Annotated in this window: 924 protein-coding genes, 2 tRNA genes, 1 other RNA gene, 8 pseudogenes, 5 riboswitches and 2 other annotated features (1 of these 942 running past the window's edge); of the genes and pseudogenes, 235 read left to right on the top strand and 700 right to left on the bottom strand. The window is 40.5% G+C overall.

Features of this window, described 5'->3' with window-relative positions; genetic code table 11:
- Nucleotides 1–4 precede the first annotated feature (4 nt).
- The gene (locus PQ578_RS22505) at nt 5–85 is read left to right on the top strand and encodes an IS3 family transposase (protein ID WP_371018277.1); all 81 of its coding nucleotides are present in this window, start codon (nt 5–7) and stop codon (nt 83–85) included.
- Nucleotides 86–148: 63 nt separating this feature from the next.
- Here the strand turns inward: PQ578_RS22505 and PQ578_RS14425 are convergent, their stop codons facing one another.
- The 10 genes from PQ578_RS14425 to PQ578_RS14380 all read right to left on the bottom strand — a co-directional run bounded on the left by PQ578_RS14425 (nt 149) and on the right by PQ578_RS14380 (nt 8,859).
- Nucleotides 149–271, bottom strand: a complete 123-nt coding sequence (locus PQ578_RS14425) for a hypothetical protein (RefSeq protein WP_255461983.1) — start codon at nt 269–271, stop codon at nt 149–151.
- A 60-nt stretch (nt 272–331) separates the two neighbouring features.
- Complete coding sequence (locus PQ578_RS14420; protein WP_098443541.1) at nt 332–589, bottom strand: IDEAL domain-containing protein; 258 nt, start codon at nt 587–589, stop codon at nt 332–334.
- Nucleotides 590–713: 124 nt separating this feature from the next.
- Entirely contained in the window at nt 714–1,001 is a 288-nt protein-coding gene (locus tag PQ578_RS14415; RefSeq protein WP_098443540.1) for a YokU family protein, read from the bottom strand.
- Complete coding sequence (gene kamA, locus PQ578_RS14410; RefSeq protein ID WP_273834947.1) at nt 998–2,407, bottom strand: lysine 2,3-aminomutase; 1,410 nt, start codon at nt 2,405–2,407, stop codon at nt 998–1,000. The genes PQ578_RS14415 and kamA overlap by 4 nt, the downstream gene beginning before the upstream one ends.
- A gap of 132 nt (nt 2,408–2,539) precedes the next feature.
- Complete coding sequence (locus PQ578_RS14405; RefSeq protein ID WP_273834946.1) at nt 2,540–3,913, bottom strand: sigma-54 interaction domain-containing protein; 1,374 nt, start codon at nt 3,911–3,913, stop codon at nt 2,540–2,542.
- Nucleotides 3,914–3,955: 42 nt separating this feature from the next.
- Nucleotides 3,956–4,810, bottom strand: coding sequence for a putative beta-lysine N-acetyltransferase (gene ablB / locus PQ578_RS14400; RefSeq protein WP_273834945.1), 855 nt, complete (start codon nt 4,808–4,810; stop codon nt 3,956–3,958).
- A gap of 87 nt (nt 4,811–4,897) precedes the next feature.
- Nucleotides 4,898–6,148, bottom strand: coding sequence for a peptidase (locus PQ578_RS14395; protein WP_273834944.1), 1,251 nt, complete (start codon nt 6,146–6,148; stop codon nt 4,898–4,900).
- Nucleotides 6,145–6,807 (bottom strand): 3-oxoacid CoA-transferase subunit B, encoded by a 663-nt coding sequence (locus PQ578_RS14390; RefSeq protein WP_273834943.1) that lies wholly within the window; start codon nt 6,805–6,807, stop codon nt 6,145–6,147. Before PQ578_RS14390 ends, PQ578_RS14395 begins: the two co-directional genes overlap by 4 nt.
- A complete protein-coding gene (locus PQ578_RS14385; RefSeq protein WP_273834941.1) occupies nt 6,777–7,469 on the bottom strand; it encodes a CoA transferase subunit A in 693 nt (230 codons plus the stop codon). Before PQ578_RS14385 ends, PQ578_RS14390 begins: the two co-directional genes overlap by 31 nt.
- 19 nt (nt 7,470–7,488) lie before the next feature.
- Nucleotides 7,489–8,859: an aspartate aminotransferase family protein gene (locus PQ578_RS14380; RefSeq protein WP_273834939.1), complete on the bottom strand. Its 1,371-nt coding sequence runs from the start codon at nt 8,857–8,859 to the stop codon at nt 7,489–7,491.
- A 135-nt stretch (nt 8,860–8,994) separates the two neighbouring features.
- Between PQ578_RS14380 and PQ578_RS14375 the strand changes: the two genes are divergently transcribed.
- Nucleotides 8,995–10,449, top strand: a complete 1,455-nt coding sequence (locus tag PQ578_RS14375) for a PucR family transcriptional regulator (protein ID WP_273834938.1) — start codon at nt 8,995–8,997, stop codon at nt 10,447–10,449.
- A 348-nt stretch (nt 10,450–10,797) separates the two neighbouring features.
- A complete protein-coding gene (locus PQ578_RS14370; protein WP_273834937.1) occupies nt 10,798–11,952 on the top strand; it encodes an aminotransferase A in 1,155 nt (384 codons plus the stop codon).
- A gap of 58 nt (nt 11,953–12,010) precedes the next feature.
- Here PQ578_RS14370 and PQ578_RS14365 read toward each other — a convergent pair whose 3' ends face one another.
- From PQ578_RS14365 to dat, 4 genes are all read right to left on the bottom strand, one after another.
- Nucleotides 12,011–12,826 carry a sulfurtransferase gene (locus PQ578_RS14365; protein ID WP_273834936.1) on the bottom strand — a complete coding sequence of 272 codons (816 nt, stop codon included), beginning with the start codon at nt 12,824–12,826 and terminating at the stop codon, nt 12,011–12,013.
- Between the two features lie 3 nt (nt 12,827–12,829).
- The gene (locus tag PQ578_RS14360; protein ID WP_273834935.1) at nt 12,830–16,447 is read right to left on the bottom strand and encodes a dynamin family protein; all 3,618 of its coding nucleotides are present in this window, start codon (nt 16,445–16,447) and stop codon (nt 12,830–12,832) included.
- A 190-nt stretch (nt 16,448–16,637) separates the two neighbouring features.
- Nucleotides 16,638–18,122, bottom strand: coding sequence for a degradosome RNA helicase CshA (gene cshA / locus PQ578_RS14355; RefSeq protein WP_273834934.1), 1,485 nt, complete (start codon nt 18,120–18,122; stop codon nt 16,638–16,640).
- A 213-nt stretch (nt 18,123–18,335) separates the two neighbouring features.
- Nucleotides 18,336–19,178 carry a D-amino-acid transaminase gene (gene dat / locus PQ578_RS14350; RefSeq protein ID WP_273834933.1) on the bottom strand — a complete coding sequence of 281 codons (843 nt, stop codon included), beginning with the start codon at nt 19,176–19,178 and terminating at the stop codon, nt 18,336–18,338.
- Between the two features lie 174 nt (nt 19,179–19,352).
- On the opposite strand from dat, the gene PQ578_RS14345 reads away from it, so the two are divergent.
- Nucleotides 19,353–19,904 carry a hypothetical protein gene (locus PQ578_RS14345; RefSeq protein WP_273834932.1) on the top strand — a complete coding sequence of 184 codons (552 nt, stop codon included), beginning with the start codon at nt 19,353–19,355 and terminating at the stop codon, nt 19,902–19,904.
- Between the two features lie 36 nt (nt 19,905–19,940).
- On the opposite strand, the gene PQ578_RS14340 is transcribed toward PQ578_RS14345, so the two are convergent.
- Nucleotides 19,941–20,717, bottom strand: coding sequence for an SDR family NAD(P)-dependent oxidoreductase (locus PQ578_RS14340; protein WP_273834931.1), 777 nt, complete (start codon nt 20,715–20,717; stop codon nt 19,941–19,943).
- 179 nt (nt 20,718–20,896) lie between these two features.
- Between PQ578_RS14340 and PQ578_RS14335 the strand changes: the two genes are divergently transcribed.
- Nucleotides 20,897–21,784: a helix-turn-helix domain-containing protein gene (locus PQ578_RS14335; protein WP_224879945.1), complete on the top strand. Its 888-nt coding sequence runs from the start codon at nt 20,897–20,899 to the stop codon at nt 21,782–21,784.
- A gap of 1 nt (nt 21,785) precedes the next feature.
- Here PQ578_RS14335 and PQ578_RS22535 read toward each other — a convergent pair whose 3' ends face one another.
- The 5 genes from PQ578_RS22535 to PQ578_RS14315 form a co-directional block, all read right to left on the bottom strand.
- On the bottom strand, nt 21,786–21,881 hold the full coding sequence (locus tag PQ578_RS22535) for a putative holin-like toxin (protein ID WP_425589651.1): 96 nt from the start codon (nt 21,879–21,881) through the stop codon (nt 21,786–21,788).
- A 93-nt stretch (nt 21,882–21,974) separates the two neighbouring features.
- The gene (locus PQ578_RS14330) at nt 21,975–22,115 is read right to left on the bottom strand and encodes a hypothetical protein (RefSeq protein WP_273834930.1); all 141 of its coding nucleotides are present in this window, start codon (nt 22,113–22,115) and stop codon (nt 21,975–21,977) included.
- 135 nt (nt 22,116–22,250) lie between these two features.
- A complete protein-coding gene (locus PQ578_RS14325; protein WP_273834929.1) occupies nt 22,251–22,904 on the bottom strand; it encodes a uracil-DNA glycosylase family protein in 654 nt (217 codons plus the stop codon).
- Nucleotides 22,905–22,920: 16 nt separating this feature from the next.
- Complete coding sequence (locus tag PQ578_RS14320) at nt 22,921–23,745, bottom strand: SGNH/GDSL hydrolase family protein (RefSeq protein WP_273834928.1); 825 nt, start codon at nt 23,743–23,745, stop codon at nt 22,921–22,923.
- Nucleotides 23,746–23,813: 68 nt separating this feature from the next.
- Nucleotides 23,814–24,740 (bottom strand): DUF459 domain-containing protein, encoded by a 927-nt coding sequence (locus PQ578_RS14315; protein WP_273834927.1) that lies wholly within the window; start codon nt 24,738–24,740, stop codon nt 23,814–23,816.
- Between the two features lie 193 nt (nt 24,741–24,933).
- Between PQ578_RS14315 and PQ578_RS14310 the strand changes: the two genes are divergently transcribed.
- Entirely contained in the window at nt 24,934–25,224 is a 291-nt protein-coding gene (locus PQ578_RS14310; RefSeq protein WP_273834926.1) for a HesB/YadR/YfhF family protein, read from the top strand.
- Between the two features lie 38 nt (nt 25,225–25,262).
- On the opposite strand, the gene PQ578_RS14305 is transcribed toward PQ578_RS14310, so the two are convergent.
- The 8 genes from PQ578_RS14305 to acnA all read right to left on the bottom strand — a co-directional run bounded on the left by PQ578_RS14305 (nt 25,263) and on the right by acnA (nt 30,820).
- Nucleotides 25,263–25,574: a hypothetical protein gene (locus PQ578_RS14305; protein WP_098443520.1), complete on the bottom strand. Its 312-nt coding sequence runs from the start codon at nt 25,572–25,574 to the stop codon at nt 25,263–25,265.
- Entirely contained in the window at nt 25,574–26,014 is a 441-nt protein-coding gene (locus tag PQ578_RS14300) for an acyl-CoA thioesterase (RefSeq protein WP_273834925.1), read from the bottom strand. Before PQ578_RS14300 ends, PQ578_RS14305 begins: the two co-directional genes overlap by 1 nt.
- Nucleotides 26,015–26,127: 113 nt before the next feature.
- Entirely contained in the window at nt 26,128–26,337 is a 210-nt protein-coding gene (tlp, locus tag PQ578_RS14295; protein WP_273834924.1) for a small acid-soluble spore protein Tlp, read from the bottom strand.
- A gap of 79 nt (nt 26,338–26,416) precedes the next feature.
- The gene (locus PQ578_RS14290) at nt 26,417–26,905 is read right to left on the bottom strand and encodes a hypothetical protein (protein ID WP_273834923.1); all 489 of its coding nucleotides are present in this window, start codon (nt 26,903–26,905) and stop codon (nt 26,417–26,419) included.
- A 52-nt stretch (nt 26,906–26,957) separates the two neighbouring features.
- Nucleotides 26,958–27,482, bottom strand: a complete 525-nt coding sequence (locus PQ578_RS14285; RefSeq protein ID WP_273834922.1) for a hypothetical protein — start codon at nt 27,480–27,482, stop codon at nt 26,958–26,960.
- 137 nt (nt 27,483–27,619) lie between these two features.
- Nucleotides 27,620–27,763, bottom strand: a complete 144-nt coding sequence (gene sspN, locus PQ578_RS14280; RefSeq protein WP_098443515.1) for a small acid-soluble spore protein N — start codon at nt 27,761–27,763, stop codon at nt 27,620–27,622.
- Between the two features lie 57 nt (nt 27,764–27,820).
- Nucleotides 27,821–27,949 (bottom strand): FbpB family small basic protein, encoded by a 129-nt coding sequence (locus PQ578_RS14275; protein ID WP_098443514.1) that lies wholly within the window; start codon nt 27,947–27,949, stop codon nt 27,821–27,823.
- Between the two features lie 159 nt (nt 27,950–28,108).
- On the bottom strand, nt 28,109–30,820 hold the full coding sequence (acnA, locus tag PQ578_RS14270) for an aconitate hydratase AcnA (RefSeq protein ID WP_273834921.1): 2,712 nt from the start codon (nt 30,818–30,820) through the stop codon (nt 28,109–28,111).
- A gap of 190 nt (nt 30,821–31,010) precedes the next feature.
- Here acnA and sspO point away from each other — a divergent pair, with 190 nt between their 5' ends.
- Nucleotides 31,011–31,160 carry a small acid-soluble spore protein SspO gene (gene sspO / locus PQ578_RS14265; RefSeq protein ID WP_098443512.1) on the top strand — a complete coding sequence of 50 codons (150 nt, stop codon included), beginning with the start codon at nt 31,011–31,013 and terminating at the stop codon, nt 31,158–31,160.
- 41 nt (nt 31,161–31,201) lie between these two features.
- Here the strand turns inward: sspO and PQ578_RS14260 are convergent, their stop codons facing one another.
- Nucleotides 31,202–31,459, bottom strand: a complete 258-nt coding sequence (locus PQ578_RS14260; RefSeq protein ID WP_273834920.1) for a hypothetical protein — start codon at nt 31,457–31,459, stop codon at nt 31,202–31,204.
- Nucleotides 31,460–31,574: 115 nt separating this feature from the next.
- Here PQ578_RS14260 and PQ578_RS14255 point away from each other — a divergent pair, with 115 nt between their 5' ends.
- A complete protein-coding gene (locus PQ578_RS14255) occupies nt 31,575–31,712 on the top strand; it encodes a small acid-soluble spore protein P (RefSeq protein ID WP_098443510.1) in 138 nt (45 codons plus the stop codon).
- 34 nt (nt 31,713–31,746) lie between these two features.
- On the opposite strand, the gene selA is transcribed toward PQ578_RS14255, so the two are convergent.
- Nucleotides 31,747–33,138, bottom strand: a complete 1,392-nt coding sequence (selA, locus tag PQ578_RS14250) for an L-seryl-tRNA(Sec) selenium transferase (RefSeq protein WP_273834919.1) — start codon at nt 33,136–33,138, stop codon at nt 31,747–31,749.
- Between the two features lie 47 nt (nt 33,139–33,185).
- Nucleotides 33,186–33,380 (bottom strand): annotated as a pseudogene (locus PQ578_RS14245) (Rdx family protein); the annotation flags it as partial.
- A 146-nt stretch (nt 33,381–33,526) separates the two neighbouring features.
- Here PQ578_RS14245 and selD point away from each other — a divergent pair.
- Nucleotides 33,527–34,576, top strand: coding sequence for a selenide, water dikinase SelD (gene selD / locus PQ578_RS14240; protein ID WP_273834918.1), 1,050 nt, complete (start codon nt 33,527–33,529; stop codon nt 34,574–34,576).
- A 33-nt stretch (nt 34,577–34,609) separates the two neighbouring features.
- On the opposite strand, the gene phnC is transcribed toward selD, so the two are convergent.
- The 4 genes from phnC to selB are packed head-to-tail and all read right to left on the bottom strand — an operon-like array spanning nt 34,610 to nt 38,916.
- Nucleotides 34,610–35,365 (bottom strand): phosphonate ABC transporter ATP-binding protein, encoded by a 756-nt coding sequence (gene phnC / locus PQ578_RS14235; RefSeq protein WP_273834916.1) that lies wholly within the window; start codon nt 35,363–35,365, stop codon nt 34,610–34,612.
- Nucleotides 35,355–36,053, bottom strand: a complete 699-nt coding sequence (phnE, locus tag PQ578_RS14230) for a phosphonate ABC transporter, permease protein PhnE (RefSeq protein ID WP_273834914.1) — start codon at nt 36,051–36,053, stop codon at nt 35,355–35,357. Before phnE ends, phnC begins: the two co-directional genes overlap by 11 nt.
- Nucleotides 36,054–36,108: 55 nt before the next feature.
- Nucleotides 36,109–37,011, bottom strand: a complete 903-nt coding sequence (gene phnD, locus PQ578_RS14225) for a phosphate/phosphite/phosphonate ABC transporter substrate-binding protein (RefSeq protein ID WP_273834913.1) — start codon at nt 37,009–37,011, stop codon at nt 36,109–36,111.
- 24 nt (nt 37,012–37,035) lie between these two features.
- The gene (gene selB, locus PQ578_RS14220; protein ID WP_273834912.1) at nt 37,036–38,916 is read right to left on the bottom strand and encodes a selenocysteine-specific translation elongation factor; all 1,881 of its coding nucleotides are present in this window, start codon (nt 38,914–38,916) and stop codon (nt 37,036–37,038) included.
- 495 nt (nt 38,917–39,411) lie between these two features.
- On the opposite strand from selB, the gene PQ578_RS14215 reads away from it, so the two are divergent.
- Nucleotides 39,412–39,508, top strand: a tRNA-Sec gene (locus PQ578_RS14215).
- A gap of 681 nt (nt 39,509–40,189) precedes the next feature.
- A complete protein-coding gene (locus PQ578_RS14210) occupies nt 40,190–40,615 on the top strand; it encodes a DUF2621 domain-containing protein (protein WP_159782434.1) in 426 nt (141 codons plus the stop codon).
- A gap of 33 nt (nt 40,616–40,648) precedes the next feature.
- Here the strand turns inward: PQ578_RS14210 and PQ578_RS14205 are convergent, their stop codons facing one another.
- The 10 genes from PQ578_RS14205 to yneA form a co-directional block, all read right to left on the bottom strand.
- A complete protein-coding gene (locus tag PQ578_RS14205; protein WP_273834911.1) occupies nt 40,649–41,137 on the bottom strand; it encodes a CcdC family protein in 489 nt (162 codons plus the stop codon).
- A gap of 110 nt (nt 41,138–41,247) precedes the next feature.
- Nucleotides 41,248–41,703 carry a Na(+)/H(+) antiporter subunit B gene (locus PQ578_RS14200; protein ID WP_098443502.1) on the bottom strand — a complete coding sequence of 152 codons (456 nt, stop codon included), beginning with the start codon at nt 41,701–41,703 and terminating at the stop codon, nt 41,248–41,250.
- 20 nt (nt 41,704–41,723) lie between these two features.
- On the bottom strand, nt 41,724–42,434 hold the full coding sequence (locus PQ578_RS14195; RefSeq protein WP_273834910.1) for a cytochrome c biogenesis protein CcdA: 711 nt from the start codon (nt 42,432–42,434) through the stop codon (nt 41,724–41,726).
- Nucleotides 42,435–42,539: 105 nt separating this feature from the next.
- The gene (locus tag PQ578_RS14190) at nt 42,540–43,433 is read right to left on the bottom strand and encodes a M15 family metallopeptidase (RefSeq protein ID WP_273834909.1); all 894 of its coding nucleotides are present in this window, start codon (nt 43,431–43,433) and stop codon (nt 42,540–42,542) included.
- A 114-nt stretch (nt 43,434–43,547) separates the two neighbouring features.
- Nucleotides 43,548–43,775 carry a YneF family protein gene (locus PQ578_RS14185; protein WP_098443499.1) on the bottom strand — a complete coding sequence of 76 codons (228 nt, stop codon included), beginning with the start codon at nt 43,773–43,775 and terminating at the stop codon, nt 43,548–43,550.
- A 92-nt stretch (nt 43,776–43,867) separates the two neighbouring features.
- Entirely contained in the window at nt 43,868–44,311 is a 444-nt protein-coding gene (gene sirA, locus PQ578_RS14180) for a sporulation inhibitor of replication protein SirA (protein WP_098443498.1), read from the bottom strand.
- Nucleotides 44,312–44,470: 159 nt separating this feature from the next.
- On the bottom strand, nt 44,471–44,755 hold the full coding sequence (locus PQ578_RS14175; protein WP_098443497.1) for a HesB/YadR/YfhF family protein: 285 nt from the start codon (nt 44,753–44,755) through the stop codon (nt 44,471–44,473).
- Between the two features lie 121 nt (nt 44,756–44,876).
- Entirely contained in the window at nt 44,877–45,113 is a 237-nt protein-coding gene (locus PQ578_RS14170; RefSeq protein WP_224879896.1) for a DUF896 domain-containing protein, read from the bottom strand.
- A gap of 66 nt (nt 45,114–45,179) precedes the next feature.
- The gene (locus PQ578_RS14165; protein WP_160919363.1) at nt 45,180–45,830 is read right to left on the bottom strand and encodes a YneB family resolvase-like protein; all 651 of its coding nucleotides are present in this window, start codon (nt 45,828–45,830) and stop codon (nt 45,180–45,182) included.
- A 3-nt stretch (nt 45,831–45,833) separates the two neighbouring features.
- Nucleotides 45,834–46,154, bottom strand: coding sequence for a cell division suppressor protein YneA (yneA, locus tag PQ578_RS14160; RefSeq protein WP_273834906.1), 321 nt, complete (start codon nt 46,152–46,154; stop codon nt 45,834–45,836).
- Between the two features lie 154 nt (nt 46,155–46,308).
- Between yneA and lexA the strand changes: the two genes are divergently transcribed.
- Complete coding sequence (gene lexA, locus PQ578_RS14155) at nt 46,309–46,929, top strand: transcriptional repressor LexA (RefSeq protein ID WP_159782425.1); 621 nt, start codon at nt 46,309–46,311, stop codon at nt 46,927–46,929.
- Nucleotides 46,930–47,051: 122 nt separating this feature from the next.
- Nucleotides 47,052–47,543 (top strand): ferritin, encoded by a 492-nt coding sequence (locus tag PQ578_RS14150; RefSeq protein ID WP_273834904.1) that lies wholly within the window; start codon nt 47,052–47,054, stop codon nt 47,541–47,543.
- A 240-nt stretch (nt 47,544–47,783) separates the two neighbouring features.
- Here PQ578_RS14150 and PQ578_RS14145 read toward each other — a convergent pair whose 3' ends face one another.
- From PQ578_RS14145 to PQ578_RS14100, 10 genes are all read right to left on the bottom strand, one after another.
- Nucleotides 47,784–48,188, bottom strand: coding sequence for a VOC family protein (locus tag PQ578_RS14145; protein ID WP_273834901.1), 405 nt, complete (start codon nt 48,186–48,188; stop codon nt 47,784–47,786).
- 220 nt (nt 48,189–48,408) lie between these two features.
- Nucleotides 48,409–50,223, bottom strand: coding sequence for a dihydroorotate dehydrogenase (locus PQ578_RS14140; protein ID WP_273834900.1), 1,815 nt, complete (start codon nt 50,221–50,223; stop codon nt 48,409–48,411).
- A 547-nt stretch (nt 50,224–50,770) separates the two neighbouring features.
- Nucleotides 50,771–51,685 carry an ArsR/SmtB family transcription factor gene (locus PQ578_RS14135; RefSeq protein WP_273834899.1) on the bottom strand — a complete coding sequence of 305 codons (915 nt, stop codon included), beginning with the start codon at nt 51,683–51,685 and terminating at the stop codon, nt 50,771–50,773.
- Nucleotides 51,686–51,793: 108 nt separating this feature from the next.
- Nucleotides 51,794–53,173 (bottom strand): MFS transporter, encoded by a 1,380-nt coding sequence (locus PQ578_RS14130; protein WP_273834898.1) that lies wholly within the window; start codon nt 53,171–53,173, stop codon nt 51,794–51,796.
- Between the two features lie 19 nt (nt 53,174–53,192).
- Entirely contained in the window at nt 53,193–55,001 is a 1,809-nt protein-coding gene (locus tag PQ578_RS14125) for a glycoside hydrolase family 2 protein (protein ID WP_273834897.1), read from the bottom strand.
- A 312-nt stretch (nt 55,002–55,313) separates the two neighbouring features.
- A complete protein-coding gene (locus tag PQ578_RS14120) occupies nt 55,314–55,763 on the bottom strand; it encodes a YoqH family protein (RefSeq protein WP_273834896.1) in 450 nt (149 codons plus the stop codon).
- Between the two features lie 8 nt (nt 55,764–55,771).
- Nucleotides 55,772–55,981, bottom strand: coding sequence for a hypothetical protein (locus PQ578_RS14115; protein WP_273834895.1), 210 nt, complete (start codon nt 55,979–55,981; stop codon nt 55,772–55,774).
- A 150-nt stretch (nt 55,982–56,131) separates the two neighbouring features.
- Nucleotides 56,132–56,665 carry a dihydrofolate reductase family protein gene (locus tag PQ578_RS14110; RefSeq protein ID WP_273834894.1) on the bottom strand — a complete coding sequence of 178 codons (534 nt, stop codon included), beginning with the start codon at nt 56,663–56,665 and terminating at the stop codon, nt 56,132–56,134.
- A gap of 28 nt (nt 56,666–56,693) precedes the next feature.
- Nucleotides 56,694–57,158, bottom strand: coding sequence for an NUDIX hydrolase (locus PQ578_RS14105; RefSeq protein WP_273834893.1), 465 nt, complete (start codon nt 57,156–57,158; stop codon nt 56,694–56,696).
- 132 nt (nt 57,159–57,290) lie between these two features.
- The gene (locus PQ578_RS14100; RefSeq protein WP_273834892.1) at nt 57,291–58,049 is read right to left on the bottom strand and encodes a C40 family peptidase; all 759 of its coding nucleotides are present in this window, start codon (nt 58,047–58,049) and stop codon (nt 57,291–57,293) included.
- Between the two features lie 405 nt (nt 58,050–58,454).
- Here PQ578_RS14100 and cdr point away from each other — a divergent pair.
- From cdr to PQ578_RS22560, 6 genes and pseudogenes are all read left to right on the top strand, one after another.
- Nucleotides 58,455–60,108: pseudogene (gene cdr / locus PQ578_RS14095) on the top strand (CoA-disulfide reductase).
- A 555-nt stretch (nt 60,109–60,663) separates the two neighbouring features.
- Nucleotides 60,664–61,077, top strand: a complete 414-nt coding sequence (locus tag PQ578_RS14085; RefSeq protein WP_337958020.1) for a helix-turn-helix domain-containing protein — start codon at nt 60,664–60,666, stop codon at nt 61,075–61,077.
- Between the two features lie 58 nt (nt 61,078–61,135).
- Nucleotides 61,136–62,335 (top strand): hypothetical protein, encoded by a 1,200-nt coding sequence (locus tag PQ578_RS14080; protein WP_273834891.1) that lies wholly within the window; start codon nt 61,136–61,138, stop codon nt 62,333–62,335.
- Nucleotides 62,283–62,870 carry a hypothetical protein gene (locus PQ578_RS14075; RefSeq protein WP_273834890.1) on the top strand — a complete coding sequence of 196 codons (588 nt, stop codon included), beginning with the start codon at nt 62,283–62,285 and terminating at the stop codon, nt 62,868–62,870. The genes PQ578_RS14080 and PQ578_RS14075 overlap by 53 nt, the downstream gene beginning before the upstream one ends.
- A gap of 2 nt (nt 62,871–62,872) precedes the next feature.
- On the top strand, nt 62,873–63,493 hold the full coding sequence (locus PQ578_RS14070) for a hypothetical protein (RefSeq protein ID WP_273834889.1): 621 nt from the start codon (nt 62,873–62,875) through the stop codon (nt 63,491–63,493).
- 557 nt (nt 63,494–64,050) lie between these two features.
- A pseudogene (locus PQ578_RS22560) lies at nt 64,051–65,206 on the top strand (site-specific integrase).
- A gap of 144 nt (nt 65,207–65,350) precedes the next feature.
- Here the strand turns inward: PQ578_RS22560 and glnA are convergent.
- The 6 genes from glnA to PQ578_RS14035 form a co-directional block, all read right to left on the bottom strand.
- Complete coding sequence (gene glnA, locus PQ578_RS14060; protein ID WP_273834888.1) at nt 65,351–66,688, bottom strand: type I glutamate--ammonia ligase; 1,338 nt, start codon at nt 66,686–66,688, stop codon at nt 65,351–65,353.
- Nucleotides 66,689–66,964: 276 nt separating this feature from the next.
- The gene (locus tag PQ578_RS14055; RefSeq protein WP_273834887.1) at nt 66,965–68,233 is read right to left on the bottom strand and encodes a methionine gamma-lyase family protein; all 1,269 of its coding nucleotides are present in this window, start codon (nt 68,231–68,233) and stop codon (nt 66,965–66,967) included.
- A 12-nt stretch (nt 68,234–68,245) separates the two neighbouring features.
- Nucleotides 68,246–69,508 carry a GTPase HflX gene (gene hflX, locus PQ578_RS14050; RefSeq protein WP_273834886.1) on the bottom strand — a complete coding sequence of 421 codons (1,263 nt, stop codon included), beginning with the start codon at nt 69,506–69,508 and terminating at the stop codon, nt 68,246–68,248.
- Nucleotides 69,509–69,563: 55 nt separating this feature from the next.
- Complete coding sequence (spoVK, locus tag PQ578_RS14045; RefSeq protein WP_224880163.1) at nt 69,564–70,490, bottom strand: stage V sporulation protein K; 927 nt, start codon at nt 70,488–70,490, stop codon at nt 69,564–69,566.
- A 90-nt stretch (nt 70,491–70,580) separates the two neighbouring features.
- On the bottom strand, nt 70,581–70,937 hold the full coding sequence (locus tag PQ578_RS14040; protein ID WP_224879863.1) for a hypothetical protein: 357 nt from the start codon (nt 70,935–70,937) through the stop codon (nt 70,581–70,583).
- Between the two features lie 14 nt (nt 70,938–70,951).
- A complete protein-coding gene (locus PQ578_RS14035) occupies nt 70,952–71,137 on the bottom strand; it encodes a cold-shock protein (protein ID WP_098443435.1) in 186 nt (61 codons plus the stop codon).
- A 128-nt stretch (nt 71,138–71,265) separates the two neighbouring features.
- Between PQ578_RS14035 and PQ578_RS14030 the strand changes: the two genes are divergently transcribed.
- Nucleotides 71,266–72,246 carry a tyrosine-type recombinase/integrase gene (locus PQ578_RS14030; protein ID WP_273834883.1) on the top strand — a complete coding sequence of 327 codons (981 nt, stop codon included), beginning with the start codon at nt 71,266–71,268 and terminating at the stop codon, nt 72,244–72,246.
- Between the two features lie 53 nt (nt 72,247–72,299).
- Here the strand turns inward: PQ578_RS14030 and hfq are convergent, their stop codons facing one another.
- The 87 genes and pseudogenes from hfq to smc form a co-directional block, all read right to left on the bottom strand.
- Nucleotides 72,300–72,533 carry an RNA chaperone Hfq gene (gene hfq, locus PQ578_RS14025; protein WP_048309744.1) on the bottom strand — a complete coding sequence of 78 codons (234 nt, stop codon included), beginning with the start codon at nt 72,531–72,533 and terminating at the stop codon, nt 72,300–72,302.
- Nucleotides 72,534–72,585: 52 nt separating this feature from the next.
- Nucleotides 72,586–73,515 carry a tRNA (adenosine(37)-N6)-dimethylallyltransferase MiaA gene (gene miaA, locus PQ578_RS14020; protein ID WP_420541559.1) on the bottom strand — a complete coding sequence of 310 codons (930 nt, stop codon included), beginning with the start codon at nt 73,513–73,515 and terminating at the stop codon, nt 72,586–72,588.
- Between the two features lie 47 nt (nt 73,516–73,562).
- Complete coding sequence (gene mutL, locus PQ578_RS14015) at nt 73,563–75,446, bottom strand: DNA mismatch repair endonuclease MutL (protein WP_273834881.1); 1,884 nt, start codon at nt 75,444–75,446, stop codon at nt 73,563–73,565.
- Nucleotides 75,447–75,462: 16 nt separating this feature from the next.
- The gene (mutS, locus tag PQ578_RS14010) at nt 75,463–78,063 is read right to left on the bottom strand and encodes a DNA mismatch repair protein MutS (RefSeq protein ID WP_273834880.1); all 2,601 of its coding nucleotides are present in this window, start codon (nt 78,061–78,063) and stop codon (nt 75,463–75,465) included.
- Nucleotides 78,064–78,321: 258 nt separating this feature from the next.
- Nucleotides 78,322–78,873 (bottom strand): outer spore coat protein CotE, encoded by a 552-nt coding sequence (cotE, locus tag PQ578_RS14005; RefSeq protein WP_273834879.1) that lies wholly within the window; start codon nt 78,871–78,873, stop codon nt 78,322–78,324.
- Between the two features lie 250 nt (nt 78,874–79,123).
- Nucleotides 79,124–79,873, bottom strand: a complete 750-nt coding sequence (locus PQ578_RS14000; protein WP_273834878.1) for a phosphotransferase family protein — start codon at nt 79,871–79,873, stop codon at nt 79,124–79,126.
- Nucleotides 79,874–79,891: 18 nt separating this feature from the next.
- A complete protein-coding gene (locus PQ578_RS13995; protein ID WP_273834877.1) occupies nt 79,892–80,410 on the bottom strand; it encodes a DUF6886 family protein in 519 nt (172 codons plus the stop codon).
- A 207-nt stretch (nt 80,411–80,617) separates the two neighbouring features.
- Nucleotides 80,618–81,034 (bottom strand): YlbF/YmcA family competence regulator, encoded by a 417-nt coding sequence (locus PQ578_RS13990; RefSeq protein WP_159782403.1) that lies wholly within the window; start codon nt 81,032–81,034, stop codon nt 80,618–80,620.
- Entirely contained in the window at nt 81,034–82,566 is a 1,533-nt protein-coding gene (miaB, locus tag PQ578_RS13985; RefSeq protein ID WP_273834876.1) for a tRNA (N6-isopentenyl adenosine(37)-C2)-methylthiotransferase MiaB, read from the bottom strand. The genes PQ578_RS13990 and miaB overlap by 1 nt, the downstream gene beginning before the upstream one ends.
- A 298-nt stretch (nt 82,567–82,864) precedes the next feature.
- On the bottom strand, nt 82,865–84,040 hold the full coding sequence (locus PQ578_RS13980) for a glycine C-acetyltransferase (RefSeq protein ID WP_224879846.1): 1,176 nt from the start codon (nt 84,038–84,040) through the stop codon (nt 82,865–82,867).
- A 43-nt stretch (nt 84,041–84,083) separates the two neighbouring features.
- The gene (gene tdh, locus PQ578_RS13975) at nt 84,084–85,124 is read right to left on the bottom strand and encodes an L-threonine 3-dehydrogenase (RefSeq protein ID WP_273834875.1); all 1,041 of its coding nucleotides are present in this window, start codon (nt 85,122–85,124) and stop codon (nt 84,084–84,086) included.
- A gap of 186 nt (nt 85,125–85,310) precedes the next feature.
- On the bottom strand, nt 85,311–86,177 hold the full coding sequence (locus tag PQ578_RS13970; RefSeq protein WP_273834874.1) for a 2-oxoacid:ferredoxin oxidoreductase subunit beta: 867 nt from the start codon (nt 86,175–86,177) through the stop codon (nt 85,311–85,313).
- On the bottom strand, nt 86,164–87,915 hold the full coding sequence (locus PQ578_RS13965) for a 2-oxoacid:acceptor oxidoreductase subunit alpha (protein ID WP_273834872.1): 1,752 nt from the start codon (nt 87,913–87,915) through the stop codon (nt 86,164–86,166). Before PQ578_RS13965 ends, PQ578_RS13970 begins: the two co-directional genes overlap by 14 nt.
- A gap of 109 nt (nt 87,916–88,024) precedes the next feature.
- Complete coding sequence (locus tag PQ578_RS13960) at nt 88,025–88,948, bottom strand: dipeptidase (RefSeq protein WP_273834871.1); 924 nt, start codon at nt 88,946–88,948, stop codon at nt 88,025–88,027.
- An 88-nt stretch (nt 88,949–89,036) separates the two neighbouring features.
- A complete protein-coding gene (gene spoVS, locus PQ578_RS13955) occupies nt 89,037–89,297 on the bottom strand; it encodes a stage V sporulation protein SpoVS (protein ID WP_044391806.1) in 261 nt (86 codons plus the stop codon).
- 101 nt (nt 89,298–89,398) lie between these two features.
- The gene (locus tag PQ578_RS13950; protein WP_098443420.1) at nt 89,399–90,193 is read right to left on the bottom strand and encodes a TIGR00282 family metallophosphoesterase; all 795 of its coding nucleotides are present in this window, start codon (nt 90,191–90,193) and stop codon (nt 89,399–89,401) included.
- Nucleotides 90,194–90,298: 105 nt separating this feature from the next.
- Nucleotides 90,299–91,861 (bottom strand): ribonuclease Y, encoded by a 1,563-nt coding sequence (rny, locus tag PQ578_RS13945; protein WP_098443419.1) that lies wholly within the window; start codon nt 91,859–91,861, stop codon nt 90,299–90,301.
- Nucleotides 91,862–92,238: 377 nt separating this feature from the next.
- On the bottom strand, nt 92,239–93,285 hold the full coding sequence (gene recA / locus PQ578_RS13940) for a recombinase RecA (RefSeq protein ID WP_098443418.1): 1,047 nt from the start codon (nt 93,283–93,285) through the stop codon (nt 92,239–92,241).
- Between the two features lie 185 nt (nt 93,286–93,470).
- Nucleotides 93,471–95,039 (bottom strand): DEAD/DEAH box helicase, encoded by a 1,569-nt coding sequence (locus tag PQ578_RS13935; RefSeq protein WP_098443417.1) that lies wholly within the window; start codon nt 95,037–95,039, stop codon nt 93,471–93,473.
- A gap of 12 nt (nt 95,040–95,051) precedes the next feature.
- Nucleotides 95,052–96,281 (bottom strand): competence/damage-inducible protein A, encoded by a 1,230-nt coding sequence (locus tag PQ578_RS13930; RefSeq protein ID WP_273834868.1) that lies wholly within the window; start codon nt 96,279–96,281, stop codon nt 95,052–95,054.
- 184 nt (nt 96,282–96,465) lie between these two features.
- Entirely contained in the window at nt 96,466–97,044 is a 579-nt protein-coding gene (gene pgsA / locus PQ578_RS13925; protein WP_098443415.1) for a CDP-diacylglycerol--glycerol-3-phosphate 3-phosphatidyltransferase, read from the bottom strand.
- A gap of 165 nt (nt 97,045–97,209) precedes the next feature.
- Nucleotides 97,210–98,154: a helix-turn-helix domain-containing protein gene (locus tag PQ578_RS13920; RefSeq protein ID WP_273834867.1), complete on the bottom strand. Its 945-nt coding sequence runs from the start codon at nt 98,152–98,154 to the stop codon at nt 97,210–97,212.
- A 17-nt stretch (nt 98,155–98,171) separates the two neighbouring features.
- Nucleotides 98,172–98,954: a YmfK family protein gene (locus PQ578_RS13915; RefSeq protein ID WP_098443413.1), complete on the bottom strand. Its 783-nt coding sequence runs from the start codon at nt 98,952–98,954 to the stop codon at nt 98,172–98,174.
- Nucleotides 98,955–99,121: 167 nt separating this feature from the next.
- Nucleotides 99,122–99,373, bottom strand: a complete 252-nt coding sequence (locus PQ578_RS13910; protein WP_098443412.1) for a DUF3243 domain-containing protein — start codon at nt 99,371–99,373, stop codon at nt 99,122–99,124.
- Between the two features lie 69 nt (nt 99,374–99,442).
- Entirely contained in the window at nt 99,443–100,153 is a 711-nt protein-coding gene (gene ymfI, locus PQ578_RS13905) for an elongation factor P 5-aminopentanone reductase (protein WP_273834866.1), read from the bottom strand.
- A gap of 58 nt (nt 100,154–100,211) precedes the next feature.
- Nucleotides 100,212–101,498 (bottom strand): EF-P 5-aminopentanol modification-associated protein YfmH, encoded by a 1,287-nt coding sequence (yfmH, locus tag PQ578_RS13900; RefSeq protein WP_160919329.1) that lies wholly within the window; start codon nt 101,496–101,498, stop codon nt 100,212–100,214.
- 2 nt (nt 101,499–101,500) lie between these two features.
- Complete coding sequence (gene yfmF, locus PQ578_RS13895) at nt 101,501–102,778, bottom strand: EF-P 5-aminopentanol modification-associated protein YfmF (protein ID WP_159782391.1); 1,278 nt, start codon at nt 102,776–102,778, stop codon at nt 101,501–101,503.
- A gap of 745 nt (nt 102,779–103,523) precedes the next feature.
- A complete protein-coding gene (locus PQ578_RS13890) occupies nt 103,524–104,486 on the bottom strand; it encodes an ABC transporter permease (RefSeq protein WP_098443408.1) in 963 nt (320 codons plus the stop codon).
- On the bottom strand, nt 104,486–105,544 hold the full coding sequence (locus PQ578_RS13885; RefSeq protein ID WP_273834865.1) for an ABC transporter permease: 1,059 nt from the start codon (nt 105,542–105,544) through the stop codon (nt 104,486–104,488). The genes PQ578_RS13890 and PQ578_RS13885 overlap by 1 nt, the downstream gene beginning before the upstream one ends.
- Nucleotides 105,541–107,070, bottom strand: coding sequence for an ABC transporter ATP-binding protein (locus PQ578_RS13880; RefSeq protein ID WP_273834864.1), 1,530 nt, complete (start codon nt 107,068–107,070; stop codon nt 105,541–105,543). The genes PQ578_RS13885 and PQ578_RS13880 overlap by 4 nt, the downstream gene beginning before the upstream one ends.
- 142 nt (nt 107,071–107,212) lie before the next feature.
- Nucleotides 107,213–108,310, bottom strand: a complete 1,098-nt coding sequence (locus PQ578_RS13875; protein WP_273834863.1) for a BMP family lipoprotein — start codon at nt 108,308–108,310, stop codon at nt 107,213–107,215.
- A 314-nt stretch (nt 108,311–108,624) separates the two neighbouring features.
- Nucleotides 108,625–110,970 (bottom strand): DNA translocase FtsK, encoded by a 2,346-nt coding sequence (locus PQ578_RS13870; protein ID WP_273834862.1) that lies wholly within the window; start codon nt 110,968–110,970, stop codon nt 108,625–108,627.
- Nucleotides 110,971–111,081: 111 nt separating this feature from the next.
- Nucleotides 111,082–111,309, bottom strand: coding sequence for a YlzJ-like family protein (locus PQ578_RS13865; RefSeq protein ID WP_098443404.1), 228 nt, complete (start codon nt 111,307–111,309; stop codon nt 111,082–111,084).
- On the bottom strand, nt 111,306–112,055 hold the full coding sequence (locus PQ578_RS13860) for a ClpP family protease (RefSeq protein ID WP_098443403.1): 750 nt from the start codon (nt 112,053–112,055) through the stop codon (nt 111,306–111,308). Before PQ578_RS13860 ends, PQ578_RS13865 begins: the two co-directional genes overlap by 4 nt.
- A gap of 143 nt (nt 112,056–112,198) precedes the next feature.
- Complete coding sequence (dapA, locus tag PQ578_RS13855) at nt 112,199–113,065, bottom strand: 4-hydroxy-tetrahydrodipicolinate synthase (RefSeq protein WP_273834860.1); 867 nt, start codon at nt 113,063–113,065, stop codon at nt 112,199–112,201.
- A 23-nt stretch (nt 113,066–113,088) separates the two neighbouring features.
- Nucleotides 113,089–114,342, bottom strand: a complete 1,254-nt coding sequence (dapG, locus tag PQ578_RS13850) for an aspartate kinase (protein ID WP_273834859.1) — start codon at nt 114,340–114,342, stop codon at nt 113,089–113,091.
- A gap of 19 nt (nt 114,343–114,361) precedes the next feature.
- Nucleotides 114,362–115,408 (bottom strand): aspartate-semialdehyde dehydrogenase, encoded by a 1,047-nt coding sequence (asd, locus tag PQ578_RS13845; protein ID WP_273834857.1) that lies wholly within the window; start codon nt 115,406–115,408, stop codon nt 114,362–114,364.
- Nucleotides 115,409–115,540: 132 nt separating this feature from the next.
- A complete protein-coding gene (locus PQ578_RS13840; RefSeq protein WP_159782382.1) occupies nt 115,541–116,134 on the bottom strand; it encodes a dipicolinate synthase subunit B in 594 nt (197 codons plus the stop codon).
- Nucleotides 116,131–117,033 carry a dipicolinic acid synthetase subunit A gene (gene dpaA / locus PQ578_RS13835; protein ID WP_165995405.1) on the bottom strand — a complete coding sequence of 301 codons (903 nt, stop codon included), beginning with the start codon at nt 117,031–117,033 and terminating at the stop codon, nt 116,131–116,133. Before dpaA ends, PQ578_RS13840 begins: the two co-directional genes overlap by 4 nt.
- Before the next feature lie 105 nt (nt 117,034–117,138).
- Entirely contained in the window at nt 117,139–117,381 is a 243-nt protein-coding gene (locus PQ578_RS13830) for a YlmC/YmxH family sporulation protein (protein ID WP_098443397.1), read from the bottom strand.
- 99 nt (nt 117,382–117,480) lie between these two features.
- Nucleotides 117,481–118,722 (bottom strand): M16 family metallopeptidase, encoded by a 1,242-nt coding sequence (locus PQ578_RS13825; RefSeq protein ID WP_160919319.1) that lies wholly within the window; start codon nt 118,720–118,722, stop codon nt 117,481–117,483.
- An 83-nt stretch (nt 118,723–118,805) separates the two neighbouring features.
- Nucleotides 118,806–119,762 carry a polysaccharide deacetylase family protein gene (locus PQ578_RS13820; protein ID WP_273834855.1) on the bottom strand — a complete coding sequence of 319 codons (957 nt, stop codon included), beginning with the start codon at nt 119,760–119,762 and terminating at the stop codon, nt 118,806–118,808.
- Between the two features lie 136 nt (nt 119,763–119,898).
- Nucleotides 119,899–122,016: a polyribonucleotide nucleotidyltransferase gene (gene pnp / locus PQ578_RS13815; RefSeq protein WP_273834853.1), complete on the bottom strand. Its 2,118-nt coding sequence runs from the start codon at nt 122,014–122,016 to the stop codon at nt 119,899–119,901.
- Between the two features lie 138 nt (nt 122,017–122,154).
- Nucleotides 122,155–122,424 carry a 30S ribosomal protein S15 gene (rpsO, locus tag PQ578_RS13810; protein ID WP_048309782.1) on the bottom strand — a complete coding sequence of 90 codons (270 nt, stop codon included), beginning with the start codon at nt 122,422–122,424 and terminating at the stop codon, nt 122,155–122,157.
- Between the two features lie 131 nt (nt 122,425–122,555).
- A complete protein-coding gene (gene ribF, locus PQ578_RS13805; protein WP_273834851.1) occupies nt 122,556–123,488 on the bottom strand; it encodes a bifunctional riboflavin kinase/FAD synthetase in 933 nt (310 codons plus the stop codon).
- Nucleotides 123,489–123,506: 18 nt separating this feature from the next.
- On the bottom strand, nt 123,507–124,403 hold the full coding sequence (truB, locus tag PQ578_RS13800) for a tRNA pseudouridine(55) synthase TruB (RefSeq protein WP_273834850.1): 897 nt from the start codon (nt 124,401–124,403) through the stop codon (nt 123,507–123,509).
- Nucleotides 124,404–124,468: 65 nt separating this feature from the next.
- Nucleotides 124,469–124,819 carry a 30S ribosome-binding factor RbfA gene (rbfA, locus tag PQ578_RS13795; protein ID WP_098443391.1) on the bottom strand — a complete coding sequence of 117 codons (351 nt, stop codon included), beginning with the start codon at nt 124,817–124,819 and terminating at the stop codon, nt 124,469–124,471.
- A 20-nt stretch (nt 124,820–124,839) separates the two neighbouring features.
- On the bottom strand, nt 124,840–125,115 hold the full coding sequence (locus PQ578_RS13790; RefSeq protein ID WP_273834849.1) for a DUF503 domain-containing protein: 276 nt from the start codon (nt 125,113–125,115) through the stop codon (nt 124,840–124,842).
- Nucleotides 125,112–126,863 (bottom strand): annotated as a pseudogene (gene infB / locus PQ578_RS13785) (translation initiation factor IF-2); the annotation flags it as partial. The gene PQ578_RS13790 and the pseudogene infB, both read right to left, overlap by 4 nt.
- Before the next feature lie 212 nt (nt 126,864–127,075).
- Nucleotides 127,076–127,196, bottom strand: a pseudogene (locus PQ578_RS22490) (translation initiation factor IF-2 N-terminal domain-containing protein); the annotation flags it as partial.
- 15 nt (nt 127,197–127,211) lie between these two features.
- Complete coding sequence (locus PQ578_RS13780; protein WP_098443388.1) at nt 127,212–127,517, bottom strand: YlxQ family RNA-binding protein; 306 nt, start codon at nt 127,515–127,517, stop codon at nt 127,212–127,214.
- Nucleotides 127,518–127,781, bottom strand: coding sequence for an RNase P modulator RnpM (gene rnpM / locus PQ578_RS13775; protein WP_273834848.1), 264 nt, complete (start codon nt 127,779–127,781; stop codon nt 127,518–127,520).
- Nucleotides 127,782–127,805: 24 nt separating this feature from the next.
- Nucleotides 127,806–128,915, bottom strand: coding sequence for a transcription termination factor NusA (gene nusA, locus PQ578_RS13770; RefSeq protein WP_160919314.1), 1,110 nt, complete (start codon nt 128,913–128,915; stop codon nt 127,806–127,808).
- A gap of 18 nt (nt 128,916–128,933) precedes the next feature.
- Nucleotides 128,934–129,404, bottom strand: a complete 471-nt coding sequence (gene rimP, locus PQ578_RS13765; RefSeq protein WP_159782371.1) for a ribosome maturation factor RimP — start codon at nt 129,402–129,404, stop codon at nt 128,934–128,936.
- A 158-nt stretch (nt 129,405–129,562) separates the two neighbouring features.
- Nucleotides 129,563–133,852: a PolC-type DNA polymerase III gene (locus PQ578_RS13760; protein ID WP_159782370.1), complete on the bottom strand. Its 4,290-nt coding sequence runs from the start codon at nt 133,850–133,852 to the stop codon at nt 129,563–129,565.
- A gap of 79 nt (nt 133,853–133,931) precedes the next feature.
- Complete coding sequence (locus tag PQ578_RS13755) at nt 133,932–135,551, bottom strand: proline--tRNA ligase (protein ID WP_273834846.1); 1,620 nt, start codon at nt 135,549–135,551, stop codon at nt 133,932–133,934.
- Between the two features lie 42 nt (nt 135,552–135,593).
- The gene (rseP, locus tag PQ578_RS13750) at nt 135,594–136,847 is read right to left on the bottom strand and encodes an RIP metalloprotease RseP (RefSeq protein WP_160919310.1); all 1,254 of its coding nucleotides are present in this window, start codon (nt 136,845–136,847) and stop codon (nt 135,594–135,596) included.
- A 15-nt stretch (nt 136,848–136,862) separates the two neighbouring features.
- The gene (dxr, locus tag PQ578_RS13745; protein WP_273834845.1) at nt 136,863–138,011 is read right to left on the bottom strand and encodes a 1-deoxy-D-xylulose-5-phosphate reductoisomerase; all 1,149 of its coding nucleotides are present in this window, start codon (nt 138,009–138,011) and stop codon (nt 136,863–136,865) included.
- A 32-nt stretch (nt 138,012–138,043) separates the two neighbouring features.
- Nucleotides 138,044–138,850, bottom strand: a complete 807-nt coding sequence (locus PQ578_RS13740; RefSeq protein ID WP_160919308.1) for a phosphatidate cytidylyltransferase — start codon at nt 138,848–138,850, stop codon at nt 138,044–138,046.
- Nucleotides 138,851–138,871: 21 nt separating this feature from the next.
- A complete protein-coding gene (gene uppS, locus PQ578_RS13735) occupies nt 138,872–139,639 on the bottom strand; it encodes an undecaprenyl pyrophosphate synthase (protein WP_098443379.1) in 768 nt (255 codons plus the stop codon).
- 91 nt (nt 139,640–139,730) lie between these two features.
- Entirely contained in the window at nt 139,731–140,288 is a 558-nt protein-coding gene (gene frr, locus PQ578_RS13730) for a ribosome recycling factor (protein WP_224600123.1), read from the bottom strand.
- A 1-nt stretch (nt 140,289) separates the two neighbouring features.
- On the bottom strand, nt 140,290–141,015 hold the full coding sequence (gene pyrH, locus PQ578_RS13725) for a UMP kinase (RefSeq protein ID WP_098443377.1): 726 nt from the start codon (nt 141,013–141,015) through the stop codon (nt 140,290–140,292).
- Nucleotides 141,016–141,088: 73 nt separating this feature from the next.
- A complete protein-coding gene (gene tsf / locus PQ578_RS13720; protein WP_273834843.1) occupies nt 141,089–141,970 on the bottom strand; it encodes a translation elongation factor Ts in 882 nt (293 codons plus the stop codon).
- A 100-nt stretch (nt 141,971–142,070) separates the two neighbouring features.
- Nucleotides 142,071–142,802, bottom strand: coding sequence for a 30S ribosomal protein S2 (rpsB, locus tag PQ578_RS13715; protein ID WP_224879778.1), 732 nt, complete (start codon nt 142,800–142,802; stop codon nt 142,071–142,073).
- Between the two features lie 286 nt (nt 142,803–143,088).
- A complete protein-coding gene (gene codY / locus PQ578_RS13710) occupies nt 143,089–143,865 on the bottom strand; it encodes a GTP-sensing pleiotropic transcriptional regulator CodY (protein ID WP_273834841.1) in 777 nt (258 codons plus the stop codon).
- Nucleotides 143,866–143,886: 21 nt separating this feature from the next.
- The gene (gene hslU, locus PQ578_RS13705; protein ID WP_273834840.1) at nt 143,887–145,281 is read right to left on the bottom strand and encodes an ATP-dependent protease ATPase subunit HslU; all 1,395 of its coding nucleotides are present in this window, start codon (nt 145,279–145,281) and stop codon (nt 143,887–143,889) included.
- A 30-nt stretch (nt 145,282–145,311) separates the two neighbouring features.
- Nucleotides 145,312–145,851 (bottom strand): ATP-dependent protease subunit HslV, encoded by a 540-nt coding sequence (hslV, locus tag PQ578_RS13700; RefSeq protein ID WP_098443372.1) that lies wholly within the window; start codon nt 145,849–145,851, stop codon nt 145,312–145,314.
- A gap of 20 nt (nt 145,852–145,871) precedes the next feature.
- A complete protein-coding gene (gene xerC, locus PQ578_RS13695; protein ID WP_273834839.1) occupies nt 145,872–146,777 on the bottom strand; it encodes a tyrosine recombinase XerC in 906 nt (301 codons plus the stop codon).
- Nucleotides 146,778–146,838: 61 nt separating this feature from the next.
- Entirely contained in the window at nt 146,839–148,143 is a 1,305-nt protein-coding gene (trmFO, locus tag PQ578_RS13690) for an FADH(2)-oxidizing methylenetetrahydrofolate--tRNA-(uracil(54)-C(5))-methyltransferase TrmFO (RefSeq protein WP_273834838.1), read from the bottom strand.
- A 15-nt stretch (nt 148,144–148,158) separates the two neighbouring features.
- Nucleotides 148,159–150,231 carry a type I DNA topoisomerase gene (gene topA / locus PQ578_RS13685; RefSeq protein ID WP_273834836.1) on the bottom strand — a complete coding sequence of 691 codons (2,073 nt, stop codon included), beginning with the start codon at nt 150,229–150,231 and terminating at the stop codon, nt 148,159–148,161.
- A gap of 71 nt (nt 150,232–150,302) precedes the next feature.
- Nucleotides 150,303–151,199 carry a DNA-processing protein DprA gene (dprA, locus tag PQ578_RS13680; protein WP_273834834.1) on the bottom strand — a complete coding sequence of 299 codons (897 nt, stop codon included), beginning with the start codon at nt 151,197–151,199 and terminating at the stop codon, nt 150,303–150,305.
- A gap of 86 nt (nt 151,200–151,285) precedes the next feature.
- Nucleotides 151,286–152,194 (bottom strand): succinate--CoA ligase subunit alpha, encoded by a 909-nt coding sequence (gene sucD / locus PQ578_RS13675; protein WP_098443367.1) that lies wholly within the window; start codon nt 152,192–152,194, stop codon nt 151,286–151,288.
- 16 nt (nt 152,195–152,210) lie between these two features.
- A complete protein-coding gene (gene sucC, locus PQ578_RS13670; RefSeq protein ID WP_098443366.1) occupies nt 152,211–153,371 on the bottom strand; it encodes an ADP-forming succinate--CoA ligase subunit beta in 1,161 nt (386 codons plus the stop codon).
- Nucleotides 153,372–153,604: 233 nt separating this feature from the next.
- Nucleotides 153,605–153,781, bottom strand: coding sequence for a hypothetical protein (locus tag PQ578_RS13665; protein ID WP_159782356.1), 177 nt, complete (start codon nt 153,779–153,781; stop codon nt 153,605–153,607).
- A 54-nt stretch (nt 153,782–153,835) separates the two neighbouring features.
- Nucleotides 153,836–154,612 carry a ribonuclease HII gene (gene rnhB / locus PQ578_RS13660; RefSeq protein ID WP_273834833.1) on the bottom strand — a complete coding sequence of 259 codons (777 nt, stop codon included), beginning with the start codon at nt 154,610–154,612 and terminating at the stop codon, nt 153,836–153,838.
- A gap of 51 nt (nt 154,613–154,663) precedes the next feature.
- Complete coding sequence (ylqF, locus tag PQ578_RS13655; protein ID WP_098443364.1) at nt 154,664–155,512, bottom strand: ribosome biogenesis GTPase YlqF; 849 nt, start codon at nt 155,510–155,512, stop codon at nt 154,664–154,666.
- 44 nt (nt 155,513–155,556) lie between these two features.
- On the bottom strand, nt 155,557–156,120 hold the full coding sequence (gene lepB, locus PQ578_RS13650; RefSeq protein WP_098443363.1) for a signal peptidase I: 564 nt from the start codon (nt 156,118–156,120) through the stop codon (nt 155,557–155,559).
- Nucleotides 156,121–156,296: 176 nt separating this feature from the next.
- Nucleotides 156,297–156,641 (bottom strand): 50S ribosomal protein L19, encoded by a 345-nt coding sequence (rplS, locus tag PQ578_RS13645; protein WP_098443362.1) that lies wholly within the window; start codon nt 156,639–156,641, stop codon nt 156,297–156,299.
- A 126-nt stretch (nt 156,642–156,767) separates the two neighbouring features.
- Nucleotides 156,768–157,502: a tRNA (guanosine(37)-N1)-methyltransferase TrmD gene (gene trmD, locus PQ578_RS13640; protein WP_273834979.1), complete on the bottom strand. Its 735-nt coding sequence runs from the start codon at nt 157,500–157,502 to the stop codon at nt 156,768–156,770.
- A 1-nt stretch (nt 157,503) separates the two neighbouring features.
- The gene (gene rimM, locus PQ578_RS13635; RefSeq protein WP_160919300.1) at nt 157,504–158,019 is read right to left on the bottom strand and encodes a ribosome maturation factor RimM; all 516 of its coding nucleotides are present in this window, start codon (nt 158,017–158,019) and stop codon (nt 157,504–157,506) included.
- Complete coding sequence (locus PQ578_RS13630; RefSeq protein ID WP_273834832.1) at nt 158,016–158,432, bottom strand: YlqD family protein; 417 nt, start codon at nt 158,430–158,432, stop codon at nt 158,016–158,018. The genes rimM and PQ578_RS13630 overlap by 4 nt, the downstream gene beginning before the upstream one ends.
- 76 nt (nt 158,433–158,508) lie before the next feature.
- Nucleotides 158,509–158,736: a KH domain-containing protein gene (locus tag PQ578_RS13625; RefSeq protein WP_098443359.1), complete on the bottom strand. Its 228-nt coding sequence runs from the start codon at nt 158,734–158,736 to the stop codon at nt 158,509–158,511.
- Between the two features lie 82 nt (nt 158,737–158,818).
- Complete coding sequence (gene rpsP / locus PQ578_RS13620; RefSeq protein WP_098443358.1) at nt 158,819–159,091, bottom strand: 30S ribosomal protein S16; 273 nt, start codon at nt 159,089–159,091, stop codon at nt 158,819–158,821.
- 84 nt (nt 159,092–159,175) lie between these two features.
- Nucleotides 159,176–160,525: a signal recognition particle protein gene (gene ffh / locus PQ578_RS13615; RefSeq protein WP_098443357.1), complete on the bottom strand. Its 1,350-nt coding sequence runs from the start codon at nt 160,523–160,525 to the stop codon at nt 159,176–159,178.
- 12 nt (nt 160,526–160,537) lie between these two features.
- Nucleotides 160,538–160,867: a putative DNA-binding protein gene (locus PQ578_RS13610; protein WP_098443356.1), complete on the bottom strand. Its 330-nt coding sequence runs from the start codon at nt 160,865–160,867 to the stop codon at nt 160,538–160,540.
- Nucleotides 160,868–160,968: 101 nt separating this feature from the next.
- Entirely contained in the window at nt 160,969–161,964 is a 996-nt protein-coding gene (gene ftsY / locus PQ578_RS13605) for a signal recognition particle-docking protein FtsY (protein WP_098443355.1), read from the bottom strand.
- Between the two features lie 18 nt (nt 161,965–161,982).
- The gene (gene smc / locus PQ578_RS13600; RefSeq protein ID WP_273834831.1) at nt 161,983–165,546 is read right to left on the bottom strand and encodes a chromosome segregation protein SMC; all 3,564 of its coding nucleotides are present in this window, start codon (nt 165,544–165,546) and stop codon (nt 161,983–161,985) included.
- Nucleotides 165,547–165,772: 226 nt separating this feature from the next.
- Between smc and PQ578_RS13595 the strand changes: the two genes are divergently transcribed.
- Nucleotides 165,773–165,997, top strand: coding sequence for a DUF1128 domain-containing protein (locus tag PQ578_RS13595; protein WP_098443353.1), 225 nt, complete (start codon nt 165,773–165,775; stop codon nt 165,995–165,997).
- Between the two features lie 38 nt (nt 165,998–166,035).
- Here the strand turns inward: PQ578_RS13595 and rnc are convergent, their stop codons facing one another.
- From rnc to PQ578_RS13540, 11 genes are all read right to left on the bottom strand, one after another.
- Nucleotides 166,036–166,827 (bottom strand): ribonuclease III, encoded by a 792-nt coding sequence (gene rnc, locus PQ578_RS13590; protein ID WP_273834830.1) that lies wholly within the window; start codon nt 166,825–166,827, stop codon nt 166,036–166,038.
- Nucleotides 166,828–166,936: 109 nt separating this feature from the next.
- Nucleotides 166,937–167,170 (bottom strand): acyl carrier protein, encoded by a 234-nt coding sequence (gene acpP / locus PQ578_RS13585; protein WP_048309824.1) that lies wholly within the window; start codon nt 167,168–167,170, stop codon nt 166,937–166,939.
- Between the two features lie 67 nt (nt 167,171–167,237).
- Nucleotides 167,238–167,978: a 3-oxoacyl-[acyl-carrier-protein] reductase gene (gene fabG / locus PQ578_RS13580; RefSeq protein WP_273834827.1), complete on the bottom strand. Its 741-nt coding sequence runs from the start codon at nt 167,976–167,978 to the stop codon at nt 167,238–167,240.
- Between the two features lie 3 nt (nt 167,979–167,981).
- Nucleotides 167,982–168,923 carry an ACP S-malonyltransferase gene (gene fabD, locus PQ578_RS13575; protein WP_273834826.1) on the bottom strand — a complete coding sequence of 314 codons (942 nt, stop codon included), beginning with the start codon at nt 168,921–168,923 and terminating at the stop codon, nt 167,982–167,984.
- A gap of 2 nt (nt 168,924–168,925) precedes the next feature.
- Nucleotides 168,926–169,921, bottom strand: a complete 996-nt coding sequence (gene plsX, locus PQ578_RS13570; protein WP_273834825.1) for a phosphate acyltransferase PlsX — start codon at nt 169,919–169,921, stop codon at nt 168,926–168,928.
- A gap of 17 nt (nt 169,922–169,938) precedes the next feature.
- Nucleotides 169,939–170,496, bottom strand: a complete 558-nt coding sequence (fapR, locus tag PQ578_RS13565; RefSeq protein ID WP_165995360.1) for a transcription factor FapR — start codon at nt 170,494–170,496, stop codon at nt 169,939–169,941.
- 121 nt (nt 170,497–170,617) lie between these two features.
- Nucleotides 170,618–172,648, bottom strand: coding sequence for an ATP-dependent DNA helicase RecG (gene recG, locus PQ578_RS13560; protein WP_273834824.1), 2,031 nt, complete (start codon nt 172,646–172,648; stop codon nt 170,618–170,620).
- A 10-nt stretch (nt 172,649–172,658) separates the two neighbouring features.
- Nucleotides 172,659–173,546, bottom strand: coding sequence for an L-serine ammonia-lyase, iron-sulfur-dependent, subunit alpha (sdaAA, locus tag PQ578_RS13555; RefSeq protein ID WP_273834823.1), 888 nt, complete (start codon nt 173,544–173,546; stop codon nt 172,659–172,661).
- Between the two features lie 20 nt (nt 173,547–173,566).
- Nucleotides 173,567–174,229 carry an L-serine ammonia-lyase, iron-sulfur-dependent subunit beta gene (gene sdaAB, locus PQ578_RS13550; protein WP_273834822.1) on the bottom strand — a complete coding sequence of 221 codons (663 nt, stop codon included), beginning with the start codon at nt 174,227–174,229 and terminating at the stop codon, nt 173,567–173,569.
- Between the two features lie 105 nt (nt 174,230–174,334).
- Entirely contained in the window at nt 174,335–176,011 is a 1,677-nt protein-coding gene (locus PQ578_RS13545) for a DAK2 domain-containing protein (protein ID WP_273834821.1), read from the bottom strand.
- Nucleotides 176,012–176,033: 22 nt separating this feature from the next.
- Nucleotides 176,034–176,396: an Asp23/Gls24 family envelope stress response protein gene (locus PQ578_RS13540; RefSeq protein WP_048309833.1), complete on the bottom strand. Its 363-nt coding sequence runs from the start codon at nt 176,394–176,396 to the stop codon at nt 176,034–176,036.
- A 303-nt stretch (nt 176,397–176,699) separates the two neighbouring features.
- Here PQ578_RS13540 and rpmB point away from each other — a divergent pair, with 303 nt between their 5' ends.
- Nucleotides 176,700–176,885, top strand: coding sequence for a 50S ribosomal protein L28 (gene rpmB, locus PQ578_RS13535; protein WP_098443343.1), 186 nt, complete (start codon nt 176,700–176,702; stop codon nt 176,883–176,885).
- Nucleotides 176,886–176,931: 46 nt separating this feature from the next.
- On the opposite strand, the gene spoVM is transcribed toward rpmB, so the two are convergent.
- The 17 genes from spoVM to PQ578_RS13450 form a co-directional block, all read right to left on the bottom strand.
- On the bottom strand, nt 176,932–177,015 hold the full coding sequence (spoVM, locus tag PQ578_RS13530) for a stage V sporulation protein SpoVM (protein WP_048309835.1): 84 nt from the start codon (nt 177,013–177,015) through the stop codon (nt 176,932–176,934).
- A gap of 98 nt (nt 177,016–177,113) precedes the next feature.
- Nucleotides 177,114–177,773, bottom strand: coding sequence for a thiamine diphosphokinase (locus tag PQ578_RS13525; RefSeq protein WP_273834817.1), 660 nt, complete (start codon nt 177,771–177,773; stop codon nt 177,114–177,116).
- Nucleotides 177,770–178,321 (bottom strand): energy-coupled thiamine transporter ThiT, encoded by a 552-nt coding sequence (gene thiT, locus PQ578_RS13520; protein ID WP_273834815.1) that lies wholly within the window; start codon nt 178,319–178,321, stop codon nt 177,770–177,772. The genes PQ578_RS13525 and thiT overlap by 4 nt, the downstream gene beginning before the upstream one ends.
- A gap of 65 nt (nt 178,322–178,386) precedes the next feature.
- Nucleotides 178,387–179,034: a ribulose-phosphate 3-epimerase gene (gene rpe / locus PQ578_RS13515; RefSeq protein ID WP_273834814.1), complete on the bottom strand. Its 648-nt coding sequence runs from the start codon at nt 179,032–179,034 to the stop codon at nt 178,387–178,389.
- 1 nt (nt 179,035) lies between these two features.
- Complete coding sequence (rsgA, locus tag PQ578_RS13510; protein WP_273834813.1) at nt 179,036–179,923, bottom strand: ribosome small subunit-dependent GTPase A; 888 nt, start codon at nt 179,921–179,923, stop codon at nt 179,036–179,038.
- 10 nt (nt 179,924–179,933) lie between these two features.
- Nucleotides 179,934–182,000 carry a Stk1 family PASTA domain-containing Ser/Thr kinase gene (gene pknB, locus PQ578_RS13505; RefSeq protein WP_273834812.1) on the bottom strand — a complete coding sequence of 689 codons (2,067 nt, stop codon included), beginning with the start codon at nt 181,998–182,000 and terminating at the stop codon, nt 179,934–179,936.
- Complete coding sequence (locus PQ578_RS13500) at nt 181,994–182,752, bottom strand: Stp1/IreP family PP2C-type Ser/Thr phosphatase (RefSeq protein WP_273834811.1); 759 nt, start codon at nt 182,750–182,752, stop codon at nt 181,994–181,996. The genes pknB and PQ578_RS13500 overlap by 7 nt, the downstream gene beginning before the upstream one ends.
- 77 nt (nt 182,753–182,829) lie before the next feature.
- Complete coding sequence (rsmB, locus tag PQ578_RS13495; RefSeq protein WP_273834810.1) at nt 182,830–184,164, bottom strand: 16S rRNA (cytosine(967)-C(5))-methyltransferase RsmB; 1,335 nt, start codon at nt 184,162–184,164, stop codon at nt 182,830–182,832.
- Nucleotide 184,165: 1 nt separating this feature from the next.
- The gene (fmt, locus tag PQ578_RS13490; RefSeq protein WP_273834809.1) at nt 184,166–185,104 is read right to left on the bottom strand and encodes a methionyl-tRNA formyltransferase; all 939 of its coding nucleotides are present in this window, start codon (nt 185,102–185,104) and stop codon (nt 184,166–184,168) included.
- A 2-nt stretch (nt 185,105–185,106) separates the two neighbouring features.
- A complete protein-coding gene (gene def / locus PQ578_RS13485; protein WP_160919284.1) occupies nt 185,107–185,583 on the bottom strand; it encodes a peptide deformylase in 477 nt (158 codons plus the stop codon).
- A 21-nt stretch (nt 185,584–185,604) separates the two neighbouring features.
- The gene (gene priA / locus PQ578_RS13480; protein ID WP_273834808.1) at nt 185,605–188,004 is read right to left on the bottom strand and encodes a primosomal protein N'; all 2,400 of its coding nucleotides are present in this window, start codon (nt 188,002–188,004) and stop codon (nt 185,605–185,607) included.
- On the bottom strand, nt 188,001–189,209 hold the full coding sequence (gene coaBC / locus PQ578_RS13475) for a bifunctional phosphopantothenoylcysteine decarboxylase/phosphopantothenate--cysteine ligase CoaBC (RefSeq protein WP_273834807.1): 1,209 nt from the start codon (nt 189,207–189,209) through the stop codon (nt 188,001–188,003). Before coaBC ends, priA begins: the two co-directional genes overlap by 4 nt.
- Before the next feature lie 105 nt (nt 189,210–189,314).
- The gene (gene rpoZ, locus PQ578_RS13470) at nt 189,315–189,521 is read right to left on the bottom strand and encodes a DNA-directed RNA polymerase subunit omega (RefSeq protein ID WP_202407214.1); all 207 of its coding nucleotides are present in this window, start codon (nt 189,519–189,521) and stop codon (nt 189,315–189,317) included.
- Entirely contained in the window at nt 189,521–190,135 is a 615-nt protein-coding gene (gene gmk / locus PQ578_RS13465) for a guanylate kinase (protein WP_098443332.1), read from the bottom strand. Before gmk ends, rpoZ begins: the two co-directional genes overlap by 1 nt.
- A gap of 22 nt (nt 190,136–190,157) precedes the next feature.
- Nucleotides 190,158–190,418: an extracellular matrix/biofilm regulator RemA gene (gene remA / locus PQ578_RS13460; RefSeq protein ID WP_098443331.1), complete on the bottom strand. Its 261-nt coding sequence runs from the start codon at nt 190,416–190,418 to the stop codon at nt 190,158–190,160.
- Between the two features lie 69 nt (nt 190,419–190,487).
- A complete protein-coding gene (locus PQ578_RS13455; RefSeq protein ID WP_273834805.1) occupies nt 190,488–191,363 on the bottom strand; it encodes a YicC/YloC family endoribonuclease in 876 nt (291 codons plus the stop codon).
- A gap of 108 nt (nt 191,364–191,471) precedes the next feature.
- Nucleotides 191,472–194,156: a calcium-translocating P-type ATPase, SERCA-type gene (locus PQ578_RS13450; protein WP_273834804.1), complete on the bottom strand. Its 2,685-nt coding sequence runs from the start codon at nt 194,154–194,156 to the stop codon at nt 191,472–191,474.
- A 115-nt stretch (nt 194,157–194,271) separates the two neighbouring features.
- Here PQ578_RS13450 and PQ578_RS13445 point away from each other — a divergent pair, with 115 nt between their 5' ends.
- Nucleotides 194,272–195,969, top strand: a complete 1,698-nt coding sequence (locus PQ578_RS13445) for an Rqc2 family fibronectin-binding protein (protein WP_273834803.1) — start codon at nt 194,272–194,274, stop codon at nt 195,967–195,969.
- A gap of 37 nt (nt 195,970–196,006) precedes the next feature.
- On the opposite strand, the gene PQ578_RS13440 is transcribed toward PQ578_RS13445, so the two are convergent.
- The 46 genes from PQ578_RS13440 to PQ578_RS13215 form a co-directional block, all read right to left on the bottom strand.
- Entirely contained in the window at nt 196,007–196,663 is a 657-nt protein-coding gene (locus tag PQ578_RS13440; RefSeq protein ID WP_273834802.1) for a class I SAM-dependent methyltransferase, read from the bottom strand.
- 10 nt (nt 196,664–196,673) lie between these two features.
- Complete coding sequence (gene pyrE, locus PQ578_RS13435; RefSeq protein ID WP_273834800.1) at nt 196,674–197,321, bottom strand: orotate phosphoribosyltransferase; 648 nt, start codon at nt 197,319–197,321, stop codon at nt 196,674–196,676.
- On the bottom strand, nt 197,305–198,030 hold the full coding sequence (gene pyrF / locus PQ578_RS13430) for an orotidine-5'-phosphate decarboxylase (protein WP_273834798.1): 726 nt from the start codon (nt 198,028–198,030) through the stop codon (nt 197,305–197,307). Before pyrF ends, pyrE begins: the two co-directional genes overlap by 17 nt.
- Nucleotides 198,003–198,944, bottom strand: a complete 942-nt coding sequence (locus PQ578_RS13425; protein ID WP_273834796.1) for a dihydroorotate dehydrogenase — start codon at nt 198,942–198,944, stop codon at nt 198,003–198,005. Before PQ578_RS13425 ends, pyrF begins: the two co-directional genes overlap by 28 nt.
- Nucleotides 198,941–199,708, bottom strand: coding sequence for a dihydroorotate dehydrogenase electron transfer subunit (locus PQ578_RS13420; protein ID WP_273834795.1), 768 nt, complete (start codon nt 199,706–199,708; stop codon nt 198,941–198,943). Before PQ578_RS13420 ends, PQ578_RS13425 begins: the two co-directional genes overlap by 4 nt.
- Nucleotides 199,705–202,914 (bottom strand): carbamoyl-phosphate synthase large subunit, encoded by a 3,210-nt coding sequence (gene carB / locus PQ578_RS13415; RefSeq protein ID WP_273834794.1) that lies wholly within the window; start codon nt 202,912–202,914, stop codon nt 199,705–199,707. The genes PQ578_RS13420 and carB overlap by 4 nt, the downstream gene beginning before the upstream one ends.
- The gene (locus tag PQ578_RS13410) at nt 202,907–203,995 is read right to left on the bottom strand and encodes a carbamoyl phosphate synthase small subunit (RefSeq protein ID WP_273834792.1); all 1,089 of its coding nucleotides are present in this window, start codon (nt 203,993–203,995) and stop codon (nt 202,907–202,909) included. Before PQ578_RS13410 ends, carB begins: the two co-directional genes overlap by 8 nt.
- Complete coding sequence (gene pyrC / locus PQ578_RS13405) at nt 203,995–205,275, bottom strand: dihydroorotase (protein ID WP_273834791.1); 1,281 nt, start codon at nt 205,273–205,275, stop codon at nt 203,995–203,997. The genes PQ578_RS13410 and pyrC overlap by 1 nt, the downstream gene beginning before the upstream one ends.
- Nucleotides 205,275–206,171 carry an aspartate carbamoyltransferase catalytic subunit gene (locus tag PQ578_RS13400; protein ID WP_273834977.1) on the bottom strand — a complete coding sequence of 299 codons (897 nt, stop codon included), beginning with the start codon at nt 206,169–206,171 and terminating at the stop codon, nt 205,275–205,277. Before PQ578_RS13400 ends, pyrC begins: the two co-directional genes overlap by 1 nt.
- A 139-nt stretch (nt 206,172–206,310) precedes the next feature.
- A complete protein-coding gene (locus PQ578_RS13395) occupies nt 206,311–207,663 on the bottom strand; it encodes a solute carrier family 23 protein (RefSeq protein WP_420541550.1) in 1,353 nt (450 codons plus the stop codon).
- A gap of 110 nt (nt 207,664–207,773) precedes the next feature.
- Complete coding sequence (gene pyrR, locus PQ578_RS13390) at nt 207,774–208,316, bottom strand: bifunctional pyr operon transcriptional regulator/uracil phosphoribosyltransferase PyrR (protein ID WP_159782315.1); 543 nt, start codon at nt 208,314–208,316, stop codon at nt 207,774–207,776.
- Nucleotides 208,317–208,509: 193 nt separating this feature from the next.
- Nucleotides 208,510–209,424: an RluA family pseudouridine synthase gene (locus tag PQ578_RS13385; protein WP_273834789.1), complete on the bottom strand. Its 915-nt coding sequence runs from the start codon at nt 209,422–209,424 to the stop codon at nt 208,510–208,512.
- Entirely contained in the window at nt 209,424–209,885 is a 462-nt protein-coding gene (gene lspA, locus PQ578_RS13380) for a signal peptidase II (protein ID WP_098445727.1), read from the bottom strand. The genes PQ578_RS13385 and lspA overlap by 1 nt, the downstream gene beginning before the upstream one ends.
- A gap of 134 nt (nt 209,886–210,019) precedes the next feature.
- Complete coding sequence (gene ileS / locus PQ578_RS13375) at nt 210,020–212,776, bottom strand: isoleucine--tRNA ligase (protein ID WP_273834788.1); 2,757 nt, start codon at nt 212,774–212,776, stop codon at nt 210,020–210,022.
- Between the two features lie 95 nt (nt 212,777–212,871).
- Nucleotides 212,872–213,082: a binding site (T-box leader), on the bottom strand.
- Between the two features lie 75 nt (nt 213,083–213,157).
- The gene (locus tag PQ578_RS13370) at nt 213,158–213,670 is read right to left on the bottom strand and encodes a DivIVA domain-containing protein (protein ID WP_098443316.1); all 513 of its coding nucleotides are present in this window, start codon (nt 213,668–213,670) and stop codon (nt 213,158–213,160) included.
- Nucleotides 213,671–213,759: 89 nt separating this feature from the next.
- Nucleotides 213,760–214,533: a YlmH family RNA-binding protein gene (locus PQ578_RS13365; RefSeq protein WP_273834787.1), complete on the bottom strand. Its 774-nt coding sequence runs from the start codon at nt 214,531–214,533 to the stop codon at nt 213,760–213,762.
- The gene (locus PQ578_RS13360; RefSeq protein WP_224879672.1) at nt 214,533–214,796 is read right to left on the bottom strand and encodes a YggT family protein; all 264 of its coding nucleotides are present in this window, start codon (nt 214,794–214,796) and stop codon (nt 214,533–214,535) included. Before PQ578_RS13360 ends, PQ578_RS13365 begins: the two co-directional genes overlap by 1 nt.
- Before the next feature lie 19 nt (nt 214,797–214,815).
- Nucleotides 214,816–215,247 (bottom strand): cell division protein SepF, encoded by a 432-nt coding sequence (locus PQ578_RS13355; RefSeq protein WP_160919267.1) that lies wholly within the window; start codon nt 215,245–215,247, stop codon nt 214,816–214,818.
- 27 nt (nt 215,248–215,274) lie between these two features.
- Complete coding sequence (locus tag PQ578_RS13350) at nt 215,275–215,952, bottom strand: YggS family pyridoxal phosphate-dependent enzyme (protein WP_273834786.1); 678 nt, start codon at nt 215,950–215,952, stop codon at nt 215,275–215,277.
- Between the two features lie 7 nt (nt 215,953–215,959).
- Entirely contained in the window at nt 215,960–216,787 is an 828-nt protein-coding gene (gene pgeF / locus PQ578_RS13345; protein ID WP_273834785.1) for a peptidoglycan editing factor PgeF, read from the bottom strand.
- 93 nt (nt 216,788–216,880) lie between these two features.
- Nucleotides 216,881–217,150, bottom strand: a complete 270-nt coding sequence (locus tag PQ578_RS13340) for a YlmC/YmxH family sporulation protein (RefSeq protein WP_098443312.1) — start codon at nt 217,148–217,150, stop codon at nt 216,881–216,883.
- A gap of 70 nt (nt 217,151–217,220) precedes the next feature.
- On the bottom strand, nt 217,221–218,000 hold the full coding sequence (sigG, locus tag PQ578_RS13335) for an RNA polymerase sporulation sigma factor SigG (RefSeq protein ID WP_159782310.1): 780 nt from the start codon (nt 217,998–218,000) through the stop codon (nt 217,221–217,223).
- 83 nt (nt 218,001–218,083) lie between these two features.
- Nucleotides 218,084–218,803 carry an RNA polymerase sporulation sigma factor SigE gene (sigE, locus tag PQ578_RS13330; RefSeq protein ID WP_273834784.1) on the bottom strand — a complete coding sequence of 240 codons (720 nt, stop codon included), beginning with the start codon at nt 218,801–218,803 and terminating at the stop codon, nt 218,084–218,086.
- 34 nt (nt 218,804–218,837) lie between these two features.
- Nucleotides 218,838–219,755 carry a sigma-E processing peptidase SpoIIGA gene (gene spoIIGA / locus PQ578_RS13325; protein ID WP_273834783.1) on the bottom strand — a complete coding sequence of 306 codons (918 nt, stop codon included), beginning with the start codon at nt 219,753–219,755 and terminating at the stop codon, nt 218,838–218,840.
- Nucleotides 219,756–219,929: 174 nt separating this feature from the next.
- Nucleotides 219,930–220,853, bottom strand: coding sequence for a homoserine kinase (gene thrB, locus PQ578_RS13320; RefSeq protein ID WP_273834782.1), 924 nt, complete (start codon nt 220,851–220,853; stop codon nt 219,930–219,932).
- Complete coding sequence (gene thrC, locus PQ578_RS13315; protein ID WP_273834781.1) at nt 220,850–221,905, bottom strand: threonine synthase; 1,056 nt, start codon at nt 221,903–221,905, stop codon at nt 220,850–220,852. The genes thrB and thrC overlap by 4 nt, the downstream gene beginning before the upstream one ends.
- The gene (locus PQ578_RS13310; protein ID WP_165995284.1) at nt 221,905–223,197 is read right to left on the bottom strand and encodes a homoserine dehydrogenase; all 1,293 of its coding nucleotides are present in this window, start codon (nt 223,195–223,197) and stop codon (nt 221,905–221,907) included. The genes thrC and PQ578_RS13310 overlap by 1 nt, the downstream gene beginning before the upstream one ends.
- 261 nt (nt 223,198–223,458) lie before the next feature.
- Nucleotides 223,459–224,601 (bottom strand): cell division protein FtsZ, encoded by a 1,143-nt coding sequence (gene ftsZ / locus PQ578_RS13305; RefSeq protein ID WP_273834780.1) that lies wholly within the window; start codon nt 224,599–224,601, stop codon nt 223,459–223,461.
- A gap of 30 nt (nt 224,602–224,631) precedes the next feature.
- Nucleotides 224,632–225,912, bottom strand: a complete 1,281-nt coding sequence (ftsA, locus tag PQ578_RS13300; RefSeq protein ID WP_098443304.1) for a cell division protein FtsA — start codon at nt 225,910–225,912, stop codon at nt 224,632–224,634.
- Nucleotides 225,913–226,387: 475 nt separating this feature from the next.
- Complete coding sequence (locus PQ578_RS13295; protein ID WP_179886192.1) at nt 226,388–227,173, bottom strand: cell division protein FtsQ/DivIB; 786 nt, start codon at nt 227,171–227,173, stop codon at nt 226,388–226,390.
- Between the two features lie 285 nt (nt 227,174–227,458).
- Entirely contained in the window at nt 227,459–228,559 is a 1,101-nt protein-coding gene (gene spoVE, locus PQ578_RS13290; protein WP_159782302.1) for a stage V sporulation protein E, read from the bottom strand.
- 67 nt (nt 228,560–228,626) lie between these two features.
- On the bottom strand, nt 228,627–229,967 hold the full coding sequence (gene murD / locus PQ578_RS13285; protein WP_273834779.1) for a UDP-N-acetylmuramoyl-L-alanine--D-glutamate ligase: 1,341 nt from the start codon (nt 229,965–229,967) through the stop codon (nt 228,627–228,629).
- Nucleotides 229,967–230,941: a phospho-N-acetylmuramoyl-pentapeptide-transferase gene (gene mraY, locus PQ578_RS13280; protein WP_273834778.1), complete on the bottom strand. Its 975-nt coding sequence runs from the start codon at nt 230,939–230,941 to the stop codon at nt 229,967–229,969. The genes murD and mraY overlap by 1 nt, the downstream gene beginning before the upstream one ends.
- A 12-nt stretch (nt 230,942–230,953) precedes the next feature.
- Nucleotides 230,954–232,309 (bottom strand): UDP-N-acetylmuramoyl-tripeptide--D-alanyl-D-alanine ligase, encoded by a 1,356-nt coding sequence (locus PQ578_RS13275; RefSeq protein WP_273834777.1) that lies wholly within the window; start codon nt 232,307–232,309, stop codon nt 230,954–230,956.
- On the bottom strand, nt 232,306–233,769 hold the full coding sequence (locus PQ578_RS13270) for a UDP-N-acetylmuramoyl-L-alanyl-D-glutamate--2,6-diaminopimelate ligase (RefSeq protein ID WP_273834776.1): 1,464 nt from the start codon (nt 233,767–233,769) through the stop codon (nt 232,306–232,308). Before PQ578_RS13270 ends, PQ578_RS13275 begins: the two co-directional genes overlap by 4 nt.
- Nucleotides 233,770–233,866: 97 nt before the next feature.
- A complete protein-coding gene (locus tag PQ578_RS13265; RefSeq protein WP_273834775.1) occupies nt 233,867–235,786 on the bottom strand; it encodes a stage V sporulation protein D in 1,920 nt (639 codons plus the stop codon).
- Nucleotides 235,787–235,848: 62 nt separating this feature from the next.
- The gene (locus PQ578_RS13260; protein ID WP_273834774.1) at nt 235,849–238,053 is read right to left on the bottom strand and encodes a penicillin-binding transpeptidase domain-containing protein; all 2,205 of its coding nucleotides are present in this window, start codon (nt 238,051–238,053) and stop codon (nt 235,849–235,851) included.
- 20 nt (nt 238,054–238,073) lie between these two features.
- Nucleotides 238,074–238,442: a cell division protein FtsL gene (gene ftsL, locus PQ578_RS13255; RefSeq protein ID WP_273834773.1), complete on the bottom strand. Its 369-nt coding sequence runs from the start codon at nt 238,440–238,442 to the stop codon at nt 238,074–238,076.
- A 34-nt stretch (nt 238,443–238,476) separates the two neighbouring features.
- On the bottom strand, nt 238,477–239,406 hold the full coding sequence (gene rsmH / locus PQ578_RS13250; protein WP_098443294.1) for a 16S rRNA (cytosine(1402)-N(4))-methyltransferase RsmH: 930 nt from the start codon (nt 239,404–239,406) through the stop codon (nt 238,477–238,479).
- A gap of 34 nt (nt 239,407–239,440) precedes the next feature.
- Nucleotides 239,441–239,872 (bottom strand): division/cell wall cluster transcriptional repressor MraZ, encoded by a 432-nt coding sequence (mraZ, locus tag PQ578_RS13245; protein WP_273834975.1) that lies wholly within the window; start codon nt 239,870–239,872, stop codon nt 239,441–239,443.
- A 369-nt stretch (nt 239,873–240,241) separates the two neighbouring features.
- Nucleotides 240,242–241,864, bottom strand: a complete 1,623-nt coding sequence (bshC, locus tag PQ578_RS13240; RefSeq protein ID WP_273834772.1) for a bacillithiol biosynthesis cysteine-adding enzyme BshC — start codon at nt 241,862–241,864, stop codon at nt 240,242–240,244.
- Nucleotides 241,865–241,966: 102 nt separating this feature from the next.
- Complete coding sequence (locus tag PQ578_RS13235) at nt 241,967–242,350, bottom strand: DUF3397 domain-containing protein (RefSeq protein ID WP_098443291.1); 384 nt, start codon at nt 242,348–242,350, stop codon at nt 241,967–241,969.
- Between the two features lie 18 nt (nt 242,351–242,368).
- Nucleotides 242,369–243,250 (bottom strand): 2-dehydropantoate 2-reductase, encoded by an 882-nt coding sequence (locus tag PQ578_RS13230; RefSeq protein WP_273834771.1) that lies wholly within the window; start codon nt 243,248–243,250, stop codon nt 242,369–242,371.
- Between the two features lie 107 nt (nt 243,251–243,357).
- Nucleotides 243,358–244,890 (bottom strand): acyl-CoA carboxylase subunit beta, encoded by a 1,533-nt coding sequence (locus PQ578_RS13225; protein WP_273834770.1) that lies wholly within the window; start codon nt 244,888–244,890, stop codon nt 243,358–243,360.
- Between the two features lie 54 nt (nt 244,891–244,944).
- Nucleotides 244,945–245,157, bottom strand: coding sequence for a biotin/lipoyl-binding carrier protein (locus tag PQ578_RS13220; protein ID WP_098443288.1), 213 nt, complete (start codon nt 245,155–245,157; stop codon nt 244,945–244,947).
- A gap of 24 nt (nt 245,158–245,181) precedes the next feature.
- Entirely contained in the window at nt 245,182–246,519 is a 1,338-nt protein-coding gene (locus PQ578_RS13215; RefSeq protein ID WP_273834769.1) for an acetyl-CoA carboxylase biotin carboxylase subunit, read from the bottom strand.
- A gap of 227 nt (nt 246,520–246,746) precedes the next feature.
- Between PQ578_RS13215 and PQ578_RS13210 the strand changes: the two genes are divergently transcribed.
- Nucleotides 246,747–247,220 carry an N-acetyltransferase gene (locus PQ578_RS13210; protein WP_273834768.1) on the top strand — a complete coding sequence of 158 codons (474 nt, stop codon included), beginning with the start codon at nt 246,747–246,749 and terminating at the stop codon, nt 247,218–247,220.
- A 25-nt stretch (nt 247,221–247,245) separates the two neighbouring features.
- Here PQ578_RS13210 and PQ578_RS13205 read toward each other — a convergent pair whose 3' ends face one another.
- The 4 genes from PQ578_RS13205 to PQ578_RS13190 all read right to left on the bottom strand — a co-directional run bounded on the left by PQ578_RS13205 (nt 247,246) and on the right by PQ578_RS13190 (nt 249,575).
- Complete coding sequence (locus PQ578_RS13205; RefSeq protein WP_273834767.1) at nt 247,246–247,809, bottom strand: RsfA family transcriptional regulator; 564 nt, start codon at nt 247,807–247,809, stop codon at nt 247,246–247,248.
- A gap of 164 nt (nt 247,810–247,973) precedes the next feature.
- Entirely contained in the window at nt 247,974–248,738 is a 765-nt protein-coding gene (locus PQ578_RS13200) for an enoyl-CoA hydratase/isomerase family protein (RefSeq protein ID WP_273834766.1), read from the bottom strand.
- A gap of 80 nt (nt 248,739–248,818) precedes the next feature.
- Complete coding sequence (gene rpmF, locus PQ578_RS13195) at nt 248,819–248,992, bottom strand: 50S ribosomal protein L32 (RefSeq protein ID WP_098443283.1); 174 nt, start codon at nt 248,990–248,992, stop codon at nt 248,819–248,821.
- 46 nt (nt 248,993–249,038) lie between these two features.
- Entirely contained in the window at nt 249,039–249,575 is a 537-nt protein-coding gene (locus PQ578_RS13190) for a YceD family protein (protein ID WP_160919243.1), read from the bottom strand.
- A 186-nt stretch (nt 249,576–249,761) separates the two neighbouring features.
- Here PQ578_RS13190 and PQ578_RS13185 point away from each other — a divergent pair, with 186 nt between their 5' ends.
- Nucleotides 249,762–250,973, top strand: a complete 1,212-nt coding sequence (locus tag PQ578_RS13185) for a nucleotidyltransferase (protein ID WP_273834765.1) — start codon at nt 249,762–249,764, stop codon at nt 250,971–250,973.
- Between the two features lie 45 nt (nt 250,974–251,018).
- Here the strand turns inward: PQ578_RS13185 and PQ578_RS13180 are convergent, their stop codons facing one another.
- Both PQ578_RS13180 and PQ578_RS13175 read right to left on the bottom strand, forming a co-directional pair.
- On the bottom strand, nt 251,019–252,047 hold the full coding sequence (locus tag PQ578_RS13180; RefSeq protein WP_273834764.1) for a SepM family pheromone-processing serine protease: 1,029 nt from the start codon (nt 252,045–252,047) through the stop codon (nt 251,019–251,021).
- Nucleotides 252,044–252,832, bottom strand: coding sequence for a patatin-like phospholipase family protein (locus PQ578_RS13175; RefSeq protein WP_165995246.1), 789 nt, complete (start codon nt 252,830–252,832; stop codon nt 252,044–252,046). Before PQ578_RS13175 ends, PQ578_RS13180 begins: the two co-directional genes overlap by 4 nt.
- 140 nt (nt 252,833–252,972) lie before the next feature.
- Between PQ578_RS13175 and ylbJ the strand changes: the two genes are divergently transcribed.
- Nucleotides 252,973–254,196, top strand: coding sequence for a sporulation integral membrane protein YlbJ (gene ylbJ, locus PQ578_RS13170; RefSeq protein ID WP_273834763.1), 1,224 nt, complete (start codon nt 252,973–252,975; stop codon nt 254,194–254,196).
- Between the two features lie 14 nt (nt 254,197–254,210).
- On the opposite strand, the gene coaD is transcribed toward ylbJ, so the two are convergent.
- The 3 genes from coaD to PQ578_RS13155 form a co-directional block, all read right to left on the bottom strand.
- Nucleotides 254,211–254,705, bottom strand: coding sequence for a pantetheine-phosphate adenylyltransferase (coaD, locus tag PQ578_RS13165; protein ID WP_098443278.1), 495 nt, complete (start codon nt 254,703–254,705; stop codon nt 254,211–254,213).
- A 2-nt stretch (nt 254,706–254,707) separates the two neighbouring features.
- Nucleotides 254,708–255,295, bottom strand: coding sequence for a 16S rRNA (guanine(966)-N(2))-methyltransferase RsmD (rsmD, locus tag PQ578_RS13160; RefSeq protein ID WP_273834762.1), 588 nt, complete (start codon nt 255,293–255,295; stop codon nt 254,708–254,710).
- A 266-nt stretch (nt 255,296–255,561) separates the two neighbouring features.
- Nucleotides 255,562–255,876: a hypothetical protein gene (locus PQ578_RS13155; protein WP_273834761.1), complete on the bottom strand. Its 315-nt coding sequence runs from the start codon at nt 255,874–255,876 to the stop codon at nt 255,562–255,564.
- A 112-nt stretch (nt 255,877–255,988) separates the two neighbouring features.
- Here PQ578_RS13155 and PQ578_RS13150 point away from each other — a divergent pair, with 112 nt between their 5' ends.
- A complete protein-coding gene (locus tag PQ578_RS13150; protein WP_273834760.1) occupies nt 255,989–256,375 on the top strand; it encodes a DUF7147 family protein in 387 nt (128 codons plus the stop codon).
- A 42-nt stretch (nt 256,376–256,417) separates the two neighbouring features.
- Here the strand turns inward: PQ578_RS13150 and PQ578_RS13145 are convergent, their stop codons facing one another.
- The gene (locus PQ578_RS13145; protein ID WP_273834759.1) at nt 256,418–257,647 is read right to left on the bottom strand and encodes an MFS transporter; all 1,230 of its coding nucleotides are present in this window, start codon (nt 257,645–257,647) and stop codon (nt 256,418–256,420) included.
- Between the two features lie 116 nt (nt 257,648–257,763).
- Nucleotides 257,764–258,039: a YlbG family protein gene (locus PQ578_RS13140; protein ID WP_098443273.1), complete on the bottom strand. Its 276-nt coding sequence runs from the start codon at nt 258,037–258,039 to the stop codon at nt 257,764–257,766.
- Nucleotides 258,040–258,151: 112 nt separating this feature from the next.
- Here PQ578_RS13140 and PQ578_RS13135 point away from each other — a divergent pair, with 112 nt between their 5' ends.
- Nucleotides 258,152–258,472, top strand: coding sequence for a class I SAM-dependent methyltransferase (locus PQ578_RS13135; RefSeq protein WP_098443272.1), 321 nt, complete (start codon nt 258,152–258,154; stop codon nt 258,470–258,472).
- A 22-nt stretch (nt 258,473–258,494) separates the two neighbouring features.
- Here PQ578_RS13135 and PQ578_RS13130 read toward each other — a convergent pair whose 3' ends face one another.
- A complete protein-coding gene (locus PQ578_RS13130; RefSeq protein ID WP_098443271.1) occupies nt 258,495–258,935 on the bottom strand; it encodes a YlbF/YmcA family competence regulator in 441 nt (146 codons plus the stop codon).
- 168 nt (nt 258,936–259,103) lie between these two features.
- On the opposite strand from PQ578_RS13130, the gene PQ578_RS13125 reads away from it, so the two are divergent.
- Entirely contained in the window at nt 259,104–259,907 is an 804-nt protein-coding gene (locus PQ578_RS13125; protein WP_273834758.1) for an ATP-grasp domain-containing protein, read from the top strand.
- A 22-nt stretch (nt 259,908–259,929) separates the two neighbouring features.
- Here PQ578_RS13125 and PQ578_RS13120 read toward each other — a convergent pair whose 3' ends face one another.
- The 3 genes from PQ578_RS13120 to ylbD all read right to left on the bottom strand — a co-directional run bounded on the left by PQ578_RS13120 (nt 259,930) and on the right by ylbD (nt 261,020).
- A complete protein-coding gene (locus PQ578_RS13120) occupies nt 259,930–260,322 on the bottom strand; it encodes a hypothetical protein (RefSeq protein WP_273834757.1) in 393 nt (130 codons plus the stop codon).
- A gap of 63 nt (nt 260,323–260,385) precedes the next feature.
- Complete coding sequence (locus PQ578_RS13115) at nt 260,386–260,619, bottom strand: YlbE-like family protein (RefSeq protein WP_098443268.1); 234 nt, start codon at nt 260,617–260,619, stop codon at nt 260,386–260,388.
- A gap of 11 nt (nt 260,620–260,630) precedes the next feature.
- A complete protein-coding gene (gene ylbD / locus PQ578_RS13110) occupies nt 260,631–261,020 on the bottom strand; it encodes a spore coat protein YlbD (protein WP_273834756.1) in 390 nt (129 codons plus the stop codon).
- A gap of 147 nt (nt 261,021–261,167) precedes the next feature.
- On the opposite strand from ylbD, the gene PQ578_RS13105 reads away from it, so the two are divergent.
- Complete coding sequence (locus PQ578_RS13105; RefSeq protein WP_273834755.1) at nt 261,168–261,662, top strand: PaaI family thioesterase; 495 nt, start codon at nt 261,168–261,170, stop codon at nt 261,660–261,662.
- Here PQ578_RS13105 and PQ578_RS13100 read toward each other — a convergent pair.
- On the bottom strand, nt 261,649–262,728 hold the full coding sequence (locus tag PQ578_RS13100) for a CAP domain-containing protein (protein WP_273834754.1): 1,080 nt from the start codon (nt 262,726–262,728) through the stop codon (nt 261,649–261,651). The two genes, PQ578_RS13105 and PQ578_RS13100, sit on opposite strands and share 14 nt — an antisense overlap.
- Before the next feature lie 158 nt (nt 262,729–262,886).
- Nucleotides 262,887–263,618: a YugN family protein gene (locus PQ578_RS22430; protein ID WP_337958019.1), complete on the bottom strand. Its 732-nt coding sequence runs from the start codon at nt 263,616–263,618 to the stop codon at nt 262,887–262,889.
- Between the two features lie 206 nt (nt 263,619–263,824).
- Between PQ578_RS22430 and safA the strand changes: the two genes are divergently transcribed.
- Nucleotides 263,825–264,448 (top strand): SafA/ExsA family spore coat assembly protein, encoded by a 624-nt coding sequence (safA, locus tag PQ578_RS13085; RefSeq protein ID WP_273834753.1) that lies wholly within the window; start codon nt 263,825–263,827, stop codon nt 264,446–264,448.
- Nucleotides 264,449–264,491: 43 nt separating this feature from the next.
- Here the strand turns inward: safA and PQ578_RS13080 are convergent, their stop codons facing one another.
- A complete protein-coding gene (locus PQ578_RS13080) occupies nt 264,492–264,857 on the bottom strand; it encodes an Asp23/Gls24 family envelope stress response protein (RefSeq protein WP_273834752.1) in 366 nt (121 codons plus the stop codon).
- Between the two features lie 153 nt (nt 264,858–265,010).
- Here PQ578_RS13080 and ytvI point away from each other — a divergent pair, with 153 nt between their 5' ends.
- A complete protein-coding gene (ytvI, locus tag PQ578_RS13075) occupies nt 265,011–266,069 on the top strand; it encodes a sporulation integral membrane protein YtvI (RefSeq protein ID WP_098443261.1) in 1,059 nt (352 codons plus the stop codon).
- An 85-nt stretch (nt 266,070–266,154) separates the two neighbouring features.
- Here the strand turns inward: ytvI and PQ578_RS13070 are convergent, their stop codons facing one another.
- The 5 genes from PQ578_RS13070 to cyoE all read right to left on the bottom strand — a co-directional run bounded on the left by PQ578_RS13070 (nt 266,155) and on the right by cyoE (nt 271,059).
- A complete protein-coding gene (locus tag PQ578_RS13070) occupies nt 266,155–266,499 on the bottom strand; it encodes a cytochrome C oxidase subunit IV family protein (protein ID WP_159782267.1) in 345 nt (114 codons plus the stop codon).
- A 4-nt stretch (nt 266,500–266,503) separates the two neighbouring features.
- Nucleotides 266,504–267,121 (bottom strand): cytochrome c oxidase subunit 3, encoded by a 618-nt coding sequence (locus PQ578_RS13065; protein WP_273834749.1) that lies wholly within the window; start codon nt 267,119–267,121, stop codon nt 266,504–266,506.
- Complete coding sequence (gene ctaD / locus PQ578_RS13060) at nt 267,118–268,956, bottom strand: cytochrome c oxidase subunit I (RefSeq protein WP_273834746.1); 1,839 nt, start codon at nt 268,954–268,956, stop codon at nt 267,118–267,120. The genes PQ578_RS13065 and ctaD overlap by 4 nt, the downstream gene beginning before the upstream one ends.
- A 26-nt stretch (nt 268,957–268,982) precedes the next feature.
- Nucleotides 268,983–270,008: a cytochrome c oxidase subunit II gene (gene coxB / locus PQ578_RS13055; protein ID WP_165995183.1), complete on the bottom strand. Its 1,026-nt coding sequence runs from the start codon at nt 270,006–270,008 to the stop codon at nt 268,983–268,985.
- A 109-nt stretch (nt 270,009–270,117) separates the two neighbouring features.
- Complete coding sequence (gene cyoE, locus PQ578_RS13050; protein ID WP_098443257.1) at nt 270,118–271,059, bottom strand: heme o synthase; 942 nt, start codon at nt 271,057–271,059, stop codon at nt 270,118–270,120.
- A 383-nt stretch (nt 271,060–271,442) separates the two neighbouring features.
- Here cyoE and PQ578_RS13045 point away from each other — a divergent pair, with 383 nt between their 5' ends.
- Nucleotides 271,443–272,336, top strand: a complete 894-nt coding sequence (locus PQ578_RS13045) for a COX15/CtaA family protein (protein ID WP_273834745.1) — start codon at nt 271,443–271,445, stop codon at nt 272,334–272,336.
- A 30-nt stretch (nt 272,337–272,366) separates the two neighbouring features.
- On the opposite strand, the gene pyc is transcribed toward PQ578_RS13045, so the two are convergent.
- The 5 genes from pyc to glsA all read right to left on the bottom strand — a co-directional run bounded on the left by pyc (nt 272,367) and on the right by glsA (nt 279,329).
- Nucleotides 272,367–275,807, bottom strand: a complete 3,441-nt coding sequence (pyc, locus tag PQ578_RS13040; protein WP_273834744.1) for a pyruvate carboxylase — start codon at nt 275,805–275,807, stop codon at nt 272,367–272,369.
- 17 nt (nt 275,808–275,824) lie between these two features.
- On the bottom strand, nt 275,825–276,985 hold the full coding sequence (gene ftsW / locus PQ578_RS13035; protein WP_273834743.1) for a putative lipid II flippase FtsW: 1,161 nt from the start codon (nt 276,983–276,985) through the stop codon (nt 275,825–275,827).
- A gap of 415 nt (nt 276,986–277,400) precedes the next feature.
- Nucleotides 277,401–277,835 (bottom strand): site-2 protease family protein, encoded by a 435-nt coding sequence (locus PQ578_RS13030; RefSeq protein ID WP_273834741.1) that lies wholly within the window; start codon nt 277,833–277,835, stop codon nt 277,401–277,403.
- A gap of 189 nt (nt 277,836–278,024) precedes the next feature.
- Nucleotides 278,025–278,294 (bottom strand): Fpa/YlaN family protein, encoded by a 270-nt coding sequence (locus tag PQ578_RS13025; RefSeq protein ID WP_098445722.1) that lies wholly within the window; start codon nt 278,292–278,294, stop codon nt 278,025–278,027.
- A gap of 105 nt (nt 278,295–278,399) precedes the next feature.
- A complete protein-coding gene (gene glsA, locus PQ578_RS13020) occupies nt 278,400–279,329 on the bottom strand; it encodes a glutaminase A (protein WP_273834737.1) in 930 nt (309 codons plus the stop codon).
- A gap of 117 nt (nt 279,330–279,446) precedes the next feature.
- Here glsA and PQ578_RS13015 point away from each other — a divergent pair, with 117 nt between their 5' ends.
- Nucleotides 279,447–279,935: a peptidyl-prolyl cis-trans isomerase gene (locus PQ578_RS13015; protein WP_273834736.1), complete on the top strand. Its 489-nt coding sequence runs from the start codon at nt 279,447–279,449 to the stop codon at nt 279,933–279,935.
- On the opposite strand, the gene PQ578_RS13010 is transcribed toward PQ578_RS13015, so the two are convergent.
- The gene (locus tag PQ578_RS13010) at nt 279,932–281,260 is read right to left on the bottom strand and encodes a PhoH family protein (protein WP_273834735.1); all 1,329 of its coding nucleotides are present in this window, start codon (nt 281,258–281,260) and stop codon (nt 279,932–279,934) included. The two genes, PQ578_RS13015 and PQ578_RS13010, sit on opposite strands and share 4 nt — an antisense overlap.
- A gap of 172 nt (nt 281,261–281,432) precedes the next feature.
- Between PQ578_RS13010 and PQ578_RS13005 the strand changes: the two genes are divergently transcribed.
- Nucleotides 281,433–282,020, top strand: coding sequence for a YhcN/YlaJ family sporulation lipoprotein (locus tag PQ578_RS13005; RefSeq protein ID WP_273834734.1), 588 nt, complete (start codon nt 281,433–281,435; stop codon nt 282,018–282,020).
- Between the two features lie 31 nt (nt 282,021–282,051).
- Here the strand turns inward: PQ578_RS13005 and PQ578_RS13000 are convergent, their stop codons facing one another.
- Nucleotides 282,052–282,516, bottom strand: coding sequence for a pyridoxamine 5'-phosphate oxidase family protein (locus tag PQ578_RS13000; RefSeq protein WP_273834733.1), 465 nt, complete (start codon nt 282,514–282,516; stop codon nt 282,052–282,054).
- A gap of 99 nt (nt 282,517–282,615) precedes the next feature.
- Here PQ578_RS13000 and PQ578_RS12995 point away from each other — a divergent pair, with 99 nt between their 5' ends.
- On the top strand, nt 282,616–282,816 hold the full coding sequence (locus PQ578_RS12995; RefSeq protein WP_098443246.1) for a YlaI family protein: 201 nt from the start codon (nt 282,616–282,618) through the stop codon (nt 282,814–282,816).
- The gene (locus tag PQ578_RS12990; RefSeq protein ID WP_273834732.1) at nt 282,806–283,243 is read left to right on the top strand and encodes a hypothetical protein; all 438 of its coding nucleotides are present in this window, start codon (nt 282,806–282,808) and stop codon (nt 283,241–283,243) included. Before PQ578_RS12995 ends, PQ578_RS12990 begins: the two co-directional genes overlap by 11 nt.
- Before the next feature lie 41 nt (nt 283,244–283,284).
- Here the strand turns inward: PQ578_RS12990 and PQ578_RS12985 are convergent, their stop codons facing one another.
- From PQ578_RS12985 to typA, 3 genes are all read right to left on the bottom strand, one after another.
- Nucleotides 283,285–283,560, bottom strand: coding sequence for a hypothetical protein (locus tag PQ578_RS12985; protein ID WP_224879562.1), 276 nt, complete (start codon nt 283,558–283,560; stop codon nt 283,285–283,287).
- Between the two features lie 18 nt (nt 283,561–283,578).
- On the bottom strand, nt 283,579–283,899 hold the full coding sequence (locus tag PQ578_RS12980; protein WP_160919220.1) for a YlaH-like family protein: 321 nt from the start codon (nt 283,897–283,899) through the stop codon (nt 283,579–283,581).
- Between the two features lie 167 nt (nt 283,900–284,066).
- A complete protein-coding gene (gene typA, locus PQ578_RS12975; protein WP_098443244.1) occupies nt 284,067–285,899 on the bottom strand; it encodes a translational GTPase TypA in 1,833 nt (610 codons plus the stop codon).
- A 151-nt stretch (nt 285,900–286,050) separates the two neighbouring features.
- On the opposite strand from typA, the gene PQ578_RS12970 reads away from it, so the two are divergent.
- On the top strand, nt 286,051–286,224 hold the full coding sequence (locus tag PQ578_RS12970; protein WP_098443243.1) for a DUF5325 family protein: 174 nt from the start codon (nt 286,051–286,053) through the stop codon (nt 286,222–286,224).
- Between the two features lie 47 nt (nt 286,225–286,271).
- Here PQ578_RS12970 and PQ578_RS12965 read toward each other — a convergent pair whose 3' ends face one another.
- From PQ578_RS12965 to PQ578_RS12955, 3 genes are all read right to left on the bottom strand, one after another.
- Nucleotides 286,272–286,670: a GNAT family N-acetyltransferase gene (locus PQ578_RS12965; protein WP_273834730.1), complete on the bottom strand. Its 399-nt coding sequence runs from the start codon at nt 286,668–286,670 to the stop codon at nt 286,272–286,274.
- 56 nt (nt 286,671–286,726) lie between these two features.
- A complete protein-coding gene (locus PQ578_RS12960; protein WP_273834729.1) occupies nt 286,727–287,569 on the bottom strand; it encodes an inositol monophosphatase family protein in 843 nt (280 codons plus the stop codon).
- Between the two features lie 91 nt (nt 287,570–287,660).
- On the bottom strand, nt 287,661–287,849 hold the full coding sequence (locus tag PQ578_RS12955; RefSeq protein ID WP_273834726.1) for a hypothetical protein: 189 nt from the start codon (nt 287,847–287,849) through the stop codon (nt 287,661–287,663).
- A 262-nt stretch (nt 287,850–288,111) separates the two neighbouring features.
- Between PQ578_RS12955 and PQ578_RS12950 the strand changes: the two genes are divergently transcribed.
- Nucleotides 288,112–288,741 carry a YktB family protein gene (locus PQ578_RS12950; RefSeq protein WP_273834724.1) on the top strand — a complete coding sequence of 210 codons (630 nt, stop codon included), beginning with the start codon at nt 288,112–288,114 and terminating at the stop codon, nt 288,739–288,741.
- Between the two features lie 25 nt (nt 288,742–288,766).
- Here PQ578_RS12950 and PQ578_RS12945 read toward each other — a convergent pair whose 3' ends face one another.
- Together PQ578_RS12945 and PQ578_RS12940 are read right to left on the bottom strand one after the other, a co-directional pair.
- Nucleotides 288,767–289,039 carry a UPF0223 family protein gene (locus PQ578_RS12945; RefSeq protein ID WP_273834722.1) on the bottom strand — a complete coding sequence of 91 codons (273 nt, stop codon included), beginning with the start codon at nt 289,037–289,039 and terminating at the stop codon, nt 288,767–288,769.
- Nucleotides 289,040–289,053: 14 nt separating this feature from the next.
- Nucleotides 289,054–290,013 carry an NAD(P)H-dependent flavin oxidoreductase gene (locus PQ578_RS12940; RefSeq protein WP_273834721.1) on the bottom strand — a complete coding sequence of 320 codons (960 nt, stop codon included), beginning with the start codon at nt 290,011–290,013 and terminating at the stop codon, nt 289,054–289,056.
- Between the two features lie 267 nt (nt 290,014–290,280).
- On the opposite strand from PQ578_RS12940, the gene PQ578_RS12935 reads away from it, so the two are divergent.
- Nucleotides 290,281–291,756, top strand: a complete 1,476-nt coding sequence (locus tag PQ578_RS12935) for an aminotransferase class I/II-fold pyridoxal phosphate-dependent enzyme (RefSeq protein ID WP_160919214.1) — start codon at nt 290,281–290,283, stop codon at nt 291,754–291,756.
- 37 nt (nt 291,757–291,793) lie between these two features.
- On the opposite strand, the gene PQ578_RS12930 is transcribed toward PQ578_RS12935, so the two are convergent.
- Nucleotides 291,794–291,907, bottom strand: coding sequence for a GapA-binding peptide SR1P (locus PQ578_RS12930; protein WP_098443236.1), 114 nt, complete (start codon nt 291,905–291,907; stop codon nt 291,794–291,796).
- A 195-nt stretch (nt 291,908–292,102) separates the two neighbouring features.
- Here PQ578_RS12930 and PQ578_RS12925 point away from each other — a divergent pair, with 195 nt between their 5' ends.
- Entirely contained in the window at nt 292,103–292,483 is a 381-nt protein-coding gene (locus PQ578_RS12925) for a DUF1885 family protein (RefSeq protein ID WP_273834718.1), read from the top strand.
- Between the two features lie 16 nt (nt 292,484–292,499).
- Here PQ578_RS12925 and PQ578_RS12920 read toward each other — a convergent pair whose 3' ends face one another.
- Entirely contained in the window at nt 292,500–293,375 is an 876-nt protein-coding gene (locus tag PQ578_RS12920) for a polysaccharide deacetylase family protein (RefSeq protein ID WP_273834716.1), read from the bottom strand.
- Nucleotides 293,376–293,724: 349 nt separating this feature from the next.
- Here PQ578_RS12920 and PQ578_RS12915 point away from each other — a divergent pair, with 349 nt between their 5' ends.
- The gene (locus tag PQ578_RS12915; RefSeq protein WP_273834714.1) at nt 293,725–295,236 is read left to right on the top strand and encodes a glycine betaine uptake BCCT transporter; all 1,512 of its coding nucleotides are present in this window, start codon (nt 293,725–293,727) and stop codon (nt 295,234–295,236) included.
- A 439-nt stretch (nt 295,237–295,675) separates the two neighbouring features.
- On the opposite strand, the gene lpdA is transcribed toward PQ578_RS12915, so the two are convergent.
- The 5 genes from lpdA to PQ578_RS12890 form a co-directional block, all read right to left on the bottom strand.
- A complete protein-coding gene (lpdA, locus tag PQ578_RS12910; RefSeq protein WP_273834712.1) occupies nt 295,676–297,085 on the bottom strand; it encodes a dihydrolipoyl dehydrogenase in 1,410 nt (469 codons plus the stop codon).
- Nucleotides 297,086–297,089: 4 nt separating this feature from the next.
- Nucleotides 297,090–298,400 (bottom strand): dihydrolipoamide acetyltransferase family protein, encoded by a 1,311-nt coding sequence (locus PQ578_RS12905; protein ID WP_273834710.1) that lies wholly within the window; start codon nt 298,398–298,400, stop codon nt 297,090–297,092.
- A gap of 99 nt (nt 298,401–298,499) precedes the next feature.
- The gene (locus tag PQ578_RS12900; protein ID WP_159782242.1) at nt 298,500–299,477 is read right to left on the bottom strand and encodes an alpha-ketoacid dehydrogenase subunit beta; all 978 of its coding nucleotides are present in this window, start codon (nt 299,475–299,477) and stop codon (nt 298,500–298,502) included.
- A gap of 3 nt (nt 299,478–299,480) precedes the next feature.
- Nucleotides 299,481–300,563 carry a pyruvate dehydrogenase (acetyl-transferring) E1 component subunit alpha gene (gene pdhA / locus PQ578_RS12895; RefSeq protein ID WP_098443228.1) on the bottom strand — a complete coding sequence of 361 codons (1,083 nt, stop codon included), beginning with the start codon at nt 300,561–300,563 and terminating at the stop codon, nt 299,481–299,483.
- A 540-nt stretch (nt 300,564–301,103) separates the two neighbouring features.
- Nucleotides 301,104–301,775 (bottom strand): YkyA family protein, encoded by a 672-nt coding sequence (locus PQ578_RS12890; protein ID WP_273834709.1) that lies wholly within the window; start codon nt 301,773–301,775, stop codon nt 301,104–301,106.
- 281 nt (nt 301,776–302,056) lie between these two features.
- Here PQ578_RS12890 and def (PQ578_RS12885) point away from each other — a divergent pair, with 281 nt between their 5' ends.
- The gene (gene def, locus PQ578_RS12885) at nt 302,057–302,599 is read left to right on the top strand and encodes a peptide deformylase (protein WP_224879532.1); all 543 of its coding nucleotides are present in this window, start codon (nt 302,057–302,059) and stop codon (nt 302,597–302,599) included.
- 56 nt (nt 302,600–302,655) lie between these two features.
- Here the strand turns inward: def (PQ578_RS12885) and PQ578_RS12880 are convergent, their stop codons facing one another.
- The gene (locus PQ578_RS12880; RefSeq protein ID WP_273834705.1) at nt 302,656–303,432 is read right to left on the bottom strand and encodes a Cof-type HAD-IIB family hydrolase; all 777 of its coding nucleotides are present in this window, start codon (nt 303,430–303,432) and stop codon (nt 302,656–302,658) included.
- 51 nt (nt 303,433–303,483) lie between these two features.
- Nucleotides 303,484–304,389 carry a DMT family transporter gene (locus tag PQ578_RS12875; protein WP_273834704.1) on the bottom strand — a complete coding sequence of 302 codons (906 nt, stop codon included), beginning with the start codon at nt 304,387–304,389 and terminating at the stop codon, nt 303,484–303,486.
- 363 nt (nt 304,390–304,752) lie between these two features.
- Here PQ578_RS12875 and PQ578_RS12870 point away from each other — a divergent pair, with 363 nt between their 5' ends.
- Nucleotides 304,753–304,962 carry a DNA-dependent RNA polymerase subunit epsilon gene (locus PQ578_RS12870; RefSeq protein WP_098443223.1) on the top strand — a complete coding sequence of 70 codons (210 nt, stop codon included), beginning with the start codon at nt 304,753–304,755 and terminating at the stop codon, nt 304,960–304,962.
- Between the two features lie 3 nt (nt 304,963–304,965).
- On the top strand, nt 304,966–306,633 hold the full coding sequence (rnjA, locus tag PQ578_RS12865) for a ribonuclease J1 (RefSeq protein ID WP_159782237.1): 1,668 nt from the start codon (nt 304,966–304,968) through the stop codon (nt 306,631–306,633).
- Nucleotides 306,634–306,687: 54 nt separating this feature from the next.
- On the opposite strand, the gene PQ578_RS12860 is transcribed toward rnjA, so the two are convergent.
- The 6 genes from PQ578_RS12860 to PQ578_RS12835 all read right to left on the bottom strand — a co-directional run bounded on the left by PQ578_RS12860 (nt 306,688) and on the right by PQ578_RS12835 (nt 314,405).
- The gene (locus PQ578_RS12860) at nt 306,688–307,353 is read right to left on the bottom strand and encodes a potassium channel family protein (RefSeq protein ID WP_273834703.1); all 666 of its coding nucleotides are present in this window, start codon (nt 307,351–307,353) and stop codon (nt 306,688–306,690) included.
- 106 nt (nt 307,354–307,459) lie between these two features.
- On the bottom strand, nt 307,460–308,476 hold the full coding sequence (locus PQ578_RS12855) for a cytochrome d ubiquinol oxidase subunit II (RefSeq protein ID WP_273834702.1): 1,017 nt from the start codon (nt 308,474–308,476) through the stop codon (nt 307,460–307,462).
- Nucleotides 308,477–308,502: 26 nt separating this feature from the next.
- Nucleotides 308,503–309,837 (bottom strand): cytochrome ubiquinol oxidase subunit I, encoded by a 1,335-nt coding sequence (locus PQ578_RS12850; RefSeq protein ID WP_273834701.1) that lies wholly within the window; start codon nt 309,835–309,837, stop codon nt 308,503–308,505.
- Between the two features lie 243 nt (nt 309,838–310,080).
- On the bottom strand, nt 310,081–311,901 hold the full coding sequence (locus PQ578_RS12845) for an ABC transporter ATP-binding protein (RefSeq protein ID WP_420541547.1): 1,821 nt from the start codon (nt 311,899–311,901) through the stop codon (nt 310,081–310,083).
- Nucleotides 311,898–313,652 (bottom strand): ABC transporter ATP-binding protein, encoded by a 1,755-nt coding sequence (locus PQ578_RS12840; RefSeq protein ID WP_273834698.1) that lies wholly within the window; start codon nt 313,650–313,652, stop codon nt 311,898–311,900. Before PQ578_RS12840 ends, PQ578_RS12845 begins: the two co-directional genes overlap by 4 nt.
- A 207-nt stretch (nt 313,653–313,859) precedes the next feature.
- Complete coding sequence (locus PQ578_RS12835; protein ID WP_098443217.1) at nt 313,860–314,405, bottom strand: peroxiredoxin; 546 nt, start codon at nt 314,403–314,405, stop codon at nt 313,860–313,862.
- Between the two features lie 291 nt (nt 314,406–314,696).
- On the opposite strand from PQ578_RS12835, the gene PQ578_RS12830 reads away from it, so the two are divergent.
- Together PQ578_RS12830 and PQ578_RS12825 are read left to right on the top strand one after the other, a co-directional pair.
- The gene (locus tag PQ578_RS12830; protein ID WP_273834697.1) at nt 314,697–315,533 is read left to right on the top strand and encodes a mechanosensitive ion channel family protein; all 837 of its coding nucleotides are present in this window, start codon (nt 314,697–314,699) and stop codon (nt 315,531–315,533) included.
- 54 nt (nt 315,534–315,587) lie between these two features.
- Nucleotides 315,588–315,797, top strand: coding sequence for a ChaB family protein (locus tag PQ578_RS12825; RefSeq protein ID WP_273834696.1), 210 nt, complete (start codon nt 315,588–315,590; stop codon nt 315,795–315,797).
- Between the two features lie 41 nt (nt 315,798–315,838).
- On the opposite strand, the gene PQ578_RS12820 is transcribed toward PQ578_RS12825, so the two are convergent.
- From PQ578_RS12820 to ccpC, 4 genes are all read right to left on the bottom strand, one after another.
- Nucleotides 315,839–316,081 (bottom strand): YkuS family protein, encoded by a 243-nt coding sequence (locus PQ578_RS12820; protein ID WP_098443214.1) that lies wholly within the window; start codon nt 316,079–316,081, stop codon nt 315,839–315,841.
- A gap of 125 nt (nt 316,082–316,206) precedes the next feature.
- Nucleotides 316,207–317,322 carry an N-acetyldiaminopimelate deacetylase gene (locus tag PQ578_RS12815; RefSeq protein ID WP_273834695.1) on the bottom strand — a complete coding sequence of 372 codons (1,116 nt, stop codon included), beginning with the start codon at nt 317,320–317,322 and terminating at the stop codon, nt 316,207–316,209.
- A gap of 5 nt (nt 317,323–317,327) precedes the next feature.
- Nucleotides 317,328–318,047 carry a 2,3,4,5-tetrahydropyridine-2,6-dicarboxylate N-acetyltransferase gene (gene dapD / locus PQ578_RS12810; RefSeq protein ID WP_194221255.1) on the bottom strand — a complete coding sequence of 240 codons (720 nt, stop codon included), beginning with the start codon at nt 318,045–318,047 and terminating at the stop codon, nt 317,328–317,330.
- A 94-nt stretch (nt 318,048–318,141) separates the two neighbouring features.
- On the bottom strand, nt 318,142–318,999 hold the full coding sequence (ccpC, locus tag PQ578_RS12805; RefSeq protein WP_159782229.1) for a transcriptional regulator CcpC: 858 nt from the start codon (nt 318,997–318,999) through the stop codon (nt 318,142–318,144).
- A gap of 146 nt (nt 319,000–319,145) precedes the next feature.
- Here ccpC and PQ578_RS12800 point away from each other — a divergent pair, with 146 nt between their 5' ends.
- Together PQ578_RS12800 and PQ578_RS12795 are read left to right on the top strand one after the other, a co-directional pair.
- Nucleotides 319,146–319,874, top strand: a complete 729-nt coding sequence (locus PQ578_RS12800) for a sulfite exporter TauE/SafE family protein (RefSeq protein WP_273834693.1) — start codon at nt 319,146–319,148, stop codon at nt 319,872–319,874.
- 12 nt (nt 319,875–319,886) lie between these two features.
- The gene (locus tag PQ578_RS12795) at nt 319,887–320,267 is read left to right on the top strand and encodes a VOC family protein (protein ID WP_273834691.1); all 381 of its coding nucleotides are present in this window, start codon (nt 319,887–319,889) and stop codon (nt 320,265–320,267) included.
- 23 nt (nt 320,268–320,290) lie between these two features.
- On the opposite strand, the gene PQ578_RS12790 is transcribed toward PQ578_RS12795, so the two are convergent.
- The 5 genes from PQ578_RS12790 to PQ578_RS12770 all read right to left on the bottom strand — a co-directional run bounded on the left by PQ578_RS12790 (nt 320,291) and on the right by PQ578_RS12770 (nt 324,535).
- On the bottom strand, nt 320,291–321,829 hold the full coding sequence (locus tag PQ578_RS12790) for an MDR family MFS transporter (protein WP_273834689.1): 1,539 nt from the start codon (nt 321,827–321,829) through the stop codon (nt 320,291–320,293).
- A 53-nt stretch (nt 321,830–321,882) separates the two neighbouring features.
- A complete protein-coding gene (gene cbpB / locus PQ578_RS12785; protein ID WP_098443208.1) occupies nt 321,883–322,338 on the bottom strand; it encodes a cyclic-di-AMP-binding protein CbpB in 456 nt (151 codons plus the stop codon).
- 102 nt (nt 322,339–322,440) lie between these two features.
- Nucleotides 322,441–323,172 (bottom strand): SDR family NAD(P)-dependent oxidoreductase, encoded by a 732-nt coding sequence (locus PQ578_RS12780; protein WP_273834688.1) that lies wholly within the window; start codon nt 323,170–323,172, stop codon nt 322,441–322,443.
- A 12-nt stretch (nt 323,173–323,184) separates the two neighbouring features.
- Nucleotides 323,185–324,258, bottom strand: coding sequence for a magnesium/cobalt transporter CorA (gene corA / locus PQ578_RS12775; RefSeq protein WP_273834687.1), 1,074 nt, complete (start codon nt 324,256–324,258; stop codon nt 323,185–323,187).
- Between the two features lie 118 nt (nt 324,259–324,376).
- Nucleotides 324,377–324,535, bottom strand: a complete 159-nt coding sequence (locus PQ578_RS12770) for a hypothetical protein (RefSeq protein WP_273834685.1) — start codon at nt 324,533–324,535, stop codon at nt 324,377–324,379.
- A gap of 172 nt (nt 324,536–324,707) precedes the next feature.
- Here PQ578_RS12770 and PQ578_RS12765 point away from each other — a divergent pair, with 172 nt between their 5' ends.
- Nucleotides 324,708–324,857, top strand: coding sequence for a hypothetical protein (locus PQ578_RS12765; RefSeq protein ID WP_273834683.1), 150 nt, complete (start codon nt 324,708–324,710; stop codon nt 324,855–324,857).
- A 25-nt stretch (nt 324,858–324,882) separates the two neighbouring features.
- Here PQ578_RS12765 and PQ578_RS12760 read toward each other — a convergent pair whose 3' ends face one another.
- The 3 genes and pseudogenes from PQ578_RS12760 to PQ578_RS12750 all read right to left on the bottom strand — a co-directional run bounded on the left by PQ578_RS12760 (nt 324,883) and on the right by PQ578_RS12750 (nt 327,894).
- The gene (locus PQ578_RS12760) at nt 324,883–325,263 is read right to left on the bottom strand and encodes a VOC family protein (RefSeq protein WP_273834682.1); all 381 of its coding nucleotides are present in this window, start codon (nt 325,261–325,263) and stop codon (nt 324,883–324,885) included.
- A 2-nt stretch (nt 325,264–325,265) separates the two neighbouring features.
- Entirely contained in the window at nt 325,266–327,116 is a 1,851-nt protein-coding gene (locus tag PQ578_RS12755) for a PAS domain-containing sensor histidine kinase (RefSeq protein WP_273834681.1), read from the bottom strand.
- Between the two features lie 122 nt (nt 327,117–327,238).
- Nucleotides 327,239–327,894, bottom strand: a pseudogene (locus PQ578_RS12750) (VanW family protein).
- 298 nt (nt 327,895–328,192) lie between these two features.
- Between PQ578_RS12750 and PQ578_RS12745 the strand changes: the two are divergent.
- Together PQ578_RS12745 and PQ578_RS12740 are read left to right on the top strand one after the other, a co-directional pair.
- A complete protein-coding gene (locus tag PQ578_RS12745; protein ID WP_273834680.1) occupies nt 328,193–329,017 on the top strand; it encodes a hypothetical protein in 825 nt (274 codons plus the stop codon).
- 15 nt (nt 329,018–329,032) lie between these two features.
- Nucleotides 329,033–329,332, top strand: coding sequence for a DUF3892 domain-containing protein (locus PQ578_RS12740; protein ID WP_273834679.1), 300 nt, complete (start codon nt 329,033–329,035; stop codon nt 329,330–329,332).
- A 64-nt stretch (nt 329,333–329,396) separates the two neighbouring features.
- Here PQ578_RS12740 and PQ578_RS12735 read toward each other — a convergent pair.
- Nucleotides 329,397–329,472 (bottom strand) — tRNA-Val (locus PQ578_RS12735).
- Nucleotides 329,473–329,575: 103 nt separating this feature from the next.
- The gene (locus tag PQ578_RS12730) at nt 329,576–330,130 is read right to left on the bottom strand and encodes a phosphatidylglycerophosphatase A family protein (protein ID WP_098443200.1); all 555 of its coding nucleotides are present in this window, start codon (nt 330,128–330,130) and stop codon (nt 329,576–329,578) included.
- Nucleotides 330,131–330,246: 116 nt separating this feature from the next.
- Here PQ578_RS12730 and PQ578_RS12725 point away from each other — a divergent pair, with 116 nt between their 5' ends.
- The 4 genes from PQ578_RS12725 (at nt 330,247) to PQ578_RS12710 (ending at nt 332,802) form a co-directional block, all read left to right on the top strand.
- On the top strand, nt 330,247–330,969 hold the full coding sequence (locus tag PQ578_RS12725) for an alpha/beta hydrolase (protein WP_273834676.1): 723 nt from the start codon (nt 330,247–330,249) through the stop codon (nt 330,967–330,969).
- 109 nt (nt 330,970–331,078) lie between these two features.
- Complete coding sequence (locus PQ578_RS12720) at nt 331,079–331,594, top strand: YjcG family protein (RefSeq protein WP_098443198.1); 516 nt, start codon at nt 331,079–331,081, stop codon at nt 331,592–331,594.
- Nucleotides 331,594–332,016, top strand: coding sequence for a GNAT family N-acetyltransferase (locus PQ578_RS12715; protein WP_273834675.1), 423 nt, complete (start codon nt 331,594–331,596; stop codon nt 332,014–332,016). Before PQ578_RS12720 ends, PQ578_RS12715 begins: the two co-directional genes overlap by 1 nt.
- A gap of 105 nt (nt 332,017–332,121) precedes the next feature.
- Nucleotides 332,122–332,802 (top strand): DUF421 domain-containing protein, encoded by a 681-nt coding sequence (locus tag PQ578_RS12710; RefSeq protein ID WP_273834674.1) that lies wholly within the window; start codon nt 332,122–332,124, stop codon nt 332,800–332,802.
- A gap of 23 nt (nt 332,803–332,825) precedes the next feature.
- On the opposite strand, the gene PQ578_RS12705 is transcribed toward PQ578_RS12710, so the two are convergent.
- From PQ578_RS12705 to PQ578_RS12695, 3 genes are all read right to left on the bottom strand, one after another.
- Nucleotides 332,826–333,071 carry a hypothetical protein gene (locus tag PQ578_RS12705; protein WP_273834673.1) on the bottom strand — a complete coding sequence of 82 codons (246 nt, stop codon included), beginning with the start codon at nt 333,069–333,071 and terminating at the stop codon, nt 332,826–332,828.
- Between the two features lie 79 nt (nt 333,072–333,150).
- Nucleotides 333,151–334,059 (bottom strand): hypothetical protein, encoded by a 909-nt coding sequence (locus tag PQ578_RS12700; protein ID WP_273834671.1) that lies wholly within the window; start codon nt 334,057–334,059, stop codon nt 333,151–333,153.
- Nucleotides 334,060–334,165: 106 nt separating this feature from the next.
- Nucleotides 334,166–335,338 (bottom strand): BMQ_0737 family morphogenetic spore coat protein, encoded by a 1,173-nt coding sequence (locus tag PQ578_RS12695; protein ID WP_273834670.1) that lies wholly within the window; start codon nt 335,336–335,338, stop codon nt 334,166–334,168.
- Nucleotides 335,339–335,470: 132 nt separating this feature from the next.
- On the opposite strand from PQ578_RS12695, the gene PQ578_RS12690 reads away from it, so the two are divergent.
- From PQ578_RS12690 to PQ578_RS12680, 3 genes are all read left to right on the top strand, one after another.
- Nucleotides 335,471–336,265 (top strand): hypothetical protein, encoded by a 795-nt coding sequence (locus tag PQ578_RS12690; RefSeq protein ID WP_273834669.1) that lies wholly within the window; start codon nt 335,471–335,473, stop codon nt 336,263–336,265.
- A gap of 75 nt (nt 336,266–336,340) precedes the next feature.
- Complete coding sequence (locus PQ578_RS12685; RefSeq protein ID WP_273834668.1) at nt 336,341–336,478, top strand: hypothetical protein; 138 nt, start codon at nt 336,341–336,343, stop codon at nt 336,476–336,478.
- Between the two features lie 189 nt (nt 336,479–336,667).
- Nucleotides 336,668–337,444, top strand: coding sequence for a glycosyltransferase family 2 protein (locus tag PQ578_RS12680; RefSeq protein ID WP_273834667.1), 777 nt, complete (start codon nt 336,668–336,670; stop codon nt 337,442–337,444).
- Between the two features lie 249 nt (nt 337,445–337,693).
- Here the strand turns inward: PQ578_RS12680 and PQ578_RS12675 are convergent, their stop codons facing one another.
- The 4 genes from PQ578_RS12675 to PQ578_RS12660 all read right to left on the bottom strand — a co-directional run bounded on the left by PQ578_RS12675 (nt 337,694) and on the right by PQ578_RS12660 (nt 341,936).
- Complete coding sequence (locus PQ578_RS12675; protein WP_273834666.1) at nt 337,694–338,596, bottom strand: NAD-dependent epimerase/dehydratase family protein; 903 nt, start codon at nt 338,594–338,596, stop codon at nt 337,694–337,696.
- Between the two features lie 2 nt (nt 338,597–338,598).
- On the bottom strand, nt 338,599–339,579 hold the full coding sequence (locus PQ578_RS12670; protein ID WP_273834664.1) for an NAD-dependent epimerase/dehydratase family protein: 981 nt from the start codon (nt 339,577–339,579) through the stop codon (nt 338,599–338,601).
- A complete protein-coding gene (locus tag PQ578_RS12665) occupies nt 339,576–340,883 on the bottom strand; it encodes a nucleotide sugar dehydrogenase (RefSeq protein ID WP_273834662.1) in 1,308 nt (435 codons plus the stop codon). The genes PQ578_RS12670 and PQ578_RS12665 overlap by 4 nt, the downstream gene beginning before the upstream one ends.
- Nucleotides 340,884–341,003: 120 nt before the next feature.
- Nucleotides 341,004–341,936 carry a glycosyltransferase gene (locus PQ578_RS12660; protein ID WP_273834661.1) on the bottom strand — a complete coding sequence of 311 codons (933 nt, stop codon included), beginning with the start codon at nt 341,934–341,936 and terminating at the stop codon, nt 341,004–341,006.
- Between the two features lie 120 nt (nt 341,937–342,056).
- Between PQ578_RS12660 and PQ578_RS12655 the strand changes: the two genes are divergently transcribed.
- From PQ578_RS12655 to PQ578_RS12645, 3 genes are all read left to right on the top strand, one after another.
- The gene (locus PQ578_RS12655) at nt 342,057–342,353 is read left to right on the top strand and encodes a hypothetical protein (RefSeq protein ID WP_273834659.1); all 297 of its coding nucleotides are present in this window, start codon (nt 342,057–342,059) and stop codon (nt 342,351–342,353) included.
- Between the two features lie 419 nt (nt 342,354–342,772).
- Entirely contained in the window at nt 342,773–343,075 is a 303-nt protein-coding gene (locus PQ578_RS12650) for a hypothetical protein (RefSeq protein ID WP_273834658.1), read from the top strand.
- Nucleotides 343,076–343,146: 71 nt separating this feature from the next.
- Nucleotides 343,147–343,446: a hypothetical protein gene (locus PQ578_RS12645; RefSeq protein ID WP_273834656.1), complete on the top strand. Its 300-nt coding sequence runs from the start codon at nt 343,147–343,149 to the stop codon at nt 343,444–343,446.
- Between the two features lie 77 nt (nt 343,447–343,523).
- On the opposite strand, the gene fabI is transcribed toward PQ578_RS12645, so the two are convergent.
- The 4 genes from fabI to mgtE all read right to left on the bottom strand — a co-directional run bounded on the left by fabI (nt 343,524) and on the right by mgtE (nt 347,900).
- On the bottom strand, nt 343,524–344,300 hold the full coding sequence (gene fabI, locus PQ578_RS12640; protein WP_098443150.1) for an enoyl-ACP reductase FabI: 777 nt from the start codon (nt 344,298–344,300) through the stop codon (nt 343,524–343,526).
- An 89-nt stretch (nt 344,301–344,389) separates the two neighbouring features.
- Nucleotides 344,390–344,542 carry a hypothetical protein gene (locus tag PQ578_RS12635; protein WP_098443149.1) on the bottom strand — a complete coding sequence of 51 codons (153 nt, stop codon included), beginning with the start codon at nt 344,540–344,542 and terminating at the stop codon, nt 344,390–344,392.
- A 115-nt stretch (nt 344,543–344,657) separates the two neighbouring features.
- The gene (locus PQ578_RS12630; protein ID WP_224879422.1) at nt 344,658–346,505 is read right to left on the bottom strand and encodes a monovalent cation:proton antiporter family protein; all 1,848 of its coding nucleotides are present in this window, start codon (nt 346,503–346,505) and stop codon (nt 344,658–344,660) included.
- A 33-nt stretch (nt 346,506–346,538) separates the two neighbouring features.
- Entirely contained in the window at nt 346,539–347,900 is a 1,362-nt protein-coding gene (mgtE, locus tag PQ578_RS12625; RefSeq protein WP_273834652.1) for a magnesium transporter, read from the bottom strand.
- A 270-nt stretch (nt 347,901–348,170) separates the two neighbouring features.
- Here mgtE and PQ578_RS12620 point away from each other — a divergent pair, with 270 nt between their 5' ends.
- Together PQ578_RS12620 and prpE are read left to right on the top strand one after the other, a co-directional pair.
- Nucleotides 348,171–349,355, top strand: a complete 1,185-nt coding sequence (locus PQ578_RS12620; protein ID WP_160919174.1) for an FtsW/RodA/SpoVE family cell cycle protein — start codon at nt 348,171–348,173, stop codon at nt 349,353–349,355.
- A 101-nt stretch (nt 349,356–349,456) separates the two neighbouring features.
- Nucleotides 349,457–350,191 (top strand): bis(5'-nucleosyl)-tetraphosphatase PrpE, encoded by a 735-nt coding sequence (prpE, locus tag PQ578_RS12615; protein ID WP_273834651.1) that lies wholly within the window; start codon nt 349,457–349,459, stop codon nt 350,189–350,191.
- Here the strand turns inward: prpE and PQ578_RS12610 are convergent.
- The 4 genes from PQ578_RS12610 to PQ578_RS12595 all read right to left on the bottom strand — a co-directional run bounded on the left by PQ578_RS12610 (nt 350,175) and on the right by PQ578_RS12595 (nt 353,027).
- Nucleotides 350,175–351,050: an RluA family pseudouridine synthase gene (locus PQ578_RS12610; protein WP_273834973.1), complete on the bottom strand. Its 876-nt coding sequence runs from the start codon at nt 351,048–351,050 to the stop codon at nt 350,175–350,177. The two genes, prpE and PQ578_RS12610, sit on opposite strands and share 17 nt — an antisense overlap.
- 81 nt (nt 351,051–351,131) lie before the next feature.
- On the bottom strand, nt 351,132–351,932 hold the full coding sequence (locus tag PQ578_RS12605) for an NAD kinase (protein WP_224594831.1): 801 nt from the start codon (nt 351,930–351,932) through the stop codon (nt 351,132–351,134).
- 19 nt (nt 351,933–351,951) lie between these two features.
- Nucleotides 351,952–352,593 (bottom strand): GTP diphosphokinase, encoded by a 642-nt coding sequence (gene yjbM, locus PQ578_RS12600; protein ID WP_098443143.1) that lies wholly within the window; start codon nt 352,591–352,593, stop codon nt 351,952–351,954.
- 26 nt (nt 352,594–352,619) lie between these two features.
- A complete protein-coding gene (locus PQ578_RS12595; protein WP_273834650.1) occupies nt 352,620–353,027 on the bottom strand; it encodes a UPF0738 family protein in 408 nt (135 codons plus the stop codon).
- Nucleotides 353,028–353,140: 113 nt separating this feature from the next.
- Between PQ578_RS12595 and PQ578_RS12590 the strand changes: the two genes are divergently transcribed.
- The 4 genes from PQ578_RS12590 to PQ578_RS12575 all read left to right on the top strand — a co-directional run bounded on the left by PQ578_RS12590 (nt 353,141) and on the right by PQ578_RS12575 (nt 355,427).
- Nucleotides 353,141–353,716 carry a CYTH domain-containing protein gene (locus PQ578_RS12590; RefSeq protein ID WP_273834649.1) on the top strand — a complete coding sequence of 192 codons (576 nt, stop codon included), beginning with the start codon at nt 353,141–353,143 and terminating at the stop codon, nt 353,714–353,716.
- Between the two features lie 110 nt (nt 353,717–353,826).
- Nucleotides 353,827–354,228: a globin domain-containing protein gene (locus PQ578_RS12585; RefSeq protein ID WP_160919706.1), complete on the top strand. Its 402-nt coding sequence runs from the start codon at nt 353,827–353,829 to the stop codon at nt 354,226–354,228.
- Nucleotides 354,229–354,320: 92 nt separating this feature from the next.
- A complete protein-coding gene (locus PQ578_RS12580; RefSeq protein ID WP_273834971.1) occupies nt 354,321–355,148 on the top strand; it encodes a ClpXP adapter SpxH family protein in 828 nt (275 codons plus the stop codon).
- A 102-nt stretch (nt 355,149–355,250) separates the two neighbouring features.
- Entirely contained in the window at nt 355,251–355,427 is a 177-nt protein-coding gene (locus PQ578_RS12575; protein ID WP_240904099.1) for a hypothetical protein, read from the top strand.
- Nucleotides 355,428–355,462: 35 nt separating this feature from the next.
- Here the strand turns inward: PQ578_RS12575 and pepF are convergent, their stop codons facing one another.
- The 3 genes from pepF to mecA all read right to left on the bottom strand — a co-directional run bounded on the left by pepF (nt 355,463) and on the right by mecA (nt 359,368).
- Nucleotides 355,463–357,280, bottom strand: coding sequence for an oligoendopeptidase F (gene pepF, locus PQ578_RS12570; RefSeq protein ID WP_273834647.1), 1,818 nt, complete (start codon nt 357,278–357,280; stop codon nt 355,463–355,465).
- Nucleotides 357,281–357,374: 94 nt separating this feature from the next.
- Nucleotides 357,375–358,553: a competence protein CoiA gene (locus PQ578_RS12565; RefSeq protein ID WP_273834646.1), complete on the bottom strand. Its 1,179-nt coding sequence runs from the start codon at nt 358,551–358,553 to the stop codon at nt 357,375–357,377.
- 131 nt (nt 358,554–358,684) lie between these two features.
- A complete protein-coding gene (mecA, locus tag PQ578_RS12560) occupies nt 358,685–359,368 on the bottom strand; it encodes an adaptor protein MecA (RefSeq protein ID WP_159787342.1) in 684 nt (227 codons plus the stop codon).
- A gap of 270 nt (nt 359,369–359,638) precedes the next feature.
- Here mecA and PQ578_RS12555 point away from each other — a divergent pair, with 270 nt between their 5' ends.
- Nucleotides 359,639–360,316, top strand: a complete 678-nt coding sequence (locus PQ578_RS12555; protein WP_098443135.1) for a TerC family protein — start codon at nt 359,639–359,641, stop codon at nt 360,314–360,316.
- Nucleotides 360,317–360,368: 52 nt separating this feature from the next.
- On the opposite strand, the gene spxA is transcribed toward PQ578_RS12555, so the two are convergent.
- Entirely contained in the window at nt 360,369–360,764 is a 396-nt protein-coding gene (gene spxA / locus PQ578_RS12550) for a transcriptional regulator SpxA (RefSeq protein WP_098443134.1), read from the bottom strand.
- Between the two features lie 288 nt (nt 360,765–361,052).
- On the opposite strand from spxA, the gene PQ578_RS12545 reads away from it, so the two are divergent.
- Together PQ578_RS12545 and PQ578_RS12540 are read left to right on the top strand one after the other, a co-directional pair.
- On the top strand, nt 361,053–362,255 hold the full coding sequence (locus PQ578_RS12545) for an efflux RND transporter periplasmic adaptor subunit (protein ID WP_273834645.1): 1,203 nt from the start codon (nt 361,053–361,055) through the stop codon (nt 362,253–362,255).
- An 11-nt stretch (nt 362,256–362,266) separates the two neighbouring features.
- Nucleotides 362,267–365,332: an efflux RND transporter permease subunit gene (locus tag PQ578_RS12540; protein WP_273834644.1), complete on the top strand. Its 3,066-nt coding sequence runs from the start codon at nt 362,267–362,269 to the stop codon at nt 365,330–365,332.
- Nucleotides 365,333–365,380: 48 nt separating this feature from the next.
- Here the strand turns inward: PQ578_RS12540 and PQ578_RS12535 are convergent, their stop codons facing one another.
- Nucleotides 365,381–365,509, bottom strand: coding sequence for a hypothetical protein (locus tag PQ578_RS12535; RefSeq protein ID WP_255462008.1), 129 nt, complete (start codon nt 365,507–365,509; stop codon nt 365,381–365,383).
- A 33-nt stretch (nt 365,510–365,542) separates the two neighbouring features.
- Nucleotides 365,543–366,106 (bottom strand): GNAT family N-acetyltransferase, encoded by a 564-nt coding sequence (locus PQ578_RS12530; protein WP_098443131.1) that lies wholly within the window; start codon nt 366,104–366,106, stop codon nt 365,543–365,545.
- A 153-nt stretch (nt 366,107–366,259) separates the two neighbouring features.
- Between PQ578_RS12530 and PQ578_RS12525 the strand changes: the two genes are divergently transcribed.
- Entirely contained in the window at nt 366,260–366,439 is a 180-nt protein-coding gene (locus PQ578_RS12525) for a hypothetical protein (protein WP_273834643.1), read from the top strand.
- Nucleotides 366,440–366,478: 39 nt separating this feature from the next.
- Here PQ578_RS12525 and PQ578_RS12520 read toward each other — a convergent pair whose 3' ends face one another.
- On the bottom strand, nt 366,479–367,687 hold the full coding sequence (locus PQ578_RS12520; RefSeq protein WP_273834642.1) for a putative glycoside hydrolase: 1,209 nt from the start codon (nt 367,685–367,687) through the stop codon (nt 366,479–366,481).
- A gap of 178 nt (nt 367,688–367,865) precedes the next feature.
- Here PQ578_RS12520 and PQ578_RS12515 point away from each other — a divergent pair, with 178 nt between their 5' ends.
- Nucleotides 367,866–368,402 carry an HD domain-containing protein gene (locus tag PQ578_RS12515; RefSeq protein ID WP_273834641.1) on the top strand — a complete coding sequence of 179 codons (537 nt, stop codon included), beginning with the start codon at nt 367,866–367,868 and terminating at the stop codon, nt 368,400–368,402.
- A 2-nt stretch (nt 368,403–368,404) separates the two neighbouring features.
- Here the strand turns inward: PQ578_RS12515 and PQ578_RS12510 are convergent, their stop codons facing one another.
- On the bottom strand, nt 368,405–368,800 hold the full coding sequence (locus PQ578_RS12510; protein ID WP_273834640.1) for a hypothetical protein: 396 nt from the start codon (nt 368,798–368,800) through the stop codon (nt 368,405–368,407).
- A 77-nt stretch (nt 368,801–368,877) separates the two neighbouring features.
- On the opposite strand from PQ578_RS12510, the gene PQ578_RS12505 reads away from it, so the two are divergent.
- Nucleotides 368,878–369,054 (top strand): hypothetical protein, encoded by a 177-nt coding sequence (locus tag PQ578_RS12505; RefSeq protein ID WP_273834639.1) that lies wholly within the window; start codon nt 368,878–368,880, stop codon nt 369,052–369,054.
- Nucleotides 369,055–369,095: 41 nt separating this feature from the next.
- Here PQ578_RS12505 and PQ578_RS12500 read toward each other — a convergent pair whose 3' ends face one another.
- From PQ578_RS12500 to PQ578_RS12480, 5 genes are all read right to left on the bottom strand, one after another.
- Nucleotides 369,096–370,028 (bottom strand): ABC transporter ATP-binding protein, encoded by a 933-nt coding sequence (locus PQ578_RS12500; RefSeq protein WP_273834638.1) that lies wholly within the window; start codon nt 370,026–370,028, stop codon nt 369,096–369,098.
- Nucleotides 370,021–371,091: an ABC transporter ATP-binding protein gene (locus PQ578_RS12495; RefSeq protein WP_273834637.1), complete on the bottom strand. Its 1,071-nt coding sequence runs from the start codon at nt 371,089–371,091 to the stop codon at nt 370,021–370,023. Before PQ578_RS12495 ends, PQ578_RS12500 begins: the two co-directional genes overlap by 8 nt.
- Before the next feature lie 12 nt (nt 371,092–371,103).
- On the bottom strand, nt 371,104–372,126 hold the full coding sequence (gene opp3C / locus PQ578_RS12490; RefSeq protein ID WP_273834970.1) for an oligopeptide ABC transporter permease: 1,023 nt from the start codon (nt 372,124–372,126) through the stop codon (nt 371,104–371,106).
- 5 nt (nt 372,127–372,131) lie between these two features.
- Complete coding sequence (gene opp3b / locus PQ578_RS12485) at nt 372,132–373,061, bottom strand: oligopeptide ABC transporter permease (protein WP_273834636.1); 930 nt, start codon at nt 373,059–373,061, stop codon at nt 372,132–372,134.
- Nucleotides 373,062–373,237: 176 nt separating this feature from the next.
- Nucleotides 373,238–374,923, bottom strand: a complete 1,686-nt coding sequence (locus tag PQ578_RS12480) for a peptide ABC transporter substrate-binding protein (protein ID WP_273834635.1) — start codon at nt 374,921–374,923, stop codon at nt 373,238–373,240.
- Nucleotides 374,924–375,392: 469 nt separating this feature from the next.
- Between PQ578_RS12480 and PQ578_RS12475 the strand changes: the two genes are divergently transcribed.
- Together PQ578_RS12475 and trpS are read left to right on the top strand one after the other, a co-directional pair.
- Nucleotides 375,393–375,761 (top strand): DUF3899 domain-containing protein, encoded by a 369-nt coding sequence (locus tag PQ578_RS12475; protein WP_273834634.1) that lies wholly within the window; start codon nt 375,393–375,395, stop codon nt 375,759–375,761.
- Nucleotides 375,762–375,817: 56 nt separating this feature from the next.
- Nucleotides 375,818–376,044: a binding site (T-box leader), on the top strand.
- Between the two features lie 63 nt (nt 376,045–376,107).
- Complete coding sequence (gene trpS / locus PQ578_RS12470) at nt 376,108–377,097, top strand: tryptophan--tRNA ligase (protein ID WP_273834633.1); 990 nt, start codon at nt 376,108–376,110, stop codon at nt 377,095–377,097.
- Nucleotides 377,098–377,146: 49 nt separating this feature from the next.
- On the opposite strand, the gene PQ578_RS12465 is transcribed toward trpS, so the two are convergent.
- The 3 genes from PQ578_RS12465 to PQ578_RS12455 form a co-directional block, all read right to left on the bottom strand.
- Nucleotides 377,147–377,893 carry a YjbA family protein gene (locus PQ578_RS12465; protein WP_273834632.1) on the bottom strand — a complete coding sequence of 249 codons (747 nt, stop codon included), beginning with the start codon at nt 377,891–377,893 and terminating at the stop codon, nt 377,147–377,149.
- Between the two features lie 1,029 nt (nt 377,894–378,922).
- Nucleotides 378,923–380,161: a beta-ketoacyl-ACP synthase II gene (fabF, locus tag PQ578_RS12460; RefSeq protein ID WP_166001454.1), complete on the bottom strand. Its 1,239-nt coding sequence runs from the start codon at nt 380,159–380,161 to the stop codon at nt 378,923–378,925.
- 34 nt (nt 380,162–380,195) lie between these two features.
- Nucleotides 380,196–381,134: a beta-ketoacyl-ACP synthase III gene (locus PQ578_RS12455; protein WP_098443119.1), complete on the bottom strand. Its 939-nt coding sequence runs from the start codon at nt 381,132–381,134 to the stop codon at nt 380,196–380,198.
- Nucleotides 381,135–381,307: 173 nt separating this feature from the next.
- On the opposite strand from PQ578_RS12455, the gene PQ578_RS12450 reads away from it, so the two are divergent.
- Nucleotides 381,308–381,634 carry a YppG family protein gene (locus tag PQ578_RS12450; protein ID WP_273834631.1) on the top strand — a complete coding sequence of 109 codons (327 nt, stop codon included), beginning with the start codon at nt 381,308–381,310 and terminating at the stop codon, nt 381,632–381,634.
- Between the two features lie 31 nt (nt 381,635–381,665).
- Here PQ578_RS12450 and PQ578_RS12445 read toward each other — a convergent pair whose 3' ends face one another.
- The 4 genes from PQ578_RS12445 to PQ578_RS12430 are packed head-to-tail and all read right to left on the bottom strand — an operon-like array spanning nt 381,666 to nt 383,539.
- Nucleotides 381,666–381,809, bottom strand: coding sequence for a hypothetical protein (locus PQ578_RS12445; protein ID WP_273834630.1), 144 nt, complete (start codon nt 381,807–381,809; stop codon nt 381,666–381,668).
- A gap of 12 nt (nt 381,810–381,821) precedes the next feature.
- Nucleotides 381,822–381,998, bottom strand: coding sequence for a ComZ family protein (locus PQ578_RS12440; protein WP_098443117.1), 177 nt, complete (start codon nt 381,996–381,998; stop codon nt 381,822–381,824).
- 45 nt (nt 381,999–382,043) lie between these two features.
- A complete protein-coding gene (locus tag PQ578_RS12435; protein WP_224879372.1) occupies nt 382,044–382,598 on the bottom strand; it encodes a DinB family protein in 555 nt (184 codons plus the stop codon).
- Between the two features lie 29 nt (nt 382,599–382,627).
- Nucleotides 382,628–383,539 carry an NAD-dependent epimerase/dehydratase family protein gene (locus PQ578_RS12430; RefSeq protein ID WP_273834629.1) on the bottom strand — a complete coding sequence of 304 codons (912 nt, stop codon included), beginning with the start codon at nt 383,537–383,539 and terminating at the stop codon, nt 382,628–382,630.
- Nucleotides 383,540–383,635: 96 nt separating this feature from the next.
- On the opposite strand from PQ578_RS12430, the gene PQ578_RS12425 reads away from it, so the two are divergent.
- Nucleotides 383,636–384,823 (top strand): NAD(P)/FAD-dependent oxidoreductase, encoded by a 1,188-nt coding sequence (locus PQ578_RS12425; protein ID WP_273834628.1) that lies wholly within the window; start codon nt 383,636–383,638, stop codon nt 384,821–384,823.
- A 4-nt stretch (nt 384,824–384,827) separates the two neighbouring features.
- On the opposite strand, the gene PQ578_RS12420 is transcribed toward PQ578_RS12425, so the two are convergent.
- Entirely contained in the window at nt 384,828–385,550 is a 723-nt protein-coding gene (locus tag PQ578_RS12420; RefSeq protein WP_273834627.1) for an alpha/beta hydrolase, read from the bottom strand.
- 212 nt (nt 385,551–385,762) lie between these two features.
- Between PQ578_RS12420 and PQ578_RS12415 the strand changes: the two genes are divergently transcribed.
- Nucleotides 385,763–386,224, top strand: coding sequence for a TspO/MBR family protein (locus tag PQ578_RS12415; protein WP_098443112.1), 462 nt, complete (start codon nt 385,763–385,765; stop codon nt 386,222–386,224).
- A gap of 72 nt (nt 386,225–386,296) precedes the next feature.
- A complete protein-coding gene (locus PQ578_RS12410) occupies nt 386,297–386,476 on the top strand; it encodes a YjzD family protein (RefSeq protein ID WP_098443111.1) in 180 nt (59 codons plus the stop codon).
- 51 nt (nt 386,477–386,527) lie between these two features.
- Here the strand turns inward: PQ578_RS12410 and PQ578_RS12405 are convergent, their stop codons facing one another.
- Nucleotides 386,528–386,716 (bottom strand): YjzC family protein, encoded by a 189-nt coding sequence (locus PQ578_RS12405; RefSeq protein ID WP_098443110.1) that lies wholly within the window; start codon nt 386,714–386,716, stop codon nt 386,528–386,530.
- A 171-nt stretch (nt 386,717–386,887) separates the two neighbouring features.
- Between PQ578_RS12405 and PQ578_RS12400 the strand changes: the two genes are divergently transcribed.
- Both PQ578_RS12400 and PQ578_RS12395 read left to right on the top strand, forming a co-directional pair.
- On the top strand, nt 386,888–387,682 hold the full coding sequence (locus PQ578_RS12400) for an undecaprenyl-diphosphate phosphatase (protein WP_166001438.1): 795 nt from the start codon (nt 386,888–386,890) through the stop codon (nt 387,680–387,682).
- 125 nt (nt 387,683–387,807) lie between these two features.
- Nucleotides 387,808–388,497 carry a Crp/Fnr family transcriptional regulator gene (locus PQ578_RS12395; RefSeq protein ID WP_273834626.1) on the top strand — a complete coding sequence of 230 codons (690 nt, stop codon included), beginning with the start codon at nt 387,808–387,810 and terminating at the stop codon, nt 388,495–388,497.
- Nucleotides 388,498–388,798: 301 nt separating this feature from the next.
- Here the strand turns inward: PQ578_RS12395 and moaD are convergent, their stop codons facing one another.
- From moaD to PQ578_RS12375, 4 genes are read right to left on the bottom strand one after another with little or no spacing between them, the layout of a single operon-like run.
- Nucleotides 388,799–389,032, bottom strand: a complete 234-nt coding sequence (gene moaD / locus PQ578_RS12390) for a molybdopterin converting factor subunit 1 (RefSeq protein ID WP_273834625.1) — start codon at nt 389,030–389,032, stop codon at nt 388,799–388,801.
- Complete coding sequence (locus tag PQ578_RS12385; protein WP_273834624.1) at nt 389,029–389,490, bottom strand: molybdenum cofactor biosynthesis protein MoaE; 462 nt, start codon at nt 389,488–389,490, stop codon at nt 389,029–389,031. The genes moaD and PQ578_RS12385 overlap by 4 nt, the downstream gene beginning before the upstream one ends.
- 2 nt (nt 389,491–389,492) lie before the next feature.
- Nucleotides 389,493–389,996 (bottom strand): molybdopterin-guanine dinucleotide biosynthesis protein B, encoded by a 504-nt coding sequence (gene mobB, locus PQ578_RS12380; protein WP_273834623.1) that lies wholly within the window; start codon nt 389,994–389,996, stop codon nt 389,493–389,495.
- Nucleotides 389,990–391,249 carry a molybdopterin molybdotransferase MoeA gene (locus PQ578_RS12375; RefSeq protein WP_273834622.1) on the bottom strand — a complete coding sequence of 420 codons (1,260 nt, stop codon included), beginning with the start codon at nt 391,247–391,249 and terminating at the stop codon, nt 389,990–389,992. The genes mobB and PQ578_RS12375 overlap by 7 nt, the downstream gene beginning before the upstream one ends.
- Before the next feature lie 142 nt (nt 391,250–391,391).
- On the opposite strand from PQ578_RS12375, the gene PQ578_RS12370 reads away from it, so the two are divergent.
- Nucleotides 391,392–393,071: a LysM peptidoglycan-binding domain-containing protein gene (locus tag PQ578_RS12370; RefSeq protein WP_273834619.1), complete on the top strand. Its 1,680-nt coding sequence runs from the start codon at nt 391,392–391,394 to the stop codon at nt 393,069–393,071.
- 73 nt (nt 393,072–393,144) lie between these two features.
- Here PQ578_RS12370 and PQ578_RS12365 read toward each other — a convergent pair whose 3' ends face one another.
- The 3 genes from PQ578_RS12365 to PQ578_RS12355 form a co-directional block, all read right to left on the bottom strand.
- The gene (locus tag PQ578_RS12365; protein WP_273834618.1) at nt 393,145–393,465 is read right to left on the bottom strand and encodes a metal-sulfur cluster assembly factor; all 321 of its coding nucleotides are present in this window, start codon (nt 393,463–393,465) and stop codon (nt 393,145–393,147) included.
- An 81-nt stretch (nt 393,466–393,546) separates the two neighbouring features.
- Nucleotides 393,547–394,314 (bottom strand): prolyl oligopeptidase family serine peptidase, encoded by a 768-nt coding sequence (locus PQ578_RS12360; RefSeq protein ID WP_273834617.1) that lies wholly within the window; start codon nt 394,312–394,314, stop codon nt 393,547–393,549.
- Between the two features lie 121 nt (nt 394,315–394,435).
- Nucleotides 394,436–394,753 (bottom strand): hypothetical protein, encoded by a 318-nt coding sequence (locus PQ578_RS12355; RefSeq protein ID WP_273834616.1) that lies wholly within the window; start codon nt 394,751–394,753, stop codon nt 394,436–394,438.
- Between the two features lie 196 nt (nt 394,754–394,949).
- Between PQ578_RS12355 and PQ578_RS12350 the strand changes: the two genes are divergently transcribed.
- The 3 genes from PQ578_RS12350 to PQ578_RS12340 all read left to right on the top strand — a co-directional run bounded on the left by PQ578_RS12350 (nt 394,950) and on the right by PQ578_RS12340 (nt 396,247).
- Complete coding sequence (locus PQ578_RS12350; RefSeq protein ID WP_273834615.1) at nt 394,950–395,789, top strand: Cof-type HAD-IIB family hydrolase; 840 nt, start codon at nt 394,950–394,952, stop codon at nt 395,787–395,789.
- A 93-nt stretch (nt 395,790–395,882) separates the two neighbouring features.
- Nucleotides 395,883–396,026, top strand: coding sequence for a hypothetical protein (locus PQ578_RS12345; protein ID WP_159782149.1), 144 nt, complete (start codon nt 395,883–395,885; stop codon nt 396,024–396,026).
- A 2-nt stretch (nt 396,027–396,028) separates the two neighbouring features.
- The gene (locus tag PQ578_RS12340; RefSeq protein ID WP_224879344.1) at nt 396,029–396,247 is read left to right on the top strand and encodes a DUF3813 domain-containing protein; all 219 of its coding nucleotides are present in this window, start codon (nt 396,029–396,031) and stop codon (nt 396,245–396,247) included.
- Between the two features lie 89 nt (nt 396,248–396,336).
- On the opposite strand, the gene PQ578_RS12335 is transcribed toward PQ578_RS12340, so the two are convergent.
- Nucleotides 396,337–396,918 (bottom strand): SGNH/GDSL hydrolase family protein, encoded by a 582-nt coding sequence (locus PQ578_RS12335; protein WP_273834613.1) that lies wholly within the window; start codon nt 396,916–396,918, stop codon nt 396,337–396,339.
- Nucleotides 396,919–396,940: 22 nt separating this feature from the next.
- Nucleotides 396,941–397,609 carry a Dph6-related ATP pyrophosphatase gene (locus tag PQ578_RS12330; protein ID WP_273834612.1) on the bottom strand — a complete coding sequence of 223 codons (669 nt, stop codon included), beginning with the start codon at nt 397,607–397,609 and terminating at the stop codon, nt 396,941–396,943.
- A gap of 111 nt (nt 397,610–397,720) precedes the next feature.
- Between PQ578_RS12330 and PQ578_RS12325 the strand changes: the two genes are divergently transcribed.
- Both PQ578_RS12325 and PQ578_RS12320 read left to right on the top strand, forming a co-directional pair.
- Entirely contained in the window at nt 397,721–398,215 is a 495-nt protein-coding gene (locus tag PQ578_RS12325) for a GNAT family N-acetyltransferase (RefSeq protein WP_273834611.1), read from the top strand.
- A gap of 71 nt (nt 398,216–398,286) precedes the next feature.
- Nucleotides 398,287–398,547: a NifU N-terminal domain-containing protein gene (locus tag PQ578_RS12320; RefSeq protein ID WP_224879337.1), complete on the top strand. Its 261-nt coding sequence runs from the start codon at nt 398,287–398,289 to the stop codon at nt 398,545–398,547.
- Between the two features lie 496 nt (nt 398,548–399,043).
- Here PQ578_RS12320 and PQ578_RS12315 read toward each other — a convergent pair whose 3' ends face one another.
- A complete protein-coding gene (locus PQ578_RS12315; protein ID WP_420541546.1) occupies nt 399,044–399,883 on the bottom strand; it encodes a YitT family protein in 840 nt (279 codons plus the stop codon).
- Nucleotides 399,884–400,172: 289 nt separating this feature from the next.
- Between PQ578_RS12315 and PQ578_RS12310 the strand changes: the two genes are divergently transcribed.
- Nucleotides 400,173–401,027, top strand: coding sequence for a DegV family protein (locus tag PQ578_RS12310; protein ID WP_273834608.1), 855 nt, complete (start codon nt 400,173–400,175; stop codon nt 401,025–401,027).
- Nucleotides 401,028–401,107: 80 nt separating this feature from the next.
- A complete protein-coding gene (locus PQ578_RS12305; RefSeq protein WP_098443092.1) occupies nt 401,108–401,239 on the top strand; it encodes a DUF3941 domain-containing protein in 132 nt (43 codons plus the stop codon).
- 45 nt (nt 401,240–401,284) lie between these two features.
- Here the strand turns inward: PQ578_RS12305 and PQ578_RS12300 are convergent, their stop codons facing one another.
- The 5 genes from PQ578_RS12300 to PQ578_RS12280 all read right to left on the bottom strand — a co-directional run bounded on the left by PQ578_RS12300 (nt 401,285) and on the right by PQ578_RS12280 (nt 406,226).
- Nucleotides 401,285–402,079, bottom strand: coding sequence for an energy-coupling factor transporter transmembrane component T family protein (locus PQ578_RS12300; RefSeq protein WP_273834607.1), 795 nt, complete (start codon nt 402,077–402,079; stop codon nt 401,285–401,287).
- On the bottom strand, nt 402,057–403,505 hold the full coding sequence (locus PQ578_RS12295; protein ID WP_273834606.1) for an ABC transporter ATP-binding protein: 1,449 nt from the start codon (nt 403,503–403,505) through the stop codon (nt 402,057–402,059). The genes PQ578_RS12300 and PQ578_RS12295 overlap by 23 nt, the downstream gene beginning before the upstream one ends.
- Before the next feature lie 11 nt (nt 403,506–403,516).
- Nucleotides 403,517–404,095: an ECF transporter S component gene (locus PQ578_RS12290; RefSeq protein WP_273834605.1), complete on the bottom strand. Its 579-nt coding sequence runs from the start codon at nt 404,093–404,095 to the stop codon at nt 403,517–403,519.
- The gene (tenA, locus tag PQ578_RS12285) at nt 404,092–404,784 is read right to left on the bottom strand and encodes a thiaminase II (RefSeq protein ID WP_273834604.1); all 693 of its coding nucleotides are present in this window, start codon (nt 404,782–404,784) and stop codon (nt 404,092–404,094) included. The genes PQ578_RS12290 and tenA overlap by 4 nt, the downstream gene beginning before the upstream one ends.
- Before the next feature lie 139 nt (nt 404,785–404,923).
- Nucleotides 404,924–405,026, bottom strand: a riboswitch (TPP riboswitch).
- A gap of 36 nt (nt 405,027–405,062) precedes the next feature.
- Nucleotides 405,063–406,226 carry a histidine kinase N-terminal domain-containing protein gene (locus PQ578_RS12280; RefSeq protein WP_273834603.1) on the bottom strand — a complete coding sequence of 388 codons (1,164 nt, stop codon included), beginning with the start codon at nt 406,224–406,226 and terminating at the stop codon, nt 405,063–405,065.
- 143 nt (nt 406,227–406,369) lie between these two features.
- Between PQ578_RS12280 and PQ578_RS12275 the strand changes: the two genes are divergently transcribed.
- The 4 genes from PQ578_RS12275 (at nt 406,370) to ligD (PQ578_RS12260) (ending at nt 409,945) form a co-directional block, all read left to right on the top strand.
- The gene (locus PQ578_RS12275; RefSeq protein WP_273834602.1) at nt 406,370–407,239 is read left to right on the top strand and encodes an SDR family oxidoreductase; all 870 of its coding nucleotides are present in this window, start codon (nt 406,370–406,372) and stop codon (nt 407,237–407,239) included.
- 128 nt (nt 407,240–407,367) lie between these two features.
- Complete coding sequence (ku, locus tag PQ578_RS12270; protein ID WP_273834969.1) at nt 407,368–408,180, top strand: non-homologous end joining protein Ku; 813 nt, start codon at nt 407,368–407,370, stop codon at nt 408,178–408,180.
- Entirely contained in the window at nt 408,177–409,079 is a 903-nt protein-coding gene (gene ligD / locus PQ578_RS12265) for a non-homologous end-joining DNA ligase (RefSeq protein ID WP_273834601.1), read from the top strand. Before ku ends, ligD (PQ578_RS12265) begins: the two co-directional genes overlap by 4 nt.
- Nucleotides 409,046–409,945, top strand: coding sequence for a non-homologous end-joining DNA ligase (gene ligD / locus PQ578_RS12260; RefSeq protein WP_273834600.1), 900 nt, complete (start codon nt 409,046–409,048; stop codon nt 409,943–409,945). The genes ligD (PQ578_RS12265) and ligD (PQ578_RS12260) overlap by 34 nt, the downstream gene beginning before the upstream one ends.
- Nucleotides 409,946–409,950: 5 nt before the next feature.
- On the opposite strand, the gene PQ578_RS12255 is transcribed toward ligD (PQ578_RS12260), so the two are convergent.
- The 4 genes from PQ578_RS12255 to PQ578_RS12240 all read right to left on the bottom strand — a co-directional run bounded on the left by PQ578_RS12255 (nt 409,951) and on the right by PQ578_RS12240 (nt 414,750).
- A complete protein-coding gene (locus PQ578_RS12255) occupies nt 409,951–410,991 on the bottom strand; it encodes a LacI family DNA-binding transcriptional regulator (protein WP_098443082.1) in 1,041 nt (346 codons plus the stop codon).
- A gap of 252 nt (nt 410,992–411,243) precedes the next feature.
- Nucleotides 411,244–412,086, bottom strand: coding sequence for a sugar ABC transporter permease (locus tag PQ578_RS12250; protein WP_273834599.1), 843 nt, complete (start codon nt 412,084–412,086; stop codon nt 411,244–411,246).
- Between the two features lies 1 nt (nt 412,087).
- Nucleotides 412,088–413,371, bottom strand: a complete 1,284-nt coding sequence (locus PQ578_RS12245) for a carbohydrate ABC transporter permease (protein ID WP_098443080.1) — start codon at nt 413,369–413,371, stop codon at nt 412,088–412,090.
- 95 nt (nt 413,372–413,466) lie between these two features.
- Nucleotides 413,467–414,750, bottom strand: a complete 1,284-nt coding sequence (locus PQ578_RS12240; protein ID WP_273834598.1) for an extracellular solute-binding protein — start codon at nt 414,748–414,750, stop codon at nt 413,467–413,469.
- 306 nt (nt 414,751–415,056) lie between these two features.
- On the opposite strand from PQ578_RS12240, the gene PQ578_RS12235 reads away from it, so the two are divergent.
- The 3 genes from PQ578_RS12235 to PQ578_RS12225 all read left to right on the top strand — a co-directional run bounded on the left by PQ578_RS12235 (nt 415,057) and on the right by PQ578_RS12225 (nt 418,804).
- Nucleotides 415,057–416,793 (top strand): glycoside hydrolase family 13 protein, encoded by a 1,737-nt coding sequence (locus PQ578_RS12235; protein WP_273834597.1) that lies wholly within the window; start codon nt 415,057–415,059, stop codon nt 416,791–416,793.
- A gap of 243 nt (nt 416,794–417,036) precedes the next feature.
- Nucleotides 417,037–417,378, top strand: a complete 342-nt coding sequence (locus PQ578_RS12230; RefSeq protein WP_098443077.1) for a P-II family nitrogen regulator — start codon at nt 417,037–417,039, stop codon at nt 417,376–417,378.
- Nucleotides 417,379–417,400: 22 nt separating this feature from the next.
- The gene (locus PQ578_RS12225; protein WP_273834596.1) at nt 417,401–418,804 is read left to right on the top strand and encodes an ammonium transporter; all 1,404 of its coding nucleotides are present in this window, start codon (nt 417,401–417,403) and stop codon (nt 418,802–418,804) included.
- Nucleotides 418,805–419,508: 704 nt separating this feature from the next.
- Here PQ578_RS12225 and asnB (PQ578_RS12220) read toward each other — a convergent pair.
- From asnB (PQ578_RS12220) to PQ578_RS12200, 5 genes are all read right to left on the bottom strand, one after another.
- Complete coding sequence (asnB, locus tag PQ578_RS12220; protein WP_273834595.1) at nt 419,509–421,350, bottom strand: asparagine synthase (glutamine-hydrolyzing); 1,842 nt, start codon at nt 421,348–421,350, stop codon at nt 419,509–419,511.
- A gap of 105 nt (nt 421,351–421,455) precedes the next feature.
- Nucleotides 421,456–422,451: a class I SAM-dependent methyltransferase gene (locus PQ578_RS12215; RefSeq protein ID WP_273834594.1), complete on the bottom strand. Its 996-nt coding sequence runs from the start codon at nt 422,449–422,451 to the stop codon at nt 421,456–421,458.
- Nucleotides 422,452–422,467: 16 nt separating this feature from the next.
- Entirely contained in the window at nt 422,468–423,799 is a 1,332-nt protein-coding gene (locus PQ578_RS12210; RefSeq protein WP_273834592.1) for an FAD-dependent oxidoreductase, read from the bottom strand.
- A 186-nt stretch (nt 423,800–423,985) separates the two neighbouring features.
- On the bottom strand, nt 423,986–426,844 hold the full coding sequence (locus PQ578_RS12205; protein WP_273834590.1) for an EAL domain-containing protein: 2,859 nt from the start codon (nt 426,842–426,844) through the stop codon (nt 423,986–423,988).
- Nucleotides 426,845–427,031: 187 nt separating this feature from the next.
- Nucleotides 427,032–427,382 carry a DUF1516 family protein gene (locus tag PQ578_RS12200; protein WP_160920123.1) on the bottom strand — a complete coding sequence of 117 codons (351 nt, stop codon included), beginning with the start codon at nt 427,380–427,382 and terminating at the stop codon, nt 427,032–427,034.
- A gap of 169 nt (nt 427,383–427,551) precedes the next feature.
- Here PQ578_RS12200 and PQ578_RS12195 point away from each other — a divergent pair, with 169 nt between their 5' ends.
- On the top strand, nt 427,552–428,748 hold the full coding sequence (locus PQ578_RS12195) for an ornithine--oxo-acid transaminase (RefSeq protein WP_273834589.1): 1,197 nt from the start codon (nt 427,552–427,554) through the stop codon (nt 428,746–428,748).
- A 45-nt stretch (nt 428,749–428,793) separates the two neighbouring features.
- Here PQ578_RS12195 and PQ578_RS12190 read toward each other — a convergent pair whose 3' ends face one another.
- From PQ578_RS12190 to addB, 8 genes are all read right to left on the bottom strand, one after another.
- Entirely contained in the window at nt 428,794–430,218 is a 1,425-nt protein-coding gene (locus PQ578_RS12190) for an NAD-dependent succinate-semialdehyde dehydrogenase (RefSeq protein ID WP_273834588.1), read from the bottom strand.
- A gap of 69 nt (nt 430,219–430,287) precedes the next feature.
- On the bottom strand, nt 430,288–431,163 hold the full coding sequence (locus PQ578_RS12185; RefSeq protein ID WP_273834586.1) for a fumarylacetoacetate hydrolase family protein: 876 nt from the start codon (nt 431,161–431,163) through the stop codon (nt 430,288–430,290).
- A gap of 129 nt (nt 431,164–431,292) precedes the next feature.
- On the bottom strand, nt 431,293–432,486 hold the full coding sequence (locus PQ578_RS12180; protein ID WP_273834585.1) for an efflux RND transporter periplasmic adaptor subunit: 1,194 nt from the start codon (nt 432,484–432,486) through the stop codon (nt 431,293–431,295).
- 23 nt (nt 432,487–432,509) lie between these two features.
- Entirely contained in the window at nt 432,510–433,160 is a 651-nt protein-coding gene (locus PQ578_RS12175; RefSeq protein ID WP_273834583.1) for a hypothetical protein, read from the bottom strand.
- A 310-nt stretch (nt 433,161–433,470) separates the two neighbouring features.
- Nucleotides 433,471–436,821, bottom strand: a complete 3,351-nt coding sequence (locus tag PQ578_RS12170; protein ID WP_273834582.1) for an AAA family ATPase — start codon at nt 436,819–436,821, stop codon at nt 433,471–433,473.
- A 15-nt stretch (nt 436,822–436,836) separates the two neighbouring features.
- The gene (locus PQ578_RS12165) at nt 436,837–437,997 is read right to left on the bottom strand and encodes an exonuclease SbcCD subunit D (protein WP_273834581.1); all 1,161 of its coding nucleotides are present in this window, start codon (nt 437,995–437,997) and stop codon (nt 436,837–436,839) included.
- Nucleotides 437,998–438,059: 62 nt separating this feature from the next.
- Complete coding sequence (gene addA / locus PQ578_RS12160) at nt 438,060–441,770, bottom strand: helicase-exonuclease AddAB subunit AddA (protein ID WP_273834580.1); 3,711 nt, start codon at nt 441,768–441,770, stop codon at nt 438,060–438,062.
- A complete protein-coding gene (addB, locus tag PQ578_RS12155) occupies nt 441,760–445,251 on the bottom strand; it encodes a helicase-exonuclease AddAB subunit AddB (RefSeq protein WP_273834577.1) in 3,492 nt (1,163 codons plus the stop codon). Before addB ends, addA begins: the two co-directional genes overlap by 11 nt.
- 188 nt (nt 445,252–445,439) lie before the next feature.
- Here addB and PQ578_RS12150 point away from each other — a divergent pair, with 188 nt between their 5' ends.
- The 4 genes from PQ578_RS12150 (at nt 445,440) to PQ578_RS12135 (ending at nt 446,822) form a co-directional block, all read left to right on the top strand.
- Nucleotides 445,440–445,634: a hypothetical protein gene (locus tag PQ578_RS12150; RefSeq protein ID WP_273834575.1), complete on the top strand. Its 195-nt coding sequence runs from the start codon at nt 445,440–445,442 to the stop codon at nt 445,632–445,634.
- Nucleotides 445,635–445,745: 111 nt separating this feature from the next.
- Nucleotides 445,746–445,961, top strand: coding sequence for a spore coat associated protein CotJA (locus PQ578_RS12145; protein WP_098443061.1), 216 nt, complete (start codon nt 445,746–445,748; stop codon nt 445,959–445,961).
- A gap of 3 nt (nt 445,962–445,964) precedes the next feature.
- Nucleotides 445,965–446,231, top strand: a complete 267-nt coding sequence (locus tag PQ578_RS12140) for a spore coat protein CotJB (RefSeq protein ID WP_224879271.1) — start codon at nt 445,965–445,967, stop codon at nt 446,229–446,231.
- Between the two features lie 21 nt (nt 446,232–446,252).
- Entirely contained in the window at nt 446,253–446,822 is a 570-nt protein-coding gene (locus PQ578_RS12135; RefSeq protein ID WP_273834572.1) for a manganese catalase family protein, read from the top strand.
- A 234-nt stretch (nt 446,823–447,056) separates the two neighbouring features.
- On the opposite strand, the gene PQ578_RS12130 is transcribed toward PQ578_RS12135, so the two are convergent.
- The 5 genes from PQ578_RS12130 to PQ578_RS12110 form a co-directional block, all read right to left on the bottom strand.
- On the bottom strand, nt 447,057–447,683 hold the full coding sequence (locus tag PQ578_RS12130) for a TVP38/TMEM64 family protein (RefSeq protein WP_159782110.1): 627 nt from the start codon (nt 447,681–447,683) through the stop codon (nt 447,057–447,059).
- Between the two features lie 102 nt (nt 447,684–447,785).
- Nucleotides 447,786–448,241: a pyridoxamine 5'-phosphate oxidase family protein gene (locus tag PQ578_RS12125; protein WP_273834570.1), complete on the bottom strand. Its 456-nt coding sequence runs from the start codon at nt 448,239–448,241 to the stop codon at nt 447,786–447,788.
- A gap of 228 nt (nt 448,242–448,469) precedes the next feature.
- Nucleotides 448,470–449,879 (bottom strand): hypothetical protein, encoded by a 1,410-nt coding sequence (locus PQ578_RS12120; protein ID WP_273834569.1) that lies wholly within the window; start codon nt 449,877–449,879, stop codon nt 448,470–448,472.
- A gap of 125 nt (nt 449,880–450,004) precedes the next feature.
- On the bottom strand, nt 450,005–450,526 hold the full coding sequence (locus PQ578_RS12115) for a hypothetical protein (RefSeq protein WP_273834568.1): 522 nt from the start codon (nt 450,524–450,526) through the stop codon (nt 450,005–450,007).
- A 225-nt stretch (nt 450,527–450,751) separates the two neighbouring features.
- A complete protein-coding gene (locus PQ578_RS12110; RefSeq protein WP_224879263.1) occupies nt 450,752–450,970 on the bottom strand; it encodes a transcription initiation factor IIE subunit beta family protein in 219 nt (72 codons plus the stop codon).
- 185 nt (nt 450,971–451,155) lie between these two features.
- Here PQ578_RS12110 and PQ578_RS12105 point away from each other — a divergent pair, with 185 nt between their 5' ends.
- The gene (locus PQ578_RS12105; RefSeq protein ID WP_273834567.1) at nt 451,156–451,602 is read left to right on the top strand and encodes a protease complex subunit PrcB family protein; all 447 of its coding nucleotides are present in this window, start codon (nt 451,156–451,158) and stop codon (nt 451,600–451,602) included.
- Between the two features lie 157 nt (nt 451,603–451,759).
- Complete coding sequence (locus PQ578_RS12100) at nt 451,760–452,524, top strand: DUF3891 family protein (protein ID WP_273834565.1); 765 nt, start codon at nt 451,760–451,762, stop codon at nt 452,522–452,524.
- Between the two features lie 330 nt (nt 452,525–452,854).
- On the opposite strand, the gene PQ578_RS12095 is transcribed toward PQ578_RS12100, so the two are convergent.
- The 19 genes from PQ578_RS12095 to PQ578_RS12005 form a co-directional block, all read right to left on the bottom strand.
- On the bottom strand, nt 452,855–454,717 hold the full coding sequence (locus tag PQ578_RS12095; protein WP_273834564.1) for a PAS domain S-box protein: 1,863 nt from the start codon (nt 454,715–454,717) through the stop codon (nt 452,855–452,857).
- A gap of 121 nt (nt 454,718–454,838) precedes the next feature.
- The gene (locus PQ578_RS12090) at nt 454,839–455,078 is read right to left on the bottom strand and encodes a hypothetical protein (protein WP_273834563.1); all 240 of its coding nucleotides are present in this window, start codon (nt 455,076–455,078) and stop codon (nt 454,839–454,841) included.
- A gap of 52 nt (nt 455,079–455,130) precedes the next feature.
- Nucleotides 455,131–455,292 (bottom strand): Spo0E family sporulation regulatory protein-aspartic acid phosphatase, encoded by a 162-nt coding sequence (locus PQ578_RS12085; RefSeq protein WP_373560754.1) that lies wholly within the window; start codon nt 455,290–455,292, stop codon nt 455,131–455,133.
- A 255-nt stretch (nt 455,293–455,547) separates the two neighbouring features.
- The gene (locus tag PQ578_RS12080) at nt 455,548–456,027 is read right to left on the bottom strand and encodes a GNAT family N-acetyltransferase (protein ID WP_273834562.1); all 480 of its coding nucleotides are present in this window, start codon (nt 456,025–456,027) and stop codon (nt 455,548–455,550) included.
- The gene (locus tag PQ578_RS12075; protein WP_224879250.1) at nt 456,024–456,659 is read right to left on the bottom strand and encodes an HD domain-containing protein; all 636 of its coding nucleotides are present in this window, start codon (nt 456,657–456,659) and stop codon (nt 456,024–456,026) included. The genes PQ578_RS12080 and PQ578_RS12075 overlap by 4 nt, the downstream gene beginning before the upstream one ends.
- Before the next feature lie 66 nt (nt 456,660–456,725).
- Nucleotides 456,726–457,445, bottom strand: a complete 720-nt coding sequence (locus PQ578_RS12070; RefSeq protein ID WP_273834560.1) for a SurA N-terminal domain-containing protein — start codon at nt 457,443–457,445, stop codon at nt 456,726–456,728.
- A 184-nt stretch (nt 457,446–457,629) separates the two neighbouring features.
- Nucleotides 457,630–458,307, bottom strand: coding sequence for an amino acid ABC transporter permease (locus PQ578_RS12065; protein WP_273834558.1), 678 nt, complete (start codon nt 458,305–458,307; stop codon nt 457,630–457,632).
- Nucleotides 458,308–458,323: 16 nt separating this feature from the next.
- A complete protein-coding gene (locus PQ578_RS12060) occupies nt 458,324–459,187 on the bottom strand; it encodes a transporter substrate-binding domain-containing protein (protein WP_273834557.1) in 864 nt (287 codons plus the stop codon).
- Between the two features lie 153 nt (nt 459,188–459,340).
- The gene (locus PQ578_RS12055) at nt 459,341–459,595 is read right to left on the bottom strand and encodes a hypothetical protein (RefSeq protein WP_224879242.1); all 255 of its coding nucleotides are present in this window, start codon (nt 459,593–459,595) and stop codon (nt 459,341–459,343) included.
- A 70-nt stretch (nt 459,596–459,665) separates the two neighbouring features.
- Nucleotides 459,666–461,507 carry an LTA synthase family protein gene (locus PQ578_RS12050; protein ID WP_273834556.1) on the bottom strand — a complete coding sequence of 614 codons (1,842 nt, stop codon included), beginning with the start codon at nt 461,505–461,507 and terminating at the stop codon, nt 459,666–459,668.
- 132 nt (nt 461,508–461,639) lie between these two features.
- Nucleotides 461,640–461,912: a hypothetical protein gene (locus PQ578_RS12045; protein WP_142329551.1), complete on the bottom strand. Its 273-nt coding sequence runs from the start codon at nt 461,910–461,912 to the stop codon at nt 461,640–461,642.
- An 83-nt stretch (nt 461,913–461,995) separates the two neighbouring features.
- Complete coding sequence (gene fdhD, locus PQ578_RS12040; RefSeq protein ID WP_273834555.1) at nt 461,996–462,781, bottom strand: formate dehydrogenase accessory sulfurtransferase FdhD; 786 nt, start codon at nt 462,779–462,781, stop codon at nt 461,996–461,998.
- Nucleotides 462,782–462,783: 2 nt separating this feature from the next.
- A complete protein-coding gene (gene moaA / locus PQ578_RS12035; RefSeq protein ID WP_160920097.1) occupies nt 462,784–463,803 on the bottom strand; it encodes a GTP 3',8-cyclase MoaA in 1,020 nt (339 codons plus the stop codon).
- 129 nt (nt 463,804–463,932) lie between these two features.
- On the bottom strand, nt 463,933–464,754 hold the full coding sequence (locus PQ578_RS12030; RefSeq protein ID WP_273834553.1) for a DUF6612 family protein: 822 nt from the start codon (nt 464,752–464,754) through the stop codon (nt 463,933–463,935).
- 116 nt (nt 464,755–464,870) lie between these two features.
- Entirely contained in the window at nt 464,871–465,353 is a 483-nt protein-coding gene (locus PQ578_RS12025; protein ID WP_166001334.1) for a ribonuclease H-like YkuK family protein, read from the bottom strand.
- 85 nt (nt 465,354–465,438) lie between these two features.
- On the bottom strand, nt 465,439–465,645 hold the full coding sequence (locus PQ578_RS12020) for a DUF2188 domain-containing protein (RefSeq protein WP_273834551.1): 207 nt from the start codon (nt 465,643–465,645) through the stop codon (nt 465,439–465,441).
- Between the two features lie 55 nt (nt 465,646–465,700).
- Nucleotides 465,701–465,940 carry a hypothetical protein gene (locus PQ578_RS12015; RefSeq protein ID WP_098443036.1) on the bottom strand — a complete coding sequence of 80 codons (240 nt, stop codon included), beginning with the start codon at nt 465,938–465,940 and terminating at the stop codon, nt 465,701–465,703.
- A 66-nt stretch (nt 465,941–466,006) separates the two neighbouring features.
- Complete coding sequence (locus PQ578_RS12010; RefSeq protein WP_273834550.1) at nt 466,007–466,675, bottom strand: DUF4397 domain-containing protein; 669 nt, start codon at nt 466,673–466,675, stop codon at nt 466,007–466,009.
- Between the two features lie 104 nt (nt 466,676–466,779).
- Complete coding sequence (locus PQ578_RS12005) at nt 466,780–467,043, bottom strand: DUF1871 family protein (protein ID WP_273834549.1); 264 nt, start codon at nt 467,041–467,043, stop codon at nt 466,780–466,782.
- 109 nt (nt 467,044–467,152) lie between these two features.
- Between PQ578_RS12005 and PQ578_RS12000 the strand changes: the two genes are divergently transcribed.
- The 6 genes from PQ578_RS12000 to PQ578_RS11975 all read left to right on the top strand — a co-directional run bounded on the left by PQ578_RS12000 (nt 467,153) and on the right by PQ578_RS11975 (nt 469,143).
- Nucleotides 467,153–467,374 (top strand): spore germination protein, encoded by a 222-nt coding sequence (locus PQ578_RS12000; protein ID WP_160920091.1) that lies wholly within the window; start codon nt 467,153–467,155, stop codon nt 467,372–467,374.
- A gap of 80 nt (nt 467,375–467,454) precedes the next feature.
- The gene (gene gerPC / locus PQ578_RS11995; protein ID WP_224879221.1) at nt 467,455–468,063 is read left to right on the top strand and encodes a spore germination protein GerPC; all 609 of its coding nucleotides are present in this window, start codon (nt 467,455–467,457) and stop codon (nt 468,061–468,063) included.
- Nucleotides 468,060–468,239 (top strand): spore gernimation protein GerPD, encoded by a 180-nt coding sequence (locus PQ578_RS11990; RefSeq protein WP_273834548.1) that lies wholly within the window; start codon nt 468,060–468,062, stop codon nt 468,237–468,239. The genes gerPC and PQ578_RS11990 overlap by 4 nt, the downstream gene beginning before the upstream one ends.
- Nucleotides 468,240–468,251: 12 nt before the next feature.
- Nucleotides 468,252–468,641, top strand: coding sequence for a spore germination protein GerPE (locus tag PQ578_RS11985; RefSeq protein ID WP_273834547.1), 390 nt, complete (start codon nt 468,252–468,254; stop codon nt 468,639–468,641).
- Between the two features lie 59 nt (nt 468,642–468,700).
- The gene (locus PQ578_RS11980; protein WP_273834546.1) at nt 468,701–468,916 is read left to right on the top strand and encodes a spore germination protein; all 216 of its coding nucleotides are present in this window, start codon (nt 468,701–468,703) and stop codon (nt 468,914–468,916) included.
- Between the two features lie 14 nt (nt 468,917–468,930).
- The gene (locus PQ578_RS11975; protein ID WP_273834545.1) at nt 468,931–469,143 is read left to right on the top strand and encodes a spore germination protein GerPB; all 213 of its coding nucleotides are present in this window, start codon (nt 468,931–468,933) and stop codon (nt 469,141–469,143) included.
- Between the two features lie 23 nt (nt 469,144–469,166).
- Here PQ578_RS11975 and adhP read toward each other — a convergent pair whose 3' ends face one another.
- On the bottom strand, nt 469,167–470,180 hold the full coding sequence (gene adhP / locus PQ578_RS11970) for an alcohol dehydrogenase AdhP (protein ID WP_273834544.1): 1,014 nt from the start codon (nt 470,178–470,180) through the stop codon (nt 469,167–469,169).
- 91 nt (nt 470,181–470,271) lie between these two features.
- A complete protein-coding gene (locus PQ578_RS11965; protein ID WP_273834543.1) occupies nt 470,272–472,986 on the bottom strand; it encodes a PBP1A family penicillin-binding protein in 2,715 nt (904 codons plus the stop codon).
- Nucleotides 472,987–473,121: 135 nt separating this feature from the next.
- On the opposite strand from PQ578_RS11965, the gene PQ578_RS11960 reads away from it, so the two are divergent.
- On the top strand, nt 473,122–473,976 hold the full coding sequence (locus tag PQ578_RS11960) for a superoxide dismutase (RefSeq protein WP_420541545.1): 855 nt from the start codon (nt 473,122–473,124) through the stop codon (nt 473,974–473,976).
- A gap of 52 nt (nt 473,977–474,028) precedes the next feature.
- Here PQ578_RS11960 and PQ578_RS11955 read toward each other — a convergent pair whose 3' ends face one another.
- Complete coding sequence (locus PQ578_RS11955) at nt 474,029–474,340, bottom strand: hypothetical protein (protein WP_273834541.1); 312 nt, start codon at nt 474,338–474,340, stop codon at nt 474,029–474,031.
- A 110-nt stretch (nt 474,341–474,450) separates the two neighbouring features.
- Entirely contained in the window at nt 474,451–474,654 is a 204-nt protein-coding gene (locus PQ578_RS11950; RefSeq protein WP_273834539.1) for a YuzI family membrane protein, read from the bottom strand.
- Between the two features lie 177 nt (nt 474,655–474,831).
- Here PQ578_RS11950 and PQ578_RS11945 point away from each other — a divergent pair, with 177 nt between their 5' ends.
- Entirely contained in the window at nt 474,832–475,305 is a 474-nt protein-coding gene (locus PQ578_RS11945; RefSeq protein ID WP_166001311.1) for a glycine/sarcosine/betaine reductase selenoprotein B family protein, read from the top strand.
- Nucleotides 475,306–476,227: 922 nt separating this feature from the next.
- Here PQ578_RS11945 and aceA read toward each other — a convergent pair.
- The 11 genes from aceA to PQ578_RS11890 form a co-directional block, all read right to left on the bottom strand.
- Entirely contained in the window at nt 476,228–477,508 is a 1,281-nt protein-coding gene (gene aceA, locus PQ578_RS11940) for an isocitrate lyase (protein ID WP_098443023.1), read from the bottom strand.
- Nucleotides 477,509–477,534: 26 nt separating this feature from the next.
- Entirely contained in the window at nt 477,535–478,563 is a 1,029-nt protein-coding gene (locus PQ578_RS11935) for an aldolase/citrate lyase/malate synthase family protein (RefSeq protein WP_273834537.1), read from the bottom strand.
- Entirely contained in the window at nt 478,556–478,789 is a 234-nt protein-coding gene (locus PQ578_RS11930; RefSeq protein ID WP_273834536.1) for a hypothetical protein, read from the bottom strand. Before PQ578_RS11930 ends, PQ578_RS11935 begins: the two co-directional genes overlap by 8 nt.
- Nucleotides 478,790–478,924: 135 nt before the next feature.
- Nucleotides 478,925–479,422: a DinB family protein gene (locus PQ578_RS11925; RefSeq protein WP_273834535.1), complete on the bottom strand. Its 498-nt coding sequence runs from the start codon at nt 479,420–479,422 to the stop codon at nt 478,925–478,927.
- A gap of 64 nt (nt 479,423–479,486) precedes the next feature.
- The gene (locus PQ578_RS11920) at nt 479,487–480,878 is read right to left on the bottom strand and encodes a M48 family metallopeptidase (RefSeq protein WP_273834534.1); all 1,392 of its coding nucleotides are present in this window, start codon (nt 480,876–480,878) and stop codon (nt 479,487–479,489) included.
- A 145-nt stretch (nt 480,879–481,023) separates the two neighbouring features.
- The gene (locus tag PQ578_RS11915) at nt 481,024–481,350 is read right to left on the bottom strand and encodes a thioredoxin family protein (protein WP_273834533.1); all 327 of its coding nucleotides are present in this window, start codon (nt 481,348–481,350) and stop codon (nt 481,024–481,026) included.
- A 21-nt stretch (nt 481,351–481,371) separates the two neighbouring features.
- Nucleotides 481,372–482,211 carry a DUF1206 domain-containing protein gene (locus tag PQ578_RS11910; RefSeq protein ID WP_273834531.1) on the bottom strand — a complete coding sequence of 280 codons (840 nt, stop codon included), beginning with the start codon at nt 482,209–482,211 and terminating at the stop codon, nt 481,372–481,374.
- A 292-nt stretch (nt 482,212–482,503) separates the two neighbouring features.
- Nucleotides 482,504–483,382 (bottom strand): metal ABC transporter permease, encoded by an 879-nt coding sequence (locus PQ578_RS11905; protein WP_273834530.1) that lies wholly within the window; start codon nt 483,380–483,382, stop codon nt 482,504–482,506.
- Nucleotides 483,379–484,743 carry a metal ABC transporter permease gene (locus PQ578_RS11900; protein WP_273834529.1) on the bottom strand — a complete coding sequence of 455 codons (1,365 nt, stop codon included), beginning with the start codon at nt 484,741–484,743 and terminating at the stop codon, nt 483,379–483,381. Before PQ578_RS11900 ends, PQ578_RS11905 begins: the two co-directional genes overlap by 4 nt.
- Nucleotides 484,744–484,755: 12 nt before the next feature.
- Complete coding sequence (locus PQ578_RS11895; protein ID WP_273834528.1) at nt 484,756–485,511, bottom strand: metal ABC transporter ATP-binding protein; 756 nt, start codon at nt 485,509–485,511, stop codon at nt 484,756–484,758.
- Nucleotides 485,512–485,531: 20 nt separating this feature from the next.
- Nucleotides 485,532–486,458, bottom strand: coding sequence for a metal ABC transporter solute-binding protein, Zn/Mn family (locus PQ578_RS11890; RefSeq protein ID WP_273834527.1), 927 nt, complete (start codon nt 486,456–486,458; stop codon nt 485,532–485,534).
- 391 nt (nt 486,459–486,849) lie between these two features.
- Here PQ578_RS11890 and PQ578_RS11885 point away from each other — a divergent pair, with 391 nt between their 5' ends.
- Nucleotides 486,850–487,338, top strand: a complete 489-nt coding sequence (locus tag PQ578_RS11885) for a universal stress protein (protein ID WP_160920076.1) — start codon at nt 486,850–486,852, stop codon at nt 487,336–487,338.
- Nucleotides 487,313–487,546 (top strand): helix-turn-helix domain-containing protein, encoded by a 234-nt coding sequence (locus PQ578_RS11880; RefSeq protein WP_159782066.1) that lies wholly within the window; start codon nt 487,313–487,315, stop codon nt 487,544–487,546. Before PQ578_RS11885 ends, PQ578_RS11880 begins: the two co-directional genes overlap by 26 nt.
- A 43-nt stretch (nt 487,547–487,589) precedes the next feature.
- Here PQ578_RS11880 and PQ578_RS11875 read toward each other — a convergent pair whose 3' ends face one another.
- A complete protein-coding gene (locus tag PQ578_RS11875; RefSeq protein WP_273834526.1) occupies nt 487,590–489,440 on the bottom strand; it encodes an ATP-binding protein in 1,851 nt (616 codons plus the stop codon).
- Nucleotides 489,441–489,599: 159 nt separating this feature from the next.
- Between PQ578_RS11875 and PQ578_RS11870 the strand changes: the two genes are divergently transcribed.
- Complete coding sequence (locus PQ578_RS11870) at nt 489,600–489,884, top strand: hypothetical protein (RefSeq protein ID WP_160920073.1); 285 nt, start codon at nt 489,600–489,602, stop codon at nt 489,882–489,884.
- A 1-nt stretch (nt 489,885) separates the two neighbouring features.
- Here PQ578_RS11870 and PQ578_RS11865 read toward each other — a convergent pair whose 3' ends face one another.
- Together PQ578_RS11865 and PQ578_RS11860 are read right to left on the bottom strand one after the other, a co-directional pair.
- Nucleotides 489,886–491,724, bottom strand: coding sequence for a helix-turn-helix domain-containing protein (locus tag PQ578_RS11865; protein WP_273834523.1), 1,839 nt, complete (start codon nt 491,722–491,724; stop codon nt 489,886–489,888).
- Nucleotides 491,725–491,745: 21 nt separating this feature from the next.
- Nucleotides 491,746–492,951, bottom strand: coding sequence for a M20 family metallopeptidase (locus PQ578_RS11860; protein WP_273834522.1), 1,206 nt, complete (start codon nt 492,949–492,951; stop codon nt 491,746–491,748).
- 227 nt (nt 492,952–493,178) lie between these two features.
- On the opposite strand from PQ578_RS11860, the gene PQ578_RS11855 reads away from it, so the two are divergent.
- Entirely contained in the window at nt 493,179–493,796 is a 618-nt protein-coding gene (locus PQ578_RS11855; RefSeq protein WP_273834521.1) for an NAD(P)-dependent oxidoreductase, read from the top strand.
- Here PQ578_RS11855 and PQ578_RS11850 read toward each other — a convergent pair whose 3' ends face one another.
- The 7 genes from PQ578_RS11850 to PQ578_RS11820 form a co-directional block, all read right to left on the bottom strand.
- Nucleotides 493,797–494,894, bottom strand: coding sequence for a Ger(x)C family spore germination protein (locus PQ578_RS11850; protein ID WP_273834520.1), 1,098 nt, complete (start codon nt 494,892–494,894; stop codon nt 493,797–493,799). It lies immediately after the preceding gene.
- On the bottom strand, nt 494,887–495,372 hold the full coding sequence (locus PQ578_RS11845; RefSeq protein WP_273834519.1) for a GerAB/ArcD/ProY family transporter: 486 nt from the start codon (nt 495,370–495,372) through the stop codon (nt 494,887–494,889). Before PQ578_RS11845 ends, PQ578_RS11850 begins: the two co-directional genes overlap by 8 nt.
- A 34-nt stretch (nt 495,373–495,406) precedes the next feature.
- Nucleotides 495,407–495,964, bottom strand: a complete 558-nt coding sequence (locus PQ578_RS11840) for a GerAB/ArcD/ProY family transporter (protein ID WP_273834518.1) — start codon at nt 495,962–495,964, stop codon at nt 495,407–495,409.
- Between the two features lie 27 nt (nt 495,965–495,991).
- Entirely contained in the window at nt 495,992–497,458 is a 1,467-nt protein-coding gene (locus PQ578_RS11835) for a spore germination protein (protein WP_273834517.1), read from the bottom strand.
- 118 nt (nt 497,459–497,576) lie between these two features.
- Entirely contained in the window at nt 497,577–498,287 is a 711-nt protein-coding gene (gene deoD / locus PQ578_RS11830; protein ID WP_098443007.1) for a purine-nucleoside phosphorylase, read from the bottom strand.
- Nucleotides 498,288–498,447: 160 nt separating this feature from the next.
- Nucleotides 498,448–498,978, bottom strand: coding sequence for a DUF420 domain-containing protein (locus tag PQ578_RS11825; RefSeq protein WP_098443006.1), 531 nt, complete (start codon nt 498,976–498,978; stop codon nt 498,448–498,450).
- Nucleotides 498,979–499,099: 121 nt separating this feature from the next.
- On the bottom strand, nt 499,100–499,714 hold the full coding sequence (locus tag PQ578_RS11820) for a hypothetical protein (protein ID WP_273834512.1): 615 nt from the start codon (nt 499,712–499,714) through the stop codon (nt 499,100–499,102).
- Nucleotides 499,715–500,104: 390 nt separating this feature from the next.
- Between PQ578_RS11820 and zwf the strand changes: the two genes are divergently transcribed.
- The 3 genes from zwf to PQ578_RS11805 all read left to right on the top strand — a co-directional run bounded on the left by zwf (nt 500,105) and on the right by PQ578_RS11805 (nt 502,978).
- The gene (zwf, locus tag PQ578_RS11815; RefSeq protein WP_273834511.1) at nt 500,105–501,598 is read left to right on the top strand and encodes a glucose-6-phosphate dehydrogenase; all 1,494 of its coding nucleotides are present in this window, start codon (nt 500,105–500,107) and stop codon (nt 501,596–501,598) included.
- 107 nt (nt 501,599–501,705) lie between these two features.
- A complete protein-coding gene (locus PQ578_RS11810) occupies nt 501,706–502,329 on the top strand; it encodes a cyclase family protein (protein ID WP_273834510.1) in 624 nt (207 codons plus the stop codon).
- 76 nt (nt 502,330–502,405) lie between these two features.
- On the top strand, nt 502,406–502,978 hold the full coding sequence (locus PQ578_RS11805; RefSeq protein WP_273834509.1) for a hypothetical protein: 573 nt from the start codon (nt 502,406–502,408) through the stop codon (nt 502,976–502,978).
- 285 nt (nt 502,979–503,263) lie between these two features.
- Here PQ578_RS11805 and gndA read toward each other — a convergent pair whose 3' ends face one another.
- The gene (gene gndA / locus PQ578_RS11800) at nt 503,264–504,673 is read right to left on the bottom strand and encodes an NADP-dependent phosphogluconate dehydrogenase (protein WP_273834508.1); all 1,410 of its coding nucleotides are present in this window, start codon (nt 504,671–504,673) and stop codon (nt 503,264–503,266) included.
- Nucleotides 504,674–505,013: 340 nt separating this feature from the next.
- On the opposite strand from gndA, the gene rpiA reads away from it, so the two are divergent.
- Nucleotides 505,014–505,679, top strand: coding sequence for a ribose-5-phosphate isomerase RpiA (rpiA, locus tag PQ578_RS11795; protein WP_273834507.1), 666 nt, complete (start codon nt 505,014–505,016; stop codon nt 505,677–505,679).
- A 36-nt stretch (nt 505,680–505,715) separates the two neighbouring features.
- Here rpiA and PQ578_RS11790 read toward each other — a convergent pair whose 3' ends face one another.
- The gene (locus tag PQ578_RS11790) at nt 505,716–506,150 is read right to left on the bottom strand and encodes a universal stress protein (RefSeq protein ID WP_273834506.1); all 435 of its coding nucleotides are present in this window, start codon (nt 506,148–506,150) and stop codon (nt 505,716–505,718) included.
- Nucleotides 506,151–506,238: 88 nt separating this feature from the next.
- Entirely contained in the window at nt 506,239–507,513 is a 1,275-nt protein-coding gene (locus tag PQ578_RS11785) for a purine/pyrimidine permease (protein ID WP_273834505.1), read from the bottom strand.
- A gap of 185 nt (nt 507,514–507,698) precedes the next feature.
- Here PQ578_RS11785 and PQ578_RS11780 point away from each other — a divergent pair, with 185 nt between their 5' ends.
- From PQ578_RS11780 to PQ578_RS11760, 5 genes are all read left to right on the top strand, one after another.
- Nucleotides 507,699–508,973 carry an NCS2 family permease gene (locus PQ578_RS11780; RefSeq protein WP_160920058.1) on the top strand — a complete coding sequence of 425 codons (1,275 nt, stop codon included), beginning with the start codon at nt 507,699–507,701 and terminating at the stop codon, nt 508,971–508,973.
- Nucleotides 508,974–509,073: 100 nt separating this feature from the next.
- Nucleotides 509,074–509,916: a polysaccharide deacetylase family protein gene (locus PQ578_RS11775; RefSeq protein ID WP_273834504.1), complete on the top strand. Its 843-nt coding sequence runs from the start codon at nt 509,074–509,076 to the stop codon at nt 509,914–509,916.
- A 60-nt stretch (nt 509,917–509,976) separates the two neighbouring features.
- On the top strand, nt 509,977–510,096 hold the full coding sequence (locus PQ578_RS11770) for a DUF6254 family protein (RefSeq protein ID WP_224879153.1): 120 nt from the start codon (nt 509,977–509,979) through the stop codon (nt 510,094–510,096).
- 70 nt (nt 510,097–510,166) lie between these two features.
- Nucleotides 510,167–510,373, top strand: coding sequence for a heavy-metal-associated domain-containing protein (locus PQ578_RS11765; RefSeq protein WP_273834503.1), 207 nt, complete (start codon nt 510,167–510,169; stop codon nt 510,371–510,373).
- A gap of 163 nt (nt 510,374–510,536) precedes the next feature.
- The gene (locus PQ578_RS11760) at nt 510,537–511,328 is read left to right on the top strand and encodes a sensor histidine kinase (RefSeq protein ID WP_273834501.1); all 792 of its coding nucleotides are present in this window, start codon (nt 510,537–510,539) and stop codon (nt 511,326–511,328) included.
- On the opposite strand, the gene PQ578_RS11755 is transcribed toward PQ578_RS11760, so the two are convergent.
- Entirely contained in the window at nt 511,325–512,176 is an 852-nt protein-coding gene (locus PQ578_RS11755; RefSeq protein WP_273834500.1) for a YihY/virulence factor BrkB family protein, read from the bottom strand. The genes PQ578_RS11760 and PQ578_RS11755 overlap by 4 nt on opposite strands.
- 122 nt (nt 512,177–512,298) lie before the next feature.
- Nucleotides 512,299–513,333 (bottom strand): LCP family protein, encoded by a 1,035-nt coding sequence (locus PQ578_RS11750; RefSeq protein WP_273834499.1) that lies wholly within the window; start codon nt 513,331–513,333, stop codon nt 512,299–512,301.
- A 252-nt stretch (nt 513,334–513,585) separates the two neighbouring features.
- Between PQ578_RS11750 and PQ578_RS11745 the strand changes: the two genes are divergently transcribed.
- The 4 genes from PQ578_RS11745 (at nt 513,586) to PQ578_RS11730 (ending at nt 518,398) form a co-directional block, all read left to right on the top strand.
- Nucleotides 513,586–515,238, top strand: a complete 1,653-nt coding sequence (locus PQ578_RS11745) for a PAS domain S-box protein (protein ID WP_273834498.1) — start codon at nt 513,586–513,588, stop codon at nt 515,236–515,238.
- Nucleotides 515,239–515,369: 131 nt separating this feature from the next.
- Nucleotides 515,370–516,398 (top strand): SEC-C metal-binding domain-containing protein, encoded by a 1,029-nt coding sequence (locus PQ578_RS11740; protein WP_273834497.1) that lies wholly within the window; start codon nt 515,370–515,372, stop codon nt 516,396–516,398.
- Nucleotides 516,399–516,568: 170 nt separating this feature from the next.
- Nucleotides 516,569–517,414: an STAS domain-containing protein gene (locus PQ578_RS11735; protein ID WP_273834496.1), complete on the top strand. Its 846-nt coding sequence runs from the start codon at nt 516,569–516,571 to the stop codon at nt 517,412–517,414.
- A 297-nt stretch (nt 517,415–517,711) separates the two neighbouring features.
- Nucleotides 517,712–518,398: a DNA alkylation repair protein gene (locus PQ578_RS11730; RefSeq protein ID WP_273834495.1), complete on the top strand. Its 687-nt coding sequence runs from the start codon at nt 517,712–517,714 to the stop codon at nt 518,396–518,398.
- A gap of 181 nt (nt 518,399–518,579) precedes the next feature.
- On the opposite strand, the gene PQ578_RS11725 is transcribed toward PQ578_RS11730, so the two are convergent.
- A complete protein-coding gene (locus PQ578_RS11725; protein WP_273834494.1) occupies nt 518,580–519,407 on the bottom strand; it encodes a CAP domain-containing protein in 828 nt (275 codons plus the stop codon).
- Between the two features lie 307 nt (nt 519,408–519,714).
- Nucleotides 519,715–520,269 carry a signal peptidase I gene (gene lepB / locus PQ578_RS11720; protein ID WP_273834493.1) on the bottom strand — a complete coding sequence of 185 codons (555 nt, stop codon included), beginning with the start codon at nt 520,267–520,269 and terminating at the stop codon, nt 519,715–519,717.
- A 209-nt stretch (nt 520,270–520,478) separates the two neighbouring features.
- Between lepB (PQ578_RS11720) and PQ578_RS11715 the strand changes: the two genes are divergently transcribed.
- Both PQ578_RS11715 and PQ578_RS11710 read left to right on the top strand, forming a co-directional pair.
- Nucleotides 520,479–521,150 (top strand): haloacid dehalogenase type II, encoded by a 672-nt coding sequence (locus PQ578_RS11715; RefSeq protein ID WP_273834491.1) that lies wholly within the window; start codon nt 520,479–520,481, stop codon nt 521,148–521,150.
- A 245-nt stretch (nt 521,151–521,395) separates the two neighbouring features.
- Nucleotides 521,396–521,731, top strand: coding sequence for a hypothetical protein (locus tag PQ578_RS11710; RefSeq protein ID WP_273834490.1), 336 nt, complete (start codon nt 521,396–521,398; stop codon nt 521,729–521,731).
- A gap of 36 nt (nt 521,732–521,767) precedes the next feature.
- Here PQ578_RS11710 and PQ578_RS11705 read toward each other — a convergent pair whose 3' ends face one another.
- Nucleotides 521,768–522,610 carry an STAS domain-containing protein gene (locus tag PQ578_RS11705; RefSeq protein ID WP_273834489.1) on the bottom strand — a complete coding sequence of 281 codons (843 nt, stop codon included), beginning with the start codon at nt 522,608–522,610 and terminating at the stop codon, nt 521,768–521,770.
- A gap of 140 nt (nt 522,611–522,750) precedes the next feature.
- Complete coding sequence (locus PQ578_RS11700; protein ID WP_273834488.1) at nt 522,751–525,909, bottom strand: efflux RND transporter permease subunit; 3,159 nt, start codon at nt 525,907–525,909, stop codon at nt 522,751–522,753.
- A 220-nt stretch (nt 525,910–526,129) separates the two neighbouring features.
- Between PQ578_RS11700 and PQ578_RS11695 the strand changes: the two genes are divergently transcribed.
- Complete coding sequence (locus tag PQ578_RS11695; protein ID WP_273834487.1) at nt 526,130–527,014, top strand: TetR/AcrR family transcriptional regulator; 885 nt, start codon at nt 526,130–526,132, stop codon at nt 527,012–527,014.
- A gap of 392 nt (nt 527,015–527,406) precedes the next feature.
- On the top strand, nt 527,407–527,883 hold the full coding sequence (locus PQ578_RS11690) for a sigma-70 family RNA polymerase sigma factor (RefSeq protein WP_273834486.1): 477 nt from the start codon (nt 527,407–527,409) through the stop codon (nt 527,881–527,883).
- A 36-nt stretch (nt 527,884–527,919) separates the two neighbouring features.
- Here PQ578_RS11690 and PQ578_RS11685 read toward each other — a convergent pair whose 3' ends face one another.
- Nucleotides 527,920–528,162, bottom strand: a complete 243-nt coding sequence (locus PQ578_RS11685; RefSeq protein WP_048310190.1) for a type B 50S ribosomal protein L31 — start codon at nt 528,160–528,162, stop codon at nt 527,920–527,922.
- A 337-nt stretch (nt 528,163–528,499) separates the two neighbouring features.
- Between PQ578_RS11685 and PQ578_RS11680 the strand changes: the two genes are divergently transcribed.
- Complete coding sequence (locus tag PQ578_RS11680) at nt 528,500–528,667, top strand: hypothetical protein (protein ID WP_273834986.1); 168 nt, start codon at nt 528,500–528,502, stop codon at nt 528,665–528,667.
- Here the strand turns inward: PQ578_RS11680 and PQ578_RS11675 are convergent.
- The 3 genes from PQ578_RS11675 to PQ578_RS11665 all read right to left on the bottom strand — a co-directional run bounded on the left by PQ578_RS11675 (nt 528,620) and on the right by PQ578_RS11665 (nt 529,896).
- Complete coding sequence (locus PQ578_RS11675; protein ID WP_098445703.1) at nt 528,620–528,742, bottom strand: aspartyl-phosphate phosphatase Spo0E family protein; 123 nt, start codon at nt 528,740–528,742, stop codon at nt 528,620–528,622. The two genes, PQ578_RS11680 and PQ578_RS11675, sit on opposite strands and share 48 nt — an antisense overlap.
- A 258-nt stretch (nt 528,743–529,000) precedes the next feature.
- Nucleotides 529,001–529,180 carry a Fur-regulated basic protein FbpA gene (gene fbpA, locus PQ578_RS11670; protein WP_273834485.1) on the bottom strand — a complete coding sequence of 60 codons (180 nt, stop codon included), beginning with the start codon at nt 529,178–529,180 and terminating at the stop codon, nt 529,001–529,003.
- A 17-nt stretch (nt 529,181–529,197) separates the two neighbouring features.
- Nucleotides 529,198–529,896 carry a DUF421 domain-containing protein gene (locus tag PQ578_RS11665; protein ID WP_273834484.1) on the bottom strand — a complete coding sequence of 233 codons (699 nt, stop codon included), beginning with the start codon at nt 529,894–529,896 and terminating at the stop codon, nt 529,198–529,200.
- Between the two features lie 193 nt (nt 529,897–530,089).
- Between PQ578_RS11665 and recQ the strand changes: the two genes are divergently transcribed.
- Nucleotides 530,090–532,177: a DNA helicase RecQ gene (recQ, locus tag PQ578_RS11660; protein WP_273834483.1), complete on the top strand. Its 2,088-nt coding sequence runs from the start codon at nt 530,090–530,092 to the stop codon at nt 532,175–532,177.
- Between the two features lie 38 nt (nt 532,178–532,215).
- Here the strand turns inward: recQ and PQ578_RS11655 are convergent, their stop codons facing one another.
- The 13 genes from PQ578_RS11655 to PQ578_RS11595 form a co-directional block, all read right to left on the bottom strand.
- Nucleotides 532,216–533,403 carry an ABC transporter permease gene (locus PQ578_RS11655; protein ID WP_273834482.1) on the bottom strand — a complete coding sequence of 396 codons (1,188 nt, stop codon included), beginning with the start codon at nt 533,401–533,403 and terminating at the stop codon, nt 532,216–532,218.
- Nucleotides 533,400–534,092: an ABC transporter ATP-binding protein gene (locus tag PQ578_RS11650; protein ID WP_273834481.1), complete on the bottom strand. Its 693-nt coding sequence runs from the start codon at nt 534,090–534,092 to the stop codon at nt 533,400–533,402. The genes PQ578_RS11655 and PQ578_RS11650 overlap by 4 nt, the downstream gene beginning before the upstream one ends.
- A complete protein-coding gene (locus PQ578_RS11645) occupies nt 534,089–535,210 on the bottom strand; it encodes an efflux RND transporter periplasmic adaptor subunit (RefSeq protein WP_273834480.1) in 1,122 nt (373 codons plus the stop codon). Before PQ578_RS11645 ends, PQ578_RS11650 begins: the two co-directional genes overlap by 4 nt.
- A gap of 3 nt (nt 535,211–535,213) precedes the next feature.
- Entirely contained in the window at nt 535,214–535,894 is a 681-nt protein-coding gene (yknW, locus tag PQ578_RS11640) for a YknW family membrane protein (protein WP_273834479.1), read from the bottom strand.
- Nucleotides 535,895–536,584: 690 nt separating this feature from the next.
- Nucleotides 536,585–537,829 carry a DHH family phosphoesterase gene (locus PQ578_RS11635; RefSeq protein WP_273834477.1) on the bottom strand — a complete coding sequence of 415 codons (1,245 nt, stop codon included), beginning with the start codon at nt 537,827–537,829 and terminating at the stop codon, nt 536,585–536,587.
- 175 nt (nt 537,830–538,004) lie between these two features.
- Nucleotides 538,005–539,558 (bottom strand): fatty acid--CoA ligase, encoded by a 1,554-nt coding sequence (locus PQ578_RS11630; protein WP_273834476.1) that lies wholly within the window; start codon nt 539,556–539,558, stop codon nt 538,005–538,007.
- A 164-nt stretch (nt 539,559–539,722) separates the two neighbouring features.
- Nucleotides 539,723–540,319, bottom strand: coding sequence for an LOG family protein (locus PQ578_RS11625; RefSeq protein ID WP_273834475.1), 597 nt, complete (start codon nt 540,317–540,319; stop codon nt 539,723–539,725).
- Nucleotides 540,320–540,350: 31 nt separating this feature from the next.
- Nucleotides 540,351–540,821, bottom strand: a complete 471-nt coding sequence (locus tag PQ578_RS11620; protein WP_273834474.1) for a GNAT family N-acetyltransferase — start codon at nt 540,819–540,821, stop codon at nt 540,351–540,353.
- A 99-nt stretch (nt 540,822–540,920) separates the two neighbouring features.
- Complete coding sequence (locus PQ578_RS11615; protein WP_273834473.1) at nt 540,921–541,649, bottom strand: NAD-dependent deacylase; 729 nt, start codon at nt 541,647–541,649, stop codon at nt 540,921–540,923.
- Between the two features lie 144 nt (nt 541,650–541,793).
- Nucleotides 541,794–542,618 (bottom strand): STAS domain-containing protein, encoded by an 825-nt coding sequence (locus PQ578_RS11610; RefSeq protein WP_273834472.1) that lies wholly within the window; start codon nt 542,616–542,618, stop codon nt 541,794–541,796.
- Nucleotides 542,619–542,740: 122 nt separating this feature from the next.
- A complete protein-coding gene (locus tag PQ578_RS11605) occupies nt 542,741–544,315 on the bottom strand; it encodes a glycine betaine uptake BCCT transporter (RefSeq protein ID WP_273834471.1) in 1,575 nt (524 codons plus the stop codon).
- Nucleotides 544,316–544,506: 191 nt separating this feature from the next.
- Nucleotides 544,507–544,809 carry an HNH nuclease-like protein HlpB gene (gene hlpB, locus PQ578_RS11600; RefSeq protein WP_098442967.1) on the bottom strand — a complete coding sequence of 101 codons (303 nt, stop codon included), beginning with the start codon at nt 544,807–544,809 and terminating at the stop codon, nt 544,507–544,509.
- 55 nt (nt 544,810–544,864) lie between these two features.
- Complete coding sequence (locus PQ578_RS11595; protein WP_273834469.1) at nt 544,865–548,107, bottom strand: DEAD/DEAH box helicase; 3,243 nt, start codon at nt 548,105–548,107, stop codon at nt 544,865–544,867.
- A 232-nt stretch (nt 548,108–548,339) separates the two neighbouring features.
- On the opposite strand from PQ578_RS11595, the gene PQ578_RS11590 reads away from it, so the two are divergent.
- Nucleotides 548,340–548,978, top strand: a complete 639-nt coding sequence (locus tag PQ578_RS11590; RefSeq protein ID WP_273834468.1) for a LysE family translocator — start codon at nt 548,340–548,342, stop codon at nt 548,976–548,978.
- A 44-nt stretch (nt 548,979–549,022) separates the two neighbouring features.
- On the opposite strand, the gene PQ578_RS11585 is transcribed toward PQ578_RS11590, so the two are convergent.
- Complete coding sequence (locus PQ578_RS11585) at nt 549,023–549,217, bottom strand: hypothetical protein (protein WP_098442964.1); 195 nt, start codon at nt 549,215–549,217, stop codon at nt 549,023–549,025.
- A gap of 136 nt (nt 549,218–549,353) precedes the next feature.
- Between PQ578_RS11585 and PQ578_RS11580 the strand changes: the two genes are divergently transcribed.
- Nucleotides 549,354–550,208: a glycine betaine ABC transporter substrate-binding protein gene (locus PQ578_RS11580; RefSeq protein WP_273834467.1), complete on the top strand. Its 855-nt coding sequence runs from the start codon at nt 549,354–549,356 to the stop codon at nt 550,206–550,208.
- A gap of 90 nt (nt 550,209–550,298) precedes the next feature.
- On the opposite strand, the gene PQ578_RS11575 is transcribed toward PQ578_RS11580, so the two are convergent.
- From PQ578_RS11575 to PQ578_RS11545, 7 genes are all read right to left on the bottom strand, one after another.
- Nucleotides 550,299–551,300: a zinc-dependent alcohol dehydrogenase family protein gene (locus PQ578_RS11575; RefSeq protein WP_273834466.1), complete on the bottom strand. Its 1,002-nt coding sequence runs from the start codon at nt 551,298–551,300 to the stop codon at nt 550,299–550,301.
- Nucleotides 551,301–551,530: 230 nt separating this feature from the next.
- Nucleotides 551,531–552,613, bottom strand: a complete 1,083-nt coding sequence (locus PQ578_RS11570) for an NAD(P)H-dependent flavin oxidoreductase (RefSeq protein WP_273834465.1) — start codon at nt 552,611–552,613, stop codon at nt 551,531–551,533.
- 69 nt (nt 552,614–552,682) lie between these two features.
- Nucleotides 552,683–553,171, bottom strand: coding sequence for a GNAT family N-acetyltransferase (locus PQ578_RS11565; protein WP_273834464.1), 489 nt, complete (start codon nt 553,169–553,171; stop codon nt 552,683–552,685).
- A 118-nt stretch (nt 553,172–553,289) separates the two neighbouring features.
- Nucleotides 553,290–554,009, bottom strand: coding sequence for a trehalose operon repressor (treR, locus tag PQ578_RS11560; RefSeq protein ID WP_273834463.1), 720 nt, complete (start codon nt 554,007–554,009; stop codon nt 553,290–553,292).
- 4 nt (nt 554,010–554,013) lie between these two features.
- On the bottom strand, nt 554,014–555,702 hold the full coding sequence (gene treC / locus PQ578_RS11555) for an alpha,alpha-phosphotrehalase (RefSeq protein ID WP_273834462.1): 1,689 nt from the start codon (nt 555,700–555,702) through the stop codon (nt 554,014–554,016).
- Between the two features lie 91 nt (nt 555,703–555,793).
- Nucleotides 555,794–557,197: a PTS system trehalose-specific EIIBC component gene (gene treP / locus PQ578_RS11550; protein WP_273834461.1), complete on the bottom strand. Its 1,404-nt coding sequence runs from the start codon at nt 557,195–557,197 to the stop codon at nt 555,794–555,796.
- Nucleotides 557,198–557,270: 73 nt separating this feature from the next.
- Nucleotides 557,271–557,768, bottom strand: a complete 498-nt coding sequence (locus tag PQ578_RS11545) for a PTS sugar transporter subunit IIA (RefSeq protein WP_160920022.1) — start codon at nt 557,766–557,768, stop codon at nt 557,271–557,273.
- A 232-nt stretch (nt 557,769–558,000) separates the two neighbouring features.
- Between PQ578_RS11545 and PQ578_RS11540 the strand changes: the two genes are divergently transcribed.
- A complete protein-coding gene (locus PQ578_RS11540; protein ID WP_273834460.1) occupies nt 558,001–558,501 on the top strand; it encodes a cupin domain-containing protein in 501 nt (166 codons plus the stop codon).
- Nucleotides 558,502–558,533: 32 nt separating this feature from the next.
- Here PQ578_RS11540 and PQ578_RS11535 read toward each other — a convergent pair whose 3' ends face one another.
- The 4 genes from PQ578_RS11535 to PQ578_RS11520 form a co-directional block, all read right to left on the bottom strand.
- Nucleotides 558,534–559,403, bottom strand: a complete 870-nt coding sequence (locus PQ578_RS11535) for an aldo/keto reductase (RefSeq protein WP_420541544.1) — start codon at nt 559,401–559,403, stop codon at nt 558,534–558,536.
- A gap of 78 nt (nt 559,404–559,481) precedes the next feature.
- Nucleotides 559,482–559,760, bottom strand: a complete 279-nt coding sequence (locus PQ578_RS11530; RefSeq protein WP_273834458.1) for a hypothetical protein — start codon at nt 559,758–559,760, stop codon at nt 559,482–559,484.
- A gap of 156 nt (nt 559,761–559,916) precedes the next feature.
- Nucleotides 559,917–560,579, bottom strand: coding sequence for a type 1 glutamine amidotransferase domain-containing protein (locus PQ578_RS11525; protein ID WP_273834457.1), 663 nt, complete (start codon nt 560,577–560,579; stop codon nt 559,917–559,919).
- Between the two features lie 111 nt (nt 560,580–560,690).
- A complete protein-coding gene (locus PQ578_RS11520; protein WP_273834456.1) occupies nt 560,691–560,999 on the bottom strand; it encodes a hypothetical protein in 309 nt (102 codons plus the stop codon).
- Between the two features lie 191 nt (nt 561,000–561,190).
- Here PQ578_RS11520 and PQ578_RS11515 point away from each other — a divergent pair, with 191 nt between their 5' ends.
- The gene (locus tag PQ578_RS11515; RefSeq protein ID WP_273834455.1) at nt 561,191–561,988 is read left to right on the top strand and encodes a peptidoglycan-binding protein; all 798 of its coding nucleotides are present in this window, start codon (nt 561,191–561,193) and stop codon (nt 561,986–561,988) included.
- A gap of 36 nt (nt 561,989–562,024) precedes the next feature.
- On the opposite strand, the gene PQ578_RS11510 is transcribed toward PQ578_RS11515, so the two are convergent.
- From PQ578_RS11510 to PQ578_RS11495, 4 genes are all read right to left on the bottom strand, one after another.
- Entirely contained in the window at nt 562,025–563,125 is a 1,101-nt protein-coding gene (locus PQ578_RS11510) for an AI-2E family transporter (protein WP_273834454.1), read from the bottom strand.
- Nucleotides 563,126–563,132: 7 nt separating this feature from the next.
- Complete coding sequence (locus PQ578_RS11505) at nt 563,133–563,741, bottom strand: serine/threonine-protein kinase (protein ID WP_273834453.1); 609 nt, start codon at nt 563,739–563,741, stop codon at nt 563,133–563,135.
- A gap of 194 nt (nt 563,742–563,935) precedes the next feature.
- The gene (locus PQ578_RS11500) at nt 563,936–564,883 is read right to left on the bottom strand and encodes a nucleoside hydrolase (RefSeq protein ID WP_273834452.1); all 948 of its coding nucleotides are present in this window, start codon (nt 564,881–564,883) and stop codon (nt 563,936–563,938) included.
- Nucleotides 564,884–565,007: 124 nt separating this feature from the next.
- Nucleotides 565,008–565,895 carry a diacylglycerol/lipid kinase family protein gene (locus PQ578_RS11495; RefSeq protein WP_273834451.1) on the bottom strand — a complete coding sequence of 296 codons (888 nt, stop codon included), beginning with the start codon at nt 565,893–565,895 and terminating at the stop codon, nt 565,008–565,010.
- Nucleotides 565,896–566,616: 721 nt separating this feature from the next.
- Between PQ578_RS11495 and PQ578_RS11490 the strand changes: the two genes are divergently transcribed.
- The 6 genes from PQ578_RS11490 (at nt 566,617) to thiM (ending at nt 573,716) form a co-directional block, all read left to right on the top strand.
- Complete coding sequence (locus tag PQ578_RS11490; RefSeq protein WP_273834450.1) at nt 566,617–567,873, top strand: L-lactate MFS transporter; 1,257 nt, start codon at nt 566,617–566,619, stop codon at nt 567,871–567,873.
- A gap of 61 nt (nt 567,874–567,934) precedes the next feature.
- The gene (locus PQ578_RS11485) at nt 567,935–568,297 is read left to right on the top strand and encodes a Na-translocating system protein MpsC family protein (protein WP_273834449.1); all 363 of its coding nucleotides are present in this window, start codon (nt 567,935–567,937) and stop codon (nt 568,295–568,297) included.
- Between the two features lie 137 nt (nt 568,298–568,434).
- Nucleotides 568,435–570,795: an FdhF/YdeP family oxidoreductase gene (locus PQ578_RS11480; RefSeq protein WP_273834448.1), complete on the top strand. Its 2,361-nt coding sequence runs from the start codon at nt 568,435–568,437 to the stop codon at nt 570,793–570,795.
- Nucleotides 570,796–570,935: 140 nt separating this feature from the next.
- A complete protein-coding gene (locus PQ578_RS11475) occupies nt 570,936–572,564 on the top strand; it encodes an ABC1 kinase family protein (RefSeq protein WP_273834447.1) in 1,629 nt (542 codons plus the stop codon).
- 2 nt (nt 572,565–572,566) lie between these two features.
- Nucleotides 572,567–572,809, top strand: a complete 243-nt coding sequence (locus tag PQ578_RS11470) for a hypothetical protein (RefSeq protein ID WP_273834446.1) — start codon at nt 572,567–572,569, stop codon at nt 572,807–572,809.
- A gap of 106 nt (nt 572,810–572,915) precedes the next feature.
- Entirely contained in the window at nt 572,916–573,716 is an 801-nt protein-coding gene (gene thiM / locus PQ578_RS11465) for a hydroxyethylthiazole kinase (protein WP_420541543.1), read from the top strand.
- Between the two features lie 68 nt (nt 573,717–573,784).
- Here thiM and PQ578_RS11460 read toward each other — a convergent pair whose 3' ends face one another.
- The 3 genes from PQ578_RS11460 to PQ578_RS11450 form a co-directional block, all read right to left on the bottom strand.
- A complete protein-coding gene (locus PQ578_RS11460) occupies nt 573,785–573,994 on the bottom strand; it encodes a hypothetical protein (RefSeq protein ID WP_273834444.1) in 210 nt (69 codons plus the stop codon).
- Nucleotides 573,995–574,165: 171 nt separating this feature from the next.
- Nucleotides 574,166–574,420 (bottom strand): hypothetical protein, encoded by a 255-nt coding sequence (locus tag PQ578_RS11455; protein WP_098442941.1) that lies wholly within the window; start codon nt 574,418–574,420, stop codon nt 574,166–574,168.
- A 67-nt stretch (nt 574,421–574,487) separates the two neighbouring features.
- A complete protein-coding gene (locus tag PQ578_RS11450) occupies nt 574,488–575,336 on the bottom strand; it encodes an MBL fold metallo-hydrolase (RefSeq protein WP_273834443.1) in 849 nt (282 codons plus the stop codon).
- A gap of 170 nt (nt 575,337–575,506) precedes the next feature.
- Between PQ578_RS11450 and PQ578_RS11445 the strand changes: the two genes are divergently transcribed.
- Nucleotides 575,507–576,169 carry a peroxiredoxin gene (locus PQ578_RS11445; protein ID WP_273834442.1) on the top strand — a complete coding sequence of 221 codons (663 nt, stop codon included), beginning with the start codon at nt 575,507–575,509 and terminating at the stop codon, nt 576,167–576,169.
- Between the two features lie 186 nt (nt 576,170–576,355).
- Nucleotides 576,356–576,985, top strand: a complete 630-nt coding sequence (locus PQ578_RS11440) for a redox-sensing transcriptional repressor Rex (RefSeq protein WP_273834441.1) — start codon at nt 576,356–576,358, stop codon at nt 576,983–576,985.
- Between the two features lie 29 nt (nt 576,986–577,014).
- Here PQ578_RS11440 and PQ578_RS11435 read toward each other — a convergent pair whose 3' ends face one another.
- Nucleotides 577,015–577,641 carry a 3'-5' exonuclease gene (locus tag PQ578_RS11435; RefSeq protein ID WP_273834440.1) on the bottom strand — a complete coding sequence of 209 codons (627 nt, stop codon included), beginning with the start codon at nt 577,639–577,641 and terminating at the stop codon, nt 577,015–577,017.
- A gap of 160 nt (nt 577,642–577,801) precedes the next feature.
- Here PQ578_RS11435 and PQ578_RS11430 point away from each other — a divergent pair, with 160 nt between their 5' ends.
- Entirely contained in the window at nt 577,802–578,482 is a 681-nt protein-coding gene (locus PQ578_RS11430; protein ID WP_273834439.1) for a bacteriorhodopsin, read from the top strand.
- Between the two features lie 61 nt (nt 578,483–578,543).
- Here PQ578_RS11430 and PQ578_RS11425 read toward each other — a convergent pair whose 3' ends face one another.
- From PQ578_RS11425 to PQ578_RS11385, 9 genes are all read right to left on the bottom strand, one after another.
- Entirely contained in the window at nt 578,544–579,311 is a 768-nt protein-coding gene (locus PQ578_RS11425) for a TIM barrel protein (protein WP_273834438.1), read from the bottom strand.
- 45 nt (nt 579,312–579,356) lie between these two features.
- Complete coding sequence (locus PQ578_RS11420; RefSeq protein ID WP_273834437.1) at nt 579,357–579,803, bottom strand: hypothetical protein; 447 nt, start codon at nt 579,801–579,803, stop codon at nt 579,357–579,359.
- Between the two features lie 96 nt (nt 579,804–579,899).
- On the bottom strand, nt 579,900–580,655 hold the full coding sequence (locus PQ578_RS11415; protein WP_273834436.1) for a class I SAM-dependent methyltransferase: 756 nt from the start codon (nt 580,653–580,655) through the stop codon (nt 579,900–579,902).
- A 121-nt stretch (nt 580,656–580,776) separates the two neighbouring features.
- Nucleotides 580,777–581,967, bottom strand: coding sequence for a dicarboxylate/amino acid:cation symporter (locus PQ578_RS11410; RefSeq protein WP_273834435.1), 1,191 nt, complete (start codon nt 581,965–581,967; stop codon nt 580,777–580,779).
- Nucleotides 581,968–582,204: 237 nt separating this feature from the next.
- Nucleotides 582,205–582,450 carry a biotin/lipoyl attachment domain-containing protein gene (locus tag PQ578_RS11405; RefSeq protein WP_098442931.1) on the bottom strand — a complete coding sequence of 82 codons (246 nt, stop codon included), beginning with the start codon at nt 582,448–582,450 and terminating at the stop codon, nt 582,205–582,207.
- Nucleotides 582,451–582,983: 533 nt separating this feature from the next.
- Nucleotides 582,984–583,526, bottom strand: coding sequence for a histidine phosphatase family protein (locus tag PQ578_RS11400; protein WP_273834434.1), 543 nt, complete (start codon nt 583,524–583,526; stop codon nt 582,984–582,986).
- A gap of 28 nt (nt 583,527–583,554) precedes the next feature.
- On the bottom strand, nt 583,555–584,112 hold the full coding sequence (locus tag PQ578_RS11395; RefSeq protein ID WP_273834433.1) for an HD domain-containing protein: 558 nt from the start codon (nt 584,110–584,112) through the stop codon (nt 583,555–583,557).
- Between the two features lie 145 nt (nt 584,113–584,257).
- A complete protein-coding gene (locus PQ578_RS11390; RefSeq protein WP_273834432.1) occupies nt 584,258–585,334 on the bottom strand; it encodes an AbrB family transcriptional regulator in 1,077 nt (358 codons plus the stop codon).
- Between the two features lie 172 nt (nt 585,335–585,506).
- Nucleotides 585,507–585,998, bottom strand: a complete 492-nt coding sequence (locus PQ578_RS11385) for a CBO0543 family protein (RefSeq protein ID WP_273834431.1) — start codon at nt 585,996–585,998, stop codon at nt 585,507–585,509.
- Nucleotides 585,999–586,597: 599 nt separating this feature from the next.
- On the opposite strand from PQ578_RS11385, the gene PQ578_RS11380 reads away from it, so the two are divergent.
- A complete protein-coding gene (locus PQ578_RS11380) occupies nt 586,598–586,858 on the top strand; it encodes a transcriptional regulator SplA domain-containing protein (RefSeq protein ID WP_166001146.1) in 261 nt (86 codons plus the stop codon).
- An 11-nt stretch (nt 586,859–586,869) separates the two neighbouring features.
- Nucleotides 586,870–587,898, top strand: coding sequence for a spore photoproduct lyase (splB, locus tag PQ578_RS11375; protein WP_098442925.1), 1,029 nt, complete (start codon nt 586,870–586,872; stop codon nt 587,896–587,898).
- A 156-nt stretch (nt 587,899–588,054) separates the two neighbouring features.
- On the opposite strand, the gene ssrS is transcribed toward splB, so the two are convergent.
- From ssrS to PQ578_RS11350, 5 genes are all read right to left on the bottom strand, one after another.
- Nucleotides 588,055–588,238: non-coding RNA, 6S RNA (gene ssrS, locus PQ578_RS11370), on the bottom strand.
- A gap of 81 nt (nt 588,239–588,319) precedes the next feature.
- Nucleotides 588,320–589,234: an AEC family transporter gene (locus PQ578_RS11365; RefSeq protein WP_273834430.1), complete on the bottom strand. Its 915-nt coding sequence runs from the start codon at nt 589,232–589,234 to the stop codon at nt 588,320–588,322.
- 131 nt (nt 589,235–589,365) lie between these two features.
- Nucleotides 589,366–589,668, bottom strand: a complete 303-nt coding sequence (locus PQ578_RS11360) for a hypothetical protein (protein WP_273834429.1) — start codon at nt 589,666–589,668, stop codon at nt 589,366–589,368.
- A 130-nt stretch (nt 589,669–589,798) separates the two neighbouring features.
- Nucleotides 589,799–590,119, bottom strand: coding sequence for a DUF3889 domain-containing protein (locus tag PQ578_RS11355; RefSeq protein ID WP_273834428.1), 321 nt, complete (start codon nt 590,117–590,119; stop codon nt 589,799–589,801).
- A 63-nt stretch (nt 590,120–590,182) separates the two neighbouring features.
- A complete protein-coding gene (locus PQ578_RS11350; protein WP_273834427.1) occupies nt 590,183–590,650 on the bottom strand; it encodes a CBO0543 family protein in 468 nt (155 codons plus the stop codon).
- Between the two features lie 225 nt (nt 590,651–590,875).
- On the opposite strand from PQ578_RS11350, the gene PQ578_RS11345 reads away from it, so the two are divergent.
- The gene (locus PQ578_RS11345) at nt 590,876–592,258 is read left to right on the top strand and encodes a DUF2254 domain-containing protein (RefSeq protein WP_273834426.1); all 1,383 of its coding nucleotides are present in this window, start codon (nt 590,876–590,878) and stop codon (nt 592,256–592,258) included.
- Nucleotides 592,259–592,310: 52 nt separating this feature from the next.
- Here PQ578_RS11345 and asnB (PQ578_RS11340) read toward each other — a convergent pair whose 3' ends face one another.
- The 4 genes from asnB (PQ578_RS11340) to PQ578_RS11325 form a co-directional block, all read right to left on the bottom strand.
- A complete protein-coding gene (asnB, locus tag PQ578_RS11340; protein WP_273834425.1) occupies nt 592,311–594,218 on the bottom strand; it encodes an asparagine synthase (glutamine-hydrolyzing) in 1,908 nt (635 codons plus the stop codon).
- Nucleotides 594,219–594,519: 301 nt separating this feature from the next.
- Nucleotides 594,520–595,131 carry a class I SAM-dependent methyltransferase gene (locus PQ578_RS11335; protein ID WP_273834423.1) on the bottom strand — a complete coding sequence of 204 codons (612 nt, stop codon included), beginning with the start codon at nt 595,129–595,131 and terminating at the stop codon, nt 594,520–594,522.
- A gap of 208 nt (nt 595,132–595,339) precedes the next feature.
- Nucleotides 595,340–595,939, bottom strand: a complete 600-nt coding sequence (locus PQ578_RS11330; protein WP_273834422.1) for a peroxiredoxin — start codon at nt 595,937–595,939, stop codon at nt 595,340–595,342.
- Nucleotides 595,940–596,060: 121 nt separating this feature from the next.
- Complete coding sequence (locus PQ578_RS11325) at nt 596,061–596,543, bottom strand: DinB family protein (RefSeq protein WP_273834421.1); 483 nt, start codon at nt 596,541–596,543, stop codon at nt 596,061–596,063.
- Nucleotides 596,544–596,896: 353 nt separating this feature from the next.
- Between PQ578_RS11325 and PQ578_RS11320 the strand changes: the two genes are divergently transcribed.
- Nucleotides 596,897–597,073: a hypothetical protein gene (locus PQ578_RS11320; RefSeq protein ID WP_159781973.1), complete on the top strand. Its 177-nt coding sequence runs from the start codon at nt 596,897–596,899 to the stop codon at nt 597,071–597,073.
- A 407-nt stretch (nt 597,074–597,480) separates the two neighbouring features.
- On the opposite strand, the gene PQ578_RS11315 is transcribed toward PQ578_RS11320, so the two are convergent.
- The 4 genes from PQ578_RS11315 to PQ578_RS11300 all read right to left on the bottom strand — a co-directional run bounded on the left by PQ578_RS11315 (nt 597,481) and on the right by PQ578_RS11300 (nt 600,580).
- A complete protein-coding gene (locus tag PQ578_RS11315; RefSeq protein ID WP_273834420.1) occupies nt 597,481–597,687 on the bottom strand; it encodes a hypothetical protein in 207 nt (68 codons plus the stop codon).
- 125 nt (nt 597,688–597,812) lie between these two features.
- Nucleotides 597,813–598,931, bottom strand: coding sequence for a sensor histidine kinase (locus PQ578_RS11310; protein WP_273834419.1), 1,119 nt, complete (start codon nt 598,929–598,931; stop codon nt 597,813–597,815).
- A 165-nt stretch (nt 598,932–599,096) separates the two neighbouring features.
- Nucleotides 599,097–599,657 carry a maltose acetyltransferase domain-containing protein gene (locus PQ578_RS11305; protein ID WP_273834418.1) on the bottom strand — a complete coding sequence of 187 codons (561 nt, stop codon included), beginning with the start codon at nt 599,655–599,657 and terminating at the stop codon, nt 599,097–599,099.
- A gap of 17 nt (nt 599,658–599,674) precedes the next feature.
- Nucleotides 599,675–600,580 (bottom strand): alpha/beta fold hydrolase, encoded by a 906-nt coding sequence (locus PQ578_RS11300; RefSeq protein ID WP_273834417.1) that lies wholly within the window; start codon nt 600,578–600,580, stop codon nt 599,675–599,677.
- A 223-nt stretch (nt 600,581–600,803) separates the two neighbouring features.
- Between PQ578_RS11300 and PQ578_RS11295 the strand changes: the two genes are divergently transcribed.
- Complete coding sequence (locus PQ578_RS11295; protein WP_273834416.1) at nt 600,804–601,547, top strand: MerR family transcriptional regulator; 744 nt, start codon at nt 600,804–600,806, stop codon at nt 601,545–601,547.
- Nucleotides 601,548–601,587: 40 nt separating this feature from the next.
- On the opposite strand, the gene PQ578_RS11290 is transcribed toward PQ578_RS11295, so the two are convergent.
- The 3 genes from PQ578_RS11290 to PQ578_RS11280 all read right to left on the bottom strand — a co-directional run bounded on the left by PQ578_RS11290 (nt 601,588) and on the right by PQ578_RS11280 (nt 604,028).
- Nucleotides 601,588–601,752 carry a glycine zipper domain-containing protein gene (locus PQ578_RS11290; protein WP_273834415.1) on the bottom strand — a complete coding sequence of 55 codons (165 nt, stop codon included), beginning with the start codon at nt 601,750–601,752 and terminating at the stop codon, nt 601,588–601,590.
- Between the two features lie 175 nt (nt 601,753–601,927).
- Nucleotides 601,928–603,367 carry a DHA2 family efflux MFS transporter permease subunit gene (locus tag PQ578_RS11285; protein ID WP_273834413.1) on the bottom strand — a complete coding sequence of 480 codons (1,440 nt, stop codon included), beginning with the start codon at nt 603,365–603,367 and terminating at the stop codon, nt 601,928–601,930.
- A gap of 40 nt (nt 603,368–603,407) precedes the next feature.
- Complete coding sequence (locus PQ578_RS11280) at nt 603,408–604,028, bottom strand: TetR/AcrR family transcriptional regulator (protein ID WP_273834412.1); 621 nt, start codon at nt 604,026–604,028, stop codon at nt 603,408–603,410.
- Between the two features lie 192 nt (nt 604,029–604,220).
- Between PQ578_RS11280 and PQ578_RS11275 the strand changes: the two genes are divergently transcribed.
- Nucleotides 604,221–605,564 carry a sugar porter family MFS transporter gene (locus PQ578_RS11275; RefSeq protein ID WP_273834411.1) on the top strand — a complete coding sequence of 448 codons (1,344 nt, stop codon included), beginning with the start codon at nt 604,221–604,223 and terminating at the stop codon, nt 605,562–605,564.
- A 58-nt stretch (nt 605,565–605,622) separates the two neighbouring features.
- Here the strand turns inward: PQ578_RS11275 and PQ578_RS11270 are convergent, their stop codons facing one another.
- Nucleotides 605,623–605,820 (bottom strand): helix-turn-helix domain-containing protein, encoded by a 198-nt coding sequence (locus PQ578_RS11270; RefSeq protein ID WP_098442909.1) that lies wholly within the window; start codon nt 605,818–605,820, stop codon nt 605,623–605,625.
- 356 nt (nt 605,821–606,176) lie between these two features.
- Here PQ578_RS11270 and PQ578_RS11265 point away from each other — a divergent pair, with 356 nt between their 5' ends.
- Nucleotides 606,177–607,628, top strand: a complete 1,452-nt coding sequence (locus PQ578_RS11265) for a SulP family inorganic anion transporter (protein WP_273834408.1) — start codon at nt 606,177–606,179, stop codon at nt 607,626–607,628.
- A 35-nt stretch (nt 607,629–607,663) separates the two neighbouring features.
- Here the strand turns inward: PQ578_RS11265 and PQ578_RS11260 are convergent, their stop codons facing one another.
- Nucleotides 607,664–608,254 (bottom strand): helix-turn-helix domain-containing protein, encoded by a 591-nt coding sequence (locus PQ578_RS11260; protein ID WP_273834406.1) that lies wholly within the window; start codon nt 608,252–608,254, stop codon nt 607,664–607,666.
- Nucleotides 608,255–608,359: 105 nt separating this feature from the next.
- Here PQ578_RS11260 and PQ578_RS11255 point away from each other — a divergent pair, with 105 nt between their 5' ends.
- Complete coding sequence (locus tag PQ578_RS11255) at nt 608,360–609,325, top strand: DMT family transporter (RefSeq protein ID WP_273834405.1); 966 nt, start codon at nt 608,360–608,362, stop codon at nt 609,323–609,325.
- Nucleotides 609,326–609,354: 29 nt separating this feature from the next.
- Here PQ578_RS11255 and PQ578_RS11250 read toward each other — a convergent pair whose 3' ends face one another.
- The 11 genes from PQ578_RS11250 to PQ578_RS11200 form a co-directional block, all read right to left on the bottom strand.
- Nucleotides 609,355–610,101, bottom strand: a complete 747-nt coding sequence (locus tag PQ578_RS11250) for a DUF1129 family protein (protein ID WP_273834404.1) — start codon at nt 610,099–610,101, stop codon at nt 609,355–609,357.
- Nucleotides 610,102–610,105: 4 nt separating this feature from the next.
- Nucleotides 610,106–610,429, bottom strand: coding sequence for a PadR family transcriptional regulator (locus tag PQ578_RS11245; protein ID WP_273834403.1), 324 nt, complete (start codon nt 610,427–610,429; stop codon nt 610,106–610,108).
- Between the two features lie 181 nt (nt 610,430–610,610).
- On the bottom strand, nt 610,611–611,807 hold the full coding sequence (locus PQ578_RS11240) for an alanyl-tRNA editing protein (protein ID WP_273834401.1): 1,197 nt from the start codon (nt 611,805–611,807) through the stop codon (nt 610,611–610,613).
- A gap of 33 nt (nt 611,808–611,840) precedes the next feature.
- On the bottom strand, nt 611,841–612,077 hold the full coding sequence (locus PQ578_RS11235) for a hypothetical protein (RefSeq protein ID WP_273834400.1): 237 nt from the start codon (nt 612,075–612,077) through the stop codon (nt 611,841–611,843).
- 96 nt (nt 612,078–612,173) lie between these two features.
- Complete coding sequence (locus tag PQ578_RS11230; RefSeq protein WP_273834398.1) at nt 612,174–613,742, bottom strand: BCCT family transporter; 1,569 nt, start codon at nt 613,740–613,742, stop codon at nt 612,174–612,176.
- 65 nt (nt 613,743–613,807) lie between these two features.
- Nucleotides 613,808–614,962: a Zn-dependent alcohol dehydrogenase gene (locus PQ578_RS11225; RefSeq protein ID WP_273834397.1), complete on the bottom strand. Its 1,155-nt coding sequence runs from the start codon at nt 614,960–614,962 to the stop codon at nt 613,808–613,810.
- 18 nt (nt 614,963–614,980) lie between these two features.
- Nucleotides 614,981–616,501, bottom strand: coding sequence for an aldehyde dehydrogenase family protein (locus PQ578_RS11220; protein ID WP_273834396.1), 1,521 nt, complete (start codon nt 616,499–616,501; stop codon nt 614,981–614,983).
- Nucleotides 616,498–617,826 carry a lyase family protein gene (locus PQ578_RS11215; protein ID WP_273834395.1) on the bottom strand — a complete coding sequence of 443 codons (1,329 nt, stop codon included), beginning with the start codon at nt 617,824–617,826 and terminating at the stop codon, nt 616,498–616,500. The genes PQ578_RS11220 and PQ578_RS11215 overlap by 4 nt, the downstream gene beginning before the upstream one ends.
- Nucleotides 617,827–618,305: 479 nt before the next feature.
- Complete coding sequence (locus tag PQ578_RS11210) at nt 618,306–619,235, bottom strand: ABC transporter substrate-binding protein (protein WP_273834394.1); 930 nt, start codon at nt 619,233–619,235, stop codon at nt 618,306–618,308.
- A complete protein-coding gene (locus PQ578_RS11205; protein WP_273834393.1) occupies nt 619,232–620,560 on the bottom strand; it encodes a sigma-54-dependent transcriptional regulator in 1,329 nt (442 codons plus the stop codon). The genes PQ578_RS11210 and PQ578_RS11205 overlap by 4 nt, the downstream gene beginning before the upstream one ends.
- A gap of 16 nt (nt 620,561–620,576) precedes the next feature.
- Nucleotides 620,577–622,718 (bottom strand): sensor histidine kinase, encoded by a 2,142-nt coding sequence (locus tag PQ578_RS11200; RefSeq protein WP_273834392.1) that lies wholly within the window; start codon nt 622,716–622,718, stop codon nt 620,577–620,579.
- 313 nt (nt 622,719–623,031) lie between these two features.
- On the opposite strand from PQ578_RS11200, the gene PQ578_RS11195 reads away from it, so the two are divergent.
- Entirely contained in the window at nt 623,032–624,279 is a 1,248-nt protein-coding gene (locus PQ578_RS11195; protein ID WP_273834391.1) for a hypothetical protein, read from the top strand.
- Nucleotides 624,280–624,373: 94 nt separating this feature from the next.
- Here the strand turns inward: PQ578_RS11195 and PQ578_RS11190 are convergent, their stop codons facing one another.
- On the bottom strand, nt 624,374–624,799 hold the full coding sequence (locus tag PQ578_RS11190; RefSeq protein ID WP_273834390.1) for a DUF1801 domain-containing protein: 426 nt from the start codon (nt 624,797–624,799) through the stop codon (nt 624,374–624,376).
- A gap of 218 nt (nt 624,800–625,017) precedes the next feature.
- On the opposite strand from PQ578_RS11190, the gene PQ578_RS11185 reads away from it, so the two are divergent.
- Complete coding sequence (locus PQ578_RS11185) at nt 625,018–625,497, top strand: site-2 protease family protein (RefSeq protein WP_273834389.1); 480 nt, start codon at nt 625,018–625,020, stop codon at nt 625,495–625,497.
- 87 nt (nt 625,498–625,584) lie between these two features.
- Nucleotides 625,585–626,142, top strand: a complete 558-nt coding sequence (locus PQ578_RS11180; RefSeq protein ID WP_273834388.1) for an MEDS domain-containing protein — start codon at nt 625,585–625,587, stop codon at nt 626,140–626,142.
- Nucleotides 626,143–626,184: 42 nt separating this feature from the next.
- Here the strand turns inward: PQ578_RS11180 and PQ578_RS11175 are convergent, their stop codons facing one another.
- From PQ578_RS11175 to PQ578_RS11100, 16 genes are all read right to left on the bottom strand, one after another.
- Nucleotides 626,185–627,399: a threonine synthase gene (locus PQ578_RS11175; protein WP_273834387.1), complete on the bottom strand. Its 1,215-nt coding sequence runs from the start codon at nt 627,397–627,399 to the stop codon at nt 626,185–626,187.
- Between the two features lie 81 nt (nt 627,400–627,480).
- Nucleotides 627,481–629,190 (bottom strand): assimilatory sulfite reductase (NADPH) hemoprotein subunit, encoded by a 1,710-nt coding sequence (gene cysI / locus PQ578_RS11170; protein WP_273834386.1) that lies wholly within the window; start codon nt 629,188–629,190, stop codon nt 627,481–627,483.
- A gap of 21 nt (nt 629,191–629,211) precedes the next feature.
- Nucleotides 629,212–631,026, bottom strand: coding sequence for an assimilatory sulfite reductase (NADPH) flavoprotein subunit (locus PQ578_RS11165; protein ID WP_273834385.1), 1,815 nt, complete (start codon nt 631,024–631,026; stop codon nt 629,212–629,214).
- A 159-nt stretch (nt 631,027–631,185) separates the two neighbouring features.
- Nucleotides 631,186–631,297, bottom strand: a riboswitch (SAM riboswitch).
- Between the two features lie 161 nt (nt 631,298–631,458).
- On the bottom strand, nt 631,459–631,824 hold the full coding sequence (locus tag PQ578_RS11160) for a hypothetical protein (protein WP_273834384.1): 366 nt from the start codon (nt 631,822–631,824) through the stop codon (nt 631,459–631,461).
- Between the two features lies 1 nt (nt 631,825).
- A complete protein-coding gene (locus tag PQ578_RS11155) occupies nt 631,826–632,089 on the bottom strand; it encodes a hypothetical protein (protein WP_273834383.1) in 264 nt (87 codons plus the stop codon).
- 22 nt (nt 632,090–632,111) lie between these two features.
- Nucleotides 632,112–632,924 carry an ABC transporter ATP-binding protein gene (locus PQ578_RS11150; protein WP_273834382.1) on the bottom strand — a complete coding sequence of 271 codons (813 nt, stop codon included), beginning with the start codon at nt 632,922–632,924 and terminating at the stop codon, nt 632,112–632,114.
- Between the two features lie 39 nt (nt 632,925–632,963).
- Complete coding sequence (locus tag PQ578_RS11145; RefSeq protein WP_273834381.1) at nt 632,964–633,818, bottom strand: MBL fold metallo-hydrolase; 855 nt, start codon at nt 633,816–633,818, stop codon at nt 632,964–632,966.
- A gap of 138 nt (nt 633,819–633,956) precedes the next feature.
- A complete protein-coding gene (locus PQ578_RS11140) occupies nt 633,957–634,883 on the bottom strand; it encodes a type II secretion system F family protein (protein WP_273834380.1) in 927 nt (308 codons plus the stop codon).
- Nucleotides 634,884–634,886: 3 nt separating this feature from the next.
- Nucleotides 634,887–635,846 (bottom strand): type II secretion system F family protein, encoded by a 960-nt coding sequence (locus tag PQ578_RS11135; protein WP_273834379.1) that lies wholly within the window; start codon nt 635,844–635,846, stop codon nt 634,887–634,889.
- Between the two features lies 1 nt (nt 635,847).
- A complete protein-coding gene (locus PQ578_RS11130; protein ID WP_273834378.1) occupies nt 635,848–637,179 on the bottom strand; it encodes a TadA family conjugal transfer-associated ATPase in 1,332 nt (443 codons plus the stop codon).
- A 13-nt stretch (nt 637,180–637,192) separates the two neighbouring features.
- Nucleotides 637,193–638,368, bottom strand: a complete 1,176-nt coding sequence (locus PQ578_RS11125; protein WP_273834376.1) for a CpaE/TadZ family protein — start codon at nt 638,366–638,368, stop codon at nt 637,193–637,195.
- Entirely contained in the window at nt 638,368–638,931 is a 564-nt protein-coding gene (locus PQ578_RS11120) for an RcpC/CpaB family pilus assembly protein (protein ID WP_273834375.1), read from the bottom strand. Before PQ578_RS11120 ends, PQ578_RS11125 begins: the two co-directional genes overlap by 1 nt.
- Nucleotides 638,932–638,956: 25 nt before the next feature.
- Complete coding sequence (locus PQ578_RS11115; protein ID WP_273834374.1) at nt 638,957–639,853, bottom strand: pilus assembly protein TadG-related protein; 897 nt, start codon at nt 639,851–639,853, stop codon at nt 638,957–638,959.
- Entirely contained in the window at nt 639,853–640,227 is a 375-nt protein-coding gene (locus PQ578_RS11110) for a TadE/TadG family type IV pilus assembly protein (protein WP_273834373.1), read from the bottom strand. The genes PQ578_RS11115 and PQ578_RS11110 overlap by 1 nt, the downstream gene beginning before the upstream one ends.
- The gene (locus PQ578_RS11105; RefSeq protein WP_273834372.1) at nt 640,224–640,724 is read right to left on the bottom strand and encodes an A24 family peptidase; all 501 of its coding nucleotides are present in this window, start codon (nt 640,722–640,724) and stop codon (nt 640,224–640,226) included. Before PQ578_RS11105 ends, PQ578_RS11110 begins: the two co-directional genes overlap by 4 nt.
- Nucleotides 640,725–640,794: 70 nt before the next feature.
- A complete protein-coding gene (locus tag PQ578_RS11100; RefSeq protein ID WP_273834371.1) occupies nt 640,795–640,956 on the bottom strand; it encodes a Flp family type IVb pilin in 162 nt (53 codons plus the stop codon).
- A 326-nt stretch (nt 640,957–641,282) separates the two neighbouring features.
- Here PQ578_RS11100 and PQ578_RS11095 point away from each other — a divergent pair, with 326 nt between their 5' ends.
- The 3 genes from PQ578_RS11095 (at nt 641,283) to PQ578_RS11085 (ending at nt 642,334) form a co-directional block, all read left to right on the top strand.
- Nucleotides 641,283–641,624, top strand: a complete 342-nt coding sequence (locus PQ578_RS11095) for a DUF192 domain-containing protein (protein WP_273834370.1) — start codon at nt 641,283–641,285, stop codon at nt 641,622–641,624.
- A 175-nt stretch (nt 641,625–641,799) separates the two neighbouring features.
- The gene (locus tag PQ578_RS11090) at nt 641,800–641,982 is read left to right on the top strand and encodes a YjzC family protein (protein WP_224878887.1); all 183 of its coding nucleotides are present in this window, start codon (nt 641,800–641,802) and stop codon (nt 641,980–641,982) included.
- A gap of 37 nt (nt 641,983–642,019) precedes the next feature.
- Nucleotides 642,020–642,334, top strand: coding sequence for a DUF3243 domain-containing protein (locus PQ578_RS11085; RefSeq protein ID WP_273834368.1), 315 nt, complete (start codon nt 642,020–642,022; stop codon nt 642,332–642,334).
- Between the two features lie 56 nt (nt 642,335–642,390).
- On the opposite strand, the gene PQ578_RS11080 is transcribed toward PQ578_RS11085, so the two are convergent.
- The 3 genes from PQ578_RS11080 to PQ578_RS11070 all read right to left on the bottom strand — a co-directional run bounded on the left by PQ578_RS11080 (nt 642,391) and on the right by PQ578_RS11070 (nt 644,859).
- Nucleotides 642,391–643,182, bottom strand: a complete 792-nt coding sequence (locus tag PQ578_RS11080; protein ID WP_273834366.1) for a uroporphyrinogen-III synthase — start codon at nt 643,180–643,182, stop codon at nt 642,391–642,393.
- Between the two features lie 71 nt (nt 643,183–643,253).
- Nucleotides 643,254–643,571 (bottom strand): Rieske 2Fe-2S domain-containing protein, encoded by a 318-nt coding sequence (locus PQ578_RS11075; protein ID WP_273834365.1) that lies wholly within the window; start codon nt 643,569–643,571, stop codon nt 643,254–643,256.
- A 37-nt stretch (nt 643,572–643,608) separates the two neighbouring features.
- The gene (locus tag PQ578_RS11070) at nt 643,609–644,859 is read right to left on the bottom strand and encodes an NAD(P)/FAD-dependent oxidoreductase (protein ID WP_273834364.1); all 1,251 of its coding nucleotides are present in this window, start codon (nt 644,857–644,859) and stop codon (nt 643,609–643,611) included.
- A gap of 173 nt (nt 644,860–645,032) precedes the next feature.
- On the opposite strand from PQ578_RS11070, the gene PQ578_RS11065 reads away from it, so the two are divergent.
- The 3 genes from PQ578_RS11065 to PQ578_RS11055 are packed head-to-tail and all read left to right on the top strand — an operon-like array spanning nt 645,033 to nt 648,691.
- Nucleotides 645,033–646,463 (top strand): spore germination protein, encoded by a 1,431-nt coding sequence (locus tag PQ578_RS11065; protein WP_273834363.1) that lies wholly within the window; start codon nt 645,033–645,035, stop codon nt 646,461–646,463.
- On the top strand, nt 646,464–647,552 hold the full coding sequence (locus PQ578_RS11060) for a GerAB/ArcD/ProY family transporter (RefSeq protein ID WP_273834362.1): 1,089 nt from the start codon (nt 646,464–646,466) through the stop codon (nt 647,550–647,552).
- Nucleotides 647,549–648,691, top strand: coding sequence for a Ger(x)C family spore germination protein (locus PQ578_RS11055; RefSeq protein WP_273834361.1), 1,143 nt, complete (start codon nt 647,549–647,551; stop codon nt 648,689–648,691). Before PQ578_RS11060 ends, PQ578_RS11055 begins: the two co-directional genes overlap by 4 nt.
- 62 nt (nt 648,692–648,753) lie before the next feature.
- Here PQ578_RS11055 and PQ578_RS11050 read toward each other — a convergent pair whose 3' ends face one another.
- Nucleotides 648,754–650,265, bottom strand: coding sequence for a DHA2 family efflux MFS transporter permease subunit (locus PQ578_RS11050; protein WP_273834359.1), 1,512 nt, complete (start codon nt 650,263–650,265; stop codon nt 648,754–648,756).
- Nucleotides 650,266–650,479: 214 nt separating this feature from the next.
- On the opposite strand from PQ578_RS11050, the gene PQ578_RS11045 reads away from it, so the two are divergent.
- Nucleotides 650,480–651,343, top strand: coding sequence for a TetR/AcrR family transcriptional regulator (locus PQ578_RS11045; RefSeq protein ID WP_273834357.1), 864 nt, complete (start codon nt 650,480–650,482; stop codon nt 651,341–651,343).
- Nucleotides 651,344–651,363: 20 nt separating this feature from the next.
- Here PQ578_RS11045 and PQ578_RS11040 read toward each other — a convergent pair whose 3' ends face one another.
- From PQ578_RS11040 to PQ578_RS11015, 6 genes are all read right to left on the bottom strand, one after another.
- A complete protein-coding gene (locus PQ578_RS11040; RefSeq protein WP_273834356.1) occupies nt 651,364–651,819 on the bottom strand; it encodes an SRPBCC family protein in 456 nt (151 codons plus the stop codon).
- The gene (locus PQ578_RS11035; RefSeq protein ID WP_273834354.1) at nt 651,816–652,157 is read right to left on the bottom strand and encodes a MerR family transcriptional regulator; all 342 of its coding nucleotides are present in this window, start codon (nt 652,155–652,157) and stop codon (nt 651,816–651,818) included. The genes PQ578_RS11040 and PQ578_RS11035 overlap by 4 nt, the downstream gene beginning before the upstream one ends.
- A gap of 136 nt (nt 652,158–652,293) precedes the next feature.
- Nucleotides 652,294–654,663 carry an immune inhibitor A domain-containing protein gene (locus PQ578_RS11030; RefSeq protein WP_420541557.1) on the bottom strand — a complete coding sequence of 790 codons (2,370 nt, stop codon included), beginning with the start codon at nt 654,661–654,663 and terminating at the stop codon, nt 652,294–652,296.
- A gap of 316 nt (nt 654,664–654,979) precedes the next feature.
- Nucleotides 654,980–655,345, bottom strand: coding sequence for a hypothetical protein (locus PQ578_RS11025; protein WP_273834352.1), 366 nt, complete (start codon nt 655,343–655,345; stop codon nt 654,980–654,982).
- 210 nt (nt 655,346–655,555) lie between these two features.
- Nucleotides 655,556–655,846 carry a hypothetical protein gene (locus PQ578_RS11020; protein WP_273834351.1) on the bottom strand — a complete coding sequence of 97 codons (291 nt, stop codon included), beginning with the start codon at nt 655,844–655,846 and terminating at the stop codon, nt 655,556–655,558.
- A 72-nt stretch (nt 655,847–655,918) separates the two neighbouring features.
- Nucleotides 655,919–656,800: a TetR/AcrR family transcriptional regulator gene (locus PQ578_RS11015; protein WP_273834350.1), complete on the bottom strand. Its 882-nt coding sequence runs from the start codon at nt 656,798–656,800 to the stop codon at nt 655,919–655,921.
- A gap of 304 nt (nt 656,801–657,104) precedes the next feature.
- Between PQ578_RS11015 and PQ578_RS11010 the strand changes: the two genes are divergently transcribed.
- Both PQ578_RS11010 and mprF read left to right on the top strand, forming a co-directional pair.
- Complete coding sequence (locus tag PQ578_RS11010) at nt 657,105–660,167, top strand: efflux RND transporter permease subunit (RefSeq protein WP_273834349.1); 3,063 nt, start codon at nt 657,105–657,107, stop codon at nt 660,165–660,167.
- Nucleotides 660,168–660,297: 130 nt separating this feature from the next.
- Nucleotides 660,298–662,844, top strand: a complete 2,547-nt coding sequence (gene mprF / locus PQ578_RS11005; RefSeq protein ID WP_273834348.1) for a bifunctional lysylphosphatidylglycerol flippase/synthetase MprF — start codon at nt 660,298–660,300, stop codon at nt 662,842–662,844.
- A 133-nt stretch (nt 662,845–662,977) separates the two neighbouring features.
- Here the strand turns inward: mprF and PQ578_RS11000 are convergent, their stop codons facing one another.
- The 14 genes from PQ578_RS11000 to PQ578_RS10935 all read right to left on the bottom strand — a co-directional run bounded on the left by PQ578_RS11000 (nt 662,978) and on the right by PQ578_RS10935 (nt 672,259).
- The gene (locus PQ578_RS11000) at nt 662,978–663,826 is read right to left on the bottom strand and encodes an ABC transporter permease (RefSeq protein WP_273834347.1); all 849 of its coding nucleotides are present in this window, start codon (nt 663,824–663,826) and stop codon (nt 662,978–662,980) included.
- Nucleotides 663,816–664,736 carry an ABC transporter ATP-binding protein gene (locus PQ578_RS10995; protein WP_273834346.1) on the bottom strand — a complete coding sequence of 307 codons (921 nt, stop codon included), beginning with the start codon at nt 664,734–664,736 and terminating at the stop codon, nt 663,816–663,818. The genes PQ578_RS11000 and PQ578_RS10995 overlap by 11 nt, the downstream gene beginning before the upstream one ends.
- A gap of 20 nt (nt 664,737–664,756) precedes the next feature.
- Entirely contained in the window at nt 664,757–665,302 is a 546-nt protein-coding gene (locus tag PQ578_RS10990) for a DUF2812 domain-containing protein (RefSeq protein WP_273834344.1), read from the bottom strand.
- Nucleotides 665,303–665,307: 5 nt separating this feature from the next.
- Nucleotides 665,308–665,637, bottom strand: a complete 330-nt coding sequence (locus tag PQ578_RS10985; RefSeq protein WP_273834343.1) for a PadR family transcriptional regulator — start codon at nt 665,635–665,637, stop codon at nt 665,308–665,310.
- Between the two features lie 238 nt (nt 665,638–665,875).
- On the bottom strand, nt 665,876–666,493 hold the full coding sequence (locus tag PQ578_RS10980; RefSeq protein WP_273834342.1) for a hypothetical protein: 618 nt from the start codon (nt 666,491–666,493) through the stop codon (nt 665,876–665,878).
- The gene (locus PQ578_RS10975) at nt 666,493–666,984 is read right to left on the bottom strand and encodes an NUDIX hydrolase (protein ID WP_273834341.1); all 492 of its coding nucleotides are present in this window, start codon (nt 666,982–666,984) and stop codon (nt 666,493–666,495) included. Before PQ578_RS10975 ends, PQ578_RS10980 begins: the two co-directional genes overlap by 1 nt.
- 40 nt (nt 666,985–667,024) lie before the next feature.
- Nucleotides 667,025–667,582: a kinase gene (locus tag PQ578_RS10970; protein WP_273834968.1), complete on the bottom strand. Its 558-nt coding sequence runs from the start codon at nt 667,580–667,582 to the stop codon at nt 667,025–667,027.
- Between the two features lie 237 nt (nt 667,583–667,819).
- Nucleotides 667,820–668,029, bottom strand: a complete 210-nt coding sequence (locus PQ578_RS10965; protein WP_273834340.1) for a hypothetical protein — start codon at nt 668,027–668,029, stop codon at nt 667,820–667,822.
- A gap of 85 nt (nt 668,030–668,114) precedes the next feature.
- Entirely contained in the window at nt 668,115–668,414 is a 300-nt protein-coding gene (locus PQ578_RS10960; RefSeq protein WP_273834339.1) for a nucleotidyltransferase family protein, read from the bottom strand.
- Entirely contained in the window at nt 668,415–668,873 is a 459-nt protein-coding gene (locus tag PQ578_RS10955) for a DUF4871 domain-containing protein (protein ID WP_273834338.1), read from the bottom strand.
- A gap of 560 nt (nt 668,874–669,433) precedes the next feature.
- Complete coding sequence (locus tag PQ578_RS10950) at nt 669,434–670,198, bottom strand: sporulation protein (RefSeq protein ID WP_273834337.1); 765 nt, start codon at nt 670,196–670,198, stop codon at nt 669,434–669,436.
- 118 nt (nt 670,199–670,316) lie between these two features.
- Complete coding sequence (locus PQ578_RS10945; RefSeq protein WP_273834336.1) at nt 670,317–670,787, bottom strand: GNAT family N-acetyltransferase; 471 nt, start codon at nt 670,785–670,787, stop codon at nt 670,317–670,319.
- Between the two features lie 222 nt (nt 670,788–671,009).
- Nucleotides 671,010–671,660 (bottom strand): pentapeptide repeat-containing protein, encoded by a 651-nt coding sequence (locus PQ578_RS10940; RefSeq protein ID WP_273834334.1) that lies wholly within the window; start codon nt 671,658–671,660, stop codon nt 671,010–671,012.
- A 110-nt stretch (nt 671,661–671,770) separates the two neighbouring features.
- Nucleotides 671,771–672,259, bottom strand: coding sequence for a CBO0543 family protein (locus PQ578_RS10935; protein WP_420541542.1), 489 nt, complete (start codon nt 672,257–672,259; stop codon nt 671,771–671,773).
- 252 nt (nt 672,260–672,511) lie between these two features.
- Here PQ578_RS10935 and PQ578_RS10930 point away from each other — a divergent pair, with 252 nt between their 5' ends.
- Complete coding sequence (locus PQ578_RS10930) at nt 672,512–673,408, top strand: cation diffusion facilitator family transporter (protein ID WP_273834332.1); 897 nt, start codon at nt 672,512–672,514, stop codon at nt 673,406–673,408.
- Between the two features lie 62 nt (nt 673,409–673,470).
- Here PQ578_RS10930 and PQ578_RS10925 read toward each other — a convergent pair whose 3' ends face one another.
- From PQ578_RS10925 to PQ578_RS10905, 5 genes are all read right to left on the bottom strand, one after another.
- A complete protein-coding gene (locus PQ578_RS10925; RefSeq protein WP_098442853.1) occupies nt 673,471–674,802 on the bottom strand; it encodes a GntP family permease in 1,332 nt (443 codons plus the stop codon).
- A gap of 251 nt (nt 674,803–675,053) precedes the next feature.
- Nucleotides 675,054–675,677: a TetR/AcrR family transcriptional regulator gene (locus PQ578_RS10920; protein ID WP_273834331.1), complete on the bottom strand. Its 624-nt coding sequence runs from the start codon at nt 675,675–675,677 to the stop codon at nt 675,054–675,056.
- Entirely contained in the window at nt 675,622–676,893 is a 1,272-nt protein-coding gene (locus tag PQ578_RS10915) for an MFS transporter (RefSeq protein ID WP_273834330.1), read from the bottom strand. Before PQ578_RS10915 ends, PQ578_RS10920 begins: the two co-directional genes overlap by 56 nt.
- A gap of 131 nt (nt 676,894–677,024) precedes the next feature.
- Nucleotides 677,025–677,978: an HAAS signaling domain-containing protein gene (locus tag PQ578_RS10910; RefSeq protein WP_273834329.1), complete on the bottom strand. Its 954-nt coding sequence runs from the start codon at nt 677,976–677,978 to the stop codon at nt 677,025–677,027.
- Nucleotides 677,965–678,327 carry a PadR family transcriptional regulator gene (locus tag PQ578_RS10905; protein ID WP_273834328.1) on the bottom strand — a complete coding sequence of 121 codons (363 nt, stop codon included), beginning with the start codon at nt 678,325–678,327 and terminating at the stop codon, nt 677,965–677,967. Before PQ578_RS10905 ends, PQ578_RS10910 begins: the two co-directional genes overlap by 14 nt.
- Before the next feature lie 184 nt (nt 678,328–678,511).
- Between PQ578_RS10905 and PQ578_RS10900 the strand changes: the two genes are divergently transcribed.
- Complete coding sequence (locus PQ578_RS10900) at nt 678,512–680,677, top strand: PAS domain-containing protein (protein WP_273834327.1); 2,166 nt, start codon at nt 678,512–678,514, stop codon at nt 680,675–680,677.
- Here the strand turns inward: PQ578_RS10900 and PQ578_RS10895 are convergent.
- Nucleotides 680,666–681,505, bottom strand: coding sequence for a LysR family transcriptional regulator (locus PQ578_RS10895; RefSeq protein WP_273834326.1), 840 nt, complete (start codon nt 681,503–681,505; stop codon nt 680,666–680,668). The two genes, PQ578_RS10900 and PQ578_RS10895, sit on opposite strands and share 12 nt — an antisense overlap.
- A gap of 140 nt (nt 681,506–681,645) precedes the next feature.
- Here PQ578_RS10895 and PQ578_RS10890 point away from each other — a divergent pair, with 140 nt between their 5' ends.
- From PQ578_RS10890 to PQ578_RS10880, 3 genes are all read left to right on the top strand, one after another.
- Nucleotides 681,646–681,996, top strand: a complete 351-nt coding sequence (locus PQ578_RS10890; RefSeq protein ID WP_273834325.1) for a DMT family transporter — start codon at nt 681,646–681,648, stop codon at nt 681,994–681,996.
- The gene (locus PQ578_RS10885; protein WP_273834324.1) at nt 681,993–682,289 is read left to right on the top strand and encodes a DMT family transporter; all 297 of its coding nucleotides are present in this window, start codon (nt 681,993–681,995) and stop codon (nt 682,287–682,289) included. Before PQ578_RS10890 ends, PQ578_RS10885 begins: the two co-directional genes overlap by 4 nt.
- Before the next feature lie 63 nt (nt 682,290–682,352).
- Complete coding sequence (locus tag PQ578_RS10880; protein ID WP_273834323.1) at nt 682,353–682,757, top strand: hypothetical protein; 405 nt, start codon at nt 682,353–682,355, stop codon at nt 682,755–682,757.
- 53 nt (nt 682,758–682,810) lie between these two features.
- Here the strand turns inward: PQ578_RS10880 and PQ578_RS10875 are convergent, their stop codons facing one another.
- From PQ578_RS10875 to PQ578_RS10865, 3 genes are all read right to left on the bottom strand, one after another.
- Complete coding sequence (locus tag PQ578_RS10875; RefSeq protein WP_273834322.1) at nt 682,811–683,332, bottom strand: GNAT family N-acetyltransferase; 522 nt, start codon at nt 683,330–683,332, stop codon at nt 682,811–682,813.
- A 133-nt stretch (nt 683,333–683,465) separates the two neighbouring features.
- Nucleotides 683,466–683,681, bottom strand: coding sequence for a hypothetical protein (locus PQ578_RS10870; protein WP_273834321.1), 216 nt, complete (start codon nt 683,679–683,681; stop codon nt 683,466–683,468).
- Nucleotides 683,682–683,729: 48 nt separating this feature from the next.
- The gene (locus PQ578_RS10865) at nt 683,730–683,912 is read right to left on the bottom strand and encodes a hypothetical protein (RefSeq protein WP_098442841.1); all 183 of its coding nucleotides are present in this window, start codon (nt 683,910–683,912) and stop codon (nt 683,730–683,732) included.
- A 347-nt stretch (nt 683,913–684,259) separates the two neighbouring features.
- Between PQ578_RS10865 and PQ578_RS10860 the strand changes: the two genes are divergently transcribed.
- The 7 genes from PQ578_RS10860 (at nt 684,260) to PQ578_RS10830 (ending at nt 688,191) form a co-directional block, all read left to right on the top strand.
- Entirely contained in the window at nt 684,260–684,928 is a 669-nt protein-coding gene (locus PQ578_RS10860) for a type 1 glutamine amidotransferase domain-containing protein (RefSeq protein ID WP_273834320.1), read from the top strand.
- Between the two features lie 68 nt (nt 684,929–684,996).
- Nucleotides 684,997–685,278, top strand: coding sequence for a putative quinol monooxygenase (locus tag PQ578_RS10855; protein WP_337958018.1), 282 nt, complete (start codon nt 684,997–684,999; stop codon nt 685,276–685,278).
- Nucleotides 685,279–685,314: 36 nt separating this feature from the next.
- A complete protein-coding gene (locus PQ578_RS10850) occupies nt 685,315–686,178 on the top strand; it encodes a LysR family transcriptional regulator (RefSeq protein ID WP_273834319.1) in 864 nt (287 codons plus the stop codon).
- Between the two features lie 142 nt (nt 686,179–686,320).
- Entirely contained in the window at nt 686,321–686,671 is a 351-nt protein-coding gene (locus PQ578_RS10845; protein ID WP_273834318.1) for a hypothetical protein, read from the top strand.
- Nucleotides 686,672–686,868: 197 nt separating this feature from the next.
- On the top strand, nt 686,869–687,153 hold the full coding sequence (locus PQ578_RS10840) for a hypothetical protein (RefSeq protein ID WP_273834316.1): 285 nt from the start codon (nt 686,869–686,871) through the stop codon (nt 687,151–687,153).
- Nucleotides 687,154–687,159: 6 nt separating this feature from the next.
- Nucleotides 687,160–687,402, top strand: a complete 243-nt coding sequence (locus tag PQ578_RS10835) for a hypothetical protein (protein WP_273834314.1) — start codon at nt 687,160–687,162, stop codon at nt 687,400–687,402.
- A gap of 252 nt (nt 687,403–687,654) precedes the next feature.
- Nucleotides 687,655–688,191, top strand: coding sequence for a hypothetical protein (locus tag PQ578_RS10830; protein WP_273834313.1), 537 nt, complete (start codon nt 687,655–687,657; stop codon nt 688,189–688,191).
- Nucleotides 688,192–688,218: 27 nt separating this feature from the next.
- On the opposite strand, the gene PQ578_RS10825 is transcribed toward PQ578_RS10830, so the two are convergent.
- From PQ578_RS10825 to PQ578_RS10810, 4 genes are all read right to left on the bottom strand, one after another.
- The gene (locus tag PQ578_RS10825; RefSeq protein ID WP_273834311.1) at nt 688,219–689,046 is read right to left on the bottom strand and encodes a DUF2785 domain-containing protein; all 828 of its coding nucleotides are present in this window, start codon (nt 689,044–689,046) and stop codon (nt 688,219–688,221) included.
- A gap of 61 nt (nt 689,047–689,107) precedes the next feature.
- The gene (locus tag PQ578_RS10820; RefSeq protein ID WP_273834310.1) at nt 689,108–689,377 is read right to left on the bottom strand and encodes a hypothetical protein; all 270 of its coding nucleotides are present in this window, start codon (nt 689,375–689,377) and stop codon (nt 689,108–689,110) included.
- A 208-nt stretch (nt 689,378–689,585) separates the two neighbouring features.
- Nucleotides 689,586–690,671, bottom strand: a complete 1,086-nt coding sequence (locus tag PQ578_RS10815) for a hypothetical protein (protein ID WP_273834309.1) — start codon at nt 690,669–690,671, stop codon at nt 689,586–689,588.
- 86 nt (nt 690,672–690,757) lie between these two features.
- Nucleotides 690,758–691,240 (bottom strand): competence protein ComK, encoded by a 483-nt coding sequence (locus PQ578_RS10810; protein WP_273834308.1) that lies wholly within the window; start codon nt 691,238–691,240, stop codon nt 690,758–690,760.
- 446 nt (nt 691,241–691,686) lie between these two features.
- On the opposite strand from PQ578_RS10810, the gene PQ578_RS10805 reads away from it, so the two are divergent.
- Nucleotides 691,687–692,628: a hypothetical protein gene (locus PQ578_RS10805; RefSeq protein ID WP_273834306.1), complete on the top strand. Its 942-nt coding sequence runs from the start codon at nt 691,687–691,689 to the stop codon at nt 692,626–692,628.
- A 67-nt stretch (nt 692,629–692,695) separates the two neighbouring features.
- Here the strand turns inward: PQ578_RS10805 and PQ578_RS10800 are convergent, their stop codons facing one another.
- Nucleotides 692,696–692,962 carry a hypothetical protein gene (locus PQ578_RS10800; RefSeq protein ID WP_098442829.1) on the bottom strand — a complete coding sequence of 89 codons (267 nt, stop codon included), beginning with the start codon at nt 692,960–692,962 and terminating at the stop codon, nt 692,696–692,698.
- Nucleotides 692,963–693,385: 423 nt separating this feature from the next.
- On the opposite strand from PQ578_RS10800, the gene PQ578_RS10795 reads away from it, so the two are divergent.
- The 4 genes from PQ578_RS10795 to PQ578_RS10780 all read left to right on the top strand — a co-directional run bounded on the left by PQ578_RS10795 (nt 693,386) and on the right by PQ578_RS10780 (nt 695,530).
- Nucleotides 693,386–693,754: a YwqH-like family protein gene (locus tag PQ578_RS10795; protein ID WP_273834303.1), complete on the top strand. Its 369-nt coding sequence runs from the start codon at nt 693,386–693,388 to the stop codon at nt 693,752–693,754.
- A complete protein-coding gene (locus tag PQ578_RS10790; RefSeq protein WP_273834302.1) occupies nt 693,751–694,029 on the top strand; it encodes a DUF5344 family protein in 279 nt (92 codons plus the stop codon). The genes PQ578_RS10795 and PQ578_RS10790 overlap by 4 nt, the downstream gene beginning before the upstream one ends.
- A gap of 204 nt (nt 694,030–694,233) precedes the next feature.
- Complete coding sequence (locus tag PQ578_RS10785; RefSeq protein WP_273834301.1) at nt 694,234–694,920, top strand: GntR family transcriptional regulator; 687 nt, start codon at nt 694,234–694,236, stop codon at nt 694,918–694,920.
- 1 nt (nt 694,921) lies between these two features.
- Nucleotides 694,922–695,530, top strand: coding sequence for a sterol desaturase family protein (locus PQ578_RS10780; RefSeq protein ID WP_273834300.1), 609 nt, complete (start codon nt 694,922–694,924; stop codon nt 695,528–695,530).
- 112 nt (nt 695,531–695,642) lie between these two features.
- Here the strand turns inward: PQ578_RS10780 and PQ578_RS10775 are convergent, their stop codons facing one another.
- Together PQ578_RS10775 and PQ578_RS10770 are read right to left on the bottom strand one after the other, a co-directional pair.
- Complete coding sequence (locus PQ578_RS10775; RefSeq protein WP_273834299.1) at nt 695,643–695,915, bottom strand: hypothetical protein; 273 nt, start codon at nt 695,913–695,915, stop codon at nt 695,643–695,645.
- A gap of 125 nt (nt 695,916–696,040) precedes the next feature.
- Nucleotides 696,041–697,135, bottom strand: coding sequence for a hypothetical protein (locus PQ578_RS10770; protein WP_273834298.1), 1,095 nt, complete (start codon nt 697,133–697,135; stop codon nt 696,041–696,043).
- A 198-nt stretch (nt 697,136–697,333) separates the two neighbouring features.
- Between PQ578_RS10770 and PQ578_RS10765 the strand changes: the two genes are divergently transcribed.
- From PQ578_RS10765 to PQ578_RS10750, 4 genes are all read left to right on the top strand, one after another.
- Nucleotides 697,334–698,017, top strand: a complete 684-nt coding sequence (locus PQ578_RS10765) for a response regulator transcription factor (protein ID WP_273834296.1) — start codon at nt 697,334–697,336, stop codon at nt 698,015–698,017.
- On the top strand, nt 698,014–699,018 hold the full coding sequence (locus PQ578_RS10760; protein WP_273834966.1) for a sensor histidine kinase: 1,005 nt from the start codon (nt 698,014–698,016) through the stop codon (nt 699,016–699,018). The genes PQ578_RS10765 and PQ578_RS10760 overlap by 4 nt, the downstream gene beginning before the upstream one ends.
- A 102-nt stretch (nt 699,019–699,120) precedes the next feature.
- Nucleotides 699,121–699,885, top strand: a complete 765-nt coding sequence (locus PQ578_RS10755) for an ABC transporter ATP-binding protein (RefSeq protein WP_273834294.1) — start codon at nt 699,121–699,123, stop codon at nt 699,883–699,885.
- Nucleotides 699,875–701,821 carry an ABC transporter permease gene (locus PQ578_RS10750; protein WP_273834293.1) on the top strand — a complete coding sequence of 649 codons (1,947 nt, stop codon included), beginning with the start codon at nt 699,875–699,877 and terminating at the stop codon, nt 701,819–701,821. The genes PQ578_RS10755 and PQ578_RS10750 overlap by 11 nt, the downstream gene beginning before the upstream one ends.
- Nucleotides 701,822–701,899: 78 nt before the next feature.
- Here PQ578_RS10750 and PQ578_RS10745 read toward each other — a convergent pair whose 3' ends face one another.
- Both PQ578_RS10745 and PQ578_RS10740 read right to left on the bottom strand, forming a co-directional pair.
- Nucleotides 701,900–702,709 (bottom strand): hypothetical protein, encoded by an 810-nt coding sequence (locus tag PQ578_RS10745; protein WP_273834292.1) that lies wholly within the window; start codon nt 702,707–702,709, stop codon nt 701,900–701,902.
- Nucleotides 702,710–702,805: 96 nt separating this feature from the next.
- Nucleotides 702,806–702,991 carry a hypothetical protein gene (locus tag PQ578_RS10740; RefSeq protein ID WP_166000949.1) on the bottom strand — a complete coding sequence of 62 codons (186 nt, stop codon included), beginning with the start codon at nt 702,989–702,991 and terminating at the stop codon, nt 702,806–702,808.
- A 176-nt stretch (nt 702,992–703,167) separates the two neighbouring features.
- On the opposite strand from PQ578_RS10740, the gene PQ578_RS10735 reads away from it, so the two are divergent.
- Nucleotides 703,168–703,335, top strand: a complete 168-nt coding sequence (locus PQ578_RS10735) for a DUF4021 domain-containing protein (RefSeq protein ID WP_273834291.1) — start codon at nt 703,168–703,170, stop codon at nt 703,333–703,335.
- Nucleotides 703,336–703,468: 133 nt separating this feature from the next.
- On the opposite strand, the gene PQ578_RS10730 is transcribed toward PQ578_RS10735, so the two are convergent.
- The 6 genes from PQ578_RS10730 to PQ578_RS10705 all read right to left on the bottom strand — a co-directional run bounded on the left by PQ578_RS10730 (nt 703,469) and on the right by PQ578_RS10705 (nt 709,313).
- Entirely contained in the window at nt 703,469–704,191 is a 723-nt protein-coding gene (locus PQ578_RS10730; protein ID WP_273834290.1) for a DUF421 domain-containing protein, read from the bottom strand.
- A 161-nt stretch (nt 704,192–704,352) separates the two neighbouring features.
- A complete protein-coding gene (locus PQ578_RS10725; RefSeq protein ID WP_273834289.1) occupies nt 704,353–706,758 on the bottom strand; it encodes a M14 family zinc carboxypeptidase in 2,406 nt (801 codons plus the stop codon).
- 222 nt (nt 706,759–706,980) lie between these two features.
- Nucleotides 706,981–707,181: a helix-turn-helix transcriptional regulator gene (locus PQ578_RS10720; protein ID WP_098442817.1), complete on the bottom strand. Its 201-nt coding sequence runs from the start codon at nt 707,179–707,181 to the stop codon at nt 706,981–706,983.
- A 6-nt stretch (nt 707,182–707,187) separates the two neighbouring features.
- Nucleotides 707,188–707,712: a DUF6773 family protein gene (locus tag PQ578_RS10715; RefSeq protein WP_273834288.1), complete on the bottom strand. Its 525-nt coding sequence runs from the start codon at nt 707,710–707,712 to the stop codon at nt 707,188–707,190.
- 21 nt (nt 707,713–707,733) lie between these two features.
- Nucleotides 707,734–708,450 carry a hypothetical protein gene (locus PQ578_RS10710; protein ID WP_273834287.1) on the bottom strand — a complete coding sequence of 239 codons (717 nt, stop codon included), beginning with the start codon at nt 708,448–708,450 and terminating at the stop codon, nt 707,734–707,736.
- The gene (locus tag PQ578_RS10705; protein ID WP_273834286.1) at nt 708,447–709,313 is read right to left on the bottom strand and encodes an ABC transporter ATP-binding protein; all 867 of its coding nucleotides are present in this window, start codon (nt 709,311–709,313) and stop codon (nt 708,447–708,449) included. The genes PQ578_RS10710 and PQ578_RS10705 overlap by 4 nt, the downstream gene beginning before the upstream one ends.
- Before the next feature lie 293 nt (nt 709,314–709,606).
- Here PQ578_RS10705 and PQ578_RS10700 point away from each other — a divergent pair, with 293 nt between their 5' ends.
- The 4 genes from PQ578_RS10700 to PQ578_RS10685 all read left to right on the top strand — a co-directional run bounded on the left by PQ578_RS10700 (nt 709,607) and on the right by PQ578_RS10685 (nt 713,472).
- Entirely contained in the window at nt 709,607–710,281 is a 675-nt protein-coding gene (locus tag PQ578_RS10700) for a response regulator transcription factor (RefSeq protein WP_273834285.1), read from the top strand.
- Nucleotides 710,278–711,648 (top strand): sensor histidine kinase, encoded by a 1,371-nt coding sequence (locus PQ578_RS10695; RefSeq protein ID WP_273834284.1) that lies wholly within the window; start codon nt 710,278–710,280, stop codon nt 711,646–711,648. Before PQ578_RS10700 ends, PQ578_RS10695 begins: the two co-directional genes overlap by 4 nt.
- 89 nt (nt 711,649–711,737) lie before the next feature.
- Nucleotides 711,738–712,766: an ABC transporter permease gene (locus PQ578_RS10690; protein ID WP_273834283.1), complete on the top strand. Its 1,029-nt coding sequence runs from the start codon at nt 711,738–711,740 to the stop codon at nt 712,764–712,766.
- A 1-nt stretch (nt 712,767) separates the two neighbouring features.
- Complete coding sequence (locus PQ578_RS10685; RefSeq protein ID WP_273834282.1) at nt 712,768–713,472, top strand: ABC transporter ATP-binding protein; 705 nt, start codon at nt 712,768–712,770, stop codon at nt 713,470–713,472.
- Between the two features lie 206 nt (nt 713,473–713,678).
- Here PQ578_RS10685 and PQ578_RS10680 read toward each other — a convergent pair whose 3' ends face one another.
- The 7 genes from PQ578_RS10680 to PQ578_RS10650 form a co-directional block, all read right to left on the bottom strand.
- Entirely contained in the window at nt 713,679–714,731 is a 1,053-nt protein-coding gene (locus PQ578_RS10680; protein ID WP_273834281.1) for an alanine/ornithine racemase family PLP-dependent enzyme, read from the bottom strand.
- A gap of 32 nt (nt 714,732–714,763) precedes the next feature.
- Entirely contained in the window at nt 714,764–715,852 is a 1,089-nt protein-coding gene (locus PQ578_RS10675) for an N-acetyltransferase DgcN family protein (RefSeq protein WP_273834280.1), read from the bottom strand.
- Between the two features lie 701 nt (nt 715,853–716,553).
- Nucleotides 716,554–716,964, bottom strand: coding sequence for an HIT family protein (locus PQ578_RS10670; RefSeq protein WP_273834279.1), 411 nt, complete (start codon nt 716,962–716,964; stop codon nt 716,554–716,556).
- Nucleotides 716,965–717,106: 142 nt separating this feature from the next.
- Nucleotides 717,107–718,012 carry a DUF4367 domain-containing protein gene (locus tag PQ578_RS10665; protein ID WP_273834278.1) on the bottom strand — a complete coding sequence of 302 codons (906 nt, stop codon included), beginning with the start codon at nt 718,010–718,012 and terminating at the stop codon, nt 717,107–717,109.
- A gap of 194 nt (nt 718,013–718,206) precedes the next feature.
- Nucleotides 718,207–718,722 carry a nucleotidyltransferase family protein gene (locus PQ578_RS10660; RefSeq protein ID WP_273834965.1) on the bottom strand — a complete coding sequence of 172 codons (516 nt, stop codon included), beginning with the start codon at nt 718,720–718,722 and terminating at the stop codon, nt 718,207–718,209.
- 103 nt (nt 718,723–718,825) lie between these two features.
- Nucleotides 718,826–719,002 (bottom strand): hypothetical protein, encoded by a 177-nt coding sequence (locus tag PQ578_RS10655; protein WP_273834277.1) that lies wholly within the window; start codon nt 719,000–719,002, stop codon nt 718,826–718,828.
- A 123-nt stretch (nt 719,003–719,125) separates the two neighbouring features.
- Entirely contained in the window at nt 719,126–719,887 is a 762-nt protein-coding gene (locus tag PQ578_RS10650; protein ID WP_273834276.1) for a phosphotransferase family protein, read from the bottom strand.
- Between the two features lie 157 nt (nt 719,888–720,044).
- On the opposite strand from PQ578_RS10650, the gene PQ578_RS10645 reads away from it, so the two are divergent.
- Nucleotides 720,045–720,413, top strand: coding sequence for a VOC family protein (locus PQ578_RS10645; protein ID WP_273834275.1), 369 nt, complete (start codon nt 720,045–720,047; stop codon nt 720,411–720,413).
- Nucleotides 720,414–720,607: 194 nt separating this feature from the next.
- The gene (ric, locus tag PQ578_RS10640) at nt 720,608–721,333 is read left to right on the top strand and encodes an iron-sulfur cluster repair di-iron protein (protein WP_273834274.1); all 726 of its coding nucleotides are present in this window, start codon (nt 720,608–720,610) and stop codon (nt 721,331–721,333) included.
- Between the two features lie 44 nt (nt 721,334–721,377).
- Here the strand turns inward: ric and PQ578_RS10635 are convergent, their stop codons facing one another.
- The 13 genes from PQ578_RS10635 to PQ578_RS10575 all read right to left on the bottom strand — a co-directional run bounded on the left by PQ578_RS10635 (nt 721,378) and on the right by PQ578_RS10575 (nt 731,866).
- A complete protein-coding gene (locus PQ578_RS10635) occupies nt 721,378–722,049 on the bottom strand; it encodes a Crp/Fnr family transcriptional regulator (RefSeq protein ID WP_273834963.1) in 672 nt (223 codons plus the stop codon).
- A gap of 68 nt (nt 722,050–722,117) precedes the next feature.
- A complete protein-coding gene (locus PQ578_RS10630) occupies nt 722,118–723,449 on the bottom strand; it encodes a PAS domain-containing sensor histidine kinase (RefSeq protein ID WP_273834273.1) in 1,332 nt (443 codons plus the stop codon).
- A complete protein-coding gene (locus PQ578_RS10625) occupies nt 723,446–723,898 on the bottom strand; it encodes a GAF domain-containing protein (protein ID WP_273834272.1) in 453 nt (150 codons plus the stop codon). The genes PQ578_RS10630 and PQ578_RS10625 overlap by 4 nt, the downstream gene beginning before the upstream one ends.
- A gap of 12 nt (nt 723,899–723,910) precedes the next feature.
- A complete protein-coding gene (locus tag PQ578_RS10620; protein ID WP_273834270.1) occupies nt 723,911–724,567 on the bottom strand; it encodes a response regulator in 657 nt (218 codons plus the stop codon).
- Nucleotides 724,567–725,235, bottom strand: coding sequence for a sensor histidine kinase (locus tag PQ578_RS10615; protein ID WP_273834269.1), 669 nt, complete (start codon nt 725,233–725,235; stop codon nt 724,567–724,569). Before PQ578_RS10615 ends, PQ578_RS10620 begins: the two co-directional genes overlap by 1 nt.
- Nucleotides 725,236–725,247: 12 nt before the next feature.
- Entirely contained in the window at nt 725,248–726,759 is a 1,512-nt protein-coding gene (locus PQ578_RS10610) for a nitrate/nitrite transporter (RefSeq protein ID WP_273834268.1), read from the bottom strand.
- Complete coding sequence (locus PQ578_RS10605; RefSeq protein WP_273834267.1) at nt 726,752–727,039, bottom strand: hypothetical protein; 288 nt, start codon at nt 727,037–727,039, stop codon at nt 726,752–726,754. The genes PQ578_RS10610 and PQ578_RS10605 overlap by 8 nt, the downstream gene beginning before the upstream one ends.
- Nucleotides 727,026–727,343 carry a hypothetical protein gene (locus tag PQ578_RS10600; protein ID WP_337958017.1) on the bottom strand — a complete coding sequence of 106 codons (318 nt, stop codon included), beginning with the start codon at nt 727,341–727,343 and terminating at the stop codon, nt 727,026–727,028. The genes PQ578_RS10605 and PQ578_RS10600 overlap by 14 nt, the downstream gene beginning before the upstream one ends.
- Nucleotides 727,327–727,536: a hypothetical protein gene (locus PQ578_RS10595; protein ID WP_273834266.1), complete on the bottom strand. Its 210-nt coding sequence runs from the start codon at nt 727,534–727,536 to the stop codon at nt 727,327–727,329. The genes PQ578_RS10600 and PQ578_RS10595 overlap by 17 nt, the downstream gene beginning before the upstream one ends.
- Nucleotides 727,526–728,050, bottom strand: coding sequence for a QcrA and Rieske domain-containing protein (locus tag PQ578_RS10590; RefSeq protein WP_273834265.1), 525 nt, complete (start codon nt 728,048–728,050; stop codon nt 727,526–727,528). The genes PQ578_RS10595 and PQ578_RS10590 overlap by 11 nt, the downstream gene beginning before the upstream one ends.
- Nucleotides 728,051–728,064: 14 nt before the next feature.
- Nucleotides 728,065–728,625 carry a 4Fe-4S dicluster domain-containing protein gene (locus tag PQ578_RS10585; RefSeq protein WP_273834264.1) on the bottom strand — a complete coding sequence of 187 codons (561 nt, stop codon included), beginning with the start codon at nt 728,623–728,625 and terminating at the stop codon, nt 728,065–728,067.
- Complete coding sequence (locus tag PQ578_RS10580; protein WP_273834263.1) at nt 728,626–730,794, bottom strand: molybdopterin oxidoreductase family protein; 2,169 nt, start codon at nt 730,792–730,794, stop codon at nt 728,626–728,628.
- Nucleotides 730,781–731,866: a hypothetical protein gene (locus tag PQ578_RS10575; RefSeq protein WP_273834261.1), complete on the bottom strand. Its 1,086-nt coding sequence runs from the start codon at nt 731,864–731,866 to the stop codon at nt 730,781–730,783. Before PQ578_RS10575 ends, PQ578_RS10580 begins: the two co-directional genes overlap by 14 nt.
- 364 nt (nt 731,867–732,230) lie before the next feature.
- Here PQ578_RS10575 and PQ578_RS10570 point away from each other — a divergent pair, with 364 nt between their 5' ends.
- Nucleotides 732,231–732,536 carry a hypothetical protein gene (locus PQ578_RS10570; RefSeq protein ID WP_273834260.1) on the top strand — a complete coding sequence of 102 codons (306 nt, stop codon included), beginning with the start codon at nt 732,231–732,233 and terminating at the stop codon, nt 732,534–732,536.
- A gap of 193 nt (nt 732,537–732,729) precedes the next feature.
- Here the strand turns inward: PQ578_RS10570 and PQ578_RS10565 are convergent, their stop codons facing one another.
- The 7 genes from PQ578_RS10565 to PQ578_RS10535 form a co-directional block, all read right to left on the bottom strand.
- Nucleotides 732,730–733,338, bottom strand: a complete 609-nt coding sequence (locus PQ578_RS10565) for an ABC-2 transporter permease (protein WP_273834259.1) — start codon at nt 733,336–733,338, stop codon at nt 732,730–732,732.
- A complete protein-coding gene (locus PQ578_RS10560) occupies nt 733,331–734,206 on the bottom strand; it encodes an ABC transporter ATP-binding protein (protein WP_420541541.1) in 876 nt (291 codons plus the stop codon). Before PQ578_RS10560 ends, PQ578_RS10565 begins: the two co-directional genes overlap by 8 nt.
- Nucleotides 734,206–734,583: a GntR family transcriptional regulator gene (locus PQ578_RS10555; protein ID WP_273834257.1), complete on the bottom strand. Its 378-nt coding sequence runs from the start codon at nt 734,581–734,583 to the stop codon at nt 734,206–734,208. Before PQ578_RS10555 ends, PQ578_RS10560 begins: the two co-directional genes overlap by 1 nt.
- Before the next feature lie 128 nt (nt 734,584–734,711).
- Nucleotides 734,712–735,581, bottom strand: a complete 870-nt coding sequence (locus PQ578_RS10550) for a GNAT family N-acetyltransferase (protein ID WP_273834256.1) — start codon at nt 735,579–735,581, stop codon at nt 734,712–734,714.
- 171 nt (nt 735,582–735,752) lie between these two features.
- Nucleotides 735,753–736,217: a GNAT family N-acetyltransferase gene (locus tag PQ578_RS10545; RefSeq protein ID WP_273834255.1), complete on the bottom strand. Its 465-nt coding sequence runs from the start codon at nt 736,215–736,217 to the stop codon at nt 735,753–735,755.
- 28 nt (nt 736,218–736,245) lie between these two features.
- On the bottom strand, nt 736,246–737,073 hold the full coding sequence (locus tag PQ578_RS10540) for a GNAT family N-acetyltransferase (protein WP_273834254.1): 828 nt from the start codon (nt 737,071–737,073) through the stop codon (nt 736,246–736,248).
- Nucleotides 737,074–737,105: 32 nt separating this feature from the next.
- Nucleotides 737,106–737,453: a YciI family protein gene (locus PQ578_RS10535; protein ID WP_273834253.1), complete on the bottom strand. Its 348-nt coding sequence runs from the start codon at nt 737,451–737,453 to the stop codon at nt 737,106–737,108.
- Nucleotides 737,454–737,632: 179 nt separating this feature from the next.
- Between PQ578_RS10535 and PQ578_RS10530 the strand changes: the two genes are divergently transcribed.
- From PQ578_RS10530 to PQ578_RS10520, 3 genes are all read left to right on the top strand, one after another.
- Complete coding sequence (locus tag PQ578_RS10530) at nt 737,633–738,028, top strand: VOC family protein (protein ID WP_273834252.1); 396 nt, start codon at nt 737,633–737,635, stop codon at nt 738,026–738,028.
- 209 nt (nt 738,029–738,237) lie between these two features.
- On the top strand, nt 738,238–739,065 hold the full coding sequence (locus PQ578_RS10525; RefSeq protein ID WP_273834251.1) for an STAS domain-containing protein: 828 nt from the start codon (nt 738,238–738,240) through the stop codon (nt 739,063–739,065).
- Between the two features lie 275 nt (nt 739,066–739,340).
- On the top strand, nt 739,341–739,814 hold the full coding sequence (locus tag PQ578_RS10520) for a MarR family winged helix-turn-helix transcriptional regulator (RefSeq protein WP_273834249.1): 474 nt from the start codon (nt 739,341–739,343) through the stop codon (nt 739,812–739,814).
- A 338-nt stretch (nt 739,815–740,152) separates the two neighbouring features.
- Here PQ578_RS10520 and PQ578_RS10515 read toward each other — a convergent pair whose 3' ends face one another.
- Together PQ578_RS10515 and PQ578_RS10510 are read right to left on the bottom strand one after the other, a co-directional pair.
- Entirely contained in the window at nt 740,153–740,467 is a 315-nt protein-coding gene (locus PQ578_RS10515) for a DMT family transporter (protein WP_273834248.1), read from the bottom strand.
- The gene (locus PQ578_RS10510) at nt 740,467–740,808 is read right to left on the bottom strand and encodes a DMT family transporter (protein ID WP_273834247.1); all 342 of its coding nucleotides are present in this window, start codon (nt 740,806–740,808) and stop codon (nt 740,467–740,469) included. The genes PQ578_RS10515 and PQ578_RS10510 overlap by 1 nt, the downstream gene beginning before the upstream one ends.
- 76 nt (nt 740,809–740,884) lie before the next feature.
- Nucleotides 740,885–740,985, bottom strand: a riboswitch (guanidine-I (ykkC/yxkD leader).
- 69 nt (nt 740,986–741,054) lie between these two features.
- On the opposite strand from PQ578_RS10510, the gene PQ578_RS10505 reads away from it, so the two are divergent.
- A complete protein-coding gene (locus PQ578_RS10505; protein WP_273834246.1) occupies nt 741,055–741,396 on the top strand; it encodes a hypothetical protein in 342 nt (113 codons plus the stop codon).
- Between the two features lie 297 nt (nt 741,397–741,693).
- Here the strand turns inward: PQ578_RS10505 and PQ578_RS10500 are convergent, their stop codons facing one another.
- From PQ578_RS10500 to PQ578_RS10480, 5 genes are all read right to left on the bottom strand, one after another.
- Nucleotides 741,694–743,148 (bottom strand): PTS mannitol transporter subunit IIBC, encoded by a 1,455-nt coding sequence (locus PQ578_RS10500; protein ID WP_273834245.1) that lies wholly within the window; start codon nt 743,146–743,148, stop codon nt 741,694–741,696.
- A gap of 77 nt (nt 743,149–743,225) precedes the next feature.
- A complete protein-coding gene (locus PQ578_RS10495; protein WP_273834243.1) occupies nt 743,226–743,663 on the bottom strand; it encodes a PTS sugar transporter subunit IIA in 438 nt (145 codons plus the stop codon).
- Between the two features lie 20 nt (nt 743,664–743,683).
- Nucleotides 743,684–744,841 (bottom strand): mannitol-1-phosphate 5-dehydrogenase, encoded by a 1,158-nt coding sequence (locus PQ578_RS10490; protein WP_273834242.1) that lies wholly within the window; start codon nt 744,839–744,841, stop codon nt 743,684–743,686.
- 167 nt (nt 744,842–745,008) lie between these two features.
- Nucleotides 745,009–745,569, bottom strand: coding sequence for a 6-phospho-3-hexuloisomerase (gene hxlB / locus PQ578_RS10485; RefSeq protein ID WP_273834241.1), 561 nt, complete (start codon nt 745,567–745,569; stop codon nt 745,009–745,011).
- Nucleotides 745,562–746,272 (bottom strand): ribulose-phosphate 3-epimerase, encoded by a 711-nt coding sequence (locus PQ578_RS10480; protein ID WP_273834239.1) that lies wholly within the window; start codon nt 746,270–746,272, stop codon nt 745,562–745,564. Before PQ578_RS10480 ends, hxlB begins: the two co-directional genes overlap by 8 nt.
- A 170-nt stretch (nt 746,273–746,442) precedes the next feature.
- Here PQ578_RS10480 and PQ578_RS10475 point away from each other — a divergent pair, with 170 nt between their 5' ends.
- From PQ578_RS10475 to PQ578_RS10460, 4 genes are all read left to right on the top strand, one after another.
- A complete protein-coding gene (locus PQ578_RS10475; protein ID WP_273834237.1) occupies nt 746,443–747,192 on the top strand; it encodes a DeoR/GlpR family DNA-binding transcription regulator in 750 nt (249 codons plus the stop codon).
- 263 nt (nt 747,193–747,455) lie between these two features.
- Nucleotides 747,456–749,348: a putative thiazole-containing bacteriocin maturation protein gene (locus PQ578_RS10470; protein WP_273834236.1), complete on the top strand. Its 1,893-nt coding sequence runs from the start codon at nt 747,456–747,458 to the stop codon at nt 749,346–749,348.
- Entirely contained in the window at nt 749,345–751,276 is a 1,932-nt protein-coding gene (locus tag PQ578_RS10465; RefSeq protein WP_273834235.1) for a TOMM precursor leader peptide-binding protein, read from the top strand. The genes PQ578_RS10470 and PQ578_RS10465 overlap by 4 nt, the downstream gene beginning before the upstream one ends.
- A gap of 19 nt (nt 751,277–751,295) precedes the next feature.
- A complete protein-coding gene (locus tag PQ578_RS10460) occupies nt 751,296–752,861 on the top strand; it encodes a SagB family peptide dehydrogenase (protein WP_273834234.1) in 1,566 nt (521 codons plus the stop codon).
- Nucleotides 752,862–752,985: 124 nt separating this feature from the next.
- On the opposite strand, the gene helD is transcribed toward PQ578_RS10460, so the two are convergent.
- The 23 genes from helD to PQ578_RS10345 form a co-directional block, all read right to left on the bottom strand.
- Entirely contained in the window at nt 752,986–755,319 is a 2,334-nt protein-coding gene (gene helD / locus PQ578_RS10455; protein ID WP_273834233.1) for an RNA polymerase recycling motor HelD, read from the bottom strand.
- Between the two features lie 543 nt (nt 755,320–755,862).
- A complete protein-coding gene (locus tag PQ578_RS10450; protein WP_273834232.1) occupies nt 755,863–756,189 on the bottom strand; it encodes a hypothetical protein in 327 nt (108 codons plus the stop codon).
- 32 nt (nt 756,190–756,221) lie between these two features.
- Entirely contained in the window at nt 756,222–756,506 is a 285-nt protein-coding gene (locus PQ578_RS10445) for a hypothetical protein (RefSeq protein ID WP_273834231.1), read from the bottom strand.
- Nucleotides 756,464–757,210, bottom strand: coding sequence for a hypothetical protein (locus tag PQ578_RS10440; RefSeq protein WP_273834230.1), 747 nt, complete (start codon nt 757,208–757,210; stop codon nt 756,464–756,466). Before PQ578_RS10440 ends, PQ578_RS10445 begins: the two co-directional genes overlap by 43 nt.
- A 6-nt stretch (nt 757,211–757,216) precedes the next feature.
- Nucleotides 757,217–757,834 (bottom strand): hypothetical protein, encoded by a 618-nt coding sequence (locus PQ578_RS10435; RefSeq protein WP_273834229.1) that lies wholly within the window; start codon nt 757,832–757,834, stop codon nt 757,217–757,219.
- A 287-nt stretch (nt 757,835–758,121) separates the two neighbouring features.
- A complete protein-coding gene (locus PQ578_RS10430; protein WP_273834228.1) occupies nt 758,122–758,589 on the bottom strand; it encodes a DUF600 domain-containing protein in 468 nt (155 codons plus the stop codon).
- 5 nt (nt 758,590–758,594) lie between these two features.
- Nucleotides 758,595–760,187 (bottom strand): DNA/RNA non-specific endonuclease, encoded by a 1,593-nt coding sequence (locus PQ578_RS10425; RefSeq protein WP_273834227.1) that lies wholly within the window; start codon nt 760,185–760,187, stop codon nt 758,595–758,597.
- A 503-nt stretch (nt 760,188–760,690) separates the two neighbouring features.
- Nucleotides 760,691–761,386 (bottom strand): SMI1/KNR4 family protein, encoded by a 696-nt coding sequence (locus tag PQ578_RS10420; protein ID WP_273834226.1) that lies wholly within the window; start codon nt 761,384–761,386, stop codon nt 760,691–760,693.
- A 5-nt stretch (nt 761,387–761,391) separates the two neighbouring features.
- Nucleotides 761,392–763,227: a hypothetical protein gene (locus PQ578_RS10415; RefSeq protein ID WP_273834224.1), complete on the bottom strand. Its 1,836-nt coding sequence runs from the start codon at nt 763,225–763,227 to the stop codon at nt 761,392–761,394.
- The gene (locus PQ578_RS10410; protein ID WP_273834222.1) at nt 763,224–763,532 is read right to left on the bottom strand and encodes a hypothetical protein; all 309 of its coding nucleotides are present in this window, start codon (nt 763,530–763,532) and stop codon (nt 763,224–763,226) included. The genes PQ578_RS10415 and PQ578_RS10410 overlap by 4 nt, the downstream gene beginning before the upstream one ends.
- A 15-nt stretch (nt 763,533–763,547) precedes the next feature.
- The gene (locus tag PQ578_RS10405; RefSeq protein WP_273834220.1) at nt 763,548–763,772 is read right to left on the bottom strand and encodes a hypothetical protein; all 225 of its coding nucleotides are present in this window, start codon (nt 763,770–763,772) and stop codon (nt 763,548–763,550) included.
- Nucleotides 763,759–764,454, bottom strand: coding sequence for a DUF4176 domain-containing protein (locus PQ578_RS10400; RefSeq protein WP_273834217.1), 696 nt, complete (start codon nt 764,452–764,454; stop codon nt 763,759–763,761). The genes PQ578_RS10405 and PQ578_RS10400 overlap by 14 nt, the downstream gene beginning before the upstream one ends.
- 452 nt (nt 764,455–764,906) lie before the next feature.
- Entirely contained in the window at nt 764,907–765,449 is a 543-nt protein-coding gene (locus PQ578_RS10395; RefSeq protein ID WP_273834215.1) for a T6SS immunity protein Tdi1 domain-containing protein, read from the bottom strand.
- Between the two features lie 12 nt (nt 765,450–765,461).
- Nucleotides 765,462–767,174: a polymorphic toxin type 15 domain-containing protein gene (locus tag PQ578_RS10390; protein WP_273834213.1), complete on the bottom strand. Its 1,713-nt coding sequence runs from the start codon at nt 767,172–767,174 to the stop codon at nt 765,462–765,464.
- Nucleotides 767,175–767,381: 207 nt separating this feature from the next.
- Nucleotides 767,382–767,882 (bottom strand): ankyrin repeat domain-containing protein, encoded by a 501-nt coding sequence (locus tag PQ578_RS10385; RefSeq protein ID WP_273834212.1) that lies wholly within the window; start codon nt 767,880–767,882, stop codon nt 767,382–767,384.
- Between the two features lie 158 nt (nt 767,883–768,040).
- Nucleotides 768,041–768,532 (bottom strand): SMI1/KNR4 family protein, encoded by a 492-nt coding sequence (locus PQ578_RS10380; protein WP_273834209.1) that lies wholly within the window; start codon nt 768,530–768,532, stop codon nt 768,041–768,043.
- Nucleotides 768,529–770,361 (bottom strand): HNH endonuclease, encoded by a 1,833-nt coding sequence (locus PQ578_RS10375; RefSeq protein ID WP_273834207.1) that lies wholly within the window; start codon nt 770,359–770,361, stop codon nt 768,529–768,531. The genes PQ578_RS10380 and PQ578_RS10375 overlap by 4 nt, the downstream gene beginning before the upstream one ends.
- Nucleotides 770,358–770,672: a hypothetical protein gene (locus PQ578_RS10370; RefSeq protein ID WP_273834205.1), complete on the bottom strand. Its 315-nt coding sequence runs from the start codon at nt 770,670–770,672 to the stop codon at nt 770,358–770,360. The genes PQ578_RS10375 and PQ578_RS10370 overlap by 4 nt, the downstream gene beginning before the upstream one ends.
- Nucleotides 770,673–771,065: 393 nt before the next feature.
- Nucleotides 771,066–772,004 (bottom strand): DNA/RNA non-specific endonuclease, encoded by a 939-nt coding sequence (locus PQ578_RS10365; RefSeq protein ID WP_273834203.1) that lies wholly within the window; start codon nt 772,002–772,004, stop codon nt 771,066–771,068.
- Between the two features lie 281 nt (nt 772,005–772,285).
- Complete coding sequence (locus PQ578_RS10360; RefSeq protein ID WP_273834201.1) at nt 772,286–772,609, bottom strand: hypothetical protein; 324 nt, start codon at nt 772,607–772,609, stop codon at nt 772,286–772,288.
- A gap of 99 nt (nt 772,610–772,708) precedes the next feature.
- Nucleotides 772,709–772,811: riboswitch (SAM riboswitch) on the bottom strand.
- Between the two features lie 139 nt (nt 772,812–772,950).
- Entirely contained in the window at nt 772,951–774,066 is a 1,116-nt protein-coding gene (locus PQ578_RS10355; protein WP_273834199.1) for a DUF456 domain-containing protein, read from the bottom strand.
- Between the two features lie 9 nt (nt 774,067–774,075).
- The gene (locus PQ578_RS10350; RefSeq protein WP_273834196.1) at nt 774,076–774,567 is read right to left on the bottom strand and encodes a hypothetical protein; all 492 of its coding nucleotides are present in this window, start codon (nt 774,565–774,567) and stop codon (nt 774,076–774,078) included.
- A 61-nt stretch (nt 774,568–774,628) separates the two neighbouring features.
- Nucleotides 774,629–775,507 (bottom strand): phosphorothioated DNA-binding restriction endonuclease, encoded by an 879-nt coding sequence (locus PQ578_RS10345; protein WP_273834192.1) that lies wholly within the window; start codon nt 775,505–775,507, stop codon nt 774,629–774,631.
- A 155-nt stretch (nt 775,508–775,662) separates the two neighbouring features.
- Here PQ578_RS10345 and PQ578_RS22425 point away from each other — a divergent pair, with 155 nt between their 5' ends.
- Together PQ578_RS22425 and PQ578_RS22420 are read left to right on the top strand one after the other, a co-directional pair.
- Nucleotides 775,663–775,911 carry a hypothetical protein gene (locus PQ578_RS22425; protein ID WP_337958016.1) on the top strand — a complete coding sequence of 83 codons (249 nt, stop codon included), beginning with the start codon at nt 775,663–775,665 and terminating at the stop codon, nt 775,909–775,911.
- 491 nt (nt 775,912–776,402) lie between these two features.
- On the top strand, nt 776,403–776,573 hold the full coding sequence (locus PQ578_RS22420; protein ID WP_337958015.1) for a hypothetical protein: 171 nt from the start codon (nt 776,403–776,405) through the stop codon (nt 776,571–776,573).
- Between the two features lie 44 nt (nt 776,574–776,617).
- On the opposite strand, the gene PQ578_RS10335 is transcribed toward PQ578_RS22420, so the two are convergent.
- The 4 genes from PQ578_RS10335 to dcm all read right to left on the bottom strand — a co-directional run bounded on the left by PQ578_RS10335 (nt 776,618) and on the right by dcm (nt 779,834).
- On the bottom strand, nt 776,618–776,941 hold the full coding sequence (locus tag PQ578_RS10335) for a nucleoside triphosphate pyrophosphohydrolase (protein WP_273834190.1): 324 nt from the start codon (nt 776,939–776,941) through the stop codon (nt 776,618–776,620).
- Between the two features lie 13 nt (nt 776,942–776,954).
- The gene (locus PQ578_RS10330) at nt 776,955–777,605 is read right to left on the bottom strand and encodes an HhH-GPD family protein (protein WP_273834188.1); all 651 of its coding nucleotides are present in this window, start codon (nt 777,603–777,605) and stop codon (nt 776,955–776,957) included.
- Between the two features lie 74 nt (nt 777,606–777,679).
- Entirely contained in the window at nt 777,680–778,855 is a 1,176-nt protein-coding gene (locus tag PQ578_RS10325) for a type II restriction endonuclease (RefSeq protein ID WP_273834186.1), read from the bottom strand.
- Nucleotides 778,842–779,834 carry a DNA (cytosine-5-)-methyltransferase gene (dcm, locus tag PQ578_RS10320; RefSeq protein WP_273834185.1) on the bottom strand — a complete coding sequence of 331 codons (993 nt, stop codon included), beginning with the start codon at nt 779,832–779,834 and terminating at the stop codon, nt 778,842–778,844. The genes PQ578_RS10325 and dcm overlap by 14 nt, the downstream gene beginning before the upstream one ends.
- Nucleotides 779,835–779,961: 127 nt before the next feature.
- Here dcm and PQ578_RS10315 point away from each other — a divergent pair, with 127 nt between their 5' ends.
- On the top strand, nt 779,962–780,246 hold the full coding sequence (locus PQ578_RS10315; RefSeq protein ID WP_273834183.1) for a hypothetical protein: 285 nt from the start codon (nt 779,962–779,964) through the stop codon (nt 780,244–780,246).
- Between the two features lie 680 nt (nt 780,247–780,926).
- Here PQ578_RS10315 and PQ578_RS10310 read toward each other — a convergent pair.
- The 8 genes from PQ578_RS10310 to PQ578_RS10275 form a co-directional block, all read right to left on the bottom strand.
- Entirely contained in the window at nt 780,927–781,853 is a 927-nt protein-coding gene (locus PQ578_RS10310; RefSeq protein WP_273834181.1) for a PD-(D/E)XK motif protein, read from the bottom strand.
- A 9-nt stretch (nt 781,854–781,862) separates the two neighbouring features.
- Complete coding sequence (locus tag PQ578_RS10305) at nt 781,863–783,239, bottom strand: DNA cytosine methyltransferase (protein WP_273834179.1); 1,377 nt, start codon at nt 783,237–783,239, stop codon at nt 781,863–781,865.
- Nucleotides 783,202–783,894 (bottom strand): DUF6339 family protein, encoded by a 693-nt coding sequence (locus PQ578_RS10300; protein WP_273834177.1) that lies wholly within the window; start codon nt 783,892–783,894, stop codon nt 783,202–783,204. Before PQ578_RS10300 ends, PQ578_RS10305 begins: the two co-directional genes overlap by 38 nt.
- Before the next feature lie 22 nt (nt 783,895–783,916).
- Nucleotides 783,917–784,846 (bottom strand): hypothetical protein, encoded by a 930-nt coding sequence (locus tag PQ578_RS10295; RefSeq protein ID WP_273834176.1) that lies wholly within the window; start codon nt 784,844–784,846, stop codon nt 783,917–783,919.
- Entirely contained in the window at nt 784,843–786,861 is a 2,019-nt protein-coding gene (locus PQ578_RS10290; protein ID WP_273834174.1) for a hypothetical protein, read from the bottom strand. Before PQ578_RS10290 ends, PQ578_RS10295 begins: the two co-directional genes overlap by 4 nt.
- 17 nt (nt 786,862–786,878) lie before the next feature.
- On the bottom strand, nt 786,879–789,680 hold the full coding sequence (locus PQ578_RS10285; RefSeq protein ID WP_273834172.1) for a Z1 domain-containing protein: 2,802 nt from the start codon (nt 789,678–789,680) through the stop codon (nt 786,879–786,881).
- A 206-nt stretch (nt 789,681–789,886) separates the two neighbouring features.
- Nucleotides 789,887–790,279, bottom strand: a complete 393-nt coding sequence (locus PQ578_RS10280) for a hypothetical protein (protein WP_273834170.1) — start codon at nt 790,277–790,279, stop codon at nt 789,887–789,889.
- Nucleotides 790,280–790,511: 232 nt separating this feature from the next.
- Nucleotides 790,512–792,251, bottom strand: coding sequence for a DNA cytosine methyltransferase (locus tag PQ578_RS10275; RefSeq protein ID WP_273834168.1), 1,740 nt, complete (start codon nt 792,249–792,251; stop codon nt 790,512–790,514).
- Nucleotides 792,252–792,511: 260 nt separating this feature from the next.
- Between PQ578_RS10275 and PQ578_RS10270 the strand changes: the two genes are divergently transcribed.
- Complete coding sequence (locus PQ578_RS10270; RefSeq protein ID WP_273834166.1) at nt 792,512–793,255, top strand: protein NO VEIN domain-containing protein; 744 nt, start codon at nt 792,512–792,514, stop codon at nt 793,253–793,255.
- 385 nt (nt 793,256–793,640) lie between these two features.
- Here PQ578_RS10270 and PQ578_RS10265 read toward each other — a convergent pair whose 3' ends face one another.
- The 4 genes from PQ578_RS10265 to PQ578_RS10250 form a co-directional block, all read right to left on the bottom strand.
- Nucleotides 793,641–795,098, bottom strand: coding sequence for a CoA-acylating methylmalonate-semialdehyde dehydrogenase (locus PQ578_RS10265; protein ID WP_273834164.1), 1,458 nt, complete (start codon nt 795,096–795,098; stop codon nt 793,641–793,643).
- Nucleotides 795,099–795,128: 30 nt separating this feature from the next.
- Nucleotides 795,129–796,484: a GntP family permease gene (locus PQ578_RS10260; RefSeq protein WP_273834162.1), complete on the bottom strand. Its 1,356-nt coding sequence runs from the start codon at nt 796,482–796,484 to the stop codon at nt 795,129–795,131.
- A 30-nt stretch (nt 796,485–796,514) separates the two neighbouring features.
- Nucleotides 796,515–797,711, bottom strand: a complete 1,197-nt coding sequence (locus PQ578_RS10255; RefSeq protein WP_273834160.1) for an iron-containing alcohol dehydrogenase — start codon at nt 797,709–797,711, stop codon at nt 796,515–796,517.
- A 152-nt stretch (nt 797,712–797,863) separates the two neighbouring features.
- The gene (locus PQ578_RS10250; RefSeq protein WP_273834158.1) at nt 797,864–799,681 is read right to left on the bottom strand and encodes a sigma 54-interacting transcriptional regulator; all 1,818 of its coding nucleotides are present in this window, start codon (nt 799,679–799,681) and stop codon (nt 797,864–797,866) included.
- 786 nt (nt 799,682–800,467) lie between these two features.
- Between PQ578_RS10250 and PQ578_RS10245 the strand changes: the two genes are divergently transcribed.
- The 3 genes from PQ578_RS10245 (at nt 800,468) to PQ578_RS10235 (ending at nt 802,353) form a co-directional block, all read left to right on the top strand.
- A complete protein-coding gene (locus PQ578_RS10245; RefSeq protein ID WP_273834156.1) occupies nt 800,468–801,346 on the top strand; it encodes an Rpn family recombination-promoting nuclease/putative transposase in 879 nt (292 codons plus the stop codon).
- A 244-nt stretch (nt 801,347–801,590) separates the two neighbouring features.
- Nucleotides 801,591–801,881: a hypothetical protein gene (locus PQ578_RS10240; protein WP_273834154.1), complete on the top strand. Its 291-nt coding sequence runs from the start codon at nt 801,591–801,593 to the stop codon at nt 801,879–801,881.
- A 136-nt stretch (nt 801,882–802,017) separates the two neighbouring features.
- On the top strand, nt 802,018–802,353 hold the full coding sequence (locus PQ578_RS10235) for a hypothetical protein (RefSeq protein ID WP_273834152.1): 336 nt from the start codon (nt 802,018–802,020) through the stop codon (nt 802,351–802,353).
- A gap of 487 nt (nt 802,354–802,840) precedes the next feature.
- On the opposite strand, the gene PQ578_RS10230 is transcribed toward PQ578_RS10235, so the two are convergent.
- Complete coding sequence (locus PQ578_RS10230; RefSeq protein WP_273834150.1) at nt 802,841–803,017, bottom strand: hypothetical protein; 177 nt, start codon at nt 803,015–803,017, stop codon at nt 802,841–802,843.
- 354 nt (nt 803,018–803,371) lie between these two features.
- Between PQ578_RS10230 and PQ578_RS10225 the strand changes: the two genes are divergently transcribed.
- The 6 genes from PQ578_RS10225 (at nt 803,372) to PQ578_RS10200 (ending at nt 805,756) form a co-directional block, all read left to right on the top strand.
- Entirely contained in the window at nt 803,372–803,719 is a 348-nt protein-coding gene (locus PQ578_RS10225) for a DUF1433 domain-containing protein (protein ID WP_273834148.1), read from the top strand.
- Between the two features lie 42 nt (nt 803,720–803,761).
- Nucleotides 803,762–804,085, top strand: a complete 324-nt coding sequence (locus PQ578_RS10220; RefSeq protein WP_273834146.1) for a DUF1433 domain-containing protein — start codon at nt 803,762–803,764, stop codon at nt 804,083–804,085.
- 190 nt (nt 804,086–804,275) lie between these two features.
- A complete protein-coding gene (locus PQ578_RS10215) occupies nt 804,276–804,629 on the top strand; it encodes a hypothetical protein (protein WP_273834144.1) in 354 nt (117 codons plus the stop codon).
- Nucleotides 804,630–804,742: 113 nt separating this feature from the next.
- The gene (locus PQ578_RS10210) at nt 804,743–805,015 is read left to right on the top strand and encodes a hypothetical protein (RefSeq protein ID WP_273834142.1); all 273 of its coding nucleotides are present in this window, start codon (nt 804,743–804,745) and stop codon (nt 805,013–805,015) included.
- Nucleotides 805,016–805,063: 48 nt separating this feature from the next.
- Nucleotides 805,064–805,411: a DUF1433 domain-containing protein gene (locus PQ578_RS10205; RefSeq protein ID WP_273834140.1), complete on the top strand. Its 348-nt coding sequence runs from the start codon at nt 805,064–805,066 to the stop codon at nt 805,409–805,411.
- A gap of 21 nt (nt 805,412–805,432) precedes the next feature.
- On the top strand, nt 805,433–805,756 hold the full coding sequence (locus PQ578_RS10200) for a right-handed parallel beta-helix repeat-containing protein (RefSeq protein WP_273834138.1): 324 nt from the start codon (nt 805,433–805,435) through the stop codon (nt 805,754–805,756).
- 345 nt (nt 805,757–806,101) lie between these two features.
- Here PQ578_RS10200 and PQ578_RS10195 read toward each other — a convergent pair whose 3' ends face one another.
- The 14 genes and pseudogenes from PQ578_RS10195 to PQ578_RS10130 all read right to left on the bottom strand — a co-directional run bounded on the left by PQ578_RS10195 (nt 806,102) and on the right by PQ578_RS10130 (nt 815,962).
- Entirely contained in the window at nt 806,102–806,878 is a 777-nt protein-coding gene (locus tag PQ578_RS10195) for an ABC transporter permease (protein ID WP_273834137.1), read from the bottom strand.
- Nucleotides 806,875–807,765, bottom strand: coding sequence for an ABC transporter ATP-binding protein (locus PQ578_RS10190; RefSeq protein WP_273834961.1), 891 nt, complete (start codon nt 807,763–807,765; stop codon nt 806,875–806,877). The genes PQ578_RS10195 and PQ578_RS10190 overlap by 4 nt, the downstream gene beginning before the upstream one ends.
- A 16-nt stretch (nt 807,766–807,781) precedes the next feature.
- Entirely contained in the window at nt 807,782–807,982 is a 201-nt protein-coding gene (locus tag PQ578_RS10185; protein WP_273834134.1) for a PLD nuclease N-terminal domain-containing protein, read from the bottom strand.
- A 4-nt stretch (nt 807,983–807,986) separates the two neighbouring features.
- Nucleotides 807,987–808,199 carry a transcriptional regulator gene (locus PQ578_RS10180; RefSeq protein WP_273834132.1) on the bottom strand — a complete coding sequence of 71 codons (213 nt, stop codon included), beginning with the start codon at nt 808,197–808,199 and terminating at the stop codon, nt 807,987–807,989.
- Nucleotides 808,186–808,518 carry a YxlC family protein gene (locus PQ578_RS10175; RefSeq protein WP_273834129.1) on the bottom strand — a complete coding sequence of 111 codons (333 nt, stop codon included), beginning with the start codon at nt 808,516–808,518 and terminating at the stop codon, nt 808,186–808,188. The genes PQ578_RS10180 and PQ578_RS10175 overlap by 14 nt, the downstream gene beginning before the upstream one ends.
- Nucleotides 808,515–809,051 (bottom strand): RNA polymerase sigma factor SigY, encoded by a 537-nt coding sequence (gene sigY, locus PQ578_RS10170; RefSeq protein ID WP_273834127.1) that lies wholly within the window; start codon nt 809,049–809,051, stop codon nt 808,515–808,517. Before sigY ends, PQ578_RS10175 begins: the two co-directional genes overlap by 4 nt.
- 148 nt (nt 809,052–809,199) lie before the next feature.
- Nucleotides 809,200–809,522: pseudogene (locus PQ578_RS10165) on the bottom strand (hypothetical protein).
- Between the two features lie 26 nt (nt 809,523–809,548).
- Nucleotides 809,549–810,883: a TrkH family potassium uptake protein gene (locus PQ578_RS10160; RefSeq protein ID WP_273834125.1), complete on the bottom strand. Its 1,335-nt coding sequence runs from the start codon at nt 810,881–810,883 to the stop codon at nt 809,549–809,551.
- Nucleotides 810,884–810,886: 3 nt separating this feature from the next.
- Nucleotides 810,887–811,546: a potassium channel family protein gene (locus PQ578_RS10155; protein ID WP_273834123.1), complete on the bottom strand. Its 660-nt coding sequence runs from the start codon at nt 811,544–811,546 to the stop codon at nt 810,887–810,889.
- 134 nt (nt 811,547–811,680) lie between these two features.
- Nucleotides 811,681–811,830: riboswitch (cyclic di-AMP (ydaO/yuaA leader) on the bottom strand.
- Nucleotides 811,831–812,041: 211 nt separating this feature from the next.
- Entirely contained in the window at nt 812,042–812,785 is a 744-nt protein-coding gene (map, locus tag PQ578_RS10150; RefSeq protein ID WP_273834121.1) for a type I methionyl aminopeptidase, read from the bottom strand.
- Nucleotides 812,786–812,963: 178 nt separating this feature from the next.
- Nucleotides 812,964–813,476, bottom strand: coding sequence for an RDD family protein (locus PQ578_RS10145; protein ID WP_273834119.1), 513 nt, complete (start codon nt 813,474–813,476; stop codon nt 812,964–812,966).
- Between the two features lie 132 nt (nt 813,477–813,608).
- Nucleotides 813,609–814,109, bottom strand: a complete 501-nt coding sequence (locus tag PQ578_RS10140) for a DinB family protein (RefSeq protein WP_273834116.1) — start codon at nt 814,107–814,109, stop codon at nt 813,609–813,611.
- A 514-nt stretch (nt 814,110–814,623) separates the two neighbouring features.
- Nucleotides 814,624–815,370, bottom strand: coding sequence for an SDR family oxidoreductase (locus tag PQ578_RS10135; protein ID WP_273834114.1), 747 nt, complete (start codon nt 815,368–815,370; stop codon nt 814,624–814,626).
- A 175-nt stretch (nt 815,371–815,545) separates the two neighbouring features.
- Nucleotides 815,546–815,962 carry a MerR family transcriptional regulator gene (locus tag PQ578_RS10130; protein ID WP_273834112.1) on the bottom strand — a complete coding sequence of 139 codons (417 nt, stop codon included), beginning with the start codon at nt 815,960–815,962 and terminating at the stop codon, nt 815,546–815,548.
- A gap of 381 nt (nt 815,963–816,343) precedes the next feature.
- On the opposite strand from PQ578_RS10130, the gene PQ578_RS10125 reads away from it, so the two are divergent.
- Nucleotides 816,344–816,922 (top strand): sugar O-acetyltransferase, encoded by a 579-nt coding sequence (locus PQ578_RS10125; protein ID WP_273834110.1) that lies wholly within the window; start codon nt 816,344–816,346, stop codon nt 816,920–816,922.
- A 472-nt stretch (nt 816,923–817,394) separates the two neighbouring features.
- On the opposite strand, the gene PQ578_RS10120 is transcribed toward PQ578_RS10125, so the two are convergent.
- The 10 genes from PQ578_RS10120 to aspA form a co-directional block, all read right to left on the bottom strand.
- A complete protein-coding gene (locus PQ578_RS10120; protein ID WP_273834108.1) occupies nt 817,395–818,306 on the bottom strand; it encodes an ABC transporter substrate-binding protein in 912 nt (303 codons plus the stop codon).
- A gap of 19 nt (nt 818,307–818,325) precedes the next feature.
- Nucleotides 818,326–819,063, bottom strand: coding sequence for an ABC transporter permease (locus PQ578_RS10115; RefSeq protein WP_273834106.1), 738 nt, complete (start codon nt 819,061–819,063; stop codon nt 818,326–818,328).
- Between the two features lies 1 nt (nt 819,064).
- Nucleotides 819,065–820,060, bottom strand: coding sequence for an ABC transporter ATP-binding protein (locus PQ578_RS10110; RefSeq protein WP_273834104.1), 996 nt, complete (start codon nt 820,058–820,060; stop codon nt 819,065–819,067).
- A 16-nt stretch (nt 820,061–820,076) separates the two neighbouring features.
- Entirely contained in the window at nt 820,077–820,730 is a 654-nt protein-coding gene (locus tag PQ578_RS10105; protein WP_273834102.1) for an ABC transporter permease, read from the bottom strand.
- 419 nt (nt 820,731–821,149) lie between these two features.
- Nucleotides 821,150–822,493 carry a GH1 family beta-glucosidase gene (locus PQ578_RS10100; RefSeq protein WP_273834100.1) on the bottom strand — a complete coding sequence of 448 codons (1,344 nt, stop codon included), beginning with the start codon at nt 822,491–822,493 and terminating at the stop codon, nt 821,150–821,152.
- Between the two features lie 29 nt (nt 822,494–822,522).
- On the bottom strand, nt 822,523–823,536 hold the full coding sequence (locus PQ578_RS10095) for a LacI family DNA-binding transcriptional regulator (RefSeq protein WP_273834098.1): 1,014 nt from the start codon (nt 823,534–823,536) through the stop codon (nt 822,523–822,525).
- Between the two features lie 74 nt (nt 823,537–823,610).
- Nucleotides 823,611–824,447 (bottom strand): carbohydrate ABC transporter permease, encoded by an 837-nt coding sequence (locus tag PQ578_RS10090; protein WP_098442744.1) that lies wholly within the window; start codon nt 824,445–824,447, stop codon nt 823,611–823,613.
- A 3-nt stretch (nt 824,448–824,450) separates the two neighbouring features.
- The gene (locus PQ578_RS10085) at nt 824,451–825,404 is read right to left on the bottom strand and encodes a carbohydrate ABC transporter permease (RefSeq protein ID WP_224884818.1); all 954 of its coding nucleotides are present in this window, start codon (nt 825,402–825,404) and stop codon (nt 824,451–824,453) included.
- A 69-nt stretch (nt 825,405–825,473) separates the two neighbouring features.
- The gene (locus PQ578_RS10080) at nt 825,474–826,748 is read right to left on the bottom strand and encodes an ABC transporter substrate-binding protein (protein ID WP_273834093.1); all 1,275 of its coding nucleotides are present in this window, start codon (nt 826,746–826,748) and stop codon (nt 825,474–825,476) included.
- A gap of 435 nt (nt 826,749–827,183) precedes the next feature.
- Entirely contained in the window at nt 827,184–828,614 is a 1,431-nt protein-coding gene (gene aspA, locus PQ578_RS10075; RefSeq protein ID WP_273834091.1) for an aspartate ammonia-lyase, read from the bottom strand.
- A gap of 425 nt (nt 828,615–829,039) precedes the next feature.
- Between aspA and PQ578_RS10070 the strand changes: the two genes are divergently transcribed.
- Nucleotides 829,040–829,279 (top strand): hypothetical protein, encoded by a 240-nt coding sequence (locus PQ578_RS10070; protein WP_273834088.1) that lies wholly within the window; start codon nt 829,040–829,042, stop codon nt 829,277–829,279.
- A 124-nt stretch (nt 829,280–829,403) separates the two neighbouring features.
- Here PQ578_RS10070 and PQ578_RS10065 read toward each other — a convergent pair whose 3' ends face one another.
- Nucleotides 829,404–830,741 carry a YheC/YheD family endospore coat-associated protein gene (locus tag PQ578_RS10065; protein WP_273834086.1) on the bottom strand — a complete coding sequence of 446 codons (1,338 nt, stop codon included), beginning with the start codon at nt 830,739–830,741 and terminating at the stop codon, nt 829,404–829,406.
- Between the two features lie 164 nt (nt 830,742–830,905).
- Between PQ578_RS10065 and PQ578_RS10060 the strand changes: the two genes are divergently transcribed.
- Nucleotides 830,906–832,297, top strand: a complete 1,392-nt coding sequence (locus PQ578_RS10060) for a UDP-N-acetylmuramoyl-tripeptide--D-alanyl-D-alanine ligase (RefSeq protein WP_273834085.1) — start codon at nt 830,906–830,908, stop codon at nt 832,295–832,297.
- 159 nt (nt 832,298–832,456) lie between these two features.
- On the opposite strand, the gene PQ578_RS10055 is transcribed toward PQ578_RS10060, so the two are convergent.
- A complete protein-coding gene (locus PQ578_RS10055) occupies nt 832,457–833,470 on the bottom strand; it encodes a cyanophycinase (protein ID WP_273834084.1) in 1,014 nt (337 codons plus the stop codon).
- Nucleotides 833,471–834,575: 1,105 nt separating this feature from the next.
- On the opposite strand from PQ578_RS10055, the gene PQ578_RS10050 reads away from it, so the two are divergent.
- On the top strand, nt 834,576–835,025 hold the full coding sequence (locus tag PQ578_RS10050) for a DUF1569 domain-containing protein (protein ID WP_273834082.1): 450 nt from the start codon (nt 834,576–834,578) through the stop codon (nt 835,023–835,025).
- Between the two features lie 60 nt (nt 835,026–835,085).
- Here the strand turns inward: PQ578_RS10050 and PQ578_RS10045 are convergent, their stop codons facing one another.
- The gene (locus tag PQ578_RS10045) at nt 835,086–835,295 is read right to left on the bottom strand and encodes a hypothetical protein (RefSeq protein ID WP_273834080.1); all 210 of its coding nucleotides are present in this window, start codon (nt 835,293–835,295) and stop codon (nt 835,086–835,088) included.
- A gap of 420 nt (nt 835,296–835,715) precedes the next feature.
- Nucleotides 835,716–836,807 carry a YheC/YheD family protein gene (locus PQ578_RS10040; protein ID WP_273834079.1) on the bottom strand — a complete coding sequence of 364 codons (1,092 nt, stop codon included), beginning with the start codon at nt 836,805–836,807 and terminating at the stop codon, nt 835,716–835,718.
- A gap of 135 nt (nt 836,808–836,942) precedes the next feature.
- Between PQ578_RS10040 and PQ578_RS10035 the strand changes: the two genes are divergently transcribed.
- Complete coding sequence (locus tag PQ578_RS10035) at nt 836,943–837,167, top strand: hypothetical protein (RefSeq protein WP_273834076.1); 225 nt, start codon at nt 836,943–836,945, stop codon at nt 837,165–837,167.
- Between the two features lie 49 nt (nt 837,168–837,216).
- Here PQ578_RS10035 and PQ578_RS10030 read toward each other — a convergent pair whose 3' ends face one another.
- From PQ578_RS10030 to PQ578_RS09985, 10 genes are all read right to left on the bottom strand, one after another.
- Nucleotides 837,217–837,753, bottom strand: coding sequence for a small multi-drug export protein (locus PQ578_RS10030; protein WP_273834074.1), 537 nt, complete (start codon nt 837,751–837,753; stop codon nt 837,217–837,219).
- Between the two features lie 99 nt (nt 837,754–837,852).
- Nucleotides 837,853–838,059 carry a hypothetical protein gene (locus PQ578_RS10025; protein WP_273834072.1) on the bottom strand — a complete coding sequence of 69 codons (207 nt, stop codon included), beginning with the start codon at nt 838,057–838,059 and terminating at the stop codon, nt 837,853–837,855.
- A gap of 329 nt (nt 838,060–838,388) precedes the next feature.
- Entirely contained in the window at nt 838,389–838,553 is a 165-nt protein-coding gene (locus PQ578_RS10020; protein WP_273834070.1) for a hypothetical protein, read from the bottom strand.
- Between the two features lie 253 nt (nt 838,554–838,806).
- On the bottom strand, nt 838,807–840,264 hold the full coding sequence (locus tag PQ578_RS10015; RefSeq protein ID WP_273834068.1) for a CoA-acylating methylmalonate-semialdehyde dehydrogenase: 1,458 nt from the start codon (nt 840,262–840,264) through the stop codon (nt 838,807–838,809).
- A 27-nt stretch (nt 840,265–840,291) separates the two neighbouring features.
- Nucleotides 840,292–841,482 carry an iron-containing alcohol dehydrogenase gene (locus PQ578_RS10010; protein ID WP_273834065.1) on the bottom strand — a complete coding sequence of 397 codons (1,191 nt, stop codon included), beginning with the start codon at nt 841,480–841,482 and terminating at the stop codon, nt 840,292–840,294.
- Between the two features lie 269 nt (nt 841,483–841,751).
- Nucleotides 841,752–843,263, bottom strand: a complete 1,512-nt coding sequence (locus PQ578_RS10005) for a UDP-N-acetylmuramoyl-L-alanyl-D-glutamate--2,6-diaminopimelate ligase (RefSeq protein ID WP_273834063.1) — start codon at nt 843,261–843,263, stop codon at nt 841,752–841,754.
- A gap of 364 nt (nt 843,264–843,627) precedes the next feature.
- Nucleotides 843,628–845,592 carry a phospholipase D-like domain-containing protein gene (locus PQ578_RS10000; protein WP_273834061.1) on the bottom strand — a complete coding sequence of 655 codons (1,965 nt, stop codon included), beginning with the start codon at nt 845,590–845,592 and terminating at the stop codon, nt 843,628–843,630.
- Between the two features lie 379 nt (nt 845,593–845,971).
- Nucleotides 845,972–847,795, bottom strand: coding sequence for a solute:sodium symporter family transporter (locus PQ578_RS09995; RefSeq protein ID WP_273834059.1), 1,824 nt, complete (start codon nt 847,793–847,795; stop codon nt 845,972–845,974).
- A 210-nt stretch (nt 847,796–848,005) separates the two neighbouring features.
- Nucleotides 848,006–849,220 carry a hypothetical protein gene (locus PQ578_RS09990; protein WP_273834057.1) on the bottom strand — a complete coding sequence of 405 codons (1,215 nt, stop codon included), beginning with the start codon at nt 849,218–849,220 and terminating at the stop codon, nt 848,006–848,008.
- Between the two features lie 162 nt (nt 849,221–849,382).
- Nucleotides 849,383–849,610 carry a hypothetical protein gene (locus PQ578_RS09985; protein ID WP_273834055.1) on the bottom strand — a complete coding sequence of 76 codons (228 nt, stop codon included), beginning with the start codon at nt 849,608–849,610 and terminating at the stop codon, nt 849,383–849,385.
- A gap of 222 nt (nt 849,611–849,832) precedes the next feature.
- Between PQ578_RS09985 and PQ578_RS09980 the strand changes: the two genes are divergently transcribed.
- A complete protein-coding gene (locus tag PQ578_RS09980) occupies nt 849,833–850,135 on the top strand; it encodes a hypothetical protein (RefSeq protein ID WP_160919777.1) in 303 nt (100 codons plus the stop codon).
- A gap of 116 nt (nt 850,136–850,251) precedes the next feature.
- On the opposite strand, the gene PQ578_RS09975 is transcribed toward PQ578_RS09980, so the two are convergent.
- Nucleotides 850,252–851,916 (bottom strand): alpha/beta hydrolase, encoded by a 1,665-nt coding sequence (locus PQ578_RS09975; RefSeq protein ID WP_273834051.1) that lies wholly within the window; start codon nt 851,914–851,916, stop codon nt 850,252–850,254.
- Nucleotides 851,917–852,171: 255 nt separating this feature from the next.
- Between PQ578_RS09975 and PQ578_RS09970 the strand changes: the two genes are divergently transcribed.
- The 4 genes from PQ578_RS09970 (at nt 852,172) to PQ578_RS09955 (ending at nt 856,031) form a co-directional block, all read left to right on the top strand.
- Nucleotides 852,172–852,708 carry a 2'-5' RNA ligase family protein gene (locus PQ578_RS09970; protein ID WP_273834049.1) on the top strand — a complete coding sequence of 179 codons (537 nt, stop codon included), beginning with the start codon at nt 852,172–852,174 and terminating at the stop codon, nt 852,706–852,708.
- A 163-nt stretch (nt 852,709–852,871) separates the two neighbouring features.
- Nucleotides 852,872–854,407 carry a multicopper oxidase family protein gene (locus PQ578_RS09965; protein WP_273834047.1) on the top strand — a complete coding sequence of 512 codons (1,536 nt, stop codon included), beginning with the start codon at nt 852,872–852,874 and terminating at the stop codon, nt 854,405–854,407.
- Between the two features lie 144 nt (nt 854,408–854,551).
- Nucleotides 854,552–855,130 (top strand): DNA-3-methyladenine glycosylase, encoded by a 579-nt coding sequence (locus PQ578_RS09960; RefSeq protein ID WP_224884767.1) that lies wholly within the window; start codon nt 854,552–854,554, stop codon nt 855,128–855,130.
- 151 nt (nt 855,131–855,281) lie between these two features.
- The gene (locus tag PQ578_RS09955; protein WP_273834041.1) at nt 855,282–856,031 is read left to right on the top strand and encodes an SDR family NAD(P)-dependent oxidoreductase; all 750 of its coding nucleotides are present in this window, start codon (nt 855,282–855,284) and stop codon (nt 856,029–856,031) included.
- 374 nt (nt 856,032–856,405) lie between these two features.
- Here PQ578_RS09955 and PQ578_RS09950 read toward each other — a convergent pair whose 3' ends face one another.
- The 4 genes from PQ578_RS09950 to PQ578_RS09935 all read right to left on the bottom strand — a co-directional run bounded on the left by PQ578_RS09950 (nt 856,406) and on the right by PQ578_RS09935 (nt 861,321).
- Entirely contained in the window at nt 856,406–856,861 is a 456-nt protein-coding gene (locus PQ578_RS09950; RefSeq protein ID WP_273834039.1) for an HIT family protein, read from the bottom strand.
- A gap of 106 nt (nt 856,862–856,967) precedes the next feature.
- Nucleotides 856,968–857,843 carry an EamA family transporter gene (locus PQ578_RS09945; protein ID WP_273834037.1) on the bottom strand — a complete coding sequence of 292 codons (876 nt, stop codon included), beginning with the start codon at nt 857,841–857,843 and terminating at the stop codon, nt 856,968–856,970.
- A 468-nt stretch (nt 857,844–858,311) separates the two neighbouring features.
- On the bottom strand, nt 858,312–860,030 hold the full coding sequence (gene abc-f / locus PQ578_RS09940; protein ID WP_273834035.1) for a ribosomal protection-like ABC-F family protein: 1,719 nt from the start codon (nt 860,028–860,030) through the stop codon (nt 858,312–858,314).
- A gap of 388 nt (nt 860,031–860,418) precedes the next feature.
- Nucleotides 860,419–861,321: a LysR family transcriptional regulator gene (locus PQ578_RS09935; protein ID WP_273834033.1), complete on the bottom strand. Its 903-nt coding sequence runs from the start codon at nt 861,319–861,321 to the stop codon at nt 860,419–860,421.
- A 110-nt stretch (nt 861,322–861,431) separates the two neighbouring features.
- Here PQ578_RS09935 and PQ578_RS09930 point away from each other — a divergent pair, with 110 nt between their 5' ends.
- Entirely contained in the window at nt 861,432–862,079 is a 648-nt protein-coding gene (locus tag PQ578_RS09930) for a class I SAM-dependent methyltransferase (RefSeq protein ID WP_273834031.1), read from the top strand.
- A gap of 29 nt (nt 862,080–862,108) precedes the next feature.
- Complete coding sequence (locus PQ578_RS09925; protein WP_273834029.1) at nt 862,109–862,531, top strand: VOC family protein; 423 nt, start codon at nt 862,109–862,111, stop codon at nt 862,529–862,531.
- A 396-nt stretch (nt 862,532–862,927) separates the two neighbouring features.
- Here PQ578_RS09925 and PQ578_RS09920 read toward each other — a convergent pair whose 3' ends face one another.
- The 6 genes from PQ578_RS09920 to PQ578_RS09895 form a co-directional block, all read right to left on the bottom strand.
- Nucleotides 862,928–863,392: a GNAT family N-acetyltransferase gene (locus tag PQ578_RS09920; RefSeq protein ID WP_273834027.1), complete on the bottom strand. Its 465-nt coding sequence runs from the start codon at nt 863,390–863,392 to the stop codon at nt 862,928–862,930.
- Between the two features lie 98 nt (nt 863,393–863,490).
- The gene (locus tag PQ578_RS09915) at nt 863,491–864,405 is read right to left on the bottom strand and encodes a S66 peptidase family protein (RefSeq protein ID WP_273834025.1); all 915 of its coding nucleotides are present in this window, start codon (nt 864,403–864,405) and stop codon (nt 863,491–863,493) included.
- 79 nt (nt 864,406–864,484) lie between these two features.
- Entirely contained in the window at nt 864,485–865,375 is an 891-nt protein-coding gene (locus tag PQ578_RS09910; protein ID WP_273834023.1) for a GNAT family N-acetyltransferase, read from the bottom strand.
- 47 nt (nt 865,376–865,422) lie between these two features.
- Complete coding sequence (locus PQ578_RS09905) at nt 865,423–866,361, bottom strand: phosphotransferase enzyme family protein (RefSeq protein ID WP_273834020.1); 939 nt, start codon at nt 866,359–866,361, stop codon at nt 865,423–865,425.
- A gap of 90 nt (nt 866,362–866,451) precedes the next feature.
- Nucleotides 866,452–867,069 (bottom strand): HAD family hydrolase, encoded by a 618-nt coding sequence (locus tag PQ578_RS09900; protein WP_273834018.1) that lies wholly within the window; start codon nt 867,067–867,069, stop codon nt 866,452–866,454.
- A 400-nt stretch (nt 867,070–867,469) separates the two neighbouring features.
- Nucleotides 867,470–867,658: a YjzC family protein gene (locus tag PQ578_RS09895; protein WP_273834016.1), complete on the bottom strand. Its 189-nt coding sequence runs from the start codon at nt 867,656–867,658 to the stop codon at nt 867,470–867,472.
- Nucleotides 867,659–867,874: 216 nt separating this feature from the next.
- Between PQ578_RS09895 and PQ578_RS09890 the strand changes: the two genes are divergently transcribed.
- Nucleotides 867,875–868,900 (top strand): hypothetical protein, encoded by a 1,026-nt coding sequence (locus tag PQ578_RS09890; RefSeq protein WP_273834013.1) that lies wholly within the window; start codon nt 867,875–867,877, stop codon nt 868,898–868,900.
- 638 nt (nt 868,901–869,538) lie between these two features.
- Here PQ578_RS09890 and PQ578_RS09885 read toward each other — a convergent pair.
- From PQ578_RS09885 to PQ578_RS09795, 19 genes and pseudogenes are all read right to left on the bottom strand, one after another.
- Complete coding sequence (locus tag PQ578_RS09885; protein WP_273834010.1) at nt 869,539–870,402, bottom strand: alpha/beta fold hydrolase; 864 nt, start codon at nt 870,400–870,402, stop codon at nt 869,539–869,541.
- A 147-nt stretch (nt 870,403–870,549) separates the two neighbouring features.
- A complete protein-coding gene (locus tag PQ578_RS09880; RefSeq protein ID WP_273834007.1) occupies nt 870,550–871,008 on the bottom strand; it encodes a hypothetical protein in 459 nt (152 codons plus the stop codon).
- Nucleotides 871,009–871,140: 132 nt separating this feature from the next.
- Nucleotides 871,141–871,689, bottom strand: a complete 549-nt coding sequence (locus tag PQ578_RS09875) for a GNAT family N-acetyltransferase (protein ID WP_273834005.1) — start codon at nt 871,687–871,689, stop codon at nt 871,141–871,143.
- Nucleotides 871,690–871,846: 157 nt separating this feature from the next.
- Nucleotides 871,847–871,972 carry a hypothetical protein gene (locus PQ578_RS09870; protein ID WP_273834003.1) on the bottom strand — a complete coding sequence of 42 codons (126 nt, stop codon included), beginning with the start codon at nt 871,970–871,972 and terminating at the stop codon, nt 871,847–871,849.
- A gap of 52 nt (nt 871,973–872,024) precedes the next feature.
- Nucleotides 872,025–872,495 carry a GNAT family N-acetyltransferase gene (locus PQ578_RS09865; protein WP_273834001.1) on the bottom strand — a complete coding sequence of 157 codons (471 nt, stop codon included), beginning with the start codon at nt 872,493–872,495 and terminating at the stop codon, nt 872,025–872,027.
- 213 nt (nt 872,496–872,708) lie between these two features.
- On the bottom strand, nt 872,709–873,029 hold the full coding sequence (locus PQ578_RS09860; RefSeq protein WP_273833999.1) for a hypothetical protein: 321 nt from the start codon (nt 873,027–873,029) through the stop codon (nt 872,709–872,711).
- 140 nt (nt 873,030–873,169) lie between these two features.
- Nucleotides 873,170–874,621 carry a serine hydrolase domain-containing protein gene (locus tag PQ578_RS09855; protein WP_273833997.1) on the bottom strand — a complete coding sequence of 484 codons (1,452 nt, stop codon included), beginning with the start codon at nt 874,619–874,621 and terminating at the stop codon, nt 873,170–873,172.
- A 253-nt stretch (nt 874,622–874,874) separates the two neighbouring features.
- Nucleotides 874,875–875,411: a GNAT family N-acetyltransferase gene (locus PQ578_RS09850; RefSeq protein WP_273834960.1), complete on the bottom strand. Its 537-nt coding sequence runs from the start codon at nt 875,409–875,411 to the stop codon at nt 874,875–874,877.
- Between the two features lie 69 nt (nt 875,412–875,480).
- Nucleotides 875,481–875,905: pseudogene (locus PQ578_RS09845) on the bottom strand (GNAT family N-acetyltransferase).
- A 166-nt stretch (nt 875,906–876,071) separates the two neighbouring features.
- Nucleotides 876,072–876,593, bottom strand: a complete 522-nt coding sequence (locus tag PQ578_RS09840; RefSeq protein ID WP_273833994.1) for a GNAT family N-acetyltransferase — start codon at nt 876,591–876,593, stop codon at nt 876,072–876,074.
- A 147-nt stretch (nt 876,594–876,740) separates the two neighbouring features.
- Nucleotides 876,741–877,295 carry a DJ-1/PfpI family protein gene (locus PQ578_RS09835; protein WP_273833993.1) on the bottom strand — a complete coding sequence of 185 codons (555 nt, stop codon included), beginning with the start codon at nt 877,293–877,295 and terminating at the stop codon, nt 876,741–876,743.
- Between the two features lie 71 nt (nt 877,296–877,366).
- Nucleotides 877,367–877,819: a GNAT family N-acetyltransferase gene (locus PQ578_RS09830; protein WP_273833989.1), complete on the bottom strand. Its 453-nt coding sequence runs from the start codon at nt 877,817–877,819 to the stop codon at nt 877,367–877,369.
- Between the two features lie 91 nt (nt 877,820–877,910).
- Nucleotides 877,911–878,282 (bottom strand): nuclear transport factor 2 family protein, encoded by a 372-nt coding sequence (locus tag PQ578_RS09825; protein ID WP_273833985.1) that lies wholly within the window; start codon nt 878,280–878,282, stop codon nt 877,911–877,913.
- Nucleotides 878,283–878,472: 190 nt separating this feature from the next.
- Nucleotides 878,473–878,874, bottom strand: coding sequence for a VOC family protein (locus PQ578_RS09820; RefSeq protein ID WP_273833982.1), 402 nt, complete (start codon nt 878,872–878,874; stop codon nt 878,473–878,475).
- A 64-nt stretch (nt 878,875–878,938) separates the two neighbouring features.
- Nucleotides 878,939–879,622, bottom strand: coding sequence for a VOC family protein (locus PQ578_RS09815; protein WP_273833981.1), 684 nt, complete (start codon nt 879,620–879,622; stop codon nt 878,939–878,941).
- Between the two features lie 285 nt (nt 879,623–879,907).
- Nucleotides 879,908–880,819, bottom strand: a complete 912-nt coding sequence (locus PQ578_RS09810) for an ABC transporter substrate-binding protein (RefSeq protein ID WP_273833979.1) — start codon at nt 880,817–880,819, stop codon at nt 879,908–879,910.
- A gap of 17 nt (nt 880,820–880,836) precedes the next feature.
- Nucleotides 880,837–881,574, bottom strand: a complete 738-nt coding sequence (locus PQ578_RS09805) for an ABC transporter permease (RefSeq protein ID WP_273833977.1) — start codon at nt 881,572–881,574, stop codon at nt 880,837–880,839.
- A gap of 4 nt (nt 881,575–881,578) precedes the next feature.
- On the bottom strand, nt 881,579–882,571 hold the full coding sequence (locus PQ578_RS09800; RefSeq protein ID WP_273833975.1) for an ABC transporter ATP-binding protein: 993 nt from the start codon (nt 882,569–882,571) through the stop codon (nt 881,579–881,581).
- A 16-nt stretch (nt 882,572–882,587) separates the two neighbouring features.
- The gene (locus tag PQ578_RS09795; RefSeq protein ID WP_273833973.1) at nt 882,588–883,241 is read right to left on the bottom strand and encodes an ABC transporter permease; all 654 of its coding nucleotides are present in this window, start codon (nt 883,239–883,241) and stop codon (nt 882,588–882,590) included.
- A gap of 534 nt (nt 883,242–883,775) precedes the next feature.
- Here PQ578_RS09795 and PQ578_RS09790 point away from each other — a divergent pair.
- On the top strand, nt 883,776–886,808 hold the full coding sequence (locus PQ578_RS09790) for an efflux RND transporter permease subunit (RefSeq protein ID WP_273833971.1): 3,033 nt from the start codon (nt 883,776–883,778) through the stop codon (nt 886,806–886,808).
- A 406-nt stretch (nt 886,809–887,214) separates the two neighbouring features.
- Nucleotides 887,215–887,745, top strand: coding sequence for a YceI family protein (locus tag PQ578_RS09785; protein WP_273833970.1), 531 nt, complete (start codon nt 887,215–887,217; stop codon nt 887,743–887,745).
- Nucleotides 887,746–887,819: 74 nt separating this feature from the next.
- Here PQ578_RS09785 and PQ578_RS09780 read toward each other — a convergent pair whose 3' ends face one another.
- A complete protein-coding gene (locus tag PQ578_RS09780) occupies nt 887,820–888,227 on the bottom strand; it encodes a VOC family protein (RefSeq protein WP_273833967.1) in 408 nt (135 codons plus the stop codon).
- A 163-nt stretch (nt 888,228–888,390) separates the two neighbouring features.
- Here PQ578_RS09780 and PQ578_RS09775 point away from each other — a divergent pair, with 163 nt between their 5' ends.
- Nucleotides 888,391–888,945 (top strand): CBO0543 family protein, encoded by a 555-nt coding sequence (locus PQ578_RS09775; RefSeq protein ID WP_273833965.1) that lies wholly within the window; start codon nt 888,391–888,393, stop codon nt 888,943–888,945.
- A gap of 32 nt (nt 888,946–888,977) precedes the next feature.
- Here the strand turns inward: PQ578_RS09775 and PQ578_RS09770 are convergent, their stop codons facing one another.
- On the bottom strand, nt 888,978–889,523 hold the full coding sequence (locus tag PQ578_RS09770) for an STM3941 family protein (protein ID WP_273833963.1): 546 nt from the start codon (nt 889,521–889,523) through the stop codon (nt 888,978–888,980).
- A 178-nt stretch (nt 889,524–889,701) separates the two neighbouring features.
- Between PQ578_RS09770 and PQ578_RS09765 the strand changes: the two genes are divergently transcribed.
- Nucleotides 889,702–889,857, top strand: the start of a protein-coding gene (locus tag PQ578_RS09765; protein WP_273833962.1) for a GerAB/ArcD/ProY family transporter. 951 nt of this gene lie beyond the right edge of the window; only the first 156 of its 1,107 coding nucleotides appear in the window; it begins with the start codon at nt 889,702–889,704; its stop codon lies beyond the right edge, outside the window.

Raw genomic sequence — 889,857 nt, 5'->3', positions numbered from 1 at the left:
ATACATACGATTTTACAATCACCAGAGATTTCAAAAGAAACTAAACAACCTGAGCCCCTATAAATATAGAGCTCAGGCTGCATAAGAATGCTTTTTAATTTCCGTCTACTTGACGGGGGTCACTTCAATGAATTGGAGGCTTCTTTCTTTACTGCGGATTTTTGAGCTTTTCTGCTTCCATCTCTGCATAGGATGGCATTTGTTTCGCTTTTTGCTGTTTTGCATTATTATTACGCTGTGCATTGGGATTGCCTTTTTTCTGTCTGCCCATCGTGACACTCCTTTAGAAAGTAATTCTTCTCTAGTTTGTGTCAGTTAGGTCTCATTCTATTCAGTCAAAATGAAGCTCCTGTTTGTAAGAACGGAGAAACGCAACATACTGTCTTGACGCTTCTTCAAATGCCTTCTCGTCTCGTCGGTCTAGAGCTTGATCAATGGTTTGCTGATAACGTTCTTCCTGGAAAGTAAAGACGGCTTCATCAAGGATTAATTGGGCATACAATTCCAACTCAAACGTTTCCTGTTCTTGTTTCTTTTTCATAGCACGTTGTTTCATATTGTCTTTATACGACTTATGATGATTGTTCATGCTAGCTCTCCCCCCTCTGAAGCTCTTTTTTCTATTATACGAGGGAATCGTCAAAATATCAATATTTTTCAGAATATTCCGATATAACTTTTTTTAATTCATATTTTTGCCTTTGAAAGTCCTTTTAAAGTGGATAACGATTAATGTCAAAATAGTTTTTCTTTAAAAGTCTCTCCTGACTCATCAATTCTTTGTAGGAAAAAGAAGGAGGTAATTTCGACGTATCAATTAGCATAAGCTGTTCCTCCACATCACCAACTAATTCGTCCGTTTGGTAACACATCCCACAGTCACTACATTGAATCGACGGCAAATCACTTATTTCTACAGCTCTAGATCCGTCTGGGAGCTCCCAATACCCTTTATCAAGCGTTTCAAATGCGCCCTGTTGCTCGCACCATTTGCAGATCATACGCTTTCTTCTCCTTTCTCACTGCCTTTGTATTTCTGCTGCTCTGCATTAAATTTCTTTTCCTTCATTAAATCTCGCTTATCACGTTTATCTTTTAATGAGCTGTGCGCCGCATCTTGTTCATACTTCGACCTTCGATCAAACCGCTGGATCCCCTCTGGAACAAGATTAAATCGTTCATCCGTCATCAAGGAATGGATCCCTATTGCAGGTTTTTTCTTCATTTCATAAACCTGATTAAAATACGTATCGGCTGTGCCTGGGGTATAATTTTCAGGCTCTGGATAAGAGGTAATAACTCCCTCAAAGTTTCGTAAAATAACTTTATCTGCACTTTGGGAAATCATGTAATTCGGCTGTAGAGCGATCTTCCCACCACCACCAGGTGCATCTACGACAAAGGTAGGCACGGCATAACCTGACGTATGTCCACGCAATCCTTCAATAATTTCCAATCCCTTGGAAACTGGAGCGCGAAAATGGCCGATTCCTTCTGATAAGTCACATTGATAAATGTAGTAAGGCCTTACTCTTATTTTCACGAGATCATGCATCAGCTTCTTCATGATAGGGACGCTATCATTAATACCTGCAAGAATAACTGCTTGATTTCCGACTGGAACACCCGCATCTGCCAGCATTTCACATGCTTTTTTGGATTCCTCGGTAATTTCAATACTTGTATTAAAGTGGGTATTTAACCAAACAGGATGATACTTTTTAAGAATATTACATAAATCTTCTGTTATCCGCTGTGGAAAGACGACAGGCGCTCTCGTTCCGATTCGAATAATTTCAACGTGTGGAATAGCTCGTAAATTTTTTAAAACGTACTCAAGAATCTTATCATTGATCAATAACCCATCTCCACCAGAAATGAGAACATCCCTCACTTCAGGCGTATTCGAAATGTACTGAATCGCTTCATCCAGCTGTTTTTTTGGAACGCCCATTCCAATTTGCCCAGAAAAGCGCCTTCTCGTACAATAACGGCAATACATAGAACACTGATTTGTTACTAGAAAAAGAACGCGATCCGGATAACGATGCGTTAACCCAGGAACAGGTGAATCTTCATCTTCATGAAGAGGGTCTTCAAGGTCATACCTTGTTTTATACATCTCTTGGGAAATTGGCACTGACTGCATGCGTACTGGGCAACGAGGATCATCAGGATTCATTAATGAAGCATAGTAAGGTGTTATGTTTAATGGAATGGTTTTTGTCGCAATCTTGACACCTTCTTCTTCGTCCGGTGTCAAATTAACGACTTTCTTTAAATCATCTAGCGTTCGAATCGTATTCGTAAGCTGCCAGATCCAATCATTCCATTGATCTTCGGTTACATCCTTCCACAGTTCAATGTCTTTCCAATGACGACCTGGCTTATAAAGTTGCATTAGCATCTTACATTCCCCCTTCATGTAATCTACTTTTATACTATGCAAGTAACGTGCCAGCTCCATTATTTTCTTCAGGAAAGCAAAGAACCACGCATTAGGGGTGTAACGTGCAATAAAAAAAGTCAGAGGTGCTCATTATTCGGCACTCTGACTTTGATGTTTGGAAAGTTTATATTGGAGCGTTTGTCTAGGAATGCCGAGCTGCTCTGCTGCTTTTTTCACATTACCAAGACAATTTTTCATCGCTTGCTGGATAAGATCTCCTTCTGTCTTAAGTAAGATCTCCGGGAGAGACTGCACTATTTCTTGCATCGGTTCTGAAAGTAACATCGGAAAGTCCTTTTCAACTAATATGTCGCCTTCAGCGAAATTCATCGCTGATTGAATCACATGCTCTAGCTCTCGAACGTTTCCCTGCCAATTTCGATGAAGCAATCGGAATTCTGCTTTCTCATCAATGGAAACAATGTGCTTCTGGAACTTCCTATTATACTTTTCGATAAAATGGGCAATTAAATCAGGGATGTCTCCACGTCGTTCACGAAGTGGAGGTATTCGAAGGTAAATCACATTTAGACGATAAAACAAATCAACACGTAAACGCTTGTCTTCAAGGGCCAATTCCGGTTCTTCATTGATCGCTGCAATGATTCGCACATCCACTTTTCTTGTTTTGCCTGCGCCTACTCGTCGGATCACCCCATCTTCTAATACGCGAAGTAGCTTTGCTTGAACATCAATTGGCATCGAATTGATTTCATCAAGAAAAAGCGTTCCGCCATTCGCAAGTTCAAATAAACCTTCTCTCTCCTCCGCACCAGTAAAGCTTCCTTTTGCCGTTCCAAAAAGAATTGACTCTAGAATCGATGCTGGTAAGGCTGCACAGTTTTGCGCGATAAATGGTCCTGGTCGTTTTGAAGCATTGTGAATCGACTGCACAATTAGCTCCTTCCCAGTACCTGTTTCACCATAAACAAGAATAGGAGAATTTAGAGCTGAAGCTTTCATTGCCCGCTCCTTCACTTGCATAAACACTGGATCATTTGTTCGAATATGATCAAACGTATAACTGGTTCCATCATCAAATTCTTTCGCTGTTTTCTTGTTCATTTTTGATTGTAACTCCATTACTTTATCCGATAACGTTTTAATACGAGAAATGTCACGAGCAATTTCTACAGCACCTTCTAGATGACCTTTAACGACAATAGGCAATGTCGTATTTATAGTTGAGATAAGTTTCCCTTTCATGTTTCGATACGTTTGATCTTTATTAAAAATCGCTTTTCTCGTCATCAGAACGTGTGAGAGCGTACTCGTTTCTTTTGAAAGAGAAGGAAACGCTTCTAAATAATGTTTTCCTAACACATCTTCTACAAGTAATCCATCGTGTTTTGCTGCAATTTCATTGTAGTATATCGTAACACCTTGATTATCTACAACGTGAATACCCTCATCAATACTTTCTAAAATGGCTTCGAACATGCCTTCAGTTAACGTATTCCTCATAGACGTCCTCCTTAATGCCAGAAATTCATCTATTAGTGCCCATTATTCAGCACTTTTTATAAGTAGCTTACTCCAAAGATTCATATTCTCCCAATCTTGAAAAATTTTCACATTATTGACAAGCCTTCCTCCGTATTGATAATCTAGCTGATGTAAAACAGCGTTCATGCCAAACGATCGGCTTCTCGCAATCGAGTATGCGTAGTAAATATTTTCTCGAAGGAGTTCTTGTTCTAACGCCATAATTAAATGCCGCATCGTACCTCCTTTTCTGTATTCTGGGAGCGTGGCGCAATCTGTCATTTCCGCGTTTTTATACGTGCGGTTCACTTCCGCTGAAGCAGCACTCACAATCCGGTCACTCTCTTCAATCAGAAAGAAAATCGTATCACTTCTCATCACTTTCTTAATATAGTCTGGTTTATCCATCGGGGTTGGATAAACGGCAAATACAGTTTGATAGAGAGCTGCAAGTTTCTCTGCGTCTGCTTCCGTCCCTTTTCGCATAAGAGGCTTTTCCTTAAGTGGAGAGACTTGCTTCTGACGAACAGCAACTAGTAGCTGATCCTCTTCCAACCACGTTTGGCTATTTCGACGCCAAGCTCCGTTATATAACGTCATCAAATGAGCATCACTCCCTGAATAATAGGATTGAATGACACCTTCATACGTATAGCATTCGGAAAGAAAGAACGGAACGTGTTCACCTTTTGCTTTCACAATGCATTTTGTATACTCATTTGAAAAGATACTCTGAATGTGAGCGACAATGGAACGAAGATTACCATCATAATGATCCACACGAATTCGCTCATTAAAGCGATCAAGCGTACAAGTAAACGTATAGTCCCCATCACGATACACTTGTTCCACTGCTTCTAATTGTTTTTGATTCACCCGCAATCCCCTCCCACACTTCCTAAACAGTATTTCTTCTTTCTTAGAAGGAACTCCTTTAAAAAAGAAAAAAGAGCGCAGCCGCTCTTAATCGTTAAATCCGCACCATTCCATTATGATATGAACATAAAGTTCTGCCGCTAGCATCATCTTTTCAACTTCGATGTATTCATTAGGAAAATGAGCAACAGCCGTCTCACCAGGACCAAACACAATGGAAGGCGTCTTTCCTACTTCTTGCAACAAGCCTCCATCTGTCCCCCACGGAGACGCTTCAACAACCACTTCTTCTCCCGTTATTTCCTTGTATCTATGACGAATAATTGTAACGAGTGGATGATCTTCAGCTACTTCACCAGGAAGCCATCTCGCTCCAAACCATTCGATTCCAACTGGGTTTTCCGATAACCATGTGTCGTCCACTTCCTTTAACGCACGCGTCATTTCTTCTTTTGCATGATCTAACTCTTCCCCAGGAACAACCCCCATTCTCCCTTCGACAACTACTTGATCAGGCACTGAAGATGGCCATTCCCCACCAGAAATTTTTCCGATATTAATTGGGACGGGGATTGGTATATTTTGATAAAGGGGGTCCGTAATCGCGTCATTTCGCCTTTGCTCGAGCTCCTGAATTGCTGTAAGGACTAACATCGTTTTCTCAATCGCTGAAACCCCTTCATACCGTGTTCCCCCGTGCGCGCCTCGACCGGTTACGTTTAAGCGAAACCACATTGACCCTTGTTGTTTCGGAAAAATTTTCATTTTAGTAGGCTCGGGAATAAGCGCGGCATCCGCTTGATACCCGCGCTCAATTGCCGCAAGCGTACCTGTGCCACCACTTTCTTCTTCGACAACGCTTTCAAAAATAACATCGCCTTTTAATACAATTCCTAATTCCTTTATGCATTTTAAGGCAAGGAGCATAGATGTATTTCCGCCTTTCATATCCGTGGAGCCTCTACCAAAAAGTCGACCATCCTTCACTAATCCACTATAGGGATCCTCTTCCCAATCGCTCCTATTCCCCGGTGGTACTATGTCAACGTGGCCATTTAATATGAGAGATCGCCCCCCACCACTGCCCCTCCATACGCCGACGATATTAGGACTTTGCGAAAAATCAGTACGGTTTGCACAAAAGGCAGGATGATTGATCGTCTCAGGCCCTGGAAAGAAACGATCGACTTTCATTTCTAATTGTTCGAGTTCAGCTTCCACAAGGCGCTGCACTTCAGCTTCATTCCCCTGTACACTATCACACTGCACAAATCGTTGAAGCAGTTTTATGCCGCTGTTTTGATGATCGTCCATCCATCTTTTGATTTTACTCTTCAATACGTCTGCCCCCTTACATGATCAACATTTACGCGCGCTTCTGTAGCGTTTAACACATCAGCCACGGAGTAGCCTGGCATCACTTCTAACAAAAAAAGTTTACCCTCTTCCACCTTCATCACTGCTCGCTCAGTCATAATCATATCAGCACCCTCTTTAACCGTTAAAGGTAAGGAACATTCTTGTACAATTTTAGGATAACCTTCCTTTGTTGTATGGCTCATTAAAACAATCACTTTCTTAGCTTTTTGGGCAAGATCAATCGCTCCACCCATACCCGGGACCCTTTTTCCCGGAACAATCCAATTAGCAATGTCTCCTTTGCCACTTACCTCTAGAGCACCGAGAATCGTTAAATCGAGATAACCCCTTCTCACCATTCCAAATGCTTCTGCACTATCAAAAAAAGAAGCACCGGGTTGAATCGTGACTGGGTAACCTCCGGCGTTTGAAAGGTTCCCATCCTCATGACCAGCCTCCGGGCTACCTCCCATGCCTAGAATACCGTTCTCCGTATGAAGCATAACGTCTAGGGAAGCTGGAATATAGTCGGCTACTAGCGTAGGAATACCGATCCCAAGGTTAACCATCATGCCATACGTTACTTCTCGTGCAGCTCTTTCTGCGATCAACCTTCTCGTTTCAGCTCCCATACCCATTTCCAATCAACCCCTTTGCTTTTGATCACGTGATCAATGAAAACACCTTGCGTTACAATTTGTTCAGGATCAAGCTCACCTATTTGGACGATTTCAGCCGCTTCCGCTATCGTTAGATCGCCAGCCTGTGCCACAAGCGGATTTGTGTTCCGCGCGCTTTGATCATAAAGCAGGTTCCCGTATAAATCAGCTTGCTTACAGGCCACAATCGATAGATCTGCCGTTAAAGCAGGTTCAATCATATATTCCTTTCCCAGGACAACTGCCTTTTCTTTACCCTCTTCAACAGATGTTCCAAGCCCTACATCGACTAATATCCCACCAAGTCCCATTCCACCTGCACGAATCTTCTCTGCTAGCGTACCCTGGGGATAAAATTGAACATTGAGCTCTCCTCGATGCATTTGTTTCCCCGCTTCAGGATTAGATCCAATATGTGAGGCAATGAGTGTTGAAACTCTTTTTTCCGTTACAAGCTTGCCAGGTCCTATCCAAGGGAACCCAGCATCGTTACAAATCAGGGTGATGTTTTTAATGCCGGAATCTAGTATCCATTCAATAAGCGATGGCGGTGAACCGACTCCCCCAAAACCACCGCACATGATGGTCATGTTATCTTTTAAAATATCTAGTTCTGACAAGTCGCATTTTTTACTTCGCATATTGAGTTTCCTCCGATCATCAGCTTATCGAGCGTTTTTGGTAGAGTCCTTCTGCTTCAAGCTCCTTCTCCAGTTCAATCAACCCTACGTTCAGCTTGGATAAGAGTAGCTGAACTTCATGTTCTTTAATCACAAGTGGAGGCGCCACAATGACAGCGTCACCAGCCATCCCGTTTAGGCCACCTGCAGCTGTATATACAAGAAGACCAGCTTCATAACATTTCCGAATAAAACGATTTGTCACTTCATGCTGAAGCGAAAACGGCTCTTTTGTCACTTGATCTTGAACAAATTCAATGGCCGTTAGTAAACCGAGCCCTCTAACATCTCCGATAATGGGATATTGTGCTTGTAACTCTTTTAATCCTTTTATAAGAACGGCCCCACTTTTGGAAGCATTTTGAACAACATCGTTTTTATCAATATAGTCGAGAACAGCAAGACAAATAGCGGATGATAATGGGTTTGCACTAAACGTATGCCCGCTTAAGACCACCTTTGAACCTCGTTCAATTACTTGAATGATTCGATCCGATACTAGCGTTGCTGCCATCGGTGTGTATCCGGCACTCATTCCTTTACCAAGTGCTAAAATATCCGGGGCAACTCCCCAGTGTTCCATCGCATACATCTTCCCTGTTCGACCTATACCTGTCATAACTTCATCCGCGATAAAGAGTATGTCATAGCGTTCACAAACGGCTTTCATTTCTTGAAAATAACGATCAGGTGGTACCACAGCTCCTCCAGCTGCACCAATGACAGGCTCACAAACAAAGGCTGCGATTGTTTCGGCACCGAGCCGTTGAATGGTTTGTTCAAATTCAAACGCATATTGCTTCGAACAATTTGGGCAATGATCATGAAAAGAGCATCGGTAACAATAAGGAGGCGATAGCGCTGGATAGTGTTCAAGCATCGCATTAAAACGACTTCTACGAATCACATGACCTGACATCGATAGGGCTCCCATTGTAATTCCATGGTAGCTCATCCACCGTGATATGACTTTGTTCTTCGTTGGTCGACCAAGTTCCTGCCAGTACTGCACAGCTATTTTTAAAGCCGTTTCCATCGCTTCAGATCCACTGTTCACAAAAAACACCCAGTCAAGGTCACCCGGTGCAGACTGACAAAGACGTTCTGCGAGTTGCTCAGCTGAAGTGCTTGTAAACTGGGAACGATACACAAATGATACCTGATCAGCTTGCGCGACCATCGCTTCTTTAATTTCTGGAACGGCATGGCCAATGTTCGCAGTGACAGCCCCTGAGCATCCATCAATAAAAGCATGACCTTGTTCATCGTATAAATAAATTCCTTTTCCGTGAGAAATAACAGCATAATCCATCCCAAGCAAAGGTTTGATTAAGTGGGTTCTTTTCGTCATTTCGGATTGGTCACCTCACTTTTTTTGTCTATACTTCTAGCCTATGTGGGATAGCGAGAAAATTCTATTCCACACCATCTACAAAAAATTCAGACTTTGTTGTACGATTTGGATAAGAGGATTGGGGGACACACGATGGGACTATCCGTTAGAGAGGCGTTACAACTATCCGAAATGAGGGAAATCAAATTAATTGCTGGAAAACAAGGAATCGATCGCGATATTAAGTGGTTAACGATTGTGGAAGTTATGGAGGACGTCACACGTCTTCATGAAGGTGAATTCTTGATTACTACGGCATATGGTTGGCATGAAAAATCCGACTCTTACTCCATGCTTATACATGCACTTTCAAACCGGCAGCTTTCCGCGGTCGCAATCCATACGGGATTTTATTTGGATGTTGTGCCATTAGCGATGATAGAAGCCGCAAATCGAACGGGGCTACCGCTCCTTGAAATTCCAAGAACGATGAATTTTTCTACCGTTACTAGAAGTATACTCGAACAACTTGTTAATAAGCAGCTTAGTATGCTCACGCAAGCACAGCGCATTCAAGATGAATTAACAGCTCTCGTCATTAAAAATACCGGCTTTTCATCGTTAACAGATGCGCTTTCAAAATTACTTCATTGCAATGTATCTCTCTATGAATCAAATCAAGCTCTTTTAGCAGGGTCATATATAACTAACCGACAATATCCAATCGAACACGCTTATCCTATTGTGACAGAAGGGCAAACGATCGGAACAATCTTCATTCAAAAACAGACTCGTCTCACGTCACTTGATCAGCTTGCGCTTAAACAAGCAGCGAATATCTTTGCGATTGAATTTCTTAAGTTACGAATAATTGAAGATACACGCTCACAAATGGAAGCGGATTTTCTTGATATCCTCTTTTCGCATTCATATGAAGATGAGAAAACGATTCTCAAGAAAAGCAAAGAAATGGGCTATGATTTAACCGGCCTTAACTGCGTAGCTGTTCTTTCTTCCTCCAACTTATCTGAACTCGAACTGCAGTGTCAGCAAACGTTGATTTCAACAAGAACAAAAGGCTTAATCAAAAGGAAAATGGATCACGTAGTCGTTCTTTTATGCGGTGATTTTGAACCTTTTATAGACGAGCAAAAGTCGTCTTTATCTACGGTAGGTGTGAGCACAGCTGCAGGAATTCGGGAGCTTGAATCTGCTCTTAAAGAAGCGTTAGTTGCTCATCATTTTGCCCGGTATCGAAAAGAATCTCTCATTCAATTTAAATCCTTAGGAGCTTACCAGGTATTCATTCGATTAAAAGAAAATGGAGAGGATCTTACGGCTTATTATGAACCTCTGTTATCACCGATTGTCTCGTATGATCAGAAACACCAATCTCAACTAATGAGAACGCTTGAAGCTTTTTTGGAAAATAACCTCGTCATTAATCGCACAGCGGATAAACTATTCATACACAGGCATACGCTAAATTATCGAATTAAACAATTAGAAAAACTAATGGGAATTGATATTTACTCTTATGAACAGCGCATCCACGTTCAATTTGCTTTACTGGCTTATTTGACAGACAGTATTTTGTCATCAAACTAAAAAGACCAGATTCCACTACCCTGGAATCTGGTCTTTTGTGTACCATGAAAGAATTTGGTGATCCACCCTAAATTATCTGAATATTGGTTATCCACAGAATTTTGTGGGTAACCTATATCCCCCTGCCATACCCCCGAGCGAAATGAAAATACCGGGTGTGGGTATATAGTTTCTCCTGTTGATAAGTCTCAGAAAACCAATACTACCAGTACTTAGCCGAGTTATCAACACCTACATTCTTAATCCATTTTGGAACTTATCCGCAAAAGAACTTCATTTCGACGATAGTTTAAAAATTATGCTACAATGATGTTTATGAGAAGTTGAGACGGAAAGGAAGACAGCCCTATGGAACATTTATTAAACCCTCGAGTAAACAACATTGAAATTTCAGGTATCCGTACTTTTTTTAATATGGTGGCAGATTATGAAAACATGATTTCGTTAACAATCGGTCAGCCAGATTTTGAAACGCCCGGTCACATTAAGGAAGCCGCTCAAACGGCCATTGATCAAAATAAGACGACGTATACACACAATGCTGGCATACTTGAACTCCGTAAAGCGGCATCCCATTTTCTCAAAACGAAGTACAACCTAACATACAAGCCAGAAACTGAGGTCATTACTACATCAGGCGCTAGCCAGGCGATTGATGTAACGCTTCGTACTCTTCTTACTGAAGGCGATGAGGTTATATTACCTGGACCAGTATATCCCGGATACGAACCAATCATTACGCTATGTGGCGCTGTTCCTGTTCACGTTGATACGACGGAAAATGGCTTTAAGTTGTCACGATCACTAGTTGAATCAGCGCTAACAGAGCGAACAAAATGCATCATTCTTCCATCACCATCCAACCCAACAGGCGTCGCCATGTCTGCAGCTGAACTTGAAGATCTTGCGGCTCTATTGCAAGATAAAAACATTTTTGTTCTCTCTGACGAAATTTATTCAGAACTAACCTTTTCAGGCGATCACGCTTCCATCGCTCAATTTGCTAGTATGCGAGAAAAGACAATCGTTATCAATGGACTTTCCAAGTCACACGCAATGACAGGATGGCGAATTGGCTTTTTATTCGCACCAGAAGCGCTCGCAAAACACATTTTGAAAGTGCACCAATACAATGTTTCCTGCGCTTCTTCTGTCTCTCAGTATGCTGCTCTCGAAGCCTTGGATAACGGACTTGATGATCCTATCGAAATGAGAACGGAATACTCGAAAAGAATGAACTATGTATTTGACCGATTAATTGGAATGGGGCTATCACCAATCAAGCCTGACGGTGCATTCTATATTCTTCCTTCTATTAAACAATTTGGCTTAACCTCTTTTGATTTCGCCATGAAACTCGCAAAAGAAGGCAATGTTGCGGTTGTGCCAGGCAGCGCTTTTTCCACGTTCGGAGAAGGATATGTTCGAATTTCCTTCGCATATAATCTCGATGTGTTAAAAGAAGGAATGGATCGACTAGAACGTTTCCTTTCTACTCTTTAAGACCATATAAGTGCACAGAAAAAAGCCAGCCCTACATGTGTTTCGGGCTGGCTTTCATTTAGTTTGAATCAATTGGATTGTTTTGATAAGATACCCAATCACTATAGCTACCTGGGTAAAGCTTCGCATGAACCCCCGCTTCCTGTAGAGCAAGCAAATTCACACAAGCTGTTACCCCGGACCCACAGTAAACAATTGGCTCCTGACCGTGCTCGTTTATCCCTACTCTCTCTTCAGGGACTTTCCATTTTTGATCTTCGTTCAAGTTATCTTTCCAAAAAAAGTTGATTGCCCCAGGGATATGTCCCGCTTTTTGATCAATCGGCTCTTTTTCTCCATTAAAACGCTCTGGAGCACGAGAATCAATAATCGTTCGCCCTTCTTGTTGCGCCTGCTTCACATCGTTCATCGAAACAATCATTGATTTATCAAGGCTAATTGGATATTCAGATCGGCTAACTTCCGGAACCTTCGTCTCAAGCTTATGCCCCTCCCCTCTCCAGGCTTTCAGTCCTCCATCAAGTACAGCTCGCTCCTTATGACCAGCAAAACCAAGTAAAAACCATAATCTTGCAGCCATCGCCCCATATTCATGGTCATATACAATCACTTTTGAATCCTGCTGGATGCCTAACCTTTCAACGAGCTCCTGAAGCTGTTCTTGATCTGGTAAAGGGTGTCTCCCACCGTGCTCTCCCACTTCACCCGATAAATCCTTTTCAAGATCTGCATATAGAGCCCCAGGGATATGACCTTCTACATAAGCAGCATAGCCACTTTCAGGCTTGCCTAATTCAAACTGACAATCAACAACCACAAGATGTTCATCGTATAAATGATGTGCGAGCCATTCAACAGAAACAAGATTTTTCATCGCCTATTCCCCCAATAAGTTCGTTTGAATTCTTGCTACATTTGACTGTTTCGTTTGTAAGAAAGCTTTTGATAAATGACTATTTAACATGGATGTTCTCGTTTCAATATACTCCCTTATTTCGTTTTGGATCTCGTGCTTCATTTCATCAAGGTTTTCTTCATAAAAATTCGTCGCCGTTGACGTAATCACCTGTTGCTCCTTAGCTAAATAGTCACTAACAGGCTGTTGAAATTCCTTTTTCAGCACATCGTGTAAGTTATCTCTACCATTTTGTTCAAAAAATTGCTTTGAAGATTTAAAAGAACTACGCGCTAACTTTACAAGTGCTTCACTGCTGATCCAGGTTGAGAGTGAAGCTGAAAATGAAGGTGTCGCCATGTCCCTTGATTCGTTAGACACATAGCGGAAATTTGTTAAGTGGTTACGAATTGTCAACTGCATGTCTTTCTCATTCTTTTGAAGCTCTCGCTTAATAAACCGATCGATCCGGAGTGACGCCGCTCTCAACTCTTGAAGAAGATCTTGTTCAATATCTTCTAGAAGTGAACGCGAAGCAGCATTTAGTCCATCACGGCTTTGAATGATAGAAGGGTTAAATGCTTCCTTAAAGAAGTCATTAAAACGGTAGAAAAGGCGTTGCGGCACGTAGTGCACAAGTTCTGTTAACTCCTGTTCAATTTGTTGTAGGGAGTTTGAAGCAGCATATTGCTCCACTTCTTCAACTGCCTCATCACTTCGAAGGTACAAACCCTTCAGCTGCTCTTCTTTTTCATTGGCATTCATTTCAAAATGCTCGATCCAATGGACGAGTTCTTCTCTGATACGGGTTATTTCACTTAGGCTAGCTTCAACGGCCATTTTCGATAGATCTGTTCGGATAAATCGATAAAAACGTTCTTCAAAAGAAGCAAGTCCACCTTTGTTTCTGAGTTGTTTTGGTAACTTTGCAAGAAACGCTTCATCTTCCTCGTTTAGCGTTTCTGATGAAAGCATTCCCGCAAGGCTTGAAACCGGATAAAGGGATGGAAAGCGTATCCCATACTGCTGCAGCTGTTTTTTCACGTGATCGAGTACAGTGCGAAGTTCGCCGTCGTTTTCTGCAAGATCAGAAGCATTTAGAAGAAAGAACATCTTATCCATCTCAAACACATCTTTCACCCGCCCAAGCTGAATTAAGAATTCGCGATCTGCTTTTGAGAAGGCGTGATTGTAATAAGTCACATACAGGATTGCGTCAGCGGCTTTCATATATTGAAAAGCGACACCCGTATGTCGAGCGTTGATCGAATCCGCTCCAGGCGTGTCCACAAGCGTTATACCTTCTCTCGTTAGAGAACAATCATAATATAAAGAAATGGAGGCAATAAAAGCTGCTTTTGATTCGTTTACAACCATATCTTCGTATTCTGTTAACGTTACTTCTCGGTTCTTTCCAAGGTACGAAAGCTCCCCTTTTCCCTTAACGACCGCACGTAAAAATAACGCGTGAGGTTTTGTTTCGGCCGACTCCCGCTTGAACAGCTTACCTGCTGATATAATTTGCAAACTGTCTTGAAGCGAAAAAGCCTGTTCTCCAAAATAAGAAAGAGAATGATTTAAGTCTTCAAGAAGCTCCTCTTCCGTCTTGTAATGAATCATTGCCGTTTTATGTGCGTGCTCCGTTGTAACAGGACAAATGCGGTTAAGCGTTGCCGTCGTTGGATTCGGAGAAGAAGGTAAGATCTTCTCACCTATCAAAGCATTGGCGAAAGATGATTTGCCAGCACTAAATGCACCAAACAACGCAACTGTGTAAGATTGATCCGCAAGTTTACTCGCTTTTTTCAATAAATTTTGCTTCGTATGATCGAAGCCTGGAAGATCGGTTAGTTCAGTCGCAATATTTTGAAGCGCCTGTACAGTCGTTTCAGAAGTAGGAAGGTCATCATCATGCTTATTAACAACTTCTTCTACTAAAGAGCCCTCATTTTCGCTGTGAATTTTTTCATTTTCAGTTTTTTCGACGGACTCCACAATAATGACCTGCTGACGCTCCTCTTGTCGATCTTCACTGTTTGCTATGCGTCTAGCTTCTTCATCACGGCTTCCTTCAAGGATCGCCCATAGGCCGTTAGCTTTCTCACTCACCAATTCCATCTTTGCTAAGAAGACTTCGGAATCTTTTTCTCCAACTTGAGTTTCAAAAGCTTTTTGGACATCCATCGCGATTTGGTTATGCTCTACATTCACCTGATCAATGAGCAAATTCTTTCGTTTTTCTGCTTGCTGCTTGATTTGAGTCTTCATGCTATGTGCGACATTTTCGGTATAATGAAGCACCGCTTCACCCGTTGCACCGTTCCCCTTTTTTGCTTCTTCTTGAATAACCGTGAAATCGACGTGGAATGAATCATCTAAAACTGGAGGGTCGACTTTCGTTAAGGCTGCAGTCGATTTTAGCTCCTGAAGTAGCTCCTTAAAATGCCATTCAAGCTGTGACTTCACTTGTTCTTCTAAACCTGATACAAAAGCCTCGTATCGGTTCGAACGTTCCTGCTCTGTTTTTTTGTCACGAAAAATGAGCCCTACCTTAAATCCAGATTGCAAAGATTCTAGATAGGCACGCCCTGCCTCCCTTACTTCATAAGGCATTAGAATCGCGCTTTTTTGGATCGTTGAAGCTTCAGATTGAAACTCCTCTTCAATTAGCTTGATGCGCTCCTTTGAAAAAGTGAGTTTGGTTTCCATCTCCTCATAAGCTTGGATCACCTCATTATCCTCATCAACCGTGTCAATGTTTTCAATAAGCTCGATCGCCGCATCGTAAACTCGCTTAACTTTATCCTCGGACGTTTTCTTGGAAAGACCTTCAATGTAGGTTTTCAACTGATGAAATTGGTTTTGAGGATGGTTATGATCACGCAGGGAGATAAAGAAAAACGATTCGAGTGACATTCCCCACGTCTCAAAAGACTCCACAACTGATTTCTTGAAGGATTTGAATGAAATCTCAGCTTCGTTATGTTTGTCAATTTGGTTCACAATTAGTATGATTTTCTTATTTTGACGATATAATTCCCGAATAAACTGATAGTTTACTTCCGATTGAACATGGTTATAGTCCATCACATAGAAAACGACATCAGCTAAATACATGGATGACTCGGTCGAAAGCCTATGAGCCTCATCAGTTGAATCGATTCCAGGTGTATCAATGAAAATAACGTCTTTTTCGATCTTAGATGGCGCAGATAATTCCACGCGCTCTACTTCTTCTCCATTCAGGCAGTAACCTTTTACTTGATCGATATCATATGGCGCTTTAAAAATCATTTTTTTGCCATTGATAAAATGAACAGAAGCACCTGATTGTCCAGACCGGATACGAACCGTATTCGCACTTGCAGGAATAGGACTTGATGGCAGTAAATTGGTGTCAAATAACGCATTAATTAATGATGACTTTCCTGCAGAAAAATGCCCCGAGAAAAGAAAGTGCTGTTCACCATTCATCAATTTATCGCTTAATTGTTTCATTTTCGATGCTTCTGCAGGCGCTAACTCTGTTTGAATGAGAGCAAGACGTTCTAGCAGGACGTCTTCTTTTACTTTCGTCTGTGACTGGTAATCATGCTTCATAATATCCCGCTGCCTTTCCGTAAATAGTGTCTCTCTAAGAATAACGCTTTCAGTGACATTTTCCCAGTATTGTCTAAAAATATTCTCTCTTATCATCAATGAAACCAGAAATGAATTTGATTGGGTTTTTCACACTTATTGATCATGACAAATAAAAAAAGCCGGGATTTCTCCCGACTTTTAGCGTGTCTTATTTATTTCCTTTGTCGTTAAACTTACGACGCTTGCTTGCGCCTCCGCTGTTGCGGTCTCCGCGATATCCGCCACCGCTTCCACCTTTACGGCCTCCGCGATCATTGCTGCGGTTACGGTTGCGGTTGCCGCCGCTGCCGCCACGGCCATGAGCTTTTTTCGCACGAAGTGGTGCAATTTCAGTAATTTTAACTGGAGTCGTATCCGGCTCTTTTGTAAGCAACTTAAGTGCTGCAGAAAGAAGCGTTACTGAATCGTGATCATCAAGAAGTTGTTCAGCTGATGAACGGTATACTGAGTGATCCTGCTCTTCAATTGTGCTTTGAAGCTGTTGAATCGCCATTTGCTGCTGGCCTTCCATTGCTTCAGCAAAGCTAGGGATCGTACGTTTTTGCATAGACTTCTTCGTAATTTTCTCAATCACTTTAAGGTGATCGTACTCACGTGGAGTAATAAACGTCGAAGCAAGACCTGACTTACCTGCACGACCAGTACGACCGATTCTGTGAACGTAGCTTTCAGGATCTTGAGGAATGTCAAAGTTATAAACGTGCGTCACACCACTGATGTCAAGACCACGTGCAGCAACGTCTGTTGCTACCATGATGTCAATTGTGCTGTCTTTAAATTGTTTAATAACTTGATCACGCTTCCCTTGTGGAAGGTCACCGTGAATTCCTTCGGCCATATATCCGCGCTTCTTAAGTCCTTCAGATACTTCGTCTACGCGCTTTTTAGTTCTTGCGAATACAATCGCAAGCTCAGGAGACTGAGTATCAAGAAGGCGACAAAGAATATCGAATTTCTTAGAATCACGAACTTCATAGTAATGCTGTTCGATTGCTGGAACAGTCATTTCTTTTGATTTCGTTCTAACTGTTTCAGGGTTGCTCATGAATTTCTCTGCAAGAATTGCGATACGTTTTGGCATAGTTGCTGAGAATAGAAGCGTTTGACGCTTTTCAGGAACACCTTTAAGAATCTTTTCGATATCTTCAATGAAGCCCATGTTAAGCATTTCGTCTGCTTCGTCAAGAACAACAAATGAAACTTCTGAAAGACGAATCGTTTTACGTTCCATATGATCAATAAGACGGCCTGGCGTCGCTACAACGAGCTGAGGTCTCTTTTTAAGTGCTTTGATTTGGTGAACGATGCTTTGTCCACCATATATAGGAAGGGCACGCACGCCTTTTGCTTGACCAATACGGTTCAATTCTTCTGCAACCTGTACAGCAAGCTCACGTGTTGGCGCAAGAATGATTCCTTGTACATGAGTTAGAGAAGTGTCGATCTTTTCAATCATTGGGATACCAAAAGCAGCTGTTTTACCAGTACCAGTTTGAGCCTGACCGATAACATCGTTGCCTTCAAGCGCTAGAGGAATTGTTCCTGCTTGAATTGGTGTTGTTTCTTCGAATCCCATTTGATTAACTGCTTCTAGCAGTGTATTACTTAAACCTAGATCTTGAAATTTTTTCAACTTTTAAAAACTCCTTTTTACTTTTAAAATGCATTAAATGCTATAGACGGGAGAAAAATCTCCTGATAATGTTCAAAAAAAGCATTTTCCTAATGTTGGAAAACGCTCGGAACAAGCAACTCTTCATTCACATATAGCCAAAGTTAACAGTACCACTGTTTCGTGCAAAATTCAACTAAACAAAATAAAAAGATTTTTGTTTAAAGCAATTGATCACCTTAAACGGCTAGTGAATTTCGCATGAAGAGATAATGTTATCTCACCTTCTTTTCCAGTTCCAATCGGTTGACCGTTCACCTCTACTATCGGCCTCACTTCTTGCGTCGTACTTGAGATAAACACCTCATCACTATCAAGAAGGTCTTGCTTTGTAAACGCTTCTTCCTCTACTTGTATTCCCAGTTCATTGGCATCAGAAAGAATAACTCTTCTCGTAATTCCATCTAGAATAAAATGGTTGGCAGGGTGCGTATAAAGTACGTTGTTTTTTACGATAAATACATTCGTAGAACTTCCTTCTGTTACCCATTCCCCTCGATGAAAAATTGCTTCATCGACATTCTGTTCGTTTGCAAACTGTTTTCCAAGTACATTCCCGAGTAAATTCAAGCTTTTAATGTCACACCTTAACCAGCGGATATCTTCTGTGAAAACAGCTCGTCCTGGTGAGCGTGATGGCTCTTTCTCGTATTCTTTTGTATAGGCTACAAAGACAGGTTCTGTCTTTGCCGGAAACGGATGATTTCTCGGAGCAACACCTCTTGTCACCTGCATGTAAACATGCCCACTTTGCACAGGAACTTGCTGAATGAGCTTGTTTAAATTGGCTTTTAATTTTTCTTGAGTAAATGGTAAAACAATTTTAATCTCAGCTGCGCTTCTTTCTAATCGATCAAGGTGTGCATCCAATTCGAAAAAAACACCATTGTAAATTCGTACGACTTCATAAACGCCGTCACCAAATTGGTAACCTCGATCTTCAATATCTATTGTTGCCTGATCTCTTGTCATTAAATCGTTGTTTACTAAAATCATCATGCCCACTCCTCTAGCCATTTTTTTCCCTCTCCACAATAACATATTCGACGTCTTACCTTCACCTGTATTTTTCTGAATAGTTTTACTTATTACATTTTATGCCAAGTTTATCTTTTTTTAGTTTACAAAAAGTGTGGAATACACTAAAATTTGTATTCGAAGGGAATTTTCTAAAAATTAGGAGGGTTTTGAATGAAACGATTTTTACCCCTAGCGATGTTGCTTGTTTTCGTTTTTGTAGCTGCTTGTAGCAACAATGAAGCAAACGAAAGCAGTTCAAACGCTACGAATAATTCAGGAAGCACAGAAGAAACAAGTGATGCTAGTGAAACGAATGTAAAAAGTGATCTTCTCGACTTTCAAATGAATTTAATTCAAACAGTTAATAAGAATGATAGCCCTATCTACGCTTTTGAAGCTGCTAAAGTGGCGGAAGAAAAACCGTCTGATGAAGAGCTTGCTACAATGAAAGCTGATGCTGAAGCAGCTGCTAAAACCGTTGCTGAAGATGTTCGTGCTGTCGAAGTTCCAGCTGAGCTGGACACTTACAAAAGTGACATCGAAGCAGCATTAGAGGATCTTGCTAAATCTTATGAAACACGTGCCGCTAATCTTTCTGACGAGCCTGAAGCAACATATGAAGAAAGCGATGCACAATTCGCTTCTTTTGAAGAAAAAATGGCTACAGTTTACGAAGATGCAGGCCTTACAGCGCCAAGCTTTTCAGCTGATTTAGTCGACTAATAGGAAAACCGTTACTCAGCTGAGTAACGGTTTTTTCTAAAATCCATAGCTCGTCATTCCACCGTCTACAAACAGCGTTTGACCCGTTATGTAATTTGATGCCTCAGAGGACAAAAATACTGCTGCTCCAACTAATTCCTTTAGTTCACCCACTCTTTTCATAGGAGTACGATTTAGTATATCTGCTAAGTACTGCTCATCTTGCAGTAACTTTTCTGTAAGTGGTGTCCTAAAATACCATGGCCCAATTGCATTAACTGTAATACCTTTCTCAGCCCATTCTAGTGCAAGGTTTTTTGTCATCTGAATCATACCTGCTTTAGATGCTGCGTATACGACTCCTGTTCTTAATGCTACGTGTCCCGCAACAGAAGAGATGTTAATAATCTTTCCTCCTCCACCTTCTTTCATCACTTCTGCACACTTTTGTGACATAAAAAAAGCGCCCTGCAAGTTTGTTTGGAAAATTTGCGTCCACTCCACTTCCGAAACATCGCTCGCTTTTGAGCGAATATTCATTCCTGCGTTATTAATTAACACATTAATCTTTCCCGCTTCTTTTTCAATTTGTTGAACAGCTTCTGTGAGTTCGCTCTCTTTTGTTATGTCAGCTCGAATGGGATAAGCCTTTCGACCAACATCCCGAACAAGTCCAGCTGTTTCTTGAATATCCGCTTCTGTTCTTGCCAGGACCACAACATCAGCCCCTGCTTCTGCCGCTCCTACCGCAAGTGCTCTCCCAATTCCTTTTCCTGCACCTGTCACCACAACGACTTGATTGGTTAATTCAAATGATGGTAAATAAGACAACATTTCTCCTCCTCTTGATCTTTATACAGCTAACTTCGCCTTTAATAAAGAGTTTCTCGACCAAGTTAAAAATTCCTTCACACATATCGGTTTACATAATAATATTATTGATTCTTAATTTAGAAAAATATGTATTTAAAAGAGAATCGTGATACAATGAGGTCAAAAAAGGGGGATTGCAGGTGCGTAAGGATACACTCGGATATGCGTTGCGCGAACTTCGATTGTACCTTGGACTATCACAGTCCGATTTATCAGAAGGCATCTGTACACAAGCGTTAATAAGCCAGATTGAAAACAATGATGTATCACCTTCCGCAGAGCTTCTTTACCAATTGGCATCAAGACTTGGCGTTGATATTAATTATTTTTTTCATATGAAAGAGACACCTCGCCTTGATTATGTGAATGAAGTAATTCGACAGGTTAGAAAACACATTAAACGGCGCGAATATCGTGAAGTTGCTGAAATCCTTGAAGCAGAAGAAGCGAACCCGCTATTTCGAACAGTAAAGAATAAACAATTCTATCTCTGGCACAAAGCGATTTGCACCTATTATTTAGAACGAGACCCCCACTCTGCACTTCAGCTTTTAGATGAAGCCCTACGCCTTACGACGACTACTTCCAAGAATTACTCAGAGCGTGAAATCGAACTACTCATTAGCATGGCGATCTTGTATAGTGAGGAAAAAGATTGGGAACGCGCGCTACCGTTATTTCATAAAGCGCTCTATCATGTTCGCTTTTTCCCCATTATTAATGATGAAACGATTGAAATCCGTCTCTATTATAATTATTCCAAAGCTCTATCCACTTGCCGAAACTACGAGAAAGCTCTGTCCATTGCACGAGAGGGATTTTTACTTTGTCGCGAGAAACAGCGCCTCTATCTTTTTGGCGAACTTAGCTATCAGTGTGGCAAACTTCACTATCTACTCGGAAAGCAAGAGTTAGCCTATGAATATCTCGCGACAGCCTCCACCATTTTTGAACTTGATCAAAACCAGGTTTTTAAAGAACATGTCGATCATTATGCAAAGAAAATCGGAATGATTCAAAATGCGTAGCTTATTTATGCTTTGTCTTTTCAATCAAGATAACGATGAAATTAAAGAGAGACACGAAGAAAAGTCCTGCCGTAATAAACAATGTGAGTTCTTCCATAGCATGTCCTCCTTTCATAGAGATCATGGACTATTCATTCGGTTTAATATAAATTGGAAAGGTGCAGACACACGACAGACCCCTTTTCATTAATTAATGACAATAAGGTAGATCTTCATCTTGAACAACATATGATGATGCTTGAATCATGTCAGACGAATGATGAGGGGTGAACGCATATCCACTCATGAATACCAATGAGACGAGAAGTAAAGCTGCCCATTTCTTCATCATGTCAACCCTCCTTTCATTACATTTATATTACAACGGAGCCAATATTTATGCATTCGCTCTATGCGCTCTCTTACTTCATAGAAGAAGCCCCATTGGAATTCCAATGGGGCTTTTCGTTCTAATCAATAAACATGCTTATATTTTATGACAATTAAACGCATCAACTACCCTATTGACAGGCTCCTGATAACGCTCACGACTCCAAGAATTATAGCTAGGATGAGGAACGTCCTGCACTATCGTCCATTTATCACTCGATACATTTGCGAGTTCAAAATACTTTTGAGCAAATCGTCCACAGGGGACGAGCGTCAGTTCTCGATCGATCAGTTCCATCAAACGGTTTTTGAATTTTGTTAAAAGAAGTTCATTAACCTTAATTAACGCTTCATCTTTAAAAGGCGTTTTCTTTGCAGATGTTCGAATTGTACCCAGACAATCTAGTAACTCACGGTTACTTTCTAGATCTTCAGATGCATAAGGTTTACCTTGCATTGGTATATTACACACATTTAGCAAACCGACTACATCAAGAGAAGGTCTTTCCAACTCTTCTTCTCGGTGCTTTTTCAATAATAGTCCAAGAGGCTTTGCATAGTCCGGCCCAAAAAGCTTCTTTGACATCGTAGCACCTGAAGGACCAGCAACGGGTACGCCGTTTTTCACTTCTGCTACGTGTGGAGATTCTAATATAAAAATAAGCTTTGTTTTCGATGAGATCACTTCTGGCACTTCGTAATTTTTCGCAAGTGCTTGGTATTGCCGTTCAAATTTTTCTGATGCATCCATAAACCATTCCCTGCCTTTATCGATTTGCTACGTTATTTTCTTTTAAATAAGACACTATTCGATCTCCCATCAAATGATAACCGTCATTATTAGGATGGAAAGCGTCTTCGTATAATAAGTTCTCCTCACTTTCAAGAAACAAATCAGCAACAGGTACAAATGTTGCATCAGTTGTATCTGAAACAGTTGAGCGACTTCCTTGATTCCAATCATCCACAATTTCATTTATTTCAGGAATATCCCCAAATGCTTTCGAAAAGGGATTGAATAGACCTATAAAATAAATTGGCGCATCGGGATTAAGGTTACGTATAGTAGCTAAAATAGTCGTTAGGTTTTCTAGGTAGATTTTCTTTTGAAGGGTGAAAAACTGCTGATCCAAATCCATAAAGTGATTTTTCACAACACCAAAAAGATCATTTCCACCGATCGTTAAAAAGATATAATCAGCCTTTTGAACCCCATTACGCACAGTTTCTTGTTCAAGCCGTTTTAATAGATCCTCTGTTTCACTTCCTGTAATAGCATAATTCTTAAGCGTGACAGTTGCATCTTGATCCTTTTCAAAATACTTATCACTTACATAGCCAATGTATCCTTCTTTTGCCTGGTCTCCAACTCCTTTTGTTAAAGAGTCTCCAAGTCCTACAATTCGAATTTCTTTTGGCTCGTCAAGATCCGGTTCCTCTTGAAACGCTTCCTGTATATTATCACTCAGTGGGAGTGAATTCGTTTGTTCAGAGTGTGAATCCGTGTTGAAATAAAAATAGGTGAACGTCCCTGCCCCACTAAAAATTAAAAGAATCAGGGTGATCAACAACCATTTCATCCATCGCTTCATTTTCATTTTCCTTTTCTCTATCCATTGTTACTACTATTCTATCAAAAGGAGCATATCTCGTACACGTGCTATTCAAAAGGGATCTCTTCGACAATAGCGTCTTGCTTCAATCGATATTGAATTTGTCTTGCAATGAGTTCATATCCTTGATCGTTCGGATGAAATCCATCTTCAAAAAATAAATTCTCATCAACTGAGCTAAACAATTCATATATCGGTACAAATGTCGTAAGATTATCCTTCTCTACTGTGTCTTGACTTGCGCCATTCCACCTTTGTACAATTTGATCAATTTCTGTCACCGATTGAAAATTCTCTAATAATGGATTATATAGGCCAATAAACAAAATCGGTGCATCAGAATTGATGCTTCGAATACGTTTCATAATCGCATCAAGTCGTTCAACATAGCTTGTTTGTTCACGCTGGAAAACATCGATCTGTAAGTCTAGAAAATGTTCTTTCACAACTTTCATTAAATCATTTCCACCAATGCTCATGACGATCAAATCAGCTTCTGCAAGCGAAGCTTTCGCATTATTTTCTACCAACATTTTATATAATTTAGGAGTTTGTCTACCATGAACCGCGTAATTTTCAACTAATATCGATGTATCTGTATCACGCTCAAGATTCGCAGCAAGCCTTCCGATGTATCCTTGATCTGTCGAATCCCCACTACCTTTAGTGAGAGAATCACCGAGGCCTACAATTCGAATATCTGGATCTGTTACTGCTTTTTCAACTTTCTCAGGTTTTTGTTCTTCTTTGATAGCAGTCACTTCTGGTTCTATATCCGTTTTAGCTTGATCATTTTTATTTGCTATTGATGAAATGACAGTTTCATTTGGCGCTTCACTCATCACCATCATGGATGCTGCTTGCTTTATTTCATTCAAACGCTGACTGCGGTATTCCATTATTGGTTTAATGCTTAATAAAATACCTCCAGCAAGAATGAGGAATAAAAACAGCCATACTCTCTGTTTTTTCATTTAAAAACCTCCTCATTACAATTCTTTTTATACCCTTATTGTATGAAGAATTAACGCAAAATACGAAATGCTTCCATTCAAGGTATGGATTTATTGCCATTTTTTCGTTCCATAGCCTTTTTCTTTTTGCAAGTTCCCGCTACTTCTTTATAATAGTATGAGTAGACCCGTTCGGCAAAGGAGGAAATGACACTTGAAAATGACAATTACAAAACCGGCTATGAACTGGTTTAAAAGAGAAATGGATCTTGAAAAAGGGGATCATCTCCGCTTTTTTGTACGCTTAGGTGGATGCAGTACTGTACAAGATGGATTTTCACTTGGCATGACTGTGGAAGAGCCAACTGAGCCTGCTCTTATGCTTGAAGAAGAAGGCATTACCTTTTTTGTAGAACAAAAGGACATCTGGTTCTTTGAGAATCAAGATTTCACTGTTAAATTCAGTCGAAATAAAGAAGAAATTCAGTTTGTGCACGGAAATTGATGTGAAAAACGCGAAAGCCTCTCGCTTTCGCGTTTTTTTTAATAGATCTTTTTTAGCCGAAATCGCTGAATGTGAGAGCGTAAACCTTCTTGTTCAAGAATTCGAATTTGGTCGTCTCCAAGTAAGTCAAAATGCGGGAACATTTCCCGTTCGTGCATCCATTCTCGCTTTAAACCATACTGTTGGCCCCATTTTGCAAGCTTTTCTTTATCACTGCATCCCGCTTTAGTAACTGAATGAAATTGCGGAAAACGAGGATCATACCAAAAATGAGTTAATAAAGCGATTTCTCCCCTTTTCACCTTTGCTTTCCATTCTGAAAGCTCACCCTTTGACAAGCCAAATGCCATTATTCAGCTCCAGAAGAAGCAGGTTGCTTTTTGGCATTTTCATAAGCCTGATGCCATTCCGGAAACTTTCTTCTAATAGATACAGGACGGAACGTATCTCGCTTCACGCACGTATGCATAGATTCACCCGTCACGCAAATATCACCGTCTCCATTGATTACTTCATACCCATAATTGACGCGAAGACCATCATAAGAATCCACCCAGGTCTTCACTCTTACTTCATCGCCATATCGAACGGGATGTTTGTAGCTTGCTTTTATATCCATGACCGGAGATAGAATCCCCTCTTTTTCCATATCAGCGTACCGGAATCCTAAATCATTTATTAAAGCTGTTCTGCCAAGTTCAAACCAAATAAGATAGTTGGCATGATAAACAACCCCCATTTGATCGGTTTCTGCATATCGAACATCTATTGACGTAGTTGCTATGTACATCCTGTTTCCTCTCCTAACTTCAACGTGGTGTCACTTCTATTTTATCATAAACCAACCATGAAGCATGAATAAGAAGGACTGAATGACGCTTTGTCATTCAGTCCTTAAACTACTTATTGTTTTGATTCATCTTTAATTTCATTTCGCATTGACTCAATACTTTGTTTTCTGCGCTGATTTTTTTCTTTAATCGCCTTTTTTTGTATATCGCTATCCGTAAATTCTAAAGATGCTTCAGCATCATGAATGTTCTCAATCGTGTCTTGTACCATGCTCTTTAACTTTTCTGCGTTATCTCGACGATCATCTGGATTTGCTTTCAAAGTAAGCCCTCCCTGTTTATAAGTGAAATGACAAGGTGTTACGAGCTTATTATGGCTTACAAATTCATGAGATATACGCTTAGGACTGGAGGCTTTTAGGTAAGGTCCCTTCTAGCTTCCCTTCATAAAATAACATCTCTTTCCGTACTTCGGCTGAACACCCATTATTAAGAAGAATGTTTTCTGCTGCTGTAAATACCTGTTTCAACATACGAATGCCCATCCGATAATCTACTACCACGTTGTCCTGAATTTGATCTTCATACGAAGATAATTCAACGAGAAGTCGATACGTGCATTCCAATAATCGAATCGGTACATCGTTAGGGGAGTGATTTCCTCCTTCCTCAAGAAAAGATTGAAATTCACGGTCATCTTCATCACACATAAGGAAAAAAGATCCTGGGACATCATGTAGGTCGTGCTCGATATCAGAAATTGTAAGACTCATGACCGCAAGCCTCGCTGCAAAACCACCTATGATTGATGCAGTTCCACAACCATAAGGTGGCCCAGATGCTTCAAGCATACGGTAAATGTCACTACCTAACTCTTCTTTATGATCCACTTCTATCACCTCTCCTATAGTCCCATACCCTTTCTCCTTCTACTAAAATCTTCTAAATGGCTTCTTCAAAAATAATCGGGCTCATGTACGTTACGCTTTTTTTTGAAATCTCAATTAGATTCTGCCAGTATTCTTTCACATTTTCCGGATGATTTCCTTGATCAAAGCTAATTTGAAGCCAAGATAATTCCTCAAGAAGCCTTACAGAAGAGCCAATCCATATTTTTCTATCTTCTACTTGGAGCACAAATGGTTCTTCAAATCGAAAGGGAAGATAGATACCTGACTGGTTAGGATGAAGAATAAGGTGTTGAAAAATGGTCCCTTTAAATAAACGTGCATAGATGAGAAGGACACGATCATTTTTGGCTGCTGCTTTTTTCAATTGATGAAGAGTTTGCACTTCTCCTAACTCAAGACTTGCAATGGTACGATCCCAATTTAACTCTTCTCGATATGGAACGAGATAACCCATTTGCTGCATTTTTATTTCAAGTTCTTTCACAAGAAGATCTTCATTTCGCTCTGCTTCACTACCCTTAGTTGTAATTGGTTCAATTCTTGCTGTAATTGTCATATTGTTCCCCCCGAAAACGTTTGTCTCCTAAGCTTTCGCGACCTTTCGATCCTTTAGGACGACTTTACATGAAATGAAAAGAAGTTGTTAAAATTGAAATAAACCAGAAAGAGAGCTCCTTTCTGGTTGTCATCAGCCTATTTCCCTTTTGGAGGGGCGTAGTCCGGTTCAGCGTTTCCTTTTGTTTGCATCTGTTTTCCTTTGTTCCCCTCTGCTTCAGGATTCACAGAAGCGAGGTGATTAGGCTTAAATGATTTAGGGAACTTTTTTGGATTACTCATATTAATCTCCTCCTTTACGCTATAGGCTGTGCAACTAGAGGAGAAATATCTACCCGTTTACAAATTTTTTGCATGTTTTTGTTCGAATTTATCTTCAATCCGGTCAATCGCTTTCTTGTCACTCATTATTTCCAGTTTATTTTGCATAACCAATTCTTTAAATGAAACCTTCTTAGACTTTCTCATATTAGTCTCCTTTCCTCTTCAACAGGTTTTAAAACCATTATTCCCGATTTATTGAAACTTATTACAAAAATCCGATTTTTTTGTTTATTATAATGAATTTTTCGTATTTACAATGTCGTAATAAATAAAAAAAGGATGGCATTTGCCATCCTTCCTAAGTTAATTTGCGATTTTATCGCGAAGAACCATTTGAAGAATACCGCCGTGGCGATAGTAGTCAATTTCAACTTCACTATCGAAACGAGCAAGTACTTTAAATGTTTGCGTTTCGCCTTCTGGAGATGTTGCCGTTACGTTAATTTCATCACGTGGTTTCACATTTTCTGTGATCTCAACAGCAAACGTTTCCTTACCAGTAAGGTTATACGTATCTGCAGTTTCGCCATCTCTAAATTGAAGTGGAAGCACACCCATTAATACAAGGTTACTACGGTGAATTCTTTCGTAGCTTTCTGCAATAACTGTTTTAATTCCAAGAAGGTTTGTTCCTTTCGCAGCCCAGTCACGTGAGCTTCCCATGCCGTAGTCTTTACCAGCAAGAACAACTAAACCTGTTCCTTCTTCTTTGTATTTCATTGCCGCATCATAAATCGGCATAACTTCATCCGTGTTCCAGAATGTTGTCCAGCCGCCTTCAGTGCCTGGAGCTACTTCGTTACGAATACGAATGTTACCAAACGTACCGCGCATCATAACTTCGTGGTTACCACGACGTGATCCGTAAGAGTTAAAGTCAATTGGACGAACGCCGTTGTTTTGTAGATATTGACCTGCAGGCATATCTTTCGCAATCGCACCAGCTGGTGAAATGTGGTCCGTTGTAACAGAATCACCAAACTTCGCGATCGCTCTAAGGTCTTTAAGTTCGTGAATGTCTTCAGGATCTTTAGAAAGATTTTCGAAGAATGGAGGGTTCTGAATATAAGTAGACTCATCGTCCCAGTTATAGAGATCTCCTTCACTTGTGCTTAGTTCGTTCCAGCGTTTGTTTTCGTCAAACACGGTTTTGTACTGACGCTTAAACATTTCTGGTGTTACTGTTTCAGCAACGGCTTGCTTGATTTCTTCTGCTGATGGCCATAGATCTTTCAAGAATATATCGTTACCGTCTTTGTCTTTACCGAATGAATCTGAATGAAGATCAAAGTCTACTGTTCCAGCAAGAGCATAAGCAACGACAAGCGGTGGTGAAGCAAGATAGTTTGCTTTTACTAGTGGGTGGATACGTCCTTCAAAGTTACGGTTACCTGAAAGTACAGAAGTCACTGTAAGATCGCTCTTCGCAATCGCATCTTCAATCTCTTCTTTCAGTGGACCAGAGTTACCGATACACGTTGTACATCCGTAGCCAACGAGGTGGAAACCAAGGTCTCTTAGGTAAGGCATTAGTCCAGACTTATCAAGGTAGTCTGTTACAACTTTCGAGCCTGGTGCAAGGCTTGTTTTAACATACTCAGGAACTTGTAGTCCTTTTTCAACTGCTTTCTTCGCAAGAAGAGCCGCACCAAGCATAACGGAAGGGTTTGAAGTATTTGTACAGCTTGTAATCGCTGCGATTGCAACTGCACCTGTTTTCATCGTTACTTCTTTTCCATCGTTAAATTTAACAACAGCTTCCTTGTCGAATTCTTTCTTATCCATACCTAGACCCTGGTTACCTTGAGGGGCTACGACTGCTTTATTGAATTCTTTCTTCATATCGGAAAGAAGAATTAGATCTTGTGGACGCTTAGGACCAGCAAGACTTGGCTCTACAGTTCCAAGATCAAGTTCAACTACGCTTGAGAATTCAGGATCTTCTGATTCTGGTGTATAGAACAATCCGTTAGCGATTGAGTATTCACGCACAAGGTTAATGTGCTCTTCAGAGCGACCAGTTAGGCGCATGTATTCAAGTGCTTCTTCATCAACTGGGAAAAAGCTACATGTAGAACCTTGCTCTGGTGCCATATTGGAAATTGTTGCACGGTCAGCAAGCGGCATGCCAGATAGCCCTGGTCCGAAGAACTCAACAAATTTCCCAACAACTTTTTTCTCGCGAAGAAGCTGAGTCACTTTTAGCGCAAGATCCGTTGCTGTTGTTCCGCTTGGAAGTTCTCCAGTAAGCTTCACACCGATTACTTCAGGAACTGGGAAGTAAGAAGGCTGACCTAGCATACCAGCTTCAGCTTCAATACCACCAACACCCCATCCAAGAACACCAAGACCGTTGATCATGGTTGTATGGGAGTCAGTTCCGAATAATGTATCTGGATAGGCAACATTCTCGCCATCAACTGTATTTTCTTGAACAACGTTCGCAACGTACTCAAGGTTTACCTGGTGAACGATACCCGTTGCCGGTGGAACGGCACGATAGTTATCAAAAGCATCTTGAGCCCATTTAAGGAACTTATAACGCTCAAGATTACGTTCAAATTCTTTATTCATATTAAATTCAAGTGCATCGTCTGATGCGTATTTATCGACCTGTACAGAGTGGTCAATTACAAGATCCACTGGGATTTCAGGGTTGATTTTATCAGGGTCACCGCCGATATCAGCCATTGCTTTACGAAGTGACGCAAGGTCAACAACAGCAGGTACGCCTGTGAAATCTTGAAGAATAACGCGTGAAGGTTTAAATGGTACGTCAATATCTTTGTTTTGCTCGCTAGTTCCCCATTTAGCGAGATTTTCAATGTGCTCTTCTTTAATTACTTTACCGTCATACTGACGTAATACGGATTCGAGCAAAATTTTGATCGTATAAGGGAGCTTGCTTACCTTAGCGATGCCTGCTTCTTCTAGCGCCTGAAGACGATAGAAGGAATATGATTTACCATTGGCATCGAATGTTGCTTTGGAATTATAAAGTTCGTGATTTGCCATATGTAGTTCCCTCCTCCAAATTGCATAACAAAGCGGATGTCGAAAAAACGTTTTCAACTTCCCTTTATCCAGTTTAGTAAATTTCTAAACATAAGTAAATAACAAGATTGTTATTGCTATTGATAAGCCTAGCTTATCACCACATAATTTCCCCTGTTCAGGACATGTTAAAACGAGGGAGGTGATAACATTGGGAAAACGTAAAGCAAATGGTGTTCGCCCAGGTATGAATGATGCTGGCGCACAGGGAAACGGTGCTGGCTATGATAATGAGTATGCGCACGAGCATATGACAGCAGAACAGAAACAATATAATAAAAAGACAAAAAAACGCCAATAGAAGCAAAACCCGTCACAATTGGATGACGGGTTTTTTTAGTGTCACTCGTTGTTCATTTCTGCTTCAATGGACTGCAGATCCTCTTGGAACTGTAGCAACTGCGTGCGCTGATGTTCAGATGCGTTTACTAACGCGCTTTCGATCTGCTGTTTCGCCTCACCAACCTCTTGCTGAAGGTGTTTTAAATCTTTTCCATACCCACTGCTACTTACAACGATTTCTTTTTTAGCATCAACTGCCTGTTCATATCCCTGTTGAGCGGCCTGAAAGGATTGTTGCTTATCTTTATTAAATGGCATTCATTTAACCTCCTTTTCTATTGCTTTCACCATAGTGTAACCATGTAACGACGTCCTATTCGATCAGAATAAGAGTCATCAACCTGTCCATACTAAGGAGTAAGGAGGGATTATTATGACTGAAAGTAATACGTTTAAAGATATTCGTAAAAACGCTCCTAAAGGCCACACTGGTCAGCCTGAACCCATGAAAGGTTCTCATAAAGTTAAAAACAGAAACCATACGCGACAAAAAAATGGTGAAGGGTTCTAAAACTCAAAGACAAAGGCGGCCAAACGGCCGCCTTTTATTCGTTACATATGTTTATCAATTCGCTTAAAAGCACTTCTTCTTCTTCGGTCGTTACAGTTCTAAGGTCAATGAGAATTCTTTCATCCTTAATACGGGTAATAATTGGCCGATGACGCATTCGAAGCTTTTCTTCGAGCTCATTCACACTGAAACGGCCTGATCTAATGGCAACAACAGATGTTGGCAATTCAACCGCAGGCATGGTCCCACCACCAACTTGGGAAACCCCCACTTCCACATCAATTTGATAATGCGAACACTTCGTTTCAAGTCCTTCTTTGAACTGAAGTGCACGCTTTCGCACTTCTTCTGGCGATACCGTAATATCTCTGATCGCAGGGATATTGTTTGCTTCTTCATACAAATGCTCGAGTAAGGTTGCCTCAAGAGCAGCAAGGGTAAACTTATCTACGCGTAATACACGTGCCAGCTGATGTTTCTTCAACCGATCGACAAGTTTTTTCTTACCAGCGATAATACCTGCCTGCGGGCCACCAAGGAGCTTATCACCACTAAAGGATACTAAGTCTGCACCAGCAGCAATTGTTTCCTGAACAGTAGGCTCTTCTCCAATACCATCTTTACGATAATCATATAATGCGCCACTTCCTAAATCCTCATAAAAAATAATCTGTTGTTCATTTGCAATGGACGCTAATTGCTCGCGCTCTACTTCTGCCGTAAAACCAACAATGGCAAAATTACTACGATGCACTTTCATTATCATCGCCGTTTCATCATTCACAGCTTGTTCATAGTCAGCAGGATGCGTTTTATTCGTGGTGCCTACTTCCTTCAAGCGTGCCCCACTCTCTTCCATTATTGAAGAAACCCGAAATGATCCGCCAATTTCAACGAGTTCGCCTCGCGATACAACAACTTCCTTTTCTTTTGCAAGGGCACTCAAAATCATGAAAACAGCTGCAGCATTGTTATTAACAATCATAGCTGCTTCTGCCCCTGTGGCTTTGCAAACTGCTTCTTCAACAATGGTGTGTCGAGAGCCTCGCCGTCCTTCTGTGAGGTTATATTCGAGGGTGGAGTAACTTTTGGCTACTTCAATCATATGATCTATTGCTGCATTGCTCAATCTCGCTCTTCCAAGATTCGTATGTAGGACGACACCGGTTGCATTAATAACCGGCACTAAATTAAAAGCATTTCGCGTTAATTTTTCTTGCACGCTTGCTATAATTTCAACTTGAAAACCATGGCGATCTTGAGCAAGTCCGGTATACGTTTCATTTAGTAAAGCGCCACGCAGCTCGTCCACTTCCTGTTGGACCATTTGTTTGAGAAGCTTCTGAGGTAGGTCGCTCCCTATGTTCTCTTTCAGCATCGCTTCTTGAATTTGATGAATCGGGGGTAATTCTCTAAGTAAATTCAAACTCTCAACTCCTATATCGAAACGAAAGGCACCCTGAACGGGGTGCCTTACTCGAACGTTCTGCTTTCCATTTTCTTAATAAATGATTCTACTTCCGGGTATTGACCTGATTCTTTTTTTGAATGCATCTGCTGATCATTTACCGTCACTTCAAACACACCACCAGAACCCGGTATCATTTCTAGCGAACTAATTTCCTGTCTGAAATGGTTAAATAATGCTTCCGCGAAACTCGCGGCTTTTGGAGCGTAGTTTCACTGCATGCAGAATTCGATCGTTACATGATACTTCATTTAGGTTACCTCCTCTAATGAATTTCAAGTTGTACATACTATATCATTTCAAAAATACGAAGAAAAGATTTATACTCATGTTAGGAGGTGGTCATATGTCAAATCCAGAAAACATCCGTTTAACATCCCTATCGACAAAAGGTGGTTGAGGATGCAAAATCGGTCCTGAGGACCTGACGCAAGTTTTGCGTCAATTACCTAATAAGAAAAAAGATCCTAATTTACTTGTCGGTGTGGAAACCTCCGATGACGCAGGCGTGTACCGCCTAACTGATGAACTCGCCATGATTCAAACGGTAGACTTCTTTACACCTATCGTTGATGACCCATATATGTTTGGTCAAATTGCAGCGGCCAATTCATTAAGCGATGTCTATGCAATGGGTGGAGTTCCGAAAACCGTTCTTAATATTGTCGGTTTTCCGATCAAATCTTTAGACCCTTCCATCCTTGCAGAAATTTTGAAAGGCGCTGCTGATAAAGTTGATGAAGCAGGGGCTGTTACTGCCGGTGGACACTCTATTGATGATCAGGAGCCAAAGTTTGGTTTATCTGTGACAGGTCTCGTTCACCCAGATGAAATCCTTATGAACGTTGGCGCTAAGCCGGGAGACGCGATCGTGTTAACAAAACCTATTGGCGTTGGCATACAAACAACTGCCATTAAACCTGAAAAGTTAACCGCTGAACAGCTTCAGCGCGTATCAGAAACGATGGCTGAGTTAAATAAAACCGCAGCTGAAGAACTATCAGGTCTATCACCTAATGCTGTAACAGATGTCACCGGCTTCGGTTTACTCGGACATGCTTTTGAAATGGCAACCGGAAGCAACGTTAGCATTCAGATCGACTATAACAATGTGCCTATCTTACCTGGCACTGTTGAGCTAGCGGAGCAAGGCTATATCCCTGGTGGATCAAAAGCAAATCACCGCTGGATTGCTGAATCTGTCAGATACGAAAACCTAACAGAACTTGAGCAATTCATTTTATGTGATGCGGTAACTTCTGGTGGCCTATTAATTAGCTTGCCTGAGCATGAAGCGAATGAATATGTGTCACGAATGAATGCTAAAGGGAAATCAGCTTACATTGTCGGTCACGTTAATGACAAAGATGCATTTGCAATCACCGCAAGCAAATAAAAAAAGGAAGTTGGGTATTCCCCAACTTCCTTTTTATAGTTCATATAACATATCTTCTAACTCATCAGTAAGCGCTGCCGGTCTGTCATCAAATACAACGCGACCTTCTTTTAAAGCCACAATTCTAGACGCATATCTTTTCGCTAGTTTGACATCATGAACGTTAATAATCGTTAATAAGTTCCGCTCCTCATGCAAACGGTGAATGAGTTGAAAAATGCGATTTGCTGTACCTGGATCAAGACTTGCGACAGGCTCATCTCCAAGAAAAATATCAGGCGATTGAGCAAGTGCGCGGGCAATACCAACACGTTGCCTTTGCCCTCCACTCAATAAATCGACCCGCTTATTTAAATGAGGCAATAGTTCAACTTGTTCGATAACGTCTCTCGCAAGTTTTTTTTCACTTTCATTAAATAAGCCAGCAAGGTTGCGAATGGTTGATCGAGAACCGAATAAACCCGTGTAGACGTTTTGCAAAACCGTTAAACGAGGAATCAACTGATGATGCTGAAAAATCATCCCCATACTTCGCCTTTGTATTCTTAACCCTTCTCGATCAAGCGTTTGGAAAGAACGACCATTATAAACAATGTCGCCTTCCGTTAAAGATTGCAGGCCATTTAACGTCCGAATGAACGTTGACTTACCTGCGCCCGTTTTTCCTAATATACAAACAAATTCGCCTCTTTGAAAGGTGAGAGAAACATGATCTAACGCATAAGATTGAGCATTTTGATAGCGCACGGATGCATTCTCAACCGTTAACAACGCTTCGTTACATGACATATTGCCTCACCCTACTTCCGAGAAAATCAACGACAATGACAATGATCATAATCAGCATCACATCAACCGCAACGGTCGAGTATTGGAATGTTTTGAAATGAACAAACAGCTGCTGTCCAATTCCTCCCCCGCCAACTAAACCGAGTATTAACGAAGTTCGAATCGCCACTTCAAATCGATAAAAATAATGCGACAGGACGTTCGGCCAAATTTGAGGAAAGACTGAAAATAACGCGCCTGTTAGCGGTCTTGCCCCAACTGCCTTCATGGCCTCCTGAGGGCCTTTATCAGCCGCTTCAATTAATTCTGCAATTAATTTAGAGAGAACACTCGCATTATGAACAATGATCGCGATGGTTGCCGCAAATGGTCCAGGTCCAACAATCGTAAGAAACATTAACCCTAATACGATTTCTGGAATCGACCGAACGAAACTTAACCCAACACGCGCAGACCCATAAAATGGGCCTGCCGTATTTTTAGCAGCAAGTAAACTAATGGGTAACGCAAGGAGTAAACCTACAAAACTCCCAAGAAACGCCATTCCTAGTGTAACGAGACTTGCTTTTAACATGGTTGGAAGCACCGATATATTCAACGGAAACCAATTCGACAGGAAATCGATCATATTGTTAAATTGACTAAACTTCCTTACATCAAACTCCGTAACACCTATGCTCCATACCATTAATCCAACTACCATAAAAAACAGAATAAGGTGCCTCCATTTAAACCAAGCCATTCTACTTCGTTAACAACCCTTGCTTATCAGCAGCGCTTCTTATGCTCTCATAATCTTCATTACTTGCTTTCGTAAATCCTGATGCCCCAAATGCATTTAAAATCGTTTCATCTTCAATAGCTAGAAACGCATTCTGAAGCTGATCAATCGTCTCTTCATCCGTTCCTTTAGAAACAGCCCATGGATATTGGAAAAGCTTTTCAGATTCCCAGATCACTTTAAGTTTGTCTCCATCAATTTTCCCTGATTCGAGCAACTGATTATAAATCGCACTATCAATTGCGCCTGCGTCAACCTGTTTATTTTGAACAGATAAAGCTGTTGCATCGTGCGAGCCAGTATAGGCTACAGAAGCAAAATCATTTGTATCCTGATCTTCAAAGACATCGCGATCTTGGAGCTCTATTGAAGGAATTAATGAACCTGATGTTGAATTAGGATCGCCAAATGCAAAGCTTCTTTCCTCACTACTTTCAAGGTATTCTTCAAGCGTCTCCCACTCATTTTCTGTATTCGTAATGATGTAAGAATGGTAGAAAGGCTCACCGTCAATCAACTGAGTCACAATAGCTTTTGCACCACTTTTCTCGTGCGCAATGACATACGTAAGCGGACCAAAATAAGCCATATCAATTTGATCATAGTTCATCGCTTCCACAACCCCGTTATAGTCAGGAAACGTTGTAATTTCAACATCACGATCAAGTTTTTCTGAAAGCTCACCTTGAAGCTTCGTCATCGCTTCTTCAATTTCACCTTCCGTTTGAACTGGGATTACACCAATCGTAAAGGCCCCTTCTTCTTTTTCACTAGTATCTTTTGAAGTATTTTCGTTCTCATTCGAGCTACATGCCGCAAGAATACCGAGCATAAGCACCACTATAAAAAGAATTGCTTTTTTCATATTTCTCCACTCCTAAGCTTTAATCTATTTCTCTACTCTCCAAACTCTCTCCTGATCTTTTCTTACGGTATATCCTTCGTTATCAAGCTTCTCTAGGATCGGCACTAGATACTTTCGACTTACATTAAGAACATCTTTCGCCTCCTGTAACGTAAAGGATTGCCCGGTTTCCACTTTTAAAGATGCAATGGTTTGCTTCCAATTTTCAACATGCACATAAAGCTCGTCTGTTAATTTAAGCGCAATCTCTTCTTCCAACATATAGTTCTTAAATTCCGTCTTATATGGATCTGGAATTTGCTCCTCATCAATTAAACGATCGACTGGTGAGACGTTAACTCCTTGCTCCTCTAATTGCTTTAACACATTTGTCATACGTGTTTTCCATGCGGCAGGCAGCGATGGTTGAAAGGTGCGCATGGAAAGATATGGCCCTTTTTGCTGCAGTTCTTCCTGAAGCTGATTGCTCAAGACGGCATCTATTACTTTTTTAGGATAAGTTTTCTTTAACTCCTGCACCACTTCCGCTTTCTGTGAACCTTTTCGCATAGGATATCGTTCATGTGCCGCTTGCAAATTTTTATGAATCGCTTCTACAACTCGTGTAAAAACATTTTGTGAAGTCACACCACCGTCGATAAAGACAAGGTGATCGTCATCCTCAAGCTGGCGGAACGCTTCCTCATTTAATCCAATTTGCTGCATAACTTGTTCTTTTGATAACAGTTGCTCCGATTCAAGAATTTGCTCTAGCTGTTCAGCTGGTGTCCCTTTCATCATTTGTTCAAATTTCGCGATTGTTTCCGCGCCAAATTTATATTTCTCTCCTGCCACATTAAGAATACTGCCGCCACCAATTGTTTCAACCGGTGAAGGACGTCTCACGATAACGCGATCCCCTTTTTTAGCGGTAATAGGTTCATGGAGTCGAATCTGGCAGAAGAGTTCTTCTCGATTCCCTGCCTCAAGCGTATTGCGATCGAAAAAGACGATCGTTCCTCTTACCTCCGCAGTTCCAATGTGTACCGTTACTTCAGCTCGTTGTTTCAAGTCATGAGACATCGTAAGAGCTTTCGTAAATGAAAGATCAATGGTCGACGTAACAGGATAGTGATTTGAATTAACAATGACTTGTCCCCGAACCATCTGTTGTCGATCTGGTCCTGTCAGGTTTACCGCAACTCGTTCGCCCGCAAAAGCTTGCTCCACTTTTGTGCTGTGCGTTTGTATTTGTCTTACTCGCGCTTCTAAGCGATCAGGAAGTAGTGTAACAAGTTCTCCTTCTTTTAGCTCTCCATCAAAAATCGTTCCTCGTGCAATCGTGCCGTGGCCTTGTAAAGTAAACACTTGATCAATTGGTAATCTCAGTGCTCCAGCTTTATTTCTTGAAGGTGTGTTGATAAGAAAAGAGTGAAGGCTATCCTTAAGCTCAGCAACGCCTCTTCCACTTTTGCCATCAACGATATGAATCTTTGATCCCTCAAACCCGGTTCCTTTTATGTATTCAAGAATATCTTCCTGCACGAGTGAAAGCAGGTCTTCCTCCACCATATCCGCTTTTGTGATTGCAATAATTGACCGCTGTATACCTAGAAGCGATAGAATCTCAAGATGTTCTCGCGTTTGTGGCATCACTCCTTCATCAGCCGCGACAACTGGAACAACTAGATCAATCCCAGCAACCCCAGCAATCATTTGGCGGATAAATCGTTCATGACCCGGAACATCAATGATGGACACTTTCATATCATCAGATAGTTGAAACGGAGCGAATCCTGGTTCAATGGAAATGTTGCGTTCCTTCTCTTCTTTCAACCGATCTGTGTCAACGCCTGTTAATGCGCCTGTTAATGTCGTTTTTCCATGGTCAATGTGCCCCGCTAGACCAATCGTATAATAGTTCATGCTTACACCTGCCTATCACCTGTCATCTTCTATTAACAGTAATAAATGTAGGTACAGGATGCAAATTTAAACCATTGTGTTTAAGAAAAAAGTGACATTCCCCTTTATGCACTCCTGTATATTTATTCAATCCTGTATGAAGGAAAAGTTATTCACAGCTATCCACAGCCACAACTGTTATAGCTTCATTTATGACCTGTATCACTCCGTAAACTGTATCAGTACGGTACAGAAAACTGTTCTATTGGTTAATTTGTCGAAAACTCGAATTTCATAAAACAAAACGATTTTTGTCGATTTTCACAAAAGAACGAACTACTAATATTGCAATCAGACTTTATTCGACAACTTTCTGCTATTAGGAACTATGCAATTTCTTCAAAGTAAAACTTTACTTAAAAGTTTACTATTTATTTTTCTGAAATAATCAATTTGAGCACTTGGTTTGAATATTTCTATTCATTCAGTTATTATATTAAAAGTACATTATATTATGGGGCTGGTTGTACGTCTGGTGAGTGCCACGGTCTTCAAAACCGCCTGGGAGGCGCGTGCCGTCTTCGGTGGGTTCGATTCCCACACAGTCCCGCCAATTATTCAATCATTCGCAAGATGATCGCCGCTCCATAAATCTGTCTGCAAAAATAACTAACCCCCCTAAATTTATTCTAGCCATTTCTGGCTGAAACATATTATTTATGACAAGATTACTTACGATCTATCCTACTTATAACGTTTACAGCTTCTCCTCACTATTCTCTCTCTTACATTATTATTTTTAATCAGTTTACATATCGTAAAAATTGTATATTTGTCTTGATATACCGGATGTATTTTTACATGACAGGAATCTTATCAAGCATTTCTTCCACCATCAAAACTACATCGACTGCACAACATTTTTTATAACACAATAAGGCTATCGATTGATCCCGCTACTCTTCCAATAGAACCTGCTAATATTGTTGATGCTACCTGTGTTGCTGTCACTCCCCTCCCCTCTTCTTAGCAAAGACAATATTTTTATGTATGCTTGAAAGTCGCAATTGAAATGCAAAATATCTTAATTACACATTTAAGAGCGTTGATCTACTTGAATTTACCAATCCACCCTCATCCAGATTGGCTAGTGAATTTCCCATCTAGTTTCAGGATGATGAAACTCCAATTTCTTGACTCAAACTAACCCGCTACCTCTTGATTAAAAAGCGCTTTCGGCGTATAATGTGACCGTATTCAACCAATTATATTATGATGCCATGAGGTGAGTGCGTTGGCAGGATGGTTCCAGTGGTTTATCGTCGGATGGACAGTAATCTTAATTTCATTGATAGCAATCGGTGGATTCTTTATGTTCCGGAAGTTTTTAAAACGCCTTCCTAAAGAAGATGGCAAGTCTATTCTCGACTGGCAAGAACACTATATTGAACAGACGAAGCATATGTGGAGCAGCGATCAAAAGAAACTTTTAGATGAATTGGTCTCGCCCGTACCTGAATTGTTTCGAGATATTGCGAAGTATAAAATTGCAGGAACAATAGGTGAGCTTGCGCTAAGAGAAAAAGCAAAAAACATGTCTCAAGATCTAATCATTCGGGGGTATATTATCGCGACTCCGAAACGAGATCACAAGTGGCTCGTAAAAAAACTGAATGAAAAGCGAATCGATATGACCCCTTATCATCATTTGCTTCAATAAAAAAACTCGTTTAGCTTAAGCTAAACGAGTTTTTTATAGTAATGTTTGATGAAGTGTTGTTCTATGCGTTCTACTTCGCTCTGTTTTCTTAAACTGATAATACATCGAGATTCGCCACGGTACAATCATTCCAAATGCCAACACAAAGAAAAGCGAGCTCGTCTGAAGAACAGGTATAGACTCTCCAATGATTAGTTTGAAAATAATCCGAACTAATAGTAATCCAATCAGGATAAACGCAAATGCCTTTGAACGAGTTAAATAGATCTGATTATCTTTAATTTCAAACTTCGACGTACGAATTAACAATAGCGAAAACGCTGCGCCAACTGATAGCGCTTCAATTGCTTCGTACCACGGAACCCTTGCATCTGGAACGACAAACATAAAAAAGCCGGTCGCCATAAAAAACGGCGGAAGTATAATTTTCCTTATCGTTGCAGGTTTTTTTGAAGCTTTCAACCTGATCACTACCATCGCAAGAGCCATCATCGCTCCTACAACTGTACTTAAAATCAGCATATACTCATCCCTCACCTATACCGTACTACCCATCATTTCCATTGTATGTGGAAGAGACTAAAAATACAAGCTCACGAAAAAAAGAACGGCATTCCACCGTTCTTTCTTCCCTACCCATTTAATTTGGAAAGCTCCTCTTCTCCTTCATCAGCTGCAATACTTAAAATAATCGTCATTGTTACTCCAACAACAGTGAAATAAACGCCAAGATCAAATAGCATTGCGGTCGCAAGGTGAGAATGTCCGAGAATCGGTAACTCAAAATAAGCATCCGTTTGACTTAGGAAGGGTTGACCAAAAATGAACGAACCTACTCCCGTAAGAACAGCGATCAATAAACCGATCGGAATAAAGTTTTTAAAGTCAATCCGTATTACTCTCTTCATGGTTTTAAAACCATATGAGATATACAGAAGAACCAATGCTCCTGCAGTCATAAGACCTCCAATAAAGCCCCCGCCCGGTGCATTATGACCTGCGAAAAATAAGTAAATCGAAAATCCTAGAATAATAAAGACGATAATGGTTGTCGTCGTTTTAAGTATAAGGTCATTTGTTCCTTTCAAACCAACGCATCCTTTCTTAATTAGAATCCTTGAAAGCCACCAAACAGGTTATTTACAAGGAATGATGTAAACATCGTCATAAAGTTAAAGTAAAGCAAAACGCCCATGACAATCATTAAATACCCGCCAGTCTTCATAATGAATCGGCTATTTCTCTTAATCCATTGCATTTTGCCGATAAAAAAGGACAAAATGAAAAATGGCACGGAAAAGCCAAGCGTATACGCTACCATGTACATGAGTCCAGCTCCAGGATTAGAAACACCGAGAGCAATAACAGCTGCCAAAATCGGGCCTGTACAAGGCGTCCAGCCTGCCGCAAACCCCATTCCGATTAAAATAGAACCAATAAAACCAGATGGACGGTTACGGATTTTTAAACGACGGTCTTTCATTAAAAAGTTCGGAGTCCAAAAACCAACAACAACAAGTCCAAACACCACAATTAAAATGGCACCCACTTGACGCAGAAGCTCTTTGTACTGAATAAACAAATTTCCAACAAGGGACGTTGACATTCCTAACACTAGGAAAATAATCGAAAACCCAATTAGGAAGAAAATCGTATGGAATATAGCTCTCTTTTGCATCATACCACGTTCTTCTTTCAGATCATCTACGGAAACCCCTGTGATGTAAGAAATGAACGCCGGGTAAAGCGGTAGTACACACGGTGAGATAAATGATAAAAAGCCGGCACCGAACGCTAAAAACAAGTTCAAATCTGCCATTGAATTACTCCCTGTCTAATGCATGATCTTATCATGTGCATGTGGTTACCTTTTCAACCTTTATTGTAAACGATTTATCTTATTCAAACTATGAACATTCCATAACTATTTTTCTTCAGAGAAAAATTCTTCAAGCGTAACGCCAGCCTCGTGAACATCAGCAGCCGCTTCTTTTCCGACATAGCGAACATGCCATGGCTCATATTGATATCCGGTAATATCCTCTTTCCCTTTTAAGTAACGAACAACGAAGCCATATTCATGCGCATGCTCCGCTACCCACTTACCTTCTGGTGTGTTACCAAACTCTTCAGTAAGAGAGCTTCCAAGGGAAGGTGTGCTAATATCCATCGTTAAGCCCGTCTGATGTTCACTCTGTCCCGCCTGCGCACTTACCTGGTTCGCTACTTCTTCTCCACGTTGCTCAGCATTATAAGCAAAAATAGCTTCCTGGCGCTCATAGGAGCGATAACCTGAAACAGCTTTTAACTCATAGCCATCTTCTTTTGCAGCTTTAAACATTTTTTCAAGGGCTCTGGCAGCTTCTTCTACCATCAAGCGCTTCGGATCACCTTCAGGGGCATATGTAGAGACGTCTGGTTCCACAAGATTTTTCGGAACAAAGTCAGAAGGTAGATTACGTTCTTTATTAGCCACGACATAAATGCTGTCTGGATTCGTGACCGTTAGATTTTCACCATTTTTCTCGACTGTTTCAGCCATCGTTGGATAGGCTGCTGCACCCTCTTTACCGTCATCTTTTTGATCCTGCTCTTTATTGCTCTCTTCATTGTCTTTCTGGCTATCGTTTTCTTGATGATCTTTCGTTTGATTTTCGTCGGATTTCCCAGAATTATTTGTGGAATCGTTATTCGTTTGTCCATCGTTCTCCACTTGATTCTGCGGCTCGTTAGACGTTTGCTCTTCATCTCCAGCCTGACATCCGGCTAAAAGCGCAAACGAAAGTCCAGTTGCTACTACTAACTTTTTCATTGTCATGTAAACACTTCCTGATTTTTTTATAGTCTAATCTATCATACCATCACACCAATTAGACCCGTCAACCAAAATTACTCCATACAAAAAGCACTCTGCTAACAGAGTGCCATTACGCTATTTATCGTTGTTCGTCATTTGACTATTCATAGCCTTCATCATCTGATTAATCTTCTTCTGAGAAGGTTTCTGCCCCATTTGCATCATCATTACACGAAGCATGTTTTCATTAATAGGGGGATTCTTCTTTAAATAGTCCATCATATATTTGCGGGCAATAAAAAAGCCAAGTGCTACTCCAGCAATCAACGCTAGCACGCCCACAAGCGTGTACATCCACCACATTCTAGATTTCCTCCTTATTCTTTCTCTTCCAATAGTGTACTACAACCCGTAATGATTATACAATAACGTCTACTAAAATAGTAGGAGTTTGTTCAAACTAGTTTCTGCTGTTTAATCGGGTTAAGCCATCCATATCGACCTGATTGGAAGTCAATCGCGAAGAAAGAAGGAGTTAATTTTCGAATCACCTCAAAAAAGACTGTTTCAACTTCAGTACCACCAGTCGCATAGACATTAACTTTCTCTTTTCTCACAAACAAAGAAGCATCGCTTTTTGATTGATTTATACTTAACCGGTGCCCTTCGTTTTTGTATTCGTACGTCCGGAACGCCCCTAGTTCGCTGACAAGATAAGTGTTTAGCTCCTCTTCTGCAATGGGCTCAGTAATAAAGGAAACCTGCTTATCGAGAAGGTCTTTCTCATCCACCTGGATCGCTCGCTTTCTTTCAAGGAAAAGGTGATACAAAAGATGTTCTTTGCCAGCATATTGAGCGGCGATGTGTTGTTTAACAAAATACATTTCATAATGCCTCATACCACTTCCCCCTTATCAGAGAACAAATCATATAAAAAATAGTATACTGCACCTTCTCTAAAAGGATTGTCTATACTTGGAGCATCACATCACTAGTTTTGTCGAATTTAAAAAGGACCTGTACTATAACATATATGTTATAGTACAGGTCCTTGACTGCTATGCCATACTCGGCAGGTCACAAAGAACGCCACCGTTGCTTTCATCATAATCTAGTTTCATTCGATCAACAAACCACTGATCATCCGGTCGAACAAAGTAAGTAACTCCTCCAATTTCTTGCTTATAATCATCATATGAAGGCCGGTCAGACATGACTCCAAGGGAAAAACCACCGCTGTCCCCACTTCCTGCATAACGTACAAACAATCTTAGACAATCACCATGACCAAGTTCCATTTCATTTTTGTAAAACTCAGCTGCAGAATCAGTTACAACAAACATCTTATCCGCCCTCTCCGTTTTTGTATTAGTACATCTTGTTATAGTACAGTATAACGAATATTTGAAAAATTGCAACCATAAAAATAGCCTAATTTTGCATTTAGCAAAATTAGGCTATTTTTTACTGAAGAAAGCCGCGATTTTTCTTGCTTTCTTTTAATTTTTGAGGCGTTACGTCTGTGCCTTCTTCATCCACAACTTTGATGGAGTGAAGCTGGTTACTAAAAGAAGAACGAAGGCTTGCCAGGTATTCCTGACGAAGATCTTTTTGTTCTTTTTTCTCAGCATCTGTTAAAGATGACTCTTTTGATTTACGAGATAGCTCGTTAATTCGTTGAATTTTATCTTGAGAAAGCATGTAAAAAAGCTCCTTTACTGCAACTTGTACGTTCTATGCTAACGCATCTTTTTACCATAGACAAGTTTAGTGCTTCTCACTCTGTTCGTCAACATATTCCTTATAGCGTCTATGTACCGTGGCTTTTGATGCATGGTGACCAAAACCTTTAAGCGTTGCTGCAATCTCATGGAACGTTAAGCCGCGATTACGAAGATTAACAATTTCCTCGATCGGAACTTCAACACGGTCTCTTCCACCGTGATTTTGATGACTTAAATTTCGCTGCGGTCGATAGCCTTCTTTAACCGCCTTATCCATACCGCGTTTGATTTTCAAGTTGTGAAGCTTTCGCTGAAATTCTTCGACAATACTTACAATTTCAAGCACCATTGAATCAGCTTCCGATAATTGAAGTTCTCCATTTTGATTTACCGTATAAATGGTTCCGCCGTATTTGTGAACGGCATGAAGAAGAGCAATTTTAGCGTTCCCTCGTCCAAGTCTTGTTTCGTCTTGAATGAGCAATGCTTCGACTTGCCCTTCTTTTAACAAATCCAGTACTTCGAGTATGCCATCTCGATCAATGTCATACCCGCTGTGTTTTTCTTCAATCATTCGGTGAACGGTAAAACCTGACTGTGATGCAAATCGTTGCAATTCTTCTTTTTGCCTTGCAAGAGACGACTCCTGCGCTTCTTTTTTTGTGCTTACTCGGCAATAAATAACGGCGTTCATTCTTTAATCTGTACCCCCAAGTGCGGTAGCGTTCGCTTCAACAGGGATGATGAGAGTATCTCCTGCTGTAATTCGATTAGCATCTATGCGATTAGCGTCTTCAACCCAGCTAACAAATTTCTGATCAGACAATTCATGTGCGGAACGATATTCATCAGCAATTTTTAATACCGTATCACCGTGCTCCAGTTGAATCGTTGTATACCGATCATACTCCTCAGCTGCAGCTGTTCGCAAAGATACGAACACAATAATTAACACAGCTACAAAAGATATAATGACAAGAAAATCAATTCCAGACAAGCCCCCAGCTTGCTTTCTCATCCCAATCACCCCATATACGAATATTTGTTCTGTTTTTAGTATAATCAGAACCCCTGTTCGTGTCAACTAGTAACTTCGAACTTATGTTTGTATGCGAACAAAAATTCTGGTATACTAGTAACAAATAGATAGATTGGAACGAGGTGCCAGAAATATGAAACTATCAAAGCGTCAGCAGGACATTCTGGACTTTATTAAAGTCGAAGTAAAACAAAAAGGTTATCCACCGTCTGTTAGAGAAATCGGCGAAGCCGTTGGACTTGCTTCAAGCTCAACTGTCCATGGCCACCTGGCAAGACTCGAGAAAAAAGGTTATATCAGAAGAGACCCAACCAAACCAAGAGCCATTGAAGTGTTGGGCCTTGATGAAGCGATCGACATCCCACGTCAGCACACGGTTAATGTTCCTGTCATTGGTAAAGTAACAGCTGGTCAACCGATCACAGCGATTGAAAATGTTGAAGAGTACTTCCCTCTTCCAGAGCAGTTCGCTCAGGATGAAGAGCATACATTCATTCTTGTCATCGAAGGGGATAGTATGATTGAAGCTGGTATTTATAACGGTGATATGGTTATCGTGAAGCAGCAACCAACTGCAAATAACGGAGACATCGTTGTTGCGATGACGGACGATGGCGAAGCAACGGTAAAACGTTTCTTTAAAGAAAGCAACTACTTCCGACTTCAGCCAGAAAACTCATCGATGGAACCAATCATTCTTGATTCTGTTTCGATTCTTGGTAAAGTGGTTGGTGTTTTCCGCTCGATCCACTAGAAGCGCAAATTGCGCTTCTTTTTTTTATTATCGATTACTACTTGAAGGTCACTCTTTTATCGTAACGAGACAATCCACATCTTCATAAGTTGTGATGATAAGAAGATGATGAGGTGATTGTAATGGTACAAAAAGAAGTTCAAGAACTTTTAAACACGCTGATTCAAATTGAACACATTTCAACCACGCTATATTTAGCGATGTCTGCTTACTTGGATCGAAAGAATTATACTGGAATGGCCAGTTGGTTAAGAATTCAATCTGATGAAGAACGAACGCATCTTCTTACTCTGATTAATTACTTAGCTGGTAAAGATGGCGTTGTTGAATTAGGTGCTCTCCCAGAACAATCGACGGACTTTGGAACGCCGCTCGAAACCTTCCAGCAAGTTTTAGAACACGAACAGTATGTTACGAATTCTTACCGTCAGGCTTATAACTACATCAAAAAAATTGATCCGCAAACGGCCGTCATCGTTCAGGATTTCCTACGTGAACAGATTGACGAAGAAGCACAGGCACTTACGATTGTCGAAAGGCTGAAATTAGCAGGAGATAACACGTCCGCACTCTTACTGATCGATCAAGAACTTGGTCAGAGGCAGCCAGGATAAGATTTCTACCTAAAACCTACAACAGACCTCAACCTTCATGGGTTAGAAGGTGAGGTCTGTTTATTTTTGTTATGTTATTTGTAATTCTGAATAAATTGGTGGTTTTCGATAATAAGCTCATAATAATTGAGGGTAAGCTCACTATGCGAATAAGATCCTTTTTATCCTCACCGTTGATTTTAACATATTATTCCACACCCAATTCCAACTACAAGTATAAAAGTTACGTATCTATTAAGTTTAAATCCCTTCTGTATTCATTAGTACAACTCTCCAGCCATCAGGATCTTCAATCGTTATCCCTTTCTCTTGCCAATACACATTTTCTGGTTCTACTTCCATGTGCCCCATTTGGTGAAGCCTTTCTGCTACGCTTTTCAGCTCTTCTCCATTTGGAATATAGAAAATGATCAAGTTATCAGCAGTAGGAGCAGGGCAAGGGCTACCTTCTTCATGTGACGTGAACTCTATTTGATAGCATAGGTGAGGTAAACCATATACCACGCCCGTATATCCTGCATGTCCAGTGAATTCAGCCACTCGCTGCAAGCCTAATCCATGTTCGTAAAACTGAATAATCTTATCAAATTGATCGGTCGGCCTAGCTATTCGAACTTGCACTGCGTTAAAATCTTGAAACTTCATCGTCGTTCCCTCCAATTACTATATATAAGCACGATACTTCCGAAAATCTAATTGTGACATACTTATATTTTAAGCTTTCATCAGCGTCATAGCGCTAGTAAAATGAATGAATTTCTCTACGACTTTAGGATGAAAGAAGAAAATAATTCATTAAAAAAAGCCGAAGCACCTTAAAGTGAACTTCAGCTTCTAATTAAAATAGGCACCCGTTAAACAATCTTCAATATGAATACTTCCCCATCAAATAACTTTTTGAAAAGTACAACCCTCCAAAAAATAGCGCAAGAGCGATGTAGGCCGGTAGCAAGTGAATAAAAGTCGTGTAGCCAATCATGATGTGTACATAAATTCCTGCTCCAAACGCAGGCAAACCTCCTATAAGCAACATCCACCATAGCCAGGCATTCCCCGATTGGAAGCCCCAGAGAGCAGACATTAGCACTAACAATCCAACGCTGATCATCGCTCCTCCAAACCCAGCACGGTCGTGGGCGATGACAGAGGTCAACCGATCATTGAATGACTGAATCAGATCCGCTGGCATGCAGATGTATTGTAAATCCGTTGGCACAAAAACCCCCGTCACACCGATTCCAGCAATAATCACTCCACCAAGAACAAATGAAAAACCAAGCATAACAAAACAAAATTGCCCCATAATGCCTTTACGCCATGCCAGGTCATTCCGTCGGTTGCATGATTTCGGGGTCCTCTTTATGCCTTTGGTTTTCACGTATCCTCTCAAGTAAAATGGTAATAGCACAATCCAAAATAGTAAGTGTAACCAATCGAAGTAGCCATAGCCAATGAAAAGCAAGATACCTAGAAAACCGATAATTGCCGCAATATCAATCGCCTGCTTCGTCCACAACAAACCGTTTTTAACTCCGTAATAAGACAACGTCATATAAACAACGCCACCAGAAATCATCGTTCCAGCTAATGTCATTCGGTCATGTGCCATAAACCATAAGAGTCGTTCATTAAAGAGCAAAAGCTCCTCACGAGTTAGCTGCATGAAGCTTTCATCATAAGGTAAAACAATTGAAGTCAGACTTAACACTAAAGCAATCAAGCCACCAATCATGATGAATAATCCAAACAAGAAGTAGTCTTTCCACCCACTACGTTCTTCTTGAAATGCGCTCTCATCGTTGATCGCTTCATAAATTCTCTTAGGCAAGCCTGGCCCAACTTCGACATATTCACCCGATAGGAACAACAAATCAGCACCATGATTTAATAGCTGTACAGCATCCTCTGGCTCTTTCACTCCACCCACGGTCACAAGTTTTAATGAAGGATATTCATTTTGACAATAGCCAATCGCTTCCTTATGTATCGCAAGGTTTGCCAACGTATCCAAACCTTGCACTTCATCAATCACGACACCCGTTATGTATGGAAAAATAGAATGCAAGTCAGCCTTTTCAATTTGATTATTTGGCACGCGAACATATATGCTTTTCCATTCTCGAATAGACCTCAGCACATCCATATTCGTAAAATCGATTTCATTAAAGTCAATTTCATAAACACCATTATAAGGTTTTAAAGCTCTAGCGATCTCAATTAGCTCATCGTTTGTACCACTTAACTGGAACATAGCGGGCTGAACCAACTTGGAATGATCTAACCGTTGAAGCGTCTTTGCAAGACCTGCTCTTTCTTCCTGTTCAGAAAGAGCAATACTTCCATTCTGAAGCCTTGTTGGTTTCGTGTGTTCATCAGATGGCTCTTTCGTAATCGGTCCAATTTCAATACAGCCAAACCCTAAATGACTAAATCCCTTTAAACCAGAAAGTCTAGGATCAATTTTGCTAGATAGCCCCACACAGCCTGGAAAAGTAGTGTTCTCGATCTTAACCATAAGCTGATCGGAAACCTCTTCTCTTCCTAAAAAGTGAATGAGATGCTGTCCACCTGGAAGTGAAGCAATACGATTCATTGACTGATGAATAAACTCTCGTGAAAATTCGGGACTACATTTTGATAGAAAAGGTTTAAATATCACATGATAGGACCAGTCGGGCATATAATCCCCCTTTCCGGTTTACATAATTTAATTATAGTTTACTAAGTTGCGAAATAAGGTGTATTCTGAGGCGCTGTCTTTTTCATTAGTTTATCTTTATTTATAATAAATCAGTCATTAACACTATGAAAAGAATGACCGCTGTAACAATGTATGTATTGGCTATATTTTTATTTAGTTTTTCTTCTCTTATTTTTTCTATTCCAAATAACAGAAACATAACAAACAAAGATGATATAAAGACTTGACTAGAAATCGCGTTAGGAAAAATAAAAAAATGAGAGAAAGCCATTCCTATTGCTACGACTGCCAATAACCAATTACCTTTTCTTAAAAGAGTCTAAGAAATCACGCCTTTCTAATGCATCGTTCTTTAACTAGTTAGCGGCACTGGTTTTAATGTTTATTTTAAGGAACTAGGAATTTCACTTTCTAAGAAAAAATGTCTGAATCGAGTAGTCCACTTTGTAAGAGGGATCATTGTTTGATGCGTTAGATTAAAAAATTCCAACTATCTTGCACCTTCAACCGTAGCATTATCATTTATTCACGATTCATATTTGATATGAACCACAATTCCCTGTTCATGATTCCCAAACTTAGGACCAAACAAATTCATTCCACCGCTATTGACAGCATCTTCTTTTATCCCTAAACGAAAGGCAATGTAAGGGTAGTTAGACAACTGAAAATCTTCAATCGTACGATCAGATATTTTCTCTCCATCTACATAACAACCACTCTTATTCAGTTTCCAATGCTTTAACAACCCATACTGTGTTAGGTTGGTTCGCCACCATTCAGGTGTTAACTGACCTCTCTCCCCGCCAAAATCACCTGGTGAGGTCCACGTTCCAACTTCTTCATGATTCACCCATGCCGTTATATCAGATGGCCAATCTAGTTTGTGATTGGGTGCTTCTGAACAAATTTCAGCACTTATTTCTAACTCACTTGCTCTAAAGCCATAAGGAATACGGTTTGGAAAACGATACTCGACAAACCCATCTTTAAAATACAGGAGCTGTGCCTGCTTTCGGTCAGGTTCATAAAAGGAACGAGGATCATCCTGCATTCCAATAAAACCCTTCTCATCTACAATTCCACAATTCGGTACCACATGGCAGTCGAGATAATCTCCTATTGGCATTTCGTAGGTGACTTGTTGCTCTTCCTTTTTTTCATCAGAAGTATATAAATTAACGACAATGCGATCATAATTCATCGCACTCACTTTTTGAGTTCCTCTTCCCGGTACTAGCTCGGTGGTAATGAGATCAACTTCTTCTAATTTACTAACATGTGAAGCTGTTGTCGAAAAAGGCAATCCAAGCTTTTCTGCTAAATCGTTCACATTATATGGTTTGTCACTTAGCAACTTAAGAATTTGGACTCTTGTTTGATTCGCAAGAGCTTTATTAATTGGCACCATGTTATCAAAAGATAGCTGTAACTTTTTCAAATGACTTAGACCTCCATCTCTTTTATTCCTAGGACCAATTATAACAAACTATCGAAATAACAGTAGTAGCCCCCTATTAAGGAAGCTACTAATGTTATGGAACTTATTCTATTGCTCTCTCAATTTTCTTTCGTGCAGTTTTTCAACAATTACATTGTACTCGTCTTCTGTATAAGAGTAGAAATACATCACAATTAATCTTATAAGTGAACCTAGTGCAGGTAATAGAGCGATAACGAAAAACATCATATCAAGTGTAAAATCAGTTTGAGCCTCATTGGGACGATAGTTAATCCATGTTAAGATCAGCCCAGTCGCACCACCAGCAATCGCTACAGATAGTTTCCCTGTAAATGTTTGTCCAGAGAAGATGATTGCTTCATTTCGTTTCCCAGTTTTCAATTCGGTATATTCGATTGTTTCCGCTAGCATCGAGGAAATTAATGGCCCCGTTGCCGTGTAAAGTAGCATGGTGATCGCGATAAATACAAAGGAAACAAATACACTGGAGTAACCAACAGTAAACCAAATGACACGGATGACAATATCCAGGGCAACAATCGTCATGAGCATATGCTTTTTCTTGAATCGCTTTGCTAGCGTTGGGATAATGAAAAACCCGACACAGCTCGCTAAGCTAATAATACCGAAAATGGACATCAGTGAAGCGCTTCCAAGATTATACGTGAAAAAGAAGACGTTTAAGGCTTGAGTAATATTCATAAAAACGTTGCAAAAGAAAACGACTAATACGGCGAACATTGGTTTATTTGCTTTAATGGCACGTGCTGCATCAGAGAGCTTTACTTTTGTCTTAGGAGCTTTGACACGTTCCTTCGTATTTTTAAACCCATTCAGCATGATCGGTAGCGCAAAAACCATGAGCACCACCGTTGCGAGGAAATATCCCTGTCCAATATCGTCTCCACCCAGCCACTCAGCAAGGGGAACGAATAAAACTGGAGATAAAGCGATACCTGCGAAAACGCCCATATTCGCAAACGTAATTAATTTCGTTCGCTGCTGTGCATCCTGACTCATCACAGAGGAAAGCGACCAGTACGGCACATCAGATACTGTATAGATCATCCCCCAAAGAATATATGTTCCACCGGCATAAATTAATTTGGCTGTAGGACTTAGTCCATCTAATGGGAGAAAACAGACAATCGTGATGATCGCAACGAAAAACGGCATGTACTTTAAATAAGGTCGAAACTTTCCGTGTTTTGAATGGAGCGTGTCCATGACCGAAGCCATCATCGGATCATTTATCGCATCCCACGTTCTAGCAATCAGGAAAATAATACTTGCGGCAGCCGCGGATATTCCAAGAATATCCGTATAGAAAAAGAGAATGTAAGAACCGACTAACCCAAAACTTATACACTGCCCAAACCCATACCCGAAATAAGAAGCAAATTCTTTCGGGCGAATATCCTCTTTTGTTTCGATATTAGGTGAAGCATACTTTCTCGCTGTTTCCATCGTTTAATTCCCCCCTGTATTATTCAAAGATAAAGCCGTTGGACTGCCTGGATAATAAGATCTTCTTAATTAGTTTTGGATCAAATTTATATTCATGGTGATGATCGAGAAGGCCATTCACTTCCTGCTCTACATCTGTCAGTTGTGTGTAGCAAAAACCTTGAATGGCGTCATTCTCCATAATCACTTTTGTTAGTGCCTCTAAGCGTTCGAGTACCTCTTCCTCTGTTTGAGGTCGATTACCATAGCCCCACTCAACATCGCTTTGTTCATTACCGTAAGCAATACCCCCATATTCACTGATCATGATCGGTTCCCCACGGTACGCATACCCCTTCGCATAATTTTGCTTGCGGCTTGTTTTTGATGGACTACCATTTACAAAATCCATCTTGTAGCTATTTTTTAGTGATTCCGCATCAGAATTGTAATCATGTATCGTCAAGATATCGGTTAGCGTATGTTCCCATCCATCATTTCCTATGACGAGTCGACTCGGATCCTGAGCCTTTGTCTGATAATAGAGAGCGTTTACAAACGACTGTTGATCTTCTCGGTGGTAGATTTCATTCACTCCCCACGATTCATTCATAAGGGTATAAATAATAACGGATGGATGGTTGTAATGTTTTTGTACCATCTCTCTCGTTTCATCCATCATTCGGAACATGGACTTGCTAGTAAACTTAAAAATACTTGGCATCTCCGCCCACACAACTAACCCTAATTCATCACATAGAGCTAAGTACCGTCTATCCGCAATTGTTTGATGACGTCGAACACCGTTAAACCCCATCTCCTTCACTTTAAGAAGGTCAGACTCCATCTGCTCGTAATCCCCTGTCATCAACGAATCGTTATAATAGCCCTGATCGAGAATTAGTTTTTGATAAAAGGTATCTCTGTTAAGTAGAATTCTATCTTCCTGAATTTCAATACTCCTCATCCCAAAATAACTTTCGACCGTATCTACAATCTCTTGATCGACATATAGTTGAAACGTCACATCATACAGATTCGGTGTATCTGGCGTCCAATAAAAGACGCGAAAATCAGCTAGGTCCGATTCAACGTTGGCGGTGAGTTCTACACTCGTTTGATTTTCTTTCACCCATACGCCTACGGTATCGATCCACTCCCCTTTAAAAGAAATAGTTGCCTCGAAGTATGCTTTTTTCTTTTGACGGGGTAGACTCGCTTCAATCGAGAGTTTCCCTTCTTCCACTTGTGGCGTCATCTTAACATCCTCAATATACTGAAGTGGCACTTCCTCAAGCCAAACCGATTGCCAAATACCTGTCGTTCTTGAATACCAACATAAAAAGTTGTCATCTTTCCAAGACTGTTTCCCAACCGGCTGCTCCACACTATTGCGATCTTCCACCCGAACGACGATCGTGTTCTCACCGTTACAGATGGCATTCGTAATGGAAAAGCTAAATGGTGTATGGCCACCCTCATGCTCACCAATAAATTCTCCATTCACCCAAACTTTGGTGTAATAATCAACAGCTTCAAAATGCAGTAAAAGGTTTTTATCGGTCTCTTTCTCCCAATGAAATTCACGCTTGTACCAAACCACTTCATGGTTTTCATCTACCTCAATGCCAGATTTTTTGCTTTGGTAAGCGTAAGGGACTTGAATCGTTTGCATTAAATCTTTCTTTTGATTAAACAATTTTTCGGGTTCTCCACGATCTTCATCATCAAATTCAAACTGCCATTCTCCATTTAAGTCGTACCATTCCGTTCGCTTAAACTGAGGTCGAGGATGCTCTTCTTCCGTACTCGCACGCTTTTGTAAAACATATGTGGTCTTGATCGCCATGTTGACTTCCTCCTCTAATGCACTCCTGCACCCCTTAAGTAAGGGCTTTCATTAATTAATTTCTATTATTACATAATTATAAGTTTCATTACAACTAAAATAGTAATAAAAAGCAAACTATTTTTAAAATAGAGATATGATCACTGCGTCTTAAGGGGCTCACTTCAAAATTTGATACAAAACAGGATCATGATAATAGAATTTACGCGATTTGCTTAAATACACAAATAAGCGCTCACAGTAAAAAGTGAGCGCTTGCTTATGGAATATCTGTATACGTGTAAAAGTTAATTTTTCACTGCATAAATGAAATTACCTACAGGCTTTTATTTCATTTGTTAATACTACCGGGCCTAATTTTTCGGTATTGGAATTCGTGGCCCTTACTTGAACAAGGGCATTCTTTAATTTTGCAGTGATGAGATCGAACCTCCCAGCCCAAGTTGGATTCTCTTCAGGAGTGGGATAAAGCTTAAATCTCCAGCTTATTTCATCAGGTATGTAAGTGAATCCTTCATAACGATCATACGCACCAAAAGTCGATGGTTTTGGTAGGTGCACCGCCAATACGCTTACATTTGTACGAGGAAAACTTGGTGGATTCAGTTGCACTTTGTATACTAACGCACTCCCTTTTGCATTCGAAAGAGTATCCTCTACTGGGTTTAAGACCATGGTACAGGGAAGTGTGACCGCTTTTGATTGTGTTGGAAATAGAAGGAGACACGCCACAAAGCACAAGCTCCAAAGAAACGACTTCATTTTACACCTCACTCTTTTTTGATTAGTTTGTCTTCATGACAAAAAACTAACCAAGCGGGGCGCCTTGTGAATAGCCTCTCAAATAAGTGCACAAAACCTTTACTTTTTTTCGATTTAGCAACCGTTGTCCATAAAACTGTATCAGTGCCAGGAAAATTACAAAAACCCCCAGAAGCCCAGACAAAATCGCATAGAAACTCGGCTTCCATTTCATTCAACGTCACCTCCAGTTTGTATAGCCTACAGTCAATTAGCACTTTTTCAATAATTCTTAAGAAGAGGCATCTACTAATTAATTAGAAACGTTTTTTCACAACAAAAAAGCCATCCATAGTGCAAGAATGGCTTTTTTCTACTATAAGATTGGATTAAGCTTTATTTACGCGATAATGTAGCTGAGCAAACTGTCCGTACTGGCGCACATCGGTTAATTCAAGCTCATGTGTAATCTCGCTTTTTTGAAACAGCGGGATCCCTTTTCCGATTAGGGCTGGAGCAAGCGAAATAATAAATTCATCAATCAAATTTTTCTCAAGAAATTCATGAACGAGTACACCACCACCGATAAGCCAGATCGTTCCACCACCCTGCTCGTTTAATCGTTCAATGAGTGACGTCGGATCTTCCGATGTATAGGTCACATCTTCTGTGTTTTCTCTTGATTGAGTTGTATACACGTAGGACATTTTCCCTTGATATGGATTTACTCCGTTCTCCTGTTCCATCACCCAGTCATACGTACGACGACCCATAATCATGGTGTCCACATCTTTCATGAACTCCTCATAACCCGCGTCACCTTCTGGTTCAACTTTAAAAAGCCAGTCGAGTGAGTCATCTTCTGTTGCCACATAGCCGTCAACGCTTGTCGCAATGTAAACAGATACTTTTCGGTTTGTCATTGAATTATTCCTTTCAAACTTATTTCCATTACCCTATTATAGGCTGTTCCTTACCACTTATTAAATCATTTATCATCCGTTTGTGCTCGCTAAAAAGTTGATCAGGAAAGGCATCTAGAGAAAAGAAGGCTATCTCGAATGATTCTTCACTTCCGCGCAGTTCTCCTTCAAAATCGTGACAGCGAAAGAGGATTTGAACAGGTGAAACTTGATCGCCATTATCAAACGTTTTCTCTTTGTCGGGTCCCGAGTAGATACCAAAGAGTGACATCTCTTTTAGCACAAGCCCAGTCTCTTCCAACACTTCTCTTCTTGCCGTTTCCTGTACTGATTCGTTAAAGTCCATAAACCCACCAGGCAATCCCCATGACTCATTATCAGAACGAAGCTGCAGCAAAAGGCGATTCTCATTATCAAAAACCATTGTGCCCGCGACGACCATAATCACTTTCTCGTGACCTACCATGGACCGTAGGTGCTGTATGTAATCCATGAAAAACCTCCATTCCATACCTATGTACTTACAACTATATTCATATTTGAAGCGGCTGTAAATGAGCATAAAAGAATTGTGGTACTTCTATTCCATAGAAAAAAGCCAGTGCGCCGGGCACTGGCTTTGGATTTATTTGAATGATTTCACGCCTAAATAATGGTCTTTCCAAAAGTCGTAGCTAAGATCAGTGACTTCTACACCGCCGCTACCAGCATGGATGATTTTGTTGTCGCCGATATAGATTCCGCTATGTGAAGCTCCTTCTACATCATACGTGCCTTCAAAAAAGACAACATCCCCGATTGCCGGAGACTCTACTTCTGTTCCATCATATTTCCACATATCACGTTCCGTTCGTGATATGTCGACTCCAGCTTCGTTAAACACATATTGGATGAAGCCACTGCTGTCAAACCCGTCTGGTGTCGTGCCGCCCCATACATATGGCGTTCCGATTAAGCTTTTCGCCGTGGATACGACTTCAGATTGTGAGACGGACTCGGTAGGTTCTTCATCTGAAGTTGGTTCAGTAGCTCCGGAATCCACAGCAGATAGCGCACCCATAACTTCAGGTCCAGCTATACCGTCTACAGTAAGTCCCTTGTCTTCTTGAAAGTCTTCAACAGCATCTTCTGTGATCTGACCAAAAATACCATCGACGTGGTAGGTATAATAACCTAGTGATTCAAGTTCTGTTTGGAGCGCCGTAACAGCCTCGCCACGATCCCCACTACCCAGAACATTGATTGATGAACTAACAGAATCGCTTTGCTTCACGTCATTTGAATCGACCTTAGCAAAAGCCCCTTCACTAAAGACCGGAGAAAAGACCATCGCGGCCACCAAAGTTGATGAAGCAATTCGTGCGGTTAATATAGATTTGTTCATGTAAATTCCTCCTGTAACTGATTCTAGCTGAAGTTTGCAACTTGATAGACAGATGAAAATTTAGGATATGTAACGACTAGCAAACGAGATGTTGCCGTGTGATTTCCACACGCCTTCGAGCCGATTCACTTAGTCTAACAGAAAAGTTCTGTAATGAGGTTTCACTGTCATTAAGCCTGGATTATCGCTTTTTACAAAAAGGAATATCTTTGTAATATCTTATCACTCCCCCTCTATTCTTCTCTCTAATTAACATTTAGAAGCTCTATTAGTAGTGACAATACCTTCGTTTCATTTCTCCACCAATCTATTAAAATAGTGAGGTATGTCACATTTCTTTTTGATTCAATGATCTATAATAAAAATGTAAATACCCCATAGGGTAATTAAAAAGGAGACGATCATATGAGTAAGAAAATTGTCATTGTTGGTGGCGTAGCTGGTGGCTCAACAGCAGCTGCTCGTTTAAGAAGATTAGATGAAACGGCGGAGATTGTCATGTTTGATAAAGGGGAGTATATTTCTTATGCCAACTGTGGGCTCCCTTACTATATAGGTGGAACGATTGAAGACCGCAAGAAACTACTCGTACAAACACCAGAAAGCATGGCCGCAAGGTATAACTTTGATATTCGTACATTGAGCGAAGTTACACGAATTGATCGTGCAAAAAAATCCATCTTTGTGCACGATTTAAAATCCGGTCAAACTTACGAAGAAACGTATGATCAACTAATTCTTTCACCAGGAGCGCGTCCGATTGTGCCACCAATCCCTGGTCTTAATGAAGCAAAGGCACTCTTTACGCTTCGCAATATTCCTGATACCGATCGGATCAAAGCTTATGTTGATAAAGAGAAGCCATCCCAAGCTGTTGTTATAGGCGGTGGCTTCATCGGGGTTGAAATGGCTGAAAACTTGAGCGACCTCGGCATGAACGTCACACTGATTGAAATGGCAAATCAAATCATGCCACCACTCGATTATGAAATGGCCGCCATCGTTCACCAGCACCTTAGGAATAAAGGCATTCACTTGATTTTAAATGACGGTGTAAAGGCTTTTGAAGGCAATGGAACGAAAGTAGCCACCGTAAGCGGAAAAGAGATCGAGACAGATCTAATCATTTTGTCAATCGGCGTCCTCCCTGAAAATGAACTCGCTGTTCAAGCCGGGTTATCCGTAGGTACACGAGGCGGAATTCAAGTAAATCAATACCTCCAAACGAGTGATCCTTCCATTTATGCGATTGGCGATGTGATTGAAGTAACATTTTACATTAACAAACAACCAACCATGATTCCTTTAGCATGGCCCGCAAACAGACAGGGACGACTCGTTGCGGATAACATTTACGGCAAAAAAACGCCGTATAAAGGGACACTCGGGACATCCATTGCCAAAGTGTTTGACTACACCGTTGCTACGACAGGTAATAATGAAAAAACTTTAAAAAGCCTTGGCATTGATTATGAAGTTGTGCACGTTCATCCAGGTTCACACGCCGGGTATTATCCAAACGCCTCCCCCATTGCCTTGAAGCTCATTTTTGATAAAGAAACAGGAAAGATCTTCGGTGCGCAAGCAGTCGGTAAAGATGGCGTGGATAAGCGAATCGATGTCATCGCAACCGCGATTAAGGGCGGCTTAACCGTTCTCGACCTCCCTGACTTAGAGCTCGCCTACACTCCTCCTTACTCTTCAGCGAAAGATCCGGTGAACATGGCAGGATACGTAGCGAGTAACATCGTCGAAGGCATGATCGAAACGGTTCAATGGCATGAGATTGATGCGATCGTGGAAAATGGGGGGACACTTATTGATGTGCGAAATCCAGCCGAATATGAGAAAGGCTTTTATTAAGGGAGCTATTAATCTTCCAGTTGATGAATTACGGGGGAAGCTTCATGAGCTGCCGCAGGGTGAGACGATTTATGTGCACTGTCAGGTTGGGTTACAGGGGTATATTGCGACACGTATTCTTAGAGAGAATGGGTTTGAGGCGGTTAATCTTGATGGAGGGTATCGGACTTATGAAGAGGTTAAGGGGGAAGAATGATTCAGGAGTAGTAATTTAGATAATTTCTTGAGCTATAAAAGAAGATTACTATTGCTTGTACCTACTGTGTTGTGACTGTTCTACTGCTTCAGTATACTAAATCCTCCATCTTATAGATATTATTAATTAAAAACGACATCCCCTATTCTATTTTGCTAAGGTATGTCGCTTTTATTTCATATAACTCCAGTTTAGCCCTTAATTTCTACTCTGAATCGCTAGAACAGTCCCAGCATTCGTCATATTCTTCTACAAAAAAATTGTCCAATCAAAACCGATTACATTACCAATTGATTTCGCTACTTTAACACTCTGTGTTCTATTTCCAGTTTCGATCATTGTATAGTATGACCTTTCAACACCCCTCTTTGGAATCGTAACTCTTTTAACCATCCCCTCATGAAATCCACCTCCAATGTATTGTATCGTTTCGTTACATTTATACTTTAGTGTCGTTATGTTACATATTCAATCCCAAAAGCAAATAAATGTTTCTTTTTGTTACATGCATTTAATGGTAACTGTTCGTTACTGTAAAATAGAATAAAGAATGAGGTGAGAAAGCTGTTAGCAAAACGATTGATCAAATTAAGAAATGAGAAAAAGAAAACTCAACAACAAATAGCTGACATTTTAGGTATTACTCGACCAGCGTATACAGCGTATGAAAGAGGTTCTCGCCAACCAGATTATGATACTCTTCAAAAGATCGCAGAAATTCACACTGTAACGACCGACTACCTTTTAGGTAGGACAGATAATCCACAATCATCAGATACAAAAAATAATGATGATTACGACTCCCTCGAAGAGTTAAGCAAACTCATTAAGGAATTTGGCATCGATGATAGTGGCTTTTTTGATATCGATCAATGGAAGAATCTTTCTCCAGAGGATATTGAAGAGGTTAGAAGACATTTTGAGTGGATTTCACACAAGGCGAAAGAACGGAAGAATGCGCAAAAATAATACACCTGGGACTAATTAGCCTAGGCTTTTTCATATTCTATTATAAGGTGGTAATCAAATGGCAGACTTGCTCAGAACTTATAGTTCTCCAATTTTAAGGAATTTCGAAGTACAGGATTTAAGAGAATTGTTATCAAACGAAATTGAAGATTTCTCAAAAAAATTGAAAGCTATTCCTACAGCCGGAACCAGTTGGGAAAAGTTTGCTGAAGTTCTAAATGACAACATAAAAGAAAATCCCGATGTAGATAAGAAGATTGATGAAATGTTATTTGAAAAATTGTTTTTTAATTTACAAGATCACGTACATTTATTTCATCTTGAAAGCGAAATAGATGCAAATGAGTTTATGAGTAGATTCGAGGATGAACCACAAGTGGACAGAATGTTAAGTGCAACTGTAAAACCTGATGAAAAATTCATTTCTTTGCGACAAGAAGAAAACAAGGTTTTAATTCTGTATAGAATAGAAACAATTAAATTAGGAGATTCCGAACAAAAATCGATTTTTTATGTTCCATGCCTTCTTGATTTTGATAATTCTCTTCTCCAGATTAGATTGAGGAAGCATTATGTTTCAAAATCAATCCCAAACCACAACACTGTTTTACAAACCGTAAAAGCTTTCATAAATAATATAGACGGAGATTTATCTCTAAATGACTACACAGAAACTACGATTCACAGTTTGGTATATTCAATCTTTAAAGAAGAATCAGAAAAAGCTGAAATCGTAATTAAAGAACATATGGATGAGAATTTGACGGAAGAGGCCGTTGATAACAAAATATTATCTTTTTTGGAAAATGACCTCAAAATGGCCGATCCTGAATTATACTCCGATCGAGTAAAGTCAGCTTTTTACCAAGACCTTTCATTACATTTGGACTCTAAAATGTTTTATAATGGTTTTATATTCGCATTCACTTTTTTGGATAAAAATTTCATTCAGTCAAAAACTAGAAATCCAAAACGTGATCCAATATACAATTCCAAAGTTTACTGGAACCTTAAGGACTTAATTCATGAATATAAAGAAGTAAGTGAACTGTCTTGCTTTTGGAAATTTGACGAAAACGATTTTAGTAAACTGCCTGAAAAAGAGACCTTTGATTTTGTCGAAGTCTCCTTAAGAGAAAGAGTTGGCTCAATAGAGATACACTATTACAATAGTCCTTCTACAAAAAGGAGGTTAAAGGAAGACTATGTTCACTACAGAATTAGCAAATATTTATTCGAAGAAACCCTATCTGAATGAAATTATTCCTTATGATGAGATTGCTCCACAAATAGGTCAATTTCTACTCCAGGAAGTTAGGTTAGGAGCAAATAATTTAAACCCTTACAGGTTTTCATTTAACTTTGGTTATTCTCCAAAAGATGTTATTAATTTGTTTATTGCTTTTTCAGCTAACGATGGCCCACTTGTAAGACTTTACAGATATGAGTGTAGCGATTGTGGGGAACTAAACATTCTAACAGATAATGAATTAAAACACTTCAAGTGTTATGAATGTGGTTCCCCTGGTGATTTAGAGAAGAAAATGTTTTTAGAAAATGTAAAAGTACTGTTCGAAATAAAAGAACCCTATTTGAAAGAAGTGAAACGCCGTTTAAAAGATCAAGCCTCCTCTAAAGTTAAGCAAAATGCACATCCGGAGTATTTAGGGGAGGCTGATTTTAATTTAGGAGAAGTGATCGAATCTGTGAATTCATTTAATAAACCATTAGATGATGATTTCATTGATTTAACTAATGAAATAGCCAGTCGCCTCTCTCAAGGATTGTATTAAGAATGAAAAAATACCTTTCTAAGAGTTCAATGTTTTTTTTAACGTTACTTTTTTTTGCCTCATTAACATCCAGTTTCATAATTATTCTCATTTTAATCAACAAAAATATAATAATTGATTCTTCAAATTTCGATTTAGTGCAATTGTTAATTAGATCCTCATTTACTCTAATTGGTGCCTCTATTTCAGCTGGGATTGCTTTAATTTTATTTTCAATGCAAAAACATCGAGAAGAAGATGCTAAAGAAAGAGTGCAGCTGCTTCATGTTCAAAAAATAAAAGAGGAATACACTAAGAATATTGAGGTTGCCAACAAGTTATTTGATGCAATGAACCCTTTTGAAAGCAAAGCTTTTGCTGAGCGACTTATTGGGGAAGATGTTAAAATCAAAGAACTAATACTTATTTACTATACTCAGCTAGATTTTTCTTTATATGAATCTTTGGTAAAAGACCTAGAATACAATCCAGAACTAACAGAATTGGTTACTGTAATTAGTCGCTTAATACTAATTGACAAGTATCTAAACGTATTACTGAATAACATTTCAGATCCTAAACCAATGGAAACCTTATTAGATTTAATAAAAAGAGAATTATCTTTTATAAGAGAGCTATCTTAATCATCAAGAAAATGCCCAACAATTGGTCATTTTCTTTTTGTTATAAATACGAACAAACGTTTGCGTAATATTAATTGAGGTGACAGCATATGGAACATACTTACATCACAAGCCCGCTTGAAGATTGGGTAATGAAGTTATATAAACAAATGGGAATCATAAAACCCAAGGATTTAAAGATAGAAAAATCGCACGTTTTTTTGAAATGTTTGTTAATTACGAAGAAGGTAATGCTTATTAAGTAAATGGTCGTTTTATATCTATTACGATCGATACTCGTCTTACCAAACAAAATCAACTCCAAGTGTTTTTTTATGAAATTTGCCACATCCTTAGCCATGCAGGAAATCAGACATTAATGCCCGAAGCTTTAGAGAGCTTCAGGAGCGTGATGCGCGACACTTCACACGTTATGCTTCTTTCCCCTATAACATGCTTAAATACACAGATATGGATAAGCCCCTAGATGTCAGACACATTTAAGATTACGTCAGAGTTGTGTGTGGAACATTTGGTGCAAGTTCAAAACAAAATACCTGATTCGAGGAGGATGTATTATGTCCACATTTCGTAAGCGTGGTACCAATTGGGAATATCGAATTTCTTACAAAGACACCTTTACATAAACGAATAAATTAAAATCAAAAGGAGGATTTAAGTTCAAGAAAGAAGCACAACATGCTGCATCGGAAGAAGAAGCGAAAATTTAATCAGGTTTTGATTTTGATCATGCTCCTCTTCTCCTGGAACAATATCTGAATGATTGATTGTTGAATTATTATCAAGGGCATATACGTAAAAATCATATGAATTGCATGAACGTAATGTAAACAAGCACATTCTCCCCTACTTAAAAAAAGATAAGTCTCTCAGATGTAAAGCCAATCATGTATCAAAAATTCCTGAATCATCTGTCTGGGCAGGGATATAGCAAGCGTACTGAGGAGTTAGTCCACACAACCATGACAAATGCCATGAAAAAGGCTGTAACTTTCGGTAAGCTCGAAAGAAGCCCTTTTGAAGGACTTACATCATGGGAGAAGAAAAAAGCGCAGAATTGAAGTATATGAACTCTGGTGACATAATTTCTTTTTTTGTAATAAGCTTACAAGTACAGTTACATTTACTGAATGTTTTTCAAGGTACTTATTGAGACGGGTATGCGAAAAGGAGAAGCTGCTGCTCTCCAATGGACGGATATTGTCTTAAATGAAGGTACAATCAGCATCAGCAAAACACTGGATTTCAAATCAAAGTTAAATGAAGAATTGTTTGGGGATACATAGACCTATAAATCTAACAGAACAATCACAATTAGCCAGGGCTTAATGGACGATCTCCACTTCCATAAGAAGCAACAGAACCTGAATAAGCTTGCTATCAACGAAATTTATCATCTTGAGTTAAATCTGGTCCTTTGTCGTATCTATGGTAATTTCATGCCTAGATCCAGTTTGTTTAATGCGTTTATCCAATATTGAAGCATACAGCACTTCCAGCACTTCCAGCACTTCCATCTATGCCAATCCACTCTCTCCTTCATACTCAGGCTGACTTGCTTCTAGAATGAGGGGAAGACATGAAGTGTGTACAGAATCGATTAGGACACGGTACATTCAAATTACATCGGATGTCTATGCTCATGTCAGTAAAAAAATTGAAAAAGATACACTCTATAAATACGAACAGTACATAAAGAATGTAATGGAATGATTTTGGTCAGTTTTTTTGGTCAGAATTATTTTTTCGGAATTTTTTTGGCCAAAATTTGGTCATAGCATCCTTTCGATACACAAATGACATTTTGACCAAATAAGAAAAACCCCTTAATACTAGTCGTATCAAGGGGTTTGGCTCTTAGTAAGTCGTCATATACTGCTCACGTTCCCAAGGGTGTACTTGGGTACGGAACATATCCCATTCGATCTCTTTAGCTTCGATGAAGTGCTCGGCTGCGTGCTCGCCTAGTGCTTTCATCATGACTTCGTCTTTCTTAAGAAGTTCAAGCGCATCGTGAAGTGTTGCTGGAAGGTCTGTGATGCCTTCTTCTACACGTTCTTGCTTATCCATCACGTAGATGTTGCGCTCTGTTGGTTCTGGTGGCGTCATTTTGTTCTTGATGCCATCAAGTCCAGCTGCAAGTAGTGCTGCCATTGCAAGGTACGGGTTCGCAGATGGATCTACGCTACGTACTTCGATACGTGTGCTGATTCCGCGAGAAGCAGGAACACGGATAAGCGGACTACGGTTACGAAGAGACCATGCTACGTAGCAAGGCGCTTCGTATCCAGGTACTAGACGCTTGTATGAGTTAATTGTTGGGTTTGTGATCGCTGTGAATGCTTCAGCATGCTTCATTGTTCCAGCAATGAATTGACGTGCTGTTTCACTTAGACCAATCTCATCTTTCGGCTCGTAGAATGCATTTTCACCGTCTTTGAAGAGGGACATGTTCGCATGCATCCCAGATCCGTTAACACCGAATAGTGGCTTCGGCATGAACGTTGCGTGCAGGCCGTGCTGACGAGCAATTGTTTTAACTGCTAGCTTAAACGTCTGGATGTTGTCACACGTTGTAAGAGCATCAGCGTATTTAAAGTCAATTTCGTGCTGTCCTGGCGCTACTTCATGGTGAGATGCTTCGATTTCAAAGCCCATGTCTTCAAGCTCAAGAACGATATCACGACGGCAGTTTTCACCAAGGTCTGTTGGCGCAAGGTCGAAGTATCCGCCTTTGTCATTAAGTTCAAGCGTTGGTTCACCGTTTTCGTCCATTTTGAATAGGAAGAATTCTGGCTCTGGTCCAATGTTGAAGTCAGAGAAGCCAAGCTCTTCCATTTCTTTTAGAACGCGTTTTAGAACTGAACGAGGATCCCCTTCGAATGGCGTGCCATCCGGGCTGTAGATGTCACAAATTAGACGAGCGACTCTCCCTTTTTCAGATGACCATGGGAAGACTACCCATGAATCAAGATCCGGGTAAAGATACATATCGGATTCCTCGATGCGTACGAAACCTTCGATCGAAGAACCGTCAAACATCATTTTATTATCAAGAGCTTTCTCAAGCTGATCAACTGGAATTTCAACGTTCTTAATAATCCCTAGTAGGTCAGTAAACTGCAAGCGAATGAACTTAACGTTCTCGTCCTGCGCCATTTTCTTAATATCGTCTGCTGTGAATTTGTTAGCCATGTAAAATGAATCCTCCTTAAGAAATAAAAAGATTTAGTGAATGCTTTGGATAACCGAGTGCTTCACGTCTTAACGCTCTTTTGCTCTCTCCACTTGAGGACAGTTTCACGCAATTCTAAAATTCAGAATCGCATTAACATTCGAAATTGCCGCTCCCTTCTTCACTTACTCTCATCATACACGAATGTTTACGTTATCGTGTTAACGTACGTGAGATAATCTCACATGCTTTTTCGCGCAAAAAAAGGCAGGGACTGAAATCCCTACCTTTTACCCTTATGAAACAGTAATCAAACCTTTTTTCAACAAATCATCAACAGCACGAAGCACGCTAATTTTCACGTGTTCAAACGTTAGGCCGCCTTGGACGTACGCAACGTAAGGTGGTCTTAACGGTCCGTCAGCTGATAATTCAAGGCTCGCTCCTTGAATAAATGTTCCCGCTGCCATGATGACATCATCCTCATACCCTGGCATATAGGCAGGTTCAGGACGTACGTGTGCATTGACCGGAGATGCCGCCTGGATCGCCTGACAAAACGCAACCATTCGCTCTCTGTCATCGAACTGAACCGATTGAATGAGGTCGGTTCGCTTGCTGTTCCAGTGAGGTGTTGTATTGAACCCAGCTTCTTCTAGGAGCGCTGAGCTATAGACAGCGCCTTTAACCGCTTGACCAACCGTATGTGGTGCAAGGAAGATGCCTTGATACATTTCCTGTAGCGAATAAAGCGATGCCCCTACTTCTCTCCCGATTCCAGGGGACGTTAAGCGATAGCCGCAAAGCTCAATTAAATCTTCTCGCCCTACAAGGTAACCGCCAGTTTTGACGATACCTGCGCCAGGGTTTTTAATCAGTGATCCGGCAATAAGATCAGCCCCAACGTGACATGGCTCCTGCTCTTCCACAAACTCACCGTAGCAGTTATCAACGAAAACAATCACATCTTCTTTGATCGATTTAACAAATGCAATCATTTCTTCAATTTCTGCGACTGTAAATGACGGTCGATTCGCGTATCCTTTTGACCGTTGAATCCCTATCATTTTTGTTTGCGGTGTGATGGCACTCTTCACAGCGTCAAAATCAACCGCTCCGTCAGCTAACGGAATTGCTTGATAACCAATATGAAAATCCTTTAACGATCCGTTTCCTTCTCCACGAGTGCCAACGATTTCTTCTAACGTATCGTACGGTGCACCGGTTATATAGAGAAGCTCATCGTTTGGACGCAGTACGCCGAATAGCGCGGTTGAGATCGCATGCGTACCAGAGACGATTTGAGGTCTCACGAGTCCTGCTTCGCCGCCGAATACGTCCGCATAAAGCTGTTCAAGCGTATCTCTTCCTGTATCGTCATAGCCGTAACCTGTAGATGGTGTGAAATGAAAGTCGCTAATGCGATTTTTGTGAAATGCCTCAAGAACGCGGTATTGATTTGCTTCAACTCGCGCATCGATTTCTCTTAAAACTGGCTGGATCTTTTCTTCAGCCTGCTCTGATAATGTTTTTAGTTCTTCTTGATGTGTAAAATTCATAAACATAGATTTCTACTCCTAGTCGTTGTTCCACTCGTTAATAATGCGCTTGTATAAATGTTCAGGAGCGTATCCCTTACATCTGTAGTGATCTTTTTCTTCATCCCATTTACGCTCAATTAGAACAGTATTGCGCTGTAAGTAAGCGAGCTTGTCGCCCTGGTCTGCATTAATTGAAATCGAGAAATACTCCATCTGCTTTAACACTTCGCTTTGTAGACGGTCGTTTAATCGCTTTAAATCAGCTTGCTTTAGAGCAGAAATGAGAATCTGTTCATTCACGCTACTTTGCACAGACGGATCTGTTCGATCAATTTTATTAAAGACGGTAAGGACGGGAATGTGCGACGCTTTTAAATCCTTTAATAGCTTTAGCACGATTTCTTCATGACGTTCCCGATCAGGATGGGACGCATCAATGACATGCAGAATTAAATCCGCTTCTGTTGCTTCTTCAAGGGTTGATTTAAACGAAGCGACAAGCGTTGTTGGGAGGTCCTGAATGAATCCTACCGTGTCTGTTAACAACACATTGTAACCATTCGGAAGATTCAGCTGTCTCGTCATCGGATCAAGTGTCGCAAATAGCTTGTCCTCTTCATAGGAATCAGCTTTCGTTAGTCGATTAAAAATCGTTGATTTCCCCGCGTTCGTATACCCGACTAACGCCACTTGAAGCGTTTCGTTCCGCTTTCGTCGCGCCCGGTATTGATCACGGTGTTTCACCGTATTGTCGAGCTGACGCTTCAGATCTGTGATCCGATTACGGATGTAACGACGATCCGTTTCAAGCTTCGTTTCACCTGGTCCTCTTGTACCAATACCGCCTCCAAGCCTTGATAAGGACGTTCCTTGTCCTGCAAGGCGCGGCAGCATGTATTGAAGCTGAGCGAGCTCAACCTGAAGCATGCCTTCTCGTGATCTCGCTCGCTGTGCGAAAATATCTAAAATGAGCTGTGTACGGTCAATGACTCTTACGTCTAACGCTTCTGATAAGTTTCGAAGCTGACTTGGGGAGAGCTCACTATTGAAGATAACAATTGTTGCTTCTTTTTCTTCGATTAACGAGGCTAGCTCTTCGACTTTCCCTTTTCCTATAAAGGTTGCCGAATGAATACGCTCTCGCTTTTGTGAGAGCGTGCCTTCCACGACACCGCCTGCCGTTTCGGTTAATGCTGCAAGTTCATCCATCGTATATGCAAACTGTGCATCTGTTTGATTTTGAAGCTGAATGCCGATCAAAATCGCCGGTTCAGCTGCTTCAATTCTTTCTTTATTCAAATGTACGTTCCCTGCCTTTATCAATCAGTCTGTTCCCATCATACCAGATGCGCATTTAATCTTCTATAGGGATGTCTTCTGGTAAGAGCAGCTCGAGCGCCGAGCGATCAATGACGTCTGCCTGAAGCAAGCGGACAGCCTGCTTTCGGATTGCTTTTTCAATAATGTTCCGAACAAAGCGACCGTTGCTAAATGCACTTGTTTCCCGCTCACGCTTCTTCAAAAAGCTTTGCTTTAGCTTCCACTCCGTCTCTCTGGAAAACCGGTACTGTCTCTCTGCGGCCATCTTTTTTGCGATCTCAAGCAGCTGCTCATTTGAATAATCCGGAAAATCAATCACCAGTGGAAACCGCGACGGCAAGCCAGGATTTAGCGAGAGAAAGTGCTCCATTTCATCTGAATAGCCTGCTAGAATAAGGATAAAGTCTTTGTGGTGATCTTCCATCGCCTTCACAAGCGTATCAATCGCTTCTTTACCAAAATCTTTCTCGCCACCACGCGCTAGTGAATAGGCTTCATCAATAAATAGAATGCCGCCTTTTGCTTTCTTAACAAGCTCTCTCGTTTTTTGAGCGGTATGACCAATGTATTCCCCAACAAGATCGGCCCGCTCCACTTCAATCAAATGTCCCTTAGAAAGAACGTTCATCTCTAGAAAAAGCGTTCCTAATAGGCGGGCTACCGTTGTTTTCCCTGTGCCGGGATTTCCTTTGAACATCATGTGAAGTGCCTGTGTATTTTGTTTTAAGCCATTTTCCTCTCTGCACTTGTTCACATAAAGCCATGCATACACTTCTTTTAGTAAGTATTTCATTTCTTTTAACCCGATTAGCTGTTCCATTTCCTGCTGAATTCGCTCAAGCGGCATATGCTTTTTCGTTGCTTGACTTAGTGCGGCATCTGCCGTCTCTTGTAGTCCTTCCGTCTGACGAAGGACGATATTAATTTGACCTTTTCGTTGCGTTACGGTTTGCTGCACGATGCTCACCTCGCTTTAATCTGACACGATAGTATACGCACCTGCCCAGAATCCGTGACAAACGCCCAAAAGAAAAACACTCCTTAAGAGTGTTTAACTTGTTCCGATCCGATCAACAAAGGATTCAGGAATATGAATTTTCTGTTCGCCTCTCTTCGCTTCATACGATCTGTAACGAGTGAGCACATCACCTTTTTCAACGACGTCAATCTCAAGCACATGCCCATCTGAACGTTCGAGCATCTTCATGAATATATCGTTCTCGTGGAGCGTATATAAAACAAAACGACTTCTTAAATAAGAAACCTCTTTCTGTTGCACTTCGGGAAGTTCGGTAAAAACGTCATAAAAGTGCTGCATGGAGGCAACGTGCTTCCCTTTACCCGCTGCTTTCGTCACGCTAACAATTTGTTCAGCTTTATCCCTAATTTTCTCAACAATTTTATTCATGTGTTCCCCCATGATTATTTAATTTCTGGTAGGTTTCGAACTTCACTCATCATCTCAGCGCCACACAAAGGGCAAGCAGGTGTATCAGAAAACGAGTAATCGGCTCGCATCCAGCCAGCACAATCTCCACTCGCACAAGACCAGACGTCCGTATCTACTTCTGGAATAGGTTCCTGCTGCTGTTTTGAAAAAAAGGCCATGTCTAACCGCTCCTTTACGATTTGGTTATCAATAGTATTTCCAATTATCCCAAAAACATGTAACCCAAAGTAAAACAACACGTGCACTGATTTTGTTATAATGGAACAAAATGAGAGGTGGTCATCGAATGGAGCTTTTTAATCAGCCGCTTCCAGACTTTCTAGAAGCGTACCTGCAGTCGCTCGAACGAAAAGGACGCAAGGCATCTACACTCCGCCGCTATCGCTATGACCTCGTTGATTTTACCGTCTGGCATCGCACTCTCCATCGAAAGGTCGATTTCGAGAATTTTCGTAATCTCACAACGGAACAGCTACAGGAGTATATACGCTATTTGCACCTTGAGCGTCACTATTCAGAACGAACATTAAAGAGAATTATGACTGTACTAAATCAAGTATATCGTTATTATATGTCGTTAAATCGAACAAAGACCAATCCAATGAAAGAAGTCGTCCTACCAACCAATGAAGATGCCGGTTATATCGAGACCGACTTTCTCCAAGAAGAAGAAGCGCAAAAACTTCTTGAAACGATCGTGTCACTTGAAGATTTAACGGACAACCAGCTAAGAGCACGGGAATTTCTGATTGATCGGAATTTGATCATTGCCAGGCTTTTCCTCAATTATGGTTTAACGTTACAAGAGCTATCTGCTCTTTCTATGAAAGATGTTTCATTCGAACAAAATGAACTAGTCGTAACTTCGGCTTCCGGAAAACGTACCGTTCATTTAAATCCTGAGCACAAGAAGATTTTGTTCGATTATTATCATACGATTCCTGCGCCCGTTAGACCAAGGCTTCATAGCGATGATCCGCTGTTTGTTTCATTTGATTTTCAGCGCCAAACGTATCGCTGGAGTTATGAAGTGGATCGTCCGAAGCGTCTAACCGAAATCGCGATTCAAAAAATGATTCGCCTTGAAGTTCAGCGCGCCGGCTTGCGAAAAGGCGTTTCTGCTCAGCATATGAGACGAACATGCGTCATTAAGGCTATTGAAAATGATCTTTCCGTCGACCAGCTGCGCATGCAGTTTGGATTAAAAGCCGATCTCACACTGAAACGCTACTTCGATTATATGGAAAAACAACAAATCTCCTCGTAGTAAATATGAAAAAGTCCCTCATCCTGCTTTTACCAGAACGAGGGACTATGTGTTTACTTGTCAGATTCAAAATTTATTTCAACGGATCGCTGTGGAGCGAACGTAGAAATGGCGTGTTTGTAAATCAACTGCTGTTTTCCATCGGACTCAAGGATAATCGTGAAATTATCAAATCCTTTAATTGTCCCTTTTAGCTGAAATCCGTTAAGCAGGTACACCGTTACAAATACGTTGTCTTTTCTTAATTGGTTCAGGAATTGATCCTGGATGTTAATTTGCTGCTTCATTGTCAGTCCTCCTCTTTTTCTCTAAAGGCATTCCTTAACTACATTTCTATCTTTATGCTAACTTTCCTGCAACAACTTTCAAGATTTCTTGAATTTTTTCTTCACGATGCGCGGTCATGTTGTACCAGTCCATGGCCATCTGATGACGAAACCACGTTAATTGTCGCTTTGCATATCGCCTTGAGTTCTGCTTTAACTCGAGGACCGCATCTTCTAATGAAACAAGTTCTTCAAGATAATTGTAGATTTCCTTGTAGCCAATCGCCTGTACCGATTGACAGTGACGAACGCCATCATGATAAAGTCGCTGGGCTTCTTCAAGTAGTCCAGCCTCCATCATCAGATCGACACGCTTGTTTATGCGCTCATAAAGCACATCGCGATCCATCGTAAGACCTACATTGACAAGATTGTAAGGAGACTCTTCAGGTAAAGCATCTTTTGAAGCAGAGACCGGTTCACCTGTTACGTGATACACTTCTAATGCTCGAATCACTCTTCGCACATTGTTTGGATGGATTGTCTCGTAACTCACTGGATCAACGTCTTTTAGTCGCGCGTGAAACATGGCCGGCCCTTCTTCTTCCGCTTGTTGCTCAAGCTGCTGGCGATATGCCGGATCTTCCTTTGCTTCTGAAAAGGCGTACTGATGGGTAACGGATTTCACGTATAGACCCGTACCCCCAGCAATAATCGGCACTTTTCCACGGCGATTAATATCCGTAACAAGATCGGTGGCAAGCTTTTGAAATTCAGCAGCTGAAAAACTTTCCGTTGGCTCCTTAATATCAATTAAATAATGAGGAATGCCTTCCATCTCTTCTTCTGTTACTTTCGCTGTCCCTATGTCCATGCCACGGTAAATTTGCATCGAGTCGCCGCTAATAATTTCACCGTCAAGCGCCTTCGCAAGTTCAATGCTTGTTTTTGTTTTCCCAACCGCTGTAGGACCTAATACCGTTACTAGTTTCTGTTTAATCATCACTCTCACGTACTTTCCTGCATTCTTTTCTCATTTCATTGTGCTCGTTACATAACCCGCTTAAACATTTTTTCCATCTCATAGGTGGAGTAATGAATAATGATCGGCCGTCCGTGTGGACAGGTATACGGATCAATGGATTGTCTAAGCGTCTCTAATAACGTAAACACTTCGTCATCACGTAAATGACGATTGGCTTTAATCGACTTTTTACAGGACATCATGATCGCTGCTTCCTCACGTAGCTTCTTCACGTCAATTCGACGATTATCAACGACTTCCTGAATCAATTCCTCAATCGTATTTTGTTCAGCCCCTTTAGGGAACCAAACTGGATGAGCACTCACCATATAGCTATTCGGTCCAAAGGATTCTAAGAAAACGCCCACCTTCGCAAGATCATCCATCCGACTATCAATGATCGCAGACTCTGAAGTGTTGTATTCGAGCGTAATCGGAACGAGAAGCTCCTGTACCACTGGGTCGATCTCGCCAACTTTTTCCCGATAGAACTCGTACTTTATCCGCTCTTGCGCGGCGTGCTGATCAATAATGTAGAGCCCATTCTCATTCTGAGCTAGGATATACGTTCCGTGCATTTGACCGATCGGATAAAGCGGCGGAATGCGTGAATCACTATTGGTCTCCTTTACATAGTCCATGGCCATCTCAAGCTCGTCTCGAGTTTCGGGTGGCGGGGAATGTGTTGTAGGAGCGATCGACTCGTATTGATCTGTTTGAATTTCTTCCTTTATACTAAAAGGTTGAAGGAAATCTTTCTGTGGCTTCGACTGCTCTTCCGAATGTTCCACCTTCTCTGGCGTCCATTCCCGCCGAACCGGTATTTCTTCCGGCCCTTTCTCCTGAACATTGTGTTGAAACTCGAATGCCGGCTGCTCGCTTTCCTCCTCTTTTTTCTTTGGAGGAGCTTGCTCAGGAATGAGCTCAATTTTTTTGAAAATCGCTTTAATCGCATTTTCAATAGCGAGCGCCAAATCTTGTTCTTTACTAATTCGCGCTTCCAACTTTGACGGATGTACGTTCACATCAATGAGCGTTGGGTTCATTTTAATATGAAGTACAACGATCGGATAGCGTCCGATTGGAAGCAGGGTATGGTAGCCTTGCTGTATCCCTTTTGATATCGGAAAGTTCTTAATGTAACGTCCGTTAATAATGAGTGAAATGTATTGACGAGAAGCGCGCGTTAACTCTGGCTTTGCCGCATAGCCGCTAACAGAAAAATCAATTGTCTCTGCCTTCAACGGGAGCATTTTACGTGCCGTGTTATAGCCATAAATTGCTGCAATCACTTGCAGAAGATCGCCATTTCCTGTCGTTGATAAAAGTTTCTTCCCATTATGAAAGAAGCGAAAAGCGATATCAGGATGAGCCATTGCCTGACGGTTAATGACGTCCGCCACGTTCGCAAGCTCGGTATGAACGGTTTTCATGTGTTTCAAGCGAGCTGGGGTGTTGTAAAACAAACCCGTAATCGTCATTTCCGTTCCTTTTCGACTGTCGGTCGCTTTAAATTCAGCTACTTTCCCTGCTTCAATTTTGACGTACGTTCCGGCCGCCTCTCCCGTGGAAGTTTTCAATTCTAAGTGAGAAACCGCTGCGATACTAGGAAGAGCTTCTCCACGGAAACCGAGCGTTTCAATTTGAAATAAGTCACGCTCATTCTTGATTTTACTCGTCGCATGTCGAAAGAAAGCAAGTTTGCAGTCTTCCTCATCCATGCCACTTCCATTATCTACGATGCGAATTTTGGAAAGACCGCCCTCTTCAATTTCAATTGTGATTTCACTGCTTTCTGCATCAATTGCATTCTCCACGAGTTCCTTCACAACAGAGGCCGGTCTTTCCACCACTTCACCGGCAGCTATTTTGTTTGAAAGCTGATCATCAAGCTGTACGATCTTTCCCATCTTCCTCACCCTTTCTCTAAGACTTTAAGTGCTTCTTTAATTCATAAAGCGTATTGATCGCATCCATCGGCGTCATTTCCATAATATCGACTGACTTCAAGCGATCGAGAATCGCTTTTTCACCTGATGAGCGCGCAGGCTTTTTCTTATCTTCCGCTTGATCAAAAAACGCAAGCTGCGCTTCGTCTTCTTTGACCGTTTCCTTCTTCTCCACAGGAGATTTTGGCGCTTTCGCAACATCTGGCTCTGCTTCAAACTCAGCTAATATCGCTTCCGCACGCTGAATGAGCGCATCAGGTAAGTTCGCAAGCTGCGCCACGTGAATGCCGTAACTTTTATCGGCTGATCCGTCGTGCACACGGTGTAGGAAAACAACTCTTCCCTTTTCTTCTACCGCTTTAACGTGTACATTCTTTACGCGATCAAGATCTTCCTCAAGCGTTGTCAACTCGTGGTAGTGCGTGGAAAACAGCGTTTTCGCTCGTACTTCGCTATGCACATATTCAATGATTGACTGCGCAAGCGCCATGCCGTCATACGTTGAGGTTCCTCGACCAATTTCATCTAATAAGATTAAGCTATCTTGCGTAGCACGCGTTATCGCGTAGTTCGCTTCAAGCATTTCAACCATAAACGTACTTTGCCCTGCTGCGAGGTCATCCGCCGCACCAATTCGCGTAAAGATTTGGTCAAACACAGGAAGCACCGCCGATTCTGCCGGAACGAAGCAACCGATTTGCCCAAGAATGGAAATGAGTGCAAGCTGGCGCATGTACGTACTCTTACCACTCATGTTTGGCCCAGTAATTAAAAGAATTTCACGGTCGCGATCCATCATTACGTCGTTCGCGACATACTCTCTGCCTTTTAACATTTTCTCAACAACCGGGTGACGGCCACCTTCGACAGCCACTTTACGCTCTTTTGAAAAAATAGGTTTCGTGAAGCGGTTCTCTTCACTAACAACCGCAAATGACTGAAGAACATCAAGCTCACTAATTTTTCTGGCAAGCTGCTGAAGCTCAGGGATGTAGGCCTTTACTTCTTCACGCAGTTTAGTAAACAAGCTATACTCCAAGTCAACAATTTTTTCTTCAGCTTCCAAAATAAGCGTTTCTTTTTCTTTTAATTCAGGGGTAATAAAACGCTCCGCATTGGAAAGCGTCTGTTTCCGCTCATATCGACCTTCTGGGAGGTTTGCAAGGTTTGATCGCGTTATTTCGATATAGTAGCCGAACACTTTGTTGTAGCCAATTTTAAGTGATTTGATACCCGTTCGCTCACGTTCCTGCATTTGAAGTGCCGCGATCCAGTCTTTCCCGTTCCGGCTTGCATCTCGGTATTTATCAAGATCGGCATGATAGCCGTCTCGGATCATTTGCCCATCTTTCACAGAAAGCGGTGGGTTGTCTTCAATCGCTTCTTGGAGAAGTTGAACTAGGTCATCACATGGAAGGATTTCTTCTGCAAGCTCATTCGCATACGGATTATCAAGAGATCCTACTGCTTGCTTAATTTCTGGAATTTTCTCTAGCGATTTGCGTAGCTGCACAAGGTCACGCGCATTTAGGTTACCAAACGCCACTTTCCCTGCAAGTCGCTCCAAATCATAGACGCCTTGAAGCTGTTCGCGAATTGTCTCACGTTCAAAAAACTGTTTCATAAGCGTCTCAACAAGCTCCTGACGCTTCTCGATTTCTCGCTGCTGTAAGAGCGGCCGCTCAACCCACTGCTTTAACAAACGCCCACCCATTGCCGTTACGGAGCTATCTAAGAACCAGACGAGAGAGCCTGTCCGCTTTTTATCGCGAATCGTTTCAACGAGCTCTAGGTTTCGTTTTGAGTTCACATCTAGCTTCATGTATTGAGAAACGTGGTAGTGACGAAGCGGCTGGAGGTGATCCATCGATCGCTTCTGTGTACGAATTAAATATTGAAGCAATCTGCCAAACACTTGCAGGAGCTTCGGCTGGTCGATATGGTCACTTAACGTCTTTAAAGCGTCTGGAATCGTCACGTCATCTTCAATGGATACGGTCACAGTCATGCGTTCTTGAATGGCATTCGATAGCGCTTCGCTGTCGTTCGCAAGAATCACTTCACGTGGGGCAAGATTTGAAAGCTCACCGATCACTTCATGATGATCACCAGCTAAAATCGTGGCCATCGATTCTCCAGTCGTTAAATCATTTGCTGCAAGCGCAAATGTCTCATCATCAAACGATGAGATCGCAACGATGTAGTTGTTTTCTTTTTCTTTAATTAAATGGTCTGACATAACCGTTCCTGGTGTAATAAGCTGAACAACTTCTCTTCGAACAACGCCTTTCGCCTGTTTCGGATCTTCCGTTTGTTCACAAATCGCTATCTTGTATCCTTTTGTTACCAGCTGTGATATATAATTTTCAGCAGCATGATAAGGCACACCACACATCGGAATGCGGTCTTCTCCCCCACCATCTCTGCTCGTTAATGTAATTTCCAATTCCTTCGATGCACGCATCGCATCATCGAAGAACATTTCATAAAAATCGCCTAAACGAAAAAATAAAAAGGCATCCTGATACTCTGCCTTAATTCGCAAATATTGTTCCATCATCGGGGTATATCGAGCCATGTTTCTTCTCCACCAATCTTAAATCTAGTCACCTAACAGTATAGCATATCAGTAAAGCGGAAGCCTCCGTTTAGACAGGAATGGCACTGGAACCTTTTCATTTGAATACGCTCTTTGTATTCAGAGGAAAAGGTGAAGTGACCGAGTGTCTGGAGGCTGGAGCTGGATCAGTAAAGGGGAAGCCCCTGTTTAAACCGAACAGACGTACTTTATAACAAAATAAAAACCAGGAAGAAGGATTGCTTCTCCCTGGACGTACTATTCCTCTAGATCACCAATTAAGAAGTTCGGATCTAAATCTTCAAACTCTTCATCATCTACATCATAATCCCAATCGTCGTCATCGTCTTCACAGCCATCTGGATTCACGTAAACGCAAATCTTCGTTTCGCCGATAACTTCAACAAGAAATTCTCTTTCCACTTGTACAATCACCTTATGACCGCTCGGCGCAATGGTAGCTTCGAGACAGTTAGGCTCCTGAATTGCTTTTGCAACAACTTCATCAGCAACACAGTCTTTGTCTTTGTAGCGAAGAGGAATTTCATCATGGTATTTAACTGTTTCTGTTACGACTTCTGTTTTGGTATTATGGCTGTAAGAATACCAGATATTAGTGTCATAAGAGCCTTCCACCTGGACAACGTCACCACGCTTCTTGGCCGTGAATTGATTGTTAATAATCCAGCAACCGAGAATACTAGATGGCTTATGAGTTGGTGTTACTGTGTTTGTATCCTGTGTAAATTTACGCCCTTTTCCGCAAACAGCTTTGGCGAATATCTCTCTGTAATTATATTCCTCTGACATCGATCATACCTCCTCTTCCAATCTTCATTCTCATCCTATGCAAGACAAACGACCAGTGTTCCTCTTTTTTTCTTCGCAGCAAAAGAACATAACCAACACCATAGAATAAAAGTTTTTTTATATATAAAGGCTGTTCCACTATCAGTCTATGTCTCGAATGTCCAATGCTTTACAACCTTTTCGTATTTTTCTTAAAAAAGTATGGTATGTGAAAATTATATATAGAAATAAGTTAAGCCTGAGAGGCGTTTTATCCTCTCAGGCTTAACTTATTTACAATCTCTAATAGACGATCGCTGTCTTCAGATAGTACTCCTTCTGATAACCGTGCCCCCGCAATAATCGGAGCCCACTCCATGACTTTATCTTTTGATAAGCCACTTTTTGTGCAATAGAGCTGTAAATACAGTTCCGCTAATTCGCTTGAAAATTGCGTATACAATAGATACGTTCTGTATACGTCTGCTCGGCTATCCCCAGCGCTAGCATCAACCCAATCAATAATCGTCACTCCATCGCCAATTATCAGATTAAATAGATGAAAATCACCGTGACAAAGCTGCTTCTTAACTGGCATTTCGTTCAATTTAAGGAGTAACGCTGTTTTTTGAGATTGACTTAATCGCTCCGCTGTACCTATTTGGCGTGTTAGCTTTTTAGTCATCGGTTCAAACGCATCGGCGTTGATCCGATGAATGTTTTGTTGAATGTTAACTGACATTTCCATATAATAATGTGCTAGATTCTTATTCTCTAAAAGACGATCACCTAATGTGCGTCCGCTAATTTTTTCCATGATGATCGCCTGTCTACCGTCTATTTTCGTTACATCCATAATTTTTGGGACCGGAAGACCTTTTGATAAAGCGTAACGTTGTTTCTCAGCTTCATAGGAAGAGGTTCCTTCTGGAAGGTCTTCACGAAACACTTTCACAATTTTATCTTGAACAATGTAAACTTTCGCTGTATTTCCAGCAGCGATTGGATGACCAAGCTCCATGTCGCTACTCCTCTCTTTTTAGTTTCTCGAGCGAGCAAATCTCATCCGGCACATGGACCATTGAAGTGTGGTTTGTTGGATCTCATCATAGATATCCCACAGCTGATCAACAAACCTCACTTCTACCTGACGACGGAATAGCTCCTGAATGGGGTGATCAATCTTAATCTTATTTATTGGAACTTGAGCTCTATCACTCACATAGTAGCCGGCATTGTCGTCTTGTAGTTTAAAATGGATCGGATCGAACTCATATAAATATAGTTTTGTTTCCGTTATCGTTTCAAACCATCTATTTTCAATAACAACAGCATGTTGACAGCTCGAAGATAAATACGTTTGCTTATCGGCATCTGACGTATTTGGTCCAACATGAAAGCAAACGCGGGGACAATTTCGTGGTGTTAAAAAGTTCGGTAAACAGGTTTCGTTAACCGCCCATACAAGTCCTTTTGATTGGTCAAGATCTTTACGCGTAGGAATCCTTGGCTGAAATTCATGAATATCGTCTTCTTCACTAACATGAAAAATGCGCAAACGATCACCCCTTCACGTTTCAGTTGTCATACCAAGTTGGCTTGAACTTCTTTCGTTATGTAATGAATAATCACGTCAAACTCTTCTCGCTTATATTAGCATAATATCCCGTGTAATTAAGAGAATATTTCGAAAGAGGAGTTCGCTTTACATTAAAAAAGCCTTCCAATGCACTATTGGAAGGCTTTCATATTCATCTTGCCCCTATTACTTACAACCAGGTCCCTGCTGGGTTGAGCCTGTTGTTCCTTCAAGGACGTTCCCACCAGTTGATTCAATAATTTCATCTGTTACTGTATTCGAAATCGTGTTAGCTACTAGCTGAAGAAGGTCATTTACATCAGACTGTGAGCGTTTGAATTCCTGCACGACAGGAATTTCATCAAGCTGCTGCATGAGCTTATCAATCCGCTCATCTTTCTCTTTCAACGCTTCATGCTTGCTGTAGTGTTGAAGGTTCACCGCTTCTTTTTGTTCTAATTTAATGCGCGCAATTAAGCTTTGCACTTTTTTGTTTTCATTGATCTTTTCTTCAGCACGTTTGAAGAAATCGACTTCTTCTGTTTCTGAAACGAGTTTCGCAAGATCTTTTGCTTTTGCAATAACTTCCATTCTTGATACCATTATGCATTCACCTCAGCCGTTTTTTCAATATATTCGCCATCAAGTGACCACGTTTTTGCTTTCGTGATTTTCACCTGGACAATTTGACCAACTAATGATTTAGGACCTCTAAAATTAACCACTTTGTTCTTGCTCGTATAGCCAGAAAGAACATCCGCATTTTTCTTACTTTCACCTTCTACGAGAACTTCCACGATTTGCCCTTCAAAAACTGCGTTGTTTTTCGCAGCCATTTCATTCACAAGGGCATTCAAGCGCTGAAGGCGTTCTTTCTTCACTTCCATTGGTACGTTATCTGTCATTTTAGCCGCTGGGGTACCATCACGCTGAGAGTAAATGAACGTATACGCACTGTCATACTCTACTTCTTTTACGAGTTCCATCGTTTCTTCGAACTGTTCGTCCGTTTCATTCGGGAAACCAACGATAATATCCGTCGTAAAGGTTGCGTTTGGCATTACCTTTTTAATCTTACGAACTAGCTCTAAATACGTCTCGCGCGTATAGCGACGGTTCATCAACTTCAGAACCTCATTGCTTCCACTTTGAACGGGAAGATGGATGTGATCGACAAGATTGCCTCCCTGACCAAGTACTTCTACAAGACGATCATCAAAGTCACGTGGGTGACTCGTTGTGAAACGAACTCTAGGAATATCAATCTTATGAATCTCGTTCATAAGATCACCAAGGCCGTACTCAATATCTTCTAAATCTTTCCCGTAGGCGTTTACATTCTGTCCGAGGAGCGTCACTTCTTTATAGCCTTTTGCGGCTAAGTGGCGTACTTCCTGAATGATATCTTCAGGGCGACGGCTTCTTTCTTTCCCTCGTGTATAAGGCACAATGCAATATGTACAGAATTTATCACAGCCGTACATGATGTTAACCCATGCTTTGATTTCGCCTTTTCTTGTCCGCGGAAGGTTTTCAATAATGTCACCTTCTTTTGACCATACTTCCATCACCATTTCTTTCCCAAAGACTGCTTGCTCCATCAGTTCTGGAAGGCGGTGAATGTTATGTGTACCAAAGATTAAATCAACGAACTGATGCTTTTGCATGATGCGATTGACCACAGATTCTTCCTGGGACATACAGCCACATACACCAATGATCAGATCCGGATTTTCCATCTTTAATGGTTTTAAATGGCCAAGCTCACCAAAGACTTTGTTCTCAGCATTTTCACGAATGGCACACGTATTGAGGAGAACAACATCCGCCTCTGTGACCTCCGTTGTAGCTTCAAAACCCATTTCTTCAAAAATCCCTGCCATTACTTCTGTATCGTGTTCATTCATTTGACATCCGTACGTGCGAATCAAAAACTTCTTATCTTTCCCAAGGTTTTTAATATTCTCTGGAATTTCAAAATCGTAATGAACGTTTACATTTTCTTTTCCTCTGCGCTTGGCATCCTTTAAGTTAGGTGCCTGGTACGTTGTCTGGAAATACTTCGCGTAATCTTCGGTCGTTTTCTCTGTTTTCTTTACATTGATTTGCGAATCCAGGCGTTGCTGTTCGTTCATGTCGTTCGACTCCTTTCTAATTAAAAAGGATGACCCTGCTATGAAAAAGAGCGTAATGCTCCTAAACTTAGAAAAACCTCGCTAATAGAAATAAATTCTATAAAAGCTTCCGTTTTATTTGTTATCCTTTATTGTCAATTAAGAAATGTGTAACTAATGGACATTCCTTTATTATAAGGGGTTCAGAGTATTTAATCAATAAAACCTGGAAATGGATCGAGGTATAGATAATTCATCGAAGCAGAGTCTACGATATGAGCTCAAAAAAGAGGGGGATTGCTCCCCCTCCGACTTTCATTTATAAAATGCCAAGCTCTTTCGCAGACTTTTCAAATGCGTCTAGCGCTTCTTGAAGGTCTTCTTTTGAATGCTGAGCCGTTACGATCGTACGCACGCGGCCTTTCCCTTTTGCAACAGTTGGAAACGCAATACCCTGCGCAAACACACCGTTTTCAAATAGCTTATCGGAAAACTTATGCGTAAGTGCCTCATCACCAATAATGACAGGTGTTACTGGCGTTTCACTAATCCCTGTATCAAAACCAAGGTCTTTTAACCCAGCTTTAAAGAATTTTGTGTTGTCCCAAAGCTTCTCAATCAATTCAGGCTCTTCCACAAGAACATCAATTGCGGCTGAGCAAGCTGCTGTTACTGCAGGAGGATGAGAGGTACTAAATAAGAACGGACGACCTTTATGGATCAGGTAATCGCGAAGTGTTTTTGTACTTGCAATGTAACCACCTAGAACGCCAATCGCCTTACTAAGTGTCCCAACCTGAATGTGAACGCGTCCGTTTAAGCCGAAGTGGTCAACCGTTCCACGGCCGTTCTCACCAAGTACGCCACTTGCATGAGCGTCATCAACCATGACAAGCGCATCATACTTTTCACATAGCTCGACAATTTCAGTTAGCGGCGCAATGTTTCCATCCATTGAGAAGACACCGTCTGTGACAACAAGACGCGTGCGATAATCTTGCGTTTCTTTCAATGCGCTCTCGAGGTCTTCCATGTCCGTATGCTTGTAAATACGACGTCCCGCTTTTGTTAAGCGAATGCCATCGATAATCGAAGCGTGGTTTAATTCATCAGAAATGACGACATCTTCTTTTGTTAGAATCGCTGAAAGGACCGCCTGATTCGTAGCAAATCCTGATTGAAGAACGAGTGCCGCTTCCGTATGTTTAAACTCAGCAAGCTTTTCTTCAAACTGTTCGTGCATGGAGAGCGTTCCAGCAATGGTTCGAACAGAGCCTGTTCCCGCACCGTATTTTTCAACGGCTTCAATCGCTGCTTGCTTCATTTTCGGATGGTCCGTCAGTCCGAGATAGTTGTTTGATGATAGCTGAATAACGTTTTTTCCTTTAATCGTAACGCGTGACCCTTGAGCAGACTCTAGTGGAATCAAGTTACGAAAAACGCCTTCCTCCTGCATTTGATCAAGCTCTTCTTGGAGATATTCAAAACCTTTCATTGATCGGCCTCCTCATTAGTATGTAATGGCTCACGTGTGAGCCTTATGGATGTAATACTACCTTACCACATTTACCTTCAATCATTAATTCGAAGCCTTTTTCAAAGTCTTCAAGCGGGAAGTGATGCGTAATCATCGGCTCCACATCGACCTGTCCTGACTGCAAAAGCCCGGACACCTGGCGCCAAGTTTCGAACATTTTTCTTCCCGTAATGCCTTGAACGGTGATTCCTTTAAAAACAATGTCATTCGTAACATCAATTTCAACAGGACGGACTGGCAAACTTAGGATGGAAACACGTCCACCGTTTGTTACCATTTTAAAGCCCTGGTTCATCGCGATTGGATGTCCTGACATTTCACAGACAACGTCAACACCGTGACCGTTAGTCAGCTCTTTCACAACGTGAAGTGGATCTTCATTTCGAGAATTAATGACAGTCGTTGCGCCCATTTCTTTCGCAAGGTTCAGACGATAATCATTTAAATCAAGTGCGATAACTTGTGAAGCACCAGCTGCTTTCGCTACACCTACAGCCATAATACCGATTGGCCCACAGCCAATGATCGCTACGGTTTTTCCTGCAACATCTCCAGCGAGTACAGTATGTACTGCGTTCCCCATCGGCTCTTGTACAGAAGCCACATCAAATGATAGTGACTCAGGATTTTTCCAGATGTTTTGAGAAGGGAGCGCGACGTATTCTGCAAAGCAGCCATCCGTGTCGACACCAATAATCTTAGTATTTTCGCAAATATGAAACTTCCCTGTTAAACATTGTGGACATTGGTTGCAAACAATATGTGTTTCTGCTGAAACATGGTCTCCAACCTCCAGGTTCGTTACGTTCCTTCCTTTTTCTACGACAACTCCCGCAAACTCATGTCCAAAAACATATGGAGGATTGACGCGACTCTGGGACCATTCATCCCAAGTATAAATATGTACATCTGTACCGCAAATCGAAGTTGCTTTTACTTGAATTAATACTTCATTATCATTAATTTGTGGAATATCGACGGTTTGCAGCTGAGCACCTTTGCTACGTTCATGTTTCACAATCGCCTTCATTTTTCCTTCCACAGCGTACACCTCACTTTTTCAAAACGTTCTTCAAACACTGTTATCACAAACATCGTATCATTTATCACTTCTAACGTAAAGGTGATCTGTCCTCCATACAAAGACACTTATAGTTTTATTTATGGAAAAATTCGTTCATCCTTTTCAGCATAAAAAAACCCTTCACTACTTGAAGGGTTCGTCGCCTTACATAAACTCGGCCATTAACTCTGTAAATTTTTCTTCAGGAAGATTTAAGTCTTGTTTTGATAACGCACTAGAACTATAGCCTCGAACTGATTCTTGGTAAGATGGACGAGTTGGATTCTCGTAAATCAGTCCTTTCACAAGTCCATTGTGCTCCATTAATGTTTGCATCGCCATCATCCGATTGTGTGGATCATAGCCTTCAATATCATTTAAACTAATAAGGTTTTGTTTAAACCAGTCATACGTATTCACCTTATTGAACGTCACGCACGGGCTAAACACGTTAATCAATGAAAAGCCTTTATGTTGAATACCTTGTTCAATGATTGCTACGAGTTCCTTTAAATCGGTTGAAAAGCTTTGTGCTACAAAACCACAGCCGCTTGAGAGCGCGAGTTCCATGATGGAAAGAGAAGATTCAATGGATCCAGAAGGCGTACTTTTCGTTTTAAACCCTTCTGCACTCGTTGGAGATGTCTGCCCTTTCGTTAAACCATAGATTTGATTGTCCATCACGATATACGTGATGTCTATATTTCGCCTCATCGCATGGATCGTGTGCCCCATTCCGATCGCAAAGCCATCGCCATCTCCCCCGGACGCAATTACGGTTAAATCGCGATTTGCCATTTTCACGCCCTGTGCAATTGGTAGCGAGCGCCCATGAATCCCATGGAAACCATACGCATTGATGTAGCCACTAATACGCCCCGAGCAGCCAATTCCAGAAATGACGGCAAGATCGTCTGGTTCTAGCCCCACATTCGCAGCTGCTCGTTGAATGGCTGCTTGTACGGAGAAATCTCCACAGCCAGGGCACCAGTTTGGCTTTACCTGATTACGAAAATCTTTAAATGTGGCCATTCGCGAACATCTCCTTACATTGTTGATGGATATCACCTGGTAAGAATGGATTGCCGTCGTATTTTAATATACTTTCAATCTTTTCACCGTAGCCCGCGTTCATTTTCACGAGACTTGCCAGCTGGCCCGTTGCATTGTGTTCAACCACAATCACTTTCTTCGCCGCTTGTAACAATGGCTTAAGCTCATCTGCTGGAAATGGATGTACAAGACGAATTTGAGCATGATTGACTTTTAAGCCATCCGCTTCAAGTCTTGGGATAACTTCTTCGATACTTCCTCTCGTCGAGTTAAAACCAATTAGCAGCAAATCGGGCGATTCATGCGGCGCTACTGTATAAATCGGATTTTGAAAGGAGATGTTTTGAATTTTACGAAGTCTTTTCTCCATCTGATCTTTTCGGTTTTGCGGAACTTCTGACGGTTTACCTGTTTCATCGTGCTCAACACCGGTTACGTGAAAAATACCATTTTTCGTCCCTGGAATGACACGATTTGAAACGCCATCATCCGTAAGTTCAAAACGTTTATAGTACGACTTATCTTCTCTTTCAGCGATTTCTTGATCGTTCAGCTTACCCCTTCGAATGTTGATTTTATTGTAATCGAGCGGCTCAACGGATTGCTTGCCAAGAGATAATTGAAGATCTGAGAGTAAAATAACGGGACACTGATATTCCTCTGCGAGATTAAACGCTTCAATCGCATCATAGAACGCCTCCTCAACGGTACTCGGCGCAATGACAATCTTAGGAATCTCCCCATGCGTGCCGTAAATCATCGCCAGCAAATCTGACTGCTCCTGCTTTGTTGGAAGTCCAGTACTTGGCCCACCGCGCTGAGTGTCGACAATGACGAGCGGCGTTTCGGTAATACCAGATAACCCGATGGCTTCCATCATGAGCGATAACCCCGGTCCGGCCGAAGCTGTTAACGTTCTAACCCCCGCATAATTTGAACCTATGGCCATCGTTGCCGCAGCGATTTCATCCTCTGTTTGCACAACGGTGCCACCAAATTCCGGAAGCTTCTTAATTAAGTATTCCATGATTTCTGATGCTGGGGTGATTGGGTAAGCTGCCATTAACCTTGCTCCACCTGCAAGCGCCCCTAGTGCAATCGCATCATTGCCAATCATGAACAGGCGATTTTTCCCATCTGCTTTTTTAAGAGAAAGTGTTTGGACACTTTCCCCAGCAGAAGCTGTATAAGCATCGGCACCACGCTGAATAGCTTCCATGTTATTGTTGACGACCTTTTCGCCTTTTCGGCCAAAAATTTCTTCAACAACGGCTTGATACGTTGCAGTGTCTATACCAAGAGCAGCACTCGTAGCACCGATTGCTACCATGTTTTTCATTAAAGAAGTGCCAAGTTCAGTCGCGATTTCAGTAAAGGGAATGATAACAAGTGTCGCCTGGCAATGATCAGGCTTAACTGGTTTAAATTTGGCATCGGCTATAATGATTCCTCTACTATGAAGTTCATGCGCATTGACGTCGATCGTTTCTTGATCAAACGCAATCAGCATGTCGAGGTCATCTGAAACCGCTCGAACTTCTTTCGTGCTAACCCGAATTTTATTATTCGTATGCCCGCCTTTAATACGGGACGAGAAATGCCGGTAACCGTATAAATAGTAGCCAAGTCGATTTAATGCGATTGCAAATATTTCTCCTGTACTGTCTATTCCTTCACCCTGCTGTCCTCCAACTTTCCACGAAAGTTGTTCGATCATAACGTCCCACCCTTTCTAATCTAGTACCTGAAACCGCTTGCTTATATTACTAGTTCGAAATAGGATGATAATTCCCTGCTCTTAAAACTGACAATTCCTAAATTCTTACTTAGCTAGGGATTCTAGCAATCAAATTTTCACCTAAAAAGCCCTTTACCTGGTCGTCATTGTAATAGCGATGTAGCTCCTCAATAAGTCGAGGATAGTCGCTGTAACATGTTAGATCTTTCGGAACTTGATCAATACCATCAAAATCAGAGCCAAGTCCTATATTTTCCGCACCCCCGAGGCTACAAATATGTTCAATATGATGGATAATATCCGAAACACTAGCATTGCGGTCATTGCGCAAAAACTTTGGTACAAAAGTAACGCCGATTAAGGCATCCTTTTCGATTAAAGACGTTAACTGCTGGTTATCAAGGTTCCTTGGGTGCGTGCAAATGGCTTTTGCATTGGAATGACTTGCTATAACATAACGTCCATGTTCGACGACATCCCAGAAGGCCCGTACAGAAAGATGGGAAACATCTGTCCAAATCCGATGCTGGTTATGTAAATCAACAACGGTTCTACCAAAATCGGTTAATCCTGCGCCTCGCGATTCAAGGATCCCGTCAGCCGTTGCATTCCCATAGTTCCATGTTAAACCAACCGATCGCACACCTAGTCTAATCAGAGTTTTTAGTCTAGTTGCTTCTCTTCCAATTGCATCCACACCTTCTAGTGTTAGCATCACACCTATTTTCCCTTTAGGAAGCTGTTCTGCTTCTTTTTTTGAATAGACTGCGATGACGTCATCATAAGGTTTTACAATTTTCTCATGGAAAATATCCACCATCTCTAGCGCGCAATCAAATTTAGCGGAATCTGGTACGCTTTCTGGAACGTAAATTGCAAAGAGCTGTAGCTTTGCTCCCGCTTTCCTCATTTGTTCAAGATTCGTATGAAGGCTTTGACCATTCTCAAATGAGAGAGACGGGTTAAGCCACATTTTACATAGCACGTCACAATGTGCATCTACTATATTCATGATGATCCTCCTTCATGCTTCCTATGGTTCAAATAAAAGTATAAAAAACCTGTTTGTAAAAACAAACAGGTTTTTCTGACGGAACTATTTAGCGAGGCTCTACAATAAGCTTAATTGCGGTACGCTCTTCACCATCAATTAATATATCGGTGAAAGCAGGGATACAAATGAGGTCAACGCCACTAGGTGCTACAAACCCTCTTGCGATGGCTACTGCCTTCACAGCCTGATTTAGTGCACCTGCTCCAATCGCTTGAATCTCGGCATTTCCGCGTTCCCGAAGGACGCCCGCAAGTGCACCAGCTACAGAATTAGGATTGGATTTTGCTGAAACTTTTAATATATCCATTATAGCCCCTCCTTAATTTGATCATCCATTACCACTCTAGACTATATTCCTTGTAAGAAGCTTGTATTCCTGCTGTTTCCGCCATTTTTTCCAAACGTTCTTTAATCATAGAATGGATGGTCGTCGTTAATGGCAATCCGTTCAATCTTGGTGGCCTTACCAGTTTTTGGATCTAGTGTTAAAAAGACCCCACTAAGTTGTTCCCGCCCTTTCGTTACTTCAAACCTCACAGGCATCGTTGTCAGGAACTTATTGATAACAGCTTCTCTCTCCATACCTAGAATACCATCGTAAGGTCCCGTCATCCCTGCATCTGTTAAGTAAGCTGTTCCGCCAGGCAAAATACGCTCATCAGCCGTTTGCACATGAGTGTGCGTTCCAACAACCGCGGTTACTCTTCCATCAAGGTACCAGCCCATCGCTTGTTTTTCACTCGTTGTTTCTGCATGAAAATCAACAAAGATAACCGGTGTCCTTTCTCTCATTTCTTCAATCAGCTCATCCGCTTTACGGAAAGGATCATCCATTGCAGGAAGAAACGTTCGACCTTGCAGGTTAATGACGCCAACTTCAATGCCATTTATGTTTACAATCGTTGATCCATTTCCAGGTGTTCCTTCTGGATAATTTGCAGGTCTGACGAGTTTCGGAGCGCGATCAATAAATTCAAAAATCTCTCGGTTATCCCACGTATGGTTCCCCATTGTAATGACTTGAGCACCTGACTCAAGAAAGCCACGATATATTTTTTCTGTAATGCCGCGCCCACTTGCAGCATTCTCTCCATTTACAATCGTAAAGGTAGGTTTATATTTTTTCTTTAAACGAGGTAAATAGGTTGAAACCATATTGCGTCCAGGAGAACCGACAACGTCTCCAATAAATAAAATCTTCATATGAATGCTCCAATCTCTGTTTTCATTCTTTATCAGTTTATCAAAAGAAAGTATCGTTCGTAAGTTTTTGGTGAAATTAAATAAAGCGATGCGCGCGGCATCGCTTTATTTTGCATACTCAACTGCCCTTGTTTCACGGATGACCGTGACCTTAATGTGCCCAGGGTAGTCCAGTTCATTTTCGATTTTCTTTGTTATCTCTCGTGCAAGACGATACGATGAAACGTCATCGACTAGATCAGGTTTTACCATAATCCGAATTTCTCGACCTGCTTGAATAGCGAATGATTTCTCAACGCCTTCAAACGACTCAGAAATTTCTTCAAGCTTCTCAAGACGACGAATGTACGTCTCAAGCGTTTCACGACGCGCTCCTGGACGTGCAGCTGATAGAGCGTCGGCTGCTGCCACAAGCGTGGAGATTACTGATGTTGCTTCCGTATCACCATGGTGAGATGCGATTGCATTAATAACAACCGGATGCTCTTTATACTTCGTTGCAAGCTCGACGCCAATTTCAACGTGGCTACCTTCAACTTCGTGGTCAATCGCTTTACCGAGATCGTGAAGGAGACCAGCGCGACGTGCAAGCTGTACATCTTCTCCAAGCTCTGCGGCCATTAGACCGGTTAGATAAGCTACTTCCATAGAATGCTTCAAGACATTCTGTCCATAACTTGTACGGAATTTCAATCGGCCCAGAATCTTAATTAGATCTGGGTGGAGTCCATGAACCCCAATTTCAAATGTGGATTGTTCTCCCACTTCGCGAATGTATTCATCCACTTCCCTGCGTGATTTCTCAACCATTTCTTCAATTCGTGCAGGGTGAATTCTTCCATCCTGTACGAGTTTATCCAGGGCATTACGAGCAATTTCTCTTCGAATCGGATCAAAACCGGACAAAATAACTGCCTCAGGTGTATCATCGATAATTAGGTCAATCCCCGTTAGCGTTTCAAGAGTTCGAATGTTTCGGCCTTCACGACCAATAATTCGACCTTTCATCTCATCATTAGGCAGGTTAACAACGGAAACCGTTGTTTCTGCGACATGATCCGCAGCACAGCGCTGAATCGCAAGCGATAGGACTTCTCTCGCTTTCTTATCAGCTTCTTCTTTCGCAAAGTTCTCGCGCTCTTTCACCATCTGCGCTAATTCATGCTCAAGTTCCTGCTCGCTTTCACGGAAGATGATTTGCTTCGCTTCTTCCCTCGTTAAACCGGAAATTCGCTGAAGCTCGTGTTGTTGCTCTTGGAGCAACTCCTCCACTTTGCCTTCCATCTCTTCAATTTGTCGTTGTTTTTTGGTGAGAGAGTCCTCTCTTCTTTCGAGGGAATCCTCTTTTTTGTCAAGAGTCTCACTTTTACGATCAAGGACCTCTTCTTTTTGTACCAAACGATTCTCTTGTTTTTGTAACTCATTTCTGCGTTCACGAATTTCACGCTCAGCTTCAACACGAAGGTTATGATTCTCGTCCTTCGCTTCAAGCATAGCTTCCTTTTTCAAAGCTTCAGCGTCGTTTTTACCCTCTTTGATAATCCGTTGCGCTTCCATTTCTGCACTGGAGATTTTCGCTTCAGCAATCGTTTTGCGAACAAGAAATCCAACAACTGCTCCGACTACTGCAGAGACCAGCATAGTGGAGATGATGATCACTATATCCATCGAACTCACCTCCTCCTGCTATCAACTTGTTGGTTTGCTGTCATGTTAATTCTTAGTACCACTTGCAAGATTTCAATCCAGCACATGTCATCTTTTAAGAGTAAAGTATAATTTTACTAGAAAATTATAATTATACAATTAATATTGTATCTTTCAGCGTAAAGCTTGTCAAGAGAGCACATAGAGGCAAAATCCCTTTAAATATCTCTTTCTAGCTCATTTTTACGCCTTAAACTTCTCGTGATAACTTTGTAATTGAATGGTCATTCACTGCCTGATCATGGAAATCCAGTAAGTTTTATAGTGAGAAGACTAGTAGACAAACACTATGTAGTTAGAGAAAAAGCCGGTCTTAGTGACCGGCTTTTTCAAAGCTTTTATTCTTCGTCAGGAAGAAGCGTTTCTTTACCTGCAGCCGCTTCATCCACTTGCTTATCGGCATCAAGATTGTGATGAGCGCGAATACGCCCTTCAATCTCAGCTTCCATTGCCGGGTTTTCTTTCAAGAATTGTTTTGCATTTTCGCGACCCTGTCCAAGGCGTTCGCCTTCGAATGAGAACCATGCGCCGCTCTTCTGAACGATTTCAAGGTTAGAACCAATATCAAGGATCTCACCCTGCTTGGAAATACCTTCCCCGTACATGATGTCGACTTCTGCCTGTTTAAACGGCGGAGCCACCTTGTTCTTTACAACTTTAATACGCGTTTTGTTACCGACCATGTCATTACCCTGTTTCAGCGTCTCAGCACGACGAACTTCTAATCGAACAGATGAATAGAATTTCAGCGCACGTCCGCCTGGAGTTGTTTCTGGATTTCCGAACATAACCCCAACTTTTTCACGGATCTGGTTAATAAAGACCGCGGTTGTTTTGGATTTATTAATCGCACCAGAAAGCTTACGAAGCGCTTGAGACATTAAACGCGCCTGCAAACCAACGTGTGCATCTCCCATTTCACCTTCGATTTCAGCCTTTGGTACAAGGGCAGCAACGGAGTCAACAACGACCATATCAACTGCTCCACTTCGTACGAGCGCTTCAGCAATTTCTAGGGCTTGTTCTCCTGTGTCAGGTTGAGAAAGCAATAGCTCATCGATGTTAACACCAAGCTTTTCTGCATAAACCGGATCAAGTGCGTGCTCAGCATCGATAAATGCGGCCTGACCGCCATTACGCTGAACTTCTGCAATGGCATGAAGAGCAACGGTTGTTTTACCAGAAGATTCCGGGCCGTAAACTTCGATGACACGGCCTCTAGGATACCCTCCTACACCAAGAGCAATATCAAGAGCCAGTGAACCAGTGGATACCGTAGAGACTCTTTGCTCAGCTTGTTCGCCGAGTTTCATGATTGAACCTTTACCGAATTGTTTTTCTATTTGTCTAAGTGCCATATCTAAGGCAGCTTTACGATCACTCACGAATGAATTCCTCCTCGTTATTAAGCTATCACTATCATATCTCTTTTTAGGTCATTTGCCAATAGAAAACCGAACATTTATTCGTCTTTTTTATTTCAAGAGTCTATTGACTTTTTCTTTCGCTCTATGAATGAAAGATGAAAGAAGAACGACCAGCCCCCTATTGGAGCTGATCGTCACATTTTTTACACTCTGCTTTTTTGTGGTTTTGCAGGTTCTAAGTGGATTGATTTACCATCAACACCACCAGCTCGAAGCGCTTCATAGACGAACGGTGCCACGTCTTCATGCACTTCAAAGAATGAGAATTTCTCAAAGATGTCAATGCGACCTACTGACTCTGTCTCAACACCCGCCATAGCTGAAAGCTCACTTAGCAGTTTTTTAGGATGAAGATCAATGTTACGACCCACATTCAAGAAGAAACGAACCATTCCGTTCTGTCCTCCAGTTTCACCGAAGTTATATTCAGAAGGCGTGGTGTTTTGCTTCTCTTGTATGGCATTTTCAAGGAATGCTTGAACAAGATCTTCAGCGTTGTATTTTGCAAGTAGAAGATCAGCCGTTTCTCGAGCCGTTGAATCAGTTTTCTGTTTTTTCAGCTGCTTTTCAACAGATTTAACGATGTTATCAAGATCTACCGTCTCATCTTGGAGAGGCTCAGCTGAAAGGTTTAACTTGATCTTTGATTCAATTGACTGAAGGAAGCGCATATCCTTTGGCGTTACAAGCGTTAGCGCAATCCCTTTGTTTCCAGCGCGACCCGTGCGTCCAATACGATGGACATAGCGTTCCGGATCCTCAGGGATATCATAGTTAATGACGTGGCTTACGTGCGCCACATCAATGCCCCTTGCAGCGATATCTGTCGCGACAAGGAAGTTCACTTGTGATCGTCTAAAGAGATTCATGACTTTAGATCGCTGTTGCTGTGTCAGGTCACCATGAAGCTCTTCTGCTCGGTACCCACGCTTTTTCAATGATTCCGTAACTTGCGCAGCTCCTTTTTTCGTCTTAGTGAAAATAATACCAAGGCGGATATCTTCGCTTTCAATCACGCGACAGAGCGTATCAAATTTATCACTTTCGAACGTGCGGTAATACACTTGCTCCACTGTATCAGCGGTGACATCACCTTTAGAAACGGAAATGGTAATCGGATCTTTTAAATACTTACTTGAAAGCTTACGGATTGGTGCAGGAATAGTAGCGGAAAATAAAAGCGACTGACGCTTAACAGGAAGCTGCTTAAAAATCAGTTCAATATCGTCAATAAAGCCCATATCAAGCATTTCATCTGCTTCATCAAGAATCGCTGTATGAATATTATCCGTGCGAAGCGTCTTACGCTTCAGATGATCAAGCATGCGTCCCGGTGTTCCAACCACAATGTTAACGCCTCTTTTTAAAGCGCGAATTTGATGATAGATTGGTTCTCCACCATATACTGCGAGAACATTTAAGCCTTTGTATTTTGAAAGCTTCTGCAGTTCAATCGCTACCTGCATCGCAAGCTCACGTGTTGGTGTTAAGATGATCGCTTCAGGACCACCAATTTTCTTTACTTTCTCAATCACAGGTATACCAAAAGCGGCTGTTTTCCCTGTACCCGTCTGTGCCTGACCAATCATATCTCTTCCTTCTAAAATTGGTTCAAGAGCTTTTTCCTGGATGGGAGTGGCTTCTTTAAAGCCAAGCTCGAGCACAGCTTTTTTCACTTCGTTTGATAGTGCAAAGTCTTCAAAATTCTTCATAACTTAGGACATTCACCTTTCTAACTTCAATAATGTATTAAATCCATGTTTCACAGTACGTTTGCGAATCGCATTGCGGTTCCCAGCAAGATTCAGGGCAACCACTTTTTCACCAGATGGTGCGGCCACGCCGATATAAACGGTGCCAGCGTCTTTCCCTTCACTAGGATCAGGGCCTGCAACCCCTGTAAAACTGATGCCGACGTCTGTTTTATATTTCGCTTTTACACTTCTAGCGAGTTCAATCGCACATTCTTCACTTACGGCACCGTATGCTTCCAGTGTCTCTTTTGATACGCCGATCTCTCGCTTTACTTCGTTAGAGTAACACACAACCCCACCGTAGAAAAGTGATGATATTCCAGGGAGATCTGTTAACTCCTGACTAAACATCCCGCCTGTTAAACTCTCTGCTGTTGAAATCGACCAGTTCCGATCCTTTAGCATTGAAAAGACTTCTTTTGGAAGTGATGTCTCTCCATACCCATACAAAAAAGTTCCAACGCGTGCATGAATTTTCTTTTCTGTTTCATCAATCAACTTGTTTGCTTCTTCTTTTGAGTCAGCTTTTGCGGTTAAACGAAGCGTCACTTCCCACTCTCCTGCAAGCGGCGCAATTGTAGGGTTCGTTTGCTGATCAATTAAGTCTTCAAGTTCTGTTTCAAGCCTCGATTCTCCAATACCAAAAAACCGAAGAACACGTGAGACAATCGTATCTCCCTGCTTCAGCTGGCCAAGTAAATAGGGCTCTGCATAGTTTGTAAACATCGGGTAAAGTTCTTTTGGAGGACCTGGGAAAAGCATGTACGTGTGGTTGTTCTCCGTAAGCGCCATACCGGGAGCCATGCCATTATCATTTCGAAGAACGGCAGCACCTTCTAGAACTAGTGCCTGTTTACGGTTATTTTCCGACATAGGAGCACCTGTTTTGTCATAATAAGCTTGAATCGTTTTCATCGCCTCTTCGTTATAAACAAGCTGTTTGTTAAGAGTTTCTGCGATCGTTTCTTTCGTAAGATCATCTTTTGTCGGACCAAGTCCACCTGTGAAAACGAGTAGGTCTGAGCGCGTTTGAGCGACTTCAATTGCCTGTTTTAAACGCTCATTATTATCGCCAACAACCGTGTGATAGAAAACATTAATTCCAAGATCAGCTAGGCGTTGTGAGATGAACTGTGCGTTCGTGTTTGCGATTTGTCCGAGTAATAACTCTGAACCAATTCCAATGATTTCAGCATTCATTTGTAACCATCCCCTCTATTTGAATCAAGATTCTGATTCAATAGCTCATAATTCTTCCACTACCATTATACAATGGTTTTGCCTTTACGTATAAGAATGCGCACTGAAGAAGCAAAGATACGCTTAAATTTAATTGCCTAATGAGGGCTCAAAAGGGAACAGAATAATCTGTTCCCTAAAGGTGTTAACGTGATTTAAGTAGGACCTCTTTATTCTTAGAGAAGTAATCCCATCCCGAATAGACGGTAATAATGAGCGCTGCCCACAGGGAAATCGTTGCAAAAGGAAAGCCAATGGCTTCAAATGGAACATTCTCAATCAATAGCATAATGATCGCGATGATTTGAATCCAAGTTTTCAATTTCCCAAGGTTGCTTGCTGCAAGTACTTCTCCTTCAGAAGAAGCAACTAATCTTAGCCCTGTAACTGCAAATTCACGGCTAAGAATAACCACAACAATCCAAGCAGGCGCAGCCCCGAGCTCAACGAGTGAAACAAACGCTGAAGTAACGAGTAATTTATCGGCAAGCGGATCGAGGAATTTCCCAAGATTCGTAACCAGGTTATGTTTTCTAGCTATGTAACCGTCAATCCAATCGGTTACCGATGCGAAAATAAAAATCGCTGTTGCAATTAATTGGGAATTCAATAAGACGGTGCCTGCAATTTCAGTTTCACCAAGCGGCAGTGGCGCGAGGAGAAAAATTAGAAAAACAGGAATTAAAAAAATGCGTGAAACGGTAATTTTATTAGGCAAATTCACGTGTCTTCCTCCTAAATGTTATGTAACCTATTAATCGTGCGCTGATCGTCACAACCCCACTAAATCGTATTCTATTCTATCACTGTTTCCTTCATGCAGAAAGGAAAACTTCACCATTGAGAATTGAAAGAAAAGAGCCATCTGAAAAGATGACTCTTTGTGGATTTATTCTGCTTTTTCAAAAGTAAAGGTTACATTTTGAACAACTGGTTCTTTAGGGATGTCAATTTTTTCGCCATTCACAAACACTTCAATGCTAGGAGAACTTCCGAGTCGAAGCGTCGCAGAAGACTCTTTTGATAAATCTTGCGTCACGTTTTTCCCTTTAGCAAGACTTTCGTATACATACTTTTTGTCACTCGCTCCTGTTAAAGCTACCCAGCTAGATCCAGATGCTTCTAGCTTTACTTCAAATTTATCTGCGTTTGTGATTTCAAACGTAGAGTTGTCGGTATCACTCTTTACTTTCTTAATTTCCATCTTAGGAGCTTCCTCTTCTTCTGGCTCTTCTTCTTCAGCAGCTTTTTCTTCCTCTGCTTTTTCATCTTCTTTTGATTTTGCCTCTTCTTCAGAAGTTGTTGCTTCGCTAGAAGCATCACCTTCGTTACTTACTTCATCTGAGTCTGGAGCACTGCCGCTGTTTTCATCGCTTGTCACTTGCTCCTCCGCCTGATTCGTCGTTGCGTTCTGATTCGTCTTCTGGTCACCACTCTGAACAACATACCAGATTAACGCTGCGACACCTACAATGAGTAACACGACAAGAACAGATGGAAACACGGAAGACCATTTTGATGATACAGAAGATGACTTACTCGGTGTTGAAGGCCTTCTCATTTTCCTTGGTGGTAAACTTTCAGGAACATCTGCGTTTGCTTTTGGAATTTCAGAAGCGTACTCCTCAAGCAATTCATCTCCGTGAAGGCCAACTGCTTCCGCATAGTTTTTAATGAATGCACGCGTATAAAAATTACCTGGAAGCAGTTCGTAATTTCCTTCTTCAATGGCATGAAGATAGCGTTTTTGAATCTTAGTGATGGACTGAATTTCCTCGAGCGATAATCCCTTATCATTTCGAGCATCCTTCAGACGTTGACCTAGCTCTGTCAATGAAAAACACCTACCAATTAGTTAAAGTCTAAGTTTGAAAATCCAGAAGATCGATTCTCAATTACCTGATATGTAATTTCTTGTTCCGGATCGTCTCGCAATTCAATTATATAATCAAAATCGTTCATCGTATACTCTGTTTCTTGAACAAATATATCAGGATGTTCGACAACCTTTGTTGCCGGTAGTCTCATAATATCACGAAGCACCTGCCAGTGCCGCTCTGAAGCTCTTCTTGCAGATACAATTCCATCAATTAAAAAAATATGATCGCTATTAAATTCATCGTCGGCAATTTGCGTGCGAACCGTTTGTTTTAACATCGTAGAAGATAAAAATACCCATCGTTTGTTTGCACAAACGCTAGAAGCAACAATTGATTCTGTTTTTCCGACTCGCGGCATTCCACGAATTCCAACGAGCTTATGGCCATCCTGCTTAAAGATTTCAGCTAGAAAATCAACGAGCAAACCAAGCTCATCTCGAATAAATCGAAACGTTTTTTTATCGTCCGCATCACGCTGGATATATCTCCCATGTCGTACTGCTAGGCGATCGCGTAACTTTGGTTCTCTCATTTTTGTTACTGTAATGTTATCCATTGTATTTAAAATGGACTCAAGTCGCTCGATTTGCTCAATTTCATCAACGAGGAGAAGCAGGCCTCTTCGCATATCGTCAACACCATTGATCGTAATGATATTAATACCGAGCATCCCTAGTAGGGAAGCGACGTCGCCTAAAAGACCCGGCCTATTTTTATGTATTTCATATTCCAGATACCATTCCTTCTTCTCCATACGCCAACTCCTTTAGCCACAAATTTCCTATGTTCCTTTAATCATAAATGATTTTCATAAAGGTTAAAAGAGATGAATAGGGATTTTGTTTACTTTTCTTACAACTTTTGAACATTTTCATAGAAAAAGAAGGGTGTTGGTCCACCCTTCTTCTCTAGAAGCGACATTTATCTTTCGTTTTGAACAAGCTTAACCATCATATTTGCGATTGCGTGCTGTTCTTCTTGACTTGCTACATGCCATAGGTCGGCAAGAAGCTGTTCTTGCTCATTCTTCGCTTTCACTCCATCAGCAAGGTATCCGCCGATCTGATAAGCAACATCTGAGACAACTTCTTGAGAAAGCCCTTGCTGTTCGCCTTGACTTAAGCGGTCATGCAAGAACCCTTTCCATGATTCAAAATTATCTAGTACAGACATCTATGTCCCTCCTTTATCAAGTCATCACCTATATGTTGTCTCGAAGGAGTGGACATTATGCATCGTTTTTTATTGCCATGCCCCATCAATGGAAATAATTTGACCGCTTATGTAAGAAGCTTGATTCGAATCTAAAAATGAAATCAAAGAAGCTACCTCTTCAGGCGCTCCCGATCGTCCCATCGGAATTTCATTCATTAAATCGTGTTCATCGTCCTCTGTCAGCCGTGCGTTCATCTCCGTCGAAATATAACCTGGTGCTACTGCATTCACCCGAATACCGCTTGGCCCTAATTCCTTCGCTAATCCCTTCACAAAGGCATTTAAACCACCTTTTACAGAAGAATAAACGACTTCACAAGAAGCACCTGTTAAACCGAAGACAGAAGAGACGACAATAATGGACCCTTGTTTTTTTTGCACCATCGAGGAAATGTAGTGCTTCGCAAGTTTAATGGATGATGTGAGGTGGAGTTGAATCATTGCATCAATTTCATCTCCTGCCATATCGGTTAATAAACCAAAGTAGCTATTTCCAGCATTAAGAATAAGCGTGTCAACATCCACAACCTTCTCGGTTAAAACTTCTACGCCATCTTTTTCCGCTAAGTTTGCTTGAACCGGGAAAATATCTGCTTCTGGATTATTTTTTTGTAGATCTTGTATAGAGGCAGCATTCGTATTGTAATGAGCATAAACACGGTTACCGTTTTTTACATAATTCTTTGCTATCGCTCTTCCTATACCCCCACTCGCTCCAGTGATTAATATTTCTTTCATAACTTCTCTTCCTCTCCCGTTAAATCTTTCAATGAAAAAGCACCCGATTGGGTGCTTTTTAACCTTTTGGAACGACTTGACAAACAGTAAATGAATCTTCTGCAAAGTGCCCTTTCATTGCCTCTTCAATGTCTTTTGCCGTAATGGATTCAAGCATTGGGACAACTTCAAATAAATCCATGTCGTTAAAACGATAGCGAGTAAATTGGTTTGCAATAAACTCTGGTGAATTTAACGCTCTTAAGAAACTACCGATTTTTTTCTTACGAATGCGCTCAAGCTGATCGGTATCCACTGATTCATTTTTAAATGATTGAATCATCTCATATAATCGGTTCGCAAGCTCATCAGGTGAGCTTGTGTTGCTTCCGACGATCGAAAAACCGAACTTCTCTTCTTCAGTAAAATCATATGAAAAACTTTGATCGATGAGCCCTTCATTGTAAAGCTTCTCATAGTTCTCTGAACTCTGACCAAACATTAAATCAAGCGCAAGATTGATGGATAGCTCATGTTTAAGAAGATCCTCGCCCTGGCGTCCTGGATTTGGTTCTTTAAATCCAACAAGGCATTTTGCCACTTGAACAGACATCGGCAACACTTTCTTCTTCTCTGCTACTGTCTTTGGTTCTGAATCAAAGAAACGTTCAATTGGTGGCTGGTCTTTATACGATTTTGCTGCCTGGTTTTTCTCTACAAATGACATAATTTCATTTGGTTCCACAGCACCTACTACAAACAACACCATGTTCGAAGGATGGTAGAACGTTTCATAACACGTATAGAGTGATTCTTTCGTGATTTTGGCGATAGATTCAATTGTTCCAGCAATATCTATTTTAACCGGATGGTGGTGGAACATATTTTCAATGACACCAAAATACGCACGCCAATCAGAATTATCATTATACATTTCAATTTCTTGACCGATAATTCCCTTTTCCTTTTCAACACTCTGGTCGCTAAAGTACGGATCTTGAACAAAGTTCACAAGCGTTTCAAGGTTCTGCATCACGTTCTGAGTTGTTGAAAACAAGTAAGCGGTTCTTGTAAAAGATGTAAATGCATTCGAAGACGCACCCTGCTTACTAAAATCTTGAAATACATCCCGGTCTTCTTTTTCAAACATTTTATGCTCAAGAAAGTGAGCAATGCCATCTGGCACTTGCACATTCTCTGAACCGTTTAAAGGAACAAAGTGATTGTCTACTGAACCGTATTTGGTTGTAAACGTTGCGTACGTTTTATTAAAACCCTTCTTCGGGAGAACATACACGTCAAGTCCGTTATCCATAGTTTGGTGATATAGCGTTTCCTGCAACTGATTAAATGGAATAGTTTTCATGATTAAGCCTCCTCGCCTTTTAAGAAATAAACGGTATCAAGCTTAACCTTATCCGCAACCGCTAAAATATCTTCTTTAGTCACAGCTTCCACACCATCAAGCCACTCTTCAATTGTACGTAGCTTTTGAGAGACAACACCGTGATAGAGCAGCTCGACCATTCCTTTTGCGTCATCGACTGTCTCAAGGAGCTGATTGCGAATCATGGTTTTTGTTTGCTTCATTTCTTCCTCGTTGAAGTCGCCTTCTCTCATAGCCGTAAGCTGCTCTTTAATAATATCCACAGTCTTTTTAAAGTTTTTAAACTCAATGCCAGACATCACAATGATTAAGCCTTTATGACTTTCATAGCGGGATGCGGCGTAATAAGCAAGGCTCTCTTTTTCCCGTACGTTCCGAAAAAGCTTGGAGTGTGAGAAGCCTCCAAACATGCCATTAAATACTTGAAGGGCGAAGTATTCATCATCCGCATAGCCAACGCCAGAGCGAAAGCCCATATGAAGCTTCCCTTGCTTGATTTCCTGTGTTTCAAGAATCTCTTTTTCTTCTACATCAAGAGATGCTTTTTCAGTTGTTTCGGACTTTCGATCGCTACGTTCTTGAAACGGGAAAAGCTCCTTTACAACTTCTTCAGCATTAACGCCTTCTAAGTCACCAACTAAATAAAGGTCAATTTCATCTTCTGCACAAACTTTTTTATAGTAATCATAAAGAGACTGCGCTGTCACGCCATCCACTTCTTCTTTTTCTCCGTAAATATGCAATCCAAAAGCCTCATTCGGGAACATTTCTTGCGTTAGTCTCATGTTTGAATAGCGCATTTTATCATCATAAATCGATTGAATACGCTGTTTCATCGTCCGCTTTTCTTTATCAACAATGGAAGAATCGAAGCCAGATCCATCCGTCTTCGGATTCATGATCACCTCTGAAAGTAAAGAAAGGGCTTTCTTAAACAAAGGCTCATCTTCAGAAAGGAACTTTTCATTCGCGAAGTCCATACGGAACGTCATCACATGAAAATCACCTTTCTTGGCAAGATCCACACCAAGCGTCGCCCCATAGAGCTTCTCAAGCTCTGTACGAACCGCTTTCGAAGAAGAATAGTTTTCCGTACCGCTTTGCAACACATAAGGCAAAAGAGCCCTTTCCGTCACGGTCTCCTTCGTCAAACGCGCTTTAAATTGAACCACAACTGTCGTTGTTTTATATTTATCCGTCTGGATCCTATGTAGCGTCAAACCGCCGCACGAGGTTTTCTCATGAGGGATAATCGCCATTGACCTCACTCCTTTTTTAAATCCATTACCTACCATTAGAGGAAAGTAAAACTTACCCCCTTTATACCATAGTATGTGTAATAGTGTAAGCAATTAGTACTTTTTAAAAGAAAAGCGGAAGTGGGCGGTTAGACACGGTAGGCACTGGAGCCCTATAAATTGAACACGGTCTTTGTGTTCGAGTTATAGGGTGAAGTGACCGAGTGTCTGCCCACTGCAGCTGGATCAAGAGTAGCGGAAGTGGGCGGTTAGGGTCGACAAGCGCTGGAGCCTTATCAAAAGAACACGGTCTTTGTGTTCATTTGATAAGGTGAAGCGATCGAGACCCTGCCCACTGCAGCTGGATCTCATGAAAAGCGGAGACGAGCGTTTAGAAACGGAGATATTGGAGCTCTTGAACTAGAACACGCTTTTTGTGTTCTGGTGAAAGAGCGAAATATCGTAGTTTCTGCGAGTCGCAGCTGGATCTCATGAAAAGCGGAGCGGGCCTGTTTAAATCCGTAGGATGTTGGAACCCATGAGAGTGAGACGCTTTTTGTCTCATTCGATTGGGTGAAACAGCCGGAGGATTTGGCCCGCGCAGCTGGATCACGAAAAGCAGAAGCCTCCGTTTAGACCCGACAGGCACTGGAGCCCTATAAATTGAACACGGTCTTTATACTCTTGATCCCTCTCCTTCTTTCACCACAAAACACTACCCAAAAACAAAAGCCCTCCGTTTTCACGAAGAGCTTTTCTCTAAACGTTATCGCTTCCCTTTTTCATACGGCTGACCAATGGCTTTTGGCGCATCCGCTCGTCCAACAAGTCCTGCAAGAGCAAGAATCGTTAACACGTAAGGGGAAATAAGAAGATAAACTTCTGGAATTTCTTTTAATCCCGGAATTTGTTGGCCGGTTATACTTAGCGATTGAGCAAGACCAAAGAATAACGCTGCTCCCATCGCACCAAGCGGATGCCATTTACCAAAGATCATCGCAGCTAGTGCCATAAAGCCCTGTCCAGAAATCGTTGCATGGCTGAAGTTCCCTGCGATCGACGTCGCGTAAACCGCACCCCCGAGACCGGCAAATCCACCACTTAGCATAACCGCTACATAGCGCATTTTCGTCACATTAATCCCCATCGTATCTGCCGCCATAGGATGCTCTCCTACCGAACGGAGTCGTAATCCGAATGGGGTTTTATAGAGAACCCACCATACGAGGAAGGCGAGCGCCACCGCAATGTAGGATGTATAATACGCGCTTGAAAAAAACAAAGGTCCAATAAACGGGATATCGCTTAAAAATGGAACATCCGTTTTATAAATACGTTCTTGAATAATCGGCGTTTGCCCCGCATCAAAGATTTTCTTCACAAGGAAGATGGCAAGTCCAGCCGCAAGGAAGTTAAGGGCCACGCCACTAACAACCTGATCAGCTCGAAACGAAATACTCGCCACTGCATGAAGCAAAGAGAACAGCATGCCGATAATGATCGCAACAACTAGTGAAAACCAGGGAGAAGCGGCCCCCATTCCCCACTGCTCGCCAAGGATTGTGAACAGCGCGCCTGTGAAAGCACCCATTAACATTAACCCTTCAAGTCCGATGTTTACAACGCCTGACCTTTCACTGAATACTCCTCCAAGAGCCGTGAAAATCAGGGGAGCTGCTGAAAAGATAGCGGCAGGAATAATGAGCTGAAGAATCTGCATGAAATCCATTAAATTTTCCCCCTTTTGCTCACCCTGTTGCTGATCCAGTGAATCAAGTAACTGGATGCGACAAAGAAAATAATCATCGCAATGACGATTTCAACAAGCTGTGTTGGCACCTGTGCAACTGACTGCATATTAAGCGCACCAATTTTAAGCCCACCAAACAGTGCTGAAGCAAGGACAACACCAAGCGCCCCATTTGCACCTAAAAGCGCAACTGCGATTCCGTCAAATCCAACACCAGTAAAGTCAGCCATTACGGTCATATAACCGTATGTTCCAAGCCCTTCCATCGCTCCTGCTGCTCCAGCAAATGCACCCGAAATGACCATGGAAAGAACGATGTTTCGTTGCACATTAATACCAGCATATTCTGAGGCATATTTGTTAAATCCAACAGAGCGAAGTTCATACCCAGTCGTCGTTTTCCATAGAAGGAACCACATAATAATCGCTCCAATAATCGCCACAACAAAACCGTAGTGAAGACGTGAGAAATCAGTAATGGTTTCTAAGAACGGCGATTGAAGCGATGCTGAAGCATTAATTTGATCCGTACGCTCACCAGGAGCGAGTAAATACGTCCGAATAATCGCGTTAACGACATGAAGAGCAACGTAGTTCATCATAATCGTTGTAATAACCTCATGAACTTGATACTTTGCTTTCAAGAATCCAGGTACAAAGGCCCAAATCGCTCCAGCCAATGCTGCTGCAAGAATTGCAAGAGGAATATGAACTACAGGACTTAACCCTTCAAATTGAAGCCCGATATAAACAGATGCTAGCCAGCCGACAAGCAGCTGCCCTTCTACTCCAATATTAAAAAGCCCTGTCCGGAAAGCAAAAGCCACGGCTAACCCCGACAAAATGAGCGGAGTCATCTGCCGAACAGTTTCACCTAACACATACGTGTTTGAAAAAATCCCGTTAAACAGTGCTGCATACGCCACAACGGGATTGTAGCCACTCACAAGCATGATGATCCCACCGACGAGTAATCCAAGAGCTACCGAAAGCAACGGTACAGTAATGCTGGCCCATTTCCCTTTTAATAACTTCATGTTGTCTCACCTGCCTTTTTGCGCTTTGCGCCAGCCATTAAGAGACCAAGCTCTTGCTCTGTCGTTTCTTCCGGCTTTACAATGGCAACAATTTTCCCTTCATAAATCACGGCGATGCGATCACTTACATTCATAATCTCTTCCAGTTCAAAGGAAATCAGTAGAACCGCTTTTCCTTTGTCACGCTCTTCAACTAGTTTCGAGTGAATGAATTCAATTGCACCAACATCAAGCCCGCGCGTTGGTTGCGCTGCAATCAATAGATTCGGACTCCGATCGATTTCTCGCGCAATAATCGCCTTCTGCTGATTACCACCAGAAAGGGCCCTTGCAGGTGTCATCTCACTTGGGGTACGCACATCATACTCTTTAATTAACGATTTTGCTTTATCCATAATCGTAGAAAAGTTTAAAATGCCGTTTCTTGAGAAAGGTCTTTTATAATAGGTCTGAAGAACCATATTTTCGCCAATCGAAAAATCTAAAACAAGCCCGTGCTTATGCCTGTCCTGAGGAATATGTCCTATACCGCTTTCAGTGACACGTCGCGGTTTCCAGTTTGTTACGTCTTTTCCATTCAGTTTAATGCTCCCTGACTTCGCTTTACGTAACCCTGTAATAGCCTCAATTAACTCAGATTGTCCGTTTCCATCGACACCTGCTATACCAACAATCTCACCTGCACGCACCGATAAGTTCATACCGTTCACAGCAGAAACTTTTCGCGCATCTTCTACAACTAGACTACTAATTTCTAGCGTTTCATTAGAAGGCTCTGAAGTCTTTTTCTGAATTGAAAAGTTCACTTCACGACCGACCATCATGGATGCTAGTTCATCCTGATTCGTGTCCGCAACATCCACTGTTCCGATACCTACACCTCGACGAATAACGGTACATCGATCGCTTACTTCCATAATTTCTTTTAATTTATGAGTGATCAGAATAATTGATTTTCCTTCTGAAATCAGCTTTTTCATGATCGCAATAAGCTCTTTGATTTCCTGTGGAGTTAGTACAGCAGTTGGTTCATCAAAAATCAAAATATCTGCACCACGATATAGCGTTTTTAAAATTTCCACACGCTGCTGCATCCCTACGGAGATATCTTCAATTTTTGCATTCGGATCTACCGACAAGCCATATTGCTTCGATATTGCCTCAACATCTTTTGCGGCTTTCTTAACGTCAACCTGACCTTTAGCAGTCGGTTCATTCCCTAAGATAATGTTCTCAGTAACTGTGAATTTTTCAACAAGCATAAAGTGCTGGTGAACCATCCCAATCCCAAGCTCATTTGCCACATTGGGATCTGTGATATTTACCTTTTTACCTCGAACGTGGATTTCACCTTTTTCAGGTTGATAGAGACCAAATAGCACGTTCATTAAAGTTGATTTCCCAGCGCCGTTTTCTCCAAGAAGGGCATGGATTTCTCCTTTTCTTAGCTGAAGCGTAATATTGTCGTTTGCAACAATACCAGGAAATTCTTTACGGATATTCCTCATTTCAATGACGTATTCCATGTAGATGCCACTCCCTTATCCAAAACATGAAACAAAGGCTAGTCTATGAAAATACTAGCCTTCGTCCCATATTTGGCTATAATGTAGGTGAGATTTCCAGTAGATCGTCTTTCCTGCTAGAGGAAATGTGTTCGACGATCCCTTATAGAGAGCTCTCGAATTCTTCGTACTCTTCGTCAGTGCTTGGCACTTCCAATTCGCCGCTCTGGATTTGCTCTTTATACTCTTCTACTTTTTGTAATGCTTCTTCAGAAACGTTCTCCTGTGTTTCAGCAATACCTACACCGTCTTCTTCAAGACCGAATTCCGTTACTTGTCCTCCTGGGAAATTACCATCCATTGTCTGCTTGGAAACTTCAATAACCGCTGTATCAACGCGCTTTACCATAGAAGTAAGCGTTACGTTCTCAGGCATACCTTCTTCGTGCTGATCACGGTCTACACCGATTACCCAAACTTTCTCACCATTTTTCGCACGGTTCTTCGCTTCTGTGAACACGCCGTTCCCTGTTCCGCCAGCAGCGTGATAAATGATATCTGCGCCTTTGTCATAAAGCGTTGCCGCAATTTGCTGGCCTTTTTCAGCTGCGTTGAAATCATCTGCATACTGTGTGAAAATCTCGGCATCCGGATTAACCGATTTCACTCCTGCTTTAAATCCACTTTCAAACTTTTTAATTAATTCAGAGTCAACTCCGCCAACGAAGCCAACTTTATTTGATTCAGACTGCATCCCTGCAATAACACCCACTAGGAAAGATCCTTGATGTTCTTTAAATGTAATGCTCGCAACGTTTTCCATCGGCTCATCATTCTCATTAACCGCAACACTATCAACAAGTGCTAGCTGCGCTTCAGGCTTTTGCGTCGCAATCGTTTGAATATCTTGCTGCATAAGGAATCCAATACCAAAGATCAAGTTATAGTCTTCACGAATCAAACCTGATAGGTTTGGTTGGTAATCACTTGCTGCAGTGGATTGCACATATTTGTAGCCTTTATCTTCTTCAAGGCCGTTATCTTTACCAAACTGCTGAAGACCTTCCCAAGCAGATTGGTTAAATGATTTATCATCTACACCGCCAGTATCTGTTACCATAGCTACTTTAAAGTTGTTGCTTTCACCTTCACTGCTCCCGCCGCCTGAACTTTCATTGTTCGCATCGTTTGTCCCACAAGCAGATAAAAGCGTTCCAGCAGCTAAAACAGCTGACAACATAAAACCATACTTCTTCTTCATCTTAATCCCCCTCATGTTTTTTAAACGCCGCCCGCTCTCTCTTCTCTCTATCGAGCTATGCTTTGTTTGGTTGCGTTTTCAAGGCGCCAAAAAAATAATATAAATGAAAATTGGACTTGAAACACGCTTGAAATATTTTTGAAAAAATAGTCATATTTCGACAATAACTATACCATTTTCAAGGAGATAAGGAAATAGTTTTTTGAAAAAAAGCTCGATTACCAATATTTTAAATGATAGAATTTCTAACGTTGTAAGGCTTTTTACTTTACATTAGACCAGCTATTTGTCCTTACGTAAAAAAAGAAGCGCAATCAGCTAGATTGCGCTTCTTCTTCCTTACTTATGAGTACTTCACGAGGCTTACTGCCTTCATATGGTCCAACAATTCCACGAGCTTCCATCGCATCAATCAGTCTAGCTGCTCGGGTATAGCCAATTCGAAATCTTCTTTGTAGCATTGAAACCGATGCCGTTTGCATTTCTGTAATGAGCTGAACCGCATCATCATACAAATCATCGTCCACCTCAGGCTGTGCTTCTTCAGGTTTATCCGTCGGAATCATTTCTTCCTGATACTGCGCTTTTTGCTGGGCGATGACAAAGTCAACAAGCTCTTCTACTTCTTCATCTGATAAAAAGGCACCCTGCACACGCTTCGGTTTATTTGCTCCAACAGGAAGGAAGAGCATATCTCCTTTTCCTAGCAGCTTCTCAGCACCACCCATATCGAGAATTGTTCGAGAATCCGTCATTGAAGAAACACTAAACGCAATACGTGATGGGATATTTGCTTTAATGACTCCGGTGATGACGTCTACAGACGGTCGCTGTGTTGCAATAATTAAATGGATGCCCGCTGCACGCGCCATTTGAGCAAGTCTTGTAATGGCATCCTCTACGTCACTAGAAGCTACCATCATTAAATCTGCTAGCTCATCGACGATCACAACGATATAAGGTAAAGAAGGTTGCTTCGCATCTGAAGTTTCATTATGGCGCTTAATATGATTGTTGTAGCCTTCAATATTCCTAGTACCAGTATGGGAAAACAGCTCATAACGGCGCTCCATTTCACTTACAACTTTCTTCAACGCCTGTGAAGCTTTTTTCGGATCTGTTACAACCGGTGCTAAAAGATGGGGGATCCCATTATAGACATTTAGCTCTACCATTTTAGGGTCAATCATCATCATCTTCACTTCATGCGGTTTCGCTTTCATCATTATGCTTGCAATAATGCCATTAATACAAACACTTTTACCACTACCAGTTGCGCCTGCTACAAGTAAGTGAGGCATTTTTGATAAATCGGAGACGACGGCTTCACCAGAAATATCGCGACCAAATCCAATCGCAACTTTTGAAGCATGAGACTGGTATTCCTTTGATTCAAGTACTTCCCTTAACGTCACCATCGCCACTTCGGAATTCGGCACTTCAATTCCGATTGCCGATTTACCTGGGATCGGCGCTTCAATTCGAAGGTCTCTTGCTGCAAGAGCAAGGGCAAGGTCATCCGTTAAATTCACAATTTTACTTACCTTCACACCCGTATCAGGGTAAACTTCATATTTAGTAACGGCTGGTCCTAAATGAACTTTCATCACTTTCGCTTTTACACCAAAACTCTCAAACGTCTTTTCTAATTTACGTGCGTTCGCAGAAATTTGCTGACGTTCATTGTCCTGCGACACCTTCTTTGGCGGCTGAAGTAATGAAAGGGATGGAAGAAGATAATCCTTGTTTTCCAATTCTCCCACCGTTAATGATTGAATTGGCGTACCATCTGCTGTTTCCTTATTGGACTCGCTTCCTTCTGTCGCTTCTTTCTCAACAGGTGGTTCGGCCTGCGTTGGATAAGCACTTTCTGTAAAGGTTCGTATTTCAGGTTCAAATGGGGCTTCTTCTTCTTGAGTATTCTTTGGTGCTTCAGAAACATCATACGTTTCTTCTGGCTCAATCGACGATTCTTGCTCTCTTAAAGCAGCACGCTGTTCTTTCTTTTCTCTTCTTGCATTCTTGCTTTCAGATAGAAGAGATTTCGCTTCATCATATGTGTTCAGGACAAAGTTCTTTACCCAGTCGAGCGCTTTTCCTAGCACATCGCTGAAAGACTTTCCTGTAATGAGAACGAAAGAAAGTAAAATCATTAGAAACGCAATCAGCTGCGTTCCTGTTGCGTCAAATAGTCTGTAGCAGAAAGCAAAGAGAAGCGCACCGATCATGCCACCGCCGAGCGGGCTAGATTCTGATGGATCGCTAACATCCATTCGGAAGAGTTCATATGTATTGGCGATAACCGATGGACTATCCCACTGCCCTTCACGAGACAGCGTTTCAAATAAGCCAACGTGACTTAGCAATAAAAAGGACGTTCCAAGCAAATAAAATCCAGCCAATCTCCTTGACCAGAACGACGGGAGCTTCCTTTTCACAATTAAATAACCCGCGAACAGAACGAGACCTGCAATAATAAGGCCATACCACTCTCCTGCAAAAAAACGAAACATATGGTAAATGGCTCGTCCGACAACCCCCATTTTCAAAACACCTAAAACGGTAAACGCCAGAACGGTTAAACCGATAAATTCAATTTTGACCTGCGACTGCCAGGCGGCCTGTTTCTTCGTTGCTTTTTTTCTTTTACGTTTTGCCATTTTCTCACCTCTATACAAGCCATAGCTGGTGAAAAAAGCAGCCATTTCCGGCTGCTTTTTGTTCACCAATCTATTCCTAGTATACCACATCTTCCCGTGGTCCTATAGGCTCTATTTCAGGGGAGAGGTCGATAATGTTAACATTTGCCCTGGCTGTGTAGCGTCATTTAAATAGTCTTGTGGATCTGTGCTCAGCACCTGAACGACGCGACACTCGGTAAGCGATGTTCTCTCAACGAGTAACTGTACGCCATTCCATTCGATGATCTTTTGTTGCTCATACACGCTCTGGTCCGGTGGGAAAACCGCTTCGTTCGGAAGAATGGTGTAAAGAATCATTGGACAATGTCACCCTCTTGTTTGCCTTTGTATTCTTCAATTAATTCATTTAGCTTTTTCATCGCTGGTCCTACGGCACCAACCTCATCAATTAAACCGTAGCTTACCGCATCATCTCCGACGACGTTTGTTCCAATATCTCTCGTCAAATTTCCTCGTGAAAACATGAGTTCTTTAAACTTCTCTTCAGTAATATTCGAATGCCTCGTAACAAAACTTACCACACGCTCTTGCATCTTATCTAAATACTCAAATGTTTGCGGGACACCGATCACTAAGCCGGTCAAACGCACAGGATGAATCGTCATCGTTGCCGTTTCAGCAACAAAAGAATGGTTCGCCGCAACAGCGATTGGAACGCCTATCGAATGTCCACCGCCGAGAACGATCGATACTGACGGTTTTGAGAGTGATGCAATCATCTCAGATATAGCGAGTCCTGCTTCCACGTCGCCCCCTACTGTATTTAGAAGAATTAACACGCCTTCAATCTTCGGATTTTGCTCAATGGCTACAATTTGCGGGATGAGATGCTCATATTTCGTTGTTTTATTTTGAGGCGGTAACTGTACGTGTCCTTCTATTTGACCAATGATCGTTAAACAATGAATATTCGACTGATCCATACTAGGGACGTTCGTTTGTCCTAGCTGCTGGATTTTATCCACTAACGTTGATTTTGATTGATCATCTTTTTTCGGATCAGGCTCCTGACCCGGGTTTTCATTACGATACTCACTGTTCATACTGGTACCCCTTCCTTACTCTGGTACTAGTAGTATGAACGAGAGGTGATTTTACCATTCATCCGAAAAAGCGAAACAATGAGTAATTCACTTTACTGTTATATAACGAAAAAAGCGGACGCAGCTGCGTCCGTTTCATTTCCTTACTTATTTAGCGCTGCCGCAAGCGATGAGCGTTCTTCTGCTGTTAGAGGAACCATCGGCAAACGAACACTCCCAACATCCATTCCTTTTAATTGAAGGGCTGTTTTCACAGGAGATGGGCTTGGTGCCTTAAAGAGTTCATTCATAATTGGTAAAATTCGTTGATGGATTGATGCTGCTTCTTTCACCTCACCAGATTCATAAGCTGAAACCATTTGTTGCATTTCATTGCCAAGAACGTGTGAAGCTACTGAAATGACGCCATCCCCACCTACTGATAAGATCGGTAACGTTAAGCCATCGTCTCCGCTATAAACAGAGAAAGACGCTTCTGTACGGGTAATGATGTCAGTAATTTGATCAAGATCACCGCTCGCTTCTTTTACTGAGACAATGTTGCTGATTTTTGAAAGCTCAACAATCGTGTCTGCCGTCATGTTCACAACAGAGCGACCTGGAATGTTATAGATCATAACGGGAAGCTTCGTTGACTCAGCAATCGCTTTAAAATGCTCATAAAGACCTTTTTGGCCAGGTTTGCTGTAGTAAGGCGCTACGATCATAATCGCATCGACACCTACAGCTTCTGCTTTTTTCGTTAATTCGATCGACGCATGTGTATTGTTACTGCCAGTTCCTGCAATAATTGGTACTCTGCCCTCTGCCGCTTTCACCGAATGCTTAAAAAGGGCTACTTTCTCTTCGGAAGAAAGTGTTGGTGATTCACCCGTGGTACCTGCTACAACAAGTCCATCTGTTCCATTATTGATTAAATAGTTGATGAGTTGCTCTGTTTTAGCAAAATCAACGTATCCTTTACGATCAAATGGGGTCACCATTGCCGTAAGTACTTTTCCAAAATTCATCTCGTTCACTCCTTGCCTTTCACTTAAAGCTGATCCATCATCTGTTCCATTTCTTGCGCTGGATCCAGATGGAGGTTAAATGTTTCATGGAGCGCGTTCACAGCTGCTGAAAGATCACGCTGTCTCACAAGCACCCAGATTGTTGTATGAGAATCAGCTGATTGTAAAATATCAATGTTTTCTACCGCTAATGACTCGACAATTTTTGCCGTTACGCCCGGCACACCGCTCATGCCAGCACCAACTGCTGAAACCTTTGCACAATTTTCGATGACTTCTGGCTCATACCCCATGTTATTTAGCGTGACCACGGCGCGCTCCGTCATTTCTTCCATGACGGTGTACACAACACCCGTTAAGCTAATATTAATAAAGTCCACGCTAATCCCTTCTAGTGCCATCGCTTTAAATACGCGCGATTGTAAGTCGTATTGTCCTTCTTTCGCAAACACTTTAATTTGAGTAACGCCACTCACATGAGCAATACCCGTAATGAGCCGGTCTATAACTTGTTCACCCGTCGGTTTTCCAGTCGCAGATGTGACCAGGGTTCCAGTCGACGAGGAATACGTTGATCGGATTCTTAGTGGGATTTTTGCCTGCATCGCAATCTCAACTGCGCGCGGATGAATAACCTTCGCTCCTTGATACGCCATGTTGCATACTTCATTATAGGTTACGATCGAAAGCGGTCGGGCTTTTTCCACAATTCTTGGATCAGCCGTCATAATGCCTTCCACATCAGTAAAGATATCAACCCATTCAGCCGAAAGAGCAGCACCAAGTGCGGCTGCTGACGTGTCACTACCGCCACGGCCAAGCGTCGTTACATCCCCATCTTTTGTAACACCTTGAAAGCCTGTTACGACAACAACATCCATGAGCTTTAACTCTTCCATCAAACGTTCAGACTTCATTTCCAAAATTCTAGCTTTGCTATGCTCAGCTGTTGTCATGAATCCAGCCTGACCACCAGTATAGGCTGTTGCTTTCAAACCTTCATTTAAAAGGAGATTGGAAAAAACAACAGAGGAGATGCTTTCGCCACATGATACAAGCAAATCATACTCTCTAGAAGTTACTTTTCGATCTCGGTCGCCAATGAGGCTTAGAAGCGTGTCGGTTGCATAGGGATCGCCCTTACGTCCCATTGCGGAAACAACGACAACAACTTTATATCCATCGTTCACTGCGTCTTTAATATGGTTAACAGCTCTCAGTCTGCCGTCTTCACTTTTTAATGAAGTTCCGCCAAACTTCTGCACGATGACTTTCATTCAGAACACCTTCTTATGTCTATTTCAAAATATTTAGGTCGGATAGGCTTTCAGCAATTTGTACGGAATTCCATGCCGCCCCCTTCAGTAGATTATCAGAGACAATCCACATATGGAAGCCATTTTTTTGATTTAAATCTTTTCGAATGCGACCGACAAAAACGTCTGATTTGCCTACCGCATCAACTGGCATTGGGTAAACCTGATTTGCAGGATCATCTTTCAGCGTAACACCAGGCGCATTTTTCATGAGCTCTTTTACATCTTCTACGCTCACATCTTCCTTTCCAATTTCAACATAAACCGATTCAGCATGGCCCGTTTCAATTGGAAGACGAACGCAAGTCGCTGCAACATGAAGCTCAGCATCATGCATGATTTTCTTTGTTTCATTTATCATTTTCATTTCTTCATAAGTAAATCCGTTTTCTTCAAATACATCGATTTGTGGGATGGCATTGAAAGCGATCGGATAGTGCTTCTTGTCGCCTTTAACTGGCAATATTTGTGGTTCGTAGTTTTCTCCATTTAGCACCGCTTGAGACTGCTCTTTCATTTCAGTTACGGCATTTGCACCTGCTCCTGAAACGGCTTGATAAGTAGAAACAATAATTTTAGTAAGGCCATATGCTTGTTTCAGTGGTTCAAGTGCTGCAACCATCTGAATAGTAGAGCAGTTTGGATTTGCGATAATTCCCTTATGATCATTTAAGTCCCCTTCGTTTACCTCAGGTACAACAAGAGGCACTTCCGGGTCCATGCGGAATGCGCTGGTATTATCTACAACGATTGCTCCGTGTTTAACAGCTTCAGGCGCAAGTGCTTTTGATACACCGCCACCAGCACTAAATAAAGCGAGCTGAACCCCTTCAAACGCTTCAGGTGTCGCTTCCTTTACAGTTAGCTCCTCCCCTTTGAAGGTAACTTTCTTACCAGCTGAACGCGATGATGAAAGGAGCGTTAAGGTCGATATCGGAAAATCTCGTTCCTCTAGTGTTTTGATCATTTGTTGTCCGACTGCCCCTGTTGCTCCAACTACTGCTACATGATATTTTTTCCCGCTCATGACTTATTCTCCTCCCATATTCCATTCAAAATCCATCACAACAGAAGGAGAAACCGAGGTTTCTCCCCATTCTTAGTGATTTTATTCTCTATTCTATCATAAACCTATTCTAAAGAAAGATAAATCAATTGGTTAATCCAAATACCTTTCGATTAGAACTGGCTGAAGCTGTCTGCCGAGAAGGGCTTTTTCCACCGTTTCTCTTAACGAAGGCATACGAGCGACCAACGAGTTTGGTTTTTTCACCGGATCGTCCTGACCAAATGGGATAAAATAAATGTTCTTTGTGGACATCAACCTTAAAATATTCGTACCATTTAGTCCAAGTCCGTCGTTGGTAGAAATACCTAACACAACTGGTTTTTCATTACGTAAAGTTGCTTTTGCCCCCATTAATACTGGAGATTCAGTCATCGCATTCGCAAATTTACTAATGGAGTTTCCTGTTATTGGAGCAATCACCATGCAGTCTAGTGGTGTTTTGGGACCAAACGGCTCGGCCTTTACGATTGAATTAACTGCTTCATTACCTGTTATTTCTTCAATACGAGCGATCCAGTTTTCCCCTTCCCCAAAGCGTGTGTTTGTATTCATAACCGTATGGGAGACAAACGGAGTGACCTTCGCGCCTAATTGAACAAGTTCTTCGATTTGAGGAACAACCGCATCATACGTACAATGTGAACCTGTTAAACCAAACCCAATGTGTTTTCCTTTCAAACTCATGGCGTGTTCTCCTTTCCATTGTGAGACCGCTCAATTAATAACTGTGTCAGAACATTCGCAATAATTTTCCCTGCGGTTTTTGGGGCCACGATACCAGGAAGTCCTGGCGCAAGTAGTGCTTTAATTCCTCGCTTTTCAGCATAGCGAAAATCTGTACCACCTGGTTTTGAAGCAAGATCGATGACGAGCGTATGACCTGGCATTTTGGCGATTACTTGTGACGTGACGATTTGAACCGGAATGGTGTTGATGCACACATCTAGATTTGATACTTGGTTCGCTAGATCAGATAAATGAAACGGCTTTAACCCCATCTCTGTAATGCGTGCAATATGCTCCGGCTTTCTTGCCCCTACGCTAACATTCGCTCCAAGTGCATCGAAAGTTCTCGCAACAGACATTCCTACACGTCCAAGACCAAGTACAGCAATGTTGGATTGATGAATTGTAATATCTGTATGTTGAATTACCATCATGACCGTTCCTTCAACTGTTGGAATGGAATTATAAATGGCAACATCGTCTCGTTCAAATAAGCGAATTAAAGTTCTCGATGCTTCAGTGACCATTTTATCTAAACAACTGTTGCTAATTCCGCTATAAATCGTACAGTGTTCTGGCGTTTGTTTTAACTGATCAGCTGTTAATACGACTTTTTCATTTGAGAAGATCGTATCGACTTCTCCTTCGATCGTAGTTCCACTCACCGGAAGGACAATTGCATCAAGGGTATTTAGCTTTACTTCATCTAACGTACATTTGGTTGCACCAGTAAATCCGTGATCAAGCTGGTCGAAGCCGATTAAATACAAATCCGCATTTAATTCAGTCAGCTTCCGAATAATTTCAAGCTGGCGGGCATCACCGCCAATGACAGCGATATGTTGATTCGTTAGCATCGTTCCTCCCCTTTCCTTTTCCACGTCTTACTACGGGGATTATTGTAATTTCTCAACATTCTATGTGGGGTATGCCCGCTTGGTGAATCGATAAGAGTACCAGTTTTATTCCTTCTGATTGTTTTGCAAAATAATCATATCTCTCCCAATTGTTTCAATATGTTCCCACGGTATCGAGATCTCCTGGTCCTTTCGTTTGAGTCCCATCCATGAAGATTTTGGAATGATTAATTCTTTCAATAATCCTGTTTTTTCATCAAATAGGAGATCCGTCTGTCCCAGCACCCCGAGCTTACGTCCTTTTTCAATATCAATAAGCTCTTTCCCACTAAGTTGACTTAATCTCATAATACCGTCCCCCTTCTACACTGGTTGATAATCTTAGTCTATGAAAGAGTCTTTCTTGGAAGACATGAAAAAACCCGCCTTATTTAGGCGGGATCTCTCTTATGATTTCATGCTGCTTGGCAATTTGCCATTAGGGCTAATGAGGGAACTTGAAAATTCATCTGTAAACATGGACTGAATCATATTGTTTACTTTTTCATGATTAACGCTTTCAATATTTGTAATAATATCATCGAGAGAGCGATGCTGGTTTAACAACAATTCATTTTTACCGTTCCGACTCATTCGGCTATTTGTGCTTTCAAGACTAAGCATTAAGTTTCCTTTTAGCTGCTCTTTACAGTTCTTTAACTCTTTTGAAGTGATTCCATCACGTTTAAAGTCCTGAAGTGTTTTCTGAATCGTTTCATATAGACGATCAAGCTGGTTTTGAGCCGTTCCAGCATAAATTGTTAACAAGCCGCTATCTTGATAAGCAGAATGGTATGAGAACACCGAGTAAGCAAGACCTTGATCCTCCCGCACATCCTGGAAGAGACGACTACTCATGCTCCCACCAAGCACATTGTTCATGACGATTAAACTATAAATATCATCTGTGCCAAACGGCAACCCAGCATATCCCAAGCATAAGTGAGCTTGCTCTGTTTCTTTTTTGCGAGCGATTTGGCCAGAATGAAAGATTGGTGCCTGTACTTCAGGTTTTCCTGCAGGTGTTTCCCAGTGCTCAAAAGCCGCTTCAACTTTTTGCATAAAGGATTCGTCTATATTCCCTGCAATGGATACGACGATGTTGTCAGGGGTATAGTGCGTTTGCATGTACTCACGAAGCGTATCTCCAGAAAAATCTTTTAACGTTTCTTCTGTGCCTAGAATTGGCATCGCAAGCTCATGGTCACCATAGCTTGCTTGACTGAGCATATCATGAACAATATCATCTGGCGTATCTTCGTACATTTTGATTTCTTCATGCACAACGTTCTTCTCTTTCGCAAGCTCACCTGCTTCAAACGTTGACTGGAAAAACATATCCGTTAACACGTCAAGTGCATAATCTGCATGCTCATCAAGAACTTTTGCGTAGTAACACGTATACTCTTTGGATGTAAACGCATTAACTTGACCACCGATACTATCAAAGGATTCAGCGATTTCTTTTGCGCTACGCTTCTCTGTCCCCTTAAAAAACATATGTTCAAGAAAATGCGAGACCCCGTTTAACTCTTTAGGTTCAAAACGAGATCCAGTTCCAATCCATATCCCGATCGCAACCGATCGAACTGTTGGAATATTTTCTAACACTACTCTTACACCGTTTTTGCACGTTACTTTATTTATCAAGCTTGTTCCTCCTGTATCGAACCATTATGTTTCGTAACACTCCAAAATCACTATATCATTAATGTAGAATTGACACAATTCTATCACCTTTTCTCCACCCGCTTCGAATCTAACACTTGTGAGACTGTTCCTAACTGATAGCCTCTTTTTTCAACTCCCCGAATGAGTGCTTCTAAACTTTTCTCTGTTGGTTCAGTTGGATGCATCAAAATAAGCGCTCCTGCGTGTACATTTTCTAACACCTTTGCTGTTAAGGCTTGCGGGGCAGGTTTTTTCCAATCGACTGTATCAACTGACCATAACACAGTTTGCATCCCAAGTTCATCGGCAATTTTCACAGCATTATTTGCATAACTTCCACTTGGAGGGGCAAAAACAACAGGCTTTTTATCAAGAGTTGCTTCAATCACTTGATTTGTATCTTCAAGCTCTTTACGAATCGCCGCATCGCTTAACTGTTTTAAGTCAGGATGAGAATAAGCATGGTTCCCAATTTCATGACCTTCTTCATCAATCATCCGTACCATATCAGGGTTTTTCTTTGCCCAGGAGCCATCAAGAAAAAAAGTTGCGTGCGCGTTATATTTTTTAAATTGTTGTAGCATGTCAGGTAAATACTCTTCCCCCCATGCCACATTAATCATAAAGGCGACCATTGGCTTATTTGGATTTCCTTTGTAAACGGCAGTAGGTTCTAGATCATCTAACTGAATATCAGGCTCGACTTCTTTTCTTACAAGCATTTCTTCATCAAAAGTCTTACCTTTCATCTTCGCGTAAGACTCTTCTGCATCAACCATGATTCCATTATATCCAGGAATGCCTTTCCATACACGATCAACTACCGCATTCGCAGGTGGAATATCCATTCGTTCCTTCGCTTGTAAAATTTCATTATATAACGGACTTCCGTTGACACTGATTGTCGCTTGCTCTTTTAAATCAGTTAAATACATTGAAGTGTAGGGGTTCTGAAGTGAACCTGCTGCTACGCCTAAGATCATAATAAACACAATGAATTGAACCCAGGATTTCTTCATTCATCTGCCCCCTTTTGTAAAAAAGTATGTTGATGGGGCAAGCTCTAGAACTAGGGTTTATATAAGGAGGCAATTCGTCAGCGATTCGTCATCAATCACTGAAAATAAAAAAAGAATCCGGCCTCAGCCGAATTCCTTAACTCTTTTGACTTTGTTCTTCACGTTCACGCTGTTCTTTTAAGATCTCTTTGCGTGATAAGTTGACGCGTCCCTGCTTATCGATTTCTTTTACTTTAACCATAATTTCATCACCGATCGAGACAACATCTTCTACTTTGTTTGTACGTTCTTCAGCCAGTTCAGAAATATGAACAAGGCCTTCTTTCCCAGCAAATAGCTCAACGAATGCGCCAAATTTCTCTACTCGTTTCACTTTACCAAGGTAAGTTGTGCCAACTTCAACTTCTCTTACAAGATCTTCGATGATCTTCTTCGCTTTTGCGTTCATCTCTTGCTCAGTTGAAGAAATGAAGATTGAACCGTCCTGCTCAATATCAATTTTTACGCCAGTTTCTTCAATGATTTTATTGATGATTTTACCGCTTGGTCCAATGACGTCGCGGATCTTATCTGGTTTAATTGACATTGTCAAAATCTTCGGTGCATATGCAGAAAGCTCTGTACGAGGTTCGTTGATTGCACTCATCATGTTTTCAAGAATTGCAAGACGACCTTTTTTAGCCTGTTCAAGCGCTTGACGAAGGATGTCTTCATTGATTCCTGAAATTTTGATATCCATTTGAAGCGCCGTTACACCTTGCTCTGTTCCAGCAACTTTAAAGTCCATGTCACCAAGTGCATCTTCCATGCCCTGGATGTCTGTAAGTACTGTTACATCTTCTCCATCACTAACAAGTCCCATTGCAATACCAGCAACTGGTGCTTTAATTGGGACACCAGCATCCATCATCGCAAGCGTACTTGCACAGATGCTTGCCTGTGAAGTTGAACCGTTTGATTCAAGCACTTCAGATACAAGACGAATGGTGTAAGGGAAATCTTTTTCTGTTGGAATAACTTGCTCAAGAGCACGCTCACCGAGAGCACCGTGACCAATCTCACGACGACCTGGTCCACGCATTGGGCCTGTTTCACCAACGCTGAATTTAGGGAAGTTATAGTGGTGCATGAATCGCTTCGATTCTTCTGTACCAAGACCGTCAAGAATTTGAACGTCTCCAAGTGCGCCAAGTGTACAAATGCTAAGCGCTTGAGTTTGTCCACGAGTGAACAAGCCTGAGCCGTGTGTTCTTGAAAGGATACCGACTTCGGAATCAAGCGGGCGAATTTCATCAACGCCACGTCCGTCTGGTCTTACTTTATCTTTCAAAATTAAGCGACGAACTTCTTGCTTCACAAAGCTATTCAAAATTGATTTCACTTCTTCAGCGCTATATTCTTCACTTTCTTCATAGGCTTCCGTTGCACGCGTCATGACAGCATCGATTGCTTCTTGTCTTGCATGCTTTTCAATCACTTTTACAGCTTCTTGAATATCAGTAAGGTATTCCTCACTAAGCTTAGCTTCTAGCGTTTCGTCTGCTTTTTTCAGAACGACTTCACGTTTTTCTTTTCCTACAGCTTCAATGATTTGTTCTTGGAAAGAAATCAGACGCTTAATTTCCTGATGTCCGAATAAAATTCCTTCCAGCATCGTTTCTTCTGGTACTTCTTCAGCTCCAGCTTCAACCATATTGATTGCATCTTTCGTACCTGCAACTGTTAAATGAATGTCACTTTGTTCAAGCTGATCAACATTAGGATTTACGACGAACTTACCGTCGATGCGTCCAACGAGCACGCCCGCAATCGGACCATCAAATGGAAGATCACTAATTCCAAGTGCTAGAGATGAACCGAACATTGCTGCCATCTCGGAAGAACAGTTTTGATCCACGCTCATAACTGTGCTCACTACTTGAACTTCATTACGGAAACCATCTGGGAATAAAGGACGAATCGGGCGGTCAATTAAACGACTCGCAAGAATTGCCTTCTCACTTGGACGGCCTTCACGCTTGATGAAGCCTCCAGGAATTTTACCTACTGCATATAATCGTTCTTCATAATTAACCGTTAGTGGGAAAAACGGAAGGTCTTTCGGCTCCTTAGAACCTGTAACCGTTGCTAGTACAGCCGTATCGCCGTAGCGAATCAATGCTGCACCGCTCGCCTGCTTCGCCAGCTGACCAATCTCAACTGACAATTCGCGACCAGCCCAATCAATTGAAAACACTTGCTTCTCTTGTGCCATTAATGTGAGAACTCCTCTCATCCAATAAAATCATTTCTTTTATTATACCCTAACCTTTTTACTTCTAAAAAGAAAGGAAGAAATCTATGTATTTTTAACCTAATAAAAAAGCGGGAAATATCCCGCTTTTCTGAATCATTATCGACGTAGACCAAGTTCTTTGATAAGTTCGCGGTAACGAGTAACGTCTTTGTTACGAAGATACGTTAAAAGATTACGGCGTTTACCAACCATCTTAAGAAGACCGCGACGAGAGTGGTGGTCTTTCTTGTGGAAACGTAGATGATCGTTCAAATTGTTGATTTCCTCAGTAAGGACAGCGATTTGAACCTCTGGAGAACCAGTATCATTCTCGTGAGTTTTGAACTTAGTGATAAGCTCTTGCTTACGCTCTTGTGTGATTGCCATCCGTTTCACCTCCTTAATTTCTAATCCCCTGATACCGCGCAAACGTCGGTGACTCGATTGCCCAGTATAGGTTGTGTACTTGTCGTACAGATAATAGATTACAGGTTTTCTTCCTAAAATGCAAGGGAAATCTATTTCAAGATTTTCTTTGCGTCTTTCGCATCCTGACCAATTTGAGCAATCAAGTCATCTACAGACGAGAATTTCACTTCTCCGCGAATCTTCTCGTAAAACTCCACCTCTACCTGCTGGCCATATAAGTCACCGCTAAAATCAAATACGTGCACTTCTAAAGACGGCTGATCTGGCTTTTCTTCATAAAACGTTGGTTTATACCCGACGTTGCATACACCGTCCATCCACTCTTCTTTCGCCCGCATCCGAACAGCGTAAACGCCTGTATCAGGAACAAGATAATCATCCTTTAGGTCAACATTTGCTGTTGGAAAACCTATTGTACGACCACGCTGGTCTCCCTTTACAACCGTTCCTTTAACTACATAACGGCGACCAAGAACCGCTTTAACGTTCTCTACCGCTCCATCACGTATATATGACCGAATGAGGGTTGAGCTAACTTTTTCATCTTGCTGTGAAACTTTATCAATAACGGTTTGATCAAACTGATTTCGCGCATGGAAAGGAAGCGAATCCATCGTGCCTCTCCCTTTGCTTCCATATGTATAATCAAACCCTGCGACAACGTGTACAACAGATAAAGCAATAATATAGTCGTCTACAAATTGTTGTGGGGTTATGCCTGCAATCGTTTGGTCGAACTTCACGATATAGAGAACGTCAATCCCCATTCCATCAATTAAATCAATTTTATCATCAAGGGGGGTAATGGCTTTCGTTTGCGGGGTGGATTTCCCTAAAACGACTGATGGATGAGGATAGAAAGTCATAACTGCTGACTCTACACCTTTCTCATCAGCGATCTTTTTTGCCGTCGAAATCACTTTCTGATGACCACGGTGAATGCCATCAAAATATCCAAGCGCCATGACCGCAGGATGTTCCGCCTTCAATTGATGTGGATGCGATAAATAAATTGTCTTCAACGGTTTCACCTTCTAACTTCATCTCGAAAACACTTTCTCAGGCTTCATTAAGCCAGGTTTCTCAGGATGTTTTTGATAGATTGCAATTGCTTCTCCGTCCTTATTGTACATAACGAGTCGATCTTCTGTCATCTCATCCACCTGAGGAAGTACAGCTCCATTTTGAAGTTTAGCTTCAAGCTCAGGTTCGACTGTTAAAGATGGCATGGCAGAAAGAGCATATTCCATCGGGAAAAGAGAGAGCGTTTCATCTTCTATCATCTGTTTAATCTCATCAAATGTCAAACATTCTTCTAGTTTAAATGGGCCAGAAGCGGTACGAATTAAAAATGACATATGAGCTGGATACCCAAGATGCTCTCCTATATCGACCGCAAGTGTTCGAATGTAAGTCCCCTTACTACACGTGACACGAACAGGGATTGAAATAGTTCCATCGTCTGTTGTTACCTCACCAATTTGTTCAAGTTCATGAATCGTGACTTTTCGAGACGGACGCTCAACGACCTCTCCCTTAAATGCATACTCATATAATTTTTTTCCGTTTATTTTAACAGCTGAATACATCGGAGGAACTTGCTCAATTGTCCCTCTAAACGTTGCAAGGGCTTCTTCGATTTCATGAGTTGATGGGATTTTCTCAACGTTCTTTTCATCCACCTTATCTCCTGATGCATCTTCTGTCGTCGTTGAAAATCCAAGTGTAATAACCGCTTCATACGTTTTCGAAAAATCCGTCATATATTGGGCAACTTTTGTTGCTCTTCCAATGCATAAAGGCAATACGCCCGTCACATCAGGATCTAACGTTCCCGTATGTCCCACTTTTTTGGTGTGTAATAACTTTCTAGTTATGGCAACACAGTCATGAGAGGTCATACCAGCGGGTTTTTTTAAAGGTAATACGCCGTTCATGCTTTTTCTCCTTTCAATCTGATGACATAGAGAAAGGATAGACATTCCTGCCTATCCCTTCGTCACTACTCATCTGCTTGATTTAAATCTGCAAGAAGTCGTTCGATTTTGTTACCATAATCGATTGATTCATCAAATTCAAAGTAAATCTCCGGTGTTTTACGAAGACGGATGCGTTTCCCTATCTCAGAACGGATAAATCCTGTTGCTTTTGCAAGGCCGTTCAGGGTTGCTTCTTTCTTCTCTTCGTCACCAAGGACCGTAATAAATACCGTTGCTTGCTGTAGATCATTCGTAACTTCTACTGCTGTTACTGTAACGAAACCTACGCGCGGGTCTTTAATCTTCCTGCTGATTATATCACCAAGTTCTTTCTTCATCTGTTCACCAACACGATTTGCGCGAACATTACTCATCGTTACACCTCGTTTCTTTCCTAAAGCCACTCATAAGTTGCTCGAGTGATTTCGATATCCGGACGTGAGTCAATCAATGAAATGGCACGCTGCAGCTCACGCTCACACGCCGTTTTGCTTGAAGCCGTCGTGACAATACCGATCACAGTATGTTGCCAGAGATCCTGGCTATCAAGCTCAGAAATTGCAAGATTATTGTGCTTCAGTCGGCTAATCACCGACTGAAGCACAGCTCTTTTTTCCTTCAAGGATTGCGCATCGTAAATGATGCATTCACATTCGACGTATCCAATCACTTAGGCTTTACTTCCTCCATGATATAGGCTTCAATAATGTCGCCTTCTTTAACATCATTGAACTTTGCAAGTGTAATACCACATTCGTATCCTTTTGCAACTTCTTTCGCATCGTCTTTGAAGCGTTTCAATGTATCTACTTCACCTTCGAATACGACAATTCCGTCACGGATAACACGAACGCCAGAATTACGTGTGATTTTACCTTCTGTTACGTAAGATCCTGCAATTGTACCTACTTTAGAAACTTTAAACGTTTCACGTACTTCAGCTTGACCAATTACTTTTTCCTCATAAACTGGATCAAGCATTCCTTTCATTGCCGATTCGATTTCTTCAATTGCTGTATAAATAACACGATGCAAGCGAATTTCTACTTGCTCAGAATCAGCGACTTTCTTCGCATTTGAATCAGGACGTACGTTAAATCCGATAATGATCGCATTAGAAGCAGAAGCAAGAATTATATCTGATTCTGTAATCGCACCAACAGCTGTATGAATAATGTTGATCTTCACGCCTTCTACTTCAATCTTCTGAAGTGAGCCAGCAAGTGCCTCAACAGAACCCTGTACATCAGCTTTCACGATAACATTGATATCTTTCACATCGCCTTGCTGAATCTTTTCAAATAAATCATCCAAATTCATTTTTGAAGATTCTTTACGCTGAGCTTCAATTTGCTGCTGATTACGCGCTTCCCCAACTTGACGTGCTGTTTTCTCGTCTTCAAATGCCACAAAGCGATCTCCGGCATTTGGAACGTCACTCAAACCAGTCACTTCGACAGGCGTAGAAGGTGCAGCTGTTTCGACACGCTTACCAAGATCGTTGACCATCGCACGAACACGACCAAACGTGTTACCAACTACGACAGGATCACCAACTTTTAGCGTACCTTCTTGAACAAGAAGGGTAGCAACTGGCCCGCGCCCTTTATCTAGCTGCGCTTCAATCACTGTACCTGTAGCAAGCTTATTAGGGTTTGCTTTAAACTCTTCTACTTCTGAGATCAAGAGGATCGTCTCAAGAAGATTGTCAATTCCTTCACGCTTAATAGCAGAAAGGTTCACGAAAATCGTATCGCCACCCCATGCTTCAGAAACGAGTTCATACTCAGTTAGTTCCTGCATAACGCGATCAGGATTTGCTCCTTCTTTATCCATCTTATTAACTGCAACGATAATTGGAACTTCTGCTGCTTTTGCGTGGTTAATGGCTTCAACCGTTTGTGGCATAACGCCGTCATCCGCTGCAACTACAAGAACCGTAATATCCGTTACTTTTGCTCCACGTGCGCGCATTGTTGTAAATGCTGCGTGTCCAGGAGTATCAAGGAACGTGATTTTCTTATTGTTCTCTTCAATCTGGTAAGCACCAATGTGCTGCGTAATACCGCCTGCTTCACCCTGCGTTACTTTTGTATCGCGAATTCCGTCAAGTAGCGTTGTTTTACCGTGGTCTACGTGACCCATGATCGTCACAACAGCAGGACGCTCAACAAGCTTACCTTCTTCGTCTTCACTTGTGTAATTATCAAGATCTGTTACTTCGAACAGCTCTTCTTCTTCAACTTTTACGCCGTAATCATCACAAATGAGCTCCATAGTATCTTTGTCTAGTTCCTGGTTAATTGTAGCCATTACACCAAGACCCATTAGCTTTTTAATAAGTTCAGAAGCATCTTTACCTAGCTTTTCAGCAAGTTGGCCTACTGTAAGTGAACCAATAAACGTTACTTTAGAAGGCAATCTTCTTGGAGCAGCCGTGTTTTTAGGAGGTTGTCCTTTCCCACGGCGGTTAGGACGACGTCCACCGCGGCGGTTGTTTGGCGCGCTTTTGCTATTCTTTTGATTTGCATTTGCTTTTGGGTTGTTTCGATTGTTTTTATTTTCCATACTGTTTTTGTCGCTTCCCTTTTTGGATTGTTTCGAATCGTTATTAAGCTTAGCCATCGCCTGATCATCAATCACAGACATATGATTTTTTACCGTAATATTCATGCTTGTTAACTTTTCGATAACATCCTTACTAGTAGTATTATGTTCTTTTGCATACTCATGAATTCGCATCTTACTCATACGATCACCCCCGAGTTATTGATCGAGCATTGCGTGAAGTTTCTTCGCAAACCCTGCATCAGTAACGGCTATCGTGACTCGTTGAACTTTGCCAATTGCATGACCAAGTTCATAGCGCCCTGTAACAAAACATACTGGGACTTTATAAGTAGTTGCTTTATCCGTAATTTTCTTTCTCGTGTTGTCTGATGCGTCATTCGCTATTAAAACGAGTTTGGCGCTTTTGCGCTGAATTTCCTTCACCACAAGTTCTTCTCCAGACACAACTTTGCCAGCACGCTGAGCAAGTCCTAGAAGTGACTCCCAATTCTTGTTGTTCATTTAGTTTGACCGCGATTCTGCGAGGTCAGCATAAATATCTTCCGTCACTTCTGCTTTTAGATGAGCCGCTAAAGAATTTCGCTTTTTAGCAAGAGTAAAGCACTCTTCTTTGTTGCAAAGGTATGCGCCTCGTCCATTCTTTTTACCCGTTTGGTCGATCGATATAACCCCTTCAGGCGAACGAACAATTCGAACGAGCTCTTTTTTTGGCTTCATTTCTTGACAGGCGACACATTTTCTCATCGGAATTTTACGTTTTTGCACGATGGACACCTCTCCCGATCTTGCTTAATCTAGCTCTGAATCTTCAGCGTCATTTTCCTCGAAAAGAGGAGCTTCATCAGCACTATAGATGCCAAGTTCTTCCGCTTCAGATTGACTCTTAATATCAATTTTCCATCCTGTAAGCTTTGCTGCGAGACGGGCGTTTTGACCGCGCTTCCCGATCGCAAGAGAGAGCTGATAGTCTGGTACGATAACCTGAGTCATTTTGTTTTCTTCATCTACATTTACTTTAAGTACTTTTGAAGGACTAAGAGCATTTGCTACATATTCAACAATATCCTCAGACCAGCTGACAATATCGATCTTCTCGCCTTTAAGCTCATTTACGATTGCCTGAACACGTTGACCGCGTTGTCCTACACAAGAGCCAACTGGATCCACTTCAGGATCTTCGGCATGAACGGCAATTTTTGATCGATCGCCGGCTTCACGTGAAATTGACTTCACTTCTACAGTACCGTCAAAAATTTCTGGCACTTCAAGTTCAAATAAACGCTTAAGAAGGCCAGGATGAGTTCTTGAAACCATCACCTGTGGCCCTTTGGTTGTTTTTTCAACTTTCGTCACATATACCTTAATACGATCATGAGAATGATACGTTTCATTCGGCATTTGTTCACCTGCAGGGAGAAGTGCTTCGATTCGACCGAGGTCAACATAAATAAAACGATGATCTTGACGCTGAACAATTCCGGTCATGATATCGTCTTCGCGTTCAATAAATTCGCTAAATATGATCCCACGTTCTGCTTCACGGACACGTTGAGTAACAACTTGTTTCGCTGTTTGAGCTGCGATACGACCGAAATTACGAGGCGTTACTTCGATTTCCACGATATCTTCTAATTCATATTGACGATCAATGTCTTTCGCATCTTCGAGTGAGATCTCAAGACGAGAATCTTCCACTTCTTCCACGACATCTTTTCGAGCAAATACGCGGATCGAACCAGTGTCCTGATTAAAATCGACTCTTACATTTTGTGCCTGATGGAAGTTTCGCTTGTACGCGGAAATAAGCGCTGCTTCAATCGCCTCAACGATAATATCCTTGCTGATGCCTTTTTCTTTTTCAAGAATGGTTAGCGCATCTAATAACTCACTACTCTTCATTTTCATTCTCCCCTTTAATTAAAAAACAACCGCAAGCCTTGCGCTTGCTACTTTTTCATAAGGTAATTCTACCTTTTTAATTCTCGTTTTCACTCGCTGTTCAATCACAACCGTTTCACCATCAAAATCAGAAAGCTTACCTTCAAAGCTTTTCTCTCCATCTATTGGTTCGTAAGTTGTCATATAGACTTGTTTTCCAACCGCTTTCTCGAAATCAGTCTTTTTCTTCAGCGGGCGCTCTGCACCTGGGGAAGAAACTTCGAGGAAATAAGGTTGTGTAATTGGATCATGTTTATCTAGCTGTTCACTTAGCTTTTCGCTAATTGTCCCGCACTCCTCAATATCAACACCTCGAGGAGAATCGACATAGACACGGAGAAACCAATTCTTGCCTTCCTGCGTGAATTCTATGTCTACAAGTTCCAGGTTCATTTCATCTACTATTGGTTTTACTAGTTCTTCAGTAACCGTAATCACATTTTCATTCATTGGTTGTCCTCCTTTCTGATCCTGTACAGCAGGGTCCCAATCGAAAACGAAAGAGTGGGATAGCCCCACTCTTCCGTCGCGTGTGTATTCACTAGTATTTCCACAATTACTATACCATACTCATATAACCAATTCAACAGAGAAGCGAAGGCTCCTCTTTAGAACAAGCTGAGCTGGTTAGCATCTGGAAGTCCTTCAAGACATCCATGATCATCTAAATATTCTAGCACTGTCTTCGAAATCTTGCTTCTCTGCTGCAAATCTTCTTTAGAAAGAAACTCACCTGCTTCTTTGGCGTTTTCAATGTTGATTGCAGCATTCGTTCCAACTCCAGGTAGAGAATTGAACGGAGGGATGAGTGAATCCCCGTCAACGACGAATTCAGCAGCTTTTGATCGGTAAAGGTCAACCTTCTGCATACGAAGACCGCGTTCTGACATTTCGAGCGCAATCTCCATCACCGTTAAGAGGTTTTTTTCCTTTGGTGATGCATCAAGTCCCTTTTCGTTAATCTCTTCGATTTTTGCTCGAATCGCATTGGATCCTTTTGCCATTGTATCGATATCAAAATCATCTGCCCTTACTGTTAGATAAGCAGCATAGAAAAGTATCGGGTGATGCACTTTGAAATAAGCAATACGAACAGCCATTAATACATACGCAGCTGCGTGAGCCTTCGGGAACATGTACTTGATTTTCAAACAAGAATCAATGTACCAGTCAGGAACATCATGCTTCTTCATTTCCGCTACCCATTCTTCCTGAAGTCCTTTCCCTTTTCGCACGAACTCCATGATTTTAAATGCAAGAGACGGATCAAGACCTTTATAGATCAAGTAAACCATAATGTCATCCCGACAACCAATTACTTCACTTAAGTTACACGTCCCAGCCTGGATAAGCTCTTGGGCATTTCCTAACCATACATCAGTACCATGGGATAAACCTGAGATTTGTACAAGTTCTGAGAAAGTGCTTGGTTTCGTATCCTCAAGCATTTGACGAACAAAACGTGTTCCGAATTCCGGAATACCGTAGGTTCCTGTTTTACACATAATCTGATCTTGTGTAACGCCAAGAGACTCGGTTCCGCTGAAGAGCTTCATAACTTCTGCATCATCAGTTGGTATTGTTTTAGGATCAATGCCACTTAAATCTTGAAGCATACGAATAACCGTTGGATCATCGTGTCCAAGGATATCAAGCTTCAGAAGATTATCATGAATGGAATGGAAATCAAAATGGGTTGTTTTCCATGCGGATGTCTTATCATCTGCTGGGAATTGGATTGGTGAAAAATCATAAATATCCATATAGTCTGGGACAACGATAATTCCACCCGGGTGCTGTCCAGAAGTCCGTTTCACGCCTGTACACCCTGATACAAGGCGATCAATCTCAGCTCCTCGATAGTGAAGATCATGATCCCCCATATATCCCTTTACATAACCATACGCCGTTTTCTCAGCAACCGTACCAATTGTTCCTGCACGAAACACATTGTCTTCCCCAAACAGTTCCTTCGTATAGTTGTGGGCACGAGGCTGATATTCACCCGAGAAGTTCAAATCAATATCGGGTACCTTATCTCCTTTAAACCCTAGGAACGTTTCAAACGGAATGTCGTGCCCATCTTTTGTAAGAGGGATATTACAATCTTCACAGTTTTTATCAGGAAGATCGAACCCTGATCCTACTGACCCATCATCAAAGAACTGCGATTTCTTGCAAGAAGGACAGACGTAATGCGGCGGTAATGGGTTAACTTCCGTAATTTCTGTCATGGTCGCCACAAAAGAAGACCCTACTGAACCACGAGATCCTACTAGATAGCCGTCGTTTAGCGACTTTTTTACAAGCTTATGAGAGATAAGGTAGATAACAGCGAAACCGTGACCGATAATACTCTTTAGCTCTTTTTCAAGTCTTTCTTCAACAATAGTAGGAAGCTCATCGCCATAAATACTTCTAGCCATACCATAGCTCATTTGACGCATTTCTTCATCAGCACCTTCAATTCGAGGTGTGAAAAGGTCGTCTTTAATCGGTTTAATGTCGTCGATTAAATCGGCCACTACCTGTGGCTTCTGAACGACGATTTCCTTCGCTTTTTCTGCACCAAGGAAATGAAAGCAATCAAGCATTTCGTTCGTCGTTCTAAAGTGAACCTGCGGAAGCGTTTGACGATTTAACGGGTTACCTGCTTGGGCTTTAATTAAAATCTTTCGGTAGATATGATCTTCCGGCTCGAGATAGTGGACATTCCCAGTCGCTACGACGGGTTTGTTCAATTTCTCACCAAGCTTCACAATTTTACCGATAATCTCTCTTAAAGCCATTTCATCTTGAACAAGTTCTTTCTCAATTAAATGCATGTAATTTTGAGGTGGCTGAACTTCGAGGTAATCATAGAACTTCGCTATGTCCTCAACTTCTTCAGGAGACTTTTGCATCATCCCTTCGAATACTTCCCCTTTATCACATCCAGAACCAATGAGCAGGCCTTCTCGGTACTTCTCAAGCTTAGAACGTGGTATCCGAGCGCTTCGATAAAAATAATCGATATGCGATAGTGAAACAAGCTTAAATAAATTCTTTAACCCAACATCATTTTTCGCCAAAATAATGGTATGAGACGGACGAGTACGCTGAAAACCCGTTTGGCCCATATTGTCATTTAGCATATTGTGATTCGTTATCTCTCGCTCAAGAGCATCCTTCACTAGCTTCCATAATAAATACCCTGTAGCTTCCGCATCATAAATCGCTCGGTGATGCTGTGTAAGATCAATATCAAACTTTTTACATAGCGTATTTAATCGGTGATTTCGCATTTCAGGATAAAGAAAACGAGCCAATTCAAGCGTATCAATAACCGGGTTCGTCGCTTCGCCTAAACCGGCATTACGTAATCCAACATTCAAAAAACCCATATCAAAGCTAGCATTATGGGCAACGAGAATGTCATCTCCCATAAACTCATGAAAATCTTTAATTACATCTTCAATCTCAGGTGCATTCGTCACCATATCATCGGTAATACCCGTTAGTTCAATTGTTGTTGAAGAAAGCGGATGATGCGGATTTGCAAAACGCTCAAATTTGTCAACAATTTCACCATCTTTTAGTTTTACAGCTGCGAGTTCGATTATTTTGTTGTAAACAGCGGACAGTCCGGTCGTTTCAACGTCAAAAACGATGTAAGTACCTGTTTCAAGATCTCGATCTGCTTCATTGTACGCCATCGGTACACCATCATCGACAAGATCAGCTTCAAGACCATAAATCACTTTAACGCCATGCTTTTGACCAGCAGCGTAAGCATCAGGAAATGATTGAACAACATTATGATCCGTGATGGCAATCGCTGGATGCCCCCATTTAGCTGCCTGAGAGATCAACCCTCCAGCTGTACTAACTGCATCCATTTGACTCATTTGCGTATGCGCATGCAGTTCAATTCGTTTCTCATCTTCAGGTGCCTCGTCCTGTCGCAAGTCAGGTTTGATTTCCGTTAAATCATTCCCAATCATGACAAGGTCACGAACGAACGTATCATTTTGAATGCCACCGCGAACTTTCACCCAGATGCCTTTTCTAACAGCTTCTAAAATCGGCACATCTTCTTTATCACGAGAGAACATTTTAACTAGAATTGAATCCGTATAATCCGTTATTTTAAAGGTTAATAATGTTCGACCACTTCTAAGTTCCTTTGTTTCGGCGTGGAAAACATAACCTTGAACAGCGATACGACGTTCTTCATCTTGAATCGTTTCAATTGGCACGGGATCTTCTTTAATTTTGTATCCAATGACAAGTGAATCCGGCACGTTCTTGCTTGAAGATTTATCTGCTTTTTCTTTTTCAATCAAAGCTTCCATCATTTTAGATTGATCTTCTTGCTGCTTTTGTTCAACAAACTTCTGGTAATCCTGCTCAGAAGCTTTCACTTCTACTTCAAGCATGTATTTCGGAAAGCCTGCATTTGTGTAACAGTCAGCTAGCGGTGCTGCTAATTTTCTTCTAGCAATCGCTGCTTCTGTTTCATTACGTACCGTAACGATTAGCTTATTGCCACTAATTTTCGGAGTTTGCTTTTTTAAAACGTTGGTTAAAGACGCAGAATGATCTTGCATTAGTTCCGCAACATTTTCCCAATAAGCCATGGCAAGTTCTTCATTTCCTCCTGAGTCCGTAGCAATGCTATAGGTCACCTCGGCAATGTGCTTTAATCCATCTTGCAAGCGACTGCGAAATAGCTCGTATACATGAAAAGGAAGAACGTCTGGAAAGTGAAAGTCAAAATGCCACTTCCTCGTTTCTTTATAGACCGTTAACTTTGAAATGTACCCATCCTTGAAGTAGTCAACGAATTTTTCTGGAACCGATATTTGTTGAAGGAGCAGCTGGAGACGTTCTTTCCGTATGTTTAAATCCTGGTCCATTCAATTCTTCCTCCTTCTTAAAATGCGAAGAGGTAGCGAAAAAAAAGGTGGAAGGTACCAATGGCACCTATCCACAGTTTTAGTTCATTTGTGTTAAAAGCTGCTGGATTGTCTTGTTCAAGTCATTAACTGCAACTTCCATAGACTCACCTGTATCTCTTCGCTTTACTTCGACTATCTCTTCACTAGCTTTCTTACCTACAATCACTCTGACCGGAAGTCCGATGAGGTCCGCATCTTTAAACTTAACGCCCGCACGCTCTTTACGATCATCGTAAAGAACATCATAGCGCTCATTACGTAATGTATCATATAGGCGATCAGATAAAGCTGTCTGCTCATCATCTTTCACGTTAATCGTAATCAAATGAACATCGAACGGAGTCACAGCTAGTGGCCATCTAAGTCCATTGTCATCTGCATTTTGCTCAGCTATAGCTGCGAGCGTTCTTGAGACCCCGATGCCGTAACAGCCCATGATCATCGGTTTCGCTTTTCCACCCTCATCAAGGTAAGACGCGCCCATTGTTTCACTATATTTTGTACCAAGTTTAAATACCTGTCCAATTTCAATGCCTTCTGCAAATACAATCGTACCGTTCCCATCAGGAGATGGATCTCCTTCTTGAATAAAGCGAAGGTCTTCATAACGTTCGATGTTAAGGTCACGATCCGGATTCACATTTTGATAAGCATGCTTACCTGTTAAAGAACCATTTACAATCGAACTAACAGCATGATCGGCCATAATCTTTCCACCAAATGTTTTCACATCTACTTCTTCGTTTATGACTTCCACCAAATCAGTGCCAAAAAGGTTTTTCACCTTGATGTCATTTAATTCATGATCGCCTCTTACTAAGACAAGAATGGTTTCCTCTTGTACTTTAAGTAGCGTTGCATGAATTTGGCGATCTGCTGAAGCCTCACCTTTTCCTTCAGTTAAAGGAGCTTCTGCCTCATCTGGTTTCTGATAAGTAACGTGGACCTCTGCCATCTCAATATTAGCAGCATAATCCGAAGAGTCGCTGTATGCAATCGTATCTTCTCCAACGCTAGAAAGTGCCATAAATTCTTCTGTATCTTTTCCGCCCATTGCTCCAGAATCAGCCACAACTGGACGGAAGTTTAAACCAAGTGTTGTGAAGATACGGCTATACGCGCTATGCATCGTCTGATAGGCGTCATCAAGCTGCTCATCAGAAGAATGGAAAGAGTAAGCATCTTTCATAATAAATTCTCTGCCACGCAGCAAGCCAAAGCGAGGACGACGCTCATCGCGATATTTTGTTTGAATTTGATATAACGTAACAGGCAACTGCTTGTACGATTTTAGCTCATCTCGAACAAGACTCGTAATTAATTCTTCATGCGTAGCCCCAAGTGCGAAAGGTCGTCCGTGACGATCTTTTAATCGCATTAACTCAGGTCCATAAACATCCCAACGACCTGTTTCCTGCCACAATTCAGCTGGCTGTATCGCTGGCATTAAGAGCTCCTGTGCCCCAACTCCATCGAGCTCTTTCCGGATTACTTCTTCGATTTTCATTAATACTTTTTTGCCTAATGGAAGGTATGAATAAATACCTGACGCATTTTGACGCATAAAACCCGCTCGGACAAGGAGCTGATGACTTTTAATTTCTGCATCAGCTGGATTGTCACGAAGGGTTGGATTAAAGTATTTTGATTGTTTCATCTCCTGCACCTCATTTCATTCTTAAAACGGGTCCTGTCGCTCTTATAAGAAGAAGCGCTGGATATCATTCCATGTTACAACTAACATCAGCAACATGAGGAACGAAAAGCCAATAAAGTGAACAAGGCTTTCCTTTTGGGGATCGATTGGTTTTCCTCGTAATGCTTCAACACCAATAAAGAGAAGTCTTCCTCCATCAAGTGCTGGAAGCGGCAATAAATTAAAGATCCCTAGATTAATGCTCAAGAACCCAGCCCATCTCATCAGGACATAAAGGCCGCCTGAAGCTGCTTCTTCCGTATAACTATAAATACCTACTGGTCCAGAGAATGCATCGATCGACAGTTGGCCTGTAACAAGTTGCCCAAGCCCTACAAAGATCGCTTTTCCAAATTCATAGGTTGAAGTAAAGCCAAATACAATGGAATCCAAGAAATTCACCTGATATTCAGGTGCAACACCAATTCGACCAACCGATTGGTTTTCTGAAAGTTCCTGTTTTTCAGGAGTAATCGATAGGGAAACATTCTCTCCTTCACGATCCACATTAAAGCCAAGTTGGTTGTTGGCATTTTCCTGAATAATCGAGGTCATTTGATTCCATCCCGTTATTTCTGTTCCATTGATTTCAGTAATCACGTCACCGTTCATCATACCTGCTTGTTCAGCAGGACTTCCATCGACAACTTCTTTCACTTGATTCGTTGGTGTTCCCTGTAATAAACCGAGTGCAATAAAAATCACGATTGCTAACAAGAAATTCATTACCGGCCCAGCAAAAATAGCCAGGAAACGATCCCAAAGGGATTTTGATCCGAATTGACGATCGTATGGCGCAATTTGAAATTCTGAACCGTCCATCACATAATGGGACGTCTCATCAATTGGATAGACAACGGCGGGTTCATCTTCACCTTCGTAGCCTTTAATAAAAAGGCCACGCTCTAGATCAGCTTCTTCCACCGTTACTTCTTTTAAATTAGGATAAGCTGACTTTTGGTTAATCACAATCTTTGACACTTTGTTTTGATCATTGAAAAGAAGACCAACACGCTGACCTGGTTTTAACTCAATCATTTCAGGATCTTCTCCGGCCATTCGGACAAATCCACCAAGAGGTAGGAGCCTGATTGTGTAAACCGTCTCCCCTTTTTTAAATGTGAAGATTTTCGGTCCGAAGCCTATTGCGAATTCTCGACACAAGATTCCCGCACGCTTTGCGAGAAGCAAGTGACCCAATTCATGGAAAAAAACGAGTGCTCCGAATATGATAATGATCGAAATCACAGTGTTCATATCCACTTACCACCTTTATTTAATTAATGACTGAACTCGTAATCTTGTTTCAGAATCAACTTCAAGTATTTCTTCAAGCGACGCATTTTGAATAACCTCATGTTTCTCCATCGCTTTTTCTACGAGCTCTTCGATCGTTAAGAAATCGATTTTACCCTCAAGAAATGCGGCAACGGCCGTTTCATTTGCTGCATTTAATACGGCTGGAAGTGAACCACCAGCACGGCCAGCCTCATAAGCTAGCTTTAATGCACGGAAGCGGTTGTAATCCACTTGTTCAAAATGTAGTTGACCAACTTCCCATAAGTTTAACCGTTTTGCATTTCTGATTTCAAGTCGATCAGGATAGCTAAGTGCATATTGAATTGGAATTCGCATATCCGGAGTACCTAGATGCGCCATGACGCTTCCGTCTATGTACTCTACCATTGAGTGAATGATACTTTCTTTATGAAGCACGACATCTATTTGATCATAGGGCGTTCCAAATAACCAATGGGCTTCAATCACTTCTAGTCCTTTGTTCATCATCGTTGCTGAATCGATCGTAATTTTAGCTCCCATCGACCAATTTGGGTGATTTAGGGCATCGTGAACGCTAACTCCAGTGAGCTCTTCTCGTTTCTTATCTCGGAAACTACCTCCTGAAGCCGTTAAAATAAGCCGTTCCATTTGCTCCTGCTTTTCACCATTCAAACACTGAAACAGTGCTGAATGTTCACTATCTACTGGCAAAAGGGCAGACCCATGTTTTTTTGCAGCTTCTGTTACTAAATGGCCTGCTGTAACGAGCGTTTCTTTATTCGCAATTGCAATTGTCTTTCCTTGTTCAATCGCTGATAAGGTTGGAGAAAGGCCGATACTTCCAAGAATTGCGTTAACGAGAACGGTTGATTCATGATGGCAAGCAACTTCTAAAAGCCCTTCATCTCCATAAACAATTTTCGTTTTCCTTGAAATCATTCTTCTTAGTGAATCAGCATCTTCTTTCTTTTGGACAGACAACAACTTTGGCTTAAACTCTTCCGCTATTTCGACCGCTTTTTCAACATTTTTCCCAACGGAAAATGCGACAAGGGAAAACATATCAGGATGCATTCTTATGATATCGAGAGTCTGAACACCGATCGAGCCAGATGCTCCAAGTAAACTAATTTTCTTCAAAAAATTCGTTCCTCCAATCCACTCTGTTTCGACTATACCAGGTTAAGTAAATGCAGAAGGGGGAGAACGAATATAAGACTATCAAATCGATCAAGTATCCCTCCGTGCCCTGGTAAGATACTGCCGGAATCTTTCACTCCATAATGACGCTTAAACGCAGATTCAACAAGATCACCAATCTGTCCAAAAACAGACGTTAACACCGATACGATTAGAACAACAACCATGGAATCATATACCGGATAAATCAGTTGAAAAACAATTCCTACGATTAAGGCCATCACAACGCCTCCAACTGCACCTTCAACGGTTTTGTTTGGAGATATATGTGGCCAAAGTTTTTTCTTACCGAGTGATCGTCCCACAAAATAGGCTCCAGAATCAGATGCCCATATGAGAAAAATAATAAAGAACAAATGAATCATGCCGTCTAAATTACTTTCACCAAGATAACGAGTTGCTGTGAAGTAATAAAAACCTAAACCAACATAGAGCGACGCCATCATAATAAAAGAACTTTCATCAAAACTATACTTATTTTTCGTCAGAACCGTCATTGCAAGTAAAATGAGCAGTCCGAAAAACAAGAGATCAATTTTGGTAAAAACAGATGATGTTAGTGAAGCAATCCAGTCATCAGGCATGACAAGAATCCACGTTCCGACGATAGCAAGTAAGCCAGGAAGTGAAACCAATGTGATTTTCTTCATCAGTAACAATTCAACCATTCCAATTGTGGCAACTAACGCCATCAAAAGAATGAACGGCCAGTCTCCAATTACAATCATTCCTAACAAGAGGGCGCCAAAAATCACACCCGTTATAACTCGTTGTTTCATTACATTAATGTCCTCCTACACTTACACCCCGCCGTAACGTCTACCTCTTCGCTGATATTCCTGTACGGCTTCAACAAAATGGTGCTCTGTAAAATCAGGCCATAGAACTTCTGTAAACCATAGTTCTGTGTAAGCCAGCTGCCAGAGCATAAAGTTACTTAAGCGTATTTCTCCGCTTGTCCGTATAAGTAAATCCGGATCCGGATATTGACTACTGAGTAAATAGGAAGAAATTCTCTCTTCCGTAATCTCTTCTTCTGTCAGTATCCCCTTTTTCACATCACTTAATAACCGCTGCATGGCCATCTTCATTTCATGACGGCTGCCATAGTTTAGTGCGAAATTAAGAATAAGTCCGGTGTTATCTTTCGTTTCTTCTACTGCCTTGCTAATGGCTTTGAACGTATGGGGGGGCAGCTGCTCTCGTTCTCCCATTATTCGTACTTGAACATTCTGCTCAATCAACTCTGGCAGGTGGCTAAGTAGAAATTGTTCTGGGAGCTTCATCAAAAAGTCTACTTCCTCTTTCGGTCGTTTCCAATTTTCAGTTGAAAACGCATAGAGTGTTAAATAATGAACGCCTAGATCATTTGCCTTTCGAACAATCTTCTTCACTACCTTCACACCTTCACGGTGGCCAGCCACACGTGGGAGACCTCGCTTCTTGGCCCAGCGTCCATTGCCATCCATAATGATCGCAATATGTCCTGGGATATTAGCAGATGTGTTAATTTCTAATTGTTCCTCATCTTCATTCTTCCTCATCCAGTTCGAGAACTTCCCAAGCATTGCAAATCCTCCATTGTGTCACTTACTTAACAAAAAAACCCCCTGTGGGAAAAGAGGGTCCTTTTATTATCTTATTTTACATGTTATTGAATTAGACTGCCATGATTTCTTTTTCTTTATCTGCAGCAATGCTGTCAGCTTCAGCTACGTACTTGTCAGTAAGCTTCTGCACATCATCGTTTCCGCGGCGAAGTTCATCTTCTGTAATGTCGCCATCTTTTTCTTGTTTCTTTAACTCATCATTTGCATCGCGGCGAATGTTACGGATTACAACTTTGCCTTCTTCAGCATATTTCTTAACGAGTTTAACAAGATCTTTACGACGCTCTTCCGTAAGAGCTGGGATTGTAAGACGAATGACATTTCCATCATTAGAAGGAGTTAGGCCAAGGTCAGATTTAAGAATGGCTTTTTCAATATCGCCAATCGCAGTTTTATCGTAAGGCTGGATCAATAGCATACGCGCTTCTGGAACTGAAACACCAGCAAGTTGGTTAACAGGTGTTGGAGCACCATAGTAATCTACTTGAACTTTATCAAGTAGAGAAGCATTTGCTCTTCCTGCTCGCAGTGTCGCTAGCTCACGCTTTAAGCTTGAAATTCCATTTTGCATACGTTCTTCAGCGTTTTTCAAGATTTCTTTCGTCATCTTAATTTCTCCCCTTTACTACTGTTCCAATTTCTTCGCCACAAATGGCGCGCTTAATATTGCCTTCTTCCATGATCGAGAAGACAACAAGTGGAATATCGTTGTCCATACAAAGTGAAGAAGCTGTGGAGTCCATTACAGCTAAACCTTCCTTGAGTACATCAAGGTAAGAAAGAGTGTCATACTTCTTCGCAGTTGCGTCAACTGTCGGATCGGCTGTATAAACGCCGTCTACGTTGTTTTTCGCCATCAAAATAACATCTGCTTCAATTTCGGCCGCACGCAATGCTGCCGTTGTATCTGTCGAGAAGTATGGGTTACCAGTACCTGCTGCAAAAATGACAACGCGTTTTTTTTCAAGGTGACGAATGGCTTTACGACGGATGTACGGTTCAGCTACCTGTCTCATTTCGATCGAAGTTTGAACACGCGTTTCAACTCCAATGCTCTCTAGGCTATCCTGCATGGCAAGTGAATTCATTACAGTAGCAAGCATCCCCATATAATCAGCAGTCGTACGATCCATTCCCATTTCACTGCCTACTTTTCCACGCCAGATGTTTCCACCGCCGACAACAACAGCAACTTCTACACCCATTTCATGAATTTCCTTCACCTGTGATGCGATAGACTGAACGATTGAAGGTGATATTCCCTGACCTTCTCCACCGGACAATGCTTCTCCGCTTAATTTTAACACAACGCGTTCATACTTGGCTCCGCTCATTTTAACCCTCCAGCATGTTTATCAGTATTTGTTCTTGAAAAATAGGGAACACAGCGTGTTCCCTATCATTGTTTTACTTCTTCACTTGAGACATAACTTCTTCAGCGAAGTTATCTTCACGTTTCTCCATGCCTTCGCCAACTTCGTAGCGGATAAAGCCTTTTACAGTAGCGCCTTTAGATTCAACGTACTTTCCTACTTTTTGATCAGTGTCTTTAACAAACGGCTGATCAACTAGAGAAATTTCTTCGAAGAATTTGTTGATACGGCCTTCTACCATTTTCTCAACAATTTTCTCAGGCTTACCTTCGTTAAGAGCCTGTTGTTTAAGAACTTCGCGCTCACGCTCAACTTCTTCAGTTGGAACAGCATCGCGCGATACGAAACGAGGGTTAACTGCCGCTGTGTGCATTGCTACATCTTTCGCTACTTCTTCATCGGTTGTACCTTCAAGAAGAGTTAGAACACCAATGCGTCCACCCATGTGAAGGTAAGCGCCAAATGCATCTGCATCAGTTTTCTCAACGATTTGGAAGCGACGAAGAGAAATTTTCTCTCCAATTTTTGCGATTTTATCATTCAAATATTCAGTCACTGTTTGTCCGTTTTCCATTTTGCTTTCAAGAGCTGCATCTACAGACTCAGGATTTGCTTTAAGTAGGTGTTGAGAGATTTCGTTGATTAAAGAAGTAAAGCTCTCGTTCTTAGCAACGAAGTCAGTTTCAGAGTTAATTTCAGCGATTACTGCTTTGTTTCCTTCAACAGCGATCGTTGCAAGACCTTCTGCTGCTACGCGGTCAGCTTTTTTCGCTGCTTTCGAGATACCTTTCTCACGAAGCCAGTCAATTGCCTTGTCCATGTCACCATCGTTTTCAGTTAGTGCTTTTTTGCAATCCATCATTCCTGCGCCTGTTTGTGCACGCAATTCTTTTACCATTTGAGCTGTTACTGCCATTAGTAATTCCTCCTTGAATTATGATATGTAATCATACCCTTTTGGGTTAAAAAAAGGTGATAAAGGGGTTTGAGTTCCCCTTTATCACCCCTTTGTGTTCTTATACAGATGTTTCTTCAGTTTCTACCGCTTCAACTTCTGCTTCTTCTTCTACTTTGCTAACTTCGATAATAGCGTCAGCCATTTTAGCAGTAAGAAGTTTCACAGCGCGGATTGCATCGTCGTTACCAGGGATAATATAGTCGATCTCATCTGGATCACAGTTTGTATCCACGATCGCAACGATAGGGATATTAAGCTTACGAGCCTCAGCAATAGCGATACGCTCTTTACGAGGGTCGATTACAAACATTGCGTCTGGAACGCCGTTCATATCTTTAATACCACCAAGGAATCTTTCAAGGCGATCCATTTCTTTTTTAAGAAGCATAACTTCTTTCTTAGGTAGTACTTCGAATGTACCGTCTTCTTGCATCTTTTCAAGGCTCTTCAGGCGGTTAATACGCTTTTGAATAGTTTCAAAGTTCGTAAGCGTTCCACCTAACCAGCGTTGGTTGATGTAGTATTGACCAGCACGGATCGCTTCATCCTTAACGGAATCTTGCGCTTGCTTTTTAGTACCGACGAAAAGAACTTTACCACCGTCCTGAGCAATGTCACGAACGAAGTTATAAGCTTCTTCGACTTTCTTCACTGTTTTTTGAAGATCGATAATGTAGATACCGTTTCTTTCAGTGAAGATATAAGGTTTCATTTTCGGGTTCCAACGACGAGTCTGATGACCGAAGTGTACCCCAGCTTCAAGAAGCTGTTTCATAGAGATTACTGCCATGATTGTGTTCCTCCTAATGGTTTTTTTATCCTCCGCTTGCATCTATTTCGGAAAAAACTGCGTCTGCAGCACCACTTTCCAAATCAACAAGCGTGTGTGATTAACACCGTTGATTAATATATCATATCATGTGACAAGTCGCAAGTTTAAATCTTAAATTCCATGAATACCTATACTACCTTACTCTCATAACCCATATAAAAGTTTAGCATTTCAATGCACCACGCACAAAAAATGCCGAAAATACTAATAAAAACGCTCCGAGAGTCCCGGAGCGTTTGCTCAATTATTGCGTCTTCAGTTTTGATAGTTCTACAAGAAACTTATCGTTAAGAACTTTAATATAAGTTCCTTTCATTCCTAGAGAACGAGACTCAATAACACCAGCACTCTCAAGCTTACGAAGAGCGTTTACGATGACAGAACGTGTAATCCCTACGCGGTCAGCGATTTTACTTGCAACAAGAAGTCCTTCATTTCCTTCAAGTTCTTCGAAAATATGCTCAATTGCTTCAAGTTCACTATAGGAAAGAGAAGAAATCGCCATTTGAACGACTGCTTTGTTTCTTGCTTCTTCTTCAATTTCTTCTGCTTTCTCATGAAGAATCTCCATTCCTACTACGGTTGCACCGTACTCAGCTAACAAAAGATCATCATCTGAGAATGAATCGCTTAGACGAGAAAGAATAAGCGTACCTAGACGGCTTCCACCACCAACGATTGGTACAATCGTTGTTAGACCTTTTTCGAAAAGATCACGATTCTCTACAGGGAAAGCTGTGTATTCGCTTGTAATGTCAAGATTCGAAGACGTTTCACCAATGTTAAAGAGATTTTGCGTATATTGTTCTGGAAACTGACGCTCTGAGAACATATTCTTCATACGTTCGTTCTCAATTTCTTGATTAATCGCGATGCCAAGTAACTTACCTCTGCGGCTTACAACATATACGTTTGCCATAATAGCGTCACGTAGCGTTTCTGCCATATCGGTGAAGTTAACCGGCCCCTCTGACTTTTGTAGCATACCATTAATTTTTCTTGTTTTTTCAAGTAAATTCATTGTTTTGTCCTCCTGTATGTATTATAGGATGTATTGGCTGAGGTCACGGTTCTTCGCAATAGAAGCTAACTTTTCCTCAACATACTCTGGTGTGATTGTAATGCTGTCTAGATTAATGTCTGGCGCTTCAAATGAAAGATCTTCAAGAAGCTTTTCTAAAATTGTATGAAGTCTTCGCGCACCAATATTATCCGTGTCCTGGTTCACTTCTGTAGCAATTGTAGCAATTTTAAGAATAGCATCGTCAGAAAATTCAACTTTAATACCTTCAGTTTCTAATAAAGCTGTATATTGCTTCACAAGCGCATTATCAGGCTCTGTCAAAATCCGCTTAAAGTCGTCTACTGTTAAACTAGATAACTCTACGCGAATTGGGAAACGGCCCTGCAGCTCAGGGATTAGATCAGATGGTTTTGACATATGGAAAGCTCCTGCAGCCATAAATAAAATGTGATCTGTTTTAACAGGTCCATATTTTGTTGTTACTGTTGAGCCTTCTACAATCGGTAAGATGTCTCTTTGAACGCCTTCTCTTGAAACATCGGCTGATTGCTGGCTTTTCCCAGCTACCTTATCAATTTCATCAATGAAGATGATACCCGATTGTTCTGTCTTTGAAACAGCATCTTGCGCAACTTCGTCCATATCTACGAGTTTTGCTGCTTCGTCCTGTGTTAAAACTTTTCTTGCTTCTGACACAGGCAGCTTACGCTTTTTCTTCTTTTTGGGCATAATGTTGCCGAGCATATCCTGCATGTTCATACCCATTTGTTCCATACCAGCGCCCTGGAACATATCCATCATGGAGTTGTTTTGCTCTTCAACTTCCACTGTAATCATGCGATCTTCCAGTTCACCAAGTGCGAGCTGCTGAGCCATTTGCTTCCGCCTTGATGCAATGGACTGATCTTCACTTGTGGACTGGTTCCCTGTTTCCTCTTGTCCTTGATTACCAAATAACATTTCAAGCGGATTTTTGTATTGGGTTTGCTTTTTACTAGAAGGTACAAGCAATTCCACAATTCGTTTGTTCGCATTTTCTTCCGCCTTGCCCTTCACCTGTTCCATGCGATCTTCTTTGACAAGCCTGATTGATGTTTCCACGAGATCACGAACCATTGATTCCACATCTCGACCAACATAACCTACTTCAGTAAATTTCGTTGCTTCAACTTTAATGAATGGCGCATTGACAAGGCGAGCAAGTCGACGTGCTATCTCAGTCTTACCTACGCCTGTAGGTCCAATCATTAAGATGTTTTTTGGATTCACTTCATCCTTCAGTTTGTCGCTCAACTGGCTACGGCGGTATCGATTTCTTAATGCCACTGCGACAGCCTTCTTCGCGTCATTCTGACCAACAATATACTGATCAAGCTTTTCAACAATTTGTCTCGGTGTTAATGGATTAGACATACGATCTCCTCCAAAGATACATTTTATATACTAAATGGTTTCTACGATAATTTGATCATTCGTGTACACGCATATTTCAGATGCAATTTCCATAGATGCTCGCGCAATTTCTTCAGCGGTTTTGTTATCACTATAACGCTTAAGTGCTCTGCCTGCTGAAAGAGCGTAGTTTGAACCTGAACCAATTGAAAGAATGCCATCATCAGGTTCAATCACTTCACCAGTACCTGAGATTAGCAATAGTTCATCTTTGTTCATTACAATTAGCATCGCTTCAAGCTTCCTTAACACGCGATCGCTGCGCCACTCTTTCGCAAGTTCCACAGCGGCACGCTGAAGGTTGCCACCAAATTCCTCAAGCTTGCTCTCAAATTTCTCAAAAAGAGTAAACGCATCAGCAACGGATCCTGCAAATCCCGCAACTACTTTTCCATGAAAAAGCCTTCTTACTTTCTTAGCTGTATGCTTCATGACCACAGCATTTCCGAATGTAACCTGACCGTCACCAGCCATTGCACACTCACCATTATGCTGAACGGCAAATATCGTTGTAGAATGAAAGTCTCCCATAAGTTCCTCCTCCCGAGCACTTAGGCTCTTGGGTGATGGTTCATGTATATATTTCGCAATCGATCTCCCGTCACGTGGGTATAGATCTGAGTAGATGATAAATCAGAATGCCCTAATAGCTCCTGCACAGAACGTAAGTCTGCCCCTTCATTCAGCAAATGGGTTGCGAATGTGTGTCTCATCACATGCGGGCTTATATGTACATGCAAAGAAGCATCTTTTACAATCTTATCTAAAATTGTCCGAACACCTCTTGCCGTCACACGACTACCTCTAAAATTTAGGAACAGGGCTTTTGTCGGCTCTTTCCCTGACGATAGCAACTGTTCTCGTCCATCGTGAATATACTCTTTCATTGCATCTATAGCGAAACTCCCTATTGGTACATACCTTTCCTTACGTCCTTTACCAAGTACAAAAATCGTCCCTATCGCAAAATCAATATCTTCTAAATTAAGCCCAACACACTCACTCACTCGTATGCCACACCCGTATAGTACTTCGAGCAGCGCTCTGTCGCGTTGACCGAGCGGCTTGGTGACATCTGGCGTGTCAAACAGCACGTTAAGTTCTTTTTCGTACAAAAATTGCGGCAGACGTTTTTCTTGTTTTGGCAGGGAACTCATTGTAAAGGGATTAATCTCTACAATGTTCTCACGTAAAAGGAATCGATATAAGCTTCGTAACGTTGAAATTTTTCTTGCTGCTGTTTTTCTTGCGTAACCTCGCTCATGAAGCTCAGTTAAATAAATTCTGACATCTGCATAAGAAACAGCAGCAAAGACATCGATAGTCTGCTGCTTCATAAAAGACCGGAAATGTTCAATATCCTGTAAGTAACCTGAGATCGTATGTGGTGAACAATTCTTTTCAATCTGGAGATACTCAGAAAATGATTGAATATGAGCTTGTTGATTGTCATTCATCGTCATCACCTCAAAAGGCTTCTAAATCGTAACACAATTTAGAAGCCTTAGCAATAGAAATTTACAATCTTTTTACAAAATTCTGAATTGTTTCTAAGGCTCGATTCGCGATCGTTTCGTTGCGTTCTTTTTTGCTTTTGATCCGCGTTTCAAGTGGTGGAAACAAACCAAAGTTAGCGTTCATCGGTTGGAAATTATCTGGATTCGCTGTCGTAATATAATTCGCTAAACTACCAAGTGCTGTTTCTTCAGGGAATACTACTGGCTCTTCATCATTCATGAGCCGAGCAGCATTAAACCCAGCAATTAAGCCTGATGCCGCCGATTCAACATAGCCTTCAACACCCGTCATTTGACCAGCGAAAAAGAGATTCTCACGTTCTTTATACTGATAGGTTGGTTTTAATAGATTAGGCGAGTTAATGAACGTATTTCGGTGCATCACGCCATATCGAACAATATCAGCATTCTCAAGACCCGGAATTAAGCGAATCACTTCTTTTTGCGGTCCCCATTTAAGGTGCGTCTGGAATCCAACGATGTTGTAAAGGGTACCCGATGCATTATCCTGTCTCAGCTGCACGACAGCATAAGGGCGCTTTCCTGTACGAGGATCTTCTAATCCAACAGGCTTAAGAGGACCAAACGTCATCGTTTTTTGTCCACGTTGGGCCATGACTTCAATCGGCATACAGCCCTCAAAGAAAATTTCCTTCTCAAATTCTTTTAGCGGGACCGTTTCAGCGGATATAAGCGCTTCGTAGAACGTGTTAAACTCTTCTTCCGTCATTGGACAGTTTAAGTACGCTGCTTCTCCCTTATCGTAACGGGACTTCTTGTACACTTTTTCCATATCGATGCTTTCTGTTTCAATGATGGGAGCAGCAGCATCATAAAAGTATAAATACTCTTCACCACTTAGCTCCTTCAATTGATCAGATAGATCTTTCGATGTAAGAGGACCTGTTGCAATAATAGTTGGTCCATCAGGGATTTTTGTGCACTCTTCTGAAAAAACCGTTACGTTAGGATGGTTTTTAACATTCTCCGTTACTTTAGCGGCGAATTCATGGCGATCGACTGCAAGTGCACCACCCGCAGGGACCGCACATTCATCAGCCGAGTTAATAATAACAGAGTCCATCTTTCGCATTTCTTCTTTTAACACTCCAACTGCGTTTGTTAACGTATTCGCTCTTAGCGAATTACTGCACACTAGCTCCGCAAATTTATCAGTATGGTGAGCAGGCGTTTGCTTCTTTGGACGCATCTCATAAAGATGAACATCCACTCCTCGCTTTGCAAGCTGCCACGCGGCTTCACTGCCAGCAAGACCGGCGCCAATCACCGTCACATGTTTACTCATTGCTAAAACCCCTTACTAATTTTCTTCTTCAACGAAATCACAGTTCACACACTTAATTTCTTTCTTTTTCTTCGTTTTCTTCTCAACAAGTAAGTCACCGCATTTAGGACATGGACGTTTGATCGGTTTATCCCACGATAGGAAATCACATTCAGGGAAACGATCACAACCATAGAAAAGGCGATTTTTCTTACTTTTACGTTCAACGACATTACCTTCTTTACACTTCGGACAAGTAACGCCAACTTCTTTTAGAATCGGTTTTGTATTGCGACAATCAGGAAAGTTTGAGCAAGCCATGAACTTTCCATAACGTCCCATCTTAATCACCATTGGAGAACCACACTTCTCACAATCTTCTCCAGCAGGTTCGTCTTTAATTTCGACTTCCTTCATTTCTTCCTCAGCTACCTTCAGGCGCTGTTCGAAGTTTTGATAAAATTCGTTGATGACAGAAATCCATTCTGCCTCGCCATCCTCGATTTTGTCAAGATCATTTTCTAATCCAGCCGTAAATTCAATGTTGATAATATCCTGGAAGAACTCCAGAATCAGCTCTAACACTATTTCGCCAAGTTCAGTTGGAACAAATTTCTTATCTTCTAACGCCACGTATCCTCTACGCTGAATCGTATCGAGCGTTGGTGCATAAGTAGATGGTCTTCCTATACCGAGTTCCTCCATTGTTTTAACAAGGCGAGCTTCCGAATACCTCGGCGGTGGCTGTGTGAAGTGCTGTGTCGGATCAATTTCTGAAGTGGATACGTTCATTCCTTCTTCAAGATCAGGAAGCATTTTATCTTCTTCCTTTTTATTGTCGTCGTTTCCTTCAACATACACCTTCATAAACCCTTTAAATTTCACTTTAGAACCAGTCGCACGGAAAATCGTTCCGTTGTTTTCTAAGTCAACGCTCATCGTATCCATGATAGCCGGTGCCATCTGGCTCGCTACAAAACGCTCCCAGATAAGCTTGTATAAACGAAGCTGATCTCGCTTTAAGTAAGCCTTCATTTCAGATGGATCGCGCATAACCGATGTTGGGCGAACCGCTTCGTGAGCATCTTGTGATTTCCCTGACTGTTTCTTAGCAGGCTTTTTAGCTGATAAGTATGTGTCGCCATATTTACCTTGAATGTACTCTTTCGCTTCATCCTTCGCCGTTTCAGAAATACGTGTTGAGTCAGTTCGCATGTACGTAATTAAACCAACCGTTCCCTGCTTTCCGATTGCGATCCCCTCATAAAGTTGCTGAGCGAGCATCATCGTTTTCTTCGCGCGGAAATTAAGTTTTCTCGCCGCTTCCTGCTGAAGAGAAGATGTCGTAAACGGTAGGGCCGGGTTTCGTTTGCGTTCTTTCTTTTGAACTGACTGGATATTAAACTGATCGCCTTCAATGCGTTTTAGAACATTGTCGACATCATCACGTGATTGCAGATCCGTTTTCTTTCCATCTACTCCGTAGAATCCGGCCTCGAATTGTTCCCCATCTTTTTCAAACGACGCTTTAATTTTCCAATACTCTTCTGCTTCAAAATTTTGAATTTCTTTTTCTCTTTCAATGATCAGGCGAACTGCAACGGATTGAACTCGTCCAGCACTTAAACCTTTTTTTACTTTTTTCCATAATAATGGACTAATGTTATACCCAACTAAACGGTCTAAGACACGTCTTGCTTGCTGAGCATCGACAAGATCCATGTTAATCGGTCTCGGTTGCTTGAACGCATCCTTAACCGCATCTTTTGTAATTTCATTAAAGACAACCCTGCACTCTGTTTGCTCATCGATTTTTAAACTGTGAGCAAGATGCCATGCAATCGCTTCCCCTTCGCGATCGGGGTCAGCTGCGAGATAGACTTTCTTCGCTTTTTTTGCTGCATCTTTAATTTCTTTTAAGACAGGGCCTTTCCCGCGTATTGTTATATATTTAGGAGCATAGTTGTTTTCCACATCAACGCCCATCTGACTTCTAGGAAGGTCAATGACGTGACCTAATGAGGCCTTCACCTGATATTTCTTTCCTAAATATTTTTCAATTGTTTTTGCTTTAGCGGGAGATTCAACAATTACTAGATAATCTGCCACAATACGTTTCCTCCCCCCATTGAGGTAAATTTTAAAATCTTCCTTATTATTCAATAGTCAAAACTTGTTTGTCAAATAGTGCTAGTATTCTTTTCATGAAAATTCGGTAGTTCATTGAGGATATCATTCGCTTCTAAAACAAGTTTAGCGCCTTGCTGAATGAGGCGATTTGTCCCTTCAGCAGACGGATCTGTTATTTTTCCAGGTAAGCAAAATACTTCGCGTCCCTGTTCCATTGCCTGGTCAGCTGTAATGAGCGAACCACTGCGTTTTTGCGCTTCAACGATAAAGGTTCCAGCGGATAATCCACTAATAATGCGATTACGTTCCGGAAAATGATGTTTTTCAGGTCGACAATTGGGTGGATATTCCGATATAAGGAGACCTTCCCTCGCAACGGAAGAAGCTAGCAGCTGGTTTTCTTTCGGATAAATCCATTTAAATCCACCACCAAGTACAGCGATCGTCCCTGCACCATGATCGAGAGCAAGCTGATGAGCAAGTGTATCAATACCGAGGGCTAGCCCACTAACAATCGTCCATCCACTCGATACGATCGGTGTTAAGATAAGGTTCATCATTTCACGTGCATCTAGTGAATGCTTTCGTGAGCCAACTACGCTCAACAAGCGACGTTCATTTAGAAGCGTGGTATTCCCAATGCAATAAATCACCCACGGTGCATCATAAATATGCGTAAGTTGTTCAGGGTATGCCTTATCAAATCTTGTTATTACACGAATTTCGCCTGCTTTAAAATGAGCCAATCTCCATGGTTTAGTAAAATGAAGATCTTCATATAAATATCCGGCTTGTTCGTTTGATAAACCAAATTGCCTTAACTGAGTAGCAGACATATCATATATGCTTTGAAGCGTTGGGTCAAATATGAGAAAGGATTGCATCAGTTTCCAGGTACACCCCTGGCACTGATGCAACTGAATTAACCGGCTTCTAAATGTTCTCAATCACGGTTCTCTCCTATCAAGAATAATATTTATCGCATGCCCGCTATGTATAAGAGAAATAGCTCCCAAAACGGGAGCTATTTTGATTAAGCCTTATGTGTTGTGCACTTCTCTAGTAAGCCCTTATCTTCTAAAACAGAAATCAGTGTTTCACCCATTACTGCAGGCGTTGGAGCGACTTTAATTCCACAAGACTCCATTGTTTTGATCTTTTCATCAGCCGTACCTTTACCACCAGAAATAATCGCACCAGCATGGCCCATACGTTTTCCTGGAGGTGCTGTTTGACCTCCGATAAAGCCAACTACAGGTTTTGTCATGTTCGCTTTTACCCATTCAGCCGCTTCTTCTTCAGCTGTACCGCCGATTTCACCGATCATGATCACCGCATACGTATCGTCATCTTCGTTAAAAGCTTTCAAGACATCGATAAAGTTCGTGCCATTCACCGGGTCACCGCCAATACCAACGGCTGTTGATTGACCAATACCTGATTCTGAAAGTTGATGAACCGCTTCATACGTTAACGTACCAGAACGAGAAACAACGCCTACGTGACCTTTTTTGTGAATATACCCAGGCATAATTCCGATCTTACATTCTTCAGGAGTGATCACACCTGGACAGTTCGGTCCAACGAGACGTGTTTTCTTTCCTTCCATATAACGCTTTACTTTCACCATATCGATAACTGGAATTCCTTCCGTAATACAAATCGCAAGGTCCATTTCAGCGTCTACAGCTTCCATAATGGCATCGGCTGCAAAAGCAGGCGGAACATAAATGACAGAAGCATTAGCGCCTGTTTTTTGAACGGCTTGTTCCACGGTATCAAATACAGGAACGCCTTCCACTTCAGTACCGCCTTTACCAGGCGTTACGCCACCTACAATTTTCGTACCATACTCAAGCATTTGTTGTGTATGAAATAAACCAACAGATCCCGTAATCCCTTGAACGATGACTTTTGTATCTTGATTAATGTATACGCTCATTCCTAGTCCCGCCTTTCTACTTCACTAATGAAACGATTTTTTCCGCGCCGTCAGCCATAGACTCAGCAGCGGTAATATTTAATCCTGAATCTTTCAGGATTTGCTTTCCAAGATCAACATTTGTTCCTTCAAGACGTACAACAAGCGGAATTTCAAGACCTACTTGTTTCGTAGCTTCCACAACACCTTCAGCGATTACATCACACTTCATGATCCCGCCGAAAATGTTAACGTAGATGCCTTTAACGTTTTTGTCAGAAAGAATAATTTTAAAAGCTTCTGTTACCTTCTCAGCCGTTGCGCCGCCCCCAACGTCAAGGAAGTTAGCGGGGTCGCCGCCGTAATGCTTGATAATATCCATCGTTGCCATCGCAAGACCTGCACCGTTAACCATACAGCCGATATTGCCATCAAGAGCGATGTAGCTTAACTCATATTTTGATGCTTCGATTTCTTTTGTATCTTCTTCGTCAAGATCACGAAGTTCAAGAATATCTTTATGGCGATAAAGTGCGTTTGGATCAAAGTTTAGTTTTGCATCAAGCGCCATTACATTGCCATCACCCGTTGTCACAAGTGGGTTGATTTCAGCAATAGAAGCATCTTTTTCAACAAAAACTTTATACAATCCAAGCATGAACTTTACAGCTTTGTTAATTTGTTCTTTTGGAATATTAATATTAAATGCTAGTCTTCTAGCCTGATAACCTTGAAGACCAACGGCAGGATCAATCACTTCTTTGAAGATCTTCTCGGGGCTATGTTCAGCCACTTCTTCAATTTCAGTTCCACCTTCTTCGGATGCCATCATAACAACGCGTGATGTCACACGATCAAGCACAAGGCCAACGTAGTATTCTTGTTTAATATCGCAACCTTCTTCGATAAGTAAGCGCTTTACTTCTTTGCCTTCTGGTCCTGTTTGATGAGTAACAAGTGTTTTTCCGAGGATCTCCTCAGCATATGTACGAACTTCCTCAAGGTTCTTAGCGATTTTAACTCCGCCAGCTTTCCCTCGACCACCTGCATGGATTTGTGCTTTTACAACATAAACACTACTGTCTAATTGTTTTGCAACGTCCACAGCTTCTTTTGCGGAGTATGCGACTTGTCCATTAGGGACGGATACCCCGTAGCTTCTTAGGACTTCTTTTCCTTGATATTCATGGATATTCATTCTCTCATCCTCCTATCCTAGTCAATCAAATCTTTGACGACGTTTTCATTGTATAGAAAATTCACACCGATTGTCTACCCTTTTGCATAAAGTCTCTTTTCTTTCTTGCAAAAATTGTTCCAATTCATCGTCTGAAAACGAATCATTCCGCTTATCTCACACTTGTTCTGCGAAAATGAGTGCCACGTGGTAAATTTATAATAAACTAAATAAAATCAAAAAAAGAAGAGGGGTCACCTCCCCTCTTCTTGCTCATTTCTTCCCGCTTTCTTAGGCGAGCTTTCTTGCTCCCTCTTCTTATGGTCCGTAATCGTTAATTCTCTTGCTGCTGCTGGGGTATAGACACCAAACTCTTCTCCTGCTTCTTCATAAAAAGATTCATTCTTTTCTTGAGGTCCTGGATCTTTCACAAATAATGGCTCCTTCACATTAGAATAAGTATAGTATCAACCTTTTCTACCTATTCATACGCTTAAACGATCTCTTACAGGCGCAAATGATTTTCGGTGCACTTCTGTAATACCAAATTCATCAAGGGCAGAAAGATGCTCCTTAGTTCCATAACCTACATGTCGTTCAAATCCATACTCTGGATAGGTTTCTGCTAATTTCACCATCATGCGATCACGGGTTACTTTGGCAATGATGGATGCGGCTGCAATACTAACACTTCTGGCGTCCCCTTTGATAAGAGACTCTTGATCGATCTGAACCGGAATGTGCATGGCATCTACAAGTAAGAAATCAGCTTGTACACGTAATCCCTCAACAGCTTGTTGCATCGCTTTTTTTGTTGCTTGATAAATATTTAATTCATCAATTTCAGCTGCACTAACGACGCCAACTCCGATAGCGACGGCATCCATATGTATTTGATCAAAAAGGTCATTTAATTTCGCATGCGACAGTTTCTTTGAATCTTGAAGGCCAAGAATCGGCACTTCAGGATCTAATATGACTGCTGAAGCAACGACAGGGCCTGCTAGAGGGCCTCTTCCTACTTCATCGACACCCGCTATCGCGAGACGCCCATTTCCTCTGTAGTGAGCTTCTAGGACGCTCATTTCTTCATGCATCTTAAGAATCTTCATTTTTTCTTGTTCTTTCTTTCCTTCCCTAGCAAGTAAGCGCACAACCCCTTTTCGTTCATCGTGCTTCCATTGGTCCCAATCTTCGTTCGTATATTGTCCTTCCTTCAACATTTGATCGATTTCTTTAATCGACTTTACTTGATCGCTCATATGATCCCCTCTTTCTTAATGTTCACTTAAAAAAAGGTAAGGCTCATGGCCTTACCTTTCTGGCGTTTCTAACGATACGTCACCCAATTTACCACTTCGTAGCTCTCGAAGAACGGTTTCAGCTGTTTTATCATAATCAATCCAGCCACCACTCATTAAAAATCCACGTTTTTTTCCGATTTCATCAAACAACTCCACAACATCTTCCGGGATGTGATCAAGATGATACCGGTCCATTAGTCTATCGGGATAATGTTCGCTCATAAACTTGAGCACAAATACCGAAATATCTTGAAAATCAAGAATCTCATCTTTAATTGCTCCCGTTGCTGCAAGCTTATATCCGGTAATTTGATCTTCAAATTTAGGCCAGAGAATTCCCGGCGTATCAAGAAGGTCCATCTCATCTCCAACTTTGATCCACTGTTGCTTCTTTGTAATACCAGGGCGATCACCAGTTTTAGCAATCTTCTTCCCTGCCAAACGGTTAATTAACGTCGATTTTCCGACGTTTGGAATTCCTAAAATTAAAGCACGCACAGCGCGGGGCTTCATGCCTTTTTCAATCATGCGATCAATTTTATCACTCATCAGCTCTCTCGCAGCAGCAGGAATGCTTTTCACACCTTTACCTGTTTGTGAATCAATCGCTAATGCTTTATGACCCTGCGACTGAAAATAATGCTTCCACTCGGCTGTTTTCTGATTATCCGCCATATCTGCTTTATTGAGCAAAATAAGTCTTGGTTTTGACGAAACAATTTCATCAATCATCGGATTTCTTGAAGCAAGTGGGATTCGTGCATCCACTAGTTCAATTACAACATCAATCATTTTTAGCTTTTCGGTAATCTCCCGTCGTGCTTTTGCCATATGTCCGGGAAACCATTGAATCGTCATGCAATCTCCACCTATTCTTAAATCATGCGGGAATACACCCCACACTATTCCATTACTTGTATATCATTTAAAGGCCAAAAAATAACGTTCGCTTCTCCTATTACTTTCTCTACAGGAACGAAGCCAATGGATCGACTATCTTTACTATGCTGCCGATTGTCACCCATGACAAACAAATGCCCTTCTGGAACGGTTGCTTCACCAGTTACTCCGGTTAGATCAAAATCATAGGTAAGGTTACCTTCTAATAAATCTTCCTTATATGATTCTAGATAAGGTTCTTTCATTGCTTTACCATTTACGTATAGCATATCACCTTTGTACTCCACCTTATCTCCAGGAAGACCAATCACTCGCTTAATATAATCTTTGCCTTCAGGGGCCTCAAATACAATAATATCGAAACGTTCAGCATCACCAATATTATAACTGATCTTATTCACGATCATCCGATCACGGTCTTGAAGCGTCGGCATCATGCTTTCTCCATCAACTACAATAGGAGCAAAAATAAAATAGCGAACCGCTCCTGCTAGAATAAAAGCAATAATGAGCGCACGTATCCACTCCCAGGAATCTTTTTTCTCTGCTGATCTGGTGCTATTCATGCTTGTTCCTCCTAATGAAAGGCTCTTTTTTTACCTATTTCTTTCCCCTTATGCCTTTCCTACAAACCTTCGTAATTCGCTTTATTTTATCACAGAATGACGTTTATTTCATATGGCGATTTTTTTCAATAGAAAAAAGGAGCCTGGCAATGCAAGCTCCTTCTCCGTGTCTTACTTTATCGAATTTCTTTAATACGAGCGGCTTTACCACGAAGTGCACGCAAGTAGTATAGCTTAGCACGGCGAACTTTACCGCGACGAGCAACTTCAAGCTTAGCAACTTTCGGTGAATGTACTGGGAATGTACGCTCAACACCTACTCCGTAAGAAATCTTACGAACTGTAAATGTTTCGCTGATTCCGCCACCACGTCGTTTAATCACAACACCTTCGAATAACTGAATACGCTCACGAGTGCCTTCGACAACTTTAACGTGAACTTTCACAGTATCTCCTGGTCGGAAATTAGGAAGATCCGACTTAAGTTGGTCTTTTGTGATATCCTGGATTAACTTGTGCATCAAGTAACCCTCCTTCCACACAGATGCTCATATAAATCATCTTACATTACAGCGGAACATCGTAATACGTGACTAATGCCACAACTGTTATCATAGCATAGCACTTTTTAGATTACAAGAATGAATTCATTTTTTTTCTCTCTTTATTTCACTTAATAACTTCTGCTCTTCTTTTGTTAAGTCTTTCTCGTTTAATAGATCTGACCTTCTATTTAAAGTGCGTCGTAACGACTCTTTGAGACGCCATTTTCGTATCGCCTCATGATTACCAGACATAAGCACATCAGGCACACCCATCCCTTTGTATTCGGCAGGACGAGTATAATGAGGATGTTCAAGTAATCCACTGCTAAAGGAATCCATTGGAGCTGACGTATCATTCCCTAAAACACCAGGGAGGAGTCTCGTTACACTATCAATAACAACCATGCTACCGAGTTCGCCACCAGTTAATACAAAATCTCCAATCGAGATCTCATCCGTAACAAGATTTTCTCGAATTCGCTCATCGTATCCTTCATAATGACCGCATATAAAAATGAGATGCTCTTCTTTCGCTAATTCTTCTGCCTTCTTCTGTGTAAACCTCTCTCCTTGAGGACACATAAGGATCACGCGCGGGCGCTTCTTTCCTTCAGAAAGATCATTGACAGCATCAAAAACCGGCTGAGGGGTTAATACCATTCCAGCGCCACCACCATATGGGTAATCATCCACGCTTTTGTGTTTGTTCAAACTGTAATCTCTGAAATTGGTTACATTGTAAGAGACGGCTCCATTATCCTGAGCGCGTTTCAAGATCGAATGATTAAACACACCTGTAAACATTTCTGGAAACAGAGAAAGCACATCAATTTTCATGCTAATCACGAAGTCCTTCCATCAAATGAACGGTAACTTTCCCTTCCGCTAAATCAACTTGCTTTACAACCTGCTCGATGTAAGGCAATAAAAGGTCTTTACCACCGCTTATGCTTTGAACTACCCAAACATCGTTTGCTCCAGGCGATAAGATTTCTTTGATTTTCCCTAAATATTCGCCTTCTTCTGTATGAACTTCAAGTCCAATGATATCTCGGTAATAGAACTCTTCTTCGGCAAGCCGACCACCTTGATCTTCCTTAACTTTTAAAATGCCTTCTTTCATATGAACCACTTCGTTAATATTATGAAAGCCTTCAAATGTCAGTAAATCAAACTGCTTATGTTTACGGTGAGATGCAACGGTTAAAGACACTGGTTCTTCATCCTTAAATAAATAAAGCGTGCTGCCAACCGCATAACGTTCCTCCGGGAAGTCCGTTCTTGAAATCACGCGCACTTCTCCTCGCACGCCGTGAGTATTAACGATTTTGCCTACATTAAGCCATTCTGTCATATCGTGATATCCTTTCCTGTGGAATCAGGGACAATGCTTTGCACGATCCCGTCTTTAATGACTATTTTACCTTTTTGCTCTCGTGCATGCCACTTTTCACCAACTCGAACCTCTTGAATCGATTGAATCTCCCCATCGTGGATTTCAGACCCTGGTGATAACTGGTCAAGCTGATCGATCTTAAAATCCAAATAAGACATTCGTTCCGTTCTCGATCGGATTTCTTTTTCAAACTGTTCGGCAATCCACTTGTGGTCAGACGGACGCTTTTTTTGCAATCGTTTCATTTCAAATTGGAGATGTTCCTTTTCCTGTTGAAGGGCTGAGCGTTCTTTTTGCCATTGTTGTAAATAAGAAGCCCGGCTTTGCTCTGTTAAAACTTGTTTCACGTCATACGTTACAATGATTTTCATCGCACTGCCCTCCGTATGTAATGTCATTTTAATGGTCTTTAAAGTTACAAATAAAAAAGAGGAGTGTAAGCTCCCCCTAAAGTATCTCCAACTGTACGCGTTTGCTTGACTGAACAGCCGCGGCATTCATTACTGTTCGGATTGATCGAGCAACCTTCCCCTGCTTTCCAATCACTTTACCTGTATCATCGGCATGAACGTAAAGCTTGTAGATGTCCAGGCTGTTTGTTGCTTCTTTTTCAACTCGAACATCATCAGGATGATCGACAAGAGCTTTTACAATTGTTTCAACCAGGGCTTCCATGATCGTCTCCCACCTTTTTCGAAATGATGGACCAGGATACACCAAAGGAGGCTTTCAAGAAAGCCTCCTCTAAGGTGTTAAATTACTTTGTGTTTTTTGCGTTGTGAAGCTTCTCCATAAGTCCTGCAGTGGAGAATAGGTTACGTACTGTATCAGAAGGCTTAGCGCCTTTAAGCATCCAATCAAGAGCTTTCTCTTCGTTGATTTTCACTTCAACTGGATTAGCAACCGGATTGTAAGTTCCGATTTCCTCGATGAAGCGTCCGTCACGTGGTGCACGTGAATCAGCAACAACTACGCGATAGTAAGGAGCTCTTTTAGCACCCATACGCTTTAAACGAATTTTAACTGCCATGTCTTTCACCTCCAAAAAATGTTCACATAAATCAATATAATATCATAAATTTATACTCTTGTAAAGAGAAAATTTACTTCATTTTTATTGCATGAATGGGAAATTCATGCCCTTGCCTTTTTTCTTACCGCCTTTAGACATATTGGTCATCTGCTTCATCATCTTCTTCATCTCATCAAATTGCTTCAAGAGACGATTGACATCTTGAACAGACGTACCACTTCCGACGGCAATTCGCTTTTTGCGACTCGCATTGATAATATCTGGCTCTTCTTTTTCACGTGTTGTCATTGACTGAATAATGGCTTCAACCCGGCCAATCTGTTTTTCATCAACACTAACATTTTTCATGGCTTTTTTATTCATACCAGGAATCATGTCCATCAATTCATCAAGCGGTCCCATGCTTCGAACCTGACCAAGTTGATCAAGGAAATCATCAAACGTAAAACTCATCGTTCGCATCTTTTTCTCAAGCTCTTTCGCTTTGTCTTCATCAACAGAAGTCTGGGCTTTTTCAATGAGCGTTAGCACGTCACCCATGCCGAGAATTCGCGAAGCCATTCTCTCGGGATGAAACGGTTCTAGTGCATCAAGTTTTTCACCCATACCTGCGAACTTGATCGGTTTATCTGTTACAGACTTGATCGACAGTGCAGCACCACCGCGCGTGTCACCATCAAGCTTTGTTAGAACGACACCTGTAATATCAAGGGCATCATTAAAGCTTTCAGCTACATTCACAGCGTCTTGCCCTGTCATGGAATCAACCACAAGGAAGATTTCATCAGGCGTAACAGCTTCTTTCACATCTTTTAGCTCCTGCATTAGATTTTCATCAATATGCAAGCGGCCGGCCGTGTCAATAATGACATAGTCCAGATGTTCTTCTTTTGCTTTTTCAATTGCTTTGGTAGCAATTTCTACCGGACTCACTTGATCACCCATCGAGAAGACCGGCATACTAAGCTGCTTACCGAGTGTTTCAAGCTGGTTAATCGCTGCAGGGCGGTAAATATCCGCCGCTACTAAAAGTGGTTTACGGTTATGATTTTTACGTAAATGGTTTGCAAGCTTACCGACAGTTGTCGTTTTACCCGCACCCTGTAGACCGGCCATCATAATCACAGTCGGTGGGCGGTTTGAAACAGCAATCTTACTCTGTTCTCCACCCATAAGCGCTGTCAGCTCTTCATTAACGACTTTAATGACCTGCTGCCCTGGGGTCAGGCTTTTCATAACTTCCTGTCCAACGGCGCGCTCTTTGACCTTGTTGATAAACTGTTTTACGACTTTAAAGTTAACGTCCGCTTCAAGCAAGGCTAACCTTACTTCACGCATCATTTCTTTTACGTCAGCTTCCGTTACTTTCCCTTTACCGCGTATCTTCTGCAGGGTGTCTTGCAGTCGGTCGGCTAACCCTTCAAATGCCATGTTCGCCGCCTCCTAATCCAGTTTTTCAAGAGATGTTATCAACGACAGCGCCTTCGAGTTTTCATTCTCACTCATGATCGCTTCCTTGAGCTTTTCTAACAGCTCCTGTCTTTTGATGTATCGCTCGAATAGCAACAGTTTTGCTTCATATTCTTCTATCATTTGTTCTGTTCGCTTAATGTTATCATAGACAGCCTGACGGCTAACTTGAAATTCTTCTGCGATTTCACCTAATGAATAATCATCAAGGTAATACAATGCCATATAATTACGCTGTTTCGGTGTTAAAAGCGACTGATAAAAGTCGAATAACGAGTTAATTCTCATCGTTTTCTCTAGCATTGTTAACAGCCCCTTGTTAAGGTAATCACCTTTACGTTAATTATATTACTATGCGTCATTTTATTTGTCAAGATTTTTTCTTAACACAATTTACGAAGATTTTATTCTTCGTTTTCTTCCTCTTCTTCAATGATCGAAGAGAATAATCCATACACAAATGTGTCCGGATCAAATTCCTGTAAATCATCCATCTTCTCACCAAGCCCTACGAGTTTAACAGGGATATCAAGTTCATGTCGAATGGCCAGCACAATGCCACCTTTAGCTGTTCCATCGAGTTTAGTTAACGCAATGCCTGACACGTCCGTTGATTGCCCAAATTGCTTTGCCTGACTCATCGCATTTTGACCTGTTGTGGCATCAAGTACAAGAATCACCTCATGTGGACCAGATGGTACTTCACGTTGAATAACGCGCTTTACTTTTTCTAGCTCGTTCATAAGGTTTACTTTGTTCTGAAGACGCCCAGCTGTATCACAAAGCAATATATCTGCGTTACGTGATTTAGCAGATTGTACTGCATCAAAAACAACTGCCGCTGGATCTGAGCCAGCTTGATGCTTGATTACATCTACGCCAGCTCTTTCTCCCCATACATCCAGCTGTTCAATGGCACCTGCTCGGAATGTATCTCCTGCCGCGAGAACAACTTTCTTGCCTTCTTGCTTAAACTTATGCGCAAGCTTACCAATTGTCGTTGTCTTACCAACCCCATTAACCCCAACGAATAAGAAGACCGTGAGTCCCTCTTCTTGGATATTAAGCGAACCATCTTCGTCAGATTTATGGAGAAGCTCCGCTAATTTTTCTGAAATGACACTCTGAAGTTCTTTTGTATCTTTAATATTGCGCGTTCTTGCTTCATCCTTTAAAACGTCAATGAGGTCCATTACCGTCGCTACACCAACGTCAGCACTAATGAGAAGCTCCTCAAGCTCTTCGAAGAACTCTTCATCTACTTTGCGGTAGTTTTTAACGAGGTTATTCATTTTTGTTGAGAAAGACGTTCTTGTTTTCTCGAGTCCGTCTTTAAATTTCCCTGTTACATCATCTGATTGTGTCGTGAACTTATCTTTTAACTTTTTAAAAAAACTCACTTTGCATCCCCCTACTTGTTATTGCGATATTAATTGCTTCGATTCTTCAAGCCTTACGGAAACGAGTCGAGACACACCTGACTCCTGCATCGTTACGCCATAAAGCACATCCGACTCTTCCATTGTACCCTTTCTATGGGTAATAACAATAAACTGGGTTTTTTCACTAAATTGCTTCAGGTACTTAGCAAAACGCCCCACATTCGCATCATCTAATGCGGCTTCCACCTCATCAAGTACACAGAATGGGACTGGACGAACTTTTAAAATTGAAAACAGAAGCGCAATGGCAGTAAATGCCCTCTCTCCTCCCGAAAGAAGAGCAAGATGCTGCAATTTTTTCCCCGGTGGCTGGGCCAGAATATCCACGCCTGTAGAAAGAAGATTATCTGGATCGGTGAGAACAAGGTCTGCCTTTCCTCCACCAAATAATTCTTTAAAAACGATTTGGAACTGCGCACGTATTTTCGTAAACGTCTCTTCAAACCGTTTCTTCATTTCCTGATCCATTTCTTCAATGACCGCATAAAGCGTTTCTTTTGCCTGAAGAAGATCCGCTTGCTGTTCACTAAGGAACGTATAGCGCTCATTGACGCGATCGTATTCATCAATTGCGCCAAGGTTCACGGTTCCTAGTTCATCAATTTCTAATTTAATGAGCTTTAGCTTTCGCCTTGCATCTTCAGGTTCAAGGGAAAGAACATGCTTTTCCTTCGCTGCCTCATAGGTTAACTCGTATTCCTCACTTAAAATCGCCAATCTGTTCTCGAGTTCGACGTCCAAACGATTAATGCTAACTTCAACAGCCTGCATTAATCCTGAGAGCTGCTTGTCCTCTGCAACAAGAGAATCCAGCTTTGTACTAATTGTTTCAATCTCTTGTTGCAGTGAAAGCTTTGCTTCTCTCTCATTTTGAAGCGTCTCAAGCAATTTTTCTTTCTCAGAGCGGAATGAGACAATGTTTTGGTCCAGTTTCTCTTCTCCGTTAGAATTTGAAGACATCGCTTCAGATAATAGGGTGAATTCTTCTGTCGTTTCAGCCAACTGTGTATTCGTCTCATTCTGTTCTGTTGTTAAACGATCAAGCGTTTCTTTTTGATTTTGGAATGATTGCTGGTGCTCAGCCACTTTTACTTTCAGCTCAGTAATCTCGGTTTGAATTGATTCACGAGACGTTTGCTGAGTTTGTTTCTTCGCAGTTAAGTTATCGATTTTACTTTCAAGTGTTGCTGCTTGTTTCGTAATCGTTTCGAGTCGTTCTGTAAGATAGATATGGCGCTTATGATGCGTTTCAATCTCTTCTTCAATCGCTTTTTTCTCACGATCGTATAGCTGAAGACGTTCATTTGAATTACGTTCATCTCCCTCAATCGCTCGTAAGTCTCCTAAGAGAGATTGCTCTTCAAGTCTCAGATTTTCGCCACGTTCACGCATCTCATCTAGCTTTTCTTCTAGATCAGCTAAAGCAACTTTATCCTTCTTGATCTCTTGCTCGACACCCGTTGTCTTTTCCTGCATGTCCTCAAGTTTTTTGATCAGAATTTCAAGATCACGTTGACGGCTTAATAGTGATGAGGATTTCTGCTTCACACTTCCTCCGCTCATGGAGCCGCCAGGATTCACAACGTCTCCCTCTAGCGTAACGATCCGTGTTCGGTACTGCATGATTTTCGCAAGTTCATTCGCACCTTTTAGTTCTTTAGCAACAAGAACAGAGCCTAATAAATTCTCCATTATCGTCTGATACTTTGAATCAAACGTGATGAGGTCAGATGCAACGCCCACGAATGCCTCGTTTTGTTTTACGCGTTCTAAATCATAGCTCGATATCTTTCGTGACTTCACGACTGACAATGGAAGAAAAGTGGCTCGTCCGAAGCGATTCTTTTTCAAATAAGTGATTGCCTGTCTTCCCGAAGCCTCATCTTGGACGACGACATTTTGCATAGCTCCTCCAAGAGCTGTTTCAAGGGCTGTTTCCACTTCTTTAGGTACGGTAATGAGTTCAGCTACCGCTCCTTCAATACCTGAAAGGTCTTCACGGGCTTTAAGCACTTCTTTTACGCCCTGAAAGAAACCGGCATAATCGTCCTGCATTTCTTCTAACATTTCTTTCTTTGATTTGTATTGTTGAATATATTGATACGCTTGATAGAGCTTTGATTCTTTCTCACCAAGTGCTTTCTTTTTCTCTTCTACATCATGTTTGCTTTTGTAGAAGCGCGAGACGTGAGCTTCAAGTTCTTGTTTTGACTGAGCTAACTTGGCTGAGCGTTCTGCTTTCTTTTCGTCAACAGCGCTACGCTCTTCAATATATTTATGATTATCTCCATCAAGCCGATCTTTACGCTGACTAAGAATCGAAAGCTGGTCTTGAAGATAACGATTTTCGTTCCGTATTGACGCCTGCTCATTAAGCAGTTCAAAGTAATCTGACTTCATGCGATCAAGCTCTTGCTCAATGTCTTGTTCGATATCAGATAGAAGTTCTGTTTCTTTCTTCAAACTAGACTTTAATTGACCTAATTCTTTTTTCTGCTGATTAAATCGACTGCGGTGATGCTCAATTTCCTTTTCATAGTACCGCTTTTTCTCTTGTAAAAACGTCATCCGCTCTTCTAGGTTCGACCGGTTTTGATGCGCATTTTTCTTCCGTTCTTTTAGAACTTCTTTCTTTCCTTCAAGTTTCTCTAGCTCTTCACTCGTATCGAGAAGCTGCTGTTGGTAAGATTCAAGATGATGCTCACATTTGTCTAGCTTCTCTCTTGCACTTGCCAACGCCTCTTTTTTTACAGTGATCGAGTCATTTAACGTAAGTTCCTTCGCTTTTAAAGAATCAAGCTCTTCTTTCTTTAGCTTCCAAGCCTGGTGATATTCTTCAATTTCATGAACGGTAAGCGCTGCTTCGATCTTTTCAAGATCTTCACGTTTCTGCAAATAATCCTTAGCAATCGATGCCTGCATCCGAAGTGGTTCTACTTGATCTTCTAATTCATATAAAATATCCTCAACACGGTGAAGGTTATCTTCCGTTTCCTTTAATCGTGTTTCTGCTTTCGTCTTTCGCGTCTTGTATTTCAAAACGCCCGCCGCCTCTTCAAAAATTTTACGGCGTTCTTCGGATTTACTACTTAGTATCTCTTCAATTCTACCTTGTCCAATAATTGAAAAGGATTCTTTTCCAAGACCTGAGTCCATAAACAATTCAATAATATCTTTAAGTCGACATGTCTGGTTATTTAAAAGATATTCACTATCTCCTGATCGATAAACGCGTCTCGTTACGCTGACTTCGTTATAGTCGATTGGAAGATATTGATTCGTATTATCAAGCGTTAACGTAACCTCCGCTAAATTCACTGCTTTTCTTGTATCACTTCCTGCGAAAATGATATCTTCCATTTTAGCGCCTCTCAGTGACTTGGCGGATTGCTCACCAAGCACCCATCTGATGGCGTCATTAATATTACTTTTACCGCTGCCGTTCGGGCCGACAACTGATGTTACTCCTGGGACAAACTCAACTGAAATACGATCGGCAAATGATTTAAAGCCGACTACATCTAATCGTTTGAGGAACATCATCTTTCCCCCTCATCTGTTTCATCTATGTATGCAAATTAAGTACGTTTCAATTCACTAACTGTCTTATTTTATCATAAAACAATGACCTCTACGATACTGAGCTAAGACATGTTACAATAAGGAAAACCTCATCAGTCAAACAACATGAGTTGGACTCAGGAGGGATTGGTACATAACATGGCGATCTGTCGTCATTGAATACTAAATAAGGCAGGTGGAACTAATGGATCTTACGATTAAATCAGAAGAAAACCTGGCGTATATGGTCGAGAGCATAAAAGAAAAAATGCAAGTGATCAATTCAGGCATGATTAAACCAGAATCATTCGATTTATCTTCTTATGATGACATTTATGAAATTTATGTCATGCTGAATAAGAAGCAATCGCTCAGCGTTGCAGAAATGCAAGCGATTTTAGCTGAACTAGGAAAATTGCGCGCTTCTTAAACAGTCGAATAAGCTCCTAATGAAAAAGAATCCTGAGCTCAGGATTCTTTTTCATTACGTTCTTTTAAATTAATAAGTGCTTTTTGTGCAGCCATTTGTTCGGCTTCTTTCTTCGAACGTCCTACTCCAACGCCAAGGTCATTTCCATTCAACATAACTTTCGATGAGAACTCTCGGTTATGTGCGGGTCCTTTTTCATCGGTAATGACGTAATCAATAACTCCAAGGCTTTCACGCTGAATGACTTCCTGAAGCTGACTTTTATAATCCATCACATGAGAAAAAGCACCGGCGTTAATTTTCGGATAAACAAACTTTTCAAGAAATCCAAAGACGACTTCAAGACCTTGATCAAGATACAAAGCACAAACGAACGACTCAAATACATCCGCAAGAAGTGCCGGGCGCATTCTTCCACCCGTCATCTCTTCTCCCTTACCAAGAAGCACGAGATGTCCAAAATTCATGTCATTTGCGAATTGAACAAGTGATGGCTCACAAACAATTGCTGCTCTTAGCTTTGTTAGCTGACCTTCACTCATATTTGGGTACTTTTCATATAAGTATCTTGATATCGTAAGCTCAAGTACGGCATCTCCTAGAAATTCAAGACGTTCATTGTCCATCTGCGGATGCAGTCGATGCTCATTCACATAGGATGAATGGGTAAAAGCTTGAAAAAGAAGTTGTTCATTTTCGAACGATACACCAATTTCCTTTTGAAAAGCAGTGAATTGCGATTTGATTGCCTCTCCAACCACGAGTTGTCGTGAATGCTTAGGTTTGAAACGTCTGGCTCTCGTTTTTGGTGAATGTTTTGATTTGGACATAGATACCTCCACGACTGATCACTATCATCTTTTTACTCTGGAGCTTTATTAACAGGAATAAAACCCCGTCAAGCGGGGCTTATTCCATCACTTCAGGTTAACCTGAAGATTATTGATGGCTGTTTATGTAATCAATTACATCGCCAACTGTTACAATTTTCTCAGCATCTTCATCAGAAATTTCAAGATCAAACTCATCTTCAAGTTCCATGACTAATTCCACTACATCAAGGGAATCGGCACCAAGGTCGTCTTTGAAAGAAGCTTCTGGTTTAATCTCAGATTCTTCAACTCCAAGACGATCAACAATAATCTTTGTTACACGCTCTAGTGTATCTGCCATTAGACTCACCTCCCCTCAAGCTATTATAGGATATATAAAACAAAAAAACTAGACGTTGATAAAAAAGTTACATGATCATGCCGCCATCAATGTGAAGCGTTTGTCCAGTGATATAATTGGCATCATCTGAAACGAGGAACTTCGTTGCTTTAGCAATATCAAGAGCTGCACCAAGTCGACCAAGTGGGATTTGTCCTTTCATTCCGCTTTTCACATCATCAGAAAGGTCGTCTGTCATATCTGTTTCAATGAAACCAGGCGCAAGTGCATTAACAGTAATGTTACGGCTCGCAAGTTCTTTAGCAGTTGTTTTCGTTAAACCGATCACGCCTGCTTTCGCTGCTACATAGTTCGCTTGTCCAGCATTCCCAGCTACACCAACAACAGACGCTACGTTTACAATACGGCCATAGCGCTGTTTCATCATTTGACGAGTAACGGATTTCGTACAGTTAAAGACACCTTTTAAGTTCGTGTCGATAACAGCATCCCACTCTTCTTCTTTCATTCGCATAATCAGATTATCACGTGTAATGCCAGCATTATTTACAAGTACTTCAAGGCTACCGAATGTTGAGACAACTTCCTTAATCATGCTCTGAACTTCGTCCATACTTGCAACATTCGCTTTAATGGCAATCGCATTGCCGCCAGCTGCCTTAATCTCATCTACCACGCTGTTTGCTTTCGCTTCACTTCCTGCGTAGTTGACTGCAACATTCATACCTTCTTTCGCAAGTTCTAAAGCAATTGCACGTCCAATTCCACGGGAAGCACCTGTTACTAGAGCCGTTTTATTTTCAGCCATTCTTTATTCCTCCCCTAACTTTTCAATAAGTTGATCGAGCTGCTCTGGCGTCCCGACGGCATGAACGGATGCACGACGGTTAACTTTTTTCACAAGCCCAGAAAGAACATTACCAGGACCAATCTCGATAAAGGTATCAACACCAAGATCCATTAGCTTTCTTACTGTATCTTCCCAAAGTACAGGGGAATAGATTTGTTCCAATAAGTGTTTTTGAATTTCTTTTCCTGAAGTAGATGGTTCAGCTGTGACATTTGCAACAACAGGAATCGAAGCATCTTTAATCTCAATCGCTTCTAGAATCGCTGATAGTTGATCTGCAGCAGGCTTCATAAGGCTTGAATGAAACGGTCCACTGACTTGAAGCGGAATGACACGTCTTGCGCCATTTTCTTTTGCCACTTCAGATGCTTTTTCAACGCCTGCTTTTGCACCAGAAATGACAATTTGCCCAGGACTGTTCAAGTTTGCAAGCTGAACTGTTGCGGTCGTTGCCGTAACTTCATCCACCACTTTTTGCAAGTCTTCACGTTCCATACCCATAATCGCTGCCATTGCTCCTTCACCTGAAGGAACGGCTTCCTCCATATAAAGACCGCGATTTCTTACAGCGAAAACAGCATCTGAAAACGAAAGCGCTCCTGAAGCAACTAGAGCTGAATATTCGCCTAGACTATGACCGGCCGTATAATCCGCTGTAATCCCTTTTTCTCGAAGTGCTTCAAGAACTGCTACACTTGTCGTTACAAGCGCAGGCTGAGCGTTTTCAGTTCTTGTTAACGTCTCAATAGGTCCGTTCATAATTAATTTCGTTAGCTCAAAGTTGAGTCGATGATCAGCCTCTGTAAATACATCTTTCGCTACTGAATAAGCTTCCATAAATTCTTGCCCCATTCCAACAGCCTGTGAACCTTGACCTGGAAATAGAAAAGCGGTTTTACCCATGATTATTCTCCTTCCTCTTTGACAAGAGATGATTGAATTGCAGATACTACATTTCCTGTCACCATCATTCTAGCTTGCTTAATCGCGCTGAATACAGCTCTTCCATTTGACGATCCATGTGCTTTAATAATAGGAGCATTTAGACCAAATAATCCTGCACCACCATACTCCGAATAATCGAGCTTTGTAGATAAATTCTTAAGCTTTGGTTTTAGTACACCCGCTGCTACTTTACTTGTAAACGAGCTTGTAAGTTCTTCCTTCAACATTTTGAACATCGTTAAGGCTGTACCTTCAATTGTTTTTAAAACCAAATTTCCGGAAAACCCATCACACACAACAACATCTGCTTCGTTACCAAGAATGTCTCTTGACTCCACGTTACCTACAAAGTTCAGGCCACTATTTTGTAGGAGTGCATATGCCTGCTTGCTTAGCTCATTTCCTTTTCCTTCTTCTGTACCGATGTTTAATAAACCAACGCGCGGATTATTAACACCACGCACTTTCTCAGCATAAACCGAACCCATATGAGCGTATTGAAGAAGGTGCTCTGGTTTCGCATCCATATTCGCTCCAACATCGAGCAGAACAAAACCAGCTTCATCAATTGTTGGGAGCGTTGGCGCTAATCCTGGACGATCAATCCCCTTAATACGGCCGACATAAAGCAATCCTGCTGCCATTAACGCACCAGTATTACCAGCTGATATAGCAGCATCTGCGCGCCCTTCCTTTACTTCATTTACAGCTAAAACCATCGAAGCGTTTTTCTTTCTTCGAACAGCTTTTACTGGCTGATCGTCTGACGAGATGTATTCTTCTGTATGTAAAACTGTGATTCGATCTTTTTTTCCTTTTAACAGCGAATTGATCTTCTTTTCGTCTCCCACAACCGTAACAGACAAATCATTGAACGCTTCAATCGCTTCATATACACCATCTATTATGGCATCAGGTGCATTGTCTCCACCCATTGCGTCAATTGCAAGTCTCATTTTCAAACAACTTCCCTTCAGGGTTTAGTCGAGCGATACATAACAAATTCACCAGAAAAGACATTCTCATTCTGGACAAAGCTATTTACTTCAACCGTCGTTCTGTCTTTTCGCTGGTCTGTGACAAGTGCTTTTGCTACCACTCGTTCTCCTTCTTTCACTTGACTAGAAAAGCGAATATTCGCTTTAGCCGTCAGTGCAAGTTCATCATCAATTATCGCTACAGCAAGTGAATTGGCTTGAGCGAAAAGATGATGACCTCTTGCAATTTTGTTTCTAGAAAAAACGTGTTCTGGACGAATATCAAGGATTGAAATGGCACTTTCATCAAGCTGGAGATCAATCACTTGTCCGATCACTTCATCGATCGGAAGAGCTTTTACTTCATCAAGCTGCTGCTGAGCCACGTATTTTATTCTCTCTCGAAGCTCTGGAATAGAAAGCTCCATTCGATCGAGTCTTATCGTTTGAATACTAACGTTAAACTTTTCAGCAAGCTCTTCATCCGTAATAAAGGGTGTGCTCTCAATTGTTTCCTTAAGCTGACTTTGCCGGTCTTTCTTACTCCTTTTCATCTACTACCGCCGCCTATCTAGCATTAATAAACGGATAAAGAGGATCACATGATCCTCTTTATCTCAGTCTTATGACTAGGTCCTAAAAGGTAGTATATACTTTGCGGTAGTATTATGCAAGCTAATCCAGCTTTTCTCCGCTTAAAACACCTTGTTCAGTAAGGTAGTCTCGTAAACTACGATACGTTTCATCTTCCCAGAATGCGGTCGATTCAACAAGTGCAGAAGCATCATTTCGAGCCACTTCAAGTACGCGATAATCGTGCACTAAATCGGCTACTTTAAATTCTGGTAGGCCGCTTTGCTTTCGTCCAAAAAAGTCCCCGGGGCCACGAAGCTCTAAGTCACGCTGAGAAAGAACAAAACCATCGTTCGATTCCGTCATGATTTGCATCCGTTCTTTACCGACTTCTGATTTTGGATCAGCAAGAAGTACACAGTAAGATTGCTCACTGCCTCGACCAACGCGACCTCGCAATTGATGAAGCTGCGCCAGACCAAAACGTTCAGCATCATAGATCACCATGATCGTCGCATTTGGTACATTTACCCCCACTTCTACGACTGTGGTCGAAACGAGAAGCTGGACGTTATTCGTACTAAACTCTTCCATCACTTCTTCTTTCTCATCTGAGCTAAGTCGTCCATGCATTAAGCCCACCTGATAACCGGGAAGAGCTGTTTGCATTTGAAAATGAACGTCAATCGCATTTTGAACATCAAGCTTTTCAGACTCTTCGATCAGAGGACAAATGACATAGCCTTGTCTCCCTTGATCGAGTTCTTTTTTCACAAAATCAATCACTCGCGGAAGCATGTCTGGTTTCGCCCAATACGTTTCAATTGGTTTACGACCTGCAGGCATTTCATCAATGGTAGATACATCCATGTCACCAAAAACTGAGATGGCGAGCGTTCTTGGAATCGGCGTCGCAGTCATATAGAGAACGTCAGGACTCAGTCCCTTTTCTCGTAAAACACGACGCTGATTTACACCAAAACGATGCTGCTCATCTGTAATGACGAGCCCGAGGTTTTCGAACACAACTTCATCCTGTATCAGCGCATGCGTGCCAATAAGAAGATCGACTTCTCCAAGAGCCAGACGTTCTAGTATCTCACGTCGCTTCTTCCCCTTCACTGATCCCGTTAACAACTCCACATTCAGTTTCTCGCCAAGAAGTTCTTGAAAAGATTCATAATGCTGCTCAGCAAGTATTTCGGTTGGCACCATCAATGCCCCCTGATGACCAGCAAGGTATGAAGCGTATAAGCCAATCGCAGCCACAACCGTTTTACCTGAACCAACATCTCCCTGTAGCAGTCGATTCATCCGATAGTCACTCTGCATATCCTTCAATATTTCGCCAACTACGCGATTTTGAGCACCAGTTAATGGAAAAGGAAGGCTTTCTATAAACGCATCCAGCTTCTCCTTTTCAAACACTTGTGAAGCTCCTTTTGTACTTTCCCGTTCACGCTTTCGAAACACCTGCATCTTCAGCTGAAATTGAAGTAATTCTTCATAGACGAAGCGACGTCTTGCTTGCTTTAGCCCGTCATGTGAAGGTGGAGCGTGCATCATAAAGACAGCATCTTTTCGCGGCATCAATTTATACCGCTCAAGCATTTGAGGAGGAAGATTTTCTTCTATTTGTTCCCCAAACTGATTCAACGCAAGCTGAATATAACGTTTCATCGCTTTCACCGTTACGTCCCCACCGACAGGGTAGATCGGTTCTATCGTGCCGTCTGGATTATGACTAGAAAACGTAATTTCATTTGCTGAGAGGGTCATTTTATGTTGATCCCATTTCCCAGTCACCGTAACAATCTGACCTAGCGTAAACTGCTTTTTTAAGAAGGCACGATTAAAAAAAACGGCTGTTATGAGGAATTTCCCTACTAACAGCCTTACGGACAATCGTGATTTCTTCTTTCCATAAAAGCGGACTACCGGTTCACTATGAACTTTCCCTTCAAGCGTTGCTCGTTCTTCATGCTTCACTTCAGCTAGATCTTTTAGCTCATAATCTTCATACCGAAATGGAAAATATTCAATTAAATCTTGTATGTTATGAATTCCGATCGATGAAAGAGAAGCCGCTTTCTCATCACCAATCCCTTTTATTTGCGTAATCCGATCGTCCATTCTTTCTCACTCATTTCCTATCAAGGGATACTCCAAAGATTTTCGCTTCGAGCTCACGTCCCGTTGGTGTAGCTGCAAGTCCCCCTTGTGCTGTTTCACGAAGGGCAGATGGCATGGTTTGTCCAATTTTATACATCGCATCAATTACTTCATCACATGGAATGCGACTTGTAATACCAGCAAGAGACATATCTGCTGCTACGAGGGCATTAGAAGCACCCATTGCATTACGTTTTACACACGGTACTTCAACAAGGCCTGCAACAGGGTCACATACAAGACCAAGCATGTTTTTAAGTGCAATAGCAAACGCGTGAGAAGATTGTTCTGGCGTTCCCCCCATTAGTTCCACAATCGCTGCTGCAGCCATCCCTGTTGCAGAACCTACTTCAGCCTGACAGCCACCAGCTGCACCTGAAATAGAAGCATTATTCGCTACAACAAACCCAAATGCTCCAGAAGTGAAGAGATACCTTACCATCTGCTCTTCTGTCGGATTTACTTTTTCACGAATTGCAAATAAAGTACCTGGTACAACTCCAGCCGATCCTGCTGTCGGCGTTGCACAAATTGTGCCCATTGCTGCGTTTACTTCATTTGTGGCGATCGCTTTACTAACAGCATCAAGCATCGTATGACCTGACAACGAGTTTCCAGACTTCATATAGTTTTGAAGAAGAACAGCGTCTCCACCTGTTAAGCCGGAATGTGATTTAACATCTTCATTAATTCCTCTTTCAACCGCCTGCTCCATGACAACCAGATTATTTTTCATTTGATTGTAAACTTCTTCACGTGTACTGCCTCTGAAATCCATTTCTTGTTCAATCATTATTTCTGAGATTGGCTTATTTTTCGATTGCGCCAATTCTACCAATTCTGCTACATTACGAAACATACCTTTTCCTCCTTTATGCATCAATCGCTAATTTTTGCAACTTGTATAATGTTAGGCAACGATTCCACTTCATCTAATACAATTTGTGGAATGTTTTGATCCACTTCAATCGTCATTAGCGCTTCTTTGCCCTTCTCTTTTCGTGATACATTCATGTGACCAATGTTAATCTCATGTTTGGCTAACGTGTTTGATACACCTGCAATCGCGCCGAATCGATCATTGTGAACAACGAGAATCGCTGGACTATTCCCTGAAAGTCCTAGCGCAAATCCATTTAGTTCAATAACCTCGATTTTACCACCGCCGATGGAAATCCCAACAAGCTCAAGTTCTCCCTTTTCGTCTGATAGGTTGATGCGCGCAGTATTTGGATGATCTGTGATCGCATCTTCTTCCGTAAAGCGAACTTTGATTTTCTTTTCCTTCGCTATTGTAAGCGCATTCACGATTCTCTCGTCGTATGTATCAAAATCGAGAACGCCACCGATTAGGGCCACGTCAGTACCATGTCCTTTGTAAGTTCTTGCAAACGATCCGTATAGTGAAACGGTGATCGACTTAGGCTCACGACCAAACAAATGTCTTGCCACACGACCTATTCTAGCTGCTCCAGCTGTATGGGAACTTGATGGACCAATCATTACAGGTCCAATAATATCGAATACACTGCGAAACTTCACGTTGACGCCACCTCTCAACTTGCTTTATTTAATAAAAGGAGTTCTTTACAGAAAAAGAAAACCTGGCTCATGCCACGTTTCTTTTTCCGCAACTATTTATTCAATCTACTCCACGGCCATAATATAGGCATAGATCGGTTGTTTACCTTCGTGAACCTCAACTTCAACTTCTTCAAACTTCTCTTCGATATAAGCTACAAGGGTTTCTGCTTCTTCCTGCTCAGCGTCTTCCCCGTAAATAATCGTAACAATTTCATCGTCTTCAGTAATCATAGATGCTAAAAGCGCCTTAGCTACTTCAAGACGTTCTTGTTCAGAAACAACAATTTTACCGTCCGCGATTCCCATAAAGTCGTCTTTTGCGATATCAATCCCGTCAATCTTCGTATCGCGTACAGCAAACGTTACTTGACCTGATTTTACAGCTGAAAGACTATCTTTCATCGCTTCTTCATTTGCTTGAGCACTAGCGGAAGGGTTAAAGCCAAGGAGACTCGAAATACCCTGTGGCACCGTCTTAGATGGAATAACAATGACGTTCTCATCAACGACAGAAGCAGCCTGCTGTGCAGTCATCACAATATTGCTATTGTTTGGCAAAATAATGATATTATTAGCGTACACTTCTTCAATTGCCTTGATGATATCTTCTGTGCTCGGGTTCATAGTCTGTCCACCCGGGATGACGTAATGAGCGCCAAGGCTCTCAAACAATGTTGCAATTCCTTCGCCCATTGAAACCGTAATAATCCCGTACTCTTTACGTTCAGCAGGTTTCTCTTTCTTCTCCCGCTTCGGACTCTCTTCTTTCACGATTGTTGAGTGCTGCTCGCGCATGTTCTCAATTTTAATCTTAATTAAGCTCCCGTAATTTTGTGCATACGTCATAATGTTTCCCGGATATTCAGTATGCATATGTACTTTAACGAGATCATCGTCAGAGACAACTAGCAAGGAGTCACCATGCTTATCAAGTTCATTTCGAAATGCTTCCTCGTCATAAGGTGATTTGGCAAGCTTTTCTTCTTCAAATTGAACCATGAACTCTGTACAGTAGCCAAATTCAATGTCTTCTGTTTTCATATGACCCTGTGCACTTTTGTGGTGCTCAGCTCGCACAAGCTCATCCATCTTCTCTTCATCAACGGAAGAATCAGGTGTTTCTTTTCCTTCAAGAACAGCAAGGAATCCTTCATAGATTAACAATAGACCCTGACCGCCAGAATCAACTACGCCAACTTCTTTTAGTACAGGAAGGAGATCCGGTGTACGGTTTAAAGACTCTCTTCCTTCTTTTACAACCACCTGCATCAGCTCGACAACGTCTGATATTTTTTTGGCAGACTTCACTGCTTTACGAGCAGCATCCTTTGCAACGGTAAGAATGGTGCCTTCCACTGGCTTCATAACAGCTTTATAGGCAGAATCCACGCCATTCTCAAGTGCGGCAGCTAACTCGACGCTTGTAATCTCAGACTTTCCTTCAATTGACTTTGAAAAGCCTCGAAATAGCTGAGACAGAATAACGCCAGAATTCCCGCGTGCGCCCATCAGTAAGCCTCTTGCAAAAAGGGATGCCACGTCTCCTACTTTATCAGAGCTGCTTGATCTTACTTCAGCTGCTCCAGATGTAATTGTTAAGTTCATATTTGTACCAGTATCTCCATCTGGTACAGGGAAAACATTTAGCGCATCTACCATTTTGGCATTCTTTGAAAGATTATTTGCTCCTTCAAGAACCATGTGCGCAAAACGCTTCCCATCAATCTTTTGAATCGTCACAGACTTTTCCTCCTAACTCCACTTATGGGTTGGTCACTCTAACCCCTTGGACGTAAATGTTTACTGAATCAACTGATAGCCCGAGCATTTGATCAAGCTGATATTTTACTTTTGTTTGCACGTTATGAGCTACTTCTGAAATTTTAGTGCCGTAGCTTACGATAATGTACATGTCAATGTTAAGGTCATCTTCATCTTTACGTACGACAATCCCTCTGCTAAAGTTATCTTTCCCCAATAGTTCAGTGATGCCGTCTTTTAATTGCTTTTGCGAAGCCATTCCAACGATACCATAACAATCAATTGCTGCGCCACCTGCAATCGCAGCGACTACTTCCGTCGAAATATCAATTTGTCCGTACTGGGTTTTCATTTCAATTGCCATTATATTTCCTCCCTTAGCGATTTAAGAACTGACCACTTAACAGTTTTATCCTCAATAAGATTCTATTCATAACATTATAAAGTAAAAATAAATCCTTTGCAGAGCTAACGTTATTTTACTACAATATCACATATAATAAAAGTTCATCATTTAAAACCTCTATTATGATAAGCTTTTACTGTTAAGTTTTTTTCTTGATAAGACGTGTTAAACATCTTGCATTCACTACACCTACATGATACTATAGTGGAGGATTTATCCTGCACTTTTTGTGCAATGTAGGACAGTAAGGAGGTAGAAACAATGGCTAAATGTGCAATCACTGGACGCAAGACTTCGTTTGGTAACAAGCGTTCTCACGCGTTGAATACAACAAAACGTAAATTTGGTGCTAACCTTCAAAAGGTACGCATCATGGTAGATGGTAAACCTAAGAAAGTTTATGTATCTGCTCGTGCTCTTAAATCAGGCAAAATCGAACGCGCATAGTAAACGTAAAAAAAAGCACCCAATTGGGTGCTTTTTTTCATTTCAACTACTCATTTTTTTTAAAAGACCCGAGCACAGCTCTTACAAAACCACCGAGAAATTTTGGTAATTTAATCGTATAAAACTTCATATTTCCCCCTCCTCAGAAAGTCAAAGATGGACCCCAGGATGAACAATATGAGAATATAAGATGCATTACTATTATATTCGCCGAAATTGAAATAGTACCTAAACCTGCTCGGCGTCCGAACTTCTTACCACCAATAGTATGCCACTACTAAATGAATAAGACCCATTTTCCTCGACCAGTTCATTGCTAATGCAGAGACTGGATCCCCAGGATATATGCCTTTCTATCAATGGATAACGGTAGCCAACAAGTGTTAAACCAGTTACTTCAGGAGTAAAAGAAAGAAAGGACATATATGGAAAACGAGCGTCCTTTTGAGCAGAGTATGTACCGGGCTCTTTCATTTCTAATCGGTTTAATTTATCCTCAATGGAAAGTGATACGTTTGCTTTCACACCCTTGATTAACATTTGGACGTTCATCCAGCTATGATCAAGCCTTCCCCCTGTTACTCCAAACATCGTAATCGCATCAGGGTTTTCATCGATTGCCCAATCGAGTGCAATTTCTAGATCTGTGTGATCTTTTTCTGATGGATAAACGGTAAAAGGCAAATCATGTGTTTCCATCCATTTCCGTTCTTCCGCGCTGACTGAGTCAAAATCCCCAAATCCATGTTCAGGAATAATACCATTTTTTAATAGTGTATAGACGCCACGATCCACCCCAATCCACCTAACATCTTTTTCTTTAAGAAGATGAGCTGGAAGGTCCTCTTCCGGTCCTCCTGCCACAATATAAATGTGCTTTGAACTCATTGTTTATGCACCAACTTAGGTGCTTGATGTGAGAGCAAGGCAAGAACGATGATCGAGACGGCGGCAGTTGGCAGTAAATAAGACGCGTTATAAAGGAATGAATATAATGCCACAGGTGTCCCTTCTGGTGCCATATCACCGAACCAGATCACTCCAGAAATAAAATGACTGACCAATCGAAGAAGTGATCCAGTTAGGCATCCAAGAACAATCATCGTCATGCGCTTTCGTTTCGGTGCGTCCACTGTCACACTGAAAATCCCAGCCATACCAACAATCATAAAGGCGGTGGGATAATCTAGTAAAAATTGAATGGGATGAACATAAAAAGGCGGGACGATCAGAGGTTGCAAAATCCCAACTAATAATCCGGTTGTTAAACCTGCACCTAGCCCTCTTCGGTAAGCGATTAAAAAAATGGGCACCATGGCTAGCGACACGGAACCACCATTTGGCCATAACCTGATTGACAATAAATCTAGTATCACGCCAACAGCAGCCATTAAAGCGATCTCTACAAGCAAAAGAAGCCGATTATCTTTCTTCATGAATCCTAATTCCTCCATTACCTAAGCTTTGTTTATGAAAAAACAGCGGGAAGAGCCCCGCTGTTTTATGATTGACGTATTTGATCAATGGCCGCTTTTCGATCAGATTGACTATAAATTGCTGACCCCGCAACGAGCACAGTAGCTCCTGCTTCAATACATGCACGAGCCGTCTCCGCGTTCACTCCACCATCCACTTCAATTTCCGGGGAGACGCCTAATGAATCTGCAAGCTGTTTCGTCTCTGTAATCTTAGAAAGCACGCGGTCAATAAACGCCTGTCCTCCGAAGCCAGGATTTACCGTCATTAGTAAGACTAAGTCGACATCCTCAATAACGTGTTTAATTGCATCAACAGGTGTGGCTGGGTTAATGACAACACCTGCTTTAGCACCTTTGCTTTTAATTAGTTGAATTGTCCGATGAAGATGCGGACAAGCTTCAGCGTGAACCGTAAGAATATCGGCGCCAGCCTCCGCAAATTCTTCAATGTACTGATCGGGATTTTCAATCATAAGATGAACATCTAACGGTAGTGAAGTTACCGGACGTAGCGCGCGTACAATTGGTGCACCAATTGTAATATTAGGAACAAAGTGTCCATCCATCACATCAACGTGAATGTAGTCAGCTCCTGCTGCTTCAACGTCTTTTACTTCCTCACCTAATCTGGCAAAATCTGAAGCTAGAATAGAAGGGGCAATTTTTATCATGTTAGTACCTCCGTTTTTGATCCTTGATTTCCTGGAAAAAAGAAGAATAATGATCGTAACGATACGCTTTAATTTCTTCTTTTTCTACCGCTACTTTAACCGCGCAGCCTGGTTCTGATTGATGAGTACATGCGCGAAATTTGCAATCGCTACTTTTCGCCCGAATTTCAGGGAAATAAAGCCATAGATCGTCCGCTTCAATCCCCCTAAAATCAAGTGAGCTAAAGCCAGGCGTGTCAGCGACTAAACCAGAGCCGAAAGGAATGAGCTCAACATGCCTTGTCGTATGTTTACCTCGACCAAGATGCGTTGAGATATCACTCGTATCGAGCTCTAGATCAGGGTTGATAGCGTTCAATAGCGAAGACTTCCCTACCCCGGATTGCCCTGCAAACACCGTTACTTTCTCTTGAAAATACGGTTCAATTTCTGAAACGCCTGAGAGACTTTCTGCAGACGAAACAATCACATCGTACCCTACCTCTCGGTAATCATCTGCGTACGCCAGTATTTCACTTTCTTCCACATTTGAAACAAGATCAATCTTCGAGATGCAGATAATTGGTCGAATATCACTCGCTTCAATATGAACAAGAAATTTGTCAAGAAGCTGTGTATTAAACGTTGGTTGCGTTGCTGAAAAAACAAGAAATGCTTGATCAACGTTCGCAATTGGGGGACGCACCAATTCATTTTCTCTTTCATTAATTTCAAGAACGTAACCATCCGTTTTATTTTCTGCTTCATATACAACAAAGTCACCAACAAGAGGGGTGATCTTCCGCTTTCTGAAGTTCCCTCTTCCTCGACATTGGTAAATTTCTTTATTAACTTCATCCTGCACGTAATAAAAGCCGCTTAATGCTTTAATTATTCTTCCATCTGCCATGTAGGACTCCTTACTCATTTTTACCGTATTTTTGTTTTGCTTCTTCGTACGTGATGGTTTTGGAGTTTTTTTTCTTCTCTTTTCCATCTACATACGTTTTGTACGACGCTTCCTCACCAGGATAGATCGTTAAATCAAAATTAATTTCCTTTGTTTCAGTAATGGTTTCCGAGATTTCTTCGCCTTCTGTTGTCGAATCGGTATAAAGGATTTCAATTAAATGTTCCTCACCCTTTTTCACATCGATCGTAAAGGAGTTAGGAACAACAATCGCTTCCTCTTCAGGTGAAGGTTCAGGTTCAGGCTTAGGCTCTGGTTCGGGCTCTGGTTCGGGTTCAGGCTCTGGTTCAGGCTCTGGTTCAGGCTCTGGTTCAGGCTCTGGTTCAGGACCTTTAGATAAGGTAATTGTAATCTCATCACCTTTTTTCACTTGAGCAGCTGTACTTGGAGAATGAGAAACAACAGATCCTTCTTCGACAGAGTCGCTAAATTCTGGCTCATCATATGCGAGCTTTAACTCTTTATTCCCCGCATACTCTTCCACTTCGGCTTTCGTTTTATCTTTTAAATCTTCAAGAGGAAATGATTCTGAACCTAAGCTATACCAAATCACGATCGCGTCTTCTGTTGGCAGGACCATTTTCCCAGATTCAGGACTTTGATCAAAAATTTCACCTTCAGGAGCATCGTCACGGTATTCGTCTTCGAATTTAATGTTCTCAAATCCCTGTTCTTTTAATAAAGCTTCCACTTCATCTTTCTGTTTCCCTATATAATCACCGAGCTCTGTTTTTTCAGCCCCTATACTAACATAAAGTGTGACCGTACTATCTTCTTTCACCATTGTCCCAGAAGTAGGATCCTGACTGATAACCTCATCTTCCTCTACTTCTTCACTAAACTGCTCTTCTTTTTTTACATCAAGTTTTTGTTCAATTAATGCGGATCTTGCTTCCTCGTATTCCATTCCCGTTACATCCGGAACTTCCACATCACTCACATAGAAGAGATCAGGCATAAATGTGAAGGCTAGCGCACCTGCACCGCCAAGAAGTAAGAGTAGGAGCATCACAAGTATTGCGATCTTTCCTGCCTTCTTTTTCTTTTTTGGAGGAGGCTGTGGCTCACTAGATTCTTCATTTTGAACAGGTTGTTGCGGCACCGTATTCTGTCCTCCATCTCGACTATCAGGTATGACAGGTGTTAAGACTTTTGTCGCTTCTTCATCATCCTGCTCAGGTGGTTTTTCATAAACTTTTGTCGGATCGAGAGCCATATCGAGCGCTTCATACATTTCTTGCGCACTTTGATAACGTTGGACAGGTTCCTTGGCCATCGCCTTCATAATAATATGCTCGACATTTCTTGGTAGAAAGGTATTAATTAAACTAGGCTTAGGAAAACGATCTTGTAGGTGCTTTAACGCGACAGAAACCGGAGAGTCACCTGAAAACGGAAGCACTCCTGTTACCATTTCGTATAGCACGACTCCAAGAGAATAAATATCTGACCGTTCATTCGCCAATGCCCCACGGGCCTGTTCAGGCGAGAAATAATGAACAGAGCCTAGTACCGAATTGGTATGCGTAATCGTTGCGGAAGTCATCGCCATCGCGATTCCAAAATCCGTTACTTTTGCATCTCCATACTCATCAATAAGAATATTATGGGGCTTAATGTCCCGGTGAATGATGTGATTCTCATGGGCATGCTCAATAGCAGACGTCATTTGTTTCATAATATCTAGCGCTTCTTCAATAGGCAGAGCGCCACGATCACGAATCTTTTGCTTGAGCGTGGTTCCTGCTACGTATTCCATAACGATGTAGTAAAAATTCTCTTCTTCCCCAACGTCATAGATTGACACTACGTTCGGATGCGCCAGGCTGGTCGCAGATTCAGCTTCGCGACGAAATCGCTTGATAAAATCATCATCTTGGGAGAATTCTGGACGAAGCAGCTTTACAGCAACCGTCCGATCCAGGATTAAATCTAAAGCTCGATAGACGATAGCCATCCCGCCGTCTCCAATGACTTCAAGCAGTTTGTAACGTCCATTAATATGCTTACCTAGCATGAGGTTTCACTTCCAGAAGCTGAAGAGTTCTCAATTATTGCAACTGTAATGTTATCCTCTCCACCTGCTTCGTTCGCTAAGCGAATAAGCTCTGTTGCCTTCTCTTTAAGAGAACCTTCAGAGTTCATCACTTTTTCCAAGTCATTGTCTGATACTTTATTTGTTAACCCATCAGAGCAAAAAAGCGCCGCTTCATGTTCATCCCACTCGAACGTGTGAATGTCTACTTTCACATCATCATCTGTTCCAAGTGCACGCAAGAGAACGTTTTTCCGTGGGTGATCTTCCGCTTCTTCTGCTGAAAGCTGACCGCTCTTCACGAGTTCATTTACAAGAGAATGGTCACTTGTTTTTTGATTAAGTACACGATCTCCAAATAAATAAGCCCGGCTGTCTCCAACGTGGCCAATCGTAATAAATTCATTTGTACAAACTGCGGCGACAAGCGTTGTGCCCATCCCGGCATATTCAGGTTTTTCTTTTGAAAAGGCAAGGATCGTTTCATTTGCTTTTCGAATCGTATGTAAAAGCCATGCTTCCGCTCTTCCCGGGCGAAATCCTGCTTTTTCATCTTTCCAACTTATCTCCAATGATTCAACCGCGAGTGCACTTGCCACGTCACCTGCCTGATGACCACCCATTCCATCTGCTACTATGACTAAATATTCGTCTAGGTGATTGCGGAGAAATGTTGTGCTATCTTCATTGTATGCCCTTACTTGGCCTTGATCTGTCAATGCGATTGCTTGCATGTGATTACCCCGTCTCCTCTTATCACAAGAATGCGGGAAGAATCGCCTGTAAACAGACGATTCACCAGCATCCAGCATTATTTTTTAACTAAACATGCGATATAAAATCCATCCGTGCCAAAATAATGTGGGAGAAGCTGAAGTTGTCCTTCTTCACAATACTCCGCCACTTCCTTAGGCAAACGGTTAGAGAGTGTTTTGTCTAAGGTGAATTCAGGATGTTCTTCCAAGAATTGTTTTACCACTTCCTGGTTTTCTGCTCCTTCTATTGTACACGTACTGTAAACCAATTTTCCACCTGGTTTTAAAAGAGGCGCCTGGGCTTCGAGAATTCCTTTTTGCACAACCGTAATGCGCTCGATATCTTCCTCTTTTTTCGACCATTTAATATCAGGCTTTCTTCTTAACACACCAAAACCAGTACATGGAGCGTCGACGAGAATGCGATCAAATGATTTGGCTTTAAAGCGTTCACCTACATTTCGGCTATCCAGTGTCTCTGCTTCAATCGCACGTAAGTTCAAACGCTGGGCCTGCTTCTTGATTAATTTCACTTTATGAGCATGAAGATCAAGAGAATTTACGTGTCCAGATCCATTAAGTCGCTCTGCGATGTGAGTTGATTTCCCACCTGGTGCTGCGCACGCATCAAGAACTTTCTGACCAGGTTCAACGCCAAGTGCTCGTGCTACAAGCATCGAACTTTCGTCTTGAATCGTTAAGTCACCGCGCTTATAAACGTCTGTATCAAGAACCTTCCCTTGAATGACTTTAATGGCATCTTCTGATAAACTTCCTGGAACCGCTTCTACGCCTACCTTTGCAAGATCGTCGATCACTTGATTAACAGATGTTCGTGTCACATTCACACGAGCCGTTACATAAGGGGCAAGTAGGTTCTCTTCACACATTGCTTCCGTTGCTTCAACACCAAGTTGGTCGATCCAACGTTGCACGAGCCAGAGTGGGTGACTTTTTGCGATCGAAATGCGTTCTGCAACATCCTCTATCGCTTCAGGGTTCTTAAGTCCTTTGCGTTGGGTATTCCGAAGCACTCCGTTCACCATACCACTGATGCCTTTATGTCCTCGTTTTTTAGCTATTTCAACCGCTTCATGAATAATGGCACGATCCGGTACACGGTCAAGATAAACCATTTGATAAAGGGAAAGTTGTAAAAGAGAAATAACCCACGTCTGAATTCTTTTCCGATTTGTTAGAAAATCATCGAGGTAGAAGTCAAGAGTATTCTTTCGCTGAATCGTTCCGTATACGATTTCGGTTAACAAGCCCGTATCTTTACGACTTAACTGGTGCTTTTTAATTGTTTCATTTAACAACAGGTTGCTATATGCCTGGTTTTTATTGATTTTTTCAATTACATCAAGTGCTGCTTCTCTTACGTTTGTCATACTATTCACCAAATCTCTCATTTTTCTCGAATGTTCTACCTTGTAAATACTGCGCAGTTGTCATGCGCTTCTTGCCTGCTGGTTGGATTTCCGTTAACTTAATCGCGGTCGTGTTTCCTGTTGCAACAACAGGTCCATCTGCGTCTGTATAGAGGACAGAGCCTGGCTCAGCCTTCTCAGCACTTTCGATCTTCTCTCCCCACCAGACTTTCATTACTTTGCCTTCATATTGTGTAAAGGCCACTGGCCATGGATGTAAGCCGCGAATGTGGTTATAAATTTCTTCACCAGTTTTTGTCCAGTCGATTCGCTCTTGCTCCCGTTTAATATTAGGGGCAAACGTCGCCTCATCATCCTTTTGCTTCACAGGCGTTAATTCACCATGAAGAAGCTTTGGCAACGTTTCTTTTAAAAGCTTTGACCCTGACGCACTTAGTTTATCATGCAGGCTTCCAGTATGATCACGTTCTTCAATTGGTACGATTGACTGGGTTAAAATATCACCCGCATCTAGTTTCTCCACCATATACATAATCGTAATGCCCGTTTCTTTCTTTCCTTGCAGGATCGAATAATGAATTGGTGCACCACCGCGAAGTTCGGGTAACAGTGACGCATGAACATTAATACAACCGTGCTTCGGTGCTTCAAGTAGCTGATTTGGTAAGATTTGGCCAAAGGCTGCCGTTACGATCAAATCTGGATTTAAATCTAGAATAGGTTGAAGCTGAGCTGGATCTTTCACCTTCTCAGGTTGTAGCACAGGAAGACCATGTTTCTCAGCAGCTACCTTAACAGGAGGAGGCGTTAGCACTCTTTTTCTCCCTTTTGGACGGTCTGGTTGCGTAACGACACCAACGATCGTATACCCTTCTTCTACTAGCATATCAAGAACAGGAACAGAGAAATCCGGTGTCCCCATAAATACGATTTTTGTCATTGTTATTCACCGTCTCCTTCCTGCTCAGGGTCAATGTAGCGAATGACTTTCTCTGTAAACAATACGCCGTGAAGATGATCAATCTCATGCTGAATCGCTCTCGCAAAGAACCCTTCCGCTTTTAATTTAAACGGTTTACCAAAACGGTTCAGCGCTTTTAACGTGATGGTATATGGGCGCTCAACTTCGCCAAATAGACCAGGGAAACTTAAGCAACCTTCAAGGTCGACTTCTTTTCCGGATGATTTAATAATCGTTGGATTGATTAGTTCTAATGCCTCTTCTTCTCTCGTATCAACAACGGCAACTTGTTTTCGAATACCGATTTGTGGTGCAGCGAGTCCAACGCCCTCTGCTGCGTACATTGTCTCAAACATATCATCGAGTAGCTGATGCAACTCTTTATCGAATTCCTCTACAGGATGGCATTCAACTTCAAGCACCTCATTTGGATGCAACACAATTTCTCTCATAGCCACGCGTATACTCCCTTTCACATTCTACATCATCATATAAGGTTGTGTATCGATGGATAGCTGTAAACCACCACGACTTATTTCCTTTGAAAAATGCTTTTGAATTTCTTTTAAATGATGAGTTAAGTTCGGTTCAGTTTTGTATTTTATCATGCATTGATAGCGATATCTATCTTTGATCCGTGGGATCGGTGAGGCTACAGGACCTAACACAACACTTTGTTTTGATAAGTGGTCCTTTAAATAAGCTGCAATTTTCTCTGTCACATCAACTGTTTTGGTTAACTCTTCATGCGAAACATTCACCATGGCAAGAAAATAAAAAGGCGGATAACCAAATTGTTTTCGTGTCACCATTTCACGCTGATAAAAGGACTGATAGTCGTGTTCGGCAGCCATTTCAATGCTGTAATGTTCTGGTGTATAGGATTGAACAATCACTTCACCTGGTAGCAAATGACGCCCTGCGCGTCCACTTACTTGCGTTAGCAGCTGGAACGTTTTCTCGGAAGCTCGGAAGTCAGGGATATGGAGCATGGCATCTCCTGCTAATACGCCAACAAGGGTCACATTTGGGAAATCAAGACCTTTGGCAATCATTTGTGTTCCGAGTAGGATATCTGCTTTTCCTTCTCCGAATTGATTCAAGAGCTTCTCATGTGCTCCCTTACGTCTCGTTGTATCAACGTCCATCCGCACCACCCGTGCCTCTGGAAGGATTTTTGTTAGTTCTTCCTCAACGCGCTGTGTACCTGTACCGAAAAATCGAATGTGCTCACTTTCACACTCAGGGCATTGAGTTGGAAAACGCTCTTCATGGCCACAATAGTGACACCGCATCGTTCCGTTGATCTTGTGATACGTTAAGCTAATGTCACAATGAGGACACTCTGCTACATACCCGCAGTCCCGACACATCACGAAAGTTGAATAACCTCGGCGGTTTAAAAAGAGCACCGTTTGCTCTTTCTTCTCTAATCGATCTTTTAATTTGTCATAAAGATCGTTTGAGAACATCGAGCGGTTACCGGCTCGTAATTCTTCTCTCATATCAACAATTGATACAGTCGGCATAGCCTGCTTATTTACTCTGTGCAACAATTCAAGAAGGGTATAAACACCTTTTGATGCACGTGCATACGATTCAAGCGATGGCGTTGCGCTCCCTAATACAACCGGACAGTTGTAATATTCGCCACGCTTAATCGCTACATCCCTTGCATGATACCTAGGATTTTCTTCTTGTTTATAGCTGCTCTCATGCTCTTCATCAATGATGATAATGCCAAGATTCGTAAATGGAGCAAAAACAGCTGAACGTGCGCCAACAACAACTTTTACTTCTTTCCGATGAATTTTTCGCCACTCATCATACTTTTCTCCACGGGAGAGCCCACTATGTAAGACCGCTACCTCGGAACCGAATCGACTTTTAAACCTGGTCACCATTTGTGGTGTTAATGAGATTTCGGGAACAAGTACAATGGCTTCCTTGCCCTGCTCTAGCACGCGGTGAATCGACTGCAAATAAATTTCTGTCTTACCGCTCCCTGTTACGCCATGAATAAGAAACGTCTGATGATGATGATCTTCAATACTTGTCAAAATGGGGGTTATCGCTTGTTCTTGCAAGTCAGTGAGCTCAAGAGCCGTCGAAGGAGTAAATTCCCGCCCCTTATAGGGATCACGGTAAAGCTCAACTTCTTCTTCTTTTAATATTTCTTTTGAGACGAGTGATTTGATCGTTGACCGCGTTGTATCAAGCATATCCATGAGCTCTTTGTACGAAACAGCTCCTTCATTCTCTATGAAGTGCGCGATGATTTCCTGTTGCTTCAATGCGCGATTTCCCATCTTTTCCTTTTCTTGTTGAAGCTCGTCCTTCTGAAGTGCGGCTGATACAGAGAGAATGGTTTTAGGAGCGGTCTTTTCCTTTACATCATACCGTACCTCAAGCTCATCGTTTTTGATGGCCCGGTTTAATTCTTTATGACTAAAATGCGAAAGAAAATCGTCCCATTTCACTCCGTTAGAGGATACCATCCGATGCCATGGCGCTTCTTGATTGATACGATTTCCAAGCACAACTGTTTTCGTCACGTTTGCTTTCATCGCAGCTGGTAACATAGCCTGAAGGGCTGATACTGCATAACAAAGCGCCTTTTCTGTAAGCCAGAACCCTAGATCAAGTAACTCCTGCGTTAATATGGGGGTAACATCTTTTACTTCACTTAATTCTTTTAATTTAGCATGCTCTGATTCATTCGCGACCGAGATCACAAATCCCTGAATTTTTCTCGGTCCAAAAGGAACCACAACTCTCATCCCAGGTTCTATCATCTCTTCCCATTCATCAGGAATCGCATAATCAAACAGGCGATCAGTTTGATTCGCCGGTACATCGACTATGACTTTTGCAATCATGAACGAGTCACGTCCAATCGATTCACTTCATCGAGAATGCGATTCGCTGCCTCATGCTTGGATTGCAAGGGAAGTTCAACGCGTTCCCCATCACGATGAAGAAGCGTCATAACATTGGTATCTTTATCGAAGCCTGCACCCTCTGCTTTAATATTGTTCGCACAAATCAAATCCAAATTTTTCTTTACTAGCTTTTTCTGTGCAAATTCATCCAACCGCTCCGACTCTGCTGCAAACCCAACAAGAATTTGATTTTTCTTTTTTTGGCCAAGCGTCCAAAGAATGTCTTTCGTCCGCTCCATCTCAATCACCATTTCACCCTCAGATTTCTTCACTTTTTCTGAAGCAATTGTAGCAGGTCGATAGTCGGCAACGGCGGCAGCTTTTATAACAATATCAGCCGTCTCAGCTGCCTGTAGAACAGACTCAAACATTTCTTCTGCGGTAACGACATCAATACGTTCAACACCTTGAGGAGTGGAAAGAGAAACTGGGCCTGCCACCAATGTGACATCCGCACCACGGTTCGCCGCCTGCTCCGCTAAAGCAAACCCCATTTTTCCGGAAGAATAGTTTGTAAAATAGCGAACTGGATCAACCGGTTCTCGCGTTGGACCTGCCGTGACGACTACTTTTTTCCCAGCTAAATCGTTCGCATCTTCCTTAAAATACGTTTCTAACGTTGCCAGGATATCTTCAGGCTCTGCCATGCGTCCTTTACCAACATAGCCACATGCAAGTAACCCTTCTCCAGGCTCAAGAAAATGACAGCCAAACGAGCGGAGGATGTCCATGTTATTCTTAACAGCAGGATGGTCGTACATGTGAACATTCATCGCTGGGGCTACCCATACGGGAGCTTCGGTAGCAAGTAACGTCGTTGACATCATATCGTCTGAGATTCCGTTCGCAAGCTTACCAATGATGTTTGCTGTAGCAGGCGCGATAAGAACGAGGTCTGCCCAGTCCGCTACGTCAATATGGGCCACTGCTGTCGGGTCCTTTTCTTCAAAAGTATCCTTATAAACATCATTTCTGGAAAGCGTTTGAAACGTTAATGGTGTAACAAATTCAGTAGCAGATTTTGTCATTAACACCTTCACTTCCGCACCCGTTTGATAGAGCTTACTTGTGAGAGCGGCTGCTTTAAAAACAGCAATCCCGCCACTAACACATAGCAATATCTTCTTTCCCTTTAGACTCATAAGTTTCACCTTCCGTCCAAATAGTTAACATAATATAAATATAGTAAAGAGAAGCTAATTTAAGAAAAAAATAACAACCTATTCTCATAGGTTGTTACTTTTCACTCAGTCTTCTATCATGCCGTCTGCAAGTAGTTTGCCATCAAGTACTTCTTCAAGTGCTTTACCAACAGCCTTTACTGACTTTGGACGATCAACATAAACATTACCAGTTTGTTGAATCGTGCGCGCACGCTTAGCTGAAAGTGTTGCAAGTGTGTACTTTGAATCAATGCGGTCCATTAGTGAGTCAATCGATGGGTATAAAATCATTATTTAACCTCCGTTACATTCTTATATTTATGGGCAAGACGATCACGTCTTAAGTGCTCTGCTGTAATAATAGCACGAATTCGCTCACAAGCTAATTCTACTTGATCATTTTCAACGATATAATCGTATTCATCAATCAATTCGATTTCTTCTTTCGCAACGCCCATACGGTTATCAATTAAATCATTCGATTCCGTACCACGGTTAACGATACGATTGCGAAGTTCTGTTAAGCTAGGAGGCATTAAAAAAATAAAAGCTCCTTCAGGAAAATGCTTACGAACTTGCTTTGCTCCTTGCACTTCAATCTCAAGCAACACATCTTTCCCAGACTGCAAGGTCTCTTCTACATAGTCAACAGGCGTGCCGTAGTAGTTCCCAACGTAATGGGCATACTCAAGCAGCTTATTGTTTTCGATCATATCTTCAAATTCTTCATGAGATTTAAAGAAATAATCAACTCCGTTCACTTCACCTTCACGCGGTTTGCGTGTTGTAACAGAAATGGAATACTGTACCTCGTCCGCATTATGCATGAAAGCTTTTCTTACTGTTCCTTTTCCAACACCGGAAGGGCCAGAGAGAACAATTAACAACCCACGTTCTTTTTCCATACTAACCTCCACTTTATAGATGCTACTCGTCTGAAAGCTCGTCTTTGTTCCCGAGACGCTGCGCGACTGTTTCAGGCTGGACTGCCGAAAGAATAACATGGTCGCTATCAGAAATAATAACGGCACGCGTTCTTCTTCCATATGTTGCGTCAACAAGCATATTGCGGTCCCTTGCAACAGTGATAATTCGTTTGATTGGTGCCGACTCTGGACTAACAATTGAAACAATTCGATTCGCATTCACAATGTTACCGAATCCGATATTGATTAATTTAATACTCATGGTCGTTCCTCCCAGGAATCACGATTCTATTTTTACACCAGTAGGGTGATTTTAAACAAAGCGCTAAGGCTATTCAATATTTTGAACCTGCTCACGAACCTTTTCCACTTCGCTCTTAAGATCAATAACATGTTGGCTGATCTTATGGTGTTGAGACTTGGAACCGATCGTATTCAGCTCCCTATTCATTTCCTGCACTAAGAAATCAAGTTTCCTTCCTACGACACCATCATTACTAAGAATATCATGGAATTGGTCTAGGTGACTACGGAGCCGCGTGATTTCTTCATCGATACTCGCTTTATCTGCAAGATACGCCACTTCCGTTAGAATACGCGCCTCATCGATTGCTTCAAGTTCTTTAAAACCTTCGAGTTTCGTGCGTATTCGAGCTTCAAATGAGGATGTTACTTCATTTGAAAGCATTGAAATGGAAGTTAAGACATCTGTCATTTCTCGAAGCTTTGTCCTTATATCTTGCTCAAGGGCTTCCCCTTCAATTTCTCGCATTTCAACAAGTCGAGCGACCGCTAAATTCATCGTAGCAAAAATCTCAGCCTCTAGCTGATTGATGTTTTGTTCTTTCTCAGTCACTTGATAGACATCCATATTTAAAAGCTTAGAGGCAGACAAATCTTCTTGCAATTCGTATCGTTCGGAGGCTTGTTTTAAAATCGTTATGTATTGGTCAAGCAAATTCCAATCCACCTTTACGTCCGATGATCGAAACCCAGCTCCATCAATGGTTAAATAAAGCTCCACTTTCCCGCGCGCAATCGTGCGCTGAATGGCCTTCTTCATTCTACCTTCGAGATGAAGGAGCGCTTTTGGCATGCGAAATGTACCATCGAAGTAACGATGGTTAACGGATTTTATTTCTACCGTTATTTGAACATCTTCTTCCTCATGCGATGCTCTCCCAAATCCGGTCATACTCTTAACCATATTATCACATCCAATAGCTATTCTAACCAATTGTACCACTTCATCAAACTGAAACAAAGGGATATCTCTTTCTTATTATGAATCTGGAATAGAAAAAACAGAGGGTCATTACCCTCTGCGGCGTTGTCTTTTAAAAAAGGTTGTACCTGCTAATAGGAACGTTGGAATGCTAGAAAAGACTAATATAAGCATCCATTCTCTCATCGATAAATAAGTTGTATGGAAAATCGGTTGAAGAGGTTCATAATAGATGACCGCGAGCAGTAATCCAACCGAAGAGAGTACTGCAAGGACAAGGGCTTTATTCTCAAAAGGGTTACGATGAAAGATCGATCGTTCACTGCGACAGTCAAACACATGAATCAATTGAGCGAGCACGAGTGTTGAGAATGCTACAGTTTGTGCCTGAACAAGATCATTTGGGTTTTCACTATAGCAAATCATAAAGGCAGCAAGTGTACAGGCTCCTATCATGATACCGCGAGAGATGATCTTCCATCCTAATCCTCTAGCAAAAACGCCTTCTTTTGGCTTACGGGGATCTCGCCTCATCACATTCCCCTCTGCAGGGTCAAGTCCAAGCGCCATTGCTGGCAGTCCATCCGTCACGAGATTGACCCAAAGAATTTGAATCGGTACGAGCGGAAGGGGCAGCATCAGTAATATCGCAAAAAGCATGACAAGAATTTCGCCAACGTTTGAGGCTAGCATATAGCGGATGAATTTTCGAATATTTTCATAAATGTTTCGTCCTTCTTCTACCGCCGCTCTAATCGTTGTGAAATTGTCGTCGCTTAATATGAGCGATGATGATTCTTTTGCTACGTCTGTCCCCGTCACTCCCATTGAAATACCGATATTGGAAGCTTTAATCGCGGGGGCATCATTCACCCCATCTCCTGTCATCGCAACGATGTGACCTCTATTTTGAAGAGCTTTCACAATTTTTAATTTGTGTTCCGGTGATACACGCGCAAACACGTAAATGTCTTCTACTTGATTTTCTAGTTCCTCTACGCTCAGAGAAGAGAGCTTACTTCCTTCCATAACTTTGCCACGCTCAGGTAAAATTCCTAAATTAAGGGCAATCGCTTTAGCTGTTGTCACATGATCACCAGTAATCATAATCGTTTTAATCCCGGCGGTTTTGCAATCAGCTACAGCCTGCTTCACTTCTTCACGTGGCGGATCAATCATTCCCTCTAAGCCAACAAAAGTTAAGCGAGATTCGGCTTGTACGCTATGAAGCATATTGTCTTCATTTTGGATCGGTTTAAAAGCGACGGCGATCGTTCTTAAAGCTAATTCACCAAACGCATTTAACTGCTCCTGAATTTCTCTTTCATAGCTTTTGCGAAGCGGCGCTTTTTTCTCACTCCATAACACCGATTCACACTGCTTAAGAACAATATCCGGTGCACCTTTTGCGATCACGTACCGTTTTCCAACTGAATCTTCAACTACTATGCTCATCATTTTTCGGTTGGAGTCAAAAGGAAATTCCTGAATGATTGTAAATTCCTCTTCCCTCACATCTTCTGTTAGTCCGGCCTTCATTGCTGCGGCAACCAGTGCCCCTTCCGTTGGATCACCGTCAAGAACGTATTCGCCGCTTTTTTCCATCACTCTCGCATTGCTACAAAGCAACCCAAAAGTAAGCAGCTGCTTCAGCGAACGTTCCTCATCAGAATAAACGCGCGTATTGCCTTTAAAGAAGTCGCCATAAGGAGAATAGCCAGACCCGGTAACATCCCACGTCTCTCCGCCTGCCCAAAGCTTTGTAACCATCATTTTATTTTGCGTGAGTGTTCCGGTCTTATCTGAACAAATAACGGTCGCACATCCGAGTGTTTCGACAGAGGGGAGCTTTCGAACAATGGCTTTTCGTTTACTCATTTTTTGCATGCCAATCGCAAGGGCAATGGTAACGATTGCCGGCAAGCCTTCAGGAATGGCCGCGACTGCGAGGGACACTCCAGCTAAGAACATACTATAAACATCTCGTCCCTGAATAATCCCAAGCACGACAACTAGTGCCGTTAACAGAAGAGCTGCAGCTATTAGCACTTTACCTAACTGTTCTAATCGATTTTGAAGAGGTGTTTCCATTGTATCAGCGGATTGAATGAGATGAGCGATTTTTCCCATCTCTGTTTTCATCCCAGTTGCTGTCACAACCCCAACACCTTTTCCTTTCGTTACAAGTGTCCCCATAAAACCCATGTTTTGCTGATCACCAGGACCAGGTTGTTCATCTCGTATCGCCTCTGGGTGCTTGTTTACAGGTAATGATTCTCCGGTAAGCGCTGATTCTTCAATTTGTAACCCCTGACAAGTTAAAAGGCGTAAATCAGCCCCAATCCGGTCTCCGCTTTCAACTCGAACAATATCCCCTACAACTGCTTCTAATGCAGGGATGGTCGTCCAATCACCATCACGAAGGACCTTCATCTTTGGTGATGATAACTGTTTTAATGCCTGGAGGGATTTTTCTGCTTTTCGTTCTTGTACAAAGCCAAGAATCCCGTTCATTAGGATGATTAGGATAATGGCGATCGCATCAAGATATTCTCCAAGTAATCCGGATATAAGCGTAGCCGCCAGGAGGACGACGACCATAAAGTCTTTGAATTGGGCTAAAAACATTAAGATCATCGATGGTCGTTCTGCTTCATCTAATTGATTTAGACCAAAAACTTTTCTTCTTCTCTCTACTTCATCGGAACTAATTCCCCCCTCGCTTGTCTCCAATTCCTCAACAACTTCTCCTTTTGTCATGTTATACCAGTTCATGATCTACACCCCGATCCTGCACGTAATGTCGCTAATAATTCAACTATATTCAGACAAGCTCAAAAAAATGCTATACTAAGAATAATGTCTAGTGATAGGAATGTAGGTGAACGATATGTCTTTTGACGGTATGGTAATGAGAGCCGTTGCACATGAAACGAACGAACAATTAAAAGGTGGGCGCGTGACAAAAATCTATCAGCCCTATGCAACTGATTTATTACTTGTGATTCGTTCTGGTGGAAAAAACCATCAGTTGCTTTTATCAGCTAACCCATCTTATGCAAGAATTCAAATTACGCAGGAATCTTATGCGAATCCAAAAGAACCACCAATGTTCTGCATGCTGCTTCGTAAGCACTTAGAAGGTAGTATTGTGGAAGAAATTAAACAAATTGAAAATGAGCGAATCATCCACGTTACGTTTAAAGCTCGAAATGACCTTGGCGATTTAACGACAAGAACATTAGTTGCTGAAATAATGGGACGCCATAGTAACGTGATTCTATTAAATGAATCGAACATGATTTTAGATAGCATTAAGCACCTTTCTCCGTCTGTAAACAGGCATCGAACGGTACTTCCGGGGCAGGATTATATCGCTCCCCCTGCGCAAAACAAAGTTTCGCCGTTTGGATTAACAAGAGATGATTTTCTAAGACAAATCGATTTTAACGCAGGGAAATTGAGCCAGCAGCTCGTGCAAGCTTTTGGTGGACTTTCACCTCTCATCGCAAGTGAAGTGATTCATAGAGCTGGCCTTGCAAATCGCTCAACGCTACCTGAAGCTTTCTTCGATGTTTTTCAAAAACTAGAGCACCACGACTATGCGCCGCAAATGGTGACAAGTTCAAAAGAGTTCTTTTCAGTTGTTGAGCTTACCCACTTAGCTGGTGAGAAAAGAGCTTTTGACTCCGCTAGTGAACTGCTCGACCGTTTCTATTACGGAAAAGCCGATCGTGATCGCGTGAAACAGCAGTCAAATGATCTTGAGCGTTTTCTATCGAATGAATTAAAGAAAAACGAGAAAAAAATTAAGAAGTTATCACGTACAATTGAACAAGCCCAGGAGGCTGACACATACCAACTGCTTGGCGAGCTGTTAACCGCAAATATGCATGTAGTAAAACGAGGCGATAAGCAAGTAGAAGTTCAAAACTATTATGATGAAGATGGTGGAACAGTTCAGATCGAGCTGAATCCACAAAAAACGCCGTCTGAGAATGCGCAAGCTTATTTCAAGCGCTACAGTAAAGCAAAAAATTCTATTTCCGTTCTTGAAGAGCAGATTACGATGGCTCATCAAGAAATTGCTTACCTTGAACAACTCATTCAGCAGTTAACTTCTGCTTCACCACGAGATATCGAGGAAATTCGGGAAGAGCTTGAAGAAGAAGGGTACATTAAAAAGCGACGCAAAAAGAAAAAATCAAAGCCAACAAAACCTCAGCTTGATGTTTACCTTTCTTCTGACGGGACAGAAATTCTGGTTGGGAAGAATAATAAACAAAATGAGTATTTAACGAATAAGTTGGCCGCTCGAAGCGAAACGTGGCTCCATACGAAAGATATTCCTGGATCACACGTTGTCATTCGAAATAAGGAATATACAGAGGAGACGCTACTTGAAGCAGCTAATCTCGCTGCCTACTTCAGTAAAGCCCGTGAGTCTGGCTCTGTTCCAGTTGATTACACGGAAGTGCGTCACGTTAAAAAACCAAATGGTGCTAAACCCGGGTTTGTGACATATGATCAGCAAAATACGTTATATGTAACACCTGATCAAGATCTTGTTTTTAGAATGAAGAAGTAATGAAAAGGTTCCCGCTACATTTAGCGGGAACCTTTTTTTATAAGGATGCTACTGTAATAATGGCCAAACCATCCAGCACTTCAACATGTTTTGTTTCCTTCGCACCTAAACCTTTAAGCTTTTCACTTAACTGATCTGGTGAGTAGCGGTGCCTTTTTGTTGATACATTCGACCATTTTAGCAAAGAAGTTTGTTCAAAACCGCTCATATTATGCTTTTTTGCATATGAGAAAGCTGCCATTTGGTCCATTTGTAAAGACGGATTTAACATCACAACCTTCCCGCCTTCTTTTGTTACACGAATCATCTCTTTCATGCCTGCTTCAGGCTCAGGTAAAAGAAACATGACGCACGTTGATAGAGACAAATCAAACGAGTCGTCCTCAAACGCAAGGTTGCATGCGTCACCTTCTGAAAAGTGACTTTTATTCGACCGATTCAAAAAGAAGAAGTTTTGTTTGCTAGCTTTAACCATTTCAGATGATAGATCAACACCTGTCAGCATGCTCGCTTCCTCAACACCACGAAGAAGAAGTCTCCCTGTTCCACACCCTACATCGAGAACGGATTTTTCTTCCCATGAACCGGAAGCTTGTTTTAGTTCATCATGAACGGCACCAAGCCACTTTGTTCGTGCCATATCATCAAAAAAGGATACGAGTGAATCGAACTCTTCTCCCTGCATTTTTCTCATCTTACCCCTCCTAAACGGAGAGATCTTTCAACTGCTCCAACCATTCTTTTGAGGATGGATTGTCGCGCCAGTGAAGCAGTGATTGAACCTCTCTTTCTTCAATCATACCTGTTTCTACGGCACATGTTAACAATTCATCGAAATTGGTGAGCGTATACCAGGCAATTTCCGCGCTCGCGAACTGCTCTGCTCCCTTTTTCATTCCATATGTAAAAATGGCGGCAACACCGAGCACGTTAGCGCCAGCAGCTTCTAATTGTTTCACAGCATCAATCGCACTGCCTCCTGTTGAAACCAAATCTTCAATCACAACGACTTTTTGTCCTTCCTTTACTTTTCCTTCAATCACATTTCCTTTTCCATGGCCTTTTGCACTTCCTCGAACATATACCATCGGAAGATCGAGAAGGTCGCTTACCCAGGCAGCGTGAGGAATACCAGCGGTTGCTGTTCCGGCAATCACTTCTGCATCAGCGTATTTTTCTTTCACCATAGCGGCTAGCCCACGCGCAATTTCCTTTCTTACCTTTGGATAAGAGAGGGTTAAACGATTATCACAGTAAATCGGTGATAATAAACCTGATGACCACGTAAAAGGGTTATTTGGCTGAAGGCTGACAGCTTCAATTTCTAAAAGTGCTTTAGCGATTGACTTCATTTATATTCCTCCACTCTGATTTTAAGATGTCATATGCCGCTAATGGGTTTTTCGCTCCTGTGATGCTACGTCCGACCACAATAAAATCACTTCCTAAAGACCGAGCTTTCTTAGGAGAGCAGACGCGGTTTTGATCTCCGGCCATATCGCCTTCTAATCGAATCCCTGGTGTTACCGTTAAGAACGATTCTCCGCACGCTTCTTTGATCATCGGAACTTCAAGAGCTGAACTAACGACCCCATCAAGTCCACTTCCTTTTGCAAGCTCTGCAAGAGACACAACACTATTTTTCATATCTGTTGCAATATGGAGTTCGCTTCGAAGCATTTCTTCTGAAGTACTCGTTAATTGCGTGACACCGATGCATAAAGGCCGTTTTTGTCCGCCGCGAGTACCTGCTTCTAGCCCTTCCAACGCCGACTGCATCATCCGTGATCCTCCGCTCGCATGTACGTTAATTAAGTCAACACCTAGACCAGCAAGACCCTTCATCGCTTTATTTACTGTATTTGGAATATCATGTAGTTTCAAATCAAGGAAAACGTGATGACCTAGCTGTTTTAATTCGTCCACAAGCTTTGGTCCGTATTGATAAAATGCTTCCATACCCACTTTTACAAAAAGCTTCTCTCCTTCAAATTGCTTAAGGAAATCATTTAGCTCTTCCTTTTCCGAAAAATCTAGTGCGAGGATGATTGAAGATCCCATTCCGTTTTCCAGCTCCTTCCTGATAGCTCAGAAATATGTTGAACATTTAATTCGTCCAGCAAAGCTGGTAACGCATCAATAATAGTAGGACAAGTGAATGGATCCACAAAGTTTGCTGTTCCAACCGCCACAGCGCTCGCTCCAGCAAGGAAATACTCAATAACATCTTCTGCTGACTGCACCCCACCCATTCCAATAATCGGAATGTTGACTTGCTGACTCACTTGATGAATCATACGAATTGCCACAGGTTTAATCGCCGGACCTGATAATCCTCCCGCTCCATTTGCAAGGATCGGCTTACCTGATTTTAAATCAATTCGCATACCGAGAAGCGTATTGATCATCGTTAACCCATCAGCGCCCGCACGTTCAACAACTTTTGCCATCTGCACAATATCTGTCACGTTTGGCGAGAGTTTGACGTAAACAGGAACCGATGATACGTTTTTCACTGCTTTCGTGACCTCAAATGCCGTTTCAGGCACCGTTCCAAATGCGAGACCACCTTCTTTCACATTTGGGCAAGAAATATTCAACTCAAGCGCATGGACGTTGTCTGCCGTTGAGATTCGCTCTGCAACAGCCACGTAGTCTTCTATCGTCGATCCAGCCACATTCGCAATAATTGGCACGTTATAGTTCGATAGCCACGGTAACTCCTCTGTCATCACACGCTCAAGTCCTGGGTTTTGAAGACCAATCGCATTTAACATCCCTGATGTTGTTTCTGCGACGCGAGGGGTTGGATTACCGAAGCGCGGCTCATGCGTTGTCGCCTTCACCATAATCGCTCCAAGCTGATCCAGGTTATAAAACTGACTATACTCTTTACCAAATCCAAAGCAGCCTGATGCTGGCATGATCGGATTTTTTAGATCTAAGCCTGGGAGCTCAACTCGTAATCGATTCATAGAACAACCTCCCCCGCTTGAAATACTGGGCCATCACTGCATACTTTACGATAATCAAAGCCTGTTTCGTCTCCCTGTACGTGACAAACACATGCGAGACATGCACCAATCCCACATCCCATTCGCTGTTCGAGTGAAAGGTAAACACCTTTTTGGGCACGGTAATTTTCTAGTGCTTTTAACATAGGCGATGGTCCGCAGGCGAAAAGGTAGTCAGCGTTCATATCAAGCTGGTTTGTTACAAATCCTTCTTCGCCATATGTTCCATCTGCTGTTGTGATTGTGACAGGGCCATATGCTTTGAATTTTTCTTCATAAAAAACGACTGAACTCGTTTGAAAACCGTGTACATGCTTCACGTTTACCCCACGGTTCGTCAATTCCTGTGAAAGGTAATAGAGGGGAGGCACGCCGATACCGCCACCCACAAGTAGAGCTGTTTCGCCCTCCTTTGTCCTCTCAACTGGAAAACCATTCCCGAGTGGTCCAAGGAGGTCAACTTCGACCCCTGGTACCATCTCGGCTAATACTTTTGTTCCTTTTCCTTCTGCACGGTAAATCATCGTTAACTCATGCCTTGAAGGATCGATATGACAAATGCTAATCGGCCTTCTTAGCAGTGGATCTGATCCGAATCCTGTTTTAACATGAACAAATTGTCCAGGTTGAAAGCTTTCATCAATCTCCTTATGGAAAACTACCGCTTCATAAATCGAAGCTGCAATTTCTTTTTGTGACACGAGCTCGGTTTTTAACTGCTTCATGAACGAACCACTTCTTTTTCATGAAACTTCGGCATGCTTGTGCTCGTAAACGTCATCGTTTCAATGACCCGTAGCAACGCTTTTGCAGTATCAAGCGATGTGAAGCACACAACACCATTTTCAACTGACTCGCGTCGAATGCGGAAGCCGTCACGAGCTGGCTGCTTTCCTCTTGTAAGCGTATTGATGACAAATTGCGCCTGTCCTTCACGAATGACGTGTAATAAATTTGGCTTTTCTGCGCCAATTTTATTGACGACTGTCACAGGGATCCCAAGATCGCGTATGATCTGAGCCGTTCCTTCTGTCGCAAGAATGTGGTAGCCGATTGCATTGAACCGTTTTACAAGATCGATTGCTTCTTCTTTATCTTTATCAGCGATCGTGAACAAGACTGATCCATGCGTAGGAATCTTCATACCCGAAGCAACAAGCCCTTTATAAAGAGCTTTCTCAAGCGTATAATCGCGACCCATTACCTCCCCGGTTGACTTCATTTCTGGTCCAAGCGTAATATCCACGCGACGCAGTTTCGCAAACGAGAAGACCGGTACTTTTACATACACATCGTCTCGCTCTGCTCCATACCCTGTTTCGTAACCAAGGGAAGTAAGTGATGCTCCTAAAATGACTTTCGTTGCGAGATTCGCCATTGGTACCCCTGTAATTTTACTCAAGAATGGCACGGTGCGACTTGAGCGCGGGTTTACTTCGAGCACATATACTTGCTCATTTTGAATCACATATTGAATATTCAGCAGCCCTTTGATTTTCAATCCTCTCGCAAGCGTGATCGTTTGATCAATAAGTGTTTGCTTCACATCACTGGATAAGCTCTGAGGTGGATACACCGCGATAGAATCGCCTGAGTGAATACCAGCTCGCTCGATATGTTCCATAATCCCGGGAATAAACACGGTATCTCCGTCAGAGATCGCATCAACTTCGATTTCTTTCCCCATCAAATAGCGATCGATTAAGACTGGATGCTGTGGATTCACTTTAACCGCATTTTCCATGTAATGAAGCAGTTCGCTTTCTTTATAGACAATTTCCATCGCTCTTCCGCCGAGAACATAGGATGGGCGAACAAGGACTGGATAGCCAATTCGCTCGGCAATCGAGACAGCTTGATCAACTGACGTTGCTGTTTTCCCTTCTGGTTGTGGAATGTTCAGCTCGGCCATCGCCATTTCAAATTTATCGCGATTCTCTGCTCGATCCATATCTTCTAAAGATGTTCCTAGAATTTTTACTCCTCGAGCTGCTAGTTCGTCTGCAAGATTAATAGCCGTCTGTCCTCCGAACTGAACGACTACGCCTTTAGGCTTTTCAAGATCGATGACGTGCATCACATCTTCGACTGTTAATGGTTCAAAGTATAGCTTATCTGAAATACTGAAATCCGTTGAAACCGTTTCTGGATTATTATTAATAATAATGGCTTCATATCCCGCTTCGCGAATGGCCCAAACACTGTGCACGGTTGCGTAGTCAAACTCAATTCCTTGCCCGATTCGAATTGGTCCTGAACCAAGAACAAGCACACTCTCTTTCGGCGTCTCTAGCGACTCATTTTCTTCCTCATACGTTGAATAGTAATAAGGTGTTTCCGATTCAAATTCACCTGCACAGGTATCGACCATTTTATAGACAGGTCGGATGGATTCTTTTGTTCTCAGCTCATAAATTTCAAGTTCTGTTTGATTCCAGAGAGTTGCAATGATGTCATCTGAGAACCCTTTTTGCTTTGCTTCAAGTAAAAGATCAAGATTCCCTTTATTTTCTGTTAGTTTGTTTTCAAGCTCAATCATTCCTTGTATCTTCACGAGGAAATAATGATCAATCATGCTCCAGTCATGAATTTGTTTCAATGTCTTTCCTCTTCTAAATGCTTCCGCTACAACAAAGATGCGCTCATCATCTGCGAATCGAATTCGTTTCTCCAGCGTATCGTCGTCAAGCTCAGTTAATTCTGGAATGCATATATGACTGACGTTCGATTCTAAAGAACGCACTGCTTTTAACAGTGACTCTTCTAGCGTACGCCCGATCGCCATTACTTCACCCGTTGCCTTCATTTGCGTTCCTAGTTTACGGTTCGCACTTTCAAATTTATCAAATGGCCATCTTGGAATCTTTGATACAACATAGTCTAAAGCTGGTTCGAAGCTTGCATACGTTTTTCCTGTAACAGGGTTTTTCATTTCTGCAAGAGAGAGTCCAACCGCTATTTTTGCTGCTAGTTTAGCAATTGGATAGCCCGTTGCTTTCGATGCAAGTGCGGAGGAACGGCTAACCCTAGGATTTACCTCAATGATGTAATATTGGAAGCTGTATGGGTCAAGAGCAAGCTGAATGTTACAGCCTCCTTCAATTTTCAACGCACGAATAACTTTTAGCGCTACGTTTCGAAGCATTTGATAATCTCGATCTGATAGCGTTTGACTAGGTGCCACAACAATAGAGTCACCTGTGTGAATGCCAACTGGGTCAATGTTCTCCATGTTACAAACGACGATCGCCTGATCCTGACCGTCACGCATCACTTCATACTCTACTTCTTTAAAGCCTGCGATGCTTTTCTCGAGAAGACATTGGGTTACCGGGCTGTACTTTAGTCCACTTGAAACAATTTCTTCTAGCTCTTCATCATTGTTTACAATTCCGCCGCCTGTTCCTCCGAGCGTATAGGCAGGGCGAACGATTACCGGGTAGCCTATTCGTTTCACAAATCGATAGGCTTCTTCGAGATTATGAATAATATCACTTTCCGGTACTGGCTCGTTTAGCTCATTCATGAGCGTACGAAACAAATCACGATCCTCTGCCTGCTGAATCGCATCAAGTTTAGTACCTAACAGTTCTACTTCATAGTCTTTTAAAACGCCCGCTTCTGATAATTCCATTGCCATATTTAGGCCAGTTTGTCCTCCAAGCGTCGCAAGAAGAGCATCTGGTCGTTCTTTTCGAATGATGCGGCTAACAAAATCAAGCGTAAGTGGTTCGATGTAAACTTCGTCCGCAATCGTTGTATCTGTCATAATGGTGGCCGGATTCGAGTTTACGAGAATCACTTCATATCCCTCTTCTTTTAACGCCTGACAAGCCTGCGTCCCTGCATAGTCAAATTCTGCTGCTTGCCCGATGACAATGGGTCCTGATCCAATCACAAGGATTTTTTGAATATCTGTACGTTTAGGCATATGTTTTTTCCCCCTTGAATGTTATAATCATCGTGATAAAGTCGTCAAAAAGTTCGTTGGAATCTTCAGGTCCAGGTGAAGCTTCTGGATGGTATTGCACACTGAAAGCTGCATATTCCTTATGTTTCACCCCTTCAATTGACCCATCATTTACTGCAACATGTGTAACAACTAACTCCGTATTCTCTAACGTTTCAGGTGCGATTGTATACCCGTGATTTTGTGAAGTAATCGCCACGCGTTTTGTAGTTAAATCCATTACCGGATGATTTGATCCTCTATGACCAAACTTCATTTTCTCTGAATTTGCTCCACAAGCAAGGGCAAACAGCTGATGGCCAAGACAAATGCCAAAGAGCGGGATTTTACCAAGGATGCCGTTGATCATCTCTACAGCCTCGGGAACATCTTTCGGGTCCCCAGGGCCGTTACTAAGCATGACGCCATCAGGATTTAAGCGAAGAATTTCTTCCGCTGACGTATTGTACGGAACAACAACCACATCACATTTACGTTTTGTTAATTCTCTTAGAATGCCGTGCTTCATCCCAAAATCGACAAGGACAATGCGGAAGCCCCTTCCTGGACTTGCGTACGGTGCTTTAATGGACACCTGCTTCACCTGATCTCGTTTTAACGGCGTTTCTCTTAGATCACGCGCAATTTTTTCTGGATCGACGTCCATGCTACACATCTTTCCTTTTAGCGTTCCATTCGAACGAATCAGCTTTGTGAGCTTTCTTGTATCAATTCCTTCTAGCCCGGGAATGCCCTTCACACGAAGCAGTTCATCAAGCGTCATTTCATTTCTCCAGTAGCTTGGCACAGCCGTTGCTTCTTTAACGATTAGACCATGGACAGATGGGTTAATTGATTCGAAATCATCTCGGTTAATGCCGTAGTTTCCGATTAACGGATACGTTAGCGTGACGATTTGAGCACAGTAAGAAGGATCTGATAAAATTTCCTGATAGCCGGTCATTCCTGTGTTAAAAACAACTTCACCGCTTTTTTCGATGTCACTACCAAATGCTTTTCCTACAAAAATGGATCCATCTTCTAGTATTAGCTGTCTTTTCATCATTGATCGCTCCCCTTTTCAAACACGATTTTTCCATTTACTAATGTTGCGACTGGCCATCCTTTGCACGTCCATCCAGTAAATGGGGTGTTTCTCCCCTTTGAGACAAATAACTCCGGATTAATATCCGCTTCCTCTAATAAATTAATAATGGTCATATCGGCTTGTACTCCACTCGCAAGCGTACCGTATTCTAGACCAAATGCACGTGCTGGCTTCACCGTTAACCAATCCACAAGTTGCTTGAGCGTAAACGTCCCTTTTTCAACAAATTGAGTGTAAAGAAGCGGAAAGGCAGTCTCCAGTCCAACGATGCCAAACGGTGCTTTCTCCATTGACTGTGCCTTTTCACCCTGTGAATGTGGGGCATGATCTGTTGCAATAAAATCAATTGTCCCATCGAGCAGTCCTTCAAGTAGCGCCTCTCGATCTTCCTTCGAGCGTAATGGAGGATTCATTTTATAATTTGTATCAAGTCCAGGGATGTCATCTTCTGATAGAAGCAAATGGTGCGGTGTCACCTCTGCAGTGACGTTAATCCCCGCCCGTTTCGCATCCCGAACGACGCGTACAGATTCTTTCGTGCTGATATGACAAACGTGATAATGTACGCCTGCTGCTTCAGCCAGCAGAACGTCCCTTGCAATATGTACCGCTTCACATACAGACGGGATCCCGTTTAATCCGTTTTCTTTTGAAAAATGCCCCTCATGAACGCTTCCACCATTAATCAACGTATTTTCTTCACAGTGAGCGACAATGGATAGGTTACTCGCTGCCGCACGCTTCATCGCTTCTAGCATCATTCCTGCATTCTGGACGCCAACGCCATCATCTGTTAACGCAAATGCGCCATTAGTTTTTAGCCCATTAAAATTTGTAAGCTCTTGACCAAGCTGCCTCATTGTAATTGCTCCGTATGGAAGAACCCGTACGCTAGCCGTTTCCTTAATGCGATTCATTAATTTCTCCATCGTATCTTCATTGTCTGGCACAGGTCTTGTATTCGGCATCGCCGCTATTGTCGTAAATCCACCTTTTGCTGCTGCTTTTGTTCCCGTTTCAATCGTCTCTTTATGCTCTCCGCCCGGTTCTCTTAAATGCACGTGGAGATCAACAAGACCAGGAACGAGAAGATTTCCTTTCGCATCGAACGTTTCATGAGCGCCCTTTTCAATACCTTTTGCTATTTCTTCAATTCGTCCTTCTTCATTTACAAGTACGTCCTGCTCGATCAATTCTCCAGCTCCGTTTACTAGTTTCGCGTTTTGGATTAACATTACACGACCATTCCTTTCTGTGTAGGTTGTAGAACTAAATTCAAGCAGGCCATTCGAACATAAACACCGTTTTCCATCTGCTTAAAAATTCTTGAGCGCTCGCATTCCACTAATGTTGTATCAATTTCTACTCCTCGATTAACCGGTGCCGGATGCATAATGATGCTATGCTTCTTCATTCTCTTCTCTCGCTCGATTGTTAGCCCGTATGACTCAAGATAAGAACCAGTGTTGCTTTTTCTTTCATGTCGTTCATTTTGAATACGGAGAAGCATGAGAACGTCTGCCTGTTCCGCTGCTTCATCTATCGTTACAAATGGAAATTCATTCATTGTTTCGTCTTGCCATTCAGGTGGGCCGGAGAAGCTTACCTTTGCTCCCAGTCTCTTTAATAGGTGAGCATTTGAGCGTGCCACTCGGCTATGCTTTATATCTCCAGCAATCACAACGTGAAGTCCTTCGAATCGCTTGAACTCCTGCCGAATCGTTAGAAGATCAAGTAAAGATTGTGTTGGATGATGACCACATCCGTCTCCAGCATTAATGATCGACATCGCCGTTTTTTCAAGTAATGGTGCGAAATACCTTTCATCCTTGTGCCTAACGACCACTGCGCTTACACCAATTGCTTCAAGCGTCTTGATCGTGTCGTACAGCGTTTCTCCTTTTTGTACACTGGATGAGGAAGTTTCAAAATTCAACACTTCATATCCCAATTTCTTTTCTGCTACTTCAAAACTAAACCTCGTTCTTGTAGAAGGCTCAAAAAAAAGATTGGCAATAAATATAGGTTCCTTGGTTTGAAGACTTTTTCCTTTTCGAAAACGCTCAGCCTGTAGTAATATCTCCTGGATTTGATCTAGTGTAAGAGACGTCATATCAAGTAAATGCTTCAAATCATTCACTCCATTTCCTTCATTTTTGTTCAAAAAAACACCCTGAGCGTTTGTCAGGGTGTAGAAAGGTAGACGCGTTGTGTCAACGCCTCTCATTTCCACCCTTTTAGGTCTCTCTGTACCTTTTTAAAGGATGATACTATGCAGCTGGTTCATTGTTATCTAGATCTTCTTCGAACATTTTTTCTACTGATTGCTGTGAGCTTCCTCCAGGCAGGATCAAGTTTAGCGCAATACCGATAATCGTAGCTAGAGCCATGCCAGCAATTTGCAAGTTATCACTTACTTGGATGAAGGCACCACCTACACCGATAACAAGAATAACAGAGGAGATAATCAAGTTTCGCTTTTCTCCAAGATCGATTTTGTTATCGATTAGCATGCGTAGGCCTGAAGAAGCAATAATTCCGAAGAGAAGGATTGAAACTCCTCCCATGACGGCCGTTGGAATTGTTGAGATAAGCGCCGTTATTTTTCCTACGAATCCGAACATTAGTGCGAGCACAGCGGCTCCCCCTATGACAAAGACGCTGAACACTCGTGTAATGGCAAGCACACCGATGTTTTCTCCGTAAGTTGTGTTTGGTGGTCCACCAAGACAAGATGCAATCATTGTCGCTACGCCGTCACCAAGAATAGAACGATGAAGACCTGGTGTTTTTAAGAAATTTTTTCCGGCTACTTTACTTAAGACCATCTGATCGCCAATGTGTTCAGCGATCGTGACAACCGCAATGGGAACCATGATGAACAGGATTTCCCATGAGAAGACGTCTACTGGGTTGTAATCTGCAAACGGGATGATAAAGTCGGGCATTTGAAAGAATGAAGCTTCTTTAATCGGTGTTAAGTCCACAATGCCCATAAAGTAAGCAAATGTATATCCTGATACAATGCCGATTAAGATCGGGATCAGGCTGAAAAATCCTCTTAAAAACATCGAAGCAAGAATAGTGATCCCAAGCGTAACAAGCGCGACAGTAAAGTGTGTGCCGCTATACGCTTCCGTTGCTGGGTTGTTCATGGCCATGTCAATCGCCGTTCCCGCAAGCCCGAGCCCAATCACCATAATGACCGGTCCTACAACGATCGGCGGCAGCAGCTTTAAGAGCCAGTTTAAACCAAGTGTTCGAATTCCGATCGCAACTAATCCATAAACAATTCCTGCAAAGAAACTTCCGATCATCGCTCCTTCAGGGCCGTGTAATGATACTGCTGATATGATTGGCGCTATGAAGGCGAATGATGAGCCGAGATAAGCAGGAATTCGACCTTTCGTAATTAAGAGATACGCTAGTGTACCAAGTCCACTTGAGACAAGAGCCACGGCCGGATCAAGACCGACGAGAAACGGAACTAATATCGTTGCGCCAAACATAGCGAATAAATGCTGTAAGCTTAATGTAAGCCAACTTGATGGTTTTGGAACGTCTCGAATTCCTAGTACTTGTTTCATGATGTTTTCCTCCTTGGTTGTGCGTGTCCCGGCCATACTTATAAAAAAACTCCTTGCATGGCCGCAAGGAGGTACGCGCGTGTCCTATAACGGAACGCGGTTCCTCCCTTGGCCGTCTCTCTGGACGGAATTAAAGGGAGCACGATTTATGATTGTGTCAAGCTAACTTGATCAAAGTCATCTACTTCTGTAAGAGCAACTTCAATGATTTCTTCTTTTGATGTTGGCACGTTCTTACCAACGTAATCAGGTCGAATCGGTAATTCTCTATGTCCGCGATCCACCAGCACAGCTAGTTGTATTTGTGATGGGCGGCCGAGATCCATTAAAGCGTCCATTGCTGCACGAACGGTTCTACCGGTATAAAGGACGTCGTCAATGAGAATCACTTTCTGATCGCTCACATCTTTTGATATACTTGTTCCTTTAATCAGCGGATCCTGATCTTCATTTTTGTGAGTTAAGTCATCGCGATACATCGTGATGTCCACTTCTCCTACTGAAATCGCTGAGCCCTCGATTTGCTCAATTCGTTCAGCTAACCTTTCAGCTAAATAGATGCCTCGGGTTTTTATTCCAACAAGCATTGTATTTTCGATGCCTTTATTGCGTTCGAGTATTTCATGCGCAATTCTTGTTAGTGCTCTTCGAATCGCTTGATCATCTAATAAAATTCGCTTGTTTTCCATGATGACCGCCCCTCTCTCTTTCTATTCCTAAGCATTAAAAAAACCCTTTCGCCATGAGGGCAAAAGGGTTCTTGGGCATACAAATGTAGCGTTCGTACGCAGCCGATTTTCCTTTGCAGCCTCACGGGACTGTCGTTAAAGGGTATGCTGTTGTCTACAAAGAGTATCGCAGAGATCTTCTCGAAAGTCAACCTTAATCTTGTCTAAGTCTTTTTAATAAGCGTTCAATATCTTCAGGAATAGGCGCTGAGAATTCAAGCCACTCTTCCGTTACAGGGTGACGAAAACCAAGTACTCCTGCATGTAGCGCCTGACCGTCAATTGGAAGCGACTTTCTTCTTGGTCCGTATTTCGGGTCCCCTGCGACAGGATGATCGATATACTTCATGTGCACGCGAATTTGATGCGTCCGACCTGTTTCAAGCTTACACTCCACATACGTATATTGCTGATACCGCTCAAGCACTCGAAAATGTGTGACAGCATCGCGACTGTTCTCATCCGTCACCGTCATCTTTTGGCGATCTTGACGATCTCGTCCGATTGGAGCATCAATCGTGCCTACATCATGCTGAATATTGCCATGTACAATGGCCGTATACAGTCTGTTAACTGTTTTGGCTTGCAGTTGCTTTACGAGTGATTCATGCGCCTTATCGTTTTTAGCAACCATCAACAAGCCTGATGTATCTTTGTCGATTCTGTGCACAATCCCAGGGCGAACAACCCCATTAATGCCGCTTAGGTCATTTACTTGATACATTAGTCCGTTTACAAGAGTGCCGCTAGCGTGGCCTGGTGCTGGATGAACAACCATTCCACGAGGCTTATTTACGACAAGAACATCTGCATCTTCGTAAACGATATCAAGATTTAAGTTCTCCGCAACAATTTCTAACTCCTCAGGATCTGGAACGGTTACTTCGATTTCATCGCCTGCTGTTGCTTTATAATTGCCTTTTACTGCTTCACCATTTACTTGAATGTTTTTTTCTTTGATCCAAGTTTGAACCTGGCTACGTGACCAGTCACTTTCATAAGAAGTAATGAGCTTATCAATTCGCTCACCTTTTTCTTCTTCTGCTACTTTAAATGTGAATTTTTCCATTAGTTTTCCCCTTTAGCCTGCTTACTTTCAAAAATAGTTCCGATAAAAATGAGAATAACCCCTACAACAAGGGATGCATCAGCAACGTTAAAAATCGGGAAGTCATAAGAGAAGATGAACGTGTTTACAAAATCCACTACTTCTCCTCGAAGGACTCGATCAATAAAGTTCCCAATTGCACCACCAAGTATGAGCGCGAGCGTTACACTAACGAAACGGCTATGTTTATACTGTCTCATATAATAAATAACCGCCCCAATGACGAAAATCGTTATAATATAAAAGAAAATCATCTGTCCTTGAAGGATTCCGAAGGCCGCGCCCCGGTTTCGATGAGATGTGAGAGAAAGAAAACCATCGATCAATGTTATGTTTTCACCATATTCCATATACTTCACAACAAGCCATTTGGTCCACTGATCAAGTACAATGATGCCAATGGCTATGAGATATTTCCACACGAGCGCTCCTCCGATCAAATGTTACTTCCTATGAAAGTTTAGCACAGCTTGCTTCAGCAGACAATCGAAACTGCGATTGCCATATAGAAAAGACGCTTTGCAATTGCAAAGCGTCTTTTCGTTAACGATCACGATTAGTAATGATTTTTAACCGTTTCAGCACAGCTAGCACAAAGAGTTGGGTACTCGCTATCAGTGCCAACATCTGTTTTCACTTGCCAGCAGCGCTCACACGTTTCTCCTTCAGCAGGTGAAACAGCGATTGCTAGTTCTTCATATACTTTCGCTTCTGCTGGTGCTTCAGCCTTCGTACCTGCAACTGTAGCACCAGATACGATAAAGAGCTTCTCAAGATTAGCTACGCCTTCAAGCAAATCCTTCGTGCCCTTATCAGCGTAAATATGAAGCTGAGCTGTTAATGATTTACCGATTACTTTCTCGTTACGTGCTTCTTCTAATGCTTTAAGCACTTCATCGCGAAGTTCCATGACATGATCCCATTTTTGCTCTAGATCTGCAGTGCCTTCAAATTTTTTCACTTCCGGCATATCAGAAAGCTGTACATACTCTTCCTTCTCACCAGGAACATACTGCCAAACTTCCTCAGCTGTATGCGGGATAATTGGAGAAAGAAGTTTTGTCAACGCTACAGCTGTCTGATAAAGAACAGTTTGAATCGCACGGCGTTTTGGATGGTCTTCATGCTCGATATAAAGCGTATCTTTTGCAATATCAAGGTAGAAGGAACTCATTTCAATTGTGAAGAAGTTATGAATCGTGTTGTAAACCGTTAAGAATTGATACTCATCGTAAGCTTTCTTCACTTTTGATACTAAGTTGTTTAGCTTCACAAGCATATATTGATCAAGTTCACCTAGGTTTTCATAAGCGACTTGATGCTGAGCTGGATCAAAGCCTTCTAGGTTACCAAGCATAAAGCGGAACGTGTTACGAATTTTACGGTACACTTCAGCTACTTGTTTTAGAATATCATCTGATACTCTCACGTCAGCCTGGTAATCAGCAGATGATACCCATAGACGTAGAATATCCGCTCCTAATTGCTTCATCACATCGTTTGGTACCATTGTATTCCCAAGCGATTTACTCATTTTCTTTCCTTCTCCATCAAGGATAAATCCGTGGCTTAGAACCGCTTTATAAGGTGCTTTTCCAGTGACAGCTACAGCTGTAGAAAGAGATGAGTTAAACCAACCGCGATACTGATCTGAACCTTCAAGATACAAATCAGCTGGGCGAACGAGATCACTACGCTCTTCTAGTACAGCCTGGTGAGATGAACCTGAATCAAACCAAACGTCCATGATGTCCATTTCTTTCCGGAATTCTCCGTTCGGACTGTGCTCTGAAGTAAATCCTTCAGGGAGAAGGTCTTTCGCATCCCACTCAAACCAGATGTTAGATCCGTGTTCACGGAATAGGTCTGATACGTGAGCAATTGTTTCATCTGTAATGATTGGCTCATTATTTTCGCCATAAAATACTGGGATCGGAACGCCCCATGCACGTTGACGAGAGATGCACCAATCTTCACGATCTTTTACCATATTGTGAAGGCGAATCTCGCCCCATGAAGGGAACCATTTCACATCTGCTACTGCTTGAAGTAGTTCAGGGCGGAACTCTTTAATAGAAGCAAACCATTGTTCTGTTGCACGGAAGATAATTGGTTTCTTCGTACGCCAATCATGTGGATAAGAGTGAGTGAAGAACGTAAGTTTTACGAGAGCGCCTGCTTCTTCAAGCTTCTCTGTTATTGGCTTATTCGCTTTATCATAAAACATTCCTTCAAAACCAGGAGCTTCATCTGTAAAGACGCCTTTCTCATCAACCGGGCAAAGGATATCAAGTTTATACTTTCGTCCGATCAAGTAGTCATCTTCCCCGTGTCCAGGAGCCGTATGAACGCATCCTGTACCAGCGTCAAGCGTGACATGATCACCAAGAATAACAAGAGACTCCCGGTCATAGATCGGATGCTGAGCTGTTACGTATTCAAGCTCGCTACCTTTAACACGGTTCATTTCACTTACGTTCGTCCATTCAAACTCTTCTTTTAACTGATCAACAAGCTCTGTTGCAACGACGTATTTTGTACCGTCAGCATCAACAACGCTGTACTCAAATTTCTCGTTTAACGCAATCGCAAGGTTAGAAGGGATCGTCCATGGTGTTGTAGTCCAAATAATAAACTTCTCATCACCTGCAAGCACACCTTTACCGTCTTTAACATCAAATGCAACATAGATGGAAGGAGAGCGCTTATCATGATACTCGATTTCAGCTTCTGCTAATGCAGATTCAGAAGTTGGAGACCAGTAAACGGTTTTCTTATCTTTGTAGATATAACCACGCTTCGCCATTTCACCGAATACTTTAATTTGCTGCGCTTCATATCCTTTATGAAGCGTGATGTATGGGTTATCCCAATCGCCTCGTACACCTAGACGCTTAAACTGTTCACGCTGGCGATCCACTTGTTTTAATGCATACTCTTCACATTTTTTTCTAAATTCAGCTACCGTTAACTTTTTACGATCAACGCCTTTTTTAGTTAACGCCTGCTCAATTGGAAGGCCGTGTGTATCCCAACCAGGAACGTAAGGGGCATTGAAACCGTTCATTGATTTATAACGAACGATAATATCCTTCAACACTTTGTTTTCAGCGTGCCCCATATGAATGTCACCATTCGCATATGGAGGGCCATCATGTAGCACAAACAAAGGACGATCTTTCGTTCTCTCCTGTACTTTTTCATAAAGATTGATGTTTTCCCATTCTTTTTGCATATCAGGCTCTTTATTTGGTAAATTTCCTCTCATCGGAAATTTTGTTTTTGGCATTAAGAGCGTTTCTTTAAAGCTCATGAGGTTTCCTCCTTCAACTTATAACGACCAACAACCGTAGCACGTAAATCCCCGGCATCACTTTCGTCAAATACAAAAAAACCTTCTCATCCCCGAATAGGGACGAGAAGGTTTTTCCCGTGGTACCACCCAAATTAAGCTTTACGCTCACTTTGCATTCGTAACGTGAATGATTCGCCGAGGCTTACTTATCGTTCAGCACGGGACTCAGGGGCGATCTTCCCTAATTGTTTAACACCGGCTCACACCATACCCGGCTCGCTTTGTTAAGTAAGAATTAGGTACTCTTCCCATCTTCGTCGATCGTTATTGCTATTACTAGAAGTATAGTTTAAATAAAAATAAGAAGTCAAGGAAATGACAAAAAAATAAATAAGTGCATTACGCTTTTTCTTCGATTTGTTCCTGCTGCTCTTCTTCCTCTTCTTCAAATCGAGCTACAAGACCATCCCAGTCTTCGTTATTAAGCATCTCGAGTTGAGCTTCCACTAGCATACGAAAACGTGTGCGATAAACGGCAGCTTGTTTCTTTAGCTCTTCGTTATCCATTGATATCTTTCGCGCTTTTGCAAGTGAATCATTAATAATGCGATCGGCATTTTTTTCTGCTTCTTTCACAATAAGCTGAGATTCTTTTTTGGCATTTTGTCTTACTTCTTCTGCTGATTCTTGTGCAACTAAGATCGACTTGTTTAACGTTTCTTCCAGGTTAGAGAAATGTCCTAGTCGTTCTTCTAATAGTTTCACTCTCTCATTCAATTCTTTCTTTTCTCTGATTACCGTTTCATAATCTTTGATTACCTGATCGAGAAATTCATTGACTTCATCTTCATCATAACCGCGGAAACCGCGAGTAAACTCTTTGTTATGAATATCTAATGGTGTTAAAGGCAATTCAGCCACCTCCGATTTACTCTCATTTCATATACCCGGCTTAATCCTATTTCGACAGCGATTTGGATATTCCTTCTATTTGTGACAAACTATTTACGAATTTGATAAGTGATTCGCCATTTATCTCGCTTTGTTTTTCCATCGATTGAAACAATTTTACTTCTACCAGAGCCTCTAAGAGATAAGTAATCTCCCTCTTTCACTTCAGCAGAAGGTTGACTGACAACCTTCCAGTTTAATTTCGCACGATCATGTTCAATCATCGTACTGACTTTACCTCTTGATAGGTTATAAACTTCAGCCAGAACAGTATCTAATCTAAGACTAGTTACCGTCCCTGCCTGCTCGTCCCATACTGCTTCAGGTAAATGTAAATGTTCAAGTGAAATTTCTACTGGAGAAAGAGAAGCTTTACCAGCTTGCGTCAAATTCATTTGAACAAAGTCTGCAATCTCCTTTGCGACAATAAGATGTGCAAGACTTTCATTTACGATGATATCCCCAAACTTCTCTCGTTTTATCCCAAGGCCCATCATTGCACCAAGCAAATCAGGGTGCGTAAGTGTAACGAACTTAGCTGGATATGTAATTTCAAATGCTGTTATTTCGAAATCTTCGATTGAAGGCTCAAAGTAAGGTGGAACAAGAAGAGCCCTTTGACGTTCAGACCCTACCACTCCACCTGAGAAAAACACTCCCACATCAGGATGATTTCCTATGATTTGTCTCACCATATCCTGCTCTCGCGGATCTAGAAAATCTGTTAATCTGGGCGCATATCTTTCCTGAACCTCATCTTGCCACTGCAAAACGCGATCCACAAACGTCCGTTCTTCAGGGCGGTAATGTTCGTAAATCGACATTAACTTACGAAACTAAAGAGAGCAGCGATTCCGTATTGGACGAATTGAAGCGCAAAGATCGCAACAATCGGTGAAATGTCAAGCATGCCTCCGATTGGTGGAATGAATTTGCGAAACGGTGCAAGGTATGGCTCTGCAATCGAAGCAATCATCTGGCCAATTGAAGATTCTCTTGCATTTGGAATCCATGACATAAAAATGTAAATGATGAGAATCCACGTATAAATTTGTACTGCTGAAATTAAAATTGAAGCAATGTTCAAACTTTTCACCCTTTCTTACTTACTCGTCTTCATAAATTTCATCTGTGATATTTCCTGAAATTTCAACGTTATCCGGCGTACATAAGAATGTCTCCGGACCAAGCTTTTGAATATCGCCCCCAACAGCATAGACGGTTCCACTTAAAAAGTCGACAATTCGTCTTGCCTGATCCTGCGGAATACGTTGAAGATTCATAACAACGGACTTCCGATTCTTCACATGATCAGCAATATCCTGAGCTTCAGCATACACTCTAGGTTCCACTAGCACAACTCTTGAGTTCTTATGAACGCTTTGAAGACTGACAACATTTTGTTTGCTTTTTCGATTTGCCCTGCTTACTTCAGGCTCTTCTTCTTCCATATAGGCTTCGTTCTCCTGCTGCTCATCCAATTCTATTGTCTCATCATCAAGTTCAAAGAACTGTTTGAATTTCGTCTTAATACCCAATTCCCTGCACCTCCTGGAGAGCTTGATTTATTTTTCATTACCGACAAGTGACGATCCAATTCGAACGTAAGTTGCACCTTCTTCAACTGCAATTTCATAATCGTTAGACATGCCCATCGAAAGCTCGTTGCAAGGTGCATGACTGAGTGAAAGGTTTTGAATACGTTCTCCAAGCTCCCGGAGTTGCTTAAAGACTGATCGAATTTCATCTCGATCATCTGTATGCGGAGCCATTGTCATTAACCCGATCACTTTAATCGATGAGAACTCTTTCAGCGATTCAATAAAAGGAATCGTATGATCTAATGATAAGCCATGCTTGGAGTCTTCACCGGATACGTTCACCTGCACAAAACAGTTAATTTCACGATCGGCTCGTTTCTGTATTTCTTTTGCTAAAGAACGACGATCAAGTGAATGAATATAGTCTACAAATGGTAGAACTTCTTTTACTTTACGTGATTGTAGCGTGCCGATAAAGTGCCAGGAGGGCGTTATGCCAAGTGCTTCCACTTTTTCTAAAAGTCCTTCATCACGACTTTCACCAAAATGCGTCAACCCTGCATCGAGCGCTTCTTTTGTCCGTTTAACACTTACGTATTTTGTAACGGCTACCACGTTTACTCGCTCTGGATTTCGACTAGAAGCTTCGGCTGCTGCGTTTATTTGTTTTTTAATCGTAGTGAAACTTTCTCTTACATCCACGTTAATGCTATACCTCCCCGAGTCCTATGTATGCCATCATTCTTCCTGTTTTCCCTTCTTCCTTTCGGTGAGAAAAAAACAGATTGCTGCAGCTTGTACAGTAGCTACTAATTGATAGATGACTTAATTGAACACCAGCCTTTAGAAGCAATTCCCGATTAACAGCTTTTAAATCAAGCTGATATTTTCCTTTTGACGTCTCTTCATACAGTGTAGCTTTATTTAAAAGGAGTGAATTGACCTGATTGACTACTCCATCATCAACTTCGTAACAGCACTTCCCAATAGACGGTCCTATCGCTGCATAAATATCCTCAGCCTTTATACCATCTTGCTTCCAGGCATTGATCATCTCTCCAGCAATATTCTTCGTCGTTCCTTTCCACCCTGCGTGGGCAAGACCAACCCGATTCGCTTTTGGGGCATAAAAATATAATGGAACACAATCTGCATAAAGAGCCGTTAATAAAACATCCTGGTCGTCTGTATATAATCCGTCGACACTTGAAATCGCATCGTGATGATCCGTTGATCCACGTCCTTTATCCTTTGAAACAACCTTTGCAAGAGCCGCGCCGTGGATTTGTTGTCCAACGACCCACTGATTTAGTGGTCGCTCAATATCACCAGCAAGAATTTCTCGGTTCTCGAGCACATCTTTCGCTTCATCTGGTACGTGAAATCCAAGATTCAAGCTAGAAAACGGAGTCTGGCTAACTCCGTTTCTGCGAGTCGAAAAACCTGCAATTGGTTGATTTTTTCGCTCAGCTTGATCTGGAAATTTCAGTTCCAGTGAAGTTTGTTTCATTGTTGCATGAAATGGTTCGTTCGCCACAGTTGCACCCCTTTATACCATGATACAGTTTATACCTTATTTTATCATAATATGTTGAAGCTAAGGGAGATAGATTGTTACATCTTTCTGAGCTTACGATTCTTTCTGAAAAGATTCGCCATCTGCAGTATCGTGATGCCTTACTAAAATTACGTCTGAACCAATCTTAACAATGTTTCGCCACGGAATAACAACATCACTTTCTCTCGCGAATAACCCCATCATCTTACCTGCACCCGGAATCACAATCGCTTCTATTTTACCTGTAGTTAAATTAATTTCCAGATCAGCGATGTGACCTAGTTTTCGTCCGTTCGATACGTTCACAACATCTTTAACCTGAAATTCAGAAATTTTTATCATGACGCACCCACCTTTCAACTCATTATATGAAATGCAGGCAAAAGAAAAGACCTGTTTCTCAGGTCTCATTCTAACTTTGAATATTTTTATTCATTTGATGGATCGCGGCTTTTTCAAGACGAGATACCTGGGCCTGTGATATCCCGATCTCATCCGCTACTTCCATTTGGGTTTTCCCCTGGAAAAACCGCATTTGTAAAATCATATTTTCTCGCTGATTTAATCGAGTCATCGCTTCTTTAAGTGCAATATCCTCTAACCACTGAATATCCTTTTGTTTATCGTCGCTGATTTGATCCATTACAAAGATCGGATCACCACCATCATTATAGATCGGTTCAAATAATGAAACGGGATCCTGAATCGCGTCAAGAGCAAAGACAACTTCTTCTTTCGTGACACCTAGCTCTTTTGCAATTTCGGTGGGATTTGGTTCCTTAGAATTCTTCGTCATTAACTTATCTCTAATCTGGAGAGACTTATAAGCGATATCTCGTAATGATCGCGAAACCCGAATCGGGTTATTGTCACGGAGATATCTACGAATTTCACCGATAATCATCGGCACTGCATAAGTAGAGAATTTCACGTTTTGCCCTAAATCAAAGTTATCTATGGATTTCATCAGGCCAATACACCCTACCTGAAAAAGATCATCCACATATTCTCCTCGATTATTGAATCGTTGGATCACGCTTAGAACTAGCCTTAAATTTCCGTTAACTAATTCTTCACGTGCAGATATATCCCCTTCCTGCATTTGCTTAAAAAGAATTCTCATCTTCTCATTTTTAAGCACAGGAAGTTTGGAGGTATCTACTCCACAAATCTCGACTTTGTTTCGTGTCAACTCATTCCCTCCTCATCGGAGATGCTGTCAAAGTAAAGTATCTCCGCGAGTGGGAATTTTATGCATCTATTCTCTTAACATCCTTAGACCATTTTATTGAATTCTTTTCGAAGACGTTTTATGATGCGTTTTTCAAGCCTTGAAATATAAGATTGAGATATACCGAGAAGATCGGCGACATCTTTTTGCGTTTTCTCTTCTTCACCCGCTAGACCAAATCTTAACTCCATGATTTGTTTTTCTCGTGGATTTAGTGTTTCTAACGCTTTAACAAGCAAGCGACGGTCTACGCGAGCTTCAATTCCTCTCGTAATGATATCTTCATCCGTCCCAAGAACGTCTGATAGAAGCAATTCATTCCCATCCCAGTCCACATTAAGCGGCTCGTCAAACGATACTTCAGATCGGATTTTATTATTTCTTCTCAAGAACATTAAAATCTCATTTTCGATACACCGTGAAGCGTAGGTAGCAAGTTTGATTTTCTTCTCAGGATTAAACGTGTTCACAGCTTTAATTAATCCTATTGTGCCGATGCTTATCAAATCTTCAATATTAATTCCCGTATTCTCAAATTTGCGCGCTATATAAACGACCAAACGAAGGTTCCGTTCAATTAAGATTGATCTTGCCGCTTTATCTCCTTTAGGTAACTGAATTAACAAATGTGCTTCTTCGTCTTTGGATAGAGGAGGAGGAAGCGCTTCGCTTCCTCCTATGTAATAAATTTCATCAGGTTTAATTCCTAATTTCAATAATATCCGCTGCCACCAGAGAACAATCTTAATTCTTATTTTCCCCATCCAAAACTCCTCCTTGATCGTCTTGAATTATCTTCTATGACGCAGTCGCCTTATGTCCTGTCAGCATTTTCGGATGAAGTATGCACGAATAATCCTTTTCTCCAGAAATAGAATGAAAACTTAACCCAATAAGCACTTTCTTTACTGTTAATGAACGACCTTCTAATGAGATCATCACTTCATCCGGCTTTACAGCACACAAGAATTGGTGATCTTGTCCGACTGCTCGAAACGGAACAATTCGTAACCTGTGTTCCCAACGATCCCCCTCTCCCTCTTCTTGAAAATCGGTAATGTTTTTTGCTTTCTCAATTAATGCTGGCGGAAAGTTTGATTCATGTACGGTCATATCAAGAATCATTACCGGTGAGCCACTTAGTGGATCCTGAAGCTGATTGCCACTATCGATCAATCCAATTGCTGAAATTGTTACCTCATCAATTCGGATTGACACATTGGCCAATTGATCAAAATGAATGCGTGTTGTTTCAAGTTTCTCAACTCTCCTTTTTGAAAAAAGCCATACTACTGGAAAGCCGATTAAGACAAATGCCCAACTTATCGGATCACCAAATCCAGTACTTTTTGTCGCGATTGCTCCGTTAACGACCGTCATGTCTTGCTGAAAAAAGTAATGAGCCCCCATCATTCCTCCGCCGATCATAAAAGTCACAAAGTAAAAAAGAAGCCAACACTGGAAAAAACTACGGAATCGAGTAAATCCAAACGTCATGAAAACAATCACGAAGGAGTAAAGTAATTTCATCAGTGGAAGTGTCATAAAACTCAATGATGGAACAAAAAGAAAAAGAACGTAAAAAGAAGCAACTAATGCACCTGTCGCAAGTCGTCTTTTCTTAACATGTTTCTTTAGCAGTATCCCGGTTAGCGCAAGTAGCATATAATCGAAACAAAAATTCAATAGCCAAATCACATCAAGGTATACTGCCACTAAGTACCTCCCCCCTTGCGATTTTGATTCTAAGTATAGACTAATTTGACAGATAAACCTGTCAGATTGTGCCGGTTAGACTGAGGTTATTTTGGATAATTATCACTAGTTTTGTCAGCCATCAACTATTACTCTCAAATAGAAAAAGTCGCCCTTTTTGAGGGCGACTTCTTCTTAGATTGATTGATTTTCATAAGCTCCGACGGTTACTTCTATCCCGGTAGACGTTGGGTGAAGCACTTCGCATTGGTAAGTCGGAAAACGCTTTGCTAGTGATTGTTGAAGATACTCTGAGGAGCCGCTTGGAGCAAAGACAATTAATGTTGGTCCAGCTCCACTTAACGCAGCACCATAGCCTCCATGACTTATTGCAAATTCATGGACTTGTTCAAGATCAGGTACAAGGTGCTTTCGATATGGCTGATGAAAAAGGTCCCGCGCCATTAATTTACCAGCTAACTTCCAATTATTTTGGAGTGCTGCCCCAATAAAAAGATTTGCAATACTACTCGCTTCCACAGCTTCCTCATAAGATAACATATTAGGAAGAACAGAACGAGAATCTGTTGTTTTCAATTTATGATTTGGAATTAAAGCTACCATTTCTAAATCCATTACTTTATGTGATATCGTATCTAAATTCTCTTGCCCTGCAGCGATGACTAAACCACCGTAAAGAGAGGCAGCAACGTTATCAGCATGGCCTTCAAACGCCGTCGCAATTTGCACTTTTTCTTCTAGCGTTAGACCAAGCTCCATTGCGTAATCTGCTATTCCTACAGCCGCTACAATCGCTGCAGCACTACTCCCAAGCCCTCTTTCTAAAGGAAGCTCGCTCGTCATCGTGACAGCGAAAGGCCTCAGCTCTTTCCCTTTCCCATACTTTCTCCCAATTTCTTTAATTGTTTGATAGATCATATTGTCTTTTCCAGATGGAAAACGGTCATCAAAATCAATATAGTGAAAAGACCATTCTGTCGAAGGTTCAATTTTCACATGTAAATAACGATTGATGGCAAGACCAATTGAATCAAATCCCGGTCCAAGATTTGACGTGCTTCCTGGAACTTTTAAGTACAGACATTCGTCTTTTATCAATGGCTGACACATCCCTTAAGTTCTTCAAGAAACGCCGTTTTATCTGCTGCGACAACTCGTGGTTTCGCGATCACATTGTCCATCGCAGTTGCAGGATCTTTCAATCCATTACCTGTTAAGACCGCAACTACTTTTGTTCCTTTCTCAATCTCGCCAGAAGCGACCTGTTTCATCACTCCTGCCACTGAAGCACAAGAAGCTGGTTCTGCAAAGACACCCTCTTTTTTAGCAAGTTCCTGATAAGCATGCAGGATTTCATCATCCGTTACACTATCAATTTTCCCCTTTGACTCGATAACAGCCTCCTCAGCCAGATGCCAGCTAGCCGGATTGCCGATTCGAATCGCCGTAGCAATCGTTTCCGGATTCGGAATGATTTTCTTTTGAACAATTGCCGCTGAACCTTCAGCCTCAAACCCTCGCATTTGCGGGCGATTTTCTTTTGAGACATATTCTTTGAAGCCTTTCCAATAAGCTGAAATGTTGCCCGCATTTCCAACAGGAATAGCTAGCACATCTGGAGCTTCACCTAGCTGGTCACAGACTTCAAAAGCCGCTGTTTTTTGTCCTTCTAAACGATAAGGATTAACAGAGTTTACGAGTGCAATCGGTTCTGTTTCAGCAATATCACGAACCATTCGTAACGCTTCATCAAAATTTCCATCAATCTCAAAAATTTCTGCACCATAAATCATTGCCTGAGCTAGCTTTCCAAGCGCTACTTTTCCTTTTGGAATAACGATGATACAGCGTAAACCTGCCCTTGCTCCATATGCAGCTGCTGCGGCTGCTGTGTTGCCAGTTGATGCGCAAATGATTGCATCACTGCCTTCTTCCTTTGCTTTAGCAACCGCCATCACCATACCACGATCTTTAAAAGAGCCAGTCGGGTTCGCCCCTTCAATTTTAACGTGCAGTGAAATCCCAAGTTCGTCTGACAGCTGATCAAGCTTTAAGAGAGGGGTATTCCCTTCATTTAAAGTGAGCTGCGGTGTTTCCTCTGTAAGAGGTAAATACTCTTTATAATGCTTAATTAGTCCGTTCCAGCTCATTACATTCCCTCCACGCGGTAGCGACTTTTCACTTCTACAACAACATCCAGATCTCTTAATCGATTATGAACGTCCTCAAATGCCCTCTGATTTGTTTCATGTGTGATGATGACAAGTTCTGCAGTTCCTTTATTGACAACAGGTTCTTGAATTAATTTTTCTAAACTTAATCCTCGGTCCTGGAAGAGATGTGAGATCTTAGAAAAAGCTCCAGGTTCATCTTTTACAATCAAGCGAATAAAATGCTTGCTTTTAATTTGTTCATCATCTTTAAGCTTACGATCATGCTGTGGAAGAATAACACTTTTTCCATTCACGCCTAGTCTCATGTTCTTAATCACTGCAACAAGATCCGATACAACAGCCGTTGCGGTTGGCAACTGACCAGCACCAGGGCCGTAGAACATCGTTTCTCCAACTGCTTCACCGTATACATAGACAGCATTATACTCATCGTTAACGGAAGCTAATGGGTGTCTTGACGGAAGTAAGGTTGGCTGAACGGATAACTCAATCGAACCATCTGTGGAACTTGCAATTCCCAATAATTTAATGGTGTAACCTAGCTTTTTACTATATGCAATATCATCTTCATCTACTCGAGTAATGCCTTCTACCTTAACGTCGTCTAAGCCTACTTTCATTGAAAAACCGAGCGTTCCAAGAATAACCATTTTCCTAGCAGCATCAAGTCCTTCTACATCCGCTGTAGGATCTGCTTCTGCAAAGCCTAGCTCCTGTGCTTCTTTTAATACGCTATCGTAAGGAACATTGTTTTTTGTCATCTTCGTTAAAATATAGTTTGTTGTCCCATTTACGATCCCCATTAATTTCGTAATGCGGTCGGAAGATAATCCTTCTACTAAACTTCTAAGGATTGGAATCCCACCTGCTACACTAGCTTCATAGAAAAGATCACTTTCATTCTCAACTGCAGCGCTTAGTAACTCTCTTCCATGAATGGCCATCAAATCTTTATTTGCAGTTACAACGTGTTTATGATTTTGAAGTGATGAAAGAATAAATTCTTTTGCTTGATCAATTCCACCAATTACTTCAATCACTACGTCAACCTCGGGATTATTGATGACATCATCTGGATCAAGTGTTAGTACACTTTCATCTAAATCTACGCTTCGTGCTTTATCCATATCTCTTACAAGAACTTTAGCTACTTTCACTTCACAGCCAACTCGCTGCTGCAACTCCTTTTGATGAGAATCAATCATATGTACGACACCACTACCAACCGTTCCTAGTCCTAATAATCCAACTGATACGCAATCTTTCATTTTCTCTCCACTCCTTTGTCCTTCTGGTGAGGACACTTGTTTTTATATAATGGACATTATACGTGTGATTGCCCATGAACACAACACCATTTTCAGAAAAAATATAATTTTTACTATGTTAACAAATGTTAGAAGAGGAAAGCAACTCACATTTCTATTAGAAAGCGCAATCATTTCAAGAATAGACTCCATAACTAATTATGAGTGACGTTAAATTTCTCCAATAAAAAAACCAGCTCAAAAAAGAGCTGGTTTTTCATATTAGCGTCGATTGCGTTTACGATTACGTAAGAACGTAGGGATGTCCAATGTGTCATTGGTTTCGTCAGCGCGCGCGCCAAATTTGGATGGTTCCGGCTGTGCTTCTTCTTCTTCGTGCTTAGGTTGCTGAATTGGAGCGCTTTGCTTCGACTGAGCAGAAGGACGTGGAACCGTCTTTTTCTTATTCTCATTCTCGTCAAATCCTGTCGCAATCACAGTAACGAGAATTTCATCTTTTAGATCTTCGTTAATAACAGAACCGAAAATCATGTTCACATTTTCATCAGATGCGGAAGAAACGATATCAGCCGCTTCGTTCACTTCATAAAGACTCAGGTTAGATCCACCCGTAATGTTCATTAGAACACCTTTTGCTCCATCAATTGATGTTTCAAGAAGTGGACTTGAAATAGCTTTCTTAGCCGCTTCAGATGCGCGATTTTCACCAGTTGCAATACCGATACCCATTAGAGCAGAACCTCGTTCAGTCATAATGGTTTTCACATCCGCAAAGTCAAGGTTAATCAGTCCTGGTACCGCAATAAGATCAGAAATACCTTGAACACCCTGACGAAGAACGTTGTCCGCTTCACGGAACGCTTCAAGCATTGGCGTATTCTTGTCTACAATTTCAAGTAGACGATCGTTAGGAATAACAATCAACGTATCGACTTTTTCTTTTAGCATGGCTATACCCGTAACAGCTTGTGTTGACCGCTTTTTACCTTCAAATGTAAATGGACGTGTCACAACACCTACGGTTAATGCGCCAAGCTCTTTTGCGATTTCAGCAATAACAGGTGCTGCTCCAGTACCTGTTCCGCCACCCATTCCTGCCGTGACGAATACCATATCCGCACCACTAAGTGCTTCCTGGATCTGTTCTTTGCTTTCCTCTGCAGCTTTCTTGCCAATCTCAGGATTAGCTCCAGCTCCAAGACCTCTTGTTAATTTACCACCAATTTGCATTTTCACCTCTGCCTTCGCAAGGTTTAATGCCTGTGCATCCGTGTTAACAGCAATAAATTCAACACCTTGTACACCATTTTCAATCATACGATTTACAGCGTTGCTTCCGCCTCCGCCGACACCGATTACTTTTATCTGTGCTAATTGTTCCATATTCATATCAAACTCTAACATCTCAGGTCCTCCTAATCTTGTAATAGCCCTTTATTCAACAAATAGATTAAAGAAATTCTTCACTTTCTCTTTCATACCTGGTGAAGAAGATTTCTCACCTGGTTGAGGTTCGGCTTTTGTTCTACGCTTGGGCTTCACTTCTTCTTCAGGGTTAAGTGATGCTGCCACTTCTTTCCCCTGAATCTTCACGTTTTTATACGTGAATTGGATAAGACCAATGCCAGTTGTATATTGCGGTTCGCGTACGCCGATATAGTCAGGGACAGCAACACGTACGTTATGCTGCAGAATTTCACGAGCAAGTTCAAGTACGCCATCCATTCCGACCATACCACCGGTTAGAACAAATCCGCCCGGCAATTCACGAATTCCCATTCGCTTAATTTCGTCTTCTATCAATTCTAACATCTCTTCGATCCGAGGTTCTATAATATGAGCTAATTCGTACTGATTAAATTCTTGTTCAGCCGAACTGCCAATAGTCGATACAGTGAAAGCTTCCTCTTCTGAAGCAAGATCAACGAAAGCATTGCCGTGCTTGATCTTAATTCGCTCAGCTTCTTCAGTCGTTGTTCTAAGACCAATCGAAATATCTTTTGTTACATGATCGCCACCAATTTGTAAAACAGACGTGGCTTTCAGGTTCCCTTCTTCAAAGATGGAAATCGTCGTCGAACCAGCACCCATGTTAACGAGAGCTACGCCAAGATTACGCTCATCCTTTGATAAAGCCATTGATCCACATGCAAGCGGTTGTAGACAAATATCAGCAATTTCAAGACCCGCTTTTTCTACGCATCTTAATAAATTATGTAATACTGTTTTAGAACCTGTAATGATTGTCCCTTCCATTTCAAGACGCACACCAATCATGCCACGTGGATCCGTAATGCCATCCAGACCATCAACCACGAATTGACCTGGAATCACATCAATAATTTCTCGCTCAGGAGGGATAGAAACAACCTGTGCTGCGTCAATTACTCTAGCAATATCTTCATCATGAATTTCACGATCCTCACTTGATACCGCCACTACCCCATGACAGGGCTGTAGCTGGACGTGATTGCCGTTGATCCCCACAATCACAGAACGAACCGATAAACCTACCATTCTTTCTGCGTTTTCTACTGCCTGTTTAATTGAACGAACAGTTTCATCTATATCTACAATCGATCCTTTTCGAATCCCATCGGAAGGCGCACTGCCAACTCCTAGTATATTTAAAGAATCGTTCGTCATCTGGCCAATGATTACTTTCACATTGGATGTACCGATGTCTAGACTCACATAAATCTCATTGCTGTTCATTCTCCTGGCACCTCCTTCAAAATGCTACCATATTCAGGTATTAATAGTTTCTCTATAATAGGGTTGAAAAAATGTCCAACACCTTTATATACACAACATTGATTCAAACTAAACTTCCTCAAGCCTTGCTTCATGAAGTCCCAGGAAGAATATGATATAAGGACTCTATTCCACAAATCCGGTTATTTCCCTTCTTTTATACGAGAATTACTCTCATTTTTTTGGGTAATAAACCCCTACTCTCCTCGCCTACTTTAAATTTACAAGAAGAGTTAGTCTAAAGCAGTGCATACGTATTAGTCTACACCATGTGAAAGCAGTAGAAAAGTCACTGTTTCAGGTAATTAAAAGAAATTTGTTGTTTTCTTTCATTGTGCTATGTTATTAAGTGGTTTTCTTATGCGATACCCTGCTTATAACCGTTCGTTAATGAAAATCATTCCCTGTCCATTCGAATAAGTATTATCGTACATTTTTATGAAGTCTCTTTATTCTCTTCATCATTTGTAGGAACTTCTTCGTATGGCTCTAGCCAACTACCCTCATTCAAATAAAGAACTCCTTTAGCTTTATCCTTAAGCTTCTCTACAATTAGTGGGTAACTATTCATTTTCTCAGAAAAATCAGCAATGCTTGTTTTAACTTCATAACCATCTGTCATATAGAGCGTTAAGTTAAACGCTTTATCACCATCCGGCGTGTAGTGTATTTCAGAAATACGATTAATGATACTTAAATTTACCTTCCGAAGCTCTCCTGCCATGTCAGATAGCTCTGTGCTTTCATTCCACTGCATTAAGATCGGAGCGCTTACTGGCGTATCTCCTTTAGGAAGCGCATCAAGAATCGCACCAGATTGTAAAATCGGGAAATACTGACTACCCTTTTTTAAATAGGCCACACGCGCATTTTCAACAACTTTTACTTTTGCAGTCGCAGGAAATTGTCTTGACACAGTTACATTTGCAATTTCTTTCGACTCCTCAACCTTCACTTCTACTTTCTCAGTGTTTAAGTTCCAAAAGCTCACGCTATTATCTAGTTCGCTCAACTGAATGATTTCTTTATCAGAAACGTAATTGTTTCCAGAAACTTCTACGTTCCGAATATGACTTAAGGAAGATTGGAAGTAAATAATCAGCAAAATAAGAAAGAAAAAGATTGATAGATATACAACCAACCTTCGATTCGCACGTTGCTTCCGCTGTGCTTTCAGAGTGGGGATCCGGTCTTCAATTGTTACAACTTTGCGATCTTCCATTGTCTTGCCTCCGTCTCCGGTGATTGAACTTCTGTCTACTCTTAAGATGTATAAACGCTTATCATGGCAACCGAACGGCATGATCCAGCAGATAGTTCTTATTTCAATCATTATAGCATAAGTTTACCACTTATTATCCTCTTGAAGGAAATTCATCCCAGAGAAATATCACCGCATTCCCACATATAATATTTCTTTGTTATAAATGGTTCAGTCAATGGAAAAAACAGTTACAAAAACATTGAAAAAAGCGCTCAAAATGAGCGCTTTTACGACATATACCGCTTAGAACTTTGCATATCGACTAATATTTAATAAGACGCCCATCGCAACAAGCATTAAGGTTAAGGAAGATCCTCCATAGCTAAGAAAAGGTAAGGTGATCCCTGTAACAGGCATTAAACCGGTCACAACTCCGATATTGATCATGACCTGGATCGCTAGCATGCCAATAATTCCAACCGCAAGGAGGCTTCCGAACAAATCAGGTGCTCGTAAGGCAATCCGTATTCCTCGCCAGAGAAGAAGAGCAAACAAAAGGATCACAAAGCTTCCGCCAATAAACCCAAGTTCTTCTGATAATATTGCAAAGATAAAGTCCGTTTGTGGCTCAGGTAAATAATAGAACTTCTGTCTACTCTGTCCTAGACCAAGCCCCATCAACCCTCCAGGTCCTATTGCATATAAGGACTGAATAATTTGGAACCCACTACCTAATGGGTCACTCCACGGATCGAGGTAAGATGTAATTCTCGCAATTCGGTATGGCGCAGATAAAATGAGTACAGCAAACCCTACCAACCCAAGCATACCAAGCCACACGAAATGTGCAATTCTAGCGCCCGAAATAAAAATCATCACAACGCACGTTCCAACCATCACTGCCCCTGTCCCAAGATCCGGTTGAAGCATAATCATGCCAAATGCAACAAAGACAAGTCCGAGTGACGGAACTAGACCTTTTTTAAACGAGGTAATTCGTTTCTGATTTTCAGATAAGTACTTCGCAAGAAAAGCAATCATTGCAAGCTTTGTGAATTCCGAAGGCTGAATTGAAAACGCACCAACACCAAGCCAGCTTCTCGCTCCTCCACGAACAAGTCCTACTCCTGGAATAAGTACTAAGACAAGCAGGATAAAGCAGATGAGCACCCCTACTTTTGACCATGTCCGCCACGTCCAATATTCAACGTTCATAACGAAGAACATGGCAGCCACGCCTACGCCTGCAAAAAGAAGCTGCCTCTTCGCAAAGAAAAACGCATCGTCAAATTTATAGGAGGCCCATACGGCGCTTGCACTGTAAACCATGATTAATCCAATTGCTAACAGGACAAGTGTTGCAGTTAAAAAGACCAGATCTGGCGTTGATTTTGTTTTCGGCAATGGACCCACACTCCGTTATGTCGATTTTACCTAACCGAACTTCGCGGATAAGCAAGACAACCCCTCATTAGAGTCTATGCATTGCCTCAATAAAGATGTCTCCTCGCTCTTCAAACGTTTTGAACTGATCCCAGCTCGCACAAGCTGGTGAAAGAAGAATAACATCTCCCGTTCCGGATAGATGATACGCTGTTGAAACAGCTTCTTCTACATTATCGACAACTGTGACAGAATTCAGTCCTGCTTGGTTAGCCGTTTGTTTCAATTTCGAGGCGGTTTCTCCAAACGTAATCAAGTGCTTTACTTTTGTTTTAAAATAGGTATTTAAATCATCAAAGTCATTTCCACGATCCAGGCCACCTGCGAGAAGGATTACTGGCTTCTCAAACGAATCTAAGGCTTTTTTTGTAGCGATTGAATTCGTTGCTTTTGAATCATTGAAGAATTTACGTCCACTTACTTCGCCAACAAATTGAAGGCGATGTTTCACACCGTGAAAATTCGTAAGTTCTTCATGGATTTTTTCGTTCGACACACCGGATAACTTCGCTACAGCAATAGCGGCAAGTGTATTCTCAATGTTCTGCTTCATGGATAGCTCATCTATTTTAATTACTTTTTCTTTTCTAAAGACGATCCAACTATCTTCAATAAAAACACCATCATCAAGTTTTTTAGTAGCTGAAAATGGAACAAGAGAAGCTTTTGAAGCTTCTGCAAACGAAGAAACTAGCGAATCATCTGCATTATAAACGGCAAAATCCTCGTTCGTTTGATTTCGGAACATACGTGCTTTCGCTGCTGCGTAAGCGTCTTTTGTACCATGATAATCAAGATGCGCTTCATAAAGATTAAGAAGAACCGAAATATGCGGATGGAAATTTACCGTACCTTGTAATTGAAAGCTTGATAGCTCCGTTACAAGGGTTTGATCAGGTGTTGCTTCGGCTGCTACTTCACAAACAACCGTTCCGATATTTCCAGCGACAATCGGATTAGCCGGCGTTTGATTTAATAGTTGACCAATTAAAGTCGTCGTTGTTGTTTTTCCGTTTGAACCAGTAATCGCAATAAATGGCGCTTCAGAAATCTCTCCGGCAATTTCCACCTCAGTTACGATTGGGATATCTCTTTTTACTGCTTCTACAAGGAGCGGGTTTTGATATGGAATCCCAGGGTTTTTTACAATTAAGTCAATTCCGTCAAGTAGCTCGAGCGGGTGCCCCCCACCTATCACTTCAAAACCTAATTCCTGAAGTTCAATAGCTTTTGGATTATTCTCAACTTGCTCTCGATCATTGACTGTAACGGTTGCGCCAAGAGAACGAAGCAATTTTGCTGCTGCAAATCCACTTTTCGCTATGCCCAATACGAGTACACATTTATTTTCATAATTTACTTTTTTCATTACATCCACACCTCAAGATAGATTCCAAATGCTGCACAAAGTAGACCTACAGTCCAGAATGTAGCGACTACGCGCCATTCCGTCCAACCAGAAAGTTCATAATGGTGATGGAGCGGACTCATCTTAAACACACGCTTCCCAGTTGTTTTAAATGATGCCACCTGAATAATAACTGACAATGTCTCAATAACAAAGACACCACCAATAATCACTAGGAGAAGCTCAAGCTTGGTCATAATGGCTACAGCGGCAAGCGCGCCACCAAGAGCAAGTGACCCGGTATCACCCATAAATACTTTTGCTGGGTGTGCATTGAAAACAAGAAATCCAAGAACAGCACCAACGACACTTACTGAGAAAATAGCTACGTCGTACATATAAACCGAAGCTGCTAAGATGGCAAAAGCTCCGAAAGCTATGGCTGCTGTACCTGCTACAAGACCGTCTAATCCGTCCGTTAAGTTAACCGCATTCGATGCTCCGACAAGCATAACAAACAGTAACACAACATACCCAATGCCAATATCAAAGCTAATTTCTGTACCAGGAACGCGAATCGCCGTATCAAAGCCAATGGTTCTTAAACCGAAGTAAACGAGGATAGCGATAACCATTTGACCTAGCAACTTCTGCTTTGAGGTTAAACCAAGGTTACGTTTCTTCACTACTTTAATAAAATCATCTAAAAATCCAATAAGTCCATATCCCACTGTCACAAACAACAGTAGCCAGATTTGAGTGGATATCTCGTCATATTTTAGTGCGATGATTACTGTGCCTACTATAATCGCAAGAATAATAATGAGGCCACCCATTGTCGGTGTACCAGATTTCTTTTGGTGTGACTTTGGTCCCTCTTCTCGAATACTCTGTCCAAATTTAAGTCTTCTTAAATAAGGGATAAATACCGGTGATACAAGCACCGCTATTATAAATGATGTTAGCAAACTAAAGATTAATAATTGTTCAATCACTGTACTGCCTCCTTATGATTCTTTCCCTAATGCCTGTAGTATGGTTTCGAGTCCAAGCCCTCTTGATGCTTTTAATAAAACAGCTGTTTGATCATCAAGTCGACCCGATAAATATGATGCGGCATCTTCTTTGTTGTCAAAGGAAACAGCAGATACTTGCGTTTCATTTTCCGTCATCCCATCATAAATCCACTTTGCTTTGTCACCAACGGTAATCACTTCTGTAATAGACGGTTTTACCGCGGTTGCAATGTCCCGGTGAAGAAATTCTTCCTGATCACCAAGTTCATACATATCACCAAGAATAGCAATTTTTTTATTAAAGCCTTCTAACTCAGCGAGCGTTTCTAATGCTGCTTTCATTGAGGTTGGACTTGCGTTATATGCATCGTTAATAATTAACGCACCAGTAGATGACCGGAATTTTTCAAGCCTCATTCCAGTTAACGTTAAGGAGGATAACGATTTGCGAATTTGATCGTCCGTCATCCCTAGTTTTCTTGCTGAAGCGATGCTATACACAGCATTTTTAATATTATGTTTACCTAACAAAGATATTTCGAACGGCTCTTTTTCATTTTTCAATGTAAATACATAGCCATTTTCTCTCTTTTGAATACGATCAATTTGAAGGTCGTTTTTGTCTTCATAGCCACAAGAAATCACATTTTTGTGATCTGGTGTCAGGAGTGGCTCATCGCCATCAATAACGAGAACACCTTCAGACTTAAGTCCTTCAGCAATTTCCATCTTTGCTTTAGCAATATTTTCGCGGCTACCAAGTTGAAGTAAATGTGACTCTCCGATATTTGTAATAACCGCTACATCAGGCTGTGCGATTTGAGTAAGAAGGGAGATTTCTCCGAGACCGCTCATTCCCATCTCTAAAATCAACACGTCTGTGTCATCAGGCATCGCAAGCACGGTCATTGGCAGTCCCCAATGATTATTTAAATTACCTTGTGTTTTAAATGTTTTATATTTCGGACTTAGAACAGCCTCAAGCATATCTTTAACGGTCGTTTTCCCGTTACTTCCTGTAACACCAATCACATAAGGTTTTTGCTGTTTTAGAACCTGTTTGGCTAATTCCTGGAATCCAACTGTCGTATCCTCCACTTCGTAAACATTGATTTTCCCGACAAGGTCTATAGGAAACGGTTTGCTTTTATCCCAAAGTGTTCCGGTAGCACCATTAACGATGGCAGCATCGATAAAACGATGGCCATCGAAAACTTCGCCAACGATAGGTACGAATAGTTTATTTGTGCAATCCTTACGCGTATCGGTTGCCACACCTTCAAAGACCAGTTCGTGATCAACTGGCCCTTGACTAATTTTGTTTAGTAATTCCGATGAAAATTTCATCCTTTTCGCTCCTTTATTGCTTGACGTGCGATTTCTCGGTCATCAAAATCAAGAACTTGATCACCAACGATTTGATAGGTTTCATGTCCTTTTCCTGCGATAAGGACTACATCTCCATTAACAGCATTTTGAATCGCATGTCGAATCGCTTCTGACCGCTCCGTTATCCTCACATAGTGACCTTTCACACCTTCGACCATATCATCTAAAATGCGTTCTGGGTCTTCACTTCGTGGATTGTCTGATGTTAATACAGCAGTATCCGCTATTTCAGTTGCAATCTTAGCCATGAGTGGTCGTTTTGTTCGATCACGATCTCCCCCGCAACCAACCACTGCAAAAACGTTTCCTTCGGTCATTTCTTTTACTGTCAATAAGACATTTTCAAGACTATCTGGAGTGTGAGCATAATCAACGATCACTGGGAACCCTTGCCCCTCATCTACAAGTTCAAAACGTCCAGGCACGCCTGCGATTTTCTCTAGGCTGTTCAAAATATGATCAAGATCTAAACCATTTGCAAGACAAGCTGCAATTGCTGCAAGTGCATTGTATACGCTGAATTTGCCTGTTAGCATCAATTTAACGTCACGGTTTTCTTCTGGGGTACTTAAGCGAAATCTTGTCCCATTCGCAGAAAAAGAGATGTGATCTGCCTTAATATCTGCAGGACGATCTATGCCATATCTTAAAATATGAGCAGATGTCATTTGTTCATACTGCTGTGCAGCGTCATCATCTCCATTAAGGACGGCTACCTTTTTTCTCCCTGTATCATATGTATTACCTAACTGTGAAAAAAGAAGACCTTTTGCTTGACGGTATTCTTCCATCGTACCATGGTAATCCAGATGATCCTGCGTCAAGTTTGTAAACACAGCAATATCATAATCACAACCTCTCACGCGTCCTAGTGTTAAGGCATGAGAAGAGACCTCCATAACGGCCGTGTCCACATGACGATCGCGCATTTTAGCAAATTGCTTTTGAAGCAAGAGTGGTTCTGGAGTTGTGTTTTTCGTTTCAAATTCTTCATCGGCTATTTTCATATTAATTGTTCCGATTAACCCTGTTGTTTGCTTTTTATCTCTATGTATCTGTTCTATTAAATGAGAAACGGTTGTCTTCCCATTCGTTCCTGTGATGCCAATTAATGAAAATGATTTCGTCGGATGTTGATAGAAACGATTTGCAAGTTCAGCTAAGGCGCGATGCGCATCACGAACGAGAATAACGGGTACTGAAACATTAATCTCTTTTTCTGATATAAGAGCAACAGCTCCCTGTTGAACAGCCTGCTCTGCAAAATCATGCCCATCTACTGTATAACCTGGAATGCAAACGAAGAGACTGCCATCTGTTACGGCACGACTATCACTTTCAATCGTTTTTATTTCTGGATCGCCTTTTCCTACCTGTTTATATGTAAGTAATGCATGAAGAAGATCGTTTAATTTCATTTCTTTCAAACCTTTCTAGTTTGCTGACATATTTTCAGAAAACAAGCCAAGAGCATACGCCTTGGCTTGTTCACTACTTATTGTACTCACCGGTCGCTTATTTGTCACCCATATAAAGCCGAATTTCTGAACCAACCGGTAATTTCACACCAGGTTCTGGGGCCTGGGCTACAACAATATCGCCTTCCCCACTCGAATCAATTTTCAAATTATACATCGCTTCACGAATTTCTTTTGAAGACATACCCACTAAATCCGGCATTTCAATCATCTCTTCATCCTGCCATGTCGTTTCTTTCTCAATCTGGTCTTCCCTTTTTTCAACACCCATAACCGTCAAACTATCCTGGATTATATTACCTACAATTGGTGCCGCTACAATCCCTCCAAATTGAAGGGTATCTTTGGGATTATCGATCGCAACGTATACAACAATTTGCGGGTCATCAGCCGGAGCAAAACCGATAAAGGAAACGATGTGATTATTTTTGAGATAAGCTCCGTCTTTAGCCTTTTGAGCTGTTCCTGTCTTTCCTCCGACGCGATAACCGTCCACATAGGCGTTCTTTCCAGTCCCTAGTGCAACAACCGTTTCAAGCGCGTGCCTTACTTCTTTGGAAGTTTCCTCAGAAATTACCTGTCGCTTCGCTTGTGGCGTGTTTTTGCTTACAACTGCCCCAGTTTCTGGGTCTATCCATTCTTTGGCGATATATGGTTCATAAAGCGTGCCACCATTCACTGCCGCAGAAACAGCCGTCACTTGCTGGATAGGCGTGACGGAAACGCCCTGCCCGAATGCAGTCGTGGCTAGTTCAAGGGGGCCGACATTTTCAACATCAAAAAGAATCCCGCTCGCTTCTCCTTGTAAATCAATTCCCGTTTTGTCACCAAAGCCAAATTTATCAATATAGGAAAAAAGCTTTTCTTTGCCAAGACGCTCACCTAAAAGAACAAAACCAGGGTTACAGGAATTTTGTACGCCTTCTAAAAACGTCTGACTTCCATGACCTCCAGCTTTCCAGCACCTTAATTTTGTCCCTGCAACTTCAATGCTACCTGGGTCATGGAAATGATCTTCCTCAAGATCCACCTCTCCCTCTTCAAGTGCTGCAGCAAGAGTAATGATTTTAAAGGTTGATCCCGGTTCATACGTACTCCAAACAGGCTTATTCTGGTTCCAAACATCAGGAGATACTTCCTGGAATTCTTCTGGATTAAAATCTGGCCTTGAAGACATTCCAAGAATCTCACCTGTATTTGGATCCATTGCGATGGCCGCTGCGCCATCTGGATGATAGGTTGCTTCAGCGATATCTAACTCTCTTTCCATAATCGTCTGGATTTGGGAATCAATCGTTAACCGAAGATCAAGTCCATCGACAGGTTCTGTATAATCATCTGCGAGCGATGGCATTCGCTTTCCTTTCGCATCAGCGTAATATTCTACCTGTCCTTTTTCCCCACTTAATTCAGCGTCATAATAGAGCTCGATCCCAGTTAACCCTTGATTGTCAATGCCACTAAATCCAAGCACATGAGCTAAAAAATCGCCATTTGGATAGTGGCGTTTGTTATCTTCTGCAATATAAACTCCAGGTAGGTTCAATTTTCGGATCTCATTTGCTTTCTCGTTCGTCATTTTCTTACCTTCAGGTCGAATCCAGACCATTGATTCATTCTGAGTGATTGTTTCATAAACTTTTTCCTTGCTAGTATTGAGAGACGCCGCTAGAGCTTCGGCAGTGGCAGCTGGATTTTGGAGCTGTCTAGGAACAATCAAAACAGACGGAGCACTCACGTTTGTGGCAAGAGCTACACCGTTACGATCGAGGATTTCTCCTCTGCTAGGTTCAAACGGGATATTTCGGCTCCACGAATCCTTCGCTTTCTCACTAAGCCAGCTCCCCATAACAAGCTGTACATAACCTAGTCTTACAATAACTACAGCAAATACAAATAGCCCAACAATAAGTGCGATCACAAGTCTTCTTCGAACAGTGACATTCGAAACGCGCATAAACTCATCCTCCCTGATTATGCTCGTTTCACTATATGTTTTCGGTTCGAAGGATAGACCTGCTAGTCCGTAATTGGTTCTGGTTCTTCTTCTGGCTCTTCTTCCTCTTCCGTTTCAGAAGAAGGCGTCTTTAATTCGGCTACAAGGTAGTCATCTTTTTTGATCGTACTTCCCGTTTCAATCCCTTGCTTCACTACATAACCTGACCCCATCACATTTGGTTTTAACTCAACCAACTCGACGAGCTTCATTACGTCTGCAAGAGACCAACCTGTTATATCAGGCATTGTAGCGTTACCTTCCGTTTGCAAAATAATTCGTTCACCATTGAGAATTTTCGTACTCGGCCTAGGAGATTGACCAACAACCTCTCCCTCGCCAAGTGATGTGACAGATAAGTCCTTGTCTTCAAGCTGCTTTTTAGCTTCTTTTACACTCATGCCCGTTACATCTTTTAAGAGTTGACCGGATTCTGTCTCTTCTGCTTCCTCAGAAGCATTATCTTCCTTCTCAATCGGATCGATATTCAAATATTGAAGGCTATTCTTCATAACCGTGTTAAAGATGAGAGAAACAGGGTCACTTCCTAGTTCCGGATACTCGAGTTCAGGTCGATCAACGGCTACATAAACAATTAATTCTGGATCATCTGCAGGGGCCATTCCAATAAATGAGAAGATGTTGTTTCCGTATCCACTCATATATCCTTTTGACCCTTCAGAAATTTGTGCTGTACCTGTTTTCCCAGCAATCTCGTAACCTTCAATGTTATATGGTGTTCCCGTACCATCTGTCACAACCGTGCGAAGTAGATCGCGAGTTTGTGTTGCTGTTTCTTTCGAAATTGGCTCTCCCGCTACTTTTGGCTCGTGATTAAGTTTCACTTCATTTGATTCAGGATCAACAATTTTCTCAATTACATAAGGTTGCATCATCTTTCCACCGTTTGCAATTGCCGTAATCGCTTGAACTTGTTGAATTGGTGTAATGGTAGACCCTTGACCGAAGCCAGTCGTTATCCGTTCAAGCTCTCCACTATAAGTAATTCTTGAAGAAGCTTCTCCAGGAAGATCAATCCCCGTTTTAGCATCTAATCCAAATTTCGTTAAATAGTCTTCGTATTTGTCATAACCCAGTTTTTCTTTTACTAAAATGGATGCTGCTACGTTAGAGGATTGACGAATTCCCTCATCAAAGCTAATCATGCCCCAACCTTCTCCAGCGTTGTGATCACTTACCCGACCACCTGGTACAGAATATTGTCCTGATTGAAAAAGTTCATCTCCGTTGTACACGCCCTCTTCAATAGCTGCTGCTGCAGTAAAGACTTTCATTGTAGAGCCTGGTTCAAAAGCAGTTAATGCCATATTTGTATAATTTGAAACATCTCTTAAATTGGGATCAAACGTTGGACGATTTCCCATTGCTAATATCTTACCCGTATCCGGATCAGCAACGATGGCCGTCATTCGCTCAGGATTATATTTCTCCTGCGCTTCATTTAATGCGTTTTCCATTAATACCTGTATCTTTTGGTCAATCGTTAAATAGACGTCATTCCCACTTTTTGAAGGTGTGATATTTTCATTTCCATAAGGAAGTTTAAACCCTTCCCGATCACTTTGATACGTTTCTTTCCCTTCTTGCGGAACAAGATACTTATTTAATTCCTTTTCTAAACCTAACAAGCCTTCCTGGACACCTTTTTCATTTTCATTTGTAAACCCAAGAAGATGAGAAGCAAACTCTTCATTAGGGTAGAGGCGCGTTTTCGTTGGAATAAAGCCAACTCCAGGTAAGTCGAGTTTTTCAATTTCTTCTTTTTGAGTAAGGCTTAAATTTTTTCCGGATGCTCCGAACTCCACCTGAAATAGTTCTTCTCTAGATAGAATTTCAGTAACATCGGATTGCTCCATCTCTAGAATCGGCGCAAGAGCAGCCGCAGTTTTCGAAACATCTTTTACATGATCTTCATAATTTTCATCTAAAATGGCTCGCAGTGTAAATGAAGGAATGTCAGTGGCAAGCGCATTTTCTCCTGTGCGATCATAAATCGTACCGCGATCCGCTTCAAGAATCTTGCTTCGCGTCCACTTATCTTTCCCTAGCTCCATTAAGTCCACTTTTTCACCGTCGGAACCTGAAACCGCCTGCGTCCATTCAATATAGAAAAACCTTCCAATAAAAGCAAAAAAGAGCAGGACAAATAGTAACATTAAAATCGCTGCTCCAACATTAATATGTGAGTTCTTATTTGTTTCTTTCATGACAGTGCAAACCTCCGAAATTATGATCCCTTGTTGATCACTTCTACGTTTTGATCATTTAGCTGCATGCCTAATTTTTCTTCGGCAATGTTCACAATTCGACCGGGTGCACTTAGCTCAGTTACTTTCACTTGAAGCTCATCGTTCTGTTTCACTTGAGCACGTTGATCTGCTTCTGCTTGCTGCAGACCCGTATTCAAATTATAAATTGTAGCATAATTTGAAACCATAAAAATTGACGCGGCCACAAAAGTAAGTACAAGCATCATCCAGAGCATTTTCTCTCCTTTTGTAATACGTCCACGTTCTACATAAACCGCTTGCTTTTTTGTTTCAACTTGTTTTTGCGTTTGATGCTGCTGCTGATACTTATACGCCAAGTTACTCATCATTTTCCCCCTTGCACCTTCTTTTTTTTTATCTTTACATTTTCTCTGCCACACGAAGCTTCGCTGATCGTGCACGTCTGTTTGCTTCCTGCTCTTCTTCAGATGGTAGAATTGGCTTTCTTGTTACTAGCTTCATATCAGGCTGGTATGCATCTGGGATAATCGGCATTCCCGGTGGAAGTTCTGGCCCCGAAGCCGCTTCTTTCATCGTTGTTTTGCAAATCCGATCTTCAAGAGAATGGAATGTGATGACACTCATCCGTCCGCCTGGGTTTAAAATGGACATTCCGTCAATTAGAGCCTGTTCAAATACTTTCAGCTCATCATTTACCGCTATACGAATCGCTTGAAAAATTCTTTTAGCGGGATGTCCCCCTTTCCTTCTCGCAGGTGCAGGAATAGCATCTTTAATGAGATCAACGAGTTCAAATGTGGTTTCAATCGGTTTTAAGTCCCTTGCTTTTTCAATTTTGCGAGCGATTTGTTTTGAAAACTTTTCTTCACCAAATTTAAAAAAAATCGAGACGAGACGTTCGTACTCCCACTCATTCACCACTTCGTACGCTGATAAACTGGAAGATTGATCCATCCTCATATCCAGCTGTGCATCATGTTGATAACTAAACCCCCGCTCACCTTTATCAAGCTGCGGAGAGGAAACACCGAGGTCAAATAAAATCCCATCAACGCCTTCAACACCGAGGTCAGCTAACGCTTCTTTAATAAAACTAAAGTTTCGTTCGATAACCGTGAGCTTTTCCTCATACCCTGCCAGTGTTGTTTTGGCATTATCGATTGCCCACTGATCCTGATCAAAAGCATAGAGGTGTCCTGTGGTAAGCTTATCCAGGATAGCTTTTGAATGACCGCCGCCACCAAGCGTACAGTCTACATAAATACCATCTTCTTTAATATTTAGTGCATTTACTGCTTCTTCTTTTAATACTGTAATGTGTTCAAACATAGCGACACCTTAACCTTCATTCCATATTGACCTTCTACAAATCGAAATCCATCATACTTTCCGCGATTTCAGAGAAAGAATCTTCTGATGCATTGAAATACTCTTCCCAGACCGCTTTGTCCCAAATTTCTAATCGATTTGAAACACCAATTACAACGCATTCTTTCTCAAGCCCTGCATACTGGCGTAATGTTCCGGCAATATTTACCCTGCCCTGTTTATCCAGTTGGCATTCAGTTGCACCTGAGAAAAAGAATCGGGTAAAAGCACGAGCATCTTTCTTTGTAAAAGGGAGTGATTTCATTTTCTCTTCAAGAACTTCCCATTCGGTCATTGGGTAGCCGAAGATACATTTATCTAACCCGCGGGTGAGGACGAAGCTTTCTCCAAGTTCTTCACGGAACTTAGCGGGAATAATCATTCTGCCTTTTTCATCAACAGTATGTTGATATTCCCCCATAAACATGGCTCCATCCACCTCTCCCACTTTCTACCTCTAAGTTACCACAACTCCCCACTTTTCACCACTAAAAAATTAATTCGTACCACAACACAAAAATCCTGCTGTTCAGCAGGATTTTTCTTTAAAAATATTTGGTTTTCTTACGAGTGCCTGTCACCCCCCGCTATTTGTCGAATGAAACGATCCCTATCGTGTTATATTGGCCAGTTTCAAAGTATATTGGCCAAATACGAATTATATTAGCTAAATCCCATTTTTATTGGCCAAATCTCTATTATATTGCCCAAACTAAAAAAAGCTGCCAGAATCCTCCGGCAGCTTTTCAACTATATGGTTAGGAATCGAAATAACCGCTTCTCTCCCTTCTATTCTTTAAAGATAAATCACCTTATGCTGATCATTAAAGGGAAGCTCCAGATCCATCATTTGATCTACAAAATCCAAACCATGCCAATTTAAATAATAGACAACATTCCACTTTCGCTCTTGCGGAGCGCCGTTTGGTTTTAATGCAAATCCCACCTCATCGAATTTAGCCAACGTATTTTCATGCTGGTACTCGAGTGATTGATAGAGTTTTTGTTGAAGAAGATCAAGCTGTCTTTGAAGGAACCGGCCATTCTTTTCCGCAAAGCGATCAAGTCCGCGATCAACGGATTCTGTCAAATCACGAAGATTTTGATGAATTTCCTCCACTTTTAACTTAGCATCGTTAAATGTCGTCCCAATCCCTACATCATCTAACTGGCGCATATAGGTTTCTTTTGAGTGCTCGATCCCTGACTTTAGTATTTCATCATCTGTTAAGGAGAGGTCAGCGACATACTTTTGAATATGTCGCTCCACAAACGTAAATGTAAGCCGTGGCACGATTACAGGCATTTTTATTCCAAAAGTATGAAAAGCAGGCTTCAGCAGAGCCCAGTAGGCAAGTTCACCCGGCCCAGCCACAAATCCTAGCACAGGAAACATTAAATCCTGCATGATCGGTCGCGTCACTACATTGTTACTTAAATCTTCCGGTTGACGTTCTGCTAAATCAAGCAGTTCTTCTTTCGAGAATGAAACGGAAGCCGTTTTCCCCTCAAATCTTCCGTTTAGTCGTTCTAGTAAAATTCGCTCGCCATTTACCTTTACGAATAAATTTGCTTGTTGGTCATCAAGGTCAACACCAATTGGATAATTTTCTTCACGAAGATGAGCCGCCTGGGTTAAAACCCCTTCATTGATTGTTTCGTTTTGATGAATCATTTGTTTAAACGAGTCCGTCTGAAGCTGGCGAAAATCTTTGTTACCTGAATCTACGAGCACTAGTCCATGCTTTGAAAAAAGCTTTGTCATGATGTAACAAAAATGATCCACGTAAGTAGTTGACTTCTCTGTTACTCCTTCAAGAAACGCTTGTATCTCTTTCGTATATGAAGTTTCCCCAAATCGTTTGAGCATGTCACGCGTCCAAGTGTTCATCGCATCATGATCAAGCGATATATCGGATAATGCCTGCTTGGTCATTTGTTTTTGAGGCACTGCCTCTTTATGCTCCCGCCCTTCATCATACGAATAAATATGGTTCACTTCGTGATAATCATGATCTTCCCCCGCTACCCAAAAAATAGGTATAACAGGTACCCCAAGCTTTCGTTCTTTCTCTTCTGCTAATTTAATGACCGATATCGCTTTATTGATTGTATAAAGAGGACCAGTTAACACACCAGCCTGTTGTCCGGCAACAACTGTGACCGATTCTGGTTGTTGTAAACGCTCGATATTTCTAAGCGCAGGTCCTTCAGCTTCAAAACTTTCATTAAACTCCATCAAGTGTTCCGTTAAATCCGCACGATCTTGATGACGTTCCATTAACTCTTTGTATCGCTCTTCATACGAGGAATCATGCTGATATGTATAGTCAAAAAAAGCTGAGAGCGTTGTTTTCTCAGCGATATAATCTGTCGCAATGACATTTGATCCTGGAAGGAATGTTTCTCTGAGTCTCATTAATATTTCTTCCTTTCTTGACACCGTTACTGAAATCCGCCTATTTAATCCTTTGTTAGTATATCAAACTTCCTCATCGCTACCAAAAAAAAAGCTTATGAGTTAGACCGAAATAATTCGGTGAACTAACCCAATAAGCAAAAGAACGACATACCCTGTCGAGAACAATAGAAAATTAAATCGCCACGCGCCTTTTATCACTTTATGAATGTGAATGTCATCTTTCGTTTTCCAATGCAGAATCGTAAAGGCTCCTGCAGCTCCAATAATCATTAATAAAATAACCCACAGAAAAGACTTTCCAACTAATTCTATTAGAATAAAATGCACGCTTAAAATAAAAAAGATTGTAGAAAGATCTACTGCAAGACGAAAAGAGAATTTTTTCTTTCGTGTCATTTTCACCGTAATAATATAGACCAGGTACCATGCGAGCAGTGGGGCTGTCACAGCCGTTGCTACAATCCATGATAAGAGGTTTTCCATTTCATGAGACTCCCTTCTCTATCTCGTTACCATCTCAAGACCCTTCACGCTATCAAAGACAAACCTTGAAAAAGGAACATATTTCCCCCGTGCCTCCGCTTCTTTTAGTACGTATCCTGTGATTGCATCGATTTCAGTTAATCTGCCAGCTTGTATATCTGCGAGCATCGAAGACGTATTCGCGCTCGTCTTTCTGCATACGAGCTGCACATCATTCCATGACCGTTCAAATTCTAACTCGAGAACTTCGCAAGCTTCTTTTACTAATTCTCTCATCAGACTATAAAACCTTGCATTTTGCAAAAGCTCTCCATTTAAAACACCATATAGACTACTTAGTGGATTAATCGCGCAATTTGTAACTAATTTCTTCGCAAGCATCTCGTACCAGTCAGGTTCGTAATAAACCGGAAAATCTTCGCTAGAAAGTGCAGTTAGTACATTGGGAACACCTGAATAAGTGCTCATCCTAATGACTCCATCACCAGTATGTTCAACTGTTCTTTCATCGATCTTCAACGCACCATGTTCGACTACCCCGACAAGAACATTATGATGCAACAACTCGATATAGGAAAGATGCCCCATCCCATTTTGAATAAAAAGGATATCCGGCAAATTCGAATCGTGATACACTTCTTGAATCAACGACAGCACAGACGGAACCTGATTTGACTTGACTGCCACAATGAGTAAATCCGTTTTTGTTGAGGACAGATGATGTGTTGCCTGTACTTTGACGCACTGAGTCTTGCGTCTATTTATGTAGTTAATGCCTTTGCGGAGCTGATCAGCCTGATGTTTGCGTCGGCATACAACTGTCACGACTTGGCCATTCATAGCAAGCTTCGCAGCCACTAATAATCCAATTGACCCTGCTCCAATTATCGTTACGTTCAACATCTCCCCCACCTTATCGTGAGTCTTTATTTTAAAGTTTAGCACAGGTTAATCATGTTGATGAGAAAAAAATCCCTCAACAGTTAAGTTAAGGGATTTTCAGCATTTTATACCGGATAGACCGGATGTTTTTTTGATGGTGCTTCCACTTCTTTCGATTCATAGTAACTTAACCGCTCAACTAACACATTACGTAGTTCACTTCCAGGCACAATATCATCAACAATTAACTCTGATGCTAGTTTATAAATGTCAATGTGCTCTTTGTACTCCTGATGTTTTTCTTTCACATATTCGATTCGTTCCTTTGGATCCTCAATCGCATTGATCTTATTCGCATACACAGCGTTCACAGCCGCCTCAGGGCCCATTACAGCAATTTGGGCAGTTGGAAGCGCAATGCAACAATCCGGTTCAAATGCAGGACCAGCCATGGCATACAAGCCTGCTCCATAAGCCTTTCTAACAACAACTGAAATTTTCGGAACGGTCGCCGAACTCATTGCCGCAATGAGTTTCGCCCCATGTCTAATAATGCCAGCACTTTCTACTTTCGTTCCAATCATAAAGCCTGGGACGTCCGCAAGAAAAATAAGCGGAATATGATATGCATCGCAAAGCTGAATAAATTTAGCTCCTTTATCGGCTGAATCAACAAAAAGCACGCCACCCTTTACTTTAGGCTGGTTTGCAATCAACCCAACAACTCGTCCATCAATTCTTGCAAAGCCTGTAATTAATTCCGGCGCAAACAGCTTTTTCATTTCAAAAAAACTTTCTTTATCAACAAGTGCATCGATTAAATCATACATGTTGAATGGGGCATTTTGATTTTCAGGAACAATCTCGCTGATTGATTTTTCAAGTGAAGGAAGTTTCCCTTCTAGATGAGGCGGCTGCTTATGGAAATTCCCCGGAAAATAACTTAGATAGCTTCTTCCAAGTTCGATTGCATGCTCTTCATTATCAGCAAGAACATCTCCGCACCCACTTGTACTGCAGTGCATCCGCGCACCACCCATTTGTTCTAACGTCACTTTTTCACCGATCACTTTTTCAGCCATTCTCGGAGAGCCGAGATACATGGAAGCATTTTTATCCACCATGATTACGATGTCACAGAATGCCGGTATGTAAGCACCACCTGCCGCTGATGGACCAAATAACAAACAAACTTGCGGCACCATCCCAGACATTTTTACTTGATTATGAAAAATCCTTCCGGCTCCGCGACGATTCGGAAACATTTCTAACTGATCCGTAATGCGCGCACCAGCTGAATCCACTAGATACAAAAGAGGCACTTTAAGGTGCATCGCTGTCTCTTGAATGCGAATAATCTTTTCCACTGTACGGGCTCCCCATGAGCCAGCTTTAACAGTGGAATCATTCGCCATCACGCATACCTTTTCACCATTCACGCTACCGATCGCTGTTACAACACCGTCTGCTGGTAGATCTTTAGCAAGGTGATTTGCAAATTTTCCGTCTTCTATATAATCGCCATTATCAAACAGAAGCTTCAGACGATCTCGTACAAAAAGTTTGTTTGATTCTTTTAACTTCTCATGATATTTCTCAGCACCACCAGACTCAACCTCTGATGCTCTAGACGATAAAAGCTCTTCTAGATGATTCATTGAAAACTCCTCCTTCTGTTAGGGTTAGATCGAGCGCTCGTTCAGAACACACGCTTACTTTACCGTAACGAGTACATCGCCTTCGTTCACAAAATCGCCAACATTCACTTTAACCTCTGCAACTGTTCCTTCTTCCACACCTTCAATTGGAATTTCCATTTTCATCGATTCAAGCATAACGAGTTCTTGTCCTGCTGTAACCGCATCTCCTTCGCCGACCATTACATTTAAAACTGTTCCCGCCATTGATGCTTTAATTTCTTGCATGTTCATCATTCCTTTTCATTAGTATTATTTTTTGACAAGAATTTTTGATAGATAAGACGTTGAATATTTCCCCTGTTGAAAATTCTCTTCTTTAAGTAATTGGGCAAAAAGTGGTCCATTATGCTTGATCCCCGTCAGCGAAAATGAAGTAAAGAAATCTGTACATCGTTTAATCGCTTCTTCGCGACTTGATCCTGATACAATGATTTTCGCAATCATCGGATCATAGAATGGGGAAACGGTTGAGCCGCTTTCATAACCTGAATCAATCCGGACTCCATCCATCTTAGGAAAATGGAGCGTTTCAATCTTTCCAGGTGAAGGCATAAAGGAAGTTGGGTCTTCTGCATATAGTCTAAGCTCAATACTGTGACCTGTAGGTTGGATGTCTTCTTGTTTCAGAGGGAGCGCTTTTCCTTCTGCAACGTTGATTTGCCATTCCACTAAATCGATACCAATGGTTTCTTCTGTAATGGGGTGCTCCACTTGCAATCTAGTGTTCATCTCTAGAAAATAAAAATTCTCATCCTTGTCCATGACAAATTCAACTGTCCCAGCATTCGTATATTGGACATGCTTAGCAGCTAGCAGAGCAGCTTCTCCTATTTGGATACGGGTGCTTTTAGACAAAAATGGTGATGGCGCTTCCTCTAGCACCTTCTGATTTCGTCTTTGAATCGAGCAATCTCGCTCATACATGTGAACAATGTTTCCATGATTGTCTCCTACAATTTGCACTTCAATGTGTCGCGCATCGTCAATGAATTTCTCTACAAACATCGCTCCGTTCCCAAAATAAGCCTTTGCACGGTTTTGGCTCGATACGAAAGCTTTTTCTAGCTCTTGATCATTTTCACAACGCTGCATACCAATGCCACCACCACCCGCAGCGGCTTTTAACATAATGGGGTAGTTGATTTCATTCGCAAATGCAACAGCCTCCGCTACATCCACGATTTCACCGCTACCTGGTACAACCGGTACACCAGCTTCCTGCATCGTCTTTCTCGCTGTAATCTTATCGCCCATCGCTTCCACAACTTCTGCGCTAGGTCCAATAAACGTTATTCCCTGTTCATTGATTTTCCTTACAAATGCAGCATTTTCAGATAAAAATCCGTAGCCGGGATGAATCGCGTCCACGTTCTCTTCTCTGGCTACCCTCAGAATTTCCTCCTGATTTAGGTATGACTTTGCTGCAGGCGGGTCACCAATCTCATATGCGACTGTTGCTTGCTTAACATATGGAAGATCCTTATCTGCACTCGAATAAACAGCAACCGTCTCAAGACCAAGTTTGCTGCATGTTCTTATAATTCGTTCCGCAATTTCCCCACGATTTGCAATTAGGATTTTTTTCAAAGTATCGCCCCTCTCACCACAATAATGAATTAACAGGTATGAAAACCCTTACATTTATCATATCATTAAATGACCTTCACGTTTCAATAAATATTCAAATTATTCCTTTTATACTTTGTTTTTTGAAATAAGGAAAAGTTTTGTGTTTTCGGTTATAATAGAAAGGTAGAAGTTGTTTCACTTCTAATCACCTAAGAGAATAAGAAGCATGTTTGGAGGGGGCCACTATGGGAGATCTGACAGTTCGTCCACTTGTAATCAATTACAAAACTCTTGAGGAGTTTAAGAAGTTTAAAGAATTTGGTATTCAAGAACTTTCAATGATGGAAGACCTGCAAGATAACATCATTGAGAATGATAGCGAATCTCCATTCTATGGTATTTACTATGGAGATAAGCTTGTTGCTAGAATGAGCTTGTATCGTATCGATGGCAAATACGATCGCTATTTTGATCCACCGCAGGATTACCTTGAGCTCTGGAAACTTGAAGTACTTCCGCAATATCATAATCGTGATTATGGTTCCACACTTGTGAATTTCGCAAAAACCTTTAATTTGCCGGTGAAAACGAACGCAAGACAAGGGTCAGGTGGATTCTGGGAGAAAATGGGCTTTGAAGCAGTCACCTATCAGCCCGAACGCGATCGTGGAGAAAATCCTTATGTATGGTATCCTGAAGGCGTAAGCGAACAGGAGTAACGAAGAAATAGGAGCTGACACGCTCCTATTTCTTTATTTTTTCTAAGTTGCCGTTCGCATCCATTTGAAACCGTAAACTTCCTGAATCGTCCTCTTGAAAGATCACCATTTTCCTTGCTTTCTCCATAATTTCTAGTAATGATTGATAATCTTCCTGAACTGTCAGGTACTCTTTTTCTAACTGATGAAGATTTTGCTTAAGCTGAAGGTTTTCAGCCAGCGCCTCCTGTAGTGATGCTTCACTTTTACTTGTTTCAGTGAGATAAGTTTTCGATGTTATCAACAGGCTAATGGCTTCATCGATTAAATCGATGCTTCGATCTTCTTCTGCTGAATCTACTTTCACTTCCACTTGGTTTTTTTTCTGTTCCTTGCGCTGCTTCTTAGCTAACGTGATCGCTGCCTCATACTGTTTACGAATAAGTGAATTCCATCGAAACCCACAAGCTGCTGGAGTTCGAGAGAGCGTCATACCTACTTCTTCAAATGCAGCGAGTTGTGTACTTGATTCTCTAATGTGACGTAGGACAACCTCAGCTAATAATACATCTTCATCTTTCGACCAAGCATCCTGGCGAATCGGTACCAATCACAATCCCCCCAATAACTGTTTTACAGTCATCATATGCGTTTACTAGATATAGTAGACTCTTGTATTTATGAAAGAATCTATTTTTTTAATCCTAGAGAGAGGGATAGACCTTTTTTTATTCCAAAACAACCTAGAATGAAACCGATTTATACTATACAAATTTACGAATTCTTGTTTAAAAATGCCTTAACGGCTTGATGATGCTCCTCTGTGTCCCATAAGCGAGCACAGCTTCTAATTTCTTCTTCAACTCGATGACGGATGAGATGGGGATCAAGGCTATTGAGCCAGTAGGTTTTATAAGTAGAAAGAATTAGTGGAGACCGTTTCAGAAGATTTTCTATGTAGCGATAAGCATCCTCTTCCCATGGAAGATCATTCGTAATATATGTAAGGCAACCGCTTAAAAAAGCTTCTTCACTCGAATAGCGATCAGCGCTCATAAGCATCCTCAAAGCTTCAGCATGATTCATTCTCGTTAAAGCATATGTAGATCCGCCCCAGCCAGTTGTTAACCCGATCGATCCCTGTATAAACCCTACCTTCGTGTTCTTTCTAGCAATCCGATAATCGCATGCCATCGCAAGCTCCAACCCGCCCCCAACTGCATGACCATTCAAAAGCGCAACGGTGGGTTTCTTACAGAAAAACAAGCGATCAAGAACATCACCCATTTTTCGAAGCATAGGGTAAGCCTGTTCAGCTGTTTTAAGCCCTTGAAATGCCTTTAAATCCCCACCGCTACAAAAAACTTCCTCTCCGCTACCTGTGATCACAATATAGCTTACGCTTTCGTTTGCTTCAGCTTTTTCAATCGCGTGCATTATTCCATCCATCACCCCGTCATTAATCGCATTTCGTTGTTCTGGTCGATCAATCGTCACGATTGCCGCTCCATTACGATATTCAACGATCACACTTGTCATTTCGCACTCTCCTTTTTTAGAAAAGTCAAATAATTCAACACGTAAAAAAACAGAGAGATTTCTCTCTCTGTTTCGCAAGATTACTTGCTTACTACGTTTTCACCTTTGTAATTTCCACACTCTTTACAAACACGGTGAGAAAGTTTGTATTCGCCGCAATTAGGGCACTTTACCATTCCTGGTACTTCTAATTTATAATGAGTACGACGCTTGTTTTTACGCGTTTTAGAAGTTCTTCTAGCTGGTACTGCCATTGTTTCCACCTCCTTAAAAAGTTAACAGTCTTACGGAAATTTTGATCTAGTTATCTTCATTTTCCTTATTGAAAAAATCAGCTAAACCGGCCATACGAGGATCTACCTTTTCTTTCGGTTGTTCCTTCGTAATTACTTCCCAACCATTACCCGATTTTTTTGGCATTTCTTCCGATTCAGAGCTATACTTCACAACGCGAATCGGAATCTCCAAAAGTATATTTTCCTTAATATACGGAACTAAGTCAACCGTATTTCCCGAAACTTGATGAATTTCTTCATCTTCTACCTCAAAATCAACGCCATTTGTGTTTGCTTCAAGCACAAATGTCTCCATTGGGCGAAGTACGAACGGAAAATCAACATCTTCAAGTGTATTGGCACATGGTAGAACCATTTTGCCTTTCACTGTAAGATGAAAGGTAACTTTATTACCATGAAACGATGTTTCACCAGTAACATGAACTGGCGTAATCTCACGTATATCTGGATTACGTTCCTTCAGTTCCTCTACATTCACTTCTTCGTCAATTGTAAGGCCTTTTAATTTATAGGACTTCAATTGTTCAATTGACCATTTCATCTGTGTATCACCTCAAGGCAACAAAAGTATTATAGCTACAAATTAAGCAAATGTCAATATTTTTTCTTTACACCAGTTGTTTCATTGGTAATCTTGGTATAATGTTTATCATACCAGAGAAAAAACCTTTAATTCAACTAATAAAAATGAACGTCCAATTAGATTTGGATTGAGAGGAGCGACTGTATGAAAGCTGCTGGAGTTGTTGTGGAGTACAACCCTTTTCATAACGGGCATCTTTATCATCTAGAAGAAACGAAAAAAGCGACTAATGCTGATGTGGTGATTGCCGTTATGAGCGGTTCATTTCTACAAAGGGGGGAGCCAGCTCTCGTTGATAAATGGACAAGGACAGAGATGGCTCTAAGAAATGGCGTTGATCTTGTGATTGAACTCCCCTACGTTTATGCTACCCAAAAAGCGGAAATCTTTGCAAAAGGAGCAATTTCACTCCTATCTTCCCTCGGAGTGGATGCCGTCTGTTTTGGGAGTGAATCAGGTGCAATAGAAGAGTTCCAAAAGACAACAACATTTATCCATCACAATGAACCAGAATATAACGAACGAATTAAATATTACATGGGCCAGGGAAATAGCTATCCAAAAGCGTCATCGCTTGCTTTCGAGAGTCTTGATGGACACGCAAACGTACTTGATCTCTCTCAACCAAATAACATACTGGGTTACCACTATGTTAAAGCGATTCAAGATCTTAATTCTCATCTAGAGCCCTTTACAATTTTACGAACAAAAGCAGGTTACCATGATCAAGACTTTGACGATGTGGAAATTGCAAGCGCAACAAGTATTCGAAGCAAGCTATTAAAAGGTAGTACCCTTGATCACATCATCAATTACGTGCCACATCCAACTTACGAGAAGCTCTTCGACTATGAGCATACATACAGCGACTTCCACGGGTGGCACAAGCTTTATCACCTGTTGCGTTATAAACTACTTACGACGAACAATAAGGACCTTTCTTTCATCTATGAAGCGGAGGAAGGACTTGAGAACCGTCTTATTACAATGGCGAAGAAAGCCCCAAGTTTTCAATCATTTATGGAGTTTGTCAAAACCAAACGATACACGTGGACAAGAATTCAACGGTTCGCTCTTCACGTCCTCACGCAAACGACTAAGGAGGACATGAAGCCAGCACTAGATGGGAAAGCACCATATCTCCGTATTCTTGGGATGACAAAACCAGGTCGAACGTTTCTTAGTGAGAAAAAAGGGGCACTTTCTATTCCTCTCGTTTCGAATATCAATCAATCAGACCACCCATTTCTCACAATTGAAAGACGAGCAAGCCTAGTTTATGCACTCGGCTACAGTGGTCAGCATCAAGAAGACTTTCTTAAAAAAGAATATAAATCGGTTCCTTTAATGATCTAAAAAAAGCCTGGCAGTAAGCCAGGCTTTTTTGCATTAAGTATGCTTTTACTTTTCTTTCAATTGTTTTAAGTACTCACGAGCATCTTCAAAAGTTTCCACAGGGACAATCTTCATATCGGTATCAATATCTTTTCCTGCTTCTAAGGCATCATCATAATTGGAGTGAGCAACCGGTGCAAAGAAAATTTCTGCCCCTGATCCATCAGCAGCCACGATCTTCTGTTTTATTCCACCGATCGGTCCAACCTCACCTTCGTCGTTGATTGTACCTGTTCCAGCAATTTCATACCCTTTTGTCCAATCCTCTTCTGTTAATTGGTTATAAATTTCAAGTGAAAACATTAACCCTGCTGATGGTCCACCAATTTCGTCGGTATTGATTTTAATGGAAGGATCTGTTTCAATCGTCGTTGCTGTCACAGGACCTGTAATCCCAACCCCTACTTTATCGTCTTCGGCATTATAAGCTGCAGGGAATTCTGAAAAACCAAGCTCCACCTTCATTTCCTTATCTTCTCTTTTAATGGTTAAGTTAACCGTGTCTGACTTTTCATAAGAGCCAAGTTGCTCAAGAAGCTGTTCGGTTTCTTCCACTTTCTTTCCATCAACCTCGACAATTAAATCTCCTAGTTCTAACTTCCCATCTGCCGGCATTCCTTCAATGATTCCGGTTACGAGAACACCATTTTTTGTAATGGTAATGTCCTTATTCGCTGCTTGGTATGCTACAATTGTCGCACTCGTTTGTGAGTTTGCCATAACATCTAGCTGTCTTTGATGGTACTCTTCATCCGACTCACCTTCACGTTTAATCAAATCTTCTTCAATTAACTCATGATATTCGTTAAATTGGGCCCAGATATATTGAATAATGTTGGCTTCTCCTACTCGAACAGTCGTCAGCATAAATTCTCCACCATCTTGTGAACCACCATCAACGTTGATTACTTCATCTAATACTCTCGCTTCTCCCGGTGTTGTCACATAATAGGGGAGGTCAATAAATGTAAAGGCCGCCACCAATACAATAATAATTGCCCAAACATAGGTGAATTTCTTGGTGCTTCGATTCATTTGTTTTTCTCCTTCCACACCTTCACCGCCCGATGAATTTGTTCAAGGTGGCGATAGGCTTCTTCCTCTCCGATTTTAATGATATCCACTACGTTTGTAAAAGCTCTTGATTGAAAAGATTCCAACCCTGGTTTTATCATGACATCTGCATTAATTTCATGCAGCCTCACCATTTCATTTTGCATAATATCAATACTTTGCATAATGACGTCTATAATGGATGTCACATCAGGTTCTTTCTTTACGTTGGATACGTCAACAGCAATGACAAGATCTGCGCCCATTTCTCTTGCAACAGAAACTGGGACGCGATCAATGACACCCCCATCTACTAAGAGGCGTTCTCCAATCTTTTCTGGAACTAATATCCCTGGTATCGCAATACTTGCTCTTACCGCTTGCGCTACAGACCCGGTTCGAAAAACAACCTTTTCTCCTTTAATAATGTCTGTTGCAACAATCGCAAGCGGAGGATCCATGTCTTCTATCTGTTTTCCATGAGTCAACGTTTCAATTAAACTTCTCACTTTATTCCCTGCAATAAACCCCATCTTAGGGACGGTAAAATCTAAATAATACTTTCTGCGGAAAAGCGATGCCATTTTCTCCATCGTTTCGACGTCATGTCCAGATCCATAAATCGCACCGACGAGTGATCCCATGCTACTTCCTGCAATGCAATCTATCGGGATTTTTTCTTGAAGTAATACTTTAAGCACACCTAAATGAGCGAATCCTCTTGCTCCACCAGAACCGAGAGCTAATCCGATCTTTGGACGGTTCACCTGAGAACGCCTCCCTGTCTATACCTGCTTAATCATATGGTCTAATTGTGCCTCACATACGTATATTTTAATAATCGGACAGGTTAGAGAATCTTTTTTCGTTAACTGCTCATGATTTGAGAAGTGGGAGGAATGGAACTGTGAACGTTCAAGTAATGAAAACGATAATGCTTGCAACGTCCGTGACGTTCGTTGCTCTCGCCGTTATTTTATTTCCTGATCATACACTAGAGGCATCCAAAAGCGGTTTATCCATGTGGTGGAATATAGTCTTCCCATCTTTATTACCCTTTTTTATTATCTCTGAACTCCTAATCGGCATCGGCGTTGTTCGATTTATTGGCATTATACTAGAACCTTTGATGAGACCCCTTTTTCGTGTACCGGGTTCAGGTGCTTTTGTATTTGCAATGGGCATCGCGTCAGGCTTCCCTGCAGGGGCGAAGTATACCGCTCATCTTCGTCAAAATAATGACATCACTGCTATTGAAGGAGAACGTCTTGTTTCGTTTACGAACTGCTCAAACCCGCTTTTTATTTTCGCCGCTGTTGCAGTTGGTTTTTTCCATAATCCTGCCCTTGGCGTTATTTTAGCGATCGCCCACTACACAGGTAATATTTTAGTTGGGTTCGTGATGCGTTTTCATCACCCTGAAGACGCTCAACCTACTGAAATGATTCGCTCATCTGAGTCGCGGATCGGACTTGCTTTTACCGCTCTCCATCAAACACGACTTATAGATCCACGGCCATTTGGAAAAATGATGGGAGATGCTGTTCATTCTTCGATTAAAACACTATTAATGGTTGGTGGCTTCATCATTCTGTTTTCTGTTTTAAATGAGCTACTCGGTGTGATTGGAATCGCTGCTATACTTGCAGGAGTAATTCGTTCCATCTTGCTACTGTTACAGCTATCACCTGAGCTCGATATCCCATTACTTTCTGGAATGTTTGAAATTACGTTAGGAAGCAGACTAGCAAGTGAAAGCTCTACAACACTTCTTGCTCAAGCGATCGTTACAAGCTTCATTCTGGCTTTTAATGGATTTTCCGTTCAGGCACAGGTAGCAAGTATTTTGGCAGATACCGACATTCGGTTCAAGCCATTTTTTTTCGCGAGATTACTTCATGGCTTTTTCGCAGCTTTTCTTACACTTGTCATTTGGAAACCTATTTATTTGGATTATTTATCTTCAGGTAATGTCTCTCTTCCTGTTTTAAATCGAGAAGATGCCCCATCGTTTATTGAAAGCGTCTATTCTTTTCTTACGCAAACAGGACCCTGGATCACCCTTTTTTCATTACTTACATTTATCATCCTTGTTACTTACCGTGCTGGGAATCAACGAATATCTAAGTAGAAAAAAGACCCCCGTTAACTTAACGGGGATTCTGCATACTTTTGTCTGAGAGCACTTTCAACGATCTCAGGTACTAGATCTGAGACAGGTGCATGGTATTTCGCAATTTCTTTTACAATACTTGAACTTAAAAAGGAGTATTGATTGTTGGTCATCATAAAGAAAGTTTCAATCTCATCTTCTAGTTTTCGGTTAATTGAAGCAATTTTCATTTCATATTCAAAATCAGATACCGCACGCAATCCGCGTAAGATCGTTGACGCCTCAACTTTTTTAGCATACTCAATTAATAGGCCGTGATGAGAATCAACGGTAACATTCGGAATGTCTTTCGTTGCTTCTTTTAACAAAGCTACACGCTCTTCTACTGAGAATAACGTGGATTTACTCTGATTATTAAGCACAACAACTTTAATATCATCAAACACTCTTGCACCTCGTTTAATAATATCCAGGTGACCAAAAGTTACTGGATCAAAACTACCTGGGCATACTGCAATTTTTGCCATGACTAATTCTCCTCCTCAACACGCAACTGTTCATATGTATAAATGGATATTGTTGTTTTCCCGCTATACGTTTCTTCACGAATCATTCGCAATCCCGCATAAGATTCTGGAAGCGTCACTTCTTTTTTGTGCTCAACGACAATCGTTGCTTGATCTTCTAGCAAATGATAAGCCGTAAGCTTTTCAAGGTCGTGCAAGATTTGCTCTTTGTGATATGGAGGGTCTAATAAAACAAGGGAAAATTTAACCTCTCGTTTTTGAAGAGCTTTTAGCGCACGCTTTGAATTATTCCGAAAAACTTCAGCAGATTCTGTAAAATTCGTTTGCTCCAAATTCGATTTAATTGTTTCAATCGCCTTACTTTCTCGATCCACAAACACACATTTTTCAATACCTCGACTTAAAGCTTCTATGCCTAGTGCTCCACTACCTCCATACAAATCAAGAGCGAAACCACCTTCAAAAAATGGGCCGATGATATTATAAATTGATTCTCTTACTTTATCTGTTGTTGGTCTTGTAGAAGTTCCAGGAACAGGCTTAATTTGCCTTCCTTTACATTCTCCTGCAATTATACGCATCTCTCTCACAACCTTATCGTTTCCATATTCCTACTTATCCTACCACAAAAAAAGGGAAAGCTAAAATCCATGTATAAACGTTTTTGGGATGGTGATACTAAACGTAGTAGCATCGTTCATAACGATGTTGCCAACCGCGGAAGAAGACTTACGTTTCCCCATAAGTTCTTCCTCCGGTTTCTCCTCTCCCATTTGCCTTAGCTTCATAGCTTAAGGCACCCGCAGGAAATCCTGCGGGTTTTTTTATCGAAACAGAACAAAAGAGGTTTCTTACTTTAGCCAGGATCAATGTCGAGTGCATCAACCTGCACACCATGCCAACCGTGATGAACCCAGTCGCTAAATGATCCTTCTGTAATACTCGTATGATTAAACAAATAATCTTCTACCTCTGATAGAGATTGCTCTGAAAGCATTTCAGCCTCCGCTGCTGTTATGACACCATGCAACACAAGTGCAGCAAGAATGTCTGTGATAATCAATCCCTGAATCAACTTTTTATCGACGGTTTCCTCTTTAGCATGTCTTCCTTTCCAGTATAGATAAAGCAACCCACCTACTAAACCAACCAGAAGCAGAATCGAGCCCATAGAAGAACCTCCTTTCTTTCATTCTAATGCAAACGCTTCATCCTTTCCATCATAAAGAATTCATGCTACATTATGATTGGATTTCTGATTTAAAGGAAAGGAGAATGACAACATGATTCAACGCTTTATCGAGCTTGGTGAAGGCTATTCTGATATATATGAATTAGTTGAACTTGCAAGAACGAATTCACATCGCGTTCACCGTTTACTCGTACTTAAAACGATTAAGAACAACAGGGAGGTTTTATCACCAGTAGTCGTCTTAAAACCTGCTGGAGAAGGAAACCTACAGCCTCTTTACATATCTAGAGAAGGGATTCCTGCAAAAGAGCCTTCTGTAAAGCGCCAGGAACTATTTGAAGCATTAAGCAATGAGATTGATACGCCAATCATCCCGATTGAAGTAAAGCCTTCAAGTGAGTTTAACGAAGTAGATCTTTATTTCAATTATATTATTGGGATACTTCGCTTAAATAACTTAATTCCTCCGCTTCAGTAATTTCATAGAATAAACAAAAGCAGGAGCCATTGGCTCCTGCTTTTAGGATGGAATTTCTTTTGCTTCATAAACTGTGCGTTTCCGATCAAGGATTGGGAGAACTTTTCTTTTTACATACGCTACGCTGATCAACAAAATGATCCCTGCAAATAAAAACAGACCTCTTGTCCCAACTAACGCGACAATGGCTCCCCCCGTTATAGGTCCAAGTAAGTTTCCTAAATATACCGCGCTATTCGAGAAGCTATACGTTCTACTTTCCATGCCAGCAGGCGATAACGTTTTAACTAACGAATTGACTGAAGGAAGCAATCCTCCAATACATAACCCTAATAAAAAGCGGAGAGCAATTAATTGCCAAAGTTCTTGAACAAACGCCTGAGGGATAGAAAAGATCGCAGCCCCTATTAACGAGTAATAGAGAACGTGGTGAGAGCCTTTACGATCTCCAACTTTTCCAAGTTTAGGTGAAGCTAGCATATTGGCTACTCCCATGACAGAAGCGGCTATACCAGCAAATAAAGCCACATTTCCGCCTGCTGTAAGCTGCTGTACAAAAAGAGGAATGAGTGGATTCATACCAAGGAGCGCAAACTGTACAAGAAAACCTACAAGCATTAAAGATAGCATCGGAGAATGCACCGTTACTTTTTTGAAATCTTTTATCGCGTTGCTTTTCTCATTTTTGGCTGAGGGTTCTGGTTTTTTCTCTTCTTTCACTAGAAATAATACAACAAATGCTGCAAGTAAAATAACAATACCAGTAATATTAAAGATCATTCGAAAGCCAAACGTTTCTGCCATTAATCCTCCAAATAAAGGACCACAAATAGCACCTGCAACCGCTCCTGAATTTAGCGTACCGAGCGCGTACCCAACGTGCTCTTTTGGTGTATTCGTTGCAACAAGTGCAATTGCAGCAGGAATAAACCCTGAAACAACCCCATTAAGCAAACGTAATCCAAGTAAAGACCAGGGACCTGTGGCAAATCCGGTTAAAATAATAACAATTGCCATACCGAAGCCAGAACGAAGAAGCATTAGCTTTCGTCCATGTCGATCTGCCATACGTCCCCAGAATGGTGAAAATAAAAATGCTGTTAAAAAATTCGCTCCGAAAATGACGCCTGACCAGAGGCTAATTTGACTTTCCCCTTCTACACCGAGTTCTTGCACGTATAAAGGGAGAAATGGCATGATCATCGTCATAGCACCTAGGACTAAAAATTGAGTACCAAACAAAATCCATACATTTCGTTTCCAATTCTCCACCATGTCACTTCCTTTAATTCGACCATTATATACTTCGGTTGCCGAAATAATCAACCATTTAGGATTGGTTTATTAAAAAAGGGCATAAAAAAAAGCCTCCTAAAAGGATTAGCTTTTTAGAGACCCATTTTGTAATCATATTGTTTTGCTTTATCAGGCTTAGCGTTTTGATATTCAGTTTGCACCTCTGGACGCTTTGATGGCTCCACTCTCTTAACAAAATGGAGAGAGTTCAGGCGCTCTTTCGTTGTTTCCAATTGATCGAGATTAATATAAATCACGACATATTTTTGTTTTGAGGAAACGTAGTGAACATTTCCAAACCTTCTTAGCTGTTTGGCATGCTTTAGTGACTGAATATAGACTGCTAGGCCAACCCGTTCTACAAACATGACGCGTTTCCCCTTTACTTATGAACTCCACTCCCCTCTTAAACGGAGTGGTCATTTGATGATGATTCAGTTACGATATTAGGAGACCGTCTTTAAGAAAGGATGCTCTAAAATGAATCTTAATGAAATATGGAATCCATTTCTAAATCGACTGGCCGAATCAACTTATGTGAACACCGTTTCAAAACAAACCATAACCGGTATTCCCTTTCTCTATCTTACAGTAAATTCGAATATTCGAAAAGCTGAGATTGAGATGTTAATTAAATTGGAAGCTGCTAAAAGCATGCGAGGAAAGCAATTAAGGATGGAATATTCCTTCGTGCGTGAAGAAGAGCAGCTACTTGTTTATCGCGTGCGATTTTTAGTACCCCAAGAAAAGATGTTTTGTTGCGGGAACCTCTGTCCCGACTGCATTCGGTTTCGAAATTGAAAAACCAGAGCAAATGCTCTGGTTATCCACAACCGCAGCTGCCGCCTGAGCCGCAGCCTCCACCACACGATTGGTTATCAAAGAAAGGATTTCCGGAAGGAACTTTAATAGAAGGAGAAACTTCACCAGCTAATAGAGAACAAACCTCTACAAGAAGACCTTCAAGTTCTGTCTCCGCTTTCTTAAATGCCGCTACCGCTTCGTGAAGGTCCATATCTCGCTTCGCTTCACGTACTTTTACAGTAATCGTCATAAAATCAGGATGATAACGCCCGAAACGCTGAACCTCATCATAAAGTTCTTTCATTTCCGTAAAGCGTTTAATTAAACGCTGCGCCTCCCGATCTTTTGATAACTGCTTCCTAGCCTCATGATATTCATGAGCTACTTCTGAATCTTTTATCAAAAATCCAAGCTCTTCAGCCTGATCTAAAATCATAACACTATCTAGAGTAGCAATCATACCTACACCTCCACCCTTATCTTACCACTTTTAGGAACCCCCTGACCAGTCCTCTACTATAGTAGTTAAGTGAATATCCACGATTTGGTTATTGACTTTTTATGTAATCGGATCTATAATTTTCTAGATTTATGTGTTTTCATCTAAGAAAGGAAGACAAAGAAAACTGTGAAACTTATTACGTTCAACCCGTTTCGAACTCTTGGTATGTCAGGCGTATCTTATCTTAAACCCGATCATATGTTTAAAGATATTCATGCAATTAGAGAAGCAGATGTGCTGCTATTTCCAGAAAAATGGCAGGTGAATTCTCTTGTTTATGGATTAAATAAAAAGATTTTCCCTTCGATCCAATCGATTCAACTTGGCTTCGATAAAGTCGAAATGACAAGAGCTTTTTGGTCCCTTGCTCCAGATCTTATGCCTTATACCGAAATTGCAGGACGTTCTAACGAGGCAATTGAACGCATTCTAAATACGTTCCCTTTCCCTTTTGTAGCAAAAGAAGTTAGAAGCTCAATGGGAAATGGTGTCTTTTTGATTCGCACAGAGGAAGAGTTCCATGCATATGCAGAGCACAATGAAGTTCTCTATGTGCAAGAATATTTGCCAATTGAGAAAGATCTTCGCGTGGTTTATGTTGGGAATTCTGTTGTATCGGCCTATTGGCGTGTTGGAGGCGAATCATTTCTAAATAACGTCGCACAAGGAGGCAAACTTTCTTTCCATGATATTCCTGAAGAAGCGCTCCAGTTAGTTGATCAGACCGCAAAAGCGCTTGGGATTAATCATGCCGGTTTTGATGTTGTTTGTTCTAATGGAAAGTATTACTTTTTGGAATTCAACTGTTTATTTGGTAATCAAGCACTTGTCCACCAGGGAATTGAAGTTGAGAAATTAATATTCAACTATTTACAAGAGCAGTTTCCACCTATCGTCCCGCCAACAACGCCATTTAAGCAAATATCTTAACCATAAGCCTCCTAATAGAGGCTTATTTTATTTCCACTTTCATTTCTTTTAACGATAAATACCGCCCACCGTCTTCCCGCATAATATCAAGACGAATCGAATGCTTTCCTTCAGGTAAGTTACGTATGACAAACGCAGCTCGGTCAACCGTTTGATACTTTTCACCATCAAGATAGACGTCTAAGTATCCATGATACTCTTTTGTCGTATTTCCATCGTCAAATGAAAAATTTGGAATCAAACACTCAATAAAAACGTCTGACCCTTTCACACGGTGATTCAATACAACTGGCTCTGTGTTCTCTTTAGCTGAGACATTTTCTTGCAGTGCTTGACTGAAACCAACAACTGGTACACAACAGCTAATCATTAAAGCAATCACCATCAGATGCCTTCCTAAACGCTTAACAACCATATGCATCCACACCCCTTCTTTCCTAAGTGTGCCCACGAGTGAAAAGAATAATAAAAAAAGACCCTAATTTTTTAATTGGGTCATTAAAGCAAGCATCATATTCACCATGTTTAATTGGTTCTGAAAACGGTCAACTTTTTGCGGAAACGTCTGACCGTAGAATGTTTTTGAGGCTTCTTCAAACTCTTTCAACGCATATGGTTCTCTACTTAATCGGCGATACCAAACAGGCTGATTCCTTAGAAAAAAAACAAGATCCTGACGATTGGCTAAAAACTCCTGTACTTCCTCACGCATTGCATCTCCTCCTAGTCATGTCGAAACGGAAAAGGAGAATGGGATTGCGAGTAAGGAGGCTGTGACTTTGGTTTACGAAATTGGGACAAAACCTCTTGAATTGAATATACGGCACCGCTGAATTGCTCAATCCCTTTTTGCACCTCTTCAAAATTCATTTGTTTAATCGCCCCAAGCATGCTACCTATCCCTTTTTCATTAGTTGCTTCTCCATCTTCTTGATCTTCTTGATTTTCTTCATACCAGCTTGGATCCTCTTCACCAAAAAGCATCCACTCCTCAAACAACTCTTGAAGCGTTTTTTCCTTCTGCTTCACTTTTTTTAGTACATGAGGATGAGCTTTGACGAACGTTTTAAATTCCTGAACTTTTTGACTTCCCTTTTCCTTTGCTTCAGGCAAATTCGCCACCTCCACTTCCATGAAACCTAAATGGTCTTACTACATCATAATTAGACTTTTAACAATTGTGCGCCTATTTATTGGTGAATACGACCATTATTGATAAACTAATAGAAACAATAACTTGTCAAAAGGAATGGTGGTTATATGAAAGACCAGCAACTACTTGAATTTTTTTCAGAAATCCTAGCTGAGGCAGATGAAAATGAAAAAAACTCTCTCTATTCATTATTAGAAGGCGTGCTAAAGAAACAAAGAAATGAGTATAAGACGTATTTAGCTGGTTTAATGGGAATTAAGAGCAAGCTTCTCGATGAAAATACATACGAAAGCATCATACCCGTTCGAGACCTTGTGCATAATCCTCTTCATATGGTTCATGGGGGCATCACGGCATCCTTAATTGATATTGCAATGGGCTCTCTTGTTCACCAATCACTTCCTTCTGATCAGGCAGCAGTGACATCTGAGATGAACATCCACTTCCTATCTAAAGGCGATGGTAATGAATTAAGATGCCGCTCACATATCATTTTTAAAAGCCATACGAGATGGGTCATAAAAGCGAACGTCTACCGCGATGATGGCACGATCGTTGCCACTGCCACCGGTAATTTTATCGTTATTCCTAGAAAGGTTTAATAAAATTCTGAGTATAATAGTAGCGGAAAACCCCAACACCAATTTCAGTAAATTCTTCATTAAGAAGCGCTTCGCGATGTCCTTTACTGTTCAACCAACCAATCATCGCAGCTCCTGCATCAGGATATCTGGCTGCGATGTTTTCTCCTGCATAACTATAAAGCACGTCTCCTTCCTTTAAACGATCGGAAAGCTCTCCTTCAGATGGAGAAGTATGTGAAAAATAATTATTCTCTTCCATATCTTTGCTGTGACCAAACGCCACATTGGCAACTTCATCGTTATAACCAAGTGGTTTTTTATCTGAAAGGTTACGAAGGACATTTGTCATTGCATGTATTTGCTTTTCCATCGCCGTCTGGACGCCCTGCCATTCTTCTTCTGATAACTCTTTGGGCTCTAGCAATTCACCGCGATAAGAAACGGCATATGGTCTTTGTTTAACGAGAACACCGGGCTCTGCAATTCTAACCGCCCGCAAGCTTCCATTAAATTTATCAAAATAATATTGGGCAAATAATCCTTCGTGAATCGCCACTAACGGTTTTAGCTGCTGTTCTTCTTTTGTTAATTGAAAACGATAGTCATAAGCATCAAATTTCACGGAAATTTCCTTTTGAGGTGCTTCATCCTCGAAAATAGTAGAAGCTTGTTCTCCCATTGGGTATCTCTCTCCAGCATCCACATCTCCCATAAAAAAGACCGTGACAACTCGATTTTCTTCTACACCAATTTGTAAATAAGCTGAGTTAGACTGTTCATATATCCACCAGTCATATCCGTAAGAACTAGGGTCAATTCGATCAGGTTCACCCAAATTCGATTTCATTATATCAACTTCTTGGCCTACCCATTTCTCTACGCCTGTTAGCTCAGGTAGTGGTTCATCTTTCGCTATTGACTCTTCCTGCTTCACACCTTCTGTCGTGTTTTCCAACACGAATTTCTCTTCGTTAATGATTCGTTCAACTTCTGTGCCGATGTTACGCCACTCGATTTTGTCGTAAACGTCTATTCCAATGACGATCACAACAATTAGCAAAGCGAACCGAAGGACATTTTTCATAGGACAGTCGCCTCCATTTCGTTGTATCTATTATGCCTTATCCATTATAGAAACTGCAACGATTAGACTGGTACTGCCCTGACTACACTCATGCTTAAAGGCGATCGTTCGTTTCTCTTAATCATGACAAAAAAAGAAGAGCACCAGGCTCTTCTTTTTTATGCGTTCATTTTTTCTTTTAAATGGAAATAGGAAACGATTCCTACAAAACGCTCTCCGTCTACGACAATAGCTTCTGTTAAGCGCGACTCATTCATTAAGTCTGCTGCTTGCTCAGGTTTCATATCTGGAGAAAGTGTGATTGATGGCTTTTCTAAAAGCTCTTCCACTTTCGTCATTCCTGCTTGATTATCGGCAAAACCACCAACCGCAATTGCACGATCCGTTACGATACCTACCAAGTTTTCTCCATCACACACAGGCACGATCGTCACGTTTTCCTTCTTCATAATAGCAGCTGCTTCAGCAACACTATCAGATGGTTTAGTTGGTGTAACATATTGTGCTATATCCCCTACTGAAACCATGCTTCTTTGAAGAGCTGAACCTAATTGATCACGAAGAATTTCGAGTTTCTTATAGCATGTGTTAAGAATTGTTTCTGGGAACTCTTCATCATACTCTACGCCATGTGGGTAGTAATGCTTTCCAACATAAGGCTTGCCTAATTTAATGACAGCATAAGAGGATTCAACCATACCTTCGACTGCAACGCCGGGTACTCGAAGATAGTAAACATCACCGTTTGTCATATCCTCAAACTTATAATCATATGTAACGCGTTCATAATCCCATTGCCCAGCAAGAACTAAACCGTTTTCATGCATGATGTGATCGAGAATCGGAAATTGAACGATCGTAGATTCAAGACCAGTCTTATCAAATTTCATAATTCATTTGCCTCCTTTGTAATTCACAACACGGTCACTCTTTAATAATAGTATAACGAGCAGTGTAGTTGCAATGTTTACTTGGTTGAATAACCTTTAATACGCCTCCTATTATCCTGTCCAATCAAAAATGAAATAAATGATTAAATTATTCGGAATGATTATTTTCGCTTCTGGTCAAACTACGATGGAAAGGGGATGATCAAATGAAAAAGCTATTACTGCTATTATGTCTTCTCGTAACGATGGTAGCCGTTCCAGATGTGGCACTTGGTCAAACTACATATACGGTGAAACCTGGAGATACGTTATGGAAAATCTCGAAGCGCTATCGAATCGGTCTTACAGAAATTATTAGCGCCAATCCGCACTTTGAAAATCCAGATCTTATTTATCCAGGTGATCAAGTCAACGTACCAACCGCTAATCCATCCATCGAAAAATCAAAAGATGTCGGTCAACAAGTCATGGACTTAACAAATGAAGAACGGGCAAAAAATGGCCTATCTCCGTTAACATGGAATTGGCAAGTTGCCAGAGTTGCAAGATATAAGTCTTCGGATATGAGAAACAAAAATTATTTTTCACATCAATCACCGACATACGGCTCGCCATTTAACATGCTTGAAAGTTTCGGAGTTAGCTATCGAAGTGCCGGTGAAAATATCGCTGCAGGGCAAGCTACTCCTGAAGAAGTTGTGAAGGCATGGATGAATAGTGAAGGTCACCGAAAAAACATCTTGAACCCCGGATATACTGAAATTGGTGTAGGTTACATCTCTGGCGGTTCATATGGCCACTACTGGACGCAAATGTTCATTTCCAAATAAGCATACTAAGAAACTCCCTCCATTGCTAAGGAGGGAGTTTTCTTTAAACCTGCTCATCATCCACTTGTAGGTGTAAGCTTGCAACAACAACGTTCACTTCATCTACCTGTAACCCAGTCATTTTTTCAACATCATTCTTAATTCGTTCTTGGAGAACGAAGCATGTATATGGAATAACTTCTCCAAAATCAATAGCTACCTCTACCTTTAACACTAATCCTCCATCTTCCTGCATGTTTTCATACTGGAAAGATGATCGCTTTCCTTTCCCAACCATCTTCCTCAGCGTTTTTTTAACTGGCGCGTCAATCGAGTGGATCCCCTCTGTCTCTTTTATCGCAACTTCTAAAATGAAATCGATCACGTTTTCTGAGATGGTCAGACTTCCTTGTTGAAGTGGTTTTCTCATGATGTTTTCCCCCCTCTAGCCCTTCTCTCCTACTATTATATGAACAGCTGAAAATGAATTATTCGTCAAATAATTCATTTCTCTCTACTGGTAAAGCGTGTAAGTCCGTACTATAATAGATTAAGATGGTTTGACTTAGAAAGGAGAACAAGATTGCCAAAGTTCCTCACAAAACGATTCTTACTAATATTATTGGTCATTGCGCTTTTAGCAGTGCTTGCTTTCTGGATCTTACCCGTCTCCATTCCTCTTATTCTCGCGTTTCTCAGCGCCCTTGCCCTTGATCCAGCTGTTAAACTGATTCAAAAGAATACGAAACTGAAGCGGTATTTTCCAGTTATTATTGTGTTCACTTTATTTGTAATCCTCATTGCGTTATTAGGTTACTTTCTTATAACCAAGGTGATTACCGAAGGAATAGCGTTAGTCGAAAATTCCCCACTGTACATACAGAACATTACTCAGTTGTGGGATAACATGGAATCAAACATGGAAGCTGTATCAAAAAGTTTCCCACCTGAATTCGTTCAGGAATTTACCAATCAAGTTGATCGATTCCTTGAAAACACGAAGGATACGATCAGCAGCATTGATTACTTAAAAATCATTACCATCATTGTTACAGGCATTCCAAATTATTTAGTCAGTATTGTCGTCTACTTAATTGCACTTTTCTTGTTTTTAATGGACTTACCAAGACTTAAGAAAAAATCTTATTCTTATTTATCTGTCCAAACGGCTGAGAAAGTTCAATTTATGACGAGTCGTTTATCTTACGTGATTTTTGGGTTTTTTAAAGCGCAATTTCTTGTCAGCATCATCATTTTTGTCGTTAGTTTAATTGGCCTTTTACTGATTACACCAAAAGTGGCTCTTTTAATGGCCTTCATTATATGGGTGATTGATTTCATTCCAATTATTGGTTCGATTGTTATTCTTGGACCATGGGCCATTTATTACTTGATCACAGGTGACATTGCAACGGGAAGCCAAATGGCGATCCTCGCCGTCGTTTTACTTGTTATTCGACGAACAGTAGAACCTAAAGTAATGGGCCGTCATATTGGACTCTCTCCACTGTCTACGCTCATTTCGATGTACATCGGCTTAAAGCTACTTGGCATTATGGGCTTCATTATCGGACCGATTCTTCTAATTGCATTCAATTCAGCACGAGAAGCTGGACTAATTAAATTTAATTTTAAACTTTAATAATAAAGCGCACTCTGCTGCGCTTTTTATTATGCAAAAAAAAGAAGCTGTTCAATGTGAACAGCTTCTTTCTCTTTCATTCTGGTTACCAGATCATGCCCATTAGTGCAACTACACACGTTCCAGCTACGAATACTCCGAAGAATATTCCCCATGCTGGATACTGATGACCCTTATGGCTCAAATGCATAAACATATAAAGTTGAAATACCAGCTGAATACCTGCAAGAATCATGATGAAAATAACGGTAAAAGCATCAGAGATTGCATCGCTTGCTACAGCTACAAATGCAATCATCGTTAGGAAAATCATCATGGCAAAAGAAACAATCTGTTGCTTAAATTCCTTTTCATGAGCAATCTTGTGATGAATGTCGAGATGACTTTGGTCGTGCTCTGACAGTGTATCATGACCTTCATGATGTGCCATTAAATTAACCCACCTTTCCCATTAGGTAAACGACTGTAAAGATGAAAATCCATACAACGTCAATAAAGTGCCAGTAAAGAGCAAAGAGATAAAATTTCGGCGCCGTATACAGGTCCATCCCTCTTCTTAGATTACGAATAATTAGAATCGTAATCCAGGAAATTCCCACAAATACGTGAGCTCCGTGAGTACCTACTAACGTGTAGAAAGCAGATCCCCATGCACTACTTTTAATCGTATGACCATATTCATGTACATAGTGATTAAACTCATAAATTTCAAGTCCTAGGAAAGCAAGGCCAAGAAGTCCTGTTACCACAAACCATCCAATCATACGCTTAAAATGATTTGTTTTGAGTGCCATCGTAGCAAACACCGACGTTAAACTACTTGTTAACAAAAGCATAGTTGCAATAAAAACAAGTGGTAGTTCAAACAGTTCATTCGATGTAACGCCACCGTTTGTTGCATTCCTTAGTCCTAAGTATACCCCAAAAAGCGAGGCGAAAAGCACAGTTTCGCCTCCGAGGAAGAACCAGAAACCAAGGAATTTATTTTTACCATCTAATGTAGCCCGTTCTGGATTGGCAGGCAATTTAGTCATTGTTTCGTTCGATTTCATTTGCCTTCCCTCCCTTCAGCAGGCAGATCTTCTTTATGGATGTGATAGCCATGATAATCAATAACAGAGCGAAGAATCATCGCAGCTGCAGTAATTACAAGACCACCGATCGCAATTATCCAGCTTGAGTAAATCGCTGCAAGAGCTGCGATAAATAACCCAAGAGAAAGAACGAGTGGAAGAATAGAAGAATCCGGCATATGAATATCATCTAACGGCTCCGCGGCAATCATTTCCTTATTACCTGCGCGTTTTTCAAGCCACCAGGCATCTAAGCCTCGTACCAGTGGCGTTTGAGCAAAGTTATATTCTGGAGCAGGTGATGCAATCGCCCACTCGAGTGTACGTGCATCCCATGGATCATTTCCAGCTTTTTTACCTTTAACAGATGTTTGGATAATGTTCCAAACCATAATAATTGTTGCAAGACCCATCAAGAATGCACCCATCGTTGCAGCAAAGTTTGCCTCATCTAAACTTTGACCAGAAAGATACGTATAAACTCGACGCGGCATTCCCATAAGACCTAAGAAATGCATCGGGAAGAACGTAAGGTGGAAGCCAATAAAGAATAACCAGAAATGAAGCTTTCCAAGAAATTCATTTAAGACTGTACCGAAAATTTTCGGCCACCAGTAGTACATACCAGCAAAGAGACCAAATACCACACCACCAACGATAACGTAGTGGAAGTGAGCAACTACAAAGTAACTATCATGGTATTGATAGTCAGCAGGTGGCACACTTAGCATTACCCCCGTCATACCACCAAGTACAAACGAAGGAATAAATCCTACTGCAAATAAGTTAGCCGTTGGAAAACTTACTTTTCCTCCCCACATGGTGAAGAGCCAGTTAAAGATTTTTACACCTGTAGGAACCGCGATTAACATTGTTGCAACCGCAAAGATTGAGTTTGCAATTGGGCCAAGTCCAACCGTAAACATATGGTGAACCCATACCATGAAACCTAAGAAACCAATAAGAGCCGTTGCGAAAACCATTGCTGAATAACCAAACAGACGCTTTCTTGCGAATGTTGCAATGATTTCAGAGAACATACCGAAAGCTGGAAGAACAAGAATGTAAACTTCCGGGTGCCCGAAGATCCAGAAAAGATGTTCATAAATAATCGGGTTACCACCTGCTTCAGCTGCAAAGAACTGAGAACCAAACAAACGATCAAACATAAGTAATGCAAGACCAATTGTTAGAGCAGGGAAAGCAAAAAGAATAAGACCAGAAGTAATAAAACTAGACCATGTGAACAACGGCATACGCATAAAGGTCATACCTGGTGCTCGCATGTTAATAATGGTAACTAGGAAGTTAATTCCCCCGATTAACGTTCCGATCCCTGAAATCTGAAGTCCAAGTACGTAAAAATCAACTCCGTTACCAGGACTTGTGGTTGATAGTGGTGCATACCCGGTCCAACCTGCATCCGGAGCGCCGCCCATGAACCAACCAAGGTTCAATAGCACGCCACCAAGTGAGAACAACCAGAAGCCAAGGGAGTTTACAAATGGGAACGCAACGTCTCTTGCCCCAATTTGGAGCGGTACGATCGCATTCATAAACCCAAATATGAGCGGCATGGCTGCCAGGAAGATCATTGTCGTCCCGTGCATCGTAAGTAGCTGGTTAAATGTTTCAGCTCCTACAAAATCAAATTCTGGATAAAGCAACTGCACCCGCAGTAAGATCGCTTCTAAACCACCGAGTAGAAAGAAGAAAGCACCGGAAGCGAGATAAAGAATCCCGATCTTCTTATGGTCAACGGTAGTAAGCCAATCCCATACAGGATTTTTCTTTTTATAAGCATGTGCTGACACGAATGAAACCTCCTTATTTCCGATGACTATTCTTCAACTTTTAGTCCTTGTAAGTAAACAACTAAAGCATCAAGCTCTTCATCATTTAGCTGATCGCCAAAAGCAGGCATGTTATTACCTGGCTTGAATTCTGATGGATTACTGATCCAGTCTTTGATGTTCTGATCTGTATGATCAAGAATTCCAGCCACTTTCTCACGATCTCCAAAGTTTGTTAAGTTTGGACCGGTGTTACCGCCTTCACTACCTACAGCGTGACACCCAATACAGCTGTTCGCGAAAATTTCTTCCCCTTGAGCTGCTTGATCAGAAGCTGCCTGTGAACCGGCTTCTTTCATTTTTTCTGCCCACGCTTCAAAATCTTCTTTTTCTTGAGCAATTACTTTAAAGTCCATCAATGCATGTGATGGTCCACATAGCTCAGCACACTTACCATAATATGTACCAGGTTCCTGAGCATTCAGCCACATTTTATTCGTTGTAGCTGTGTTCGTATCCATTTTCCCACCTAAAGTAGGTACCCAAAATGAATGCGTTACATCCTTGGAAACGAGTTCAAAATAAACTCTTTCTCCAGTTGGGATGTACAAATCTTGAGACGTTTTCACTTCAAGATCTGGATATTCAAATTCCCACCAGTATTGGTGTGCTGTTACCTTGATAACGGTTGCACCTTCAGGCACTTTTTCAGTTCCTTCATCCAATGCAAACGTCGTCATAACTGTCGGTACGGCAAGGATCAAAAGAAGAATAATCGGAACGACTGTCCATAGAATCTCAAGAACTACGTTACCTTCCGTTTGCTCTGGAATTTCATTGTCGCTTTCACCACGTCGTCTAAAACGAACAAGCACAACTGTATAAATGAGTGCTACTACAACGAAAACCCCGATCATGATGTAAAGGCTTAACATCATGAGATTAAATTGCATTTCAGCCCCTTCTCCCTTAGGAAGCATAGCTGTTAGCTGTTCGTTCCCGCAACCCGTAAGCGCTAACGCAATTACCGATAGCAGTGGTAAAAAACGCCAAACATTTCTCCAACGTTTCATTTGCACCTTAAACCTCACTTTCATAATAGCTTTTACTCAAAATTGAGTTATAGGAAGACAAGGTGGGCATCCCTACCCACCATGTCTGACCATACTTTCATTCATACTCTTAAGGATTAATATTTACAGCAATCATAACAATGAATAGGATTGTAATATAGTTAAGCGAGTATACAAACATAATTCGCGCCCATTTTATATCATCCTTCATAAAAAATCCTGCTATGCCAATTGCGAGCCAGCCGAAACCAAGAATGGCTGCCACGGTAATATATACCGGCCCAAAGCTGTATAGCAATAGGGAAACTGGCACAAGTGCAGCTGTATATAATACAATTTGGCGCTTGGTCATTGGAAATCCTGCCACAACTGGCAACATTGGAATTCCAGCATCTCGATAATCATCAACCCGTTTCATCGCTAGTGCGAGGAAGTGAGGCGGCTGCCAGATAAACATAATCAAGAACATTCCCCATGCGACTGGACTTAAGTTTGGATCGATTGCCGCCCAGCCAATAAGTGGCGGAAGCGCACCAGAAAACGAGCCCACAACCGTATTCAATGAAGTTGTCCGTTTTGTCCACATTGTATAGAGCACAACGTAGATCACAAGCCCTAATAGACCTAGCAACGCCGCCATCGGTTCAACGATTAGCAACATGATCGTTCCAGCTATTGATAGCCCGAGACCTACAAATAATACCTGGTTTGCTGGGATTTTACCGGTTACAGATGGACGTGTGTTTGTTCTCGCCATCACCTGATCAATATCACGGTCAATGTAATTATTCAACGATGTTCCCCCGGCAACAACAAAAGCTGTTCCCAACATTGTAAGAATAAGCACCATTGGATTAGCGAATAGATCAAATCCTGCAGCAACTGAGGCAACCCATAGTCCAGTGAATGCGGTAATTAAATTATCAAACACAATTCCTAATTTAGTAAGTGTTAAGAAATCCTTCCAAGTACCAGACGGATTTGCCTCTGATAATGGACCTGGTTCCATAACGCGGTTCGAAGCTTCATATGCAGTTCTAGCTTTACTCAATCTACACACCTCCTTTTTCAATCGACTGAAGTAAATCAGTCTTTCGATCATTCATGTTAGACAATCTTATAAGAAGACTGTGTAAGCCCTGTTTATTATTTGCTATCACGATTACCCCTCCAGGTTTCTTCCATTCTGTTAAGCAAAATGTAAATCAATCTTCACATCTTACTATTATATCTTGCTAACAGCTATGGTAAGATAATGTTGGTTTTGTGAAAGGAAGCAGTATCCGCAATCCTTATCCATTATAAACGAATCTAATTGTTTTGTATACGTCGTTTCATAATGGTCTATCCTTTCATACGCACAATGTTGGTTTTGCCTCTTCACACATTCATTGTACTATGATTTACACTTAATTAGATAAGAAGGTGTTATTTGTGAATAAATTGTTGAAATTATTCGGGATTTTAACCTCGTTTGGCATGTTACTCGTTCTATTAATGGGCGCTGTCGTAACAAAAACGGGATCAGGTGACGGCTGTGGGAACTCCTGGCCGCTCTGCTATGGAAAGGTTCTACCTGAGGCACCTGAAATTGAAACGATTATTGAAGTCAGTCACAGAATCGTTTCAGCAGCTTTAGGACTCCTCGTTATTATTCTTGCGATATGGACATGGAGAAAAATAGGACATCTTCGCGAAACGAAATTTCTAGCGATTGCTTCTGTATTCTTAATTGTCTTCCAAGGATTGCTTGGCGCTGCTGCTGTTGTTTGGGGGCAGTCAGATATTATCCTTGCTTCACACTTTGGTTTTTCGCTAGCTAGTTTTGCAAGTGTCGTTCTTTTAACCATTCTCGTATTCGAAGCTTCAGGTAATCAAAAAACGCCTCATGTGCCTAAGCGTATTCGCATTCATTTATACGCGATCACCATTTATTCCTATATTGTGGTTTATACAGGTGCGCTAGTACGCCATACAGGGGCGAGCATGGCATGCGAGAATGTCCCGTTTTGTAGCGATGGTCAACTCTTTGCAGTAACTGGACCGCAGGGAATTCAAATGTTACACCGAGCGGCAGCAATATTCATTTTTGTTTGGCTGCTTTATATTTTAATTATTGGGTTGAAAGAGTTTAAATCTAAAGGAACGATGCGAACAGGTCTTATTGTTTCGTTTGTGTTTGTAAGCTTGCAGGCATTGAGTGGTATGCTTGTTGTCGTTTCAAATTTAAATTTATTTCTTGCCCTCTTCCATGGACTTTTTATATCTGGACTATTTACCGTTCTACTCTACCTAGTTATGCTTTCCCTGCGAAGTGGCAGGCAATAAAAAAAGCTGCGCAAAATGCGCAGCTTTTTTTCATTCGTTCATTTCTAACAATAGATCTCCTGATTCAATACCCTCACCATTTGCTACATGGATATGTTCTACAACCCCACTTCGAGGAGCTTGAACAGTTGTTTCCATTTTCATCGCTTCTGTAATCATCAGGTGGTCGCCTTTGTTTACTCTCTCACCTTTTTCAACAAGTACCTTTATAACTGTTCCAGGCATTGTTGCACCAATGTGGTTAGGATTAGCGCGATCTGCTTTTGGTTTAGCGGCTATAGCGGTTTTAATATTTTCATCTTTAATAACTACTTCACGAGGCTGACCATTCAACTCAAAGTAAAGCGTACGCTTCCCTTCTATGTTTGGCTCTCCAATGGATACTAGTTTTACAATCAATGTCTTACCTTGTTCAATCTCTACTTCAACTTCTTCACCTAAACGCATGCCATAGAGGAAGGTTGGCGTATCAAGAACAGATACGTCACCAAACATTTCTTGAACCTCTTCATACTCTAGATAGACTTTTGGATAGAGCGCATAAGAGATAAGATCATGGCTCGTGACTTGACGATTTAGTTTGTGGTAAAGAGTCTCTTTCAAATCTGTAAAATTCACAGGTTCGAGGAGTTCCCCCGGCCGTGTCGTAATTGGCTCTCTCCCTTTAAGAATAATTTGCTGAAGTTCTTTTGGGAATCCTTGATAAGGCTGGCCAAGGTAACCCTGGAATAGTTCAACTACAGAATCAGGAAAATCAAGCGTTTCACCACGGTCATAAACGTCGTCTTCAGTTAAGTTATTTTGGACCATGTATAGCGCCATATCTCCGACAACTTTTGAAGAAGGTGTTACTTTTACAATATCACCAAACATTTCATTAACTCTTCGGTACATCCGCTTAACTTCATCCCAGCGTTCTCCTAAACCAACACCTTTTGCTTGCTGTTGAAGGTTACTATATTGCCCGCCTGGCATTTCATGCTCGTACACTTCTGTGTGCGGAGCTGTCATGCCACTTTCAAACCCGCTATAATATTTTCGAGTATCCTCCCAGTAATGAGACAATTGCTCTAGCGCGTTTATATTGATGTCCGGCTTTCTGTCTGAACCATCAAGTGCATAATACAAGGAGTTGGCACTTGGTTGAGATGTTAACCCTGCCATAGAGCTTACTGCTACATCCACAATATCTACGCCTGCCTCAATGGCTTTTGCGTATGTATAGATTCCGTTACCGCTCGTATCATGCGTGTGAAGGTGGATTGGGATTGAGACTGTTTCCTTTAAAGTTGAAACGAGTTCATATGCGGCATGTGGTTTCAAAAGGCCAGCCATGTCCTTTATGCCGAGAATATGTGCTCCTGCTTGTTCTAACTCTTTAGCAAGCTCCTGATAATAAGTTAAGTTGTATTTTGATTTAGAAGGATCAGAGATATCCCCAGTATAACAAATCGATGCTTCAGCAATCTTCCCTGTTTCACGCACTGCCTCAATGGCCTTTGTCATACCTTCCACCCAGTTCAAACTGTCAAATATACGGAATACGTCAATGCCAGCATCAGCAGATTTTTGTACAAATTCACGAATTAAGTTATCTGGATAGTTCTTATAACCAACGGCATTCGAAGCGCGTAGTAACATTTGGAACATGACGTTCGGCACTTGCTTTCTCAATTTTATTAGACGATCCCATGGATCTTCTTTTAAGTAGCGCAGAGAAACATCAAACGTTGCACCGCCCCACATTTCCATTGAAAACAAATTCGGCGTCATTCTCGCTGTTGGACCAGCAATGTGAAGTAAATCTGTTGTACGCATTCTTGTGGCGAGGAGCGATTGATGCCCATCTCGGAATGTCGTGTCTGTGAGCAAGGTCTTCTTCTGCTCTTTCACCCATTGTACAAGTCCCTCTGCCCCTTCTTCATCAAGAATTTGCTTAGTACCTCGAGGGATTTCTTCACTGTATTTTAAATGCGGTACCCTTCTTTTTGAAAATGTTGGTTTTTTCTTTTTGTCAAGACCTGGAAATCCATTAACCGTAATATTCCCAATGTACGAGAGCATCTTCGTTCCGCGGTCCTTTCGCTTTGGAAACACAAACAGCTCTGGTGATGAATCTATGAATGACGTATCATAAACACCTGATCTGAAATTCTCATGTTTCATTACATTTTCAAGGAAAGCAATATTTGTTTTAATTCCTCTAATCCGGAATTCTTTTAAATTTCTGACCATTTTAGATGAAGCATGGTCAAAGCTTAGTGCCCAGGTCGAGAGCTTAACAAGCAATGAATCATAATACGGGGTAATAACCGCGCCCTGGTAAGCATTCCCTGCATCCAGACGTACGCCAAAGCCACCACCTGATCGATAAGCCATAAGTTTTCCGGTGTCTGGCATAAAGTTGTTCTCCGGATCTTCTGTGGTAACACGACATTGAATGGCATATCCGTGACAGTCGATGGCCTCTTGCTCTGGAATACCGAGGCGATCACCATGAATATTTTCACCTTCTGCAATCATGATTTGTGATTGCACAATATCGATTCCCGTAATCATTTCTGTAATTGTATGTTCAACCTGCACGCGGGGATTTACTTCTATAAAATAAAACTCACCGTTTTGATTAACTAGAAATTCTACTGTACCTGCGTTAACGTACTGCACATTTTCCATCAGCTTAACTGCAGCTTCACATATTTCTCTTCTAGCATCCTCACTAAGAGATACGCTTGGTGCTACTTCAACAACTTTTTGATGGCGACGCTGGACAGAGCAGTCTCTTTCATAGAGATGAATCGTATTTCCATGTTTATCTCCAAGAATTTGAACTTCAATATGCTTAGGATTCTCGACAAACTTCTCCACATAAATATCATCGGCACCGAAAGCAGCTTTCGCTTCTGATTTCGCGCGATCGTATGCATCCGCCAGCGCTTCCTGACTTCGAACGATCCGCATTCCTCTTCCACCGCCACCAAGAGCAGCCTTTATCATCAGAGGATAGCCATTTTCATCAGCAAAAGCCTTTACTTCATCAAGGCCTTCGACCGGGCCATCTGTTCCAGGGATAACGGGAAGACCCGCAAGAATCGCTTGTTTTCTCGCCTCCACTTTATCTCCAAACATTCTGAGGTGTTCAAGCTCTGGACCAATAAATATGATGCCTTCTTCTTCACAACGTTTGGCGAACTGAAGGTTTTCAGAAAGAAAACCATAGCCAGGATGGATCGCATCGATGTTATTTGTTTTGGCAATTTCAATAATTCCCTCAATATCAAGATAAGCATCGATCGGCTTCTTATCTTCTCCAACAAGATAAGCTTCATCTGCTTTATATCGATGATAAGAACCACTGTCTTCTTTTGAATAGATCGCGACTGTCCGGATATTTAACTCCGTACAGGCACGAAAAATACGAATTGCGATTTCTCCTCGATTGGCGACAAGAATTTTTGAAATAGCTGTCATGATAATTCCTCCTTAAACTAAAGCTCCATTTGAACGTTACTATCCTTGTTGATATAACCTGATTTTTGTTCTTTTCTTATATTCACAAACGCAGAAACGTTTATTAATATCCCTACTGATATCATTAGTAGAATTAAAGATGAACCTCCATAGCTAATAAACGGAAGCGGAACACCTGTAACGGGTAACCAGCCAGTAATAGCACCCAAGTTAACGGCGGTCTGAACACCAATCATTCCAGAAATCCCAATCGCTAACAGACTGCCGAAAGTATCCTTACATCGAATTCCAATAACAAACCCTTTGAAGACGATATAGCCTAGCAATCCAATTACAAATACAACCCCTAACAGCCCCAACTCTTCAGCGACAATTGCCATAATGAAATCGGTGTGGGGTTCAGGGAGAAAGCCATATTTTTGTATGCTTTGTCCAAATCCCTGGCCAGTAATGCCTCCTGATGCTATTGCAATATAAGAATTAATAAGGTGAAAGCCGCTATCTTCTGGATCTGAAAAAGGATCATAAGCACCTGTAAATCTTGAAGCTTGTTCAGGCGATAGTGACATCCAGGCTAAGCCGAAGACAATGCCACCTATTATGATAAGGCCCAAAATATGACTCCACTTCATTCCAGAACAGAAAATCACGATTCCAGAAGTTAATGCGATAATCATAGCTGTACCTAAATCCGGCTGTGAAGCAACTAATGCAAAAATCAATCCAATTACGAGAAGTGGGGGCATAGCCCCTCTTACAAAATTAGAAATATAAGCTTGCTTTTTGGAGTAAATGGCAGCAAGGTAAATAATTAACCCAAGTTTGACAAATTCAGACGGCTGAAAGCTAAAGGCGCCGATTTCAATCCAACTTTGAGCATTATTCGTTGTTGAGCCGATTACTTTTACAAGCAATAGCGAGATGACGGATAACCCAAGGATCGGTACAATAAACTTCCGATACGCTTTATAAGGAAAAATCATCGCAAGGAAAAACATAATAAGGGAAGCCGCTAGCCAAATAATTTGCCTATTAAAGAAATAAGCACTATTTGTTTCATGACGCATAACAGCCCAAACCATACTTGCACTATAAACCATCACAAGTCCAAATCCGCACAATAGTAGCACACTAATGATTAACGAGTAATCATAATGCTTAAATAATTTTTTAATCATAGACGTCATCCTACCTGTTTATTTTCTCTTAAGAAGTCCTCATCAGTTCACAGTTCGATTTGATGTTAGTGGTTTTCATTTAGATACCTTTTAAGTGTTTTAGCCTGCCCGCTACGCTTTTCGGGCTAGCTGCAGCGCCCAGACACTCGGTCACTTCACCTTTTCATCCGAACACAAAGACCGTGTTCAAATGAAAAGGTTCCAGTGCCTGCCGTGTCTAAACGCTCGTCTCCGCTTTTCTTGTCCAGCTGCAGCGCCCAGACACTCGGTCACTTCACCTTTTCATCCGAACACAAAGACCGTGTTCAAATGAAAAGGTTCCAGTGCCTGCCGTGTCTAAACGGGCGCTTCCGCTTTTCGAAGTATGTATAAGTTTTCGATGGTTTTTGTTTGAAACCTGCCTGTCCTATAGAAATTAAGTTTTTTTGATAATTGCTTTTACTATGGTCCATCCGTCTGATTCTTTTCCTAGCAGTTTGAAAGGGATCAGGTTGGTTATGCCTAGCCAGAGGTTAAAGAATAAAACCCAGGTTGTGATAGATGGATGGAACGGGTAAAGAAGTGTTAGTGCAGCGATCATGAGGTTAACGAGTGGACCTGCTATGGCGATTGCTACTTTTGCATAGGCTTTTTCAGGTTGTGCACTGATGGTCATTCCTCCTGCAAAGTAGAAGGCGTTAACGGCTACTTCTCCTCTAGAATGCTTCCATGTCAATACTCTTGGTCCGATCCCAAGATGAAGGTTTACACTGGAGGATGTGAAAATGTTTGCGGCCAGTGTATGACCTGCTTCATGAAATAACAAACTGATTGGAGCAATGATCAGGAGCACCATGAGCAAATCATTCATTCGTATCTACTCCTAAAATCTTCTGAATTCTTTCATAACCTACTCGTATTCTATCATATTTTCTGCTCATACTCGGAAATTAATGTGTCTGCTTAAAGAGAACAAGCGATTTTCACTTTGAACTCATTTAAACTGGTTCTCTACAGAAAAACAAAAAGCTCAAACTATCTACGATAGTTTGAGCTTTCATTATTTCCTCATACTAGCTTCGTGAAGAGCTGAAAGCTGGCGCTCGAGTGATTCAAGCAACTCCTTGCCATCCTCTTCATTAACTAATCCAAGACGAACCGCGAAGTCAATTTCGCGAGATAAACCAAACATTTGCGTATCAAGAACCTCTTCATACAGAGGACACTGAGGCATCGTTAAATTCTCCATTTGAACTTCGATAAGTTTTAGGATCTTATGAGCATCGGCTTTTAACAGCTCGTATGCTTTTTCACGATGTCCTGTTGCCATACCAGTTGACAAATCTGATCCCTCCGTTCCCTTTCCCATTCCTTCTCTTATCATAAAAGGAATACAAAAAAATTGCAAGAAAAAGCAGGGTAAACGCAACCATCTTTAAAAAATACTTAGTCCATACTGTGAAGATAAATTTTCAAGGAGCTTATTACCTGCAATACTATTTCCTTTCGCATCAAGTGGCGGACTGTAGACTCCAATTCCCATTTCATTTGGTACAAGGCTTAAAATCCCACCCGAAACACCACTCTTCGCAGGTATCGCTACATTAATAGCAAATTCGCCTGAAGCGTTGTACATACCGCACGTTACCATAAATGTTTTTACAATTCTCGCAATGTATCTAGGGATAATCCTCCGTTCTGTTTCAGGATCCCTACCTTCATTTGCAAGAACCATCCCGATCCTAGCAAGGTCTTTACAATTCACTTCAATGGCACACTGTTTTGTGTAGGCTTCAAGAAGCATTTCAACGTCATTGTCTATGATGCCATGTTGTTTCATAAAGTAACTTAATGCTCTATTAAGATTAGCCGACTCATATTCAGAATCAGCTACTTCCATATTTATTCCAATACTCGAGTTATTCGTCATGTCGTGTATGAGCTGTAAAATCCGACCAACTTTTTCTTCCACTGAGTTTCCATGAATCATATTTGTTACAACCAAAGCTCCGGCATTTATCATTGGGTTGAGAGGTTTTGAGGGCACCATTGTCTCAAGCTTCGCAATTGAATTAAACGGATCTCCCGTCGGTTCCATCCCTACCCTTGAGAAAACGTGCTCTTCTCCTGCATCCATGATGGCAAGAGCTAACGTAAGAACTTTAGAGATACTTTGTAACGTAAACGTCTCCCCAACATCACCGGCAGATAAGCAACCATCTTCCTTAGAATAAATGGCAATGGCAAGTTTATCGGGCTCTGCTTTTGCAAGAGCTGGGATATAGTCCGCTACTTTCCCATCCTTTGTATAAGGTTTACTTCGTCTGACTAGTTCTACTAGTTCTTCTTCTGTACGACATCTCATATTAAATCCTCCCGCTCGGAAAAATTGACTCTCGCCCTACTGTTCCCCAAATGTGACAAATGCAAGCATAACCGGTATACTTGGTTTGCAAAAGATTTTGATAGTGGGGTGTATGAGATGGAAACGATTCTACCCATCAAGGGGAAAGTCAATTATGCTATTACCTTAGATGCAAGCGTATGGATTTTTGATGATCGCAAGATGGAACTAGAGGATTTTTTGAAATTTGACGATTCAATTAAAAAGAATGAGAACGATTACATCCGAGCTCAAGCCAAGCAGTGGGAAAGAGAACGCACAGGAATCAAACCTCCCGTTAACAAAAGCATTAAACGTTTTGAGAAAGAACGAGTTTTAACTGGAAGCTTTGTTATTCCGTTAAAACCATTCCTCTCAAATGCAGAGCCCGCTAGTGACAAGGTTCAGCTTGAATCGAGTGATGGTAACCAGCATGTTTTAACACTGGAAGAAGCGATGAACGGCTTTCTTCGCTTTTCAAAAGACGGAAAGCCGCTCAGGGAAGATGGACCTACCCACTTCTATTTTGGAGATGGATCTAATGCATCAGACCCCCTTAAGAATATTTTAGGTATTACCGTCATTTAAAGAAGATCAGCTGCAATTCGGGCAAGCAGAGAACGTTCACCTTTCTCGAGCTTAACATGTCCGCTAAGCGGCTGATCTTTAAATTTTTCTACAACATACGTGAGTCCATTTGTATATTCATCTAGATAGGGATGATCAATTTGTTGCGGGTCACCGAGAAGCACAATCTTACTCCCTTCGCCCACCCTCGTTAAAATGGTTTTTACTTCGTGCTTCGTTAAATTCTGTGCTTCATCGATGATAATATACTGATCAGGTAAACTCCTACCACGAATATACGTCAGTGCTTCTACTTGAATGGAACCGATTCCCGAGAGAATCTTTTCAAGCTCACCCGTTTTCTTCACATTAAATAAGTACTCCAAATTATCATAGATTGGCTGCATCCAGGGGCGCAGCTTCTCTTCTTTCTCACCAGGTAAAAACCCAATATCTTTTCCAACTGGTACAATCGGTCTTGCAATAAACAGCTTTTTGTATCGATTTAAATCTTCTGTTTGCATTAAACCAGCTGCCATCGCAAGCAACGTTTTCCCTGTTCCTGCCTTCCCTACTAGCGTAACAAGAGGAATGTCACTTCGAACAAGCAGGTCCAATGCCATTCTTTGCTGAACGTTTCGAGGACCAATCCCCCACATATACTCCGTTTCCATAGCCGTTTTTTCAATTCTGTTCCCATTTTTGTCGACTTTTCCAATACCCGATGAAGAGGCCTGTACAGGGTCTTTTAGAATCACATATTGATTAGGATAGAGCGGCCTTCCCTTTAGTTTCTTAGCATCAATAAATTGCTTTTCAAAAAATTGATTCAGCAGTTCTGAATCGACATATCTCTCCTCATACCCTGTGTAAATTTGGTTAAATTCCACGACTCTATCAGTTAAAAAATCCTCTGCCTGTATTCCCATTGCATCGGCTTTGACACGAACCAACGCGTCCTTACTCACAAGAATAACGGTACGTCCTGATTTTAACTTTCCTTCTTCTAGAAATAAATTTAACGCCACGGCTAGAATCCGATTATCGTTTGTTTTCTCCACAAATTTATCTTGTAAGTATTGAAATGATCGATGGTTGAGTTCGATTCGAAGCGTTCCTCCATTTTCTAAAGGAATCGACTCATGGAGCTTTCCTCTTTCTCGAAAGCCATCAATCATGCGTGATACTTGCCTGGCATTCCTTCCAATTTCATCCATATACCTTTTCTTTGAATCCACTTCTTCTAACACAACAGCCGGAATGACAATTTCATTCGTATTAAACGAATAAATCGCATTTGGATCCTGGAGTAACACGTTCGTATCTAGGACGTAAACCTTATCCAACACTTCGCCTCCTGACCAAATTTAAATTGCTATAACAGGTACGAAAAACAGTTGGGACTATCTACGTTTTCTATAATCTATGAACTAGCGTATAAAGTTAGACGGTTATTCAGAAAATAATTAACAAACTGCAGTGATTTGTTTCTAAATTGCTCATTACGGAGGTAATCGAATGTATAAAATTCAATGGATTATTGCTCTCTTTCTTCTTGCAGCCTGTCAGGCAAATGATGAACCTGTTGTAGAAGAAAAAGAGCAGACCGAGCGCGTCCAATACGTAAAGCAGTCGGTGCGCACACCTGAGAATCAAGATATGTCAGCGACAGAGATTGCAGAACATCTCGTCACTGTTGCCAAACAAGTTCCTGATGTTAATGACGCAACCGCAGTTGTTACTGGAAAATATGCGGTAGTAGGAATTGATGTGAATCAAAAACTTGATCGTACACGTGTAAGCTCCATTAAGTATACTGTTGCAGAAGCACTCCTAAAAGACCCTTATGGAGCAAATGCTGTCGTTACCGCAGATGCAGATACAACTTATCGATTAAAACAAATGGCAACTGAAATTAAACGAGGGCATCCTGTAGGTGGCATAATGGAGGAACTAGCAGATATTGTTGGTAGGTTAATGCCTGAAGTTCCTAGCAAAGCAAATAAATCCGAACAAGAGCCAGTTCGCTCGAACGATAAACAGCTACCTAAGTCAAAAGAAAATGAATTAAAACAACAGCAAGAGAAACAAGATCTAGACAAGTAATTAGATTTAACTCAAAAAAAGAAACGAACCGTTAACGGTTCGTTTCTTTTTTAAGCTGTGCCATCACGGAGCGGTCTAACTTAGCTGCTGCTTCTGGATCATAAATTTTTTCATATGCAGGCTCTACCGACATTTTTGCTCCATAGAACATAATATCACGTACTTCCTTAATATCTAACTTAAACTTCGTAAGCTTCAGTGGAACGTTTTCCATCCTCTCTTCCATTAAAAGAGCTCTTCCAGTAATAGCATACGTACTTTCGTTTCCAATTAGCGTGATTGAAATCTGATCATTCACCTTGATATTAGAGACGATTCGCGACTTTTGATCAACAGCAAATACAATTGACTGCTGATCAACCGCATAAAGCCATGAAATGGCACTTACATTTGGCCCGGTTGTTTCATGATCAATGGTCGAAAGAAGAACATACTGCTCTCTTTTAAGCAGTGTTAAAAGGTCATTTGAAAGAGTAACGTCTACTTTATTAGGCATACTATTCCCTCCAGTTAATTCCTTCGATTTAACGCATTATACTGCAAAGGATGCGATTATTCATGCTATACTAGCAACATGGAATGAGAGGTGTTAACAATGCGTGTAAAATGTGTACTATGTGATAAAATTGAAAAAATTGAAAGCGGTAGTCCGCTAGCTAAAAAGCTTCGCAACCGACCGATCCACACTTATATGTGTGACACCTGCAATGATCGAATTGAAAGTCGCACAAAAGAACGGAAAGATACAGGTAATTTCAAACTGTTTCATCAGGATGAAACAAATGATGAGTGGTAAAATCAAGTCTGGACTTATTGCTGGTACGATTGCGGGAATTGCTCTAGGGTTCATCTTAAAAGGAATCGAAGCCGTAACAGGTAAACTTGTTTATACCCTTCTTCTAAACATTGATTTTATACCGATTATCGGGAATATCAATTGGCCTGAATGGATTGAATTCCTTTTCCATCTTATAATATCTCTTATTATCGGTGTTGTTTACAGCGTTGGAAGTTCCCGTTATTTTGCTCATCAAAGAAGAGCGCAGGCTATTTTCGCCTATGTGCTGACACTACCCACCGTGTTTCTATACTTTCCGCTCACCTACCTGGCAATAAAACCAACTCCTGATTTATGGGACATTACAGCCATTAGCTACTGGACACTTGGGCATTTGATTTATGCTGCACTCTTGTTCTGTATCTATACATGGAGTGAAAAATAACTTCGTTTAAGAAAGACGTGCTCGGAGCACGTCTTTCTTCCTTATTGATGGTTATATTTTGGTTCATTTTCAATCGAAGTTAACAGCGCTTCGATTAATTCAACTGGAAACTTCTTTGAATCTTCTTCTCCGTTTTGTCGATAATGAACAACGTAATAGTCATGTGACACCTCCACATTCAAATCAGAGACCAGATGATCTTCCGTTAATATTTCATGGAAGAATTCATACGTATCTTGCGCCGCCTGATCGCTCTGTCTTTGATTTGCCACAACTTTAATACTAAGCCAATTGTACATTGTATCCTGAAGATTCAAAGCTTCCCTCCTTTAACGCTAGGCTTCTTTTTTCTTCGACTGGTTAAGTCGCATCTTATAAATAATTAATACGACAGCAGAAGCCACTAATCCTTCAGCAACAGGCAATCCTATTCCAAAAAAGGTTAGCGGAAAACACCCTATAACAAGAACAGCGTATACAATGACATTTTTAAGGATCGGTAGTTTTTTGGCAAAGCCAAGACGATAAACAACAATACATAGGATAACAATAATCGCATATAGCAAATAAAATCCCATCGTCATATTGTCTTCAATGCCAACTAACTTAGCGAAAAAAGATAAATCTTCAGATTGTATAGTAGGTTCTGTATTCATTTTTCCACCCCCGGTATAAAAGCATAATAAATGAAATCACAAATAAAAGTAAACGATTTCTTTCCATTTAGAAAAAAAGTCCTACATAGGACAGAAAAAATAAGATTGATAAAACAATAAAAAAACGATCCAAAAGGGATGCCCCTTTTGAATCGCATTAGACACCCTTATTGGGCTGTTTTTTTCTTTTTAGCGTTCTTTTCACGTTCGTTCTTATCGAGGATTTTCTTACGAAGACGAATCGAATCAGGTGTTACTTCGCAATACTCATCATCGTTCAAATACTCAAGTGCTTCTTCAAGCGTTAGAACGCGAGGCTTCTTCATAGAAACTGTTTGGTCTTTGTTGGCAGAACGCATGTTTGTCATCTGCTTCACTTTAACGATGTTAACCGTAATGTCATTCTCACGAGTGTGTTCCCCAACGATCATTCCCTCGTAAACTTCAGTACCTGGAGCTACGAAGATTGTACCGCGGTCTTCAACACCCATAATACCATATTCTGATGCTTTTCCTTTTTCCATGGAAACAAGTACACCAGCACGGCGTCCACCTACACGACCGCTAATAAGAGGCATATACGTTTCAAATGTGTGGTTGATAATACCATAACCGCGTGTTTGTGTAAGGAACTCAGTTGAGTAACCAATCAAACCACGTGCAGGCACCATAAATTCAAGACGAACTTGACCTGAACCGTTGTTCACCATGTTAACCATTTCACCTTTACGCTCACCAAGTGATTCCATTACAGAACCAGTGTAGTCTTCAGGTACGTCAATTTGAACACGTTCAACGGGCTCACTTGCAACACCGTCTACTTCACGTACGATAACTTCAGGTTTTGAAACTTGAAGCTCAAATCCTTCACGACGCATGTTCTCAATCAGGATTGAAAGGTGAAGCTCACCACGTCCTGAGACAACCCATGCATCTGGAGAATCTGTGTTTTCAACGCGAAGACTTACGTCTGTTTCAAGCTGTGCTCTAAGACGTTCTTCAATTTTACGACTTGTAATGTACTTACCTTCTTTACCAGCAAAAGGACTGTTGTTTACAAGGAACGTCATTTGAAGCGTTGGCTCATCAATACGTAGGATAGGCAGTGCTTCCTGATGATCGTATGGGCAAACTGTTTCTCCAACGTTGATTTCTTCCATACCAGATACTGCAACAAGGTCTCCAGCTTTTGCTTCTTCAATCTCTGTACGTTTCAAGCCAATGAAACCAAAGAGCTTTGTTACTCTGAACTGTTTAACTGTTCCATCAACCTTCATCAATGCAACTTGCTGGCCGACTTTCATTGTTCCTCTGAACACACGTCCGATACCAATTCTTCCTAGGTAATCGTTGTAGTCAAGAAGAGTGATCTGGAATTGAAGCGGCTCATCACTATTGTCAATTGGTGCTGGGATGTTATCAATAATTGTGTTCATAAGAACTTTCATATTGTCATCTTGCACTTCAGGATCAAGGCTAGCTGTTCCGTTAATTGCAGAGGCATAGACAACAGGGAAGTCAAGCTGATCTTCGTCCGCGCCAAGATCAATAAATAAATCAACAACTTCATCCACAACTTCTTCAGGACGTGCTGCAGGACGGTCAATTTTGTTAAGAACTACAATTGGTGTAAGCTTCTGCTCTAGAGCTTTCTTCAGCACGAAACGTGTCTGTGGCATACAGCCTTCATAAGCGTCAACAACTAGAAGAACACCGTCTACCATTTTCATGATACGTTCAACTTCACCACCAAAGTCAGCGTGACCAGGTGTATCCATAATGTTGATTCGTTTGTCTTCATAGTTAATTGCCGTATTTTTAGCAAGGATTGTGATCCCGCGTTCTCTTTCAAGGTCATTCGAATCCATCGCACGTTCGCTTACTTGCTCGTTGTCACGAAACGTACCTGATTGATGAAGCATTTGGTCTACCAGCGTCGTTTTACCGTGGTCAACGTGGGCAATGATTGCGATGTTACGAATATCTTCTCTTATTGCCATTAATTATTCTCTCCTCGTATTCTCGTCTTATTTCTGACGATAAACTCAATAACTAGACCATTATAACACAGATATCGCTTAAGGCGAAATTTCTCTTCTTTCCAGCTTAACCCGGTTATTGTACACTAGTACTATAAAGGGGGCTTTCCGCATGAACAAGCATCAATTCCTTTTACTCTTAATGGCCATTCTGGCGGTTGCAAGCATGTGTGCAATCGGTATTTCTATAGCTGAACAAAGCTGGATCGGCGGACTTCTTTCATTTATTGGAGTAGGTTTCTTTATGGGAATGGGTTTTCGAATTAAACGTAAAGCTGAACAATAACATTAAAAAGAGCTGTTCATCACTGAACAGCTCTTTTTAATGGTGTTTTAATGCTCGTTAGGATGTACAAAAATTAAATACTTTTTTCCTTCACCTTCAATAGCGTATTGTTCAAACCCACATTTCCCTAAAAACAAACTCCACTCATTCTGCTCTAAGGGAATGCCAGCAAAAACAACCTCTTTTTTTTCACCTACTATACACTGAATAACTTCATGACCGACTCCCTTTTTTCGCTGAACAGGATCGACAACGATCGTACCTAACCAGGACTTTTGATTTGATGGAGCCTGATCAAGAACGGCTGTAATGGCTACAGGAGATTCATCTTTAAACCAAAGCCTAAATTCACATCCCATTCCTTCATAAGCTTGTATATAGGTAAATATATCTTCTGCGATTGGGATCCGCCCAAATTCTTCTTCAAGCCAATCTTTATCTTCCATTGTCCATTCTATTAGGAGGTTTGCGAACCTTTCCTTGCTTGTCGAAGTTACAGATTTCATTTTGTTGAAGGAGTTCTTAAATAGAATTTTTGATCAAGCGCTGGTTGGATGTACTCTTTTTGAACCTGTGAATGAAACAGTGGAGTACCGACAAAGATGGTGTTTTTATCTAACAAATCAATTTCCTTATTATCCACTGTAGTACAAATGCCTCCCGCTTCCTCAATTAACATTTTACCAGCCGCAAAATCCCAAGGGGCAAGCCGTAAGGAGACATACCCATCAAGACGCCCCGCCGCTACGAAAGCCATCTCAATTGCAGCACTACCATAAGAACGGGTGCCTCTTATTTTTTTTAGAAGAGGTGAGAAGGTGCGCGGGTCGATACGATGATTCTCCGTAACCCACGTTGCATTGATAGCTAATAGGGATTCTGAAAGATTCGTCGACTGCAACGGTTTTACTTGTATATCATTAAGGTATAGACCTGAGCCCTTTTTACAATGATATAGCTCGTCTTTTGTTACATCATAAATAAACGCAAGTTTCCCTACTCCATCTTCGTATATCCCGATCGATATTGCGAAATTGGTTTGTTGATGAACAAAATTCATCGTTCCATCAATCGGATCAAGAAACCAAATAACACCATCTAAATCTTCTATTTCGTCTCCAAATCCCTCTTCTCCCATAATGCGATGGTTTGGATATGTACCTTTTATTTTCTGAATAAAAAATTTCTCAGTTTGCTTATCAATGTCCGTAACGAGATCGTTCGGATTGCTTTTTGACTCAATGTTAAAAGATGTTGTAAAGGAAGACATGATTTCTTCTCCCGCTTCTTTAATCCATTTAATAGCATCATCATATACGCGATTCCAATTCGTCTGCTGTGTCATGGTTCGATCTCCTTTTACCTTATATTTCATGCTAGTTCTTATTATGACAGGAAAAGAAGAAAAAACGAACCTTTTTGCAAGGTTCGTTTTGCTAAGCTTCTAATCTAATCATTTCTTTACGAAGTTCTTCAAGCTTCACTTTACATCTCGCCATTTCATCTTGATCACTAGCCGTCATTGCATCGTGTAGCGTTGCCAGCTCATAGTCAATCTCCATCCTCAATACCGGAATCCGCTTCTCTGCTTCGTTTCTTTGTAATGACTGAATCACTTGTTTCATGGTAACCTACACCCCTCTTCTTTTCGATTAAGCAGTCATAGTTATCAGAGAAACCTTATAAGACGGAATATTCTGATATTTCTGCTTTGATTACTATATCTTATGCCTTCCCTGCTCACTATGCAACCTCTATATTTGTTACTATTTTTCCTCTTTTGCTTCTTTTTCAAACCTATCCTTACACATCAATCGTCAGTTTTCATATAAATTGCAGTTCTATGTTACTATAAATGTATAAAAATTTGTCGTAATGGAGGATATTATGTCATTTAGCGGATTTACTCAACACGATTTTAACGCCTTCCAAATCGAAGGACTTGATGCGAGAATGGAAGCCATTCAAGAACGAATACAGCCAAAATTCCAGGCGATTAGCGACGACGTGATAAGTGATCTAGAAATGCTTGCTGGTAATGAAATGCACCTTCACATTGCCCGTCATGCACGAAGAACAAAGAACCCACCAGTTGATACATGGATGGCATTTTCTCACAATAAACGCGGATACAAAATGCACCCTCACTTTCAAATTGGCCTATTTGATGATCATGTTTTTGTATGGCTCGCATACATTTATGAGCTGCCAGGTAAGCCACAAATGGCTACGTTACTTTTAGATCATATGGATAAGCTTATAGAAGACGTTCCGGCATCTTATTGGATTTCCACTGATCATACAAAGAAAAAAGCAAGTCAACCTCTTAAAGATGTTGAACTTGATAAGGTTCTAACCCGCTTCCGCGATGTAAAAAAAGGGGAGTTTCTCATTGGACGTCATTTTACGAGCGATGATCCACTATTGCAAGACGGGGAACAATTTATTCAAGAGGTTAAAAAAACGTTTGAATCGCTCATGCCGTTTTATCGCCTTTCACTTCAACCTACAACATAAAAACCAGGGGTTTCCCCCCTGGTTTTTATGTTGTCATTTTTACTAAATCACGTTCTGTTTGCTTCGCTTCTTTAACAACGTGATAAGTTGAAAAGCCCGTCTCTTTATCAAACTGTTTAAAGATTTGTTTTTCCTCAGATTTAGAAGGAACAACATCTTTAAATTCATGATAGCTACTAATTAATTCACCCTTATGAACACCGTGACCATAGGCTTTCTCAATCAATTCAAAAAAATTAACTACTTTAATTACTTCGTCTTTGCTCCAATCAATGGAAATAGGATATTGGACTTCCATTTTTTAACCCCTCTCTAAAGTTGCCATTTTATTCGAATCTCTTTTGCTTCTTGATCAATCCGTTCAAATAACTCGTGTACGGAAGGAACATCATGAATTGCACCCATCACCTGTCCTGCCCACGCAAAACCTTCTTCATCTTTTCCTTCATATATAAACTTCCTGTTCGCTTCACCGCTTATGTATTCTTTCAGAAGGTCATATCCACCATTACTTGCTTCAATTTCAGTAATTCGTTCAGCAAATACATTTCGGATTACTCTTGCAGGCGCACCAAGGCTTCGTTTAATAATCATTGTATCTGTCTCGGATCCCTGTAACAAACGTTGTTTGTAAGCAGTGTGAGCGTGTGTACACTCTTTCGTAGCTATAAATCTTGTTCCCATTTCAATTCCTTCAGCCCCAAGTGCGAGAGAGGCCATTAACCCCCGCCCATCTCCTATACCACCAGATGCAATAACGGGAATCGAAACTGCATCAACTACTTGGGGGACGAGAACCATTGTCCCAGTATCTTCTTTTCCGAGATGCCCGCCACCTTCTTGACCAACAACCATGACGGCTGTTGCCCCTAGTTCTTCTGCCTTAATAGCCTGTCGCTTCCCAGCAGTTAAAACAAGGACTTTCACGTTTGTCCCTCTCACCATATCAAATACAGGCTTAGGATTACCGCCCGTAACCGAAATGATTTCTACTCCTTCTTGGATAGCAGTTTCAAGCATGTGTTCAAACGGCCTCCCGTGCTGGCCAATTGCAAAATTAACTCCGAATGGTTGATCGGTAAAACTTCTCGTAAGGTATATTTCCTTTTTCAGCTGTGTTTCTGAATCCATAGACATTGCTGTGAGCTGACCGAGCCCACCTGCGTTGCTAACCGCAGAAGCTAATTCGTGATAGGCAAGGTAGGCAAGTCCTCCCTGAACAATTGGTTTCTTTATACCTAATAACTCCGTAAGTCGCGTCTTCCATTTCATCACTTATCCTCTCCTTCACATAATCCATTTCGAGAATAAGAGAGGATCTCCTTTTTCGGAACTATAAAAGAGAACTAGCATCAAAATAAAACTTGCAAAATAGTACTTATGTGATTATACTCAGTTTGTTTAAGGATAAAAAAGGTCGAAGTGACGGAACAATGAACCTTTTTCCACTCGCGACAGCTCATTCAAGATTAAATTCTCATTCCCCAAACGTTGGTGGAATGCTATCTGTACTAAAGTATAAATAAAGAGGTGCTTGATTTGCAACAAAACGAAACACCACTATTCACTGGTTTAGTTAACCACGCAAATAAAAACCCCATTCAATTTCATATTCCTGGTCATAAAAAAGGAAATGGAATGGATCCTGAATTTCGTGCATTTATCGGCGATAATGCCCTTTCGATTGATTTAATTAATATTCAGCCCCTTGATGATCTGCATCATCCTCATGGCATGATTAAAAAAGCACAGGACCTTGCAGCAGAAGCTTTTGGTGCCGATTCCACATTCTTCTCTGTTCAAGGTACAAGTGGCGCAATCATGACAATGGTTATGACCGTATGTTCTCCTGGTGACAAAATTATCGTGCCAAGAAACGTCCATAAATCGGTCATGTCTGCCATCATCTTTTCAGGTGCCACACCCGTATTCATTCACCCTGAAATTGATCCAAAGCTCGGCATTTCTCACGGCATCACCCCGGTCGCAGTAAAGAAAGCGCTCGAACAGCACCCTGATGCTAAAGGCGTTCTCGTTATTAACCCTACTTATTTCGGGATTTCTGCGAATTTAGAAGAAATTGTCTCAATTTCTCATGAATATGACGTTCCCGTTTTAGTTGATGAAGCACATGGTGTGCACATTCATTTTCATGATCGCTTGCCAGTTTCAGCAATGCAGGCAGGTGCAGATATGGCCGCAACTAGCGTTCATAAACTCGGTGGATCAATGACGCAAAGCTCTGTGCTAAATGTAAAAGAAGGCCTAATTTCTGCTAAGCGCGTACAAACCATTATCAGCATGCTCACAACAACGTCTACTTCTTATATTCTCCTTGCTTCTCTTGATGTTGCAAGAAAGAGACTCGTGATGGATGGGTACGAATTAATAGAAAACGCGATACAACTAGCAGACCGAGCCAGGAATCAAATTAATGATATTTCACCACTCTATTGTGTTGGGAACGAAATTCTTGGCACAAATGCCACTTACGACTATGATCCAACAAAACTAATTATCTCTGTCCACGATCTAGGGATTACGGGCTATGAAGCAGAAGTATGGTTACGAAAAGAGGCAAATCTGGAAGTCGAGCTTTCCGATTTGTATAATTTGCTTTGTATTGTCACACCAGGGGATAATGAGGAATCCGTTAATGCCCTTGTATACGCCTTAAAAGATATGGTAGAAGCTTTTAAAGAGTCGGATGGTACAGTTGCTGAAAAGTTTGAGGTTCATGCCCCTGATATACCGACACTAGCCGTTTCTCCAAGGGATGCATTTTATTCCGAAACGGAAATTATACCATTTACTGAGTCAGCGGGGCGCGTCATCGCTGAATTCGTTATGGTTTATCCACCAGGCATTCCAATCTTTATTCCTGGTGAAATCATTACGGAAGAAAACTTGAATTATATTGTGGAAAATATTGAAGCTGGTCTTCCTGTTCAAGGACCTGAAGACGATGAATTAAACGATATCCGTGTGATTAAAGAATATAAAGCAATTAAATAAGAGGCGGCCCTATGGCCGCCTCTTTGTCTTATCAGAATTATTTTTTATCTTTTTTATTGCATTCCGGGCATCTGCTATAAAGTGTGCTTACCTTCTCTTCATGAACGTGATCAATTGTTTTCTCGCAAGTTTGGCAAATGATAATACCCATTCTCAACACCCCTTAAGTTAGTTTTGAAAACGCTTCCGTTTCGCTTAATTCAATAATAGTGTGTCACAATTGTTTTGTCAACACTATATTGTATATCACATTATATTCTTTTTACGCTATTATGTGTTCTAAACTACTAATTGTCAGAAAACATTTTTGCCTGTAAACTAATGGAGATGAAGAAAGGAGGATTTGATGCCACAAAGCGCCTACCTCACTCCCGTAACAGACGAGGATCTGTCCCTCATTCACGTTAAAGAACTGCTCACTTATTACATGAACATTACTTCGAAAACAGGAGAACAGCTTTCCTGGTCGTATGGTGACTTTGCTTTTCCTTATACACTTGTTGAAAATGCTGAATCTGATGAATGGTTTTATTTAAAGGGCAAAAATGAAGCTTACCGTACAATTGTCATTGGACTAGTTGAGAAAAAGATCCAGGTTGTTTTACCCGATCAATCGACTCACGGTGATAAAGCAAAAGCAAATGAACTATGTAAATTTCTTGCTACAAAACTAAAAGCAGATCTCATCCTTTTTAATGGTCGAAAAATGCGATATGCAAAAAAATAAACAGCCAAATGGCTGTTTATTTTTTGACTAATTCGATTTGTTCTGGATTGATGAGATCATAATCTTTATCCCTTAATCCGGACACAATGTCACTCATGGCCGCAGCGGTCCAATCACGGTCATGCATAAGCAAGTTTGCTCCATTTTGTAGAAGTGGTGAATTGACCATAATGTCAGCTAGTGCAGCTTTATTTTGATATTCTTTTACCCAATCATATCCATACGTCCAATTCATCACAAGCATGCCTTCTTCTTTAGCTAGTGACTTAGAATAATCAGTGTTTGATCCGAATGGCGCTCTAAAAAACTTCGGCTTCTCACCAATCACTTCTTCAATCATCTCATTTAATTTCAAGATCTCTTCCCTTTGCTCATCCTCAGATAAAGATTTCAAATCAGCATGCGTCATCGTATGATTACCTATAGCAAAGCCCATCTCATATATTTCCTTTAATCTAGCCTTTTCTTCATCAGTATCAATAAAATGACCATTCACAAAGAAAATCGCAGGAGCATCAAGTTCTTTAAGTGTCTTTGCCATTTCAACCGCATTTTTATCTGGTGCATCATCGATTGTAAGAAGCACTGCTTCAGCTGGAGCATCATTTATTGGTTCAAATCCCCAAAATGCTTCATTCAAGCGATACTCAGGCTCTGTCTCTTCAGCAGTGGCCTCTTCTTCTTCTTTCTTCTCCTCTTGGTCACTCGCCTCTTTTGATTCTGCTTCTTCATCAGAAGAGTCTTCGCTCGCCTCTTGCTCATTTGAGGCCTGTTCGCTATTACTAGCTTCGTCTTTTGATGCATCGGTATTTGCTTCAGAACCTGCATTCGTTGAGCAAGCAGCTACAAAAACCAGTAGTGCTAACATCATCCATTTTAACGTATTTGTCATTTCTCTCTCTCCTTATGTAGTCTCCCTTCATCATAAACCAATTATGGAGCTGGTGAAAGAGAAGAATGTCACATTTAACCAACAAATTCCTTTTCATTATCCTACAATTCTGACTACCTCTCTGACATGGTATTTCCCTTTACAACGTTGATTTCAACAAATATACTAGACAACGTGGCAAATTTCGCGATCCGTTACAAAGCCTGTTAATAATAGGAAATAGGGTGCTTGCTGCATAGTTTTGGTAACGACAGGTGAAATTGAGTACACATGCATTTTATTTCTGATTTATTAAAAAAGCTTTTCGGATGAAAGTACAGTTAATTATTCAGAAAGGTGATGATGAAATTTGAATAAGCTTACAGCAGTCTTTATAATCTCTGTAGTATTATCTCTTATCTTTATTTCATGGGGAACCATTTCTCCAGAGTCTTTAGATGCAACGACTTCTTCACTTCAAAGCTTTCTTCAGGTGAAGTTTGGATGGTTTTATTTATTAGCAGCGTCAGGGTTTCTAATTTTTGCGATCTATCTTATTTTTTCGAAGTACGGCAGACTTCGACTTGGAAAAGAAACAGATGTACCGGAGTATAATCTCATTACATGGTTTGCGATGTTATTCTCAGCTGGAATGGGAATTGGACTTGTATTCTGGGGCGTTGCAGAACCAATGTTCCATTATTACGATCCACCTGCTGGCGCTGCTTCTCAGTCAGATGAAGCTGCAAGACTTGCGTTTCAGTATAGTTTCTTCCATTGGGGGCTGCACCCTTGGGCGATTTATACCACCGTTGCGTTAGCACTAGCATTCTTTAAGTTTAGAAAGGGAGCACCAGGACTTATTAGTGCTATTTTCTATCCGATTCTTGGAGAAAGAGTAAATGGACCTATTGGTATAATAATTGACGTTATCGCTGTTATTGCGACCGTATTTGGTGTCGCTACTTCACTCGGATTCGGAGCTTCACAAATCGGTGGAGGAATCTCTTATTTAACAGGGGTCGAAAATTCATTTACAACGCAGTTAATTATTATTCTAGTTGTAACGGTCCTTTACATGATTTCCGCATCAACTGGAATTTCGAGAGGAATTAAATATTTAAGTAATACAAACATTGTCCTTGCGATTTTACTAATGTTTTTCCTACTCTTTGCAGGACCAACAAACTTTATTATGGATCTGTTTACATCAACTCTTGGTTCATATATTCAAAATTTGCCTAGCATGAGTCTTCGTATGAGACCATTTGAAGGATCATCATGGATCCAAAGCTGGACAATCTTCTACTGGGCATGGTGGATTGCCTGGGCCCCATTTGTAGGAACATTTATCGCTCGTGTATCAAAAGGTAGAACGATTCGAGAATTTGTTCTTGGTGTTCTTTTAGTGCCAACGATCTTTGGTGGATTATGGTTCTCCGTGTTTGGAGGTTCAGCTATTTCACTTGATATGGCCGGAACGGGTATTTACGACATTATTAGCAACCAGGGTATGGAAGTTGCACTATTCGCTGTACTAGAGCAATATCCACTTGGTACATTTATGTCGATCATTGCGATATTACTAATTAGTACCTTCTTTATTACATCGGCTGACTCAGCTACATTTGTTCTTGGGATGCAAACGACGAAAGGAAGTATGAATCCTTCAACCAAAGTGAAATTAACTTGGGGTGTGATTCAGTCATCAGCTGCTGCAGTTCTTCTTTGGTCAGGTGGCCTCGGTGCCCTGCAAACTGCGTCTATCATAGCCGCTTTTCCGTTTGCTATTATCATAATCGGTATGATAATCTCTCTATTAAAAGCTTTTAAACAAGAGAAAATACCGCCAAGACCACCTAAAAAAGATGAGTCAAAATAATAAAAGCGCACTACCAATTTGGTAGTGCGCTTTTGTATGGACTACAACTCATATGATTAAGATATAGAAAAAATTAATAACTAATGCAATAGTTGTAGAGAAAGAAATGAGAAAAAGAAGCTCCTTCCCTCTCGTCACCATTTGTATTGAAATCGTACAAACCAGATAGAGAAAAACGAGAAACAATACAATTTTAAATCCAATTGGATCTCGTGGAGAATGATGAATGATTTGAAAAAAAGCAAACCAGATCATGAACTGAAAGCAAAGCACTTTTCAATACATTCCACTCCACCTCCACCAGAAGCAATCATCCTATTAATATGTATGTCCTCTTATTGATAAAAATGGCTCCTCTCCCTCAATCAATTCTAAAACAAGTTTCGCTTAGCAAAAAAAACTTCGGAGACACTGAGTCTCCGAAGTTTTTAATAAGAAATTAACCAATATGAATTGGAGTACCTAGAGCTACTTCAGCAGCTTCCATAGTAATTTCTCCAAGTGTTGGGTGAGCATGGATTGTAAGTGCAATGTCTTCAGCTGTCATACCAGCTTCGATTGCAAGACCAAGCTCAGCAATCATATCAGAAGCGTTAGGACCAGCAATTTGAGCACCGATCACTAGGCCATCTTCTTTACGAGTGATAAGCTTCATAAATCCTTCACTGTCGTTAAGAGACAATGCACGCCCGTTAGCGCCAAACGGGAATTTAGATGCTTTCACTTCAAATCCTTGGTCTTTTGCTTCCTGTTCAGTATAACCCACTGAAGCGAGTTCTGGGTCAGAGAAGACAACAGCTGGGATTGCAAGATAGTCAATCACAGAGTTTTCACCGCCAATTACTTCTGCAGCTACTTTACCTTCATAAGAAGCTTTATGTGCAAGCGCAGGACCTTCTACGATATCACCAATTGCATAGATGTTATCGAAGTTAGTACGACACTGCTTGTCAATCTTCACAAGACCTTTGTCCGTCATTTCAACGCCAAGTTCTTCAAGACCGATTTCATTTGTATTAGGCTTACGACCAACTGTAACTAGTACATAATCAGCGTCAAACGTCTGCGTTTCACCTTTGATTTCTGCTGTTACTGTTACGCCGTCTTCTGTTTCTTCAACGCCTTGTGCAAGAGCTTGAGTAATGATTTCTACATTACCTTTCTTCTTAAGACGACGAGAAACAAGAGAGCTCATTTGTTTTTCGAATCCAGGTAGAATTTGCTTCGTACCTTCAAGGATTGTTACTTCAGTACCGAAGTTTGCGTACACAGTACCAAGTTCGATTCCGATGTATCCTCCACCGATAACAACCATTTTCTTAGGAACTTCATCAAGTGCAAGTGCACCAGTTGACGAAATCACGCGCTTGCTCCATTTGAAGCTTGGAAGTTCGATTGGGCGAGATCCTGTTGCGATGATGCAATTGTTGAATGTATACGTTTGAGAGTTCTTTTCGTCCATGATACGAACTGTGTTCTTATCGACGAAATAAACTTCACCACTAATAACATCAACTTTATTTGATTTCATAAGTCCTGCTACGCCGCCAGTAAGCTTGTCAACTACAGAAGACTTCCACTCCTGAACTTTCTTCATGTCAACGCTCACGTTCTCAGCAGTGATTCCGATATCATCGGAATGCTTTGCAGACTCATATTTATGAGATGCATTAATCATTGCTTTTGAAGGAATACAGCCGACGTTTAAGCAAACTCCGCCTAGAGTTCCTTTGTCAGCAATGGCAACTTTCTGACCAAGCTGTGCTGCACGGATTGCAGCCACATATCCACCTGGTCCAGCTCCTACTACAAGTGTGTCTAATTCGATTGGAAAATCTCCTACTACCATATTATTACGCCTCCATCATTAAGAGTTGTGGATCGTTCAACAGACGCTTGATGTGATTAAGAGCAAGTTGTGCTGTTACGCCATCAATAAGTCTGTGGTCGTAGCTGATCGATAGAGCAAGAACAGGTGCAGCAACGATTTCTCCGTCGATAACAACTGGCTTCTCCTCAATACGACCAATACCAAGAATAGCAGCATCCGGGTTGTTGATGATTGGAGTGAACCATTGACCACCAGCAGAACCCAGGTTAGAAATAGTACATGTGCTACCTTTCATATCGTCCCCTGATAGTTTACCATCGCGAGCTTTTTTAGCCAACTCATTAATTTCAGATGACACGTTAAGAAGTGGCTTGCGGTCTGCTTCTTTTACGACAGGAACAACTAGTCCAGCGTCAGTGTTAGCAGCAATACCAATGTTGTAATAATGCTTGTGTACGATTTCTTCTGTGGAATCATCGATTGATGCATTCAACATAGGGAATTCGCGAAGAGCAGAAACAAGAGCTTTTACAACGTATGGAAGGTAAGTTAGCTTCACATCTTTGTCTGCAGCATATTGTTTGAACTTCTTACGGTGAGCAACAAGATCTGTTACAACAACTTCATCCATGTGAGTTACGTGTGGAGCAGTATGCTTCGAGTTAACCATTGCTTTCGCAATTGCTTTACGCATACCTTTCATCTTCTCACGAGTTTCCGGCTGTGCAGATGCTTGTGGTTGAGCTGATGTAGTAGCCGTTTCTTGCTTCGCTTCAGCCTTTTCTTCTGACGCAGCTGGAGCTTCAGAAGCCGTTTCGCCTCCACCATTCAAGTGAGTGTCGATGTCTTCTTTTACGACGCGACCATTTTTACCTGAACCAGATACTTTTGAAATGCTTACGCCGTTTTCACGAGCATATTTACGTACTGCTGGCATAGCAATAACGCGTTTTGTTGGATCTGTTTCTTCTTCTTCAGGAAGTGGTTTTGATCCAGCGCTATCTTCTTTTGCTTCAGATTTTGCTTCTGCTTTAGGAGCTTCTTCTTCAGCTTGAGGCTGTTCAGCTGCAGGTTCTTCCTCTGCATCTTCATAACCTTCTGCGTCGAAAGTAATCACTACGTCTCCAACGATTACAGTTGCGCCTTCTTCAGCGTGAACTTCTTTAACTGTTCCGTCTACTGGGGAAGGAATTTCAACAACAGCTTTGTCGTTTTGTACTTCTGCAAGAATATCGTCTTCTTTAACTTCATCTCCGGATTTAACAAACCATTTTACGATTTCGCCTTCATGGATACCTTCACCGATATCCGGCATCTTAAATTGAAATGCCACGGGACTTCGCCTCCTAATTGTAGAAAAATTTTGCTCATATAAGATCTGAAGCGAAGCGCGGATCGCAGCTTCACTTCATGTTTTTTTATAAAGAGTTAATTAGAAATTAACAACTTGAGTTGCTTTTTCGATAATATCAGTATGATCAGGAAGCCATACATCTTCAGCAGCAGAGAATGCAAATACAGTATCTGGTGCAGCTACGCGAAGTACTGGTGCTTCAAGACTTAGGATTGCGCGGTCGTTGATTTCTGCTACAACGTTAGCTGCAATTCCTGCTTGCTTTTGAGCTTCTTGTACAACGATTGCACGATTGGTTTTTTCAACAGATGCAATAATTGTATCGATATCGAGCGGGCTAACCGTACGAAGGTCGATAACTTCTGCGCTAATGTCATTCTTCTCAAGCTCTTCAGCAGCTTTAAGAGAAGCCTGAACCATCGCACCGTAAGTTACGATTGTAATGTCAGTACCTTCACGTTTTACTTCAGCTTTACCAATTTCAATTGTGTATTCTTCTTCAGGAACTTCCTGACGGAAAGAACGATAAAGCTTCATGTGCTCAAGGAAAATAACTGGATCGTTATCACGGATCGCAGAAATTAGAAGTCCTTTTGCATCATAAGGGTTTGAAGGGATTACAACTTTAAGTCCTGGCTGTTGCGCCATTAATCCTTCAAGGCTATCCGCGTGAAGTTCTGGTGTTTTAACGCCGCCACCAAATGGTGAACGTACCGTAATCGGCGCGTGGAAAGAGCCACCTGAACGATAACGAAGACGAGCCATTTGACCGGAAATAGCATCCATTACTTCGTAAACGAAACCAAAGAACTGAACTTCTGGTACTGGACGGAATCCAGTAAGTGCAAGTCCGATAGACATACCACCGATACCTGATTCAGCAAGCGGAGTATCGAATACGCGATCTTCGCCAAATTCCTTTTGAAGTCCTTCTGTCGCACGGAAAACGCCGCCGTTTTGACCTACGTCCTCACCAAATACGAGTACGTTCTCGTCATTTTTCAACTCCGTACGCATCGCATCAGTGATTGCTTGAATCATTGTCATTTGCGCCATAGCTTACTTCGACTCCTTTGCACTATATTGTTCGTATTGTTCACGAAGGTTCTGTGGAAGCTCTTCGTACATGTTAGAAATAAGATCTGTTACTTTTTGCTTAGGAGTGCCATCTGCTTTCTTAATAGCCGCTTTGATTTCGTCCTTCGCATTATCAACTACTTCATTTTCTTTTTCTTCTGACCAAAGGTTTTTGCTCTCAAGATACTTGCGGAAGCGAACGATTGGATCTTTCTTTTCCCACTCGCTATCAAGATCTTCAGAACGGTAACGTGTTGGATCGTCACCAGCCATTGTATGTGGACCATAACGGTAAGTCATTGTTTCAATTAGTGTAGGACCTTCACCATTAATTGCGCGCTCACGAGCATCCGTAACTGCTTTATAAACAGCAAGAACGTCCATACCGTCTACTTGAACACCTTGAATACCAGCTGCAACTGCTTTTTGAGCGATTGTTTTCGCAGCAGATTGTTTTTCAACTGGAACTGAGATTGCGAAACGGTTGTTTTGCACAACGAATATCGCTGGAGCAGCATAAGCACCTGCAAAGTTCATTCCTTCATAGAAATCCCCTTGAGAAGCACCGCCATCACCAGTGTAAGTGATTGCTACGTTTTTCTTGCCTTTTTTCTTAAGTCCAAGCGCAACGCCAGCTGTTTGTGTAATTTGAGCACCAATAATGATTTGTGGGCTCAATACGTTAAGACCATCAGCCTGGTTTCCTACAAAGTGACCACGGGAGAATAAAAATGCTTTATATAGTGGAAGACCGTGCCAGATGATTTGAGGAACATCACGATAACCTGGAAGAATCCAGTCCTCTTTATCAAGTGCAAATTGACTTCCTAGTTGTGAAGCTTCTTGTCCTGCAGTTGGTGCGTAGAAGCCAAGACGTCCTTGACGGTTCAAAGAGATTGAACGTTGGTCAAGAATGCGTGTGTACACCATGCGGCGCATTAATTCTTGAAGCTGCTCATCTGATAATTCAGGCATTGCTTCTTCATTAACGATTTCGCCATTTTCATTTAGAATCTGGAACATTTCGAATTGGCCTTCGATGTTTTCGATGGTTTTAGTTCCCATACCTTTCACCTCATCCTTTCATTCATAAAGAGATAGATTATTGAATTGCAAATGTTGCAATTGTGAGTGGGTCGTTCAGTTTACAGACATCACTAGCATGTCCATTTCAACGTTATTAAATGACAAATACCATTCATTAATTTGCATTACTTAAGACAACACTCAATGTCATACCCTTAATTCTGAAGAAATAATCCCTAGTGCTATGTATTACTGCGAATAATAGTCTGTATCAGTAAGATTAAGGGAGTGCTTCTCTTCATGAGTAAGTTCGTTTTTAAGTTTACAATACAGTAAGTTTCAAGTCAATTAATTGATTTATTAATTGCATGTTAAGGGATAATATTAAAACTGTTACATTCTGTTTTGATAGACTGTATTAGTGTAAATAATTAGGAGGACAGATCTTTTATAACTCTTTATAACGAGAAATTGCTTCAAATTCCATGATAAAAATGCTTTCTCCTTTTAATTTATACAAACGACTGCGTTCAAATTTTTTTCTGCTTACATAAAAAAAACCGCTCAAACGAGCGGTTTTTATTCTCCGTAATTCACATTTAATTCAGCTGATTCATAAAAAGCTTTTTTGGCTTCATTAAATTCAGATGTGAAGTTGTTGAAACTTTCTTTATGCTCAGCCACTTTGCCATATTTCTCGTTAACGACTTTAATTTGTTCTTGGAGTTGCTCTAAAGTCAGTTCTTTATCTTGTAGTGAGCTGTAGAGCTTTTGATCTTGTTCAACAGCTGCTTTGTATTCTTTATGTAGCTTTCCATAAGCTTCATAACGCTTATCCATAATTTCAATCAAGCTTTTGGCATCTTTCTTAGCTGCATCCGTTTCAAGGTCCTCGGTTAAATCTTTAACTTCCTCAAATTCTTCATATGCTTCATCGATGCTTTCTTTTTCCTTCTTTAAATATTCAAGCCGCTGATCTGCATTTTCTTCAGCTTCTTTCGAAAGCTTTTCAATCTTATCAAACTCTTCCATACTTAGTGCCACAATCTCATTATAAATGTCTTGCTCTTTTTTCTCTGCCTTCGCCAAAGGTTCTTGTTGTTCTCTAAATTGATCTTCAAGAGCAACAGCTTCCTCTAAATGGTCATACATTTTTTCTGCTGGGCTACCACCAAACTGACAACCAGCTAACCCAACCATTAGAAAACAGAAAAACAGAGAAATAATTCCCAAACGATATTTACGTAGCAAAAAAAGTCCCCCCACATATCCAATTCATACCATAATATTTACATCCCTGATTACTATACCATAATACAGTTCCCAATAGAATACTCCATTTTTAATCAATGCTATAATTCACGCATATTCCTTCTAGACAGATCATTCAAGAGGATTCCCTGTTAAATCGGCTTGTGCTAAACTATCACTATTGTAAGATTCTCTTTTACAAAAAAGAGCATTTGCTTTAACCCTTACAAAAAGTTGAATATACTTATGATAGACCGTTTTGAATAGGAGTGAAACATACCATGTTAACAATGAAAGATATTCGTAGAGAAGGGGATCCAATCCTAACTGAAGTTGCAAATGAAATTACCCTTCCTGCAACTGAAGAAGAAAAGCAAACCTTAAGAGAAATGCTTGAATTCCTTATTAATAGTCAAGATCCTGAAGCTGCCTTAAAGTATGAATTACGCTCAGGTATCGGAATTGCCGCACCACAAATCGGCATTAGCAAACGTATGATTGCAGTGCACGTCTCTGACAATAGAGGCACGCTATATAGCTATGGCATCATGAATCCAAAAATCATTAGTCATTCCGTTGAAAAAACGTATTTAGATGGAGGGGAAGGCTGTCTTTCCGTTGATCGTGAAGTACCTGGTGCTGTACCGAGATATGCTCGGATTACAGTCAAGGGCGTTGATGCTGAAGGTAATCCACTAAAGCTACGATTAAAAGGGCTGCCTGCTATCGTTGTACAACATGAAGTTGATCATCTTGATGGCGTTATGTTTTACGATCGGATTAACAATGAAGAAGCAAGTGAATTAACACCTTTAGGTCGATAAGCTTCATTCTACAATGAGCAAAGGGATCGCCGTTTCATTAGGCGATCCCCCTTTTTTTATAATAAGCCTACTTTTTTCAACCCTTTTTGAATTCCATCTTGATCGACTGGATCCGTGATGTAATCAGCCACTTGTTTCACTTCTTCATATCCATTTCCCATTGCAACTCCCGTGCCTGCAAACTTCAACATTTCGATGTCGTTGAGTGCATCTCCAAAAGCGTACGTATTTTCTCGTTTAAATCCAAGGTGCTCAATCATAGCTTCTATCCCTTTCGCTTTGGAGCCTCCTGGAGGAATCACGTCCATGGAATAATCATGCCAGCGGATAAAATCAAGGTTTCCATATGCATCACGATAGCCACCCTCGTCATTACTTTCGCAAAACAGAAGCGCCTGATAAATTTCTCTATTGTGATAATAGGAGGGATCATATCTAGGATAATGCATTTTTAAGTCGTCCATGCTTTTTATAATATGAGGGTGTTCATCATGGTTACTCATCATCGCTTCGTGATCAAGGAATACCATGGGATGGCCATTTTTTTTGGCTTCTTCTTCAAGAACTGTAATTTCATCGCGACTTAGCGGATTTGTATGAACAACCTTTTCCTGATGTTTCACGTATTGTCCATTAAAACTAATAAACGTGTCTATGCCAAGGTCTTCTCTAAGATCTGCGAACATAAACGGTGCTCTACCTGTTGCAATGGCAACATGAACCCCATTCTCTGTAAGTGTTTTTAAAGCTTCCCGTGTTGATACTGGAATTTTTTTGTCATGATTAAGAAGTGTGCCATCAATATCAAAAAACACAATCTTTTCGTTATGCATCGTCATTCACCTGTTCCCGCTATATTTTTTACCATAACTATCTTCAAAACGTTATGCTGATCTTCTTATCGTGTTTGCTTCTGTTCTTTGATGTTTACCTGATAAATAAACTCCAAAAAACACAAGTAGCAATCCTACAATCATAGGTAGTGTGATGTTTTCATTTAAATAAAAGCTTCCCCAGATCAAGGCTGTGACAGGTACAAGGTATGTCACTAATGTCGCAAACTCTGCGCTACCATGTTGAATCATATAATAGAAGAGCAAATAAGCAAGACCCGACCCGAACACACCTAGACCAATTAGCGATATTAGAATATCACGTTGAAGGAGTAACGTAAACTGAATACCCCCTTCTCCACTAATGAGCATCATTAGAAGTCCTCCTGCCGCTCCAATCGTTAACGTAATGAACGACAACACATCAACAGGTACGCCCTTTAAATTCTTTTTTGTATATTGAGAAGCAAAGCCATAGCAGCATGTAGCGATTAGCATTGGAAAAATCCCTCTCCACTCGCCTTTTACCAATGCACTTAGATCAAGATCAATTAAAAAAAGGATGCCGATAAATCCAACGATTATACCAGTCCACTGTTTTAGAAATAGCATTCGCCCAAATAAAAAAGCGCCAAGAATACTTGTAAAAAGTGGTGTTGTCGCATTTAACGTAGCAGCAAGGCTACTCGAGATCCGTTCTTCACTAAGCGCAATCATTCCCCAGGGAATGAGCGCATTCATAATCCCTACTAGAATAAGGCTTCCCCACTTAAGATTGCCTTTTAACTTCTTTATTCTTCCTCTTATCATTAAGTAAAGAAAAATCGATATTGCACCAAGTAAGCAGCGAAAAAAGACTACGCCCCATGGCCCTGTAATCGGAACAATCAATTTAATGAACATGAACGACATGCCCCATATTAAACTTAATGATATAAGTGCAACATATAACTTCAAATCTCACCCTCCTTATAAACTAATTCATTAACATGTTACATGATTAAGGAAATGGTGTCCCTACCATTTACCCATCTTTTTCCAAACTAATTCCTAACGTCATGATCAATAATAAAAATAGTTATTAAAAAAGGAAGGATGAGCTTAATGTATCGAAAAATGAAGCGTAAATTAAAAAAAACCTGGAGGAACGTGCTATTTCCACAACCTAAATATTCCATTGATTAACCTTTTCTACCCTTAAATTCGTGCAAATTCTCCTATTTCTTATGGAAATGTGGTTAGAAACATGAAAAAGAAACCAATTTCCTATATAATAAACGAAGATGCACACAAATTGTCTGAGTTAAGGAGAGATTTAGAATGATTTATAAGGTATTTTATCAAGAGACAAAAAAGGAGGTTCCTGTAAGAGAGCGAACAATGAGCCTTTACGTAGAGGCTACTTCTGAACGGGAAGTTCGCTACAAATTAAAGGACCGCGACCTTAATATTGAATTTATTCAAACCGTGGAAGATGACTTCCTGGCGTTTGAGCAAAAATCAGAGCACTTTGAATTGGAGAATGTATAGACTATGAAATTTGTTAAAAATCATCAAACCGCCGTGTTCGCTTTAGGTGGACTCGGAGAAATCGGTAAAAACATGTACGGTATTCAGTTTCAGGATGAAATAATCCTTGTTGACGCTGGGATTAAATTCCCAGAAGAAGAATTACTAGGAATTGACTACGTTATTCCAGATTATTCTTATCTCGTTAAAAACCAGGATAAAATCAAAGGTTTATTTATCACTCACGGTCACGAAGACCATATAGGCGGCATCCCTTACTTACTTCGTGAAATTAACGTGCCAATCTATGGTGGTAAGCTTGCATTAGGTTTTATTCGCAATAAGCTTGAAGAGCACGGACTTCTTCGAGGCGCTTCTTTAAATGAAATCACAGAAGAAGACATTATTAAGTTCCGTAAAACATCAGTAATGTTCTTTAGAACAACTCACAGTATTCCTGATTCTTATGGTGTTGTTGTTAAAACACCTCCTGGTAACATCGTTCATACGGGAGACTTTAAGTTTGATTTCACACCGGTTGGCGAACCCGCAAACTTAACTAAAATGGCTGAAATCGGTAAAGAAGGCGTTCTAGCGCTTCTTTCTGATAGTACAAATAGTGAAGTTCCAGGCTTTACAATGTCTGAGAGCCGCGTTGGGGAAACCATCCAGGATATCTTTAGAAAAGTAGATGGCCGTGTCATTTTCGCAACTTTCGCATCAAATATTCACCGCCTTCAACAGGTTGTGGAAGCAGCAGTTGAAAACGGACGTAAAGTAGCAGTCTTCGGACGCAGTATGGAATCTAACATTACGATTGGTCAGGAACTTGGGTACATTAATGCACCTAAAGATACATTTATTGATGCGAATCAAATCAACCGTCTTCCAGAAAATAAAGTAACGATTCTTTGTACAGGAAGTCAGGGAGAGCCGATGGCTGCTCTATCTCGAATTGCGAACGCAACACATCGTCAAATTCAAATCATTCCTGGAGATACAGTTGTTTTCTCTTCTTCACCTATTCCTGGAAACCAGGTAAGCGTATCGAGAATCATTAACCAACTATCTCGCGCAGGTGCTGATGTGATTCACCATAAACTAAGTGACATTCATACTTCTGGTCACGGTGGACAAGATGAGCAGAAGCTTATGCTTCGTCTCATTAAGCCTAAATTCTTTATGCCAATTCACGGTGAGTACCGTATGCTTAAGATGCATACAAAGCTCGCACAAGATTGCGGCATTCCGCAGGATCATTCTTTCATTATGGATAACGGTGAAGTTCTCGCACTAAGCGAAAATGAAGCTTCCATTAGTGGCAAAATTCCTTCTGGATCTGTCTATGTGGACGGAAAAGGAATCGGGGACATTGGCAACATTGTGCTACGAGATCGTAAAATCCTTTCTGAAGAAGGTCTTGTTATTGTTGTTGTCTCCATTAACATGAAAGAGTTTAAAATTCTTTCCGGTCCTGACATCATTTCTCGTGGATTTGTCTACATGAGAGAATCCGGTGATTTGATTAATGATGCTCAAGAACTTTTATCAAAGCATCTGAACGGTGTAATGGAAAAGCGTACAAGCCAGTGGTCTGAAATTAAGAATGAAATTACAGATACTCTTGCACCTTTCCTATACGAAAAAACGAAGCGTCGCCCAATGATCCTTCCGATCATTATGGAAATTTGATCAAATAAAAACAGCCTGTCGATCGCTCGACAGGCTGTTTTTTATGTGTAAAGATTAATCACGATTTAAAATTTGTCGCTCAAGGCGGTTAATGTCCTGATCTGAACCAATTACGATCAGAATATCACCTTTTGATATCATTTGATCAGCTTGAGGCGAGACGATAATCTCATCACCTTTTTTGATGGCAACAATATTTGCACCAAACTTTGCGCGAATATCCAATTCAATAATTGTTTTATTATCCATTCTGGAGTTTGCGATCAGCTCTACAATACTGTGCTCATCAGAGAGTTCTAAATAATCCAATACACTATTTGAAATCATACTATGAGCAATCCGAACACCCATATCGCGTTCGGGATGCACAATTTTATCTGCACCAATTTTGTTTAACACTTTTTCATGATAATCATTTTGGGCTTTTACCGTAATTTTACTTACGCCCAATTCCTTTAGAATTAACGTCGTTAAAATACTCGATTGAATATTATCACCAATAGCTACGATAACGTGATCAAAGTTACGAATACCAAGGTTCTTAAGAACACTTTCATCAGTTGAATCAGCGATAACAGCATGTGTCGCTACAGAAGAAAACTCATTCACTTTATCTTCATCCATATCAATCGCAAGAACTTCCATCCCCTGCTGACTTAGTGACTTACAAATGCTTCCTCCAAAACGACCGAGTCCAATAACGGCAAATTGCTTTTTCAAGACACACTCCTCCTACTCATTCAGAAAGAAACGCGCGCCAGCAACATTGCTGACGCACTATCATATCTATCCTACCACTCTTATCATCAGTGTCAATATGTCTTCTTCAGGACTTATTCCCCTTTACATACTCAGCGTCAAATAAGAATAGCCTCATCAATAACACGAGGGAAGGCACGAGTAAGCAGAGACCAGCTATAAAGGCGATAACAAGATATACCCCAGTTGTTTCGTTCGTATACCCTGAATAAATAGTAATGTGATCATATAAAATCCATGGTAAGTGAGATATTCCATACCCGAAGAATGCGAAAAAGAATTGAAGCATTACAAAAATAAATGCTGTTCCATATCGTTTACGTTGGAAAATCAAATACATCGCGATTAAAAAACAAAAAAGTGAAGCAATAAAGAACCAGGCATAATCTAGCGTTCGTTCGAAATGCACGGAATTATGTTGTTGAAGGGCTACGAAAACCAGAATACTGGATAGAATCGTTGGCGCACTCCAAAACAGCGCGTACTTTCTAAGCAGTTCAAGCGCTGGCTCATCGTTCGCGCGACTAGCATAGTAAGTGAGAAACGCCGCACTAATAAAGAGCACGGATACAATCGCAAGCAGGACAACAGACCATGAGTAAAAACTGGAAAATAGCTCTCCTGCAAGAAATTTCACTTCTCCGTTAACCTCTTCAATAAACCCACCTTCTGATAACGTTAAAGCAGTTGAAAGTGAAGCTGGGATCAATAAGCCTGTAACCCCGTATAAAAACGTATAAACTCTGCTTTTCTTCGCTCCATAGTTTCCAAATGCATAAAATGACCCTCGTATCGCCAGAAGAATAATGGCGATGCTACCTGGTACAAGTAAAGCCGTTCCATAATAATAGGCCGTATCAGGGAAAAAGCCTACGAGGCCAACGAAAAAGAAAACAAAGAAAACATTGGTCACTTCCCATACAGGTGATAAATAACGACTAATGATTTTATTAATAATGTGGTCGCGTCCCGTAAGCTCTCCATAGTAAGCAAAGAAGCCCGCTCCAAAATCAATGGAGGCTGTAATGAGATAGCCATAAAGAAAAACCCACAGAACGGTGATTCCAAGTAATTGAATATCCATTTTTTCACCCCTTTTATTGAAAGCCCTTATTTCCTTTTAGCAATTTCCTCTAGCTCATTTTCGGCTGGATTCGTTTTGAACATTTTTCTAAGCACAGTTACACAAAGCGTGCCAAGTACAATATATAGGAGAAGGAAAAGAACAAACATCCATCCTACACCATTAGCAGATGTAGCAGCATGACCCGTCCTCATTATGTCCCATAGAATCCACGGTTGACGGCCCACTTCCGAGAAAATCCATCCAAATTCAATTGCAAGAACTGAGAGCGGTCCAGCAAGGACGATGAGTCGCAAGAACCATTTATTTTCGGTATTAAAACGTTTCAATCGAAGAGCGATCACAAAAAAGAACGTTAAAGCGGCCAAAAACATCCCGATGCCGACCATCCCATCAAATAAATAGTGGATGTAAAGCGGCGGCACTTCATCTTCCGGAACTTGATCAAGTCCCATTACTTCAGCATTCGGATCACCATGGGCAAGAATACTTAAGAAATTAGGTAAAACAAGACCATATTTCACTTCGTTCGTTTCGTCATCTAGAAAACCTCCAACAACGAGATCAGCATTTTCAGACGTCTCAAAATGCCACTCTGCAGCAGCTAGCTTACTCGGCTGGTACTCAGCTAAATATTTCCCTGAAAAATCTCCAATGACAGCTGTTCCGATCGCAAAGATAAAACCGGCGGTCATTGTCAATTTGAGCGCTTTTCGATAATACGTACTTCGCTTTCCCTTTAACATATGGAACGCTGTAATAGCAGCTAGTACAATCGCAGAAGTTAAATATGCTGACATCACAACGTGCCCAACCTTTGTTGGCGTTGCAGGATTAAACATTGCTGCAAGCGGTTGGATATTGGTAAGCACACCATCTACCATATCAAAGCCCTGTGGGGAGTTCATAAAAGCATTAACTGTTGAAATAAAGACAGCGGATAACGTTGAGCCAATAACAACTGGGATTGAAATTAACCAGTGGTAGATCGGCTTTTTAAACCTGTCCCAAGTATAAAGATAGATTCCTAGAAAAATCGCTTCAAAAAAGAAAGCAAATGTCTCAAGGAATAGCGGTAAACTAATGACTTGACCCGCCAACTGCATAAAGTTAGGCCATAAAAGTGATAATTGTAACCCAATAGCAGTACCTGTCACAACACCTACCGCTACGGTAACGACAAAACCTCTCGCCCACCTTCGAGCAAGTAGCGTATAATAGGGATCGTTTCGTTTAATCCCGATCCATTCAGCTAGACTAATTAATAATGGGACACCGACACCTAACGTCGCAAAAATAATGTGAAAGCCTAGCGTTAGACTTGTTAAAAGACGACTTAGCATCGCTGAATCTAGTTCCAAATTGCTCATCCCCTTTGTACCAATTTCTCATCATCTGTTACTCATCTTCCCTTATCAATGCACATAGAAACAGTGAACCTCTTGTTTACACCTTTATTATGAATCATCGTCGAGATTGTGACAAGTATCACAATCTTTTTTCTTAAGAATAATTTTCTGCTCGTTAATAATCTGTTCACATTTATTAAAATTTCCTTTCGTTAAGCTCTATCCAAAAAAAAGAAGCCAAGCAGGCTTCTTTTTTTAAACAGCATCCATCATATTAAACTGTGATTTAACAAGCTCATAGTAAGTTCCGCCTTTACGCATCAACTCATTATGATTTCCTTGTTCTAGGATTCGACCGTGGTCAAGCACGATGATATTATCCGCTTCACGAATGGTAGAAAGTCGATGTGCAATCATAATGGCCGTTCGACCTTCTAGAACGACATTCAAGGCTTTTTGAATTTTAAGCTCGGTTTCTGTATCAATGCTTGCAGTAGCTTCATCTAAGATAAGAATACGAGGATCAGCGAGCAGTGCTCTCGCAAAGGACAATAGCTGCCTCTCACCAACCGAGAGAACGTTCCCTCTCTCCTCTACTTCTGTTTCATAACCATTGCTTAAGCGCTGAATAAAGTGGTCAGCCCCTACCGCTTTAGCTGCTTCAATCACGTCTTCATCACTTGCACCTGGACGTCCAAAACGGATGTTTTCCATAATGGTTCCGGAAAAAATGAACGTATCTTGAAGAACGACACTCACCTTCTCTCGCAAACTATCGAGTTTCACATCTTTTAAGTCCATTCCGTCAATTCGAACCGTTCCACTGGTCGGATCATAGAAACGACTAATTAAGTTTGCAATGGTTGATTTTCCTGAACCGGTATGGCCTACAAGCGCAACCGTATCACCCGCTTGCATTTTCAAACTTAACGCATGGAGCGCCTTACGACTTTCATCATAGGAAAATTCAACATTTTCAAACGTGATTTCTCCTTTAATATCGTCGAGCTCAATTGCGTTTTTCTTTTCAGGGACATTTGGTTGTTCATCTAGAAACTCAAAAATTCTTTCTGAAGAAGCCATGGCTACAAGGAGTTGGTTGTAAACTTGCCCTAAACGAGAAATTGGTTCCCAAAACATCCCTAGATAGAAAGCAAACGTTACGAAAACACCGTAATCCATTCCATTTTGAATAAGATAAACGCCAAACCAAATTAAAATGGCCGTTCCAATTGCATTTGACATTTCAACAAACGGTCTAAAAATAGCACTCTTTTGCGTGGCATCTTTCCAACTTGCGTAATTCTCTTGATTTACGCCCTGGAAAAATTCCATGTTTCCTTTTTCCTGGGTATAGGATTGAGTAACGCGAATTCCCTGGATACTTTCATTTAAGTGTGAATTTATTTTCGCCTGCTTGATTCGAACATCCTGCCAGGATCGACGGATTCGTTTTCTTAAGCTCGTTGAGATTAAAAACATAAGCGGCAAAATGATCATAATTGCGAGCGTTAATTGAGGACTTAACACAAACATGATCACAATGATTCCTAGTAATAAAACAATATCCATTAGTAGGTTAATAACACCACTTGTGAAAAGCTCCTGCATGGAGTTCACATCATTGATAATTCGAACGAGGATCGAACCTGCTGATCGTTTATCGAAAAAGCCGTGGGAAAGTCGCTGAATATGCTTAAACAAACCCTGTCTAATGTCATAAATAATATATTGACCAAGTTGATTGGTCCATTTAATTCGATACGTATTGGCGATCCACGATAGCAAATACAAGCCTGCTATTCCAAAAATCAATTGGACAAGTAACGTTTGATTTTGATTCTTTATTGCGTGATCAAACAACAAGACCCCAATGAAGATCGGGACAATTAGTCGAACTGCTGTTGACAGCAGCATTGAAATAATCGCTTTTGGTAATAAACTTTTCTTATAAGGTTCCATATAACCAAGCAGGCGTGACATCTGTTTCCAGTTAAACTGCTTTTCAATCGCTGTATCCTGCGAATAATGGAACCGTTCTCTTCGATTTTGCTTCAAGCCTCCACCCCATTTCATCCAGTCTGTTTAGCCATTATCTCCTTACGATCTTGGTATTGAATATCGTAAATACTCCGGTAATATCCATTCTTTTCAATCAATTCTTGGTGGTTCCCACGCTCAACAATTTCTCCTTCGTTTAATACAAGGATTTCATCTGCGTGCTTAAGTGAAGAAATTCTGTGCGCGATGATAAAGGTTGTTCTCCCTTTCATCACTTCTTCAAATGCTTTCTGAATCTTTACTTCCGTTTGCATATCAACTGCGCTAGTGGCATCATCAAGAATTAAAATACTTGGATCAGTTAAAATGGCACGTGCAATCGCTATCCGCTGCTTTTGGCCACCAGAGAGTCCCATACCACGCTCTCCTAAAACGGTATCGTATCCATTTGGCATTTCCATGATAAAGTCATGGGCCTGTGCTCTTTTTGCAGCATCCTGAATCGCATCAAACGAGATATCAGGATCACCGTAAGCAATATTGTCTCTGATCGTTGACGAAAAAAGAAATGTCTCTTGAAGAACTACGCCGATATTTTTTCGGAGCGATTTCAAGCTATACTCATTAATATTTCGCCCATCAATCATAATCTCACCGCTATTGGGTTCATAAAACCTTGCGATGAGCTGAGTAAGCGTCGTTTTCCCAGCTCCTGTTGCTCCTAATAAACCAATCGTCGTCCCTTTCGGAGCATGAAATGAAATGTTTTTTAACGCTTCATCGTCATCAACAGCATACTGGTGGGTTACATTGTTAAAGGCCACATTTCCTTCAAGACGTTCAACGTTAACTGCGTCTTCGCGATCATAAATGTCTTCAGGCTCATCCAGAATTTCAAGCAGCCTTTCGCCTGATGCTTTTGATTGAGAGAAGGTATTGATGACAAATCCAAGATTCATAATTGGCCAGATAATATACCAGACTAAACTAAAGAAAGCGACTAATTCGCCTGGCTGTAGCTGGTTTTGGAAGACAAGATAACCACCATAAGATAGAAGAAAAACAACACATAAGTTTCCGATAAACTCCATTAGCGGAAAGAATTTGGCCCAAATATAAGACGTTGTTAAGTAGTTATCACGGTAATCCGTATTACTATTTACAAATTTATCAATTTCAAAATCTTCTCTCGAGAGTGATTTCACGGTGTTAATACCGCTAATATTTTCTTGTACTTTTGTATTCAAGCGTGCCATCGACTTTCGAATCCCACGGAATGCAGGATGGACCCGCTTATCAAATTGATAAACGACAATCGCAAGAAATGGCAGCATCCCTAACGTAACGAAAGCTAGCGGAACTGAATAGCTAAACATTACGATTAAACTAAAGCTTATGATAAGAACAAAATTGATCACCTGAGCAAAGCCAAACGATAAGAAAAAGCGAAACCCTTCTACGTCAGCGGTTAAACGCGACATTAAGTCTCCCGTTTTTGCATTATCATAATAACGAAAAGGCAGATACTGCAGTTTTTTATAAAGCTCCTCTCTTAGCCTGTAAACAGCGGTAACGCCAAACAGATCTCCTAAGTATTGTTGAAAAAACGTAGCGGTCCCTTTCACGATCATAATTCCTATAAAACCAAATGCAAGATACGGAACCCATTTGTATTCTTGCTTAAGGATTACGTCATCAATTGTGAATTGAAGAAGCATAGGATATAAGACGGTAATACCTGTTACAAATAGAAGAGAAAACACAGACCATAGAAAAAGGTTCTTATATGGCCAATAAAAGTCTTTCAATCTTTTAAACGTTTCCATTCCAACACCACCTTTTGACAGTATGTAATGATAAATAGAGTGACAATATACATAATATATCGGAATTCGAAATAAATAACCACCTATTCGGCCTAAAATTCGGAATTTTTTAAATGAGTGGTAACTTTGCGGAGTTTTTCCAAAACGAAGAGGTTGATTAAACTAAAATAAACCCCAGAGAGCAGTGCTCTCTGGGGTTAGTTGATTTTATTTAAGTGTTTCTTGGCCTGGCTTCCAGTTAGCCGGGCAAAGGCCACCAGTTTGTAGTGCTTGAAGGACGCGAAGTGTTTCGTCTACGTCACGGCCAATATTGTTATGATTCACAACAGAGTACTGAAGCTCACCTTCAGGGTTAATGATGAATAGTCCGCGAAGTGCAACACCTTCATCTTCAATGAATACGCCGTATTCTTTTGATACTTTGTGGTTTGTATCTGCAGCTAGTGCATAGTTAAGATCACCAAGACCATTATCGTTACGGTCTGTGTTGATCCATGCAAGGTGTGTATGAATTGTATCAGTTGATACACCGATTACTTCTGCATCAAGATCGTCGAATTCTTCGAAACGATCGCTTAGTGCTGTAATTTCAGTTGGGCATACGAATGTAAAGTCCATTGGATAGAAGAAAAGGACTGTCCATTTATCGTTCTTCATATTTTCTTCAAGGCTTACTTTGCCAAATTCTTTGTTTGTCATCACTGCTTCCATTTCGAAGCGAGGTGCTTGTTTACCTACCATGCGTTCTACCATGTGTAAATCCCTCCTAGAAAATATCCTGCGGCTTTCGCCCACAACTGACATTATAGTACACGATTTATTTTTAGTCAATATTAAATGATAATTAATTTAATGTGGGTTAATTACCTTCCCCCACTATCGTACCCACGTTTACCGCGTACTAAACAGGGTAGTTTTAGTATATCGAAAATCATTTCATTCGTCGCGTATTAACGCTTTACTTGAATTATCATGACAATTTTCGCTATAATTTGACCGAGTGCTTATCTTATTTATGTAGTGGGAACAAAAGGAGGAAGTCGATTGAATTTATTTGACAACATTAACTGGGAAGGTTTCTTAGTGGATACGGGCATAATTGTTCTTAAGCTTATTGCAATCTTAATCATTTATGCCATCGTTAAAGCAATCGGAAACCGTTTTATTGAAAGAACCTTTACTCAAGTATCTGAGAAACAAAACATGAGTCCCGGAAGAGCAAATACGCTGAAAAATTTATCGAAAAGCATCTTTACGTACATTCTACTCTTCATGGCTGTGGCTATTATTTTCGAAACATTTGGTTTTGATATTAAGGCATTAATTGCTGGTGCAGGTATTATCGGGCTTGCCGTCGGCTTTGGTGCTCAAGGACTTGTAAGTGACGTTGTCACAGGTTTCTTCATTCTTCTTGAGAAGCAAATGGATGTTGGGGATTATGTCACTGCGGGTGGCTTTGGTGGAATCGTAGAGGAAGTCGGTCTTCGCACCACACACATCCGTTCTTTTGATGGAACATTGAACTACGTACCAAACCGTGAGATTAGCTCACTAAGCAACCATTCACGTGGTAACATGCGTGCTCTTGTCGATATTGGGATCTCTTACGATGATAACATTGACGAAGCCATTCGCGTAATTCAGAAAGTATGTGACAATGTTGCTGCGACCAATGAGGCTGTTGTAGAAGGACCTGATGTCCTTGGTGTTCAAAGTCTTGGTTCATCCGATGTTGTACTCCGTATACTGTGCCGTACGCAAAACATGGAGCAATGGGGTGTCGAGCGCCAGCTTCGTAAAGAAATTAAAGAAGCACTTGATGCAAACGGAATTGAAATTCCATTTCCGCATCAAGTTTTCATAGAAAAGAAAGAACAATAGTTTAGTGTCGTTTTTCGGTGGGTAAAGATATCACACAGAAGGAGCGTGATTCAATTGCCTTACAATTCGAAAAGTGAATTGCCAGATCAAGTGAAAGATCATTTACCGAGCCACGCACAGGATATTTTTAAAGAAGCCTTTAACTCCGCTTCTGAGCAATATGATTCTGAGAAGACGGCTTTTAAAGTCGCTTGGAGTGCAGTGGAAGAGAAATATGAAAAGAACGACAATGGGAACTGGGTACAAAAAGAAAAAAATAACTAAGCAAAAACCCCTAATTCACTTTAGGGGTTTTTTGTGTATTTCTATTGGTAGCGACTGTCCACTTGCTGACATACTTGATCAGCTGTCATGCCATCCGCATTAATCACTGATCCCTGCGTACTAACCGACTGCATCCCCATCACATTTTGATCCTGACCGGAGACAACACAACAATCACAGCCATTTGCATCACTTTCTTGCTTTAGAGATACAACCTCATATCCTTTTGCTTGTAAAGCCTGAGCCACATCAGAAAGCGTGTCTTCCACAGCAATTCGTTTCATTCTAATCAATCCTTCCCTTTTAATTATGTAACATGACACCTCCTTATGTTCACCAACGTTCGTTGAATTATACATTCCGAAACGTTAAAAGCCTTCAGGTATAGTTACCTGAAGGCTCAATGTACTTAGTTTGCTATTTCATTTAAATAAGATGTTAGCGCAAGGTACGCTGTCTCCATTGCCGATTCATCTGGTTTTAATGTAGATGTATGAAGACCAGATGAAGAATTTACACCAAGCCAGAACATAAATCCAGGGATTTCTTTTAAGAAATAACCAAAGTCTTCACCAGTCATGGCTTCTCGGCATTCAACTAATGATACGTCAGAAAGACGCTTCATGTTATCCATAAACGTCTGTACGTGCTCAGGCGAATTGTTCACTTGATAATAGTTTGAACCGTAATCAATAGAAGCTTCACACTCAAATGAGGCCTCAATCCCTCTTACCATCGCTTCAATACGGGTCTTTACTTTTGACATTGAATCAGCTGAAAGCGTACGAATGGTACCTTCTAGTCGCGCTTTTTCTGCAATGATGTTTTGCTTCGTACCTCCGTCGATTTTCCCAACCGTGACAACAGCTGAGTCGAGCGGATCGACATTCCTCGCTACAATAGATTGAAACTGGGTAACAAGATGGCTAGCGGCAACGACCATATCACGCGTATGGTGCGGGTATGCGGCATGCCCACCTTTACCAGTTAAATCAATAAACAGCTCAGATGTATTCGCAAAAAGCAAACCCGGTCTTGTTGCGATCGTTCCAACTGGATATTCAGGCGCTATGTGTAATGCCATCATTTGGTCAGGCTTCCACGCTTTAAACTCTTCACTATCAAGCATTGGTAGCGCACCGCCCGGGCCTTCTTCTGCCGGTTGAAAAACAAATAACAAATTATCTTTCACGCGATGGGTTGCATAGTATTCAAGGATTGAGAGCGCAATTGTCATATGAAGATCATGTCCACATGCATGCATGTATCCGTCATGCTCAGATTGAAACTCATACCCTGTCTCTTCCTTAATTGGAAGGCCATCAATATCGGTTCGATACCCGATTGTTTTTGACGGACTTTCTCCTTGAACTAACACAAGAATACCCGTTCTCCAGGTTTTCACCTGGAGACGGTCCTGTGGTAAGTTTTCAATAAAATGAAGCAAATACTGCTGGGTCTTAAATTCCTGGAAACCTCGTTCAGGAATACGATGTAAATCCCTTCGGACAGATGTCATATCCATCGGAATTAGTCGTTTTGTAGCTGACGAAGCTCTTTTTTGATTTCTGTTTTTGAACGAGTTTGATCATCAATTTTCTTAAGTACACGTGCTGGTGTTCCAGCAACTAGCGTATACTCTGGAACATCTTCTGTGACAATCGCACCTGCAGCGACTACTGAACCTTTTCCTACTTTTACGCCTTCAAGAACGACTGCGTTTGCACCAATCACAACATCGTCTTCAATCACAACAGGGCTAGCAGATGGTGGCTCAATAACACCTGCAAGAACAGAACCTGCACCGATATGACAGTTCTTACCTACTGTTGCACGTCCACCAAGAACAACATTCATGTCGATCATAGTTCCTTCACCCACAACAGATCCGATATTGATCATTGCGCCCATCATGATAACAGCGTTATTTCCAATTTCCACTTGATCGCGAATAACAGCCCCAGGCTCAATACGTGCTTGAATACCTTTAAGATCAAGCATTGGAATTGCAGAATTACGACGGTCATTCTCTACAACATAATCTTCAATATTAGAAGCTTCAGACTCAAGCGCCTTTTTAATGTCTTTCCACTCTCCGAAAAGAACACCAGTATTCCCTGTAATGAATGACTTCGTGTTACTACCAAAGTCAATTCCTTCAAGGTTTCCTTTAATATGTACTTTAACAGGAGTTGATTTCTCACTGTTTTGAATAAAGCTAATAATTTCGTTTGCATCCATCATTTTCATTGGAAAATTCCTCCTTTGTTATCATGCTTATAAAACTAAGCATGTTACACATTTTATCGTACATGATCGATCACGTGAAGTCTAATCTTACAAGCTATTCACTTAATAATTCCACAAACTTTTGAACTTGCTTCAATTGCATTGCGGTATCATTGGTTAATAACCAAGTATCTCTCTTTAATGGCAATCCCTCACCATCTTTAAGAGGAATGCGAAAATACTCTTTATCATTCTCTGTAATGCTAATCGAAGGTAGGATGGCATAGCCGATCCCATTTAACGCCATCTGCTTGCACGTTTCAATTTGATCTACGACGATCGTTTTCTTTGGGGGTGCGAATGACTGAGTTTGCCACCACTCTTGTATTTCTTGAAAATAAGTCGAATCACTCTTAAACTGTATAAACGGTTTTTCTGTTTCCTTCAACTCTTCCATCGATTGAATCGCTGTATCCACAAGGTAAAGCTCATCTGAAAGCAAGTACTGACTTCTCCCTCGCCAATCGGGCTTTCCACGAATGATCCCAATATGAATATCATCTTCATACAAGTACCGTAAAATATCGCTGCTCCATCCGGTGACAAGTGAGATTTTTACGCTTGGATAATGTTCAACAAACTTCTTTAACACTGCCGGAAGCCAATATTGCCCAATAATAGACGCAACAGCTAATTTTAACGTTCCGTGAACTTCTGAGCTTAACGCAGTCAACGCCTCAAACACTTTTTCTTCTCTCCGAATCGTATCATTCGCAAAAGCAATGATACGCTCTCCCGCTGGTGTAATCGTTAATCCTCTTTGGGATCGAAGAAAAATTGGAACACCCCACGCTTTTTCAATTGATTGAAGTCGTTGACTTAACGCTGGTTGGGAAACATACAATCTTTCAGCGGCTCTTCGCATATTTCCTTCTTCAGCAAGGATCGATAACACTTGATATTCTGAGCTCATCGAAGTCCTCCTTTCTCACCAATAAGCTTTAACCATAAGAATAACTTATTGTAATTCATTATTATAATCTAATTTCATTATGGAAGATAGGTGACTATACTATAAATGAGATCTTTCATATGGAGATGATGTTCATGGACTAACTTTTGTTATTTGGCATTGGGCTTATTGCCACCTTTGTCGGCACATTATCAGGAAGCGGAGGTCTCATTAACGTGCCTTCGATGATGTTACTCGGACTTCCCATTCATTCCATTATTTCAGCTAACAAGTTTTCCAATATGCTAAGCTCATTCTCTAGCTTTTATGTATTATTGAAGAGAAAAGAATTATCAATGAAGGAAGCACTAAAAACTGGCCCAATTGCACTATGTGGTGGCGTTCTTGGTGGTCTATTTGCCTCCTTACTTTCCGAACAGGCCCTTCAAATTTTCGCAGGTACAATGCTTGTTCTTGCATTAGCTTTATCCTTTATAAAAAAAGGGCAATCAACCCATTCATCGCATAAGGTACCCGTTCAATCTTTGCCTTTTATTGGTCTTATTGGATGGTATGACGGAACATTCGGTCCTGGACAGGCGACACTGCAGATGCATCTCTTTCGTCAAAGTGGAATCGCCTATCTTACTTCCATTGGACTAACAAGATTTAATACTTTTCTAAGCTGTACCGGAGCCGTCATTGTCTATTTACTTAACGGCCATCTCAATATAGCGATTGCCCTTCCTCTTGCAGCTGGTTCCATTACCGGAGCTCAGCTTTCTGTTCGAATGGCAAATAAACTTTCTTTTCGTCAAGTAAACTGGTTATTACGCTCGATGACGATTCTTTTGATTTTTCAAGTTTGCTATAGCCTTATAAAAACCCAATTTTAGGAGTGAGCTTAAATGATTATCGACTATCTACGCCTTCACCATGTTCAAATTTGCATACCGACAGGGAAGGAAGAGAAAGCAAAACAATTTTATATTGAAACATTAGGCTTTGTAGAAATAGAAAAACCGGAGGCGTTAAAGAAAAATGGTGGCTTCTGGCTTAAAGGAGCGAACATTGAGCTTCATATCGGAACAGAGGACACGATCGTCCCTGGTAAAAGGCACCCTGCATTTGAGATTAATAACCTAAATGAAGTAAGAGGATATCTCGAAAAACGCGGCATTACGATTCAAGAGGAAAACCCGATCGAAGGTCTTCAGCGCTTTACCTTCTTTGATCCTTTCTGTAATCGAATTGAGTTCCTTTCACGTATAGCTAAACCCGACTCTTGACCGAGCCGGGTTTTTTCTCAATTTTATTCATGATGAAATTCTTTTTCCTCGGAAGTTGACCCCGCTTTTTTGGGTAAAAAAAGAACCAGAACAAAACTTATGAGTGCGAAGACAGCTACTCCCCCATATACCCACTTTAATGAAGTAGTTAATCCACTTTGTAACAGTTCAAGAACTGTTGGATCAAGACTTTTCCTCTTTGCTTCATCAAGTAACTGATTCGCTGTATTGATATTCACCTCGTCACTGGAGGTATGATTTGCTAAGTATTTCTGCAGACGACTATTTAAAATACCGCCAAGTAAGGCTGCACCGACTGCACTTCCTAATGTTCTCATAAACATATTTGAAGCAGTTGCAATGCCTCTCTGTTTCCATGAGACAGCGCTTTGAATGGCTACGATAAACGTTGTAGAGGTTAACCCCATTCCAACCCCGATAAAAAACGAACCAACTCCTGCAAAAATAGGGCCAAGTGCAGGAGTCATTAATAGATAGATGGCAGAACCACTAATAAGCCCGATACCTCCAAGCACTGAAGTGACCCTAAATCCAATTTTGATCACAAGCTTCCCAGCAATGGTTGATGCAATCGGCCACCCAATCGACATCGTTGTAAGGGTAAAACCTGCAATGATAGGGGGCTCTTCCATAACTCCTTGAACAAATGTCGGAAGAAAACTCGAAACGCCAATTAAAATCATCCCGGTTGTAAACGTAACGGAATTTGAAATAGCGATAACAGGGTCCCGCCAAATCCCAAGTGGCATTAGCGGTTCTTTCGCCCTTCGTTCTACTCTAAAAAACAGAACCATCGCTACAATTGAAATACTGACGAGCATTAAGATCGGAGCTGATGTCCAAGCCCAGTGAACTCCTCCTTCAATTAACACGACCATTAGCGCACTGATGGACACAAGTAAAAGTGCTGCTCCTGCATAATCAATTGATTTTCTTTCTTTATCAATGGATTCATGAAGCAGAAGAACAATTCCAACCAACGATAAAATACCAAGCGGGATGTTCATCCAAAAAACCCAGGCCCAATCTAGGTATTGAACAAAAACACCACCAAGGGCTGGTCCTGCAATAGCTGAAATCCCCCATACACTTGCAAGATATCCCTGTATTTTCGCTCTTTCTTCCATTGTATACATATCTCCTACAATCGTAAGAGCAATCGGTTGAACGGCCCCTGCTCCAATCCCCTGAATGAGCCTAAAAAGGATAAGCGCTTCCATTGACTCCGCAAACCCACATAAAAGTGACCCGATTAGAAAAATCACGACGCCAATCGTATAAATGGGCTTTCTTCCAAATAAATCAGAAAGTTTCCCAAAAATCAGCACTGTGATGGCAGACATTAATAAGTATGCTGAAAAAACCCAGCTAAACGTTGAAAATCCACCAAGATCCCCCACAATACCAGGCATAGCTGTGGAAACAATCGTTCCTTCAATTGCCGCCATAAACATACCAATTATAATCGCACCGAGAACGAGTGGTCGGTTTGTTTCTTTTTTTCTAATACTATAGGATATTTGATTTGTTAGCGATTTCATTTTTCTCAACTCCACCTATGTAAAAAAGCCCGGTTAAAGAACCGGGTAAATCATTATGACTGTCGTACGGAAGATTCATGTAAATAACGGTTAACGAATTTAAGAAGCGCTCTTCTCGTCAATATACCTTTAAAGATGTTCTCATCATCAACAACACAGAGAAACGGGTGGTCAATCGCTAACTTTAAACCTTTAAAAAAACCATCTTTTTCATTAATGCAAGGTATATCCGTATTCATGACTTCCTGGACAACTAATTCACTTAACTTTTCGAATTCAATTCGCTCAATCCCTAATATAGAATCGAGGATTAGCGGCTGACTGATCAATCCTTTTAACCGATATTCTGTATCTAATACGGGTATCGATGAATAGCCTGACTTGATCAAGATAAGCATTGCGTGCTCCAAAGGATTCGTCAGCTGGACATGCGCGACTTTTTCTGCTGAAATTACAAGATCTTCAATTCCTGTTTCATACAAATTAGGTACTTCCATATGTTTTGCCATTTAAAACGTCCCCTCAAGCATGATTCGCCCTGTTAATTTTCTCTAAGGAAGGTCTGCTTTTATAGTAACATGAATGGGGATTGTCCGTTAACTGTAAGTCGATTAATGCTCATAAATCATTTTTCGAGTCATGCCTCCATCAACCACCAGATTCTCACCAGTCACAAAATTATTCGCTTCATTTGTTAGAAAGAGACACGCACGTCCAATATCAGAAGGTTTCCCCACTCTTTTTGCCGGGTGTTGCTCATGATCGACCTTACGCAGAGAATCATAATTCTCCACTTCAATCCAACCAGGGCTTATTGAATTGACGGTAATATGGTCATCAGCAAGGGAAATAGCAAGCGCGTGTGTGAGCGCTACGATGCCACCCTTCGTAGCAGCATATGCTTCACTGTTTGGTTCTGACATCGTTGCTCTAGTAGATGCGATGTTAACGATTGATCCACCATTATGTTTTCTCATGACTCGTGCTGCCGCACGTGAGCCAAGAAAAACGCTTCGTAAATTTGTATTGATCACCTTGTCCCATTCATCAACACTTAGCTCATCCATTTGCTTAAATTCTGATAAACCTGCGTTATTAATTAAAACATCTATGCGTCCATATTTCTCTTCTATTTTTTGAAAAAGACTGGTGATTGACTCTGGGTCACTCACATCAGTTAGGATAATATCTGCAGTATTTTCTTCCATTAAACGTTTCGTTTCTTTGCAACCTTCTTCATTTACATCAGCAAGGATAACGCGATACCCCTGCTCGCTATAAGCAACCGCAACGCCTCTCCCTATTCCATGACCAGCACCTGTCACAACAGCGACTTTATCCATCAATTTCTCCTCCTAGAACCACTTTTTTCGTTTGAAATACATGAGCATTAATCCAGTAATGATAATCATGACAATCCATACTACTGGATAGCTCCACTCCCAACTTAATTCAGGCATATTATTGAAGTTCATTCCATAAATTCCTGCAATAAACGTTAATGGAATAAAAATAGTGGAAACAATTGTTAACACTTTCATAATTTCATTCATTTTCATACTTAAACTAGAATAATACACATCCAATAAGCCATATAATTGACCTCTTGATGTTTCGACCATATCGTTCGCCTGAACAATGTGATCATGTATATCTTGTAGGTAAAAAGAAATATCTTCTTTAATATAAGAAACTTTACGATTAATTAACTTGTTCACGACTTCTCTTACAGGCCATACGGTTTTCTTTAATTGAAGGATGGTGTTCTTATACTGATTAATGTCTTGTAGCGAATGATTATCAGGATCTTCCATGATCATTCCTTCAAGCTGAGCAATTCGATCATCCATCTCATCCATTATGATAAGGTATTGATCAAATATGACATCGAGTAACGAATAGAAAAGAAAATCAGCACCGCTTTTTCTTATACGCCCCTTACTTTCTTGGAGCTGAAGGCGAACAGGATCAAATAAATCACCCCGTTTTTCTTGGAAAGTAATGACGGTATTTTCCATTAATATAAAACTCACTTGCTCATCATCAAGATCCGAGCTTTCTTCTGGTAAATCAAGCATTTTTACAATCGCCAATAAATGATCTTCAAAAAAATCGATTTTTGGTCGATGCTCGGTATTTAAAATATCTTCTGTTGTTAACGGGTGTAACCCCACATGCTTGCTTATCTGGTCAATTAGTTGAACATTATGTACACCATTTACATTAACCCAGGTAACTTTTTCGGAATCAATCATTGTTTTCACTTCATCAAGTGATGCATTCTCGTATTCGTCAATTTTATCACTGTTGAAAGCGATCGCTGAAATGGTTACTTCTTCTGTTTGTTCATCCCCAATATAAACGAGAGACCCCGGGGGCATTCCTTTTTTTTGAGTTCGATTTCTCCTTAACTTCGTTCGTATTCCCATTGTTGCATCACCTCAATTCTATTTTAAATTACCCTGATTATAAGATTTGAAAACAACATCTCATCCCATTTTAGCCAACTTTTTTTCGTTTACTCCAAAGAAAAAAGCCCCTATCGGGCTAGAGCACATCTTCTTTCCTAATCACTTCTTCATACTTTTCCCACATCATTTCAAGGTCAGACTTTGCAGAATCAGCTTTGATTGCATTCCATACGACTGCCATAAAAAGAGCCAGTCCAAGAAACAGCACGACCATTGTTAACAATACCGCTACCATCGAAGTCCTCCTCTGTTCATTTCTTTCCATCATATGTGTAGAGGAAAGATAAGATGTCGGAATAAACAGAAAAAACTTGATTCTTTTATAAATTTACGGTAAGGTACGTTAAATAAACAATTATCCAATTCACCCATCAACTTTTGGATAAAAAAATAGGAGGGTAATGAAAGTGGAACATTCAAGAGAAGAGATTAGAAAGATTGAAGAAAAGGCTAAGGAAGATCAACAACGCGCACAAAAAGCGAAGGAAGTTGTAAAGGAAGCGAAAAAAAGCGCTAATCCCCAGCGTGAAAAGAATGAATTTCCTGCTCATCCATAATAAAAAGGCGCCATCAGGCGTCTTTTTATTGTTCTGTATTTAGCTCAATTAAATTTCCATCAGGATCGGCAACAAAAATTTGCGCAAAACCACTTTTACTCGTTGGGTTTTCATATATTGTGACGCCTTTTTCTTTAAGCCAGCGAAGCGTTTCCTCATAACTCTTCACACGAAAGGCAAAATGCCCTTCCCTTGAAGATAATTCGTTTGAGTCACGAAGTGTTTTTGCTTCCGGATAAACAATAAGATGAAGTTGCTGACTTCCGATTCGGTACCAGGCCCCCGGAAAGTCAAAATTCGGTCGGTCGATTTCCTCTAGACATAAAATTTCTCGATAAAATCTTTTGGCTCTTTCAATGTCTGTAACCGCTAAACTCACGTGGTGTATTTGTTGAACTTCAATCACTTCTACTCCTCCTTTTCCATATGAACGATTGGTGGGTTTGCAGGTAGCATTACACGAAAAACTGTACCTTCATTCTTGTTACTCGTTACGTCTATTTGACCACCATGTTCTTTAATCACCTTATAACTTACCATTAATCCGAGCCCCGTACCTTTTTCAGAAGTTTGGTAATAAGGCTCACCTAGCCGGTTGATTAAATGATCCGGTATCCCTTCACCATGGTCCTCTACTTCAATAAATATTTCACCAGTCTCTGTTTTTAATAATTTTGTCTTTAATTGCCCACCATTCGGCATAGACTCAATTCCATTATTGATTAGATTCATTATCACTTGTTTAATATGTGAGCGGATACAGCTATACTCCACATCTATGCTCCCATAGACCTCGACAATACTAATATTATGGCGGGCTGTTTTTTGCGATAATTGTTCAACCAACTCAGCCAACATTTTATTTAAATTAACTACTTCGTATGATACAAATTCGCGCTTTGAAAGTAAAAGAAACTCGTTAACAATCTCCTCTAGTTGTTGCATTTCAACTCCTACTACTTTTAGTAACTCTTGATTTACTGCTTCATTGCCATCAAGTAATTGGAGAAAACCTTTTACAGTCGATAATGGGTTTCGTATTTCGTGCGCAACGCTTGCTGCAAGATCACCGAGGACGTGAGTGGTCTCTGTCTTACGTAAATCTTCTTCCGCTTTCTTAATCTCTGTCACATCTCGAATAATAACAAGATGGTGATTCGGATAAATTTCATAACTTAGCGTAAAACTAAAATATTGCTTTCCACCTGTACTTTGACGAATTCTTTTTCCTTCACCACTTCTCCCTAACGTTGCAGCATTATCCCACGTAAGATCACAACCATTTTCGAGATTAGAGTAATGAGTTGAAATGAGTTGATCTTCAACTACTTCAAACATCTGACAAAATGCACCGTTTACATTAACGATATAGCCATTCTGATCGAGAATTGCCATACCGTCTAACGCCCGTTCAAACAGTTGGCGGAAGCGTTCTTCACTTTGCTGAAGCTCTTTAATCATTTGTTTTGTATGGGTAATGTCACGATAAATGGTTAAATACAAATTCCCATATGCGCTTTTTTTTGTTGTGAATTCCAGTTGCTTCTTTTCCCCACCTGGCATTGTAAACTGAATATCCCCACGGACCTCTCCATGTCTTTCTACTCTTTCCTGAAACGTTTTTCCAATCGATCGATTTTCACCTTCAAGAAAATCAAATAAATGATACGTTTTCATTTCGCTAAGACTCATGTTAAATAATTTACAAGCGGCAGGATTTGCATCTACAATCATTCGCTCTGGATTCCAGATTAAAATACCATCAAGAGCATTTTCAAAAATATTCGTAAATTTATTTTCGCTTTCCGTTAACTGATTTAAGAGAAGCTGTTCTTCTGTTACATCTCGAATGATCGATAAGTTCAAATCACGATATGCCTTGTAGGTTATCGATAACTCAATGAATTTACTTTTTCCGTTCTCAAGAATAACAGGAAGCTTTTCGATGACATAACCTTCCTTAACTAGATCCCTTCTCATTTGTTGAAACGTGCGAATTCCTTCAGGAGCGACATGGTGGCCAATTTTTTTAGACTGAATCGATTCCATATCTAATTCAAAAATCTCGCAGCACGCCTGGTTGATCTCCACCAAGTTTCCATGTTGATCTGAAAGAGTCATCCCATCTCGGGAATGATTAAAAATGTGATCCAATTTTCTGCTTTTCTCCATTAGTTCGAGGTTAAGGTCTTTCTTTTCCAATTCAGAGCCGGCTTTGAGCATGGAAATTTTCGGATGATTTGTTTTATTAGATTCCATACGCGGTCTCCTTTAAGATAGTATGATTTCATTATAGCATTGACGCGTATAGAACTTAACGAGTTACTGCTTATAGAAAGGATAAAATTCATCATTGTATCGGTCGATGACTACTTCTCTCCCTACTCTTTAGAAGAATAAATACGAATCACAACAGACCCTTCTACTACTTTTGCGCTAATAAGCAATGGCTGTTGGTTATGATTACGAAAAGAAAAGTCAGGACCATACCAGCTTACCGTGGCATCTCGTCCAGGTTTCACATATGGAACACTTCGACTATGTGAATAACGTTCGATGATTTGAACGCCTGCTTGATCGACCGCATTAAATAGAGTGGATGACACCTGACATATCCCCCCCCTATCCCTTCAGACAATTCCCCTTTCACGATAATCGGTGCCGGTAAATATCCTCTTTCCTTTGTACGTTTTCCGACTGTTTGATTAAACGAGAACGTTTCACCAGGAAACACCACTGTATTGTTTATCGCTTCAGCAGCTAACACAATATTTGACGTTCGCTCTCTATTATTTTTTCTAAAATGAGTAACAAATGCACCTACTTCTTTACTTCGAATCGAAGCAAGTAGCTCAGCATTGACTCTTGGGTAACGAATGATAACTTCAGGTTCAATCCAAGTTGTTCCATCTTGATACAATGTTTGCAGAATCACTTTTCGAAAATCATTACGATCTAACGCATATCCATTCACACCTTCTTTTATAACTCCATGTGAATCGATTGTGGCATTTATTGGCGATTTTGAAATTGACATATCTACTTTTTCCACCACTTTATTTAATTCTTCCTCTTCATAAAATGGGTAGCCGAGCCATTCTGAAAAAAGCGCTTGTTTTTCAATCTGATGTGCGTTTTCTCCATTCCGATGAATGATTATTTGTTCTTTCCCATCTCCTGCGTAGGCAAGTGATAATGCCAAAATAAGACTAAACATTTCATTTCCCCTTTCTGAACTCGATCGTAGTATGCGTCATTCGCTCATTTAATAAAATCGAATAGTTCAAAATGGCTTGAGCAAAATAAGAATGATAAACAGAATCAGGGGGGAGTTAATGAAGCGGTTACTCATTTTTATACTGTTGTTTTGTTCAATTTTCGTTTCAGAAAGCGCTTTTGGCGTAGAACCTTTCTATGACCTCCTCCCAATCAACAGCGAAATTACACTCCTACCATGGGAGAAAGTAGATGAGGTCATACCACGTAAAGCCATTTTTACGATGATTGATGTTGAAAGTGGTGCTTCTTTTCAGGTTCAGCGAAGAGCGGGAAGCAAGCACGCTGATATCCAACCTTTAACGAAAGAAGATACGCGAGTGCTAAAAGAGATTTATGGAGAATGGAGTTGGAAGCGAAGAGCTGTCATTGTCTTATACGAAGGAAGAACAATAGCGGCTTCCATGAATGGGATGCCTCACGGGGCTGGGGCGCTAGATAATGGATTCAATGGACACTTCTGTCTTCACTTCCTCAACAGTACGACACATAAAACGCCCACTCCTGATCCCGCTCACCACTTAATGATCTTGAAAGCGAGCGGTCAATTAGATCACTTTTTGATGAACCAAACACCGGATGAATTAGTTGATAGTCTAATGATTGCTATTAATAACACTGACACTTCTATAATAAAAAAAGTCCTATCTGAAAAGATAACAAAAAAGGACCTTAAAGCTCTCAAACGCTTGTCTTTTACCAAGTGGAACGTCACAAAAAGTACCAAAAAGCCTTTTGCACAACGTATTCATGCAAATGTTGAAGTATATATTAAAGATGCTGGTGTTATTACAACGACAGTTGAGATAACAGCCAAAAAAAATCCCATTTCGAATCTATGGGAGCTTGAAATACCAAGTTTATTAAAAATCGCCAATCATTAAAAGGAGTGCCTGACAATGGATCGATTCACCGAAGCATATGAAGAATATGTAAAAAGCGGTACAAACAAAGTTAATGTAAATATACCGAAAGAGGATGCCACTTATATTACAGCTGTCAGAAGAAATGAAGACGGAGATCTCATTGCTTTTAAGACAAACACTGGAGAAGAACTTGATTATTTACAAACGTTAGAAAAAGCTAGGAACGGTCAACTTTCTGGCGTTGATGTTTTCCAGAAGTATGGAAGAGACATCATTCGGAGTGAGCCGGATGGAATCAAAGAGAATAATTTAGATCATTTGCCGGAGTTTTAGAGAAATTTATAATATAAAAAAGCTGCAACTCAAAAATTGAGATGCAGCTTGTACGTTATATGTATGGTGATCCGTATTGGGCTCGAACCAACGACCTCTACCCTGTCAAGGTAGCGCTCTCCCAACTGAGCTAACGGATCAGTAATGTAAGGACATTTATTAATATACACGACTATTTAAACAACTGTCAATCCTTTCTTGGGAAAATATTAGAAAAAGGGCATCCGATTGATGCCCTTTTGTTTAACCGATCCGTTCTTCTTTATCACGCTTTTCACGCTCTTCCTTATCTAGAGCTTCTTCTCGATCACGGAGGCGGTGTGCTAGTCGACTCGACGCATTAGCCGCGATGCTTGCAATAAGATCATCGAGGAAAGTATGAACGCTTTCCCCTACTTTTGTATCCAACTTCTGTATAATACCAAATTTTTGTTTATCAAGGTGACCAAACGTTGTAACCGCAATACTTCCGTAGCCAAATACAGCACCGAGCGCAATTGTCTCATCAACGCCAAATAACCCTTCATCCGTTTCCACGATCGATTGAAGTGGTTCTGAAAGTTTCCCCTGTTCAGCTAGCTTGTCCAATTCAACACCAACTAGAACAGCGTGTTGAATTTCTCGCTTCGTTAAAACGGCCTCAACACTCTCCACACAGTCATCCATGGAAAGCTCATCTACATAAGGGTATTGCATTTCATAAACAATCTCCGCAATATCCTCTATTGTCACGCCTCGTTCTTTTATCAGGGCTTTTGCTGCTGCTTCTGTTTCTCTACTATGGATGCGTTTCTTCATAATAAGACCCCTCTCTGTCAACGATAAATACTTATGTGTTAGAATCATTATATCACTAATGTTTTTTACATTGTCAAACAATCTAACAATTGCAACAATTTATAGGAGGCATCACAATGAACAGAGGTACATACAAGGACGAAACGATTTATAGTGAGTACTTAAAAGAAGAAATACCTTTTCAAGTTTATTTACCATATAATTATTCCCCCTTATACAAATACTCCTTTTTAATCGCCAATGATGGTAGCGATTACTTTAAGTTAGGACGTCTTGGGCGAACAGCGGATGAACTTATCGAAAATGATGAAATTGAAGAACTGATTATAGTCGGCATTCCCTACAAAAGTGTAGAAGATCGCTGGCGCAAATATCATCCTGATGGAGAGCAAAGTGATGACTACCTGCGTTTTCTTGCGAATGAACTCGTTCCTTATTTGGACGAAGAATATGCAACCTATCACCTAGGATATGGTCGCGGGCTTATCGGCGACTCTTTAGCTGCTACCGTTGCGCTGCGAGCCGCTCTTGATTATCCACGCACATTCGGCCGAGCGATTCTTCACTCTCCTTACGTAGATGAAGCTATCATGAATCAAGTAAAAGGATTTAGAGAGCCTGAACTACTTTCGCTGTATCACATTATCGGAAAGGAAGAAACAGAGGTTCCTACCACTGATGGCAAAACAAAGAATTTTATCGAACCAAATCGAGCGTTAAACAAGATTATTAATGAGAAAGAATTTGATTACTTCTATGATGAATTCGAAGGCGGACATCTTTGGAAGAACTGGCAACCGGATATGAAACGCTCACTTCTACACATGTTTAAACTCTAAATGAGTCTATCGTTTCTTATTTTTGAATTTTTGGTATAATTATAAATGGAACATTATATGACTTGTCGATCAATGGCAATCGAGTATATTAACCAGGAGGGAATGGAATATGAAATACGGCATTGCAATTTTCCCATCGAAAAAACTAGCAGACGTTGCTAACTCCTTTCGAAAACGTTATGATCCGCACTATGCGCTCATTCCACCACATTTGACGCTTCGTGAGGGCTTTGAGGCAACAGAAGAAGAGATTCAGAAGTTAACACCTGTGCTACACAAAATCTCTGATGAATCTAAACCTTTTTCAATGCATGTTTATAAAGTAGGGTCTTTTAACCCCGTTAACAACGTGATCTACTTTAAAGTGAAAGACAATGAAGTACTGGATGATTTGCACAGAAAGTTAAATCCTGAAGAGGCGCTTTCTGAACGTGATTATAACTTTGTTCCACACATTACAATCGCTCAGAACCTATCAGACGATGAGCATTCTGATGTCTATGGCAGTTTGCAAATGAAGGACGTTAACCACGAAGAAATGATCGACCGTTTCCAACTTCTTTATCAACTTGAAAATGGTATGTGGACGGTATTTGAAACGTTCCACCTTGGTAAAGTTCGCTAATGGATGTTCGTGTCGTTAAAACAGAGAAAGAAAAGAGCGATGCCTTTAAAGTAAGGCATACCGTTTTCGTTGATGAGCAAAACGTTCCGAGTGACCTGGAGATTGATGAACACGACAATGATGCGATCCATTTTGTTGCTTATGACAAAAGTGCCCCCGTTGCAGCCGGTCGTTTTCGCGTTTTAGATAATATGGGTAAAGTTGAACGCATTTGCGTTCTCGGCGATTATCGTGGCACAGGACTTGGGCTCCTTCTCATGAGCGCAATCGAAACCCATGCAAAAGACCTCAGCCTCAAGGGAACAAAGCTAAACGCACAAATAAGTGCCGTAGGATTTTATGAAAAACTCGGATATGAGGTCATATCTGATCAATTCATGGATGCTGGGATTCCGCACGTAACAATGACAAAGAATTTATGACACTGGTTGCCGCCAGTGTTTTTTTTGTGATTTTAAATTTTTGCTTTAATTTCTCTATCTTTCGTACATTCTAAGTAAGGAAAACGAACAGGAGAAGGTGATGATTTGAACATTGGGTCGACTACGGTTGAGCTTCTTATTGGCTTTCTAGCTTTACTCATATTAACGAAAGCTCTCGGAAAAACTCAAATCACGCAAATTACCCCCTTTGACTTTATTTCCTCCCTCGTTCTCGGTGAACTTGTAGGAAATGCGATTTATGATAAAAATGTTAATATTTTTTCGATAATGTACGCAGTTTTTCTCTGGGGAGTTCTTATTTATATCGTTGAATGGATTACGCAAAAATTCCGTGGAACGAGATCATTTCTTGAAGGAAAACCCTCGATCGTGATTCACAATGGAAAAATTAATCGCGATCAGCTGAAGAGAAACAAGCTTGATATTAATCAACTTCAGAATTTATTACGCCAAAAAGACGTGTTCTCTATGAACGAAGTTGAATTTGCTATCTTAGAAACGAATGGCAGCATAAGCGTGTTAAAAAAATCTGAATATCAAGAGCCAACTAAAGAAGATTTTAATCTTAAACCGACTAGAGGGTATCTCGCTTACTCGATTATTTCAGATGGGAAAATGGATTGGGAAAATTTAAAGGATGCTGGATTGAACGAAGAATGGCTCACTAAAACGCTAAAGAAAAATCATATTGATCATTATTCTGAAGTGTTACTATTGGAGTGGAAACAAGATGATACACTCTTTATACAAAAATATGAAAAATAAAAAAAGAGCAGAAAACTCTGCTCTTAAAACCAGTAACGATCTCTTTTCTCATCCTCATCCTCATCCTCATCTTCTCTTACATCACGTTTCCTATCCTGATCAGCTGATTCGTTAGATCCAAAAAACCCCCAGGGATCACGACGATTCTCTCTACGCTCCTCTTTGCCTTTTCGATGCTCATCGCGTTCTTCTTGGATAATGACTTCATTAGCTTTAATAATCACACGGTCAACATGAATGACCTGTGGTTTTCTTTTCTTTTCAGACATGATTACGCCTCCTCTTTTATCCTCCTACTTCACATTATCCTATGCACGAAGGCAAACACAGGTATGGGCGCAATCTATCTTAATAGCTCAATGCTATATGGTTGGAAACCTTTATCCTGTAGTTTTCTTTTTGAAAATAAACAAATCCTTCTATAATGACAGGTTCTTTAAATTCAGATTTAATCGGAATTTGAAAACTTTCAATCGCAATTTTGTCACCTGGATCTAATGTCACTGGATGTAATGGAGATACCCATATCTCTCCTTTTTCTTTCGCTTTCTCTAACCAATCATGATCTGGAAAAACCCAGTGAACGCGATCATTTGAATCCAGCGCTTTTGTTTCAGCAACTTCAATCGGGTAAATTCTCCCTTTTAAAGTCGCCATTTCTGTAGGAGAAAAACGAAAACAAACAAGCGGATTCGTTAATTTGGCTCCTCCACAATTTTCAATTTGCAAATCTCCCCGAATCATGACAGACTGTTTATCAAGAATAATGATGGAGGTATTAAAGTAACTAACCGCAAAATGATCAGCGATTCCTATTGGTTTTGCCTCCACTTCAGCTGCCTTTTCAGTAGGAAGATACTGGGCTTTTTTTTCTAAGTTCTTGATTTTCCCTTGGTAATGTTGAAGTCGCTTGTCTTTTTCATTAATCTCTATTTGCATTTCTGCTAATAGATCTTCAAACCCCTTTATCTTAGTCGAATCGTCCGTTCTATTCTTCCTTTCCTTCGTTACGTCCACTTCGTTTTTCATCTGCATAAATTCCTCTGTTTGAGTCTCTAGCCTTCTTTCTAACTTATTTAACTCTTCTTTCAGATGAGTAATCGTGCTCTCGTGATCTTTACTTGATTCGAGTTGCTTCTCTAAAGAAGCCAATTGATCATTAGCAAAAATAAGTTCCTTCTCGAGCTCTAATGATTTTTCTTGAAAATATTTTGTTCGTGAAATGAGACGAGAGTAACTTAACTTCTCTCCTTGCATCGATCCTCCCCCTCTCTTCCCAGCGCTAACCTTATTCTATATGTATGAGTAGTAGGTCTTCTTTCATAACAAAAAAGTGCAGGATATGATCTCCTGCACTGCTGATTTATGGCTGTTTCTTATACTTTAGATCTTCAAATGTGATGCAATCATCGATTGTTAATTCGCCTTCTTCAACTTCTACTGTTCCTGTATTAAATACTACATTTCCTCGACGATTCAATAAATGAACTTCAAACCACTGATCATCATCAGAATCAACGACAGCTAGTTTAAAGTCAAGTTTACGACCGCGATCAGTTTCTCCGCTACCCTCAATGATGAACTTTAATCCATCTCCACACTCCTTACATTCGAGTGTATCCTGATCAAAGCTTGTAGCTGTGAATGTAAAGTCGTGCTTTCCATCACTTGAATCGGTGTCATGAAAATTCAGTTTCATCGAACTACCTGACAGGCTGCAATCATCGCATATATTCACAAGTAATGTTGCTTTGCCTTCATCTTCAGAGTCCGTTTCGCCACTAGCTTCTCCAGACAGTGAACAATCACAATTTGGTCGAGGGAAAATGTTTGGACACTGTTCAGGGAATTCAACAGGAGGACATTCATCAATTAAGTCAGGTGCAAGAAGATCATTGTCTCGAGGTGAACAGAATTTAGCAAGCACCTCTAGTTTTACTTCTGCTTCTACTTGAATATCAACACAGAAAATGACTTCAAGATCAAAAGAGCGTGGTGCCGGGCAATTTAGCAGGACTGTTCCTGAAGGAATGCGGCAAACAATTTTAGTAATTCGGCAGAAAAGATCTGTCCCATTCGGGAAACACAAGACGAATGATTCAAGAACAGATGCGTTGCAGTCGACCTCGGTTACTAACTTACCATGGCGATCAACAACCTTCACCTTCACATCAGTTGTAAAGAGAAGGTCAACGAGTTGAGCATCCGCAAATCCTCCACCAGGGATCGCTACGCTAACATCACGTTTCTCTCCAATTTGTTCACAGAAGAAGTCATCCTCTGTATGTTCGCTACCCGAGAGCGGGAACAATGGAGGGGCTTCCGGTGTTTTACATACAATACGAAGAGGACGGCGGCTAGGATCTTCCATAGCACACTCGATCTTTTTAAGCTCATGATCTGTAAAATGAATTTTCTTCTTTACAGAAAGCTGATCGGTCACCCAGTCGTATACTTTTTGAACGCGAATACACTCATCCTGTAAGCTATTTGTAGCTGTTGGAACGGTGTGTTTCTTATGTGGTTTGTGACCCATATCGTTCCTTCCTTTCTTTCACATGATAGGTTGATTCACTACATACTATGGAATTAGCACAGAAATGCAACAAAAGGAGTGGCCCAAATTTAATTGGAAGCTGTCAACATTAACTTCAGGGAGTGAAAGATATTGAATAAATTGTATTGGATGGATAAAGAGATTTGTAATCTGGATATTATTGACCTAGAGGCACTTAAAATTCTTTTACCTTATTGGGGAATTTCACTTCAAGATAATAGACTGACTGGATCACTAAATATGAAGAAAGTGTATCTCGATATTGAATCAAAGGCCAGAGAATCATTTTTCTTTGATTTACTAACTCACACTGGTATTGAGTTAACTAATCATGCAACTGATGCAGATCTAACTATAAAAGTAAACATTTCCGATAAATATGACTACCCACTCTCACTAATAACTGACAAGAAAACGTATCATCTAAAAGGAAAGAACAGTAAAAGCTTGGATTTACAAAAGAGAATTCACAAAAACATTTGGTTACCTAAGGCATTTTCCTCACTTATGTGTTCGATTCATCATGAATACACCGAAACGTCAATGGAATGGCTTGCTTATTTAACCATTCAGTATTATATGAAACCTTTCTTTAAACCGATTGATCATCTATCTATCGCACAATACGAGTTTCTAATTACATCTGTACTCGAAAAAATCAATCCTCTCTTTTCTTCTTATCAAATTTCAGCAGCATCTTTTTCTGAATGGCCTTCACTACCAGATGAATATTCATCAATTAAACAGACAAAGCGTTCACCAAAAGAATCAATAAAAGAACGTAAAACTATATCGCCATTTCAGTCTCAACAATCCCTATTCACCCCAGAACCATTTAATCCTTTTAAATTCAATCGAGAAACAGCTAAGAAATCAGTGATTAACCCATTTTATAGAAAGCCTTAATGATCTCAACACCTTCGCTTCGAGCATGAATAGTATGTATTATTCAAAGGAAAAGCTCGAATGAGGAGGATATGAATGAAAAAGGCTGATATACAAGCACTTTATCGAGAAGTTAAGAGAAGAAAACGTTCTCATAAAAACACAACCATTCCTAGAAAAAAATCATCTGGTTGCAAATCATGTGGAAAAACAACTTGGCGACCGAATCAATAGTAAACGACCGGAGGGTGCGCTAGCCAATGGATGTAAAGAACATACTAGCGTATATAAAAAATATCTATATCACATATATGAAAAAATGCTATAAAGAAAAACAACCGAATCAAGAAGTAATATGGTTTATTATGTTTACCTACGCCTATTAATAAAGGGTTTGCCCCCGTCTTAAGGAGATGTCTTAGAATGAGTGATGTTACTGTTGTTATTCCATTCTATAATCCAGGTTTGTATCTAATTGATGCTGTAAAAAGTGTCTTCAACCAAACTTATGAAGATTGGAAAATGATTCTTGTTGATGATTGTTCAACAGACAATAGTATACTTGGAGTAAAGTCTTATTTGGATGATCCTAGGATCACTTTAATTAAAAACAAAGAAAATTTAGGTCAATCTAATAGTTTAAACATTGGCTTATCTGCTGTGGAAACACCATTTATGATTCAACTAGATGGTGATGATTGGCTGTGTGAAAGTGCTCTTGAACTTCTAATGAAAGAAGCAAGTTCTTTACCAGATGATGTAGCTGTCATAAGCGGTAACATTAGAATATTCAATGAAAACAATGCACAAAAGCAAATTATAAAAAAAGGACGTCTTTTTAAGAATCGTTATGACTTTCTACTTTCTAACCTTTCTGTCTGGCCCAGATTTTATAGAACCTCTGCGTTGAACTATGTAGGCGGCTGGCCTACAGACGATCCGTTTGATGGTCGTTTTAATGAAGATAAGAGAATCCTCCTTCGTTTGATAGAGCATTTCCGATTTCACTGGATCGATAATGTTCTCTATGTTCATAGGATACACAATACCAATCAAACAAAAGATTTATTATCTTATGAAACAATCACAAAATGGACAGTGCGTAATGCACTAAAGCGATGGGGAGATCAATATGAACCTGTCTTTATTAAATCTGGTGGCTGGGTTATCCTCAAAAAATTAATTCCAAAACAGAAATAATATATTATAAGAACTTTTTCGATGCGATCTTACTTGATTGATATTGTAAACACTGGTGCCAATATTAAATATAATGAACTATGTATATATTGTAGTTATAAATATTTCTCTCTTTGTAACAATATCATGTTACAATTACGCAATTATCCATTAACATATAATTGTGATAAATAATGAAAAACATCATTGCTTAAAAGCAATGATGTTTTTCATTATTATTTTGATTTAAATCTTTTTTTATTTAAAGGATTAATCGAAAATTGTATCTTCTAAGCCAGAAGTTAAATCATATTTTGGCTTCCAACCTAGGAGTTGAGTGGCTTTATTATTGTTAAGCTGACTAAATCGAATATCCTCTTTACGTTGAGGTTTGTATTTTGGAAGTAATTGTTTCTTTGTCATTGTATTCATTAGCTTGAAAAGATCATTGATATTAGTTTTTGTATTACACCCTATGTTGAAAATTTCATTTTGTCCTTTTTTTAGAGCTAGTATATTTGCTCTAGCCACATCCTTCACATATACAAAATCCCTTGTTTGTTGACCATCACCAAATATAATCGGTTGCTTATTGTCTTTTAACTGTTCCCTAAAAATTGAAACCACGCCCCCTTCTCCTTTTGGAGTTTGCCGTGGTCCGTACACATTGGCGTACCGTAATATTGTATATGTTAATCCATAGAGTTGTTGAAATCTCTTAATATACAATTCTGGAGTATATTTAGATATACCATAAAAAGAAATTGGTTGTATTGGATAACCCTCATTAATACTAAGGTCTCCTGCATCGCCGTAAACTGCACATGATGATGCATAAATAAATTTTTTAACTTTAAATTTTATGCAACAGTCTAGTAACTGAATGGTTCCAATAATATTTGATACAGCATCATCATATGGATTTTGTATTGATTGAGATACATCTACTTGAGCTGCATGATGAATAACTATATCTGGTCTTTCTTTTGCAAAAATTGCTTCTAAATTACTTGAAGTAATATTCTCTTTATAAAATGGAACCTTCTCATGAAGAAATCCCAAATTCCCTGTAGATAGATTATCGACAACAACTGGTTGATAGCCCTCATCAATCAAGAGATCCACAATATGAGAACCAATGAAACCAGCCCCACCAGTAACGAGGACTTTCAACGTCAATCACCTTCCTGTTCCTTCATTTGTCTTTTATACCAACTAATTGTCTTTTTAAGCCCATCTTCGAGAGATATTTTCGGCTGAAAAGATAATAATTCGCTCGCTTTAATTATGTCAGGTACTCGATGGACCGTATCTTCATAGCCTTTTCCTAATGCTTTTTCATATGGAATATGCACAATCGACGATTGACTTCCGCTAATTAATTTAATTTGTTGCGCTAATTTATTAATAGAGATTTCTTCGTTGATTCCGATATTAAAAACCTGATTTTTAACATTGGGGTTTAAGCATCCCATTGTTCCTAATACTGTATCTTCTACATAGGTAAAGCAACGAGTTTGCTCACCACTCCCATAAACAGTGATTGGTTTTCCCTGCAGTGCTGCAGTTATAAACTTAGGAACTACGCCTCCGTATTGAGTTGAAGTTGCCCTTGGACCATAGGCATTGAAGTATCGAACTACGATGACCGGCAACCCTTTTTGGGCATAAGCAAAGCACATGTGTTCATCTAACGCCTTGGCTGTAGCATAGCACCATCTTGAAGTAGTGGTAGGTCCAAGAACTCTAAGAGAATCCTCGTGAAATGGAAGGTTATCATTTTTTCCGTATACTTCAGAGGTTGAAGTAAAAATGACTTTTGTTTTATTCAAGTACGCTGCTTCGAGTACACTTCGCGTACCATCAATATTTCCTTCAATCACTTTTAATGGATTCTCAACTGTATTTTTAACTCCCAAAACTGCTGCAAGGTGAAACACCACATCACAACCTTTAATAGCTTGCTTTAGAATATCAGTTTCTAGAACTGATCCTTGTATAAATTGGTGATTTGGATGGTCCATTACTGTGTAAAGGAAAGATTTTTTCCCATTCGATAAATCATCTATAGTGATAACAGAGTGATTTTGCTTAAGCAATTGCTCGACAAGGTGAGAACCGATAAACCCCGCTCCTCCTGTTACTAGAATTTTCATCTATTTCCACCTCCCAAGCGAATAACTTTCCCTATACCCTCATATCCCTGAGTTGCATTTCTGCAGTCTAGTACCAGGGGAGCATGATCGATTATGAATTGAATTGGGAGAGTCGGGTGATCAGTTAAAATAAGAACGCAGTCAATTTCTTTGAAATTTTCTGCTGTTAATTCCATACTTTGATAAGTTTGTTTGTTTAATTGCAGTTTAGGAACATAAGGGTCATGATAGCTAACATTAGCACCGGATTTTATTAAAGATTCTAAGATAAGTAGCGGAGGAGATTCTCTTATATCACCATTCTCCCTCTTATAAGATATTCCGCAAAGGAGTATACCTGCATCTTTAAATTTCAAACCTCTATTTTCTAACAATTCTTCAACTTGTTTTTCAATATATATAGGCATTTGATGGTTAATTTGATGGGCTAAATGGATAAAACGGCTATCGAATCCATGTTGTTTTCCTTTCCATGATAAATATAGTGGATCAACCGGGATACAATGCCCTCCAATACCTGGCCCTGGATAAAAGGGAGAAAATCCATATGGCTTTGTATTTGCCGCCTCTATAACTTCCCATATATTAATGTTTAGATAATCACAAAGCATTGCCATTTCATTTATAAAGGATATATTGATAAGTCGATAACTGTTTTCAAGTAGCTTTGTCATCTCAGCTACTTGAGTGGACGAAACCATCTCTACGCTATTAAATACCTGACTGTAAATCTCACAAACTTTTTCTCCACAATTGACAGTTACACCACTTACAACCTTTGGAATTTGTTCAAGTTCATAATTCTTATTTCCCGGATCAATTCTCTCAGGTGAATAGCCTAGGAAATAATCTTTTCCTGTCAAAAAACCTCTTTGTTCTAGAATAGGCTTTAGAACATCTGTTGTTGTTCCAGGATAGGTCGAGCTTTCAAGTATGACAACTTGTTCTTTTTCCAACCTATTCTTTAGCTCATTTGCAACGTGAGTTAGAAAACTTAAGTCAGGATTACTGTTTTTCCCTAAAGGGGTCGGCACACATATGATGATTACATCAAGGTGTTGTATAACATCGTAGTTATCTACCACCATTAACTCTTTAGTGGAAATAGCATTTCTTATTTCATCATCCGAAATATCAGGAAGATAGCTTCCCCCATTATTAAGTTGCTCGATTTTTTTCGTATCTATATCTATACCTATTACATGAAAGCCTTTCTTTACAAAAAGTAAGGCTAGTGGCAATCCAACGTAACCAAGCCCTATTATGCCAATTCTTTTTTGTTCCGAATTACCTTTAACTTTCAATCTTAATACTCCCTTCGGTAAAACTTTGTACTTATGTATCTTATGGACGAGAATTTTTATTGATATGGTTTAGTGTAATGAGTTTGTTAAAATAGGTCCAAAAAAAACAATAGGCAATTATCACCTATTGTTAACGATTTGGCTAATATTTTTGATTAGTTCTTTTACCCTTACTTCAGTAGTGTGCAATTCATGTACCATCTTATAACCCCTAATAGCGATATCGATTCTCTCTTGTTCGTGTTTAAGATAATAATTCGCTTTCTCTATAAAATTTTTCTCATCTACAGATACAAAAGTTTCCTCATCGACAAACCCTAGGTCTTCCAACTCCTTGTTACCTGGCGCCAAAAGCAAAGTATTACAAGCAAGAACTTCGAAGTATTTTAATAGAGGGAAGTGAAGTATGCTATCACATGTTAAAAACATTTTGGCTCGGTTAATTTCCATGGCGTATGCTACTCCTGCCAAAACGTTTTTCTTCCCATCATCTACGGTACCGTATCCTGGGTGTTGATAGTAATGAAAGCCTTTCTCACCTTTCATTGTTTCAAACATTTTCCTCCTTAAAGGGTAATACCTTTCATCCATTGCTCCCATCATTAGCCACTTATGAGTTTTCTTTAATTTATAATCTATAAATATCTCTTTAGGAATATGAAAAGGAAACCAAATCATTCGCTCCTTATATTCAGAGAACCAGCTTAGGAAGGGATCTCTGTAAATAGAAAAAATATGTTGGATGTTTTCCCTCTCGATAAACCTCTTTCTCTGGTAAACTTTGTAATGCAAATCATGCATAATAATTCCTACAGGTATATTACAGTTTTTCAATCCTTTAATTTGCGGACAATAATCAGGTTTAAAATCATTTAATAAAATAAAATCAGGTTTGTTAGGGAGATTTGCCAGAATACTAGAAATATGACCTCTTGAATGCCAAAGCATCAAGTCTGCCTGGCGCTGAAGTTCTTTAACTAAATAAAAACTGCTTTTCTCAATATGACTTGAAAAGTCCTTTGTAATAAACAATACTCTCGGTTTCTTATCCAAAATACTCGCTCCTTACTTTATTGAACAAGCGCCTCTTTTCGCTCGTTTAGGTGCTTATCCATAACATAAAAAACATCTGTCAATATAATGTAAAGAATTCAAAGGATAGGAGGTTAAAGGATGTCAAGTTTATTTGATGATTGCAACAAAGAAAAGAACAGATCTAAATGTGATAAGTGCTTATGCCATCAGTTGCATAAAAGAAATGAAGGGAGTAAGTTTTTCATCTTAGTAGATGGATTTCCTGAATTTATTGAAGCAACTCTTGTGTATTTTGACAGCCAAAAATGTTGTGCAACTTTTGTTGTAAACGACATGGTATCACCAATGAACGTATTCCCTAGTGGAATGGGAAGTACATTCACATTAATCGTCGATTGTCGTGATCTACGCGCGCTCATTTCTGTGCATAACTAACAACACCTGATTAAGCCACCAAATGATTGGTGGCTTTTTTTGATGTAAATAAGAATTTGTACAGTATCCAAAATAATGTGCTTTGTTTCGATTTCTAATTCTTCTTTAAGTACAGTTTTTCATTTTTTATCAGCGCACGTATTTGATTGATTAATTACTATCCAGTTTATGCTAAGGATTGTGCATTTGACTATCAAAATTAATTAATCATGCCATTACTATAATTTTTACCCATATTGCTTTCTAAGATAATAATGCTGATTAAGAAAGCCTAGTTAACGCAGACAAGCGCTTTTTAATACTATTTATCACTAAATTCATCTGAATCATGTAAATTATGCGAATGGCCTGTACCATTAGCCGTCTCTAAAAAGTAAAATCCGTATATCATAAGGTATACCTTGAAAGGAGGAAAAATAATGGGATATAAAAATGATACTCAAGGTGCTCGTCGTCGTGTTCGTCGTAATGTTGCAGGTGCTAGTGAGAATGGTGGAAGAGATCTTCGACCAATCGAGGTTGACATCGAGAAAGAAGATAACAGCAAAGATATCGCCTCTGCAAGAATTATCAATAGCGGAAACTCTGAAGTAAACGTTAACGTTAATGCTTCAGCAGCTGCTGCCGCTGCTGCCGAAGATTCTGAAGCTACTGCAGTTGCTGGTGCAGAAGAGCTAGAAGAAGATAGTGAAGACAACGGCCACGGCCGTAAGAAATGGTAATGCTAGTCTAACAAATAGGATACTAGCTCTATGCTAGTATCCTATTCATCTTCATATAAGGAGGTTACAAGATGAGTAGGAAATCAGAAAAAGCTCAAGAACTATTGGCTCTTATTAAAAATAGTGGAAACTCTGACGTAGACGTTGATGTGATCGTTGATACGATGCCCGTTGCTTTTGCAATCCTATTGGGTTCTGGAGCAGTTGGTGGACTTAGTGAGAATGAATTAGACGAAATGATAGACCGATTCCATTATTTGATGAACAATCAAACAATTTCTCCACACAGAAGAAAACGAGATACGGAACGGGATAACACTTCCTATTGTAAAAGATTGCACCGTCCCCGCCCTTTAACGAATCGAAGATAACGAAGGAAATCCCCTTCCCACAGCTACATGACTTTCCAAAATAAAAAACCACGACACAATCGTCGTGGTTTTTAGTATCAAGTCGCAATAATATTGTATCCGCTATCCACATGAATCATCTCACCAGTAATTCCACCAGAAAGATCACTCATTAAGAATAGTGCTGTGTTTCCTACGTCTTCCTTCGTTACTGTACGACGCATCGGAGACTTCTCTTCAATCTCTTTAATCACCGAATTAAAGTCGCCAATTCCTTTTGCTGCAAGCGTACGAATCGGTCCAGCTGAAATCGCGTTAACGCGGATGTTGTCTTTTCCAAGGTCATTCGCAAGGTACTTCACACTTGCGTCAAGAGAAGCTTTTGCGACACCCATTACGTTATAGTTGTTTACAACGCGCTCGCCACCTAGGTACGTCATTGTAAGGATGCTTCCACCTTCCGTCATCAGTGGACGAGCTGCTTTTGAAACAGCAGTAAGAGAATACGAGCTGATGTTATGCGCTAGCAAGAAGCCTTCACGCGTTGTTTCAAGGTACTCCCCTTTTAATTCTTCTGTTTTCGCGAATGCGATACAGTGAGCAAGTCCGTGAATCACACCGACTTCTTCTTTAATTTGAGCAAATGTTGCTTCGATTTCTTCGTCATTTGTAATATCACAAGGTAAAATAACGGAATCATCACGATCTAGCGTACCTGCAAGGTCGCGAACGTTTTTCTCTAGACGCTCACCTGCGTAAGTAAAGATCAATCGTGCACCGGCACTGCTTAGCGCCTGTGCAATCCCCCAGGCAATGCTTCGTTTATTTGCAACGCCCATCACAACATATGTACGGTTCTCAAGAGACAGGTTCATATCCATGCTCCTCCTCGAATTTATTATTAGTTATTAGCACCACGTCCTAAGTATAACATGGTTTATCAAACATGCACCATGAGGATTTTTCACCCTTTACTTGTTTGAATATTTCGTCGCTCATAACCACATGCGGGACATTCAAATATGATGTTTTGATTTGACTGAGCCGTTATGGACTTCTCCATCTCATTGGTTCTTCCACAAACGGGACAAATTACTTTTGGAATTTCAGTATTCATTCTCTTCTCCTCCTTCCGTTCGCCTATGATAGAAGTATCGCCCTGTCCCATACATTTATTCCCTAACTTCCAAAACATAAAAAACCCCTTTCTCATGATGAGAAAGGGGTTAGCACTAGTAGCTTAACAGCGTGCGCACTTCGTCGACACTCTCACTACTTCCTGTTACGATCAAGCGATCACCGATTCGAAGTTCCGTATCACCGTGCGGGACAATGGAATCTTTCCCGCGGAAAATACGAACGATGATCGTATCCCCGAGATACGGGAAGCTTCGCAGTGGAACGCCATTGTATTCCACATTGTTCATGTTAATTTGATAAAGCGCGTTTTCTTCGCGAGTAAAGATATTCACAACACCTGGTGATTCGATGAGCGCTTTTAGCAGTGCTTTTGTGGAGAAGAACACTGAAAACACATCAATATTCAGCTCTCGTAGCTGATCCGCTATTTCAGTAAGCTCAATTCGTGCAATGACACGCTCTGTTCCATATTCTTTCGCAAATACCGCAATGTCTGAATTTGTTTCATCATCTCCTGAAGAAATAAGAAGAATATCTGCGTCAAATACTGAACTGTTCTTTAATGTATCAATACTGTAATCGGAAAGTTCGATAACTTTAAAGTGACTACTTTGCTTCTCAGAATCCACTTTTTCCTGTTTCGTATGATAAATGGACGTTTCATAATTCGCAGGATCAAGTTCAAGCGAGATCGGTAACGTAATTTGGTTCGCCCCAATAATCGCAAGCTTCTTTGCATGAGAACTTTCTTCTGGTTTCGGCATTAATTTCTTGAAGAGAATTGGTGCTAGTATACAGCTAATAATCGCAACCAAAATTAATGCAGATGACAGTTGATCATCAATGATGTTAATACGCTCCCCAATTTCTGCGGCCGCAATAACGAGAGAAAGTGTTGATGTGAGTAGCATTCCTGAACCAAGCACCGTTTTTGTATCATACCATTTCCTTAAAACAACAACTGGCACAAGCTTTGAAGCAAAAAGCGCAATTAATAGAAGTGGAATTAAGATTAGGACTTTCGGGTCCTGGAATAGAGACCAAATATCCAACTCCACCCCAACCATAACGAAAAAGATCGGGATTAGAAAACCATATCCAAATGAATCAAGCTTTTGGACAAGCTCTGTATTAGGAGAGAGTAACGAAACAAGTGCCCCTGCAAGGAAGGCACCTAAAATGTTTTCAGCACCTACTGTTTCAGAAATCCCTACCAATACAATAATTAACGTAAATACGGCTCTTGTACCGATTTGAATGGTCCCTTTTGACATCGTTTCAATAAAGGAAAGATGTCTGAAATAAGCTCCAAGGAAATAAAGTAGAATCCCAGCTCCGAAAAGAATGAGAAGCAGCCACATATTTCCTTCTCCACCTGAATTCAGAGAAACGAAAATGGCCAATAAGATCATGGTAGCAAGATCGGCAATAACGGCGATTAGAAGAATCGTTTGTCCGATACTGCTTTTCATTATATTGGCATCCTTCAATGTCGGCACAACAACACCAAGCGAGATGGTGGAGATAATCAGCGTCATAAAGAACGCATTGTCGGTGTATCCAAGAACAACAAACAGTAACGAAAGGAGATAGGATACAACGAAAATAAGAACAAATACAATGAACGACACAAGAACACGATTTGGTTCAAACTTACCGCTCGGGAGCTTTACTTTTTTCTTTTTATTCGCAAAAACCGAAAAATCAATTTCAAGACCGCTTAAAAACATGAGAAAAATGAAGCCTAGCGTTGATAACGTATCAAGCCACGTATCTCCTTGAACTAAATTAAACCCACTTTGGCCAATGAAGATCCCAGCAATAATCTCAGCAACTACAACCGGCAAGAAATTCAGTCTGAAGCGGTGTAAGATAAACGGTATAACAAATGCGATAACGACTACGATAACAAGTGATGATACGGATGCACCGTGTTCCATTTCTTTCCTCCTCCAAACGTCTGCATTTAAGCGCTAAACAAGCTGGCTCATAAATGCAGTCGCCATTCCAAAATAAATAAGTATACTGATAATGTCGTTAATCGTCGTGATGAATGGCCCTGAAGCAACAGCAGGGTCTATGTTAAGCTTATGCATTAATAATGGGACAAGTGCACCAGCGAGTGTTGCGACAATCAACGTAAATAATAACGAAAAACCAACCAATAAGCCAAGTAAAAAGGTTCCTTTCCACAAAAAAATAATAATCGTTACAAGAACACCAGAAGTTGCGCCTGTAATGAGACCAGTTCCTGCTTCTCGCACAATTAAGGTCCACTTACTATTCTCTTCAAAATCTCCCGTCGCAAGTCCCCTAACAACAACCGCAAGGGCCTGCGTCCCCGTATTCCCTGCCATCCCGGCTATTAGAGGGATAAAGACCGCGAGAAGTGGCACCTTATCGAGCGTTACTTCAAATTGACCAATTAAACTCGCTGTCATCATTCCTAGAAACAGAAGGATAATCAGCCAGGGAAGTCTCTTTTTTGCTGAAGAAAACGGATTGCGATCAAATGAACCGTCATCTGAAATCGCAGCGAGTTTTGAATAATCCTCTGATGCTTCTTCTTCGATTACATCAACGATATCATCATGTGTGATAATTCCGAGTAAATGGTTTTGAAAATCAAGAACTGGAAGGGCTAGAAAGTCATAATCTCGCATAATTCTCGCGGCTTCTTCCTGATCTTCGCCAACCGAAATAGAAACAACTCGTTCATTCATGATTTCTTCAATTAACGTATCTTCTTCTGCAATAATTAAATCTCGCAAAGAAATAACGCCAACGAGCCTTTTTTGTTCATCTAATACGAAAATATAATAGATCGTTTCTGCTTCTGGCGCTTCTTGCCTTAAGATTTGCATCGCTCGCTTTACCGTTTGGTGTGCGCGGATTGATACAAATTCGGTCGTCATTATACTACCGGCGGTCTTTTCTTCATAGTGAAGCAGCTCTTTAATTTCATCGGCTGCATCATCATCCATGATGGTTAAGTAGCTTGCAATCTGTTCTGGATTTAACTCATTTAATACGTCAACGGCATCATCGGCGTACATCTCAGCAAGCATCTTCGCCGCATAAGCCGGTTCCATCTCTGAAATGTATTCTTCTTGTTCTTCAATATCGAAGTTCTGGAAGATCTCTGCCATCTCTCGTGGTGATAAATAGGTGTACACAAGTAGCCTAATATGTTCTGATACTGTTAAAAAGAACTGCGATTGTTCATATGGGTGAATGTCGAGAAATAGCTCACGAAATGCGTCTATTTCTTCTTGATCTAAGTGTTGTATTAGTGCGTCGTATAAAGCCTGCGTCTCTTGCTCCTGGTAAGCCACTCTGCACACCTCCCTGTTGTTTTTTATAACAAAGTTACAAATGCTCAAATATGGCTATATCATTTATCGTAAAACTTCGATAAGCTTTGCTTAGGTACTGCTCCCTTAATCGATTACGCAAAGAAAGTAAAATTACCTTCCTATCTTAGTCGGTGTGTAGTTATTTTGTCAAAAATAAATACAGGAACCGATTTGCAAACGGAAGGATTTCAGATAAGATAGGAAATGTGATTAAAAGAAGGAACGCTTTTCTTTAGAAAGGATTATATCATGAACAATGACAATCAAACACCATGGCAACAAATAGATTTTACACTTTTGTTCTTTGTATTTCTTCTTATGTGTATCAGTACTGTTGCTATTTACAGCGCGCAAGCTTCACTACCCGGAGAATTAAAAAACTTTAACTTTGCAGGAAGACAGCTTACGTGGTATTTCGTAGGTGCGTTCGTGCTTTCTCTTACACTGGTCATTGATTTCGATCGCTTTAGGCAGCTTTCCTGGTATCTCTACGGATTTGGAATTCTTCTTCTAATTTTATTAGCAGTAAGTCCAGAATATATTGGAAGTTATCAAATCGCGCCAATTCGAAATGGTGCCAAAAGCTGGTTCGTTCTTCCTGGTCTCGGAAGTGTGCAGCCATCTGAGTTTATGAAGATTTTTTTAATTATTGCCATTGCTTCAGCTTCTGTCTCGCATCATGAAAAACATCCATCAAAAACCATTCAGACAGATCTGATCCTTTTAGCGAAGATCTTCGGTATTGCCGCTGCTCCTCTGCTTATTGTTATGGCTCAGCCTGACCTTGGTACAGCAATGGTATTTACAGCAATTGTTGTTAGCATCACGCTAGTATCCGGCGTACGTTGGAGACTTCTTTCTCTTTTAAGTTTAATAGGTGTAGCGGGTATTTCTACTTTCGTCTTTATTTTCTTCAAGTTTCCCGCATTCTTTAAAGCTTACTTACTTGATGAGTATCAACTAGCCCGGTTCTACGGCTGGCTTGCTCCAGAAGAATATGCGGACGCTGGCTATCAAGCTACGAAAGCGATTCTAGCAATTGGGTCAGGTAAACTTGAAGGAAAAGGCTATGCAGATGGTACTGTTTACTTTCCTGAAGCACACACTGACTTTATTTTTGCCGTTATCGGAGAAGAATTTGGTTTCATTGGTGCAAGCATTACGATTTCGATTTTCTTCATGCTCATTTATCGCATGATTCATACCGCTCTTGAAAGCAATGAATCATTCGGAAGCTATCTTTGTGCTGGTGTCATCGGAATGCTTACGTTCCAGGTATTTCAAAATATTGGAATGACGATTCGAATCTTACCGATCACCGGAATTCCTTTACCTTTTGTAAGTTATGGAGGAAGTGCCCTTTTGACCTACATGATTGCAGTTGGTCTTGTCTTAAACGTTCGCTCACGCACAAAAACGTATATGTTTGAATAACCTGCCAATCCGGCAGGTTATTTTTTTATGGAACTTAGATTCATGATGATACTTGTTCTACCTTTAGGGAAAAGATAGAAGATAAAAGGAGGGAATAGGAAGTGTTCGACATAATCAGTGATATACACGGATGCTATGATGAATTGAAGACGCTCACGATGCGCCTTGGATATGACTGGGGTAGTGGCGTTCCCGTTCATCCTGATGGGAGAAAACTTGTTTTCCCTGGCGATATCACAGATCGAGGGAACGACTCTCTAGCGGTTGTCAAAGTCGTTTCTCAACTCGTGACAAGTGGACAGGCGTTCTATTGCCCTGGAAATCATTGTAATAAATTCTATCGCTACTTAATTGGCAGGAACGTTCAGCAAACTCACGGTCTTGAGACAACGGTGGCCGAACTTAATGCGTTACCACCTAGAGACCTTACGATGATGAAAGAATTGTTCATTGCGCTATATGAGAATGCCCCGCTTTATTTGTCTCTTGATGATGGAGAATTGATTGCTGCTCATGCTGGGATACCAGAGAAATACATTGGACAAGTTGGGAAAAAAGTAAAAACCTTCGTACTTTACGGCGACATAACAGGCGAATCCCATCCAAACGGGATGCCTATTCGCAAAGACTGGGCAAGTCAATATGAAGGTGGTGCGCTCATTGTCTATGGCCACACCCCTGTCTTAGAACCAAGGTGGGTCAATCATACTGTGAACATTGATACCGGCTGCGTATTTGGTGGCAAATTAACAGCGCTGAGCTATCCGGAACTGAAAACAACGTCGGTTCAATCATCCATGCCTTACGTTCCAGAGAAGTTCACTTCGTTTCAATAAGATCACGCATATCCGCTTCAAGCTCCGCTTCAAATCGGAGCTTTTTTTGTAGGAAAGGATGGTGAAATTCAAGCTCGGCACTGTGCAGTGCTTGCCTTAAAATAAGTTCTTTCTTACCCCCATAGAGATCATCACCTAGAAGAGGATGTCCTAAATGAGCCATATGCACTCTAATCTGGTGTGTACGCCCTGTTTGTAAGGATAATTGGAGAAGAGAGAAACCGTTGTATCGCTTCACTGTATGATACCTGGTTAAAGCGTACTGTCCATCTGATCGCACTGTTCTTTCAATAATACTATCATCCTTCCTTCCTATTGGGGCTTCTACTTCACCATCTTCTTCGAGCTCACCGTGTACTAATGCAAGATATGATCGTTTCATTTCTTTATTTTTCTGCTGTCGTGAAAGTAGATCATGAGCGTAACGATGTTTTGCAAAGAGAACGAGACCTGACGTATCACGATCAAGGCGATTGACTGCGTGAATGGTTCTGTTTAAGTTGCTTGTTTTATAATAATGCAAAACACCCTCCGCAAGGGATGCTGTCGAATGACGAGAAGGGATTGTTGGAAGATTTGCTTGCTTATTAATTAGCAAAAAGTGATCATCTTCATAGCAAATCCTTAATGGCAATTGTTTGGGGTACATCGTGTCGCTTATTTGTTCTTCAGGGAAAACTACTTCGACGACATCACCCTCATTTAAAATGGTCCTTACATTTTGGTGGACCCCATTTACTAACAAGGACCCGCCTTTAAACTTGATATCCGTTAACATACTTCGTGATATGTTCTTTTCTCTTAAAAGAAATTCTCTTAGCATCATGCCTGCTTCTTGATTTAAAACCGTCCAGTTCATTTTCACTTCCAATAAAGATCACCTCATCACTACGTTAGCAAAAAGAAAGCACTGTCCAAAATTGAACAGTACTGTCTTTTCTTAATATACTTCATCTACAAAAGATTCTTTTACCCTTTTCCAAAATGGAAATGGTCTGAAACGGGCGAATCGAACTTTCTCTTCAGCCACTCGATATTGAATCGACTTTACATCTTTCTGAAGTAGAAAAAGATGGTCGATTGTAATTTGAAAATCAGCGTCGTTAACAGGTCTTAAAAGACACGTATGATGTTGCGGAAGGACTAGTGGCGACCCTACCGTACGAAAGACGCGATTATTAATGGACGCCATCTCAGAAAGCTGAATCGAAGGAAGCGCCGGATGAATAATTGCTCCTCCTAACGCTTTGTTATAAGCGGTGCTTCCAGATGGTGTGGAAATGCAGAGTCCATCACCACGAAACGTTTCGAATAAATCGCCTTTAATTTCCACATTCATGACGAGAGAACCTTCCACACTTTTGACTGTACATTCATTAAGAGCAAGGTAACGATTTTCTTTTGAGCTATTCAAATAACGAACCGTTACTTCAAGCAGTGGGTATTCCACAATTTGAAAAGGCGTTCTTGCAATATGAATCACTAGCTTTTCGACTTCTTCAGGCGTCCAGTCAGCGTAAAATCCGAGATGCCCGGTATGAACACCAACAAACGCTGTATCTGCCAATCGGTCTTGATAATGGTGAAACGCATGGAGTAGCGTTCCATCGCCGCCAACTGAAATCACGATATCTGGTTCTGCTTCATCATAGTCTAGATCAAAATCACGCAAATAATTTTTAATTCGCTGCTGAAGTTGGTTGGAGGTTTGATCCCCTTTGGACTTTACCGCAAATTTCACTATAGGCACCTCGTCTACTTTAATTTTCAGCTTTCTTTTGTTCGTTTTCTTTTTTTTGCATAAACACTTTTTGGGCTTCCTTGATCTCACCGCGTATTTCAGACATCTCGTCATCTAATTTAGATGCCGCTTCAGCTGCACGCTGAAGTCGTTTCTTAACGTCTTCTGGAATTTTCTTGTTGTATTTATAATTAAGCGAATGCTCAATTGTTGCCCAGAAATTCATAGCTAATGTGCGTATCTGAATTTCAACAAGAAGCATTTGTTCACCTTGAATTGTTTGAACGGGATACTGTACAACCACATGATAAGAACGGTAGCCACTTACTTTTTGATTCGTCACATAGTCACGTTCTTCAATGATATCGAAGTCTTTTCTTCCACGAAGGTGATGAATCACCTTATTAATATCCTCCACAAACTGACACATGACCCGTACCCCAGCAATGTCATGCATTTCCTCTTGCAACCGGTCGAGCGAAATCTTTTTGTTTTTTGCCTTATCAAGAATGCTTGAAATGGGCTTCACTCGCCCCGTTACAAATTCAACAGGAGAATGATCATCGGCTTTTTCAAACTGCTCACGAAGACCTTTTAACTTTATCTTTAGTTCGTTTACTGCTTGCTTATAAGGGGCTAAAAATTCTTCCCAATTTTTCATCCAACCACCACCAACGACGATATCTATTACGAGGCTGTTAGAAATACTTTCTCAACAGCTTGATTCATGTCTTCTCCATAGTTCGAATTACCTTTAATATTCTCAATGAGGTAGCCAAGTTCCTCTTTTAGATCGACAAGTTCTAACGATGAACCGTGTTCAGAAGTAACAGTAACGTTCACGTCCTGTTCAAGAACATTTGCTAACATCGGCCAAACTTCTTCCTGGAATCGAATGTATGTATACCCTTCTCCCCCGTCAAGTAAATAAACAAACGATAAGGAATCTGAATCCACTAGCATATTGCCTGTCGCTGTATAGAGGCTTAGATCAACTTTTTCATTCAAACCAAAGGTAAGTGTGTGATCGGTTAGTTCCCCTGTTATAATGTAGTATTGTTCTGGCACAAATACCTCTCCTCTCGATCTTTCCATTATGTATCACCTAATAGTTTATCATAATGCATTGGGGTATTTCATCGTTGTTGTTCTGTTTCAAGACATATGCCATAATTCTTTTATATCTAACAAAACAGGAGGACTATTATTTGGCACAGGAGCTAGAAATTGAATTTAAAAATATGCTAACGAAAGAAGAATACACTTCTTTACTTGCTGCTTATAAGTTAGAAAATGACATTAAAACACAAACGAACGATTATTTTGATACAGCTGATTTTCTAATTCGAGAAAAAGGAGCTGCATTACGCGTTCGCAACAAAAAAGATAAGTTTGTCTTAACATTAAAGCAACCTGCAGATGAAGGGCTGCTTGAAACACATCAGCCAATTTCATTTGAAACGTTTGAAGCGATTAAGAAAAGTGCTACTTTACCCGAAGGAGAAGTCTTAACTCAACTACAAGCGTTCGGTATTCAGGATCAGCTTATCCATTTAGGACGGTTAACAACACATCGTGCAGAATACATGCTGGATGAAGGACTTCTCGTTCTTGATCATAGCGAATACCTTAATCGAGAAGATTTTGAACTCGAATTTGAAGTTAGCGCTTTTGAAGCTGGGGAACGTGCTTTTAGTCACCTCCTTCAGAAGTATGAGATACCAAAGCGAGAGGCAAAAAACAAGATCTTACGCTTCTTTCTTGCTTCCAAAGAACAGGTCTAAACGGCCTGTTCTTTTTTGTTTGGCAATGATTTCAAATCGGATTATTTGCTGTTATGTAGGGAGGTTGCTAAAATGAAATTGAAATAAGGTTCTACCTGCCAAAGGGGAAAATCATTATGAAGCAAAACATGTATGATCATATCGGCGGTGCAAAGCTAGAACAGCTTGTGACTGCTTTTTATAACCGGGTTGCCGAGCATCCTGAATTAAAACCAATCTTTCCAGAAGATTTAACTGAAACAGCTCGAAAACAAACTCAATTCCTAACTCAATTTCTTGGGGGGCCTCCGCTATATTCAGAAGAACATGGACATCCTATGTTAAGAGCGAGACACCTCCCATTTGAAATTACACCGAGACGAGCAACGGCATGGCTTTCATGCATGCAAGAAGCGATGGATGAGGTACAACTCGATGAAGATTTAAAAGAACACCTATTAACACGATTAACGTTCACTGCCCATCACATGGTTAACTCGGGTGATCAGGAAGAGAAAGGAGAATCGAATTGACACCGAATGTAACTGGTTCCTATTGCGATTCTTACAATCCAAATGGACAATCCGATGTAGCATGTTCAGCCCAGACTCAAAAGGGCAAACCGATCGAAATATATTCATTTATAGATCCTCTCTGTCCTGACTGCTGGGGTCTTGAACCAATGATTAAGAAACTACAACTTGAATATGGACATACGTTCCGGATCCGACATTTAGTTGGAGGAAACATTAAAACATTTAACTCGTTTAAACGAAAGAATGAAGGCATCACAACACACGCTGATGTAGCCGAACGCTGGGAACGGACTGCAAGCCGCTCTGGCATGTCCTGTGACGGTGATTTATGGTATGAGGACCCTATGGACACCCCTTATATCGCATCGATCGCCATTAAGGCTGCAGAGCTTCAGGGAAAGCTACCAGGCTTTAACTTCCTTCGCAAAATGAGAGAATTACTCTTTATCCAGAAGCAAAATATGACGAAGGAAGAAAATCTCATTCAAGCTGCTAAAGAAACGGGCCTTGACGTTCACGAATTCAAAAAAGATCTTCATTCTCAAGCGGCTGTAAAAGCCTTTCAATGTGATTTGAAAATCTCATCTGAAATGGAAGTCAATGAATTACCTACGCTTGTTTTTTTCAATGAAAACATTGAAGAAGAGGGACTAAAGATTACAGGCCTTTATGAATATGAAGTATATGTGCGGATCCTGACCGAAATGTTGAAGACAAAGCCAACGCCAGAACCGCTCCCGTCTCTAGATGCTTTTATGGATCGGTATCACTTTGTTGCGACAAAAGAAGTCGCAGTCGTGTATGACATGAGCTGCGAAGAAGCTGACGCAGCGATGAAGAAGCTAGCACTAAAACAAAAAGTTGAGAAAGTTCCTGCCAAACACGGCTCTTTCTGGCGTACTGTTAAAAATGGATAAGGAAAAAGAATGGTCCCACAAGTGGGGCTATTTTTTTCGACTTTTTACTGACGGTTATAAGTATGCAAATATGTCATACGTATAGGTCGAGGAGGGAAAATGATGCGCTTCTATCTAATAATCGGCATTGCCTTCATTGTGATTAGCTTTGTAATGTTTCTTATGGGTCTACTAAAATTCATTCCGGTACCAATTGGAGCAGCACTTTTATTTGCTTCCATTCTCTTTACTGTTAGCATGTTCAATTCTCGCAACCAATTCAGAGGATTTAATCGCTAAAAAAGACCTTCTCCAACGCGGAGAAGGTCTTTTAATTAGGCTTCGAACAACAAGTTTTCCATCTCGTTTAGTATGGATTCAAATACGTCCAACGCATCACTGATAGGCTTAGATGAAGTCATATCCACACCAGCTTTTTTAAGCACCTCAATTGGGTAGTCCGAGCTACCTGCTTTCAAGAAATCAATATATCTTGAGACAGCCTCGTCCCCTTCTTCAAGAATTTGATTTGAGAGTGACGCTGCTGCACTAAATCCTGTCGCGTATTGGAATACATAATAGTTGTAATAAAAATGAGGAATTCTCGCCCATTCAAGAGCAATCTCATCATCAATCACAAGATCTTCCCCAAAATACGTCTTGTTTAAGTCATAGTAAAGAGATGAAAGTAAATCAGGAGTTAGTGGCTCACCGTCCTGTGCTTTCTTATGAATCATATGCTCAAACTCCGCAAACATCGTTTGTCTAAATACTGTTCCTCTAAATCCTTCTAAATAGTGATTCAATAAGTATAGCTTTTCTTTTTTATCTGAAGTATTTTCAAGTAAATAATGATTTAACAATGATTCATTCGTCGTGGAAGCTACTTCCGCTACAAAAATTGAATAGTTTGCATACGGGTATGGCTGGTTTTCTCTTGTATAATAACTATGAACTGAGTGACCAAACTCATGAGCAAGCGTAAAGAGATTATTCACATTATCTTGCCAGTTCATCAAAATATAAGGACGCGTCCCGTAAGTTCCAGACGAGTATGCTCCACTTCTCTTCCCAACGTTCTCTTGAACATCTACCCAACGATTGGAAAATCCTTCTTCAAGGATGTTCTTGTACTCTTCACCAAGTGGTTCTAACCCTTTTACGATATACTCTTTTGCTTCGTTATAAGAAACTTCCATTTTCACTTCAGAGACAAGAGGTGTATACATATCATACATATGAAGCTCCTCAAGTCCAAGCGCTTTCTTACGTAACTTTACATATCGATGTAGCAAATCCAAGCGGTTATGCACGGTTTTGATCAGGTTGTCGTAAACATCTTCCGGAATGTTATTACTATCAAGCGCTGCCTGTCTTGCTGAATCGTAATTTCTCACTTTTGCATAATAATTATCTTTTTTTACTGCGCCACTTAATGTAGATGCAAACGTATTTTTAAATTTACCATACGTGTCATAAACAGCTTTAAACGCATCTTTTCTTACACGTCGATCGCTACTTTCAAGAAAACGGATGTATCGCCCGTGTGTAACTTCGACTTCTTCGCCATTTTCATCTTTAATGGTTGGAAACTTCATATCTGCATTGTTTAGCATACCAAACGTATTGCTAGAACTACTTGTAACGTCGCTAACACCTGCTAGGATCGCTTCTTCTTCCTTTGAAAGAACGTGTGGCCGCTCTCTGTTAATTTCATCCAGGGCGTGCTCATAGAGCGTTAATTCTTTCTTGTCACTCAAATATTGCTTGATTGTCTCTTCAGGTACGCTTAAAATTTCTGGTACAACAAACGCTAATTCACTGCTAACTTGTGTGGCAAGATTAGCCGCTCGGTCATTAAGCCCTTGATAATGCGAATTCGTTGTATCCTGGTCATAGCGCATATGAGCGTATGTATAAAGCTTACCAAGTTTAATCGTAATTTCATCTTGTTTTTGCAGTGCGTTATATAGCTTATCAGCCGACTCCGCAAGCTTTCCCTTATATTCCTTCATTTCTGGAAGAAGTGCCTTTATTTCATTAAATTCCTCTTCCCACTGCTGATCGTTTTCATAGATCGCTTCTAATTCCCACGTATCTACAACTGGAATTTCATCTCTTTTAGGTAGTGTATTTACTTTTTTCTCTTCCATGAATCGACACCTCCATCAAATAATTTCCTCACATTCATTATCGTACCATATTCTCCTAATGATGCTTACAATTTCGCTCGACAAACCTTGCAAGCTAAATAAGCTTCGTATGCATCAATTTGTCATAATGGAAGCACTGTTCTATCTGATTATGAATTGTCGGTTGATAAAGCTTTTCATATCGTTCATTATCCCATTCTTTTAACACTTTTAACCGAACTAATTGCTTTACATATCCTTGGAGAGCCGCACGAAGACCATCAATATGAGCTGGACAATATCTCGGTAGAATCAAGCCAGATTGAATAACTTGTCCAAATGCATGAAACAATGACTGAAATGTAAAACCACTGTGAGAATGAATCGTAGGAAGGTAACAAAGGAGAATCCACGTCTGCCACAAATAGGCAGGTGTTTCAATCCAGTAATTATCGTCAGATGGAATGCCGGCTTCTGAAGGGAAAAACCGAATTGAATGACCACCAGCATATAAACGTTTACGCAGATAAAAAAAGGTATATGACCTTTCACCATGGGGATTTTGGCGCCAAATCTTCTTTTGCTTAAGCCAAACGGAATAAGAATGTAGCTGTTCTTCACAATCAGGAAGTTTTGTAAAAAGGGGGTTGTATGATGTCTTTAATGCCGAGGTATACAATGTGGAACAAATAAATTTGGTGGGAGTTAAGCTATGATGAAGAAGGACAGTCGCGAATTTTCGTTCTACGGGGCAATAATAATAAATGGTTGGGAAACGGTGATGATAAGAAGCTGCTGCCCAATCCATTGAAGACATCGTATAAATGGATTGGTACGATCTTTTTAGGCGCTTTGCACTTAATATCCATTGAACTTGGATATTTGCTGATTCATAAGAAAGCGTTCGTTTTGTAAGAAGTTTGTCCTCAATAGAAGAGCATTGATATTCAATTGCCGTTTGCGAATGAGGAAGAAATAAATCGGGGCGCTGATTTGTTTTGGTTAGGAAATACTCCACTTCCACATTAGAATAATCTTTTTTCAACCATTCATAGAGCTGAAGCTTTCCAGTTAGATGCTCGTTTGACTCACGTTCCCACTGGGTTTCACACGTGTGAGTTCCATGATGAGCAAAATGCCAGGTCCTCTTCTCACCTAGTTTCATGACGACAGGTTGTCGACATCCTGGACAAAAATAGGAAGTGGAACGTCTTAATTGGATAAGTTCATCTAGACGATATTGCCGATCTGCAAGATTGAGCAAATTTCCATTCATTGTTTGAGCTGTTAACATCACAACACCTCTCTTTCAATTGTTCCTTAACCTCTATTCGCTTCTAAGATCCATAGTCCTTCTTCGTTTCCCAACTGAATTTTGGATATTACATATAAAAAGGCCGATTCCCATTGGAAATCGGCATCATTTTATAAGAGTGGGAAGTGTCCGCGGAGTTGTTCTAGAGCTTCCTCAGAGAGAATCTCCTTACCGTATTCCTGTATGCGGTGTATCGTCAATTCTGTCTCATATCCATATTCCAACAGCTGACTTAAGCGGTTGTCTTGATCTTCTTCTATCAATGTATCATCAAAGACAACGTGGAGATAGTAACGATCCTCATAATGGTATAGACCATTTTCAACTCCAACAGGATCAAATCCGTGCGATAATGAAATGACATCTTCAAAATCTCTAAACGCGATCATAAAGGAAAGCTCTTCTCCTTCAAGAGGTTCAGGCTCGTCTTCTGGCTCATAATTATTCTGAAGGGCAAATTTATCATCAAGAATTTTATCCATGTTTTCATCAAGTGGAAGATCAAGCTGCTTTTCCTCAGAAATCGGTAATTCAAGTTTTGATCCGTCGTTTGACATTTGAGCACGAGTGACAATGATCTCAAGTCCTTTTTCAAGAGCTTGAACCTGAATCCAGAGAGGGCCCTCGAGTGAAAACTGTTCTCTTTGATGAGCTTCATCCATCATCTCCCAGAACAATTCTTCTCCTCTTTCTCTGTCGTACCAAATTTCTTCTCGATCGAATCCTCTATTTTCAATGTCTCTATACGTAATAAAGAATTTCAATGTATTCGCGTTGACGCGTTCGATTTCCATGTGCACTCTCTCCCTCCTGTTTAGTTAACCGGAAGGCTATTCCCTCTGGGATACTCCTAATTTCCTCTTTCCCTTAAGTGGCTTGAGTTTAACCACTTTTTCTCTTGTAATACCATTCTATGATAAACCATCAAAGAATGGAAATAAAAAATCGTTTGATTTTTTCACTCATATTACACCATATACACGATATATTTATTTATGTGTATAGCTTGCCCAAAAGTGCTCCTGTCATGAGATTAAAAAATTCGCTACTCGGGAGTGGATTCCTTGTTTAACTTAGAAACCATTACTCAGGTTTTCTTCATTATCGGAATTGATATCGTACTTGGTGGAGATAACGCAGTTGTCATTGCACTCGCCTGTCGTAATCTCCCTCCATCTCATCGAAGTAAAGCTATTATGATGGGTACAGCTATTGCTGTTGGACTTAGAATAGCACTAACAATAGTGGCTGTCTATTTATTAATGCTCCCTTTCTTATTAATTGTCGGTAGCCTCTTTCTCCTCTACATTTCCTTTAAACTTGTGATTGATAGTGAGGGCAGTGAAAACATTCATTCAACTTTCTCTTTCTGGGGAGCGATCCGAACAATTGTCGTGGCTGATTTAATCATGGGTCTCGATAATGTGCTTGCAATAGCAGGCGCTTCTGAAGGAAAATTACCGCTTGTGGTTTTCGGATTAGTGATCTCTATCCCTATTATCGTATGGGGGAGTCGCATGATCATGCATGCCCTTGATCATTTTCCGATTTTAATTTACATCGGTGCTGGCATTTTAGCTTTTACATCTGCCAAAATGTTAACAAGCGCAGCTGAATTAAAAACGTTTTTCTATACTTACCCTTCCTTAGAAATTGCGACTCAAGTTGCTTTCCTTCTTTTAGTTATTGTTGGAGGCTGGTTCGTAAAGAAACTAAAAGGGAATATCGTTTACATCCAATAAATAACCTTTCCAACAAAAAAACTTCTACAGGCAATGCTGTAGAAGTTTTTTATTAATTAACGAGACGCTGTGCCTCTTGAAGTTGAAACGTACGAACTTTTCTAGGTAGGAAACGACGGATTTCATCTTCGTTATATCCAACCTGAAGTCGTTTTTCGTCCAAAATAATTGGACGGCGAAGCAATCCGGGATGCTCGCTAATCAGTTCAAACAATTCCTGTAATGAAACCGTATCAAGATTTAAGTTCAATTCCTGGAATGTTTTAGAGCGAGTTGATATAATTTCATCTGTTCCGTCTTCCGTCATCCGTAGAATTTCTTTCACTTCTTCGATTGTTAGAGGCTCGGAAAAAATATTTCGTTCTGTAAACGGAATATCATGCTCTTGCAACCACGCTTTTGCTTTTCGGCAAGAAGTGCAGCTTGGAGATGTATAGAGTGTTACCATAAGGAATTGCTCCTTTCTATAAGTAAACGTCAAATCCACATTAGAAAAATTATCTTTTCACAATTTGTATTATACTACAATTCTTATCAAATAAATAGGGGATGACAAAAATTACATAAAAGCTATACAATAGCTATACAATTGTTTAATGTTAAGTCTAACTCCTATATTCCCCATCGCCAACTATCCAAACCTGTATTGTTATAAAAATGTTTGAATTTCAGATAAAAAAAGTTTGCTTCACATGATACGATTCGTAAGAGATACACTAATTCTGAGGTGAATAATATGAAAAAGGCCGTTTTCCTTGCTAGTATGCTTGTCTTTGCAAGCGCTTGTACGACGGAAGAGATTACAAATCAAGAAACTGCAAATGAACCAATACCGGTAGAAGTAGCATCGGTTGATCAAAAAGATATTTCAAATGATCTTGAATTATCCGGTCAAGCTACCCCCGGAGTAACCATCCCTCTCGCTGCACCTTCTCCACTTAAAGTGACGGAGATAAACGTGACGGTTGGAAGCACAGTTGAAAAGGGAGATTTAATTGCTGCACTAGATGATTCAACTGCAAGAGAAAATGTTACTCAACTTACTAATGCGGTGAACGAACTCGAGAAGGCTGTTAATCAAGCCAAGGAGCTTTCTGGACAAGCTGAGAAAAGTGCTCAGGAACTGAAAGATCTTCAATCAGAATTAAATCATTCTCTCGAGCGCTCTAAAGAGCTTCTAAGTGAGTTGGATTCTGAAGAAGTAACAGCAGCAGATGTTTTAAAAGAAAGTCTTGAAGTGACAATCAAGCAAGCACAGCTCTCACAAGCAGCTGCACAGGTACCTTCGATGTCTGCGGGGAATGTCACACAATTAGAAACACAGCTATCCGAAACAAAAGCAAGTTTGAATCAAGCACAGGATGTCTTAAATGCGACAACAATTGAATCACCTATTAATGGCATTGTTTCTCAGATTAATGCCGAAGAAAATGCAGCGGCTGTTCCAAGTACGCCTCTTGCCGTTGTCGTTAATTTAAATCCAATCAAAGCAACATTTCAGGTGAATAGCTTTCAAATATCACAGTTAAAAAAGGATCAAGATGTAGCGATTACATTCGATGGAGTTGACGGCACATTTGATGGGAAATTAAATGCCATCCCTCCAACGGCTAATGAACAAACGGGCTCGTTTCTAATCGAAATTCCTCTTGAGAATAAAGATTTAAAAATCAAAGGCGGCATGAAAGCTACTGCTACCATTCAGACTGACCTAATTGAGAATGCCATCGTTGTGCCAAAAGAATCGGTCATCTATGGTGAAGAAGAAACGTTTGTGTACGTTCCTCAAGGGGAGAAAGTAAAACAAGTTAATGTTGAGCTTGGGGCAGAAACTGATAAAACCATCCAGATTACAAGCGGCCTTTCAAAAGGCGATCAAGTGATAACAAAAGGAAAAGACCGCTTAAATGAGGCATCCGAAATCCAGGTACAGAAGTGAGTTGAGTCCATATGAATATTGCTAAGCTTTCCGTGTTTCGCCCCATTGCCATGGGGATGGTCATTATTTTCATTCTCATCATCGGAACCGTTTCACTTCGAAACATGCCGGTCGACCTTTTTCCAGATTTAACGTTTCCTGTTGCTGCGGTTACCGTTACTTATGAAGGCGCTGGACCTGAAGAGGTTGAGAATTTACTCGCCTCCCCTCTTGAAAATGTCATGGGTACTCTTCCAAATGTCGAAAGCATTTCTTCCGTCTCACAAAATGGCGGAGCGTTAATCCTCGTTTCTTTTGAGTGGGGTACCGACATGGATTTTGCAACACTTAATATGCGGGAACAAATAGATGCCGTGAGAGATTCTCTTCCATCTGAAGTTCCAATCCCAAAAGTATTGCGATTTAATCCAAGTGACATTCCGATTATGCAGCTTGGTGTTGCCGGCTCAGAAGAAGACCTTACCGCTGTAAAAAAAGTGATTGAAGATCAAATTAAGCCATCACTTGACTCCGTCCCTGGAGTTGCTGCCGTTACCATTGAAGGACAGCTTGAAAAAGAAATACGACTAACGGCTGATCCCGATAAACTTAGCCAATATGGGGTTACACTAACAAATTTACAGCAGCTCATTGGCTCAGAAAATCTTAACCTACCGAGCGGGTCCATCGAAACCGAAAATAAGAACTTACCGCTTCGTGTGACTGGTGAATTTAAATCTGTAGATGACTTAAAGAACCTATCCGTTCCAACTGAAAATGGTACAGTAAAGCTCAATCAGCTCGTTGAAATTGAAGAGATGATGAAACCTGCTGTTCAAGAAAGTTTCCTAAACGGTGAACCAGCGATTGGCTTTTCAATTCAAAAGCAATCAGGTGCAAATACCGTTCAAGTCGTGAAACAGGTTAATGAAAAACTTGAAGAAATCCAGCCTTCTCTTCCAGAAAATATGGAAATAAAAACGGTATTTGATCAAGCTAAATTTATTAATCAATCCATTCGTGCAGTTGTATGGAACATTATCATAGGAAGCCTCTTAGCAGCTGCAGTGCTTTATTTGTTTTTACGAAACATTCGCAGCACGTTGATTATTGGTCTCTCTATCCCAATCTCGATTGTAGGGGCATTTATTTTAATGTACTTTTCCGGCCAAACCATTAACCTTCTTACATTGGGAGGACTGGCGCTCGGCGTTGGAATGATGGTCGATAACTCGATCGTTATTCTCGAGAATATTTACCGATTAAGACAAGAAGGTAAATCACTGAAAGAAGCAGCTGTAGAAGGAACAAAAGAAGTAGGTAGCGCCATTATTGCGTCTACACTCACAACTGTCGTTGTGTTCCTGCCAATCGTATTCGTTACTGGTCTTGCCGCTCAGCTCTTTAAACCACTGGCGCTTGCTGTAACATTTTCTTTATTGGCATCGTTGTTTACAGCTCTGATAATTGTACCTTTGCTTTCTTCACTATTAATGAATCGAAATGAATCAAAATCCATTTTCCAGCTAAAATTCGATCGTGTGAACAATTGGTACAGACGGGTATTAGATAAAACCTTATCTCATCCTAAAAAGACGGTTGGTTTTACCGTCTTACTATTAGTCATTTCTGCAGCTGGAACCCCTTTTATTGGCACTGAGTTTCTGCCGGCACAGGACCAAAGTTTCGTAAACATATCAGCTAATTTGCCTGCAGGAAGTTCGTTAGATGCAACCGAGAACGTTACCGAGGAAATTGATAACGTGTTAAATTCCATTCCTGAAGTTGACCTTTCTTATTTAACGGCAGGTGGTTCTGACAACTTTAGCATTGGTGCAGGAAGCCAGACGAATCGAGCTACTTATAGCGTACTGCTCGTGCCTATTGATGAGCGTAAGCAGTCCGATTTAGAAGTAGCAGAGGATATACGAAAGAAACTGAAAGATATTCCAAATGCTGATATATCTGTTTCTGCAAGTGACTCTGGATTTAGTGCTGATCCGATTTCAATTAATATTATTGGATCAGATCTTGATGTTCTTAAAGAGCTATCAGATGATGTAATGGAAAGCATTTCAGAGGTTGATGGCGTAAGAGAACCAACTTCTAGTATTGAATCCAATAATCCTGAAGTTCAAATCCTCATTGATCGCGAGAAAGCAGCTAGTTATGGAATCGGAAGTTCTCAAATTTCAACCGCTATTTCAAATGCAACGAAGGGACTTGTTGCGAGCAATCTTGCTCGAGACGGAAACCAACTGGACATTCGCCTTGCAGTGGAAGATAAATATACAGATTCACTAGATTCACTCTCGAGTTTGCTTATCGAAACACAAACCGGTGAAAAAGTTCCTCTTTCCGCTGTAGCTGAAATCGAGCGAGGTTTAGGTCCTTCTGAGATTACACGTACTGATCGACTAAGACAAGTTGAAATTACAGCCAGTTTGTTAGGTAGAGACCTTGGAACAGTAACTGATGAAATTCGCGAGAAGCTTGTTGAAGACGTTCCGCTACCAGGCAATTCTTATAAAATTACGTTTGGTGGTCAAGATGAACAAATGAATGATGCTTTCTTTAAATTATCTGGAGCACTCGCTCTTGCTATTGTTCTAGTGTATATGGTGATGGCTGGACAATTTGAATCCTTTCTCTATCCCTTTATCATCATGTTCTCTGTCCCATTAACGGCCATCGGTATTATTTTTGGTCTGCTCATCTCCTTCCAACCTCTCGGCGTAGGTTCGCTCGTCGGAATGCTTATCTTAACTGGGATCGTTGTAAATAACGCGATTGTCCTTGTTGATTATATTAATAAGCTACGTGAGACAGGGATGAACACGCGAGAAGCGATTTTAGAAGCTGGACCTATTCGTTTAAGACCAATCCTCATGACGGCCTTAACAACGATCCTTGGTCTTGTACCACTATCGCTTGGATTTGGAGAAGGAACTGAAATTCAACAGCCTATGGCGATTGTCATTGTATTTGGGCTAAGCGTTGCCACTTTTATTACGCTAGTCTTTATTCCAGTAGTGTATTACCTAATTGACCTTCGGCGCCAAAAACGGCTAGAGAAGAAAATGGAAATGAATCAATAGGAAAAACCGAAAGCCGTCATTGGCTTTCGGTTTTTATAATCGCTAGCATTAAGCAGATGTTCTCGTATTTGAGGCGGGCTCTTTCGAAGACTGCGGTTTCCAGGTTTTCCAGCGTCTTTTCAATAAATCCTTCAACCATTCGCGCTTCTTTTGCTTTTTCTTCTCACGATTCTTCATAAGAAGTTTCCCTCCTGATCGAAAACAGTACTCTTATTCTTCGATAAGTTCCTTCTCTTCTTTAAGGCTCAACACTTCTTCTACCGGCTGATACGATTCACCATAAAGCTGTTTATCCTTATATGTGTGAATCTCTTGATACGTGTGTTTCATTGCTTCGTATACTTCTTTCTCTCCAGCTTCACTCGGTGACCAGTATAAGATCTCCATTTCATTAATCTCGTTGGTAGCAAGAGATCTTCTACGATAGCCAATTGACTTCGCATGTTTAAAACCTTCTCGAAGATAAAAGCGCTGTCTTTTTTCCGTATCGGTTTCTTCATAATCAACCGGCTCAACCTCAAGGATAATTGGTTTTTGCTTTTCTTTCAATTGTTCAATTAATTTCTTTCCTAGCCCCTGACCTCTGGCATCCCTGGAAACGAAAATATAGTCCACGAATATGAAATCAGGAAGATCGGCATACATTAGAACATGGTGCGGTCCCTCGTCCTTATTGTAAATGTCACCCTTTTCTTCCAATAGCAAGTCCATATGCTCTTTTGATTTCATCTCTTCAATGGGGAAATATTGCTTCAGCTTCTCATACCAGTTCATTGATCTACTCCCTTATAATTAATTCTTCACTATCAGTATAACACATTTATCCAGTAAAATAGTGCTAGACATGCTAATGATTATTTTCCCCTCTTCTTAAATAAGTAAACATTTAGTACACTCATACTATAAGAAGATATGAGGAGGAAGGACATGAATTTTTTTAGTGAATTTCTTTTATTAACTGTGCTGCTTATTATTTTTACAGCTTTTATTGCGGTATTTTTAAATGCTTCAGGTCGTCTCCTTTTCCAAAAGAACAAGAATATTTTTCAGAAACCACTTCATAGTAGTCAAAAAAACTGGAAGAAATTATCGAATGATCCTAACTAATTAGAAAAGACCGCTCTCATTGGCGGTCTTTTCTTGAAATCATGGTGTATAATCGACGTTTTTTGTATAACTATTACTCGCATCCCATAGTAGGAATTCATTAATGCCGTTGTCCTTTAAAGCTTTGATTTGCGCTTCAACTTCCGCTTTACCATAGTTTAAATAATTTCCGCTACCAAGATAGCTTGCAGTGAAATCCTGAATCCAAGGACGACTTGTAGGTGCTTCTTCAAGCTTACCTAACACTTCGTTCTCTACCTTCGCATATTCGTTCACTAAGTTGTATGGCTCAAGATCCGGCTTAGCGATACCAAAGTAAGATCCCCAATGACTTGGGTAGATCATGGACGAAATCACATCAACATTACTTGAAATTTTAGAGAAGTTTTGTCCAATTCCTGGTGCTTCAGGAATCGTCGCTGAGTAGCCAAAAATATCAACCGATACATCGACATCATATTGTTCAAGTTTAGAATTTGCATATTCCACAAAATCAGTGACAGCTTGAACTCGTTTTTGGACATTGTCCATATCCATATCGGCATACTTGCCCATCGAATACTCTAATGTATCTTCGCGTGTTTCAAATCCTTCTGGGAAACGAACGTAGTCGAATTGAATTTCTTTGAAGCCCATTTTAGCTGCTTCAATTGCAATTTCCACGTTATAATCCCACACTTCTTCTTTAAATGGGTTAACAAATGCTTCTCCGCGTCCATTTTTCCAAACAGAACCGCCCTCTTTATAGGAAAGTTCTGGTCTCGCTTCCGCAAGCACAGTATCCTTAAAAACAACTACTCTCGCAATTGGATAAATATCGTTTTTCTCCATTTCTTCTAATACGCTGCGAGGATCTTTCATATAAGGTTTCCCAATCTCGTACTCTGCCAATGGCGAGTCCTTCTTTGGTTCATATGTAAGGTTACCAAAATCATCTTTAATATCGATGACCATTGCATTTAGATCTGTTGAATTCACGAACTCCGTGAGCTTACTAAAACGACTTCCCCCAGCTGAATTTCCCGTTACATAAATACCTCGTACTGCATCTGGATACTTAAAATCCAGTCCAGAATCATAAACAAATCTTGGAAGACGATCTGGAAGTGTTAATTCTTTGTTTTCTAATTCAAAACCTTTAAGATTTGTCGCGGATCGTGCATCTTCTGCAAATACAGGTTGTCCGAACACAGAAAATAGCAAAAATGACGCGAGCAGGCTTTTCAACCCAAGTTTAAAAATACGCACAGCTTCTCTCCCCTTTATTAGTTTGCCTCCTCTATTATAAGACGAATAACCGGGCTTTGAAAGAACTTCCAGTAAAATTTCTCATGTCTTTTTCGTGAACACTTATGATTGATTTATTTTTTTCTAAATGGTATGATGTTTAGAAAAATAAATTCAAGAAAGTTAGGAGGCCATTAACATGAGAAACGTAACCTTATCAGATATTTTCCAACTTCCATTTGCACGAAAATACCTAAAGCGCGCTGGACTGGCTCATGCGATTACCGTGGCCAAACACGCTTATCATTTTGCAAATAAGCATGAGGTTAATCCAGATCTTGCTACAAAAGCAGCTTTACTTCACGATATTGGTCACTATACATGGTACCGCAATGGACAATGGGACTATAATTTATATAAACAAAATGACATTCATGCGATTAAGGGGGCTGAGCGAGCACACAAAATGCTTATTCGCCTCGGTGAAAATCCTGTATCAGCTAAAGAAATTGCCGTTGCCATTCTTTTTCATACAGATTCGTACTTTATGGGTACAGTTAACCGCAATGCATTGCAAGAAGTCGTCGCTATGGCTGATGAAGCTGACGAAGAGCCCGGTGGCAAACACCACTACAAAGTGATGTCTGAAGAGGAAGCAAGGGTTGAGCTTAATGCATTGGATGATTTGATTGATAGTAGTTTAAACAATCAAAATGAGTGGCAACAAAGTGTATAGACTTACTCCCATTCGCATAGGAAAGGGATTTCTATGAGCATCCCCCTTTCATCCCTTTCCACCACCATCCCTCCCCATTTTTTAAGAAACTTCTCTCCCATTTCATTAGCCGGCGTTTTCATTCTAATTGCTTTTTTTCTCTGTTTTTCAGCTAACTTAACTACAAAATCATAAAGACCCCATCTTTTTTCTTCTGAACCTTTATAAAAAAACTCCAATAACTCCATGCACTCTGATATACTTTCCATCCATACGTAACCAACTGTTTGATCTTTTGATTCAAAAAGGTATATTGTAGAATGAGGGGAAGGTGCTTTTCCGACTCTTATGACGTTTTCAGACCTGATTGATTCGAGTGTTTCGTTATCAAATTCAGGGTTAAATGCGTAAAAGATCATACAATACCTCCTTAAAAGACCTATTTTGTATTTAACGCTAGCTTAATTTAAAACTTCACCATCCAAAAGGAGCTCTTATGTCTAAATTGAAACTTAGTTTACTCATTTCCACTTTTATTCTATGTGGCCTTATTTTAGTAGACTATTCGCTGTACACTGACTTATCCCTTTATATTAAAGGATTTCTGATCGTACCACTCATCATGTACATCACTTATCTTGTAACAAAATTTAAAAACAAAAAAGCATCATAGAAAAGGACCGCATTTCAGCTGAAATGCGGTCCTTGACGGTTTTAAACCGTTACCTGATACTTTTGGTACTCTTCCTCTGTACAAGCAATCCAGTGGCCTTCCATAACTTCACGAAGGACACGCTCTTCCCCATCTTTAGGAAGGTGCTTTTCAGGATCATAAATTTTACGCTTTCTTGAACGCTCATATTCTGGATCCGGAAGTGGAATCGCAGAAAGTAGCGACTGCGTATAGGGGTGCAGCGGGTTACGGTAAAGCTCTTCACTTTCAGCAAGCTCTACAATTTGACCACGATACATAACACCAATACGATCACTGATGTATTTCACCATCGAAAGGTCATGCGCAATAAACAAATACGTTAAGCCTTTTTCACGCTGTAGCTTTTTCATCAAGTTAACGACCTGTGCTTGAATCGAAACATCTAGTGCAGAAATTGGCTCATCCGCAATGATAAACTCCGGATCTACAGCAAGGGCGCGAGCGATTCCGATACGCTGTCTTTGTCCACCACTAAATTCGTGGGGGTAGCGGTTCGCATGCTCTTTGTTCAATCCTACTGTTTCAAGAAGATCAACCACTTTGTCCATACGAGCTTTCTTAGACGTTGCAAGACCGTGGATATCAATACCTTCTGCAATAATATCAGAAACGGTCATTCTCGGATTTAAGGAAGCATATGGATCCTGGAAAATCATCTGCATTTTTTGGTTAAACTTCTTAAGCTCTTTTGCAGACTTCTTTCCATGAACATCTTCACCATTAAAACGAACTTCACCATCTGTTGCATCGTAAAGGCGAATGATCGTTCGTCCAGTTGTCGATTTCCCACAACCAGACTCACCAACAAGGCCGAACGTCTCACCTTTATAAATATCAAATGTTAAACCATCAACAGCTTTTACAGTGCTTTTACCTACTTTAAAATGCTGCTTCAAGTTTTTGATTTCTAATAGTTTCTCTTGACTAGACATTCTTCCCACCATCTTTCGCGCCAATAATCGGCTCGCTTGGAGCCATACCCTGCATCCGCTTTTTAATCGCTGCAGGCGGTTCTATTTTAGGTGCCTTTTCGTGCAATAGCCAAGTAGCGGCATAGTGCGTATCTGAAATCTTGAATAAAGGTGGTTCCATCTCCGTGTCAATCTTCATCGCATAAGGATTACGTGGAGCAAATGCGTCACCTTTAGGCGGATCAAGAAGATCTGGAGGTGAACCTGGAATCGCAATTAGCTCTTCATCCGTTGAATCAAGACTTGGCATCGAACCAAGAAGTCCCCAAGTGTAAGGATGCTGAGGGTTGTAGAAGATTTCATCAACAGTTCCTGTTTCAACGATTTTACCTGCATACATCACAGCTACACGATCTGCAATATTTGCTACAACCCCAAGGTCGTGCGTAATAAAGATAATCGACGTACCCATTTTTTCTTGAAGGTCATTTAATAGTTCAAGAATTTGCGCCTGAATCGTTACATCAAGTGCGGTTGTTGGCTCATCCGCAATAAGTACACGTGGATTACACGCAAGGGCAATCGCGATAACCACACGCTGTCTCATACCACCAGAGAATTGGTGAGGAAATTCATTCACTCTTCCCTCTGCATTTGGAATACCAACAAGTTTCAAAAGCTCGATCGCACGTTCTTTAGCTTCAGACTTACTCATGTTTTGATGCTTTACTAACCCTTCCATGATTTGTTTTCCAATCGTCATGGTTGGGTTCAATGATGTCATTGGATCCTGGAAAATCATTGAGATTTCAGATCCACGAAGTTTTTGCATTTCCTTTTCGGACAGCTGAGCAAGATCACGATCGCCGAACTTGATCTCACCTTCTTTAATACGTCCGGGAGGGTTTGGAATCAAGCGCATAACCGCTTTTGATGTTACGGATTTACCTGATCCTGACTCTCCTACGATTGCTAATGTTTCACCTTTATTTAAATGGAAGTTTACTCCACGAACTGCCTGTACCTCTCCAGCAAACGTATCAAAGGAGACGTGCAAATTGTTCACTTCTAGAATCTTTTCCATTCTAATTCCCCCCTATTTACGTAGCTTTGGATCAAATGCATCTCTCAGGCCGTCACCAAGAAGGTTAAAGGCAATCATAATCAATGAAATGATAATAGATGGCCAGAGCACAAGATGCGGATAAATTTGTAGACTTCTAAAACCACTATTAATGATAGAACCTAATGAAGCTTCAGGCGGTCGTAGTCCAAGACCGATAAAGCTTAGAAATGCCTCGAAGAAAATCGCATTTGGAATTGTAAACATTGTCGTGATAATAATTTGTCCAAGTACGTTTGGAATCAAGTGTTTCCCTATCACACGTCCACTAGTAGCTCCTAATGTACGTGATGCTAGGACAAATTCTTGCGATTTAAGTTTTAAAACTTGACCACGAACAATCCGTGCCATCCCAATCCATCCTCCGACAGATAGGGCTAAGATAATGGAAAATATACCAGGTTCAAATATTAAAATAAAGAGGATAATCAAAATCAAGTTTGGAATACCAACTAGCACTTCAATAATACGCTGGAGATAATTATCCACTCGTCCACCGTAATAGGCCGAAATTCCACCGTAAGCGACACCGATCACAAAATCAATAAACGCTGCTGCTGCTGCAATGAATAGTGAAATACGCGTTCCCTGCCATACACGCGTCCACTGGTCACGACCAAATTCATCTGTACCGAACCAGAAATACTCATCTTCATAACCTTTTGCTTCATACTGATCGGTTCCACGAATATCAACACCGTTAACACCTAGGAAATCAATGTTTTCTAGAACCGGTACTTTAGCAGGAAGCTTTGCACGCGTTAACTCCTGCTCAGAATATGAGTGTTCATTCATTCCTGGACCAAAAATTGCAAGTAAAATAATCGCAACAATAATGATTAAACCGGTGATTGCACCAGGATTTTTCTTCAACCTTCTCCATGCATCTTTCCAAAAGCCAGTACTTTCACGAGCAATTTGCTCATTTTCTAGAGCTTCAGTATTAGCGGGTTGAAACATGTCGTCTGAGATGTCGTGTAGCTTTTCTTGTTTCATACTCATTAGCTCTTACCTCCCGCTAAACGAATTCGAGGATCTACAATACCATACAAGATATCTACCAATAAAATTACAACTATAAATAGTGCACTAAAGAAAAGCGTTGTACCCATAATAATTGGGAAATCGTTTGTTAAAATCGAGTTAACGAATTTTTCACCAAGTCCTGGAATAACAAAAATTTGCTCAATTACGAGAGTACCTGTCATTAGACCTACAACCAGTGGTCCCATAATGGTAATGATAGGTATAGAAGCATTACGGATTGTATGTCTAATAACAACCGCTGTGCTACTTAAGCCTTTTGCCTTCGCTGTTGTAATATAGTCCTGTCCAAGAACTTCTAACATTTCCGTTCTCATAAAACGAGCTATAGTTGCGACAACAATCGAAGCTATTGCAATCGTTGGCATGATTGTGTAAGCAAAGCCATCCCAGTAAGCTACCGGTAAAAGCTGCCACTTTACACCAAACCAGTATTGCATAAGGCCAGCGATAACGAAGTTTGGAATGGAAATACCAAGAACGGCAATCACCATTGTTCCATAATCAAGGAATGAATTGTGTTTTAATGCTGCAATGATTCCAAGGAAAAGACCAATAAGCGTTCCAACTAATAAGGACTGTAATCCAAGGTAGGCAGATGGTCCAATACGTTCACCAATAATTGTTGATACTTCACGGCCATCCTGCTGGAAGGAAACACCGAGGTCACCTGATAATAAATTCTTCATATAATTGAAGTACTGTACGGGAACTGGATCGTTCAAACCGTATTTATCATTCAATTGAACAATTTGTGTTTCTGTGAGCTTATCCTGGTTATTAAACGGTGTACCAGGGAGAAGCTTCATTAGAAAAAATGTTAGCGAAGCAATAATTAGGAAGGTAATCAACATTGAGATGATTCTTCCGCCAATATAACGTCCCACTACAACCAACCTCCTCAAAAGATACCTGCCTGTTTATTATAAGTCGAAAAATGGAATTTCACTAGAATAAATTTTCTATCTATTTAAAATCTAGCTTACTTTTCGACATATTTCTTATTACAGGTAAAAAAGAGAGTATATGTCAGGATGACATATACTCTCCTGAAAATCTAAACTTATTTTTCAATCTTGATCCATTTGTAAGATGAGTCAGCTCCAAATGAGTGAACATAGAAGTTCTTAACGTAATCCTTTTTAAGGATTGCGTTACCTTTTTGGTAAGTAGGAACAATTGCAATGTCCTCTTCCATTAGAACTTTCTCAGCATCTTGCATCATTTTCCAACGCTTCGCTTCATCAGTTTCTTTCTTAGCTCCTGAAACTAACTCGTCATACTTCTCGCTTGAGTAACCCATGCGGTTATATTCACCGTCTGTTTCAAACATATAAAGGAACGTCATTGGATCTGGATAGTCTGGTCCCCAACCACCAGTTGAGATATCAAAGTCACCAGAATCTTCAAGCTCAAGGAACTGTTTCCAAGGCTGTTTGTTGATTGTGATTGTAAGGCCATCAAGCTTTGTTTCAAACTGATCTTTTGCATATTCTGCAATTTTCGCAGCAAGCTCGTTATCAGTTGTTAGGAATTCAAGTTCAACAGAATCTGTTCCTAGCGCTTCAAGTCCAGCTTCCCATGCTTCTTTCGCTTCTTCTTCACCTTGATCAGCATAGAAGCCGTCTGGAGCGAATTCGCGGAAGTCATCACCTTCTGGACCTTTTACAAAGTCTTTTGGAACGAAATATTTAGCTGCAATTGATCCGTTGTTAAGAAGAACATTTACAAGTCCTTCGCGGTCATATGCAAGGTAAAGTGCTTTACGAATATCTTTGTTTGCTAGTTCTTCTCTTTCTTGGTTCAAACGCATGAAGTACATTGTAGGATCGACAAGAGTTGAGAACTCTTCGTTGTCCTTGAACTGATCGACGAAGTCAGCTGATAGACCTGCACGGTCAATCTTGCCTGTTTCGTATAGGTTAACTGTTGTCGCTGTATCTTGAACAACTTTAGTAGTAACTTTTTCAAGGTTTACAGTTTCAGCATCCCAATACTCAGGATTCTTTTCATAAGTCCAGCCTTCACCGTGATTCCACTCAGCAAATACGAATGGTCCGTTATAAAGCATAGTGTCAGCTTCTAGTGCAAAATTATCGCCTTGCTCTTCAGCATAACCTTCTGGTTGTGGATAGAAAGTTGCGAAAGTTAGCAATGATTTGAAATAAGGAACTTGATTTTCTACAGTAATTTCAAGTGTTTTCTCGTCTACTGCTTTAGCTCCAAGCTCTTCTACTTTACCGTAAAGAGGATCGCCTTCAGTAATGATCGCATTACCGTTCTTGATTCCTGCAGTACCAAACATAGAAGCGTAAGGAGAAATTGTATCTGGATTTAGTGCTTTATGCCAAGCATAGATGAAATCTCCTGCTACGACATCAGATCCGTCAGACCATTTAGCGTCATCGCGAATTGTGAATGTGTAAACAGTTTCACCGTCTTTTTCTTCTTCTTCTGGTTCGTCAGCAGCCATACCAAGTGTAGGCTCGTTATTTTCGTCAAGACGATAAAGTCCTTCGAAAACCTGGTTCATTGCTTTAAAAGATGTGTTATCAGTAGCTTGTGTTGTATCCATTGAAGGAATTTCAGCTGTTTCTACTAAGTTAAGTACTTGTTCAGCAGAACCGCCTTCTCCGTCGCCTTCTCCGCCACTGTTCCCCCCGTTGTTTGAGCCGCCGCCGCAAGCCGACAGGAATACGCTCAATACAAGCACAAGAGATAGGACAAGCGTCCATCTTGATTTCTTCATGCTGTGTGACCTCCCTTAAAATATGTAGCTATAAAAGCTAGTAATCCGCATGACGAAATTCATCAAATTATCCAACAATTTACGATAGATTTTTTGATTCGTTTCGCCCACAACTCGTATTATACAAGTTTTCTAACTATTTTGCATACACAATTTTTACACTGATTTACAAAAACCGCGTCACCATTACGTTTGCATAACAGAAAATAGTTCTTTAGTCCTGGTATAAATTCTCTGGTTTATGGGTAAGATTTTAATTTTTACAATGAAATGTATGAAAATCTATCTATCCCCCTTACCTGAAAGTATATAGTATACGTTGGTGTATACTGTATGCATGTCGCGAAATATTCTGAAATATAAACGATGTGTAAAGTCGTTACATATTTCATGCTTTTTATCGCTTCTTTATTGTTCTTGACGCTTTCTTTTTTTATACTTAGCTATAGAAAGATATTTGGGGGTTACTATGAAATCACTTACATTTAAGTCAGGTATACTTGTTTTTTTGGCCGTTATCGCTTCAACTGTTATATCTATTACATCTGATGAAGGATTTGCCTTACAGCCAGTTTCCGATATTCTCTTTATGATTGCTCTGGGAATGTTACTAATTGGTGCAGCTCTTCATGTGGTTCAGACTGGCTTCTTCGATGGCATCGTCTATTCCTTTAAACGCTATTTTCGAAATACAGCTAAACGCCAAATGATTGAAGAAGATCATTCTGAAATTAACTATCAGCTGGATTATGATAACCCCATTACTTATCCTCTTCTACTTGCTGGTGCTTTTTGTACAATAATTACGATTATAATTTCCATTGCTCTTATTCAGTAGCTAACTTGTTGCATCGAATGAAATCATTGCGCTATACTAGTAACGAAGAAGGATACAGAACGGCTTTGAGGAAGAGTAGTACAAATTGATGTGTTTATAGAGAGCCTGTGGTTGGTGAAAACAGGTAACACACGTTTTGGAATGGACTTCTGAGCCCCTTTGCTGAACGAGTAAGTAGGCATTGGCGTGAGCATTCACGTTACCACTAGCGGTATTCATTACCATAAAGTGATCCAGTCTTACTGGATAAGCAGGGTGGCACCACGGTCCATTCGTCCCTAGCAATAAAGGGAGGAATGGACCTTTTTGTATTCCATTTTATTGATATTGAGAGGAGCACTACACAATGAGCGTTATTTTTTCCGGAATTCAACCTAGTGGTACATTAACAATTGGTAACTACTTAGGAGCAATGAAACATTTTACTGATCTACAAGACGATAATGAGTGCTACTTTTGTGTTGTTAACCAGCACGCGATTACTGTACCTCAGGAAAAGCAAGCATTAAAACAAAATTCAAGAAGCCTTGCTGCCCTTTACCTGGCATCAGGAATCAATCCTGAAAAATCCACGCTGTTTATTCAATCTGAAGTACCCGCTCACGCCCAACTCGCATGGATGCTACAATGCGTATCTTATATCGGCGAACTTGAGCGTATGACGCAATTTAAAGATAAATCTACTGGGAAAGATGCTGTAAGCGCAGGTCTTCTAACCTATCCACCATTAATGGCTGCGGATATCCTTTTATATGGTACAGAAATTGTTCCTGTAGGCGATGACCAAAAACAGCACATTGAACTGACGCGAAATCTTGCCGAGCGTTTTAATCGTAAATATAACGACATCTTCGTTATGCCTGATGCTCGCATTCCTAAAGTTGGAGCGCGTATTATGTCACTTCAGGACCCATCGAAAAAAATGAGTAAATCTGACTCCAATCAAAATGCCTATATTTCTATGCTTGATGACCCTGCAACGATTATCAAAAAAGTAAAACGTGCTGTAACGGATTCTGATGGCATTATCCGATATGACAAAGAAGAGAAACCAGCTATTTCAAACCTGTTAACGATCTACTCTCTTTGTTCTGGAAAAAGTGTGGAAGTAATTGAATCGCTTTATGAAGGTCGAGGTTATGGAGACTTTAAAGCAGAACTTGGGGAAGTGATTGCAGAAACGTTAAGACCGATCCAAGAACGATACAACGAACTCATTGCATCAGCTGAGTTAGATGACATTCTTGATCATGGTGCTGAAAAAGCAAATCGTAAAGCTTCTAAAATGCTAGCAAAAGCAGAGCGTGCGATGGGTCTTGAGAGAAAAAGAAGATAATTTGATCCAATTAACAAAGAAGAAGGCTGCCGACGGCAGCCTTCTTCTTTTAGTTTACATGCGTTCCCTTTTCAAGTTCCCATATTTTTTCAAAATACGGTTGCCCTTTAATAATCCGCTCACAAATTTGCTCATGTTTTGCTGACCAACCTGCTTTCACTTCTCGATATAGCCCTTCCCATGCCTCGTCCATTTCCATGTTTTGAATCTGCACATATTTTTTTGGCTGGCATTCTGTAAACCAATACCGAATTTCAGCTGAGTTCCCACTTGAGTAGAGCTGATCTAGTGCCATAAACAAAAGCTGTTTTAACTGTCTTTCCTTTCGTGTTAGCCCCATCATAATATCTGGTCCTGGTGAAAGAATATGATGCTCCTTCACAGGTTGATCCGTTTCAAATGGGTAACGTGTTGCTTCAATATCTGCCACCATTTCATGAACCGCTTTTTCCTGTCTTGGAATCACTCGACTTTTGCGAATCGGAATCTTATATCCTAATGTATCAATCACGATTACACCTCTGCCATCCGTAGCCAGGAAGCAATATTCTAAAGGTGATCGTTCATTGTTCTTTCGAATATAGCTTTGTTGAAAAACATCATTAAGCAAACTCTCCGGAAGCTCAGTAAGATCATTCTCGATATAATGATACAAGACCGATTCTACCTTAATGACAGGCACTTGATCCAATAGTTCAATAAAATCATCTTTTCGCCACTCATGGAAATTACATACGTTGTATCCATTCTCTTCGCCCTCAAACCAATTCACCCAAACATCTCGCAAATACAACATCTGGCTACCCCTCACTTCGCTACTGTTTGTAAAAACAGTATAGTCAGGACCAAGTTAAATTATTCCATAATCAATATATTATTAAGAAAAGATTAATAGAACACTGAAAAGCGGAGCGGGCCTGCTTAAATCCGCAGGATGTTGGAGCCTTTTTGAATGAGACGCTTTTTGTCTCAATCAAAAAGGTGAAACAGCCGAAGGATTTGGCCCGCGCAGCTAGACATAAAAGCGGAAGTTGGCGGTTAGACACGGCAGGCACTGGAACCCTATAAATTGAACACGGTCTTTGTGTTCGAGTTATAGGGTGAAGTGACCGAGTGTCTGCCCACTGCAGCTAGATCTCATGAAAAGCGAAGACGAGCGTTTAGAAACGGAGATATTGGAGCGCTTGAAATAGAACACGCCCTTTGTGTTCTGGTGAAAGAGTGAAATATCGCAGTTTCTGCGAGTCGTAGCTGGATCTCACGAAAAGCGGAGCGGGCCTGCTTAAATCCGCAGGATGTTGGAGCCTTTTTGAATGAGACGCTTTTTGTCTCAATCAAAAAGGTGAAACAGCCGAAGGATTTGGCCCGCGCAGCTAGACATAAAAGCGGAAGTTGGCGGTTAGACACGGCAGGCACTGGAACCCTATAAATTGAACACGGTCTTTGTGTTCGAGTTATAGGGTGAAGTGACCGAGGGTCTGGAGGCTGCAGCTGGATCTCATGTAAAGCGGAAGTGCCCGTTTAGCCTCGACAAGTGCTGGAGCTCCATAAAAAGAACACGCTTTTTGTGTTCATTTTATGGGGTGAAGCGATCGAGAGGCTGGGCACTGCAGCTGGATCACGAAAAGCGAAGACGAGCGTTTAGAAACGGAGATATTGGAGCGCTTGAAATAGAACACGCCCTTTGTGTTCTGGTGAAAGAGTGAAATATCGCAGTTTCTGCGAGTCGTAGCTGGATCATGAAAAGCGAAGACAAGCAAAAAAACTAACCTCTCTCCGTCCACAAAAAAATAACCCCCGGGATTTCTCCCAGAGGTTACGTTCTTTACTTCACGAATTTCTTAAACACTAATGTTGCATTATGACCACCAAAACCAAGTGAGTTATTCATAACGGCTTTCACATCAGCTTTGCGGGCTTTATTTGGCACATAGTCAAGATCACAGTTTGGATCTGGCGTTTCGTAGTTAATCGTAGGTGGAAGAATTCCTTCTTCTAACACTTTTGCACAAAATACACCTTCAACCGCACCTGCTGCTCCAAGTAAATGGCCAGTCATCGACTTTGTCGAACTAACAGCAAGCTTATAAGCATGCTCTCCAAACACAGACTTAATCGCGGCAGTTTCAAACTTGTCGTTATAATCTGTACTTGTTCCGTGTGCGTTAATATAGCCAATATCGGTTGGAGAAAGGCCTGCATCATCAATTGCTTGTTGCATGGCTCTTGCGCCACCTTCTCCTTCAGGCGCAGGTTGCGTAACGTGGTACGCATCACCAGTAGAACCGTAACCTACGATCTCTGCATAAATCTTCGCACCGCGTTTTTCTGCAGACTCAAGACTTTCAATGACAAGAATTCCAGCACCTTCTCCAATGACAAACCCATCACGGTTTGCATCAAATGGGCGACTTGCAGATGCTGGGTCTGCATTTGTAGATAGTGCTTTCATCGAACCAAATCCAGCTACGCTCATGCTTGTAATCGGCGCTTCAGATCCACCGGTGATCATCACATCCGCATCACCCCGCTGAATCACTTTAAACGAATCACCGATTGAGTTCGTTCCTGAAGCACAGGCAGTTACGGTACATGAGTTAATTCCTTTAGCTCCAAGCATAATGGATACTTGACCTGACGCCATATCTGGAATCATCATCGGAACGAAGAATGGACTAACGCGACGAGCGCCTTTATCCATGAACGTACGGAATTGTGATTCATACGTTTCCATACCGCCTATACCTGACCCGATCCAAACGCCAACTCTCTCAGCATTTTCTTCATTAATCTTTAAACCAGCATCTTCAACAGCCATTTGAGAAGCGGCTACAGCAAACTGTGTAAACCTGTCCATTTTACGAGCTTCTTTACGGTCCATGAATTTTTCCGGATCAAATTCAAGCGCTTCTCCTGAAACTTTTGCTGCGAACTGATCTTTATCTAAACGAGTTAATGGGTTGATCCCAGAAACACCATTCAATACATTTGTCCACGTTTCCTCTAATGAATTTCCAAGTGGGGAAACCGTCCCCAACCCGGTAATAACAACTCTTCTCTTCATTTATACCAGCGCTCCTTTTTTCACTACTACCATTTTAGCGTCCTAATTTGAGGGCAACGGCTCCCCAAGTTAAACCGCCTCCGAAACCAACAAGAATCACAACATCGTCATCCTTCACTCTACCTTCTTCCATTGCTTCTGAAAGCGCAATTGGAATGGTCGATGATGATGTATTTCCATACTTCTTCACAGTTGTTGCCATCTTTTCAACCGGGAGTTCCAGTCGTTGTCTGGATGCTTCCATAATTCGAATGTTTGCCTGATGAGGAATTAAGAAATCAACATCTTCCTTTGTTAAACCGGCCTTATCAATCACATTAATAGCTGACTGACCCATTTGTCTTACGGCAAACTTAAACACTTCTCTGCCGTTCATTGCCATAAAGCCATTTGGCTCCTGGTAGAGATGCTTGGCACCTGCCCCATCTGAACCAAGTTCAAATGAAAGAATCCCTCTTCCTTCTGTTACTGGGCCAATGACTGCAGCTCCAGCACCATCACCAAAGAGAACCGCAGTGTTTCGATCTTCCCAGTCCGTAATTTTCGAAAGTTTTTCAACCCCTACAACTAGGATATTTTTGTAAGTATCATTGTTAATGAACTGTCCAGCTGTAATCATGCCGTACATGAAACCTGCACAAGCTGCACTTAAATCCATTGCAGCAGCATTAGTTGCTCCTAGTTTCTCTTGAAGCAAACAGCCAACTGATGGAAATGGATAGTCCGGAGTTACGGTCGCAACTAAAATAAGGTCCAGATCTTCCGCTTTTATATTAGCATCTTCAAGAGCTTTTTTTGAAGCTAAATAAGCCATATCCGATGTATTCATATCATCATCTGCGATTCTTCTTTCCTCGATACCTGTTCGAGTGCGGATCCATTCGTCAGATGTATCAACCATTTTCTCTAAGTCGTGGTTGGTTAATACACGTTCTGGTACATAATGTCCTACACCTAGTAAACCAGCGTTCATCTTGAATTTCCCCTTTATAGGATATTTTCGTACTTAAAACCAATCTTTAGTAGCTGGTACTAATTTTAAGCCATAATGAATGATTTGTCTACCTGACTGCCTAGCACACACCTTTTGCTCGCGCGCTTCATAAGCTAAGCTATAAGTAAACTTGAATGAAGGAGGATAGATGGATGTATCCGTATTATCAGCAACCGTCTTATTATCATCAACCCTCTGGCTATCAACAGTATCAGCAACAGCCGTTCACACCTTATCCGCCTTATCCACCACCCTATCAGGGGCAAAATTATCATCCTAGTGGGCAACCCTACTATCCGCATCCTTATTACCAACAACCATACGGCCCTTATCAAGGATATCCCGGTGGACAGCCATTTATGAACCAGTTCAAAAAGCAAAACGGCCAATATGACTTTCCTAAAATGATGAATACAGTTCAACAAATCACACCTATGGTAAAACAAATGGGATCATTGCTTAACTTATTCGTAAAATAATTGAAAAGACGTGGCTTCACGTCTTTTCAATTCATTTGGAAAGAAACAGCATGCTTCCCGCACTAATAAATAATAAGATACCAGAGATGACCATTAAACTAAAACTGCCAATCATGATGCCTATCAATAAGCCACCAAGTGGGACAAACCAGATCCAGAAAGCTTTACGGCCCATTATATACTCTCCTTACTCCTGTGCATCCTGCTTTCCAAGCTCATAAGCATCATCCATCGCTTTAAGAAAGAGCTGAAGTAGCGGCTGCATTTTTTCAAGATCAAGTTCAATGTCCTGTTCACCGAGCGATTGTTTCGCTTCAGGTAAATACTTCATTGCAATTTGCATAAATCTCATGTTTTGATCCATTTCATTCACTCCTATTTCACTTTCGCCTAAAAGGCTCACCCTCTATTATAACGACAAATACGGCGTATTGAAATGCTCCCATGCTTCTCGCTGTCCGGAAACCATTTTCAATACCATTGCAGCCTGTCCTCTATGGTATGCTTCATGATCAATTAAATGGCTAATAATCCATTCAGGAGAATAGCGAAGCGTTTCCCCATTAATCGTAATTTCTGGTCCAGGCTTCCGGTATTCTACGTCTGATAACTGATTAAAATACGCTCGAATATAATCACGAGCTTCGGCAAGACGAGCTAAGAACCAGGAAAGTTCTTTGTCATCAGGTGCAGCGATAACTTGCGCTTCTTGAAAATAGTACCGCTCTTTCTCTTCCTCTGTTACACTTTCACCCATAAGCGCATTTTTCACCCACCAAAGCTCGATCTGTGCAATATGAAGTAAATAAGCTCCTACTGTAGGAAAACTTGAGTATCCATAGTGAAGTTCCTGAAATTCAATGTCACTTACCATTGAAAGAAGTTTTTCCCTCGTTTCCTTTAATGCTTGAAGGCCGTGAGAGGAATCATGTACATCATAATTACCAAGTGTTTTTTCAATCATCCAGAATCTTCCCTTCTCAGTCAGTGAAATTACGTTAAGTAGATTGAAGGATCAAATGCGATCATTTTTTCCGTGTGCAGACGCTGTTGGTGCAGTCCTTCTTCAATAGACGTGATATTTGTAAAACCAAGCTTACTTGCACATTGTTTGTTTGAAATCCCACACCTTAGTTTCTTTTCACCATTTAAGTCTATTGAGTCTCCTATACACCATTCGACTCCTCTTTGCCATTCTCCTTCTCTTCCACTCGTTAGATTGAACGTTTCTGACTGTTCACGCCGTATTGCGGCTTGATAAATGGACTCACAAACGTCTTTTACATAGACAGCATCGAAATGAGCGTTTACCCCTTCTTCCTCATATTTAAGTGGAAGCTTATGATGTAAGAAATAGTGTTGGAAAACATGATGGGACGGTTGCCACGGACCATATACAAGCGGCAGACGTAAAATTTTTACGATATCACTTTTTTGATTCAGAAGAATGTGTTCCTCTGCTGATTTTAGCTTTCCAACATTCGAATGAGGATGATGAGGCGTTCGTTCCGTAATACTTCCATACCGTGTACCAAATACCTCTGTGCTCGATAAATGAACGAGCACTTTTCCTTTGGAAGCTTCCACTACGCTTCGAGTACAATTCAGACTATTTTCAATCATTTTTGAACCTTGTTTCATATTTGTAATTTTTGGAGAACTAAGGTGAAAAATCGTATCACAGTCTTTCGATAGATGATCTAAGGAAGCTTCCTCAATCCGACTGTTTATTTGTTTGTAATTCGCGTTTCTCAGAAGCATCATTTCTTTCATCTCATATTCAGCTTTTCTTTTTCCCTCTACTTTCCCATCGATTCCTACGACTTCAATTCCTTTATTTAAAAGAAAATCCGTTAAGTGATAACCAATAAACCCTAACCCACCCGTTATAAACACTTTCTTCATAATCCCACCTCAACTTCTTTAAGAATACTTTTCTTTCAGTACGATCATTCTAATAGCGTTATCATTGTTGCTGATTGAAAAGGGAGGATTTTTATCATGGAGCTACATCATGGAAATCTATTTTGGCCAACTACTGTAGAAAAGGCACGATCATTTCCAGAACTTACAACTACCGTTACCTGTGATGTATTAATCATTGGTGGAGGAATGTCAGGATCAGTTATGGCAAGAATGCTTGCAGACTACCATATCGATACCGTTTTAATTGAAAAAGATACAATTGCCTCTGGAAGTACTTCTGCCAATACTGGTCTTCTCCAATTTTCTAATGACGCCATGTTAATAGACCTTATCGACCGGTTCGGGAAAGAAAAAGCTGTCTATTTCTATAAGCTTTGTTTAAAGGCAATTGATGAACTGGATAAGTATAACGCCACTTTAAAAGAAAAAACCGATTTCAAGCGGGCGGAGAGCCTTTATTTCGCAAGTAATGAACACCATGTTAAAAAACTAAAAAAGGAGTACGATGCTTTAATAGAACATGGTTTTAACGCTGATTATTTAGATTCCACTGCGATAGAAAACCTCTACTCCTTCAAGGCACCTGCGGGAATCTACACGAAAGACGAGGCAGAAGTAAATCCCTATAAATTCGCCCTAGCTCTTGCAAGTCATGCAGCCGATCTAGGTGTTAACATATTTGAACATACTGAAGTGCTTTCTCACCAATTTCATAACAAAGAACTGATTTTCCAAACTGAAAAAGGAGAAATTCGTACGAAACACGTTATCTATGCAACTGGCTATGGAACACAAGAGTTTGCAAAAACAAAAGGCGCCCTACTAGAGCGCACCTATACAATCGCAACAGAACCCATTGACCAATTTCATGGTTGGCACAACCAATCACTCATTTGGGAAACGGATCGCCCATACTACTATTTAAGGACAACTCCAGATCGCCGTATCCTTATTGGTGGATTGGATGCCACTTTAAATAAAGAAGAAAAGCTAGAACAGCAAGGTCAGCAATTGTTGAATAAACTGCATGAACTGTTTCCCTCCATTGAAACGTCAATTGCTTTTGAATGGAGTGCCATCTTCGGATCAACGAAAGACGGTCTCCCTTACATTGGGAAGCATCCCAAATATGACGGCGTCTATTTTATGCTTGGTTATGGTGGAAACGGTACAGTTTACAGTATGCTTGGTGCTGAAATCCTTAAAGATCTTATTTTATACGGGCATCATCCAGCAATGAACATTACAAGACTGAAGCGTTAGTTACTTAGAGCTTTTCATGTTCTTGAAAAAAGCGAACCATTTTTTTACCTAGGGATTGATAACTATCGCTCAATAGTGCAAGTTCAATGGGATAGCCAATTTCCCTCTGAACACGTTCATACACTCGAATTTGTTCAAGCGAGTATGGACTTTTAAGCGAATGATGCCATACTTTAATCGGACACGTAGACGTTATCATTTCTTTTTCTTCTATTTTAGAAATAACCTCTTCACTTTGAATTTCATAGGCTCTAGCCATTTCCTTTACTAACCTTTTATAAAAGAGCCGATTCAGCTGTTCTTGGTGAACAAGACTTTTCACATCAAAACAAGGATTGAATAGTGCGGCTGAACGAATGAGGGATTGACGATTGTTTAAGAAAGCATTCGCAGCAAGTACCCCCATTCCCTCTGCGACGACATGGATCCTTGGATTAAGAATTTCTTGTTTATGCACTAGATTATAGATTCTTTCCGTTAATTTCACAGCTTTTGGTGAACCCCAGTGCCGACCATACAAGTTGCTTGTGTATACGGTATAGCCCGCATCAAGAAAATCAGCAACCATTCCTTGACGGGTGTGATTTTGCAACCAAAAACTTGTATTATCGTCTACAAAATGAGTTAGACCACCTATTATGAAAATGCCAAACCCGTTAGGCCGTTCAGGGACGAGAACGATCGTCCACTCCCCGTCTAATTGATAGGCTCGTTTACGAATACACATACTCTCCCCTCGCCCTTTTATCACTTTCTGTATAACGTATGCAAGTGGCATTTGGAAGAAAGGGTGAAGTGCCTATTTAGCGGGAATTTCCCCTTTTCACTTACTGAAAAATGATAAAAACCCCTTCCACCATTATATGTTCCGTTTTTCCAACTATACCTTTGCATGAGTTAGGATATTTTTGGGTATTGAAAAGAAGGTGGTGATAAAGAATGAAAAAATCAACTATTCTCGTTTTTGTAGCTGTGTACCTTCTTTTTAGTATTTCTGGTTTCCTATTTCCTTTTGACGCCGATTGGTATACCTCGTTATCAAAGCCCGACTGGACACCAGACGGTTCCGTAATCGGCATGATTTGGGCAATTCTTTTTGGTTTCATCGCATTGTCGACAGCGATTGTCTACCAAAAACGCGGCTTTGATCGCCATAATAGTGAGTACATTTCACTGCTGGGTATTAACTACATATTGAATCAAGCGTTTAGTTACTTGCAATTTAATCTTCACGCGCTGTTTGCAACCTTTATGGATGCACTGTTTATCGCAATTACAACGCTCATTCTTATCTTTCTTGCAGGCAGACAAAATCGAGTCGCAGGCTGGTTATTAGTCCCTTATTTCCTTTGGACATCCTTTGCGACTTATTTATCGTGGCTAATTTATTCGATGAATTAAAATTGATAGATGAACGGGATCGTTTTGTGGTATGATATTCGATAGAATACGTTTACAAATGAGGTGAATTTCGTGCGTTTTTTATGGGCAATTATTTGGGGTTTTCTACTGAGTAATATGATTTTCTACGTACTTGCATCCATGCAAGGTGGCCATTATGAATTTGGAGCCGCATCTCTTTTTGGAGTAGCTATAGCCGTAGCGGCAATGGTAATAGGAGAAGGTCTCATCTCCGATCCTGCTGAACAGTAAAAACAAGCGCCTTTTGCGGCGCTTGTTTTTTTGTGCAATCTTTGTTTGCTATTAGTGATGCGGTTTAGGTTCCCTTGACCACTTCCGATTTTGATTTGAACATTCAGGAAACGCCTCACCGGCACGAAGTTCAATTTGTTTCGGATCTTTCACCATTCCACCTGTCTCACCGATTTCAATGTATACGCCATTGTTTGGCGCTTTTTGCCCAGGTGTAAACTGACGATTTTCTCCGCCCATACATCCCCCTCCTTCCACTTGTCTAAATTTGCCCCCTTTATCAGCATTCATCAGCGAATACTCTTTTATGTAACTTGACTAAAAATTTCCCTTTACAAAAATGGAAGGACTGGTGTTTAATGGTTACATGTGTCAATTTATCTTGTAACAATTACTGGAGGAGCATTACTCATGGAACTGTTGGAATTACTTAAATACGCTTTTCTTGGTTTACTACAAGGCTTCACTGAACCAATTCCAATCTCATCAAGTGGACATCTTGTCATAGCACAAAAAGTATTTGGGCTAGAAATTAAAGGACTTAGTTTTGAAATTTTAATGAACTTTGCCTCATTGCTAGCGGTTCTTCTTATTTACCGCAATGACCTAATTCGGCTCACTTCTCACGGGGTACGATACGTTGTTTCTCGAGATAAAGAGTCCAAAAGCGAATTTATGTTCATCGTTTACCTTGTCGTTGCAACGATTCCTGCAGCGGTTCTCGGCTTACTATTTGAAGATTTCATTGGTGAACAATTAAAAGGTCTTAAAGTAGTAGGAGCTACCTTGATCATTACGGGTATCGCGCTATGGCTTATTCGTAACTTGCGCGGATCAAAAGGCGAATCCGCTCTCAACTTTAAAGATGCGCTAATTGTAGGGCTAGCTCAGGCTGTCGCCTTAATTCCTGGGATTAGTCGTTCTGGTGCAACGATTGTAGCTGCCATGGGACTTGGAATGAAGCAAGAAACTGCGCTACGCTTTTCTTTCTTATTGTTTATTCCAGTAAGCGTAGGGTCAATGATTCTTAGCATTGGCGACCTTCAATTTGGCGATATGCTTATCCCTTATATTATAGCCTTCTTATTATCCCTAACAGCTTCGTACTATTCATTAAAGTGGTTTATGAATATTATGGCTCGAGGTAATTTGATTTATTTCTCCATTTATTGTTTTATCGTAGGAGCACTTGTCCTTATTTTCTAACCGGCTAATGCCGGTTTTTTATATGCTTTATAACATTGAATATGACAACTACAAGGAAATGATGGTTGTAGTGGAGAAAGGTAACGTGGGATAATAGTACGTAAATTGATCCAGGGAGGCTGAAAATGAAAAAAGATACGATCAACTCTGATGCACTAAAAAAGTGGATTGCTGAAGAAGGCGAATCAATTTCATTTCAAAAAGACGAACCACTTTATATGGATGGTATGAAAGCGGATCGCCTTTTTCTTATACAGTCTGGAAACGTGCGATTAAACAAACTGACCTCTGAAGGCAGAGAACTAACGCTACAAATTTGTCAGCCTGGTGATCTTATCGGAGAACTTGCGCTTTACACAGGGCAGCTTAACTTTTCTGCAAATGCCTGGTCGGTTGATAAAGTTAAAGCTACCTTCGTTAAACAAGCCCATCTTGAAGAAACTTTAACGAGCGATGCCATCCTCGCCACTCAGTTCATGAAATTTATGGGTGAAAACTTTAGAAAAAACCAATCTAAGTTCCGAGATCTATTGTTACACGGAAAAAAAGGAGCTCTCTACTCTACTTTAATTCGGCTATCCAATACATATGGCGTCAAAAAAAACGATGATATCTTAATCGACATTCCCCTGACCAATCAAGAATTAGGCAACTTCTGCGGCCTTACAAGAGAAAGCGTCAACCGTATCCTAAGCGAACTAAAAAAAGCCAACATTGTCTCAGTCAAACAAGGAATCATCACCATCCACAACCTCGAATTCCTCCGCTGCGCCATCCACTGCGAAGACTGCCCAATAACGATTTGTTGGTTATAAAGAAAAGCGGAGACGAGCGTTTAGAAACGGAGATATTGGAACTCTTGAACTAGAACACGCCCTTTGTGTTCTGGTGAAAGAGTGAAATATCGCAGTTTCTGCGAGTCGCAGCTGGATCTCACGAAAAGCGGAGACGAGCGTTTAAATCCGCAAGATGCTGGACCCCTTTCAACTATTAATTCCGCGATATTCTGATTTATTCCGCGAAATTGGTTGATAATTCAGCGAAAACACGAATATATCCGCGAAACGGCTCAAACACCTTCTCAAACAAAAAACACCCATTTGGGTGTTTTAATACTTAGCCTCCACTAACCGGTGGAATAAACGCGACAACATCGCGATCGTTTATTATTTGATCTTCTTCCGCATACTCTTCATTAATCGCTGTCATCGTATGAGCAAGAGAAAGCTCAGGATAATCCTCTATCAGTTTTTGTTTCAGCTCAGAAACAGGGAGCTTTGATTCAGAGCGCTCTACCTTTTCCAAGCCAAGTTGTTCCTGCTGTTTTGCAAAAAAAAGAACAGTAATCATTCTTTCTCCTCCTTCGGTGCTCCGTTTTTGTATGCCATGTTTTCAAGCTGATCTCCTATCCATTCTTGTCCATCAGTCCAGTATTCCTTTTTCCAAATTGGGACTATTTCCTTGATTCGCTCAATTGCATAGCGACTTGCTTCATAACTTTCTGCTCGATGAGGGGATGCGACAGCAATCACAACAGCAATATCACTAATAGCTAATTTTCCGATTCGATGAACGATCGATGTTTGGACATTAGGCCACTGCTCGCGAATTTCTATTCCGATTCGTTTCAGCTGTTTTTCAGCCATAGAAGGATAGGCTTCATACTGTAGCGAAACGGTCTGCTTTTCACCAGTAAATTCTCTTACCGTGCCAATAAACGTGTTGATTGCCCCAGCTTCAGGACGGATCACGCTAGTTATTACTTGATTAACATCAATCTCTTCAGAAGTTATCTTATAATATTCCATTATTACCCTCTCCTAACATGCTTCAACAAATCTTCTATACAGTCGTACATTTGATCATATAAGTAGCTATTATCAACCGAAACATCGTGAGCTTCTTTCACAATCGTTCCAATGATGTTAGTTTTGTTTAACAAGTGAAGATCATCTTTATTTCTTAAAAGCACAATCTTTGGATAGCTCTCTTCTTTGAACCCTTCCACTAAAATAAAATCAAGATCAAACGAATCGTATAAACGAATTAACTGTTCAAGTTCCCATTCGCTTCCCTGCGTTGCATGAATGGATACCATTCCCCCACCGCTAACCCCCGTGACAACGGCTCCGGCATTCCGATGGCGTCCTGTATCTTTCTTCTCATCATATACGTCAGGTGTTCCATGTCCATGATGCTTAATCACGCCAACCTTTATGCCGTGTGTTGACGCTTGTTCAATCAATTTTTCAGTAAAAAGCGTCTTCCCGCTATTTTGGTAACCTACGACCTGAATCACCGGCGTTTTTACCACGTAGCTGATCCATCCTCACGAAGATGGAGTAGTTCAACTGTATCTCCAGCCTCGAATCCACGTGTTCCTCCAGGTAATACGACAAAAGCATTTGCTTCGGCGAGAGAGGTCACGCTTCCTGATTTATCAAGTCCCGTTGGTTTCACATAAAGTCGACCGTTTTTCTCCTCTACTCTACTTCGTACAAACCTTGTGAACGGGTTAGGTTTTGGAAAGTTCGTTAACAGCTCTCCCTGGCTTTTCATGCGATAAGGATACTTCGAAAACAGCGCACGCTTAATGATGGGTCTTGCGAATAACTCAAAGCCTACAAAACAGGCAGAAGGATTTCCTGATAGACCAAATAGTAATTTCCCATTCCACTCAGCAACCGTCGTCACACTACCCGGTCTCATTCCTACTTTATTAAATAACACCGTGGCCCCTAATTTCTCATAGATCGCAGGAAGGTAATCATAATCGCCTACCGATACGCCTCCTGTTGTAATGAGAAAATCTACTTTTGTTAACGCAGCTTTGATTGAAGAAAAACTCGTTTCAAAGTTATCCTCTAATTTCCCAAAGTAAAGCGGTGTTGCTCCCGCCTCCTTTACCTGTCCTTCGATCATAGGTGAATTACTATTCCGTATCTTTCCTGGTTGAAGCGCTTGATCAGGATCCAATAGTTCTGTACCAGTAGCGTATATGCCTACTTCAGGTTTACGAGCAACTGAAACGTTCGCATATCCAAACGTTGCAAGAAGCGCCTTCACGCCAGGAGTAATGAGACTCCCTTTTTCAATAAGTACGGTTCCTTCCTGTGTATCTTCTCCACGTAAAGAAAGGTTGTCTCCCTTAACTACTTTCCGCTTCACCTGAATGAATGGCTGATCTTCTTCCTCGATTTCTTGAACAAGTTCAAGCATGATCACTGCATTCGTCCCTTCAGGTATAGCGGCCCCCGTCATAATACGAATCGCCTCGTTTTTCTCAGGGACTTTGGAGGCCACAGTGCCTGCTCCAATTTCTTCAATCACTTTCAATTTAACTGGCGTATCTTTCGAAGCTTCATATGTATCTTCCGCTCGGATCGCAAAGCCATCATAAGGTGAACGATCAAATGGTGGAACATCATGATCGGCTTTGACGGCGACTCCGAGATGGCGCCCATCGCTTTCTTCTAGTAGCACTGTTTCAAGCGTTCCTTCATAAGAGAGGTTCATTACCTTTTGAACAGCTTCTTCCACTGTGATTGGTTTTCTTCTCTCGACCATCATCTCATCTCCATCTATTCACATTTTCCTCTTCATTGTAACAAAAATTCGCTCATTTCGTTTAAATGGAAAACTCGAATGAATAAAGAAGGCCGTGAATAGATTGTTAGTGATGCATCTTATATGGAAAGGAGTGATGATCATGCCTCAAAAAGAATATTGGGTTAAGCCTGGCGATACGCTGCTTAAAATAGCAGAATCGCACGATCAATCCGTGAATGAAATCAAGCAAATGAACCAGCTTAATTCAAACATCATTTACGTTGGGCAAATGCTACGCATCCCATCTTCTTCAACTAACCATACGTATACCGTGAAACAGGGTGATACATTATTAAGTATTTCAGATGATTACCGTGTTCCAGTTGAAGAAGTTAGAGAGCTAAATCAACTGCCATCTAACCTTATTTATGTTGGTCAGCACCTTGAACTGCCACTAAACCGTTCTAGATCAATGCGCATTGACTATACAGTAAAAGCAGGAGACAGTCTATACACCATTGCCCAAAATTATGGTACGACAGCTCAAAGTATTCAGGTGTTGAATGATTTAACATCAGATGCGCTCTCAATAGGTCAAACATTGAAAATTCCAGTATATACAGAAGTCGTTGTAAAAGCTGATCGAGCGAATGTAAGAACTGGCCCAGGCAAAGGGTATAACATCATTGCTCAAATGAGAACTGGAGCAAAGCTTGCGGTTGAAGGTATTCGTGGAAATTGGTACAAAGTACAGTTATATGATGGTACGACTGGGTGGATAGCAGATAGTCTCGTCACATTTAAACCGCATGGAGATGAAAAGCCTGTATCACGGATTATCGGTTACTATACGCTTGAAGAAGGCCCGTCGCTCCCTTCTTCTTATAAATCATTTGTATCAAATCGTTCCGCCCTTTCTCAGCTAGCTCTGTTTCTTTTTCGGATCAGCCAGGAGAATCCCACAACAATTGAGAAGTTCGGCAAGTTTAGTGATAGAGAAATTGAGAAACTCGTCCAGCTTGCCCATGATCAAAACATTAAAATCATGCCTGTTGTGCATAACTTACTGTATAAAAGGGGTGACACCGAACCAAGTAAGAAAGTTGTTCAGACACTCGTTTCAAGCGAGGAAAACCGAAGAGCATTTGCAAAAAATCTCGTGAAGTTAATCGAAAAATATAATTTTGATGGGGTTGATATTGACATTGAAGATGTCTATATTGAAGATGCAGATAAATTAACGCTTCTTTACCAGACAATCGGAGAAGAACTTCGGAAGAAAGGGTATTTCTTCTCAGCAAGTGTTCCTTCAAGAGCTTCAGATGAACTCGTAAATCCATTCTCAGATCCATTTAATTATGCTGAGATCGGCAAAGCTGTTGATCAATTTATCGTGATGCTTTATAACGAATTTGGCTGGCCAGGTAGCCCTCCAGGTCCTGCCGTGACCGCCGGGTGGATGGAGAAAGTCATGACATATGCCAAAACGAGAATTCCTCCTGAAAAGTTAGTATCCGCTATTTCTGTGTTTGGTTTTGATTTTAATCTTGATAAAGAAAAAAGCACGTACGTCACTTATGATATGGCAATGAAGTTAAAAAAGAAGTACAATGCCGAAGTCGAATTTGATGAAGAACGGAAAACACCTTTCTTTCGCTATACAGATGAGGAAGGAAATAAGCACGAAGTCTGGTTTGAAAACGAACAGAGTATTGAAGCAAAAATCCGGTTAGCCGATGAACTTGGTGTCCAGGGTGTTGCCTTATGGCGACTCGGTATGGAAGACCCTGCGATTTGGAAGATGATTAACGAAAAAATCGTCGTTGAACGCACAGAATAGAAATGTCATTTTACTATAATTGCTCACAAAACATAAAATAAAAAGGAAGAGGGAGCCCCTCTTCCTTTTCTAATCATGTAATGCCAAGTGCGATTTTTGCATAACGAGACATGTTGTCTTTCGACCATGGTGGATTCCAAACGATGTTAACATCAGCATCGTTCACTTCTTCCACATCGGATAGGGCGCGTTTCACATCGTTAACGATTGTACCTGCTAATGGGCAACCCATTGCAGTTAACGTCATAACGACTTGAGCAACACCTTCATCATTAAGATCGGCTTCGTAGACGAGGCCAAGGTTTACGATATCTACCCCAAGCTCAGGGTCAATGACATTCTCCAGAGCTTCAAATAATTTATCTCTCATTTCTTGATCTGTTTGATCAGACATTGAAATCTCTCCTTTCATACAAGTGCTTCCAACTTTCATTATAACAAATTCAGATTTAACTTAAACCGAAAAGGCTTAATTCTATAAATGAGTTTTAAACCAGTCCACTAAACCAAGAACAGCTTCTCGTGAAACCTTATGACCGGAAGTCTCATCTTTAATAAATTTAAGATGCTCTTCCTTCCCTTCATAGAGCGGTTTAATCTGGTGATAGAAATCATACGTAAGAGTATACGGAACCACCTTATCTACTGTACTATGCCACATCATGAGTGGGCGAGCATCAAGTTTGTCTTCTTGTAAAGAAAGGTCATAGGACTGTAAACCTTTAATTTGTTTTCTCATTTCTTCTTCAGAAATCGGAAGACTGAATCCTTCTTCTTTCAAATAGCGAATTTGAGCGTTCGCCAGTTTAAAATAAGACGGCGATCCCATTAAGGAAACAGCTGCTTTAATCCATGGATATTGCGTAAGGGCCCCAAATGTTAGTATGCCTCCCATTGAAGTGCCGGACATGCCAATCCGATCTTCTTGAACGAGGTTTCGATCGACGAGATGCTGTCTCAGTTGGTCTAGCTCAGTTAAGCTTTGAATCACAATTTCCCAAAACACATACTGACGCTTTTTCCCTGATAAATCATTTTCGCGTTCACCATGATGAACAGCATCAGGAAGAAGTACGCGATACCCTTCTTCAGCTAGAAGGTAGGCAATATGTAGATTATGTTCTTTTGCGCTAGTAAAACCATGTTGAAACATAACAAGCGGAAGTTTCTCATCAGCAAGTTCACCATCTACAACGTGTAAAACAGGTATATTCTCTATGTATTCATTTACAATTGTAATCATTAGCTTACCCCTTTCCTCTAGTAACCGTCCTATCTATCGTACCATTCATATGGTTACATGAGAAATTTGAAGTCAGGCAAGCAAAGAAAAACATGCAAGCACTGCTTGCATGTCAAATTCGTTAATTTTTCACTTGCTCTTCGTGACTTTCTTCAACTGATTTCATATTCTCTAATTTATTATAATATTGAGTTGGAAACTGTGAACCTTCATAAACCATCTTGCTATCTCCGCTATCATCTGATTGATCTGGTGTTGTTGGGTTGCCTGCTTTTTCGATTGGCAAGCTGTCACTAAATTTCTTTGAGACTTGCTTACGCAGACCATTTGCCTTCGTTTTTAATTTCGCTCTCTTTTCTTCATCCTTAAGCAAATAGGATGAAATGCCGATTGTCCCTGCCGCAATACTTGATATTAGCCATGTTTGTTTCTTAGTCATAATCGACTGCCACCTCCAATGGAATGATAGTTAAAGTGTACCCTTCTTAATAATTCCTCAAACGACTATCGTTTCCTTTTAATACTTTTGTCAAAATTTTAACATAACAAAATAGACACTTAATCTTATGCCATGTACAATAAGTTTGTAGACGCATAGGCGCTACAACCAAAAGACACTTTTCAAAGGAGCTTCTATGACAACTAAACCGCATCTAATCGCAATTGATCTTGATGGCACGTTGTTAAACAGCGAAAAGAATATTTCAGAACGCACGAAATCTGTCATCTTTGAAGCGAAAAGGCAAGGTCATCACGTCGCAATCGCAACAGGTCGCCCTTATCGGGCAAGCGTTCGCTATTATAACGAACTAGCACTTGATTCTCCAATCGTTAATTTTAACGGGGCATTTGTTCACCATCCCCTCGATCGCTCTTTTGGAACTCATCATTCTCCAATGGAATTAACTACGGCGAAATCCATCGTTTCTTCCTGTAGTGATATCAATGTAAAAAACATTATGGCTGAAGTGCTTGATGATGTTTACCTGCATCAGCATGATGAGCTTATTATGCAAAATATGATTATGAATGACTCTTCCATTTTCACTGGAGAAATCCATAAAAATCTTAAGGATGATCCAACCTCTCTTCTCATTCATCCACACGAGGAACAGCTTGCGGATCTTCGCCAAATGTTAAGAGACCATCATGCGGAAATGATTGAGCACAGGGTTTGGGCTGCTCCATTAAATATCATCGAGATCGTTCGAGCAGGATTAAACAAAGCAGTCGGTTTGCAGCGTTTAGCAACTCACTTTAACATTCCTCAAGAGAGAATTATTGCTTTTGGCGATGAAGACAATGACCTTGAAATGATTGAATACGCGGGTACAGGCGTTGCGATGGGGAATGCAATTGACGAGTTAAAAAACATCGCAAATGAAGTGACCGTAACAAATGAAGAAGACGGGATTGCAACTTTTCTTGAGGAAAGACTGAAACTCTCGATTTCTGACAAAAGACAGCTATCATAAGCTGTCTTTTTTATTTTCTCAAAAGGAGAGATCAATGCAGAATAATAACTGATTGAAGAACTCATCCTATAAGGGAAAGGGAGGGATTCACTCATGGCAAAGAACAGCAAAACGAAGCGGATGATAAAAGAAGGTGCGGATCGTGCCGTGCAAAACATGGATCAGCACGACTTGACAAGTTTAAGTAGTCAGCAACGAAAGAAACAGCAACAAGAAAATTTGTCTGGTGGTGAATGAAGATGGGAAATCAATATTTCCAACGTGCCCGTGAAGCGGTAGAAAGAGCAGAACAAATGGCTACAAGCGGACATCCAGATGCACAAAATCAAATCAACGTGGCCCTTAACAATCTTTCTGCAGCTTTCCATCAATCAACTAGCGCTGAAAAAGAACAGCTCACTTCATACCAGGAAGTCATTCAAGAACTTAGCCATGAAGCATCCAATAAACCCTTTTAATTTTTTCCCCATAAAAGAAACCCGTCAACTCGTGACGGGTTTCTTTATTTTCGAACTTGCCGCTTCCTTAAATTCTGTCGTCCGATTCATTAGAATAATTTAATCGTCGGTTTCAGCCTTGTTTTTCTACCAAGGGATTTTAAAACTTCTTTCGTAATCAGTTTATACCCCCTGGAACTTAACTGAACACCGTCTTTTTCATAAAGTGTTTTACTTTTTCGACTTTCATGTATCAGTTGCCAAAGATCAATATGTCTCGTCCCAAACTTTCTAGCCAAAAAACGAATCCGTTCTGCATATCCCTCAATTTTCTGATTCGTCACCGAAGCATTTTCCTCATTTATAACAGGTGAAGGTGATATCAGAATCACTCGCTCCGGAGGAAGATTGTTAACCATATATCCTATATTTCTTTCAAACTCACTGATATCTGAACCGTCGATCAAACAAGCTTCTTGTGTACCAAAAAAAATGGTGACATAATCCGGTTGGTAACTTAATACATCTGATTGAAATCGCGACACTCCTTCACGAGAAGTTGGCGTTGAACCTGCGTTAATGACGATCCATTCATCAAGAGCTCCTCTAATCCGAGACGTCAGTCGCTCGTTTCCTTTATCGTCTACTTCTCTAGCAGTCAGACAATCCCCAAAACAAACAAGTACCGGCATTTTCTTCTCCCCCCTTCTTTCCTTACCTTTTCGATTTCGTCGTTAATCGCGCTGTATGAAAGGATCCCTTTTTTCTAATCTCCTGTATATCAAAAGAGACGGCTTTAGAGAAAATTGGGCCATCATAAACAAATGTATGAAATTCACCATTTTCTCCGCACGGATCGACGTGTTCCGGAAGCGCTTCTAAAAAAGTTTCATCGAATGGCTCTCCTACCCATTCACTCTGAAGGTTCGTTTCATCGACAGTTGTGATAATTGCTTTAAATCCATGTGCCAGAAATCGTTTCGCTGTATGTAAAGTTGGCTGTTTCCAAATGGGATAGATGGCTTTTAATTGATAATCCTGTAAAAGAGTGTTGCGATAGTGGCGTATGTCCTCTAAATACAAATCCGCAAAAGCGACACCTTCCAGTCCTTCTTGTCGAAATGATTTATATTGCTTCCGAACAAGCTTCTCGTATTGCTTATTTGTACAATTATCTGGTAAATTGGTTATCGTTAGAGGGATTCCGATTGCATCTGCTTGTTTTTTTAACAGCGCGGTATCGACGCCGTGAAATGGAATGGACCTATTCGTTCCACTCACCGTTGTCCATAACGTTTTCACTTGAAAATGAGAGTGTGAAAGACAGTCGTATAAACCCATGGCGCTATCTTTTCCAGAGCTCCATGAAAAGATCATATTCATCTTGTAAGCTCCTTCCCTATCTTATAGACGAATGAAAATGGCTGAATGTTTCAAATTTCCAGCAATTAAATTAATATTTTATTCTCGACCTCTTAAAAGGGATTGTTGATGATGGGGTCGAAACAGTATGACGGAGGTGGAACGGTAATGAATGTGTACCAATTATCGAGCCAGACAGATGAAGAAACGATTGAAAAGGTTTCAAATTTACTAATGAAGCAAATTACCCGTTCTGATCAGAATGGAAGCTATGAAAAACTCGTTAAAGGAGTAAAGCTTGCCCTTGAAGAACAAACAGCATCAAGGATCGTTATTGCAGAATCTGATGATGATGTACTTGGCGTAGCTTTTTTTAATATCGGAGTTAGCCTCGCTAGTGGAGGTCCTTATATTTGGTTAAACGAATTGTTCGTAGACCCAGATGCTCGAAATCAAGGGATTGGTAGAAAACTACTTCTTCATGTGATCTATTGGGCAGAAAATGAGGGCATTAAAGGCATCGAACTTGAAACAGGCATTAACAATGCGATTACGAAGCATTTGTATAATTCTCTTGGGTTTCACGATATTGTCTCAAAACGCTACGGCTTTACTTTCTCTTCTTAACAAGAATGGTTATTTGCTGCAAAGAGTGTTTCTGATACACTAATAGATGAAAGCGAAAGGAGGCGTATACTATGGAACTACGCGTAGACCGTACACCAAACCCAAATGCAGTTAAAATCACTGCCGATCAACAGCTTTTTGAAGGGTCTTCAAGTCACTCTTTTAAGAAAAACGACACCCCTGACCATGCAATGGCAGCTGCCCTTCTAAAATTAGACGGCGTGGATAATGTATTTGGTTACCAGGATTTCATTACGATTAACAAAATGCCTGAAGCGGATTGGGATACTTTACTTCCTGAAGTAAAGGAAACCATCTCTAATAACGCATAGAAAAAAGTTCCTCAGGGGTTATCCTGAGGAACTTTTTTGTTGATGTTGGGTTTTTCGTTTTTTAATGAGAGCTTTAAGGGAGTGTTGCGGTGAAAAGGCTCCAGTGCCTGCCGTGTCTAAACGGACGCTTCCGCTTTTCTTGTCTAGCTGCAGCGCCCAGACACTCGGTCACTTCACCTTTTCATCCGAACACAAAGACCGTGTTCAATGAAAAGGCTCCAGTGCCTGCCGTGTCTAAACGGACGCTTCCGCTTTTCTTGTCTAGCTGCAGTGGGCAGGGTCTCGATCGCTTCACCTTATCAAATGAACACAAAGACCGTGTTCTTTTGATAAGGCTCCAGCGCTTGTCGACCCTAAACGCCCACTTCCGCTTTTCATGAGATCCAGCTGCGACTCGCAGAAACTGCGATATTTCACTCTTTCACAAGAACACAAAGGGCGTGTTCTAGTTCAAGAGTTCCAATATCTCCGTTTCTAAACGCTCGTCTCTGCTTTTCTAACCATCCGTTCGGAAGAAACCGAATATGCCTGTGGTGTTGACGATGTTGGTGAAAGCGGTTGGGTCGATGTCTTGAATGATGTGTTCAAGGTCATAGAGTTCATATCTTGTGACCACGATCATGAGCATTTCTTTTGGTTCACCGCGGTAAGCTCCTTTGGCTGGAAGCTTGGTGATTCCTCTTACTAAACGATCGTGAATGGCTTTTTGCATTTCGTCACCTTTTGATGTTACGATCATGGCCGTTAGTTTTTCGTGACGCGTGTGAATGACATCAATCACGCGAGAGGATACATATAAGGTAACGAGCGTGTAAAGCGCTTTTTCCCAACCGTACAGCATTCCCGCTGTTAGAATAATCAACGCGTTCATGCTAAAGAAATACGTACCAATCGGACGATCTTTCATTCTAGAAAGGATCATAGCGACAATGTCCATTCCGCCCGTAGAAGCCCCCCATTTTAACGTAAAACCGATACCAATCGCTGCAATGACACCTCCAAATACCGCATTTAACAAAATATCCTCTGAAAGCGCTTGGACCGGAATGATTTCAAGGAATATAGTGGTAGCCCCTACGCTAATCACACTATATAATGTAAAGGACTTCCCTACTTTCTTCCATCCAAGAATTGCAACAGGAATATTGAGTAACATGAGCAGAATACCTGTCGAGATCGTAATAGGTGTATAATCACTTAGTACGCTTGAAATGAGCTGCGCGATCCCTGTAAACCCGCTCGCATACACATTTGCAGGAATTAGAAACAAGTTAAGAGACACAGCCCCGAGAATCGCACCTAAGAGAATGACAATAATTTTTTTTACTTCTTCCAAACATAGCACCTTCTTTTTGAAACAGAGCTTTAACTCGTTTACAGAATTTTTATTGAGTTCTCACATAACCTTTCTTCCACTCAAACACTTTGTCGTTCATCGTTTGGTTACAAACTAACCCTTCGACTTAGCCATGTTTATCTAAACAAACAATTTCAACTACGTCAACTGTTTTCTATTCAACTTCTTTAATAGGATTGATTTCCAATGGACTAGGGGATAAACTTTAAGAAAACAAGCTTCAATCTACATACGTACTTAATAATTGATGAAGGGACGATGGTCCAATATGAACGTTCAAATCATTACAGATAGTGCCTCAGATTTACCAGAGGATCTTGTAAAAAAGCACCAAATTGAAATTATGCCTTTAATGGTTATCATTGGCGAGGAAGAATATTACGACCGAGAAGAAATTCAGGCGAAAGAATTGTACAAACTGTTACGTGAAGGAACAATGGCTAAAACCTCGCAAATTCCTCCAGCAAGAATAAAAGAAACGTTTATGAAATATGCCAAAAAAGGTCAGCCATTCATTTATATCGCTCTATCATCGGGTATCTCTGGAACGTATCAATCTGCTGCTTTTATAAAAAATGAAGTGCAGGAAGAATTCCCCAACGTTCAAATGGAAGTGATTGACTCAAAAGCAGCGTCACTTGGTTATGGCCTTATGGCGATTCATGCTGCAGAGCTTGCTGAGAACGGAAAATCATTTGAGCAAATTTCTGAGAGCTTGCACAGCGACTATTTAACGCATATGGAGCACATTTTCACAGTAGATGATCTCGAATTTCTTCAGCGTGGCGGTCGAGTAAGTAAAGCATCTGCCTTCTTTGGTGGAATGTTAAAAATCAAACCAGTGCTTCATGTCGATGATGGAAAGCTTATCCCTATTGAAAAGATACGTGGAAAAAACAAAGTGACAAAGCGGATGGTCGAGATTATGCAAGAACGTGGCGTCAATCTACAATCCCAATTAATTGGTATCTCTCACGGTGACGATCTTGAAAGTGCCGAAAAGTTAAAAAGTGCGATTCAAGAAACATATGGTAGCGAACGCTTTGTCATTCATGAAGTAGGCGCAACGATCGGTTCTCACTCCGGTCCAGGTACGCTTGCTTTATTTTTCCTAAATAAGTAGCTTCCTTTTACATAGGATGTCGCATTATCGTGTACTCTATAAATGTGCATGGCCATCCTGACAGCAAGGGAGGACTTGAATTGTCATCAACAAAAGATAACAACAAAAAACCTGTTGATAAAAACGCGAAACGAATGTTAAAAAACAGGTTAAAAGAAGAAAACCGTGAAGGCGGTAAACATCAATATTCAAAAGACACCGATCATTTATAAGGCTTTAAAACACGAAGAAACCGGCTAGTTTAACTAGCCGGTTTCTTAATTTCGAACATCTGTTATCTCAAAGTATGGGAACGTATAACCAATCCAATATGATAGACAAAAGCCCGCTATGATATAGAGAACAAAATAAATGTCGACTTTGGAAAAATTCTGTTTGTAATAATACGTTCTCTCTTTATTATTAAACTGCTTTGCTTCCATCGCAACAGCAATCCGATGAGCTCTACGAATGCTTTGTGAAAGAAGCGGGACAGCGTAGAGCATAATGGATTGCGTGACGCGTCGCAACCCTTTTTTCTTTTTCACTCCTCGAATTAATAAAGCGGCCCTAAGCTGCTGGAACTCCTCCACCATAACGGGAAGAATTCGCACAGCTGCCATAAAACTATAAGCAAATCTTGGCGGCACTTTAAGCTGTTGAATGAGAGAATAAAATAGAAAGACAGGTCGCGTCGTAAGCGCAAATAACAGACCTAATAGAGCGAAGTTTAACGCTCGAAATCCAATGTGTAGCCCTCGAAAAAAGCTTTCTTCCGTAATGTGAATTATTCCCCATCTCCACCATGTTGTGGATCCTTGCCCAAAAAACATCATGCTCGATGCACTAGAGAAAAACAATAATAAAAACGGGATAAGCAATAGCGCTATTACGATCCTTCGATGTCCTGTTGCAAACAAAACTAGAATAAACGGTACAAAGGTTAAATTGCTCATCACATTCGGATTATGAACAAACAAGAGAGTGAGAAATAATGAAAGAAAGAAAACCAATTTAAAGGCAGGGTTTAAGCGATGAAGCCAGGTTTCTTCATATTGTAGAGTCCACTGCATGACGTTCCTCCTCTTCCCGACGTTCTAACTCCCTATCTTCGATCAGCTTTCCCTCATGTATGACCCACTCTCTCGTAGCGTAGTTTTGCACAACCATCTCATCATGCGTAACCATTATAATTAGCATACCCTTAGACCTTAATTGTTCAAATAAAGCTAGAAGCTTAAATGTATTGCTGGCATCCTGTCCAAACGTTGGTTCATCTAACAACAAAACAGGTTGATCCCCAAACAATGCCGTCCCCACGCTTAGCCGTCTCTTTTGACCGGTAGAAAGCTGATAAGGATGAAGGTTTTGAACGTGATGTAAATCATAAGCCTCGAGCCAGTTCTTTACTTTTTTTGCTACGTTCCTGTCGTCCATCATTTCAAGTGAGTAAGCTAGCTCGTCATATACGGAATTTGTAATAAACTGAAATTCCGGATTTTGAAAAACAAAAGCAAGCTGCTCTCGCGATGCCTTGATTGTTTTTAATTGCCCTCTTACGCTTTTCGTACCTGTTGTTTTCATGACATTCATCAAACTTAACAGAAATGAACTCTTCCCAGCTCCATTTTTACCTGTAACCACAATCCATTCGCCTTCATGAGCGATTGCATCTGATACTTCAATTTTTGGCGTTTTTCCTCGGTAGCCTTGTAGCTGATGGATGAACATCAGCTGCTGTCCTTTTACATAAGGGGCTGGAAGATTCTTTTCTTTCCTATGTTCATCCCAAACGCCCGGGTACCAGATGCCGTATTCTCTTAGTTTAGGCTTATAAAATGAAAACACACTTTTAGGATCGGCATCAGCAATCTTCTTTCCTTCTGAATCAAATAGCACAATTCGATCAACAAAGTGAATCACTTCATCAATTTTATGTTCCACGATGATCATCGTTTGTTTTTCATTGATTTGTTTTATCGTATTCCATACTTCCGTTGTTCCTTCAGGATCGAGCAATGCTGTTGGTTCATCTAAAAAGATAACATCTGGTTCAAGAGCAAGCATAGAGGCGATGGCGAGACGCTGTTTCATCCCTTGAGAAAGAGAGCTTATTTCAACATGTGGGTCAGAAAAGTAAAGACCCACTTTATTAAGATAGAGACGAATCAACTTCTTCATTTCAGGTTGAGGTACTGCTCGATTCTCAAGAACGAAAGCCATCTCTTCATCTACATAAGGCATGCAAAATTGAGAATCTGGATCTTGAAAGACGACGCCCGAAGACTCAGGGGTTTTCACTTGATCTGCTTTCATCGGAACTGGAACGGCATTCGGAATTAATCCAGATAAAATTTGTAACAGTGTCGACTTGCCACAACCACTCGGTCCAAGAAATAAGACTTTTTCTCCCTCTTTAACTTGAAGTGACAAGTTGTTAAACAATAACGTTTTTGCTCCTGCGTATTTTACACGAAGATTTGATACGCCAACTTTCATGTTACCACCCCTTACTGATCCAACGCCTTGTAATCCTCATCGCTTGCAGGTCTAATTAAGGTTGTGACGCCGGTTTTCTCTAAAGCCTCAACAAGAAAATAAGCAAGAATTCCGGCTATCAAAAAGCCACCTAACAAACGGGCACCGATAAGAAGAAGTAAATTCCAAAGCGCGAGATCCATCACATAGCCATAGGCAGCATCCATGACTAATGAACCTACCGCTGCAGCAATTCCTCCAAGTGCTGCAACAAAAGCGGTGTATCGTTTGTAACCAAATAAAGCAAACATTAATTCCGTTCCTAGTCCTTGTACGATTCCATATAGAAGAACAGATAAACCGTATTCTGACCCAACGAGAAACTCCCCAGATGCAGCAGCAGTTTCTGCTAGTAAAGCGACTCCTGGCTTACGTAAAAGAAGAATCGCAACTGTTCCCGCAATGAACCACATACCGTAAATGACGTCCCCAATATGTAGTCCAAAAGGTTTTAAAATGGTGTAAACCGGTCCCCACAGTTTATAAATAATACCAAACACCAGGGCAATCACAATTGTTATTAAAATATCTGAAAGCTTTAATCGTTTCATACGCGCTCACCTTTTTGTATCGCTACTGGCCACTCTTCCACTTGATAAGCCATTTCCCAAAAACCATATTCCAACTGACAGCTAAGCATGAAATAGTCTTTGATTCGCTCTAACTCTCGTTCTGGTGCCGTTTCAGCCCAGCCGTCCAATATCCCTCTAAGTTGATCGGTAACAGTTTCCATTGATTTCTCTCCGTAAAACGTGATCCAATCATAAAAAGGATGATCTTCTTTAGGATTTACCTCTTCCATTAATCGCTGACCGATCTCAAGATAAGTCCAGGGACATGGCAGTAGCGCTGCAATAATTTCACCTAGTGTTCCGGAATGGGCGGCATCAAGCATATGTCTCGTATAATGGTGTGCAGTCGGCGCAAGTGGATAGCCTTGTAGCTCTTCATAAGAAACCTCAGCGGCGCGACATAGATTGTTATGTGGATGAATCTCACTATGAAGGACGAAAGATATTTGCTCATTGAAAAGTGCCATTTCTTCTCGATCTTCACACTTTGATAACGCAATGCCATAGATTCTTACAAACGTATTCAAATACTCAAAATCCTGCTTTACGTAGTGTACTAATTGTTCCTTCTCTAACTTTCCTTCAGCGATCCCTCTCACAAATGGATGGTTGAAAATCGCCTCAAAAATCGGTGCCGCTTCTTCTCTTAACTGTTTCGTAAATGACATAAAAAACTCCTCTCCGCTTTTCATCCACCTGATGAAGAGGAAAGGAGCTTGAATACCGTTGATCCGTCATTTCTGAAGCAACTCACTTTCAACGTTTTTTCTACGTCAAAAAGCCGCTCCAGAAATGGAGCGGCTGCGGTGGCATCCGTCTCCACTTTCCTCCGCTGGCGTTAACCAGATCAGGTTCAAAGGGTCCAGGCACACCTGTCTCAGTCATTAAAATGACTCCCCTAGTGGATATATAAAAGCTTTACATGTAATCATTTGATACTATTAACCTACTCTTCTTTGACACCTTTGTCAACCATCACTGGAAGCTCGATGACGAAAGTTGTTTGTTCAGGATTGGACGTAACAGATATGACACCCTCATGCTTTTCAATAATTTGTTTGCAAACCGAGAGCCCTAGTCCTGTTCCAAGCCTCTTCGTGCTAATAAACGGTTGAAAGATGCTTTCCACAAGATGCGATGGTATTTGACGTCCATTATTCGAAATTTCTACCGTGATTCTTCCGTGATTTTCTTTTGCCTTCACCTTTATTTTTCGTTTCTCGATGATGTTTTCATTTAACTCTTCAATGGAATTAATCATGATATTAAGAACGACCTGTTTAATTTGCTCTTCCACGCCAAATAACGGAATATCGGCCGAAATGTCGGTATCGACTTCTATATTTGATTCAAGAAGACGTGGATAAAGAATGTCGATTGTGTATCGTAATAAACCACTCAAGTTTAAAGATAGAGGGTGATCATCGATTCCGCGCATTTTCGATAAAAAGAGAAATTGACTTACCTTTTCTTCAAGACTCTTCATTTCACTGTTAAGAATTTCAAAATAATGCTTTCCTGAGGGATGATTCGCTTCACACTCATCTTCAATTAGTTTCAGAAACCCTTTAATTGAAGTTAAGGGATTACGAAACTCATGGGCAAAACTCGCCCCAAGTTGGCCAAGAATGGTTAACCGATCGCTGTGCATTTCTTGAATAAATTTATTTTTATCCTGGATAATATGATCTTTCAACTTCGTATATTCCGTAACCGAATGATAAGAATAAGCGTTAAAGTAATTATTTATGATTTGCAGTCCTTGAGACAATTCATTTCTGTTAAAAGATGACTCATGTAGAACTGAGAGCACAACAGATCGACCGAAGTTAATATTCGCAATAAATTCGCCTATATTAACATTTGCCTCAATGCGTTCATTAGCAATTTTTTTCGTTAGCGTGATGATCCAATTTTCATCCTGCACTCGAATATAGCGTGAAATCAGTTCAACCGTGCGCTTTCCATTTTTTATGATTTCTTCATAGTAAGGATCATCAGGAGAAATTTTTGCCCCCTCCAACCATTTTTCAACAATTTGGGGCTGACTCTCTTCTAAAAACGAAGCGAGCTGTTCTTTAAATTCCGATTCTTTTAAATCAACATTCATGCCTTTCGCCTCACAAACTACATTTAAGTATGCTTCATTTTATCATGTAATGGAAAGGTCATCATTACTTCTCCCACATTAGGTTTAGAAAAGATATTTATTGGTAAACTCTTACATAAGGACAAAGGAAAAGGAGTGCTAACATGCGACCGGATTTTAGACAAACTGAAGGACAACCTGCCCAGCATCAAAATCACCAACCTGGATCTGAAAAACAAATGAATCCCCTCCCCCTTACAGAGGACCAAGACTACAAGGGTTCTGGAAAATTAACAAGTAAAGTTGCCCTCATTACTGGAGGAGATAGCGGAATTGGCGAAGCAGCTGCAATCGCTTATGCAAAGGAAGGTGCTCATGTAGCCATCGTCTACCTGGACGAACATGAAGATGCACAGAATACGAAGAAACAAATAGAAGATGAAGGTACACAGTGCTTGTTATTACCTGGGGACATTGGAGATGAACTCTTTGCGATAAGCGTCATCAAACAGGTGATTGATCACTTCGGACAATTGGATATTTTAATTAACAATGCAGCTGAACAGCACCCTAAGCAGAGCATTGAAGAAATTACAGCCGAGCAACTTGAAAAGACTTTTCGAACGAACGTCTTTTCAATGTTTTACTTAACGAAAGCAGCTCTTCCTCACCTTAAGAAAGGCAGTGCGATTATTAACACCTCTTCCGTTACGGCTTATGAGGGAAATGAACAGCTCATTGACTATTCTAGTACAAAAGGAGCGATTACAACATTCACGAGAAGCCTCGCAAAATCACTTGTAGGTAAAGGAATAAGGGTGAACAGCGTTGCACCTGGTCCCATTTGGACACCGCTCATTCCTTCAACGTTTTCTGCTGAAAAAGTAAAGAACTTTGGAACGAATACACCAATGGGAAGACCGGGTCAGCCCGAGGAATTAGCTGCGGCTTACGTCCTTCTTGGATCGGATGATTCTTCCTATATGACTGGTCAAACTATCCACATTAATGGCGGACAATACGTTACTTCTTAAAAAACCTCCACTGGAGGTTTTTTTGCTACCTGACTGCATTTCTCTCCACCATTTTTTTCTATTATGATTTTTTATTCTTGTGAGAAACTAAGTGAAAAGAATCGGAAAGGGTGAGTGTGTTGCATACGATGTGGAAGGGGGCTATTAGCTTTGGATTGGTTAATATACCTGTTAAGCTTTATGCTGCGACTGAGGATAAGGATATTAAGATGCGCTACCTTCATAAGGAATGTCATACTCCGATCCAATATGAAAAGCGATGCCCAAATTGTGATCGACCGTTAGAATCAGAAGATATTGTGCGGGGTTATGAATACGAAGATGGTAAGTTTGTCATCATGGAAAAGGATGAAATTGAAGCACTGGCCCATGAAAAAAACAAATCAGTCGAAATTGTAGATTTTGTTGAATTAAATGACATTGATCCAATCTATTTCAATCGCTCTTATTTTATCGGCCCAAATGATCACGGGAGTAAACCGTATATGCTGTTAAAACAAGCAATGGAAGAGTCTGGGAGAATTGGGCTCGCTAAAATAACGATACGCTCTAAAGAACACCTTGCAGCTGTGCGAGTATATGACAAAGGTTTGATGCTTGAAACGATGTACTTCCCTGATGAAGTAAGGGAAATCGATAATGTTCCAGATATACCTGAAGAACTAGAAGTTAGCGATAAAGAAAAGAAGTTGGCAAAACAGTTAATCGAGCAACTAACGACAAAATTTAACCCTTCTCAATACAAAGATGAGCGACGTGAAGCGATATTAGCCCTTATTGAAAGCAAAATTTCTGGGAATGAAATAAAAGTTGTGGAAGAAAAACCGAAAAGAAATGTTGCCGATCTGATGGATGCCCTACAAGCAAGCTTAGATACAAGTCCTAAGGCGCCCCCAAAAAAGAAAAAAGCTGCACCAAGGAAAAAGAAGGTCGCTAAATGACTTCAACTTACTTTCCTATGCTCCCTACACTTACCGCTTCAATTCCCGATACAGCAAACTGGTTGTATGAGGTGAAATATGATGGCTATCGTAGTTTCTTATCCTGGGATGGGAATACGATAACGTTAACGAGTCGAAATGGTCACAATTTTAATAAGAAATTTCAACTGTTGCATCACTCGCTTATCAAATTGTTTAAAGAGACTAACATTTCATATTGCATTTTAGATGGTGAAGTGTGTGTGTTAAAAAATAAATATTTCGCAAATTTTGAAGCCCTTCATACCGGTCAAGAAGATAACCTTTCGTTTATGGCGTTTGATCTTATAGAATTAAACAATGATGTCTTTTTATCAACTCCACTAATCAATAGAAAGACATATCTTCAAAAAATCTTGAAAAAAATCCCTTCGAACAACAGTATTTATTATGTTGCTTCATACACTCATGCCGATTCCCTATGGAATTTGATTACCTCTCACAAGGGGGAAGGAATGGTTTGCAAAAAAGCTGACAGCATCTATTCGCCTGGAAAACGAACGAAAAACTGGTTAAAGGTGAAAAATTGGAAACTTGCTACTGTTTTTTTGCATGCATATGATCAAACAAACGGGTATTTTCATACAGCTGTTAAGCGATCAGGTGATATTTATCAAGTAGCGAATTTTACACACGGGCTACGTTCAGAAGAAAGGAAAGCTTTATTTGAAGTGATGAAACGTAATAAAGTATACGAAAAAGCTGGATTAACGTATGTAGATCCAGGCATAGTCATTCAGCTTAAATACCTTGATCTATATAAAGAAAAGTTGAGACACCCGAGGTTTCATCAGTTTTGTTTTGATCGATCATGGGAGGATTGTACATGGGACAACATTCAATCACTGTGGGAGATGTAGAGCTTACGATTACGAATGCAGAGAAGCTTCTATGGAAAGGCGTTACCAAAGCTGACTATTTGAATTATTTAGCTAGAATCTCTCCCCTTATGCTTCCATTTCTACATAACAAACCGTTAACAGTCATTCGGTATCCTGATGGTATTAATGGAGAAGCCTTTTATCAGAGAAACTGTCCTGAATACGCTCCAGACTTTATTAAAACAGTTGAGCACCACGATAACAATTACATGATTTGCTCGGATCTACCTTCCTTGCTATGGCTTGGCAACCAGGCTGCAATTGAATTTCATATTCCTTTCTCTACCTATCAAACCGAAAAGCCCTCCGAAATTGTTTTTGACCTTGATCCTCCTTCTAATCAGGCGTTTCATCTAGCGGTACTCGCCGCAAAACAAATAAAAGACAACCTTGATCGCCTTCATGTAACAGGTTTTTTGAAACTATCAGGAAACAAAGGACTTCAAATTCACATTCCGCTTCCAATCGATACGTTCACTTATGAACAAACAAAGATATTTACTGCATTTATGGCAAAATTCTTAGTTGAAACGAACCCTAACTTGTTCACAATTGAGCGTCTTAAAAAGAACCGAAATGAGCGTCTTTATGTTGACTATGTCCAACATGCTTCAGGTAAAACAATCATTGCACCGTATTCCCCTCGTGGAAATGCTGAAGGGTTAGTTGCCGCACCAATTGAATGGAATGAATTAAAAGATGGATTAACGCCTACTGATTTTTCAATGGAACGCGTGTTAAAGCGTAAATTGACACCATTCCGCGATTATGAAAAGGCAAGAGATCAGCAACCCTTTAAAGAAATATTAGACTGGCTACTCACCAAAAAAACTAACCATCTATAAGACGGTTAGTTTACTTTTTCGCTTTCGTTGAGCGTTCTGACTGACCACCGATCTACGACTTGATGCGGTATGCAGACTCGTTTACTCGCCATCTCATTGTCATCGATTTTTTCAAGTAAGCAATTAACGGCCTGATAGCCTAGTTGAAAAATATTAATATCCACAGACGTTAATGGGGGGCTAGCATATTCGGCAAGCATAACATTGTTAAAGCTAATGATGGAAACATCATGAGGCACTGATAGTCCCATTTCATCTAATTTGCTCATGATTCCTAAGGCCATTAGATCGTCGGCTACCACGAGCGCGGTTGGTGGTTTTTCTAATGAAAATAGCTCCATTACGGCTTCATGTCCACCCTCTTTAAGAAACTCTACGTGTACGACGTAATCATCGCTGTAAGGAATATCAGCTTCTCGTAGCGCCTTTTCATACCCGCTTAATCGATCCACTGTTACAACAAGATCTAAATTCCCTCCGACAAACGCAATCCGCTTGTGACCTTTTCCTATAAAGTGATCGGTCACATCTTTCGCGGCTCGAAAATTATCATTATCGACGTGAGTAATGGAATCAGGATTCACTAATGGCTTGCCAATCACTGTAAATGGAAAGTTCTGTTCCTCAAGAAACGCCATGATTTTATCATCGATTCTTGAGTACAGCATGACGATTCCATCCACTCTCCGACCGTGGACCATCCCCATAACCCCTTGCAGCATTTCCTCTTCAGTTGCCCCAGTTGAAAGGTAAAGCGTGTATTCTTTTTCGTGCGCCTTCGTGCTAATCCCACGAAGAACTTCGGGAAAGAACGGATTCTGTAAAGCTTTATCGGCAGAACTTGGCATCACAAGACCAATTGTTTGGGTACTCCGATTGGCAAGACTTCTTGCATTGTAGTTAGGATGATAGCCAAGCTCTTCCATTGCTTCTCTTACACGGCGTTTCGTTTGTTCACTAATTCTGGGATTGTTTGCGATAACACGTGACACTGTAGAAGGTGCGACATTCGCAAGTTTTGCTACATCCTTTATCGTTACAGCCATTGGAATTCCTCCTATACAAAGCTAGTAGCACTTTAGCGCCTAGCACATTTTCATGAATCACGACCTAATCATTTATTGTAAACGATTTCTTACTAAAAAGACATCTCTGCCTAACCTATAGAATCATATGCCCAAACCTAAATGTCTCGATGGGTATTTATTAAGTTGGTTTTCACCCGTAAGGTTAGATAAAAAAGAGAAAGAAGGAATAAGAGAAGCTTTCCTCTTCATCTTCTTTCTCCAGTCTGAGATCTATCCTTTTGTTCCTCCAGCAGTTAGGCCAGAAATAAAGTAGCGTTGAAGCGATAGGAATAGGATCGAAATTGGAATGGCAATCAAAACAGATCCAGCTGCAAATGTTGTAAACTCATTCCCAAATTGATCAGAAATCATTTTGTAAAGACCAACAGCAAGCGTGAACTTCTCTTCACTTCTAAGGATAACTTGAGCAAGGATAAAGTCAGTGAACGGCGTAATGAAGCTAAATAGTGCTACAACAGCAAGAATCGGTTTCGCAAGTGGCAAAATGATTTGCCAGAAAATCCGAAAGTGCCCTGCTCCGTCAATACGCGCTGACTCGTCAAGTTCTTTAGGAATTGTATCAAAATAGCCTTTCGCTAACCACGTATTCATCGGAAGTAACCCACCTGCATAAACAAGGATTAAGGCAAAGTGTGTATCTAATAATCCGGTAATGTAAGCCAGAACGTAAATTGCGATCAATGCCGCAAAGTTCGGAATCATTTGAAGGATTAAGAACGTCATCAAGCCATTTTTACGACCAACAAAACGATAGCGTGAGAAAGCATAGGCCATACAAGAAATCATAGCTACAGCTAGAATCATAGTAATGATACAAATTTTAAGCGTGTTCCAGTACCAGAGTAGGTAGTCACTTTCTTCTGTATTAAACAACGATTTGTAGTGATCGAGCGTTGCATCTTTTGGAATAATCGATGATCCAGATAAGCTGTCTCCAGGATTAAACGATGATCCAACGATCCAGAGAACTGGATATAAAATAATGACGCATGCAATTGCAATAGCAATATAGGACAAGGTTAAGCGTAAGGTATTCTGCATTTTTGGACTCATATTACATCATATCCTCTTCTTGGAATGATTTCGTTCTTCTAAACTGCCACAGTGCAACACCGATAACAATCGCTGATAGGATCATTGTAATTGCGGCAGCTTTTCCATATTGTGCGGAAGTAAATGTTAGCTTGTAAATCCACGAAATCAAAATGTCAGTGGAACCAGCCGTTTGACCTGAAACTGCAGGTCCCCCGCCATTAAACAGGTAAATAACATTAAAGTTATTAAAGTTAAACGTGTATTGCGTGATTAAGATTGGAGCGATGGCAAACAGTACCATTGGAAGTGTAATTCCTCTGAACTTCTGCCACATATTTGCTCCGTCAACCGTCGCAGCTTCATATAACTCATCTGGAATCGATTGCAGCACACCTGTCACCATTGCAAAAATAAACGGGAATCCAAGCCAGAACTGTATCAAAATTAAAGCAATTTTCGTCCAGAATGGCTCTGTAAGCCAAGGTATTGCATCGATCCCGAACGCTGCTAAAATGTCATTGTTTATCGCACCAAACGTTTCATTAAACATCCCTGCAAACACAAGAATAGATACGAATGCTGGTACGGCCCATGGCAAGATAAAGATTGTTCTGAAAATGCCTTTAAATTTAAGGTCTTTCTGATTCATTAATACAGCGAGAAAAATGCCAATCGCAATTTGTCCAGTCGTTGCAACGAATGTCCAAACGATCGTCCACGAAAACACATCCAAAAATGTATCGCGCCAAATATCTAATTTAAATATATCAATATAGTTTTGAATCCCGATCCAGTCAACTAAATTAGCTGGTGGAGAATGATAGAGATCGTAGTTTGTAAATGAAAGCAAAATAACAAACAATATCGGAAAAATAACAACAAAGATTAACAAGAAAAAGCCTGGTGTTAACATTAAATAAGGAAAACCTTGATCTGCAACATTTCGATATTGCTCTCTCACAGAATTTAGAGGAATGCCAAGATCACGATTTCTTCCGTTCAAGTACGCATCCCTCAGGTTTAAGAAGTAAATAACCAATCCGATTAGGATAACAAGGACAGCGATTATTCCCTGTGTTAACAAGAAGATGGAATGATCTCGCGGTAGCTGTTCTCCTAACGTAACGATCCCCCATAGTCCAATGTTGATTAAGTCAGCAAAAGCAACTGCAAAGGAAACAGTTAGAATAAAGAACATGAGTCCTTTGAGGATTTGCTTGTTATAAAACTGACCAAATCCAGGTATGATTGAGAGTGCTAATGCTGTTTTGCGATGCTTGGTTTGACGTTCAGTTGCCTCCATCGTGATGGCAATCCCCTTTCTTCTCCCCACTTTTCTAGCTTTAAAGTGAGAAGCAGTACCCCGTTTCCGGAGTACCGCTTTGAATTTTCAACTCATTAGTTGCTGTGATTTTGTTCGATTTGAGACTTAATTGTTTTTGTTGCTTCATCTAGTGCAGCTTTTGGCTCTTGCTTTTTCGTAGCAACTAGCTGAAGGGCTGATGCTGCTGGCTCCCATACTTCTGCCATTTCTGGAATGTTAGGCATAGGAACACCATATTGAGATTGAACTGCAACTGCAGAAGCACCTTCATTGTCAGCAATAACTGGATCCTCAATCAGTGATTTAACTGGAGGAATTTCAGCTGTTTCTTCATAACGAATCTTCGCATTTTCCTCGTTTGTTAACCATTCTACGAGCTTTGTAGCCCACTCTTTGTTCTCAGAGAAATTACTTACGTGCCACCCTTTAACACCGATAAATGTTTTAAAGTTTTCGCCATTTGGAAGTTTAGGCATTGGTGCTACACCAATATCAATTCCAGCATCTTTATAACCCTGGAAAGACCAAGGTCCGTTCATAACAGAAGCGGCTTTTCCTTCATTAAAGAGACCGTCCATCGTTGATCCACCGTTTTCGCCAATAAGACCTTTAGGGAATAGCCCTTCTTCATACCATTTCTGAATGTACTCAGTACCTTCTACTGCACCTTCATTGTTCAGACCGATATCTTCCGGATTCAGGCCATCATCTGTACGATCAAAGACATAGCCACCGTAACCAGCCAAGACAGCGTTTGCAAAATAGAAATTATCCCATAGTGCTAAGAAGCCATACTGCTTGTCTTTTGTAAAATCTTTTGCGAAATCATAGACTTCATCCATAGATTCTGGTGCTTTGTCCATAAGTTCTTTGTTGTAAATAAAAACAGGTGTTTCTGTTGCTTTTGGTAGTCCGTATAGCTTTCCATCAAAGCTTTCTGCTTGGATAGAAGATTCTGTAAACGTATCAACAACGGACTGCTCTACTTCGATTGGAGAAATAAGTCCCTCAACCGCAGCTTGTCCAATTTGATCGTGTGGTAGTGTAATAACATCAGGTCCAGTACCTGCTGGGCCGTCAAGACGAATTTGTTCTCTAATTTCATCCGCCATACCTAGTTCTTTAAATTCTACTTTAATGCCATACTCTTCTTCAAAACTAGCAATTGCCGGTTCAAGCGCAATCCCTTTATCTGTATCTTCCCAAACAACAAGCTTCTCAGGTTTGTTAGCGTCATCCCCTTCAGAATCACTGCCTCCACCGTTACTTGAAGCGTTTTCATTGTTTTGCGGTCCGCATGCTGCAAGAACGCCGATTGCAAGAACTAGTGTAAGAAACAAAGCGAAAAAGCGTTTCATGTGTTAACCCCCTCTTAAATTTTCGATCATCATACAAACGCTTTCATTGATTTTCGTGAAAACGATTGCACTGACTATCTATAACCTATTATACATGCCTATTATTTTTTCGCAACCGTTTGCACAAAGTTTTTTCAAAATTTTTTCGAAATACCAAATCCTCCTTGTTTTTTACATTTGACTAGAAGCGATTGATCTTCTACATTTGATAGGGAAGGAACACGTAACACCTTTCTTCTATCATAAAAAGCTAGGATAATTTTTTTAAAACTAAATGCAAGCGATTGCACGAGGAGGTATTTTTTTATGCTTAAAGAAGCTATCTATCACCGTCCAAAGAACAACTATGCATATGCTTATGATCAAGAAACACTACATGTTATGATTCGGACAAAAAAAGACGATCTTACTTCAGTCTCACTCATTTATGGTGACCCCTACGACTGGCAAAATAACAAATGGCAATTTACGTCTAAGCAGCTAGTTGTCAGCGGTTCAGATTCACTCTTTGATTATTGGACCATAAAGATTAAACCGCCTTATCGCCGTTTACGATACGGATTCTATCTTGAAGATAAGGATGAAACTTATTTCTATACAGAAAAAGGCTTCTATGAAAAGCAACCTGAAGAAACAAATGACTATTTTAGTTTTCCTTTTCTCAATCGTGCTGATGTTTTCACTGCGCCTTCTTGGGTGAAGGATACAGTGTGGTATCAAATCTTTCCTGAGCGATTTGCAAACGGTGATGCTTCGCTAAATCCGAAAGGAACACTGCCGTGGGGTGAATACCCTCCTCAGCAAAATAACTTTTTTGGTGGCGACTTTCAAGGAGTTTTAGAACACCTTGACCATTTGATCGAGCTTGGAATAAACGGGATTTATTTCACCCCAATTTTCAAAGCTGAATCAAACCATAAATACGATACGATTGATTATATGGAGATTGATCCTCAATTTGGAAATAAAGAAACGTTTAAAAAACTTGTAGATGCCTGTCATGAGCGGGGAATCAAAGTGATGCTTGACGCTGTTTTCAATCATAGCGGCTATTACTTCGAACCGTTTCAAGATTTACTAAAAAACGGTGAAAAATCTCGTTATAAAGACTGGTTTCACGTCCGCTCTTATCCAATTGAAACAAAGCCTCTGCCTTCCTATGATACTTTTGCTTTCGAAGCCAAAATGCCTAAACTAAACACAGAAAATCCAGAAGTAAGAGAGTACTTACTTCAAGTTGGTCGCTATTGGATTGAAGAGTTCGATATTGACGGTTGGCGTTTAGATGTCGCCAATGAGATTGATCATCGTTTCTGGCGCGAATTTAGGAAAGAAGTAAAGAAAGTTAAACCAGAACTTTATATTCTTGGGGAGATTTGGCACGACTCAATGCCTTGGCTACAAGGGGATCAGTTTGATGCTGTGATGAACTATCCGCTAACGTCTGCCCTTCTTGACCATTACGCCTCTAACACGATCACTGCCGAAAGGATGGGAGACCGTCTCTCTTCACTTCTTCATTCTTACCCCGCTAACGTCAATAAGGTTGCGTTTAATTTATTAGGAAGTCATGATACCCCAAGACTTTTAACGTTAGCGAAAGAAAATAAAGAAGTTGTCAAACTCATGTACATCCTTCAATTCTCCTTTCCAGGAACGCCATGCATCTATTATGGTGACGAAGTTGGAATGAAAGGTGGCGCAGATCCTGGATGCCGCGAATGTATGATATGGGAAAAGAGCGAACAGGATACCGAGCTATATGAGTTTCTAAAAGAAATTCTTTCTCTTCGAAAACAGTATGCAGCATTTGGCAATGGCGGAGATTTTAAAATCATCGATTCAAATGAAACGCTAATTCAATACAAGAAGCAAGGGAAAGATGAAACACTTCTCTTTCTATTAAACAATTCATCCGATGAAGTAGATGTTGATCTATCTTCTTTGCAAGAAGAAGCTAAAAGTCTATTGGGCAGTCACTATGAGCATGGCTCTCTACTTCATCTCAAATCATTTGGCTATGCGATTTTGCTTTTAAATTAAGGAAGAATCTCTCGGATATTGAATCCGGGAGATTTTTTTGCTTCAAACTCTCTAACTACTCTGTAAGCGCAACCACCCTTATACCGCCTCAAGTATTCTGATAATTCATTTCTGACATAGTTAGATTTTCTTACAAAGTATTTTAAATTTTCTAAAAATAACCTTGAATTTCGCATTTTCTGAGCATAACATTAGGATATAGAAAAAAGGCAATGTTAGAAAAACTGACATGGAGGGTCTTATATGAAAAAAGTAGAAGCCATTATTCGTCCTGAAGCATTTCAGGATCTGAGAGATCGATTGCGAGATGAAGGAATCACAGGTATGACCGTTTCCGAGGTAGCCGGATGCGGATTACAAAAAAAGCAAACAGGCGTGTTTAGAGGGAGTCATTTCGAAGTCTCACTTCAAGCAAAAATTAAAGTAGAGCTCATTTTTGACGACCATCTTCTTGATCATGTGGTGAAGAATATTCGAGATATATGTGCAACTGGAGAAGTTGGGGACGGGAAAATATTTGTCTATCCCGTCGAGGATGTCATTCGCATACGATCTGGTGAACATGGACTAACGGCATTTAAATAAAAAGAAAAGGATGATAAATTCGATGAAAAAAATGACTGGTTTGTTCGCTCTTCTCTTTCTTCTTTCAGGTGGGCATGTCTTCGCAGCAGGTGATGCTACAGAAGTAAGTGCCTTGAGTGCTTCAATGGATACGGTTTGGATTATGATTGCTGCATTTCTCGTATTCTTTATGCATGCAGGATTCGCAATGGTTGAAACTGGATTTACTCGCTCGAAAAACGCATTAAATATTTTAATGAAAAACTTACTAACCATGTCGATCGGTGCAGTTCTTTACTTCATTGTTGGCTATGGATTCATGTTTGGTTCGTCAGCAGGCGGATTTATTGGGAGTGATGGCTTCTTTCTCTTTGAACAATCTGAAAACCTTGGATTCTTTGTATTCCAAGCCGTCTTTGCAGCAACTTGTGCAACGATCATTTCTGGTGCAGTAGCTGAACGAATGAAACTGATTAGCTATATCGGTGTTACAGTGATCATGATTGGATTTGTCTATCCTGTCGTAGGCCACTGGATCTGGGGTGGCGGATGGCTTGCAGAGTTAGGGTTCACGGACTTTGCAGGATCAACGGTTGTTCATATGACCGGTGCACTTGGAGCTGTTGTTGCCGTAGCATTTCTCGGAGGACGTATTGGGAAATATTCGAACGGCAAGGTAAATGTTATTCAAGGACATAATATTCCACTCGGCGCTCTTGGAGTATTCATTCTCTGGTTCGGTTGGTTTGGTTTTAATGCAGGTAGTACCCTTTCAGCAAGCGACGCACTTATTCCTACTATCGTAGCAACCACTCTTCTCTCAGCTTCAAGTGGCGTCATTGGAAGTGCCCTTTATTCTTACGTGCGCTACAAGCAAATTGATGCTTCCTTAACACTAAACGGCGCATTAGCTGGATTAGTCGGTATTACAGCAGGTACAGCAAGCGTGTCCCCAATAGGCGCCATGTTTATCGGTCTCATTTCTGGAGTTATTTTAATTGAAGCCGTTCAATTGATCGATCGCCGCGTGAAATTGGATGATCCTGTTGGAGCAATTGCAGTTCACGGGGTATGCGGGGTATGGGGAACTTTAGCAGTCGGATTATTTGCTATCGATGGCGGATTACTCTATGGAGGCGGAGCATCACTCATCCTTGTTCAAGCAATCGGAATTCTAGCTGTTATGGCCTGGACAATGGGAACGGTCGGCACCTTTTTATTCATCTATACTCGTTTCTCTTCGATTCGCGTTTCTCGTGAAGAAGAAATTCAAGGACTTGACTTCGCAGAGCACGGCTCAACAGCATACGAGCTTAGAGGCGGCATTCTAAACAACAACGAAAGCCCATCATCCCCTTCTCCATTCGGCCACGGCCTAATCGATCGACTCAACGGACTCGAACCAGGTGTTAAAGAACCCCAAGCCAAAGCAAAAACTAGTGGGTAATACAAAAAGCGGAGACGAGCGTTTAGAAACGGAGATATTGGAACTCTAGAACTAGAACACGCTCTTTGTGTTCTGGTGAAAGAGTGAAATATCGCAGTTTCTGCGAGTCGCAGCTGGATCTCATGAAAAGCGGAAGTGGGCGTTTAGGGTCGACAAGCGCTGGAGCCTTATCAAAAGAACACGGTCTTTGTGTTCATTTGATAAGGTGAAGCGATCGAGACCCTGCCCACTGCAGCTAGACAAGAAAAGCGGAAGCGCCCGTTTAGACACGGCAGGCACTGGAGCCTTTTCATTTGAACACGCCCTTTGTGTTCGGATGAAAAGGTGAAGTGACCGAGTGTCTGGGTGCTGCAGCTGGATCTACGAAAAGCGAAAGTGGGCGTCTAGACACGACAGGCACTGGAACCATCCGAATTGAACACGCTCTTTGTGTTCGAGTTGGATGGTGAAGTGACCGAGTGTCTGCCCACTGCAGCTGGATCTACGAAAAGCGGACCGGGCCCGTTTAAATCTGCAGGATGTTGGAGCCCTATCGAATGAGACGCTTTTTGTCTCAATCGATAGGGCGAAACAGCCGAAGGATTTGGCCCGCGCAGCTAGATCTACGAAAAGCGGAAGCCTCCGTTTAGACACGCCAGGCACTTGGAGCCCTAAACTATAAACACCAATAGAAAGGACCGGAGCCCCTCGCTCCGGTCCTTTTCTTAATCTACTAAATTCACGTTATGATGTTCCATCCAGTAATTGATTTGAGCAAGGTGAGCAATTAATTGTGGCCCAGCCATTAGCTGACCGAACCAAGGCACTTTAAATGCTTTGCCTTCTGAATCAATAATTTCTTGAACAACTTTTTGATCGATTAATTCGAGGAGTGGCGCTTGCTTATTATTAAGCGTATCTTGAAGCCATGAAGAAACAGCTTTCGTATAAGCCGGGTTATACGTTTTAGGATAAGGGCTTTTTTTACGGTAGAGTACATCATGCGAGAGTGTTCCAGTCATCGCTTTACGCAATAGCCCTTTTTCTCTTCCATCAAGCATCTTCATCTCCCACGGTACATTCCAAACGTATTCAATGATTCGATGATCGGAAAACGGCACCCTAACTTCTAAACTAGCCCCCATGCTCATACGATCTTTGCGTTCAAGTAACGTTGTCATAAACCAATTTAAATTTAAATAAAAGAGGGCTCTTCTTTTTGCTTCGATTTCACTTTCGCCATCAAGCGCCGGGGTTTCTTGAATCGATTCACGATACCTTTCAATCACGTAGTCTTCTAATTTCAACTTATTCCGAACGTCTTCTTTTAACATCGCCTGTCTTTCAAGAGTGGACCGCATCCATGGGAACTGTTCTTGATCTAATAGTTCCGGTTTATGAAACCAAGGATAACCACCAAAGATCTCATCTGCACACTCACCAGATAGCGCTACAGTTGCGTGTTTTTTGATTTCCTTTGAGAACCATAGCAAAGATGAATCGACGTCAGCCATGCCTGGAAGATCACGACATTCAATCGCTTCTTTTAGATGATGAACAAGCTGATCCGTGTCAATCACACAGTTCGTATGATCTGTTGCAAGTTCTGCTGAAACCTTTTTAATCCAAGGCGCATCTGAATTAGGCTGAAATTCACTACTCTTAAAGTATTTATCATTATCCACATAGTCTACGGAAAAAGAACGAAGCGTACCTTTCCCATCATCCTGAAATGCGCGCCCAGCAACCGAAGTAATCGCACTAGAGTCTACCCCGCCGGATAAAAACGTACAAACGGGAACATCCGCTACAAGCTGCCTTTTTATCGAATCTTTTAAAAGATCGCCAACCTTTTCCACCGTAGTATCAAGGTCATCCGTGTGATCGGTACTGACAACATTCCAATAACGCCAAATTCGAATTCCGCTCCGTTCAAATTTCATAGCAAATCCCGGCCGGAGCTCACTGATTCCACGAAAAACACCGTGACCTGGCGTACGAGATGGACCTAGGCCAAAGATTTCTTGTAAACCACCTCGGTCGATCTCCTTCTTGACGTCTGGATGCGTAAGTATCGCTTTAAGTTCAGATCCGAATTGAAGCGAACTTCCACTTTGACGATAGAATAATGGTTTAACTCCAAGTCGGTCTCTTGCAAGAAAGAGACGTTCTCCATCCCAAATCGCAAAGGCAAATATACCATTCAAATGATCCACGCACTGCTCTCCCCACTCAACATAGCATGTTAAAAGAACTTCCGTATCTGAATGAGATTGGAAAGTATACCCCTTACCGAGGAGAACTTTGCGTAAATCCTCTGTATTGTATAACTCACCGTTATAACAAATGGTATAGTTGATTTCACCATGTTTTCTTGTCATCGGCTGACTTCCACCAGCCGGATCGACAACGACTAAACGCGTATGACCAAATCCACAATGACCATCAACCCAATGGTTTGATGCATCAGGTCCTCTTTTTGATAAAGTTTGCGCCATATGCTGGAGGACTTTCTCTTCGCCTGTTAGACTTTTCTTCCAATCCACCCATCCCGTTATCCCACACAAAAAGATCTTCCTCCCCTCGTTGCTCTCTTTTCACATTATGCATACGCCTAAGTTTCGTGCAAAATGTCTCAGTTACAACGAAAAAAAGAGACCTTTTAAAAGGTCTCACACTTTTTGAAAACGCAAGAAGTACCATGCGCCTTCTTTGACAACGGGTTTTACCTGCTTTAATTGAAATCCAGTTTCAGCAGCAAGCTCTTCCATTTCATTGCGACTTGGCAGCGGAAAAAGATTATCGTGTGCACTCATGAAGCTATTAAACGCTGCTGAAAAGGCAAGGCCATGCTTGGATTCATGCATTGGGGTGATAATGAGAAGCTGACCATTTCTCCCTGTTACTTCATAGGCTTTCTCAAACAACTTCACTCGATCCTCAGGGGCAAAATAGTAAAGTAAATTGTTCATCATGGCTACATCAAATGGCTCCCCGTCCCATTTCCACGTCATCATATCATCAGGATACAGGTTAATCGGTGATTTTAACGGAAAATGGATGTTCTCCTCTGCATCCAAACAAACCGATCGATTTTTCTCAATTCCAACAAGTTTCATATGTTCAAGCTTCGCCCCAATACGCGATAAATAACCTGCATATCCTGCACCAAAATCAATGACAGAAGTTGCATTTGTTGATTTAATAGCTTGATAAATTTTTGGAAAAGCAAACCGTTCAATAAAGCTTGATGTCGCTGCAACAGTTCCACCATAATCTTCATCCTGATATAAGGCATGCTGATCTTTGTTTAGTAAATCCGGATAAGAAAGCAAAATCGGAATATGTAATTCCATCATTTCTTTTAATAAAATGCCAACAGACTGATCACTGTTTTTGGAGATAGACTCCACCATATGTTTCTTTGAACGAATGTTTCCATTCTTTTCATTTGTTAAATGACCGATTGCCACTCCAACATCGGCCCATCTTGTTAGAAGCAGTTCATTCATGTCTCGTTTGGTCGCAACGCTTGAGACGGTTGAGCCGGATTCGAATTCATCAAATAAATCATGTACATATCCTACGTGAGCGTGCCAGGCATATAAAAAGGGCTCATTACTTTTCATCCATTTTCGAGCACGCCAGATTTTTTTTATTTCTTTCATTTTACTTCCTCCCGTCTCATTTGCGATACCACGGATAGTCATCTTCTTTTGTAAACATCATTTTCTCTTCAGGATACTTACTTAATTTCCCATTCCCTATCGAAGCTGGAATGAATCCTGCTTGTTTCATACGATCCAATAAGGTGAATTTCCAAATCCCCAGCCCCGATGTATTCAGCATCTGTTTAAAATGAAGGAGCGGGGAATGCTCTGTTTGGTTCACTCCCTTTATACGAAGCTTCTGCCACGGACGATAAGGAAATGAGTAAAGCAATGCAGCCTGGTGGCTTAATGTTGAAACATATTCTGCTCGCGGCTTTCTTACTTTTTCATACCACTTTAGATGCTTCCAATCCGTTTGATCCGTTTGAAACATCCAGCAGAGAAGTTCTCCTAACACATCTGAATCCTGAATCGCCAGGTTCATACCTTCACCTGCCATAGGGTGAACGCTATGAGCCGCATCTCCGGTCAAAATCAAATTGTTCTTCACGTAGTTTGAAACATTGTGTCTGACGGGAATCATGAGCTGAATCTTTTTCCACGTATCAATCTGTTGCACGTACCCTTCAAGTTCAGGCATGAGTTCACAATAGGCACGGTAGAACGATTCAAGTCCCTCTTCCCGCATCGTCTTAAATTCGCCTGGTTTAATTAAGATAACGCTTCTCACTTCGTTGTTTGGAAGCGGGAAAAGGCCAACAAATTTATTTTGAGTCGTAATAATCGTTGACTGATTGAGCGTTTCTGGTCTGGGAAACGAAACTGTTAAGAAATGGTGATTGTATTTCGTATTCTTCATTTCAACTTCCATTGCCGTTCTTGTCGGAGACGCCCTTCCCTCGGCGCCAATATAAAAGTTGGCGTGAATTTCACGCTCTCCATCTTTCGTTTGAATAATGGCTTTCCTGTTCTCGGGCTCTTCTTCAGTAAAACCCGTTAATTTAGCTGGTTGTATATAGTCAACCGAATCATATTTCGAAGCCTCTTTAAACAAAAGTTCTTTTAGTCGCTCATGTGGAATCATAAGTGACGTGTTGTATGGAGAGGGAATGACATCGTAGCGGAATTCATTTGCGCTAAGCTGTTCCATCGAACCATCTTCAGTTTGGTTATATTCATAAAACTCGATCGAAGGTAAAAGAAACCCGTTCTCTTTCACAACTTCTAACACATTAATCCGATCAAGAACTTCTAGGCTCTTTGGCTGAAGAAGTTCTCCTTTATAAATCAACCCGCTCTTTTTATCTTTTTCAATTAATAGCGTTTTCACATTACACTGCCCTAATTTAACAGCGAGTGTAAGTCCTGATATGCCTCCACCTATGATCATCACATCATAATCCATGTACCATCACCTCTTTTTCGCTACTTTTTCTATTCCCTTCCAATTAATGCTTGAAACAGTCGAAGCACATTCGAGAATAGTCTCTGCGGCGAATATAACAATCGTTTGAATGCTGAGTCTCTTAAACCGATTTTTCCAGTAAAGTAACTCACAAAAAAAAGACCGACCACAGTGGGCCGATCTTCCTTACGTTGCTAGCGGAAAGCGTTTTGATAGAAGAAGCTTTTCAAAACGGTCCTTATTCAAAGGTTTACTATAGAAAAATCCTTGAGCAAAATTACAGCCAAAGCTTCGAATAATGTCTCCCTGTTCTTTCGTTTCAATTCCTTCTGCCACGATTGATAAATTCAACCCTTCGCACATCGTGATGACAGCTTTTACGATCGCTGCATCTGCGTTATTTTCTTGAAGATTTCGAATAAAGGATTGGTCTATTTTAAGGATATCAAGCGGAAAATCTTTTAAATAACTAAGAGACGAGTAACCAGTACCAAAATCATCGATCGATACTTTAATTCCCATTCCTCGTAATTCGTTTAACATCGAAATACTGTAATCGGTATTCACAAGCGTTGTGCTCTCCGTTACTTCTAGATGTAACGAATGAGGCGAGAGTCCCGAAGCTCTTAAAGCTTCTCTAACGGATTCAACGAATCGCTCACTCTGGAACTGTCGACCAGACACGTTAACACTAATGGATAAATCGTCGTATCCAAGCGCCTGCCACCTACTCGTTTGCATGCACGCTTCATTTAACACCCAAATGCCAATTTCTTCAATCAAACCAGTTTCTTCTGCGAGCGGTATAAATTGAGCTGGGGAAACGAGACCAAGCTTCGGATGATTCCAGCGAATCAATGCTTCACAAGCATAAATTTTCTTCTCATCAAGGTCCACTTGAGGCTGGTAGAATAACGTGAGCTCTTCTTTCTCAAGCGCTCTTCTTAAGTAACTTTCAAGTTCTAAACGTTCAAAAGCTTCATCTGTCATTTCATCTGTATAAAACTCAATATAGTTAGCACCCTGTTGTTTCGCTCGATCCAATGCGATATAAGCATTTTTCATGAGCGTATCCAAATCCTGTCCATCAAGTGGAAACAGACTAATCCCGATGCCAACTGTCATAAAGTACTCAACATCATCAAAGAGAATTGGCTGTTTTAGATGATCAACAACACGTTTTGCGAGCATTAACGCATCCTTTTCACACGTAAGTCCAGGAAGGAGAACGGTAAATTCGTCCCCACCAAACCTTGCAAGAACGGCGTCATCTTTAATAGCTTCCTTTATACGTAAGGTTACTTGTTTTAGAATTTGGTCTCCGCGCTGATGACCAAGGCTATCATTGATTAACTTAAACCGGTCAAGATCGATGAACATCACCGCTAGTTTTTCTTCTTCATTCTTTAATGATTCATTTAATAATTTCTCAAATAATAGGCGATTAGGTAGCTCTGTAAGAACATCGTAATACGCAAGATGAGCAATTTTCTCTTCAGCCTTTCGCTGATTCATAATGTTTTTGGCAATTCCGTAAGCACCTGTAATTTCTCCATTTACAATGATCGGGATATTTGTAATGGTAAATAACACGCTGACTCCGGATTTATGAACAAGATGAGCATCATACGTTTGAGCCATCCCCTGGAACGTTTGATAAAATTTCTCTCTAGTCATTTGGACATCTTCAGAAGAGACAAACTGAAGGGAATGCTTACTCATCACTTCTTCAGAAGTATATCCAAGTAGCGATTTTAGTGCCGGGTTGACACTCGTAATTTTACCGTATACATCAACAGAGTAAACAAGATTGGGGTTTTGTTCAAACAGAGATTTAAAGCGCTGCTCTGACTGCTGAAGATTGGTGTTTAACGTCTCTAACTCTTCTGTGGAAGCTTTAATTAAATGTGATAGTGCCATTAAACCATCCAAGTCATTCATCTCCTGATTGTGTAATGGTAAATGCCTTACAGCTTTTTGTTTGACATCTTTTTCGTTGAAGTGCGCAAAGACCATCCTGTTCTCTTCGTAGTGAAAATCAGTGCCATCTGAGTAATATTCAGATTCAAGCAAAACAGATGTAAGTGTGCCAAGCTCCTCTAGACTATCAAAATAACGAACAATTCCGTTTGCAAAAAGCTTCGGAAGCGAAGCAGATGAGAAAGAAAAAAGACTTTCTAAGCCATCCATTTCAGCGTGTTTTTGGATTCGCTCATAAGAGTGAGCCATTTGTGTGGCGTCTACATAAGAAAACTGTAGCTTCGATCCTTTAGCAAGAAACGCGTTTATCGTCACAGAACCATCTCGGTGTTTCTTTAAAACGGAAATTGGCGTTTCTTTTCCATTTAATAAGTGAAGCAAAGGCACATGAGCGGACGACTCAGGTAGCCGTTTCGCCATATCATACCCTAAATACTTCTCATAGAACGCTAGTGAAGAAAGACCTTCTATTTCAAAAAGACGGGAGCCAAGCGCTTTTGTAACCTCGAACGATCGACCTGCTGGTTTCCAAAAGGTTTCCTCATAAACTTTTGTATGCAGGTTCTGTCCACTTATGCGGGCGCCTACAATCCCTTTTGATAGAATTTGCTGACCTGCTACAATGAAGGAAGTCTGGTTCATTGCAGAAGCTTTACCACCTATAAAGGGTGTTTTTCCCATCATTGCTAAAACAGTTTGATCATCGATTCCACTATTAAATAAAATGACAAGTCCGTTTGAATCCCCTTCAAATGGTTTATGGAAAGTGGAACTTTCAATTACAAATGGTTTCACTTCTGCATGATCAAACGTAGTAAAAGAAACCAGAATGCCTTCTGTTACCGAGTTACTCTCATAAAATGCGCCTTCCGCGGTCGTCCCAATGAGCACGGCATGAGGTAAGAAAGTCGTTATCGTCTGTGCAACACCAGCCGCACGCTCTTTGTTATGCGAAAAGCTATATAGTTGAACGAATACGGCATGCGCCTGAAACAATTCAGAATGATTCACCATATATTCGCGCAGGTTTTCTTTGTGAGAGACCTTAACTGAAAATGTTCTCAAGCTTTTCACACCTCATCCTTCAATGCCTTTAATTCGAAAGTTTTTACTATGTCTATAATATCAAAAACTCGAATGTACGAATACATCTATTCCAGAAATATGCCAATCTACCCTACTTCCTATATCGGCACAAATAAATGAAACGTTTAATAGAAAAAAACCACCTATAATGAGGTGGTTTTAGGACTTATAGCTGATAAAGATGCAGTACAGAATACCCATAAAAAACAACGAGGAGAAAAGCGAACATAAATTGAAGCCAAAATGGCCAAATGATTTTTTCTTTTTTTCCTCTTACAAGAATCATTTCCATTGAAAAAATGAGCCAAAGCGCAACCACACCTTTTACAATGGAAGGACCCCAAAATTGATACCCTACAACAAGAAACATTCCCGTAATGACTGTAAGAATATAAAATATCCGAAGAACCAGATGAATTTTATTTTGCGCTTTTCCTTTTCCAGCTCTCATTAAGAAGTAGCTTACAAGAAAAAGAATAAGTGTTAACCCCCAGGCCGTATAATGGGCATGTAGCATACATGATCTCTCCTTTTACCACAGTATCTTACTCATCATATCACGAAAAACTGTTCCGAGCAGGTAATGGAACATCCTTCCTAATTTTCCTCAAATGATAGGAAGGAAACGATTTCATTGTTATACTAGAAAGGAAGCAAGAATTAAACGAATGGGAGTGAAAGGTAATATGGTACAAACAAAAGACATTATCCAAATGACAGAGCAATACGGTGCACACAATTATCATCCACTGCCAATTGTTATTGCAGAAGCAGAGGGTGTTTGGGTTAAAGACCCTGAAGGTAATCGTTATATGGATATGCTTAGTGCTTATTCTGCAGTTAACCAGGGACACAGACATCCAAAGATTATTCAGGCCTTGAAAGATCAGGCTGATCGCGTGACATTAACTTCTCGTGCTTTCCATAACGATCAACTGGCTCCTTTTTATCGAAAAGTTTCTGAATTTACGAACAAAGAGATGATCCTTCCAATGAATACGGGTGCAGAGGCAGTTGAGACGGCCGTAAAAGCTATGCGCCGTTGGGCTTATGAAGTTAAGGGCGTAGAGAAAGATAAAGCAGAAATCATTGCTTGTGAAGGAAACTTCCACGGTCGTACAATGACGGCTGTCTCTCTTTCTTCTGAAGAGGAGTATCAGCGTGGATTTGGTCCGATGCTTCCAGGAATTAAATTGATTCCATATGGTGATCTTGAGGCGTTAAAAAAAGCAATCACCCCAAATACAGCTGGCTTCTTATTTGAACCGATTCAGGGTGAAGCTGGTATTAACATTCCTCCTGAAGGTTTCCTTAAAGAAGCATATGACTATTGTAAAGAGCAGCGCGTTCTATTCGTTGCAGACGAAATTCAAGCCGGACTGTGTCGATCTGGTAAGCGTTTTGCATGTGATTGGGATAACGTTGAACCTGATATGTACATTCTCGGTAAGGCACTTGGTGGCGGTGTATTTCCAATCTCGTGTGTAGCGGCGAACGAAGAAGTACTCGGCGTATTTACTCCTGGCTCACACGGATCAACATTTGGAGGAAATCCTCTGGCGTGTGCCGTATCGGTTGCTTCTTTAGAAGTATTAGAAGATGAAAAGCTTGCCGATCGCTCTCTTGAACTAGGAAACTACTTTCAAGATAAATTGAAAGCCATCAACAATCCTGTCATTAAAGAAGTTCGCGGCCGCGGTCTTTTCATAGGTGTTGAACTTCATGAAGCAGCTCGTCCATATTGCGAGAAGCTAAAGGAAAAAGGCTTACTCTGTAAAGAAACGCACGAAACTGTCATTCGATTTGCTCCTCCGCTAATCATTAGTGAAGATGACTTAAACTGGGCAATCGAACAAATTACTGAAGTATTATCTGTACAATAGCAATAAAGAAAAGCCTCGCTAAATTTAGCGAGGCTTTCTACTATTCTATAACCCGATTGAAACGTATTTTGTTTCAAGATACGCCTCTATCCCTTCATGACCGCCTTCACGACCAATGCCACTTTGCTTCATGCCACCAAACGGAGCCTGCGCAGCTGACGGCACGCCGTCATTCCAGCCAACAATTCCATAATCAAGCGCATTAACCACATGATTTCCTCTTCGAACGCTTTCACTAAAGACGTATGCCGCTAAACCAAATGGTGTTTGGTTCGCATATTTAATCGCTTCATCATCCGTTTCCACCTTTTGAATCGGTGCAACCGGTCCAAACGTTTCTTCATTCATAATGAGCATGCCAGGCGTTACATCTTTCAATATTGTTGGACGGTAGAAATAGGATCCGTTCTCTTCATATCCTTCTCCACCAACGACGCATTCAGCACCTTGACTAAGCGCATTTTGGACGTGCTTTTCAACTTTTTCGTAACCATCTTTATCAATCATTGGGCCAATGTCTGTTCCTTTCTCTAATCCGTTTCCTACCTTAAGATCTTTCGTTTTATCAGCGAACTTTGAAATAAACTCATCGTAAATTCTTTCTTGTACGTAAACGCGATTCCCGCAAATGCACGTTTGACCGCCATTTCGAAATTTCGACGCAATCACGCCATCTACCGCTTTATCAATATCCGCATCATCCAGAACAATAATTGGGGCATGTCCACCAAGTTCAAGTGAAATATTTTTCACCGTTTCTGCAGCCTGTTCCATCAATTTCTTACCGACCTCTGTTGATCCTGTAAACGTCATTTTACGAACGTGGGGGTTACTCATGAGCTCGCCTGCGACTTCAGAAGATTTTCCCGTAACGAGGTTAACAACCCCTTTTGGTATTCCCGCTTCTTCACAAAGCTCTACAAGTCTTACGGCCGTTAGTGGCGTTGCAGAAGGCGGCTTAACGACAAACGTACACCCTGCAGCTAAAGCTGGCGCAAGTTTACGCGCAATCATTGCTGCCGGAAAGTTCCATGGGGTTATCGCCCCGACAACACCTACCGGCTGTTTGCGGACTTCCATCATGCGCCCTTCTTTATGAGGAGGAATTGTCCGCCCATATACACGCTTCCCTTCTTCTGCGAACCATTCAACAAAAGAAGCGGAATACGCTACTTCTCCTTTTGATTCATGAAGCGGCTTCCCCATCTCAAGCGTCATCAGCTCAGCCAGTTCATCTTCATGCTCCATCATAAGACTATGGAGTTTCTTTAAGTATGATGCCCTCTCATAAGCAGTAAGGCTTGACCATGCTGGAAATGCCTGGTGTGCAGCGTCAATTGCCTTCTTCGTTTCCGATTTACCACCTACCGGAACAGTACCAACGAGTTCTCCGGTTGCTGGGTTGTTCACTTCAAGCTTTTCAAGATCCTGACCTGTCCACTCACCATTAATGTAATGAAATTTTTCCATTTGCTAGCCCTCCTAGTCGGTTCTCTGGATAACAATTCCTTTTTTGAGAATAAATTAAACACGTAAACGTTATCTTATACTTATTTCATTACGTAAAGTGCCGATTCCTTCTATGTCTATTTCGACGACGTCTCCATCTCCTAAATATTTAGGCGGATTGAATCCCTTTCCTACCCCAGCCGGTGTCCCGGTTGCGATGATATCACCAGGCTCTAACGTCATGCCCTTTGAGAGAACGTGAATCAGCTCAGGAATATTGAAAATGAAATCAGACGTGTTGCCATTTTGTCTCACATCTCCATTTACTTTCGTAACAATTGTTAATTGATGAGGATCGACTAAGGAAGATTTATGTAAAATAGCTGGACCCATGGGACAGGACTGATCAAGGCTTTTTCCTACGAAAAATTGACCATGCTTTTTTTGAAGATCCCTTGCTGTAAGATCATTGATAATTGTATAGCCGAAAACATAGTCCATGGCTTCATCCATGTTTATTCCTTTTCCTTTCTTACCGATCACAACCGCAAGCTCTCCCTCATAGTCAAGTGCTTCAGCTAGCTCACGATCAAATGTTAACACTTGATTTGGACTGCTCACGGTTGTGGGTGCTTTCGTAAAAATCATTGGATGCTTCGGAATGTCTTTCTCACTTCCCATTTCAATGGCATGGTCACGATAATTTTTTCCAACACAGAATATGTTTTTGGCTGGTTTCATGATAGGAGCTAGAATCTCCACATCTTCGACTGAAACGTTATACTGAGCTGAAAATTCGTGAAAATCATCCAAATGAAGTTCCCCATGCTGGATAAACGTTCGCAGGTCAGGTATGTCTAGACCTTGGTCGTGAAAATACGTTTTTAGATTAATAATTTGCTGATTTTTTTCATCTAAAATACCAAATCCAACTGCTTCCTTGTCCTTAAATGAAACAAACTTCATAACACGAACCTCTCCTTTGCTTTAAAACGCTTAAATCTATTATGACATGAACACTGTACTGTTTCATGAATAGTTTGATAACTTTATGTCGTCATACAAAAAAGACCTGCAGGACGACAGGTCTTTCCGTTATCCTTTGCTTTCGGTATCCACCTCTGGTTTTTCATCCTCACCTTGTTGCTTGTGTTCTTTCTCATTCTCTTTCTCTTTTTCTTCCTTCTCTGAAAGCAATTCCGTAAAGGCTTCTCTAGGCTTAGTTAACACTTTTTCTTTTAGCTCAAGACCTGAAAGAATTTCAACCTTGCCATCTTCTATTCGGCCTTGCTCTACTTTCCTTAAATGAAGCTCCTCTTCTTCATAAACAACAACATAGCTCTTATCATCTTTTTCAATAATACTTTCTTCAGGTACTGATGGCGCATTGTTATTTTGATGAAGAGGGATTTCAATGACGACGTGCGTACCTGCCTTCATTTCACTTTCTTCACTTAATATAACGTTAAAATGATACATACTGAGACCCGTCTCTTCATCCACTTCATAAGGTCGATCTTCTAATATTGTCAGCCGGCCAGTTGCTGGTTGTCCTGGATAAGCCCCTGAACGAATAACCACTTCTTGATCCACAGTTAGCGTCGGATAGTTCAATTCATTAACCGAACCTTGAACCGTCAGCTTGTTTGACAATAGTGTTACGACGCTCTCCCCGTCTTCTGGCGTCCGGTTTACTTGCTCCACAGTTCCGTCAAGGGTTGAATCTACGGATAATTCTACTTTTTCAGTATCTACCTCAGCAATTTGGCGCTCTAACTCTTTCACATCGAGCTCTGCAAGTCTTTTCTTATACTCCGTATCTCTTATTTGTTCTTCGACATCCAATTGTAATTGAAGCTTTTGCTCATCTTCTAGATCCTCGTTTGATTCAATTCTCGATGACTGAACAGCAAGGTCATTTAGCTGATCATCAAGGACAGAAACAGCTGTTTCCGCCTTGTTCACTTGCGCTTTCAAATCAGATACATTAACTGCCTCTCCATCATCATATTCAAACAGGGACGTACCTATTGAGACATCGTCTCCTTCATTTACGAGCACATTCGAGATATCCCCTCGAGATGATTGGTAATAATAGGATTCCTCTAATTCCGGAATAAGGACCCCTTCGAAAGTTGAAAGTTCCTGATACGTCTTCCCTTTTACCGTAGCGGTCTCAAGCTTCTTCTCTCCTGCAATCACACTCTGTATGATCAGTGTGTTCGCAGTAATAAAAAGAAGTATAACAAGCGTAACGCTAATACTAATCCACAATGACTTACGTTTCACAGATTGACCCTCCAACTTTTTCATTAAAATGCCGTTCTCATATAAGCCGTGATCGCAACCATAAATACGTTTAAAATGATAATCCAGAAAAGAGCGTATCCTCTGGACACCGTAGTACTCTGCCTAATTGCCGCATACTGAACAAACGTGCCCCATGCAAGAAATAGCGACAAACTATAGCTAAAATACAGCCAGAATGGAATGTTTGTTATCAAATCAACGTAAACACCTAGACTATACGGGGAAATGAGCGACGGTTCATGAAGAAATGGGATAAAGGGTAGCTGTAGAAGCATACCGATTAAAAGAATAAAGACAACATAGCTATGTATGTAAGCAAGTCTTTTGAAGCCAACTTGTTGAAAAAACGGCCAGTATAGTAGCGCACCTCCTACCACAATGACGATTAGTGTCAGAACACCAAGTAAACCATCTGTGATGACTTCACTGAGGACAAAAAGTATACGCTCGTCAGGGGCAATACCCGTATATTCTGGCATTTCTCCAGCATATTTAATGTTCATAAATGATGTAATCCCAACAATTAGAAAAGAAAAAATAGCGAGTAAAATTAAGCGCCACCATGACCCTTTCAACCGATAGGCTGAATGAAGTGGTCGAAAGTGTGAATAAGGTTTAAAACTTCCTAAAACTAGTCTCATAGAATGCGACATCCATGTTCCTCCTATGTAAATTACCTCAACTACTATTCATATTTTTACATAAACTCTCGTATTTTGACAGTATCTTTCAAGAAAAAAAGAGAAAACATGTCTAAAGGACATATTTTCTCTCTGTTAAGACGCACCTAGACATGCATACCTCTGCTATATACTAGTACGGCTTGTGGCCAAGATGGCACTTTATTGACTAAAATCTTAATATATTGGCCATTTTTCCTTTTTATTGGCCAAATTCGAAATATATTAGCCAAAGCACCAATTTATTGGCTAACAAGAATTATTCTCGCAACCAAACCTGCACTTACAACGATTCCATTTCGACTCGACTTCCTCTACCAGATGGTTCTGAAGGGGAGACAATCACTTTTCTCGGCAGTCTTGCCCTAAGTTCTGGTACGTGACTGATGACACCGACGGATAAACTCTCGTTTTGTAACTTTTCAAGCGCCGTAATCACTGTATCTAGTAGCGATTCGTCCAATGTACCAAAACCTTCGTCCAGGAAGAAAAATTGCAGTGGATGTGCTCCCCTTAATTGGATCTGTCCAGAGAGAGCAAGTGCGAGCGCAAGAGAGGTTAAGAACGTTTCGCCTCCAGATAAGGTGGAAACAGGTCGCTTCACTCCTCCGTTCGCATCATCTCGAATTAAGAAACCTCCAGCTGAATCAACCTCAATCGCATACCTTTGGGAGGTTAAATCACCAAGTTTTTGTGAGGCGTCGAGACTCACTTGTTCGAGCTGTTCAGAGGCAATAAACTCAACAAAACTATTTCCTCGGAAAACAGTTTGAAGCTTACCAAGCTTTTCAAGTTCATCACTTACCGTTTTTCGGATCGTTTCGAGTTCCATATATCGCTCGTGTCGATTTGTTACATCATCGAGATGATGACGTGCTGCCGCAAATTGAGAGAGCGCTTCTTCTCGAACTTCGTTTGCTCTTGTTGCGTGCTGAATCGTTTCGTTGTAATAATCTTCTGAGATCGTTCTTCCCGCAAGCTTTTTGTTAAGCTCACCGATGGAGTACTCCGTTTGCTTCCATTCATTCCAATACGCTTCCACACGCTTTTCCCAATTAAGTTTCTGTTCCTGCGAAACTTCAGCATTTCGAATCTGGGTTCGATTTTCGAATATAGAAGGTGCTTCAGCCGCTTCATAAGTTTCGATAGCCTTCTTTAAACGAAGTTGCGCATCGTTATTATAGTTCTCATCAGCTGCGGCACGCCTTTCCACTTCCTGATGACGTTCTTGTGCATGCTCCAGTTGCTCGAGCGAATCTTTTTCAGCCTGACGAATCTCATTTAGCAGCTTATTGACTTGTGCTAAACCTTCTTGTGCAGACGTATTTCCAACAATCGCGACATAATCTGCGTCTGCTTTTTTCAATTGTTCAGTTAGTTGATGAAGCGAACTTGTTAACTCTACCTTTCGCACAGAATACTGCTGCATCTTTTCCTGAAGGTCTTGAAGACGTTGTTCTTTTGCTTCAATATAAGGACCGCTTTTCAAAAGTCTTTCACGAATAACGTCGGCTTGTTGATCCATTTTTTCAATATGAACCACTTCCGCTTCAATTTGGTGAACGGAAAGAGATAATTCTTTCTGAATGGTTTCCTCAATCGATGCCGTTTCCTTGCTTAGATCCATCCGTTTCTCAGTCTTGGATTTAAGATCGTTCTGAACTTGCGTCAGCTGATAAGCATACTCAGAAACTTTTGACTGCTTCTCTTGAATGTTCTTCCCTAAAAGCTTTACTTTCTCTTCTAATTCACGAACATCTTGAGCAAGGGACTTCATCTCAGTAAGAATTTCTTCTACTGAAAAGTTACGCTTCACTTCGTTCAAGTCCTTCTGAACGTTAGACAATCCTTCTTCTTGCGCTGTCATCGCATCAGACATTTGTTCTAGCTGATACTGAAGCTGCTTCGCTGATTGGAGCTTATCTTTTAATGTTTCACGCGTTTGTTCCTTTTGGTGTAGAAGATCTTTCATTTCCGCTGTATGATCTTCTCCATCTGCCAGGTGAACATGTTCCTTCGCTCCACAAACAGGGCACGCGTCGCCTTCTTCTAACCCTTTTGCAAGCCGAATCGCAATGGCATGCGTTCGACTTTCATCTAGTTTCCGCTCGTTATGTTCAACTTCCTCTTGAATCGTTCGGATGTGCTGTTCGAGCGTTAATTTGTGGGAAGAGACAGCATGGTAAGTTGAAAGCACAGCTTGGTAATAGCCTGTATACCGCTCTCTCATTTCATTCAGATCTTTTATGGTTTCCTTGTAAAGAGGGTGCAATCGTTTTTGTTCATTGTCTTGCTTTTTTTCTTCAATCTGAGCCGATTCAAGCTGTTTACTGAGCGACTCGAACTCCTGCTTTAAACTTTGTGCTCTTCCCATTTTCTTTCGTTTTTCTGGGGTAACCTGTAGGCTTGTAAGTTCTTCATTTAATTCAGACTGAAGCGTCCGCGCTTTCTTTAAATCTTGTTGCGCTTTTGATGTTTCCTCTTCAGCCGCTTTCGCTTCTTTATCATGTCGGGCAGACTGCTGTTCAATATCCTTTAACTGTTTGGTAATCTGATTGATTTCTTTTTCAAGAGCTAAGCCTCGCTCAAGATCATTTAGTTGTTTAATAAGGAGGGGCTCTTGCTTCTCTTTGTTCGATCGTTCTTCCTCGTATGCTTTTTTCGTTGTTTGAAAGAAGAATTTCATTTCTTCTAATACACGTTTCGTCTCTTCGTAACGACTCTTTGCATCCTGCACTTCTTTCTCAGTCGCTTCAACCGCATCTAAATAGGGTTTTATTTGCGCAGCCGCCGTTGCTTTGGCGATCTTTTCTTCAATTGCGTCGATTTCAGCCTGACCTTTTGAAAGCGTGTCTTTTTTAGCTTGGAGGTCCCCAAGCTGTTGTTGAAGGTTCCAGATTTCCATCACGTGTTCTTTTTGCTTTTCGGCTGAAATGAGTTCTTCTTTCGCTTTTTGAGCTGCTTTATCAGCCGTATCCAAAGCATTCTTCGCTTCTTTAAGAAATTCTTTTGAGGCATCGCCAAGGCCTGTTTGCTCGGCGGATACTTCATTTAAATGATGTTTTTTCTCATCCACTCGTGATTTTAATCGACGGTTGAACTGATCACCATATTTTTCAAGTTGAAAAAGGCGCTGGAGCATCTGCCTTCTTTCTGTTCCTTTGAGTGATAAAAACTCCGCAAACTTCCCTTGAGGTAGAACAACAGCGCGAGTGAAATCATCAATTGTTAAACCGAGAATTTCCTGGATTTTTTGAGAGACATCGCGGTCTTTATCTGCTAGTACAGTATTCTCTTCACCAATTTCGATCAAACGAGAATTAGCAGAGCGAATGGATACATCGCCTGACCTTTTATACGTACGTTCTACACGATAGCGTAAGTCACTTAGTGCAAACGTAAATGACACAGTTAAGGTATCTTCCGCGTGGTTCATAATCCCCTGGGTATTATTTGTTGCCCGTTCAACCTTGCCGTAAAGAGCTAGCGTCATCGCATCAAGAAGAGAAGATTTCCCACTACCTGTTGGGCCAAAAATCCCGAAAATCCCTCCCTGACAAAGCGTTTCAAAGTCTATCTCTTGTTTTTCACGAAAACTATGCAGTCCTGAAACGGACAATGTAATTGGTCTCATTTGCTCACTCCTCTCTTACTCATCTTCCTCTGTCTGTGATAAATCTAGAAAAAGCTGGACAAGTTCATCATCTGGTACAGCACCATCTGTTTGCTTTTCATAAAACCGTTTAAAAAGCTCTTCTATTGGTAAATTCGCATACGACACTTCACGCTGCTCTTCTTTCTTTTTGAAAACGGGTCTAATATGTATAAAGCCTTTATGTTGACTGCGAAGACGATGGATTTCTTCAATGGAAAGCGTATCATCTAAATGCACTTCGAGATCAATCCATGCTTCCTCGTCTTTTCCTTCTTCTAACCATGTATACACTTGTTCGATTCCCTCATTTGCAACCCAGCGCACAAGCGGTTTTCCGGACTGTAAAGGAATTTCACTAATGTGAGCTAGTCCATCCGGCTCAACATCAATAATCGTCACTGATTTGGCTTGATTGGCCTCCGAAAAGCTATATGCGAGAGGAGAGCCTGAATAGCGGGCAAGGGCAGAACCTTTCGTAATCGTCTGAGGGCGATGTAAATGTCCAAGCGCCACGTACTGCGCTTGTTCTGGCAAGGAATTGGCAGAAACCGTATAAGCTCCACCAACTTGAATCGGTCTTTCTGAATCACTTTCACGACTTCCAGCTACGTAAATGTGACTCATCGCAATATGAACAGCATCCTCTCTACCTGCCTCAGATAAATCGCTAAATAGTTTTTTTACGCGATCGTCATAAGCGAGCTGGAGTGCATCTTCTTCCTGACCTTCTGTTAAGCATTCATTTAATCGCGATTCCGATGGATAAGGCAGAGCTGCGATGGAAAGCTTTTGTCCATTTCGAACTGTAATGTCAACGGGATCCGTTGTTGGAAATCCTATAATCGTGATGCCACTTGTATGAGCTAACGGACGTGAAGCCGATAAGCGTTCTGGATTGTCGTGGTTGCCCGAAATAATAATAAGTGGACGCTCGCCTCTGCTCGTTAATTTCACAGCAGCTTCATAAAAAAGGGTTTCTGCGGCTGCTGGGGGATTGACGGTATCAAACACGTCACCAGCCATTAAAATCGCGTCTACATTTTCTTCATCTGCAATCATTTGAAGCTCTTCAAGAAACGCTCGTTGTTCAGGAAGGCGGCTTCTACCTTCTAATGTTTTTCCAAGATGCCAGTCAGCGGTATGAAGCAATTTCATGTTTCTCACTCCTTATCGTTTTATTTTTGAAACGAAGAAGCCGGACATTCGCCCGGCTATTCTTAATCGATTAAGAGTGATTTGCCACCATCAAAAAAGAAAAGAATTTTTTCTTTACATGGCAAACCCCAAATCTCATTAATCGCTTTTTCATATAGTTGAAGCTGCGTTGTATAACGACGTTTCATTGTCTCCATTGCCTGTTGCTCTGAAGAAAAACGATTTTCAATCACGTCTGTTTTATAATCGACTAACAGTAATTCTCCGTGTTGATCGCGCAGGATACAATCAATAACCCCCTGTAACACGACCGTTTCTTGGTCTCCTTTGAATTCTGGATAAATCCACTTCGAATCCACCCCAAGACTAAAGGGAACCTCTTTATATATTTCGACCGCGTTTCTCATCTTGTCACCTAGATCAGAATCAATTAAGTGCTTAATTTGTTTCACATCAATGGCTTGAGCCTGATCGTTCGTTAATAATTCTTTCGTTTCAAGCTTTGCGATTAATTCTTTAATATCCTTTTCTTCATGGCGTTGGTGCAAATCAATATGCTGCATAACGATATGCATCGCGGTTCCGCGCTCAGCAGGCGTAAGCTTTTTACTTTGAAGAAAGCGCGGGCGTTCTTTTAACGATTGGCTAAAGCCTTTTACAAGGCGATCGTCACTCCGTTCGTCCTGGAAAATTTCTCGCTGACGCTTCACTTCCGTTACCGACTGCTTTGATCTTGTTTCAGCAGCTTCCTGGTGTGGATATGTCCAATTAAGACGACTATGAACAACGTCTTTAAAGGTACTTTCTTCTGGAACGTAGGCTTTCCTTCTAAGGAGTTCCTCGTATTCCTCGTGTTTCTTAACGTCTTCCGCTTCAACTCGAGAAAAATCCGAAGCTTGATGGAGCGTTAACGACCATCGTGATGGGTGATGAAAAACCTCATCATGTTTGGGGAAACTAGCGATGCCGTCTGTTATGGAAGAAAGATCTTGATGCCTGATAATAGATGGCCCAATCCAGTTCAAATACGTTTTACTTGTTGAGCGCTCATAATCAGAAAGGAGCCACTCCTCTCCTGGTGCCTCTGCCCAGGAAAGTAATTCTTTCTCCCAGTCATTCACCGTACCAACTAGAATTAATTTTTCTTTTGCTCTTGTTAAAGCAACGTAAAGTACCCGCATTTCTTCAGCCAAAAGCTCAAGTTTCATTCGCTTTTGTAATGTAAAGTAAGGTAACGTCGGATAACTAATACGATTGATTGGATCAATGTATTTCGTTGCTAAACCGAATTCTTTATGAAGGAGCATTTGGTTTGCCATGTCTCTCATGTTGAATTGCTTTGCTATGCCTGCGACAAAGACAACAGGGAATTCAAGCCCTTTGCTTTTATGAATCGTCATCACGCGCACAACATCTTCCTGCTCTCCAAGCGCACGGGCTGTTCCAAGATCACTTCCTCGCTCCTTCATTCTGTCAATAAAGCGAAGAAAACGGAATAATCCACGAAATGACGTTGCTTCGTATTGTCTTGCACGATCATACAAAGCACGCAGATTCGCCTGGCGCTGCAAACCAGCGGGCATTCCACCGACAAATTCATAGTAATTCGTTTCACGATACAATTGCCAGATTAATTCGCTTAACGACGACTGCCTTGCCTGTTCTCTCCACCGATTTAAATCATCGATAAATCGTGCTATTTTCTCTGAAAGCTCATCTGACTCTGTCTCACAATAAGCCTGCATGGCGAGATAATAACTTGATTGCTTCTCATTTATCCGAATCAATGCAAGTTCTTCTTCCGATAACCCAATAATCGGCGATCGCAAGACAGATGCAAGCGGGATATCCTGATAGGGATTATCGATCACGTTTAGGAGACTCATCATAATCGCAACTTCTGTTGCTTCAAAATACCCTGTGGCAAGGTCTGAATAAGACGGAATACCTGCCTGCTTTAATTCCTCCATCATAACCGGCGCCCAGCTAGAAGTGGCGCGCATTAAGATCACCATATCTCTGTACTGAATAGGTCTCATGCGATCTTCTTTTCGATCGTATATTTTCGTTCGCTCGTTTTCGCTCTTTCCCATCATCGATTTAATGTTAGATGCGATCAGACGTGCTTCAAGCTGGACTTTTTCAACCTCTTCTTCCTCTTCATCAGAGCTTTGATCAATCACATGAACTTCTGGTACCACCGATTGAGACCTCGGATACTCTGCACCAGGAATAAGTTCAGCTGCACGATCATATTTAATTTCTCCAACGCGTTCATCCATAATTTGTTTAAAAATAAAGTTGGTGCTATTTAGAACTTCCTCACGACTTCGAAAGTTTCGCGCAAGATCGATCCGTTTAGTAGGCTCCTCTGAAGAGCGGCCAAACGACTTATATTTTGCTAGAAACAAGCCGGGCTCAGCAAGTCTAAACCTGTATATACTTTGTTTAACATCACCTACCATAAAACGATTCCCACCGTTTTCGGACGTTCGGCTAATGGCATTAAGAATCGTTTCTTGAACAGAGTTCGTATCCTGGTACTCATCAATGAGCACTTCAGCGAACTGCGTCTGATATTCCTTCGCCGCACTCGAAGCGATAGGGTTATCAGGTGTTGATGCCTCATCTAATAAAATCGAAAGACAGTAATGCTCAAGGTCACTGTAGTCAACAAGTCCCTTTTCTTTTTTTAGACCCGCATACTTATCCCTAAATTCATTCACGAGAGTAGCTAATGTTTCAAGAACAGGCGCAAGTTTTTGGATATCCTCGAGATACTCCTCTGCTTCCCGCTGAAACAGATCTTCTTTCATACTTTGAACGGTTTTCTTAACCCGATCACGCATCCCTTTGACAGCATCAATAAGCTCAGGATCAAACTGGTCACCTTTACAAGGCTTTAAGCGTCCAAATGAAACAGCTTCAAACGCGTTTTTTAATGCTTCCCATGATTCCTTAGAAGCCTGCAGAAGTCCACTGACCATTTCGCGCTCGACTTCTAACGTGGAAAGGTACGGTTCTGGACCACCTGGAGAAGAAGAAATGGAAATGGCCTTTTCTTGCACTTCACGCATTCCTTCTAACTGAAGCACAACATCTTTCTTTAATTCCTCTACCCAGATCAGCTCATCGAAGCTTTTATTACTTGCCTGTTTATATAAATTCACACTATCTGCCAACCACTGTTTCGGCCAAGGATGACTTGAAGAGAAATGAAAAAGTCGTTCAACTAGAAGCTGAAGATCGACATCGCTCCGATCACTACTATAGCGGTCAACAAGGTCATAAAATGCTTCATTTTCTTTCTGGCTGTAATGCTCCTCAAAGAGTTCTTCCATCGCTTCTTCACGAAGTAAAGCGGCTTCCGTTTGATCGGCTACTCGAAAAGCAGGATCAAGATCGATCTTGTAATAATAGCGGCGAAGAACCTCCATACAAAACGAGTGTAGTGTAGAAATCGAAGCACGATTTAACATGGAAAGCTGTCTTCTTAAGTAAAGCGAAGAAGGATCTTCCTTTAACTTTTCTTCAAGCGCTTCTCCGATTCGGTGGCGCATTTCAGCAGCTGCTGCATTTGTAAATGTTACGACTAGAATTCGATCAACTTCAGCAGGATCATTCTCATCGGCTAATCGTCTTATAATTCGTTCAACTAATACAGCCGTTTTTCCGGAGCCTGCGGCTGCAGCTACTAAAACATCTTGATTTCTTGAAGCAATGGCTTCCCACTGCTCATCAGTCCATCTTGATCCTTCTGGTTTAGTTATCATCATCTGCCTCCTCTCTCATGCGTCTTAAAATCGTTTCGTCATCCTGAGCAGTAATAGGACGATAAGCATTATCTTCCATAGCCTGATCAAACTGGCAAAAGGATCGGTATGAACAGAACGTACACGGTACTCGATCTTTCATTTTATAAGGATCTATCTCAATACGGCCATCCGAAATTTCCGATCCAATCGATTGAATCGTTTTTCTTGTATAAGAACGAAGCGCATGAAAATCTTCAGAAGATAAGACAGAAGAGTTTTTGTAAAAGCTACCATCTTTTTTCAGTGCGGCCGGAATAATATCCGATTTCTTCGTTTCTATGTCATTATCCATTAAGCTCACAACGTCTTTATCCGCGAGGAGAAGTCCCTTCATCTTAAACTTTCTGAAAAGCTCTTGTTGAATTGCTGCTTGTCCAGGCGCTGATGTTTGGAGGATAGGGTTGTGGACATGAAAATAAAGCATACCTGCAGCAGTTGCCTCTCTTCCAAGCCAGACGCTCGCATTGGATATAACAACATCGAGATACGTCAGCATTTGTAGTGCGAGTCCAAAATACACTTCCGATAGATCAAGAGAAGTACCGCTAGACTTATAGTCGATAATACGAAGGAGAAGCTCTTCTCCGTTCAGTGCCTGATCAACCCGATCGACACGTCCGATGAGCTGGATTTTAACACCATTTTTAAGCGTGAATTCGATTGGAGGGAGCTCTTGATTGGGCCCAAATCCTAATTCAAGTCCTGCTGGTTGAAACCCGCTTTTCTTTGCCTGTTGTCCAAGAACGGACGAGGCGCGACCAACGACTTGTGTTAGCTTTCTCATAATATAATGATAGCGATTTGAACTTAATAGAATTTCATTCTGTAACTTTGGTGCGAGCTGTTCAACAATTTGTCCTGAAAGCTCATAGTATTGATTAGATGAGAGTTTCGCCCAATCCCAATGACGCTGCTTGATTGTTTCTGCCATCATATTAAGCGCCGCATGAAACAGCTGTCCGATATCAGGCGCTTCAAGCTTGAATGTCGCTCGTTCTTTTAAGCGTAAACCATGAGAAGCAAATTGAGAGAAAGCACAAGATTTATATCTTTCCATTCTTGAAACACTCGTCTGAATTTGGTGACCATAAAGTTTTCGACTCGTTGATTCAGTTAGACGTTCGGCTTTATTTCGATAAAAAAGACTATCTATCAAGCGTATGCGATCTTTCTCAGTTGGAGCCGAAATAAACCAGTTGTATGCATCCCACCAAATAGGATCAATCGGATACCCTCGGTCCCATTGTCGAAGCTGTCCCGTGAGTCGCCCTATTGTCTTGGATGGGGTTGTTATGAAAGAGAGTTCTTCAGTTGCTTCTTCCCCAGGCTCTGCAAATTTCAGTCCCATCTTAAGATCCGGAAACATTTCCTGCAATCGATTCATGACGATAGAAGGCTGCAGACCCTTTCCTTCTTCATCAGCAAGTGGACAGCTAACCCATAAAGAATCCGAAGGTGTTGCTAGCGAATGGTAAATCAAAAATTCTTCATCAAGCAAACGCCGCTTCAACCCAGGTGCTAACTGAATTCCCTGTTCTTCTAACTTTTCTCTATCCTGCTCACTTAAAAGTCCATCTTCCTGAATACGAGCCGGTAAGACACCTTCATTGACACCTAGAAGAAAGCCACATTTTACATCAGTAAATCTTGTACGATCAATGCTTCCAATCACTACCTGATCAAGTGAAGCAGGTACGAGAGCAAATTTCATATTTTCCATTCCCGCTTCAAGCAACTTTGTAAATTGCTCCACGGAGAGTTTCTGATCACCGATTAATTCCACTGTTTCATCAAGTAGCGAAATCACCGCGTCCCAAACTTGATCATGTTCACGTGCTTTGGCAAGGTGACCGGTCTTTTCTGCCTGCTCTTTTAACCGATCGATTTTTTCTGCTGCGTGGCAATTTTCAAGAAGATAATAAAGAATTTCGCACATTTCTTCAACGGTTTTTGCTTTGGTCATGTGTCTCTCAAATTTCTCAAGCGGCGTCGCAATCCAGTCTTTCGTTTCATTCAGACGATCTTCCATTTTTTCGAGTTCATCGGAAGTGATGACTTCTTTATCTTCTAGCTGACGATAAATATTTGCTTTAAATCGTTCGCCAGTTTTCCAACGATAGCCTTTGATGCCTTTTGCTATAACGTAATTTTCAAGCTCATCCATCCGTTCACGGATAGTTTCAATACTTTCCCCCGTATCGTCTGGAAACAATAGTTCCGTTTTGACACACCGAAAAACTGATTCATAGCGCCAGTTGTACTGGATAATGTCCAAACTTGAGCGAATTAACTCAATTAACGGGTGATGAAGCATTGTCCGCTTTTGATCTGAGAAAATTGGAATCCCGTGATCCTCGAATATCGTTTCCACAAGTTCATAATAAGTTGACATATTGCGTACCATGATTGAAATATCCCTGTAACGATAACCTTCATCTCGCACAAGCCTTAGCGCTTCTCGTGCTACTGCCTCCACTTCAGAACGTATATTCACCGCATGATGAACTTGTATGTGCTGCAACTCCCCACGATAGACAACCGGAGGCCGTTCACCATAATTGGCTTCTAAATGAGAGATCTCACTGTTTTGATACCTCTTCTGCGTTGTTAAAACGAGAGGTTCCTCGATTTCTACCCCTTCTTCATTCGCCAGTCCCTGAAGGATTTGATATGTTTTACCTGGTTCATGAAACAGGTCAAGTTCATGAATAGCGGAAGGGATCATTTCAGAATCCATCGTTATCGTAAACGTAAGGGTAGTTCCTTTTTTCATTAAAGATTGAATGACCAGTAGTTCCTGAGGGGTGAAACTATGAAAGCCGTCTATCCATATTGTAGCGTTCGCTAGATAGTCTGATTCCTCAATTTTCTCTGCCAGCAGCGCTAAGTAGTCTTCTGAATCGAGGTAGTGACCTATCATCTTCTTTTGAAAAGCTTCGTAAACAAGATGCAAGTCATAGAGCTTATCTCGAAGTATGTTCCGCTCATCTTCTACATAAAAATCATCAGCAAAGCTCTTGATATCATCTGGTTCGAGACAATACCGCTTAAATTCCGTTACCATATCATTTAGCTGTTCCACGTATCCTGTTTTCTCAGAAGAACGCTGATAAATTCGTAGTTGCTGCTTATTTTCCTCAATGATCTGTCGAAGCATCATACTTGTTCCGACACTACTTAAATGAGGACGAGCCATGCCCCCAGTTTCTTGAAGTACTTTCCAGGCAAGTCTTGTGAAACTAAAAACCTGCGCTCGAATCATTCCTTTTAAACCTCTATTATGTACTAATTCATACTCTGATTGAAACGTCATTTGCTCAGGAACGAGGTAAATCATATCCTGTCCGATTGGCCGATCGGTTAGTTCATTTTGCATTTCCGTTAAACAATGATTCGATTTCCCACTTCCTGAACGACCAATGACAAACTTCACTGTCATTTGCTCTACCTCCTACACCGTAAATTCTTTGTCTATTATCTCATGTTTTCAACGAATTGAATAGCAAATAGGAAGATACGTTCGTATAGCACCCTACAAATTATGCCAAATGGAAGACTTGATGGTTTCCTCCTACAGACGCACGGGTATAGTACTCATAAGAAATTGATCATAAAGGAGTTTTCAAAATGGAAAAGGAATTTGAAACGTTTAAATGGGAATTAAATCGGTTAACACGAGACATGACCGAATTTGTTCATAGTTATGAAAAGCTAGATGATGGACAGAAGCGCAGTGTTTCAACGGACTATCCATTCAAAGCGGACCTTCATGACTTAAAGAACATGCTAGCAACCTGGAACAATACAGTTAATAAAATGTAAAGACTAAGAAGCACTTCCACTTTTGGAAGTGCTTCTTTATTTGTCATTCATGATTTCTTTTTTTGTTCATACATCTTAAGAGTAGAGATTCGTACAAAAGGAGGTCACTAAATGTACACACACAGGAAGTTTTACGAGCCGTATGTTAGTCCGTTTGATCCATGTCCTCCGATTCGAGTGAAATCTTATTCAACTCCCCCTAACCTCTACATGGGCTTTCAGCCGCCTGGACTTGAACAATACTCTGCACGTGAAGCGCTACGCAAAGGAACGCTCTGGAAAGCTTTCTATGATCCGTACCCTTATCCTTCAAAGCGGGAGGAGTAAACCATGTCTCAAAAACAATTGCCCAAAGAGTATTATGAGCTATTGGAAGAACTGCAGGCTGTGGATTTCGTTCTCGTAGACCTAACCCTTTACCTTGATACCCATCCAAATGATTATGAAGCCATTCAACAATTCAATGAATACGCAAAAATGAAAAAACAACTTAAGAAGCGATACGAAAAAGAATATGGTCCATTGCAACAATATGGGAACAGTTATTCAAACTATCCATGGGATTGGAAAGAAGCACCATGGCCGTGGCAAGTCTAACTCAGAAAGGAAGTACATGATATGTGGGTGTATGAAAAGAAATTGCAATACCCAGTCAAAGTAAGCACATGTAACCCCATGCTAGCAAAGTTTTTAATCGAGCAGTATGGAGGAGCCGATGGTGAACTAGCTGCCGCTCTCCGCTATTTAAACCAGCGTTATACGATTCCAGATAAAGTTGTTGGTTTATTAACAGATATCGGAACAGAAGAATTCGCTCACCTAGAAATGATCGCCACAATGGTATACAAATTAACGAAAGATGCCACAGCAGACCAAATGAAAGAAGCCGGACTCGGCGCCCACTATGCCAATCATGACAGTGCTCTCTTCTATTCCAACGCAGCAGGGGTTCCATGGACAGCAAGCTACATCGCCGCAAAAGGCGATCCCATCGCTGACCTTTACGAAGACATAGCCGCAGAAGAAAAAGCAAGAGCCACCTACCAATGGATCATCGACCTCTCAGACGACCCTGACCTAAACGACTCCCTCGCCTTCCTAAGAGAACGCGAAATCATCCACTCCCAACGCTTCCGAGAAGCCGTTGAAATACTTAAAGAAGAAAGAGATAAAAAAAGGGTGTTTTAGTTGGAAAAGCGAAAGTGGGCGCTTAGACACGGCAGGCACTGGAGCCTTTTCATTTGAACACGGTTTATGTGTTCATATGAAAAGGTGAAGTGACAGAGTGTCTGCCCACTGCAGCTGGATTTCAAGAAAAGCAGAAACGCCAGGTTAGAAACGGAGATATTTAGAACTCTTAGTCATATCTTTTCCATTCCATAAACATGCAAAAGCCATGCCGAAACCGGCATGGCTTTTCTGCTATCTCGCCTGATCCTCCGTGCGATGCTTACGAGGACGCTGATTTAGTTTCACTTCAATTAATTTGCCTGCCCCCCAAAGAAGAACGATCGCTACTAGGATAAGAACCATTTGCAGGGGTTGGTGAATTAACGCAAAAACATCATGTCCAATAAAAGAAACGATCGAGATCATCACCATTTTTCCAAGTAATACAGCTAGTACAAAGCTTCGAATACTCATATTCGAAAGACCTGCTACCACATTGATTAAAGCCGAGGGCGTAAATGGAAAACACAGAAGCAAAAACACCATTCCAAATCCATGTCGCTCAATCCAGCGCAGTGTTTTTTCTATTTTGGCGTGTTTTGTTACCACTCGCATGAATCGCTGTCTTGCAAGCCGCCTGACCACCATAAAAACAATCAGAGCACCTAGAGATGCACCAAGCCATGAAAGCAACGAGCCGTACCAGAAACCATACGCTGCTGCATTGCCTGCCACAAATAGAAATAACGGCAATATCGGAATAACTGCTTCTAGCATAGGGAGCAAAATTCCTGGCAATGGTCCAAGAGCACGATACTGACCGAGCCATTGTTTGATTGTTTCTTCATTTAAAAAGTCTTTAATCATTTCCCACTCCATCTGGGAATCAACCTCGTTTCCTGGTGCCTTCGTCAGAGTGATCGCACGAAATGCTTGTTTACACCATTAAATCACAAAAAATTGCGATAAGAAAGTTTGGTGCTATTTCAACAAGGCCTCGTACACTTCTTTATCCAATTCTTCTGCTTTCTTTTGATTATATGTTTTTTCGTATTGAGGTTCTGTTGTGATTTTAGCTCCCCAAAACATTGTCTCAAGTACTTGATTGACATTTACATTAATTTTCGCAAGCTTTAGTGAAACACCTTTCATGGCATCTTCTAGGATTGAGGCACTTCCATGAATGGAATACACGGTTTCCAATCCAATGATCGTGAATACTACATGAGGATTTTCTTTCACATTTTGAATCGTACGTGAATTTGTTGTAACTGAAAACCGAATATTGTTCTTATCTAAACATTTCACCCACGAAATGGCAGATACGTTTGGAGTTTGGCTTTCATGATCAATCGTTGAAAGCATAACAAGCTTCTCTCCTTCAAAAAAAGATACAAGATCCTCATTAAGTTCCGTCAAAATTCCTTTCTTCGCCAAATGCCTCATCCTTTCACTTACTATTATCGACTCTCTTCTAAAAGATTACCATGAATTCCGCATAATGGAAACGCTTCACACAATCGCACTGCTTATGAGAAAAATAATAAAAAAAACCGTGCTCATTTAAGCACGGTTAACAGGGGGAAAATCACTTTCAAACTACTTAGGGGGTTTGATAAAGAATATTCCCGATTCTCTAAAAACCAAACTACAAATTGATAAATGCTAATCAATTTTTTCATTTAACTGAAGAGATCCTTTTAAAACAACATCCACTGTCTCGAAGTTTGGTAAGTACGATAAGGTTATAACCGCAGGAAACGAAGAAGAAAAATGCTCGTAATCAAGGTCAATCCGAAATTCTTTCGGTGATTCCGTAGAAGAGGTTTGATAAATCAGAATATCACTTTTATTCTTATCCTTTATTTCTAACAATACAGGCTTTTGTTGTTCATAAAATTCTCGCTCTTCTTCCGGTATAGAACCTAGACGTTCTTCATAAGCTTGACTGCTTTCCATGTAAATCTGATTCAATAATTTAGGCGAGTGATCTTTATTTCCATTTATTCTAATTATCAGCTGATTGCCATCACCACTACTCTGAGCATGAACAGTATAAGTTAACCCGCTATAGTCTCCAAGGCTGACCTTCTTCCCATTTTGTATGGCTTCCCAATCCTCATTTGTAATCTTCTTAGAAATGAGGCCATCTTTATTAAAAACGACTTCATTTACCTTATAAGAAAACGTCTCTTGTAAGGTACGAAACGGTTCCAGCGCTACATAAGTCCCTTTCTCATCCTTTAATAAAACCCGCTCAAATGGATAAAAACCTTCTTCTGTTGCATTCGTCATGACGAATCGTGTATGTAGATCATCATTGTCCTTCAAATATAATTTATTCGCATTAAGACCAGCTTCAAAATGTGTAAAAGTAAAATCGCCTTCATCTGTATGAATTGTTTCATTCAGATCTGCTTTGGCATAAATGTTGTTCGAAAAATCGCCTTCCAAAGCAACCTCTTGATTTTCAAGTTTTATTTTCTCATCTTCAATCTGTGCGTACACATTCTCGAAGATAACCGAATCTGCATCTGAAAAGCGAGCAAATTCTTCGATGAAATCAGCCTCTTCACTATTCGGATATAGAATTTCTGCGCGATAAATACGATGATTAATAACCGCTGGCTGTTTTTCTGGCTGGCTTGAGACTTCCTGCTGACTAACTAAAAAGGATTGATCCGCATCGCTGGTGCCGTCAAATCGCAAGGAACCGATATGAAAGGTCGGTAAATTAGACGGCTGATCATTTTCTTTCAATGAGAAAGAGTATGTGATGTACACAGCTCCAAAATTAATGACCATCACATCATGGATAACAAGATCACGATCATTTGCCAATATGGGGATAAGGCGATCACTGCTATTTAATGCTCCGATCTCTCTAGCTAGTTGAAGCTGAGGGATCATTTCATTCATAGAATCCTCCCATTGGTTTGCGGATTCATAAACCTCAAACAAAGATTCATCAACCTTAAAATTCGGTTCTCCGCTCTTGATTTGATTAAAAATGATAAGAAACAAAGAGAAAGATACGAAAATTCCAATAATTTTATAGAAATTTAACTTCTTCATATAGCCCCCCATTTCTGTCATATACTTCTATTCTATCAGTTTCTATTACCATGTTTAACCCTACGGCGGCCATTCAAAAACAGTCACTAAAAAAACTTCCTAATTGGAAGTTTTTTTAGCGCTCACTATGGAGTTATTTCGACAGGAATACGAAACAGGAAACTCTCTTCCTTATCATCAATTATAATCGGCACCTTTACTTCTATTTGGTAAGCACCAGTGTCAAGTGGTTCAGTCTTTAGTGACTCTCCTTCAACTACATCATCTGTTGAGACGTTTTTCAGAACAGATGGGTCAGGGGATGTATAAGGGATAACAATATCATTTGTTTCATGTTCCGTAATCTGATAATCTAACATACTATTTTCGACTACCTTTATTCCCGTGTCTTCTTTTCCTTCATATTTCAATTTAGCTGTAAGAGTGATGGCATTATTTTCAGCGAGCTTGCTATTTACAAGGGCTCCAACCGGTACTTTAGGCTGCGTTTCAGATCGTGAAACAACATCTCGTTGGTTTTCACTCAGTAAGTATTCACTCGTATTCATTTTCCGGTCGCTAAATATGACGTTGACAGCGCCTACAATAATAAACACAATAAAAAATAAGATGATCAGTTTAGAGCTATCAAACTTCCAATTCTTCATGACGACATCCTTCCATGCTTAACTCAATGCTACCATTATATCATTTCCTCATTCGAACAAAACAAAAAAATCTGAAAGGAATAAGAACGTTTGGTACACTTACATTAAGCTTCTTGAAAGGATGTTATCGAATGGACTTGATCATGGATATCCTCTATGGAGTTGGAATCGTATTTTTTCTAATCATTGGTTTGTATTTCGTCGATCTTTTTCGAAAATGAATCCTTAAGCGTTTGGTCCTGCTTTATAAACAACGGATGGGGAAGGATCAATAACTGATGCATCGTATTCTTCTTTCACAACACCTTGAGGCATATCTTTTATAACTCGAACGAGCTCTCCTTCATCGGGGTTGTATCCCTTCCCAGATAAATATTCCATAATCTCTCTTGTTGTCACAGGTTCTTCTACGTTCTTTAAAAAACTTATAATTTCTTTTTGCATGTCTATTCTCCTTTTTTTACGCCATTTACTCACAATTATTCAATACCCTATGTAAAGAAATTGTAATCGTTTAATCTCCTGACTCTTTCCAAGCTTATTGAAATTCGCTAAACTTAAAGATAGCGTTATAATTCCATGGAATTATTTTCTAAACATAGAGGCTACGAGAAGAAAGGGGTAAGACATTGCGTCCAATATTATTGCTACTATCACTGATCTTTGTCATTTTGACAGGATGTGGAGATAATTCGTCACAGTCTAAAGACGATTCAATTGGGGGAGATGAAATGAAGGAGGAAATCACTTTTGAAACTGTAGAACTGCAAAATGCGCCAAAAGACATTCAAACGACCGTTCAACAAAAGTGGTTAGAGAAATCGACCTTTACGATTCCATCAGGTGAAGAACTGTACATTATCATTACTCGCGGTGAGATGCCCACAGGCGGCTATTCGGTTAACATCGAAAGCATCGAGAAAATAAATAATGAACTTCTCGTTTCTTATTATTATACCGATCCAAAAAAAGATGATATGGTCACCCAAGCGATTACAAAACCATTTGTAATCTCAAAAATAGATATGACGAACGCACGCGTTAATTTCAAAGAAATTCAAAAAAGCGCTCCTTAATGGACTCGCTTTTTTGTCTCGATTCAATTGTTCGCGCTTACAAATAAGGGATTTCCGCTCCCTGTTTTGTCGAGACTAAGCGTTCAACTGTTTGGTTAGCTTCTTTGAACACCCTCACGATTGCTTAAAATACGCTTTTCTTGAAAGGATGGATTGAATGATTGTTTATGAGGAGAATGATTGTTTTGTGATGACTAGTCAGCATAATCATGCGCTTTTATCGGGCCAGTTTGCAGAAGCGTTACGTGAAGACTATTGGCCCGATTCGCTTTATCGTGAAGATGTCTTACATGCGATTCGCTATCATGATTGTGGATGGATCCCGCTCGATACCGTACCGTTTTGGAACGATCGACGCGAGGCCCCATATACCTTTCTAGATTTCCCACTCGCTCCCAAGTTAACCTTTTACAAAAAAGGATTAGAAGATGTTATAAATAAGACGACTTACGGCGGTTTTCTTTGTAGCAAACATTATCAATCATTTTTTCACAATGCTACATCTATGGTAGCTAAAACGTTTTATGCTGAAGAGGATACTAGACAGAATCAACTGTTAGAAACTTTTCGCATTTCGGAATCCCTACTTACCTTTCATTATCAATTACTACAATTTTGTGATGACTTGTCACTATACGTCTGCTTTCAAGAACCTGGAGTTTCAAAAAGCGAAGAACTTTCGTGGTTTAAGAAAGGATTTACACAATCTTTTTATTTTCTAACGACAAATAATGCCCTTCTTACACACTGGCTTTCTAAGGAAAACATTCATATCTCATACCCACTATTTCATGAAGAGCACTCGTTTCATGTTAAATTAAAGCGAGTTCCGAAAGAATTAGTAGCAGTTGAAGGAATCGCAAAAGCTTATCAGACGACTCCATTTGAGATTCGAACCTTTCACTTTAGCCATAATGAATAGACGACCATCATTATAAAAAGAGACTTCTCAAAAAGGAACTTCTCTTTTAATAAAAAGAAGTTCGTTTTTTTGAGAAGCCCATTCGTACTGTTCGTTAAAATATATTCGATAAAATATAAAATAATGTTCCGCATCCTACAATGGAATAATTAAAAAGGCGATTGTTTTCTGACCAATTCTTTTCAGCGTTGAACTTTTCAAAGGCAAGCATTCGATAACTCGTCTCGCTTCTCATTCTCAACACGCCCCTTATTTCAACTATTCTTTTTTATAATTGTAAGCGCTTACTTAACTGAAGTAAAGAGTTTCATAAAAGAAAAAAGCGCTTGCTCAGCGCGATTCATCAGAAAGACGATAAGGGAGTTTTATCGTTACCACAGTGCCTTCCCCTTCTTTACTATCGATTAACAAGGTCCCCTGATGATTTTGAATAATTCGTCGACAGATCATCAAACCGAGGCCATTCCCCTTTTTTTTCGTCGTATAAAAAGGCTCTCCTAGATGGGTTAGCTGGTGATTTGGAATGCCTTCTCCATTATCTCTCACTTCAATGATAACTTCATTTTTAACAGGAAAAAGGGAGAGTATGATTTCTCCACCGTTCGGCATTGCTTCGATCGAATTCTTTATAACATTGATGAGAACTTGTTTGATCTGATTTTCATTGCAAGATATGTTAGGAATGTTTTCAATTACTCTAGTGATGATTTGCACGTTGTTTAACGTTGCCTGCGTTTCAATCAAGGTAAGAACATTTTGAAGTAAATCTTGTAAGTTCGCTTTCTCATGAGCTAAAGCCTGCGGTCGCGCCAGCACCATAAATTCATTAACGATCATATTAATGCGATCCAATTCATCAAGCATAATGCTAATAAACTCTTGATCACTGTCACTATCTAGCCTTGATTTTAAAATTTGTGTAAAACCTTTAAGAGAAGTTAATGGATTTCGAATCTCATGAGCAACGCCAGCAGCTAGTTCACCTATAACTGATAATTTATCGGACGTTCGAAGCAGTTCTTCGGCGCGCTTACGATCTGTAATATCTTTACGGATATAAACATATTGGTAAGGTTCTCCGTTATCACCATTGAACGGCACAACCGTTGTATCGACCCAAAAATCGTTTCCATGTTTCGTTTTGTTATTGATTTCGCCTTTCCAGACTGCACCTGATTGAATTTGCAAGTCCATTTCGTCAAAAAAAGACTGCGGATGATACCCTGAATCTAGAATCATATGTGTTTGACCGAGGAGTTCGCCTTCGGTATACTCCGTAATCTCACAAAATTTCTCATTCACAGAAGTAATCTTCCCAGACTCGTCTGTCACAGAAACTAAGGCACTTTCATCAAGGGCATATTTTAAATCTTTTAACTGTTTTAGCGTGCTTTGAAGCTCCTGTTCAGCTCGTTTTTTCTCAGTAATGTCTCTTGAGACGACAACATTCATTCTTTCTCCATTGACACCATAAGGTATGGATCTTGCTCTATCTTCTAACGTAACCCAGTTTCCATTTACATGCCTACGTCGAAATTCTGCGACTGCTGGCTTATCTTTCGTACTATGTAGTAAATGAATAACGGCATCCTGGTCATCAGGATGAATGTCCTCATAAAACGACTGACCTGTATATTCTTCAGTTTTGAAACCAAGAATGGTTTCATGTGAAGGAGAGGCATAGGTAATGATACCGCTCTCGACATTCACTAGTCTAATTAACTCTGATGTATGCTCAGCAATCAGCCGGTACTTTTCCTGACTTTCTTGTAGAGCAAATGCTGCTGCTCGTTCTTCCGTAATATCTCGAACGTACGTAAATACACCTTTTACTTCATGGTCAACATAAACAGGGATATTTACCAATTCAACTTCGAACGGCTCTTGATTGGGTGTAAGGAAAACCGTATTAAAATGTGTAACTTGCCCCTGAAGCGTTTTATAAAAAAAGTGATTAACTTCGTCATGTTCTGAAGCTAGAATAAAGTTTGTATAATGCTTGCTTTTAATTGTGACATTGTAATGCTTTGATATGGCATCACCGAAGTGGTTAATATTTTGAATGAGTCCATGATGATCTAAAAGGTACATCATACCTGGATAATGGGCAAATAGCGATTTGTACGTTTGATAATTTCTATGAAGTTCATGAAGCTCTTGCTTATCTATAAGAACGTCTTGTGAATGTTTCACCATAAGTCCCCCTACGTACACCGGATAAATTCCATAGTATGTAGTTTTTCTCTTTCCAAGCAAATGATTCCTGCTTAAATCTACATTAAGTTCTAAAATACCACAAAAAAAAGCCGTGCTTCTAACGGCTTTCACACTGATCGATCGGATCGATTTCATCTTGCCACACTTCTTCATTTCGAAGCGCAAAAAGAATCCAGTCATCGTTCCCATTATAATCAGAGTCATTCCACTCACGAAAATGGACCACGGATTGAAAGATTTCTCCTTGAATGGATTCAATCAACTGATTGCGCTTAGGATGTTCTTCTATCCAATCAAATAACTCTTTTGTGAGAATTGATTTAAGATCAAACTTCATAAGGTTTCCTCCTTTATTTTACCCTACAGGAAGAAAAAATTAGATTTAAGTTTCACAATACTTCCTCATTATGTTGTTTCGTTTGCATTAAGGCATTTAATAATCGGTCCAACTCCTGACTACAGCGAATGGTTCTCTCTGATGCAAAGCCGTAACGTCCCGCCATATCGAACATTTCTTTACGCTTTCTTTCAATTGCATCATACATGCTCATTCCTCCTCATGCCAATACATTAACATTATGCCCAAATCTCGGAGGAATCAAAACGCATTCGACCAAACTTCCTATAGTCTGTCAGAATTAGTAAGAATAAGACAAGTTGGACCAATCGGGTTCGATTCTATTTTAGTTATAGCACTATGAATATGAAACCTTCCTCCTGTTCTTTCTTGCTTGTATACTTCTGTTATTCCCGCTTTTACACAGTTTAATCCAGGGTTTGTGAACACAGCCTATTTCTCCCTATTTTCATATCTTTTTTATCATAACTTCAAAGGTTGTCGAACCGCTATCACTTACCTTTAAGAAGGATTGCTCATATGTAAACCCTGCCCTTTCATAAACTATTTTTGCCCGTTTATTAAAGGAGGCTACCGTAAGTCGAACGCTCTTACCACCGTACTTCTCATACGCATATGCGAGCCCCGCTTGAACAAAGCGAAGACCTTTTCCATTTCCAGTATACATCGGGTGGAGACCCAGCCCAAAATCAAGTAAAGGAGCCGCATAAGCATTTTCTTTATAACCAGCGGGAACTTGAGCTGACTTTCCAAAACAAAAATAGCCAATTAATTTGTTATTTTCTGTAACTGAAAAATAAGAGCCGTTCAAAAGTTCTGATAACACTTCTGAATCTCCATTTAGATTGTACAAAGAATAGGGCTCATCATATTGCCACGTTTGGATCTTTTTTGCAGTATCCTCTGTCATTGGCTCAATAATCATCATTTTAACCCTTCCCATTCCCCATGAAATTGTGATAAAAATGATGTCATAAATTCATGTCGCTCTTCAGCAATTCTTAAACCGGTATGCGTATTCATTAAATCTTTTAAATTCAATAATTTTTCATAGAAATGATTGATAGCTGTCGACTTTTCATTCCGATACGAGCTAGCTGACATGTGCTCACGCGGCTGTATGGATGGATCATAAATTAAATCTCCCTTCGAGCCAGCATAAACAAACGTCCTGGCAACTCCAATCGCTCCTATCGCATCTAAACGATCGGCATCTTGAACAACCTTTGCTTCGAGGCTACGAACAGGTGGACGATTCCCCCCTTTAAAGGAAATGGTTGTAATAATTTCCAATACGTGCTCGAGATCTGCCTTATTTAGAGGGGTTAGCAGTTGCTCTACTTCTTCTAATCCAGCTTCTTCTGATGAAGCGATTTTATCATCAGCAAGATCATGAACAAGTGCGGCAACTTCACAAATGAAGAGGTTAGCCCCCTCTTCTTTCGCAATGCTGCGCGCTTGTTTTACGACACGATCAATGTGATACCAATCATGTCCACTTCCTTCCTTTTCTAATTTTTGTTTCACATATGTACGGAGTTCAGCGATGACATGATCCATATCTTAATCTCTCCCTGTTTCAATTTAATGTTGCTAATCATAGAAAAAGGCCAGCTCTATGCTGACCTATAAATTCTCTTTCACTTCTGCTTTTTTCATCAGTTCAGCTTTCATTTCTTGAACTTTCTCTTGTGTTTTCGTTTCAACTAAATAGTCTTTTATCCGATCTTTCATTTCGTCAAAAGAAGGGGGGTTTTCAGCATCTTTTGAGAATTGCTCATCATAAAATGCCTTTACTTCTTCATCAGATACTTCAGGAGTACCAATTTTTTCTTTTACAAATTTATCAACAACTACAATGTCCGCATACTGGCTTTCAAGCTGCTCAAGAGTTATCCCTTGACCTTGTAACGCTTTCTCAAGCTCCTTTTCGCCATCAAATTGCGCTTTAATTTGTTCAAGTTCAGTTTCAACTTCTTTATCTGATGCAGAGAAGCCCTCTTCCTTCGCTTTTTGAAGTAAAAGTTCCTGTCCTATTAAATTATCCATCACTTCTTGCTCAATCGATTTCGCTACCTCAGTTTCTGATGGATCTTCCCCGCTCATCGTATAGCGAAGCTGAGTTTGTACAAGCATAGAATTATAATCTTTTCCTTTGATCTCTTCACCATTAACCGTTGCGACAACCTTGTCTTCTTCTACCTTCATCGCTTCAAGTTCTTTTTCCGTTTCTACAGTTGCTGAATCTTCAGAAGCAGGTTCTTCGTCCGTTGCCTCACTATTATTACTACAAGCAGCAAGCATTAGAACCCCAACAATCAATAATAAATTAAGATATTTTTTCATGCAATTGATGAACTCCCTTCCAATATGACGAATCGTCTATGTTGTTTATTTTACTTAGTATAACATTCTTAAAAAAACTTCATGAAGAATATGGGATATTTTTGTTTTTTTAATAAGAGTGATGATTCAATTGAACGCTCTATTAAAAGAATCGAAAGAAAAAACCCTGGAAAGAAACCCAGGGTTAGTGTAAATAATGATATCGCTTTTCTAGTCGTTCCTGTAAGAAGGAAACACAAACACATACTCCCCAATAAATAAAAGCTACGAGGATATACATTGTCATAAAATCAAATTCTCTTCCGCCAACAATTTTCGCATGATGGAGCAGTTCTGGAACGGTAATAACCGCGGCTAAAGAAGACGCTTTGATCAGATCTAGCATGACGTTCGATAGTGGCGGTATGGCGATTCGCGTTGCTTGTGGCAAAACCACTTCTCTCATCGTCGTCCAATAGGACATGCCTAGAGCGGTCGAAGCTTCCCATTGGCCTTTTTCAACTGATGAAAGAGCCGAGCGTTGAATTTCTGCAATATATGCCGCACTATTTAAGCTAAACCCAATTAACGCACACGTTAACGCTGAGAATTGAATTCCTACTACCGGTAGACCAAAATAAAGAATATAAAGAAAAACAAGAATTGGCGTTCCTCTCATAAAGGAAATGTAGAGGCGCGCTGGCCATCTGAGAGCTTTCCATTTGGACATTCTACCAAGCGCAAGAAATAAGCCCATACCCAAACCAATAATCATTCCAACAAATGCAATTAATAACGTTAACCCAAGACCCTGGATCACATAGGGAAATGATTTTAGCGCAAGACCTGCATCAAATAAATATTCCCAGTGTATTTCCCCCACTTGTTACAACTCCCACTTATTCTTCAATATCTAAATCTGGCTTAACCGATACGTCAGCTCCATTGAAGAACTTCTCAGATAGTTCTTTCATCGTGCCGTCTTCTTTCATTTCTTTTATCGTCTCGTTCACTTTTGTTTCTAATTCACCACTATCCTTTTTCATTACAATATGTTGGTTGTTAGGATAGTACTCAATATCAGGATGGATGGTTATGTTTAAATCTGGAAAAGCAGCAAGAGCAAGTGTTTGTAAGTAATAATCATTTAAAATAATATCCGTTCGACCATTCGATACATCACGTAGATACTGTTCATTCGTCGCATTATCATAAATTTTTTCTTCTGCACCATGCTCACGGGCAACTTCCATATAAACCGTCGTAGAAGCACCAGCCGCAATCTTTCCCTCTAGATCATCAAGAGATTTAATACCGGAAAGATCATCTTTTCTTACGATCGCTGTACCATAAGAATACTTAACAGGCTCAGAGAAAGTGAACTTTTCCATTCTTTCATCTGTTGATGTAATATCGTTGGCTGCTAAATCAACTTTCCCCGAATTAATGCTTGTTAACATCCCATCAAAGCCCATTTCTTCAAATTCTACATCAAGATCAAGGCGTTTTGCCATTTCTCTTACAACTTCTACTTCGTAGCCCGTCACTTTATCCGATCCTTCTTCATAATAAGATGTAGGATAAAGCGTTCCTGAAGTTGCAACGACAAGTTTGCCTTCTTCTTGTATTTCTTCCCATTTCGTTGCTTCTTTTTCGCCTGAATCTCCATTCGAATCATTTCCACCGTTCGAACAAGCACTTATAACAAAAACAACTAGTCCCATTAAAAGAACAGGAGCCAGTCGCTTCATGAAATTCGTCATTTATTTCACTCTCCTTTAATCTAGTAAACAGCAAAAGCTTATCACTATATGACATTGTATTGCAACTGTTACAACGCTCTCTTCAAAATGCAAACTATTCCTATTTTTCACATATTACCACAAAGTACAACAACCAAAAAAACACTCCTTATACTAGGAGTGTTTCAGTTGTTCATCTATTTTTTCATGAAGGTATGAGGTTGCCTGATCAAGATGCTTAATTGCTTCACCAGGAAATTTATCAATGTCTTTTGCTCTTTTTACATGACCGTATAAAACAAGGTCCTGTGAGTTCATCACAATATCAAGCACTTCTCTTCCAACTTCATCTTTATTTTGATCCATATGAAGAGCGGTTTTGTACTCTCTTACAACTTCAGTGAGTATTTGCAGTCTTTGTAAGTCCATATATCCTCATCCCTTTGCAATGTATATCCAATTAAATCCTATCATGAATATGTCAGAAAAAACACTGGAATTATTGAATAAAACGCAATAAGTCACCATAGATAACCTGATCTGAATAATCAAGTTCATCTTGAACATCACCAAAATAACGAGCACATTTGTTTCGATTCGTTTTTGACGTGCTTTCTTTGTTATAACACGTATTCTTTGTATAAATCAGGTTCTTTGTAATAAAGCTTCCATCACGAAAAATCACAAGGTCTTTTCGGTTTTCTGAAAAAAGACTCGTTCCGAAATTTAAACTCTTGCTTTCTTCTACACCTAATAATTCTAAAATTGTTGGTTTAAGATCAATCTGTCCACCAACCGTATTAATGACTTCTCCATCCTCCCCAGGAATATGAATGATGAGAGGAACTTTTTGGAGATCAACGTGTTCAACCGGCCCAATTTCTTTACCAAGATATTCGCCAAGCGCTGTATCGTACGTTTCAGATAAACCATAGTGATCACCATATAAAACAAAAATCGAATCTTCATATAAACCGGCTGCTTTCATTTCTTCAAAAAAGGTTTTAATCGATTCATCTTCATATCGCACCGTTGCAAAATAGCGGTTCACTACCTCTTCTTCCGTCTCAGGAAGAGAAATCATTGTATCTTCTTCCTCTAATAAATAAGGGAAATGATTCGTCAGCGTTAAGAATTTAGCCGAATATGGCTGTTCCAACTCTTTTAGATAAGGAATCGACTGTTTAAAAAATGGAATGTCTTTTAAGCCATAGTTAATGGAATTCTCATCACTAACGTCAAAGTCTTTTTTTGAATAAAAGCGATCATAACCTAGCGTCTCATACATTTCTGATCGATTCCAAAACTCACGATCGTTTCCGTGAAAAGATGTTGTTGTATACCCTTCGTTATTTAATGCCTCTGGCAGAGAGAGAAATTCGTTTTGTGGCTTTCTTACAAAAACAGAGCCTCCTGAAAGAGGGTATAAACTACTGTCAATCATAAATTCAGCATCGGAAGTTTTTCCTTGTGCGGTTTGATGGTAGAAATTTGGAAAGAAAAAACTGTCTTCTTTTAACTTATTTAAAAAAGGTGTTGCTTCTTCTCCGTCAACACTCTCATTAAGCATAAAAGCTTGAGTCGATTCTAGAGAGATAAGAATAAGGTTTTTCCCGTTTGCAATTCCTTCATAAGAGGAAGGTTCGACTTCCTTATCTTTCACATACTTTTCAATTTCAGATAGCTCTGTATCATCTGCAAATGCACTATTAATTGATGTAAAAGAGTTAAACCCGATATCATAAACATGATACGTATAGGCTCCTAACGATTTAACAAAAAGCTCTCGATCATATGATTTTTCAAATAAAAGAGGATGCATGATAAGTGCTAAAGTAGCTGTACATAGAAGAACTGCGACGCTACTAATCGCTGTCCTTTTCTTAAGTTTCTTGGAAAGAGCTAATTTATTTAGTCCTTTACGCTTTATTAACCAAAATAAAACGATTGAATCAAAAACAATGAATGGATCATATAAGTTCAATAACTCAACTGTACTCTGACCAAGACCTCCAACATTTCCAAACTGAAAGAGGACGGGTACTGTCACAAAGTCTATGTAAAAACGATAATATAAAATATTGCAATAAAGTAGTGCTGACAAAACAAAATAAACTGCTAGCATCAGGCCTGGTTTTGACTGCTTTCTAAATAGACCGATACCTAGCAGTAATGCGATTGATCCTATTGAATTTATCATCAGGAATAGCTCTTCCCCAATACCGTTTAACGAAAAAGTAAATTCAAATCGATATACAAGGTAGGTTTTTAGGGAAAGTAACGCTATTAATAAAAAATAAAATCGCCACAAATCCTTTTCTTTTCTTCTCTCTACATCCATCAATTATGCACCCCTCATATCTCCCTATCTCAAACGAGCTTTCTCTTTATTTACCACTAAAGAAGGGAAACCAAACCGCTCACAGTCTCCTTCCTCTATTAATGACGAATAAAAGAACAAGAAAGTTTCAATTTAATATGAAAAAACTAGAGCGATGACACCGAACGCAATGAAAAAAAGTCCTATTGTCACACAAGTAATTGTTACGACCCACCATGGTATTGAGTCAAGGGCTTTTGTTTCAATAAAGAAAAAAATACTTTCATCTTTGTTGGAAGCTTCAGAGGCTCTTGCACGGCCAGCCGTATTAGACTTCATAGCCTCAAGGCGATGAAACAAATAACGGGGACTTCCTACTAATGCAACACCAGCAACCCAAAAAACGACAGCTATTGTCCAAGCCATACTTGATCCGCCTTTCTCTAAACGCCTTTTGTTCTGTAGTATGAACGACTTCATCAAAAAAAACACCTCAAAAGTTGAGGTGTTTAGCGTTTAATGCGTTCGGGCTTTGTGTAGACATTAAATCCTCCGTTTCGGATAAAACCTACGGTTGTTATGTTTAAATCCTCTGCCAATTGAATCGCTAACTCAGTAGGGGCAGACTTCGAGAGAAGAACACCAATACCCATTTTAGAAAGTTTAATGACGACTTCAGACGATATCCTGCCACTAAAGGCTACGCTAAGATCGGACGGCTTAAGATGCTGGCGAAGAACATAACCATATAATTTATCCAGCGCATTGTGTCTTCCAATATCGGTTCGAGAAGCTAAAAGCTCACCATTGAGAAAGATAGCCGCATTATGTACACCACCGGTTGTTTTAAAAGTCGTTGATTGGCTTTGTAGCGCCATCATGTTCCCGAGGCATTCTTGCGCTGTTAGCTGTGGCGCCTTGGTTATAGTCCTAGCTGTCCTAGAATCGCTTTGCAAATAAAAGTGTCTACTTTTCCCACAACAGGAGCCGATCACTCGTTTTGTATACGTTTCAGATGTTAAAGGAATTTGAACATTGGCTTTGACATTCACAATTCCTTGACCTTCATTAAAGAGCATTTCCTCGATGTCCGCGTAAGACCGGATGACTCCCTCTGATGCTAAAAAACCTGTCACCATATCCTCTAAATGATCCGGTGTGCAAACGAGCGTTGCAAATTCTGTACGATTCACTCGAATGGTGAACGGCTTTTCTAATGCAATTTGATCATTTTTTTCCACCCATTCGCCTTCACGATAACTTAATACGATTCGATCTGTTAAGTGTTTCTCCATTGTTAACCACCTATAAAGGACATTTCTATCTTTTCTCGATTTAATACACTTTCTTCCGTTCGCTCATCTGAATAACGATCATCTCGTCCATTCCATAAGTTTGCTAACATGGTCCTTAGCTCTTCATCAGTGGCTCCGTTTCTTAGTGGGTTTCGAAGACTAGTCCCTTTTGAAGCAAATAAGCATGTATACAGAGCACCATCAGCAGAAAGACGCGCTCTTGTGCAACTTGAACAAAATGAATCGCTAACAGAGGAAATGACGCCAACCTCACCACTACCATCTTTGTATTGGTAACGGGACGCGACCTCTCCGAAGTATGCTGCATCAAGAGGTTCTAAATCATAAACCTCTGATAATTGATCAATGATTTCCTTTTTACTCATCACATGATCAAATTTCCATCCGTTTGAATTTCCTACGTCCATATACTCGATGAAACGAACGATGTGACCACTATTTCTAAAATAAGAAGCCATAGGTACAATTTCATGGTCATTAACACCTTTTTGAACGACCATATTGATTTTGACTTGAAGACCGGCATCAGCGGCTGCTTGAATTCCTTCAAGGACAGGTTTAATCTTCGTGCCTCTTCCATTCATCTTTCCAAATGTTTCGTCATGAATGGCATCTAGACTAACATTCACTCGAGTTAGTCCTGCCTCTTTTAACTTGAAGGCTTGCTTTTTCAGTAGCGAAGCATTTGTCGTAAGCGCTATATCAGTTAACCCGTTAATCTCAGATAACATGGTAATCAACACATCCAAGTCTCTTCTTAAAAGCGGTTCGCCACCAGTAAGGCGAATTTTCTCAACCCCCATTTCAACAAACAAACGAGCAAGCCTTGTAATCTCTTCAAATTGAAGGAGACTTGTTTTTGGAAGAAATTCATAATCTGGTCCGAACGTTTCTTCAGGCATACAATAACGGCAACGGAAGTTACACCGGTCTGTAACTGATATACGAAGATCCCTTAGCGGACGTTTAAATTGATCGTATACAAGGTTTTCTGATGGCATTATCTTCGCTCCTTTCTAACAATACGAATGAGCTAATCGTAACGCTTTCGTGCACTTTTTTCCAGTAATATCACATTTCTTCGGTTTTCAACATCAAAAAAAGTGCTGCTTTACACAGCACTCGTATGATTATTCACTCATCCCTGGCATATCCTTGGCCTGTTCAATCACTTCTTCCGGCACCTTTACTTCATCAATTTTATTATACTGATCATAAGTGGAGTCCATTTTCATCTCACTTGAAATCGTTTCACCTTCCATGGTCATCTCACTATCCATCGTCATTTTCATTTGAACAGGAAGGTAATCTTCCTTATCAATTGTATAGGTGTAGGCAACTTCATTTACGTTCATTTGATCCATTGCTTCTTCCATAATTTGATTTTGTCCACCCATTTCTTCCGCTGTCTTTTCCATTAGACCTTGAAATTTCTCACCGGATGCTTTGAGTGTCATCACATACGTATCTTCTTCTTCTGTTAACGTAAATTCATCAACAAATTCTTTTAACATTTCCATTTGTTCCTTTGGATCCCCTTGTGTTTCTTGAAGAGATAGCAGCGTGTCCGTCATATCATCAGGAAATTTCATCCACTGTTCACCTTGCTTCATAAAAAAGCCTTCTTCAGTAAAGTATGATTCTACCTGCATGCTTTCTCCATTTGCTGTCATATCAATCATTTGATGAAAAGCCATTGGGTCCATCACCATGTCAGCATCAATCACGCTCTTCACTTCCATCTCTTCTTCACCTGAACCGATGCTCTGAACCATATCCGCTTTCATATGGAAGTTTTCTATGTCTTCCTGAGCTGAAATGGATTTCTCAAAAACTTCTTTGGCGTCGACACCTTCTTCCACGCTCACTTCTCCACCAGATTCCGTTGTCCCACTGCATGCAGCCAAGATAAGCATGAGTGCACTAACCATTGCAATCATTCGAAACTTCATTTAGCTCTCCTCCTATCTTTTTACTCTACTAGTAATACGAGTGAGCAGAGATGAGGTTTCAATCATTGTGCATTTCATCCTATTTTCACAACAAAAAACCGGCACATTCGGCCAGTTTAGCTAATAGATTTCGTGTAACGATCTGCAACACTACTTGCTCCGTATGAATCGGGCTTAATGCGTGCGATATACCCTACAGAAGTAACCCAACCCACGACTTCTTGAATCACTTTCCGTGTTTCACCTTGTTTTCCAACATCAAGATGAATTTCAATTGGCCACGTTTCTAATAGTTCTGCAAACCCTTCATTTTTTAACGATTCCATGAGCTCAAGACTCATTTCAGTCTCTTTGTAAATGCGATGCCTGAGCTCATGAATCGGTTTTTGTTTTACTTTTCGGTAGAATATCCTTGCTCCTTTGCCAACACGGTGAATAATAAGCGCCGTCACAAACTGCGTCGCTTTACGGCTTGTCTGTGAATCGGTTCCAATAACAATCCGATAGGTACCCTTAGGATCTTCTTTCGTATAATTCTCAATCAAGTGTGTTACCTGTTCGATCGTTACTTTTCCAGCTGTTGGACTTATAAAATCCATGAATATTCCCTTCTTTCATCAGGATAGTAGTTAGTACTATGTTTATTCATAAGCTGAAAAATATGTACGAATCGAAAAGAAATGTCTAGCTATTATAAAGACTTCGATCTTCAATTTGACCGTTTTCTTGGTGAACGACTAGCTCTGAAGGGCGATTTTCATCACAAATTTTCCTTCCAAACTGGTAAGCTTCTTCTTTTGTTTCAAACGATTTCGTCGCTTGTTCGGCTCCTTCTTTTTTTAGCTCCCATGAATTGGTCTTTCCAGTTTGAACATGATAAATTGTTTTCATCATAAATTCCCCCTTTTTCTATCACATTCCTTCCTTCTTAATCACATAAACCTTCTTATGTTCTTGAGAATGGAAGAACTTCAGCTGGTTTTTTACGATGCAAAATGTTGACTGTTTTATACCCTTCCCTCTCCTTAGCAAAGAACGTTCTACTAGATATTGGTCTTTTCGTTGACCAGTTAATTGAAGCTGGATTTTGCCAGGAATCATGTGTAATAAGCTCTTGTTTATAATAGTAACAATTTCCGCTAGAATAGCGTTCACAAATGTACCTTACAGTATGTTTAGTATGCATCTTTCTTCCTGCTCCTTTATCGATTTTATAGATAAATAAAACCGCAGCTAAGCTGCGGCTTTATCATTATTTCCCATCTTTTAGAAGAATAACATTTAATGATGGATCTCCATCTAATAAACCTAATGCAATCGCGGTGTAGTTTACTCCAGCTTCTACTGGTAAATTAGGTAGATCCAACACGGCTTTATCCGTTCCGGCCGGTCGAATTTCTAGATTGTACGTTCCTGGATCAATAAACTGGTATTCCGAGTTTTGGGTAAAAGCAAGATTTTTAATAAGTGCATCTCCACCCTTAACCCCGATGTCAACTGCCGGCGCATTTGGTGATGCATGTACTGCTCTTAAACCAGCTTTATCCCCTGATCCCTTTTGGTCTTCTAATACTTTTAACGCAAGATTCTCGAGCTTACCGACCGCCAGTACGGAATAAGTTTTCCCTGCTTCTACAGATAATTTTTGTTCAAGGACTGGCTTTCCTTCTCCATTAGCAGAAGAAGCAAATACTTGAATTGTCTTCTCACCTGGTGCCAACATTGCATAGTCTGTCACATCTTTGAAAGCTGCGTTCTTAAAGGCTGGTTGCCCATCTACATAAATATCAACTGCTGGCGCATCAGGTGAAGCATGAATGACTCGAACGTTCGCATTGTTATTCTTTTCCGCTGCTAAACTTTGTGGAGAGACGGCTACTAAAAGCGCAACCACCATAATGAAACTCCATATCCATTTCATAAAAATTACATCCCTTCTGCTTTGTTTGGTGACTTGCCTATTTTTTACCGTACGAAAAATATTATTCATAAAAAAAACAGACCCTCTTAGGATCTGCTTCGTGTTCATCGCTCACATGATGAAGTGTTTTTTAGCACAAGAAGTTGAGCGGCTAACTGTTCACACTTCGAAAGTGGAATCACTTCTTCATACGAAAAATGATAAATGGCTTGAATTTCTTTGCCTAACTCGGCGACATCATCTAGCTGATGAACAAGCTGGACCACATCCGCTGCTTCTGTATCATAATCATCGACCCCGATGGACAGCGGATCCCATTCTTTAATCATACGGACGAGCTCTATATTTAGTTGGCTGACTTCATTCATTCTGCACACCTACCTTACTCAGGTAGTTTACCATATCTCTTCTTTTCGAACATACGCTATTATCCCGCATACAGTAATAAGTGAAATCTGTTTATAAGGATGTGAAACCATGCCGGCAATCGTCGGAGCTATTAAAGTAAACACGATCGGAAGTAGTGGTGTTTTCCACGTCGGCGATGTCTTTATTGTATCTCCAACCAGTGCCATAAGAACTTTTGCAGGTGGAGGGTCTTTTAATACTGGGGATGGCTTAAACGTGAGCAGTTCTTATAGCGTGACAAGTGTAAACGATAGTGATGTTGCGGATCAAAATGTTGTTGCGAATATATAAGAGGGCATTCACCTAAATTTATTTACAACATACAATTAAATAAGGTGAAACCAACATTTTGATACGGGAGTTGATGGTCAATGTATCCAAACGATAATTTCTACGCGATCTTACAGCGGATGCAACAAAGCATTGAACAACAAAACAATCGTATCAAAATGCTTGAAGATATGATTGATGAGTTAAGAGATAATTGCAATGAATTATCTAAATCTCCAAAAACCAATATCGAAAAAATCGAATACAAATTCGATCAATTAAAAATTGAAAGACTGGATGGTACGTTAAACATTGGCCTAACACCTAATGGAGGGGCCGATGTGCTTGATGACTTCACCGTAAATGGCGGAAATGGGATGAATCCTTCTAATGTTCCACCTGAAGCAATCCAATCCATTCAACAGAATGTGCAGTCGTATATGCAAAATGGTGCATTACAAAAATTAGGCGAATTAGAAAAGACATATCAGTATCCACTCGATGACCCATACCGCCACTTTATTTTAAATGACATTCAAAAGCAGCTTGACCAAAGAATTAATTATTATGTGAACCAACAAGCGACGCGCTCACCAGACGGAAATATAGAGAAACTAGTAGATGATGTATCAGCAAAAATTAAGCGAGACATCTCAAACGGTATGGAAGCTTTCCTGAAAAATTTACCTGGAAGGACTGATTTAAAGTGAATTACACCGTTATTAACAGAGGGTTGTCAGTGGGTCATATCGATATTACGGCGGTCGCAAGTTCGTCTGTATTTCTTGTAGGTGACACCGAATCAATTGTTTGCTCATCTATTTTCGATACGCCTCCTGAATCTTTAATCATCTCAAGACCTTTTGTACCGCTATCAACGTCATAAGGATATGATTTTATGTATAGCCGATCTTCACTTGTAAACTGGATTTATGTCACCTCACTCGATAGTAGTAGCATCGTACAAATTGGTGATAGTAATCAAGTGACACCTGAAACAAAAGTTTATGCCTTACAAAGAGAACAACCCATCTTTAATGGCGATGAAGTTGAAGACCTGACACAATACCCGATCTACTCCCAACCTCTGCCCCTTCCTCTACTTACTGAAAATGTTAGGCAAACGACGATACATGAGAATCCAATAATTAAAGTTGGTAGCATACGTATCACAGGTATCGCTGCATCATCTGTTCTTCACGTAGGATCTACAAGAACGATTCGGACAGAAGCTCGAATAAAACATAACCGCCAATATTTCTCGGATCCTTATGCAGACGAAGATTAAGAACGTATCGGCTTACAAGCACATACACTACGGTATAACGAATTAAAGGGTGTTCAATCATGCCTTCAATTGTAGGACCAGTTAAAATTAATAGCGCAGGTGGCGTCGTTAACTTCGGTGATAGTTTTAACACGACACCGAAATCAACCTCTAAAACATATGCTGGTTCAGGAGGATTCAATACAGGGGATTTTCATATTGTTAACAATGGATTCAGCTTAACTAATTCGCTTGATCCAGACGTTGCAGATGATAACATTACCGCTAACAATTAGGGAGCTGAAGATTTGTGAATTTCTTTGTCAACCAAAACATTGTCATTCATCAGCTAAGAGTCGAGGGAATCACGAATTCTTCCGTTCTCCAAATTGGTAGTGCTGGTATTATTAAACCACTTTCAAACCTATATAACACTGGTGGATATACAGAACCTGCTCCTGAACTCCCAAGTGCACAAACTTCAGAAATAACACCATATGTACCACTAGCTCCTCCAACATAAAAAAACCGCCAGTGGCGGTTTTTTTATTCGAACGTAAGAACAACCCTTCCATTAATGTCACCATTTTCGAGTTCTTCAAAAATTTGATTAATCTCTTCTAGTGGACGAGTCTCAATGATCGTTTTCACTTTTCCTTCAGCAGCAAATTGGAGAGCTTCCATCAAATCCTTGCGCGTCCCAACAATAGAACCAATTACTTTCACTCCATTTAGTACCGTATCAAAAATAGGAATCGGCATCTCCTCTGGTGGTAATCCAACTGCAACGACACTTCCACCACGGCGAACAGCAGCGTAAGCTTCGCTAAAAGCAGGCTTAGAAACAGCTGTACAAACCGTACCATGCGCCCCTCCAACTTCTCGTTGAATAAATTCTGCTGAGTTTTCTTCTAGCGGATTCACTGTAAGATCTGCGCCGAGTTCTTTTGCTAAAGCAAGCTTTTCATTATGCGTATCAACGGCAACGACATGAAGCCCCATCGCTTTCGCGTATTGAACAGCAACGTGTCCTAGGCCACCAATTCCATAAATACCGACCCACTGCCCAGGCTTTGCCTCTGTCACTTTCAGAGCTTTGTAAGTCGTAACTCCTGCACAAAAGATTGGCGCTACTTCTTCAAAGCTTAAGTTATCTGGAATTTTAACTGCGTAATCAGCATCTGCTTTGCAATACTGTGCATAGCCACCATCTACAGAATAGCCAGCATTTTGTTGCTCTTTACAAAGCGTTTCGCGTCCCGTCAAGCAATACTCACAGTGGCCACACGCAGAGTAAAGCCACGGTACACCAACCCGGTCTCCTACCTTCAGGTGTGTTACGCCGTCTCCTATTTCCTCAATAATTCCTGCACCTTCATGACCAGGGATAAGTGGTAGTTTAGGTTTTACTGGCCAATCTCCGTGTGCAGCATGTAAATCCGTATGACACACGCCACATGCTTTAATACGCACTAATATTTCACCATGACCAATTACAGGTTTGTCCACATTCTTAACAGATAAGGGCTCTTTAAATGCATGTACAACGGCTGCTTTCATAATAAAAACCTCCATATGATGAATTTTCTTTTCCTTCTTCATCATAATGGAGGCTACTTGCTACGACTGTTACATTCGTCACAAATTGAGGTTATTCAGTTGGATTTTCTTCCTTTTTTTCTTCTACAGTAGAATCGTTGTTCTTTTGAGAGGAAGAAGTCTCTTCTTCAGAAGGCTGATTTTCTGGACTTTCTGTTGGTTCACTTGCTTCTTCACTTTCCACAGGTTCTGACTGCTCGCCTTCCTCACTACTTCCGCTGTCATCATTTGTACCTGAAGAGGAGTCATTGCCAGTCGTACCTTCTCCCGTATCGTCAGACTGATCAGCGTTTCCTGAGTTGTCACCATTTTCTTCTGTACTAGTTTCATCTTCACTTGTTTCTTCATTACCTGAGTCTTCATTACCTGTTTCATTATTATTCGGATCTGGTGTTGTCTCACTTTCACCGGTACTCTCCCCATCAGCATTTCCAGAGCTATCAGACTCTGAACTTTCTACTGGATCGGTTGATGGCTCTTCTGGTTTATTCTGTTCTTTCTTTTTTTCTTCTGGTTCATTTTGTTCCTCTTGTTTTACTTCCGGCTCTTTCTGTTTCTTAGGTTTTTCCTTTTCTGTTTCCTTTCCAGAATTATTTGGTTTCGGCTGTGGCTTTTTTTCTACTTTTTTCTCAGGTTGCTTTTTTTCTTTTGCAGCTTTATCTGCAGGTTTTTTGGTCTCGCGTTTCTTATCGGTTTGATCACTTTCGCTATCATTTGATGGTTCTTTCTTTTTAGGCAACGGAGCTTTTTTCGGCTCTTCTCCTTTAAAATAAAGTTCTTTAATAATATTTGATGAAGGCGTTGCATTATTTGCACGTAGTCCAGATGTTTTATCAATTTCAATCTCTTCAACTGAATCAGGCTGTTCAAAATCCGGTGTATCTTTCCCTTTTGATACTTCACTCATGACATGTTGAAATAACAATTTTGCAATGTCATCATCTTCTTTATGAATGTACGTACTTTGAGTGGTTTTATCGTATCCAGTCCAAACTGCTGCAGTGTAGTTCGTTGTATATCCAGAGAACCATGCATCTGATACACCATCTCCAACAACGCCTTCTTCAAGACTCGTTGTTCCCGTCTTTCCAGCTATATCTAACCCTTTTACAGCTGCCTGCATGCCCGTCCCTTCTTTAACGACGGTTCGTAGCATATCTGTAATCATATAGGCTGTTCCTTCACTCATTGCTTTTTCAGGTTTTGAGGAAAGTTGCATTTCTTTTCCGTTTGGATAGACCACTTTCTCTACACTATAAGGTTCGTGAAAAGTTCCACCAGAACCAAACGCCGCATACGCTCCTGAAAGCTGTAAAGGGGAGATTCCATTCGCAAAGCCACCGATCGCATAGGCCGGATATGTTTCTTCAATTGAAATGCCAAGTTTCTCTGCAAAACTTTGAGCTTCTTCTCCTCCAACTTCCATAAATGCTTTAATAGCAGGAATATTATAAGACCATTGTAGTGCTTCTCGAATCGAAACGCTGCCTTGAAACTCGTCATTCCAATTACTAAATTCTTTTCCATTCAATTCAAGTTCTTCATCGATAAACTGTTGATTTGTCGACCATTTAAGTTTTTCTATACCTGGTGCATAATCAAGAATTGGCTTGATCGTAGAACCTGGTGAACGTTCTAATTGAGTTGCATAATTAAACCCTTTTTGCACGTCGTCTTCCCCGGTTTGACGATTGCCACCTATGGCACGAATAGCACCAGACTGAGTATCAACAAGTGAGATACCCGCTCTAAACTCTTCATCGGGGTATTCAACTACTTGATTTGTTGTAAGCGACTCGTCGACAATTTTCTGTGCTTGAGCGTCTAGCGTTGTATGAATTTCTAATCCTCCTGAATAGAGAGCCTCTTCAGGAATACCTGCTTTCTCTAAATCATCGATCACTTGATCAATAAAAGCATCGTTCGTGGTAGACTGATTTTTCTTATCTACAATTGTATCTTCAATAGCGACAGAAGCCGCCTTTTCACGTTCTTGAACAGAAATAAACCCATGTTGCTCCATTAAGCTTAGTACCGTTGCTCGACGATCAGTAGCAATGTCCGGATGTTTATATGGATCATATCCAGACGGACGCTGTGGAAGTCCCGCTAATAAAGCAGCTTCAGCCGTCGTCAACTCTTCAAGTGACTTATTAAAATATGTCTCAGCTGCGGTTGCAACGCCATATGCTCCCTGACCAAAATAAATTTTATTTAAATACATTTCTAAAATTTCTTCTTTGGAATACTGCTTTTCTAATTCCATTGCAAGGTAAGCTTCCTGAACTTTCCGCTTTACGGTCTTTTCAGGTTCAAGAAGCATGTTTTTAACGACCTGTTGTGTAATCGTACTTGCTCCTTCTGCCCCAAACCCATCTTGGATATTTGCGACAACGGCTCCACCAATTCGTTTAATGTCAACGCCATTGTGATCCCAATACCTTACATCTTCAACTGCAATAAAAGCATTCACGACATGTTCAGGAATTTCATCAAATGAAACAACCTTGCGATGTTCTTTCCCGACGATGTCAGTTATTTTGTTTCCTTCAGCATCAAATAAAGTAGAAGATTGCGGTAAGCTTAATTTATTTCCTTCAAGCGTTGGTGCTTCGTTAATGTACGCATACGTTTGGTAACCCCCAAAAGTTAAGACAAACACCATTAAAAAAGCTGCAGTTAGTAATACATTTCGAGCAAAACGCTTCTTTTTCCTTAACCCCTCGTTTTTTCCTGTATGTGGTTCTTCGTTCATTTTTTTCCCCATAATAATCCCCCTTAACGTAAAACTCCATAAAGAGGGGTTACCCAAATGTTTCATATTAAAAACATTTATTAAGAGATTGAAACAATTTAGTAACACGACTCATATAGTAATAACGTCTAAATAAGAATTGAGGGGATGAGAGAATTGTCAGATGAACTGCTTGAATGGGGATATCTACTAAGAGATCGAGTCTTAGCTAGTAAAGCTCATGAACAATTGAAATCCCCCTTACTTCGTCGAACAGAAAAGTGGTTAGACGACATGCAACGTTCAGAAGAGCGTCTTGAAGGTGACCAAGAAAAGGCATGGTTTGAAGTAGCTCACAACTTGTATGATCAATGGCGAAACTTGCAAGAGAATACGACTTCCGTTCCGATCGGAGAACATACACTACCTCCTTTGCCATACAAGTACAATGCACTTGAACCAGCAATTAGTGCAAGGATTATGGAGCTACACCATGATATTCACCACAAAAGCTATGTTGATGGATTGAATAAAGCGGAACTCGCTTTACAGGAAGCTAGAAAGAACAATGATTTTGACCTCATTAAGCATTGGGAACGTGAATTAGCTTTCAACGGAGCGGGTCATTATCTTCACACATTATTTTGGAGTGTTATGAGTCCTAAAGGTGGAGAACCGGATAGTGAACTCCGATCTGAAATTCAAAAGAGTTTTGGCTCCTTTAATCAATTTAAGCAACAGTTTACGAATGCTGCGAATAAAGTAGAAGGTTCCGGCTGGGCAATCTTAGTTTGGTCTCCCGTATCAAGAAGACTTGAAATTCTTCAGGCAGAGAAACATCAAAATTTGAGCCAATGGGATATCGTTCCCCTCCTTGCCATCGACGTATGGGAGCACGCTTATTATTTACAGTACGAAAATAAACGAAAGCAATATATTGAGAACTGGTGGAGTATTGTTAATTGGAATGAAGTAAACAAGCGATTTGCGAAGGCTCGTCAATTAACATGGAAACCTTTTTAAAATGACAAAATAAAAAGCAAAGGAAGTCCTTTGCTTTTTATTCCGGTTATGATCAGTACGGTCCATATCCATAAGGGGGGCGTACTCCAGGATTTCCGGGATATCCATATCCTGGATAACCACCATAGCCAGGACCTGGATAACCATATCCTGGTCGCGGCGGAGGATAGCCATATCCACCACCATATAATCCTGGAATTAGAAAAGCACCTAATAAGCCTCCTGCAAGTCCTCCAGCGAGCCCTCCTGCAAAACCACCAATGAAGGGATATGGTCGCTGGTAAGCATATTGTCTCATTTCATGAGTCATTCTTGTTTCTGGGTATTGAAAGAAATTCCCCTGTGAGGGGAGATAATTGTCCATAGGTCTCCTCCCTTTCCTGTCGGCTATCATGATGGTTGCCTACAGTATAGGGTATGAGAGGTTTCTTATTCGGGAAGGGGCATTAGCGGAGTTATCCGAATTCTTAAGAGCTACAACCTCGGCCAATAAACACTAAACCAAACAACGATAACTCCCGATACAAATAAATAAAGTTCCGTTGTTTGTGAAATATGCGCAAAATACTCAAACAAGCTATGTCCAATAATAATTAAATTTAGTTGTAGTATTAACGTAACACCGCCCGCAACGGAGAGACCAAATCCGATTAAGAAAGTGAAGAAGCGAATGATCATTTGATTAAGGCGTTTCTTCTCTTTATCATAGCGGCCTGTCCCTCCTTGCTCTTTTACTATTCATCCTATTTCATAAGGAAGCCGTTTATGCTGGTCAGGACATTTTACTTTTGTTTTTTTTGTATACATGCTAAAACAAACAGGTACCATAAATTTTATTATGAAGGAGGAGAATATATGATTGAAAAAGTCGAACAAGCCGTTCAACAAAATTGGGTACCCTCTTTTCGTTATGAAAAGAATGAAACGAGTCCATTTACACCGTTTAATAAAGACTTAAGTAATGCTAAAGGTGCTTTAATCTCAACTGGTGGCTTTTATGTAAAAGGACAAACACCTTTTAATGATAACTTTGGACTTGGTGACCCATCTTATCGTGAGATCCCTGTTTCAACTTCATTAAAAGATCTTTCTATATCTCATGAGCACTATGATCAAACAAATGCGAGGCAAGATGCAAATGTCCTTTTCCCTCTTGATGTCATGAAAGAACTTCAAGAAGAAGGACGTATAGGTGAACTTGCCGAAACGCACTATAGCTTTATGGGATATATCCCAACACCTCACCCACTAAAAAATGTGACAGCTCAAGAGGTGGCGCAAAAGTTACTTAAAGAAAACGTAGACTTCGCTTTGTTGGTGCCTTCCTGACCAGTCTGTCAACAGTCGGCCGGTCTGGTCGCACGCGTACTTGAAGAAAACGGCATTCCAACAATCACATTAACAATGTCTAAAGAAATCAGCGAACAAGTTAACGTACCTCGCTCCCTATATAACCGCTTCCCATTCGGCAGCGCCGTAGGACAACCTAACAACAAAGAACAACACAAACAAGTCCTAAACAAAGCCCTCGACACCCTAGTCGAAGCCAAAGAAGGCGGAAACGTAGAAGAATCAGGAATTAAGTTTAAATAACGAAAAGTGGAAGTGGGCGGTTAGACACGGCAGGCACTGGAGCCTTTTCATTTGAACACGATCTTTGTGTTCAGTTGAAAAGGTGAAGTGACCGAGTGTCTGCCCACTGCAGCTAGACACGAAAAGCGGAGACGAGCGTTTAGAAACGGAGATATTGGAGCTCTAGAACTAGAACACGCCCTTTGTGTTCTGGTGAAAGAGTGAAAGAGTGAAATATCGCAGTTTCTGCGAGTCGTAGCTGGATCTCGCGAAAAGCGGAGACGAGCGTTTAGAAACGGAGATATTGGAGCTCTAGAACTAGAACACGCCCTTTGTGTTCTGGTGAAAGAGTGAAATATCGCAGTTTCTGCGAGTCGTAGCTGGATCTCGCGAAAAGCGGAGACGAGCGTTTAGAAACGGAGATATTGGAGCTCTAGAACTAGAACACGCCCTTTGTGTTCTGGTGAAAGAGTGAAATATCGCAGTTTCTGCGAGTCGTAGCTGGATCTACGAAAAGCGAAAGCGGGCCGTGAGAGATCCAAAACCAATTTCGCGGAATTCTTGGAAATATCGCGGAAATAAGTGTTTTTCACTCATTACCCTTCCTCTTTCTCATCCGCTTTCTCTATTTAAACGCATTCCACACAAAAACCGGCTGAATTTCAGCCGGTTTTTTCTCTTATTTCGTTGAAGTAAACTGCTCTTCTTCCGTTGAACCTTTTAAAGCAGTCGTAGAAGATGTTCCTCCTGTAATGACCTGTGATACAGCATCAAAGTAGCCTGTTCCAACCTCACGCTGGTGTCTTGTAGCAGAGTAACCATCTGCCTCACTAGCAAATTCAGCTTGCTGAAGTCTTGAGTAAGCTGCCATTCCATTATCCTTATAGTCTCGTGCAAGTTCGAACATGCTGTGATTAAGCGCATGGAAACCAGCAAGTGTAACAAATTGGAACTTATAGCCCATCTTACCTAATTCGCGTTGGAATTTAGCGATCGTTTCATCATCCAACTTCTTTTTCCAGTTAAAAGAAGGCGAACAGTTGTATGCTAGCAATTTTCCAGGGAAACGCTCATGTATAGCATTTGCGAATTTTTGAGCTTCTTCCAAATTAGGTTCAGACGTTTCACACCAGATAAGATCAGCGTACGGCGCATAAGCAAGGCCTCTTGCAATCGCCTGATCAAGACCTGGTTTCGTGTAGAAAAAGCCTTCAGGAGTGCGTTCACCTGTTAAAAATTCACCATCATATTTATCAACATCGCTCGTAATTAAGTTGGCTGCATTCGCGTCCGTCCGCGCAATGATTAACGTTGGTACGCCCATCACATCTGCTGCTAAACGTGCTGAAATTAAATTTTTCACCGCCTGCTGTGTTGGAAGAAGAACCTTTCCTCCAAGGTGACCACATTTCTTCTCTGAAGAAAGTTGATCCTCAAAGTGGACAGCAGCTGCCCCTGCTTCAATCATGGACTTCATAAGTTCAAAAACATTTAGCGCCCCACCAAAACCAGCTTCAGCATCAGCCACAATTGGCACAAACCAATCCCGATCGTGAATACCCTCTGAATGTTCAATTTGATCCGCTCGTTGGAGCGCTTGATTAATTCGTTTCACAACTTGTGGTACGCTGTTTACAGGATACAAACTTTGGTCCGGATACATTTGACCTGATACATTCGCATCTGCGGCTACTTGCCAACCGCTTAAGTATATGGCTTTTAAGCCAGCTTTCACCTGCTGAACTGCCTGGTTACCAGTAAGAGCTCCTAGCGCGTTAACAAAATCCTCTTCGTTAACGAGCTTCCATAACCTCTCTGACCCTCTCTTTGCAAGGGTATACTCAATTTGAATGGATCCCTGCAACCTCAACACTTCCTCAGGTGAATATGGGCGTTCGATTCCTTTAAAACGTTCTTGCTTCCAATTTTCTTGAAGTGATGCTGCCGTTTGCTTTGTCATAATTAATTCCCCCTAAGTTTTTTAAGTTATACAACCTTTGTTTGGTTCAAATCAGCCAATACACTTAAATATTCATGGCGCTTTTTCCAGATTTGATTTGGTTCAGGCATATAATGATTCCAAATGCCTTTTATCATCTGTATCAAACTGGTGTCTGTAACGCATTTACCATCAAATCCTTCTACCGCTTCTCGCGTGAGTGTTTCGAAAAGATCCGACTGTCTTTTCTTTTCACTACCCTCACTAATGACGTGGGTTTTTCGCTTGTGTCCAATACTAATAACAGATCTTGCTACGTCCGTTATCCCCCTGTTTCCTTCTAACAAGTGAATCCCCGCACAATGGTTACGTAGTTCATAAAGCATTTCTTCTGTTTGATGAACATTTTCCATTGTGATCGTGATTGTTGCTTTTATTGTGCCTTCTTTCAAATTCATTTCTCTTTCTAAATAAGTAAGAACGTTATTCCACCACTTCGCTTCCTCGTAAGTTGCTAGCCCTTGTAAGCAAAGGTATGGAGCTGAACCATTTCTTTTTAAAGTTTCAGTATGATGAAATACATAAAGACCAAAATCTACTAGACTAGCTGACATTTGCAGACCATTAATCGTATCTTTCCTTCTCCAGTCAGAAGGTGTAATCATTACGGCAATTGGTTTTTGAACCGTGTGAAAAAAATTCTTTTGAATAAACAACTTGAGATTTTCCTGTGCGATCAAACGATCAGTGAAAGAAAGCGATTCTGTAAAGTAATCAGCTATAAAAAGATTGGCCCCAGATTTTTGAGGTACCGACTCTAATGGAGAGGCCGAATTCTTGAGAACGACGCGTCTCTCTTGAAGGTCTTTACGAACAGCTTTTACTTCCCAACTAGCTTCTCTTATATCCTTTGTTTCCATTAGAAGTTGACCATTCGATGTGCGATTTTGCTGTTCTTCTAACTGATGTAGATCTTGATGAAAGCGATGATGAAGCTTCTGTAGAAACATCATCGCTTCATGTGTTAGTAAGTCACTTCCGTGAACGTTAGCGCTTTCAACAATTCCATCAAGCACAGCTTTCCCTCCTATTCAAGCCTACCGCTACTGTTACAACGGTGACATCCAACGCAACCTTCTCCCTCACAGTGGTGACAACCATCATTTTTTCTTTCTTTCCCATGACAGTGCGGACATTCAAGTTCACCATTTCCATAACAAGTGTAACAATCCATTTTAGATTCCCTCCATCTGTTATAATACAATTTGTTTTATTTGTTAGTATTATATAACAACTTTCCAAAAGTGTTCAACCTTTTTTTAGAAAATTTAAAATTCCTGTGTTTTTTACAAATACTAGCGTCTAAACTTGCTTTTTGACACATTTTTTTGTAACCAAACAAAAAAACGCGTGAATCACACGCGTTTTTGACTGTACTCATACAGATGCTTTTTTCCAAAGTTCTTTTATACCTTGAGCTCGTTTTATGCCACTAATTGTTCCAAGATGAAGATTCTCATGATTCATTAGAAATAATAAAAGTTCTCCAATTGTCTCGAGTTCCAAATAAGAGCCTATTGAAAATTCATATTGAAGCGGATCGCGAAGTTTACCTTCCAACTCCTTTATACGATTAATTTGCTCTAATAAGTAATATTTTATCTCTGCAAGTGAAGGCGGTGATTCCGCCCATTGCTCAGGTCGCGTACCTGCTTTAAATAATGGTGAGTAACTTCCTGGAAGACTCTTTTCCATATCTGTAAAGCGGTCTAAAGCAAATTCAGCCGTCACAAGAATATGCCCTAAATTCCAACGAACCGTATTCGTAAAACCTTCCGGAAGGCAATCAGCTTGTTCTTCTGTGATAGCATCCAGTGCTTGAATCGTACGATAGCGCCAAAACGTAAATTGCTTTAACACTTGCGAATCATTCATTCTACTTCCACCTCTCCTATTAGTGTCACTTCATAAAAAGGGTCAACACCCTGTGACTGTTCCATTATTGAGATAGCAACTTAACGTCTGCTTCATTCCCTGCATCTCGTGCATAGTCAATTGCAGTATAACCTGCTTCATCTTCCTTTAAAGGGTCCCCACCAGCTGCAAGAAGCACTTTATAAAGATCGTTTCGATTTGTTGGCTCCATGTAAGCAATATAAATAAGTGGGGTCCACCCATCCTGATCTTCAAGATTTGGATCTGCTCCAGCGACAAGTAGAAGTTCAACTTTAGAAACAAAGCCATTTTGACTTGAAACCATGAGCGGAGTCAAACCATAATGATCATTTTGATCAGGATTCATTCCAAGATCCAGGAGCGTCTCAAGCATTTTTTCATCTTCCGGATATTCTGCTGCATAATGAAGCGCATTCCAACCATCAGAATCCGTTGCCTCCAGATTGCTGTTTGAGATCAGTGACTGAAATTCCGCTTCATCTTCTGACATAATGGCTTCCATAAGTGGGGTAATGCCTGTAACCTCCCCATCATCAAACACACTTTCCTCCTCAAATACTGAGGAAAGGGACGGAATAATCACTTCCGATGCAACTACCGCTGATCCTACTCCACCTACAAAGAAAAGAAAAATGATTAGTGAAAGTATGACTATTTTCTTTCGAGGAGCAGGAAAATGCGTTTCTTCCCGCATATTCATAAAAGTCTCCACTGCAGCTATTCGTTTAGGTAGTGGTGGATGGGTCGACAGCAGTTCACTTAACCACACAAAAATGCTTCTCTCAGATTGGAGTTGCATGATATATGCATCTTTGTTCACACTTTGGTATAAGCGCTTGCCTACCGCAAGAATCATTAATCCGTTCCCGGCACACTCTCCATCTTCAATGAAATACGCCCCCATTCGATCACATGTATATTCACATGCTCTAGAATAGGCTGAACCTAGAAAAGGAACGACATTACCTGGTAACAGGAGGATTTGTTTTAAAATATGATTTCGTTTAATATGAGCGAGCTCATGAGCAAGAATAAACGTCACTTCATCCTCAGCACCTTCTTCAATCAGTTCAAAGATATCTGAATAGAGTACAACAAAATTACGACCTAATAACCGCGTCGCAAATGCATTTAAGATCCCTGCCGATTCCACCACATAAACACTCGGAACTTTAAAAATGTTCATTTCTTTACATAGATCATAAACCTTTTGATTGATTTGAGGGTACTGGTTATCAGTTATCTTTACTCCATTGCTTCTGATTTGACCAAGAAAAAGGCCATGGCTAAAAAAGGAAACCAACCATAGTAGTGCAATAATCACGATTCCAATAACTGAAAAAAACAAAAAAATATAAGTGAGAATACTAACTACTAATAAAATAATAAAAAGAGATGTTTCAGAGGTTGAAGTGAATTGTTTGGAGTGATTCATTCTACTGTCACATAATTCCTTTCCAAAAGAGATATGTTCAGTATACTGAATTTTCCATTCCAGTGTATATGTTTTTCAAACAAAAAACACCCCGAAAGTTAGTTTTTAACTCTAACTTTCGGGGTGCACCACCAAATGAGTGTTTTTAGTCCAACATTGTCACAATTCGATTAAGCGAAGAACGAAAAGATTCGATGTTGACAAACCTGGCTTCTCTAATGCTTTCTTTACCATTAACATACAGCAAAAGAACAGGTATTGTAAAAACTGAAAAAGCTCCAGCCGCTTCAGGAATTTCATGAACATTTAGCTTTTCCCGCGTAATTTGTGGAAAATCCTTAAGTACATCCTCAACTTGAGGCAACAGTGCATGACAAACTGAACAATTCGTACCATATAAGTACAAAAAGTACAGGCGATTCTGTTCAATACCTTCTTTTGCTTCTTCAAGTGTAACTTTTTTCAGTTCCATCACCTTCTTACATCGTTGCGATTATGAAAAATTCATTCTTCTATTCTTTCCTTTAACGAACATAAAGATGCCGTAAGCAATAAATCCAATAGCTACTAATCCAAGCAGAATAGCGCCGTATGGTTGTTTCGCTAGTTCTGACAGTGCGCCATCAAGCCCTTTTGTTTTATCAGGGTTAGCTGTAATCGCTGTTTGAATAAAGAACACACCCATCATAGTAAAAACAACGCCTCGAGCTGCAAGGCCAATTTGTCCAGCTCGCTTACCCCACCATTCTTCTTGATTATGCATTTCATACTGTTTGAGTTGCTTCATAAATGATTTCTTATACCCTCTGATTACCTGATAAACACCAAAACCTATAAAACATAAGCCGATAAATCCAATAACCCACTGGCCAAACGGTTGGCCTAATAGTTTAGCAGACATTGATTGTTTACCACCAGAAGATGAACTACCTGCTCTCGTAATAATCGAAACAGCGTTATACGCAAGGAATAAATGGATGACACCAGCGCCAAAGAATCCTGTTCGTATTAAAATACCTTTTGTATCATTGCCATAACTATCAGGATCTTTAATTGCCTGGATGCCTTTCCAAACGGAGTAACCGATTAATCCTACAATAAGAATCCATAAAAGGGCTTCACCAAAAGGTTTTCCTGCAATCGTTGCGAAAGCCCCTTTAGAGTCCGTTGTTTTTCCTCCAGGACCAAACGCTGCCTGAAATGCTAGAATTCCTATAATTAAATATACAATGCCTTTTGCTGCATACCCCATTCTTGCAAGGCCTCTAATCCAGGGTTTTACATCGTTTGACGCTTGTTTTGCTTTGTGTTTTGCTGCTGTTCCAGTCTCCATCATCATTCCCCTTCCATTGATCTCAGATCATTTATCCACTCTCTCTATTCCCAAAAATTATTACTTTCAACCTAAAAGGGTAATCTTTTTTCAAACCATTATTAGGAAAATTGATCTATTATAAAAAAAATAGCTCTGCAAGCGAATCCAGCATTCGCTTACAGAGCTGTTAATTGAGGAGATAGACTTGTGGGCACAAGCTATCGCGTTTCTTTACTATACTACAGATCACGAAATTTTCATATAGTTTCGAATCATTTCTTTTGCGATTCATCGCGTTAAACAATTAAGATCATTCAGTGATAAGCCTTTTCCTTGCGAGTAGCTTTGATAATAACCCATATCGAGGTGACAAAATAAACGTTGCGGCGAAGATAAGCCCTGCAATAGAAGCCATCGAACCTGAGATGGAAATATTCCAAACGAGCGCAGCATAATAACCACCTATCGCTGAAATCACGCCGATTATTGCACTAATGAAAAGCATGGCAAGAAGTTTATCTGTTAATAGATAGGCGGTAGCTCCGGGAACAATTAACATGGCCACGACAAGAATTGCACCAACGCTATCAAATGAAGCAACGGTTGTAATGGATACCATCGACATCAATAAATAGTGAATGAACATGACAGGAATGCCAATGGCCGTGGCCATCGCTGGATCAAACGAACTAATTTTAATCTCTTTATAAAAGAGAAAAATGAGAATCAGATTAATAATTAGAACAGTACCAAGCATCCACACAGCTGATGGACCAAGATCCATGCCACCGATTGTTAATGTGTTCCATGGAATGAATGTAATTTCTCCCATTAAAGCATGGTTCACATCTAGATGGACTTTACCTGCAAAAGCAGATAACAGAATAACTCCAAAGGCAAACAAAGAAGTGAAAACCACTCCGATTGCCGCATCTGATTGTACGCCACTAGAATGTAGCACCTGCACTAGAAATGCAGTTAACAACCCAATGATACCAGCACCAACTAGCATATAAATCCCTTCTAATGAATGGCTAACAAGGTAAGCAAGTACGATGCCAAGCAAGACGGTATGGCTAATGGCATCGGCAAGCATCGCCATTTTTCTTAAAATAAGAAAACAGCCAATGATGCCACATGATACACCTACAAGAGATCCAGTAAGCATAATCCATGCTCCATAACTCATAATGACTTCACCTCTTTCTTACGTTTTTCCGCACTTTGAGATGACTTTTCCTTTCGTAACGTTTCTCCTTCACCAAAATATTCGGGCTCAAGCTTTGGTGTCCGCTCATGAATGGCCATTAGTTGTTCAAGCTCGTGCAGAGTGGAGGAACCAATATTTTTATAATCCCAAACATCATTCGTAGCAAATTGAAGAGAAGCAAATTTCATCTCATACATCGTATATATTTCGAAAAGGCGATTATTTAATACAATTTCATGTGCTTCATATCCGCCCGACTTTGTTAAATACCACAGGTCTTCTTTTCTGTGAACATATCCTTCTTTTTGAAGTCGTTTTAGATTCGAATCAAGCTTTCGAACCGCCATTTTCCTTCTAGAGAGAAGCTCCTCTTTAGAGAAAAGAAGTTTATTATTCGTTATGCTTGCTTCTTCTGAAAGATCATACATCGTTTGAAGTACAGTTTCTCTTGCAACGATTTTTCGAATTCGATAGAGCTTTAATCCTTTTGAAACTAACCCACGGTTAGGAGCAAAGATCAGTGAAATTAAAAAGATAACCGTTGCCGCAAGAACAATGACTGGACCTGTCGGAAGTCGATTTGCCATCGAACTTAACAACGTTCCAAGCATGCCTGATAAAGCTCCAATCGTCCCAGCTACGATTACCATACGATCAAGTCGATCGGTCCAATACCTTGCTGAAATAGCAGGCGTAATGAGCATTGCCGCCATTAGGATTACACCAACTGCCTGAAGCCCAATAACGACAGCACTTACGATCAAAGCCATCAATAGTCCATTAAGCAGACCTGTAGGCAACCCAATTCCTTGCGCAAATTGACGATCAAATGTAAACAACTTCAATTCCTTAAACAATAACCAGGTTACAATAAGAAGGACAATCGCTACGCCAGATATGACGCGAACATCATTCCCTACAAGCGATGCTGCCTGACCGAAAATAAAGTCATCTAGCCCGCTTTGATTTCCATTCTCGGATTGAGCTATCTTGGTAAGAAGAACAATACCAAATCCGAAGAACACAGATAAGACAAGTCCAATCGCCGTATCTTCCTTAATACGCGAATGATTAATAATGACCTGAATGAAGTATGTGGCAAGCAAACCAGATAAAGCAGCACCAACTAGAAACCATCCTATTGATTTCGTCCCATAAAGTAAGAAGGCAAGGCAAATACCTGGAAGGGCTGCATGCGCCATTGCATCTCCGATCAAGCTTTGCTTACGCAAAAGAGCAAAACTACCTAAAACGCCACTTGCAACCCCGAGAAGAATGGTTCCAAAAAGGACCCACTGTGTGTTTGCATCTTGTAACGTTAAGATTAAGTCATTAAACATACTTGGTCCCCCTTATGGCTGCACCACATAGGAAGGACTAACCTGAGAATCGAGAAAGGCTAGACGACCTCCATATGTTTTTTGTAAATTTTCCACTGTAAATACTTCTTCTGTAGGTCCAAGCGCAATTTTTTGTTTATTTAATAACAGGGTCCAATCAAAATACTCTTTTACAGTCTGTAAATCATGATGCACAACAAGCACCGTTTTTCCTTGTGCTTTGAGTTCGTTTAATAAAGAAATGATCGCTTTCTCTGTTGCTGCATCAACACCTACAAACGGTTCATCCATGAAATAGACTGTTGCATCCTGAGCAAGAGCCCTAGCAAGAAAGACTCTTTGCTGCTGGCCACCTGAAAGCTGACTAATTTGACGATCAGCATATTCTTTCATTCCTACTTTATCAAGGGCCTGCATCGCAATCGCCGTATCCTTCTTCCCTGGTCGGCGAAACCATCCAACATGACCGTACCTTCCCATGAGAACAACATCAAGAGCATTTGTAGGAAAATCCCAGTCGACTGAACCTCGCTGCGGCACATACCCAACTAATTTCCGCTGGGTACGATAAGACTTTCCATATATTTCAACAGATCCAGAAGCTTTAGGAATTAACCCCAAAATGGCTTTAATTAACGTTGATTTCCCCGCACCATTTGGTCCCACAACACCAATTAATTTTCCTTCTGGCATTTGAAAAGTTACTTCCTGAAGAACTGGTTTCCGGTCATATGCCACTGTTAAATTTGATACTTGAATTGGATTCATTTTTAAGCTCCCTTCAACATCTATTTCAAAGCCTTGGCAATCGTCTCAATGTTATGGCGATACATGCCTGTATACGTGCCCTCAGGTGAACCTTTTTCACCCATTGCATCTGAATAGAGTTCGCCACCGATTTTCACTTCATGCCCTTTTTCTCTTGCACCTTCGACAACAGCATTGATCGATCTTTCTGAAATACTGCTTTCTATAAAGACAGCTTTAATATTGCGATCAGCGAGAGTATTAACAAGATTCTGTACGTCTCTTAGACCATACTCTGAATCTGTACTCAAGCCCTGCAGCCCCTTTACTTCCATTCCATACGCCTGACCGAAGTATTGGAAAGCATCATGGGCAGTAACAAGCACACGACTCTCTTCTGGTATTTCATTAATCTTTGCCTGAGCTTCTTCTTCTAGTTTCTTTAACTCATTTAAATAGGTTTCTGCATTTTTCTCATAGTCTGCTTTATGATCAGGATCATACTCAATTAATGCATCGCGAACTTCCATTACAGCATATTGCCATAATTCAATATCGAACCATACGTGTGGATCAATAGCTGACGCATTCGCTTGATCAACCAATAGCTTATTTTCCGGAATTGCTTCAGCAACGGGATAGGTCGGTTTGTCTTCCTTCATCTTTGCAAAAATATCTCCCATTTTCCCTTCAAGATGAAGACCATTGTAAAAAATGATGTCTGCTTGCGATAGCTTATTAATATCTCCCTGAGAAGCCTTGTATAAATGAGGATCAATTCCCGGTCCCATAAGAGAATCAACTGCAACATGCTCTTTGCCCACATTCTTGGCAATATCACCAATTTGACCGATCGTTGTCGTTACTTTAATCTTACCTTCACTTTGTTTATCCGCTTCACTGCTACATCCTGCCAGTATAAGTAAAAACAATGATGCTCCTAAAAGATACCCAATCCATTTTTTCATTTAAATAACCTCTCCTTCATTCATTTAATCCGCTATAAAATGCTTTAACCTAACGTATGGGCTTTCTGCTTTTGATGTGCTTTTCCAAGTCTCTTTCGCGAAAAACATTTGCTTAACAGCTCTATTCTTCACCTTATGAATATTTTTTTCCCAAAGGCAACTTTAAGATAAAAAAATAAACAATCTGTTCATATCTCCGTGCCCATCCGCACAATTGTTTCCTTAATACAAAACTATCGCGCAAATGCACATTTGTCAACATTAGTTTATTCAAAAAAGTGAAAAAGTAGAAGTTTTTCTGAAAAAGTGTGAGAAAGATCACAGTTTTTTACAGAAATAACATCTACAATAAACATATGAAGTATAAGAATTATTAATGGAGGGATTGCAAATGAGTGTTAAACACACAAACATACTTGTTGCTGTTGATGGTTCTGAATCTGCTGAGGTCGCTTTCTCAAGAGCGGTCGAACTTTCTATTCAAGATCAAGCATCCCTAATCATTGCGCACGTTATCGACACAAGAAATTTTTCCACATTTGAGCTATATGATATCGCAACAGAGAGAGCTGAAGATTTCGGCAAGCGGCTATTGAAAGAATATGAAGAAAAAGCAATGATCGCCGGAGTAACGAATGTAAAAACCGTAATCGAGTATGGATCACCGAAAGTGAAAATCGCTAAAACCATTGCTCCCCAAAACAAAATTGATTTAATCGTTTGTGGTGCCACTGGTATGAATCGTGTTGAGAGATTGCTTATGGGCAGCGTTTCAGAACATATTACCCGTAATGCCACTTGTGATGTGATGGTTGTACGAGGTGTGAAAGTTTCAAGTAAGGAGGGGCATCACGATGAACATAGCAGACAAAATACGTAAACATCGTTTAGAAGCAAATATGACCATTCAAGAATTGGCTGTAAAAGTTCGTATCGGAGCCGGTCTTATGCAAAAAATTGAAGAAAATCGGTATCATCCAGACGTCCAAACATTGTTAAAAATTTCGACTGCGCTAGATATTCCAGCCTCTGAATTTCTTGAAAAAGATACGATTGAGGCGTTGAAAAAGGCGGACTCTGGTATATAAGCATGAAAGCATAAGAAAAAAGCGCTGAATCAGCGCTTTTTTCTTATGCTTTCACTAACCTTCTTTCATATAAGGGTAAAGAAACTTCAACTGTCGTCCCCTTCCCTTCCACACTTGATAACCTCATTTTTCCATTATGATTATCAATAATGCCGAAGCTTACCATGAGACCAAGTCCCGTTCCGTTTTCCTTTAATGTATAGAAGGGTTCCCCTATTCTTGATATTTGATGCTCAGGAATCCCCACTCCTTGGTCTTTTATACGAACAGTCACACCCGTCTCGCATTTAGTGACTTTAACGTAAATAATCCCTCCATCTTCCATCGCTTCAATAGCATTTTTTAGCACGTTTACAAATACTTGCTTCAGCTGATTTTCTTCCCCCAAAATTGGAAACTCTTCACAATCATACTGGGTTCGGATCTCAATGTTCTTTAAAATTGCTTGGGATTTTAATAATGAAATCACATGCCTGAGCAGAGAAACCAGATCACTCCTGGCGAATTCTTTTTCATGTGGCCTTGCTAGAAGCATAAATTCACTAACAATAAAATTAATCCGATCGATTTCCGAAAGCATAATTTGCAAAAACTCTTTTGATTTCTCATCGTGAGAGGAGCTATAAACAAGGCTCGCAAACCCTTTTAGCGACGTCAGAGGATTCCGGATCTCATGCGCCACTCCTGCCGCAAGCTCACCGACAGCTGTTAGTTTTTCAGAGCGTCTTAAAAGTTCCTCCGTTTCTTTAAACTCCGTGATATCCTCTACGATAACAATAATACCTTGCATCTTGTTTTCGATCATATGTGGAATAGAAATTAGTTTCACATGAATGGAATGACCATTGCGATGGCTAATCGCTGATTCACATTTTTGTGGAACACCTTCTTTTGTTCTTTCAAAACAGTACGTTGTTTGCTCGATGTATCGCTCCTCAACAAAATGAAAGCTTAATTTATGACTCACTTGTTCTAACGTATACCCACTCATACGTTCTAAGGCAGGATTAATATTTAGAATATGACCTTGAATGTCTAACACCATAATGCCATCGGGACAATTTTCTACAAGAGAATGGTATTTTCTTTCGCTTTCTCGGAGCATCGACTCCTGACTTTCAAGCTCTCGATTCCGCATCATACGAATGAGCATTAAAACAGATATAATAAAGATGCCTGTTAAAGCCATGTATTGCACGAGGTGGTTTTCACTATAGCTCTCAACTTCAAATTTAGTTGCAACAGAAGATGTGATCATTGTAAAGTAATGGACCGCAAGCGTTCCAAGACCAAAAACAAGCGCTCCTGACACTCTTCTAAAGGAATTACTTCTTTCATTAGAAATTCCATAAACAAGCCACAAACTACTAACTGTAAAGAAAAAAACCATCAACAAAGGAAGAACGACTCTCCACCAGTCATCGATCGAATAAGTTAACCCCAATAAATAATGAGAACTAATCATTTGTAATAACAATAACGATAGCGCAATCCAAAGACTTGCTTTAATGATTTGCTTAAACTGCCCTCTCGGTGAAAGGGTCATAAACGCTAAGAGAGATCCAATGACTGGAACAGCTAGAGATAAGCATACAAACCATGGTGCATAAAAAGAAGCATCTGCTGTTGATAGACCTAATAAAACAAGGTATTGCAGAATCCATATTCCCGCTCCCATTGCAAGTGAACTTCCAAACACCCAAAATTTCCGATATGGAAGCGTCATGATGTGAGCTTTTTCATGAAAATCAAATGCTACATAAGCGTAGCTTACAATCATTAATATCGAAATAACAATAAGAAAAAAATGAAACTCGTAAGTGAATCCTTCCATTACGTACTCCACTCCATTTTTAATATCGACGTCCTGGTTTTCTATGTACCAATTTGACAAATTTCTTCAAAATCCTTCCACATTTAAAAAATAGCGATTACTTTCTTTCACCACCTTCTAAACGAATAAAAACAGCCTCTATGAAACAGGCTGCTTTTACATGTTTTGAAGGCTATTTTTTAATAAGAATGGGTAATGGTAGATGAAGGAGGATTTACAATGGCTCAAATATTATTCAAAGTACAAAATGTGAAGCGACTCGTCGACCATCATATTCCGGATACATTTGAAGCATCCGTCGAAGTCGAAATCATTAATCGTGAAAATGGCGAACTATTAAAAACAGGGCTAATTCCAGTTCAATTTAATGAGCATGGATCCTTCCCTTCCATTTCCCACATTCAAACGTTTGAAGAAAACAAGAAGTTACAAGCGAAACTTTTATTTGATATTCGACGATATGTTCGAAAGCTTCGTCCTTATCTTCAGCCAGATGATGACTAATTTACGCTTCAAATAAATAGCGGTAAATACTACAAGCAACTTGAATGTTCAAAAGATCAGATGGATCGTTAAAATTAATCGTTAATATTTCTTGGATACGTTGAATGCGGTAGTTCATTGTGTTCACATGAACGTGCAGTTGTTCTGAAGCGTTTTTGATATCCTGTCCTGTCGATAAGTACACAAACAATGTTTGAAAAAGCTCTCCTTTGCGTCGCTTCTCATAAGCAAGTAGGGGAGAGAGATACTCAAGCGCATAATTAGCAAGCTCCTCCTCGTTGTTATTTAACAACAAACGAAGCGCTCCAATTTCTCCATACCACGAGGAATACCCAGCAAATGTAAAGCGTTCTAAAAATTTAATTGTTTTCTTGGCTTCATTGAAGGACTGGTCTAATGCGCGTATTCCCTTAACTGATTTCCCGATTCCGATTCTACACATTTTTTCTGACGTAATAGATGAAGTAAGTGCTTTGAAATCACGGATAAAGCGATTAACTGATACGATTGACGATTCTACCCCATGAACATCATGGAAGAGGATAACAATCTGTCTCCCCCACTCTGTCACAAGCAATCTCGTATCACCTTTTTGAAGCAAATGACTAATTGATGCATGAATGCAACTTCGCAACCACTCTTCGTGCCCCTGCTCTAGTTCTTGCGGAACATCAAGAACCGCCACGGTAAAAAAAGCATTCCAATCAGCTTGAAGTCGATCGGCAAGATAGCTTAAATCCGCTTCCTCTTCCTGAGCAGAGAGAAGATTGATGATTAGTTCACCGGTAAGCCGCTGCTGTTCTTTATGCTCCGCTTCTTGTTTCATTAATTGTAGACCCGCCACTGTGCATGCATGAAAAACAGCAGAATGTTCAAACCTTGTAAGCGGTAGCGATTCGGAAATAATCGCTAGATAGCCTAGTGGAAAGGAAAGTCTACCAAGTGGGAATAACAAGAAATCTTCTTTTGCGTGGAAAACTTCAACCTCATGTTTTTTTTGCCTAATCGTATTGAGGTGCATCAGAATCATCTTTTGCAAGTTTTCAGTTGATGGCCATTTAGAGTGGCTCGACGCCTTCACTTCACCAAATGGATCAAAAATCATGACGTTTTTACCGATTGAATTTGTAAGATATGAACAAATTTCTTGAAAAGACCCTTCATTCATTCCGATATCAGATAGGGCATGGTGGGTTTCCACAGATTTTGATAAACTTTCATTTTGATTTATCATTGTCTTGTTAAATTGCTTTAATTTTTGAAGAGAAGCTTCCTTGTTCCGATACAAATTCGCATTCATAAGAGCAATCGCCGCCTGAGACGAGATGGCTTCAACTAATCGAATATCGTCCTTCGTAAACTCTTTTTCTAGATTAAATTGATCTAATACAATAACCCCTGTACAATCGTCTTCTTTAATAATTGGAATACAAATGGTACTCATAGGTAAATCGTCTGCGGACTGATGGTAGAGCGTTGCATTCTGAGGCGTCATCGTTTTCATCGCTTCTTCTACTTCAAGGTTTGTTTTAAAGTGGAGCGTTTCTTTTTTCTCAAATGCCAGGCCTGTCATCGATTCTCCAGATTGAAGCAATACCTCATTTACCGTTTTCTTTCGGAACCCAGTCGATCCCGCAACTTTCAATCTCTTTCGCTCATCATCGTATAAAAAGAGCACGCCGCCGTCTGCAGCATCAATGACAGAGACGGTCTCTTCAATGACGGATTGAATCACCGCATAGAAATCAAGTGATGAGTTAAAGATGGTTGATACTTGCATCAATAAATGTAGCTGTCTTTTACTTAATTCTGCTTCATTTTCAAGCAACCCTCTCGCCATTCATTTCCTCCTCCTATTCTCTTAACTCTTTATCTCTTCCGCTTCATAACGATGTTGTTCTAAATAAGATAAAGTGGCCTCTCCTAGCGTTTGAGCAGCGATCAACATCGCAGTCTCATCAATATCAAACATCGGATGATGATGAGGATAAGTCGATGACAGCTCCTTATTTCCTGAACCAGTTAAAAAGAACGTTCCCGGTACTTTTTCAAGATAATAAGCAACATCTTCTCCAACCATTAACGCTTCTGTTTCGACCACATTTTTTACTTTTTCTACTCTTTGGGCCGCCTCCTTCAGCATCATCGTTTCCTTCTCGTGGTTCACAACAGGAGGGTATCCTCGATCATAGGTAAACTTATAGTCTGCCCCGCTACTTTCACACGTCCCTTTAATCATTCGTTCCATTAATGCAATGATCTTCTCACGAACATCTCGATCAAATGTACGAACGGTTCCTTTCAGCGTAGCCGTTTCTGAAATAACGTTAAACGCCGATCCTGCATGAAAGGAACCAATTGACAAGACGGCTGTATGACCTGGATCAACAAATCGACTAACGATTTGCTGCAACTGACTAACAAGCTGACTAGCAATGACAATTGAATCAACCGCTTCGTGCGGAATACCTCCATGCCCCCCTCTTCCTTTTACGACAATTTCAAACGAGTCGGCAGCTGCCATAATGCGTCCTGTTTTGTATGCGACGGTGCCTGTAGGAAACCCTGACCAGAGATGTGTTCCAAAGAGCACGTCAACCCCATCAAGACACCCATCTTCGATCATCGGCTTTGCACCACCAGGCGTGATTTCTTCTGCAAATTGATGAATAAAAACAACTCGTCCAGCTAACTGATCACGTTGATCGTTTAACGCTTGTGCAAGATGTAAAAGCGTAGACGTATGCCCGTCGTGTCCGCAAGCATGCATCACGCCGGGAACTGTCGATTTATATGGAACGTCTTTTTCATCATTTATTGGAAGAGCATCGAAATCAGCTCGTAAGGCTACTGTTTTACCTGGTAATGCTCCTTCGAGAACAGCTACAACACCTCTTCCACCAACTTCAGTACGAATAGGCATTTCAAGCTTTTCATAAAATTCAGTGATTCGTTTTGGTGTGTGAACTTCATGGAAAGAAAGCTCGGGATGCCGATGAAGCTCTCTTCTTAGTTCAACCATTTGTGGATAAAGCTCTTCTAATCTCTTAAACAGTGCAGTTCTCATTGTAAGATCTTCCCCTCTCCTCTATCTAAAGCAATCACGTATCATACGTTATGAGTATTTTAACAAAAATTCTGAACTTTATAAGGAAAACTTGCAAATCTATTGTGAAATATTATGTGCACCTACTAAGAGCAGTTCATTCGGAATTAAAAAAGAACCCTCTGATTTGCAATGGATCACTACGTTTTCTAAAATAAAGTGAAGATCGCTAATGAGGAGGATATAAGATGAATGTATGCATATTAGGGGCTACAGGCCGGGTTGGTAGTAAAGTACTAATACAAGCTGTTAGAGATCACCATAACGTATCTGTTCTTGTACGATCACCAGAAAAGCTTTCAATAAAAGATGGTATAACAATTGTTGAAGGCAATGTGTTAAATGAAGATGACGTAATGAAAGCAAGCGAAGGAGCCGACGTGATGATCAGTGCGCTTGGAACAGACAAAACAACAACGCTATCCGAGAGCACACCGATTCTGCTAAGCGTCATGAAGAAGCAGGGAATAAAGCGCATCATTACAGTTGGCACAGCCGGTATACTAAACAGTCGTACCGATCCTGGCGTTTATCGTTTTGAGTCATCCGAATCAAAACGTAAAACAACCCGAGCAGCAAAAGAGCATCTCGCTGTCTACGAGATGCTGAATAAAAGCCAAGTGGAGTGGACCATTATTTGCCCTACGTACTTACCAGAGGGAGACGCTCGCGGCAGTTACAGAGTTGAAGAAGATTACCTTCCTGAAGATGGCAAAGAAATCTCAACTGGAGACACGGCTAATTTTGTGTATCAAGAGCTCCTTGAAAAAAACCACCTTTTAAAGCGGGTCGGGATTGCCTACTAACTACTGAGACATACCTGTATCTTTGATCGTGACATCCACTTCAACAGATACAGGTGTGGTTTCAATGAGACGTTCTTTGTCTAACGTCCTCCATTCTTCATAAGATAGTGACTGTCGAATATACTGACCTAACCCAAGACTATCTGTTTGGTTTTCCTTTAAAATCTCGATGATGTCCTCGGCTTTATGCTCAATATGACGTGCAACCAACTGCTCTAATTGGTGAATCTCTTTAGTAGAGGAAATACTTTCTTCTCCCGTATCTTCTAAAACCGATCCTCTCATCTTCACTATAATCTTGATATAATCAACCTCTCTCCCCTTCTTATATACGTTTATTTTCCGGTTGCTTGTCACATAGTCAAAGTGAACATTTCGAATTTCTTCCTCTTGAGCCATTTTAATCGTTAGCTCACTTCTCTCTACCTTTTTAAGCAATAACATTAATATTTTTGATTGAATCAAATCAAGGTGATCAACATAGCGATCATTGCGAAAAAGAGCGGTACCCACCAATACGATTCTCCCATCCTGCTTACTAAAGAGAGGAGCGATCGGATCAATCCCATCATCATAATAATCACGAGAAAAATGGTAAATGTCCGTTTCTGGAATTGTAAATTTATCGGATTCAGTTTTTAACATTTTATCAATGTAACTCCCGATATCCGGCACGACTTCGGTTCTAATAATTTCAGTGCCTTCTTGATCTGCTACCACTACTTTCACCTGTGATCCTATTTCCTGGTCTCTTTCCATCGAGCTGATCACGCTGTTCACTCCGTTTCTTGCAAACCTTTCGCCAAGAATAATGGAATGAATTTGACCATTTACTACTTGTTGTTTTGTTTTGGATGAGAGGAGATCCTCTGCCTCCTTTTTAGAATTTGCAATTGTTTCGATGATTTGCTCTTCATTAGACGTTTCACTTGTTAAATTTGGAAAAGAGGCGGTAACTTTTAAATCACCAATCGGATCATCCGTTTGATCAAAACTCATCATACTAATAATAGCAAGATCTTCAATTACTTTTTGATCGTTACAACCTGCTAGCACTAAGCATGCGAAAATGCCCCATATGACAGTTTTTCTATCCATTGCGCCTCCTCCTAATCCACAGAATCAATAACAACAGAATAGGTAATCCAATGGCTATTCCTGCAGCAGCGAATCCAAAAATCAATAACCATGGTGCTAACTCATAAACCACGTCTACTCGAAGTGTAATAAAAAAAGCAACCAAAATTAAAATCGGCGCTAACCACTTCTCATTCATACTCGGGATTCCACGATGAAGGAGTAATTTGGCAGCCCATAAATACATCACTACTGTAATAAGAATCTTCATTAGAAATAAGTTAAAAACGAGGCTTTCAATTCGCTCAATTAATTCAATTTCAACGTACGCAATTAAATTCAATACAGGAAAACTAATAAGCTTGAGTTGCTCAAATGAAAAGTACATAAAGGATACGAGGCATGTGAGTGTATACACAATCGTCGTAATGACATGTCCTACATATACGCTCAGAAACCATCTTGGCTTTTTCTCATCAATATAAGGAAACAAAAACAAGACAAGTTCAAAACCTAGAAATGCCGTATATACCTCAATCCATCCACGAATTGAATGGGTGCCTTCTTTCGAATATAAATGGCGTTAACCTCATAACGGATGAATATGGGATATGATAAATTAACAAAAAGGTCATCCAAATTGTTAAAAAAAAGAAGATGGTCGTTGTCTTAGATATCGTATATATATCCTTTACGACAAGGTAGAAAGCAAGAATTAGAACGATGCTGTACAGCAAAAGTAAACTTGAATTTTGAAAAGTTAACACCTGGGTGATAAGGATATAATCTTTTCCTACAAGTAGTGCTAAGATCGACCAGATCAATGCAAGGAGGAGGTAAAAAGGCGCCAATACTTTACGAGGGATAAGTCCTTCCATAATCTCAAATACACTCTCTCCTTTTCTAAAACGGTTCACGAGAGAAATGAGAAAAACATTTATTCCAGCTATAAAAGATACAATGAGTACCATAATCCATCCGTTGGTACCAAAATTAACGGCTAGCATGCGTGGTAACTTGTATAGGGTTACACCAGACTGGATCATATAAATGAGAATGGCGAGGTGAAATGGCGCGATTTTTTCCGACATTAGTATCCCTCAATTTCTTCTAGCTGCTTATTGCTTTCTTTTCTTATTAGAAGTTCTAGGTAAAGCTGGTCTTGTTTTCATTAAAGAATAGGGAGCTCGCAACAAAAAATCGACCCAATCTTTGCGGAAGAACGGAGATAGAGGAGCTAAGTAAGGTGCACCAGCACTCGTTAAACTACTTAAGTGGATCACCAAAAGGATGACTCCAATGACGATTCCGAGATTACCAAGGAGTCCCGCTAAAAGAATTAAACCAAAGCGCGCTAATCGAATACTCGCACTCATCACATAACTAGGGACGACAAATGAAGTAATGGCAGAACTCGCGACAACAATAATAAGAACATTGCTAGTAATCCCAGCTTGCACTGCCGCTTGTCCGATAACAATACCACCAACGATACCGATCGTTTGTCCAACTTTTGTTGGCAACCTGGCCCCTGCTTCACGTAAAAATTCAAGGGTAATTTCCATGATTAGCGCTTCGTATAAGGGTTTAAATGGCACCTTACTTCTTGAACCTGCCAGCGTTGTTAACAGCGATTGTGGAATCATTTCATATTGAAAAGTCGTAACGGAAACGTAAAGAGCAGTAAACCCAATCGTAATGATAAAAGCCCCGAATCGAAGCAACCTTGTTGCCGTCCCTGTAGTCCATCTTTGATAATAGTCATCACCTGTTTGAAAAAAGTCAAAAAAACTTGAGGGACTGATGATTACTGCAGGACTACCATCAACTACGACCACAATTTTCCCTTCAACAAGCGCAGCTGCAATGGCATCAGGTCGCTCTCGAAGCATAAACTGTGGAAAGAGCGCATTTGGCTGATCTTCAATCAGCTGTGTTAGCATATGTGCATCATACACCGCGTCAATCTCGATTTTCTCAATTCTATTTATCATGTCACCCACTACTTCATCATTAGCAATTCCTTTTATATGAAGAACAAAGATGCTTCCTTTCGAAACTTCTCCGACAGGAATTTCGTTAATTTTCAAGTGCGCGCTTTTCACCCGTCTTCGAATCATGGAAAGATTAATTTCGCTACTTTCAACAAATCCTTCATGTGGCCCTGTAATCGTTGTTTCCGTTTCCGAAGGTTGGATTTCTCGCTGCTTAGGTCCAGAAATGTTAATCAGGTAAGTATGGTCCTGGTGAAAAACCGCCGCTTCTCCATTTAGAATTCCATCGATTACTTTCTTTTCATCATCCGTTTTATGAAAGTTAGACCTTTTTAAGAATGGAAGTTTGGTTTCATCTGATGCATGATAAATGGGAACGAGCAAATCCATTTCAAGTAAATTTTCGTTAACCATATGTAAAAAATAAACAATTGTTATATTTAATTCAGGAAACGTGCGTTGTACGAGATCATGACAGCCACTAAAATTTTCGATAACTTGTTTCTGAAGTGAAGCTGAATGATCTTTTCCTACCGCTTCCTGCTTTAATTCTTTTAACTTATGAAGTAACTTTGTCGTTCTCCTTCTCATCCTATTCACTCCCATGCGCCCGCTTGTTCTAGCTTTTGGAGATGTGAATAGAAATATGCATCGGCTCTTCAGAATAACAAAAAAAGAAGACCAGCTTTACGCTCGTCTTCTCCATGTTTTACTTTTGTTTTAAAGCCGCTTCTAGAGCAATAATCATCATTTCTTTAAACGTTGTCTGACGCTCTTCAGAAGTCGTTTCTTCACCCGTCACAATATGATCACTAACAGTCAGTACGGTCAGTGCATTCACGCCGTATTTTGCTGCGATCGTATAAAGAGCGGAAGTTTCCATTTCAACACCTAGCACTTGATAGTCAGCAAGCTGTTGGAAAATTTCCGGGTTGTCACGATAGAAGGAATCACTTGTAAACACATTCCCGACATGAACACTCATTTCTTTTTCGGCTGCAGCATCATATGCATTTTTTAGAAGGTTAAAATCAGCTGTTGGGGCAAAGTCCATGCCATTAAATTGAAGACGGTTTACACCAGAATCAGAAGTGGCACTCATCGCAAGAATAACGTCTCTTACTTTCACTTCTTTCTTCAATGCACCACATGTGCCAACTCGAATCAAATTCTTTACGCCATAGCTTTGAATAAGCTCATTCACGTAGATTGAAATCGACGGCACGCCCATGCCGGTTCCCTGAACAGAAATTCGTTCCCCTTTATATGTACCAGTGTATCCAAGCATTCCTCTTACTTCGTTATAGCAGACAACGTCTTCTAAGAACGTTTCTGCAATGTACTTCGCACGAAGCGGATCTCCGGGTAATAAAATCGTTTCCGCAATATCTCCTTGTTTCGCACCAATATGAACACTCATAATCGTACCTCCTTGAATAAATACGTTCACTATCAAAAGTAGCATAAGATGAGAGGATATGCCACATCCATTCACATATCGGTAGTCTCTCCACAACGTCTCTATGCAATGCAGCTACTAGTGCAAATAAAAAACAGGCATTCGCCTGTTTTTTAACCTATCAATAGTACGGAGAAATCATCAAATAAACGACAACACCTGTCATACTCACATACAACCAAATCGGCATCGTCCATCTTGCAATTTTCCTATGTTTTGCAACTTGCATATTAAGACCTCGTGTAACTGTGATTAGAGCAAGAGGAACAATCGCAGCGGCAAGGATAATATGTGAAATCAAAATAAAGAAATAGACGGATCGAATCAGCCCTTCTCCTCCAAAAGAAGTTGATTCAGACAACCCGTGATACGTTACGTAAGACACTAAAAATAATGCTGTCGTCGTAAAAGCGGCAAAAATAAAGCGTTTGTGCAACTTAATATTCTTTTGCTTAATAAAGATCAGCGCAGCTACTAAGAAAACAAAAGTAAAGCTATTAAAAACTGCGTTAAGCAAAGGCAAAAGTGTAATATCAAAACCTACCTCACCGCTATATTCGGGTAAGAAAAACAGGATAACAACGAGCACGTTAACTGCAATGGAAAGCCCGACGATCCATGGTGTATAATTCCGTTGTTTTACATCACTCATACGAATTCTTCTCCTTATCACATTAATCTACCTTTTAAGGATAAGAAAGTTTCTCTAAATGAGCAACCTATGTGACACATCTCACACGTAAAATTCCAATTCGTGACACGTTTTGTTCACATTAAGGCGACCACTGATCATGAACAATCCCTATTAAATAGTGATCATTATTATGTTCAGAAAACACCAATTTAAGACTCTTCCAATCCATTCCTTCAGATTCTTCTGATCCGGGTACAAAGAACTCAACATAATGGCTATTCGGAAAAGCTTCATCTATATTATGAAGACGATTTGTTTCTTTATATATCCCATCGTACGTAACTAACTCAGTCTCACTAAATTCGACATCATAAATATATTTCTCAAAATAAGCTTGAGGTGTCAGTCGAATTGGATCTCCTTTACCGTCATCCGTCCCCCATTCAAGCTGCTTTTGATTGGGTACCTGGAATAACTCTTTCACCTGAGAAGGCATCAATACCTGTGCACGATTTTTATCAACCGTTCCGAATGGAGAAAGCAGTACTCCTTTTTGTGGATGAACATAACGAGATACTTCGTCCATCTCTTGTTTACTTAATGCATTTAAAACGAGATACGCTTTTTTCATAACAATGCTTTGTACAGATGCTGGTCGATCGGCTTCTACTTCGCCTAAATTTTGCGGTTTTTCAATTGCACACCCTAGAATAATGCCAAAAAACAGGAAGAAGATTGTCAGTACTCGAATCATCTTATTCATCCTCCCTATTAACGCTCATATCTATTATATTCGCCACAATTGAATGCAACCATTCTATCTCTCAGGAAAAAGTTTATCATTTTCCATTTGAATGTCCCCAACAACCTTTTCCCTAGGTACTAATCATGGTATCGCTTACAGATGTCAATTAGTCGATTTAATATTAAAAATTCAGCTTAATACCCAATCACACGATTTGATTTTAACGCGAAAAAGCTATAAAATTTTTACTTGGGAACCCAGTAACTTGTTCTGTTACGGGATCGATATCATCTGATCAGCATTTGATTAGTCTTATCTTTACTAATGAAGTAGGGAATTCACTGTTCCGTCCATACGTTCCCTCTGGAACAGCAATAATGAAAAAGTGAGGTCACAAAGATGAATCAACCATCAAAACAGGCTTCTGTTATCGTTATATTCGGTGCAACAGGAGATCTTGCCAAACGCAAGCTATTCCCATCACTGTATAACCTCTATTGTAAAGGTGTACTTGCTGAGGATTTCGCTGTAGTGGGAGTAGCAAGAAGACAGCTTACTAATGAAGAATTCCGTTCAAACGTTCATGATTCTGTTATACATACAGCATGCATGGATAAAGATGACAAACACGAGGAATTTAGCAGTCATTTCTTCTACCAACCATTTGATGTTACAAAGAAAGAATCTTACCAGGAATTAAATGAATTAACACAATCACTCGATGAGAAATTTAATATTCCAGGAAATCGCATTTTTTATATGGCGATGGCTCCTGAATTCTTTGGGACAATTGCACTCAATCTAGATTCTGAAGGATTAACAAATGGAGACGGCTTTAATCGTCTTGTTATTGAAAAACCTTTTGGACATAATTTCCCATCAGCTCAAAAGCTGAATGATGAAATTCGTCAAGTCTTTTCTGAAGACGAAGTTTATCGTATCGATCACTACTTAGGAAAAGAAATGGTGCAAAATATCGAAGCGATTCGTTTCGCTAATTCAATGTTTGAACCACTATGGAACAGTCGACACATATCAAATATCCAAATTACCTCTAGCGAAACGGTCGGCGTTGAAACACGTGGAGGATATTATGAAAAGTCTGGTGCCCTCCGTGATATGGTCCAAAACCATGTTCTTCAAATGGTTTCCCTTCTAGCAATGGAACCGCCTGTTAGTCTTTCAACAGAAGAGATTCGCGGTGAGAAGGTGAAAGTACTTCGCGCGCTTCGTGCAGTTAAACCGGAAGAAGTAAACGACTACTTCGTTCGCGGACAATACAAGCAAGGTGAAGTAGATGGAGAAAAATTACCAGGCTATCGCGAAGAAGATAATGTCGATGAAGAATCAAATACGGAAACATTTGTTGCGGCGAAACTGATGATTGATAATTTCCGCTGGGCAGGTGTGCCGTTCTATATTCGTACCGGTAAACGTATGACAAATAAATCCACTAAAATACTGGTTGAGTTTAAAGATTTGCCAATGAACCTATATAAAAATGAAAGTGGCAAACTTGGACCGAATATTCTCGTGATTCACATTCAACCTGAAGAAGGCATTACCCTTCACTTGAATGCGAAGGATACTGGAGATATGCGTAAAACAACGCCAATACAGTTAACCTTCAATAACCATCAAGAAAACAATATGAACTCACCAGAAGCGTATGAACGCCTCCTACACGACGTGATGCGCGGTGATGCTACGAACTTTGCACGTTGGGATGAAGTCGCTCTCTCATGGCAGTTCATTGACCCAATTTCGGTTACATGGGCAAATGAGAAGGAAAAAGAATTCCCGAACTATCCAGCAGGTTCAATGGGACCTAAAGCTGCAGATGAGCTTCTAGAAAAAGACAACCTGCACTGGTGGCCATTACCGAAAGAGTAAAGCGGAAGTGAGCAGTTTATTGCAATTAAAAATGACAAAAGAAAGATACGTGCTTCACGTATCTTTCTTTATCATATACACTACTATTTGAAAGGAAGTGTTTTTTTATGAAAATGTATGATGTAAGTGCACCAATTTTTAATGGAATGGCTGTTTATAAGAACAAAGAAGAAAAACAACCTGAAATCAACACGAAGACAAATGGACATGTAACAGAGTCTCGTCTTTCTCTCGATGTACATACGGGCACTCACGTAGATGCACCGCTTCATATGATGAATGATGGAGCAACATTTGAATCAATTAATCAAGAAGATCTTGTTGGAAAAGCGAAAGTAATTGACGTTACAGATGTTAAAGGCGCGATCTCTGATAAAGATATTGAAGCGGAAGACATTCAAGAAGGCGACTTCATTCTTTTAAAATCTCAAAACTCTTTCGAAGAAGAATTTAATTTTGACTTTGTTTTCGTAGGTGAAGACGCTGCACGCTACCTTGCAGAGCGAAACATTCGCGGAGTTGGCGTAGACGGCCTTGGTATCGAACGTAGCCAGCCTGAGCACCCTACACACCGCTCTTTATTCGAGAAGGATGTTATCATCATGGAGGGCTTACGCCTAAAAGACGTGGCAGCTGGAGAATATTTCATGGTTGCTGCACCTTTAAAGCTTCAGGGAACAGATGCATCACCCGCTCGCGTTTTATTGTTTGAAGGATTAAAAGAAGCATAAGATTTCATAAGCCAGGGTCTCCCCTGGCTTTCATTCTACCTCGAGATGATAATCCAAAAAACGAGTGGAGGTAATGATGAAATTCCTATTTCTAAAGCTTCGTTCTCGTCTAACGCTAACAATCTGGTTCATTTCTGTCGTCATTTTTGCGCTCTTCCTTACCTTTGTCCTCCCTCAAGTCTCAAACAAATCTTATGAGGTTACCCAAACGACTGAATCCCCTGATGGCTCATTCTTTTACACTCCTGAGAAGCTCTATGAGGTTGCAGAAGCGTATGGAGAAGCTGGGAGAAGCTATTATATTAAAGAGCGCTTTAGTTTTGACCTTATCTGGCCGCTAGTGTATTGGTTCTTTTTAATCGCTTCGATTACGATCTTATATCGAGCTGTCACCAATGGTAAATGGTTCTTTTTAAGCTTACTTCCCTCATTTGGTGTAGTATTCGACTACTTAGAAAACATCGCAACTTCACTTGTCATGTTCTTTTATCCGCGTAGTATATCATTCATCGCTTGGTGTGCACCATTTTTCACATCGATTAAATGGTCACTGATTTACGTAAGCTTCCTTGTTATCATCATTGGTTGTGTCATTCAAGTCATTCAGCTCGGGAAAAAGCTTCGCAATGACCTTAACCACAAGGCTTAACAAAAAAAACGCTACTTCGCTCCCCTTTGAATGGGGAGTGAGTAGCGTTTTTTAATGCTGTTTAAGAAATCAGACATGCTCACTTCTCGCTCTGACACAAAGAACGTGTTCAAACGAGAGTGCTCCAGTGCCTGCCGTGTCTAAACGCCCACTTTCGCTTTTCTTGATCTAGCTGCAACGCCCAGCCTCTCGATCGCTTCACCCCATCAAATGAACACAAAGACCGTGTTCTTTTTATGGGGCTCCAGCGCTTGTCGAGGCTAAACGGGCGCTTCCGCTTTTCTTTTAATCAAGCCATTCTGTGTGGAATACACCTTCGCGGTCAATACGTTGATACGTATGAGCGCCAAAGTAGTCGCGCTGGGCTTGTAGAAGGTTTGCTGGCAATGTTTCGCTACGATAGCTATCGTAATAAGCAATTGCACTTGCAAGACCAGGAACCGGAATTCCGCGCTGTACAGCAAGTGAAACGATATCACGAGCAGCACCCTGATAAGATTCAACGATTTCCTTGAAGTATGGATCAAGAAGAAGGTTCGTTAAGCTTGGCTCACGGTCATATGCTTCTTTAATGTTTTGAAGGAAGCCAGCACGGATAATGCAACCACCGCGGAAGATCATGGCGATCGAACCATAATCAAGATTCCAATCATACTCATCTGAAGCAGAACGCATTTGTGCGAAGCCTTGCGCGTAAGAACAGATTTTACTTAAATATAATGCTTTGCGGATTTTCTCGATTAGCTCTTCTTTATTACCATCAAATGCTGGTACATTAGGGCCAGCAAGAAGCTTGCTTGCTTTCACACGCTCTTCCTTCATTGCTGAAATAAAGCGAGAGAAAACAGATTCCGTAATGATTGAAAGTGGTACACCAAGGTCTAGGGCACTCTGACTTGTCCATTTACCAGTACCTTTCTGGCCAGCTGTATCAAGAATCACATCAACAAGCGCTTTGCCTGTTTCAGGATCTTTCTTCGTAAAGATATCTGCTGTGATTTCAATTAGGTAGCTATCAAGTTCACCTTTATTCCATTCCTTAAATACTTCGTGAAGCTCATCAGTCGAAAGACCAAGCACGTTCTTCATCATGTAATAAGCTTCGCCGATTAACTGCATGTCACCATATTCAATGCCGTTATGCACCATTTTCACATAGTGACCTGCACCGTCTGGACCAATGTAAGTGGTACAAGGATCACCATCAACGTTTGCAGCGATTGCTTTAAAGATATCTTCAACTTCACTAAATGCATCCGGTTGTCCACCAGGCATAATTGAAGGACCGTTTAATGCGCCTTCTTCTCCACCTGAAACACCAGTACCAATAAAGCGAATGCCTTTTTCTTTCAAATCTTCGCTACGCTTCTGCGTGTCTTTAAAGAACGCATTCCCGCCGTCAATGATAATATCATCTTTATCAAGATGTGGAAGAAGCTGATCAATCGTTGCATCTGTTGGCATACCTGCTTTAACCATTAGCAAGATTTTTCTAGGTGTTTCAAGTGATTGAACGAACTCTTCAATGCTGTATGTATCCTGAAAGTTTCGTCCTTCAACTTCAGACATCATTTCTTTCGTTTTTTCTTCCGATCGATTGTACACTGAAACGGAATAGCCGCGGCTTTCGATATTCATCGCAAGGTTCTTCCCCATAACGGCTAACCCAATTACACCAATTTGTTGTTTTGACATCTTATTCCCTCCAGCTCATTTCTTGTTTTCATGAACCCACTGACGCGAACTCATTTGATTACAGGATTAACACTTTTTAGTATGTGCACCTGTCATTTAGCTAGTCACGCGTACAGCCTGACAGTATGCATTATACGTCTTTCCGTGTAACCGTGCAAAGATTAGCAACTAGGAAAAAGGATGAAAAGAATCAATTTCGTGCTCATTCTTTTCATCCTTTTTTTATGCTTCTCCTTTGTTTACAGGAAAGAAGGCGTTTTCAAAATTCATCATTGGGAAACACTCCTTATAACGATTATACTTAATGAGACAATTAAAATAATGGAGGAGTGAATGGATTGTGAATGAAAAACAACTTGCTGGCAATAAAGCAGCATCTTATATTCAAGACGGTATGATTGTTGGGCTAGGAACGGGAAGTACAGTTTATTATACGATCCTCGAAATTGCTCGAATGGTGAAAGAAGGTTTGAATATTACGGGAGTTGCTACATCGAAAAGTACGGAAAAGCTTGCTCATGATCAAGGTATTCCGCTTCTATCACTTGAGGAGGTTTCTACCATTGACTTAACGATTGATGGGGCCGACGAGTTAACAGAAGATTTAACACTTATAAAAGGCGGAGGCGGCGCACTTCTACGGGAAAAAATTATCGCTTACCATTCCACACACATGATTGTCGTTGCTGATTCCAGTAAATACGTGAAGAAATTGGGAGCCTTCCCCCTTCCTGTTGAAATCACGAAATTTGGTTACTTAAAAACGTTAAATGCGATTAAAAACATGGGATGTACGGCTTCCCTTCGCAAAGAAAATGACTCCCTTTTCATCACAGACAACGGAAACTATATTGTTGATTGTTCATTTGATGAAATCAGCTTTCCTACCACACTGCATGATCACCTTAATCAAATTCCTGGAGTCGTTGAGAATGGACTATTTATTGGTTATGCTGCGAAAGCAATTATCGCTCAAAACGATACGATTACATATGTTGAAATTTAAAAAAGCGCCCGGCCATCTTGGCCGGACACGCTTTCATTATTTAATAATAAGGACAGGACAATGAGACCTCTGAAGCACGGCATGACTGACGCTTCCAAGAAACCATTCTCTTAAGCCATTTAATCCTCTGCTTCCCATAATGATGAGATCACGATTGTGTTCATCGGCGTATTTTACAATTTCGTTTCCTGGGTTCCCTTCAAGTACCATTGTTTTCACTTTATGATTCGGTAGCTGAACGTCGAGTTTTTCACTGATCCCTTTTAGCATATCAACGGCTTCTTTTCTAAGTTCATTTAAAATACTGGCATAAACAACAGCTGAGCTAATTTGCGCAGTAGGATTTAGTGCAGTAACTACATCAATTTCCATAGCTTCATTTTCTTTTGCCATAGCAATCGCTTCATTTAATGCCTTAACACTTAAATCAGATCCATCAAACGCAACAAGGATTTTATTGTATTTTTTCATCTCAACATTCTCCTCCCCTGATCTACTTTCATACTACCACGAAAATGGAACAAGTCCTGTGACATTCATCACGAATAGGCGTTTCCTTTTAATGCTTCTTATAAAGAATTTGCTCTGTCAAAATTGCGGTAATCGAACCAAGTATAAGACCGTTATTCAAAATCGAAGCCGCAATTGGTGGGGCTTGTTGAAAAGCTTCTGGTGGAATAAACATCGTACCAATTCCAACCATAAAGGAAATGCCTATTATAAATGGTTTTCCCTCTGAATCATCCTTTTTAAACTCATTAAACGCAATACCTACCATGTTTACGAACACGATAAAAATAACAGCATAGCCAACCGGTTCAGGTAATGCTGCAAAGAATGCCATCAAAGCTGGGAATAAGCTAATAATGATGATCAGCCCACTACCTAAAATAAAAGGAAGCTTACGTTTAAGCCCTGTTGTTAAAATAAAACCTGCGGCCCCTGAGATCGGAACACTCCCTACCGCTGAAAAGACGCCTCCTAATAATTGATTGATTCCAGAAATGAATCCCGCCTGTCTGTATCGGCCCATAGGCTTTGTGTTTGATAGCTTGTTTAACACTTCTTCTACAACGCGAATGCTTGCGATCATATTCGTAAGAAGAAGAAGCGTGACAAGGAACGCTGTTATAATCATGCCAGAATCCCAGGCTGGATACCCAAACGCGAATACCTCTGGCAATTGAATGAATCCTCCTTCTGGAAGAACGACTGGCTTCGCTAACCCAAGAACGGCAAATAAAACCCAACCAAATATTAAGATAATAAGGATGCTATATTGCTGAATCATCGCAGGCATCGATCTCGAAAACCATATGGAAACAAATACAAGCAGAAGAGATAGTCCTGTAATACGAAGGTCAATGCCCTCTTTTAGGTAGCCAACTCCCATCATGCCGTTAAGAAAGGATCCACTTAATTGAGCGACAAGAAGCAGGAGATAAATCCCAGTTACAACTGGCGTAAAAAGACGAGATAGCTTCTCCACTAAACCAAGTGCGCTCAGTAGAATAAATATGATCCCGCTTGCAATCATTGCGAGTTCGAGCGCTTGAAGTGTCTCTACTTCAGATCCAAATAACGTAGAGCTTAACCCTGCATAAAGAACAAATACTCCCCACCATAATCCTGCAGGTCCTTCATTAATCGGTAGCCGGTGACCGAGTGTCGCCTGTAAGATTCCAGCAACACCTAGAACAAACATCGTTCTCTGAACAAACCCTGCTGCCATTGCAGGATCTAGGTGGAACAAGCTTGCAATCGCAACTGGAGCCACGATGGAACCTGCAATCATAAAGATCGCCCATTGAAGGGCGGATAACGTATTACGCATGTAAAAGCCTTCTTTCATATAAACGAATTATGTATACACCTTCATCTTATCAAAGCGATCGACGGAGGTCATTACGTATTTTTCCACTATAAAAACGTCCCTTGCTCTGATATACTATTTTATTGGTGATTTGATTTTTCAAATACACGGGTGGGAGAGGGAAACACAAGTAAGAAGGGAATAAAGTGAAAACGAAAATTAATTTTGATTTTCAGGCTCACGATACTTCACTGAAGAAAGAAATTCTTGCCGGCATTACATCATTTTTTACAATTGTTTATATTGCAGCGGTTAACGCGTCAATCCTTGCTGATGCAGGAATTCCTTTCGAAGCAGGAATGATTGCAACAGTCCTGACGTCAGTGGTCGGCTGCCTGTTAATTGGTTTTTATGCAAATGCACCGATTATCCTCGTTCCAGGAATGGGTGTCAATGCGTTCTTTACGTATACAATGGTTGAATCAATGGGATTAAGCTGGGAGGTGGCACTCGCTTCTGTCTTTGTTGCAGGGATATTATTTGCGATAACAGCTTTTACACCGCTCTCCGGTGTGCTTTCAAAAGCAATCCCGCGTTCATTAAAAGAAGCGATTACTGTCGGAATTGGTTTATTTCTTACATTCATCGGTTTACAAAAAGGCGGGATCGTCGTTTCAAGCGATTCCACATTTGTGGCACTTGGAAACCTTGGGTCCGCTCATGTGATTGCAACTCTCGCCACGCTAGCATTAGCTGCCATTCTCTTCATTCGAAATGTGAAAGGCCATTTTCTTATCAGTATGTTAGCCGGGACTGCACTTGCCTGGTCGCTCGGACTAATTGAGACAGGTCAACAAAGTAGCTTTTCATTCTCATCCTACGGATCGGTATTCGCTGCGATGTCTTTCGATGACATTCTGATGCTACCTTTCTGGATCGCAACGTTCTCCATGGCGATGATTCTTGTCTTTGAGAATATGGGTTTGTTAACCGGTTTACTGCCAGATCAACGGAAGTTTACTAAGTCATATCAAGCAAACGCGATCTCAGCCATATCATCTGGCCTTTTCGGTACGAGTCCAACCGTTTCGACTGTTGAAAGTGCTTCAGGAATTTCAGCTGGTGGTCGAACAGGGCTCACTGCCATTACAACAGGGTTATTGTTCTTAACATCACTATTCTTTATCCCTATTTTCAAAATCATACCAGACTCTGCGATTGCGCCAGTTCTGATCATCATTGGTGGTTTGATGATTACATCCATTCAAAACATTTCCCTACAAGATTTTTCTGAAGGGTTTCCTGCCTTTTTAATTATCGTCATGATTCCGCTCACTTACAGCATTGTTGACGGTATTGCATTTGGCTTTATTGCATACCCTTTTCTAAAAATCGCTTTAGGGAAAGGAAAAGAAGTTCCTGTACCGATGTACATTATCGCAAGCCTCTTTTTTATAAACTTTTTCTTACACACCATCTAGAGGGTAAGAAAGTCCTCCAAACCTCCTTGATCTTCATTCAAGGAGGTTTTTTCCATTTCATCCTATCTTTTTTATGATATGCTAAATTCTGGTGATAAACATGATAAACGTAAAACAAACTGGTCTAATTCTTATTTTCTTCGTCCTAATGGGTTGTCAGGCTAACCAAGCTGGTAGCCTCTCTCTTCTTAATGAATCGAATGTGAAAAGACCCGTTCCTTCATTTTTAGTTGATCATAGAAAGGAACAGCTAATTGCTAAATACGAAAACAAAACCCCAACTGAATTTGGTGAAAATGTATCAGGTGTCTACACTCATTTTCGTTCATCCAAAAAGGAAATCGCCTTAACATTTGATGCTTGTGGTGGGTCACATGGGAATGATGTTGATGAGGCATTGATCGCATTTTTAAAAGCAAACAAGCTGCCTTCCACCCTATTTATTAACAGTAGATGGATTGATCAAAACACTGCTTTGTTCCAAGAACTTGCTCGTGACCCGCTCTTTCAAATCGAAAATCACGGCACGCATCACAAGCCTCTTTCTGTGAACGGGCAGTCAGCCTGGGGGATCTCAGGGACAGCATCGGTACAAGAAGTGATTGAAGAAATGAAAGAGAACCAAAACAAAATTGAAAAACTAACTGGTAAGAAACCAACACTTTTCCGTTCAGGAACAGCTTACTATGATGACGTAGCTGTTCAAATCGCTGAAGACCTTGGTGTTCAAATTGTGAACTACACTATACTCGGAGACGCTGGTGCAACTTATAACGCTCAACAGGTGAACGATGCTCTGTTGCAGGCACAACCCGGCGACATTGCTCTTCTTCATATAAATCAACCGACTAGCGGCACGGCAGAAGGAGTTGAAAAAGCGATTCCCGTCTTACAAAAAAATGGGTATGCATTTGTTCACCTTCACTCCCAAAATTTGCAGTGAGTACATTTTGTCTTGAAGGCCACCTTATTAATGAACACTATGATAAGGGGTGAAAAACTGATGAGTCAGTCTAAAGGACAACGAGAAAGACAATTCCGCAAAAGAAAAGAAGCACAAAATCCACATGGTAAAATTAAATCATTGGAGCAGCTTTCGAACGAAACTCCGAATAAGCCTTAGCCAATTAAGACAGATTAAACTCCTCCTAATTCGGGTAAAGGGTTCTAGAAGATGAAAGGAGTTTAGCGATATGAATGAAATCACTGTATCCGTAACAGGAATGAAGGGCGAAGAATGTATCCAGAAAATCGAAGCTGCCCTCCTTTCTTTAAACGGTATTGAACGGGCTTTAGCTGATCTGAAAGAAGAAACGGTCACGATAATGTTTGATGAAGAAGCCTTAGACGAAGCAACAATCATGCAAACAATTGAAGAAGCTGGCTATCAACCGGCCTAATTCCAAAAGAATCTGCCTAGCGCAGATTCTTTTTTATATCAAAATTAAACAATATTCTTCAAAAACACTCTAATTCTTTCCTACAAACATTCAATCTTCGCAATTCATGGGTGTTACTCTATAACTATGCGTTAAGGATAAGTTAACGAAAGGGGTAACGGACTTGGAACAGTCTAATTTAAATGCTAAGGAAATGCCTAAACAGAATGTATTGCCATCAGTAGAGAACTATTCTCACTTGCTTGAACAATTAGAAGTGTTAGCTTATGAAAATCAAGCACTAAGCAACGTTCACACGCTTGTTGCGGGCGTTGCTCATGAAATTAAAAATCCTCTTACGATTATGAAAGGCTTTCTTCAGCTAATAAAACCTGACCTTGATAAACTACAAAAAAGCGACATTGCTGATCTACTTTTAACAGAAATTCAACGAACGACCGATCTAGTTGAAGAGTTTCTTCAACTTGCCCGACCTGCAGAGCTTACATCTGAACGTATTGATCTTATCCCCTTCCTAAAAAATATCCTCCTTCTTTTTCATAGCCAGGCAAAGTTAAGCAAGTGTGACCTGACCACAAATCTACAACAGTTCAAACTTCCTATTGAAGTGATGATCAACCCCGGACAGTTCAAGCAAGTTTTTCTAAACGTGATGAAAAACAGTATCGAAGCCATTCGCATGACGAACCGTAACAATGGGGTGATCTCATTAACAGTAGGACAGCATCTTAATCGGGTGACAATCTCTATACGTGACAATGGCGTTGGAATGGATGCATCGACTCAGGGTCGTATTTTCAAACCCTTTTACACAACAAAAGAAAAAGGAACAGGACTCGGCCTGTTCCTCAGTAAACAAATTATTCAAAATCACAAAGGCACGATAAAAGTAAAAAGTTCTCCTGCGTTTGGTACAACATTTTCAATTCAATTGCCCTTGCTCCATCCGGTTTAAAAACCAATTTGCTCTTTCTCACTTGAAACCTGGGTTTTTCGCTTGTTTTTGTGAAGTAGTGCATTAACCTCTCCACCTACAAGAAGAATAATGCCGGTTAAATAAAACCAAAGCATTAAAATAATCACACCACCAAGACTTCCATAAGTAGCAGAATAGTTACCAAAATTACTAACGTAAAATGCAAATGCAAGCGAAATTACTTGCCAGCCTAATGTTGCTACAAGCGCCCCAATGATCACCTCTTTAAATGGGAAATGTTTATTTGGAGCAAACCGATATAACGCTGCAAGGATGCACGCCATGATTGCCACAGCTACTACCCAACGAAGAATACGAAACAAAAATTCGGTCGAGCTCGGCAAATTTAGTGATGAGGATACTGCGTCAATGATTACGTCTCCAAAAACCGGCAATACAAGCGTGACAATAAACACAAGAACAAGTCCAATTGTCAACAAAATAGAAAGAAGCCTTGCTTTAATAAAGGATCTTGTTTCTTCCACATCGTAAGCAAGATTCAACGCTCTCATCATCGCCATCATACCGTTTGAAGCTGACCAGATCGTCCCAAGTATACCTAAGGTTAATAAGCCGCCCTGAGGCTCACTAATGATGGAGAGAACATTATCCTGTAGGATGCTCCCTGTCTCTCCAGGAGCATATTTGGTAAGGAAATCCACCGCTTCCTGTTTGTCAATTGACAAGTAAGGAAGAATCGAGAGAATGAGAATAAGTAATGGAAAGATCGATAACATAAAGTAATAGGCCAATTCAGCTGCAAGGCTCGTAACCCGATCCTCTCCGATTTCTTTTCCAAGTTTTTTAACAAATGATAATCCACCCATTTCGTTAACCCCTTTCTTACATTCTTTAGACCCTTTCCCTATAATCTTCCGCCGTAATCGTCCTTCATGATGAAAAGGAGCAGACACTGTGTCTGCTCCTTTTCGTATCATTACACTTAATGTTAAGGCGTCGTCTCACCCTGTTCACCGTCTAATGCATTCATATTTCCATTTGGATCATTATTTTGATCCTCAAGGTTTAAGTGAGATTTAAGCTCTGTTTTAGCAGTTGCTAAAGACTGATCATCAAGCTTAAAATAGTAGGTTCCAGCTGGTTGAAAATCTGTTCCTGTTAGCTGGAGTTTTTCAACTGTATCGATCTTTGAAATAAACGGATACATGCCGATTGCTTCATTAAAAGTAAAGCTCATCGTTAGATTCTCTCCGATACGATCGACTACATCACCATACTTCGGTATAGAAGAAAGTGAGCTAACCTTGTCCATTGCAGCAGTAATCACTTCCATTTGACGTTGACCGCGTTTTAAATCAGAGTCGGCTTTACGTGTTCTAGCAAACGCAAGTGCCTCTTTACCATTAAGTGTCTGCTCCCCAACTTCTAAATCGATTTTTCCTTTCGATTCTTTATACAGTTGGTCAGCGACAAGCTGTGAATCAATTGTAACATCAATACCGCCAAGCTCATCAATGACAGTTTTAAAAGCATCAAAATTCACTCGAACAACCTCATCAATCGGAATTCCAAGTAAACCTTCGACTGTATCAATCGTTAAATCAATCCCCCCATAGGCATGAGCGTGAGTAATTTTGTCCATACCTCTACCTGGAATTTCAACGTATGAGTCACGCGGTATACTAAGAAGCTTCATTGATTTATCATCTTGATTAAATGTAGCAACCATCATCGAGTCACTTCGACCATTCGATGTATTTTCTTCATCGTCTACACCTAATAATAATACCGAAAAATGATCTTTACCTATATCGACTGCACTGTTTCTTAGGTCGGACTGATTTCCTCGATTTGGTTCCATCAGGGATTGGTCAGATACGCTAGATACTTTATAATAAAGATACCCTGCATAGCCACCAATACCAACTATCATAAATAATAAAAGCAAAAGTGTAATGCGCAATCCACGGCGTTTTTTCTTAGGTTTATATCGACTTCGAGGTTCCATTTGATCTTCATTCATAGAAATTTTATCTCCTTCAATATAAATCTTCATTCTTTATTTATAGACCATTCGCATCATCATCATAAAGATCGACGGTCAATCATTGCTGAAAGATGGCTAAACGTGTCACTTTGCGTTAACCCTAGCTATAAATGTACCATTCTTTCTTATTACTTTCTACCTAAATATTTTTCCATTGTTCAGGTTTTCTTGGCATTCGTCCATTAACTTTGTAAAATACAAAATGATATAGAGAAAGGACAAAACCTCTTGCATATAAAAACAAAATCAATTCCATGGATTATCATTGGCAGCTATTTTTTGTTTGGCTCAATGTGGATCTTGCTTTCAGATACCATTCTTTATCGCTTTTCTACTGATTTTATTACAAACAAAGAAATGGGACTATATAAAGGTTGGTTTTTCATCTTATTAACGTGTATCTTTCTCTATTTCCTCTTAAAGCACCTCCTCCAAAAAAACAAGGAGATGGAAAGCCAACTTTTAGAAAGTGAAGAACGATACAGACGTCTTGTTGAGTCATCCCCATATGCGATCTGTTTACTTCGAGATGGGGAGATTACTTATACAAATCAAACTGGTCTTGAAATGGCAGGTGTTCATTCACTCAGTGACCTTTATCAAAATCGCGAATCCTTAGTCGTAAACCACCACGATCAAAAGAAAATTAAAGAAATCTTGCACAGTATCCATACCAATCAAAATGCAATTCCTGAAACGATTGAATATCAGCTATTGCGCTCGAATAACGAAATAATCGACGTTGAATCAACCCTTATTCCGATTACTTTTGATCAAAAAGTGATGACCATTATTCAAACACGCGACATTACCGAACGAAAGCAAGCGGTAAAAGAACTATGGGAAGCAAAACAATTGATTCAGGCTATTATAAGTGCCTCGCCAATTGCGACACTCGCACTAGATATGAACGCAAACATTCGTCTATGGAACCCAGCAGCAGAAAAAATATTTGGCTGGCATAGTGATGAAGTAATTGGAAAGAAGAGTCCAATTGTCCCTCAAGGGGAAAAAGATATTACGATACCTGAAATCATTAAACATGGCCATATTGTGAATAAGGAAGTGCAGCGCATGAGAAAGGATGGCTCAATCGTTCACACAGCTCTCTCCACAGCTCCTATTCAAGACGAAGAAGGTCAAATTAATGGGATTATGGCCGCTTTCATGGATATTACGGATAAGAAGAAAACAGAAGAAGCTCTTCTCAAAACAGAAAAATTATCGGCAGTTGGTCAGTTAGCTGCCAGCGTAGCGCATGAAATTCGAAATCCGCTAACTTCCGTTAAAGGATTTATTCAGTTGCTAAACGACGATAAACCATTCGCAGATAAAACGCCGTTTCTTTCAATTATGCTGTCAGAAATCGATCGAATGGACGCCATTATTAAAGACCTGCTCGTGTTAGCAAAACCACAAGCTTCTCATTTTACTTATTTCAAGGTGAACGAGCTGCTTTCCTACGTATTACAGTTATTAAGTACGCAGGCAAGCCTTTACAACATTACGTTCATGAAAGATTTCACCGATGAAGACGACACGCTTTACGGTGAGGAGAATCAGCTTAAACAAGTTTTCATCAATTTAATTAAAAATGCCATTGAAGCGATGCCTGAAGGTGGTAGCGTCTGCTTAAAAACAGCCGTAAAAGAAGCCGAGATCGAAGTAACTTTAACGGATGAAGGTGTTGGAATACCTACACATAAACTTAAAACGCTCGGTGAACCTTTCTATACCACCAAAGAAGAAGGCACCGGTCTTGGCCTTTTATCTAGCTTTAAAATTATCGAGAATCATCATGGTACCATCGATTTTATAAGTGAGGTTGGAATTGGAACGAAAGTAACCATACGATTTCCTAAAAATAGTAACGGTTCATAGTGATGGTCTTTCGAAAACCTCAAATAAAAGTAGGTCTTTTTATCTATTTTTTGTGCTTATAACCCTATGTATGCTAAAATATCATTCGTCTCTTATTCTTGAATAAGTTTGACCTGAAGGAGGAAGCAACATTGCAAAATACGAAACGAAACGATCCCTGTCCTTGTGGCAGCGGCAAAAAATATAAAAAATGCTGTATGACATCTGAAAGTGCACAGGATCAATTAGAAGAACAGCTATACACACAAGAACTTTACACGGTTCAAGCTCAGCTCGTTGAATACGCGATGAGCCAACATGATCAGAAAATGGTTTCTCTAGCAAATGAGTTATTTACTAGATTTGATATTCCTAAAAATCTTGAAGAAGCTTATATGCATGGTGTTTTCCCGTGGGCGATTTTTCATCAGGCAGTCAATCAGTGGAATAAAACCATCGTGAAAGAGTACATACAACTCTATTCACACACCTTCTCTACTGAGAAAGTGAAAGAAACGGTTAACGACTGGCGCGAGGCTTATATGTCCATTTACACAGTGGAAGAAGTATCGGGCAATACAGCTGTTGTGACAGAACTTAGCTCAAATCAACCAATCAGCATTTTATTGCATGAAGAAGTAATTGTCGCAAAAGGAGAAAGCCTAGCTGGTATTCTTCTTCCGGTTAAAAACGGTGCGATGCCATTTATCGAACTTCTTAAAATTGCCCCTGACGCCATGGAATTGGTAGAACAGAAATTAGCAACTGAAGATGCCGCTAACAACGTACGCTCTATGATGCAAAGCGACTTCCCAGAAATTCTTAGTGAAATCGTGAAGCATGGTAACGGATCAGAAGAAACAGATGATTCGATTGACATGATTTGGTCTAGAAAAGAAGATGCTGAAGTGGCTTCTCTCTTTACTGAGCACGTTAGTGATGAATTTTCAAAAGAGCAGGTTCAAGAAATCCTTCAATTCTGGAAGGTTTATATTCAAGAAGAACAGCCATCTGTCAGAAAACCTGCTATTTTTGCAGCTTCTCTTGAGTACCTTGCCTCTAAAGTCTTTGATTTACCGATTAGTCAAAGCGCCCTTGCTAAAAAATACGGAACATCTGCATCTAGTATTTCTAGTAAATACAAAGCATTTCACGAGCGATTCACCCCTGTGTTGAACTAGAATGCACTTTGCTTAAAGCAGAATGGACGTTTAATAAACAAACAATCTACTTAAATGGTATGATTTAAACATGACAGAACTCTTTTACTTACACGTGTTAACTGTTCAATTTCAAGTTATATTGACGTTAACACGTTTTGTTTATAGAGCTACCTTAAGGAGGCAATAAAGTGACTGCTGAGACACCCACTCAAAAAGTAGGAAGCTACATTCTTGATCAGGCATCTGAGATTGCACAGAGTACATACGAAAGACAGCGTCATGATTTTGACGAAGCTGATTTTACAAATGAAACCAAATTATCTCTAACGAATACGACTTATTTAGTCAAATTGATTGGTAAAAGCCTGCAGCAAAATACTACGAATGCGATGACTGCAATTGAAGAGTTTGGAGAAGAATCTGGTGAACTCGTACAAGATGAAAATGAGATGATCATCTCGCTAATCGTTACGGTACCGCTCATTCGCGAGGCAATTTGGGAAGCCATTGAGCCCGTTGTTGAAGAGCTAAACATGAAGCCACGGGACGTTATTAAACTTCCTGGAAAAATCGATCCACTCCTTGATCAATTTGTTTATAGCTATGGTAGTACTTATATTACAAGCAATCAACAGCTTAAAACCAAGTACGACTCAACCCTTGAAGAACTATCAACTCCAATTATTCCAATTATAAAAAACCTGGCTATTCTTCCACTTGTAGGAAATATTGATACGTACCGGGCAACGCTTATCATGGAGAAAACGCTCGAGCACTCGCGCAAATTACAGCTTAATCACATGATCATTGATTTATCAGGGGTTGTGACAATGGATACGATGGTTGCCAAGCACTTGTTTGATATTACAGAAGCACTCAGTCTTATGGGCGTTCAGGTTACCTTAACAGGCATCAGTCCATCGATCTCCATTTCAGCCGTTCAGTTAGGAATCGATCTTCATAAGCTAACCATTAAATCGAGTCTTCATAATGCATTAACAGATCTTGCTGTTCTTTCAAATCCAGCAACTTAATCTGCTTACACTTCGTTCACAATTCTGTCATTCTTATCAAAACTCTCCCATAATGCTCATTTATTAAATGAAGCCTGCTATACTAAAGTCAATCCAGAAAAGCTTTCTCCTCAACCCGGAAAGCTTTTCTGGAATCCAACGTATAGTAAAAGAATGCATCCCTTCCCTCCCCCGGGAAACCTCCTTATTTTAGTTTGAAAAAGCAGCGGCATTGCCGCTGCTTTTTCTTTTAGCTTTTTTACACAGGAAATGAAGTGTCTTTCATCGAACAAACTTCTTATAGAAAGGAGAGAGCAAATGCTTACAGTTGAAAAGCTACAAGAAAAACTCGAATCATCTCAAGATAAGGATCAAGCCGTAAAGATGGAAAAATATATGCGAAATCAATTCCCTTTTCTCGGAGTTAAAACGCCTGAGAGAAGAAAAGCAGTCATAAACGCGTTAGGCCAAGCGGAGAAGCCGGATTTCCAAGTCATTCAACCTTTAGTCGAGCAGCTATGGTTATTACCAGAACGTGAATACCAAAATGCCGCACTTGATATACTCGGCCGTGTCAAACAGTTTCCTAAAGAAGCCATTACTCTCATTGAACAACTAATTATCACAAAATCCTGGTGGGATACAGTTGATAGTCTTGCGGTTCACAGTGCGGGGAAATATTTTAAGCAACACCCAGATCAACTCTACCTTATTTCAGAAAAGTGGATGACAAGCGAGAACATGTGGCTAAATCGAAGCGCTATCCTTTTTCAAATTTCGTATAAGGAAAAGACAGACTGGCCACTCTTGAAACGTTCTATTCTTATTCATTCTGAATCAAAAGAGTTTTTCATCCAAAAAGCGATCGGTTGGGCTCTTCGAGAATACTCGAAAACAGCCCCTAGTACTGTAAAGGATTTTATCGAAGAAAATTCTCTAGCCCCTTTGAGTAAGCGCGAAGCTAGTAAAATCATTAAGAAGAACGAACAAGAACGTCAAAAATAAAAGAATCTTTTCTAGTAGATTGTTGAATTTGAATCAATTATTGAATAAAATCCACACATCGCTAATTGGACCGGAAATGAACCACTTGTCTAAAAGCAATAACTACGAAAAAAGCCAAATAAAAAAACTCAACCATCGCAAAACAAGCCCATCCTTAAGCAGGATGGGCTCGATTTACATGTTATTTACCAATGAATTGCTGCGTCCAAATGTTGCCTTCTTCTACATAGCCAACACCAATGTGAGTAAAGCTACCATTCATAATATTTTTACGGTGACCTTCACTGTTCATCCATGCATTGACTACTTCTTCAGGTGTTTGTTGCCCTTTTGCGATGTTTTCACCTGCTGATTGATAATCTACACCAAATTGATTCATCATATCAAATGGTGATCCGTAAGTCGGGCTGTTGTGGGCAAAGTAGTTATTGTCTCTCATATCTTCAGATTTTGCCTGTGCTACTTTACTAAGCTCAGTATCTACTTCAAGTGCAGGTAGACCAGCTTTTGTACGTTCTTCATTTGTCAGGTTCACAACTTGCTGTTCAAATTCTGATAGGCCTGTCTCAGCCTCTGCTTCTTTTGTAGGTTCGGCTTGTTCAGCTTGCTTTGACTCTGAAGGGACTGCCTCAGTTTCTGCAGGCGCTGCCTTTTCTTCTACCGGTGCTTTCGCTTCAGGCGCTTCTGCCTTTTCTTCTACTGGGCCTTTCGCTTTAGGTGCTTCTGTCTTTTCTTCTACTGGGGCTTCTGCTTTAGGCGCTTGTTCAGCTTGTTCAGTTGCCTGTTGCAGAAGCTGATCTAAATTAATAGAGTCGTTAATTGAGATATTATATTGTTTTTCAAAACGGTCAAGAATGGATTGAAGTTCATTTATGTTGTTGACCTGGAAAGTTTGAGCTTTTACCTCCGCATTTGCGAATTGATTTCCTTCGCTTGCAGAACTTGCTGATGGATTTGCTGCCAGCAGGGCTGCTGCCGCTGTGACACCTAGAATAATTGATTTTTTCAATGTGATTCCTCCCTGTTTGGTGAAATTTCTTACATGATGAGAATATCACAAGATTGCTAGTCTAAAAGACCGTAATAACTTCCTTAACCGGTAATCCATACCAGAGACATTTTTCAGTTAAGAGGGGGAATCTGGCTTATAAAGCCTTTCATATCAAGACTTAGAAGCCACTACTTTAAAGCAAACACGTTTTTGCAGAATGGTAATCATTCCACATTTTAGGGAAACTAGAACCATTAACGTTTTGTTTCAAGTATTTCAAAACCGTAACAAAAAGAGGAAGAGCATGATGCCCTTCCTCTTTTTGTTACTTCGTCGGTCTTACATCTTGAAACGGATACCAGACAACTTCTGCCTTTCCGACAACTTCTTCAAGTTCTATTTTTCCAAGTCCATTCCGACTATCCATGCTTCTTAACCGATTATCCCCCATGACAAATAGCTGACCTTCAGGAACTTCAACAGGCCCAAAATCTTCTGTTAACCTCATTCCCATCGTCTTCGCATCATCTCGGTTAGCATCCAGGTAGGGCTCTTTTAACTCGGTTTCATTTACGTAAAGCCTATCTTGCTTCATTTCAACGATATCACCAGGTAACCCAATTACGCGCTTAACATAATGCTTCTTTGCATCTTCGTCCTTAATAATAATGATGTCTCCTCGTTCAGGATTTTCCTGAACATATGAAATAAACTTATTAACAAGGAGGCGATCGCCATCATGTAGCGTGGGGTCCATGGAAGCCCCTTCTACAATGTACGGCGCCATTACAAACATTTTAACGACAAATGCCAGAATAATAGCGAATAATAGCGGTGCTCCCCAATCTTTCAACCAATTTGGTTCTCCATCACTCTTCATATGCCCCTCCATAAAAGAACTTTCTACGTTTAGTCTAGCATAATTTTCCTACAATGTTCCATCCTAACGCCACGGTCCATTTAACTATTTTTAGCAAAAAAAAGATAGAGATGTTGAAATCAATCTAAAGGTCTTTAAACTCATTATTCAAGAGGTTTTACGACACAATAATGAGGGAACTAACTGAAGTGGACAAAAGGGGGATATATATGAGTCAAATAAAAGCTTTTGTATTTGATGCCTATGGAACGTTATTCGATGTTTTTTCTGTTACTAAAAGATGCGAAGAACTTTATCCCAATAATGGCGATCAAATCAGTCAAACATGGCGCAAGAAACAGCTTGAATACAGCTACTTACGTCAAATGATGGGAAACTATCAACCATTTTCACAAGTAACGCGCGATGCTCTCCGATATGCTGTAGAGGAAGTAGGCGAAGAGCTTACTCAACAAAACGAAGAAGCGCTCTTTCAAGCTTACCAGCAACTCTCTGTGTATGAAGAAGTACCACAAGTATTAAAGGACCTGAAAGCGGAAGGCATCACGCTCGCCATTTTCTCAAACGGGTCTCACAATATGCTTGATCCTCTTGTTAAGCAGTCACCTCTTGCTGAATACCTGGATTATGTTATCAGTGCGGATGATATTAAACAGTATAAACCTACACCTGCCTCCTATACCCATGCGCTGAACTTTCTTGATTTAAGTCGAGAAAATATTCTCTTTATGTCATCAAATGGATGGGATATTTCAGGTGCCAAGAATTTTGGATTCCATACTGCGTGGATTAATCGTAACAACTTGCCCGTTGAACAGCTTAATCTTCTTCCTGATTCCATTTATGAGAACTTAAGTCATCTTACAAATTGGGTTAAGTAGCACAATATAAAAACATTCTCAAACAAAACCTGGACTATCGTTCAGGTTTTGTTTGAGAATAACACGTTTTTGAACTGGAGTATTGTCAATAACGTTCTTTTTGAAGAACCATACTATATACCTAGCTTGGATCACTTTTTTTACCAATATAGGCCCATTGACCACTCCACAGCTTAGTCGTATAATCAACACATTACAGCGTATGCTCATTAAATACTAATGGAAAGTAGCCAGGTGTTAGAATTATGATAAAGGTCGATTATTTGCTTCAAAATGAAATCATTCGCTATCAGGAACAACTTCGTCACTTTCGTATTTCTCTTCTAAAGCTCCCTGCTAAAATGCCTAGTGAGGACAATGTTCGAAACCTGTGTAAAGAAGCAGCCTGGAAAATTGCAGCAACCGAAACGCTTATTGTGAAAATATTCAAGTCAAAAAAACTACCTTATCGCGAACTTTCTAAACAGTTTTTCTTCAACATAGAGATCCTAAAACAGCATAGTCAGTATATTTTAGCTCTCTTTCTTCTTAAACACGGAGATTATCAATGTCTTCATACTCACCTCACCTGCCTCGATTAAAGCCTCAGAGGAATATTCCTCTGAGGCTTTAATCGTTTATGAAGATGGTAAAATGGCTCTTAGCGCTTGATGAAGATGAGCGTAAGTATTTACGTTTGTAAAATCAATACCAAGCTGAACGGCTGTTTGAGCAATTTCAGGTCGAATGCCCGTTAAAATGGATTCCACGCCGGATAACTCAAGCATTTTAATGAGTTGAAAGATTTCATTTGCTACCATCGTGTCCATGATCGGGACACCGGATAGATCAATCACAAGATAGGATAATTGAAGTTCTGAGCTTCGTTCGATACCTTTTCGTTGAATAAGTGATGCACGATAAGTATCAATTGTTCCAATAAGAGGCAATACGCCAATATCTTCTGCGATCGGAATAATAGGAACACTTAGTTCGGTAATTTTTGTTTGCTGTGCCGCAAGTTGTTCTTCATTGAGTTGATTCGTATAGACAGTTACTTTATGCAGCAGCAAATCAAACGATTTGTTCATATAACTTCCCCACCCTGCTAGTCGGCTCGCTTCAATTGGATGCTCCTGCTCTGAACTGAACTCCACCATGACATCCCAGAGGATTTGTCTTAAATTAGTAAGGCTCGCTACCGATTGTTGCAAAGAAAATGTATGACTCGAAAAAATTTCAACAATTCGACCTGCCCATTCTTGTACATCTCGGTTATTTGATTCTTGAAAAATCATTTGCTTAACAAAATCAGAACAAAACAGTTTAATTTCATTTTTTAGTTCCGGTACTTTAAGTACGGCCGTATCCGTTGCTTCCTTTTCGTCAACTAAAAGTTGAAGCCTGTTTGTCCACTTTTCTCCTATTTCTTCAAGTCGCTCATGAAAGTACTCGACATACATTGATTCAACTTTATCCATTGTTATGTCTCTCCTATAATAGTCATTGATAACTCATTGTTTCCCGAAAATAGCAAATTGTACACATTTCATAGGCGCTAATAATCATTTAAAGATAAAAACGGAGGTCTCTATCTCGAGAGACCTCCGTTTTTTATTCTCTATTCACTTTTCGGTTTCCTTCTAAATTTCATGAAGAATTCATAAACAACAGGGACGATGATAAGCGTTAAGAGAGTTGAACTTGTTAGCCCTCCAATAACGGTTACACCAAGTCCTTTAGAAATAAGCGCTCCACCTTCTAAACCAAACGCAAGCGGCGCTAGAGCACCTATCGTTGCAAGAGCTGTCATTAAGATCGGACGAAGACGCGTACCAGCGGCTTCTATTAAAGCTTCTCTAGTCGTGAACCCTTCTTTTTCTTTATGAATGACACGGTCAATTAATACAATCGCATTTGTCACAACAATACCAATTAGCATTAGCATCCCAATTAGCGATGAAATACTTATCGTTTCACCAGCAATTAGTAATCCAACGAGTCCGCCAATAACGGTAAATGGCAGTGAGAACAAAATGGCGAGCGGAGCAAGACCGCCTCCGAATGTAATGACAAGGACAAGATAAACAATGGCAATCGCGGCTAGCATGGCTAAACCAAGCTGAGTGAATGATTCATTGATATCTTGAGTGACACCACCAAGAGTGACTTCTGAAGAATCAGGTAAATCCATTTCATCAATGGCTTCCTGTACATCTGCCGAAACCTGCCCAATGTTATCATCGAGTACTTCAGCTGTTACGTTCGCGTACACTTTGCCATCGCGACGTGTGATCGTATTTGATGATTGACCTTCTTCAATTGTAGTGACTTCACTAAGAGGTACTTCTATACCTAATGGTGACTGAATCGTCGTTTCTTCTAAATCACTTTTATCTTCAAACGTCTTTTCATTTACTTGAAGAACAACATTCAATGCTTCTCCATCTTTTTCAACAGTTGTAAGAACAGGCGCTTCCCCAGTATTACGAAGCTCCATTCCGATTTGACCAGCTGTTAAACCAAATTCACTTAGCTTTTCAGCGTTCGCTACGATTGTGAATTGATCATAGGACTCTGAAATACTTGAACTAATATTCGAAAGGTTGTCTTCTTTCTCAAGTACAGCTGTCACATCTTCTACAACCGGACCAAGATCACTCATATTTTCTTCATTTACTACGAGTGTAATTTGGTTGCTTCCACCAGAAGCTGAGATATCCTGATAACCCCATTCACCTTTTTCACTCAGTTGCTTCAAATCTTCGAGAACCAGTTTACGTTCATCTTCAAATCCTTCTGTCTCTTCATCATAACTAACAAAGAAAAGAACTTGATTACTAGCTCCTGGATTCATTGGATTTTCTCCACCAACGGAGTATTGAATGGTATCCACATCTTCTTTATCTAAGAAGTAGTCTTCCGCATCAAGAGCAAGGTTATTAATATTTTCAGTTGTTTCACCAGGCTCTGGATTATATGTTGCTACGATCATTTTCTCTTGATCAGAAGGCAAGAAGCTGACGCCTACAATCGGAGCAAGGAATAAACTTCCCACTAAAACAAGAATACTCGCACCAAACGTGATCAGTTTGTGATTTAACGTCCAATTTAATATTTTTTTGTATTGATGAGCAAGACGGCCGTTGCCCTCTTCTTTGTGCTCAGGTTCCTTCCCTTTTTTCACTAGCCCCTTCTTAAAGAGAGAGTGAGCCATCGCAGGCACTATTGTAATCGCAACAAGTAAAGAAGCTAATAGCGCAAATACAATGGTTAAGGCAAAAGGTAAGAATAGTTCGCCAACTGGGCCTTGAACGAGACCTAGTGGTAAAAAGACGGCGATTGTTACAATTGTCGAAGACATGATTGGAAGAAACATTTCTTTTGTCGCTTCCGTAATAAGTTCTTTCCCTTTCAACTGTTCGCCTTTGATCGCCATCCGTCGATAAATGTTTTCAATAACGACAATCGAGTCATCAACCACACGACCAATCGCAACAGTCATCGCACCTAACGTCATGATATTTAACGTAATGTCTAACTGGTTCAACACCAATAAAGCAATTAGCAAGCTTAATGGTATGGAAATAACGGAAATTAACGTAGATCGTATGTTACGCAAGAATAATAAAATAATGAGAACGGCAAAAATAGCACCGATGATCGCCTTGTTCAGCATTGTGCTAACTGATTCTTCGATCGGCTCACCCTGATCGAATATCGTGACAATACTCATCTCATTGTTCTCATCTTCAAGTGATGCAATTTCGTCTTTCACACCGTTCACAACATCAACCGTGTTTGCATCTGCACTCTTGGTTACTTGAATCCCAATAGATTCTTTCCCGTTCGTACGGGAAATCGATTCCGCTTCACCAACTAATTCAATATCTGCGATTTCTTGAAGTTGAACGGTTGGTATTTTCGGCTGCCCTTCACTAGCTCCTGCTTGAGATGCAGAAGGAGCTTGTGTTGCGTCTGCGGGAGGTGCTTGATTTGCTCCTGCGGAAGGCGCTTGGGCTGCTTGACTTTGCTGTGGCATAGCTGGTATTTCTAGCTCTTTTAAATCTTCTAATGAAGAAACATTACCATCAACGACAACAGCTTTTTGGTTATCTTCAAAGTTATATAAACCAAGAGGGATATTGACAGAAGAACCTTTAATCAGATTCTTAACGGTTTCTTCATCAAGCCCCAACTCTTTCATCTTATCTTCTTTAAATGAGAAAGAAATTTCTTCCACTTCCTGGCCGGCAATCGACACAGATGAGACCCCTTCGACCCCTTCAATGGCAGGCAGGACATCTTCTTCGACACGCTGGGTTAATTCTGTCAGTGAACGATCATCTTCAGAAACACTTAGCGACATGACCGGAAATGCATTAAAACTTAACCGTGAAACATTCGGGTCCTGTACTTCATCAGGTAATGAAAGTGACTGCAAAGTTTCTCGTACTTCATCCTCAGCCTCATCCATGTTTTTACTAAAGTTATATTCAATTTGAACATTCGATGCATTTTCGAATGAAGATGAACTTACGACATTTACTCCCGAAAGACTTTCTACTTTATTTTCAATCGGTTCTGATACTTTCTTAGACACTTCTTCAGGTGTTGCTCCCGGGTAAACAGTTGTTACTGATACTAATGGGGTATTAATATTTGGGATTGTCTCCATTTTCATATTAAAACCTGAGTACAATCCAGCAACTGTGATAATAATCGTTAACAGCCAAACTGCAAACTTATTATTTAACGAAAATTGAATCAGCTTTCTCAAGCAACTTCCACTCCTTTTTCTCCACTTTTATGACTGACTGGTCATTACATGATCACTATACTGAATAAACCGATATAATTCAAGATATATTGTTTACTATATAGAGATTATTACTTAACTATAGTAGGATTAGGAAAAAAACTTTGAACATGATATAATGTCCATGACCAATCGGTCAGTAAAAGCCAGTCAGTTTATTTCTGACGAACAGAGGTGGAAGATGAACGAAAAAAAGAAACACATCCTTGAAACGGCCATGCAACTTTTTGCTCGAAAAGGATTCCATTCAACATCGATACAGGAAATCGCCAATGAAAGTGGAATTTCTAAAGGAGCCGTTTACCTTCATTTTCAATCAAAAGATGACGTACTGTACTCCATCTTTTCTTATTATTATGACGTATTAAAAAAGAAACTATCTGATGCAAAATTAGATTCATTTACCCCAGAAGAACGTCTTGAAAAGCTGCTGTATGTGCAAGCTCGAGAAATCGTGCAACATAAAGAGTTTATTATTATGCAATTCAGGGAACAAGCTATTTCGATGAACAAAGAAATCGATGAACTGATTTTGAAGATTAGAATGGAGTCCCTTCAGACACTTGCAAGTAGTATCCAGGACTTATATGGCGAGCGCATTACTCCTATTTTGCCAGATTGCGTCTTGCTTCTTGATGGTATGTTCTCCTCTTATATCAAGTTAATTGTCCTGCAGAATGCGGATATTGACTTAGAAGAGCTTCCTCGATTCATTCTAAAACGGTTAAATGACATGGTAAATGGCATGATCGAACGCAATGCTGAGCCTTTTCTAACCATGAAGCAAGCTTCCGTCATTTTTGAAAAAAGCAGTCAAACGGAAGCTTGCCAAAAGCAATCGCCATCCTCTATCTTAACGAACATGCTTTCGACTATTAAGACAATGAGGTTAGAAGAAAACAAAAGGAAAGAGCTACTTGAAACGGTTCATTTTCTCATGAAAGAAGTGAATGAACCAAATCCACGGCGCTTTATTTTTAAAGGGATGCTACACCAATTTGAAGGATTCACAGAACTTAATTCATATAAGACTGCCCTCGTTAACTCACTGAACCTTGATCAGTAATTAGAAACTAGTGGAGGTGGAAGATTGTGAAAGAGCCGCTCCTGACAAAAGAAGAGTTAAGACGTATTGTACGCGAACTTCAATTAAAAGGAATTAATGCACAGCTTTGCTACCGAAAAGCATAAGTCTTCTCCCGCAAAAACGATCTTACTTTAGATCGTTTTTTATTTTGTTCTGATTCAGAACGGGATAATAATCGGAACCCTATAAATAGTTAAGCCTCATTTAACACTACTAAACTTATAATCTCCTTGAATGGAATAACACGTATCCTACCTGCCCGTATTGCCATACTTGCAATTCACGTATATGACACTTTCCTTCCATTCCCGTATCGTCATCTTTACCGACGGAATACACGAGGGTGCACCCTCTCTTGGGAGACTCGTTTTGTGCAAGATATCTCATTCGAAAAAATAGTCGAAGATTACTCACCACTAGTAAAGAGTCAAATCTATAAATTAAACCTTACAATGAACAATCCCATATATGAACAAGCGGCAATGATTGCGCTATGGGAATGTGTTCAGAATTATCAGGATTCAAAAGGAAGCTTTTCCGCATATGCTTATTTAAAAGTGCGCGGAAAATTACTTGATGAAAGAAGAAAAGAATTACGCGCGTCTAAAGAAGCATCGCATGCTGATTGGAATGACTATGAAGAAACGTTCTTCACGCCTCAAAACAGCGTAACGCTTAACATTGACTTAAGTAGCCTTACAACGAAACAAAGAAAATGGGTTGAACAGGTTATCATAGAGGGAAAATCACTTAAAAGTGTTGCAACTGCTGAAGGTGTCACTGTAGAAGCAGTTAAATCGTGGAGAAAAAGTGCCATAACGAAATTACGGAAACAATTTAATACCTAAAAAAGAAAACACTCCTCAGAGTGTTTTCTACTTTTATTAGCGGTTGTATTTCTTTTTGAACTTTTCAACACGACCACCAGCATCGTTAAAGCGCTGCTGACCAGTGTAGAATGGATGAGATTCAGAACTAATATCAACTTTGATTAGTGGATATTCGCTACCGTCTTCCCACTCAATTGTTTCGTTAGATCCCATTGTAGAACCAGTTAGAAACTTAAAACCAGTACTAACGTCTAAAAATACAACTTGCTGGTATTTTGGATGGATTCCTTCCTTCATTGCTAGACCTCCTTTATCAATCAAATCATCATTTACGTTAAATGAATGGTATAGAAATAAACAGAGGTTTGGACCCACAAATCTTTGGGCACCAAAACCCGTCCTTTCTAGTATATAATTTTTGCGCCATTTGTTCAAACATTGTATGAAAGTTTTTTTAGAAATTTAATGCTCATTATGTATAACATGCATATATAGTAGGTAATAAGTCCTTATTTTACAGAAAATAAAGAAATTTTAAACATCATTCGAACGATTTTTAGGGAAAAGCATTGACGAAAACAAGTATAATTTGTCATGATTGGTGTATAAATCGAATTTTGAGGAGGATGTTGAGATGAACGATGCGAGTCATGAGGAGATCCTACTAATTCAACAAATCCGTGAATGTATTTCTGAATTCCAAAACGATTATCCACCAGTCGTCAAGGAAGCCCTTTTCCATTCGATTCAGACGCTAACTTCTCAACTGGTTGACGGAGGTCAAACGTTGATAAGAAGTTAGTAAATCATCTAACTCTTGACTACACTGTAATGTTTCTTTATGTGAAATGCCTTTTGCAGTGCCAATCTCGATCATTTCCTCTTGCTTACGCTTAATCCAATGGAGCAATTCTTCTTTTGCATCCTGTTTTACATATAACAAGGCTCGCCACCCCTCCCCTACTTATAAGTACAAGCTCTATTATCCAAACTATTCTGTGCCTTGTGAAGGCTTTCGGCAAAACTAGACAAAATCATTGGTTATCTTTCTTAAAAGAGTTCTTTATAGTATTCGAACATTCCTTTCATATAAGTCCATTCACCTAATAAAATAACAGCTTCTTGTAAGAAGCTGTTAAGAACTAACCTTCGTTTTAACTCGTAGAAGTGATTCCCTTGTAATAGAAAGGTAATAATAGAACAATTCCGTTTGTGAACATTCATATAACTGCTTACTTTTCACTTTGTATATCCCTCGATCTAAAAGAAGAACAATGAGTTCATCCTTCGATCGATAAGAAATTTCTTTTTTCATGATTTTCCTCCATGACTCTATTCAACTTCTGACATGCCATCTTCATAATAATCAAGCGTTAACTTGCCATCAGAGTGAAGCTGTGCAAGAAAAACATCGTCTATTTGTACGTGTTTATCTGACAAGATCTTTTTAAGCCATGCTTCATTATGGCCTTCTTCTGTTAACACTTCTTTTATTATCTCGCCATCCATAATAAGCGTTTTTGGTTCTTTATCACGAGGGAGGTTTAGCCAAAGTTCAGCAGGCTTAATCGCTCGGTAGTCACGTTTTAATAAAATGCTAAGTTCTCCATCTGCTTCAAGCAGCGCAAACTCGACTTCACTTGCTGAAAAAACACTTTTTTTACGAAGCATTTCTAGCAATTCATCTGTTGTAAAACGCTCTTTCTTCAAATTTTCTTCAAGGATCTTTCCATCTTTAATAAATACTCTCGCTTTTCCCTCTACAAAATCTCTCACTATTTTATTTTTCATTGAAATATAGCTTAAGAAAACAGACATGAGTGTCCAAATAAGGATACTCGTCACCCCATGAAGCAAGCTTACTTCAACATCCATTGATAAACTGCCTGCTATATCACCGATAATAATGCCTACAATATATTCAAAATAAGATAGCTTTGATAATTGTTTTTTTCCAAGAAGTTTTGTAATGATAAAAAGTCCAATTAATATGAACAGCGATCTAAGAATAACTTCTATCCAGTCCACCATACTCGTATTCCCCTTTTTCTTGACGTAAAACCACTTATTTTTTCCATATTGTAGTAGTTTGCCCGTTATCTAAATGTTTATCCTTTTTATTACGTTTGCAATTTCATTCGTAAATTCATTATCTATACACAGTTGCATAGATACGGTAAGATGAAAAAAGCAAACGACCCGGCGAATTAGAAAGGAAGATACGATGCTTCTTAAAGCAAAAGAACAGCTGAAACACCATTTTGGATACGAGGAATTTCGGGGTGGGCAGGAAGAGATCATTTCGAGTGTTCTATCTCAAAATAATACGCTAGGTATTATGCCTACTGGCGGTGGTAAATCGATCTGCTATCAGATCCCGGCTCTTCTATCAGAGGGACTAACGATCGTCATCTCTCCGCTTATTTCATTGATGAAAGATCAGGTTGATGCACTTGCAAGTTACGGTATCGAAGCCGCTTATATTAACAGCTCTCTAACAGAAACCGAAATAAGAGAACGAATGATGGAAGCAGAAAATGGAGAATTAAAGTTACTCTATGTTGCACCGGAGCGTCTAGAAGCACCTACTTTTCAACGTTTATTGCAGCGAACGACCATTTCTCTCATTGCAGTCGATGAGGCTCACTGTATCTCTCAATGGGGACATGATTTCAGACCTAGCTATATGAAAATAAGCCAAATGATCCATCGCTTTGAAGATCAGCCCCCTGTCATTGCTTTAACGGCTACAGCGACACCTCAAGTCATTCAAGATATTCAGAGACTTCTAACGATCGCTCCAGAACAAACGTTTATTTCTGGTTTTGCACGAGAAAACTTACATTTCTCAGTTATTAAAGGAGAAAAGAAAAAGTCTTTTATCGACAAATATCTCAGTCAAAATAGATCGGAGTCCGGAATTATCTACACGGCGACCCGAAAAGAAGCGGACCAGCTATACAATTCGCTTCTAAAACAAGGGATGAAAGTAGGTAAGTATCATGCGGGGATGACAGAGAACGAGCGCAAAGCCGCTCAGGAAGCGTTTTTGTTCGATAATCTATCGGTTATGGTAGCGACAAATGCATTTGGAATGGGAATCGATAAATCCAACGTTCGATTTGTAATTCATCATAACCTTCCAAAGAATATGGAATCTTACTATCAGGAAGCTGGCCGTGCCGGTCGTGATGGAGAAGAAAGTGATTGTTTTGTTCTTTTCTCACCTGGCGATATTCATGTCCAGAAATTTCTAATTGAGCAAAATCAGCATGAACCAGAAAGAAAATCAGCTGATCTCTCCAAATTAAAAGCTATGGTTGATTATTGTCATACTGAAAAATGCCTTCAAGGAACGATTCTTCATTATTTTGGTGATGACCGACCAGGCTACAGATGTGGCAAATGTAGCAATTGTATTGATGATCGAGAAGCTGTCGAAATTACACGTGAAGCACAAATGATTTTTTCTACCATTAAACGAGTGAACGAACGATTTGGCAAAACGATGATCGCCCAAATCCTAAAAGGATCAAAGTCTAAGCGAATAAATGAGCTCAACCTAAACAGCGTTTCCACGTTTGGTTTATTAAAGCACCTTACACAACAAGAAATAGTTGATATGATTGACTTTCTAACAGCAGAACAGTACCTCCTTTTAACAGAAAGCAAATACCCAACATTAATTCTTCAAGAAAAAACGCTACCTGTTTTAAAAGGACAAGAAACGATCTTCAAGAAAGTTGCTCGGAAGCCTGTTTCAATCGAGGAAGATGATCAGCTCTTTACACAGCTAAGAACCTTACGAAAGCAGATTGCCGATCGAGACAACGTTCCACCATACGTTGTTTTTTCCGACAGTACATTGCGAGAAATGAGTGCGAGCATGCCATCTTCTCGTGAAGAAATGCTTCAAATTAAAGGTGTTGGAGAGATGAAGTATGATAAATACGGCGAAGCCTTTTTAGAACTTTTGCTTTCCGCTAAATCAGCGCAAGCTTCCTCTGAAGATGCAAGTCATAGAGCTTCACTCAAGTTATTTGAGGAGGGCAAAGACATTTTAAACATTGCTGCTGCTCGTTCACTAAGCCCTACTACAGTAGAAAGCCACTTGCTGAAAGCTTTGGAAGAAGGTTTATTTCAAGACACAACTCGACTGCTTGATGAGGAAACAGAAAATGTGATTTTAGAAAAAGCGAAATCAGTTGGGTTTGATAAATTAAAGCCCATAAAAGAAGCTCTTCCTGAATCATTCACTTACTTTCAAATAAAAGTCGCTTTAACAAAAAATCGACTCACTTCAAAAAAATAACAGCAAAAAAAAGAGGATGGGCTCATCCTCTTTTTTTGTTATTCATAACGAAGAGAATCGATCGGATCGAGTCTTGATGCTTTATTAGCAGGCAAGAGACCAAAGGCAATCCCGATAAGCATTGAAAATAAAACAGCTCCAAGAACAACCTGCCACGAAATCAAAGATGGCCAGTCCGCAAAGAACGACACAAGATACGCCGTCCCTGCTCCAAGTATGATACCGATGATCCCACCAATTAAGGTAAGTATGATCGATTCAACGAGAAACTGAAGAAGTATTTGCTGTCTCGTCGCCCCTAATGACTTTCGGATCCCAATTTCACGCGTTCGTTCTGTAACAGAGACGAGCATAATGTTCATCACACCGATTCCACCCACTAGCAGTGAAATACCAGCAATACTGCCGATAATCGTTGTCATGATTGTTGTTACCTGTCCAATTCCTTGAGCGATTTCTTCCATATTAATTACCTGATAAGAATCGTCTGTGTCATGAAGTTGATTTAAGACCGTCGTTGCACGCTCTCCTATTGGCTGAATGTCATCTGCATTTTCCACTTGAAGCGTAACCTGACTGTAGTTACTTGTACCAAGCATGTTTCGCATTGCCGTCCAAGGAATATATGCTTCCACGGAACCAAATGCGAAGAGACCTGTTGGCTTCTCTAGAACACCGATCACTTCCACAGGCTGAACACCAATGCGGATAATTTCTCCAATCGGTGACTTCCCTTCAAATAACTCTTCCTGCATCGCTGCACTGACGATTGCTACCCTACGACCGCCTAGAAAATCAGCGCTCGTAAAGGAGCGACCTTTCTCTACTTTAAGTTGATTCACGTCCAAATACGCTTCATTAATCCCTGTAATGGACGTTTCTGCTTCTTCTTCACGGAGTCTGGCTGTTGAAAATTCCGAGGAAGAGGCAACGACATTTGAAACCTTTTCGATTCCCTCTAACTGTCGAATGTCTTCTTGGGTGAATGGATTCTCCTCCCATTTCCCCTGTTGCATTTCTTCTTCAGATGGCTGGTAAAAGACTTCGATCGTATTGCCATCTCCAGCAATTTGGGATTTAAGCATCGCTTCTCCACCCTGTCCGATCGCCACGACGACAATAACAGCTGCGACGCCAATGATAATCCCAAGCATCGTTAGGATGGACCGCATCTTGTGGGCTTTCACTGACATAAGTGCCATTTTAATATTTTCCCAAAGACTCACCGCGTTTGGCCCCCTTTCTCAAGAGGGTTTTGTCCTAATAATCCATCTCGCACATAAATGACCCGACTCGCATACTCCGCAACTTCCGGCTCGTGCGTGACCACAACGATTGTTGTCCCCTCCTGATTAAGTTGAACAAATAAATCCATAATCGCTACGCTTGTTGCCGTATCAAGGGCACCAGTGGGCTCGTCAGCAAGAATAAGCGATGGATCATTCACAAGGGCCCTCGCAATCGCGACTCGTTGCTTTTGACCACCTGAAAGCTCATTTGGAAGGTGTCCCACTCGATCCTGTAAGCCAACTTTTACTAGAGCATCGCGCGCGCGTTCTTCCCTCTCTTGTTTAGAGGCACCAGCATAAACCATAGGAAGCTCCACATTCTTAAGCGCAGTTAACCTTGGCAACAGTTGAAACTGTTGAAAAACAAATCCAATCGATTGATTTCGTACTTTAGCTAATTCATGATCTTTATGTTGAGAAACATCTTCTTCATTTAAAAAATAAGAACCTGTAGTCGGCCGATCAAGACAACCAATAATATTCATTAAAGTTGATTTCCCCGACCCTGACGGACCCATAATCGCGACAAATTCGCCGCTTTTAATTTGAAGACTTATTCCTCTCAGCACGTTCACCGCTTCCTTGCCTAGTGTATAGCTTTTTGTTATCTCCTCAAGTTGGATCATTGCATGGTCACTTCCATTTTATCCTTGAGATGATCAGGAGCTTCCACCACAACTTGAGCTTTCTCAGCTAATCCTTTTGTTACTTCAATTCGTTTTGTAGTGGACGAACCTGTTTCAATTTGACGTTTAATTGCCTTCCCATCCTCAACAACAAATACAAAGGACTCATCCCCATCCTGTTGCACCGCTGCTAAAGGTACAGTTAAAGCTTCATGTGACTCTGTTTCAATCTCAATAATCATTTGAAAGCCAGGTTTTAATGGAACGTCTTCTGAGTTGTTAAATTTAACAGAAACGGGATATTGAACGGCCGATGTATTAGCTTCAGGTGAAGAGGTTTGTGGTAAATAACCTACTTCCATTACTTCTGCTTCCCACTTTTCCTCAGGGAGCACGTCTGTTGTAATCGTTACTTGTTGACCAGCTTCAATATTCAGTGTGTCGTATTCTGAAAGCGTTCCTTCTATGATGAGATTTTCCATGCTTCCAATCCGCAAGATCGGTTTCTCCATCTGAGTTGACTGTGGGGCACTTGAATCATTTGCTTCTAGTACAATACCGCTAATTTCGCTTTTTTCTTCAAGGTCACTTATCTTCTGCTTTAATCGATCTCGCTGTAATAATGCCTGACGCAAATCAAGATTTGCCATTCGCTTGTCCATTTTCACCTGTTCGATTTCAGCTTCCATCGTTTCCTCTGCTTCTTCTTCTCCAACATCATCTGCTAAATCGTTTTTCTTCTCTTTCAGACGCTTCTCTTGTTTATCAAGTGAATTGATCCGAAGATAAAGCGACTCAATGTTGATCTCGTTTTGTTCCTTCTCCATTTCTAAATCCTTGTTCTCATAGCTAACAACTGGATCTCCTTTTTTTACAGCGTCTCCTTCATTAACAAGAATTTCTTTCAGCTCACCTTTGCTAGAATCCTGATAAAGTGTGCTTTCATTAGCCATCGCCACCGTTCCAGGCGTCATAACAGTAGAATTAATTTCTTCGAATTTAGCTGTTTCTGTTTTTACATTAGCTGTACTATCGGCATAGGTTCGATAAATATTTACCCCTACAACGAGAGTGAGTATAATCACAACCGCAATGGTAATCCAAATCTTTTTCTTCATGCCTTACATTCCCGACATAGTATTCATCATACTACCAACCGCTGCAGCACCAACTGTAAAGACAAGAAAGATAATGGCGATCGTCCAGGCAAGTCCCTTAGGCCACTTAGCCGTTATTCGAAGTCCTATCCCTGTTAAAACAATCGTCCAGATACCGAAGATTTCAATCCCATTAAGAAAAGCACCAACAGATCCTTCTGAACCAGCGAGCGCGCCAAGACTCGTATAAAGCTCACCCGGTGATCCTCCTAATAGCGCAAGGAGAAGACCATTTAACACTAGGCCAATCGCACTAATAAAGCTGATATACGTATTCATAGAAAAAAATTGTTTAAATGTAGCCTCAGAGCTTGTTGCTTTATTAATTAACCAAAAAATAAAGCTTGAAAAGAGAATACCAAAAATCGGACCGAGCGCAGAAAAAACAACGGTTGAAATCTTTGAAAATAAGATAATTCCGTCCATGTTTTCTCCCTCTAACTCCGCTGTAGCAAATTGCTCTTCAAAGCCTGGCCCAATCACCATTAGCCAGCCTCCAATTAATGAAAGCAAAGTTACAATTATAAGGGGTACCCATATTTTCGGATTGGAGCGTATGGTGGCAAACTGTTCTCCCGGACTCCAAATCATCCCAAATATCGATGGTTTCTCTGCTCTACCTGTTTCTACAAACGTTTCGTTCATTATGTACACAACCTTTCAAAATAATGTCACCTCTTTCTACGACTCTCGCAAATCGAAAGTTCCATGTTTTTGAAAAAAAGTTAATTTATTTTGATAGAATTCATTTTTTATTCATTAAAAAAAGCCGATTATCTAAATAATCAGCCTCCAATTTATTGATGAGTAGCTGCTTCTCTTTTTGAACATGGTTCAACAAAGAGGTGGCATGCCCTAATGGCGCTACAACGCATAACGTTGCGTCTAGCTATAGTGCAAACGCAGCTTCATGATGTAATCGACATCACCAAATTCGAGAGATTCTAAGATCTCTTCCTCCGAGAATCCAGTTGCAGTCGCGATCGTCCTGATGTACGGTCTCTTCTCTAACTTTATGCATCGTGCCCTGGCTTTCTGTGTCTGGTAAAGGACTTGCGAGTAGCGATTGTTAAACATGATTCGCTTCACTGTTTTCTCCTTTCACACCCATAATGCATGCTCGCAACGCTATGGTTGAGTGCCATGGGCATGTATAAGACTATACCCATGTAATTGAAAAAGGAAACAGTTTAGCAAACAACCACGATTCTTTTTTTTCATTCATGTTACCTTTAGAGACACGATCACTGTCGCCCTCTCTAGGCTTCAAGCATACCGAACGAATAAACCAAAGAAATGTAAAACCGATGTGAATTCTATGTAAAAAGAAGACGTTCAACTAAGAACGTCTTCTTCTTGATAAAGCATCGCTTTAATCATCGTATGGTACCGATCCATTATCTGTTCTTTTGTTAACGGAAGAACTCTCACAAAATCTTCCACGACCGCTTTATCCGAACGAAGCCACGCATGGTAAGTTCGTTTCACATGGCGTTCCGCATCTTCAAACTCGTGAAACACACTACTTTCAACTTTCCCACGACACATCACTTCCCACTCACCTTCTCGACGAGGACGAATATAAATGATCTTCTCATCATGATTTTCATAGAAAGAGCCACTTTCACTGTTACGCTCATTCAGCTTATTTCGTTCCGGATCTTTTCGAACTGGTTTAAGCGCAAAAGAAGGTTCCACAAAAATTCGGAACGTATCTTCGTTTAGTTCACAACCTGCCGCTTTAGGATGTCCTCCCCCACCAAAACGGGAGGCAAACTCTGAAACATCCGCTTCGTCATGAATTGTACGAAAACCTAAGCGCTTGCTTCCTGCATTAATAATCGTAATAAAATCTAGATGAGGATTTCGCTTATTCAACTCGTTTCCAAGTTCGGAATGATACGATTCTGCATGAACAAGGCCGATACAATACTCATCGAAAAACATTTGCACAAGCTGACGATTCTTCTGATGAATGTACCGTTCAATCTTTCGTTCTTCCAGATCAAGAATCATTTCCTCAGAATCATTAAACTTAAAAGAATCAGATTCCCGCGTTAAACGCCTAATCATCTCAGATTTGAACGTTTCTCTCCCCATTATTGAGAATAGATCATTTAATCGTTTCGCATCCACTTCATTTTCTTCTTCCCATTCCCACGTATCATATTTTCGAACAAGCTCAAGAAACGTCTCAAGACTTTCTAAGGGTTCAATTTTTTCTTTCTCCAATAGAAAATCATAAAAAAGGGTTGCAGCACACGTTTTTTGATTCTCCCCGGGATCAACAAATCCCCATTTATAATCATTAAAGTGCATGGCTGTTGCGTGGTGATCAATCATTTGAACGTGAGATCCTTCACGAAAACGTTCATCTAAAAGCTTTTCTACGTGTTCGTTCACAGATAAATCAGTAATGAAGATTGGATCTTCATTATTTTGTTGTAGAAATCCTTCGACGCGGTCATCTAAATTTCGATATGTACAATGGGTCACGTCCGCCTCTTTGTCAAAAGCAAGTTCTGCTATGATCGCGCAGGCCGTTCCATCAAGATCGCTATCAGTAAATAATTTAATCATTCGGCATTCCTCCTTTTCACTAGTAGTATGTACGTCAATTTAAAATTCATGAAAAATCATACTACTGAAAAAAAGCGAGCATATGCCCGCTTTTTCTTGCAATTTTCAATTATACCGCCCATAACCGTTTCATGTCTACTGAATCCAATCGTTCATTCATTGATCTCAGCGAATGTTAGTTTGACTTAACCTGAAATTGCTCACGAAGTCGAAACTTTTGGATTTTACCACTGGCATTTCGAGGTAACTCTTCTACGAACAAATACTTTCGCGGCCGTTTATAAGTAGCAAGATTTGGACTCTCTTTGCAGTAACGATCTAAGTCAGCTTCAGTTAGTGAAACTTGTTTCTTCACTATGATGGCAGTAACGATTTCTCCCCACTTTTCATCAGGTTCGCCAAGTACCGCGACGTCAAGCACCCCTGCATGTGCATGTAGGACATCTTCTACTTCTCTTGGATAAACGTTTTCTCCACCAGAAATGATCATATCATCGACACGATCAGAAACATAGACATAGCGGTCTTCATCCATATAACCAAGATCACCTGAATGGTACCAACCTTTATACATCGCGTCCTTTGTTGCTTCTGGTCGATTAAAATAGCCGATCATCATACATGGTCCTTTCACAATAATCTCACCAACTTCGCCAGCTGGTAGCTCATCATCAGGCTCAGACGGTCCATTTTCATTCGGTCTAACGATTCTGACCTCATGGTTCAGCGCCGCTCTTCCTGCAGATCCCACTTTAGTTAATTGCTCATGCTCATCAAGAAATGTCACGGCAGGTCCCATTTCCGTCATCCCATATGCCTGAATGAGATTAATACCCAGCTTTTCTTTGACCGCAACAACAAGTGATGGAGCCATAGGTGCAGCACCATATAGACCTACTCGTAAGCTACTTCGATCAAATGCTGCATAATCTTCTTGTAAAATCATATTCCACATTGTAGGTGCAGCAAAGAACACCGATATTTTTTCTCGTTCAATAACCTGAAGCACTTTCCTTGGTTCAAAATGATGAATAATAACATTCGTAGCTCCAAAATGTACCCTCGGTAAAAAGTTGCAATGAAGCTCTGCACAATGAAACATCGGTGCAGCGACAAGTCCTCGATCCACTTGTTTCAAGTTAAGAGACGCGCCACAAAGAATACTCTGTTCAAGCATGTTTCGATGGCGATGCATCACTCCTTTAGGTCGCCCAGTGGTACCACTTGTGTACATAATCGCATACGTATCATTTTCATCTACTTCAATCGTAGGTTCAGCACTATGTGAAAGACGAACGTGTTCACTGTAGCTATCTGCAAAGTCCGGTGCCTCCTCTGTTGACCAGAACGATACATCGGGATATCGTTCTTGAACTTCTGCAACGACCGGTGCAAGAGCAGGCTCAAATACGAAAATACTCGGTTTGGCATCCTCAATAATGTAAGCGATTTCATTTGACTTCAAGCGAAAATTAATTGGATTTAATACGGCCCCTATTTTTGCACATGAGAAAAATAAGGTCGCTAATTCTATCGTATTAAATAAAAAAGAGGATACACGATCGCCCTTTTTTACTCCAGCATCGATGAGGGCGTTTGAAAGCCGGTTCACTTCTACGTTCCATTCATCATAAGACCATCTGATGTCCCGGTCGACATCCACAAGCGCTTCTTCTTTTCCATACTTTTTTACCGTTTGAAGAAATAAAGAACCGATCGTACCATACATGTTAAACCCTCCATTTTCTTTTTAACTTGAGTTTAAGTAGCGTATGTATAGTTCCATTCTCACAGGTAAAAACCCTTCTTTTTATCTGAATATTTAATCAATTAATCGCGCGCATTGTGTAACTTAATGATAGAATTCAAAAAAAATACCGGATTATCCGGTATTTAAATGCGATCGCCGATATCATCTTGCTTCCACTTATTCATTAATGGGACAGAGTGTGAACGGATGTTTTCAACTAACTGTTTAGGACTCTCCTCCGTTAGCAACGGTTCCATATAGCGTTTATGGAGAAAGCCTTCCTCCACCATATGTTCAAGCATGCGGTAAAAAGGATCATAATACCCTTTTGTATTTAAAAGGCCAATTGGCTTATTATGATACTCTAGCTGATACCACGTGAAGATTTCTGTTAATTCTTCGAGCGTGCCAATCCCACCTGGAAGAGCAAGAAAAGCATCTCCTGACTCGTACATTTTTGCCTTCCGCTCGTGCATTGTTTCCACAATGATAAGGTCTGATAACTCGATATGACTGACATTATCATAGATTTTTCGTGGGATAATCCCCGTTACTCGCCCCCCATGTTTCAGCACCGTTCTGGCAAGTGCACCCATGAGACCAACGTTCCCGCCACCGTAGATCACTTCAATATTTTTTTCTGCTAAAACAGCTCCCAGTTCTTCCACTGCATTGAAATATTTCTGATCAACGCTATTACTGGATCCGCAAAAAACCGTTATTCTCTTCAAATCATTCACTTTTTCATCCTCCTCTCTACCTTTTACACCATCAACCCAATATTTTCTTCATATTAATATTTGTTGTTGCAAACCCTAGACGTTCATATAAACGAATCGCTTGTTTATTATGAGCAAAAACATGAAGTGACAGTCCTGTAATTCCACGTTCCGTTAAAATCCTTTCAAGGACGTTTATCGCTTCCGTGCCAAAACCATTTCCTTGTTTTTCATCATGAACATTAAATTCATAAATGAACGCTTCTTTTGCATTCCAGTCCGTTTTAATCCATAGACTGCCTACCTTCTCTTCACTACCCTCTACCACTATTGTATAAAGAGTATGTCCCTCTGTATTCCTACCCTCAGGTAATAAACGATCAAATTCTTGCCTGGATTTCTCAAAGGCTTCCTCCGCTCTCCAGTTTCCTGCCGCGGCTTTTTCTTTAGCATAGTTATCAATTGAAGTGTCTAAAAATTGGTTGAAATCAAATTCACTCATTGGTAATAGGTTAATCAACATTTCCCAACTCCTTCCTCATCTTATCTTACTATTTCTAAAGTTTAATAAATAGAGGAAATACGATCAAAAAAATACCGACAAACGTCGGTATTTTTCACTCTATTTACTTTTATCCAAACGTGCTTTATCTTCAGCTAGGTCCGCTAATACTTTTCCTATTTTGTCATGAATCACGAGATCTGCTACTTTGTCATAATCCGTTTCTTCCTCATTCACAATAACAAGCTTCGCTCCGTTTCGCTTCGCTTCCATAGGGAAGACATTGGCTGGGGCGACTTGTAGAGAAGAGCCGAGGACAATAAATAGATCAGCTTTCTTTGCTTCTATCTTTGCCTGATGAATGGCATTAAGCGGCAATGGTTCACCGAATAGAACGACGCCAGGCCTATTAAAACCACCGCAGTGACATTCTAAAACATCAGCTAAATACCTATCGCTTGAAGATTGTTCTCCACAATCATCACAGTACATCACTCTTAACGAACCATGCATTTCTGCCACATTTTTACTTCCAGATAATTGATGAAATCCATCGACATTTTGAGTAAGAATCGATTTAATCTCACCATTCCTCTCCCACTCAGCAAGATGATAATACCCCTGATGAGGAGAAGCTTCCTTCAACTTTTTTATACGCTGTTTATAAAAGCGAACAAACATATGACGTTCGTGCTGCATCGCATCTCTACTTGCAAGCTGGAGCGGGTCCACCTCGTTCCACATTCCATCAAGCGCAGAACGAAAGTCAGGCAAACCGCTTTCTGTGCTCATTCCTGCACCTGTAAGAACGACAGTATGTCTGGACTTCTTAAACAATTCCGTAAGCATAGAATCACCAGCTTTCATTTATCCAATAGTTAACCATTCACATATATGCGAATTTCTAAACCCCAGGTCCTGATAATTGTTACCTAAAGTTAATCAGAACACTGATTTGTTACAAAATTGAAGGATTTAGTGTTTTTTTTAAACTTAGCATTGGATAACTAAATCAGCCAGCGCTTGCTGTAAAGTCGAATAGGTGTTGACCATATTGAAACGAATATCTAGTTTTACAACTGATAATGCAATTTCTGGCTTTATGCCACTAATTCTAGCTTCTACTCCGACAAGTCTAAGGGCTTCAATAATTTGAAAAAGCTGCTGAATGACAAATGTGTCGACAATGGGAACGCCTGAAAGGTCTAATACAAAATAATTCAAGCGAAGGCGGACGCTTTGATTGAGTGATTCTTCCATAATTAGCTTCGCTCTATATGTATCAATTGTTCCAATCAAAGGCAATACAGCTATGCCATCCATGATTGGCACTACAGGAGCTGATAACTCAAGAATTTCGTTACGAGACTGTTCAAGGAGATTCGTCTGATATTGAACAAACGGAACGCTAAAATAATACACAACTAAATTCATAGTATGATCAAGCTTAGAAATAAGGTCATACAATTCTTCAATGCCTATTTTCTGCTCAATCGCTACTTCTTTTAAAACCTCACCTATGTATGTTCGATACTGTGGTACTTCGCCTAGCATCGAATCAAGTGTGGTTTCTAAGCGTGCACACATTCTACCTGTTTCAATCCCCCACGCCTCAATACTTTTTTCAGCTTCCTCTTCTCGAAGTGCGAGTGACCTTGCATAAATCGTTACCAATTCCACGCGCAATGGAAAAAGCTCATCGGTTTTATTTTTTAGCTCGATTGGATATTTTTTATTCTGTTCAATCGTAATTTGTTCTGCAATTTGCTCTTTTCGATTCAAAATTTGTTCACTAGCTATTTGCACTAATGCCTTCATCGTCATCCCCACTTTAAAATAATGAATAACCTCAATTATTTTATCCTGACTGCTTATAATTGTAAAGATTTAACGATTGCATGCAAAAAGACGATGAGGTTTATCTCATCGCCTTTTTAAAACTATTTGGTTGCAGGTGCAGGATTGTCTACTTTATTATCTGTCCCTGCTTTTTTCTCTTTGCGTTTTTCTTTTCGCGGTTTAGGATCTTTAGCGACTAGATACTTCTCTTTCTTAAGCGCCTTGTAGAACGAAACTGTCATGAGGATCATAATCACCGAGAACGGCAAGGCTGCCAGAATTAGGACATTCTGTAACGCTTGTAGTCCACCTGTGTAAAGCAGAACTGCCGCCATGGAAGATTGGATAACTCCCCATGTTAATTTAACGTGTGAACCTGGATTTAAAGAACCATATGTTGTTTGCATTCCAAGAACGAACGTAGCAGAGTCCGCAGATGTAATAAAGAATGTTCCAATTAAGGTAATGGCTACAATCGATAACACTGTACCTAGTGGGTAATTCTGTAGAGTTCCAAACAGCGATTCTTCTGTTGCAAGTGAGGCAATATCAGCAATTCCTTGCTGCTGAATATTAATCGCTGAAATACCAAACGTTGAGAACCATAGGAAACCAACGATAGAAGGAACAAGAAGAACGCCTACAAGAAACTCTCGAATTGTTCTTCCGCGTGAAACACGGGCAATGAAAATACCAACGAATGGCGACCATGAAATCCACCATGCCCAGTAGAAAATGGTCCAGTTGTTAATCCACTCTCTATTTTCTGGATTCAATGGCGCGATCCGGAAACTCATCGCCATAAAGTTTGTAATGTAAGCACCGATGGTATCAGTGAACATATTTAGAATGTAAATCGTTGGACCAAGGATAAACACAGCAAGGAAAAGGATACCTGCTAGTCCAAGGTTGGCATTACTTAAGTACTTAATCCCTTTCCCAATTCCTGTCCAAGCTGAAATCATGAACAGCACGGTAACAACACCGATAATAATGAGTTGTGAACTAAAGCTATTTGGTATATCAGTTAAGTAAGAAAGTCCTCCGTTGATTTGAACAGCTCCAAATCCTAGCGTCGTTGCAACACCTACAATCGTTGCAAAAACGGCAAGTACATCGATTACCTTACCTAACAATCCATTTACACGCTCACCAAAAATAGGGTATAGCGTAGCGCTAATCAAACCAGGACGGTCATGTCTAAATTTAAAGTAAGCAAGAACAAGGGCTACGATTGCATAAATTGCCCACGCATGAACTCCCCAGTGGAAGTACGAATATTGTAGGGCTTCTTTAATTGCAGCGGGTGATCCTGTTTCTGCAGTCGGTGCATTGACTGCATAGTGGGACATCGGTTCTGCCGTTCCCCAAAATACAAGCCCAATACCCATTCCTGCACTAAACAGCATGGCAAACCAGCTTAAACGTGTAAATTCTGGTTTTTCATCAGGCTTTCCTAACTTGATTTTGCCATACGGTGTGAAGATGATAAAGATACAAAAAATCACCAACAACGTCACAAGAATAAGGTAGTACCACCCTAACTTGTTTGAAATAAAGGACTGTGCACTTGATGACATGGATGCTAACGTATCTGGAGAAATTGCCCCCCAGATGACCATAATTAAACTAATTACCAGCGTGCTCCAAAAAACGGAGGATACTTTTTCCCTCATACACTTCACCTCAACTTAGAATAATTTCTGTAATCTCATGGTATAAATTAGTACAATTTTACCTCTATCTATTTATACCACTATAAAAAATGTCGAAACGCGTAATTTCTAGTACTAAATAACTGTGTATTGCATTTAGGTGGCAAAACCTGCATATCGTAAGGGTTTTTGAAAAAATAAAATCCGAAAATTTATTTTTTTTGCTTTCGATGATTTGATTTTTTCATTTTTACACTCTTTGATGCAGGTTGTTTTCGGATCCACTTCAAATAACGACGAATTTGTTCGTCTTGCTTCAGCTTTACAATCGAATCGAGCCTAATCGCTAATTCTTGGTTTGTATATAAAGCATGGATTTGCTTGTGACAGGGGACACAAAGAGATGCGGTCGGTTTATGTGCTCCACCCTCTTCCTTAGGGGTCAAGTGATGGATTGTACACGTCACGCCACTTCTTCCACATAGTTCACATACATCCATTCTCATATCCTCCATTAGCTAGTGTTTGTTAGTTTCTTGTACACTATACGGCATGACGAATGCCAATCGACTAGATACTTAAAATATCTTTAATTTCATCTTCAGATAAACTGGAAATCATCGTTTCCCCAGGTTGAATAACCTTTTCAATGAGCTCTTTTTTCTTCTGTTGAAGCTCATAAATTTTTTCTTCTATGGTGCCCTGTGTAATTAACCTCATCACTTGCACCACTTTTTTCTGGCCAATTCGGTGAGCGCGACCAGCTGCTTGCTCTTCAACCGCAGGATTCCACCAGAGATCATATAAGATAACTGTATCTGCGCCTGTTAAGTTCAACCCAGTGCCGCCAGCTTTCAATGAGATTAAAAAGATTTGATTTTCTCCCCCATTGAACCGTTCCGTCATTTCAACACGATCTTTCGAAGGCGTTTGTCCATCTAGATAGAAAACTGAATAACCAAGATCGGCTAGCTTTTGATGAATGATTTTCAACATACTAGAAAACTGAGAGAAAATAAGCAGTCGCTTTTGATTCTCAATAGATGTTGTAACGATCTCTAAAAGCTGCTCAAGTTTTCCTGATTGCCCTTCATAGTTTTCTACAAAAAGAGAGGGATGACAGCATAGTTGACGCAGACGCGTAAGTCCAGCAAGAATTTTCATGCGATTCTTTTGAAAACCATCGCCAGCGAGACTTTCTTTCGTTTCCTGTTGAATACGGTGCAAGTACCCGATATAAAGCTCTTTCTGCTGTTTTGTTAACTCCGATACTTGAACGGTTTCAATTTTGTCAGGAAGCTCTTTAAGAACATCTTTTTTGACTCTTCTTAGAATAAACGGCTTGACCATTGTTGAAATTCGCTCATGAGGCAAATTTCGAAACGTGGCTTGATCAGGAAAGAAGCCTGGCATAATCGAGTGGAATAATGCCCACAGTTCATCGAGTGAATTTTCAATTGGTGTACCGCTTAGTGCAAAACGCTTCTTTGCCTGAAGCATCCTTACAGCCTGCGACGTTTTGGTCGCAGGGTTTTTAATCGCCTGCGCTTCATCAAGAATGACGGAATCAAATTGAATCGTTTCATAATGATCAATGTCCTGTCTGAGCGTCGGATAAGAAGTAATCCATACGTCTGGTTGAAGGCCCTTGCTAAGAAGCTCCTTCCGTTCTGCCGGAGTACCCGTGTTGACTTCAATCATGAGTTCTGGGGCAAACTTCTCAAATTCTTTTTTCCAGTTATAAATGAGTGAAGCAGGCGCAACTACAAGAGCAGTTGCGTCAGGATTATCTTCTTTCTCAGAAAGCAAATAGGCAATGCTCTGCAACGTCTTTCCAAGCCCCATATCATCCGCAAGAATGCCTCCAAGATGATAATGCGCCAGCGCCTTCAACCATTGAAAACCCGTCATCTGGTAAGAACGGAGATCGGCTTCTAGGCCAGATGGAAGATGAAATTGGAGGTCTTCAGGATGTTTGAGTCGCGAGATCAGGTCTCGAAAAGCTTTGCTATAACGAGAGGCGTGTTTCCCTCCACTCATTCTTTCATCAAGCTGTAGACCACGATAAAGCGGAAGGTGAAGCTCTCCTCGCTCAATATCATTTTGTTTAATATTTAGGTCGTCGAATAATTGACTAACATGTTGAAAATCTTCATTTTCCATTGAAACAAAGGTACCATTCGAAAGGCGATAATAACGATCTTTTTCAATGACCGCTTTTAGGATATTCGAAATTTCTTCGTCGTCGAGCCCTTTCATGTCAAAACTAACGTCAAGCCAATTGCCACTATTGTCCATGTCAACAGAGGTCACAGGAGCTGATGATTCATCTAATAACCAGGCTCGGGCGGATTCTGTTAGAAAAACATCCGCAAGGTCATTTAGTTCAGGGATTGTCCAATAAAGAAAATCAAAAATTAACGCTTCATCTTCAACATAAAGTTCTTTTCCGTTAAATTTCAATGAAGCTTGTTCAATCAATGACATAATGGTTTGTTCTTTTTCACTATCTCTAAGAACAATGCCTCCCTGATCATTGACAATCCGAGAATTATCCTTAAATGGATTGATCACGTCATCACCGTATTCGTACTCTACCGTAACGAGCAAACGCTCTCCCTCTGCATTCACGTACACTCGGGCTTGTAAATCCGGATTAATAATTTTATCGTTGATTTGCTCAGAAATGATCACGTCACCAAGTTTTCTTAGTCCAGGAACAACTTGAGATAGAAATGGCTCAATTTGTGCGGGTGAAATAGAAAGTTCACTTTTTTTAGCGGCGTTTCGAAAAGCTGATAAGTCCCGTAATAAAGACTGCTGCTTTTTAGTTAGCTTGAAAAGCTTTTCATCATGAAATAACCAGCCATAAGTTGGGAAGTATGCTGCGCTTTGAAAACCATTTAACTGAATCACATAATCATTATCCTTCTCCTCAATTTCAAACGAAAATGGAAGACTACGATCCACAAGCGCAATTTCTTCATGAAGAGTGCGATTATACTCAAAACGTAAGAAACGACCTTGTTTTAAATATTCTGCAAGAAATTCATTTGCAGTTATTGGTGGTAGGATTAATTCTCGGTTTTCAGTGAAACGTCCCCAATTATCAGGCAAATCCAAATAAACCTTTTCATTCCGTCTAATTGAAAGCAGAATTTGCATAAGCGGCTCATCTGATTCATGAAACGTGTGATCATCAGGTTCATAGCTGAACTTTTTCGTAAACCAGTAGGACTGATCTTCAAGGACTGCATCAAGAAATGAGCGAATATCTTTGACGACATATAACCGATTTACCCCTACTTTAAGCTCTAACGTCCAGGGGGAATCACCTTGAGACTTACGTAAAGTTGGGTATGAGCTTGCTTTCAAGGTAAATTCAACCTTAAGCTCATCTGCTCTCGCGTTTGAGCGACCCGGTTCCGGTTGATAATCACTTAGCACTTGGATAAGCTGATTCGTTTCGTTATAACTTCGTGGTGATTGAGTTACCTGCGATGGTTTCTCGCTTTCTTTCTCTGGCGGACCTTCTTCACTAATCGCGATAAGAACAGCAGCAAGGTGCTTGCATGTTCCATAGGTTTGAAATGCCTGACATTCACAAGATCCAAACCAATTATCACCAAGTAGCTCAATTAACACGCCATATTCTGAACTGCCGTTTACATAAGCTCGGTAGGATTGATCTTCTTGATCATATGTAAGCTCAGAAACGCGCCCATTTTGAAAATACGTTAACCCCCGTTGATAGAAGCTGACCGGAAAACGTTCTTTTATTTCACTTTTTGTAAACATAGAAAAATGCTTCATATCCACATCACATCAATTCCAATGGTAGTAGTAACCTTCATTATACAATTTTCCACATCTTCTTCAAAATATTGAGCGACCCAAAAAAGCATAATAGCATATTTTCGAACAAATTCAAAATTGTACTTCTAAAATACACCATTAGGACATGTATTAAGGTAAGTAAGAATGAGTATTAAAAATCACGTTATGTAACATATTTCCCAGCTATAAATAAAGGAGAATGGACGCCATGCTTGAGATTGCACTAACTCATATCGTTCTAGGCTTATCCATTGCTGCGCCACTTGGACCGATCAATATTGAAATCATGAAAAGGGGGATTCACAAAGGATTTTGGTCATCACTTCTTGTTGGAGCAGGTGGGATGAGTGCTGATCTTATTCTGATGTACTTAATGTATTTCGGTATCGCAACATTTGTTAAGTTAACTGCTGTCCAAATCTCACTCATGCTTCTTGGTGCGATTATTTTAACGGTTTCTGGGATACAAGGGTTCTTATCACGAATAAGTCTTGATGAAGAAAAGGACAAAGAGGGTTCTGGACTCATACACGCTTATGCTACTGGTTTTATGATTGCTGCCTTTAATCCAATGAATCTTTTATTCTGGCTAGGCATTTATGGCTCTGTTCTTAGTGTTTCTCTTCAGCAACCTGATAAATGGCAAGCTTTCTTTCTATCTGCTCTCGTGTTTATTGGAATTGGACTCTGGAATATCAACCTTTGTATGACCGTCCATTTCGGAAAATCGTTATTAAAGCCTCGTACACTGCGTGCCATTAGTGTAACCGCTAGTGTTGTATTATTATTCTTCGGTTTACGCTTTGGCTATCTTGCAGCTGAGATGATCTTTGTCGCTTCAAAATAGGACTGAACCTAAAACCGGTTCAGTCCTATTTTGTGGTGGAGCATTTAAATAAAATAGACGTAAACGGCAATTCCAGCTACCGCTAAAACGGTTACAAAAAGATAAATGGCTGAAATGGTGACGGTCGTATTTTTCGCCTTTTTCCCATACCCCGGATCACTCTTTCCAGCAACCATCAATGTACCAATTAAAATAATGACAAGAAAAATGATAATAAGCGTTGTTGCGATCGTGATCATTCGCCATCCCTCCTCACCTCTCATCATACACTGTCCTGATTTTGTAATAAACCTGCAAAAGTGTGACATATTTGTTATGATAAGCAACATGTGCGTTTTCGCACATAGAAATAGAAGAGAAAAAAGGAGAGTATCTATGAGGAGAGGAATATTAATCATGGTCATTGTAGCACTGTCGCTGACTGCATGTAGCGGCTCAGAAGAGGGTGCAGAGAAATCGAAAGGTACCGTAACGTTGGGCTTAAACAACTGGGCTGAAAACATTGCGGTTTCAAACATGTGGAAAGTTATTTTAGAAGAAAAGGGATATGACATTGAACTTAAATCAATGGAGAAATCCCCTGTATGGGCCGGCCTTTCACAAGGCGATCTTGATATAGCTGCAGAAGTATGGCTCCCCACAACAGATAAACCATTATACGAGGAATACAAAGAAGATATTGTCTTACACGAAGCATGGTATGAAGGCACAGGACTTGGGCTTGTCGTTCCTTCTTATATGGACATCACGAGCATGGAAGAGCTAAATGACAAAAAAGAAGAGCTGGGCATAGAAGAAATTGTCGGGATCGATCCTGGTGCAAGCTTGATGGAAATGAGTCGTACCGCGCTTGAAGAATATAACTTAAACTATGACCTAGTTGATAGTTCAGGGCCTGCGATGATGAGTGAATTAAAAAAAGCGTATGAAGACGAGGAACCCATTGTCGTTACACTGTGGAACCCTCATTGGGCTTTTGCAGAATATGATTTGAAATATCTCGAAGATCCAAAGAACATCTACGGGGAAGCAGATGATATCTTTTTTATGACAAGAACAAATTTCAGTGACGATCACCCTGAGATTGTTGAGTGGATGAACAATTGGCAGATGGATGATGACTCTCTTGGTAGTCTGATGGCTACGATCAAAGACGCTGATGATGCCGAAACAGGTGCACAACAGTGGGTTGAAGAGAACAAAGAACTCGTCTCCGAGTGGACGAACTAACGCACTCATTTCATCTTCGAATTCTTTATCTAAAAGAAAAGGAACCTTTCCATGTAGAAAGGTTCCTTTTGTCATACCTTTATTCTGATCTTAAATTTGTGAAAGATCATTCTCTGCTACAACTTTCCCGATCGTCTTTCCTGATTCAAGACGATTGTGTGCTTCAGCAATAGTAGAGAACGTAAAGCTCTCTTCATCCAACACCGGTTTAAGTACCCCATGGTCTACCATTCGCGCTATGCTCGTTAAGATTTCACCATGGTGCTCTCTTCCTTCATTTGTTAGCATCGGAATGAGCATTAATACGCCATGATATGTAGCGCTTTTCACATACAGTGGTGTCATATCATGCTCACCGCTACCAACGATACAGGCAACTTGTCCACCGTTCCTCACTGCCTGGAACGCCTTTTCCATATTTTCACCGCCTACAGTATCAAAAACTGCATCAAATCCTTTGCCATCTGTATACTGTTTTACATACTCTTCTACGGTTGTTTCTTTATAGTTGATCGCATAATCTGCTCCAAGATCTTGACCAATTTTCATTTTCTCTGAAGTAGACGCCGTCGTGTACACAATCGCTCCTAATGATTTCGCAAGCTGAATGGCGATGTGCCCGACGCCACCCGTTGCACCATGGATAAGAACGCTTTGACCTGGCTGAACGTTCATGCGGTCCACAAGGGCTTCCCATGCCGTAATGGAGACTAACGGTAGTGCTGCAGCTTCTTTCATCGATAATCGTTCAGGCTTCCTCGCAACGAGCTTTTGGTCGACAATCATTTGTTCTCGAAGTGCTCCGTCAAGACCTTTTACACCACCTGCACAGGCATACACTTCATCACCCTTTTGAAAAGGGCTTCCTTCGTATACTTCCTCTACAATACCGGCGACATCACCATGGAGAACCGCTGGAAATGCTGGTGCAAATGCTTCAGCTTGACCAGAACGAACCTTTGTATCAACTGGATTAACACTTGTTGCTTTTACATTAATCTTCAATTCGCCTGGCTTCAACTCTCTTGTAGAGAGATTCGTTATGCTAAACGTAGAAGGTTTTCCAAAATCATTAATAACAACTGCTTTCATTGTTAAACGTCCTCCTTAAATGCTACATACTTTCTATTCATTTTACATTTCCCTAATAACTTTCTAAACAAACGGGTATTGTCTGACTGATTTATGACTAAACTTCATGATACAGCCGGTCATTATCTTTTCATAATAAAAGATGCTGTCAGATGACCGGCCGTACCAATGCAAGTCATTGAAAGGGCCCTTCTCACATTGTGAGAGGGGCCTAATCATTTTCATCGCATTTATATCGTTAACCGCTCCAAAATGTCTGTTACTTGTTTCACGCTACAATCAATAATCTGCTCCACAGATTTCGATGTGCTGAGACGCGGGCTTTGCCCTGACCATAGCGACATCCACTCTGGACGGTTCTGAATCGCTGCTTGTTTTCTTACTTCTTTCGTTAACGTATTTAACGTTGGGTATCCCGGTAAATCGTTTTGACTCGCCATCTCAGTAATGAAGTCATTATTTATGCCACGTGCAGGCTTCCCACTAAACACTGGCGTTACAACTGTCTGATCTTCTGTACTAGTTAAGATGGCATGTTGATGAACTGGATTTGCACCACTTTCCTGACATGTTACAAACGCTGTGCCCATTTGAACAGCATCTGCTCCAAGAGCGAGCATACTAAGAATCCCTCTTCCGTCCATAATTCCCCCTGCTGCAATAACAGGAATTTGAATGGCATCGACCGTTTGAGGAATAAGTGAAGCGCTGCCAATCAGTGAAGCTTGAAAATCACCTGTAAACGTTCCGCGGTGACCACCTGCTTCCATTCCTTGCATAACAACAAGATCCATTCCAGTTTTCTCATTGATGATCGCTTCTTTTACCGTCGTAGCTGTTCCCACTAAAATTACTTTCTCTTTTTTTAAACGCTGCACATCTTCTATAGAAGGGACCCCGAAGGTAAAACTGCATACTGGAATGGCTTCATCAATGATAATCTGAAGCTTATCTTGATATTCCTTTTGAGTTTCTACAAACGACTTCCTCTTACGTTCTTGATTAGAAATACCGAGTTGGTCCTCATAGTGTTGAAGCTTTACTTGCACGTTTGCAATACTCTCTTCCGAAGACGGATCGTCCTCTGGAATAAATAAATTAACCGCAAAAGGTTTTGAAGTGAGCCGTTTAATATCACTTATTGCCTTCTTCATCTGTTCAGGTGTCATATAGCCTGCCCCTAAACTTCCGAGTCCTCCTGCGTTCGAGACGGAAGCAACTAGCTGAGGGGTCGTCACACCTCCCGCCATTCCTGCCTGAACAATTGGATAGGTTATGTTTAACATCGAAGTAATTCTCGTATCATACCACACGCTGTTTCTCCCCTTTCAACACATTTGCACTAAGTGCCTAGCTTTATGAGTGAGCATCGCGCAAGAAGATTAGATAAGGAATTTTAGAATCGCTTGAGGACCTGAGCGCCCCATTTTCTGCTCACCTGTGTCAATAAATCCAGCCTCAAGGTAGACTTTTTTGGCTGAAAGATTATCTTCATTTACACCGAGAACTACTTCTCTACAGTCAGGCAGATGTTTCTCTACAAATGATTTTAATTGTCGAAGAGATGCTTTCGCAATACCACGGCCTTGATCTGGTAAGTTGATTGAGTACGCTCTTAATAAAATCGCATGTGGACGAGTTGTATACGAGAAAACATCGTCCCCTTGATCGAGAACAAAAAAACCAACCGTTCGAACACCTTCCATAATCGCTACAGGTAAACGATTAGAATCGCGCATGCATATTTCATAAGCAGGCATCGGCATTGAAGTGAAAGCGAGCTGATGTTCATGTAAGGTAAATCGCTTTAACGATGTAAGGTGATGAGATGCTACTTTTGTGAGTGTGATCTTTTCTTTGGTTACGTTCAATCTGATCGCTCCTATCATGTTTTCCGACACCATTCTTCTTTCGAGAATAGAGTATGGTTTCCTTCCCTCAAATTAAAAAGAACATGAAAAAGCGCTCCATTTTATTGGAGCGCTCTCTTTATTGTTTTTCACGTCTTGCAAAATCGACAAATCGGAATTTATCAAGTCGGTGTCGTGATTCGGTATATTCAATTAATGTTGTATCATTTAAATAAACGTAATTTCGAACGACCACCACATGTTTGTAATCATGCAAATCTAGATAACGTCGATCCTCTTCGTCAGCCTCTTCTACGACAATTTCCTTTTTGGCATAGCTAACGGAAAGACCAAGATCATTTTCCAAATAATCGTAGATTGAATTCTCACAAATCGTTCGTGTCAGTTCAGGTACCCACTTAGCGGAAAAAAAGTCGCGATCTAAGATGATTTTTTCGCCTTCAATCTCACGCGCACGAAGGACGTGCCAAACTTCTGCTCCCGCTTCAAGCTCAAGTTGTTCGCGAACCCATTCCTCAGGTAGCTTTTTTTCAAGATGATGAACGATTGTTCTTGAAGATCGGTTCATCTTTTCTGAAATTTCTTTGAAGCTCACAAGTCCAGAAACAGGAAATTCATAGCGACTTAAGTCAAGAACGACCGATCCTCTTGCTTTAATTTTTTGAATCATCCCGTTCTGGGAAAGTAAATTTAACGCTTTGCGGATGGTTTCTCTTGATGTGCCATAGGTTTCCGCAAGCTCATGCTCAGATGGCAGTTTACTATTCGGCTTATAGGTTCCGTTTCGAATATTCTCAGAGAGATCATTGTAAATTTGCTGATACTTCGTTTGCTTCATAGACTCACCTTGTCTCAGTTAGATGATATGCGATCGACTCATATGGTCGTAACGTCACTTTCTTAAAGGTTGATGGAGAATCTTCGTAGTTTGAAATCAATACCTCTGCATCATACCCATCTACTTCAATATGGGACGGCAGTTCAAAGGTTGCTTCTGTTTCATAGAAATTATTAATGACAAGTAACTTTTCATTCTCTCCATTACGGACATAAGCGAATAGTTGAGGATCTTCATCTAAAAGGAGTTCATAATCTCCATATGTGATGAGATCGACACTTTTTCTTAATGAAATCAGCTTTTGGTAGTGATCAAAGACGGAATTACTTTCTTTCAAGGTATCTTCTACATTAATGTCTTCATAGTTTTTCGCGACCGGAATCCACGGTTCCCCTGTCGTAAATCCAGCATGAGGTTCAGGCGTCCATTGCACAGGCGTTCTGGAATTGTCCCTTGATTTATGGCGTAAAATCTCAAGAACTTCTTCCTCACTATATCCTTTTTCCTCTTTCAAAATCGAGAAAATATTCAATGACTCTACATCACGATAAGAAGAGATTGCGTCAAACTTAGGATTTGTCATCCCAATTTCTTCTCCCTGGTAAATATAAGGAGTACCTTGCATCAGGTGCATCGTCGTAGCAAGCATTTTAGCTGATTCTCGTCTGTACTCTCCGTCATTTCCATAGCGCGATACGATGCGAGGCTGGTCATGATTGCACCAGAAGAGCGCATTCCACCCGCCACCTTTGATCATTTCTCTTTGCCATGTGGAAAGAATCTCTTTAAGCTTTAAGAAATCAAAGGCTGCTACAGACCATTTCTCTCCGTTAGGGTAATCGACTTTTAGATGGTGGAAATTGAACGTCATACTTAATTCGTTGCGCTCAGGGTTCGAATATTGAATGCAGTCTTCAATTGTAGTAGACGACATCTCGCCTACTGTCATGCTGTTATACTTCATAAAGACGTTCCGATTCATTTCGTTCATAAATTCATGAGCGCGAGGACCATCTGTATAGAATTTGCGTCCGTCCCCAGGTGCGACAGACCCATCATCATTCGGGAAGTTTTGATTTTTCGAGATCAGGTTAATGACATCAAGTCTGAAGCCATCTACTCCCTTTTCAAACCAGAATGTCATCATATCATACACTTCATCGCGCACTTTCTCATTTTCCCAATTTAGATCAGCCTGAGTGACATCAAAAAGATGTAAATAATATTGACCCGTTTCCTTATCGAACTGCCAAGCATTGCCGCCAAACTTTGACTGCCAGTTTGTCGGTTCCGCTCCATCAACGCCGTCTTTCCAAATGTAATAATCACGATAAGGATTATCCTTAGATTTGCGAGACTCTACGAACCACTCGTGTTCTGTTGATGTGTGGTTTACGACAATGTCCATAATAATTTTTATATCTCTTGCATGAGCTTCTTTTAAAAGACGATCAAAGTCTTCCATTGTGCCATACTCTTCATAAATACTAAAATAATCACGTATGTCGTACCCATTATCATTTTGAGGAGAATCATAGATCGGCGTTAACCAAACAACATCTACTCCTAGCTCTTTTAAGTAATCAAGCTTTTCAATAATCCCCTGAATATCTCCAGTTCCACTACCCGTCGTATCATTAAAGCTTTTCGGATAAATTTGATAAACAACGGATTTCTTCCACCATGGTTGCATCTGATTCCACTCCTATTGTTAGATTAAATAGTTAAAAACAAAGGCGATACCATCGGAGCTAAAACGCACCTGATGATATCGCTCCTTTTCTTTACTCGCTTACTTTTCTCAGTTTTCCATATAAGAATGTTAAAACAAATGGTACAACAAGTACAATAGCCATACCTGTAAAGAAAGCACCCCAGTATTCTTTAAAAATGGAAAGGAATCCTGGTATACCGCCTACACCGATTGATGTTGCTTCAACGCCACTAACGGTAATGACAAGACCAGCAATCGCTGATCCGATTATCGCAGCGAAGAATGGGAATTTAAAGCGTAAGTTCACCCCGAACAACGCGGGCTCGGTCACACCAAGAAAGGCAGATACAGCTGACGTTCCTGCAAGACCTTTTGTTTTTTCATTACGCGTAATCAACATCATCGCAAGTGCAGCTGCACCCTGCGCAATATTCGATAGGGCAAGCATTGGCCATAAGAAAGTGCTGCCCGTACTACCAATTAACTGTAAGTCAACAGCAAGGAACGTATGGTGCATTCCTGTAATAACAAGCGGCGCATACAAGGCACCGTACACTAGTCCACCAATGGCTGGCGCAAAATCAAACAAGCCAATAAAGCCATCCGTTAAGAGATTTGCAATCCAGAATGTTACGGGACCAATAAGTGTAAATGCAAGGAAACCAGTGACAAGTAACGCTACAGGCGCCACGATCAGCATCTGAATCGAATCTGGTATTCGCTTATTTAAGAACGTTTCAATTTTCGCTAAGATATAAGCTGATACTAGTACGGGTAATACTTGACCTTGATAACCGATTTTTTCAATTTCAAGACCAAATAAGTTCCATGTTGGAATATCCTCTGCCTCACCGTAGGCCCACGCATTTAGTAAGTCAGGATGGACGAGAATGAGACCAAGCACAATACCGAGTAATGGACTTCCCCCAAATTGCTTGGCGGCTGACCAACCGATCAGACCTGGTAAAAAGACGAAGGCTGTATTGGCAATCAGGTTAATAATACTCGCTAAATCCGCCCATTGCGGATAGACTTCGACTAGCGGATCACTAAAGAAAATATCTGGTGCTGTGAGAATATTATTAATCCCAAGAAGCAAGCCAGCTGTTACGATTGCAGGTAAAATCGGAATAAAAATGTCGGCTAGCGTCTTCACTCCGCGCTGAAGAATGTTTTGTTTACTTGCTGCCGCATCCTTTACATCCTGTTTGGACGCGCTTTCAATTTCTGCCAACTCTGCAAAAATCTTAAATACTTTATCAACCGTTCCCTGTCCAATAACTACCTGGAACTGTCCATTAGCGGAAAAGGATCCTTTCACAAGTTCGTTCTCTTCTAATGCTTTTGTATCAACTTTACTTTCATCATGTAAGACAAGACGCAGACGAGTCACACAATGTGTGGCGGTCGAAATATTCTCTTTTCCACCAATGGCTTCAAGAATGTGTTCAACAGACTCTCGATTAATCGCCATGTTTTCTTCCCCCTTAGTAAAAAAGCTTTTTCTTAGAGAGCACGTGGAGCAGTACTCTCTAAGTTACATTCCTTTAACCTTTTACTTTCGTAGTCATAATTTCTGTTTCATTTGAAGCACCAGCTGAGTATTTCTTCTCAACATTTTCAAGAACATCTGCGTTCGTAATAATGACAGGCGTAATGGTACTTGCTGCTTTTTCTTTCACAAGATCAAGGTCAACAGTAATAAGTGGATCGCCAACTTTTACTTTGTCGCCTTCTTTCACGTGACCTTCAAAACCTTCGCCACCCATGCCAACTGTTTCAAGACCAACATGGATCAAAATCTCAAGACCTGATTCAGACTCAATACCAACAGCATGCTTTGTGTGGAAAAATTGAATAACTTTACCGTTTACCGGTGATACTACTTTGCCATCTGTAGGTTCGATCGCAACACCGTCTCCCATCATTTTTTGTGAAAATGTCGGATCAGGAACCGTTTCAAGTTCAACAACCTTACCGTTTAACGGAGCATAGATAACCTCTTCAGAAGGTTTTTCTTTTTTACCAAATAGTTTTTTCAACATTGATATCTTCTCCTTTCAACCGCTTTCATTTATTTAACATCTTGTATAGACAAGTTCATGTTTCACCTTGTAGTCTATCTTGTATAGACAAGTTAGTCAACTCCAACGCTCATCTTTTTTCAACCCAAGGGGGAAGGATTGATTCGTAGGTAAATTCCCTTCACTCCATTTCCTAAACGCTCATGTTTCACTTTGCTCAAAAACGTATACATATGAAAGAAGGAGTGATGACATGAAGAAAGAAATGATTAATACGTTTTACTTTGATGATGACGGCAAGATTCCAAACAACGCTTTGTACCCTCTTACCCTTTATCATGCTGCTTTAGAAAACCGCGATGCGAAGGCCCTTTTTAACAAGAACAAGTGGACGAACGCATGGCAAAATGGCGTTTTTCCTTATCACCACTACCACAGCAACACACACGAAGTACTTGGTATTGTAAAAGGAGACGCTTCGATTACGTTCGGGGGTGAAAAAGGAGAAACGATTCGTGTAGAGGAAGGAGACGTTGTTGTCATACCCGCAGGAGTTGGTCACAAAAGAGAACAAGCTTCCTCCGATTTTCTCGTTGTCGGCGCCTATCCAGATGGCCGCGATCACGATCTTAGAACTGGGGAGCCAAATGAGCGTCCTACGGTTCTTGAGAACATTCAAAATGTGCCTGTACCTGAATTCGATCCCGTTTTCGGAGTCGATGGGCCCTTAAAAAAAATCTGGACAAAACAGTAGTTCCACAAAAAAAGGCGCCAGTGGCGTCTTTTTTAGGTGGTAGATTTTGATTTTTTAAAACCCGGAACCGTTCTTTCATAAAAATCCAGATGATCTGGATGATGGGCGATACGACTATTTACATGAAGGGAATCAATCGATGTCATCTCTTCATCCGTCAATTGGAAATCGTACACATCTGCATTTTCTTTAATTCGTTCTTCACGAGTTGATTTTACATTTAAGAGAAGGTCATGTTGTAAGCACCATCTGATCACAACCTGAGCAGGGGTTTTCCCATAACGATCGCTGATGGCTTGAATAACGGAATGACTTAGCACCTGCCCCCTCTTTAACGGAGACCATGCTTGAACTCGGATTCCTTTTGATCGGCAATAATCTCGCATTTCGCCTTGAATTAATTCCGGATGTAGCTCAATTTGATTGAGCACCGGTGTCACAGTTGAGATCCGAGAAATGGCTTCAAGATGATGGGTTTCAAAATTGCTAACGCCAATCGCACAAACTTTCCCTTCATGATAGAGCTTTTCTAAAGCCTGCCACGTTTCAAGGAATAAGTGCGGTACGGGCCAATGAACTAAGTAAAGATCGAGATAATCGGTGTTGAGGCGCTCAAGCGAACGCTCAAACGCGGCTAATGTAGCGTTATATCCCTGTTCATCATTCCAAACTTTAGAAGTAAGAAAGATTTCCTCCCTCGGAACACCCGAGTCCTTTATCGCCATTCCAACCGCTTCTTCATTTTCATAATAAGAAGCCGTATCAATTCCTCGATAGCCTGTTTCCAGAGCAATCTTAACACCTTTAATTACTTCCTCATCGCTCATCTTAAAAACACCGTAGCCTAAACAAGGCATTTTAACGCCATTAGAAAGCACTACCCGTTTGTCGATCCCCATCATAACCTACCCCCTTCTCTCATTTCAATTTCATTAAACAAAGCTATAGTTAATTTATTTTTCCTATTTGCTTCCTATACCTTATATGAGCTTTCGGTATTCATTAATAAAAACCGTTGGATCCTTTTTAATAATAAATGTAACCACACCACGATTGGTATGAAGGTATAAAAAGCCATAAAGGGTTGATTGAAAACGATATGACATATCAAACACATCTTGTATCGCAAATTGATCCTGCCCAACGATAATACGATCTTCATATAATTTTAAAGAGTGCTCCTGCTCAAGCGTTTTCTGCTCGTTCCGTTCTATTTTTCGTGTCACCTTAACAAAAGGGTGAGATAAAATTAATTTCAAACTCATCATCCTCTTCTTCATTCATTCTACATCTGCTTGCTCTGTTCCTCTTTAGAAAAAAGAACAAACATAGAAAAGGAGCGAACCAAAACAGGCCCACTCCTTTTCAATCCTTATTCATTCAAAGCATTTCGCTTTATTACGATAAGAATGTTTTTATTTTCCCTCAATTGCTTCAATGATTTTATTCGCAGCACTTTCACTTGACTGAGGATTTTGTCCTGTGATCAAGTTACCGTCACGAACAGAAAAAACGGACCAATTATCCGCTAGTTCAAAGTTCGCTCCTTTTTCGCGTAGCTTTGATTCTAGCAAGAATGGCATTTGTTCAACAAGACCCATTTCACGTTCTTCTGAATCAGTAAATGCACTTACTTTCTTCCCTTTTACAAGAGGAGTACCGTCTTTATACGTAACGTTCACTAGTCCAGCAGGACCGTGGCAAACAGAGCCGATAATTTTATTAGCTTCAGCTTGTTCCTGAAGAATATGCTGTAGAACTTCACTATTTGGGAAGTCAAACATCGTACCGTGACCACCTGGTAGGAACACAACATCAAAGTTATTCGCGTCTTCTTTCGTTACCTTTGTTGTATTCTTAAGTTGGTTCTGTGCATCTTCCCATTCTTTCGGGTCTTCCTCTGGAATACTATTTGGATCAAGTTCAACTTCGCCACCCTGGATCGAAGTTACTTTAATATCATATCCTTTGTCTTTGAAGATGTTGTAAGGGACAGCGAACTCTTCAAGCCATAACCCTGTTTTGTGTTCTGAATCAATTTCTGTATGATTTGTTACGACCATTAATACTTTAGTCATTTGAATTCCTCTCCTTTATCTTCTAAGTACTTTGTTGATCAGTATGACCACTTTAGTACAATACCCGCTTTTCATAAAAGTATTCATTATGTTGAAGATCCAGAAAGTTTTCTAATATAGCAATTGCGGGATAACAAAAAATAAGTAGAACACATTTAGAAATATAGCGCCCATTACAAGGAGGGTTTTCATCTGTTTTAACTGAACAAGATACAGGATTAGCCAAAGTGCTAATAGCCCAACAGGGACAAATAAATATTGATTGTTGTCAGCTAACTTAAGGACAGCAACGATTTCAAGAATAGAATATGGAACGATAATTACTCCAAGGATGATGTTAATTAAATGAATCCACTTTCGCTCAAGTTCTTTCACAACACGCGTTTCCCCTTTCTTAAAACCGTTCTTATAGATACCCATTCCATTTTCCTTTTCTTAAGTGAAAGAGTCAACGATCAATTCCAATTGAGTCTCTTTTCATCGTTCAACCATTCCATTATCTGGTCTTTTTCTAATCAATATGTCGTATATTGTTGATAAAACGTCGAATATCCTTTCTTCTAGCCGAATGGTTTCACTTGTAATGTAAAATCATTTAAGGAGGAGAAATGATGATTCAAAAAATGAGAATCGTGGCAGCGCTACTAATCGTAAGCGCTATTTTTGTAGCCACACCATCCTTTGCTTCAGCGGCATTAGGAGATCGAACGATGCAAAATGGGAATTCTGGGCAAGATGTGAAAGAACTACAGGACTATTTAATGACAAAAGGAATGTTTCCTTATCACACAGCTACAGGTTATTTTGGTAATATTACGGAAAATGCCGTTGTTGCGTTTCAAGAAAGCCGAAATTTGCAAGTGGATGGTCTTGCCGGCTCAGAAACAAACAAAGCGATACAAGTACTTAGAAGAGGCGATATTGGAAAACAGGTCATACATATACAAAGTCAGCTTCAACAAGCTGGCTATGAAGGACAAGTCGATGGAATTTACGGTTCAGGAACGGTCGCTATTATCGAACAGTTTCAGCGTAACAAAGGGTTAGCAGCTGATGGAATTGCTGGACCAGCTACACGAAGAGCGTTAGATCAAATGGCATCACCTGAGTCGGCGGCTGGAAAAGAAATGACTGTTGAAAGTACAGCTTATACGGCTGACTGCACAGGTTGCTCTGGCGTTACTAAGATGGGCATTGATTTAGAAAAATACCCTGATGCGAAAGTGATTGCTGTTGATCCAGATCAAATCCCACTAGGCTCTATTGTTGAGGTGGAAGGATATGGAACTGCGATTGCAGCTGACATCGGTGGTGACATCGATCACAATCGAATTGATGTTTTTATTCCAAGTCAAGAAAACGCCCTTAACTGGGGTCGCAAAGATGTAACGGTACGCGTCATTGAATAGTAAAAAGACAGGTTCGCTTAGCGAACCTGTCTTTTTTTATTCGTTTGTTGAATGCTTGCCTCGCTGCTGCAGCTTAATTAACCGATACGTATGAGTAAAGATTACTTTTAGAACTGCGTACGTTGGGATGGCGAGAATAAGCCCGAGAAACCCTGCGAGACTACTGGCCACCAATAGGAGCAAGATGATCGTCAAGGGATGAATATCCAGTTTACGCCCCATCACAAGCGGGGAGACAAGATTACTTTCAATTTGTTGAATCACAATGACACCAAGAACAACCCATAGAGCTGTTAGCGGTGATTGGATGAGTCCGACGATGACGCCCGGTGCTGTTCCGATAATCGGACCGATAAATGGGACTACGTTAAGGAAGAGAGCAATCATCGCGAGAATTAAGGCATAATCAAGATCAATGATGACATACCAAATATAAACAAACGTTCCGATAAAGACACTTACGATCAGCTGCCCCTGGATAAATCCGCTTAGCGCATCATCCATATCTTCTAGTATTTTCGCTCCCTCTTTCCGGTGGGCTTTAGGAACGACTGAAAGTAAGGATGGCATCAGCTTTTTTCCATCTTTCAGCATAAAGAACAAAATGAATGGAAGAAGAACAATCCCAACGAGCACATTCGTGACAACATTTAGGATTGAAAAGATGTAATTTCCGAAAGAAGAGCTAATTTCTCCAATTGAACCAGAAATGCGATCGGTCAATCCCTGTATGTCGATCATTTCACTTTGAAGAATTCTAGCTATGTACGGATTCCTCTGCCAATCGTTAATTGCGGATTGCAAATCATTCACAAGCGTTGGGGCACCCTTTACAAGACTATTAAATTGCTCAACAAGTACAGGGCCAATACTAATAACAAGTCCCGTTACACCACCAGCTAGCGCCAGATAAACGAGAAGAATACCGAGCGGCCTTGGTATTTTCCATTTTTCTAATAGCGAAATGACAGGGCGTAGAATGTAATAAAACACTCCTGCTGCAATAATCGGAAACGCTAATGTTGTTACTAGGATAACAAGGGGACGAAAAATAAATTCAATTTTACTGCCAACCCAAATCACTGTAAAAATAAGAAGAAGCCAAATAAAAAATCGAAATAAGCGCGATTGTTGCACTGTGTCTTCACTTCCTTTTTTTCAATCGAATAAAGCCTTTACGATAAAGGCGAATAATCATCTCCACAAACCACACTGGATATTTTTTCGGAAAGAAACGAGATGAATAAAGGCGGTCATAGGCCACCTTAAGATCTTCCCAGTGTGTACACACCTTGCTTTGGCGAAAGCGAACGACATCAATGACGCGAACTTCCCCATTCGATAGTAGCATAACGTTCTGGAGATGCGTATCTGAAGGGTTCAGCCCCTTCTTACGTGCGTAGTTAAGAGCATGATCAACTTTTGCAATCATTTCCTCTGTAATCACGATTCCTTGAATTAAACATTCGTAAAAGGTCAGTCCTTCTAAATATTCTAATACGACATACCCCTCTCCTCCTTCATAGAAAGAAGGGTAGTAATTATTATTGTTTAACTCTTGATAAATGGATGCTTCAAGTCTTGCAAGATGAACAAAATCAGGATAAAAAACTTTAAGAACTTTTTGCTCATCCGGGAACTTAAAAACAACTGCACTTCTTCCTCTACCGATGATCGTTAAGTCATCTGGTTTCTGAAGAACACTTGTCCCTTCTATTCTGATATTAATCATCATTCTCTCAATGTCGTTCAAGCACAAGCACCCTCTTCACTTCTTACATTTGTTACGTTTCTATATTTTAATCTATTCGCAACAGATGTCTTGTATAAGGGGAACCAACCTCTATACTTAATCAAAGTCAATTTGTCACTAGGTAGCTAAAAAAATAGTGTTTTCTTATCGATTTTACTCTCTTTACGGAAAATGACAAGAAAAGGTTTCACTTTCTAGAATGTCTCTCCCGTCATGGTTTCCATAAATAATTTATAAAACATAAAATAATTCAGTTCGATCGCCACATGATGAGCCGGCCTATTATCAAATTCTGCTTGTTCAAAGGATTTTCTAAAATCACCGATGCTAAGCCCCCGCGCCTCTCCAGTAATTTCTACTGCAACTGGCGTACGGTAAAAAGTACAGATGCTATTATCTTGGACACTCATTAAAGTGAGCGCATCGTGAACGGGACTTCCTTCAATATTCGGAATCATCTTTTGATAAAATTCCTCGTAATAATAATCTAGAAGCGGTTTAAGAAAAGGAGGCTTACTTATTGCTTCTATATAATTGACCATTCCTGGTGTTACAATAGCGTGCTGAGTTACGTTTAGGGGAAATAAGAAAACATTCTCTGCATACTTCATGACGATATTCGCTGCAACGGGATCCGCATGAAAATTCGCTTCTGCACTCGGAGTGACGTTCCCTGGTACATTAAAAGCTCCACCCATAATATAGAACGATTGAATCATTTTCATTGTATCAGGGTAGAGAAGAAACAACGTTGCCAGGGACGTCATTCTACCCACATTAACGATAACTAACTCTTCTCCAAATTTTTCAATGAGAGGAATAACGTCAAAGAAGTTTTCTAATGGCTCAGCTTCAATTGGTGGCGGACTAATCGGACCTAAACCTTCTGGACCGTGAACATTCGGATAATATGTTGGCACTTCACCTGTCATTGGCTTTTCCGCACCACCCATTACTGGGATATCTGTTCGACCCACTTCTTGAAGTAAGTAACGCACATTCCGCGTTGTTTGCTTTTTCGATACATTACCATAACAGGCTACTATACCAATCACTTCTATACCTTCTGATAAATAAGCAAACAACAGAGCAATCGTGTCATCAATCCCAACGTCTCCAAAAAACAATACTTTTTGTCCCATGCTTTCCACCTCATCCCAGTTTTCATCACAATTAGCCTATTCATGAAAAATGAGAATAAGAAGCAGGACATTTAGAGATGCACTAGGTATTCAATCAACGCAACATGAAAAAAGAGTAGGCGTCCTACTCTTCAGGAACAAAAATATGTAATTCATTGTGCTTCACTTCTGCTTCAAATGGAAGATGGACGCCTTCATCCCCATCAATATTGACGACAAGTTCATGATCTGACTCTACTTTTAGTTTAGATGCGGGGAAATATTCCACTTGAGCGTTGTCTTGTAATTTTCCACTAAAGAGATCTGGGATAATTTTAAATACTTTAGGTAGAGAAAATTCTCTTAAAATAAAGATGTGAAAATACCCATCATTCACTTCAGCATGCTGGGCGAAAGACTGAATCCCTCCTACTGAATTCGTTAAAGCAATCAGCATGATGTACGCTTCTCCATTCCATTGTTTCCCATCATACGTCACTTTTAGTTCAAACGGTGTTTTATCTTTTAGCGCTCTTCCACCTTCAATTAAATAAGCAAGCGGTCCAAATTTGGATTTTTGCTCAGGCGTCACATCGTATACGGCTTCTGCAATCGCTCCTACAGCAAGCACATTCATAAAGTACTGATTATTAATACGTCCGATATCGACCGGTTTAGTATGCTGTTGAGCTAGAACTTTTAGCGCCTTTTTCGGTTGCATTGGGATACCAAGCGCTCTTGCGAAATCATTAACCGTCCCTAAAGGAATGAAGCCAAAATTAGGGCGCTCCGACTCACTTGCTAATCCGTTAATGGCTTCATTAATCGTTCCATCTCCCCCCATTGCGACAAGCGTGTTAAAATGATTCTCGCATGCGGTTTTAGCAAAACGGATCGCATCCCCTTCTTTTTCTGTATATTTCACTGTAACGTCCACATGATTTTGTTGTAAAATGTTTACTGCTTCTTCTTCGTAATTCATTGCTTTTTCTTTACCCGACGATGGATTTATTATGAGCATAGCACGTTTCACGATTTTGTCCTCCCTAAACAGAAATTGCAAAGTCTGTTTCTACCATTCCCCTCTTTTTGGAAGGTGAAACAGTACTTACGATCAAGGATACGTGTAGCTTTGATTTTTCTCCCCCTAGTAATCGAAACGAAACGCGAAGTAATATTAATAAGCCGCTTTGACTAGCTTTATTGATCATAGAAAGGAACAATATTGATGAAGAATTACCTCTCATTCGTTAGCAGTTTTATCGTGTTATTTTTTTGTTTACAGCTATTATCAGGAATTTTTTTCACTGTTTTCCATAACCAATCCTCCTACTCTAGCGCAGGCAATTATACAAGTGCGGAAAATTCTTTTTTAGTAACCATTATTGTACTGGCAACCTCTGCTTTACTTTCTTTTTTCATTCATAAGAAGCATAAAAACCGATCTAAATAATTCACTCGATTCTACTAAACTGCAAGAATTTATTGATTGGTTGTAAAAATTTATGCTATTATTTATAAAAGTTCATGATGTTGTAACAATTAAAGACACGAGGTAGCGAACCTGTCATCGGTTTTGATGGTTACAACAAAAGTGAAAGCGATTAACTGTTGGTTTTGATAGTAGCGTTCCCTGCTAACTACTAACTGTCAATCACCTACAAGAGAATGCCCATTCTCTTATTTGGTAGATCGACAGTTTTTTATTTTGTTTTACTAGTTAGCTTGATAATGTACTAAAGGAGATGTAGTGGATGGAAAAGGTTAAAAATAGGTGGCTAATTGCAACATCTGCAGTAGGGATTCATATTTCGATCGGTTCCGTTTATGCCTGGAGTAACTTCACCGACCCGCTTATTAACGAATTTGGCTGGTCAGCTAAACAAGTACAATTTACATTTAGTCTCGCTATATTATTTTTAGGTTTATCCGCAGCATTTCTCGGTCATTTTGTAGAAAAGTATGGCCCAAGGAAAGCTGGCCTTCTTGCAGCTAGTTTTTTTGGAATTGGTATCTTCGGTTCTGGGTTCGCTGTAAATCTCGGCTCTCTTCCTCTTCTTTACATATTCTATGGAGCACTTGGAGGAATTGGACTTGGGGTGGGGTATATCGCTCCCGTCTCAACGCTAGTTAAGTGGTTTCCTGACCGGCGCGGTCTTGCGACTGGACTTGCCATAATGGGTTTTGGATTCGCAGCAGCGATCGCAAGTCCTGTAATGGATACGTTAATTAAATCCGTTGGAACCGCCAATACCTTTTACATACTAGGAGCAAGTTATTTCATTATCATGGTCGCCTCTTCTTTATATTTAGAGAAACCTCCTGAAGGCTGGGCCCCTAAAGGATTTAAAGAAAAACAAAAGCATTCGAAAAAATCCGGTGATCTTTCCCAGTTAACAGCCAACGAAGCGATCAAAACGTCACGATTTTATTATTTATGGCTCATGCTATTTATTAATGTAACATGCGGAATTGCCATTTTGTCTGCTGCAAAACCGCTTGCGCAAGAAAGTATCGGATTAACGACTACCGAAGCTGCAGCACTCGTTGGTGTCCTGGGAATTTTCAATGGGCTTGGGCGAATCGGTTGGGCATCCGTTTCCGATTACATCGGGCGTCCCAATACGTATACCACTTTCTTCGTTCTGCAAATTGGCTTGTTTGCTCTTCTTCCACATACAACAACAGCGATCTTGTTTCAAATCATGCTAGCGATCGTGTATACGTGCTATGGCGGAGGGTTTGCCTCTATCCCAGCTTATATTGGTGATATGTTTGGCACTAAACAGCTCGGTGCGATTCACGGGTACATTTTAACAGCTTGGGCCGCAGCAGGACTTGTTGGACCTATGTTTGCTGCATGGATGAAGGATACAACTGGAAGTTACGCTGCAAGCTTAACTTTCTTTGCGGGCATGTTTGTTGTCGCCCTCATTATTTCAATCGTCATTCGAAAAGATATTCGTAGGCTACGTAAAGAAAATGAAGCACCTACGGCTGTAAATATGTAAATTCTTTAAGTTCATGTAGTAAAGTGTGGATAAGATCATTTCGATAAGAAGGTAGGACAGTATGAATAAGTATGAAGCAGAATTTAGCAACCTTGTTCGTTCTTTTCGTAAGAAACACATGGGCAAAGGACCAAGTAAGATCACAACAACGTTTTGCAAAAACTGGGCAATTTGTGAAATGGAAGGAAACCTTTCACCTGTAGAAAAATTTATTGCTAGCGCAGATGACGGTAAACAAATGCTTCGAGCTGCAAGAACTGAAATGGTGAAAGAAATGTATCGCAATAATCCTCCGGTGCAGATGGAAGAGTTTCTAGATAGTAAATTTCTTGACCTCTTCGTCGATATCGATATTGATCGTGACTTTGGGATGTCAATCTTTGTATTTGACCAAAACATAGAAGAAAAAATGAAAAGTTCTTAATAGAAAACATATAAATTACCTCTGGTTAGGCACTTGGTAGCGACCCTGCTAAAGACTCAACCACTGCTTTTCCGTCACAACCGACGGGCGAGCAGTGGTTTTTTATTTGTAGTGAATGAATTAAAGGAGTGAAACATATGGGTAAAACAAAACATCAAGGACCAATTAAAGCAACAAAGAAGCCACAGCCAAAGCATTGGGTAAGTCCCATCCCCTTTGGATTAGGAAAAGTAAAACCTCAGCACTTCCGAGACACTGCCAAAATCGCATGGGAAAATCGTGATAATATCAGCTATGCGACCCGAATTTTAACACAGGGCGTTTGTGATGGCTGTGCTTTAGGGGTTTCAGGATTATACGATCAAACATTAAAAGGTCCTCACGTTTGCACGACACGACTTAACGTACTAAGACTAAACACGATGCCAGCAATCGATCAGGACGTCCTTCATTCCGATATTAAAGAGCTTCGTCAATACAGCAGTACGGAACTTCGCAAATTAGGACGGATCCCTTACCCATTAATTCGCCGAAAAGGAGAAAACCATTTCTCTCGTCTTACTTGGGAGGAGGCAATGGATCTTATCGCACAAAAGATGAAAAAACTTGATCCAAAACAGTATGCCTTTTACTTAACCTCAAGAGGAATTACAAACGAGTCTTATTACGTAGCGTCAAAAGTGGCTCGATTTCTAGGTACTAACCATATTGACAACGCGTCACGCATTTGCCACTCACCGAGTAAAACCGCCTTAAAACGCTCAATCGGTGTAGGTGCGTCGACAGTAAATTATCAGGATTGGTTTGGAACGGACGTTTTAATGTTCTGGGGAAGCGTTGCCTCAAATAGTTCGCCTGTCTCCACAAAGTACATGCTTGAAGCGAAAAAAAGAGGAACAAAAATCATTATGGTCAATCCGTACAAAGAGCCAGCCATGGACAAATATTGGATCCCATCAAACGGTGAATCCGCTCTATTTGGAACCAAATTAGCGGACGACTTCTATCAGGTAAACGTTGGAGGGGATATTGCCTTTATGCACGGCATTATGAAGCACTGGTTTGACATGGAAGAGGAGAAGCATGGCTCAGCGATTAATCACTCATTTGTTCAAAAGCATGTGAATGGGTATGAAGCGTTAAAAGCAAACGTTCAACTCCAATCATGGGAGGAGATCGTCCGCTCTTCCGGCATAGCAAAAGAACGCATCATCGAACTCTCTCTTCTTCTAGCCAAAAGTCAAAGCGCTGTTTTTGCATGGGCCCTTGGGTTAACCATGCACTCCTTCGCTACAGACAACATTTCCCAAGTCGCTAATCTTGCTCTACTTCGTGGTTTTCTTGGCAAAAAAAATAGTGGCTTAATGCCTTTCCGTGGACACTCGTCTGTACAGGGGTCGGGAGAAATGGGAGCCGATCCGTTTGTTTTACCTGGAGGTGGATTTGACGCCAACAACATTCGGCGGATGGAACAAGTATGGGGATTTGAGCTACCGAAATGGCAGGGTGATATCGTCGGGGTGACCTTAGAAAACATCGTCCTTCCAGAAGATCACGAACGAAAGATTAAACTTTACTACTTATCAGGAGGAAATTTTCTTGAAACGATGCCCGATCCTGATTTTATAGAAAAAGCCCTGTCTGAGCTAGATATACGCGTTCATCAGGATATTATCCTTAACACCTCTACTCTGGTGGATGCTAAAGAAGCCGTTATCGTGCTACCCGCTCGAACGAGATATGAACAAGAAGGTGGCGGTACATCTACTTCAACCGAGCGAATGGTTTATTTTTCTCCAGAAATAGACGGAAATCAAAATCAGGTAGAAGAAGCTCGATCAGAATGGAAGATCTACATCGACCTTGCTAAACGAATCAAACCAGAGACGGCACACTTTGTTGATTTCACAACAGGTCAGGAGATCCGTGATGAAATCGCCATCGCAAATCCCGATTATGACGGTGTTCAACACCTATCTAAGAAAGGCGATGTATTCCAATGGGGTGGTGCGTGGTTATGTGAAGATGGGATATGCCCGACGTCCGATGGGAAAGGAAACCTTGTTTCTGTTGAAATACCCGACCTGGGTAAAAAGGAAGGACAATTTATCGTGACCTCACGACGCGGCAAGCAATTTAACTCTATGGTCTATAAAGAAACTGACCCGTTCAATAAAGCAGAGCGATATGACGTGCTTATGAATGCAAAAGATGCAAGCAGACTAAGCATCACTGAAGGAGAAGGAATTGTCGTTTACAATGGATTCGGTGTCTTTCAAGGAAAAGCTAAATTTGTAGATATCGCAAGTGGCAATCTAGAAGTACACTTTCCTGAAGGAAACTTCCTCTTACCTCGAGGAAGATATGAGAAATATGCGGGTATTCCTGACTACAACATTACCGTAACCGTTGAAAAAGCAGATCGCTTTAATGCTAGAAAAGATGTGGAATACCAGGAGAAAGAAATTGAAGACCTTGAAGTAAATGCACCGGTTTAAGTAATGCATTTCAAATCTACCCCTATCGCAAGTTGTGATAGGGGTTTTTGATGTGCTCCTTATTCGTATAAATTGTTTCTAATCAATGGAAATAGGCTATGTTAAACACTAAACAACTTATTCAGGAGTAGGAGTCGTCTATGAAATATCAATCGCTGTATCGGATTAGTGTGATCGTTTGGATGTCCGTTAAGTTCTTCCTCCAACTTGAACGCTTTCGAAGAAAAAGCAAGCATTCATGGGATCAGGAACGCTGGCAGAAACTATTAAAAAAGCAGGCAAAGGAGTACAAAGAAAAAGCGATTCGGCTTGAAGGATTGCTCGTTAAGCTAGGACAATTCCTCTCAACAAGAGCGGATATCCTTCCAAAAGTTTTTCTAGAAGAAATTGAAGATCTCGTTGACCGCGTCCCTTCTTTTTCATGGGAGAAAGCGAAACAAATTCTTGAAGAAGAATGGGCAGCGAACGTTCTAGATGTGATTGACAACCTTTCAGATCGTCCGATTGCATCAGCTTCCATAGGACAGGTATACAGAGCAACATTAAAATCGGGCGAAGAAGTAGCAATTAAAATACGCCGCCCGAACATTCGAAAGATTATTCGGGCTGACTTTCAAGCCCTTCGCATCGTGTTCTGGCTCATGGATAAGTTTACGTCGTACGGCAAACAGCTTGATTTAAGCAGGCTTTACGATGAAGTTCGTCATGTGATTGAAGATGAGCTTGATTTTAAGAAAGAATTGAAAAATGGCCTTCACTTTAAGGAGCGCTACAGCGATAGTCCAGGATATCGGGTGCCAAATTACGTTCCAGAATGGTCAACGAAAAAAGTGCTCGTCATGGAATGGATGGAAGGCGCTCGTATAACAAACCTTTCTTATATTGACGAGAAAGCCATTGATCGACGAGAGCTAGCTCGCAAGCTTTTAAAGGGGTATCTTGAACAGCTTCTTCAAGAAGGACAATTTCATGCCGATCCTCACTCTGGCAATCTTCTTATTCAAGAAGACGGGACGATCGTTTTCATCGATTTTGGCATGGTCGGACATATTGAAGCAAGGGATGCCCTTTCCATTCGAAAGCTCATTACCGGGATCGTGCTTAGTCAGTACAGCGATGTAACAGAGGCTCTAGACGAATTGCGCTTCCTTCTTCCTAACTCTGATAAGAGACAGATTGAGAAAGCCATTCAAACGCTAGTCACCTTATTCATTGAACAGGATTTAACGATGATGGATGAAGATACCGCTGAACAAGTTTTGAAGGAAGTGCAAACGCTCGTAAACAAGCAGCCTATTCAGTTACCGAGTGAATTCGCTTTTCTAGGTAGAGCCATTTCAACAATTGTCGGCATCCTCTATACCTTGGACCCTGAAATTGACTTAATTGAAGAAGGCAAACCAATTGTTCAAGAGTGGATCAATCGCGAGGAATCGGCTGGCTATGACCCTAAACAACTTTTGAAGCAGTTCTATGCAAGAATTTCTTCAATTGAAAATCCCCTTGATCGACTTTCGGATGAATTCACCGATCATCGTCAATGGGAAGAAAACTTGAAGAAAACAGAAATTCGCTCCAAAAGTATGTTATGGAATAAACACTATGCCTTTATTCTTTTTTCGTTAAGTTTTATTGGATATTTTATAAGTCTTGCTTTTGAGATTCAATCCCTATTCCTTCCTACTGTCATATCCGGCGGCATTACGCTACTCGCTCTCTTTACTGTTAGTGCAATGGAAAAACGACTCTGGTTAAAAAAGGAGAAATAAAGATGGAAGATCCGAAAGTGATGAAAGAAACTACCGAAAAGCTTGGTGCAAAAGAAGTGAAAATCGAAGGACTTCAAGATGGCTATCGCATTACAGTAAAAGCGAATGAAGAAAAATTAAAACAGCAGCGCCGCGTTGGCGGCGCGTTTATAAACCTTCTAAAACAACTTGAAAAAGCCGGATACCGACTACCATTTCCGTTTTCATGGATCATACGTTTTTGGAATCGTTACTCAAGACCTTAAAAAAGGAAAGGGAACTCCTTTCTTTTTATTTTCACGAACATGCCTTATTGTTACAATAAAAAAAGGAAAAACCATTAGAAATGACAAGCAAGAAAGGATGTTGACCGTGGAAAAATCTCAGGCAGCTGACCTCATTACTAAAGTAAGAGAGGCATCCCCTCTCGTTCATAATATAACGAATACCGTTGTTACCAATTTTACAGCGAACGGCTTACTGGCTGCAGGAGCAAGCCCTGTTATGGCTTATGCGAAAGAAGAAGTCGCTGATATGGCCAAGATTTCTGGAGCTCTTGTTTTAAATATCGGCACGTTAACAAAAGAACTCGTGGAAGCAATGGTCATCGCTGGGAAAGCGGCGAATGAAATGAGCATTCCTGTTATTCTCGACCCGGTCGGAGCAGGGGCCACTCCGTATCGAACATCAACAGCTCGACATATTCTTAAAGAAGTCGATGTGCAATTTCTAAGAGGAAATGGAGCTGAAATTGCAAATGTTTCAGGGAAAAATTGGTCAATTAAAGGCGTTGATGCTACAGAAGGAGAAGGAAATAGCGAAATGCTAGCAAGAAAAGCCGCAAAAATGTTTGGTTGTACGGTCATCGTCACAGGGGCGATCGACATTGTTTCAGATGGCGAAACGACACTTAAACTTGGTAACGGCCACCCGATCTTAACGAAGGTAACCGGTACTGGCTGCCTTCTCTCCTCTCTTCTCGGTGCGTTCGCAGCTGTTGAGTCAGATCCGCTGCTAGCTGCATACGGCGTACTTGCGTTTTATGGTGTTGCAAGTGAAAAAGCCGCCGATCATATTGAAAATCGGCCAGGCGACTTTCAAATTGCGCTTTTAAATCAACTTTCGCTTATTACACCAGAAGACATTGAAACAAATATCCACCTTGTTAAATAAACACCAAAGAGGAGCGCAGTTGCGCTCCTCTTTTTTATATTTATTCGATTCACCTATTTCAAAATTGCTTAACAATGAGCAATAAAAAAACAATCTTCAATCCCTTTAAACGTATAGACCACTTTTTCAAGCAACGGATGAAAGTAAACAATAAGATAATCTCCGCTTCGATCGATGACTCGTTTACCCGAATGGTACACCGGATAATCTTGCATGGTACATGATTCTACTTCGACTTCGGAAGTGATCCAATCTATCACTTTTGCTTCTTCATCCATTGCTTCCCCCTTGAGTCATTACTTATCTATGAATGTGAGATCCCCTCATTCGTTGATTTGACACATTCACCTCAAGCGCTCATTTGTTTTAATAGTATCTCAATACTCTTCCACATTCCATCAAGTCTTAAACCCATAGAAAAACCTGAAGCGTATACTTCAGGTTTAATCTTAAAATAAGAGACCAATGATCCCTGCCAATATACCTAACACAATGGCAATAATAAACCAAATAAGGGCAAGAATGATAATAAGCCAACCAATGCCTTTTCTACCTGTTTGAATAAAGTAGATCCCAAGAACGATAGGTCCAAAAATTAACCCGATAATCGCCCAGAAAAAAGAGCTTTTATCCCGTTTTTTTGCATCTACAAATAAATAAATTGCTATTACAATATTAAGAATAAGCCCAAATGACAGTTCCATACGCTCACCTCGTTTCTATATCTAAAAAAATATTTCCCTAAAGTACGGATTTTTAAACCGTGTCTTCCTATAGATTAATGGTTAAAGTGTCATACGCAAATAAAATGTTTTTATCATGCGGAAGCGTTTCTTCCACTTTTTTGAGATCGTCATAGCTCAATTGATCAGGTTCTTCAAGATGTGTTAAATACACTTCTTTCACCTGTAACTTTTCAATAATAGCCAGTGTTTGACGAAATGTTGCTTCTTCTTTCAATACAGGATGATCTTCACTGATTTGTCGCTCTCCTGTTAAAGGGTGAAATTCGCAGATGCCAGTCGGCAATACAGCTACATCCAATTCACCAAGTTCCTCTGGCTCCCAACCATAAAGTTCATCCGGAGCAATCAATATCCGTTTGCCTTCCCCTTCAAACAGGAACGCATAAACATAATCCTCAGATAAGCGAAACGGCGTAATTGATACGCCATTAATGGTTACTTTCTCTCCATCGTTCAGCTTATGAAGCGCTATGTATTTTTGTTGATCAAAAAAAGCAAGATGTTCACCACTACCTAATCTTGTTTGAAAGTCAATCGCCACTTGTTCCGGCAAATAAACGTCCGTTGTTGTTCCTTCTGGGGGATGGTTGACCCAGTCCGCATTTACTGATTCTAGCACCCGCCTCCCCATGACATGATCAGGGTGCCAATGCGAATAAAACACGCCGTCTATCCTCGAAATCTGCGAGCGATTTAACTGCATATAGCTATCTTCAGGCGTATCAATTAATACGTTGGGACCGTGAACAAACACACTAGGACCCGATCGACTGTAAGGGACACCTTTCTCTCTCGCTTCTACACAAACGGCGCACTGACATAGTGGACGGGGGATCGCCATGGCGCCACCGGTACCAAGAAATTCGATTTGCATACGATTTCTCCTCTCTCCTATCTTTGGAATTCTTTTCCTCTCTTTCATTCTATCATTTTCTTTCTTTTCCATAAGTTATCTTGACAATATTCGTCACAAAAAAGACAGTTTATTTAAAAAATAGGAGGGAAAACCAATCATAGATTCGAATAGAAGGAGGATGTTTCACTATGTCAGAACAACAAACAGAAACAGCTTATCAGCTACCACGAATCGGGTCACCAGCCCCTGACTTTACTGCTAACACGACACACGGTCAACTTTCACTCGATGATTACAAAGGAAAATGGTTTGTGTTGTTTTCACATCCCGCTGACTTCACACCGGTATGTACGACAGAATTTGTGGCTTTTCAGGAAATTTATCCTGAGTTACGAAAGCTTGATGTTGAGTTAATCGGCCTTAGTGTCGATAGCGTTTCCTCACATTTAGCATGGGTTCGAAACATTGAGAAGAATTTTGATACCGAAATTGAATTTCCGGTTATTGCTGATCTCGATCGAAATGTGGCGACACGCTACGGCATGATCATGCCGGAAGAAAGTCAAACGGAAACGAGTCGTGCAGTCTTCGTAGTTGATGATAAACAAGTTGTCCGAGCTGTCATCTACTATCCTCTTACGACCGGTCGCAACATGCATGAAATTATGAGATTAGTAAAGGCGTTAAAAACAACGGATGAGCACGGTGCTCCGACACCAGCCAATTGGGAACCAGGAGATCAGGTCCTTGTTTCTCCTCCTAAAACACAGGAAGATATGAAAAAGAGGGAAAACGAAGAAGGTCTTGAATGTATTGATTGGTATTTATGCAAAAAAGATTTAAAACAATAACCGTTTGAAAGAACCGGCCTAATGACCGGTTCTTTTTCTGTTAACTCCATATGAGTTCCATCGTTTGGGAATTATACAGGAGCCTATCTCCTCACTAGTTCTTTTGGATTATTTTCCAAATTGCACTTTGCTAGATTAAGATTATAATAGAGAAGAAAGCGGATATAGTTTGACGGAGGTAATCGTATGAAAAAGGAAGAGAATAAACTTCCAAATGCAACCATAAAGCGTCTTCCTCTCTACCTTTCTTATTTAAAGAGCGTAAAGAAATCAGGGCAAAAATCGATCTCTTCTGTTGAGATTGGTCATGCGCTTAACTTTAAATCGGATCTTGTGAGGAGAGATTTTTCTAAGATAAAAGCCCCAGGCCGAAAAGGGGCAGCGTACGAAGTTAAAAAACTTGTGAATCACCTTCACTTGATCGTAAATGAAAAGACTGAACCAGAAGCAGCTTTAATTGGTGCAGGTCGACTGGGCACAGCGCTTCTTCACTATAATCACTTACGAAAATCGACTCCTAAAATTAAAATGGCGTTTGATAATAACCCAAAAGTCGTTGGGAAAACCATTGCAGGTGTACCGGTCTATCATATCGATGAAATGAATGAACGTTTAACCGCTAGTGTAACGGTAGCCATTCTAGCTATTCCCGCCGCTTCGGCGCAAATGGTTTCTGAAAAGCTATCTGAAACCGGCATACTCGGTATCATGAATTTTTCATCTGCCTACCTTAAACTCCCAGCTAACGTTCACCTTCAACAAATTGATTTAGCACGTGAACTGGATACACTCTCGTTCCTGATTCATTTCTTTTAAAAAGATGCACGAAAACCCCTCACCAAAATTCAACGTGGCGCAGGGGTTTTCTTTTTGTTTTTTGAGTTTTTTTTATTTAATTTGGCAGGTTCATAGCCGCTATCAAATAAAACGCCGTTTGCTGTACCAGTTTTTGCGATAAGTTCATTGATATCTGCTGTATTTAACGTCTCTGCCACTTTTAAGAAAATCTGAGCAGAAGCTCTTGCATCATCTAGCGCATGGTGATGGTCGAGATGAATCCCAAGATAATCGGAGACAACATTTAATTTATACTTTGGTAACACCCATGTCTTTTTTGATAGATTTACAGTGCAGTTATACGCAAGCATTGGATACGGAAGACCATATTGATCAAGAACAGCACGTAGCACGCTCATATCAAATTGCGCATTATGAGCAATGAGGAATTTCCCCTCAACTAACTCACGAATTTCCTCTCGCCACAGAACATCAAATTCAGGTGCATCTTCAACATCTTCTTCGGTAATCCCGTGAATGCTAATATTGATGCCAGAGAAAACATTTTGCTTCGGCTTCACTAAACGATAATATTCTCGAATCAGCTGACCATCTTCATATTCAACAAGACCAATCGAGCAAACGCTTCCTCGTGAAGAATTTGCTGTTTCAAAATCTAATGCCACAAAATTCATATGGAAACTCCTTTACCATTCATTACCCACATTTTAAAAGGTTCGTAAGAATTCGTCTAGCTGTTTGCCTTACATTGCCACAACGAGCGCCTCTACTAATCTGAATAAATCCTTATGCAATGTCAATAATGGATAACACAACTTGCTAGTGAGGTGAAACATGAACTCAATCGAAACATCGTTACACATTTTTTATTTTATCGTGATGATCTCAAGCGCCATTTATTTTTATTTCCTAAGCCGAAAACCAAATGGCGTACCTTTGTATGAATATGTGATCGCCATCGTCATTACAGGATGGTCCGGAGTCGCTTATTTATCTATTGCATTAGGTCAGGGGCTATTAGAAAGACCAGAGAAAACAATTTACTTTGCACGATACTTAGATTGGGTGGTCTCTACTCCCCTGTTACTATTATCACTTGCCTTAACCGCGATGTTCTACCAAAAGAAAATCAACCGCACACTGATCGCTTCTCTGATTATAGCTGACGTTTTCATGATTTTAACTGGACTAATCGCCGATTTTTCACCTGATTCACTAAAATACATCTGGTATAGTCTAGGGCTTGTAGCCCTTGCGATCATATTAAGGATTATATGGGGCCCTCTTAAGAGGATGGCAAATGAAAGCGACCAGCTTGCCAAGCACTATAAGCGAATGGCCATTTATTTAACATCTTTTTGGGTGCTTTATCCGTTGGCATGGTTCTTTGGCGCATCAGGCGTTGGGCTAACAAAAGGTATTATTGATACACTAGCGTTTATCGTTCTACCGATCTTCTCAAAAGTTGGATTTGGCATTCTGGATCTTCATGGTCTTCGAAAAATAAAAGGATAGTGTCAAAGAAAGAACGAGGATGACGTATTTCAAACACGTCTTTCGCTCTTTTTCATGTAGCTTATTCAACATACTGTAAAATTGTCTTCTTAAACGAATCGATTGCTTGATCTGTTGGAACTGTGTAGCTGCACTCCAGTCCAATAAACCCCTCAAAGCCTGTCTTATTAATCGCTTTTAAGATGTTCCCAAAATTTAACTCACCTGTACCCGGCTCATGACGTCCAGGATTATCAGCAATATGATAATGATTGATTCGGTTACAAAAATTTGTTGCGTTACGGGTAACATTTCCTTCCGTAATTTGCTGATGATACACGTCAAATAATAGTTTTACATGTGGACTATCCACTTGATCGACAATCGACACTGCCTGATCTGAATATTGTAGAAAATGACCTTTATGATCAACTAGCCCATTTAACGGTTCAACTTCAAGTACAACCCCAGCCTTTTCACATAGTTCCGCACTTCTTTTAAGTGTTTCAACCATTGCTTCTTGCTGTATGTTAATGGGCGTATCGACCATCACGCTTCCCGTTTGGGTAATGATCGACGGCGTTCCAAGTTTTTTACACGCTTCAATCGTTTCTGATAATCCTTGAAGATACGATTCTCGCAGTTTCGGATTAACTAAATTAAAAAAACGCGTACAAGTTGCTGTAATTCCAACGCCAATTCGACTCTGTGCCTTAGCCACTTGCTCCAGATTTAATTCCGTCCAATCATAGTATTCTAGCCCATGAAATCCATGATCCTTCACTTTTTCTAGGTGACCGAACACATCCTCACCTGGATAGGCTCCAATGCATAGGGAATATTTCAACAATGATCAACTCCTCATATAGCTTTATTACATCGACTCAATTCACTTTTACGTAACATACGACAAATAGTATGCAAAAACAGCGAGTAATCCCACTGTACAAAAAATCAACGTTCCGATAAAAAAAGGAGGCCGCGATCCTCCCTTATGTATATCGATTCCACCTGAGTGAAGTCCTTTATGAAATCTACCAATAGTACGACTGGCATTCTCCTGATAGGGTCTAAAGTAAGCAGGTAACCAGATAAGCGCTATTAATAATAGACTCGCAACAAACAAAGAATCGATGTAAGACCATTCACTTGCTTTAGCTAGTAGCATGACAAGGCACAATTCTAAAAAAACCGTCCCTCCTATTAAAACGTTTTTCTGCTTTCGAGCACTTAGCTTACTTAAAAAGCGTGTTTCAACAACCGAAGAAACCTTGCTCAGTACCCCAGCAAACAGAACAGCCATGACTAGAAAACTAAAGCTTGCGAGAAATTTAACGATCAAACCGGATCACTTCCTTAAAAGATTAAATAACCCTCTTTTAAAGTTACGATCTATAATCAAGAAAGTTCCGTTTTCTTCCAAACGATTCTTTTCAATTCATCCTTTTACTGCTTTGAGAATCATCGTAGTTGGAAACTTTCTCGCTTTATAAAGAGAATAATAACGGTCAGAGATAACCTCCTCCTCTTCGTTATACAGATTTGAAACATCACTTTCAATGACCTCTTGAATGGTAAAACCTGCCTGGATCAACTTATTGATATACGTGGCCATTTTCCGCTTATGGATTGTCATCCGGACGCCTTCCCCTTTAAAATCTTCAAACGTATGTAGTCCTTCCTGCTGATAAGAACCGTTCAACGAAATCTCACCATTCTCACTCGTTACATGCACATAAAGAGGATGATCCCAGCTAAAAATAAAACTTCCTCCCTTTTTTAAATAAGAATAAACCAACTCAAACGTACGAGTTAAATCCGTAGTCCAGCCAATCGCATAGATCGAAAAAACGTGATCAAAATAGTTTTTTGGTAAACCGATCTCTTGTTCCATCGGCGCACAAAATAACTTAGCTGACAAACCGGCTAGCGTACTTTCTGCCGTTCTTCTTTGTTCTTCAGACAAATCAATTCCCCAAAGTTCAGAAGCCCCTCTTTTAGCCATATACCGAAGTGAATGGCCACTACCATAGCCAATCTCAAGTACTTTCGCATTTGCCACTTCACCAAATAAATGAAGCTCTTCCTCTGTTTGTGCATAAGGACCATAGTGCGGTAGCGCATCAATTCCATTAAAATGATGCGCTACTTTGTCCCAGCTTTGTTTGTTCTGATTCAAAATGGTATTATTCATCGATCTCTCCTCCTCAACTCCATTCAATTCGGGAATAACCGTAAGAAACCCTCTTTTCATCGGAGAATAAAAGGCGAACGCTATGCATACAAAAAGGACAGGCGAGTGCCTGTCCAGTTCTTTATCCAGCTTTAACTGTACTTTTCACTGGTGCTTTCTCTCTCGTTAATCGATCAACGAGACCTGACAGAGCACCATCACCTGTCACATTACAAGCTGTACCGAAGCTATCCTGTGCAAGATATAACGCGATCATAAGCGATACCATTGTTGGATCAAATCCAAGCATTGTCTCAAGCAAACCAATTGCGGCCATCACAGCACCGCCCGGTACGCCTGGTGCAGCAATCATCGTTATCCCTAACATAAGGATAAATGGAATAATCGATGCAAACGTTGGATCTTGTCCATTCAACAGCATCACTGCCATCGCACAAGAAACGATTGTAATTGTACTTCCTGAAAGGTGAATCGTTGCAAGAAGTGGAACGCTGAAGTCAGCTATTTTCTCACGTACACCGTTCTTTTTCGTTTGCCTTAATGTTACAGGAATCGTAGACGCAGAAGACTGAGTACCAAGCGCTGTAAAGTACGCTGGCATCATCCCTTTAAGAAGCTTCAGCGGATTACGTGACGTAGCAGCACCTGTCACACTATATTGGATTAAAAGCATTGTCAGGTGAAGGAGTATGATCATAACAAACACTTTTGCAAATACGCTTAAGATTGTCTGAACTTGTCCAGCACTCGTCATGTTAGCAAAAATACCAAGAATATGAAGCGGTAATAATGGAATGATGACAAAACGAATCACTTTCTCAATAATGGTTCGAAATTCAACCATAACGCCTTTTAACATCTTTCCTTTCATGGCTGCCATTCCGAGTCCTAATGTAAACGCCAGTACGAGCGCTGTCATCACACCCATAATAGGCGGAATTTCAACTTCGAAAAAAGGTTTTAACAATGACTCTTCAGGGTTTGCCATTTCTGAGGCAGCTCCGCCCGTTTCAAGAAAGAGGGGGTAAAGATTTCGTGCGGCTAAGAAGGCAAGCAAACCAGCCAAAAAAGTAGAAAGGTAGGCAACCGTAGTTGTGATCCCGATCAACTTTCCCGCACCTTTCCCAATTTCACCTATTCCAGGTGCAATAAAGCCAATAATGATTAATGGAATCGCGAAACCAAGAAAGTTTCCGAAAATCCCATTAAACGTCGCGAAAATACGTACAACCGCTTCAGGAAGATAAGCTCCAATAACAATACCAAGGGCAATAGCAATAAGAATACGTGGCAATAGTCCAATTTTCTTCATAGTGTCCTCCATACAAAAACATTTGTCCATCTCAGGTGTAATATATGTGTACTTTACTAAAAATCAATGGATCCTGCAAGATATATTCGTTAGAATTCGACAAGAAACTTTTGTAAACAAAAAGCGAGAAATGTGTAACTCACAAAATAAAAGAGGCACAAGCACTACGGTAGCCCGTCATGCTTGCACCAGTTCGTGTCAATCTTATTTATAAATGTGTTCGGCAAAGACCGATTATTAATCGCTTCCTGTTACAAAGTCATCTTCTTTCATTGACGCAAGAATGTATCCGCCTGTCACACGATCATTCTCTTTCACATGAAGTTCAGAAATTTCTCCGCTTACTCCAAGCGTAATTTTCTCGGTATTGCCCTGCCCGTTTCGGATGACAAACATTGGCTCCCACTCATAAACGCGGGATGAATGATGAACAAAGATCTTCTCAATAACACCCTCACATGGACAGACCACTGAACGATTCATGATTTTTTCCCCTTTCTAAGCATGTAATGGTTCCTCTGTGGAACAGTTTGGTTTCTATACTTCCATGATATGTTTGGCATGTTTTTCTATGATGCCAAACACTTCATTTCTTTAACCTTGCGTCCATTTTACCTACTTTTTTATTTTTGACAACCCCTTAATTTCACAAGCGATCAGCTAAATAACCCCCAGCTTCTTCCTTTATGCTTTGCTGCGATAACATCGACGTTCTTCCTAAAATATGCTTTCTTGAATCTCTTTTTAATAAAACAAAATTCGTCCCATACATGCATTGTTAACAAATCACTTTACTTAACTGAAGATGAAAACCACGTAACCGCTCTCATAGGAGAATGACTTCGTATGCTACCATTATGATGTAAGACCTCTATGAAAGAATTCTGTTTTCCACCGCACTCCTAAAAATATTCCAGCATAATAAGGATTTAAGGAAAATCACTCGATTATTTTTTTGGAACGCAGCAGTCCGATTCGTTCACCACTTTGAGTTGAAACAAGCCCATCTGTGTATTTCATTTGGTATACGTAAGGATTGTCCAGTTTGCAGTGCCTTTGTTCCCTTCTAATGTCCAGCCACGTTTTGTTAAGGTATTTCCTATATAGCGGTTAAAAAATCCATGTCCTACTAAAATGACGGTACCGTGTTTCCGTGCGCTATCTTCTAATTGCTGAGCGGCCGTTTTCGCCCGCCTCTTCGCTCGTTTTTTGTTTTCTACTTTCTTGGAAAATCCTATCAGCCAGAGAAATCGATAGAAAACTGTCCATATGCGAGGGTTTAGCTTCAGAAACTTAACATTGTAATAAGGAAGTTCGATCTCCCGATAGATCGAATCGCTTTGAATCGCAACCGATGATTGTGCAGAGTCGATAGCGCGTTTGAAATCACTTGTAAATACGATGGAAGCGTCCTTTAATGCCCGTTGTACGTTTGCAGGTGCTTCATCGCAGATCCCTGCTTCTCCGTATTTGATTACCCATTCTCGATAATCCCAACTCGTTATACGCTTTGAAAAATCACATGAGGATTTCCCATGTCGAATTAATCTAATTTCCACCTTCTTACACCTTACCTTTTACGCATTTTCATTCATTCATTTTTTTTAACGTTTCTTTATCAATTTCATCACGTATTGCCTTTATCATTTCATCATATTCTGCATACTCTTTCCCATAAGTAAGATTAAACTCATAATCAAACCCAGGTGGATTCGTTCCCTGAGTATGCTGAATGATCGTCTCCATTTTATCTAGAGCTTTGACAAACAGAGATTCTTTCGTTTCGCCACGATTATACTCCTGACATAGCGAAAGAATAGCGCCACTCTGTTTTCCACCAAGAGCGGAAGTGAGACGTTGCACCGCTTCCTCCTCTTTTCGAATCTTTTCTTGTTGATTAACTTGAATCGTTGCAGAAATATCCCCGTCATACGCTTCACCAAGGTCGTGCACAAGACACATACACAAAACACGAAAGTGATCGAGCTCAGGGAATTGATCACTCAGGGCAAAAGCAAACATCGCGAGGCGCCAGGAATGTTCTGCCACACTCTCTCGTCTGCCGCTTCTCATGTATGCCGTCCGGGTTGTATCCTTTAATCGTTCAAGTTCTTTAATAAAAGTAATCATCTGAAAAGCATCCATCCTGGTTGATTCCTCCTCTACTAATTTCTTATATGCTTATCCTACAAACGTTATCATCGAATTTGCGTTCATTGTTCTTTATATGTAGGAGAATCTGTTTTCGTCAAAGCTTCTGTAGATTTTCCATATAAGACTAGAGAAATTTTTATTGATTCAATCGAACCTTTCTTCTGATCCACCATTGCAACAATGGAAGTGCGATAAACATAATAAAAAAGATTCGAAAAAGTTGATAGCCGCTAATCATTGCAAGGTCAGCATCAACTATTGTTGCCGTAACGCCCATTTCAGCTAGTCCTCCTGGAGCCGTACTGAGAAATGCCGTTGCCAGGTTAATAGACGTTATTTTTGTTAAAAGAATCGCTAGTAAAAATGAAAAAAACACCAAGAGAATACTGGTGAAAATTGAATAAAATCCGATTCTCCGGATGTTACTGCGCATTTCTTTTTTCAAATACATACCAAGATAAATTCCCAAAAAGTATTGAGAAATCAAAATGAAAAATGGCGGAAGAGCAGGCACTTCCACTGCTGTTATCGAAAATAGTGCGATGATAAGCAATGGGCCTGTTAAAAATGCAGCCGGAAGCTTTAATTTCTTCCCTAAAAACGCTCCAATGATCGCAAGTAACAAAAGACCGAACAAGGAAGGATAAGCAACAGCTTCCGTACCAACTTCAGGAGCTGGACTATTCAGCGAGGCTTCTGGTTTAATAAAATACATTGTAAGAAATGGAATTAACAAGATGACTAGGATCACACGGATTGTTTGCATAAACACAATTGTTCCAGTGTCGATTTCTTTTATCTCTTCACTTAGAATAGCAACTTGAGATAATCCCCCTGGTACGCTCCCGAATAAGCCGTCAATTAGCTTTATGTTTGTTTTTTTCACAATTATAAGCCCGAGTAATAAACTTCCAAAAACTGTTGATAGTGTAACTGCAATAATATAGGGGAAATGTTGCATTATTTCATGAGCTGTGCGCTGTGTGAAAGAGGAACCAAGCATATAACCAATTAAAACAAGAGCTATGTTCCGTAATGGAGTAGGCCAATAGAGCGTCCTTCCTGTGCTAAAATGCCAGACCGTTACTCCTGTTAACGGACCAAGCATCCATGGAAGAGGCGCATGAAGAAAATGAAACAATAGTGATCCTAGTAATCCAATTACGATGGTTTCAATAAAAGCAGATGATTTATTTGATAAGAATAACAGCATCAGACGTTCTCCTTTACTAACATTCACTACATCACCAAGTATAGATGTTTTCCATTCATAGGAAAAGACAGTCAACAATACCTGCATATTGATGACTGTCTTTATGAAATTAATTTATCTTTTAACCACTGTCGTTTAGCCAACTAGTGCCTCTTATCCAATGAATGCTTTCCTATATGTAATCAAACAGAAGTAAAAGGAGTATTGAAATTCCAATAGATAAAGGCAGTGCGAGGCTTTTGTTAAGGTGATGTAGACGAACCATTGGAAACATAACGATAAGAAATAATAAGGACCAACCCAAATTCCATCCATTATGATAAGTAATTGCATCGGTTGTTGATACCAAACATTCAACAATCCAGAATCCTACAACCCATTTTGCATTGTAGATCATTTCACTTCCATTAGAAGGATAATTCGATAAAAAGAGCAAGACGACGAGAGGATTTATAATTAAATTATGTATAAAATGAACCATTATTTTAGAGAGAATGATACTCTCTTTAAAATCCCACAAATGAAATTTCTCATGAGCAATGATTTCATATACAGATGCGGCTAATGCGATATATAGCATAGTTGGGTAGTATTTTTCCCAATTTTTCCAATCAGCTTTCCATAAGGCAAGTAACGCTAGTAGAATAACGATACCAATGTTCATTACTTATCTCCTACTTCCGAACGGTTAAAGAGAATATTCTTACGATTTTTATACCTAGTATGCCCTACATTTTTTTCCAACTCCACTACTGTTTTTTCTAGATTACGTTTTTACATATATATACAAAATAGTATAGGGCTTTTCCATTGATTTATTCATTTCATATAGAAATAGCGAGTGCCTGTCACCACCCGCTATTTGTCAATACTTGTCGAGAATTTATTTCATAATATAGGCGTTGAAATCCGACCCTATTCATGGACCTCTGTTTTCCATACATAATAATCCTCAGCATTAACCGCCTTTCTAACCCAAACGCTTTTCTTAGGTGCTATACGATCAGATACCTTTTGCCATGTACCACCTCTCAATTTCCTGTACAGTTTGAACCGAGCAAAGATCCTGTCTGTCACCCTATGTGAAGGCACCAAGATTTTAATCCATTTCAACATTCCTTCACGCACCTCCCCTAAAATCAAGTCAACAGAACATCGTATGCATTCTTTCAACGCTTCATGACTGAAATAGGCGTTATTTACCAGAAAGGAATCCACGCTCTTGTGGAACAATGAGGAAGAAGAACGTAAAGGAGTGATAAGATGGATTTACATGATTCAACGTATGATTCAGGGCAAGGATATCAAGCGGGTGACGTCGTTTACGTCATGTATCGTAATCCGCATACTTACAATGTTGCGAACATCCAGGAAGCTGCTGTTGTGAACGATCCTGATCAACCTGGTAAGCTAGCCTTGTTCTTATATGAAACTTACTACCCACTTGATTCTGATATTGCGATTTATCATTCAGAAGCGGAAGCAGAACAGGCCTATGCCACATATTTCGGATCGATCGAATAGGAGGTCTTTCATTGGTTAAACCATTTGTGCCTCAGCTTGTCTATATGGAACCAAGAGCGTTAGAATATCCTCTTGGACGGGAACTGCATGAGAAGTTTTCTAAAATGGATATTGAAATTAGGGAAACAACCTCACACAATCAAGTAAGGAACCTTCCGGGAGATAATCACTTCCAGCAATATCGCGTTGCAAAATCAACGCTTGTTGTTGGTGTAAGAAAAACGTTAAAGTTTGATACTTCCAAACCTTCTGCTGAATATGCGATTCCGTTTGCGACTGGTTGTATGGGCCACTGTCATTATTGCTACCTTCAAACCACAATGGGAAGCAAGCCCTATATTCGAACGTACGTGAATACGGATGACATATTCGATGCAGCCGAGAAATATATGCAGGAGAGAGCGCCAGAACCAACTCGGTTTGAAGCGTCCTGTACGTCTGACATCGTTGGCATTGATCATTTAACACATACATTGAAACACGCGATTGAATACTTCGGAAAATCAGATTACGGACGCCTCCGCTTCGTAACAAAGTTCGCACACGTTGATCACCTTCTCGATGCAGACCATCAAGGAAGGACGCGCTTTCGCTTTAGTATGAATGCCGATTATGTTATTAAGTTTCTTGAACCAGGTACATCGCGACTGGATGAACGGATAGAAGCAGCAGCGAAAGTTGCTGAAGCTGGTTATCCACTTGGATTTATCATTGCACCTATTTACTTATATGATGATTGGAAGCAAGGCTATCTAACTTTGTTTGAGAAACTTGAAGCAAAGCTTCCTAAAAGCGCAACGAGAGATTTAACATTTGAACTCATTCAGCACCGGTTCACAAAACCGGCGAAGCGCGTCATTCAAAAAAATTACCCGATGACAAAACTTGAAATGGAAGAAGAAGACCGGATGTACAAATGGGGAAAATACGGCATCGGCAAGTACGTCTATCAAAAAGATCAGCAGCAGGATATGAAAGACACATTAGGAGGATACATCAATAAGTTCTTCCCGGATGCGAAATTGGAGTACTTCACTTAGACGGGGAGTGCGGGGAGTGCCTGTCACCACCCGTTTAAGCTCGAAGTGTGTCGAACAGGTGCTCTGCACACTAAAAAAGGCATGGAAGCAATTTGCTTCCATGCCTTTCATCTATGAACGTTCATCACTCTATGTAATCACATAAGCAAGTTTAAACCCAAACCCGCTCCGTCGTCACTATAAGTGTCTCAAAGCCCGCGTAAAAGCAGGTGGGTACCCGCACAGCTACCTTTAACGTCCCGCTCAGAAGGCCGGCTTGTTATCAGCAACTGGATGTAGAGTTCCCGGAAAACTAGCATCGGTTTGAGACAACCGTTGTTAACGTGCGTTGCAGGAAATGGGTATTGCTTATGCTTATACTCTACACCTTCCATCAAACAAAATCAATGGTTCTGATTTCCAATTCGGCGTCCCTCTTCCGTTAAAATAACCAACGACCAATCGAAATAACCGCAGTAACCGTAATCATACTGAATACAGTGGAGGCCAATACAATTTGCGCAGAAAGCTCGGGCTCATTCTCATATTCTTGCGCAATGATCGCACTATTTACTGCTGTTGGCATCGCGGAGGAAATAAACAGCGCCTGCGCTGTTACACCCTCAATCCCTAGTACAAAAATAATGCCGAGGGCAATGAGTGGTCCAAGTAAAAGACGGATGATCAAGCTCACATACACAACAGATAAATTCTTCGATAAACGTAGTTGAGCAACTTGAGCGCCAAGTGTCAATAACGCGATCGCGATCATCGAATCGGCAATGTAATCTGCTGGTATGAGGACAAATTCAGGAACAGTGACATCTAGTAAATTGAATCCGATCCCAAGTAACATCGCATATAAAACAGGCATTTTAAAATAACCAAGAAGCGCGCTTACCTTGCTTCCTTCGACCGTTTTCAATGCAAAAATCCCCCACGAGAACGTCAGAATGTTCTGGAACGTTAAGATAATGACTTGAATCGACATCGCAAAGGGGTCTTGTTTAAAAACGAGATCATTTACAGGGACGCCATAGTTCCCTGAATTATAAAACAGTATACTGTTTGTAAACGAAGCACGCACGCTTTTACTGTAGCCAAATAATCGACTGATTAAATGAGACACAACGTATAAAACCACAATTAAAATGCTAAAAAACGTAAGTACGGATAGAAATAATGATAAAGAAAAAGCTGTTTCATAAAGCTTTAGAAAAATAAATCCAGGCACGATGAAATAAATGTTTACTTTTGCAAGCGTGTATAAATCAAATTGAAAAATGCGATGAAGCATTACGCCAATCCCAATTAGAATAAACACGGGCACAATAATCTCAATAAATACACCTAACACTAGAGTCCCTCAATTCTTAACTGCATTCTGTTACCCTATACAGTCTACACGAATCTCAGAAACTCTTCAGTACTCTTGCTTCATTTTATAAGGAATCAATTACACAAAGAGTAGAACTCAATTCATTTGTTCTAAGCTTCAATCTTATCCTTCATTGAATCACGAAGCACTGCATTAACGGCTTTTCGGCTCTTCCATAAATAGTGAATAAGTTCTTCAGATTCCAAAAACCGCTCCTCTTCATCGCAATACGATGCACCTTTACAATGAATAGAAAACGACGAGTTTTTATATTTCATGAGAGTACAAAGGCCATTTCTTTCAGTATCCACAAAAACCATATAATGCTTTTGACCAACCTGATCAAATTCAGCTAGTTGATTGAAATCCTTTAGCAATGCTTCTACATCTGCCTTACGCTTAATAATGTTCACGCTCTTCCTCTCCTTATTTGTGAAATCGCTCTTTATCTCTAGCTACTATTATTCGATTTAACACACTAAAATCCTTCTTTTACAGCGCCAACAACAAAAAGCCAGTTATCACAACTGGCTTTAACGCGGCTTATTGAAATTCTTCGATCTCATCATACTTCACATCGATCAGCTTATCTTTTTGAGGATTAACGAGTACATACACGCGAATCTCTCTTGACTGACCGTTTTGCTTTAACGTAAATTCAAAATCATATTGTTCTCTTACATCAGAGATAAATACTTTCCCATCGTACCTATAGTCAGTCACTTGTTGATCTGGATATTTTTTCGTCGTTTCCTCAATAGCTATTTTTCCCCATTTTGCATAAGAAGGAGCTTCCGCATGAACGTTAATCGGGACTAGGAAAAGCACCGTTATACTTAATAATAAGATTAGTTTTTGTAACAACTCGACTACCTCCATTCTATGGACTCTGAAGATAGTATTCATTCCTATTGTGAAAATCATGCGTTATCTCTGCTGTTCGTTACCAGGTAAATATTTTACAATCACCCTAATCATCACCAACAATAACAGTGTACTCAAAAACGTATACCACCAAGTCCAGCTCTCATAGTGAATAAGATCTGTATATTTTTCGAGAAAAAATTCCAAGATCGTAATAATCGCCGAATAAATGGCTGCCTTCCCAACATAACCACCCCATCCTGAACGAAATGTCGACTGATAATAATAAATGCCTAATACCGGAAATAATACATATTCATATGTAAGGCTAGAGTCAAAATGTCGATTAAACAAGTTGACAGGATAAGTAAGCATCCCTTCTTCGACAACAATAACGCCAATAATAGAAGAAAAATACCCTGTAAGTAAAAAAAAGAGAAGCCATTCTTTTAATGGGGGCTTTCGAAGACTAAATATAAATAAACCAATTCCTAAAAAAACTAATAACCAGAGAATTGCTTTTTCGAACATCATGTTGATCACCTTCGTTTTCATGCTCTATCAATTCATTATTCCCCCGCCTTCTTAACCTATGCATGTACGTTGATTCAGAACGATTTTATAAAGTGTGTTTTGGTTAACCGCCTTACATTACTAGAAAAAAAGAATACTTTTTTCCCCACCACGGTTTAACGACCCACACTGAGGGTAATTCTAAAGTGTTAATGAAAGATATTGAAGGGAGCCCCAGTCATAATGAAGAAACTCTTACCATGGCAGTTACGGAAGTATTTCGAGATGTCAAAGCGAATCCGTAAACATGAACTTCAGGCAACGCTCTGGTATATGCCAGGATTATATATTTTAGGTGCCTTTGTTTTTGTCGCCCTCACGTTATATTTAGATTTGGTTCTCGAACTTTCACAGTACACACCCAACATGATTCGAACGACTGCACAACCTACCAGGTTACTCATTAGTGCCCTTATTGGCGGGATTTTAACGCTAAGCGCCTTTACGCTTAACTCCTTACTCGTTGTTCTGACAACATTTAGCGGACAATTCTCACCTCGAATGCTACTTAACTTCGTAGCAGATCGAACCACTCAGCACTTTATCGGTATTTTCCACGGAAGCTTTGTTTATGTCCTTGTCGTTTTCTTATTTATTACAAGTAAAGAAGATGAGTATTTCGTTGCCATTCCAGGCACAACCGTTTTCCTCGCTTTTGTGACGGTTATTACGTTTATTTTCTTTATCAACCATGCAACAAGTTGGATGCAGGTACATAATATTGCCACAAACATGAAGGAAGAATCGATTTCGATTGTGAGAGAAACACTTAGAAACGACCTTGAACAATTTCGCTGTGAAGACCCCGGCGATCTCATGGAGAAAGAACGAGAAACCGAAACGCTTATTACAGCTCCCGACTCAGGATACATCCAACTTATTGACTTTAAAGCCATGATTGATGAAGCTCAAAAAGATCAAATTATTATTAAACTTCATAATAAAGTAGGAGATTACGTATTAGAAGGGAACCGCTTCTTTTCTTACTGGGGAACTGGAGCAGAGCGAGTAAACGTAGAAAAGTACTGCAACCACATTGAGCAGGGCTATAAAGAAACGGAGATTCAAGATTTAAAGATGGGCATGACGAAACTCGCAGAAATCGGTGTGAAATCATTAGGTAATGACGATCCCCAAACGACCATAACCGTCATTCACCAAATGGCTGATCTCCTTCTCGAAGTCGAGCGAGACATCACATTCACCCCTTATCTTGCCGATCGTGAACAACAAGTAAGAGTTGTCATGGATACAGAAGATTTTAATTATTATCTTTATCGTGGCTTTGGCTATTTAAGGCATTACGCAGGAGACAATTACCCGATCATAACTGAAATTATCGCTGCCCTTAGCATGGTTGCCCAATCGATTAGTAAAGATAAGCTTGATGTTGTTTGGGATTTCGCTAAAAATTCTATGGACCATATTCCAAAACAGTTCATCTACCATCTCGACCGTGATTACTTGTTAAATCGTCTTTATGACCTCGCCATCTTTACAGGGCATCAAGATGATTATAAACCAATCGAAAAACGCCTTCTTGAAATTGAAGAAAAGCATTCCTAATTTTTGACGTGAACGCAAAAAGGGTGACCCTCTAGAGGGTCACCCTTTTTATTTACCGATACGTTGCTACTTTGCTTACAATTTCATCTTCTTTTTGCAGTTCTTCAAACGAATAAACGCCTTCCACAAAAATTTGATGCCAGAGCATAAAGATTAGCACGGTCCATATTTTTCGTGAATAATCTCCTTTTTCAGCTTTATGTGCTTGAAGAAGCTTTATCACAATCGTTTTATCGATCAAATAATCGGTTTCACTTACATGAATCAACTGCTTTGCCCATTCGTATAATTCATTTCTTAACCAGTGGCGAATCGGTACTGGGAAACCAAGTTTCTTTCGATCCAAAACATGATCCGGCACGATTCCACGCGCAGCTTTCCTAAGAATCGACTTTGTTGTACCGTCTGCTATTTTTTCATGAACAGGAATCTCACGTGCGACTTTAAACACTTCTTTATCTAAAAATGGAACGCGTAATTCGAGAGCATTCGCCATCGTCATCTTATCCGCTTTTAAAAGAATATCTCCTCTTAACCACGTTTGAATGTCGATGTATTGCATCTGATTAACCGGATTGTCTCGCTTCACATTTTGATAAAATGGTTTGGTAATTTTTTGATAATGCTCATTTTCGTAGTAAGTGGTGAGTAGCTTTTTCTTTTCATTCTCCTCAAACATCTTAGCATTTCCGATATAACGCTCAGAAAGTGGTGTTGAACCCCTCTCAAGAAAACTTTTTCCTCGAACTCCCTCAGGCAACACATTCGCAACACGATTCACCATCTTCTTCATCACACCAGGCATTGGCTGGAAAAGACGAAGCGCATCCGGTTCACGATAAATGTTATATCCACCAAAGAGCTCATCAGCACCTTCACCAGATAAAACAACCGTCACATGCTTTCTTGCTTCTCGTGCCACGAAATAAAGAGGCACACAGGCTGGATCCGCCAGAGGGTCATCCATATGCCACATAATCTTAGGAAGCTTTTGAACATACTCCTTAGCAGAAATCATATATGAATAATTAGGAACCTCAAGTTTATCAGCCGTTTCCTTGGCAACGTCAACTTCAGAGTATCCTTCCCGCTCAAAACCAACAGAAAAAGTTTTAATTTGCGGATTGAATTTCTTTGCCATGGAAACGATAATGGATGAGTCAATTCCTCCCGATAAGAAAGAACCTACTGGAACATCACTGCGCATATGCATATTAACGGAATCATAAAGAACGTTTTGAATATCCTTCACCCAATTTCGTTCTGCTGTTATTGGTGTGAATGTTGCGTGGAAATAACGTTTGAATATTATTGGTTCGTGATGTTTCTTCACAAAATAATGACCAGGCTCGACTTTCTTAATACCCTCTGTCATTGTCAAAGGTTCTGGCACATATTGAAAACTTAAATAATGCTGAAGAGCTGCCGGATTCACTGCTTCGAACTGATCAATCATCGTAATACTTTTTTTCTCAGAAGCAAAAATAACTTCTTCTTCTGTTTGCTTGTAGTAAAGCGGCTTAATGCCAAAAGGATCACGTGCACCAACGAGTTTCTTTTCAAGCTTGTCCCAAATGAGGATAGAAAACATTCCCCTTAATTCTGCGAATGCCTTTTCTCCTTTATGAACAAAAAGAGTTAGCACAACTTCTGTGTCTGACTCTGTTTGGAACGTATAACCTTCTTTCTTTAATCGTTCACGAAGTTCAACATAGTTATAAACTTCACCATTAAAAACCATCCAATAGCGCTTATTTTCATAATGGTAAGGCTGATGGCCACTTTCAAGGTCGATAATACTTAATCTTCTAAAACCAAGAGAAATTGATTCATCTGTATAATAGCCCTCATCATCGGGACCTCTATGCGTAATAATTTGATTTCTTTTCTTGAAATCAGCATGATTGTGATGATCCGTTTTTCCTGGTTCTGTACGTAATACCCCAACAAAACCACACATATTTATAGCCACACTTTCATTTAGATTAACACGCCCATTGTAACATTAACGTAACAAAAAAGTAATCCGAATGTTACAAACGGCGATTACTCTAATTTTTTGCGACGAACTTTCGTTATCAAAACGGTTCATTCTATAGACGCTTTGACAATAGAAAAGGTTTCATTCGAATCAATTTCTTAAGCTATTTCGTTCACTGTCCGCTCGTCACTTCTTCTATTAAATCACAATCTTGATCCAATCGTAACCGCTTATCAAAACAAGTCATTATTCGACAAGTTTAGATAAAATCAGCCTTTTGCTATGCCTCGTGTTTTGTTGCAAAGATAAGATGAAACATGCCAAATAAGTGGCTTTCAATCCGATTCACATGCAAGCTTGATTGCTTAACATAACCCAACATATTTCTGTTAACATGACAGCCTATCCTTTCTGCTAAGAAGGGATCTAGTTTATTCTGTAATTTACCTACTACGGGGTTTGTGCTAACGCCGTGCTCAAACAATAAAACTTGTCCGCCTGGCTTACACCATTTCGCCATTTGCTCTAGCACAAAGGCTGGGTGTGGGTAAGAACACATAGACAGTGTTGATACAACCGTATCAAATGTATTTTCTTCAAACTCAAGTTTTTCCACATCCTGATGGAGCACAGTACACGGATATGTCGTTTCCTTTGCAGCCTCCCTCGCATACCGAACCATTTCCAAACTAAAATCGACGGCTGTGAGCGAGGAAATGTTTTGATAGATCGGAAAATTTGTTCCTGTTCCTGCAGATAGCTCAAGTATATCTCCATCTGCCTTAGCTAATAACTCGTGTCTCCACTTCGTATCTATTGTTGCTTTCTGTCTTCTTTTTTCGTACATTTTGGCATGGGTATCAAATATTTTAGCTTGTTTCGTTGGATTCATAGCCAAACTTCCCTCCCTTCTAACAACTTCTTTTAGAACTCCAACGTAATTAATCAATTGGAAAACATTCCACTATTTTCGCGTATTTCAAACCATAACCTTCAACAGTACTATCCTTCCCCTTCTCCCCTACCTTCTAACATGCTATCGAGTTGGTGGCCTTCATTGATAGCCATAAAAAAAGAGCAGCGGACTGATTCCGAAGCTCTCACACCCTTCCAATATACTTTGACCGACGAACGATTCCTGGTTGACCGGGCACCCAATTTGCCGGCACTGCTTCTCCTGTTTTTTTATTATATCGAAGTGCTTGCATGAGACGAAGAATTTCAAAAGCGTTTCTTCCTACCTCGACAGGATACATCATTTTTGAAACAATGATGCCTTCTGGATTTATAATAACTGTTCCTCGATATGTTGCACCTTCCTCTTCATTTAACACGCGGTAGTCTCGGCTAATCCGGTGATTCCGATCACTAACAAGAGGATAGTTCACTTTAGAGGCGGCTGGTGACACCTCGGTAAAAACTTTATGGGCATACACGCTATCTGTACTAATGCCGAGTACAACAGTATTCATAGCTTGAAGCTCTGGATAAATAGCAGCGACCGCTGCTAGTTCTGTTGGTCACACAAAGGTAAAATCACTTGTATAGAAAAATAAGATTACCCATTTTCCTTTATAGTCCGCAAGATCGATTTCTTTAATCTTCTTCTCAATCGGATCATAGGCTTCAGCTCGAAATAAAGGAGCCTGATCGTTTGTTTGTGCACAGTTCGGAAGAGAACATGATTGCTTTTCATCCACCACATTTCCACCTCTTTTCACAGGCAGTATATGTGAGGAAAAGAGATTTATTGTCTTTTTTCTTCTAACAAATAAACAGAGAGCTTCTTCTTTATTGAAGAAACCCTCTGTTCCGCATTCATTACCCTTTCATAGCAGCCCATTCTTCTCGAGATGGCCCTACCATTCCAGGAACCGTTAAACCGGCTTGACGCATCAGAACCGTCATTTGTCCTCGGTGGTGTGTTTGATGTTGAAGCAATAAATACAGAATACTTCCGTAAGTTGTTTCACTACCAAAAAACGTTGTTGATTCTGATAATTTTTCTTCATTCCACTGCTCTTGTAGCACACGGACAAAACCTTCAGCCGTTTGCTCATATAACGCTTTAATTTCATGAGCATTGTATGACTCCCGTTCTTCTAAAGGAGTTAGATCAAGTCCAGCACTAGACATCATAAACGTGATTGCCTGTGATAAGTGAACCCCTAACTTTTCAAGCGTAAAGTGATCTGGTGCAACCTTTTGTGAAAGAGACTCATCTGTTAAATAACTCAATAGTTTACCAGTTTGCGCCGTTTCGCGCTCCCAAACATGAACAAAATCTTCCATTTGACGGAACATTTGATAACCTCCTGAATATGTATTCATTTCCTATTCCTATTTTACACCTCGCCTATAAGACATGAAAGAGCGAAAATAACTGTTTTCCAAATCTGTTCCAACACACAAAAAATCCCCTCGCAAGGAGGGGGGAGAGAATAGGCTATGTTTCACTATATGCACACCACGTTACCATTATGATCAGGAAAAATGGCTAGTGTACAATCTAACCTGTCTTTCCGCTCCAATTCAAGCAATTACACACACTTTTAACTTCTGATTTAAATGTAAGAACCAAATTTCTCAGATTGTTAGGCATAAGAAATGAATTATGTTATTATATAAATCAGTTTAAATGGAAAAGAGGGATTTGCATGGAGGAAGAACAGGAAATCATTCTCCCTGAAATCGGTAGTGTAGTCGAAATCGATAACCGAAAAGCTAAAGTAGTTAGCTTATTGAACAATACGATTGTGGCTGAATGGGAAGAATACTCAGAAGACGAAGAAAAACGAATCGTCGTAAGACACGAAGAATATAAAATGCTTTAATAAAGAAAAGCGCAAGCGCCCGTTTAGGTCCGACAAGCGCTGGAAGACTTTCATTTGAACACGGTCTTTGTGTTCGGATGAAAGTCTGAAGCGTCTCGAGGACCTGGGCGCTGGAGCTAGATCAGAAAAGCGCAAGCGCCCGGTAGGTCCGACAAGCGCTGGAGCCTTTCAAAAAAATGCATACGAAAAAACAGGTCAGGATTATATTCCTGACCTGTTTTCTATCTTCTAATCCACCATTCGCTTAAAACGATAAACAATATGACCACGACTACAGCAAACCATGGAAACCATTCGGGCACATACTCCCATCCAAACAAGATAAAGCCCCTCTCTTTAACCGAAACAGCAATGAAAAAAGAGACTGCTGGGAGTCTCTCATCAACTGTTCAATGTTTCATTCTCGACTAACGCGGTTCTTGTGAAAGTTCTTCATAAGCTTGTGTGAATTTCTGATACGTTTCTTCACCGTTTTTCATTTCATCACCTTGAAAAAGTTCTTCAAACGCATATGACCTCGCCTTTTCTAAAGAGAAATCTCGCGAACTCATAACGAGTTGCATATACGACTTAAAATAAGCCTTACTTAGCTTACCTGCATTTTTCGTAATCATTACTTCTCACCCCTTAAATTGAAGCCAGTTCCCCTGAAAAGGAATTTTATAGCTAATAAGTCCAATGAATCTTGCCCATATTATAATCGTCCTCTTAATAGGAAAGCAATTTAAAGTGGTTCATTCTACATATCACTTTTATCTAGAAAGGGTAAGCTTACCGTAAAAGTTGTTTCGTTTTCATCTGACTGACAGCTAATGTTCCCGCTATGATTTTGAATGATCTTCTGACAAACATACAGACCAATCCCAGTGCCAAGTTCTTTCGTAGTATAAAAAGGTTCAAATATTCGATCTAATGTTTCTATTGGGATCTTAGGGCCGTTATTCGTAATATGAATATGAATTGTGCCATGCAACTCTTCACCATATATGCGTATACATCTTGGAAAACCTTCAGCCTTCAAAGCATCTAAAGAATTCATGAGGATGTTAAGAAAAACTTGCCTTAACTTATCCTGTTGTCCAAAAATAGAAATACCTTCAGGAAAGTCATTTCGAATCTCTACGTCTATGTCAACAATACTAGGATAAATGAATTCTATAATTGACTCGAAGATCGCATTCACTTCTAACCATTCTTCAAGTCCACTATCGATTTCCTTCTTCGAGACATGAAGAAACTGAGCAATACGAAAATTTAACTGCTGAAGTTCATGGTCTATCACATCAATATAATTTAACGAAGGGTTTTCTTTTTGTAGCAGCTTTACAAACCCCATAATTGCAGTAAGTGGGTTTCTAAATTCGTGTACGAAACTAGAAGACATCTGACCTAGAATCGAAAGCTTCTCCTGATGCGTTTCATCAATAAAAGAAATTTTCTCCTGAAGTTCATTTTCTTTTAACTTCGTATATTCTGTTACGGCATGATATGAAAACAGATCAAAGAGTTCATTGATAGAATCTAAAATCGTTTGCAAATCATTCACTTGTACATTTGAGTAGGTCATATGCTTCATAAGAACACTTCGACCCGCATTCACATTATAAATAAAATCGCCAATATTCACGTTTGCTTCAGCTCGCTCAATCGCAACTTTATGAGCTAGCGATATGATTTTTTCCTCACAAATCGGTTGCTCAATGTTTTTCTGCACTAGACGGTACATCAGAATGCCATTCGCCTCTACTTTATCTCGGTGAACATCCGTATCGGCAATTCGAATTTTCGCTTTCCATTTAATAAGATAGCTTTCTAGGTTTTGATCCAAATAGTCTAGTAGTTGCTCTCGTACAGCCATTGCCCATTCACCCCTCTCTACATGTATCGGTCTTTTTAAAAGTATACCAGTTTAATGTAACGCTTTCATCATTACATCAGACGATTAACTAAGTGTGGTATTGTGATAAGAGAATGGGTCAAAAGTAGCTAGATAAACTGATGATGCTTCTCACTTAAATGTGGTTTAGCACTCTATGTGTTTAAGTACTCTTGCTGGATTCCCGCCAACCACCACATTTGCCGGTACATCCTTAACAACGACCGCTCCTGAAGCAATAACGGCATTGTCTCCGATCGTTACACCTGGATTGATAATCGCGCCTCCGCCAATCCATACATTGTCACCAATCAAAACAGGCTTTCCATATTCTTGACCTGAATTACGTTCGGTTGGATCGAGCGGATGCGTGGCAGCATAAATATGTACACCTGGAGCTAACATACAATTGTCTCCAAATCGAATCTCACAAATATCTAGAAATACGCAGTCGAAGTTCGCGAAAAAGTTCTCTCCCACATGAATGTTGTAACCGTAATCACATTTAAACGTGGGTTCAATGTACACATTCTGTTTCGTTGAACCAAAAAAGGTCTTCAACAATCTCGTTCTTTCTTCTAAATCTGTTTCAATGGTTTGATTGTATAATCTTGTTATTTTCCTTGCATGAAGGCGATCCCCTAGAAGCTCACGATCGTCTGGACGATAAAGCTCCCCGCTCACCATTTTTTCTCTTTCTGATTTCAATTCATCATCTCCATCGTTTAAGCGTTGACGTAAACGCCATTACTACTACCTTTTAAATATCGTAACATATCAGCCCAAAGATCTTCATTTTCCGTTAAAAAATGACCTCCTTCATCAATTACAGTAATTTCAGTTGATGAACTATGTGCTGCCAACTTACGAATTTCGCTCACTGGTGAGAGCGTATCTTTTTCTCCATGCCAGATTCGAAGTGGACTTCGAATCTCACTAATTTCAAAGCCCCATTCTTTCGATAAAAGCTGCGTTTCATACATCACACCTTCTACACCTTGCCGATAAGCTTCTTTTGCATGATAGTAGCTCGTTTCCACAAGTGGTTCTTCTTTTAGCAATTCGCGATCCCACTTGGAGAGATGACGGTGTGTGGCAGTTAACATAGAGGACTTGTATTTCGCAGGATTTTTCTCTAACATTTTCTTTTGAGCTAGGTTCGCTTTCCTAATCACCCATGGAAAGTACTTTGTGAGAAAAAAAGCAATGCGGTTTTCTTTCGCCATTTCCTTCGGCGCTTTCCCCTTTCGAAAAGGCATAGCTGAAGAAACAAGTGCGGTATGATGAATCCGATCAGGTAAAGCAAACGCACACGCCGCAGCAAACGGTCCCCCTCCAGAAACGCCGAGGACAGAAAAACGGTTTAAACCAAGATGGGATGCAAGCTCCTCAACATCAACAGCCCAGTCTAGAATTGTTCTGTTATGTTGAAAAGTCGAAAGTCCGTATCCTGGTCGATCAATTGAAATTAAGTAAATGCCCATTGCTTTTGCCAGTTCATCATCTTCTAAAAACCAGATGCGTGATCCTGGTGTTCCATGAAAAAGCATGATCGGTGTCCCTGTTTCGTCACCATAACCCCAATAGCCAAGCCTTCTTCCATCTCTTAAAACCATTGACATTTCCTGCATATGCTCCTCCTTGTAGTTGTCTTATCGCGAAAGGGGAAAAATGTGGATTAGTACATTATTCTAAACATTCACTACATTCACCTAAATAATAACATTTTTCCGCGAGAAAGAAATCGAGTACGAGGAGGAATCTATTTAATAAGACGAAAGATGTTTATCTTTGATGTTGACTCTTACCTTACGTAATCCTCTAAAGTTAACATGGAAAGGAGGAGATGTTGTTATGAAACATGTGAAAGAAGTTGCTAACTTAACTGGTATTAGCATTCGAACCCTTCATTACTACGACGAAATTGGCCTATTATCGCCTGCAACATCAGAAACCGGCTATCGTCTTTATTCGAACGATGATATTGAAAAGCTACAGCAAATTTTGTTCTTTAAAGCACTTGATTTCCCACTTAAGAAAATTAAGAATATTTTAGAACGGCCTGATTTCAATCAACTTGAAGCATTGCACTATCAAAAAGAACGACTTGTCGAAAAGAAAGAACGTCTGGAAACCATCATTGCAACGATCGACCAAACGATTCAGAATGTGAAAGGAGAACGGACTATGACAGATCAAGAAAAATTTAAAGGTTTGGATTTTTCTCAAAACCAGTACGAACAGGAAGCTCGGAAAAAATTTGGGGATGAAGCGATTAATCAGTCGTCACAAAAATTAAATAGACTAAATTCGGTTGAAAAAGATGTACTCGAGCAGTCTTTTCATGCTATTTATCAAAAGCTTGCCAAGTTAAGACACGGATCACCCGCTTCAGAAGAAGCACAGAATGCCATTCACGAGTGGTATGACTTTCTAAACAACAATGTAGGCTATCATTATACGCTTGAGGCTTTTCAAGGTCTTGGTCAAATGTATATCGAGGATGAGCGTTTCACAAAGAACATTGACCAATACGGAGAAGGTCTCGCGCTCTTTATGAGAAATGCCATGGCCGTATATGCGAACCAAAACAAATAAACAAGCAGCTCAACCTCATAGTAGGTTGGGCTGCCTTTCTCTAATCCTTCTTTTTATTTACACGACTACCATAAGCCACTCCTAGCGCGATGCCAACACCAATTCCTACTGCAATGTTATCGAGTGCAACCCCTACTCCTGCTCCGATCGCCACTCCAAGCCCTATCCCTAATCCCATCTTGCTTTCATTCTTTGATTTTTTCATCATATACCGCTCCTTCTAACAAAGGTTATCTCTTTCTACGAATGAGTAGGATATTCGTTTCATCTGCTAAAAAAACTCTTCCTACTTATGTGTAGAAAGAGTTTTTGAAGGGTTAGTTCTTTATAGGATCTAGATCAATTCTTTAGAAAAGAGATCCTCTTAATGATTCACTCTGTTAATTTTCAGTTGCTACTTTGGTTCGTTCAGCAGGTTCTTTATCCGCTTTTGGCTGCCTGATAAAGAATGCCATCACAAGCCCAATAATCGCAGAAATTCCCGCAACGATAAAGGAGACATTCACTCCGTGAACAAGACCTTCCACACCACGAGATGGCTGTGCCGCTTGGGACATGACGGTTACTAGAAGGGCTGTACCAACCGCACCAGACACCTGACGCATGGTATTGTTCATGGCTGTGCCATGTGGAATAAGATGAGCTGGAAGCTGATTAAGTCCAGCTGTTGTCACCGGCATCATAACCATGGCAACCCCGAACATTCTTACCGCATTCACAATGGCAAGATAAGTGAACGTTGTTTCTGGGGTTAAGTTCGTAAACATAAATGTCGTCACCGTTACGATGATCAGCCCAATAATGGCAAGCCACTTTGCCCCAAACTTATCAAAAATTCGTCCAGTAATAGGGTTCATAAAGCCCATTATAAGAGCACCAGGTAAAAGCATTAAACCTGATTCAAACGCTGTGAAACCAAGCATATTTTGCATCAGCAAAGGGAGCACAGTTGCCGCCCCAATCATCGCGATAAAAACAACCATTCCTAATACCGTTGTTAACGTGAAAAGCTTATATTGAAACACTCTAAATTGAAGCACGGGCTGTTTTAATTTTAGCTGACGTAAAATGAACCAGCATAGCGTAACTGCGCCAATAAGCATGGAAATAATAACCTGCTCACTTGCCCATCCATTCGTACCTGCACTACTAAACCCGTACAGCAAACCGCCAAATCCTAGTGAAGAAAGGACGATTGATAAAATATCAAGCTTCGGATTCGTTTGTTCTGTCACGTTTTTTAAAATCAAATAAGCAATAACAAAATCAATCATCACAATGGGAAGAATGACATAAAACAAACTTCTCCACGGATATTGTTCGACGAGCCAACCGGATAACGTCGGTCCGATTGCTGGTGCAAATGAAATGACAAGGCCAAACATTCCCATTGCCGTTCCGCGTTTTTCAACGGGAAAGATTAAAAAGAGGATCGTTTGCATGAGGGGAATAATAATTCCCGCCCCAGAAGCCTGGATAATTCTTCCGACCATGAGGAGGGGAAAATTCGGTGCCACTGCACAAATCGCCGTTCCGACTGCAAATAATCCCATCGCAGTTAAAAAGAGTGTTCTTGTGGTGAACTTTCCTATTAGAAATGCTGTAATCGGAATCATCACGCCATTGACGAGCATAAAGATCGACGTTAACCACTGAGCTGTACTTGCCTCAAGATCGAGATCGACCATGATATGTGGCAGAGCTGTTGCAAGAAGCGTTTGGTTTAAAATGGCTGCAAAAGCCCCAGATAAAAGAACGATCAAAAGCGGCACTTTGTTAAAGGAGTCAATCCCTTCTCCTGATTGTTGGTTGTCGTTCATGTTCTCCCTTCTTTCTCACTGTTTGTTTTCTTGATGTTAATTAAGAAGACGATCGCATAAGTCCCGATTGCAATAGTTTAAGTTCCGTCTCATATTTCTTCATTGCAGCTGAGACTGATAAATTGTTCGAAACGCTGTGAATCAAATTATGAAAGGTAACTGCGGTTAGAATTTGCATCACATGAAACATTTCTTTTCGGCTTGATACATTTAACTGTTCTGCATTAACAAGATCATAAATGTCATCATACCGCTCATTAGCAACGTCTTCTGATAAATATTGTGAAAACGTGTTTTCAATTTTGTAGTTCATATTAAGTAATACGTTTCGTATAAAATCCCTTTGCCCTTTATCCTCAGAATGCTCAAGTGTCGACCTAAAAATTTCACTAATCGCTTTAAACAAATCTCCTTCAAATTTTTTTAAGTTTGAAACCAAGCATTCGTGACGTTCTTTTGCATGTTCATTTAATAAATAAAAAAACGCATCTTCTTTATCCTCGAAATATTGGTAAAAACTTCCCCTTGGGATGCCAGCTGTTTTTAAGATATTGGATATAGATGCTTCGTAAAGAGAAACTCTTGAAAATTCCTGTTTCGCCGCATCAATTAAGATTTGTCGCTTTTCTTCTTTTAAATTATAGAACGTTGCTTTTGGCACATTAAATCACCTACCAACAAAATTATGACACGGTGTCATATCACCTCCCCAACTATATGTGACACCGTGTCACAAGTCAAGAAAAGAGCTTTCCTTTTCTGAACACATTCGTTCTCAAACGACATGTTTGCATCCAACAAAATAGTGGAAGTTATTTGGAAGAAAGAAGTTATAAAAAAGGTGGGTACTTCTATGAAAAGAAACATAAGCAAAGGTTGGATTTTTTTCTTCGGGGCGCTCGGGGGATTATTGTATGGATATGATACCGGTGTCATATCTGGCGCGTTATTATTTATTGAACAAGACATCCCTTTATCCGATTTTCTACAAGGGGTTGTCGTTAGCTCGCTATTAGGTGGTGCGATCGTAGGGGCGGGCATGAGCGGATATGTCTCAGATCGTTTTGGGCGAAGACGGGTTGTTTTTGCAATCGCACTCATTTATTTAATCGGTTCACTCGTATTGGCTTTATCTCCGAATGCTGTCGTTTTAATTATAGGTCGCGTTATTCTTGGACTAGCTGTCGGGGGATCTACAGCCATTGTACCTGTATACTTATCAGAAATGGCGCCAACAAGATCAAGGGGCGCACTTGCTTCACTTAATCAACTAATGATTACGATAGGAATTGTGCTTGCTTACCTCATTAATTATGCATTTGCACCAATTGAGGGTTGGCGCTGGATGCTTGGACTCGCTTCCGTTCCTGCACTCGTCTTAATGATTGGCGTTCTCTTTATGCCAGAAAGCCCGCGCTGGCTCATTAAACGAAATCGTGAAGATGAGGCACGAAATGTGATGGCTTTAACGCGAAAAGAAGATGAAATTGATGAAGAAATGAAGCAAATGAAAAAGATTGAAGAAGTGGAAGAAAGCACGTGGGATGTTCTTAAATCAAAATGGATTCGCCCGATGCTTCTCGTTGGAAGTGGGATCGCCATCTTTCAGCAGTTAATTGGTATTAATGCGGTGATCTACTATGCACCTACCATTTTCACAAAGGCTGGCCTTGGTGATTCAGCTTCCATCCTTGGTACGCTTGGAATTGGTATCGTTAACGTAATTATGACGCTTGTTGCAATCGCTACAATCGATAAACTCGGTCGAAAAAAACTGTTACTCTTCGGCAATGTTGGCATGTCGTTAAGCTTAGCCGTTCTTGCTACCATTCTCTTTACAGCAGAATTAACCACGACAATTGCCTGGTTAACTGTTGTCTTTCTCGGTCTCTTTATCGTCTTTTTCTCAGCTACTTGGGGACCAGTTGTTTGGGTGATGCTACCAGAGCTCTTCCCTAATAAGGCACGGGGGGCTGCTACAGGATTTACGACGCTATTACTATCAGCATCAAACCTCGTTGTTTCCTTATTCTTCCCTGTTCTTCTTGGTGCGCTCGGAACAGCATGGGTATTTGTGATCTTTGCTATAATCGGCGTATTTGCATTCTTCTTTGTGATGAAGTATGTACCAGAAACGAAAGGAAGAAGCCTTGAAGACATTGAGAGTAAGCTTAGAGGAGAAGCCTCTGCTTCATAAATAATAAAGAAAGCCCGATGATCTGTATGGATCATCGGGCTTTCTTCGTTTAGTGCGTCTAAATCCGCTCACCGTTCTTAAGCTTCTTAATTAATTCAGTAAGATCAGACTTTTGAATACGCCAGTGACTACCAATTTTAAAAGCCGGAATTTTTCCATCCTGAACTAATTTATATGTGGTCATCTCACTAATTTGAAAATATTTCGCCACTTGAGAGATTGTCATAATATCATGATGCTCATTATCCTGACTCATGTTATCGCTCCTTATCAATCTATCACCCTATTCTAACAAAGTTCTTTCGACTATGGACCAAAACTCTACCAGTACGATAACTCATTATAACAGGTTATATCAAATTAGGTTCATTTAGATTAAAAATAACTTCAATCACTCGTTTTTATGGTGCTAGTAGTAAATTATCAAAATCAAGTTAATGTGTAAATAAGCGTATATAAGAGAATTAACGAGAATAACACTTATGATTTTCGCTTACATACCTATTTCCATTTTCATAGATTCTGTGCTAAACTTCATCTTGTTGTAAACGGACCCGACTTCTATGAGAGTTAGGAGTCATCACAATACTAGATTTAGAAAGAGGTGCAACGTTGAACTTATCTTCTATTAAACAAGATTGGTTTGGCAATGTGAAAAACGATACCCTGGCAGGCATCGTTGTCGCACTTGCCTTAATCCCAGAAGCGATTGCCTTTTCCATAATCGCTGGAGTCGATCCAATGGTTGGACTATACGCAAGCTTTTGTATCGCCGTAGTAATTTCATTCGTTGGTGGTAGACCAGGAATGATTTCTGCAGCAACAGGAGCAATGGCGCTACTGATGGTAACGCTAGTCGCCGATCACGGTCTACAATATTTACTTGCAGCAACAATCTTAACAGGGGTTATCCAATTCTTCCTTGGCGTATTTAAACTTGCTCGCTTTATGAAGTTTGTCCCACGCTCTGTCATGATTGGATTTGTTAACTCACTGGCTATCTTAATTTTCACTTCACAGCTTCCACACTTTGTTGGTGAATCTTGGCCAATGTATCTGATGGTAGCAGGTGCTCTTGCGATTATTTATATTGTCCCACGCTTCACAAAAGCTGTTCCGTCACCACTTATCGCGATCGTTGTCATCACAATCGTAGCGATTTCACTAAACAGTGGCGTACGAACAGTTGGCGATATGGGCGAATTAACGCAAGCATTACCGTTATTTTTGATTCCAAGTATCCCACTAAACTTTGAAACGCTTGCAATTATCTTTCCTTATTCAATGGCTTTAGCTGTTGTTGGTTTGCTTGAAACGTTCTTAACTGCACAAATCGTGGATGATCTAACAGACACGGATAGCAATAAGAACAAAGAAGCAAAAGGTCAAGGTATGGCAAACGTAGTTGCAGGATTTTTCGGAGGAATGGCTGGTTGTGCGATGATCGGACAATCAGTAATTAACGTGAAATCAGGTGGACGAGGACGCTTATCGACATTCGTCGCTGGTGTTTTCTTAATGATTTTGATTTTAGTATTAAACGATCTACTCGTTAAAATACCAATGGCAGCCCTTGTCGGCGTTATGATCATGGTTTCAATCGGTACATTTGATTGGGGCTCACTGAAAAACCTTCATAAAATGCCGCGTTCAGACGCAGCCGTGATGGTTGTTACGGTTATTACAGTTGTCACAACACATGATCTATCAAAAGGTGTTCTTGCTGGTGTTATATTAAGTGCCCTATTCTTTGCTTCTAAAATCTCTAAAGTACGTGTTGAAGAGAAAATGGACGAAATCACTGAGAAAAAGATTTATCACATTCATGGTCAGCTTTTCTTCGCATCTGTTACTGACTTTGTGAATAGCTTTGATTACAAAGAAGAAGGCATCAAAGCTGTCGAAATCGACTTATCTGATGCTCACGTCTGGGATGACTCAGGGGTTGGTGCTGTTGATAAAGTGATTATGAAATTCAGACAAAACGAGATTGATGTGAAAGTAACCGGTGTGAACCAAGAGAGTTCACAACTCATTGATCGTTTAGCCGTTTATAATAAATAATGACAAGAAAAAAGCCACATTCCTGTGGCTTTTTTCTATGATTGTTGCTTAACATTAGGATATATCATGACGAAGTGAAGCACGGCTGGTTCTAGGTTAGGATTGAGATAACCATGTCGCTGATCCGCCTTGAATTTAATTGAATCATACATGTTTAATTCATATGTTTCCTCTAGAACTTGAACGGTCGCCTTTCCTTCCATGACAGTCACATATTCGACCACACCCTCTTGGTGCGCCTCCGCATAATACTGACCCCCTGGTTTTAGAAAAGCGCGATGTGTTTCAAGAGAACCATAGCCACTGTTCGTAAACATCGGCTCGAGTGTCAAATCTTCATTTGAGCTCAATACCTTATTTCCTTCGTTTCTTCTCGAAATAACGACTTCTTCTTTTTCTGCAAGTAGACTGGAGATCGGAATGGAAAGACCATTCGCTATTTTCCATATGACTGTTAAAGAAGGATTCGCTTCTCCCCTTTCTATTTTCCCTAACGTCAGTTTACTAACATCCGTTACCTCAGCAAGATCCTGCAAACTCATCTCTCGCTCTTTTCGAATACTTCTTAACGTTGCCCCAACTTGCTGAGCAAGCTTTTGGGCATTGGTTTCTTTTTGATCGCTCACAAAATAGTCCTCTCTACAATTTTTCTTGTACTTCTTCACTTATTCATTTAGTATATTATAATATATAAACGAGTAATTATAGTATACTAATAGGAAGTGATACGTATGAAGGAAATAGCGCTCGGCATTCTCGCCTCTATGTTTTTCGCAGTAACATTTATACTGAATCGATCAATGGAACTAGCAGGCGGTAGCTGGATGTGGAGCGCTTCCCTTCGCTTCCTCTTCATGGTTCCTTTTCTTCTTATTATTGTACTCATTAGACGGAACATGAAACAAGTTCTTATTCAAATGAAGAAGCACCCCATTCAATGGTTCAGCTGGAGTTTTGTAGGATTCGTCTTATTTTATGCGCCATTAACCTACGCAGCATCATATGGAGCAGGGTGGCTTGTTGCTGGCACGTGGCAAATCACAATTGTAGCCGGTATTCTCGTTGCACCACTCTTTTATTCAACCGTACAAACGACACGTGGTCCAATAAAAAAACGCCATCGTATTCAAACGAGAGCGCTTCTCATATCCACCATCATTCTTGCTGGTGTTATCCTCATTCAATGGCAAAAAGCAAGCGATCTTTCATGGAATGAAGTTTTCATTGGTATTCTTCCTGTCCTACTTGCCTCATTTGCCTATCCGCTTGGAAATCGAAAAATAATGGAGATTTGCGACGGACGTCTTGATACGTTTCAGCGTGTGTTTGGCATGACAGTTGCCAGTTTGCCTTTTTGGATCGCGACCTGTCTATTTGCCATTCCAAACGTTGGTCTTCCTTCTAGTGGACAGGTGATTCAATCTTTTATTGTAGCCGTCTGTTCAGGGGTTATCGCCACAACCCTATTCTTCATCGCAACGGATCGAGTGAGGCGCAATCAATCGAAGCTTGCCTCCGTTGAAGCGACACAATCAACGCAAGTTTTGTTTGTTCTCGCTGGTGAGGGAATCTTTCTATCTAGTCCACTCCCAAATACGATCGCATGGATCGGTATGATGCTTATCATTACTGGCATTATTTTGCATAGTTTTCGAGTAAAAAAGATGAACAGATTACCTGTAGAGGTCGTTAAGTAAAGCCTCTTTTAACATCGGCGTCACTTAATCTAGCCTTTCATAAATGGTTTCGGTACTTGCTTCTGAAAGTTCATCATCAAAAGAAGCCCAATCACACTAACAGCATAGGCACCTATCTCCCATCCGAAACCTTCCAACTGAAACAGACGAATAAGGAGCTGGCTTCCAAAAAGAATGGCCATCAATACGAGGCTTGATAAGATTCCTATAAGAGAAGTAAAGTTCGCAATTAAACCTAGAATAATGATGCCTCCCATTGTAAAAACAACTGGTTGACTGAGAAATAAAATGTCTGTTCCATACTCCATATGAAGAATCGTTACGCCTACTGTAAAAAGCATCGGAATCATCGTTATGCCATATACAATAAAAAAACTTTTCACACCATTGTGAAATGAACTAAGCTGCAGAGCACCGATTAGTGCGATCAACCAGATAACGGTCGAGAGGGGATAGCCAATCAATTCAATTAACGAGAATGCCGTATTTCCATCGATGAACTGGGAAACTAAAAAGATACCAAATACCCCAGCGATTAATCGCGCAATAAGTTTTCGATTGTCCTTTGGCGACTGATCCATCGAAGCAATAAGCTCTTTCGCATACGCTTTTGGTGATTTCCCAAACATATCAACTGCACTCTTTCCCTCTTTCTCTCCTTCAGTTAGATGATCTTCCGCTTCCATGAGAAAGCTATCAATTTCTTCCTCATCCACCCCTTTCGTAATCAGGTAAACGCGCATCTCTTGAATAAATTTCTCATTTTCTTTTGTCATCTTTTTACTCCCCCTTGCGTAAAATTTGATTTACCGTTGAACTTAAATAATCCCACCGCTTTTGAAAACCCGCTAATTCTTCCTCTCCTTTTTCTGTTAATGAATAATACTTTCGCTTCGGACCAGCTGTTGATTTTTTTAATGTTGATTGAATCAACTGATCTTTCTGTAAGCGAATAAGAATTGGATAAATCGTTCCTTCACTAAACGACTCAAACCCGTACGAATCAAGCTTTGAGGCAAGCTCGTAGCCATAAACCTCTCCTTCATGAATGATGGATAATATACAGCCATCAATGATGCCTTTTAACATTTGCGTCGTTTGCATGTCCTTCACCTTTTCCTTTAATCTCACAACACTTGTTATGCAAGAGTTATGAGAATGGTTAAACTATCTTGTAAAACAAGGTATGCTTACAGTATAACGATCACTACCTTGTAAGGCAAGGGTTATTTTCATTTTATTTCCAACTTAAAAAAGCGCACTGAGACTTCAGCCCGCTCCTTTATTATTGAAATGTAGCCTTTACAAGTTCAATTAACACTTCTTCTGCCGAGCGAATGGGGTCTCCTCCACCCTGTGCAAAGTCTTTCTTTCCTCCACCCTTTCCATTAATGAAAGGGAGTACTTTTTTTAATGCAAGGTTCATATCTTGATCAACTTCTTCTCCTCTACCACACACGATCTGAAGCTTCTGATCGCTTTCACCAATGAAAAAGACAACAACCTCTGGCTCTTCCTTCAAGATTATTTTCGCTAGCTTTTGTAGATCTTTCATACCATATTGTGATGAAATCATTTGAACGACTTTTTGATCATGGATTAATTCCGCTGATTGTAACAGTTCTTTCGCCTCAAATGAAAGGAGCTTTTCATTTAACTCATCAATCGTTTTTTCATATTCTTTTGATTGTAGAAGAACGCGTTCAGCTGCATCAACAAGCTTGTATTCCGGAACGCTCAATACGTTCGTAAGTCCTTGTACAACAGCTTGTTTTGTTCGAAGCTCATTCGTCACGCGCTTTCCACAAACAAAATGAACGCGGGTTTGTTTTTTCTGCTTTTCAATTTTTAATATTGAAATGGCACGTACCTGGCCAGTCGAAGAAGGATGTGTCCCACCACAACCGCTATAGTCAACGTTTGGAATCATCACTAGTCGGATATTTTCTGAAACAGCAAGCTGCTTGCGAAGCGAATATTGCGCCAGTTCCTCTTCATTCACCCACTTTGTTTCAATCGGCAGGTTTTGTTGGATGACATCATTCGCAAACGCTTCTGCTACTTCGGCATCGTCTTCGCTCAGATAGGCAACATCTAAATCAATCGTACAAATTTCTTGACCAAGATGAAAGCTGACTGTGCAAAACCCGAGCCGATCTTCAAAAGCTGCTGAAAGAATATGCTGTCCTGCATGCTGCTGCATGTGATCAAAGCGTCTTGTCCAGTTAATTTCGCCTTTAACTTGCTCTTCATCGAGCGTGCCATCAACATAGTGACGTACTTCGCCTTCCACTTCTTCTACGTCGTGAACCCGCACGCCATTTAGTGTTCCAGTATCATACGGCTGCCCGCCACCAGTTGGGTAAAACGCCGTTTGGTCTAAAACGACGTATGGGCGATTTTCCTCATCGGTAAATTGCTCACATTTCCCCGCGGTAAAAGTGGTTATGTAGGGATCTTTATAATATAATTTCGTCGTCATATCCTATCACTTCTTTCTATCCGTCATTCTCTTCTAGCTGCCGTTACTCATGAGCTTTCGAAGCTCAGCATCTCGATTTCGTCGATCTTCTTCTGAAGCAAGATCATATTTCTTCAATAAATGAAAAAGCTCATTCAACGTTTCCTGAGCGATCGTTTGATGTAAGAAGCTACAAGCTTCTTGGACAAGCGCATCAGGCATATAAGGTGATTGGTTTTCGAGCTTTGTCATTACATCTCCGTATGAGTGATCAATTGTACATTTTCCCATTTTATCATCTCCACTCCTCTGCCATTAGTGTACCACGATTCGTTCATACGGTAATCCATTCAAGAAAAAAAAGGAACGGACGTCCGTCCCTTCCACCTATACCGCTTTATCCTCCTGCTTAACATCTACTTTATCAGAAGCTTCTTCAACATCTTCAAACTTCTCATACTTCTTAGGGTTACGCATGATTTTCATTAATGAACCAAGAACAAAGAGAGAAAGGAAAAGAGCAGGTACCCCGCCTAAGTTCGCTAACATTTTAATCCCATCAATGTTTGCATAACTAATCATAACCCATGCCACCAGACTAACGGTTACTCCCCATACAACTTTAATGAGAACACTTGGTTCAGGGCTACTTGGCGTAATGCCAGTAGATGAAATACCACCCATTGCTGCTAAATTTGAATCTGCTGCTGTAACAAACGAAATAAATACGATGAATACGTAGATTGGAATCACAATCGCCGCAAGCGGTAAGGCATCAAATACAGCATAAAGAGCTGCTTCTGCGCCAGATGTATTCATGATATTCGCAAGTCCCGCACCGGTCATTTCCATATTAATCGCCGTTCCACTAAAGATGGTCATCCAGAGTCCGCCAAAGAACGCTGGTAGTGCAAAGTTAACGAGAATCATTTGTTTCACTTTATATCCAAATGCTATTCTTCCAAGGAACAACGCTGTGATAGCCGCCCATGAGAACCAGCTAGCCCAATAAAACGTTGTCCACCATTGTGGCCACTGATCACCAGCCGATGCTCCAGTAAAAAGACTTTTATCAAAGAAGTTCGTAAAATAATTTCCCGCTGATTCGGTTCCTAGATTTAATAAGTAGGAAGTAGGGCCAACGACAAACATAAATATGATAATGCCGATAAACAAACGCATATTGATATTGGAAAGAATGCGGATTCCTTTCATTAATCCAGTCGAAGCTGAAATAATGAATGTCACCATGAGAGCAATCGCAATCGCTGCCCATAGCGTTGGCGAGCTCGCGATACCGGTAATGTAATTGACGCCACCACCAAGGTTCAATAAACTTGTTCCCATCGAAGCGGCCATACCGAGAGCGAGTGTATAAAGGCAAAGGGCATCAATGACATTCGCCCATTTCCCATTAAGTCGATCTCCGAACAACGGAGCAAGCGTTGAGCTTAAGCTAAATGGTCGTTTCATATTATAGTAAGCAAATGCAAACACAATGGCTGGCAGACAGTAAATGGCGTATGGTGTGATTGTCCAGTGGAGATACATCGTCGAAAGCGAGAAGATCGCCGCTTCTGGGCTATTCGGTTCTATGCCTAGCGATTCTGGAGGGGCAGACACATGATAAAGTGGTTCCACAATTCCCCAGAAAGTGAGACCAGCCGCAATTGTTGTTGTTAATGTAATCGCAAACCATGTCAGTGGCTTCAGCATTGGCTTTGCTTGATCACCACCGATGCGAATGTTTCCAAGAGGTGAGAAATAAACAGCGATACACGCAACAACCATCAAGAGACCTGCAATGCTAAAGAGCCAGCCTAGATTCGCAATCACCCAATCATTCATGCTTGTTGCGACAGAAATAAACGCTTCTTTGTTCGTAAAACTGAGTATTGCTGCCACAAGAACAAGTAGAAACGGTGGCCAGAATACCGGATGCTTAAAACCCTTCATAGTAGTAACCCCTCTCAATTTGTTATCTCTTATGCGAGGCCGCTCCTGTGAGCCGCCGGTTTAAATCAGATAAATTCTGGGTGAAATCCGCGGTTTTGAACCGGTTCTTTCTGAAAATCAATGACAGACCGTCCGACATTAACGCAGTTGCAGTCGTGAAATGAGTCAAATGCCTGGTTAATTTCCTCTAATGAAACGCGACTAATGACGAGTTCATCGAGCATAAATTTTCCATCCATGTAGAGCTCTGCGATTTTAGGAAAATCACGATACGGCTGTGTATCTCCGTAAAAGCTTCCTTTGATTACTTTGCCCACTCGGTGGAAACCACCAGCTGGAAGACTAAGTAACATTTCAGGATGGAACGCACCTACAACAACGATCGTTCCCCCTTTTCGCGTTGCATTCCATGCATTCGTTGTAGCTGCTGTGTGACCTGAGCAGTCAATTGCATAGTGCACGCCAAACCCGTTCGTTATTGCTCGGATCAGTTCAGGTGCATCTCCTTCACTAACATTTACCGTATGGGTGGCACCGAATTGTTTCGCAATTTCAAGATTGGCTGGTTTCATATCACAAGCAATGATTTTAGAAGCACCGGCAATTCGTGCCCCTTGAATCGCATTTACGCCTACACCACCAATTCCAAACACAGCGACTGTTGATCCTGGCGTCACTTTTGCTGCATTAACCGCTGCCCCGTAGCCAGTCGCAACCCCACAGCCAATGAGAGAAGCTTGCGCAAGTGGCATTGCATCCGGTAATTTTACGCAAGACATGTCTGGGACAACGGCATATTCTGCAAATGTTGATAGAAGCGAGTTATGAAAAAGCGGAAGTCCATCTTTGCTAAGACGAGAGGTACCATCAAGAAGCGTACCGTTAAACATTGGACCAAAAGCAGCTTCACAAAGATGAATGGCACCCGTTACACAGAATTCACAAGTACCACAATACGGCACCCAGCTTAACGCGACCTTGTCTCCCGGTTTAACTGTTCTGACGTTTGGGCCAACTTCAACCACTGTTCCAGCACCTTCATGACCAAGAATCGTCGGAAAAGGGGTAGAAGGATCCTGTACCGCATTTAGATCACTATGACAAACACCCGTGGCAGCAATCTTCACAAGCACTTCATTTGCTTTTGGTGGAGCAAGCTCCACTTGTTGAATCTCAAGCGGTGCTCCTAGACCCGTCATTACAGCCGCTTTCATTTTCATACTCTTTCCTCCGTCCTTTTAGTAAGCAACCCAGATTGCTTTTGTTTTTGTATAAGATTGAAGCGAGTGCACAGCATACTCTTTGCCCCAGCCGCTTTGTTTCCAGCCTCCGAATGGACTGGCGAAATCATAACAACCGTATTTATTCACAAACACCATACCAGCTTCAAGTTTGTTCGCAACGCGATGAGCGCGAGAAACATCCTTTGTCCAAAGACCAGCAGCAAGACCATAGATCGTATCATTCGCCATCCGCACCACTTCTTCTTCAGAATCAAATGGAAGGATACAGAGAACTGGTCCAAAGATTTCTTCCTGTGCAATCGTCATGCTGTTTGCGACGTCAGCGAAGATGGTTGGTTTAATATAAAAGCCATTTGCTTTCTCACCTTCAACATCACGTTCTCCTCCAGCGACAAGACGGGCTCCCTCTTGCTTTCCTCTTTTAATGTAATGAAGAATACTGTTCATATGCGCTTCTGAAACCTGTGGACCCTGATCGCTTTCTGGATCAAAAGGATCACCGCACTTGTATGCGTTTGCAAATTCACCAATCTTTTCAACAACTTCATCATAAACAGGGCGCTCAGCAAAGAGTCGCGTTGGTGCGGAACACTTCTCCCCTTTGTGCGTAAACAAACCATAGAATGAACGTTCAATTGCTCCTTCAAGGTTCGGTGCATCAGCAAAAATAATATTCGGGGATTTGCCACCAAGCTCTAACGTCACCGGCTTTAGGTTTGAATCAGCAGAATCATGGACAAGTTTCTTGCCAACCTCAGTGCTTCCTGTAAACGAGATTTTATCTACGTCCATATGGGTACTAATGTAAGAACCAATGGAACCTTTCCCCAGAATTAAATTCAAAACGCCTGGCGGCAAAAGCTTCGCTTCATGAATAATTTCAACGAGACGAATCGCCGAGTAAGACGTTGTACTAGATGGCTTTAACACGACCGTGTTCCCCATTGCAAGAGCAGGTGAAAGCTTCCATACCGCCATTCCAATCGGAAAATTAAACGGAACGATCTGACCACAGACCCCGATTGGATCACGCGTTGTGTAGCTTAAGAAATTTCCTTCAACCGGATTGTTTTCACCATAGTATTTATCTGTCCATCCTGCGTAATATTGAAAAAGATCAGAGGCTTCTTGCACATCATCGTTATAGGCTTCTGTGTAAAGCTTCCCATTATCAAGGGATTCCAGTGTCGCCAGTTCATCTTGATGATCCAGAATCAATTGACTAATGTCGCGAAGAATTCTAGCTCGTTCTTTTCGCGTCGTACCTTTCCACGGTCCATGATCAAATGCTTCCCTTGCGGCCGAGACCGCTAAGTCTACGTCTTCTTTTTTCGCACTAAAGATCGAACCCGTGCTATCACCTGTCGCTGGATTAATCGAATCAATCGTTTCTCCGCTACTGCTTTTCACCCACTGACCATTGATGTAAAGCTTTTTCGGTTCTCGAAGCCATTCTTTCGCCCAGTCAAGTTTTGGTTGTTTAATGCCTTCAAATTTTGTTTGTACATGTTTCATCGAAAATCTCCCCCATTTGTTTTAAGTTGTCGTAAGCCTTCTTTTCCATTCGTTTTTAACGCCTCGGAGACAATCTGATAGCCATATTGCTCTTTTAGATCGACCACAAGGGGTACGGTTGTTTCAGAAAGCGCCTTGCAGTGTTTTTCATTAGCGGTTATTCCCTTCAAACAGCTCTCTTGAAAAACCGGCAACACCTTTTCCATTAAGGAGATAGCATCTAGAATTGCCATTCCTGCCGCCCCTTCAAATACGTTCAAATCGAGCTCTCCATGTTCTAATACCGCCTGTACAGTACGATCATGGCCAAGTACTTTGAAACAACAATGCAGTAACGTTTCTGGCAATATGGGATTGACTTTTCCAGGAAAAAAAGAGGATCCTGCCTGAACAGCAGGTAGAATGAGTTCTCCAAATCCCGCTTCTGGTCCAGATGATCGTAGTCTTAAATCCTTAGCAACTTTAATGAATCCATTCGCGAGCTGTTTTAGCTCATTTGAAACATCGCCAAGATCATCCACATGTTGCGCAGCATCATATAAATTGGCACGATGTATCACAGGCCTCCCCGTCACTTTTTTCAACTGAACGAGAATGTTTTCTCGATAGTTGATTGAAGCCCCGACCCCAGAGCCAATGACTGTGCCTCCTAAATTAATGAGGTGCATTTGCTTGATTGAATAGTTTAGCGAATTGATTCGTCGATCGAGCATGGCGACAACACCAGATAAAGATTCTCCGAGTTGGATCCTCATTCCATCCTGTAAACAGGTGCGCGAAATGGTTGAAACGTGTAACCACTGCTCCGCTTTTTCTTTCATTGTGTCCTGTAAGGTTCTCAGTAGTTGTACGAATGCCTCAAGCTGATGGGCGATCGTAAGACGAATTGCCGTGTGACATACATCTGATGTGGATTGAGAAGCATTGACATGATTTGGGCTAACGGGTTCGTATGTCCCTCTCTCATGTCCAAAATAGGTGTTTGCTAAATTGGCTATTACCTCATTCACATTCATATTCGTCCCGATCCCACCACCTCCATGGTAGGGATCAATTGGAAAGTGTTGCAGGTGTGCTCCTCGAATCAATTCATTACAGGCTGTTACGATCGCTTCTTGAATAGGAATAGGAATTTCACCCACCCGGCCATTTGTGAGCGCAGCCGCCTTTTTCACCATACTTAATGCTTGAATATAAGCGGGATAATCAGAAAGTTTTTTTCCTGAAAAACTAAGGTTCTCCATGCACCTAACGGTTTGAATGCCATAGAGTGCCTCTTCAGGTACATCTACCGAACCGAAAGAGTCATTTTCGCGCCTAATCATTTTCACCCTCTTCTTTCTGGGCACTTCTTTTTAAAGCGCTTCCATTTTGATTTACATAATAGAAAACCTAGCTACTCTACAATAAGAATTTACAAATTAAATAATCCATTAAAAGCAGCCATCAGGTAATTAAACCGATATGAAGTTGGGCTTTTTTAAACTGCCTTTTCACATACCTATATTGCAAGTAATGTGCCAACTTTTTATTACCTATGTTTGTGGCGATTCTGCTCCATTCACTATCCAAATTGTAGAATTTCTCTACACTTCTCTGTAGAATTTTTCTACAGTGTCGAAATTTTGCACAGAAAAAGATGCTGCTCTCATGAACAGCACCTCACTTTTTCTTGGTGAATTTTGCTAATAAGAGCGCAATGATGATACAGGCGACTCCAAGCAACACGACATTATTTGAAATAAAATCCAGAACAACTCAACTACCTTTCTAGCATTCTAGTTAAATCTTATCACAACCACTTTTATTCATCAGGTAATAAACCTGATTGTTGTAGAAAGTCCTTTGCCACCTTTCCTACATCCTGATGCAAAACATCTACGCGGTAATTCAAATGAACCATTTCTTCATTTGTAATCGTTCTCGCTAGTGCTTCGAGGGGTTCTCGTATTTCTGAATCTTGCTCCAAAATCGTTTTCTGTACAACCGGAGCAGCATCATAAGGTGGGAAAGCCATGCGATTATCTTGTAAAATCACGAGATCATAGTCTTCAATACGGCTATCTGTGACCATACCAACAGCCACTTGAACCCTCTCTTCCTTTACTGCCAGGCTAAGTAATTCTGAATCTACCGCAAGAAGCTGATTTTGATTCACTTTAAAATTGTAGACATCTTCTAAATGATCAAGGCCATCTTCTCGCATTAAATATTCTTCATTTGTGGCCATTTTTAAAGAGGGATTTTCATCATTATTCATATAAGACACCAGATCACTAACAGAGGTAATACCCTTTTCACTTGCGAATGACTTTTTCATAATTAAGCCCCAGGAGCTATTAAACTTACTTTTATCGAGCCAAATGATCCCTTTCTTTTCGTCCTCTTTTTTTACAAATTGATAAGCTTCCATCGCATCATATCCTGGCCCGTCCTTATGATAAATAATTTTAGCTGTATTCGTATACTCCCAATAAAGATCAACGATGTTATGAACAAAAGCCTCTCGGATCGACGGGCTATCAAGAAAGCGAACTTCTTCTACCTCGTATCCTTTTTCCATTAATAGAAGCGCCGTCATTTTCATTAACAAATATTGTTCGGTAAATGCTTTTGATCCAAGTGTAATGGTAGGACCTTCCGAAGACAGGACCACGTTTTTCGTCTTATTCTCCTCACTCTGACAAGCCACGAGAAGCAAGAGGCAGCCGATGAAACAAATCAACTTCCTCATATACTAATGCCTATCTTTTTCATTTTGTAAATTAACGTATGCCTCGCGATTCCGAGCCTCTCAGCTGCTTTCGTTTGATTTCCATTCGTGTCGGAAAGCGCCTGTCGAATCATTTTCTCCTCAATATCTTCTAATACTTCCGAAAGATTTCCGCTAAAGTCCTGCACGTCAGCTCGTTCACTTTTTGGAAGAGACATCATTGAAGCATGAGCTAGATCTTCTGGCATGATCATGCCACTCCGCTTCATAATATGAATACGCTCTAGGATATTTAAGAGTTCCCGAATATTGCCCGGCCAGGAATGACGAAGAAGAAGCGCAACGCTTTCTTCCGAGATGGTGATCGTCTTCACGTATTTGGCATTTAATTTTCTCATCTGATCCTTAATCAACAGCGGGATATCTTCCACCCGTTCACGCAAGGGAGGAATCTCAATTTCAATTAAATTTAATCGGTAGTAAAGATCCTCTCGAAACGTGCCAGAAGCAACAGCTAGTTTGAGATTTTGATTAGTAGCCGTTATGATTCGAACGTCCACCGTGCGATAGTCATTGCTACCTAGCTGCATGACCTTTTTGTCTTCGATCACATGAAGGAGCTTCGCCTGCATCGCAGGAGATATCTCGCCAATCTCATCAAGGAAAATGGTGCCGCCGTCCGCAGCCGCAAATTTCCCTAGCTTTGATGAGACAGCACCTGTAAAAGCGCCTTTTTGATAGCCAAACAGCTCACTCTCAAGAAGATGCTCTGGAATAGCAGCACAGTTGATGGACAGCATCGGTCCTTTGCTTCGGTGGCTGTTCTCATGAATCCAATGGGCGAGCGCCGTTTTCCCAACGCCACTCTCCCCAAGAATAAGGATACTTGCATCCGTCTCTTTCACTTGCTGTAGCAGTGACATAACTCGTTTCATACTTGGACTTTCAAAATGAAAGGTGTCTTCCGGCTGCTCCTGATCTTCCCTTGTATTCAGTTGTTTTAATACGAGAGCTTTTACTTCTTCAAGCTCCATCGGTTTATTCAAATAGTCGACAGCACCGAGCTTCATCGCTTGAACGGCGCTTTCGACATTTCCGTATGCCGTCATCATGATAACTGGTACATCAGGGTTTATCTGCTTTATTTCCTTCAATACTTGGAGTCCAGTCATATCTGGGAGCATATAATCAAGAATCACGATGTTCATTTCCGATCGCCTAAATAAATCGAGTGCACTACTTCCTAAATGAGCCATAATCGGATCTAAGCCCGCCTTTTTTAATTTACGTCCAATTAATTTTGCTAACTGGATTTCATCATCAACGATTAAAACCGTTTGTTCCATAATGCCAGCTCCTTTTCTATCGATGAAACCAACAATGAATAGTTGTCCCTACCCCTTCAACGCTTTCAACTGTAAGCTCGCCGTTATTTTCACGAATAATATCTCTTGCAATTGTTAAACCAAGACCGTTCCCATCTTCTTTAGTTGAAAAATACGGATCAAAAAGCCACTCGAGATTACTTGCCATAATACCTGTTCCTGTATCTTGAAATGCCACATGAAGTTGATTTTCGTCTTCCCTTAAGGTAACCGTTAACGTTCCTTCCTCTTTCATCGCATCCGCTGCATTTAGAATAATGTTTAGAAAAGCCTGAATTAATTCATCATAAAATCCGATATACTCACCATTTGTGTCATAGTGCTTAACGACTGTTACGTTTTGCTCCTTCATTTTAAATCGAACGAGATGAATCACTTCGTCAATAACGGTCTTTAACTGAAGATGTCGAGCATCAGCTTTATTCACTTTCGCAAAATTCAAGAAATTACCAACAATCGTTTTCATTCTTCTTACTACTTGATCAATATCACGCGCTAATTCTTTCATGTCTTCAGAGCTATTGGCTTCTTCCACTTCTTCTCGTAACATCTCAGAAGATCCTGTTAAGATGGCAAGTGGATTTTTTATTTCATGCGCAATTCCGGTTGTAATTTGACCAATTAAAGCAAGTTTGTCGTTTTGCTTCAAGCGTGACTCTAGCATTTTCATTTGTGAAATGTCTTGCAATACAGCGATACTTCCGATAATTTCATTTTTTCCATTATAGAAGCGAGAGGTGCCAATATTGACAATATGACGTTGACCTTTAGCATCAATAATGTAACTCTCACACTCGATACTTGGTTCTTCTGAGATCAATGCTTTTAATAACATAAAATCTTCATCTGTATGTTTAATTGGAAGCTGCGAAAGAGGGCGGCCCACAAGTTCAATCCGACTAAACCCTACCAAATCTTCAAACCGTCTGTTCACATGTGTGACAACGGCATCCTCATTAATCGTAATCATGCCATAGGGGATACCTTCAATCATGTCATTTAGGTAGCGTTCACTCTCTTCTAGTTGGTGCTGCTTCTCATAATTACTATTACCTACCGAAATGATCGTTCTCGTTAATTCCCCTACTTCGTCTTTTCGTAAGTTTTCTGAGCTCGATTCTTCCTGATAAAACGTTTTTCTTCGATAAGCTTTCGCATAATTTGTTAAACGGATAATCGGATACACGATGTCCCGAATGCCAGCTACGATGAACAAGAACGAAAGAATCAAAATACCAATGAAAGATAGCGTGAGAACATAAGAAAGTTTTCTAACCGGAGCAAAAGCAATTTCTTCTGACACCCCATAGACAAGCCCCCATCCATCTCGAAGGGTTTGATAGGCAATAATGCTTTGATCTCCTTCATATACAGAACGCGAAACCCCTGACACCTCTTTGAAAATTTGACTCGATGGAAGATCATTTGAAATAAGCTCTCCTACCGCTGCGGCATTTGTGGATGCAATCACAAGCCCATCTGGATCAATCAGCATACCAAAGTGCCCTTCGCCTGTACTAACACTTCCAATCATCTCAGATAAATAATCCTGACTAAATTCAGCAATTAGTGCACCCTGGAAAGAGTTTCTTTCATTAAATACCGGAATACCAACTGAAACAACTTCTTCCCCATTATAATTTCGAATCATATTCGACACGGCATAGTTATGCGTCCACTGCATTTCATTTAATTTCGGATAAAGATAAGATGTTCCCTCAAGCTCAGGTGCAAAAGGCGATTCAAACATCACCTTGCTTTCATTGTTTAAATAATAAACCGATCGAATGATCGAGCTCTGAGCAATCGCCTGTCTTGATCGATTATACATGCGCTCCACGTCCACGTTACGTTCTTCTCGATTGCCTGCAATTAAATGAAGCTGCAGTACCACACTCGAAATTTCATTGTTCACTCTTTTCACAATGCTTTCCGTATTGGCTACATTTTCACTAATGATATCTTCTTCAATCATGGCTTCTGCATAATTAATAATCACTTGATAAATAAGAAGCGTTGGAAGAACAAGAAGTAAAATAAAAATGAGCACAGATTTTTTTAATATACTTCTGCGGATTGGATGCCAAAGCATTCGTTTCATTTTTGTAAAGGGTTTCATTTCATCCCACCATATGAATGTCATGTCGAACGTTATGTCATTTATCATAATCGCCGCTTTACTAGATTGGCAACAGTGAATTTCCAAATAAAAGCTTTTGACCAGTTTTCACCACAATCCTTCCCTTCTACTCACAGTTAAGAAACGGTTCGACTTCTTCCACTCATTTCCCCGGAAATGGCCAACTAGTTTACACAAGTATTCGCTTAAAGTAGACAAGAGATTTTTTTATGTCTCGACACCAATATCCCTTTCTTTCAGAGAAGCTTATGTATAATAATGACATCAACTTACTTTAATAGGGAGGAATCGTATGAAACCGCTCCGTATGGTGTTTTTATTCGTTTTGTTACTTACTGTGTCGGCTTGTAATTTCCTTACCACCTCAGACTCCTCAGAAAAAGTAGAAGCAGAAAAAGAAGCGGTGGACAAGTCTTCGACGGAGACTGCAACAGAAGTTCTTTTTCAAGAAGGCACCTACAAATGGGAAAAAGATGGCGAAATTCTTGGTGGACTTGATATAACCGATCCAAATGTGGATTCCTTCACGTTTATGCTCCAAGCCTACGATGGTCAAAACGTTGGTGAATTGTCAGGGATCGCTCAGGTTAACGGAGAAATGGCCTCTTTTACACACACTGAAAACGCAGAATGCAAAGTTTCTTTCGGCTGGAAAGAAGATCGATTAACAATCGATACGAGCGAAGCCTGTGAGAACTTAAATGAAAACCCGGTTTCGTTTACAGGTGTTTATACAAAAATCCAAGTTGGGAACTCCTCTTCACCAACTGAAGAAAAAACGACAGAAGAAGCGAACTGGCAAGAAGCACTTTATATTAACCCTACCTTTGACCAGGGCGAGCTTACCTTATCAAACGTAACGAAGGAATCCTTTGAATTCACCTTTCATATTAGTAGCGATGATCAAGTTGGGAAAATGACAGGGACTGCAACCATAAATGGAAATGAAGCAACCTTCAAAGACCAAGAAGATCTAGCTTGTTCAGGGACATTTGTTCTATCAGATGATGTTATTTCATTTATTGAGGACTCCTGCTTAAACTACCATGATGCAGCAGTAGGTTTTAACGGGGAATATGCTCTTTCAGATGAAAAGCCTACTGCCACGAACGAAACCGCTTCTTGTGACAAGGCCCCTTTTCATTCTGAACTTTTGCAGTTTGCCGAACAGGGCCACTTAAAAGATGCGTCAATTTTTCTTGGTATGTCGGAAGAAGCTTTAAAAAAACTGAAACCTTCCATGACGTTTGATGAAGCACTTTATGAAGGAACGCCAGGTTTTTATGATGACAGCTACTCTTACTTAACAGCCGATGAGAAAGTAAGTCATCTAAGATACAATGCGCTTTCGGAGGGCCCAGCTGTTCCTTACGCTGAAGTTGTTTGTCAATTCGGAGAGCCTGACGAAGTGGTGTTTAACGAATTGGATTCTGAATACCTTCATGTTTATTATGCTGGTGAGAATAAACTTTCCTTTGTGTCTGATTCGAAAGAAGGCGCCATTAAAGCGGTTGCGCTTCAAACGATGACCGTTCAATGATTCTCTATTTATTTAAAGCGGTCAGGCTATCAATGCCTGACCGCTTTCTTTCTTTAGAGGGTTATTAGGATGTGCACGAACGATTCAATGTTCTTTAAGAATGCTCTGGATATAACTCTTTCAAGTAATCAACTGACTGTCGAATCATCTCTTTTAAAACATCAAGATCAATGTCGTCTAACTTGTTCACGTAAACGCACGCCTTACCTGTCTTATGCTTACCCAATCGTTCAAGGGCGTTCTCGCGTTCCGGTTCACCTTGAGCGAGATATAAGCTAATTTTTCCTTTCCTTGGTGAAAATCCTACGAGTGGCGCATCACCTTCATGTCCCGTCGCGTATTTATAATGATACGAACCGAAACCAATAATGCTTGGTCCCCACATTTTCGCTTCATACCCCGTTGTTTCAGTAAATAGATCTAACAACCGGTACCCATCTTCTCGCTTTTTCGGATGATCGACACTTTCAATAAATTCAATCACACTGTTGTCCGTTTCTTTCGTTTTTAATTCATACATGTAGGAAGCCTCCTTAGTAAGATCTCTCTTCCCTTTTACGCTCTTCCATCATAATTTCCTTTTTTCATCATGTAAATTTCACCACATTAATTTAAGAATGTATCGAGATGATTTCGTTTATTACCGTTTCATGTTAGTTACTGAAAAAACGTTAGGAATCCTCTCATTCGGGAACGGTCTTTCTTATAGAATTCCAATCACCTTTTGGAGGTAAGACAATGTTTACGTTAAATGATATCCCAATGTTTCTAGTGAATTTCTTTGTTATCCTACCAATCGTCACACTCGTCCATGAGGCTGGTCACGTGCTTGTTGCCAGACTGTTTGGAGGCAAAGTGAAATTTTGTATCGGTACAGGACGCACGCTTTTCCATATAGGACCACTGGAAATTCGAAGAAAATACTTTATGGAAGGTTGGTGTCAGTACGAGGAGTTGAAATATAATAAAACCTGGGTACACATCGCCATTTATTTAAGCGGAAGTTTGTTTAATTTAATCGTTATTTTAATTATAAACTATTTGATCATGTCAAATACGATTCCTGTTACGCTCTTTTTCTATCAATTCACATATTTCTCCATCTACTTCATTTTCTTTTCTCTTATGCCTTTTCGCAATGATGATGGGAGACCGAGTGACGGGATGGCTGTCTTTGACGTTCTCCGTTATGGAAAATCAGTTGACCCAATAGATTAAATATGAAAAACCTGCTTCTGAAGCGGGTTTTTCATTTATCCAAACTATAGTAAAATAGATGTAAAATCAATCTTAGGGAGTGATTAGTTGAAAAGTAAAATGAACCAATTGTTCATAGAGAAAAAATGTGTTCATGTGCTTTATGCTTATCAAGAGGTTAAGAGCTATATCGAACAGGTTTGCGATTTCATTGAACAAGGAGTATTGCACGGAGAATACACGATTCTCATTGAAAATGATCGCCTTTATCCGATGATTCTAAAAGAATTACAACAAAAACTAACTGAGGATCAATTACACTTTGTTCACCGTGTGAATAGCTTTGATTTTTACTTTTCAAGTGGAAGCTATCATCCTCCTGCGATTCACGAGTATTTTAAAGAGACCGTGGCACCTTACGTGGAAAAAGACCTTTCCTTCCGTTCTTGGGCACATGTGGAATGGGCTTCAATGGAAGACCCCCTTTTTCTAATCGAAGATTTCGAGAAAATTGTTGATGAGGCGGTTAACGACCTTTCGTTTCCCCTTATTTGTGCCTATGACAGCGAAAGAATGCCCGATTACCTCGTCACGATCTTAATGGAAACACATCCTTATGTATTAATGAATGATGAATTCACATTGTCCAAGCAATACCTTGGTTAAAGTGAGCCCCCCCTTAAGGCTATAAGGGCGGGGCTCATTTAATTAATATTCAATACGTTCAAAAGGCTCCATCGTTCTCACATCTATTTCAAATGCATCTGGATATTTTATCCCGAGCCCCGTATTCAAACAAACGACCTGTTCCTCTTCTTTTATCCAACCGCGTTCTTTGAGTGTTTTGGCTGCTGCAAACGTAGCGGCTCCTTCCGGACAAATAAATTGTCCTTCTAGACTAGCAACCTCCCTTTGCGATGCACGGATCTCTTCTTCTGAAACGGCTAGCGCATAACCATTCGATTGATAAATCGCGTCCAGAACAAGAAAATCACCAATGGCTTTTGGCACATTAATCCCAAACGCATGCGTGGTTGAATTCTCCCAGAACTCAGATTCCATTTTCCCTTCCTCAAATGCTTTCACAATCGGAGCACACCCATCGGATTGAACAGCAACTAATCTAGGAAGCTTCCCTTCTTTGATCCAACCAAGCTCCTGAAGCTCAAGAAGCGCTTTATAAATACCGATTAGGCCAACGCCTCCCCCTGTTGGATAAAGAATCACATCAGGAAGTTGCCAATTCAGCTGTTCCGCTATTTCATACCCCATCGTCTTTTTACCTTCAATGCGATATGGCTCTTTTAGCGTAGAGGCATCATAGAATCCCTTCTCTTTCACAAGATCACCTACAATTTTTCCTGCGTCACTTATTAGTCCATTCACAAGATAAAGATGAGCCCCAGAAATGCTTACTTCTTTTCTCGTAATTTCAGGAGCGTCAACTGGCATCACAATATGAGCTTCTAATCCAGCCTTTGCCGCATAAAGCGACCAGGCAGCACCCGCATTACCATTCGTCGGCATCGCTAAGTTCTGAACACCAAGCTCTTTTGCCTTTGAAACCCCAACTGCCGCACCTCTTGCTTTAAACGAACCAGTTGGTACGAGGCCTTCATCTTTTATGTACAAATGCGGTATCCCTATCTCTTTACCAAGAGTAGGGAGTGACAGGATCGGCGTCATACCTTCTTCAAAACTCACTTTATTTTCAACATTTTTTACAGGAAGCAACTCATGGTACCGCCACAGTGACTGCTCTCGTCCTGCGATCATTTCCTTTGTAACATGCTTCTTCACTTCATCAAGCTTATAGTCAACGAGAAGTGGCGATCCACACACACAAAGCTGCTGAATCGTATCGACATCATATGTTTCACTGCACTTTGGGCAGGTTAAATGGGAAACCATGCTGTAAGTCATATTTGCACCTCCGTTTTTAATAAAAAACAGTGAAACCCAAAGTTCACACGCGTGATCTTTGGGTTTCTTTCTGTCAAAGCATTAACTATGAAAATCAAGTCCTGATCGCACTTCTTCAACATATCCCGCTCGGATTACATAATCACCGAAATGCTCATTCTCTTCTTTTTCTTTTGCATAGTTAAAAAGAATCGGTTTAAGGGAAGCAAGGATTTCTTCCTCACCAATGTTTTCTTTATAAAGCTTGCTTAATCGGTCGCCAACAAATCCGGCTCCCATATACATGTTGTACTTACCAGGTGCCTTTCCAATAAAAGCAATCTCGCCTAATGTTGGACGTGAACAGCTATTCGGACAGCCTGACATACGAATCACAATCTCTTCTTCTCTTAGACCAGCTTCATCCACGATTTCTTCGATCTTATCAATAAGAGAAGGCAAATACCGCTCAGCCTCTGCCATCGCCAAACCGCATGTTGGGAAGGCAACGCAGGCCATCGAATTACGGCGCAGTGCGGAATTTTGTTTCCCGTCTGTCAGACCGTATGCGGCGACAAGCTCCTCGATTTCCGCTTTCTTCTCTTCTGCTACGTTTGCAATAATAAGATTCTGATTTGGTGTTAGCCTAAAATCACCTGTATGAACTTTCGCTATTTCTCGTAGTCCGGTCATAATTTGATAATCTTCTAGATCAACAATGCGGCCATTTTGGATAAAGAGCGTTAAGTGCCATTTGCCATCGCCTTTCACCCAGCCATAGCGATCGCCGTTATGATCGAAATGGTAAGAACGAGCTTCTTCTAGTTCAAACCCGAGTCTACTATTCAATTCGTTTCGAACCCAGTCAAGTCCTCTTCGATCAATTGTATATTTAAAGCGAGCGTTCTTTCGCTCTGAGCGATTGCCATAATCACGCTGAATCGTAATAATCTTCTCAGCCACATCAACAATGTTTTCAGGTGAACAAAAGCCAATGATTCGCGACAGCTGCGGATAGGTACTTGTATCCCCATGCGTCATGCCCATTCCACCGCCTACGGCAACATTGAACCCTTGAAGCTTGCCATCTTCAAGAATCGCAATAAAGCCGAGATCCTGGGAGAAAATGTCCACGTCGTTTGATGGCGGAACCGCAACGCCAATCTTAAATTTTCTCGGTAAGTAATGAGGACCATACATCGGCTCAATCTCTTCTTCTTTTCGATCAAGCACCTTTTCTTCATCTAACCAAATTTCATGGTAGGCTCTTGTTCTCGGTAACAGATCGTCGCTTAGTTTTCGTGCCCATCCGTGCACTTCTGCATGGATATCAGATTGATACGGATTGGCGTTACACATCACGTTCCGATTCACGTCACCACAGGCCGCAAGAGAATCCATCAGAACAGAATCCATTGCCTGAATGCTCTTCTTCATATTCCATTTTAAAATGCCGTGCATTTGAAATGTTTGACGCGTCGTTAATTTGAGCGTTCCGTTTCCATATTCATTCGCAAGATCATCCATCACAAGCCACTGCTCTGGAGTCGCTACGCCACCTGGCAAACGGACGCGAACCATAAACTGATAAGCTGGTTCAAGCTTCTGCTGCTTTCGCTCCTGGCGGATATCACGATCGTCCTGCATATAGCTACCATGGAACTTTAATAGCTTTGTATCTGCATCCGGAATTGATGCGGTAATCGGATCCGCAAAGCTTTCGACAAGAGACCCACGTAAATAGTGGCTTTCGTCTTTAATTTTCTCCATTTCACTCGGTTTTCCATCTTGCGTTGCCGTCTTTTTATTCATGTCAAACTCCTTCCATTACGCTTAGTACACATCACGCTGATAGCGCTTCGCGTTCCGTAAGTCCGATAAATAAGCCTCTGCTTCCGACTCACTCAAACCGCCCTGCTCCTCAAGAATGTTGACGAGTGCAATGTGAACATCTTTTGCCATATATTTCTCATCGCCACATACATAAATGTGTGCTCCCTTCTGAAGCCACTCGTATAGTTCTTTACTTCGCTCACGCATGCGGTGCTGAACATACACTTTCTCATCTGTATCGCGTGAAAAAGCGACATCCATGCGAGTAAGTACACCTTCTTTTAACCATTTTTGCCATTCGACCTGGTACAGAAAATCGGTAACAAAGTGCTGTTCACCAAAGAACAACCATGTATCGCCACCTGCGCCAATTTCTTCTCTCTCTTGTAAAAAAGCACGATACGGCGCCACTCCCGTACCTGCGCCAATCATGATGACAGGTGTATCTGGATTGTTTGGCAATCTAAAATTCTCGTTCCGTTGAACAAAGACCGGCAATTTATCTCCTGCCTGTGAGCGCTCCGCGCATTGTCCCGAACAAACGCCAGTACGAGCTCGACCGTGTGCGTCATATCGCAGCGCACCAATGGTAAGATGAACTTCCCCTTCACTTGCTTTCGGACTGCTTGCAATGGAGTAAAGACGAACGGGTATTTTCCGAAGCACCTTCACAAACTCCTCTGCAGCGATTTCCCACGGCCCATAGTCTTTCACTAGATCAATAAGATCTCTTCCGTAAATGTAGGTCTTAAGCTCTTCTCCCTCTGCATTCACCATGCGGAGAAGCTCTGCGCTCTCGGTAAGCTCCGCAATTTTCTTAAGCAGTGGTTTCGTTAGACTTGTAATCTCATACGTCTTCGTCAAAGCTTCTTGAAGAGACTGCAAGTCTCCCTGCTTGTTTATGACCACCTGGCTGTCTCGGTCCCAACTCATTTCTTCAATCAGGTCAACCACAAGGGCGGTATCGTTTTCAGGATAAACCCCTAGACTGTCGCCTGGTTCGTATACGAGATTGGATCCTTCAAGATCAAGCTCAAGATGACGCGTTTCTTTATTCGATCCACGACCGTTTAAGTTGATATTTTCCAAAATCTCTGCTTTAAAGGGATTCGTTCTTGAGTAGGTTTTACTCGTTTCCGTAGCTTCTTCTTTAGAAGGTGACGCTTCATTCGTGAAGTGGGCATCACTTAGTACGCCCATCACTCCTTCAAACCACTCCTCGGCAGGCTCTTCAAAATCAAGGTCACAATCGACACGAGGGTATAGTCGAGTGCCCCCTAATTCTTCAAAACGTCTGTCAAAGTCTTTACCTGTTTGACAGAAAAATTCATACGAACTATCCCCAAGTGATAGAACCGAAAATCTGAGTTCCCGTAATTCAGGAGCTCGCTTACTTTGGATAAAGTCGTAAAAGCTTAGCGCATTATCAGGGGGATCGCCATCTCCATGCGTGCTTGTAATCAACAAAAGGTCTTCTACTTTCTTAAGTGACTTTGGTTTAAAATCATCGAGGGATGAGAGCGTAACGTTGTACTTTTCGTGATCAAGCCGCTCAAAAAAAGATTCTGCTAGCGACTGACCATTTCCCGTATGAGAGCCATAAAGAATCGTAATCTCACGCGTTTTTGGTTCATTCTTTGAGAACGCTTCTTCCGCTGAGGAAGCTTCAGTAGTTGCCGCTGTTTCTGCCACTCCCGGAACAGAAAGATACCCACTCAGCCAAATTTTCTGCGTTTCATTTAGTGTTGGTAATAGACGATTTAAGAGTTCCGTTTGTTCTTGATCAAAAGGACTATTCATAACCTGTAAATGCAATACAATCCACCTCGCATAGTTAATTCAATGTAATACAAGTTGTTTACCCGGATTTAAAACCGTATGAATACGAAGTATGCTCCTCTCTTCTAAGATACACATAAAAAAACCTCTCTTCTTTAAGCATAAGAAGAAAGGTTTGTGAGAACGATGCCAATCTTCTTATCTTTCAGGATGTACCTGCTGGATTTGGCACAGTATGAGTTGATCATTCAACTCATCGGTTGCCGAGGCTTCAAAGGGCCAGTCCCTCCACCTCTCTTGATAAGAAATGTTGCTATAAAGTTTTGATAACAATGATTGTTTCAAATAATATCTTTTGTTTAACAAAATGTCAATGTATTATTAGAAAATTATCACCATTCAATTAAATGAAACGTGATGAGAGCAAGCGATAGATGAAAAAATGAGTCAAATGATTTAGGTCGATTTTCATGAACGTAGATGCTTATTTTTTAGATTCATAATTTCAAACATATTCACAATCAATAGAAAGAGAATAATCCCCAGTTTTACTACAATCGAATAAGGAAGCGGGGTTACTAATAAGAGAATAGCCATGAAAGAAACTGTACAGCTTCGTATGACATCTCCCTTAAGAGACGTTTTTCTCACCTCACCACGCAGCCATTTCACAAGGGTTCTCCCAACGCTAGAGATGGCAATAACCATACAAACAAGATAAGTCCATATCGATAAATAGTACGGTACCACAAAGATTGTAAGCGACAGCAAAATCGTCAGCACCGCATATCGGATCGTGAGTTCTTTATATGTAAGTGCGTTGAAATCTTTCATTTCATTTCATTCCATCCCTATGTTGCTGGTTTTGGTTAGGCGTATGTGCCATCTCCCGAGAAACACGTTCCACCTTATTCATGTTGAAAAACCAGAGAAGGCTCATGAAGAAATAATAGATTCCAAGAATAGAAAGGGTATCCGTTACACTTTCGCCAAAAGGTAGGTTAGACAAATAGTACTTCCACAGAAGACTTCCGATCACAATTATCAGAGGACTGATAATATAAAACCAGCCGTACATTAGTTTATTAAAGTGTTTCATGAGACCTCCTTATCGATAACTTTTATCTAACTGTTGACTCCTTCTCATTTGACACAACTTGAACCCACGCCCGCCCTTTGTTCCACGTCACGTTTAGCGGCAGATCCATGCTTTTACTTAGATTTTCAGAGGTGATGACATCCTCTTTCTTTCCTTTCACCGCAATCCTTCCATTTTCCATTAACATCGCATGAGTGAAGGAAGGTGCAATTTCTTCAATATGATGCGTAATGTAGATCATGGTTGGACTATTTACCTGTTTTGCCAGTCGCTCCACTTGAGCTAAGAGCTTTTCACGTGAATACAAATCAAGACCCGTACATGGTTCGTCGAGAATGAGAAGCTTTGGGGAAGCCATTAAGGCTCGCGCAATCAGGATTTTTTGCTTTTCTCCTTGCGAGCAGATTTGAAAAGGCTTATGATGCAAATGCTGCAACCCCCACTCCTTCATAAGCTCCTCTGCCTGCACTTTATCCTCTTCTGTTACATGCTCATAAAGACCTGCGGAAGCAAATTTCCCACTAATCACAACTTCTGTGACCTCTTGTATGGGTGAAATTCGTTCTGTAAAAGCGCTACTTACCCATCCAATTGCTCTTCTTAGTTCATTTAGATCGGTTTGTCCAAGCCGCTGACCAAACACTTCGATAACTGGGGAATAGCGAAGCAATGGCCAAACTCCTCCGGAAATTAACTGAAGCAGCGTCGTTTTTCCTGAGCCATTTAATCCGATGATCGCCTGGTGCTGTCCTTGTTCAATGGTAAAAGAAATATCAGATAAAATCATTTGGTTCTGCCGCTGATAATAGGCGTTCTCAACATGAACGATCGCCATAGCGCTCCCTCCATTCTCTACAATATATCTTTAAAATCTTTAGAGATTATACCCGTTTGCGAACTCTTGAATCACTTCAAGTTCCTCTTCATTAAGCTCTCTTTCCACGATTTTCTCGTAAGCGATTTGCATCTGTTCTTCATCTCCGTTTGAAGGTCCAGTAAGGGAGGAAACCGTGCGTAGAAGCTTTACTTCTCTCGCAAAAGCTTCGCTCGAAATGGCTTCACCATGCGATAAAATCACCCATTCGGCCTCAAAGCCTTCTAGTACATCAAGCAACTGGGTAGTCGTTTTTACTGTATAATTCGTTTTACTAGAAAAAATATCAGGATAAAAGCAATCGCCTAAAAATAGAATTTTCTCTTCTTTTATGTAGACGACAACCGAGTCAGCCGCATGGTCTCCACCAACATGTTGAAGAACACACGTCACGCCACCTAAATCAATTTCTAGTTTTCCTTCAAAAGTTACATCCGGAAGCATAATCGTTATATCACGTTGCTTCACAAATTCCTTCTTAATTGCGGTTGCACAAAATTCAATTTCTGTTCCTTCTTCTACACGCTGATCAAGATCTGCATCAGACCATGATAAGGGAAGAAGCTTAGCCATTTCTTCTTTCGTTTGAAAAGAAGAAATCGAAACCGTATCTCTGAGCGCGGATAACCCAAATATATGATCCCAATGCCAGTGGGTAAGCGCCACCATATCAGGTCTTTTAAGTCCCCGATCTGAAAGTTCCTCTAGAAAATAACGTGCATGGTTTTCTGAATTTCCTGCGTCAATCATTAACGACTTCTCACCCCCAACGATCATCCCTAGAATCGGTCGGTCTGTTTCTGAAACCGGGGTTTGGTAGTAAAAACGAGCGCCGATTTGTTTGATCTGTTGCATAAATGTACCCTCCTAAAACGTCTTTTCACCATTTTACCATTCCATAACCAAACTCGAAGCATTATTCTTCCATTCAAAAAGACACTCCTACAGAAGAAGTGTCTTACCTATTCATGAAAGGAAGCTTGGAGTAAGCTATTATCCTAGTCCATCTACAATGATCTTCACCATCATCGGTCCAATTATAACGATAAATAGTGGAGGAAAAATAAAGACCACCATCGGAATCAGCATTTTAACAGGGGCTTTCATGGCTTGTTCACGAGCGAGCTCACGTCTTTGCTCGCGGATGCGCGTCGTAATATTTTTAATTACTTTTGACATTCCAATCCCAAGATGATCAGCTTGAATAATCGACATCATCACACTTTGAAAGTGATCAGACGGAACTCGTTTTTTCAAACTGTAAAAGGCTTCTCGTCTCGCTTTCCCGCGCTTCATTTCATCCAACGCTTGATTGAACTCATCTGTAAGCGGTCCAGGTTTACGTGCACATACGTTTGCGATCGCTCCTTCAAGACCGACACCCGCTTCAAGAAGCAGACTCACCATATCAAAAAAATCCGACATGTCTTTATTGATGACTTTCACTCGCTGTGTTTTTTTCTTAGCTAAATAAAACAAAGGATAGCGATAAAATAAGAAAGCGATCCCGAGAGCTAAAATAAAACTTGTCGATGCATTGCCATCTGTAACAGGTGTAATCAGCAAGAAAGTAACAAACCCTCCACCAATGCTGAGAAGAAGTTGAATCAAACGGAATTCAACTGCGGATCGTTTTCCAAACCCAGCTTCATGGAGAAGAATCGTCAACCTCTTTTGATTCTTTCTTGCAAATGTTTTGTTCACCTGCTCAATCCCTATCCCCCAATATTTGCGAACCAGCGGGTGTGATCCCCCGCTTTCTCTTTTTTTTGTTTTACGCTCGACCTTTTCATTCTGTCCGAAATAATGTTCAATCCTCGTTTCAAGAGCAAGTTCTTTTCGAAATAACGTTTTAAGAACGGCGGCGCTTAGAAAGATAAAAAAGACGAAGGCACAAATCATAAATAAGACGGAAATCATCTGCTACACCTCAATCCGTACTATTCGTTGAATAAAAAACCAACCAATGAAAAGTGAAATCACGCTAGCGCCCAATAAGAACAATCCTAGCGGATTCGTCAGCATGGGCTCAAGATAGTCTGGGCTGACCAAATAAAGATAGATTCCCATTACGACTGGAAGAGCCGTAATAATCCATGAAGAAAGCTTCCCTTGAGCGGTTAGCGTTTTAAGCTCTTCAAGGATCCGGATCCTTCCCCGGATCGTATCTTCCATCGTATCCATCAGCTGCGCGAGATTGCCGCCACTCTTTCGCTGAGCCAGAATGGCCTGAACGACAACTTCAAGCTCTTTATTCGGCAACCGTTCCAGTAAACTCGAAAACACATCTTCCATCGGAACCCCCATCCCAATTTCGCGAACCGCACGATCAAATTCGGGCCCGAGCGGATCAGGCATTTCTTTGCCAATGAGCTGCATCGTTTGCACAAAGCTAAATCCAGCTCTCATCGAATTGGACATCGTGCCAAGCGCTTCCACCAGTTGATAGGACAGAAGGTTAATCCGCTTTTTAGCTTTCGTTTTTATATAGATGACCGGCATGATAAATCCGATTAGAAGCGTCGGTAAAAGACCATACCAGGGCAAGCCCATTCCATATAACACCCCCGTACACGTTAGTGCACTGAGGAGACGAATCACAAAAAACTCCTCCGGTTTTAATGAACTTCCCGATTGAACGAGGTAAGCCTGCGTTTTTAGACTAAACCGCATCCCAGCAAAAGCTTTAGAAAACGAACCGATCATTCGCTTGAACGTTTGCTTCTTCTGCTTTTCTTCTACTTCCGAAACGGTGAGGGCATGCGGGATAAACTCCTTAATGCGTTTGTTCGTATGTTTTTTTCGCATCAATCTTTTTGATGAGAAATAGAAGAATACCGTAAAGCAAACAAAAAGTAGGAAGATCATGAGAGGATCGTTCATCTTACCACACCTCTTTAAACCAGGATGATGGAATGGTGTAGCCATTTTGTTCAAGGAGCTCTGACACGTGTGGTCGTACTCCCGTTGTTTCAAAATACCCCTCTACTTTTCCTTCAGCGTCACGCCCAGTTTCTTTATACACAAATAAATCTTGCAGGACGATAATATTCTCTTCCATCCCGAGGACTTCCGTAATTCTTGTGATTTTCCTTGATCCATCCTTCATTCTCGCCTGCTGTACAATCAAATCAAGCGCATTCGCGATTTGCTCTCGAATCGCTCGGAGTGGTAAGTCAAACCCCGCCATGAGGACCATGGTTTCCAGACGAGAAAGCATGTCTCTCGGTGAATTCGCGTGTCCTGTACTAAGGCTTCCATCATGACCGGTATTCATGGCTTGAAGCATATCTAGCGCTTCAGCTCCACGTACCTCTCCCACAACAATACGATCCGGGCGCATTCGAAGCGCGTTACGAACGAGTTCACGTATCGTAATTTCACCCTTTCCTTCGATATTAGGTGGACGTGATTCTAGCGATACAATATGCTCCTGAGATAAATTTAATTCAGCCGCATCTTCAATCGTAACAATCCGTTCATCATTAGGAATAAACGAGGAAAGAACATTAAGTGATGACGTTTTTCCCGACCCCGTCCCTCCGCTAATAAAAATATTTAATCTTGCTTTTACACAGATTTCTAGAAACTCGGCCATGTCTTCACTTACTGTCCCGTAGTGAACAAGGTCATTCATTTGAAGAGGAATGCTTGAAAATTTCCGTATCGTAAGCGAGGGGCCTTTTAATGAGAGCGGAGGGATGACCGCATTCACACGCGAACCATCCGGCAGGCGCGCGTCCACCATTGGAGAACTCTCATCGATTCTTCTTCCAAGTGGGGCGACAATGCGTTCAATCACGCGACTTAAATGATCATCATCTTGAAAAGTAAGGTGGCTTCTTTTCAATTTTCCGTACTGCTCGTAATAAATCGCATCTGCACCGTTTACCATTACCTCAGATACCGTATCATCTTCTAGAAGTGGGGTAATTGGACCGTATCCAAGCAGTTCGTACTCAACAGATTCAAGCATTTGCTTTTTTTCTTCAAACGTTAGCCGCTCTGCTTCCTTATCTAAAAATTGTTTTCCCCACTCCCGAATTTTCCGCAATTCCTCTTCTTTTTGAAACTGATACTTTTTAAGTTCTTCTAATAGAAATGTTTGTAATTTTGTTTCTAACTGCTTGTACTCCGCTGACTTAACAATCGGTGCTTCCCGCTGTTCTTCCACTTGCGATGCCTCTTCTTCGACATATCGTTTAAAAAGCGACAATGGAACTCCTCCTTCATCGACTCAGTGCAAATCGTTTTGTTTTTCTCTCTGCTTCTTCTGGCGGTGGCAAAATCAAATGGGAGAGCTGAAGCATACTTTTCGAAAAAGAATGACGACCATTTCTTAACACAAGTGGAAGTCCTTCATTGATTGAGGTTGTCATTTGCTTGCCAACGTCCGGTATCGAAGCAAAGACAGGGTTTTGGAGAATCCCTTCCAATCGCTTTACTTCAATCGTACGATGCTTGGAATCTTTATTTAAAACAACATGAACCTTTTCAGTGAAATGCAGAGATTCTAGCATATCAACGTAAAGCTTTGTGTTTCTTAATACAGGAAGATCACTTGTTGTCACTAAAAGAAGATCATCAGCAAGATCAAGACTTTTAAGATGAATTTCCGAAAGAGACGTTGGCGTATCAATCAGGATCACGTCATATCGTTTACGCAGTTCAGCTACCGCAAGTGCAACGTGTTCTTCCGTCATTATTTCAAAGAATTCCGGTCGTGGAGGCGGTGGAAGAATGGCGACACCGCTCGAGTGGTGAGAGACATAGCTTTCAATCCCATATCGGCCTCGTTCAACCGCTTCTTTCACCCACTCATAAATCGTGCGATTCGGCTTTAAGTCGAGATACATCGCGACATCACCAAACTGGAAATTCGCATCGAGAATCACAACGCTCTTCCCACTTTTGACAAACGCATTGGCGAGATTGACCGCAACCGATGTTTTTCCAACCCCTCCTTTTGAACCACACACTGCCATCACGCGACTGTTTTGTTTTTGCAAATTCGTTGCGCCATCCCCCTTGCTAGCTCTTTGCATCATATAGGTTTGTGCCTGGAGGATCACATCATTGATTTCGTCTGTAGTAGCAGAATAAGTAAGCAGATTCGACGCACCCACGCGCATCGCTTTCTTCGTATTTTCCATATTTTCAGGAACGAGGATAATGAGGTAAACGGAAGGGAATTTCATCGATATTTCCTGACAAAGATCATACACGTTGTAAGTCGTGTAGGCTTTTAGAAAAAGTATCGAATGGGGTGTACGCTCAAGCTGGTGAAAGAGATCTTCTAGAAGCTGAAAACTTTTAAGCTTGTGATTTTTCTTTAATAGAAGATCTTCCAATTCACCGGCTTGGGCATTCGTATCTGAATAAAAATACCAGTTTAATTCCGTCATCATTCCGTCTCCTTGTAAACCTGACGTGTTTCTTTCAATCCTTCTTTCACCGTTCCATCGTCTTCACTATTTCGTAGCATCAAATAAAACCGATCTTTATCCTTAGCCGCAAGACTTACGCTCACACCTTCCTCTGGTGTTACTTCAAGCGTAATCGTCTCATAATGAAGCGCTTCTTCCGTCGTGTCCGGTGATTTCCCTGAACTTAACACTTTCACCTTTTGTAGCATCATAACGGCTGACTTGAATTCTTTCTCTTCTTCATCAATCATCGTTTCATAAGCAATCACATCAACAAACGAGTTCGGTTCAATATGTCCTGAAACACCTGGAGCTAATTCGACATCAATCGAAATAGCTCGTTTTCCTTCGCTCACTTCAACGATTGGGTTGGGTATCTCTCGTTTTGGAATCGTTGTCTCTGCCGCTACCTCAGGCTCCTCCACTTTCTTAACTTCTGTTTCTGCATCCGTTGTTAAATTCGTAAATAGCGCGACATACACAATCACCGTTGCGAATGCGCCAAATATAACGGACCACATCCAAATTCGCTTTGTTTTCATTCTTCATCCCTCACTTCTCATCAACCTACTCCACCAGCTTGACACCGTATAAGTTCCCAGGACCTGTATTGCCAATTTCCCCACTCGTTACGATATCTTTAAATTCTCCAACGATCCTTTTTGGTTCATCTAACCGATTAATCCAGTAAGCAGCTAAACCAACGACTTTGACGGATGATTTCCCATTTACGTCATCCCAGGAGTCAATAAGTGGGATAATGATGACACGGGCACACGAGTAATCGGCAGTTGATGCCTGCTGACATTTTGATTTTCCTGCATCCTGATTGATTAACGTTTCGATTGCCACCTTAACAGGTCCCCACTTTTGTCCGGGCTCTGTTTGAACAGACGTACCTACTTCAATTTCTGTCCCATTAATAATATTGTCAGCTAGCCCACTTGCGCCGTTACTCTCGATATCAAGGTAGCCGCAGTTCCCATGATGCTTGCCGGTATTCTCACACTTTAGCTCAGTTTCGTTTGGGATCGCCGTATACTCAATCGCAATCGGTGTAACGCGCTTAGCTGATTTAAGCAATCCTATTTCAGCCTTTGCCGCTGCTTGAACCGACGCTTCCTGGATTCCAAAAACACGGGCAAAGGTCATTGGTACTGTCGATTCTCGTGATACTTTGATCGACTTATTAGTGATGGTAAGATCGCCACTTGAAACGGGAAACGCGTTTTTGCTCGCAAGGTCTTTTGCAATCGAAGCAGCACTTACCTCACTCGTTACTAACCCTTGAGCCCCGGAAAGCGCTGCTGCATCCATCGCATTTTGTAACATTCGTTTTTCGTGATAAAGTCTTCCAACATCGACAACCATTGCTGTCACACCAAGTAGAACAGTTAAACTAAGCGCGAGCATCACGGCTACGTTGCCTTTTTCGTTCATTAATAAAGCGCGTAATTTCTTCATCATTCCATCCTCATTACAGTTGAACTGGACAGTGTGATCGGTCCAGTTAAATTTGAAACGACAGGCGTGAGGAAGCTGATTGGGTACGTAATCGTTACGGTCACGTCGCTTCCAGAAGATTTGGTTCCACCTGGTGAGACCGCAACCTGACCCGCAGTCAGATGAATGCTTGATGCACTAGCAACTGCCGTCGAAACAATCGCGGCATCATTTTCTCCAATGCTCGCTGTTCTCGCAGCTTCACGGCTCGCATGGTCAATCGCCAGGTAAGTGTGGAAAATACGTCCAAAATCGATAATGCCGAACAACAGCATGACTAGAATCGGGAGGACAAGCGCAAATTCAACCATCGATTGCCCTTTTTCTGACTTCATACCACCCCTCCTAAAAAAGCCGCGCAGAGCGTTCCAAACGTAATCGCAACACCATATGGAAAGGTGAGCTTGCTTTCTTTGTTAATCGTAAATCCCTTCATCGTCATTAGGGTAGACACCGCATATGTCGGTGACGTTACATACTTCCATAAAGACATTCTTTTAAAAATAAGAAAAAGGCCAATAATGCCACCAATAAGTGCCGTATAAAAAAAGGAATGAAGAACGAAAGAAGTACCCGTTAACGCCCCAACTGCCGCAAGCAACTTCACATCACCAGCCCCCATTCCTCCTAGCAAATACGGAATGAGAAGAAGTGCAAAACCGACTAGAAGTCCAGCCCCGCTAAAGAGAAACCCTTTCAAGCCGAGCGTCATCGTATAATAAAGTAAGCCAATCCCCATCGCTGGAAACGTAACACTATTTAAAATGCGTCGATTGCGCACGTCTGTTATAAATGAAATCACTAAGACGATTCCCAGGATACTGTAAACCATGGCAGTCCCTCTTTGTTTTTAAATTTGGCCCCACTTGGGTAAGTGGGGCCAGGGTTTGATCTTTCTAATTTTATAATTTATCTATAACTGATTGAATTAGAGTGTTAATTTTCCCTCCAAGTGTTACAAATATCGCTGCTGCCACCACAGCTACACCAGCCAAAATCAATCCATACTCTGCCATACCTTGTCCTTCTTCTTCTCTTACAAACTGCTCCATTTTTTTCAACATCATTTTTTCCCCCTTAGGATTTTGTTTTTTAAATGTATGAATGAAATCATAACTACCAAGTTATCAACTGTTCTTTAATGGTACTGAGATGTTTGCTCCAGCTCCTTTCAAACACTATCATTCACATGCTTTGTTCAGTATAGTGTTCGCTTTAAATCACTTTGTTCTTTTTAAAGAACAACCTTAACTTCATAATAATTCGTTATAGCGAATTTGTCTAGTCCTTTTTTCTTTTTTTTACAAATTATATAGGTCTATATTCTCTATTGAGGTTAAAAACCGCTTGTAATATAGTAAAAGAAAAGTCATTCATTAGGAGAATTGTCATGATTACAACTAACGAAAGTATTCTATATCGAACACTACCACTTACGATCAGTAAAGCGAATACGTTTGGAAAACGACTAAAAGGGCTAATGTTCCGGACACGCCCTCTTCACGAGGAAGCGCTTCTAATCACACCTTGTAACGCCATCCATATGTGTTTTATGTTCTTTTCGATCGATGTTGTCTTCCTAAGTGAACAAAACGAGGTCGTTAAAGTCGTTCCTAACCTTAAGCCCTGGAGAATTGTCCTTCCTGTCAAAGGTGCTGATGCAACTCTCGAATTGCCAGCAGGAGCGATTGAACGATATGAGATTAGAGAAGGAGACTACCTGAATCTTTAAATAACCAAAAGAGATTGGGAGATCACTAGTTTTTTCTATATTGAAATCCTCCCACTTAACCACTACAAAACCCTAACAGCACATTCAATATGCTAACAACCCATTTATTGGGTTTAATGCCTCTCATTTCCGGTTACATACCCTATGTACTTAACAAACAAAGGAGATGAGTGAAATGGCAGATCGTTACAAGACAGGTGAAAAGGCTCCAGAAAACGGCAAGTATGAGTTTGATGGCTTAACAAACGGAAACAATAGCAATCCAACAGAAGATGAGAAGCACATTAGCCTTCAAAGCGGAGAAACCTTTCCTCCCCTTCGATCCAGCAAAGAGTCGGCTTATTGGAAAAAAGCATAATTTCGAAAAAGCAAGCGAATGAACATCACTAAAGGAGATGAGTGAAATGGCAGAGAAAGATCCAAAACAAGCAGCAGCACATATGAGTGAGGATAAGAAAGATGATATTATGCAGAACTTCAAAACCTTCAAAGACTACCTAGGGGACCAGGTTCATAAAGGCGAAAAACTCGGTCTTGGTGAAGAAGGATTATCAAAAGGCGCTAAGCGCGTTGCAGACTATCTAGCGAAGCATGAAGAACCACGTAACCGTGAAGAAAAAGTATTAAACGAACTATGGAACGTAGCGAACGAGGAAGAACGTCAGCATATGTCTCACGTCCTCGTGAAACTCGCTGATCAAACAAATTAAATCCATACAAAAAGCCGTCATCCTATAATTTGGAAGACGGCTTTTTGGTTTATTTCTTATTCCTGATAATATTTGGCCATCGCCATCACCATCGCGCCCATACGTGGTGTGGTTGGTGTTAAGACGTGCTTAACTCCGCGCTCTTTCAACTGTTCTTCCGTCACTTCACCCACCGCTACAGGAAGAATCTGATCATCGAAAAGAGACAGGATCACGTTTTTCTTGTTCTTATTTTCAACATAGTCAAAAAAGTACCGTACCTGGATGGCGCTTGTAAATGCCACCGCATCAAGCAGCCCACTTTCGATCTCCTCAACCAATTGTTCGACCACCGCTTCTTCAGGAGGCGTGTGTTCGTACGGATAAATGGGTCGAACCTCATTATTTGCTTGTTCAAGCGTTTTAATAAACGTTGGCACATTCTCTCCATGCATTTGAAGAGCAATGGACTGATTTTCAATCGTAAGCGAATGCTCGAGTTGATTCATCGTCCCACGATCCGCTACTGTTCCTGGTGTAATGCCTTTTTGCTTAAAATGCTGGAGGGTTTTCGTACCTCGAACGGCAATTGGTACTGTTCGAAGTAGCTGTTCATAAGAATTTCCTAGACCATTTGCTTCCGCGAGCTCAGCCATTCTCTTTTCGCCCATACCAGTCGTAAAAATCAACAATTCCGGAGGGTTTTCAATGATTTCTTGTATTGATTGAACAACATGCGCTTCATTCGTAAAGACGGTTCCCTGCGCGGGGCGTATGAACGCTTTTCCCCCCTGTTTTTCGATAAGGGTGCGAATCTCTTCTCCCTTTCGCCCACCCGTTACGGCAATCCTTTTATTCTTAAGTCCCATCCCTCTACCATCTCCTTAAGCCTCATCTTAAATAGAGGGTACAGCACCACATCCATTTGTTCAACTAAACGCTATTCTAGTGTGACATAAATAAACCCATCCTCTACTTCAACTGGAAACGTTTCGACCTTTCTATCAAGAGTTGATTGAAGACTCCCCGTAAAGAGGTCTATGCAACACTGATGGTCAAGACACGTAATAAACCGACCCGACATTTCTCCATTAACAATGGCCCCGCCCTTCGGACAACGGTTATGAAGCGCTCGAAACGTGCCATCCTGCAGACAAAAAATCGCAATGGATAGCTGGAGTAAATCAATTGCACGACCAAAACCAGGAACGTGATCACGCGTCCTTCCGACATTGATTTTGACAGCTTGAACCGGCATCGTATTGATCCTCCCAAAACCTATTATTGTCTTTTCACTAGCTTTGCGCTGTTCGACTGACTTGATCACTTCTTGGAACAAGCGTTAAATTGGTTTTTCGTTTCCTATCTTCAGGAAAAAGTTGATTAGAAGGAATGTCAGAAACCGGCGCTAAACGACTAACGAGTTTTGCTAAAATGACAGCTTCTGAAGTATCTCCGTAAAGAATTGCCCCGATCACATGACCATGTAAGGTCACGATTTTTTTGTAGACGTGACGAATGGGATCAATCCATTGGTACGTTCTCGTATCCTCCGTTTCAAGCACTTGACCTGCAGAAAACAAGCTGATACCTGAAATATTTAAAGTTGTTGAAGGTATGGAACCACGGTATTGTTTCGGACACCCTGCAATCGTACCTGCTAAATGTTCCGCTTGATCAAGTATCGGATCAATCACACCGTACGTAACGCCACGATGCTCTGCACATTCCCCTATCGCATAAATACATGAATCACTTGTTTGCAAATAGTCATCGACAAGGATACCACGGTGAACTTCCAACCCACTCTTTTTCGCTAACTCCACATTCGACTTTACGCCAACAGCCATTACAACAAGATCGGATTCAAGCAAAGTCCCATCAGAAAAAGTGAGCGATTGTGCACAAGAGTCACCGTTAATTTCTTTTGTCCGTTTACATAAAGCAAATTTCATACCTAATTTTTCTAAATCTTCTTGTAGCATTTCAGAGGCAAGTCGGTCAAGCTGTCGATTCATCACATTTGGTTGATGATGAACAACCGTCGTATCAATCCCTTGTTGAACAAGACCCATCGCTGTCTCTAAGCCTAGTACACCCGCCCCAATTACAGCTGCTTTTCGATAACATTTCGAAGCATCCATTAAGGTTTTACAATCCTTCATAGAACGGAACGTCATAACGCCGTTCTTTCCAGCTCCTTTCACTGGAAGAACGTGCGGATTAGCACCTGTTGCAAGGACAAGCGTGTCATAGGCGATCTTCCGTCCCCTATCTGTTTTCACATGTTGACTGAGTGGATCAATCATTACCGCTGTTTCATTCTCTATGAGTCGAATCCCTCGCTGTTTGTACCAATCTTCATCTTCTAATTCTGCTTTTTCAACAGCAACATCTTGTTGCAGAATCCGCGAAAGTAAATATCGCTTATAAGCAGGCTCCTTTCCAATAATCGTTATTTCAAATCGAGAAGACTTCATCGAAAGCAAGCGTTCAAGAAACTGAATGCCGGCAAGTCCATTTCCAATTACGACAAGGCGTTTCACAGAATCCCCTTCTTTCTGGACTGTATCATATGCAAAATCGTACCATGTTTGAAAATTGAAAATAACAAATTGGTCATATATCCTAACAGGGTTTTGAAAGAAAGAACATCATCTGGATAGTTTTATCATTTCAGCAAATGATAAAGAGAGATCATTTTCGGAGTGATGTTGATATGAAAAGAAGACGATTCGGACGTTCTTCACCTACGTTACTAGAGGAACAAATTAAGCTTGAGTTCCATAACAGTGAAGACTTAAAACAGAAAACGATTCAACTCGACGGTCTCACACTAACACTGTTGTATCTAGATGATATTTCTGATCGCATGGTTATTCAAAAAACCATCCTTAGTCCGCTACTAAAGATTTCAAGTGAAGACACGAAGATTAGCCCAACCGATATTCCTGACCTCATTCCAATGGCAGCGGTGAATAATATTAACGATCACAGTACGATTTCGAGACACCTGATGGATGGATGCACAGTCCTTATTGCACGGGATACTACTGAGGATCACGTTTACTCTGTAAAAACGACGTATTCCGTCAAGAGATCACCGGATGAACCGGTGAATGAACCGACGATTAGTGGGCCACGAGATGGGTTTATCGAATGCATTCAGGATAATAAAGCATTATTGCGAGCTCATTTAAAAACGAGCGACCTTTTATTTGAACAGCATCTTGTTGGGAAAGATGTAGTAACGTCGATTTCAATCACATACTTACAGGGAAAAGCGAGCGAGACATTAATTAACGAAGTGAGAGAGCGAATCACTCAAATTGAGGTAGATTATATTACAGATGCAGGAGTGCTTGAGCAGCTAATTGAACGCAATCCTCTCTCTGTTTTTCCTGAGTTAGCCTCGACTCAGCATCCAACGAAAGTAGCGAATGCGCTACTTGAAGGGCGCGTAGCTCTAATGACAGATGGCTCTCCCACGGTATTAATTGCACCCACAACACTGAACATGCTTCTGCAAACACCTGACGACTATTACTTTAAATGGATTCCAGCCTCTCTCATTCGGTTATTGAGCTATTTCACCGCCCTGATCTCAGTTCTCTTGCCTGCGGCTTATATTTCACTCATTTCGTTTCACCATGGACTTATTCCAACAAGTCTTGCGGTTTCTCTCTCAAAGACGAGGGAAGGCGTTCCGTTCCCTTCCGTGATTGAGGCCTTTATTATGGAACTTACCATTGAAATTCTACGTGAGGCTGGGGTACGACTCCCCAAACCGATTGGTTCAACAGTAAGCATCGTCGGGGCCATTGTTATCGGCGAAACTGCCGTAAGCTCAGGAATTGTTAGCCCTATGATGGTCATGGTGATTTCATTTACAGCGATCTGTTCTTTTGCTATACCAAATTACCAGCTAAGTCTTGCGCTCAGAACGATTCGCTTTTTCTTCTTATTTTCTGCATCCATTCTTGGCGTCTATGGCATGCTAATCGCGATCTTTATTGTCACGACACATCTTATTAAACTTAGAAGCTTTTCGAGCCCTTATATGGAGCCATTTGCGCCCATTCATTTCAGACAATGGAAAGACTCCTTTATACGGCTCTATTACCGTGTGGGAAAAAGGACGGGGATTTAATTGCAAACCAACCAGCACTCTCTTCCCATCATTATCTTTTTTATTTCAACTATCATTGGTGTTGGAATCGTCACGTTACCGCGTGAAACTGCTACGATTGTTGGACAGCCCAATATGTGGATTAGTGTGATTCTTGGTGGGATCGTCGCCTTCATTAACGCGCTATTTATCTTTATGTTAATGAAGAAATATCCGTTGAAAACCGTTTTTGATATCGCGCCAGAATTAGTAGGAAAATGGATTGGAAAGCTGCTCAATCTGATTTTCGTTTGCTACACGATTGCGATTTCCGCCTACATCATTCGAACAATGGCTGAAATTGTGAATTATTACTTACTTGATAAAACACCCAAATTCGTTGTTTTACTTGTTCTTGTACTCTCTTGTATGTATCTCGTGTCAACAGGGCTTTCAAACATCCTGCTCTTTTTACAACTGTACTTTCCACTTATTTTGTTAATGTTTCTCCTCTTAACCTTACTTAGCATTAAAAATATTGAACCGACTCACTTACGACCGATCCTATATATGGATGGAATTGACCTGCTAAAAGGAGTCAATTCCACCTTTTTCTCGTTCGTAGGATATGAGCTTCTGATGGTGCTATCAGGACAATATCGCCTTACACGCTGGAAACCAGTTGTCTTTATTCTAGGCATCAGCATCGGCAGCGTATGCTTTATTTACGTCCTGTTCTTCATACTAAACATTGGTGTTCTCAGTATTGAAGAGTTAAAGGTGATCACATTCCCAACGATCGAAATGGCGAAAGCGATCGAATTCCAGGGGTTTTTCTTTGAAAGATTTGAGCTTCTCTTTTTATTTGGATGGATTATCACGATCTTCACCACCCTAACTGCATACTATTATTCTGCGATGCTTGGCGTTTGTAAAACCGTTAACTGTAAAAAATCGCTACTAATGAATGCCATCATCGGGTTGCTCATTCTCATGCTTTCGCTGCTACCATCAGGCATTACAGAGCTGTTTTCATATGGCACCTATTTAAACTATTTATCATATGCTTCTTTAATCGCTATTCCTCTATTGTTATTCCTCTTTACATTCAGAAAGGGGGCGATGAAGTGAAGAAGGGCTTGCTTATTTTCTTTTCTCTTCAACTTCTCTTCCTTACTGCGTGCTGGGATAGCAATGAAATAGAGGATTTGGGCATGATCATGGGAATTGGACTCGATTACAACGAATCAGAGGAAGACGTCTTTTCCATGACTAACCAGTACGTTGTTCCAAACAATATCGAAGGGACACAGTTCGGAAGTTCAGGAGGAACTCCTTATCAGAACATCACATTAAACGGAAGCAACTTCTTCCAAATCATCCGTGAAAACTCCCTTGAAACGGATCGTCCGCCAAACTATACGCACTTAAAATCCATGGTTCTGACGGAAAGACTTTTAAAAGAAGAGCCTTTAAAGCAGCTAATTAGTTTCTTCCTACGAGACCATGAATTTAGGAGAACTGTGGCTATATTTATTACGAAAGAATCCGCATCTGATATTCTTGCGATTGAACCGACGAAAGAAATGTTTCCTGCTGTTCAGTTGAAAGAACTGACACAAAACCATGATCGAAGTTTATTTGTTCAAGATACGCTTAAATTTGGAGAAGTGTCTAAAAAAATTACTGAAGGCGCAAGCTTCGTTATCCCAGAAGTTGGTATCAATAAAGGACGTATTCGACTGCTTGGTGCTGGTATCATTTCCGATAAATCTGAGCAAATCGTCGGTTGGCTCACTCCTGAAGAAATTGCCGGTTTAAAATGGATCACAAATGAAGTGAGCGGTGGGTTAGTAGCGATTAAAGAGAAAAATTCTGAGGCGGATCAAGCTGTGCTTGAGATTATGAAAGCAAGCACCTCCATCGAACCCGTGTTAAAAGATGGACAGCTGACCATTCAGCTAAAAGTAAAAAGCTCTCTGAGACTTGCAGAAGACTGGGAAATCAAGCGAGATGTTTTTCAAGAAGGCTGGGAAGATGAGCTAAAAAAACAAGGCGAAAAAGTCGTTAAAAAACAGATGGAACACGTCATCTCCATCGCCCAGGAGCAAAAGCTCGATTACCTTGAGTTTGGTACGTGGACAAGCATTAAACAGCCTGCCTATTGGCAAAAGCATCATAAAGATTGGAATCGTATTTTTGCTCAATTGCCAGTAATGATTGATGTCGATTTCACTTTAACTGGCTATGGTACACAGGATATAAACTAATATTTCGAAAAAGAATAAATTAAAAAGGATGAAACCATTTCGGCTTCATCCTTTTAGTTATACTATGCGTTTGTTACAAGATCAACAGGCTTCGACTCTGGTACAATCGGCTTCTTTACTTCTTCTTCACGTCCAGCCCGCTTAATGAAGAAAGCAAGCACAAACGCTAAACCTGCGATAAAGGTAGCGATAAAGAACGCGAAGTTAATACCTTCAAGCATCGCCTGCATCATAATTTGCTGTTGAAGTGTAGCCGGATCAACCCCACCCGCTACCGCTTCCTTCGCAAGATCAGTTGCAGCAGACTCTGTTCGGTTAGACATAATCGTTACGAGAAGCGCTGTTCCAATCGCCCCTGCTACCTGGTTTAACGTATTGTTCATTGCGGTACCGTGCGGATAAAAACGAGCTGGCAGTTGATTTAACCCGTTCGTTGATACCGGCATCATCACCATCGACATCCCGAACATGCGTACAGCATGAAGAATCATAATGTAGTTATACGTTGTCTCCATCGACAGTGTACTGAACAGGTACGTCGTAACAACCGTAATCGCAAGACCAGTTGTTGCAAGAATACGCCCACCAATTTTATCAAATAAACGACCCGTAATCGGTGACATAAAGGCCATCACGAGTGCTCCTGGCAGCATCATTAAACCGGCATCAAGCGGTGAAATGCCTCGAATCGTTTGTACGTAGATCGGAAGCAACAGCATTCCTGAAAACATTGCCATATTCACTACCATCGTAATGGAAGAAGAAAGAGCGAACATTGGATATTTAAAGATCGTAAAGTTTAGCATCGGTCGCTCTTGCTTCGACTGTCGAATAATGAAGGTTGTCAGTGAGATAACCCCGAGCCCGATCGTTAAATACACTTGTGGACTATCCCATCCTTTATTCCCTGCAGAACTAAAGCCGTAAAGAATACCACCAAACCCCGCGCTTGATAAAATAAGTGAAAACAAATCGAGTCGAATGTTTACCTTTTCTTTCTTATCTTTTAATAAGAAAAACCCAAGCAAGAAGATTGAAATCGCAATTGGCGTTACAAAGTGGAACAGCATTCTCCAATCGTAATGTTCGATAATCCACCCAGATAGCGTTGGACCAATCGCTGGCGCAGCCATTAGAATGAGTCCGAAAACACCCATCGCCGCTCCCCTTTTTTCAATCGGAAAGCTAATAAGCATCACGTTCATTAAGAGCGGCATCATAATGGCCGATCCTGAAGCCTGTAACATTCTCCCTCCAAGTAGGACAGGGAAAATCTCCGCCATTCCGGCAATCACAGTACCAAGCGTAAATAGCCCGATCGCCACAAGAAAGAGTCGGCGTACCGAATATTTTTCAATTAAAAAGGCCGTAGCTGGAATCATAATTCCGTTCACAAGCATAAATCCTGTCGTAAGCCACTGAACCGTTGCGGTTTCAATTTGTAAATCCGCCATAATCGACGGTAGTGCAATATTAAGCAGCGTATTATTTAGAAACGCGATAAACGCGCCAACAATCAAAATCGCAAGAATACCGTACTTTGGACGAGGCGTCTCTTTACCTGATTGACTCATCTTTATACCCCCATATACCTTTAGTTCAATTATTTATACCATCGGTTCAAATCTCTCATATCATATACCATGAGTTCAACTTTTGCAATCATTATTTCTTCCCAATTTAAAAGGATTTGTTTCAATTATAAAAGTAAGGTATGATCAGGTTTATACCGGCAGTATAAAAGTAATGATATTGACTTAAGACTATAACGAAGCAAAAGGTGATACGATGAACGATCGCAAACAGCACGTTATTAAGATGGCGCATCAGCTTTTCATAGAAAGAGGCTTTCAGTCTACTTCCATCCAGGACATTTTAGAGTATAGCGGTATTTCAAAAGGAACGTTTTACAACTACTTTTCTTCTAAAAACGAACTGTTAATCGCGCTGTTTAAAGCACTTTATGAATCGATGGAGCGAAAGCGGGATGAACTGCTTATCGGTCAGGATCCATCAGACCTTACGATTTTCAAGAAACAAATTGAACTGCAAATGAATACAAATAAAAGAAACAAGCTCATTACCCTGTTTGAAGAAGTGTTTGTTTCAAACGATGAAGACTTAAAACATTTCCTACGTGAGGGTCAGAAACGAATGCTTCGATGGGTTTACAACCGGTTTCTTGAGCTATTTGGCGAAGAAAAACAACCGTACTTATTGGATGGGGCGATCATGTTTTTGGGGATACTTCACCATAATGTCAAGTATTATTCAATCGCAAATGGAGCAAGTGCAGATATTTATCCAGTCGTGGAATACAGCGTGGATCGGATGGTTACGATCGTGGAAGATGCTTCAATGGCAAACCAACAACTAAACAAGCCAGAGCAGATGGACGACTGGTTTCCCGAGGGTAACCAATTGTTTCACTCTAACCTCGTTAGTACCATTCGTTTATTAAAAGCTAATCTATCAGAATCAAATAATGAAGCAATTGAACGATTAGATTTTGTAAAGGACGAGCTTCTCCATTCCAAGAAATCCCGTAAGTTTCTCATCGAGAGCGTTCTTTGTTCGCTCAGAGATGATCCGAAACTTGACCAAAAAACTGTTAAACACCTTGATGAATTAGTTGGCAACTATTTTAAGTAAAAAAAATGAGGGCTTCACATTTAAGCCCTCTTCTTTGCTTCGCTTTCCACTCGGTCCATAAACTCTTGCACAACGTTCATTTGATCCTTCGGTCGACTTAACTTCAGCATGGCTCTACCTACAAAATTCACTCCTTTATTTTGTCCTTCATAAATGAATTTCGTTTGGTTTTCACCCAACTTTTGGAGTGTAAAGCCAAGCGTGATTTCAAACGCCTTTCCTAAAACAAAGCAAATGCGCTTCACTTTAAGCGTTTCGTGATCTTCGTATGCAAGCGTCTCAACCGTGTACGTTTCCAGTCTTTTTCCTTCACGATATGTTTGACGATGCTTAGCCCCTACTTCATGCTCTTCTTTTTCAATTAACACATGCTCTTCAACTTTAGGCATAATCGCTTTAATATGCTCGTCTTTAAATAAGTCCCAAACCGTTTCGATCGGTGCTTCGATTACCTTTTCTTCCTGCCACTGTATCATTCGTCATCCCTCCCTGATCTAAGAAACTCATCAATCTCTGTTACCTGAAGGTGAAGGTCATTGATCTTATTTTCGATGTTCGCTTTTTTAAAACGCAACAGATCTTCTAAATGAGCAAATGACTCATCTTCCATCACAGCTTTCATTTCTTGTATTGTGAATCCAAAGCGCCGTAGCTTCCCTAATAAAAGCGCTAGGAAATAACTACCATCATCATAATAGCGATACTTATTAATTGGATCCATATAGGCTGGATCTAACAAATTTACTTCTGCATAATAGCGAAGCGTTTCCTTACTCAAACCCGTTAATGCAGCAAACTCACCGATTTTGTACATCATTACCTCCTTCCTTCATCTTAAACGATGGGGTGCACCACTCGGTCAACCTTACGTTACTACTTTCTTCAAAAAAAGTCAGTCGTGTGAAACAAAAAAAGGAACGCTCCTAATTAGCGTTCCCTTTTTGCTTATCTTATTTTTTTGAAATCGATACGCGCCCAACAGAACGATCCGTTGCTTCACCAGTTACTTTAAATTGAAGGCCATATTCAGGAACATTTCTTCCCGCATCCGGTACCGCTTCATTCAAATAGCTTTCATTATCGTTAAAGAACTTAACGAATTGATTTTTCTTATCCGTCATTGTGCGCCCATTAATATTACTGTAATCAATGAACATTTTTTCATCTTTACGGAGACTGAACGCTGCATCATGGATTTGATAACGCGTTTGCGCTACAGTTCCATCACTCCAGTAGAGTTCATGCTGATCCGCATCGACTACGCCAAGGAAACCTTCCCCAGGATGGAAACCAGTCCAGTTATCGGAATACTTATTATCAGCATACCAAACCACAAGACCTGGATCGTATGACATGATACTGTCGCCACGACTAATGTGACCTAGTCCTTCATCAACACCTTCATGGTTTCTCCACTCAAGCAGGTAATAATGCTCGGAAACTTTTAGCCCTGTATTCTTTGTAAAACCAGCTAACTCAACTTTCGGCTCGCCTTCTGCATCATCAAAGAAAATTTCTTCGCCATCCGCCGTTACGCGAACATCATCCACATAAAAACCAGGGTTAATTGCCGCACCATCCGTCCAGTAATTGATTTTCACCTGAACGTCTTTACCAGCATAGGCACTTAAATCAAATGACGCATCAACCCATCCGTCTGATTTACCCGTAATGCCATCTCCCGGATTACTATCATGCGGGTTCGTTTGAGTTGTAATGTTACCAGGGATTGTATTCCAATCCTCCCCATCTTCACTCACTTGAATCGAACCATAATCCCAGTCTTCTTCAATGTCATACCATGTTTTGAATGTTAGCTCTGCAGAAGCAGCATTTGAGAGATCGACATTCATCACAGCTGAATTGTCTAAATCATTGGCACTTCCACTGAAATATTCGTATTCACCACTAAATGGTTCGTTAATGACCGTTTCTTTATCTGGCAAGTTTATACGAAGCGCATCAAGGTTAGTCCCTTTTGTATTCGCCTGATCAAGATAAACTTCTAAACCTTTTTTATCAATGTCCTCTAAATCTACTTCGTCATACTTCAACCAGTTTCCATCTTGAGAAGCTTGTAGAAACTCCTTCGACCATGCACTAAAGCCAGTTGGTTCTGTTCCTGGGATCTTACCTGCCCAGCTACCGCTAGCCATAATCGACCAGTAAGATACGGCTTCTCCTTCACCTGAATACTGCGTATCGTACTCATCAGGTAATCCTAAATCGTGACCATATTCGTGCGCAAATACTCCGGCAGCACCGTCAGCAGGCTCGATTGTGTAGTCGTAGGCATACATTGAGCCTTCACCCCAGTAATCGACTTCTGGTTCTGGAGATCCTTCAATTGGGAAAATTCCTCCAAGATTCCAACGGTGAGACCAGATTGCGTCAGGTCCAAGTTGACCTCCGCCCGCTTCTTCCCCAACAGCCGAGTGAACAACCATTAAGTGGTCAACCAAACCGTCCGGCTCACGGAAGTCTCCGTCTCCATCCAGATCATAGCGATCTTCCTGATCATAGTCTTCAAGATTCACAGTTGGATCTTGAGCAGCTGCCGTAAGAGCTTCCTTCACAAGTCCACGTGCGTTCTTATCACTATCTTCAACAGTAGGATAGTTACCACCGTATTCAGCTGCATTTTTTGAAGCCATGTACCAACCAGCAACCTTACCATTGACCGTATAAGCCCCATCTGTTTGCTCTTCATAGAATTGCTTCATGGATACGAGATTTTCACCATTCGGCCCCTCATATCCGTCTTCACCGAAAATCATATCTTGATAATGTTCTTTCACATAATCCTCATAGTACATATCCGACTCTTCTGGCTGGATGCTGTTATGAGGAAAGTCTGGGAATTCAACAAGAAGAACAAGGACGTTATCAGAGCGAACGTCTCCGTCATATTCTTCCTCAACGACTGGGGCAAGATTTTTACCACCGTTACTATAGTTCCCCTTCGCTTTATCTTTGTTGCCATTCTTTAATTTTTCTTTAATATCAGCTTCAACTTCAAGCTTTTCATCTTCTAACTCACCGCTAGAATCCTTTTCTTGAAGCGATTCTGATTTCTTTTTCAGAAAACTTTCTAATGCTTGTTCGGCATCCTCTGCTGAGGCATTCTTTGAGATTTTACCGGACTCTTTCAGCATCTCAATCAATTTCTCTTCATTTGCAATGGCGAGATCAAATGGTCCTTCCTTATGTACCGATTCTTTCTTCACTTCTTGCTTTACTGGAGTTGTGTCAGCTTGGACCGCTGCGCTTGCGCTAGGTGTTGAAAATGCACTTAGCGTTAACGCGGCGATCATCGCCATCGACAATACGTTTTTCCCCTTCAATTTCTCATTCCCCCTAAAAATGTTTTTTACAATAACTTTACAATGATCTCACTATATCCCTTTATCTGAAAAATTTGAATGATTCAAAAGTCACAATCTTCGGCAATCGCCGCTAAAATAAACGTATTTTACTAGAAAAATGACAATCACCAACCAAAAGTCATAGTTCTAAAGTATCGAATCATGTCACTAATATTATTTTTTCGCGATAACGCTTCGACACATTAAATTCAAAAAAACAAGGCTCAACGAAAATCGCTGCGCCTTGTTTTTTGTTTATTATGCGGGTATATTAATTGTTTTCTCTATGAAGATCTTTCTGAATTTCCTTTTTCAAATCCTCGATATATTTCTCACTTGATTTATCATTGATTTCTGCAGATTTGGCTTTTTTCTTCAAATACTCTTCTAACACCTCTTGAATTTCTGCAGCACTGGCATTCTCTGGGATCTCGCCTGATTCCTTCAGCATTTCAATGATTTTCTCATCATTTGCGATCATATCAATCTGTGCAGATAAAGGGGTCTCTGCGTCTGTCTCTACACTCGTTTGCTCGGAATTTTGACTTGATGAGTTAGCGCCCTTCTCTTCCAAACTTCCACAACCTGCTAGTAAAGCGGCAACCAATAGAACGAACAAGATTTTCTCACGTTTCATGGAGTCTTTCTCCTTCCATTGATACGACCTTTCTTTACTAGACGAGATCATTCTTATAAAAGTTACAAAGGGGTCAGGCACGAGCCTGACCCCTCTAAATGACCCCTCTACAACCAAAAACCCACCAATTGACGCTTTGGTGGGTTTCTCATAAGTATTTAACGTTTGTAGATAAAGGATAGAAACTTAAAGAAATCCCTCACTATCCAATCACCATTCCACGACAATAAATGTTAATGGCAATAACAGAACAACCGCATTTACAGCAATTCCGGCTACAGCTAGTTTTCTTTTCGATAAGCGATAGGCGATCACTCCAAGAACAATGCCGACCGCGCAGATAAGTATAGGGAAAAAGATCGGAAAGATTTCGATCGTTGTAAGTTCAATGGCTCCAGAAAGGAAGCTTCCAGCTATAATAGCCGCAAGAAAGCCTGCCGCTATCGATACAATTGAAATAAATGTGCTACTTCCATTAATTGATGTAGGTGTTTTCGTCATCCTGTTTCTCTCCTTTGGTGTAACGCGTCTCTCTATTAACTAGTTACCCGAAACCAATTGGAGATAATCTATCTAATGTTCCGATCCAGGCAAGAGCTGCATTTCTAATATTTGTGCTTTCTCATTTAGTTCGTCATCCGCTTTCAACAACTGAAACAGGCCTCTCATCACAATTTCATCAGGATTTGATTTCCTGGATTCTTCAGAAATACGATCGGTCACTTCAAGATAGTAGTGCGACTGATCGAGCTGATGAATGCTTTCATAAAGACTTTTCCATGCGTTTTCTCTTTTTTCAAATGAGGTAAACGCTCCTTCGCGATCCATTCCAACAGAGAACGGGCGCATCATCTCATCATCGAGAAGAGGATTACTTTTTCCAGCGAGATAATCTTTTGCTAGTATATCAATCTGCCTGACAATATGTTTACCAAGTTGATCAGGGGCAAGTTCATTTTCAGAAGAAATCATTAAGCCGGTATATGACGTGTAGATTGATTGCGTCATCCACATTAAATCCCATTTATACGGTTCAATCTCATCTCCATATAACTCGACTAAATTTCTCTCTAACCAGCTAAACAAGCGTCCTCTCATGCGATGGCCCATTCCTTCTAGCTTCTCACTACTTTGGGCCGACTCTCCCCGCATGTGCATTTTCATGTATGCTTTGTATTCTAATATACCTTCAAATTGAACTTGAAACTGTTTCGCGAACCGTTCATATGGGGGCAGGTTCCCATCTAACCCCACGACAAAAGCCCGTTCAAATACAAGCTGTTGGTAATGTTCATAAATCGAAATGATTAAATCTTCTTTTGACGGAAAAAATGTATAAAGCGATCCCTTAGACACACCTACGCTATCCGCAATTTGCTGCATCGACGTGTGGGTGTAGCCTTTCTCTGCGATCAATTCAACAGCCGCCTCTAATATTGCCTTTCGTTTATCCATATCGTTCACCTCGATGTCTTCTTTCAACAGAATACACTACTTCATGAGTGAAATGATAGTCACAGTGTGTCCTGTGATAAGAGTTAGGTTGCTATTTTTTAGAAGAACCTTGCTCTATCATAGGTTAGACACAATTTCTCTCTGAAATCCATTTTCAAGCACACTCATTTCTTGACTTCTAAACTGATATCCGTAAAAATGACTATTGAGTCAAACACATTAAAACTTTATATTTCAACAAATATGGGGTATAAATGACATCAGATTGACCGACCAGTCGAAAATGAACAGAGGAGGCTCTTCTATGCTGAAATGGATTTTACAACGCTCCAAGCTTTTCATTATCTTTATCCTATTATTTGTCATTGTTGGAGTGTTTACATTTATTCAACTTCCACAACGTGAAATTCCAGAAACAACGGTGAATATCGGAACGATTAGCACGGTTTATCCTGGTGCCACGGTGGATACGGTTGAACGATCGATAACGAACCCAATCGAGTCATCACTTAGTTCAATCGATGGGATAGCAGAAGTCACATCATCTTCTGCAGCTGGCTTTTCAAACATTGTGGTTGAAGTCGCAGAAGGCGAAAGTAAAAAAGAAGTATTTAGTGACGTTCGCCAGGCCGTTTCAGATGCCTCTACTTCTTTCCCAGAAGAAGCTTTCGAACCGGATGTGAACGAATCAACGGCGAAAATGCCGATTGTTTCCTATCATCTAACAAGCGATAACCGCGACAATCTCTTCTCCTTACAGGAAGAGTTAAACCGCTGGAAAGATGAAGTAGAAGAATTATCAGGCGTTTCCGGCGTAACAATCAAAGGACTGCCTGAAGAACAAATTTTAATTGAATTAAAGCAAGATGAACTAAAGGATTCTGGACTGAACGTAACCGACGTTCAAAGTGCGATTAACAATGAGTACTACCCAACGCCTTTAGGAAAACAGGAAATGGACGATAAAGTCGTTCAACTTTCTGTCGAAAATTATGACTCTCTTGACGAGATGGAAGAGCTGTTTGTTGGGAAAAACCCTGATGGCGACGCGGTTTACTTAAAAGATATCGCGACAGTCGAAGTGAGTCCAAAAGAACTTGAAGATATCATCACATTTGAAGGAAAGCCTTCCGTATCCTTCACGGCTTATGTTAAATCAGGTGAGGATATTCCTACTGTTGATGAACGTGTAAGTGATAAGGTGGATGAATTATCAGAAGGTCTCCCTTCTAACGTTGAACTTGAGCCTTATTACTCACAAGCCTCGATCGTAACAGATATTTTTGATGGCTTGTTCTTATCACTAGCGATTTCTGTTCTAGCCGTTATTGTAGCAACTTCCCTTGGACTTTCTGGATCTGGTGCACTTGTTGTTGCACTAGCAGTTCCAATCTCTGTCCTTATGGGCTTTATCCCTCTGCCGTTCGCTGATGTGGACCTTAACCAGATTTCCGTAATCGGGTTAATCATCGCACTCGGGATTATCGTCGATGACTCTATCGTAATCAATGATAACATCCAGCGAAGATACAAACTTGGTGACAAAGGTATGATGGGAGCTGTGAATGGCGTTAAAGAGATTTGGGTTTCGATCGTCACCTCTTCTCTTGCGATTGTCTTTACGTTCCTTCCGCTTATCTTCTTATCAGGTGGAAACGGAGCCTTTATTCGTGCCTTGCCTACGGTATTGATTACAACAATCATTGCATCAACGCTTGTCGCACTAATCTTTGTACCGATTTTACGCTACTTCTTAAGCAAACGATCGAAGAAGCCAATGTCAGATGCACCAGGGTTATTAGGAAAACCGCTAAATAAACTAGCTGATGTTTATGCCGATAAGCTTCTAAAGAATTTTTCTAAAAAACCGATCCTTGTTTCTATTCTTGGCCTAGTTCTTACAACCGCCATTTTTGGATTAGTTGTGTTAACACCGTTTGAATTCTTCCCGGCAGCAGATAAGGAAGAAGTAACGGTAGATATTACCCTACCAATTGGAACCCCAATTGAGGAAACGCACGATACGCTTCAAGAAATTGAAGACAGATTAAAAACAGATGACGGCGTTTATGAAACAAGCGTCTTTACCGGAACAGGTACGCCGGGACTCTTTAATAGTTCCCTAACGAGCACCGGTGAAAATACTGGCCAAATCGTCGCTCGCGTTGATCGCGAGAACCAAACGACGCAAGGTCTCATTGACGATTGGACAGATAAATTAAGAAATGAATATCCAGATGCAGAGATCTTTATGGAAACGATCCAGCAAGGTCCTCCAGCAGGTGCACCTGTGACCGTCACCGTCTCTGGGCCAGAAATTGATAAGCTAATTGAACTTCGAGATAACCTAAAGAATGAAATTGAAGGACTTGAAACAGATCTTGTCGTTGATGACGTAGGTGACTTTGAACCTTCAGTTGAATACGTTCCAGATCGTGATGCACTTGAAGAAAACGGCATTACAGTGAATCAGGTTAGTCAGCAAATTCGTCTAGCAACAGCAGGCATTCCACTAAAAGCATTTGATAACGGCGTTGTGAAACGCGACATGAACATCGTGCTTGAAGGAAGCGAAGATGAAGTTGATCTCTCAAGTCTTGAGCTACCGGCTGCATCTGCAGGCGGACCTCCTGAACTGATTTCGTTAGACGAGCTTGTCACAACAGAAGAAAGTGAACAAATTCAAAAGATTCCTCACATTGATGGCGAACGCTCGATTACGCTTCGTGCCTTCCCTAAAAACGAGGAGAATTATAAAGAAAATGTAACGGAGATTGTGGAAGATCAGCGTGATCAGCTTGATGATGCGGATTACAGCATGACACTTGGCGGTGAAAATGAAGCACAAAATGATTTCTTTGCGGAAATTACCGTTCTCTTCATTATCGTACTGTTCTTAGTGTATCTGTTAATCGCGCTACAATTTAATTCACTATCGCTACCGTTCCTTGTACTCGTTGCGGTATACCTTGCGATTGCAGGTGCGATCCTTGGTCTATTCGTTACACAAACGCCGATCAGCTTCCTTGGTGTGATGGGTATGGTCTCACTCACAGGTATTGTTGTAAGGAACTCAGTTGTGCTTATTGAGTTTATTGAACAAGCCATTAAGAAAGGCATGGATGTGAAAGAAGCTGTCATTGAATCTGGACGTGTACGTCTGCGCCCAATTATTCTTACAGCCATCACATCAATCGTGGCCTTAATCCCAGTTGCTGTAAGTGGCGATGCCCTCTTTACACCACTTGCGGTTACGATCATTTCAGGTATCCTCTTCTCAGCTGTACTCACACTGATTATGGTGCCGATGCTTTACCTCGTGTTCTATCGATTTAGAAGAAAGAAACCAGCGCAAGATGAGATGTAAAGAAAACCGTTCAGAGGAACTCCTCTGAACGGTTTTTTGTATGAAAGAAAATGGACTACCGATCATCTTTTTTCATTTTTCTGCATGATCTTCATAAAAATATTGTAAAATCATATGAAAGGAGTGAACTATGAAACCAATTTTACACACCATTTTATTTCACTATTTAAAATTACTCTTACCAGCTTTTCTTTTTGTACTCTCTGCCATTCAAATCACGGCATTTCTATCAGACGTTCATGTAAGTCTTCTATTAAATGAAGTAAGTCAGTTTAATATAGGAAAACTTTTTCTCGTGTTACTCATTACAATGGCTGCGGTTAGTCCAATGTTTTTATATGATTCTTTGATTTTGAAATCATTGCAAAAAACATTTCCAATGAAACAACTTCTTAAGCAATCGTTTATCGTGAATGCCGTTTCAAATTTGATTGGGTCAGGTGGTATCGTTAGCAGCATGCTTCGAAACTATTTTTATCAAACGGAGCAGGACGATCACAGTGAACTATCAAAGAGCATTGGAAACATGACCTACTTTTATTTAACTGGTCTATCTCTTCTTGCGCTAATCACGATGATCACTTACAGAGAAAGCCCCTTACTAAAAGAAATTCCCTGGCTCTATTTGGTTGTAATCATCGTTGGACTTTATTTACCTGTTCTCATTTTTTCGTTCTTGTGGAACAACTACCGGACGCGCTCTTTTGGCACGAAAACGAGGCTTCAGCTCATTGCCGTATCATTCCTTGAATGGACTTTTGCGTTTCTTGCGATCTGGCTATTAGCGACGATGCTTGACTTACGCATTTCATTTCATGACCTTTTCCCACTCTTTGTGATCGCTGCATGTGTTGGCATTGTTAGTATGATTCCTGGAGGTCTCGGATCGTTTGATCTCACTTTCATCTGGGGCAGTCAGCTAATTGGTTTACAAAATGAAAAGGTGCTTTTTCTGCTCATTTTATTTCGCGTTGGTTACTTCTTCTTCCCTTTCTTACTAGCGATGATTCTGTTCGTTAGAGACTATTGGGAAAAGTGGAATACGAACTGGGATAACCTCCCGATCGCACTCGTGCAAAGACTGAGCCACGTACTCATCACTTTGTTAGTCTTTGTATCGGGATTAATCCTACTCTTATCTGCTGCTTTACCCGGAATCATTGACCGACTAAAAATTCTCGAGGAAATGCACTCGATTCCGTTTCTTGTTAATCTCTCACACCAGCTTTCTGTCGGAGCAGGCTTTGCGCTACTTGGATTATCGAGAGGCATTGAATACAAAGTGAAACGAGCCTATTACCTGACGATCGTTGTGCTTTTCTGCGCGGCTGCATTTACATTTTCGAAAGGGATTGATTATGAGGAAGCTATTTTCCTATTAATTGTTGCCTTTATTCTCTATCTATCAAGAACGCGCTTTTATCGTGAAAGCTATGTTTTAACATGGAGCAAAACGATTATTGATGCACTCGTTATTCTTTTCATTACGTCGATGTATGTCTTAATTGGGTACATGAGCTTGCCGTCATCAACGAACGCGATTCCGTCTCAAGTGATGCCCTATCTGATTACGGATTACCACACGTTGTTTTACAGTGCATTAATCGGATTATTGATTGCGCTACTCGTCTTCCTTATTGGAAACGCCGTAATTAAACCTAAAAATCCAATCCAGAATTCCGAGCCTAAGCAAGATCCTCACATTCTCGAGCACTTAACAACCTATCGCGGCAATACGTTAACGCATTTAGTATTCTTACACGATAAATCGCTGTTCTGGAATGCCAAGCGTACGGTATTCCTAAGCTTTCAACAATCGTCTGATAAACTTGTCGTCCTTGGTGATCCAGTCGGTGAGGAAAACGACTTTTCAACTGCAATTGATGAGTTTCAACAGCTTGCAGATATTCAAGGCTTTACGCCAGTCTTCTATGAAGTGAGCAATGACTTGCTTCCACTTTTACACGAAAAAGGGTTTGGCTTTTTTAAACTTGGTGAAGAAGCATTCGTTGACTTAGAGCAATTCACCTTATCCGGTAAGAGAATGAAGGCGCTGCGCGCAGTTAAAAACAAATTTGAACGTGAACATTATCTGTTTGAAATCGCAACACCTCCTCATAGTGAAGCGCTATTGAATAAACTAAAAAACGTATCGGATGAATGGCTACAAGGAAGGAATGAAAAGGGGTTTTCGTTAGGATTCTTTGACGTTGATTATTTAAATAAGTCGGAGATCGCCATCATGAAAGAAAATGATACGATTATCGCCTTTACTAGTCTTATGCCAGTCTACGATGGAAATAAAACCATTTCTGTCGATTTAATGCGCTTCATACACGGTGCCCCGTCTGGCACAATGGACGTTATGTTTCTTTCATTATTTGAATGGGCCAAAGCAGAAGGCTATCAGTCTTTTAACCTTGGCATGGCTCCACTTGCAAATGTGGGTCAATCCAAATTTTCTTTCCTAAGTGAACGAATCGCGGCTCAAATCTTCCTTCATGGCCATATCTTCTATCACTTTCAGGGCCTGCGGAAGTTCAAAGGAAAATACGCTCACACCTGGGAACGCAAATACCTCGCCTATCGCAAAAAATCCTCCCTCCCTTTTACAATGGCGCAGGTCTCGCGGTTGATAAGTAAGAAGGGGAGTAAAGGGGGTCAGGTACGTACCTGACCCCCTTTACAAACAACTGTCTCTCTGCAACGGACAGCGGATTTATTTCGCTTAAACTTGAGATGGAATTAAAAAAGCTGCTGGATTTCCGGCAGCTTTTTATGTTGGCCAATAAACCACTCACACCTATCCCTTAAGCCCTCATCCACTTCCAAATCTCACGTGGACTAGCATTCTTTCCATACATTAAGATACCAACTTTAAAGATTTTACCTGCCACCTTCATGCAGATCCAGGAAGTTAGAAGTAAGAGACAAATTGACCCAATGATCTCTTCCCATGGCCATACTTCCAGTAGAGAAAGACGGAAAATCAATGTGCCCGTAGCTGTGAACGGAATATAAGAACCAATCGTTGCGACTATTCCATTCGGCTCTTCTAATACAGGAAGAATGAAAAGCGAAAAGGAGAAAGGCACCATCATAATCGTTCCTTGAAAATTACTTGATGTGGTTACATCTTCAACTGTTGCTCCTAGACCAACGAGTAACGCTGCAAATAAAAAGTAACCAAGCAGTGCAATGAAAACCAATACGATCGTTTTTGGTACAAACAAATATTTCAGAATATCCATTCCTAATTTCCACGTTAAAAATGGAAGAGCACAGAACAGCCAAATCAACACCTGTGATACTCCAAGCAAAAAATAGCCGATGATTTTTCCTTCCATTAATTCGTGTGGATCCATTGACGATAAAATAATTTCAGCCACTTTCTCTTTCTTCTCTTGAGAAGCACTCTGAAATATCAGCATGCCTGTTAACAAGACTGAGAGAAAAATACTACCGGAAACAATTCCGGGCAGCAAACGGGCGTTCAACAATGAAGTCATCCCATTGGAGTTCGATCCCCCTGATATCATCGAAGGTAAAAAACTAAACAATATGATAATGATAGGTGTCATAAAAACGGAGATCAAAAAAGACTTATTGGTCATGTTCCGCTTAAACTCCCATTTCGCAACTTTCAAACTATTTTTCATAGGCCAGGTCCTTTCTGCCACTTGCGATGCTGACAAAAATGTCATGTAGAGAGATTCGATCAAGTCGAAGTTCTTGAATGTCTAATTTTTTCGGAAGAGTGCTCAACCACCTGGTCAGCTCTACCTCCTTTTCAAGGAATAGAATCGACGTCTTGTTTTTTTGCTCAATTCGGTCAACCATAGGAATCGCTTCTAGTAAGGAGCGGGTATTTTCTCCACGAATCGTGCATTTGTAATTCGAAAACTGTGCTTTCACATCATGGATTGAGCCCGTCACTACCTCTTTTCCTTTATGTATAAATAAAAGCCGGTCTCCTAACGTTTCGATAAGATTCATTTGATGAGAGGAAAGTAAAATCGCAGTACCTAGTTCGGCCAATTCTTTGATTTCTTTTTGGAAAAGTTCCTGACTAACAGGGTCCAGACCTGAAAATGGTTCATCAAGAATGAGGATTTCTGGCTCATGAATGATGGAAGCGATGAACTGAATTTTTTGCCCCATTCCTTTCGATAATTCTTCCATTCTCACTTTCTCTTTATCTGCTAGACCAAACTTTTTTAAATAAAACCTGGCACGTTGTTTGGCTTTTTGAATAGGATAATTTTTTAAATCTGCAAAATAAAGGAGGATATCGATTACTTTTACATTTTTATAAAGACCACGCTCTTCAGGTAAGTACCCAATCCGCTCCGGAGGGATTTTTTTAATAGACTCTCCTTGATAAAAGATCTCTCCTTCATCGGGATATAAAATCCCCAAAATTGAGCGAATTGTCGTAGACTTTCCAGCTCCATTTGGTCCAAGAATCGCCATAATCTCGCCTTTCTTAACTTGAAAGGAAAGATTTTCAATGATTGCTCCATGTTTAAATCGCTTACCAAGTCCTTTTACCTCTAGCACGCTAGACATCAGCAGGCTCCTCTCCTTGATTAGAAATCTTGTTTCTCTAATTTCTTCAATTTATAGCGATAAGCAAGGTAAGGCATTCCAGTAAATATCAGCATAATAAAAGTAGCATAACTACTAAACTCACTGATTTGGCCAACAATCGATGGAAGATAACCATTCTGACTACTAAATGACAACAATATGAAAACAAGCGTAAGCAAAAGCGCTGGGATGGCAACTTTTTTCATTGACTGACGTTCCCTCTCATATTTCTCTTTCGTTGATTCTTTATCAGAATAGATTGGAGGTGTTCCTTGAGCTGCTGAAAATACGTGCATTTCATTTCCGACCGAACAAACAAACGTCCACCCCGCTTCTTCAAAATAACTAAAATACTCCTCATCAGCTTCTTTTTGATAGTCTAGAGAATAGATGAGATTCTGTGGTTCTCCTTTTCGCAATACAAATCCCAGAAAAGCAAACTTCTCAAATAACCACCCTTTTTGAGCATATTCGCTCAGCTTTGCCATCTCTTTCTCTTCCGAAAAAGCTAACCCACTGCTGATTACGTATTTTTTCTTCCCCACACCTCTCACTCTCCCTTGTTTTCAAGTATCGCTTCCCCGTGTTGAATCATGATACGTTTCCGTTCAATTTCTTTCCTTACTAGCTCGACACCCTTTTTTGTTGTTACATACACTTTTTTCTTTTCACTTTTATCGAAGAGCTCAATTAAACCGGCCGCAAGAAGCTTTTTGATCGTCGTATACATGGACGCCGGTCCGATCACTACGCTGTGATTTGTTAACTCTTCAATCGACTTCATAATTAAATAGCCGTGTTTCGGCTCCATGAGCGATAGAAGAATATAATAAGACGTGTCCGTTAGCTCTCCTACATCAAGAGAATCATTCCTTGGCATGAGGTTCCTCCAAACTTATATCGTTTAATGATATATCATTAAATGTAATATATCAGTTAATGACATAGCGCGCAACCATGAAATGGAAAATAACAGAGGAAAAAGCCGCCAAATTTTCGGCAGCTTTTCATGTTAGCCAATAAAAGTGAGATTTGGCCAATATAATCTCATTTTAGCCAATATATTTCTTTTTTGGCCAATATCCTGAAAATTTGGCCAATAAACCACTCTTCGCCTCTTAATAAAGAGCATCCTTATTTTCAGTGATGAGGATTTTAAGTAGTAACACTTCACTGTCTTCTTGAATCATCTTTTTCACATCATTCGGATCACTCATATCAACCGTCCTCATCTGGTTTGACGTTGTACTCCGATACGCCGCTAGTATTTTTTCTTCATCTAATGCTAGTGGTACTTTTTTATCTTTAAACGCATATTCCCAAGTCGACATCGAACTTTCTAAATTAGCTTTCTGATTGCTTTTCTGGGGATTTAATTTTATATCTGGTGCATATAAAAAGTACAATGGTTCATCTGTTTCTGAATTGATGATTCCGAATCCTACATGACCTTCATCTGTCTCATCTAAACTTTCACCATAAATAAGATCCACAACAGAATCATCATCCTTCTTCCCATCTTGATAGCGTTCAACCCACAGCTTCACCCATCTTTGATCCGCATTTTGTACTTCAAGCTTAAAATCAAATAGGGTACCAAGCACTAACTCATCAAATGTTCTCGCATATTCAGACTCAGGCGCTGGTTCTATTTCGGCTACCTTGTTTTCATTAGCAGAGCAGCTCGAAATAAGAACGGTTGCCAAAATGAATGAGAGCCGCCATCTTTTCTTCACTACTTCTCCTCCAATTTTAGTGCAGCTTCTAAAATGGCCTGGTAGACTTCATTCCATCCCTTGTAGTAGGCTCCTACTTGATAGGGATCGACAAAGATACGATCAATTGATTCGTGTTCAGCCTCAAAAGGTAGCACCTCTCTAATTTCCATTCGATAGAAAAGTTGATACCCCACTTTAGGGTAAGCGCTCTGTTCGTTCCAGTTCGGATTTTCGCTATGGTCGACCGATAAAGAACCGATGAATTGACTAACGCCTTTCACATATCCTTCTTCCATTGCTTCACGCGCCAAACAAGCTTCAGGTGATTCCCCTGCTTCAATATGACCTCCCGGAAAGTCCCAACCTCTTTGCTTCAAATTTACGAGAAGAAGTTGATTTCTATTGAAACAGAATCCATGAGCGCTTGTCACAATTCCATCTGGAGCGGTTTTGCCGTTCCAGCTTAACTTCACTTTCTGTGCACCCCATTGAACATATGCGAACGTCATACGATTCTCCCCCCCAATAACCTACCTCAACATAGGAAACTCAAGATTCAATGACAATATCAGCCTTGTCTCCTGGTAGAACACTCTTCAAGTAATACTCCTCTGCCTTCCAGTAACGGTCTTCAAATTTCTTTATCTTTTTCTGTGTTTTTTCACTTTCTCGTTGAAATCGCACCTCTTTCGCACAATCTAAAAAAAGCATTCGATCAAAAGCTCCGCGCCATTCCTTTCGTTGGAGGAAAACACCTTCAATGATCACTACATCCGAAAGAGGGCTTTTACCGTTAGAAGCTCCTTGATCAGGTTTTACTCCCTCTTTCACTTTTTCAAATAGGTCTTCTTTTAGCTTTTCAATATCCCACTGCAAAAAGTAGTATTCAAACCATTCTTCATGCCCCGTATCATAGCGTCTATTGCGCGGTTCTATGTAATCATCGATATGAAACGTAACCGTACGATATCCTAGCGACTTGAAATAATGCTCCAGTTTGGAGACAAAGGTCGTTTTACCTGAACGACTTAGCCCGTCAATCCCCAGCACGAAGGGTGTTTTTAACGAAGCTCGAGGCAATACTTTTGTGAGATCCAAATTCGACATCTTCCATCGTAAAGGTGCGATGCTGTACACTCTCCTTTAACTAATAGCTTTTCATTTAATTTTCGTGTCAATCACCGGGGTCTTATAAAAAGATCCCGGTGAAGATCACTTCCCGAGATTCCTAATAAGGTCACCAATTCGACTAGGGTACCTTCACCTATTGATGGAAAAACTTTTCCGTCTCTGCCATGAGTGGCACTGCGCTCAGCTTACTTCTCATCACCCCACCCTTACTTCCTATCCTTCGTCATCAAAAAATTTGTAATACAGCGTAACACCGCTAAAATAGACAGACACTACGAGAACGATAAACACAACGCCCTCTATTATTTTTTCGATACTATAGACCTTTCTTTCTGAATCAATAAAATAGAACGCTAGAAAATGGATGAGCCACGATCCAAGAATGACCCATCCGAGTATGTGTAAAAACGTTTTGGCTTTCATTCCTAACCTCACTTACTTTTAAACGTTTAAATCCTCGCAAAACTTATGTACAACCACACCCTTAAGAGGAGTGGTTTTCATTACGTCACCTTTCATCCCACGAGATGACCTCAAGCTCCGGCCACCGCGCTGACCACTTGGCTACTTTCGCTTCATACACATCACGGGAAATCAAGAGCTTGTTCGGACAGACGATCAATCCAAACAAATCATGTAGCCCATATGGTGCATAGACTTTAAACGCACCCTTTTGATCGATTTTCACACCGATCGGCGCCTTCGTAATCTCTGGTTGTAACGAAAGAATGTGCGCGAGCGCTTCTTTCTGCTCGTCAATGTCTTTGTTCTTTAGCAACTCTTTTTGTGATTGTTGATCTCCATCCACCTACTTTACCTCCACAACGACCGTTCCAAATAAATCACCGCCGACATAAGCATCAAGCTCCCACGTTCCGCTTGAAGGAAGCTGCATGGAAGACGGGGTATGAGCATCTGCACCATTATGAGCACCTGCCAATTCATTTGTTTCAAAAACGACCACTTCTTCATTTGTATCCTGATTCGTACCGATCACTTTAAATCTACCATCTAGTTCATCATCAGTTCCCCAAAAATGCCACATATACTTGTTTGGCTGACCTACTTGAAATGTTGCCGCTTCCCCATAAATGAAACCAAGTCTCCCTTCATCACCGATCATTTTATAGGATCCTGATGTAAATGTGTCACTTACTTTTAAGTCGGGATCTTTATGTACAACTTGCTTAGCCCCGGCCTCTTCTTTATCACTACATCCCACTAATATGACAAGAAGAAGCGGCACCATTTTCAACCAATTCTTCATTTTTTTCAGCTCCTTTTAGCGAAAAAACTTATCATACTGGTCGATTTGATCGGGATGAAGACCCGTGCTTCGCTGCGCTTCTCTTTGCATTGATTGGTTGCATGACTGACACACATAGCTCGCCTTTGGATTCTGCTTTAGTTTCCGAAATTGCGAATCAGATGGCTTTACCCGGAACTTCTTTTTACAAAAAAACAATTCGCTTCAAGCATTCTCATCCCCCATTTCATGGATTGATCCACTACTCATATCTCTTCGATAAAAGGGAATAAATTCCTGCTGAAGCGCTAGGCGATAAGTAAGAAGAGAAAGCTTGCGTTGAAATAATCACTTTTTCTTTTTGCGAAGAATAATGACTGTCGTTAAGACGATCAACAATAAGAACAATCCTTCTTCCAAATTGGTCACCTCAGTACATATTTATTTGCTTGAATGAAGCGGTCAGAAGATTCTATCTATAAGAATACATACGAATTAAAATGAGATTTGTTTCAAAATAAAACGCACTTACCTAAATAAGTGCGTTTTTATCAGCTATGCTCGAGCGTGCGGTTAACTTTTTATGCGTATTGGTTAAGGACATCAGTAAGCTGGCGCTGGATCTCGTTAACATCGTCTGTTGTTAACATAAACTGCACTTTGGATTCATCCGTTTCAAGCATTTCAGATAAGAACCCCGAAAAGCCTCGTGCTTTTCGATCGATCTCAAGAATCACGCGAATGTTGTCTTTTGAAACCGGCTGGAACACGGCTTCTAGCTCATCAAGGCGACTGCGAAACGCACCGTGTGTGGCGTGGAACTCAAATTCCTGAATAAACGGCAGTCGGCCAAAACCGTGAGCCTCTTCATTTTCAACCTCTCGAAGCTTAAAACCAAGTCCATCGACCGCTTGAAGGAAAGCATTGATATACGGATGAGGAGCAACCTGAATCATATCCTTATCTTGCGGATCCACGGCACTTTTAATATCGAGTCCAGTTTGAAGCCAAACGTTGCTCTTCCCTTTACTGATCGGGGCATCAAGTGGCAGTGTAAACGCAAATGGGAATTCTCTCTTATCATTTGGTTGAAGCGTAAACTGATTCGCTACCGTGTGCTGCGCAATCTGAACCGATTTTGTAACCTTGCTGTCATCTTTCTTTTGCACGTAAGTTGTGTGAAGGGAGAGGTCGATCTTTTCAATCGTTTGTTCGACGCTACCTGCTCTTATTTTAATCACACCATCGACCGTTTCACCTGGAACGAGCACATTCCTATTCAAAATCGTATCAACTTCTGAACTTCCAACACCTACACGCGCCATCATTTTCTTCATAAATGACATTGGTCACCGCTCCTTTGATTGTGTGTATTTTTCTCAAGAAATATAGTTCGGCAGGGGATAGGGGATTCCTGCTAAGGCGGGAGGGGTCAGGCTCGAGCCTGACCCCTCCCGTGGACATTTATATGCGCTTCACAAACACAACCCGCTCTTCTCCCGGTCCGTCGTAATTTGAGTGCACCGCAATTCCATTTACGACACGATTACCACCTTCAATTTCAAACCCCATTCGAATGTGGTATGCAATTGAATTCTTATTTACTGGAGAGGTAACGCACCGCACCAAATTACGACCATACATTTTCATCGTTTGAAAGAAAGACTCATAGAGTTGGCGTCCAATGTGACTGCCACGATACGTAGGGTGGACACCAACAAAATGAATATACCCTTCCTGTAGATGCGATTGAGAAAGAAAACCTATAAGAAAGCCAATAATTTCACCATCTTGTTCTGCGACAAAACTCGTATTCGTAAAGTGATCAAAAAACAATTTAGGTAGCCTGTCCGCCATTTGTCTGCCATTCCACCATTCATTGATTTGTGGCGCAATGACATAGTAGTCTGACTGCTTCACATGTCGAATGTTCATAAAACCCTCCAATCGTAAGAGCCTGTTGCGTAACCTTAACGCTTCTTCTCGTTATGTATCCCGCTCTACTCTCAATTATTTCAAATTATCATCTATTCCTCAATGACTTCTTTACTCTTTTCACGTAGCGGGGGGTCAACGCACCCCACCCCATTACATGACGTCACTAGAAATTTTCAATAAAAAAAGGGCGAGGCAAGAATGCACTTGCCTCGCCACTTTCTATTCACCCGCTACTTTCAATCCTAATAACTTCGCAAAGCCGATCGCCTGCGCCTCTGATACTACACAACCCTCAAGCGTTTCGAAATCAACTTGAATTCCCTCGTAATGACACGTGCTAATATCTACACCATTTAAGCGCGTTTGCACAAAATTCGCTTCGTTTAGATCACACTGAACGAATACCGTTTTCGTAAACTGACAGCCGTGGTAGTTTGCATTTTGTAGGGAAGTCGATTTAAACTCCACTTGTTTTAAGCGCGTATCCACGTAACTACTGAAATGCGCGCGGCTATTTTCAAATAGAACGTTTCCGAGATTTGCTTCAGTAAAATCTGTTCCCATGAGTTTGCAATCAATAAACTTCACGCGATGAATGATGCCTTCATTGAAGTTCACATTTGAAAGATTGCAATTATCAAAGATCACATCCGTTAGATCTACGCGAGGGAGCATAGCATTTGTTAACGTCACATTTCGAAATACAACTTTTGAAACAATGGCCTGATCCAGTTCAATGTCTTCGATTGTTTCTCCCATAATCTCACAATTCATTAACGAAAAATCTTCATCACTATAGATATCACGAAAGCTTCCTTCTTCTAAAACTGCCGGAATTTTAGGAAGCGTTAGTTTTACTTTTTTACTCATTTAAACACCCTTCACTGATTTCTCTAGAATCATAAAAAAGATACCACAAGGAAAGGTGTAAAGTGCAGTCTGTTATTTAGTAGGAAAGTGTGTACAACTGATCTGGTGATTCATCCACCTGTTTCACTTTCTTCAAATTCATTTTTATAAAACCATTTATAGAAACGTCTCGATATGTAATTCGTTATTCCAAGTGACACAAAACTATAGTACCACTTCCACTTGACATACTTAATGAGATTCGTATACCGCTCCGCCAACACTTCGCCACCAGTTATCAAACCAACATGAAAAAGATAGTAAAGAAATTGGATAACCTTATTTCGCTTCTCAGGATAATTTAAATTAAAAATCGCACAGAACGAGGGATAAATGAAGTATTCAAATGTAAAGCTACTTTTATTTGATTTCTTCATAAAACGTACCGGATAACTAATCAAACCTTTCTCGACAACCCATAACCCTAAAAACCAGGTAATAAATTGCTTGAAAAACATAACGACAATCACATGTCTAATTTTAGTTTTCGGAACAAATCGATATAATAACACACCAGTGACAATCCAAATGATGTAGAGTAGTCCACGATCTTTTGACACCATCCATAACCTCCTTTATCCTAATACTGTTTCCGAAAATAAGGCTTCCATACATGAAAATTCAATTGTATTCATGACCTTTCTACTTAGTGTGCGCTCTCAAAAGACAATTGTCTTTTAAGGGGGTCAGGTACGAACCTGACCCCCCATCTCCACCCTCTCCCGTTTAATTCTCCACAAAAAGTGGTACAATCAATACATGAACACATAATCATATATAACTTACACGCCATACAGACTGGAGGCATCACGTTGGGACAAAACCATTCTCATGACCATGGACATACACATTCCGCTAACAAAAAAGCGCTCTTTATTAGTTTCCTACTAATTTCATCTTTCATGATTCTCGAGGTAATTGGAGGATTTGTAACAAATAGTCTCGCCCTCTTATCAGATGCTGGACATATGCTTAGCGATGCAGTGGCACTTGGGATGAGTCTACTTGCATTTAAACTTGGAGAAAAGGCATCGAATCAGGACAAAACCTATGGATACAAACGATTTGAAATTTTAGCAGCTTTTTTAAACGGTATTGCACTAATCGCAATTTCTTTCTATATTTTATGGGAATCTATTAATCGATTTATCGATCCACCTGATGTAGCAAGTACTGGGATGTTGATCATTGCAACAATCGGTTTTATCGTAAACGTACTAGTGGCATGGATCTTAATGAAAGGTGATACATCAGAGAACCTAAATTTACGTAGTGCTTTTCTACACGTACTAGGAGATTTACTAGGATCAATTGGTGCGATTATCGCAGCCTTGCTCATCATGTTCGCTGGGTGGAACTACGCAGACCCAATCGCAAGCTCCATCGTAGCTGTCCTTGTTTTAATCAGCGGGATTCGAGTTACAAAAGATTCCTTCCATGTCTTAATGGAAGGAACACCTTCAAATATTGATCTAGAAGAAGTGAAGAAAATGTTAACTGGTTTAGATGGTGTTCATTCGATCCACGACGTGCATATTTGGAACATCACTTCTGACTTTCCTGCTTTCACATGTCATTTAGTCGTCAATAAAGGTTGTGACCGTGATCAACTTCTCCAACTCGCAAATCAAAAACTACATGATCAGTTTGAGCTTAGCCACACCACCATTCAAATGGAATGCGATACATCTGACATAACCAAACAATAAAATACCGCCATTTAAAAAAGTCACGGGGTCCGGCCGGCGCCGCCCCCCTTCTCTCTTTCTTCTTATACAAACATATTCAAAATCAAAGCGCCACCAAAAGCAGCAAAGGAAAGCACTGTTTCCAACACAGTCCACGTCTTGAACGTTTCTTTAACCGTTAACCCTAGATATTCCTTCACCATCCAGAACCCAGCATCGTTCACGTGTGAGAACATAAGTGAACCTGCACCTGTTACAATAACGAGCAATTCCAGGTTTACCCCTGACATTGTTGCAATAATCGGTGAAACAATACCAGCCGCTGTTGTAAGGGCTACCGTTGCTGAACCTGTTGCAATTCGGATCAAACCTGCAATCATAAATGCGAGAACGAGCGGTGACAAAGAGAGATCCTGTGAAAGGTTCCCGATAATCGTACCAATCCCGCTATCAATCAAGATTTGTTTAAAACCGCCACCTGCACCAATGATCAAGATGATAGAACCTACAGGTAGAATACATTCTTCCACGTATTTTTTAATTTGTTTTTTGTCTAATCCCTGACGGAAACCAAGGAAATAGAAAGCAAAGAAACAAGAAAGTAACAATGCCACAAGTGGGCTACCGATAAATTCTAAAATTCCTACCGCATCACCTGGTAAAGGTAGAAACGGTGCGAATGTTCCTAAGACAAGAAGCAAGACTGGCATAATAATCGTTGTAAATGAAATGCCTGTTCCAGGTAGCGTAGAAGGATCGCGCTGATCTTCTACTTTGATCAAATCAGGCTCACCTACAGGAACGACGCGCTTATTAATCCACTTCGCGAATACCGGACCGCCAAGAATACCTGCTGGAAGCGCTATTATGAGTGAGTATAAAAGAACCTTACCAAGATCGGCTTCATAAATTCCAATCGCTGCAACCGCACCTGGATGTGGCGGAATCAATCCGTGCACAATCGACAAGCCTGCTACGGCTGGTAGCGCAATCAATAAAATGTTTTTCTTCGTTGCTTTTTGAATTGAAATGACGAGTGGTAATAAGATTAAAATACCAACTTCAAAGAATACTGGGATACCGATAATAAATCCTGAGAAGAACATCGCCCACGGGAGCTTCTTCTCTCCAAAAACGCGAATGAAGAAATTCGCAATCTGTAAACCTGCTCCAGATTCAGATAACAGTTTTCCGAGAATTGTACCAAGGGCTAGAATACCAACTAAGTGACCGAGAACGCCACCAACGCCCGTTTCATACGATCCTATGATATTGACCCATTCCATACCAGACATGACTGCTAGGAATAAAGCCGCTACCGTTAAACCGATAAACGCATGCCATTGAAAAACAGAAACTCCTACGATGACAATTGCAATCGATATGAGTGTTATTGCTAAAAGATAAATTTCCATGATAACTACCACCTCTTCTGAAATAAAGGATATTTTCAGTGAATCTCTGAAAACCCTTCCAACTTTCTTTATTATAGGAATTATTATTTCATAAATCAATGAAAACGTTTAAAAAAATTTTCTGAAGAAGTGACCTTCTCCTAATTTCCAAGTTAAAAAAATCGCAAAAACCCTTTTATATCAAGGTTTATAAGCATGAAAAAAAGAATCACAAAATCTGCGATTCTTTCAAAATTTATTTTTTTAGTTAATTAGTTTTCTTCAATTCCAAGCGCCATTTTTAAATATTCGACAAATAGAAGTGACTGCTCTTTCAATTGAATTTCCTCTGCAGGTAAAATCGCATGATCGAGGGCAAGCCCATCAACAAAAGATACAATCGACTTTGCAATGATTCTACTATCGTACTTTTGACTAAATTCTCCACATTCCTGTCCCGCTTTAATTAATTCCTCGTACACCTGTAACCCAAGGTGATAGCGATTCAAGCCATACTGACGTCTCCGTTCATCGTTTCGACCTGTAATAAAAAATTCCAGATTACTAGGCGCTAACGGATCCATGCGGTCGTCTGGCTCCATGCTTTCACCAAACATGCGCTTCATTAGGAGCGGCCAGTAGGAATCAACTTTTTTCTCAAGCAATTGCTCATTATCATCCACTGCTTTTTCCAGACCCTCTTCAAGGATCGCCTCATACAAATCTTCCTTGTTTAAAAAGTATTGATACAATCCCCCACGACTAACCTGAGCTGCCTCCATCACATGTTTCATCGTTGTGCGTTCGTAACCCTTCTCGATAAAAACCTGCTTCGCTGCTTTAAGTATGCTCGCTCGTCGCTTTTCCATGTGTTCCTTGCTGACTTTCGGAGACATCTCTCTTCCTCCACTTCTGTTTGCTTTTTGTAAATAATCCGGTCACTGATAGAAGAACAAGCAATGACGCAGTAATCAAAAATGTTGGGATTACACCAATTATCGTCGATAGCCAACCTCCTAATAACGGGCCGATTATTGTCGCTGTCGTCGTCACACTATTAATGACGCCGAAGACTCTTCCCGTCATATGAACTGGCGTGTCTACCTGGACATTAGCCTGAAAAGGTACAAAAACGAAGCTTACTGAAAATCCTGCTAAAATCCCAAATAACGGACCCCAAACGAGCGAATAACCCGTGTCGTAATATGTTAGTACTGCCATCATACCAAAGCTTAATCCAATCCCACAAACGCCTAACATCATGAAAGAAAACGCCTTGTAGTCTGTCTTTTTTGCTAAAAACATACCAGACAAGAACATTCCAATTCCGGATGATGCTACTAAATAACCAAACAAATCAGGTGAGACTTGCGTTAATTCTCTTAACAGCACAATGAGCTGCGAATCCGAAAGCTGGACAATCATTAAACTTATCCCGAGAAAAAAGAGTCCGATGAGTAGCTGTACATTCGCTTTTACATACGTAACGCCCTGGGAAAACTCTTTTTTGAACGAAGACTTGCCAGCTGCTTCAGAAATTTTGTTTGCAGCGAGGGCATTGGGCAGAAATACGATTAAAACGGCCGATACAAGAAACGTTCCCGAGTCGATCATAAACACGAGCTTCGATCCTAAAGCCGCAACCAGAATACCACTGAGTAATGGACCAAGCACCTTCGTACTTGAATCGATCATCGATGTAATAGCCATGGCGCTTTTCATATCGGAATCCGTTACAAGCTCCTTAAGCTTTCCATTCTTTGCGGGAATAAAGATAGCGGAAAAAGCGCCTATAGTAAATAAACAAATATACACGACAAGAAGCGAATCCGCTACCGTTAATACGAGAATCAGCCCTGCCCGAACAAGATCAGAGGTAATCATGAGCCCTTTCCGGCTAATGCGATCAGCTAACGTTCCAGCAACAGGACCCAATAACGCCATTGGAAGGGCTAAGCACAAAATGATGAATGACACCTCCATCGGAGAGGCATTCCACTTTAATCCGACGAGGGTAATAACCGCAACAATACTTAGCCAGTCCCCGATACTTGAAACCGTCTGAGCTATCATTAACGTGACATATCCTTTGTTTTTCACTAATGAGTTCATAACGCCAGCCCCTTTATCGACACTAATGTCGTTTTATTAATTTCATTATAACGACATCAGTGTCGATATTCAACTGTTTTTCTAAATATAAAAAAAGAAGACTGCTCTCACGGCAATCTTCTTTTGCTAACTCACAATTTCGCTTTCCAAAATCCCTTTATCATATCAATCCCCGCACTAATGACAAAAAAGAGTCCGATTGCTGCTAACAAAACATTTTGAGCCGTTCCAGACAAGGATAATAACTTCGTAAAACCATCATGAATGAGACGATCGTCTAAAAGCATGATCACAATCACAGCGGTTGCGAAGACATGATGAACTGCGTTCGCAATGGCTAACCGTTTCGTCCAATAGCCAACAAGTATTTTGTACAGCGCAAGCAACACCGCTGTTAGAAGAGCTAGACTAACAAGCGGCCAATAAGAGAGCAGCACCTCATTGTTAAAGAAAGGCACATCGATTTCGCCATTTCTTATGATGCCAAGCAAGTGCTCAGCATTATAATATAGCGTTGCCCACACCGCTGCAAAGAGAAGATCACTAAACAGTTCAAACTTTGAAATTTTCTTTTTCTTCGGCGGAGTGGTAACTTTCGTTAATTCATCTGCAGACCACTTATGACTACTATCTGTCACCTTCAAATTGGTTCGCTCTAAGACAACAAAAACCAGCGTAATCCAGAATAGCGTTTGGATGAAGGTATTCCATAAACCACTAATGGCATCTCCAAGTAAATGAAAGAAAACAGCTCCTATCGTTTCAGTCCCATTGTAATCTATAACATTCGCTGTCATAAACAAGATAAAGGTGACGGTCAAAGCGATTGGCATCACAGTTTTTAATAATTTTACATAATGCTCGAAATATTGTGGACCGATTAAATACATTGGCCATTCTCGGAATCCGTTTGCCATCTGTACCGGGCTTCCAAGTTCATTAAGAACGCTTTTCACATCTTCTTCCGTTGGACTATCTGGCAACATATCCCCGATTGTCGAGCGCAGCTCAAGGGCAATGTCGTCTCGACTGGATTCAGGAAGCCTTCTCGTCACTTCTCCAATGTAAATCTCAATCAGATTCACGCTCTTCCTCTCCTTTCAATAATGTCCCTAACTCGCTTGACGTTTTTTCCCACTCCGCCTTTAGCTGCTCGAAAATGTCACGACCATACTCACTTAAAACGTAATACTTACGTGGTCTACTTTCTGTCGTATCCCAACTGCTCGTCACAAGTTCCTGCTTTTCTAATCTGCGAAGAAGTGGATACAGCGTGCTCTGTTCAATGGATATTCCTGACTTTTCAAGTGATTGAACAAGTGAATACCCATATTGAGGAGACCTTAATTGGCTTAGTACCGCAAGCGTTAACGTTCCTCTTCTAAGCTCCGTTATTAATGACTGTAACAGCGTCACATCTTCACCAACTTCCATACTGTATGTCGTACACCATCTATACTATGTATCATACAGTATTATGTGTGAGACAACAATATGATTTTCTCAATAATCGCGAAAGAGGCAGGGGGTCAGGTACGAACCTGACCCCCCTGCCCATTCCCCCTTATTCATTTGTTATAATAGATTGATAGCTAATGAGATGTGGAGGGTACCCCTAATGATGACAGCTTCCTTTTTTGCTCATTACGATGCCATTCCCTTGTCCCTCTTTATTTTGGATAGGAACGGTCGCATTGCCCATCGTAATGAATATGCCATTTCAAGATTTTCATCCTATGAACAGATGGATTTCATACAATCCTATGAAAGCATATTAAGGATAAAAGAGAACGAACTAACCCCCTACATAAATAAAGCATTGACCGTGAAGCTGGGAGAGTATATTTCCATTCCTCTCCCTCATTCAAACGAAATGATTCGGCTCTCCCCGATTAACGACGAACTGATTACGTTCATCATTGTAGAAGATAAGGAGGCGATTTATAAAAAAGGCCAGCAGAAAGATATCGAAACTCCCTTTAATGAAAAGTCGGAAGAGCTTCAGCAGCAAATTCATTCTTTAATTGATGAGAATCCAGACGGCATCGCTTTTATTGATGAACGCCTTCACCTTACGCTCATCAATCGATCACTTCATCACATGCTCGGTTATTCTCTTGATGACTTACGTAATGCTCCAATAGCAGTGGTTGACGAGCAAACCATTCAAACGATCGGAAGACACTTTGAATTAGCACTCCACGGTGATCAGCGTCCATATGAAATTGAAGCGAGCGATGTCCACGGAAATTGCGTGCATCTTCTCATCAAAACCATCCCCATTCATACGAACGGACAATTTCGGGGTGCTTATAAAATTGTTAAAGACATGACTGAATTTAAAAATGCTCAACTTGATGCACTCGATCAGGCGGAACAATTACGCTCACTCATTGATTCCATTCCTGAATTTATTATTTTCAAAGATGAGAACGGGAAAATCATTGAAATGAATGCATACGCTAAACGAATTTTTGGAATTGAGGAAGGAAAATACAAAGGGAGAACGTGCGAAGAATTAAATTGTAGCAGCATTGATGCCTATCATTTACTGAAAAACAACGCCAAAACAGACAATATAGCGTGGAATGAAAAAACAAAAGTAGAGTACGAATATGAACTTGGGCTTGCAAATGGGGACATAGGGACATTCGAAATCATTAAAGCCCCAACCTTCCATCCGAATGGTGAGCGAAAATACCTTATTGCAATTGGCCGGGATATTTCAGAACGACGGGAAGTGGAAAAAGAGCTCATCAAAAGCCAGGAGCTCATTGAATCAATTTTCACCACAAACGCTGATGCGATTTCCGTTAGTAACCTGGACAAAGAAATCATTCAGGTGAACCCAGCCTTTAAGAAACTTTACGGTTACAACGATGGGGATATGATTACCCATTTACATGACATCTATCCTGATCAAAATAAACAAGAAGCAAACCGCATCATCAAAGCCGTGCTTGATGGTGAAGGAGTAGTTGATTTTGAAACGGTAAGAGTAAAAAAAGATGGCACACAGATCGATGTTAGCGTCACCTACTCCCCCATTAAAGATCACGAAGGAAACGTTACAGCGATGTCCGCCATTACCCGAGATATTCGCGACCGTAAAAAAACCGAAGAACTTCTTCTTCGTTCAGAAAAACTTTCTGCAATCGGCCAGTTAGCAGCAGCCGTCGCTCATGAAGTGCGCAACCCATTAACATCTGTCAAAGGCTTTATTCAGCTCTACAAGGATCGCATTAACGAGGAAATTCTTGAGCTAATGCTTTCTGAAATGGATCGTATCGAAGGAATTATTAACGAGTTTCTCTCACTTGCGAGACCGCAGGCTGTTACGTATCAGCAAATTGATATTATGGCACTAACGCGGAACGTCGTTTCACTTATGAATCCTGAACTTTTATTAAATAAAGTGGATGTAAGAACCGTTTTTCACACACCATCCCTTATGATGCATTGTGAAAAAAACCAGATCACTCAGGTGCTTATGAATGTGATCAAAAATGGGATTGAATCGATGCCGGATGGTGGACTGCTTTCGATCACGACCTGCAACTCCGATACGCATTTGTTTATCGAAATTGCCGATAAAGGAGTCGGGATACCAAAAGATCGTTTGGAACGACTAGGCGAACCATTTTTCTCAAACAAAGATACAGGAACCGGACTTGGCCTTGTCGTTTGTTATAAAATCATCCACGAACATCATGGCACCATTCACTTTGATAGCACTGTAGGCGTTGGCACTGTTGTAACAATCACTTTACCACTACAGCGTTAAAGCTTGAGTAAACGACTGGGATAATAGCTTAAGAAGATCAGGACTGCTCGTATGGAGATACATCTCTCTATGTAGCGGCTCTCCTTTTAGCGGAAGAAACGTGACCCCTTTTTGTTCGATCGCATCCGCCATCATTTTCGGTAAATACGCAATCCCAATTCCAAGGGAAACGAGTCCACCCATACCAAGATAATGCGTTTCTAACATGTTCCCTTCAAATAAATGCTCACTTAAAAGCCCTCTTACTTGCTCGGATAGGTAGCCGGTAGGAGGGATAATTTGCGTATAGTTGAAACATTCTTCTAGCGTTACCTCTTCCTTATCCGCTAGTGAAAGAGAGACGGGTACCGCCGCAACAAATGGTTCTGAGAAAAGAAAATTCGAATACATCCCTTCAATTTCAGGCGTATTTTGAACAACTGCCGCATCAATTTCATGCACTTTTAACAGCGGTACTAAATCAAGGCTATCCTCGCGAATGGCCGTCACATTTACATTGGAATATTGTAGTTGTTTATAAAATCCCGGTAAAAAATATGTGCTCAAAATAGGCGTTGAGCCAAAACGAATTCGATCATATTTCTTATAACGATCAACGGTTTGATTGATTTGGGAGAAAAGTGGCCTGATGTCTTCGTAAAACGCCTTCCCCTTCGTCGTTAGCTCCACACCTCTTACTGATCGGTTAAAAAGAGAAAAACCAAGTTCCTCCTCAAGCTTCTTCATTTGCTTGCTTAACGCTGGTTGTGAAACGAAGAGTGCCTTTGCTGCGCTTGTGAAGCTTCGCTCTTCAGCAATTTTAATAAAATACGTTAATTGATGAAGCATACTGCTCAACCTCCTTCACTATCGAACCTTCCCTTTATTATAACCTGAAGTTATGGATGGATCATTTTTTGATATTACCCACCTCACTCTTTTACACGTTATGCTAATCCTAGATCAGAAGCAATACTAGGAGGATGAATATGAAAAATGTTTATATATGGCTCGGAATCGCCATTCTTTTTGAAGTGATTGGCGCAACATTCATGAAATACACCGATGGTTTTAGTAACTGGGGCCCTACTGTTATCGTGATCTTAAGTTATGCCATTGCGCTCCTTTTTTATATTTTTCTCACGAAAGATTATGAACTAGGAATCATTAATGCTCTATGGTCAGGTGGGGGTACGGTCATCATTGCCATTGCTGGCATTCTCGTCTTTAAGGAGTCCACTTCGCTCATAAAATTACTAGCCATAACGCTTATAGTGATAGGGATTATTGGATTAAATACGAAGTCTCGCTATATGACAGAAGGAGGCAATGTTTCATGACCTACCTGATTCTTGCACTCACGTTTTCCATTATTGGAAGTATCGCTGTTAAATATTCTGCCGGGTTTACAAAGAAAATACCAGGCGTGGCCGCTTTCTTCCTTTTTGGACTATGCATCTACTTTTTAACGTTATCTGTCCAATCCATCGAAATCGGTCTTGCCTACGCCATATGGTCGGGCGGTTCCATCGCCGGCACAACCATTGCGGGTCTTCTCTTATTCAACGAAAAAGCGACCAGAAGAAAATTTATCTCAATCGCGCTCATTATGGTTGCCGTCGTGCTATTATAGGTCTTAAGTAGGGCGGGGTCTGGCACGTACCTGACCCCCCTATCCTAAATCGAGGTGAACTCATTGTGTAAATGCTTCATCTTACTGCCTTTCCTACTTTTACTCTTAAGCTGTCAAAATGATGAATTTCACCTTCTTGATCAAGTCACACAGATCAGCGTTATCAAAGTGAGTGACTTGTCCCCATCTCCTGACCAATATGAGCATGAAGGAAAACTCATTAATGAAATTACCTCAACGGAAACGATCGATCAGCTACGTCACACACTCGAAAAAGCAGACGTTGAGAGTACTGAAAATGCCGACCTGGATCTTCCCTCTTACAAAGTCCTTTTTCTAAACGATGATAAAGTGCTGAAAAAACTGGGCTATTATCCAAAAGATAAGCATCACGAAACCGACGCCTTTCTTTCTCTTGAAAAAGAGCGCGTCTACCATCTTTCAAGTTCTCTTCATCTTGTACCCTAAACATCAAAAATGCTGCTCAACCAAAACTCTGGCAAGCAGCACTGTTCATCATCTTACAAATACTTTTCCATTCGAATATCCGACCACATTTTTCCGTTCCAGTAAGTGAAATCTTCTAATTTTCCAATCTCTTCATAACCAAGTTTCTGATAAAGCTTATACGCGTTTGTATTAAACTCAAACACACCAAGCTCAATCCGGTTAAAGCCCTGTTGGTAAATGTGTTCTTCTAAATATTGGATCGCTTTAAAGCCAATTCCTTTGCCTCGTCCTTCAGGTTCACCGATTGTAATCCCGATCCACGCCGTTCCTGATTCTTGCTTAAAGAGGTGCGGAGGGTCTACCATGTAATTCATTTCACCGATCATTTCGTGATTCACAAAAATCTGAAAAATTTGCTGATATTCCAGGCGATCCCTTACCCCTTCAAGGGTAATGGTTTTGCGTTGATCTAATTCCTCTTGACTTTTATTTGGACGAATAAGCGGTATCAATTCCCGATCATTTTCCCAACGATTCAGGACTTCCACAAATTGAGCAGTTGGTTTTGTTAATTGGACAATCTCCGTCTTCACATGGTGCTCCCTTCAGTATGGAAAGTCTATCTCTCTCTCAACCTTATGTATATTTTTTTAATGAACTCTCTCCATTCTACCACTTACGCTCCAATAGTTCTGTTTTCTTTTTTTGAAAGGCTTACTCATAGCCCTAGAAGGTAAAAAGCACAGCGAAAATAATCAAGGCAGAAACGCAAAACGTTAGTTTCGCTGATCTTCTTTGACCGCGATCCTCAAAACCCGTTACCGTCATGAAAAGACCAAGCGAAAGGAGCATCAATGGCAATAGAAAGATGCTTCCAGTTAAAACAGCTACCGCAAATCCGCCTGTCATAATGCCGCAACTTATGCGTAATGCTTTAAGCAATTGGATCACCTCAATTCAACTCGTTCACTCCTGAGATGAAGATGACAGCTATTCACCACCGCCCCCTCCGCAGCCACCACCATCTCCGCTATCACAACCTGAACTATGATGACTTCCACTATAATAGCTTGAATGATCCGTTCCACCGCTACGATGATTCAAGGATTTTGATTTTGCCGACCCAAGAGCAATAAATAAAATAACTAGAAAAATCACAAAGAATGCTTCCATGTCCATCCCTCCCTTTTTATAGTATATACGCTTCACCCTCCCATTAAGTTTCAACTATTCCAATCGTTTCCTTCATTGAAAAGATGCCGACATACACTAAGCAATGGATCTTCATCGGAACCCCCCCCTCAAACCACAGAGTTGAAATTCCAATTTGCTCATACGCTAGCTCCTCCTTCTTTCTTGAAAAACTCGATAAAAAGCATTAATGTGCCACTCGCTTTTCGAAATTTTACATATAAATATATTTATACATAATTAACAATTTACTAATTTGTATTATACGAAAACTCGTTCTACAATAAGACTCGTAAGACAATATCACCATTCTTAGGAGGAAAACAATAATGAATAAACATATACTAATGGTCGTAACAACGGCTGACAAAATGAACAACGAACTGGATACAGGACTTTGGCTTTCTGAATTCGGTGAAGCGTATGTCGAATTTTCAAATCAAGGCTATGAAATCACCGTAGCTAGTCCAAAAGGTGGTAAAGCGCCAGTTGATGACCGCAGCCTTGAAGGTGGAGAAACACCACAGGAAATTTTGGATACAGCGAAATACCTTGAAAACACATTAAAGTTGGATGAAGTAAAAGACATCTCGAAATTCGATGCAATCTTCATGCCAGGTGGTCATGGTACAATGTTTGACCTTCCAGAAAACGTGAAGCTTCATGAAGTGGTTCGTGATATGTATGAAGCAGATAAACTTGTTGCGGCTGTCTGCCACGGTCCAGCTGGACTTGTCGGCGTAACACTATCTGACGGTACGCCACTAGTAAAGAACCAAACCGTTACTGGCTTTACAGATGAAGAAGAACGTGCAACAACGCTTGATCAGTATATGCCTTTTCTTCTTGAAACACGCTTACGTGAACTTGGTGCAAACTTTGTAGGCGCAGACAATTGGGCAGATCACGTTCAAGTTTCAGGGAAGCTTGTTACTGGACAAAACCCACAATCAACAATCAGTGTTGCGAAAGAAGTTATCGCTCAGCTCGATAAATAAACAGAAGGATTGGAGCCTGCAAGCCGTTTACCGGCTTGCAGGTTTTTAGATAGAAGGGAGAAATCAGCATGATTACCCTTAATGCCATCTTGAAAGCAAGAGCAGGAAAAGAAGAAGCGCTTTATCAAAAGTTAACTAATGTGATCGAGCCATCTCGACGAGAAAACGGATGCGTTGCCTATACGCTCCATCGCTCACTAGATGACAATTCTGTATTTGTTTTTTATGAAACGTGGAAAGACAATGAAGCGTTACAAGCTCACATCGCTTCTCCTCATTTTCAGGCATATCGCGATGCCACTCAGGATCTGGTAGAATCAAGGGAAGTATACAAACTGAAGAAGGTTTAGGAAAATCGTTTTTTCACTATTAAAGGATGTTGAACAATGATTGATTTTGAATGGTACCGCAGTTTTATTAGCATTTATAAGCATGGATCTGTTTCCGCTGCGGCTAAAGCGAGATTCCTCACCCAGCCTGCCATGAGTCAGCATCTATCCGCTTTAGAAGCAGAAGTTGGTGAACCCTTGTTTACCCGTGCGCCTAGAAAAATGATTCCATCAAACAAAGGAAAAGAGCTGTACACGAAGCTCGTTCCACTTATCGAGAACTTAGAAAGTGCTACACACGAGATTAGGCACAGGGCTTCAAAGGATTCGTTTTCTCCCGTTTTAAAAATCGGGAGTCCGATTGAGTATTTCACAGGTCGTTTGCTACAAAAAATTCAACATGTGGATGTACGGTTAATTACTCAGTTCGGTACGGCCTCAACTCTTTTAGAAGATCTCATACAAGAAGAAGTCGACCTGATTTTCACACCTAAAAAGCAGCCGGTTGCTGGGATAGAGTATGTAAAACTTGAGGAAGAAACGTTTGTGTTAACCGCTCAGAAAGGCGCTCTCGAACAAGCCTCATCATTGGAGGAAATCGAGAACTTACTGAAGCAGCAGAAATGGTTAAGCTACGGTTTGGATCTTCCTATTATTCGTCGTTACTGGCGCGAGCATTTAAAAAAGCGTCCGGATATCCAAGCACATCACATTATTCCCAACCTACAGTCGATTTTAAGAGCCGTTGAATTAGGCCTTGGCGTAAGTATTCTGCCTACCTACTTGATTGAAGAGTCGATAAAAGAAGGGAAATCTGAAATACTCTTCCCCCACCTTTCCGTTAACAATACACTATATGCTGCATATCGAATTGATCACAAAGGCGATCCAGTGATCAAAGAGATTGTAGATAAATGGTAAAAGCACCGTCATTCCTCTTGTTGGATGGCGGTATTTTTTTATTTCTAAATCCCCTGAGCGTTTCTCAGAATTTTAGCCGTTTTTAACGTTCACTTTAAGGGAAAGAGTATGTTATTAAACGAGACCTGTAGGAGGAGAAACAATGAATAACGAACCAAAAGCAAGCTACCATATGACGGATTTCAATGATTTTCACGAGATCTGCATAGAGAATGGAGAGCTTAATTTCCCTGAATATGTAAAAATTATGCAAGATTACCTTTTAAGCCAACCGAGAGAAACGATGGTGTTTCAGGAGTGTTGGATTGAAGATAAAGAAGCGGAAATTGGAGAGGTCAGAACAGTTCAAGTCAATTTCCTAGATCACAAAACAGAGAACTACATCCGCCTCTGGGGTGCTAAAAAGAATGACACTAACGAGGTTATTAAAATGAAGGTAGATGCGATCGACATCGAAACGAAAGAAGTTGTTTATGAACGCGAGCTAGCTTAAACAGAGTGAACATTTCACACCATTAGAAAAGAGCGGCGCAGACACTTTGCTGCTCTTTTTAGTTTATCTATAAGCTGTGATCTCGGTCTCTATCGATAGTTAATAGCGTGATAACTGTTTTAATGAACAAAAATCACCCGTAAATCTGAAACTTTTTTCCAACGCTCTCGTAGTACATAACAGAGAGGACGTTACATATGAAACAGAAATTCACATCCGTTTTATTCGGATTTATCCTCATTCTTGCTGGTTGTAGTGGGCAAGCTGAAACATCTACGGAAAATCAGTTGGACTCTTTGAAAGAAAATTATCCAGAGGTGAAGACGGCACTTGAGAAACTTCCAGAAGAATTCAGAAGTGAAGTTACCGTCCCCGACATGGAGACGATCCCATTGGAAGTGAGTGATGTCGAAGCGGTCGCAGAAACAAAATTTGAACAATTTGGAATCGATGTTTCTTACGCAGAAGATGAAAAGCGGTAGAATGTAATGGTTAAAGATCAGAAGGGAATTGTCTCTTCTATTGAGGAAACAAATCAGGAGCTTGATCATGACATGAAAGGATTCTACTCGGAAGCTGAAGATGGTCACCTGTTAACGATGACGTGGGTAAGTCAGAACGAAAACGCCCTTTATAATGTGGTTGGATTCACTCCATCAGGAGAAGCGTCGGCATTCACAAAAGAAGACATGGTAGACATAGCGAACTCGATTATTCAGCAGCGAGAGTAACAAGCTGTTGACTTTATTTTTCAAATCGTTAAGGAGGTGTAGAAAATGGGATTGTTCATTGCCATTCTCACAATCATATCTTCTGCAGGCTTCCTCTATTATATGGGGAAATCGGGCTATTCGTGGAGAATGGATGAAGATGACGAGCATTGAAAGTAGGTATAGCGTAGCGGGGGTCAGGTACGCACCTGACCCCCGCTACGCTAAAGCAATGAAAAGCAAGTATTAAAGAAAAAGAGGAAGGTGAATAGAATGCTTAAGAAAAATAGCTTTGTACTCATTATTTCGATTTTGCTTTTTATTCTAATCATCTCAATTTCTGAGACGGCACCCTTTCTAAAAATACTTCTGTCTCTTCTAGCGGTCGCATTTTTATTCCCTGCCTTTAGAAAACATGTTTTTCAAAATAAAATGAGGAAACTTAAAGTCGCTCTCCTTACATCGATGACCTTTTCAATCGGACTCTTTTTCTCTTCGCTTCCAATGGCAGGTATGGAGGCATTCTCGTTCATTACCGTCATGTCCTTTATCGTTGTTTTACTCTATAGCTTGCTTGGAAATCTATTATACGGACTACCCGTCTCTATTTTGGCTGAGTATCTTTCCGTAAAAACGAGTCGTTTCCGAATATTTCTTTCCGCTTTCATTCATCTAGGATTTGGCTTCGCAACCTTTTTCGTTGCACCAGCCTTTTTTCTATGGGCGAGTATTTGCTCTGTCCTATTCTTTATCTGGGATGAGGTGACGAGGCGAAGCTATATGAAAAGAGGACACGAGATGTCGATCTAATTTACGGGGAAGTTTCTTATTTAACAGTCACCCATAAATCTTCCTCGTCCATCTCTCCACAACTTTTTCAATCATAAACCTCACTTCAAAAAAATCCTCTTTCATAATTAACCTGAAATAACAGCTTTTCATAAAACTTAGCACATTTCCTTTTATATGGAAGAAATCAACGCTATATCCGTTCTGCTGAAACAGCCCTTCTAACTCTGTTGAGAGCAACTCAATCCATTTACTAAATTTCTCCTCACTCAACCCCTGATCCAAAAGGCCCTCGATCGCAAACAATAGTCGTTCATCTTCATCATCTACATACGTTGTGGCTTTTTTAAAAAGACACGCCCGTATCACTTCAAGACATTCATCTATTTTTTCGATTTCAAAAACCGGATGCCTAATAACTTCAGTCAGTGCATCCGCCCCATGTGCGATACTATGCGCCCAACCTTTTGTCTCAACATACCCTCGCGTATCTTGCTCTTCTCGTAAATACTTAAAACATTTAGCCGTTGCAACTTCCATTCGATCTTCTTTAAGAAATCCCTCTTCACGATCTTTTTCTAAAATGAGCGCAACGACCAGAACCGAGAAAGAACGTGTAAAAACCGAATCTGTGCCTCTTTCACCAATACGATAGAAAAGGTGTTCATCATCAAGGCATGTGTTTAATAGATATGTAAGCTGTTCCTTCGTTAAAAAATCTTCTATAACTAGCTTTCCAAATGTTGTATAGATGAGATCGTCCCTTAAGACAGGATCGGTACTCCCAATCTGGTGAAGCATGTGAATAAGCAGATCATCCAGATCTCCTTGAAACTTATTTCGATTAAGTTCTTCTAGTGCTTGTTTTAATTCCAATTGGTCGCCTCCTAGTCTAGCTAAAAAACAATAAAAAGCCGCGTATTAACGCAGCCCTACTTCAGAATAAATAGAAATAAAACGTGAAGCCTGCGAATAATATCATCGAAGCGATCGCTCTCGTCCATCGATACTTAGCACTTAATCCTGCTTTCTTTTCCAAAAATTCAATATAGAACAGGATGAAGAAAAAACCCATTAACATCCAAAATGCTCCCGCTTCATCACCAACTACGAGCTGCAACCGTAAAAACCCAGCCCCGATCACAACAGGTCCTATGATTCCAACAACTAAATAAACTAACCTTATAAAGTTACGCTCATTCTTCACGTGTATATCCCCAAGCAATAAGGGATAGCAAACCACCGCCGATCATAATCCAAAACGCTGCATCTTCCATTGAAACACACCTCCAGTCAGATACGTGTAGGCTAACTACTTCTAGTTTACTTTCTTTCAAACCTTCAATTCATAGGAAAACTAGTTTCACCACAACCGGCATAGGGGTCAGCTTCGTGCCTGACCCCTCGCTCACCTTCTATCTCATTTTACTCAATAAAAACCCTCTCACTTCCGATAAATCGCCTGATTGAAAGACTGCGTTTCTCGGATCAAAGAAAACACGATCCTCTACTTTTTCATACTCTTCCTCAGGGATTCCTTTGAAGAAGTACTTCCAACGCTTAGTTCTGACCATCTTCTTTATTTCTTCATCAATCTGCGCCTGATCTGCATTCATTACAACAAGACAAAAAGGTTTCCCATTTTCTTCGTTATGAAAATCTTCTTTATCTAAGGTCAACGAAGTTTCCTTTTTGACTGAAGAAACATTTGAAAATTCTCCTAATTCATCTGTTAAAACCTTCATCTCTTCGTGGGTTAAGTTACCTTTTTTTATAACCACAACATTATAGTCTTCCTTTATTGCCTTTCTCTCTTTCTTCAATACCTCATAGTGAGGAAAAGCCTTCCTAACGAGGTCCTGATTGTTTTTAATAAAATGATACTTATGGAAACTTCCGATCATGAACAAAGTAATAAAAGATATGAAACCTAATAGAACGATAAGTAGATATGCATTTTGTACTTTCAAAAAACTCATAGAATCCAAAAGCTGAGGCATGCCAATGACGATGGCTGCGGATATGACGATTTCAAACCCACTTAAGTGTTGCCGATCCGTTCGCTTACGCTTATATTTACCTTTCTTCACGTAATAACGTGTAAAAAAATAAAAGAAAGTGATCATAAAAATAAAACTAACTAGTCCAATCCAAAAGAACAAATTCCCATTAGCACCTAAATTAACATAAATAAATTTTTCAATACCTAACCAATACAAATAGCTGCTTACAATGGATAGACACCCTAGTAAAAGATCATAAGAACTTGCTAGTTTATAAGGTGCCAGAACATAAGCTAGCATCCATAGGTTAATGGCAATGGCAGGTAAAAGGGCAGCTAAAAAAAATGGTTGAGAGAATGGGCCTACCATATAAGGAAAGAACCCCATGATATCCACAAAAAATATAACCATGAAAAAGATAGAAAATTGATTTTCCTTTGGAGTTGTTATTCTTAAATACGCTAACGCCTCGTTATCCGAAGCTATGGGTTTTCCCATGCACCCTCCACCTTCCAACAAAAACCTATTTTTCTATAGTTTAACAGAAAAAGGGGTCAGGCACGTGCCTGACCCCTTCAACCTTCTCAACAATAAACCGGATTATTCGAATAATGACTAACCCAGCGCCCCGTGCGCTCCATTTGTTTTTGTAGTCTACCTTTCGAAACCGGCACCATTAATTCAAAGCCATCCTGAAACAAAATCTTCGTTGTATTTTTCGTAATCGCATACGTATCCCGAACGTGCTGATAAAATACCCAGCAACAGTCAATGCTTTCGGGTGATTCAGTCGGAAAGGCCGAAATTGCATTCCAATTCGAAACAATAATTGGCGTCTGCTGCTCATACTTTAAATGATAAATGACCGCTTTTCTTCGTCCTTCATACGTGACGCCTGCTTCAAGACAAGCCTGCCTAATTAAATCGACTGGCGTTGTTTTTGATAAATAGATCCCGCTTCGATCATAAATTCTAGAACTATATCCAACTTCTTTCGCCACTTCAATCGCCCGAGTTGATTTACTAATTTCATAGTCATTCATAATTTCTGCCTCGATATTGACCATGTTTACTTTTCCCTTCTGTTTTCAATTGGCAATGGATCCCTTTCTGATTCCGTTGCAGTTCCCCTTTGTACAAGAAAAAGGTATACTTGTACTATTGTTGGTTTGGACGCCAACAACTGCCCCAGAATGTGTCCTCCAAGACAAAACATTCTGGGGCTTTTATGTATGCTATTCACTTTCTTCATCACCTCCTCTCACGATCAGCAAGATGACGTTTCACCACGCTCTTCATCATCTTGTAAATATTTCCACCCTTAACCTTGATTATAATGAATGTTCCGAAATATTCAAATACTTTTTTTAGTAGATAAGACCCAGAAAGGCCTTGCAGTGCCTGTCACCACCCGCTTTATGTAACTTCCTGTCGAATCGCTCCGCAGTTGTTTAGGATTGGGTTATATGGGTATTAAAGGAAATACAACATAATCGAATGTGAGGTTAGTCGAATGAAAAAGTACCTACTTACTCTATTAGCCTGTGGATTATTAGCTGCCTGTAATGGCAATCAAAATGCGACTCAAAACGAAGGCACAGAAGCCGCTACTACTGAAGAAACAGCTGCTAGCGATACCAACATATCAGAAGAATCGTCCTCAGTTAAGAAAAACAAAAAGGATACTCCCTCATCGAATTCAGCTACGCTCACCCCAGATTCACCGTCATCACCTAATAGCCTAACGGATACTGAAAAGAAGTTCCTACGAATTCCTACCGTCTCAATTGAAACACCTTATGGAGGAGACGGAGATATCGCATATGAACATACTCAAAAAGAAATTGTCGATGAATACATGGATGAGAATGGCCGCATTCATTTCGCTTTAGATGAGAAACCAATTCGCACCATTGTTAGTGGAGAAAACGAAAACATTCGCAACATCACAAATTATGGTGATGCGTTTATCGGAATAATAGAAGAGGAAGCTTATGAGCTTACCGATCAGGATCAGATTGTTGAAGCATACCAATTGATCCTTCGGGCGACCCCAGCTCAACTTCAAGGTCAAGAATTAACTTACCGCACTTATGAAGAAGCGACGAATTTAGAACGAGGCATTACCAAGATCACATATCTTATCGCTCCATCACTTGGTGATCTCGACTATATCGTCCAAACTCAGGCTTACGATCATGAAGCACTCCCAATCCTTTTAGAAGAATTAGAGAGTCTTGGATCACCAACGCTCCTCCCTCCCGCTCCTCAAACGCCAATGGACCTTCAGCTTTTCGAGAACATGCAAGCTGTTCAAGCAATGTGGGGACAGCTCGGGCAATTTGATGACCCGAAAACAAATCGTGCTGAGTTTGAGCAACTCTACCTTGAAGTGAGAAAAGAAACGCTCAACATGATGGCACGCGTGAATTATACGCTAAGTGAGGAAATATAGACGATACGCAAAAAACAGACCTACTCTCCGATGAGAATAGGTCTGTCTATGATAGGAATCCATTAAATTAAAACAATAGTAAACTAACACCAATCGCAAACAGCACAACGCCCGCAATCGAATAAAACATACCAGAACGCTGCTGCCCTTTGATTCTGTTCGAAATACCAGCAAGTAGATTAATGACGCCAAATCCCATGATACCGTATAATAGTAAATTCTCCTCTTCAGGAGTAATCAGATACATAATCGGAAGTAACAATATTAACGCAGATAGGATAAACTGCACAATGCTCAATGAAAACAATAGTTTAGATTCAGATTCTGTGCTCATCATTTTTCCTTCTTTCCTTTTCTAGGTGAACTGATTCATGACTTCTATCCTAATTATAACAGCGTCAATCTTGTTTTTGTTATGGCAAAAGTATGAACATTCGTTTAAAAAGGATTACCGCGCTTATGTACCACGTTCCCGGTTAGGGACTATTGTAATCATTTGACGTTTAGTAGAATGAAACCTTTCCATTGGAAGATCCGTAACTTTTATTAGATTAAGAACCTCTTCATTTTATCGCATTACCAGTTTTACAATAATATGGTTAAAATCATACATAATCTGGGTATAGGTACAAATACCCCGTACGTCAGTCTCACGAACAGGTAGAACAACCTATTTACCAGACCTCTTCCATTTGGTACCATATACTACTGCTTGAGTATGATTTTCCTTATCAAACATACAAAGGGGATAGCGCAAATGTCCTATTTATCCTATTTACAATCAGAAATAGCTGAAAAGCGAGCTCAGCTCGTCCGCCTACAATCTAGCATAGTAAAACTAGATGGCTTACAAAATGAATTTATTCAAAATAAACAGCTTGTCGAGCAACCTGAGCTAACGCCTACGACATGGGCCGGCGAATTAGCAAACTCCTTTCAAAATATACGTGAAGATATGAAAGCCTCTTATCAGAATCTATCAATTAACCAAGTGAATTCTGCACTCAATACAATGGAAAATAAAGCAGATCACCTTCGTCGTGAAATCCAGACGCTTGAATTTAACATCACCCAGGAAATCCACCGGTTAGAAGAGGAAGCGAGAGAAAGGAGAAATGCGAAGTGAGTAACGAAATGATAGTAAAATTTAGTGAAGTCGAGCAATCGATCAGCCAAATCGAGAAAAGCCTAAGCGCCTTTAACGCAGAGCTACCAAAGAACACCGGAGAAGGAAATACGCTGGATGTGGTCAATCGATTAAATGAGATAAATCATATGCTAACGGAAGTAGGAAACGCCTACAAAGAAATCCTTACCTTAAACAACCAGACCGTACGAGAATCCGTGCAACAATTGGAGAATGCGGACCAGGAGCTCTCCTCTTCTATTCAGATACGTTAGGAACGCATAATGAAAACGTTAGATACCGAATAGCTTCATCATTTTCTTTTAGCTCATCGAAGATCTCCTTCGTTGGGCTTTTTAATTTCCGAAATAAAAAGAAAGAATTTTCAAACAAAAACTCACAATTCCCCTCTCCCATATCTTATAATGGTATTACCAATAAATACTCTGGTATTACCAGAACAGAGGTGATCCCATATGATGATCGAACGTTCCTCCGAAAAGATCGCAAAACAGCTTATTCGTTCTATTTTAGAAAAAGAATGGCGCACAGATGACCCGCTCCCCCCTGAACGAGAACTCGCATCTCACTATCAAGTTGGCCGACCTACCATTCGTGAAGCCCTGCAGCGCTTGGAGAGAGACGGGTGGATCACGATTCGTAAAGGAGCGCCAGCCATTGTGAATGATTACTGGAAGCATGGAAATTTAATGACGATCGTGAACATTCTTCAGCACCATGATGATATTCCTGATGAGTTTATCGTTTACATGCTTGAGCTTCGGATTTCGTTAACACCAGCTTATGTCCGAGATGCTCTTCTTCAACACAGGCTCCAAATCATTTCACTTTTCATTCCACTCCAACAGCTAACAGACGACCCGAAATCATATGCTGAGTTTGACTGGAAGCTCCAGAAAAGCGTTGCCGAGCTCTCTCCTAACCCGGTTTTTCTTCTCATTTTAAATAGTTTCGAAAACATCTATGGCAAATTGGCTAAGAAATACTATCTAGAACCTACTCATCGTCAAGCATCAAAAGTGTATTATGAACAATTTCTCAAGGCTACGTTAATAGGAGATCTTGATCACGCTGAAATCTTGACGAAGCAAATGATGGCAACCAGCTTGGACCTTTGGAAAACGAAAATGAACGGGGGCGCGTAGTGTGAAAGGATTGTATCATGATTTTTTCTTCCACCTTGATATCTTGATTATGTTTATCCTGTTTCTCATCGTTCTTGGCTTCTTACTGACAATGCCCCTCTCCCCCTTTGTCCCAGTGTTTATCATCATCGGTATTGTTACCTACATGTTTAGTGAATACCTTACCCACCGCTTTTTATTTCACATTAAAACACCTAAGAACCCGTATCTTTTGAAACTTATTAAACGGTTGCACTATGACCATCATAAAATGCCGAATGATCTGAAACTATTGTTTCTACCGATCTGGTACAGCTTTCCGAACCTCTTGCTTCTTTGCTTGATTTTCTATTGGGCATCCGGATCTCTTCTCTTCACACTTAGTTTTAGTACTGGATTGCTGGCTATGTTCTTCGTCTACGAATGGAAGCATTACATTGCGCACCGCCCGTTTAAGCCTAAAACAAGATTTGGTCAGTGGATCAAGAAAACGCACATACTCCATCATTATAAAAACGAAAATTACTGGTACGGGGTTTCCACGCCATTCGTTGATGTCCTGTTTGGTACGTTAAAAAATGAGAAGGATGTGCAGATGAGTCAGACGGCGAAGGATTTAGAGCAGCGGTAGTAGGTGGGTATTATCAAACATTTTGTGTTGAAAAGGATAGAAATTACGATCTAAATGTTAATACAGAAGCGGCTAACATTAAATTGTTAGCCGCTTTACTATGTTTTTCATTTTATTGCTGTCGCAACGTCTGACCGCACGTATGTAAGTCATGAGTGATCTGCTGTAGAATCTGTTCTCCCTCAAGACTACCTGCCGTCGTTTGTTGAAGCTTCCGTTGGCACTCTCTCGCAACTTGCTCCGCTCGAATTAATTCCTGCTCAAACCGTTGAGTTAACGCCAGATCTCCTCGTTGCCTTGCGTCTAGCAACTGCTGACGAATGGTTTCAATATCTCCGCATGCCTGATGCGCTTCGCGTAACACTTGCTGAGTTATCTCGTACACATGATCAACTCCTTACTTCAACCGGATATCACTTATTATTGATCAAAATAGGAGAATTATGTAAAAAAAGACAAATGTCCATGAGGGGGGTCAGGTACGTACCTGACCCCCCTCATCCCATCGCCTTACTGCTTCGCTAAAAACGCCACCACTTCTTCTTCCTTCATTGAATAAAACACCGCATCATTTAAATGAAACAACGCTTCATGTTTCGCTTCTTCATACACCTGATGAGGAATGTTGCGATAAAGACTTTTCAGCATCGTTCTTTTCTTTAGCTCGCGAAGGTTTTTGAGTACTCGCTCTCGATTTACTTTAATCACTACAAACCCCTCTAGCTGAATCTCCTGATTTGGAAAGCGTTCTTCTAGCTGACGTCTTCCATCTTCGTCCATTTCAATTAGCTGAACTTCTTCAGCAGCCATTTCCGCAAAACTTCCCGCGAGCTCAATAAAACGATCCTCATCCATCTCAACATTATTGAAGATGACCACCGTAAAAGCATCTCCTTCATACTCAGGAATCCGAAGACGTTTCGGCAGACCAAAACAGGCATCTCGCTTTTCAAGAACAGATACGTGGTTTCTAAGAAAACGATACCGATGAAAAAAGGTGGTCAGATAGGATGTCACCACAGTAAAAAATGTTAGCAACGTTAGAACAATAAAATGACGAATCGGAGCATTTCCCATAATAAGGAGTCCAACATGCCCCAGTATGTATAAAGCCGCTAGCCCACCAATCACAATTTTTAACTTGCGATTCGCACTTGTGTTTTTGTCCTGATCGTACTCTTTCCCATACAAAAGATTCCGATTCAACAAATGACAACATCCCGTCAGAATTAGAAGCAATAGTCCATTGACCATTAATAGAGAAGTCCGTTCATCTTCCGAAACGTACTGAGAAACAACCTGCTCATGAACGAAAACAAAAAGAATGGTTGTGATCACACCGAAAACACCAAGATACAAGTAATAGCCAGACTCATACTCATATGGGTCTAAAAACAACTGAAACGCCCAGAAGTTCAATATCCCCACAATACTAAACAACGTTAACATCACGGTCAGTGAGCTATCATTATCTAAAAATGCAATGAAACCAAAGAGATCTAAAAATACTAGCGTGATCGCTACTGTGCTCCACCGAATGAACCGATGCGATTTTAATCGCATATAAGAAAAAACGAGGTCATCTTGATTTTGATAAACATTCACTTTCTTTCCTCCAATCTTCTTCCAACTTTACTAGTTTACCAGATTATTGAAATGGGTGTAGATTATCGCGAGTGCCTGTCACTACCCGGTTTTTGTTAGAAATTGTCGAATGGAAACTGACTTCATTCCCGTTCCTTACCGCTTTCCAATTATTTGCTATAATCAAGATAGATAACGAAGCAAAGTGTGGTGGACAAATTGTTTAAAATATTACTAATTGAAGATGATACATCACTATTTCAGGAAATGAAGGAGCGATTGGAGCAGTGGTCATATGAGGTTTATGGCATTCATGATTTTAGTCAGGTGATGCAAGAATTCTCTACGGTCAAACCTGACCTTACCATCATTGATATCCAGCTCCCGAAATTTGATGGCTTTTACTGGTGCCGGATGATCCGTGATCATTCGAATGTTCCGATTATCTTTCTCTCCTCACGCGATCATCCTACTGATATGGTGATGTCGATGAATCTTGGAGCTGATGATTTTATCCAGAAACCTTTCCACTTCGAGGTGCTTGTCGCCAAAATTCAGGCGATCTTAAGGCGCGTTTACAATTACAATACTGAGATGAACACGCTCAAAACCTGGCATGGTGCCACCATCGATTCTGAGCGGAACCGCGTAACCATCGATGACAATGCCATCGAGTTAACGAAAAATGAAATGATCATCCTTCTGATGCTTATCGAACGAAAAAACAAAATCGTTACCCGGGATGAACTAATCAATCGACTCTGGGACGATCAGCGCTTTGTAAGTGACAATACCCTTACAGTTAATGTAAATCGCCTTCGAAAAAAACTAGCAGATATTGAACTCGGGGATGCCATTCAAACGAAGGTAGGTCAGGGCTATATGGCTCTGGAAACGCAATAATGGGGCGATTTTTGAAAGAACGACGTAGTTGGATACTATTCATCCTTTTCATAGAAGCGTGCTTTCTTCTCGTTACATATGTGGATACGACAATCCCTTTTACCTCAATGCTATATGCTGTTTTCCTAACTTCTCTCCTTTTCTTTCTTTTTCTAATAGTACGATTCGTTAAAGAAACGAGATTCTATAAGGAGCTGGAAGACCGAGAAACAAACTTTGACATCACAAGCATCCCACATGCGACTAGCCCGTTTGAAAAAGTGGTGGAACACGTCACATCCGAACAAATTGAACAGCTGAAAGATGACTCCAGTCACATGAAGCACCAGCTTGAAGTCGAAAAAGACGATCTCATCACGTGGATTCATGAAGTAAAAACGCCTCTTACAGCACTTCATTTGCTTATTGATCGCGTACAGGACCGAGAGCTAAATGAGCAGCTTACGTACGAATGGCTTCGGATTCACTTTCTACTTGATCAGCAACTTCACCAAAAACGTATGCCAGCGATTGAAAATGACCTGTATATTGAAAAAGTAAATCTCGAAAAAATTCTCGTCGATGAAATCACTCCTTTACGTACATGGTGCAAACAGCGGGGCGTTGGGTTTGATCTTGATTTGAACGTAACAGAGCTACTAAGTGACGCCAAGTGGCTAGCCTTTATCCTTCGTCAATTGCTGACAAACGCTGTAAAATACAGTGAAAACAGTGACATCACGATTGCGAGCAGTATGAAGGGCTATCAACCTGTCCTTGTCATAAAAGACAAGGGTCGCGGGATCATCCAACGTGACCTACCTCGCATTTTCGAGAAAGGCTTTACGTCAACGGCGAACCATCAGGATTCAGCTGCGACAGGAATGGGGCTCTATCTTACAAGAAAAATCGCATCGCATTTAAAAGTATCCATCGATGTCACCTCAGAGCCAGGAAACGGATCTACTTTTACCCTCTCCTTTCCAGAACGAAATGATTTTGACCAAATTCGAGGCATGTGACAACAATGTCACACGCCTCCTCTTATTGTTCGGCAAATCGAAGGAAAAGCGGAATGCCCCTCTTTATACTAAAGTTATCAGCAACTCATTGGAGGGAATGTAATGACCAACGTACTTGAAGCAAGCAAAATTCAAAAAAGCTATGGCAATAAGTTTATGAAGCAAGATGTCTTGATGGGGATCGATGTTTCGATTGAACGCGGGGAATTTATTAGCATCATGGGCGCATCAGGCTCTGGGAAAACAACGCTATTGAACGTCCTTTCTTCTATCGATCGCGTGAGTGGCGGATCGATTAAGATCGAAGGGCAGGAAATGACGAAGCAAAAAGAAAAGCAGCTCGCGGAGTTCCGAAAACGACACCTTGGCTTTATTTTTCAAGAGTATAACCTCCTTGATACGTTAACCGTGAAGGAAAACGTGCTGCTTCCCCTTTCAATTGCGAAGGTATCGAAAAAAGAAGCAAACACTGCATTTGATGCACTCGCCGATGAACTCGGGATTTATGACATCCAGGATAAGTATCCGAACGAAATCTCAGGAGGGCAAAAGCAGCGTACTTCAGCCGCTCGGGCCTTCGTCCACAATCCGAGCATCATCTTTGCTGACGAGCCTACTGGCGCTCTCGACTCAAAGTCAGCATCGGATCTTCTAAATAAGCTGAGCGATTTAAATCAGACGCGAGAAGCAACAATTGCCATGGTGACCCACGATCCTGTCGCAGCGAGCTACAGCAGTCGCGTCATTTTTATTAGAGATGGTCGGATTTACACCCAGCTGAATAAAGGGACTGAATCTCGCCAAACGTTTTTAAAAGACATTATGAAAACGCAGGGCGTGCTCGGCGGTGTACAATATGAACATTAATCACATGATCCTGAAGAACTTAAAGAAGAACCTGAAGAACTATTACTTGTACGTCTTTGCCTTGATCTTTAGTGTCGGGCTCTACTTTTCCTTTGTCACTCTTCAATATGACCCTGGCGTCAACAACATGGAAACCTCGGCTAAGATGGCCGCAGCGATCCGAGCAGCTTCTGTCATGCTTGTTGTGATCGTTACTGTTTTTCTCGTCTACGCGAACAGCATTTTCATCAAAAGACGCGGCAAAGAAATTGGACTGTTTCAATTAATTGGCATGACAAAAGGACGCATTTTTCGAATCTTAACGATAGAAAATTTGCTAATTTATATTGGATCGATGATCATCGGCATATTCGTCGGCTTTTCCTTTTCAAAACTAATTCAAATGGTCCTCTTTAAAGCCGCGGGAATTGATGGCGTCGCGAGTCTCAACTTTTCCACTGCGGCTTTTGTGCAGACCGTTATCGTTTTCTTCGCCATTTTTGGAGTGATTATGCTAACAAATTGGATCTTTATTAAGGCACAAAGCATTCTCTCTCTTTTCCGGGTCACGTCGAAAACGGAAGATCGAATAAAAGGGATTTCCATTCGGGAAATCATTATGGGCGTGCTTGGACTTGTACTAATCATTGCAGGCTATTACGTATCCAGCAAAATGTTTGATGGCGATTTTTCAGAAATGACTGAGCTTCTGATCGTAATGGTATTCATTCTAGGAAGCGTCATTCTTGGCACGTACCTTTTCTACAAAGGGTCGATTCGCTTTGTCGCCAACCTGCTTCGAAAACGAAAAGAAGGCTATTTGAACATTAACGACGTCCTCTCCCTCTCGTCGATCATGTTTCGAATGAAATCAAATTCGCTACTCCTGACAATCATTACGACTGTATCAGCACTCGCAATTGCCCTTACCTCGCTCAGCTATATTTCGTATTATTCGGCTGAAAAAACGGCTAAACAAAATATTCCGGACCATTTCTCACTGGCGGAAGAGCAGAATGTGAATCGATTTGAAAAGGAACTGAACGAAAAGGGCTACGACTTCACGATCAATGAGTTGGACGTTCTTCAAGCAACGGTTTTAACCAAAGACATTGTTGCGAAACAACCGTCTAACAATGCATTTGATGCTAGTGAAATGATCTTACCTGTAATCAGTGATGAAACCCTTACTGACATTGATGTTTCTCCTGATGAAGCGGTTTTTACTGGCTTTAGTAAAATTCTTGATACCGTTATTAGCTTTGAAAACGAAGGGACCATTCAACTAAAAGGAAAAGAAGAAGTGACAGCACAGCACTATCTTGGTCTTAAACAGGACTACATCCTTCCTTATATTTACTCTGATGGCGGGCTCCCAACGGTCGTTGTCGATGAAACGACATTTGTGGCACTTCAGAAGGATATGGATGAAGAAATCCAAGATGAACCTCTCACCTATACTGGCTTAAATCTGGAAAACGAGTCAACGTTACCTGAAGCCACCGACTTATTCCAGTCACTTTCCTTTGAGGAGGACCAGGGAAGAAGCTCTCAGTACGAAGCCTTCCAAGAGCAAAAGGAAAATATGGGGCTTATCATGTTTATCGTCGGATTCCTCGGCCTTACCTTCCTGATTACATCTGGCTGCATTCTCTACTTTAAACAGATGAATGAAGGAGAAGAAGAACGTCCAAATTATACCGTTCTTAGAAAGCTTGGTTTCACGCAAGCGGACCTTTCTCGGGGCATTCGCGGCAAACAGATGGTGAACTTTGGCATCCCACTTGTCGTTGGCATTCTACACGGTTACTTCGCCATTCGTTCAGGCTGGTTCTTCTTCGGAACCGAACTCTATACACCCATGCTGATCGTGATGGGGATTTATACGTTGCTCTACTCCATCTTTGGTGCACTATCCGTCGTCTACTACAAGAAAGTTATCCGAGAAGCACTATAAAGAAAAATCGGGCGGTGCCAGGCACCGCCCGCTTTTTGTTAAAGTTTGTCGACAAAATTCCGTATGTGTCTCCATCACTTAATCCGTCCCACGACTATGCAGCCAAAGACCTCTCTCCACTTCTTCTGAGAACTCAAATCTCTCAACAAAGAAATCCTGAAGGCGTCCTTTCTCGCCACCATCTACCCACTTTCGATAACAATTAATCAGCCTCTGCACATCTCCTTCACAATACTCATCGATTAGCCTCGTAACTGTTCTCGTACTTCTCCAATAATCATAAAACGCAGCCGAGTAATCAAAGTTGTCTCCACTACGATACCCTGCTTCACCAAAGGCATCTAGCGAATACTCTCCGTATTCCTCTTTATACGAATCAATCAACAGGCGCTCTACCTCCATCACTCTTTCAAATCGCTCTGAAGACATCAAAAGCTTACGCGGCAAATAAAAGCAAATTCCTTCTTCAAACCACATGTCACTTGCATTCTCTTCTTCCCAATCTTCAAATTCTGAATGGAAGAAGTCTGCATGGTGAGTCATTTCATGAGCCGCAATCTCAGCGACATCAACCATCTCAAGATTCCGGTAATAATCCTCTGCTTCTTTCACACCATTCGTCGTTGTTAAGTAGATCTTTTTCCATGTTTCCAATAGAGGGGTGAGATGAATCAGATCTCTCGACGTATAAGCTGGAAGCGGAATGGTTGAATACAGCTTTGTCGCTGACAATAAATCATGAAACACAATCCCTCTAGGCGGCTCTTCAATCGACGTAAAGTTGTTTAAGAATGCCTCATACTTTTTAAGATACGTTAATAGCTCACGCCCACTTCGTTCAATTTCTTCTACTTTCTTCGTATCAGTTACTGACACAGCGTAATTCACGTAGAATCCCCCTTCAAAACCTCCTACTTCGATGGATGAAAGAGAGAATCCTTTTTTCTAATTGCTCAATAACTTTCATAAACCGAACTAGGAAGCTCAGCTAGAGCTATTCTTATGATTGGTCGGTACTTGACTAAGTCCAATCCCGATAACAGCGATCGCAATGATACCTTTCATCAACCGATTATAGGACCCATCCTCTTGATAATCCGCTATCCCCATCCACAGAATCACAACTGTGGCTACAATGAATAGAACAATTAATCCAATCTTTCTAGCCATAACAGCACCACCTATGGAAAGTTATACCATTAATGAATACCCGATCGCTTCTTGATGAAACCTCATATCGAGTGCCTGTCACCACCCGGTTTATGTCACATTATGTCGTCAGCATGAACGACTAACACGTATATCCATCCACCAATAAGCCATCCTAATCACTAGAGGTGATTCTAATGAAATTAAACAAGAAAAAATTCGCAAACCAGCCAACTGCTCTCAAGAAGTCATACGTCAATGAAGCGGATCTTGGTGTCGATCAAGATGAACAGGCGATGAATGGTGACTATGGCATGCTTGAAACAAAAGAAGAAAATCAACACCGAAAAAATAAGAAGCAATAGTTTCTCTTCCTACGATGAGAAAAAGCATCAGTTATCCTGTTTTCACCATCAAACATACGAAAAGGCGTGTCTCATCGCTGACACGCCTTTACCATTAACACGGTCTTCCCTACGTCCAATCATCTTCCCATTTTTAATGGTTGACAGGTGGTACATCTGTTAACGCCTGATCTTTCAAAGAAACAACAAGCTTTCCCTCACCAGTAACACCCGCGTAAAAAACAGAAGATGCCTTCATGCCCCCAGCCTTCTCAAGCTCGTCCATCAGCCAAGCTTCGGTTCGTCCAATATGTTTCAACAAGTCTTTTTGAACGCGCCCATCCAAAATAACGGGAATCTCATAATCATTCCCCTTCTTATAAATCGCCATATCTTCTCGCAACACCGTTTCTTTACTAGGGTATAATTTCACACTAAGTCTTCCATTCGCCTCCACGATTGCCAGTTCCACATCATCTGTATGAAAAACATCTTTTTCACGAAGCATTTGGAGAATATTATCGATCGAATATTGAATGTGTTTCATATTTTCCCTTAGGAATTTCCCTTGGTACATCACCACAGTCGGTTCGAACGTAAACAGCTTTCCAGCTTTCTGGTTCTTTAACTTTATTTTAATAATCAGCTTCTGCAAAAGAGCAATCGCAATCATCGCGACAACCGTGTGAATATGGTCAATGTTCGGATCTGCAATATCCGCTCCTACGACCGCACCAAAAACAAGCACGACAAGAAAATCAAACACAGGAAGTTCACCAATCGAGCGCTTTCCCATGTAAAGTCCGATCGCAAGCATAAACGGAAGGATCGTCACGATTCGAAAAATCACCTTCAAAGCATCCATGACTATTTCCATGATGAGCACCTCTTTCTTACGTATAGACTCATCATGTCCATAAGGAGCTTCATGCATAATTCAAATCCACGAATCTAAGCTCGGTATAGATTCAATCTCCCCAGCTAAATGGGATAACATAAAAAAATCAGTGAGGGCCTGTGCCCCCACTGATTCCTGCTTTACTCACTAAACACCGCATTCGAAAGAAGTCGGAACAAATCATCCGTATGATCACGGAATCCAGCTTCTATTCCAATCAATGTGACGTCTTGATCCCTTTCTTTTACGATAACCGGCTGTCCTTCTGCAGCATCACGGTTCTCCCAGTGACCAGCAACAAAGAAGTCTCCCGTATCAAACGAAGCGTGCACGTCGACGTTTTCAACATTCGAATACCAAACCGGTTGATATACAAAGCCGTAATCATCCAATCCATATCCTGAAGTTAATAGTTCAGAACCGTAGTCCACTTTTACAATACCGTTGCTGTTTGAATAGCCTTTGTTCACCGTTACATCGGTTACGCCAAGCTTTTTAGACGCATCTGATGCACCTGCTCCTACCGCAACGTACTTGCCTCCACCATCTACAAAAGATTGAATTTGTTGCTTAAACGCCTGGTATTGGCTTTCGCTCTCCAACCCGAACGGTGCATTTGCCGCGGTATTGTTGTAGGAAATCATACGAGACGTTCCACTATAGAAAAACGCATCTGTATCACCAAGACCATTTTCCGCAAGCTCTCGTGGCGTGATTTCTGTAACATTAAAGCCTAATCGCTCTAATGCCAATCGTGTTCCAGCATGAGATTGTGCTTTATAAATCCCACCATCTTTTAAAATCGTTACGTTTTGAGAAGTGAGTTCTTTTCCTTTCACTAGAGAGGCTGTTGTAACCTCAATACCAGATTCTTTGACGAGTTTCTTCAACTCAGGCGTCGGTGCTTCATCAACATAGAACGCACCATCTTCTCCCCACTGAACATCAAACCCTTTTTCAATGAGCGTATTCACCAGGTTTACTGCTTTTACAGAGGAGTTTTGGATCACATAAGGGCCATCCCCAATTAATTGACCATCTCCATCTACCTTCTTTACATCAAACGTCTTTACGTTAAAGGAACTCTCGGCCTCTACTTCAATCGCGTCAAAGCCCCATAGTTCAGGTAAATTCCATGCTGAAATATCATACATGGCTGGCGTAATATCCGTGATATCCTCTCCATCCCACAGCATCGTATTCGCAAGTCCCGCTTTTGCCTGACTCATATCGACGATATAAGTGCCTGCCGGATACGATTCTCCATCAAACGTAAATGACTTTTTCACTTGTGACACTTCAATATCATTGAACATAAGATGCTCCACTGCTTTTTCCGTAGCAGTTGGATCCGTTTCATCTACAGGAAGAATATAAGCCTTTGGGAAAAAGCCTTCTGTATGATACGGGTGATCGAACTGGATCCCGCGTTTAAACACTTCGATCTGATCCTTGATCATTTCTTCTTTATTATCATTTGAAAATTCCAGTGCTCCCATTACCGCATCATAGTGCCATTTCACACCGTCCCAATCATTCGTTGGGGCTTCAAGCGTGTAGCCATAAGCTCCGTGGTACATCGCATACATCGGTGTGAAGATCGGTGGATAATCATCCCAACCCGCTTCGTCGTCACGCTGCGGTATGTAAGTGCCCGTCATCGTTTGATAATTCACATTGGATGTATCTGTGTTCGTGTTGTCGTATTCACTCCGATGATCAACAATGTTCCCTTCCATTGATTCCGCCTGATCCATAGCCCACTTTGAATACAAATCGTATTCATAATTCGGATTATGTGGCGGTGTACACGGTTCAATTAAACCAGGACTAGTTTCCCCGCCATACGCTTTCACATACCCGTGCAAATCAAGAAACACCATCGGATTCCATTCTTTAATCAAATTCACCGTATGCTTTGTTTCAACTTGAGATTGCGTAATAAAATCGCGATTCAAATCAATACCGTTTGAGTTAAAGCGAGTCGCATCAATACGCCCATCTGGATTAGCCACCACGTTAAAGATTAAAATGTGATTCTCGAGTAAATCCTTTGTCTTCGCATCATCCGCCGTAGCAAATCGCTCAATCAGTTGAAGCGCTGCATCAGATCCAACAAACTCCGTTCCATGAATCGAAGCATTGATCATCACGGGCACTTTAAAATCGGGATGCTTCTCAATAAACTTCTCTGCTTTATCAGGACTCTTAAACATTTTCTTTCGCAATGCTTTTTGGTAGCCATATTTCCCTTTTGCTTCTGGATCTGAAATGGTAACCACATAAAGATCCTGTCCGTCTGATGACTGTGCAGGTGTCTCGACAGTAATCCGATTGCTGCTCTTCTCAATCTCCTTAAGCTTCTCATCAACTTCAGAGTACTTCACAAAATCATAGTTTTCACTATTAAACGGACTTCCATCTTCCTCCTGTAACGTTTCGTTCCAGTTCACATTCTTCCAGCTCGTCTCTGCAGATGCTGACCCCGCCATCGGTGTTGCAAATAGACCCAGCATCACAGCACCAGCAATTAGTTGCTTCTTCATCCCATTCCCCCTAAATTTATCAAAATAGTCTAAATTCTATTTTATAACTCTTATTCAATATTTTGTATACGACATTCTTCCTGATTACGCGTAGGTCTTTTGTAGGTAAGTGCCTGTCACCACCCGATTTATGTTAAGATTTGTCGATAAAACACTGAAGCATTGTCGTGAACAAAAAAAGCTACCTCACTCCACAACTCGTAGAATGACGTAGCTTTTCCTCTATTCCGGATCCATCCAAAACAATTCATCAAGCGATTTATTTAACGCCCAACAGATCGATAAACATAGCTGTAGCGATGGGTTGTATTTCCCTAACTCAATCAGCCCAATCGTTTGTCTCGACACGCCTACTTTTTTGGCCAGCTCCTGCTGGGAGAGATCGTGCTCCACTCTCGCCATTTTTAATCGTACATTCTTCACCATTCATCACCGCACATCTTCATCATCCATCTCTTCTAACTCTTGCTCATTCACTTGATCACTTTTGCGCTTCGCTATCGCATAAGGTACCACCATTATGGCAAATAACACAGGAATGTAAATCATTAAGCTCCCAAAAAGAATAACAAAAAAGAAAGTAAACGCTTCTTCTGAACTATTAGCATACTTTTGAGAGTTTCTGATAGCAAAAAACAGTGAAATGGCAACTCCTACAATCAAGCTGATCACAAAGTTTCTCGTATTAAAGCCCAACTTACTCGACTCACGCAGCTCCACCTCATCTGAAAAGATCCCAAGCATCGCTGATCTCCCAACGTAGAATACGGAACTCGCTACCAAAATAATCACTTCCGTCCATAATTCTCGCGTTCCCCCATCAACGAAAAATTGTTTATATACAATCGATAATGCACAAATCACCACGATTAAAATGTACATTTCTCGGTAAATCTTATTTTGCAGATTGGTCACCCGTTCATCATGTTGTCTTTTCTTAAATCCAAATCCCATCGTTCCTCTTCCTCCTAAAACTTAGTAATCAATCTTCGGTAACCGATCATATGCAAACACAAACAATAGTAAACTCACAACCGCAATAACACCCATTTCTACCCCATCCAGCGCAAGAAATGGTAGCTGATTCGGCAGACTGTATACGGGCGCATACGCGACGAGATCCTTCACAAATTCAGGAACTGCCTCTACCTGAAACACGATGCCAAGTAGACCAGGAAGCACCAAGATCGTCACAAGCGAAAGAATTAACAGCTGCATCACCTTTTGATAATACATCGAAACCACTTGAAAGAGTAAGGTAAAAAAGACGCCGAATAACACATAGTGAAGCACCGACATCCCAACATCCGCTACTGAAAAAGCCTGACCATTTAATTGATGATTCACAAAAAGCAGAGCCGCACACCCAAATCCGAACAAAAGTGACATTGTGCTGATGACGAGCACCCGGGACACCAAAAACTTGATGCGATCGCGAGCAGACGTAAAAAGAAGATAGATCGTACCGTAATGGAGATCAGCAATCACGACTTTCGCACAAAATATTCCAAGTGCCACCGTGGCGACGCCCCCATATAACCCTGACACATTCTCCGGCTGAAATGGACCATCCAGCTCGTAAATCGAATAAACAATTCCTCCACCAAACAAAAAGGCAAATCCAATCGACAGAAACAACGGCAGGCTAAGGTTACGTTTTATCTCAAGCTTCATGTACTGTCCAAAATTCACTTCGCTTCACTCTCCATATTTTGAAAATAGAAATCCTCAAGCGTGTCCTTTTTCCGCTTCACATCCGCTGGGAAAAGATCGTGCTGACTTAAGTGTTTCAGCACCTGTTTCATATCTCCATCAAATGGAACCGAAAGAACATTTCCACTTCGGGTCATCCCTTCGTATCCTGCCAACACATGCATAGCTTGATGAAGATCTGCTTGAGAAAACGTGAACTCTAAAACTTCACCCTGCTGCTGATCTCTTGCATACTCATTAATCAACCGTCCCTCTTTAATCACATAAACACGATCACTCACATTCTCGATATCTTCTAAAATGTGACTTGAAATCAGTATGCCAATGCCTCTTTCTTTTGCTAGCTTCTTTAAGTAGCCAAGGATATTCCGTATTCCATCCGGGTCCATTCCATTTGTCGGTTCATCCAATACGAGATAATCCGGATTCGAAATAAGCGCGAGCGCAATCCCTAGACGCTGCTTCATCCCAAGCGAATAGTCCTTCACCTTTTTCTTTAAGTACGACTCCATACCAAGCGACTGAATAATTTCATCGAAATGTTCATCGTCTCCACCAAACAAGGAACGAAAATAATGGATATTGTACCGCCCGCTTTTATTCGGAAAGAACTTTGGCTTTTCAATTAAACTTCCAACGGAACGACCTTCTCCACTGAAAGTAAGCTCACCGTCATACTTTACGATAATCCCAGAAATGATTTTCATTAACGTTGTTTTTCCAGCCCCGTTTGGTCCAACAAGTCCCACAACCTCTCCTTTTCGTAGCGACAAAGTAACGTCAGAAAGTGCTCTTTCCTTCTTATGAAACGTCTTTGAAAGTTCATGCATTTCAATACTCATCTTCATCCCCCTCATTAAAATGAACCATATCCTTCTTTTTCCATTATATAATATCAACGTCTTTTTGCAATATATATTTGTCATTTAGTCATTTTTAATTTTCTTTTTATAAAAAATTGATAAAAAGCGCTTGAGCAAATCATTGTTGAGAAAGAATGATTGAGAGGGTACATGAAACGAACCGGCTAAATCCGCTAAATAAAATTCACCACGATCTCTTATCCGTTAATCTTTTGTTCACCTTTACGTTGTAAGATAGGTGGGAGAGATTCTGTACAGAAAGGATGAAACACGTGATTTCCATCTTAATCATCGATGACGATCCGCACATTTTAAATCTTGTCGAAGTTACGCTCAGAGATGCTGGGTTTCATACATACACATCAAGAAATGGCATAGAAGCTTTAGCACGATTAGAAGAAGTTACGATTGACCTTGCTATTGTGGATGTGATGATGCCAGGATTAGACGGATATACACTTACCAAAAAAATTCGCGATACGTACGACCTTCCCGTTATTTTATTAACCGCCAAAGGCGAGCTACATGATAAAGAACAAGGATTCACTGCTGGAACGGACGATTATATCGTCAAACCATTTGAACCGAAGGAACTGATTTTCCGTGTACAGGCTGTTTTAAGACGATATGATAAGCCGAGTCAGTATACGATTCAGCTGGCTGATGTGAAAATTGATAAAAGAAATTATGAGGTGCAAATTGGAAAACAGCACCTTCTGATGCCTTTAAAGGAGTTTGAGTTACTAGCCCTCTTGGCTTCTCGACCGAACCAAGTTTTTTATCGAGATGATCTGATCGAAAAGATCTGGGGCTTTGATTTCGAAGGGGATGAGAGAACGGTCAATGTTCACATTAAGAGGGTTCGTGAACGGCTCGGAGCGGTTACCTCTAGCATCAAAATTGTTACCGTTCGTGGAATTGGCTATAAGCTAGAGGTCATATCATGAAATCCCTCTACTCGAAATTCATCCTAACAACACTGGTCATTATGCTAATCAGTTCCGTTATTGGCTTTTTATTTGCGAATGCTTACTATCAAAACAACTTAAAACCAGAGAATGACGCGAAAAACATGGAGATTGCGACAAGCATAGCGGGGTTTGCCGAAAACCAGGCGGACCTAGAAGAATACCTTAGCCATACAGCAGCAACCGGGTACCAGCTTTTTTTAGTTGGGCAGGGAGAAAGCCGTTTTTATGGAGGGGAATTTAAAGAAAAAAACGTATCGCAAGAAGCGATCGATGATGTATTAGATGGTCAACCCTATCATGGTATGAAGGAATTTCCGAAGCAAACATTTGTGACGGGGTTCTTCGCCAACGAGCTAAAAAATTCAGTCGGTGTGCCGTTGACCTACGATGGGACGCAGTATGCGCTATTTTTGCGACCAGATATTAAGCTCTTATTCAACGAGATCCATCTTCTTTTAGGCTGGATGGTGTTCGTGATCTTTATTTTAAGTTTACTTGCCGAACTCGTTTGGTCCGCGATGCTGATTCGCCCAATCCGAAAGCTATCTCACGCAACCAATAAAGTGCGAGAAGAAGGATTTGATGTTCACTTGGACATTCATCGCAGAGATGAGATTGGCCAGCTGGCGCAAAATTTCAAAGAAATGATCGCAAGGCTCGGTAAATTAGACAAGCTTCGGAAGTCATTTGTCTCAAATGTATCGCATGATATTCAGACGCCTTTATTAAATATACAGGGGTACAGTCGTTTATTAGAAAACAATGCCCTTTCCGAGGAAGACAGAAAATCATACTTGCGTGTCATTCAAGAGGAAGCAGAACGGATGTCCATTTTATCCAAACAGCTATTAACGCTATCCTCTCTTGAACCAAAAGAGAAAGATCACTCCAGAAAGTCGGTTGATTTATCCGCTCAATTAAAAAGCCTGTTGCATCTCTATTATTGGCGAATCGATGAAAAGGAGCTTTCTTTAACCTATACTCTTGACGAAGTTCAATTTAATGGGAATCCGGAGCTGTTATATACCGCCTGGGAAAATCTTTTAACGAACGCAATAAAATACAACGAGCCAGGTGGATCGATTGAGGTTATGCTAAAAGACACTCAAGACCAAATCGAACTAACCTTTACGGATACAGGCATCGGCTTAGATCCAAGTGAAAAAGAACAAATCTTTGACCGCTTTTATCGTGCCGACCTAGCGCGTACGAGAACACAGCAAGGCACAGGCTTGGGCTTATCCATTGTAAAAGAAATTATTGAACTCCATCAAGGTGATATTCTCGTCGAAAGTAAGTTAGGAAAAGGCACCACATTTACAATCACTCTTCCACATTTGTAATCATTCATTAACCTTTTGTTCACTTAACTGATTTAAAGTAATCAGTGTCAGGAACGAAAGGTTTTTCTTATAGAAAGGAATGATGGTAAATGAATATGGCTTGGAAAGAAATGAAGAAAAATAAACCGAAATTTCTTATCGTCGGCTCCATCGTGCTACTCATTAGTTTGGTCACGTTCATTATTTCTGGTCTTGCAAATGGCTTATCTCAAGACAACGTCTCATTGATCAAAAACATGCCGGATGGCACGTTTTACATGAGCGAGGACTCAAACGAATCCTACACGCAATCTCATCTTGAAGAGAAGAAACAGCATCAAATCCTTGAGAGCGACCAGGACGCATTCGCCTTTTCCCTTCAAATGGGGTCACTCAAAAACGAAGCAGACAACCAACAGAGCGTTGCCTTTCTCACTTCTACAGATACGCCATTGTTTCAACAGGTAAACAAAGGAGAAGTCATTCTCGATCGCTCGTTAAAAGCGGAAGGCATCAAGGTTGGTGATGAACTAACCAGTCCTCTCTTTGACGGAACATTTAAGGTGATTGATTTTGTTGATAACAAAAAGTTCAACCACTCGCCCGTTGCGTTTATCAATCAGGAATCATTTAAAAACATGTTTCGAACGGATGAATTGCAGCTCATTTATCGTCCTAATACAACCGAGGAGATTAGCGGGGTGCAGTCCTTTTCTAAGAACGAATTTCTCTCTACCATCCCAAGTTACCAGGCTGAACAAATGACGCTAAATATGATTGTTTGGTTTCTCGTTGTGATTAGCGGCATGCTGTTTGCGATTTTCTTTTATATGATGAATGTCCAGAAAATCGGTATGTACGGCATTTTAAAAGCACTCGGCATTCGCACAGGGGATTTGTTTAAAATGATTTGGAGTCAGATGGCGCTTATTACGATACTAGCTCTTTTCGTTTCTGGACTACTGAGCCAAGTTTTTCAAGTAATTGCTCCTGATACAATGCCTTATCACTTAACTCTTAAAACAACAATACAACTATCCTTCGTCTTCGTGATTGTTGGTTTCTTAGGATCGACGTTATCAGGCTTTCAAATTAGGAAAATTGAACCTTTGCAGGCTATTCAACAAGGAGAGGCTTAAGATGACACAACTACAATTAGAACAAATCAGAAAAACGTTCATAAATGGAGAAGTCGAAGAAGAAGTGTTAAAAGGGGTGGATTTATCGCTTCAAAAAGGGGAAGTAACCGCGTTAATCGGTGCTTCAGGTTCAGGAAAAAGCACTTTGCTGACAATCGCTGCCGGTCTTCAACCTCTCTCCAGCGGTCGCGTCCTTTTTGAAAATCAGAATTTAGCACAATTGCGACCAGAACAGGTGCGAAACATCCGAGCGCATCATTTCGGTTTTGTTTTTCAATCATCCCACCTCGTTCCTTTTCTAACAGTTGAAGAACAACTTTCGATGATGATGGACGTGGCTGAAATGAAAATAAACAAACGCGATAAGCGAAAACAGATAACGGACGTATTAGAAAAGGTTGGAATGACGCATCGGCTAACAGCCTACCCTTCCTCCTTATCAGGCGGGGAAAAACAGCGAGTCGCCGTTGCACGGGCCATTATCCACAACCCCAAAGTTCTATTTGCAGATGAGCCCACAGCAAGTTTAGATTCAAAAAGGTCAAAAGACACCATGGCGTTGATTCAGCACGTAACGAAATCGCTCGGGATGACCACATTAACGGTGACTCATGATGAAGAAATGTTAGCTTATGCGGATCACATCGTGACGATGAGTGATGGGAAGATTGTAAACGCTCGGGAATCGGTGAAACGGTTCTGCTAATTCCATCTGATATCGTCATTCACAATGCTGCAGTTTGTCCAGGCATAAATAAACACACCATTGCGATCGCTTTTTAATCAGGGAACTCCCCTATCTTCTCTGAATCACTCGGGCGGTGCTTAAGAGTCCATTTCATAACAAAAAGGGAGTGCCAATGTTTAAATCATTGGCACTCCCTATACTTTCCTCATGTTGCATAGCTTAAATTAATAGATAACTTTTAATGCATGACTATACTTCTTTGAAACATACGGCGACGTCATAACCGAAAGAAGCGCTCCATAATTAAGATTGAAAGTGACTTCGTCTCCAACTTGTAGCTTGCTCTCTTTTGCATTAACTACCATATGATCGCTACTCGAACCAAGAATTTCAATATCCAAAACGGGTGTCAACCCTGATATTAGTACGTCCTGCTTTCCTATGCCCAGAATAATTCGGTTCATCATGCCTCGATCACAAAATTCCGGAACTTCCCCGAATGCATTCTGTCCTATTTCTCCATATGGCATGGAAGGCTTCATTTTCGCTTCAATCACTTCCGTAATTAACGTAAAAGCATCCGTATACAGTCCGGGTATCACCTGGCGATTTAATGTTTCCCGCCCCAAATAAATCGATTCTCCCAGACGTAAGTTGTTAACTTTTGTTACGTCAGTAGTATTCATAAACCAATTGTAATTAGCAGAATTTCCACCAGATACAATTGAAAGAGGAAAAGCAAACTTTGTCTCAATCATGGTCGCTAATTGAGAGAGCTCGATCATTTTTTCATTGTTCGGTTTAACTCCTCCAAAACAAGCGAAATTAACACCTATCCCTACAATTTGGATTCCCTCAAGCTTCACTACATGCTCAATAAAAGTCTCAAGAGTTCCTGGCATAATTCCTTCTCTTAAATCCCCCATCTCAACCATAACAATAATCTTATGGACAAGGTGGTTTTTCAAAGCTGCTTCAGATAATTTTTCTATAACGAATAACTCTGTATTAAGGCTAATATCGGAATATTTAATAACAGCATCGATTTCACTTAAAGCTGGTGATCTTAGCAATACAAGCTTCGCCTTTATTCCAGCTTCTCTCATCTTTTTAAGGTTCACTATTTTCGAATCTGCGAGCATACGAAATCCTTCGTCTAAGAGTATCTTTGCAACTTCTGGTGCTCCGCAAACGACTTTCGTCACACCCATCAACCCGATATTTCTTGCCCCATAGAGAGCGACTAATGTTGCTGCGTTATGTGCGATTTTCGCCAAATTAATTTCGATGCGAGGAGCACAAGCAATCGTCAATGGGTGATGACTGTTTTCTGTTTTCTTCTCAAATTAGGATAAGCCTCAAAGATACTTCCCACCAATTTATCACATCCAAATTTAAGTGCGTCAGTTGTTGGTAGCGCTAGATCTTGTTCATACTGAGCAATTGTTTGCTCAAGCTCGTGATCAGACATATTTTCATGATTAATCGTCACAGCAATAACTTTAGACTTCGCAAAGTTTTCGATGAGATCAATCTCACTTTTGATCGTTGGCATTTTCATGTAACTGAAATCACCCAAATACTCACGGTTAGGCGCATGTTGAACGATAACAGCATCAGGTCTCGAACCTCTAATGATTCCACACGAACTAATATACGCAGGATGGCTCAATGCGCCCTGTCCTTCAACAATAATAATATCGGGTTTCTCATTTTCGACCGCTTTCATGATCTGGTTTTCAATTTCACCTGTCATAAACTGCGATGGGATAGCATCGATCGCTACACCATATTTGGCGCCTTGTATTAACCCCGTCTGGCCTGTTGCAATAAATGCAACATTTAATCCTTGATTCAGCAAGGCTTCTTCAAGCAAAACAGAAGTTGTTCGCTTTCCAATTGCACTGTCTGTACCGAGTACCGCGATGATCGGCGTATCTATATTTAAGATTCTACCCGAGAACAGGTGCATGTCCTTCTTCTCCGGAGGCTTCCTCACATCATTAATTTTCACACCACATTTTTTCGCATGCTGAACAAATTCTTCATCATTCGTGAAAAATTCATGAAGAGGGTTAACGATATTCATCCCCAGTTCCATCACTCTGAAAAGAAGATTTCGTTCATCCTGTTTTAAAAAGGCTTCAGAAGGAGCTATTCCATATATGAATTGGTCAGGTACTCTCTGTACCGTTTCTAGCGCATGATCAAGATTCTTAAAGATGGGGATGTCATTGTGTTTTCCAAAAAGAAATTCGCCAGCATCCAAATAAGCTTTTGTACTATCAATAACCCCAACGATCTCGAATTTTCTTGAACTTCGAACCAGCCCATTAGCTGTCTTTCCGTCCATTGTGCCAAATTTATTTTCACAATATACGATTGCTGTTTCTTTCATAAGGCAATTCCTCCTAAATCTATTTTCACTGCAGTAACTCCGCATAAAAGAGATCTTATTTGACAAGTAAAAACTTGTCCATATAGAAAAAGCCTATAAGTAAAAAAATTTCAAATATAGAAAACTTTCACACAAATCAAGTATAACACAGAAATTCAAAATATTTTTTTAATGTAGTTTTATCACGGTTGTAATACAAGAATAAAATCGAAATAATCAAAGTTTTAAGCTAGTTAATTATTATACAATTATAATGATTACACATTAAAAAAATACAATTGTTTCTCTTTACTCATTTGGAAATTCATTCAAATCGTCAGCTACATCCTTCTGTATTCCTATTGATTCCCTGAAATTTCTAATTGTAGAACAAGTCCAAATCCTTATTTGAGGATTGTAAGAATCAGTGGAAGAATCAGTGGGACGGTTCTACTGATTAAATCTTATAAATAAAAGGAGCGCTAATAAAATCATTCATTAGCACTCCTTTTATTGCATGTCATGACACTTTCGTTTTAATTGTTCTTTTATCAATTATGGTTAAAACAAACTCATAGCCAAAAGCAGCCAGTAACCCCGACCAAAAGAGTATAGGTGAAGAAAAGAAATGATTATAATAAATGAGATGATGAGTATAGTTCACAAACAATCTGAAACACCCCTACCTCTTCTTAAAAATCGCACCTCTTACGATGAGAGAACTACAGATGTGCTTTTTTTCTTTTATTTTCAGGCTGCTTTAACCAATAACGCAATCCCTTTCCTGCCAATGGCTCGTCATCATATCTTGGTATAACGTGCAGATGACTATGAAAAATGAATTGATTGGAGACTTCTCCCACATTCCAACCAAGTGTATAGCCATCTGGAGAAAACGCTTGATCCAGGTATTCCTTTGCATCCTGTAAAAGTTCATACGTGTCGTTCCATTCTTCCTGCGATAATTCAAATGCGTTAGCGTGATGCTTCTTTGGAACAATCACTCCACAGCCTTCTAAGACATCTTGTTGATCGTCATGTTGTAAGAAATAACAAGATTCATTTTCAAATAGGATCTTCTGTTTCTCGTCTTTTTCAGGATTACAAAATGGACAGTTCTCTTTGTAAGTCAATAAATTTCCTCCTCATTTTTTAAAATCACCCAGGATTTAGTAAAAGAATACAATCCCAATTATTTCAAAACATGAACAACCAGGCAATGCTAGGTAACTAGTAAAAGAGAGCTGATATACTCAGCTCCTCCTCAATTTTCCCTTATTCAAAAGACTCCGCAACTGTAAGCAAATCTTCTTTTGATAAGTCCTCTATCTTCCCTTTCAACTCATAGGTAATCGAACCATTTGTCCAAATCAACCGCTGCGTCTCGCCTTCTTTTCCTGCATATACTCCTTTTTGATCGCCAATTGAAACCTCTTCTGTCTCTAACTGATCAGAAGAGATCTCACCATTTTTAACGGTCATCAATTCCATCTTTTCACCCGTTTCGCCATGAAAAATAAACGTTATGGTGCTATCATCCTTACTCTCATGTTTGATTTCTACCCCATCCACTTCATAAGGCATGACTGTCGGATACAGAGGCTGATAAGCTTCATCTCCCGTTCGATCTACTAATCTTGAACGATCGTATACGTATAATCCCTCTTCTGTTTCTGTTGCTGTATCGAAAGCATAGGGCAATGATTGAGTATCCATATAGCGGATTTGCGTTATCTTTCCTTCTTCGTTTGTGTTAACTCTTCCACTAACATCAGCAGTTTGACCATTGCTTACGTTAACTTGTATGTCAAAATCATAGGCCGTTGCTGTGTCCTCACTCTGCTCAACGTTTATGGTCCCAATAGCCATTTCAACACCATTTCCGTACGCCTTACGATGAAAGCTGTTAAGTAAATTGTTGTTCATCGCACTCTCCATATAGTCTTCTGTAAAGTAAGAGCTGAATTTGTCCATGTAGTAGGTAGAAACCTCTTCGTACTTTTCCTCTTCATAAATCTGTGTTATTTCTTCATCCGGTCCTGAAAATATTTGCTCTAGTACCGTTGTGACATCATCTTTCGTCGTATTCTCTTCTTCCGAGTTTTCGCTAGCAGGCTGGTTCGATGCACAACCAGCAGTTAATATAAGCGTCATCGTAGTTAGTAGAATTCTTTTAAGCAAAATACAACCTCCGTTTCGTTGTCTTAATTAAATATACGATCAGTAACTGCCTTAAGTTTCAAGAATTGGTAATAAATTAGGAGTTCGTTATGTATATTTACGAATTTACCCTTTAACAAGACTCTGCCATTCTATTTTAATTACAAAAAAGAGACTACCTCATCACAGATAATCTCCTTCTAAAAGCATCATTTCTATAACGGAAACACTTCGATCTTCTCCCAAATCTCCTTCCAATTTTTCTTAATCACTCGTTCTTTGTAAATGGCGGCTCGCTCTTTACTCTCACTAAAAAAAGGTGTCGGCTTCACCTCTAAATTGATCGCATCATCCACACCCCAGGGAGCAGTAAGAATAAGATTGTTATCCTTCTCGATTTTGACACCAAGAGCCGTTGCGGTTTCTGGAAACTTGGAAATGGCATCCTCTGCAGAAGTGTAGGGTTCGATATGATTTATCACGTGCATTCGTGCTTCATTCTTCACAGACCATGGTACATCTGGAAGGATGCTCTTCAACTCAGCTTCTAATTCTTTTTCAGTTTTTTCACTTATATCTTCTTGATCATAATAAATGACATCAACGTCTGGCGTATCAGTTCTGTTTTCAAATCCATGTAGTGTGTCCCAAATCTTTGAACGGACAAATCCCGCGCATATCCACCAATCTGGCAAACTCAGTTGACTTGCCGCCTTAATGATCTCCATCATTCGTTCATCGTTTTCGATTAGCTTAATGATATCTTCTTTTGTCTTCAACCTAACACCTCGTTTGGATAGGAACGTCCCTTGGTTTTCTATCTCAATTTTCCTTTCAGTTCAAATTCAATAAATCAGCAATGATCTCATCACTCCCTGGTGAAAACATAAATAGAGCGAACAAGATAAATAGTGCGCCTATACAAACGACAGAAATTCGTTTACTTCCAATGAGCCCTTTTCCTACTAAAAACAATCCAATAAACAAGAGTAAGAAATACCAAACTCCCATACGCTCTCTCCTTTTATCTATCATATTGGAATCTATCCCTAATATTGGCTTTCTATTATAATGACGATTAGTGAGCAGCTATTGTTCCTTTTTAGTTAATTTATAAATTAATATTTAGATAGGTTAGAAAAATTCATATAACCCCTCATTAAAATACTCGAACTCTTTTTTTGTTACCTTATAACGCCTGTATCCTTCGTAAAATGCTTCTATGTATTCATCATGATTTAGGCATTTTCGAATCGCTAATGATTCATCATATCTAGGATCACCCATCGTCATTCCTGCAACATCAATAAACATACTCACTTCTCCGTTAATCACCATCACGTTATCCGTCGTGCAGTCCCCATGTATCATCGTTTGTTGAACGCTAGATGGTTGATTTAAAATCAACTTCTGCAAGAGTTCGAAACTCCCATCAGCATGACCAGATTTTACGTACCCCTCCGCCTTTTTTAACTGTTGAGCTAACCAATGATGATTATGGAAGCCAGCAACAGTCGTTTCATGAAGACGATGAAGAAAATGCCCAAAACTCTTAATTAAAGATAGTTTCTCTTGTTTCTCCGCTTTCTTTAAAGCAGTTGTTAAAGTCATTCCTTTCTCGTATGACATAATGAGATGACTGCTATTCGCCCCTTCAAAAGAACCATAGTATTTTGGCGTTGGTATCTCTGTGATCGTATGTAGCCTTTCTAATACAGCTGCTTCATTCATCAACCATTCTCGATATTTCTGTTCATAGGAACTTTTTATGACATAGCTACCCTCATTTGTGACGATTTGATGCACTTCGGACGTACAACCCTGATCCTGTAGCAAACTCACTCGCTCTATTTTACCAATACTTTCTTCCACCTTACTTATTATCTTTTTATTCATGAGTCAATGCCTGCACTTTCGGAAATAATGACACTTTACCATATCAATTATTTCAAAATTCGATCAATAAATCCATCAATAATCATAAGGAATAAGAAGGAGACCATGCGAACTTACCGAAATGGGTTTAGGTAACGATTATGTAAGGAGGAATAAAATGAGCCATTCACTTTTTAATGGTATTCACTATATTCGAATACCAGTCGTTAATGTCAGTGAATCCGTTTCCTGGTACTCAGAGTGTTTAAAGTTCAACTTAAAATTTAATCGAGGTGATTTAGCTGTTTTATCGCTTGACCAAGGTCCCCTCTTTGTTTTGGTAGAAGCGGACAAGAACTCGAGAGGACACTTTTTCAAAAATGGTGAACCAGAATTTTCTGTTGGTCTGACTACTTCAAACATCAATCGACTCTACAACTATTTAGTTGACCAAGATGTGCAAGTAGAACCGATTCAGGAAGATGAGGGACATCAATTCTTTCACTTTTATGACCCTAGTGGAAACAAACTTCAAGTACATAACTAAATTTTAAAAAGCTACTCTTTTAGGGTAGCTTTTTGAATGGCTTTTAACGCTGTCAGTATTCAATACTTATTACTCCATTTCTTTAAGTGATGGATTACCTTATCTTGTGTGATTTATCCCACAGTTTAGCGCATAGAAATGGTTTACATTAAGAGTGTACTTAAGAATAGGTAACGATTCGGGAGGTAATAACGATGGAAAAGATGTTTAATGGGGCTACCAAAACCGGTGAGATCGTCACACAATTTCCAAGAGCAAGCCAGATTCTGAAGGAATATCGCCTTGATTTTTGTTGTGGAGGTAACCGTCCTATTCGTGAAGCCATTGCTGAGAAAAACCTTAATGAAGGGGAAGTCCTCTCTAGATTGAACACCCTCTATGTAGAAACGAAGAAATTGAATGAACGAGAAGTGAACTGGAAGTTGGAACGGTACTCAAGTTTAATCGATCACATCCTTACTACACACCATGCATACCTCGATAACGTCCTTACTGAACTCAACGCCTTTGTGACAAAAGTCTATCGTGTGCACGGAATGAAACACCCAGAATTAAGTCAGGTCTATAGCTTGTTTCGTAGACTTAAGCTTGAACTAGAAGATCATTTAATTCAGGAAGAAGAGAAAGTCTTTCCTAAAATTAAGGCGTACGAAGAAGACCCGTCACAAGATTCTTTGAAGAAAGTACTTGAAACAATTGCTGCCCTTGAGCAAGACCACGAAGAAGCTGGCAATCTACTAAAAGAACTTCGAGCTGTTACGAACAATTACACTCTTCCAGAAGGTGCCTGCACAACTTATACCTTGACGTACCTTAAATTAGAAGAACTCGAATCCGATCTCTTTCAGCATATCCATCTTGAGAATAATATTCTTTTTCCACGACTCGAACGTGAGCGCGCGAATGTTCATCATGAATAGAAACCTCATTTTTAACGCAAAAAGGCACAAGATGTGCCTTTTTGTCATTCAGAATGCTGCAGTTTGGCAAGATCATAAATAAATATGCCATTACGATCGCTTTTTAATACCTGATCCCTTTTTAATTCATTTAATAACCGATTGATCGATTCACGAGACGTGCCGACTATATTCGCTAGATCCTGGTTGGTAATCGGAAAATCAATGGCAACTCCCCCATCACGCTTCTTCCCATTTTCATAAGCTAATCTGGTAATGGCTTGAATGAAACGATGCCGAACATCTTGTGATATGAGTGATTGGACTCGTTCCTGTAACTGGAGAATCTTTTTCCCCATCATTTTCATCACTTTAATTGCAAGGTGAGGTTTTTCAATCATGAGTTGATTAAAATCCTCAATCCGAATCATGAGGAGTTCCGCGTCTTGCAACACCCTGGCATTTGCCGGGTACGGGGATTGATCGAAGAAACCGACGTGTGGGAACATATCCCCTGATTGCAGTAAAGAAAACACCTGTTCATTTCCGTCTTCATCAATTTTATGTGTTTTAACGACTCCAGACTCAATGAAGAAGACCGCCTCACGTTCATCGCCTTCCATAAACACAAAACTTCGTTGACCGAAACGTTTTCTTGTTGTGATTTTTTCAATTTCTTCGATTTCTTCATCATCTAACCCAAGAAAAAGTGACGTTCTTTTCAAAATGTTTTTCATGTTTTCCAATGTAAAACCTCCCGTCCTGCAGCATAATGCATTATCGTTTTACTTGGGAAACTTACCATCTATTGCGGAATGTCTAGAATCACTTTTGTTCCTTTTCCTAGAGCGGTATGTATATGCAACTCGCCACCTACTGACTTTGATCTTTCCTCCATACTGAACAACCCAACACCGGAAGCAAGGCGATCTTGTACAAATCCCTTCCCTTTGTCTTCTACCATTACTCGAACCACTTCATTTAGTTCACGAATTGTGACAGAAGCCTGCTTGACACCAGCATATTTACGTACGTTTGTTAACGCTTCTTTTATGATGCGGTAGATTGTAATTTCAGACTGGTTTGCAAGGCGATTCTCAAGGACACATTCGAAGAAAACATCAATGTCATAGTTGTCCGAGTACCTATTTAAGAAAGAACGGATCGCCGGTATCAGACCAAGATCATCTAACACTGATGGTCGTAATTCCCAAGAAATCTCTCGAACCTCCTCAATAATAGCTGTCGCCTCATCACGCATTTGCGTAATAAGAGGGTGATCCAGTTCTGCATCCATTCGGCTGATCGTAATAAGGTGACTGTAAAGATTCTGGCCAATTCCGTCATGTAAATTTCGAGAGAGTCTCTTTCGTTCTTCCTCTTGAACATCAATAATTCTGGTTGCCATTTGCTTTAATTCTTCTTCAACTTTTTTTCGGTTTGTAATTTCAGAACGAATAGCTAAGTATTGATAGGGTTTTCCTTCTTTATTTAAAAAGGGCACAATGGTTGTATCCACCCAATAGGGCGTCCCATCCTTCGCTTTATTCTTAATTTCGCCCTTCCACACTTCACCCTTAGCAATCGTTCGCCAGAGATTTCGGAAGAATTCCTTTGAATGATAGCCAGAATTTATAATCGAATGATCTCTTCCGATCAGCTCCTCCTGAGAATACTTTGAAATCTGACAGAATTGATCATTCACATACACAATTTTTCCTGAATGATCGGTAATCGCGACGATTGTCGATTCATCGAGCGCGAATTTAATATCGAGGAGTTCATTCAGTACTTTTTGGGGTTCTAAACCAGCAATGGAGCGATCATTTTTTTTATGGATTACGAGAAGGATGTAAGCTTCTCCTTTAAGCGTAAACGAACTTTTCCGCAAAAACACCGGGAAATACCGTCCATTTTGCCCCACACCAAAACGCTGGACCACAATACCTTGATCCAGAAGTGAATAATTAAGATTAGGTAAAAGCTGTTGTACGGTTTTTACATGACTCGTTTGAACAAGCCCAAACAAATCTATCGCTTCTTCATTAAGAGAATAAATGTTGCCTTTTTCGTCAGTAACAATTGTTGCCTCTTCCGTCGTTTCAACAGAAGGGTGACTTTTTTTTCTTTCAATCAAAAGCGATCCCTCCCATATTCCGGCAATCTCGACTCCACACCACGTGCTACTTCAATCACTTGACTTTTTTCTTCTTCAGTAAAATAATGCACGTCACGAAAACCAATTAATAATGCGCCTTTCGGGGAGTCACCACATAATAAAGGAAAAGCATAAGCTGAAATGAGTTGCTCAGCTAGCATGATCGGATAATCTGTTGATTTGCCAAGGATACCATTTGGAAAAGAAGTTATTTCCATCGGACGACTGCTGGATATCACTTTCCCTGCAATTCCTTTGCCATAGCGAACGGTGATATATTTGTATTTTTCATTCCGATGTCCAATGACGCATGGCCATGTAATGTCTAGCCCAGCCCTATTTTGTAGTGCCAGTCCAACGACATCACAAGAAAGATCTCGTTTCAAACGATTCCCCTCAGGTGAGATCCACTTCTCAAACGGTTCCATCATCTTTCCTCCTTATTGAATTCCATAACCTAGCAAACCTTTCTTTAATGCGAAGGATACAAGCTCTGGTCTTGTTTTAATCTTGAGCTTCCCCATTACATTGCCTTTATGAGTTTCAACCGTTTTTACACTGATGACGAGCTTTTCTGCGATTTCTTTATTGGAATATCCTTTCGCAACAAGCGTAAGCACTTCTCTCTCACGATCGGATAACAATTGATAAGTATCCATTTCATCTTGCTTCAAATTACCGATGTATTCCTCCATCAATCTCTTTGTTGCTGAGGGATGAAGGTATGCGTTACCACTACAGACTGATCGTATCGCTTGAACAAGCTCATCATGAGGCGCACTCTTCAAAACACAACCAGATGCTCCACCCTGGATTGCACGGAATAAATACTCTTCATCATCATGCATCGTAAGAATGAGAATGGCAGTATGAGGTAATTGTTTTTTCAGCTCAGATGTCGCTGATAACCCGTCCTTCCCATGAGGCATACTTAAATCCATCAAAATCACATCCGGATTCGTTTGCATTGCTATTTCAATACCTTCGTTGCCTTCAGATGCTTCTCCTACGACTTCCATATCTTTTAGTGAATTTAATAGCATTTTCAAGCCCATCCTCACAACCGCGTGATCATCTACTAAGAGAACTTTTATCACTAGAATTCCCCCTCTCTCTGAATGGGTAGACTGATTGAAACCGTCGTTCCGTTTGCCAGTTTAGAAGTAACGTGGCACTTCCCACCTGCAAGAATCATTCTTTCCTTCATCGCAGCAATTCCAGTAAAATGATTTCGTTTCATGACTTTGATGACATCGAATCCTTTCCCATAATCTTCTATTTGTATTTTCACTGATTTTTCTTTCCATGTAAACCGAATCGAAGCAGAGGTTGCGTCAGCGTACTTGGCGATATTAATCAGGGCTTCCTGACAAACACGTAAGACCGCCATGCTTTTTTGCTCAGACATCACTATTTCATCACCTGTGGATTCAAAGTTTACTAAGATACCAAACGTTGATGTATAAAGCTTTGAATAACTTTTTAATGCTGAAATGAGCCCTAGTGTTGTGAGTGTATTCGGATAAAGCTCAACAGATAGTAGTCTCACTTCTTGAATCGTACGCTCCATTAGCGTGGCCATTTCTTTCGCATAGCTTCTCATATGCGGATCCTCTATGCCTGTCTCAAGAAACCCCAAACCTGTATAGAGACTATACAGGTTCTGGCTAATACCTTCATGAAGCTCGAGTGCAATGCGTTTTATTTCTTCTTCTTGTGACTGAATAATATAAGTACTAGCCTCGTTCCCATCTTTTAGCGCCATTTCGAGCCTCCTTTACTCATTCGTCATTTTCAACTTATCTTCTGTAATATCACTGAACACGCCAGCATACTGAATGACCTCTCCTGAATCGTCTTTAATCGCGTTAATCGTGAGCCATTCTAAGAAATAATTCCCGTCTTTTCGTTTATTCCATATTTGTCCTTGCCAGGATCCATTTTGTTTAAGAGTTTCCCACATCTGGTGGTAGAAAGCAGCGGACTGTTTTCCCGACTTCAACATATTCGGATTTTCTCCAATTGATTCTTTCGCACTAAACCCTGTCAGTTGCGTGAAAGCAGGATTGACCGCAATGATCTTCCCCTGTTTGTCAGTGACCATCATCCCAAGCGGCGTCGTAACCATCACTTGATGAGACAGGGTGAGCTTATCCTGGAAATACATCCAAATGACGAGAACAAGACTAACAAGCGCTAACTGAGATAATGCCATGAAACCAATCGCATAGTGTCCCGTTAATTGATATAGCGATGCCAGAATAAGAGGTGGGAAAAAGCCACCAAGTCCCCCCATTGCTGCGATGATACCGTTTGCAATTCCTGCTTGTTTCTGAAAATACATCGGAACAAGTTTGAACACAACACCGTTTCCGATTCCGGCTGCCATGGCAATCGTAATGCACCCAATCGTGTACAATTGAATGGAAGGAGCGAATGATAGAATAAGTGCAGCAACTGTGAAGCCGCCAAATACATACATTAGTAGAATGAGGGAATGGAACCTATCAGCAAGCCAGCCTCCAACCGGACGTAAGAACGTCGCAACCACGATAAACCCTGCCGTCCTTATCCCTGCATCTACTTTTTCGAGCCCGAAATTCGCGACTAAGAAATTTGGTAAATATACCGTAAAAGCTACAAATGAGCCAAACGTAATAAAATAGAATAAACAGAATAGCCATAGCTTTTCATTTTTATAGATTCCTTTAATTTGTTGCACTAGAGGCACCTGGACTCTTGGTTCATGTTTATCTCCTAAGAAAAAGTTAGCGATAATAAAGATGCCTAATAATACCATATATAATTTCACTGTGAATGACCACCCGTAATTCGCAGCAACAACCGGGGCAGCGAAAGCCGTTATGGCTGTACCAATGTTACCAGCTCCGTATATGCCGTTAACAAATCCATGTCGTTCTTTTGCATAATATTTAGGTAAAGAGGTCACCCCAACAGAAAAGATTGCACCACCGATCCCAAGGAATAAGCCACCAACTAGAAGATCAGCGAAGGAATTCGCTATGCTTACATAGTAAACTGGGAAAAGTAATAAAATGAAGCTAATCATGAATAATAGTCTAGCTCCAAATTGATTTGCAAAGTAGCCAATCGGTATACGCAATAGTGAGCCTAAAATCACGGGAACTGCTGTTACCCAGGCAATTTGCTCAGGTGCAATGGCAATATCTTCTGTGATAAACGGTAGTAAAGATGAGATCAATACCCAGACCATAAAACCTGTTACCAGATTCATTGTCTGCAATGGAAGCTGTAGTTTTTTATACATATTCATTCTCCTCGTTTCTCATCACGTAATAGAGGCCAACTTGTTCATCATAAGCACACCACTCACTTCTCGTTAGACGAACTTCGCTACTAAGTGGAACAGCAAAGAAGTATTGATGATCGAAAAAGATACGAAGATGGGTGTGATCCGGACACCATTCTAGCTTTGTTACACGTTTCTTCACCCAGGGGGCCATCTCTTCTCCCCGCTCTCCGTGGATACAAACACGAACAGATTGATCGATGTATGGTTCTAAATCTTGCATGCTAACGTGAGCCACAAGAGCTGCACCCCCTATTTGCAGGATAGACGAAAAATTGATAGCCTTGTAACACTTCCCAGAATTTCGAATCAGCACATCTTTCAAGATGCTGAGTGACGTCATATTCAGACGTCCACTCACTCATCCCCTTTACCTCAGCCACAACAATCTCTGCTCCATTTACAACTTTCTCATCGAGATACCAGTTAAGGTACTGTCCCTCGAATACTTGCTTCAGCATGTGGTCCACTTCGCCTGCAAGATCACCGGTGACTTGCTGGATAAAACAGAAGTCTAAGTAAGTTTCATTGTTCATGCCCATGAGTGCCTCCTTTATGCTTTTCCTTTTTATAAATGAGGAGCGCAATTGGAAATAGAAGAATGTTCAGCCCACCGTATACTAGCGTCATTGAGTAATGTTCATAATAAAACTGGTGAACCATTAACTGTGTGAAAACAATATTCAAGAGTAAGATGGTACAAAGTAATAGAACGCCTACATAACTACGCTTCATATCGTTTCACCTTGACGGCGTATACTACGCCATTTCTCACTTCAACTTGAATACCAGGGAGAGGTCGTCTTGGTGGGCCTGCAGTTGGCGCCCCCGTCCCCGCATCAAACTTACCGTGATGACAAGGACAAATCATTTCTTTTTCTTCCTTCACCCAATAGACCGGGCACCTTAAGTGGGTACACGCATTCTGATAAGCAACATACTTTTTCTCGCTCAAGCGAATTAAGATTGCACTGTCATGTTCACTTGGAAAAGTGAAGTCTACCGAATCGCCAACCGCGATGTCTTTCACGTTAACGATTTTTTGATGTGGATATTCTTTTTCGCCAAGTCCTAACAATTCCTTAGCTGCAACCGCTCCCCAAGGTAACGAAGAGATGGCGAACACGCCAGCTGCTCCTGCAAGTGTCTTCATGAAACCTCTTCGATCCAGCATCCGTTCATTATTCCGATTAATATTATGCGTGTAATTATCTTCATCGAATGGCACACGATTATTTTGATCCGTCATACTAAATCCTCTCCCTAAAAGAGTTTCTCTGTTCCCTGCAAAATGCCAGGCAGGTTCACTTTCACATTGGTTGCCCCTTCTAGATAAGGCATGCTGGTTACCCATTTTCCATTATCAAGATTGTGCTGCTGTTGTTTTCGGTCGATCTCACCTTCCGTTAACCACTGCAGGGTGTTGGAAGGACAGACGCTCGCACACATTGGAGGAATGCCATCTTTCGTTCGGTCGATACAAAGATCACACTTATACATGAGGTTCTGTTCTTCATCAAACTTCGGAATCCCATATGGACAGGCAATCGTACAATTCTGGCACCCAATACATTTCTCAACTAATGCTGAAAGAACAGCACCTGATTCATGAATTTGAATCGCCTGGGCAGGACAGCTTCGTGCACAGGCTGGATTTTCACAATGCAAGCACATGAGTGGCATCGTTTGACGATTCACATGCGGATTAACGTCATACACATAGTTTCGATTCCGTTGCTCATGCCCCCCGCATTGCGTACAAGCCGCAAGGCAAGCGCGGCAACCGATGCAATTTTCCAACTCAATATACAGTCGCTTTTTCATTTACAACACCTTCTCACTAGGTAGTTTCTGCATTTGAGCAGCACATGCTTTGAATTCAGGCATTCTTGATATTGGATCGAGCGCTGCGATCGTCAGCAGGTTGATGGATTCATCATGACCAAAGTGATAAGGAACAAACACAGTGTCTCTACGAATCGCTTCCGTCACTTTCACCTTGTAGACGGCTTCTCCTCGTCTTGTATAAAGACGAACTTTCTCATCATGTTCTAGATCGTACTCACTAGCCGTATCTGGGTGTACTTCTACATATGGCTCTGGACACATGTCATTCAGAAATTGGATGCGGCGTGTCTGATTTCCAGATAAGTAATGGTAGACGACACGACCCGTTGTGAGACGGAGCGGATACTTATCACAGGGCTCTTCCGCAGGCGGGCGGTATGGGAGTGCACAAATCTTCGCTTTCCCATCTGGATGATAGAATTTCTGATCAAGGAACATATGCGGTGTTCCTTTGTCCTTTCCATCTTTACAGGGCCAGAACACACCATCCTGCTGATCAATCTTATCCCACGTAGCACCGTAGTAATCGGCGTTTCCGCCCTTTGTTGCTAATCTAAATTCATCCGCCACATCTCTAGCCGTTTTCAAATGAGAGAAATACTTGCCTTTGCCAAGATGTTCAGCAAGTTCCACTTGCATTAACCAATCAGGCTTTGATTCACCAATTGGCTTCTGAGCCTGGTTGATTTTGATAATACGACCTTCAATGTTCGTGACCGTTCCTTCATCTTCTGACCACGTAACGGACGGAAGAATCACATCGGCAAACTCTGCCGATTCTGATAAGTAGAAGTCACCGCAAACCATGAAATCAAGATTCTTCATCGCTTTTCGCACGAAATTTAAATTCGGCGCAGATACAGCCGGGTTTGAACAAAGAAGATATAGTCCTCGAATTGTTTTTTTCTCCATCAACTCAAACATCTCATAAGCTGATACACCTGGCTTCGGCATTTCTTCAGGGTTAATGCCCCACACTTTCGAAACTGCTTTTACGTGTTCAGGATTCGTGATTTTACGATAGCCAGGTAAAAGATCCGATTTCTGACCGTGCTCTCGTCCACCCTGACCATTTCCCTGTCCTGTGAATGTTGCAACACCGGCCTTTGGTCGACCGATTTTACCAGTTACAAGCGCCATATTCGTGTATGCGGAAACGTTATCAACACCTTTATGCTGTTGCTCGATGCCACGTGCAAACATGACAATGGCATTTGGTGCCTTACCATAAATTTCAGCTGCCTTGATGATTTTTTCAGGTGAAACACCTGTTAAAAAGCTCGTATATTCAGGAGTAAACTCTTTTACAACTTCCTTTGTTTCCTCAAATCCGTTCGTATGATTATTCACAAAGGCTTCATCTGCATAGCCGTTTTCAATTAGGAGATGCAAGATCCCATTCGCAAGCGCAAGGTCCGTTCCTGGTTTTAGATCAAGATGAACATCCGCTCTTCTAGCGAGAGGGGTTTCACGAGGATCGACCACGATGATGTAACCCCCACGCTCCTGCACATTCCATACGCGAAACATTGAAGTGGGATGACATTCTGCCGTATTACTTCCAGCAATGAACAGGCAATCTGTCTCATGGATATCCGTCCATGGCAATGTTGAGCCCCTGTCTACTCCGAATGAGCGTAAGAAACCACCCGCTGCACTAGACATACAAAACCGACCATTATAGTCAATGTATCGCGTACCAAGGGCAACGCGAGCAAACTTCCCAGTTAAATAACATTTTTCATTTGTCATGGACACACCGCTGAAAACGGACAAACTATCTTTCCCATATTCTGCTTGCAGCTCACCGAATTTCTTAGCAATAAGCTGATAAGCTTCTTCCCAGCTCGCTTCTCTGAAACCTTCTTTCGTTCCTTTCAATGAGGCATCATCTCGAATGAGTGGACGAAGGATCCGATCAGGGTGATTCGTTTGTTGATATGCCGTTACCCCTTTTGGACACATTTTCCCAACCGTTACCGGCCAATCATAACGAGGTTCGACACCAATGATTTTGTTACTGATCGTATTCACCCTTAAGTTCATTCCACACTGCATGCCGCAATAGCTACAATGTGTCTTAACTAATTTTTCATTTGGGTGAGTGACATTTTCGATATCTCGAAAAAATTTATCCCTTTGCATTCTGATTGGCCTCCTTCGTTTTCACTTCGTGTGTCGCAAATCCAGAAAATCGTGCGATGCGGTATTTTCTTCGACATGGAAGGCATAATTCAGCAAGATGAAACCCGTCTTCCATATTGAACGTAATGTCATTTGTATTCAGCACATGAATCACATCTTTTGATTGTTCAGTCGAAACAAAAGGTTCACCACATACTTTGCATTCTTTCATCGACTGCTCAGCATAATGTTCACGGTAATTGCGCGCAAACACGCTAAGTGGTCGAAATGGAATATGAGCAAGCTTTCCAAACGGTAAGTAAATGAGCGTAATGATAACAGAATACTGATGAATGAGTGACATCACGTAATGTCCCTGGCCATGCAAAAATACGTTCATAAACGTTAAGAGAAGACCTGTTACACTAATAAACAACAAAAGATAAAGTGGTAGAAAGTCATACATAAAGTTCTGTTCCGCCCTAGCCTGCATATTTTTCAAGCGACGATAAAGCGCCATGCACACACCAGCGATCACCATGATCGCTGTAAAATTCAACGCATTATAAAAGAAGAAAGCAAGAATTCCATCTGCATTGACAGTCATTAAGTTGATGCCCATTCCAACGACGGTGTAAGCACCGCCTTCTTCCATCGTGAAGTACATCCATCCAAACACGAGCGGAAACGTGACAAAGCAGGATAGAATGACACCCCAGCCAAGCAGAAGATGTTGGGTCAATCGGTAAATCCCCCGATTCCAGATAAACTGATATGTACCAAGATGCTCAACAGATGTTTTTGGCGTAGACTTGCGACCGAGCAGCTTGATTCCTTTTTTAATGATGATTTTTGTTGGTGGTCTTTCCCCCCAGGCAATGAAACGATAGAAGAATCCACCGATAAACACGAACGTCCCCACCATATAGCCATAAAGATTCAAATCGACGTGCGTAAACATTCTCGTCGCAATAAACGACAGGATAACTAAGCCACTTATCGTAAAAAACATTGATTTCGCAAATTTTGAAGCAAATGCATGGTTGAATGAGCGTATAGATTTAGCCGGTTTTCGAAGCACAGATTCTGCCATATAAAATCCCCCCCGCAGGTTACTTGTTACTTTTATTATAGAAATGTAAGGAGAATTTGGTAATCAGGGAACTTCCCTATTATGGAAAGGGAAATCCCCTATCTTTTTACTTAGAATCATCAGAGCAGATCTAATTCATAAATCAAAGGAGTGCTAATGATTCATTCCATTAGCACTCCTTTTACTTTTTCTAAACTAATGCTTCACTGAAACCTTATCCGACGCTCTCGCAAATTTATTTCGCTCTCTACTTAAGAACATGACCCAGCCCATCTACATAGTGTGTTGAAGAAAGTGCTTCATGAGATAAACGCTTAGGAATGTGGATTTCAGTCCATGAAAACGTTTGATGGAGGTTACAAAAATGAATCAATTTCAAAACGATCTTCAGCACTTAGATGTTGGAGAGTACCATGCCCAGGAGTTAGTTCCATGTGAGCAAGCTAACTATTATACAAATAGAGATCAGAATATAGATCCAAATGATACTCGATTAATAGGGTTTGTGTGTTTTGGGTGTTTTGGGTGTTTCCGCTGTGCGGGTTGCGTAGGCTGTGCCGGCTGTGGAGGTTGTGCTGGCTGTGCTGGCTGTGCTCGATGCGCAGGTTGTGGTGGATGTGCCGCAAGATGTGGCGGATGTGGCAGATGCGGTCGCTGCGGTGGTCGCTGAACTTGATCAGGTCTTAGACTCTGAAGACCACGTCAAAATCGTGAAATCGACTAACTATTCTAAGTACACTTGATGCCGCTTCACATAGATCAACGAAAAAAGACCCTGGAAGCGCTAAGCACTTCCAGGGTCTTTTAATGATGAATGCATTTAAAACGAATTCATATATTAAATGAACTTTTTTGTAAGTCTATTAAAGCAATTTCTTTCTATAAATGCGGAGGGATACAAATCCTGAACATATGTATAAAAGGAGGACGGACACCCCTATAGCAAGATATTCTACAGTATTATTGGAAGTTAAAAGCAACTTAACAAACGCTCTCATACGATCATGTAAATCATGGATAAAAAAAGTAACTGTCAACAGATACATTGCAAATAAACCAATTGCCGCTATCATAAGATAATTGCTTTTAAATTTATAACAAAAAGGAAATATGAATGACAGAATCGACATTACAACAGCAACCATGAACAATAGTTCTTTCCAAGAAGTCATTTCTCCATGGATGATTATGTTACCAATATAAGTAACTGTAGCGATCAATAGCGTAAAGAGAACGGCAACAATATACTTTGAACTCACAATCTCTTTCCTTGTATAGGGGAGAGAATTAAGCAATAGTTGGATGGTGGATTTTTCATCTAAGGTAAAGGATTGCATCGATATCAATATACTACAAAGGATTCCTACCCAGATAATAGAAAAATCCAAGATCAAATACACACATAAAATTGCCAATAATACGAGCATCGTTTTTTTTAATAAGATGATATCTTTATGTATTAAGTTAAACAAGAGATCCTTCCCCTTTCTTTGTGAAGTACATGATATCTTCTAGGGTTGGTTTTTCATAAAGCGCCATTTCTCCAAATATACTCTTTGTTCGTTGCTTATTTGAGGTTAAAGCTTCAAATCCATAAGGCATTTTTCGTACAGCTATAAATTCCTGTTCTGTTTCCTGATCTAGTAATTCCAGCCCACCTTTAACAATCGCATATTCCTGCTCAATTTCTTGAAAATCTTTCGTGAAAATATGTGCCCCATCATGAATAAAGGTTATATAATCAGCAATCGAGGCCAGATCAGATGTAATATGAGTGGAAAAAAAGATTGTTTTATCCCCATCTTGCAGCAGTTGATGCAAAAGATCTAATAGTTCTCTTCGAAAAATAGGATCTAATCCTGAAGTAGGTTCATCCATAATAATTAATTCCGCATGATGAGACAATGCGATACTTAAAGACGCTTTAATCATCATTCCTTTAGAAAAAGTTTGCATTTTTTTATTTAGTGGTAAGTTGAACATACTTATATATTGGCTAAATATCTGTTCATCCCAATTTATATATGCATTTCTTACGATTGCTTTTATCTCAGCCAGTGTGAGATGTTCATAGAACACATTTTCATCAAATACAAATCCAATTCGCTGCTTTATGTCTTTCTCATGATCTTTGTAATTTAATCCAAATACAGAAACCGATCCACTATCAGGTTGTAACAAATTCATAATCAGTTTAATTGTGGTGGACTTCCCTACACCATTTCCCCCGATAAACCCTGTCACATATCCCTTTTTAACCTTTAACGAGAAATCCCTTAGGCTAAAACCTTCAAAGGACTTACAGACATGCTGGAGTTCGATCACATTTTCATCTTGCATCATTCTTCCCCCCTATATAAAATGGTCAGCAACTCTTTTAATTCGGTTAGCGTGACGCCGATGTCTTTACTATTTTTGATGGCAGTCACCAATTGCTCTTCAATCCCCTGCATTTTTCTTTCCTTAATCATTTCCTTATTTTGTTCCGATACAAATGACCCTTTTCCAACGATTGAATAAATGAACCCGTTTTTTTCAAGTTCCTCATAGGCTCGTTTAGATGTTATGAGACTAACATTTAGATCCTTCGCCAATTGACGCATCGATGGAAGTGGCTGTCCAGACTTCAGATCACCTGCTAGAATCTGTTCTTTTAATTGGATGTGAATCTGCTCATAGATCGGTGTCTTTGAACTGTTGGATAGTATAATTTTCATAAAAAAACCTCTTTCAATTATCTGTAATTAATTATATACAATATACACAATATATACAATAATTATCTGAATCTTATTTCCATTCTATATAAAAAAGAACTTCATATTTTGAAGTTCCTTGGTAACAATCATCTATTCTTTTGCAAAAATACTAAATCATGTTCGTGCTCAAAACCAACCTTCTTATACAATTTTATGGCTGTTTCATTAGCTGCATTAACACAAAGTGTGATGGAAGAAATATCCTCATAAGTAAAAATCCATTGCACGCCACCAGTTATCAGCTGCTCCCCAAATCCCTTACCTCGTTCCGAATCTATAACGGCCATATACTCAATGCTAGCCTCTCCAAACGCTGGTTCAGCCTCCACATAAATATATCCTTTTAGCTGATTGGATTCTTTCACAATAAACACTTTTCGATTCTGACTAAGGCGCTCGATCAATTGTTGCCCGTTATAATACGTTTCTGGAAAAGCTTCATCATGTAATTGTTTTATCTCTGAGAAGTACTCTTCCGTTAGTTCCACAATCGGTTCATCTTTTATTTGCAGCCTATTCTCACGAGAAACCGTTAGTATGGATTGCTCACTTTGTTTAACAAATCCCATTTCCTTAGCGAAGCTTAATAGATTTTGATTGTGATGACTTGTGAACATACTGAGTTTATGTATTTCAGGAGGTAGTAATTTCTCCATTTCAGTCCATAGCTGGTTGACCCATTCAGGTTTTTTCACAAATGGCCCCCATATTTCTGCATGATGACTTTCTAGGGAAGCATCAAATCCTAAAACACCAACCAATTCATCTTTCTCATAAGCTACTACAAAACTCTTCGTATAATGAATATCCGTTATATCTTCTACAAAAGAGTTAGCAATCTCTTCAACTTCGGTTCCACAGTAGCCAATGTACGAATCTTCCTTATTGTTTAACTCTGCGATTAGCATCGAAACTTCATTGATGTCAGACCTAATCATTGTTCTGCTTGAACTCAAATAAATCTCCTCCCCAGAAAGTGGTTTCCTCAACTAATCTCCCCATTCTTTATAAAAACCTCAGAGCGAATAACACTTGGTCGTCCCATCGTGACTCCCTGAATGACGCGATAACTAGGACATCCATCACCTGAAAGTCCAAACACCTGATGACTCTCTTGCTCTACTAATCTATACATTAAATTTCTGTACGTAAGAGCCGTTTTCATGATATTCCTTATATTGATTGGCAGTCACTTCCTTAATTAACCCTTTCCAAAAAGCTCGTGCAGGTTTATTCTTTTCGATCTGAGTTACCTCCCATTCCCCAGGAAACATCGCAAACAGTTTTTTCGCACTTTCGTTTCCATATCCATTCCCCTGATATTTAGCCATAATAAAGAACTCCTGAATGGTATTTGAACTTGAAAGACTGCCCATTTCGACAAGAGCAAAACCAATCATTTCATCACCTAACTTAATAAAATAAGCCTGGTGTTGATCACGCCAATAATGATCTAACTCAATTTTCTTGTAGGCGCCATTAACTCCCAACTTCATGTTTGGTAAGTATTTACTAAACTCATAAAAATAAAATTGCATGAGATTATGCAAAATCGTCTCTTCTTCTTTTTGAACTTTATGTAAAAAAACCATACACTCACCTCTTATTAATTAAATTCACTTAGGAATCCATCGGAAAAAGATACACATTGTAAGAAAAGATTTTCTCTAACCCTATCTTTCTCGCAATGGCATTGGAAGCCTGATTTGCCTCTTCACAGTCCCAATATGGAACCATCCCCTTATCAACACACTCCTTCACCACACTGGACGCTGCCACCTGACCTAATTTCTTCCCTTGGTGCTCCTCGATGGTTTCCATATCTAACTCGTGAACATTTCCAGCCACAAATCCAGAAAAACACAAACTCACAAGTTGATTTTGATAGACAACGCCATACCCGATTCCCTTTGCCAAAAAGTCATTAAGTGAAGCCCAGAATTCAGCTATCTTCGACTGTAAGAAGCGATTATTGGTAATTGAATGGTTCTGATCGTTAAGTAGAGCTTCGCTGATTTTGATTACCTGGTACTCGGATTTAATGGAAGGATGATGATGCTCTTTAGGGTGTTCGAGTCGATACACATGTTGTTTGAATTTATTCATGTCCCGATGGGTGAAGAGCGTCTCGATTGTTTTATTCCACCTTGAATGGTTTCCAATAGCGATAAAAGTCGTTACGTTCAGCTGCCTTGCTTCAGGAATGATTGTCGTATCCATAAAATTATTGATCTCTTGAAGAAACACATCACTTTGTTCATCTCCAATAAAGAAAAAACCGTCATGATTTCCTAACCAGATAAGCCCTGCTTTAGGGATCTCGAGATGATCGACGAAAACGCGCCCAGGGTTATTCCCCTCGATGACCGCTTTTGCTTCTAGATGTCCGATATCATTTAGTAACGTTTTGCATTTGTAGAATTCAGCTTGATCAAGTTCATGAATCATTGGTACTCCTCCCACTTCCTAATGAATGAAAGCTACTCAAAGACTTGGCGCAGTTCAACTAGTCCCTCGCCATTTCCTTGCGGGTCTGGCATGCGCATCGCCCACTCAACCGCTTCCTCTTTCGACTCCACATCAATGAGGATGAATCCAGCAATGATTTCTTTCGTTTCAGGGAACGGCCCTTCCGTCACGACAGGGGCACCGTGTGGATACGAAATACGCAATCCATTCGAACTTGGATGCAGGCCTTTTGCCATCACCCGAACGCCAGCTTTTACTAGCTCTTCATTGTACGTTGACATCGCTGCCATAAGCTCAGCGCTTGGTAGCTTTCCAGCTTCCGAATTCTTCGATGCTTTCACAATCAGCATAAATAGCATCACATTCCCTCCTCATTGACAAACACTTGCTTAAATTCTCCCTTCTACCTATTCGATAAAACAAAAGAATCTTCCTTCCACCAAAAACCTGCGTGCATTTTGTTTATTCTAGAAGGAGTGCTTATGCGCCTTATCGAAAATACATTGATGAAGACACAACGATCATTCAGGAGGGAATTATGGGAAGAATTGTGCATTTCGAAATTCACGTCGATGACATGGACCGCGCAAAACAGTTTTATGGGGATGTATTCGGATGGACGTTTGAAGACTGGAGCGACTTTGCTGGCATGCCTTACTTTGGCGTCGTCACTGGCGGTGACGACCAGCCTGGCATTAACGGTGCACTCATGCAGCGTCAAGGTCCACCTCCGGAACCAAATCAGCCCGTAAACGGCTATGCCTGTACGATGGGGGTAGAAGATTACGATACGATTGAAGCAAAAATCCTTGGAAAAGGCGGTGTGGTCGCATTACCTAAATACGCGCTATCGGGGATGGCATGGCAGGGATACTATAAGGATACGGAAGGAAACATCTTTGGGGTTCATCAACCAGATGAAAATGCGAAATAGCATTTATCAAGACTAGAAAAGGCGCCTAATCGCGCCTTTTTTCATTTAAAAAAGAAGGAAAAATAAATCTGCGGATGACATATCTCTACACTCCCACAGTTTGAACAGTGATTAGAGCTAATGAAGAGCCATTGGAAAATGTACTGAATTTAAATGGAATTTGTTTTATAATAAAAGTGACTAGTATAACATTCTAGGAGGAGAGGAAATTGCAAACACTCACGCATGAAGAATTTTTTCAATTTATAGAATTCTTCGAAGAAAACAGTCAACTTTTTACAGAAACGCTCCTACAAGAAGCTGTCACCGTAAAGGATAAGATTGAAGAAATACTAAGAATAGGGAATATCGACCTTGTGACCAATGCTCATTCACTCGTTGTTTATATCATTGAAGAGAAGGACCAGGAGCTTCACGCGTTTGCCGAAAAAGAAGGAATTGCCTGGGCAACGCACTCCCTTGCAATCTCGTTTAAGTTAGAGTGGGTACAAGCCATAAGACGAACGCTGTGGGTGTTTTTCCAAAAATATACTGAATTGCAAGGTAAAAATAAGAGTTTTGATTTCTTTGAAATGGAAAAACAAATTAACAACCGGGTAGACTACTTTTTAAATTCTTTCTTCATAAGTTATACAAAATATAAAGATTCCCTGATAAACGCTCAAAAAGAACAAGTTAAAAATCTATCCGTGCCAATTATACCCATTAACCGCTCAGTTAGCATCCTCCCATTGATCGGGGCAATTGATTCTCAAAGAACCGAAGTCCTTGAGGATAAGGTTTTAACAGTAATAAGCGATATGCGTCTTCAGACATTGATTATAGACTTATCCGGAGTAGCAGATATTAGTGGTGATGATATTTACCGATTGATTCAAATCATTGATGGTGCTTCACTAATGGGGTGTAACACCGTCATAACTGGATTAAGGAAAGCAGTTGTCAGGAAAGTTACGGATCTCGGTATTATGTTAAATGAAAAAACTAAAACACTTGGAACGTTACAGCAGGCACTAGAAAAGTATTTTACTACATAATAGTGAGCAAATAAGGCGCTTTAATAGCGCCTTATTTGCTCACTATTATTCCTTATGACGTTGCTTTCCCCTAATGATGTTGTTCAATTAGTTCGGATTACCATCCGAGTGTGCTACAGTAATAACCTCCTGTACTTCTCCTTCTTAATAGTAAACCCCATCTAAACAATGTTTTTTTTAAAGCTATTAACCCTTTGCTAGTCTATCAGATCATTTCCCGCATACTTCATTTTATAGTAAAATAGAACTAAACCTCTTATAGAAAGGATCGATGTATGGAAAATCAATTGCATTACATCATGAATCACATGCGTGCGGCATTCAAAGTATTAGATAAGGAATGGCAAATGGCCGCAAAAGACCTCGGAATCACACAGGCAGAACAACACATTTTGTGGATTGTCTATCTAGAAAAATCCATTACCCTCACCAAACTAGCTGAATTAAGCTTGCTCGATATATCAACGGTGGCTCAGGTATTAACACGTATGACAAAAAAAGACCTGATCATCCAAACGAAAAAGAACCAGGATCGACGCGTTACCTATGTATCACTTAGCCCAGAAGGTAAGAACATTCTGCACACCTCTTCCACCTACGAATATCAATTCTGGAACTATATGAAGGAAATGGATCCACACAAACGAGCTCAGTTCATGTCCATCGTGTCTGATATGAACAAACACTTCTATGGGGAGTCATTTGTAAAATGGGTAGAACAAACGTCAAAAAAACCGATAGCTGATTAATCAAAAATATCTTTAACAATTCGCCATTCAATATGGCTTTCGTGAGTAGAACAAGATTCACAAACGGTATAATGCTTTTCACTGAGATAAGCAACGTGCTGGCCGGGGATGAAATTCAGGTAACAGCTTTTACAAAAGAATTCAGTTGATTGTATACGAGGCACAGTATGATGGTCTCCTTATTTTAAGATATATAAAAGTGTACCGATCCCATTTCAAAATGGATAGTTTAGGTGTGTTTTGTATATGTTGGAAGTAGAAAAGAGCGTTTATCTATGAAAAGATAAGCGCTCTTTCATGTTATGAAAAATGGAGAAAGTCTCTCTTCACTAGTTTTTTTATGAAATCAACTTTAAACCAATCGCTGCACTTAAAACCATTCCTATAAATAAAACTCTTTTCCAATCTTTTGATTCACCATATAAATACATCCCTACTATTGCTCCACCGGACGCTCCAATTCCAGTCCAAATGGCATAAGCCGTCCCCATCGCTATACTGTTCATAGCAAAAGCTAAAAAAAGAAAACTTACCCCAAAACTAAGAATTAACATCACTAAAGATTGCCAATTTTTGTCCTTATGCAGCTTGTTTATCATAACGACACCAAGCATTTCAAATAATCCTGCTAATAGTAAAGATCCCCACGCCATTACGATTGCTCTCCTTCTTGTTCTTTATCTATTGTCACTAACTTCAACCCAATGACACCTGCCAATAAAACAACAATCAATAGAATTTTTCCAATCTTAAATGGTTCGCCAAAAAATAGGATGTCTGATAAAACAGTTCCTGCTGTACCCAATCCTACAAAAACGGCATACACCGTTCCCACAGGTAGTTCTCGACCAGCTATAATCATTAAGTAGAAGCTTATTATAATCGAAATAATCGTTCCAGCCCAAGTCCAAAAGTCACTTGCGTGGTTTAAACCAATCACCCACAAAACTTCAAAAAAAGCAGCAATAAACACTTTTAACCAATTTTCATCCAATTAACGAGCACCTCCATCTATATTCTCCCCAAAACAGCTAATAAACAAAAAGCCTGAGAGATCACTGCTAAACAGCTTCTCCCAGGCTTTTATCCTTCCGTGTCACAGTTGAAAACTGCGTGTTTTCTCTCGGACCAGACCAACTTAATCAGTTACGGAACCCTAGAAAACATTAGATTTTATTCAGTTGTATTTAAGTTAACATCAATTATGGTAAAAAAACAAGGGAAATAGAGAACAACTGTAGTGAAAAAGGACTTTAGAAGTTGTAAACTCCTTAAAGAAGTTGAGACGATTGAAATCGTAAAAGCTGTCAAGAGAGTACAAGTATACGGTTGGCAACAGGGCTTATTCATGTATGATGTGAGTCAGTGGTCGAGGAACTTTACCTTTGGGATGTTTTACGCTTTTTCGATGGCAATTTCAGATCGACAAAACTCGATATCTTTTATCGATCAGTTTCAACATCATTTTTTACTTCTGTGGAGTTGGGTTGTTATTCTTCTTCTTTGGGTGGAGGTTTTCTTATGGGTGGGGGCGTTTTTTTTCCAGCAAGATGACGACATGGTTGAGGCGATCAATCGTTAGGTGTGCGATCTGTTCCTCCCCAGATAATTTTCAAATCTTCGAATGCGTTTTAATAACTTTCATATTGTTAGAGCCACTTAAAGATAAACTTCATACCACCATCATAAAGATTCAAAGATTTTCATCTCTTAGACTCTCATTCAGATAAAATTCTTTGGATTGCTCCCGGTGTGCTTTTCATAGGATGGAAATGCAAAAATAGTAGAGAGCGCTAAAAAGACCAGGTCGCAACGCTATTGCTCCTGGTCTTTTGGTAATATAATTAAATGAATTGACTAAGGTCATACAAGTGAATACTCATTGGTCTTCTAACCTGTCTATCAGTTCTACTAAGCTAGGATCATTAAGATAGTTCTCAATCGTAATAATTTCCTTATCCTTATGGGCGTGCTTCGCTCTTTCATAAAGATCCTTATGAACAACGATAATGTCTGTATCTTGCGGGGCATCTTCTATTCTATAATGTTTTACTTCAAGACCTTCGATCCCTTTTTTCTGTAATTTTTTCCTGAAAGTTGTCGCCCCTAAAGCACTACTTCCCGCTCCTGCATCACAGACGAATGAAATCTTATTGATCTCTTCATTCTTTGTATCATTTGAATTCGCTAGCTGCTTCCCTTCTTGCTTCATTGCTTTCGACTTTTCAATCGAATGGGAAAGCTCTTCATCCTCTTCATCCTCATCCTTATTCTTTTCCATTTTCAAGATAAGAGAGGTGATGAAAAAGGTGACGGCAGTAGCTGCTAGAACCCCAGCAATAATACCGATGAAACTTCCTTTTGGAGTAAGTCCTAGATAAGCAAAAATAGAACCAGGACTTGGTCCAGCTACAAGGCCTGCATCAAATAAACTAAACACCGCAATACCCGTCATTCCTCCACCAATCATCCCTAGTATTGTAAGGGGTTTCATTAGTACATAAGGAAAATACAGTTCATGGATCCCACCGAAGAAATGGATAATCATTGCCCCAGGAGCCGTTCGTTTGGCTGTCTTTTTACCAAAGAAGGTGAATGCTAGCAACAAGCCAAGTCCTGGCCCAGGGTTAGAAGCGACAGTAAAGTAAATTGATTTTCCAGTTTCAGCAGCGGCCTGCATGCCGAGTGGATAGTAAATCCCCTGGTCAATGACATTATTTAAGAACAATACTTTTGCTGGTTCATTGATAACAGATAGTAATGGCAATAATCCCGTAGCAACCAATGCTTCGATCGTTGACGTAACAAAGTTATTCGCCGATTCAATTACTGGACCGATAAAGTAAAAGGATACGATCATCAATAAAAATCCGAGTATTCCAAGTGAGAAGTTATTAACAATCATTTCAAATCCGGCAGGAATTTTATTTTCAATCGCTTGGTCAAATTTCTTTATGATCAGTCCTCCTAAAGGCCCGATCACCATCGCTCCTAAGAACATTGGTATATCTGATCCGACGATCAGACCAATCGCCCCAATCGCTCCCATAACAGCTCCTCGTTGACCTCCGACCATACGCCCACCAGTTATAGCAAGAAGCAAAGGAAGCAAGTAAGTAATGGCCGGACCGACAATTTGCGCCAGATCTTCATTAGGAATCCAACCAGTAGGTATAAACAAAGCGGTTAACAAACCCCAAGCGATGAATGCACCGATATTTGGCAGAACCATATTGGTTAAGAATCCGCCAAAAGCTTGAACTCTAGCCCTTGTAGAAGGACGATTTATGTCTACTACATTGTTTTCAGTCGTTGCCTTTGCAGGACTTGCCATCTGAATCATCCCTTTCTCATCTTCTTAAATAAGAAAAAACTTAGCTAACCTTGACTATCTCTATCAACCTAATGTGTTTATTCAACTGTTTGAATCAAATCCAGGATCTCTTGTTCACTGTTAGATTGTTCGAGTTGTTCTCTGACTTCATCTTCTATTAGTAGCGAAGATAAGTCTGAGATCAAATCTAAGTGACCAGAGGAATCTTCAGCAGCTAACGTAAATAGCAGATTAACTTTTTTGTCTTGTGGAAATAAGACAGCTTCATCTAACTTCAGAAGTGACACGCCTGTTTTGATGACACCGTCTTCATTTTGAGCATGGGGCATCGCAATTCCTGGAACAATCACAATGTAAGGACCATTTGTGTGGACGTTTTGAATCATATCCTCGATATACTGATCTGTAATGTTTCCATCTTTTCGTAAAGGAGCAGCAGATTCTTTGATCGCTTCCTCCCAAGAACTTACAGAGTTTAGAAATTGAATATTTCCTTTCAAATGTTCGCTTAGCATAATAAAAGCACCCTTCCTAATTAGATTTTCAATGACCGTTCTTTTTTTAAATGAATATATTGATCTTTTATCTTTGTTCGAATCTTAGAGTCTTTTATTTCGGTGAAATGAGTGATTGCAAGCTCTATCCCTTTCTCATCGACATACTCTTGAAGGGCAACTGACTCTTCATCTTTAGGATTATGAAATAAAAACGCCGCTGCAATCGCAGAAGTTAAGTTCTTGATCGGCAAGTCCATATTCGAAAGAGCTACGGTTGGTTTAACTAACCTCTCCTCAGAACCAAGCTTTCGTATAGGGGCTCTTCCCACTCGAAAAATATCATCGCTAATATTTTTGTTCTTGAAGCGGGCAATCGTTTTTTCTATAAATGATTCCAATTCTTGTTCATCCATGGAATATGTGTGCACGAAATAACGGGCAGATTCATGCAGAGATGCTCGTAAGAACTCCTCAAGGCTTGGATCCTGCAAAGCTTGCTGTATCGTTTGATAGCCTTTTACGTTTGCCATATAAGCTGTGGCGGCATGTCCCATATTGACGATAAACAACTTTCGTTCAATATAAGGTTTTAATGTTTGAACATAAGTGGCACCTTCTATGTCAGGCAAATCTGGATTCACCATTTCAGATCGATTAATGACCCATTCATAATAGGGTTCTACCAGGGCAACATCCCCTTCAACTCTCTCTTCAGAAAGGGAAAGACGGTCGATCGCCGAGTTTGGAAATCCAGCGCTTAGTTCATTCATTTCTTTTTCTGAAACGATCTTTCTTATCTCTTCCTTCAATTTCGAGGAAGCATTGATTGTATTTTCATTCGCCATGACATCGATCGGAAGTTTGGTCAATTCCTTTCTCCTTAGAAGTCCTTGCGATAGAATCGGAGCAATTCTTTTGAGATTATTGACCCCAACCGATGTGGTAATCAAGTCCGCTTCTACAATGGCATCAATAATGTCATCGTGAGCACTAGTATGTAACCCTTTCACAGAAGAAACCGTTTCTTGTGAATGATTTTCATCCAATAACTCGATCACATACTGCTGTTGGTTATTGATACGATCAATTAGTCCCTGGTTTGCATCAACAAAACAGATACGATATCCTGTTTTGTTGAGCAAGTTCCCGATTAAACCTCTACCGATATTACCCGCACCGAAATGTAGCGCTTTCATTATTGAGCCCCCTTTACTTCATTTTCTATCAGTTCTTCGCTTAGCGATCGTTAGAAGTTAGTATAGGATGCCTATAGACAAGCGTCTATACCAATTGTTTGCGTGATATCTTTTTGCAAAGAAATAGAAAGTAAACGAAAGTTGCCTTCATTGACCACAGGAATCTACTATTCTAAGTTCGCATGAAACTCCCACAAGGAATTCAATTCAATATTCTCTTTTCTGACGATCATCAATGCGATTGCGTCTCCTAACAAAAGTAAACTCTGTTCAAATAAGCTCTTCATAGGTTGCTCTGATTGCACTTCTTCTGATGATTCTGGGTTTGAACTTATAGGAAGACGGACAAACACGTCTGCGTATTGGCTCATTGAACTATTTGGATTAGCACCAATATGAGCAACAGTTGCGTTTAGTTCTTTCGCTTTTTTAGCAATAATGAGAGGAAAAGCCGTTTCACCACTCCCTGAACCGACAATAAGCAAGTCTTTATCCGTCATAGCAGGTTCTGTTATTTGCCCAACCACATACGTCTGTACACCTAGATGTGCAAACCTTTTGGCGATCGATTGTAAAGATAAAAGCACTCTTCCTACTCCGACAAAGAAAACTTTTTCCGCTTTATTGATTTGATCGATTAAATGATCAATTTCATTGCTATTCACGTTCGTTAGCGTTGACGTAATTTCATTTGTAATAACACCAGATGCTTCCTTATAATTAACCATTAATCGTAGCCTCCTCATTTAATCCTTCAGCAATAAGTGATTCCATAAATATTTTGTTGTCTTTCAAACGATTACTTCGTTCAAATAAACTCGTACTTCCAGCCACCAATATGTCAGCACCAGCTCTAACGAGAGTAGAGATGGTATCAAGAGAGACACGTCCGTCCACTTCAATCTTTGTATCCAACCCTTGTGACTGGATCATCTTAGACAAATCCTCTACTTTCTTCGCAGCATACGTCACTTGCTTCTCCCCTTTATCCGTTGCAAATCCCGGATTGATGAGCATAAGCAATACCGTATCGCATTGTGGTAACACATAATCCAATACTGACAATGGAGTAGCTGGATTTAGAGCGATTCCCACCCTGGTGTTATGCTTCTTGATTAAGTTAACGTAGCGATCCGTATGAAAACTCGTTTCAATATGGAAAGTAATTTGTTCAACTCCAATTCGCAACATCTCTTGAATAAAAAACTCATTGGTATTAGCCATAATATGAACGTCAAATTTCATATCCGTAATTTGTCTCAGTTGTTCAATCGTATTAATTCCTAGTGGCATGGACGGACTAAAGGCCCCATCAATAATGTCGATATGTAACGTATCAAGACCAGCTTCCTCAATCTCTCTAACACTTTTTTCTAAGTTACAAAGATCTGCACACATAATAGACGGTGCGATCGTAATGTTTTTCTGCATGTTTGTGCCTCCTAGTTTGTGTTTGTGCGCTTTTTTAATTATAATAATGCATGAACAAGAAAAAGTAAAGCGATTTATTGCATGTTTTTGCGTTTTAATGCAGAGTTGATATTTAGAAGTGATCGCGTCCATGATATACTGAAAGAAATGACAAAAGGGGTCTTAAGGTTATGCTTAAACAAGAACGCCAACAAAAAATTATTGATATTCTAAACGAAGAACACAAAATCATTGCAAGCGACTTAAGTAAGCGTTTGTCCGTTTCAGAAGATACCATTAGAAGAGATTTAAAAGAGCTGGACAGCCAGGGAGTTATCAAACGAGTGCATAGCGGGGCGTTACGAAAAGGACCACCTGTCCAGGACTTTACAACGAGAAAAGAGATCTATAATGAAACGAAATTGAATCTAGCTCACAAAGCGCTACATTATATTAAAGATGACATGGTTCTTATGATTGACGGCGGGACAACGAATCTACAACTAGTCCATCAGCTTCCTTTGTCATTAAAAGGTACTCTGATAACAAACAGCCCCCCTATTGCTATGGCACTTTCTAACCATAGTGAGTTAGAGGTTATTATGATCGGAGGCACTTTATTTAAGCAGTCTATGGTGAATTTAGGCATAGACACTTACGAAACGTTGAATACGATGCGCGCAGATCTCTATATTATGGGGATATATAATATAGATCCTGAAATCGGGATAAGTGTACCAAGTTCGTCAGAGGCACTTGTGAAACGAAAAATGGCTTCGATATCAACCGAAGTGTTAGGGATGGTGACAAACGATAAATTGGATACCGTATCAAATCATATTGTCTCGCCAACCGATCAGTTAACATACTTAATCACGGAGAATGTAAATGCAGATATTAAACGGTTGTATGAAAAGCAAGGCATTGCGATTATTGATTAAAACGGTGTTTCGAAAGTTTAATTATCTGGTATTCATTAAATCGAAAAGAAACACCTTCATTAATAGCGTAGAGGTTTTTTCAAAGCCACTCTTTTATCCTTCTCTGGATTAAGGCGTGGCTTTTATTTAATTTCAGTAACTTCACAAAATAATTAAAAGGAATTCGATAACGATGCTTCCTACTATTTGTCCACACATAAGAGACAAATCTGCAAACATAGACTCATAGTATGAAGTCAGATCTATGGGTCAGGAGGTGTCTTATGACGAATATTCAGCCTTCCATGCGTTTAAAGCTAAAGAAAGGCACGTTTTTCATGCCGGAACCTAGTGGAAGCGTCTATTTCAGAAACAATGCAGGGTCCTTTCGAATGGAAGGGAGCACGATCCATCAATGGATCGAAAAGCTGATTCCGATGTATAACGGCGAATATTCACTTGAAACCCTCACAGGGGGTCTAACAAAGCCTTATCGTGATCGAGTTTACGAAATTACAAATACCCTCTATACGAATGGGTTTCTTCGTGACGTTAGTCAGGACCGTCCCCACCAATTAAAACCACATATTGTGGAGAAGTTCGCTCCACAGATTGAGTACATCGAAAGCTTTTCTGATTCCGGTGCTTATCGGTTTCAGCAATACCGGCAGAAAAACGTTTTGGCTGTTGGAGAAGGATCGATGTTAATTGGATTGGTTTCTTCCTTGCTAACATCTGGTTTACCTCGTTTCCAGGTACTATTAACGGATGAAAAGACGAGCCAAAATCGAATCAGACAATTAGAAGTTTCAGCAAAAAAATCAGATGCTGAAGTCTCAATTGAGGTTGTATTAAAGAGAGGCCCGATCGCTTGGGATAAGCAGATCGAACCATTCGACGCCATTTTATATGTCTCTTCCGAAGAAAATGTTCAGGAGCTACGAAGTCTTCTGCATGCCTGTAAAGAAAAAAATAAGCCGTTTTTCCCCGCCATCTGTACAAAAGGAATTGGAATGGCCGGTCCGCTCGTTACGCAAGACAGCGGCTGCTGGGAATCTGCGTGGCGAAGTTTGCATGAACCGCAAAACACCGGCTCCTTTTCACCGCCTGCTGGATCGATGCTTGCAAATATGGTCGCATTTGAATGGTTTAAAAAGTGCACAGGCCTCCCTGTACTTTCGAACAATCAAGTGTTTCTGCTTAATCTTGAAACCCTTGAAGGCAAATGGCATTCCTATCGCCCTCATCCGCTCGTCACAGGAAAAATCGAAGTCGAAAAGCTCTCCAAAGAATTTAGTGAAGATAAGAAAAAAGATCAAAACAAACTCCTTTACTATTTCAGTCAGTTAACCAGCCAGTTGGGCATTTTCCATAAGTGGGAAGAGGGTGAGCTAAATCAATTGCCTTTAGCTCAATGTGAGATTCAGCCAGTTAACGTCAAACCAACCGGATCTTCTCTGTTACATCCGAGTCTAATAAGTTCAGCTTTAACACACGAAGAAGCAAGGCTTGATGCTGGATTGACTGGTATTGAGGAGTACGTTCTGCCATTAAAAGAAGAGATAATCGCGTCACTTCCCTCTTCTTTCCAAAAAGCTATGTACTCAGAAGCCGATCTCCACTTAGGTGTTGGAGAAACGTTTGTTGAGGCTGTCAGTCGCGCACTGCAAACAGCGTTAGAAGAGGAATGGAATCAGAAAGCCGATCAGTGCATGGAAGGGATTTGTCGATTTGCAGCTCAACATGTTGAAGACAAACCCTGTCGCTACTATTTGAAAGTGTTAACAACCATGAACAAAGTACCGGATCTCGCTTTAGGAAAAGATTCAAACGGCCTTCCTGTCGTTTGGAGGAAAGCATCGGATAACCGCTGGTACGGAAGCGTCGGGATGACGTTCGTGCTCGCATTACAACGTGCGCTCCTACAAGCTGTGAAAGAAGCTCAAAACAAGAACATTTCAGCAGCTCTCTCTTTTTCAACCATTCCTTTTGAAGATAGATCGATCCAGTCCATTGATATCCCTGCTTATGACCCACACGATCAGGCTAAAGTTCTTCGTTCTGTTATGAACCGTTTCGAACACCTCTCCATTATCAAAATAAATCTCGATACGTTTGAAAAAGATGGAGCCATAAACATATATGGCGTACTGTTACGAGAGGGGGAGATGACGTGAGTGCTCACATTACCTTAGTCGGAAATGGTCTGCTGCGAGATTGCGTAGCGGAACAACTCGCTCCACATCACCTCACGCTTCTCTCTGATTTAGAAGGGACGATCCCTGAGGAGACATCCTTGTTACTGGTTATTCACGACAGCTGGCATCCATCACTCCACACACAAGCCGAAGAAGTGGCACGAGAGCTCGGTATCAATTGGTTACGCGCATTTTTATCATTTGGCGAAGGGGTGATCGGGCCACTCGTTCAGCCTGGAATCGCAGGCTGTTCACAGTGTGCGGATACGAGAAAGATGATGGCAGCGACCGATCGCGAAGATCTCTGGAAGATTCAGCAGGTGTTAACCCAAAGGGGTAACGGGAGTGAGGATCAATGGATCTCACAAACCAGTCTTCTTCAAATAGCTCAGCTAATCAAAAACGAAGTACAGCATCTAGCGGATGGCAAACCACCTCAGTTTCTCAATGCAATCCATTTACTAAACTTAGCTTCCCTTGAAAGCTCTCGCCACCGGATCTTACCAGATGCCTATTGTTCCGTATGCAGTTCTCTCCCAGAAGATACGGACGCGATGATAACGTTAAAACCAAGTCAAAAAGTCAGCGGCTACCGCACTCGGTCGATCGACGACTTACGCAACGTGCTCTCAAAGGATTACCTCGACTCACGCACAGGCCTTTTAAATCGTCTCATGATCGATTTTGAAACAACGTATGCGGATGCGATTGTGAACCTCCCTCTCTTCAATGGAAATGAAGGCTCGGCAGGAAGAACAAACTCGTATGCGATGAGTCAAATGACTGCGATATTGGAAGGATTGGAACGCTCGTGCGGGATTGATCCGAAAGGAAAAAGGACTGTCGTTCACGATTGCTATCGTAACCTGGACCGCGCCTTAAACCCGCTTCAGCTCGGCGTTCATGCTGATGAACAGTATGCAGAGAAAGGATATCCTTTCTCTCCTTTTCATCCTGATCGAAAAATGAACTGGGTGTGGGGCTACTCACTTATTGAAAACGAGCCTATTCTCGTTCCTGAGCGTCTCGCGTATTACAGTATGGGCTGCGGAGATGGTTTTGTTTTTGAAACGTCAAACGGCTGTGCGATCGGGGGAAGTCTTGAAGAAGCCATTTTCTACGGCATGATGGAAGTGCTTGAACGTGATTCTTTTCTGATGAGCTGGTACGCCCAGCTTCCGCTTCCGCAAATTGATCCTTACTCGTCAAACGACGAGGAGCTCCACTTGATGATTGACCGAATGCAGGAGATAACGGGCTATAATCTTTATTTATACAATGCCACGATGGAGCACGGCATCCCGTGTATTTTAACGATCACGAAGAACAGCACCTCTGACTCTGATCGTTTAAATCTCATGTGTGCGGCCGGCGCCCATCTCGATCCTGTTCGCGCTGTAAAAAGCGCGATTTTTGAAAGTGTGGGTATGATCACGCCGTTAAATAAAGAATTCAAAAAGAAGAAAGACGACTTTTTAGCCATGTATCATGACTCTTCGCTCGTAAAGAAAATGGATGATCACGGCATGCTTTATGGACTTCCTGAAGCAGAAGAACGCCTTCACTTTTTACTAAATCAAAACCGACCGCTGCAAACATTCCAAGAGGCCTTTCAACCAGCAAAGCATCATGACGATCTTACAGAGGATCTCAATAACCTGTTACAAACGTTCCGGCACTTAAACTTAGACGTAATCGTTGTTGATCAAACGACCCCTGAAATAAAACGGAACGGACTCCACTGCGCAAAAGTGATCATTCCAGGTATGCTTCCGATGACATTTGGCCATCACCTTAGACGCGTCACCGGATTAAGCAGAGTATTAACGGTTCCAAAAGAACTCGGATTTGTTGATCGAGACTTAACGATTGAGGAGCTCAACCCTTATCCGCATCCATTTCCTTAACGTGGCAAGGAGGTATGTCATGGATCTCGACCTGTTTTTACACCAGCTGCATTTTCAAAATGACCTTGTAACGCCACCAAACTGGGAAGTGGATTGGGACGATGCTCCCCTTCCATATAAGGTTTACCGCCATTTGCCGGAGTATCAACTTCCTTACGATATTCCCCTTGCGATTCAAGATCAGTCCTTTCACCCAACACCTGACCTAAATAACATCGGATATTTTCTCTGGTACGTTTATGGACTGACTCAGTTTAACCAGACCGCTTTCCCTTCTTCCACAAAGGAAGAATCAGCTGAAACAATGCAAGGATTTCGCCGCTACCCGCCTTCGGGTGGCGGCTTATATCCAAGTGAACTATATGTTTATCTTAAGCTAGAAGACTTACCACACGGAATCTACCATTACGATGTCGCTCACCATCGCCTTCTCTTACTCAGGAAGGGCCATTTTGATTCTTACTTAACGAGTGCACTAGGGAACAGCTCTACCCTTTCCAATTGTTTTGGAGCGGTCATCATTACCACAATGTTTTGGAAAAACTTCTTTAAGTACCACAATTTTTCGTATCGTCTTCAAGGATTGGATGCGGGCGCGCTTCTGGGGCAGTTATTAGAGGTGAGTAAACGCTGTGGTTTTCATCCTAAGATTCATTTTCAATTTCTCGATCAAGCTGTTAATCATCTACTCGGAATAGACGGTAAGGAGGAAAGCACCTATGCCGTTATCCCGCTATCAGGGGAAAAGATTGCATTTGATGAAATACTCAGTAAAAGCACAGCTACACATTTAAGCAACACCATTCCAAAAATCCAAACCACGCATGAGCAACGTTCGCAAACCGTGTTGCCTTTTCCTGAAATTACTCAGCTTCATCAGGAGACTCTACTGGAAGCTATCGAGTTAGTTCGGCAATTAGAAGCGAGAGAAGAAAAAATAGAATGTAAGGTTCACATCGCTTTGCCAGCGGTACGGAAGAAACTATCCGAAAACTTCGCTCACGCTTGCCAAAATCGCTATTCACCTGAAATGGATTTTCGTGCACAGCGAATGGATCAGATTCAGCTTGCTTCACTGCTTAAGGAAAGCATGGATTCCTATGGATACACTAACGATCTTGATAAAGAAGAAAATCAAAAGCAAAGGGTCTCGATTTATGGATGCTTTTATCAGATTGATGGCATTCCGAATGGGGCCTATCGGTATGACGCTGCTTCGCATTCCCTTCTCCTTATTAAAGAAGGTGACTTTCGATTTAGCCTCCAGGCCGGAATGTCTCTTCACAACGTTAATCTCCATCAAGTCCCGGTTTGCCTGCATATCGTTGGGGAGCGGACACATCACAAAGGTGAACTTGGCTACCGAGGATATCGCATTCAACACATGGAAGCGGGAATGCTGCTTCAGCGAACCTTGTTAACAGCGAGCGCACTTGGCATGAACGGCCACCCCCTGCTTGGATTTGATACCATTGGATGTGATGACATTTACGAACTGGAAGGTTCCCAGAAAACGACGATTATTCAAGTTCCTATCGGTTTTCATCGGGCTAAGAGTTGGTTGGTTGGGGGGATGCATGGGTGAGAAGGAAATTTTGATAATGCCATCTAATAACTACAAGGAGCAATCATTATGGGTATAATGATTGCTCCTTTTGACCTTTTTCATGACATTGCATGAGGAGAAACGTCCCGGCGATGCGCAAGGATCAAATTTTAATAACCCCTTCCCGCAAAGCTTTCCGCACCAATCCACTCGGCTCCCCCACACTATACAACTGCAAAACATGCATCGCTCTCGTACACGCGGTATAAAATACCCTTCTCAAGCTTTCATCTCCATAAACACGATCTGACGCATCATAAAGTATCACAGCATCAAACTCAATCCCCTTGGATAAATATGATGGGACGACAACCACGCCCTGTTCATATTCAGTCGAGTTGCTTTTCAAAAGTTTGATGCCATCAATGCCAGACAGACCCTCATAAGCACGGGAACTTTCTTCTGCTGATTTGCAGATGATTGCAATACTGTTTAACCCCTGACCTCGGTATTCCGCTACTTTTGAAGAGATGCTGGTGTGTAGCTCTGCATCATCCTCCACTTGTTTCAGCTCTGGAATTGTTCCATCTCGATCAAAGGGGATAATCTTATTCCCATTCGGTACGAGCCGCCTCGTAAACTCAATGATTGGCTTAGTGGAACGGTAGCTTCTCGCAATGTTGATGACTTCCGTTTTATCCGCTCCATATAAGTCCGTTAGTGAGTGAAAATCAGCCATTTCACTTGCATGGGCAAAGATCGCCTGATTAAAGTCCCCAAGAACTGTCATTTTAGATGATGGAAACAGGCGCTTTAGAAACTCAAATTGAAAAGCCGAGTAGTCCTGCGCCTCATCGACCACAATATGTTTAATGGAGCTGTTTGTCTGAAAGCCCTGAATCTGCTCTTTGACATATAAAAATGGTGTCGCATCTTCATAGCTCAAATGACCTTCATCCAGCGATTGGATCGTTGCCTGACAAACCGCTGTCCATTCCACCGGCACATTCATTTTTAGCCGCTTCATCTGCATCGGATCAGCAAAAAGCTGCTTGTAGATTTCTTTAAAATCAACAAAACGTAATTCTTTGATTTTCTTTCGCAACGGCTTCAGCATTTTCCGGACAATTAAGCGAGCTAATTCTTTTGGCTCCACCTCATACTCATAGATCGCTTCTCCTTCAATGCCACGTTTTTTCGCGAGAAAAGCTTGTAGGGCATGGTACTCCTCGTTGCTAAGTAGTTCGATTTTCTCCTGCACCCACGGCTCATTCCATTCTACCTTCTCAAACGCATTAATTTGCTTCAGGATCCACTCCTTCAGCTTTTCAAGTCTGTTTTGTAAACGAAGTGACGTGTCAGCCCGATAAAATCTGTTTACCATCTGCTGTGCAGAAACAATCGGTGCTCCTCTGAAGGTCACGTCATGAAATTGCATCCCAGACTGCTCTAGGGACTCTAAATAGTCATTGATCGCTTCAAAAAAACGAGTCGATGTTTTAAATTTGATCCCCGTAATCCTTGCCCTGTAAGTCGGTGAATCATCTGCGGTTAACACATATTCTAGCTGTTCATACGGATTCTCTACTTCGAACTCTTCTCTAAGCCGATGATTCAAGTATTCCTGAAAAGTCACCTGCTGCATATTTTCCTCACCGAGTTCTGGTAGCACATTGGAGACGTAGCTGTTAAACATTGTGTTCGGTGAAAATAAAATAATTTGTTCAGCATTTAAGTGATCCCGATCTCTGTATAATAAATACGCAATCCGCTGCAGCGCGGCTGAAGTTTTGCCACTCCCTGCGGCCCCGTGAACAATCAAAAGCCTTCCACGATGATGACGGATGATGCGGTTTTGATCCTGCTGAATGGTAGCGACGATGTTATGCATCTGTTTATCTGTGCCTCTGCCCAAAACCTCCTGTAGAATCTCATCGCCAATCGTAAGACTTGTATCAAACATAGACTGCAAAACGCCACCGCGAATAAGATATTGCCATTTCTTCTCAAGCGTGCCCTGAACTTCGCCTCCTGGTGTCTCATACGTCGCAGGACCTGGCGGGTAGTCATAATAGACACTCGAGATCGGCGCTCTCCAATCGTAGATCAGGAAGTTATCGCCGCTCGCATCTCTTAATGAGCTGATGCCAATATAGATTTGTTCCTGATCGGATGAACCTTCTTCTTTAAAATCAATTCTGCCGAAATAAGGAACCTCCTCCATACGACGAAGCGTGGATAAGCGTTTGGATGCATGCCTATGAGAGCTCTGACTAACCGAAAGTGCTTGAGCTTCTTGCCTCAATCCGATGATCGTCTCAAGGTAATCATCGAAGGTATCCGTATTCACCTTCACTTCATCCCAAAAGTGTTTGCGAATATGAACCACTTCATTTTTCCGTCTAGAGGTTTCGTCTTCTAATCGTTCAACTTCCTCTTGAATCGTGCCCATGACACTGTCCAATCGCTTCTTTTCCTGCAGCAGTTTCGAATCCATGCAAACACTCCTTTAAATAATAGATAAAAGGATTGACAAACGAATCGTGCGCACTGTATAATTAAAATAGGGTAATATGAGTAAATTTATATTTGTATGCGCGCATCTATATAAATTTACCATAAGATCGGTTGAACGACAATGTTTTTTTACACAGGAAAGGGCGGTGTTTGCGGATTTTGCGTGAACATCGCTTTTTTGTTGAACGAATCGCGGGGACAGTTCTGGTGATTCCGGCTCGTCAATAAAAGGAGCATTAATTATCGGAATAATTAATGCTCCTTTTCACTTTTTTTCAACATATTGCATCATGTGAACCGTCCCTGTTCCCGCGATGCTCAAAGTAGATTAATTAAAATCTTAAACGCACCTTTAACTGATTGAAAAAGAAAAAAGCCGGCGTACAGCCAGCGAATAGTTGCTAAGGTTTGATTCCGTTAAAAATCTGGGAATGTACTCAGCATATGATAGGAAGAATGAACCTGTTCTTAGATAAAAAGTTCACCTGTTACCAAAAAAGCAACTAAATGGTCTATCGATGCTTTAATCTCCATTAATTTGCTCGTCAACTTCTTCCTGATACTTTAACGTATCCATATAAGACTCTATAAGGTTATCAAGAAATTCCATGTTAACCTCTCTATTATCTTCATAAATATGAACTTTAGCACCAGCATTCAATAATGAACTTATAATTTTTTTCATTTCTAACAATTCATCAATATCTAATATATTATACGATAAAACATACTCATTATTATTTAATAATGTTTTTAACTCATTAATACTTTTATTTGTATTTTTCCGTAAAATAGAGATGTACTTAACTTCATTTGCATCCTTTTCTAATTGCATATTCATTTTAGCCATTTAACTATCTCCTTCCATAGATCAGAAGTCATTTATAGGATTAATCCTTTTACCTGGGAGGCTTTTTTCCAATTTCCACCATGCCAGCCATTTAAATGCTCATTCAAAGTAGCTGGGTATATAATTTCTCCTTTATTCGCTAAATGCGGATACTGTGAAGCACTGAAAGTATGGTGCCCCTGTACGGTTTTTCCATCTACTTTAGGTTTCTTACCGTTCAAAATATCACTCACTTGCTTCTGATCCCAGTTTCTTGTTGGAGATTCGTTATTTATTATTCTTTGACGTTCTTGATACCAGAAATCGTTAACGCCCATAGCTCTATGTTTCGAAAACTTTTTATTCCACATATATTGCTTATATCGATTTTTGTAATTGTTCTATTTTCTATTTTAACTTTTAGTTCTTTCATTTTCAAAGCACTTAGTTGTTTTTGTTGAGTAGGATGTGGCCATAAATCCATACCTTTGGTTCTTTCCTCTATTATTTGCTCTGCAACTTTAGGTTCATTAAAACCTCTATTAATTTCGTCTGTACCCTTAATACCTTTCCCACCATCTACCCGCTCAACCTCAGTCTTAATCCTAACAATCGAATCATCCACCGCACGATTCGAACCGCCACTCCTAGAAACTGATGCAACGCCACTTTCCGCTACATCCCCTACTTTCCCAACAGCATTCCCCGCAACACCATTCGCCCCAACAGCAACCCTATTCGGATTCCCCGCAACCTGCATGCCGCCTTTAACGTCTTGGACAAATTCTCCCATGCCACGCTTGATTCCTTCAAAGGCTTTATGCTTTTTCACGATGGCTGCGACGTCTACTTTGCTGCTTCCAGCGACCTTGCTTGGTTTGGCGTTCGGGATCTTTCCAGCGACTTTGGCGAGGCTGGCTGATTTTCCTGCCATGCCAACATACGGGATAAAGGCTGTGGAGACATTTCCTGCGACATAGGCGACTCCTTCGTCTTCATAGGTATCGGAGAAGGATTGTGTGATCGCTTCAGCGACGCCCATCGGATCCTAGATCGCCTGCATGGCGGCGGATTTATAGCCTTCGACTCGTTTATCCGCTGCTTCCTTAAGAAAATCGGGTTCCACGGAATCAGGAAGTTGATGGGAGGTGTACACGATCCCAGCGTCACCGGCAACCGTGACGATGCCTTTTCCGATTTCATATAAACCGAGAACGAGTCCTTTTCCAAAGCCATAAATGTCAGAGGAAAGGTCTTCGACACCGTCCCAAACGCCTTCAAAAAGACCCGTGTACGACATTTTTAGTTTTTGAGCTTTCCCATAATAGTCGTCATCTGTATTCTCAAATGGCTTCACTTTAGTATTGTAAATGCCCCAGAGGTAGTCAATTTTTTGCTGTAGGACACTTTCTGACCGATTGATTTCACGCCGAATTTGATTCAAGTTGGCTTCATTGCTTCGGCTTTTTTCGATTTCACTTTCGGTTGGGTCATCAAAGAACGAGAAAGTGTTGTAAGGTACCCGGCTTGCGACGCGCGATGCTTTTCCAACATTCCCTGATATTCCACGTTCGATTTGTTGCAGATTGACCCAGATATCATTTCGATCCACTTGCATCATCGCTTGTCGCGCTAATGGCGTGATGTAGGCATTTGTATCAGACACATAGGATTCGAATAAGGTCAGGAGATCCTGAATTTGTTCATGATAAGCTCGGATGTAATTCTCTAATTCTTTATTTAGTAGTTTGGGGTGTAAAAAAATAAAGCCGGCATACAGCCGGCGAATAGTTGCTAATAATTTTGGATTTGATGGGGTTAAAACTCAGGAATTTAATTTGTAGTTTATTAGGACGAAGAACCTGTCCCTTTGTTTCATGTCCCAGTCTCTTCTAACTATTTTTCTGTAATAGTACATAATGGGAGCAGTAAGAGCTATATACTGACTAAAATTTAATGATCACTATATTTTACTTCTTCTAACCATGATTCAAAAATATCATCAGGCAAGATCTCATCTTTATTCGAATATACTAAATCATATTTATACTTTCCTTTTAAACTATTATTTTTTACATTATAGTATAATTTCATTTCACTCGGCATTTCTCTATCATACTCTTTGCATTTCTGATGAATCTCTTCTAAGTTTTTTAATCCAATATCCAAAACCATTTCTTGTCTGTTCTCAGAAGTATCATATTTTCTCACCTTAGTTACAGTTGTATTATCTGCCTTATTTAATTCATGCTTTTGTAAATACTCTCCATTTATTTTATAAAATACATCAAATGCATACATTTCCGGTTCATACGAACAATAGATGAAAATTTCTTCAGCTTGATTCTCAACATATTCTAGGCATATCGCTACCATGTCTGCTTGTAATTCAGAAAAATAATCTTCAAATACTTTACTCATATCATTCACCTCGAGTTTGATAATTTTACTTTCTTTATAGAGCCATCTATCACATACTTTATTTCGAAGCTAATGGGTCTTAATCCATCATTTTCATAATTAATTTTAACATTTACAGAAACTTTTTTACCCTCTTGTATGGCCGTTGCCCACTTATTTTCAAGTGTTTTATACTTACTCAAATTCACATTACTAGACTGACTAACTAGATTATCTAAGTTAGGAGAACCTCCAAATCTATCTGCAGCTATATGTCCAGCATGATCTCCAGGCATTTTACCAGGAGTATCTGATTTATGTGGCAACCTATTCTCTCTATTAGTTAATTTTAATTCCTCAGTATTAAACTCTTCAATTCTTCCTAAATCATCCGTATTGTAGTAATAATCATACTCTCCTGTTTTGTATTTAACGTTGGGTAGTAATTGACCATTCTTATTCAAATGTTTGTTTTCACGAATGACACCGCTTGAAACATTACCAATCTGTTTTTCAGTACCCTTCCCACCATCTATCCGCTCAACCTCAGTCTTAATCCGGACTACCGTATCATCCACCGCACGATTCGGACCACTGCTCCTAGAAACCCATGCAACGCCACTCTCCGCTACATCACCGACTCTCCCAAGCGAATTCTCCGCAATCCCATTAGCCCCAAAAGCCACCCTATTCGGATTCCCCGCAACCTGCATGCCGCCTTTAACGTCTTGGACAAATTCTCCCATGCCACGCTTGATTCCTTTAAAGGCGTTATGCTTTTTCACGATGGCTGCGACGTCTACTTTACTGCTTCCAGCTACCTTGCTTAGGTTAGAGTTCGGAATCTTTCCAGCGACTTTCGCGAGGCTGGCTGATTTACCTGCCATGCCGACATACGGGATAAAGGCTGTGGAGACATTTCCTGCGACATAAGCTACTCCTTCATCTTCATAAGTATCGGAGAAGGATTGTGAGATCGATTCAACGACGCCCATTGGATCTTTGATCGCCTGCATGGCGGCGGCTCTATAGCCTTCGACTCGTTTATCCGCTGCTTCCTTAAGAAAATCGGGTTCTACGGAATCTGGAAGTTGATGGGACGTGTAGACGATCCCGGCGTCACCGGCAACCGTGACGATGCCTTTTCCGATTTCATATAAACCGAGAACGAGTCCTTTTCCAAAGCCATAAATGTCGGATGAGAGGTCTTCGACACCGTCCCAAACGCCTTCGAAAAGTCCCGTGTAGGACATTTTTAGTTTTTGAGCTTTCCCATAATAGTCGTCATCCGTATTCTCAAACGGCTTCACTTTTGTATTGTAAATGCCCCAGAGGTCATCCATTTTTTGCTGGAGGACGCTTTCTGACCGATTGATTTCACGACGAATATGATTCAAGTTGGCTTCATTACTTCGGCTTTTTTCGATTTCACTTTCGGTAGGATCATCAAAGAACGAGAAGGTGTTGTAGGGTACCCGGCTTGCGACGCGAGAGGCTTTTCCGACATTCCCAGATATCCCACGTTCGATTTGTTGCAGATTGACCCAGATATCATTTCGATCCACTTGCATCATCGATTGTTTTGCTAATGGCGTGATGTAGGCATTCGTATCAGTCACATAGGATTCGAATAAGGTTAGAAGATCCTGAATTTGTTCATGATAAGCTCGGATATAATCCTCTGATTCTTCGATCTAGTAGTTTGGGGTGTTAGAAAAAATAAAGCCGGTATACAGCCGGCGGTAGTTGCTAAAAATTGTGGATTTGATGTGCTTGAAAATGAGGAATTTCATTTGTAGCTGTGAATAAAAAAAACATTCATAAGTGAATTAAATAATGTTAGAGGTGGGACGAGGTACCTGTCCCTACGGCTTTTTTGTTGGAATCGCGGTGGTGGTTCTGTTGATTCCATATCATAGATAAAAATATGTCCAGCATGATCTCCAGGCATTTTACCAGGAGTATCTGATTTATGTGGCAATCTATTCTCTCTATTTGTTAATTTTAATTCCTAATAAATAATTAAAGGATCGCTAATAAATTTATTCATTAGCAATCCTTTAATTTTACTGAATATATGTAGCATGAGAACTATCCACTTAGATAACAATATCTGATAACACTATTCTTCGAATCCAATTAATAACCATTCATCTGCAACATCCCAAAAATTAACTTCATATTCTGGTTGGTCATCAGTAAACCAAAGGGTAGCATTATCATTTTTGCAGTTTTCTAGATCTACAGCTAAATAGCCACCCATTCCATTTTCAAAAAAACCAAAAGTCTTTCTTAAATTAATCTTTATAGGTTCTTCTAATTCGTCAATAATACCCCATTCGTCATCTTCAAAAAAAGTAGCATCACTTAAAGATACTAGTCCCATCGCTCGACTTGGGAAATAATAGAAACCATCATGTAGTTTTTCATAAAAAGACCTTAATTTATCTGGAGTATCCTCCCAAAATGGTCTTAAATTAGAATTTTTAATATTTTGACCGGGTAATCCTCCTTCATAATACATATAATTACCTTGTGGGTCATGAATACTGTACAAAATCGTGAATATACCATTATCAACTATTAATTCAACGTCTATTAAATTTGCTGACAAGTACAAAATTGAATTACTGAGCTCTTTATTAAATAGACTTTTCCAAAGTTCTAACGTCTTCTCTACCCTTAAATTCTTATCTTCTTCACTAATAATCTCTAGCCATTGTTTCGGTATTGTTTCCTTTAAGCCATTCTCCAGTTTTTTTACATTTACTAACTTAACTTCTTTACGGTATTGACTTAAAAAAGATATTTTCTCCATATTTATCACTCCTTTTTTAATGTATTAAATTCATCAATTAATTTTTGGATATCTATTTCTAATTCTCTTTCTTTCAATATCATTTTTTCTCTAAACTCTGGATTAACATATATCCCTTCTTTTTTGTATATTGTCCATTCTTCATAGGATTTAGATCCCTTAGATTTATTTGCAATTTCCGTCAGTCCAATGAAATTTTCTCTATAATTAGCAATTTCTTTTTGTTGATCAAAAGTAAGTTTTTCAAAACCCTCCATTCTATTAATCTTAGATAAAGGCACAATATGATCTGCATGTAATTTCCCATTTATCACTTTACCGGGCAAAGCTGGATCAGGAGTACCTATTAAATTATCAATATTCTTATTTACCTCATCTTGAAGCTTTTTGGTAGGAGACGAAGCTCTCAATTTTCTACCAATTTTATCAGAAATTTTTCTTTCTCCATACCTTACACTTTTAATTTCCGTATTAACATCAGCTTTTCCCTTTGCTGATTCGTTATACTTCCCACCATCTACCCGCTCAACCTCAGTCTTAATCCTAACAATCGTATCATCCACCGCACGATTCGGACCACTGCTCCTAGAAACCCATGCAACGCCACTCTCCGCTACATCACCGACTCTCCCAAGCGAATTCTCCGCAATCCCATTAGCCCCAAAAGCCACCCTATTACGATTCCCCGCAACCTGCATGCCGCCTTTAACGTCTTGGACAAATTCACCCATGCCGCGCTTGATTCCTTCAAAGGCGTTATGCTTTTTCACGATGGCCGCGACGTCTACTTTGCTGCTTCCAGCGACCTTGCTTGGGTTGGCGTTCGGGATCTTTCCAGCTACTTTAGCGAGGCTGGCTGATTTACCTGCCATGCCAACATACGGGATAAAGGCTGTGGAGGCATTTCCTGCAAGATAGGCGATTCCTTCGTCTTCATAAGTATCGGAGAAGGATTGTGAGATTGATTCAACGACGCCCATCGGATCCTTGATCGCCTGCATGGCAGCGGCTCTATAGCCTTCGACTCGTTTATCCGCTGCTTCCTTTAAAAAGTCGGGTTCAATGGAATCAGGAAGTTGATGGGAAGTGTAGACGATCCCGGCGTCACCGGCAACTGTGACGATGCCCTTTCCGATTTCATATAAACCGAGAACGAGTCCTTTTCCAAATCCATAAATGTCAGAGGAAAGGTCTTCCACACCGTCCCAAACACCTTCAAACACACCCGTGTAGGACATTTTTAGTTTTTGAGCTTTTCCATAATAGTCGTCATCCGTATTCTCAAACGGCTTTACTTTTGTATTGTAAATGCCCCACAGGTCGTCCATTTTTTGTTGGAGGACGCTTTCTGACCGATTGATTTCACGACGAATTTGATTCAAGTTGGCTTCATTACTTCGGCTTTTTTCGATTTCACTTTCGGTTGGATCATCAAAGAACGAGAAGGTGTTGTAGGGAACCCGGCTTGCGACGCGAGAGGCTTTTCCGACATTCCCAGATATCCCACGTTCGATTTGTTGCAGATTGACCCAGATATCATTTCGATCCACTTGCATCATCGATTGTCTTGCTAATGGCGTGATGTAGGCATTCGTATCAGTCACATAGGATTCGAATAAGGTTAGAAGATCCTGAATTTGTTCATGATAAGCTCGGATATAATCCTCTGATTCTTCGATCGTGAAAACCCAGGCATCAATGCTTTCTCCCTGGTTCGGCTTCACGTATTCATTGACTTTAGCTAGGGACGACTCCATTGTATCAAGGGCATGTTTGTACTTATGTAGCTGTTCTATGATGCCATCCAGTATACCATAATTGATCTTGAGGTCCCGCTTCATTCCGTGTTGCTCCTGATGGTCGTGCCGATTTTTTCATCCGTTTCTTTCATCTTTTCTAACAGCATGTCCCCTGCTTGATAAATCGCATCCAGATTGTTCAACAACTGCGTTTGGCTATCATTATGCATGTTATCTAGTAACGCATCGACCTCTTCTATGAAATCGGAATTAAAGCTTTTTAACTCGTCTCTCGTGGAGTCATGGAAATTCTTTGTGTAACTTTTAAATTCTGAGATGCTTGAATCCAACGAATTCAATGCGGATCGCAGCTCAGCAAGGTTTAATTCAATCTTTTGACTCGACAACGGTGTAACCTCCTTTTATTTAAATTGAACGGATTGAATTTTAGACAAAAGATGATCAATTTCAGCGACCATGCCTTCGACGATCTCCCTCATCTCCTCGTAGGCAGAAGCATTTTCAAAATCCATTTGATCAAAGTTCTGTAAAATCTCATGCCGGGCATCATTTAAATTATTGATAATGCCTCCATCCCATCCTGCGTACAACAGATTGTGGCAAAAATCATAATCATACAATTGCATGATCGCTCACCTTCCCTCGACTACTTAAATTCTGAATTCTCCGCATATCCTTGTCCGAAAACTCAATAGACGTGATCCCTTTATCCAGAATCAATTCTTCTTTCATAAGATAGTCATATGACTGTTCCATCTCATCTTGATAGCCCATATGGACAACCTTCTGAATCAATGGATACGTAAAATGGATCGTGTTCCTCTTGTTCAATTCGCCAAATGGATACACGACACCGGAGTAGGGAAAATACGAACGATAATTTTCCGGAAAAATAAACCGGCCAGTAATCACCACTTTAATCGGTTCGGAAGCAGACTCCCCCGGTTTAAAATAGCGTGGATCCAATTCAACCACAGTCCCTAGCGGCAAAACCTCACGCATGAGATCAATAGAATAAGTTAAAAAGGAAACATAAGAAGCATCGTCTAACGAAAACCTCTTATCTAAAAAAGAAATCGTATGAACCTCTTGTTCCTTACGATAAAAAATATCGATGCCCTGACTCGTTACCTCCAAGGAATCGAGTTGATGTCTATAGGCGTCATGCAAATGGGGGAAAATAGACGCGTCTTCCAAAAACAAATTCGCAAACTCAAGAATCTCTGATGCAAACTCCGTCTCTCCAAAAAGCTGTTGTATTTTCTTCATCCCTAACTCTTTTAACTTCGTCTTCAATTCGTTATTCATAATCGGCTTTCCTCACTTTCAAGGCTACTCTGAAAGAATAACCCCCTTGATACGACAGCTGCTCTCCACTATCGTTTACTAATAAATCATCTAAACTACTATTCCTCACACTTCTCAAATTTCAGGAGAATAGTAGGTTTTCTAAGTACTGCTGTCAATGAACTTCCATTAATTTCTAAACTTAGAATACCCTCTCTTTCCCCCCTTTTCTATGTCTTTCGACGCATTCCATGAAAATAGTCCTTTTCTATTAGGAGAAAAGGACTATTTTGGTAGTTCGATGTGGTTTTCTTTATTTGCTGGGGCTAGAATCATTGCTCCGAATCGCCGGGACGGTTCTAGTGATTTCAGACCAAACAAAAGGAGCGTTAATCAATTTAATAATTGACGCTCCTTTACAATGTTTCTCAAAATCATCGAACATGTCTATAATACCCAGATGCTTTCGAATATTACTGAATTGGTCCCATCAATTCAGTAATAACTAGAATGTGCTCCTTCAATTTAACTTTTTTTAGATTCTCTACTTTTTCTGACCCACCTAAACCTAATAGAGGTGTATAGCCAAAGCACTCATCATAAGGTAACTCTCCAAAATTCTTAACAGCTTCAGGATATGGTTGCCAAAGTAAATACTCATCTCGAATTTTTTCTAATTCCATACTTTTAATAAAATGTAACATATTCGGAAATAATGTTTTCAGTACTCCATATCTAAAATTAAGCAATCTTACATATCCGTCAGCCCATATTACTAAATCTCCCATACCAGTAGCAAATAGCACTACAGATTCCTTATATCTCTCACTACACTCTTGTAAAATATCCATATACTCTTCGGGATTAACAGTTTTAAAATACCCTTGCATAAATGTTCCAAATCCATACTCTTGCCACAAGTCTATTATTTCATTTGGAATTAAGTTTTTATATTTTGTTATTATTTCGCTAGGAACCTTACTGTTAATTTTATAGTCAATTAATATATTTTCCATCAATAATCCTCCTTAGTGTGTCAGTTTTACATTTAAATAGGTATTTTTTAATTGTTCAGGTGTCATATTTTTTGCCTTTTCCACTATTTGTTCATCAATAACATCAATTCTATATCTCCACTGGGAACCAATTGAAGAATTAATACTCCTATCACCCATCCCACCAATTTTATCTGGTTTCCCACCTGCAATTTGATCTGGATTATGGAGGGCTGCTTGGCTACTCAGCCATCTTTTAGCTTCTTCCTCTGCTTCACCAATTGATTTTCCATTAGTTATAAGTTCTGAAACCTTATCAAAAAATGCTTCTTCTCGTGCAGTTTGCTGAATAGCATTACTTTCTAATGCTCGTCCCTCAGCAATATATCTTTCTCTATTTTTAAGATACTCCTCCATTGTTAACTCATTCATACCTTTTTCTTGGTCTTTTAATTGCCTTGCAAACTCTTCAGAATCATGTTTAACATTTCTCTTAAAGTTAACTCTTACTTCATGTATTCTAGTTGTACTCTGTACGTTACTTACAGTACCCTTCCCACCATAAACCCGATCAATCTCAGTCTTAATCCGTGAAATCGGAACATGCAACACATTATAAGGAGTGCCACCTTTAGAAAACGCCCCAGCACTCACGCCTGCTAATGCTGGCTGAGGACCATTTCCTTCAATCTTAACACGCTTCGCTGCATCACTGACTTTATCAATCGTCTTTGCAGCTGTTCCAACTTTACTGAGACCTTTATCTCCTAACAATCCTATACCGATAGTGGTCAGCCCGTAGGTGAAAAATTCTGTTCGGCTGGCCGCATCTCCGTTTACGACATCTCGATCCCAGGCTTCTTTAACGCCTTGCCACATGTATTTTGGCACATCGACTACTTTCTGAAAACTGCCTTTTGGATCTTCATAAACGCTTTTAGATAAGCTTATCAGTTTAGGCACATCTTTTGTTACGCTATACACAGGATTTAAGCGACGAATTGTTTCAATAAATCCTTCATTAAAGATCCCCTCAAACGTATCCTTTACTGCATTCCCACTTCCATCCAGCACACCTTCTACAACATCACCCATAAAATCCCACGTTGTATTCCTTACTTCATCAATCTTCTGCCGCGTCTCTCCCCACCAGCGATCGACATAGCTTGAGTATCTGACCACACTATGCGACACATCCTGGCGGACATCGTCTAGATAAGTCGTCGTTTTTGATAAAGGATCGAGGACGACACTTTCATACGTTTGCTTCATCCTACTCTGGATGACCTGTGGGTTCAGGGCATGTTGCAGATCCGGAAACACTTCTCCAAATGCACCACCGTATGAAGCATTCAGTGGATTTTTTCCAAAAAGCCGTTCACTCCAGCTTAATGCTTCTCCAGTAACGGGATCATAGTCTTGAAACAACCTGTTTAAGCCACTAAATTTTAATGCCATAAGGCCGAACTTCGCAGAAAGCGAGTCATCCTCTTCCGTCATTTTTCTCTCGGTTAGTTTCACTGCCGCCTGTAGGTCATGGAGCTTGTCCCGGTATTTGCGCATTTCATATTGCAACTCCGCTTGAAGGGCATCAATTTTACCGGTGTTCGCGCCCGTGATGTTCATTAGAAGAGATTGATAGTTCCATTTAAAATCGCTTATCGCTTCATCTGCTTTTCGCTCAGCATCCTGAATGCCACTTGCAAGCTGATCTAATTGTTCTGGTTTTATCGTTATTCTCGTCACTTCAAGCCCTCCGCTTTCTGAAGAAGTCGGTCGATTTCTTCGTTAATCGCAGAGGTCAGTTCCTCATGAACCACATACACACTTTGAGAGGCTTGTTCGAGTTCTCCGATAAGCATATCTTCGCATCGAGTTTAAGTTAAAAATCCATAACAAAAGGAGCGCTATATAATTGAATAGCACTCCCTTTTCTAAAAACATTTCAACTTATTAATTCAACTTACTCCTTAAATATTCTGCGATTTCTATTTGTCCTCTTTCCACAGCAAAGGCATGGGCATCCATATTTTCCATGTTGTCACCAGAGTATTTTATAGAAATATCGAAATTATTGTTAACCAATAACTTCACAACATCTAAATGACCTCCATATATCGCAGCAAATAAAGGGTTTCTATCCGGCTCGCTAATATCAAACTCTATATTTTTGTTAATAAGATATTCAGCAATCTTTAAATTCCCTTTTGCCGCAGCTCTTTCGAGGGCATTTGTAGAGAAGGTCCCTCCCTGTATATTAATATCTATGCCAACATCGATAAGATATCGAATTATATCTAAATTTCCATGTGCAGCAGCTATATGCAACCATGAGCCAAAAGGAGTTATCCATGTTAACATTTCTGGTTCTTTCTCAAGCAAATCTTTTACCGTATTTAATTGGTCACGCTTAACTGCAGTCCTTATTTCTTTCGCAGTTTGATTCTTATCCATATTAATGCTTCCCTTCTTCTATAATTGTCGAGACGGTTCTATTGAATCCATCTCATAAAGAAAGGAGCATTAATTATTTGAATAATTAACGCTACCCCTGTACTTTTCTTATTACATGGTAAATCTGAGACACTTCCTATCTTTTACATCTCCAAATGTCAATCGTGCAACTTATTAAGAAATCCAGAAAATGTGTCTGAGATAAAAAATATGTTTTCTCTTACTCGTTCTTCAACTTGTATTTCTGTTAAATTTTCTTCTTTCATTAACATTTCTTTATCTGCTGCATTTTCATGTTCCCAGAACACTACTTTGGGAGTATGAGTGCTATCTTTATAATCCAAGCAAATCAAATTTCCAGCCGGATCATCAGCAATAGGTAAAACATTCTTCGGGATTGAGGTTTTATATATGTTGTAATTTTTAATAATATGCTCACTACTATTTTCATCAAAACTAAACAAACTACCAAAGCACCGTTCTACACCTTCAACATTAAATTCTTCAGGAAATACACTTGCTCCTCCAAATTGCTTCACACATTCAATATAATCATGTGGTAATTGGAATCCTAATTGCAACCCCACTTCTTTAACTTTAGTTTCTGATACTACTGTATCAGCATACTCCCATTCTAGTTCTTCATTCATCTTATACCGTCTCCCCAGAGTTTATTACCACCAAGGTGGTTCACTGAACCATGAATATCTTTTAGCACCAATTGCATCTTTCCTTGAACTTGATGGTGATGCCAAGTTAACCCCTTAATTTTAGCTCTTTCCTTTTTAATCTGATCAAGCTGCTCTGCTGAAAAAAGCTCCTTTGAAACTTCTCCATTCTCAATAGCATCTTTTAAAATTTTTGTACATTCTTTAAATTGAGTAGTATCTTTCATAACATAATATTCTTGGTCTAATTTTAATGTAAACTTTAAATGATCTTCCTTAAATATTGGAAATCCTAATAGATCATAATCTACACCTTTGGGATGTTTACCTCCCGCCAATGCTTTGTTTAATATATTATTTTTGGGTGAAGCATTTAAGTATTCATCAACATGCCCTACTACTGCTTTTAATTCTTCAATACTATCATACCCAAATTCCTTTATAGTAGTATCATCTACTTTTGTTAAAAAGTCTTCAACACTATTAAAGCCTTTAGGTACAATTGATCTATTAACAATATTTCCATCCTTATCGTAGTCGTTTTTAATTACCTCATCAATTTCTGATCTAGGTCCGGTTTTAACCGTACCCTTCCCACCATAAACCCGATCAATCTCAGTCTTAATCCGCGATACCGGATCATTTAAAGCATTATAAGGAGCGCCACTTTTAGAAACCGAAGCTGCCCCAGCTCCAGCTAACGCCGGTTGAGCACCCTTCCCTTCAACCTTAACATTCTTCGCTGCATCCGCAACATCGTCAATCGTTTTTGCGGTTGTTCCGATTTTGCCGAGACCTTTATCTCCTATGGCTCCAATTCCTAATGATGTTAGACCGTAAGTAATGAATTCCGTTCGACTTTCGGCGTCGCCGTTCACAAAGTCTCGATCCCAGGCTTCTTTAAATCCTTGCCACATGTATTTCGGTACATCCAACACCTTCTGGACATTGCCTTTTGGATCACCAAAGATGTTCTTATAGAAGTTTATCGTTTCTAAGCTTTTAAATAGTAATTCAGGGAGATCTTCCTCATCGCGATATACAGCAAGGTTCGGTCCGAATGCTTTTTCACCTAATGCGTTAAGATCCTTAAATCCCTCAATCATATCTTCCACTGCATTCCCGCTTCCAACTTGCACACCTTTTACCACATCACCTAAAAAGCTCCGCGCCGTGTTCCGCGCTTCATCAACCTTCTGTTGCGTCTCACCCCACCAGCGATCCACATAGCTTGAGTACCTGACTACACTATGTGACACATCCTGGCGTACCTCGTCTAGATAAGTCGTCGTTTTTGATAAAGGATCGAGGACGACACTTTCATACGTTTGCTTCATCCTACTCTGGATGACCTGTGGGTTCAGGGCATATTGGAGGTACGGAAACATCTCTCCAAATGCGCCATCATATGAAGCCGTCAGTGGATTTTTCCCAAAGAGACGTTCACTCCAGCTTAATGCTTCTCCCGTGATAGGATCATAATTCTGAAACAGCTTGTTTAAACCACTGAATTTTAATGCCATAAGGCCAAACTTTGCCGAAAGCGAGTGATCTTCTTCCGTCATTTTTCTCTCAGTTAATTTCACTGCCGCCTGCAGGTCATGGAGCTTGTCCCGGTATTTGCGCATTTCATATTGTAACTCCGCTTGAAGGGCATCAATTTTACCGGTGTTCGCGCCCGTGATGTTCATTAGAAGAGATTGATAGTTCCATTTAAAATCGCTGATTGCTTCATCTGCTTTTCGCTCGGCATCTTGGATGCCGCTTGCCAGCTGATCTAATTGTTCTGATTTTATCGCTATTCTCGTCACTTCAAGCCCTCCGCTTTCTGAAGAAGTCGGTCGATTTCTTCGTTAATCGCAGAGGTCAGTTCCTCATGAACCGCATACACACTTTGAGTTGCGTGTTCCAGTTCTCCGATAAGGGTTTCATAAGCTTCGCGCGCCTCGCCGTTCCAATTCGACGAGTAAGTCGAATGATGGTGATCAAAGACTCGTTTACTATCATCGATATCAAATCTAGCTTCCCTTACCTTTCCTAGATACGCTTCCAACGCCTCGGCTTCTGCCCGATACTTCATACGCTCTAAATAACGTTTAAATTCTTCTAGTTCGTTTAGCACCGCAACCTCCTTTTCGACCAAACCTCGTTTCACCACAAATGAAGTCTATGTGTACGTCTAGTTAGGTATAGCCGCTGTATTGTCGAGCAAGAAATGCCAGCTCTCATTTCTTCCATTAATTTCTAAACTTAGAATACCCTCTCTTTCCCTTCTTTTCTATGTCTTTCGACGCATTCCACAAAAATAGTCCTTTTCTACCAAGAGAAAAGGACTATTTCTATGAACCTCTTATGCTGTTTAGAGAATCGTCGGGACGGTTCTAACGATTCCATCTCCAAAATAAAAGGAGCATCAATTATACTAATAATTAATACTCCTCTACCTTTTTTCGAAATATCGCATCATAAGAACCGTCCCGGCGATGCGAGAACCGTCCCGGCGAAGCGTAGACTCTTATTCACCTACCATACCGTCATTATCATTATCACGCATATAAGGATATAACCAATGATCACTCATGATCGGCATACTATAACCTGCTGCCTCTGCTTCTTTAATCGTCACTTGCCCATTCCCGTTTGTATCAATACTAGAAATATCACCCTCTGTGTCTGAAGGAGTTGAATCGTCAGGCTCACTCTCAGTTAAGCCGAGCGATGCGTTAACTTCATCAGGGTTCACATTATCAAATGTATCAACGATCTCATTTCCGTTCAACGTATACGTGTACTCATAACTTGAAGGTATCTGCTTTTCTGTATCCGAATAGGTGATAATGGCTTCGAAATCAGTAGCTTCACCTGCGCTACGGATCGCGTCTTCCATATAAGCTTGATCACCATGTCGGTTAAGTGTACTCTCTTGTGGGGTAATGTTATAAGCATTCGATACCCCTCCTAGAGAATCAGCAATAATATGTCCTTCGTCTAACACGTCACTTTCGACGCCCGGAACCTTGGCCTCATCAGAATAGTACCGTCCAGACGATAATACAGGTTCGTTACGATCATCTTGTAGAATGATTTCGTCAGCAACGACACGTATTAATTGTCCGTATTCATTCGTAAATGCCCAATATTCACGGTCACCGTAACCAATATCAACAACGACGTTAGGTTCTCGATGTCCAGACAAATCTCCACCATCCACTTCAATAAGTTCGTATCCTGCGAACTGTTCATCATCTGTTGGGTCTGGTGTTTCCTCTTCTACTGGTTCATCAGCAACCGCAGTGTTCGTTTCTTCTTTTTCACTATTTTCATTTGTTTCAACTGTACCTACTTCTTGTGTATCTGTTTCTGCATTTTTATTGGATGCCTCTTCTAAGTTGGTACAACCAACTATAAAAATGATCGTTAAAAATAAGATGAAATAGTTCATTTTCGTTTTCATATTAGAACGCTCCTATAATAGGGAAATTTCGTAATGTTAAAAAATCAAAAGAAAAAGTAAAACAAGATCCATATTTCTTCTACCACTTTTATTATCCATTACTTTAATAGTTTAATTTTACCACAATAAATAACTTCAAAAGCATTCAGAAAGAATACACGATTCATTTCAAAAAATAGTTTTACAGCTTATGCTTAAAAGCTTCCAAATCTATTCCCCAAACATCCACGATTTCGAATCATCAAAATGAATTGGCAAAATCATCTTCTATTAACATTGACTCATATCATACTTTCAATATAATCCCCATTCCCTCTCACAATCGGAAGCCCCTGCTTCTCGAATGCCTGCCACAAATAACGATCCAGTGCATAAGGTGATGTCTGTTGTAGCAAAAGCAAGTCTTTCTCAGTAAGCAACAGTTCATAAGAACGATTTTCCTTTTTAATCACGACTTCATAGTCAATCAGCTTCATAACGACCACTTCATACGCTGCGTCCCACTCCTTCAGCTGACGCTCCATGACTTCTGCCACGTGTAATAAAAAACTTTCCCCATCATAACTTTTCGCCATGACGCTTCGTGCAAATCGATTAACATTCACAAACTCATCCCCCTTAGTGTTATAAACAAGGTATTCAACAAATAAACATAAAAGGCCCTTCATTGCAAATGAATGCAACAAAGAGCCTCCGCTATCCGTGCGTTATCATTCAAAGCCATGCTTTGCAGGTTGGAGCACCTTACCGCCTGGCAGGTTGCTGTGAAGTCAAAGAGCCCGTACTCTCGTTCACTCTTGATAACCTTATTTAGTTGGTATAAGTATATTTAATAATCCAAGAAGTATCAAAATAAAATACTTAAAAGGCCACGATTTTATTTGCATCTTGAAGTTCGAAATAATTTCTAACCTTATAATAATATCGCGGGCATAAGATTCAAACTCTACACTAGGTTTATACTTTGTAATGACAATCTTTCGTTTCTATATTCGTAGGCTAAATCATGAACTTTATCTATATTTTTATAATAAAACATATCTTCTTCGTCAATGTATAACAGCTTGTAGGCTAATTCCAGAGAATATGGGGCAATTTTCTTGTTTATCATAGAGCCTACTATTACACCACTAACTCCTCCTATTGCCGTCCCTATTCCCGGTGTTATAACTGTTCCAAGTGAAGAACCTGCGATTCCTAGAATAGTATTTACACCAAACCTTGAAAAAAGTATTAAAACCTTTACTGCTGCCAAACGTGCCTTTTCTGTTGTTTTTATACGTCTAAAATCTCTATTCACTAAAGCCAGATCATATAACAATCTCACACCTAAAACGATCTCTGTCGAATATGGGGCTAAAGCAAAAACTTCATCTGGAACATCAATTCCCATGTTTTCTTTCAAAGTTTCTAATCCATCTTTAACACCAATTGTAAACTCGTAATTAGAAACTTCTATCGGTATGAATTGCTCTTCTAATTCAGGTTTTTGATGAAGAATTTTTTCCCTAATCTCGGAGCTTGTGGCATAATAAATGTTTGGGTTCTCTAGCATAGTATTTGTTAGATCGTACGAATTTTCTGAAGTCATCATTTTTACCTGAATAAAAACTTCCTCATTTGTTTTAGAGTTAACACCTTTTATATCCCATAATGGTTGGTTTGCAAGAGGTGATATCGAAAAATCAAAATCTGGATAACGGATGGATAACTCATCTTTAACATGATACTCAAAAAATTTACCTTTAATTGCATTTACCAGACCCAGGACAGAATATTCTCCACTATCCATCGTCTCTATATACTTGTCGTATAAGGACGTTCCACTACTAAACATTTTTGGGTATTGGGAAGCATATGCATCAAATAAATCATCCGGTATATTTCTTGTTTCAAGTATCTGATAGCCTATGATCGATGAGTAAATTGTTGATTGCACTATAACATCTTTATTCTTCAAAGAATCTAGTAAAGAAATCATCTCATGATTTTTTTTATAGCGCTTAGTTAATTCAACTTTTGGAATTTCTTTTAAAGAATTAAGTAAAGAATAAGATTTCATTTTCTCACCTCAAACTACTAGAGCAATTATAGAAATTACTATTGAACTAGTAATACCAATTTTCATAAAGGTATTTTCTCTAATTAACCCTTTTGATTCATCCTTTTTTTGACGAGTCTTTGGAATCGTCCTTAAATTTTCTGTTGATTTTCTTTCACCGTTGTCTTGTGAATTTGAAACAGCAATTTTATTTTCATTAATAGACCTGAAAACCTGTTTATATAATATTAGTTCTTTCTGTAGCTCTTCAATTCTATTTTGAAGAATACTATTTTCCTTTTTTAAAATCCTTATCTCATTGCTTACATTTTCATTACTTTTATCTATTTTCACTTGTAAGTTTGCGAGGAAATCCAAATTTTTTTCTAATTGATAAGTCAAATCTGAAATCTTATCATAATTACTTATTACTCTAGGTATTAACTCTTTATTAATATGGTCTTGCTCTTCCCAAAATTTTAATTTCTCTGCAATTTTAACCTCATTTTCTATCTTACTCATCCTGTCACCCCTTCATAGATAAACTTTCGGATGAATCTAATAAATATCAATACCCTAACCATTAACCATACAAATACCGCTCCGGCCCTTTAAAAACTTCCCTAACATGCCAGTTCAAAAAGCGATCCTTTGGTAAGTAATCCGGATGGATGGGACGTCGAATACCCCTACCATGAAATTGAAGTAGCCACTCTTGAAAACCGCTTGTCCCATGTGCCTCCTCAGCTACGAGAAATCTATTCTCCTCTGACAACGTAAAGACTCCTCGATCAAATAGTTTATGATGCATGGAACAAAGCGCAATCCCATTGTTTTCAACATCAGGCCCACCAGCTTGATGCCACTTAATATGAGCGGCTTCCACGCCAACAAGCTTGTCTCCAAGTCGAACATTAAACCCACAAACTGCGCAACTATATTCATAGGCTGTTAATATTCTTTCTCTGAAGTAAGGATCTCTTGAACGCTTGCCTTTATATTCTAGATCCAGTCCAATATGAGCTAGAATATCCTCATGTAATGTTTCTGGAAAGTGATTACGAAGTAGTATATCTACTATCTCACATAAAAGCTGATGGTTATCTTTTAACAAAAGGTAGACTTCATCAGTAAATCCACCACTTACATGATGATCTAATAATAATCGATTGTTTGGATTTCTAGTGTCGAGCTCCAAAGCTGTTCTTAACTCCCATATCCCATCATGCTTCAATCTTACAAATGGCTCTTCAGGATGATAAGACTTTCGCTTAGGTCCAAACTCAATTAAGAGACTCGTTAATTTTTCTTTCACTTGTTTATATGGAATGAACTGTGACTGATCGCTTTGTAATCTAGCAAGTGTATAAAGCAAAAGAAGAGGTTTGTGTGGGGCACGCTGATTGCCTTTTTTCCAGATGCTTAGAGTTTTTATTGTTTCTTTCAAAGTATGCTCGTTCATTGGAAAAACTCCTAGTTAGTTATGCAAGGTAATTATGGATGAATCTACCATTATTTTATATTATATCATCTTTCATTGATAAGTTAAGATAAACAAATAATTATGGTAAATTATGGATGGAATGGAATACCATAATAACGGTGGAGGTGAAAGCATTGGGAGACATCAAATTATTTAAGTTGGGCACTGAATCCATTACTGAACTAGAAGGGCAGTCGGTTTCAGTAGAAAAATCGATACAAGAAATTATGGAGCAACATCTAGAAACGTTCTTAGGTGTACGTTTTCTTGCCTCTGAGTATACAACCGGGAAAAGCATGCTGGTAGAATCGACAACCTGGGTATCGATGAAAACATTGCCCCCGTTATTATTGAATACAAACGATCAATTAATGAGAACGTGATCAATCAGGGGGTTGTTTTATTTAGACTGGTTGCTTGATCACAAAGCAGAGTTTGGATGGACGGTCATGCGGTAGTATGGAAGTTCCTTAGCTGATGCAATTGATTGGAGTAGTCCACGTCTTCTCTGTATTGCTGGCGGCTTCACGAAATACGATGAACATGCCGTTCAACAAATTAATCCAAACATAGAGCTTTATCAATACAAGCACTATCATGACGGCTTTATCTTGTTAGACCTTGTTAATACAACAACAGCTCAAACTACTTAACTATCAACCTCTTCAAACGATACAAAGCAAATCGCATACAAAACCGTCAGTGATTATATCGGCCAATCGACCACTGAGCTAAAAGATCGGTTCGAAGCGATTAAGTCTTATATGATGGCTTTAGGCGATGAGGTTCAGATGAAGACATTGAAATATTACATAGCATTTAAGCGAATTAAAAATTCGTTTGTCTGGAAGTACATCCCCAAAACGGCAAGGTTGTGTTCTTTCTGAAATTTGATCCGGATACAATTACATTAGAAGATCAGTTTAGTAGAGATGTTCGTAACATTGGTCGCTACGGTACCGGTGACCTGGAACTAACAATTTACACCGATGAAGATTTTGAGAAGGCAAAACGATTCATTCGTATAAGCTATGATGTTAGCTAAAAAAACAAGCACTCCACTAAAGAGTGCTCGTTTTTTTACTTTGTTTAATCTTCTACATCAATCAAGTAAACCCGTTCATCAAACCCACCGCGCACTTCCCTTTTCTCCCTGCGTACTTCTTCCAGTTCATCTAAAGAAGAATGATGCACCTCAACTAACGAATAAATCAGCTCCAGCATATCAGCGAGTTCTTCAACTGCATGGCTATCTTCCATTGCTTCAAGATACTCCTGAAGTTCTTCTTTTAGTTTTAGCTGCAACTCTTCTTTGTACTCATTTTCATCAAGAATTCTAGTGTTGAATTTGTTACCGTTTGCACGAATGATTTCTGGGATGCAATCTCTTACTAGTTTGTTGTAGGTAGGCATATAGATCCTCCAATCAATTAGTCACTTGTGTTTTATAATACTCACACTCAGACTGCAGGGGGCATACTTCACACTCTGGTTTGTATTTACAAACCTCTCTAGTTAAATCAATCAATCCGTAGTTATAATTACGATGATCGTTATCAGGAGTCATCTTTTCTGCCAGTTCTATAAACCATTTTTTCCTCCTTGTTTCAGGTGTTGTTTTAAACCCAAAAAGCCTCCCATATAACCTCACTACATTGCTATCAATGATGGTGTCAGGAATATTTAAATGCAAAGAACGGTAGGCAGCAGCAATATAATTTCCAACTCCAGGCAAGTTTAATAATGCTAGTTTTTCCTCAGGAATAAAACCGAGATTAGTAAGTTCGATCGCTAAGTTTTTCAGAACTTCTTCTCTCCATCTTAATCCTAAATTTTCGAAAACATTGCTAGATTGATCAGATAAATAGCTGTAGGGAAATTCATAATTTTCGATAAACTCAAGGTAGACCGGTTTAACTTGATCAGCATTTGTACGTTGAAGCATAATCTCAGCTACTAAGGCATGCCAGAGATTTGAAGTTTGCCTCCACGGATAATTTTTATAGTTATTTATTCCCCATTTAAAAATTCCTTTTCGCAAACTACCTAGAACTACATCGTTAATCATTATTTGCAAAGACTTTACCCACCTTGATCGCATTTAGAAATGTAAAACTTTAAAATGAAATACGTCACTTAACCTAAAGGTATTTACTTATACTTTTCTTTAGCATATTGTATAAATTCTCCAACTGTCAAAAGCCTATGACGATGACTCTCCGGATAAGCTGTATGATACATTTTTGGAACCACTAATATTACATTTTCAGATTGCATCTCATTTAATTGATTAACAGTTATCCCCTGTTGCAAAGTTAATAAATGCTTAACAGGTATTCTATCAGCTTCATTTAACACTTGTCTCCATCTATCTTTGCAGGTGGTTTTAGCACCTAGAAATATTAAATCCTTTGAATCATATTGTAAATCAGCATATTCTACGCTTGAAGGAAGGAGAAAATCAGGTTTTTTATTTCCCTCTGTTTTCCCAGGGTGACTGAAAGGCAAATTTACTTTATTGAAAATATAATCGATATGATGTTCTAGCGATCTACCAGCTCTACTTTTCCGACGATTTAATGCACTGCTGGCAAATTTTAATAAAGGGTCCAATTCGTAGAATGGCTCAATAAGGTATTCCTTATATACGTTTTTTTCAATTGCTCGAAACAGACTATATTCTGTCTCTATCCACTTTAACAAGAATTTATCTAAATCAAAGCTTTTATTTCCATATACATTTTCATAAACTTCTCTTGCTAAACCAGCAAGGTGAATTGTCTCCGGAAAACCAGTATACAAAGAGGCATATTGTTCAACTTCTTTTTTTAACTTTTGCGAAAGTAAAACATCACTTACTCTACCATTTTGATAAACTGCATTATTATTTACTAACGACAATGAAAATTGTTTTCTAAACCCTTCTATATCAGATTCTGTATCAAGAATAAATACACTGAACTCTTCATCATCCATAGGTAAAAATACTATTAGATTGCCTACTTGTTCATTTTTATCGCACGGGGCATTACTCCAAAAACGAGTAATTCTGTATTCATTTCTGGTACCTTTTCCATAATAGATTACTCTGCTTTCAAAAGAGTAATATCCATCCATATGCATTTTAACAATTTTGTCCTTGTTGTTTCCTTTTATACCTGCTTCTTCAAAAAATATACCCCAAGCATCTTTTGAAACGTGTAATCCTTCTTGATGAGCATTAGTTAAACCAACATCATTTGCAGTAATGAATTTACAATAAAAGCGACCAATTAATTCGGCCGCTTCAATTAAATCAGATAGTTTTGCTTTTTTATCGAGTTGCATACTTAGTCCGCTCCTCTTCCACAACGTCCGAAATTGTAACGTCCCTCTCAATAGCTTGTATCATTTTTTCTGCTATTAAGCTTACTACGGGGACTGCAACACTATTACCAAATTGTTTATACGCTGCAGTGTTACTTACTACAATTTTAAACTCTTCTGGAAATCCTTGCAAACGAGCGCACTCTCTTGGAGTTAACCTTCTAGGATTTTTTCCTTTTTCCTGTGGAATAAGAATTTCACTTCCGTCTTTATAATATCGAGCAGATAATGTTCTGCTATACGAGTTTAAATCAGCCAGACCGTATCCAAATCCATTACCTTTTTTCAAATGCTTTTCCTTGTATGCCTGTAAATAATTCCATAATTTATTTGAGAGAGTATATTTACTGTCTACGTTTTCCTCTAGTATAGTTCGTAAAGGCGGACCATTCTCAGGGATTTCCGGATATTCAAAAACTAATTGCTTTTTAAATCCTACAATATATATGCGTTCTCTATTTTGAGGAACTAGCCCCTTAGCATTGAGCACTGTAGAATAAACTGTATACCCTAATTCTTCTTCCAATACTTTCTTTATTACTTTAAAAGTTTTTCCTTTATCATGACTTCGAAGATTCTTAACATTTTCAAGTAAGAATGCTTGAGGTTGTTTTTCTTTAATAATTCTAGCTATATCAAAGAATAAAGTTCCTTGTGTTTCATCTAGAAAACCATGTTCTCTCCCCAAGCTTTTCTTCTTACTGATTCCAGCGATTGAAAAGGGTTGACAAGGGAACCCTGCAAGAAGAATATCGTGATCAGGAACATCTTTTTCTTTAACAGTTCGAATATCACCAACAGGTTTCTCACCAAAATTTGCTTCATAGGTTTCTTGGGCTTTAATATCCCATTCACATGAAAAAACACATTGACCGTAAGGTTCAAATGCTGTTCTAATTCCACCAATCCCTGCAAACAAATCAATAAATCTATATAACACACTTTCACCTCCAAACCGATCAACCACTTAGCATAATTATAGCAAAATTTCATTACCTGTAGTTAAATAATGTGTTAGAATTAAAGGGTTGCTTTTTAATAGTATCCTCTAAGAAGGTGTGATACAAGTGGCAAATGTAGCTATTTACTACCAATTAAATGAGCATGAAGAATCTAATAACGCAATTGCTTCAATAACTAACATCGTTAAAAGCACAGAAACTTATTACACAATTGTTGGCGTTTTTGTTGATTCAGTAAATGAAAATATAAGATTAATGGATCTCTTTGATATGAATCTTTCAACTATTAGTAAACTCATTATTAATAAATATCCAGTAGATGAATTCGATCAAGAAATGCTATACCAATTAGCCAGGTCTGAGAAGTTTCAAATTGAGTTATGGAATTAGAATTACTATTTAAAAGCTGAAATATAGATACGCGTGACGATATTCAATCGGCGCGTGTTGCTTTAAGTATCTTTTGAAAACGCCTGTAGGAATAAGGAAAATGAATGCCCATCATATGCATTTTGATTTCATAATCTTGATTAGGTCTTTCTTCACGCTTTGCTGTACTGGCTCTCCATTTTTAATAGCTTGATGGCCTGAGAGAAACGATCTCTAATTACCAGGTAACTGGAGCTTTATTCCTTAATTCATCAACGGTTTCATTTTGGTTTTTTGTTTTTGGATTTTCCCTCCTTTTCTAGATAAGTTCATCTAGCTTTCAGGTAATCTCTTTCTTCTTCAATTGTTTTTTGTGGACGGTTTACCTTTCTTAGGGCTTGTCCAACTGCTACTCCGTGTATCAAACGTTTCATCGTTATTTCACTTCCTCACCCACATTTTACGCTGGGTACATTTTAGTACCCCCAATTCCTCCGCTAGTACTTTGTAACTTTTAGAACCGTTATCGTATTTCATCACCACATAATGTTTAAACTCGTCTGTTTACCTCTGAAACCACTGTCCTTTTTTCCATAGAAAAATCCCCTTCAAGTATCATTCTTTCCTCCAAAATATCGTGTAACATGGAGGTTTTTTTAATGTCTACTTAAAAGGGATTATATCAAAATGAAACTTTTTATTTATGGGATTTTAATTTCAATTGGTCTATATTCCAATCCCGTCAAACTTATCTTATAGTTCAATTGCAATACGTGCTCAATAAGTTTATGTGAGTTAAGATTTCGCACATCAATAACCGGGAAACTTTCATCAATATTGTAAGCACGAGCTTCAAGTATTCTAAATTTCTTTTTCCTTGATTGGGATTTTTCCAGCATTCCCATGGCATTTAACAACTTATTTATATCATGATAACTTTCGCCCATATCTACTAAAAGATTTACTACTTGTTCTATACTTATTCCATTGTTAACTTCCTCAAATTTAATAAATATAAGTGAACCCGCTTCTTCTTTAGTTAGTTGGTACTGCCCTGAAATATTTACTATATCATTATACTTAATAATTGAGGATTTTACTTCATAGAAATAGTTGGCGATTTGAAAATCATGAGAGTTACCTTTAGGTCCACCCCAATTTTCGCATGAGATATTTCTGTCATTTTGTTTTAAGTAGTAAAAGAACACTAATTCGCCTAATGCTCCATGGACACTCTGAGTAACATTTTTATTCCCCAAAAGCGACTTCCATTTTTCCCACCAGTTGAGAGGAGAGTTTATGATGTCCTTTCTTTTTTCACCATTTATCCCTGTTTCTAAGAACAGTGCACAAATCCCTGCAAATTCTGATCTAAATTCCTCACCTGAAGAAGCTAAAATAAGCATATTTACCTTTTTACTTTCAACACTCAATTCTGCTGTATAATAATAAACATTTGAAAAGCTCTCATTAACCTCAGTATTATCAGATACCTCAATTCCAACTGCGTACTTTTGATCAATTCTCAAAACCCAAGAATTATATAATTCTCCTAAATTGTTAATAGAGGAAGCATTGTTAATGGATATATTGGCAAACTTTCTCCTTATTTCTTCAACTAGCTCCATAAATCCTCCTTAATCACTTTTTATTCCAAGATTTTTCTTAACAGCCTTGGCCACGCCCCTAGCAAGCAAGGGAGGTACAGCATTTCCTATCTGTTTAAAAGCCTGTCCCATAGATGTGTTGAAAATGAAAGAGTCGGGAAAAGATTGCAGTCTAGCTGCTTCTCTAACAGTTATTCCCCTTGGTTCATAAGGATGGATATGACTGTAAGTATCGGTTCCAAGATGAGCTACTAATGTATGTGAAGGTTTGTATGGATCAAGCTTCTTCCATCTAGTATGAAACTTAGACAAATCATAAGGTGGTACATACTTTTTTTTCAGATCATAATACTTATCTGGACTACATGTTTTGGTCACACCCAAGAAAGAGCAAATATCATCAAACTTTTCTACTGCAATCTTATGTGCTTTTCTATAATCATCTCCAAAACCCATATCCTCGAATATTCGAAAATCTCTCTTAGTATTCCTAAAACAGTTTCCATTCACTGTCCCATTATAAATTCTTTTATTACCTCTCATAAGAAATTGATAATTGTTAGTTGGTGGCGTTTGATAAGACAAAAGGGTGTTTAACTTTATGTTAGGATACTTCAAATTAGAGCTTGGAAAAACACCGGGTAAATCAGAAATAGCTTCTTCAACAGTTACCCACTTAGGAGCACCTTCCCTTGCTCTTAGTGGTTCTCTGAAGTTTTTATCTAGCATAAACCTTTTATATTTATTCCTTTGTTTACTCTCCGAAAAATTAGTCTCTGAATGAGTTGGTAAAGGTAAGTGTTTAATTTCACCATAAACTTTTTTTATAGCTATAACAAATACTCTTTCTCTAGTTTGTGGAACTCCAAAATCAGCACTATTTAATATTGTCCAAACCACATTATAGCCCTTTTCTTCCAATATATCACAAACAGTTTGAGGTATATTCTTTCCCTGAAAACATACAGATTCAGGAACATTCTCCATGATTATAGCTTCTGAATCAAGCTCCACACCTACTCTAATAAATTCTTCATATAAGAAAGCCCGATTGTCATTTAAACCAAATCTATGCTCACCCAACGACTTTATCTTAGCTTTTCCAATTCTAGAATACGCTTGACAAGGAGGACCACCAATAGTAATGAGTGGTCCAGAATTTTTATCCGCTATACTACTAGCTTTAACATTAGTAATGTCTTCGCATAAGTATTCCTTGTCATTTCCATGTTTCCAATGTAAATTTAATGAAGCTGTTTTACATGCATGTAAGTTATTTTCAATTCCCGTTAAAATCGTAATTCCTTCCATCATAAACCCAGTTGATAGTCCCCCACATCCTGAGAATAAATCTATTATTGAAGGACTTTTAGTTAAATGTGTTGCTTTTAGGTTTACTGGGTTCATAAAAGTACTCTATAAGCTCCTTAACATATTTTTCATACCCTCCTGGAATAAGTGCAGGCTCAACTGATTTTACTCGTGCAGTATTCAACTTCATTACCTTTCTAAACAACTTCCTTTTTGAACTTTCATCTAACGTGCTGAACTGTCTCATTATTTCTCTCGTTAACGGCATTCTGTAACCGTGGGGACCTGACCGCTCTACTAATTGAACAATTTCATCTGTAGTGAAATCTTTCAGTATATTATAAGTTTCCTGTTGATTATCAATCCAAGAGAGGTATATATACCACCACATTGTTTTTAGCCACGTTCTATTACTCCTACTAAAAAATCTTCCTTCATTATAACCCCACCTCTCGTAAATAATATCTGGAATTACTTTCATAGAAATATAATTCCAAATTTCACTGTTAGAAGCTTCTCTTGGAGTGAAGTTATATTTTTCTTTTAATAAAACAAACATATTTACACCAAAATTTAAATCTGTAATATATTCTCTTTTTTTCACATCGTTTTCTTTTACATACCGTGTTGCTTGTTCAAAACAAGAGTTTAAATCTGTTCTTAATCGATTATATTCAGAATCATACGAAGGAACAGGAGAGGTATTCTGATCCCAACTTAAAAATATTTTCCGAGCTTCTTTTTTTGTCATACTCTTCCACATATAAATTACCTCACTTAAACTTCGAATCGAAATCTAATCTAATAGACTTAGCTAAAATTTCCGGAGAGGAGGGGTCCCAATTAAAACTATCAATGAAGTAATATATTGCTTCGCCTATGCTACCCGGTTCTGTATCTTTATTTACCAAAATACTCTCCCAATCATCTGATTCTTTTACTTTTTCAATTATCATTTGTAAACCAGTTGCTATTACTTCCAATAATAGTGGGGATGAACCTATCCCCTTCTCTAAATCAAGTTTTTTTGCGTTTCTATGACTATTATTAATAACTATTGCAACATTGTCTTCAGTGAAAGAATCAAATAATGGCTCTGTAAAGTTACAGTCCACCCACCACAAAGGTTTATTCGGTTCATTCACTTCCACTATTGGAAACACAGATGAATTTCCATCAAAAGCAATAACACATTCATCCAATGTACCTAACATTGTTCCCGGTTTAACTGTACTGGTGTTTGTACCACTCTCTAAAAGATATACGAAAATCTCAAATGTTACATTCCCTCTAAGTAAACCTCTTTCAATCGATGTACTTACTTCGACCTCCAAAGGAAAATTACTTAACTTACTAAATTCAGTCGCATGGGTAACATTTCTCTGAGCAGCATCACGAGAATACCACCTTAATCCTATTCCCAAACAACCATTGTCTGCAACCAACGAATTATCACCAAATAGAAAACCAGGGTTTGTAATTGTTATCCGCTTGTTTAACTTTATTTCGTGAGAAGAAGGTTCCCAAGTAACTTTAGGATCTACAATTTGGTATATTGTATTTTGACCTTCTAAAGGTTCTACTTTCATGTCAACTTCATCTTCTCCGTTAAAATAACTTGCTGTAAATGGCTGTTTGATTACACCCAACTTTTCATAAAGTTCTTGATCTAAAATTCTATGAAATAATAATGTAGCACTCATTGAACATGCTCCTCGTATAACTTCTTCTCAGATGTATGATGTATGGATGCCTGAACAGATAAATCCTTTCTTACTAAAGTCATATTCCCCTTAAGTTCTGCATCCATAGCTTTTTCTAAATAGATACTTATAATATTGTTAATCCGATAATTTCTAGTAAAATCATAAGAAGTCTGGTAAGGGGTATTGGACTCTTCTAAAGTAAAATGTTTTATTTCTAATGGGAATGAGGTACCAATTTCCTCTTCCCAATCATCACCATTGATTTTTGAGTTTCCTTCAGTTTCTATTTCGATTTCTAGTTTTTGAAGTGTGCTATCAGTTCGTACAGACAAAACAAAATGTATTAACATATCTCCATCTTTATTTAATTCTATATTTTGTATAATGAATTGATCATAATTCAATTTTTTCTTTCCGGCTCCTTCACCACCTTTGGGTTTAGAAGGTACGTTGGGTTTTTTTCCAAACCCTATAGGAGGTAATAATTCCGTGGCGAGCGCTTTGCCAAGTGCTCCACTTTTGCGTTTTTCTATTAGATCAGTATTATCTTGATATTGGGTAGATATTAAACTAGATACTTTCTTTTGAATTCTATCCGTTATTGTGTACTTTTTGTCATCTATTGTTAAATCAGACCATGAGGTGTGATCCGCTTTTTCGCTTTTACGCAAATAATCCTCTAAGGTATACCCTGGTACATTTGTCATGGAATTATTTGAATCTGGCACAAATACTCCGATTAAGTATTCGTTTCGCTCAGTACGCTGAATTCCCCGAACCCACTTTCCGACAGTTTCATAGTTAATTAATAAACCTGGTTTCCGAGTAAAAGTAAGTATTGGACTATTTTGCTCAGGGTCCTCTTCCAATAACTCCAAAAATTGAAACGGTGATTTGTTATTATCTGGAATAGTCATTTTTAAATCGTCTTTAGTAACCTTTGCAAATGCGACCCTACCAGCAACATTATTTGCCAAATCCTTGTTTAGCTTTATTTCTTTAATTTTAATATTACTTTCCTTAAGGTTGTTATCGTTCTTTAATGTTTGATTCGTTGATGCAGAAATATATAGAGACCTTATTATTGAAAAAAATGGAACCATAACATCCGCGCTTATTTCTTCTTCGTTAACTGAAGGCGATAAAGGAAAACCAAAAGGAAAACTATTGTTATCAATTCTTGGTGCATACCACCTTTGAATCGCTACCCGTAAGTAATATTCAATATCAGTATGCCACCATAATTCCTTCTGATTTGTTTCACTTTTCGGTATTAACTTCTCTGTATTTACGAAGGGAATAATTACAGTAGTTCCGGTCTCTTCATTATCGTATGCTTTTACATTGAGATCTTTTAATATTTCTTTAATTTTATAGTCATCTGTGAGGGGTTTTGTTGACTCTTCAGTATGTTTTTCTCCCCACCAAGCAATGCCTCGTTGAAGACCATGCTCATTTTGAGGAAGTACAGTTTCTTGCTTAGTTTCATCTTCAACTAAGCATGCAGCAAGTCTCTGTTCAAATAAGCCATTTTCTTTTTTAATTCTAGAGTAATAGATTACTAGACCTATTCCCAATCTAAAGTAGACCGTTTTACCTAATCCCCATGATCCACCTGCTCCTTGCTTGCTTTGAGGCATACTAATCTCATAAATAAGTTTCAATAGATTACCATAGTTTCCATTTTCAATGTACTCATGATGTATTGGTCCTGTTAATCCGGTTGTATTGCAGTCACGTATTACAATACTTTCATGCTTATCACCTTTTTGTGTTCTTTCTAAAGAATCTGAAATACCCTCAAAATGTTTTGTTAATTCCTTCTTTTTAAATTGTTTGATTGAAATATCATACTTTACAGGCGACTTCTCATTGTTTGTAGCATCCAAACTGTTCTGTACTGATTCTCTTACTAGCAAATCCAATACAGGCGTATCAGTATTCTGAATTAAACGTAGTAATGAGCTTCCTCTCTCGGCCATCCTACTCATTTTTGCAATTTCTATCTCCATACAAAATCACCTTAACCTTATTCTTCAATTTCTGAAGGTTCTATTTTAACCCTCAATCCTTTAGCAGCTGGCTTTCCTGTTGAACTTCCCGGAATGTTTATATTCAATCCGATAATGTCTTCTTCAAAATTCAAATCTACTCTGTTACTGTTACTCTCATTATCTACTCTAGCTTCTGAATTCTTATTGATTCTATATATTATTAATTGCGGAACAGAATCCATGTTATATTTACTTCGCAAGTTCATTATTTGGGAATTTTTTATATTATTATCTTTGTTATATTCCTCACCAGCCTCAGCATTTGGAATATCTGCTATTAAATCCGAAGGTGCTCTTAACACTCCTATGTTTGCAGTTTTAGAAACCCCTTCCATTTGATTGGATTTTGCAGAACGATTTACTTTGCCAACGCTATAAGTACCAAGCATCCATTGGGAATCTTTAATTTCATGGCCTTTATTAACTTCTGATACTTCACCTATACCAGCTACGACAACATTCCAATTCTTAAAGCCAATTTCTTGTTCGACCTTATCATACCAATCAGTAAACAACTCAATTTGATTAAACGTTCGAGATCTCTCATTAAACTTCATTTTTAATAGAAATTCGTTTTTAATTAATGAAAAGTCTACATTTCTATATACTAATGCACTTTTTCTAGTAACTGATCTTTCAGGTTTTTTTGGTACTTTACCTAGAAACTCTTCAGTTATGTTTATATTTCTCTCAAGTACATCTAAATCATTATCAAAGTGGATGGTTTGTATTGAAGTACCAGTAAAGTCCATATCCACTTCTTCAGCTTCTTGCATTTTGTTCTTTGATGTGATTCTTAACCATGATACTTGCGGGGAGTTTTTCACCCTCGGTCCAAAATCAACAGGACTTTTATTCCCTAACATGTATTCTTCTAGCTCTTCCCTTAGTTCCTCTTCCAGTTTCGATAAGAATAGAAATTTATTATAGGTATCTTTTGTCATCCAAATCCTTGGGAGAAGTTCATAACCTTTTCTATATCCAAACCATCTACCCATCTGCATTAAGGTGTCTGCTGTTGTAGATGCTCTTAAAAAGTACGTACTAATCAAGCCTTCTATTGTTAGTCCACGAGAAAGAGTGCTTCCTCCAATAATAATAAATGCTGGTGCTTTTTCCAGTTGCTCTAGTTGTCGTTTTTGTGGATACGCTAACCTTATATGTGAATTACCTTCAGTTATTCCATTGAATGAACAATTATCTATACATAAATGAATATTGTTGTGATATGTTAAATCACCTTCATTATCCATCTTAATATGGGTTATTTCTTGAATTAATTCGAATAAGAATGACTTTATATTTATAAAAGCAGGATAATCATTCAACTTATCATTTGGTATTGGATAATTCTTAAACCCACTCCTGAATTCATTTAAAGAAAATTTGTTAATTTCTTCGTTAAACACTTCTTCACAAAATTTAATTAAGTTGTCATCTTCTGTCTCATTTATCCATGTATCAACTGCATTAGCAATGTTTTGATGGTGAAATTGCATTTGACTGGTGTGGATCAACATACTAATAGGCTTTGAATATTTGTAATATCTCATGATAGAAGTACCAACTAAGAACCAAGCAATACTTTTCTTCATACTTAGGGGCAAATCGTGAGTTTCCGCTTCTTGTACCCTTTTTATTTCTTCAAAATTTTCTTGAGACACTTCACGAATAATATCTAATCCTTGATTTTCTTCAGAACCTTCAATCCCAAAAATTTGTTTTGGACCAAAATACTCTGGTGCTACTGGTAATTTAGCAATAAAATCTTTTGGATATAGAGATTCATATGATGACTCATTTAAAAAATTGGAATAAGGTGTTGCAGTATATGAGACATAATTCATGGCAGCTGGTCGAATAGTATCTTTTGAAGCATCAACGAGTTTTATAATTAATTCATTTATTTTTGCTCTTTCTTCCTCATTTTTTGTATTGATACTTGCCTGATCAGCCTCATCATCTATAATTAATATTTTCATTTTATTTAGCTTATTTTTATCTGTTGTTAACCAGCTAAGTAAATTCTCTAAACGAGTTTTGTTTTTCAAACAAATATTTATGTATCTGTTTGAATTGCCTTCATTTAAATGCAAACTCTGCAACTGATGATTTAATGGAGATTTTTTGGATAGATCACTTAGTACTTCCCAGTTGTTATTCCCGGGGTGGTTCAAATCATTAAATAGTCGTCTTTCTGTCTGTTTACGTAAATTTTCAATCATTCCTGACAAAACAAAAAAAGCGTTCCAACCATAATCAGCTGCCATTGCCATTAAAGCAGCCATACTTGCTGTTTTCCCAGACTGGACATGTCCAATAACTAGTCCCTTAATAGGTCCTGTAGTTTCAGTGTTGGTGCTAAGTCTTTTCAGTATTGAGAGCGTAGAACCCTCAATCTGTCTAATAGATTCTCTTTTGAACCCATTTGATTCAAGGTGTTTTTTGTAGAGTTGCCAAGAGGATCTTGGAGAATCTGGTACTTTAATATTATTATCTTCTTTAATAGAAATAATAGTAGAAGTATTATTTATTTTATCTATCCTCTTGGATTGTGTTTCCTCTGCTTCAATATTACTAACAATTTCTTTCCAAATATACTCAGTTACATTTTCACCAACCATCCCCACAGCTTTCAAGTTCCATAAATTTTGTTTTAAAGGAACGTTGGTATCACCTGCGTTATACACTTTTCCCCAATCATACTCAGAATTCACCAAAAGATTCCTAATTGCACTTCTTACATGATCATAAATCGGTAGATTCACATCAACCATATAATTACCCCCATTAACTTTACTCAGTTCACTACTTCAATACTAATCTACGCAAATATTATTCCAACACCCTACATTAATACTAGTAGTTCCTATTTATTCCATCTATATTTTATCAAACTATATTGATAAAATATAGTTCTTTTGTATAACAGAACACCCTAATAAAAAAGACCCTTATGGGTCTTAACAACTAAAAACAGAGATTAATTGATATTTGTATCTAAAGATCTGATTTTTCTCATATTACGAAAAACTCTTCTTAGTAACAAATAATCATCATGACTTATTAATGTACAATGTGCAATTTGATTTCTAACCTTATTAAGTTTTGTTAAGTCTACTATCTGTTCTTTTTGATAATCTTTATTTAACAAAGAGACCATTTTTATTAAGCTAATAATTTCATGGAAATGCATATCAGGAATGTGTTTATTAGAAATTTGATTATTATATTTCCGTTTTAAAATAAATAACCAATTAACCCCAAATTCACTTTCTAGTGTGAATTGTGCATGACTTTTCATTGTATTTTCAATTTGAAATAACAAACAATAACTATCTTTTATTCTAGTTAACTGAGTCTTACTATAGTACAAATCATACTACTCCCTATTAAATTATTTAATAACTATAAATTATTAATTTAATGAAATAATTTAAATAAACTCATCAAGAGATATTGATTATCAAAGAAAATTTTGGAAGTAATCTTTTACAACTATATAAAGTATCTTAGCATCATAAATATCTATAACAATCTAAAGTTTCGTTATAGAAATATAAACACTAGTATACCGTGATCAATGTACAAGAGATTTTGTTATTATTTTATATTGAGAATGTATTAGTAATTTTTTCACCATCTAATTCATTTGAATTATTTCCCAATAATTCATTAACTGTATTAGAAACTTCTTCACCAAGCGATTTCAAAATGCTCTCTGCAATGACTCTAGCTAAAAGTGGTGGTACTGCATTACCAACCTGTTGATATTGACTATCTTTATTCCCTTTAAAAATATAATTGTCCCGAAAGGACTGGAGCCTTGCAGCTTCTCGAATGCTTAATGCCCTATCTTTAATAGGATGAATCCACATGGATTTTCTAACATTCACTACAGTGTCTGAAGGTAATTCATAAGCCAGTCTCTTATAAACCGTATTTTGAGTTCTAGCATGATCAGTATATGTTGTTTTTAAAGAATCATCCAAATCATGAAAATTTTGTCCCTGTGACAAAGTTTTAAATCGCTTTAACGCCATATCCCTAGTGTGAGTTCTTACGTGATTATAAAGTATTAATTCTTTACCATTTAGATATTGATTTAATTTACTCGAATTAATTGGGAAGGAGGTCTTTAATTTCTCACTTCTTACTACTTCAATCTCGGGTGGGACATCCTCTAAATCACCAATAGCGTCATATATAGTAAAGTAATCTTCTTCCTTGTTAAAAAGTGGAATAGGCAAAGCTAGTTCTTTATCCTTTATAATGTCTTTTCTTACTCCAATAAGTATTAACCTTTTTCTATTTTGTGGCACTCCATATCGAGCTGCGTTAAATATATACTTATCATCATTTATTTTATAACCCAGGAAATCTAACTTCTTGGTTATATAGTTGAGTACACTAAATGTTTTTAATCTAATCGCCAAAGAATCTCCATTAATGAACAGCAATTTCTCATAAAGAATCCTATTATCATACACTTCTTGTACTTTATTCATAACTTTTTGAGTTTCAATTATCACTTTCAACGACTTATACAATTGTTTAGTATATACGTTACATTTATTAAAAATAATTTCACTTATATAGTAGTGGACTAGTCTCCATTCTTCTTCATATGTTTTGCTCCAACAAGCTGATACTAAACTATCCCAAATCAATAAGAGCTTTTGAAAATAATAACTGTTTCTATTATTTTTAAAATAATTTATTAGATCATCACTTTTTAAGGACTTTTTTAAAACAGTATTTAATTTTGAAAATACGTTTTTATCTAAGAGAAACGGAGCAAGACTTTCCTTTTTATTAGCTGATGTAACAATTAGTGTTATTAATTCTTCTGATAGGAATGTCTTATCTCCTATTTTTACATTTTCGGTCTCAGGTATTATCCCAAGATTCTCAAGTTCTAATACGTCATCTTCACAATAATAGAACTTATGTTTTTTTGATCCCATACTACTTACATTTTCCATTACTAAAGCTCTAGGAGAAACTTCTTCAATTGCTCTTAAATAGTTTTTCACTAATTGATTATTATTTGATATTAAAGTGTTTTTTTGTCGATTTGCATTTGAAAACCCCTGGCAGGGTGGTCCTCCAATAATTACATCTATATTCCTGAACTTTTTTTTCAATTTATTGTTATTATCTCTATAATGTAACTCAGTTATATCAGAAACCATTTCCACGTCACTGCCGTGATTAGTTTTATATGTTTTTTTTGCATTTTCATCAAGTTCAACAGCAATTTGAATTTTGAATTGTCCAGTTTGTTCAAATCCATTACTTAAGCCCCCAGCTCCAGCAAATAAGTCCATTACTCTTAATTTTTCCATATTATATTTCTCTCCTCTGGGAACATTTTCTTCTTCATCAAAATTATTGGGCCGAAATAACCTTAATGATAATATGTAGAAACCATTTATTAATTAATTTTATATTACTATGTAGAACATTACAAAGTTTCTTTAATAATATGAATGAGTATTTATTCACATCAATTTCTCTAAGAACACCACAGAAGTCATTATAAATCTGATCTTATTGAAACTTAAAAATCCCTGATGGTAAAATTAACTAAAAAGGATGTGATTAATTGAATTTAAACAAGAAATGCATGTTATTATTTTCTTATTACCTTTCTAAGTACAATAAACGAGCCTTAATGAATTTAAACTACGATACTTATAAAGAAGCGTATAATGATGCCGGTAAAAGATTTGGTTATAAACCAAATACAATCAAGAATAGAAGGGATGATTTTGATTCTATACATGATAATGGACGAAATGGATGGTATCAAAAGGAGCTTTCTAAAAACAGTTTAGAAATAATAGATACATTTGGCCACATTAGCGAAGATGCAATGACAGAAATTGTAAGGGAGTTATTGAGTAATAATGAATATCAAGTATCAAACATCCCCTTTGGTTCACTTTTTACCGAACCATCCAAGATTTCATATAATAGAGGTCTTACTGGAAAAAAGGCCGAATTATTATTCATGGAATATTTTAAACAAAATTACAATAATTTAAATCAGGGGAAATTAGTTGATACAAGGGATGAAGGTTGTGGTTATGACTTTAAATTAGAAGATACTTCGATAGTATTTGAAGTGAAGGGGCTGTCTTCAAAAGATGGCGGAATTAGTTTTACAGATAAAGAATGGGCAACTGCTAAGGAAAAAGCAGGGGATTACAATTTGGTAGTAATTAGCGATGTCTTTACAAGTCCTAATATAAAATTAATCAACAATCCCTATAAAACTATCACACCTACCAAACGTTACTATAGCACATTATCAATTATGTGGAGCATACAAAGTAAAAAGTTATAATTATGTTTAAAATGTAAAGGCTTCCAGAATTCTTGGAATAGGTATACCAAGTTTTTTAATTACTAGGTTTGGTGGAGTTACTACCTTAAAAGTGAATGATGAGAAATTAAACAAACAATAAAAGGTGAATTCCCTTCACCTTTTATTGTTTGTTTTTACTAATCAACCACGCATATACCCGCTCTGCAACTAATTGTTCAAAGTCATAATGGGTTTGATAGCATTGAAAAACTAACATTTTTTCCTTTGACATAATAACTAACTCTAAATGAAGAGAACATTGGTAGCTTTTCAACCAAATAAACACGAAAATGAGATGGCGCTATCACAGCTATTCCCTTCTCTACGCCTTTCCATTTCTTTATTTCACCTTTCTATACTCTACCTACCACCGAGCCGTCAACATCTTCCTCCTCGTATAAAACTCCACCCCATCCGATCCATTCGCATGAAGATCTCCATAAAACGAATTCTTCCATCCTGAGAATGGGAAGAACGCCATCGGTGCTGGAACTCCGATATTTACCCCGAGCATGCCGACTTCGATGTTTTCTCTGAAGTAGCGGACGTTGCTGCCGCTTTGGGTGAAGAGGCATGCGCCGTTTCCGAAGTCGGATTCATTGGTGAGCTCGATTGCTTCTTCTAGGTTTTTCACTCGTACAATGGATAGAACGGGAGCGAAGATTTCGTCCTTCCAGATTTGCATGGACGTGTTCACGTGATCAAAGATCGTTGGTCCAATGAAGTAGCCTTTGTCGTTATACGCTTCATCGTTTCTTCCGTCACGGACAAGCGTCGCGCCTTCTTCCTGCCCTTTTTGGATGTAGCTTTCGGTTCTTTCTTTGTGCTCTTTGCGGATGACGGGTCCTAGGAACACATCGTCGTCCAGTCCATTTCCGATTTTAATTTCATCCGCTTTTTCGTTCAGCTTTTGAAGTAGCGGCTCGACCACATCGTCTACCGCGACAACGACCGAGCACGCCATGCATCGCTCTCCTGCTGATCCGTAGGAAGCGGCAATGATTTCTTTCACCGCTGCATCAAGGTCCGCGTCTGCCATGACGATGGAATGGTTTTTCGCACCGGCTAGGGCTTGAACGCGTTTGCCATTCGCTGCACCTGTTTTGTACACGTATTCTGCGACAGGCTGTGAGCCGACGAAGGAAATCGCTGGCACGTCTTTGTGTTCCAATAGGCCGTTTACGACATCATGGGCACCGTGAACGATATTAAGGACGCCGTCTGGAAGACCCGCTTCTTTGAATAGTTCAGCTAGTCGGTTTGCGAGTAGCGGCGTTCGTTCTGAAGGCTTAAGGACGAACGTATTGCCCATCGCGATGGCGAGCGGGAACATCCAGCACGGCACCATCATCGGAAAGTTAAACGGTGTAATGCCACCGACGACGCCGACGGGATAGCGGTACATGCCGGATTCTAGATTTGTCGCAATATCCGGAAGCTGTTTCCCCATCATTAAGGAAGGCGCACCGGCAGCGAACTCCACGCACTCGATTCCGCGCTGTACCTCGCCCTGCGCTTCTTTAAAGCTTTTTCCATTTTCCTGTGTAAGCAATCGTGCAAGCTCGTCCCAGTTGTCGACGAGGAGCTGCTGGTATTTAAACAGAATGCGAGCACGCTTTGGTACGGGGGTTTTGCTCCACGTTTTGAAGGTTGCCTTTGCGACTTTTACTGCCTCATCAAGATCTTCTCTTGAGGAAATCGGTACCTGAGCGAGTTCTTCACCCGTTGCTGGGTTTGGTACAGATTGAAATTGATCGGTTTTTGCGTCTACCCATTCACCGTTAATGTAGTTTTGTAGCGTGTTTGTTGTTGTCGTTGCCATGTTAAAGTCCCCTTCCTTTTTGTACACTTTTTAGAAAATCGAGTATAGAATGACTGCCAGGATCAAGGCGATCGTCGGCAGGATAACGCTAAGTAAAAAGATCGGTCCGTAAGAACGCTTATGTGTTTCACCACAAATCGCACGGATCGTGGTCACCACATAGCCATTGTGTGGGAGCGAATCGAGTCCACCTGAAGCAAGAGCTGAAATGCGGTGCATCGCGCCAGGATCTAAGTTCCCCATCCCTAAATAAATCGGGGATAAAATCGGGAGTGCGATTCCAAGACCACCGGAGGCTGAGCCCGTTAGCCCACAAATAAGTGTAACTGCGATCGCAAGTCCCATCAGTGGTGGACCCGGAATATTCACAAGTCCATCGACTACCGTTTGAAAAGCCGCGACCTGTGCCGCCACGCTACCAAAGCCGACTACGGCGCAAGTATTCGCAGCAGCTATTAACGCATCATGCGTTCCTTTTGCGAGCGGGTTCCAGAATTCTTGTAAGTATGGAAGCATAATCACACACGCTAAAGCAATACCGGAAGCGAGCGAAATAAGGGCAGCTCCTGTTGATGAAATGAAATTGGACAGCGTATTTAACGAGACGATGACCGTGACGAGTGGCAAGATGGCCAAAATGACATTCGGCAACTGCTTTTGCTCTGGTTCTGGCTCAGGTTCAGTCTCCACCTGCTTCAATTCGGCTGTTGCAGCGATTTCATTTGAGGCTTTTGAAGTCTCGTTAGGCAATGAAAAAGTTTCCCCATTTCGCACCGCTTTTTTCACCATTTTCCCTAACAACCATCCACCCGTTAACATGATCAAGATGGCAATGAGGATGCCGATGAACCCACCAGCCGTTGGTTTTGTTCCAAAGTACTCGGTTGGAATCAGGTTCTGGATTTCTGGTGATCCCGGAGCTGTCATCGTAAAGGAAATGGAGCCGAAGACGAGTGCTGCAGGGATAAAGCGGTGTGGCAGGTTCGCTAATTTAAAAAGAGAGACGGCAATAGGGTAAACCGCAAAACCGACAACGAATAAGCTAACGCCGCCGTAGGTCATGATGGCTGCCGCCGCAACGACCGCAAAGACAGAGCGAGAAGGACCGAGCGTATTCTTGATCCAATTCGCAATACTATCTGCCGCTTTCGTTTCCTGCATCACTTTTCCAAAGATGGCGCCTAATAAGAAGATGAGAAACCATGAAGCAAAGTACGACGTGAATCCTGTCATGTAATAATCGGTTAACGCTGTTTCTAGATTTAGACCTCCAGTAAGGGCAACGAGCACGGCGCAAAGAATCGCCGCTATGATGATGTTGATCCCTTTCATCGTTAAATAAATGAGGAGGCCTAATGATAAGATTAAACCCAGCATGCCTAGCATGTTCTTCCCTCCCTGTACCCTCTAAGCGCGTTATTGAACCTTGTGCTCGCTACGAAATTGGTAGTCATAGCAAGTCAGATAAAGTTCTTCTAATTCTGCTTGAGTAGGGACACGAGGGTTATGGCTTGGACTCCCACTATCAAGCGCATCCGCCGCCATCTTAGAAACGGCTCGGTTAAAGGCTTCTTGCTCAATGCCCCACGATTTCAAATTGGGAATGTTTAACGTGCGACAAAGTTCTTGAACGGAAGCCACCGCTTGTTCAGCTGCTTCTTCATCAGTAAGAGTGGCACTGCTCGGTTGAAAAATGCGTCCGATATCGGCAAGGTGCTTCTGACATTCACCCTTGCTAAATTCAAGAACAGCAGGTAAGAGCATCGCATTGGAATAGCCATGTGGCACATGGAAGAGTGCCCCGATTGGTCGCGACATTCCGTGAACGAGACAAACGGATGCATTGGTAAACGACATGCCTGCTTGTAAAGCCGCTAAGCTCATCGCTTCTCTCGCTTCAAGGTTGTCACCATTGAAGTAAGCGTTCTCAATATTTTGGGCAATGAGCTGAATCGCCGATAGCGCAAATGTATCCGTCATCGGATGAGATCTCTTAGATAAGTACGATTCAATCGCATGACTCAGCGCATCAACGCCTGTTGCAGCCGTTACATGCTGTGGTGAGGAGATCGATAATAATGGGTCAACAATCGCGACAGCTGGCATGAAAGCTGGCTGCTTCACCATCATTTTCACATCATTAGATGTATTTGTAATGACCGTCACATCTGTCGCTTCCGAGCCCGTTCCTGCTGTTGTAGGGATTGCGATATGCGGAATTGGAGTATGCTCAGCGACTTTCTTGTTAAGCCGGTAATCGGCTAAGTCACCACCGTTTGTGGCAAGAACCACGATCGCTTTTGCTGTATCAATACAGCTTCCACCCCCAAGCGAGATCACGACATCAGACTGACTCTCTTTTAAAAGGGCTAACGATTCTGCCACATACTGATCAGTCGGTTCTGACTCTACTCCTGTATAAACCTCACTTTCAACCCCCTTTTCCTTTAAGTAATCCTGACATTCACTCACATAGCCGAGACTAGACATCACCTGATCGCTTATAATGAGTGCTTTACCTCCACGAATGGAAGCTTCCACTCCAATTTGTTTAAATGACTCTCGACCATATAAAATCGTTTGCGGCGTTCGAAAAACGGCATAGGTTTCCACCTGGCTATCACTCCTTCATTCTGACTTACTTATCTATAGAAGCAAGATCCGTGCCAAGTTTAACAAGCGCTACATCAAGCATTTTTGCGCTACTGATTGTAGTGCCTACACTACAGTTGTCGATTTTATGTAGTGATTCTCCTACACATTACTTAGGAGATGTCGAGACTTTTTAACTTTTGATAAAGCGTAGTCCGATGAATCCCCAGGCGTTCTGCTGCTTTCGTTTTATTGCCACCTGCATCTTTTATCGCTTGAACGATAGTTTCCTTTTCTCGATCCTTCCCAACTCGTTTCGCTTCGTCTAATAAGCTGTGGGGTTTTTCATCAGGAATTTGATTTTCACGATCTTCCTTCACGCTAAAAAGTCCATTGAGGTGGTCTTTCCCAATAACCGGCTCATCAATAAGCGTAACCACACGTTCAATCGTATTCACCAGTTCACGAATATTCCCTTTCCACTCTGAATGCGTAAGAGTAGATAGAGCTTCATGGGTAAATCGTTTTGTTTGGACGCGATACTTCTCACAAATCTCTTTCACATAGTAAGACAGAAGAATCGGTATATCCTGCTTCCGTTCCCGAAGAGCCGGGACATGGAGGCGAATGATATTTAATCGATAAAACAGATCTTCACGAAACGTCCCTTTTTCGACGAGCTCCTTTAGATGTTGATTCGTTGCCGCGATCACTCTTACATTGGTTTGGTATTTCTTGACGCCACCAACCCGTTCAGCTTCTTTTTCTTGGAGCACACGAAGCAGTTTTGTTTGCATACTTAGCGGAAGTTCTGCAATTTCGTCCAAGAAAATCGTACCGTTATTCGCCAGCTCAAATTTCCCGGGCTTTCCTCCTTTCTTGGCTCCTGAGAACGCGCCTTCTTCATATCCGAATAATTCTGATTCAAACAAATGCTCAGGAATGGCCGCACAGTTCACGCTAATCATGGGGCCTGTCGCAAAAGGACTTAGATGGTGGATACTTTTCGCAAACATTTCTTTCCCCGTGCCACTTTCACCGGTAATGAGCACGGTCGCCGCTGTTCTGGCTGCTCTTCTAGCAAGTCGTTTCGTAGCTTTAATCTCTTCACTTACACCAATAATTTGATCAAGCGTTATGTGATTCTCTTTCTTTTTTCCAACTTGTTTCGTGCCTCGTTCAGGCTCCTCTGCATCCGTATCTTTAAGTCGTTCATAAATTTTATAGATCTCCGAAATCCCTTCAAAGATAAGCATCCCGATTGCGCCGATCACAGCGCCATTTTTCACAATGGGAATGCGGTGAACGACCATTTCATGGCCCTGGATTGTTTGGAGTACACCACGCTCGGCTAGTCCTGTTTTCACGGTCATGTGAAGCTCTGTATTATCAATTACTTCAGTCACATGCCGTCCAATCGCATTTTCTTTCTCGATCCCAGTAAAACGGCTGTACGCTTCGTTAAACTCCTGAATCGTTCCGTTTTCATCTACAACAGCAATCCCTTCATAAGCACTTTCGAGCACGGTGTTCAACGCCTCTGCCGTATGCTGTTTTTGCTTAAGCATTGAAATGTATTTCGAAAACCCATCCGTAATATCGCCTTTTGATAACAAGCCAATTAATTTCCCTTCTGAATCAAGGACAGGCAGTTCATTGTATGGTAATGAAATAACCTCCAAGATGGAATCTTCAGGATGTACCACCGCGAAGTTTCGTTTAAAAAGATCCCGACCTACCTTAACGTCCCTACTGTTATGAAGAAAATAAGATAGCACTTGCCTCAACCTGATCGTTCCAAGAAAATGATGGTCGTCATCTACAATCGGCAATGTATTTAATTTATGGCTGATCATCCATTCACCAGCCTCCTGAATTGACTGTTCCGATTTGATGCAAAGAGGTTCCGGCGTCATCCAATTCTTCACATAGAGAATCGGTTCTACATCTGATAGATCATTATTCGTTTCAACGAGGTCATTGATCGACATAAGTTAACCCTCCAATATGATGGTGCCTGTCACCACCCGTTATTTAGCGAATGCTGTCGAAATAAGCGTTTGAGCGTAAGTCTGCCCCTAATTACTTTCGATAGGCATAACAAAAGAACCTCCCTTTAATGAGACGTCCTTCTGTTCACCTTACCTTTATACTGTCATGTAACATTTCATACATCATCTTCATCTTGATTAACTTCAACTCGTTTTCTTCAAAACGCTGCACCAGCGCCTTATTCACCTGGCCATCGAAGTTATGTGCAATTTAGTAGATATTTGTTTTGACATTTCTGTACCTCGAAAGCTGATAACGATTTCTCCTGAGTCAACACTTTTAAATACATACCCATTAAGGCCTCTCTGTAGATAACGTTGGCATCAACGAAAATTTCCCAAATAGAAAAGACGAATGCGCGAAAAATTCTTGTGAATACGAATACTAAATATATATTATCTATTGACCTTGCATTCTACTGAACATAAACACTCTTTATCAAAAAACTAAATAAATTCCCTTAGCTAAATCCTCACTTCGTTCCAAAACAAAGTGAGGCTTTATTTACTTTCAATCCAAATTTTCGTTTTGTTAGATATTTGACTTTTGCACTAATGCATCTTATTTAAAAGTAAAAGGCGAATATTAAGACAGTATCAGCTTGAACTGTCCAGATCATTCATAAACCGTTTTTCTATTTGTTAAAAACTATACATATTAACTCTAAAACTCTAACATCTTATTAGAAGCGGTGTGTAATAGTAAAAAAAGGAAGGTGGTTATGAGTGAGAAAACCATCTATTGATTTAAAATATGATTTTGCATTCAAGTACTTGTTAGGTGTAGATGAGAACAAAAGATTTTTAATCCGCTTTTTAAATGACGTTTTACAACCCGATCGAGAAATTGAATCTGTTGAGATTGGGAACGGTGAAAACCCTGGAACGTATGTGGGAGACAAGAAGTCTATTCTAGATATACGCGCTAGAACGGACACTGGTACTTATGTAAATATTGAGATACAAGTGGGAGAGCAACAATTTATCGATAAACGAATGTTGTATTATTGGTCAAAAGTTTATGGCAGCCAGCTAGCACAAAGTGAACAATACACCCTTCTTAATAAAACAATTGGTATAAGCATTCTTAATTATAAATTAAATGCCAATCAAAGCTTCAAATACCATACCAAATATGCATTGAAAGAGTTAGAGAAAGATTTCCTTTTAACTGATATAATGGAATTACATATTATTGAACTACCACTCTTCAAAGATTACTTTAAAAAGAACGATGGAAATGTACCATTAAAAGAAGATTTTTGGTGGCTTTTACTGACTGCGATGAATAAAAATGGTTTAGACGAGGTAATATATAATAAAATAGAAGAATTAGTAATCGGAGGTGATGACCTAATGAAGGATGTTATGCAACATTGGCACAAAATGAGCAAAGAAGAAGCCGAACGTTACTGGCAGGAAGGATTAGGTCAGGAAATGGCCTATTATGATGCTAATATTAAGAAAGATATAGAGATAGAAATCAAAGAAAACCAACTCAATAAATTAATCCAAAACGGCAAGTTATCAAAGGATGAAATAAGAAACATTATTGATCTGGATCCAGAAGTTTTTGAAATTCTTTATAACAGAAATAAAAAGTAAGATGAATATTATTAGATCAAACCGCGCAAATATTTTACATTGTGCGGTTTTTTGTATCTGCCTATAACAATTCTAATTTCGCGAGTTCCTATCACTCCCCGGTTTAGTTCGAATTTATAAGATTTTATATTTACTCTATTTGGTATAATAAATTCATGTTTAATTTAGCAACAAAGGATTGATGAAAATGAAACGAATTCATTTCTTTCTATTACTATCACTAGTAGTTCTAGGGAGCTGCAGTGTGAACTCTAACAGCGAAAACTATAGCGAAGAAACAATTGAAAAGGCGAAAGCCAGCGTAGAAAGTTACATTATAAATAATTATCAAAATATCGAAAGCGTAGAGTTTCAAGAGTCTCCTTCTGCACCGATGGGTAGACTTGTTCTTGAAGGCACAGTTAATAAAAAAGCTACATTTAATATCGGAGTGAATGATGATTTTACAGTCGGAAGCATTGGCATGGGGGAAGGCTTTCCAGAGCCTAAAGAAGAATGTAAAGAGCATTCTTGTGACTATGAAGTTAGGAAGTAACAAGTTTACTACTCTCTCAGCCTGTTGCCTTAGATCTTTTCTGTGCAAGCAGGCTTTCTTTTTGCAGTATGTGAGCTACCCGCTTCCCTTCTTGTTTAGGCTAATCAAGAAAATGCATAAAGCGAGGTGACCTCAAATGAAATTCATCCGTATTTACACCATTGTAGCGTTCATTTTATTAGTTGGTTGTAGTGTGAATTCTAGTACGGAAGAATACAGCGACGAAACAATGAGAGAAGCACAAGCAAACGTGACGAGTTACATAGAAAACAATTACGCTAACATCGAAACCCTTACAGTAACCGAGCCCTATGAAGCAGAAATGGGAATTTTGACCGTGGATGGTAAAGCAAACGGTGAAGCTTTTTCCGTAAGCCTAGACACTGATCTGATGGTAGCTGGGATAGCGATTCAAAGTAAACAGTTTCCTGAAAAGAAAGAAGAATGTTTGGAGAGAATATGTGACGATTAAATGCTTCTTACATTCAATGCGCTTACTCCATATTCGAGCTAAAGGTTAGGAGATGTACCTATTTCTGCATGAAAAACGTTTCCCCTTGTTGTTCTTCTCCTGTTAGCTGCTTGTAGCTTCCATACGCAGAGGATTATGACGACGAAACACAGGAAAAAGCAAAGGCTTCTGTTGAGAAATTCATCACGAATAATTATGAAGAGATTGAATCCGTTGAGGTCACTAAAGTTTATCAAAGCGAAATAGGTGGACTAAATGTAGATGGAACGGTCAATGGTGGTGAAGCTAGGTTCTCAGCTGGAATCGATAATGATTTCACTGTTGGGAGCTTAGGATTAGGAGAAGGGTTTCCAGAGATGAAAGAATCTTGTAAAGAACAGATTTGCGGTTCATAAATAAGACACCTCATAACCATACGCAACTCTAGTTGTGTATGGTTATGATTCATTTAGCTGAAGAATGATCTTACCTGGTTATGAATGTACGATTATTTCGTTTTTTCTTTTGTGGGATACAGTTTATCCAAGACGGTCGCAACTGTCATGGTTGTTAAACCTAGTGCAAGACCCTTTATAATGACATGATCAGGCAAAAACACATACTCAATACTCATTAATACCATTACAATCAACCATGTAATAAGGAACCTTTTACCAAAAGACATGTTTACCTCCTCTCAATCTCCTCTTCAAACGCCATCCAAATATTGTAACTTTCTATATTAACTACCACTTCATCCTATATACGAAACATGCTTTTCAATCGTAATGAAACTAGCAAATCAACGATCTCTCATTAAAACCTCTTCCTCCGCTTAATCAGCTAATGTTAAGAGGAATCTGCTTCATTTCAAAATTCTTTTGTGGAAGTTTTCATTGTAGCAAGATGAATATTCAGAAACGGCTTTTCTCTGTTTCGTATACTCCCCCTTAAGCGTCTCAAACGATTTCTTCATCCTCTACCTTTATTTGGTATAATTAGATTCAACGTTTTTCATCTCTATCGATCTATTAACAACGTGAATCAAAATGAGGTGGTTCCCTTTTATAAACGATTATTTTTCTTCCTCACCCTCTCCGTTCTATTAGGGGCTTGCGGGTTTTTCTCACAGGAAAACGACTATGATGAGGAAACCATCGACAAGGCAAAAAAATCGGTTGAACGTTTTATACTACATAACTATGAAGAAATCGAATCGGTTGAGATAACCAGGTCCTATGAAAGTGAAATGGGTGGTTTAACGATTGAGGGAACGGTTAATGACGGGGCGGCTGGGGTTCGAAGTGATTTTTCAATTGGGCATTTAGCTCCAGGAGAGGATTTCCCTAATATGAAAGAAGCGTCTAAAGAACAGATTTGTGAGTGACCGAACCTTTTAATGAATTCAACATGTGAGGATATGATTTTATTGAAAAGCGTCTACATCTGTCTTATCTCATTATTAGTCCTCCTATTAGGCTGTAGCGTGAACTCTAGTGAGGATGAAACATTAGAAAAGGCAAAAGAGAAAGCGGAAAGTTATTTGAAAAATAATTATCAAAATGTAAGTGAAGTCACGTTTGTTGATGATCCCAACAATCCAATGGATGGCATAACCGTTGAAGGTACAGTAAATGGAGAAGCGGAATTTACGATTGCGATGGGTGAACGCTTTGAAATTGCTGGGGTTAGTCGAGGAAAGAATTTTCCAGAAAAGAAAGAGGCGTGTAAAGAGCAGATTTGTGCGTATTAATCTAGGCGTCTCCCCTCTTATACCGAGTGTCGCCCTCTTTATTGGCTAAAATCCAATTATATTGGCCATTCTGCTATTTTATTGGCCAAACTCGGGATATATTGGCCAAATCCTCATTTTATTGGCTAACTAGAATGATTCTAACAGTGGTAGGGCAACTTCTAACCGCCGTTCACGAGAGGTGATGATCATGCAATGGAAAGCACCAATTTTTATCATGCTCGCCCTTTTCCTTAGCGGGTGTAGTCTATTCTCTACTGGTAGTAATGACTATTCGGAAGAATTCATTTTACAAGCAGAGAAAGAAGCGGAACATTTTTTAAGAGCAAATTATGATAACGTTGATGAGGTCACTTTTAGTGAGGATCATAGTGACCCTATTGGCGGGCTTGTTCTAGAAGGAACGGTCAATGGGGAGGCCACATTTAATATTGGGGTAAATGAAGATTACACGGTCGGTGGGATCGGGAAGGGCAAGGGATTTCCCGAACGGAAAGAAGCGTGCCGAGAGCACTCGTGTGACTATGGACAGCTGGAAGAATAGGTTAATATCTAGTCTCAAATGATAGATTGTATCTTTCTAAGGAAGTGATTTTATTGAAATGGCCCCTTTCTCTTTTGGCATTAACACTTCTTTTACTTACGGGATGTAGTCTGATGCAAAGTGAGGAATATGACGAGGAAACGATCAAAGAAGCGAAAGCGAGTGTGACAAGCTATATAGAAAATAATTATAAGAGCATTGAACAGATCACGCTGAAGGATCCCTACCAGGGAGAGATGGGAAGTTTCAAACTTGAAGGGAAAGCAAATGGAGAGACTTTTTCAGTAATGTTAAATAACGATTTGACGATTTCAGTGATGTCTATTCAGAGCGAAAATTTTCCAGAGAAGAAAGAAGCGTGTAAGGAGAACATTTGTGACTATTAACGTGACGGAAAAAGTGCTTCTTCCCTTTCCTGATTGCGAGGTGATTTTTTGTTAAGACGACTTCTTATCGTGCTTCTTATGTTCACTGTCCTTGGTGGGTGTAGTTGGGCGGCGTCTTCAGATGAAATGGATGATGATGAAACCATTGCAAAAGCGGAGGCTTCCACACAAAATTACATCAAGAGCAACTTCAAAGAGATCCAATCCGTTGAAATCACAAGCGTCTATCAAAATGAAATGGGTGGCATGACGGTAGAGGGATCGGTGAATAACGGAGAGGGCACTTTTTCTGCAGGGATTGAAAATGATTTTTCGGTTGGAAGTGTTGGGGTAAGCGAGACTTTTCCGGATCGAAAAGAGGACTGTATGGAGCGCACATGTACATATGAGCACTGATTTGATGTGAGGTGAAATGGAATGAAGTCCTATAGAAGTGCTTTTCTCGCTTTGGTGATCCTTTTTAGTGGATGCCAGGCAGAAACGTATGATGAGGAGACCATCCAAAAAGCAACCGAAGCAGCGGAAAGCTATATGGTGAACAACTTTTTAATAGAAGAAATAACATTAGGCGCGCCCTATCAAACGGAAATGGGCGGTATGGCGATTGATGGTACGGTGAATCAAGGGGAGGATTTCACCATCAACCTCGAAAACGATTTTACAGTCGCCGGGTTAGCCATTCGTAGCGGTGATTTTCCCCCTCGGAAAAAGGGGTGTGAAGAAAGAGTTTGTGATTATTAAAGATTGCTTTGAGATGGCTCTATGGGCGGAGAAGCTGAGTTTTCCGCTGGGATCGAAAACGATTTTTCAGTAGGAAGTATCGGGTTAGGAGAGGGATTTCCGGAAATAAAGAACGCATGTCGAGAGGAAACGTGTGAATACTGAGCAAATCCGCGCTCTCGGTTTGTGCATAGTGCTCTTTATTAGCCAAATTCCAGATATATTGTCCAAAATCCATTTTTATTGGCCATAATCAAAATATATTGGCCAAAACCACATTTTATTAGCTAACGAGAATCATTCCAACAAACGACGTATAGCCACCCCTCCCCCCATCCCCATCTCACCCAAAAAAACCCTCCCCCTCTAATAACGCCTATACTTCTTCATCACCATGACGCCCGCTATAAATAGCAAAAGAGATAACGTCGCGGTACTACCGATGACAGTCCATGCTGACTCGGTCCACCGTTGTTCGACTAAAACCTTCGTCGCTTCTCCCCTTATATTTCCTGGACTCCATTCCATGAATCTCGGAAGGAGTGAAGTCAGCAGGCCGATTAGCGCTAGAAAGAGAAGACTGACGCCAGCGATCGCGCTACTCTGCCGGATGATGGTCCCAACAAAAATCGTAACGCAAACGACAAAGAGCACCCAGAAGCAGTACATGACGAGGCTGCTCAACATGACCCGCCAGTCGACCGGAGTAAATAATAAATTTGTATAATACCAGGTGAGGCAGTAGCTTAAGATAAGTGATAGCAGCAAGAGAGCAAGCTGTGCCACAGTCTTACTACCTAAGTATTGCCACTCGTTAACGGGTCTCACCATAACAAGCGTAATGGAACCGTTTTGTCGTTCCTGAGCAATCACATTCATGGTTGCGAGAACGAACAGAAGGGTACCGATCGTACCATATTGAGATAGGGCGCCGCTCAATACTTCTTCACCCGTAGGTGTCGGGATCGTGATACTAGCTCCTTCTGGTAGATTACCGGCCATATCGAGAATTTGTGGCATATAGTAACTTGTTAAGGGTTGCGAGATGCCGATGATCATCAGTACGACCGGAAGCCAGATCCATTTTCCATTCCGCATTAGCTCGATGATTTCTTTGTGTAATAGCGTTAGAAACCGGTTCATTGTCTCACAACCTTCATATAAGCATCTTCTAATGAATCATGCATCATTTCAAAGTGAGTTACTGCTCTATTCCGGTTAATGAGCTCCTGTAACAGCTCATTTGGGTGAACATGCGCATGAAGTCTCACCTTCACTGTTTTAAGATCAATGTATTCATAAGCATCGATGATCTCCAGCTGTTCAATAATCCCGTTCATCGGTTCTTCGGTTTGTAATTTAATTGGCAATAAATCAAATTCTTTACGCAAAGAAGGTAATGAACCTTTCCACTTTAGACAGCCATCTTGCAGAATAAGAACTTCATCGCAAATTTGCTGTGCATCGTGTAAGATATGGGTCGAAAATAGTACCGTCATGTCTTGTTTCAGTTCTTCGATCAAGTGGAGGAAATCTCGCCTTCCTTTTGGATCGAGCGCTGATACCGGTTCATCTAGTATGAGAAGCTTCGGTTTGTGTAGCAAAGCCTGCGCTAAGCCGAGGCGTTGTTTCATTCCGCCGGAGAAGCCTCCGATTTTTTTATTCATCGCCTCTTCTAAACTTACAAACCTTAACGTCTCCTGTACACGAGCTTGAAGCTGTTCCTTTGGAATAGAGGATAGCTTCCCGGCGAAAAACAGAAATTCTTTGGCTGTCATCCAATTAAAAAAGGATGGGTGCTGAGGTAAAAAGCCAATCAATGGCCGATAGTCTTTCTCAGCATATCCTTTAAATTGGATGGCGCCTGAGTCAGGTGTGAGGAGGCGAGCTAACATCTGTAGCGTCGTCGTTTTACCCGCTCCATTTGGACCTAACAAGGCGATACAACTCCCCTCACGTATGCTGAATGAGAGGTTCGAGACCGCTCTTTTTTCTTTGTATTGTTTCGATAGATTGTCGATGTTAACCAGCATGATTTCCCACCCCCTAACTGTTTTTACGTCCGATCACAAAGTAAAGAATCGCCCCAAAGAGATTCACAAACAGAATTAGAAGGATCCACATCCATTTAGGTCCGTTTGTTTCCTTTTGCTTGATGCAGCTCACAAGCGCTGAAATGGTTAAGATCGCCTGCAAGATCAATAGTGGCGCAACTAGTGCCCAGTTTATGTCGTTCAAAGCTTCCATGTTTTCAACTCCTCTCCTTTTTTATTTTTCGTTTATATGGCCACACGACGAACAGCAAGTAAAATAATGTTGGCATCGGTAATTGAATCAATCCCCAGATCCCCCATAGCCACGGGTAACTGCCTTTTTTCTTGGCATCGACAAAGAGAAGCATGCTCTGGGTGAGTAACAAGAGAATCAGAATCGGAACAAGAGCAAAGAGCTCAAGGTTTGTCATGGCTGACCACTCCTTTCTTATTCACTTTCTTATAAGTGAAATAGACACCAAAAGGAACGATCAGGCTGGCCACGACCTGGATGATCAGAAAGAAGATCGGAGCTTGAAAAAGACTAACGGTGACGGCTGTTAAAATCACGAGCGCTGTTAACAGGAAGAGCGCACTTTCAAGATAAAAGGCTTTTTTCTTTTTTTGTTGGAACATCAGAAGTTGCTCCTGCATATCTACCTTTGAAAGTGATTCTTTTCCAAGATCGTCAATTTGCTGCCAATCCTTTTTAAGGTGTTGCACTATCTTTTTATCTTCCTTGTCATTCACGGCATATCCAACTCCTTTCGTAACTTTTGTATCCCCGTGTGCACCCTGGATTTCACAGTTCCTGTACGGATGCCGAGCATTTTTCCTATTTCATCATACGAGTAGCCATAATAGTGACGTAGCAAGATCGGAACTCTTAACGTTGAGTCTAACGTGTTAAAATCTGTAAAAAGGTCGCTCCAGTTCATTCCTTTCGTACTTGCCTCCCACGCCAGCTTTCGCGATAGGGCATGCTTTTCGTCTTCCACCCATTTCCTCTCTCGTTTTTGTGTTCGAAGCATATCCATGTAAAGCCTTGAAGCAATTGAGATCATCCAGGTGGAGAATTTCGCTCCTCCTTTATAAGAAGATAGCTTCACATAACACTTCATCATCGTCTCCTGAGCAAGATCGACGCTAGTCTCTTCATTTAAGGTTAGCTTTAAAAGATATTTATAGAGGAAAGCATAATAGCACTGAAAAAGCTGAGTGAACGCATCATCGTTTCCAGCTTGTGCCTGCTGAATTAATTGAATCTCCTCCTCGCGTTCCATACAACCCTCTCCTTTACCTGCACCTATATGACGCTGACCTCGTTGAAATCGTTCATTTTAATTTTATGACAATCTTTTCTAAAAAGGATACATGAAAAAAGCTAACTTCCTTGGTTTCGAAAGTTAGCTTTTCCTTCTCTTTTCATTTTTAACGTTTCAAAACCGACAAATACTCTTTCCATGGCCCAACATCTTTTCTATACCTTTCTGCCATCACTCTTCTGATTTGAGACATGTGAGTAAAATCGTGTACAAACCAAGTTGCTAGCAATGCCTTTAGTTTTACTTCACCGAATGCGGAATGTTAGTTCTGTCACTCTCGATCAGGTGGTCAATGACTTCAAAGACATTCCATGTCCCTTCTCCTTCGTTCGTCACTAACCAGCCATTCGATAATCCAGCGAGCAACCCTTCTAATGACCGCGGCGTTCGTTCTAATATCCGAATCGCTTCATCCAGGTTAAAATTCATGTGATCATCCCCCTTTTTTCCGATTATTATCCAGTAAACAGGTCTTCATCAGGATAACGTATATTCGTTCGGTCTGGTTGTGCTAATGAAAAGGCAAGAGTGAGTGGGCCAAGCTTTCCTAAAAACATGATAAAGACGATGGCAATCCTTCCTATTGTGGACAAATCGCCTGTAATGCCCATCGATAATCCGACGGTCCCAAAAGCAGAGATAACCTCAAAAACAATTTCAATAAAAGAATGATTTTCGGTCAAAACGAGAACAAAAATGGTCAAATACACAGTCATGATGCTAATCATTGTAATCGCAAGCGCTTTTAATACGATATGTTTTCTGATTGTTCTTCCATAAATAACAGGATCACTTTTCCCACGAAGAAAGGTAATGACAGCCATAATAATCACAAAAGCTGTCGTTAGTTTAATTCCTCCACCAGTAGAAGTACTGCCTGCCCCGATAAACATTAAAACAAACATAAAGAAAGCCGTGTCAATTCCAATCCCACTTATATCAACACTATTAAACCCGGCTGTTCTTGTCGTCACCGCCTGAAAATAGGAACCCCATAACTTATCACCAAGTGATAAGTTGGCTAGCGTTTGCGGATTGTGATACTCCAAAATAAAAAACGTGAACATGGCGATGAGATTAATCACAACCGTCCCTGTCAGCATGACTTTAGAGTGAAGGGCCATTTCACGGAAGGTTTTGCTCCGAATAAGATCGTTTAGAACGGTAAACCCAATTCCTCCGACAATAAATAGAAATGAAATAACAATATTGACAATAGGATCACCTACATAATCCATTAAACTGTTAGACCAGATGGAAAAACCAGCATTATTAAAAGCAGAGATCGAATGAAAAAAACTGGCATACGTTCCGGCCTGCCACCCCATTTCAGGTACCCATCGCGCTGCGAGGATAACAAAGCCTATCGCTTCAACGGCTAAAGAGAAAATCAAAATGTTCTTTACTAATTTGACAACCCCGCCTATCGAGGTTTGGTTGGTTGCCTGTTGCACGAGTAAACGGTGTTTCATGCCAATTTTACGGCCCAGCACCATGAAGATTAAAACCGCAAACGTCATGATTCCGAGTCCACCAAGCTGGATTAATGAAACAATGACAATTTCACCAAATAGCGTAAACGCTTGGCCTGTATCAACGACCACTAGTCCAGTTACCGTCATGGCGGATGTGGCTGTAAATAATGCATCCACCCACGTAATCCCATCTGTCGTAGCAAAAGGCAATTTCAATAATCCTGTTCCAACAAAAATCAAGACGACGAAAACAAAGATAAGTACTTGCGGAGGACTAAGTTTAATAAACTTTAAGGCAAACCGATTTGTCATCATCCCTTATACCCCTGACTGTTCAAATCGCTCAAGATTGTCGTTGTTTCCAATCAGGACTAAGACATCCTCTTTCTCGATCGTCGACTCAGCAGCAGGAGACACAAGGATGTTTTTATCTTTTTTCTTAATCGCTACCACCGTGACACCAAACCTTCCTCTGATATCCAGTTTACGTAACGACTTCCCAGATATTTTCTGTGTGGCAATCACTTCGATAATACTATATTCATCAGACAGCTCGACGTAATCGATGATCTTTTCAGAAACCACATGATGGGCTACGCGTTTCGCCATTTCACTCTCTGGGTGAATAATATGATCCGCCCCTATTTTTTCAAGTACTTTATGATGATAATCATTTTTTGCTTTCACCCACACCTTCTTAACGCCCATTTCTTTTAAGAGCAGAGTTGTTAAAATACTGGATTGGAGATCATCCCCGTGGGAAACAAAAACGTGATCAAAATTCCGTATACCAATTCGCTGTAAATTCCCTTCAACTGTTGCATCTAATACGAGCGTTTGCGTCGCATGAGACGAGTATTCATTGACGCGCTGGCTATCTTTATCGATTCCAAGAACTTCGACATTCCGCCTATTCAACTCTTTACAAAGCGTTCCCCCAAATCTCCCAAGTCCAATTATGGCAAAACTTTTTTTCATAATGTCTTCTCCCCTCAATTGCCATCCCATTATGCTCTTAATCTGTCCATCACCTATCAGGATAACTCTTTTTGCGCACAAAAAAGACCACAGACAAATTAGCCTGTGATCCTAAATTTCGAACACAAGTTTCATCGTCTTCCCTCATAACGCTTACGGAGTTAGCTGTCGGATTCGGGCTATAAGAGTAGCCCTACCTATGCTTCCATAGGATTCACCCCAAGCAGTAAACTGCATCAAAATTGGGTCCCCCGCACCATAATAGGTTTAAGCGATTTAAGATTAAGAAACGGTTGATTGATATAACTGAGACATAGTTTACTCCTGAATATATAAAATGTAAATACTTTTTATGCATCCCAAAGAAAGACCGTCTGTTTCGATTAGAACCGCATAAAAAAGAGCCTATCTACTTACAGATAAGCTCCGATATAACGGAACAAAGAACACGATCCAATATTCTTAAATTGCGTCCGATTGCGGTACTGGTGCTTTTTACAATGTCGTAATAATTGGTCCTTCATTTGTAAGAATAACCGTATGTTCGTATTGAGCCACAAAGCTTTCATTGGTTAGGAGGGTCCATCCATCTTCGGATTGGAAAACTTCCTCTTCAAATGTAGAGATCATAGGTTCAAAGGCAATTACCATACCATCTTTTAAAATTTCATCATCCCAACTAGCGAAATAATTAAAAATATGTTTAGGTTCTTCATGAAGCGAACGCCCAATACCGTGCCCAGTAAGATTTTTTATGACTGTTAAACCATGGCGTTTCGCTGCATTGTGTGCAGCCTTTCCGAGAGCACTTTTTTTTGAACCTGGCTTTGCCTGCTTAAGTCCAGTATTGAATGCCTCTTTAGAAACGTCACATATTTTTTGTAATGCCGCCTCGCCTTTCCCAACTACAAAGGAAATTCCAGTATCTGCGTAATATCCGTTTTTTGAACCTGAAACATCTATATTGACTAAATCTCCTTCATGGATGACCCGATTCCTCTTTGGAATCCCATGCGCCACTTCTTTATTTATACTAATACACGTATACCCAGGAAAACCGTATTCTCCTTTGGGCGCAGATTGAGCTTCTGCCTTTTCAAACATCTCTCTTGCAATTTCATCGAGTTCTTTTGTGGTAATTCCGGGTTTCGTACTAAGGACTAATTCATCTCGAATCGCTCCACAAATTTCACCAATTATTTTCAATCCCTCAAAATCTTTTTTAGTCTTTGCAACCATTGATATCACCGCTTTTTAATGTATTTTATGATTAGTATTCCATTTAGTTTCTAGCATAACCTGCACGGGTTTTTCTTCAACAATCTCGCCCTTAAACTACATGGAGCGCTTACTTTTTATGAAGCAAACACTCCGAGTTAGTGCAATAAAAATTTTAAATATCACATAGGTATGTTATTTAGACTTTAACCACATGTGTTTTTGCCACTATATCGTAAAGGGATTGTTTCTTTCTCGTAAAAATGGCTGTTAATATGTATGCAAATATAAGTACATAGATGAGTCCGCCTAACAAATAGTGGGTGAACGGTACTTCGCCATCACCTATATAAATTAGTCGATATACAAGGAAATGTGACAACTCCCAAGGCAAAAACTTTAGGATTGTCCGAAAAGTTGCATGCAGCATTGATAATGCCTCTCCTTTGCTTCCAACAACACGTATACCAGCTTTCCTTTTTCCAAAAGACTGTTCAACAACGTTCGAATCACTAATAATAAAATAAAGTGATACAGGTAAAGTTACCAATAAAAACCCTGTAAACTGAGCTAAAATTAGTGAACCGGTGAAGAATCTCTGTAAGGATGGAAATAGAAATACACTGAAAATAAAAAGTCCGACTAAATAAATGAGAATAAGTATGTAATCAATAATGAAAGCTTTGAAGCGGAGTAAAAATGAGGCATTCATTAACACGCCCTCTTTCGTTTGGAGTTGTAAGTCTACTAAACTGCTCCGTTAGCATAATAAGCGATAGCCGGTGTACAGCTATCGCTCCGAATTAGTTGAAGAAGGGCAACCAATTCATAATGTAATTCCCACCTATAATATGTAACTTTCCAACTCCTCTTTTTGACGCAAATGATGATGAAAATGCATCATAACCAAATCATACCATTCCTTTGCATTTAGCCAGCCGAACCCTCCATGTTCAACTTTATAATTTGAATAAATATCATTCACTTTCGATTCCCAATGACTCAACCTTTGCATTAACTGATCCATCCTCCTAATTAGGTCCTCCTTGCTGTCTGTATTATTTGGTGGAGAATTTAGTTCATCTGGTAATCTTATTTTAATAGGTGGAAAGCCTCCGTTCTTATATAATTCCTCACCAAACTGGGTTTTCCCAAGAACTTGTTCCTCATTTGATATAGAACATGTTTCCATATTATCTAGATACTCATGGGCAACAACAATTAAATGGTCATACATCTGCCCAATAGACCAAACCCCTTCTTTCGAGATATATCTTAGCTGTTCCAATGAATAAGTGTAAAGATCACTTTTGAAAGTAAGAAGCAGTTTATGATTGGCACTCATTTAAATACTCCTTTGTAATAGTCAAATAAAAATCTGACAATTAGTTTTGTATTTATGAATAACTATACTATTAATAATGACAAATACCTGCCCCCATAGTTGAACAAGCAATTTATTAATATAAAGCTGCCCTATTCATTAAGACTCAGTTTCAAGGTAATCATCCTGTCACTTAAAAACAATTATATATAAATCAACTTTGTGACATATGTATCGCATAACGTCTCCAAATTATTAAACCTTGAGAAACATAAATTCCCTGGTGCATAGTTAAGAATAAAACAAACTCCTCTCAGAAATTTAGAAACTCATGAGAGGAGTTTAAATTTAGTAAAGGATTAAATACCAGTTAATCTCCAGTCACAAAAACGTTTCGAAGAAATCCATATTCCTAAAAAGGTTTAACCCCTCGTGAAAGAGGGGTTAAACTCTTAATAAGTCTAAATAAGCACTTCTCAGGAGTGCGAATAGCATAGACCACTGTCTCTGCAACTTCCTCAAGAATCTAAACCAATTACCAGGGTTGAGTAGTTGGGCCTACTGTAAACTCATTTATATTCGTGTCTTCTGGTTGATCTATTGCAAAAGCCACAACATTCGCCACTCTGTCTGATGCAATTCCATATTCTTCATACATTTCTGTTGCACCAGATAACGTATCTTCATCTGTAATGGATTCAAGCAGCTCTGTATTGATTGCTGCTGGATATAGAGTGGCTGTACGGATATTAGAACCTTCCATAGCTGATTCCATACGTAAAACTTCCATCATATTTTTTAGTGCCCATTTTGTTGCGCCATAAACCCCGCCGCCAGGATAAAATTTTAATCCAGCAACAGAAGAAGTAGCAAGAACATGTCCGGATTTTTGCTCTTTGAAGGTTGGAAGTACAGCCGCAATACCGTTGAGTACGCCTTTGATGTTAATGTCAATCATGTCATTCCATTCGTCCACTTTCAAAGCTGAGAATGGAGAATTAGGCATAATTCCCGCGTTCAAGAAAATGGCATCTATTTTACCGAATTGTTCTTTTGCTAGTTCTACTAATTTTTGATTATCTTCTGGATTGGTTACATCAGTTACGCGATAAACCGATTCTCCACCTTCTTCCAGAATGTCAGAAGATATCTTTTTTAGGTTTTCTTCTCGACGAGCACCCAAAACGACTTTTGCTCCTTTTCTTGCTAATAATTTTGCTGTTGCTTCCCCAATACCTGAACTTGCACCAGTAATTACAACCACTTTGTTTTTAATTGCCATCTTAATATTCATCCTTTCAAGTCTTGATTTTTTTAGTGCGATTTACATGAGTAGTATAAAAGCTACAGTTAACTCTAGGTCAAGCGATTATTTTTTGGGAAAGTAAAGGTACCGTAGCACATAAGGAATCAATTTTTCTGTTAAACAAAAGCCACCTCACTTCAGGTGGCTTTTGTTATTGAGAAGAATAAACCTCTATTTTATCGTCTTTATGAATCTCTTCTGTTCCAGCTTCCAATGCCGTTTGATAATACCAGCATTTATGCTTGATCAATTCCATTGTCTTGTTTAGTTCTTTAAGTTGCGTTTCCACTGTCGCTTTTCGTTCTATAAACAGTTCATATCTTTCCTGTAATGTCGAATCTCCTTCCATACACCAGTCAAAGAACGTTTTAATCTCCTTAAGAGGCATCCCGGTGGATTTCAAACATTCCATTATTCGTAAAGCTTCGATATCGGAATCTTTAAATACGCGTACGCCACTCTCGGTCCGTTCAACAAAAGGTAAAAGCCCCTCCTTATCGTAGTAACGTAAAGTGTAAACCGTAAGATTCAATTTTGTTGCAACTTCGCTGATCGAATAAGTCTTCATCCTAATTCTCCTTCCTTATACTTTTCATTATTTTATTTAACTGATCTACAGAGTTAATACGTGCGTTCCTGTTAAAGTCCATTTTCCAATCCACTGTACTTCGCTTTCATTTTTATCTAGTAAAAATACCTTTGGTCCTAGGTCTATTTTTCTTCCCGTTATTAAAAACTTGTTTTCTATATGATACACATTTTACAACCTAGAGTTAACTCTAGGTCAAAGGAATTCATAAATATCCAATTTACATGCATCCGTAGCGTGATAGAAGGAAGGAAAAAAAGTTGTGTTGCCGATCATTTCATTTTCCTCTTTGCCTTAGAGTTACCTATAAGGTATAGAATGATAATAAGGAACTTTAGTATGTAAACAAGGAGAGTGCATATGGATCTCAACGAATTTTTAGCGCAAATGAATAATGGCGAATCGGTAGAAGGAGGGTCTGAGGCACATCAAGTGATGCATAAGGTTTCACAGGAAGCCTTGAAAATAACAGCCCAGCTAAACGGGAAGTATCATCCCCCTGAACAAGTACGTGAATTGTTTTCAAAGCTGATTGGAAAACCAGTTGACAGCAGCTTCGCGATGTTCCCTCCCTTTTCTTCTGATTGCGGCAAGAACATCGAAGTAGGGAAGAATGTATTCATCAATTCCGGCTGCCGCTTCCAAGACCAGGGAGGCATTTCAATTGGAGATGGGGTCTTAGTCGGACATAATGTTGTGTTGGCTACGCTTAATCATGACGTCGATCCTAAGAAGCGAGGTACGTTACATCCCGCTCCCATAAAAATCGGTAACGATGTCTGGATCGGCGCAAATGCTACCGTCGTCCCTGGGGTAACCATCGGGGAAGGTGCGATTATCGCTGCAGGGTCCGTCGTCACAAAAGACGTCCCTGCAAACGTCATTGTCGGAGGCGTTCCCGCAAAGGAATTAAAGAAAATCGATACGGAACAGAAATAATTTTTCAACAGACAGGTGTTTAAGGCATCTGTCTTTTTTAGCGGTAAATTAAAAAGAGGCCGATTCAACGGCCTGTTAAATATCGTCATTATCAATCATCCATGTGCCAAGAACTAATTTAGGAATCTCAATTCCTTTCGATAGTGTATGCGTTTCCTTCAACATCATAGGGAGCATCTCCGTTTAGTTAGTAGTAATCGGCAATCTCCGTGCCAGGAAGCAATCAATGACATATACGTATATGTCATTGATTTACATGAAGTGTATTCTCTAGAGTTAACTCTAGGTCAAGAATAAACATATTGGCCAAAAGCCAATTTTATTAGCTAACTAGAATCATTCTAACCTTAGCGTACGAACGCCATGCGGGTGGCTCAGTTCCCTCATCTTAAGCTTGCTAAAGTTTCTTTCTAAATGAAAAGGCCTTTCCCAGACTGTATATCGGGGAAAGGCCTTTTTGAGGCTAAACTCTCTACTCTTCCAATAACCCATTCTCCACAAGCCAATCATACGCAACAACGGAGACACTGTTTCCTTCAATGTCTACCTTGTAGTTTAACTCTCGCATAATGTCGCTGTTTAGCTGTTCGGCAAGTGGTTTTGTGATTTCTTTTACTTCCGGATATTTTTCATAGACGTCTTCATTAATCGTCACTGCTGCTGTATAAGGAGGAAAGAAATTCTTGTCATCCTCCAATGTAATTAAGTTATATTCAACAATGGTGGGATCGGTTTCAAACGCGACCGATACGTCAACGTCGCCATTGTCTAATGCTCGTTGCGTTAATCCGATGTCCATCTGATTAATTTGATTTGTATCGAATTGAAATCCGTACGTTTTTTCTACCCCAGGAATGCCATCTGGACGGTTCGCAAATTCGGCGTCAGAGGCAATGGAAAGCTCGCCGGGATGGTCATTCATATAAGCTGCGAGATCGCTGATGGATTGAATCCCTAATTCCTTTGCCTGCTCTTCTCTCATGGCAAGAGCGTACGTGTTGTTCACGTTAGACATGTTCATCCAGTGAATATCATTTTCTTTCCCATCAATCTCTTTTACTTTCTGAAACGCTTTGGCAGGATCAGCGATGGTATCCTGCCCCATATAAGTAAGAAGCGCCGTACCTGTGTACTCCCACATCAAGTCGACCTGCTCATTCTCTAGGGCTTTCCTGACAACGGTACTACTTAAGTTATTCATTTGCTTCACATCATAGCCAGCATCCTCCAGAAGGAAAGCCGTCATTTCTGAGAGCAAGTACTGTTCGGTATAGTTCTTCCCACCAACTGAAATTTGTTTCCCACCAATTCCAACCGTTGAGCAGGAGGTTAACATCGCTAAGATCATCACGAAGATGATTCCACTAAACACCTTGCTTTTCACATCAACACCTCCTATCCCATTACAATTCTTGTGATGGCTTCGAGCCTTCAGGAACGATGAGACGCTCAAGTAGTCGAAGCAAATAGTCGACAAAAATAGCGAGTAGCGTAACAGGGATCGCACCGGAAATTAAGTAGCCATTATCAAACAGCTGAATGCCAGTGAAAATCCATACCCCAAGACCGCCTCCACCGACAACGTAAGCTAGCGCAGCCGTTCCGATATTTAGTACAATCGCCGTCCGAACTCCCGCTAAGATGGAGTAGGCTGCATTTGGCAATTCGATTCGAAACAGAATTTGGATCGGCTTCATCCCCATTCCTCTCGCTGCATCAATTAAATTTTCATCAATGGAATCAATTCCAGCGACGGTATTGCGATACATCGGCAGAAGAGAATAGATAAACAGGGCAAATACGGCTGTTTGAAAGCCAATCCCAAGAATACTAATCATCAAGGCGAGCACGGCAAGACTGGGAATCGTTTGGCCGAGGTTTACGGTATTTGAGACAACCCACTCCGCTCGTCGAAATGGCTTCCTTGTCACGAGAATTCCACCAGGTATCGCAATGAGTAAGGCGAGCACCGATGAAACAAGCACAAGCTGTAAGTGCTGTTTAACTAAATGCCAAAATGTTGTTGATTCCGTAAAAATATAATCGAAATAATGATTACGGATTGCCCAAAAGAAGAACAAAGCGACGAGCCCATAAACGGTATAGCGTACAACAAGACTAATAACTTTCTTCTTATTCATGTTATACCCCCTCTAGGACTGGGGCTGGTTTTGCTTTGATTTCGTAATGAAGGTACTTCTGAACAATATCAATCGTGATCGCACCGAGCTTGTTTCCGTCATCATCACTGACTATCACCTGATCTGCTTCCTGGTTCAGTAGCATGGATAAGGTGTTTCGAAGATCGTGGTTTACATTAATCGTCTTTGTGTCAGCAATCGCATCATCAAATTCTGCAAGACCAATCATTTCACGAAGATCCTGGATCGTATGTAAACTTAAGCTTTTAATGGCCCTGTCTTTTCCAAAGAACTCTCGAACGAATTCATTCTTAGGACGGACCAACATCTCAGAAGGCGTGTCATATTGCATCAGCTCTCCACCACGGAGAAGCACAATTTTATCGGCCATTTTGATCGCTTCGTCAATATCGTGACTGACAAACAAAATCGTTTTCTTGACTTCCTTTTGGATTTGCAAAAATTCATCCTGAATTTTCTCACGGATAATCGGATCAAGTGCTCCAAAAGGTTCATCCATGAGCATAACTGGGGGATCTGCCGCGAGTGCGCGGATAACTCCGATGCGCTGCTGCTGTCCTCCGGAAAGTTCATGCGGATACCGCTTTCCAAATTTCTCTCCGCTTAATCCAATCATCTCCATTAGCTTGTGGAACCGTTCTTTCTTATCCTTCTTACTCCAGCCTAAGAGATCCGGAACGATCATCGTATTCTCTTCAATGGTCATGTTCGGGAACAAACCATTGCTTTGAATCACGTAGCCGATTTTTCTTCTTAAGGCCGTTTGGTTTAGTGACATTGAATCTTGTCCATCAATGGTGATTTTCCCATCCGAGATCGACTCAAGTCGGTTAACCATTCGGAGCAGTGTCGTTTTTCCGCAGCCAGATGGGCCTAATAGAACCACAATTTCACCTTTTTCTACGGTAAAATCGACCCCTTTGACGGCGGTGACATTGCCTTCATATGTTTTCGTCGTTTTGTCAAACGTAATCATTCGTACACCTCACTCCTTAATTAGCAATGCTTTTCGGCGTGAACCGTTTTTGAATCCATAGTAAGATGCCATCCGCAATCATGGCTAGAATCGCAACAGCAACTGAGCCGGTAATGATCAAATAGTTATCTCCTCGTGAGATGCCCTGCGTAATTAACACACCAAGACCGCCCGCTCCGATATAGGCAGCGATGACACCGATGCCGATGTTGATGACAACAGCTGTGCGAATACCCGCCATAATCACTGGAAACGCATTTGGAATCTCTACTCGGAACAAACGTTGGATGGGCTTCATCCCGAGCCCAATCGCAGCATCCCTCATTTGAGGATTAACGTTACGAATCGCGGTGTATGTATTCCGAATAATCGGAAGCTGGGCATAGAGAACCAATGCCACAAAAGCTGGTACAAACCCGATCCCCTGATTTACGATCGAGAAGACAGGAATCATAACACCAAATAACGCAATACTTGGAATCGTTAACATAACAGACGCAATCTGTAGAACTGTTTCGGCCAGATAGTCATTTGTCGTTAAATAGATTCCTAGCGGTACACCAATGAGGAGCGCTACTAGGATAGCTAACCCTACTAAAATGGCGTGCTCAATCGTCAAATCAAAAATGCGAGAAGAATTTACTTCAAGAAACTTCATCCATTTTTCCAAAATTACACCTCCATCCCCTTAATATTCCTAAAGAACTACATGATTAATGGTAACATAGTCCTTCCGGTTTTTGGCGCTTTCCCACAGGAAAGTACAGAAATGGTAGAAATGGTGCCTGTCACCACCCGGAATATGGCGAATGATGTCGACATGACGTTCTCAGCTTACTTCCTTAGCTTCTCACGTTCCAGCGCGCTGCTATTTATTAGCTAAATCGAATCATTCTAACCACCGAACGACTGCACGCACCGCTCACTCGCCCCCCTGCCTCTCCCAGCACAAACCACACAACTCCCTCAAACAAAAAACCAGGCAATCCACACACAACGTGTATATCTGCCTGGTTATTCATGACTGAGCAAAACCCCTCGCACACTCAGCGAGTCCTACGCTCATCTCTAGTCACAAAGCCTAACCTCTTAAACCTCAAACCACCCATTCGTAATCGTCTGGCGATACCAGTAGTAGCTGTCCTTTGGCGTGCGCTCAAACGTACGATAGTTCACATGAATGATACCGAAGCGCTTTTCGTAGCCAAATGCCCACTCGAAGTTATCAAGCAGTGACCAGACGATGTAGCCTTTGATCGGCACTCCAGATTCGATCGCACGGTGTAGGGAAGTTAAATGCTGCTTTAAGTAATCGACCCGCTCCTGATCATGCACTCTTCCGTCTTCTACTTCATGGTTATAACAAGCACCGTTTTCTGTGATATAAATCGGCACATCACCATACGTTTCGTGAAGATCACATAACACGTTGTAGAACCCATCTGCATAGATCGGCCAGTCGATATCCGTCTTTCGGTAATCGAGTGGAATTTCCTCTACTTCAAAAAGTCCTTCCCCTTCTTTATACCTTCCGAGACTACCCGTGTAATAGTTAATGCCCATGAAATCGATCGGCTGAGAAATCAGTTCAAGGTCCCCGTCCTCAAGCTTGAGCTTTGCGTTATGGTTTTCGAAAATCGTAATCAACGTTTCTGGATAAGACCCTTTGAAGACAGGATCCATAAACCATTCCTTCTGCCACATCATTGCTCGCTTACAGGCATCGATATCTTCTTGCTTATTACTGAACGGCTCAAGCCATCCTGTATTCGGGGCATAGCCGATTTCACCATCTGGTAAAAGCTCTCTGAAGGATTGCACGGCTTTACCATGAGCAACCATCAGATGGTGCGCGACGTCGACACCCGCTTGTAGATCCGTTTTACCAGGTGCGTGTGCGCCTAAGTAGTTTGATAGGAATGAAGCGCACCAAGGTTCGTTGATTGTAATCCACTTCGATACCTTGTCGCCGAACTCTTTAAACATCGCTACGGCATACTCGTTAAACGCATCGATCGTCTCACGATTTTCCCAGCCGCCTTTGTCCTGGAGCACTTGAGGAAGATCCCAGTGGTAAAGGGTAATCATCGGTTCGATGCCATTTTCGATCAGCTCATCGATCAAGTTTTGATAGTAAGCGACGCCCTTCGGATTCAACTCGCCTCTTCCTTCAGGCATCACCCGTGGCCATGCAATCGAGAAACGGTAAAGATCTACGCCTAACTTCTTCAGATGCTGCACGTCTTCTTTATATAAATGATAGCTATTGCACGCTTCGTCTCCATGGTCCCCATTTCTTACGTTACCTGGCGCATGGGAGAACGTGTCCCAAATAGACGGCGAACGGCCGTCTTCATTTGCTGCGCCTTCGATTTGATAAGAAGCGGTTGCTGCGCCCCATTTCAGCGTTTCTGGAAATTGAATTGTTGTCATGTTGGTAGCCTCCTGTAGTCGGAGCCCTCTTACCTTTCTATACTAGATGATCGAATCACAAGTTCAGGGTCCACTTTCACTGGATGGATCTCTTCGTTTCCTTGTATTAAATCATCCAGCATGTAGGCTGCGAGCTTTCCTAACTTTTGTTTGTCCTGTTTCACGGTCGTAAGAGGGGGATCGCTATAGCGACAAGATTCAATGTCATCACAGCCGATTAGTTGAATGTCTTCTGGTACCTTGATGCCGTGCTCCTTCATCGCTTTCAACGCACCGAGCGCCATCATGTCAGAAGCAGCGAACACGGCTTCAGGACGTTCATCGTCCTGAAGAATCTTGTTCATCGCGTGGTACCCACTATCCTCGAAAAAATCGCCATAGTGAATCCACTTTTCATTCAACGGCAGACCGAACTGCTTCATCGCTTCCATGAATCCTTCATTTCGAATCCCCGAAATAAGCGAATCTTGTTTCCCACCAATGTACGCGACCTTTTTTACTTTATTTAAATAGAAATTCTCAACGACTTTCATGCCAATCTTGGCGTTATCCGTCATAATGTAGCTGGATTTCGGCCCTTCTAGCTTTAAATCGATGCCAATACAAGGAATATCACTTTGCGCGATTTCATGAACCGCCGCTTCAATTTCATCTCCCGCTACGATCAGGCAGCCATCGACATGGAAATGCCTGCATCGCTCCAGGTATTTGCTTTCACCTTGATAGAACTTTTCATTCGAAAACAGAAGGAGGTCATATCCGAGAGCCCCCACTGCTTTCTTAAATGTATTCATCACTTCATTGAAGAAAGGGTGTTTGAAATCGACGTTGATTTTCCCGGCGTAGATTAACCCAATTAAGTTTGATTTCTTCGTAGCCAGCGATTTCGCTGAAAAAGTTGGCTGATATTTTGTATCTTCAATGATTTTATATACTTTCTGACGAGTGGCCTCACTGATCCCATCGTAATTGTTCATGATTTTTGATACTGTCGCTGGAGATACCCCAGCCATTCGAGCAATATCTCTAATCGTTAAATTCATCGCGTTCATCTCCTTAGCAACATTGCTAACGTATTCTCATTTATTGTATCAAAATACGGGGGAGAGACAGCCGATTATTTAACAGATCCTTCCGTAATGCTCGAAATAAACCACTTGTTGAAAATAAGGAAAATAATAATCAATGGAACCGTTGCCCAGAACACGCCTGAAAGTAACATTCCGAAATCGACTCGGAAAGCATTGTTTAGAGAAGCAAGCGCCACCTGTAGCGTATAAGAAGATGGATCACGCAGAACGGTGAACTGCCATAGGAATTCTCCCCATACTAACGTAAAGACAATAATTCCGAGTGTTGCAAAAGCAGGCTTGATAATCGGAATGACGATACTCCAATAAATTCTAAAGTTCGAACAGCCATCAAGCTTTGCCGCTTCCATTAATTCGTCAGGTACGGATTCACTGATATATTGACGCATTAGGAAAATTCCGAGTGGATTTAGTAGGAATAAGATTCCCGCACCCATCAATGTATCAAGCCAGCCTAGTTGGGAAATGAGGTAGTACTGTGGAATCAATCCCAGCTGTGGCGGAATAACCATTGTTAACAGAATTAAGATGAACAAAAAGTTTTTACCTGGGAACTGGAACTTCGCAAACGCAAATCCTGCTAATGAACTGATCAGTAAAACCGCTACGGTTACGACTGTACATAGCAAGACGGTGTTCCACATCGCCTGGAAAAACGGAATCGTATCAAGTACTTTCTGGAAGTTCTCAACTAGCTTTCCACCAGGTAGTAGCGTCGGTGGAATAGAGTTATACGCCGCACTCGGCTGCGTCGCCATGACGAACATCCAGTAAAATGGGAACAGAGAAAAGAGAGAGGTAAATCCCAGGATAAGATAAATCGGTAACGTGCCCGCTTTTGATTGATTTTTTCTTTTTTTCATCCCTTACACTCCTCTCTTCTTCTTACTGCCAATGCCAGATGTTAACCACGTATTAATCGCTGCAGCACCAATAATGATAATAAGCAACAATACTGCCGTAGCGGATGCGGTTCCGAATGAGCCAAGGTTAAAGGCATCACGGTACAAGTACATCACCACTGTCATCGCTTCATCGCGACTGAATGCAGATGAGCCTAAGAACACGGTTGGTTCCGCAAATAATTGAAGGGCACCAACAGTCGACATAAACACCGTTAGAATAATGAATGGCTTCAATAATGGAATCGTAATGTAGATAAACTGCTCGAGTTTGTTCGCTCCATCTATCGTAGCCGCTTCATACAGATCCTTCGAAATACTTTGTAGGCCAGCTAGATAAATGATGGTGTTATAGCCGACCCAGCGCCAAAATACCATGAGCGCAATCGCAATTTTCGCTCCCCATTCAGACGTTTTCCAGCTCACTGGATCAACGCCGAACAAGCCAATCACGTAGTTTGCAAGTGCCGTTTCATTACTACTAAAGAAAACCCCAAACACGAGAGCAACGGCAACCATCGACGTGATGTATGGCATAAAAATCGTTACTCTGAAGAAATTGGTGAAACGAATCACAGCGAGATTCAGGAAATATGCAAGAACTATCCCGACAATTAACTGCGGTGCCGTTCCCATTAACCCGATGATGACCGTATTATATAAAGACTTCCAAAATAACGGATCTTGTAAAACGACTGCAAAGTTACTAAGTCCAACAAACTCCATCTCACCAAGCCCGTTCCATTCCTGAAAAGCTAGGACAATACTAAACAGAGCTGGATATAACCCAATAATCCCAAACACAATAAAGAATGGTGCAACATAGAGATAGCCTGAAATCATGTCTTTCTTCTTTTCAGACAGTTTACTAGCTTTGATTGTTTTACGAGCTTTTGCTTGCTTTTGCACATCCTCCAATGACTTAACCTCCTCCAAAGTTAAAGGCCGGAAGAGTTTTCCCCCGCCAGCCTTTAAGCAGCTTTCTGTTTATCGTTTCACTAACCCCTCGATACGCTTAACCGCATCTTTCCATTCTTTCTCAGGATCAGCACCTTCTTGCACGTTTCTTAGGGCAGTCAGTACTTCATCATTGACTGTTACGTATTTTGGTCCTTTGTAGACAGCTGGAATTTCTTTCGCTGCTTCCGCAAAAGTAGCCGCTGTATTTTGACCACCGAAGTACTCGTCTTCGTTATTCACAAATTCGTCCATTTCATACACGGATGGAGCTGAAGGGAAAAGTCCGCTCTCTTCGAATGATTTCAACTGGTTTTCAGGAGAAACGAGCCATTTTGCAAACTCATATGCTTCTTCACTATGCTCTGTTTCTGCCGGGATCGCGACGTAAGATCCACCCCAGTTACCAGCAAACTCACTTGGTAGTGTTGATACGCGCCAGTTGCCTTTTCCTTCTGGAGCATTTTCTGTCATGTAGCCTTTCAACCACGCTGGAGCCATCTCGACGGCAAAGTCACCTTTGTTAAGAGCCGTTGCCCATTCAGGCGTCCACATTTCATAATTTCCTACGTAACCCTTTTCATAAAGAGAAACAGCGTAGTCATAAGCTTCTTTTACTTCATTACCTTCCTTGCCAATGATCAGTTCATCTTTCTCATTGAAATAACTTTTCTCTAAAGCATCCATGTTGGCACGGTAAGCCATTTCCATGCTATCAACCATTGGTTTGCCTGTTTCATCAAGCACTGTTTTCGCAGCGTCTGCAAATTGATCAGGTGAGGAAATCATTTCTTTTACTTTCTCTGGTTCAGTTGGTAAGTTTGCTTCTTCAAAAACGTCCACGTTGTAATACATTGCTTTCGGGCCGATATCTGTTGGAAGTCCGAATAAGAAGTCGCCATCTGTACTCTCTGCCATGTTCCATTTCCAATCAAGATAATCGCCTTGCACTTCATCTGCCCCAAGATCATACAGGTTCACAAATCGCTCCTGCGCCTCGCGGTAACGGTCAAGCTGATCCACTTCGATCATCGCAAGATCTGGTGCGCCCGTTCCTGCAGAAATCGATGTAAAGAGACTGTTATGGTGATCGCCTAGCTCAGACGTTTTTACATTAATCTCAACATCCGGATTGTCTTTCATATATTCTTCCGCTAAAGATTCATAGTTTGTTGCGCCAAATGTCCAAAAGTCCAACGTTACTTTGCCATCTCCAGATGACTCATCTCCGCCCCCGTTACAAGCAGCTAATACTAAAGCTGTACTTAGCAACAGCACGGAAAGAAATTTCTTTTTACCTTTCATCCTATATCCCCTCCAATAAATGATAGACCCATAGATGACAAAACAAGTTAAGGAAACCGGTTTCGTAAACCAGCAAAAAAAATAGCCGGAATGGTTCGTTAGTTATGATTAAACCACATAATGTATCCGATTTCAATGGTAAATGTGGGAGTTTTCTAATTTTTTAAGTTGTTTTTAGTAAACCGGTTTCCTAAATGTGGGTTGCGGGACTGAGAACCGCTCGCTTTATTGGCTAGATTTCGTTTATATTGACCAAAATCGTTTTTTATTGGCTAAAACCAGAATATATTGGCCAAAACTCAACTTTTATTAGCTAACAAGAATGATTCTAACGTCGACAGGAGCTAACAGCACTGGCCACCTCTCATAACGAATCTCTTCATGCACAAAAAAGCCGCCCTTCGCTTAACGACGAAGTGCGGCTTTACATTACAACTACTCCCGCTCAAACAACGACACGCCAGCGATTCCTGGATGCGTCATCTCATAAGGATCTAGAATTAAGTTCAGTTCTTCTTCTGTCAGCACATCGTACTTTATGCAAAGCTCTCGGATTGAGGCGCCGCTTAGAATCGCTTCTCTCGCGATTCGCGCTGCTACTTCATACCCGATGTGCGGGTTTACGGCAGTTAGTACGCCAACGCTTTTTTCTACGTACTCATTGAGGCGGTCTTCATTCGCTTCAATGCCCTTTAAGCAGTTGTCAGTAAACGTGCGGAATGCGTTTTTCATAATGCTGAGCGATTGAAGCAGATTGAAAACAAGTACGGGTTCCATGACGTTTAACTCAAGCTGACCTGCTTCAGAAGCGAGACAGATGGTGTTGTCGTTTCCGATGACCTGGAAGGCGACCTGATTAATCACTTCAGGTAGTACTGGATTCACTTTACCTGGCATGATCGAAGAGCCTGGCTGTCTTGCAGGCAAGCTGATTTCGCCTAATCCTGCTCGTGGTCCTGACGCCATTAAGCGGAGGTCATTCGCAATTTTTGACATGTTCATCATGCACACTTTTAACGCACCGGAAACTTCAGTATACGCGTCGGTATTTTGCGTTGCGTCAACCATATCTTCCGCCCCAACCAGTGGTAAACCGCTAATGTCAGCAAGTTCTTTGACGACGAATTCAATATAGCGCGGATCTGCATTTAGTCCCGTGCCAACCGCCGTTGCCCCCATGTTCAGCTCATACAAATGCTGACGAGATTGTTTGATTCGCTTTATATCTCTTGCGATGACGCGGCTGTATGCTTGAAATTCCTGACCAAGTCGAATCGGTACCGCATCTTGAAGGTGAGTACGCCCCATTTTAATAATGTGATTAAACTCTTGAGCTTTCTGTTCGAAAGCCTCATGCATGTCTTCCATCGTGCTTAATAGTTGTTCCATCATATTTAAAACAGAGAGGTGAATGGCAGTTGGAAAAGAGTCGTTAGTGGACTGTGACATGTTCACATGCGTATTCGGGCTACAAACGATGTAGTTCCCTTTTTCTTCTCCTAACAACTCAATCGCACGGTTTGCGATCACTTCGTTCACGTTCATGTTGATCGAAGTGCCAGCGCCTCCCTGGATTGGATCGACAATGATCTGGTCATGCATCTTTCCTTCCAGCAATTCGTCCGCTGCTTCCACAATCGCATTGCCGATGCCGGAATACAAATGCTTCACTTCCATGTTGGCAAGCGCCGCCGCTTTCTTCACCATCGCAAATCCTTTAATCAATTCTCCATGAATGCGGTAGCCCGTAATCGGAAAATTCTCCACGGCGCGCAGGGTTTGAATACCATAATAGGCTTCAATCGGTACTTCTTTTTCTCCTAAAAAATCAGATTCAATTCTTGTGTTGTTCATAGTTGTCGGCATGATAACTTCTCCTTCTTATTCTTCTTCCTCTAATCTATCGAACTGTCATGATCAATCTTCTGAGCTTCAATGATTCTTCCATGATAAATAATAGTATAAACGATCGATAAGGTGAACCCCTTCTTTATTGACCAAAATCTTGATTTATTGGCTAATTTTTAATTTTATTGGCTAAATCCCAACTATATTGGCCAAATTCGACTTGTAGTGGCTAACGAGAATCATTCTTCCAAACAGCAGCATCCCGTAGCAAAAAGAGAGTCCTCATTACGAGAGCTCTCTTTTTCGTTCACATTTCCCCACCCTTAACGCTCATTCACCATGCCTGTCGTAAGCTTGCTTTAGCTTAAACAAAAAAATATTTGCTTAACCCCCATATAATTCGGGTAACAATAGGAGAAATACTTTTTAGAGGAGGCTAAATCATGGAAGCTCGTGAACGAGTTCAAGAATGGATTCATGCCACATTTGATATTAAAGACGTTACTCTTGAGAATGATCATTCGCTCCCTTATGGCCAACGGGTTTGGTCAGAAGATGACGATGATTATGCAATTGTCTTCTTTGATGAATCATCAGACCAAGTGATGTGTTCGTTTAAAGAGTTGGAACAGCTATTCTTTCGCGTCGATCCATTTGTTGAATTTGCAGAAATCCACCAATGAATGAGGGTACCTATGAAAATAACATTACCAATAAGCTAGCTATCCTTTTCTTACCTACTTTTTACACCCCGTATGCGAAAAGGATAGCTCCATTCATTCTCTCCTTCACCAGCAGCCTCTCCACCTAAAACCCACCCAAATACCGTCCATACCTCATCAATTGAAACCGGCACTTGTAAAATGCTAAGCGATCGTTCGCCATCAGCGCAATGTACGGATCGGGATTTTGATGATTGATTTCAATAATGGACATATGACATTCTTCATCTAGTCCAATATCAACGCCAATATTGCCTAAATGGTAGCCCTGGTTTTCTAATACTTCAATCGAACGTAACACAATCTGCTCCATTTCCTGTTCGACTCTCTGAATCTCTTTATCTTCAAGTTTCCATACGGTTTTCAACGTGTCCCTTGCAATTTCAGTATGACCACCCGCCGTTATGTTGCTAACGATTTGCCCTCTAGCTCCGTACCTTGAGTAGATTCCTAAGTTCTCCCACAAACCTTTTTCATTCTTTGCAACCATCACCCGGAAATCAATTACGCTTCCTTTATGCATTTTAAGTGGAATCGTTTGTTGAATAAGAAAAGCGCCTGGAATAAGATGCTTTTGAAAAAAGAGATGGCTGTCGGCATTAGACGAAAATACTTCCTCATGTCTCATCCGTTTCTCATCATATTTCACCTTTATTTGTTCGCCATTTTTAACAACATTAAAGATGCGTTTCCCTAATCTACCGTGTAACGGCTTAATATAAATATTTCCATGCCTGTTCAGCATTTCATGGATATTTTCAACATTTGTGTAGAGAGTCGTTTCAGGCAGATGTTCCTTTAATTCTGATCGTAACATTTGATGCATTTCCCATTTCGAGAAATGCGGATAGTTGAAAACACGACCTCCTAGCAACGATTCAAAATTCTTCATATGCTCATGAAAAACTTCCCACGATGCGGTTAAACTTGGCTCAGCAATCGACATCACGACGGCCGGAAACGGCAAGGACTTTACTTCCCAGCTGTTTTTCTCAGGATCATAGAGATAACCAGTAATCGTTTGCTTTTCTTTCTGAATTCCTTCGATTGAAAACACAGCGATCGCGCCCCCAATGTATCGGTAACCTTTCACAAAACTACTGTACGTTGGTAACATTTCCGTTAGTTTTCGATTCGTTAATTCACAAAGAATCCCGATAAAAGGACCGATCGTCACCTTGCCTCCTTGTACAACCAAATCATAGCCGCACGTTAATGGTAGTCTAAGCTGTTTCAACACATCTGTTGAAAGATACACATTTTCTTTTTTGATCGCATCAGAAAAGTGGATCGTTACTTCTACCGATCTAATTCCGAACTGTAGCCGCACTTGCCTATTTAAATATCCAACTAGACCAGGAATGGTTGATTTCGAAACGATCATCATTTGGCCTTTTTTCTCGTATGGTTTGATCACATACATCCTACTACCCCCGCTCCATTTTCACAGCTGGCAAGCTCTAGGGTAGTATATGCTTTTGGAAGAAAAGAGGGATGTGCTTCCGCTTAAGATGATGGATTAGCCCGTACAGATTTCTATGAATTCGAATAACATACATAGAAGTCTAATACGAGAGTAGGTTTACGATGAAAAACCTTCCATTACGTCAATTGATTCCTGTGCTAGAAGGAAAGGTTCTTTCAGGGAGCATTACCAAAACCATTCACAACGCGGCAAAATATGGGGAACATCTGATCACAGATTCATCGCTTGTTTTTATATTGAAACGAAAGGCCTCCCTTCCATTACCAGCAGTCCGCAATCTAACCGTCGTCACCTCTAATCCAAAAGCCCTGAAGCATGTACGAGATGATGTGACGGTTATCTATGTAGAGAATGTGAGAAAAGCGTATTACCGATTTGTTTCGTTCTACCGTAGCTTATTCCATCTTCCTGTAATCGGCGTGACCGGGACGTGTGGAAAAACGACAACGAAAGAAATGATTTCATGGATTCTTTCAGAAAGAAAACAGGTGGTGCGAACGAAATTAAGTCATAACGGACTCGCAAGAAACCTTGATTACTTGCTTGAAATCGACGAAAAAACCGATTATGCCGTTTTTGAAATGGGCGTATCTGGACCCAATCAGCTGCTTTATTCTGCGCATTATTTCCGCCCACAAATTGGGATTATCACAGCAATAGGGACCGATCATATAGAGGGATTTCGAAGCCAGGATGCGTATATCGCTGAAAAGGCAAAGATGTTAAAAGCTGTTGGAAAGAATGGAACGATCCTTTTAAATCGAGATGATGAAACGATTCAGAGCCTTGATTTAAGTGAGTTCACTGGAAAGGTTCTATACTATGGTCAGGATGCGAAAGCGCATTACCGAGCCCATTCGATCCGATTTAATCTCAATAAAAACGGCATGGATTTTACCCTTTCCTGCCATGAAGGTGAGTTCGCTTGTTTTGTACCTGGCTACGGCACGCACAACGTCTCCAATGCGCTCGCAGCGATTAGTGCTTCCACCCTTGTCGGTGTTAAGATCCAGGATGCGATTCGTCGCCTTCATACGTTCCGTCACATTAAAAGTCACTTGCAGTTCTATGAAGGGAAAAAAGGGAGTCTGCTCATCGACGACACGTGGAATACAAATCCCACTTCCATCGAAGCGGCATTAGAAGTTCTCGTTGAAACAGCAGAAGGAAGAAAAACAGTTGCCGTCTTAGGGGAAATTGAAGAGCTTGGGGATTACGCGGAACAGGAACACCGCAAAGTGGGCGCTCTTGCCGCGAAGAATAACGTTGATGTATTAATCGCTGTTGGAAAGAATGCTTATCCAATTTGTCTTGAAGCCGCTAAGCAAGGCATGAATTCGAAAGCGATTCATAACGTAACGACTCAGGCGGCGTTACTCACTCTCCTTGATCAGCTAGCCTCTCCTCAAACATCGATTCTACTAAAGACATCAATGCGCCGATCGTTTAGCAATACCCTGCAGGCACTCGTTGCGAAATCAAATGAAGACTGATTTCATTTGCTGTTTTGAATTGAAATACAAACTCATCACTGTTGAAGTGAATGCATATCGATTACAAGGAGATCCCATAAAAAACGATCAGGGGCAAGTAGCCTCTGACCGCTCTTTGTATAAGTAGGTTTAGCAAAGTACTTTATTTAAACTCACTTTCTAGTTTCCATATATATTACCTGTAGAAGAAAATAAGTTACCATTGTTAACATTCAATTGATAGAAAGAACCAGTATGACTAGACCAATTCTGTAAATCAATAGTATCTCCATTCTTCAGTTTAATTACGTCAACATTCTCAATTTCCAGTGGTGCCGCATTGGTAGGTTTCGTTGAAGATTTCGCTAGATAAACGGATTGGTTTGTTCCTCCAGGTTGCACAACCACTCTTGCAAAACCATCTTCTTCAATTAAGAGAGCCGTTTGCTCATTAACAGCAATTCCCTTCGCTTCAGTCGTCCATCCATCAAGAAGTTGCCTTGATAAAAAGCCTACTAAACGTCCCATTCGATCTCTTTGTTCAAAATGACTATCTGTAATTGTATTTTCTAAGTAGTCATTTGATAGAAATTTTTTTGAAAAGGTCATATACTGATTGTAAGGATCATCAAGAGCCTCATCTGAATATACAGTCCCATTTGCCGCATCAAATACAAACTCGCCTTGAATCGCTAAACCAGCAGAAGTACCTCCAACAGGTATACCTTTCTGAATAAGATCATTTAAAGTATCTTCTAGTGGGGTTCCCTCAATAAAATCCATATACGTAAATTGGTCACCGCCAGCAAAAAAGATGCCCTCCGCTTTCTGTACTTTATCTAACACAAAGGCATCGTAAGAAGCATTACGATTTTTTAACAGAATGGTTTCTACAGAATCGACATCGGATTGGTTTTCAAGAGCTAAATCATATAGATATTGATTATACCCATCACTTCCAGAAGTTCTTAAAATGACAAAATCTCCACCGTTTGCTTTTTCAGTCATCCATCTCATTGCCTCATCGACATCTGTTGATCCCCCCATTAAATTAACTCCATAAGTAGTAGAAGTAGTCACATCCCCTTCATTTCCATAAGAATAATACGTATAGTCACTTTTTCTACCTTCGACTTGGTTAAACGAGCCAGACCAAAGAATGACGACGAACAACATGATGATTGTTTTTTTCATATCCTTCTCCTCCTTTTGTATTCACCAATTAAACATGCAACTTTCATGCCAAATTGAGAAAGGTCTACCTACGCAAAAAAGAAGGAATATTCAGTTATTTTTGGGTCTAACTGGTTCTTATTGGATATAAAGCCACTGGTATTAAGAAATATTATTTGATATTTGGATTGCGTGATGAATCATTTGCCATAAACAGTACAGCAAGATACCAGAACACGTTGATAAAAGGGGTATAGTTTTTTGACCCTCCTAATCAGTCTTCAAAGTTTTTAGAATAGCGTTTGAGTACCACTAAAGGATAAGTAATAGGAGACTTCTATTTAGTAAGGTTTTTGTTTCTTGAGAGAGATTCAGCTTCAAGAAATATAAGTGTAAAGTAAAAACATAAAACGATGAATAAAATAAAGATGATACTCATTCCAATTCCTTCTCCAATAAGACCGAGGCAAAAATGACTGCGATAACTAAGTAAATAACTCCATAAGCAACCACATCTTATAACTACTTTTCTAAATGGGTGTCTCGGAGAATTCTCTAATTACTTCAATAATAAACCCCCAAGTAACAATCATCACTGGCGATAAATTTACTATGAAAGCGAATATTCTTTTTCCTAATTTATCTTTACTAAACATTGAAACAATACTCAATGGAATACCAAACATAGATAAAAGAAAAGTAAGCGACACATAAAACTTTAGAATATCATCGATCGAATTGGCACTCTTTCCCGAAGCTATGCCAATGTAAATGAATACTATAATCCCTGAAACAGTAACCCATCCAATAAAGTAGGATATTCTCGTAAGTAAGTTAAGACTATTCCTATCCATTACTACCACCTCTTCAAATGAACATATAGGAGAATATATATAGAATAATCGCTGCCATTCGTATAATAGAAGATACGGTAAACAGGATGATCAAAACGTTATTCCAGATTTGTCTCCGATTAGTCCAGAAGACTTGATTTCAGATATCTTGAAGCGAATTCCAAACTAAAGCACCCTTTAGTTACAAGGATTAAATAACGGTGACGTTGAATTACATATTAAATAATTAAGGGTATTTCTTGGTTAAAATAAAAAACTAAAGGAGGATTTTAATGAATAATATTTTTGAGATCACGTATTCAGATGAAATTTTAAATCGTATCGATAACTTAAATGTAAATTCACAACCAAAATGGGGGAAAATGGATGTCTCTCAAATGTTAGCTCATTGCTCATCTTTCCAAGATATCGCAATGGGCTATTCTTTCCCTCCAAGAGGTTGGTTAGGGTTATTAGTAGGTAGATTTGCAAAACCCATCTTTTATAATGACAAGCCTTTAGACGATAATATGTCGACTATTCCAACCATTTTAATTACAAGTAAAAGAGATTTTGACATCGAAAGAGAAAAACTGAAACAAAAAATAATAATATTTCAAAAAAATGGACCAGAGGCTTGTACAAATCATCCACATCCTTTTTTCGGAAAACTTACTTCCGAACAATGGGGAAAAGGAATCTACAAGCATCTTGACCACCATTTAAAACAATTTGGTGTTTAGTGGCAGGAGTTTAAATATACCTCCCAACACTAACCTTCTATGCAAACGCTAAAGAAAACTTTACAGAATAGCATCAAAAAGCCTTTGATATCCAAAAGGTAAAATTACTGCTACGAAAGTGCCAATAACAATTGATGTAGCAATAATAAGTCTATATTTGCGTTTTGATATCTCATCTCTATTTAAGGCTATATTTAAAGCCTTGATTATCGAATGAACAGTCATGTATATGATTACTGCCGAAAAGAAACTAATCAAAAAAACTGCCATACTTCTCCTCCTTTCCGATTATCAATCAGAAGAAAAATCACCAATAAGTTCCTTGCCGGTTTTTATCATACTATCCCTCAATACATACGTTCACATAAGAAATATGTTTCAATTTAGCTGTTATCTCTAATTCAACTCTTCCATAAATTTGCCCTTTAAACTGATTAAACACCAGCTACATTTTACTAGACTTCCCCAATTCCGAACCACTACTGGTCACTTAAACGGTCCCTCGTTTCTCCCATCTTCTTTGAAAAAACATAAAGTTCTTTTTCAAATTTCCTACACCAATTAAAGAGCTACGTTAAATAAAAAAAGAGCGCCATCATCCTTGCGATTCGGTGCTCCCTTTGATGTGTCAGTTTAATTTTTGTATCCGAACACAGAAACTGCTAGACCCAGTCAGTGTTTCTGTTCTTTCTACAATCGATCCATTAAGTATCTCCCATATTCAATCGGCGTCCGAAACACAGATTCCCACTCGTCGTGAAGGATCCGTCCATCTTCAAACAATCCGCTCACATAGTCAGAGATAAAATTACATTCGATAAAATACGGTTTTCCTTCTTGCGTGATCCCAATATCGAAGCCGAGATCCGCTAGGTGTGGAAAATGCTGATCAAGGATATGAGTGATCTGAAGGGCGAGCTGATGAATACGGTGAACAATCGTTTCGTAAGGAATCGTTGGATGCGAGTGCGGGGCAACCGCTTCGAGTGTGTAAGTCGTTCCACCCTGGGCCCCATTCGTTAGAAAGTCTCCTCCATTTGCGACCTTGCACATCAGCCCTGATACTTGCCACTCTCCGTATCGATTTTTTTGCGTAGCTACTCGTAAATCAAATGGAAGGGTTTTGTAAGTAGCAAGTGGAATCATTTCCTGAATTAAATAGGTATGATTGCGGAACCGATTGATAAGTACGGTAGGGAGCTTCGTTTTAAAATCGACTTGCTTTAACTCGCCTTCTTTTGTTTTATATGAAAGGCGCCACCCCTTCTTCAAACGTTCCATTTTCATTGCGCCCATCCCAAATTCTCCGTAACTTTTTTTAAGAATAAGCTGATTGTAACGAGCCGCCATTTTATTTAAGTTTGCCACAGTAAACAGCTCTGTGTCTGGCAAATGGTCTTTCACACTCTCGTTTTTAACTAAGAGGTCGTGAACCTTATGTTTCTCCACATCATAATTCGGCACATTGTAGATCACGTGCCCTTCCTTCATTAAGGATTTCAGATGAGAACGATAAGCTGGCAAGTAATCGAGGACACGCGTGTAAATGACTTTCGGCGCTGGAACTTTTTGAAGATGAAACGTCTCGTTATTGTAGACATAGGCATTCACCTTTGCTACGCCTGGTTGAATATCAAAGAACCGCATATAACAAGGAATAAGGCCATGTTTTCTCGCTGCTTTCTCCCAAATCATAAACATGCTGCGTGTGCCTCCATGTAGTTCAGCCATCGCCTCATACGTTGATTTGGGAAGAATGATCCCTAGATAGTTATCGCTCACGCCGATCTGCCCCCTTCGCTTTAATCTATTGCAAAACGGGGCAGAGGTGTGCCTGGTCGCATGAATTTCATTTACGAAACTACAAGCACCTATTATTTCCACATCCAATATGATATGTAGGAAGGAGTGATGAAGATGCCATGGCAACAAAAAATTCGAAGTTTAATAGGTTATCCGATTGGAATTTCATTCGTAAATGGACAGGGAACATCAGGGATTTTGTGCGGGACATCTGATGGAAAGCTCCTCGTGATGGAATATTTGTATCAATCCCAATTTGCCTTAAAGCAGTATGATTTTTACATGATTCAGGATATTAACGGATTTCCACCTTGTCATACCACACAACCTTTATATTAATGGTAGGTCCCTTTATATGGGGACTTTTACTTTTCTTTAAGAAAGAATGCTAGTTCGTAAACAAACGAACCAAAACGCCATCATCTTCTACATCAGGTACAAAAAAAGCCACTCCATAGGTTGAGGCTACGGCCATAATCACTGTCCAAAGAACTAAGCTAGTCATCATCCAGCTCGTGACCATCTTTCTTTTCGACCCGAAGCTCATTCCCATGAACGCGGAGATATGCGAGCCGACGAAAAAAGGACCGATAATTGTTAATCCAGGTAAACCATACTTATCAAAAAGAACTCTTGCTCGCTTCTCTTTTTTCGATTTTTGCACTTCTTCGACATGTGCTTCTGTCGTCTCTCCCTCCTGCTGGATCACATCTTTCGTACGCTTTTGCTTTCGTTTTTTCCTCCAACTTTTAAATTTATCTACAAATACGATTAACAAAATGACTGTCAGGGCATTTCCTAAAAAAGCAAGTACACCCGTTAGTACTGGCGACAGCCCCCCGATGATCGCTAATGGGATAACAGCAACAAGTTCAAATAATGGAATCGCAGCCAGAACAAACACTAATAAATACGATAAAAACATTCTCTCCATTCCCCTCTTAAATCTACCTAATTTCATTCGAGATACTATTATTGCGCAAACGCTTCACGATGGGTTAATGAGGAATCTAATATGATAATGCTAACTTGTTTGTTCTTTGTCATTGGTTCTCTTCATGTCAAAGAACCCGAGTACCCCACAAACAAGTGCACCTAAACCCAAAACACTCGTAAGAATCCAATTTTGTCCCCATGAGTTAATAGCCGTTAGAAGACAGCTTAGGGCAATCGCTAATACGCCATATTTTGCTCGCCATCTATCCAGTTTTGAAAACCTTTCACTTACCAAATAGCCTCACCCCCTATCACCAATTAGTGATCTCTCAAATGGCTCTTTACAAAAAATAAAAAGCAAGCATTCTAAATTAACAGCCAACTCAACAATACCAATTATTTCAAATTATTCTGAATAACACAATCTTCTCTTATGAGTAAAAAGTAGCTAATCTTTGATTGATAAAGACTCATTGTTTAGATAGGTGATGATACACATCTCTCTGGCGCTTTTTCATTTAGCTTGACTAGATGATAATTCTATTATTCTTTAACACACTTCCCTCTCTTTTTATTCAACTAAAAAGTAATTACGTAGAACGCGAGCGATTACTTTTCTTCTTATTAACTGTTGTCCTGACGATACTCCAACTTTTTCATTTCCAACTCAATCTTTTTCTCTTCAAGCTCTAGCTCTTTCATTTTTATATCTCTTTCTGTTTTCTTTACATAGCCATAATAGATGAGCGAGAACCCAATCACGATCGTAAGGTAAAAGAATAACCCCAACTTTTCATCCCCCTGATAAAAAAATAATTAAAAACATCTAAACTTATTAGGACCTGTTTTGTTTGCCTCGTCCCTTTTGAATATAAAACAATTTTCTATCTTAATTAGTCATACGAAACAAAGACATCAAATGTTTCATCACTACCTATTTTCTCCTTTCTTTATTGAAGAATTATTACAAAAAGTACTTATGACAAAAGGTGTAGAGAGGTCCTCCTCTCTACACCTTTTGTATAATCTATATTCTTTTCGATTACCACCTAGCCGTTAACATCTTCCTTCTCGTATAGAACTCGACTCCATCTGATCCATTCGCATGAAGATCACCGTAGAATGAATTCTTCCATCCTGAGAATGGGAAGAAGGCCATTGGCGCAGGGACGCCAATGTTTACCCCAAGCATGCCGACTTCAATGTTTTCTCTAAAGTAGCGTACGTTGCTACCATCCTTTGTAAACAGGCACGCGCCGTTACCAAAGTCAGATTCATTGGTCAGTTCAATCGCTTCTTCTAGATTCTTCACTCGTACAATCGATAGCACAGGAGCGAAAATTTCATCTTTCCAAATTTGCATCGAAGAGTTCACGTGATCGAAAATCGTCGGTCCAATAAAGTAGCCTTCGTCGTTGTAAGCTTCATCATTTCGACCGTCCCGGACAAGAGTTGCGCCTTCTTCCTGTCCTTTTCGAATATAATTTTCCGTTCTTTCTTTATGCTCCTTTCGAATGACTGGACCTAGGAACACATCTTCATCAAGGCCGTTACCAATTTTAATTTCATCTGCTTTTTCATTCAGCTTTTGAAGGAGCGTCTCGACGACATCATCAACTGCGACTACGACAGAACACGCCATGCATCGCTCACCTGCAGAACCGTAGGAAGCTGCGATAATTTCTTTTACGGCAGCATCGAGATCAGCGTCGGCCATTACAATTGAGTGATTCTTTGCACCGGCTAGCGCTTGAACGCGTTTCCCATGCGCAGCTCCTGTTTTGTAGACGTATTCCGCGACAGGCTGTGAGCCGACAAAGGAAATCGCGGGCACATCTTTATGCTCTAGTAACCCATTGACCACATCATGTGCACCGTGAACAATATTGAGCACGCCATCAGGTAAGCCTGCTTCTTTAAATAACTCTGCTAGACGGTTCGCAAGTAGCGGCGTTCGCTCTGATGGTTTCAACACGAACGTGTTCCCCATCGCGATCGCAAGAGGAAACATCCAGCAAGGGACCATCATCGGGAAATTAAACGGCGTGATGCCGCCAACAACACCAACGGGATAGCGATACATACCCGATTCAAGGTTTGTCGCAATATCCGGAAGCTGCTTTCCCATCATTAAGGAAGGCGCACCGGCTGCAAACTCAACGCACTCAATCCCGCGCTGCACTTCACCCTGTGCTTCTTTAAAGCTTTTACCATTTTCCTTCGTTAATAACTGCGCCAGCTCGTCCCAATTGTCGACGAGAAGTTGCTGATACTTAAAAAGAATACGTGCCCTTCTTGGCACGGGCGTTTTGCTCCACGTCTTAAAGGTGGCCTTCGCTACTTTTACCGCATCATCCAGGTCTTCTCTCGTAGAAATGGGAACCTGGGCAAGTTCTTCCCCCGTTGCTGGATTTGGGACCGTTTGAAACTGCGTGGTTTTGGCATCTACCCATTTGCCGTTAATATAGTTTTGTAGGACGTTCGTTGCCGTCGTTGCCATTTTCCATTCTCCTTCCGTCTACTCGCGTTATCGTATGTTTGCTTCAGTTGTAAACTGATAGTTATAGCTAAGTTTAAATAATTCCTCTAATTCAGCCTGTGTTGGTAAGCGCGGGTTTTGTGCCGGACTTCCACTATCTAGCGCATCAGCTGCCATTTTACTAACCTTCTTGTTAAACGCCGTCTCATCAATGCCCCACTCTTTTAGATTGGGAATGTTCAAGGACGCGCAGAGCCTTTTCACAGATACTACCGCAATCCCAGCCGCTTCTTCATTCGATTGGATCCCCGGCTGAAACAGGCGTCCGAGATCAGCAAGACGATTCGTACAGGAAGCTTTGCTATAGTCTAGAACCGCAGGAAGGAGCATCGCATTCGAATAGCCATGCGGCACGTGGAAGAGCGCTCCGATCGGACGTGACATCCCGTGGACAAGACAGACCGATGCATTTGTAAAAGCCATTCCCGCTTGAAGGGCACCTAAACTCATCGCCTCCCGCGCCTCTATATTCTCACCATCACTGTAAGCGATTTCAACTTGGTCGATTAGATGCTTCATAGCTGATAAAGCAAACGTATCTGTCATCGGATGGGCTTTTTTTGATAAATACGCTTCGATTGCATGACTGAGCGCATCAATCCCTGTTGCTGCAGTGACATGAGGTGGAGACGAAACAGAAAGACGTGGATCTACGATCGCTACTGTTGGCATAAACGCCGGTTGCTTGATCATCATTTTTACTTGAGTCGTCGTATTCGTAATAACCGTGACGTCCGTTGCTTCAGATCCTGTACCTGCCGTTGTAGGTATAGCAAGATGCGGAAGCGGAGCATTTACAGCGTTCGTTCTATTTGCGCGATAGTCACCTATGTATCCTCCATTTGTCGCAAGGACCGCAATGGCTTTCGCCGTGTCAATACAGCTTCCTCCGCCAAGTGAAATGACGATCTCACAGCTCGTTTCACGAAGATGACCGAGCGCTTCAGAAACATAATCGTCCGTCGGTTCAGATTCAACACCCGTGTAGCATTCACTCGCTACTCCCGCTTGCTTCAAAAGCTTCTGACATTCAGTTACATATCCGAGGTTCATCATCACGTGATCACTTACAATGAGCGCTTTCTTTCCACGTAAAATGGCTTCCGCACCAACTTGTTGAAACGAATTTCTTCCATAGAGAATCGTTTGAGGTGTTCGAAAAACAGCAAACTGTTCCACAGTATCTCTCCTTTTCTTACCTTCGCAAAGTGTAAAGCTAGACAAGACTCGATCTAGGTCACTGTACTTGAAACACTGCGATGCTGATATGACCACTCGGACCTTATCCCAATTAGTTTCTTGATCGGTAAAGCCGATTCCTACCGTACTCAGAAATTCCTCCTTTTTCTTTTAATAGGAAAGAAGGTGAATTCGGACAAAAAAAAAGCATGAACGGTCCTAGCGGAAGTCACAGGAACGAACATACTGATAACAGACTTTCATCGTGCTTAACACGGTTCTTTTATTTGCTGAACGTCTAACGAACCATTTTTAAAATAATCGTCAATCACTTCTAATTCTGAATAAGGAACGCGCTCGTCCCCTATGATCTGGTAACCTCCAAAGCCAATGCCAGTTAAGAGCACGACGTCTCCTGGCTCAGCTAGATCAAAGGCGTGGTGAATGGCTTCCTCTCGGTAAAGCCTTGAGTGAATATGTGGAGCAGATGGATGGTGGAACCCTTTCAAAACGTCATTGACTACTTCTTGTCGATCGGCGAATCCTGGTTGATCCACGCTGACGATGATTTCATCTGCCATGCCATCTGCAACCTGAGCCATCATCGGACGCTTTTCAGGGTTACGCAGCCCAATGCCGGTAATCATCACGATCAGTTTCCTGTACGGTACGTGACGTACGGCGTCAAGAACGGTTGCGAGCGCATCTGGCGTATGGGCGTAGTCGAGAACAATTTGAAATGGTGCCCCGTCAACCACTTGAAAACGGCCTTCAGGTGCCTGAATATGATCAATCACAGAGAGAATTTCATCAACTGAAAACCCGATTTGATAGCACGTAGCGATCGCTGCAAGAAGATTTGCCACGTTGTATTCCCCAATAATCGGTGCCTCCACGTTGTACGTTCTGTTAAACGCATAGAGTGTAAAAGATGTTCCGTTAATGGACGTTTGAATATGATCGGCCCGTATGTCACCTAACTCCGACAAACTATAGGTGATAAGTTGCCCTTGAAAACGCTCAATGATGTCCCCTGACATGGCCGGATCGTCGATATTTACCACCGCTCGTTTCGCTTGATCAAACAATTTTAACTTCGCTTCTTTATACGCTTCCATCGTCCCATGAAACTCTAAATGTTCAGGCGTTAAGTTTGTATGAACAGCCACATCAAAGTAAATGCCTAACAAACGCTTCTGTTCAATGGCAATGGACGTTGATTCTATGACAGCTGCCTTCATTTCACTCGCACGGAAATAATCGAGCACGCGATGAATATCCGGAGCTTCTGGCGTAGTCGGAACGGTTTGCTTAAACGTGGTTTTCTGCTGATCATCCCAGATCCCAGCCGTCCCAATCAAGCCCGTTCGAAAAGAAAGATGATTTAAGAGATTGTATGTGAAAGAAGAAACGGTAGTTTTTCCATTCGTTCCAGTGACCCCAATTGTATAGAGCGATTCGGAAGGAAAATCATAAATGACTCTCGCAAGCTCAGCGAGCGCTTGGCGACTATCGTGAACATAAAGGAAGCTCACTTCTCGATAAAGGGCCGAAGCTGTCGCCATTTTCTCATGGTCCGTCCCTACAATTGTTTTCGCCCCGAGCTGAATGGCTTGTTCGATAAAAAGGTGACCGTCCATCTTTTCACCTGAAATACAGACGAAAGCAGCCCCCTCTTCGACATCACGGGAATCATACACGACTGACGTAATTGATTGCTGTGAAGGTCCTGAATATTCACCGTTTAAAAGAGTTTCCATTAAATAAGCTTTTCTGTTCATTAAACCATCCTTTATCCTAAAGTACCGCTTTAACAAGATAAAGCGATTTTGATATAGGAAACTTTCCCTACCTTCCTAAGGCATAAACCTTTTAAATGCGCTGAATCGGTTTTTGATGTGTTTTTGTGTGTGAGGTAATATCATATTATTTAAAGAAAGACGGATTTCAGCCTTGTTCAATGCAGCGTTATTAGGCATCTGGCTCTATCGTTCGTAATAAGGACGGCTCATTTCTGTTCTATTTGGAAGCTAGAAATGAAAGAAACCTAGATCATCAATTTGATAATCTAGGTCCTCACAGTTAATCTACTCCCGTTTATGCATTCGTTTAATTCTAAATCTGTAAATACACTTTTAAATCAACTTACTGCACCATACCACCAGCATCCGTGTAGCGCGCATTAAATTCCTGCACAAATTGATTTGTGATGTCTGTATCATGAATAATTAACAGATTCTCGTCATTCACATCATTGCCGTTCGTGCTCCAGTTTGTTGAACCCACGATGACGGTTGGATCACTCGTTGTATCGGCGTCGATGATCATTGTTTTACTATGAAGCTTGCGCGATTCTGCATCTTTATAAACTGGAGCAGTATTGGCCCAGCGAGTATTCGGATTGTTTGTACTACCTGTTGCTGTGCGTCCCGTCATCTCTATACTAGCTGACCACCACTGGTTCCAGAATGAGCTGTCATATACGCCTTTCACATCAAACCCCGTGAGTGTTCCCTGCTGATCGACATAAGAACCTTCCCATTTGTTCTTTAATTCGTCCACAAGTGCTTGGTCACTCCAGGCAAAAATGGTGAAGTACGTGCTGAGGTCTGCTTCTGTTTTCACTAGCTCCGTCATGCGTCCAACCGCATCATCTCCTGGTGAGAAAAACACCTCAACCTTTTTCCCACCGACCGTTACCTCATGTGCGGTGTTATCGATTTTACGAGAGCTAAAGTCAGCCTGTTCAACATTGGGATTCTGCGTGTTACTTCCCCACATTTCGTTAAATTCCGTTTCATAGATTCCTGCTAGTTCAGAAGAGTTCACTTCAACGACATGTTGCTGATTCCCATCTAATATCCCGTTTGCCACGTTTTCTTCTGATCCATAAAGACCCGTTACAGTAAAATTCCAGCTTCCTGTAAACACCCATTTATCATCTATGAGTGCAAATTTATTGTGCATTTGAGTGCCAGGAGAATAATAACTTCCATCTGATTGCTGTTCAGCTTCAACGAAAACATACCCTGTCATCTCCGTATTTCCGATCATAATCGTTCTTTTTGGAAAATCGTTCGGAGATGCCGGTAAGTTGTGATTAGCTCGCTTCGTCTGATCTTCTACTGCTAGCATAGGAGAGTCAGAGAAAACAGTTACGTCATCCTCTGTTCCAAACACTCCATCATTGCCCCGCACCATCTCTTCCACGTAAAGTCTCATTAACTCAAATCGTTCAATATAATGAGGGTCCGCTGCATCTTTCGCATCGGCAATTACGCGAACATCGACACCCTCTGCTGCTTTCGCAATCAAGGCATCCACCACTTTTGGTAGATTGATTTCATAGGTTGCAAAATCAATACTAGTCTCAGCAGCATTAATGCGATTGAGCAAACGATCTTCTAGATTCACATTGTAGTTCGCTTCATTTCCTGTTGAAGCATATTGATCAAGCGCACACTTATTAAAATAGACGTTGATTGCATCTGGTCCCTCGGAAACTTGATTCAGGTGCTCAGTAGTATCTTGACATACACCGGTTTGTGAGCCACTAGTTGCGTTTATTGTACCAGGTGTACCAAGTCCTTCTGCATATGTATGAGTAGCTGTTGCCCAATTTGAAGCATTCGTTCCGGTAATTGCAGGATCAAGACGTGCCATTGATGCTTTGGTGGTATTATCACCTGCATGCCAAGCATCTACTTCATCAACCAATGCACCACTATCATCTCTTAATTCAAGTACTTCACCTGAATTGCTAAGCGCCCCACTATATGTTTGATTCGCAGTTACTTCCGAAAGTGTGCTATCATCGGTTCTTTCAAGTACAAAGTATTCGTCAGACGGAATGGATCCAGTTAATTCGATCGCGGGCGTTCCATCAGCTGCCGTCAAGGTCCAACCATCAAGAGAAACTGAGCTTCCTGTGTTGTTATAAAGCTCTATCCACTCATCATTGTAATCAACCGTTGTCCCCATCCACGCAATTTCATTCACCACCACATCCCCAGATGTAGCAGCGGAAGCTTTTTCTGTCGGTAACCCCATTGGAGTAAAGATCGTTAGCGCCATACTGACGGCGGCAAGTACTGTTGTTAATTTCTTCATCGTAATCTCCTCTCATGTCATCTTCCACCTTAATGTTACATAGTTCGACGATTTTTTTATATACTTTTAATGATAATCGTTTGTAAATTAGGTAAATTTAAAATTTACATTTATTTTCTGTGACGATTGACCTATTCTCCATTTCCTTATAAAAAAAGACACCAAGCTATGTGTATCAATACTTCACAAAAGAACCATTTATTTTATAGATAAATCTGTTGAGGTTAATCGATTGGATGAAGAAGTGGAAAATTAGTCAATTTGATCGATAACTATGATAATGATCCTAGAGAAAGAGATAAAAAAATAGCCCGTTTCATCATTTAAAATGAAACGGGCTGCTTTAGAAAACGGATCTATTGATCAAAAAGACTTAGATTTATAAATCCTTCTTAGTAAAATAATTCACCTGAGGACTCTGCGTTTGTCCTCCTACTTCTCTACTTGTTTCTTTCACTGCATTCTTCGCACGGCTAATGGTATGACCATATTTCCGCTCCCAGCTTTTCGTCGCAGCGGCAAACGCAATAAGGGTTACGACTGCGAGTGCTCCTGTCGCTGGTAAGAACGATGGCGAAATCATGCCACCTGCATAAGCAACTCCAATTGGCGAGAAGACAAGATACGTTTCACATATGCTTGCGATCAGTAAAATTCCTGCGGGTACGCTGTATTTCCACGGCGTCATATTTACTTTAGAAGCTTTCGGGAATATATACGCTTTTTCTTGTGGTTTCCAGTAAGCAATTCCGAACATGATCGCGACTTCAGCTACGAATAGAATGCCGTAGATGTGGATGAAATGGATGTTAATCGGAAGTCCAAAGATCTGTTCCGTTCCCCATACCATCATATAGTAAGCCACCACGTGGAAAATGATCGCGGCTTTTGCGGCTAATGCTGGTACCTTTTTTGATAGAATTCCGATGAGCACGACAGCAACGATCGGAATGTTGAAAAAGCCCGTAAACTTTCGAATCAAATCCCATAAACCATTTGGTGCGTACATTAACATCGGCGACACGAAAAACGTGACGATTGCAATAACTGAGCCGAACCATTTACTCGCGGTGATAAGCTGTTCATCTGTGGCATCTTTATTCATTGCCGGCTTGTAAATATCGAGTGCAAACATTGTTGAAGCACTATTTAATAGTGAGTTATAAGAACTTAACACGGCACCAAGCAACACTGCGAGGAAAAAGCCGGATAAGTAGGATGGAAGCACGTTCATCACAAGCGTTGGGTAAGCTAGGTCAACAGACTTCAGATCCCCACCGTAAAGGTGAAACGCGATAACACCTGGCACCATCATGAAAATCGGGATAAGAAGCTTAAAGAACCCGGAGAAAATTACCCCTTTTTGTCCTTCTTTTAAACTTTGTGCGCCTAGCGTTCGCTGTATAACATACTGGTTCGTCGCCCAGTAGAACATGTTCGCAATAATAAGTCCTGTGAAAATTGTACCGAACGGAACGGAATCTTCCGGACCGCCGATCGCATTCAGTTTTTCCGGATTTGTTGTTGTGATTGTTTTAACACCGTCTAGGAACGCGCCATTTCCAAGTGCGATAAGCCCAAGAATCGGAACGAGCGCACCAACAATAAGTAACCCTACGCCATTAATGGTGTCAGACACGGCTACGGCTTTTAATCCACCGAAGATCGCATAAACGGCGCCAATGATGCCGATTCCCCAGATGACCACCCAGATCGACTGAGTATAAGAAATATTTAAAATCGACGGCACATCAAACAATTTCAGAACGGCGAGTGCGCCGGAATAAAGCATAGAAGGAATCGTTACCAGAACGTACCCAACCATAAACAAAACAACGGTATAGCGTCTTACACCTTCATCAAATCGTTTGCTAAGAAATTCTGGAAGTGTTGTAATCGACATGTTCAAATATTTTGGTAGCAAGTAAAGTCCCATAAGGACAACCGCTACCCCTGCCGTTACTTCCCAGGCCATGTTTGACAAATTCGTTCGAAACGCCTGACCGTTCAACCCTACCAGCTGCTCAGCTGACAGGTTCGTTAACAAAAGCGAGCCGGCAATAAATCCACCGCTTAGTCCTCTTCCTGCAAGAAAATAACCATCGGAACCACTAGTCGTCCCTCTCGTTTTACGATAAGCTATGTAACCAACAAGCACCATGAATGCTACACAAGATAGCAATGTAAACCAAAGTGATTGCATCTTGACTCCTCCTCTATCCTACGAAAAAATATTTCTCGATTTATTGTAATAAGGGAAATAACCTTTTTATTATATTAGTAAACATTTTTTTGAAATTGAGCATGAAAAAGAGGAAAAGTTAGTAGAAAAGACATGGAGACTGGAAGGATTTCTACCACGTTCTATCAACAAAGGGGCCGCCACATTTGGCAGCCCCTTTTCATGAATTGATTAGTTTATAACCATCTGATCTACCTTTTCGGTCATCCAGTGAAAAGCGCGTGCTGCAATCAGCTGCTCAAAATCGTCCTCTAGTTCTTGCATACAATTCTTAAAGATCTCTACAAAGTCATTCCAATAAAAAACGGTTATGCCCTGAACGTTTGAAAGATGATTAGAGCGATGTAGGAAGTCCCGCTGAAATTGGTGTGTGTTCGACGTTAGTTGTCTGTTGTAGGTTTCTACCGTTGAAACACCTATTGAGGACAAAGCATCTTCTAAGATAAGGAGCGAAAAGTAAAAGTCCTTTCCTTTGGCATAATGGGAGCCAACATCAATATTGCGTAGTACCTGGTTTCGGGAATGATTGTGAGTTGTTTTTGTGGCAATGTCGGACTTGAATTTCGCTTCAATAAACCAGACAAATTTTTCACTTTCAATGATGACATCCACTTCAGTTGGACCTTCTGGTTGATTGTCTAGTAAAGGTGACGGCGGTTTGATTGTTTGCCAGAGGTTAATGGTTAGGTTGTGAGGTAGCTGATCGGTAGGGACTAGTTGCTTTGGTGAGTATTTCGTTTGATTGATTCCTTTTGAAATCAGTTCAGGATACCAGTGTCGAGGGTTGATTTGTTGGAGCGATTTAAACACGTTCCAGGTGATGGCGTCTTCACTATTTTCGCTTCTTAAATGCTTTGTTTTCATATTTCTCATAGCGGGTAGAATTGGATTGTATTTATCGATTAGCAGATTGTCTCTGAAATCATCGTACTCGAAGACGCCGGTTTTTGAGACGGTTCCGTTTTTTGTGATCACTGGCTCACGTGATATGAAATCTTCATAGGCGAAATACTGATGACCTGGCGTGTGGGGCTTCACTTTCGGCCGGTGAGGTAACGTTATTTCTTGGTCAAGGACCCAAAACATATAGGGCTGTCCTTGTTTTTCAAAACCGAATCCTTTTTTGCGATCACGGATGTAGGTAAGAATTCTTTCCTGAGTTTTTAAGTCGAAACGTGTGAGATCTCCTGATGTAGGATTATAAGGAGGAATGAGTATAAAGCAATCGCGGATAGTGTATAGTTTTCCAATGAATCCACCTGTTTCTCGGAAAGCAACATAGGGTGTTGCTCGGTAAGGCTTGGGATGGGGAAACGCATGGATGCTGTGCTCGTAAATGATCTTACATGTACCGCTTGCAGGGAGGGTTAACACGTTTTGATTCATTCCATCACCACTTCCAATTATTGTATCGTGCAGTTTTATTGTACTATATCCAAGGATGTGCGGGTAAATAGATGTCCTTTTATCATAAAAAAACCGCCAACACATTTAAACTAGGAAGTGTTAACGATCTTTTTATGATGTCACTGCTAGAGTGCGCTGCCCTTATTTTATTGCTTTTTCTCTCATCACTCGCTTCATATTTCTTCTAAAAATGAACAACAAGATACCCCCTACGATGATCCAGATAAAATAGAGAGTAGGTAATCCTAAGTCATAGACAAAGGCATAGCCTGCAATAAGCAGCACGCTTATTAAATAAAAACATCCTAGAAACAAATACATATTTCGAACAACTGTATACCGCATCATGGCACCTCGCTTGTCATTCATTTAAACCGAACCCAGTCCACTTCTCTCCACTCTTTGTTAAAGACAATATCCATTTGAATCAATTGTAGTGCCTGTCACCACCCGGTTTCAGTCGGAAATTGTCGAATGTGTTAATTCTTTTTTCTTCTTCCTCGAACCACCTTCACTCGTCAGTTTGTGCTCTCCTTTTAACTCCACTATAATGAAAGACATGCTACTTAACAGGCTAGAAAGGAGAACAACATGTTTTACACCTACCGCTCAAAGAGAACAACGTGGAGAACGGTTTTATTTAATATCATCAGTGTTCTAACAACTCTCGCTATGTTTTTGATTGATCCGGTATCTTCTCGCTCCGGTGAATCGGCTGCTATATCCATTATGTTTGTTATTCTAGCGGGCTGTGTGCTGTCTATTTTGTTCGCATTTGTAGTCTACAGAACGAGCGATGAGAAAAAAGGATGGGCGACAATCGGATTGCTCTTTACACTGTTCAACGTTTCTGTAATCGCTTACTTTATTTGGATAGGCATTAGTCTCGTTTAATCTTAGAAGCCGATTTAAATCGACTTTTGACTTACAAAGAAAACCAGGCACTTCCCTCTCTCTTTAGGGTCGCCTGGTTCTTTTTTTATCTTATTTCAAACCTTATCACTTAAACATCACCGATACAACGCCATAAACCTCTCCATGTAATACGTAAATGTCTGGCTGTAATACCCTGCAAAGTAAAAGTCACTGCCATGGTTTCCAAACGGCATATAAATCACAGCGGCTTTTTTATTATCGTTCTCTGCATACGTTTCTTTAAACGATGCGGCCGTTTCATACCCAACGTACGTATCGTGCGTACCGTGAAAAAGGAGCGCTGGTGGACTCTCTTCGCTAACGAGCTGTTCTGGCCAGAGAAGTTCCTCCGTACCAGGAATACCGCCGAGCGCTGGCCCTTTGTTCGCTGGATAGTAAGGGATCAGAGCTTTCACGTTGATTTCCTCCGAGAACCATTCACCGTCCTTCCCCTCTGTCATTGCAAGAACGCTAGCCGTTGCCAGATGACCCCCGGCCGATCCACCTGAAATAAATGTTGTGGAAAGATCGAGATTATATTCCTCTGCATGCTCCGTTAAATACTGTGTAAAAAGTCCAATATGACGAACTTGGTCATCAATTGAAAATGGTCCCCTCACATGGTCAGGAACATTGCTGCTTAATCCATAGGAACTTAGCGTCGTCAGCCCATACTGAATATCAAATACCGCATAGCCCTGATTTGCAAAATACGTATTTTGCTGCATGACGTTCGCATCACCTTTATCTCCATTTGCCCATGATCCGCCATGAATACGAATTAAGACAGGGAGCTTTCCATCCTTTTCTTTTGGAAGAAAGGAATCAAAACGAAGCTCAACGCCATCGTCCACTCCTTCAGTCCCTTCATAAAACAGCACATCCTTTTCTCCCTCCACATCTGCAGGGGGCATGCCAAGAAAATAAGCGGGAAGCGAAAATGGCGTTTGTTGAAATTCAGACGAATGGAATGACGTTGAATCCCATTGACTAAACGCCTCTTCTACCTGTTCTTCTGCCTGACTGATTGTAATCGGGACAGAGAGAAGCGGTAAGAAATGAACGAAAGTAATGGCAAACCCACCGATCATCAAGATCCTCCGCAACGTTGGGCGTGGTCTTATCCACGACTTGCTTCCCTGTAAAACGAGTACGGTGCTCGCTAGGAAAACGATTGCGTAAAACAAGGCGAGTTGGTTCACGTAAGGCCCATAGCCGCCGTTTTCGTAACGAAAGAGAATCAGAGAGCTTGTGAAGAGTCCCGCGAGTAATACAACGATATTTCCCCATACCAATAGATCAGAAAACCATCGGGGGGTACTGTTCCCTCCCTCTTTTCGTTGCTTGTCCATTGTCCAGGCAAAAATCAAGGTAACTACATGAACCAGAAGAAACAAACTAGGGATAAGAATCGGTAGAATGCTTGTTTCACCTGGATACTGATTTGATAGCTGAAAATTCATTAAGCCAATCAAAATGATTGAAAAAGGAATAAACATCAAATACAGAGCACTCGCAATGCTTAATTTACGTTGCCTGAGCACGCCTAACATGCTCATCACAATCATGACGAGAAACAAAACCCCAAACACATTCCAAATCGGACTTGTATTTCGAAATGAGAGATAAAATAAACTAAAGAGCAAATTTATCCCTGCAAGAAGTTGAATGGCTTTCCAGTAGGAAGATTGTAAGATGAATTGCTTTGATAATGCCGACTTCGTTTCGCGTTCCATATTTGATTCAAGTTCTGAAGACATAGAAAACCTCCTCTAGTTGGTGCCTGTTAGTTGGTGCCTGTCACCACCCGGTTTAAGGCGAATGCTGTCGATATTTGCAAAGTGGCAAGATATAGCAATGATACCCTATGTTTGAACACTACAACCAGTCAAACACTCTCACAATCCTATTTTTGTTATAATGACCATAATTAAACAGTGATAACAGCATAAGAAGAACATACACGTAATCAAACGGTACTCACGATTAAAATCTATCAAAAGGACTGAATCTCTATGCCCTCACAGTATTTTATCGGTATTACCCCACCACCCGACTATCTTAAAAAGGTCGAGCACTTTCAACATAAATGGCTAGATTCCCCGATCGTCGAACCGCACATTACTCTCAAAGCACAAGGCGGCTTAACACCAGATAAGGAATGGATTGAAAAAGTGAGAGCGGTTTGTAAAAGCCTTCACCCGTTTACCATTACCCTAGCCAAGCCAAACTATTTTGGTGATAACATTCTTTACTTAAGCATTCTATCCGATGAGCTGTATCCCTTACACGAAGCGATTGTAAGAGCAATTTCTCCTTCACAGAAACTCATCAACCAATACCAATATTTTGAGCTCGATGACTTTGTGGCTCACCTAACGCTCGGAAAAGCACTGTATGGCTTAACGAAAGAGGAGTTAAGCAATATGGAGCATGCGGCAGAGAAAGAGTTAACACCGTATCCTACTTTTCTAGTAAAATCTGTACAAGTATACGAACTACGCCCTAACAGCAACCGCTACGAACCACTACTTCAAATCCCTCTTGGCTGAAAGTGCGCTACATAGATCTATCTATCCGCCCCCCTCCCTGTTCCATTTGAAAAGGAGGGGGATTTTTCTATTCTCACCCCCACACGCGAAACAAATTAAAAATAGATCCTCTCACGCAAACATAAGATAAACAAAAAACACCGTAATGAAAGGAGTGCCACACATGCTTGAAAAGTTTGTGGATCGACTCCCCATCCTCCCGACCATCCAACCACTCAAAACCACTAACGGCATCCCCTTTTACGAAGTGACAATGAGAGAAACCATGCAAAAGCTTCATCAAGATTTGCCACCAACTCGGATTTGGGGATATAACGGGATGTTTCCCGGTCCAACGTTTCATGTCTTTCGGGATCAGCTTATTCGTGTTCTCTGGAAAAACGACCTTCCCACCAGGCATTTTCTTCCGATTGATCACACCGTTCATGGGGCTGGTGTAGAAGTCCCGGACGTTCGTACAGTTGTGCATCTTCATGGAGGCTCTACACCAGATACAAGCGATGGCTATCCAGAAGCTTGGTTTACAAAGGCTTTTCAGCAACGCGGTCCCTTTTTCACCAACCCTGTTTATGAATATCCGAATCGTCAAGCTGCTACCAACCTCTGGTATCACGATCATGCGATGGGTATCACCCGCTTGAATATCTATGCCGGACTTGCCGGGATGTATATCATTCATGATGAGGAAGAACGATTACTCGGTTTACCGAACGGTCAGTTTGATCTTCCGCTTATTATTCAGGATCGCTCCTTTCATCAAGATGGATCTTTGTATTATCCGGCTGAACCCAAACCTCCTGTGCCGGCTGTATCACCATCCGTTGTTGGAGAGTTTTTTGGAAAGATGAACCTTGTAAATGGAAAAGTATGGCCCTATTTAGAAGTGGAACCTCGCAAGTATCGGTTTCGCATTCTGAATGGCGCAAATGCTCGATTCTATCGTCTTGCTCTTTCAAACGGCCTCCCTTTCACTCAAATCGGGACTGATCAGGGATTATTACCGCGTCCGGTGCCTGTCACCCGCGTTTTGGTCGCTCCTGCAGAACGTGTGGACGTCGTGGTGGACTTTAGTCGTTCTAGTGGAGAGGTGATCATCTTAACCAATGATGCTCCCTCATCGTATCCAAATGGAAAGTTGCCGAATCCTAAAACCACCGGGGTTATTATGCAGTTTCGCGTATCGAAAAAGCTCTCTCATCAAGATCAAAGTGTTATACCAGGAACCTTGGCCCAGTTTGAAACAATGAACGAGTACCAGGCAAACAATCAACGAAACCTTCTACTTAACATGAGAAACGATTCGTACAATCGATCCCTTCATCTATTAAACAATCAGCTCTGGTCTGATCCAATCACCGAAAAGCCTAGATTAGGTGACGTGGAAATTTGGAATCTTATTAATATCACGAATAATACTCACCCTATTCATCTCCATCTTATTCGCTTTCAAATTCTTGATCGCCAGCCTTTTGACAGGGACTTATATGATCAAAAAGGGGTCATTGTGACAACGGGACCACGTAAGAAATCGGAACCAAATGAACGCGGTTGGAAAGATACCGTCCGGGCAAATCCAAATGAAATCACGCGCATCATGATGAAGTTCGCACCTTATGCAGGCTTGTTTGTCTGGCACTGTCATCTATTAGAACACGAAGATTATGAAATGATGAGGCCATATGTCGTCGTTAGAAAGTGAACGATCAGGTATTTTCGCCCCCCTTTCAAAACCGCGGGTGCCTGTCACCCGCGGTTCCCGCGTTTATCTATTCAAAACTCGTGGAAAACTGATACACAGAGACCCAAAATCAAATTCTCATCCCCATTAGAAAGGAACCCACTCATGTCAATCTTACCAAGAGAATTCTATCAAAAACCTACCCTCGAACTAGCAAAAGCGCTCCTCGGCTGTGAGCTAGTAAAAGAAACAGACGAAGGGCTTGCATCTGGCTATATTGTTGAAACTGAAGCTTACCTCGGAGCAACCGATCAAGCCGCCCACAGTTTCAACAACAAACGCACAAAGCGCACGGAAGTAATGTTTGGCCCTCCTGGAAATGCCTATACCTATGTGATGCATACACATTGTTTATTTAACGTCGTCAGTGCTGAAACCGGTGTTCCAGAAGCTGTTCTAGTGCGAGCCGTTGAGCCTCTAAAAGGGCTCGATTTAATGGAGCAACGAAGACCCGGCCGTAAACAAAAGGAATGGACAGATGGACCTGGCAAACTTACAAAAGCACTTGGAATTGATCCAGGCGATTATGGACATGCTTTAATGCGAGCGCCACTTTATATTCGTAGTGGTTATCAGCCTGATCACATTTCTGAAGGAAAACGCATTGGAATTGATAACTCCGGTGAAGCGCGTGACTATCCATGGCGTTTTTGGGTAACGGGAAACAAATACGTATCAAGGTAACGTAGTTTTTCCATTTCAGTTTTTCATTACAGCTCACTAACCATGACTTATGCGCTACACTCCAATCGTTTAATGTGATTTTTTATCGGGTAAAGCTAGTACTATAGCATCAGGATAGAACTTTTAAACAATTTATCAGGAGGTTTTACGCATGAGTAAAGTCGCAATTATTACAGGTGCAGGAAGTGGATTAGGACAAGCAGCGGCGGTTCGCTTAGCTGATGAAGGAGTTAATATTGTCGCAGTAGACATTAACGAAGAAGGCGGTAATGAAACGGTTGACCTAGCAAAAAGAGCAGGCGTTGATGCGCTTTTCATAAAAGCTGATGTATCCAAAGCAGATGAAGTAAAAAATTACGTCGATAAAACAGTTGAAGCCTTTGGTTCAATTGATTATTTCTTCAACAATGCCGGCATCTCCGGTAGTGGAGAATACTACTTAAATACGAAAGTGGAAGAAATCGAGAAGATCGTTGACATTAACTTAATGGGCGCCTTATACGGTGTTCGATACGTAGCTGATGTGATGATCAAAAATGGTGGAGGTTCTATCGTGAACACGGCTTCAAGTGCCGGTGTCATCGGTCAGGATTCGGTTGTCACGTATTCCGCTACAAAGCACGGGATTATTGGACTAACGAAAAGTATTGTCGCTGAATATGCGAAAGACGGCCTGCGCGCAAACGCAATCGCCCCTGGACCAACCGAAACTCCAATGGTTAAAGACTTTTATGACGCCAATCCGAAAATGAAAGAAAATGCTGAAGCCGGTATTCCTCAGAAACGTCTCGGTACGCCTGAAGAAGTCGCTGAGCTTGTCACGTTTCTATTAACCTCGAAAGCGCAGTATATCAATGGTGAAGTGATTCGCATTGATGGTGGGTTTACGAATACGAAGTAAGCGATCTGAAAACGCAACACATCTAAATAAAACGGCCCACAAAACAGTTCTTTTGTGGGCCATTTTTCATCGTTCTCTCTATTTACTTATACCACTATCATCCGAATAAAATGCTCTCTCTCCTTCTCTATGTTCTTCTAAATATTTCCATTTTTAAAAGAAAAGTGACAACCCACCTGCTATAATCAAAAAAACTCCCACTAAAAGATGAAGACTGACAGAACTTAATTCAAGTGTCACCACTTCATACAAACATTCCAAATACCCTTTAGCTCGAGTAATCCCTTTACCACCTCGCCATACCTCTCTTACTCCCCAAAAAAGAAATGGTATGCCCATGCTCGTCAGCACGATAAAACAGATGATAGAGAGGCTCAAGTCACCAGTACTCTTTCTAATTGAGCACGCAACCTTTCACATAAGAGAACAATTTCCCTTTCTGTCGCAGTTGGCGCATCCTGCCACTCATAGACTTCCATTGGACCCCAATAATCTTCTGGCGTACCAGCGTAGCGTGGGATAAGGTGCATGTGAAGATGTGGAACAGAATCGCCAGACACCTGCGCATAAATATGTTCGGCGTGCTCACATTCTCGAAGTGCCTTACTCACTCGTGCCGTAATCATCCCAAAAGCACTCGCTTCTTCTGCCGTCATATCCGCGAGTGAAGGCACATGTCTTTTAAGATCAATCATCACATGCCCTGGGTAGGTCGGTTTCCCTCCTCGATCAATATGTCCAACATACACATAATCATCTTCATAGATCGTTCCCCCGGCTAGCTCAAGTAGACCTGCATGCTTCCTGCAAACAAAACACTCATTTTCCAAGTCAATTTCCCCTTCGAATCGCAGTAGTAGTAAACGTTTTACAAAAGCTCTTACATTTATTAAATCAAACCATTTGCCCTACGACCACACTTTCTCTCATCATTTTTCAACAATCCTTTTGTTTTACACTTAACATCGTAATCGTGATTAGGATGACAATAAGCCCAATACTTTGAAGGACAGTAAGAACTTCTCCTAAAACCACTAATCCAAATAAAGAAGCGGTGACGGGTTCAACCATTGCAATAACCGCAGCCACGGAAGCGGACGTTTTTTTCAACCCTTCTACATAGAGGTAAAAAGAAACACCTGCGCCAATGATTCCGAGAGTAATAAACCAGATCAGATCCTCCGAAAACAATGCGGAGAGTGCTTCCCTATGATCAATAAAAAGAAGCAATACGGCGGTAAATGTAGCAAAAGCCGTGCTAAGAACAAACGGAGGGCTATTATTTTCGGAAGCATTCTTAAAACTAAAGATAAAGAGCGCATAAGAAACACCTGATAGTAACCCGCTCATGATCCCTACCACATTTAGTTCGCTTATCCCTGTTTCATAAATGTTTGTTAATAAGCTGATTCCAAACATCACGATAATCATTGAGATGACCTTAAATGGCGTAATTGACTCGATTCGAAAACAAAAAGAACTGATCAGCACGAATACCGGTGCCGTGTACATTAAGGTTGACGCTACGGCAACTCCGGATTCGGAAATACTGAGGAAGTAAAAGCTGAAGTTACTAGCGACAGCAATCCCAGCGAGCATGGACCACATGATGGTTCTCGAAGAATGCTTGCCTGAACTATCTTTTCGTTTAAGAAGTACCCAAATCACTAAACACACTAACCCAATCGCCCCTCTATAAAAAGAGATCACAAGGGGACTCCACCCTTTGTCCATTAAGATTCCTGCTAAACCTCCTGAAATCCCCCATAAAACAGCTGCTAATATCACGAAACCTGTATAATAGAATCGCATTTTAATCCTCCTTTGGTGTACCAAAATGAACTTGTGCGGAGGAATTTCCCAATTATTTACCAGGTAAAACGAGATCATGGAAAATACAAGAATATTCCATACTTTTTACCATACTGTCGCTTATGAGGATAGAAAGTCTAATATATAGAGGTCAAAAACTCGATACACCAACGAGTTAGCCTATTTGTAAACGAAAACGCAAATCCTACATAAAAAAATGCTAGGAATTTCGAATAGATTGGATTCCTAGCATCTTTAGAAATTAGTATTATTGTATTAGTTGCTGATCAAACCCTTCAATGCATCAAAGATCTGATTGGACTCAACCTTAACAACCCTCAAATCATTGGTACCCTGAATGACTAGCTAATTTATTCATCCCTTTTAAATAAGTGATCGGGGAATCTTCCTTCAACTTATCTTTATGTTCAACTGGGTCTTGTAAAAATAACAAAGAATCACTCTACATCATAAGCTGTTCCATTTTCTTTTCAAATCCATCAACTTCATTAGCTCTTTATCGATCGATTCATATTCCTCTGTCCCCACTGACAAGTAACTGATTTTGCCTAGGAGCTCTGTCATTTTGGTTTCAAGAACGGCTAATTCTTCCCTTATGTTTTCGTTTTCGTTTCCTGTCTCCTTCTTCTTTTGTTTTTCCTCATATTCCTTAATGCCTACCTCAACCCGCTTCATTTTCCCATTTTCAATAACTAATAATTTTGTACACAGTTTTTCAACTAAGTACCTGTCGTGTGAAACGATCAACAGCGTTCCTGAATACGTACTTAGCGTTCTTTCTAGCTCTTCCCGGCTTGGCAGATCAAGATGGTTTGTCGGTTCATCCAGGATTAAGAAGTCATATTCCATCAAAATCATATGAATCAGCTTAATTCGTGTTCGTTCTCCAAGACTTAATTGAGAAATGCGCTTCCCTAGAATCTCTTGCTGAATACCCATATTCGAAAGAAGCGTTCTCGCTCTTGTTTCCAGCTGTCGGTTCGTTAAATCAAGATAATCTAACGGCGTTTTCTCGCCTGGTAAGTCCGTTACATCCTGTGAAAGATAAGCCACTTTAGTCGATTCACTCATCCAAAGCGAACCTTTCGTAAGCTTTTCCTGCTCAAGGAGAATTTTTATAAAGGTTGTTTTACCCGTACCATTTGATCCAATCAGTCCAATTCGGTCACCATGTTTGATGTAAAAATGACTTTTATCAAAGAGCAAGCGATCCCCAAATTGCTTCTTGATCCCCTTTGCTTCAAGAATTCTCTTGCCACGTTTCGCTCCTGATTCAAACTGAAAAGAGACCGTTTTCTCTTCTTTAGGCTTTTCGACTCCATCTTTCTTAAGCTCTAGATTTAACCGTTTCAGCTTCGATTTTATCTGGTTATCCTTTTTCTTTGCCTTCGCTCGTTCGAATTCCCGCAATCCCATTTGACGATTTTCCGAATTGGATCCACCTTTTCCAGCTTCACGATGGCCCTTAGCTGACCAATTTTTCAACGTGGAGATTTGTTGTTCAATCATTTCGACCTTACGCTGTTGCTTTTCATAATCACGCTTATTCTGCTCGTATCTTCTCTGTTTTTCGTTCCGATAGAATGAGTAATTTCCTTCGTAGATGGTTAATTTTCCAGATTCCAATTCAAATATTTTTGTCACGGTCTCATCTAAAAAATAGCGATCATGTGAAATGATGAGGGCAGCACCTGAATAATTTCTCACCTCTTCACTTAGCCACTTGACTCCCTGAATGTCCAGATGATTCGTTGGTTCATCTAAGATCAAAAATTCGGGTGAACTTGCCCAGATCTTCGCTAAAGACAATTTCAGTTTTTCGCCACCACTTAAATGTTGGAGACTTTCTTGCTCCCATCGCTCTTTCTGAAACCCTAGCTTCTTACTTTGTTCCAGTAACCTTTCACCGAAAAGTTCAGCATCAACAGCCAGGTGATTATCTGTTGATTGAGGCAAATAGCCAATGTTCACATGGGGAATAGTCACAGAACCTCTATCTGGTTCAATCCTTTTCATCAAAATATTGACAAGGGTTGATTTCCCAGCCCCATTCCAGCCAACTAAACCAATCTTCTCACCAATTCGTATCTCAAAGTTAACGTCACTTAAAATTTCCCGTTCGCCAAAACTTTTCTGCAGATCTTTCACTTGTATCACTCGCGCCATGCAGGTCACCTCTTACTAAATTTGATTGAGAGGCTTATTGAACATAAATAAGCCTCTCCAAGAATCCTGGAGAGGCTGCTAATCCCATATCAAATAACATGCAAACGCTTAAACAAATAGTGAAATAAACGTAAATATTCTTTACGTCTCCCTTTATTTGAAAAAGGTACATGATGAAATGATCACTTAATTGGACAGACTAATCCTATTTTCCAGGTTCTCATTTTTATGAAAATATGAGTTTGATCCCGTTTAAATAAGATTAATTCCACATCCGCTAAGTACCATTCCTTTCCACCTTTTTCTTACATATTTAGTATATTCATCGAGGTTAGTGCTGTCAATAAGGATTTTGGGGTCGTACAATTTAGAGTGATCGGATGAATTCTTAAAGAGACCTCAGTGTTGCTGCATGATTTTTTAATATTTTCACAAACCGTTGCGCTGCTGGGGTGAGAGAAGTTTCGCCTTCCAAACTAACTAGAGCAACGCATCTAGTTAGTTCTGGCATGTCCACAGGCAAAAGTCTCGTTAGTGTCCCCCTCGTTAATGGATCTTGAACGAGTGATTTGGTCAAAAGAGCTACACCTTTTCCTGAACGAACAAAGTCAAGAGCTGTAGTGGGAGGGAGTTCAAGAGTATCCATGCCAAATGACATATAAGTTTTTTGCCAATGTTTACTCTCATCACTCCAATCAGTCAGAATATAAGGACTACTATTTGCAAAAATCTCCTCTATTGTATAGGTTCTAGCGTTTAATTCACTTAATTTATGGTGCTTATGAGCCACTAATATAAGCGGTTCCTTCATCAAAAGAAGCGTCTTTAAATCACTATTAAAATAGGGATGAGTAATCAGTCCCATTTTAATAAACCCATCATAGAGCATCTCAACAATTTGTTGATTATGACCTGTATGAATGACCAAGTCGATTTCGGGATAGTTCTCATGCATTTCAACTATTGTTGAAGTAAAAATGCCTGTGGTAAATGTAGGTAGTGTTCCTACTTTTACTTCTCCTCGTTTTCCTTCTTTAATGGATTGAGCCCTTTCTAGTCCCTTTAATAATACTTCTAACGCTTGACTCGCATATGGTAGGAACCCCTGCCCCAGGTCTGTCAGTTCCATATTTTTCCCGACACGATGAAACAATGAACCTCCAACACTCTTTTCCAGCTCTTTGATTCGTAAGCTGATGGTTGGTTGCGATACGTTTAAATATCTTGAAGCTTTACTAAAGGAACCTAACCGAACGACCAACTCAAAAGCTTTTAGCTGATTAATTTCCAATGCCACACCTCTTATATAAAAATAATTAATAGTAACTATAACTTATATTAGATTGTTTAATCGATTTAATCTACTTATACTTTTAACGTATAAAAGAAAGAAGGTGCGCAATGATTTTTTTCAAACGGATGGCAAGCACGGTTGAACAACAGTACCAACATCCCAAAGGATTGTTAGGATGGTACATTGGTGAAAAAATGATACGACAACACAAACCAGAAACGATTTGGTCCATTACATTATTAAACCTCCAAGAAGATGAAGACATCTTGGAGATTGGGTGTGGGGCAGGGTATGCGATGAAACGTTTATTAAACGAACATTCCGTTCACAAAGTAATCGGTTTGGATGTTTCTAAGACGCTCCTTCACTCTTCATCGATCCGAAACCAAATAGCAATAAGAAAAGGAAGAGCTCAAGTTGTCCTCGGAAACGTTCATCAATTACCTTTTAAAGATAAACAGTTTTCTAAAGTATTGAGTGTCCATTCCGTTTACTTCTGGGAAAACCTTCCTCAAGCAATCTCAGAAATATCTAGAGTCCTTAAACAAAAAGGAACGGTTTCAATAACGCTTTGCGACGGAAAAAATGGGGAGTCGTGGGATACTATGAAGAACATGATTGAAAATGAGCTCATTCCACTTATGAAACAGATGAAATTTACAAATATAAGAATGTTGAAGGGGCCTGATTCTAGAGGTTACCATACAGTAGCCATCACTGGAGAGCTCTTATTTAAAATGGATGTGATAGAATGATTTTACAATGAATAGGAGGGGTTGGATTTATGAAGCCTAGAGTGTCTGTCATCACGATTGGCGTAAACGACCTAAACGAAGCGTTACGCTTTTATCGTGACGGACTAGAATTTCCTACTGAAGGAATCGTTGGTGAAGAGTTCGACCATGGCGCTGTTTCTTTCTTTGATTTGCAACCCGGTCTAAAACTTGCGATCTGGCATCGGAAAGATATAGCACATGAAGCCAAGATAAAGGTTCATCATCCAAGTCCTACTGAGTTTACTCTCGGTCACAACGTCAATAGTAAGACAGAAGTGGATCATGTAATGGACAAAGCTGAAAGGGCAGGTGCCCTCATTACTGACCCTGCACACGATACATTTTGGGGAGGGTATTCTGGTCATTTTCAAGATCCAGATGGTCACTTGTGGGAGGTTGTATGGAACCCAGATTGGGATGAAGTAGAATAAAGTCGGAAAGCAGACTTGGTGTCTGCTTTTAAACATAATGATCTCATATTTTGATGGCTATGAATTGAGAAAGATCTCCTAAAGGTTCACATCCATTTTCCCATTCGCGTTTTAGCTTTTTTTCTTAAAACCTTAAATGTTTCCTTCTCCTGATTCTAAATCCTCGCTCTTCTTCTTCATCTACGGGTAAATATTTATCTGCTGCAGGATAAATAACCGCTGCAATGATACCTATGATGAAATAGTTCAATAACGTTAGAAATGGAAGGAGAAGGTTTAAAGGAAATGCAATAAGAATAAAAACGACAGTTGCAATTAACGTCCTTTTTGAACTTTTTATTACTTATCAACTCCGCACGTTACCTTTTCATCATGTTAAATCCGAGCGAAATCGATTTACCGTTCATATTCCATTTTCAAAAATTCAAATGTGCTAGCATTTGTATCCTGCATAAACGTATTAACATCTCTGAATCCTAACTTTCTGTATACTTTTATGGCTCTTTGATTAAAAGTCGCAACGGATAAGGTTATTTTTCTTGGGTTATATACATTCTTCACAAACGCGAGACCTGCTTTTAGAAAGTCCAAACCCATCCCCCTATTCGTAAGATCCGGGCGCATCCCTAAGCCAATATCATAAGTTAGATTATCCACTTTGTTAACGCTGAAAAAACCAATTAATTCACTATTCTTCATCACCGCAAACTTAGTGTCCCCACGTAATTCCGGATCGACGAATTCTTGTAAATCTTCTTCATCCGCCTCCATATCGTAAAAAGAATATTCCCCTTCATAGTGCCAATTATAAGAAATGTCTTCTGCTTGATCTTGAGTCATTACTTCAAATTTATAAGTCATACATATCCCCTTTTACCTTTGCTAAAGTGAAAAGCTAATTTTTGAGTGACCTATGTTTAGGTGAATTTAAAAGCTCATGTGATTACTAAATAATACTTTCAAAGCTTAGTCACTCCCGAATCAATCTCCAACCGCGGTGGCGATGTTGTGAGTTTTACGTTTACCCCCAGCGGCACACCATAATGGGGCTGACAATGACCATAATAAAAGTTCTCTACAACAGGGAATGGCGCATTAAAGAAGAAATCTTGAAGCACTTTTTTCAATTCCTTATTTTCATCTGAATCAGCTTGGAAACAACCTAAAACAACACCATTAACCTCATCAAACACCCCTGCTTGTTTAAGATGAGTAAGCATCAAATCAACACGAAACGCAGGTTCTGCAACTTCCTCAATAAGCAGAATGCCTCCATTTGCATTCACTTGATAAGGCGTTCCCAATCCATTGGTAAGCAGCGTTAAATTCCCTCCTACTAACCGTCCTTCCCCTATACCATCAGCTATTATATGAAGAGGTGATTTTTGAGAATCATAGATCTGAGATTCACCTGTAAATAAAGGTAGAAACGAGGCTTCTGTCTCTGCCGTTCTTTCTTCATCATTGAGATCTGTTGCCACCATCGGTCCGTGGAAGGTAACCAAGTTGCTGAAGTTTTGAATGGCATTAAGCAAAAATGTAATGTCGCTGTATCCCCAGAAGATCTTAGGATTTCTTTGAATCTTTTCATAATTTATCATAGGAGTCATTTTTGCTGATCCGAATCCTCCATTGGCACAAAAAATGCCCTGGATATATGGGTCACTAAATGCATCATGTAAGTCAGCAAGTCGCTTTTGTTCAATAGCTATTAAATCTGTCCCAAACTCGAACACATGCCTTCCGATAACGACTTCAAGCCCCATTTTCTCTAATACACGTTTTCCCTGGTTCAGATGCTCTCTATCTGGCAGGCCAGCAGGTGCAATAATGGCTACCTGATCTCCCTTTTGTAAGGCAGATGGTTTCATCATAAGCTTATCTCACTTTCCTTTAATTATCATATTGAGTATGGTTATCTTTTTAAAATTGCTAACCCTCACATCAATTAATTCAGTTCTTTGTCAATTTAAAATAATCCATGGTAGAAGTCTCTTTAAAACCGCACGATTGGTATAGATTTAAAGCATTCTTGTTCTTCACTGCCACTTGGAGCATAATTTGTTGGGCTTGTTTTTCTCTTAATTCCTGTACAGCTTTCAGGAGGATGTCTCTGCCATAACCTTTTCCTCGAAATTCAGGGAGAACGCCTAACCCGTAAATGCCACCCACGCCATTCTGAACTTCTATATGAACTTTACCTATAACTGTTTGGTTACATTCAGCCAGTAAAATATCCATTCCATCCTTTGCTGCTTCCTCAGGAAGTGTTGACTCTTCCTCTGAATTCATTTGAAAGTATATCGCATTTTGTCTCGCAATTTCTTTTGCATCTTGATTAAGCGCCTTTCGAAAATGAAGGTTTGTCTTCGCGGCTTCCCTTGCTTCACTTATTAAATGCATCTCATATTCTGAGTTCTCATAGTGGGCTCCCGTACTTTTAATAAACTTAACCCCAGAAGCAGAATTTCGATTACTCAACAAAAGCATCTGTTTCGATTCCCGTTTATTCCACTCATCATGAACAAGTGAGAACAACCGTCTAAAGACGCCCAGACTCCTAAACTCAGGATGAACCATCCCATTTACTTCTAATGCTTCTGAACCAAATTGACAGATGCCTATATAGCCGATCAGTGTGTGATCATCATAAAACATAAACTCGTTGATTTTGTTCTGGTCCATAGTTTCGTTATAAGATTTAGTTAGTTTGTAATCAAGTTCTAGTTTTAACGTTACTTCTTCTTTTTCAAGGCAACATTCTTTTAATCTGAGGATTTCGTTGTAGTCTTCTCGATTTAATGAAGGTGATAGTTTGATAGATGGATGAGTGATTGTTTTCATTCGATTTGATTCTCCTCTTTCTTTGTTTTTTACTCAAATCCTCTGTCTTACCTTGTTAGAAGAGAATGATGTTGTTCAATCCTTAATCTAAAATGGTTCATGATTCTAATCTGATCTTCCGTTAACCTTTCTTTATCCCAATACATATGCATTAAGCTGTATTCAAATACTTCCTTTAGTTTGATAAATAAAGGAAGCTGATCTTCCATTTCAGGCGATAAGTTATTTTCCTCCCGGTAACCTTGGAGGATTGCTTTTGTCATCGCTCGTCCATAGTCCACAATGTTCCCTCCCCCAACATAGGAATATTCCATTGCACTATAAACTGCAGCAGCTAGATCGAAAACATAAAAGTGCTTCTCGCAATCTTGAAAATCAATCATTGTTAAATTTGATTCTTGATCAACTAATAGATTTTCTAAGCACAAATCACCGTGTAATAATCCATAGTTGGAATAGGATTTTGTAAGATTTTTTATTGTTGATAAGACGTCATGTGCCACCTCTCTAATCGTACGTTCTTCTTTGGGAATATACTTCAGAAAGGCGTACTCCTCATTCTCATGCCAGTCGTTAATATTAGTAACGGGGTAGGTTTCTTCAAATTTTTTGGACAAACGGTGCAATCGCCCTATTTGCCGACCTAGCTCATGAAACACATTGGGCTGCCAACGCCCTCTTGGCAAATGGATCCCAGGAGCCGCTTGATAAACGACTGTTAACATTTCCCTGTCTAGCATAATCCTTTCAACTACTTCTCCATTTACTGAAGCGATTGTAGGCGATACACCCAAACCTTCTTGATAGAGGAAATTCGTATAAGTCACTTCATCTACCTGTTCTTCATAGCTTTTATAGTTGGTCACCCTGGCGTAGTAAGTACCTTGTTCCGCCGTACAACGAAACATCTCATCTGTCATAGCATCTACTTTGAGCAAATCCAATGGGTATTTTTCGTTCAGTACTGGAAGTAACTGATCATTCATACAAGACTCCTCCTTTCATCCCTCACTAATTGAATAAATGAAGCGTTTATGATGTACTGAAGACCTTTTCCATTATCATAACAGGTGAGTTCAATAGAATTTTGACAGCTCCGGAAACGATTCAATCACATCATCGTATTCGGATACTTGTCCAAAACCATACTGCGCATAAATGAAAGGAATTTTGGCGTACCTCGCTGCTTTTAAATCTCCTTCCGTATCCCCTACATAGATTGGAGAGGTCAAGTTGTTTCTCTCCATAATCAACTGAATATTTTCGCCTTTTGAAAGGCCTGTTCTCCCGGGGTTTTCAAAGTCTTGAAAGTATTTCTCAAGTTGGTGATACGCATAGAATGATTCAATATATCCATCCTGGCAATTACTGACGATATAGAGGTTGTAGGAGTTTGATAGATTCTGCAAGACGGCCTCTACCTGAGGAAAAAGAGACCCGCCGTGTTTTTGTAAATATCCTTGTTCAACCTCACAACACTCTTTTATGACCTGTTCGCGAACATCTTCAGTTAAATGAGGAAACAGTTTAAGACTGATCTCCTGCATTTGTAATCCCATCGTTCCTTCAAAGTCAGTCCTTGTCAGTTCCCGATTTACTTGAGGATGCTCTTTCAAACGGCTATTCCATGCTAGTAATACAGTATCAATCGGATCCCAAATGGTCCCGTCTAAGTCAAAAATAATGCTATCCACTACGATGATCGCTCCTTAAAAAAGCCTAGTTGTTTCTCATTCTTTCATAACTACAATCATGCTTTCCGTTTTTACTATGTATAGAAGTATAAAATGCCCCATGAAGTGACGCTTACTTCCTTCTTCGTACTTCCCTCATTCTCGAACAGTTCGTTTATGAATTAACGTGATAAGAGGTTTATTAGCTACTGGATAAATGTCGGTCTGTTTTGTATTTGTTACCAACTTTTCTTGAATAAATGACTTTAGTCTCACACTACCAATCGTAACATTTATTTCCACATATGGAGGATTCGTTTATGTTAAATCATTTTGCCTGTTGCACTGACAAATCCAAGCCATCAAGAAAACAAAAAAACCTCTAAGAACGAATGAACATTCTCGGAGGTTCAATGACAATTTAATTTGATTTTTCCCAATACGCCGCATCTTTGTTGGATTGAGATGGAGGAAATGTATCTCCACTGCTTAGTTCAATGTTTTTTTCTTCTTCTGCGTTAGCATTCTCGTTTGATTCGTTTACTAATCCAACAAATTCATACGTTCCATTCTCAGGTGCTTTTTCGCCAGTCTTAAAACGCTGTGCCATCATAAAAAACTCCTTTGTCGGTTATTGTGTTACATGAAGGAATGTACCCCGTAGATCAATATCAAAACTCAAAAAAGCACATTCAGGATTCTTTTACCATATCATTTTTAGTCTCTATTCAGCTGAAAGATATTTTGAAAAATAAATATAAATAACCAAAAATAACTGTTTAGAAACTACTTAGGGGGTATATATGGGTTAAGGAGGCGTAAAAAAATGGAAAAAAAGACAAAACTAGCAGGGGTGTTACTAATTGCTCTTTTAATTGCTGGATGTCAAAGCTCAAAGGATGAGGTAAATTCACAGACTTCTGAGTCTAGTGAAAATGGAAGTATGGAATCGGTAGAAAACGATGGTAGTGCAGAAGACAACGGTGCTAACATGGAACCTTCAGATAAAGCTGGAACTTCTAATGCTGATGAGAACAAAACAGACGTTTATAGCGGGGAGCAAAAGAATCCTAATTATTTTATTGATACTCACTTATTTGATCATGAAAATAATTTTTATACGGCATACACGATACAGCGTGATGAGGAAGAAGAGCAAGCACTTTCACCTGAAAAACGCTTAGAAACGTCACTATTCAATAATGATCCGTCTGAGCAGGATATACTTAGTTCATATACTGATCTAACATTTGAATGGCCTAATCTACTAATCCACTTCAATGAAGATGGAAATGCTTTAGCTGCAACCTCTGCACAAAGCAATTTATTCTTCAAGGCGTTATTTGGAATCAGTGATCTTTATGGAGTGAAAGAAATTACATTTTTAAATCCTAATGGTGAAAAGGGTATGGTATTGGCTGAAAGATCAGTCGATGAATCTGTTGCTGTTAAAGAAGAAAGAGGTTTCACCCGCGGCTACTATACGATTTATGACGAAGAATTAGGGAAAACCTTCTTCTTGCCTGGTGGCGAGTTAGAGGAGCAAGTAGTAAATGAAAACGATGAGCTGCTCTCTTTCAGAGAGACAATAGAAGCCATGAGTTCAGTAGATAATGCCGACGCGTTTTATTCGTCAGCCATTGTGGAAGGGATAGAAATTCTCCACTCATCCATTAAAAATAGTGTTGCTACGGTACAATACAAAATGGATGAAGATATAGTAACAGAAGCAGATCGAGTTGTTTTTGAGAACGCGATTCAATTGGCGGCACTTGACTTTCATGCATGGGAAGTTGAAATAATGAATGATACGTTGAAACAAAGCAAAACGTATCCGTTAATAGGTCAGTAACATGAAGCTAAGAACTTTTCTAATATGAAAAAATTAGCTCAAGATTTATGATTTCATCTTTTAAAGAATGATTATCAAGTTTATCCCTTTCTAACTTAACGCAACCTGCTTAATCGTATAATTTGACTTAATGAGATTCTAAATAAAGTATTCTAGACTCCATCCTGGACACCTCCACAAGCACTGTTCATTATTTAAGACAATCCATTTGAGCCTCGTATGCATAATAGTTCTAAAGAGTTTTTGATAAATGCCAAATTTTAAAAAGTATCCCATATTCTTAAGATAGGTAGCTTGAACCAAGGAGTGTCCCCTAACTCCTTCCCTCTTTATATACTATAAAATGATCCAAGCCCCTACATTTTAAAGTGTGAGGGCTTGCTGTGTCTGTATTATTTCTTGCTGAGAGAGATGATCTATTTTTCGTAAAATTGATATTATACGCGAAGTATATTTTATCAATCCTGTATTGTTACTAAGGATTCTAACTTGCTATTAGATTTCAGATAAAGAAGCCCACCTTATTATATATAAGCTCCGAGATACTGGAATAACCAGATTTTTTTTAGGGGGGACTTGTTATATTGCGCGCTTTTAAGGAATACCAGTTAGCTCTCCACTTTTGAATTGTTAGGATCTTATGAATAACGAGTAAGAAAGTCTACAAGTGTCCCATTTAGGTCTTTCGCTCCCTCACCAAGCCATATCAAATGTCCCCATGAATTAAGTATACATAACTTCGAATCCGAGATTTGTTTATGAGCATAATGTGCATGCTCGAACGGGACTGCCCGGTCATGTTTGCTATGCATGATAAGGGTTGGGGAAGAAATTTCATTTAAATCCTTTGATGTAATTTCCTTTGTTTGTAATAAATCAATTAAAAAGCCAGACCCTGATCGCTGGCGATTATTCATCTTCTGGAGTTCGTCAATATCTTCTTCCAACATTTTGTCTTTTATTTGCTTATATGAAAGCTTGCTAAATGAGGATACCATTTGCTTAAACATAAACTTCGGAAAACAGTTGCTCATGATTGAAGTGAGTTTCCATGTCATTTTTTCTGAAGAAGGATGAAATAAAATCTGGGCCAATTTATATATTTTATCTTTTGGGGTATGCCATTCTTTGGTAACAGCACTTTGTAACGTCAATGTTTTGACTCTCTTCGGGTAATGAGAAGCAAAATAAAGTCCACTTGGTCCCCCAGCCGAAACTGCAAGAACATGAACTTTTTCAATTCCTAAATGATTTAATAGCTTCACATAATAACCGCAGGCTTCGGACAAGCTTTCTCCAATTTTCTTTGAGGTTCTGCCGTATCCAGCCCTTGAAGGTGTAATGATCATGAAACCACTTTTAATAAGTGATTCATATCCAAATTCTTCATTGCAATTGGAGTGTCCTCCGTGCATCACTAATACTTGTTCGCCTTCTTTTCCAGTAATTGAATATTCGATGGTTTGTCCTTCTATTGTATATGTACCTATAATTCTTTCCAATGCCCCCTGACCTCCCAACATGTAATTGTTTAAGTGAAATGTTTATTCTGTTAAATGGTTAAGGTAAACTTTGTTATTCTAGAATTGCTCCGATAATCCAGAAGACTTGGAACCGGGATAAACTCTAGAATTTTCCGTACATTAGTGTTAATTTAGATCAATGTTCCCCACATATTGAACATCTCCCATATCAGAAGAGAGATTCACTTCTAAGATATAGTTACCTTTTGAATCTGGAAATTGAAAACCATTAGATTTATTTACAGGCAATTCAATCTCTTCATTGTTTTGCCAAAGAGATACTTGAAACTCTTCTAATTTAAAATCAGAATGTCCAAATTCTATGTTTCCCTCTGAACCAGCATTGACCTCAATTTGATTCTGTTCGATTCCTAATGATTGAAAGTCAACAACAGTTTTTTTGTATTCCTCATTAGGACCTTCCCAATTCACGGATGCTTCTTTAAGTTCATATGAATCATAGTCGTTTAGATGATGGTACCAAACTGTCATTGTTGGAGGAGTGAAATCGTACTCCTCACCTATACAGGCGGTCAATAAAAAGATACAGCATAAACTTACTATCAAAAATATTGAACGAATCATTATCAATTCCTTTCTCTTTAATGTTCAAGTAACTGCAACTGTGGAGCATAAAGCAAACACTCTTTTAAACTATTGCTCCGAGATTAATTAAGACTCAGTATAGATATCTTCCTTAACACCATTACACTTCTATTATTTGATAAGATCTCTTTTAATAATTGAATACATATATAAATCATCAAATTTACCAAGAGTATATTCATAGTGCCTGAGTAAGCCTTCTTTTGTAAAACCTAGTTTGCTAACCAACTGTTGTGATTGAATATTACCAGGCTCTATCAAAGCCTCTATCCGTTCTAACTGATAGTGATTAAATCCATACCTCATAATAGCTCCTAGCGCTTCAGAAGCTATGCCTTTTCCCCAATAATTTTTACTTAATTCAAATCCAACTTCAGCTCTATAATGTTTGTGTTGCATATTTAAATACCCGCAACTACCTATAACCTTATCTGAGTCTTTTAAAGTAACTCCCCACCTAATACCTGTACCTTCTTTTATTATTGAATGATACCAGTCGATTTCATCCATTACTTCTTGAACACTTTGGGCAGGCGCTAGACCCATGTGTTTTACGACTTCTTCATCGGATAAATAGTGATACATATCCAAAGCATCCTCTGAGGTTACTTCTCTTAAAATTAATCGTTTTGTTTCAATTATAGGATTTTGTTTTTCCATTAATTTTCCTCTCTTTAACATTTTTCTATTTTCTTACATAGCATAGCCCTCCATATATTGAGGAGCCAAAATCTATGTACCGATCTTCAACTTTTGCTCCGAGATAACGGAATAACTTTTTTAATCAACTATTAAAATCGGTCCTCTAAAACCTCACCTAAACTCCACATTCTTTAATATCTTCATAGATCAGATCTTTTTGATGCAATTCATTTAGCAACCTAATAATTGATTTCCTCATATCAATGAGAGTGTCATCAAAGTCTAAGCCTATATGTATCAATTTTTTCCTCCCATATTAGTTATTATCATTATATATATATTGATCATGCCATTTAAGTAAGTGGCTTTGACATATCCATCATATCTTTAAACCCTAGATTTCCATAAATCTTTCTTCCAGTGGAACTTGACCATAACCTTGCTCGGATTGCTCCTTTTTCTTTGAGCCATCCACAAGTTTCATCGACTAATTTATAAGCTAGCCCATTATTCCGATGATTTTCTTTCGTATATACTGCTATCACCCAACCAAAAAGGCTCTGTTCTTCTGCAAGCGGATATGAATACTCTGTCCTAATCAACCCTCCTGAACAAGCAACAATATTATCATTGCTATCGGTGGCAACTCTGAATACTAAATTATCTAATTCAAATTCTTTTAGAAATAAACTCTCAACTTCCTCAAGCCTCTGTACATCTGGCTTTGGAATGCCATCTACATCTCCCATTTCACAGGCCATTTTGTACCATAGGTCAGCCATAATAGGAATTTCTTTATTAGTATTCCATCTTGTTTCATACATTTTATTACCTCCTAATAAACAGGATATATGACTATATTTCTACAAAAATCCATTTTTCTTTCAATTCCAATTATTTCAAAACCTAACCAGTTACTCAACTATTTTTGAAAGAAAAAGGTGTAATTCCTTAATCAGAAATTACACCTAATTGATGAAGATCATTCAATCACTAGTACGTATGATGTTATTGCAGTAACGCTCCGAGATTGTTGATCAAGAGTTTGCTACCTCTTTTATATCCAAGAAGTCTTCCTCCCTGACCATATTTGTATCTGATAACAGAATGGCTTCGAAGGATTTAAATAATTCTTGAATCTCATTTTCCTGATTTATTAGTGCCATCGCCTTCTGATATTCTTTTTCACTTTCATATTTTGCAATTTCCATCCACTTTAATGAATTTTCCTTGCTTTGTAAGTAAGTGGTTTCAACGTCGATGTACTTTCCATAAATTTCTCCAACTTTTTGCTGAATACGGAAATACTCTTCTATACTCTCTTCGTGAATTTGATATTCATATACTTTGACAAACATCGGAACTTCACCCCTCATAGAAAAATTAATTAGAAAGTAATACATCATTCGCTCCGGTTTAACAGCTAAGAGCTAATGTTAATTTTTTTGTAAAGTATTTACTTTATGCAATTTTTCAAGCTTCAGTCTTGTAGATCTTATTACATTATTTTTGTTCTACCTTTCTTTAATGTCCTGACTACTTCTTTTTTAATGGAGATAACTATAGAAGAACAGAGCCCATATGTCACTAATACTCCAATGAGTATCTTAATTAATAATGCAGTATCTGGAGCATAAGCATTAATGGTATGCCATGGTGATTGAAATAATTGAACTAATAAAGGATTCATAAAAACTCCTAGCAAGATGGATAGTCCGGCTACAATGTACCATATTTTCTTAAAAATAAGGTTCTTTTGATAAAGTCGGGAGATATTCCAAATCCCTAACAAGGTTACTACCATAGTGCAAAATAAGGTTATCCATTGCATTTGATAGTTAGGCTCAGGCAAAGAAGATATTTGTTCACTCTCAATAATTTCTCTAATACCTTCTTTCATATTAGTCGTATTCATGACTTCAGAAAAATTATTCTTATTGGTCAGCAACACAAAGGCATAGTCCTTCGTATTGTGTAGGAAGATTTCAGAACGCGAGTCTGGAGTTTCTCCACCATGAAAAATATATTGTTCGTTTTTCTCCTTATTGATTCTCCAGCCTAATCCATAATACAAGTTTTCTTTTCTATACACTTCTGGTTTGGTGTATAGCGTGTTTAAAGGTTCAGATAAAAGGGTGTCACTGTATTGAACGGCTCTTATGAACGCTAACATATCCTCTAATGTCGAAGCCATATAACCGTATGGGGCACCACCATCATCGAACCAAACATTGCTTTCAACTGGTTTACCAAACCAGGATTGAAAACCTGGCTGATATCCCAATTTAATCGCTGATTTATACGAAGCAACCGTATCGGACATACCCAAGTCCTTAAACACTGCCTCTTGCATGTATTCTGCAAAAGGTACTTTAGATTGTTCTTCAATTATTTTTCCTAGTAGTAGATAATTCGCAGCGCTATACTGGTGAAGTTGTCCTGGTTTTGAAACAAGTTTTAGAGGTTCCAGTTCTTTTACAGCTTCTGTAAGGGCATTAGATCCTCTTAAGTTTTTATCAGCTACTTCCATTCCAGATAAGGAGCTAATCCCACTCGTATGTGCCAATAGTTGTTTTACCTTAATAACGTATTGATTGGTCGATTGTCCGTAATCGAATTTGATATATGTATCTATTGGAGCTTCTAACTCTATTTCTCCTTTCTCCACTAACTTAAGAATACCAAGGCTTGTTAATGGTTTACTTATTGATCCTATTGAGAAAAGAGTTTTATTTGTGACAGGCGATCCATCACTCTGCTTACCAAACGACTCTTGATAGACCACTTTTCCATTTTGTACGAGCCCTAAGGACGCACCTGGAATTTGGTACTTCTTCATTGCTTCATTCATATACTCTGTAAGCATATCTTCTTCATGGTTTTGCGCTTGTGCAATATTAGGGATAACTAATATTACTAATAGAAACAACCCAAAAGAGATTCTTATCAAATTATCCACTACCTTTCATTGGTTCGTTAGACGTACTTTCAAACTATTCTTTAATCATACATTTAATTGAATTTTCCAAAAATCATCTTAAGAATTATTTTAAAATAGGTCTTCAGTCTTATAAAGTCTATAGCCTTATGTTCAAGTGATACCAATCATTTAAAATCAAAGTGAATTACTTCACCACTTATTCCACGTCAAAAAGAAGCCTATCTTATTACAGATAAGCTCCGAGATTGTTGAAGATATGGAACTAAAAATTCATAATTAATTCGATGTCAGCGTAATGATCATCCTTATATTCTTTATCTCCATAAAATCCATTAATCTTATTTAACCCAAGTCCAGTCCAAAATCTAAGAGCTGGCCAATTTTTTATGGCTACACTTGCTCGGACTTCTACAAAATTAGACTCTCTTAAAATAGTGAGTAATTCATTAATGACTTCTTTCCCTAGTCCTTGTTTATGATATATTTTGTCGATGTATAGATAGTTAATATAAAATGTTTCAGGCTTCGGATATCCATGATAAGTTGTAAGAATTCCAACAATAGTATCCGTTCCCTTTAGTGTTAACACTTGAATTTTGTAGCGTTCTTTGGTTCCATTAGGAGGTAAGTCGCCTTCAGTAAAACAGCGATAAGCATAATTATGATCTATACTACCGCCGTCCCATTGATGTATGTAACTCCCTTGTTCATATATCTTTTGAACAATTTGTATTTCACTTTCTTTAAGATCTTGAATTGTTAGTCTTGGAGTCTCCCACACGTTTGGAATTAATTTCATCAACACTCTTAAACTCCCTCCCGTCTTCTTAATATTTTTTTCAACGTCTATGATTCAATAATACAAGATCTAGTAAGTTGATTTAAAAAATATCATCTCTGGAGATCCCCTTCGTCCAAATTCTCTATTTTACCACTTTGAATAAATCCGTTCGCTTCAAATACTTTCTGCATCCTAACGTTAGAGCAATTAGTAGAAGAAAATACTTTTGCAGTAAGAGAATGGTTAATCATATATCCCAGCAGCAAACTTGCATAACCTTTCCGTCTTTTTGATGGGGCTACCATAATAAGAGATATAAATGAACAGTCAAAAAAATTAGTATCATACGTTAAAAACCCTACGATATTCTTCGCCTCCTTAACAACGATACAGCATTCCCTCTCAATGGTATCTTTAATAAACTTCCGTCTGCTTGTGTTTCCAATTACTTCACTGTCAACGTGTACGATTTCATCTAAGTCTGTAATATTGGCTTTTGAAACGTTATACATCATACTTCTCCTTTTTTAATTTTAGTTTCTCTTATTCCGTCTTCCTACAATAGAATTGTATTTAAAGCGCTTACTCTTTATTAAGATAATCCTTCTTTTTACATGAAAACTATAACTTAAGATTTATCCAATGGATTCAATTAATACAAAAGACAAAACTGTAAAACTAAAAATGGTTTTTCCACTCTTCTTCTAAAATTCCGTAAGAATATTCATCCCACCAACCATCCCCATGCGGAATGCATTTTTTAAAATACCCTTCTCTTCTCATACCGATTTTTTCCATAACACGATAAGAAGGAACATTTTCTGGTTGGCAAGTGGCTACAATCCTATGTAACTCTAACTCTTCAAATCCATATTTTAATAATGCTAGGGCAGCTTCCGAAGCATAACCTTTATTATAATAATCCGGATTGAAAACCCATCCTATTTCATAAGAATGTTCACCAAAATATTTAAAAAACTCAATATGACCTATTAGTGTCTTCTTGCCTGCAAGTATCACAGGAAATTTATTAGCTGATTCTCCAATGTTTTCTCTTATAAACTTCTTAGTTTCTTCTTTTGTTAATACACCTTCCGGCATATATTCCATAACAGTTTTTTGGGAAGTATATGTATATACTTCTTCCCAATCTTCTAATTCAAAACCACGAATTATTAATCTTTCTGTTCTTATGTTCATATAGCTCTCCCACAAAATAATATATATCTTAAATTTAACTTAGTTTTGAAACTAATGGTATAAAGTGCTTAACCAAGATTCAGTAATCGCTCCGAGATTGTTGAACTTACATTCTAGTTACGCTTGTGACGTTGACATAAAAATACTTTAGCTGTTTGAAAAGAACCAATCTTTTTCATATTTAAGATTTAGCTGATCTCCAACTCCAAATGCAAACTCTATAAATGCTGATCCTTTCGCTGTAATAAGATAATCATCCACAACAACTGGTGAGTTTACATAGTTCTCATTGTTAAATGTACCAAAGAAATTCCTTTGTTCAGTAGTTAATCCTGTAGTATAACGCTTCTTCTCTAGCACACCACTTGCTGATAATAAATAAGGAGCACTAGAAATTGCAGCAATTATTCGATTTCGATCATCAATTTTATGTAAAAAGGAAGACAACTTATGATCGTCAACAAGATGCTCAAAATCATCAACTCCAGGAAGCACAACACTATCTAAAAGATTAATATCAAACTCATTTATTGTAGATTCTGGTATACAAGGTAAGCCAGCTTCTCCTTTTATAGGATGACTATTTAAACCTAGAAATATAGTTTGTTTTCCACCTTGTTTCAATACCGATAATAGTACAGAAAGCTCATATTCACTGAATCTAGGGTAAATCAGTATGCCTGTATAAAGGGATTCTGTCATTTTTGCACTTCCTCCTCAATCATCGCTCCGATATTCTTGAAAAACAAATCAAAAACTTTTATTTGATTACCTTAGTTAGTACATTCATATATTCTCGAATGACTTCCCCAAGGATGATACCCTTCACCTATATATGAAAATCCATATTTCTCATAGTATCCAATGTGATCAGTACAAAGAAAAATTTTATTGTATCCTATTTTCTTTGCATCAGCTTGTGCACGTAAAAGCAGTTCTTTCCCTAGATCATTACCACGATGATTTTCTTCAATGTAAATAGCGCATACCCACGGCAATAAATCCATTCGGCTTATAAAATCATTCGTGATTAGACCTGCGCACCCAATGATTTCGTCTGATTCCAGCATTAAATACCAAATAGGAAGAGGACTATCTGTTTTTATACTGTAGGTAATACTGTCCTCATATACTTTCATGCTGTTTTCATTTGCCCACTTATTCTGAAAATACTTTATCGCTGCTTCTTTATACTTTGGGTTTTCTCTTACATTAATAATTTGCATAGTGACTTCACCTAGCTACCCTCTATATTTAAAGTCTTTATTAAAGAATTGCTCCGAGATTGTAGAATAAGAAATTACTATTAAAATATAATTATTTATTAACGTCTTCAACACGTAAGTTTGTGACTGTGCCCTGGTGAAAATAAAGTTGCCATCTTTCATCTATATACTTCCATATTGAACTTCTTAGGGTATTACGATTGTTTGTTTTATTATTAACAAAATAAGTTGTTAAAACTGCAAAAGGACCTAATGGATGAACTTCAAAATCATATAATGACAATTCATCCAATGCCAAACTACTATCAATACAATCCTTTTTATATATCTTATTTCCTGAGGCTCCAATTTCAAAAAATTCATCAGCAAGGATCTTATCTAATTCTTCTGCTGAACTACGAATCTCATGATTTAAATGACTACCTTCTAACTTTTTTATAAGTTCTTTAAGATTGGTACCCACCATTTCACTCCTTAACTAAAATCATTGATATAATAGCCTCTCTCATCATTTAATTTAGAGTTGCCATAAATAAAAAGAGCGAGCACAAAATATTCAAAACTCTGTTCTTAACTACTTAGAGCGCTTACTTTTTATTTAGCAAACGCTCCGAGATTGTTGAAGAATTATATTCAAGATTACTTCAAATATTTCAAGGAGATGATGCTACAAATTCTACTTTAATTCTATCTGGGTCTTCAAAGTAAACAGCATAGTGATGATTACCGCCTGCAAAAGGATGCTGGTTTTCATATAGAATATTTATACCTCTCTCTTTCAGGTTATTAGCCATTTCGTCTACTCTATTACGTGATGAAGCGTGAAATGCTAGGTGATTCAAACCAGCTCTACATCTGTGATAAGGTATATCTAAAAATTTTTCTTCTGTTTGAACAAACACTAAGTAAGTTTCATCTAGCTTCCAACTTTGTCCTTTATCCCATTTTTGAAAAGGTTCATACCCTAACTCCTTTAAGAACCAGCTCCAGAATGAAGTTGATCTTTCCAGATTAGATACATAGATTTCAACGTGGTGAAGTAACCCCTCAGACATTAGATCCTCCTTCTTATTATTAAATGATTGCTCCGATTATGCGAAAAATTTATGAATAGTAATCTCAAAACTTTGAACTTATTACTACCTCTTTGGTGTCACTCACTTCTATTTCAACATTATTACTTAGCTTAATATAAATAGGATGAACAGAAGAGATTCTATCTGAAAAGATCCATCTCCTACCTGGTTTATTTAACAGAAGGAAAATCCCGTTAGACTTGTCCCCCATAAAATTAAGCGAACTATCACTTAGTTCACAGTTATCACGCTCTTTAATTCCTATATCAATCAACTTTTTACCAATTTTAATAGGTTCCTCCACGGTAAGACTTATTTCACTTATATTTTGAATGCTATGTTGTGAAAAGGGGCCAACCTCAGCTCTTGAAATTGAATGTCTGGAGATAAACTCAACTATATTTCCGACAGGATCATAAAAGTAAATTGATTTGGCAGGCAGATATGAAAAATCTACTTCATCATTTCCATCCTCATAATTTAATTTAACTATACTTTTAACCCAAGCTTTAGCTTCCTTAAACTTGTTTGAAGGAATGTTAAAAGCAAAATGATAGAAAGGTTCTCCTTCTACGTCCCTTGATGTAAATGTAAGTTGACTAGAACCAACTGCAATTTGAAAATCTTCTTTGTTATTCTTTATCAAAGATAAACCAAGAGTTTCTGTATAAAACTCTTTCATTTTTTCAAGATCATTAGTTCTTAAAATAACCTCACTAATTTCCAAAGCTATTCCCCTCCCAAAAGCATCTATGTCTTGTCATCAATAATACAATCATTGATGTTAAAACACTACTTACGATAGAAGGAGATTATATACAACTTTTGATTGAGATTATATATATTATCTCGAATTAAAATCTTCAACAAAACTGCCCAATTATAGAAGATACTCCTCCTCCTACAACACCATAAAAAGTAAATCCAATTTCATCAAATATAGATAAACACTATAATAAATCTTCATACAAAAATGCCCTGCACTAAGTCACAGGACATTTCAAAATGAAATTTATTCTTCTAACAATCCATTTTCCACAAGCCAATCATGCGCAACAACAGAAACACTGTTCCCTTCAATATCAACTTTATAATTCAGTTCACGCATAATATCGCTGTTTAGTTTTTCACCTAAACGTGCTGTGATTTCTTCCACTTCTGGATACTTTTCATAGACGTCTTCGTTAATACTTACCGCTGCCCGATAGGGTGGAAAGAACGTTTTATCATCTTTTAGTGTCACGAGATCATACTCGACGATCGTTGCATCTGTTTCAAATGCGACTGAGACATCGACTTGTTCGTTATCTAATGACCGCTGTGTTAAGCCAAGATCCATCAGCTTGATTTGACTTGAATCGAATTCAAATCCGTATGTTTCTTCTACGCCTGGTAATCCGTCAGGACGGTTAGCAAATTCAGCGTCTGAGGCCATTGTGAGTTCGCCTGGATTTTCATTTACATAAGCTGCTAGATCACTAATCGATTCAATGCCTAATTCATTCGCCTGCTCTTTTCTCATTGCAAGCGCATAGGTGTTGTTCACATTCGACATGTTCATCCAGTGGATGTCATTATTTTTAGCATCTAATTCTTTCACTTTTTCAAATGCTTCCTTAGGATCTGCAATGGGCTCTTCGCCCATATATGTAATAAGGGCTGTGCCCGTATATTCCCACATCATATCTACCTGGCTGTTTTCGAGCGCTTTCCGCACGACCGTACTTCCAAGGTTATTCATCTGCTTAACATTAAACCCTTCATCCTTTAATAGAAAAGCGGTCATTTCTGAAAGCAAGTATTGTTCCGTAAAGTTCTTCCCTCCAACGGATATCTGTTTGCCCCCAATCCCTACACTTGAACACGAAGCAAGCATCGAAAGGATCAGCACAATTCCGATGATACGAAATACCTTTCTTTTCATGCAAACACCTCCCACCTTTACGTTTCTTGTGGCGGCTTTGAGCCTTTTGGTACGATTTTACGCTCAAGCAACCGAAGCAAATAATCTACAAAAATCGCTAATAATGTGACTGGAATGGCGCCTGAAATTAGATAACCATTATCAAATAACTGAATGCCTGTGAAAATCCATACGCCAAGTCCGCCTCCGCCAACAACATAGGCGAGTGCTGCTGTACCGATATTTAATACGACAGCCGTACGAATTCCCGCAAGAATTGAGTAAGACGCATTTGGTAACTCAATGCGAAATAGAATTTGAATCGGCTTCATCCCCATCCCTCTCGCTGCATCGATCAAATTCTCATCAATCGAATCAATGCCTGCCACTGTATTTCGATACATCGGAAGGAGCGAATAAATAAACAGAGCGAATACTGCTGTTTTGAACCCAATACCTAAAATACTAATCATTAAAGCCAGAACGGCAAGACTTGGGATGGTTTGTCCAAGGTTCACCGTATTCGAGACAATCCACTCTGCACGTCGAAAACTTCTACGCGTCACAAGAATACCGACTGGTAATGCGACAACGACGGCTAAGAGTGAAGATACAAGCACCAATTGCATGTGCTGTTTCAATAAGTAGAGAAATGTACTTGATTGACTAAAAATATAGTTAAAATAGCTGTTGCTGATGGCCCAAATAAAGAACACCGCGACAATTCCATAGACGAAAAAGCTCACCACACGGCTCATCACTTTTTTCTTATTCATTTCATCACCCTTTCTGCACCAGGGTAGGCTTTGCCTTAATTTCAAAGTGAAGATACTTTTGAACAAGATCAATCGTAATAGCACCTAACTTATTTCCGTCATTATCGATCACGATCACCTGATCAGCTTCTTGATTCAGAAGCATTGATAACGTATTACGCAAATCGTGATTTACATTAATCGTGATTGTGTCCTCAATCGTTTCATCGATATTTGCAAGACCAATCACTTCTTGCAGATCTTGAATTCGATGTAGACTTAAGCTCTTAATGGCCCTGTCCTTTCCAAAAAATTCACGAACGAATTCATTTTTAGGACGTACGAGCATCTCAGAGGGAGTATCGTATTGCATCACTTCTCCACCACGTAAAAGAACGATTTTATCTGCCATTTTAATCGCTTCATCAATGTCATGACTAACGAATAGAATCGTTTTCTTCACTTCGCGTTGGATTTGAAGAAATTCATCTTGAATTTTTTCACGAATGATAGGATCGAGTGCGCCAAAAGGTTCATCCATCAACATAACCGGCGGATCTGCGGCTAATGCACGAATGACACCAATTCGCTGCTGCTGTCCTCCAGAAAGCTCATGCGGATAACGCTTGCCAAATTTCTCACCACTCAACCCGATCATTTCCATTAGTTTGTTAAATCGCTCTCGCTTCTCTTTCTTCTTCCAACCTAGTAGATCCGGGACAATCATCACGTTCTCTTCAATCGTCATATTTGGAAAAAGCCCATTGCTTTGAATGACATATCCAATTTTCCGTCTTAATGCGATTTGATCTAAGGACATCGAATCTTCACCATCAATCGTGATTTTCCCATCTGAAATCGTTTCCAGACGGTTCACCATACGAAGCAACGTGGTTTTCCCGCACCCAGATGGGCCGAGCAGCACGACAATGTTGCCTTTTTCAACAGTGAAGTCCACTCCATCTACGGCAGTTACGCCACCTTCATATGTCTTTGTTGTTTTATCAAATGTAATCATTTCTTCACCTCACTCCTTAGTTCGCAATGCTTTTTGGTGTGTAGCGTTTTTGAATAAATAGCAAAATCCCATCTGCAATCATTGCTAGTATAGCAACAGCGATTGAGCCGCTGATGATTAAGTAATTATCGCCGCGTGAAATGCCTTGTGTAATCAGTACGCCTAAGCCGCCCGCGCCAATATAGGCTGCGATGACACCGATCCCAATATTAAGGACAACGGCCGTACGAATACCTGCCATAATAATGGGAAAAGCGTTTGGAATCTCAACACGCAATAGACGCTGACTCGTTTTCATCCCTAACCCCTTCGCAGCATCTCTCATTTCCGGATTAACGTTTCGAATTGCCGTATATGTATTTCGGATAATCGGGAGCTGCGAGTATAATACTAGCGCTACGAAAGCTGGGACAAACCCAATCCCCTGATTGACAATGGAAAAGACAGGGATCATCACCCCAAATAGGGCAATACTTGGAATCGTTAGCATGACAGAAGCAATCTGCAGAACGGTTTCAGCAAGATAGTCATTTGTTGTTAAATAGATGCCAAGTGGAACACCAATGATTAGCGCAACAATAATCGCTAAGCCTACTAATATTGTGTGCTCAATCGCTAAATCAAAAATACGAGGAGCATTCACCTCGAGAAATTTCATCCATTTGTCCAATACGATAGCCTCCTTCACTTTTATTTCCTATCATCCCCTCGAATCAGAGTTATACTACAAATTCGAAATAGAAAGACAGCGAGTTCATCTCTTTTTCACCTTGTCTCCAGACCAGGACTATCTTTTATTACCCTATTACTAAAGTACTAATCCCATTTTTCTGCAAATTACCAATTTTCTGCGTGAGAAGACCTCACATTTTCATAAAGTAGTAGCGGAAAATGTAGGATATAGGCAAGATTTCAATTATATTAGCCAAATTTCAGATATATTGGCCGAAATGAGATTTTATTGTCCATATTTCATTTTTATTGGCCAAAACGCCAAAAGTCGTTTCCGCAACAAGCATATGTGCAGGATCTCAAGCGTACAATGACATTTGTAGTACGGCCTCCACTATCTACGTCTAGAGACCTAGATAAAGTTTGGACCGGGGACCGCTGTGGCTCACTCGTAATTGCAGTAAATTTAAAAAGAACGAGGACGGAAGTTTGATACCGCACTTACTATTTTAAGGAAACCGGGGGAAACTGTATGCCATCATTAACAAATTGGGCTTTTCGAAACAAAGCAGCGATGACATTGTTTGTTATCATTACGTTATTAGTCGGGACGGTTAGCTATTTTCTTTTGCCAATGGAGTTTTTACCTGAAGCGGATAATCCACAAGTAACAGTCGTGACACTAGGTCAGGGGTATGATGCAGGATCGATGACAACATCGGTCACAGAGCCCGTCGAACAGGCGGTGGCGTCGATTAGTGGAAAAACCTCCATACTTTCAACAACTGGCGAAGGCTTTTCACAAATCGTGATCAACTTTGACTCCAAAACAAATATGAAAGAAGCGAAGAACAATGTGCAAGATGCCATTAGCGCGCTCTCGTTACCTGAAGGCATCGGAAAACCACAGGTGTCGCAGCTCAATACAACGATGATCCCTGTTGGTCAAGTGTCGCTTACGTTTGACGATGGGTTAACGAAAACGAACATCGAAAAGGTGAACGATGAGTTTAAACCGCTTTTTGAAAATGAAGAAAGCTTGTCTGCTGCAAGCATCGTCGGGGAAAGCGGATCTCGCATTCAAATCAATTTAGATCAGGAAAAGTTGAAAGAGCTACAACTACCAGTGAATGCAGTTATGGGCGTTCTGCAAGGACAAAACGTATCAGCCACTGCTGGAAACAGTACAATAGATGGACAAAAAAGCACGATTAACGTTACCGATAACCTGACGTCGATTAAGGCGCTGGAAAATTTACCGATCCCGCTTCAAATTCCGGATGCGCCTTCTGTTTCTTTGAAAGAGATCGCATCGGTTGAGCAAGTAAAATCGGAAGATATGATTGCGCGTGTTGACGGGAAAGAAGCTGTTGCAGTTGTGCTTTTTAAAGAAAGCGATGCAAGTGCTGTAACAGCTGGAAATGAAGTCGAAGAAACGGTAAAAAAAATCAACAAAGACTACCCGGAAGTTGAAGCAACAACGCTTTTCACAACTGGTGACATGGTAAAAAATTCGGTAACGAGCATGGCTCGTGAAGTTGGACTTGGTGCTTTATTTGCCACACTTGTGATTTTATTATTTCTGAGGAAATTTAAACCGACGCTCATTACGGCGCTTTCCATTCCACTTTCACTCGCCATTACGCTCCTTCTTCTCTGGATTTCTGGCGTAACATTGAATATTCTTACGCTTGGTGGGGTGGCAGTGGCCGTCGGACGCCTTGTTGATGATAGTATTGTTGTCGTTGAGAACATTTTCAGGCGAAGTCAAAATGAGAAGCTATCTAAAACGATGGTGCTTGATGCCACAAAGGAAGTATCGAGAGCGATTACGTCTTCAACGCTCATTACGGTTGCCGTTTTCTTGCCAATGGGGCTAGTGAATGGTTCCCTTAGAGCTTTCCTTTTACCTTTTGGCTTAACCGTCACTTATTCTCTACTCGCTTCCCTTATTGTTGCGCTTACCGTCGTTCCACTTCTAAGTCGAGCGATGCTAAAGAACACCACTTTACCAGCACATAAAACGCCGGACCGCTATTTAAATGTATTGCGATGGTCGCTTAATCATAAATTCGTTCCGATCTTATTAGCGATACTCGTATTTGGTGGTTCGATCGCACTTTACATGACGATGCCAAAAGCAGCAACCGGTGCAAACGATGCTTCAATGGTATCCGTTAGTATGGAATTCCCAAGCGCAACGCCTGAAGAAACAAAGCAAGAACGGATGGTGGATTTTGAACAGACATTAGCTGACTTTGATGGCTATGAGCATATGGTTACCCAATATGGATCGAGCGAAGAAGATGCCCAGTATGGTCAGGTGAGCGATCCAGATACAGTGAATTATCTCTTCATTATGAAAGAAGACGCTGACGCAGAGAAATTCATTGACCAGGTGAACGAAGCGAAAAAGAATGAAAAGAACGTGACGATTGAAGCGAGCCCGTCTTCGATGTTTGGTGGCTCCTCGAATTCTTCTATCACATACGATGTAATCGGAAACAATACAACCGATATTCTAACTGCTTCTGATCAGATCATGAATGAAATGAAAGAAGTTGATGGGGTTCAAAAAGTCTCAAGCAATCAGGATAAAACGTCGCCCGTGTATACGGTTAAAGTCAATACAGAAAAAGCCAATGCCGAGCAAACGGCCATGCAGATTCGAAGCTTGCTGAATCCACAGCCAATTGGTGCAATCGATCTTAACGAGCAACAAACACCAGTGTTTTTAAATGCTGGAATCAAAACAGATTCACTTTCTGAGTTAAACGATTTAACACTCGCAACGTCAAACGGCGTTGTTCCATTGTCTCAAGTTGCATCCATCACCACAGAAGAGAAACCGAGCACGGTGCTTCATAAAGACGGTGATTTGTATGCACGGATTACAGCCGAAGTGACGCCAGAGGAGCTTTCAGTTATTGCGCAAAATATCGATCAAAATGTAAATGAACTTGATTTACCGAATGGCGTTACACTTGCTACTGGAGGCGCCTCGCAGCAACAGGCAGATGATTTTAAAGATCTTGGCATGACCATGCTCGCGTCCATTCTTATTGTGTATCTCATTATGGTGCTAACCTTTAAAACTTTGCGAGCACCACTTGCGATTCTAATGACGCTCCCGCTAGCATCCATTGGCGCCGTTCTTGGTCTACTAATTTCGGGAGTGCCAGCTGATGCGACCGCACTGATCGGAGCGTTGATGCTAATTGGTATCGTGGTTACAAACGCGATTGTGTTAATCGATCGCGTGAAACAAAATGAAGAAACGATGATCATTCGCGATGCGATTATGGAAGCCTGCAGTACGCGTCTTCGTCCGGTTATCATGACAGCGATCGCCACCATTTGTGCCATGCTTCCACTCCTATTCGGTCATGCAGAAGATGGCAGTCTCGTATCAAAGTCACTTGCCGTTGTCGTCATTGGTGGTCTTTCTGGAGCAACGGTGCTAACACTCGTCATCGTACCTGTCTTTTATGAACTGCTCTATTTCCGAAAAGCAAAACGAGAGCGCAAACAGGAAGTCGTGACAGAACAAAGTGTCGCAAACTAAAAAAAGGCAAACGGTTTTTTTAAAAGCCGTTTGCCTTTTTACACGTTGCTTCTCCCCTGTTGTCTCAGGTTCATTTTCCATCGTTCCTTTTTCATTTCCTCCACTGCAAGCACAAACATGACACTTCCAAGTACCATCCATTTTTTCATTTAACTAGCTTCTTTCTTCCCTTCTACTTCCCCTCATGACACGACTTTCATTTTCGCAAACGCGATCACCCTTAATTCCCCCCATTTGCCTATCCTATTTTTACGAAAACAAGCCTTTCGCATGATGTCTTCCACTCATTTTTCTAGTTAAAAAGACAGAACTCAATATCTTGAATTAAATTATCTTGACTTCAAGATAAAAATAAGATATCTTTAATTCATACTAAAAAGCACCAATCCTTGAGGAGGAATTTTTCATGAAAACATTAACATTAGATAAGGTTCACAGTAGCTTAGATTTCCAAATTAAACATATGATGGTTTCAAAAGCAAAAGGGGAATTCACTGACTTTGACGTTGATTTCAATGGCGATCTTAATGACCTTACAGCCGCAAACATTAAAGTAACCATCTCTGTAAAGTCAATCGATACAGGTAACGAAGACCGCGACGGCCACCTTCGCTCTGGTGATTTCTTTGAAGCTGATCAATACCCAAACATGGTATTCGAAAGCAAGTCGATCAAAAAGAAATCTGACGAAGAATATGATGTAACTGGCAACTTTACCATTAAAGGCGTGACAAAAGAAGAAACGTTTACAGTTGAATATAACGGAACATCGAAAAGCCCACTTGATGGTAGCACTGTCGCTGGTTTTGACGTTTCAGGGAAAATTAACCGTGAAGCATACGGCATGACGTATAATGCAGCTATTGAGACTGGCGGTTTCTTGCTAGGAAAAGATGTTAAATTTGAAGGAAACTTTGAGTTTGTTGTAGCAGACTAATCGTATAATCATATAAAAGGCCCCATCTACTTTGTTAGTAGGATGGGGCCTTTTTTTGTTTAATCTGTTCTATCCTACTCTACTGAACCTTGCATATGCATCACTTCCCACAGGTGACCATCTAGATCCTGGAAGCTCCATGCATACATGAAACCATGATCAATGGCTTCATTTGAAGGACTTCCCCCGGCTGCTAGCGCTCGCTTCACAATCTCATCAACCTCATCATTGCTTTCAGCTGATATCGCCATAATCACTTCCGTTGATGACCTCGCGTTTACTAGCTCCTTCTGAGTGAATGTTTGAAAGAACTCCTCAACGAGCAGCATCACGAATGTATTTTCATTGATCACCATACACGTGGCATTCTTATCTGTAAATTGTGGATTGAATTCAAAACCTAGCTCTGTGAAAAAATGAATCGACTTATCCAAGTTCTTCACTGGTAAGTTAACAAACACTTGCTTTGCCGTTCGAGCCAACTCATCACCTCATTTAGGATAGTAAAGTCGCTTATTGAATTCGTCACTGATGGTCAACTTTCCTTTTAGTAAGAGATCTTTCACTTAACTTGTCAAAAGTTATACCGAATTGTAATAGCGTTTCAACAATCGATGAATACTACCCATTAAAGGAGGTATTTACATGGATCGCCAACAACAATTTGATCATATACTTTCATTAAAAAAACAACTTGAAGCGGCTTCTATCGATTACTGGCATCAGTTCTCCAATTATACGACGTGGCAATTCTGGACCATACTTGCAATGCTACTCGTCCCTCTCATTGTATTGTATTTCTTCATCGATCGTAAAAACATCTTCCTTCTTGGGTTTTTTGGCTTTTCGATTCACGTCATCGCTGCCTATCTTGACTCACTAGGGGTTAGAAAGTCCTGGTGGGATTATCCTTATATCGCAATCCCACAACTCCCTTCAAGCGTTAGCATCGATGCTTCATTCATACCCGTTTATTTTATTTTGCTTTACCAATGGTGCTTAAATAAGGAGAAAAACTACTGGCTGTATGGTACGCTTTCTGCCATTGCGTTCACATTTATCTTTAAACCGCTTTTAATTGGACTACACCTTTTTGAACTGTATACAAATTGGTTCGTCCTTTTAGCGGCCTACTTATTTGTCGTTTATGCCGCCAAACTAATCACCAATCTTTTTATTAAGATGTCGGAAAGGGCATAATGAGCTCTAGAAAAAAGGCAAAAGTGAGTCCTTTATTTAAGCGCTCCGTTCGTCTTAGAACTCTCACTTGGATGTGTTTCAACGATTCGTTTTTCCAATTCTTCAATAAGAAGGTTCTTTTGTTTTAAATGAGAAAGAACAATATTATATTGAGGATAGCCCATTCTTACATTCATTCTAGATAGCTTTTTCATCTTATTTGGCATTAACTTTGCATAGCGTTCTTCCTCCTTTAAGACAAGCCCATGAAAAGAATTGCTATGCATGCGATACGGGATAAACCCCTCAATGTCTTCCCATCGAATGTTTATTTTCTCTGTTGGAAGCACATACAGTTCCAAATCCTCAGGGGTTAGGGTTACATGGGGGTGTCCTGTGGCGACTTTTTTAGCATACATTGTGAGAATAAACAGGAAAAAACCACCACAAAGTAGCATAATGAGAGCGATTAAAATGCTACCTTCTTGAAATAAAGTATATGAAAAATACCCACCCGCCCCTACGAACAACAAGCACCCGACCATTAATAAGATTAATTTTCTTTTTGATTCGTAGAACTTCATCACCGTTTCTTCCACTCCTCTTCCCCTTTTACAAGTTAAAATTCCCTATTTAATTCCCTGGTTCCACCAATTTAAATCCATTATTTTCAATATCGTATAATCTTTCCAAATCAGCGTGGGAAAAGCCTTTTCTTCTCATTGCATTTTTTTAACTATGCTGGAGATAGTAGTAATAACCGCGGGACGATCGGAGATGGCAGTGGAGATGAAAACGAGTAAGCAAATTAATTCAGTTCAATTTCTCTTTATCATTTTCCAGACCCAGGTGGGTGTAGGTATTCTTTCCTTACCCCAGACACTCTACTCCACAGCTGGAAAAGATGGATGGATCGCAATTATACTTGCTAGT

The sequence above is a fragment of the Guptibacillus sedimenti genome, from assembly GCF_028610665.1.
Classification (GTDB): Bacteria; Bacillota; Bacilli; order Bacillales; family Guptibacillaceae; genus Guptibacillus; species Guptibacillus sedimenti.
Note: the sequence above shows the minus strand (reverse complement) of the source record. Positions and strands in the feature narration are given on the sequence as shown.

What these genes read in the sequence shown, in the direction of transcription:
- PQ578_RS11430 (WP_273834439.1), top strand. Translation starts at nt 577,802, where the DNA reads ATGAACTCAATCGAAACATCGTTACACATTTTTTATTTTATCGTGATG.
- rbfA (WP_098443391.1), bottom strand. Translation starts at nt 124,819, where the DNA reads ATGAGTAATGTTCGCGCAAATCGTGTTGGTGAACAGATGAAGAAAGAA.
- sucD (WP_098443367.1), bottom strand. Translation starts at nt 152,194, where the DNA reads ATGAGCGTATACATTAATCAAGATACAAAAGTCATCGTTCAAGGGATT.
- PQ578_RS12000 (WP_160920091.1), top strand. Translation starts at nt 467,153, where the DNA reads ATGCCGGCAATCGTCGGAGCTATTAAAGTAAACACGATCGGAAGTAGT.
- PQ578_RS11200 (WP_273834392.1), bottom strand. Translation starts at nt 622,718, where the DNA reads ATGAAACCCTTTACAAAAATGAAACGAATGCTTTGGCATCCAATCCGC.
- PQ578_RS11835 (WP_273834517.1), bottom strand. Translation starts at nt 497,458, where the DNA reads ATGAGAAGGAGAACGACAAAGTTACTTCATAAGTTAAAAGAATTAAAG.
- rplS (WP_098443362.1), bottom strand. Translation starts at nt 156,641, where the DNA reads ATGCACAAGTTAATCCAGGATATCACAAAAGACCAACTTAAGTCGGAT.
- PQ578_RS12740 (WP_273834679.1), top strand. Translation starts at nt 329,033, where the DNA reads ATGGATCGATTCACCGAAGCATATGAAGAATATGTAAAAAGCGGTACA.
- PQ578_RS10250 (WP_273834158.1), bottom strand. Translation starts at nt 799,681, where the DNA reads ATGTCGATCAATGACCTCGTTGAAACGAATAATGATCTATCAGATGTA.
- PQ578_RS11325 (WP_273834421.1), bottom strand. Translation starts at nt 596,543, where the DNA reads ATGTTCCGTCAAATGGAAGATTTTGTTCATGTTTGGGAGCGCGAAACG.
- ric (WP_273834274.1), top strand. Translation starts at nt 720,608, where the DNA reads ATGGAAAAGATGTTTAATGGGGCTACCAAAACCGGTGAGATCGTCACA.
- PQ578_RS12505 (WP_273834639.1), top strand. Translation starts at nt 368,878, where the DNA reads ATGTCTAAATTGAAACTTAGTTTACTCATTTCCACTTTTATTCTATGT.
- PQ578_RS14150 (WP_273834904.1), top strand. Translation starts at nt 47,052, where the DNA reads ATGGTACAAAAAGAAGTTCAAGAACTTTTAAACACGCTGATTCAAATT.
- PQ578_RS10080 (WP_273834093.1), bottom strand. Translation starts at nt 826,748, where the DNA reads ATGAAAGGTAAAAAGAAATTTCTTTCCGTGCTGTTGCTAAGTACAGCT.
- pyrE (WP_273834800.1), bottom strand. Translation starts at nt 197,321, where the DNA reads ATGAAGTCAATCGCTAAAGCACTTTTAGAAATTGAAGCTGTCAGCCTT.
- PQ578_RS11665 (WP_273834484.1), bottom strand. Translation starts at nt 529,896, where the DNA reads ATGGTGGACTGGATAGAAGTTATTCTTAGATCGCTGTTCATATTAATT.
- PQ578_RS12420 (WP_273834627.1), bottom strand. Translation starts at nt 385,550, where the DNA reads ATGTGTATTCGTAAACGAGCCTATCAATTAGACGGGGAGTGGACGATC.
- rpsB (WP_224879778.1), bottom strand. Translation starts at nt 142,802, where the DNA reads ATGGCAGTAATCTCTATGAAACAGCTTCTTGAAGCTGGGGTACACTTC.
- PQ578_RS12320 (WP_224879337.1), top strand. Translation starts at nt 398,287, where the DNA reads ATGGAACTACGCGTAGACCGTACACCAAACCCAAATGCAGTTAAAATC.
- PQ578_RS10185 (WP_273834134.1), bottom strand. Translation starts at nt 807,982, where the DNA reads ATGGAAGCTTTGAACGACATAAACTGGGCACTAGTTGCGCCACTATTG.
- PQ578_RS12050 (WP_273834556.1), bottom strand. Translation starts at nt 461,507, where the DNA reads ATGGATGTAGAGAGAAGAAAAGAAAAGGATTTGTGGCGATTTTATTTT.
- PQ578_RS10715 (WP_273834288.1), bottom strand. Translation starts at nt 707,712, where the DNA reads ATGGGATTTGGATTTAAGAAAAGACAACATGATGAACGGGTGACCAAT.
- PQ578_RS11730 (WP_273834495.1), top strand. Translation starts at nt 517,712, where the DNA reads ATGCTTACAGTTGAAAAGCTACAAGAAAAACTCGAATCATCTCAAGAT.
- pknB (WP_273834812.1), bottom strand. Translation starts at nt 182,000, where the DNA reads ATGCTAGGTAAGCATATTAATGGACGTTACAAACTGCTTGAAGTCATT.
- PQ578_RS13270 (WP_273834776.1), bottom strand. Translation starts at nt 233,769, where the DNA reads ATGAAATTAAACGATCTTCTTCATGCATTACTTACATATAAACAGGTA.
- PQ578_RS10265 (WP_273834164.1), bottom strand. Translation starts at nt 795,098, where the DNA reads ATGGCAACGACAACAACAAACACGCTACAAAACTACATTAACGGTGAA.
- PQ578_RS10995 (WP_273834346.1), bottom strand. Translation starts at nt 664,736, where the DNA reads ATGTCTAGCGTGCTAGAGGTAAAAGGACTTGGTAAGCGATTTAAACAT.
- PQ578_RS10355 (WP_273834199.1), bottom strand. Translation starts at nt 774,066, where the DNA reads ATGAAATCTTATTCTTTACTTAATTCTTTAAAAGAAATTCCAAAAGTT.
- pyrR (WP_159782315.1), bottom strand. Translation starts at nt 208,316, where the DNA reads ATGGAAAACAAGCGAATTTTATTAGATGATCAAGCGATTCGAAGAGCA.
- PQ578_RS11965 (WP_273834543.1), bottom strand. Translation starts at nt 472,986, where the DNA reads ATGGGGAAAAAAATGAACGAAGAACCACATACAGGAAAAAACGAGGGG.
- PQ578_RS11545 (WP_160920022.1), bottom strand. Translation starts at nt 557,768, where the DNA reads ATGTTGAAAAAACTATTTGGTAAAAAAGAAAAACCTTCTGAAGAGGTT.
- PQ578_RS10635 (WP_273834963.1), bottom strand. Translation starts at nt 722,049, where the DNA reads ATGAAAAACATTTTGAAAAGAACGTCACTTTTTCTTGGGTTAGATGAT.
- PQ578_RS12540 (WP_273834644.1), top strand. Translation starts at nt 362,267, where the DNA reads ATGAATATTGCTAAGCTTTCCGTGTTTCGCCCCATTGCCATGGGGATG.
- spoVM (WP_048309835.1), bottom strand. Translation starts at nt 177,015, where the DNA reads ATGAAGTTTTATACGATTAAATTACCAAAATTTCTCGGTGGTTTTGTA.
- PQ578_RS11895 (WP_273834528.1), bottom strand. Translation starts at nt 485,511, where the DNA reads ATGAATCCAATTCAAGTATCAAATTTAACAGTGGCATATGACCGGAAA.
- PQ578_RS11470 (WP_273834446.1), top strand. Translation starts at nt 572,567, where the DNA reads ATGGAAGATCCGAAAGTGATGAAAGAAACTACCGAAAAGCTTGGTGCA.
- rnjA (WP_159782237.1), top strand. Translation starts at nt 304,966, where the DNA reads ATGAAATTTGTTAAAAATCATCAAACCGCCGTGTTCGCTTTAGGTGGA.
- PQ578_RS14030 (WP_273834883.1), top strand. Translation starts at nt 71,266, where the DNA reads ATGGAGCTTTTTAATCAGCCGCTTCCAGACTTTCTAGAAGCGTACCTG.
- PQ578_RS13820 (WP_273834855.1), bottom strand. Translation starts at nt 119,762, where the DNA reads ATGAAGAAATCCTGGGTTCAATTCATTGTGTTTATTATGATCTTAGGC.
- PQ578_RS09915 (WP_273834025.1), bottom strand. Translation starts at nt 864,405, where the DNA reads ATGATGAAACCATCTGCCTTACAAAAGGGAGATCAGGTAGCCATTATT.
- PQ578_RS12950 (WP_273834724.1), top strand. Translation starts at nt 288,112, where the DNA reads ATGTCATTTAGCGGATTTACTCAACACGATTTTAACGCCTTCCAAATC.
- PQ578_RS12755 (WP_273834681.1), bottom strand. Translation starts at nt 327,116, where the DNA reads ATGGAATCTAATAAAACAAATCATCCGAAAATTTCCATGCTCAAAGCC.
- PQ578_RS11950 (WP_273834539.1), bottom strand. Translation starts at nt 474,654, where the DNA reads ATGATCATTCGCTTCTTCACTTTCTTAATCGGATTTGGTCTCTCCGTT.
- PQ578_RS12250 (WP_273834599.1), bottom strand. Translation starts at nt 412,086, where the DNA reads ATGAGTCCAAAAATGCAGAATACCTTACGCTTAACCTTGTCCTATATT.
- treR (WP_273834463.1), bottom strand. Translation starts at nt 554,009, where the DNA reads ATGAAGCAAACGAAGTATCAGCAAATTTACAATGATCTCTCTGAGAAT.
- PQ578_RS11695 (WP_273834487.1), top strand. Translation starts at nt 526,130, where the DNA reads ATGAACGAAAAAAAGAAACACATCCTTGAAACGGCCATGCAACTTTTT.
- PQ578_RS10975 (WP_273834341.1), bottom strand. Translation starts at nt 666,984, where the DNA reads ATGACGTTCGCATATGTTCAATGGGGTGCACAGAAAGTGAAGTTAAGC.
- PQ578_RS12855 (WP_273834702.1), bottom strand. Translation starts at nt 308,476, where the DNA reads ATGGATATTCAATTACTTGGAATCACCGTTCTGTGGGTTTTTCTTTAT.
- PQ578_RS12635 (WP_098443149.1), bottom strand. Translation starts at nt 344,542, where the DNA reads ATGAATACTGAAATTCCAAAAGTAATTTGTCCCGTTTGTGGAAGAACC.
- PQ578_RS14080 (WP_273834891.1), top strand. Translation starts at nt 61,136, where the DNA reads ATGGCAGACTTGCTCAGAACTTATAGTTCTCCAATTTTAAGGAATTTC.
- PQ578_RS13140 (WP_098443273.1), bottom strand. Translation starts at nt 258,039, where the DNA reads ATGTTTGTAGAACGGGTTGGCCTAGCAGTCTATATTCAGTCACTAAAG.
- PQ578_RS12350 (WP_273834615.1), top strand. Translation starts at nt 394,950, where the DNA reads ATGACAACTAAACCGCATCTAATCGCAATTGATCTTGATGGCACGTTG.
- PQ578_RS10420 (WP_273834226.1), bottom strand. Translation starts at nt 761,386, where the DNA reads ATGGAGAAAATATCTTTTTTAAGTCAATACCGTAAAGAAGTTAAGTTA.
- PQ578_RS10515 (WP_273834248.1), bottom strand. Translation starts at nt 740,467, where the DNA reads ATGGCGTGGGGATCTTTACTATTAGCAGGATTATTTGAAATGCTTGGT.
- PQ578_RS10495 (WP_273834243.1), bottom strand. Translation starts at nt 743,663, where the DNA reads ATGCTAAGCGAACATTTGAAAGGAAATATTCAATTTCTAAACTCTGTA.
- nusA (WP_160919314.1), bottom strand. Translation starts at nt 128,915, where the DNA reads ATGAAGAGTAGTGAGTTATTAGATGCGCTAACCATTCTTGAAAAAGAA.
- PQ578_RS12055 (WP_224879242.1), bottom strand. Translation starts at nt 459,595, where the DNA reads ATGGACTTACAAAGACTGCAAATACTCACTGAAGTTGTAAGAGAGTAC.
- PQ578_RS13455 (WP_273834805.1), bottom strand. Translation starts at nt 191,363, where the DNA reads ATGGTTAAGAGTATGACCGGATTTGGGAGAGCATCGCATGAGGAAGAA.
- PQ578_RS12355 (WP_273834616.1), bottom strand. Translation starts at nt 394,753, where the DNA reads ATGACTAAGAAACAAACATGGCTAATATCAAGTATTGCGGCAGGGACA.
- PQ578_RS14120 (WP_273834896.1), bottom strand. Translation starts at nt 55,763, where the DNA reads ATGAAGTCGTTTCTTTGGAGCTTGTGCTTTGTGGCGTGTCTCCTTCTA.
- PQ578_RS10235 (WP_273834152.1), top strand. Translation starts at nt 802,018, where the DNA reads ATGAAATTCATCCGTATTTACACCATTGTAGCGTTCATTTTATTAGTT.
- PQ578_RS14305 (WP_098443520.1), bottom strand. Translation starts at nt 25,574, where the DNA reads ATGGCATTTGGCTTGTCAAAGGGTGAGCTTTCAGAATGGAAAGCAAAG.
- PQ578_RS12115 (WP_273834568.1), bottom strand. Translation starts at nt 450,526, where the DNA reads ATGAAGAATTGGAAGTTTGATAGCTCTAAACTGATCATCTTATTTTTT.
- fabF (WP_166001454.1), bottom strand. Translation starts at nt 380,161, where the DNA reads ATGAAGAGAAGAGTTGTTATTACCGGGTTGGGGACGGTTTCCCCACTT.
- fabD (WP_273834826.1), bottom strand. Translation starts at nt 168,923, where the DNA reads ATGGGTAAAACCGCTTTTCTATTTCCAGGTCAAGGTTCACAGGCTGTT.
- PQ578_RS10405 (WP_273834220.1), bottom strand. Translation starts at nt 763,772, where the DNA reads ATGCAATTGTATGATTATGATTTTTGCCACAATCTGTTGTACGCAGGA.
- PQ578_RS09865 (WP_273834001.1), bottom strand. Translation starts at nt 872,495, where the DNA reads ATGTATGAAACAAGATGGAATACTAATAAAGAAATTCCTATTATGGCT.
- PQ578_RS14385 (WP_273834941.1), bottom strand. Translation starts at nt 7,469, where the DNA reads ATGCGAAGTAAAAAATGCGACTTGTCAGAACTAGATATTTTAAAAGAT.
- PQ578_RS10215 (WP_273834144.1), top strand. Translation starts at nt 804,276, where the DNA reads ATGCAATGGAAAGCACCAATTTTTATCATGCTCGCCCTTTTCCTTAGC.
- PQ578_RS13000 (WP_273834733.1), bottom strand. Translation starts at nt 282,516, where the DNA reads ATGCCTAATAAAGTAGACGTTACTCTTTCAAATGACCTTTTAACACTG.
- pyc (WP_273834744.1), bottom strand. Translation starts at nt 275,807, where the DNA reads ATGACAGCTATTTCAAAAATTCTTGTCGCCAATCGAGGAGAAATCGCA.
- PQ578_RS14425 (WP_255461983.1), bottom strand. Translation starts at nt 271, where the DNA reads ATGGGCAGACAGAAAAAAGGCAATCCCAATGCACAGCGTAATAATAAT.
- PQ578_RS11300 (WP_273834417.1), bottom strand. Translation starts at nt 600,580, where the DNA reads ATGCAGGAAATGTCAATGGTTTTAAGAGATGGAAGAAGGCTTGGCTAT.
- PQ578_RS12075 (WP_224879250.1), bottom strand. Translation starts at nt 456,659, where the DNA reads ATGGATCATGTCATCGCTGAACTCCGTACATATGTGAAACAAAAATTA.
- PQ578_RS11205 (WP_273834393.1), bottom strand. Translation starts at nt 620,560, where the DNA reads ATGGAACAAACGGTTTTAATCGTTGATGATGAAATCCAGTTAGCAAAA.
- asnB (WP_273834425.1), bottom strand. Translation starts at nt 594,218, where the DNA reads ATGTGTGGTTTTGTTGGGGTATTACGTACAGAACCAGGAAAAACGGAT.
- PQ578_RS12435 (WP_224879372.1), bottom strand. Translation starts at nt 382,598, where the DNA reads ATGATTGAAAAAACACTTGGTAATTATGATGTACATGATTCCTCTCAC.
- addA (WP_273834580.1), bottom strand. Translation starts at nt 441,770, where the DNA reads ATGATAACTAAACCAGAAGGATCAAGATGGACTGATGAGCAGTGGGAA.
- PQ578_RS10625 (WP_273834272.1), bottom strand. Translation starts at nt 723,898, where the DNA reads ATGGAACCGTTTGAGAAGTGGATCTCACCTGAGGGGAATCGTTTGAAA.
- rseP (WP_160919310.1), bottom strand. Translation starts at nt 136,847, where the DNA reads ATGAACACTGTGATTTCGATCATTATCATATTCGGAGCACTCGTTTTT.
- moaA (WP_160920097.1), bottom strand. Translation starts at nt 463,803, where the DNA reads ATGCCATCAGAAAACCTTGTATACGATCAATTTAAACGTCCGCTAAGG.
- uppS (WP_098443379.1), bottom strand. Translation starts at nt 139,639, where the DNA reads ATGCTTGGGAAGTTCTCGAACTGGATGAGGAAGAATGAAGATGAGGAA.
- PQ578_RS11635 (WP_273834477.1), bottom strand. Translation starts at nt 537,829, where the DNA reads ATGATTAAATTATTTACTGATAGCGATCTTGATGGAACGGCCTGCGCG.
- PQ578_RS11480 (WP_273834448.1), top strand. Translation starts at nt 568,435, where the DNA reads ATGGGTAAAACAAAACATCAAGGACCAATTAAAGCAACAAAGAAGCCA.
- ccpC (WP_159782229.1), bottom strand. Translation starts at nt 318,999, where the DNA reads ATGAGCTCAGAATATCAAGTGTTATCGATCCTTGCTGAAGAAGGAAAT.
- PQ578_RS11010 (WP_273834349.1), top strand. Translation starts at nt 657,105, where the DNA reads ATGCTGAAATGGATTTTACAACGCTCCAAGCTTTTCATTATCTTTATC.
- PQ578_RS12060 (WP_273834557.1), bottom strand. Translation starts at nt 459,187, where the DNA reads ATGACGAATTTCATGAAGCGACTGGCTCCTGTTCTTTTAATGGGACTA.
- PQ578_RS14040 (WP_224879863.1), bottom strand. Translation starts at nt 70,937, where the DNA reads ATGAATAAAATTGTTGAGAAAATTAGGGATAAAGCTGAACAAATTGTT.
- PQ578_RS11980 (WP_273834546.1), top strand. Translation starts at nt 468,701, where the DNA reads ATGCCTTCAATTGTAGGACCAGTTAAAATTAATAGCGCAGGTGGCGTC.
- PQ578_RS12685 (WP_273834668.1), top strand. Translation starts at nt 336,341, where the DNA reads ATGAAAAAGGCTGATATACAAGCACTTTATCGAGAAGTTAAGAGAAGA.
- PQ578_RS11030 (WP_420541557.1), bottom strand. Translation starts at nt 654,663, where the DNA reads ATGGCGATGATCGCCGCGTTAACGCTAAGTGCATTTTCAACACCTAGC.
- PQ578_RS10230 (WP_273834150.1), bottom strand. Translation starts at nt 803,017, where the DNA reads ATGTCTTTTGGTAAAAGGTTCCTTATTACATGGTTGATTGTAATGGTA.
- PQ578_RS12215 (WP_273834594.1), bottom strand. Translation starts at nt 422,451, where the DNA reads ATGAAAGAAATAAAAAAAATCTGGCGTGCTCGAAAATGGATGAAAAGT.
- PQ578_RS11925 (WP_273834535.1), bottom strand. Translation starts at nt 479,422, where the DNA reads ATGAATGATTCGCAAGTGTTAAAGCAATTTACGTTTTGGCGCTATCGT.
- PQ578_RS12030 (WP_273834553.1), bottom strand. Translation starts at nt 464,754, where the DNA reads ATGAAGTTTCGAATGATTGCAATGGTTAGTGCACTCATGCTTATCTTG.
- PQ578_RS13830 (WP_098443397.1), bottom strand. Translation starts at nt 117,381, where the DNA reads ATGAGATTAAGTCAACTTAGTGGGAAAGAGCTTATTGATATTGAAAAA.
- zwf (WP_273834511.1), top strand. Translation starts at nt 500,105, where the DNA reads ATGAATCAACCATCAAAACAGGCTTCTGTTATCGTTATATTCGGTGCA.
- PQ578_RS13980 (WP_224879846.1), bottom strand. Translation starts at nt 84,040, where the DNA reads ATGAAAGGTTTTGAATATCTCCAAGAAGAGCTTGATCAAATGCAGGAG.
- PQ578_RS09905 (WP_273834020.1), bottom strand. Translation starts at nt 866,361, where the DNA reads ATGAATGATCAGTTACTTCCAGTACTGAACGAAAAATACCCATTGGAT.
- PQ578_RS10890 (WP_273834325.1), top strand. Translation starts at nt 681,646, where the DNA reads ATGAAAAATGTTTATATATGGCTCGGAATCGCCATTCTTTTTGAAGTG.
- PQ578_RS10285 (WP_273834172.1), bottom strand. Translation starts at nt 789,680, where the DNA reads ATGGTTGATGTGAATCTACCGATTTATGATCATGTAAGAAGTGCAATT.
- PQ578_RS10130 (WP_273834112.1), bottom strand. Translation starts at nt 815,962, where the DNA reads ATGAAGACTTATTCGATCAGCGAAGTTGCAACAAAATTGAATCTTACG.
- yjbM (WP_098443143.1), bottom strand. Translation starts at nt 352,593, where the DNA reads ATGAAAAATTGGGAAGAATTTTTAGCCCCTTATAAGCAAGCAGTAAAC.
- PQ578_RS11210 (WP_273834394.1), bottom strand. Translation starts at nt 619,235, where the DNA reads ATGAGGAAGTTGATTTGTTTCATCGGCTGCCTCTTGCTTCTCGTGGCT.
- PQ578_RS12135 (WP_273834572.1), top strand. Translation starts at nt 446,253, where the DNA reads ATGTGGGTGTATGAAAAGAAATTGCAATACCCAGTCAAAGTAAGCACA.
- PQ578_RS09775 (WP_273833965.1), top strand. Translation starts at nt 888,391, where the DNA reads ATGGATCGCCAACAACAATTTGATCATATACTTTCATTAAAAAAACAA.
- PQ578_RS12440 (WP_098443117.1), bottom strand. Translation starts at nt 381,998, where the DNA reads ATGGATCAAAACATGAGATTTATGCAAATTGCAATGAAGTATTTACCT.
- PQ578_RS10810 (WP_273834308.1), bottom strand. Translation starts at nt 691,240, where the DNA reads ATGGTCAATATCGAGGCAGAAATTATGAATGACTATGAAATTAGTAAA.
- trmFO (WP_273834838.1), bottom strand. Translation starts at nt 148,143, where the DNA reads ATGAGTAAACATGTGACGGTGATTGGCGCCGGTCTTGCTGGCAGTGAA.
- ftsL (WP_273834773.1), bottom strand. Translation starts at nt 238,442, where the DNA reads ATGAGTAACTTGGCGTATAAGTATCAGCAGCAGCATCAAACGCAAAAA.
- PQ578_RS13265 (WP_273834775.1), bottom strand. Translation starts at nt 235,786, where the DNA reads ATGCGCGTTTCGAATGTCACTGTTCGAAGAAGACTTGTGATCGCACTT.
- frr (WP_224600123.1), bottom strand. Translation starts at nt 140,288, where the DNA reads ATGACGAAAGAAATCTTGAAAAACGCTGAAGAACGTATGCAAAATGGA.
- PQ578_RS10660 (WP_273834965.1), bottom strand. Translation starts at nt 718,722, where the DNA reads ATGATGGAGATCATTAAGGCGGCAAGTCAACTGAGTTTGCCAGATTGG.
- PQ578_RS12545 (WP_273834645.1), top strand. Translation starts at nt 361,053, where the DNA reads ATGAAAAAGGCCGTTTTCCTTGCTAGTATGCTTGTCTTTGCAAGCGCT.
- PQ578_RS12280 (WP_273834603.1), bottom strand. Translation starts at nt 406,226, where the DNA reads ATGAATGTTGATTTAAAAGAATCGGAATTTAAAGAACAGCTCGCTTCG.
- PQ578_RS11535 (WP_420541544.1), bottom strand. Translation starts at nt 559,403, where the DNA reads ATGATGGGGATCGACAAACGGGTAGTGCTTTCTAATGGCGTTAAAATG.
- PQ578_RS13965 (WP_273834872.1), bottom strand. Translation starts at nt 87,915, where the DNA reads ATGATCGAACAACTTTCGTGGAAAGTTGGAGGACAGCAGGGTGAAGGA.
- PQ578_RS12225 (WP_273834596.1), top strand. Translation starts at nt 417,401, where the DNA reads ATGAAAAAAATGACTGGTTTGTTCGCTCTTCTCTTTCTTCTTTCAGGT.
- PQ578_RS14320 (WP_273834928.1), bottom strand. Translation starts at nt 23,745, where the DNA reads ATGAAGCGATGGATGAAATGGTTGTTGATCACCCTGATTCTTTTAATT.
- PQ578_RS10110 (WP_273834104.1), bottom strand. Translation starts at nt 820,060, where the DNA reads ATGATTACGTTTGACAAAACGACGAAAACATATGAAGGCAATGTCACC.
- PQ578_RS14195 (WP_273834910.1), bottom strand. Translation starts at nt 42,434, where the DNA reads ATGGCAGATTTGAACTTGTTTTTAGCGTTCGGTGCCGGCTTTTTATCA.
- PQ578_RS12815 (WP_273834695.1), bottom strand. Translation starts at nt 317,322, where the DNA reads ATGGATATGACATCTGTCCGAAGGGATTTACATCGTATTCCTGAACGA.
- PQ578_RS12025 (WP_166001334.1), bottom strand. Translation starts at nt 465,353, where the DNA reads ATGGATTTTATAAGTCCAACAGCTGGAAAAGTAACGATCGAACAGGTA.
- PQ578_RS09830 (WP_273833989.1), bottom strand. Translation starts at nt 877,819, where the DNA reads ATGCAAATTATTAATGTAAGAGAAAACCCAAAGTATAAAGAAGCAGCG.
- PQ578_RS09975 (WP_273834051.1), bottom strand. Translation starts at nt 851,916, where the DNA reads ATGTCTTCAGAACTTGAATCAAATATGGAACGCGAAACGAAGTCGGCA.
- PQ578_RS10740 (WP_166000949.1), bottom strand. Translation starts at nt 702,991, where the DNA reads ATGGCTAGAAAGATTGGATTAATTGTTCTATTCATTGTAGCCACAGTT.
- PQ578_RS10345 (WP_273834192.1), bottom strand. Translation starts at nt 775,507, where the DNA reads ATGAACGAGCATACTTTGAAAGAAACAATAAAAACTCTAAGCATCTGG.
- lpdA (WP_273834712.1), bottom strand. Translation starts at nt 297,085, where the DNA reads ATGGTAGTAGGAGATTTTCCAATCGAATTAGACACACTTGTAGTAGGA.
- PQ578_RS09970 (WP_273834049.1), top strand. Translation starts at nt 852,172, where the DNA reads ATGCCCTCACAGTATTTTATCGGTATTACCCCACCACCCGACTATCTT.
- mutL (WP_273834881.1), bottom strand. Translation starts at nt 75,446, where the DNA reads ATGGGAAAGATCGTACAGCTTGATGATCAGCTTTCAAACAAAATAGCT.
- pyrF (WP_273834798.1), bottom strand. Translation starts at nt 198,030, where the DNA reads ATGGGATCTTCAATCATCCTCGCACTAGATTTTTCGGAAAAGGAAGAG.
- PQ578_RS12245 (WP_098443080.1), bottom strand. Translation starts at nt 413,371, where the DNA reads ATGGAGGCAACTGAACGTCAAACCAAGCATCGCAAAACAGCATTAGCA.
- PQ578_RS12510 (WP_273834640.1), bottom strand. Translation starts at nt 368,800, where the DNA reads ATGATCTTTTACGCATTTAACCCTGAATTTGATAACGAAACACTCGAA.
- PQ578_RS11805 (WP_273834509.1), top strand. Translation starts at nt 502,406, where the DNA reads ATGAAATTCCTATTTCTAAAGCTTCGTTCTCGTCTAACGCTAACAATC.
- PQ578_RS14330 (WP_273834930.1), bottom strand. Translation starts at nt 22,115, where the DNA reads ATGATGAAGAAATGGGCAGCTTTACTTCTCGTCTCATTGGTATTCATG.
- smc (WP_273834831.1), bottom strand. Translation starts at nt 165,546, where the DNA reads ATGTTCCTCAAACGATTAGATGTAGTCGGCTTTAAATCATTTGCCGAT.
- PQ578_RS11405 (WP_098442931.1), bottom strand. Translation starts at nt 582,450, where the DNA reads ATGAATCGTTCAGTGGTCTGTCCATGTGAGGGTGTTATTGAGAAGATC.
- PQ578_RS12940 (WP_273834721.1), bottom strand. Translation starts at nt 290,013, where the DNA reads ATGAAATGGAAGACGCGACTTACGGAGTTATTAGGTATAAAGAAACCA.
- spxA (WP_098443134.1), bottom strand. Translation starts at nt 360,764, where the DNA reads ATGGTAACACTCTATACATCTCCAAGCTGCACTTCTTGCCGAAAAGCA.
- PQ578_RS13220 (WP_098443288.1), bottom strand. Translation starts at nt 245,157, where the DNA reads ATGCAAGAAATTAAAGCATCAATGGCGGGAACAGTTTTAAATGTAATG.
- PQ578_RS11250 (WP_273834404.1), bottom strand. Translation starts at nt 610,101, where the DNA reads ATGACAAAAGAAAATGAGAAATTTATTCAAGAGATGCGCGTTTACCTG.
- PQ578_RS13960 (WP_273834871.1), bottom strand. Translation starts at nt 88,948, where the DNA reads ATGAATATAGTAGATGCACATTGTGACGTGCTATGTAAAATGTGGCTT.
- PQ578_RS10180 (WP_273834132.1), bottom strand. Translation starts at nt 808,199, where the DNA reads ATGACAAACCTTGAGCTCTTTGCTCTTGTTCCGATTCTGATTCTCTTG.
- PQ578_RS14190 (WP_273834909.1), bottom strand. Translation starts at nt 43,433, where the DNA reads ATGACAATGAAAAAGTTAGTAGTAGCAACTGGACTTTCGTTTGCGCTT.
- PQ578_RS11650 (WP_273834481.1), bottom strand. Translation starts at nt 534,092, where the DNA reads ATGATCCAACTTGAGGAGATAACAAAAAGCTATACACTAGGCAAGGAA.
- mutS (WP_273834880.1), bottom strand. Translation starts at nt 78,063, where the DNA reads ATGGCTCGATATACCCCGATGATGGAACAATATTTGCGAATTAAGGCA.
- PQ578_RS12525 (WP_273834643.1), top strand. Translation starts at nt 366,260, where the DNA reads ATGAATTTTTTTAGTGAATTTCTTTTATTAACTGTGCTGCTTATTATT.
- PQ578_RS11810 (WP_273834510.1), top strand. Translation starts at nt 501,706, where the DNA reads ATGAAAATGTATGATGTAAGTGCACCAATTTTTAATGGAATGGCTGTT.
- PQ578_RS12210 (WP_273834592.1), bottom strand. Translation starts at nt 423,799, where the DNA reads ATGGATTATGATGTGATGATCATAGGTGGAGGCATATCAGGACTTACA.
- PQ578_RS11080 (WP_273834366.1), bottom strand. Translation starts at nt 643,182, where the DNA reads ATGGGACTTAAGAATAAAAGGATTGCCGTAACGGGTGGGCGAAAGGGA.
- PQ578_RS12705 (WP_273834673.1), bottom strand. Translation starts at nt 333,071, where the DNA reads ATGTCTGAAAAGAAAAGAAAACCACAGGTCATTCATGTTGACCGTGTG.
- PQ578_RS12620 (WP_160919174.1), top strand. Translation starts at nt 348,171, where the DNA reads ATGAACAATGACAATCAAACACCATGGCAACAAATAGATTTTACACTT.
- PQ578_RS13190 (WP_160919243.1), bottom strand. Translation starts at nt 249,575, where the DNA reads ATGAAATGGTCAATTGAACAATTGAAGTCCTATAAATTAAAAGGCCTT.
- PQ578_RS14315 (WP_273834927.1), bottom strand. Translation starts at nt 24,740, where the DNA reads ATGAAAAAACAGAGAGTATGGCTGTTTTTATTCCTCATTCTTGCTGGA.
- PQ578_RS13935 (WP_098443417.1), bottom strand. Translation starts at nt 95,039, where the DNA reads ATGAAGAATTTTGAAGACTTTGCACTATCAAACGAAGTGAAAAAAGCT.
- fabI (WP_098443150.1), bottom strand. Translation starts at nt 344,300, where the DNA reads ATGAACCTGTCTCTTGAGAACCGTACATATGTTGTGATGGGCGTTGCA.
- PQ578_RS11840 (WP_273834518.1), bottom strand. Translation starts at nt 495,964, where the DNA reads ATGTCGGAAAAAATCGCGCCATTTCACCTCGCCATTCTCATTTATATG.
- PQ578_RS10920 (WP_273834331.1), bottom strand. Translation starts at nt 675,677, where the DNA reads ATGTCTCCGAAAGTCAGCAAGGAACACATGGAAAAGCGACGAGCGAGC.
- PQ578_RS14300 (WP_273834925.1), bottom strand. Translation starts at nt 26,014, where the DNA reads ATGTACATAGCAACTACGTCAATAGATGTTCGATATGCAGAAACCGAT.
- fbpA (WP_273834485.1), bottom strand. Translation starts at nt 529,180, where the DNA reads ATGAAAAAAGAAATTTCTTATCGATCGAAGGATGAACTCATTGTTCTT.
- PQ578_RS12965 (WP_273834730.1), bottom strand. Translation starts at nt 286,670, where the DNA reads ATGGAAGATAAAGATTGGCTTGAAGAAGAATTTGGGCGGATCCCAATC.
- PQ578_RS13860 (WP_098443403.1), bottom strand. Translation starts at nt 112,055, where the DNA reads ATGAACAGTGAGTATCGTAATGAAAACCCGGGTCAGGAGCCTGATCCG.
- PQ578_RS12725 (WP_273834676.1), top strand. Translation starts at nt 330,247, where the DNA reads ATGAACAGAGGTACATACAAGGACGAAACGATTTATAGTGAGTACTTA.
- PQ578_RS10840 (WP_273834316.1), top strand. Translation starts at nt 686,869, where the DNA reads ATGAAACAGAAATTCACATCCGTTTTATTCGGATTTATCCTCATTCTT.
- PQ578_RS12185 (WP_273834586.1), bottom strand. Translation starts at nt 431,163, where the DNA reads ATGAAGTTTGTTTCATTTAAGGACAAGGAAGCAGTTGGATTTGGTATT.
- PQ578_RS13185 (WP_273834765.1), top strand. Translation starts at nt 249,762, where the DNA reads ATGAAAGCTGCTGGAGTTGTTGTGGAGTACAACCCTTTTCATAACGGG.
- PQ578_RS14165 (WP_160919363.1), bottom strand. Translation starts at nt 45,830, where the DNA reads ATGAACGCCGTTATTTATTGCCGAGTAAGCACAAAAAAAGAAGCGCAG.
- yfmH (WP_160919329.1), bottom strand. Translation starts at nt 101,498, where the DNA reads ATGAAAACTATTCCATTTAATCAGTTGCAGGAAACGCTATATCACCAA.
- phnC (WP_273834916.1), bottom strand. Translation starts at nt 35,365, where the DNA reads ATGTCATGTAACGAAGCGTTGTTAACGGTTGAGAATGCATCCGTGCGC.
- PQ578_RS12960 (WP_273834729.1), bottom strand. Translation starts at nt 287,569, where the DNA reads ATGACACAGCAGACGAATTGGAATCGCGTATATGATGATGCTATTAAA.
- PQ578_RS12385 (WP_273834624.1), bottom strand. Translation starts at nt 389,490, where the DNA reads ATGGAATATTATAAGATAACTTCTGAAGAGATTGATGTTAATCAAGTA.
- ymfI (WP_273834866.1), bottom strand. Translation starts at nt 100,153, where the DNA reads ATGAAAGAAATATTAATCACTGGAGCGAGTGGGGGTATAGGAAGAGCG.
- PQ578_RS11915 (WP_273834533.1), bottom strand. Translation starts at nt 481,350, where the DNA reads ATGGAACTGAAAAAAGTTACACTTGAAGAAGCAAAAGAAGGTATTGAA.
- PQ578_RS14370 (WP_273834937.1), top strand. Translation starts at nt 10,798, where the DNA reads ATGGAACATTTATTAAACCCTCGAGTAAACAACATTGAAATTTCAGGT.
- PQ578_RS12455 (WP_098443119.1), bottom strand. Translation starts at nt 381,134, where the DNA reads ATGAACGCTGGTTTACTAGGTGTAGGACATTATGTACCAGAACGTGTA.
- PQ578_RS14325 (WP_273834929.1), bottom strand. Translation starts at nt 22,904, where the DNA reads ATGGATGCATCAGAAAAATTTGAACGGCAATACCAAGCACTTGCGAAA.
- PQ578_RS14340 (WP_273834931.1), bottom strand. Translation starts at nt 20,717, where the DNA reads ATGTTGTCTTATTTACCATCATTTGAATTAACCAATCAAGTCGTTGTG.
- PQ578_RS12475 (WP_273834634.1), top strand. Translation starts at nt 375,393, where the DNA reads ATGAAATCACTTACATTTAAGTCAGGTATACTTGTTTTTTTGGCCGTT.
- PQ578_RS14000 (WP_273834878.1), bottom strand. Translation starts at nt 79,873, where the DNA reads ATGGAGCTTGGTCATCCAATCGCTGCTGGAAATACAGCGAAAGTTTAC.
- PQ578_RS13890 (WP_098443408.1), bottom strand. Translation starts at nt 104,486, where the DNA reads ATGGATTTCATGCAGATTCTTCAGCTCATTATTCCTGCCGCTATCTTT.
- PQ578_RS14105 (WP_273834893.1), bottom strand. Translation starts at nt 57,158, where the DNA reads ATGGATTACATACAGCACCTACGGTCCATGGTAGGTCACGAGAAAGTG.
- PQ578_RS14175 (WP_098443497.1), bottom strand. Translation starts at nt 44,755, where the DNA reads ATGTTTGTTGTAACTGATTCTGCAGCTGAGTTTTACAAAAATGAAATG.
- PQ578_RS12530 (WP_098443131.1), bottom strand. Translation starts at nt 366,106, where the DNA reads ATGAACTGGTATGAGAAGCTGAAGCAATATTTCCCCATTGAAGAGATG.
- PQ578_RS11395 (WP_273834433.1), bottom strand. Translation starts at nt 584,112, where the DNA reads ATGGATGCTTTTCAGATGATTACTTTTATTAAAGAACTTGAACGATTA.
- PQ578_RS13070 (WP_159782267.1), bottom strand. Translation starts at nt 266,499, where the DNA reads ATGGCACATCATGAAGGTCATGATACACTGTCAGAGCACGACCAAAGT.
- PQ578_RS13015 (WP_273834736.1), top strand. Translation starts at nt 279,447, where the DNA reads ATGGAAACGATTCTACCCATCAAGGGGAAAGTCAATTATGCTATTACC.
- PQ578_RS11540 (WP_273834460.1), top strand. Translation starts at nt 558,001, where the DNA reads ATGAAGAAAGAAATGATTAATACGTTTTACTTTGATGATGACGGCAAG.
- PQ578_RS12715 (WP_273834675.1), top strand. Translation starts at nt 331,594, where the DNA reads ATGGATGTTCGTGTCGTTAAAACAGAGAAAGAAAAGAGCGATGCCTTT.
- fdhD (WP_273834555.1), bottom strand. Translation starts at nt 462,781, where the DNA reads ATGGAGAAACACTTAACAGATCGAATCGTATTAAGTTATCGTGAAGGC.
- PQ578_RS12925 (WP_273834718.1), top strand. Translation starts at nt 292,103, where the DNA reads ATGCCACAAAGCGCCTACCTCACTCCCGTAACAGACGAGGATCTGTCC.
- PQ578_RS10755 (WP_273834294.1), top strand. Translation starts at nt 699,121, where the DNA reads ATGACCAACGTACTTGAAGCAAGCAAAATTCAAAAAAGCTATGGCAAT.
- PQ578_RS13340 (WP_098443312.1), bottom strand. Translation starts at nt 217,150, where the DNA reads ATGATAAAAATTTCTGAATTTCAGGTTAAAGATGTTGTGAACGTATCG.
- PQ578_RS12085 (WP_373560754.1), bottom strand. Translation starts at nt 455,292, where the DNA reads ATGAGCATGTATGATGCAATTGAAAGAAAGCGTAAAGAAATGTTCGAT.
- PQ578_RS09810 (WP_273833979.1), bottom strand. Translation starts at nt 880,819, where the DNA reads ATGAAAAGAAAGGTATTTCGTATCATCGGAATTGTGCTGATCCTTTCG.
- PQ578_RS10365 (WP_273834203.1), bottom strand. Translation starts at nt 772,004, where the DNA reads ATGAAAACGAAAATGAACTATTTCATCTTATTTTTAACGATCATTTTT.
- PQ578_RS11390 (WP_273834432.1), bottom strand. Translation starts at nt 585,334, where the DNA reads ATGCTGTTATTCTTATCAAATAAATCATCTGCTTTTATTGAAACCATC.
- rpoZ (WP_202407214.1), bottom strand. Translation starts at nt 189,521, where the DNA reads ATGATTTTATACCCATCGATTGACTCACTAATGGACCGCATTGATTCA.
- PQ578_RS13450 (WP_273834804.1), bottom strand. Translation starts at nt 194,156, where the DNA reads ATGAACTGGTATAACATGACAAAAGGAGAAGTTGTTGAGGAATTGGAG.
- PQ578_RS11765 (WP_273834503.1), top strand. Translation starts at nt 510,167, where the DNA reads ATGAATGAAATCACTGTATCCGTAACAGGAATGAAGGGCGAAGAATGT.
- PQ578_RS10095 (WP_273834098.1), bottom strand. Translation starts at nt 823,536, where the DNA reads ATGAATTTAACGATTAGAGATATTGCTCGAATGGCTGGGGTATCTCCA.
- PQ578_RS11825 (WP_098443006.1), bottom strand. Translation starts at nt 498,978, where the DNA reads ATGAGTGATGTAAAACAACGGAATTATACACCATGGATCGTCGGGCTT.
- rsgA (WP_273834813.1), bottom strand. Translation starts at nt 179,923, where the DNA reads ATGGCAGATGGAAGAATAATTAAAGCATTAAGCGGCTTTTATTACGTG.
- PQ578_RS14125 (WP_273834897.1), bottom strand. Translation starts at nt 55,001, where the DNA reads ATGGCGATCAAGACCACATATGTTTTACAAAAGCGTGCGAGTACGGAA.
- PQ578_RS13225 (WP_273834770.1), bottom strand. Translation starts at nt 244,890, where the DNA reads ATGAATCATCTAGAAGAGCTTTTATCGTCTAGAGCATCAGAGGTTGAG.
- PQ578_RS10290 (WP_273834174.1), bottom strand. Translation starts at nt 786,861, where the DNA reads ATGGAGATAGAAATTGCAAAAATGAGTAGGATGGCCGAGAGAGGAAGC.
- PQ578_RS13310 (WP_165995284.1), bottom strand. Translation starts at nt 223,197, where the DNA reads ATGAAAGATTGCGTATCAGTTGGATTATTAGGACTAGGAACGGTTGGT.
- PQ578_RS10380 (WP_273834209.1), bottom strand. Translation starts at nt 768,532, where the DNA reads ATGAATGAAGAACTAGAATGGGAGTATGCTGATACAGTAGTATCAGAA.
- PQ578_RS11035 (WP_273834354.1), bottom strand. Translation starts at nt 652,157, where the DNA reads ATGTACAAAATCGGTGAGTTTGCTGCATTAACGGGTTTGAGTAAGGAA.
- PQ578_RS11850 (WP_273834520.1), bottom strand. Translation starts at nt 494,894, where the DNA reads ATGGATAGAAAAACTGTCATATGGGGCATTTTCGCATGCTTAGTGCTA.
- PQ578_RS11910 (WP_273834531.1), bottom strand. Translation starts at nt 482,211, where the DNA reads ATGGAGACTGGAACAGCAGCAAAACACAAAGCAAAACAAGCGTCAAAC.
- PQ578_RS10155 (WP_273834123.1), bottom strand. Translation starts at nt 811,546, where the DNA reads ATGAAAAAAAGTTTTGCCATAATTGGACTTGGGAGATTTGGGGGAACG.
- ftsZ (WP_273834780.1), bottom strand. Translation starts at nt 224,601, where the DNA reads ATGTTAGAGTTTGATATGAATATGGAACAATTAGCACAGATAAAAGTA.
- PQ578_RS11320 (WP_159781973.1), top strand. Translation starts at nt 596,897, where the DNA reads ATGGAGGAAGAACAGGAAATCATTCTCCCTGAAATCGGTAGTGTAGTC.
- PQ578_RS10055 (WP_273834084.1), bottom strand. Translation starts at nt 833,470, where the DNA reads ATGAAAAAAACAATCATCATGTTGTTCGTCGTCATTCTTTGGTCTGGC.
- helD (WP_273834233.1), bottom strand. Translation starts at nt 755,319, where the DNA reads ATGGATTCGAAACTGCTGCAGGAAAAGAAGCGATTGGACAGTGTCATG.
- PQ578_RS13025 (WP_098445722.1), bottom strand. Translation starts at nt 278,294, where the DNA reads ATGGCAACAGGACATCGTGAAAAAGCATACGAGCTGTTAAAAGCCGAT.
- PQ578_RS11870 (WP_160920073.1), top strand. Translation starts at nt 489,600, where the DNA reads ATGGCTCAAATATTATTCAAAGTACAAAATGTGAAGCGACTCGTCGAC.
- PQ578_RS13910 (WP_098443412.1), bottom strand. Translation starts at nt 99,373, where the DNA reads ATGTCTGTACTAGATAATTTTGAATCATGGAAAGGGTTCTTGCATGAC.
- PQ578_RS10615 (WP_273834269.1), bottom strand. Translation starts at nt 725,235, where the DNA reads ATGGCGCTAAAAGATGGGAACGAGGCTAGTACTTATATTATTCAGTCA.
- PQ578_RS10985 (WP_273834343.1), bottom strand. Translation starts at nt 665,637, where the DNA reads ATGCCAAGGAATGATTCTCTTGATGTAGGAGAGCTAACGGACACGTCT.
- PQ578_RS12365 (WP_273834618.1), bottom strand. Translation starts at nt 393,465, where the DNA reads ATGTCTGATCAAACAGATCAAGAAATGAGAGATAAATTATTTGAAGCT.
- ku (WP_273834969.1), top strand. Translation starts at nt 407,368, where the DNA reads ATGTGGAAGGGGGCTATTAGCTTTGGATTGGTTAATATACCTGTTAAG.
- PQ578_RS11380 (WP_166001146.1), top strand. Translation starts at nt 586,598, where the DNA reads ATGGATTTACATGATTCAACGTATGATTCAGGGCAAGGATATCAAGCG.
- PQ578_RS11125 (WP_273834376.1), bottom strand. Translation starts at nt 638,368, where the DNA reads ATGACGGAATTAAACTGGTATTTTTATTCAGATACGAATGCCCAAGCC.
- PQ578_RS11595 (WP_273834469.1), bottom strand. Translation starts at nt 548,107, where the DNA reads ATGAAGCATTTTTCTATGTTTACAAAAAGTGAAATAAAAGAACGTTTT.
- PQ578_RS12255 (WP_098443082.1), bottom strand. Translation starts at nt 410,991, where the DNA reads ATGGCTGTAACGATAAAGGATGTAGCAAAACTTGCGAATGTCGCACCT.
- PQ578_RS11515 (WP_273834455.1), top strand. Translation starts at nt 561,191, where the DNA reads ATGATTCAAAAAATGAGAATCGTGGCAGCGCTACTAATCGTAAGCGCT.
- carB (WP_273834794.1), bottom strand. Translation starts at nt 202,914, where the DNA reads ATGCCTAAACGTACAGATATTCAAAAAATCCTTGTGATTGGATCAGGA.
- PQ578_RS12845 (WP_420541547.1), bottom strand. Translation starts at nt 311,901, where the DNA reads ATGAAATGGGGTGGAGGCTTGAAGCAAAATCGAAGAGAACGGTTCCAT.
- PQ578_RS13780 (WP_098443388.1), bottom strand. Translation starts at nt 127,517, where the DNA reads ATGAACAACAAGAATTGGGAGTCACTTCTAGGACTTGCTCAGCGTGCT.
- PQ578_RS12425 (WP_273834628.1), top strand. Translation starts at nt 383,636, where the DNA reads ATGGAGCTACATCATGGAAATCTATTTTGGCCAACTACTGTAGAAAAG.
- PQ578_RS11230 (WP_273834398.1), bottom strand. Translation starts at nt 613,742, where the DNA reads ATGAAGGGTTTTAAGCATCCGGTATTCTGGCCACCGTTTCTACTTGTT.
- PQ578_RS12370 (WP_273834619.1), top strand. Translation starts at nt 391,392, where the DNA reads ATGCCTCAAAAAGAATATTGGGTTAAGCCTGGCGATACGCTGCTTAAA.
- PQ578_RS10865 (WP_098442841.1), bottom strand. Translation starts at nt 683,912, where the DNA reads ATGGAAGCATTCTTTGTGATTTTTCTAGTTATTTTATTTATTGCTCTT.
- PQ578_RS12745 (WP_273834680.1), top strand. Translation starts at nt 328,193, where the DNA reads ATGAAGCGGTTACTCATTTTTATACTGTTGTTTTGTTCAATTTTCGTT.
- phnE (WP_273834914.1), bottom strand. Translation starts at nt 36,053, where the DNA reads ATGGTATGGAGCATAGGTGTTACGGAGTTTGATGTAAGGAAGTTTAGT.
- PQ578_RS12145 (WP_098443061.1), top strand. Translation starts at nt 445,746, where the DNA reads ATGTACACACACAGGAAGTTTTACGAGCCGTATGTTAGTCCGTTTGAT.
- PQ578_RS14415 (WP_098443540.1), bottom strand. Translation starts at nt 1,001, where the DNA reads ATGATCTGCAAATGGTGCGAGCAACAGGGCGCATTTGAAACGCTTGAT.
- PQ578_RS11065 (WP_273834363.1), top strand. Translation starts at nt 645,033, where the DNA reads ATGAAAAGAAGACGATTCGGACGTTCTTCACCTACGTTACTAGAGGAA.
- PQ578_RS13880 (WP_273834864.1), bottom strand. Translation starts at nt 107,070, where the DNA reads ATGGAATACGTCATTGAAATGAGGAATATCCGTAAAGAATTTCCTGGT.
- PQ578_RS14345 (WP_273834932.1), top strand. Translation starts at nt 19,353, where the DNA reads ATGAAACGATTTTTACCCCTAGCGATGTTGCTTGTTTTCGTTTTTGTA.
- PQ578_RS13440 (WP_273834802.1), bottom strand. Translation starts at nt 196,663, where the DNA reads ATGAGAAAAATGCAGGGAGAAGAGTTCGATTCACTCGTATCCTTTTTT.
- PQ578_RS11880 (WP_159782066.1), top strand. Translation starts at nt 487,313, where the DNA reads ATGAACATAGCAGACAAAATACGTAAACATCGTTTAGAAGCAAATATG.
- PQ578_RS10070 (WP_273834088.1), top strand. Translation starts at nt 829,040, where the DNA reads ATGGAAGCTCGTGAACGAGTTCAAGAATGGATTCATGCCACATTTGAT.
- PQ578_RS13210 (WP_273834768.1), top strand. Translation starts at nt 246,747, where the DNA reads ATGGGAGATCTGACAGTTCGTCCACTTGTAATCAATTACAAAACTCTT.
- PQ578_RS13005 (WP_273834734.1), top strand. Translation starts at nt 281,433, where the DNA reads ATGTATAAAATTCAATGGATTATTGCTCTCTTTCTTCTTGCAGCCTGT.
- sdaAA (WP_273834823.1), bottom strand. Translation starts at nt 173,546, where the DNA reads ATGTTTCGTAATGTAGCAGAATTGGTAGAATTGGCGCAATCGAAAAAT.
- PQ578_RS12480 (WP_273834635.1), bottom strand. Translation starts at nt 374,923, where the DNA reads ATGAAGAAATCAAGATGGACGCTTGTCCTATCTCTTGTGCTTGTATTG.
- PQ578_RS11675 (WP_098445703.1), bottom strand. Translation starts at nt 528,742, where the DNA reads ATGATCGAGATTGGCACTGCAAAAGGCATTTCACATAAAGAAACATTA.
- PQ578_RS12535 (WP_255462008.1), bottom strand. Translation starts at nt 365,509, where the DNA reads ATGAAGAATCGTGAGAAGAAAAAGCAAAAGAAGCGCGAATGGTTGAAG.
- PQ578_RS10545 (WP_273834255.1), bottom strand. Translation starts at nt 736,217, where the DNA reads ATGGTTTTTTTACATAAAGTTCAAAAAGAAGAAGAGACGATTTTGCAT.
- PQ578_RS11085 (WP_273834368.1), top strand. Translation starts at nt 642,020, where the DNA reads ATGAGTGAAATGGCAGAGAAAGATCCAAAACAAGCAGCAGCACATATG.
- PQ578_RS09850 (WP_273834960.1), bottom strand. Translation starts at nt 875,411, where the DNA reads ATGAAATTAATTCCAAACGTGTGGGAGACTCCAAGACTAACAATTCAA.
- pnp (WP_273834853.1), bottom strand. Translation starts at nt 122,016, where the DNA reads ATGGCACAAGAGAAGCAAGTGTTTTCAATTGATTGGGCTGGTCGCGAA.
- PQ578_RS12080 (WP_273834562.1), bottom strand. Translation starts at nt 456,027, where the DNA reads ATGATGATTATTGAGCCAATGACAGAGGATACTGCAAAAAAGATCCAA.
- PQ578_RS11920 (WP_273834534.1), bottom strand. Translation starts at nt 480,878, where the DNA reads ATGAATCACTCCAAACAATTCACTTCAACCTCTGAAACATCTCTTTTT.
- PQ578_RS09800 (WP_273833975.1), bottom strand. Translation starts at nt 882,571, where the DNA reads ATGATTACATTTGATAAAACAACAAAGACATATGAAGGTGGCGTAACT.
- PQ578_RS12575 (WP_240904099.1), top strand. Translation starts at nt 355,251, where the DNA reads ATGCGCTTCTATCTAATAATCGGCATTGCCTTCATTGTGATTAGCTTT.
- acnA (WP_273834921.1), bottom strand. Translation starts at nt 30,820, where the DNA reads ATGGCAAATCACGAACTTTATAATTCCAAAGCAACATTCGATGCCAAT.
- dapD (WP_194221255.1), bottom strand. Translation starts at nt 318,047, where the DNA reads ATGAAAATGATGGATGCAAACGAAATTATTAGCTTTATTCAAAACAGT.
- safA (WP_273834753.1), top strand. Translation starts at nt 263,825, where the DNA reads ATGAAAAAGCTATTACTGCTATTATGTCTTCTCGTAACGATGGTAGCC.
- gerPC (WP_224879221.1), top strand. Translation starts at nt 467,455, where the DNA reads ATGTATCCAAACGATAATTTCTACGCGATCTTACAGCGGATGCAACAA.
- yknW (WP_273834479.1), bottom strand. Translation starts at nt 535,894, where the DNA reads ATGAACGAAACGTTTGTAGAAACAGGTAGAGCAGAGAAACCATCGATA.
- PQ578_RS12400 (WP_166001438.1), top strand. Translation starts at nt 386,888, where the DNA reads ATGGAACTGTTGGAATTACTTAAATACGCTTTTCTTGGTTTACTACAA.
- PQ578_RS10325 (WP_273834186.1), bottom strand. Translation starts at nt 778,855, where the DNA reads ATGCAACTCGATAAAAAAGCAAAACTATCTGATTTAATTGAAGCGGCC.
- PQ578_RS10135 (WP_273834114.1), bottom strand. Translation starts at nt 815,370, where the DNA reads ATGGCAATTAAAAACAAAGTGGTTGTAATTACTGGTGCAAGTTCAGGT.
- PQ578_RS10570 (WP_273834260.1), top strand. Translation starts at nt 732,231, where the DNA reads ATGAATCAATTTCAAAACGATCTTCAGCACTTAGATGTTGGAGAGTAC.
- PQ578_RS13080 (WP_273834752.1), bottom strand. Translation starts at nt 264,857, where the DNA reads ATGAGAAAACCACTTCAACAAGGAAGTCTGACCATCTCAGAAAACGTG.
- PQ578_RS11475 (WP_273834447.1), top strand. Translation starts at nt 570,936, where the DNA reads ATGAAATATCAATCGCTGTATCGGATTAGTGTGATCGTTTGGATGTCC.
- PQ578_RS11040 (WP_273834356.1), bottom strand. Translation starts at nt 651,819, where the DNA reads ATGATACAGTGGCAGGAAGAAAAGGTAATCGAAGCACCGATCGAAACG.
- PQ578_RS11345 (WP_273834426.1), top strand. Translation starts at nt 590,876, where the DNA reads ATGAAGAAACTCTTACCATGGCAGTTACGGAAGTATTTCGAGATGTCA.
- PQ578_RS14285 (WP_273834922.1), bottom strand. Translation starts at nt 27,482, where the DNA reads ATGACAATTACAGCAAGAATTGAACCAATTACAACTAAGGGTAGTGAA.
- PQ578_RS12970 (WP_098443243.1), top strand. Translation starts at nt 286,051, where the DNA reads ATGAACAAGCATCAATTCCTTTTACTCTTAATGGCCATTCTGGCGGTT.
- PQ578_RS10895 (WP_273834326.1), bottom strand. Translation starts at nt 681,505, where the DNA reads ATGCTTCATCAATTAACGTATTTTATTAAAATTGCTGAAGAGCGAAGC.
- PQ578_RS11955 (WP_273834541.1), bottom strand. Translation starts at nt 474,340, where the DNA reads ATGGACAATTATCTCCCCTCACAGGGGAATTTCTTTCAATACCCAGAA.
- recG (WP_273834824.1), bottom strand. Translation starts at nt 172,648, where the DNA reads ATGGACGATCGGATTACGCAAATAAAAGGGATTGGTGATGAGAAAGCG.
- PQ578_RS13990 (WP_159782403.1), bottom strand. Translation starts at nt 81,034, where the DNA reads ATGGTATCAAGAATGGAAGTTATTGCAAAAGCAAAAGATCTTGCGAAA.
- PQ578_RS10160 (WP_273834125.1), bottom strand. Translation starts at nt 810,883, where the DNA reads ATGATGACAAATCGGTTTGCCTTAAAGTTTATTAAACTTAGTCCTCCG.
- PQ578_RS13065 (WP_273834749.1), bottom strand. Translation starts at nt 267,121, where the DNA reads ATGAAATCGAACGAAACAATGACTAAATTGCCTGCCAATCCAGAACGG.
- PQ578_RS13425 (WP_273834796.1), bottom strand. Translation starts at nt 198,944, where the DNA reads ATGAATCGATTACGAGTTGAGCTCCCAGGCTTAGATCTAAAAAATCCG.
- PQ578_RS11590 (WP_273834468.1), top strand. Translation starts at nt 548,340, where the DNA reads ATGCTTGAGATTGCACTAACTCATATCGTTCTAGGCTTATCCATTGCT.
- PQ578_RS10430 (WP_273834228.1), bottom strand. Translation starts at nt 758,589, where the DNA reads ATGAGTAAAGTATTTGAAGATTATTTTTCTGAATTACAAGCAGACATG.
- PQ578_RS12445 (WP_273834630.1), bottom strand. Translation starts at nt 381,809, where the DNA reads ATGGGCCGTAAAGCTTTCTGGATCTGGTTTGTCCCACTTGGTGGCTTA.
- mecA (WP_159787342.1), bottom strand. Translation starts at nt 359,368, where the DNA reads ATGGAAATCGAACGCGTCAACGCGAATACATTGAAATTCTTTATTACG.
- PQ578_RS10560 (WP_420541541.1), bottom strand. Translation starts at nt 734,206, where the DNA reads ATGCAAGATGAAAATGTGATCGAACTCCAGCATGTCTGTAAGTCCTTT.
- PQ578_RS11015 (WP_273834350.1), bottom strand. Translation starts at nt 656,800, where the DNA reads ATGGATAAACGAAAGGCAATATTAGAGGCGGCTGTTGAATTGATCGCA.
- rpmB (WP_098443343.1), top strand. Translation starts at nt 176,700, where the DNA reads ATGGCTAAATGTGCAATCACTGGACGCAAGACTTCGTTTGGTAACAAG.
- PQ578_RS10440 (WP_273834230.1), bottom strand. Translation starts at nt 757,210, where the DNA reads ATGGGCGTCGCTGAAGCGATCACACAATCCTTCTCCGATACCTATGAA.
- PQ578_RS11140 (WP_273834380.1), bottom strand. Translation starts at nt 634,883, where the DNA reads ATGATTTCCGTCTTATTTATGATTTGTGCCTTCGTCTTTTTTATCTTT.
- ftsA (WP_098443304.1), bottom strand. Translation starts at nt 225,912, where the DNA reads ATGAACAGCAATGAGATTTATGTGAGTCTAGACATCGGTACATCCAAT.
- PQ578_RS14275 (WP_098443514.1), bottom strand. Translation starts at nt 27,949, where the DNA reads ATGAGAAAGTCTAAGAAGGTTTCATTTAAAGAATTGGTTATGCAAAAT.
- PQ578_RS12405 (WP_098443110.1), bottom strand. Translation starts at nt 386,716, where the DNA reads ATGGGCGGAGAAAATCGTCAGTTTACACCTGGGCAAAAAGCGCCAAAC.
- PQ578_RS11020 (WP_273834351.1), bottom strand. Translation starts at nt 655,846, where the DNA reads ATGACGAAAACACCTACATCAATTAATGGAAGTAGCACATTTATTTCA.
- PQ578_RS11855 (WP_273834521.1), top strand. Translation starts at nt 493,179, where the DNA reads ATGAATGTATGCATATTAGGGGCTACAGGCCGGGTTGGTAGTAAAGTA.
- kamA (WP_273834947.1), bottom strand. Translation starts at nt 2,407, where the DNA reads ATGCTAATGCAACTTTATAAGCCAGGTCGTCATTGGAAAGACATTGAA.
- PQ578_RS11620 (WP_273834474.1), bottom strand. Translation starts at nt 540,821, where the DNA reads ATGTTGATTAACCTATTACCAATGAGTGAATTTGATTTCAACCAATTT.
- PQ578_RS11285 (WP_273834413.1), bottom strand. Translation starts at nt 603,367, where the DNA reads ATGAACGACAACCAACAATCAGGAGAAGGGATTGACTCCTTTAACAAA.
- PQ578_RS14360 (WP_273834935.1), bottom strand. Translation starts at nt 16,447, where the DNA reads ATGAAGCATGATTACCAGTCACAGACGAAAGTAAAAGAAGACGTCCTG.
- PQ578_RS13200 (WP_273834766.1), bottom strand. Translation starts at nt 248,738, where the DNA reads ATGACAAGTGTGATCGTTGAATATCGTAATGGAGCGGCAATCGTGACG.
- PQ578_RS11680 (WP_273834986.1), top strand. Translation starts at nt 528,500, where the DNA reads ATGAACGATGCGAGTCATGAGGAGATCCTACTAATTCAACAAATCCGT.
- PQ578_RS11240 (WP_273834401.1), bottom strand. Translation starts at nt 611,807, where the DNA reads ATGACGACGAAATTATATTATAAAGATCCCTACATAACCACTTTTACC.
- PQ578_RS10690 (WP_273834283.1), top strand. Translation starts at nt 711,738, where the DNA reads ATGAATATGGCTTGGAAAGAAATGAAGAAAAATAAACCGAAATTTCTT.
- PQ578_RS12310 (WP_273834608.1), top strand. Translation starts at nt 400,173, where the DNA reads ATGAACGTTCAAATCATTACAGATAGTGCCTCAGATTTACCAGAGGAT.
- PQ578_RS12070 (WP_273834560.1), bottom strand. Translation starts at nt 457,445, where the DNA reads ATGAAAAAATATCTTAATTTATTATTGATTGTTGGGGTTCTAATGCTT.
- PQ578_RS14145 (WP_273834901.1), bottom strand. Translation starts at nt 48,188, where the DNA reads ATGAAGTTTCAAGATTTTAACGCAGTGCAAGTTCGAATAGCTAGGCCG.
- PQ578_RS10805 (WP_273834306.1), top strand. Translation starts at nt 691,687, where the DNA reads ATGAAAAAGTACCTACTTACTCTATTAGCCTGTGGATTATTAGCTGCC.
- PQ578_RS10520 (WP_273834249.1), top strand. Translation starts at nt 739,341, where the DNA reads ATGGAAAATCAATTGCATTACATCATGAATCACATGCGTGCGGCATTC.
- abc-f (WP_273834035.1), bottom strand. Translation starts at nt 860,030, where the DNA reads ATGGCGCGAGTGATACAAGTGAAAGATCTGCAGAAAAGTTTTGGCGAA.
- PQ578_RS12330 (WP_273834612.1), bottom strand. Translation starts at nt 397,609, where the DNA reads ATGAATATGATCTTTTCATGGAGCTCTGGAAAAGATAGCGCCATGGGT.
- PQ578_RS12230 (WP_098443077.1), top strand. Translation starts at nt 417,037, where the DNA reads ATGAAAAAAGTAGAAGCCATTATTCGTCCTGAAGCATTTCAGGATCTG.
- PQ578_RS11310 (WP_273834419.1), bottom strand. Translation starts at nt 598,931, where the DNA reads ATGGCTGTACGAGAGCAACTACTAGACTATTTGGATCAAAACCTAGAA.
- PQ578_RS14405 (WP_273834946.1), bottom strand. Translation starts at nt 3,913, where the DNA reads ATGAGGAATACGTTAACTGAAGGCATGTTCGAAGCCATTTTAGAAAGT.
- def (WP_224879532.1), top strand. Translation starts at nt 302,057, where the DNA reads ATGTTAACAATGAAAGATATTCGTAGAGAAGGGGATCCAATCCTAACT.
- PQ578_RS14205 (WP_273834911.1), bottom strand. Translation starts at nt 41,137, where the DNA reads ATGCTGATTTTAAGTACAGTTGTAGGAGCGATGATGGCTCTTGCGATG.
- PQ578_RS10855 (WP_337958018.1), top strand. Translation starts at nt 684,997, where the DNA reads ATGATTACCCTTAATGCCATCTTGAAAGCAAGAGCAGGAAAAGAAGAA.
- PQ578_RS11440 (WP_273834441.1), top strand. Translation starts at nt 576,356, where the DNA reads ATGAAAAAGGAAGAGAATAAACTTCCAAATGCAACCATAAAGCGTCTT.
- PQ578_RS12565 (WP_273834646.1), bottom strand. Translation starts at nt 358,553, where the DNA reads ATGTTAACAGCTCAAACAATGAATGGAAATTTGCTCAATCTTGCAGAT.
- PQ578_RS10645 (WP_273834275.1), top strand. Translation starts at nt 720,045, where the DNA reads ATGAGCCATTCACTTTTTAATGGTATTCACTATATTCGAATACCAGTC.
- trpS (WP_273834633.1), top strand. Translation starts at nt 376,108, where the DNA reads ATGAGCGTTATTTTTTCCGGAATTCAACCTAGTGGTACATTAACAATT.
- PQ578_RS10000 (WP_273834061.1), bottom strand. Translation starts at nt 845,592, where the DNA reads ATGAAGAAATTAACAACAGTACTTGCCGCCGTCAGTATGGCGCTAACG.
- lepB (WP_273834493.1), bottom strand. Translation starts at nt 520,269, where the DNA reads ATGAAGAGTGATGGAGAACCAAATTGGTTGAAAGATTGGGGAGCACCG.
- PQ578_RS11295 (WP_273834416.1), top strand. Translation starts at nt 600,804, where the DNA reads ATGAAACATGTGAAAGAAGTTGCTAACTTAACTGGTATTAGCATTCGA.
- PQ578_RS12770 (WP_273834685.1), bottom strand. Translation starts at nt 324,535, where the DNA reads ATGGTAGCGGTATTGTTAACAATGGTCGTGCTGTTTCTTGGACTGGCT.
- PQ578_RS11865 (WP_273834523.1), bottom strand. Translation starts at nt 491,724, where the DNA reads ATGGCGAGAGGGTTGCTTGAAAATGAAGCAGAATTAAGTAAAAGACAG.
- PQ578_RS14100 (WP_273834892.1), bottom strand. Translation starts at nt 58,049, where the DNA reads ATGAACAAATCTATATTAACCGCACGAATTGCTTCATCAACTTTGGTG.
- ftsW (WP_273834743.1), bottom strand. Translation starts at nt 276,985, where the DNA reads ATGATTAAAAAATTATTTAAGCATTATGATTACTCGTTAATCATTAGT.
- PQ578_RS09965 (WP_273834047.1), top strand. Translation starts at nt 852,872, where the DNA reads ATGCTTGAAAAGTTTGTGGATCGACTCCCCATCCTCCCGACCATCCAA.
- PQ578_RS13155 (WP_273834761.1), bottom strand. Translation starts at nt 255,876, where the DNA reads ATGGGCTCGATTCTGCTTCTGGTTGGTTTAGTAGGTGGGTTGCTTTAT.
- PQ578_RS12010 (WP_273834550.1), bottom strand. Translation starts at nt 466,675, where the DNA reads ATGAAATGGATATGGAGTTTCATTATGGTGGTTGCGCTTTTAGTAGCC.
- PQ578_RS10575 (WP_273834261.1), bottom strand. Translation starts at nt 731,866, where the DNA reads ATGGCAGAATCTGTGCTTCGAAAACCGGCTAAATCTATACGCTCATTC.
- dat (WP_273834933.1), bottom strand. Translation starts at nt 19,178, where the DNA reads ATGGCTAGAGGAGTGGGCATGATGATTTTAGTAAACAACGATTTAATG.
- PQ578_RS09920 (WP_273834027.1), bottom strand. Translation starts at nt 863,392, where the DNA reads ATGACTTATAAATTTGAAGTAATGACTCAAGATCAAGCAGAAGACATT.
- PQ578_RS11075 (WP_273834365.1), bottom strand. Translation starts at nt 643,571, where the DNA reads ATGCCGGTTCAAGCTGTCAAAATCAATGTCGGAAGGACGCGTGATCAC.
- PQ578_RS12170 (WP_273834582.1), bottom strand. Translation starts at nt 436,821, where the DNA reads ATGAGACCAATTACATTGTCCGTTTCAGGACTGCATAGTTTTCGTGAA.
- spoVS (WP_044391806.1), bottom strand. Translation starts at nt 89,297, where the DNA reads ATGGATATATTAAAAGTTTCAGCAAAATCCAATCCTAATTCTGTAGCT.
- remA (WP_098443331.1), bottom strand. Translation starts at nt 190,418, where the DNA reads ATGAGTATTAAATTAATCAATATCGGATTCGGTAACATTGTGAATGCG.
- PQ578_RS11215 (WP_273834395.1), bottom strand. Translation starts at nt 617,826, where the DNA reads ATGATTAGGCGCGAAAATGACTCTTTCGGTTCGGTAGATGTACCTGAA.
- pyrH (WP_098443377.1), bottom strand. Translation starts at nt 141,015, where the DNA reads ATGAGCGGAGCCAAGTATGAACGCGTTGTGTTAAAATTAAGCGGAGAA.
- PQ578_RS13950 (WP_098443420.1), bottom strand. Translation starts at nt 90,193, where the DNA reads ATGAAGATTTTATTTATTGGAGACGTTGTCGGTTCTCCTGGACGCAAT.
- thrC (WP_273834781.1), bottom strand. Translation starts at nt 221,905, where the DNA reads ATGAGCTGGAACGGACTAATTAAGCATTATAAAGAGTATTTACCTCTT.
- PQ578_RS14390 (WP_273834943.1), bottom strand. Translation starts at nt 6,807, where the DNA reads ATGGGTATGGGAGCTGAAACGAGAAGGTTGATCGCAGAAAGAGCTGCA.
- deoD (WP_098443007.1), bottom strand. Translation starts at nt 498,287, where the DNA reads ATGAGTGTTCATATTGGTGCGAAACAAGGAGATATTGCGGAAACGATT.
- PQ578_RS09860 (WP_273833999.1), bottom strand. Translation starts at nt 873,029, where the DNA reads ATGTTTGTCAAAGTATATGAATATCAAATTCACGAAGAGAGTATAGAA.
- PQ578_RS11685 (WP_048310190.1), bottom strand. Translation starts at nt 528,162, where the DNA reads ATGAAGGAAGGAATCCATCCAAAATACCAGCAAGTTGTATTTTTAGAC.
- PQ578_RS11460 (WP_273834444.1), bottom strand. Translation starts at nt 573,994, where the DNA reads ATGGATGAAGAAGCAAAAGTGATAGATTGGATCACTTCCGAAGTCGAA.
- PQ578_RS12020 (WP_273834551.1), bottom strand. Translation starts at nt 465,645, where the DNA reads ATGAAAACAATTTATCATGTTCAAACTGGAAAGACCAATTCATGGGAG.
- PQ578_RS13760 (WP_159782370.1), bottom strand. Translation starts at nt 133,852, where the DNA reads ATGGACCAGGATTTAAACATACGGAAAGAACGTCTCCAGCTGCTCCTT.
- cotE (WP_273834879.1), bottom strand. Translation starts at nt 78,873, where the DNA reads ATGTCAGAGGAATATAATTACAGAGAGATATTCGCCAAAGCTGTTTGC.
- PQ578_RS12995 (WP_098443246.1), top strand. Translation starts at nt 282,616, where the DNA reads ATGCGTGTAAAATGTGTACTATGTGATAAAATTGAAAAAATTGAAAGC.
- PQ578_RS09945 (WP_273834037.1), bottom strand. Translation starts at nt 857,843, where the DNA reads ATGCGATTCTATTATACAGGTTTCGTGATATTAGCAGCTGTTTTATGG.
- PQ578_RS10540 (WP_273834254.1), bottom strand. Translation starts at nt 737,073, where the DNA reads ATGATTCATGAACTTGATCAAGCTGAATTCTACAAATGCAAAACGTTA.
- PQ578_RS11235 (WP_273834400.1), bottom strand. Translation starts at nt 612,077, where the DNA reads ATGGGAAAATGTACAATTGATCACTCATACGGAGATGTAATGACAAAG.
- PQ578_RS10595 (WP_273834266.1), bottom strand. Translation starts at nt 727,536, where the DNA reads ATGAAGCGTAGTTATGTAGGCGTTCTATTACTTTGTACCATCTTACTC.
- PQ578_RS10415 (WP_273834224.1), bottom strand. Translation starts at nt 763,227, where the DNA reads ATGAAGCGGGACCTCAAGATCAATTATGGTATACTGGATGGCATCATA.
- rnc (WP_273834830.1), bottom strand. Translation starts at nt 166,827, where the DNA reads ATGTCCAAATCAAAACATTCACCAAAAACGAGAGCCAGACGTTTCAAA.
- typA (WP_098443244.1), bottom strand. Translation starts at nt 285,899, where the DNA reads ATGGCAATAAGAGAAGATATTCGTAACATCGCAATCATTGCCCACGTT.
- PQ578_RS10850 (WP_273834319.1), top strand. Translation starts at nt 685,315, where the DNA reads ATGATTGATTTTGAATGGTACCGCAGTTTTATTAGCATTTATAAGCAT.
- PQ578_RS11580 (WP_273834467.1), top strand. Translation starts at nt 549,354, where the DNA reads ATGAGGAGAGGAATATTAATCATGGTCATTGTAGCACTGTCGCTGACT.
- PQ578_RS14380 (WP_273834939.1), bottom strand. Translation starts at nt 8,859, where the DNA reads ATGACGAAAAGAACCCACTTAATCAAACCTTTGCTTGGGATGGATTAT.
- PQ578_RS12610 (WP_273834973.1), bottom strand. Translation starts at nt 351,050, where the DNA reads ATGAACTGGACGGTTTTAAATCAAGAAGCAGGCATGATGCTAAGAGAA.
- PQ578_RS13120 (WP_273834757.1), bottom strand. Translation starts at nt 260,322, where the DNA reads ATGGTTGTTAAGCGTTTAGGAAGGCATCTGATGGTGATTGCTTTAATG.
- asd (WP_273834857.1), bottom strand. Translation starts at nt 115,408, where the DNA reads ATGAGCGGGAAAAAATATCATGTAGCAGTAGTTGGAGCAACAGGGGCA.
- PQ578_RS13915 (WP_098443413.1), bottom strand. Translation starts at nt 98,954, where the DNA reads ATGGAGAAGAAGGAATGGTATCTGGAATATGAAATACATAAAAATAGG.
- sirA (WP_098443498.1), bottom strand. Translation starts at nt 44,311, where the DNA reads ATGAGGCATTATGAAATGTATTTTGTTAAACAACACATCGCCGCTCAA.
- PQ578_RS11245 (WP_273834403.1), bottom strand. Translation starts at nt 610,429, where the DNA reads ATGCAAACGACGCAAATGTTAAAAGGCATCATTGATGGCTGTATATTA.
- PQ578_RS13115 (WP_098443268.1), bottom strand. Translation starts at nt 260,619, where the DNA reads ATGCGTGAGGAAGTACAGGAGTTTTTAGCCAATCGTCAGGATCTTGTT.
- PQ578_RS10500 (WP_273834245.1), bottom strand. Translation starts at nt 743,148, where the DNA reads ATGGCAAGTCCTGCAAAGGCAACGACTGAAAACAATGTAGTAGACATA.
- PQ578_RS11385 (WP_273834431.1), bottom strand. Translation starts at nt 585,998, where the DNA reads ATGAACATTGGTATCGTTATTCTACTAGCGTTACTTGCCTTATGGAAA.
- PQ578_RS12795 (WP_273834691.1), top strand. Translation starts at nt 319,887, where the DNA reads ATGATTATCGACTATCTACGCCTTCACCATGTTCAAATTTGCATACCG.
- tsf (WP_273834843.1), bottom strand. Translation starts at nt 141,970, where the DNA reads ATGGCAGTAACAGCTCAAATGGTAAAAGAATTGCGTGCACAAACAGGC.
- PQ578_RS12090 (WP_273834563.1), bottom strand. Translation starts at nt 455,078, where the DNA reads ATGAAGTTTGATCTTAAATCAATTCTCACAAAAGAGTTATTTGATTGG.
- PQ578_RS10260 (WP_273834162.1), bottom strand. Translation starts at nt 796,484, where the DNA reads ATGCTAGGCATGCTGGGTTTAATCTTATCATTAGGCCTCCTCATTTAT.
- gmk (WP_098443332.1), bottom strand. Translation starts at nt 190,135, where the DNA reads ATGGAAAAAGAACGTGGGTTGTTAATTGTTCTCTCTGGCCCTTCCGGT.
- PQ578_RS11025 (WP_273834352.1), bottom strand. Translation starts at nt 655,345, where the DNA reads ATGAAACGTGAGAAAATCTTGTTCGTTCTATTGGTTGCCGCTTTACTA.
- PQ578_RS12680 (WP_273834667.1), top strand. Translation starts at nt 336,668, where the DNA reads ATGAGTGATGTTACTGTTGTTATTCCATTCTATAATCCAGGTTTGTAT.
- PQ578_RS22430 (WP_337958019.1), bottom strand. Translation starts at nt 263,618, where the DNA reads ATGAAATTTGATAAGACTGGTCTTGAATCTACGATCGTTCAATTTCCG.
- PQ578_RS11900 (WP_273834529.1), bottom strand. Translation starts at nt 484,743, where the DNA reads ATGTTTAATGACTTAATCTTAACGTTACAAGATGCAAACACACAGTGG.
- PQ578_RS09955 (WP_273834041.1), top strand. Translation starts at nt 855,282, where the DNA reads ATGAGTAAAGTCGCAATTATTACAGGTGCAGGAAGTGGATTAGGACAA.
- PQ578_RS12790 (WP_273834689.1), bottom strand. Translation starts at nt 321,829, where the DNA reads ATGAAATCGCTAACAAATCAAATATCCTATAGTATTAGAAAAAAAGAA.
- PQ578_RS14035 (WP_098443435.1), bottom strand. Translation starts at nt 71,137, where the DNA reads ATGGCCTTTTTTTCAAAACAGCAGCAGGAACCTATTCCAGAAGTAGAT.
- PQ578_RS11105 (WP_273834372.1), bottom strand. Translation starts at nt 640,724, where the DNA reads ATGGTTTACAGTATCCTGGGAATCGTCTTAGTGATTTCATTTATAACA.
- PQ578_RS11045 (WP_273834357.1), top strand. Translation starts at nt 650,480, where the DNA reads ATGAACGATCGCAAACAGCACGTTATTAAGATGGCGCATCAGCTTTTC.
- yfmF (WP_159782391.1), bottom strand. Translation starts at nt 102,778, where the DNA reads ATGGCGATTATCCCTCATGAGAAAACCTCGTGCGGCGGTTTGACGCTA.
- PQ578_RS12645 (WP_273834656.1), top strand. Translation starts at nt 343,147, where the DNA reads ATGAGTAGGAAATCAGAAAAAGCTCAAGAACTATTGGCTCTTATTAAA.
- PQ578_RS11520 (WP_273834456.1), bottom strand. Translation starts at nt 560,999, where the DNA reads ATGGGTATCTATAAGAACGGTTTTAAGAAAGGGGAAACGCGTGTTGTG.
- PQ578_RS10695 (WP_273834284.1), top strand. Translation starts at nt 710,278, where the DNA reads ATGAAATCCCTCTACTCGAAATTCATCCTAACAACACTGGTCATTATG.
- adhP (WP_273834544.1), bottom strand. Translation starts at nt 470,180, where the DNA reads ATGAAAGCAGCCGTTGTACATGCATTTAAAGAGCCCTTATCTGTTAAG.
- PQ578_RS11960 (WP_420541545.1), top strand. Translation starts at nt 473,122, where the DNA reads ATGAGAGAATTGTCAGATGAACTGCTTGAATGGGGATATCTACTAAGA.
- PQ578_RS11790 (WP_273834506.1), bottom strand. Translation starts at nt 506,150, where the DNA reads ATGAAAAAATACAATAAAATCCTTGTTGCGTTTGATGGATCTGATTTA.
- PQ578_RS11605 (WP_273834471.1), bottom strand. Translation starts at nt 544,315, where the DNA reads ATGAGGGAAAAAGTATCCTCCGTTTTTTGGAGCACGCTGGTAATTAGT.
- PQ578_RS12870 (WP_098443223.1), top strand. Translation starts at nt 304,753, where the DNA reads ATGATTTATAAGGTATTTTATCAAGAGACAAAAAAGGAGGTTCCTGTA.
- PQ578_RS09820 (WP_273833982.1), bottom strand. Translation starts at nt 878,874, where the DNA reads ATGTCTGAGGGGTTACTTCACCACGTTGAAATCTATGTATCTAATCTG.
- PQ578_RS22535 (WP_425589651.1), bottom strand. Translation starts at nt 21,881, where the DNA reads ATGGAAGAACTCACATTGTTTATTACGGCAGGACTTTTCTTCGTGTCT.
- PQ578_RS12670 (WP_273834664.1), bottom strand. Translation starts at nt 339,579, where the DNA reads ATGAAAATTCTAGTAACAGGAGGAGCGGGGTTTATCGGTTCTCACCTT.
- fmt (WP_273834809.1), bottom strand. Translation starts at nt 185,104, where the DNA reads ATGACAAAAATCGTATTTATGGGGACACCGGATTTCTCTGTTCCTGTT.
- PQ578_RS13385 (WP_273834789.1), bottom strand. Translation starts at nt 209,424, where the DNA reads ATGGAAAAATTCACATTTAAAGTAGCAGAAGAAGAAAAAGGTGAGCGA.
- PQ578_RS11145 (WP_273834381.1), bottom strand. Translation starts at nt 633,818, where the DNA reads ATGCAACAGATCAAACAAATCGGCGCTCGTTTTTACTACCAAACCCCG.
- PQ578_RS13130 (WP_098443271.1), bottom strand. Translation starts at nt 258,935, where the DNA reads ATGATTGCTACTCTAGATAGTGTTATGATTTTAGATCAGGCTGAAGAG.
- PQ578_RS11270 (WP_098442909.1), bottom strand. Translation starts at nt 605,820, where the DNA reads ATGAGTCAGGATAATGAGCATCATGATATTATGACAATCTCTCAAGTG.
- PQ578_RS13235 (WP_098443291.1), bottom strand. Translation starts at nt 242,350, where the DNA reads ATGGAAAACCTCTTATCATGGATTGTAGCAACGGCTGTGACAGCCCCA.
- PQ578_RS11450 (WP_273834443.1), bottom strand. Translation starts at nt 575,336, where the DNA reads ATGCAAATCGAATTTCTTGGTACCGGTGGCGCCATGGCGATCCCCCGT.
- PQ578_RS10065 (WP_273834086.1), bottom strand. Translation starts at nt 830,741, where the DNA reads ATGTATGTGATCAAACCATACGAGAAAAAAGGCCAAATGATGATCGTT.
- PQ578_RS10730 (WP_273834290.1), bottom strand. Translation starts at nt 704,191, where the DNA reads ATGGAAATAGTCATGGATGCTTTGAAGGTGATTTTTCGAATCGTGACG.
- PQ578_RS10675 (WP_273834280.1), bottom strand. Translation starts at nt 715,852, where the DNA reads ATGAAAGAAACAGCAATCGTATATTGTGAAAATAAATTTGGCACAATG.
- PQ578_RS12295 (WP_273834606.1), bottom strand. Translation starts at nt 403,505, where the DNA reads ATGAAAGTTGGCGTATCAAATCTTCGTGTAAAATACGCAGGAGCAAAA.
- PQ578_RS12900 (WP_159782242.1), bottom strand. Translation starts at nt 299,477, where the DNA reads ATGGCGCAAATGACAATGATTCAAGCAATCACTGATGCGATGCGTACG.
- ligD (WP_273834601.1), top strand. Translation starts at nt 408,177, where the DNA reads ATGACTTCAACTTACTTTCCTATGCTCCCTACACTTACCGCTTCAATT.
- PQ578_RS10685 (WP_273834282.1), top strand. Translation starts at nt 712,768, where the DNA reads ATGACACAACTACAATTAGAACAAATCAGAAAAACGTTCATAAATGGA.
- PQ578_RS11350 (WP_273834427.1), bottom strand. Translation starts at nt 590,650, where the DNA reads ATGTTCGAAAAAGCAATTCTCTGGTTATTAGTTTTTTTAGGAATTGGT.
- PQ578_RS14375 (WP_273834938.1), top strand. Translation starts at nt 8,995, where the DNA reads ATGGGACTATCCGTTAGAGAGGCGTTACAACTATCCGAAATGAGGGAA.
- PQ578_RS14365 (WP_273834936.1), bottom strand. Translation starts at nt 12,826, where the DNA reads ATGAAAAATCTTGTTTCTGTTGAATGGCTCGCACATCATTTATACGAT.
- PQ578_RS11490 (WP_273834450.1), top strand. Translation starts at nt 566,617, where the DNA reads ATGGAAAAGGTTAAAAATAGGTGGCTAATTGCAACATCTGCAGTAGGG.
- PQ578_RS12375 (WP_273834622.1), bottom strand. Translation starts at nt 391,249, where the DNA reads ATGGTCGAGAGAAGAAAACCAATCACAGTGGAAGAAGCTGTTCAAAAG.
- PQ578_RS12340 (WP_224879344.1), top strand. Translation starts at nt 396,029, where the DNA reads ATGGGAAATCAATATTTCCAACGTGCCCGTGAAGCGGTAGAAAGAGCA.
- mprF (WP_273834348.1), top strand. Translation starts at nt 660,298, where the DNA reads ATGAAACCAATTTTACACACCATTTTATTTCACTATTTAAAATTACTC.
- PQ578_RS11585 (WP_098442964.1), bottom strand. Translation starts at nt 549,217, where the DNA reads ATGATCACGATCGCAACAACGCTTATTATCATTTTTCTTGTCATTATT.
- PQ578_RS13625 (WP_098443359.1), bottom strand. Translation starts at nt 158,736, where the DNA reads ATGGAAGCCCTGGTTGAAACAATTGTAAAAGCTCTTGTCGATCATCCT.
- PQ578_RS12190 (WP_273834588.1), bottom strand. Translation starts at nt 430,218, where the DNA reads ATGGAAAAATTTCATTACATTAATGGTGAGTGGACAGGTCAGGATCTT.
- hfq (WP_048309744.1), bottom strand. Translation starts at nt 72,533, where the DNA reads ATGAAGCAGCAAATTAACATCCAGGATCAATTCCTGAACCAATTAAGA.
- PQ578_RS13150 (WP_273834760.1), top strand. Translation starts at nt 255,989, where the DNA reads ATGATTCAACGCTTTATCGAGCTTGGTGAAGGCTATTCTGATATATAT.
- PQ578_RS09960 (WP_224884767.1), top strand. Translation starts at nt 854,552, where the DNA reads ATGTCAATCTTACCAAGAGAATTCTATCAAAAACCTACCCTCGAACTA.
- acpP (WP_048309824.1), bottom strand. Translation starts at nt 167,170, where the DNA reads ATGGCAGATACACTAGAGCGTGTAACAAAGATTATTGTTGATCGTCTT.
- PQ578_RS11315 (WP_273834420.1), bottom strand. Translation starts at nt 597,687, where the DNA reads ATGATTACGAAAAATGCAGGTAAGCTAAGTAAGGCTTATTTTAAGTCG.
- PQ578_RS11645 (WP_273834480.1), bottom strand. Translation starts at nt 535,210, where the DNA reads ATGAAGAAAAAGATTTGGATTACCATTGCGGTTGTGATTATACTCACT.
- PQ578_RS11335 (WP_273834423.1), bottom strand. Translation starts at nt 595,131, where the DNA reads ATGAATCCAACGAAACAAGCTAAAATATTTGATACCCATGCCAAAATG.
- PQ578_RS10450 (WP_273834232.1), bottom strand. Translation starts at nt 756,189, where the DNA reads ATGGCTAAAATGAATATGCAATTAGAAAAGGATGCAAATGAAGTTAAG.
- PQ578_RS12990 (WP_273834732.1), top strand. Translation starts at nt 282,806, where the DNA reads ATGAGTGGTAAAATCAAGTCTGGACTTATTGCTGGTACGATTGCGGGA.
- PQ578_RS12195 (WP_273834589.1), top strand. Translation starts at nt 427,552, where the DNA reads ATGGTACAAACAAAAGACATTATCCAAATGACAGAGCAATACGGTGCA.
- PQ578_RS13595 (WP_098443353.1), top strand. Translation starts at nt 165,773, where the DNA reads ATGGATCTTACGATTAAATCAGAAGAAAACCTGGCGTATATGGTCGAG.
- PQ578_RS13365 (WP_273834787.1), bottom strand. Translation starts at nt 214,533, where the DNA reads ATGTCGATTTACGAACATTACCGCCCTGAAGAACGGACGTTTGTGGAT.
- lepB (WP_098443363.1), bottom strand. Translation starts at nt 156,120, where the DNA reads ATGAATAGCACCAGATCAGCAGAGAAAAAAGATTCCTGGGAGTGGATA.
- PQ578_RS12880 (WP_273834705.1), bottom strand. Translation starts at nt 303,432, where the DNA reads ATGCATAACGAAAAGATTGTGTTTTTTGATATTGATGGCACACTTCTT.
- PQ578_RS12345 (WP_159782149.1), top strand. Translation starts at nt 395,883, where the DNA reads ATGGCAAAGAACAGCAAAACGAAGCGGATGATAAAAGAAGGTGCGGAT.
- PQ578_RS11415 (WP_273834436.1), bottom strand. Translation starts at nt 580,655, where the DNA reads ATGAATAATACCATTTTGAATCAGAACAAACAAAGCTGGGACAAAGTA.
- PQ578_RS11110 (WP_273834373.1), bottom strand. Translation starts at nt 640,227, where the DNA reads ATGAAGTCAGAAAAAGGGCAATCGATGGTTGAATTTGCGCTTGTCCTC.
- PQ578_RS09925 (WP_273834029.1), top strand. Translation starts at nt 862,109, where the DNA reads ATGAAGCCTAGAGTGTCTGTCATCACGATTGGCGTAAACGACCTAAAC.
- rpe (WP_273834814.1), bottom strand. Translation starts at nt 179,034, where the DNA reads ATGATAAAAATTGCCCCTTCTATTCTAGCTTCAGATTTTGCCAGATTA.
- pdhA (WP_098443228.1), bottom strand. Translation starts at nt 300,563, where the DNA reads ATGGGAACTAAAACCATCGAAAACATCGAAGGCCAATTCGAAATGTTC.
- PQ578_RS10275 (WP_273834168.1), bottom strand. Translation starts at nt 792,251, where the DNA reads ATGGAAAAATTAAGAGTAATGGACTTATTTGCTGGAGCTGGGGGCTTA.
- PQ578_RS09875 (WP_273834005.1), bottom strand. Translation starts at nt 871,689, where the DNA reads ATGGAAAAACAAAATCCTATAATTGAAACAAAACGATTAATTTTAAGA.
- PQ578_RS12100 (WP_273834565.1), top strand. Translation starts at nt 451,760, where the DNA reads ATGATTGTTTATGAGGAGAATGATTGTTTTGTGATGACTAGTCAGCAT.
- PQ578_RS09980 (WP_160919777.1), top strand. Translation starts at nt 849,833, where the DNA reads ATGTTTTACACCTACCGCTCAAAGAGAACAACGTGGAGAACGGTTTTA.
- PQ578_RS13840 (WP_159782382.1), bottom strand. Translation starts at nt 116,134, where the DNA reads ATGAGTTTGAAAGGAAAACACATTGGGTTTGGTTTAACAGGTTCACAT.
- PQ578_RS10590 (WP_273834265.1), bottom strand. Translation starts at nt 728,050, where the DNA reads ATGACGGATCAAAATAATCGTGTGCCATTCGATGAAGATAATTACACG.
- rsmB (WP_273834810.1), bottom strand. Translation starts at nt 184,164, where the DNA reads ATGACAAACGTAAGAGAAGCAGCACTTGATGTAATTGAAAAAATCAAT.
- sucC (WP_098443366.1), bottom strand. Translation starts at nt 153,371, where the DNA reads ATGAATATCCATGAATATCAAGGAAAAGAAGTCCTAAGAAGCTACGGG.
- PQ578_RS12595 (WP_273834650.1), bottom strand. Translation starts at nt 353,027, where the DNA reads ATGGAAAGATCGAGAGGAGAGGTATTTGTGCCAGAACAATACTACATT.
- PQ578_RS12140 (WP_224879271.1), top strand. Translation starts at nt 445,965, where the DNA reads ATGTCTCAAAAACAATTGCCCAAAGAGTATTATGAGCTATTGGAAGAA.
- PQ578_RS10650 (WP_273834276.1), bottom strand. Translation starts at nt 719,887, where the DNA reads ATGAATAAAAAGATAATAAGTAAGGTGGAAGAAAGTATTGGTAAAATA.
- selB (WP_273834912.1), bottom strand. Translation starts at nt 38,916, where the DNA reads ATGAACTATTATACGATTGGTCTAGCGGGGCACATTGACCATGGAAAA.
- PQ578_RS09805 (WP_273833977.1), bottom strand. Translation starts at nt 881,574, where the DNA reads ATGAATAAGAAAAAAGTGATGAGCCGTGTGGTGAGCTTTTTCGTCTAT.
- PQ578_RS13540 (WP_048309833.1), bottom strand. Translation starts at nt 176,396, where the DNA reads ATGGCAATTGAAATGAAAACCCAGTACGGACAAATTGATATTTCGACG.
- PQ578_RS09910 (WP_273834023.1), bottom strand. Translation starts at nt 865,375, where the DNA reads ATGAAAACAATCACTCATCCATCTATCAAACTATCACCTTCATTAAAT.
- PQ578_RS12120 (WP_273834569.1), bottom strand. Translation starts at nt 449,879, where the DNA reads ATGAAGAAGTTAAATTTCTATAAAATTATTGGAATTTTCGTATCTTTC.
- PQ578_RS12495 (WP_273834637.1), bottom strand. Translation starts at nt 371,091, where the DNA reads ATGGAAAAGATTCTAGAAGTGAACAATTTGCACGTCTCCTTTGATACG.
- PQ578_RS10750 (WP_273834293.1), top strand. Translation starts at nt 699,875, where the DNA reads ATGAACATTAATCACATGATCCTGAAGAACTTAAAGAAGAACCTGAAG.
- phnD (WP_273834913.1), bottom strand. Translation starts at nt 37,011, where the DNA reads ATGAAAAAAGCAATTCTTTTTATAGTGGTGCTTATGCTCGGTATTCTT.
- PQ578_RS13885 (WP_273834865.1), bottom strand. Translation starts at nt 105,544, where the DNA reads ATGAAGTTATTAAAAGGGAAATGGGCCAGCATTACTGTACCGTTGCTT.
- PQ578_RS12500 (WP_273834638.1), bottom strand. Translation starts at nt 370,028, where the DNA reads ATGTCTAGTCAAGAGAAACTATTAGAAATCAAAAACTTGAAGCAGCAT.
- trmD (WP_273834979.1), bottom strand. Translation starts at nt 157,502, where the DNA reads ATGAAAATTGATGTGCTTTCTCTGTTTCCAGAAATGTTTACAGGTGTG.
- PQ578_RS11610 (WP_273834472.1), bottom strand. Translation starts at nt 542,618, where the DNA reads ATGAAGGCATTAGTGCAAATAGCTAGTGAACAAATTTTGAATCGAAAA.
- PQ578_RS11195 (WP_273834391.1), top strand. Translation starts at nt 623,032, where the DNA reads ATGAAACCGCTCCGTATGGTGTTTTTATTCGTTTTGTTACTTACTGTG.
- gndA (WP_273834508.1), bottom strand. Translation starts at nt 504,673, where the DNA reads ATGTCAAAACAACAAATTGGTGTAATTGGGTTAGCCGTTATGGGGAAG.
- PQ578_RS14420 (WP_098443541.1), bottom strand. Translation starts at nt 589, where the DNA reads ATGAACAATCATCATAAGTCGTATAAAGACAATATGAAACAACGTGCT.
- PQ578_RS12730 (WP_098443200.1), bottom strand. Translation starts at nt 330,130, where the DNA reads ATGAAGAAACGCATCCATAGTAGAGAAACAGAAGCAGCAGCAAAAGCC.
- PQ578_RS12200 (WP_160920123.1), bottom strand. Translation starts at nt 427,382, where the DNA reads ATGCTACATGCCCATTATACGGCCTGGGGGTTAACACTTATTCTTTTT.
- PQ578_RS11770 (WP_224879153.1), top strand. Translation starts at nt 509,977, where the DNA reads ATGAGTCAGTCTAAAGGACAACGAGAAAGACAATTCCGCAAAAGAAAA.
- PQ578_RS10915 (WP_273834330.1), bottom strand. Translation starts at nt 676,893, where the DNA reads ATGAACTCATTAGTGAAAAACAAAGGATATGTCACGTTAATGATAGCT.
- rimP (WP_159782371.1), bottom strand. Translation starts at nt 129,404, where the DNA reads ATGAATGAAAATGTGATTACGGTTACTGAAGAACTAGTAAAACCAATA.
- PQ578_RS11135 (WP_273834379.1), bottom strand. Translation starts at nt 635,846, where the DNA reads ATGAACGATCCTCTCATGATCTTCCTACTTTTTGTTTGCTTTACGGTA.
- PQ578_RS11630 (WP_273834476.1), bottom strand. Translation starts at nt 539,558, where the DNA reads ATGTATGGTACGATCGGTTCTTTATTTCTTCAAACGGTAAAAAAGTAT.
- PQ578_RS10610 (WP_273834268.1), bottom strand. Translation starts at nt 726,759, where the DNA reads ATGTATAAAAAACTACAGCTTCCATTGCAGACAATGAATCTGGTAACA.
- PQ578_RS11115 (WP_273834374.1), bottom strand. Translation starts at nt 639,853, where the DNA reads ATGAAGAAATTACGCGCTTTATTAATGAACGAAAAAGGCAACGTAGCC.
- rpsO (WP_048309782.1), bottom strand. Translation starts at nt 122,424, where the DNA reads ATGGCAATCACACAAGAGCGTAAGCAAGAGCTTATCACTAAGTTCAAA.
- PQ578_RS10090 (WP_098442744.1), bottom strand. Translation starts at nt 824,447, where the DNA reads ATGAAAAAAAGAAAAAATCAATCAAAAGCGGGCACGTTACCGATTTAT.
- PQ578_RS10475 (WP_273834237.1), top strand. Translation starts at nt 746,443, where the DNA reads ATGCTTAAACAAGAACGCCAACAAAAAATTATTGATATTCTAAACGAA.
- PQ578_RS10845 (WP_273834318.1), top strand. Translation starts at nt 686,321, where the DNA reads ATGAATAACGAACCAAAAGCAAGCTACCATATGACGGATTTCAATGAT.
- PQ578_RS12290 (WP_273834605.1), bottom strand. Translation starts at nt 404,095, where the DNA reads ATGAAACGATTAAAGCTTTCAGATATTTTAATAACAATTGTGATTGCC.
- PQ578_RS10200 (WP_273834138.1), top strand. Translation starts at nt 805,433, where the DNA reads ATGAAGTCCTATAGAAGTGCTTTTCTCGCTTTGGTGATCCTTTTTAGT.
- PQ578_RS11985 (WP_273834547.1), top strand. Translation starts at nt 468,252, where the DNA reads ATGTATAGCCGATCTTCACTTGTAAACTGGATTTATGTCACCTCACTC.
- PQ578_RS10030 (WP_273834074.1), bottom strand. Translation starts at nt 837,753, where the DNA reads ATGTTTTTATCGTATTTATTAGTGTTTGTTCTGGCTGCGATTCCATTA.
- PQ578_RS10195 (WP_273834137.1), bottom strand. Translation starts at nt 806,878, where the DNA reads ATGAACCGGTTTCTAACGCTATTACACAAAGAAATCATCGAGCTAATG.
- PQ578_RS12045 (WP_142329551.1), bottom strand. Translation starts at nt 461,912, where the DNA reads ATGGCTTGGACAATAGCTGTCGTTTTTTGGGTTGCTGGTGTTGCATTA.
- PQ578_RS10115 (WP_273834106.1), bottom strand. Translation starts at nt 819,063, where the DNA reads ATGAATAAGAAGAAAGTTATTAGTCTTGTTGTACGCTATACCGTTTAT.
- PQ578_RS10940 (WP_273834334.1), bottom strand. Translation starts at nt 671,660, where the DNA reads ATGAGTAAAAAAGTAAAACTAACGCTTCCTAAAATTCCGGCAGTTTTA.
- hxlB (WP_273834241.1), bottom strand. Translation starts at nt 745,569, where the DNA reads ATGGTTAATTATAAGGAAGCATCTGGTGTTATTACAAATGAAATTACG.
- sigY (WP_273834127.1), bottom strand. Translation starts at nt 809,051, where the DNA reads ATGGAACGCGAGGAGGAGATTCAATTAATTCAGCAGGCACAAGCTGGA.
- PQ578_RS10060 (WP_273834085.1), top strand. Translation starts at nt 830,906, where the DNA reads ATGAAAAACCTTCCATTACGTCAATTGATTCCTGTGCTAGAAGGAAAG.
- PQ578_RS10480 (WP_273834239.1), bottom strand. Translation starts at nt 746,272, where the DNA reads ATGCAGAAAAACATTACGATCGCACCGTCTATTATGTGTGCAGATCTT.
- plsX (WP_273834825.1), bottom strand. Translation starts at nt 169,921, where the DNA reads ATGAGACTTGCAATTGACGCAATGGGTGGAGACAATGCACCTGATGCC.
- PQ578_RS13500 (WP_273834811.1), bottom strand. Translation starts at nt 182,752, where the DNA reads ATGCAAGCAATCGCATTGACAGATCAAGGCCAAGTAAGGGCATACAAT.
- PQ578_RS12415 (WP_098443112.1), top strand. Translation starts at nt 385,763, where the DNA reads ATGAAAAAATCAACTATTCTCGTTTTTGTAGCTGTGTACCTTCTTTTT.
- PQ578_RS10015 (WP_273834068.1), bottom strand. Translation starts at nt 840,264, where the DNA reads ATGGCAACGACGGCAACGAACGTCCTACAAAACTATATTAACGGCAAA.
- PQ578_RS10385 (WP_273834212.1), bottom strand. Translation starts at nt 767,882, where the DNA reads ATGGATAAGAATCAAACTGCGAAAGAAATAAGGACTGCAGTTAAGCGT.
- PQ578_RS10445 (WP_273834231.1), bottom strand. Translation starts at nt 756,506, where the DNA reads ATGGGCGTTAACGATTTCTGGTATCAAGAACGTCAAAGAATAATAAAT.
- PQ578_RS11175 (WP_273834387.1), bottom strand. Translation starts at nt 627,399, where the DNA reads ATGACTTACAGCATGGTTTCCCATTTAACCTGCCCAAAGTGCAGTGAA.
- PQ578_RS14055 (WP_273834887.1), bottom strand. Translation starts at nt 68,233, where the DNA reads ATGTTTATGAATTTTACACATCAAGAAGAACTAAAAACATTATCAGAG.
- PQ578_RS13630 (WP_273834832.1), bottom strand. Translation starts at nt 158,432, where the DNA reads ATGAAAATCATTGTAACGTATGACGTGAAACAAGTTTTAACAGAGCAA.
- PQ578_RS11785 (WP_273834505.1), bottom strand. Translation starts at nt 507,513, where the DNA reads ATGCGTAATACGTTATCCGCCCTTCAATGGGCGATCTTTATGATTGCA.
- PQ578_RS12655 (WP_273834659.1), top strand. Translation starts at nt 342,057, where the DNA reads ATGTCAAGTTTATTTGATGATTGCAACAAAGAAAAGAACAGATCTAAA.
- PQ578_RS11905 (WP_273834530.1), bottom strand. Translation starts at nt 483,382, where the DNA reads ATGAGTTATGGAGCATGGATTATGCTTACTGGATCTCTTGTAGGTGTA.
- PQ578_RS13135 (WP_098443272.1), top strand. Translation starts at nt 258,152, where the DNA reads ATGAATCTTAATGAAATATGGAATCCATTTCTAAATCGACTGGCCGAA.
- PQ578_RS11275 (WP_273834411.1), top strand. Translation starts at nt 604,221, where the DNA reads ATGAAAAGAAACATAAGCAAAGGTTGGATTTTTTTCTTCGGGGCGCTC.
- miaA (WP_420541559.1), bottom strand. Translation starts at nt 73,515, where the DNA reads ATGATTAAACAGAAACTAGTAACGGTATTAGGTCCTACAGCGGTTGGG.
- hslU (WP_273834840.1), bottom strand. Translation starts at nt 145,281, where the DNA reads ATGTCTAATCCATTAACACCGAGACAAATTGTTGAAAAGCTTGATCAG.
- PQ578_RS10580 (WP_273834263.1), bottom strand. Translation starts at nt 730,794, where the DNA reads ATGCAAAGGGATAAATTTTTTCGAGATATCGAAAATGTCACTCACCCA.
- PQ578_RS13100 (WP_273834754.1), bottom strand. Translation starts at nt 262,728, where the DNA reads ATGAAAAATGTCCTTCGGTTCGCTTTGCTAATTGTTGTGATCGTCATT.
- PQ578_RS11715 (WP_273834491.1), top strand. Translation starts at nt 520,479, where the DNA reads ATGAGTCAAATAAAAGCTTTTGTATTTGATGCCTATGGAACGTTATTC.
- PQ578_RS14140 (WP_273834900.1), bottom strand. Translation starts at nt 50,223, where the DNA reads ATGCCCGACTGGTCCTATCATGTGATATTTAAACCTTTTCTATCAAAA.
- PQ578_RS13525 (WP_273834817.1), bottom strand. Translation starts at nt 177,773, where the DNA reads ATGAGTTCAAAGCACATTTATATTGTGGCAGGAGGACCGGAAGAGGAC.
- PQ578_RS12240 (WP_273834598.1), bottom strand. Translation starts at nt 414,750, where the DNA reads ATGAAACGCTTTTTCGCTTTGTTTCTTACACTAGTTCTTGCAATCGGC.
- PQ578_RS12360 (WP_273834617.1), bottom strand. Translation starts at nt 394,314, where the DNA reads ATGATTACAATTGTAAATGAATACATAGAGAATATACCTGTTTTACAC.
- PQ578_RS10795 (WP_273834303.1), top strand. Translation starts at nt 693,386, where the DNA reads ATGTCCTATTTATCCTATTTACAATCAGAAATAGCTGAAAAGCGAGCT.
- PQ578_RS13870 (WP_273834862.1), bottom strand. Translation starts at nt 110,970, where the DNA reads ATGGCAAAACGTAAAAGAAAAAAAGCAACGAAGAAACAGGCCGCCTGG.
- PQ578_RS10535 (WP_273834253.1), bottom strand. Translation starts at nt 737,453, where the DNA reads ATGCTATTTATGCTGATTGTGAAAGCATCGAAGAATTCGGAAGCTGGA.
- PQ578_RS10045 (WP_273834080.1), bottom strand. Translation starts at nt 835,295, where the DNA reads ATGGCAGTTTTTTTGATTAGTTTCTTTTCGGCAGTAATCATATACATG.
- PQ578_RS12465 (WP_273834632.1), bottom strand. Translation starts at nt 377,893, where the DNA reads ATGTTGTATTTGCGAGATGTTTGGGTGAATTGGTTTGAGGGCGAAGAG.
- aceA (WP_098443023.1), bottom strand. Translation starts at nt 477,508, where the DNA reads ATGACAAAGCAAACGGCAGCATCACTTCAAGAAAATTGGAAGCAAGAA.
- PQ578_RS13970 (WP_273834874.1), bottom strand. Translation starts at nt 86,177, where the DNA reads ATGGCCACATTTAAAGATTTTCGTAATCAGGTAAAGCCAAACTGGTGC.
- thiT (WP_273834815.1), bottom strand. Translation starts at nt 178,321, where the DNA reads ATGAAGAAAGATAATCGGCTTCTTTTGCTTGTAGAGATCGCTTTAATG.
- hlpB (WP_098442967.1), bottom strand. Translation starts at nt 544,809, where the DNA reads ATGGAGGATATGAGAATGGATGTATGTGAACTATGTGGAAGAAGTGGC.
- PQ578_RS13930 (WP_273834868.1), bottom strand. Translation starts at nt 96,281, where the DNA reads ATGAATGCTGAAATCATTGGAATTGGTTCAGAGTTATTACTCGGACAA.
- PQ578_RS13410 (WP_273834792.1), bottom strand. Translation starts at nt 203,995, where the DNA reads ATGAAAAGACAGCTAATACTAGAAGATGGATCCATTTTTGTAGGAAAA.
- PQ578_RS11120 (WP_273834375.1), bottom strand. Translation starts at nt 638,931, where the DNA reads ATGAAAACAAAGCGAATTTGGATGTGGTCCGTTATATTTGGCGCATTC.
- PQ578_RS09985 (WP_273834055.1), bottom strand. Translation starts at nt 849,610, where the DNA reads ATGAATGACAAGCGAGGTGCCATGATGCGGTATACAGTTGTTCGAAAT.
- PQ578_RS12130 (WP_159782110.1), bottom strand. Translation starts at nt 447,683, where the DNA reads ATGGAGTGGGAAATGATTAAAGACTTTTTAAATGAAGAAACAATCAAA.
- PQ578_RS09930 (WP_273834031.1), top strand. Translation starts at nt 861,432, where the DNA reads ATGATTTTTTTCAAACGGATGGCAAGCACGGTTGAACAACAGTACCAA.
- PQ578_RS11255 (WP_273834405.1), top strand. Translation starts at nt 608,360, where the DNA reads ATGAAGGAAATAGCGCTCGGCATTCTCGCCTCTATGTTTTTCGCAGTA.
- PQ578_RS12980 (WP_160919220.1), bottom strand. Translation starts at nt 283,899, where the DNA reads ATGAATACAGAACCTACTATACAATCTGAAGATTTATCTTTTTTCGCT.
- PQ578_RS12335 (WP_273834613.1), bottom strand. Translation starts at nt 396,918, where the DNA reads ATGCCGGTACTTGTTTGTTTTGGGGATTGTCTGACTGCTAGAGAAGTA.
- PQ578_RS09990 (WP_273834057.1), bottom strand. Translation starts at nt 849,220, where the DNA reads ATGAATCAAAACGTGTTAACCCTCCCTGCAAGCGGTACATGTAAGATC.
- PQ578_RS10905 (WP_273834328.1), bottom strand. Translation starts at nt 678,327, where the DNA reads ATGGAAGTTGGTGAAGATGTGACGCTGTTACAGTCATTAATAACGGAG.
- dapA (WP_273834860.1), bottom strand. Translation starts at nt 113,065, where the DNA reads ATGAATTTTGGAAAAGTACTTACGGCAATGGTGACCCCATTTGATCGT.
- PQ578_RS10950 (WP_273834337.1), bottom strand. Translation starts at nt 670,198, where the DNA reads ATGTCATTTATGAAGAAAATGATGGCGCGTGTAGGTGTTGGAAGTTCA.
- PQ578_RS10860 (WP_273834320.1), top strand. Translation starts at nt 684,260, where the DNA reads ATGAATAAACATATACTAATGGTCGTAACAACGGCTGACAAAATGAAC.
- PQ578_RS11615 (WP_273834473.1), bottom strand. Translation starts at nt 541,649, where the DNA reads ATGCTTACGGAATTGTTTAAGAAGTCCAGACATACTGTCGTTCTTACA.
- PQ578_RS12920 (WP_273834716.1), bottom strand. Translation starts at nt 293,375, where the DNA reads ATGACAAATACGTTAAAATGGATGATGTTAGCACTACTGGTTTTTGTA.
- PQ578_RS10800 (WP_098442829.1), bottom strand. Translation starts at nt 692,962, where the DNA reads ATGAGCACAGAATCTGAATCTAAACTATTGTTTTCATTGAGCATTGTG.
- PQ578_RS11155 (WP_273834383.1), bottom strand. Translation starts at nt 632,089, where the DNA reads ATGAAACACTTTAATAAACTAATGTACGGCTGGTTTTATATTATCAGT.
- PQ578_RS12780 (WP_273834688.1), bottom strand. Translation starts at nt 323,172, where the DNA reads ATGGATAAAGTCGCTGTTGTGACAGGTGCTGGTCATGGAATAGGGAGA.
- sigE (WP_273834784.1), bottom strand. Translation starts at nt 218,803, where the DNA reads ATGGGGAAAATAAGAATTAAGATTGTTCTCTGGTGGCAGCGGATATTA.
- PQ578_RS11220 (WP_273834396.1), bottom strand. Translation starts at nt 616,501, where the DNA reads ATGAAACATGTACAAACAAAATTTGAAGGCATTAAACAACCAAAACTT.
- fapR (WP_165995360.1), bottom strand. Translation starts at nt 170,496, where the DNA reads ATGAAAAGGAGTAAGAAAGACCGGCAAAGTCAGCTTAAGGAAACAATT.
- PQ578_RS10585 (WP_273834264.1), bottom strand. Translation starts at nt 728,625, where the DNA reads ATGAAAAAGCGACTGTATATTGAGTTGGAAAATTGCATCGGTTGCCGC.
- opp3C (WP_273834970.1), bottom strand. Translation starts at nt 372,126, where the DNA reads ATGAAACAAGAAAAGCTACACGACATCTCAGACGACATGTTTCAACCC.
- PQ578_RS13105 (WP_273834755.1), top strand. Translation starts at nt 261,168, where the DNA reads ATGAAAGACCAGCAACTACTTGAATTTTTTTCAGAAATCCTAGCTGAG.
- PQ578_RS10970 (WP_273834968.1), bottom strand. Translation starts at nt 667,582, where the DNA reads ATGTCGAATTTGGATCTCACAAAAGTATTGCCTCGAGCTTCGTTAAAA.
- PQ578_RS09840 (WP_273833994.1), bottom strand. Translation starts at nt 876,593, where the DNA reads ATGAACATAAGAACAGAAAGATTAATAATTCGTGGTTTTGAATTAGAA.
- rpmF (WP_098443283.1), bottom strand. Translation starts at nt 248,992, where the DNA reads ATGGCAGTACCAGCTAGAAGAACTTCTAAAACGCGTAAAAACAAGCGT.
- PQ578_RS12930 (WP_098443236.1), bottom strand. Translation starts at nt 291,907, where the DNA reads ATGGGTATTATCATTTGCCAAACTTGCGAGAAAACAATTGATCACGTT.
- PQ578_RS11095 (WP_273834370.1), top strand. Translation starts at nt 641,283, where the DNA reads ATGATTACAACTAACGAAAGTATTCTATATCGAACACTACCACTTACG.
- ileS (WP_273834788.1), bottom strand. Translation starts at nt 212,776, where the DNA reads ATGAGCTTTAAAGAAACGCTCTTAATGCCAAAAACAAAATTTCCGATG.
- hslV (WP_098443372.1), bottom strand. Translation starts at nt 145,851, where the DNA reads ATGGGAGACTTTCATTCTACAACGATATTTGCCGTTCAGCATAATGGT.
- ffh (WP_098443357.1), bottom strand. Translation starts at nt 160,525, where the DNA reads ATGGCATTTGAAGGGTTAGCCGACCGACTGCAAGACACCCTGCAGAAG.
- PQ578_RS13755 (WP_273834846.1), bottom strand. Translation starts at nt 135,551, where the DNA reads ATGAAACAATCAAAATACTTTAATCCAACCCTTCGTGACAATCCAGCT.
- PQ578_RS13275 (WP_273834777.1), bottom strand. Translation starts at nt 232,309, where the DNA reads ATGAAATTTTCATCGGAATTACTAAACAAAATTAGTCAAGGGCCAGTT.
- PQ578_RS12700 (WP_273834671.1), bottom strand. Translation starts at nt 334,059, where the DNA reads ATGCAAGGAGAGAAGTTAAGTTACTCTCGTCTCATTTCACGAACAAAA.
- PQ578_RS10830 (WP_273834313.1), top strand. Translation starts at nt 687,655, where the DNA reads ATGCTTAAGAAAAATAGCTTTGTACTCATTATTTCGATTTTGCTTTTT.
- PQ578_RS11160 (WP_273834384.1), bottom strand. Translation starts at nt 631,824, where the DNA reads ATGAAAGATTTCAACGCACTTACATATAAAGAACTCACGATCCGATAT.
- PQ578_RS10035 (WP_273834076.1), top strand. Translation starts at nt 836,943, where the DNA reads ATGCCATGGCAACAAAAAATTCGAAGTTTAATAGGTTATCCGATTGGA.
- PQ578_RS11185 (WP_273834389.1), top strand. Translation starts at nt 625,018, where the DNA reads ATGTTTACGTTAAATGATATCCCAATGTTTCTAGTGAATTTCTTTGTT.
- PQ578_RS13865 (WP_098443404.1), bottom strand. Translation starts at nt 111,309, where the DNA reads ATGATTCTTTACACCATTCTTCCGAACGAAGCGGTTTTCCCACCGGAC.
- PQ578_RS09890 (WP_273834013.1), top strand. Translation starts at nt 867,875, where the DNA reads ATGGAAAAAAAGACAAAACTAGCAGGGGTGTTACTAATTGCTCTTTTA.
- PQ578_RS10835 (WP_273834314.1), top strand. Translation starts at nt 687,160, where the DNA reads ATGGTTAAAGATCAGAAGGGAATTGTCTCTTCTATTGAGGAAACAAAT.
- PQ578_RS11435 (WP_273834440.1), bottom strand. Translation starts at nt 577,641, where the DNA reads ATGAATTTTGTGGCATTAGATTTTGAAACAGCAAATTCTTCACGAGGA.
- pyrC (WP_273834791.1), bottom strand. Translation starts at nt 205,275, where the DNA reads ATGTTAATCCAAAACGCGAAACTAGTAAACGGAGCTGGAGAATTGATC.
- PQ578_RS09880 (WP_273834007.1), bottom strand. Translation starts at nt 871,008, where the DNA reads ATGATTCGTTCAATATTTTTGATAGTAAGTTTATGCTGTATCTTTTTA.
- coxB (WP_165995183.1), bottom strand. Translation starts at nt 270,008, where the DNA reads ATGAAACGTTGGAGAAATGTTTGGCGTTTTTTACCACTGCTATCGGTA.
- miaB (WP_273834876.1), bottom strand. Translation starts at nt 82,566, where the DNA reads ATGAACGAACAGCAACGCCTGGATTCGCAAATCAATGTAAAGAAAACA.
- PQ578_RS10310 (WP_273834181.1), bottom strand. Translation starts at nt 781,853, where the DNA reads ATGGAGCTAGTTGAAGAAATAAGGAGAAAGTTTGCCAATATATCCATT.
- treC (WP_273834462.1), bottom strand. Translation starts at nt 555,702, where the DNA reads ATGCAACCATGGTGGAAGAAATCCGTTGTTTATCAAATTTATCCGAAA.
- rnhB (WP_273834833.1), bottom strand. Translation starts at nt 154,612, where the DNA reads ATGAGCGATCAAGTAAAGTCGATTAAAGAAATCGATCAAATGTTGAAG.
- PQ578_RS12275 (WP_273834602.1), top strand. Translation starts at nt 406,370, where the DNA reads ATGCGACCGGATTTTAGACAAACTGAAGGACAACCTGCCCAGCATCAA.
- PQ578_RS10600 (WP_337958017.1), bottom strand. Translation starts at nt 727,343, where the DNA reads ATGGGCATGAACAATGAAACTTACTTAGACTTCTGTTTTATCCAGCAA.
- PQ578_RS12300 (WP_273834607.1), bottom strand. Translation starts at nt 402,079, where the DNA reads ATGCAGTGGACTCTACAATATGAAGAAACCTGGCTTCATCGCTTAAAC.
- PQ578_RS10900 (WP_273834327.1), top strand. Translation starts at nt 678,512, where the DNA reads ATGATGACAGCTTCCTTTTTTGCTCATTACGATGCCATTCCCTTGTCC.
- glsA (WP_273834737.1), bottom strand. Translation starts at nt 279,329, where the DNA reads ATGAGATGTCGTACAGAAGAAGAACTAGTAGAACTAGTCAGACGAAGT.
- PQ578_RS13445 (WP_273834803.1), top strand. Translation starts at nt 194,272, where the DNA reads ATGTCTTTTGACGGTATGGTAATGAGAGCCGTTGCACATGAAACGAAC.
- PQ578_RS12325 (WP_273834611.1), top strand. Translation starts at nt 397,721, where the DNA reads ATGGGGTCGAAACAGTATGACGGAGGTGGAACGGTAATGAATGTGTAC.
- PQ578_RS10295 (WP_273834176.1), bottom strand. Translation starts at nt 784,846, where the DNA reads ATGAGTGCTACATTATTATTTCATAGAATTTTAGATCAAGAACTTTAT.
- sspN (WP_098443515.1), bottom strand. Translation starts at nt 27,763, where the DNA reads ATGAGTAATCCAAAAAAGTTCCCTAAATCATTTAAGCCTAATCACCTC.
- PQ578_RS11525 (WP_273834457.1), bottom strand. Translation starts at nt 560,579, where the DNA reads ATGACTAAAGTATTAATGGTCGTAACAAATCATACAGAAATTGATTCA.
- PQ578_RS10555 (WP_273834257.1), bottom strand. Translation starts at nt 734,583, where the DNA reads ATGAAAATTATACTATCCAACAGTTCAAAGACACCGATCTATGAGCAG.
- PQ578_RS11705 (WP_273834489.1), bottom strand. Translation starts at nt 522,610, where the DNA reads ATGGATAAAGTTGAATCAATGTATGTCGAGTACTTTCATGAGCGACTT.
- PQ578_RS10885 (WP_273834324.1), top strand. Translation starts at nt 681,993, where the DNA reads ATGACCTACCTGATTCTTGCACTCACGTTTTCCATTATTGGAAGTATC.
- PQ578_RS13395 (WP_420541550.1), bottom strand. Translation starts at nt 207,663, where the DNA reads ATGGCCGGGACACGCACAACCAAGGAGGAAAACATCATGAAACAAGTA.
- addB (WP_273834577.1), bottom strand. Translation starts at nt 445,251, where the DNA reads ATGACAGTGAAGTTTGTCATTGGTCGTTCAGGAAGTGGGAAATCGAAT.
- PQ578_RS11775 (WP_273834504.1), top strand. Translation starts at nt 509,074, where the DNA reads ATGATAAACGTAAAACAAACTGGTCTAATTCTTATTTTCTTCGTCCTA.
- PQ578_RS12005 (WP_273834549.1), bottom strand. Translation starts at nt 467,043, where the DNA reads ATGAATGAAGTCAGCCAACTAAATATAGAGCTCGTCCGTATGATTAAA.
- PQ578_RS13260 (WP_273834774.1), bottom strand. Translation starts at nt 238,053, where the DNA reads ATGAAAGAAACAAATAAGAACTCACATATTAATGTTGGAGCAGCGATT.
- PQ578_RS12165 (WP_273834581.1), bottom strand. Translation starts at nt 437,997, where the DNA reads ATGAAATTGCTTCATACCGCTGACTGGCATCTTGGAAAAACATTAGAA.
- PQ578_RS13610 (WP_098443356.1), bottom strand. Translation starts at nt 160,867, where the DNA reads ATGCTAGAGAAAACGATGAGAATTAACTCGTTATTCGACTTTTATCAG.
- PQ578_RS10815 (WP_273834309.1), bottom strand. Translation starts at nt 690,671, where the DNA reads ATGGGAAAACCCATAGCTTCGGATAACGAGGCGTTAGCGTATTTAAGA.
- PQ578_RS10705 (WP_273834286.1), bottom strand. Translation starts at nt 709,313, where the DNA reads ATGAGTATTGAAATGCATGAACTTTCAAAGACGTTTCATAAGAAGGAA.
- PQ578_RS14260 (WP_273834920.1), bottom strand. Translation starts at nt 31,459, where the DNA reads ATGCCATTTAATAAAGATAAGCAACAATCCTTTCAGGCCGCTCAACAG.
- PQ578_RS14075 (WP_273834890.1), top strand. Translation starts at nt 62,283, where the DNA reads ATGTTCACTACAGAATTAGCAAATATTTATTCGAAGAAACCCTATCTG.
- dpaA (WP_165995405.1), bottom strand. Translation starts at nt 117,033, where the DNA reads ATGCTAACGAATCAACATATCGCTGTCATTGGCGGTGATGCCCGCCAG.
- PQ578_RS11820 (WP_273834512.1), bottom strand. Translation starts at nt 499,714, where the DNA reads ATGATTCGAGTACTGACAATCTTCTTCCTGTTTTTTGGCATTATTCTA.
- PQ578_RS12955 (WP_273834726.1), bottom strand. Translation starts at nt 287,849, where the DNA reads ATGAAACAAGTGATTCAGTCATTACAAAGAAACGAAGCAGAGAAGCGG.
- PQ578_RS12430 (WP_273834629.1), bottom strand. Translation starts at nt 383,539, where the DNA reads ATGAAGAAAGTGTTTATAACGGGTGGGTTAGGGTTTATTGGTTATCAC.
- PQ578_RS12450 (WP_273834631.1), top strand. Translation starts at nt 381,308, where the DNA reads ATGTATCCGTATTATCAGCAACCGTCTTATTATCATCAACCCTCTGGC.
- priA (WP_273834808.1), bottom strand. Translation starts at nt 188,004, where the DNA reads ATGATTGCAAAAGTCATAGTCGATGTACCGGCGAATCAAACTGATCGC.
- PQ578_RS09785 (WP_273833970.1), top strand. Translation starts at nt 887,215, where the DNA reads ATGAAAACATTAACATTAGATAAGGTTCACAGTAGCTTAGATTTCCAA.
- PQ578_RS10210 (WP_273834142.1), top strand. Translation starts at nt 804,743, where the DNA reads ATGCAAAGTGAGGAATATGACGAGGAAACGATCAAAGAAGCGAAAGCG.
- PQ578_RS10655 (WP_273834277.1), bottom strand. Translation starts at nt 719,002, where the DNA reads ATGGGAGTTTGGTATTTCTTACTCTTGTTTATTGGATTGTTTTTAGTA.
- PQ578_RS09790 (WP_273833971.1), top strand. Translation starts at nt 883,776, where the DNA reads ATGCCATCATTAACAAATTGGGCTTTTCGAAACAAAGCAGCGATGACA.
- PQ578_RS10460 (WP_273834234.1), top strand. Translation starts at nt 751,296, where the DNA reads ATGGATCTCGACCTGTTTTTACACCAGCTGCATTTTCAAAATGACCTT.
- PQ578_RS12175 (WP_273834583.1), bottom strand. Translation starts at nt 433,160, where the DNA reads ATGTCGCATTCTATGAGACTAGTTTTAGGAAGTTTTAAACCTTATTCA.
- coaBC (WP_273834807.1), bottom strand. Translation starts at nt 189,209, where the DNA reads ATGAGTCTAAAGGGAAAGAAGATATTGCTATGTGTTAGTGGCGGGATT.
- map (WP_273834121.1), bottom strand. Translation starts at nt 812,785, where the DNA reads ATGGTTGCAAAGACTAAAAAAGATTTTGAGGGATTGAAAATAATTGGT.
- PQ578_RS10530 (WP_273834252.1), top strand. Translation starts at nt 737,633, where the DNA reads ATGGGAAGAATTGTGCATTTCGAAATTCACGTCGATGACATGGACCGC.
- PQ578_RS11290 (WP_273834415.1), bottom strand. Translation starts at nt 601,752, where the DNA reads ATGAAAAAATCAAAGAATGAAAGCAAGATGGGATTAGGGATAGGGCTT.
- PQ578_RS12150 (WP_273834575.1), top strand. Translation starts at nt 445,440, where the DNA reads ATGGAAAAGGAATTTGAAACGTTTAAATGGGAATTAAATCGGTTAACA.
- PQ578_RS12235 (WP_273834597.1), top strand. Translation starts at nt 415,057, where the DNA reads ATGCTTAAAGAAGCTATCTATCACCGTCCAAAGAACAACTATGCATAT.
- PQ578_RS11485 (WP_273834449.1), top strand. Translation starts at nt 567,935, where the DNA reads ATGAATAAGTATGAAGCAGAATTTAGCAACCTTGTTCGTTCTTTTCGT.
- rny (WP_098443419.1), bottom strand. Translation starts at nt 91,861, where the DNA reads ATGGATATAGTGATCATCATCTCCACTATGCTGGTCTCTGCAGTAGTC.
- PQ578_RS11885 (WP_160920076.1), top strand. Translation starts at nt 486,850, where the DNA reads ATGAGTGTTAAACACACAAACATACTTGTTGCTGTTGATGGTTCTGAA.
- PQ578_RS10145 (WP_273834119.1), bottom strand. Translation starts at nt 813,476, where the DNA reads ATGAATGCCTCATTTTTACTCCGCTTCAAAGCTTTCATTATTGATTAC.
- PQ578_RS11445 (WP_273834442.1), top strand. Translation starts at nt 575,507, where the DNA reads ATGTCAGAACAACAAACAGAAACAGCTTATCAGCTACCACGAATCGGG.
- PQ578_RS10400 (WP_273834217.1), bottom strand. Translation starts at nt 764,454, where the DNA reads ATGAATAACGAATTGAAGACGAAGTTAAAAGAGTTAGGGATGAAGAAA.
- PQ578_RS10725 (WP_273834289.1), bottom strand. Translation starts at nt 706,758, where the DNA reads ATGAAGAAGCAACTAATTGCTGGTGCTGTGATGCTGGGTCTATTTGCA.
- PQ578_RS11860 (WP_273834522.1), bottom strand. Translation starts at nt 492,951, where the DNA reads ATGAGAACTGCACTGTTTAAGAGATTAGAAGAGCTTTATCCACAAATG.
- PQ578_RS10785 (WP_273834301.1), top strand. Translation starts at nt 694,234, where the DNA reads ATGATCGAACGTTCCTCCGAAAAGATCGCAAAACAGCTTATTCGTTCT.
- pepF (WP_273834647.1), bottom strand. Translation starts at nt 357,280, where the DNA reads ATGGAAGAGAAAAAAGTAAATACACTACCTAAAAGAGATGAAATTCCA.
- PQ578_RS12820 (WP_098443214.1), bottom strand. Translation starts at nt 316,081, where the DNA reads ATGAAACGAATTGCTGTGGAAGACACGCTTTCTGATGTGGCTCAGGCT.
- PQ578_RS12395 (WP_273834626.1), top strand. Translation starts at nt 387,808, where the DNA reads ATGAAAAAAGATACGATCAACTCTGATGCACTAAAAAAGTGGATTGCT.
- PQ578_RS13295 (WP_179886192.1), bottom strand. Translation starts at nt 227,173, where the DNA reads ATGGAAGATCGCAAAGTTGTAACAATTGAAGACCGGATCCCCACTCTG.
- coaD (WP_098443278.1), bottom strand. Translation starts at nt 254,705, where the DNA reads ATGGCAAAAATTGCAGTATGCCCAGGTAGTTTTGATCCAGTAACTTTT.
- yneA (WP_273834906.1), bottom strand. Translation starts at nt 46,154, where the DNA reads ATGAGAAAGCAAGCTGGGGGCTTGTCTGGAATTGATTTTCTTGTCATT.
- PQ578_RS12945 (WP_273834722.1), bottom strand. Translation starts at nt 289,039, where the DNA reads ATGGAAGTCCAATATCCTATTTCCATTGATTGGAGCAAAGACGAAGTA.
- aspA (WP_273834091.1), bottom strand. Translation starts at nt 828,614, where the DNA reads ATGCCGACAACTATGAACAACACAAGAATTGAATCTGATTTTTTAGGA.
- PQ578_RS11750 (WP_273834499.1), bottom strand. Translation starts at nt 513,333, where the DNA reads ATGAATGAAGATCAAATGGAACCTCGAAGTCGATATAAACCTAAGAAA.
- PQ578_RS14170 (WP_224879896.1), bottom strand. Translation starts at nt 45,113, where the DNA reads ATGCTTTCTCAAGATAAAATTCAACGAATTAACGAGCTATCTCGTAAA.
- PQ578_RS11150 (WP_273834382.1), bottom strand. Translation starts at nt 632,924, where the DNA reads ATGGCGATCGTTCATGTTGAGAACGCCTATTATCAGCGGCAGAACCAA.
- PQ578_RS12515 (WP_273834641.1), top strand. Translation starts at nt 367,866, where the DNA reads ATGAGAAACGTAACCTTATCAGATATTTTCCAACTTCCATTTGCACGA.
- cysI (WP_273834386.1), bottom strand. Translation starts at nt 629,190, where the DNA reads ATGAATAAAAAGACGGCAACGCAAGATGGAAAACCGAGTGAAATGGAG.
- PQ578_RS10945 (WP_273834336.1), bottom strand. Translation starts at nt 670,787, where the DNA reads ATGAACATTCGACATGTGAAGCAGTCAGACTACTATGTCATTGCGCCA.
- rimM (WP_160919300.1), bottom strand. Translation starts at nt 158,019, where the DNA reads ATGACAGAATGGCTTAATGTAGGCAAAATCGTTAATACTCACGGCGTG.
- dapG (WP_273834859.1), bottom strand. Translation starts at nt 114,342, where the DNA reads ATGAAAGTCATCGTGCAGAAGTTTGGCGGAACTTCATTAAAAAGTGAA.
- cbpB (WP_098443208.1), bottom strand. Translation starts at nt 322,338, where the DNA reads ATGGCAAAACATATGGAAGTACCTAATTTGTATGAAACAGGAATTGAA.
- treP (WP_273834461.1), bottom strand. Translation starts at nt 557,197, where the DNA reads ATGGCGATTAATCGAGAGTCTGTTGAACACATTCTTGAAGCCATTGGT.
- PQ578_RS12110 (WP_224879263.1), bottom strand. Translation starts at nt 450,970, where the DNA reads ATGCAAAAAGAAATTATAAGTTTTTTAAAGAACGTAGAAGAACCTGTG.
- PQ578_RS13420 (WP_273834795.1), bottom strand. Translation starts at nt 199,708, where the DNA reads ATGAAGCAGTTAAAAACCGAGCTCGTGTCACAAAAAGAAATTGCAGCT.
- truB (WP_273834850.1), bottom strand. Translation starts at nt 124,403, where the DNA reads ATGAACGGCGTATTACCTTTAAAAAAACCCGCTGGTATGACCTCTCAT.
- tenA (WP_273834604.1), bottom strand. Translation starts at nt 404,784, where the DNA reads ATGTCATTTACGAAACAGTTAAGAGAAGAAGCGGCACCGATTTTTGAG.
- PQ578_RS10125 (WP_273834110.1), top strand. Translation starts at nt 816,344, where the DNA reads ATGGATCTCAACGAATTTTTAGCGCAAATGAATAATGGCGAATCGGTA.
- PQ578_RS10005 (WP_273834063.1), bottom strand. Translation starts at nt 843,263, where the DNA reads ATGAACAGAAAAGCTTATTTAATGGAAACTCTTTTAAACGGTGAATAT.
- PQ578_RS11100 (WP_273834371.1), bottom strand. Translation starts at nt 640,956, where the DNA reads ATGTTGAAAAAAATGGAGCAGTTTGTAAGAGAAGAAGAAGGACAAGGT.
- PQ578_RS11000 (WP_273834347.1), bottom strand. Translation starts at nt 663,826, where the DNA reads ATGAAAAATAGTTTGAAAGTTGCGAAATGGGAGTTTAAGCGGAACATG.
- PQ578_RS10925 (WP_098442853.1), bottom strand. Translation starts at nt 674,802, where the DNA reads ATGGAAATTTATCTTTTAGCAATAACACTCATATCGATTGCAATTGTC.
- mraZ (WP_273834975.1), bottom strand. Translation starts at nt 239,872, where the DNA reads ATGTTTATGGGGGAATATCAACATACTGTTGATGAAAAAGGCAGAATG.
- PQ578_RS10490 (WP_273834242.1), bottom strand. Translation starts at nt 744,841, where the DNA reads ATGAAAGCGCTACATTTCGGTGCGGGTAATATCGGTAGAGGTTTAATC.
- glnA (WP_273834888.1), bottom strand. Translation starts at nt 66,688, where the DNA reads ATGGCTAACAAATTCACAGCAGACGATATTAAGAAAATGGCGCAGGAC.
- PQ578_RS13180 (WP_273834764.1), bottom strand. Translation starts at nt 252,047, where the DNA reads ATGAATCGAAGCACCAAGAAATTCACCTATGTTTGGGCAATTATTATT.
- ligD (WP_273834600.1), top strand. Translation starts at nt 409,046, where the DNA reads ATGGGACAACATTCAATCACTGTGGGAGATGTAGAGCTTACGATTACG.
- PQ578_RS09835 (WP_273833993.1), bottom strand. Translation starts at nt 877,295, where the DNA reads ATGACAGAATCCCTTTATACAGGCATACTGATTTACCCTAGATTCAGT.
- recQ (WP_273834483.1), top strand. Translation starts at nt 530,090, where the DNA reads ATGCTTCTTAAAGCAAAAGAACAGCTGAAACACCATTTTGGATACGAG.
- PQ578_RS12015 (WP_098443036.1), bottom strand. Translation starts at nt 465,940, where the DNA reads ATGCATACTAAACATACTGTAAGGTACATTTGTGAACGCTATTCTAGC.
- PQ578_RS12695 (WP_273834670.1), bottom strand. Translation starts at nt 335,338, where the DNA reads ATGGGTCACAAACCACATAAGAAACACACCGTTCCAACAGCTACAAAT.
- PQ578_RS11945 (WP_166001311.1), top strand. Translation starts at nt 474,832, where the DNA reads ATGATTGAAAAAGTCGAACAAGCCGTTCAACAAAATTGGGTACCCTCT.
- rsmH (WP_098443294.1), bottom strand. Translation starts at nt 239,406, where the DNA reads ATGTTTGAACACATTACAGTATTAAAAGAAGAAGCAGTAAATGCACTA.
- PQ578_RS11500 (WP_273834452.1), bottom strand. Translation starts at nt 564,883, where the DNA reads ATGGGACAAAAAGTATTGTTTTTTGGAGACGTTGGGATTGATGACACG.
- bshC (WP_273834772.1), bottom strand. Translation starts at nt 241,864, where the DNA reads ATGAGACTCAGAGAAACATTCCTTCCAGGATCAAATGTCATTGCGACA.
- PQ578_RS12630 (WP_224879422.1), bottom strand. Translation starts at nt 346,505, where the DNA reads ATGGAACACGGTGCATCCGTATCATCACTTGTTATCGTAGTCGTTATC.
- PQ578_RS10955 (WP_273834338.1), bottom strand. Translation starts at nt 668,873, where the DNA reads ATGAAGAATTGGTTGAAAATGGTGCCGCTTCTTCTTGTCATATTAGTG.
- moaD (WP_273834625.1), bottom strand. Translation starts at nt 389,032, where the DNA reads ATGATTACTGTTCTTTTTTTTGCAAAACAGCAGGAACAACTTGGCTTG.
- fabG (WP_273834827.1), bottom strand. Translation starts at nt 167,978, where the DNA reads ATGGCTGAAAATAAAACGGCTCTAGTAACAGGTGCTTCCCGTGGAATT.
- PQ578_RS11190 (WP_273834390.1), bottom strand. Translation starts at nt 624,799, where the DNA reads ATGTATGAATTAAAAACGAAAGAAACGGACAACAGTGTGATTGAATTT.
- PQ578_RS14070 (WP_273834889.1), top strand. Translation starts at nt 62,873, where the DNA reads ATGAAAAAATACCTTTCTAAGAGTTCAATGTTTTTTTTAACGTTACTT.
- PQ578_RS10395 (WP_273834215.1), bottom strand. Translation starts at nt 765,449, where the DNA reads ATGGAAAATATATTAATTGACTATAAAATTAACAGTAAGGTTCCTAGC.
- PQ578_RS12650 (WP_273834658.1), top strand. Translation starts at nt 342,773, where the DNA reads ATGGGATATAAAAATGATACTCAAGGTGCTCGTCGTCGTGTTCGTCGT.
- PQ578_RS10470 (WP_273834236.1), top strand. Translation starts at nt 747,456, where the DNA reads ATGACGAATATTCAGCCTTCCATGCGTTTAAAGCTAAAGAAAGGCACG.
- codY (WP_273834841.1), bottom strand. Translation starts at nt 143,865, where the DNA reads ATGAATTTACTTGAAAAAACAAGAAAAATTAATGGTATGCTACAAAAG.
- PQ578_RS10305 (WP_273834179.1), bottom strand. Translation starts at nt 783,239, where the DNA reads ATGAACCCAGTAAACCTAAAAGCAACACATTTAACTAAAAGTCCTTCA.
- PQ578_RS12835 (WP_098443217.1), bottom strand. Translation starts at nt 314,405, where the DNA reads ATGGTAGAACGCATGGTAGGTAAACAAGCACCTCGCTTCGAAATGGAA.
- PQ578_RS12720 (WP_098443198.1), top strand. Translation starts at nt 331,079, where the DNA reads ATGAAATACGGCATTGCAATTTTCCCATCGAAAAAACTAGCAGACGTT.
- PQ578_RS13030 (WP_273834741.1), bottom strand. Translation starts at nt 277,835, where the DNA reads ATGAATGATTTGCTCATGGTGCTCCTGATCATTGCTCCAATCAGTTTG.
- PQ578_RS10050 (WP_273834082.1), top strand. Translation starts at nt 834,576, where the DNA reads ATGAATAATATTTTTGAGATCACGTATTCAGATGAAATTTTAAATCGT.
- PQ578_RS10100 (WP_273834100.1), bottom strand. Translation starts at nt 822,493, where the DNA reads ATGACAACAATTCAATTTCCAGAAACGCTGAAATGGGGCGCAGCAACC.
- PQ578_RS11455 (WP_098442941.1), bottom strand. Translation starts at nt 574,420, where the DNA reads ATGGAACTGTCATTTGGGCTTATTCTTAATATTGTAATAGCAATTTAT.
- PQ578_RS10300 (WP_273834177.1), bottom strand. Translation starts at nt 783,894, where the DNA reads ATGACAAAAAAAGAAGCTCGGAAAATATTTTTAAGTTGGGATCAGAAT.
- PQ578_RS13875 (WP_273834863.1), bottom strand. Translation starts at nt 108,310, where the DNA reads ATGAAGAAGAAGTATGGTTTTATGTTGTCAGCTGTTTTAGCTGCTGGA.
- PQ578_RS10965 (WP_273834340.1), bottom strand. Translation starts at nt 668,029, where the DNA reads ATGAAAGCCAAAACGTTTTTACACATACTCGGATGGGTCATTCTTGGA.
- PQ578_RS12840 (WP_273834698.1), bottom strand. Translation starts at nt 313,652, where the DNA reads ATGGAAACGTTTAAAAGATTGAAAGACTTTTATTGGCCATATAAGAAC.
- PQ578_RS10735 (WP_273834291.1), top strand. Translation starts at nt 703,168, where the DNA reads ATGAAATTAAACAAGAAAAAATTCGCAAACCAGCCAACTGCTCTCAAG.
- PQ578_RS13740 (WP_160919308.1), bottom strand. Translation starts at nt 138,850, where the DNA reads ATGAAACAACGAGTTATAACGGGTGTGATTTTTGGCGCCCTCTTGTTA.
- PQ578_RS14255 (WP_098443510.1), top strand. Translation starts at nt 31,575, where the DNA reads ATGACTGAAAGTAATACGTTTAAAGATATTCGTAAAAACGCTCCTAAA.
- PQ578_RS11050 (WP_273834359.1), bottom strand. Translation starts at nt 650,265, where the DNA reads ATGAGTCAATCAGGTAAAGAGACGCCTCGTCCAAAGTACGGTATTCTT.
- ylqF (WP_098443364.1), bottom strand. Translation starts at nt 155,512, where the DNA reads ATGACGATTCAATGGTTTCCCGGACATATGGCAAAAGCACGACGGGAG.
- PQ578_RS09995 (WP_273834059.1), bottom strand. Translation starts at nt 847,795, where the DNA reads ATGCAATCACTTTGGTTTACATTGCTATCTTGTGTAGCATTCATGGTG.
- PQ578_RS11410 (WP_273834435.1), bottom strand. Translation starts at nt 581,967, where the DNA reads ATGAAGAAAATTGGACTATTGCCACGTATTCTTATTGCTATTGCCCTT.
- PQ578_RS14185 (WP_098443499.1), bottom strand. Translation starts at nt 43,775, where the DNA reads ATGTGGTGGATGTACACGCTTGTGGGCGTGCTAGCGTTGATTGCTGGA.
- PQ578_RS11755 (WP_273834500.1), bottom strand. Translation starts at nt 512,176, where the DNA reads ATGGGTGGATTATCATTTGTTAAAAAACTTGGAAAAGAAATCGGAGAG.
- xerC (WP_273834839.1), bottom strand. Translation starts at nt 146,777, where the DNA reads ATGAATGACAATCAACAAGCTCATATTCAATCATTTTCTGAGTATCTC.
- PQ578_RS10335 (WP_273834190.1), bottom strand. Translation starts at nt 776,941, where the DNA reads ATGCCTACCTACAACAAACTAGTAAGAGATTGCATCCCAGAAATCATT.
- PQ578_RS09895 (WP_273834016.1), bottom strand. Translation starts at nt 867,658, where the DNA reads ATGGCACAGCGTTTTAAGACTGGCGAAAAAGCACCTGAGAATGGAACG.
- lexA (WP_159782425.1), top strand. Translation starts at nt 46,309, where the DNA reads ATGAAACTATCAAAGCGTCAGCAGGACATTCTGGACTTTATTAAAGTC.
- PQ578_RS11575 (WP_273834466.1), bottom strand. Translation starts at nt 551,300, where the DNA reads ATGAAAGCAGTTGTTATTAATGATTTTGGAAAACCTTCTACGTTTAGC.
- PQ578_RS14130 (WP_273834898.1), bottom strand. Translation starts at nt 53,173, where the DNA reads ATGGAAACAGCGAGAAAGTATGCTTCACCTAATATCGAAACAAAAGAG.
- PQ578_RS11225 (WP_273834397.1), bottom strand. Translation starts at nt 614,962, where the DNA reads ATGAAAATGAAAGCGGCTGTAATGACGGGTCTAGGAGCACCGCTTGAG.
- PQ578_RS11710 (WP_273834490.1), top strand. Translation starts at nt 521,396, where the DNA reads ATGATAAAGGTCGATTATTTGCTTCAAAATGAAATCATTCGCTATCAG.
- PQ578_RS10350 (WP_273834196.1), bottom strand. Translation starts at nt 774,567, where the DNA reads ATGAGTAAGATAGAAAATGAGGTTAAAATTGCAGAGAAATTAAAATTT.
- PQ578_RS14110 (WP_273834894.1), bottom strand. Translation starts at nt 56,665, where the DNA reads ATGACAAACCGAAAAGTATCTGTTTACATTGCGACAAGCGTTGACGGC.
- corA (WP_273834687.1), bottom strand. Translation starts at nt 324,258, where the DNA reads ATGGGAATACGAACGAAGTTAAGGAGAAATCGAACTCAAAAAAAAGGA.
- murD (WP_273834779.1), bottom strand. Translation starts at nt 229,967, where the DNA reads ATGAAAAAAGTAAATTATGAAAATAAATGTGTACTCGTATTGGGCATA.
- PQ578_RS11890 (WP_273834527.1), bottom strand. Translation starts at nt 486,458, where the DNA reads ATGAAAAAATGGATTGGGTATCTTTTAGGAGCATCATTGTTTTTACTT.
- rpsP (WP_098443358.1), bottom strand. Translation starts at nt 159,091, where the DNA reads ATGGCAGTTAAAATTCGTTTAAAGCGTATGGGTGCTAAAAGAGCTCCT.
- PQ578_RS10140 (WP_273834116.1), bottom strand. Translation starts at nt 814,109, where the DNA reads ATGAGTGCCAATCATAAACTGCTTCTTACTTTCAAAAGTGATCTTTAC.
- PQ578_RS11090 (WP_224878887.1), top strand. Translation starts at nt 641,800, where the DNA reads ATGGCAGATCGTTACAAGACAGGTGAAAAGGCTCCAGAAAACGGCAAG.